General features: G+C 51.8%; 821 protein-coding genes, 10 tRNA genes, 2 other RNA genes, 4 pseudogenes, 1 CRISPR repeat array, 1 riboswitch and 1 other annotated feature (2 of these 840 running past the window's edge). Of the genes and pseudogenes, 499 read left to right on the forward strand and 338 right to left on the reverse strand.

Annotated features, from left to right (window positions below; translation table 11 throughout):
- From ileS to JL719_RS00490, 6 genes are all read left to right on the forward strand, one after another.
- Positions 1-2,287: the 3' portion of an isoleucine--tRNA ligase gene (gene ileS, locus JL719_RS00465; RefSeq protein WP_033157549.1), read on the forward strand. Its footprint begins 545 nt before the window's first position; the window shows 2,287 of its 2,832 coding nt (coding positions 546-2,832); the start codon falls outside the window, past its left edge; the stop codon is at positions 2,285-2,287.
- Positions 2,280-2,759, forward strand: coding sequence for a signal peptidase II (gene lspA, locus JL719_RS00470; RefSeq protein WP_033157548.1), 480 nt, complete (start codon positions 2,280-2,282; stop codon positions 2,757-2,759). Before ileS ends, lspA begins: the two co-directional genes overlap by 8 nt.
- 494 nt (positions 2,760-3,253) lie before the next feature.
- Positions 3,254-4,129, forward strand: a complete 876-nt coding sequence (locus JL719_RS00475; protein ID WP_033157547.1) for a restriction endonuclease — start codon at positions 3,254-3,256, stop codon at positions 4,127-4,129.
- 1,024 nt (positions 4,130-5,153) lie between these two features.
- Positions 5,154-5,315, forward strand: a complete 162-nt coding sequence (locus tag JL719_RS00480) for a hypothetical protein (protein WP_165385901.1) — start codon at positions 5,154-5,156, stop codon at positions 5,313-5,315.
- A gap of 167 nt (positions 5,316-5,482) precedes the next feature.
- Complete coding sequence (locus tag JL719_RS00485) at positions 5,483-5,704, forward strand: hypothetical protein (RefSeq protein ID WP_033157545.1); 222 nt, start codon at positions 5,483-5,485, stop codon at positions 5,702-5,704.
- Between the two features lie 357 nt (positions 5,705-6,061).
- Entirely contained in the window at positions 6,062-7,156 is a 1,095-nt protein-coding gene (locus JL719_RS00490; protein WP_033157544.1) for an L-dopachrome tautomerase-related protein, read from the forward strand.
- Here JL719_RS00490 and JL719_RS00495 read toward each other — a convergent pair.
- Positions 7,153-8,088 carry a LysR family transcriptional regulator gene (locus JL719_RS00495; protein ID WP_033157543.1) on the reverse strand — a complete coding sequence of 312 codons (936 nt, stop codon included), beginning with the start codon at positions 8,086-8,088 and terminating at the stop codon, positions 7,153-7,155. The two genes, JL719_RS00490 and JL719_RS00495, sit on opposite strands and share 4 nt — an antisense overlap.
- A gap of 249 nt (positions 8,089-8,337) precedes the next feature.
- Here JL719_RS00495 and amoA point away from each other — a divergent pair, with 249 nt between their 5' ends.
- From amoA to JL719_RS00525, 6 genes are all read left to right on the forward strand, one after another.
- Complete coding sequence (amoA, locus tag JL719_RS00500; RefSeq protein ID WP_033157542.1) at positions 8,338-9,090, forward strand: ammonia monooxygenase, bacterial type, subunit AmoA; 753 nt, start codon at positions 8,338-8,340, stop codon at positions 9,088-9,090.
- Between the two features lie 12 nt (positions 9,091-9,102).
- On the forward strand, positions 9,103-10,341 hold the full coding sequence (gene amoB, locus JL719_RS00505) for a bacterial ammonia monooxygenase, subunit AmoB (RefSeq protein WP_033157541.1): 1,239 nt from the start codon (positions 9,103-9,105) through the stop codon (positions 10,339-10,341).
- A 16-nt stretch (positions 10,342-10,357) separates the two neighbouring features.
- Positions 10,358-11,131, forward strand: coding sequence for a bacterial ammonia monooxygenase, subunit AmoC (gene amoC, locus JL719_RS00510; RefSeq protein ID WP_033157540.1), 774 nt, complete (start codon positions 10,358-10,360; stop codon positions 11,129-11,131).
- A gap of 361 nt (positions 11,132-11,492) precedes the next feature.
- Positions 11,493-12,749, forward strand: coding sequence for an MFS transporter (locus JL719_RS00515; RefSeq protein WP_225892960.1), 1,257 nt, complete (start codon positions 11,493-11,495; stop codon positions 12,747-12,749).
- A gap of 20 nt (positions 12,750-12,769) precedes the next feature.
- A complete protein-coding gene (locus JL719_RS00520) occupies positions 12,770-13,150 on the forward strand; it encodes a tautomerase family protein (protein WP_033157538.1) in 381 nt (126 codons plus the stop codon).
- Between the two features lie 64 nt (positions 13,151-13,214).
- Positions 13,215-13,721: a DUF1993 domain-containing protein gene (locus JL719_RS00525; RefSeq protein WP_033157537.1), complete on the forward strand. Its 507-nt coding sequence runs from the start codon at positions 13,215-13,217 to the stop codon at positions 13,719-13,721.
- A gap of 170 nt (positions 13,722-13,891) precedes the next feature.
- On the opposite strand, the gene JL719_RS00530 is transcribed toward JL719_RS00525, so the two are convergent.
- Complete coding sequence (locus JL719_RS00530) at positions 13,892-14,182, reverse strand: type II toxin-antitoxin system RelE/ParE family toxin (protein ID WP_033157536.1); 291 nt, start codon at positions 14,180-14,182, stop codon at positions 13,892-13,894.
- A 2-nt stretch (positions 14,183-14,184) separates the two neighbouring features.
- Positions 14,185-14,445, reverse strand: a complete 261-nt coding sequence (locus JL719_RS00535) for a type II toxin-antitoxin system ParD family antitoxin (protein ID WP_033157535.1) — start codon at positions 14,443-14,445, stop codon at positions 14,185-14,187.
- 126 nt (positions 14,446-14,571) lie between these two features.
- Here JL719_RS00535 and JL719_RS00540 point away from each other — a divergent pair, with 126 nt between their 5' ends.
- From JL719_RS00540 to JL719_RS00550, 3 genes are all read left to right on the forward strand, one after another.
- Positions 14,572-14,994 (forward strand): MFS transporter, encoded by a 423-nt coding sequence (locus JL719_RS00540; protein WP_051670121.1) that lies wholly within the window; start codon positions 14,572-14,574, stop codon positions 14,992-14,994.
- 602 nt (positions 14,995-15,596) lie between these two features.
- Positions 15,597-16,709, forward strand: coding sequence for a GTPase (locus tag JL719_RS00545; RefSeq protein ID WP_051670118.1), 1,113 nt, complete (start codon positions 15,597-15,599; stop codon positions 16,707-16,709).
- 5 nt (positions 16,710-16,714) lie between these two features.
- Positions 16,715-17,806 (forward strand): GTPase domain-containing protein, encoded by a 1,092-nt coding sequence (locus JL719_RS00550; protein ID WP_051670117.1) that lies wholly within the window; start codon positions 16,715-16,717, stop codon positions 17,804-17,806.
- 779 nt (positions 17,807-18,585) lie between these two features.
- Here JL719_RS00550 and JL719_RS00555 read toward each other — a convergent pair.
- Together JL719_RS00555 and JL719_RS00560 are read right to left on the reverse strand one after the other, a co-directional pair.
- Positions 18,586-19,587, reverse strand: a complete 1,002-nt coding sequence (locus JL719_RS00555) for an NADP-dependent oxidoreductase (RefSeq protein ID WP_033157534.1) — start codon at positions 19,585-19,587, stop codon at positions 18,586-18,588.
- A gap of 100 nt (positions 19,588-19,687) precedes the next feature.
- Positions 19,688-20,530, reverse strand: coding sequence for an oxidoreductase (locus tag JL719_RS00560; protein ID WP_033157533.1), 843 nt, complete (start codon positions 20,528-20,530; stop codon positions 19,688-19,690).
- 104 nt (positions 20,531-20,634) lie between these two features.
- On the opposite strand from JL719_RS00560, the gene JL719_RS00565 reads away from it, so the two are divergent.
- Positions 20,635-21,078 (forward strand): winged helix-turn-helix transcriptional regulator, encoded by a 444-nt coding sequence (locus JL719_RS00565; protein ID WP_033157532.1) that lies wholly within the window; start codon positions 20,635-20,637, stop codon positions 21,076-21,078.
- 142 nt (positions 21,079-21,220) lie between these two features.
- On the opposite strand, the gene JL719_RS00570 is transcribed toward JL719_RS00565, so the two are convergent.
- From JL719_RS00570 to JL719_RS00630, 13 genes are all read right to left on the reverse strand, one after another.
- Positions 21,221-22,705, reverse strand: a complete 1,485-nt coding sequence (locus JL719_RS00570) for a cobyric acid synthase (RefSeq protein ID WP_033157531.1) — start codon at positions 22,703-22,705, stop codon at positions 21,221-21,223.
- Entirely contained in the window at positions 22,695-23,408 is a 714-nt protein-coding gene (gene bluB, locus JL719_RS00575; RefSeq protein ID WP_033157530.1) for a 5,6-dimethylbenzimidazole synthase, read from the reverse strand. The genes JL719_RS00570 and bluB overlap by 11 nt, the downstream gene beginning before the upstream one ends.
- Entirely contained in the window at positions 23,405-24,127 is a 723-nt protein-coding gene (locus JL719_RS00580; RefSeq protein WP_033157529.1) for an adenosylcobinamide-GDP ribazoletransferase, read from the reverse strand. The genes bluB and JL719_RS00580 overlap by 4 nt, the downstream gene beginning before the upstream one ends.
- A gap of 2 nt (positions 24,128-24,129) precedes the next feature.
- Entirely contained in the window at positions 24,130-24,543 is a 414-nt protein-coding gene (locus JL719_RS00585; RefSeq protein WP_033157528.1) for a TM2 domain-containing protein, read from the reverse strand.
- Positions 24,544-24,717: 174 nt separating this feature from the next.
- Entirely contained in the window at positions 24,718-25,758 is a 1,041-nt protein-coding gene (gene cobT, locus JL719_RS00590; RefSeq protein WP_033157527.1) for a nicotinate-nucleotide--dimethylbenzimidazole phosphoribosyltransferase, read from the reverse strand.
- A 7-nt stretch (positions 25,759-25,765) separates the two neighbouring features.
- On the reverse strand, positions 25,766-26,293 hold the full coding sequence (gene cobU, locus JL719_RS00595) for a bifunctional adenosylcobinamide kinase/adenosylcobinamide-phosphate guanylyltransferase (protein ID WP_033157526.1): 528 nt from the start codon (positions 26,291-26,293) through the stop codon (positions 25,766-25,768).
- A complete protein-coding gene (locus JL719_RS00600; protein WP_033157525.1) occupies positions 26,286-26,729 on the reverse strand; it encodes a universal stress protein in 444 nt (147 codons plus the stop codon). The genes cobU and JL719_RS00600 overlap by 8 nt, the downstream gene beginning before the upstream one ends.
- A gap of 8 nt (positions 26,730-26,737) precedes the next feature.
- Positions 26,738-27,247 (reverse strand): hypothetical protein, encoded by a 510-nt coding sequence (locus JL719_RS00605; protein WP_033157524.1) that lies wholly within the window; start codon positions 27,245-27,247, stop codon positions 26,738-26,740.
- 2 nt (positions 27,248-27,249) lie between these two features.
- Positions 27,250-29,136 (reverse strand): ATP-binding cassette domain-containing protein, encoded by a 1,887-nt coding sequence (locus tag JL719_RS00610; protein ID WP_033157523.1) that lies wholly within the window; start codon positions 29,134-29,136, stop codon positions 27,250-27,252.
- A 291-nt stretch (positions 29,137-29,427) separates the two neighbouring features.
- Entirely contained in the window at positions 29,428-31,725 is a 2,298-nt protein-coding gene (locus tag JL719_RS00615; protein WP_033157521.1) for a PKD domain-containing protein, read from the reverse strand.
- Positions 31,726-32,200: 475 nt separating this feature from the next.
- Complete coding sequence (locus tag JL719_RS00620) at positions 32,201-35,308, reverse strand: efflux RND transporter permease subunit (RefSeq protein ID WP_033157520.1); 3,108 nt, start codon at positions 35,306-35,308, stop codon at positions 32,201-32,203.
- Positions 35,305-36,483, reverse strand: coding sequence for an efflux RND transporter periplasmic adaptor subunit (locus JL719_RS00625; protein ID WP_033157519.1), 1,179 nt, complete (start codon positions 36,481-36,483; stop codon positions 35,305-35,307). The genes JL719_RS00620 and JL719_RS00625 overlap by 4 nt, the downstream gene beginning before the upstream one ends.
- Positions 36,480-37,880 carry an efflux transporter outer membrane subunit gene (locus JL719_RS00630; protein WP_033157518.1) on the reverse strand — a complete coding sequence of 467 codons (1,401 nt, stop codon included), beginning with the start codon at positions 37,878-37,880 and terminating at the stop codon, positions 36,480-36,482. The genes JL719_RS00625 and JL719_RS00630 overlap by 4 nt, the downstream gene beginning before the upstream one ends.
- A 310-nt stretch (positions 37,881-38,190) precedes the next feature.
- Between JL719_RS00630 and JL719_RS00635 the strand changes: the two genes are divergently transcribed.
- Positions 38,191-38,934, forward strand: coding sequence for a methylenetetrahydrofolate reductase (locus tag JL719_RS00635; RefSeq protein ID WP_033157517.1), 744 nt, complete (start codon positions 38,191-38,193; stop codon positions 38,932-38,934).
- A gap of 261 nt (positions 38,935-39,195) precedes the next feature.
- Here JL719_RS00635 and trpC read toward each other — a convergent pair whose 3' ends face one another.
- From trpC to trpD, 5 genes are all read right to left on the reverse strand, one after another.
- Complete coding sequence (trpC, locus tag JL719_RS00640) at positions 39,196-39,993, reverse strand: indole-3-glycerol phosphate synthase TrpC (RefSeq protein WP_033157516.1); 798 nt, start codon at positions 39,991-39,993, stop codon at positions 39,196-39,198.
- Positions 39,994-40,352: 359 nt separating this feature from the next.
- Positions 40,353-41,447 (reverse strand): hypothetical protein, encoded by a 1,095-nt coding sequence (locus JL719_RS00645; RefSeq protein WP_033157515.1) that lies wholly within the window; start codon positions 41,445-41,447, stop codon positions 40,353-40,355.
- Between the two features lie 489 nt (positions 41,448-41,936).
- A complete protein-coding gene (locus tag JL719_RS00650; protein ID WP_033157514.1) occupies positions 41,937-42,242 on the reverse strand; it encodes an addiction module antidote protein in 306 nt (101 codons plus the stop codon).
- Between the two features lie 3 nt (positions 42,243-42,245).
- A complete protein-coding gene (locus JL719_RS00655; RefSeq protein ID WP_033157513.1) occupies positions 42,246-42,542 on the reverse strand; it encodes a type II toxin-antitoxin system RelE/ParE family toxin in 297 nt (98 codons plus the stop codon).
- Between the two features lie 39 nt (positions 42,543-42,581).
- Positions 42,582-43,598, reverse strand: coding sequence for an anthranilate phosphoribosyltransferase (gene trpD / locus JL719_RS00660; protein WP_033157512.1), 1,017 nt, complete (start codon positions 43,596-43,598; stop codon positions 42,582-42,584).
- A gap of 376 nt (positions 43,599-43,974) precedes the next feature.
- On the opposite strand from trpD, the gene JL719_RS00665 reads away from it, so the two are divergent.
- A complete protein-coding gene (locus JL719_RS00665) occupies positions 43,975-44,820 on the forward strand; it encodes a hypothetical protein (RefSeq protein WP_033157511.1) in 846 nt (281 codons plus the stop codon).
- 66 nt (positions 44,821-44,886) lie between these two features.
- On the opposite strand, the gene JL719_RS00670 is transcribed toward JL719_RS00665, so the two are convergent.
- The 6 genes from JL719_RS00670 to trpE all read right to left on the reverse strand — a co-directional run bounded on the left by JL719_RS00670 (position 44,887) and on the right by trpE (position 49,352).
- Positions 44,887-46,131, reverse strand: coding sequence for a TIGR03862 family flavoprotein (locus tag JL719_RS00670; protein ID WP_033157510.1), 1,245 nt, complete (start codon positions 46,129-46,131; stop codon positions 44,887-44,889).
- 7 nt (positions 46,132-46,138) lie between these two features.
- Positions 46,139-46,396: a Txe/YoeB family addiction module toxin gene (locus tag JL719_RS00675; protein ID WP_033157509.1), complete on the reverse strand. Its 258-nt coding sequence runs from the start codon at positions 46,394-46,396 to the stop codon at positions 46,139-46,141.
- On the reverse strand, positions 46,393-46,629 hold the full coding sequence (locus JL719_RS00680; protein WP_033157508.1) for a hypothetical protein: 237 nt from the start codon (positions 46,627-46,629) through the stop codon (positions 46,393-46,395). Before JL719_RS00680 ends, JL719_RS00675 begins: the two co-directional genes overlap by 4 nt.
- Positions 46,630-46,823: 194 nt before the next feature.
- Positions 46,824-47,294 (reverse strand): hypothetical protein, encoded by a 471-nt coding sequence (locus tag JL719_RS00685; protein WP_174843443.1) that lies wholly within the window; start codon positions 47,292-47,294, stop codon positions 46,824-46,826.
- A complete protein-coding gene (locus tag JL719_RS00690; protein ID WP_033157507.1) occupies positions 47,257-47,847 on the reverse strand; it encodes an anthranilate synthase component II in 591 nt (196 codons plus the stop codon). Before JL719_RS00690 ends, JL719_RS00685 begins: the two co-directional genes overlap by 38 nt.
- A complete protein-coding gene (trpE, locus tag JL719_RS00695) occupies positions 47,844-49,352 on the reverse strand; it encodes an anthranilate synthase component I (RefSeq protein WP_033157506.1) in 1,509 nt (502 codons plus the stop codon). Before trpE ends, JL719_RS00690 begins: the two co-directional genes overlap by 4 nt.
- 185 nt (positions 49,353-49,537) lie before the next feature.
- Between trpE and JL719_RS00700 the strand changes: the two genes are divergently transcribed.
- Complete coding sequence (locus tag JL719_RS00700) at positions 49,538-49,726, forward strand: hypothetical protein (RefSeq protein ID WP_033157505.1); 189 nt, start codon at positions 49,538-49,540, stop codon at positions 49,724-49,726.
- 83 nt (positions 49,727-49,809) lie between these two features.
- Here the strand turns inward: JL719_RS00700 and JL719_RS00705 are convergent, their stop codons facing one another.
- From JL719_RS00705 to mmoX, 12 genes are all read right to left on the reverse strand, one after another.
- Positions 49,810-50,340 carry a hypothetical protein gene (locus JL719_RS00705; RefSeq protein ID WP_033157504.1) on the reverse strand — a complete coding sequence of 177 codons (531 nt, stop codon included), beginning with the start codon at positions 50,338-50,340 and terminating at the stop codon, positions 49,810-49,812.
- 5 nt (positions 50,341-50,345) lie between these two features.
- The gene (locus JL719_RS00710; RefSeq protein WP_165385902.1) at positions 50,346-54,317 is read right to left on the reverse strand and encodes an RHS repeat-associated core domain-containing protein; all 3,972 of its coding nucleotides are present in this window, start codon (positions 54,315-54,317) and stop codon (positions 50,346-50,348) included.
- Between the two features lie 498 nt (positions 54,318-54,815).
- Entirely contained in the window at positions 54,816-55,142 is a 327-nt protein-coding gene (locus tag JL719_RS00715; RefSeq protein WP_033157503.1) for a transposase, read from the reverse strand.
- A 480-nt stretch (positions 55,143-55,622) separates the two neighbouring features.
- Positions 55,623-57,410, reverse strand: coding sequence for a sigma-54-dependent Fis family transcriptional regulator (locus tag JL719_RS00720; protein WP_033157502.1), 1,788 nt, complete (start codon positions 57,408-57,410; stop codon positions 55,623-55,625).
- 212 nt (positions 57,411-57,622) lie between these two features.
- Positions 57,623-59,305, reverse strand: coding sequence for an Hsp60 family chaperonin (locus tag JL719_RS00725; protein WP_033157501.1), 1,683 nt, complete (start codon positions 59,303-59,305; stop codon positions 57,623-57,625).
- A gap of 20 nt (positions 59,306-59,325) precedes the next feature.
- Positions 59,326-59,619, reverse strand: a complete 294-nt coding sequence (locus tag JL719_RS00730; RefSeq protein ID WP_033157664.1) for a hypothetical protein — start codon at positions 59,617-59,619, stop codon at positions 59,326-59,328.
- A 115-nt stretch (positions 59,620-59,734) separates the two neighbouring features.
- Positions 59,735-60,772 (reverse strand): aromatic/alkene monooxygenase hydroxylase FAD-binding subunit MmoC, encoded by a 1,038-nt coding sequence (gene mmoC / locus JL719_RS00735; RefSeq protein WP_033157500.1) that lies wholly within the window; start codon positions 60,770-60,772, stop codon positions 59,735-59,737.
- Between the two features lies 1 nt (position 60,773).
- Positions 60,774-61,034 (reverse strand): soluble methane monooxygenase-binding protein MmoD, encoded by a 261-nt coding sequence (mmoD, locus tag JL719_RS00740; protein WP_051670140.1) that lies wholly within the window; start codon positions 61,032-61,034, stop codon positions 60,774-60,776.
- Between the two features lie 155 nt (positions 61,035-61,189).
- Complete coding sequence (gene mmoZ / locus JL719_RS00745; protein WP_033157498.1) at positions 61,190-61,687, reverse strand: aromatic/alkene monooxygenase hydroxylase subunit gamma; 498 nt, start codon at positions 61,685-61,687, stop codon at positions 61,190-61,192.
- A 9-nt stretch (positions 61,688-61,696) separates the two neighbouring features.
- On the reverse strand, positions 61,697-62,122 hold the full coding sequence (gene mmoB, locus JL719_RS00750) for a methane monooxygenase regulator MmoB (protein ID WP_033157497.1): 426 nt from the start codon (positions 62,120-62,122) through the stop codon (positions 61,697-61,699).
- 9 nt (positions 62,123-62,131) lie between these two features.
- Positions 62,132-63,310, reverse strand: a complete 1,179-nt coding sequence (gene mmoY, locus JL719_RS00755) for an aromatic/alkene monooxygenase hydroxylase subunit beta (protein ID WP_033157496.1) — start codon at positions 63,308-63,310, stop codon at positions 62,132-62,134.
- A gap of 28 nt (positions 63,311-63,338) precedes the next feature.
- A complete protein-coding gene (mmoX, locus tag JL719_RS00760; RefSeq protein WP_033157495.1) occupies positions 63,339-64,922 on the reverse strand; it encodes an aromatic/alkene monooxygenase hydroxylase subunit alpha in 1,584 nt (527 codons plus the stop codon).
- A gap of 339 nt (positions 64,923-65,261) precedes the next feature.
- Between mmoX and JL719_RS00765 the strand changes: the two genes are divergently transcribed.
- Positions 65,262-66,137: a fumarylacetoacetate hydrolase family protein gene (locus JL719_RS00765; RefSeq protein ID WP_033157494.1), complete on the forward strand. Its 876-nt coding sequence runs from the start codon at positions 65,262-65,264 to the stop codon at positions 66,135-66,137.
- 73 nt (positions 66,138-66,210) lie between these two features.
- Positions 66,211-66,657, forward strand: coding sequence for a hypothetical protein (locus tag JL719_RS00770; RefSeq protein WP_033157493.1), 447 nt, complete (start codon positions 66,211-66,213; stop codon positions 66,655-66,657).
- Positions 66,658-66,678: 21 nt separating this feature from the next.
- On the opposite strand, the gene JL719_RS00775 is transcribed toward JL719_RS00770, so the two are convergent.
- Positions 66,679-68,565 carry a potassium transporter Kup gene (locus JL719_RS00775; protein WP_033157492.1) on the reverse strand — a complete coding sequence of 629 codons (1,887 nt, stop codon included), beginning with the start codon at positions 68,563-68,565 and terminating at the stop codon, positions 66,679-66,681.
- 225 nt (positions 68,566-68,790) lie between these two features.
- Here JL719_RS00775 and JL719_RS00780 point away from each other — a divergent pair, with 225 nt between their 5' ends.
- The 3 genes from JL719_RS00780 to JL719_RS00790 are packed head-to-tail and all read left to right on the forward strand — an operon-like array spanning position 68,791 to position 70,693.
- Positions 68,791-69,582, forward strand: a complete 792-nt coding sequence (locus tag JL719_RS00780; RefSeq protein ID WP_225892962.1) for an energy transducer TonB — start codon at positions 68,791-68,793, stop codon at positions 69,580-69,582.
- Between the two features lie 15 nt (positions 69,583-69,597).
- The gene (locus JL719_RS00785; RefSeq protein ID WP_033157490.1) at positions 69,598-70,278 is read left to right on the forward strand and encodes a MotA/TolQ/ExbB proton channel family protein; all 681 of its coding nucleotides are present in this window, start codon (positions 69,598-69,600) and stop codon (positions 70,276-70,278) included.
- A 4-nt stretch (positions 70,279-70,282) separates the two neighbouring features.
- Positions 70,283-70,693, forward strand: coding sequence for an ExbD/TolR family protein (locus tag JL719_RS00790; protein ID WP_033157489.1), 411 nt, complete (start codon positions 70,283-70,285; stop codon positions 70,691-70,693).
- A gap of 83 nt (positions 70,694-70,776) precedes the next feature.
- On the opposite strand, the gene rimK is transcribed toward JL719_RS00790, so the two are convergent.
- From rimK to rnpB, 5 genes are all read right to left on the reverse strand, one after another.
- Positions 70,777-71,667 (reverse strand): 30S ribosomal protein S6--L-glutamate ligase, encoded by an 891-nt coding sequence (rimK, locus tag JL719_RS00795; protein WP_033157488.1) that lies wholly within the window; start codon positions 71,665-71,667, stop codon positions 70,777-70,779.
- Between the two features lie 18 nt (positions 71,668-71,685).
- Entirely contained in the window at positions 71,686-72,360 is a 675-nt protein-coding gene (mtnC, locus tag JL719_RS00800; RefSeq protein WP_033157487.1) for an acireductone synthase, read from the reverse strand.
- Positions 72,357-72,914 carry a 1,2-dihydroxy-3-keto-5-methylthiopentene dioxygenase gene (locus JL719_RS00805; protein ID WP_033157486.1) on the reverse strand — a complete coding sequence of 186 codons (558 nt, stop codon included), beginning with the start codon at positions 72,912-72,914 and terminating at the stop codon, positions 72,357-72,359. The genes mtnC and JL719_RS00805 overlap by 4 nt, the downstream gene beginning before the upstream one ends.
- Entirely contained in the window at positions 72,911-73,537 is a 627-nt protein-coding gene (locus JL719_RS00810) for a methylthioribulose 1-phosphate dehydratase (RefSeq protein WP_033157485.1), read from the reverse strand. The genes JL719_RS00805 and JL719_RS00810 overlap by 4 nt, the downstream gene beginning before the upstream one ends.
- Before the next feature lie 33 nt (positions 73,538-73,570).
- An RNA gene (gene rnpB / locus JL719_RS00815) (RNase P RNA component class A) lies at positions 73,571-73,920 on the reverse strand.
- A gap of 929 nt (positions 73,921-74,849) precedes the next feature.
- On the opposite strand from rnpB, the gene JL719_RS00820 reads away from it, so the two are divergent.
- Positions 74,850-75,887, forward strand: a complete 1,038-nt coding sequence (locus JL719_RS00820) for an IS110 family RNA-guided transposase (RefSeq protein ID WP_129871317.1) — start codon at positions 74,850-74,852, stop codon at positions 75,885-75,887.
- A 50-nt stretch (positions 75,888-75,937) separates the two neighbouring features.
- On the opposite strand, the gene JL719_RS00825 is transcribed toward JL719_RS00820, so the two are convergent.
- From JL719_RS00825 to JL719_RS00835, 3 genes are read right to left on the reverse strand one after another with little or no spacing between them, the layout of a single operon-like run.
- A complete protein-coding gene (locus tag JL719_RS00825) occupies positions 75,938-76,486 on the reverse strand; it encodes a hypothetical protein (protein WP_129871318.1) in 549 nt (182 codons plus the stop codon).
- 58 nt (positions 76,487-76,544) lie between these two features.
- The gene (locus JL719_RS00830) at positions 76,545-76,991 is read right to left on the reverse strand and encodes an NfeD family protein (protein WP_033158305.1); all 447 of its coding nucleotides are present in this window, start codon (positions 76,989-76,991) and stop codon (positions 76,545-76,547) included.
- Between the two features lie 2 nt (positions 76,992-76,993).
- Positions 76,994-77,914: an SPFH domain-containing protein gene (locus tag JL719_RS00835; protein WP_033158304.1), complete on the reverse strand. Its 921-nt coding sequence runs from the start codon at positions 77,912-77,914 to the stop codon at positions 76,994-76,996.
- A 101-nt stretch (positions 77,915-78,015) separates the two neighbouring features.
- Here JL719_RS00835 and JL719_RS00840 point away from each other — a divergent pair, with 101 nt between their 5' ends.
- Complete coding sequence (locus JL719_RS00840; protein WP_033158303.1) at positions 78,016-78,279, forward strand: hypothetical protein; 264 nt, start codon at positions 78,016-78,018, stop codon at positions 78,277-78,279.
- A 111-nt stretch (positions 78,280-78,390) separates the two neighbouring features.
- On the opposite strand, the gene JL719_RS00845 is transcribed toward JL719_RS00840, so the two are convergent.
- From JL719_RS00845 to JL719_RS00855, 3 genes are read right to left on the reverse strand one after another with little or no spacing between them, the layout of a single operon-like run.
- Positions 78,391-80,340, reverse strand: coding sequence for a transglutaminase TgpA family protein (locus JL719_RS00845; RefSeq protein ID WP_033158302.1), 1,950 nt, complete (start codon positions 80,338-80,340; stop codon positions 78,391-78,393).
- A 2-nt stretch (positions 80,341-80,342) separates the two neighbouring features.
- Positions 80,343-81,293 carry a DUF58 domain-containing protein gene (locus tag JL719_RS00850; RefSeq protein ID WP_033158301.1) on the reverse strand — a complete coding sequence of 317 codons (951 nt, stop codon included), beginning with the start codon at positions 81,291-81,293 and terminating at the stop codon, positions 80,343-80,345.
- Positions 81,290-82,195: an AAA family ATPase gene (locus tag JL719_RS00855; RefSeq protein ID WP_033158300.1), complete on the reverse strand. Its 906-nt coding sequence runs from the start codon at positions 82,193-82,195 to the stop codon at positions 81,290-81,292. The genes JL719_RS00850 and JL719_RS00855 overlap by 4 nt, the downstream gene beginning before the upstream one ends.
- 145 nt (positions 82,196-82,340) lie before the next feature.
- On the opposite strand from JL719_RS00855, the gene JL719_RS00860 reads away from it, so the two are divergent.
- The 4 genes from JL719_RS00860 (at position 82,341) to mltB (JL719_RS00875) (ending at position 86,184) form a co-directional block, all read left to right on the forward strand.
- Positions 82,341-82,682 carry a TraR/DksA family transcriptional regulator gene (locus JL719_RS00860; protein WP_033158299.1) on the forward strand — a complete coding sequence of 114 codons (342 nt, stop codon included), beginning with the start codon at positions 82,341-82,343 and terminating at the stop codon, positions 82,680-82,682.
- A gap of 116 nt (positions 82,683-82,798) precedes the next feature.
- A complete protein-coding gene (locus tag JL719_RS00865; protein WP_026602881.1) occupies positions 82,799-83,836 on the forward strand; it encodes a type IV pilus twitching motility protein PilT in 1,038 nt (345 codons plus the stop codon).
- A 15-nt stretch (positions 83,837-83,851) separates the two neighbouring features.
- A complete protein-coding gene (locus JL719_RS00870; protein ID WP_033158298.1) occupies positions 83,852-84,985 on the forward strand; it encodes a PilT/PilU family type 4a pilus ATPase in 1,134 nt (377 codons plus the stop codon).
- 17 nt (positions 84,986-85,002) lie between these two features.
- On the forward strand, positions 85,003-86,184 hold the full coding sequence (gene mltB / locus JL719_RS00875) for a lytic murein transglycosylase B (RefSeq protein ID WP_033158297.1): 1,182 nt from the start codon (positions 85,003-85,005) through the stop codon (positions 86,182-86,184).
- Between the two features lie 500 nt (positions 86,185-86,684).
- Here the strand turns inward: mltB (JL719_RS00875) and JL719_RS00880 are convergent, their stop codons facing one another.
- The 7 genes from JL719_RS00880 to JL719_RS00910 form a co-directional block, all read right to left on the reverse strand.
- Complete coding sequence (locus JL719_RS00880; protein WP_129871319.1) at positions 86,685-87,239, reverse strand: hypothetical protein; 555 nt, start codon at positions 87,237-87,239, stop codon at positions 86,685-86,687.
- A 215-nt stretch (positions 87,240-87,454) separates the two neighbouring features.
- Entirely contained in the window at positions 87,455-87,991 is a 537-nt protein-coding gene (locus JL719_RS00885; protein ID WP_033158295.1) for an REP-associated tyrosine transposase, read from the reverse strand.
- A gap of 89 nt (positions 87,992-88,080) precedes the next feature.
- Entirely contained in the window at positions 88,081-88,491 is a 411-nt protein-coding gene (locus tag JL719_RS00890; protein ID WP_165385903.1) for a hypothetical protein, read from the reverse strand.
- Complete coding sequence (locus JL719_RS00895; protein WP_033158293.1) at positions 88,469-89,365, reverse strand: MBL fold metallo-hydrolase; 897 nt, start codon at positions 89,363-89,365, stop codon at positions 88,469-88,471. The genes JL719_RS00890 and JL719_RS00895 overlap by 23 nt, the downstream gene beginning before the upstream one ends.
- Positions 89,366-89,387: 22 nt before the next feature.
- Positions 89,388-92,165, reverse strand: a complete 2,778-nt coding sequence (gene polA / locus JL719_RS00900) for a DNA polymerase I (protein ID WP_033158292.1) — start codon at positions 92,163-92,165, stop codon at positions 89,388-89,390.
- A gap of 324 nt (positions 92,166-92,489) precedes the next feature.
- Positions 92,490-93,716 carry a PepSY-associated TM helix domain-containing protein gene (locus JL719_RS00905; protein WP_051670283.1) on the reverse strand — a complete coding sequence of 409 codons (1,227 nt, stop codon included), beginning with the start codon at positions 93,714-93,716 and terminating at the stop codon, positions 92,490-92,492.
- 145 nt (positions 93,717-93,861) lie between these two features.
- A complete protein-coding gene (locus tag JL719_RS00910) occupies positions 93,862-96,378 on the reverse strand; it encodes a TonB-dependent siderophore receptor (RefSeq protein ID WP_051670281.1) in 2,517 nt (838 codons plus the stop codon).
- A gap of 200 nt (positions 96,379-96,578) precedes the next feature.
- On the opposite strand from JL719_RS00910, the gene JL719_RS00915 reads away from it, so the two are divergent.
- Entirely contained in the window at positions 96,579-96,818 is a 240-nt protein-coding gene (locus JL719_RS00915) for a CopG family ribbon-helix-helix protein (protein ID WP_033158291.1), read from the forward strand.
- Positions 96,815-97,099: a type II toxin-antitoxin system RelE/ParE family toxin gene (locus JL719_RS00920; protein ID WP_033158290.1), complete on the forward strand. Its 285-nt coding sequence runs from the start codon at positions 96,815-96,817 to the stop codon at positions 97,097-97,099. The genes JL719_RS00915 and JL719_RS00920 overlap by 4 nt, the downstream gene beginning before the upstream one ends.
- A gap of 2 nt (positions 97,100-97,101) precedes the next feature.
- Here the strand turns inward: JL719_RS00920 and JL719_RS00925 are convergent, their stop codons facing one another.
- The 8 genes from JL719_RS00925 to JL719_RS00960 form a co-directional block, all read right to left on the reverse strand.
- Positions 97,102-98,088 carry a FecR family protein gene (locus tag JL719_RS00925; protein ID WP_308441642.1) on the reverse strand — a complete coding sequence of 329 codons (987 nt, stop codon included), beginning with the start codon at positions 98,086-98,088 and terminating at the stop codon, positions 97,102-97,104.
- 121 nt (positions 98,089-98,209) lie between these two features.
- A complete protein-coding gene (locus JL719_RS00930; RefSeq protein ID WP_051670277.1) occupies positions 98,210-98,725 on the reverse strand; it encodes an RNA polymerase sigma factor in 516 nt (171 codons plus the stop codon).
- Positions 98,726-98,887: 162 nt separating this feature from the next.
- Positions 98,888-100,138, reverse strand: a complete 1,251-nt coding sequence (locus tag JL719_RS00935; RefSeq protein WP_033158288.1) for a dicarboxylate/amino acid:cation symporter — start codon at positions 100,136-100,138, stop codon at positions 98,888-98,890.
- A gap of 669 nt (positions 100,139-100,807) precedes the next feature.
- A complete protein-coding gene (gene fdxA / locus JL719_RS00940; RefSeq protein ID WP_033158287.1) occupies positions 100,808-101,131 on the reverse strand; it encodes a ferredoxin FdxA in 324 nt (107 codons plus the stop codon).
- A gap of 148 nt (positions 101,132-101,279) precedes the next feature.
- Entirely contained in the window at positions 101,280-103,385 is a 2,106-nt protein-coding gene (fusA, locus tag JL719_RS00945) for an elongation factor G (RefSeq protein WP_033158286.1), read from the reverse strand.
- Positions 103,386-103,604: 219 nt separating this feature from the next.
- Complete coding sequence (locus JL719_RS00950; protein ID WP_033158285.1) at positions 103,605-104,543, reverse strand: ketopantoate reductase family protein; 939 nt, start codon at positions 104,541-104,543, stop codon at positions 103,605-103,607.
- A complete protein-coding gene (gene hda / locus JL719_RS00955) occupies positions 104,540-105,232 on the reverse strand; it encodes a DnaA regulatory inactivator Hda (protein ID WP_033158284.1) in 693 nt (230 codons plus the stop codon). The genes JL719_RS00950 and hda overlap by 4 nt, the downstream gene beginning before the upstream one ends.
- Before the next feature lie 11 nt (positions 105,233-105,243).
- Complete coding sequence (locus JL719_RS00960) at positions 105,244-105,588, reverse strand: DUF2069 domain-containing protein (protein ID WP_033158283.1); 345 nt, start codon at positions 105,586-105,588, stop codon at positions 105,244-105,246.
- A 106-nt stretch (positions 105,589-105,694) separates the two neighbouring features.
- Between JL719_RS00960 and JL719_RS00965 the strand changes: the two genes are divergently transcribed.
- Together JL719_RS00965 and JL719_RS00970 are read left to right on the forward strand one after the other, a co-directional pair.
- On the forward strand, positions 105,695-106,261 hold the full coding sequence (locus JL719_RS00965; RefSeq protein WP_033158282.1) for a YceI family protein: 567 nt from the start codon (positions 105,695-105,697) through the stop codon (positions 106,259-106,261).
- Positions 106,262-106,355: 94 nt separating this feature from the next.
- Positions 106,356-106,799, forward strand: a complete 444-nt coding sequence (locus tag JL719_RS00970; protein WP_033158281.1) for a GNAT family N-acetyltransferase — start codon at positions 106,356-106,358, stop codon at positions 106,797-106,799.
- Between the two features lie 266 nt (positions 106,800-107,065).
- On the opposite strand, the gene JL719_RS00975 is transcribed toward JL719_RS00970, so the two are convergent.
- The 3 genes from JL719_RS00975 to JL719_RS00985 form a co-directional block, all read right to left on the reverse strand.
- Positions 107,066-109,423 carry a TonB-dependent siderophore receptor gene (locus JL719_RS00975; protein WP_033158280.1) on the reverse strand — a complete coding sequence of 786 codons (2,358 nt, stop codon included), beginning with the start codon at positions 109,421-109,423 and terminating at the stop codon, positions 107,066-107,068.
- A gap of 103 nt (positions 109,424-109,526) precedes the next feature.
- Positions 109,527-110,483, reverse strand: coding sequence for a FecR family protein (locus JL719_RS00980; RefSeq protein ID WP_033158279.1), 957 nt, complete (start codon positions 110,481-110,483; stop codon positions 109,527-109,529).
- Positions 110,484-110,593: 110 nt separating this feature from the next.
- Positions 110,594-111,118: a sigma-70 family RNA polymerase sigma factor gene (locus JL719_RS00985; protein ID WP_033158321.1), complete on the reverse strand. Its 525-nt coding sequence runs from the start codon at positions 111,116-111,118 to the stop codon at positions 110,594-110,596.
- Between the two features lie 462 nt (positions 111,119-111,580).
- Here JL719_RS00985 and JL719_RS00990 point away from each other — a divergent pair, with 462 nt between their 5' ends.
- The gene (locus JL719_RS00990; RefSeq protein WP_033158278.1) at positions 111,581-112,168 is read left to right on the forward strand and encodes a Uma2 family endonuclease; all 588 of its coding nucleotides are present in this window, start codon (positions 111,581-111,583) and stop codon (positions 112,166-112,168) included.
- A gap of 70 nt (positions 112,169-112,238) precedes the next feature.
- Here the strand turns inward: JL719_RS00990 and JL719_RS00995 are convergent, their stop codons facing one another.
- The 15 genes from JL719_RS00995 to JL719_RS01065 all read right to left on the reverse strand — a co-directional run bounded on the left by JL719_RS00995 (position 112,239) and on the right by JL719_RS01065 (position 134,352).
- On the reverse strand, positions 112,239-114,620 hold the full coding sequence (locus JL719_RS00995; protein ID WP_033158277.1) for a TonB-dependent siderophore receptor: 2,382 nt from the start codon (positions 114,618-114,620) through the stop codon (positions 112,239-112,241).
- Positions 114,621-114,879: 259 nt separating this feature from the next.
- The gene (locus JL719_RS01000; protein ID WP_033158320.1) at positions 114,880-115,872 is read right to left on the reverse strand and encodes a FecR family protein; all 993 of its coding nucleotides are present in this window, start codon (positions 115,870-115,872) and stop codon (positions 114,880-114,882) included.
- Positions 115,873-115,941: 69 nt separating this feature from the next.
- Entirely contained in the window at positions 115,942-116,469 is a 528-nt protein-coding gene (locus JL719_RS01005; RefSeq protein ID WP_033158276.1) for an RNA polymerase sigma factor, read from the reverse strand.
- Between the two features lie 180 nt (positions 116,470-116,649).
- Positions 116,650-117,885 carry a PepSY-associated TM helix domain-containing protein gene (locus JL719_RS01010; protein WP_033158275.1) on the reverse strand — a complete coding sequence of 412 codons (1,236 nt, stop codon included), beginning with the start codon at positions 117,883-117,885 and terminating at the stop codon, positions 116,650-116,652.
- A 230-nt stretch (positions 117,886-118,115) separates the two neighbouring features.
- Positions 118,116-120,482: a TonB-dependent receptor domain-containing protein gene (locus JL719_RS01015; RefSeq protein WP_033158274.1), complete on the reverse strand. Its 2,367-nt coding sequence runs from the start codon at positions 120,480-120,482 to the stop codon at positions 118,116-118,118.
- A gap of 129 nt (positions 120,483-120,611) precedes the next feature.
- On the reverse strand, positions 120,612-121,622 hold the full coding sequence (locus tag JL719_RS01020) for a FecR family protein (protein WP_033158273.1): 1,011 nt from the start codon (positions 121,620-121,622) through the stop codon (positions 120,612-120,614).
- Positions 121,623-121,711: 89 nt separating this feature from the next.
- A complete protein-coding gene (locus tag JL719_RS01025) occupies positions 121,712-122,218 on the reverse strand; it encodes an RNA polymerase sigma factor (protein ID WP_033158272.1) in 507 nt (168 codons plus the stop codon).
- Between the two features lie 268 nt (positions 122,219-122,486).
- Positions 122,487-123,710, reverse strand: coding sequence for a PepSY-associated TM helix domain-containing protein (locus JL719_RS01030; protein WP_051670272.1), 1,224 nt, complete (start codon positions 123,708-123,710; stop codon positions 122,487-122,489).
- Between the two features lie 251 nt (positions 123,711-123,961).
- Positions 123,962-126,397 carry a TonB-dependent siderophore receptor gene (locus JL719_RS01035; RefSeq protein ID WP_033158271.1) on the reverse strand — a complete coding sequence of 812 codons (2,436 nt, stop codon included), beginning with the start codon at positions 126,395-126,397 and terminating at the stop codon, positions 123,962-123,964.
- A gap of 366 nt (positions 126,398-126,763) precedes the next feature.
- On the reverse strand, positions 126,764-127,735 hold the full coding sequence (locus JL719_RS01040) for a FecR family protein (protein ID WP_033158270.1): 972 nt from the start codon (positions 127,733-127,735) through the stop codon (positions 126,764-126,766).
- 182 nt (positions 127,736-127,917) lie between these two features.
- Positions 127,918-128,439 (reverse strand): RNA polymerase sigma factor, encoded by a 522-nt coding sequence (locus tag JL719_RS01045; protein WP_033158269.1) that lies wholly within the window; start codon positions 128,437-128,439, stop codon positions 127,918-127,920.
- 368 nt (positions 128,440-128,807) lie between these two features.
- The gene (locus JL719_RS01050; protein ID WP_033158267.1) at positions 128,808-130,022 is read right to left on the reverse strand and encodes a sialidase family protein; all 1,215 of its coding nucleotides are present in this window, start codon (positions 130,020-130,022) and stop codon (positions 128,808-128,810) included.
- Positions 130,023-130,061: 39 nt separating this feature from the next.
- Entirely contained in the window at positions 130,062-132,593 is a 2,532-nt protein-coding gene (locus tag JL719_RS01055) for a TonB-dependent siderophore receptor (protein WP_033158266.1), read from the reverse strand.
- A gap of 177 nt (positions 132,594-132,770) precedes the next feature.
- A complete protein-coding gene (locus tag JL719_RS01060; RefSeq protein ID WP_033158265.1) occupies positions 132,771-133,763 on the reverse strand; it encodes a FecR family protein in 993 nt (330 codons plus the stop codon).
- 73 nt (positions 133,764-133,836) lie between these two features.
- Positions 133,837-134,352, reverse strand: coding sequence for an RNA polymerase sigma factor (locus JL719_RS01065; protein ID WP_033158264.1), 516 nt, complete (start codon positions 134,350-134,352; stop codon positions 133,837-133,839).
- 420 nt (positions 134,353-134,772) lie between these two features.
- Here JL719_RS01065 and JL719_RS01070 point away from each other — a divergent pair, with 420 nt between their 5' ends.
- Together JL719_RS01070 and mtgA are read left to right on the forward strand one after the other, a co-directional pair.
- Entirely contained in the window at positions 134,773-137,181 is a 2,409-nt protein-coding gene (locus tag JL719_RS01070; protein WP_033158263.1) for a TonB-dependent siderophore receptor, read from the forward strand.
- 510 nt (positions 137,182-137,691) lie between these two features.
- On the forward strand, positions 137,692-138,432 hold the full coding sequence (mtgA, locus tag JL719_RS01075) for a monofunctional biosynthetic peptidoglycan transglycosylase (protein ID WP_033158262.1): 741 nt from the start codon (positions 137,692-137,694) through the stop codon (positions 138,430-138,432).
- Positions 138,433-138,439: 7 nt separating this feature from the next.
- Here the strand turns inward: mtgA and yjgA are convergent, their stop codons facing one another.
- Together yjgA and JL719_RS01085 are read right to left on the reverse strand one after the other, a co-directional pair.
- Positions 138,440-139,087: a ribosome biogenesis factor YjgA gene (gene yjgA, locus JL719_RS01080; RefSeq protein ID WP_033158261.1), complete on the reverse strand. Its 648-nt coding sequence runs from the start codon at positions 139,085-139,087 to the stop codon at positions 138,440-138,442.
- A 1-nt stretch (position 139,088) separates the two neighbouring features.
- Positions 139,089-139,316 (reverse strand): hypothetical protein, encoded by a 228-nt coding sequence (locus JL719_RS01085; protein WP_225892965.1) that lies wholly within the window; start codon positions 139,314-139,316, stop codon positions 139,089-139,091.
- Positions 139,317-139,754: 438 nt separating this feature from the next.
- Between JL719_RS01085 and rdgC the strand changes: the two genes are divergently transcribed.
- Positions 139,755-140,663: a recombination-associated protein RdgC gene (rdgC, locus tag JL719_RS01090; protein ID WP_033158260.1), complete on the forward strand. Its 909-nt coding sequence runs from the start codon at positions 139,755-139,757 to the stop codon at positions 140,661-140,663.
- A complete protein-coding gene (locus JL719_RS01095; RefSeq protein ID WP_033158259.1) occupies positions 140,663-141,628 on the forward strand; it encodes a L,D-transpeptidase family protein in 966 nt (321 codons plus the stop codon). The genes rdgC and JL719_RS01095 overlap by 1 nt, the downstream gene beginning before the upstream one ends.
- A 66-nt stretch (positions 141,629-141,694) precedes the next feature.
- On the opposite strand, the gene JL719_RS01100 is transcribed toward JL719_RS01095, so the two are convergent.
- On the reverse strand, positions 141,695-141,973 hold the full coding sequence (locus JL719_RS01100; RefSeq protein WP_165385904.1) for an Lpp/OprI family alanine-zipper lipoprotein: 279 nt from the start codon (positions 141,971-141,973) through the stop codon (positions 141,695-141,697).
- Positions 141,974-142,057: 84 nt separating this feature from the next.
- Positions 142,058-142,612, reverse strand: a complete 555-nt coding sequence (locus JL719_RS01105) for a L,D-transpeptidase family protein (protein WP_033158317.1) — start codon at positions 142,610-142,612, stop codon at positions 142,058-142,060.
- Between the two features lie 72 nt (positions 142,613-142,684).
- Here JL719_RS01105 and JL719_RS01110 point away from each other — a divergent pair, with 72 nt between their 5' ends.
- On the forward strand, positions 142,685-144,319 hold the full coding sequence (locus JL719_RS01110) for an alpha-D-glucose phosphate-specific phosphoglucomutase (RefSeq protein ID WP_033158257.1): 1,635 nt from the start codon (positions 142,685-142,687) through the stop codon (positions 144,317-144,319).
- A 46-nt stretch (positions 144,320-144,365) separates the two neighbouring features.
- Here JL719_RS01110 and JL719_RS01115 read toward each other — a convergent pair whose 3' ends face one another.
- Positions 144,366-146,477, reverse strand: coding sequence for a hypothetical protein (locus JL719_RS01115; RefSeq protein WP_033158256.1), 2,112 nt, complete (start codon positions 146,475-146,477; stop codon positions 144,366-144,368).
- A gap of 295 nt (positions 146,478-146,772) precedes the next feature.
- Here JL719_RS01115 and JL719_RS01120 point away from each other — a divergent pair, with 295 nt between their 5' ends.
- Positions 146,773-146,979, forward strand: coding sequence for a cold-shock protein (locus JL719_RS01120; protein ID WP_033158255.1), 207 nt, complete (start codon positions 146,773-146,775; stop codon positions 146,977-146,979).
- Between the two features lie 213 nt (positions 146,980-147,192).
- On the forward strand, positions 147,193-147,459 hold the full coding sequence (locus JL719_RS01125) for a hypothetical protein (RefSeq protein ID WP_020484270.1): 267 nt from the start codon (positions 147,193-147,195) through the stop codon (positions 147,457-147,459).
- Positions 147,460-147,683: 224 nt separating this feature from the next.
- Here JL719_RS01125 and JL719_RS01130 read toward each other — a convergent pair whose 3' ends face one another.
- Positions 147,684-148,370, reverse strand: a complete 687-nt coding sequence (locus JL719_RS01130; protein WP_084153389.1) for a zinc ribbon domain-containing protein — start codon at positions 148,368-148,370, stop codon at positions 147,684-147,686.
- A gap of 255 nt (positions 148,371-148,625) precedes the next feature.
- On the opposite strand from JL719_RS01130, the gene mutY reads away from it, so the two are divergent.
- From mutY to JL719_RS01145, 3 genes are all read left to right on the forward strand, one after another.
- On the forward strand, positions 148,626-149,714 hold the full coding sequence (gene mutY, locus JL719_RS01135) for an A/G-specific adenine glycosylase (protein WP_033158253.1): 1,089 nt from the start codon (positions 148,626-148,628) through the stop codon (positions 149,712-149,714).
- Positions 149,677-149,946: an oxidative damage protection protein gene (locus tag JL719_RS01140; protein ID WP_033158252.1), complete on the forward strand. Its 270-nt coding sequence runs from the start codon at positions 149,677-149,679 to the stop codon at positions 149,944-149,946. Before mutY ends, JL719_RS01140 begins: the two co-directional genes overlap by 38 nt.
- 154 nt (positions 149,947-150,100) lie before the next feature.
- Positions 150,101-150,646, forward strand: coding sequence for a globin family protein (locus tag JL719_RS01145; RefSeq protein ID WP_033158251.1), 546 nt, complete (start codon positions 150,101-150,103; stop codon positions 150,644-150,646).
- Between the two features lie 57 nt (positions 150,647-150,703).
- Here JL719_RS01145 and JL719_RS01150 read toward each other — a convergent pair whose 3' ends face one another.
- From JL719_RS01150 to aceE, 8 genes are all read right to left on the reverse strand, one after another.
- Positions 150,704-151,150 (reverse strand): hypothetical protein, encoded by a 447-nt coding sequence (locus JL719_RS01150; protein ID WP_033158250.1) that lies wholly within the window; start codon positions 151,148-151,150, stop codon positions 150,704-150,706.
- Positions 151,151-151,245: 95 nt separating this feature from the next.
- A complete protein-coding gene (gene lpdA / locus JL719_RS01155; RefSeq protein WP_033158249.1) occupies positions 151,246-152,661 on the reverse strand; it encodes a dihydrolipoyl dehydrogenase in 1,416 nt (471 codons plus the stop codon).
- A 73-nt stretch (positions 152,662-152,734) separates the two neighbouring features.
- On the reverse strand, positions 152,735-153,487 hold the full coding sequence (locus tag JL719_RS01160; RefSeq protein WP_051670268.1) for an HNH endonuclease family protein: 753 nt from the start codon (positions 153,485-153,487) through the stop codon (positions 152,735-152,737).
- 5 nt (positions 153,488-153,492) lie between these two features.
- Complete coding sequence (locus JL719_RS01165; RefSeq protein ID WP_033158248.1) at positions 153,493-154,755, reverse strand: AAA family ATPase; 1,263 nt, start codon at positions 154,753-154,755, stop codon at positions 153,493-153,495.
- A gap of 46 nt (positions 154,756-154,801) precedes the next feature.
- Positions 154,802-155,206, reverse strand: coding sequence for a PIN domain-containing protein (locus JL719_RS01170; RefSeq protein WP_033158247.1), 405 nt, complete (start codon positions 155,204-155,206; stop codon positions 154,802-154,804).
- Positions 155,196-155,378 (reverse strand): hypothetical protein, encoded by a 183-nt coding sequence (locus JL719_RS01175; protein WP_033158246.1) that lies wholly within the window; start codon positions 155,376-155,378, stop codon positions 155,196-155,198. The genes JL719_RS01170 and JL719_RS01175 overlap by 11 nt, the downstream gene beginning before the upstream one ends.
- Positions 155,379-155,411: 33 nt before the next feature.
- On the reverse strand, positions 155,412-156,707 hold the full coding sequence (locus JL719_RS01180; RefSeq protein ID WP_033158245.1) for a 2-oxo acid dehydrogenase subunit E2: 1,296 nt from the start codon (positions 156,705-156,707) through the stop codon (positions 155,412-155,414).
- A gap of 13 nt (positions 156,708-156,720) precedes the next feature.
- Positions 156,721-159,393: a pyruvate dehydrogenase (acetyl-transferring), homodimeric type gene (gene aceE / locus JL719_RS01185; RefSeq protein ID WP_033158244.1), complete on the reverse strand. Its 2,673-nt coding sequence runs from the start codon at positions 159,391-159,393 to the stop codon at positions 156,721-156,723.
- 284 nt (positions 159,394-159,677) lie between these two features.
- Here aceE and JL719_RS01190 point away from each other — a divergent pair, with 284 nt between their 5' ends.
- A complete protein-coding gene (locus JL719_RS01190) occupies positions 159,678-160,289 on the forward strand; it encodes a VPLPA-CTERM sorting domain-containing protein (protein ID WP_033158243.1) in 612 nt (203 codons plus the stop codon).
- Between the two features lie 62 nt (positions 160,290-160,351).
- On the opposite strand, the gene JL719_RS01195 is transcribed toward JL719_RS01190, so the two are convergent.
- Positions 160,352-162,505: a retention module-containing protein gene (locus tag JL719_RS01195; RefSeq protein WP_033158242.1), complete on the reverse strand. Its 2,154-nt coding sequence runs from the start codon at positions 162,503-162,505 to the stop codon at positions 160,352-160,354.
- Positions 162,506-162,617: 112 nt separating this feature from the next.
- Positions 162,618-164,222, reverse strand: a complete 1,605-nt coding sequence (locus JL719_RS01200; protein WP_033158241.1) for a protein adenylyltransferase SelO — start codon at positions 164,220-164,222, stop codon at positions 162,618-162,620.
- 110 nt (positions 164,223-164,332) lie between these two features.
- Between JL719_RS01200 and bamE the strand changes: the two genes are divergently transcribed.
- Together bamE and JL719_RS01210 are read left to right on the forward strand one after the other, a co-directional pair.
- Complete coding sequence (bamE, locus tag JL719_RS01205) at positions 164,333-164,677, forward strand: outer membrane protein assembly factor BamE domain-containing protein (protein ID WP_033158240.1); 345 nt, start codon at positions 164,333-164,335, stop codon at positions 164,675-164,677.
- A 12-nt stretch (positions 164,678-164,689) separates the two neighbouring features.
- Entirely contained in the window at positions 164,690-165,631 is a 942-nt protein-coding gene (locus JL719_RS01210) for a peptidoglycan DD-metalloendopeptidase family protein (protein ID WP_033158239.1), read from the forward strand.
- Here JL719_RS01210 and JL719_RS01215 read toward each other — a convergent pair.
- Both JL719_RS01215 and JL719_RS01220 read right to left on the reverse strand, forming a co-directional pair.
- Entirely contained in the window at positions 165,628-167,868 is a 2,241-nt protein-coding gene (locus JL719_RS01215; protein ID WP_129871320.1) for a sensor domain-containing diguanylate cyclase, read from the reverse strand. The two genes, JL719_RS01210 and JL719_RS01215, sit on opposite strands and share 4 nt — an antisense overlap.
- A gap of 148 nt (positions 167,869-168,016) precedes the next feature.
- Complete coding sequence (locus JL719_RS01220; RefSeq protein WP_033158238.1) at positions 168,017-169,216, reverse strand: MFS transporter; 1,200 nt, start codon at positions 169,214-169,216, stop codon at positions 168,017-168,019.
- Positions 169,217-169,372: 156 nt separating this feature from the next.
- On the opposite strand from JL719_RS01220, the gene JL719_RS01225 reads away from it, so the two are divergent.
- Positions 169,373-170,158 carry a dienelactone hydrolase family protein gene (locus JL719_RS01225; protein WP_084153388.1) on the forward strand — a complete coding sequence of 262 codons (786 nt, stop codon included), beginning with the start codon at positions 169,373-169,375 and terminating at the stop codon, positions 170,156-170,158.
- On the opposite strand, the gene JL719_RS01230 is transcribed toward JL719_RS01225, so the two are convergent.
- Positions 170,159-170,854 carry a TetR/AcrR family transcriptional regulator gene (locus JL719_RS01230; protein WP_033158237.1) on the reverse strand — a complete coding sequence of 232 codons (696 nt, stop codon included), beginning with the start codon at positions 170,852-170,854 and terminating at the stop codon, positions 170,159-170,161.
- A gap of 136 nt (positions 170,855-170,990) precedes the next feature.
- Between JL719_RS01230 and JL719_RS01235 the strand changes: the two genes are divergently transcribed.
- Both JL719_RS01235 and JL719_RS01240 read left to right on the forward strand, forming a co-directional pair.
- Positions 170,991-172,160 (forward strand): efflux RND transporter periplasmic adaptor subunit, encoded by a 1,170-nt coding sequence (locus tag JL719_RS01235; RefSeq protein WP_225892967.1) that lies wholly within the window; start codon positions 170,991-170,993, stop codon positions 172,158-172,160.
- Complete coding sequence (locus JL719_RS01240) at positions 172,160-175,222, forward strand: efflux RND transporter permease subunit (RefSeq protein WP_033158236.1); 3,063 nt, start codon at positions 172,160-172,162, stop codon at positions 175,220-175,222. Before JL719_RS01235 ends, JL719_RS01240 begins: the two co-directional genes overlap by 1 nt.
- Positions 175,223-175,241: 19 nt before the next feature.
- Here JL719_RS01240 and crp read toward each other — a convergent pair whose 3' ends face one another.
- The gene (crp, locus tag JL719_RS01245) at positions 175,242-175,895 is read right to left on the reverse strand and encodes a cAMP-activated global transcriptional regulator CRP (RefSeq protein ID WP_033158235.1); all 654 of its coding nucleotides are present in this window, start codon (positions 175,893-175,895) and stop codon (positions 175,242-175,244) included.
- A 128-nt stretch (positions 175,896-176,023) separates the two neighbouring features.
- On the opposite strand from crp, the gene JL719_RS01250 reads away from it, so the two are divergent.
- The gene (locus JL719_RS01250; RefSeq protein WP_033158234.1) at positions 176,024-176,443 is read left to right on the forward strand and encodes an OsmC family protein; all 420 of its coding nucleotides are present in this window, start codon (positions 176,024-176,026) and stop codon (positions 176,441-176,443) included.
- Positions 176,444-176,447: 4 nt separating this feature from the next.
- Entirely contained in the window at positions 176,448-177,227 is a 780-nt protein-coding gene (gene speD / locus JL719_RS01255; RefSeq protein WP_033158233.1) for an adenosylmethionine decarboxylase, read from the forward strand.
- Between the two features lie 59 nt (positions 177,228-177,286).
- Here speD and JL719_RS01260 read toward each other — a convergent pair whose 3' ends face one another.
- The 3 genes from JL719_RS01260 to apaG form a co-directional block, all read right to left on the reverse strand.
- On the reverse strand, positions 177,287-177,607 hold the full coding sequence (locus JL719_RS01260) for a periplasmic heavy metal sensor (protein ID WP_033158232.1): 321 nt from the start codon (positions 177,605-177,607) through the stop codon (positions 177,287-177,289).
- A gap of 75 nt (positions 177,608-177,682) precedes the next feature.
- Positions 177,683-178,516 (reverse strand): symmetrical bis(5'-nucleosyl)-tetraphosphatase, encoded by an 834-nt coding sequence (locus JL719_RS01265; protein ID WP_033158231.1) that lies wholly within the window; start codon positions 178,514-178,516, stop codon positions 177,683-177,685.
- On the reverse strand, positions 178,516-178,893 hold the full coding sequence (apaG, locus tag JL719_RS01270; protein ID WP_020484295.1) for a Co2+/Mg2+ efflux facilitator ApaG/CorD: 378 nt from the start codon (positions 178,891-178,893) through the stop codon (positions 178,516-178,518). Before apaG ends, JL719_RS01265 begins: the two co-directional genes overlap by 1 nt.
- A gap of 71 nt (positions 178,894-178,964) precedes the next feature.
- On the opposite strand from apaG, the gene JL719_RS01275 reads away from it, so the two are divergent.
- From JL719_RS01275 to JL719_RS01290, 4 genes are all read left to right on the forward strand, one after another.
- On the forward strand, positions 178,965-179,486 hold the full coding sequence (locus JL719_RS01275) for an ankyrin repeat domain-containing protein (protein WP_033158230.1): 522 nt from the start codon (positions 178,965-178,967) through the stop codon (positions 179,484-179,486).
- A gap of 63 nt (positions 179,487-179,549) precedes the next feature.
- On the forward strand, positions 179,550-180,920 hold the full coding sequence (gene mpl, locus JL719_RS01280; protein WP_033158229.1) for a UDP-N-acetylmuramate:L-alanyl-gamma-D-glutamyl-meso-diaminopimelate ligase: 1,371 nt from the start codon (positions 179,550-179,552) through the stop codon (positions 180,918-180,920).
- A gap of 3 nt (positions 180,921-180,923) precedes the next feature.
- On the forward strand, positions 180,924-181,211 hold the full coding sequence (locus tag JL719_RS01285) for an Rdx family protein (protein ID WP_033158228.1): 288 nt from the start codon (positions 180,924-180,926) through the stop codon (positions 181,209-181,211).
- A 40-nt stretch (positions 181,212-181,251) separates the two neighbouring features.
- On the forward strand, positions 181,252-183,225 hold the full coding sequence (locus JL719_RS01290; protein WP_033158227.1) for a serine/threonine protein kinase: 1,974 nt from the start codon (positions 181,252-181,254) through the stop codon (positions 183,223-183,225).
- A 143-nt stretch (positions 183,226-183,368) separates the two neighbouring features.
- Here JL719_RS01290 and JL719_RS01295 read toward each other — a convergent pair whose 3' ends face one another.
- Positions 183,369-187,412, reverse strand: coding sequence for a hypothetical protein (locus JL719_RS01295; RefSeq protein WP_033158226.1), 4,044 nt, complete (start codon positions 187,410-187,412; stop codon positions 183,369-183,371).
- 87 nt (positions 187,413-187,499) lie between these two features.
- Here JL719_RS01295 and JL719_RS01300 point away from each other — a divergent pair, with 87 nt between their 5' ends.
- Positions 187,500-187,694, forward strand: a complete 195-nt coding sequence (locus JL719_RS01300; protein ID WP_165385905.1) for a hypothetical protein — start codon at positions 187,500-187,502, stop codon at positions 187,692-187,694.
- Here JL719_RS01300 and JL719_RS01305 read toward each other — a convergent pair.
- Together JL719_RS01305 and JL719_RS01310 are read right to left on the reverse strand one after the other, a co-directional pair.
- Positions 187,670-188,056, reverse strand: coding sequence for a diacylglycerol kinase (locus JL719_RS01305; RefSeq protein ID WP_033158225.1), 387 nt, complete (start codon positions 188,054-188,056; stop codon positions 187,670-187,672). The genes JL719_RS01300 and JL719_RS01305 overlap by 25 nt on opposite strands.
- A 3-nt stretch (positions 188,057-188,059) precedes the next feature.
- The gene (locus JL719_RS01310) at positions 188,060-188,695 is read right to left on the reverse strand and encodes a phosphatase PAP2 family protein (protein ID WP_051670264.1); all 636 of its coding nucleotides are present in this window, start codon (positions 188,693-188,695) and stop codon (positions 188,060-188,062) included.
- A gap of 347 nt (positions 188,696-189,042) precedes the next feature.
- Here JL719_RS01310 and JL719_RS01315 point away from each other — a divergent pair, with 347 nt between their 5' ends.
- A complete protein-coding gene (locus JL719_RS01315) occupies positions 189,043-189,348 on the forward strand; it encodes a hypothetical protein (protein WP_033158224.1) in 306 nt (101 codons plus the stop codon).
- Between the two features lie 108 nt (positions 189,349-189,456).
- Here JL719_RS01315 and JL719_RS01320 read toward each other — a convergent pair whose 3' ends face one another.
- The 3 genes from JL719_RS01320 to JL719_RS01330 all read right to left on the reverse strand — a co-directional run bounded on the left by JL719_RS01320 (position 189,457) and on the right by JL719_RS01330 (position 192,727).
- On the reverse strand, positions 189,457-190,161 hold the full coding sequence (locus JL719_RS01320) for a DUF2490 domain-containing protein (RefSeq protein ID WP_033158223.1): 705 nt from the start codon (positions 190,159-190,161) through the stop codon (positions 189,457-189,459).
- A gap of 394 nt (positions 190,162-190,555) precedes the next feature.
- Positions 190,556-190,990, reverse strand: coding sequence for a hypothetical protein (locus JL719_RS01325; RefSeq protein ID WP_033158222.1), 435 nt, complete (start codon positions 190,988-190,990; stop codon positions 190,556-190,558).
- Positions 190,991-191,164: 174 nt separating this feature from the next.
- The gene (locus JL719_RS01330) at positions 191,165-192,727 is read right to left on the reverse strand and encodes a bifunctional aminoglycoside phosphotransferase/ATP-binding protein (protein WP_033158311.1); all 1,563 of its coding nucleotides are present in this window, start codon (positions 192,725-192,727) and stop codon (positions 191,165-191,167) included.
- Positions 192,728-193,043: 316 nt separating this feature from the next.
- Here JL719_RS01330 and JL719_RS01335 point away from each other — a divergent pair, with 316 nt between their 5' ends.
- From JL719_RS01335 to JL719_RS01360, 6 genes are all read left to right on the forward strand, one after another.
- Complete coding sequence (locus tag JL719_RS01335) at positions 193,044-193,871, forward strand: undecaprenyl-diphosphate phosphatase (protein ID WP_033158221.1); 828 nt, start codon at positions 193,044-193,046, stop codon at positions 193,869-193,871.
- A gap of 60 nt (positions 193,872-193,931) precedes the next feature.
- Positions 193,932-194,915 (forward strand): calcium/sodium antiporter, encoded by a 984-nt coding sequence (locus tag JL719_RS01340; RefSeq protein WP_033158220.1) that lies wholly within the window; start codon positions 193,932-193,934, stop codon positions 194,913-194,915.
- Between the two features lie 2 nt (positions 194,916-194,917).
- A complete protein-coding gene (locus JL719_RS01345; RefSeq protein WP_033158219.1) occupies positions 194,918-197,584 on the forward strand; it encodes an MMPL family transporter in 2,667 nt (888 codons plus the stop codon).
- Positions 197,585-197,700: 116 nt separating this feature from the next.
- Positions 197,701-198,546 (forward strand): flagellar motor stator protein MotA, encoded by an 846-nt coding sequence (gene motA, locus JL719_RS01350; RefSeq protein WP_033158218.1) that lies wholly within the window; start codon positions 197,701-197,703, stop codon positions 198,544-198,546.
- A gap of 11 nt (positions 198,547-198,557) precedes the next feature.
- Complete coding sequence (gene motB / locus JL719_RS01355; protein WP_033158217.1) at positions 198,558-199,529, forward strand: flagellar motor protein MotB; 972 nt, start codon at positions 198,558-198,560, stop codon at positions 199,527-199,529.
- Between the two features lie 43 nt (positions 199,530-199,572).
- Complete coding sequence (locus JL719_RS01360; protein WP_033158216.1) at positions 199,573-200,322, forward strand: class I SAM-dependent methyltransferase; 750 nt, start codon at positions 199,573-199,575, stop codon at positions 200,320-200,322.
- A gap of 77 nt (positions 200,323-200,399) precedes the next feature.
- On the opposite strand, the gene JL719_RS01365 is transcribed toward JL719_RS01360, so the two are convergent.
- The 11 genes from JL719_RS01365 to pyrF all read right to left on the reverse strand — a co-directional run bounded on the left by JL719_RS01365 (position 200,400) and on the right by pyrF (position 211,703).
- The gene (locus tag JL719_RS01365) at positions 200,400-202,235 is read right to left on the reverse strand and encodes a polysaccharide biosynthesis protein (protein ID WP_033158310.1); all 1,836 of its coding nucleotides are present in this window, start codon (positions 202,233-202,235) and stop codon (positions 200,400-200,402) included.
- Positions 202,232-203,263, reverse strand: coding sequence for an MraY family glycosyltransferase (locus JL719_RS01370; RefSeq protein ID WP_033158215.1), 1,032 nt, complete (start codon positions 203,261-203,263; stop codon positions 202,232-202,234). The genes JL719_RS01365 and JL719_RS01370 overlap by 4 nt, the downstream gene beginning before the upstream one ends.
- A gap of 6 nt (positions 203,264-203,269) precedes the next feature.
- On the reverse strand, positions 203,270-204,223 hold the full coding sequence (locus tag JL719_RS01375) for an NAD-dependent epimerase/dehydratase family protein (RefSeq protein WP_033158214.1): 954 nt from the start codon (positions 204,221-204,223) through the stop codon (positions 203,270-203,272).
- A gap of 70 nt (positions 204,224-204,293) precedes the next feature.
- The gene (locus JL719_RS01380; protein ID WP_033158213.1) at positions 204,294-204,752 is read right to left on the reverse strand and encodes a DUF411 domain-containing protein; all 459 of its coding nucleotides are present in this window, start codon (positions 204,750-204,752) and stop codon (positions 204,294-204,296) included.
- Positions 204,753-204,762: 10 nt separating this feature from the next.
- The gene (locus tag JL719_RS01385; protein ID WP_033158212.1) at positions 204,763-205,182 is read right to left on the reverse strand and encodes a secondary thiamine-phosphate synthase enzyme YjbQ; all 420 of its coding nucleotides are present in this window, start codon (positions 205,180-205,182) and stop codon (positions 204,763-204,765) included.
- A gap of 275 nt (positions 205,183-205,457) precedes the next feature.
- Positions 205,458-206,522, reverse strand: a complete 1,065-nt coding sequence (hemE, locus tag JL719_RS01390; RefSeq protein WP_033158211.1) for a uroporphyrinogen decarboxylase — start codon at positions 206,520-206,522, stop codon at positions 205,458-205,460.
- A 21-nt stretch (positions 206,523-206,543) separates the two neighbouring features.
- Positions 206,544-208,184 carry an AAA family ATPase gene (locus tag JL719_RS01395; RefSeq protein WP_033158210.1) on the reverse strand — a complete coding sequence of 547 codons (1,641 nt, stop codon included), beginning with the start codon at positions 208,182-208,184 and terminating at the stop codon, positions 206,544-206,546.
- Complete coding sequence (aroB, locus tag JL719_RS01400) at positions 208,174-209,256, reverse strand: 3-dehydroquinate synthase (RefSeq protein WP_033158209.1); 1,083 nt, start codon at positions 209,254-209,256, stop codon at positions 208,174-208,176. The genes JL719_RS01395 and aroB overlap by 11 nt, the downstream gene beginning before the upstream one ends.
- Positions 209,228-209,782: a shikimate kinase gene (locus tag JL719_RS01405; RefSeq protein ID WP_020484322.1), complete on the reverse strand. Its 555-nt coding sequence runs from the start codon at positions 209,780-209,782 to the stop codon at positions 209,228-209,230. The genes aroB and JL719_RS01405 overlap by 29 nt, the downstream gene beginning before the upstream one ends.
- Positions 209,783-210,390: 608 nt before the next feature.
- Positions 210,391-210,738, reverse strand: a complete 348-nt coding sequence (locus JL719_RS01410) for an endonuclease domain-containing protein (RefSeq protein WP_033158208.1) — start codon at positions 210,736-210,738, stop codon at positions 210,391-210,393.
- Between the two features lie 239 nt (positions 210,739-210,977).
- Positions 210,978-211,703 carry an orotidine-5'-phosphate decarboxylase gene (pyrF, locus tag JL719_RS01415; protein ID WP_033158207.1) on the reverse strand — a complete coding sequence of 242 codons (726 nt, stop codon included), beginning with the start codon at positions 211,701-211,703 and terminating at the stop codon, positions 210,978-210,980.
- 301 nt (positions 211,704-212,004) lie between these two features.
- On the opposite strand from pyrF, the gene JL719_RS01420 reads away from it, so the two are divergent.
- From JL719_RS01420 to JL719_RS01480, 14 genes are all read left to right on the forward strand, one after another.
- Positions 212,005-213,426, forward strand: a complete 1,422-nt coding sequence (locus JL719_RS01420; protein WP_033158206.1) for an undecaprenyl-phosphate glucose phosphotransferase — start codon at positions 212,005-212,007, stop codon at positions 213,424-213,426.
- Between the two features lie 567 nt (positions 213,427-213,993).
- Positions 213,994-214,116, forward strand: coding sequence for a hypothetical protein (locus JL719_RS24260; protein ID WP_256438946.1), 123 nt, complete (start codon positions 213,994-213,996; stop codon positions 214,114-214,116).
- A 105-nt stretch (positions 214,117-214,221) separates the two neighbouring features.
- Positions 214,222-214,626, forward strand: a complete 405-nt coding sequence (locus tag JL719_RS01425) for a VanZ family protein (protein WP_033158205.1) — start codon at positions 214,222-214,224, stop codon at positions 214,624-214,626.
- Positions 214,627-214,729: 103 nt separating this feature from the next.
- A complete protein-coding gene (locus JL719_RS01430) occupies positions 214,730-215,722 on the forward strand; it encodes an acyltransferase family protein (protein ID WP_165385906.1) in 993 nt (330 codons plus the stop codon).
- A 285-nt stretch (positions 215,723-216,007) separates the two neighbouring features.
- Entirely contained in the window at positions 216,008-217,492 is a 1,485-nt protein-coding gene (locus JL719_RS01435) for a lipopolysaccharide biosynthesis protein (RefSeq protein WP_203531403.1), read from the forward strand.
- A 2-nt stretch (positions 217,493-217,494) separates the two neighbouring features.
- Complete coding sequence (locus JL719_RS01440; RefSeq protein ID WP_033158202.1) at positions 217,495-218,586, forward strand: glycosyltransferase family protein; 1,092 nt, start codon at positions 217,495-217,497, stop codon at positions 218,584-218,586.
- Between the two features lie 46 nt (positions 218,587-218,632).
- Positions 218,633-219,883, forward strand: a complete 1,251-nt coding sequence (locus JL719_RS01445) for a glycosyltransferase family 4 protein (RefSeq protein WP_084153387.1) — start codon at positions 218,633-218,635, stop codon at positions 219,881-219,883.
- Between the two features lie 2 nt (positions 219,884-219,885).
- Positions 219,886-221,112 (forward strand): O-antigen ligase family protein, encoded by a 1,227-nt coding sequence (locus tag JL719_RS01450; protein ID WP_203531404.1) that lies wholly within the window; start codon positions 219,886-219,888, stop codon positions 221,110-221,112.
- Positions 221,113-221,126: 14 nt separating this feature from the next.
- Positions 221,127-221,993 (forward strand): glycosyltransferase family 2 protein, encoded by an 867-nt coding sequence (locus tag JL719_RS01455; protein WP_033158199.1) that lies wholly within the window; start codon positions 221,127-221,129, stop codon positions 221,991-221,993.
- The gene (locus JL719_RS01460) at positions 221,932-223,086 is read left to right on the forward strand and encodes an acyltransferase family protein (protein WP_129871321.1); all 1,155 of its coding nucleotides are present in this window, start codon (positions 221,932-221,934) and stop codon (positions 223,084-223,086) included. Before JL719_RS01455 ends, JL719_RS01460 begins: the two co-directional genes overlap by 62 nt.
- Positions 223,087-223,419: 333 nt before the next feature.
- Positions 223,420-224,496 (forward strand): class I SAM-dependent methyltransferase, encoded by a 1,077-nt coding sequence (locus tag JL719_RS01465; RefSeq protein ID WP_033158197.1) that lies wholly within the window; start codon positions 223,420-223,422, stop codon positions 224,494-224,496.
- 47 nt (positions 224,497-224,543) lie between these two features.
- Positions 224,544-225,644, forward strand: a complete 1,101-nt coding sequence (locus tag JL719_RS01470; protein WP_033158196.1) for a glycosyltransferase family 4 protein — start codon at positions 224,544-224,546, stop codon at positions 225,642-225,644.
- A 14-nt stretch (positions 225,645-225,658) separates the two neighbouring features.
- Complete coding sequence (locus JL719_RS01475) at positions 225,659-226,789, forward strand: glycosyltransferase family 4 protein (RefSeq protein WP_033158195.1); 1,131 nt, start codon at positions 225,659-225,661, stop codon at positions 226,787-226,789.
- Between the two features lie 95 nt (positions 226,790-226,884).
- Positions 226,885-228,042, forward strand: a complete 1,158-nt coding sequence (locus tag JL719_RS01480) for a glycosyltransferase family 4 protein (RefSeq protein WP_033158194.1) — start codon at positions 226,885-226,887, stop codon at positions 228,040-228,042.
- A gap of 63 nt (positions 228,043-228,105) precedes the next feature.
- On the opposite strand, the gene JL719_RS01485 is transcribed toward JL719_RS01480, so the two are convergent.
- From JL719_RS01485 to JL719_RS01495, 3 genes are all read right to left on the reverse strand, one after another.
- Complete coding sequence (locus tag JL719_RS01485) at positions 228,106-230,187, reverse strand: right-handed parallel beta-helix repeat-containing protein (RefSeq protein ID WP_084153386.1); 2,082 nt, start codon at positions 230,185-230,187, stop codon at positions 228,106-228,108.
- Positions 230,188-230,610: 423 nt separating this feature from the next.
- Positions 230,611-232,719, reverse strand: a complete 2,109-nt coding sequence (locus JL719_RS01490) for a right-handed parallel beta-helix repeat-containing protein (RefSeq protein WP_033158192.1) — start codon at positions 232,717-232,719, stop codon at positions 230,611-230,613.
- An 814-nt stretch (positions 232,720-233,533) separates the two neighbouring features.
- Positions 233,534-233,704 (reverse strand): hypothetical protein, encoded by a 171-nt coding sequence (locus JL719_RS01495; protein ID WP_165385907.1) that lies wholly within the window; start codon positions 233,702-233,704, stop codon positions 233,534-233,536.
- Positions 233,705-234,104: 400 nt separating this feature from the next.
- On the opposite strand from JL719_RS01495, the gene JL719_RS01500 reads away from it, so the two are divergent.
- Both JL719_RS01500 and JL719_RS01505 read left to right on the forward strand, forming a co-directional pair.
- Positions 234,105-234,725: a hypothetical protein gene (locus JL719_RS01500; RefSeq protein ID WP_033158191.1), complete on the forward strand. Its 621-nt coding sequence runs from the start codon at positions 234,105-234,107 to the stop codon at positions 234,723-234,725.
- A gap of 525 nt (positions 234,726-235,250) precedes the next feature.
- Positions 235,251-236,030, forward strand: a complete 780-nt coding sequence (locus JL719_RS01505) for a WecB/TagA/CpsF family glycosyltransferase (RefSeq protein ID WP_033158190.1) — start codon at positions 235,251-235,253, stop codon at positions 236,028-236,030.
- A gap of 262 nt (positions 236,031-236,292) precedes the next feature.
- Here the strand turns inward: JL719_RS01505 and gltA are convergent, their stop codons facing one another.
- From gltA to JL719_RS01530, 5 genes are all read right to left on the reverse strand, one after another.
- Positions 236,293-237,588: a citrate synthase gene (gene gltA / locus JL719_RS01510; RefSeq protein ID WP_033158189.1), complete on the reverse strand. Its 1,296-nt coding sequence runs from the start codon at positions 237,586-237,588 to the stop codon at positions 236,293-236,295.
- Positions 237,589-237,936: 348 nt separating this feature from the next.
- Positions 237,937-239,043 (reverse strand): HupE/UreJ family protein, encoded by a 1,107-nt coding sequence (locus JL719_RS01515; protein ID WP_225892970.1) that lies wholly within the window; start codon positions 239,041-239,043, stop codon positions 237,937-237,939.
- Positions 239,044-239,060: 17 nt separating this feature from the next.
- Positions 239,061-239,729 carry a hypothetical protein gene (locus tag JL719_RS01520; protein WP_033158187.1) on the reverse strand — a complete coding sequence of 223 codons (669 nt, stop codon included), beginning with the start codon at positions 239,727-239,729 and terminating at the stop codon, positions 239,061-239,063.
- Positions 239,730-239,756: 27 nt separating this feature from the next.
- Positions 239,757-240,134, reverse strand: a complete 378-nt coding sequence (locus JL719_RS01525) for a copper resistance CopC family protein (RefSeq protein ID WP_033158186.1) — start codon at positions 240,132-240,134, stop codon at positions 239,757-239,759.
- A gap of 23 nt (positions 240,135-240,157) precedes the next feature.
- Positions 240,158-241,378 carry a sialidase family protein gene (locus tag JL719_RS01530; protein ID WP_033158185.1) on the reverse strand — a complete coding sequence of 407 codons (1,221 nt, stop codon included), beginning with the start codon at positions 241,376-241,378 and terminating at the stop codon, positions 240,158-240,160.
- Between the two features lie 357 nt (positions 241,379-241,735).
- On the opposite strand from JL719_RS01530, the gene JL719_RS01535 reads away from it, so the two are divergent.
- Positions 241,736-242,332, forward strand: coding sequence for a CHRD domain-containing protein (locus JL719_RS01535; protein ID WP_033158184.1), 597 nt, complete (start codon positions 241,736-241,738; stop codon positions 242,330-242,332).
- 156 nt (positions 242,333-242,488) lie between these two features.
- Here JL719_RS01535 and JL719_RS01540 read toward each other — a convergent pair whose 3' ends face one another.
- The 3 genes from JL719_RS01540 to JL719_RS01550 all read right to left on the reverse strand — a co-directional run bounded on the left by JL719_RS01540 (position 242,489) and on the right by JL719_RS01550 (position 245,928).
- The gene (locus tag JL719_RS01540; RefSeq protein WP_033158183.1) at positions 242,489-243,901 is read right to left on the reverse strand and encodes an ATP-binding protein; all 1,413 of its coding nucleotides are present in this window, start codon (positions 243,899-243,901) and stop codon (positions 242,489-242,491) included.
- The gene (locus tag JL719_RS01545) at positions 243,901-244,560 is read right to left on the reverse strand and encodes a response regulator (RefSeq protein ID WP_033158182.1); all 660 of its coding nucleotides are present in this window, start codon (positions 244,558-244,560) and stop codon (positions 243,901-243,903) included. Before JL719_RS01545 ends, JL719_RS01540 begins: the two co-directional genes overlap by 1 nt.
- Positions 244,561-244,695: 135 nt before the next feature.
- Positions 244,696-245,928 (reverse strand): NADP-dependent isocitrate dehydrogenase, encoded by a 1,233-nt coding sequence (locus JL719_RS01550; protein WP_033158181.1) that lies wholly within the window; start codon positions 245,926-245,928, stop codon positions 244,696-244,698.
- Positions 245,929-246,219: 291 nt separating this feature from the next.
- Here JL719_RS01550 and JL719_RS01555 point away from each other — a divergent pair, with 291 nt between their 5' ends.
- The 6 genes from JL719_RS01555 to JL719_RS01580 all read left to right on the forward strand — a co-directional run bounded on the left by JL719_RS01555 (position 246,220) and on the right by JL719_RS01580 (position 253,766).
- The gene (locus JL719_RS01555; RefSeq protein WP_033158180.1) at positions 246,220-247,977 is read left to right on the forward strand and encodes a GMC oxidoreductase; all 1,758 of its coding nucleotides are present in this window, start codon (positions 246,220-246,222) and stop codon (positions 247,975-247,977) included.
- Positions 247,978-248,000: 23 nt separating this feature from the next.
- Positions 248,001-249,740 carry an alpha/beta hydrolase family protein gene (locus JL719_RS01560; RefSeq protein WP_084153384.1) on the forward strand — a complete coding sequence of 580 codons (1,740 nt, stop codon included), beginning with the start codon at positions 248,001-248,003 and terminating at the stop codon, positions 249,738-249,740.
- A gap of 11 nt (positions 249,741-249,751) precedes the next feature.
- Positions 249,752-251,326: a hypothetical protein gene (locus tag JL719_RS01565; protein ID WP_051670262.1), complete on the forward strand. Its 1,575-nt coding sequence runs from the start codon at positions 249,752-249,754 to the stop codon at positions 251,324-251,326.
- An 83-nt stretch (positions 251,327-251,409) separates the two neighbouring features.
- Positions 251,410-251,994 carry a MarR family winged helix-turn-helix transcriptional regulator gene (locus JL719_RS01570; RefSeq protein ID WP_033158178.1) on the forward strand — a complete coding sequence of 195 codons (585 nt, stop codon included), beginning with the start codon at positions 251,410-251,412 and terminating at the stop codon, positions 251,992-251,994.
- A 5-nt stretch (positions 251,995-251,999) separates the two neighbouring features.
- Positions 252,000-252,251 (forward strand): ubiquinone biosynthesis accessory factor UbiK, encoded by a 252-nt coding sequence (gene ubiK / locus JL719_RS01575; protein WP_033158177.1) that lies wholly within the window; start codon positions 252,000-252,002, stop codon positions 252,249-252,251.
- 6 nt (positions 252,252-252,257) lie between these two features.
- The gene (locus JL719_RS01580; RefSeq protein WP_033158176.1) at positions 252,258-253,766 is read left to right on the forward strand and encodes a YifB family Mg chelatase-like AAA ATPase; all 1,509 of its coding nucleotides are present in this window, start codon (positions 252,258-252,260) and stop codon (positions 253,764-253,766) included.
- A 19-nt stretch (positions 253,767-253,785) separates the two neighbouring features.
- On the opposite strand, the gene JL719_RS01585 is transcribed toward JL719_RS01580, so the two are convergent.
- Together JL719_RS01585 and JL719_RS01590 are read right to left on the reverse strand one after the other, a co-directional pair.
- On the reverse strand, positions 253,786-253,983 hold the full coding sequence (locus tag JL719_RS01585) for a hypothetical protein (RefSeq protein WP_174843444.1): 198 nt from the start codon (positions 253,981-253,983) through the stop codon (positions 253,786-253,788).
- Positions 253,984-254,226: 243 nt separating this feature from the next.
- The gene (locus JL719_RS01590) at positions 254,227-254,829 is read right to left on the reverse strand and encodes a peroxiredoxin (protein WP_033158174.1); all 603 of its coding nucleotides are present in this window, start codon (positions 254,827-254,829) and stop codon (positions 254,227-254,229) included.
- 251 nt (positions 254,830-255,080) lie between these two features.
- Between JL719_RS01590 and JL719_RS01595 the strand changes: the two genes are divergently transcribed.
- On the forward strand, positions 255,081-255,593 hold the full coding sequence (locus JL719_RS01595) for a hypothetical protein (protein ID WP_020484362.1): 513 nt from the start codon (positions 255,081-255,083) through the stop codon (positions 255,591-255,593).
- A 16-nt stretch (positions 255,594-255,609) separates the two neighbouring features.
- On the opposite strand, the gene nadC is transcribed toward JL719_RS01595, so the two are convergent.
- Entirely contained in the window at positions 255,610-256,437 is an 828-nt protein-coding gene (gene nadC / locus JL719_RS01600; protein WP_033158173.1) for a carboxylating nicotinate-nucleotide diphosphorylase, read from the reverse strand.
- A gap of 151 nt (positions 256,438-256,588) precedes the next feature.
- On the opposite strand from nadC, the gene ampD reads away from it, so the two are divergent.
- Entirely contained in the window at positions 256,589-257,176 is a 588-nt protein-coding gene (gene ampD, locus JL719_RS01605) for a 1,6-anhydro-N-acetylmuramyl-L-alanine amidase AmpD (protein WP_033158308.1), read from the forward strand.
- A 27-nt stretch (positions 257,177-257,203) separates the two neighbouring features.
- Here ampD and JL719_RS01610 read toward each other — a convergent pair whose 3' ends face one another.
- The 12 genes from JL719_RS01610 to JL719_RS01675 all read right to left on the reverse strand — a co-directional run bounded on the left by JL719_RS01610 (position 257,204) and on the right by JL719_RS01675 (position 276,356).
- Positions 257,204-259,135, reverse strand: a complete 1,932-nt coding sequence (locus tag JL719_RS01610) for a dynamin family protein (protein ID WP_033158172.1) — start codon at positions 259,133-259,135, stop codon at positions 257,204-257,206.
- A gap of 102 nt (positions 259,136-259,237) precedes the next feature.
- Positions 259,238-259,876 carry an orotate phosphoribosyltransferase gene (gene pyrE / locus JL719_RS01615; protein WP_033158171.1) on the reverse strand — a complete coding sequence of 213 codons (639 nt, stop codon included), beginning with the start codon at positions 259,874-259,876 and terminating at the stop codon, positions 259,238-259,240.
- A gap of 48 nt (positions 259,877-259,924) precedes the next feature.
- A complete protein-coding gene (hemW, locus tag JL719_RS01620) occupies positions 259,925-261,100 on the reverse strand; it encodes a radical SAM family heme chaperone HemW (RefSeq protein WP_225892973.1) in 1,176 nt (391 codons plus the stop codon).
- Entirely contained in the window at positions 261,067-261,507 is a 441-nt protein-coding gene (locus JL719_RS01625) for a VOC family protein (protein WP_033158169.1), read from the reverse strand. The genes hemW and JL719_RS01625 overlap by 34 nt, the downstream gene beginning before the upstream one ends.
- 277 nt (positions 261,508-261,784) lie before the next feature.
- Positions 261,785-262,615, reverse strand: a complete 831-nt coding sequence (locus tag JL719_RS01630; protein ID WP_084153383.1) for a CheR family methyltransferase — start codon at positions 262,613-262,615, stop codon at positions 261,785-261,787.
- Between the two features lie 66 nt (positions 262,616-262,681).
- A complete protein-coding gene (locus JL719_RS01635) occupies positions 262,682-263,248 on the reverse strand; it encodes a chemotaxis protein CheW (RefSeq protein ID WP_033158168.1) in 567 nt (188 codons plus the stop codon).
- 9 nt (positions 263,249-263,257) lie between these two features.
- Positions 263,258-267,061, reverse strand: coding sequence for a methyl-accepting chemotaxis protein (locus JL719_RS01640; protein ID WP_174843445.1), 3,804 nt, complete (start codon positions 267,059-267,061; stop codon positions 263,258-263,260).
- A 295-nt stretch (positions 267,062-267,356) separates the two neighbouring features.
- Positions 267,357-272,294, reverse strand: coding sequence for a methyl-accepting chemotaxis protein (locus tag JL719_RS23930; RefSeq protein ID WP_129871323.1), 4,938 nt, complete (start codon positions 272,292-272,294; stop codon positions 267,357-267,359).
- 43 nt (positions 272,295-272,337) lie between these two features.
- Positions 272,338-274,512, reverse strand: coding sequence for a chemotaxis protein CheA (locus JL719_RS01660; RefSeq protein WP_033158481.1), 2,175 nt, complete (start codon positions 274,510-274,512; stop codon positions 272,338-272,340).
- A gap of 12 nt (positions 274,513-274,524) precedes the next feature.
- Positions 274,525-274,812 carry an STAS domain-containing protein gene (locus tag JL719_RS01665; protein WP_033158482.1) on the reverse strand — a complete coding sequence of 96 codons (288 nt, stop codon included), beginning with the start codon at positions 274,810-274,812 and terminating at the stop codon, positions 274,525-274,527.
- Positions 274,813-274,892: 80 nt separating this feature from the next.
- The gene (locus JL719_RS01670; RefSeq protein WP_020484376.1) at positions 274,893-275,261 is read right to left on the reverse strand and encodes a response regulator; all 369 of its coding nucleotides are present in this window, start codon (positions 275,259-275,261) and stop codon (positions 274,893-274,895) included.
- Positions 275,262-275,273: 12 nt separating this feature from the next.
- Positions 275,274-276,356 carry a methyl-accepting chemotaxis protein gene (locus JL719_RS01675; protein ID WP_225892975.1) on the reverse strand — a complete coding sequence of 361 codons (1,083 nt, stop codon included), beginning with the start codon at positions 276,354-276,356 and terminating at the stop codon, positions 275,274-275,276.
- Positions 276,357-276,620: 264 nt separating this feature from the next.
- Here JL719_RS01675 and JL719_RS01680 point away from each other — a divergent pair, with 264 nt between their 5' ends.
- Positions 276,621-276,956: an ASCH domain-containing protein gene (locus JL719_RS01680; protein ID WP_033158484.1), complete on the forward strand. Its 336-nt coding sequence runs from the start codon at positions 276,621-276,623 to the stop codon at positions 276,954-276,956.
- On the opposite strand, the gene JL719_RS01685 is transcribed toward JL719_RS01680, so the two are convergent.
- The 5 genes from JL719_RS01685 to nth all read right to left on the reverse strand — a co-directional run bounded on the left by JL719_RS01685 (position 276,934) and on the right by nth (position 280,472).
- Entirely contained in the window at positions 276,934-277,692 is a 759-nt protein-coding gene (locus tag JL719_RS01685) for an HvfC family RiPP maturation protein (RefSeq protein WP_033158485.1), read from the reverse strand. The genes JL719_RS01680 and JL719_RS01685 overlap by 23 nt on opposite strands.
- Entirely contained in the window at positions 277,692-278,543 is an 852-nt protein-coding gene (locus JL719_RS01690) for an HvfB family MNIO-type RiPP peptide maturase (RefSeq protein ID WP_033158486.1), read from the reverse strand. Before JL719_RS01690 ends, JL719_RS01685 begins: the two co-directional genes overlap by 1 nt.
- Before the next feature lie 3 nt (positions 278,544-278,546).
- Positions 278,547-279,119, reverse strand: a complete 573-nt coding sequence (locus JL719_RS01695) for a DedA family protein (protein WP_033158487.1) — start codon at positions 279,117-279,119, stop codon at positions 278,547-278,549.
- Between the two features lie 29 nt (positions 279,120-279,148).
- Positions 279,149-279,730: a hypothetical protein gene (locus JL719_RS01700; RefSeq protein WP_033158488.1), complete on the reverse strand. Its 582-nt coding sequence runs from the start codon at positions 279,728-279,730 to the stop codon at positions 279,149-279,151.
- Positions 279,731-279,836: 106 nt separating this feature from the next.
- Positions 279,837-280,472, reverse strand: a complete 636-nt coding sequence (gene nth, locus JL719_RS01705) for an endonuclease III (protein WP_033158489.1) — start codon at positions 280,470-280,472, stop codon at positions 279,837-279,839.
- A 211-nt stretch (positions 280,473-280,683) separates the two neighbouring features.
- Between nth and smbP the strand changes: the two genes are divergently transcribed.
- On the forward strand, positions 280,684-281,019 hold the full coding sequence (gene smbP / locus JL719_RS01710) for a small metal-binding protein SmbP (RefSeq protein WP_033158490.1): 336 nt from the start codon (positions 280,684-280,686) through the stop codon (positions 281,017-281,019).
- Positions 281,020-281,097: 78 nt separating this feature from the next.
- On the opposite strand, the gene JL719_RS01715 is transcribed toward smbP, so the two are convergent.
- On the reverse strand, positions 281,098-281,931 hold the full coding sequence (locus tag JL719_RS01715; RefSeq protein ID WP_033158491.1) for a thymidylate synthase: 834 nt from the start codon (positions 281,929-281,931) through the stop codon (positions 281,098-281,100).
- 137 nt (positions 281,932-282,068) lie between these two features.
- On the opposite strand from JL719_RS01715, the gene JL719_RS01720 reads away from it, so the two are divergent.
- From JL719_RS01720 to JL719_RS01735, 4 genes are all read left to right on the forward strand, one after another.
- Positions 282,069-282,329, forward strand: a complete 261-nt coding sequence (locus tag JL719_RS01720) for a hypothetical protein (protein ID WP_033158492.1) — start codon at positions 282,069-282,071, stop codon at positions 282,327-282,329.
- A gap of 126 nt (positions 282,330-282,455) precedes the next feature.
- Entirely contained in the window at positions 282,456-283,046 is a 591-nt protein-coding gene (locus JL719_RS01725; protein ID WP_033158493.1) for a DUF4124 domain-containing protein, read from the forward strand.
- On the forward strand, positions 283,043-283,876 hold the full coding sequence (locus tag JL719_RS01730) for an SDR family oxidoreductase (RefSeq protein WP_033158494.1): 834 nt from the start codon (positions 283,043-283,045) through the stop codon (positions 283,874-283,876). The genes JL719_RS01725 and JL719_RS01730 overlap by 4 nt, the downstream gene beginning before the upstream one ends.
- Before the next feature lie 68 nt (positions 283,877-283,944).
- Positions 283,945-284,427 carry a hypothetical protein gene (locus JL719_RS01735; RefSeq protein ID WP_225892978.1) on the forward strand — a complete coding sequence of 161 codons (483 nt, stop codon included), beginning with the start codon at positions 283,945-283,947 and terminating at the stop codon, positions 284,425-284,427.
- 75 nt (positions 284,428-284,502) lie between these two features.
- On the opposite strand, the gene JL719_RS01740 is transcribed toward JL719_RS01735, so the two are convergent.
- Complete coding sequence (locus JL719_RS01740) at positions 284,503-285,327, reverse strand: 5'-methylthioadenosine/S-adenosylhomocysteine nucleosidase family protein (protein ID WP_033158496.1); 825 nt, start codon at positions 285,325-285,327, stop codon at positions 284,503-284,505.
- Positions 285,328-285,435: 108 nt separating this feature from the next.
- On the opposite strand from JL719_RS01740, the gene JL719_RS01745 reads away from it, so the two are divergent.
- A complete protein-coding gene (locus tag JL719_RS01745; protein ID WP_033158497.1) occupies positions 285,436-285,873 on the forward strand; it encodes an Rsd/AlgQ family anti-sigma factor in 438 nt (145 codons plus the stop codon).
- Positions 285,874-285,907: 34 nt separating this feature from the next.
- Here the strand turns inward: JL719_RS01745 and JL719_RS01750 are convergent, their stop codons facing one another.
- Entirely contained in the window at positions 285,908-288,544 is a 2,637-nt protein-coding gene (locus tag JL719_RS01750; protein WP_033158498.1) for a UPF0182 family protein, read from the reverse strand.
- Positions 288,545-288,994: 450 nt separating this feature from the next.
- Positions 288,995-290,725, reverse strand: coding sequence for a multicopper oxidase domain-containing protein (locus JL719_RS01755; protein ID WP_033158601.1), 1,731 nt, complete (start codon positions 290,723-290,725; stop codon positions 288,995-288,997).
- Positions 290,726-290,980: 255 nt separating this feature from the next.
- Between JL719_RS01755 and JL719_RS01760 the strand changes: the two genes are divergently transcribed.
- Together JL719_RS01760 and JL719_RS01765 are read left to right on the forward strand one after the other, a co-directional pair.
- Positions 290,981-292,681, forward strand: a complete 1,701-nt coding sequence (locus tag JL719_RS01760) for a glycoside hydrolase family 17 protein (RefSeq protein ID WP_033158499.1) — start codon at positions 290,981-290,983, stop codon at positions 292,679-292,681.
- A 237-nt stretch (positions 292,682-292,918) separates the two neighbouring features.
- Positions 292,919-293,605, forward strand: a complete 687-nt coding sequence (locus JL719_RS01765) for a hypothetical protein (protein ID WP_033158500.1) — start codon at positions 292,919-292,921, stop codon at positions 293,603-293,605.
- Between the two features lie 126 nt (positions 293,606-293,731).
- On the opposite strand, the gene JL719_RS01770 is transcribed toward JL719_RS01765, so the two are convergent.
- From JL719_RS01770 to JL719_RS01785, 4 genes are all read right to left on the reverse strand, one after another.
- The gene (locus JL719_RS01770) at positions 293,732-295,042 is read right to left on the reverse strand and encodes a GGDEF domain-containing protein (RefSeq protein ID WP_033158501.1); all 1,311 of its coding nucleotides are present in this window, start codon (positions 295,040-295,042) and stop codon (positions 293,732-293,734) included.
- Between the two features lie 13 nt (positions 295,043-295,055).
- Entirely contained in the window at positions 295,056-296,582 is a 1,527-nt protein-coding gene (locus tag JL719_RS01775; RefSeq protein WP_033158502.1) for a GGDEF domain-containing protein, read from the reverse strand.
- Positions 296,583-296,707: 125 nt separating this feature from the next.
- Positions 296,708-297,313: a thiol:disulfide interchange protein DsbA/DsbL gene (locus tag JL719_RS01780; protein ID WP_033158503.1), complete on the reverse strand. Its 606-nt coding sequence runs from the start codon at positions 297,311-297,313 to the stop codon at positions 296,708-296,710.
- 350 nt (positions 297,314-297,663) lie between these two features.
- Positions 297,664-298,347, reverse strand: coding sequence for a c-type cytochrome (locus tag JL719_RS01785; RefSeq protein ID WP_033158505.1), 684 nt, complete (start codon positions 298,345-298,347; stop codon positions 297,664-297,666).
- Between the two features lie 110 nt (positions 298,348-298,457).
- Between JL719_RS01785 and yihA the strand changes: the two genes are divergently transcribed.
- The 4 genes from yihA to JL719_RS01805 all read left to right on the forward strand — a co-directional run bounded on the left by yihA (position 298,458) and on the right by JL719_RS01805 (position 300,795).
- The gene (gene yihA / locus JL719_RS01790; RefSeq protein WP_033158506.1) at positions 298,458-299,078 is read left to right on the forward strand and encodes a ribosome biogenesis GTP-binding protein YihA/YsxC; all 621 of its coding nucleotides are present in this window, start codon (positions 298,458-298,460) and stop codon (positions 299,076-299,078) included.
- 319 nt (positions 299,079-299,397) lie between these two features.
- Positions 299,398-299,781, forward strand: a complete 384-nt coding sequence (locus JL719_RS01795; protein ID WP_033158507.1) for a hypothetical protein — start codon at positions 299,398-299,400, stop codon at positions 299,779-299,781.
- Positions 299,781-300,176, forward strand: a complete 396-nt coding sequence (locus tag JL719_RS01800; RefSeq protein ID WP_033158508.1) for a glycine zipper family protein — start codon at positions 299,781-299,783, stop codon at positions 300,174-300,176. The genes JL719_RS01795 and JL719_RS01800 overlap by 1 nt, the downstream gene beginning before the upstream one ends.
- Positions 300,177-300,279: 103 nt before the next feature.
- Positions 300,280-300,795, forward strand: coding sequence for a septal ring lytic transglycosylase RlpA family protein (locus JL719_RS01805; protein WP_033158509.1), 516 nt, complete (start codon positions 300,280-300,282; stop codon positions 300,793-300,795).
- A 71-nt stretch (positions 300,796-300,866) separates the two neighbouring features.
- Here JL719_RS01805 and JL719_RS01810 read toward each other — a convergent pair whose 3' ends face one another.
- The 5 genes from JL719_RS01810 to JL719_RS01830 all read right to left on the reverse strand — a co-directional run bounded on the left by JL719_RS01810 (position 300,867) and on the right by JL719_RS01830 (position 308,093).
- Positions 300,867-302,336, reverse strand: a complete 1,470-nt coding sequence (locus JL719_RS01810; RefSeq protein ID WP_033158510.1) for a methyl-accepting chemotaxis protein — start codon at positions 302,334-302,336, stop codon at positions 300,867-300,869.
- A gap of 3 nt (positions 302,337-302,339) precedes the next feature.
- Positions 302,340-302,879: a PAS domain-containing protein gene (locus JL719_RS01815; RefSeq protein WP_033158511.1), complete on the reverse strand. Its 540-nt coding sequence runs from the start codon at positions 302,877-302,879 to the stop codon at positions 302,340-302,342.
- A gap of 157 nt (positions 302,880-303,036) precedes the next feature.
- On the reverse strand, positions 303,037-303,831 hold the full coding sequence (locus JL719_RS01820) for a response regulator (RefSeq protein ID WP_033158512.1): 795 nt from the start codon (positions 303,829-303,831) through the stop codon (positions 303,037-303,039).
- Positions 303,832-303,834: 3 nt separating this feature from the next.
- The gene (locus JL719_RS01825) at positions 303,835-305,274 is read right to left on the reverse strand and encodes an HDOD domain-containing protein (RefSeq protein WP_033158513.1); all 1,440 of its coding nucleotides are present in this window, start codon (positions 305,272-305,274) and stop codon (positions 303,835-303,837) included.
- An 8-nt stretch (positions 305,275-305,282) separates the two neighbouring features.
- Complete coding sequence (locus tag JL719_RS01830) at positions 305,283-308,093, reverse strand: valine--tRNA ligase (RefSeq protein WP_033158514.1); 2,811 nt, start codon at positions 308,091-308,093, stop codon at positions 305,283-305,285.
- Positions 308,094-308,259: 166 nt separating this feature from the next.
- On the opposite strand from JL719_RS01830, the gene JL719_RS01835 reads away from it, so the two are divergent.
- Both JL719_RS01835 and JL719_RS01840 read left to right on the forward strand, forming a co-directional pair.
- Positions 308,260-308,955 carry a homing endonuclease associated repeat-containing protein gene (locus JL719_RS01835; protein WP_033158515.1) on the forward strand — a complete coding sequence of 232 codons (696 nt, stop codon included), beginning with the start codon at positions 308,260-308,262 and terminating at the stop codon, positions 308,953-308,955.
- 139 nt (positions 308,956-309,094) lie between these two features.
- On the forward strand, positions 309,095-309,625 hold the full coding sequence (locus tag JL719_RS01840) for an MOSC domain-containing protein (RefSeq protein ID WP_033158516.1): 531 nt from the start codon (positions 309,095-309,097) through the stop codon (positions 309,623-309,625).
- A gap of 82 nt (positions 309,626-309,707) precedes the next feature.
- Here the strand turns inward: JL719_RS01840 and JL719_RS01845 are convergent, their stop codons facing one another.
- From JL719_RS01845 to JL719_RS01860, 4 genes are all read right to left on the reverse strand, one after another.
- Positions 309,708-310,469 carry a hypothetical protein gene (locus JL719_RS01845; protein WP_033158517.1) on the reverse strand — a complete coding sequence of 254 codons (762 nt, stop codon included), beginning with the start codon at positions 310,467-310,469 and terminating at the stop codon, positions 309,708-309,710.
- A 3-nt stretch (positions 310,470-310,472) separates the two neighbouring features.
- Positions 310,473-310,895: a YqaA family protein gene (locus JL719_RS01850; RefSeq protein ID WP_033158518.1), complete on the reverse strand. Its 423-nt coding sequence runs from the start codon at positions 310,893-310,895 to the stop codon at positions 310,473-310,475.
- Positions 310,896-310,954: 59 nt separating this feature from the next.
- The gene (locus JL719_RS01855; protein ID WP_033158519.1) at positions 310,955-311,851 is read right to left on the reverse strand and encodes a cupredoxin domain-containing protein; all 897 of its coding nucleotides are present in this window, start codon (positions 311,849-311,851) and stop codon (positions 310,955-310,957) included.
- A 133-nt stretch (positions 311,852-311,984) separates the two neighbouring features.
- A complete protein-coding gene (locus tag JL719_RS01860) occupies positions 311,985-312,578 on the reverse strand; it encodes a hypothetical protein (protein WP_033158520.1) in 594 nt (197 codons plus the stop codon).
- A 312-nt stretch (positions 312,579-312,890) separates the two neighbouring features.
- Here JL719_RS01860 and pgi point away from each other — a divergent pair, with 312 nt between their 5' ends.
- Positions 312,891-314,528 carry a glucose-6-phosphate isomerase gene (gene pgi, locus JL719_RS01865; protein ID WP_033158521.1) on the forward strand — a complete coding sequence of 546 codons (1,638 nt, stop codon included), beginning with the start codon at positions 312,891-312,893 and terminating at the stop codon, positions 314,526-314,528.
- 220 nt (positions 314,529-314,748) lie between these two features.
- Here the strand turns inward: pgi and JL719_RS01870 are convergent, their stop codons facing one another.
- Together JL719_RS01870 and JL719_RS01875 are read right to left on the reverse strand one after the other, a co-directional pair.
- Positions 314,749-315,582: an alpha/beta fold hydrolase gene (locus tag JL719_RS01870; RefSeq protein WP_033158522.1), complete on the reverse strand. Its 834-nt coding sequence runs from the start codon at positions 315,580-315,582 to the stop codon at positions 314,749-314,751.
- Positions 315,583-315,647: 65 nt separating this feature from the next.
- Positions 315,648-316,373, reverse strand: a complete 726-nt coding sequence (locus JL719_RS01875; RefSeq protein ID WP_084153405.1) for an Lcl domain-containing protein — start codon at positions 316,371-316,373, stop codon at positions 315,648-315,650.
- Positions 316,374-316,571: 198 nt separating this feature from the next.
- Here JL719_RS01875 and JL719_RS01880 point away from each other — a divergent pair, with 198 nt between their 5' ends.
- From JL719_RS01880 to JL719_RS01895, 4 genes are all read left to right on the forward strand, one after another.
- On the forward strand, positions 316,572-317,630 hold the full coding sequence (locus JL719_RS01880; RefSeq protein ID WP_051670330.1) for a hypothetical protein: 1,059 nt from the start codon (positions 316,572-316,574) through the stop codon (positions 317,628-317,630).
- 256 nt (positions 317,631-317,886) lie between these two features.
- Positions 317,887-318,279 carry a hypothetical protein gene (locus tag JL719_RS01885; protein WP_051670333.1) on the forward strand — a complete coding sequence of 131 codons (393 nt, stop codon included), beginning with the start codon at positions 317,887-317,889 and terminating at the stop codon, positions 318,277-318,279.
- Between the two features lie 164 nt (positions 318,280-318,443).
- Positions 318,444-320,261 carry an ATP-binding response regulator gene (locus JL719_RS01890; RefSeq protein WP_051670334.1) on the forward strand — a complete coding sequence of 606 codons (1,818 nt, stop codon included), beginning with the start codon at positions 318,444-318,446 and terminating at the stop codon, positions 320,259-320,261.
- Entirely contained in the window at positions 320,248-320,877 is a 630-nt protein-coding gene (locus tag JL719_RS01895; protein WP_051670336.1) for a DUF998 domain-containing protein, read from the forward strand. Before JL719_RS01890 ends, JL719_RS01895 begins: the two co-directional genes overlap by 14 nt.
- A 204-nt stretch (positions 320,878-321,081) precedes the next feature.
- Here the strand turns inward: JL719_RS01895 and JL719_RS01900 are convergent, their stop codons facing one another.
- Together JL719_RS01900 and JL719_RS01905 are read right to left on the reverse strand one after the other, a co-directional pair.
- A complete protein-coding gene (locus tag JL719_RS01900; RefSeq protein ID WP_033158524.1) occupies positions 321,082-321,774 on the reverse strand; it encodes a hypothetical protein in 693 nt (230 codons plus the stop codon).
- Positions 321,775-321,898: 124 nt separating this feature from the next.
- On the reverse strand, positions 321,899-322,312 hold the full coding sequence (locus tag JL719_RS01905; RefSeq protein ID WP_033158525.1) for a hypothetical protein: 414 nt from the start codon (positions 322,310-322,312) through the stop codon (positions 321,899-321,901).
- 436 nt (positions 322,313-322,748) lie between these two features.
- On the opposite strand from JL719_RS01905, the gene JL719_RS01910 reads away from it, so the two are divergent.
- The 5 genes from JL719_RS01910 (at position 322,749) to JL719_RS01930 (ending at position 327,966) form a co-directional block, all read left to right on the forward strand.
- Positions 322,749-323,402, forward strand: a complete 654-nt coding sequence (locus JL719_RS01910; protein ID WP_033158526.1) for a response regulator transcription factor — start codon at positions 322,749-322,751, stop codon at positions 323,400-323,402.
- The gene (locus JL719_RS01915; protein WP_033158527.1) at positions 323,402-325,219 is read left to right on the forward strand and encodes an ATP-binding response regulator; all 1,818 of its coding nucleotides are present in this window, start codon (positions 323,402-323,404) and stop codon (positions 325,217-325,219) included. Before JL719_RS01910 ends, JL719_RS01915 begins: the two co-directional genes overlap by 1 nt.
- A gap of 90 nt (positions 325,220-325,309) precedes the next feature.
- Entirely contained in the window at positions 325,310-325,714 is a 405-nt protein-coding gene (locus JL719_RS01920; protein WP_033158528.1) for a hypothetical protein, read from the forward strand.
- Positions 325,715-325,840: 126 nt separating this feature from the next.
- A complete protein-coding gene (locus tag JL719_RS01925) occupies positions 325,841-326,893 on the forward strand; it encodes a MerR family transcriptional regulator (RefSeq protein ID WP_033158529.1) in 1,053 nt (350 codons plus the stop codon).
- 629 nt (positions 326,894-327,522) lie between these two features.
- On the forward strand, positions 327,523-327,966 hold the full coding sequence (locus JL719_RS01930) for a hypothetical protein (RefSeq protein ID WP_129871325.1): 444 nt from the start codon (positions 327,523-327,525) through the stop codon (positions 327,964-327,966).
- A gap of 223 nt (positions 327,967-328,189) precedes the next feature.
- Here JL719_RS01930 and JL719_RS01935 read toward each other — a convergent pair whose 3' ends face one another.
- The 6 genes from JL719_RS01935 to JL719_RS01955 form a co-directional block, all read right to left on the reverse strand.
- Complete coding sequence (locus JL719_RS01935) at positions 328,190-328,762, reverse strand: DUF2452 domain-containing protein (protein ID WP_225892980.1); 573 nt, start codon at positions 328,760-328,762, stop codon at positions 328,190-328,192.
- A 184-nt stretch (positions 328,763-328,946) separates the two neighbouring features.
- On the reverse strand, positions 328,947-330,551 hold the full coding sequence (locus tag JL719_RS01940; protein ID WP_084153406.1) for a cryptochrome/photolyase family protein: 1,605 nt from the start codon (positions 330,549-330,551) through the stop codon (positions 328,947-328,949).
- Entirely contained in the window at positions 330,473-330,649 is a 177-nt protein-coding gene (locus JL719_RS24390) for a DUF2256 domain-containing protein (RefSeq protein WP_348529911.1), read from the reverse strand. Before JL719_RS24390 ends, JL719_RS01940 begins: the two co-directional genes overlap by 79 nt.
- Positions 330,622-332,145: an FAD-binding domain-containing protein gene (locus tag JL719_RS01945; protein WP_033158532.1), complete on the reverse strand. Its 1,524-nt coding sequence runs from the start codon at positions 332,143-332,145 to the stop codon at positions 330,622-330,624. The genes JL719_RS24390 and JL719_RS01945 overlap by 28 nt, the downstream gene beginning before the upstream one ends.
- 3 nt (positions 332,146-332,148) lie before the next feature.
- Positions 332,149-332,385, reverse strand: a complete 237-nt coding sequence (locus JL719_RS01950; protein WP_033158533.1) for a TIGR02450 family Trp-rich protein — start codon at positions 332,383-332,385, stop codon at positions 332,149-332,151.
- Positions 332,386-332,465: 80 nt separating this feature from the next.
- Positions 332,466-333,599: a S1C family serine protease gene (locus JL719_RS01955; RefSeq protein WP_033158534.1), complete on the reverse strand. Its 1,134-nt coding sequence runs from the start codon at positions 333,597-333,599 to the stop codon at positions 332,466-332,468.
- 246 nt (positions 333,600-333,845) lie between these two features.
- Here JL719_RS01955 and JL719_RS01960 point away from each other — a divergent pair, with 246 nt between their 5' ends.
- Positions 333,846-334,112 (forward strand): hypothetical protein, encoded by a 267-nt coding sequence (locus JL719_RS01960; protein ID WP_033158535.1) that lies wholly within the window; start codon positions 333,846-333,848, stop codon positions 334,110-334,112.
- Between the two features lie 206 nt (positions 334,113-334,318).
- Here the strand turns inward: JL719_RS01960 and tadA are convergent, their stop codons facing one another.
- The 4 genes from tadA to JL719_RS01980 form a co-directional block, all read right to left on the reverse strand.
- Positions 334,319-334,783, reverse strand: a complete 465-nt coding sequence (gene tadA, locus JL719_RS01965; RefSeq protein ID WP_033158536.1) for a tRNA adenosine(34) deaminase TadA — start codon at positions 334,781-334,783, stop codon at positions 334,319-334,321.
- A gap of 1 nt (position 334,784) precedes the next feature.
- The gene (locus JL719_RS01970; RefSeq protein ID WP_033158537.1) at positions 334,785-335,753 is read right to left on the reverse strand and encodes an L-threonylcarbamoyladenylate synthase; all 969 of its coding nucleotides are present in this window, start codon (positions 335,751-335,753) and stop codon (positions 334,785-334,787) included.
- Positions 335,754-335,904: 151 nt separating this feature from the next.
- Positions 335,905-337,728, reverse strand: a complete 1,824-nt coding sequence (oadA, locus tag JL719_RS01975; RefSeq protein ID WP_033158538.1) for a sodium-extruding oxaloacetate decarboxylase subunit alpha — start codon at positions 337,726-337,728, stop codon at positions 335,905-335,907.
- 16 nt (positions 337,729-337,744) lie between these two features.
- Positions 337,745-339,163 carry an acetyl-CoA carboxylase biotin carboxylase subunit gene (locus JL719_RS01980; RefSeq protein ID WP_033158539.1) on the reverse strand — a complete coding sequence of 473 codons (1,419 nt, stop codon included), beginning with the start codon at positions 339,161-339,163 and terminating at the stop codon, positions 337,745-337,747.
- Positions 339,164-339,192: 29 nt separating this feature from the next.
- Between JL719_RS01980 and JL719_RS01985 the strand changes: the two genes are divergently transcribed.
- From JL719_RS01985 to JL719_RS02000, 4 genes are all read left to right on the forward strand, one after another.
- Positions 339,193-339,372, forward strand: a complete 180-nt coding sequence (locus JL719_RS01985; protein WP_133120629.1) for a hypothetical protein — start codon at positions 339,193-339,195, stop codon at positions 339,370-339,372.
- 228 nt (positions 339,373-339,600) lie between these two features.
- Entirely contained in the window at positions 339,601-340,080 is a 480-nt protein-coding gene (locus JL719_RS01990; RefSeq protein WP_033158540.1) for a hypothetical protein, read from the forward strand.
- Positions 340,081-340,287: 207 nt separating this feature from the next.
- Positions 340,288-341,370 carry a GNAT family N-acetyltransferase gene (locus tag JL719_RS01995; RefSeq protein WP_033158541.1) on the forward strand — a complete coding sequence of 361 codons (1,083 nt, stop codon included), beginning with the start codon at positions 340,288-340,290 and terminating at the stop codon, positions 341,368-341,370.
- 39 nt (positions 341,371-341,409) lie between these two features.
- Positions 341,410-342,360 carry a glycosyltransferase family 2 protein gene (locus JL719_RS02000; RefSeq protein ID WP_033158542.1) on the forward strand — a complete coding sequence of 317 codons (951 nt, stop codon included), beginning with the start codon at positions 341,410-341,412 and terminating at the stop codon, positions 342,358-342,360.
- A gap of 8 nt (positions 342,361-342,368) precedes the next feature.
- Here JL719_RS02000 and JL719_RS02005 read toward each other — a convergent pair whose 3' ends face one another.
- Positions 342,369-342,968, reverse strand: a complete 600-nt coding sequence (locus JL719_RS02005) for an arylesterase (RefSeq protein ID WP_084153408.1) — start codon at positions 342,966-342,968, stop codon at positions 342,369-342,371.
- On the opposite strand from JL719_RS02005, the gene JL719_RS02010 reads away from it, so the two are divergent.
- The gene (locus JL719_RS02010; RefSeq protein WP_033158543.1) at positions 342,967-343,659 is read left to right on the forward strand and encodes an ABC transporter ATP-binding protein; all 693 of its coding nucleotides are present in this window, start codon (positions 342,967-342,969) and stop codon (positions 343,657-343,659) included. The genes JL719_RS02005 and JL719_RS02010 overlap by 2 nt on opposite strands.
- Positions 343,656-346,136 carry an ABC transporter permease gene (locus JL719_RS02015; RefSeq protein ID WP_033158544.1) on the forward strand — a complete coding sequence of 827 codons (2,481 nt, stop codon included), beginning with the start codon at positions 343,656-343,658 and terminating at the stop codon, positions 346,134-346,136. The genes JL719_RS02010 and JL719_RS02015 overlap by 4 nt, the downstream gene beginning before the upstream one ends.
- 196 nt (positions 346,137-346,332) lie before the next feature.
- On the opposite strand, the gene JL719_RS02020 is transcribed toward JL719_RS02015, so the two are convergent.
- Entirely contained in the window at positions 346,333-347,037 is a 705-nt protein-coding gene (locus JL719_RS02020; protein WP_033158545.1) for a hypothetical protein, read from the reverse strand.
- A gap of 302 nt (positions 347,038-347,339) precedes the next feature.
- Between JL719_RS02020 and ubiD the strand changes: the two genes are divergently transcribed.
- The 3 genes from ubiD (at position 347,340) to JL719_RS02035 (ending at position 351,270) form a co-directional block, all read left to right on the forward strand.
- Complete coding sequence (gene ubiD / locus JL719_RS02025; protein WP_033158546.1) at positions 347,340-348,803, forward strand: 4-hydroxy-3-polyprenylbenzoate decarboxylase; 1,464 nt, start codon at positions 347,340-347,342, stop codon at positions 348,801-348,803.
- Between the two features lie 40 nt (positions 348,804-348,843).
- Positions 348,844-349,980, forward strand: coding sequence for a PP2C family protein-serine/threonine phosphatase (locus JL719_RS02030; protein WP_033158547.1), 1,137 nt, complete (start codon positions 348,844-348,846; stop codon positions 349,978-349,980).
- Positions 349,981-350,187: 207 nt separating this feature from the next.
- Positions 350,188-351,270, forward strand: a complete 1,083-nt coding sequence (locus tag JL719_RS02035; RefSeq protein ID WP_033158548.1) for an HD domain-containing phosphohydrolase — start codon at positions 350,188-350,190, stop codon at positions 351,268-351,270.
- A gap of 20 nt (positions 351,271-351,290) precedes the next feature.
- Here the strand turns inward: JL719_RS02035 and JL719_RS02040 are convergent, their stop codons facing one another.
- From JL719_RS02040 to hemC, 4 genes are read right to left on the reverse strand one after another with little or no spacing between them, the layout of a single operon-like run.
- Complete coding sequence (locus JL719_RS02040; RefSeq protein WP_051670340.1) at positions 351,291-352,526, reverse strand: heme biosynthesis HemY N-terminal domain-containing protein; 1,236 nt, start codon at positions 352,524-352,526, stop codon at positions 351,291-351,293.
- 12 nt (positions 352,527-352,538) lie between these two features.
- Positions 352,539-353,705 (reverse strand): uroporphyrinogen-III C-methyltransferase, encoded by a 1,167-nt coding sequence (locus tag JL719_RS02045; RefSeq protein ID WP_033158549.1) that lies wholly within the window; start codon positions 353,703-353,705, stop codon positions 352,539-352,541.
- The gene (locus JL719_RS02050; protein ID WP_051670342.1) at positions 353,689-354,471 is read right to left on the reverse strand and encodes a uroporphyrinogen-III synthase; all 783 of its coding nucleotides are present in this window, start codon (positions 354,469-354,471) and stop codon (positions 353,689-353,691) included. The genes JL719_RS02045 and JL719_RS02050 overlap by 17 nt, the downstream gene beginning before the upstream one ends.
- A complete protein-coding gene (hemC, locus tag JL719_RS02055) occupies positions 354,468-355,394 on the reverse strand; it encodes a hydroxymethylbilane synthase (RefSeq protein ID WP_033158551.1) in 927 nt (308 codons plus the stop codon). Before hemC ends, JL719_RS02050 begins: the two co-directional genes overlap by 4 nt.
- A 220-nt stretch (positions 355,395-355,614) precedes the next feature.
- Between hemC and JL719_RS02060 the strand changes: the two genes are divergently transcribed.
- Entirely contained in the window at positions 355,615-355,860 is a 246-nt protein-coding gene (locus JL719_RS02060) for a hypothetical protein (RefSeq protein WP_129871327.1), read from the forward strand.
- A 29-nt stretch (positions 355,861-355,889) separates the two neighbouring features.
- On the opposite strand, the gene yccX is transcribed toward JL719_RS02060, so the two are convergent.
- Together yccX and rlmKL are read right to left on the reverse strand one after the other, a co-directional pair.
- On the reverse strand, positions 355,890-356,162 hold the full coding sequence (yccX, locus tag JL719_RS02065) for an acylphosphatase (RefSeq protein ID WP_033158553.1): 273 nt from the start codon (positions 356,160-356,162) through the stop codon (positions 355,890-355,892).
- The gene (gene rlmKL / locus JL719_RS02070; protein ID WP_033158554.1) at positions 356,159-358,354 is read right to left on the reverse strand and encodes a bifunctional 23S rRNA (guanine(2069)-N(7))-methyltransferase RlmK/23S rRNA (guanine(2445)-N(2))-methyltransferase RlmL; all 2,196 of its coding nucleotides are present in this window, start codon (positions 358,352-358,354) and stop codon (positions 356,159-356,161) included. The genes yccX and rlmKL overlap by 4 nt, the downstream gene beginning before the upstream one ends.
- 415 nt (positions 358,355-358,769) lie before the next feature.
- Between rlmKL and JL719_RS02075 the strand changes: the two genes are divergently transcribed.
- Entirely contained in the window at positions 358,770-359,345 is a 576-nt protein-coding gene (locus JL719_RS02075; RefSeq protein ID WP_033158609.1) for a chemotaxis protein CheD, read from the forward strand.
- A 511-nt stretch (positions 359,346-359,856) separates the two neighbouring features.
- On the opposite strand, the gene JL719_RS02080 is transcribed toward JL719_RS02075, so the two are convergent.
- The 3 genes from JL719_RS02080 to JL719_RS02090 form a co-directional block, all read right to left on the reverse strand.
- Positions 359,857-360,525: a hypothetical protein gene (locus JL719_RS02080; RefSeq protein WP_051670343.1), complete on the reverse strand. Its 669-nt coding sequence runs from the start codon at positions 360,523-360,525 to the stop codon at positions 359,857-359,859.
- 582 nt (positions 360,526-361,107) lie between these two features.
- Positions 361,108-361,593, reverse strand: coding sequence for an FKBP-type peptidyl-prolyl cis-trans isomerase (locus JL719_RS02085; protein WP_033158556.1), 486 nt, complete (start codon positions 361,591-361,593; stop codon positions 361,108-361,110).
- A 36-nt stretch (positions 361,594-361,629) separates the two neighbouring features.
- Positions 361,630-362,220 (reverse strand): transglycosylase SLT domain-containing protein, encoded by a 591-nt coding sequence (locus JL719_RS02090; protein WP_033158557.1) that lies wholly within the window; start codon positions 362,218-362,220, stop codon positions 361,630-361,632.
- A 66-nt stretch (positions 362,221-362,286) separates the two neighbouring features.
- On the opposite strand from JL719_RS02090, the gene JL719_RS02095 reads away from it, so the two are divergent.
- Positions 362,287-362,919, forward strand: coding sequence for a PilZ domain-containing protein (locus JL719_RS02095; RefSeq protein ID WP_033158558.1), 633 nt, complete (start codon positions 362,287-362,289; stop codon positions 362,917-362,919).
- Positions 362,920-362,947: 28 nt separating this feature from the next.
- On the opposite strand, the gene JL719_RS02100 is transcribed toward JL719_RS02095, so the two are convergent.
- A complete protein-coding gene (locus JL719_RS02100; protein ID WP_033158559.1) occupies positions 362,948-363,946 on the reverse strand; it encodes a glycosyl transferase family protein in 999 nt (332 codons plus the stop codon).
- Positions 363,943-364,833: a heme o synthase gene (gene cyoE / locus JL719_RS02105; protein WP_033158560.1), complete on the reverse strand. Its 891-nt coding sequence runs from the start codon at positions 364,831-364,833 to the stop codon at positions 363,943-363,945. Before cyoE ends, JL719_RS02100 begins: the two co-directional genes overlap by 4 nt.
- Positions 364,834-364,940: 107 nt before the next feature.
- Between cyoE and JL719_RS02110 the strand changes: the two genes are divergently transcribed.
- The 21 genes from JL719_RS02110 to JL719_RS02210 all read left to right on the forward strand — a co-directional run bounded on the left by JL719_RS02110 (position 364,941) and on the right by JL719_RS02210 (position 386,332).
- Positions 364,941-366,311, forward strand: coding sequence for a M16 family metallopeptidase (locus JL719_RS02110; protein WP_033158561.1), 1,371 nt, complete (start codon positions 364,941-364,943; stop codon positions 366,309-366,311).
- Positions 366,301-367,599 (forward strand): M16 family metallopeptidase, encoded by a 1,299-nt coding sequence (locus JL719_RS02115; RefSeq protein ID WP_033158562.1) that lies wholly within the window; start codon positions 366,301-366,303, stop codon positions 367,597-367,599. Before JL719_RS02110 ends, JL719_RS02115 begins: the two co-directional genes overlap by 11 nt.
- A gap of 1 nt (position 367,600) precedes the next feature.
- Positions 367,601-368,185, forward strand: coding sequence for a 16S rRNA (guanine(966)-N(2))-methyltransferase RsmD (gene rsmD, locus JL719_RS02120; protein WP_033158563.1), 585 nt, complete (start codon positions 367,601-367,603; stop codon positions 368,183-368,185).
- 26 nt (positions 368,186-368,211) lie between these two features.
- Positions 368,212-368,697 (forward strand): pantetheine-phosphate adenylyltransferase, encoded by a 486-nt coding sequence (coaD, locus tag JL719_RS02125; RefSeq protein WP_033158564.1) that lies wholly within the window; start codon positions 368,212-368,214, stop codon positions 368,695-368,697.
- A 2-nt stretch (positions 368,698-368,699) separates the two neighbouring features.
- Positions 368,700-368,945, forward strand: coding sequence for a YfhL family 4Fe-4S dicluster ferredoxin (locus tag JL719_RS02130; protein ID WP_033158565.1), 246 nt, complete (start codon positions 368,700-368,702; stop codon positions 368,943-368,945).
- 107 nt (positions 368,946-369,052) lie between these two features.
- A complete protein-coding gene (locus JL719_RS02135) occupies positions 369,053-370,102 on the forward strand; it encodes an NAD(P)-dependent alcohol dehydrogenase (RefSeq protein WP_033158566.1) in 1,050 nt (349 codons plus the stop codon).
- Positions 370,103-370,294: 192 nt separating this feature from the next.
- The gene (locus JL719_RS02140; RefSeq protein WP_203531405.1) at positions 370,295-374,251 is read left to right on the forward strand and encodes a CHASE domain-containing protein; all 3,957 of its coding nucleotides are present in this window, start codon (positions 370,295-370,297) and stop codon (positions 374,249-374,251) included.
- A 135-nt stretch (positions 374,252-374,386) separates the two neighbouring features.
- A complete protein-coding gene (locus JL719_RS02145) occupies positions 374,387-375,013 on the forward strand; it encodes a glutathione S-transferase family protein (RefSeq protein ID WP_033158567.1) in 627 nt (208 codons plus the stop codon).
- 28 nt (positions 375,014-375,041) lie between these two features.
- The gene (gene murI / locus JL719_RS02150) at positions 375,042-375,884 is read left to right on the forward strand and encodes a glutamate racemase (protein WP_033158568.1); all 843 of its coding nucleotides are present in this window, start codon (positions 375,042-375,044) and stop codon (positions 375,882-375,884) included.
- Between the two features lie 58 nt (positions 375,885-375,942).
- Positions 375,943-376,419: a cupin domain-containing protein gene (locus JL719_RS02155; protein WP_033158569.1), complete on the forward strand. Its 477-nt coding sequence runs from the start codon at positions 375,943-375,945 to the stop codon at positions 376,417-376,419.
- Between the two features lie 14 nt (positions 376,420-376,433).
- Positions 376,434-376,715: an antibiotic biosynthesis monooxygenase gene (locus tag JL719_RS02160; protein ID WP_033158570.1), complete on the forward strand. Its 282-nt coding sequence runs from the start codon at positions 376,434-376,436 to the stop codon at positions 376,713-376,715.
- Between the two features lie 712 nt (positions 376,716-377,427).
- Positions 377,428-378,558, forward strand: a complete 1,131-nt coding sequence (locus JL719_RS02165; protein WP_033158571.1) for an autotransporter outer membrane beta-barrel domain-containing protein — start codon at positions 377,428-377,430, stop codon at positions 378,556-378,558.
- 70 nt (positions 378,559-378,628) lie between these two features.
- On the forward strand, positions 378,629-379,261 hold the full coding sequence (locus JL719_RS02170; protein WP_033158572.1) for a DUF642 domain-containing protein: 633 nt from the start codon (positions 378,629-378,631) through the stop codon (positions 379,259-379,261).
- 70 nt (positions 379,262-379,331) lie between these two features.
- Positions 379,332-381,794 (forward strand): dockerin type I domain-containing protein, encoded by a 2,463-nt coding sequence (locus JL719_RS02175; protein ID WP_051670347.1) that lies wholly within the window; start codon positions 379,332-379,334, stop codon positions 381,792-381,794.
- Between the two features lie 82 nt (positions 381,795-381,876).
- Positions 381,877-382,470: a cohesin domain-containing protein gene (locus JL719_RS02180; RefSeq protein ID WP_033158573.1), complete on the forward strand. Its 594-nt coding sequence runs from the start codon at positions 381,877-381,879 to the stop codon at positions 382,468-382,470.
- 518 nt (positions 382,471-382,988) lie between these two features.
- Complete coding sequence (locus tag JL719_RS02185) at positions 382,989-383,672, forward strand: TIGR04283 family arsenosugar biosynthesis glycosyltransferase (RefSeq protein WP_033158574.1); 684 nt, start codon at positions 382,989-382,991, stop codon at positions 383,670-383,672.
- On the forward strand, positions 383,672-384,391 hold the full coding sequence (locus JL719_RS02190; RefSeq protein WP_225892981.1) for a sterol desaturase family protein: 720 nt from the start codon (positions 383,672-383,674) through the stop codon (positions 384,389-384,391). The genes JL719_RS02185 and JL719_RS02190 overlap by 1 nt, the downstream gene beginning before the upstream one ends.
- A 209-nt stretch (positions 384,392-384,600) precedes the next feature.
- Positions 384,601-384,750, forward strand: a complete 150-nt coding sequence (locus tag JL719_RS02195; RefSeq protein WP_165385908.1) for a hypothetical protein — start codon at positions 384,601-384,603, stop codon at positions 384,748-384,750.
- Between the two features lie 144 nt (positions 384,751-384,894).
- Complete coding sequence (locus tag JL719_RS02200; protein ID WP_033158575.1) at positions 384,895-385,170, forward strand: DUF5710 domain-containing protein; 276 nt, start codon at positions 384,895-384,897, stop codon at positions 385,168-385,170.
- Positions 385,171-385,195: 25 nt separating this feature from the next.
- The gene (locus JL719_RS02205) at positions 385,196-385,699 is read left to right on the forward strand and encodes a YgjP-like metallopeptidase domain-containing protein (protein ID WP_033158576.1); all 504 of its coding nucleotides are present in this window, start codon (positions 385,196-385,198) and stop codon (positions 385,697-385,699) included.
- Between the two features lie 165 nt (positions 385,700-385,864).
- A complete protein-coding gene (locus JL719_RS02210) occupies positions 385,865-386,332 on the forward strand; it encodes a CBS domain-containing protein (RefSeq protein ID WP_033158577.1) in 468 nt (155 codons plus the stop codon).
- 76 nt (positions 386,333-386,408) lie between these two features.
- Here JL719_RS02210 and JL719_RS02215 read toward each other — a convergent pair whose 3' ends face one another.
- Positions 386,409-386,774, reverse strand: a complete 366-nt coding sequence (locus JL719_RS02215) for a Rieske (2Fe-2S) protein (RefSeq protein WP_033158578.1) — start codon at positions 386,772-386,774, stop codon at positions 386,409-386,411.
- A gap of 125 nt (positions 386,775-386,899) precedes the next feature.
- Positions 386,900-387,985 carry an AI-2E family transporter gene (locus JL719_RS02220; RefSeq protein ID WP_033158579.1) on the reverse strand — a complete coding sequence of 362 codons (1,086 nt, stop codon included), beginning with the start codon at positions 387,983-387,985 and terminating at the stop codon, positions 386,900-386,902.
- 154 nt (positions 387,986-388,139) lie between these two features.
- Here JL719_RS02220 and moaB point away from each other — a divergent pair, with 154 nt between their 5' ends.
- The 28 genes and pseudogenes from moaB (at position 388,140) to JL719_RS02355 (ending at position 413,811) form a co-directional block, all read left to right on the forward strand.
- Positions 388,140-388,661: a molybdenum cofactor biosynthesis protein B gene (gene moaB, locus JL719_RS02225; protein WP_033158580.1), complete on the forward strand. Its 522-nt coding sequence runs from the start codon at positions 388,140-388,142 to the stop codon at positions 388,659-388,661.
- Positions 388,661-389,032 carry a DUF423 domain-containing protein gene (locus JL719_RS02230; RefSeq protein ID WP_033158581.1) on the forward strand — a complete coding sequence of 124 codons (372 nt, stop codon included), beginning with the start codon at positions 388,661-388,663 and terminating at the stop codon, positions 389,030-389,032. The genes moaB and JL719_RS02230 overlap by 1 nt, the downstream gene beginning before the upstream one ends.
- Positions 389,033-389,581 carry a phosphate-starvation-inducible PsiE family protein gene (locus JL719_RS02235; protein WP_051670349.1) on the forward strand — a complete coding sequence of 183 codons (549 nt, stop codon included), beginning with the start codon at positions 389,033-389,035 and terminating at the stop codon, positions 389,579-389,581.
- Positions 389,582-389,584: 3 nt separating this feature from the next.
- A complete protein-coding gene (gene pepN / locus JL719_RS02240; protein ID WP_033158614.1) occupies positions 389,585-392,227 on the forward strand; it encodes an aminopeptidase N in 2,643 nt (880 codons plus the stop codon).
- A 49-nt stretch (positions 392,228-392,276) separates the two neighbouring features.
- Positions 392,277-392,870 carry an imidazoleglycerol-phosphate dehydratase HisB gene (gene hisB / locus JL719_RS02245; protein WP_033158582.1) on the forward strand — a complete coding sequence of 198 codons (594 nt, stop codon included), beginning with the start codon at positions 392,277-392,279 and terminating at the stop codon, positions 392,868-392,870.
- A gap of 47 nt (positions 392,871-392,917) precedes the next feature.
- Positions 392,918-393,559, forward strand: coding sequence for an imidazole glycerol phosphate synthase subunit HisH (hisH, locus tag JL719_RS02250; RefSeq protein WP_033158583.1), 642 nt, complete (start codon positions 392,918-392,920; stop codon positions 393,557-393,559).
- Positions 393,560-393,627: 68 nt separating this feature from the next.
- Positions 393,628-394,374: a 1-(5-phosphoribosyl)-5-[(5-phosphoribosylamino)methylideneamino]imidazole-4-carboxamide isomerase gene (gene hisA / locus JL719_RS02255; RefSeq protein WP_026147134.1), complete on the forward strand. Its 747-nt coding sequence runs from the start codon at positions 393,628-393,630 to the stop codon at positions 394,372-394,374.
- Between the two features lie 24 nt (positions 394,375-394,398).
- The gene (gene hisF / locus JL719_RS02260; RefSeq protein WP_033158584.1) at positions 394,399-395,172 is read left to right on the forward strand and encodes an imidazole glycerol phosphate synthase subunit HisF; all 774 of its coding nucleotides are present in this window, start codon (positions 394,399-394,401) and stop codon (positions 395,170-395,172) included.
- Complete coding sequence (hisI, locus tag JL719_RS02265; RefSeq protein ID WP_033158585.1) at positions 395,169-395,555, forward strand: phosphoribosyl-AMP cyclohydrolase; 387 nt, start codon at positions 395,169-395,171, stop codon at positions 395,553-395,555. Before hisF ends, hisI begins: the two co-directional genes overlap by 4 nt.
- A 10-nt stretch (positions 395,556-395,565) precedes the next feature.
- A tRNA-Thr gene (locus JL719_RS02270) sits at positions 395,566-395,641 on the forward strand.
- Positions 395,642-395,904: 263 nt separating this feature from the next.
- Positions 395,905-397,029 carry a fatty acid desaturase family protein gene (locus JL719_RS02275; protein ID WP_033158586.1) on the forward strand — a complete coding sequence of 375 codons (1,125 nt, stop codon included), beginning with the start codon at positions 395,905-395,907 and terminating at the stop codon, positions 397,027-397,029.
- Between the two features lie 152 nt (positions 397,030-397,181).
- Positions 397,182-397,367, forward strand: coding sequence for a hypothetical protein (locus tag JL719_RS02280; protein ID WP_129871328.1), 186 nt, complete (start codon positions 397,182-397,184; stop codon positions 397,365-397,367).
- Positions 397,368-397,718: 351 nt separating this feature from the next.
- Positions 397,719-397,781: pseudogene (locus JL719_RS24400) on the forward strand (zinc-ribbon domain-containing protein); the annotation flags it as partial.
- A gap of 6 nt (positions 397,782-397,787) precedes the next feature.
- Positions 397,788-398,186, forward strand: a complete 399-nt coding sequence (locus JL719_RS02285; protein WP_051670351.1) for a DUF805 domain-containing protein — start codon at positions 397,788-397,790, stop codon at positions 398,184-398,186.
- 279 nt (positions 398,187-398,465) lie between these two features.
- Positions 398,466-398,741 carry a J domain-containing protein gene (locus tag JL719_RS02290; protein WP_165385909.1) on the forward strand — a complete coding sequence of 92 codons (276 nt, stop codon included), beginning with the start codon at positions 398,466-398,468 and terminating at the stop codon, positions 398,739-398,741.
- A 234-nt stretch (positions 398,742-398,975) separates the two neighbouring features.
- Positions 398,976-401,687 carry a CRISPR-associated helicase Cas3' gene (gene cas3, locus JL719_RS02295; RefSeq protein ID WP_129871329.1) on the forward strand — a complete coding sequence of 904 codons (2,712 nt, stop codon included), beginning with the start codon at positions 398,976-398,978 and terminating at the stop codon, positions 401,685-401,687.
- Between the two features lie 327 nt (positions 401,688-402,014).
- Complete coding sequence (locus JL719_RS02300) at positions 402,015-402,218, forward strand: type II toxin-antitoxin system HicB family antitoxin (RefSeq protein WP_033158589.1); 204 nt, start codon at positions 402,015-402,017, stop codon at positions 402,216-402,218.
- On the forward strand, positions 402,215-402,421 hold the full coding sequence (locus JL719_RS02305) for a type II toxin-antitoxin system HicA family toxin (RefSeq protein WP_033158590.1): 207 nt from the start codon (positions 402,215-402,217) through the stop codon (positions 402,419-402,421). Before JL719_RS02300 ends, JL719_RS02305 begins: the two co-directional genes overlap by 4 nt.
- Before the next feature lie 25 nt (positions 402,422-402,446).
- Positions 402,447-404,024 carry a type I-E CRISPR-associated protein Cse1/CasA gene (gene casA, locus JL719_RS02310; protein ID WP_033158591.1) on the forward strand — a complete coding sequence of 526 codons (1,578 nt, stop codon included), beginning with the start codon at positions 402,447-402,449 and terminating at the stop codon, positions 404,022-404,024.
- Positions 404,021-404,602 carry a type I-E CRISPR-associated protein Cse2/CasB gene (casB, locus tag JL719_RS02315; protein ID WP_033158592.1) on the forward strand — a complete coding sequence of 194 codons (582 nt, stop codon included), beginning with the start codon at positions 404,021-404,023 and terminating at the stop codon, positions 404,600-404,602. The genes casA and casB overlap by 4 nt, the downstream gene beginning before the upstream one ends.
- 18 nt (positions 404,603-404,620) lie before the next feature.
- Entirely contained in the window at positions 404,621-405,688 is a 1,068-nt protein-coding gene (gene cas7e, locus JL719_RS02320) for a type I-E CRISPR-associated protein Cas7/Cse4/CasC (RefSeq protein ID WP_033158593.1), read from the forward strand.
- 9 nt (positions 405,689-405,697) lie between these two features.
- A complete protein-coding gene (cas5e, locus tag JL719_RS02325; RefSeq protein WP_033158594.1) occupies positions 405,698-406,480 on the forward strand; it encodes a type I-E CRISPR-associated protein Cas5/CasD in 783 nt (260 codons plus the stop codon).
- The gene (cas6e, locus tag JL719_RS02330) at positions 406,480-407,358 is read left to right on the forward strand and encodes a type I-E CRISPR-associated protein Cas6/Cse3/CasE (RefSeq protein ID WP_033158595.1); all 879 of its coding nucleotides are present in this window, start codon (positions 406,480-406,482) and stop codon (positions 407,356-407,358) included. Before cas5e ends, cas6e begins: the two co-directional genes overlap by 1 nt.
- Before the next feature lie 47 nt (positions 407,359-407,405).
- Entirely contained in the window at positions 407,406-407,681 is a 276-nt protein-coding gene (locus tag JL719_RS02335; protein WP_033158596.1) for a type II toxin-antitoxin system Phd/YefM family antitoxin, read from the forward strand.
- Positions 407,678-408,007 carry a type II toxin-antitoxin system RelE/ParE family toxin gene (locus JL719_RS02340; RefSeq protein WP_033158597.1) on the forward strand — a complete coding sequence of 110 codons (330 nt, stop codon included), beginning with the start codon at positions 407,678-407,680 and terminating at the stop codon, positions 408,005-408,007. Before JL719_RS02335 ends, JL719_RS02340 begins: the two co-directional genes overlap by 4 nt.
- Positions 408,008-408,041: 34 nt before the next feature.
- Positions 408,042-408,953, forward strand: coding sequence for a type I-E CRISPR-associated endonuclease Cas1e (gene cas1e / locus JL719_RS02345; RefSeq protein WP_033158598.1), 912 nt, complete (start codon positions 408,042-408,044; stop codon positions 408,951-408,953).
- Complete coding sequence (gene cas2e / locus JL719_RS02350) at positions 408,934-409,257, forward strand: type I-E CRISPR-associated endoribonuclease Cas2e (RefSeq protein WP_033158599.1); 324 nt, start codon at positions 408,934-408,936, stop codon at positions 409,255-409,257. The genes cas1e and cas2e overlap by 20 nt, the downstream gene beginning before the upstream one ends.
- 139 nt (positions 409,258-409,396) lie before the next feature.
- Positions 409,397-413,268: direct repeats of the CRISPR family, unit length 29 nt; unit sequence GTGTTCCCCGCACCCGCGGGGATGAACCG.
- A gap of 306 nt (positions 413,269-413,574) precedes the next feature.
- Positions 413,575-413,811, forward strand: a complete 237-nt coding sequence (locus JL719_RS02355) for a hypothetical protein (RefSeq protein ID WP_129871330.1) — start codon at positions 413,575-413,577, stop codon at positions 413,809-413,811.
- Positions 413,812-414,053: 242 nt separating this feature from the next.
- Here the strand turns inward: JL719_RS02355 and JL719_RS02360 are convergent.
- The 3 genes from JL719_RS02360 to metG all read right to left on the reverse strand — a co-directional run bounded on the left by JL719_RS02360 (position 414,054) and on the right by metG (position 416,956).
- Positions 414,054-414,130 (reverse strand) — tRNA-Arg (locus JL719_RS02360).
- A 153-nt stretch (positions 414,131-414,283) separates the two neighbouring features.
- The gene (locus tag JL719_RS02365) at positions 414,284-414,856 is read right to left on the reverse strand and encodes an RnfABCDGE type electron transport complex subunit B (RefSeq protein ID WP_033155829.1); all 573 of its coding nucleotides are present in this window, start codon (positions 414,854-414,856) and stop codon (positions 414,284-414,286) included.
- 30 nt (positions 414,857-414,886) lie between these two features.
- Positions 414,887-416,956 carry a methionine--tRNA ligase gene (gene metG / locus JL719_RS02370; RefSeq protein ID WP_033155830.1) on the reverse strand — a complete coding sequence of 690 codons (2,070 nt, stop codon included), beginning with the start codon at positions 416,954-416,956 and terminating at the stop codon, positions 414,887-414,889.
- A gap of 259 nt (positions 416,957-417,215) precedes the next feature.
- Here metG and JL719_RS02375 point away from each other — a divergent pair, with 259 nt between their 5' ends.
- The 4 genes from JL719_RS02375 (at position 417,216) to JL719_RS02390 (ending at position 421,344) form a co-directional block, all read left to right on the forward strand.
- Positions 417,216-417,617 carry a hypothetical protein gene (locus JL719_RS02375; RefSeq protein ID WP_033155831.1) on the forward strand — a complete coding sequence of 134 codons (402 nt, stop codon included), beginning with the start codon at positions 417,216-417,218 and terminating at the stop codon, positions 417,615-417,617.
- Positions 417,618-417,909: 292 nt separating this feature from the next.
- Positions 417,910-418,158, forward strand: coding sequence for an EexN family lipoprotein (locus JL719_RS02380; protein ID WP_033155832.1), 249 nt, complete (start codon positions 417,910-417,912; stop codon positions 418,156-418,158).
- A 583-nt stretch (positions 418,159-418,741) separates the two neighbouring features.
- Positions 418,742-419,080, forward strand: coding sequence for a hypothetical protein (locus JL719_RS02385; protein WP_033155833.1), 339 nt, complete (start codon positions 418,742-418,744; stop codon positions 419,078-419,080).
- Positions 419,077-421,344, forward strand: a complete 2,268-nt coding sequence (locus JL719_RS02390) for an EAL domain-containing protein (RefSeq protein WP_033155834.1) — start codon at positions 419,077-419,079, stop codon at positions 421,342-421,344. Before JL719_RS02385 ends, JL719_RS02390 begins: the two co-directional genes overlap by 4 nt.
- Before the next feature lie 13 nt (positions 421,345-421,357).
- On the opposite strand, the gene JL719_RS02395 is transcribed toward JL719_RS02390, so the two are convergent.
- A complete protein-coding gene (locus tag JL719_RS02395) occupies positions 421,358-422,695 on the reverse strand; it encodes a L,D-transpeptidase family protein (protein ID WP_033155835.1) in 1,338 nt (445 codons plus the stop codon).
- A 258-nt stretch (positions 422,696-422,953) separates the two neighbouring features.
- On the opposite strand from JL719_RS02395, the gene apbC reads away from it, so the two are divergent.
- A complete protein-coding gene (apbC, locus tag JL719_RS02400) occupies positions 422,954-424,045 on the forward strand; it encodes an iron-sulfur cluster carrier protein ApbC (RefSeq protein ID WP_033155836.1) in 1,092 nt (363 codons plus the stop codon).
- 43 nt (positions 424,046-424,088) lie between these two features.
- Here apbC and proB read toward each other — a convergent pair whose 3' ends face one another.
- The 4 genes from proB to rplU all read right to left on the reverse strand — a co-directional run bounded on the left by proB (position 424,089) and on the right by rplU (position 426,923).
- Positions 424,089-425,210, reverse strand: a complete 1,122-nt coding sequence (gene proB / locus JL719_RS02405; protein ID WP_033155837.1) for a glutamate 5-kinase — start codon at positions 425,208-425,210, stop codon at positions 424,089-424,091.
- Positions 425,197-426,255: an Obg family GTPase CgtA gene (cgtA, locus tag JL719_RS02410; protein WP_033155838.1), complete on the reverse strand. Its 1,059-nt coding sequence runs from the start codon at positions 426,253-426,255 to the stop codon at positions 425,197-425,199. The genes proB and cgtA overlap by 14 nt, the downstream gene beginning before the upstream one ends.
- Before the next feature lie 81 nt (positions 426,256-426,336).
- Positions 426,337-426,594 (reverse strand): 50S ribosomal protein L27, encoded by a 258-nt coding sequence (rpmA, locus tag JL719_RS02415; protein WP_020484554.1) that lies wholly within the window; start codon positions 426,592-426,594, stop codon positions 426,337-426,339.
- A gap of 17 nt (positions 426,595-426,611) precedes the next feature.
- Positions 426,612-426,923 carry a 50S ribosomal protein L21 gene (rplU, locus tag JL719_RS02420; protein WP_033156113.1) on the reverse strand — a complete coding sequence of 104 codons (312 nt, stop codon included), beginning with the start codon at positions 426,921-426,923 and terminating at the stop codon, positions 426,612-426,614.
- 206 nt (positions 426,924-427,129) lie between these two features.
- Here rplU and JL719_RS02425 point away from each other — a divergent pair, with 206 nt between their 5' ends.
- Entirely contained in the window at positions 427,130-428,134 is a 1,005-nt protein-coding gene (locus JL719_RS02425; RefSeq protein WP_051669748.1) for a polyprenyl synthetase family protein, read from the forward strand.
- Between the two features lie 4 nt (positions 428,135-428,138).
- On the opposite strand, the gene JL719_RS02430 is transcribed toward JL719_RS02425, so the two are convergent.
- Positions 428,139-428,543, reverse strand: coding sequence for a hypothetical protein (locus JL719_RS02430; RefSeq protein ID WP_033155839.1), 405 nt, complete (start codon positions 428,541-428,543; stop codon positions 428,139-428,141).
- Positions 428,544-428,738: 195 nt separating this feature from the next.
- Positions 428,739-428,846: riboswitch (TPP riboswitch) on the forward strand.
- A gap of 32 nt (positions 428,847-428,878) precedes the next feature.
- Here JL719_RS02430 and thiC point away from each other — a divergent pair.
- The 7 genes from thiC to yacG all read left to right on the forward strand — a co-directional run bounded on the left by thiC (position 428,879) and on the right by yacG (position 436,412).
- Positions 428,879-430,747 (forward strand): phosphomethylpyrimidine synthase ThiC, encoded by a 1,869-nt coding sequence (gene thiC / locus JL719_RS02435; RefSeq protein ID WP_033155840.1) that lies wholly within the window; start codon positions 428,879-428,881, stop codon positions 430,745-430,747.
- Positions 430,748-430,948: 201 nt separating this feature from the next.
- On the forward strand, positions 430,949-432,664 hold the full coding sequence (gene pilB, locus JL719_RS02440; protein ID WP_033155841.1) for a type IV-A pilus assembly ATPase PilB: 1,716 nt from the start codon (positions 430,949-430,951) through the stop codon (positions 432,662-432,664).
- Between the two features lie 2 nt (positions 432,665-432,666).
- Positions 432,667-433,884 carry a type II secretion system F family protein gene (locus JL719_RS02445; RefSeq protein ID WP_033155842.1) on the forward strand — a complete coding sequence of 406 codons (1,218 nt, stop codon included), beginning with the start codon at positions 432,667-432,669 and terminating at the stop codon, positions 433,882-433,884.
- 73 nt (positions 433,885-433,957) lie between these two features.
- Positions 433,958-434,824: a prepilin peptidase gene (locus tag JL719_RS02450; RefSeq protein ID WP_033155843.1), complete on the forward strand. Its 867-nt coding sequence runs from the start codon at positions 433,958-433,960 to the stop codon at positions 434,822-434,824.
- Between the two features lie 3 nt (positions 434,825-434,827).
- A complete protein-coding gene (gene coaE, locus JL719_RS02455) occupies positions 434,828-435,439 on the forward strand; it encodes a dephospho-CoA kinase (protein ID WP_033155844.1) in 612 nt (203 codons plus the stop codon).
- Positions 435,436-436,209 (forward strand): cell division protein ZapD, encoded by a 774-nt coding sequence (gene zapD, locus JL719_RS02460; RefSeq protein WP_051669750.1) that lies wholly within the window; start codon positions 435,436-435,438, stop codon positions 436,207-436,209. Before coaE ends, zapD begins: the two co-directional genes overlap by 4 nt.
- Entirely contained in the window at positions 436,209-436,412 is a 204-nt protein-coding gene (gene yacG, locus JL719_RS02465; RefSeq protein ID WP_033155846.1) for a DNA gyrase inhibitor YacG, read from the forward strand. Before zapD ends, yacG begins: the two co-directional genes overlap by 1 nt.
- Before the next feature lie 16 nt (positions 436,413-436,428).
- Here the strand turns inward: yacG and JL719_RS02470 are convergent, their stop codons facing one another.
- The 11 genes from JL719_RS02470 to JL719_RS02520 form a co-directional block, all read right to left on the reverse strand.
- Positions 436,429-437,373 carry a Nudix family hydrolase gene (locus JL719_RS02470; RefSeq protein WP_033155847.1) on the reverse strand — a complete coding sequence of 315 codons (945 nt, stop codon included), beginning with the start codon at positions 437,371-437,373 and terminating at the stop codon, positions 436,429-436,431.
- Positions 437,374-437,385: 12 nt separating this feature from the next.
- Positions 437,386-438,600, reverse strand: coding sequence for a bifunctional glutamate N-acetyltransferase/amino-acid acetyltransferase ArgJ (argJ, locus tag JL719_RS02475; protein WP_033155848.1), 1,215 nt, complete (start codon positions 438,598-438,600; stop codon positions 437,386-437,388).
- A gap of 679 nt (positions 438,601-439,279) precedes the next feature.
- On the reverse strand, positions 439,280-439,846 hold the full coding sequence (locus JL719_RS02480) for a hypothetical protein (protein WP_129871331.1): 567 nt from the start codon (positions 439,844-439,846) through the stop codon (positions 439,280-439,282).
- A 168-nt stretch (positions 439,847-440,014) separates the two neighbouring features.
- On the reverse strand, positions 440,015-440,503 hold the full coding sequence (locus JL719_RS02485) for a hypothetical protein (RefSeq protein ID WP_033155850.1): 489 nt from the start codon (positions 440,501-440,503) through the stop codon (positions 440,015-440,017).
- A 363-nt stretch (positions 440,504-440,866) separates the two neighbouring features.
- On the reverse strand, positions 440,867-441,091 hold the full coding sequence (locus tag JL719_RS02490) for a sulfurtransferase TusA family protein (protein WP_033155851.1): 225 nt from the start codon (positions 441,089-441,091) through the stop codon (positions 440,867-440,869).
- The gene (locus tag JL719_RS02495; RefSeq protein ID WP_033155852.1) at positions 441,088-442,131 is read right to left on the reverse strand and encodes a tRNA (5-methylaminomethyl-2-thiouridylate)-methyltransferase; all 1,044 of its coding nucleotides are present in this window, start codon (positions 442,129-442,131) and stop codon (positions 441,088-441,090) included. Before JL719_RS02495 ends, JL719_RS02490 begins: the two co-directional genes overlap by 4 nt.
- A 184-nt stretch (positions 442,132-442,315) precedes the next feature.
- Positions 442,316-444,070 carry a methyl-accepting chemotaxis protein gene (locus JL719_RS02500; RefSeq protein ID WP_033155853.1) on the reverse strand — a complete coding sequence of 585 codons (1,755 nt, stop codon included), beginning with the start codon at positions 444,068-444,070 and terminating at the stop codon, positions 442,316-442,318.
- 119 nt (positions 444,071-444,189) lie between these two features.
- Entirely contained in the window at positions 444,190-446,736 is a 2,547-nt protein-coding gene (locus JL719_RS02505; protein WP_051669752.1) for a putative bifunctional diguanylate cyclase/phosphodiesterase, read from the reverse strand.
- On the reverse strand, positions 446,733-447,155 hold the full coding sequence (locus JL719_RS02510; RefSeq protein ID WP_129871332.1) for a hypothetical protein: 423 nt from the start codon (positions 447,153-447,155) through the stop codon (positions 446,733-446,735). Before JL719_RS02510 ends, JL719_RS02505 begins: the two co-directional genes overlap by 4 nt.
- A 141-nt stretch (positions 447,156-447,296) precedes the next feature.
- Positions 447,297-447,929, reverse strand: coding sequence for a response regulator (locus JL719_RS02515; protein WP_033155855.1), 633 nt, complete (start codon positions 447,927-447,929; stop codon positions 447,297-447,299).
- Complete coding sequence (locus JL719_RS02520) at positions 447,926-450,514, reverse strand: PAS domain S-box protein (RefSeq protein ID WP_051669754.1); 2,589 nt, start codon at positions 450,512-450,514, stop codon at positions 447,926-447,928. Before JL719_RS02520 ends, JL719_RS02515 begins: the two co-directional genes overlap by 4 nt.
- Before the next feature lie 188 nt (positions 450,515-450,702).
- Here JL719_RS02520 and JL719_RS02525 point away from each other — a divergent pair, with 188 nt between their 5' ends.
- The gene (locus tag JL719_RS02525) at positions 450,703-451,860 is read left to right on the forward strand and encodes a PilT/PilU family type 4a pilus ATPase (RefSeq protein ID WP_033156117.1); all 1,158 of its coding nucleotides are present in this window, start codon (positions 450,703-450,705) and stop codon (positions 451,858-451,860) included.
- Between the two features lie 236 nt (positions 451,861-452,096).
- On the opposite strand, the gene JL719_RS02530 is transcribed toward JL719_RS02525, so the two are convergent.
- The 5 genes from JL719_RS02530 to JL719_RS23945 all read right to left on the reverse strand — a co-directional run bounded on the left by JL719_RS02530 (position 452,097) and on the right by JL719_RS23945 (position 454,312).
- Entirely contained in the window at positions 452,097-452,420 is a 324-nt protein-coding gene (locus JL719_RS02530; protein ID WP_026602326.1) for a YqfO family protein, read from the reverse strand.
- Positions 452,421-452,468: 48 nt separating this feature from the next.
- Complete coding sequence (locus JL719_RS02535) at positions 452,469-452,618, reverse strand: hypothetical protein (protein WP_165385910.1); 150 nt, start codon at positions 452,616-452,618, stop codon at positions 452,469-452,471.
- Positions 452,619-452,627: 9 nt separating this feature from the next.
- Entirely contained in the window at positions 452,628-453,257 is a 630-nt protein-coding gene (lexA, locus tag JL719_RS02540) for a transcriptional repressor LexA (RefSeq protein ID WP_033155856.1), read from the reverse strand.
- A 404-nt stretch (positions 453,258-453,661) separates the two neighbouring features.
- The gene (locus JL719_RS02545; RefSeq protein WP_033155857.1) at positions 453,662-453,922 is read right to left on the reverse strand and encodes a hypothetical protein; all 261 of its coding nucleotides are present in this window, start codon (positions 453,920-453,922) and stop codon (positions 453,662-453,664) included.
- Positions 453,923-454,105: 183 nt separating this feature from the next.
- Positions 454,106-454,312 (reverse strand): winged helix-turn-helix domain-containing protein, encoded by a 207-nt coding sequence (locus JL719_RS23945; protein ID WP_225892983.1) that lies wholly within the window; start codon positions 454,310-454,312, stop codon positions 454,106-454,108.
- On the opposite strand from JL719_RS23945, the gene JL719_RS23950 reads away from it, so the two are divergent.
- A complete protein-coding gene (locus JL719_RS23950) occupies positions 454,311-454,682 on the forward strand; it encodes a hypothetical protein (RefSeq protein ID WP_225892984.1) in 372 nt (123 codons plus the stop codon). The genes JL719_RS23945 and JL719_RS23950 overlap by 2 nt on opposite strands.
- A 159-nt stretch (positions 454,683-454,841) precedes the next feature.
- Here JL719_RS23950 and JL719_RS02555 read toward each other — a convergent pair whose 3' ends face one another.
- From JL719_RS02555 to JL719_RS02595, 9 genes are all read right to left on the reverse strand, one after another.
- Positions 454,842-455,561, reverse strand: coding sequence for a cytochrome c1 (locus JL719_RS02555; protein WP_033155859.1), 720 nt, complete (start codon positions 455,559-455,561; stop codon positions 454,842-454,844).
- 3 nt (positions 455,562-455,564) lie between these two features.
- Complete coding sequence (locus JL719_RS02560; protein ID WP_033155860.1) at positions 455,565-456,962, reverse strand: cytochrome b; 1,398 nt, start codon at positions 456,960-456,962, stop codon at positions 455,565-455,567.
- Positions 456,959-457,558 (reverse strand): ubiquinol-cytochrome c reductase iron-sulfur subunit, encoded by a 600-nt coding sequence (gene petA / locus JL719_RS02565; RefSeq protein WP_033155861.1) that lies wholly within the window; start codon positions 457,556-457,558, stop codon positions 456,959-456,961. Before petA ends, JL719_RS02560 begins: the two co-directional genes overlap by 4 nt.
- Positions 457,559-457,706: 148 nt before the next feature.
- Positions 457,707-458,786 (reverse strand): histidinol-phosphate transaminase, encoded by a 1,080-nt coding sequence (gene hisC / locus JL719_RS02570; protein ID WP_033155862.1) that lies wholly within the window; start codon positions 458,784-458,786, stop codon positions 457,707-457,709.
- 349 nt (positions 458,787-459,135) lie between these two features.
- Entirely contained in the window at positions 459,136-459,687 is a 552-nt protein-coding gene (gene fae, locus JL719_RS02575; protein WP_033155863.1) for a formaldehyde-activating enzyme, read from the reverse strand.
- Positions 459,688-459,944: 257 nt separating this feature from the next.
- Positions 459,945-460,391, reverse strand: coding sequence for an ankyrin repeat domain-containing protein (locus JL719_RS02580; protein WP_033155864.1), 447 nt, complete (start codon positions 460,389-460,391; stop codon positions 459,945-459,947).
- Positions 460,392-460,396: 5 nt separating this feature from the next.
- Positions 460,397-461,077 (reverse strand): hypothetical protein, encoded by a 681-nt coding sequence (locus JL719_RS02585; RefSeq protein WP_033155865.1) that lies wholly within the window; start codon positions 461,075-461,077, stop codon positions 460,397-460,399.
- A complete protein-coding gene (locus JL719_RS02590; RefSeq protein WP_033155866.1) occupies positions 461,064-461,846 on the reverse strand; it encodes a 4Fe4S-binding leucine-rich repeat protein in 783 nt (260 codons plus the stop codon). The genes JL719_RS02585 and JL719_RS02590 overlap by 14 nt, the downstream gene beginning before the upstream one ends.
- A complete protein-coding gene (locus JL719_RS02595) occupies positions 461,847-462,401 on the reverse strand; it encodes a flavodoxin (RefSeq protein WP_033155867.1) in 555 nt (184 codons plus the stop codon).
- A 363-nt stretch (positions 462,402-462,764) separates the two neighbouring features.
- Between JL719_RS02595 and JL719_RS02600 the strand changes: the two genes are divergently transcribed.
- Complete coding sequence (locus tag JL719_RS02600; RefSeq protein WP_033155868.1) at positions 462,765-463,763, forward strand: hypothetical protein; 999 nt, start codon at positions 462,765-462,767, stop codon at positions 463,761-463,763.
- A gap of 179 nt (positions 463,764-463,942) precedes the next feature.
- Entirely contained in the window at positions 463,943-464,320 is a 378-nt protein-coding gene (locus JL719_RS02605) for a hypothetical protein (protein ID WP_033155869.1), read from the forward strand.
- Between the two features lie 140 nt (positions 464,321-464,460).
- Here the strand turns inward: JL719_RS02605 and JL719_RS02610 are convergent, their stop codons facing one another.
- From JL719_RS02610 to dcd, 4 genes are all read right to left on the reverse strand, one after another.
- Positions 464,461-466,884, reverse strand: coding sequence for a sensor domain-containing protein (locus JL719_RS02610; RefSeq protein ID WP_051669756.1), 2,424 nt, complete (start codon positions 466,882-466,884; stop codon positions 464,461-464,463).
- 116 nt (positions 466,885-467,000) lie between these two features.
- Complete coding sequence (gene glk / locus JL719_RS02615) at positions 467,001-467,984, reverse strand: glucokinase (protein WP_033155870.1); 984 nt, start codon at positions 467,982-467,984, stop codon at positions 467,001-467,003.
- An 8-nt stretch (positions 467,985-467,992) separates the two neighbouring features.
- Complete coding sequence (locus JL719_RS02620; protein ID WP_033156119.1) at positions 467,993-471,208, reverse strand: glycoside hydrolase family 15 protein; 3,216 nt, start codon at positions 471,206-471,208, stop codon at positions 467,993-467,995.
- Positions 471,209-471,250: 42 nt separating this feature from the next.
- On the reverse strand, positions 471,251-471,817 hold the full coding sequence (gene dcd, locus JL719_RS02625; protein ID WP_033156120.1) for a dCTP deaminase: 567 nt from the start codon (positions 471,815-471,817) through the stop codon (positions 471,251-471,253).
- A gap of 301 nt (positions 471,818-472,118) precedes the next feature.
- Between dcd and JL719_RS02630 the strand changes: the two genes are divergently transcribed.
- The 9 genes from JL719_RS02630 (at position 472,119) to phoR (ending at position 480,851) form a co-directional block, all read left to right on the forward strand.
- The gene (locus JL719_RS02630) at positions 472,119-472,715 is read left to right on the forward strand and encodes a TetR/AcrR family transcriptional regulator (protein ID WP_033155871.1); all 597 of its coding nucleotides are present in this window, start codon (positions 472,119-472,121) and stop codon (positions 472,713-472,715) included.
- Between the two features lie 47 nt (positions 472,716-472,762).
- The gene (locus JL719_RS02635) at positions 472,763-472,987 is read left to right on the forward strand and encodes an addiction module protein (protein WP_033155872.1); all 225 of its coding nucleotides are present in this window, start codon (positions 472,763-472,765) and stop codon (positions 472,985-472,987) included.
- Between the two features lie 178 nt (positions 472,988-473,165).
- A complete protein-coding gene (locus JL719_RS02640; protein ID WP_129871333.1) occupies positions 473,166-473,447 on the forward strand; it encodes a hypothetical protein in 282 nt (93 codons plus the stop codon).
- A 195-nt stretch (positions 473,448-473,642) separates the two neighbouring features.
- Positions 473,643-473,915 (forward strand): DUF4242 domain-containing protein, encoded by a 273-nt coding sequence (locus tag JL719_RS02645; RefSeq protein WP_033155873.1) that lies wholly within the window; start codon positions 473,643-473,645, stop codon positions 473,913-473,915.
- A 139-nt stretch (positions 473,916-474,054) separates the two neighbouring features.
- Positions 474,055-475,368: a methanethiol oxidase gene (gene mtoX, locus JL719_RS02650; RefSeq protein ID WP_033155874.1), complete on the forward strand. Its 1,314-nt coding sequence runs from the start codon at positions 474,055-474,057 to the stop codon at positions 475,366-475,368.
- A 495-nt stretch (positions 475,369-475,863) separates the two neighbouring features.
- On the forward strand, positions 475,864-476,346 hold the full coding sequence (locus JL719_RS02655) for a cupin domain-containing protein (protein ID WP_033155875.1): 483 nt from the start codon (positions 475,864-475,866) through the stop codon (positions 476,344-476,346).
- A gap of 516 nt (positions 476,347-476,862) precedes the next feature.
- Positions 476,863-478,785, forward strand: coding sequence for a cytochrome c peroxidase (locus JL719_RS02660; RefSeq protein ID WP_051669758.1), 1,923 nt, complete (start codon positions 476,863-476,865; stop codon positions 478,783-478,785).
- A 92-nt stretch (positions 478,786-478,877) separates the two neighbouring features.
- On the forward strand, positions 478,878-479,570 hold the full coding sequence (gene phoB / locus JL719_RS02665) for a phosphate regulon transcriptional regulator PhoB (protein WP_033155876.1): 693 nt from the start codon (positions 478,878-478,880) through the stop codon (positions 479,568-479,570).
- Between the two features lie 6 nt (positions 479,571-479,576).
- On the forward strand, positions 479,577-480,851 hold the full coding sequence (gene phoR / locus JL719_RS02670) for a phosphate regulon sensor histidine kinase PhoR (RefSeq protein WP_033155877.1): 1,275 nt from the start codon (positions 479,577-479,579) through the stop codon (positions 480,849-480,851).
- Between the two features lie 18 nt (positions 480,852-480,869).
- Here phoR and JL719_RS02675 read toward each other — a convergent pair whose 3' ends face one another.
- Positions 480,870-483,011, reverse strand: coding sequence for an MASE1 domain-containing protein (locus JL719_RS02675; protein ID WP_051669760.1), 2,142 nt, complete (start codon positions 483,009-483,011; stop codon positions 480,870-480,872).
- 164 nt (positions 483,012-483,175) lie between these two features.
- Here JL719_RS02675 and JL719_RS02680 point away from each other — a divergent pair, with 164 nt between their 5' ends.
- The 8 genes from JL719_RS02680 to JL719_RS02715 all read left to right on the forward strand — a co-directional run bounded on the left by JL719_RS02680 (position 483,176) and on the right by JL719_RS02715 (position 490,774).
- Positions 483,176-484,582 carry a cytochrome ubiquinol oxidase subunit I gene (locus JL719_RS02680; RefSeq protein WP_033155878.1) on the forward strand — a complete coding sequence of 469 codons (1,407 nt, stop codon included), beginning with the start codon at positions 483,176-483,178 and terminating at the stop codon, positions 484,580-484,582.
- Positions 484,572-485,663 (forward strand): cytochrome d ubiquinol oxidase subunit II, encoded by a 1,092-nt coding sequence (gene cydB / locus JL719_RS02685; protein ID WP_051669762.1) that lies wholly within the window; start codon positions 484,572-484,574, stop codon positions 485,661-485,663. The genes JL719_RS02680 and cydB overlap by 11 nt, the downstream gene beginning before the upstream one ends.
- A 112-nt stretch (positions 485,664-485,775) precedes the next feature.
- The gene (locus JL719_RS02690) at positions 485,776-486,354 is read left to right on the forward strand and encodes a DUF502 domain-containing protein (RefSeq protein WP_033155879.1); all 579 of its coding nucleotides are present in this window, start codon (positions 485,776-485,778) and stop codon (positions 486,352-486,354) included.
- 85 nt (positions 486,355-486,439) lie between these two features.
- Complete coding sequence (locus tag JL719_RS02695; protein ID WP_033155880.1) at positions 486,440-486,931, forward strand: CinA family protein; 492 nt, start codon at positions 486,440-486,442, stop codon at positions 486,929-486,931.
- Between the two features lie 267 nt (positions 486,932-487,198).
- Positions 487,199-487,894 carry a M48 family metallopeptidase gene (locus JL719_RS02700; RefSeq protein WP_503428542.1) on the forward strand — a complete coding sequence of 232 codons (696 nt, stop codon included), beginning with the start codon at positions 487,199-487,201 and terminating at the stop codon, positions 487,892-487,894.
- The gene (gene dapC / locus JL719_RS02705) at positions 487,894-489,096 is read left to right on the forward strand and encodes a succinyldiaminopimelate transaminase (protein WP_033155881.1); all 1,203 of its coding nucleotides are present in this window, start codon (positions 487,894-487,896) and stop codon (positions 489,094-489,096) included. Before JL719_RS02700 ends, dapC begins: the two co-directional genes overlap by 1 nt.
- Positions 489,097-489,220: 124 nt before the next feature.
- Complete coding sequence (dapD, locus tag JL719_RS02710) at positions 489,221-490,039, forward strand: 2,3,4,5-tetrahydropyridine-2,6-dicarboxylate N-succinyltransferase (protein ID WP_033155882.1); 819 nt, start codon at positions 489,221-489,223, stop codon at positions 490,037-490,039.
- 75 nt (positions 490,040-490,114) lie between these two features.
- On the forward strand, positions 490,115-490,774 hold the full coding sequence (locus JL719_RS02715) for a hypothetical protein (protein WP_033155883.1): 660 nt from the start codon (positions 490,115-490,117) through the stop codon (positions 490,772-490,774).
- 65 nt (positions 490,775-490,839) lie between these two features.
- Here the strand turns inward: JL719_RS02715 and JL719_RS02720 are convergent, their stop codons facing one another.
- Positions 490,840-491,556 carry an aldose epimerase family protein gene (locus JL719_RS02720; RefSeq protein WP_033155884.1) on the reverse strand — a complete coding sequence of 239 codons (717 nt, stop codon included), beginning with the start codon at positions 491,554-491,556 and terminating at the stop codon, positions 490,840-490,842.
- A gap of 286 nt (positions 491,557-491,842) precedes the next feature.
- On the opposite strand from JL719_RS02720, the gene JL719_RS02725 reads away from it, so the two are divergent.
- The 6 genes from JL719_RS02725 to JL719_RS02750 all read left to right on the forward strand — a co-directional run bounded on the left by JL719_RS02725 (position 491,843) and on the right by JL719_RS02750 (position 497,806).
- Complete coding sequence (locus JL719_RS02725; protein WP_051669764.1) at positions 491,843-492,280, forward strand: hypothetical protein; 438 nt, start codon at positions 491,843-491,845, stop codon at positions 492,278-492,280.
- Positions 492,281-492,639: 359 nt separating this feature from the next.
- Positions 492,640-492,885, forward strand: coding sequence for a hypothetical protein (locus tag JL719_RS02730; RefSeq protein WP_033155885.1), 246 nt, complete (start codon positions 492,640-492,642; stop codon positions 492,883-492,885).
- Positions 492,886-492,891: 6 nt separating this feature from the next.
- Positions 492,892-493,230, forward strand: coding sequence for an ArsC family reductase (locus JL719_RS02735; RefSeq protein WP_033155886.1), 339 nt, complete (start codon positions 492,892-492,894; stop codon positions 493,228-493,230).
- Entirely contained in the window at positions 493,230-494,360 is a 1,131-nt protein-coding gene (gene dapE / locus JL719_RS02740) for a succinyl-diaminopimelate desuccinylase (protein ID WP_033155887.1), read from the forward strand. The genes JL719_RS02735 and dapE overlap by 1 nt, the downstream gene beginning before the upstream one ends.
- Before the next feature lie 340 nt (positions 494,361-494,700).
- A complete protein-coding gene (locus JL719_RS02745) occupies positions 494,701-497,022 on the forward strand; it encodes a sensor domain-containing diguanylate cyclase (RefSeq protein WP_051669766.1) in 2,322 nt (773 codons plus the stop codon).
- Positions 497,023-497,071: 49 nt separating this feature from the next.
- Positions 497,072-497,806 carry a TIGR00266 family protein gene (locus tag JL719_RS02750; protein ID WP_033155888.1) on the forward strand — a complete coding sequence of 245 codons (735 nt, stop codon included), beginning with the start codon at positions 497,072-497,074 and terminating at the stop codon, positions 497,804-497,806.
- A gap of 13 nt (positions 497,807-497,819) precedes the next feature.
- Here the strand turns inward: JL719_RS02750 and radC are convergent, their stop codons facing one another.
- The 4 genes from radC to JL719_RS02770 form a co-directional block, all read right to left on the reverse strand.
- On the reverse strand, positions 497,820-498,494 hold the full coding sequence (gene radC, locus JL719_RS02755) for a RadC family protein (RefSeq protein WP_033155889.1): 675 nt from the start codon (positions 498,492-498,494) through the stop codon (positions 497,820-497,822).
- Between the two features lie 234 nt (positions 498,495-498,728).
- Positions 498,729-500,084 carry a Dyp-type peroxidase gene (locus JL719_RS02760; RefSeq protein ID WP_051669768.1) on the reverse strand — a complete coding sequence of 452 codons (1,356 nt, stop codon included), beginning with the start codon at positions 500,082-500,084 and terminating at the stop codon, positions 498,729-498,731.
- A gap of 13 nt (positions 500,085-500,097) precedes the next feature.
- Positions 500,098-501,402, reverse strand: a complete 1,305-nt coding sequence (locus JL719_RS02765) for a hypothetical protein (protein WP_051669770.1) — start codon at positions 501,400-501,402, stop codon at positions 500,098-500,100.
- A gap of 40 nt (positions 501,403-501,442) precedes the next feature.
- Entirely contained in the window at positions 501,443-503,479 is a 2,037-nt protein-coding gene (locus JL719_RS02770; protein ID WP_165385911.1) for a cytochrome P450, read from the reverse strand.
- Positions 503,480-503,941: 462 nt separating this feature from the next.
- Here JL719_RS02770 and JL719_RS02775 point away from each other — a divergent pair, with 462 nt between their 5' ends.
- From JL719_RS02775 to JL719_RS02800, 6 genes are all read left to right on the forward strand, one after another.
- On the forward strand, positions 503,942-505,537 hold the full coding sequence (locus JL719_RS02775; RefSeq protein WP_033155891.1) for an alkaline phosphatase D family protein: 1,596 nt from the start codon (positions 503,942-503,944) through the stop codon (positions 505,535-505,537).
- 84 nt (positions 505,538-505,621) lie between these two features.
- Entirely contained in the window at positions 505,622-506,857 is a 1,236-nt protein-coding gene (locus JL719_RS02780; protein ID WP_051669772.1) for a glycerophosphodiester phosphodiesterase, read from the forward strand.
- A gap of 446 nt (positions 506,858-507,303) precedes the next feature.
- The gene (gene parC / locus JL719_RS02785; protein WP_033155892.1) at positions 507,304-509,541 is read left to right on the forward strand and encodes a DNA topoisomerase IV subunit A; all 2,238 of its coding nucleotides are present in this window, start codon (positions 507,304-507,306) and stop codon (positions 509,539-509,541) included.
- 192 nt (positions 509,542-509,733) lie between these two features.
- Positions 509,734-509,810 (forward strand) — tRNA-Pro (locus tag JL719_RS02790).
- A 6-nt stretch (positions 509,811-509,816) separates the two neighbouring features.
- Positions 509,817-509,893, forward strand: a tRNA-Arg gene (locus JL719_RS02795).
- 21 nt (positions 509,894-509,914) lie between these two features.
- Positions 509,915-509,990 (forward strand) — tRNA-His (locus JL719_RS02800).
- Between the two features lie 72 nt (positions 509,991-510,062).
- Here the strand turns inward: JL719_RS02800 and JL719_RS02805 are convergent.
- The 6 genes from JL719_RS02805 to JL719_RS02830 form a co-directional block, all read right to left on the reverse strand.
- On the reverse strand, positions 510,063-511,175 hold the full coding sequence (locus JL719_RS02805; protein ID WP_033155893.1) for a site-specific integrase: 1,113 nt from the start codon (positions 511,173-511,175) through the stop codon (positions 510,063-510,065).
- A gap of 6 nt (positions 511,176-511,181) precedes the next feature.
- On the reverse strand, positions 511,182-511,394 hold the full coding sequence (locus tag JL719_RS02810; protein ID WP_033155894.1) for a hypothetical protein: 213 nt from the start codon (positions 511,392-511,394) through the stop codon (positions 511,182-511,184).
- 96 nt (positions 511,395-511,490) lie between these two features.
- Positions 511,491-511,976, reverse strand: coding sequence for a FlhC family transcriptional regulator (locus JL719_RS02815; RefSeq protein ID WP_033156130.1), 486 nt, complete (start codon positions 511,974-511,976; stop codon positions 511,491-511,493).
- A 4-nt stretch (positions 511,977-511,980) separates the two neighbouring features.
- Positions 511,981-512,583 (reverse strand): flagellar transcriptional regulator FlhD, encoded by a 603-nt coding sequence (locus JL719_RS02820; RefSeq protein WP_033155895.1) that lies wholly within the window; start codon positions 512,581-512,583, stop codon positions 511,981-511,983.
- Positions 512,584-512,601: 18 nt separating this feature from the next.
- Entirely contained in the window at positions 512,602-513,228 is a 627-nt protein-coding gene (locus JL719_RS02825) for a FlhC family transcriptional regulator (RefSeq protein ID WP_165385912.1), read from the reverse strand.
- Positions 513,221-513,505 (reverse strand): flagellar transcriptional regulator FlhD, encoded by a 285-nt coding sequence (locus JL719_RS02830; RefSeq protein WP_051669776.1) that lies wholly within the window; start codon positions 513,503-513,505, stop codon positions 513,221-513,223. The genes JL719_RS02825 and JL719_RS02830 overlap by 8 nt, the downstream gene beginning before the upstream one ends.
- Positions 513,506-513,814: 309 nt before the next feature.
- Between JL719_RS02830 and JL719_RS02835 the strand changes: the two genes are divergently transcribed.
- The 9 genes from JL719_RS02835 to JL719_RS02875 all read left to right on the forward strand — a co-directional run bounded on the left by JL719_RS02835 (position 513,815) and on the right by JL719_RS02875 (position 523,955).
- Positions 513,815-514,447 carry a transglycosylase SLT domain-containing protein gene (locus JL719_RS02835; protein ID WP_084153240.1) on the forward strand — a complete coding sequence of 211 codons (633 nt, stop codon included), beginning with the start codon at positions 513,815-513,817 and terminating at the stop codon, positions 514,445-514,447.
- Position 514,448: 1 nt separating this feature from the next.
- Positions 514,449-514,763, forward strand: coding sequence for a flagellar transcriptional regulator FlhD (locus tag JL719_RS02840; protein WP_033155897.1), 315 nt, complete (start codon positions 514,449-514,451; stop codon positions 514,761-514,763).
- Complete coding sequence (locus JL719_RS02845; RefSeq protein WP_051669778.1) at positions 514,760-515,317, forward strand: FlhC family transcriptional regulator; 558 nt, start codon at positions 514,760-514,762, stop codon at positions 515,315-515,317. The genes JL719_RS02840 and JL719_RS02845 overlap by 4 nt, the downstream gene beginning before the upstream one ends.
- A gap of 269 nt (positions 515,318-515,586) precedes the next feature.
- Positions 515,587-516,252: a response regulator gene (locus tag JL719_RS02850; protein WP_033155898.1), complete on the forward strand. Its 666-nt coding sequence runs from the start codon at positions 515,587-515,589 to the stop codon at positions 516,250-516,252.
- On the forward strand, positions 516,249-517,574 hold the full coding sequence (locus JL719_RS02855) for an ATP-binding protein (protein ID WP_033155899.1): 1,326 nt from the start codon (positions 516,249-516,251) through the stop codon (positions 517,572-517,574). The genes JL719_RS02850 and JL719_RS02855 overlap by 4 nt, the downstream gene beginning before the upstream one ends.
- A complete protein-coding gene (locus JL719_RS02860) occupies positions 517,571-518,893 on the forward strand; it encodes a TolC family protein (RefSeq protein WP_033155900.1) in 1,323 nt (440 codons plus the stop codon). The genes JL719_RS02855 and JL719_RS02860 overlap by 4 nt, the downstream gene beginning before the upstream one ends.
- Positions 518,894-518,927: 34 nt before the next feature.
- Complete coding sequence (locus tag JL719_RS02865; protein ID WP_225892987.1) at positions 518,928-519,956, forward strand: efflux RND transporter periplasmic adaptor subunit; 1,029 nt, start codon at positions 518,928-518,930, stop codon at positions 519,954-519,956.
- Entirely contained in the window at positions 519,953-523,024 is a 3,072-nt protein-coding gene (locus JL719_RS02870) for an efflux RND transporter permease subunit (RefSeq protein ID WP_033155901.1), read from the forward strand. The genes JL719_RS02865 and JL719_RS02870 overlap by 4 nt, the downstream gene beginning before the upstream one ends.
- A gap of 211 nt (positions 523,025-523,235) precedes the next feature.
- A complete protein-coding gene (locus tag JL719_RS02875; protein ID WP_129871334.1) occupies positions 523,236-523,955 on the forward strand; it encodes a hypothetical protein in 720 nt (239 codons plus the stop codon).
- Positions 523,956-523,958: 3 nt separating this feature from the next.
- Here the strand turns inward: JL719_RS02875 and JL719_RS02880 are convergent, their stop codons facing one another.
- From JL719_RS02880 to traF, 3 genes are all read right to left on the reverse strand, one after another.
- Entirely contained in the window at positions 523,959-527,156 is a 3,198-nt protein-coding gene (locus JL719_RS02880) for a conjugal transfer protein TraG N-terminal domain-containing protein (protein WP_033155902.1), read from the reverse strand.
- A gap of 61 nt (positions 527,157-527,217) precedes the next feature.
- Positions 527,218-528,675 carry a conjugal transfer protein TraH gene (locus JL719_RS02885; protein WP_051669783.1) on the reverse strand — a complete coding sequence of 486 codons (1,458 nt, stop codon included), beginning with the start codon at positions 528,673-528,675 and terminating at the stop codon, positions 527,218-527,220.
- Positions 528,672-529,688, reverse strand: coding sequence for a conjugal transfer protein TraF (gene traF / locus JL719_RS02890; RefSeq protein ID WP_033155903.1), 1,017 nt, complete (start codon positions 529,686-529,688; stop codon positions 528,672-528,674). Before traF ends, JL719_RS02885 begins: the two co-directional genes overlap by 4 nt.
- A 504-nt stretch (positions 529,689-530,192) precedes the next feature.
- On the opposite strand from traF, the gene mobI reads away from it, so the two are divergent.
- The 5 genes from mobI to greB all read left to right on the forward strand — a co-directional run bounded on the left by mobI (position 530,193) and on the right by greB (position 535,935).
- Positions 530,193-530,663, forward strand: coding sequence for a conjugative transfer protein MobI(A/C) (mobI, locus tag JL719_RS02895; RefSeq protein ID WP_033155904.1), 471 nt, complete (start codon positions 530,193-530,195; stop codon positions 530,661-530,663).
- Between the two features lie 125 nt (positions 530,664-530,788).
- On the forward strand, positions 530,789-532,105 hold the full coding sequence (gmtY, locus tag JL719_RS02900; RefSeq protein WP_033155905.1) for a gamma-mobile-trio recombinase GmtY: 1,317 nt from the start codon (positions 530,789-530,791) through the stop codon (positions 532,103-532,105).
- Positions 532,102-534,843, forward strand: coding sequence for a gamma-mobile-trio integrase GmtZ (gene gmtZ / locus JL719_RS02905; RefSeq protein ID WP_033155906.1), 2,742 nt, complete (start codon positions 532,102-532,104; stop codon positions 534,841-534,843). The genes gmtY and gmtZ overlap by 4 nt, the downstream gene beginning before the upstream one ends.
- Positions 534,840-535,448, forward strand: a complete 609-nt coding sequence (gmtX, locus tag JL719_RS02910) for a gamma-mobile-trio protein GmtX (protein ID WP_033155907.1) — start codon at positions 534,840-534,842, stop codon at positions 535,446-535,448. Before gmtZ ends, gmtX begins: the two co-directional genes overlap by 4 nt.
- A 4-nt stretch (positions 535,449-535,452) precedes the next feature.
- Complete coding sequence (gene greB / locus JL719_RS02915; protein ID WP_033155908.1) at positions 535,453-535,935, forward strand: transcription elongation factor GreB; 483 nt, start codon at positions 535,453-535,455, stop codon at positions 535,933-535,935.
- A 97-nt stretch (positions 535,936-536,032) separates the two neighbouring features.
- Here greB and qatD read toward each other — a convergent pair whose 3' ends face one another.
- The 10 genes from qatD to JL719_RS02965 all read right to left on the reverse strand — a co-directional run bounded on the left by qatD (position 536,033) and on the right by JL719_RS02965 (position 549,307).
- A complete protein-coding gene (gene qatD / locus JL719_RS24405; protein WP_033155909.1) occupies positions 536,033-536,794 on the reverse strand; it encodes a Qat anti-phage system TatD family nuclease QatD in 762 nt (253 codons plus the stop codon).
- Positions 536,791-538,077 carry a Qat anti-phage system QueC-like protein QatC gene (qatC, locus tag JL719_RS02925; protein WP_033155910.1) on the reverse strand — a complete coding sequence of 429 codons (1,287 nt, stop codon included), beginning with the start codon at positions 538,075-538,077 and terminating at the stop codon, positions 536,791-536,793. Before qatC ends, qatD begins: the two co-directional genes overlap by 4 nt.
- Positions 538,074-538,676, reverse strand: coding sequence for a Qat anti-phage system-associated protein QatB (gene qatB, locus JL719_RS02930; protein ID WP_201799009.1), 603 nt, complete (start codon positions 538,674-538,676; stop codon positions 538,074-538,076). The genes qatC and qatB overlap by 4 nt, the downstream gene beginning before the upstream one ends.
- 199 nt (positions 538,677-538,875) lie before the next feature.
- Positions 538,876-540,828, reverse strand: coding sequence for a KAP family P-loop NTPase fold protein (locus JL719_RS02935; protein ID WP_201799010.1), 1,953 nt, complete (start codon positions 540,826-540,828; stop codon positions 538,876-538,878).
- Positions 540,786-542,648 (reverse strand): SIR2 family NAD-dependent protein deacylase, encoded by a 1,863-nt coding sequence (locus tag JL719_RS02940; RefSeq protein WP_033155912.1) that lies wholly within the window; start codon positions 542,646-542,648, stop codon positions 540,786-540,788. Before JL719_RS02940 ends, JL719_RS02935 begins: the two co-directional genes overlap by 43 nt.
- Before the next feature lie 3 nt (positions 542,649-542,651).
- Positions 542,652-544,370 (reverse strand): restriction endonuclease subunit S, encoded by a 1,719-nt coding sequence (locus JL719_RS02945; protein WP_051669786.1) that lies wholly within the window; start codon positions 544,368-544,370, stop codon positions 542,652-542,654.
- Positions 544,370-545,845 (reverse strand): type I restriction-modification system subunit M, encoded by a 1,476-nt coding sequence (locus tag JL719_RS02950; protein ID WP_033155913.1) that lies wholly within the window; start codon positions 545,843-545,845, stop codon positions 544,370-544,372. Before JL719_RS02950 ends, JL719_RS02945 begins: the two co-directional genes overlap by 1 nt.
- The gene (hsdR, locus tag JL719_RS02955) at positions 545,842-548,190 is read right to left on the reverse strand and encodes an EcoAI/FtnUII family type I restriction enzme subunit R (protein WP_033155914.1); all 2,349 of its coding nucleotides are present in this window, start codon (positions 548,188-548,190) and stop codon (positions 545,842-545,844) included. The genes JL719_RS02950 and hsdR overlap by 4 nt, the downstream gene beginning before the upstream one ends.
- A gap of 17 nt (positions 548,191-548,207) precedes the next feature.
- The gene (locus tag JL719_RS02960; RefSeq protein WP_051669788.1) at positions 548,208-548,828 is read right to left on the reverse strand and encodes a recombinase family protein; all 621 of its coding nucleotides are present in this window, start codon (positions 548,826-548,828) and stop codon (positions 548,208-548,210) included.
- A 239-nt stretch (positions 548,829-549,067) separates the two neighbouring features.
- On the reverse strand, positions 549,068-549,307 hold the full coding sequence (locus JL719_RS02965) for a helix-turn-helix domain-containing protein (RefSeq protein WP_033155915.1): 240 nt from the start codon (positions 549,305-549,307) through the stop codon (positions 549,068-549,070).
- Positions 549,308-549,359: 52 nt separating this feature from the next.
- On the opposite strand from JL719_RS02965, the gene JL719_RS02970 reads away from it, so the two are divergent.
- From JL719_RS02970 to ltrA, 3 genes are all read left to right on the forward strand, one after another.
- Positions 549,360-550,541: a hypothetical protein gene (locus tag JL719_RS02970; protein ID WP_129871335.1), complete on the forward strand. Its 1,182-nt coding sequence runs from the start codon at positions 549,360-549,362 to the stop codon at positions 550,539-550,541.
- Positions 550,542-550,770: 229 nt separating this feature from the next.
- Entirely contained in the window at positions 550,771-552,045 is a 1,275-nt protein-coding gene (locus JL719_RS02975) for a hypothetical protein (protein WP_033155918.1), read from the forward strand.
- A 761-nt stretch (positions 552,046-552,806) separates the two neighbouring features.
- Positions 552,807-554,096, forward strand: a complete 1,290-nt coding sequence (gene ltrA, locus JL719_RS02980) for a group II intron reverse transcriptase/maturase (protein WP_051669838.1) — start codon at positions 552,807-552,809, stop codon at positions 554,094-554,096.
- A 412-nt stretch (positions 554,097-554,508) separates the two neighbouring features.
- Here the strand turns inward: ltrA and JL719_RS02985 are convergent, their stop codons facing one another.
- Together JL719_RS02985 and JL719_RS02990 are read right to left on the reverse strand one after the other, a co-directional pair.
- Positions 554,509-563,802 (reverse strand): PKD domain-containing protein, encoded by a 9,294-nt coding sequence (locus JL719_RS02985; RefSeq protein ID WP_033155920.1) that lies wholly within the window; start codon positions 563,800-563,802, stop codon positions 554,509-554,511.
- Between the two features lie 172 nt (positions 563,803-563,974).
- Entirely contained in the window at positions 563,975-564,634 is a 660-nt protein-coding gene (locus tag JL719_RS02990) for a hypothetical protein (RefSeq protein WP_033155921.1), read from the reverse strand.
- 612 nt (positions 564,635-565,246) lie between these two features.
- Between JL719_RS02990 and JL719_RS02995 the strand changes: the two genes are divergently transcribed.
- The gene (locus JL719_RS02995; protein ID WP_033155922.1) at positions 565,247-567,493 is read left to right on the forward strand and encodes an RNA-binding domain-containing protein; all 2,247 of its coding nucleotides are present in this window, start codon (positions 565,247-565,249) and stop codon (positions 567,491-567,493) included.
- 969 nt (positions 567,494-568,462) lie between these two features.
- On the opposite strand, the gene trfA is transcribed toward JL719_RS02995, so the two are convergent.
- Positions 568,463-569,329, reverse strand: coding sequence for a plasmid replication initiator TrfA (gene trfA, locus JL719_RS03000; protein WP_033155923.1), 867 nt, complete (start codon positions 569,327-569,329; stop codon positions 568,463-568,465).
- A 7-nt stretch (positions 569,330-569,336) separates the two neighbouring features.
- A complete protein-coding gene (locus JL719_RS03005; RefSeq protein ID WP_033155924.1) occupies positions 569,337-569,777 on the reverse strand; it encodes a hypothetical protein in 441 nt (146 codons plus the stop codon).
- A 129-nt stretch (positions 569,778-569,906) separates the two neighbouring features.
- Here JL719_RS03005 and mobH point away from each other — a divergent pair, with 129 nt between their 5' ends.
- The 4 genes from mobH to JL719_RS03025 all read left to right on the forward strand — a co-directional run bounded on the left by mobH (position 569,907) and on the right by JL719_RS03025 (position 576,011).
- Complete coding sequence (gene mobH, locus JL719_RS03010; protein ID WP_051669792.1) at positions 569,907-572,312, forward strand: MobH family relaxase; 2,406 nt, start codon at positions 569,907-569,909, stop codon at positions 572,310-572,312.
- Positions 572,309-574,153 carry a conjugative transfer system coupling protein TraD gene (traD, locus tag JL719_RS03015; RefSeq protein WP_033155925.1) on the forward strand — a complete coding sequence of 615 codons (1,845 nt, stop codon included), beginning with the start codon at positions 572,309-572,311 and terminating at the stop codon, positions 574,151-574,153. The genes mobH and traD overlap by 4 nt, the downstream gene beginning before the upstream one ends.
- A complete protein-coding gene (locus JL719_RS03020; RefSeq protein WP_033155926.1) occupies positions 574,150-574,782 on the forward strand; it encodes an IncC plasmid conjugative DNA transfer DtrJ family protein in 633 nt (210 codons plus the stop codon). The genes traD and JL719_RS03020 overlap by 4 nt, the downstream gene beginning before the upstream one ends.
- Positions 574,783-574,874: 92 nt before the next feature.
- On the forward strand, positions 574,875-576,011 hold the full coding sequence (locus JL719_RS03025; RefSeq protein WP_033155927.1) for a hypothetical protein: 1,137 nt from the start codon (positions 574,875-574,877) through the stop codon (positions 576,009-576,011).
- A 9-nt stretch (positions 576,012-576,020) separates the two neighbouring features.
- Here the strand turns inward: JL719_RS03025 and JL719_RS03030 are convergent, their stop codons facing one another.
- Both JL719_RS03030 and JL719_RS03035 read right to left on the reverse strand, forming a co-directional pair.
- Positions 576,021-577,310, reverse strand: a complete 1,290-nt coding sequence (locus JL719_RS03030) for a Y-family DNA polymerase (RefSeq protein ID WP_033155928.1) — start codon at positions 577,308-577,310, stop codon at positions 576,021-576,023.
- Between the two features lie 2 nt (positions 577,311-577,312).
- Positions 577,313-577,798, reverse strand: coding sequence for a LexA family protein (locus JL719_RS03035; RefSeq protein WP_084153242.1), 486 nt, complete (start codon positions 577,796-577,798; stop codon positions 577,313-577,315).
- Positions 577,799-577,905: 107 nt separating this feature from the next.
- On the opposite strand from JL719_RS03035, the gene lexA (JL719_RS03040) reads away from it, so the two are divergent.
- From lexA (JL719_RS03040) to JL719_RS03075, 9 genes are all read left to right on the forward strand, one after another.
- The gene (gene lexA / locus JL719_RS03040) at positions 577,906-578,532 is read left to right on the forward strand and encodes a transcriptional repressor LexA (protein ID WP_033155929.1); all 627 of its coding nucleotides are present in this window, start codon (positions 577,906-577,908) and stop codon (positions 578,530-578,532) included.
- 9 nt (positions 578,533-578,541) lie between these two features.
- Entirely contained in the window at positions 578,542-579,756 is a 1,215-nt protein-coding gene (locus tag JL719_RS03045) for a 3'-5' exonuclease family protein (RefSeq protein WP_225892989.1), read from the forward strand.
- Positions 579,753-579,947 (forward strand): hypothetical protein, encoded by a 195-nt coding sequence (locus tag JL719_RS23955; protein ID WP_488655942.1) that lies wholly within the window; start codon positions 579,753-579,755, stop codon positions 579,945-579,947. Before JL719_RS03045 ends, JL719_RS23955 begins: the two co-directional genes overlap by 4 nt.
- Positions 579,940-580,176 carry a TIGR02450 family Trp-rich protein gene (locus JL719_RS03050; RefSeq protein ID WP_033155930.1) on the forward strand — a complete coding sequence of 79 codons (237 nt, stop codon included), beginning with the start codon at positions 579,940-579,942 and terminating at the stop codon, positions 580,174-580,176. Before JL719_RS23955 ends, JL719_RS03050 begins: the two co-directional genes overlap by 8 nt.
- A 21-nt stretch (positions 580,177-580,197) precedes the next feature.
- Complete coding sequence (locus tag JL719_RS03055) at positions 580,198-580,857, forward strand: SOS response-associated peptidase (protein ID WP_033155931.1); 660 nt, start codon at positions 580,198-580,200, stop codon at positions 580,855-580,857.
- Between the two features lie 78 nt (positions 580,858-580,935).
- Entirely contained in the window at positions 580,936-581,259 is a 324-nt protein-coding gene (locus tag JL719_RS03060) for a hypothetical protein (protein ID WP_033155932.1), read from the forward strand.
- A gap of 331 nt (positions 581,260-581,590) precedes the next feature.
- Positions 581,591-582,823, forward strand: coding sequence for an ABC-three component system protein (locus tag JL719_RS03065; RefSeq protein ID WP_033155933.1), 1,233 nt, complete (start codon positions 581,591-581,593; stop codon positions 582,821-582,823).
- Entirely contained in the window at positions 582,816-583,325 is a 510-nt protein-coding gene (locus tag JL719_RS03070; RefSeq protein ID WP_033155934.1) for an ABC-three component system middle component 4, read from the forward strand. The genes JL719_RS03065 and JL719_RS03070 overlap by 8 nt, the downstream gene beginning before the upstream one ends.
- The gene (locus tag JL719_RS03075; RefSeq protein WP_033155935.1) at positions 583,325-585,313 is read left to right on the forward strand and encodes an ATP-binding protein; all 1,989 of its coding nucleotides are present in this window, start codon (positions 583,325-583,327) and stop codon (positions 585,311-585,313) included. Before JL719_RS03070 ends, JL719_RS03075 begins: the two co-directional genes overlap by 1 nt.
- A gap of 190 nt (positions 585,314-585,503) precedes the next feature.
- Here the strand turns inward: JL719_RS03075 and recD2 are convergent, their stop codons facing one another.
- Positions 585,504-587,702 carry an SF1B family DNA helicase RecD2 gene (gene recD2, locus JL719_RS03080; RefSeq protein ID WP_033155936.1) on the reverse strand — a complete coding sequence of 733 codons (2,199 nt, stop codon included), beginning with the start codon at positions 587,700-587,702 and terminating at the stop codon, positions 585,504-585,506.
- An 82-nt stretch (positions 587,703-587,784) separates the two neighbouring features.
- Positions 587,785-588,321: a 5'-deoxynucleotidase gene (yfbR, locus tag JL719_RS03085; RefSeq protein WP_084153243.1), complete on the reverse strand. Its 537-nt coding sequence runs from the start codon at positions 588,319-588,321 to the stop codon at positions 587,785-587,787.
- Positions 588,322-588,540: 219 nt separating this feature from the next.
- Here yfbR and JL719_RS03090 point away from each other — a divergent pair, with 219 nt between their 5' ends.
- From JL719_RS03090 to JL719_RS03105, 4 genes are all read left to right on the forward strand, one after another.
- Positions 588,541-588,774: a DUF6794 domain-containing protein gene (locus JL719_RS03090; protein ID WP_225892993.1), complete on the forward strand. Its 234-nt coding sequence runs from the start codon at positions 588,541-588,543 to the stop codon at positions 588,772-588,774.
- Positions 588,775-588,798: 24 nt separating this feature from the next.
- Positions 588,799-589,215 carry a YHYH domain-containing protein gene (locus JL719_RS03095; protein ID WP_201799011.1) on the forward strand — a complete coding sequence of 139 codons (417 nt, stop codon included), beginning with the start codon at positions 588,799-588,801 and terminating at the stop codon, positions 589,213-589,215.
- A 12-nt stretch (positions 589,216-589,227) separates the two neighbouring features.
- Positions 589,228-590,456, forward strand: a protein-coding gene (locus tag JL719_RS03100) for an IS3 family transposase (protein WP_371928784.1) whose coding sequence is annotated in 2 segments (ribosomal slippage) — positions 589,228-589,519 and positions 589,519-590,456 — 1,230 coding nt in all. Because the reading frame shifts where the segments join, the coding sequence is not laid out codon by codon here.
- Positions 589,512-589,628, forward strand: a sequence feature (AL1L pseudoknot). Its footprint overlaps the gene before it by 117 nt.
- Before the next feature lie 42 nt (positions 590,457-590,498).
- Entirely contained in the window at positions 590,499-591,803 is a 1,305-nt protein-coding gene (locus JL719_RS03105; protein ID WP_033155941.1) for a hypothetical protein, read from the forward strand.
- Positions 591,804-591,903: 100 nt separating this feature from the next.
- Here JL719_RS03105 and JL719_RS03110 read toward each other — a convergent pair whose 3' ends face one another.
- Positions 591,904-592,833, reverse strand: a complete 930-nt coding sequence (locus JL719_RS03110) for a phage exclusion protein Lit family protein (protein ID WP_129871337.1) — start codon at positions 592,831-592,833, stop codon at positions 591,904-591,906.
- 400 nt (positions 592,834-593,233) lie between these two features.
- On the opposite strand from JL719_RS03110, the gene traL reads away from it, so the two are divergent.
- The 14 genes from traL (at position 593,234) to traN (ending at position 606,771) form a co-directional block, all read left to right on the forward strand.
- Entirely contained in the window at positions 593,234-593,515 is a 282-nt protein-coding gene (gene traL / locus JL719_RS03115) for a type IV conjugative transfer system protein TraL (protein ID WP_033155943.1), read from the forward strand.
- Positions 593,512-594,123 (forward strand): TraE/TraK family type IV conjugative transfer system protein, encoded by a 612-nt coding sequence (locus tag JL719_RS03120; protein ID WP_033155944.1) that lies wholly within the window; start codon positions 593,512-593,514, stop codon positions 594,121-594,123. The genes traL and JL719_RS03120 overlap by 4 nt, the downstream gene beginning before the upstream one ends.
- Positions 594,120-595,097 (forward strand): type-F conjugative transfer system secretin TraK, encoded by a 978-nt coding sequence (locus JL719_RS03125; RefSeq protein ID WP_033155945.1) that lies wholly within the window; start codon positions 594,120-594,122, stop codon positions 595,095-595,097. Before JL719_RS03120 ends, JL719_RS03125 begins: the two co-directional genes overlap by 4 nt.
- Positions 595,097-596,476 (forward strand): TraB/VirB10 family protein, encoded by a 1,380-nt coding sequence (locus tag JL719_RS03130; RefSeq protein ID WP_033155946.1) that lies wholly within the window; start codon positions 595,097-595,099, stop codon positions 596,474-596,476. The genes JL719_RS03125 and JL719_RS03130 overlap by 1 nt, the downstream gene beginning before the upstream one ends.
- Before the next feature lie 26 nt (positions 596,477-596,502).
- Complete coding sequence (locus JL719_RS03135; protein WP_051669795.1) at positions 596,503-597,327, forward strand: DsbC family protein; 825 nt, start codon at positions 596,503-596,505, stop codon at positions 597,325-597,327.
- Positions 597,324-597,839 carry a TraV family lipoprotein gene (locus tag JL719_RS03140; RefSeq protein ID WP_033155947.1) on the forward strand — a complete coding sequence of 172 codons (516 nt, stop codon included), beginning with the start codon at positions 597,324-597,326 and terminating at the stop codon, positions 597,837-597,839. Before JL719_RS03135 ends, JL719_RS03140 begins: the two co-directional genes overlap by 4 nt.
- Positions 597,840-597,970: 131 nt before the next feature.
- Complete coding sequence (gene traA, locus JL719_RS03145) at positions 597,971-598,270, forward strand: TraA family conjugative transfer protein (protein WP_033155948.1); 300 nt, start codon at positions 597,971-597,973, stop codon at positions 598,268-598,270.
- An 11-nt stretch (positions 598,271-598,281) separates the two neighbouring features.
- Entirely contained in the window at positions 598,282-598,539 is a 258-nt protein-coding gene (locus JL719_RS03150; protein ID WP_033155949.1) for an RRXRR domain-containing protein, read from the forward strand.
- Complete coding sequence (gene traC / locus JL719_RS03155) at positions 598,536-600,950, forward strand: type IV secretion system protein TraC (RefSeq protein WP_033155950.1); 2,415 nt, start codon at positions 598,536-598,538, stop codon at positions 600,948-600,950. The genes JL719_RS03150 and traC overlap by 4 nt, the downstream gene beginning before the upstream one ends.
- Positions 600,940-601,257 (forward strand): hypothetical protein, encoded by a 318-nt coding sequence (locus JL719_RS03160; protein WP_033155951.1) that lies wholly within the window; start codon positions 600,940-600,942, stop codon positions 601,255-601,257. Before traC ends, JL719_RS03160 begins: the two co-directional genes overlap by 11 nt.
- The gene (gene lepB / locus JL719_RS03165; RefSeq protein WP_033155952.1) at positions 601,235-601,780 is read left to right on the forward strand and encodes a signal peptidase I; all 546 of its coding nucleotides are present in this window, start codon (positions 601,235-601,237) and stop codon (positions 601,778-601,780) included. The genes JL719_RS03160 and lepB overlap by 23 nt, the downstream gene beginning before the upstream one ends.
- Positions 601,767-602,966, forward strand: coding sequence for a TrbC family F-type conjugative pilus assembly protein (locus JL719_RS03170; RefSeq protein WP_084153244.1), 1,200 nt, complete (start codon positions 601,767-601,769; stop codon positions 602,964-602,966). The genes lepB and JL719_RS03170 overlap by 14 nt, the downstream gene beginning before the upstream one ends.
- Positions 602,963-603,991, forward strand: a complete 1,029-nt coding sequence (locus JL719_RS03175) for a TraU family protein (RefSeq protein WP_033155953.1) — start codon at positions 602,963-602,965, stop codon at positions 603,989-603,991. Before JL719_RS03170 ends, JL719_RS03175 begins: the two co-directional genes overlap by 4 nt.
- 2 nt (positions 603,992-603,993) lie before the next feature.
- Entirely contained in the window at positions 603,994-606,771 is a 2,778-nt protein-coding gene (gene traN, locus JL719_RS03180; RefSeq protein ID WP_033155954.1) for a conjugal transfer mating pair stabilization protein TraN, read from the forward strand.
- Positions 606,772-606,784: 13 nt separating this feature from the next.
- Here traN and JL719_RS03185 read toward each other — a convergent pair.
- From JL719_RS03185 to JL719_RS03230, 10 genes and pseudogenes are all read right to left on the reverse strand, one after another.
- Positions 606,785-606,940 (reverse strand): annotated as a pseudogene (locus JL719_RS03185) (HU family DNA-binding protein); the annotation flags it as partial.
- Positions 606,941-606,956: 16 nt separating this feature from the next.
- Positions 606,957-607,712 carry a DISARM system phospholipase D-like protein DrmC gene (gene drmC, locus JL719_RS03190; RefSeq protein WP_033155955.1) on the reverse strand — a complete coding sequence of 252 codons (756 nt, stop codon included), beginning with the start codon at positions 607,710-607,712 and terminating at the stop codon, positions 606,957-606,959.
- A gap of 1 nt (position 607,713) precedes the next feature.
- Positions 607,714-609,561, reverse strand: a complete 1,848-nt coding sequence (gene drmB, locus JL719_RS03195) for an MrfA Zn-binding domain-containing protein (RefSeq protein WP_033155956.1) — start codon at positions 609,559-609,561, stop codon at positions 607,714-607,716.
- Positions 609,558-613,571 (reverse strand): DISARM system helicase DrmA, encoded by a 4,014-nt coding sequence (gene drmA, locus JL719_RS03200; RefSeq protein WP_225892996.1) that lies wholly within the window; start codon positions 613,569-613,571, stop codon positions 609,558-609,560. The genes drmB and drmA overlap by 4 nt, the downstream gene beginning before the upstream one ends.
- A 23-nt stretch (positions 613,572-613,594) precedes the next feature.
- On the reverse strand, positions 613,595-615,166 hold the full coding sequence (locus JL719_RS03205) for an RNA/DNA-binding domain-containing protein (protein WP_051669797.1): 1,572 nt from the start codon (positions 615,164-615,166) through the stop codon (positions 613,595-613,597).
- Positions 615,167-615,223: 57 nt separating this feature from the next.
- Positions 615,224-617,185 (reverse strand): BbrUII/HgiDII family restriction enzyme, encoded by a 1,962-nt coding sequence (locus JL719_RS03210; RefSeq protein WP_033155958.1) that lies wholly within the window; start codon positions 617,183-617,185, stop codon positions 615,224-615,226.
- 38 nt (positions 617,186-617,223) lie between these two features.
- Positions 617,224-621,588 (reverse strand): Eco57I restriction-modification methylase domain-containing protein, encoded by a 4,365-nt coding sequence (locus JL719_RS03215; RefSeq protein WP_033155959.1) that lies wholly within the window; start codon positions 621,586-621,588, stop codon positions 617,224-617,226.
- Positions 621,585-624,731, reverse strand: a complete 3,147-nt coding sequence (gene drmD, locus JL719_RS03220) for a DISARM system SNF2-like helicase DrmD (RefSeq protein ID WP_033155960.1) — start codon at positions 624,729-624,731, stop codon at positions 621,585-621,587. The genes JL719_RS03215 and drmD overlap by 4 nt, the downstream gene beginning before the upstream one ends.
- The gene (locus JL719_RS03225) at positions 624,703-625,197 is read right to left on the reverse strand and encodes a very short patch repair endonuclease (RefSeq protein ID WP_051669799.1); all 495 of its coding nucleotides are present in this window, start codon (positions 625,195-625,197) and stop codon (positions 624,703-624,705) included. Before JL719_RS03225 ends, drmD begins: the two co-directional genes overlap by 29 nt.
- An 18-nt stretch (positions 625,198-625,215) precedes the next feature.
- Complete coding sequence (locus JL719_RS03230; RefSeq protein ID WP_225892998.1) at positions 625,216-626,277, reverse strand: DNA cytosine methyltransferase; 1,062 nt, start codon at positions 626,275-626,277, stop codon at positions 625,216-625,218.
- A gap of 279 nt (positions 626,278-626,556) precedes the next feature.
- On the opposite strand from JL719_RS03230, the gene JL719_RS03235 reads away from it, so the two are divergent.
- Positions 626,557-626,697 carry a hypothetical protein gene (locus JL719_RS03235; RefSeq protein ID WP_165385913.1) on the forward strand — a complete coding sequence of 47 codons (141 nt, stop codon included), beginning with the start codon at positions 626,557-626,559 and terminating at the stop codon, positions 626,695-626,697.
- A 9-nt stretch (positions 626,698-626,706) separates the two neighbouring features.
- On the opposite strand, the gene JL719_RS24490 is transcribed toward JL719_RS03235, so the two are convergent.
- Complete coding sequence (locus JL719_RS24490; RefSeq protein ID WP_033155962.1) at positions 626,707-626,907, reverse strand: DUF7706 family protein; 201 nt, start codon at positions 626,905-626,907, stop codon at positions 626,707-626,709.
- A complete protein-coding gene (locus JL719_RS03240; protein WP_033155963.1) occupies positions 626,904-627,581 on the reverse strand; it encodes a hypothetical protein in 678 nt (225 codons plus the stop codon). The genes JL719_RS24490 and JL719_RS03240 overlap by 4 nt, the downstream gene beginning before the upstream one ends.
- Positions 627,582-627,961: 380 nt before the next feature.
- Here JL719_RS03240 and ssb point away from each other — a divergent pair, with 380 nt between their 5' ends.
- The 10 genes from ssb to JL719_RS03290 all read left to right on the forward strand — a co-directional run bounded on the left by ssb (position 627,962) and on the right by JL719_RS03290 (position 637,550).
- Entirely contained in the window at positions 627,962-628,390 is a 429-nt protein-coding gene (ssb, locus tag JL719_RS03245; protein WP_033155964.1) for a single-stranded DNA-binding protein, read from the forward strand.
- 145 nt (positions 628,391-628,535) lie between these two features.
- Positions 628,536-629,591: a phage recombination protein Bet gene (gene bet / locus JL719_RS03250; protein ID WP_033155965.1), complete on the forward strand. Its 1,056-nt coding sequence runs from the start codon at positions 628,536-628,538 to the stop codon at positions 629,589-629,591.
- A gap of 175 nt (positions 629,592-629,766) precedes the next feature.
- Entirely contained in the window at positions 629,767-630,102 is a 336-nt protein-coding gene (locus JL719_RS03255; RefSeq protein ID WP_026600260.1) for a hypothetical protein, read from the forward strand.
- Complete coding sequence (locus JL719_RS03260) at positions 630,099-631,100, forward strand: YqaJ viral recombinase family nuclease (protein WP_033155966.1); 1,002 nt, start codon at positions 630,099-630,101, stop codon at positions 631,098-631,100. Before JL719_RS03255 ends, JL719_RS03260 begins: the two co-directional genes overlap by 4 nt.
- Before the next feature lie 340 nt (positions 631,101-631,440).
- Entirely contained in the window at positions 631,441-631,653 is a 213-nt protein-coding gene (locus tag JL719_RS03265; protein WP_033155967.1) for a hypothetical protein, read from the forward strand.
- Positions 631,654-631,764: 111 nt separating this feature from the next.
- Entirely contained in the window at positions 631,765-632,706 is a 942-nt protein-coding gene (locus JL719_RS03270; protein ID WP_033155968.1) for an AAA family ATPase, read from the forward strand.
- Positions 632,707-632,708: 2 nt separating this feature from the next.
- A complete protein-coding gene (locus JL719_RS03275) occupies positions 632,709-633,476 on the forward strand; it encodes a hypothetical protein (protein ID WP_033155969.1) in 768 nt (255 codons plus the stop codon).
- Between the two features lie 84 nt (positions 633,477-633,560).
- Complete coding sequence (locus JL719_RS03280) at positions 633,561-634,760, forward strand: DUF3150 domain-containing protein (RefSeq protein ID WP_033155970.1); 1,200 nt, start codon at positions 633,561-633,563, stop codon at positions 634,758-634,760.
- Between the two features lie 85 nt (positions 634,761-634,845).
- Positions 634,846-636,666 (forward strand): VWA domain-containing protein, encoded by a 1,821-nt coding sequence (locus JL719_RS03285; protein WP_033155971.1) that lies wholly within the window; start codon positions 634,846-634,848, stop codon positions 636,664-636,666.
- Between the two features lie 347 nt (positions 636,667-637,013).
- Positions 637,014-637,550, forward strand: a complete 537-nt coding sequence (locus JL719_RS03290) for a hypothetical protein (protein ID WP_033155972.1) — start codon at positions 637,014-637,016, stop codon at positions 637,548-637,550.
- On the opposite strand, the gene JL719_RS03295 is transcribed toward JL719_RS03290, so the two are convergent.
- Positions 637,528-637,905, reverse strand: coding sequence for a hypothetical protein (locus JL719_RS03295; protein ID WP_033155973.1), 378 nt, complete (start codon positions 637,903-637,905; stop codon positions 637,528-637,530). The two genes, JL719_RS03290 and JL719_RS03295, sit on opposite strands and share 23 nt — an antisense overlap.
- Positions 637,906-638,069: 164 nt before the next feature.
- Here JL719_RS03295 and JL719_RS03300 point away from each other — a divergent pair, with 164 nt between their 5' ends.
- The 40 genes and pseudogenes from JL719_RS03300 (at position 638,070) to lhgD (ending at position 682,776) form a co-directional block, all read left to right on the forward strand.
- Complete coding sequence (locus JL719_RS03300) at positions 638,070-638,732, forward strand: hypothetical protein (protein WP_033156147.1); 663 nt, start codon at positions 638,070-638,072, stop codon at positions 638,730-638,732.
- 149 nt (positions 638,733-638,881) lie between these two features.
- On the forward strand, positions 638,882-639,379 hold the full coding sequence (locus JL719_RS03305; RefSeq protein WP_033156148.1) for a hypothetical protein: 498 nt from the start codon (positions 638,882-638,884) through the stop codon (positions 639,377-639,379).
- 115 nt (positions 639,380-639,494) lie between these two features.
- On the forward strand, positions 639,495-641,258 hold the full coding sequence (locus JL719_RS03310) for a DUF4942 domain-containing protein (protein WP_033155974.1): 1,764 nt from the start codon (positions 639,495-639,497) through the stop codon (positions 641,256-641,258).
- A 132-nt stretch (positions 641,259-641,390) separates the two neighbouring features.
- Positions 641,391-642,986 carry an ATP-binding protein gene (locus tag JL719_RS03315; protein ID WP_033155975.1) on the forward strand — a complete coding sequence of 532 codons (1,596 nt, stop codon included), beginning with the start codon at positions 641,391-641,393 and terminating at the stop codon, positions 642,984-642,986.
- A 274-nt stretch (positions 642,987-643,260) separates the two neighbouring features.
- Positions 643,261-643,734, forward strand: coding sequence for a RadC family protein (locus tag JL719_RS03320; RefSeq protein WP_033155976.1), 474 nt, complete (start codon positions 643,261-643,263; stop codon positions 643,732-643,734).
- 293 nt (positions 643,735-644,027) lie between these two features.
- Entirely contained in the window at positions 644,028-644,315 is a 288-nt protein-coding gene (locus JL719_RS03325; RefSeq protein ID WP_129871338.1) for a type II toxin-antitoxin system TacA family antitoxin, read from the forward strand.
- A complete protein-coding gene (locus tag JL719_RS03330; protein WP_033155977.1) occupies positions 644,312-644,824 on the forward strand; it encodes a GNAT family N-acetyltransferase in 513 nt (170 codons plus the stop codon). The genes JL719_RS03325 and JL719_RS03330 overlap by 4 nt, the downstream gene beginning before the upstream one ends.
- 1,599 nt (positions 644,825-646,423) lie before the next feature.
- Positions 646,424-646,570: a hypothetical protein gene (locus tag JL719_RS03335; protein ID WP_165385915.1), complete on the forward strand. Its 147-nt coding sequence runs from the start codon at positions 646,424-646,426 to the stop codon at positions 646,568-646,570.
- A gap of 1,685 nt (positions 646,571-648,255) precedes the next feature.
- Positions 648,256-648,579: pseudogene (locus JL719_RS24265) on the forward strand (cobalamin-dependent protein); the annotation flags it as partial.
- Positions 648,553-649,683, forward strand: a complete 1,131-nt coding sequence (locus JL719_RS03340; protein WP_336643851.1) for a B12-binding domain-containing radical SAM protein — start codon at positions 648,553-648,555, stop codon at positions 649,681-649,683. The pseudogene JL719_RS24265 and the gene JL719_RS03340, both read left to right, overlap by 27 nt.
- Positions 649,684-649,687: 4 nt before the next feature.
- Complete coding sequence (locus JL719_RS03345) at positions 649,688-650,683, forward strand: GHMP family kinase ATP-binding protein (protein WP_033155979.1); 996 nt, start codon at positions 649,688-649,690, stop codon at positions 650,681-650,683.
- A gap of 94 nt (positions 650,684-650,777) precedes the next feature.
- Positions 650,778-651,596 carry a transketolase gene (locus tag JL719_RS03350; protein ID WP_033155980.1) on the forward strand — a complete coding sequence of 273 codons (819 nt, stop codon included), beginning with the start codon at positions 650,778-650,780 and terminating at the stop codon, positions 651,594-651,596.
- Positions 651,593-652,555: a transketolase family protein gene (locus tag JL719_RS03355; RefSeq protein ID WP_033155981.1), complete on the forward strand. Its 963-nt coding sequence runs from the start codon at positions 651,593-651,595 to the stop codon at positions 652,553-652,555. The genes JL719_RS03350 and JL719_RS03355 overlap by 4 nt, the downstream gene beginning before the upstream one ends.
- Positions 652,556-652,571: 16 nt before the next feature.
- Complete coding sequence (locus JL719_RS03360) at positions 652,572-653,741, forward strand: DegT/DnrJ/EryC1/StrS family aminotransferase (RefSeq protein WP_033155982.1); 1,170 nt, start codon at positions 652,572-652,574, stop codon at positions 653,739-653,741.
- 10 nt (positions 653,742-653,751) lie between these two features.
- Entirely contained in the window at positions 653,752-654,471 is a 720-nt protein-coding gene (locus JL719_RS03365; protein ID WP_201799013.1) for a nucleotidyltransferase family protein, read from the forward strand.
- Complete coding sequence (locus JL719_RS03370) at positions 654,462-655,046, forward strand: D-sedoheptulose-7-phosphate isomerase (RefSeq protein WP_033155984.1); 585 nt, start codon at positions 654,462-654,464, stop codon at positions 655,044-655,046. Before JL719_RS03365 ends, JL719_RS03370 begins: the two co-directional genes overlap by 10 nt.
- Positions 655,047-655,071: 25 nt before the next feature.
- Positions 655,072-656,010 carry an NAD-dependent epimerase/dehydratase family protein gene (locus tag JL719_RS03375; RefSeq protein ID WP_033155985.1) on the forward strand — a complete coding sequence of 313 codons (939 nt, stop codon included), beginning with the start codon at positions 655,072-655,074 and terminating at the stop codon, positions 656,008-656,010.
- A gap of 30 nt (positions 656,011-656,040) precedes the next feature.
- Positions 656,041-656,640: an NUDIX hydrolase gene (locus JL719_RS03380; RefSeq protein WP_051669803.1), complete on the forward strand. Its 600-nt coding sequence runs from the start codon at positions 656,041-656,043 to the stop codon at positions 656,638-656,640.
- Positions 656,641-656,755: 115 nt separating this feature from the next.
- Positions 656,756-657,547 (forward strand): ABC transporter permease, encoded by a 792-nt coding sequence (locus tag JL719_RS03385; protein ID WP_033155986.1) that lies wholly within the window; start codon positions 656,756-656,758, stop codon positions 657,545-657,547.
- A gap of 58 nt (positions 657,548-657,605) precedes the next feature.
- Positions 657,606-658,937, forward strand: a complete 1,332-nt coding sequence (locus JL719_RS03390) for an ABC transporter ATP-binding protein (RefSeq protein WP_033155987.1) — start codon at positions 657,606-657,608, stop codon at positions 658,935-658,937.
- 62 nt (positions 658,938-658,999) lie between these two features.
- Positions 659,000-660,484, forward strand: a complete 1,485-nt coding sequence (locus JL719_RS03395) for a sulfotransferase family protein (protein ID WP_133120651.1) — start codon at positions 659,000-659,002, stop codon at positions 660,482-660,484.
- Entirely contained in the window at positions 660,481-662,544 is a 2,064-nt protein-coding gene (locus tag JL719_RS03400; RefSeq protein WP_033155989.1) for a hypothetical protein, read from the forward strand. Before JL719_RS03395 ends, JL719_RS03400 begins: the two co-directional genes overlap by 4 nt.
- Entirely contained in the window at positions 662,544-664,709 is a 2,166-nt protein-coding gene (locus tag JL719_RS03405; protein WP_033155990.1) for a glycosyltransferase, read from the forward strand. The genes JL719_RS03400 and JL719_RS03405 overlap by 1 nt, the downstream gene beginning before the upstream one ends.
- On the forward strand, positions 664,706-665,659 hold the full coding sequence (locus tag JL719_RS03410; RefSeq protein ID WP_033155991.1) for a hypothetical protein: 954 nt from the start codon (positions 664,706-664,708) through the stop codon (positions 665,657-665,659). Before JL719_RS03405 ends, JL719_RS03410 begins: the two co-directional genes overlap by 4 nt.
- A 334-nt stretch (positions 665,660-665,993) precedes the next feature.
- Positions 665,994-666,125, forward strand: a complete 132-nt coding sequence (locus tag JL719_RS24520) for a transposase (protein WP_465246667.1) — start codon at positions 665,994-665,996, stop codon at positions 666,123-666,125.
- Positions 666,073-666,222, forward strand: coding sequence for a transposase (locus JL719_RS23960; protein WP_225893000.1), 150 nt, complete (start codon positions 666,073-666,075; stop codon positions 666,220-666,222). The genes JL719_RS24520 and JL719_RS23960 overlap by 53 nt, the downstream gene beginning before the upstream one ends.
- Before the next feature lie 9 nt (positions 666,223-666,231).
- Positions 666,232-666,636 (forward strand): transposase, encoded by a 405-nt coding sequence (locus JL719_RS23965; protein ID WP_225893002.1) that lies wholly within the window; start codon positions 666,232-666,234, stop codon positions 666,634-666,636.
- Positions 666,637-666,902: 266 nt separating this feature from the next.
- Entirely contained in the window at positions 666,903-668,909 is a 2,007-nt protein-coding gene (locus tag JL719_RS03420; RefSeq protein ID WP_033155992.1) for an acyltransferase family protein, read from the forward strand.
- Positions 668,910-669,073: 164 nt separating this feature from the next.
- Positions 669,074-669,406, forward strand: a pseudogene (locus JL719_RS03425) (hypothetical protein); the annotation flags it as partial.
- A 314-nt stretch (positions 669,407-669,720) separates the two neighbouring features.
- Positions 669,721-670,446, forward strand: coding sequence for a glycosyltransferase family 2 protein (locus JL719_RS03430; protein ID WP_051669806.1), 726 nt, complete (start codon positions 669,721-669,723; stop codon positions 670,444-670,446).
- Positions 670,447-670,905: 459 nt separating this feature from the next.
- Positions 670,906-671,367, forward strand: coding sequence for a hypothetical protein (locus JL719_RS03435; RefSeq protein ID WP_033155994.1), 462 nt, complete (start codon positions 670,906-670,908; stop codon positions 671,365-671,367).
- Positions 671,368-671,419: 52 nt separating this feature from the next.
- Positions 671,420-671,533 carry a DUF5989 family protein gene (locus JL719_RS23970; RefSeq protein WP_230410266.1) on the forward strand — a complete coding sequence of 38 codons (114 nt, stop codon included), beginning with the start codon at positions 671,420-671,422 and terminating at the stop codon, positions 671,531-671,533.
- A 17-nt stretch (positions 671,534-671,550) separates the two neighbouring features.
- On the forward strand, positions 671,551-673,383 hold the full coding sequence (locus JL719_RS03440; protein ID WP_033156153.1) for a carbamoyltransferase family protein: 1,833 nt from the start codon (positions 671,551-671,553) through the stop codon (positions 673,381-673,383).
- A 213-nt stretch (positions 673,384-673,596) separates the two neighbouring features.
- Positions 673,597-674,589: an SGNH/GDSL hydrolase family protein gene (locus JL719_RS03445; RefSeq protein WP_051669808.1), complete on the forward strand. Its 993-nt coding sequence runs from the start codon at positions 673,597-673,599 to the stop codon at positions 674,587-674,589.
- A gap of 12 nt (positions 674,590-674,601) precedes the next feature.
- Complete coding sequence (locus tag JL719_RS03450) at positions 674,602-675,999, forward strand: MBOAT family O-acyltransferase (RefSeq protein ID WP_033155995.1); 1,398 nt, start codon at positions 674,602-674,604, stop codon at positions 675,997-675,999.
- A gap of 173 nt (positions 676,000-676,172) precedes the next feature.
- A complete protein-coding gene (locus tag JL719_RS03455) occupies positions 676,173-677,297 on the forward strand; it encodes a hypothetical protein (protein ID WP_033155996.1) in 1,125 nt (374 codons plus the stop codon).
- Positions 677,298-677,303: 6 nt separating this feature from the next.
- Positions 677,304-679,667 carry a hypothetical protein gene (locus JL719_RS03460; RefSeq protein WP_033155997.1) on the forward strand — a complete coding sequence of 788 codons (2,364 nt, stop codon included), beginning with the start codon at positions 677,304-677,306 and terminating at the stop codon, positions 679,665-679,667.
- Positions 679,668-680,117: 450 nt separating this feature from the next.
- Entirely contained in the window at positions 680,118-680,999 is an 882-nt protein-coding gene (locus JL719_RS03465; RefSeq protein WP_051669810.1) for a glycosyltransferase family 2 protein, read from the forward strand.
- A 15-nt stretch (positions 681,000-681,014) separates the two neighbouring features.
- Positions 681,015-681,596, forward strand: a complete 582-nt coding sequence (locus JL719_RS03470) for a D-glycero-alpha-D-manno-heptose-1,7-bisphosphate 7-phosphatase (protein WP_051669811.1) — start codon at positions 681,015-681,017, stop codon at positions 681,594-681,596.
- Complete coding sequence (gene lhgD / locus JL719_RS03475) at positions 681,580-682,776, forward strand: L-2-hydroxyglutarate dehydrogenase (RefSeq protein ID WP_033155998.1); 1,197 nt, start codon at positions 681,580-681,582, stop codon at positions 682,774-682,776. The genes JL719_RS03470 and lhgD overlap by 17 nt, the downstream gene beginning before the upstream one ends.
- Positions 682,777-682,837: 61 nt before the next feature.
- On the opposite strand, the gene JL719_RS03480 is transcribed toward lhgD, so the two are convergent.
- Positions 682,838-683,401 carry a methylated-DNA--[protein]-cysteine S-methyltransferase gene (locus JL719_RS03480; protein ID WP_033155999.1) on the reverse strand — a complete coding sequence of 188 codons (564 nt, stop codon included), beginning with the start codon at positions 683,399-683,401 and terminating at the stop codon, positions 682,838-682,840.
- Between the two features lie 77 nt (positions 683,402-683,478).
- Here JL719_RS03480 and JL719_RS03485 point away from each other — a divergent pair, with 77 nt between their 5' ends.
- The 4 genes from JL719_RS03485 to JL719_RS03500 all read left to right on the forward strand — a co-directional run bounded on the left by JL719_RS03485 (position 683,479) and on the right by JL719_RS03500 (position 686,774).
- Entirely contained in the window at positions 683,479-684,201 is a 723-nt protein-coding gene (locus JL719_RS03485) for a DUF445 domain-containing protein (protein WP_033156000.1), read from the forward strand.
- Between the two features lie 11 nt (positions 684,202-684,212).
- Positions 684,213-684,986, forward strand: a complete 774-nt coding sequence (locus JL719_RS03490; protein ID WP_033156001.1) for an alpha/beta fold hydrolase — start codon at positions 684,213-684,215, stop codon at positions 684,984-684,986.
- 112 nt (positions 684,987-685,098) lie between these two features.
- Positions 685,099-685,473, forward strand: coding sequence for a hypothetical protein (locus tag JL719_RS03495; RefSeq protein ID WP_033156002.1), 375 nt, complete (start codon positions 685,099-685,101; stop codon positions 685,471-685,473).
- Between the two features lie 71 nt (positions 685,474-685,544).
- Positions 685,545-686,774, forward strand: coding sequence for a pyrophosphate--fructose-6-phosphate 1-phosphotransferase (locus JL719_RS03500; protein WP_033156003.1), 1,230 nt, complete (start codon positions 685,545-685,547; stop codon positions 686,772-686,774).
- An 80-nt stretch (positions 686,775-686,854) separates the two neighbouring features.
- Here JL719_RS03500 and JL719_RS03505 read toward each other — a convergent pair whose 3' ends face one another.
- Entirely contained in the window at positions 686,855-687,322 is a 468-nt protein-coding gene (locus JL719_RS03505; RefSeq protein ID WP_033156004.1) for a nuclear transport factor 2 family protein, read from the reverse strand.
- A gap of 96 nt (positions 687,323-687,418) precedes the next feature.
- Between JL719_RS03505 and JL719_RS03510 the strand changes: the two genes are divergently transcribed.
- Positions 687,419-688,042 (forward strand): TetR/AcrR family transcriptional regulator, encoded by a 624-nt coding sequence (locus JL719_RS03510; protein ID WP_084153246.1) that lies wholly within the window; start codon positions 687,419-687,421, stop codon positions 688,040-688,042.
- Here the strand turns inward: JL719_RS03510 and JL719_RS03515 are convergent.
- Positions 688,010-690,703, reverse strand: coding sequence for a cation-transporting P-type ATPase (locus tag JL719_RS03515; RefSeq protein ID WP_033156005.1), 2,694 nt, complete (start codon positions 690,701-690,703; stop codon positions 688,010-688,012). The genes JL719_RS03510 and JL719_RS03515 overlap by 33 nt on opposite strands.
- 189 nt (positions 690,704-690,892) lie before the next feature.
- Between JL719_RS03515 and JL719_RS03520 the strand changes: the two genes are divergently transcribed.
- Positions 690,893-691,099 carry a hypothetical protein gene (locus JL719_RS03520; protein WP_033156006.1) on the forward strand — a complete coding sequence of 69 codons (207 nt, stop codon included), beginning with the start codon at positions 690,893-690,895 and terminating at the stop codon, positions 691,097-691,099.
- Positions 691,100-691,161: 62 nt separating this feature from the next.
- Here JL719_RS03520 and JL719_RS03525 read toward each other — a convergent pair whose 3' ends face one another.
- A complete protein-coding gene (locus JL719_RS03525; RefSeq protein ID WP_033156007.1) occupies positions 691,162-691,908 on the reverse strand; it encodes a HesA/MoeB/ThiF family protein in 747 nt (248 codons plus the stop codon).
- A 205-nt stretch (positions 691,909-692,113) separates the two neighbouring features.
- On the opposite strand from JL719_RS03525, the gene groES reads away from it, so the two are divergent.
- The 16 genes from groES to JL719_RS03605 all read left to right on the forward strand — a co-directional run bounded on the left by groES (position 692,114) and on the right by JL719_RS03605 (position 713,397).
- The gene (gene groES / locus JL719_RS03530; RefSeq protein WP_020484651.1) at positions 692,114-692,401 is read left to right on the forward strand and encodes a co-chaperone GroES; all 288 of its coding nucleotides are present in this window, start codon (positions 692,114-692,116) and stop codon (positions 692,399-692,401) included.
- A gap of 55 nt (positions 692,402-692,456) precedes the next feature.
- Positions 692,457-694,097: a chaperonin GroEL gene (gene groL, locus JL719_RS03535; RefSeq protein WP_033156008.1), complete on the forward strand. Its 1,641-nt coding sequence runs from the start codon at positions 692,457-692,459 to the stop codon at positions 694,095-694,097.
- 176 nt (positions 694,098-694,273) lie between these two features.
- Positions 694,274-695,020: a response regulator gene (locus tag JL719_RS03540; RefSeq protein WP_033156009.1), complete on the forward strand. Its 747-nt coding sequence runs from the start codon at positions 694,274-694,276 to the stop codon at positions 695,018-695,020.
- A gap of 127 nt (positions 695,021-695,147) precedes the next feature.
- Complete coding sequence (zwf, locus tag JL719_RS03545) at positions 695,148-696,638, forward strand: glucose-6-phosphate dehydrogenase (RefSeq protein ID WP_033156158.1); 1,491 nt, start codon at positions 695,148-695,150, stop codon at positions 696,636-696,638.
- 284 nt (positions 696,639-696,922) lie between these two features.
- Positions 696,923-697,438, forward strand: a complete 516-nt coding sequence (locus tag JL719_RS03550; protein ID WP_033156010.1) for an RNA polymerase sigma factor — start codon at positions 696,923-696,925, stop codon at positions 697,436-697,438.
- A gap of 58 nt (positions 697,439-697,496) precedes the next feature.
- Positions 697,497-698,471: a FecR family protein gene (locus tag JL719_RS03555; protein ID WP_033156159.1), complete on the forward strand. Its 975-nt coding sequence runs from the start codon at positions 697,497-697,499 to the stop codon at positions 698,469-698,471.
- 104 nt (positions 698,472-698,575) lie between these two features.
- Positions 698,576-701,035: a TonB-dependent siderophore receptor gene (locus JL719_RS03560; protein WP_033156011.1), complete on the forward strand. Its 2,460-nt coding sequence runs from the start codon at positions 698,576-698,578 to the stop codon at positions 701,033-701,035.
- Positions 701,036-701,289: 254 nt separating this feature from the next.
- The gene (locus JL719_RS03565) at positions 701,290-702,516 is read left to right on the forward strand and encodes a PepSY-associated TM helix domain-containing protein (protein ID WP_051669813.1); all 1,227 of its coding nucleotides are present in this window, start codon (positions 701,290-701,292) and stop codon (positions 702,514-702,516) included.
- 294 nt (positions 702,517-702,810) lie between these two features.
- Positions 702,811-703,125: a hypothetical protein gene (locus JL719_RS03570; RefSeq protein ID WP_033156012.1), complete on the forward strand. Its 315-nt coding sequence runs from the start codon at positions 702,811-702,813 to the stop codon at positions 703,123-703,125.
- 296 nt (positions 703,126-703,421) lie between these two features.
- The gene (gene modB / locus JL719_RS03575) at positions 703,422-704,108 is read left to right on the forward strand and encodes a molybdate ABC transporter permease subunit (RefSeq protein ID WP_033156013.1); all 687 of its coding nucleotides are present in this window, start codon (positions 703,422-703,424) and stop codon (positions 704,106-704,108) included.
- 11 nt (positions 704,109-704,119) lie between these two features.
- On the forward strand, positions 704,120-705,196 hold the full coding sequence (gene modC / locus JL719_RS03580; protein WP_373276518.1) for a molybdenum ABC transporter ATP-binding protein: 1,077 nt from the start codon (positions 704,120-704,122) through the stop codon (positions 705,194-705,196).
- 266 nt (positions 705,197-705,462) lie between these two features.
- Positions 705,463-707,499, forward strand: coding sequence for a TonB-dependent receptor plug domain-containing protein (locus tag JL719_RS03585; RefSeq protein WP_225893006.1), 2,037 nt, complete (start codon positions 705,463-705,465; stop codon positions 707,497-707,499).
- A gap of 27 nt (positions 707,500-707,526) precedes the next feature.
- Entirely contained in the window at positions 707,527-708,615 is a 1,089-nt protein-coding gene (locus JL719_RS03590) for a lipocalin-like domain-containing protein (protein WP_033156015.1), read from the forward strand.
- A gap of 153 nt (positions 708,616-708,768) precedes the next feature.
- Positions 708,769-709,434, forward strand: coding sequence for a YfiR family protein (locus JL719_RS03595; protein WP_225893008.1), 666 nt, complete (start codon positions 708,769-708,771; stop codon positions 709,432-709,434).
- A gap of 4 nt (positions 709,435-709,438) precedes the next feature.
- The gene (locus JL719_RS03600) at positions 709,439-712,471 is read left to right on the forward strand and encodes a hybrid sensor histidine kinase/response regulator (RefSeq protein WP_033156017.1); all 3,033 of its coding nucleotides are present in this window, start codon (positions 709,439-709,441) and stop codon (positions 712,469-712,471) included.
- A 2-nt stretch (positions 712,472-712,473) separates the two neighbouring features.
- Positions 712,474-713,397 carry a diguanylate cyclase domain-containing protein gene (locus JL719_RS03605; RefSeq protein ID WP_033156018.1) on the forward strand — a complete coding sequence of 308 codons (924 nt, stop codon included), beginning with the start codon at positions 712,474-712,476 and terminating at the stop codon, positions 713,395-713,397.
- Positions 713,398-713,436: 39 nt separating this feature from the next.
- Here the strand turns inward: JL719_RS03605 and JL719_RS03610 are convergent, their stop codons facing one another.
- Positions 713,437-714,291, reverse strand: a complete 855-nt coding sequence (locus JL719_RS03610) for an SIR2 family protein (protein WP_033156019.1) — start codon at positions 714,289-714,291, stop codon at positions 713,437-713,439.
- Positions 714,292-714,770: 479 nt separating this feature from the next.
- On the opposite strand from JL719_RS03610, the gene JL719_RS03615 reads away from it, so the two are divergent.
- Together JL719_RS03615 and JL719_RS03620 are read left to right on the forward strand one after the other, a co-directional pair.
- Entirely contained in the window at positions 714,771-715,955 is a 1,185-nt protein-coding gene (locus tag JL719_RS03615) for a WD40/YVTN/BNR-like repeat-containing protein (RefSeq protein WP_033156020.1), read from the forward strand.
- Between the two features lie 5 nt (positions 715,956-715,960).
- Entirely contained in the window at positions 715,961-716,239 is a 279-nt protein-coding gene (locus JL719_RS03620; RefSeq protein WP_033156021.1) for a ubiquitin family protein, read from the forward strand.
- A 39-nt stretch (positions 716,240-716,278) separates the two neighbouring features.
- Here JL719_RS03620 and JL719_RS03625 read toward each other — a convergent pair whose 3' ends face one another.
- A complete protein-coding gene (locus JL719_RS03625; protein ID WP_033156022.1) occupies positions 716,279-716,821 on the reverse strand; it encodes a hypothetical protein in 543 nt (180 codons plus the stop codon).
- A gap of 159 nt (positions 716,822-716,980) precedes the next feature.
- Between JL719_RS03625 and JL719_RS03630 the strand changes: the two genes are divergently transcribed.
- Together JL719_RS03630 and JL719_RS03635 are read left to right on the forward strand one after the other, a co-directional pair.
- Complete coding sequence (locus tag JL719_RS03630) at positions 716,981-717,463, forward strand: YajQ family cyclic di-GMP-binding protein (RefSeq protein ID WP_033156023.1); 483 nt, start codon at positions 716,981-716,983, stop codon at positions 717,461-717,463.
- Positions 717,464-717,655: 192 nt separating this feature from the next.
- A complete protein-coding gene (locus tag JL719_RS03635) occupies positions 717,656-718,312 on the forward strand; it encodes a thioredoxin domain-containing protein (protein ID WP_033156024.1) in 657 nt (218 codons plus the stop codon).
- Between the two features lie 202 nt (positions 718,313-718,514).
- Here JL719_RS03635 and JL719_RS23975 read toward each other — a convergent pair whose 3' ends face one another.
- Positions 718,515-719,255 carry a hypothetical protein gene (locus JL719_RS23975; protein ID WP_033156025.1) on the reverse strand — a complete coding sequence of 247 codons (741 nt, stop codon included), beginning with the start codon at positions 719,253-719,255 and terminating at the stop codon, positions 718,515-718,517.
- A 488-nt stretch (positions 719,256-719,743) separates the two neighbouring features.
- On the opposite strand from JL719_RS23975, the gene JL719_RS03645 reads away from it, so the two are divergent.
- The 5 genes from JL719_RS03645 (at position 719,744) to JL719_RS03665 (ending at position 724,499) form a co-directional block, all read left to right on the forward strand.
- Positions 719,744-721,249: a helicase HerA-like domain-containing protein gene (locus tag JL719_RS03645; RefSeq protein WP_033156026.1), complete on the forward strand. Its 1,506-nt coding sequence runs from the start codon at positions 719,744-719,746 to the stop codon at positions 721,247-721,249.
- Between the two features lie 82 nt (positions 721,250-721,331).
- Positions 721,332-721,706 carry a VOC family protein gene (locus JL719_RS03650; protein ID WP_033156027.1) on the forward strand — a complete coding sequence of 125 codons (375 nt, stop codon included), beginning with the start codon at positions 721,332-721,334 and terminating at the stop codon, positions 721,704-721,706.
- Positions 721,707-721,755: 49 nt separating this feature from the next.
- Positions 721,756-722,442 carry a helix-turn-helix transcriptional regulator gene (locus JL719_RS03655; RefSeq protein ID WP_033156028.1) on the forward strand — a complete coding sequence of 229 codons (687 nt, stop codon included), beginning with the start codon at positions 721,756-721,758 and terminating at the stop codon, positions 722,440-722,442.
- A gap of 119 nt (positions 722,443-722,561) precedes the next feature.
- Positions 722,562-723,980, forward strand: a complete 1,419-nt coding sequence (locus JL719_RS03660; RefSeq protein WP_033156029.1) for a phosphomannomutase — start codon at positions 722,562-722,564, stop codon at positions 723,978-723,980.
- 72 nt (positions 723,981-724,052) lie between these two features.
- The gene (locus JL719_RS03665; RefSeq protein ID WP_033156030.1) at positions 724,053-724,499 is read left to right on the forward strand and encodes a hypothetical protein; all 447 of its coding nucleotides are present in this window, start codon (positions 724,053-724,055) and stop codon (positions 724,497-724,499) included.
- Between the two features lie 75 nt (positions 724,500-724,574).
- On the opposite strand, the gene cysN is transcribed toward JL719_RS03665, so the two are convergent.
- From cysN to cysD, 5 genes are read right to left on the reverse strand one after another with little or no spacing between them, the layout of a single operon-like run.
- Positions 724,575-726,200 (reverse strand): sulfate adenylyltransferase subunit CysN, encoded by a 1,626-nt coding sequence (gene cysN / locus JL719_RS03670; protein ID WP_033156031.1) that lies wholly within the window; start codon positions 726,198-726,200, stop codon positions 724,575-724,577.
- A gap of 52 nt (positions 726,201-726,252) precedes the next feature.
- Entirely contained in the window at positions 726,253-726,630 is a 378-nt protein-coding gene (locus tag JL719_RS03675; protein ID WP_033156032.1) for a type II toxin-antitoxin system death-on-curing family toxin, read from the reverse strand.
- Positions 726,631-726,634: 4 nt separating this feature from the next.
- Positions 726,635-726,838, reverse strand: a complete 204-nt coding sequence (locus JL719_RS03680; protein ID WP_033156033.1) for a hypothetical protein — start codon at positions 726,836-726,838, stop codon at positions 726,635-726,637.
- Between the two features lie 19 nt (positions 726,839-726,857).
- Positions 726,858-727,277, reverse strand: a complete 420-nt coding sequence (locus tag JL719_RS03685) for a DUF4124 domain-containing protein (protein WP_051669815.1) — start codon at positions 727,275-727,277, stop codon at positions 726,858-726,860.
- A 36-nt stretch (positions 727,278-727,313) separates the two neighbouring features.
- On the reverse strand, positions 727,314-728,222 hold the full coding sequence (gene cysD / locus JL719_RS03690) for a sulfate adenylyltransferase subunit CysD (protein WP_033156035.1): 909 nt from the start codon (positions 728,220-728,222) through the stop codon (positions 727,314-727,316).
- Between the two features lie 90 nt (positions 728,223-728,312).
- Between cysD and JL719_RS03695 the strand changes: the two genes are divergently transcribed.
- A complete protein-coding gene (locus JL719_RS03695) occupies positions 728,313-728,741 on the forward strand; it encodes a hypothetical protein (RefSeq protein WP_033156036.1) in 429 nt (142 codons plus the stop codon).
- A gap of 27 nt (positions 728,742-728,768) precedes the next feature.
- Here the strand turns inward: JL719_RS03695 and trxC are convergent, their stop codons facing one another.
- The 4 genes from trxC to JL719_RS03715 are packed head-to-tail and all read right to left on the reverse strand — an operon-like array spanning position 728,769 to position 731,472.
- On the reverse strand, positions 728,769-729,203 hold the full coding sequence (gene trxC, locus JL719_RS03700) for a thioredoxin TrxC (protein WP_033156037.1): 435 nt from the start codon (positions 729,201-729,203) through the stop codon (positions 728,769-728,771).
- Between the two features lie 55 nt (positions 729,204-729,258).
- Positions 729,259-730,212, reverse strand: coding sequence for a zinc metalloprotease HtpX (locus JL719_RS03705; RefSeq protein WP_033156038.1), 954 nt, complete (start codon positions 730,210-730,212; stop codon positions 729,259-729,261).
- Between the two features lie 3 nt (positions 730,213-730,215).
- Positions 730,216-730,524 carry a chaperone modulator CbpM gene (locus JL719_RS03710; RefSeq protein WP_033156039.1) on the reverse strand — a complete coding sequence of 103 codons (309 nt, stop codon included), beginning with the start codon at positions 730,522-730,524 and terminating at the stop codon, positions 730,216-730,218.
- A gap of 3 nt (positions 730,525-730,527) precedes the next feature.
- Positions 730,528-731,472, reverse strand: a complete 945-nt coding sequence (locus JL719_RS03715) for a DnaJ C-terminal domain-containing protein (RefSeq protein WP_033156040.1) — start codon at positions 731,470-731,472, stop codon at positions 730,528-730,530.
- A 360-nt stretch (positions 731,473-731,832) separates the two neighbouring features.
- Here JL719_RS03715 and ssrA point away from each other — a divergent pair.
- The 12 genes from ssrA (at position 731,833) to JL719_RS03775 (ending at position 750,416) form a co-directional block, all read left to right on the forward strand.
- Positions 731,833-732,213: a transfer-messenger RNA gene (gene ssrA, locus JL719_RS03720) on the forward strand.
- A 226-nt stretch (positions 732,214-732,439) separates the two neighbouring features.
- Positions 732,440-734,989 carry a type I restriction-modification system subunit M gene (locus tag JL719_RS03725; protein WP_033156041.1) on the forward strand — a complete coding sequence of 850 codons (2,550 nt, stop codon included), beginning with the start codon at positions 732,440-732,442 and terminating at the stop codon, positions 734,987-734,989.
- A gap of 61 nt (positions 734,990-735,050) precedes the next feature.
- Positions 735,051-735,569: an REP-associated tyrosine transposase gene (locus JL719_RS03730; RefSeq protein ID WP_033156042.1), complete on the forward strand. Its 519-nt coding sequence runs from the start codon at positions 735,051-735,053 to the stop codon at positions 735,567-735,569.
- Positions 735,570-735,716: 147 nt separating this feature from the next.
- A complete protein-coding gene (locus tag JL719_RS03735) occupies positions 735,717-735,923 on the forward strand; it encodes a hypothetical protein (protein WP_033156043.1) in 207 nt (68 codons plus the stop codon).
- Positions 735,920-737,254, forward strand: a complete 1,335-nt coding sequence (locus JL719_RS03740; protein WP_051669818.1) for a restriction endonuclease subunit S — start codon at positions 735,920-735,922, stop codon at positions 737,252-737,254. The genes JL719_RS03735 and JL719_RS03740 overlap by 4 nt, the downstream gene beginning before the upstream one ends.
- Positions 737,255-737,293: 39 nt before the next feature.
- The gene (locus tag JL719_RS03745) at positions 737,294-737,530 is read left to right on the forward strand and encodes a hypothetical protein (RefSeq protein WP_033156044.1); all 237 of its coding nucleotides are present in this window, start codon (positions 737,294-737,296) and stop codon (positions 737,528-737,530) included.
- Between the two features lie 78 nt (positions 737,531-737,608).
- Complete coding sequence (locus JL719_RS03750; protein ID WP_033156045.1) at positions 737,609-738,589, forward strand: Fic family protein; 981 nt, start codon at positions 737,609-737,611, stop codon at positions 738,587-738,589.
- The gene (locus JL719_RS03755) at positions 738,589-741,711 is read left to right on the forward strand and encodes a type I restriction endonuclease subunit R (RefSeq protein WP_033156046.1); all 3,123 of its coding nucleotides are present in this window, start codon (positions 738,589-738,591) and stop codon (positions 741,709-741,711) included. Before JL719_RS03750 ends, JL719_RS03755 begins: the two co-directional genes overlap by 1 nt.
- The gene (locus JL719_RS03760) at positions 741,711-742,427 is read left to right on the forward strand and encodes a M48 family metallopeptidase (RefSeq protein ID WP_033156047.1); all 717 of its coding nucleotides are present in this window, start codon (positions 741,711-741,713) and stop codon (positions 742,425-742,427) included. The genes JL719_RS03755 and JL719_RS03760 overlap by 1 nt, the downstream gene beginning before the upstream one ends.
- A gap of 339 nt (positions 742,428-742,766) precedes the next feature.
- Positions 742,767-743,939, forward strand: a complete 1,173-nt coding sequence (locus JL719_RS03765) for a methyl-accepting chemotaxis protein (protein ID WP_033156048.1) — start codon at positions 742,767-742,769, stop codon at positions 743,937-743,939.
- Positions 743,940-743,960: 21 nt separating this feature from the next.
- Positions 743,961-744,941: a nitrate- and nitrite sensing domain-containing protein gene (locus JL719_RS03770; RefSeq protein ID WP_033156049.1), complete on the forward strand. Its 981-nt coding sequence runs from the start codon at positions 743,961-743,963 to the stop codon at positions 744,939-744,941.
- Positions 744,942-745,253: 312 nt separating this feature from the next.
- Positions 745,254-750,416: a RecQ family ATP-dependent DNA helicase gene (locus JL719_RS03775; RefSeq protein ID WP_033156050.1), complete on the forward strand. Its 5,163-nt coding sequence runs from the start codon at positions 745,254-745,256 to the stop codon at positions 750,414-750,416.
- 135 nt (positions 750,417-750,551) lie between these two features.
- On the opposite strand, the gene gatB is transcribed toward JL719_RS03775, so the two are convergent.
- The 4 genes from gatB to gatC are packed head-to-tail and all read right to left on the reverse strand — an operon-like array spanning position 750,552 to position 754,372.
- On the reverse strand, positions 750,552-751,991 hold the full coding sequence (gene gatB, locus JL719_RS03780) for an Asp-tRNA(Asn)/Glu-tRNA(Gln) amidotransferase subunit GatB (RefSeq protein ID WP_033156051.1): 1,440 nt from the start codon (positions 751,989-751,991) through the stop codon (positions 750,552-750,554).
- Between the two features lie 18 nt (positions 751,992-752,009).
- Complete coding sequence (locus tag JL719_RS03785) at positions 752,010-752,612, reverse strand: Uma2 family endonuclease (RefSeq protein ID WP_033156052.1); 603 nt, start codon at positions 752,610-752,612, stop codon at positions 752,010-752,012.
- A gap of 12 nt (positions 752,613-752,624) precedes the next feature.
- Positions 752,625-754,076 (reverse strand): Asp-tRNA(Asn)/Glu-tRNA(Gln) amidotransferase subunit GatA, encoded by a 1,452-nt coding sequence (gene gatA / locus JL719_RS03790; protein ID WP_033156053.1) that lies wholly within the window; start codon positions 754,074-754,076, stop codon positions 752,625-752,627.
- Positions 754,077-754,084: 8 nt separating this feature from the next.
- Positions 754,085-754,372: an Asp-tRNA(Asn)/Glu-tRNA(Gln) amidotransferase subunit GatC gene (gene gatC, locus JL719_RS03795; RefSeq protein ID WP_033156054.1), complete on the reverse strand. Its 288-nt coding sequence runs from the start codon at positions 754,370-754,372 to the stop codon at positions 754,085-754,087.
- Positions 754,373-754,486: 114 nt separating this feature from the next.
- Here gatC and JL719_RS03800 point away from each other — a divergent pair, with 114 nt between their 5' ends.
- The 22 genes from JL719_RS03800 to JL719_RS03905 all read left to right on the forward strand — a co-directional run bounded on the left by JL719_RS03800 (position 754,487) and on the right by JL719_RS03905 (position 787,172).
- Positions 754,487-755,530: a rod shape-determining protein gene (locus tag JL719_RS03800; RefSeq protein WP_020484718.1), complete on the forward strand. Its 1,044-nt coding sequence runs from the start codon at positions 754,487-754,489 to the stop codon at positions 755,528-755,530.
- Positions 755,531-755,710: 180 nt separating this feature from the next.
- On the forward strand, positions 755,711-756,607 hold the full coding sequence (mreC, locus tag JL719_RS03805) for a rod shape-determining protein MreC (protein ID WP_051669820.1): 897 nt from the start codon (positions 755,711-755,713) through the stop codon (positions 756,605-756,607).
- Entirely contained in the window at positions 756,594-757,082 is a 489-nt protein-coding gene (gene mreD, locus JL719_RS03810; RefSeq protein ID WP_033156055.1) for a rod shape-determining protein MreD, read from the forward strand. Before mreC ends, mreD begins: the two co-directional genes overlap by 14 nt.
- 6 nt (positions 757,083-757,088) lie before the next feature.
- Positions 757,089-758,939 carry a penicillin-binding protein 2 gene (mrdA, locus tag JL719_RS03815; protein ID WP_033156056.1) on the forward strand — a complete coding sequence of 617 codons (1,851 nt, stop codon included), beginning with the start codon at positions 757,089-757,091 and terminating at the stop codon, positions 758,937-758,939.
- A complete protein-coding gene (gene rodA, locus JL719_RS03820) occupies positions 758,936-760,066 on the forward strand; it encodes a rod shape-determining protein RodA (protein ID WP_033156057.1) in 1,131 nt (376 codons plus the stop codon). The genes mrdA and rodA overlap by 4 nt, the downstream gene beginning before the upstream one ends.
- Positions 760,067-760,079: 13 nt before the next feature.
- Positions 760,080-761,060, forward strand: coding sequence for a lytic murein transglycosylase B (mltB, locus tag JL719_RS03825; RefSeq protein ID WP_373276516.1), 981 nt, complete (start codon positions 760,080-760,082; stop codon positions 761,058-761,060).
- Between the two features lie 119 nt (positions 761,061-761,179).
- Entirely contained in the window at positions 761,180-762,592 is a 1,413-nt protein-coding gene (locus JL719_RS03830; RefSeq protein ID WP_033156059.1) for an MBOAT family O-acyltransferase, read from the forward strand.
- On the forward strand, positions 762,567-763,640 hold the full coding sequence (locus tag JL719_RS03835; protein WP_129871339.1) for a hypothetical protein: 1,074 nt from the start codon (positions 762,567-762,569) through the stop codon (positions 763,638-763,640). Before JL719_RS03830 ends, JL719_RS03835 begins: the two co-directional genes overlap by 26 nt.
- A gap of 172 nt (positions 763,641-763,812) precedes the next feature.
- Entirely contained in the window at positions 763,813-765,507 is a 1,695-nt protein-coding gene (locus tag JL719_RS03840; RefSeq protein ID WP_033156061.1) for an FHA domain-containing protein, read from the forward strand.
- Positions 765,508-765,904: 397 nt separating this feature from the next.
- Positions 765,905-766,324, forward strand: coding sequence for a hypothetical protein (locus tag JL719_RS03845; RefSeq protein ID WP_033156063.1), 420 nt, complete (start codon positions 765,905-765,907; stop codon positions 766,322-766,324).
- A gap of 351 nt (positions 766,325-766,675) precedes the next feature.
- Positions 766,676-767,341: a response regulator transcription factor gene (locus tag JL719_RS03850; protein ID WP_033156064.1), complete on the forward strand. Its 666-nt coding sequence runs from the start codon at positions 766,676-766,678 to the stop codon at positions 767,339-767,341.
- Positions 767,338-768,663, forward strand: coding sequence for an ATP-binding protein (locus tag JL719_RS03855; protein ID WP_033156065.1), 1,326 nt, complete (start codon positions 767,338-767,340; stop codon positions 768,661-768,663). The genes JL719_RS03850 and JL719_RS03855 overlap by 4 nt, the downstream gene beginning before the upstream one ends.
- A complete protein-coding gene (locus tag JL719_RS03860) occupies positions 768,660-769,982 on the forward strand; it encodes a TolC family protein (protein ID WP_033156066.1) in 1,323 nt (440 codons plus the stop codon). Before JL719_RS03855 ends, JL719_RS03860 begins: the two co-directional genes overlap by 4 nt.
- Before the next feature lie 34 nt (positions 769,983-770,016).
- On the forward strand, positions 770,017-771,045 hold the full coding sequence (locus JL719_RS03865; protein WP_225893010.1) for an efflux RND transporter periplasmic adaptor subunit: 1,029 nt from the start codon (positions 770,017-770,019) through the stop codon (positions 771,043-771,045).
- Positions 771,042-774,113 carry an efflux RND transporter permease subunit gene (locus tag JL719_RS03870; RefSeq protein ID WP_225893013.1) on the forward strand — a complete coding sequence of 1,024 codons (3,072 nt, stop codon included), beginning with the start codon at positions 771,042-771,044 and terminating at the stop codon, positions 774,111-774,113. Before JL719_RS03865 ends, JL719_RS03870 begins: the two co-directional genes overlap by 4 nt.
- A gap of 370 nt (positions 774,114-774,483) precedes the next feature.
- Positions 774,484-778,167, forward strand: a complete 3,684-nt coding sequence (locus JL719_RS03875; RefSeq protein ID WP_033156068.1) for a hypothetical protein — start codon at positions 774,484-774,486, stop codon at positions 778,165-778,167.
- Between the two features lie 152 nt (positions 778,168-778,319).
- The gene (gene gcvT / locus JL719_RS03880; protein ID WP_033156069.1) at positions 778,320-779,408 is read left to right on the forward strand and encodes a glycine cleavage system aminomethyltransferase GcvT; all 1,089 of its coding nucleotides are present in this window, start codon (positions 778,320-778,322) and stop codon (positions 779,406-779,408) included.
- A 4-nt stretch (positions 779,409-779,412) separates the two neighbouring features.
- Positions 779,413-782,334, forward strand: a complete 2,922-nt coding sequence (gcvP, locus tag JL719_RS03885) for an aminomethyl-transferring glycine dehydrogenase (RefSeq protein ID WP_033156070.1) — start codon at positions 779,413-779,415, stop codon at positions 782,332-782,334.
- Entirely contained in the window at positions 782,318-783,715 is a 1,398-nt protein-coding gene (locus JL719_RS03890; RefSeq protein ID WP_033156165.1) for a 3'-5' exonuclease family protein, read from the forward strand. Before gcvP ends, JL719_RS03890 begins: the two co-directional genes overlap by 17 nt.
- 109 nt (positions 783,716-783,824) lie before the next feature.
- Positions 783,825-784,175, forward strand: a complete 351-nt coding sequence (locus JL719_RS03895; RefSeq protein ID WP_129871340.1) for a hypothetical protein — start codon at positions 783,825-783,827, stop codon at positions 784,173-784,175.
- A 147-nt stretch (positions 784,176-784,322) separates the two neighbouring features.
- Positions 784,323-784,724: a DUF2195 family protein gene (locus JL719_RS03900; RefSeq protein ID WP_084153248.1), complete on the forward strand. Its 402-nt coding sequence runs from the start codon at positions 784,323-784,325 to the stop codon at positions 784,722-784,724.
- Between the two features lie 555 nt (positions 784,725-785,279).
- Positions 785,280-787,172, forward strand: a complete 1,893-nt coding sequence (locus tag JL719_RS03905) for a diguanylate cyclase (protein ID WP_051669822.1) — start codon at positions 785,280-785,282, stop codon at positions 787,170-787,172.
- Between the two features lie 26 nt (positions 787,173-787,198).
- Here JL719_RS03905 and apeE read toward each other — a convergent pair whose 3' ends face one another.
- From apeE to JL719_RS03920, 3 genes are all read right to left on the reverse strand, one after another.
- Positions 787,199-787,456 (reverse strand): ApeE family acyl carrier protein, encoded by a 258-nt coding sequence (apeE, locus tag JL719_RS03910; RefSeq protein WP_033156072.1) that lies wholly within the window; start codon positions 787,454-787,456, stop codon positions 787,199-787,201.
- Positions 787,437-788,231 (reverse strand): lysophospholipid acyltransferase family protein, encoded by a 795-nt coding sequence (locus tag JL719_RS03915; RefSeq protein WP_033156073.1) that lies wholly within the window; start codon positions 788,229-788,231, stop codon positions 787,437-787,439. Before JL719_RS03915 ends, apeE begins: the two co-directional genes overlap by 20 nt.
- A 308-nt stretch (positions 788,232-788,539) precedes the next feature.
- Positions 788,540-789,292 carry a proteasome-type protease gene (locus tag JL719_RS03920; RefSeq protein WP_033156074.1) on the reverse strand — a complete coding sequence of 251 codons (753 nt, stop codon included), beginning with the start codon at positions 789,290-789,292 and terminating at the stop codon, positions 788,540-788,542.
- Positions 789,293-789,458: 166 nt separating this feature from the next.
- Here JL719_RS03920 and JL719_RS03925 point away from each other — a divergent pair, with 166 nt between their 5' ends.
- The 11 genes from JL719_RS03925 to JL719_RS03975 all read left to right on the forward strand — a co-directional run bounded on the left by JL719_RS03925 (position 789,459) and on the right by JL719_RS03975 (position 799,864).
- Entirely contained in the window at positions 789,459-790,487 is a 1,029-nt protein-coding gene (locus JL719_RS03925) for an HlyD family secretion protein (RefSeq protein WP_051669824.1), read from the forward strand.
- A complete protein-coding gene (locus tag JL719_RS24475) occupies positions 790,484-792,265 on the forward strand; it encodes an ATP-binding cassette domain-containing protein (protein ID WP_201799015.1) in 1,782 nt (593 codons plus the stop codon). Before JL719_RS03925 ends, JL719_RS24475 begins: the two co-directional genes overlap by 4 nt.
- Positions 792,262-793,383 carry an ABC transporter permease gene (locus JL719_RS03935; protein ID WP_033156075.1) on the forward strand — a complete coding sequence of 374 codons (1,122 nt, stop codon included), beginning with the start codon at positions 792,262-792,264 and terminating at the stop codon, positions 793,381-793,383. The genes JL719_RS24475 and JL719_RS03935 overlap by 4 nt, the downstream gene beginning before the upstream one ends.
- 5 nt (positions 793,384-793,388) lie before the next feature.
- Entirely contained in the window at positions 793,389-794,501 is a 1,113-nt protein-coding gene (locus JL719_RS03940) for an ABC transporter permease (RefSeq protein ID WP_033156076.1), read from the forward strand.
- A 240-nt stretch (positions 794,502-794,741) separates the two neighbouring features.
- Positions 794,742-796,238, forward strand: a complete 1,497-nt coding sequence (gene nifB, locus JL719_RS03945; RefSeq protein ID WP_033156077.1) for a nitrogenase cofactor biosynthesis protein NifB — start codon at positions 794,742-794,744, stop codon at positions 796,236-796,238.
- Between the two features lie 144 nt (positions 796,239-796,382).
- Positions 796,383-796,667, forward strand: coding sequence for a 4Fe-4S dicluster domain-containing protein (locus JL719_RS03950; RefSeq protein WP_020484742.1), 285 nt, complete (start codon positions 796,383-796,385; stop codon positions 796,665-796,667).
- Between the two features lie 5 nt (positions 796,668-796,672).
- Positions 796,673-797,098: an ArsC/Spx/MgsR family protein gene (locus JL719_RS03955; protein ID WP_033156078.1), complete on the forward strand. Its 426-nt coding sequence runs from the start codon at positions 796,673-796,675 to the stop codon at positions 797,096-797,098.
- Positions 797,095-798,372: an FprA family A-type flavoprotein gene (locus tag JL719_RS03960; protein ID WP_033156079.1), complete on the forward strand. Its 1,278-nt coding sequence runs from the start codon at positions 797,095-797,097 to the stop codon at positions 798,370-798,372. The genes JL719_RS03955 and JL719_RS03960 overlap by 4 nt, the downstream gene beginning before the upstream one ends.
- Positions 798,373-798,561: 189 nt before the next feature.
- On the forward strand, positions 798,562-798,849 hold the full coding sequence (locus JL719_RS03965; RefSeq protein ID WP_020484745.1) for a 2Fe-2S iron-sulfur cluster-binding protein: 288 nt from the start codon (positions 798,562-798,564) through the stop codon (positions 798,847-798,849).
- Positions 798,850-798,869: 20 nt separating this feature from the next.
- Positions 798,870-799,220, forward strand: coding sequence for a 2Fe-2S iron-sulfur cluster-binding protein (locus JL719_RS03970; protein ID WP_033156080.1), 351 nt, complete (start codon positions 798,870-798,872; stop codon positions 799,218-799,220).
- A gap of 38 nt (positions 799,221-799,258) precedes the next feature.
- On the forward strand, positions 799,259-799,864 hold the full coding sequence (locus tag JL719_RS03975; RefSeq protein WP_051669826.1) for a nitrogen fixation protein NifQ: 606 nt from the start codon (positions 799,259-799,261) through the stop codon (positions 799,862-799,864).
- A gap of 71 nt (positions 799,865-799,935) precedes the next feature.
- Here the strand turns inward: JL719_RS03975 and JL719_RS03980 are convergent, their stop codons facing one another.
- The 5 genes from JL719_RS03980 to JL719_RS04000 form a co-directional block, all read right to left on the reverse strand.
- Positions 799,936-800,508, reverse strand: a complete 573-nt coding sequence (locus JL719_RS03980; RefSeq protein WP_225893015.1) for a hypothetical protein — start codon at positions 800,506-800,508, stop codon at positions 799,936-799,938.
- Entirely contained in the window at positions 800,501-801,202 is a 702-nt protein-coding gene (locus tag JL719_RS03985; RefSeq protein ID WP_051669828.1) for a HupE/UreJ family protein, read from the reverse strand. The genes JL719_RS03980 and JL719_RS03985 overlap by 8 nt, the downstream gene beginning before the upstream one ends.
- A gap of 125 nt (positions 801,203-801,327) precedes the next feature.
- Positions 801,328-802,029: a hypothetical protein gene (locus JL719_RS03990; RefSeq protein WP_129871341.1), complete on the reverse strand. Its 702-nt coding sequence runs from the start codon at positions 802,027-802,029 to the stop codon at positions 801,328-801,330.
- A gap of 115 nt (positions 802,030-802,144) precedes the next feature.
- The gene (gene vapC, locus JL719_RS03995) at positions 802,145-802,561 is read right to left on the reverse strand and encodes a type II toxin-antitoxin system tRNA(fMet)-specific endonuclease VapC (protein ID WP_033156083.1); all 417 of its coding nucleotides are present in this window, start codon (positions 802,559-802,561) and stop codon (positions 802,145-802,147) included.
- Positions 802,561-802,791: an antitoxin gene (locus tag JL719_RS04000; RefSeq protein ID WP_033156084.1), complete on the reverse strand. Its 231-nt coding sequence runs from the start codon at positions 802,789-802,791 to the stop codon at positions 802,561-802,563. Before JL719_RS04000 ends, vapC begins: the two co-directional genes overlap by 1 nt.
- A gap of 113 nt (positions 802,792-802,904) precedes the next feature.
- Here JL719_RS04000 and JL719_RS04005 point away from each other — a divergent pair, with 113 nt between their 5' ends.
- The gene (locus tag JL719_RS04005) at positions 802,905-803,564 is read left to right on the forward strand and encodes a metallophosphoesterase family protein (RefSeq protein WP_033156085.1); all 660 of its coding nucleotides are present in this window, start codon (positions 802,905-802,907) and stop codon (positions 803,562-803,564) included.
- Between the two features lie 63 nt (positions 803,565-803,627).
- Here JL719_RS04005 and JL719_RS04010 read toward each other — a convergent pair whose 3' ends face one another.
- The 7 genes from JL719_RS04010 to JL719_RS04040 all read right to left on the reverse strand — a co-directional run bounded on the left by JL719_RS04010 (position 803,628) and on the right by JL719_RS04040 (position 813,968).
- Positions 803,628-803,936, reverse strand: a complete 309-nt coding sequence (locus tag JL719_RS04010; protein WP_225893017.1) for a type II toxin-antitoxin system VapC family toxin — start codon at positions 803,934-803,936, stop codon at positions 803,628-803,630.
- A complete protein-coding gene (locus tag JL719_RS04015; protein ID WP_033156086.1) occupies positions 803,920-804,177 on the reverse strand; it encodes a type II toxin-antitoxin system Phd/YefM family antitoxin in 258 nt (85 codons plus the stop codon). Before JL719_RS04015 ends, JL719_RS04010 begins: the two co-directional genes overlap by 17 nt.
- A 138-nt stretch (positions 804,178-804,315) precedes the next feature.
- Positions 804,316-804,939 carry an inorganic pyrophosphatase gene (locus tag JL719_RS04020; protein WP_033156087.1) on the reverse strand — a complete coding sequence of 208 codons (624 nt, stop codon included), beginning with the start codon at positions 804,937-804,939 and terminating at the stop codon, positions 804,316-804,318.
- Between the two features lie 134 nt (positions 804,940-805,073).
- Positions 805,074-806,132, reverse strand: coding sequence for a transglycosylase SLT domain-containing protein (locus tag JL719_RS04025; RefSeq protein ID WP_033156088.1), 1,059 nt, complete (start codon positions 806,130-806,132; stop codon positions 805,074-805,076).
- Positions 806,133-806,237: 105 nt separating this feature from the next.
- Positions 806,238-810,377 (reverse strand): EAL domain-containing protein, encoded by a 4,140-nt coding sequence (locus JL719_RS04030; protein WP_129871342.1) that lies wholly within the window; start codon positions 810,375-810,377, stop codon positions 806,238-806,240.
- Between the two features lie 167 nt (positions 810,378-810,544).
- The gene (locus JL719_RS04035; protein ID WP_033156089.1) at positions 810,545-811,426 is read right to left on the reverse strand and encodes a transglutaminase family protein; all 882 of its coding nucleotides are present in this window, start codon (positions 811,424-811,426) and stop codon (positions 810,545-810,547) included.
- Positions 811,427-811,436: 10 nt separating this feature from the next.
- A complete protein-coding gene (locus JL719_RS04040) occupies positions 811,437-813,968 on the reverse strand; it encodes a circularly permuted type 2 ATP-grasp protein (RefSeq protein WP_033156090.1) in 2,532 nt (843 codons plus the stop codon).
- Between the two features lie 456 nt (positions 813,969-814,424).
- Between JL719_RS04040 and JL719_RS04045 the strand changes: the two genes are divergently transcribed.
- The 3 genes from JL719_RS04045 to JL719_RS04055 all read left to right on the forward strand — a co-directional run bounded on the left by JL719_RS04045 (position 814,425) and on the right by JL719_RS04055 (position 820,489).
- On the forward strand, positions 814,425-815,879 hold the full coding sequence (locus JL719_RS04045) for a circularly permuted type 2 ATP-grasp protein (RefSeq protein WP_051669831.1): 1,455 nt from the start codon (positions 814,425-814,427) through the stop codon (positions 815,877-815,879).
- Between the two features lies 1 nt (position 815,880).
- Positions 815,881-816,837, forward strand: a complete 957-nt coding sequence (locus tag JL719_RS04050) for an alpha-E domain-containing protein (RefSeq protein WP_033156091.1) — start codon at positions 815,881-815,883, stop codon at positions 816,835-816,837.
- A gap of 175 nt (positions 816,838-817,012) precedes the next feature.
- On the forward strand, positions 817,013-820,489 hold the full coding sequence (locus tag JL719_RS04055; RefSeq protein ID WP_033156092.1) for a PPi-type phosphoenolpyruvate carboxykinase family protein: 3,477 nt from the start codon (positions 817,013-817,015) through the stop codon (positions 820,487-820,489).
- A gap of 80 nt (positions 820,490-820,569) precedes the next feature.
- On the opposite strand, the gene JL719_RS04060 is transcribed toward JL719_RS04055, so the two are convergent.
- The 4 genes from JL719_RS04060 to sucC are packed head-to-tail and all read right to left on the reverse strand — an operon-like array spanning position 820,570 to position 825,385.
- On the reverse strand, positions 820,570-821,691 hold the full coding sequence (locus JL719_RS04060; protein ID WP_033156093.1) for a hypothetical protein: 1,122 nt from the start codon (positions 821,689-821,691) through the stop codon (positions 820,570-820,572).
- A gap of 3 nt (positions 821,692-821,694) precedes the next feature.
- A complete protein-coding gene (locus tag JL719_RS04065) occupies positions 821,695-823,341 on the reverse strand; it encodes an NAD+ synthase (protein WP_033156094.1) in 1,647 nt (548 codons plus the stop codon).
- A complete protein-coding gene (gene sucD / locus JL719_RS04070) occupies positions 823,341-824,216 on the reverse strand; it encodes a succinate--CoA ligase subunit alpha (protein WP_033156095.1) in 876 nt (291 codons plus the stop codon). The genes JL719_RS04065 and sucD overlap by 1 nt, the downstream gene beginning before the upstream one ends.
- The gene (gene sucC, locus JL719_RS04075) at positions 824,216-825,385 is read right to left on the reverse strand and encodes an ADP-forming succinate--CoA ligase subunit beta (RefSeq protein ID WP_033156096.1); all 1,170 of its coding nucleotides are present in this window, start codon (positions 825,383-825,385) and stop codon (positions 824,216-824,218) included. The genes sucD and sucC overlap by 1 nt, the downstream gene beginning before the upstream one ends.
- A 94-nt stretch (positions 825,386-825,479) precedes the next feature.
- Between sucC and JL719_RS04080 the strand changes: the two genes are divergently transcribed.
- Together JL719_RS04080 and JL719_RS04085 are read left to right on the forward strand one after the other, a co-directional pair.
- A complete protein-coding gene (locus tag JL719_RS04080) occupies positions 825,480-827,105 on the forward strand; it encodes a sensor histidine kinase (protein WP_033156097.1) in 1,626 nt (541 codons plus the stop codon).
- Entirely contained in the window at positions 827,102-828,442 is a 1,341-nt protein-coding gene (locus JL719_RS04085) for a sigma-54-dependent transcriptional regulator (protein ID WP_033156098.1), read from the forward strand. The genes JL719_RS04080 and JL719_RS04085 overlap by 4 nt, the downstream gene beginning before the upstream one ends.
- A gap of 59 nt (positions 828,443-828,501) precedes the next feature.
- Here the strand turns inward: JL719_RS04085 and JL719_RS04090 are convergent, their stop codons facing one another.
- Positions 828,502-828,990 carry a hypothetical protein gene (locus JL719_RS04090; protein ID WP_033156099.1) on the reverse strand — a complete coding sequence of 163 codons (489 nt, stop codon included), beginning with the start codon at positions 828,988-828,990 and terminating at the stop codon, positions 828,502-828,504.
- Between the two features lie 151 nt (positions 828,991-829,141).
- Complete coding sequence (locus JL719_RS04095) at positions 829,142-830,977, reverse strand: GGDEF and EAL domain-containing protein (protein WP_033156100.1); 1,836 nt, start codon at positions 830,975-830,977, stop codon at positions 829,142-829,144.
- Between the two features lie 180 nt (positions 830,978-831,157).
- Between JL719_RS04095 and JL719_RS04100 the strand changes: the two genes are divergently transcribed.
- From JL719_RS04100 to JL719_RS04110, 3 genes are all read left to right on the forward strand, one after another.
- A complete protein-coding gene (locus tag JL719_RS04100; RefSeq protein WP_033156101.1) occupies positions 831,158-832,009 on the forward strand; it encodes an HDOD domain-containing protein in 852 nt (283 codons plus the stop codon).
- A gap of 263 nt (positions 832,010-832,272) precedes the next feature.
- A complete protein-coding gene (locus tag JL719_RS04105; RefSeq protein WP_051669833.1) occupies positions 832,273-833,745 on the forward strand; it encodes a porin in 1,473 nt (490 codons plus the stop codon).
- Between the two features lie 221 nt (positions 833,746-833,966).
- Complete coding sequence (locus tag JL719_RS04110; protein ID WP_033156102.1) at positions 833,967-834,902, forward strand: cation diffusion facilitator family transporter; 936 nt, start codon at positions 833,967-833,969, stop codon at positions 834,900-834,902.
- Positions 834,903-834,931: 29 nt separating this feature from the next.
- On the opposite strand, the gene JL719_RS04115 is transcribed toward JL719_RS04110, so the two are convergent.
- Genes JL719_RS04115 through hemA form a run of 4 tightly spaced genes read right to left on the reverse strand, consistent with a single transcriptional unit; the run spans position 834,932 to position 838,563 of the window.
- The gene (locus JL719_RS04115) at positions 834,932-835,354 is read right to left on the reverse strand and encodes a M67 family metallopeptidase (protein ID WP_033156103.1); all 423 of its coding nucleotides are present in this window, start codon (positions 835,352-835,354) and stop codon (positions 834,932-834,934) included.
- Positions 835,351-836,226 (reverse strand): peptide chain release factor N(5)-glutamine methyltransferase, encoded by an 876-nt coding sequence (gene prmC / locus JL719_RS04120; RefSeq protein WP_033156104.1) that lies wholly within the window; start codon positions 836,224-836,226, stop codon positions 835,351-835,353. The genes JL719_RS04115 and prmC overlap by 4 nt, the downstream gene beginning before the upstream one ends.
- Positions 836,219-837,304: a peptide chain release factor 1 gene (prfA, locus tag JL719_RS04125; protein WP_033156105.1), complete on the reverse strand. Its 1,086-nt coding sequence runs from the start codon at positions 837,302-837,304 to the stop codon at positions 836,219-836,221. The genes prmC and prfA overlap by 8 nt, the downstream gene beginning before the upstream one ends.
- 8 nt (positions 837,305-837,312) lie before the next feature.
- Positions 837,313-838,563, reverse strand: coding sequence for a glutamyl-tRNA reductase (gene hemA / locus JL719_RS04130; RefSeq protein ID WP_033156106.1), 1,251 nt, complete (start codon positions 838,561-838,563; stop codon positions 837,313-837,315).
- Positions 838,564-838,709: 146 nt separating this feature from the next.
- On the opposite strand from hemA, the gene JL719_RS04135 reads away from it, so the two are divergent.
- The 52 genes from JL719_RS04135 (at position 838,710) to rplQ (ending at position 875,363) form a co-directional block, all read left to right on the forward strand.
- Positions 838,710-840,434 (forward strand): tetratricopeptide repeat protein, encoded by a 1,725-nt coding sequence (locus tag JL719_RS04135; protein ID WP_033156107.1) that lies wholly within the window; start codon positions 838,710-838,712, stop codon positions 840,432-840,434.
- A complete protein-coding gene (gene lolB / locus JL719_RS04140; protein WP_033156108.1) occupies positions 840,431-841,000 on the forward strand; it encodes a lipoprotein insertase outer membrane protein LolB in 570 nt (189 codons plus the stop codon). The genes JL719_RS04135 and lolB overlap by 4 nt, the downstream gene beginning before the upstream one ends.
- Complete coding sequence (gene ispE / locus JL719_RS04145; protein WP_084153251.1) at positions 840,985-841,872, forward strand: 4-(cytidine 5'-diphospho)-2-C-methyl-D-erythritol kinase; 888 nt, start codon at positions 840,985-840,987, stop codon at positions 841,870-841,872. Before lolB ends, ispE begins: the two co-directional genes overlap by 16 nt.
- Before the next feature lie 9 nt (positions 841,873-841,881).
- Positions 841,882-841,956: transfer RNA gene (locus tag JL719_RS04150), tRNA-Gln, on the forward strand.
- A 35-nt stretch (positions 841,957-841,991) separates the two neighbouring features.
- Entirely contained in the window at positions 841,992-842,945 is a 954-nt protein-coding gene (locus tag JL719_RS04155; protein ID WP_033156109.1) for a ribose-phosphate diphosphokinase, read from the forward strand.
- 45 nt (positions 842,946-842,990) lie between these two features.
- Entirely contained in the window at positions 842,991-843,587 is a 597-nt protein-coding gene (locus JL719_RS04160; protein ID WP_033156110.1) for a 50S ribosomal protein L25/general stress protein Ctc, read from the forward strand.
- Positions 843,588-843,609: 22 nt separating this feature from the next.
- Positions 843,610-844,164, forward strand: coding sequence for an aminoacyl-tRNA hydrolase (gene pth, locus JL719_RS04165; RefSeq protein ID WP_033156111.1), 555 nt, complete (start codon positions 843,610-843,612; stop codon positions 844,162-844,164).
- Positions 844,165-844,238: 74 nt separating this feature from the next.
- Positions 844,239-844,323: transfer RNA gene (locus JL719_RS04170), tRNA-Tyr, on the forward strand.
- A gap of 17 nt (positions 844,324-844,340) precedes the next feature.
- Positions 844,341-844,414 (forward strand) — tRNA-Gly (locus JL719_RS04175).
- A gap of 18 nt (positions 844,415-844,432) precedes the next feature.
- Positions 844,433-844,508, forward strand: a tRNA-Thr gene (locus JL719_RS04180).
- A 39-nt stretch (positions 844,509-844,547) separates the two neighbouring features.
- On the forward strand, positions 844,548-845,738 hold the full coding sequence (gene tuf, locus JL719_RS04185; RefSeq protein WP_033156112.1) for an elongation factor Tu: 1,191 nt from the start codon (positions 844,548-844,550) through the stop codon (positions 845,736-845,738).
- 34 nt (positions 845,739-845,772) lie between these two features.
- Positions 845,773-845,848: transfer RNA gene (locus JL719_RS04190), tRNA-Trp, on the forward strand.
- 37 nt (positions 845,849-845,885) lie between these two features.
- The gene (gene secE, locus JL719_RS04195) at positions 845,886-846,266 is read left to right on the forward strand and encodes a preprotein translocase subunit SecE (RefSeq protein ID WP_033159600.1); all 381 of its coding nucleotides are present in this window, start codon (positions 845,886-845,888) and stop codon (positions 846,264-846,266) included.
- Complete coding sequence (gene nusG, locus JL719_RS04200; RefSeq protein WP_033159599.1) at positions 846,266-846,799, forward strand: transcription termination/antitermination protein NusG; 534 nt, start codon at positions 846,266-846,268, stop codon at positions 846,797-846,799. Before secE ends, nusG begins: the two co-directional genes overlap by 1 nt.
- Positions 846,800-846,898: 99 nt before the next feature.
- Positions 846,899-847,330: a 50S ribosomal protein L11 gene (rplK, locus tag JL719_RS04205; RefSeq protein WP_020484793.1), complete on the forward strand. Its 432-nt coding sequence runs from the start codon at positions 846,899-846,901 to the stop codon at positions 847,328-847,330.
- Complete coding sequence (gene rplA, locus JL719_RS04210) at positions 847,330-848,025, forward strand: 50S ribosomal protein L1 (RefSeq protein ID WP_033159598.1); 696 nt, start codon at positions 847,330-847,332, stop codon at positions 848,023-848,025. Before rplK ends, rplA begins: the two co-directional genes overlap by 1 nt.
- Before the next feature lie 192 nt (positions 848,026-848,217).
- Positions 848,218-848,712 (forward strand): 50S ribosomal protein L10, encoded by a 495-nt coding sequence (rplJ, locus tag JL719_RS04215; protein WP_026147170.1) that lies wholly within the window; start codon positions 848,218-848,220, stop codon positions 848,710-848,712.
- A 46-nt stretch (positions 848,713-848,758) separates the two neighbouring features.
- Entirely contained in the window at positions 848,759-849,127 is a 369-nt protein-coding gene (gene rplL, locus JL719_RS04220; protein ID WP_020484796.1) for a 50S ribosomal protein L7/L12, read from the forward strand.
- 122 nt (positions 849,128-849,249) lie between these two features.
- On the forward strand, positions 849,250-853,326 hold the full coding sequence (gene rpoB / locus JL719_RS04225) for a DNA-directed RNA polymerase subunit beta (protein ID WP_033159597.1): 4,077 nt from the start codon (positions 849,250-849,252) through the stop codon (positions 853,324-853,326).
- Between the two features lie 61 nt (positions 853,327-853,387).
- Complete coding sequence (gene rpoC, locus JL719_RS04230) at positions 853,388-857,599, forward strand: DNA-directed RNA polymerase subunit beta' (RefSeq protein WP_201799016.1); 4,212 nt, start codon at positions 853,388-853,390, stop codon at positions 857,597-857,599.
- Positions 857,600-857,749: 150 nt separating this feature from the next.
- Positions 857,750-858,124, forward strand: a complete 375-nt coding sequence (gene rpsL, locus JL719_RS04235) for a 30S ribosomal protein S12 (RefSeq protein ID WP_013820393.1) — start codon at positions 857,750-857,752, stop codon at positions 858,122-858,124.
- A 13-nt stretch (positions 858,125-858,137) separates the two neighbouring features.
- Complete coding sequence (gene rpsG / locus JL719_RS04240) at positions 858,138-858,608, forward strand: 30S ribosomal protein S7 (protein WP_020484799.1); 471 nt, start codon at positions 858,138-858,140, stop codon at positions 858,606-858,608.
- Positions 858,609-858,632: 24 nt separating this feature from the next.
- Positions 858,633-860,726 carry an elongation factor G gene (gene fusA, locus JL719_RS04245; protein WP_033159595.1) on the forward strand — a complete coding sequence of 698 codons (2,094 nt, stop codon included), beginning with the start codon at positions 858,633-858,635 and terminating at the stop codon, positions 860,724-860,726.
- A 26-nt stretch (positions 860,727-860,752) separates the two neighbouring features.
- Positions 860,753-861,943, forward strand: coding sequence for an elongation factor Tu (gene tuf / locus JL719_RS04250; protein WP_033156112.1), 1,191 nt, complete (start codon positions 860,753-860,755; stop codon positions 861,941-861,943).
- A 5-nt stretch (positions 861,944-861,948) separates the two neighbouring features.
- Positions 861,949-862,260 carry a 30S ribosomal protein S10 gene (gene rpsJ / locus JL719_RS04255; RefSeq protein WP_020484801.1) on the forward strand — a complete coding sequence of 104 codons (312 nt, stop codon included), beginning with the start codon at positions 861,949-861,951 and terminating at the stop codon, positions 862,258-862,260.
- Positions 862,261-862,290: 30 nt separating this feature from the next.
- Positions 862,291-862,941: a 50S ribosomal protein L3 gene (rplC, locus tag JL719_RS04260; RefSeq protein ID WP_033157224.1), complete on the forward strand. Its 651-nt coding sequence runs from the start codon at positions 862,291-862,293 to the stop codon at positions 862,939-862,941.
- Between the two features lie 3 nt (positions 862,942-862,944).
- Entirely contained in the window at positions 862,945-863,565 is a 621-nt protein-coding gene (gene rplD / locus JL719_RS04265; RefSeq protein WP_033157223.1) for a 50S ribosomal protein L4, read from the forward strand.
- 2 nt (positions 863,566-863,567) lie between these two features.
- Entirely contained in the window at positions 863,568-863,861 is a 294-nt protein-coding gene (gene rplW, locus JL719_RS04270; RefSeq protein WP_171697812.1) for a 50S ribosomal protein L23, read from the forward strand.
- 33 nt (positions 863,862-863,894) lie between these two features.
- Positions 863,895-864,722 (forward strand): 50S ribosomal protein L2, encoded by an 828-nt coding sequence (rplB, locus tag JL719_RS04275; protein ID WP_084153317.1) that lies wholly within the window; start codon positions 863,895-863,897, stop codon positions 864,720-864,722.
- Positions 864,723-864,734: 12 nt separating this feature from the next.
- Positions 864,735-865,007, forward strand: a complete 273-nt coding sequence (gene rpsS / locus JL719_RS04280) for a 30S ribosomal protein S19 (protein WP_084153316.1) — start codon at positions 864,735-864,737, stop codon at positions 865,005-865,007.
- Positions 865,008-865,016: 9 nt separating this feature from the next.
- Positions 865,017-865,349: a 50S ribosomal protein L22 gene (gene rplV, locus JL719_RS04285; protein WP_033157220.1), complete on the forward strand. Its 333-nt coding sequence runs from the start codon at positions 865,017-865,019 to the stop codon at positions 865,347-865,349.
- A gap of 9 nt (positions 865,350-865,358) precedes the next feature.
- Positions 865,359-866,030, forward strand: a complete 672-nt coding sequence (gene rpsC, locus JL719_RS04290) for a 30S ribosomal protein S3 (RefSeq protein ID WP_033157219.1) — start codon at positions 865,359-865,361, stop codon at positions 866,028-866,030.
- A gap of 19 nt (positions 866,031-866,049) precedes the next feature.
- Positions 866,050-866,463, forward strand: coding sequence for a 50S ribosomal protein L16 (gene rplP, locus JL719_RS04295; RefSeq protein WP_033157218.1), 414 nt, complete (start codon positions 866,050-866,052; stop codon positions 866,461-866,463).
- The gene (gene rpmC, locus JL719_RS04300) at positions 866,463-866,654 is read left to right on the forward strand and encodes a 50S ribosomal protein L29 (protein WP_033157217.1); all 192 of its coding nucleotides are present in this window, start codon (positions 866,463-866,465) and stop codon (positions 866,652-866,654) included. The genes rplP and rpmC overlap by 1 nt, the downstream gene beginning before the upstream one ends.
- A gap of 2 nt (positions 866,655-866,656) precedes the next feature.
- A complete protein-coding gene (gene rpsQ / locus JL719_RS04305) occupies positions 866,657-866,920 on the forward strand; it encodes a 30S ribosomal protein S17 (protein ID WP_033157216.1) in 264 nt (87 codons plus the stop codon).
- A 27-nt stretch (positions 866,921-866,947) separates the two neighbouring features.
- A complete protein-coding gene (rplN, locus tag JL719_RS04310) occupies positions 866,948-867,316 on the forward strand; it encodes a 50S ribosomal protein L14 (protein ID WP_013820378.1) in 369 nt (122 codons plus the stop codon).
- A gap of 10 nt (positions 867,317-867,326) precedes the next feature.
- Entirely contained in the window at positions 867,327-867,644 is a 318-nt protein-coding gene (gene rplX, locus JL719_RS04315; protein WP_033157215.1) for a 50S ribosomal protein L24, read from the forward strand.
- Between the two features lie 12 nt (positions 867,645-867,656).
- Positions 867,657-868,196, forward strand: coding sequence for a 50S ribosomal protein L5 (gene rplE / locus JL719_RS04320; protein WP_033157214.1), 540 nt, complete (start codon positions 867,657-867,659; stop codon positions 868,194-868,196).
- An 11-nt stretch (positions 868,197-868,207) separates the two neighbouring features.
- Entirely contained in the window at positions 868,208-868,513 is a 306-nt protein-coding gene (gene rpsN, locus JL719_RS04325) for a 30S ribosomal protein S14 (RefSeq protein ID WP_033157213.1), read from the forward strand.
- 28 nt (positions 868,514-868,541) lie between these two features.
- Entirely contained in the window at positions 868,542-868,937 is a 396-nt protein-coding gene (rpsH, locus tag JL719_RS04330; RefSeq protein WP_033157212.1) for a 30S ribosomal protein S8, read from the forward strand.
- Positions 868,938-868,952: 15 nt separating this feature from the next.
- Positions 868,953-869,486, forward strand: a complete 534-nt coding sequence (gene rplF / locus JL719_RS04335) for a 50S ribosomal protein L6 (protein WP_033157211.1) — start codon at positions 868,953-868,955, stop codon at positions 869,484-869,486.
- Between the two features lie 8 nt (positions 869,487-869,494).
- A complete protein-coding gene (rplR, locus tag JL719_RS04340; protein WP_033157210.1) occupies positions 869,495-869,848 on the forward strand; it encodes a 50S ribosomal protein L18 in 354 nt (117 codons plus the stop codon).
- Positions 869,849-869,857: 9 nt separating this feature from the next.
- Positions 869,858-870,364 carry a 30S ribosomal protein S5 gene (gene rpsE / locus JL719_RS04345; RefSeq protein ID WP_020484817.1) on the forward strand — a complete coding sequence of 169 codons (507 nt, stop codon included), beginning with the start codon at positions 869,858-869,860 and terminating at the stop codon, positions 870,362-870,364.
- Between the two features lie 6 nt (positions 870,365-870,370).
- Positions 870,371-870,556: a 50S ribosomal protein L30 gene (gene rpmD, locus JL719_RS04350; protein WP_020484818.1), complete on the forward strand. Its 186-nt coding sequence runs from the start codon at positions 870,371-870,373 to the stop codon at positions 870,554-870,556.
- Positions 870,556-870,990, forward strand: a complete 435-nt coding sequence (rplO, locus tag JL719_RS04355) for a 50S ribosomal protein L15 (protein WP_033157209.1) — start codon at positions 870,556-870,558, stop codon at positions 870,988-870,990. Before rpmD ends, rplO begins: the two co-directional genes overlap by 1 nt.
- Positions 870,991-872,316 carry a preprotein translocase subunit SecY gene (gene secY, locus JL719_RS04360; RefSeq protein ID WP_033157208.1) on the forward strand — a complete coding sequence of 442 codons (1,326 nt, stop codon included), beginning with the start codon at positions 870,991-870,993 and terminating at the stop codon, positions 872,314-872,316. It abuts the gene before it with no gap.
- A gap of 18 nt (positions 872,317-872,334) precedes the next feature.
- Positions 872,335-872,448, forward strand: a complete 114-nt coding sequence (gene rpmJ, locus JL719_RS04365; RefSeq protein WP_081607976.1) for a 50S ribosomal protein L36 — start codon at positions 872,335-872,337, stop codon at positions 872,446-872,448.
- 76 nt (positions 872,449-872,524) lie between these two features.
- Positions 872,525-872,881, forward strand: a complete 357-nt coding sequence (rpsM, locus tag JL719_RS04370; RefSeq protein WP_020484821.1) for a 30S ribosomal protein S13 — start codon at positions 872,525-872,527, stop codon at positions 872,879-872,881.
- Between the two features lie 23 nt (positions 872,882-872,904).
- Positions 872,905-873,291, forward strand: a complete 387-nt coding sequence (rpsK, locus tag JL719_RS04375; RefSeq protein ID WP_020484822.1) for a 30S ribosomal protein S11 — start codon at positions 872,905-872,907, stop codon at positions 873,289-873,291.
- 18 nt (positions 873,292-873,309) lie between these two features.
- A complete protein-coding gene (gene rpsD / locus JL719_RS04380; RefSeq protein WP_033157207.1) occupies positions 873,310-873,930 on the forward strand; it encodes a 30S ribosomal protein S4 in 621 nt (206 codons plus the stop codon).
- A gap of 23 nt (positions 873,931-873,953) precedes the next feature.
- Positions 873,954-874,964, forward strand: coding sequence for a DNA-directed RNA polymerase subunit alpha (locus JL719_RS04385; protein WP_033157206.1), 1,011 nt, complete (start codon positions 873,954-873,956; stop codon positions 874,962-874,964).
- A gap of 18 nt (positions 874,965-874,982) precedes the next feature.
- The gene (gene rplQ, locus JL719_RS04390; RefSeq protein ID WP_033157205.1) at positions 874,983-875,363 is read left to right on the forward strand and encodes a 50S ribosomal protein L17; all 381 of its coding nucleotides are present in this window, start codon (positions 874,983-874,985) and stop codon (positions 875,361-875,363) included.
- A 90-nt stretch (positions 875,364-875,453) separates the two neighbouring features.
- Here the strand turns inward: rplQ and JL719_RS04395 are convergent, their stop codons facing one another.
- Positions 875,454-876,032 (reverse strand): DNA-deoxyinosine glycosylase, encoded by a 579-nt coding sequence (locus tag JL719_RS04395; RefSeq protein ID WP_084153315.1) that lies wholly within the window; start codon positions 876,030-876,032, stop codon positions 875,454-875,456.
- Positions 876,033-876,089: 57 nt separating this feature from the next.
- Complete coding sequence (locus JL719_RS04400) at positions 876,090-877,124, reverse strand: type I glyceraldehyde-3-phosphate dehydrogenase (RefSeq protein ID WP_033157204.1); 1,035 nt, start codon at positions 877,122-877,124, stop codon at positions 876,090-876,092.
- Here JL719_RS04400 and JL719_RS04405 point away from each other — a divergent pair.
- Positions 877,111-877,353: a hypothetical protein gene (locus tag JL719_RS04405; protein ID WP_129871343.1), complete on the forward strand. Its 243-nt coding sequence runs from the start codon at positions 877,111-877,113 to the stop codon at positions 877,351-877,353. The genes JL719_RS04400 and JL719_RS04405 overlap by 14 nt on opposite strands.
- A gap of 16 nt (positions 877,354-877,369) precedes the next feature.
- Here JL719_RS04405 and JL719_RS04410 read toward each other — a convergent pair whose 3' ends face one another.
- Positions 877,370-877,939 (reverse strand): Smr/MutS family protein, encoded by a 570-nt coding sequence (locus tag JL719_RS04410; protein ID WP_033157203.1) that lies wholly within the window; start codon positions 877,937-877,939, stop codon positions 877,370-877,372.
- A 64-nt stretch (positions 877,940-878,003) separates the two neighbouring features.
- Here JL719_RS04410 and surE point away from each other — a divergent pair, with 64 nt between their 5' ends.
- Together surE and JL719_RS04420 are read left to right on the forward strand one after the other, a co-directional pair.
- Positions 878,004-878,759, forward strand: coding sequence for a 5'/3'-nucleotidase SurE (gene surE, locus JL719_RS04415; RefSeq protein ID WP_033157202.1), 756 nt, complete (start codon positions 878,004-878,006; stop codon positions 878,757-878,759).
- Complete coding sequence (locus JL719_RS04420; RefSeq protein WP_033157201.1) at positions 878,756-879,418, forward strand: protein-L-isoaspartate(D-aspartate) O-methyltransferase; 663 nt, start codon at positions 878,756-878,758, stop codon at positions 879,416-879,418. Before surE ends, JL719_RS04420 begins: the two co-directional genes overlap by 4 nt.
- Before the next feature lie 69 nt (positions 879,419-879,487).
- Here JL719_RS04420 and JL719_RS04425 read toward each other — a convergent pair whose 3' ends face one another.
- On the reverse strand, positions 879,488-880,414 hold the full coding sequence (locus JL719_RS04425; RefSeq protein WP_033157200.1) for a matrixin family metalloprotease: 927 nt from the start codon (positions 880,412-880,414) through the stop codon (positions 879,488-879,490).
- Positions 880,415-880,776: 362 nt separating this feature from the next.
- Here JL719_RS04425 and JL719_RS04430 point away from each other — a divergent pair, with 362 nt between their 5' ends.
- The 30 genes from JL719_RS04430 (at position 880,777) to JL719_RS04575 (ending at position 918,720) form a co-directional block, all read left to right on the forward strand.
- Complete coding sequence (locus JL719_RS04430) at positions 880,777-883,545, forward strand: Hsp70 family protein (protein WP_033157199.1); 2,769 nt, start codon at positions 880,777-880,779, stop codon at positions 883,543-883,545.
- A 130-nt stretch (positions 883,546-883,675) separates the two neighbouring features.
- Positions 883,676-884,776, forward strand: coding sequence for a radical SAM protein (locus tag JL719_RS04435; RefSeq protein ID WP_033157253.1), 1,101 nt, complete (start codon positions 883,676-883,678; stop codon positions 884,774-884,776).
- Between the two features lie 9 nt (positions 884,777-884,785).
- Positions 884,786-885,772: an SDR family oxidoreductase gene (locus JL719_RS04440; RefSeq protein WP_033157198.1), complete on the forward strand. Its 987-nt coding sequence runs from the start codon at positions 884,786-884,788 to the stop codon at positions 885,770-885,772.
- A 10-nt stretch (positions 885,773-885,782) separates the two neighbouring features.
- Positions 885,783-886,346 carry an SIS domain-containing protein gene (locus JL719_RS04445; protein WP_033157197.1) on the forward strand — a complete coding sequence of 188 codons (564 nt, stop codon included), beginning with the start codon at positions 885,783-885,785 and terminating at the stop codon, positions 886,344-886,346.
- 4 nt (positions 886,347-886,350) lie between these two features.
- Entirely contained in the window at positions 886,351-887,871 is a 1,521-nt protein-coding gene (locus tag JL719_RS04450; RefSeq protein WP_033157196.1) for a PfkB family carbohydrate kinase, read from the forward strand.
- Complete coding sequence (locus JL719_RS04455) at positions 887,868-888,896, forward strand: thiamine pyrophosphate-dependent dehydrogenase E1 component subunit alpha (RefSeq protein ID WP_051670078.1); 1,029 nt, start codon at positions 887,868-887,870, stop codon at positions 888,894-888,896. Before JL719_RS04450 ends, JL719_RS04455 begins: the two co-directional genes overlap by 4 nt.
- Positions 888,889-889,962: an alpha-ketoacid dehydrogenase subunit beta gene (locus JL719_RS04460; protein ID WP_033157195.1), complete on the forward strand. Its 1,074-nt coding sequence runs from the start codon at positions 888,889-888,891 to the stop codon at positions 889,960-889,962. Before JL719_RS04455 ends, JL719_RS04460 begins: the two co-directional genes overlap by 8 nt.
- A 23-nt stretch (positions 889,963-889,985) precedes the next feature.
- Positions 889,986-891,377: a radical SAM/SPASM domain-containing protein gene (locus tag JL719_RS04465; RefSeq protein ID WP_051670076.1), complete on the forward strand. Its 1,392-nt coding sequence runs from the start codon at positions 889,986-889,988 to the stop codon at positions 891,375-891,377.
- 17 nt (positions 891,378-891,394) lie between these two features.
- Positions 891,395-895,207 carry a glycosyltransferase family protein gene (locus tag JL719_RS04470; protein ID WP_084153314.1) on the forward strand — a complete coding sequence of 1,271 codons (3,813 nt, stop codon included), beginning with the start codon at positions 891,395-891,397 and terminating at the stop codon, positions 895,205-895,207.
- Positions 895,204-896,358, forward strand: a complete 1,155-nt coding sequence (locus JL719_RS04475) for a glycosyltransferase family protein (RefSeq protein ID WP_033157193.1) — start codon at positions 895,204-895,206, stop codon at positions 896,356-896,358. The genes JL719_RS04470 and JL719_RS04475 overlap by 4 nt, the downstream gene beginning before the upstream one ends.
- A 12-nt stretch (positions 896,359-896,370) precedes the next feature.
- Positions 896,371-898,302, forward strand: a complete 1,932-nt coding sequence (locus JL719_RS04480; RefSeq protein WP_033157192.1) for a B12-binding domain-containing radical SAM protein — start codon at positions 896,371-896,373, stop codon at positions 898,300-898,302.
- Positions 898,299-899,450, forward strand: a complete 1,152-nt coding sequence (locus JL719_RS04485; protein WP_033157191.1) for a glycosyltransferase family protein — start codon at positions 898,299-898,301, stop codon at positions 899,448-899,450. Before JL719_RS04480 ends, JL719_RS04485 begins: the two co-directional genes overlap by 4 nt.
- 331 nt (positions 899,451-899,781) lie before the next feature.
- Complete coding sequence (locus JL719_RS04490) at positions 899,782-900,633, forward strand: phytanoyl-CoA dioxygenase family protein (protein ID WP_084153321.1); 852 nt, start codon at positions 899,782-899,784, stop codon at positions 900,631-900,633.
- Positions 900,634-900,636: 3 nt separating this feature from the next.
- Positions 900,637-901,809 (forward strand): class I SAM-dependent methyltransferase, encoded by a 1,173-nt coding sequence (locus JL719_RS04495; protein ID WP_225893019.1) that lies wholly within the window; start codon positions 900,637-900,639, stop codon positions 901,807-901,809.
- A 33-nt stretch (positions 901,810-901,842) separates the two neighbouring features.
- Positions 901,843-902,604, forward strand: a complete 762-nt coding sequence (locus tag JL719_RS04500; RefSeq protein WP_033157189.1) for a TylF/MycF/NovP-related O-methyltransferase — start codon at positions 901,843-901,845, stop codon at positions 902,602-902,604.
- A 25-nt stretch (positions 902,605-902,629) separates the two neighbouring features.
- Positions 902,630-904,306 (forward strand): glycosyltransferase, encoded by a 1,677-nt coding sequence (locus JL719_RS04505; RefSeq protein ID WP_033157188.1) that lies wholly within the window; start codon positions 902,630-902,632, stop codon positions 904,304-904,306.
- Positions 904,307-904,325: 19 nt separating this feature from the next.
- Positions 904,326-905,027 (forward strand): acylneuraminate cytidylyltransferase family protein, encoded by a 702-nt coding sequence (locus JL719_RS04510; RefSeq protein WP_033157187.1) that lies wholly within the window; start codon positions 904,326-904,328, stop codon positions 905,025-905,027.
- A complete protein-coding gene (locus JL719_RS04515) occupies positions 905,024-906,004 on the forward strand; it encodes an NAD-dependent 4,6-dehydratase LegB (protein WP_033157186.1) in 981 nt (326 codons plus the stop codon). The genes JL719_RS04510 and JL719_RS04515 overlap by 4 nt, the downstream gene beginning before the upstream one ends.
- Complete coding sequence (locus JL719_RS04520; RefSeq protein ID WP_033157185.1) at positions 905,997-907,136, forward strand: LegC family aminotransferase; 1,140 nt, start codon at positions 905,997-905,999, stop codon at positions 907,134-907,136. The genes JL719_RS04515 and JL719_RS04520 overlap by 8 nt, the downstream gene beginning before the upstream one ends.
- Positions 907,133-908,314, forward strand: a complete 1,182-nt coding sequence (neuC, locus tag JL719_RS04525; protein ID WP_033157184.1) for a UDP-N-acetylglucosamine 2-epimerase — start codon at positions 907,133-907,135, stop codon at positions 908,312-908,314. The genes JL719_RS04520 and neuC overlap by 4 nt, the downstream gene beginning before the upstream one ends.
- Positions 908,311-909,378 carry an N-acetylneuraminate synthase gene (gene neuB / locus JL719_RS04530; protein ID WP_033157183.1) on the forward strand — a complete coding sequence of 356 codons (1,068 nt, stop codon included), beginning with the start codon at positions 908,311-908,313 and terminating at the stop codon, positions 909,376-909,378. The genes neuC and neuB overlap by 4 nt, the downstream gene beginning before the upstream one ends.
- Positions 909,375-910,022 (forward strand): acetyltransferase, encoded by a 648-nt coding sequence (locus JL719_RS04535; RefSeq protein ID WP_033157182.1) that lies wholly within the window; start codon positions 909,375-909,377, stop codon positions 910,020-910,022. The genes neuB and JL719_RS04535 overlap by 4 nt, the downstream gene beginning before the upstream one ends.
- Positions 910,023-910,025: 3 nt before the next feature.
- The gene (locus JL719_RS04540; RefSeq protein ID WP_033157181.1) at positions 910,026-911,078 is read left to right on the forward strand and encodes a nucleotidyltransferase family protein; all 1,053 of its coding nucleotides are present in this window, start codon (positions 910,026-910,028) and stop codon (positions 911,076-911,078) included.
- A 133-nt stretch (positions 911,079-911,211) separates the two neighbouring features.
- Positions 911,212-912,057: a flagellin N-terminal helical domain-containing protein gene (locus tag JL719_RS04545; protein ID WP_308441643.1), complete on the forward strand. Its 846-nt coding sequence runs from the start codon at positions 911,212-911,214 to the stop codon at positions 912,055-912,057.
- A 63-nt stretch (positions 912,058-912,120) separates the two neighbouring features.
- A complete protein-coding gene (locus JL719_RS04550; protein ID WP_033157180.1) occupies positions 912,121-912,558 on the forward strand; it encodes a flagellar protein FlaG in 438 nt (145 codons plus the stop codon).
- A gap of 26 nt (positions 912,559-912,584) precedes the next feature.
- A complete protein-coding gene (gene fliD, locus JL719_RS04555) occupies positions 912,585-913,982 on the forward strand; it encodes a flagellar filament capping protein FliD (RefSeq protein WP_033157179.1) in 1,398 nt (465 codons plus the stop codon).
- A gap of 15 nt (positions 913,983-913,997) precedes the next feature.
- On the forward strand, positions 913,998-914,384 hold the full coding sequence (fliS, locus tag JL719_RS04560; RefSeq protein WP_026602079.1) for a flagellar export chaperone FliS: 387 nt from the start codon (positions 913,998-914,000) through the stop codon (positions 914,382-914,384).
- On the forward strand, positions 914,384-914,716 hold the full coding sequence (locus tag JL719_RS04565; protein ID WP_033157178.1) for a hypothetical protein: 333 nt from the start codon (positions 914,384-914,386) through the stop codon (positions 914,714-914,716). Before fliS ends, JL719_RS04565 begins: the two co-directional genes overlap by 1 nt.
- A gap of 547 nt (positions 914,717-915,263) precedes the next feature.
- Positions 915,264-916,118: a flagellin N-terminal helical domain-containing protein gene (locus JL719_RS04570; protein WP_033157177.1), complete on the forward strand. Its 855-nt coding sequence runs from the start codon at positions 915,264-915,266 to the stop codon at positions 916,116-916,118.
- Positions 916,119-916,224: 106 nt separating this feature from the next.
- Positions 916,225-918,720: a motility associated factor glycosyltransferase family protein gene (locus JL719_RS04575; RefSeq protein WP_033157176.1), complete on the forward strand. Its 2,496-nt coding sequence runs from the start codon at positions 916,225-916,227 to the stop codon at positions 918,718-918,720.
- A gap of 43 nt (positions 918,721-918,763) precedes the next feature.
- Here JL719_RS04575 and JL719_RS04580 read toward each other — a convergent pair whose 3' ends face one another.
- Positions 918,764-919,561, reverse strand: coding sequence for a cytochrome C assembly family protein (locus JL719_RS04580; protein ID WP_033157175.1), 798 nt, complete (start codon positions 919,559-919,561; stop codon positions 918,764-918,766).
- Positions 919,562-919,687: 126 nt separating this feature from the next.
- Between JL719_RS04580 and ffh the strand changes: the two genes are divergently transcribed.
- The 5 genes from ffh to rplS form a co-directional block, all read left to right on the forward strand.
- Positions 919,688-921,043, forward strand: coding sequence for a signal recognition particle protein (gene ffh / locus JL719_RS04585; RefSeq protein WP_033157174.1), 1,356 nt, complete (start codon positions 919,688-919,690; stop codon positions 921,041-921,043).
- Between the two features lie 88 nt (positions 921,044-921,131).
- A complete protein-coding gene (gene rpsP, locus JL719_RS04590) occupies positions 921,132-921,383 on the forward strand; it encodes a 30S ribosomal protein S16 (protein WP_033157173.1) in 252 nt (83 codons plus the stop codon).
- Positions 921,384-921,409: 26 nt separating this feature from the next.
- Positions 921,410-921,901, forward strand: coding sequence for a ribosome maturation factor RimM (gene rimM / locus JL719_RS04595; RefSeq protein WP_084153320.1), 492 nt, complete (start codon positions 921,410-921,412; stop codon positions 921,899-921,901).
- Positions 921,902-921,909: 8 nt separating this feature from the next.
- Positions 921,910-922,650: a tRNA (guanosine(37)-N1)-methyltransferase TrmD gene (gene trmD, locus JL719_RS04600; protein ID WP_033157171.1), complete on the forward strand. Its 741-nt coding sequence runs from the start codon at positions 921,910-921,912 to the stop codon at positions 922,648-922,650.
- A 12-nt stretch (positions 922,651-922,662) separates the two neighbouring features.
- A protein-coding gene (rplS, locus tag JL719_RS04605) for a 50S ribosomal protein L19 (RefSeq protein ID WP_020484866.1) crosses the window boundary here: on the forward strand, positions 922,663-922,746 show its beginning. It continues 264 nt past the right edge of the window; only the first 84 of its 348 coding nucleotides appear in the window; its start codon is at positions 922,663-922,665; its stop codon lies beyond the right edge, outside the window.

The following is a 922,746-nucleotide window of genomic DNA, read 5'->3' on the forward strand; positions in this document are numbered from 1 at the left end:
CGCCAAACCGGTGCATTGGTGTACCGATTGCGGCTCGGCGCTCGCCGAGGCGGAAGTGGAATACGAAGACAAACACTCGCCGGCTATCGACGTGCGCTTCTCGGTGGTGGACGAGCATGCCTTCATGGCCAAGTGCCACCATGCCGGCGACCGCGAAGGCAAAGGTCCGCTGTCGGTGGTGATCTGGACCACCACACCCTGGACGCTGCCAGCCAACCAGGCCGTGGCGCTAAATCCGGATCTGGAATACGCGGTGGTGCAATGCGAAATCGACGGCCAAACCGAACGCTTGGTCATCGCGGAAGCCCTGCTAAAAGACGCGGTTTTGCGTTACGGCATTGGTGAGCATCACATCGTCGGTTACTGCAAAGGCGCAGCACTGGAAAACCAATTGTTGCAACATCCGTTCTACGACCGCCAAGTACCGATCATACTCGGGGACCACGTCACCACCGATGCCGGTACCGGTGCGGTGCATACCGCCCCCGGTCACGGCCAGGAAGACTATGTCGTAGGCATGAAATACGGCTTGCCCGTCGACAATCCGGTCGGCAGCAACGGCGTATTTTTGCCTAGCACCGAACTGTTCGCCGGCCTGCACGTGTTTACCGCCAATGAAAAAGTGCTGGAGGTATTGCGCGAGCGCGGCAAATTGCTGCATCACCACGCCTTGCTGCATAGCTACCCACATTGCTGGCGCCACAAAACCCCGATCATCTTCCGCGCCACCCCGCAATGGTTCGTCTCCATGGAGAAAAACAGCCTGCGCGATACCGCCTTGAACGAAGTGAAAAGGGTAGAGTGGATACCGGATTGGGGCCAAGCCCGTATCGAAGCGATGCTGAATAACCGTCCGGACTGGTGTATCTCTCGCCAGCGTACCTGGGGCGTGCCGATTGCCTTTTTCGTGCATAAAGAAAGCGGCGAATTGCATCCACGGACCGGCGAATTGATCGAACAAGTGGCCAAACGCATCGAACAACAAGGCATAGACGCCTGGTTTGAGCTGGACGCGGCGGAATTGATTGGTGCCGATGCCGAGCATTACCAAAAAATGACCGACACTCTGGATGTCTGGTTTGATTCCGGTGTGACCCATGCCGCCGTGTTGGAGCGCCGCGAGCAACTGCGCTTCCCGGCCGATTTGTATCTGGAAGGTTCCGATCAACATCGCGGCTGGTTCCAATCTTCCTTATTGGCATCGGTAGCGATGAACGATGTCGCGCCTTACAAACAAGTATTGACCCACGGCTTTACTGTCGATGCCGAGGGCAAGAAAATGTCCAAATCCAAAGGCAACGTGGTGCTGCCGCAAACGGTGATGAAATCGCTGGGCGCGGATGTGTTGCGCTTGTGGGTGGCCGGCACCGATTATCGCGGCGAAATGTCGGTGTCCGATGAGATTTTGAAACGCACTTCCGACGGCTACCGCCGCTTGCGTAATACCGCGCGCTTTCTGCTCTCCAACCTGGACGGCTTCGACCCCGCCCAACATCTGGTCGCCAAAGACGATTTGCTGGCGCTGGACCGGTGGGCCGTCGATAAAGCCTGGCAATTGCAGGAAGAGATCAAAGCCGCTTACAGCGCGTATCAGTTCCAAAGCATCTACCAAAAAGTGCTGACCTTCTGCAGCATCGACTTGGGTGGCTTTTACCTGGACATCATCAAAGACCGCCAATACACCGCCAAGGAAGATTGCCTGGCCCGGCGTTCCGCGCAAACCGCGATGTACCATGTCATCGAAGCGCTTACCCGCTGGCTAGCGCCCATCACCAGCTACACCGCCGACGAATTATGGCAATTCATTCCCGGCCAACGCGGCGAATCGGTGTTTCTGGAAACCTGGTACGAAGGCTTATTCCCACTGGACGCCAACGCAGCTATCAGCCGTGACACTTGGGACAAAGTGATGGCAGTGCGCACCGTGGTCTCCAAGGAACTGGAGCAACTACGCGGCAAGGGCGCCATCGGCGCGTCTTTGAATGCGGAAGTGGAATTGTATTGTGATGACGCTTACGGCGCGGAATTGAACAAACTGGCCAGCGAGCTGCATTTTGTCTTTATTACGTCCAACGCCGGCGTCGCCGACATGCAATTCTGCCCGGACGATGCGGTCGCGACCGAACTGGATGGCGTGAAATTGAAAGTCACGGTATCCGAGCATGCCAAATGCGTGCGCTGCTGGCACCAACGCTACGACATCGGCGAGCACCCGGAGCATCCGGAACTGTGCGGCCGCTGTGTGGAAAACGTCGCTGGCCCTGGCGAGACCCGTCGTTATGCTTAAGTGGTTGTGGATTTCCGCAGTCACACTGGTGTTGGACCAAGCCAGTAAGCTGGCGGTGGACGGTTCGATGCAGCTATTTGAGTCGATCCCCTTGCTTCCGTATTTCAATCTGACCTACGTACATAATACCGGCGCGGCCTTCAGCTTCCTGGCCCAGGCCGGCGGCTGGCAGCGCTGGCTATTCGCCGGCCTGGCGGTGGTGATGAGTAGCATCATCGCGGTCTGGCTTTATCGTTTACAAAAACACGAGACTTTGATGGCCGTCGCCCTGGCTTTGGTGTTGGGCGGTGCTATCGGCAATCTGATCGATCGGGTAGCTTATGGTTATGTGATCGATTTTCTGGATGTCTATTACCAGGACTGGCATTGGCCGGCTTTCAATATTGCTGATTCGGCGATTTGTATTGGCGTGGGGTTGATGTTGTTGGAGAGTTTTGGGGTTGAGCGGAAAGATGTGGATGGTTTGGAGTAGGCTTAGCACGGCCATTTGGTTATAGCCAACGTGTTCCCCTCTTTGAAAAAGAGGGGCTAGGGGAGATTTTTCCAATAAGGTGTCGCTAGCGCGACGGCTGGTTTTTAATGTCGGGTCTCGGCCCGACAGCCGAGATACTTTCTTTTGCTTGGCCAAAAGAAAGTATCCAAAGAAAACGCCACCCGGACGCCGCTTAATCCCTGCGCTCCTCGCTTTTGAACGGGGTCGCCGAAAGGGGCTTCCTGCCCTTCGGCAACGCGATGCATCCTTGCATCGCCCCTGCGGGCTGATCCCTTCAAAAGCTCCGGTGCTCGGCGCGGCATACGGGAAAACCCCGCGCCAAATCCGCGGCTTATTGTTTACGACCCTTTGTAGGGTGCATTAGCGATAGCGTAATGCGCCGAATGATTTAAGACCAACATACGGCGCAATACGGCTACGCCTATTGACGCCCTACCAATTGCGCCTTATCGGGTTGACAGAGGAGAAAAAAATTGGAATTACCGAAGTTCAATGACACATTCCTTCCAATAATTGACATTCTGCGTGATGGTAGGGTCGTTCCAGGACGGGAGTTGTTACGGCTTGTCGAAGAGAAATACTACTCAAAGCTTCCGCCAGAATTGCTGAATCAGACAACAAAGAGTGGTGATCGACTTCTGGAAAACAGAATCGCCTGGGGAAAGTCCTATCTCAAGAAAGGTGGTCTAGTCCACTATCCTCAACGCGGTTATGTCCAGATTACCGAGAAAGGTAAGTCCGCAAAGGTCGAAACGATTTCAATAGATCAACTGGCGTCTGACGTTATCGGCTTCTACAAACCGGAGGGAGCGATTTCTGAAAAGCAAGAAATTGCCAACTCAAGTCCACAGGACCTTATTGATTCTGGCATTGAACAGATTGAAGACAATGTCAAAATTGAGCTTTTACAGAAACTGAAGCTGATTGATCCATTCGCTTTCGAAAGAGTTATTCTTATCTTGCTGAATCGAATGGGCTATGGCGAATTCATTGAAACTTCCAAATCCCGTGATGGCGGAATTGACGGAATCATAAATGAAGATCAACTTGGTTTGGAGAAGATCTACATTCAGGCCAAACGGTATACTGACAACAAGGTCCGTGAACCCGATATTCGAAATTTCATCGGGGCCATGAGTGGTGACACAGCCAAGGGAATTTTTGTCACAACCTCCGATTTTGACGAAAATGCAAAGAAGAAGGCTAAGGCAGCCCATCACACAATCGTTCTAGTTAACGGACTGCGATTGGTTGAGTTGATGTACAAATTCGGGGTAGGGGTTCAAGTGAAAAACTCATATGAGGTCAAAGCGTTAGATAATGATTTCTTTGAAAATGAGGATATCTAACATCTAGTTAAATCTGAAAATTGCGTACCGAAATCACATGTTCTCAGCGTGGGAACGAGATAAAGCGCAAGGTCCGATTAGCGCAGCGTAATCGGACGCATGTTGAATTAAATCTTTAAGAGTATGTGCTGCTTCCAATAAGGCAAACAATGATTGTAAGCTCCCTTCATTCCTCCGAATACGCTTTGCTATTCGGAGCTACCTCAAAATGGCTACAATTTTTATAAGCTCAAACCCTGCAAATCGCGCACGGGTTTTCTCTCGTATGCCGCGCCGAGCACCGGAGCTTTTGAACGGATCAGCCCGTTAGGGGCAATGCAGGGATGCATCGCGTTGCCGAAGGGCCAGGAAGCCCCTTTCGGCAACCCCGTTCAAAAGCGAGGAGCGCAGGACAAATCGGCAGGATAGCCGATTTGCATGAATCGCACCCGAAGGGCGAGGCACAAGGATGTGCCGAGTGATCTAAGCGGCATCCGGGTGGCCTTTTCTTTGGATATTTTCTTTTGGCCACGCACAAATTCGCATGGAGCGAATTTGAACAGCCGATAGGCTGGCCCGGAGGGCGAAAACCAGGGATGGTTTTCGTAGCGAAAGTATCGGCTGTCGGGCCGAGACCCGACATTAAAAACTAGCCGTCGCGCTAGCGACACCTAAAACACCAACTGCATTGACATCATCCCCGAAATCTCAAATCCCGTCCGCGGAACCGTCGCGCAGAAAAATTATTCTTATCCGTTGATAACCTAATAAGAGGGCAGTTTTGAGCTAATTGGGAACGCAAACCCTGCCACGCTAAGGTCAAAAATTCCACGTCAAACAAGCCGCTAACCCGTCCGACCGCTCACACAACTCCGCGAAGTTGAATGACGGTAGCTATTTTGCGCTACAGAGTACAAAAGTTCCGGGCGATTTGTTTCCATAAAAGAAACAAATCATGAATAAAATGCCTGATTGTAAATATTTTTGGTGGGTATATAGTGAAGTCGTACTTACAAAGCGACTAAACATAGTCAAGGTGGACCCCATGAATATTTCAAAAAACATTTATAGAGACGTGATGATTGGCTTGTTTTTTGTCACCGGCGTGCTCAGCTTCGTCTCCGGTCAATTTATCCTATCCACACTTTTATTTGGTTCCGCATCATTGGCCAGTAACTTGAATCAAGCAACACCTGCGCGGGTTTAAGAGTGTAGGCTGGCCGCTATCGGCAACTTGTGGCGCAGACTCAAATGCGGGCATTGCTAATCAAGGCGGAACCTTATGGGTATTTTTTTAACCAAAGCCAAATCGTAGACATATTAAAGATCCTTACAGTCATTCACTGCCAAGCATAAAGCCATAGGAGAAATACCATGAATTTACGTTACGCAAATATGAAAAGTGCGCTCGAATTTTTATATGCGCCTCCCGTCACCCTGGCGATTATCGAATCATGGAGCGATGACGAGTTTGATGATGTGTTGGACTGGATTGAACAAATGACTCGTCGCAATTGGCATCGAATACTTCAGCGACCAGAAGTGTTCGTGCAACAAAGGCCGGATGTTTTGAATGTATTGGATGTTGAAATGTAATGGAGAAATTCAAATACGGCGTTTTTCTGGGCGTTATTATTAACTCGCCCCCTAAATACCATTCGCCTTGAGTCTATCGAAGGGGGCGCCAGCCTGGGCTTCGATGGGCTCGGCCCGAACGGCACCCGTGTCACATTGTTCCGCTCTAACCAGGGGTTGAGCTTAGATTCTCCCGCAACTTGGCGCTGCGGCTATCTGGGTATAAAAACCTTCACTTCGCTATCGCTGCGCTTCCAAAATTGAATACGCCAATCATCATCAATGTACTGAATGGTTCGTGATGAATGGATGTCATTTAACAGGGGTCTAACGATCCAGTATGGTGTTGCCTAACCCAACAACTTACTGGAGATGATAATGAACCGTGGAATCCTATTTTGCACCGCCATGGTGTTTGCAGCCTTTGAGGCTTTGGCGGATGGCAACTCTCATTTTGATGTATTCGCCAACCTCGATACCGGCCCCGGCAATGTCACGGCGACTGCCAACGGCCGGATCATCATGAGCCAGCATCAGTTTTATCAACCGCAATACACGGTGGTGGAATACAAAGACCAGGCCTTGCTGCCTTTTCCGAATAAGGAACTGTCCGCAACCGATTCGACTGCACCGATCAAACTCGATTCGGTGCTGGGTATCCGCTCCGATAGCAACGGTATCGTCTGGATGCTGGATAATGGCATGCGGAGCGGGGTGACGCCCAAGCTGGTCGGCTGGAATACCAAAACCAATAAACTCCAGCGCTTGATTTATTTACCCGCGCCGATCGCGCCCAAGGATGCGTTCGTCAACGACTTTGCGTTGGATGCCAACCACAATCATGCCTTCATCAGCGATCCGGCCGGTGGCGCGAATGCCGCCTTGATTGTGGTCAACCTGTCTACCGGTGCGGCGCGGCGGGTGCTGGAAGGCCATAAAAGTGTGGTGCCGGAAAACGTCGATTTGGTCATCGACAATGTGCCGATTCAGGTGAAAACCCCGGCGGGCGAGTTGGTCAAACCGCATATTGGCGTCAATCCGATTACCGAGGATTTGGCCAACGAATGGGTCTATTTCGGGCCGATGCACGGCCTCAGTCTTTACCGGATTAAAGCGGCGGATTTGGTCAACGAGTCGTTAACGCCTGAAGAACTGGCAAAGCAGGTGGAACACTACAGCGACAAACCGATTTCGGACGGCATCAGCATTGATGAAAACAACAATATTTATCTGGGGGACTTGGCGAATAATGCGATTGGCGTGATCGCGCCTAACCGACAATACCGGCAATTGGCGCAGTGTCCAAGGCTGTCATGGGTCGATTCCTTCAGTTTTGGCGCTAACGGCCAACTCTATGCGGTAGTGAATCGCTTGCATCGCTCAGCCACACTGAACGGCGGCGACAACCAATCCAAACCGCCTTACTTTCTGTTGAAGGTCAAAGCCTTGGCCGCGGGCCTGCCAGGACGTTAAAGATTGATTTGAGATGCGCTTATTTTCCGGCCTATGGCGTTGATTTGTTCGCGCAACCAACCGTGGGCCGGGTCTTTTTCCCATAGCGGATGCCAAATCATCGCCAAATCGTAGTCCGGTAAACTCACCGGCACGGGTAATACTTGCAGCGGCACCAGTTTCTGAAAAGCTATGGCCAAGCGATAAGGCAAAGACAAAATCATGTGGGTTTGGGCCACGATCAAGGGTGCCGATAGAAAATGCGGCACGATGAAATTGATACGCCGCTCCAAGCCCAACTCGGTCAATTTCTCGTCTATTACCCCCAATTTATCGCCGGTTCGGGAGATCAGCATGTGCGTCCCCGCCAAATAGTCCTCCAACGACGGTGCGGCTTGGATGGTGGGATGATCCTGCCTGACCACGCAAGCCATGCGATCCATGAATAAATGTTCGCAGTGCAAATGCGCGGGCGGATTCAGTACCGAGGCAAAGCCCAACACCACATCCAGACTGCCGTTTTCCAACTGCGCCAAGGGAAAAGCAGATTCCGTACGTTTGACATGAATGTCCACGCCCGGCGCCGTTTGCTCTATCAATTGCGACAACTCTGGCAAGATCAAAAACTCCATGTAATCGGTCGCGGCGATGGTGAAACGGCGCTGACTGGATGCCGGATCGAAGGCCTGGGGTGCCTCTAGCAATCGTTCCATTTCCTGTAACAGACTGCGTACCGGCTCCACCAAGGCCAGCGCCAGTGCGGTCGGCTGCATGCCGGTGGGCGATTTAACCAAGACTGGATCGTTCAATTGCTGGCGTAAGCGGTGCAAGGTATGGCTCATCGCCGACTGGGTGACGAACATGCATTCCGCCGCGCGGGTGACATTGCGCTCCCGCATCAAAACATCGAAAGCCAGCAATAGGTTTAAGTCGAAAGTGCGTAGGTTAGCCATCCTGAGTTCCTCAAAAAATTCGGCTGCATACTAAACAATATCGCTGCTGGCCGGTATGAACAGTCTTGATGGTAGCGGATGAAATTTCACCATTTCACAGCCAAGCCGTTTCTCCCTACCTTATACCCCGAGCGCGTCGTCCAAGCCTACAAGGTTTAACTCCCCCAAGGGTAGCTTTTCGGTTGGCGGCGCGCCCAAAACTCAATGGCGATTGCCGTTTACTGAAACATATTACGGGGGATTCTTACCATGTCTGCACAAATTCCAATTTCAACCTTCAAACCTTATCGGGGCGAAAAAGCCCGGCTGGCCAGAGCTTACGATTATCTGATTCTGGTACTGGCCCTATTTTTATTCATCGGTTCGTTCCATCTGCATTTCGCCCTGACCGTCGGCGACTGGGACTTCTGGGTCGATTGGAAAGATCGGCAATGGTGGCCTTTGGTCACACCCTTAATCGGCATCACCTTTCCAGCGGCTGTTCAAGCTGTGTTATGGGATAAGTTCCGGCTACCTTTGGGCGCCACGCTCTGCGTTGCAGCGTTGTTGATCGGCACTTGGGTTGCCCGAATCTTTGCCTATCACTACTGGAATTTCTTTCCCGTCAACATGGTGTTGCCGGCCACCATGGTGCCGGGAGCCTTGGTACTGGATACCTTGTTGATGCTGACCAACAGCCTGACCATCACCTCCATTTTTGGCGGTGGCGCGTTTGCCTTGTTGTTTTACCCGACCAACTGGCCGATCTTCGGCATGTTCCACCAAGCGGTCGAATACCACAACAGCCAGCTGACTGTGGCCGATTTATTTGGTTTCCAATATATCCGCACCGGCATGCCTGAATACTTGCGCATCATCGAGCGCGGCACCTTGCGCACCTACGGTCAGTACGCCACACCTTTGGCGGCATTCTGTTCAGCGTTGTTGTGCTCGTTGATGTATCCGCTGTGGTGGTACATCGGTAAATGGTTCGCCACCACCCGTTATTTGAAAAAAATCTAAGGAGGAATGGTCATGAAATCACTCTTTAAACCTTGGCTGTTGGCGTTGCTGTGCGTCAATGTATTGTCCATATTTACGGTACCCACCGCGCAGGCACATGGCGAAAAAGCCCTGGAGCCGTTCATCAGGATGCGCACCATCCAGTGGTACGACGTGCAATGGTCCACGCAAAAATTCAACGTCAACGATGAAGTCAGCGTTAGCGGCAAGTTTCATGTCGCCGAAGACTGGCCGATCAGTGTGCCAAAGCCGGAAGCCACTTTCCTGAATATTTCAACACCTGGGCCGGTACTGATCCGCACCGAACGTTACCTGAACGGCAAACCATGGACCAACTCGGTAGCCCTGGAGCCGGGCGGTGACTACGAGTTCAAGGTGGTCATGAAGGGCCGTTTGCCTGGCCATTATCACATCCATCCGTTTTTTAATTTAAAAGACGCCGGTCAGGTAATGGGCCCTGGGGTGTGGCTGGACATTGGCGGCGATCCCGCGGACTTTAGCAATACCATTCAAACCATCAACGGTGAAATGATCGACATGGAAAGCTTCGGCTTTGCCAATGGTGTGTTTTGGCACCTGTTCTGGGGAGCGTTGGCGGCTGCCTGGCTGTTGTGGTGGGTGCGCCGTCCCTTGTTCATCAGCCGTTACCGGATGTTGGATGCCGGTTTGGAACATGAGTTGATCACAGCTCGGGACAAAGTCATCGCCAAGGCCGTGTTAGTGGGCATTCCGGTATTGGTATTGGTGATTAATTCCGTAACCAATAGCCGTTATCCGGACACCATCCCATTACAAGCAGGACTGGATAGGATTTTGCCTTTACCGGCTCAAGTCAATGCCGGAACGGTCAATGTCGACACGCTAAAAGCCGAATACAACGTGGCGCAACGTGCCATGGTGTTGCAGGTTAGTGTCGATAATCGCAGCCAAGGGGCGGTCAGGATAGGCGAGTTTTCCAGTTCCAACGTGCATTTCATGAATGATGATCTATCCGAGGTAGGCAACGTGCCCGGCAAGGACGACGTCAGCAATAAAGGCCTGAGCCTGAATGACAACACGCCTATCGCCCCCGGCGAACAACGTACCGTCACTATTGAAGTGCGCGATGCGGCCTGGGAGTCGGAAAAGCTGGATGGACTAATCAAAGACGCGGATAGCCGAGTGGGTGGCTTACTGTTTCTTTACGACGACGTGATGGGAAAACGCTATATCTCCAGCATTTCCGCCGCCGTCATTCCCAAATTCAATTAATTCAGGAGCACACATCATGGCTACCACGACAGAACATGTTAGCTTAAGCACCGAAACCCCAAAATCATTGCCTTGGTATTTGATCGACTTACCTAAGTACCTAAAGGGTTTTGGTCTATTAGCGGTTATCTACATCAGTTTACGGTTGTATCAGGGCGCTTTTGCCATCGCGCACGGTTTGGATTCCACGGAACCCGCGTTCGAACAGTACTGGATGCGGCTGTTTTATATCGAACTGGCGGTTCTCGCCGTCGTCGTCAGCGGCTTTTGGGGTTACTTATGGACCACGCGCGACCGGAATCTGGATCAGTTGGCGCCCAAGGAAGAAATCCGCCGCTATTTCACCTTGACGATGTGGATCAGCATCTACACCTTTGCGGTGTACTGGGCGGGCAGTTATTTTGCCGAACAGGACAATTCCTGGCATCAGGTGGCGATCCGCGATACGCCGTTTACCGCTAATCACATCATCGAGTTTTACTTCAACTTCCCGCTGTACGTGATCCTGGGCGGCTGCGCCTGGTTGTATGCTAGAACCCGCTTGCCCTTGTATGCCAAAGGCATCTCCTTGCCTTTGACCTTGGCGGTGTTCGGACCCTTCATGATCTTAGTCAGCGTCGGATTCAACGAATGGGGGCATACCTTCTGGTTTAGAGAGGAATTCTTCGCCGCGCCTATCCATTGGGGATTCGTGATTGGCGTATGGTTTGCCCATGGTGTGGGCGGGATATTGTTACAAGGCGTGACTCGGCTGATCGAGCTAATGGAAAAAATCGAAGACGCCGAATAGGGCTGTTTACTAACTGATGTTGCGCAGTCATGGTTTTTGGTCCCGTTATTCCGCCCCGAGCATCGCAGCTTTTGGCGGGAGCAGCCCGGTAGGGGAGCGGCAAGGATGCCGCTCGTTTTCGGAGGGCTAGGGATAGCCCTTCCGAAAACCCTCGCCAAAAGCGAGAAGCGCAGGATTTAGGCGGAATCCGGGCGGCCTTTTCTTTGGATACTTTCTTTTGGCCGTGCAAAAGAAAGTATTTCGCCTGTCGGTGCGAGAACCGACTTCAACATAAACCAGTCGCGATAGCGACGCTGATTCTGATGGCATCAGACAAACCATAAGGTTGCGTAATGTCAGTTACTAACAAACTCTCACGAAAATGTTTAAGTCATTAGTCGCCATGCCAAAGAGTCACATTGATTCGGTTCACTATGCCTGGGTCATACTCGCGGTCACGTTTCTATGCTTGTTTATGGCATCGGCGCTGCGCTCCGTTCCAGGGATCATCATGCTGTCTCTGGAACAGGAGTTTGCCTGGAACCGGGAAACCATTAGCGGCGCCATTTCACTCAATCTGCTGTTATTTGGTCTAGCCGGACCGTTTCTAGGCCGATTGATGGATGTCTACGGTGCCAAACGGATCAGCGTTATCACCTTGATTTTGTCGGTGGCTGGCGCCGGTGGCAGCGTTTTTATGCAGGAATCCTGGCAGCTGTATTTGTTTTGGGGATTGCTGATTGGCGCAGGTTCGGGCGGCACTTCCATGATTATGGGGTCGGCGTTGATCAATCGCTGGTTTCATAAACACCGCGGACTGGCGCTAGGCATATTGGGCGCTGCCTTCTCCTCCGGCCAATTAGTGTTCACCCCTGTCCTCATGCAGATCAATGTGCATGAAGGCTGGCGTGCGGCGACATTGTTTATCGCCGTCGGCTTAGGCTTGGTGGCTTTACCGTTGGTGCTGAAATTTTTAAGAGACGATCCCGAATCAAAAGGCCTGTCGGCGTATGGCGACCATGGCGTTCATCGAACAATGCTTAAGCCGGATCAAAATCCCATGCGCTCGGCCATGCGCAGTCCGCAGTTCTGGTTGTTAGCCTTGAGTTTTGGCATTTGCGGTTTAACCACCTCCGGACTGTTTCAGACTCATTTGATTCCGCATGGCATCGAACACGGCTTCACCGAAATGACCATGGCCATGTCCTTAGGCGTCATGGGCGCGGCCGATGTGTTCGGCACCATTTTATCCGGTTGGTTATGCGACCGGTACGGCAAGCGCTGGCCATTGGCGTTTTATTACGTCGTCAGAGGTGCAACGCTGATAGTGCTGCCCAGCATAGATAGCACCGGACAATTAATGCTGTTCTCGATTATTTACGGCATGAATTGGTTATCCACGATTCCGGCAACCTCAGCCTTGACAGCGGATTTATTCGGCAAACAAAACGTCGGCGTGGTATTCGGCTGGATCTGCTTTGCGCATCAAATCGGGGCGGCCATAGCCGCCTATAGTGCCGGGTATGTCCATGGCCTGATGGGTGATTACCACCTGGCTTTTGTGGCGTCAGGTCTATTCGCTTTTATCGCAACCGGTATCGTTCTTTTCATAAAAGAACCACAAACTGTTCGTTTTTAATTTAATTTTGGAGGAATAACATGCCCTTAGTTCGAATATCGTTAATGAAGCAAGAAAATAAAGAGTTCGGGAGAAAGATTGGCCAAATCGTTCACCAAGAAATGGTGCGCACAATCAATGTACCCGAAAAAGATTGTTTTCAGGTTATTACCGAGCATGATAATAATTCTTTAATTTACGATTCCAATTATCTTGGTATACATCGAAGCGATGGCATCGTTTTTATACAAATAACCTTGAATGAAGGCAGAGGTGTCGATTTAAAGAAATCACTTTATAAAAACATAGCCGATAGTCTACATAATCAGCTAGATATACGCAGAGAAGATGTCTTAATAAGTCTAGTTGAAGTCAAAAAGGAAAATTGGTCGTTTGGGAATGGCATTGCGCAGTATGCGTAATAAGCGGTCAATACTTCTGCGTTTCATTAATCTGATTAAATGTTTTTAAAAATAGGGGGTTATTATGTCCATCGATATGTATCAAGTATCAATAAAAGTTTTTATCAAAATGCTGGGCAATTTATCGAAAATACTTGATAAAGCCGCAATCCACGCCGAAGCGAAAAATATTGATCAATCTGTGTTTATCAATTACCGTTTGGCCCCCGATATGTTTCCGCTCAGCAAACAAGTTCAAATTGCAACGGATATGGTCAAAGGCTGTGCCGCTCGCTTGGCGGGGTTAGAGAACCCATGCTATGAGGATAATGAAAGCACATTTGCCGATTTGCAGGCTCGTATATCCAAAGCCATCGCTTTTATCCAAGATGTAACCCCGGCGCAAATAAATGGCACTGAGAATCTGGCTATTAATTTCAAGATTGGCGGCACCGAGAAAAACTTTGTCGGTCTGCCATACTTGCTGGATTTTGTCCTACCTAATTTTTATTTCCACATCACGATGACCTACGCAATCCTTAGGCACAATGGGGTTGAATTGGGGAAATCGGACTTTTTGGGCGTGGATTAATTCAGCGTTTGAATTATTCATGTCTTTTGTTTTCCATAGGTAGAATGCGGCGTTTTGCCTATGGTGATTCTATCCGCTGTCGTTCTGGGAAATACCTTCGTAAAAAATTCGAACCTCATGATGAATGATCAAGCTTCCATAAATCAACACCCCACCCTGTCCTGAAATTTTTATAATTGCGCAGTGTAATTCATACTGTCATGTAGCACCCGTACAATATGAATCTTGGCTGCTGTAACACGATAAAAAACTAAATGGCGATTGATGTGGAATTGCCTGTACCCTTCACGAATGTAATCACAGGCAAAACCCAATTCCGGATTTTCAGCGATTAAAGCGAAAGCCGCATTTAATTCATCAAAATAGCGATCCGCCTGCACCTCGCCCCAGTTGCTAAATGAGTAAAGCCAGATATTTTTTAGATCTTGTTTTGCGAGTGCCTGAGTATGGATTTTGCGCATTTTCAGACTAAACCGGCTTCTTTTTTGGCTTCCAGTCTGATTGTTTCCATGTTTAATTCGCCGGCATCGCCACTCTCCTCACCTTGAATTAGGGATGTGCGTAAAGATTGCAATTTGGAGTTCGCTTCTCTTTCCTCAAGCAAGCGTAATGAGTCACGCATAATTTCACTAACGCTTGCATAGCGTCCACTCTTGAGCAAAGAGTCAATGAGGTTATTCCAGTGCTCGCCGAGGCTAACGGTTTGGGTTCGCGCTTGAGCCATGTCGTTCTCCTAATCAGATTATTAAAAGTCTCAGTAAGATATATTCTTACACCTGGAAAAGCAAACCAATTATCCCATGCAATACGGCATCGAACACGGCTTTACCGAAATGACCATGGCCGTGTCATGGGCGCGGCCGATGTGTTCGGCACCATATTATCCGGCTGGTTATGCGACCGCTACGGCAAGCGGTGGCCGCTGGCGTTTTATTACGTAGTCAGAGGCGCAACGTTGATAGTACTGCCCAGCATAGCTATGATCGGGCAATTAATGATTTTCTCGATTATTTACGGTATGAATTGGTTGTCCACGATTCCGGCCACCTCGGCCTTGACCGCCGATTTATTCGGGAAACAAAACGTCGGCGTGGTATTCGGCTGGATCTGTTTTGCACATCAAATCGGAGCGGCCATTGCCGCCTACAGTGCCGGGTACGTGCATAGTCTGATTGGTGATTACCACCTGGCTTTTGTGGCGTCGGGCCTATTCGCTTTTGTCGCAACCAGTATCGTTCTTTTTATCAGAGAACCGCAAACTGTTCGTTTTTAAGGCTATGTGCATTCTAGGGTTGGAAATCAGAACTGTTCATGCTTTTTTATCGCGCCGTTTTGTGCAAAACCTGGTTGGATCGTTGATAAGCGCAATGGCTTGTTATGTACAAAAGTTGGTTGGGCTGCCAATGCTCGTTGCCGGACGGCTTAGGTTTCCAGTAATTGTCAGGTCAACCGTTGAATGCAGGCATTCAATGACTTGTTGCTAAGTAGCTTGGTATAAGTCAGACAACAAATATATCGTGTTAGGGTTAGTCATTTGAACTTCATCAACTATATTTCAGACTTGTCTACGAACTTAAAACTGTAGCGAGACAGATAATCGCTATTTTACTAAGAACCATCAAACAAAAAATCATCATGCCTATCAAACCTAAACCGTTCGCCTATGTCTGCGCTTCATGTGGGTGGAGAAAAGCCGTTTCCCCGAGAAGCGACGCTTTAATGCCTGGAGAATATTATGACTGCTGCCCAACATGCGGTAGTAATTCCCTGTCAAAGTTGGAGCTAAACCGCCTTCAAACACTTTGTGGTGGGTTATTTGGCAGACTTCTTAAACGTTAATTGAGCTCTCAATAAAAATAAAATCAAGGGACACAAATGAGTGTAAATAATTTCGAAGAATCTCTAGGTGCTGAATTTGAAACCTTCAAAGGAGGAGTGAAAAAACCCAATATCCTGTTAATCGGTGGAACTGGTGTTGGCAAAAGTTCGCTAATAAACTGTTGTTTTGGCGAAAACTTGGCCAAGACAGGCACGGGAAAGCCGGTTACTCAATTCATTGATTATTTTTCTTGTGAAACAGTTCCGATTGTCCTTTTTGATACTAAAGGCTATGAAGTGGGCTCTGAAAAAGAGAGAGTATTTATTGAGGATGTTTTTCAATACGCGGCGAGGGATTTTAGCTCGTCAGAATCTGACAATTCTATCCATTTGGTTTGGTACTGTATTCAGGCATCGGGAGGACGAATTTTAGATTTCGACATCGAAACGATTAACAAGCTTTCTGCCTATGGCATTCCTGTCGCAATCGTGATTACCAAAGCTGAATTCCTATCAGAAAATGAGTCAATTAAATTTATAGAGGTAATAAAAAAATCATTACCAAATATACCAGTTTTTGAAACAAGCGCAAAAGACAATGGTCAAAAATGGCAGTTTGAAGATTTATTACAGTGGTCGATTGAAAAATTACCAGAAGCCTTGAAGATTGCGTTTGCATCCGCTCAAAAACAAAGTTTGAATATTAAGCGTGACGAAGCTAATAAAATTATTAAACAACACGTTGCTGGAGCTGCATTTTTTGGTTTTACTCCTTTACCTGTTTCTGATGCGCCGTTGCTTTTAGGGAATCAGGTTGCCATGATCGCTAGGATATTATACGCTTACAATCTTGATAATTTTTCAAGCATACTGAATGGATCAATATTTACACCCATTATTGGCCGCGTCATATCTGGCAGTGGAATTTGGGTTGTTGGGCAATTATTCAAATACTTCCCTGGGCTTGGGACTGTCGCCGGTGGATTAATAAATGCATCCGTCGCATCTTCAATAACTTATGCAGTAGGTTTATCTGTTTCAGAGTTATGCGAGGCAATCATAGAAAAAGGACTTGAAGGAGATGTTGGTGAACTGAATAAGTTTATTGACAACCTTGCACCATTTTTCGAACAACGATTTAAAGATAACTTTAATAAAAATCAAGGATAAGTAAAATGAATGCTCGTTATAATGTTGCCATTGTAGGCCAAACAGGAGTGGGGAAAAGCACCTTCATAAACTATCTATATGGAGAATGCGTAGTAAAAGCCGACATCGGAAGGCCGGTCACTAAAAATGGATTTCATCCAGTAGAAATGGAAATAAATGGTTTACCAGTTACCCTTTTTGATTCATGGGGCCTTGAAGTTGGAAAGCATGATCAATGGATGTCTGAGCTGAGCAAAGAGCTAGATAAACGAGGCATAAATCAATCCGCCTCCGAATGGTTTCATTCTGTTTTTTATTGTATTCAAGCTGGCGGAAATAGAATACAAGATTGCGATATAGATATAATTAAAAAATTTATTGAAAACAATTACAACGTATCTGTAATTCTGACAAAATGCGATCAAGTTGGCGAAGATGACGAGAACGCCATGAGGCAAACAATACAGGCGTCTATTCAAGGTATCTCAGTAATTTCAGTTTGTAGTGAAGAAAAAAAGACGCGATCTGGCGAAACAAAGCCTTTTGGAAAGGGCGATGTGGAGCGCAAGGCTTTTTCTGATTTTTTTGATTCATTAATTATCCGTGTTCCGCTCAGATGCAACTACGTCATGAATGAAATAAAGAGAGATTGGCTAACAGATATTAAAGCCAAGATTAAAACTATAGGACACTTTGGTTCAAATGAAAGTGATGTAAGAGAAAAAATTAACGCGGATACAGATAAGTTATACAAAACGCTTGCATCACAAATTAATAAAGAAATCGATTCTACAATAAAAATGTATGGGACTTTTTCAGAAAAACTTGGTTACCCACCTTTTGAATCTAACGTACCATCAACTTCGTCAAATCATTTTCATAAAAAGTCTACTGATCTTAATCTAACTTGGTACCAAGCTCCAGTTTTTGCGGCATTGCTACCATTTTTGGCCGTTTATGCATTATTTGCAACTAAATCCACAACACAAGCCGAGTTTTTAGACGAACTTAATACTGTAGAATCAAAGGTTGATAAATATATTGATTCACAAACTAGGAATATTACAGAGAGACTTCAAGAGCTAAAGGCCGAGGTATTGTGCCCGACTGCTCATTAATGGTTTGTTGCCATTTAAAAATATAACTGACAGAAGGATTAGGGTCGTAACAAGACAATCAAGCCCTACTCAACCACTCCATGAGATATCAGAAAATCAAATTCCAACCACTTGATCGAGTTCAATGATAAAGATTGTCGGCCATCATTCCAACCTCATTCTGCAAATAGCCTTTTTATTTCCACATCACGACGAACTACGCCACTGTGGCGCTCTTCATCAGAACGCCAACCAGCCCCGTGCCTTTCCAGTTGCGATTTATAGCGGCCTGTGGAGTTATCAAAAAATGGTTCACGTTATTCACTGATGTTACGCAACCTTATGGTTTGTCCGATGCCATCAGAATCAGTGTCGCTATCGCGACTGGTTTGTGTTGCAGTCGGTTCTCGCACCGACCGGCGAGATACTTTCTTTTGCTCGGCCAAAAGAAAGTATCCAAAGAAAAGGCCGCCCGGATTCCGCCTAGATCCTGCGCTTCTCGCTTTTGGCGAGGGTTTTCGGAAGGGCTATCCTTAGCCCTCCGAAAACGAGCGGCATCCTTGCCGCTCCCCTAACGGGCTGTTCCCGCCAAAAGCTGCGATGCTCGGGGCGGAATAACGGGACAAAAAACCACAGCTGCGTAACATCAGTTATTCACATTGAAAATATTTACGATGGAGTAGCTAAAGGAGACGTGGCGCAGACTTGCCGGTTTGCGTCGCTGCGAAAAGATCGGACCGGTGAGCGTCGTATCGATCCCAGTGCCCGGCGTTAGCCAGGGAGGGCCAGGTGTCTTCTGCTCACAGCATCTTGACGACGACTTTCCCCTTCGAACGCCCTTGGGCGAGGTAGGCAAGCGCATCTTTGGCTTCCTCGAACGGAAATACCTTGTCGATCACGGGCTTGATGCACTCGGCTTCGAGGAGTTTGCCGATTTCACTGAGTTGATCGCCATCGGGACGCACGAACAGAAATGAGTAAGTGACTGCCCGTTTTCTGGCAAGCCGCATGATCTTGCGGCTCATCAGCCCGAATACGAACCTGAGGAAGAAATTCAAGCGCTTGGCATCCGCGAACGCCGCATCCAACGGCCCGATCAGCGAGACGATCTTGCCTCCCGGCTTGAGGATGCCGACGGTTCTCTCGAGTTCGGCCCCCTTGAGCGTGCCAAGCACCACGTCGTAGTCGCCCAGCACTTTCTCGAAATCTTGCTTCTTGTAGTCGACGACTTCATCGGCTCCCAGGCTGCGCACCAGTTCAACGTTGCCGGTGCTGGTGGTGGTTGCCACCGTGGCGCCAAGGTGCTTTGCCAGTTGGATCGCAAAGGTGCCAATGCCGCCTGAGCCTGCCGGGATGAACAGCTTCTGGCCGGCGCGAAGATTGGCGCGTTCCTTCAGCGCTTGCCAGGAGGTAAGCCCGACCATCGGAATGGATGCGGCCTGCACGAAATCCAGATTGGCCGGCTTCAGCGCGGCGGCGCTCTCCGGCACCACCGCGAATTCGGCAAGCGACCCCGTGCCAAGATCGAAGATACTGGCGAAGACCGCATCGCCGGGCTTGAAGCGCGTTACGTTGCTGCCGACCTCAGTCACCACACCCGCCAGATCGCTGCCCAGCGTGGCCGGCAACTGGAAATGCAGGACCGGTTTGAACATCCCGGTTGGAATCATGTTGTCGATCGGGTTCAGGCCCGCGGCGTGGACTTTTACCAGCAGTTCGTCAGCCTTCAGTGTGGGACGAGAAATGTCGGAAAAACCGATCTCGGGCGACTTGCTATAGCGTTTGAAGGTGAGGGTTTTCATGGTTAATGTGCTATTCACAAAAAATTCCTTGTTGCTAAGTTCAGACTAAATCGGTGTTGAAATGCGACTTGGTTTCCATAACGCTGGACGACGAACGCCTTCATGACATTTGTGGTTTTTTTATTGCGTCGAGCCGCAGATCTTTACGAAGCCCTGCGTCCAATACGCGAGCAGGCGCAAATCGGCGTAGCAAGCTCAAGCGCTTAGCGAGACCGCCCGCGGTATATCGGAGCTTGGGACGAGCCGATCTGGCCGCTTTCAGCACCACATCGGCCACGACTTCCGGCTCATCGGCAATAGCCATAACTTCCTCCAACACCTTATCTAATGCCGCGCGGGTTTCGTGGTATTCCTCAAGCTGCGAATCGGCCGCCATTAGGTTCGCGTCGAACTTCGTTTTTGTGTATGCGGGCTCGATGACCGAGACCCGGATGCCTCGGGTACGCAACTCGTGGTCTAGCGATTCCGAATAGCCTTCGATCGCGTGCTTGCTCGCGGCATAAATGGCCATATACGGCATCGGCAATACGCCAAGTACCGAGCCGATGTTGATGATGCGACCGCTGCCTTGGCGCCGCATATGGGGTGTAACGGCGCGAGTCATGCGGACGATGCCGAAGAAGTTCGTATCAAAAACCGACTGGGACTGTTCAATCGAACTCTCTTCCGCTCCAGCAGGCGCAACCCCGAAGCCGGCGTTGTTCACCAGCAGGTCAATGCGTCCTTCCCGTTGCATCACCTCGCTAACGGCAGCTTCGACGGAAACATCGCTAGTCACGTCGAGAGGCAGCATCTGAAAAGAACGTTGACCGGTTTGGGCGCCCCGTCTGCTGGTCCCGTAGACCTTGTAGCCAGCCGCGGTCAGCCGCAGAGCGGTTGCTTCGCCGATGCCCGAGGATGCGCCGGTAACCAGCGCGACACTAATATTTTGCTTAATACTCATAACTCAAATCTCCTTGCGGGGTGGATTGTCTATCATCTAAGTGTTACTATCATTTCGGTAGTTATGTTACTACCAATTTGAAAGCAAGTCACTACCAAAATTGTATGAACGATAAAAATATTTGTGATGACCCTTGTCCAATCGCGCGCTGCTTGGCTTTTCTGGGAGACGCATGGAGTCTTTTGATTCTGCGGGATGCCCATTTCGGCCTCACCCGCTTTGACCAGTTTCGGAAAAACCTGGGAATCGGACCCGCGATCCTGACCCGCAGATTGGCGACTCTGACAGCGGAAGGCTTGTTGGAAAAAAGGCTTTATTCGGAACGCCCGCCGCGTGAGGAGTATGTGTTGACTGCCGCCGGCCGCGATTTTCTGCCGGTGCTGTTCACGATGGGTGCCTGGGGACGTCAATATCGCGGCGAGGGCCAACTGGTGCGCATCTTGGACGCAGAAACGGGGGCAGAAATCAGACCGGTGCTTGTGGATGAGGTCACCGGGATAAAGATCGGGAATCGGCCGATACGCATTGTCGAGCCGGATGGCGACTAGGGGTTATTGCCGCTTTGGCCTGCGCTTTTATTTGGTTGCCCAGTTAAAACGGCAACAGCCCTAATCAAACAAAGGGGTTTATGCAAAAAATCCGCTGTCGGAAATGGCACATATTTCAGCCATTCGCCGCAATGGCTGAGCGTCAGCAAGCTCGCCGGGTAGATGCCGCCAACGCTTCCAGCAAGGTGAAATTGCAATGCGTTGCCAGACAATCAGCCAGACGCTCGATGCCGGCTTCGCGCAACGCATTGAAATCCAGGGCTTGCGCTTGCCGATAGCCTGCCCAATGCAACAGCGCATCGCAGGCGGCAGGCAAATCGAATAAACCGTGCAGATAACTGCCCGCCACCTGTCCGTCTGCCGAAACGGCGCCATCGTGACCATCCGCTAGCGAAAATAAGGGTTGTGCCAGCGCCGGACCGCTACTGACGCCCAGATGAATCTCGTAGCCCGCCACCTTTGTCGTTTGCCCATAAAACGTGCCGGTGGTTTGTTTCAAGCATTTTTCCGCGTGCAAAATCGTCTGCATATCCAATAAATCCAGGCCGGCAGCACTACCGGCCGGACCTTCCAATCCGAGCGGGTCGTCTATGCTTTTGCCCAACATCTGAAAGCCGCCGCAAATCCCCAGCAGTTTGCCGCCGTAACGCAAATGGCGAGCAATAAATTTGTCCCAGCCTTGCTCTCTAAGACGGGCTAAATCACTACGCACCGATTTGCTGCCGGGTAGCACAATCAAGTCTGCACCGGCTACCTGGTCTGGACTTTTCGCAAAACTGACCTGTACGCCGGGGTGCAATTGCAATGGATCGAAATCGGTATGATTGCTGAAGCTGGGCAAATGCGGTACGACGATGTGAAACGCGCCGGTTTGGCCCTGTTGGGCATGCCGAGTGGATAAGGCATCTTCGGCTTCCAGATAAAGATCGTGCAGATACGGTAGCACGGCCAACACCGGCTTGCCGGTTCGCTGTTCCAGCCAGTCCAAACCGGGTTTTAGCAGCGCAATATCGCCCCGGAAGCGGTTGATGACAAAACCGATTACGCGCTGTTGTTCGCTTGCCGACAGCAATTCCAGCGTGCCGACCAAGTGCGCAAACACGCCGCCACGGTCAATGTCGGCGATCAGAATCACCGGACAATCCACCGCTTCGGCAAAGCCCATGTTGGCGATGTCGCCTGCGCGCAAATTGATCTCTGCCGGACTGCCGGCACCTTCGACAATCAGCATCTGGTACTGAGCGCCCAAGCGCTGCCACGATTCCAGAACCGCTTGCTTGGCGACTTTTTTATAATCGTGGTATTGGCTGGCCGATTGGTTTTGCAGGACTTTGCCGTGAATAATCACTTGCGCGGTGGTGTCGGTATTGGGCTTGAGCAGCACCGGATTCATATCGCTATGCGGCGGCAAACCGCAGGCTGCGGCTTGGGCGGCTTGGGCGCGGCCGATCTCGCCGCCGTCGACGGTTACCGCGCTATTCAATGCCATGTTTTGCGGCTTGAATGGCGCGACGGCGATGCCTTGACGCCGGTAATAACGGCACAAGGCCGTCACCAAGGTACTTTTGCCGGCATCGGAGGTGGTGCCTTGCACCATCAGGGCGTGGAAAGGCGGCTTAGGATGCATCGGGCCAGCCGTTTTCGTAGACAAACGCCGATAAAGGTTGCGGCGTTGCCCAGTTTTCCAGTTCCAACATGGGTTTGGGGTAAAACTCGGCGACATGGCCCAAGCAAAGCACCGCAATCGGCCGGCTACCGGTGGGCATTTTCAATAGTTGCGCCAATGCGTCCGGATCGAATAGCGATACCCAACCCAGCCCCAGGCCTTCGGCGCGGGCCGCCAGCCACAGATTTTGAATCGCGCAGGCCGCCGAGGCCAGATCCATTTCCGGCAGTGTGCGCCGACCGAATATGTGTTGCTCGCGCCGGTCCGGCAAAGCGACGATCAGCAATTCACCGCAATCGAGTATGCCTTCCACTTTAAGCTTCATGAATTCGTCGTGCCGTTCGGCGAGGGCTTCGGCGGTAAGTTTGCGTTCCTGTTCGACCAGCGCGTAAATATCATTACGTAAACAGCGATCAGTGACGCGGATAAAGCGCCAGGGCTGCATCAAGCCGACGCTGCCGGCCTGATGCGCGGCTTGTAATAGACGTGCCAGGACTTCGGCATCGACCGGATCGGAAAGAAAATGCCGCATGTCGCGGCGTTCGGCGATGGCGCGATAGACGCCGGCGAGTTGTTGGTCAGGGAAGCGGTGCGCGGCAGAGGCGTCTTGCGGTGCAGATTTGTGCTCGGGAGTTGCCGGCGAACGCGGCGATTGCTGTGTCATTGCAGCATGGCAACCATTAGCACGGCGGCTTCCGTTAGCTCGACCGCCGCACCGTAAACGTCGCCGGTTACCCCGCCCAAGCGCGAGACCGCGGTTTGCCGTACCCAACATAGTAAGCCTCCGGCGAACAGTACGGCCGGTAAACCTAAAAACACCGCGGCAGTCAGGACGCTAATCACCAACACCGCTTGGATATGCGCTCTTGGCAATTGTTGCAATAGCGCCTCGGCCAGGCCTTTTGGGCGAATATAGTCAGTTGTCAGCATCAAACCCAGAATTGCGGTTCGGCCTAAAACCGGGGCCAGCAGCAAGGGGGCGAGGCGAGTTTGCTCGAACATAGAGGTCAGCGCGGCAAACTTCAGGACTAAAACCAGCACCAGCAAGCTAACCGCAATCGGTCCGGAAGCCGGATCTTTCATGATTTGCAGGCTACGCTGTTTGTCGCCGTAGCCGCCGACCCAAGCATCGGCGCAATCGGCCAAACCGTCCAAATGCAGGCCACCGGTCAGTAAGACCCAGCCGGCCAAGACGATAGCCGCCAACAGCATGGGCGCACTGCCGGCAAACAGTATCGGCGGCAGGCTTAGGAGCATACCCAGCAGCAGGCCGACCGCCGGATAGTACAAAACCGAACGTCCCAACACGGGAGCGCCAGCCGCGTCACGACAACTAACGGGGATGCGGGTCAGAAATTGCAAGGCAAGCAGAAAAGCATCCACGATTATTTAAGATGACGTCCCTTGGCATCTTTATAGATGTGGCCGGTAGCAATTAATACGCCCTCAATGAAGCCCCACATGACGCCAAAACCGCCGGTAACCAGCGTGACTACGGCTTGGGTGAAGCCGAGGAAATAGAAGCCCAGATAAATGCGATGCAAGCCGATCGCGCCGAACGCGATCCCTAGCAAAGCCGCGACCAACTTGCTTTTGACTGGCTTGGCTTCCATTAGATAAGCGCCGACCAGGCTGACGTCGGTGACTTTATCTTCGTCGTGATCGAAATCCACATCATCGCCGACTTTGGGCGGCGCTTCCGATGTCCATTGATCCAGGTGGAATTCGTAGAATTGACCTTCGTATTTGATCACGCCGGTCTGGCATCTTTCATCGTAACTTTCTATGTGTCCTAGCATGTTGTTTACCAAATCAGTTGTATGTTTTTATTATTATGTGCAGCTGCCATTAGGACAGTTGCCGGTCGCAAAGCAAGCTCGACGTCAGCCCAGCTTATTTTTCGCGGCTAATGATACGGGAAAGCCCAAGGCCCCGCCATTGCGCTTGACGCAGCTTGCTAACGCAAGCCTATTTCAGGCAGTAGAGACTTGCGCTTGACTGAATGTGGCCATTTCATTGTGTAAACGACAGGCCATTTGCAGTAAGGGTACCGCCAACACCGCGCCGCTACCCTCGCCCAGACGCATCTGCAGATTCAATAACGGCTGAGCGTTCAAGGCTTGCAGGACGCGGGCATGGCCTTTTTCCGCGGAACAATGGCCGTAAAAAAACCAGTCCACGCAGCCGGGATTGATCCCCACCGCCAGCAACGCCGCGACACTGCTGATAAAGCCATCTATCAACACCGGCAGACCTTGCTGGGCGGCGCTGATATAGGCTGCAGTGAGCGCGGCGATTTCAAAACCGCCCAAGGTTTTTAAAATATCCAAAGGCGATTGCAGAGCCGCTTGGTGGAGCTGTAAGGCGGAGTCGATAACACGGGCTTTGTGATCGATTTGTCCGGCGTTCAAACCGGTGCCGGCGCCGGTAATCTCGGCGGCCGGTATCCGCAAACTGGCGGCAGTTAAAGCGCTGGCGCTGGTGGTATTGGCGATGCCCATTTCCCCGCCGATAAACAAATCGGCGCCGTTCGCTACCGCCCGCTCGACGGCAGCCCGGCCAGCGGCCAAGGCTATCGTTAACTGTTCGTCGTTCATCGACGCTGTCCGTGAAAAATTAGCGGTGCCGGCACCGGCTCGATGGCTGATTACATTGGGTAAGGCCACTGGCTGCAATAGACCGACATCGACGACTTCGAAATAGGCATCGACATGCCGGGCCAGCACATTCACCGCGGCACCGCCGGCCGCGAAGTTTTTTACCATTTCCATCGTTACCACTTGCGGAAATGCCGAGACACCTTCCTCGGCAATGCCGTGATCGGCGGCAAATACGCTGACATGGATTTTTTCCAGTTTAGGTATTTCCCGGCGCTGCATCGCCGCCAACCTGACCGCGCAATCCTCCAGCAAGCCCAAGGAGCCGGGCGGCTTGGTCAATTGTGCTTGCCTGCTTAAAGCTTGTTGGTAATAAGCGGCATCAGGCGCGGCAATCGGCGCGGATAAACTGTTCATAATCAAATTACAGGGTTTTGAGGATTTGCGGCAAACCGGCGGTGACCAGCACCACCTTGTCGCTGATTTGCGCGAGTCTTTGATGTAAAAAGCCGGCTTCATCGACGAATCGGCGCGTCATGGCGTCGGCGGCTACGACACCCAGGCCCACTTCGTTGCTGACCATAATCACCCGTTGCCTGCCGGTCGCCAGTACGGCGCATAAGGCATCGGCTTGTTGCTGATAGCGCTGTTCTTGCAGATTACCTTGTTTATCGAACAACACATTGCATAACCACAACGTCAGACAGTCCACCAGCAAGCAATGTTGTTTGCCGGCATATTCGTTAATCACGTCCGCCAAGGCGATGGGTTCTTCAACGGTTAACCAATGCGGCGGCCGGCGTTGTTGATGGTGCTGGATGCGGCTGTGCATTTCGTCGTCACCGGCTTCAGCGGTGGCGATATAAACCACGGGCAGGCCGGAGGCCAAAGCCTGTTGCTCGGCATAGCGGCTTTTACCGGAACGGGCGCCGCCCAAAACCAGCTCAATCATCCGCTAACCGCACCGCCAGTACATCGCATTTAGCGTGATGCAGCACGCCGTTGGCAGTAGAGCCGAGCAACAATGCTAAACCATGGCGACCGTGCGAACCTACGACAATCAAGTCGGCCTGAATCTCTTCGGCTACCCGGACGATTTCCAGTTTGGGGCTACCCATTTCCAGATGTTGCCGTTCGGCGGGAACCTGTAGTTTCTCGCCCAGCTCGTGCAGGCGTTTCTTGGTGGCATCCATCAGTTCCTGGGTCAGATCCACGTCGAAGGGAATGATGGGGCCATAGGCCGGATCGGTAATCGGCAAATTATCGACCACATGGACCAAGCTCAGTTGGGCAGCGTTTTGCGCGGCGATTTGCCTGGCTTTTTCCGCAACTTGACCGCCATGTTCAAAAAAATCGGCCGCCAATAAAACATGTTTATAAATCGACATAATTCCTCCTAATCGCTAACAGCGATCTCGGTAAACAACAAAGTCATAACCTGTGTGGAAATCAGTATATATAAAAAAGCCAACGCCAAGCCGAACATCAACGGCCTATCCAGGGCATGCCGAAAAATATTGCCGTTAACCAGCCAATGCCAGCCCATCAGAGCTATCATCGCGATATATGCCACCTGACTGATCTGGGTATACAGACTGGCGACCGCCGGAATGGCGCACAAACTAATCACCACATCAGAGCCCAATAGTGCTGTCAGGGTTTGTGGAAAACGGGCGGTTTTTCCGGAAAAATAGAGTAGCGGATAGCAAAAACCTATCATCAACACCGTCTCGGCGGCAATTTGCAGCAGGGCATGCGACCAATCGCTATCCAGCAGCAAAATCAATAGATTAACCAGCAAATAGGGTATGAACATCAGCCGCATTAACCAAGGCGACGCCGGCACATCCTGCGGGCCTTTGCGCATAATGCAAATCTCAAAAAACAACACCATCAGTTGGTACATGATCACTCCGCTTGTTGTAGGTTTTCCTCCGCTGCCAGCCAATCCATTTCTGCCTGTTCCAGCGCGCTATCGATTTGGCCTTTCCGGCTCAGTAACTGCTTTAATTGTTCCTTATATTCCTCGGCATAAATGGCCGGATCGGCCAATTGTTCTTCCAGATCGCGCTGTTGCTGATGAAACTTTTCCACTGCCGCTTCGGCTTTTTTCACCGCGTCCAACAATGGTTTTAAACGCTGCCGGCGCTCCGCATCGAGTTTACGCTGATCCTTGCGCGACACCCCGCCGCCATTGTCGTTGGCGACCGGTTCGTCGCCCGCTTTCTTTTGTTCGGCAAGCCATTGCTTGTAATCGTCCAAATCCCCGTCGAACGGCTGGATTTTGCCGCCGGCTACCAATAACAGTTGGTCGGTCACCGAGCGCAATAAATGTCTGTCATGCGAAACCACCACCAGAGCGCCTTGGTATTCCTGCAAAGCCACGCTCAGAGCGTGGCGCATTTCCAAATCCAGATGGTTGGTAGGCTCGTCCAGCAGCAACAAATTCGGATTTTGATAAACCAACATCGCCAGCACCAAGCGGGCTTTTTCGCCGCCGGAAAACGGTCCGACCGGATCGTTGACCTTGTCGCCGCGAAAATCGAAGCCGCCCAGAAAATTGCGTAAATCTTTTTCAGTCGCTTGTTTATCCAGCTTTTGCAGATGCCAGAGCGGGCTTTCTTCCAGGCTTAGCAATTCCAATTGATGCTGAGCGAAATAGCCGATATGCAAATCCTGAGCGGTTTGTAGCTTACCAGTCAATGCCGGCATTTGCCCGGAAAGTACTTTGATCAGGCTGGACTTGCCGGCGCCGTTGGGTCCGAGCAGGCCGATGCGGTCGCCCGGCGCAATCGATAGGCTGGCGTTTTTAATCACCACTTTATCGCCGTAGCCGATGTCGGCTTCTTCGATTTTCAGCAGTGGATTGGGCATTTTCTTCGGCGGCGGAAAACTGAAACCAAACGGCGAATCGACGTGAGCCTGAGCGATCAATTCCATGCGCTCCAACGCTTTGATCCGGCTTTGCGCCTGTCTGGCTTTGGTGGCTTGTGCTTTAAAACGGTCAACAAAACTTTGGATATGGGCAATCTCACGCTGCTGCTTTTCGTAGGCGGTTTGTTGCTGAGCCAGTTTTTCGGCGCGCATGCGTTCGAAGTCGGAATAATTGCCCGTGTATATTTCGGCTCTGTTTTGCTCGATATGCACGATGTGGTCGGTGATGGTGTCCAGAAAATCGCGGTCATGCGAAATCAACAGCAGCGTGCCGGGGTACTTGCCGAGCCAATCCTGTAGATAAATCACTGCGTCCAAATCCAAGTGGTTGGTGGGTTCGTCCAAAAGTAAAACATCGGACCGACACATCAGCGCTTGCGCCAAATTTAAACGCATACGCCAACCACCGGAGAATGAGCTGACCGGCCGGCTTTCTTGCTCGGTGCTAAAACCCAGACCGTTTAACAAACGCGAGGCCCGAGCTTGCGCCGTGTATCCGCCGACATGATCCAAAGCGGCATGTAGCTCCGCCAATTTGATGCCGTCGTGCGCTTGCTCGGCCGTATGCAATTTTGCCTGCAACGCACGTAACTCTCTGTCGCCGTCCAGCACATAATCGATGGCTGAACATTCCAAGGCCGGGGTTTCCTGGGCGACATGGGCGATTTCCAGATTCGGCGGCATGGAAAAATCACCTTCGTCGGCATGCAATTCGCCGCGCAATAACGCAAAAAAGCTGGATTTGCCGGCACCATTGGCTCCGGTCAGACCGATTTTTTGGCCTTTATGTATCGTGAAAGAGGCCTCGCTAAACAGCAAACGGTTGCCGCGACGGATGGCGATGTTTTTGAAATTGAGCATGATGGTCAAAAGTTGGCTGGGTGCGACACCGCACAATAGGGGGATTTTAGCGCGGCAGGGGGTTGCGCGTCTTTTGCAGTTTACGTGACGACGCAGAGCCGGCTATTTGCGGGCTTGTTGTTGAGCAGGGCAATAGGAGCTTTTGGGAGAGGAGGGATAAGCCGCTAGGGGATGTAAGCGGGAGCGGTAATGTTTTTAAGGTTATCCCGATTTCGGATGAATTATCGTCAAACGGGGCAACTCCGGAATACGTCGGGGACGGCCAAGAACCAGCCGCCCCCGAGAATTAACTTACCAGGACAAACTGCGTGAAATAGCGCCACTACCATCGTACAAGTAGCCATTTTTAACTACCTTGGTGACGGTGAACGCGCAAGTACCCTTGCTGTTGCTAGGTAACAGGGCACTGCTCAAACTGGTCGAGCCCTTTGTGCCGGTAATGGAATAGCTTGCCCCGGTCACATTAGTTTTGCTGGTGCTCGAGGTAACCGAGCCACTCCAGGTACCATAGACGCCTGCACCGGTAATGGTCGATGTTCCGGATTTAACGGTAATGTTGGCGACGCATTGCGATTTACCTCCGCTTAACAATTTTCGAGTCATCACGGTACTGGCAACTTTCATATTCATCGCTACGACACTTTGCGCCGCCTGAATACTTTGTGTGGTGCTGGTTTTCAAACCGCTGCTATCGGTAACGGTTAGTGTTGCGGTATAGGCGCCGGGGGTATTGTAGATGTGGCTGACCGATGTGCCAGTTGTTGCCGCAGAACCATCGCCGAAATTCCAGGCGTATGAAGAGATCGAGCCGTTTTTAGTGCTTGAGCCGGCACCATTCAACGTAACATTCAGCGGAGCGTCGCCGACAGTTGGCAGCGCTGTGATGACTGCTGAGGGTGGCACCAACGCTACAACCGGGTAATTGCCGGTAATTTGGTATTGACCAAGGCTGCCGTAGTCAGAGTAACCCGTAGTTAAGTCGCCTTTGCCTACTCCTTCGACTTTCAGGAAATATTTTCCGGCGTTGAGCGAGACGTTTAAGGATGCCGCCAAGCTGTCCACCGGATTGGCTTGGGCCACCGTTTTGCCTTGCGCGTCAATTAACGTTAACAACACATCCAAATTGGGCGCTATTGCATCGGGTGTAACATTCAACTGCGCGCTGCCCCCGCCGGTTGAAAATACGAAAACGTCGACGTCCGTTGTGCGCTCGATGATGCCACTTTGTGAAACCGCACTGGCGTCGCCGGCTAATGGTGCCGCACTGGCTGTTGCATCCGGGAAGTCATCGGGCCGCACAGACGCACCCGCAGCGTTTATTACTGCAAGATCATCCTGCAGATTGTTGGCGCCCGGATACTCGCCTTTACTCCATTGTGCGACAGGTTTGTAATAGCCCACTCCCATGATCGGCGCCCAGCCGGTAGCACCGCTACCATGGCCGGCATAGTAGCCGGTGCTGGCATTGCCATCATGATTGAGGTTTAAGTTATGCCCTACTTCGTGTGAAATAGCTTCTGCAACATATTTGGGATAACCGTTGCCCAGTTTGTCGAAGAATACCCAGGCGGGCCGATAGCGTTCCGGGTAGGCGGCTGAATAATATGAAAACACATTAACGTAAGCCACGCCGCCGCATGTCTGGTTGCAAAGTTCCGGCATAGACCGGGTAACCACGGCTCGAGTGCCGTACTGAATGTCACTGGTGCTACTGCGCCTCAAGGCATCCAAAGTGGGCTCCTGGGTCGTCACGTCAACATCGAATGGGGCGTAGTCTTCCGCTACCCGTTGCCATATTTCGCGAATGTTATTTAATTCCGTAGTGCTGAAAGCGCCCGGGTTGCCATCTATATCATAGGCTTGAGCGGTAAGCGTAGTCATACTCCAGGCCGTGTTGGTCGCGATGTGGCCATTGAAGTCCAAATAAATAACGCGATTGGAACCAGGCTTGCTGTGCAGGGCGAATGGGTCGGCAGTTGCCGTACTGGCTACGCCGCTACCGGTGCTGGTGACCGTGGCGGTTTCTTGCTCGCCTTGTCCTTGAGTGATTTTGGTATGCTCGTCGATATAAAGCAGGCGGCCGCTTTCATCGATCCAGGCGGACGCATCGGTGCGCAATATATCTTCCAGGCGTTCGCTGGACATGTCGTAGGCTTTCGCCACATCCCCCAGCTTGTCGCCCAATGCGTCGATAGCTGCCTGACCGTTCTTTTTGCCTGTTAGGGTAATTTGCGGAAATGCCATTTCAGTTTCCGCCTCGGCCAGGTCGGTAATCTTGGCTGATGAACTTTGCGATTTTGCCCTGACCACGTCGAAGGGGTTTTCCATGCCCGACCCGTTTAAACCCGAGACAAATGCTTGAACCCGGCCATCGGCAAGCAGGGTCAGCCCGTAGTTATAACCGATCAAAGCGCTTTCGGCTTCTTGTTGCGAAGAAAAGTACAGTGGCTCTGCAGATATGCCGGCGGCTGAAGCGGGTAATTCGGTACTCAAATCATTTTCGATGGTCGCTTTCTGCTCAATCGGCGGCGTGGCGCAACCCACTAAGGTAGTGATGACGGCGGATGCGATGAATGTCTGTTTGTTCATGGTGGACTCCCGTGTATGGAAAGATCACTGTACCCATTCTCAAAATCGGCAGGCACAGGCGAGTAATACTGACGACAAAGTAAAGAACAATGTGCCCAAAAATTCTGAGATCAGAGTGGCTATTTTAAAAAGAACGGAAAAAACTGAACGGCGCCGACCTTTCCCAAGGTAACTCATAACAATACCCAAGTGCCGCTCCCCAGAAAGCGCGGGCCCTTTGCAATCACCTTACTAGATCCGCGCATACACAACGATGACAAATGTTTTCAGACCTCCCTAAAGCTATGTTTTAGTAAATGAAAATACCCGTCACTGCCACCGTACCTCGCAGCATAACACCGGCTTGATAGGATTGCCTTACAACGCGAATCCGCCGCTAATTTAGTAAGTGGTGGCAACATCGCTACCTGCCAAAAACCCCCGCCACCAATGCATCAGGCCAAACTTACCGCTTTGGTTTTTACCGCGATACCACCTATCGTCTGGCCCCCAAAATCGCATAGCAAACCGGCGTCAAAATCAAGCTGGCGGCCATCCCGATCAACAGGCCGGCTGACAGCGACAAAGTCATCGGAATCAGGAACTGCGCTTGCTGGCTGGTTTCCAGTAAGGTCGGCAAAAAACCGGCAAAGTTGGTTAGAAAGGCCAGCAAGATCGGCCGAAAACGGGCGATACAGGCGGCGCTGATCAGGTGTTCCACCGGGGTATCTTCGTCGCCGTGCTGACGAATATAATCCAGCAGCACCAGGCTGTCGTTTACCACCACGCCACTAGCCGCAATCATGCCCACTAACGATTCCATCGATAAGGGCAATCCGGCCGCCCAATGCGCCAGCACCGCGCCGCTCCAGGCCACCGGCGCTGCCAACAGAAAGATCAGCGGTTTGCTGTAAGATTTAAACGGCACCGCGATCAAAGCATAGATCACCAACAGTGCGATCAAGGTATTTTTACCGAAGGCCGCCAGCATCGCTTCCTGTTCCTGGCGCTGCTGGCCGATTTGCACATTCAGGCCGGGAAACGCCTGCTCCAGACGCGGCAAGGCGCCGCTTTCCAGCGCGGCGTAAATACCGTTGACATCGGCCTTGGTCGGATCGACGCGGGCTTGTACCTTCAACACCCGATGCCGGTCTTCACGGTTCAACCGGGAATAGCCTTGCACCAATTTGATCTCGGCCAGATCGTTTAGCGGCACGCTGCTGCCGTTCGGCAGGCGTACTGGTTGAGCCTTCAACGCATCCAACGATTGTCGTTGTTCCAACGGATAGCGCACAATCACTTTTACTTCCCGGCGGCCGCGCAGGAAGCGATGCACTTCCTCGCCGTAATAACCCTGGCGGACTTGCTCGGCCAGTTGTTCCAGGCGCAAGCCCAGGCGTTCGGCTTCCGGCTTTAACGCCAGCCGTACTTCCGGTTTGCCCGGTTCGGATGAGTCGATCACATCGTAAACCCCGGGAAACGCCGCCAATGCCGTTTTGAGTTGCTCGGCGGCGGGTTGCAGCAGGCTTGGGTCGTCGGCGCCCAGCAGCAACTCGATGTCGTAAGGCACATCGCCTTCTTTGTAAATAAAATCGACCTTGCCCCGGCCAATATCGCCGATACGTTGCCGCCAGTCGCGGATGAAGTCTTCAACTTTCAAACGCCGGCGGCCTTCTGCCGAGAATTCCAACCAAATACCGGCGCCATGCTCCCAAATAATCGTTTCCACACCGACGATCACACTCTGGTCGTTGGCATGAGCGGCTTGCATGTTTTGCCGGCTTGCTGGATCCACGCCGTCCAGTTCGTCGCGTAAAGCAAACAGGGCTTTTTCCACTTGGGTCGCCAGTGCTTGTGCCTCGCTGTAAGGCGCACTCTGCGGCAATTGCATCGATACCCAAAAACTGTCCTTGGTGACATCCGGATTAATCGACTGCCGCACCCGGTCGCTTAGTACCAAGGCCGTGCAAATTGCCAGCAGGGCGATGAACAAGGCCACGGTCAAATAACGCCAGGCCAGTGCCGTTTCCAACAGCGGCTGGTAAACACGTACGACGAAACGATCCAAGCTCTGATTCATTCGCTCGCGCAAGCGTTGTAAACGGCCGGGCTTGGCCTGGGTATCGATGTCGCCGACCAGATGCGATGGCAAAATCAGCAGGGCTTCGATTAGTGAGAACACCAGCGTCAAGATCATCACCAGGCAAATCGGCCGCATCAGTTGCCCTGCCCAACCCGGTAAAAACAGGCCGGGCAAAAACGCTACCAGTACGATTAATACCGACAGGCTCACCGGTAGCGCCACCTCCTGCACCCCCTTAATCGTCGCTTGCAGCGGTGACTCCCGGCCTTCGGTCTGCCGACTATGCACACTTTCGCCGATGATGATGGCGTCGTCCACCAGGATGCCCATCGCCAGCAAAAAACCGAATAAGGACAGCATGTTCAGAGAAATATCCAGGGCCGGCATCAGCCAAAACGCACCCAGCACCGAAGTAAAAATGCCGACGCCAGCCCACAGCGCCACCCGCAGCCTTAAGAACAAGGTCAGCACCAGACAGACCAGCACGAAGCCGCTCAAGCCGTCTTCCAACAGCGTGCCGATGCGCTCATCGTAAGCTTGCGAATCGTCCCACCAGGTAATCAGACGCAAGCCGTCCGGCAATTGCCCGCGCATCTCTTCGACATACGCTTTGACGCGCCGGGCTACTGCGACGCTGTCCTGTTCGGCGTGAATCTCCCAACCCTGCGCAGTTTCGCCATTGTGATGCCAGGCCCATAAGCGTTCTTCCAGGCCGTCCTTGATGGTGGCGATTTGCTCAAGCCGCACTCGGTTGCCGTCCGGCAAAGTCTTGACGATCAAGGCCCCGACCGCGTCGGCGTCGCGGGCGCGGCCACTGACGCGCAATTGCAGCTCGCCGTCGGGATTCTTGATCAGGCCACCCGGCAGATCCACCGAGGCCTTACGCAAGGCTTGTGCCACGTCGTCCAGTGTCAGCTGATATTTGCGTAATTGATGCGGCAACACTTCGATGTCGATTTCATAGGCCAGCTCACCGTAGTTACGCGCGCGGCTGACGCCCGGAATCGCTGCCAGTTGTTCCTGAATCCGGTCGCCGTAACGTTGCAAGGTGGCGGCATCGGTAGCCCCGTGCAAGGCCAGCCAGATCACGCCGTCGTCGTCGTCCCGGCCTGCCGGCAACACCTGGATTTTTTCCAGCTGTTTCGGCAGGCGCGGAATGGCTTCCACCCAGCTTTGCAGGGTTGCCATCATCTGGTTTCGGTCGTGGTCCGGCAGAATTTCAACTTCGATCTTGCAGTTATCGCCCCTAATCTCGGCGTGCAGATGTTTAACGCCCGGCACATCGTGGATGGCTTCCTCAATGGGCACGCATACCGATTCCTCGACTTCCGAGGGACCAGCGCCAGGGAATACGGCTTCGATCACGATGATATTAGGGCTGAAGCGCGGAAATACTTCTTTATCGACGCCAAGCACACCCAGCACGCCGCCGGTCAGAATCAGCAGCATCAACAGATTGGCCGCGACCGGATTGCCGGCGAACCAAGCCAATAAACCCAATCGCTGGTTGGTGGGCATCATGGGGCAGCGTCAGGCTGCGCTTCGACTGCGGTGACTTTCATGCCGGCCACCGCCACCGGCAATTCCGACACCACCACCCGCTCGCCGGGATTTAATCCGGCCTTGACGACGACATGCTCGGCGTCGTGGCGCAGCACTTGCAATTGGCGAATTTCCAAGCGTTGCTCGGCATCGACCAATTTGGCTTGTTGCAAACCGTTCAAAGCCGTGCGCGGCAAGCTAAACAAGCCGTCGCGGAGCACGCCTTCGATCTCGGCTTGCACGAATAATCCGCTCAGCAAGGGCGGCCTATCCGCGCTTTCCCGGAACGGCTCGGCGACTTGCGCGACCAGATAAAGCTGGCCGCTGTTGTCGTCCAGCGCCGCTTCGCTGCGGACGATGCGGCCTTGCCAGCTATGCGGCTGGCCGGCCAGTTCTGCGCGCAAGGTCACCGCCGGCCAGCGGCCGACCTTGCCATGTTGCCCCAAAGGCAGTTCCAAAAAGGCCAGTTGCTCGGTGCTGATCGGCAGACGTACTTCGGCGACATCGCTGGCGTAAATCCGTGCTATCACTGCGCCTGATGGCAGATATTGGCCCAAACCTGCTTGTTTGCTGAGCACCCGCCCGGCAAACGGTGCCCGCAATTCGCAGCGGCTGCGATTGAGTTTGGCCTTGGCCAGATCAGCTGCGGCGGCCTTGAGCTTGGCTTGCGCCTCGGCCAATTGCGGCTTGCGCAGCGCCAACGCTGTAGGTTCGCCTTCGCCCAATGCTTGCCATTCGCTGTGTGCCTGCTCGACTTGGGCCTGTTCGTTGATCAAGACTCGCTGGGCCTCGGCCAGCTGGGCTTCGGCGGCAACGATGGCGTAATCGTAATCGCGCGGGTCTATGGTCAGCAGCAATTCGTTGGCGGCAAAGAAACCGCCGGCAGCCATCGCCGAATGTACCTGCGCTACTTTACCGCCCACTTCGGTGACCAAGTCAATAGTCTCGCGCGGCGCGACCACGCCTTGGGACATGACGTTCAGCCGCAAGCTTTGCGGCTCGACGCGAACCACATTGACCTTGGGAATCGTTGGTTCGGTGTTTTGCTGCACGTTTTGCGGCTTGCCGGCGATGATCGCCCAGGCCGCGCCGGCCGCCGCCAGCAATACCAGAATCGGTAACAGGATTTTTAAATTGAGTGTTTGCGGATTCAAACGCCACCGCCTAATGCCAGATAGAGGTTGATACGATTGTTTAATAATTGCCGCTGTACGGCCAGGTGAGCGCTTTGCGCATTGAGGGTGCTGCGGTAGCTGTCGAGTAAAGTCAGGATTTCGATCAAGCCCTGCCGGTAGGAATACACCGCCAGCTTACGGCTGGCCTCGGTTTGCTCGACAGCTTCGCGCAAGGCCTGTTCCTGGGTGCGCAGCCAGGCTTCGGCGGCCAGCGCTTGCTCGACTTCGCGAAAGGCGTTTAAGGCCACGCTCTGGTATTGGTTAAAGGCTTCCTGGACTTTAGCTTCATTAAAGCGAATTTCCCCTTGCAGCCGGCCGCCGGTCAATAGCGGCTGGGCCAAGCCGGCGGCGAGGTTCCAGGCGGCCGCGCGCGGGTCGATGATCTCGGTCAAGGCCGCGCTGCTGGCACCACCCGCGCCGGTCAGCGTCACGCGCGGCAACAGGGCTTTTTCGGCGCTTTCCAAGCGCGAGTCGGCGGCCCGCAAGCGTTTGAATGCGGCGATGACGTCCGGACGGCGTTCCAATAGCTCGGCCGGCAAGCCGGCGCTCAAGGTTTCCGGCGGCTGCGGTAATTGGAATGTCGCGTCGAATTCTTGTTTAGCTGGATCATTCCCCGGATACCGGCCCAGCAAGGTTTGCAGGCGCTTACCGATTAACTGCGCATCGTTTCTAGCTTGGGCCAGCTGCGCTTGGGCATTTGCCAGATCGGTCAGCACCAAGCGCAAATCCAGGCCGCGGGTCAAACCCCGGTTGAAACGGCCGCGCACCAGATCGACAATGGTGCCGCGGTCCTTGACCGACTGTGCCGCCACCGTCGCTTGCCATTGCGCTTCAGTGAATTCGAAATAGGCTTGGGCAATCCGTGCCGCCAGCGATAATTGCGCGGCGCGATAATCGTCGCCAGTCGCTTCGGCTTCGGTTTCCGCGGCTTGTTGTCCGGCCTTGATTCGGCCCCAGACATCCAGCTCCCAGCTCAGGTTGAACAGCGCCATAAACGCGCCGGATTCGTTGCTTTCGCCACCCACATTGGACTTTGCGCGTTGATAGCCGGGTGTTAACGACAATTGCGGCCAGCGGCCGGAACCGGCGATAACAGCTTGTTCGCGTGCCGCGTCGACGCGGGCAGCGGCAGTTTTCAAATCAAAATTATCGGCCAGACCGCTGCTTACCAAGCCCGTCAGATGCTCATCATTAAACGCGGCCAACCAGCTCGTTGCGGCCTTTTCGGCAAAATGGCCGTTGCTGCTCCAGTGTGGTGGTGCCTGAAAAGCCAAAGCATGTGGGTCCCGAGGCGCGGGCGCTTCGCAGCCAACAGTCAATAGCGCCGATAGAGCTGACAAAATCCATAACATCGGGTGGCAAGGTTTGGCTGGCATTAGGGCGGGAATGGCAGAAAAAATCCGATGAATAGAGGCGCGGTTATTGAGTAAGACGTTCAAACAGACCAAATCCCCACCGCAAGCGAAAAATAATAGAGGCAATCCACTCGCCGTGATAGCTTGGGACCGACTAATTGTTCAGCAAGCCCGCTGGGTAGAAATTATTCCGCCTCTTGGCGCTTAGGCTGCGTTAACCCACTCAAAGAAATCGGCCATGTCCGCCGGGCTTTGTTTTTACTGCGTTACAATCCATACTTTGCGCATCGCGCACGTTTCCCGTCAAATCTTTTAACTACCCAGCCACACGATGAATATTTCGTTTGAAATCGTCCCGCGCAGCCTAGAGGCTTTCGACCAGCAATACGCCTTTGTGCAAACTTTGGACAAAGGCATCAACATCATTAATGTCCCGGACATCCAACGCTTCGATACCCGCAGCTGGGAATTGGCAACCCGCGTTGATCGGAGCAAATACCGCTTTATTCCGCATTTTCGGGCGATAGACTTCAAAATCGACAGCGGCGAACTTTACCGTATCATCGAAGAATATGCGCTGGACAGCGTATTGTTGGTGTCCGGCGATCCGCCGGAAGGTTTGAAGCGGTCGTTTTACAATACCGATGTGGTGGATTTGATTCGAGCTGTGCGCCAGCGTTTCCCAAATCTGAACATATACGCCGGCTTCGACCCGCATCGCAGCGGTGTGCAGGATGAATGCGATTACATCCAACGCAAGGTCGATGCCGGCGCCGGCGGCTTTTTCTCCCAGCCGTTCTACGACAGCCGCATGATCGACATCTACGCCGAGCACATGCAAGGCCTGGAAACCTATATCGGCATTAGTCCCATCACCAGCAAGGCCTCGATGAACTATTGGGAAGTGAAAAATAAGGTGAAGTTTCCGAAGCGTTTTCGGCCGGATTACGATTGGAATGTGGAATTTGCCAATGGCGTGATTGCCTCGGCGGCAGCGAATGGTTTGAATGTCTATTTCATGCCGATCCGGATTGATTTGGCGCGGTATTTTGGGGCGATTAAATTGGGCGGGTAATGTTGACATCAGCAATAGTTCCCTCTCCCACTGGGAGAGGGTTAGGGTGAGGGGATAAATTAGAAAAGCTTTATTCTGATCCCCTCATCCCAACCTTCTCCCGGTGGGAGAAGGGGCTGACGCTGGCGTGAGGTATCGCGTGGGAACGCCGCCATGGACGCTCTGTGTCGTCCGGTAGATACTTTGATTTACTATCCCTAAACCCGGTTGAATGCCGCTTCCAGCATCGGCAGCCGGCATCAATCTGAGCCAAGAGTTAACCTAAAAAAACAACTCGCGCATTTTTTGCCCCGGCGATTCGGCACGCATGAAGGCTTCGCCAACCAGGAAGGTGTAGATGCCGTTCTCCTGCATCAATTTCACATCGGCAGGGGTGTGAATGCCGCTTTCGGTGACAATCAACTTGTCGGCAGGAATGGTGTTTTTCAAATCCAGCGTGGTTTGCAACGATACATCAAACGTACGCAGGTTGCGGTTATTGATGCCTATCATATTGGTGTTGAGCTTCAGGGCCCGTTCCAATTCCTCCGCGTCGTGCACTTCGGTCAATACGTCCATGCCCAAGCCGGTGGCGGTGTCGGCCAATTCCTTCAGCATCGCGTCGTCCAGTGCTGCGACGATCAACAAGATACAATCGGCGCCCAAAGCTCGCGATTCGTGAATTTGATACGGATCGATCATGAAGTCCTTGCGAATCGCCGGCAGCGGGCAGTTTTGCCGCACCATTTGCAGATTGGCTTCCGAGCCCTGGAAAAACTCCTTGTCGGTCAGCACCGACAAACAGGTCGCACCGCTAAACGCATAATCGACGGCGATTTCCACCGGTTTGAAGTTCTCGCGGATCACGCCCTGGCTGGGAGAGGCCTTCTTGATTTCGGCGATAATCGCCGGCTTTTTCTGATCGGCCTTGCTGCGTAGCGCCGAATAAAAGCCGCGCGGGCCTTGCACGGTGCCGGCTAATTCTTCCAGCATCGACAATGGCGTATTGCTTTTGCGGCGGGCTACTTCTTCGGCTTTTTTGGTTAGGATGGTTTTTAGGATGTCTGGTGTATCGGTCATTGTTCTTGTTGGGTTTGTGTCGCTAAGGCGACGGTTATTTTAACATCGGGTCTCGGCCCGATAGCCGAGGTACTTTCTTTTGCTTGGCCAAAAGAAAGTACCCAAAGAAAAAGCCACCCAGATGCCGCTTATATCCTGCGCTCCGAAGGGTTTGAACGGGGTTTTCGGAAGGGCTATCCCTAGCCCTCCGAAAACGAGCGGCATCCCTGCCGCTCCCCTTCGGGCTGATCCGTTCAAACCCTCCAGTGCTCGGCGCGGCATAAGGGATAAAACCGTCCCGGAATTACAAACAATAAAATCGGTATTGGTAGATACTGTTACCCAGTATTTTTTAGGTTTTACTTCGAAACAATAAAAATTTACATGCTAAAAGCAATAGATAATCTTTGGGTAGTTAAGCTTACAAGATGTTCTGATTGGGACTTGTTTCTTTTTGGAGGTAACGCATACATGGATGGCGAACGATAGTCGGTAAACTCGAATGTGTATGCGTACACTAGAAGTGGCATATTTCTTTCGCTGGCTTGTTTAATGATAGGCTCGACATATTCCATCATATTGCGTGAAGAAAAACTTGTAGCACAAATAATCCAATTTAAATGCATTCCTTTTGTTTCTCCTGCAACACTAAACTTAGCGTTATCAGTTCTTTTTATTAGGCCTTCAGCTAATATAGCAATATGTATAAAGTCTCGCGCAGTCATATCGGCAAAATAACTTGAAATAAGCTCCCTGCCAGATGAGTTGGAAACAAGCCTATCCCCAATCGGAGCAGGAAGCCTGTTTAAATTTATCATTTCATAAATGAATGAAAAGTCATTTTCATTAAGACTTGAATCATGCCGAAGTTTGAGTATTGAGTCTAAGTCTTGTTGTTTTTTCTTAATTAATATTGATAATCTTTCATCGCCTAACGGATTATGATTTAGTATTGCACGGCGCGGGTTCGATGAATACTTATAAATTAAATCTAATAGATCGACTACAGTTCCATGAAAACCAGAAATAGCATGTATCAATGACTCTGGAATTGTGCACGTATATCCATAAGGTTTGTTCTTGGCAACCTTGTGAAATACAATTCCAGTTGAATGGGACACCACTGACAATAATACGCAGTAATTTATTTCCTTAAAAGAAATTGATACAGAATCACCAAATCTATTTATTCCATTAAGTTTTTGATTAGACTGATGCCTCCAATAGTGAATCCATTTTCTTGCTTGTTTAAGGTTATGTTCATCTTGCTTCTCGAGAGATTTGTTGCCAGATGTTAAATAAAATAGTACCAAAACCCCATTTCCAAACCAAGCTAAATCACAAGGTTCTTTTTCTTTATGCTTTTTTTCACCTTTCTTGTAATTTTGAGGTATATAAATATTTTGGGCCCCAAAAGACTTTTGCATTAGCTCTTCTAAAACACTTTCTTGATGACTCTCTAACTTTAAACTCATATCTCGTATCTGGCGTAATTGAGTTGCTTCGCGACAAAGAGTCCGTGGGCTGGGTTGAGCGAAGTAAAACCTCGCTTAAATATATTCTTGCTGGGTTTCATTTTCATTCAACCCAGCCTACGAAAACCTCAAAATATTAGACGCTTTCGAATTTCCCTGCGGGGTTTTCACCCCTATGCCGCGCCGAGCACCGGAGGGTTTGGACGGGTCAGCCCGCAGGGGAGCGGCAGGGATGCCGCTCGTTTTCGGAGGGCTAGGGATAGCCCTTCCGAAAACCCCGTTCAAACCCTTCGGCGCGCAGGAAATAAGCGGCATCGGGGTGGCTTTTTCTTTGGATACTTTCTTTTGGCCAAACAAAAGAAAGTATCTCGGCTGTCGGGCCGAGACCCGACATATAAAAAACCGTCGCGATAGCGACACAAAATTAGACCGCCTGAGAATACCCTATCAACGCCTCAAACTTACCCAATGCATTCCCTCAGAGGAATCTCATGCCGCTATTGTCTGCACCGTCAGCTTAACCCCAAGTGCCTTGCAGACTTTGGCAATGGTCTCGAAGCGCGGTTGGGCGTCGGCGCGTAAAGCTTTATACAAGGCTTCGCGGCTGATGCCTGCGGCAGCGGCAATTTCGGTCATGCCTCGCGCCCTGGCAATACTGCCGAGTGCATTGGCCAAGGCCGCCGGATCATCTTCTTCCAGAACAACGGTTAGGTATTCGGCAATGGCTTGATCGCTATCCAGATGTTCGGTAATGTCGAACACGGGCAAATCGGCAATTTTGATTTTTTCGTTCATGATTCAGTCCTCCAACAACGCGGCTAGGCGTTGAGCTTTCGCAATATCGGCGGTCTGGCTTGATTTATCGCCGCCACCCAGCATCACAATCAACACCTCGCCTCGCTGCACATAGTACATCCGCCAGCCGGGGCCGAAATGTTCACGCATTTCAAACACACTCCCGCCTACCGCTTTGACGTCACCGAGATTGCCTAGTTGGGCCTTTTCCAGTCGGCGCGCCAAGCGGCGGTGTGTCAATCCATCTTTCAAGCCAAACAGCCATTCGCTGAATGCGGGGAGTTGTTTGATTGTGTACATGCAGAAACTGTAATCGAACGATTACACCTCGTCAATACTTTAGTGGGCTTTGGAATACCCAATCAACGCCTCAAACTTACCCAAAGCACTCCCATCCGCCAACACCTGATGCGCTCGGCGAATGCCGGCATCCAGCGAATCGGCCAAATCGGCGGCATAAATCGCCGCGCCGGCATTTAACGCCACAATGTCGCGGGCCGGGCCGGCTTGGTTGTTCAATACCGAACGAATGATAGCCAAGCTATCGGTAGCACAGGTAATTGATAGCGTTTCCAGACTGGCGCGAGATAAGCCAAATCCTTCAGGCGTGATGGTGTAGCAATGAACGATACCGTCGATCAATTCGGCAACGTCGGTCGGTGCGGCGATGCTGATTTCATCCAGGCCGTCGCGCGCATGCACCACCAGCACATGCTTGCTGCCCAGTTTTTTCAAGACTTCCGCGACCGGCACCAACCATTGTTTATCGAACACGCCGATCAATTGATGCGGCGCATTGGCCGGATTGGAAAGAGGGCCGATCAGATTGAACAGGGTGCGCACGCCCATTTCCTTGCGCGGACCAACCGTGTGGCGCACCGCGCTGTGATGCTTGGCGGCAAACAAAAAGCCCACGCCTATGTCGTTAACACATTGCGCCACTTGTTCGGCGGGCATATCCAGATTAATGCCTGCTGCTTCCAGTACATCGGCGCTGCCGCAGTTGCTGGATACCGAGCGATTGCCATGTTTGGCCACCTTGCCGCCGGCCGCCGCGACTACAAAGGCCGCCGTCGTCGAAATATTGAAAGTGTTGGCACCGTCGCCGCCCGTGCCGCAGGTGTCGATGACATGCTCTCCATGCACCGGAACCGGCCGCACCAGCTCACGTAACACACTGACCGCCGCGGCAATTTCTTCGATGGTTTCGCCCTTGCAGCGCAAGGCAATCAAAAAGCCGGCGATTTGCGCGTCGGTCAGCTCGCCTTGCATCATGGTACGCATCACATCGCGCATTTCCTCGGTGCCGAGGTCTTGTTTATCCAGAAGTTTTTGCAGCGTGGCTTGGATTTGCATGGAGTGGGTAGCCGGTGTCTTGGTCAAGACAGGGATGATAACAAACGACGGCTCATATCGAAAACCTCGCGGGCCGTCAATCCCTCGCGAGCGAGGTCGCTTGCTTACACGATCTCGAGAACGGGTAGATAAAAAGGCGATTTTATTCCAAGCCAGCTTATAAATTTCAAGTTTTATTGACGTAGCACATTGATTAAGCCGTTATGTTTTTATGGTAATTGACGGTGGTTAACTTAGCTGTTAAATGACGGTCAAGACTAGCATTTTAAATAAGCGGCTTGTCGCAAAGAGCTAGTCTTTATCAGCATGGCAACGGTTTTTGGCCGTTTGGCCGTGCGCAGAAAATTTGTGCTCGTTAATCAATGGAGACATTACCATGAAATACTTTGCCAAGCCGATTCGGCGACCTTACTTTAAGACTTATCTGTTCAGCATTCTGGTGCTATCGCTTTGCCTTGCCCAATCTGCTGAGGCGGCGACGGTTTCTGCGAGCGCGGTCATCGACTGGAGTACCTTTAAAATTACCGCCATTGATATTGGCAATGGCCTGCCAACTGTGACGTGGAGTAATCAGAACGACACTAGCCAAGTGAATACTGGTTACTACTACAACACCTATGATAGCGCGGCAAATTGGAGCTCAGGGACTTCGACTACCGAGTCACTGTCCACATCGACCTATAGCAGATCTGCTTCCAGCGCTACATCGATTAATCAAATCAACGCCAATGCCGCTCTAAACGGTTCTTTTCCGTATCAAAGTTTATCAGCCAGCAGCGGTAGCCAGCGATCCGGCAGTTTTACCGTGCAAGGCAGCGGACTGTTAATTTTCGAAGCGAATTACAGTTTGATGGGGGATCTGGGTGCCTCAAGTAATGCCTCGGCAAGCTCCAACGCAAGCTTCAATTTGAGTTACTACAATGGCGGAAACTCCGGGTCAGTCAACCAAAATGTCAATCAGTACCTATCAACCGGCTCCGCGCCCGTGACGGAAAACGATATATTGTCTGTTGCTTTGGTCTTTAAAGACGGTTGGAGCGGAAGTTTTTCCGCGAATACCAGTGCATCGGTTTACGGGTACGACTACGGAACCGGAGGCGGCGGCAGCGTACCGCTACCGGGGGCTTTCTGGCTATTTGGCAGTGTATTGGCCGGAGCCGCCTCGTTGCGGTCGGCTAATACAATGCGCAGAATGCGGCCATTCGCAGAAGTCGCACGCTAAACAAGATGTCGAAGGGGTGGCGCCGGCTACCCCTTTTTTGCGTCCGGCTATGGAGTGGGGAGTTCTTTAAAACTTTTGATGCCGGTTTAGCCAGTCACACACGCCCAGTCCGGCACTGCGGCCGGTAGCGAAGCAAGCCGAAAGCAAATATCCCCCGGTCGGCGCCTCCCAATCCAGCATCTCACCGGCGACAAAAACGCCGGGTAGCGCGGTAAGCATCAGATTTTGATCAAGACTGTTAAAACTCACGCCGCCGGCGCTGCTGATCGCTTCGGCGATGGGCCGGGTGGCATTGACAGTGATGGGCAAGGCTTTGATCGTCTTCGCTAGAATGGCGGCGTCGGCAAATTGCGCCTGGCTGAGCACTTCGCGTAGCAAGGCCGCTTTGACGCCGGAAATGCCAACCCGGCTCTGCAAATGGCTGGATAAGGACCGGGAACCCCTGGGGCGGCTGATTTCGGCCAGCACCCGTTCCGCATCGCGTCCTGGCAGTAGGTCAACGGTGAAGGTGGCGCTGCCGTGAACATGCAGATATTCGCGCAGCCGCCGCGAAAATGCGTAAATCAGGCTGCCTTCCACGCCGTGCGTGCTAATCACCATTTCGCCTAGCCTGCGTTCGGTGTAGCCCTGCGTGTCGGTAAAGGTTAGCGCTATCGATTTGAGCGGCGCGCCGGCAAACTTCTCGCGTAGATGCGCACTCCACGCTACTTCAAATCCGCAATTTGCGCTTTGCAAGGGTGCAACTTCCACACCGCGAGCCTGCAGCCATGGCACCCAGGCCCCATCCGACCCAAGTTGCGGCCAACTAGCACCGCCCAAGGCCAACACGGTTGCTTGTGGCTTGACCGAAATTTCGCCATCCGGATTGCTCAGGCGCAGCGCGCCATCATCATCCCAGCCCAGCCAGCGGTGGCGCATATGAAAGTGCACACCATTCGAACGCAAGCGGTGCAGCCAGGCGCGCAGCAGCGGTGCGGCCTTCATCTCCGTTGGAAACACGCGGCCGGATGTGCCGACAAAAGTTTCTATGCCCAAGCCTTGCACCCAGGCTCTCAGGGCCTCCGGAGAAAAGGCGTTCAGCATCGGTTCCAGTGCGGCACGCTGTGTGCCGTAGCGAGACAAAAACGGCTCGAACGATTCAGAATGGGTAATGTTTAATCCACCCTTGCCGGCCATCAAAAACTTACGCCCGGCAGAGGGCATAGCGTCATACACAGCGACGCTCAAGCCGGCCTGGCTTAGCACTTCGGCGGCCATCAATCCGGCGGGGCCGGCGCCGATGATAATTGCTGAATAGCTAATGGCGGCCACCTTGGAATCAACGGTAATGATATTTGCACGCGACGATTAGGCACTCACCATTTTGCACCCGGTAAACCAAACGATGTTCCTGGTCGATTCTCCTAGACCAAAATCCTTGCAGCTGATGCTTCAAAAGCTCAGGTTTACCCAATCCACTATGAGGATTGCGGGCTATGTCGCTAATCAGCGAAACGATACGCTGGTAGATTTTTCTGTCGGTTTGCGCCCATTCATTGAAGTCTAGAAATGAACTTTGCTCGAAAGCGATTTTCATAGCTCGGATAGGTCAACGCGAACGATATTTTGCTTTTGCTCGATATTGTTAATGGCTGTTAGCAAGCGTTCGCTGTTAACCGGATTTTTCAGCAAATATGTGGTTTCGTCTTCTTCGGCCTCCAAGCTATCGCAAATGGCGATTTCCACTACTTTATCGTGGAACAAGGCTTTAACAGATTGCAGAAAATCGTCGTTAAGCTCGCTGGCTTTGAGTTTGTAAGTCGTGTACATGTTAATGCGCTCCGGAAATTTTGAGTTGGCGGTAACAAAGTCAGCATTAGTAACAAGAATTGCCGTTACTCCCTAATTCAAGTGGCTTATAGCTTGGCTTGCAACGGATGTCTATCAGGATGCTTGATCATTTCTATTGTCAAATCGACATCGATCTCCGGCCAATAAAAATGATCCGGCGATGGCTCTTCGACTTAGTAGATAGTCTGAAGAGACTGGTTTTTAAACCACGGGAAATCGTTATATGACATGTACAAGGTATTTTCCCTAGTTTTCAACCAAAGGCCATGGCTAGAAATTTGGGTTACTTCAACGCTGAAAGCTGTATCGCTATCCGGAGCATCCGATCTGGGTGCCGTAGAATTTCTTCGGAGCTTTGAAATTTCCTGCCAAATAACAGGTATTGCGGCTAAACCCAAAATGAATTGAAACCAAAAAGCAAACCAGAACCATTCGGGACGTTTGTCAATATGAATAATCGAGCTACTGCGACCAAAACCGATTTCGCCGGTAAACAATGCTGTCAGACAGCTGTATACGAAATATAAGTCCCAAGCGAAAATCAAGAACCAAAAGCTCAAGCCAAGCAATGTTGGAATGCGGGACCTAGCTCCTGTAATTCCAATTTTACCGCGCCAAAAAATTCCGCAACATATCATGTCCATGCTCGGTCAGGATCGACTCGGGGTGGAATTGCACGCCTTCAATATCCAGCGTTTTATGTCTTACGCCCATGATTTCGTCGATGTTGCCGGCCTCGTCCTGGGTCCAGGCGGTCACTTCCAGGCAATCCGGCATGGTCGCTTGTTCGATCACCAGCGAGTGGTAACGGGTGGCGGTGAACGGATTGCTCAAGCCTGTGAACACGCCCAAATCTTTGTGATACACCGGCGATACTTTGCCGTGCATGATCTGCTTGGCGTGGATGATGTTGCCGCCGAAGGCGTAGCCTATGCTCTGGTGACCCAGGCAGACGCCAAGAATCGGGTATTTGCCGGCGTACCGGTGGATGGTTTCGACCGAGATGCCGGCCTCTTTGGGGGTGCAGGGGCCGGGGGAAATGACGATTTTGTCCGGGCGCAGCCCTTCGATGTCTTCCACCGTCACTTCGTCGTTACGCACCACCACCACCTCGGCACCCAGTTCGCCGAAATATTGCACCAGGTTGTAGGTGAACGAATCGTAGTTGTCGACCATCACCAATCTGACGCCGCTCATGTTTGTGCTCCTTTAGATTGAGCCGCGCTGCTCAGGAGGCCGGCTTCGGCCATGCTGACGGCGCGGAACACCGCGCGGCCTTTGTTCATTGTTTCATCCCATTCGTTGCGCGGCACGGAATCGTAAACGATGCCGGCGCCGGCTTGAATGTGTAAGGTTTGGTCTTTGATGATGGCGGTGCGGATCGCGATCGCGGTATCCAGATTGCCGGACCAGGAGATGTAACCCACCGCGCCGGAATAAATCCCGCGCTTGACCGGCTCCAGTTCGTCGATGATTTCCATGGCCCGGATTTTCGGCGCGCCGCTGACGGTGCCGGCCGGGAAGGTGGCCGCCAACACGTCGAAGGCATTTTTACCTTCCTGCAATTCGCCGGTGACGTTGGAAACGATGTGCATCACGTGCGAATAGCGCTCCACGATCATTTTGTCGGTGAGTTTGACGCTACCGATTTTGGCGACTCGTCCGGTGTCGTTGCGGCCCAGGTCGATTAGCATCAAATGCTCGGCGATTTCTTTCGGATCGGCGAGCAGTTCCTTTTCCAGTTCCAGATCCTGCTCGTGGGTTTCGCCGCGTTTGCGGGTGCCGGCGATTGGTCGCACCGTCACTTCGTTGTCTTCCAGCCGCACCAGGATTTCAGGCGACGAGCCCACTACATATAGATCGTCCAGGTTCATGAAAAACATATACGGCGACGGATTCAGGCACCGCAAAGCCCGATACAAATCCAGCGGCGCGGCTTCAAACGGAATCGACATGCGCTGCGATAATACCACCTGCATACAGTCGCCGTCGGTGATGTATTGCTTGGCTTTTCGCACTGCATCTTCGTAGCCTTGTTGGGTAAAACCGGAGACAAAATCGTGTTCGTGCACGTGCTTAACGGCAGGATGCGCTTGCGGATTGGCTTGCAATTCACGCAGCTTCACCACCAGTTCGTCGAGTCTGGCTTTGGCGTTTTCGTAGGCATTGGTTTGCGATGGATCTGCGTGGGTCAGCAACAGCATTTTGCCGGACAGGTTGTCGAATACCAGCAGGTCTTGCGACACCATCAACAAAATGTCCGGCGCGCCGATAGGGTCCGGCTTGCCGCTGGGCTTTAAACGCGGCTCGATATAGCCGATGGTTTCATACCCGAAATAACCGACCAGGCCGCCGTTGAAGCGCGGTAATCCCGGTACGTCCGGCACCTTGTAGTTTTGCCGAAATTCTTCTATCCATTCCAGCGGTTGAGCGTGCTCAAAAACTTGGGTGTCCTGGCCGTCTTTTTCGACCGTGATGCGGTGGCCGCTGATTTTGATACGGGTTTTGCAAGGCAAGCCGATGATCGAATACCGTCCCCACTGCTCGCCGCCGTGTACGGACTCAAACAAATAGGAATAAGGGCCGTCGGCCAGCTTTAAGTAAGCACTGAGCGGCGTGTCCAGATCGGCCAGCACTTCGCGGCAGATCGGGATGCGGTTGTAGCCTTGTTGGGCGTATGCGGTAAATTCGGCGGGTGTCATTATTATTCTCTTGAAGCAACCGGTTGTGCGACTCGCGATTGTAACGCACAACGCGCCCAGCAGCGACCCGCGCGGCTGAAAACTGAGCCTACTGCGAAATTGTAAACTGCTTGGACGTCCAAAATTAAACTGGCTGCACGTTGACAGCCTTATATTTTGCACCTCTATCTATCGGGCTGATAAAAATGGAGTTGTTACAGCGTGACATTGAGGCGCTGGAGCAGGAAAGGCATCAGCGTTTGGGACAAGACGCGGCAGCAGCTGATCAAGGGCCTTCGGCAGCTGATAGCCCTGTCGGCAAGGTTAAAACATTGGCGGTGAATAAAGAGTTTGGCGAATCCATGCGCATTTCGGGTATTGCACTTCGGTTTTGAATCTGCAGTTTGTGCCGAGCCATGCAAGGCGCAACGGTCGCGAACGATGCGCCTGTCGGCAGCATCCTATAGATCAGCGCACGTTATTGCGCCTTACGGACTATTTCGTTTCCAGCCTTTGACAAAGCCGCACCTGAAGAATCTGACCAATTTTTAGCGGCTTCCCCAATATAGGACATCCCATATTTAATCAAACTTCGTTTAGTTGTAGCTAAAATTTTATTAGCCCATTTTCTAAATTGTTCAGGTTTTTCAATCAATTCGCCGTTTTCACCATAATACTTTTCATTGAAATAAATTCGTCCTCGGCGAAGAACATCCCCATTAAAAAAACATCCATCAAATTCAATTACAGGTGATCGCAATTCATCGACTGTCCAATAACCTTGAGCAGCCACATATTTCATGTGAACATACTCAAAGTCGTCAAGTCGAAGAATATAAAAACTAAGCCATTGTCGCCCATCTTCAACGAAATTGAGGCTATCTAGTTTTTCAGGTACTGATGTATTAGATCGATTACGGATTACGACCAAAGGCTCAATATTTTGCAGCTTATCTTCAAGCAAAACTATGTCATTTGGCATTAAAAAATAATTAACTTGTTTGCCCATGGTCTTTATTTGTTATAGGGAATAAATGATGGTCTGGTTCCCGTTGCCGCTTCAATATCATCTAAAGCAGTAATTTCACGCGACACAGGGTTCCCCCTTACAGTTTCTTTACCTACCTGATACATTTCCGTCACATTGTTTTCAGCATCCCTAGCAACGAGATCGACATAGCGATAGCTTTTATCCCCATCTGGAGTTTCAACTTTATATTCTTGTTGTGCTTTAAGGCCGCGTGATTCTATATCATTAGCTTTTTCTGCAACCTTTGATTGGTGTGCAAGACCACCTTTCTTGCCAAAGGGGTTGGGACAGGCTTTAACTGCAGCCTCAACAACGGCCTTAGCCCCATTAACACATGCAGATGGGTGTGTTATGCATTCAAGTGCGGCTAATACTATTCTTGGATTCTCACCGGTTGGGTCAACCAGATTCAGCGGGTTATTTAAAACATAGGTGTAGGTATTAATGCCCCCCGCCAACCCAATCGGATCGGATTGCAGGTAGCGCCCGAGGTTAGGATCGTAGAAACGGGCGATATTGTAATGCAGACCGGTTTCTTCATCGTAGTATTGACCGGGGAAACGCAGGTTCTGGGTGATGAAGGCCGTGGTCGGCGTGGCCTTGCCGAACGGATCGAAATCTGCCGCCCAACTGATGTTGCCCGTGCGGTCCGTGGTTTTTTGGGGCGTGCCCAACCGGTCGTTGTGGTAATAATGGATAGGCCAGGGTGTCTGGTTTGGATCCGAGTCCACGTCATAGTTGATCCGCGCCAGTGGCTCGCCTTCCAGGTAAACGTAGCTGTGCGAGAAGGATGTGCCTCCCCACTTGGTTTCATCCAGCAGCGTTCCGCTCAGCACGTCATAATCAAACGCGACGTTACCGCTGTTTGTCAGTTTCATGCTGCGATAGCCGAAGGCGTCGTACTTATTAGCCTGAACCGAGACTAGGCTTCCGCCCACCTCATCCTTGATGGCCGTGACCAAATGGTCGGTGGCCTGGTAAAAATGCCGGCTGCCTTTCTGGCTCGCGTCGCCGTTCGCGTCGTACTGGTAGCTGGCCTGCTGCGCGCCCGTGAGCGCCAGCAGTTTCTGGCTGCCGAGGTCGTAGGTATACGAGGTCTGTGCGCCATTCCGTTCGCTGCTCAGACGGTTGCCTACATCGTCATAGCTAAACGCATGGGTGTTCACGCCGGTGGTACTGGACAGCCGGTCCAGCGGGTCGTAACCGAAATTTCGATGACGCCCCGAGGAGCTTAATTCGTCGGCCACATTGTCGAGGTTACCGTTCAAGTCATAGCCATAGGTGGCGGCCATGACGCCCGGCACGGTGCGCCCGGTTTCCCGGTAGTCTAAGTCGTAGCGACGGCTGATCTGTTTGCCATTGCCGTAGGTGAGCGATTTGACCGGGCCGAACGGCAGATGGGTGATGTGAGTTGCTAGCGGTGTTGTTATGTCGTAGACCCAGCTAACGGTACCATCATCCCAGTCGTGCAGCGATACCGAGTCGACTTGGCCGGCCGCATCAAAGCCATAAAGAACTTCACGGTATCCCGAATGCGATATTTTTTCTACCTTGCCATCGGCGTCGTAGGCATAGTAAATAAAGTTATCGTAGGTATGCGGCAAACCCTTGGCGGTGATGGATGTCAACCGTCCTGCCCGGTCGTACTTGAGAGTCCGGTTACCGTTGAAGCCCGAACGCAAGGCGCGCGACAGCTTGCCCAGGTTGCCGTTTTCGTCGTAATAAAACTGCGCGCCGCCATCGCCACTTTTAATCCGATTCAGCGCATCGTAGGTATATGTGACCGACACATTGGCCGCATCCGTTTTACCGATCCGGTTACCGGCGCTGTCGTAGCCGTATTGAGTAATCCCGGTATTGGGACTGTCCAGTTGCATCAGGTCGCCGAGGCCGTTGTAGCTGTAGACGGTGTCGTGGTTGTTGGCATCGGTGACTTGGGTGAGGCGGTCTTGGCCGTCGTAGCGATAGTCGGTCAAGCCGGCGAGAGCATTGGTGCTGCGGATCAGCCGGTTCAGGCTGTCGTATTGGTGCTGGGTGGCATGGCCGTTAGCGTCCGTGACCTGGGTCAGGTTGCCGTTGGCGTCGTATTCGTAGCGTGTGGTCTGGTTGTAGGCGCCAATGTCTTGGGCCAGGCGGTTTAAGGCGTCGTAGACGCGACTGCGGGTTTTAACCACTGCGCCGCTGTTATCGAGAATTTCCTCTTTGGTGCGGTTCCCCATAGCGTCCAGCGTGTAATGAATCTTGCCACCCAGGGCGTCGGTGATGTCGGTCAGGCGGTGCGCAGCGTCGTAGGTAAACGTATGGGTGACACCGGCTGCCGAGGTAGTTTGAGTCAGGTTGCCGGCTTTGTCGTAGGCGTAGGCGGTGGTGTTGCCGTCGACGGTTTTTTGGGTCAGGCGGCCGCGGGCGTCGTAAGCAAAGCCAATCACCAAGCCGTTAGGATCGGTCAGGCTGAGCAGGCGGCCGTTAGCGTCGTAGGCGGTAAAGGTGGTGGTGTGGCCCAGGGCATTGGTGATTTTCCACAGGTCGCCGGGTTTGTGGTTGGCAGTATTGTCGGCGTAGTAGCTATAGGTGGTGATGTCGTTAACATCGGTACGCGGGCCATTTGCGCTTAGCACTTGGCCGAGGATGTTGTAGGTGTAGGCCCATGTGCGGCTTTGCTGGGTCGCGGTATCGGTGACGGTTCTACTCAGCAGGTTGCCGCCCGCGTCGTAATTGAAGGCGGTGCGCCGGCCGGCCTCGTCGATTTGGGTGGGCAGGTGGTAGTTGGCGTGCCACTGGGTACTGCGTTTGCGTTCGATGCTGTTCGGCGCCGGCGTGTAAGCACTGAGGTTGGCCGGGCAACTCGAACTGGGCGCCAGGCCTTCCACCCGGACGGTTTCCAGGTTGCGGCTCAGGTCGTAGGCATAGCAGCTGAGGTTGCCGTTGAAGTCGGTGCGGCTGGCGAGGTTGCCGTTGGCGTCGTAACTTTGGTTACTGGCCGCAGAGGTGCAGCCGGCACCAGATGGTTGATCTTGGCCGGCACTTTTGACAACTCCTAGTACTGATTTAAATCTGTCGGAGTACTCACTACCCAATGGGTTGGTAACTGACACGCTGTCGGTATTATAACTCAGCTGGTATTTCTCAACTCCACCCGCATGTTCAGTCGAAACCGCTTTCCCTTCAGCATTGTATCGATACGTCGCATAGCGCGTTCCAAATTCATCTATGATTCCGGTCAGCGCATTTTGCAGGTTAGTATTACTGGTGTAAACGGGTTCATTGTATAGGTATTGGCGAGATGAACCGTCCGGGTTAGTAACTGCAATCAAATTGCCAGTGGTATCGTAGGCGTACTGGGTCACATTGCCAACTGGATCGGTCATGCTGACCATACGACCATTCACATCGTAGGTAAAACTCAGGTTACGCTCAAAGCTATCCTGAACATTAATGAGCAATCCTGGAGTTGGCGCTATGGTCAGAGGAGTGTCGTCTACGCTATAGCTCAGCGTTTGCATAAGGCCGTTTGCGTATTCTATGCTGATTAGCTTGCCCACTGCATCGTATATTTCCACAGCATTGGTGTTCACGTCGGTGTATTGCCATCCGGTTAGTGAGCCAGTGGTGTTGGTCAATTGTAGAAGTTTGTCTTTAACGTCCGCATCGGCTTGCCAAGCACCCAATTTAAAGGTAAAGGTCGTAATTTCCCCAGTGTTACGCTGTACTGCAGCTTGATTTACTTCTTTAGACGTGATGAATCGTTGAAAATTGTGCAGCCAATTTTTACCGGATGTATCGATTATGGAATTCGAAATACTACTATACAGACGGCTAAACATCAGCGGAGAATCCCCGACTTTTTGGTAGTCTATCTCCTCTTGAATCTTATTGCCAAGTGCTTGATTGATTGGGTTGCCAACGGAACATTGATCTGGTTTAAGTTTATTCTTGCTGCTTGAGCATTTACCCATAACTAGCGTTTGGCCAAACGGGCAAGATGCACCACTATTCAGACAGTAGTAGAAATCATGATGAGTTATTATGAGATCTGCCCCAGAATTCAGATAAGTCCAATAATAACGGATCTGAAACGGGCCATTACAATATGCTATCGGCCCATTTGGTACGTAATTATTACAATATTGCCCATACTCTATCCTGCATGCATTATCTGCTTCAGTATAAGTGAAGAAGTATTGGGGCATATACTGGTGGTTTTCTTGAGAAAACGCCGACTGACTAACTAGAATTGAAAATATTATTATTGTCCATAATCTATAATAAATATTTGAAATATTCTGAAAAATTAAATTTAGATTCGTCATATAATTTAATGCTTAAGGAATCTCTGAAAAACAACCGTTTTAGCAGAAGTCAGTTATAAAATGATTCAAAAACTTTAATATCTCCCTGATTTTGATTAAAACATCGGTTTTTTTCGAAAAACTCCCCGGTATCTGGACCTGTTTTCAAATAGCGGACGCAATAAGGCTACGACGTTCGTAAGCATCAGCGCGCAGCACATTGGCAATGGCCGTTAAAAAAGTTAACCGGGCGGCGTTTTTCGCCAAGCCGCGATAGCAATTTTTGGCGTAACCAAAGCGGATTTTAATGTCCCGAAATACGTGTTCGACTTTGGCGCGGCGACTGGCTAGTTCGTGTACGGCCTGGTACAGGAAATGGGCCTGTTCGCTGTCGTCCTTCGTGAGCTTGGCCGGTTTGCCCGGACGCACCGCGTATGGCGCAAATAACCAAAGGGCATTGCGGCGAATGAATGAATCAAACGTACGGCGCAATACGGCTTCGCCTATTCTCGCCTTACTTATTACACCTTATAAAGGTGCGACTCGCCTGCCTTCTTCTAAAATATCGCCCATTTTTTATCCATGACAAAAGCCAAGTGGCATATGTCACTGGCAATATTTTGTTGTGTTTTCTGCCGGATGTCAGGCCAAGTCCAGACAACAGCCCTGGTACCTTGGCCGTTTTAGGAAGCAGAATATCCAGTCCCAATTATCTTTTGTCAACTGAGTATAAATGTAAAGGAGTTGCTTAAAAGAAAGAGCATGTTTGTTAATGTTCATTTTGTGACCGAATCTACACCTAATTGGATCAGTGCTTCAGCTAGCCCAACAAACAATAAAAAACATCGATAACCGTTCTAAAAGCTTACCAAAAATAAAGTAGCTAATTGACTAACGGGTAAAACCGGCTATACAAGGGAGAATCAATGCGCAAGTGGATGCAATTACGCGCCTGCCGAATCCGTGTGATTCTTAGCCGACTTTGGAATGCTCCCGCCAGTCGATTTTATCCAGCCCAAAACGTTCGATTTTTCGGTACAGCGTGGTGCGAGTTATGCCTAAGTTTTTCGCCGCCAAGGAAATATTGCCCGCGCATTCCCGCAGGCTGGCTTTGATGCCGTGCAACTCCCAGTCTTCCAGGGTCATGGATCGGCCTTTAGCCACCGATATTGGATAAGTCAGCGTGTTGTCCAAAGCGTTATTGTCGTTCCCCGGCAGCACTTTACCCAGCTCTTCGACAAAATCCAGCGGCAAATCCTCGCGGGTAATCAGCGTGTCGCCGGCGGTGTATAGCGTTGCTCTGATGACGTTGATCAACTGGCGAATATTGCCTGGCCACGGGTGTTGCTCGATCAAGGCAATGACGCTGGGGCAAATACTGATTGCCTGCGGATTGGGCAGATTAGCCAGTTCGCGCTGCAAGATGTGGTGAATGATGCCGAGTTTGTCTTCGCGCTCGCGCAAGGGCGGCAGATGAATTTGCGCGCCGTTCAAACGGTAATACAAATCGCGGCGGAAGCGGCCGGCTTCGACGGCTTCCAACAAGGGTACGTTGGTGGCGGCGACGATTTGCACATCCACCTTGATCGGTTTGCTGCCGCCGACGGGCGTGAACTCCGAGGTTTCCAGAACTCGTAACAGCGTGGACTGCAAATCCAGGCTCATATCGCCGATTTCATCCAGAAACAGAATACCTTTGTCCGCTAACAGAAATTTCCCCGGTTTGCCGGCACTGCGCGCGCCGGTAAAACTGCCGGCTTCGTAACCGAACAGCTCGCTTTCGATCAAGTCATGCGGAATCGATGCGCAGTTGATCGCGATCAAAGGCTGATTTTTCCGCGGTCCGGCGTGTTTCAGCAGATTGACGAAATGATCCTTGCCCACGCCCGATTCGCCGGTAATCAGCATCGGAATCTTATGGTTTTGCAGCTTCACGGCCTTATCTACCAAGGCGGTCAATTGCTCTGACATTGCCGATTCGTATTGGCTGGGCGGCCTTTTGGCGGGTTTGAACGGGATTCTTTCCAACACCCGCGCTTGCGCAACCGGACTCTGGGTTAAGGGCAGATTGGTATTTAATAGTACGCATAACAAATGCAAGAATGCGAACAAGGAGTTCATGCTTTCCTGTCTATCGCTGATCAAGCCGATCACGGCTTGGACGTTGTCGTCCTCATCCAGCAAAGGGTAACCGACCGTGGTGAAGGGGTGTAACAGACTGACAAAATGCTCCATGCCCTGAAAGGCAATCGGTTTTTTCAGTTGCGCGGCGGTGCCGATGCCGTTATTACCCAGCACCGCTTCGCTCCAGCGGCTGTGCTTTTCGTACAAACTCAGCATGAAAGGGCTGGCAAACGGATTTTCGCCTAACACTTGTAACAGGCGCCCGTCGGCATCGGTCAATACCAGCATGACGCCGGCTTCCTTCAAAAACACGTCGAATTGATGCCCCAAATGCCGGAGCATTTCTGAAATATCGTGAGCGGCGCGGTGGATAAGCGGCTCCGAATCGGTGGTGAAACGCCAATGATCCCAGCGCGCGTAATTGCCCAATGGCAATTGGTATTCTTCCAGGCAGCGGCGCCAGGATTCCGAGACTTCCGGGCGTACCCAGTCCGTGTGATCGGGCACGCAACGGCTCTGTGCCATCCAGCGCCAGGCCTGTATCGGGCGGTCAACTTCAAACGCTAGGGAGGTTTTGAACGCGCAGGCTTCTTTGATGATTTTAACGTTGTGGGGCAAGTGCAAGGCAATATCCATTTTTCCTCTTGTATTTTGGTGCGCCAATTTAGTATCGGCACAAAACAAAAATATAAAAAACAGAGGTTTAGCTGCTTTTTACGGCGATGTTGTCCAAAATAACAAAATCAAAAAAAGAGGCAATGCGACATAACGTCACATTGCCTTACTCCATTGCAGAATAATGGATAGCTCTAACTTTCGGAGAGAGGAGGTTGAGGTAGAAATAACAATTACATACGGGGATCTTCGCGGGTGGCGGCAGCCCATTCCGGCGAATACCCGGCCATGATGGACAAGTCCGGCACGTTCATGATGACCGTCTCGCTGCTGATCAAAGTAGCCACCACGCTCACTGCATTGCGCAGGGCGCTGCGCAACACTTTTACCGGATCGATAATCCCAATGTCCAGAAAATGCCCGTAGTTTAAATACTGCATATCCACGGCAAATGCCGGGTCAGCCTGGGTGGCTAAGCGCATCAGCACGTCTTCGTTGTTCAGGCCGCTATTGTTCAACAATTGCCGGAGCGGCGCGCCCAGTGCTTGCTTGACGATGGCGATGCCTTGCTGCTGCTCGGCATTTTCGGCAATCACTTCGTCCAGCACCGTGGTGCAACGCCACAAACCGATACCGCCGCCGGGTAACACGCCTTCTTGCAGCGCAGCCTTGGTGGACAAATAGGCATTTTCGATGCGCACCAGCCGCTCTTTGATTTCCACGTCGGAGATGCCGCCGACCTGGAAGCTGCCGGTTTTGCCGGACAGGATAGCGATGCGCTCTTCCAGCTCTTCGGCTTCGTGTAAATTGCCGGTGGCGGAACCTTCACCGGGTTTACGGGCGCGAACCAGCGCCAACTCGCGCCTTAAGGCCTCTATGCGTGCGTTCACGGGTTCGCGCGCACCCGTGGCGCCGATGATCGTCGTATTGCCTTCCGAGATGACCGCGCGCTGCGCCTGACCCAATTGCGCTAGCGTGACGTCTTCCAGCCGCATGGCCCGCTCTTGCAAAATAGCGCCGCCGCCGGTCAACAGGGCCAAATCGTTCAGGCGATTGATACGATTGTCGCCAAAACCCGGCGGCTTGACCGCCACCACTTTGAAAATGCCGCGCACATGATTCAGTAACAAGCCCGTTAACGCTTTTTCAGCCACTGCTTCGGCAATCACCAATAAGGGCCGGCCTTCAGCAGCCACTTCTTCCAGAATAGGCACCAGATCCATGAAGTCGCTGATTTCCCGGTCGTACAGCAGTATGTAGGGCCTCTCCAACACCGCTTCGGCGCGGGTTTTATCGGTGATGAAATAGGGCGATAAAAAGCCTTGTTCGTAATGGATACCTTCCACAATCTCCAGTTGGTCTTCGCGGCCATTACCCAGTTGAAAGGTCAAGGTGCCAGCTTCGCCAAGTTCGGCCAGGGCCTGTTTCAGGAGCTTGCCGACACCGGCTTCGCCTTTACTGGCGACCCGCGTAATTTTTTCGACCCAGTCATCCGTGCTGTCGGTGACAGCGGTTTTTTGCAAATGCTGCTCCACCAAGATCAGCGCCAACTCCATGCCCTTTTGCAACTGCATGGGATGAAAGCCGGCCGCGACGCTTTTCAGTGCTTCCTCCGCCAGGCTTTGCGCCAGCACAATCGCCGTGGTGGTACCGTCGCCGACTTCGCGAGACACCGAACCGGCGACATCCCGCAACATGCGGGCACCCAAATCGGCAATCCGGTCTTCCATGATGATGGCATTGGCAACAGTAACACCATCTCGGGTAAAGACGGGCATGATGCCGTCGGTTCGGTGTTGAATCATCACGGCAGGGCCGGCGCTACCCAGCGTAACGCTCGCCGCGCGTGCTACCGCATTGATGCCTTGCAGCAGACGTTGGCGAGCTTCCGGGTTGTAAATAACGTGTTTACTCATTTCTAGGGTGTTCCCATCGGTTAGAGGTGCGAATTTAATTTCATTAAGGTTTGCCCCACCTGGGCACGGGTTTGCCGAGCACGTTGCGCATTGGCCCAAGTACGAATCAGGATTTTGTCCCAGTAATCCAGGCTGCGTTTAAAGTCCGCCTCTTCTTCGCCCGTGAATTCCTGATTCCAGAATTCCTTTAATTCCTGAACTCTGGCATCGCCCAATTTTTCAAAAATCTCCTGCTCTTCTATCACCAGTTTTCTGATCGTTTCGTCTAGTTGCACCGCCATACCAACCAGAAACTCTACATCGTCGGCTTTCATAGTCGCCTCAGCGTGGTTGCGCGATTTTTCGATAGGAAAAAAAGGCTGATTTGGATCGGCAAACAGGATGGCTGCGCAGGGAAACGGCAGCGCAGCACCCTGTTTGCCCGTGGCGTTAAGGCGAACCGCTAGGCAGGAATTTTTCAAGGTAGATACGTTCCTTAGGGATGCCCATTTCGGCGCACACCGCAAAGGTGGCGTCGACCATGCCCGGCGGCCCGCACAGATATAAATCCGGCTTGGCACCGGTATCCTTTAGATCGCGGCGCAGGATGTCCACCACGCTGCCTTTTTCGCAATGCCAGTCGTCCGAACATTTCCAGACGCAGTTTCTCAGCTCCAGCGTCGGCATTTGTGCGGCCAGTTGATTCAGTTCATCCAGATGGAAAATTTCGGCTTCGGTGTTTACCCCAAAATAGATGATGCACTTTTGCGGTTCTTCCCATTCGTGCATCCGCCGCACCATCGATAATATCGGCGCCAGTCCGGTGCCGCCGGCCACAAAATAGCGCGGGGTAAAACCGTTTTCCTTCAAACCGAAAACGCCGGACGGGCCTTTGACGTTTAATTTCTGACCCAACTTGGCGTCGTTTTTTAAATATTCTGAAAATTTGCCGCCATCGACGATGCGAATCAAAAACTCCAGATCGCCGGTTTTATTGGACGTGTTGGCGGGGGAGTATGAACGGGTGATGGTGGTGCCGGGAATTTCCAAATCAAAAAATTGCCCGGAGTCGAACTTGATGGTTTGATCGTCGCCCGTGCGCCGCAGCAGCAGTTTCACCACGTTGATGGAAATTGGCGTCAGCTCAATCACTTCCGCTACAAACGTCAAACCTTCCGGTGAGAATGAAATCCGGTCGTAGGTATAAGGTACTTCGACTTCCAAATCGCTCACGGGGTAACAGCGGCACAACAACACTTCGCCGGCCTCTTCTTCTTCGTAGGGCAAAGCCTGCGAACTGCATTTGCCCAAAACGTAATCGCCTTCCGCGCAAAATCCTTTGCAAGTCGCGCAACCGCCTTCGCGACACGACGACATCAAATAAATATCCTGGCGCACCGCCGCAGTGATGACATCCTCGTCTTCGTAACAATCAAAGCAAACGGCTTCCCCGTCTTGCGTAATGATTTTAATTTGATGGGCGCTCATGTCATTCTCCCAGGCATTGGTTTTTGGCCGACACGCTGAAAAACGCCAATACGTGCTCAACCGCGCGCCGCGATGCGTCCAGGGTTAGCGAACACCCTTCCTGCACCAGTTTTTGGTCGCGGTAGATGGTCCAGCGCCACATGAACTCTAGATCTTCGCAGAAAGCAGCGTAGGGCGCGGTGTCGTATAGCGTGGTGAGTTTGTCGGCTTCACTGGGAAAAGCGGGCGCAACCGCCGACTTAAAATTTGAGAAAAAATCCATAATACTGATTCTATGAAATGGTTCGTTGAGATCGAAGCGCACACAAACGCCCTCTCGCTCACGGCGATGTAAGCGACGAGTAGGTTTTGTCCGCTATCGGTTTGTTGGCTATAAAGGATGCGCCACGCGCAAGTGCGGCGCATCCTGCCGAACGATTACTGCAAGGTGACCACTTTCACGCCGCGTTTCTGACGCAATGCCTCTAACGGCAAGGCGTAGTAGTCGGTGTTGCGCAGTTCCATCAACTTGGTCCCCAACTGGCGGTCGGTGTCCAGAAACACATTGACCGGCATCACAGGCGGTTTGCAGGCCAGTCTGAAGTTGATATGAATGCGCTCTGCTTCGTACATGTCCGTGCATGCCTCCATTTTGGCAATTACTTCATTTGCCACTTGCTGGGCATTGGCGCCGCAGGTGCAATTGTTGAGCAATTGGGTGTCGTTGAATTCCTTGTGCTTCAACAGCGCCAGCTTTTCTTCGATTTTCAACTCGATCCACAGGCCATCCAATTCCAGCGACCAGTCGGTTTTGAACGGACTCATGTGCTTGGCGCGGAAGTCGGTAATGAAGGCGTGCGCCTTTGCCAGCGTATCCAGTGTGGCAATTTTGGCCATCCAGGCATTACGGGTGGGGTTGTCATGAATATTTGCCATGGTGTTCTCCTACGCCGCAGCCAAGTCTTTCAGTTTGACGTCAAGACCCATCAACTCGGAAGTGATGGTGAAGGTCTCGCCCAGGGTATAAGCACGGCCGATGGTGGACGACACATCCACCAATAGGTCGTAAACACTGTAGTGCTTGCCCAGTAATTCCGAAACTTCGACGCAGTCGATCTCGATTTTGCCGGTCGCTTTCAGCCACCAGAAACCGGCGCGGTCTTCCACCACCAGCGTGGGGTTGTCCGCCTTGTGCGAACCTTGCAGAATTTCTTCCACCACGGTGTTGAGTTCATCGGATTTTTTCAGAACCAGCACCACTTCGTGGCTTTCGTGCACGACCTGGTTGTCTTCGGCAAAGTATTCATCGGCAAAGGCTTTGCCGGTTTTTTGCATAATGCCTGCGTTGTAAGCATTTGAACTTTTCGACATGAGTTTTCCTTATTTGAGTCCGCTTAACACGGTTTTGACGAGGGCATTGGTATCGACTTTAAAGTTGATCGGATCGGCAAAATCGCGTTTCCAATCGGCAAACACCCTAACCAGCGCCGCTTCGATGGCGGCTTTGTCGCTGACGCCTTTGATTTCCGGAATGGTGGCGTAAATCGCCATGAAATCCTTCAGTGCATCGACGGTTCTGGGCAGCCATTTATTGGCCCAGGCCCGCATCAACCGGTTGTTGTAATCACCAAATTCCACGTCGGCACCCAGACAGGTATGGAACATGTCGGTGGTAATGCCTTTGGTTTGCGAGAAATACAACTGCATTTGATTGATAAAGAACGGGGTCAAGTTATCGCCGTAATAAGACGACAACCGCATAAAGAACTCTCTGCGTACAAATTGCCCGAAGATGGGGTCGCAAATCATATGGCCGGAGAACAGGATTTCGTTCCAGTCATAAGTCGCTTGCCAAATATCCTGCACCAATTCTCTGGCGCCTTTGAAAATCGCGCCTTTTGTCCATTCCTGTTTAGGAATGTCGGTGGACTCGGGGAAACCCGGCACCAATTTAGACAAAAAGGTACGTTCCGCTTGAATCATTTGCGCATTGTCGACCTTGTCCAAACCGATCATCGCACTGCTCATCCGCAAGGTGTCGCCCAGGCAATCGCGCACCACCGAGGAATGCGCATTGAACAAGCCATACTCGTAAAAACCGAAGGCACCGAGATAATCGCCCAATACTTCATCGCGCCAAACCGGATCGATCGAACGCACATGGCCGTCGGCGGAATAGGCTTTCAGAAAGCGGTCGGTATAACGCCACTCTTCGGCTTTATCCTTGACATACAGCGCATGCCAACGGAAAGCCGGGTCGCGGTGCGCCAGCCAATCCGAGCTGCGCATTTCGGTGGACTCGTTACTCCAGGATGGGCGGCCACCATGGAATTTTTGAGTCCAATCGCCCCAGTCCAAACCGCCGGGAATCCAGTCCGGCGTCGGCTGGCTATAGCAACACAACACTTCATATTCATTGATCCGCTTACCGCGCGGCTTCATGAAGTAATTCATTTTGCGCTGGGTTTCCAGAGGCTTGTCCGGCACTGCGGCCATGATCACTGCGGCGATTTCCGGGTCGGTCAGGCCGCGTCTGCCGCCATTTACTTCTATAGACATAAGCTATTTCCTTAAAGAATTGAAACGATTAAAGGGCTTTCAAAGGATCGGAAAACACGCAGTTAATCCGTTTGATGTCGTCCAGTGTCCACAGCTTGCCGTCCTTTTTGGTGTGCGGCTGGCTGATCAAGGTTTTACCGTCGCTACGCACGCCAAAACCTTCGGCAATTACTTCCGACAGTTCGCGGCCTTCGTATTGTTCGAAGATGTTTTGGCACTCATAACGCTCGGGTTCGGACAACCACATTCTTTCGCCCCATTGGTCGCTGAAGGAATGTTTCTTGCCGTTGTATTCCAGCACCCGCAGCGTGCTTTCGCCTTTGCAGTAGCTAGGGCAGAACGGCACTTGCGAAACCCGGTCGATATAAATCGGATGATTGTTTTCGATGAACCATTGAATCGGCAGGAAGCCGCTGCTGGGGTCTTCGCAACCGCGCGCACGCCATTCGTCGTAGACTTTGCCGTACATGTCGTACCAGCCGGGGTAGTTGGCTTCGTACCATTCCGCTTCTTCCTGGGTTGGCAGGCTCAAACGGAAGAAACCGGTGGGCCACAAGGCATAAGCAATCAGGAACAAGTCGTGATGCGCCCAGTAAGCGTCTTTTTTGGCATCGCGCAAGCTGCGTGGCGATTCGACGCCGTATTTGCCCAAACGGCCGATCCAGATACCGCCCCAATCTTCGTACACCCAGCGGTTCCAGGTTTTCACCCATGGCTCGACTTTGAAATGACTGCCGTACTCGAACATCATGCCCAATACCGGTGTGAAGTATTTTTGTTGGGTCCAGAAGGCGTTGTTCAAATCGGTATTCAGATATTTCGAAGCGGCTTCGTCGTTGGCGATGGATACCACGGTTTGATAACCGTTAGCCATGTGGCGCAGCTCGTCGGTTTCGATGGACAAGAATACGGTCGGCGTCATTTCGTCGCCGTTGGCGGACGCCCACTCGGTTACGGCCACGATCAATGGATTGGTAAAGCAGGCTTCGCCGACCAATTGCAGGTTGATGGAGCATTCCACCGCGTCGCCGGAAATAAAGCCGTCCGAGAATACCCGTTTCATGCCTTTCCACAGCGGACCAATTGCTCGCGTGCGGCGGGCATCGTTATGACCGGCGGCGTCTTGGCCTTGTTTGGCAAAGTAATAGTTGATGTAAGCACATTGGTTGGTGTGGCGAATTTCGTCCAGCACTTGGCCCAAGTAACCGTTTTTTTGTTCGGGCGCGGTGGCCGAATCCCACAGCATGCCGGTAGCGGCAATGGCGTTGTATTCGCCCACTTCCAGGAAGTTGGAGATGATCTTCATCGACTCGTTCCATTTCGGATGCACGCGGTTCGCCGCGTCCACCCGCGTCAACACGTCTTGCAAGCTGCCGAATTGACGCTCGTCCTTCACCGATTCCATGCGGGCATATTCTTTCGCGATCAGCTTGAATTGCTCCTTGGTATCGTTGGCCATTTTGTATTTGGTCGAATACTTGGTGCGATTTTTATCAAAATCCCAGGTAAAGCTCTGCATCCAGCGGTGAACTTCCTGCGCACCTACACTGACGGGCGCCGGATTGGCGGCCAACGCATCGGTTGCGGCTTTTGTGGCGGTACTTATAGCCATATTGAATCCTCGTTGTGGTGTTATAAGAATGGCGAGGCTGTCGTCATTAAGCTAAGCGGTGACTTTCCGTTGCCTTAAAGCGCTGATTGGCCTGGACTGACGCCAGCCTCGGTGGTCAGATTGCAACACGTGTGCCAGTATTGCGTTATTTGATTAAGCCTTTTATTAACAATGCCTTAGATGGCATTGCTTATGGCTCTGAGTCGGCGCTTTTTAAAGAATGAGCGTCCAATAACTGGACAGTGCTTAGAAATAAGACGTCCAGTTCGCGGGTTTTGCTGGGCGACACCGGCACTGCGATACAATGCGGATTTTGTTTGGATGAAGAGTTGATTCGGTATGAAACTACTGAGCTATAAATACAATGGTCAAGTACAAATTGGTGCACTGGTTGGCGCGCAAATCGTCCCGGCCGGCGCGGATTTGCCCGGCAATATGCTCGATTTTCTGGCGGCTGGAGAGTCGGCGAAATTAGCGCTGCAAAAGCAGATTGCTGCCGACGGCGAACGCATCGCTCTCAGCGACGTGCAGTTGTTGGCGCCGATTCCACGTCCCGGCAAGCTGTTGGGCGTTGGTTTGAATTACGCCGATCACATCGGTGAAACCGGAATGGAAAAACCGGAATATCCAACCTTTTTTACCAAGCAAAGTACCTGCGTCATCGCCGATGGCGACGCGATTCATCTGCCGCTGGTGTCGGACAAGGTTGATTACGAGGGCGAGTTGGCGTTTGTGATTGGCAAGCGCTGCAAACAGGTGCCTGTCGAGCAAGCGCATGAAGTCATCGCCGGCTACACCATTTGCAACGATGTGACGGTGCGCGATTGGCAGCAACGCACGCCAACCTGGACCTTGGGCAAATCTTTCGATACTCATGGTCCACTGGGGCCATGGCTGGTGACGGCCGACGAAATCGCCGATCCGCATAATCTCAGTTTAAAAACCTGGGTGGGCGACGAGTTGCGGCAAAACGGTAGTACCGGCGACATGATTTTTAATTGTTACGAGTTGATTGCTTATCTGACACAAGTGATGACGTTGGAGCCGGGTGATGTTATCAGTACCGGTACACCGGCTGGGGTGGGAGTAAAAATGAAGCCGCGCGGTTATCTGAAACCGGGACAAACTGTGCGTATCGAGATAGAAGGCATCGGCGCGCTAAGCAATCCGGTGATTGCCGAGCCGGAACATTTTTTGGTCGGCGCCTCAGGTTAAGCATCGATTAAGTCTGACTCGGATATGCTAAGCCCAACTTTAGATTAGAGGGCCAACCAGCCAAGAGGCAGTCATGAAAACCATACAAGTCAGCATTCTTACCATCGCCACATTAACCCTGTCGGGTTGCGCGACCGGCTATTATCAGCGTGACTATGGTTATGGCAGTGCTTACTCGTCGCCCGGCTATTACCAAAGCTACGGGCGTAGTTATACCAGCCCGAGCACCAGCATCACGTATGGCCGTTACTATGTGCAGCCCAGTTATCGCTCGGAGCATCATCACGATGATCATCATGACTGGCATCAACCAATGCCGCATTTCGATCATCGTGTTGGCGGTTGGCAGGGGAGGGACTTGGGGCGTCGGGACTTTGATCGTGAACGGCATGCCGAACAAAGATCCCTCCAACAACAATCGATGCCGGAGCGGCAGGAACGCGGTTTCGGGCGCAGGGACAGTGACGGCGACCATCAGCGCGGCGGCTGGGGCGGCCGTTTCGGCAGACGCGGAGACTAAGCGCGACTAGGCAGTGGATTTCTACAATTCGATGCGGATTCCCAGCTCGATCACACGTTCGACGGGGATTTTGAAATACTCTATCGCACTACTGGAATTATGCGTTAAGAAACTGAACAAGGAGCGCCGCCATTTCGGCATCGGGCTTTTGCGGCGGAACGACAATTTTTCACTACCGATAAAAAACGATACGGTTTTTTGATCGATATCCAAGCCTTCGTGGCAGCAAAGTTGCAGGGCGCGGCGCACGTCCTGTTCCTCCTGAAATCCAAAATACAATTTCACCCGGTAAAAGCCACCGCTATCGCCGAACATGCGGATTTTTACCCTATGCGCTTCATCCACGTAAGGTTCCTCGCGGGTCACGATGGTCAGCACGATGAGTTTTTCGTGCATCACATGGTTGTGCTCCAGGTTATGCAGCAAGACCTGCGGCACACCGTGTACGCTGCGGGCCATATAGATTGCCGTGCCGGGTACCGTAACCAGGGGCCGGTCTTTCAAACGTTCGTCCAAGTCCTCGAACAATACCCGTTTTTCGTCCAGGTACCGGGCTAACAATTCCTTGCCTTTGATCCATGTGGTCATAATCAAGAAAAACACCGTACCTACCACCAGCGGCAACCAGCCACCGTGCGGGATTTTCAGGCTGTTGGAAGACAGAAACAGCAGGTCGATAATCAAAAAAGTCGACAGAAAAGCAATGCTGGTGGCTTTGTTCCATTGCCAGAGGGCCTGGATGACGATAAAGGCCAGGATGGTATCGACAATCATCGTGCCGGTTACGGCAATGCCGTATGCCGATGCCAATGCGGACGACGATCTGAAGCTGAGAACTAAAATAAACACCGAGACCATCAGCAGCCAGTTGACGGCAGGCAAATAGACTTGGCCCATTTCGTCGCCGGAGGTGTGGCGGATGTTCATTCTTGGGCAGTAACCGAGTTGTATGGCTTGCCGAGTTACCGAAAACGCCCCGGAAATGACGGCTTGCGAGGCGATCACGGTGGACAGTGTTGCCAGGACCAGCAGCGGATATAGGGCCCAATGCGGCGCCATCAAATAAAACGGATTTTCGACGGCCTTGGGATTGCCGATCAACAACGCGCCTTGGCCAAAGTAATTGAGCAGCAAGGCCGGAAATACGAAATAGAACCAGGCGCGCCGAATTGGTTTCAAACCGAAATGTCCCATATCGGCATATAGGGCTTCGGCGCCGGTTATCGCCAACACCACCGCGCCCATGATTAAAAAGCCTTTCCAGCCCAATTCTATTAATAAGCTGACCGCGTAATAGGGGTTGATCGCCATCAATACATCCGGATGCTGGACAATACTGATGCCCCCCAAAAGACCCAGCGTGGCAAACCAGAAACACATAATGGGCGCAAACATTCTGCCGACTTTGCCGGTGCCTTTGGTCTGGATAAAAAACAGCACGCTGAGCACGATGATGGTGATCGGCAAAACGTAATGTTCCAGGCGCGGCGCCACGATTTGCAAACCTTCCACGGCGCTGAGTACCGAAATGGCCGGGGTAATCATGCTGTCGCCATAAAACAACGAGGCACCAAGCAGGCCGATGGTGACGATGAACGCTTTGCGTTCCGGATTATCTTTGGACCCCTGCAAGGCCAGCGCCATCAAGGCCATGATGCCGCCTTCGCCCTTATTGTCGGCGCGCATGATAAAAATGGCGTATTTGGTGGTGACCACCAAGGTGATAGCCCAAAAAATCAAGGACAGCACCCCGAGCACATGGGTGGTATCGGTCGGCAAGCCGCCGTGAAAAACCTCTTTTACTGCATACAAAGGACTGGTGCCGATGTCCCCAAACACGACACCTATCGCGCTTAAAGCCAGTGTGTTGACTTGACCCTGGGGATGATCGGATTGTTTTACGGACATATGGAATCAATCGGAAATACAAGACGGGAGTGGAAATTATGCCACAGATTGTAATTTAGCCCGAAACCGTCATCAGCCAGTGGGGATTTTGACGGCTGAAACGTCTTAGTAAGGAATGGTTAGATAGTGTTGTTTCCTGTAAGGATGGCTGTCGCGCTAAGACGTATTAATTTACAATGCCCGGCTAAATTCGAATCGCGCTTAATTTTGTATTCAACAGTTTATATGTATTTATTTAAAAACCACGAGGATGCTTTGCAAAATAAAGAGTTAGCGTCGTTCGGCGGTTATCTGCCGGCAGTGGCAAGCGGTTCCGGCTCATTTTGGCGGACGCTATTGGGAGAGGAACGGCCCGCCAGCATGCTGAGGCTGTTAACGCTATTAGTCGCGTTGCTGCATGTTTGGGGTTTGCAGCAATTGCTGAAACCCGAGGAAAAAGTCACGCCGGCGCAACCTTTGATGATGGAAGTATCGATGATTGCGATGTCAGCACCTAAGCCCGCCGCCGCCCCGCCGCCTCCCGCCCCGCCGCCGCCCAAAAAAGAGCCGCCGCCGAAAAAGCCGCAGCCCAAGCCGGTTCCCAAAAAAGCGCCGCCCATCGTGCAAAAGGCGCCCGAATATGCGCCGGTTGAGCCGGTTTCCGAGCCGCCGCCGACACCGGTAAGCAATACAGCGAGCAGTGCGCCGGTAACGACTACGACGACCAACACGACCGCGACCAACGCCGAGCAGTTTACCGAAGCCAATTTTCGGGCAAACTACGCCCACAACCCCAAGCCGGAATATCCGATGATTGCGAAAAGCCGCGGATGGCAGGGCAAGGTGATGTTACGGGTACAAGTCTCGCCGGAGGGTTTAAGCGATTCGGTGGCGGTCGAGCACAGCAGCGGCCACGAGATGCTAGACGAATCGGCGGTGGAAGCCGTGAAAAAATGGAAATTCATTCCGGCCAAACGCGGCGAAACGCCGGTGGCCAGTTCGGTGATTGTGCCAATAATTTTTACTTTGCGTGAATAAAAATCGGAGAGATTAATGCCCTACCATATAGCCCCGGAAGCGGTTATCGACGCTACCCTTTACACATTGCTGGTGTTTTCGTTGATAACGTGGACGTTGATTTTTTTCAAAATCTGGCAGTTTGCCAAGAATAATTATTACAACAAACGATACGACAGCGCTTTTTGGGACACTACCGATTTAAATGCCGCCGAGCAACTGCCCGCCGAAACCGCGCGCGGCCCTAAAGCTCGCGTCGCAGCCTGCGGCTTTGCCTGGTTGGCGGAAATGACGCATCCGGAAACCTGCACCAGCCTGAAGTTTCGTGGCTCTCCACAAGACTTGCTGGAACAAACCCTGCGTAAACAGACTCAGGACGAACAACGCCGAATGGAAAGCGGCTTGACCATGCTGGCCAGTATCGGTAGCACCGCGCCGTTCGTCGGCCTGTTCGGTACGGTACTGGGCATCATGCACGCCATGCACGACATCAGCGCCAGCGGTTCGGCCAGTTTGGACGTAGTGGCCGGGCCAATCGGCGATGCATTAATTGCTACGGCTATCGGTATCGCCGTAGCCGTACCAGCAGTGTTGGCCTATAATTTCTTCCAGCGTCGCGCCAAGCACCATCGGGCTTCGCTGGAAAATTTCGTCGAGGGTTTTCTGCATATCGCCTTCGGCGACTCAAACATCAATACCAGTAAAAACAAGGATTAATTACATGGGATTTAAAACAAACTCAGACGACGATGGGCCGGTTAGCGAGATTAATGTTACGCCGCTGGTAGATGTGATGTTGGTGTTGGTGATTATCTTGTTGGTCACCGCACCGTTGTTGACCCAATCGGTCAACGTGGCTTTGCCGAAAACGGCCTCCACGACCCCGGATTTGGAAAAGCAGCCTATGCAACTGGGTATCGACGCGCAAGGTGCCGTAACCCTGAATAAAAACGCCGTGGCCGATTTAGCGGCGTTGGATACCACGCTGAGGAACGAATTGGCCGGCAACCCCGAGCTAATCATTCACATTTATGCCGATCAAGGCGTGAATTACGGCAAAGTGGCGGAAGTGATGGCGACAGTACAGCATGCCGGGATTTCCAAGTTGGCATTCGTGACATTGGAAAAGTAATCCATATCGGCTGGGTTTCTCGCCCAACTCGCGATCCCCCTCCAACGCTTTAACGATTCTGTTGACTAAATCCGGGTTACCGATTACCCGGATTTATTTTTCCCGACATGCTTTTCAATGTATTCGATCATCAAGCCGGCAATATCCTTGTCGCTGGTTTTTTCTATGCCTTCCAGGCCGGGCGAGGAATTGACTTCCATCACCAGCGGTCCGCGTTTGGAACGCAGCAAATCCACGCCGCAGACGTTGAGCCCCATGATTTTCGCGGCGCGCACTGCCGCCGAGCGCTCCTGCGGGGTCAATCGGACCAGCGTGGCCGTGCCGCCACGATGAAGATTGGAACGAAATTCACCTTCGCGGCCTTGGCGTTTCATCGCCGCCACCACCTTGTCGCCGATAACAAAGCAGCGAATATCACTACCCGCGGCTTCCTGAATGAACTCCTGCACCATGATGTTGGCGTTTAGACCCATGAACGCCTGAATCACGCTATGCGCGGCGTTATGAGTTTCCGCCAGCACCACGCCTATGCCTTGCGAACCTTCCACCAGTTTGATCACCAGCGGCGCGCCGCCGACTTCGGCGATTAGATCTTCGATGTTATCCGGATTGTGGGCAAACGCGGTAATGGGCAAATCGATACCCTTGCGAGCCAGCAACTGGCTGGACGCCAGTTTGTCGCGGGAGCGGCTGATCGATGCGGAATTGTTGAGAACAAAGGTGTTCATTACCTCGAATTGCCTAAGCACCGCCGTGCCGTAAAAGGTGATAGACGCACCGATGCGGGGAATGACCGCGTCGTAACCCACCAGATTTTCACCCATGTAATGAATGGACGGCTTCATGGAAGTGATATTCATGTAGCAGTGGGTCGGGTCCAGCACCCTGGCCTCATGGCCGCGAGCGGCGGCGGCCTCCAGCAGTCGGACGCTGGAATACAGCGTCGCGTCGCGCGACAGGATCGCTATTTTCATAGGTAAACAGTGCCAGGTTTACAGATGAATGCCATCAAAATCGCTGACTTGCACATGTTCAGTGTCGGAGTTGGGATTCTGGTCGCGCACCAGCCAGCAAGTGGCGAAGCCGGCCTGGCGCGCGGCGTCTAATTCGTCTTTTATATCCGACAAGAACAGGATTTGTTCGGCCGGCAAGCCAAGCTCGGCGGCAATTCGCTCATACGATGTTGCCTCTTTCTTGCCACCGATGTGTGTATCGAAATAACCGGAAAATAAAGGGGTAAGATCGCCGAAGTCGCTGTACCCGAACAACAGCTTTTGCGCCTGCACCGAGCCGGAGGAATAGACATAAAGCTTGTAGCCCAGGCCAAACCAGTTTCTCAAGTTGCGCACAGCGTCTTCATAGACATGGCCGGTGAAATCGCCGTTGCGATAGCCTTCCAGCCAGATCAAGCCCTGCAAGGATTTTAACGGCGTAATTTTTTGGTCGGTATCTATCCAGTGGATGAACTGTGCAATCAGTGCATCGTCATCAAGTTCACCGCCGGCTAACTGCTTGGCATCGGTCAATAATAGCTTGATCTCGGCTTGCTCTCGATGGCGGCTCACAAAATCCGGCAAGCGGGCGCGGGCGTACGGAAACAACACATCTTTGACGAACGACAATGACGATGTGGTTCCCTCAATGTCGGTAACAATAGCCTTGATCATAAGCCGGCGACGTATTGGTCCAGCGTCGGAAAACTTTCTGCAATCGGATTGCCGGTAAATTCCGCCACCCAGCCGTCTTCGGTAGTGAACAGGCGTATGCATTTAAACGCCGGGTTTTCGCCCATGTCGAACCAATGAGTGGTGTTGGCCGGCACGCTAATCAGATCGCCTTGCTCGCACAGCATGGCATAAACTTGATCGCCGACATGCAGATAAAACAGCCCTTTGCCTTCCACGAAGAAACGCACTTCAAAATCGCTGTGGGTATGCTCGGCCAAAAACTTCTGCCGTAACGCATCTTTATTGGGATGGTCGGCGTTCAGGCTGATGACGTCCACCGACTGAAAACCGTATTGCTGTTTGAGTTTGTCTATCGAGCTTTGATAGGCCTTTAGTACCGCATCGGCATCATCCGTCTGCGAAAATTCGCAATCGGCCTGCCAGCGCTCGAACTGTACGCCTATGCCTTGCAGCTGCTCGGCGATGGCTGCAAAGTCGAGAAAGGTATGGCCTTGGTGCGGTTTATCGGCAGGGTAAAGGGTTAATGCGCTCATAATCGTGTTACTCCATGTAGGCGAATTTCAACGTCGAATAAAAATTCCAGGGCTTCCAGGTGGCGCAAGGCATCATCTACCGATGCGCCCCAAGTATAAAAACCGTGGCCGGCAATAATATAGCCGTAAACGTCGTGCGTGTGATGGTCCAGGTAATTGTCCACCTTGTCGGCCAACCGGGGAATGTCCTGATCGTTAGCAAAAATCGGGATGGAAATGCGGGTCTCATGGGTATTAATGCCGGCAAACGCCTTGAGCAGTTCGTAATCTTTCAGCACGATCTCATGCTTGAACAAGCGCGCCGTTAACGTGGCGTTGATCGAATGCGGATGCAGCACCGCCTGAACCTCCGGAAAACGTTGGTACAGCGAGGTGTGCAATAGCGTTTCCGCCGAAGGTTTCTTGCCGTCCAGGGAATGACCTTTGCTGTCGATCAACATGATGTCATCGGTTTGCAAGCGGCCTTTATGGCGGCCGGATACGGTAATCGCGATATTGCCGTCGCTGAGTTTAGCGGAGAAATTACCGCTGGTGGCGGGCACCCAGCCCTTGCCGTCGATGAAGCGGCCGGCGGCAATCAACTGATCTGCCTTGCGGAAAAATTCGTCGGTTTTTGCTGTCATGGAGTATTTTGCGGATTGCAAAAGAAAAAGAAGAGGAAGAGTTGGCCTGTAAGCCGGGTTCTGTCTTGAACAGCCATTCATCTAGGCGTCAGATCACTCTGACGCTCAAGCAATCTACCCAGGAGCAGCGCGGGCCACGCCAATGCTCCTCTATTTGATCTTGCTCCGGGTGGGGTTTACCCTGCCACACCTGTTACCAGTTGCGCGGTGCGCTCTTACCGCACCATTTCACCCTTACCGGGTTCCGAAAAACCAGGCGGTATATTTTCTGCGGCACTTTCCGTAGGCTCACGCCTCCCAGGCATTACCTGGCACCCTGCCCTATGGAGCCCGGACTTTCCTCCCTTTTATTTGCATAAAACGGCGACTGTTCGGCCAACTCTGCTGGGGATTATACAGGCAAAGCCGGGAAATAGGAGTAATTGCGCACTTTAGCTACTCAGAGAGGAATCAGACGGGATGTGATGGAGAGGTAGTCGCAAAATTCAAGTATTGGAGATCGAGAAAGTTTGCTTGATGTGTGATCTCATCTTACCCGAATGTGGGAATGCTCTAAAGGCTGGTGCTTCCGGCCAATTTGAATGTATAAGCCAATGACTACAACTTGGCTCAAATCCAACTAATAATGGTTTGGCTGGATCCATAGCCTAAATGCGTATCAAGCTTCAAATTACTGGACGGGGTTTTCTCCCGTATGCCGCGCTGAGTACCGGAGCTTTCGGCGGGATTAGCCCGTAGGGGCGACGCATGGATGCGGCGCGTTGACGAAGGGGCAGGAAGCCCCTTTCGTCAACCCCCGGCGAAAGCGAGGAACGCAGGGTGCAAGCGGCATCCGGGCCGCCTTTTCTTAGGATACTTTCTTTTGGCGGAGCACAAATTCGCCTGGAGCGAATTTGAACAGCCGGTAGGCTGGCCCGGAGGGCGAAAACCATGGACGGTTTTCGTAGCGAAAGTATCGCGGTTGTCGGTCCGCGAACCGACATTAAAACCAGCCGTCGAGCCAGCGACACATTATTTTGAAATACTTCAAATCCGCGTGGGCACGAAAACCGTGCCCACCCTTGTATGATGAATTTTAACAACCGATAGCCCAGAAAAACCGATTAAGCTGTGATTGTTCATTGGGAGGCCGTCCCACCCTGAGGACTGGTGGTTTACCAGAGCCTGTCGTGTAGATTGGCCCCCGCCCTATTCACCCATACCGTGGAGTATCCGAGGCTTAGAGCCTGCATACACAAGGAAGGTAGGTGCATGTGCAGGGTCGGGAACCGGTGAATAGTGTACTTCCCTTTAACTGTATTCAAAAACGATTATGACGAACCACCCGCTCAACACCACCGCTGAATCTATCCCTCGCCTGTTTGCCGGCGTGGATGTGGGCGCCGATGAATTGGTGCTGGTGATCCGCAAGAACGGCAAGCCGTTCGATCCGCAAAAATATGCTAATACTCGTAGCGACCGTGCGCGTCTGGTGAATAAGTTGATCAAATTACCCGGCATCAAGGTCTGTCTGGAAGCCACCGGTATTTACCATTTCGATCTTGCTATTGCGCTACACGACGTCGGTGTACCTGTGATGGTGGTCAATCCCAAGGCTTCGCATCACTTCGCTAAGGTATTGATGAAAAACAGTAAAACCGACGCCGTCGATGCCAACACCTTGGCCGAATATGTCGAGCGCATGGATTTCGTCGCCTGGACTCGTCCTTCGAATCAAGCGCTGGCTTTGCGCGGCTATGCTCGCCGTATCGACGCGCTAACCGGTCAGAAGGCCGCCGCGAAAAATCATCTACATGCGCTGAGTGCGACCGAGGAAACGCCGAAGGCCCTACTACGCGATGCCAAATTGGCGATTAGTCAGCTGGAAAAACGCATCGATACGTTGGCTGGCGAGGCGCTGGCGTTGATCGACCAGCATCCGGAACTGCAACGAATATTCGACCTGTTGACCGGCATCAAAGGCATTGCCCAAACCAGCGCCATTGCCTTGATGGGCGAACTACTGCTATTGCCGCCCAACCTGTCGCATCGCGAATGGGTCAAGTTTGCCGGACTCGATCCCAAGGCCTTTGAGTCGGGCAAAAGCGTACACAAGAAAATGCGGTTATCCAAGGCCGGTAACCGGCATATTCGTTCGGCGTTGTATATGCCGGCCTTGAGTGCCAAACAGCACGATCCGCATGTGCGAGCGTATTTCCAGCATTTGATCGACAACGGCAAGAAACCTTTGCAAGCCGTCTGCGCCGTCATGCGTAAATTACTGCATGCGATCCATGGCATGTTGAAGCACGATCAGCCGTTCGATAACACGCGGTTTTATGCCATCCCTGAATCCATCATCGCCGAGTAAAAGATGATGAAATTTGTTGCTTTTGAACAGAGTATCTACGAACTACGAAACTAGCCGGATGGCTCCGCATTTTTACCACCAAAAACGAACCGATTTCGATAGTCAAGTAGCCTTTGCCCGCGGTCTCGACACACATTAAGCATTTCATCATCTTCGATAGTAAAGACAATGGAAAAGGTTGATAGCTCTTTATACAACGGCTTGGTGTAAGGCAGCGATTGACCAAATTCGCCATCGATCTGAAAATGCACCGATGTCCTTGATAGATTCAAAACCATATCTATAGAGCAAATAAGAAAGGTCGAATGTCCTGAGTCGGTATCGGCTGCTGCGGCATAGCCTCGAAGACAATCCATTGACCCCAAGCGATCACCTTTGCAACTCAGACGAAATATTGGTTGTCTCCGGACTTCGTAGAGCCATCGCTCCAGAACATTAACATTGAATATCGAGAAATCAAATATGCCACCGTATGAGCTGGTATCTCCTGCGGGCCTAGAGATCGCAAAACTTGTCGGAGACAAGTGAACACTTGGGCTCTCGTAGGATAATTCGGGATGTTGATCGATAGTGACTTGACCAGTGACATCAGTTGACACTATTTCTTCCTCCTAAAATTGATTGCGGAATAAGCGGTAATTGGTCAGAGCAAGAAATTCACTCACAAACCTCCACCTCAAACACCGCCCCCTTCACCGCCACCACTTTCACCTTAGCCCCCAGCGGACTATCCTCCCCATGCACCTTCCAAACCGTGTCGTCGGCCTTAATCTTACCCTGACCATTCTCGATAGGCGCAATCAGAAAAAAAGTCCTACCAATATATTGAGCGCCACGCTGATTCAATAAAGGATGATCGGTGGCATCCACTGCGCGGGTGCGGGCGTATTTGCGCCAGCCCAATACCGACAACACCGCCAGTAAGGAAAACATCAATAACTGCACGTTGAACGGCGTGGCCGGCACTAACAGCACTACCGCGCCGACGATGAACGCCGACACCGCCAACCACAGAAAAAAGAAGCCGGTGACGACGATTTCCAAGGCCAAAAAGCCGACCGCCAGCACCCACCAGTACCAAAATACGATGTCTTGCTCCCCCATAATCAGGCCTTTTTGTTTAAGGCTTCTTTAGCCAGTTCGCCGATGCCGCCCAGCGCGCCGATGACGCTGGAGGCTTCCAGCGGCATGAAGATCAGTTTGCTGTTGTTGGCGGAGGCGACGTCTTTTAAAGACTCGATATATTTTTGCGCGACGAAGTAATTGATGGCCTGCACATCGCCTTTGGAGATGGCTTCCGACACCATCATCGTGGCGCGGGCTTCCGCTTCTGCCAGACGTTCGCGGGCTTCGGCGTCGCGGAATGCGGCTTCTTTGCGGCCTTCCGCATCCAAAATCGCACCTTGTTTCAAACCTTCGGCTTTCAGAATTTCCGCTTGCCGCAAGCCTTCGGCTTCCAGAATCTGTGCGCGTTTTTCCCGCTCAGCTTTCATTTGCCGGGCCATGGAATCGACCAAGTCCTTGGGCGGGGCGATGTCTTTGATTTCGATACGGGTGACTTTAATACCCCACGGCGAGGTGGCCTCGTCGACCACGTTCAGCAGCCGGGCATTGATTTCATCACGACGTGACAAGAGTTCGTCCAGGTCCATGGAACCCATCACGGTACGAATATTGGTCATCACCAAGTTGATGATTGCCACGTCCAGGAAATTGACTTCATACGCCGCTTTGGCGGCATCCATGATCTGGTAAAAAATCACCCCATCCACCCGCACCATGGCGTTGTCTTTGGTAATGACCTCTTGCGACGGCACGTCCAGCACCTGTTCCATCATATTCAGCTTGCGGCCGATGCGGTCGATGATAGGCATGATGATATTCAAGCCAGGCGTCAAAGTCGCGGTATATTTACCGAAGCGTTCGACGGTGTATTCCATGCCTTGCGGAACAGATTTGACGCTCATGAACACCATCAAAACCGCAAATACCAACAACATTATTGCGAATAAACCAAAGCCGCCCATAGCGCCTCCTAAATTATGAAAATGAATTGTGTATTGCCAACGGTCACGCGGCTAATAATAATGTATGTCTCTTTAACTTGCTGGAAACAGGGTTCCGATTCATGAATACTTTGATCTACTACAGTTTTAACGTGATGATTTTGGCGGCGATTATATTGGTCGTCGGCCTGATCAAACCCAAGTGGATACTGCTGTGGATGGACAAACCCGGTCGCCTGCCTATCATCGCGATTGCCGGCGCCATATTCATGGCCGGCGCGGTGATGTTCGGCGAAGGCAACAAACAAAAACAACAGGAACAAGCTGCGGCCGCGGCCAAGAATCCAGCCCTAAAAGGGGCTGAAGAAGTGCCGGATTTACATTAATCCGTCGCATAAATTCGCGCTGCAAATTTCGCTTTTTGCTTCCCTCACGCCAGCCCGCTCCCTGATGGTTATCAAACAGATATGCTGAAATTTGCGGTGGAAAAGATATATTTAAACTCTAAAGCGCGCGACCAATCGTTTTAGAACCTGCAAATCGCCGGCTTCGCTGTCGGCTTGGTAGCGTAAGCGAATATAAAGCGCGGTAATCCGCTCAATCGCTTCGGCTAAATCCGGGCGCAGCTTTTTGGCGCGCTCGGCGACGGTTTGGGGACCGTCGCCAATGTCAACGCTTAAGCCGGCTTTACCTAACTTGGCGCAGAACTGCCGGTACAAGCGCAACGCCGGATCTTGGCGGCGCCGGTTAGGCCGCAACAAGCGCCAAGCCACGACACCACCGATACCGGCAACGCTAATCACCAGCCAATAGCCAAGCTTCACAAAGCTGTCTATTCCTAAGCTCTGTAAAAACGCTTTCTGATTAACCGTGTCATAGTTGATAACCCAGCGTTGCCAGTTGTAATCGACGCTTTGCCACAATTGCCGGCCGCGTTGCAGCCAGGACAAGGTCTTGGCATCGAGTTGCACCGGGCTGAAATTCACCGCACCGCTAGCAATCTGTAAATCCACATTCACGCCGCGCTCGATGCGTTCCGGAGCGATGGCGGCAGTCGGGTCAAATCTGACCCAGCCGCGTCCTTCCAACCAAGCTTCCGCCCAAGCATGAGCATCGGCTTGCCTGATCTCCAGAAAGCCGCCGACTTGGTTAATCTGCCCACCTTGATAACCGCCCACCACCCGGGCCGGAATCTCCGCCACGCGCAGCAAATAGACGAAGGCCGTGGCGTAATGGCTACAAAACCCGGCACGGCGCTCAAACAAAAACGTCTCGATGGGTTTATCCGGCATCGCTTCCGGGCTTAAGGTGTAATGAAAATTTTCCTGCCGGAAATATTGCAACAAATTGGCGATAAACAACTCGGGGCTTGCTGGCCGGCCTTGTAACTGCTTAACCAATTCGACGATTTTTTCCGACGCTTTGCCGGGTAGTTGCAAGCTTTCCCGACGCTCGGATTTACTGATGCCGCCGGTGTTATAGGCTGGCGACGAGCTCAGCCGATACTCGGCGCGGTCGCCGGGGTTTTTGTTGGTAATTAATTGATACAAACCGTTGCGCCGCAAGCCTTCAAACTGGCTGGGCATCTCCAGCGCGAATACCCAATTCTGTTTTTGCGGCTCCATCATCAGCGTGTAATCGTAAGTCGTGCCGGTAAAAACAGGTTGATCCGGATTTTTCTCCCGCCCTAACACCGGCGGCGCTCGCCAACTTACGCCATCGGTATTGGCATACACCGGCCCGCGCCAATAGCGCTGCGCGGGCGGCGGCAGGTCGCCGGTGAATTTGACACGGAACACCAGTTCCGGCGATAGACTCAATTCGGCAATCGAGCCTGGCTCCAATGTATTGCTTAAACCGCTTTTGGCATGCGTATCATCGTCCAACCAACTCCAGTGCGGTGCTTCCAGTCGCGGGAACAACACAAACAACACCAGAGCCAGCGGCAGGCTTTGCAGAATAATCGCCGCCGAAATTTTTAAAGCCGCCAGGGTTTGCGGCGCCTGGCTGTTTTGCGTAATCAAGGTAGCCAGCAAGACCCCGCACACCAGCAGGATATAAAGCGCCATCAAGATACTTTCTTCGTACAAAAACTGCGTCACGGCGACGATGAAAGCCAGATAAACGATCACATACACATCGCGCCGGCCGTGAATTTCCAGTAACTTCAAACCCAAGGCCACCACGAACAGACTGGTACCGGCATCGCGGCCGAATACCGAGTGCTGCTGACTGTATAACAAGCCTATTCCCAGCAGCATCAATAAAAACACGCCAAGCCGGTTCGGCAAATAGCGGGGCTGCCAAATACTCAGCAAGCGCCAAAGCAGCAGCAAGGTAAAAAAACTGAACAATATCGGCGGAATATGCCAGGCATGCGGCAAGGTGATCAGGCCTATCGAACCCAACATAAACAACATCAGCCGTGTGGAGGGTAGAAACGGCATGCTCAAAACAGCGCCAAGGCTTGCAGGCAGTGACGGTAATGCGCGGCGCCGTTGTCCGGCGGCAGACGCAAGCCGGGCAGTACCAAGCCGTAGCGTAAGCCGGCCTGTTCGGCGTCCACTAGCCAACGGCATAACTGGCTGAGGCGTTCTTCGGTGTGATGCCCCGGTGCCTGTTGATAATCCAACAACAATTCACTCGCACTGGCGCCGCTGTAATGTTTACTGTGTACGCCCTGGCCTTTGGCGAAGGCTTTCCAATGGATTTGCCGAATCGCGTCGCCACGCTGATACACTCTTACGCCATCAAACTCATCCCCGCTGCGGCGGTTTTGGCCGGGTTTATCCTGACCGCCGTCGCTATCCGGAAACGGCAGTAATTTACTGGCCGGCTTGGGATACACCAGCAGCGGGCTATCGAAACGTAGTGGCGCCCAAGCCCGAAATAAACCCAAGGGGTAGGTACTGGAAAGGGTCAGCGTACCCGGCAATTGCCAGCCGCGTTGCCGGGTGGGCTGATACAGCGTGACGGTTTGGGTTTGTTCGGCGGCCAAGCTTATGGATAACTCGGATTGCAAAGCCAAATCCAACGCAAAGCGCGGCTGCGAACCCGGATTGCTGATCTGGAAATTAAACGGACCGGCCTGGCCGGCAAACACCGCGTGCTGCCGGGCCGGCTGAATCGCTAATCCGGCCAAGGCTTTGAAGCTGTGCAGGATGGTCACGAAAAAGATGCTGGCCAGTAAAAATCCCAGTAAATACGCCAAGTTATTGTTGTAGACAAAACCTATCAGCACCAGCAACAGAATCAACAGTACAAAAGCCAAGCCGCGTTGCGTGGGGAGAATAAATACCCGCCGCTGCGTCAACACAATCGGTCCTGCGGTCGGCGCTTCGCCGGTAAAAAAGCGCGATAGTTTAAAGCGCTGTTTTAAGGATAAGGCCGCTTCGCTCAAAATACCGGCACATGCTTGAGAATGGGCGCGACGATGGCCGCCGAATCATTGGCGCCCACGTTTAAACGATGTCCGGCCACTGCCGGCAAAACCGCTTGCAGATCTTCAGGCAACACGGCCTTGCGCTTGTCGATAAGCGCCCATGCCTTGGCGGCGGCCAGCAAACCCAGTCCGGCCCGCGGCGACAAACCGTTGGCAAAGTCCGTGGATTGGCGGCTGAACGCCAGAATGGCTTGCAGATAATCCAGCAAGGCCTGCGATACGTGTACCTGATCCGCCGCCTGTTGCAACTCTGCCAATTGCGCGGGTAGTAACGCTACAGGCAACTCGTCGATCAAGACATGCCGGGGTTGACCGCTTAGTAATTCCCGTTCGGCTTGCCGGCTGGGATAACCTAACTCGATACGCATCAAAAACCTATCGACTTGCGATTCCGGTAAAGGGAAGGTGCCAATCTGATGCGCCGGATTCTGGGTAGCGATGACGAAAAACGGTTGCGGCAGGGGATAAGTACGGCCTTCTACCGTTACCTGCCGTTCTTCCATCGCCTCTAATAACGCACTTTGCGCCTTGGGCGTGGCCCGGTTGATTTCGTCGGCCAGGATCATTTGTTTGAAAATTGGCCCGGGGTGAAAACTGAAGAGCTGTTGATGGGCATCGAATACCGAGGATCCGACGATGTCGGCCGGCAAAATATCGCTGGTGAATTGAATCCGCTGATATTCCAGACCAAACAAGCGCGCCAGAGTGTGGGAGAGGGTGGTTTTGCCGACACCGGGAATGTCCTCAATCAGCAAATGCCCTCTGGCCAACAGGCAGCACACCGCCAGACGAATTTGGGGTTGTTTACCGAGAATGACTTGATTGGCGGCGGCGAGTAAGCGGTCGAGAGCAAGGTCCATTGTGCAAAAAGCTAGAAATGTCGATGACTCGAGTATAGATCAGCTTGGTTGCACCTGCTATCGGCTTCATTGTATAAACCAGGGATTGACATCCGGCCGACAGAAGCCGGTTATTAAACCATGCAGCCCTGCTGCGGAGAGCACCATGAAAGACTATACCGATGTACGCGACCAACTATTGAATATGCTGGAAGACCTGGACGACAGGCTGGGAAAAATCACCGAAGACGTCAGGCACACCGACAAACCGCTGGCCCAGGATTTTTCCGAACAGGCCGTCGAAACCGAAAATGACGAAGTCTTGGACGCCTTGGGCAATGCTACGCGCGACGAAGTCGAAAAAATCAAACAAGCCATTTCCCGCATCGATGCCGGTACCTACGGCATTTGCCTGAGTTGCGGCGAACCCATAAAAAAGGAACGCTTGGCTGCGGTGCCGTATGCCAATCAATGTATACACTGCGCCGAAAAAAGCCAGCACCGCTAGGCCGATCCACCACTCACCAGCATAAGGGTTGCTGCCAAGCAGGAATAAGCCGGCCGGTTTTGAATTGTGTACTATCCTTGCCGACGATCATTCCTTTTATTGTTGGGACATAAATCATGGATATCGCCGAACTCTTGACCTTTTCCGTCAAAAACAAAGCCTCCGACTTGCATCTTTCCGCCGGCCTGCCGCCGATGATTCGGGTGGACGGCGACATCCGCCGTATCAATATCCCGTCCTTAAATCACAAGGAAGTCCACGCGCTGATTTACGACATCATGAACGACAAGCAGCGCCGCGATTACGAAGAGTTTCTGGAAACCGACTTCTCGTTCGCGCTGCCCGGCGTGGCTCGCTTCCGGGTCAACGCCTTCAATCAGGATAGAGGCGCCGGCGCGGTATTCCGGACCATTCCGTCCAAGGTGTTAACCCTGGAAGAATTGGACGCGCCGAAATTTTTCGCGGAATTGTGTACCAAACCGCGCGGCCTGATTCTAGTGACCGGCCCAACCGGTTCCGGTAAATCCACCACGCTGGCGGCGATGGTGAATCACATTAATACCAACGATTACGCACACATCCTGACCGTCGAAGACCCTATCGAGTTTGTCCACGAAAGCCAGAAATGCCTAATCAACCAGCGCGAAGTACATCGCGATACCTTAGGTTTCAACGAAGCCTTGCGCTCGGCACTGCGGGAAGACCCGGACATCATTCTGGTGGGTGAGATGCGGGATTTGGAAACCATCCGCCTGGCCTTGACCGCCGCGGAAACCGGCCACTTGGTGTTCGGCACCCTGCATACCACCTCGGCCGCGAAAACCATAGACCGGATTATCGACGTGTTCCCTGCCGCCGAAAAAGATATGATCCGGGCCATGCTGTCCGAATCCTTGCAGGCGGTTATCTCGCAAACGCTATTGAAAAAAGTCGGTGGCGGCCGGATTGCCGCCCACGAAATCATGGTCGGCACCCCTGCCATCCGCAACCTGATCCGCGAAGCCAAGGTGGCGCAGATGTATTCCGCGATCCAAACCGGCCGTAAAGACGGCATGCAGACGCTGGATCAAAACCTGAAGGAATTGGTCGACAAAGGCTTGATTACTGCGAAAGGCGCGATGGTCAAAGCCGTCAACAAAGATATGTTCCGTTAAATTTTAGGAGGCGTCATGGACTTTAAAGCCCTATTGGCCCTGATGGTGGAAAAGAAAGCGTCCGACTTGTTCATCACCGCCGGCCGGCCGCCGTCGATGAAAGTCAACGGCAAAGTCGTCGAAGTGTCCAAATCCGTTTTAACTAGCGAACAGACCATGATGCTGGTTCTCAGTATCATGTCGCAGCGCCAACGCGACGAGTTTGAAAACACTCACGAATGCCAGTTTGCCTTGAGTGCCCACAGTCTTGGCCGGTTCCGGGTCAGTGCGTTTACCCAACGCGACTCGGCCGGCATGGTGTTGCGCCGCATCGAAACCACCATCCCCAGCGCAGAGGAATTGCACCTGCCGCCGGTGTTGAAAGAACTGATCATGTACAAGCGCGGTCTGGTGATGTTTGTCGGTGCCACCGGTACCGGTAAATCCACCTCGCTGGCGGCCTTGATTCGGCACCGCAACGAAAACAGCAGCGGCCATATCATTTCCATTGAAGACCCTATCGAGTTTATCCATCCGCACAAGGGCTGCATCATCACCCAGCGCGAAGTGGGCCTGGATACCGAATCGTTTGAAGTGGCGTTAAAAAACACCCTGCGCCAAGCGCCGGACGTAATCCTGATTGGCGAGGTCAGAAGCCGGGACACCATGCAACATGCGATCACCTTCGCCGAAACCGGGCATTTGTGCGTCTGTACCCTGCACGCCAATAACGCCAACCAGGCCTTAGACCGCATTCTGCATTTTTTCCCGGAAGAAATGCACAGCCAGCTGTTCATGGATTTGTCTTTGAACTTGCGCGGTATCGTCGCCCAACAATTGATTCAGCGCGCCGACGGCAAGGGCCGCTACCCGGCTATTGAGATTTTGCTGAATACCCCGCTGGCATCAGACATGATCCGCAAGGGCGAAGTACACAAATTAAAAGAACTGATGAAAAGCTCCCGCGAGCATGGCATGCAGACTTTCGACCAAGCGCTTTACGATCTGTATACGGCGGGTAAAATTGGTTACGATGACGCCTTGCACGCTGCCGACTCCCGCAACGAGGTGCGCCTGATGATTAAACTGGGGGCCGAGAACGTCAACTTCGAAACCGCCGGCATGACCCTGGCCGAAAACGACGACGAGGGAGGCAGTCTTTTTAAATAGCCCTGGATATAACTCGCTTGTATACATTTAGTACTAGTAAAGTCTCGCTACAAAACGCCGGTTCGGCACTGTTAATAACACTTTTGGCGGGCTGCGCCTCGCAGCCGCCCGCCGGCGATAAAGCCAATACTCGCGTCCGCACACCCACCCAACAAACCGCGCCCAACCAGTCGCGCCAAGCCACGCCGGACTTACGGCCGTTCGCCAGCGTCGGCGGCTATCACGCTACAGCCGTCACCGGTGATTACGCCGGCTATCCGGCTTTGAACCAGTTCATCGAACAGATGGTGCAAAAGCACGGCTTTAACCGCGAATATCTGCAAGGCCTGTTCTCGCAAGCCAAACGCAAGCAATGGACGTTGGATTATCTGGCCAAATCCGATCAGGGCATGAAAGGTAAAACCAGCAAAGGCGGCTGGACCCGCTACCGCGCGCAATTTCTGGACGACCGGCATATCAACGCCGGCATCAGCTTCTGGCAACAGCATCATGCAACGCTGCAACGCGCCAGCCAGCAATACGGCGTGCCGGCCGAATACATCCTGGGCATCATGGCCGTGGAAACCACTTTCGGCAGCTTCGTCGGCAACCATAGAATCATCGACGCGCTAACGACCTTGGGCTTTGACTACCAGCGGCGTGGCGAATATTTCCGCAGCGAACTGGAAAATTTTCTGGTGATGAGCCGTAGCGAGGGCCTGGACCCCGGCAAACCGGTCGGCTCCTTCGCCGGCGCAATGGGCCTGGGCCAATTCATGCCCGGCAGTTTTTTGCAATGGGCGGTGGACTTTAACGGCGACGGCCGCCGCGACCTGTGGAATCCGGAGGACGTGATCGGCAGCGTGGCCAATTATTTTGCTCAGCACGGCTGGCAAGCCGGTCAACCCATCGTCTCGGCCACACGCGGCAGCTTCCATGGCATCGACAGCCTGGAACCCGGCGCGGACCATGCTTATTCTTTGGATACCTTGGTTAAAGCAGGTGTGGAACCGGCTGACACATGTGCTTGCGATTATCCGTTGCGGCTGTTGTTGCTCAGGCATCAAAGCAAAGACGAATACTTGCTGGGACATCCTAACTTTTATGCGATTACCCGCTACAACCAGAGCACGCACTATGCGATGGCGGTGCATGAGTTGGCGTTGGCGATTAAGAGGGGGTATCAGAGGGTGGCTGTTAATCGGTCTGATGCTGGGTAGGATTTTTGTGTCGCTGGCGCGACGGCTTGATTTAATGTCGGTTCTTGGACCGACAACCGAGATACTTTTCTTTGCTTGTCCAAAGAAAAGTATCCAAAAGAAAAGACACCCGGATGCCGCTTTGATCCTCCGCTCCTCGCTTTTGAACGGGGTTGCCGAAAGGGGCTTCCTGCCCCTTCGGCAACGCGATGCATCCCTGCATCGCCCCTGCGGGCTATTCCGCTCAAAAGCTCCGGTGCTCGGCGCGGCATACGGGAACAAAACCATCCCGATTTCACGATACCCCGTAGGTACGATTAGCGGAGCGTAATCGTACGCAAGACTCACATCCCCCCGATTACGCTTCGCTAATCGGGGCTACGATGCTATAGATAAGTGTCAATCCTTTAGTCTCCATCGGGTAAAACCAGCTGGATTTAATGAGTTGGCCTTTTTGGTCATCGGTTACCGTTGTCATAGTTTTCCGCTGTTTGTATGTAAGTTAAAATTTAAAGTAAGCTTCATGGTTCCATGTATTTTCTAAGGCCCTGTAAATCATCGGGTATATTGGATACATTGGTGCCACATTCATCTTGATTGTTTTCACCGCAAAGCAATTGTTTTAGATTGCTATATTTACTCATTTTTTTTTCAAAAAATTGAAAAAAAATAGAGTCTTGAATAGTAATATTAATGAATTTATCTTTATAGGCGATAAAAACACGCCAAGGTACACTTACACTTTCCTTTGCCCGCTCAAGCTTTTTTGAGGCATCAAATGGAAGCGATAAAAATACATCCACCAGTTCATTCAACTGCTCTGCTGTCATCTGTGCATAGCGGTCTTCGGATTCACTACCAAAATCAGTTTTGTTGCGGTGAAAATGGACTTTGCCATCGGGATATATTTTGATAACGGAAGTAGGAACGCCGCCCCAGGTATGCGTCAACTCGAAAACAGGCTCGGGATTAGTTTCTGCCAAGCTGTTTTGGCATGACAATAAGGTGAAACAGAAGGCTGCAAGGCGCAATAACCAACAGGCATTGCGCTGTATTTTCAAACTATTCAAAATCATATAAAACTCCATCAATTACCGTTATCACGCGCAATAGGGGCCAGGTCTTGCATTAACGCATTATTATTTTTCATGCGGATAATCTCCAGGTTTTATCATTTGCCGCATTGCCAACGGCGGAGGCGTTGACTCCTGTCCATCCGTTGAGCCGATCAACGGTATTATCTCGTTCCCACGCGCCGCGTGGGAATGCAAACCAGCCGCGCTGCGGTCAGCTAAAACCAATCCCGATAAACCGGCAACAATCCATCCTGCCCCGCATAATTCCGGGCACTCGAATACCGCCAATGCTCCGGTAAATCGACATAGCCGCGTTTGACCGGATTCAGGTGGATATAGTCTAATTTCTGCCGCAAGACGTCGGGGTTGTCGATCAACTGCGGATGACTACCTTCTTCCCACAACTGATAATCCCGGTCGGTTTTATGAGCCTTGCGAAACCAGTTCAATTGCTTCAATAAGCGCTCGGCGTTAATGGCTTGCAAATAATCGATCAGCTGGCGCGCGGTGTATAATTTGAAGTGGGCCAATTGATGGGATAAATCGTCAACTTGTACCAGCAAATGCAAGTGATTTTCCAAAATGACGTAGCCGTAAATTCGCCAATTGTGCTGCTGTTGACGGTAAATCAAGGCGTCCAGCACGATTTGCACGGTAGCCGGGCGCGTGAATAACGGTATCCAGTTAAGTACGGTACAGGTTATGAAATGCGGCTGCTGGGATTGGAGAATGCGGTAACGACTGCGGCCCATGGGTTTGACCTCGTTTGCTTGCTTTGTCGTATGTTACCGCTGGCGCGGATAGTCTGCGTTCCCACGCGGCGCGTGGGAACGAGGAAATACTAAATAACATCCAAAGCGAGGTACGGTTTTCTCCCGTATACCGCGCCGAGCACCGCAGCTTTTGAACGGAGCAGCCCGTAGGGGCGATGCATGGATGCATCGCGTTGCCGAAGGGGCAGGAAGCCTCTTTCGGCGACCCCGTTCAAAAGCGAGGAGCACAGGGAATAAGCGGCATCCGGGTGGCCTTTTCTTTGGATACTTTCTTTTGGCGAAGCACAAATTCGCCGGGAGCGAATTTGAACAGCCGTCAGGCTGGCCCGAAGGGCAAAAACCAGGGATGGTTTTCGTAGCGAAAGTATCTCGGCTGTCGGGCCGAGACCCGACTTACAAATAACCCGTCGCGCCAGCGACACAAAAAAACCAAACTCCAGCAAAATCAGGCTTAACTTATTCGGACTGACCAGAGTCATCCAACAACTCAAACTCCTCCCCCTCCCGAGCCAAACAAACCGAAACCTCACCAGCCTGCAACAGCGATGCAAAAATCGCCTCCAAATCCGCATCACTCCGCGTCGGCTCATGATGCGTCAAAAATAACTGTTTAGCGCCCGCCTGCGCCGCGAAATTCATCGCCGAACGATAAGTGCCGTGGCCCCAGCCATGTCGGTTGGCGTATTCGGCGTCGGTGTAGGAACTGTCCATGATCAACGCATCGACCCCGGCCATGGCCGCAATCACTTCTTCGTGCTTTTGTTCTATTAATTCCTGCATGGCCGGGTAGCCGGGATGATCGGGCTGATAAGGATTAAGCTGTGGCTCGTAATCGCCGGTAAAAAATAAGGAGCTGCCGTCGGCGTCATCCAGACGATAGCCAAAGTTGTAAACCGGATGATTCAGTACCGTCGGCGTCACCCGTACGCTACCCACGGTAATCGGCGCGCCGGCTTTCAGTGTGAAATAACGCACCTCGGCCTTTAACTGCGCTTCGCTGATCGGGAAATAGCTGTGTTGTAACTGCACATGCATGGCTCGCTCGATACCCTGATGGGTCAAGGGTTCCAGGCCGCCGTAGATATTGATGATGTTGCCGGGCTTGAACATCGGCAAAAAAAACGGCAAGCCTTGGATATGATCCCAATGGGTATGGGTAATCAGAATATGTGCTGTCAACGCTTGTTGGGGCAAGCTTTGCGCCAGCGCGTGGATACCGGTACCGGCATCCATAATGATTAAATCGCCGGCGCTACTGGTGACTTCGATACAGGTGGTGTTACCGCCGTATTTAACCGTGCTCGGTCCCGGCGTGGCAATCGAGCCGCGCACTCCCCAGAACTTGAATTTCATGGCCCAACAGCCTCAGCAATCATCAACGCGCTTCGTCCCAATTCTCGCCGCTACCCACTTCCACCAGCAAGGGCACATGCAACTCGGCCGCGCCGGACATGATGCCGCGGATGGTTTCCATATGTTCCCCCATGCGCGCTTCTGATACTTCAAACACCAATTCGTCATGTACTTGCATGATCATTTTCACGTCCGGATTGTCCGTGCCTATCCAGGCGTCGCAAGCCAGCATCGCCCGTTTGATGATGTCGGCGGCTGTACCTTGCATCGGTGCGTTGATCGCGGTGCGCTCGGCGTATTGGCGCATCGCGGCGTTGCGCGAGTTGATCTCCGGCAAATACAAACGCCGGCCGAAGATAGTTTCCACGTAACCTTGCTGTTTGGCCAGTTCCCGGGTGTTGTCCATGTATTGCTTCACGCCGGGATAACGGCTGAAGTACAGATCAATATAGGCCTGGGCCTGGTTGCGCGGCAAGCCCAATTGCTGGGCCAGTCCAAACGCCGACATGCCGTAAATCAAACCAAAATTGATGGCCTTCGCCGAACGGCGCAAATCGTGAGTCACCTGATCCAGTTCCACTTCGAATACTTCCGCCGCCGTCGCGCGATGCACGTCCACACCTTGCGAAAACGCCGCCAGCAAGCCGGCATCGCCGGATAGATGCGCCATTATGCGCAACTCAATCTGCGAATAGTCGGCGGCGACGATTTTATAGCCGGGCGGGGCGATAAAAGCCTGCCGAATCTTGCGGCCTTCTTCACTGCGAATCGGGATGTTTTGCAGATTGGGGTCGGATGAGGACAAGCGCCCGGTCGCGGCCACGGCCTGATGATACGAAGTATGCACCCGGCCGGTGCGGCTACTGACCTGTTGCGGCAATTTGTCGGTGTAAGTGGATTTCAGCTTGCTCATGCTGCGAAAATCCAGAATCAGCTTGGGCAAGGCATAATCCACCGCCAGTTCTTGCAACACCGATTCGTCGGTGGACGGCTGACCTTTCGGAGTTTTTTTCAACACCGGCAAATTTAAACGGTCGTACAAGATTTCCTGAATCTGCTTGGGCGAACCCAGGTTGAACGCCGATCCGGCCAGATCGTGGGCCTGCTGTTCGATGCCTATCATCCGGTTCGCCAACTCCAGACTTTGCTGGGCCAGCATCGCACTGTCGATCAGCACGCCGTTTTCCTCGATCCGCGCCAACACGCCGATCAGCGGCACTTCTATCTCGTTATACAAGGCCCATAAACGGGGGTGCTGTTGCAATTGATCGGACAGGGTTTGATGCAGACGCAGGGTGATGTCGGCGTCCTCGGCGGCATATTCGCTGGCTTGCTCGATAGCCACTTCGGCAAAGCCGATTTGCTTGGCGCCCTTGCCGGCCACGTCTTCGAAATGAATGGTATCGACGCCCAGGTAATGCTTGGCCAGATCGTCCATATTGTGTTTGGTGGCGGTGCTGTTTAGCACATAGGATTCCAGCATGGTGTCGTGTTGGATGCCGCGTAGTGCGATGCCGTGATTGACCAGCACATGGGCGTCGTATTTCAGGTTTTGGCCTAGTTTGGCTTTGTTTGGGTCTTCCAGTAAGGGCTTCAAGGCATCCAAGACGCTTTGCCGGTAAAGTTGGGCCGGTACGCCGGGATAATCGTGCGCCACCGGCAGATAAGCGGCCTGGCCGGCGTCTACCGCGAAGGACACGCCGACGATTTGCGCGTCGCTGTAATTCAGGCTGGTGGTTTCGGTGTCAAAGGCAAACAGCTCGGCTTGCCGGAGTTTTTCCAGCCAGGTATCGAAATCGGTTTGGGTGAGGATGGTTTGGTAGTTTCTGGTAAGCGCGGCCTTCGGCTCATTCTCCTCCGCGGGTAAAGGCTGAAATGAGGGGGGGCTACTTTGATTTCCCCTCACCCCTCCCTCTCCCGCTGGAGAGGGGGTTGAACCGTCGCCGTTCAAAGTTTTTAGCCAGCTGCTGAAACCCAAATGGCCCAACTGATTTTTCAGCGCGGCGATGTCCGGCTCCTTGCGTTTCAAATCGTCCAGACTGTAATGCAAGGCCACGTCGCACTTAATGGTGGTCAGTTCGCGGGACAAGGGCAGTTGGCCCAAGGCTTCGCGCAAGTTATCGCCGACTTTGCCCTTGATCTCGTCGGCGCGGGCGATCAGATTATCCAGCGTGCCGTATTCCTGCAACCATTTGGCGGCGGTTTTCGGACCGACTTTCGGCACGCCGGGGATGTTATCCACCGCATCACCCATCAGCGCCAGATAATCGATGATTTGCTCCGGCTTGACGCCGAATTTGTCCTGCACACCCTGAATATCCATGCGGGTGTTGGTCATGGTGTTTTCCAGCGTGATTTGCTCGTTGACCAGCTGCGCCATATCCTTGTCGCCGGTGGAAATGATCACTTCAAAGCCTTGGCGCGCGGCGTTTTGCGCCAGACTGCCCAGCACGTCATCGGCTTCCACGCCGTGTTCGATAATCAGCGGTAAACCCAAGGAGCGAATCAAATCGTGCAAGGGCGCAATCTGCACGCGCAAGTCGTCCGGCATCGGTGGCCGATGCGCTTTGTATTGATCGTACAAATCATGTCTGAAAGTCTTGCCCGGCGCATCGAATACCACGGTGATATAGGGCGTGTTGTAATCATTGATCAGCTTGCGCAGCATATTGGACACGCCGTAAACAGCGTTAGTTGGCTCCCCCTGGGCATTGGTCAACGGCGGCACGGCGTGAAAGGCGCGAAACAGAAACGACGAGCCGTCGACCAGAATCAATTTGTTGGGAGCGGAATCGGACATGTAAAGTCAACAAGCAAGAATTAGGGTTCCCGCAACGATACAGGGCCACGCTGATGGCTGCAAGTGCGTTATTACCAGTTGGCGCCGGGACGCTTGACTGCCAGGCCGGCTATCGACTATGTTGCATCACACCGTTTGAAAACTGCTTTCCTCGTGAGTTCAGCCATGGCATTACCGCACTCCCAGCGCAGCATTAGCCCGGAAGAATATCTTCGGGGATAACTACAGCCCACAATCAAACATCAATTAATCGATGGTGAGGCTTATGGGATGGCGGACGCCAGCGAAAACCATAACTTACTCGCTGGCATCAGCCTCTTAAACTTAATCCTGCAACACCGTTTTTTGCAGTCTGGCCCGGCGTTTTTTCAGCCAGATGACTACTCCGGTCACCGAGAGCATCACAATCACCAGCCCCAGCAGGCACACAAAAATCCGGTAAGGCATGCCGAACACGTTAGCCATGTGCAAGGCCCCCAACCAGTTAGTCACTGTGTTGCCGGCATACTGGCCGCGGGGCAGTAACAGCAATTTTTCAGCACCGGTAGTGGCGTCGATTACCAAGCGGGTAGTGCCGTGCTTGTCCTGTATATCCAGGCTAGTGCGCACCTGATAAACATAAAACCCTTTGGCCGGGTTGTAGCGAAAGCCTGACGGTGACTGAATCACAAATCCTTGCTCACGCGCCGCTTGGCCCATCTGCTCGACGGCTATCCGGTAAGCGTCAGACCAGGCAATTGCTGGCTGCTCCAAGGGTTTGTCCAGATCAGGAAAATCGATCCAGGGTTCGTGATAATCGGTGAATACCGCCCGGGTGACCGGCGCGTAAACAGTATCTGCCAGATTCATATAAACGCTGGACCAGGCGAACACCAACAGCATGGCCCACACCCACAAGCCGCCGGCCCGATGCAAATCAAAGTTTATTCGGAAGCTGGAGCCGTTCCATTTAATTTTCCAGGCCGGCGCCCAGCGTTGCCAAAACGAACGCGGCTTTCCGTGGGCAGCCGGCGAGGTGTGTCGTTTTGCAACGGGCAGCGTCAGATAAAATCCCACGAAGCAATCCAAGGTCCACACCAGCGCGGTAATGCCTAAAATCCAGCCGCCGATTTCATCCAGTGCCAGGGCATAATGCAATTTGTATACAAAGGGCATCAGGTTGATCCAGCCTTCGGAAATCGCGCCCCAAGTGCGGCGGCCCAGTTCTTCGCCGGTGTAGGGATTCAGAATCAGCTGGGTGAAGCCAAGTTCGTACGGCTTACCGCTAGCCGGATCGGTGCGCGGCGCCACATCGAGATGCGCGGCATCGTGTTCCAGCCATATTGAAACAACATTACCCTGAGGCACCAACAGTTCGGCCTTGGCTTTTAGCAAAGGCGGGCTCAAGCGCGGTAAAGACGATGCTGGCGCCGATAGCTGCGGGCTGATCAAATGCTCCAATTCGCTATAAAACGCCAACAGACTGCCGGTCAGGCCGACGATGATCAAAAAAACCGTCATCGCCAGACCGGCATAACGGTGCACCAATACCCAAAAGGGACGAATTTTCATAGCGGCTCCAGGATTTCCATTTCAAGCCGGCAAAGTACCGGCCATCATCGGATAAGACGTATGAGGTAGTGAAATTCCCACCGGCCTAGCCAAAGAAATCTTAGGATCGGGGTTGGACCGCCCCGATCCGCTAATGCGTTTGGAATCAAAACTCCACCCGCACCGAACCTAAAAACGTCAACGGTTCGCCGGGGCGAATATTCAGCCGATTGCTGGAATGGTCGTAATAGGTTTTGTCGAGTAAGTTGTAGACATTGAGTTGCGGGGTGATTTTGGTGCCACCGTGTTTGAAACTGTAACTAATGCTGGCATCCCAACGCGCATAGCCAGGCAATTGAAAGCTGTTGGCGTTATCGCCCTGCCGCTGGCCGCGGGCATAAACGCCGGTACCGAAGTTCAAGCCCCGCAAAAGGCCGTTGTCTATGCCATATTTGGCCCACAGGCTGCCAGAATGGCGTGGTGCCGTGGGCAGTTGGTGGCCGGTGTTGCCCGAGTTCGTGGCAATGGCGTTGCCGTCAGCATCATAGATCGCCGCCGAATCCTTGGTGATTTTGGTATCGGTATAGGCATAAGTGCCGATCAAACTCAGGTTCTCGGTAACCCGGCCGGTTATGTCGAGCTCCACGCCGCGGCTACGGGCTTCGCCGATCGCGACACTGTATCGGGGATTATTCGGGTCGGTGGCCAGCGAATTTTGCTTAGTTATATGGTAATACGCCAACGTCGAACTCAGCCGGCCATCGAAAAAATCGGTTTTGATGCCGCCTTCGAATTGGGTCGCGGTTTGCGGTCCGAACGGTTGGCCGGAGGCGGAAAGGCCGCCGTTATTGCTGCCGATCGATTCGACGTAATTACCGTAAAGCGCCAGCCATTGCCAGGGTTGATACAGGATTCCGACCCGAGGGCTGAAAAATTCGCTACGGGTATTTTTCATCGAGATTGCGGCATGCGAATTCGACGATTCGCCGCTACCATTTTCCGTCCAGTCGTGGCGGCCGCCGCCCAAAATATGTAGTTTGTCCCACAAGGTGATCTGATCCTGAAAATAGACGCCGTACCAGTTATCTTGGGATTTATAGTAAAAGTTCTTCGCGCCGGCCAGCGCCGACATATCGACACCGTACACCGGGTTGTTGATATTGATGTCCAGGTCCGAATAAGTATCGGCATAGCCCGAAAATCCGCCGCCGTCCTGACTGTTAAAGCGATTTAAATCGAAGCCGACCAATACATCGTGGTGGGCAAATCCGGTATCGAACTTGCCGGTCAAATCCAGATTGGTGCTGTAGGTCATCCGGTGTATGGGTGTATGCCACAGGCCGCGAGAAAGCGTTTGATTGTCATCCGCCAGGCTATCCGCCCACAGTATCGATTGATGATACTGCGCGTCGATGTATTGGAAGCGGTTTTTCAGCTTCCAGTCTTGGGTGAACTGATACGACCAATCGAAACCCAACAGCACCTTATCCTGAGTATTCGGGTTTTGACGATTGAACACCGCGTCGCCCAGATAGCGATTAATCGGGAGATTGGCCGGACGGTTGCCGATAGCCGGAATGCCACTATCGCTGCCGTCTTCCACCCAGGTATCGTGCTGATATTCGATGTCCAGATTGGTTTCGAAGCGGTCGTTGGGACGCCAGGTTAGCGAAGGCGCGACAAACACATGCTCCTGATGCGCGAAATCCCGAAAGGTATCGTTGTCTTTGTATGCGATATTCATCCGGTACAACAGCGATTTATCCGCCAATAGCGGTCCCGTCGCATCGACCGTGGTGCGGAAGAGGTCGTATGAGCCGAACTGTTGTTGTACGGAATAATAAGGGGTGTCGAGCGGACGCTTGGTCGCCAGGTTGACCAAACCGCCGGGTTCGATGCGGCCGAATAAGATCGATGCCGGCCCTTTCAGGACCTCCACCCGATCCAGATTGGCGGTTTCCAGGTTGGTAATATAAGGTTGGCGCAGCCCGTTACGATAGGTGCTTTGCCCGGCATCGAAGCCGCGGATCGTGGCGTTGTCGTAAAAGCTATAACCGCCCGATTGCACGCCGCTGACGTTTTTCAACGCATCGCCGACCGAAATTGCTTGTTGATCGTCCAGCACCGCGCGCGGAATCACTTGGATCGACATCGGCGTTTCCATGATGGGGGTATCGGTTTTGGTCGCGGTACTGGCGATGGGCCTATTGTAGTCGCGGCTATAAGGGTCCGTGAGGTCATACGCAGCCTTACCGGCCACCGTCACCGTAGGCAAAGTATTGGCGCCAGATTGCGGCTCGGGTGCGGCGGCTTTTTCCAAAGTCACCGTGCCGTTGCGGCTGGATTGCACCGCCACGCCGGTGCCCGCCAGCAATTTTCGTAAAGCCTGCTCCGGTGCATATTGGCCGGATACGCCAGGAGAGATAACGCCGGCGGTCAATTTGCCGTCGGCCACCACTTGAATGCCGGATTTCAGCGAAAACTCCACCAAGGCCTTGTCCAGAGTCTGCGAGCGAATCCGGTAGTCGGCCGTTTGCTCGGCCAGGGCTGTCGAGGCCGGTTCCACACCGTGCGCGGCATGGGATGCCGCCAGCGAAAGTAGCAACAGGCCGCCGGGCAGCCGCGCGGGTGTTTTGGACTTGCACCGTGGCAAGCGGGTGGCGATAGGTGTTTGATCAGGCATTTACATCTCCGCAAGATAAATCGTCGTCAGGGTTGCTGGGCGATTCGGCCCATTAACCAGCAAGGACGATGGCTTTGCGCATATCCCTAGGCAAAATTAAAAATATTTCACCTCTACGCCACGCTGTGTTTATTGTGTTAAGAAACGCGAGTCATTAAACTGGTATTCACGATGTTTTTCGAACAACGGAAGAAGCCGCCATGCCTGTTACCTTACAAATAAATCCCGAACTAAAAGCCCAATTGAGCGCGCTTGCCAAGCAAACTCATCGAGATGAAACGGAGCTAGCGAATCAAGCCATCGGCAATTTCATTGCGTGGGAAAATGGCATGCTGGATAAAATCAAGGAAGGGCTTGCTCAAGCGGACCGTGGAGAATTCGTTGACGACGCGGAAATGGCCGCGTTTTTTGAACAACATTCGTTGCCATCAATGAAATGAGACTCCGCTATACCCGGCGAGCCAAGACCGATTTGAGCGAGATATACGACTTTGTGGCTCAAGACAACCGCAATGCTGCAACACGAATTATTACCAAAATTCACGACACGCTGAATAGCTTACTCGCAAATCCTTTCATGGGCCGTCCGGGCCGTATCGACGGCACCCGAGAACTGATCATTACGCATTTTCCGTTCATTGTTGTTTACCGTGTACAGGATAAGGACATTCATGTGCTTGCCATTATTCATACGGCCAGACTTTGGCCGGACACACTCTAACTTTACCCTAGCAACACCCAATAGTCGGCAATGCGCCGGGCCCGAATGCCGAAGGTTTGCTCCAGCGCGGATACCGCATCGTCCAACTTGTCGATATTAAACACCGCCGTGATCGGCCGATTTTCCAATTGCGGGTCCGTGACGATCAAACGGCCGGGGCGATAACGATTGATTTGCGCCACCACCTCAGCCAGCGGCGCTTGCACGAATACCATTTGCCCTTGGCGCCAGGCCAATTCGCGCGCTATGTCGGCCGTGTGCTTGGCGGAGAGCCGGGCGCCTCGATAATGCGCCGACTCGCCCGGTGTCAAGGCTGTGATCTGTTCGGGATGGCTTTCGGTGCTGGTTTCCACTCGGCCCTCGGCGACGGTGACGGCAACATTTTCCGAACGGCGGCCGACGCTGAACGCGGTGCCGGTGACTCGGGCGCGGGCGTCGCCGGCCACCACCCAAAACGGCCGTTGCGGCGCGCGCGCCACTTCGAAATACGCTTCGCCGCGCAGCAGCGTAACCCGGCGTTCAGCGGCGGTCATTTCGATGCCAACCGCGCTGTCGGTATTCAGCAGCAACCGCGAGCCGTCGGTCAACGTGACTAGGCGCTGTTCGCCGGTGGCGGTGTGATAATCGCTTTGCAGGTTTTGCAGAAGTGTCGATTGCGGGAGCACGGTGATCAAGACCGCGCAAGCGGCCAAGGCCGCTGCCATGCTAGCGGTTCGCAGGCGTCGAGGACGCTTGGCGGTCAAGGGTGCCGCGGCTTGCCGGCGAACGGCCTTGGCGGGGGCTTCCAAATCCGCGAACAACGCTTGCACCGTATCCCAGGCCTCGGCATGCAAGGGGCTGGCGGCCAGCCATGCGGCAAACCGTTCTCGCTCGGCAGCGTCGACATCGTCCGCGCGCAGCCGAAAGAACCAGGCATTGGCTTCGGTAAAGAGGCGGTCGGAAGCGGAGGGTGATTCGATTGGGTGAATGGCGAGACTCCGGGGTAGCAGCGGCTAAAAGTTCAGTTAAGCGCGATTGTAAAGCAAAGCCCGAGCCGGTTCGACCGGGTATATTTTCAGCATGGGATACTTGAATGGGGGGCGGCTGCGCCGAGTGCTATTTAAACAGCACTCAAGTATTGGCCAAAAAACTTCGACACAGCAGCAGCGCTTGGCGCAGATGATATTCGACGGTTCGTTCGGAAATATCCAGTCGCGCGGCGATCTGTTTGTAGCTCAGTTCGTCGGCGCGGTATAACAGAAAAATTTCCCTGGTTCTGTCCGGCAAGCTGGCGATGGCTTGTTGCAATTGTTCTCCCAGATATTGCCTGGCGACGATGTCTTCCGTGTGCGGTTTCGAGTCGGCGATGTCGGTATCCAGCGGCACCATCTCGCGATGTTGCTGGCGTTTGATACCGCGCAGATGGTCACGCGCCAGATTGGCGGCGATGGTAAACATGAAGGCATTCAGATCCAGAATGTGTCGCGGCTCTTGTCTCAAAAACCGCAGATAGGTTTCCTGCGCCAGCTCCTCAGCCACTTCCCGCGAGCGGACCTGCCAATACAGATATTTTTGCAGTTGCGGGTGGCTGGCGTTAAAAAAATCGGCCAATTCCTGACTGGTGGCGGTGTTGTGTGGTTGAGTCATGCCAAATCGAATTCATGCGAGAATCCAATTTTCTGCAAGCTACATGCCATGGCGGCGGATTGCCGGCAATATGGGGTGCCCGTGTAGCCGGGGTCGTTGAATTGGGGCTAAAAAACTAAGGCATATGGCCAATCCTATGCGCGATATGACACAGTTGGTTTGTTAGGTTCGCTGCTGTTCGGGTTGGTCGACCAAGGCTGCAATCACCAAATCGCCGCTAACATTTAAAGTGGTGCGGCACATGTCCAGGAAGCGGTCCACCCCCAAAATCAAACCCATGCCTTCAGCAGGAATCCCGACCTGTTGGGTCAATATCATGATCAGCGGTAACGAGCCGCCGGGTACTCCGGCCGTGCCGATACCGGCCAATATCGACATCAACACCACTTGTACCTGCTGCGCCAGCGATAAATCGACACCATATACCTGTGCCAGAAACAGCACGGTAATGCCTTCGAACAAGGCCGTGCCGTTCTGGTTGGCGGTGGAACCTATTGTCAATACAAACCGCGCAACTTCCGGCCTAAGTTTTAAATCGTGTTCCGCCAGTTCCAGCGAGCGCGGCAATGTGGCATTCGACGACGCTGTGGCAAAGGCGTAGAGATAGACATCCCGGCATTGCCGGAAAAAATTCAAGGGCTTTAGGCTGGTAAAGAAGCGCAACAGCATGCTGTACACCACCACTTGCTGTAGCAGCAGCCCCGTCACCACCACCAGCACGTAAAACCCCAAGGAAAACAATATGTGATGCCCAAATTTGAAAGTCGATTGAAACACCAGCGCAAACACCGCAATCGGCGCCAGTTTCATCGCGGTATCGACGATCAACAAGCAGGCGGCATAGGTTTCTTCCAATAAGCCAACCCAACGCGACGGCTTGTCGCCATTGGTCGCCGCCAGCGCCGCGCCGAAGGCCAAGGAAAAGAACATCAACGACAACATCTCGCCTTCCAGTGCTTGAGTGGCACTGGCGAACGGATTTTTGGGAATGATCTCCAACAAAGACTGCACCACCGGCTTGGCTTGGGCGACGTTTTGCTGGATTTTATTCACGCCGCTGCTATCGCCCAACATCTGCGAAATATCCAAACCAACGCCCGGCTGCGCCAGATTGACCAGTGAAATCCCCACCGCCACCGACGCCGAACTGGCCAGCAAGGTAAAAAACAAAGTGCGCTGGGCGACCCGCGCCAATCCGTGATGATTGCTGAGTTGATACACACCCAACATCAAACCACTCATCACCATCGGCACCACGATCATGAAGATCAGCCGCAAGAAGATTTGGCCGATGGGTTCCATCAAGTAGCGGTTAAAGATTTGCAATGCCTCGCTGTTGGCAAAGCCGTGGCAGACCAGTCCGGCGCACGCGCCCAGCACTAAACTCAGCAGTAATCGGTGGTGGTTTTTCATGACGGAATTAGAACAGTTAGCGGGGATGCTTTGATCTTAGGGGTTTTGCGGATGCTTTGCTTGATTTCTCGCCATGATGGGTTTTGGGTCGGATGAAAATGCTCTGACAATCGATACCACCCCCGCAGTTATTCGGGTCTGCATTTAGCGAGGTAAATGGCGGTGATCATGGCACCTGAATGACGGGAAACAACATTAAACCAATAAAACTAACGGGAGAAGTACCAAGCAGTCAGATGGAGAATGGGGTCGGAAGGGGCGTAAATGGTGGCAAAAGTACCGCCGTAGCGAGTGTCGAGGTGAATTATTAACTGCTAATAATGTAATCTTGGCGGGGTGTCACGAGCAGCCCTAAAAATAGAGTGTTCCGCGGAAATGCGGGTGGAGTTAGAGTGACGCGCAGCGAGCCGGCAGAAGCACGGGTGGTTCTGGGCGGTCTGGCGGGAGAGCAAGTCAGAGAGGTTGTAGCGAACAGCCTAACGCGAGCAAAGTGCAATCCAATGACTACATCTTTTCAATGGCGAAAACACGAGGGTCGTAGTGCGTAACCACGAAATACTATCGCTAACTTGCGGGATTAAGTGCTAGTGACTAGCGAGTGCTTTAACGCTGGGTTGAGCCCATGCCGGAAGGGCATGGGCTCGGTATTTCATTAATCAATGGCAGTTCTTACTTTTCCAACAACGCAAATTTACCGGGTTTGCCGTTCCATTCGTCGGCGTCTGGTAGAGAGTCTTTCACTTCCGTAATGATAGGCCATTGTTTGGCCAGTTCCGCGTTCAGCGCTGCGAAGTGTTCTTGGCCTTCCGGCAATTCGTCTTCCGCGTGGATGGCGTTGGCTGGGCACTCGGGTTCACAGAGGGTGCAATCGATACATTCGTCGGGATCGATAACCAGAAAATTGGGACCTTCATGAAAGCAATCGACGGGGCATACGTCAACGCAGTCGGTAAATTTGCATTTGATGCAGTTTTCGGTGATTACAAAAGCCATATTGTTCTTCCAAGGTTAGGTAAATGAACAAGCTGCCGTGCATGGCGGAAGCTTTATGGTTAAAAATGCACCTGCCGCTTAACGCGGCAGGTGGCTGATCGGCAATATTAAGCAGAATAAGGGCCGACAAGATCAGCCCGTATAATGCTTATTTGTCTTTGTTACGTTCCTTAACTTCCTTGATCACCTCTTCCGCGACATTGCGTGGGCAAGCGGTGTAATGCGAGAACTCCATGGAGAACTGGCCGCGACCGGAAGTCATGGTGCGCAAATCGCCAATGTAACCGAACATGTCGCTCAGCGGCACGTCGGCTTTAATACGCACACCGGTAACACCGGCATCTTGCGATTTGATCATGCCGCGGCGACGGTTCAAGTCACCGATTACGTCACCGACATGCGCATCCGGTGTGAATACGTCCACTTTCATGATCGGCTCCAGCAATTGCGGACTACCTTTTGGGATCGATTGACGGTACGCGGCACGGGCAGCGATTTCGAAAGCGATGGATGAGGAGTCGACCGCGTGGAAAGCACCGTCGGTCAGAATGACTTTGAAGTCCAAGCAAGGGAAGCCTGCCAACACACCTTTGTCGATACTGGCTTTAAAGCCTTTTTCGACAGCAGGCCAGTATTCGCGAGGTACGTTACCGCCGGTCACTTGTGATTCGAATACGAAACCGCTGCCTGCTTCGCCTGGCTCGATGACGTAATCGATTTTCGCGTATTGACCGGAACCGCCCGATTGTTTTTTGTGGGTGTAGCTGTCTTCGATGCGTTGGGTAATGGTTTCGCGGTAAGCCACCTGTGGTTTACCCACGTTGACGTCTACACCGTGGGTACGGCGCAAGATGTCGACTTTAATGTCAAGATGCAGCTCACCCATACCTTTGATGATGGTTTCGCCGGATTCTTGGTCGGTTTCAACGCGGAAAGAGGGATCTTCTTGCACCATTTTGCCCAGCGCAATACCCATTTTTTCGTTACTGCCTTTGTCTTTCGGTGCAATCGCAATGGAGATAACGGGATCCGGGAATACCATCGGCTCCAATGTGGCCGGTTTGTCGGGGTCGCACAGGGTGTGGCCGGTTTGCACGTTTTTCAAACCGATCAACGCGACGATGTCGCCGGCTTGTGCGGTTTCGATCTCGTTACGGTCGTTGGCGTGCATTTCCACCATCCGGCCCACACGTTCGGTTTTGCCGGTGTAGGTGTTCAATACGGAGTCGCCTTTTTTCAGCTTGCCGGAATAAACACGGACGAAGTTCAGGGCGCCGAAACGGTCGTCCATGATTTTGAAAACCAGCGCGCGGAACGGACGTTCTGGATCGACAATCGCGTGTTCGCCGGTTGGTACGCCTTCGATATCGGTTTCAGGCTGCGGGTTAACTTCGGTAGGATTCGGCAGATATTCGATAACACCGTCCAGTACCAATTGCACGCCTTTGTTTTTGAACGAAGAACCGCAATAGGTCGGGAAGAAATCCATCGCGATGGTACCTTTACGGATGCAGCGTTTGATTTCTTCGATGGTGGGTTCTTCGCCTTCCAGATATTTTTCCATGATGTCGTCATCTTGGTCGGCGACTGAATCGATCAGTTTCGCGCGCCATTCTTCGACTTGTTCCACCATGTTGGCGGGCACATCTTGGATTTCGTATTTCATTGGATCGCCGGAGTTATCCCAGACCCAGGCTTTGCGAGTCAACAGGTCGACCACGCCGACGAAATTGTCTTCTTCGCCGATAGGCAAGGTCATGACGACCGGTTTTGCACCGAGTACGTCTTCGACTTGCTTGACGACGCGGTAGAAATCCGCGCCCAATCTGTCCAGCTTGTTGACGTAAATGATACGAGAAACTTTGGAGTCGTTCGCATAGCGCCAGTTGGTTTCGGATTGCGGTTCAACGCCGCCGGAACCGCAGAATACGCCGATGCCGCCGTCCAATACTTTCAAGGAACGATAAACTTCGATAGTAAAGTCAACGTGGCCCGGGGTGTCGATGATGTTGAAGCGGTGTGGCTCAAATTGCTTGGTGCTGCCCGCCCAAGAACAGGTAGTGGCCGCTGACTGAATGGTGATACCGCGCTCGGCTTCCTGAGCCATGAAGTCCATGGTTGATTCGCCTTCGTGAACTTCACCGATTTTGTGGATTTTTCCGGTCAGCTTCAAAATCCGCTCGGTTGTCGTGGTTTTACCGGCATCGACGTGAGCGAAGATGCCGATGTTTCTGTAAAGCGATAGATCAGTCATGGTTATACTCTAAAAATGGACATAAAAACTTTTAAACCCCAGCACCATTGCCACGGTTGGTTGTGGATCACATAGCTGCTAGTCTAGCGAAGTATGCGGCCGGTCTTCGCTTTGCAAGGTCTGAGGCGAAATTCACACGGCTTCTTCAAAGACAGGGTCAATGAAAATCTTCACATTCTAACCGAAAAATAACAAAAAGCAGAATGTCAATTGTGTGAATTAGCTAAGAAGGCTATTAGAACGGATTTGCAGCTCCCGGAGTTGCATCAATACATAAAGCGACTGCAGGCAAGGACAGTCTAAACCTTGCCGCTGGGCGGCGCGCACCGCGTTGCCGAGAATGGCTTCGGTTTCCATGGTCTGTCCGCGTTCGAAGTCCAGCAGCATGCTGGTTTTATAGGGTGGCATATCACAGGTCAGAGCAATGTGTTTTTCGACAATATCGGTCGGGAGCGGATGGCCGCAAGCCGCGGCAATACTGCAGACTTCCTGCATAACGCGGCGCACAAAATTTTCCTGATTCTGCAATATCGCCTGAGTTGCCAATCCGCCGGACAGTACCGATAGCGGATTAAACGGCGCATTCCACACGCATTTTTGCCAGCGGCTGGCGACAATATCTTCACTAATCGCGCATTCGATGCCGGCTTGTAGGAACAAATCGCGCAAATGCGATGTTTTAGGTTCGTGGCTATCTGACAGATTACCCAGAATCAACTTGCCGTAAGCCAAGTGGCTAATCTCGCCGGGAGCCAGCCGGTTACAGCAAATAAATGCCAAGCCGCTGATTAACAGATTGTCCGGGAAAGCTTGTTGCAGCTCCTGTTCAATCTCGACACCGTTTTGGATCAGCACAATCGCCGTGTGTGGAGCTACCGCATCGCGAAGCAGTGCCACCCGGTCGATATCCGGGGTTACCTTGCTGCATAAAATCAGGTAATCGGCTTGACCATCGTAATCGGCGGCATTGCGCAATACCTGACTAGGCATGAATTGCCAGCAACCCAAGTCATGGCTTTTTATACGGTAACCCTGTTGTTTGACGATGTGATAATCGGAGCGGCACACCACCGAGACCTCTGCGCCAACCTTAGCCAGCAGGCCACCGTAAAAGCCGCCGATAGCGCCGGCACCTACGATCAATACTTTGCTACTCATGTTTCGTCAGCCAGAATTTGCTTTAAAAACGGGATAGTTAGCTTGCGTTGCGCGGCCAAGGTAGCGCGGTCGATTTTTTCCAGAAGTAACCATAGCGCTGCTAAATCGTGAACATAATGATTCAATAAAAACCGCCCCACTGCCGGCGGAATGTCGAAGCCCAAAAAATGGGCTTTATAAGTCAGTGCCTCGATTAATTGATCGTCGCGCAAAGGCTGGATTTTTAAGGTCAGTCCCCAAGCCATCCGGGTTTTCAGGTCGGGTAAGTCAAAGCCCAAAAACTTTGGCGGGCAATCGGCAGCCAGCAGCAATTTATGATTGTTCTGCCGATGCGTATTATAAAAAGCAAACAGCGCGTGTTCCCAGTCGAGGTGGCCGGCCAGCGCTTGCATATTGTCGAAACAGACCAATTCCAGATCTTCCAGGCCGTCCAACAAGGTCGGTGCCGGCAAATGGTCGATGTCAAAAGCCAGATAGAACGGGTCTTTACCCGCCAGTTTGGCTTGCTGGCAACAGGCCTGCAACAAGTGGCTTTTCCCGCTGCCGGCATCGCCCCAGATAAAAATTTGCTGTTCCTGGCCGTTCTCTGCCAGGGCCTTTAATTGCGTGACGATTTCGGCGTTATTGCCGGGAAAAAAACTGGCAAAGGTCTGATCGTTCTGAAACTCGAATTGTAACGGGACTTGCATGCCGCCGGTGCTCAGGCTTTTTCCGCTTTGTAGACATACAGGCCGGCGCCGAAGCACAGCAGCAGGCTGAACAACACTTCCAGCAGCGCATAAGGCCGTTCTATTTGATTGACATAGGCTTCAGCGGCGCCATGCGCGAAATACGGTAGGCTCAAATAACACATCCAGGTGCAGCTTTTCAGGTTGCGGTTTAATAAACCTTTAAACGGCAGCAATAGCGGTCCGGCCGAGATTAACAACAGCAATGCAGTGGGCAACTTGTTCGATGGTGACAATAGCGTATGCCAAGCCATCATTAACAAAAACAGGCCGAAGAAGCCCATCAAGGCCGCGTAATAGTAATAGATTCGTTGCATGAGAGCGGCAAATGGCCAGAGTGATAGAGTTAAGCTGATCTATTATCACAAAGTCTCTGCAATAATGCAGTGTCGCTCGTTTTTTTAACCCACAAAGGACATAGTCATGATTCGAAAACTTTGCTCCATAACCGCTGCCGGCCTGATGAGTTTTAGCGTGTTGGCCGCCGATAGCTATACCATCGATAGCCATCACACCTTCCCCAGCTTTGAAATCAGCCATTTGGGTTTTTCCACGCAACGCGGCCGTTTTAACGAAACCAGCGGCAAAGTGACGCTGGATACCGCAGCGGGTAAAGGCAGCATAGACATCAGCGTCAACACCGCGTCTATCAGTACCGGTTTGAAGGAGTTGGAAGAGCATTTGCGTGGCAAGGAGTTTTTCGATAGCGGGCAATATCCGCTGATGGCCTTTAAATCTGACACGCTCAGTTTTCAAGGCGAAAAATTGGTCGGTGCGGATGGCATTTTGACCTTGCACGGCATCAGCAAGCCGGTACATTTGGACGTTGAGCACTTTTACTGCGGGATGAATGTCATCAGATTAAAGTACACCTGTGGCGCCGATGCGGTCGGCACGATAAAACGCTCGGAGTTTGGTATCGACAAATATGTGCCGGCAGTCGGCGATGAGGTCAAGGTGCTCATCCAGGTTGAAGCTGTTAAGGATTAAGTTGCCCAGCGCTTTGCTCAATGCCGAGCCAATCTTTACCTTGCGCCGAAATCGGGTGTTACACAACGCTTTTAATGCTTAGCCGGAGACGGGGATGGAAATAAGCTTAGCCAATGCGGCCGACATCCCGGCGCTTTGTCAGCTACTAGGCGAATTATTCAGTCAAGAAGCCGAGTTCCAGCCCGATTATGCCGCTCAGCATCGAGGCTTGGCGAGCATCATTGCCGACCCAAACATCGGCCATATTCTGGTGGCGCGGCATGAATGCCAAATTGTCGGTATGGTGAATCTGCTTTACGCAGTCTCCACCGCGCTGGGCGAAAGGGTGGCCTGGCTGGAAGATATGGTCGTGTCAAGCGAGGTTCGCGGCCTAGGTCTTGGTAGCCGGTTGTTGGAACACGCGGTCGCGTTTGCCCGCCAAAATGGCTGTCGCCGGCTCAGCTTGTTGACCGACGCCGATAATCTGCAAGCTCAGCGCTTTTACCAGCGACAAGGTTTCAGCGCGTCTCAAATGTTGCCCATGCGCTTGATTTTTTGAATAACAGTGCCGCATTGCGCAAAAATGGCCCGCTTTTGTGGTCGGGGGCAACGTGCGGATGGGTAATGATGTTTATCCCTGGGTTGCAGAAAACCGGCTGGCGACGATGTTTTTTTCCATGTCGCCGGTGATCATCAAGGAAGTGCAGCCGGTCCTGCTTAACAAATAGCCCCATTTGTCGCCGATTACTAACCCCGCCCTCAGCCCAAACGGTTTGGGGCGGTGGATGCGCGGAGTTTTCCGTCCATCCTTATCCTTAGCGGCTTTTAGAACTCATATTTCAACGAACCCAATACGCTGATGGGTGAACCTGGAATGCTGGTGTGGCGTCCACCCGACGTATTTGCGTAGTAATCCTTATCCAAAACATTATTGATGTTCAACTGCAAAGTCAGCTTGTGTTGACCAATGCGAGGGCTATACGCCGCCATCGCATCCACGCGAGCGTAGCCGGGCAACGAGCAGGTATTGGCGGTATCGCATGGCCGGCTACCAACGGCAACGGCACCTAAGCCCGCTTTAAAAGTATCGGTAAACTGCCAGGTACCCCACAGGCTGCCCTGGTGCTCGGGTACATTCTCCAAGCGATTGCCTTTTAGTCCGCTGAAGCTTTGCACATAATTAACCTGGGTATAGGCATACGTCCCCAACAAATGCAGTTGCTCGGTAATTTGCCCGGCCAGATCCAATTCAATACCTTTACTGCGGATTTTGCCGGCCAGAATCTGGTAGTCGGGATTGGCTTCGTTAGGATCGTCGGTTAGCAGATTGCTCTTGGTTAAATGAAAAAACGCCAGGGTCGATGAAAAGCGCTTGTCATGCGACTCTGTCTTGATGCCGATTTCATATTGCTTACCAATCTGCGGCTCAAAACTGGTGCCGCCGACGCTCACGCCATTGTTGCCGCTGAAAGATTTAGTGTAACTGCCGTAAATCGACAGCCAATCCTGGACTTGGTAAAGAATACCGGCTCTCGGGCTAAAAGCGTTGTCTTCCCGCTCTATCCGTCCGGCTTTGGCCGCATCCAGGGAGGCCGTCGAAGCGATAGCGCCGGTGGTGACGTTGTCGTAGCGGCCTCCCAACAAAATGTGCAGCTTATCAAATAGCGTTATCTGGTCCTGGGCGTATGCGCCCACCCACGATTCCTCGCGATAAAAGAATCTGTTGTAGGTCGACAAGGCGGCAAAGTTTACTTGCCCATAAACCGGATTATATATGTCGATAGAAGCAGCCGAGCCGTTTGCCGATGGCGCCTCGGTCGTGGCGTGAAAGCCGTCGACGCCAACCAACAGATTGTGCTTGCTGCCCAGGAGTTCGAATTTACCGTTCAAATCGATGTTGCCGGAATGGGTCCTTACATCTTGTACACCCACGGAGGCGGAACGATTCAGAATGCGGTTGTTAGCCTGTAAGCCACCGTTGAAAATGGCCGGACCGCTTAGCGACCAATCCTTAAACAGATAACGCTGGGTGATTTTCCAATCGTCGTTAAAGTGGTAAGTCCAGTCGTAGCCCACCAGCGTACTTTCCACGGTTTGGCGCTGAAAGCCATCTTTTAGGCTGCGGTCGAAGGGAATGGCTGCCGGGCGGTTGCCAATCGCGGGAATGCCGAAATCCGCGTTAAAGTTGTCATGCTTGTATTCAAGCTCGAGATTACTTTCGAACTTTTCATTCGGCCGCCAGGTAACGACCGGTGCCACAAACACGCGCTCGTTGCCGACAAAATCCCGGAACGACTGATTATCCGTGTAAGAGCCATTGAATCGATAAAGCAGCGTCTTGTCGTCATTAATTGGTCCGGTGGCATCGACCAAGGTGCGATATTGATCGTAAGAGCCGAACTGTTGTTGCAGAGAATAGTAAGCAGTATCCAGCGGTTTCTTGGTCACATAATTCACCAGGCCGCCGGGCTCGATCCGCCCGTAAAGCACTGCGGCCGGGCCTTTTAATATCTCCACCTGCTCGATATTGGCAATATCGTAAATGTCTTGGCGATTGAACAAGCCATTGCGGTAGGCATCGCCAAAACCGGAACCGGCAAGGCCGCGAATGATGAAGTTGTCGTACAAAAATCCCCCGCCCGTGCGGCCCAATACGCCGCTGACATGGCCGTTTACTGCGTCGGGCAAGGTCATGGATTGTTTGTCCGCCAGCACGGCTTTAGGCACTACCTGAATCGAAACCGGCGTCTGCATGATCGGGGTATCGGTCTTGGTGGCCGTCGTGGCATTGGGGCGGTTGTAATCGGTATTGTAGGGATCGGTGGCGTTGTAAACCGTCTGACCGATAACATTCACCGGTTGTAACATCGTCGCGTCCTTGCCCGCCGCCTTGATCGATACCGAACCGTCACCGGCAATCGCAAAACTCAGGCCGCTGGCCGACAGCAGTTTACTGAGTGCTTCGTTTAGCGTCATCGTGCCTCGTAACGCCGGTCCATTGCGGCCTGCCACACTATCGTGAGCGTAAAAAATTTGTACGCCGGATTGCGCCGCCAGTTTTGGCAACGCCGCCGCCAGTTCCTGGGCCGGGATATCAAAGCTGTAGGTGGTTTCGGTTGCCCGCACTTCGCAGGCAGTGGCCAATAAGGCGCCGAGCAACGCCGGTTGTATTAAAAACTTCATCCATCTTCTCCTTTTGCTTGGGTTTCCAGAATGAAACGCACCAAGCCGAAAAAGACGCCAAAAATTATTGGAGGGGAAGACGCGCTGTGCGGTCTTGGCGGCCTCAGCGTCCGGCCAATATTACCTGTCCCGGCGAAGGCCGCTGAATATTGACCGGCAGCGTCATCGCGATCACATTCAGCGCGCCGTCGAGATTACCGATATGGAAGGTGCCGCTGACCCTTAGCTTGGCCAGGCTCGGGTCGGCCAGGGTCAAGCGCGTGTCGTGAAAGCGTTCCAGTTCGCTTAATACCTCATCCAGCCGCCGGTTTTCGAACACCAGTTGGCCGCGTAGCCAGGCTGTGATAGTGGCCGGTTTGTCTTGGCTTTCCAGAAAGTCGCCGCGCTGATCGTAAGCGAGTACTTGATTGGCGCTGATTTCCCGGCTGCCGCTCGTCACAATCTTTACCGCGCCTTCCAGCACCGCGACAGCGACCTGCCGATTTTGCAAGCGCACGTCAAACTCGGTGCCAATATCAACGATACTGCCATGGCCGGCCTGCACCTCAAACGGCTGTTGCGGGTTGTGGGCCACACTAAAAAATGCCTCGCCCTTAATCAATTCAACCGAGCGCCGCCAACGGTTGACTCGCAGAGTCAGCTCGGTATCGCCGCTCAGTTCCAAACGCGAGCCGTCGGCCAGGTGTACGGTTTGGCGGCTGCCGCGCTCGGTTGCATAGTGGCGAGGGTAGCCGTACCAGCCGTACTCGGAAAAAGTCGCTATGCCCAAGCCCAATAGCAGCGAAGCGGCTAACGCCAGCGTGCTAAGGCGGCGCGTTCGCTTGTGAGGTGCCCGGTAGCTCAGCGCTTGCCGACGCACCGGAAAATCCCGGCCCTTATAGCGATCCAGTTTGTTCCAACGGCTGGCCAACTGCTGATAAATGCGTCGCCGGTCTTCGCCTAGCGCCAGCCACTCTGCGAAGGCCTGGCGATCTGCAGGCGTGCAGGTAGCCGAATCCAGCCGCAGAATCCACTCTATGGCTTGTTGCTGCAAAACGGTTGAGGTCTGGATGTTGGGCATGTTAAACAGAGGACATTAGGTTGCGCTTGCCGAGCATTATCACGTAGCCGCCCAACATTTAAAATCCGGCAAATGAAGCGGTGAGAAAAACCGCTGCCCCGCCCATGCGCTTAGTCATCCAACGAAGCAAAGCGCAGCAGAACGTGTTGCGCGGCGATCCCGAGCAAACGCACGGAATTACGTTCGGAAACGCCCAGTCGCCGGCCAATTTCCTTGTGTGACAATCCTTCCAGCCGGTAAAGCACGAAAACGTTGCGGGTTGCCTCCGGCAATTCCTGCAAAATGCTGTTTAAGGCATGCAACTCCTGCTGCGAGGCTAATTTATCTTCCGGTAATGGCTCGGGAGTCGGTATGGCATGCAGTACCTGGTCGTCGCCGTTGATTTCGGCATGAAAACGGTCGCGGACGTTTTGCCGGCGATGTTGATCGACGCTGAGATTGGCGATCGTTCGATATAGAAAGGCTCTGGCATTATCGATTGACTCCGGTTCGGGGTGCTGCATCAGCCGCAAATACGCTTCCTGTACCAAATCGTCGGCAAACTCATTGCCGCTACGCAGGCCGGCAAACACCCGGAGTTCCTGGCTATGCCGCTGAAATAGCCGATCAAACAGCGATGGTTTGGATTTTGGCACTAACAAGACTCGGTGACGAAAAAGATAACGGTTAGGCAAACTACCAAGCTGGGCTGGACTTAACGGCATGGCAGCCGGACCAATTCCGGTTTGGTGGGGTTGATCGAACGGAATACCTCGCAAAAAACATTCCATCCGGCCGGATTCAAATCGATAGACAGGTTTTGGCTGCGATTAAACCGTTTGCAAACAGTAGCTTGAGTTACCCGTAACGGTGGTTGCTTGTGTTTGGGCGGCGGGAGTTTTTGTGGAACCGGGTGCGTTAGATCACGCAAAATGGCTTTTAGATACGCCAAATCACACAGGCTTTTTCCGCATTATCAATTTCAGGGGCAATTGCCGAGCGCGGCATGCTCAAACCTGAGCAATCCTGCTGCCGTTAGTCGAGAATTCCCCCTTGTATTCCCAGGCCAGGTCCCTAACAATATCTTCAAGCAACGCAAGCATAGTTGGGAGCGAGTCATGGCGTTACAGCAAGAGCAAGACAGTTTTTATCTGAGCGAAGAGGAGTATCTGACCACGGAGATCCATTCCGACGTTAAGCGCGAATATATCGACGGCCGGATTTATGCGATGGCCGGGGCCGGCTATAACCACAACTGTATCTCGGCCAATATTTTGGGCGAGTTCCGAAACCATTTGAAAGGCACGCCCTGTGCAACGTTCATGGCCGACATTAAAGTGCGGATGGGTAAGGATTACGTTTATCCCGATGTACTGGTGGATTGCAGCAAAATGGCCGGCGACGATGTTTTTTCCACTTCGCCGGTCATCATCGTCGAAGTACTGTCGCGCTCGACCCGCAAAACCGACACCACCACCAAACTGCTGCGCTACATCAATTTGCCGTCCTTGCAGGAGTATGTGTTGATAGAACAGGACATCGTTTCGGTGCAGGTGTTGCGCCGGAACAAGCACTGGCTGTCGGAATATTATTTTTTGGGCGATGCGGTGACTTTCGAATCCATAGGTTTGACCTTAAACGTGGAAGACATTTACGACCGAGTCGATAACCGTGATATGAACGAATTCAGGCAAGAAAAGGGTTGATCCGTCGTCGGTGTGGGCGTCATAAACGTAAGTCGGGTTAGCGCGATAGAGCGTAACCCGGCCTATGTGACTAAAACTCCACCTTTACCGAGCCCAAGAAAGTCCGGGGCGCACCAGGCATGGTTTGGTAAATAAAATTACCGTAACCGTTGCTGGATGCGATGTATTCCTTATTCAAAAGATTTTCTATGTTGAATTGCCAGGTTATACGGGAAGGTCCGGCTTTGTGCTGGTACTTCAACATCGTATCGACGCGGGTATAGCCGGGTATTTCGAAGCTGTTATCGACATCCCCTGAGCGCTTGTCAACCACGTATACACCTGCCCCGGCGCTGAAGCCCTGTGCCCCCAGACCTGAAAAATCATAGGTGGACCATAAACTGGCGGTATTTCTGGGGATATTCTCCAGGCGATTGCCGGCTTTGCCCACGCCGCTGAACGGAGACTCGTTGCCGCTGGTGACAACTGCGCCGATGTAGGTATAAGTGCCAATGATGTTCCAGTAATCGGTCAACTGCCCTTGCAAGTCGAACTCGATGCCTCGACTGCGTGCCGCGCCGATTGTGGCGTAAAAGCTGTTGTTAGGGGCCGGCAGTTGCGATTTGATATTGCTTTTGGTCAATTCGAAGAACGCCAGATTGGCGCGCAATTGTCCATCCAACCATTCGCCTTTCAAGCCAAACTCCATTTCCTTGGATTTTTCCGGGGCGAAGGCGGAACCGTCGATAGGCCGTCCGGCATTAAAGGCGTTGAAGCCATTAACGTAATTGACGTAAGCACCCAGCCACGGCACGGGTTGGTACAACAAGCCTATGCGCGGACTAAAGTTGTCGTCGTCGGTGTGATTAGTGGAAACGCCTTGCGCATCGTAATTGCTGTGCATGGCATTATCGAAGCGTCCGCCCAGCAATAAATGCCATTGATTCCATAACGAAATTTGGTCTTGAACGTAAATGCCGTACCACTCATTGACAGTATCGTTCTGTCCTCCTAGCGGCAGGTCCAGCAACTCGGTATATCCGTATTGCGGGTTGAAGATATTGATATGGGGAGCGGTCGCATAAGCGCTAAACAGATTTCTGTTTTTGGAATGGTAGTAATCCGCACCCAGCAAAACAGCATGTTTCAACGCTCCCGTCTCGAAGTGACCGGTTATATCCACGGTGCCATAGTGATTTTGAAAATCGTCGCTGGTTTTGATAAACCCTCTAGCCAAATTTCCCAAAAGATCGGTATTTTCATTCGAAGAAGTCTGCGCGGTTAAAAACGTTTGGTTATGGGTTGAATATTTTGCCCGCACTTTCCAGTCTTGATTAAACTCGTGGGTCAGGGTTAAGCCGCCGGTATAAGCCTCTTTGTCGGCAAAGTCGGTCGGTTCGTTGCCGGAAAAGTGAAATGGAATTTTGCCGGGGATTGCTCCCGACTGCTGCAAGCTGTAAGGGATGCCGGAATCGGCGACGTCTTTAACGTTCTGATACATAAAATCCAGATCCAGCCGGGTATGGTCGGTAATGTTCCAGCTTAGGCTGGGCGCTACAAAGTCGCGGGTGACCGGATGATTGTCCCTAAACGTCGCGCTGTCCAAATGCTCGTAATTCAGACGATAGGCCAATGCACCGTCTGCGGTGATTTTATTGGTGGCATCCAGCAGGGTGCGGTAAGTATCGAAGGAACCAAATTGCTGTTGAAGCGAATAATAAGCATCGGTACGGGGCCGTTTGGTGACGATATTGACCAGACCGCCCGGTTGGGCGCGGCCGTACAACATGGCCGAAGGCCCTTTAAGCACCTCAATGCGTTCGGCGTTAGCCAGTGAAATAGGCGTGTTGGGAGTTAAAACGCCGTCACGATAAATATTATTGGTGTTGGCGAAACCGCGAATATAGAGATTTTCGTCTTTGTCGTTGCCGAAGCCCCAGCCTTTCGCAACGCCGCTGACGTTTTTCAGGGCGTTTTCCAGACCGATGGCTTGCTGGTCGTCGATGACGGCTTTGGGTAGCACTTGTACTGAAATCGGGGTATCGAACAGCGGCGTATCGGTTTTGGTCCCGGTCACGGCGTTGGAGACTGAGTAATCCTTGTTGTAAGGATCGCTCGGGTCACTCGTGCCTTTGACTAACACAGCGCCTAACGTTGTCGCATCGCTGCCGGAGGATGCTGGTTTCAACGTCACAGTACCATCTGCGCCAATACTATAAGTCAAGCCGCTGCCGTTTATTAACTGACGGACCGCTTCCTCGACGCTAAATTCGCCTCGCAGCGCCGGGCTGGTCTTGCCGGCGGCGGATTGTTCGGCATACAGCATCGCTCTGCCGGATTGATTTGCCAGTTGTTGAAGCGCGGAGGCCAAACTTTGGGCGGGAATATCGAAATGGCGTTTGTCGTCCTCGGCGTAGGCTTGCGCCGAGATCAGCGCGATTGCGGTCGCCAGGCGTTTTATCGTCAATGTCATGCTCCATGTCTCCATTGGTTAAGGTGTCATGGGCATAGACGCAGTCGATCAAAAAAGCCGCCAGCAAAACGATAGTTTATTTTGTGACGACCGGCGTTAAGGGCGAATGATTGAGTCGGCCTTAGGTATGGCAGCTATTCCCGTTTGGGCTAGGCGCTTTGGCTGTGCTCGGGGCTGGTGTTGTCAACGCCCGTTGGGTCACGTCTTAAACGGGTATGTAGCCAAGCTGCATAAAGGCGAACAGTTTTCAAACCCCGAGTCAATCATTCGCCCTGCGCGATGATGCCGCTTCCAGCACGATTTCGCGCTCGCCGACATGTTTGACTTTGACCGGCAATAACATGGCAACCGCGTTCAGCATATTGTCCAGTTGCTCGGTGCGGAAGCTGCCGTTGACGCGCAGTTCGGCCAGTTTAGGATCGGGCAGGCGGATTTGTACGTCGTGATAACGGCCGATTTCCGCCAGCGCTTCGCCAAGAGGCCGGCCGCGAAAAATCAGCTGGCCCTGCCGCCAGGCGGTTACGGTGGCGATGTCGGATTGCAAGGCTTCGACGAAGCGCTGGTCATGGCTATACGCCAACTGCTGACCGGCGTGCAATTCGCGGCTGCTGCCTTGGCCGGTCATTTCCACCAAACCGTCCTGCACAGCGACGCTGACCCGGTCGGATTGTTTGTAGACATCGAATGCCGTACCGATGTCGCGCACGCTGACATTGCCAACATGCACGGTGAATGGCCTTTCGGCATCGTGAGTCACGTTAAAAAAAGCCTCGCCGCGCACCAGATCGACATGGCGCTGACGACGGTTGAAATGCACTCGCACCTCGGTGTCGGTGTTGAGTTCCAGGCTGGAGCCGTCTGCTAGCGTCACGGTCTGTCTTTGGCCCTTGCCGGTGCCATAGCTATGGGGGAATCCGTACCAACCTTGCGGCGAGAATAACGCCAGGCCGACGCCCAGCAAGACAATCGCGGCAGCGCTATAGCTTGCCCAACGCAGCCAAACCGGCTTGCGAGTAGGCGGCCGGTAACGCAAGGCCTGGTTGCGCGCCAGGAAGGCCTGTTGTTTGAAGGGTTCCATCCAGGCCCATTGCGCTTCAACCTGTTGGTAAGCCTGCCCATGCAGTGGATCGGCTGCCAGCCAATCAGCAAATTCCTGGCGGATTTGCGGGTTGCCGGGCGCATCGCGCAGACGCAGCAACCAGCTTATCGCTTGCTCGCGGGTCGCTTGGCTGCAAGATTGAATGCTGGTCACGCTGGTCTTCTGTTCAATTGAGTGGGGCAGCAGTTTACCGGACATAGGCATAGACGGGCTAGACGGCAATTACCGCCAAGCGTGCTCCGGTTCTTCGCTGAGCTTGGCGCTGATGTGCTGCATTGCCAGCATCACGTAACGCTCGGAGCAACGTACCGAAATGCCCAGGCGCTTGGCGATTTCGGCATGGGAACAGCCTTCTATGCGGTATAACACAAAGGCGTGGCGGCGCAATTCCGGCAGTTCGTCCAACCAGCTGGAGAATTTCTCCAATTGCTGATGAGTTTGCCAATAATGCTCGGGCGAAAGGCTTTGGTCGGCAACATGCTCGATGTCTGCGTCGGCTTCATCGAAGCGTGCGCGCGTTGCGCGGCGGCGATGCCGGTCAACCGTTAGATTGGCGGCGGTCTGAAATAAAAACGCCCGGGGGTTTTGAATGGTTTGCGGATCGGGATATTGCGATAAGCGCAGAAAAGTCTCCTGCACAATGTCGCTTACATCGGGCTCTCGCGGCCAACGGCCGCGTAAAAAGCTGCCGATTTCGTGCGCGTGTTGCAGAAACAGCGTGTGCAGAAATCCGGAAAGGTCTTTGGGCATTGGCGATTGTTTGCGGAGGGACAGCTGGCGCGAAACCAGCAATGTTCAGGCCATGACGCTGAAAACGATCTGAGGTAGCGGTTTGCGCCGACCGCTACGCTAGCTTGCGTCGGTGCTTGGTTATACCCACTGATTGAGCGCTGTGTGATATGCCGCAGTTTTTGAAAAAGTCGCGGCATATCACACGGCAAAATTTTTGCGGTTATTTTGGCCGGCTCTACGCTTTTGCCGCCAGCGGATCACGCCGGTGACGAATAGAACCGGACAGGCCAGACCGGTGATAAACACCAAAATCCGCCCGGTCATGCCGAAGGCCTGGCCGGAGTGCAAGGGCCATTGCCAGTGGGTGAAGATTTCACAGGCGGTAGCAGTCGGCAGGCTGGGGTCGTCCAGGTCCAGAATCTTGCCGCTGTAACGGTCGATCACCGTGCAGCGGCGCTGCAAAATGCTGCCTGGCGCATCGACGCCGTCCTGGCACACCGTATAGGTTTTAGTCGGTTCCGCAGCCCCATAAATCCAGTGCGGACGGCCTTGCGGATACTGCTTAAAGGCAATCGCCACCGCCTCGTCCATGCCGATGGCCGGTGCATTTGGATAAGGCGGTTTGGATTGAAACCAGTAGCGGTAAGTCACCGGCGAGAACAGTTCCAGCACCGGCACCACGTTATGCGGCAGCACCATGTAAATCCCTGAGAACAGCACCGGCACCATCACCAAGGCGGTGTAAAATCCGCTGGTTTTATGCAGATCGTAATTGAAGCGCACCTTGCCGGCCTTGGCTTTAAAGGTCAAGGCGTTGCGCCAATGTCCGGTCAACGGCCACCAGACGACCAGGCCGGTCAAGGTCGAAATAATTAATAACGCGGCGGACATACCGACTATCGGCTCGCTGAGTTCTCCCGGAATCAACAAGGCGAAATGCAATTCAAACATCAAGCCGATAAAAGTGCTGGGCAGCCAGTTGCTGGAGCGCCTCTTGAGTTGCTTACCCGTGATATTAGTCGTATACGGGTCAACGGCAACTTCCCAGTTTTCCAGCGAGCCGTCAGCACCAGCAACCGCGTACCGCAGTTTGAAGGCCGCGAATTCGTTGCGCGGATAAGTGGCGAAGGTATGCTTCGCGGCTGGCGGCATCGCCTGCTTGCCGGCTGCGAAAATTTCCGCCAAGGGTCGATATTCGGCATGCGCCAGTGGCTGCACCGTCAACATCTCGGGATGCAACCATTCGTCGATTTCGGCATGAAACACCAGGATGCTGCCGGTGATGCCGTAAATCGACAGGAGCAAACCCAGCGTCAGACCCAACCATAAATGAACGGTCAGCCAGCGTTGGCGGCGGGCTTTCAGGCGAGACAACTCTCGGTTTTGCGGCTTGGATTGGATAAGCGTGTCAGGTTGATAGAGATTACTGTTCATGATGGGAGTACGGTTATCGTCAATATTCGAAAAAGAAGCCAGGGAACCAGATACTGCTCTTGTCCGGATCAAGCGCTGGCTGCCTTTCTTGCATAAGACGTTTAGGCGTAGGAAATCCGCATCGTATCGACCGGGTTTGGCGGGAACTAAGTGCCATTCCCACCGTCATTTCGGGCCGGAGCGGTATGCCCCGGCACGTTTAGGCCTACTAATTGACAACCCGCCAGTGCTTAAAACCGGTATTCCACGCCACCGAATACCGAGCGGGTCGCGCCGGGATTGAACTGGTCCAAATCGGCACCATTCGCATTGCCTAGAACCCACACCGACGACGCATAATGCTCGTCGGTCAAATTTCGGCCATCGACGAACAACTTCCAATGTTTGCCGTCATCCCAACCCATGCGTGCGCCCAACAGCGCATAAGGTTTGGCGGCCAGGGTGTTGGCGAAGTCCGCATAATTGGAACTGACGATGCGGGCATTGGGGCCGATGTAAAAGCCGCTGGGATGCTGGTACAGCGCTTCGACGAAAGCATTGTGTTCGGGAATGCCGGGCAAGCGGTTATTGCGAAGCGCGGGGTCGCTGTCAAACGTAAAGTCATTCCAGGTGTAGTTGCCGCTGAGCCGTAAGTTATCGCCCGACGCCGCCAGATTTAGCGGTAAAGTGGTTTCCAAGCCGAGTTCGACACCACGATGCAAGGTCGTGCTATCGGCGTTGGTGGAGGAAAAGGCCGTTGGATTTCTGGGATTGGAAACAATCAAGTACTCGTTGTTAACCCAGGACTGATAAAAAGCCAAGTCCCATTTCAAGCGCTGGGCTTGCCCGCGCGTGCCAATTTCCACGGTGCTGGCAGTTTGCAGATTTCGTTTGGGTTGGAGATAAATGTTGGCAAGATCGGCCATTTTTGGCGGTTCAGCGCTACGGCTGACATTGCCGTAAATCTGTGCTTCGTCGGTGGCTTGCCAAGTAAAGCCCAGCTTGGGGTTAGCCGTGAAGAAATCTTGATTGGCTTGGTTGCTGGGTCTGGCGGCACTAGCCACATAACCTTCGTACCGTTCGTAATTCACATCGCGATAATTCAATTGAATGCCGGCAATCAAGGTAAACCTGTCGGTCAAACTCAATTGATCTTCCATAAACGCTTCGACATTCAGCCAGCGGTCACGCTCCGCCGTCAACAACGGCCCAAGCTGTCTGCCGACGATGCCGTAGTTTTTATCGTTGATAAATTGCCATTGGGTCAGACCGCCCCAAACTACCCGGTTATTTAAACCCAATAACTGGCCGTTGATCTCATGCCGCCAGTTAAAGCCGACATCCTGCCACTGGTCGTGATTGCCGCTATCGGTATAGTCGTAACGATAGTTATTGATCGAGTAATAAGTGCCGACATCGAGTCGATCGCCGCCATGCAATTTTACCGAATGCTTTAGATCGAAGCGGTAAGATGAAAAGCTGTTAGGTAAGGACCAATCGTTGGGGTTTTGCTGGGGATTTTGGTCGATTTGTCGCTTGCTCAGCGTTGCCGGCCACAAGAAATTATGGTTTTGCGCATCGAAATACAAACGGGTTTCGTGATTTTCGTTCCAGCGGTAGCCGACATTGCCATGGCCTAAAAACTGCTCTTGATGATTGTTTTCCCGGGTCGTATCGGTATTGACGTAGGAAAACGTGCCGAAAACATCCAATCCGTTTTCAAACGCTTTACCGCCGCTGAAATAAGGTCGGTAATAATCGTTGGTGCCGCCGACGATGCCGATTTTCAACCCATTGGCGGTATACCCGGTCGGCGTGATGTAGTTGATGGCGCCGCCCAAATTGCTGCCGCCGTATTCCAAGGCATTGGCACCGCGATAGACTTCGATATGCTCGATAGCATAAAGATTGAGCGCCTCGACATCGAACGTCCCGTTGGCGTGAGTAAACGGCATGCCGTTGCGCAGAAATTTTATTCCGCGAATCGGCGAAATATCGGAATTGCCGTCCGAACCGCGGATGGAGATGCGCGATCCACCGGTCGCGCCGGCACTAATGTCGCCCACATAAACGCCCGGCGCCGTCGCCAAGGCATCGCTGACCGACAAGGGCGCGCCTTCTTCGATCCGCTTGCCGTCGATCACCGACGTACCGCCCGCCACGCGATTCAGTTTGATTTGCGATTCTTGGAGCGATGGCGTAGTCAGGCTTGGGCTTTCGCTTGCTAAGGCTTTACCCGTCACCGTCATCGTCGGCAAGGTTGTCGTACCGGCGGCGGACTGCGGTTCCACCGCCGCCGCCTTTTCCAAGGTGACGGTATTGCCGTTGCTGAACCGGTACTGCAGCCCGGAGCCGCGCAGCAAGTTCCGCAGAGCCTGTTCCGGCGTATAACGGCCGATTAATTCCGGCGCGGTGATGCGCTCGGCAATGTCGCCTTCATACAGCACTTGCAAGCCGGTGAGTGCGGAAAACCGGATCAGCGCGGAGGACAGCGCTTGGGAGCGAATATCAAAGGTTTGCGCGGTTTGCTCGGCAGACAGGATAACAGTAGGCGTCAATAGGCCGGCAGCAAGTGCTACGTAGAGTGGGGCACGGCAAGTGTGTGCGGGGTATTTCATGCGTCTATCTCCTTTGTCGATGGCAGGTGTTACCGACAAAGACGACGCGGGTTCGGGCTTACCCTTAGTGCCGAGAAAAATATTTTTATATTCGTTGGCTAACGGCGCAAGGCGCGCCCATCTATTACGTCAATACAACAACACCCAATCGCCCGGCATCCGCAAGGCCTTGGCTTGCAGCGTGGTGGTCAGCGCGGCCAGCACAGCATCGGGGTCGGCGTTGTTGAAGACACCGTTGACCACCCGCTCGGCCAACCGCGGATTGACCGCGACAATCCGGCCGCTGCGATAGCGGTTAATTTCTTCCAATACTTGCGTCAAAGGTTGGCGGTGAAACACAGTTTGGCGTCGTCGCCAGGCCAATGCATCGTCGTTGTCGAGCCGAGCAACGGCTTGCAGCCGGCCTTGCCGGTATTCGGCTTGCTCGGCGGCGTGCACCAACGCCTTAGCACTATCGGCGTCAACTTCTACGGTGCCTTCGCTAACAACGACGCGCAACTCGTCGGCTTGTTTACGAACGCTGTAGGCGGTACCGACGGCGCGCGCGGTCGCCTGACCGCCGTCGACGACGAACGGCCGTTGCTTATTAGGCGCGACTTCGAAATAGGCTTCGCCGCGCAACAATTCGATCTCCCGCAAGTTGTCGCTGTAACGGACCGCCAGTGCCGTATCGGTGTTCAAAGTCAGCCGAGAGCCGTCTTCCAATTCGATACTGAGTTGCTGACCGGCTGCGGTATGGTAATCGCTGCGCCAGTTTTGCCAGTGCTCCGGTAAGCGCCAGCCGGCCACCAGCAACAACAGCCCCAGGCAGGCTGAAGCAAAACGCAGCAGGTTTCGGCCGCTCGCCGACGATTGTAAGCGCCCCACACCCAGCGCCCTTCCGGTGGAAAAAGTCTCGGTTTTAAATTGGGCGGCATCCGCTTGCAGGCGTTGTTGAACCCGCTCCGCCGGCTGTTGCAGCAGGCTCCATAGCTTGCGGGATTTATCGTAGGCTTCGGCGTGCCGAGGATCGGCGTGGTACCAAATTTCAAATTGGCGGCGCACATCGTCGCTGACGTCATCCGCTTGCAAGCGGGCAAACCAGGCGAGTGCCTGGTCCGAGAGCAAATCGGAAGACGCGGATTGGAGCTTATCGGACATGGTTGGGAGCGCGAAGCGTTGAGCCGAGGCAGGCATGATGCCACGATTTTAGAACGGGGTTAAGTTGCATGATACGAACGCACGGCGCATCAAAGGAAATCGATGCGGTCTTTCAAATGCTTCAAGGCCTTGTACATATGGGCCTCCACGGTACGTATCGATATGCCCAGCTCGGCGGCGATTTCGGAATAACGCTTGCCTTCCACTCGGCACGACAAGAACACCTTGCGGCATTGCGGCGGCAGTTCGTAGATGAGTTTTTCGAACAATTCCATTTGTTGCTGCCCCTCCAGCATGCTGTCCGGTTGCGGTTGTCTGCAAACGAGGTCTTCCTCGACCAAGCCGCCGTCGCGTTGCTCGTGTCTGGCCCGGCTGCGCAAATGGTCCAGGGCCAGATTGTCGGCGATGCGGAACACAAACGCCCGCTGGTTGACGATCTCGCCGTCGGCGGAATAGCGGGCGATGCGCAGATAGGTTTCCTGAATCAAATCGGCCGCGGTTTCCGCGCAATTGACCTTATGCGTCAAAAATTGCTGGAGCTCCTTCTGATAGAGCAGAAAGCTGGCCAGTAAATCGGAATCGGTAATTGCATCCATGAACACATAGTCGGCAATGAAACGTCTTCCGCTGCAGCAACTTTTAAGCCACTAACCTGGGAAGTCAGTGTTGTACGGCGCTTGATCCGTCAGTCGGCGGGATTGATGCCAAAACCCTCGAAAGCGCGACGAGCAAAGTGCGGCATATCACGCACTTTTAAATTGCGCATCCTGCTTCTAAGCACGCCTTGCGGAGCGGCAAATTCAGGCACCTCGTGTCGGTCGAAAATATTGACCACTCGTTTCGGCACCTGATAACGGATCGGAATCAGCCCTTCCGTACTTGCTTGGTCCTGGATTTTTGCCGCCAGCGAATCACCCCGGTGACGAATAGCACCGGGCAGGCCAGTCCGGTGATAAACACCAAAATCCGCCCGGTCATGCCGAAGGCCTGGCCGGAATGCAGCGGCCATTGCCAATGGGTGAAGATTTCGCCGGCCGTGGCGGTCGGCAGGCTGGGATCGTCCAAGTCCAGAATCTTGCCGCTGTAACGGTCGATTACCGTGCAGCGGCGTTGCAAGATACTGTCGGGTGCATCGACGCCGTCCTGGCATACAGTGTAAGTCTGGCTGGGATTCGGCGCGCCGTAAATCCAGTGTGGCCGGCCTGTTGGGTATTGTTTCAATGCAATAGCCACGGCTTGATCCATGCCGATGGTCGGCGCATCCGGCGTAGATGGCGTGGAATGAAACCAGTAGCGGTAAGTCACCGGCGAAAACAATTCCAGCACCGGCACCACGTTATGCGGCAACACCATGTAAACCCCGGAAAAAAGCACCGGAATCATCACCAACGCGGTGTAAAAGCCGCTGGTTTTATGCAGGTCGTAATTGAAGCGCACCTTGCCGGCACCGGCTTTAAATACCAGTGCTTGCCGCCATTTGCTGGTCAGCGGCCACCAGACGATTAGGCCGGTCAGCGTGGAGATGATCAATAATATGCCGGACAGGCCGACCACTACTGTGCTGATGTCTTTGGGCAACAATAAGGCATAGTGCAACTTGAACATTAGGCCGATGAAGGTGTTGGGCAACCAATCGCCGGATCGTTCCTGGAGCTGTTTACCGGTGACTTTCGCGGTGTAAGGATCAACGCCTACTTCCCAGCGTTCCACCGCACCGTTGGCATCCGCCACCGCGAAGCGCAGCTTGAAGCTCGCAAACTCGTTACGCGGATACGTGGCGAAGTTGTGTTTGGCTTGTGGTGGCATGGCAGCTTTGCCGGCCGCGAAAATTTCAGCCAGGGGCCGATACTCGGCATGTTCCGGCGGTTGTACCGTCAACATCTCGGGATGCAACGATTCGTCGATCTCGGGATAAAACACCAAGACGCTGCCGGTGATGCCGTAAATAGACAGTAACAAGCCAAGCGTCAGCCCCAACCAAAGATGCACGGTTAGCCAACGTTGGCGGCGGGCTTTGAGGCGGGCAAGCGAATGGTGCTCTGGTTCGCTGCGAACGATAAGGCCGGATTGAGGATTGGTTACATTCATCGCAGTAACAGATTTGAGTTGAGAATTTGAAGAGTCAGGGCTTTGTATCCAAGCTCACCAACCCTTGTTTTTATGTGTTTCATTTGGATAAGACGTTTCCCGGCCAAAATTCCTCACGCGCTACGAGTTAGACCGGCAAGGCGTTAATCGGAATTTCTCCAAGCCAAATACCTTTACCTTGAAACCAAGCCGATCATGGTTTGAACTGGCTCACCATGATCGGCTTGATAGGATTACCGAGCCATCCGGCGTCAGAACTCCACGCGGATCGAGCCCATGAAATTGCGCGGCGCGCCCGGCTGAGTCAAATAGCTGTTAAATGCCGATGTTTCGTAAATCGTCTTATCCAACAGATTATTGACGTTCAACTGCGCGGTCACTTTAGACTTGCCTATCTCCCAGGAATAGCCGAGCAAGGCATCGACTCTGACGTAGCCCGGCATTTGCCAATTATTCAAATTATTACCTTGGCGCTCGCCAACCAGATACGCGCCGGCGCCAACATTTAGGCCACGCAAAGCGGGATCTTGAAATGCGTATTTGGCCCAGAAGCTGCCCGAATTTGCCGGCACGTTCCATAGCTTGCGGCCTTGATTACCGCTGTTATCCTGTGTGATGACTGCGTCGGTATAGGCGTAAGTCGCGATCAAGTTCAGGCCATCGGTAATCTGGCCCGATATGTCTACTTCGATACCACGGCTGCGGGCCTCGCCGGTTTGCACGGAAAACCGGGTATTTACCGGGTCCGGCGTCGCGATGTTTTGTTTGGTCAATTCGTAAAAGGCAACGGTGGTCATCAGCCGCTTATCGAACCATTCGGTTTTGAATCCAACCTCGTGCTGCTGCGCGGTTTCGGCATCCAGCGGTTTGCCGGTTGATGCCAACGCGCTGTTCGCCCCGCCCAGCGATTCCGTATAATTTCCGTACAGTGATAGCCAGGGCCAGGGTTGATAGACCACACCCACGCGCGGACTGAAAGCCTCGTTTTTAACTTCAGTCTCACTGTTTCTGGCAGCTGCGATGGAAGTCGAGGCTGCGCCGCTGCTGCGCGTTGCCCAATCGTAGCGCCCGCCACCCATGATATGCAGCTTGTCAAACAGGGTGATTTGATCCTGAAAGTAAGCGCCGTACCAATATTGTTCTAAGGTGCTGAAATTATTGAAACCCCGGCTGGCAGCGGATGGAACCTGTCCGTAGACCGGATTAAAAATATCAACCACCGGCCTATGGCTGGCGGGAGCGGGCGCACCAAAGAACCCCTGACCTTCAAAGTCTTCCCAAAAGTAATCGAATCCCGCCAATACCCGATGCTCGGTTCCAAATAGTTTGAATTTGCCGGTGAGATCGATACTGGTCGCGACGGTATCGGTAATGTCGATGGGCCTATCGGTCACATTTCTTACCGAGGTGCGATTATTCGCGGGATTGACCGGTCCTGGGAAAAATGAAGAATTGTTGATTTGGTAATCCAGCTTGTAGTAGTGAAAGCGATGCTGGATTTTCCAATCGTCGTTGAATTGGTGCGACCAATCAAACCCGATCAAAAACTTGTCGAATACCGATTTTTCATTATCCGAGCCAAAACCGTAGTAACGGCTGATCGGTACATTGGCCGGACGGTTGCCCTGTACCGGCAAGCCGGTATAACTGGTGCGGGTATCGTAGAGATACTCCAAATTCAAATTGATTTCGGTGCGGTCGCTGGGCTTCCATGTGAGGGACGGCGCGAAAAACACCCGTTCCTGATCCATTTTATCGATGAAAAATTCATTGTTTTGATAGGCCAAATTGACTCTGTAAAGCAAGGAACGGTCTTGGTTGATCGGTCCGGTTGCATCGGCTGTAGTACGGAACATATCGTACGAACCAAACTGCTGCTCCAATGCGTAATAAGGGGTATCCAACGGTTTTTTGGTAACAATGTTGATCAAGCCGCCCGGCTCGATCCGACCATACGCCGCCGCAGCCGGACCTTTCAGAACTTCCAAGCGTTCCAGATCGGCAACCTCTTGTACGGCACGCCGGATGCGCAGTCCGTTCCGATAAACCGTGGTGGTGCCATCGGTCTGAAAACCGCGTAACTGAAAGCCTTCGTACATCGGGTCGGTCGCCCAGTTTATGCCGCTGACATTTTTCAGCGCATCCTTGATTCGAATTGCCTGTTGGTCTTTCAATATCTGCTTAGGAATGACCTGTACCGACATCGGTAATTCCATGATCGGCGTATCGGTTTTCGTGGCGGCGCTGGCGTTGGGTAGGTGATAGTCCGAGTTATAGGGATCGTTAGGGTCCGACAGGGTTTTGCCCAGCACCGTCACACTCGGCAAAGTTGTCGTACCGGCTGCCGATTGCGGTTCGATTGGCTTTGCCGACTTTTCCAGCGTCACGGTGCCATCGGTCGCGGTTTGTGGTGTCAGACCGGTTCCGCTCAACAGTTTGTCCAGCGCCTGTTGCGCTGTAAAGCGGCCTTGTACGGCGTTGCCGCGCAGGTTGCCGGCCAATTGAGAGCTGAAGAACACCTTGATGCCGCTGGTTTCGGAAAATTGCAGCAAGGCATCCGCCAACGGTGCGGCCGGGATGGCAAACTCGATGGCAGTTTCCGCCGCACACCAGGGGCTGGCGCTCATCGCGACGGCAAAAACGGTTAAACAGAACGGGTTAAAGGGCGGTATTGTGCGCTGACTCATTGGGCATCCTGGCTTGTGATTGTGATGACGGCGGTTGGCGAGGGAAGGTGTTCCGTCGGCGTATCCGCAGGGGTTCCAAAGCAAAGACGAAGGGAGGGATGGGTTTTATAACCTGGCTGAGAAAATATTTTTGGCCGAGGGCGCAGCGCAATGCCCTCAGCGACCGGATGGGGCCTAGGCTCGGCGCCACGCCGCTCCGTAAAAGCTATGAAATTCACCCGGTCAATAATCCCGTGTAGGCAGTACTGGCGAATTTATCCAGGGCTTATTGGCAGGGGCTAAAAATTATTAATCCGGCCCAAAAATGCCGTTCACCTTTATGCCCCTGAGGGTGCGAACGGCATTTCACCGATAAATAGGGCCGGGTCAATAATGGCGGTGCAGAACGATTAATGCGTCGGTCAGACGGGTTTCGCTAACCGCCAAGGTGGTCTCGATAACCGTCAACGCCGCTTCCGGGTCGTTGGCGTCGAATACGCCGGTCACCAAATGCGCGGCCAAGTCGGGATCGGCGATGACGATTTTTCCCGGACGGTAGCGGTTTAGATCGTCGATGACTTGTTGCAGCGGCTTTTCCTTAAACACCAGGCGCCGCTCCTGCCAAGCGGCGGCTTGCCTGAGATTGGCCTGTTCCGGCGCGCCGCTTTTACCGTCGAGCGACGCGACGCGCTGACCCTCCGGCAGGCGCTCGATGGTCGCGCCGTCGGCAAACGCAACGCGCACACTGTGCTCGTAAACGGTGACTGCCAGGTCGCCTTGCCACTGTTTGACGTCAAATGCCGTGCCCAAGGCGCGAACCCTACCGCCGCCGGCAACGACCTCAAACGGTCTTGCGGCATCGGCGGCCACTTTGAAATAGGCTTCGCCGCCGTGCAATCGAATCACCCGCTGCTGTTCGGAAAAATCCACCGACAGCGACGAAGCGGTATTCAGAATCACCATCGAGCCGTCGCTGAGCTGAATTCGGCGCTGCTCGCCGGTGCCGGTGCGGAAGTCGGCAAAATAGCCGGCGTTAAACGCCCAGCCCAAACATAATGCCAGCATCAGGCAGGCGGCAATGGGCCAGCGCCATAGACCCGCCCCGGCCGCAGCTGCTCTGCCGGCTTTTTGTACTGATCGTTCGATTCGGCGAACTTGGGCCGGATTCAAGGTCTCCACGCGCCGAAAAAAAAGCTGTGTTTGTTGCCAGGCTTCCAGGTTCTCTCGGCTGGCCGCCAGCCAGGCCAGCCACAATTTTTCCTGCTCACTGTCGTAGAACGGCGATTCGCGCAGGGCCAGCCAGTATTCGGCTTGCTCTTCGGCGCTGGCGTCGGGAAAAGGCGGGAAGGAAGGGTTCATATCGAAAGTGGCTGTGCTGTCAACTCGGTGTCCTGATTATAAAACGCTTGTTGGTAAACTCAGGCCCGATGGGCAAAAACTATTAATTCGGCCCAAAATGCCGCTGGCCCTGCGGGTGTTGAAGGATTCAGGGTCAAAGGCGTTCCGGAAGTTGTTATCGACGGTTTGATAAACAAACCCGGTCAATCCAGATCGCCAACCTTCGCTCGGCAGTGGCGCATGGCCTGGGTCAAATATTTAAAGATCATGGTTTGTGATATGCCCAGCCTTTGTTCCACCTCTGCGTAACTGCAATGCTTGAGTTTGAGCAAGATAAACACTTCTCGGCATTTGGGCGATAAATCATCCAACGCAGTGACCAGTTGCTCTAGTTGTTGTTGCGACATGACAGTCCGTTCGGCGGATAGCGCAGATTGTACGCCTACTTCAGCCTCGTCATTTTCGGCGGCTTCCAGATCTGGGCCGGTATGGCGGCTGTGGCTGCGCAGATAATCGGTAGCCAGATTGGCGGCGATGCGGAAAATGAAGGCGCGGGGATTTTCCACGCTATCTTTGCCGCCGTAACCGGCATAGCGAATGAAGGTTTCTTGAAAAATATCCTGCGCCGTATCCGTACAGCTGATGCGTTGCGATAAAAACCGCAACAATTCGTGGCGATGCTTGTGCATCAGATCGGCAATGTCGGCGGCAGTCAATTCAAGCATGGGATAGTTTAGGTAGGCGGCCAAATAGGGTGTTGATTAAACCGGCCCTATTTGTCGCGGGTATGCCGTTCGGGCTGGCTCAGTACCTTAAGAGCGCTAAGGCGAGCGACATTAAGGGCTGGGTTAATAAGCAAGCAATATTTGCACCCAAACTTAGAAAAGAGAGGTTTTTTAGCGTGAGATTGTCCGGAAAGCCCGCCGGGCTTGAGGGACGGCGAAAATCGCTAAAGGCAATTGGGAGAAGTCGGCGGGCAATACGCGGCGAAACAACTGGATAAACTGTGTCATATCCCGCGTTTGGGAATGCTGGCGAAGGGCTCGGGACGAGCGGAATATCTCAAGGTCAATCTGCTCTTTTAGGGGCTTGTTTAGTCGAGGGATAAACTGACCAGGCGTACTTTCTTCTGAAGCGGATCGGTCCAGGCCACAAAAGCTTGCTTGCCGACGCGGGCCAGCGCCAGGTATTTGCTGGGCCATTTCGGGAAGCTGCCGCGATATACGGTGGTTTGCCGGCTGATTTTGCCCTTGCTGGTCACTTTCGCAACCCTTAGCTCATCGTCGGGACCATTGCGGCCGCGCCAGCTGACCAAGGCCGAGCCGTCGTCCAGCAGCAAGGCGTTGGTATAGCCGCTGGCGTCGGCATCCAGCTCGATAGGCGAATTAAAATGCGCGCCTTGGTCAGTGGAGAAAGCCAATTTCACCCGGCCTTTGCCGTCGGCGGCAGTGAACCAAGCCGCCACACCGGCGGTGGGCGTCAGATCAATGGATGGCCCATTACTGGGGCAACCGCCGATCACCCAGCCGTCCGCATGCACGTTAGCGATTTGCGGATTGCCGCCAGCCTGCCAGCGCACCGCGCTGATGTCGCGAATTTCCCCGGTGGCATGATCACGGTAGACCGTGACCAGTTGCTCGCCTTGTGCGTCGGTATAGCTGCGGCAGCAGGAGCAGACATCGTCATCCAGCACGATCTCCGGGCTGGCTTGCCAGTTTTTGTCGATGACGCTTGCCATCAGTTGATAGCGGTTGGTTTTTTTATCAGCCGCCGGGTCGTGGCTGGCGTGGCGCATGTCGGTCCAGACCAGCGCCAGCCGTGCATCGGGAAGCGCGGCCAAAGACATTTGTGCGTCATAAATTCGTGCCGCGTCGCCGTATGGTTTTAACGCCGGACTCCAACTCAAGCCACCGTCGATAGAACGTGCCAGTAAGATGTCCGCCGCATAACGATCAGTAGCACCTTGCCGATAAGGCATCCAGGCCGCCGCCAGGCTACCGTCGCTCAAGCCGATCACCACCGGCGGATCGGCCAGCTTGCCTTTCACTTGGACGACGGCGAGCGGGATGCTCCAACCCCCTTCTTCCAATATCGCAAACTTGGCGGTACTGGTTTCGGCGTCGGTTTCCACCCAGCTGACAATCAAATGCTCATCGGCGGTCTTGGCCAAATGGTGCTGCTGGCTGAAACCGGCCACCGGCAGGTCCAATTCGCGGAACGGCAGCGGTTTGGCCAATAGCGATTGGCTGATGCCGGCAAACAGCAACAGGCCGGCAAGGGTGTTTGTAATCAATTTGGCGTGGCGCATGATGGTTCTCGACGGTGGCGGACAGGTGGGCAATTTACCTCAATATTCCACCCGAATCGAGCCGATAGCCGTCAGCGGCGCACCGGGATACACGCCGAGGGCCGGCGCGACGTTGGAATCGGGGTCGGTGGACTCGTAATATTCCTTGTCCAGCAAATTGCGGATGTTGAACTGGGCGGTGATGCGGGAACCGCCGACTTTTTGCTTATACGCCAAAAAAGCGTCCAGCCGCACATAGCCCGGCATTTGGAAAGTGTTGGTATTGTCTCCCTCGCGTTGGCCGGCAGCAACACCGCCAAAACCCGCGCTCAAACCGTCCTTGGCGGCGTAGCCGTTCATATCGTAACGCAGCCACAGGCTACCGGAATGCTCCGGCACGTTGCTCATTCGATTGCCCTGAGTGCCGCCGCTGTAGTCCTTGATGATCCTCGCATCAGTAAACGCATAGCTGCCGATCAAACTGAATTTGTCGGTCAAATACCCGGTGGCGTCCAACTCAATGCCTTGGCTGCGTTGCAGGTTGGCGATACGGTCGAAAGGATCGGGGGTTGCATTATTGGCAACCAGAATATTGTCTTTTTCCAGATGGAAATAAGCCAAGGTTGCCAATAGCCGTTGGTCAAACAATTGAGTTTTCAAACCCACTTCGAATTGCTCGCCGATCTGCGGATCAAAACTGCGGCCATCAGCGGCTGGCGCGTTGTTAGCGCCGAACGAAGTGGTCCAGTTGCCGTAAAGACTGAGTTCGTCCATGGCCTCATAAAGGATGCCGACTTTAGGGCTGAAACCTTGGTCCTCGCGTTTGAACTGGTTGATACGACTCTCGGCGGTAGCAAAATCAAAGCCGTTGCCGCGGCCGGTTTCGGTCCAGTCGTAACGGCCGCCGCCCATGATATGCAGCTTATCCCAAAAGGTGATTTGATCTTGGAAATACACCCCGTACCAGCTGTTGTAGATTGAAGCGCGATTACCGATGCCGCCATTCGCTGCGGTGCCGAATGTGTCGCCGGTAGTCGCAAATCCGCTATTGAATGTCGACTGGGAAATGCCGTAGCTGGGATAGGGGTTGTAGATGTTGATCGCCAATGCCGGATCGGCGCTCTTCCAACGGCCGTCGCCGCCATACTTGTTGAATGTGCGGTAAAAGTCGAATCCGACCAACATGTCATGTTTTAGATCGCCGGTTTGAAATTTGCCGGTGAGATCCAGGTTGGTAGCGTAATGTTCTTGATCGGTGATTTGCCGGAAGATATTGCGTTGCATCAAGCCGGTAGTCTGGTTCAACGCTGCTGCGGCGTCAAATGCGGGCCCCGGATTGACAAACGTAGTACCTCCTTCCGCGAGACTGGCCAGAAAGCGGTTGTGTATCGCCCAGTCGTCGTTAAAGCGATGGTTGATTTCGCTGCCGATTTTGACGCCGGATTGCTCGCCGTTCGGCGTATTCGGATCGCCCAGGTTACGACTGATCGGAATTGAGGCCGGGCGATTGCCGATAAATGGAATGCCGAAATCGGCCGGTGCGGTCTTTTCGGTGCCCTCGATATCCAGCGTCACGTCGGTGTAATCGCTGGGCCGCCATGTAATGCTGGGATTGAACACCATCCGGTCCACCGACACGAAATCCCGGAACGAACCGTTACTTTGGTAGGCGCCGGAAAAACGATATACCAAAGACTTGTCGCTGGTCAGCGGCCCGCCGGCATCCCATTGGGTCCGGTAGTGGTCGTAGTTGCCGAACTGCTGTTCCAGCGAGTAGTACGCCGTATCCAGGCCGCGTTTGGTGGTGAGATTGATCATGCCGCCGGGTTCGGTGCGGCCGTAAAGTTGTGCCGGACCTTTGATCACTTCGATATTTTCAAGGTTGGCGGCGTCGAAGTCGCCAAAGAAGGCCTCGCTGGCCATTAAGCCGTTACGGTAAATGTTGTTGTTGCGAAAGCCGCGCACGATGAAGCCCACGCCACCACCCAGCGAGGGATTAGCGCGCACGCCGCTGACGTTTTCCAGCGCATCCTTGACCTTGGTGGTTTTCTGGTCGTCCATCACTGCACGTGACACCACTTGCACGGACGTGGGATTCTCCATCAATGGCGTGTCCGTTTTAGTGGACGCAAAGGATTTTGTCACCGCATAGTCCTTGCTGTAAGGGTCGGCGGCGTTGCTGCGGGTGCGATTGCCGGACACCGTGACCGCCGACAAGGTTGAAACATCGTTGTGCGAATCCGGCGCTTTTTGCAGCGTAATGGTGCCGTTACCGGTGGCACCGGCTACCACGCCGGTGCCGGCCAACAGTTTTTGTAAAGCTTGTTGGGCCGTCAATTGGCCGCTGACACCGGGCGATTTCAAGCCTGCCGCCATTTCCGCCGGATAACTAAGCTGTACGTTGGCGGCGTCGGCAAAGGCATTTAATGCGCCGCCTAAGCTTTGTGCGGGGATGTCGAAAGCGATGTTTTGTTCGGCGGCAATGACGGCAGGTGTGCTGAGCACAGCGGCGATTGTCAGCGACAAAGGCCAACGATTATATTGCGTCGGCTTGCCTTTGCGGTGGGCTTTGCGGAACGGATAAGATGCCATTAGATTCTCCCTTAGCGAATGAATTGATCCCCCGAAAGATTGGGGTTGCAATGGAGACGGGCGAAATGCGTTTTCCCTCAGCTTGACGGTAAAACTATTTTTTGAAGCTAAGAAGATATGGCTGAATGGCGGCTAGCTTTGTCGGGCGATTTGGCTAGGCGATAAGCTTTGCGATGCTCAAGCGATCACCACCAGCCACGGTGTAAATCGGTAAATCCGGATTGGCAGGGTTTGTTGTAACGACTCCAGGGTTTTATCGGTGTCGCGAATATCAAAGCGGCCGCTGACTTTCATGTCCTGCGATACCTGATTGCGGATTATCAGGCTACCGCGCCGATAGCGGCCAATTTCCGCAATCACCTTCTTGAGCGGCACATTATCGAACGAGACGCTGCCTTTTAACCATGCCGTGGCGTTGTCGGCGGGCTGGTGGCGGATTTCGCCTTGGTGGCGAGCGCCGACCTCCACGCTGTCATTGGCGTTCAATGTGGCCGGATTTTGCCGATCCCGGCTGACTTCCACCACCCCATTCACCACGCTGACCGTGTCGCTGTCGGCGTCTTCCTTAACCACGAAACGTGTACCCAATACCCGTGTGTTGCTGTAGCGGCCATCCACTTGAAAAGGATGTTGAGAGTCGTGTTGCACCTCAAAAAATGCCTCGCCCCGGACTAGCTGGACATGGCGCCGGCCATTACGCATGTTAACGTTAAGCGCGGTACCGGAGTTTAAAGTGACTTGGCTGCCGTCGCTGAGCTGTACGGTTTTTATTTCGCCGACGGCGGTGCAGTAGTCGGCCTGCCAGCAGCTTAATGCCGGCTGATAAATAAGCGCGGCGATGACCAGGCAAGCGGCTGCGGCTAACAACGGTTTGGCGCCGGGGGCGATACCTAAACGCCGCCTTGGGCTGTTGACTGGTTTACTATTCAGCGAAATCTGTGGCGACAGCGTGGCGGCGTCCAGCGTGGCGTGGAAATCGGCATCCTCCCAAAATGCAGCGATTTCGGCATAGGCCTCGCGGTGAGCAGGGGCGGCTTGGTGCCAGATTTGAAATAGCCGGCGTTCGTCTGCCGCTACCGACTCGGCACGCAGCCTCACAAACCATGTCATCGCCTGCTCGCTAATGGCATCAGGCTTATCAGAGTCGGCGGACGGTTGGTTTTCAGTCATGGCTGCATTATAAGACGCTGGGCTAGGCGTATGCCTGGGTAATATCGGTACGACGGTTAAGGCGGCAAAAACCTCAGTCGGTCCGATACGGGCGGCCAAAATGACTGCCTAGCTGTTTGCGGCAATACATTAAGCCTTTGAGGATGTGTTTCTCCACGGCGCTCTCGGAAATATCCAGAAAATTAGCCACTTCCCGATAACTCAAGCCATGAATTTTATGCAGGATAAATGCATCACGGCAGCGCGGCGGTAACTCGTAGATGGTTTGTTGCAACAGGGTGCGCCATTGCTGATCGGCTAATTCGGCTTCCACTCCGGCCAGTTGCGGCTCATCCAGATGCCGCGTCGCTTCCTGATGACGCTCGACGACTTTATGGTGGCGCAGGTGATCCATCGCCAGATTGCTGGCGGTGCGGTATAAAAATCCGCGCGGGTGGTCTATGGAGGTATCGTTGGCGGTGCGGGCCAAGATCAGATAGCTTTCTTGCAGCAAATCTTCCGCGGTTTCCGGGCATTTGACTATTCGCAGCAAGTGGTGCAGCAGCTCCTTGCAATGCAGTCGATACAGCGAGCTGATGTCCGGGGTCATGAGGCAGGGTTGGGTTTCAGTGGTTTCAGGAGCTCCGTCCCATGCCTGATTCGTGCCAGTAATGATTCAAATGCGGACCAAGGCGCTGAATATCCTGATATTGCTGGCTTGGAGCAAAGATCGGCGGTTCGCATTCGCGCTACCCGCACACATTTAACTGGTGTTGAATAGGTTATATGGCGCATCTGGCGCGGCATATAACCTATTTTTTGATGGTGGCCGGTACGATACCGGAAAGCAAAATAGGGGGACTGATTAGCGGATTAGCGAAATGCCGAGAAAAGCGTTCGATGTGTCGGGGCCTGCAATGTCAGTAGCAGCCACTTAGTTGCCATGAATTTTTGTGCCTCACCTCCTGTTTTCTGCCTGTCGTGCGTCAAAACAACGATAGTCATTATTTAACAACAGCGAGGGAAATTCATGGCGTTGAAACAAACATTTAGCGGCGGCCTGTTTGGACATGCTTCGGCACTGGTATTAGGGGCTGTGTTGGCGGTTTCCGGTACCGCGGTGGCAGATAGTGTCAGTCGGGCTTTCAGTATCCCCGCAGGCTCTCTGTCTACCGCGCTGAATCGCTTGGCGGAATCCGGCGGCTTGCAACTGGTCTACGACACGGCAATCACCGAGGGTCTGCAAAGCAAGGGCCTTAGCGGCCATTACACCCCGGAAGCCGCGTTGCAACGTTTGCTGGCAGACAGCGGATTGAGTTACCGCATGGCTGAGAGCGGCAATATAGTGATCGAAAGGCAGTCTCTGAATTACAAACAGGACCCTACGGCCTTGCCGGCGGTGAATGTGGTGGGCAAAAAGGTATATGACCCTAACGACCCATTCAGCCAGTTCTATGCGGTGCCGAATGCATCAACGGCGACCAAAACCGATATTGCGATCATGGACACCCCGGTATCTATCCAGGTTGTGCCCAAATCGATCATGAACGATCAACAAGCGATCCGCATCGAAGACGCCTTGACGCAAAACGTCAGTGGGGTGCAACGGGCTTACGGTACGGCGGATATGTACGAAAGCTTCATTATTCGCGGCTTTGCTTCCGACGATCAAATGTACCGCAATGGTTTCAGGCGCTCGATGGGCAAGTTCGATCCGGCGAATATCGAACAGCTCGAGGTGTTGAAAGGCCCGGCATCCGTGCTTTATGGAAGGTTGCAACCCGGCGGTATGGTTAATTATGTGACCAAAAAGGCGTTGGATGTGCCTTACTATTCCTTGCAGCAGCAATTTGGCTCCTTCAGTGAATTTCGTACCACGGTGGATGCAACCGGGCCGCTGGATAAGGATAAAACCCTGTTGTACCGGTTTAATGCCGCTTACGATGAAGGCAATTCTTTCAGAGATTTTGTTGATCACGAGCGGGTATTTATTGCGCCGAAATTGACTTGGCGGCCCAACGACCGCTTCGAGGCCAATGTCGAAATAGAGAAACGCCATGAAAATTACACGGAAGATTATGGCGTTCCGGTATCGGGCAATCGGCCTATTACAAACCGCAGATCCTTATTTACCGGCGATCCGTCCATTAAACCCAGCCAAGACACTACGCTGATTTATGCGGATTGGAGCTTCAAATTTAATGATGACTGGGGGCTAAGGCATAAATTTCAGTGGGACGAGACCGACATCGTATTCGGCGGCGTTGCGCCTAATAGTAAAATTAACGCGGATGGGCATACTCTGGATCGATTTGGCATCCTCGGCACCAGTAACCGCCGCTCTTACTCTACCAGCCTGGATCTCACCGGAAAGTTTCAAACTTTCGGCCTCAAACATAATGTTTTAGTGGGGGGCGATTGGTTCTTTTTTAATCAGGATGCGCCGGACAATAACTTTAGTTACGGCACCATACCCACATTCGATATCAACAATCCCCAATACGGCAATTTCGACATGGCGGCTCTGCGCGCCGAGCCCGCCAATTGGTTTTGGCGCTCGCGCGACGATTGGTACGGGGTGTATTTTCAAGACCAAATTACCTTGTGGGATAAGCTGCACATCATGGGCGGCGGGCGTTACGATATGGCAGGTTACGGCGGCTACGGCGGTACCTCCTGGGATGAAACCAAGGCTGGATTCAGCATGCAACACGAAGATAAATTCAGTCCGCGGGTAGGTATCGTTTACCAGCCTTGGGATTGGTTGTCTGTATATGGCAATTACGTTGAATCATTCGGTACGAATAACGGTCGTTCCGCTACCGGCGGCAATTTTGCACCGCAAGCGGCCGAGCAGTATGAAATCGGTTTCAAAACCGAGTTTTTCGATAAACGCCTGTCGTCAACAGTGGCGTATTATCATTTAACTAAAAATAATCTGATGACTTTCGACTTGAGCACGCCGGACCCCACCGATCAAAAAACTATCGGCGAGGCGCGTAGTCAGGGCATTGAAGTGGATATTAAAGGCCAGATTACCGATGAATTCAGCCTGGTGACGACCTACGCTTACACCGATGCAAGATATACCAAGGATTACAGCGGCTTGCAGGGCAATCGGTTGTTGAATGTGCCTGAGCATCAAGCCAGTCTGTGGGGTACTTATCAATTCACTGAGCACTTCAAGGCCGGTCTCGGCGGTGTAGTCGTCGGCAAACGCGAAGGCGACAATACCAATACCTATCAATTGCCAGGCTATACCCGGCTGGACGCCATGATGGCGTATGTGCAACCTATAGGTAAAACTCGTCTGACCGCGCAAGTCAATGTCTACAATTTGCTGGATAAGGAATACTACACCGGCTCAACTTCTTGGTTGCCTACCGCTAACGTTGGTGCCCCTATTTCCGCCATGGGATCATTGAAATTGGAATATTAATTCAATACGGGTTGATGGTGCTGCTGATAAAGCGGTGCCATTAGCCCCTTTTGAATATCCTCGTGTGAATATCCCCGTGCGAGAGCTTTATTTGGGATAGAGGATGGGCGTATGGACAACTCAGTCTTGCGGCTCATCGCCAACTCGATTTGAATTTTTACTGATTATTGAGCAGGCAGGAGGTATAGAGGGCTTCGTCATCCCTGCCCGGATAAAAGCGGTTTTCCGCGCTTTTATCCAGGTATCCTTGGCGTCTTGTTTTCCATGTTCACGGGGGAGAGAACTTAAACATCCTTGACACCGGTCTTTATATAACAATATCCATGCCAAACCCTGAAGGCTACGTGATCCAGGATTTTTCGCTAAAATCGACGGCCATTCTGTTAATTTCTATGTTATTTGCCGCAATAAAGGCTTTGCTTTGCGGCATTTCCCGCAAAAGCCGCAGTTAGTCAATTCCGTGTTCAATCATGGATAATAAACATCCCAGTCACAACGCTCGAATCGCTCGTGAAGCATTTCCGTCATCCGGCCCGCTATCGCCAATTTTGGCGCCAACCCAAAACGGCGCTTTCTTTACCGCAACGTTGCAAGCGCGGATTGGTTTATGCGGCGCTGTTTTTTGTGCTCAGTTCGCTGCTGCTGGTAGGCGTATTGCGGTACCTGCCGGCGCCGACGTCGGCATTCATGCTACATCAGCATGTTGACGACCTGGTCGAAGGCCGACACTATAGAGGCATTGATCAGCGCTGGGTCAGTCGCCGGCATATTTCGCCGCACGCCTTTGCTGCGGTGGTCGCGTCCGAAGATCAATTGTTTTATCAGCATAACGGCTTTGATGTTGACGCCATCACCAAGGCTTTTAACCAATATTTGCGCGGCGGTAAACTGCGTGGGGCCAGTACGATCAGTCAGCAAGTCGCGAAGAATTTGTTTTTAAGCCCGGCTAAAAACTTCGGGCGTAAGGCGCTGGAGATCTGGTTTACGTTATTAATAGAGGCTATTTGGGACAAACAGCGGATTCTGGAAATGTATTTGAATATTGCCGAGTTCGGCGATCATTTATTTGGCATAGAAGCGGCCAGTCGCCGTTATTTCGGTATTTCCGCCCAGCAGTTATCTGCCAATCAGGCTGCGCTGTTGGCGGCGACATTGCCGAACCCTATATTGCTAAAAGCCGATCAGCCCAGCGCTTATGTACATAAACGCCAAAGCTGGATCTTGGGCCAGATGCGGGTATTGGGGAATTGATCGCTTGTTAATCCTCTGCATCCTGATTATTCTGCGCGTCCTCGTCAGAGAGCGGCAGGCCGGACGCATCGGCAATCAGTTCTTTCAGATATTTGTATAACAAGCGCGCCGACTTAGGTGGTTTGGCTTCCTTGGCTTCTTTTTGCGCGTTGCGCTGCAATTGGCGCAAATGTTGGCTATCCGCGCCCGGAAATTCTTCCATAAATTGGGTCAGTTGCTGATTGCCATTGGCTGCCAGCAACAAATCGCGCCAGCGTTCGGCCTGATGATGTTCTCTGACCGCATGGGCGCTGCGATTTTTCATCCGCGCCAGTTTTTCATGAATCGCGGCGGTATCCAGCTTCCTGAGCTGCGCGGTGATATATTTCAACAAGCGTTTTCTAGCGGAGTTTTGCCCCATTTTGCCGGCGTCGCGCAGGGCTTGTTCTATGTTCTCGGGTAATTCGAATTCGGCAATATGTGCAGGGGATAGAGCGCATATTTCCTCGGCCATCGCAAACACTTCGGCTATTTCTTTTTTGATGCGAGTCTTGTTGGGACGTATCGCGTAATATTCGACCTCTTGTTCTTCTTCGTCGCTTTCGCCGTCGTCCTCGTCATGGGGTTCGTCGTAATAATCTTCTTCGAATTCTTCTTGGTAATCTTCGTCGTTCATGTCAAACCATTGCTATTAAGAAAAGCACGAACATCACCACCATCAGCAGTGGCCCAATAACGCTGGGCCAATCGGATGGTGTTTGTTTGCTACGCGCGATTGCGGCTTTGATGCCAGGCTGCATCCAGAACAAAAGCAGCAGCGCCAGGGCGCCGAGTATCAGGTTTTCCCAGGTTGACAGCATGATGTGACCGCTTTGTTGTGAGTGAGGGACTTTGCTATGCGGCATTCTAGCAAACCTTGCCACGCAATAAGACATTGCTTGCTGCGACACATTAAAAGTTGTTTGTCTGGATTTGTCGCTAAGCGATTATTGCAGTTGGGTAAATTCAGTTATTCACAGAAGCTGTGGATAACTCTGTGTATTAAATGTCGAAAGCCTTTGCTGGTCCCCGGTAGCTCTGGGCTGCGGTCAAATTGTATATTATTAGGTCACTATCATTAGTTAATAATAATCAATGATTTACAAATGATACTTTGTATTTCAACGAGTTATTTTGTCAAGCGTTTTCTGGTGTTGTCGTAAACAGTTTTATGTGTATAACTTGTTTACACGCCAAGCAAATTTGCGGCCAAACTGTGTTTTTTGGCGAGTCTTTAAATGGGCTGGCTTATATGGTGTGCGTAAATTTGCGATAATGGCCGGTTTTTAAAAAAGAGTCATTTCATGTGGTTTAAAAATCTTGCAGTCTACCGTTTTACCGAGCCATTTACTTTGGATGCTGTTGCTTTGGAGCAAAAACTGCAACAACAGCCGTTTCGTTCCTGTGGCAGTCACGACGAGTTTAGTTTCGGCTGGACCTCGCCACTGGGTAGAGCTTCGGATGCGCTGGTACATGCCAATAACGGCTTCTTGATGCTATGTGGCAAAAAAGAAGAAAAAGTGGTGCCTGCATCGGTGATCAACGAAATGCTGCAAGAGCGAATCAATGAAATTGAAGAACGCGAGGCGCGCAAATTGCCGGCGAAAGAACGCAGCCGCATTAAGGACGAATTGATATTCGAACTGTTGCCGCGGGCGTTTTCGTTTTCCCGCAAAACCTATGCTTATATCGATAGTCAAGGCGGCTGGTTGGTTGTGGATGCGGCATCGGCTAAAAAAGCCGAAGATATGCTCAGCCAATTGCGTAAATGTCTGGGTTCCTTGCCTATCGTACCGCTCACCGCTACCGCCAAACCGGCTAGCGTGATGACGCAATGGTTGATCGACAACACCTCGCCTAAAGATATTTTGATCGAAGACGAATGCGAGCTGCGTTCGCCGGAAGAAGAAGGCTCGATTATTCGTTGCAAGCGTCACGACTTGGCCTTGCCGGAAATCAAGAATCATCTGGATAGCGGCAAGCAAGTGATTAAGCTGGCAATGAGCTGGGCCGAACGCATTTCGTTTGTGTTGGATGAGAACTTGGCGGTCAAGCGGCTAAAGTTTCTTGATCTTATCCAGGAGCAAGCCGCGGATATTGAGGCATTCGACGAAGTCGAGCAGTTTGATGCCGATTTTTCTATTATGACGGCGGAACTTGCTCAGTTTTTGCCGCGTCTGCTTGAATTATTTACTGCTGAAGGTAACGCCTAATGAAAACCCGTTTGTTATTCAGTTTGCTGCTGACAGCCAGCACTGTAGCGTCGGCACTGACGCTGCCGGCACCGGATAGGCCGGGTGACAGTTTGATAGGCAATCCGCCGCATGAGGTCAAATATGTCGCGGCCAAGCAGGAAGACACGCTGATTGACATCGCCGTCAACTTCCGGCTGGGTCAGGACGAAATCGTGCTGGCCAATCCCCATGTTGACCGTTGGTTGCCGCGCGAAGGCACGCAGGTGCGGATTCCCAGTAGCTTTATACTGCCCAATGCGCCGCGCCAAGGGATCGTGATCAATCTGCCGGAAATGCGTATTTATTATTTTCCGGATTCTAGCAGGGTCGTAACCTATGCGATCGGCATCGGCCGGGAAGACAACTGGAAAACACCGCTAGGTAAAACCCATATAGCCGGTAAAACCGAAAATCCTTCTTGGACTCCGCCAAAATCGATCATTGCCGAGCATTTGGCTGATGGCGATGTGTTGGAGCCTTATTATCCACCCGGCCCCGATAACCCGCTGGGGCTGTTTGCGTTTAAACTTGGCATATCAGGCTATCTGATTCACAGCACCAACAAAACCAACGGTGTCGGCATGCGGGTAAGTCACGGCTGCATTCGAATGTATCCGGCCGACATCGAGCAGTTTTTTCCGATGGTCAAGGTTGGTACTCAGGTCAATATTGTTAATCAATCCATTAAGGTGGGCTGGTATCACGACACGTTGTATATGGAGGTCTATCCGGAAATGGAAGAAACGCCGGCTACTTATGAACAGCGCTTGCATACGGCATTGAACTTGATAGAGCAAGCCAACGGTGGGCAAATGCCGGTAATCAAAGGTTCTGTTTTAAAAGCGGCAGTAGAAAAAGCGACGGGTATTCCGGTGGCTATTTATGAGCGTCCTACCCAGACGCCTCCTGTCGTGCAAGGCCAAGCTGCTCCGGCAGCAAAATAGAGGCAACAAAAAAGCCCGTGGCCTTGCGGCTCACGGGCTTTTTAAAATCAACAACAGCAATAATGCTTATTTGTGTTGTGATTTTTTGAACATACGGTCCAATTTGCTGTTGGTGTCTTGAGCATATTGAGCAGCACGGTTAGCAGCAGCTTCAGCAGCAGCAGCTTTTGCAGCAGCTTCAGCAGCAGCGGCTTTAGCAGAAGCGGCGTCAGCAGATGCAGTAGCAACTTTGCCTTCCAAAGTGCCAACTCTTGCGTCCAAAGCTTCCAGGTCTGAAGTGCTTGCGCAACCGGTTGCCAAAGCTGCAATTGCAACAACTGCTGATAATGTAATAGCTCTCATCATGGTTTTCCCCTTGATTGTGGTTTCAAAAAATAATAAATGAAAAACGGTGGTAATTGTCCAACATTTTTTTGGATTTTACCAACATTATTTCACCGTTACGAGTGTCCCTTTTTCTACCCATTGACTTAACTGATCAATTTGATCATTAGTCAACGCGATACATCCGTGTGTCCAATTCATGGATCTGTGGATGGACAGACTACCGCTGCCCAAACCATGAATACCGATTTGCCCACCGAGATCGGTATTTTGCGGCGGAATTTGTCCGGCAGAATGCGCTCTGGCAATAGCTTCGTAAGTGTCGAGATCGATTTTTCCTTTTTTCAAGGCATTATCGGCATTGTCTACATTGGGATAGGTCAGGCCGAAGAATTTACGGAAAGCGCTTCTTTCGTTGATCCAGCCGATCCGATAGTTACCGAGCGGCGTGATGTCATCGCCGCGATGATTCTTTTCGCCGGCGCCATTGCGGCCAATAGCGATATTTTCCAGCACGGCAACTGTCTTGTCGCCCTTTCTGACTTCCATGCTTTGCGTCTGCGTATCGACCAACAACCAAACATCCTGGTCAGCGAAACTGCGTGCTGATACGGTACAACCCATCACAATCAAAACACCTAATAATTTTTTCTTTATCATGGCAATCTGTAAATCATCAAAGTTTTGGTGTAATTTAACCCTTTCGAAACGAGGTATTACAAAGGGTAGCATATGACAACAACAATCACCAAAACGACTCCCTACGATGATCAAAAACCCGGTACATCGGGCTTACGCAAAAAAGTCAAAGTCTTCCAGCAACCCAAATATCTAGAGAATTTCGTCCAATCCATCTTCGACAGTCTGGAGGATTTTCAGGGCAAAACCTTGGTGATTGGCGGCGATGGCCGCTACTTTAACCGTAAAGCCATCCAGATCATTATAAAAATGGCGGCAGCCAACGGTTTCGGTGAGCTCATTATAGGCCAAGGCGGCTTGTTGTCCACTCCTGCCGCATCAAATATTATTAGGAAATACAATGCGTTCGGAGGTATTGTTCTATCAGCTAGTCACAATCCCGGCGGCCCTGAAGAAGATTTTGGGATCAAGTACAACGTCGGCAACGGCGGCCCGGCTCCGGAAAAGTTTACAGACAAACTGTACGAGAATACCAAAACCATCACCGGTTACAAAAAAGCCCGTTTCGGCGATATAGATTTAGACCTTATCGGTGAAGTCGAGAAAGGTGGCGTGAAAATTCGAATTATCGATTCGGTAGCCGATTACGCTGAATTAATGGCCAAGATATTCGATTTCGACCTGCTCAAACAAAGCATCCATAACGGCTTTATCACCTTGCGTTTCGATGCGATGCACGCCATCACCGGGCCATACGCCAAGCATATTCTGGAAGACACCCTGGGCGCGGCGCCCGGCTCGGTATTTAACGCGGTACCGCTGGAAGACTTCGGTGGTGGCCACCCCGATCCGAACATGGCTCACGCTCACGAACTCTGCGAAATCATGTTCGGCGCCGATGCGCCTACGTTTGGTGCGGCATCCGACGGCGATGGCGACCGCAATATGGTGATGGGCGCGAACATATTTGTTACTCCCAGTGACAGCTTGGCGATTATGGCCGCCAACGCCAAGTTGATTCCGGCTTATGCCAAAGGCATTAGCGGCGTAGCCCGCTCGATGCCGACCAGCCAAGCGGTTGACCGGGTTGCCGACAAATTGAGCCTGCCTTGCTACGAAACCCCAACCGGCTGGAAATTTTTCGGTAACTTGCTGGATGCCGACAGAATTACTATCTGCGGCGAAGAAAGTTTCGGTTCCGGCTCCAATCATGTCCGCGAAAAAGACGGCTTGTGGGCGGTGCTGTTCTGGTTGAATTTAATCGCGCGCAAACGCGAATCGGTGGAAGATATTGTCCATGAACACTGGCAAAAATACGGCCGCGACATTTACTGTCGGCACGATTACGAAGCGGTCGATTCCGACATTGCCAACGGCATTGTCGCGCATTTGCGTGGTCAGTTAAGCAGCCTACCCGGCAAAAGCTGGGGTGATTACGAAGTCAAATTTGCCGATGAGTTCAGTTACACCGATCCGGTCGATGGCAGTGTCAGCAGCAACCAAGGCATCCGCATCGGTTTTGTGAACGGCTCGCGCATCGTGTTCCGGCTGTCCGGTACCGGTACGGTCGGCGCTACTTTGCGTATTTATTTGGAACGCTACGAGCGTGATGTCAGCAAGCACGATCAGGATGCCCAAGTCGCGCTGGCGGAATTAATAGAGATTGCCGAGCAGCTCTGCGAAGTCAAAAAGCGTACCGGCAGGACCGAGCCTGACGTTATTACTTGATCGAACCCGGCGGCATAATACGTTAGGTCTGGCTGAAGCGCCTGATCTAACGGCTCTGCCCGTAAGCATCCCGTAAAATCTGCTCCGCAGTTCGACCGCCCTCCGCCAAAGCCTGAGCTCTGTCGATGGATAAGCCCAGGCCGTGTCCGGCGCCTATGCCTGCAAATTGCCAGGTCTGACCATCGGCAGCTGTTACCGAATCAGGGCAAGAAGGTAGCTTCAGGGTATTACGAAAAATCTCGCAACTGAGCAACTCTTCGCTGGTCGGATAAAATAGCCGGATAAACAACTCGCCGTCCTTGCGCCGTTCGCGGCGAATATCCAGAATTTGATTTTCCGCAAATGCCCGGCTTAGCTCCGCGCTTGAGAGCTGCCGTTGCCAGTGCTGATCACCGCCGTTGGCAAACGGTAACCAGTTCAATCCGGATTTGGCCGCCAGTTGGTCCAAAAGCGTCAGTAACGCAATATCGGTGTGGCTGCTGCGTCGCGGCTTGTCCTCAGGCAACTCGCCGAGATAGACCATGCAATGCGTGGTGTCGCAAAGTGAGCTGGATTCATTGTGCCTATGGCTGCCGTGACTGCCGTTCCAGGCAATCACAGCCCGCATCGCTTCGCGTGCACTGCCTGCTAAATTTTGGGCCTCGGCAGCCAATACGCCATCGACATAGCTGTCGACATCAGTTTCCAGCACGGTTACTCCGTGTTCATCAGTTTGTCGTAGAACACCTTTCACCACCCGCTCGGATCGGCTGCCACGTGCGCTGGAAACGATCCTGATTTGCCCGCAAACCGTAAAGCGCCCGTGTTGGTTAGCCACTAACGGACAGTCCGGCTCCGCACTCCAGCTATCTGGATCGGTAGGCGTTAACAAACTAACCCTAACTGCCGCAAAGCGGCTGGGATAGTCGTGTTGCCAAGTGCTCAGCAAGGCGGCAGCTTTGCTTAATATTGCTGCGCCACTGACGCCGCGTTGCCGAAATATCGCCAGAAACACCGGGTGCGTAGCTGGCCAGGCTAGCATTAAGTGGCCTGCCAAGGGGTGGCCGTCAACAGTCGATACCGTGCCGGTTTTTGCTAGAACTTGAAGTTGGCGCAACAATTTTTTATCGGTTTCGCGTTGCCCCGCCAAGGTGGAGTTGGGCAGGATACCGTTTTGACTCAGGCCGCGAAAATATTCCGGCTTCGATAGCAAGGCCGCCCGCATTGTTAGTGCCAGTTCGGGCAAGTTGGTCTGTAAAGCAAAATCGCCGTCGGCGTTACGTTCGCCCAGGTAAGATCGCCAGGTCTGCAGGTCCGATGGTTCAGTTTGCGCCGGAAGTTTTTGGTCTTTAATGGGCGACAATAACAGACGATAGCGTTCGCCTTGAAATTGCTCGCGGCGCCGCAAAAGCTTTTCGGTATCGCTCGCCGCCAGTTCTGTACCTAGCAAATCCGGATCGGCTTGCGCCAATGCCGCCGCATAGGGAATTTTCAACAAGGAACCCGGGGGTAAGCGGCTGACTTGGTCGCCGCCGCTTACCAATATCCGCCCGGACAGCAGGCTCATCAACAGAAAGGAGCTATCCCCCGCATCATCAAATGCCTGACCAAGCATTTCATTTAATTTTGCCGACACGGCACACGGTTCGTTCGGCCAGCCGGTATTGACCAAGATTCGGGCCAATGCCTCGCGGTCATTGCTATCTAACTCGGCGCCTTGCCTAACCCGGTTTTTGATGCGTTGCAGTTCAAGCGATCCGGGCCAGTCTCCAGGTGCTAGGCTCGCCAATTCGCCGCTAAAATACATCGCCCCCGCTTCTTCAGCCCAAGCCGGTAAGCGGCCGCCACAGCTGCGATGACTGGCTTCGTGAAATAGTTCGTGACGCAGATATACCGCCTCGCTCAGCCCGCCTTGCGGTTGTTGCCGCAGATAAATACTGCCGGGCCGCCAGCCGCCGGCATGGCGGCCGCTGAACGCTCCACTGGTCAACGCGGGAAACACCCGCACCGGATCGTCCTCGCTAGGTATCTTGTAGCCTTGCGCCGCTAGTTCACTAACGGCAATAGTCGCGGCTTGTCTTAATTCAGCTTGCTGGGTTAGCGCCCCGAAAAACAAAATCGCCGCGCCAACATCAAACAAATATTGCCGTCTGATGCATCGCTTTAATGAAGCATTCATTGGTAGTTAAAGGTTTATGCTGAGCATGAGGAATCCCGCAAATTGCCGAATAGCGAAGATAAGTCCTGAAGTATCTAAATATTGGATTTTACGATTTAAATTGACAATCAGTCGAATCAGCCTAGAATGCAAGCCAGCTAGAAAATACGATTTACCCTTTGTCTACCAGCTCGATGTCTCTTCAGTAGTCCTTCGTCCTAGTTTTTCATTAAGTAATTTCCACATTTACCAGCGTGACCCGCCTTACTTTAGCTAGGGCATTATCTAAATTTTAATAGGACTTATTATGTCTACAATGACAACTGGCGTCGTAAAATGGTTTAACGCAGACAAAGGCTTCGGCTTTATCGAACAAAAACAAGGCCCTGACGTTTTCGTACATTTCAAAAACATTCTGAACCCAAACAACAGCTACAGAACGCTGGACGAAGGTCAGCATGTACAGTTCAAATTGGGCCGCGGCCCTAAAGGCCCACAAGCCGAAGAAGTAACCATCGTTTAAAGATTAAGCCGTAGTTGCCAATTGGTACCTACGGCTTTTTTGTTAGATAGAGTGGAAATCAAACGCGGTTTCCACTTTCGTTCTTCCCACCGTTTCATTTCAACGTACTGGATTGCTTTTAAAAGCTTCTAGCAAAGCATTCAGCAGACTAAACTTTAGTTGTCCGCAATGGTCCAAAGTCTTTGTAATTTTAATCAAGTAAAGAGGTGGGGCATGTCGTTAAAAAACGAATTTGAAAGTTTGCTCGTTAATCTGGATTCGGTTCGCGAGGAACTGCAACTGAAGTTGCATCTGGCTTCAATGGATGCCAAGGATGAATTTGCAGAAGCGGAAAAACAGTGGTTGCAGATTAAAAGTAAAGCCGCTGAAATTGCCGACGAATCGATAGAGACTTCCGAAGAGTACATCGCCAAGGCTAAAATCGTTGGAGAGGAGTTGAAGGAAGCTTATCAGCGAGTAGCCAAGCGCCTTTCCGAGTGATCTGCCAAAACTCAAAAAGCTGGCAAATTTAATTTGGTACCAGCCTTGCCGCTAGTGCGGGCTGGTTCATAAGGCTATTGCCTTTGGTATGCAATAAGTTGGAACAGGTAGCCGCCAATTGTGCTGACCATGGCGGCTTGGAGCCTATCAACTCAACGGCGGTTTTTGCAGTGTGGTTAAGCTATTGAATTAGCAACGCGACTTCAGCTGTAGATCTAGCTTCCTCAGCTGTCCGAAACTATTGTACTGCCAAGCTTAGATCCGCAATTTTGGCAATATTGTTGATCAACCGAAACCTTCGCTTCGCATGCGGGACATGTATTGGATGATTGGGTTTTATGTCCGCAGGCATTACAAAAATGAGTATTTGCGGTAATGTCGGCGCCGCATTGCTGACAGGCCGGGTTTTGCTGGGGGAGAAGCCTTGATAACATTTTAACCAGCTTGGCAACGGTATCGATCAGGTAAGTAGCATGGCTATAGGCCCTGAACACAAACCAAATGCTGACGCTTACAATCAGAATGATCGCGCTACTATGGTAAATCGTTCTACCCAAGCTATCGACGAACGGCGCCAATAACTCCCAAAACAATGCCTGTACGGTAATCAAAATCAACAGTGCGGTTAGCGGCTCGGCGATACCTTTGGCAAATGACAACGCACCGCCGCTGTTGGGAATGGCCTCTATCACGTAGCCGGCAAAAAAATAAAACAAGATTAATGCTGCCAGCCTGGCAAAAAACCAGACTACGGCCGCGGCCTTGAATACGCCGGCCACTTCCAATTCCGTCATTACCGGTACTAGCGTAATTAATTTGCCTATTGTCAGAATGCTGGCAATCGTAATGAATAGCTGGGCGGCCCGCTGCCATGCATTGCTTGATGAGGAAATCAAAGAAAACATAAGCATTGCAACTCCTGTTTGTAGGGGACTGCATTTGAATCAATCATTAGCTCGTTGAATGGGCGTGATTCCTTAGGTAGAGAATATCACACAAAAAAGCGGATAACCCTCAGTGCTAAACTTTAGAAGTTCAAACACTGTCTGGCTGTTTCCGGCTCAGAGACCACAGACGAAAACCGGTTTTTTGCCTTATCTAAATCCTTTACGGTACTATTCAGAGGCAATGCGTAATTGATTTTTTCCCTTCTCCCAAACGGCATCATGTCCCCCGAACAATTCCAACAAAAACTCTTTAGCTGGTTTGATAATCATGGCCGTAAGGATTTGCCATGGCAACGGGACATTAATCCTTATCGAGTGTGGGTGTCGGAGATTATGTTGCAGCAAACGCAAGTAGTCAGCGTGATTGCATATTTCAATCGCTTCGTCGCCAGGTTTCCGACGGTGCAAAGCCTGGCAAGCGCAGAACTGGACGAAGTCTTACAGCACTGGTCCGGGCTTGGCTATTATGCGCGCGCCAGAAATCTGTACAAAACCGCGCAAATCGTTGCCGGCAATGCCGGCGTATTCCCGCAAACCGTCGCAGAGCTAAGTGCCTTGCCCGGCATCGGCCGCTCCACTGCGGGGGCGATACTCAGCATCGCTTGCGGGCAAAGCCAGCCCATATTGGACGGCAACGTCAAGCGCGTGTTGGCGCGGTTTCATGCCGTGCATGGCTGGCCAGGTGACAATAAAGTGGCTGCGCAGCTTTGGCAAATTAGTCAGCGCTATACGCCGACGCAAAGAACCGGCGACTACACCCAGGCAATGATGGATTTGGGCGCTACGCTCTGCACCCGCAGTAAGCCGCTATGCGAGATCTGCCCCGTTGCAGAAGGCTGTCAGGCTAGGCAGTTGGCCTTAGTAAAACAGTTACCAGGCCCCAAGCCTCGCAAGGACGTACCGGTCAAACAACTATATTTTTTGCTGTTACTAGACAAGGAAAACCGGGTTTTATTGGAAAGGCGGCCACCGACCGGCATTTGGGGTGGGCTATGGAGTCTGCCGGAATTTGACGATCCGCAGGCTTTGCAAGATTGGTGTCTGCAACGCCATTACCAAATGCATGCTTTGCAGACTTTACCAGACCAGCGCCACAGTTTCTCGCATTATCATCTGGACTACACACCGATCCTGGCAAAGTTGGAAAACCCCATAAACAATGTGATGGAAGGCGAGCGGGCGGTTTGGTATAAAACCGCCGAGATTACTACTTTAGGTTTGCCGGCGCCGATCAAGCGTCTGCTGCAACAACATGTCACAGAGGATCAAAATGACGAGAATGATTACATGCGTAAAACTGGGCGTTGAGGCTGAGGGTCTGGATGCGCCACCGTTTCCGGGTGTCAACGGCCAACGCATTTTCGAGCATGTGTCGAAACAGGCCTGGAAGGACTGGTTAGCGATGCAAACCATGATAATTAACGAGCAGCGGCTGTCCAGTTTCGATCCGGCTGCGAAAAAAATATTGGAAGCCGAGCGCGAGAAATTTTTGTTTGCCGGTGGTTTCGAGTTGCCGGAAGGCTATGTGCCGAAAAAATAGTGCCGTTTGGGCTTTAGGCGCTTTGTCAGATGGTTAGTATTTGTAAAGTTGCGTGTATGGCTTTTGTATAGCGTTAATCCGGTTAAAAGGTTGACAAAAACACCGTGACTGGAAAGCTCGGGATGTCTATTAAAACTATCATCCGGAGAAAAATATGAACGCAACTGTAGCACCTCAGATCCATGCCTTGCGCGCAGCTCTCAGCGACCACGTCCTGATGGGTAAAATAGTCGATGTGTTTTATGCAAAAATGCTGGACGACTATCGGATTAACCGCTTCTTCTTTACCCGCCCGGCTGCTGAGCAGGCTGATGCGCTAAAAGCCTATTTGAAAGCTTACTTCAATAGCTTAAATAGTGACGATGATAGAGTATTAGAGGCATTGGATGGGTATTTTACGGCAGCGTTTGCCCGCACCAACGCCAAACCGAGTTTGGTTGCCGGCAACGATTTTGCCTTCCTGCTGGATATCGTTGGCGGGCAAGAGATTAGAAGCATCACGTTGTTAACGCCGGCTCATAGTTTTTTGATCAAGCTCGGTCCTGACGATTTCCATTACGACATCGTGATGGAGCATTTGGCCGCCTCTTTAAAGCAATTGAATATCGCCGAAGATTTGGCTTATCAAATCCTGGCTTTGGCGGAGAAAGGTCGAGATGGCTTGTTGGCTAGAGGCGTAGAAGTTAAGAAAGCCGCTTGAATAGCGTTTTAGTGGTTCGGGTTTCGTTCGCTTAGGCATTGCCTAAGCGAACAATCACTAGCTGTCTTCCTTGATCATGGCAACAAGAAAATCTACGAAGCTCTGAATGGCTAAGCCGGTGCCCACTGCGGTTGCCATGTTTGCCAGTAATTTGCTGACAACACCCAAAAGTCTTTCAAGCAGTTTGTGGCCGCCGATAATTTCTATTCCGTACAGCAAAAATTCGCCTAAAAAATGATTGATGACGGCGAGCTTTAGATTTAGCTGGGTTCCCAATAAGCCTTGCGCTAACAAGGTGTGGGTTTCCGCACGTTGCAAGCCGTCTTTTAGCGCCGAAAAGTTTGGGTTAAGCTCAATCCAGGCTTTTTTATAATCGTCGCGAAATTTCGGCTGAAAATACTCGCCGTTATTTATCACCTTCTCTAAAAACTGCTGCAGAGCATCAACGAAATTCAGCAACCTTTTTCTGTCATCTTCGCCAGCCCCAAAGACAAATTTTTCCACTCGCTGTTCCTTCTATATGATGTCGGCGTTCTCACCAAAAAATGGCAGGCTGACGTTTAACTCACTCACGAATTTTGCGTTTAGCAAAATAAGCACTATTTCTTTACATACAGGTCGGTAATCGTTCCCTCTATCATTTCCGCTGCAAACGCAAAGGTTTCCGATAAAGTTGGATGCGGATGGATGCTGAGGCTGATGTCTGTCGCATCCGCGCCCATTTCCAAAGCCAGCACGGCTTCTGCCACTAATTCTCCGGCACCGGGGCCGGTAAAGCCGGCGCCGAGAATACGGCCGGTGGTTTTGTCGGTCAGGATTTTAGTAATACCTTCGCTGCGGCCCAGTGCCAAAGAGCGGCCACTGGCGGCCCATGGGAATACGGCTTTGTTGAATTCCACGCCTTGCTGCTGCGCCTGGGTTTCGGTTAGGCCCATCCAAGCTACTTCCGGATCGGTGTAAGCGACCGAAGGAATGGTTAGTGCGTCGAAACCGGCTTTGTGCCCGGCAATGACTTCGGCGGCGATTTTGCCTTCGTGCGTGGCTTTGTGGGCCAGCATTGGATTGCCGACGATGTCGCCGATCGCAAAAATATTGCTGACGTTGGTACGGCCTTGCTTGTCCACCGGGATGAAGCCACGCTCGTCTACATTGACGCCCGCCTTATCGGCGTCGATCAATTTACCGTTCGGCCGGCGGCCCACCGCCACTAAGACCGCATCGAACACTTCGGATTCCGGTGCGCCTTTGCCTTCCATCGTGACTTTAATGCCGGCATCGGTAGCTTCCATCGCCTTAACGCTGGTTTGTAGCCACAGATTCTCGTACTGCTTTTTGATTTTGCGTTGCAGTGGCGTGACCAAGTCTTTGTCGCAGCCGGGGATAATCTGATCCATCAATTCCACGACACTGATTTTCGAACCCAGCGCATGGTAAACAGTCGCCATTTCCAGGCCGATAATACCGCCGCCGACGATCAATAGTTTTTCCGGTACCGATTTCAGTTCCAGTGCGTCGGTGGAATCCCAAACGCGAGGATCGTCATGCGGAAAGCTGGGGATTTTAGTTGGCTGCGAGCCGGCGGCGATGATGGCATTGTCGAAGGTGACGGTTTGCACGCCGGCCTCGCTGGTCACCGTTAAGCTGTTGGCGGTGGCAAATTTACCCACGCCATGGATTACAGTGACTTTACGTTGCTTGGCCAGTTTGCCCAAGCCTTGATTCAGGCTTTGGCTGACGCTTTGTTTCCAGGCACGAATTTGGTCCAAGTCAATGTTTGGCTTGCCGAAACTGACGCCGTGTTCCGCCATCGCCTCGGCTTCGTGGATGATTTGCGCAGTGTGCAGCAAGGCCTTGGACGGGATGCAGCCAACGTTCAGACAAACGCCGCCTAACACAGGATAGCGTTCGACCAGCACCACTTGTTTGCCCAGATCGGCAGCGCGAAATGCGGCCGTGTAACCGCCGGGGCCGCCGCCCAGAACCAAAACTTCGGCGTGTGTAACGGAATTAGTCATAGGATTTGTCTCCAGTGAGGATGTCTATTTAGGTTATTTTATCAATTCAAAATCGTCCGGCAGGCTTAAGCCGTCAGTGTAATGCCGGTAATTGTGCATTTATCATGGCCGAATATTCCGCCGTTGGTAATATCGCTTCGGCAATTATTTGTTTTGCTTGCGCGGCTACCGATTGAAGTTCAGTGTTTTCGAGTTGCTTGTTCGCAAGTTTTATCACCGCAATTAATTGATTAATCAACGCAAGGTGGCTACGCCGCTTTTCATTCAACGCTTCTCTATCTAATCCCACAACAGCAATCGTTGCTTTGCCGTAGATATTGCCGTCAATCGCATAGGGAATCTCTTGCCGAAAGCCGATATATTGCCGAGGATCGGTGGCGGAAGGGTTGATTAACAGTGGCTGTTCCAACGTAATGTCGTCGTGGTGGTTAAGTGCTCGCTCCTGCGGGTCCAACAAAGGAAACAGATTTTTCTTAAATTGTTGATTGCATAAGGTGCAGCTCAGTAACAAGTTTTCCCAAGTATAAGGCAACCAATAATAGCCAGGAGCATGAAATTCGTCCTGTTCCGCTTGTTTGTAGCCGCCCTTGGGCCGGTAATGCTCCACATCGCCATAACTAATATGGGAAATTTTCGACTCGCAAAAACAGCACTTGTCACACTGCATTTTTAATAACGCGGTTTTAACGGTGGGATTTCCGTAAATCGCACTATCGAATTTAAATTCGCGTTTGCCAGCATCATAAGCCTCACAAAAAGCCTGTTGTTCAGCTTTACCCTTGTTTTGCAATACGGCGGGTTCCTGGCTGCGCTGGATAAAAATCATCGGACCTATTTCAACAGCTCCGCCGCACGGCGAATAATATTCATCGCGTCAATATCTTCGGGGGTTTCCGCTGTGGGCAGTTCTCCTATTTGACATTCCAGTTCAGACAATTTGGCTTGATCGGTACCGGTCAATTGCGCTTGGCTCAAAATCTGCCGGCGTTGGTTCAACAGGTTTTCATAATGCGGCGAACGGGCGCTGGGCAAATCGAACAAGTCGCTGGTTAATAACTGGTCGATACGCCAACCTTTGACGTCTTGCGGATGTTGATGAATTTTAACCGAGTCGCCTTCGCGCTTAAGCACCACGATATTGGCATTTTCCGCAGCCTGCACGATTAAGGGGCTATGGGCGGTAACAATAAACTGAGTATTGACGAAGCGTTCGCTCAAATAAGCCATGATCGTTCGCTGCCATTTGGGATGCAGATGCAGGTCGATTTCGTCGATCAATACCACCGCAGGTTCGGCGATAGGGTTGGCGCTATTGGGATAATGCTTGAATAACTGTGCGGCCAGATCGACCATCCAGGCGGTCATGGTTTGATAGCCAAGACTGAGCTGAGATAACAACAGCCAGCCGTCGGGTAGATTGAATTCGACCCTGGGGTTTGGCGACTTTTCGCTGGGTGTCGAGATGCGAATATCGCTGACGTCCGGTAATAAAGCAATCAGCGTGTCTTTAATAATCGTCAGACGTTCTTGGTAACTCGCCTGAATCTCGGATGGTTTATTAGCAATATAATCGGTTTGGAGTAGCCATTCTTCGGCATTGATTAAATTGTCTGGTTCATCAATAGGTAGTTCGACATCCCCACCTCCAAAATCAAATTCATATTTCCTAGCTAACCTTCTGCTGGCGGAATAATAAAATATTGATTGGTAGTCAAATATTTCATCAAAATTTTTCTGCCCTTGCATCGTTTCACGAATATGTTGGCCTCGAATAAACGGTTTAAAGGCGTATTCTAGTTGTTGCGATACAACCGAATCCAAGCCATCGCTTTTCCCAAATTGTAAATTCGTATTAGCGGACGAGTTGTTTAACCTAATAAGATTTTTATCTAGCCAAGGTGTACTTTGTTTGATATTCAGCGCATCCAGCAAAGTAGATTTGCCCGTTCCATTTCCCCCCAAAATCACCGTCCACTGCGCCGGCCTAGCGTTGCCATCCGACAAATCCAGTGTCTGTTTCTCGGCAAAACAGCGCACGTTTTCCACCGATAACGACAGGAAATAAACGCCTTGATTGCTAGGATTTTCGGCCATGACTTTGACTATTCGCTATTAAAATGCCGATTTTTAGGAGATTGGGTTAAATAAAAGGATTGATTAGCTGTAAACCGTTTATGTTTAAACCACTATGCATGTCTTCAGAGTAAATGCTTCGGCAATCGGTTACTATTGCGGAAGCGACCACCAAACTATCCCAATAGGACAAACTGAACGATTCGCGTAATTCGGAGGCCCGGCGTACATCATCCAATGTGACGGTATGTATCGGATAACGTTGCCGGAAATTATCCACGGTTTGTCGAATCTCTTGCTCGGTGTATCCGGCTTTTCGCAGCAGATTGTTGCAGATCTCGTTCACAACTTGAGTGCTAAGCATTACGCCGGGCTGTGCGATAACCTTTAAAGCTTGTTGGTGTTTGGGCGAACTCTCATCCATGAAAGCATAAAGCCAGACGTTGGAATCGACAAAACAGTTAACGCTCATACACCGCTTCGCGTGGCAGCGGCTCGAATGGTTTAACCAAGCGAGGCGCTAATGGCGCTGATTCCTTAAGGTCTTGTTGTTGCCCCGCGTATTTTTGCAACAAAAATTGATAAAAATCCTCCAATTCATGCCTGGCAAAATCCGGTAGTTTCTCTAAATTCAGTGTTTGCATACTGGGCCTCCCAAGAAAATTGATCCTTGCCGTTTACAACAACAAGCGCCGAATGTCGCCCAGATAAGATTTCAATGCTTCCATGAAACGTGCACCCTCGGCGCCGTCTATGACGCGGTGGTCGTAGGTGATGTCCAGCGGCAGCATCAGTTTCGGTTCGAATTCCTTGCCGTTCCACACCGGTTGTACCTTGGAGCGGGTGACGCCCAAAATCGCCACTTCCGGGGCGTTGACGATGGGCGTAAACGCGGTGCCGCCGATGCCGCCCAGGCTGGAGATGGTCATACAGCCGCCTTGCATATCGGCAGGTTTCAATTTGCCGGTTCTGGCCAGTTCGCTTTTTTCGGCTAGCTCGTTGGATAATTGGAAAATACCTTTTTTATCGACATCGCGAATCACCGGCACGACTAAGCCGTTCGGGGTATCCACGGCAATACCGATATGGAAGTAATGTTTGAAGATCAGTTTTTCGCCGTCTGGAGACAATGAGCTATTGAAGGATGGGTATTTTTGCATTGCCGCTACCAGCGCCTTCATGATGAAGATTAGGCCGGTGACTTTAACGGCGTCCTTCGCTAAGCCAGCGTTGACCGATTTGCGGAAGTCTTCCATCGCGTCGATGGCCACTTCGTCGTGATAGGTCACCAGAGGCAGGTTTAACCAGACACGGGTCAGGTTTTGGCCGGTCAGACGCTTGATTTTGCTGAGCGGTTTTTCCTCGATTTCGCCAAATTGGGTGAAATCTACTGCCGGAATGGCCGGTATGCCTGCGCCACCGCTGGTCGAACCTCCGGAGGCCATGACTTGCTTGACGAAGTTTTTCACATCGTCTTGCAGGATACGGCCTTTACGGCCGCTGCCGGTTTGGATTTTGCTCAGGTCCACGCCCAATTCGCGGGCAAACAGTCTGACGCTGGGGGTGGCGTGTGCTTTAAACCCTTCATTGCTACTTGCCACGGGCGCAACAGGCGCTGCGGCTGGTTGGGCAGGTTCTACTTTTGGGGCTTCCGCAACCGGTGCAGGGCTCGGTTCAACTGGGGCAGGTGTTACAGTCTGTGCCGGTTCGGCGGGAACTGCAGCGGCTGCCTCGCCTGCTTCAAGAGTAGCGATCAGTGTGCCTTCGGAGACTTTATCGCCGGGTTTGATATGCACGGTTTTGATGGTGCCGGCCGCGCTGGACGGTAAATCCATCGTCGCTTTGTCGGTCTCCATCACCGCCAGGGTTTGTTCCACCGCGACCACGTCGCCGGGCTTGATCAGCACCTCGACGATGTCGATTTCAGGGACATTGCCGACGTCGGGGACCTTTATTTCAATTACAGAACTCATATGTCGCTTTCCGTTAGATCAACCAAGGGGCGGTTGCGTCAGGGTTGATGTTGTATTTAGCAATGGCTACCTCGACTTTCGCGGCGTCGAACTCGCCGGCTTGCGCCAGGCTGTGCAAGGCGGCAACGGCAACGTGGTATCTGTCCACTTCGAAGAAGCTACGCAGCTTGGCGCGGGTGTCCGAGCGGCCGAAACCGTCAGTACCCAACACCGTGTAAGAGCGATTCACCCAAGGGCGAATTTGTTCGGCAAATGCGCGCATGTAATCGGTAGCGGCGATGATCGGACCCTTGGTGCTATCCAGGCAATGCTCGATATGCGTGATGCGCGGCTTTTCGGTCGGATGCAAACGGTTCCAGCGCTCGCAGGTTTGGCCGTCGCGAGCCAGCTCGGTAAAGCTTGGGCAGCTCCAGATGTCGGCGTCCACGCCCCAATCATCGTGCAGCAGTTTGGCGGCTTCAATGACTTCGATAAAGATGGTGCCGGAGCCCAGCAATTGCACGCGCGGTTTTTTGCTGTTCGGACCTTTCTTGAACAAATACATGCCTTTCAGAATGTCGGCTTCCGCGCCTTCGGGCATGGCCGGCTGGTCGTAGTTTTCGTTCATCAAGGTGATGTAATAGAAAATATCCTCCTGTTCTACATACATCCGGCGCAAACCGTCCTGAATGATCACTGCTAATTCGCAGGCAAAGGTCGGATCGTAGGAATAGCAGTTTGGCACGGTCGCCGACATCAGATGGCTGTGGCCGTCTTCATGCTGCAAACCTTCGCCGTTCAAGGTGGTTCTGCCGGCGGTGCCGCCCAGCAGGAAACCGCGGGTACGTTGGTCGGCCGCGGCCCAAATCAGATCGCCGACCCGTTGGAAACCGAACATCGAGTAATAGATGAAAAACGGAATCATCGGTACGCCGTGGGTTGAATAGGCGGTACCGGCTGCAATCCAGTCGCACAGGCCGCCCGCTTCGTTGATACCTTCCTGCAACACCTGGCCGTGCTTGTCTTCCTTGTAAAACATCAGTTGCTCGGCGTCTTGCGGGGTGTAGAGCTGGCCGACTTGAGACCAGATACCCAACTGCCGGAACATGCCTTCCATACCAAAAGTGCGCGACTCGTCCGGGACAATCGGTACTACGCGCTTACCGATTTGTTTGTCCTTGACCAGGATGTTCAAAATGCGCACAAAGGCCATGGTGGTGGAAATCTCGTGACCTTCGCCGGTGCCGTCCAATAGCGCTTTGAAAGCGGATAAGGCCGGTACTTCGAGCGGGTAGGACTTGGCGCGGCGAGCCGGCAGATAACCGCCCAGATCGACGCGGCGTTGGCGCAGGTAATTGAGTTCCGCAGAGTCTTCCGCAAAACGCAGGTAAGGCAGATTGATCAACTCTTCGTCGCTGACCGGCAATTGATAGCGGTCGCGGATGTATTTGATCGATTCCATGCTCATCTTCTTTTGTTGATGGCTGGTGTTTTGCGCTTGTCCTGAGTCGCCCATGCCGTAACCCTTGATGGTTTTAGCCAGAACCACGGTGGGTTGGCCGGTATGGTTGACCGCCGCGTTGAAGGCCGCGAAGACTTTGATCGGGTCGTGGCCGCCGCGATTCAATTCCCAGATGTCGCGGTCGGTGTAATCCTTGACGAGTTCCTGCAGTTCGGGGGTGTTGAAGAATTTTTCCCGGACGTAGGCGCCGTCCTTGGATTTGAAGGTTTGGTAGTCGCCGTCCACGCATTCCATCATGCGTTTAACCACCAAACCGTCCTTGTCGCGGGACAGAATCGCGTCCCAGCGCCGGCCCCAGATCACTTTGATAACGTTCCAGTTGGCGCCGCGGAAGTTGGCTTCCAGTTCTTGAATAATCTTGCCGTTGCCGCGTACCGGACCGTCCAGACGTTGCAGGTTGCAGTTGACGACGAAAATCAGGTTATCCAGTTTTTCCCGGCCTGCCATGCCGATCGCGCCCAGAGTTTCCGGTTCGTCGGTTTCGCCGTCGCCCAGGAAGGCCCAGACTTTACGGCCTTCGGTGTTGGCAAAGCCGCGGTTTTGCATGTAGCGCATGAAGCGGGCTTGGTAGATTGCCATGATCGGGCCAAGGCCCATCGATACGGTGGGGAATTGCCAGAAGTCCGGCATCAACCACGGGTGCGGGTAAGACGATAAGCCGTTGCCGCCGACTTCTTGTCTAAAGCTGTCCATTTGCTCTTCGCTCAAGCGGCCCAGCAAGAAGGCGTGAGCATAAGTGCCGGGCGCGGAATGACCTTGCGAGAAAATCAGGTCGCCGCCGTGTTTGTCCGAGGGGGCGTTCCAGAAATGATTTTGCCCGACATCGTATAAGGTGACGGCGGAAGCGAAACTGGCGATATGGCCGCCGACATTGGTGTATTTGTTGGCGCGCAACACCATCATCATCGCATTCCAGCGCACGTAAGAGCGGATGGTGCGCTCGATGTCGGTGTTGCCGGGAAATTTGGGTTGCCTATCTATCGGGATGGTGTTGATGTAAGGCGTATTAGCCGAGAACGGAATGTCCATGCCGGCTTGTCTGGCGGTACTGAGCAGGGTTTCAATCAGAAAACTGGCGCGGTCGCCGCCTTCTTTTTCTATCACCGCTTGCAGTGCCTCCATCCATTCTAGGGTTTCAGCAGGATCAATATCGTGTTTGGCGGCAATATCGGTATTGTTGGTCATTACGGAACCTTGGAAAACGTTGGATTAGCTTAAAAAGGATACCCGAAATGGCTGGTTTGAGCATATTTTTTTAGTAATCCGCTGCCGGCAAATCCGGCTAGAATCCAGGTAAAACCTAGGTGTAGCCAAAAAACGCAGCGGTTTAGTTTTTCGAAGCAGGCAAAAGGTTATTGTATGGTCAGAATTGCATTGGGTTTAATGAGCTTCAGCCCTTAAGTACAGGTGGCTTTGCAAGCCGACATGACGTAAAATTTGTGCCAGTACTCATTTTTAAGGAAATCCCTATGCGTAATCAACTAGTTAAACCCTTGGTTGCCTTGTTTCTTTCTACGGCAAGCATAGAAGCTAGTGCTGGGCTGGTCAGCTTTACCTCCACTGAGTTCCAGCAAACCCTGGATGGACAGGTTTTTACTTTCGCTATTGATAATGCGCCTTTGGCGGATTTAGTGGCCGGCAGCTTCACTGTCCATGCGCGTGGAGATTACTCGATCAACGCATCTACTGCCAATCCTGAGAACATCGCCGTTACATTCGAAAGTGTGATCAGCAATCTGAAATTTGCTCCTATTGCTCCACCCGTTAACTCTAGTTCTGTCTTTGTCGACGCCAACAATTACAGCACGGTTACAAACGCCGATTTGGTCGAGTGGTCGCGGAGCACGCTGCTACCGGGTGCTTTATTGCAGAGTTGGACACAGGACAACAAAATCCTTATCACCTTGGCACTGTCACCTGATGTGACCGCGGACTTGAATGCTGGACAAGGCAGCAACCCTTTTGTCCAGGCCACTATTACGTATACGACTTCGGCAGTACCTTTGCCGGCCGCAACATGGCTGTTTTTGTCTGGTCTGATTGGTATGGTAGGCTACGGAAAACAGCGCAAAGCAGATTAAAGCTGGTTCCCAGACAACAAAAAGCCGGCTTATGCCGGCTTTTTGTTGCGAAATGCGCTTGATTAATGAATAACGCTATCGGGGTGTTGCAAATCAGGCAGCACACTGCTGATGCCAGTATTGAGCAATGCGCCGGTATCGACGGTAAAGCTACCAACGCGGGTGCTATCGCCATCACCATCTGTTGCACTAAAACCAAACTGTAATTGCAGGTTTTGTGGCGCTACGCTGGTATATTGCAGGCCTCCCACCGCGAGCTTGCCAAAATTAACCTGGATTTCCAGCCTGTCGTATCCACCAACCACATCAATCGGGTCCGTAAGCCCACCTCCAGCAGGCGTGCTAAATACAACCGTTCCAGTATCAACTTGGGTTAGCCCCCTATAAGCTGTCCAGCTAAAAACATCCAAAGCACTACCAACATCGGCTTCGTTGAGTTGTACCGAGTTTACTAATTGCGGAGATGTAATATCGAAACCGCCGACAGTACCAAACCTGTAGGTTATTACTTCCGATGCATCCAAAAATCTATCACCCACACCGACGTCATTGTTTGCTGAGTCGATAAACAGGTTGCTGCCCTCAACAAGCAGAGAATTCCCTACAGCAACTTTTCCGGCACCGAAAGCCAGCGCGGCGCTGCCAAAATCTAGAGTGGTGCTCGGTGCAGCAGGCAAATCCAAAACATCGTGCAATTCCAATTTGTACGCACCATCTACGGCGCCGTTAACTGTCGGCAGCAGCGAAAATACCATGCGGTCAGCACTGAGGTCGGCAAATGTGGTCGTCAGGGCACCGTTATCGACAAAAGCATAAAGTTCTTGTAACTGGTCGCCGTTGCTATCGACAATCAAATAAGAAATACCATCTGCTCGAGACGTTAACGCCCCATTATTGTTTGTCAAATTTACACCACCGGCACTCCCAAAGCCGTCAAAACCCAGATCGTAATCAATCAAGCCCGTTAATGTTTGACCTGCGGCATCTTGTAAATTCCCGTTGCTGTTTTTGACGAAGGGCGCATCATCAAACACGTTCGCACTAAACGTCGTATTCGCGACCCTTCCGTCCTGATCGGTTAACGTCGCGGAAAATGTAAAGCCAATAGCCGGCGATTCCGGTGCGCCTGTGTTTATGTGGGTCAAAGCGTTTAGCAAGGTAAAGGTGTAACTGTCATTGTTCACAACTACCTGATAAGAACCGTCGCTGGCTGTCAGGGTTTGCGTAGCGGCGTCCCAGGTTGCCCCACTGGCCGACAAGACAACCGATGTTGGTGCTTGGCCGTTAATACGCAGAGCGCCGGTCTCGGCAGGGGGTAAGCTAGCGTCACTTTCGTCCACGATGACGTCGCTGACAGTGACAGTAGGCACGTAAACAATGCTGACTTCGGCGGGATTGGACTCCAGGCCCAAATCATCCTCGACGGTGTAGGTGATCAGAGTCGGATTGCCGGTAAAACCGGGGGTTGGCGTAAAAGTGATGGAGCCTGTAGTCGTGTCGACAGTCCAAATACCCTGGCCAGGCACAACTAGTGGTTGACCGGGTCCGTTACTGCCGACGATTTGCACGCTGGCGGGGTTGAGCGTGCCATCCGGGTCATTGTCGTTGCCCAGCACGTTGATCGTAACACTGCTGCCGGGTGTTAAGCCTGTAACGCTGTCATTGCCTGCAATCGGCGGCTGGTTGCCGGAGGTTGCAGCGGCCTGCTCCGGATTCAAAATCAAAACTTCCGGCACAATCGGCGGAAATGCGACATTGGGACCGGTGGTATCGAAACCATTCGTGACCGGTGCTACAGGGTTGAGATATTCGACGATAACCGGCACATGGCCTTCGTTACCTGCCCCAGGCGCGCCTCCTGCTGCCGGCGCACCGCCAGCGGCAGTCGCTTCAGCTATTGTGGTTGGATCGGCGCCGGCCAGTAAGGCCGCCTGAATATCTTCCGCGCTGGGACCGGCGGGTGTCGGATTCTGGGTGATCTGAGCCGGCTCGCCTTGTTCCTGCAGCGCTGCAGCAAGCTGCATGCTGTCGTTGCCGCCCATATCAATAAACGAGCCATTGGCAAGTTGTATCATCACCGTGCTGCCGTCGGCAGTGGTCAAAAGATCGGTTGGGTAAACGCGGTCGCCGACCTGCAAAATACGTTTACTGCCGTCGGCGGCAATGGCGGTAACGGTGCCAGTTGCGATTTTAACGATGCCGATTTCTTTGGCCATGCTTTGCTCCGAAGTTTATTCCAAATAAATAACGTGATTTTGTGACCGAATAATAAGCTAATTTGAACAAGTTGACATAGTACCTTGGTTCGAAATTTGCCGAGACGAGTCGTTAGGAGCTGCAGGACAGCATGGAGCAGCCGGCGCGCTGCTTAGCCCAATCGGGCCGTTTAGCGGCAAAACTCTGTTTATCCGCTTGTTCGGCGTAAGGGCGTCGCAGCACTTCGAGTAACTCCTGGACTAAAGAAAAATCGCCCTGTTCGGCTTGGTCAATAGCCAATTGCGCCAGATAATTACGCAATACGTATTTCGGATTGACCGCGTTCATCGCTGAACTGCGATCCAGTGTTAGCCTGCCGTCGCGCTGACTGCGCAGGCGATAAATGGCGAACCAGCGGCTAGCTTGTTCCATGAGGTCGTCGTTCAACGGCTCGTAGCTGGTACGCTGCAACAGCGCTAAAAATTGCGCCGGCGAATTCGATTCCGCGCTGACATCGACGTCAGCCAGCTGCCGATAAAACAAAGTCATATCGGTTTCAGCGGCTTGCATGAGCTGGGTTAAGTCGTTCACCAAGGTCTCGTCTTCGCTGGGCTCGAACCTTGTTAGGCCCAATTTGGCGGCCATCATCGCCTGCCAGCCGGCGTCGAAGGTGTCGGTATAAGCCGATAAAGCTTGTTGCAAACTTTCGGCGCGCATAATCAAGGGATACAGAGCGTTGGCGAGTTGTACCAAATTCCAATAGGCGATTTTCGCCTGATTGCCGAAGCGGTAACGGCGGCCTTGAGCATCGGTGGTGTTGGGGGTCCAGTCCGGATCGTAATTTTCAAGCCAGCCGTAAGGGCCATAATCGATAGTTAAGCCCAGGATCGACATATTGTCGGTATTCATCACGCCGTGCACAAAGCCGACCCGCTGCCAGTGCACGATCATCTCGGCCGTCTTGCGGCACACGGCTTTAAACCAATCCAGGTAGACTGGTATCGACGGTTCGCCCAGCTCAGGAAAATCGGTGCGGATGGTGTAATCCACCAGTTTTTTCAGCGAATCGATGTCATCGCGCGCGGTGAATATTTGAAAGTTGCCGAAGCGGACGAACGACGGCGCCACCCGGCACACCACCGCACCCGGTTCCATTTGCGGATTACCGTCGTAAAACATATCACGCACCACCTGTTTACCCGTAAGTATCACGCTTAAGGCGCGGGTGGTCGGCACACCGAGATGATGCATGGCTTCGCTGCACAAAAACTCGCGTATTGAAGAACGCAGAACCGCCAAACCGTCGGCGCTGCGGGAATATGGCGTCACGCCCGCGCCTTTTAGTTGCAAGGTGTAGCGTTGCTTACGCTGATTAACCACCTCGCCCAAGTTGATAGCCCGGCCGTCGCCGAGCTGACCGGCCCAATGGCCGAATTGATGGCCGCCGTAGCACATCGCATACGCTTCCATGCCTTTTGCTAGCCGGCTGCCGGAGAATACTTGGCAAAAATCTTCCGATTCGCACAGTTCGGCGGATAAGTCCAAATCTTCCGCGACTTCTCTGGAATAAGCGACCAATCTGGGTTGCTGCGCCGGCGTCGGATTGGCCCGGGAATAGCAGGCTGCATAAACTTGGCGCCGAAAATTATCCGGTTCGGGATCACCAGGCAGCTCGCGGATAAAGCGATTGTCGAAGTTCAGATTATCGAGGGCTGAATTGTGGTTTTCGGTAGGCATGATGACATCTTATCGGAGGCTAAAAAATTTTCGAATCGCGGCTGGAACCGGCTAAGATAAGCCACTAACAGCTAGTTTATATCAATCAACTTTTCAATCAGGGAATACCAATGAACAATTTTCTTGCAAAACGCGGACCACGCGCTTTTGGCTTTAGTTCACTTCTATTAGTCGCCTGCCTTGCGACGACGCAACTGACCGGTTGCTTTACTGTCGGCCAAGAGTTTTCCCCCGTCCGAGTGCCGGAAATCAAGGTCGGCCAAACCCGTAAGCAAGATATTACCGAAATGTTCGGCACGCCTTGGCGTACCGGTATGGAAGATGGTAAGCCTACCTGGACTTACGGGATCTACAAATATGCCTTGTTCGGCGGTAACGATTCCCAGGATTTGCTGATTCGCTTCGACGCACAAGGCGTGGTGCGGTCTTACACCTTTAGTTCTACCCGCAAATAATCGTGGCGACCGGTGTTTGCTCGCGGTATTTTGGCGATCTCGCTGTTACTGGCGTCCAGTAGCGGCGCAGCTAAAAAGCTTTATAAATATCAGGATGCCGAAGGTACCTGGTTTTTTACCGATCAGGCCCCCGCATCGAATCAGCCGGTAGCAGTCAGGCAGTTAAAAGCCGCCAATCCTAAGCGCGTTTGGCTGGAAAAAACGGCCGATGATTTGCAGCCGAGTTTTTTTGCGCTGAACGCCTATCCGGGGCCCATCGAACTGGCCGTCGATTGGCGTGAGCGGGAAAATGTCAGCGCCAATCCGGATTTGCCGCGCCGCTTTGTCGTTGAATCAGGACAGTCCGGCAGCTTGTTTTCGCTTATTCCCAACCAGAGCGCCGGTTTTTATAGTGTCAATCTGCAATATAGCTATGTGGTTGGGCGGCCTTTACCCGGCTATGTGAGTCAAACCCTTTATAAACCACCTTTGCCGGCCGGCGCACATTTTCAAATTACCCAAGCTTTTAATGGACCATACAGTCATAACGATGAACAGAATCGTTATGCGGTAGACATCATGATGCCGGTTGATACGCCGGTTTACGCAGCCCGGGGCGGTATCGTGCTGGAAGTGGAAAATGACTATACCAGTCATGGCACTAGCCAGGCTTACGCCAGCAAGGCTAACAGTATCAGGATCTTGCATGAGGACGGCTCCATGGCTGTGTACGCGCATTTGGCTCTGGAAAAAGCCCAAGTCACGCCAGGAATGCGGGTGGCAACCGGGCAGCTGATCGCTTACTCCGGCAATACCGGTTTGACGACTGGGCCGCATTTGCATTTTGCGGTGCAGATCAATCGCGGTATGGAGCTGATCTCCGTACCGTTTCAATTTACCGACGTGAACGGTCTGGCGATGGAGCCAAGGCTTGGCCTGTGGTTGTCCGGGCCGGCGGCTGCCGTCGGTAATTAGCCATCGGCTTTGGGTCTGAAAAACCGAAAGCAGCCCCGCCCCGCGCATTTGGCTTGATACATGGCATTGTCGGCGTTTTTCATCAGGCTATTTGCCTCCAGGCCGTCATCGGGATAAACGGCAATGCCGATACTGGAAGAAATATCCAGCGTGTGTTGTTGAATCACAAACGGCTGATTCAGACTGCTTAAGATGTTTTCGGCCACCAGCCCGGCCGCGGAGTGTTGGTCCAATTGGCTGAGTAAAATTACAAACTCATCGCCGCCCAAACGCGACACGGTATCCGTTTCCCGCTTGACGCAAGCCTCCAGACGATTCGCCACCTCTTTCAGCAATAAGTCGCCGACATCGTGGCCGAAGCTGTCGTTGACCGGCTTGAATTTATCCAGGTCCAGATAGAGCAAGGCCAGCAAACTGCGTTCGCGTCTGGCCTGAGCGATAGCCTGATGCAAGCGGTCGATCAGCAAGGTACGATTGGGCAAGTCGGTCAGTGCGTCGAAGTGGGCCAGATGATGAATGTGTTGCTCTATGGCTTTACGCGCCGTTATGTCCATCATCGTGCCGACATAATGGGTTATTTTGCCATCCGGGTTTTTCACGGCGCTAATGGTGAGCCATTCCGGAAATATATTGCCGTTCTTGCGCCGATTCCAGATTTCACCTTGCCAGACACCTTTGCTATCAATGGATTGCCACATTTCGGCAAAAAACAGCGCATCGTGAATGCCGGAATTGAGGATATTCATTTTTTGACCGATGGCCTCTTCGCTGGAGTAGCCGGTAATCTCGGTAAAGGATTTATTCACCTTTAAAATGACGGCATCGGCATCGGTAATCATCATGCCCTCCTGCGATTCAAAAGCGGTCGCGGCAATCCGCAGTTCGGTGTCCAGGCGTTTGCGTTCGCTAATATTTTGCGCGAAGGTAAAACTCAGTTCCAAGCCATTGTGAGCGATATAGTGGCAGGTGAGCTCAACCGGGAAAATCGTGCCGTCCTTACGTCGATGGCGGCTTTCGTGGCTGACAATTTCACAGTCGCGCAAGCGCTGCCAAATGTTTGACCAGGCGCTGGCCAAAAGGTCCGGATCGAATTCCCAGGGTGCCATACCCACCAGTTCGTCCCGCGAATAGCCCAAGGACTGGCAAGCGTAATCGTTGACGTACGTCACCATGCCCTTCGGATCAAGACAGAAGAAAGCGGTCTTGCTTTTATCGACCATGGTTTTGGCCAGCCACAACTCGTTTTCGATCTTCTTTAGCTCGGTGATGTCATCGTATACTCCCAATACCCCGATGGTTTCGCCCAAACTATTGCGCAGTGGCGCTTTCGATGTTCTCAGTAGAATCTCTTTGCCCTCAGGCGTGGTTTGCGGCTCTTCGTAAGCCAGCTTAGGCAGATTGGATTGCATGACCTGGCGGTCGTCGGCACGATAGCGCAAAGCCTGGTTTCGCCAGGATAGTTGCTGATCGACTTTACCGAGGAGGTCTTCGGTTCTCGTGAAACCGCCATCTCGCGCGAACTGCGAGTTGCAGCCGAGATAGCGCGAGTGCAGGTCTTTCCAAAATACCCGCATGGGTATGGTTTCGATCACCGATTGCAGCAAGCTGCGCGACTCGGCGAGCGCGTTCATTGCATTGATGCGTTTGGAAATATCGTAGAGCAATACCAGTTGCATTTTCTTGCCGGCCCCACCTATGCGGGTAGCGGTGGTCATGACGTGCTTGTTCAGACCGTTTTTGCAACGAACTTTGATTTCCAGGGGCTGAAATTCTTGGTCGTCATTTTCGAAGCGCTTTTGCCATTCCGCGCCAATCGTTTCACGGTAAACAGGATCGGGGAATGCCTGTAATTGCCACGCGGGCAGGTTGGGAATATCCCGGAGCCGGTACCCGAAGACCTTGGTAAATTCCGGGTTCAGCATTTGCAGATTGCGCTTGTCGTCGAATAGCGCCAGTGGAATGGGGAGTGCGGTGACAATAGTGCTTAATTGGATATTGTCGTCGTTCAAACTGCTCAACTGGTCTAAAAAAACAATGATCATCGCGCAGATCAAAGAGGCGACCAGTAGCGAAGCGACCAAGCCGGTAAGTAGATAATCGAAGCTGATTTCGCCTTTCAGCAGCCATTCCATTATCGCCACAATCGATTCGGTGAGCATTGTCGCCAGAGCAACCGAAATCAGCCAAAGCTGGTATTTATTGATACGCTGTAACCGGCTGAGAAGGATGTATTTCAAACTAGGCTTTAAGTACTTATTCGGCTGAAACGCGCAGTCGTTGACGAGATTTTTTGTACGCTAAAGCTTACATCTTTGTAGGCCTATTTCAAAATCTTTCGAGGATTTTTCCTGTTTTAATCTGCGGCTGCTCCAATCCAATAAACGCTCAATGAGCTGCTTTACCCCGGCGACGAGCGATGAGGATGCATAAGGCCATTAAACAAAATCCGGCCCCCGCGTAAAACGTAAACTCGGCGCCGTAGCTATCCCACAGCAACCCCGCCATGACGCTAGCCAACAGCATGGCGATGCCGCCGACCAGATTGAAAAATCCGTAAGCGGTGCCGCGCAGGTCGGCCGGTGACGTGTCCGCGACCATTTTGGCCAGCAGGCCCTGAGTCATGCCCATGTGCACCCCCCAAAGCCCAACGCCGGCCAACACTATCCGCCAATCGGCGCTACTGGCCAGTACTAGGTCGGCGACGATGAGTACCAACAGCCCCCAAGCCAGCAATTTGCGATGCGATACGCGGTCGGACAGACGGCCAAACGGGTAAGCCGTGGCCGAATAAACAACATTCATCGCCACCATTGCCAAGGGTAACAGCGCAATCGGAATGCCGCTTTGTTGGGCGCGCAGCACCAAAAAGGCCTCGCTGAATCGCGCCAGTGTGAACACCGCGCCTATCATCACTACCCGCCAATAGTCGGCATTTAAGCGTTGCAGATTGGCGCGCTTGATGGGGTTGCCGTGTTGCGAACGCTGCAGATGCTTGGGTTCGCGCACACCAAACAGCAACATCAGCACCGACAGCCCGCCGGGGATCACGGCCACCCAAAAAACCGCCCGAAAATCGTTGGCCCACAGGAGCATGAGCGCCACCGCCAGCAATGGTCCCAGAAAAGAGCCGACCGTATCCAGCGATTGCCTGAGGCCAAAGGCCGCGCCGCGAATTTCCGGCGGGGTAATGTCGGCAACCAGTGCGTCGCGCGGTGCGCCGCGTATGCCTTTGCCGACCCGGTCCAGCAGTCGCGCGCTTAAAACCATACCGCTGCTGCCGGCGATGGCAAACAGGGGTTTGGTCAAGGCTCCCAGGCTGTAACCTATCAAGGCCAGACTTTTGCGCTTGCCCAAATAATCGCTGAGCACCCCGGAAAACACCTTGACGATCAGCGCGGTCGCTTCCGCTGCGCCTTCGATCAAACCGATGCTCAAACTGCTGGCATGCAGAGTGGTGAGCATGAATACCGGCAGCAGGCTGTGGATCATTTCCGAGGAAATATCCATCAACATACTGACAAAACCCAATGCCCAAACGCTTTTCGGGATTTGTCGCCAGATAGGTTTTGCGCCGGAATGCGTCATGGAGTTTATGTTTGCCGTTCGTTTAAAGGAAATCACAGCGCCTAGGTTGCTGTAAAACCCGTCGCCCCGATGGAATTTTATTGTTGGAAGGCCCTAGAGATTGACAATGCCCGTTAGCAGTGTAAACGTAAGGCCATTTTTCAACAGGAGGTTTCTATGATGCGTAGTTTATTCTTTTTGGCCTTATTGTTCAGTTCCGGTTTGCAAGCGGCATTGCAGGAGCAAGCCGTGAGTTATACCGCCGGCGATACCACGCTAAAAGGCTATCTGGTTTGGGACGATACGAAAGGCGAGAAGCAGCCCGGCGTGCTGGTGGTTCACGAATGGTGGGGCTTGAACGACTACGCCCGGCAGCGCGCGAAGATGTTGGCGGAACTGGGTTATACCGCGCTGGCGGTCGATATGTACGGCGACGGCAAATCCAGCGAGCATGCAGCCGAAGCCTCAACCTTCATGAACAGCGTCGTGGAGCGGGCCGGCGTTTCGCAATTACGTTTTACGGCGGCTTTAGCCTTTTTACAAAAACAAGCCAGTGTCGATAAGGGTAAGATTGCGGCGATAGGTTATTGTTTCGGTGGTGCGACAGTCTTGAATATGGCGCGCTTGGGTACCGATCTGGCGGCAGTGGTGAGTTTTCACGGTAATCTGGCCACGCAAACCCCGGCAAGACGTGGGCAGGTCAAATCGCGGGTATTGGTTTTGAACGGCGCGGCCGACGAGTTTGTCAGCGCCGACAGTATTGCGGCGTTTGAAAAAGAAATGACCCAAGCCGGCGTGGACTATCGTTTGGTTAACTATCCCGGCGCGCGCCACGGTTTCACCAACCCCGACGCGGATAGGTTGGGCAAAGCCAATAATTTGCCTATTGCTTACGATGCCGAGGCGGATAAACAATCCTGGGAAGCCATGCAACAGTTGTTTCGCGAAGTGTTCAAGCAATAGCTAATCGTCAGTCAAATCGGTGGCAGTCGGTGCATAGGCTCTCATAAACGCGCTGACGGCGCGCTCGACTGTGGCTTTAACTTGTTTGGGTTTCAATTCCCGGCGGGCGTTGAACAAGCCCGATTCGTATACTTCCGATTCCAGCAAACCGCGAAAATGCGCGGCCACCACATGTGGGTCGGCATGCCGCAACTGGCCGGCATTCATCGCTTGTGCGAAAAATTGCGCAGTAAATTGCATGCCCTTGGCGGGGCCGTTTTCGAAAAACAGGCGGCCGGCTTCCGGCTGAGTGGCGGCGGCTGCGATCAACATGCGTCGGGCCGCCAAACTTTTCAAGGACAGAAAGTTGCTCATCACGCCTTCGCCGAAACGTTGCAAAGTGGCCGGCAAGTCGTCGGAAGGTTGCAACAGTGCCAGGACTTGGTTGACCTGGTCTGGCAGTGTATCGAGAGGCGCACTGCCGCAGTCCGGCATCAGCAAGGAAAATAATTGCTCGCTGTGGCGATCAGCGGAACGGCGCGCCAATTCCAGAAACAACTGCTCCTTGGAGCTGAAATAGTTGTACAGCGTGGCCTTGGAGTGGCCGGCAGTAGCGGCGATTTCCGCCATCGTCGCTTGTTCGAAACCGACTTTTTCAAACAGGGTTTTTGCCGCATCCAGAATGGCTTGGCAACGTTCTCCACTTTTCTTTCTCATGGAACCTTCCTTATTCGAGCGAGTCGGCTGAGTTTCGAGCACTAGGCCGCTGTTTGGCTTATTCTAGACCCGATGGTTCAGTTTTAAATTGTCGTATAGACTTGGAGCTGAGTAATGTTTGCCGAGATTTTTCGTCATGATGACACACCTAGCCCGCCGTATAAGCTTTTATACCCTTTATTCCCAGCGTGGATTGGCACGCGGTTCATTGCTTATCGGGATTTTTACCGTACTGGCATGCTGTGCGGTGCTAATAGTTTGGTTGTTAAACCGCGAAAGTCCAGGCGCAGCAGCGCCGGGAAAAACGGTGCCGGCGCTGACGGTGACGCGGGCAGTGCCGCAATGGCGGCAGTGGCCGACCACCCTGGAAGCGTCGGGGGCGATTACGGCCTGGCAAGAAGCCGTCATCGGCGCCCAGCAATCCGGATTAAGGTTAATCGAAGTCAATGTCAATGTCGGCGATCAGGTCAAGCGCGGTCAGCTATTGGCGCGTTTCGATGCTGATATGCTGCGCGCCGATCTGGCGCAATTGCAGGCCAATCTGGCCCAGGCGCGGGCCACCGCCGCGCAAGCCGAAACCAACAAACAGCGGGTGCTGAAACTCAAAAACGCAGCGACGCTGAGTCAACAGGAGTTGTTGCGGTACGAAACCGAAGCGGAAACCTCCCGAATTCAGGTCGATGCGATCAAGGCCCAGTTGGCTGCTAAACAGTTGCAACTAAGCTATGCCGAGGTGCGGGCGCCTGACGACGGCGCGATTAGCGCGCGAATGGCAACCCTGGGCGCGGTGGCCGGCAGCGGGCAGGAGTTGTTTCGGTTAATTCGGCAAAATCGCCTGGAATGGCGTGGTGAATTGACCGCCGGGCAAATCGCGCAAATTCAGGCGGGGCAAGCGATACAACTGAGCCTGCCGGACGGCAGCGTTGCCCAAGCTAGGGTGCGGCAACTGGCGCCGGCCTTGGACGAGCAGTCGCGATTGGGCGTCGTGTACGCCGACATCCTGCCGGGCAGTCAGGCGCGGGCCGGCATGTATGCCAATGGCCGGATCGAGTTAAGTCAGCGTCCGGCATTGGTGGTGCCGGCCGCCAGCGTGGTGATCCGCGATGGCCGCAACTATGTGCTGAAGCTGCTCAGCGATGCCGATACCTCCCCGGTAAGTTTGCAGGCGGTCGCTACCGGCCGTCAGTACGGGGTGGATATTGAAATCGTCCACGGTTTGAGCGAAGCAGAGCGCGTGGTATTGGAGGGGGCCGGCTTTCTCAATGATGGTGATCTCGTGCACATCGCGCCGGCGAGGGTTGATTGATGAGTTTTGCCTCTTGGTCGATTCGCAGCCCCATTCCATCGATTTTACTGTTTATCTTACTGTCACTGGCCGGACTGCGCGGTTTACAACAGTTATCCATACAGAGCTTGCCGGATCTGGATTTACCCAGCGTTATCGTCAAACTTAATCAACCGGGTGCGGCGCCGGCACAGTTGGAAACCGAAGTGGCGCGCAAAGTCGAGGATTCGATTGCCACGCTGTCCGGATTGAAGCATATCCGCACCTCGATTACCGATGGTTTGGTGCAAATCAATGTCGAATTTATTCTGGAAAAAAAGCTTTCCGATGCCTTGATAGAAACCAAGGATGCGGTGGACAGGGTGCGCTCGGATTTACCGAGTAGTGTGCTGCAACCTAGTATCAGTGCGGTGACAGTGGGTGGCGCGCCGATTTTGACCTATGCGATTGCCTCGACCAAACTGGAAGAGGAAGCCTTATCCTGGCAGGTGGATGATAACGTCAGCAAGGTCATGTTGGGCGTGGCCGGCGTCGGCCGTTTCGAACGCCTGGGCGGTGTGCAGCGGGAAATACACTTGGAAGTCGATCCGGTGCGCTTGGCTTCGCTGGGCGTCACCGCGACCGATGTGTCGCGAGCCTTGAAACAGGCGCAGCAGGAGTCTTCCGGCGGCCGGGGTAATGTGGGCTTGGCGGAGCAATCGGTGCGCACGCTGGCCACGGTGCGGCAGGCCAGCGAACTGGCGACCTTTCCGGTGCCTATAGCCAACGGCGGCGAGGTGCGCTTGGAGCAAATCGCCACGGTCCGCGACACCGTTGCCGAGCGTACGCAATTGGCAGCCTTGGACGGCAAGCCGTTGATCGGATTCAACATCTACAGGGCCAAGGGGTTTGACGAAACCCGCATCGCTAATGATGTGGAACAGGCCTTGGCGCGGATGCGGGAAGCCGATCCGTCCCTGAGTTTTACCCTGATTTCCGGTTCGGTAGCGTATTCGCAAGAGCAGTACGAAGGCTCGATGATGATGCTCTACGAAGGGGCGCTGTTGGCGGTGCTGGTGGTATGGTGGTTCTTGCGCGATTGGCGGGCGACTTTAGTGTCGGCTTCGGCCCTACCTTTGTCGATTCTGCCGACCTTTGCGGTGATGCATTGGCTGGGATTTTCCTTGAATATGCTGACCATGCTGGCCTTGGCTATCGTGGTCGGGATTTTGGTGGACGATGCGATCGTGGAAATCGAAAATATTGCCCGGCATGTGCGGATGGGCAAGAGTATTCGCCAGGCCGCTGCTGAGGCAGTCGATGAAATTGCGCTGGCGGTCATCGCCACCACCTTGACGCTGGTGGTGGTGTTTATGCCCACCGCGTTGATGAGCGGGGTTTCCGGATTGTTTTTCCGGCAATTCGGCTGGACGGCGGTGGTCGCGGTCCTGGCGTCCTTGCTGGTAGCGCGCTTGCTGACGCCGATGCTGGCGGCCTATTTACTTACCGAGGGTCATCATCCTGCCAGTGTCGATGGCAGATTGATGCCCATTTACCTGCAAGCGGTGCAGTGGACCCTGCGTCATCGCCGGGCGACGATGCTGCTCTCCACGCTGTTTTTTATCGGTGCTTGCTTATTGTTGCCCTTGATCCCGGCGGGATTCGTGCCGCCCGCTGATCGTGGTTATACCACGGTGCAATTCGAGTTGCCGCCGGGTAGTTCGATAAACGATGCCGGTCGAGTCGCCGAAGCGGCGCGAACGGTTCTGCAACCGCTGGCAGGTGTCGAACACATTTTTACCGCGGTCGGTAGCAGTCAAATAGTCGGTGGCGGCGTGACCAGACCGGGCGAACAACGTAAGGGCGCGCTGACCTTAACTTTGAGCGAGCGAGGACAGCGGCCGCATCAAGCGCAGATTGAACAGGCGGTGCGGGCAGTGTTGCGCGAAGTGCCCGGCTCCCGCTTCTCCATTGGCATTGGAGGGCCGGGCGAGAAGATGTCTTTGATACTGTCTAGCGATAATGCGGCGGCCTTAAAGGCCAGCGCGCAGGCCTTAGAGCGCGATTTGCGTAATATGGGTAGCTTGAGCAGCATCAGTTCCACGGCCAGCCTGGAACGGCCGGAAATCGCCATTCGGCCGGACTGGCAGCGCGCTGCCGAACTAGGCGTGACGGCCGAGCTGATCGGTGAAACGGTGCGGATTGCCACCAGCGGTGATTTCGACGCCCAACTGGCCAAGTTGAATCTGGATAACCGCCAACTCGCGATTCGGGTAAGGATAGCCGATGCCGCGCGGCAGGATTTGCAGGTCTTAGCCAATCTAAGAGTAAGGGCGGGGGATAGGTTGGTGCCGCTGTCCAGTGTGGCGGAGCTAACGTTAGCCAGCGGTTCGGCGCAGGTTGACAGGTATGACCGGCGCCGCTATGTTACGGTCAACGCCGAACTGGGCGGCATGTCCCTGGGTGAGGCGCTGGCCGCCGCCAAAACTTTGCCGGCCGTGGTCAATATGCCGTCCAGCGTTAAATTGATTCGTACCGGCGACGCCGAAATCATGGCCGAATTGGCCAGCAGTTTTGGTATGGCGATGCTGACCGGATTGCTGTGCGTGTTTTGCGTATTGGTGTTGCTATTCAAGGATTTCTTTCAACCCTTGACCATCCTGTCGGCGATACCGTTGTCAATGGGCGGCGCGTTTGTCGCACTGTTGCTGACCGGCGGCGAGTTGAATATTCCGTCGATGATAGGCTTGATCATGCTGATGGGCATCGTCACCAAAAACTCGATCCTGCTGGTGGAATATGCGTTGCTGGCGATGCGCGAACATGGCCTGAGTCGGCACGAGGCCTTGCTGGATGCCTGCCATAAACGCGCCCGGCCTATAGTCATGACCACGGTGGCCATGATTGCCGGTATGTTGCCGATTGCGTTGGGATGGGGGGCGGACGCCAGTTTTCGCCAGCCGATGGCGGTGGCGGTGATTGGCGGCTTGATTAGCTCTACTTTGTTAAGTCTGCTGGTGGTGCCGGTGGTATTTACCTATGTCGATGGTGCTCGGCAAAGTTTGGTAAAGCCGTTTTTCGGTAGTGTCTCAAAGGGCGAATGAATTCGCCCTTCACGCGGCGTTAACGTGTGCCGAATACCACGATGGTTTTACCGTGTGCGGTGATCAAGCCCTTGTCTTCCAGCTCTTTCAATACGCGCCCTGCCATCTCGCGGGAACAACCGACGATCCGGCCGATTTCCTGGCGGGTGATATGCAACTGCATGCCGTCCGGATGGGTAATTGCGTCCGGCTCCTTGGCCAAATCCAACAGGGTGCGGGCGATACGGCCTTCCACGTCCATAAACGCCAGGTCGCGGTATTTACGGCTGGTGATCAACAAGCGAGTCGAGAGCTGTTCACCGAGTACCGTTAAAATTTCCACCGCTTGATCGCGCAACTCGGCGTTGAGCAGCATTTTGAAGCGCTCGTAGCCGATTTCCGCCATCTGGCATTTGGTGCGGGTTTTCACCAGTACGCTCCGCGTTTCGGCATTTTTGAACACCCCGATCTCGCCGACGAAATCGTGTTTGTTCAAATACGCCAAAATCAACTCGCGGCCTTCCTCGTCCTCGACGCTGACGCTGACCGAGCCGTCGACCACAAACAACAGTTTGTCACCTATGTCGCCAGGGCGGACTATGGTGATTTTGGCTGGATAGCTCCTAACATGGCAGAAGCGTAAAAAGGCGTCCAGGGCAGAGGGTGAAATCTTGTTTTGTTTAACAAAGCTCATAATTTGTAATAATTCTGTGAACTAGATTGGTTACCCTATCAAGGTGCAGTAGTTTTACAAAAAAATCAAGACATTTGACGGGTTCGTTGTAAAATTCGCGACAATTTTGAATTTGGTTGGGGTTTAACATGCAGGCAACGATTAAATGGGTCGACGGCAGATTATTCGTCGGCGAATCCGGCAGCGGGCACACGGTTGTGATGGACGGGCCGCCGGATCACGGCGGCCGTAATCTCGGGGTGCGCCCCATGGAAATGCTGTTGTTGGGCGTGGGCGGCTGTTCGTCGTTCGACGTCGTGGATATTCTGCAAAAAGGCCGCCACGAGATTGTGCATTGCACTGCCGAACTGACTGCGGAACGGGTGGACACAGTACCGGCCGTATTCAGCAAAATTCATTTGCACTTCAAGGTGACGGGTAAAAATCTGCCGGTTGCCGCAGTGGAACGGGCGGTGAAGTTATCCGCCGAAAAATATTGCTCGGCTTCCATTATGTTGGGCAAAGCGGGCGTGGAAATAAGTCATGATTTTGAAGTTATAGAGGGTTGATCGGTTGAGCAAATTACAGTTACACGGGTTTAATAACCTGACCAAATCGTTGAGTTTTAATATTTACGACGTTTGCTATGCACCCAAAGAGCAGGAAAAAGCCTACATCGAATATATCGACGAAGCCTATAACGCCAAACGTTTGACGCAGATTTTAAAAGACGTAGCCAACATCATTGGCGCGCAAATTTTGAATATCGCCCATCAGGATTACGATCCGCAGGGTGCCAGTGTGACGATGCTGATTTCCGAAGGTGCGGTCATTCCGGCCGGCATGAATTCCGAGTCACCCGGCCCGTTGCCGGAGACGGTTTTAGCGCATTTGGATAAAAGCCACATCACCGTACACACTTATCCGGAAAGCCATCCGGATACCGATATTTGTACGTTTCGGGCCGACATCGACGTGTCAACTTGTGGGCAAATTTCCCCGCTGAAAGCCTTGAATTATCTGATTCACAGTTTTGAGTCCGACATCGTCATCATGGACTACCGGGTGCGCGGCTTTACCCGCGATGTGTCCGGGCAAAAACATTACATCGATCATAAAATCAATTCCATCCAGAATTACATCGCGGAAAGCACGAAAGAGTTGTACCAGATGATCGACGTAAATGTGTATCAGGAAAACATCTTCCACACCAAGATGATGTTGAAAGAAACCGAACTGGAAAATTACCTGTTCGAAAAGGAAAGTAATTTCAGCGACGAGGATCAGGAAGAAATCCAAGGCATGCTGCAGGAAGAAATGGCCGAGATTTTTTACGGTCGAAATTTCTCTTAAAAAATACGCTGGTTCAAACAACGGCCTCAGCAGTCACAACTACTGCTGAGGCCGTTTTTTTATGGGGCCGGCTTACGAGATGCTTGCTCGCGCATCTGTTCCTGGTGCTGCTTGCGCAAATCGTCCATTTTCTGCATTTGTTCAGGAGTTAACACTTCTTTCATTCGGCTGTGCGACTCTTCGTGGATGGCGCGGAATTTTTCGTGCTGTTCTTTAAAAATCGCTTCCAGTTTGGTTTTTTGCTCCGGACTGAGTTGCAGCAGTTTGTTCAAATGTTCTAGTTTGTGGTCCACCGGTTGGCCATAGTCGTTTTCACTAGGGTAAGCGAAGGCGGTTAATGGCAAGGCCAGGATGATGGCGAGGAACAGGTTTTTTCGCATGGTCTAATCTCAAGTTAAATTGATGTGGTGCTTGGTGTGCGAGGGAACTGATGCCGGAACGCCGGCAAAAGTTCATTACTCTGAAAAAGCCTTGGGATTATGCGAGGCCACGCAGTCGATGCTGAAACGTCTGGGTTGTTCTGACAGTTCCAGCGCCGTTAATTGTCCGCCCCACAAGCAGCCGGTGTCTATTGAGTAACAGTTATAGCCGGTGAAATAGCCCAGCGTGGACCAATGGCCGAAGATGATGCGCATATCGATACTTTTGCGGCCCGGCACTTCAAACCAGGGCATTAAGTGGTCGGGTTGGCTGCCGGGCGCGCCTTTGGGCCCAAAATCCATCACGCCGTCGACGGTGCAATAGCGCAGCCGGCTGAAACAATTGATCGCAAAGCGCAGTTTTTCGGTTTTCAGTAAATCGTCGCGCCAGACCACGGGTTTGTTACCGTACATGGAGCGGAAAAAGCGTTCGTGATCCGGGCTTTGCATGGCTTGCTCGGTTTCACGCGCCATGCGCAGTGTGGTTTCAAAATCCCACTGCGGTGGCAAACCGGCATGCAGCATGCAAAAATTATCATTGTGATGGAACAGCTTTTGATGGCGCAGCCAGGTTATCAGCTCTTCGCAATCCTCGGCCCTTAAAACGTCGCTCAGCGTGTCTTTTTTACCGGCCTTGCCTAGCGACACCACGGTCGCAATCAAGTGCAGATCGTGATTGCCCAGTACGGTAACGGCCGCAGAACCCAAGCCTTTCACAAAGCGCAGCGTTTCCAAGGATTTTGGGCCGCGGTTCACCAAGTCGCCGGCCAGCCAGAGTTGATCCTGATTCGGATCGAAGCTTATATGGTCCAGCAAACGACGAAACTCGTCGTAACAGCCCTGAATGTCACCAATTGCATAAATCGCCATTAGTGCAGCGTTCTGGGTATCGATAAAGTGAATTTGGGAATGGCTGCGTTAAAATTTTCGCCGGCGTCCGATTGCATTTGATACTTACCTTGCATCACCCCGACCGGAGTTTCTATCATCGCCGCGCTGGTATAGCGGAACGAGTCGCCGGGGCTAAGATGCGGGTTTTCTCCCACCACGCCGTCGCCGTTGACTTCCTGCACCTTGCCGTTGGCATCGGTGATCAGCCAGTGGCGAGTCAGCAATTTGGCCGGCGTGGAACCGACGTTGGTGATGGTGATGGTATAGGCGAACACATAGCGGTTCTGTTCGGGGGACGATTGGGCCTCGATATAGTAGGGTTGGGCTTCAACTAAAACTTTGTTTTTTTCGCTCATTGATAGATGATGTAAATCAGTATTTGCCTTATTTCAACCCAACTCATACCCAAACGCAAGCAAGCAATCCGATGAATATCCGCAGATTCCTGAGCGCAGCGCTAATCGTCTGGTCCGTGCAGGCGCTTGCCGAAGATACTAAAGATTTATTTGCCGCCGCGGCCACCGGCAAGCTGGACCGCGTCGAAGCGCTATTGGCGCAAGGATTGGACGTCAATGGCAAATTGGAGACCGACCGTACCGCACTTATGGCAGCCAGTTTTAACGGCAATTTGCGGATTGTCAAGGCGCTGCTGGCGTATGGTGCCGACGTCAATTTGGCGGACAAACTGGGTTCCACCGCATTAACGGATGCAGTGATGTTCGGCAATGCCGACATCGTCGGCGTGTTAATCGCAGCCGGTGCCAACGTCAATGCGGCGGACAGCCAGAGCGTGAAAATACTCGATAAAGCCAAAAAACTCGGCCGGGAAAACATCGTAAAGCTGTTAGAAGCGGCGGGTGCTAAAGGTTCGGAAGCCAAAGTCGAAGAAAAAATCGAAGGCGAACCCAAAGCCGAGGAAGAAAAAAAGCCGGAAGAACCGAAAAAATGATCCAATTCGCTGCCGACCGAATTTCCGGATTTGCAACTAATTAACCCCGCTAAAATTATCAGAATGACAGAATTACAAAAGCCATTACACATCCACATCCTCGGCATTTGCGGCACCTTTATGGGGGGCCTGGCCTTGATCGCCCGCGAATTGGGCTACACCGTCAGCGGCTCCGATCAAAACGTCTACCCGCCGATGAGCACGCAGTTGGAAGAGCAAGGCATTCGGCTGATGAACGGCTACAAGGCCGAAAACCTGGACTTCAAACCGGACCTGGTCGTCGTCGGCAACGCCATGTCGCGCGGCAATCCGGAAGTGGAAGCAGTATTGAACTTAGGCTTGCCTTATATCTCCGGCCCACAGTGGTTGGCGGAACACGTGTTGCAACATAAATGGGTGTTGGTGGTGGCCGGTACCCACGGCAAGACCACCACCAGCAGCATGCTGGCCTGGGTGCTTGAATACAACGGCTTCAAACCGGGCTTTCTGATCGGCGGCATTCCGTTGAATTTCGGCATCTCCGCACGTTTAGGCGAGTCGGATTTTTTCGTGATCGAAGCTGACGAATACGACTGCGCCTTTTTCGACAAGCGCTCCAAATTCGTCCATTACCGGCCACGCACCGCGATTTTGAACAACCTGGAATACGATCACGCCGACATCTTCGAAAACCTGGACGCCATTAAAAAACAGTTTCACCATCTGGTGCGCACCATACCCAGCGAAGGTCTGATCATCGCCCCGGCTTGCGAACAGCACGTCACCGAGGTGCTGGAAACAGGCTGCTGGACTCCGGTCGTCAAAACGGCTATCGACGGTGAAGGTGATTGGCAGGCGCACTTGTTAAAAGCTGACGGCAGTCGCTTCAGCGTCAGTTTTGCCGGTGAAGAGCAAGGAGTAGTCGAGTGGACTTTGACCGGTCGCCATAGCGTCTACAACGCCTTGTCTGCCATCGCCGCCGCCCGGCATATCGGCATTCTGGCAAAAGATGCGATAGCGGCTTTGCAGCAATTTCAAAATGTGAAACGACGCATGGAAGTCATCGTCAAAAGCGCCGGCGTTACTGTTTACGACGACTTTGCCCACCATCCGACAGCGATCAAAACCACGCTGGACGGCCTGCGCCAACAAGTCGGTAACGAAAAAATCCTGGCCATCGTCGAGCCGCGTTCCAACACCATGCGATTGGGCGTGCATACGCAATCGTTGGCCGAATCATTGGGCCAGGCCGACCGGGCCATCGTTTATCAGCCCGACAATCTGGGCTGGGATTTAAGCCAGCTACTCAAATACGCCGGCAATATCGAGATTTGCAATGACCTGGAAAGCATCATTTCCACCATCAAAGCCCAAACCGGCGGCGCGTGCCACGTGCTGCTGATGAGTAACGGCAGTTTCGGCGGCATATACAAACGCCTGCGGGACGAGTTGTAAGCCATGAACCGGGTCGAAATCCGCTACTGCACGCAATGCCGCTGGCTACTGCGTGCGGCCTGGATGGCTCAGGAATTGTTAAGCACGTTTGAACAGGAACTGGACGAATTGGTGTTGCAGCCCGACACTGGCGGTATTTTCGAGGTGCGCGCCAACGGCGAATTAGTTTGGTCCCGCAAGCAGCAAGGCCGGTTTCCGGAAATTACCGAGTTAAAGCAATTGGTGCGCGACCAGATTGCCCCCGAGCGCGACCTGGGGCACGCCGATCGTAAGCCCGCGCCGCAGTCTTGATCAGGCTGCGCAGAGACTAAACAAGGCTAAGCTGTCTGAGATGATGCTCCCGGAAGACGACGCCACCCTCATCAAACCGCAAGACGACGATCTGACCCGGATCAAGCCTCGCCCCTACCCACAGGTGTTGAACGGCAGTCCGGAGCAGGACGGTAAATTCAACGATGATTATTCTTTGCGCGGCGCCGTGGGCGTGGGCGGTGGTGGTCAGGTGTTGCTGGGGTTTGACGAGCGCATCGGCCGCGAAGTGGCGATCAAGGAATTACTGGATCAGGCAGCGAATGATGATGTCGAGTTGAGCGCACGTTTTCTGCGCGAAGCTCGCATCACCGGCCGCTTGGAACATCCGGGGATTGTGCCGGTTTACGATCTGGGGACTAAACAAAGCGGCGCGCCCTACTATGTGATGCGCTTGGTGCGTGGCGATACACTGGCCAAAGCCCTAAAAGCCTGTAATGACGAGGTGTTGGCCGAGCATGCCTTGTCGCGGCGCCTGAGTTTGCTGGACAGACTGATCGACGTTTGCGAAGCGGTGGCGTACGCCCACTCCAAAGGCGTGATTCATCGAGACCTCAAGCCCGGCAATATCGTGCTGGGCCCGTTCGGTGAAACCATTGTTTTGGACTGGGGCTTGGCCAAGGTGGAAAACGAAGCCGATCTGGCGCCACTAATATCTGCCGCACCAAAACAGGTAGCCGACGATGCGGATTTGACCCGGATCGGCGACATTCTCGGCACCCCGGCCTATATGGCGCCGGAACAAGCTAATCCCGATTTCGGTGCGGTAGATACGCGCTCCGATGTGTTTGCACTTGGCTGTATTCTCTATTATTTATTGGCCGGCCATCCGCCGCTGCGCGGCAGTGCCGATGAGATATTGGCACAACTCAGTTCGCTGGCGCCCATGCCCTCGGCGCGGGAGCCGAAGCTGCCCATGCCGCCGGAATTGATCGCCATCTGCGACAAGGCATTATCCAAGGACAAAACCCTACGCTTTCCAAACGCGGCTGCGTTAGCCGACGAGTTACGGGCCTATCGCGACGGCCGCTTGGTGAGTGCCTATGCCTATTCGCGCGGCGAACTGCTGCGCCGCTTCATCGCCCGTAACAAAGTCGTGCTGGCGGCTAGTCTGGCGGTATTACTGGCGATTTTGATCGGCGCCGGGCTGGCCTTCAAATTTGGCGTGGAGGCGCATAAAGCCCGAGACTTGGCGGTGGCTGAAGGCGAACTCGTCAAGCAGGAAAAGCAGCAGGTGGAGCGTGCGCTAGCCGATGCCACCCGTATTTCCAATCAGAACCTGACGGCCGCCAACCAGATCGCGGACCGCATCTTGGGCAACTTGAACGAAATGCGCATGGGCATGCAGCAAACGGCTGAGTCCTTACACGGCAACACCGATTTAGCCGCATCCAGCGGCTTACTGGAGAGCTTGCTGCAACGTTATCCGCGCGGTGAAAGTTTCGCTACCACCCGCGCACCCGGGATTATCGTGGCGGTGGCGCCGGCCAAATATCGCCAAGCGCTGGGTGCGGATACCTCGCAGCTTGAGCACAACCGGATGGTTTTGGAGCGGGGCGTGCCGATTCTGAGCCGGATTTATCAAGCCCCAGAGGGCTTTCCCGCCGTCACGATGGTGGTGCCGATCAAACAGGGTAAAACCATCCCGGGCTTTATTTCCATGCGCATCAAACCGGCCGATTTTCTGGGTGGTTTGCTGGCCGAGGATACTCAGACCCAAAAACGCACAGTATGGGTTGTGCAAGATGATGGCCTGCTGCTTTACGATAGCGACCCGCAGGAGATTGGCCTTAATTTGTTCCGTGAGGAGCGCTTCAATCAGATACCGGAATTGCGCCAGCTCGCTGCTGAAATCGCCGATCAAGACGCCGGCGTGGGTTATTACCAAAGCCAGTCAGCGGGTCAATCCGCGCCGTCAAGGCAGATCGCCGCCTGGGTAAGTTTACGGCCGGCGGAGAATCGGGGCTGGAAAGTGGTGGTTTTAGAAGCTTGGTGACGCGGCTGTATTGCACAGTTTCGCCCTTGGAACTTATACAAGGCGTGGCGAAAGCATTGCGTTGAAGCGTAGCCGGTTAGAGAAAGCTTTGAGGGTCATTGCGCGTAATAAAGCCCCCGGCTGTGCCGGGGGTATCTGCTATGTCAAGCTTCTGATTTCGGCACGCCCACTTGAGGCTGTGATTTTTTCCAAAGCCCACCACCGATAAAACAGTTCCAGCCCCAGCGCAGCCAATTCAACAACGCTGCGGCCATCCACAAAGACCAAGCCAGCATCAGAATCCGGTAAGCCAGCAAAGGCAGGCTTACGACTGTGGCAACGGCCAACTGCGGGCCATTGCGATCCTGATACCAATTCAACAAAGTTGCAGAGGATTGATTTCCGGCAATTTGCATATCCGGTTCGCCCAGCAGGCCCTGCTCAACGGCAATCGCTATTAACAATAGCGACAACAGCGTCAAGCCGGCCAAGCCGATTTGCGCCAGATTGAACCAACGCGGCCGCTGCGGCGCATGATGGGCGCGGAATCCCAATGCAAACAACCAGCCCACCACTAAAAATGCGGCAGCGATATGCAGTTGGCTCAGACCGATCAACAATAAAAACCACTGCCAATGCTGCAACGGCGTAATGCTCAGCTTGCCGAAGCCGAATGCCAATAAGGCCAGTACGATCAGCAAACCCCAAATCAACACGGCCGGACCAAATTTTGGGCCGAAGGTCCACAGCAACCAACGTTGTTGCGGCATCAGCACTTGAATGCGGCTGTTGACGCTGGCAACACCAAGATCGACCAGCGGCGTGCGCAACAGCACGCCCGGTTCTTTAGTCGTTTGCCAATTCAGCACGATTTGCTGGGTGCCGGGATGTATCGGCAAGCTGACCGTCGCGCCTTGCTGGCGAATCGGCTGACTGACACCATCTATCGTCACACTTTGCAGCTCCGCCTGTTCCGGCAGTTTTACGGGGTGTTGGCCGCCTTTGGAGCTGCGGATGCTCAAAATCAGTTCGACCGTTTCGCTGCGTTGCCCCGGCTTGACCGCTAATTCGCTTCTATCGATAGTCAGGGTTGAGCCGACCACCGCTTGCGGTCGGCCGATAGTCAGATTGACCTTTTCGCCCGGCCAGGGCCGCCACTCCGGCAGCCACTGGCCCTGCCCGTCCTGGTGATGCACCACCGCGATACCGTCGGCTTGTAAATGCCAGATGGGGCTGACATCGGCGCGCCACACCTCGGTCCATTGCGGCGTGTCGGCGGCTTGCAAGGTCAATTGCTCGGTTTTTGCCAGTGCCGACTCCCATTCCAAAGTGGCTTGACCGGCCGCCATGTTCACCAATACTTTACCGTCCTTGATTCGCACTTGCGGACTGGTGACCGCTTCGCCCGGCAACAACGGTAGCTCCAGTGACACCGGACTGAGTGCGCCGGCCAATTGCTCGACGCGGGTGGTCACCCGCCAGTCCAAGCCCAAATGCAGGGTTCTTTCCACCCGCACGAATGCCGGCAAGGCAGTTTGTTGCAGCTTGTTTTTTGGCCCTGTATCGAGTTGTAGACGGCTGAACTCGAGTTGCGGACCGACTTTGCCGTCTTCATACAAACCATCCACCCGCCAGCCGTCGGCATTGACGCTGGCGTGTTGCGGCGGCAATGGCAGCGGCAAACTAAATTTATCCTGCGCGGCATAACGGCTCTGCATTGTTACCTTGTGTATGCCGGCATTCACGACCAGCCACAAGCTGCCGTCATCCTGCCGAATCAAGGCTTGCGCCTCGCCGCCATCGACGCTGACTTGCTCCGGAAACCATTGCTCAAGCTGAGCCGGCAGCGGTATCGCCAAGTCTTGTTGCGCATGCAATTGCAGTTCGATGCGCAACATCTCCGGCTTTACCATTAATTGCATGTCGGCGATCTGCGCGCAGTTGGGCAGGCATTGCGGTGCTTGCAGCAGGCGGGCTTTCAGTTGCTCCAGCATTTGCGCATCGGGCAGATCGGCATAAGTCTTTTCGCTGGGTGCCATCAACAGCGGCAGCAACAACAGACAGCTTAAACCCGGCAGAGACAAGCGCCAGTTACTGGCGATGGCGCCGAGCATTTTCAAAACCAATACCGCCACTAGTGCGGCCTGGGCAAAGTGCAGCAACATCATCATAAATGGCGACAAATACCAGAGTCCGATTTGCTGCCCATTATCGACCGCGCCGTTCCAGCTCAAATCCACCTTCTGCCAGCCCCAGTGTGGCAGACCAGGACCGGTTTGCAAATTGGCTTCCGGATCGACCCGTTGCAAAATGGCCGAGCTGCCGCCGTAAGGGGAGACAGGTACAACCGATTTTTTAAAATAAACTCCGCGCTCAGCTTCGCCCGAATCACTCCGTTCCGGCGCCATCGCCGAATCCGTCATCTGCTCAACTTGCATCGCCATCGGTGCCGCTGCACTCGCCATCGAATGCAGGCGTTGAATAGACTGCTCCGGCAACTCCAACTGCGGGTATATACCGATACGAATCTGCTCTATCATGAACGGAATAGTCAGCATCAGCAGCGCCAGCCAACTGGCGTTGCGATACCATCGCAGCCATTGCGCGAAACCACCTACCGGCAATACCCGTAACAGAGCCAGTACCGCCAGCACGTTCAACCAGATCAGGCGCGGCGCGTCTGCCTCATGCCAAATCAACGTCAAACTCAACAAGGCAAATGCGCCCCATTGCGGCGACCAGATGCGCCCCACCGCCAATCCGGCGATCAAGACCAAGAACAAATCCAGCAAAGTCCAGCAGCTCAACCAGCTATTCGGCACATTATCTACGCCACTGACCGCCAGCAAGCGCCAGCCGGGTGGAATGTTCAGTTCAGCCTGTACTTGTTGAAATCGCTGCTGCCAGCCGCTGGCATTGATCGAACCCAAATCGGCTTCGATCCGGCTGTCGGCATTCAGCTGGATGGCACCGCGGCGCACTTCCACGCCCTGTTTGCCATCCGCCAGTTGCGTGATCAATTGGCTCTGACCGTCCAGTTGCACTTGGCCCAGTCCCAGCTCGGGCACCGCGTTCAAACGCCAGTCGCGACTCATCGTACCGGTGATGTTATCGCTGACCGTGTAACCGCCGCCCTCGAAGTCCAGCCACAGCGTGCGCTTCAACTTGAGTTGATTCGGTTCGGGCTCAGGGTCGCCGCGGCGCATGACCTTAAACTTCATGCTCTCGCCTTGCTTGAGTTGATAGGTAGGTAAATGCTGCCATTCCGCGGGCAGATTGGTTTGACTGCCGTCTATCGCGGTCAAATTCTCGATCTCCACCAGACGCAAGGCCGGCACGGCCTGGAATGCCCACAACTCTTGCGCCGGCCAGTTCTCGTCCTTTACAGCCAAATCCAGTTGCGTCAAGGCTTGCGGGTGGCGGCCATGAATTTCGATACTCCAACGCCCCGGCCGTACTTGCACCAATAACCGCCCGTTACCGTCCAGGCGAGCCGGCAACGAGCTATTCAACGCCACCGGGATAAAGTTAGGCAGTAAAGCATAAGGAAACTCAATCTCCCGCGCCTTGCCGGAAACTTCCAAATCCAGCCGGGTAATGACTTGCAGCGGCACCTCGTCCTGCACCTGCCGGAATACTTGCAGGTCCAGCCTATCCTGCTCCCGGTCGGCAGTGTCGGCGTTCTCGGTATTCAGCCACAAGGCACCTTGCTTGATGGGTGGATACGCGACCGGTTTATCGTTGACGCTGAGCTGAATCAAGCCGCTGGCTTCGGGTAAGGCTAATTGTTCCGGCAAGTTTTCCCAGAAAAATTCGCCGCTGATCTGGTAGCGGCCGGCGGGCAAGTGCAGGGCCGGCTTACCGTCTTTTTCTACGACCGGCTGGGTTTGTTTGTTGACGGTGACCGCCTGCGGCCAATGTTGCGTGTCGCCCGGCAAGCTAATCCAATCCTGGCGATACACGGTCCATTCGGCAACGAAGCTACCGTGCTTGGCTTGTAAATTCAGGTGCAGAGCGCCCGGCCAGGCGCAGTGTTTTTGTTGGAAATCGTCGAAGATAAACGGGCAACGATACTGGGTTTCATCCGCCAACACCCAGTTGACCCAGGGTTTTAACGGTTCCGGAACGTCTTGCATGTCCAACGCCCTTGCCGTTTGCAACGGTGCCAGCCCAAGCAGTAGCCACAGCATAAAAACCAATCGTCCCATATTATCCTCCCGCCTTCATCCCATTTAAGGGACTTGATAAACATCACAGAAAACTCTCCCTCCGCACCCAGTGGCATAAAGGGATTTATGTATCTTAACATTCGTCATGCTTATCTAGCGTGGGGGCGATTTATCCCCAGCCGGGCTAAAGCTGGTGAAATTGAGCAATCTCCGGTTTTTGCTTTTAAGTCGCTGCGCCGTCTGCCTCTTGTAGCTATTTGTTTGATGGTGCCGGGGAAATCTTTATCAGCGGCGGATCAAGCGATTAACGACCCTAAGTAGCTGAGCTCCGAGAGCATGACCACTGCCCAAATCAGAATGCTGATGCCGGCAGCGGCTGCGGCAATATCCTTGATGACGCGGATTTTTTCATTTTGCCGAGTTTCCACGAAATCGCACAGCGCCTCTATCGTGGTGTTAAACATTTCGCATATCAGCATCAGCCCAGTGGCGGTAAGTACCGAGATGAAATCCACCCATTGGCGAAAATAAAAGCATACGGCCAAAATCAACACGGACAGTACGACCTTATAGGCCACACTAAAATCATAAACAACCGCGTAGCGCAGACCAGACAAACAGACCTTCAATTTTCTAAAAGGGTGATAACCGCTCTGTCCGGTATTAAGAAATTTGTTTCGCATGACTCACCTGATGAAGATGCCGCCGTTTTGCAGCAGATTAATTAAACCCAGCACCCACAATAGTCCCAGTAAGGCGCCAGCTAGTACATCCGAGGGGAAATGAACTTGCAGATAGACTCGTGAGACGGCAACCAGGGATACCGTCAATAGCGTAAACCCGGTCAAAGCGTAAAAGTTAAGCCCCAGTTTGTCGGGTTTGCACATCCAGCATAAGGCCGTAGCAAAGGCAACGATTTGCGCGGTGTGGGCACTTGGGAAGGAGGCGTCCAAGGGGATTTCACCCACAACGGGGAAAAAGTCGGGCCGCGGGCGAGCGAACCAAAGCTTGGCGAGACGGCTGAACAGGGCTGCACCCGTTAGGCTCAAGACCATCAACCCTGCCTCTTTGATACGGCTGTTTCTCACCAGAACACCGCTTAGCACTGCGGTTATCGGGGCCAGAATGAACAGCGAACCCGCCCAGGTGATGGCTGCAAAAAAACGATCCAGCAAGATACTTCTGATGCCGTGCGCGGTACTCATTAGAACGCGATCCCACGGGTGCCAATGCACACTGAAGCGCTCGATAAAAACCAACAGTGCGATTGCCGTTAACCAACATCCAAACGTCGGGAGATATTTCAAGCCTAACATTTTCATTATTTTGCCTCCGCGTTAGCCAACCACTAATCCGGCCGTTGAATCTCGCGGTTTCCGGGCAGTCGAGAGTGTCATTGTTACCATGGATTCCGGCTTTTGCCGGAAACATCTACTTCCAAACCGCGGCTTGCCGCTTCGCCTGTCATGCGTGTTGGTGTATTACCGACAAATTGTTGGGAAAACGGCAGGGTTTTAGGTGCTGATAAGTTAATTTTTTCTTATGTGACAGTAGCTTATGTTTCGTGGGTGGTGGCATTCTAATTGCTAAGCAAGAGTCGCCGGCATAGGCCTTGTTGACTTTGCAACCTGGTTTGGCCGGTATTCTTTATTAGTCATGAGGTGTTGATATGTTCGAAGCCATTGTATTGTTCATACTGAGCGGCCTGGTCGCTGCGTGCGCATACTCGTCTCAGGGTTGCGAACTTTCCTTTTTCGGCAAACTATTTCGTTCCGCTAAAGGCCAAACGCCAGCAACTTCGACCAGCCAGTCTGTCGCTACTGACAGCACGGAACCAAGCTCCAGTTTTCTGGAACAGCTGCAAAGCGAAATTGAAGCCACTTTATTTCCGCGTCCTACGGACTCGGTATTGCGGCGTCATTACGATGCCTTGGTTGCTGTGGAAGTGAAAAACCGGTTGAGCTTTTTTAGCTGAGAGCCGAGGATTCTATATGCAGCCCAGGCGGGCTGCATATAGAGTCAGTCTCCAGCTTGGTTTTAGTGCCTCGCTGGTGGTAGCGAAAAATCCCCGCATTTCTCTGGCTTAGAAATTGACATTGATATTGGTTAGCCAAACGTGATTGGTGATATCGGGCGAGCCGTAGTTATGGATGTATTGCAATTGATAGCCGGTATCGACATTCAAATTTTTGGTTACTTTGTAGCCCACCCCGACATAACTGCGATTTTGGTTGATACCGGTTTGCACGGATCGCGCCAGCCGGCCCTCGTCTATGGAATTGAAATACACAAACAGCTCATCAAGCGCGATTAGATAAGCTTGGCTGTCCGGTATTGAATAGACTAGACGGAAGCGGTGCCGCATGCGATGGCCGACGTCGCCTTCGTGGGCAAAGAAGCGTTGCTCGAGACGAAACCGGTACTGAAAATTCAATTGCGACGTCCAATTATCTATCCACTGCACCTGCTGCATCGCATCGTTAGTGGCCATTTCAAAGTCGGTTTGCTCGTTGTATTCGCCTTGCCAGGTATAACCTAGCCAGAGCTGCAATTTGTTGGTTAGCTTATAGCCGAGCAGTGGACGGACAATAATTTGATTAAACAAGGTATTGTCGGTTTTGGTGCGCGGTGCCAATTCCAGAAAAACTAAATAGGGGCTGCCGCCGAAATCGGTTTGATAGGTATTGCTGATCCAGGTGCTGAAATCGTCTTGCACGGGGCCGGCTTCAACTGCGAACGATGTCAGCGTAAGGCCGGTGAACAGCAGGGCTAAGTGAGTTTTTTGCATGTGTTGGTACCGAAGAACTTGATTTGAAACGAACGGCGTCACGGTCAGCGGGGCTTTGCGTGTGCGGGTGCACGGTTTATCTGCTGGGGATAAGCTTATCTCAATTCTTGATAAATGTGCTTACTCAGGGCACGTATTCTGCGTGCTACGCAGAGGCTTAGGTTTATAAGTTTGTTGATTCAGGGAGTCGAGCGTAAGTCATCTGCTTGCCGCCATGCGGCTTTGTAGGAGCGGGAAAACCCGAAAGAGGGTTTTGGCCCGATTACATTGCAGACAAGCTGTTTGCCAAAGAAGTCTGCAACAGCAAAAGGTATTAAACGGTGACGTGATTTAGAGCGGTTTTAGACAAACCCTCCGGTTGCCGGAGGGGGTGTGTCAGCGAAATGAATTCGGCTTAATCGGTCAAGCCGCTTACGCCTTCGACGGACCAATTTTCGAAATCGCTGGCTCCGGAGGTGTCGTCGCCTTTGCCGTATTGGATCCGGCAAGCGTAGTGACGCATCACGTTGGGGCTGTCTTTGCCGCTGATTTCCACGTCGGCATTGACAATATATTCGTAGTTGCCGAGAGTCCAGGCATTGGTCGGTTGGCTGGCAAATGACAGGCTTTGATCTTCGTCGGCTTCGTTTTTGATGTAGGTGTTGCAGTGGGCGAACGCCATAGCGGTCATGTCTGTGCTGATGGACATAGGGTTGGCCGCGTCCTTGCTTTCCACCAAAAATAAATCGGAAGCGGCGATGTCGTACATAAACGGCAGGAAAAACTTAATCTGAATGGCTAGCAGGCCTGCCAGACAGACGGCAAATATTATAATTTTCTTTTTATTCATGGCTCAAATGGTGGTTTTTATTGGTTTAATTATCTAGCGATCACCCGCGATTCTAACAAAGATCGTGGACAGTAGGAAATGCCAACCCTCTCCGCCTAATTTACCGTGAATTTAATATTGTCCAAGCGCGCAGTTTTACCGCGTCCGTTTCGGCAAACGCCGGTCTGGCTTGGCTTATTCCAATGTTCGCGCCAGCTCGTGCCAAGCTGCTTGTTGATCGATTTCGTCCAGACCGTCGCTATTGTTGGTCAATACGAGTTTGTACGGCAGCTCTTCGGTTTGCAATGCTTCGGCGCCTGTCTTGGCTTTGTCCAATACGCTCAAGTCGGCTTCCGATGGGTCGCCGCCTTGTTCTTGTCTACGCTGTATGCGTTGCTGCAGCACCTTGTCCTTAGCCTGTATCGAAACAATGACGAAAGGAATTCCCAGGCTTTGTGCTAGTAACTGGAACGGGCGGCGTTGGGCGTGTTGCAAAAATGCGGCATCGACAATAACCGGGAACCCGAATTTAAGCAGAGTTTGTGCTAGGTCTAGCAAATGTTGGTAGGTTTTTTGGCCGGCTTGTGGATGGTATATGCCGCTATCGATTGCCGAACCGCTTTTTTGCAGGGCGCTTAACCCAAACAGCCGTTTTCTCTCGACATCCGAACGCAAGCGGATCAGCTGATGTTTTTCCAATAGTAATTGCGATACCGCGCTTTTACCGCAACCGGGTAAACCGTGGGTAAGAATTAATGCCGGTTTGCGCGGGCTTAAACTGCTGTCGGCCAAATTTAAATAACTTAGGCATGCTTGTCTGGCCGTTTCTGCGCCGGTTTGCGCGAACCTAAAGCCGGCGATCTTCGCGCGCACGGCAGCTCGGTAACTGAGATAAAAGCGCAACACGCCGAGGCCAGCGTAATCGCCGCTGATTTGCAAATAGGCGTTCAAAAACCGGTACGCCAGATCGGCGCGCCCGCGATGGAGCAAGTCCATGATCAGGAATGCCGCATCGCTGATCGTATCTATCCAGCGCAATTCCGGCGAAAACTCGATACCGTCGAATGCGACCGGCCGGCCTCTTAACAGCACGATATTGCCCAGATGCAGGTCTCCGTGGCATTCACGAATAAAGCCGGCTTGTTGCCGCTGTGAAAACAGGTTTTCGGCCGCCAAAAATGCCTGCCGACAGTTATCTTGCATTGACTTGATCAATGCGGCATCTTCGGGTTTCATCAACTCAAGCAATTGCTGAAAATTTTGCCGGGCCGGCGCTTCAATGGTGGCCGGAGAGCCGTAGTTCGAGTCCGGACTCGCCGGCGCCAAGCCCCTATGAAACCGGGCGATAGTGTCGGCCAAGCTGTCGATATGCGTTGGCGTAACTTCCGCTTGGGCCAGTAACGTATCCATCAACTTATCGGCTGCAAAGCGGCGCATTTTTACCGCATATTCAAACGCCGGCTCCACGTTGATTCGGGGTTGTTTGGGGCACCCGCCAATAGCCGCCACCTGCAAATAAATGCCGGGCGCCAGACGCCGATTCAAGCGAATTTCTTCCTGGCAGTAAAAGTAGCGCTGGCTAAGTTGGCTGAAATCCAAAAAGCCCAAATCGACCGGTTTTTTAATCTTGTAAGCATAGCGGCCGGCCAGCAACACCCAGGAAATATGGGTTTCCAGTACGGTGACCCGTTTGACCGGATGCGGGAAACAGGCCGGATCGCAAAGAGCGCTTATCAGTGGGGGATATGCAATGGCCATGGTTAAACACCTTCCCAGACTGAGCGGGATTAATACTGCAACGGCAGTGCCTTGTACTGCCGGCGATTCTGGCAGACCGGCGAGCGCTATGCAAAGCACGCCCAAACCTAAATTGCTGCTAGGCATGTCGGTCATAAATGCCAGGATTTGCCGTGCCTTACAGCGTAAAGTTACGTAATGGTTGAGATTTCGACTATAATCCCGCCCCGCTTATATGGCTTTTTCATAGGCTTACCAAATTCGACTGGTTTACATCAACTTCATCGACATGCTGATTTCGACCCTGGTACCTGACTGGTACGGAGCCTGATAAAAAATGGACATTACCCTCATCATTAAATCCCTGATACTCGGCGTAGTTGAAGGATTAACCGAATTTCTCCCCATTTCCAGCACCGGCCATTTAATTCTAGCCGGCGATTTGCTGAATTTTAATGACGACAAGGCCAAGCTGTTTACCATCGTCATTCAGGTCGGCGCGATTCTGGCGATTTGCTGGGAATACCGGGCCAAGATCGGCTCGGTATTGAGCGGATTGACCAGCGACAGGCAAGCACAAAAATTTGTGTTGAATCTGGCGATTGCGTTTATGCCGCTGGCGACGCTGGGCTTGTTGTTTGGCAAACATATCAAGGCCGCGCTGTTCAAGCCGGTGCCGGTGGCGTTGGCGTTTATCATTGGTGCGTTCGTGATTATCTGGGCGGAAAAACGCGAGCATAAAATCCGGGTCGATAATGTTGACGATCTCAGTCCGCTGGATGCCTTGAAATTGGGTATCGCCCAAGCTTTTGCCTTGATCCCCGGCACCTCCCGTTCCGGCGCGACCATTATCGGCGGCTTGCTGTTCGGTTTGTCGCGTAAGGCGTCTACCGAGTTTTCTTTCTTTTTGGCGATTCCCACCTTGGTCGTTGCCAGTCTGTACGACTTATACAAGCACCGCGACTTACTGCATATCGAAAGCGATGCGCTGTCGTTCGCGGTGGGATTAGTCGCGGCTTTTATCAGTGCCTTGCTGGCGGTTAAAGGTTTGCTGCGTTACATCAGTCATCACGATTTCATCATTTTTGCCTGGTATCGGATTGTGTTTGGCGTGGTGGTGATTGCCAGTGCTTACAGCGGTTTGGTGCAGTGGACGGTGGATTAGCATTCGGCGTCACGTAGGGCAGTATTTCGGTTTTTTGATCTTTAAAATTAAGGGTAGGTTATGGCTTTGCCACTGTTGATGATAGTCATCGGTCTGATTGTGTTGGTTTGGAGTGCCGATATTTTTGTCGAAGGAGCTGCGGCGATAGCGCGTTTTCTGGGCATGTCGCCGTTATTAATAGGTATGGTGGTGATCGGTTTCGGCACCTCCGCGCCGGAGTTGTCAGTGTCCGCCTTGTCGGCCTGGCAAGGCAATCCAGGCTTAGCGCTGGGCAATGCTTACGGGTCGAATATCACCAATATTGCCTTGATTCTGGGGATGGTCGCCTTGATCAGTCCCATTACCGTCCATTCGCAAATCGTTAAAAAAGAACTGCCGGTATTGTTTGCCGTGACCCTGTTCGTGCTCGGTCAGGTATACGACGGCGATCTGTCGCGGATGGATGCGGTGCTGGAACTGGCGGTATTCGTTGGCGTGATGACCTGGATGGTCCGGCAAGGGATGAGTAAAACAGCCGAGACGACCGACGTGTTAGGCGAAGAAGTTGCTGAAGAATTGGAAGAGCATGCGATGTCCTGCGCTCAGGCTGTCATCTGGCTGGTTTCCGGTTTGCTGTTATTAGTGATCAGTTCCCGCTTATTGGTTTGGGGTGCGGTATCGATTGCCCAGGATTTGGGCGTCAGCGATTTGGTGATTGGTTTGACCATCGTCGCCATCGGTACCTCCTTGCCTGAGTTGGCGTCGTCGATTGCCGCCGCCCGTAAAGGCGAGCACGATCTGGCCCTGGGTAATATCATCGGCTCCAATTTATTCAACACATTGGCGGTGGTGGGTTTGGCCGGGGTGATTCAGCCGATGTCGATTCCAGTGGAAATCGTTAATCGCGATTGGCCGCTGATGGCCTTGTTAACGGTGTCGCTGTTCTTTTTGGGATATGCCAGGAAGGGCGAGCAAGGCCGCATCAATCGGGTTGAAGGCGGCATCTTGTTGGCCATTTACGCCAGTTACACCGTGTACTTGATTAACACCGTCGTGAGCGCTTAAGCATGTCCTTGGAAAAACGTTTGGGAAATATTGCCTTTCGATGGGGCAACTGGCTGCTGTATTCGCCGGGGTTAGTGTTACTGGCTTCGGTAATCTTGGCTTATCTGGCCGCGCAATACACCGGCAATCATCTGACCGTCAACACCGATACGGCGGAACTGATCGCTCCGGAAGCGCCGTTTCAGCAAAACCGCCGCAAATTCGAACAGCAGTTCGGCCAGGAAGTCCATACCTTGCTGCTGGTGATCGAGTCTTCCAGTCCGGAGTTGACCAAGGCCGCTGCCCAACGCTTGAGCCGGGAGCTTAGAGCGGATACCGAACATTTCACCAAAGTCTATCGGCCGGATGAAAATGCGTTTTTTCAGCGCAATGGCCTGCTGTATCTGGATACCGATAAGTTGCAGGATTTTTCGGTGACGCTGGCGCAAGCCCAGCCGTTTATCGGCCGAATCTCTCAAGATCCCAGTCTGAACGGTTTTTTCTCTATCTTCGAAGACGCGCTGAACGCGGAAACCAAGACCGAAGAAGTACCCATCGACCTGATGTCGCTGATCGACAAGGTCAGCAATTCCCTGCATAAAACTCTGAACGGCGAAACCGATTTACTGTCCTGGCAAAAACTGATCGCCGAAAACAAGATCAGCGAAGAGCAATCGGACAAGGCGTTTATCTTCGTCACGCCAAAATTCGACTACAGCCAGATTTTGCCAGTGGAGCCGGCGATCAAGGTTATCCGTCAAGCGGCCGACAAAATTCAAGACCCCAATATGCCGGCTGTCAAAGTTTGGGTGACCGGCGAAGTCGGTTTGGAGCACGACGAAATGGCCGGGATGAGTGAGGGTACCTTCACCGCCAGCATTTTTTCTATCGTGCTGGTCTGCGGCATTTTATTGGTTGCGTACCGCTCCTGGCTGTTGATGCTGGCTACCTTACTGACATTGGCTTTGGGCATGGTGTTTTGCGGATTGTTCGCCTCCGTGGCGGTGAAACAACTGAATCTGATTTCTGTTGCCTTCGCGGTCTCCAATATTGGTTTGGGCGTGGAGTATGCGATCCATTTTTGCCTGCGTTATCGCGACAATCTGGATCTCTACGGCAGCGACAAGGGCAAAGCGATTCGTTCGGCCTTGTTGGCAACCAGTCCGTCTTTGATTTTGTGCGCCGGCACTACCTCCATCGGTTTGTATGCCTTTATTCCCACCGACTACCAAGGCATTTCCGAGTTGGGTTTGCTGGCCGGTACCAGCTTGTTCATTTGCTTATTCATTACGCTGACCGTGCTGCCGGTGCTGCTTAAGGTGTTGCCGAATCCGCCCGTGCATCAATTGCATGGCGAACAACCCGGCGAATCGAAGTTTACCCATGTGTTGGCGCACTTTACGTTGCACTATGCCAAACCGATTTCCTTGTTGACTTTGCTTGGCGCGGTGGTTGCCGTGTATTTTGTGTTTCAGGTGCAAACCGATTTCAATCCCTTGAATCTGCGCGATCCGCATACCGAGTCGGTGATTGCCTTCAAGGACTTGATGAAAGAGCGCGAAACTTCGCCGATGACCTTGACGGTTTTGGTGAAAAACGAAGACGAAGCCAGAGCGGCGCAGAAAAAGCTGGAGAGTCTGAAAACCGTCGATAAAACCGTCAGCTTGTTCGACTTTGTGCCTGACGATCAAGAAAGCAAATTGGGTATCATCGACGATATGGTGCTGACGCTGGGTCCGCAGAGCCAGTTTTTCCCGCAATTGAAAACCGGCACTGATCCCTTGCCGGCCATCAAGCGGATGATCGCCGCGATTGATGCCAATTTGCCGAAAAAAACCAATCCGGCGGACATCGAATCCCTGCAAACCTTTAAACAGCAGTTGCAAGACGTGATGGTGGAATTGGAAGCCAGATTCCAGCCGGACCGCGGCGTGTTTATCGAGAAGATTCAAACCTCGTTGCTCGGCACTTTGCCCACGGTCATGAACCAGCTACTCGTCGGTTTCCATGCCGAGGAAATTGTACCGACCAGTATCCCGGCGGAAATCAAGGAACGCTGGTTGAGTAAAGACGGCTTATACCGGATTCAGATTTTTCCCAAGGAAGATTTGAACGATCTCGGTAACTTGCAGGCTTTCATCACCGACGTACAGGCCGTAGCGCCCAATGCCACCGATTTGCCGGTCATGTATTGGGAATCCATGAAAGCGGTGATCGGTGCCTTCCAGGAAGCCATCATCATTGCCCTGGTGGCGATTGCCTTGCTGTTGATGTTCATACGCCGCAGTATCGTCGACACGCTGTTGGTGATGACACCCTTAGTGTTGGCCGGCTTGTTCACAATGGCAACTACCGTGTTTACCGGCACGCCGATCAATTTTGCCAATATTATCGCCTTGCCTCTGTTAATGGGGCTGGGTGTCGATAACGGCATCCATATGGTTGAAAAATTGCATCATTCGTTGTCCGAGGATCAGAATATTTATCAATCCAGTACCGCGCGCGGGATGTTCTACGGCGCGTTGACCACCATTTCCAGCTTTGTTGGTTTGGCATTTTCCCCGCATCAGGGCATCTCCAGCATGGGTTTGGTCATCACTATCGGCATTTTCTGGATCATGACGTGTACTTTTGTGGTGCTGCCGGCTATCAGCAAGCTGGTTTTAAAAAAAACTGAGCATTTAGCCTGAGAGTTTGAAAACCATAGCCTAGACTTATCCGGCAACTTACATGGCGGCCGGTAAAGGTAGCGAACCCAGGGTAAGTTTGATTTTTATAATTAACTTTTAGTTTTTTAGAGGCAACCATGTTTGTAATCATTGGTTATGTGATTATTTTAGGCTGTGTATTGGGCGGCTTTTTGATGGCCGGCGGCCATCTGGGCGTGCTTTGGCAGCCGGTTGAGGTGCTGATCATCGTCGGTGCCGCCTTCGGTTCCTTCCTGGCCAGTAACTCGCTGGCCACCAGTAAAGCGGCGATGGCCGGCGGAACCGCCACGCTGAAAGGTAGTACCTACACCAAGGAGTACTACATGGAGCTGCTGATGAGCTTTAACGCGCTGAGTCAGAAGGCCCGCAAGGAAGGTTTGTTGTCCCTGGAAAAAGTGGTGGACGATCCGGAGGGTAGCTCGATATTCGGTGAAAAAATCGTCCACGATCACCATCTGATGGAGTTTATTTGCGACAAGCTCAGGCTGATCCTGACCGGTGTCGATGTCAACCAACTGGAAGACATCATGGACGCGGAAATCGAAGTACACCACGCCGAAGGCAACGAGCCGATCAAAGCCGTGCAAAAAGTCGGTGACGGCATGCCGGCTTTCGGTATCGTCGCGGCGGTAATGGGGGTGGTACATACGATGGAATCGGTGGGGATTCCGCCGGCGGAACTGGGCAAACTGATCGCCGCGGCGCTGGTCGGTACCTTCCTGGGTATTTTGGTGTCTTACGGCTTTATCGGCCCGGTAGCGTCGGTCATGGAAGCGCGGCTGGAAGAAGAAAGCAACGCCTATAAATGCACGCAAAAAGGCCTGCTGAATTGCGCGAAAGGTACTTCGCCGGCGATGACGGTGGAGTTCATGCGTACCGCGATTCCTCATCATGCCAGGCCGACCTTTACCGAGCTGGAAGAACAATTGAAAGCCGGCAAATAAGGTAAACGACAATGGCCGAACAACCCATAATCATCAAGAAAATCAAGAAGGGTGGGCACGGTGGGCACCACGGCGGGGCCTGGAAAATTGCCTATGCCGACTTCGTGACGGCGATGATGGCTTTCTTTCTGTTGATGTGGTTACTCGGTTCCACCGACGAGAAAACTAAAAAAGGCATTTCCGAATATTTCCAAAACCCGTTTGGCGTCGCGATTGTCAGTAACCCCGGTGAGGGCTCCGGCGACCGGACCAGCATCATCCAGGCCGGCGGCCAGGACTTGAAATCGCAAGACGAGGGGCAAGTGCATCAAGGGGAAAATACCCCGGCCGAGCCAACGCCTGAGGATATTGAAAAACTGGCGGAAGAGCAGGAAAAACTCAAGCTGGAAAAATTGCAGGAAAAAATCGAGGACATGCTGAAAGCCAATGACAAGTTGGCGGAATATAAAGATCAGATCAAGCTGGAAACCACCCCGGAAGGTTTGAAAATCCAGATTATCGATGCGCAAAATCGGCCGATGTTCAAACTGGCCAGTTCCGGTATCGAAACCTATGCGCAAGCCATCCTGCGCGAGTTGGCACCGGTGATCAACGAATTACCCAACAAGGTCACCATCAACGGCCATACCGACGCATTGCCGTTTCCCAGCAATCGCACCGGTTATTCCAACTGGGAGCTATCCAGCGATCGGGCCAATGTGGCGCGCCGTGAGTTAACCCAAGGCGGACTCAGTGAAGACAAGGTGCTGCGCGTGGTCGGCTTGGCATCCAGTATTCCTTACAAGGGCGACGTGCCTAACGATCCGATGAATCGGCGGATTTCCATCGTCGTGATGAATAAAAAGACCGAAAATCAGGTGCTGCACGATGGCGCCGAAGATAAACCGGGCAGCAGCGATACTTCTGTGCCCGGTTTGCCGGCCATGTCGCCAACGATACAGCAAAATACCAAAATTACAGGGGCGGAAGGCGCTGCGCATTAATTTGGCCCGGTCAGTACAAGGCTGAACGTACGGTAAGGATCTGATGCAGTTATTCAAGGCTCTGCTGAGTCAGCTAATGGCCTGTGTCGCTGTGATGGGCTTACGCGCACTGATCCCCCTGCCCATTAGCGTTTTGCAAGCTGTCGCTATTCAGGCCGGCTTGGCCGCACTGTTTTCGCGCGGTTTTCGCCAGCCTGTCTGGTGGCTGCCGATTCATTTGCTATTTATACCGACCGTGTTAATGGGGCTGAGCTGGCAAGTGCCTGCTTGGCTGTATCTGCTGATGTTGCTGCTGCTAACCCTATTATTTTGGGGTACAGTGAAAGGCGATGTACCGTTGTTCTTGTCCTCTTCCGCAGTCAGCGAGGCGCTGATCGAAATAGTAAGCCGCGAACGGGCGCAAGCGTTTATCGATATTGGCGCCGGTCTGGCTACCGTTGTCGTGCCGCTTGCAAAAGCCCGGCCGGACATGGCTGTGGTGGCCTTGGAGCGGGCGCCGCTACCCTGGCTGCTGGCAAGATGGCGTTGCCGCAATCTAGCTAATGTCCGGGTCGGCAGATCCAGTTTTTGGGAGCAGGATTTACGCGAGTTTGATGTGGTGTTCGCCTTCCTGTCGCCGCTGGTGATGGCGAAAATAGGCGAAAAAGTCCGGCGGGAAATGCGGGACGGCCGCTTATTTATCTCGTCCTCTTTTCCGATACCGGATAGCCACCCCGAATCGGTGCTCGAACTGAACGATAGCCGCAAAACTAAGCTGTATTGCTATCGGATAGGTGGATCTCTGAAAAGTTAAGAACCCTTTGGCTTTCTTCAGCAGGAGGGGCTTAGCTCAATGACATTGCCTGGAGAGAGTGAGTCTTAGCGCTATTATTAAGCCGCCGGCGTATTCGTAAATTCGGGGACCAACTGCTTCAAACCGGCCAACAGCTGTTGGTTATCGTAGCTCCTGCACTCCTTCTGCAAATCCTCAATCTGTTTAGCCCATTCCACCGAGTCGTAGAGTCGGGCTTTGGCCAGGCGCAATTTCGCATGGCTGGTTGCCATTAATTGTTCCTGATCGTGGAATAATTCTTCGTAGAGTTTTTCGCCGGGCCGCAAGCCGACAATCTTAATGGCAATATCTTTATTCGGGACTTTGCCGCTCAGGCGGATCATCTGCTCCGCCAGGTAAGTAATTTTGACCGGTTCGCCCATATCCAATACAAACACTTCGCCGCCCTGGCCTATGGTTTCCGCTTGCATGATGAGCTGGCAGGCTTCCGGAATCGTCATGAAGTAGCGGGTAATATCCGGATGCGTCACCGTGATAGGGCCGCCGGCCTTGATTTGCTCTCTAAACAGCGGCACCACGCTACCGGCCGAATCGAGCACGTTGCCGAAGCGTACCGTGGTAAAGCGAGTGCTGCCGGTCTGATTCAGGTTTTGGCAGAGGATTTCCGCCGCCCGCTTGGTGGCGCCCATCACGTTGGTCGGATTGACGGCTTTATCGGTGGAAATTAATACAAAGCGCGCCACACCGGCGGCAATCGCCGCTTCCGCCAGGATTTTGGTGCCGATCAGGTTGTTATGCACCGCTTCGCGGATCTGATTTTCCAGCAAAGGCACATGTTTATAAGCGGCGGCGTGAAACACGATTTCCGGTTTTTGCCCGGCAATTAATTGCTGCACCGCAACGGGATCGGCGACATCGCCCAACACCGCTTGGTGCGATAACTCCGGAAACAGCCGATTCAAGTCGGCGTTGACTTTGTACAAATTAAACTCGCACTGATCGAATACGATCAGCTTGCGCGGCTGGGCTCTCGCCAGTTGCTTGCAAAGCTCGGAACCTATCGAACCGCCGCCGCCTGTCACCAAAATGACTTTGTCGTGTAGATGGTTTTTAATGCCGGGCCAATCCAGCTTCACCGGCGTGCGCCCCAGAATATCTTCGATGGAAACGCTACGTAGATTGGCGGTGGTGACCGCGCCGCTCAGCAATTCTTTGACCGAGGGTAGGGTCTGAAAATCCACCGAGCAGTTTTCGCAGATTTCCACGATCCGGCGCATTTGCTGATCGCTGGCGGACGGCACGGCAATCAGCACTGTTTCGATATTCCAGCGTTCGATTAACTCCGGAATTTGCTCGACCGTGCCGGCGACGCGGATGCCGCGAATTTCGCGCTTGTATTTACCATGGTTGTCGTCGACGAACACTATCGGCACATAATCGCTATCGACATTGGCCAATAAATCTCTCACCAGCATTTCGCCGGCGGAACCGGCACCGACGATCAATGCGCGCTTACCCACGCGCTCCGCGAACGTCTGTTCCTTCCAAAAGCGATATACCAAACGCGGAATGCTGAGCAAGGAAAACAGGATCAGCACGTAAAGGGGGACGACCGAACGCGGCACGCCGTGCAGGCGGTCGTATAAAAACAAGGCGGAGGCAATAAAAAAAATCCCGGTCAACACCGCTTTGCCGATGCGGATCAGGTCCGGCAGCGAGGAAAACCGCCAAACGCCGCGGTACAAACCATACACCCAGAATAAACTGACTTGGATGGCTATGACCCAAGGCAGGAACAATAAGGCCGAATAAAAAAATTCGTCCGGGATGTTTTGCAGATTAAAGCGTAGCCAGTAAGCGCCGAACCACGCTAACGGGATCATGGCCAGATCGTGCAAAAAGATGGTGGTGCGGGAGCGGAATCTTAAGGTCACGAAATAACCCACTCGGATTTGCCGGCCTTAAACCGGTAAGCCAGATAGATTAAGGGCAGATAAGCCACGATAACGCCGGCCAAAGCATGGCTGGGATGCTTGAATATCCATAGGGAGACAGGCAGCAGCCAACCGCAATTAATTGCCCAGGTTGCCAATAACACCGGCAAATGTCCGTAACGTTTGGCTGCATGCTGATAGGTATGCGAGCAATGCGCCGCGTACCATTTTTGTCCGCTGAACATTCTGACCGCCAGGGTATAGCTGGCATCCACGATAAACGCACCGAATAAAATCAGCCCGCAATACAGCAGAACGGCGGCCTGTTGTGCGGCCAGTAAAATTAATAAACCCAGCAACAGCCCGATAAAGCCGCTACCGACATCGCCCATGAAGATTTTCGCTTTCGGCCAATTCCACAGCAAAAAGCCGCCGCACGCCGCCGTCAAACTCAAGGCAACACCGCATAAGCTTTGGTCGATAAAAAACAGATAGCCCGCCAATGCCGAGGATACAAACAGCGCTTCCGAGCCGGCAATGCCGTCGGTACCGTCCATGAAATTGAACAGGTTTAAGCTCCACACCAAAAACAGTGCTCCCAAGGGGTAGCCCAACCAGCCTGGATTGACGCTTAAGCGCCCGAAGAGAGCGTCGAATGGCGCGGGGACCAATACCACGGGAAGGCCGCCCAACAATTCCAGGGCGATGATCGCCGCCAGTAAATGCGTCAAGAAACGCCAGCGCGCGGCCACTTCGCCGTGATCGTCACAAAAGCCGATAGCGGCTATCAATAGCGTGGAGCCCAACAAGGCCAGGGAAGTGCCAGTCAGTTGCCGGTCAAAAAACAACCGGAGCATCGCCACGCTGAAGGCCAGCACGATAGCCAAGCCGCCGCCGCGCGGGGTTGGCACGCTGTGTGAGCTGCGTTGGTTGGGAATGTCCAGCACCTTGTAAGTTAAGGCGTAACGGCGAATCAGGCCGGTCAATACGGCGGCGAGCAGCAAGGTAACAGTAAAAAGCAGTAGCACGCTAGATTAACTTAGATGGCGAATAATATCGGGCAGGGCTTTCCAGAGAGTTTGGCGAGGTTGAAAACCCAATTCGCGGGCGATTTTAGCAGACGAATACCACGCCGAACCGGTTAATTTTTCCAGGCTATCGCTATCGATAGGAAAGCGTCGCCCCGTCAGCCGGCCAAAGCCATCGCCCAATTTGGCTAAGCTGGTTAGCAATGGCATCGGTATCGACCAGACGACAGGCCGCTTGCCGAGCGCGGCTCTGATCGCGTCGTAAATCTGCCGGGTAGAATAGCTTTGTTGATCCGTGACTATATAAACCTGCCCGGCTGCTTCGGGATTTTCTGCAGCCAACAATGCCGATGCCACCACATCATCGACATGCACCATGGAGCGCTGGTTACCGGATTCCGGTAGCGGCGGGAATATGCCGCGGCGAATTGCGTGGATCATGCGCGGCAGATTGCCTTTCCCGGTGTCGCCGTAGACCATGCTGGGCCGTAACACCACAGGATGCGGGACGTAGCCGCCGTTCAGCACCAGTTGTTCGGCTTCGTATTTGGATAAACCGTAGGGATCTGAGGCGGGGGCGTTGACCGTTTCATCCATGACTTGTCGGCTAGTGTGGCTGACGGCTTTAACGCTGCTGAAGAACACAAAGGCTTTCACTCCGGCCTGTTGTGCGGCTTCCAGCAGTTTGCGCGTGCCTTCGGTGTTGATTTGCCGGTATTCGGCCTCATCCTGCCGACTTTCCGCCAAGGCGTGGGCTTTGCCGGCCAGATGAAACACCACGTCTATGTCGGCGCACAACTCCGGGGGGCAAGCTCCCAGTGCTGCCAAATCCAAGGCGATGTTGTTCTCACCATTCCCAGCGCGGCCGCATGTTCTGACCGTATAATCCTGATTGACCAAGGCTTGGCATAGGTGCGCGCCGATAAAACCGCTGGCACCGGTGACGAGGGCCTTAGTCATGCTATATGTTGGCGAAAAGACATAATGGTTGGCAGCGATTTAAACGGACGGCGAGAGTACGTAAGTTGAGTTATTGCTTGCTGCCATGCTCTGCAAACACTTCATACTTACCTTCTTTATCGAAGGAAACCACCTTGTACGCATCTTGCTGCCCGCCCATTTCCATGCCGGGGCTGCCCATCGGCATGCCCGGCGCGGCGATACCGACTATGTTGGATTTGCTTTGCAAAAGCTTTTGAATATCGGTAGCAGGCACATGGCCTTCGATCACGTGGCCGTCCACGACAGCAGTATGGCAGGACGCCAGCTTCTCGGGGACACCGAAACGGGCTTTGATGGTTTCCATGTCGTCGCTAACCACATCGTTGATTTTAAAGCCGTTTTGTTTGGCATGTTCCAGCCATTTACCGCAGCAGCCGCAAGTGGGGCTGCGATAGACTGTCATTTCCAGCGGCTTGCCTGCTTCTTCAGCGGAAAGGTTTTGGCTGAGAGCCGCCAGTAATAACATGATTGATTTCGATGCGTTCATAAATACCTCTTTATTCGCCGTGTAGCGTTACGATGATGGTGCGATTGCCGGCACGATTGCGATGCTCGCATAAGTAAATGCCTTGCCAAATTCCCAAGGCCAATTGGCCGTCGCTGATCGGGATGCTTAGCGAGCTGCCCAATATAACGGTTTTTATATGGGCAGGCATGTCGTCCGGCCCTTCGAGTGTGTGCCGGTAGTATGGTTCATTTTCCGCTACCGCCCGGGAGAAATAACTTTCCAGGTCCCGGCGTACATCCGCATCCGCATTTTCGTTGATGGCCAGCGATGCCGAGGTGTGTTGCAAAAACACATGGGCCAAGCCTATTTCAATTTTATCCAGTTCGGCTAGCTGACTGACGATTTCCCGGGTGATCAAATGAAAGCCACGCGGTTTCGCGGCTAGCTGGATGCGTTTTTGAATCCACATGTCGAGAATGTTACAAATTGATAAATGCTGGAAATTTGGATGGCTGCAAATTATTCAGCGAATCGTAAAACTCCGCAATTGGTCCTCTAATCCCGGAGCAATACCGCAAAGTTGAGGTAGATAATTCCTTCTCCCGCCGGGAGAAGGTTAGGATGAGGGAGATTAAAATCAATTATTTACACCCCTCACCCCAGCCCTCTCCTTTATGCCCTGTGGGTGCAAGGGAGAGGTAGGCGTAACTTAGCGGCATTGCCCTCAAGTATAAACGCCCTTATTTAGCGATGATATTGCGGACTCAATTCCCGCACCGCATCGACCATGGCTTTGACGTGTTCCGGATTAATGTCCGGCAAAATGCCGTGGCCCAGATTAAACACATGTCCTGAGCCATTACCGAAACCTTGCAGCACTTTGCCGACTTTTTCGCGGATCACTTCCGGTTGCGCGTACAAAGTAATCGGATCCATGTTGCCCTGCAACGCTACCCGGTCGCCGACGCGGGTGCGGGCTTGGCCGATGTCGGTTTGCCAGTCCAGGCCCAGCGCGTCGTAGCCGGTGTCGGCCATCGCTTCCAGCCATAGACCGCCGCCCTTGGTAAATAATATGGTCGGAATTTGCCGGCCGTCGCGACGCGTGTTCAATAGCTCGCGCACTTGCCGCGCATAGCGCAACGAAAACTCCAGGTAATCGTCATGGCTGAGCATGCCGCCCCAGGTATCGAACACCATCACGGCGTCGGCGCCGGCGGCAATTTGCGCATTCAAATAGGCGGCTACCGACTGCGCCAGCTTATCCAGCATTTGATGCATCAGTTGCGGCTGTTCGAACATTAGGCTTTTGACTTTTTGAAAGCTTTTGCTGCTTTTGCCTTCCACCATGTAAGTCGCCAGCGTCCAGGGACTGCCGGAAAAGCCAATCAAGGGTACCTTGCCGTGCAGATTGGTTTTGATCAAGCGCACGGCGTCGATCACATAACGCAATTCGGTTTCCGGATCGGGAATCGGTAATTTGGCAATGTCGGCTGCGGTTCTGACCGGATTGGCGAATTGCGGGCCTTCGCCTTCGGCAAACGACAGGCCCAAGCCCATCGCGTCGGGGATAGTCAAAATATCGGAAAACAAGATGGCCGCGTCGAAGTTAAAACGTTCCAGCGGTTGCAGCGTCACTTCGCAGGCCAATTCCGGGTTGGTACAAAGCTGCATGAAGCTGCCGGCCTTGGTGCGTACTTCCCGATACTCGGGTAAATAACGTCCGGCTTGGCGCATCATCCAGACGGGGGTGCGGTCGACGGGCTGTCTTAACAGGGCTTTTAAGAATAAATCGTTTTGTAAGTTGGTCATTCGTTTCGATTGGGATGAGAATCAGCGGCGGCTTTCTTTTTGTACGGCCCGGAAGCGTTTTTCCATGGCCTGCTTAAACTCGCCGGGCATAACGGCTTTAAGCTGTATCGCTTCGGCGGCAGATTGAAAAGAGCCGTAAATTACCACGTATTTTTCCTGTTCGCCCTGTTTGATGGGGTAGAACTTCAGGCCGTCGCGGTAATCGGCGTATTTTTTTTGAAAACGTAGTGCCGCATCTTTAGTGGACAGCACCATGACTTGCAGCGTGAAGTTGTTGGCTGGTTGCGCCATGATCCAGTCCTGATCGCTGCCTTCGAAGGCGGGTTTGGCGGGTTTGTGTTCGACGGGTTTAGCCGGGGTTGGCACAGCAACCGGCGCTATCTCCTCGGTCGGCGCAGAGTTGGCTGGCGACGGTTTTTCAGCTTGCTGCTCGGGCTTGGCTTGCTCAGGGTTTGGTGCTTTCGCGGGCGCCGTCTGCTTGTCGGCAGCAATGCTCTGAGTGCTTGGCTGCGTGCTTAGGGTCTCGGGCGACGGTTTGTTCGGTAATTTCGGGCTGGGTGTTGTTGAACTATTTATCGATTCAGCGTCGGCAGAGCGGAGCGGAGCTTGGCCGGTCGCTTCGGCTTCGATCAGTGCATGGCTTGACTCCACTGTATTGTTTGCCGGGCTGAGGGCGGCAGACACGATTGTCGGTGACGGTTCCGGCGCTTTGGGCTCGGGTGGTGGAGCGATCTGCGGCGGTGCCAGGACGGTTTCGACTGTCGGAGTGGGTGTCGGCTGCGGAGCGCTTGTGTTTTCGGTGGCAGCTTTGTCGGCCTTTTCGGTTGTAACCGCAATAGGCAGGTTGCCGGCGATTTGCCCTGTGACAAGATCCGGCGGTAATAAAGATTTCAGCGCATAGCCGGCTCCGGTTAGCACACCGGCGATTGCGAGCCATAAGCCCAGTTTGCTGCGTTTATGGCTTTGGGAATGAGCGAATTTAGGCAATTGCGCGAGTATTTTGCCGGGGATGCCGTTGCTGGCGCGATATAAATCCTCGATCAGGCTGTCGCTGATGGCGTTAAACGACACCACTGCGCCCGGTTGCGCCGACAGATTTTGTAAATATTCGCCACATTGTTTTTTGCTGAGCGGCGGCAGTTCGATGAAATGGCACTCCTCCACCAATTTGTCGGTACCGCTTTTGATGTGGAATTGATCGTGATTCATCGCCAACACCAGCCGCAAGCCCAGTAGCGAGTCGGCAAATTCGATCAGCATCGTCATCAGGCCGGGTACCAAATTGCCGGCATCGTCGATCAGCAGCACCACTTTTTGCCTGGCACATTTATCGCGCAACGCGCTTAGATCGAAAGCCGAAGCTTTGGCGATGTTCAGGCCGCGTAATAAATCGTTAATCAGACTTTCGAAGCTGGAGTCTGGCGAGGCCGGCAGCAACACGACCTCCCACATATCCTTACGATTTTGCCTGACAGTCTCCAATAAAGTGGTTTTACCGATGCCTTCCGGGCCGCAAACGATCAGAGATTGCTGCAAATTGGCCAGCAAGTGCAGCAGCAAATCCAGTTTTTGCGAGCGCTCCAGCGTGATCAGGGCCCGTTCGGCATTGTTGCCCACCGAGCGTTTTTGGTAGCTGTAGGTCAGATCGTCGTTATCCAGCATAGCCGTTCAAGGTTGCTTGTAATTGCGTCAGATCGACGTTGACGGGGAGTGAGGCTTTGCCGACCGCTTCCAACAAAATCACCCGAATTTTGCCGTCGACATTTTTTTTATCCACGGCCATCAAATCCACATACTGCTCGGTCGTCATTTCCGACGGTGGCGTGACGGGCAAATTGGCGGCCTTGAAAATGGCGATAATTCGCTCGACGTCGACATCGTTTAGCCAGCCCAGGCGCCGCGATAAATCGGCGGCAAAGCAGGTGCCGATAGCCACTGCCTCGCCGTGTAGATAGTGGCCGTAGCCGCTGCCGGTTTCGATAGCGTGGCCGAAGGTGTGGCCCAAGTTTAGAGTAGCGCGCACGCCGGATTCAAATTCGTCTTCGCCGACCACTTCGGCTTTATTGATGCAGGATCGCTCAATCGCATAAGCCAATGCGTCCTTATCGCGCGCCAGCAATTTCGGCATATTCGCTTCCAGCCATTCTAAAAAGCCGGGGTCGCGAATCAGGCCATATTTAATGACTTCCGCCAGGCCAGCCGATAACTGCCTGTCGTCAAGAGTATCCAGCACGTCTGCGTCGGCGATGACGCATTGCGGTTGATAAAACGCGCCTATCATGTTTTTACCCAGCGGATGGTTCACGCCGGTCTTGCCGCCGACCGAGGAATCGACTTGGGCCAACAAAGTGGTGGGGATCTGGATAAAGGCGATGCCGCGTTGATAGCAAGCCGCCGCAAAGCCACCCATGTCGCCGATCACGCCGCCACCCAAGGCAATTAAAGTGGCGTTGCGGCTAAATTTTTTGGCGAGCAATTGATCGAAGACTTTCTCCAAATATTGGAGCGTTTTGTATTGCTCGCCGTCTGGCAGGATCACCGTTTCGACTTGATAATCGCCCAATGCCGTTTGCAATTGGCCTAAGTAAAGCGGGGCGATAGTCTCGTTGCTGACGACCAATACCTGCTTGGAGCGTATATGCTTGGTCAACAGTGCCGTTTGGGCCAGCAAGCCGGCGCCAATGTAAATCGGGTAACTTCTGTCGTTATTTAGTGCAACTTGCAATTCTTTCATGATCTTCTAAGGCAGCCTGATATTGCTGCAAAATGGTTTTAACCACGGTTTTAGTGGGCAGGACGCCGGAGTCGATTTTAAAATCGGCGCATTCCGTATACAGCGGGTCGCGCTGCGCGAGCAAGGTTTGCAGGCGTTGCCTGGGGTTGTCGGTACGCAATAGCGGGCGCTGCGTATCGTGTTTGGTGCGATGCAGGATTTTATCTATCGAACAGTGCAAATAAACGACGAAGCCGTTTTCCTTGATTGCCGCCCGATTCTCCGGCATTAATACCGCGCCGCCGCCGGTGGCCATCACTATCCCTTGCAACGCCGATAAATGTCGGATAACAGTTTGCTCGCGCATCCGAAAACCCTCCTCGCCCTCGTAGGAGAAGATAGTCGGAATATCAACACCGGTGCATTCCTCGATGACTCTATCGCTGTCGTAGAACGGCCATTGCAAGGCTTTAGCAAGCTGTTTGCCTATCGTGGTTTTACCCACCCCCATCAGGCCGATCAAGTAGATGTTTGCCGCTGGTTTCATTGCATTGGCTGGTTGCGCGCATTAAAAACCGGAGCATTATGCCCACTTTTTGCAGGGAGTTAAATTTTAGATGCCGAACACCCGCTTTTGGGCGGCTCAACAAATACCCACTTCCTCCGTGGGAGGGCCTGTATTTAATTGATTTTATTCTCCTCACCCCAACCCTCTCCAGCAGGAGAGGGGCATTCCCTTTACTTACGGGGTAAGGTTAGGATGCAGCGTCATTAAGTTTAGGGAAACATTCCCTTCCCCAGCAGGAGAAGGTTAGCGGGAATAAATACGGCAAAAGATTTATTTGATACCCTCATCCCAATCTTCTCCCGGAGGGAGGAGGGGTTGGTCGTTTTTAACTTAATGGTATTGGGTTTGGGTGAAGGGCGGCAGTTAATTGATTTTTTCTTCTCACCGCAACCCTCGGCAATTACTCCCAGCGTTGCCCTATATCCTGCATCCATGCAGTCGTCCAGCAGGAGAGGGGGTGAATTGACGTTATTACTTCTCCAGGCCAAAGCGAATAGGTTGGAGCATCCCCTCTCCCTCCGGGAGAGGACTAGGGTGAGGGGATCAACTATTTTAATTCCCTGATCCCAGTCTTCTTTAAGAGGGGGCTAGGTTTTTACAGGTTCTCTTAACTCAATTACAGCCAGACGAATTACTTCCATTACGGCAAGCCTGTTTTGTAAAACCTCATGATTCCAAAATCGCAGCACCCGATACCCCAGCCGCTGTAAATAATGGCTTCTGTTTTGATCGTATTCTTGTTGCTCGGCATGCTGCCCGCCATCAACTTCAATTACCAACTTGGGTTCCAAGCAAACAAAATCAACGATAAATGGGCCGATAACCTGTTGTCTACGAAATTTACAGCCCAACAATTGCCGATTACTCAGCTGTTGCCAAATCACTCGTTCTGCGTCGGTTTGATTTTTGCGTAATGAACGGGCCAAATCTTTCATTGCAAAAGCCTTTTTTGGATTCCCTCACCCCTGCCCTCTCCCGGGGGGAGAGGGAGTTATATTTCCGAGCTAGATGAGGCGATCCTAATTTAGTCTAGCTAACAAAAATACCGGTATTCCCCCTCTCCCCTTGGGAGAGGGCTGGGGTGAGGGGAGTTAAAAGCCCCGGCAAATTTAATTTTTTGCCCTTCAAGCAAAAATACCGAGAATAAAATTCCAGAAAGCTTTGGCGCAAATACTCAAGCAAACTGCGCTGCAATCTGTGCCTGAATTTTTTCCGCCATGGCTTTACGGTCAGTCGCGTCACGGATAGGCCTGCCCACTACTATGTAATCCGCGCCGTTTTGAATCGCTTGCTCGACACTGACCGCGCGTTTTTGATCATCGTCTTCGCGGTTATCCACCGGCCGGATGCCGGGAGTAATCACCAACAACTTTTCGCCCAACAGCTCCCGAATCATGGCAACTTCCAAACCCGATGAAACAATGCCGTCGCAACCAATTTGCAACGCCCGCTTAGCGCGTGACAACACCAAGTCGCGCACATCGCATTGAAAGCCTAAGTCGTCCAAGTCTCCGCGATCCAGGCTGGTTAATGCGGTAACTGCCAGCACTTTTAAGTCGCCTTTAGCCGCTGCCGCTGCTTCCATGATGGAATCGTTGCCGTGGATAGTGGCCAGATCCACGCCTTTGTTACTTAGCGCTTTAATTGCCCTGCCCACCGTGGCTGGAATGTCGAAGAATTTAAGATCGACAAACACTTTTTTGTCACGGGCCTTCAGCCATTCGATAAATCCGAAATAATCACCCGACATGAATAGCTCCATGCCCACTTTGTAAAAAATCACCGCTTCACCCAGTTCTTCGACCAAAGCTTGCGCTTCTGCAATGCTGGAAACATCCAGCGCCATGATCAGACGGTCGCGGACTGGAATGGCTTTATTTGATATGAAAGATTCTGTCATAAGGATTATGAAATAGTCTGTTTACTGGGTTAAGAGTAGCGTTTTTATTGGTGAGCTTGGCAAGACCTGCTAAAGTGGTTTACAAGCAACGTTGATTTTTCAGTTGGTGTTTAATTAACAATTGTTGCGCCTGCGATGTCACTAAGAAGCGGCATGCGTGAAAAACTTGTAGGCACCGAACGGATTACATGCCACCGCCGGTGTAGCATTAAACTTTCATTAAGCTGAAATAATCTTGGCTTAAAGTCCTATAATCAGGCAGGCAAATGATCAACTCATTAAGCTAACCAGTATATTTGATATGAATCAGTTTCGCCCAAAAGGATTTATCAGGCCGCTACAGCCGGAATTGCAGAGCATTAAGCGGGCGATGGATACCGCGTTGATTTTTATCACGCTATACGTCTCGCTGCACATTTACGGTGAGCCGTTCGACCGTGAGTACCTGGGCTTATTTATTGTCTGTACCGTGCTGTTCGGTATTTTTGCCGAGCATCAAGAAATCTATCACGGCTGGCGCGGTGATCCCCTATTTGACGACGCCGTGCGGATATTACTGTCGTGGATAGTGGCCTTTGCACTGATTGCCAGCAGTTTTTTCGTATTTGACCTGGGTTTTGAATACTCCCGGCAAGTGCTGGAATTGTGGTTGCCGCTGGCGCCGCTCAGCATCATCATGCTGCACTCGCTGCGCCGCTCGACATTGTCCTACTTGCGGATGCACGGGCTTAATACCCGTAACTACGCGATTTTGGGCGGCAATTCGCTAGGCAAACGCCTAAATGCCGCGCTGACTGAAATGCCTTGGCTGGGCTATAGCTTTGTTGGTTTTTTTGACGACCGCATCGAGAACAAGCAGCGCAGGCAGGATGAAGACATGGTCGACGTCATCGTTGGCGACTTTAAAGAGCTACTGGAAAGAGCGCAGCGCGGAGAAATCGATCATATCTACATTACATTGCCGTTACGTGCAGAAAAGCGGATCAACCAACTGATCCGAGAATTGGCTGATAGTACGGTGTCGGTAAATATAGTCCCGGACTTTTTTACCTTTAACCTGATGCAGTCCAAACTCAGCAGCGTAAAAGGTATTCCGGTGGTCAGCGTCTTCGATACGCCTTTAAATTCATCGCTGGATGGCTTCGCCAAACGCCTTGAGGATCTGTTGCTGTGTGCGATCATTTTGCCGCTTATCGCTATCCCGATGCTGATCATCGCCATTGCGATCAAGCTTACCTCGCCGGGGCCGGTCATTTTTAAACAGATGCGTTATGGCGTGAAGGGTGAGCAGATTGAAGTGTGGAAATTTCGGTCAATGTCGGTGTGTGAAAATGGTGAAAGCATCAAACAAGCCACCGCCAACGACAGCCGGGTGACGCCGCTAGGCAGCTTTTTGCGGCGTACCTCGTTAGATGAATTGCCGCAGTTTCTAAACGTACTGAGCGGCACCATGTCCGTGGTCGGTCCACGGCCCCATGCGGTGGCTCACAATGAATACTACCGCAAACAAATCCAAGGCTACATGTTGCGGCACAAAATGAAACCCGGCATCACCGGATTGGCGCAAATCAGCGGTTGCCGAGGCGAAACCGAAACCATCGATAAGATGGAGCGGCGTATCCATCATGATTTGGAATACATCCGCCAGTGGTCGGTAATTTTGGATATAAAGATTGTGATATTGACTATTTTCAAGGGATTTGTGGGGCAACAGGCTTATTAAAAAGGATGTCGTAAAAGCCAAACAGTCCCTTTTCCGTCCCGTCCACAGGGCACAAATGAGAAGGTTAGAATACAGAGCGGCTCTATAAATCACCTCTCCACCAGGGAGAGGACTAGGGTGAGGTGATCAAATAAAGCTTTGCTTAATATAATTCTCCTCGCCCTGGCCCTCTCGGAAACTGCTCTCAGTCTTATCCTGCTCCACCATATAGTCATCTAGCAGGAGATGAAGCATAACTGAGGGCGTAGCCGTTAGGAGGGCTCTGGTGTAGTCCCAGTGCTTCCTTTAGGAGTGTCGAGTAGACATCGAAAATAGGTGTGGAGGCCAAAAATGAATCAAGGTCATTCAAAGTAAATATATGGCTCTGCAGCATAAGGATTTAAATCATGGAAATAACCCAACAGCAAGCTGATAGCCTAATAAACATCGCCGCTGGATGCCAAACTGCGCTTTTTGGTTAAGCCAAGCAGAGCCTGGGCGAGCAGCGTATTGATGTAGTGCTTGCCTCGGGGGACACCAGGACCAACAACCCAGTCATCTCATCGCGGAACAGGCGCCTATTTTGTTATGAATAAACAAGACGACATCGAATTTAAACTTCGCCCGGCATTGCAAGAATGGCAGGAAAAAGAAGCCTTCCTTGCGAAGTTAAACAAAACGGAAAGGATGGATGACTTACCATCCAAATAAAAATTTTTATTCTTACGTGAATTGCGCAAGCCAACAACACATGAATTTTCATGGCATTAGCGTGCGCAGCTATTGCCCGATTCTAACCTCCAAAACAACCATGTAATGGCTAAATATAAAAATAATCACAAGATGGCGGTGGTGTTTATATTATTAAGTATTGTCTGGATAGCTATCCTATTCACAGAGTCTTCACAGCCACCAGCCCCAATATTGGGAGAAGTTTCCGGCTTGGATAAAGTCGCGCATTTTTTTGCATTTGGAGTATTGGCAATATTGATTTGTGGCGCTGCTTTTAATTTGTATCCGGGGGCTGGCTTATCAAAATATATTACGCCATTATTGATTGTGACAATTATTGGTCTTGCTGATGAGCTTTATCAGCTATCCAATCCTAATAGAGCTTTTGAGTTATTAGATTTGGTGGCCGATATTAGTGGTGCTGTTGTGTTTTTAATTTCTTTTAAATTGATTACAAGAAGTAAATTCGGGCGTCGCGTGACTTTTTAAAAATAGCTGATATTGTCGGTTTGTTTCGGATGATGAGTATTAGGCTATAAATCAAACAATTAAGCGGTTTTTTCATTAATATTTGGCTGGCTGGTTAACAAACTTGGATAAAAAAAACAGACTCGTTGATATAGATAAAGCTAAAGGATTTGCAATTTTCCTTGTTGTATTGGGGCATATCGTCGCAGCGGACACTCCTGTTGGAAATGAGTGGTATGCGGTTCTCAAGTTTTATATCTATAAGTTTCATATGCCATTTTTTATGTTCATATCCGGGGTAATAATGGCATATACATTTCCGGGCATTAAAAATAGTAAGGATTACTTTAAGTATATTTTTAGAAAGCTAAAGAGGTTGGCGCCGGGATATGTTTTATTTGGGGCTTTAATTTATGTGGGTAAGGTGGCTTCTTCAAAGGTAATGCATGTTGATGGTTTGCCGGGGGGGGTATATTCCGAGCTATATAACCTTCTATTAGTTCCATCTCAAAGCGCAGGAGGTTCGCTTTGGTTTATCTATGTTTTAATGGAAATGTATATAGTGTTTCCATTATTTATAGTGTTTTTTATCAAAAGGCCGGTAATTATTTTATTGGCGGGTTTGATTGCTGAGTTTATTCCTGTATCTAATGTTTTTATGCTGGATAGGTTTTGCGAATATTTTTTGTTTTTTGCGATAGGTGTTGTTGTTGTTCAGCGGTACCAAGAGTATTTAAGTGTTATTGATAAGTATAGATATTATCTTGTTGTGCTATTCATTTTATCGTTTTCTGCGGTGGTGTTTTTTTCCCCATTAGTTTCAAAAATAATTATAAGTTTTTTTTCTTTGCCTGCATTGCAGGCGGTAATGAGATTTCGGGTTATGGAGATCGTTTCCATTTGGGATGTTTTGGGTAAATATACCTATAGTATTTACTTAATGAATACAATCTTAATCGGCCTCGCAAAGGGTATAGTCTTAATGTTTACTTCTTGGGATGGGGTTAATTTTTTAGTAATAGCACCTATTCTGCTGCTGGCTGGAGTATGTGGTCCGGTCTTTGTGAAAAAATATATTTTTAGGTATGTGCCATTATTGAACTCTGTGACAAATTAGTGGGGTTTTTGGATGGTCATTGTTTTAATATTTGATGCTCACTATATAGAGTTTGTGATTTAATTATAGTAAATGATAGTGAAATGGTGATTATTTGATTTTATTTTTCAATATTCGACTATAAATATTTGCTATAAAATAAGGCAATGGAGAGGATGCTTTATTGAGTTGATTTTAATAAGTACGTTTTGTGATTTTCTTAATGGTATAGCTCCATAATTGATGAAGGGCGAGCCGGAAAATAACGTTGGCATATTGGTTCAAAGTATAGAGTTATTTTATATAATGAGTGTATTACATAGCATAAAATGGAATTATTTGGGTGCCTTATTCAAAGGTGTCTCCCAGTTAGTTGTGCTTGCCGTAATGGCCAGGCTATTAAAGCCCGAAGAATTCGGGTTAATGGCTTTAGCTCTAGTGACTATAAAGTTTGGTAGTTATTTTTCAGACTTCGGTCTTTCAGCGGCAATTCAGCAGAAGAAGGAAATAAAAGATACAGATATACAGGCGTCGTTTTGGTTTTCTTTAATCGCTGGATTATTTTTTTGTTTAATTATTTATTGTCTGGCAACTCCTCTGTCACTCTTTTTTGATACGCCGGAATTAGTATCAGTAATAAATATAGTTGCTATAAGTTTTATATTGATTGGCGTGTCCGCCACGCCAATTGGTCTATTAAAAAGAAATATGCAGTTTAAGTACCTGTCTATAGTGGAGTCCATTAGCTATTTAGTCAGCAATGGCGTGATAGGTGTGCTAATGGCTTATTATGGTTACGGGGTATATAGTCTGGCTATGGCCTATCTAAGTCAGCTCTTGTTTGTGTTTGTCGCAAGCTATATCAAGACGAGGCATTCGCTCAGGATTAATTTAAATGTGTCAGATTACAAGCATATACTAACTTTCGGTGGCGGATATTCTATAGCTAGCTTCATGAGCTTCATCGGCTCCAATATAGATCATCTGCTGATAGGGAAGTATTTTCCCGCGGCGGAGCTCGGAATATGGAACAGAAGTAGAAATATAATATCCATGCCTTCCTATAATTTATTGGTTTCGATAACCGGGGTTCTACTGCCCGCGTATTCGAAACACCAGCATGATAAACAACAATTTAGTGAGTTATACATTAAAAGCTTAGTAATAACTGGGCTTTTTCTTGTGCCCGTTGCGGGTGGAATGTTTGCTGCCGCACCACAGTTGGTTGATGTTTTACTCGGTCAAAACTGGCAAAACGCAGTAATGTTCGTGCAAATATCGGCGTTATTTGTACCTATAGAAATGCTTGCTAGTGTAGCAGCGACTGCTTGCAGTGCTATAGGCGCGTTATCTCTACAGATCAGAATCCAAACAGTATTATTATCGGTTTCCGCTCCTATAATGCTGTATTTTGCATTACAGCAGAAGTTAGAGTTAATACTGATAACCTTGGCTACGTATTATTGGTTAAGGTTTTTTATATACTTATTTGTTTTTGGAAAAAGACTTGAAATAAGGCCATGGGTTCATTTTGAAATCATTTTTTCACAATTGATGGGCGCCGCTTGGGTGGGAGGGTTGATTTATCTCACTGCACATTATTATTCGGGCGTAAATGCTTTTCAATTATTGCCAATTGAAGTCGCTGTAGGTGGCGCAGGGCTTTTAACATTTATCATCTTTGGGCCTGCAAAGAGGGTTCGACAAATAATCCGCAGCTTTTTAATCACTCGCCAACCAAGTGGTACGCTAAATACATTAGCTAAAACTGTTTTAAAGAAGGGATATTAAAGATGAAAAAGCTACGACTTTTATATTTGCCGATTGAAGATAAAGAAGGCGATCAACCCGCAAGGCGCAAGATTTTTACTGATATGGTTGAAGAAGGGCGGCTTGAAGCCCTGGAAATATTTTCTTATGTGATTTACGGCCGGAATAATGGTTGGAAATTAATGTGTGAGAAAATATATGAACTGGCACGAGACTTTCAAGCCGATGCAATATATTGGCAAGGCGTTTGGTATGGGGGGCCGCTAGATGAAGAAATGCTGCGTAAAATGAGAGACTTACCAGCTAAGCCCGCAATATGTAATGAAAATGGAGATCCGTTTGGAAACTTCTGGGTGGTTCCGTATCCAAAGTCCCTTCTAATGCAGGTTAAATATACTGATGTTTGTTTTAATCAGGGCTTAGGTCGAATGGCTGATTACCTTAAAGCGAAAGGCGCAAAACATGTCTATCTCCTTCCTGCGGCCTATGATCATATTAGTTTCAATCAGCCGATTAGCAATCAGCAAGAAAAAGAAAACGAACTGGTTATGATAGCAAACAGATGGAAATCAAGAAGGCCATTCGCGTCAGCACCAGGTGCAAAAAATAGACCTATATTAATAAAATTGTTGGAAGAAGAGTTTGGTAGTAAATTCGCATTATATGGGCGAGGTTGGGAAAAGTTTTCCTGTTCAAGAGGGCCTATTGGCTTTTTCCAACAAATTGATGCGTACAATAATTCTAAGGTAGCTATAGGGATCCCTCAGTTTAGCGACATCGAATATTACGATTCCAATAGGCCTTTTAATACCATAGCTACTGGCATACCTTATGTTTCCGGATATTCTCCAAAATTCGAGCATATTTTGAAAGATGGAGAACATTGCCATTATTTTAAAACCGCTAATGAAGCGGTTGATAAAATAAAATGGTTGTTGTCAATGCCCGATCAGCAAAGAATGGAGCTTGGCCGGACTGCTGCCGAGTATGTGCGAAAAAATCACACACAACGTCATAGAATGGAAATACTCATCTCAACATTGGAAGGGGTTTGGGCGCATAAGCATCTGAATGCGCCTTTCCCGGAGCCGATAACCGATTTTTTTGCAAAGTAGCAATGAGTTTAATGTTTAATGCCAGCAACAATATCAAAACATAATTATGTCGAAACAAAAAAAAATTCTTTATATTCATCATACTGCAGTAAACGGTGGCGCTACAATGAGTCTCTTTTATCTGCTTGAATACGTTAGTCGACAATATGAAGTTGTTGTTTATTTTGTTGAAACTGGACCTGCTGTAGATTACTACAAAGCCGCAGGAATTAGATGTGTTATTGATAAGGGCTTAGGAAAGCTGCCGCACTGTACAATCGTAAATCAAAATTTGAATCCTATGTCTTTTAAATTCTATCACGATTTAAAGCCGTATTTAAAAAACTACTTAAAGTTGGTTCCTACATATTATCGGATGAAAGAGATATTGTTGGAAGAGAAACCTGATATAGTGCATCTGAATTCAACTGTATTGATAGCCGAAGGGATAGCAACAAAAACGTCAGGAATACCCTTGGTTTGGCATATGAGGGATTTTTTGGAATACGGCAATTTCAAACTACGTTATAGAGTTTTAAGGGAAATAATAACGAGATGCAGTGACGTGGTGATTGGGTTGTGCGAATCGGAAATCAATAGAGTTTCGCCAGGAGCAAAAGGCATAGTGATACCAAACTTTGTAAGTTTTGATAAATTTAATTATGAAAATGTTGTTCCGGTAAATTTGCGTAGCAAATTAGATGTTCCGGCTGAAACAAAAATTATTGCCATTCTTGGTTGGAATACCCCGGCCAAAGGAGCGCTCACGCTGATGAAGGCATTTGCGAAAATAAGCAAAAAGTTTCCTAGTAGCGTCTTGGTGTTTTTCGGTGAAGGTCAACAACAAGCAAATAAGAGCAAGATTAAGAGTTTATTGCGTTTATTGGCCGGTAAAAAGAATCTAAGGGTCGAGCTGCAAAAAATTATTGACGTTTATGAGTTGCAAAGCAGGGTGTTCTTTCCTGGTATTATTTTTGATATTGCAAGCTATATAGCGGAGGTTGATATTGTCGCTGCCCCTTTTACCGAGCCGCATTTCGCTCGCCCTATACTGGAAGCGGGGGCGATGAAAACGGTAGTTATTACCAGTGATATTGATGGTACCAGAGAAATGGTGTTAAACGGTCAGGCAGGTTATCTAGCCAAGCCCGGTGACACCGAGGAATGGGCTAGACAGTTGGAGTTAGCCCTTTCCTCTGACAATAAAGATAAAATAGAAGCAATGTATATAAATACACAGCGAACATACAATTCTGAGGTGAATGCAAATAACACTATTGCAGTATATCGTGGTGTTTTGTCTGATTTAGTTTGTTGATGATGAATAACTTCCGTTTTAAAGGCCTGACGTTATTTGTATTTTGTCTATATCTTTTCTGGGGTTTTTTTGGTGTTGATCTAACCATGAATGGCGAAGCCTTAAGGTTTCCCCTGCACAGAGCTTATATTCTGCTGACCTTGCTCATTTTATGTTTTAACATCAAAGAGTTTTTCGTATGTTCAATGAAAAACAGCCTCTTGATGATTCTGATCTTTTACATGTTTATATCTGCGGCATGGTCAAGCAGTCCAGTCGATACGTTTAGATTTGTGGTCTTTTTGTTTTCATCGCTGGCAATTTGTATTTTGGTAGCGTTGGCCTATAGAGACAATCAGTTAAGACTGATTAGATGGGTTTTTTGGTTGTGCTTTGTTTTGATAATTTGTTCTATTGTGGCAGCGTTACAATTTCCACAGTACGGTATAAATACAAAAGATTTTGCATCAAGTCGATGGATAGGCATTACTGAGCACCCAAATAAACTGGGAGGACTGTCACTCGCGTGTATATGGCTGGCTGTTAATCTTTATTATCTTAGTGCAAGCAAGTTAGAAAAAATTGTGGCACTTTCTAGCATTCTTATTGCTTTTTACACGGTTATTCATGCGGATAGTATGACTAGTATTCTTGCTTCAATACTTGCAGTCTGTTATACCTCGTATTGGCATTTGTTAAGCGTAAAAAGTTCAGCAATAAAAATAGTTATATTTTCAATAGCTTTTTTAGGCAGCTTAATTATCACCACTGTCTATATGAGTACCACGGAAATCGTAAATCAAACGCTTGCGTTAAGTGGGAGAGATACTTCGCTAACGGGACGAACATTGCTGTGGGCAAACGGGCTTGATGCAATATTAGATCACCCGATTATTGGCTCTGGTTTTGATGATCTTGAAGGCTTAACAAAAAAATATCATATACTGATGTCGCATCTTCATAATGGGTATATAGAGGTATTGGTTAAAGGTGGTTTAATTGCTGGCCTGCTTATGTTTTCGATATTAATGAGTGTTTTTATTAAGCAAATGGCTTTGAAAAGAATTGGTAATTCTAGCTTTGTTATATGTCATACGGGTTTTGTTTCAATTTTGGTGCATAATATGGCTGAGTCATCCTTATTTAAGGGCTTTAATAGCTTAAGTATTATTTTTATTTTTATTATGGTTTTTACCGGTGTCGCTTATTATGACGCGCTGGGAAAGAATTTAATTTCTAAGTCTTTATAATTTTATTAAAAAATATGGCAATCTGGATCTGTATCCCTGTATTTAATCGTATTGATTTTACTATGCAGTGTTTGGCTTCATTGGTAAAACAAGATTACAATGATTATAAAATTGTTATTTGCGATCATGGTTCCACTGATGGAACTTCTGAGCGTATTCAAGTCGAGTATCCAGAGGTCATTTTGTTAAGTGCAGACTGTAGTCTTTGGTGGACCGGCGCGATAAATGTTTGTATACAGTATGTGCTTGAGCATGCCGGGGAAAATGATCTACTCTTAACTCTTAATAACGATACTGAGTTGCCAACGGATTATTTGAAGCAATTAATTAGTTGTAGCGAAAAGTATCGTAATAGTATTGTTACCTCTGTTATTCATGACATTAAAACTGGCGAACTTTTTGACATTGGTTATCGGCAAAACTGGCTTCTGGCTACATCTATGCCAGTTGACTTTGAGCGCGATCATATAGCTAATGATCGCGATGTTATCGAAATCACCCATGCGTCTGGCAGAGGCACGCTATTTCCAATAGCAGTATTTCAAAGGATAGGACTATATGACGAGAAGCATCTGCCGCATTATGCGGCTGATTACGATTTTTCTTTCAAGGCTGTTAGATCTGGATTTAAAATTTATGTCAGTAAAAAATGTCGTGTGTTTTCCCATATTGAGGCCACGGGTTTAACTACAGTATTGTCGCAGTTTTCTATGAAAAATATGCTGAATTACTTTTCTGGGATGCGCTCCCCGGCCAATTTAAAAGCGAGGTTTTGGTACGGTTGGAACAACTGCCCAAAAATTATTTTTCCAGTCTATATTGTTATTGATCTTATGCGAATCACTGGTAGTTATTGTCGGCACTTTATTATTAGAAATTGAACGTTATCAAAAATTGTTTTTAGTTATGGTTACGCAAAGACCTGCGCGCAAGATTGATTCGCTCCAGGCTATTAGAGCATTTGCAGCGATTGCTGTGATGCTATTTCACGGCACAGAAATGTTAAGTGAACGGTTAGGTTACTTGTTTGTTAGTAATGTATTCATGGCTGGGTTTTCTGGTGTAGATATATTCTTTGTATTAAGCGGATTCATTATTTTGTACACTTCCAGTTCTGGAATTGATTTTTATAGGTTCATACAAAAGCGATTTATTAGAATATACCCCGTATATTGGCTTGTTACCTTGCTTTTGGTGGGGTGGTTTTTTGTCTCCCCTACCCCTGAGCAGTCTTATAAAGGTGATCTTGGGGTGATCTTGGGGTCGCTTTCATTGTTTCCACAGAAACAATATGTTATGGGCGTGGCTTGGACACTAACTTATGAAGTTATCTTCTACATTGTTTTCGCCCTTACTTATTTTAAAAGCCCAATCTATTTGTTTTTTACGTTTCTTATTTGGGTTGTTGTGATTTTAAGCTGTGATTTTTTCGATATTAAGTCCGGATATTTGGCTGTTGATTCGCTAGTCAATCCAATTATTCTGAATTTTGCACTGGGTTGTTTGATAGCCTATGCGTATAAAAGGAACTCAGTGTGTCAGTATGCCGTTTGGTTTTTTTGGATTGGTGTTTTTTTATTTACATTAGCATGGTCATCTTTTTATTATTTTAGATTATCAGATTCAACGGTCTTTGCTGGCGAAATGGCGAGGGTCTATTTGTTTGGATTGCCAGCTGCAATTCTTATATTTGGGGCGCTTCATATTCCTACTTCAGTTCCTAAAGTACTCGTTTACTTGGGTGATGCTTCCTATTCGCTCTACTTGTTGCATGGAACTGTATTGTCAATCTTATTAAAATTTGTTGTTAAGCTAAATCATGTAGCAATTTTTAGTAGTTTTGGCGGTGCAGCTTTTTTGTTTGTATGCGCCGTGTTTATCAGTTGTTGTTTTTATAGTTTAGTAGAAAGAAATCTGTTGAAGCTTCTGAGTGCATTAATATCGCGGCCCGCTGTAGTTATTCACAAAAGTTAAAAGGTTGTTTTCGCTTCTTAATAGACCTATGGAAATCTTGGTTAGAACTTTAATTTTTAATTCTGATTTCTAGTTGGATAACTGTTATTTGTTAATTCGCTAATTCGAGAGCGGAAGTGCTCCGAAAATGTTTTGGTAGTCATTAATTGCTAAATCAAGTGGTTTATATGTTGGAAATATGCGGGAAATAGGAAGGGTGGCGAGATAGTTTTTCGGATTGCTTATTAGTATGCTTGCGGAGTTTGGTGTTGTTTTGAAGTAGCAGTTATTTGGTTAAATCTTTGATGTATTAATTTCTAGCGCAGTTTTTCTTAAACTATCGGTTTATTAATTATGAGAAACAGAAACTATCATGCTTTTAGCGCTACGCAGGTATACGCGAGAACCAAAATAAATGCTATCTATTGCCCGGTTTGTGGATTTAGGGAAGGGGAGCTTCTTTATACCGTAACCGCTGCAGAGGCGGCTCAGCACTTTGTGCTGAAAGAAGTTGACCCTATTCGCAATTTAAAACTTACTAATCATATTGCCGATTTATGGCGACAATGCACTTGTGATTATGTTGAATGTAAAACCTGCGGATTTATTTTTGCGTATCCATTCGTAGGGGGCGACTTTACTTTTTATGCTCTCGCGTATGAACGTTCGGGTTACCCAAAATGGAAATGGGAATATCAAAAAACGGCAGATGCTATTTCTATAGTTTCTTCTAACAATGAGGAACGTCCTCTTAGGCTTCTTGAAATTGGTGCGGGGGATGGCGCTTTTGTTAGAAGGCTTTCACCCAACGTCATTGCCAAAGATGATGTCCTATGTTTGGAGTTTTCCGAATATGGACGAAATCGTATTTTAGAATACGGAATCGAATGTCTGAGTGTAGACATTAGAGAATTGCATCCTTCCGAGCCTGATAAGCTATTTGATGTCATTTGCATGTTTCAAGTATTAGAGCACATGGATCGTCTTGAGGAGCTTTTCATTACCCTTAGCCGTATAAGTAGAAATAACTCACATCTTTTTGTGACTGTTCCGAATAATGAACAGATTGAATTCAATGAAATCAATGGCTGTTTGCTCGATATGCCTCCTAACCATATAAGCCGCTGGAATCGGCAAGTTTTTGAAAAAATTGGGACGGCGTTCGGTTGGACTGTTTTGGAGTATCAGGGCGAACCGATGAATACGATGGATACGCTCAAACAACAAGTTGCCTATCGGTATTTAAAGTGCAGTCAGGATTCTTCTTCTATAGCCAATCTGATTGAGCGGATACGCTCTGAAAGGTTTCGCAAACTTTTGCGTATCGTTTGTGCAGTGGTTTATGCGTTGGGAAGAATGAGTATTCTTTTTAAGGCTGTGTCAGAAAATAAGTGCGGAGATTCGCAATGGATTCATTTTCAGAAACTTTAACCAATTGAAGTTGATAAAAGCCTTTATTTAATTATGGAACAATACTGATGAAAACGGAGATCAATGCGGTCATTGTCACGAATGTTCCGGCGCCTTATCGAGTTCCCGTGTGGCGTAAAGTTGCTCAGGCAGAAGGTATAAGTCTTGCGCTTATCTTTTGTGCGCCTCCTCATATTGATACTGTACTTAATACTTCTGATTATGGCTTTGTCTCGTATTTTTTGACGGGCCGCTATCGAGCCATGGAGCGGCGATTTATGCATAGTGATTTGAGAGTCTGGCCCTTACTCAATCAATTACGGCCCGATGTTGTAATAACTACGGGTTATATTCCGACCTTTTTGTTTTCTTTTGCTTGGGCTATTGCTCACGGAGTCCCTCATATAGTCATGACGGATGGCACCGCAAAATCAGAGCAGTCGCTTTCTTGGATACACCGTTTAGTACGTCGTATTGTTTTTAAGTTTAGTAGCGCATTTATCGGTGCTTGCGATGGCAGCAAGTCCTTGTTCAGGAATTACGGAGTAATCGAAAATCGTATCTATAAATCTTGTCTCTGTGCGGACAACGAGCGTTTTTCTTATACCTCATCAGCAGAACCTAAAGACTTTATTTATTGCGGGCGATTTGTCGCACATAAGCGCCCAATATTTGCTCTTGAAGTGGCGCGTGAAACGGCGATTCGGCTGGGTCGAAGGGCGTCCATTGATTTCGTGGGTAGTGGAGAGATGGAGGCTGAGTTGCGCGCCTATGCCGACAATATTTCCGAATACGTTGATTGTCGTTTTTTGGGATATGCAACTCAAGCGGAACTTCCCAAACTGTATGCAGACGCCAAGATTTTTCTATTTCCTTCCGAATGGGATCCGTGGGGTGTGGTTGCCAACGAAGCCTGTGCTTCCGGATTGCCAGTGATTGTTTCGCCAAATGCTGGTGTAGCAGGAGAGTTGGTTGTCGATAGAGAAAATGGTTTTATCAGGGAGTTGAACATAGAGCAATGGGCTCAAGCGGCCGTTACTTTGCTCAGCGATCAAACTTTGTATGCGTGTTTTTCTGAAAACTGTCGACTTAGAGTCGCTGAGTATAACTTCGATAATTCGGCCCTAGGTATTACCAATGCAATAATGCAGGCATATTTTGAGCAATAAGGATTAATTTGACTATGACTAGAGCGATCTTGATAGCCACAATTATGCGCCCGAAAGGTGATACAGGGGTGCAGACGCATTTTCGCGCTTACTTGGATTACCTGGATTTAAGAAATCAGCCAAGCGAATTAATTACTCCATACAACGCGCCACTTTGGCAGGTTTACCCAGTATTTGCGGTAAGAAAGCTATTGATTGGGGCGTTCAGTGTGTGGTGGTATCGCTATTGGCATGCGCATTTTTTAAAGCACACCTTGCGATCATATTTGCAATCCGGAAAGGATTGCGTCATCTATGCTCAATGCCCAATATCCGCCGAGGCGGCACTAAGTGCGAGAGTATCTGAATGTCAGCGTGTGGTGATGGTTACCCATTTTAATATTTCTCAAGCAGATGAGTGGGTGGGCAAAGGCTTGATTGCAAAAGATGGCTACCTTTATCGATCTATTCAGCGATTTGAAGCTAGCGTATTACCGCGAGTCGATGGCTTGGTTTTCGTTTCCCAATTTATTAAGGGTGAGCTTATTAATCGCATCCCCGAGATTGAGAAAGTGCCTTCTGTTGTGGTTCCCAACTTTTTGCCTGACCCTGGCTTACCAGATGAATGTGAAGCCGTTGCCGATCTAATAAGTATTGGTACGCTGGAAACACGTAAGAATCAACAATACCTTTTGGAAATTGTTTGTGCATTACGAGAGATGGGACAACCTCTGACCCTGACAATAGTGGGAGACGGTCCAGATAGAGTGATGTTGGAGGCAAAAGCGCGTGCATTAAAAGTTGAGGACTTGGTGCGGTTTGTGGGATTTGTTAATAACGCCGCGCAACAAATTGCGTTGCATAGAGCCTGCATTCATGTTGCTACGATTGAAAATTTACCGATTACATTAATCGAGTCTATGGCGAGGGGGCGTCCAGTTTTTGCTGCTCCAGTTGGCGGTGTTTTAGAAATATTGGGCGATGAAGTGGGAGGATTAGCGATACCGCTAAATGATGCCCATGCTGCCGCCCGAATAGTTGCAACGGCTCTGGGAAATCGGGAATGGATGTTGGTAACTGGTTCAGCAGCTAGAAATCGGTTTATCAAAGAATATGCTAGCGATTTCGCCGCAAGAAAATTGACGGCATTTCTGGAAAGCATTTAGCGCATAATCTCCGCTTTTGAATTCGCCAGCTCATTTGTGATGATCTTGTCAATCTAAGTGCTTCCCCCTTTTTTGTAGTTAATCTTGATTATTTTATGAAAATTCTAATCGCTCATAATCATTACCAACATGCTGGCGGAGAGGATGGTGTTGTTGCCAATGAGCATAAATTGCTGATTGAGCAAGGGCATGAAGTAATGTTTTGGAGTGTCAATAATAAAGACTTGACCTTGAGTTTGACGGGGAAAATCAAAACAGCACTAACTACCAGTTATTCTGTTGCCAGCCGGGAGAGTGCTCGTGATTTATTAGGTGGTTTTAAGCCTGACGTGGTTCATGCTCATAATTTTTTCCCGCAACTTAGCCCGTCCATATACGACGCTTGTATTGACGAAGGCGTTCCAGTAGTACAAACACTGCATAACTACCGGTTGATCTGCCCAGGCGCTTTGCTTATGCGTGATGGACGCATTTGCGAGCAATGTGTGAGCGGTTCACCGTACCAGGCAGTGCTTTATGGGTGTTATCGTGGCTCGAAATTAGGCAGCCTGGTCGTTGCGCATATGGTAGATAAACACCGAAAACAAGGTACTTGGCAGCATAAGGTGAATTGGTTTGTGGCGTTGACTAATTTTGCGAGAGACAAATTTATCGAGGCCGGTTTTCCTGCGGATAAAATCAGCGTTAAACCCAATTTTGTCACTGAAGTCAAGGCTGTCATTCGTAAAAATCAAGCTCAAGCATATGCATTATTTGTAGGGAGGGTTAGCCTTGAGAAAGGCATTAAGACCTTGATTGAATCTTGGCGGCAATTGAATGGAGCTGTTCCGTTAAGAATTGCTGGGAGCGGGGAGCTCGCCAATCAGCTTGGTGGGATAAACGCAGTCAAGTACTTGGGGTTTCAGTCTGCGGAAGATGTTGATGCGCTAATGAGGGAAGCCAAATTTTTGGTAATGCCTTCAGAATGGTATGAAGGTTTTCCTATGGTTTTAGTAGAAGCGTTCTCACGCGGATTGCCTGTGCTGGCTTCCAGGCTAGGCGGCATGGCGGAAATTGTCGAGGATGGTGTAACTGGATTGCTGTTTGAACCCGGCAATGCGCACGAACTTGCCGAAAAGGCGCGATGGTTAATCAATCATCCTGATGAATGTATGCGGATGGGCAACAATGCTCGAGCGACTTATTTGGAAAAGTATACACCAGAGATCAACTATAATCAGTTGAAGGCCATTTACCTGGCGGCAATGGCCTAAAAGCGTTTTCTACAACCTAGTGTAAGCAGAGGATGCTATGTTGTCTGAACTTAAATCGGCATGCTATTTGATTAATCCAATATCTGACGGGATCATCTGAAATCCTATTTGTTTGACTGGTGATTGTGCGCAGAATGTAGCGCTGTTTCCAGCGATAGTGACGCATGGGTCAACATTGATGCTGTCGTGTTCTATGCCTTCACCAACCCAATCCTGCCAAGGCGCGCCTGCTCGCTTTTTCAAGCGGTCAAGTACATCGTAGTCGACATTGAATTGCCCTGTGGTATTCCATACGAGATTGTCGGACAGTGTGTTGCTTTGTTCCGGTAGCCAATACCTCAGGGTTGTTCCTCCGCGTTTATTGGAGATAATTACATTACGTCTGATTTTATTGCCTTCAGGCCAGTTTTCGTGAGCCATTGGTTGTGCGAGTTCCGGGTATTTGTTACGCCAAATCTGACTTTGGTAAGGCACCGCTTTTAAGCGTTTTTTGTTTTCTTCCCAATTGTAAGTTGGCCAGCGATTATCAACCAATATTGCATATTGTTCGGTATTGAATAGATTGTTTTCAATATTATTGTCGCGACCACCCCCCAGTTGGATCGCCATTTCACCTGCATTGTTGAAGATATTGCCGGTTATTGTAAAGCCGCTGATGGCATCATCTAGATAAACACCTCTGGCGCCATGCGCAGTATATTTGAAAAAATTTTTGGAGAGGTCGACGCTTTCCAGGCCGTAACCTAAGATATCATGGATACTATTATAACGAATGATATTGCCGCGTTGAGTCCAATCTTTACCCATGTAAATGGCACCGCAATCCGATGACTGTTCGCAGACATGACTTACTTCATTTTTTTCGAGTAAATGATCGTTGCCGTCAAGAATGATGCCGGTACCAGCCGCATATTCGACCGTATTATGTTTGGCACTGCCACCTGCACCTCCCAGTCGAATTGCCGGAGAGTAAGTAAAAATAGTGGTGCCAAAATGATGGATATGGTTATTAATTGCTAGGTTATTAGACGATTGTAAGGTTTTTCTGTTTCCACCTATTAATAGAATACCTCCTTCACCAGTATCGTAGATTTTGCTATTAGAAATAGTAATATTGTTGCTGTCTACCGCTTCTATTGCTCTGGCGCCGACATTATGAACTTCAAGTTTGTTGAGAGTTATGTCGCTTGAATTATATATGCTGATAGCTGTTTCCGTGCTGTGCCGAAATATTAGGTTGTGAAAGCTAATATTTTTTGCCGCCTTAAGCGATAAAAGCTTTTGTAATGAAGAGGCTATAATATTTTCAGGAATAACTTGATCGGGTGGAATGAATAATATCCTTGCGTTTGGTTTGTCATAAAACCATTCGCCACTACTGTTCAATTCGGACAGGATGTTTTGCAGGTAAAATCGTCGACCACTGGCTAATGGAAAGGTCGTGTCGGCCGATAAGGTTATTTCGTTGCGATTTTGATCAATTGCTAATACTGGTAAATATTGATCATACCAGTCGTTACTTGCAAAGATATGTGCCTGGACTCGACTAAAGTCACTTTGTAGGAGGGGTAGTTTCTCAAAACTGCTGAATTTTTTTTTCTCATCCAGTGGTGCTTTGATATGTGCCCAGCCAGAGTCTGGCCAACGAGCAAGTTGCAGTCTATGTTGGTTTACAAACAACTCAAATCCTGGAATGCTGCCTTTTTTACGGTTTGTATCAGAGTATTTAATATCATCTAACGCTAAGTTAGTAGTTGGGCAATTCCAGATTTTATTATCTCCCTCAGTGCAGCTTTGTAAAGATATGCCGCCACTAATCACTGTGGGTCCATTTTCGCCTTGCCAACGAATTTCGAGGTCAGCGAAGCCAGAGTCACGTATATCAAACTCTAATGGTCTTTGTAGCGTATATTTGCCGGGTTGAACGTGGACTGTTACCGACTCATTAAACTGACCATTTTTTTTCAAATCTCTAATGGCTTGTTGTGCTCGATAAAGTGTCTGAAAAGGGCCGGAAGTAGAAGTTGAGTCTAGAGATAATCCGCTAGATTGATCATTTCCTGATGGGGCAACGTAGTAGTCGAGAGCCGTTGAAGTGGTTGAAAAACATATCAATGCAATAATAGAAAATGATTTATTTCTCATTTGAGATTGCTCGAAAAAGTGATGGGTGAAAATGAAATATTGTGTTGTCTGAGGTCTTAAAAAATATTATTTATATTTATGTGGCTTGTTGAAATTAAGTAGAAGCCTTGTGGGTGATAAAAAATAGTCGAATGGCCTTTATTATATAATAGTTGTCTGCACGATTGCTGGAGTGTATCTCGTTACAATAGGGGGTATTTAAAATATCTTTTTTAAATAAAAATAGTTGGTTTCTAAGTGGCGCGCGATGGGGCTTGTGATATGGCGAGAATGTCAAATTCTATTGCATTTTTAGAGTTATTTTGTGATAGATGGTGTTTTGAGTATTGTTGGCAAAGTCTATTAAATATCACATATGATAATTCCGAAAAAGCGCTCTGATAGAGCGCTTAAGGTAATCGTTAATATGTTAAATTTCTTAATTTACTCAACAGGGCCAATATCCGTAGGTATAGGCTTAAAGCCTATCTGATATATAGGAGAATTTTCGCAGGAAATACTAATCGAATTGCCTGTTATAGTTAAACACGGATTGGCAAACAGGCTATTCTTTTCAACTCCTTGGCTTAACCAGTCTTCCCAGAGACTCCCTCCTTTCTCTGCGCCGGTATCCAGTACATTGTAATCTACTCTAATGTTGCCGTTTTCTCGCCACACCAGATTATTACTTATGTTATTTGTTTCCTTAGGCATCCAATAACGTATGGATTGACCGTTAGAACTGGTAGAGATTATGATATTTTGCCGTATGGTATTACCTTCTGGCCACGTGTCATTGTGCATAGGCAATCTCAGCTCGGGATATTTAACCTGCCAGACGGTATCGCTAATTGGCATGGATGTTAAAGTTTGTCTGTTTATGGACCAATTATAATGTTGGCTGCGATAATCAGTTAAAATGGCGTATTTGTTGGTTTTAATAATGTTGTTTTCAATGCGGTTGTCACGTCCACCACCAATCTGAATGCTCATCTGGCCGGCATTTTCTAAAATATTTCCATACACAGTGAAGCCGCTGACGCCATCGTCAAGATAAATGCCACGAGCTCCATCCTTTACGTATTGAATAATATTTTTTGATATATTGAAAGTGGCGGTATATAACTGATAGCCAGAAAAATCATGAATGCTGTTATAACGAATGATGTTTCCTCGATATGTCCAATCTCTACCTGAATAGATTGCACCGCAATCGCTCGATTGCTGACAGATCTGAGAAATATCGTTTTTTTCAATCAGATGGTCGTTTCCGTTAAGGATAATCGCATTCCCATTACCATTTTTTATTATATTATGAGATACGGTAGAGGCCGTTCCTCTAATAGATATGGCGGGAGAATTATTGAATAGTATAGAGTCATAGTTAAGTATGTTATTGTTATCGACAATATTACCTGAAGGGTCAAGCGTTGGTCTGTCCCCTCCTAGCATTAAAATCCCACCTTGGCCTACATCATGAATATTGCTGTTATGGATCGTGACATTAGTACATGTTAGGCAGCGTATTGCTTGGCCTGCAACGTTGTTTATATCAAGGTTATTCAGCATTAATTTGTCGGACCTATTTATATTGATAGCATTGCTAGTGCTGTACTGGAAGGTTAAGTTACTTAATCTAATGTTACTAAGGTCTTTGACTCTCAAAAGGTTAGTTGCAGATGAAATAACAATGTTGTTTAATTTTGTTCCAGCCGGAGGTATTAGTAAAATTTGGTTATTGGTTTTATCGAAAAACCATTCTTCGGGAGTGTCCAATGCTGTTTCGATATTTTGCAAATAAAACCGGCGGCCACTTGCCAAGTTATCATGCGTTTCGCTAGATAAAATGATTTTGTTGTTGCTCTGGTCGATATTCGATACACCGAGGTATTCGTCGAAAGTGTCATTGCCTGCATAGGTATGAATTTGAGCGTCACTTAAGTCGCCAAAAAACTGTGGTATTTTTTCAACTACATTGAATTGAGTTTTGAAATTTAGAGGCAATTTTATATGTGCCCAATCGTTATCCGGCCATCGAGCTAAATGCATTCTACGTCCGTCTATAAAAAGTTCAAATGCAGGTGGATTACCGGAAATTCGCTCATTGATTTCACCTTTAATACCGGTGACGAGATCGGCGCTAATAGGGCAGCTTAAAATTCTATGTTGATTAGTGCCGCTAATTGGTTGGCAATTTTTAAGAGTTATGCCACCGGAAATAATGCTGGCACCTTTTTCTCCGGTCCATATAATTTCCTTACCTGGTTCACCAGAATCTTTGTCATCAAAGTCCAGCGAAGATTGGAGTTGATAAGTTCCCTTGCCAACATGAACCGTAATCGCTTCATTAAATTTCCCCGCCGCTTTTAATTGCCGAATCGCGTTTCGGGCGCGAGTTAGGGTTTTGAATGGACCGGTTTTCGTCCAAAAATTGACGCTAGGGGACAGGCCATTTAGGCTGTCACTTCCCGAGGGTGACACGTAGAAATCCTTTGCCGCCGCTGCCGAGCAGAACGTCGCGAAGGTTAGAGTTATGACAAGTTTAATAAACATAGTTTTCTCCTTTTATTAACTCATGCTCCAATAGCCTGACAGACCACGGAATACAGTCAGCTAATTCAGTTAATATTTGAGGGGTAGTGTTCCGGTCCTTGGTTACGAAGATACTTTGAAATTGTTTCAGAATTGGGTCAACTGCGGGCCATTCCATTCAGTCTGCATCGCCAACACGGAATCAATACTAGCAGCTCTTTTCAATAACGAAATACGTAACCTCACGAATACCGCTTTTTCAACCGCAGTCAGGGTCTAATAAATTTTGACGAGCCAAATTGGTGCGCTTGGCTAGCATCTGAACTAAAGCGCACCGTTCTGACATGCTGTTGAAATGTGTTGGTAACAGCCTATCTCGATTGCATGTGTCGATAATGGCTTTTTATGTGCCCATCCAAGCTTATATGGGTAGCCTCTAAAAATCCCTTTTCCTACGTAACCGCATGGCATAAATGAGAGGGTGAGGGATGAACATATTTCATATTTAATTCCCTCATCCCAACCTTCTCCCGGGGGGAGAAGGAGATTTTTTAATTTTTAAAGGTTCCCTATAGCTATGTGCGACCAATGAGTAAATTCGTCAGGTTTGGCGAGTGTGGTGTTGTTGATGCGTGCATCAAGCTAACTGTTCCAGCCTGGCCAAGTGTGTCGAATTTTAAGCGGATGATATTGGAGGCTAGGTACAGCCTAAAACATAATGGCTTGATAACCAAGCCATTTTTTTATTTTAATTAAATCTTAATGGTGTACCGAAGCCTGCTTTCTGGTCTGATCTGGACGATTTGGGAGTATTCACAGAGGGCTAGGAGGCACGCTACAGGCCTTGATTGGCAACGCCGGAGGCATTGTCGGTACCGATGAAGCGTCTGGGGGTACCGCCAGGAGCGTTGTTGGCACCGCTGAGCCTTCTGTGGGTACCTCCAGGTGTTTTGTGGGTGCCGATGAACTTTCTATGGTTGCCGCCCATTGGTTTGTCGGCAACCATGAGCTAGTCATGAGTGCGGACGCGACATTTAGCCGCACCAGCAAAGGCTTGTAGAGCTTCTTATAATGTATATAGAATTAATTAAGCCGTTAGAGTTTCGCCGTCGATTTTGGTTAGCTCTACGGTGAAGTCTGCCGCGCCGATGTCTGTGCGGTATTGCGTTTTTTAAGCGTCTAAAAATCCCGTTTCCTCCCGCTCCCACTGGGCATAACGGCGCGGGCTAGGGTGAGAAGGCAATAAACTAGTGCTTTAATACCCTCACCCTAACCTTCTCCTTTATCCCCCGCGGGTACTGGGGGAGAAGGGGCTATTTCGGTTTTTTACGACATCCCCCTAGAGTGAGAAGGCGGTTTCTTAATTTTTTGAGGTATCCCTCTGATAACAATATGGAGAATTCAAAATGGCTAAATCCGATTATTTTCCGCACCCTGATAGCGATTTATTGATTTGGCATGATCGTTTTAAGGTCAATCTCGCCGCGCGTCAGGCGGAATTTGGTTTATCCGCCGAGGATATTGCTAGTGTCGATAGCGATAATCAGGAGTTACATACCAAGATCAGCGAAGTAAATGCCGCTTCTGCGGCAGCAAGGCATGCCACGGCGGCTAAAACTGCCAGTCGCAATAATATCGAAAGCCGAGTGAGAGCCCTAGTCAGACGCATCAAGGCGCATCCGGCTTATTCCGATGCTTTGGGTAATTTGCTCGGCATTATAGGCTCGGAAGATACCACCAAGCTTAACGACGCTAAACCGGTTTTGACCGGTGTAGATCAAACGGGCGGCGTGGTGGTTCTCAATTTTGTTAAATCCAAGAGCGACGGTATCAATATCTATTGTCAGCGCGAGGGGGAGGCGGAGTTTGTGTTTTTAGCCAGGGATACGATACCGCCTTATATCGATAACCGGCCTTTACTGGTTGCCGGCAAGCCGGAACTGCGCCGCTATACAGCGGTTTATATCTTGAAGGACGCCGAGGTTGGTCAATATAGTGATGAGCTGGTGGTTAATTGTGCACCTTGACCGCGCTGGTTTTCTGAACGCTTTAGCTATGGCAGCGCTCCTTAAACTTATAGGAGACTGCTAAAAATTTAAAAATCTCTTATCAGCAGGGCACAAAGGAGAAAGTTGGGATGAGGGGGTTAAAATCATTATTTACCCCCTCACCCTAGCCCTCTCCCATAGGGAGAGGGGATTTTTAGAGGTTCCCTATAGCTATCGGAAGTTCTCGCGTATCTACTGGGCTAAACCATAGGGTTGGTCAATATCGTTAAGTTAAGCCCCCCTATCCTACTGTAGAGGATAGGGGTGAGGAGAATACTTATCCCAGCGTTCTCCTTTATACCCCGGGTGCTGAGGGAGAAGGAGCTGGTTATCCTTAACTTAACGGTATTGCACGCAGGCGGGAATGCGAGCACGCTTGATTGGTATCCCTTTATTTAGTCGAATTGGTCTGCTCTGAATTGACTCCGGAGGCAAATATAGCGATGCTAGGGGTGACAAAATTAAAAACATCACTTTTCAATTAACCGCCCGATGGAGCACGGAATGCAAGCAATCAAGTCAGTAGATATTTTCGGAATACGCTTCCCTATTCTGGATTACGAGCTTACGTTACAACTATTTCAGGAGTGGATCGCCAGCGGCCAAGCCCATCAGGTCTGTATCGCCAATGTGCATACCACCGTGGCCTGTCTCACCGATCATGAGTTGCGCGATATTTCCAACAAAGCCTTATCCACCATGGATGGGCTGCCTTTGGTTTGGTACGCCAAGCTGGTGCATCAAGCGCCGATTAAAACCCGAGTTTGCGGGCCGGACTTGATGTTGAAATGCCTGGATCACGGGCAGCAGTTGGGCTGGCGGCATTTTTTTCTCGGCGGTAAAGACGAGGTCTTGGCGGATTTGGTCGCCAACATCTGCAAGCGTTATCCGCAAGCAGAGCTTGTGGGCTGGCATTCTCCGCCGTTTCGGCCCTTGTCCACAGAAGAAGATCAACAATTGGTCGATTTGATCAACGCCGCCAGGCCGGATTTTCTCTGGGTGGGCTTAGGCGCGCCCAAGCAGGAAAAATGGATTGCGGCGCATCTGGACAGAGTGCATGTGCCGGTGCAATTGGGGGTGGGCGCGGCTTTTGATTTTCACTCCGGACACATCAAGCGGGCGCCGCTGTGGATGCAAAAAAGCGGTTTGGAATGGTGCTATCGGATGGCTAAGGATAGGCGGCTGGTTAAACGTTATTTTTCCACCAACCCGGTGTTTCTACTACGTTTTGCCTGGGATTTTTTGCAGATTAGAGTGTTGAAGCGTTCGGCGGTTGCTTCTTAAAGGTCATCAACCAATGCGCTAAATAACGTCCCAAAAATCCCCCTTACTAAGGGAGAGAGCTAGAGTTAATACCGTTAAGTTAAGCCCCCTCTCCTGCTGGAGAGGGTTGGGGTGAGGAGAATAAATAAGGCAAAGAACTTTATTGATCCCCTCATCCCAGCCTTCTCCTTTATGCCCAGTGGGTACTGAGGGAGAAGGGGCTGCCCGTCTTTAAGTTATGTGCAGTTGTCCAGAAGGATAGGGGACTTAACTATTTATTTTATCACCGATTAGAAATCGATTTCACGTCCCTAGTCGTCACACCTTTATACAACTGGCGCGGGCGGCCGATTTTCAATTCGGGATCGGAGATCATTTCGTCCCATTGCGCGATCCAGCCCACCGAGCGGGCCAAAGCAAAGATGGCGGTGAACATTTCGGTCGGGATGCCTAGAGCGCGGAGGACGATGCCGGAATAGAAATCCACGTTGGGGTAGAGTTTTTTCTCGACGAAGTATGGGTCTTCCAGGGCAATGCGCTCCAGTTCCATCGCCAGTTTGAACAGGCGGTCGTCGTTCAGATTCAATTCGTCCAACACTTCGTGGCAGGTTTGCCGCATCAGTTTGGCGCGCGGGTCGTAGTTTTTGTAAACCCGGTGACCAAAACCCATCAAGCGGAACGGATCGTTTTTATCCTTGGCTCTGGCGACATATTCGCCGATTTTCGACACATCGCCGATTTCTTCCAGCATGTTCAACACCGCCTCGTTGGCGCCGCCGTGTGCCGCGCCCCACAGGCAGGCAATACCGGCCGCGACGCAAGCGTAAGGGTTGGCGCCGCTGGATCCGGCCAGTCGCACGGTGGAGGTAGATGCGTTTTGTTCGTGGTCGGCATGCAGGATCAGGATTCTATCCAACGCTCTGACCAACACCGGATTGGCCAGATAATCTTCGCCAGGGTCGCCGTGCATCATGCGCATAAAGTTTTCCGCATAGCCCAGTTTGCGTTTGGGATAGATAAACGGCATGCCGATGCTGTATTTGTAGCACATTGCCACCATGGTCGGCATTTTTGCGATAAGGCGGATGGCGGAGATGTACCGGTCTTCCTTGCAGTTGATGTCCATTACTTCGTGATAGAACGCCGACAGTGCGCCGACTACACCCACCAATACCGCCATCGGGTGTGCGTCACGGCGGAAGCCGCTGTAAAATTTGATCAGCTGTTCGTGCACCATCACATGCTGGCTAATGGTAGTGACGAAGCCTTTCATTTCCGAGCCGTTGGGCAGGTCGCCGTTCAGCAGCAGATAACAGACTTCCAGAAAATCGCATTTTTCCGCCAGTTGTTCGATGGGATAGCCCCGATACAACAGTACGCCGGCGTCGCCGTCGATGAAGGTGATTTTTGACGTACAGCTGGCGGTGGAGGTAAAGCCGGGGTCGTAAGTAAAATGGCCGGTCTGTGCGTATAAAGACCGAATATCGATGACGGACGGACCCATGGTGCCGGGTGTGACCGGTAATTCGATTACGCGGTCTTGGTCTTCCTGTTTTAACGTCACTTTTTTATCAGTCATGTCAAATTCTCCGGAGAGCTAGCTGTTGAGAAGGGGATGGTTTGTATTCTATTGCAAATAGCGAATAAACACAGCTTTAGATCGGGATTGTTTACAATTTAACGAAAAACGAGGGCCTGATTGATGGATTTCGCGTTGCGCTACCCGGCCTAAGGGACTGGGATGGCAAATTTCGAGGATGGGTAGCGCAATGCGAAACCCGTTGCCTGCGCTGTCACAGTTGAGGGCGCAGGCGTCTTTGCAGACGTCAATGGTCTTGGCTATTCAAGACGTCCCGGAATCGCTAAAATTCTGGGGCAACTCGGTGTTTGCCTCTTCTGATGCTAGGCCCCCCCCCTCAAGGGCGGTTTACAAAACCGTCCGCTCCAACAGCCAATAGGCCCCCATCAAGGCTACCATGGCCGAACAACCTTTCAAGAATTTCTCGGCAAATGCAGGCTTGTTGTTTAGCCACCAGATGATAGGCAACACCACCGATGCCACCGCGATTTGGCCGGTTTCTATGCCTAGGTTAAACGACAGCAAGGGCAATAAGATGCCGGTGTCGCCGCTGGAAATATTCATTTCCCGCAGCACACTGGCAAAGCCAAAGCCATGGATCAAGCCAAAGCCGAAGGTCAGCCATTGCCGGCCCTTGGGGTGGTCGCCGCGCATGATGTTTTCCACTGCCACGTAAATAATGGTCAACGCAATCACCGGTTCGACGAAGCTGCTGGGTAGCTCAATGATGTTCAGCCCTGCACACGCCAAGGTGATGGAATGGGCGATGGTAAAGAAGGTGACGATCTTGATCGCCGGCCAGAAACTATGCGTGACTGCCAGCAAGGCAAACAGGAATAACAGGTGGTCGTAACCGGTGAGGATGTGCTCGATGCCCAGCTTCAAAAAATCGGCAAACGCGGAAAATCGGGAATCGTTTTGCGCCACGGATTGATCGGCAGGAGACAATGCCCATTGCAACTGGTCGTCGGCCCTGCTTAGCATTTTCTCGCTTAGCGTTTTACCGGCGGCGTCGCGCACCGTGACATACTGCTGATGCCCGTCAGGTAGCCAGGCCAATAACTTGGATTGCACCTGTAACTGTTGGTGCGGCACAGATTGAAAAATAAATTCGACATGGGCGTTGTTCTGTTCGTCGTAAACGACAGCCCCCGGCGCCACGGCTTGCACATCAACGCTATCAATATTAACCCGCAACTGCGCAGCCAGCATTTTGGCGATGTCCGGCTTGGCCGCTTCGCGCTCCGCGGCGCTGACTTCCGCATCCAGGTCGCTGTCCATCGGCGCAAAGGCTTCGATGTCTTGCAGGGCAAAGGTCAATTTAGCGATAACTTGGTCGGATTTGACAGTCACATCGATTGAGCTAAGGCCAGGGGCGTGCGCCGCTGCCCAGCCCGATGGCAGCAGCAAACAAACCAGCAGCAGGCATTGCCAGCAGGCAAACAGCCTAAGCATTTTCCATCCGCTCGTCATTAGGGCTGTTCCCCATTACCATTGATTTGCGCGGCTTTTCTACGTTTGTGCAGGTAAACCAAAAATCCCAGCACCAGCAGCACCAAGGCCACCACGCCACCTATTGCCACTAGTGGTAAATCGGCGCCCTGGGGATCGACACCCACTTCCAGCGCAATGCGGAATTTATCATCGTCTTCCATCGCTTCGCCGATCAACAGATACAGCACATAATCGCCGGTTTTATCCACATCGGCTTGCGCTTCTACCGCGCCTTTCGGATAAAGTTTGGACGGGATTTCGGCGACTGTGCGGATTTCGCGCACATCATCCGGCGCTTTCTGGCCGGTTTTTTCCACTTCCACCAATTTAATGCCAATCGGCGTGGCGCGAATATCGCGGTCGATCAAATCGGCGGTGAAAAACATCTTGCCGGCTCTGGGGATTTTCTGACAAAACGGCACAAAAGCAGCTTTAGGATCAGGATTTTTATCGTTTTTATCCGGCTGCAGATAAGCGCTGAAGTGCACCGCGTAAAAATCGTTGGCGATGATGCAATCCAAATCCGGACGATTGCCCAGTGCATTAGATTGTTTGGTACCGAAGCCAAGTTTGTCGCAACCGCTGAGTAAAACCACGCAGGCCACGAGCCCGGCGATAAAAAAGACGGGAAGTCGCTGAATATTCATAGAAATAAACCGATGGAAGAATGCAGACTAGGGTTTGACGGTAAATTCGAATTTACCGGTGACTATGTGAGTGTCCTCGGAAACCACGCGGTAGCGAATAGTGTAGGTGCCCGGCGCCAGTGTTGGCACAGTGGCGTAGATATTGGCACCATTGGTCAGACTTTGCGCGACGTCGTGGTTATCCACCCGCTTGCCGGTGCTGTCGATGACGGCCAGGGCTTTGTATTCGCTGCGGACTGCGTCGTTAAACCACAGGTCGATTTGCTTGGGCGATTCGGTGACGGTCTCGTCCTTGGCGGGTTGCGATTTCACTAGAATCGCGTGCGCAAATACTGAGACCGGGCTGAATAACGCGAGCGCCAACAAGCCGGGTTTTATTATTTTTGTTATGTCTAACTTGGGCATGACCACCTCTTAAAGTATAAAAATCATTGTAAAACCGCCGCCGACCATTGCTTGCCGGTGGGCGTTTGCTCTAACCACATTGCCAACAAGCCCGTCGGCGTGGCGACGATGCGCGGGAAGGTCGCCGAAGCGCCGGCGGATGATAGCAACTTACTTGCCGACCAATGTTCGCCATTATCGACGGATTCCGAGACAAACACTTTAGAGCCTTCCGGCCCCAGTGCATCCCACACCGCGACTAAGCGCCCGGCGCCGAACGCGATGTCCGCATGAAACGCGCCGGCCTCGCCTAAGCGTTGCGGTGGCGCCCAGCTTTTGCCGCCATCGGCGGACTGCATATGATACAGCCCCACCTGATTTTCCGCGCCGGTCCACACCAGGCTATGCAAGGAACCATCGCCGGCCACAGCCAGGCCGCCACCGTTATGCGGACAACCGTCGAAAATCCAGTTGAACTCACCCACGGTGCTCAGCCGTTGCCAGCTGGCGCCGCCATCGGCGCTTTGCGCCAGCGCCATGTCGCGCGGCTTCATATCCCGATACAACGTATTCAATTTACCGTCTGCACCCAGAATCATGCGGTTCCAACAGCACGAGCAACTGGAATCGTCGATAGTCTGTGCCAATTCCCAACTCTTACCGACATCGCTACTGCGCGCATACCGCACCCCCTGATAACCGTTTTCGTCCCTATCATCCAACCAGACAGCATGAAAACGACCTTCCTGATCTGCCAGCAATTCATGATGGGACTGATCCGCATCGCTGCCGGTCGGCTTGACACCTTGCTGCCAAGTTTTGCCGGCGTCATTGGAATAAATCGCAAATAACGGCCCCATGCCCGGCAATTCGCCGGTAGTTTGCCAGACGATTAGCAATTTGTCGCCGGCGGCAGCAATTTGTATATCGTTACCGACTTTCGCCTCTACGGGCTGGTTAAATTGCGGACTCAAAGCGCTGGGCTGCGACCAATGCAATCCGCCGTCTTCGGAATGCAGATAGCCTATATAAGGTTGCTTACTGCCGGTTGGTGTCGCGACGAAGGCGGCATGCACGGTCTGCCTGTCGACATACACATCGAAACTGACCAAATTTTGTAAACCTAGCGTTTTGGCGTCGATAGGACTGAGAACACTTTGATCTAAAGCCAGCTTCGCCGTAACAAGTTTTTGCTCGCCACAACCAAACGACGCCAAGCTGGTGAGCACGGCAACGCTCAAGTATATAGCCTTCAAGTTCGGCATGGGTATGACGCCTCTCTGACAAAAAAGGCGATGATTAGATCATATTGGCGCGCAAATCAGAACCGGGAAACACCCGCAACTTCGAGCAATGCAGGAGTCCAATGGATAGCAGCCGCGTCGATCAAATTTCGGTCCGCCGTTTGAAGGCCAAATCGCCCTATCCCGGCATTGCCGCCAGCCCACTTGGTTTAATGGCTAGCCATTGAAAAACTTAAAAATTGTATGATTGACCGTACCTATTAAAGCAAGTGACAATCCCATCGCCTTGTCGGGGGAAGGTAGCGGGCTGAGATATTTGGCAGACGTTTTTTTGACACAAAATCTTTTAATTTTGCATTGGTATTTAGGGAGATTTACATGAAAAGCATTATGTTGTTACTAGCGTTACTATCGGCAAGTTTAACCAGTATTGGCGTGGCAGCTCACGAACTTAGTTATGCCGTCGTTTTATCCGGGCCAAACGAAGCGCCGCCCAATAGCTCTTTAGGTTTTGGCAGCGGTACAGTCACTTTCGATCTGGACTTGGTCACCATGCGGGTTAATTTTTCTTTCAGTGGGTTGCAGGGCAATACCACAGCCGCTCACATTCATTGCTGCACTTCCGTTGCGGGCGCGGCGACTGCCGGGGTCGCTAGTCAAACGCCAAGCTTTGTTGGATTTCCTTTGGGCGTAACATCCGGCAGTATGGACCAAACATTCGATCTTAGCCTTGCCAGCAGCTATAACGCGACATTCATCACCAATAACGGCGGTACCGTCAGCAGTGCCCTGAATGCGCTACTAGTTGGCGCGGAGGCGGGCAAAGCCTATCTCAACATTCATACTTCGTTATTTCCCGGCGGCGAGATTCGCGGATTTTTGCAACCGGCCGCAGTACCGTTGCCGGCTGCAATTTGGTTATTTGGCAGCGTAGTCGGTGTGTTCTCGTTAAGCCGCTGTCGTAGACAAGTTTAAAAGCAACCGATTAGGCATTAGTTGAAATGTCGGGTTACGCGCTATCGAGCTAACCCGACTTACGAGACCGCAAGATAATCTGCTGGCTCTTCAAAACTGCATTCGTCTTGCTGCAAGCATATTCTTGGGCGTCAGTTGATTCGAATAAATTTGCCTCTATTTCACAGGCGCAGAACCGGCCAAATCCATGTGTAACCGTGCTTGCAAACCACCCAGCTCCGACTTGGCAAAATCAATATCCGCCGCATGTAACGCCACAATCCGCTGCACGATGGACAAACCCAAGCCGCTGCCTTCAACGCTATTGGCGGTTTCCACGCAACGGTAAAAGCGCTGCGTGATGCGCTGATAATCGTCGTCGGCAACACCGGGGCCGCTGTCGTCCACAGTCAGCTGCAAGCGCTTGTTTTCGCGGCGACAAGCTACTTTGATATGCCCTTCAATCGGAGAATATTTAATGGCGTTATCGATCAAGTTGCGTAACAACACTTGAAATAACTGAGGATTGGCGACGATCACTAGAGCCGGCTCTCCTTGCAATTCAATATCGATACGCTTATCGCGGGCGGCGTGATCCAGATCGGAAATCACCTCTATCAAGGCCTGGTTAACATCAACGGACTGCTTGGCAATCCCGGCCTGCTGATGCTGCACTCGCGACAAAGTCAGCAATTGTTGCACCGTATGCGTCATCCGCGATACCGCTTGCTGGGCTTTTTGCAAAGCCTGATCGCGCATCTGTGTATCGGTGGTTTTTTGCGCCACTTGAATTTGCGTCAACAGACCAGCCAAGGGCGTGCGCAGTTCGTGGGAAGCGTCGGAGGTAAAATTGCGCTCGTTGGCAAAAGCCTGTTCCAGCATCGCAAACAAGCTGTTGATTTGCGTGACCACCGGTAATACTTCGTCCGGCAGATTATCCACCGACAGCGGTTGCAGAAAGCCGGCTGCCCGGCTGGCCAATTGCTCCTTGACCTGGTTGACCGGCGACAAGGTGCGGCTGACGATCCACCAGATCATCATGCCCAATATCGGCAATGCGATCAAAAAACCAATCACTTGCTGGCCGGCGATGCCTTCCACCAATTCCCGGCGAATATCGTCGCGCTGACCGACATGAATCACATAATTGCCGTTTTCGGTACTCAGGCTAAATACATGCCAAAGCTGACCATACAGCATGGTTTCGCTGTAGCCGTTTCGCGTCAAGGATAAGGCAAATTCCGGCGCGCTTTCCGAGCGCAACACCAGCCCCTCTTTCACTGAGCGTAATTGAAAGGCAATTTTGCGTTCGTATTTGTGGCCGAGGATGGGCGTGTCGAACAGTTCTGGAGCTTTGTCGCGCTCCCAGAGTTTGGTCAGTGCACGTTGCCGGACCATATTCTCGACAAAGGCGTGTACCACCCGTGCCGATTGAGCTAATTCAGCGTTGAATAGTTCGGTGACTTCGTCGCGGGTTTGTTTGTAACTGAAGTAGGCGGTAACGCCCCAAACCAACAACAGCGAGGTTAGGAGCGACAGCAGCAGCTGCTTTTTCAGGGAGCGTGGCGCCAGACGAAAATGTTTGACCATCAGTTCTCGTCGATGATGTAACCGACCCCGCGGATGGTCCGAATCAGGTTGCTATCCAGTTTTTTACGCAGATGGTGAATATGTACTTCCACCGCATTGCTTTCCACTTCCGAGCCCCAGGCGTAGAGCGACTCTTCCAGACGAGCCCGGGAAATAACCTGGCCGATATGTCCCATTAGGTAACTCAGCACTTCAAATTCTTTTTGCGCCAGATCAACCGGCTTGCCGTTGAAATACACCTGGTGCGCGGCGGGATCGATGGTAACGCCTTTATGTTCGATCACTGGCAGGCTATGACCATCGTGGCGGCGGGCCAATGCGCGTAAGCGCGCGCAAATTTCCGCTAGGTCGAACGGTTTGGTGACAAAGTCGTCGGCGCCATTGTCCAGACCGGCCACCCGTTCGGCGACGCCTTCGCGGGCGGTTAAGACCAAAACCGGGGTGCTGTCCTTGCGCCGGCGCAGGTTCTTCAACACGCTCATTCCGTCCATGCGCGGCAAGTTCAAGTCCAACACCACCAGATCATAGTGGTTCAACTTCAGCGCCTCGTCGGCCTGCGCGCCGTCGATTAACCAATCCACCGCATAACCTTCCAGCGTCAAGCCGGCTTTTAAACCATCACCAAGGATGGCGTCATCTTCTACCAATAATAAGCGCATGATGTTTGTGTACCTATGGGCTGAGTGATTAACTTAGCCTGGATTGTAGCAATGATTTCTCAGTGTTCTGTGAGCGAGTAAGCAACTTAAAAGTTCGCTGGGATTGCAACTAAAACCCAGCGAACGGCAAAAGCCTCATGACGCCGAAAGGCTGCGTTCCAGATTGGCTCGCAAAGCTTCCAGAAAATCCTCGGTCGTTAAATAATGCGAGTCGTTTAAATCATCGCCGTAGATACACAAGGCCAAATCCTTGGTCATTTGCCCGGCCTCGACGGTATCGACACAGACCTTTTCCAAGGTTTCGCAGAAGTTGATCAACTCGGCGTTGCCGTCCAGTTTGCCGCGAAACGCCAAACCGCGCGTCCAGGCAAAAATCGAGGCAATCGGATTGGTCGAGGTCTTCTTACCCTGTTGATGCATGCGGTAATGGCGGGTAACGGTGCCGTGAGCTGCTTCGGCTTCCATGGTTTTGCCATCTGGCGTGACTAAGGTGGAGGTCATCAAACCCAGTGAACCAAAACCTTGGGCCACCGTGTCGGATTGCACATCGCCATCGTAGTTTTTGCAGGCCCAAACGAAGGCGCCGTTCCATTTCAAGGCTGAAGCCACCATGTCGTCGATCAGTTTATGTTCGTAGACAATGCCTTTGGCTTCGTATAAGGCTTTGTATTCCGCTTGGTAGATTTCTTCGAAGATGTCTTTGAAGCGGCCATCGTATTTTTTCAGGATGGTGTTTTTGGTGGAAAGATACAGCGGCCAGCCTCGATCCAAGGCCACATTGAAACAGCTGCGAGCGAAACCAGCGATGGACTCGTCGGTGTTGTACATCGCCAACGCGACGCCGTCGCCTTCGAAATGATAGACCTCAAAGCTTTGCTCCGGGCCGCCGCCGTCCGGCATGAAGCTGATTTTTAGCTTGCCTTTGCCTTTGGTGACGAAATCGGTGGCTCGGTACTGGTCGCCAAACGCATGCCGGCCGATGCAGATCGGCTGGGTCCAATTCGGCACCAAGCGCGGCACGTTTTTGCAAATGATCGGTTCGCGGAACACGGTGCCGTCCAGGATGTTGCGAATGGTGCCGTTCGGTGATTTGTACATTTTTTTCAATCCAAACTCTGCCACCCGCGCTTCGTCCGGGGTGATGGTTGCGCATTTGATGCCAACGCCGTGCTTTTGAATGGCGTGGGCCGCATCGATGGTGACTTGGTCGTCGGTAGCATCGCGCTGCTCGATACCTAAGTCGTAATAATCGATTTGCAGATCTAGGTAAGGCAGAATCAATTTGTCTTTAATGAAATGCCAGATGATGCGGGTCATTTCATCGCCGTCGATCTCCACCACCGGATTTTTGACGGATATTTTCTTCATAACGGCTCCTCACCTATCGCTAAAAGAGGCCTTCAGTATAGCCTGCCTACCCCTGAAGCACGGAATGTTTAACGGCTTGCTCGGCTCTGTCTGCAGCGCGTCTCGCATTAATCGAATCACGGCAAAAACTAGGCTATACTGCCCAGGCAGCGTCTACGCATGCTGCCGTAAGACATTGTTCTGTACAGGGTTTTAGCAATAGCCTTTACCCGGCAACACCGTTTTTCTTCAACATCCGATAGCAGGACAATGAGCCAATAATAATAAAAAATCATTCTTGAGGAGGTGTAAATGGCTAGTCAGCACTTCGATTACGAAGCGATAGTCATCGGTAGCGGTTTCGGCGGTTCCATCAGCTTTTGCCGGCTCGCGCAGAAGTGGGGTTCCAAAGTCTTGCTGTTGGAACGCGGCAGGCATTATCCAATGGGCTCTTTCGCCCGCTCGCCCAAACAAATTTCCGACAGTTTTTGGAGCGTGGAAGGCGAGGCGATAGACCGACCACGCCACATTCAAAACAAAAATCTGCGCGGCTTGTTTGACGTCCGCAATTACAAAAAAATGGATGCAGTGATTTCGGCGGGCCTGGGCGGCGGCTCGTTGATTTACGCCAACGTCTTCCTCGAACCGCCCGAACAGGTCTTCGAGCAGGGCTGGCCGACCGGTCTGGATAAAGCCACCCTGGCCCCGTATTATCAAGTTGCCAAACAAGTATTGGGCGCTCGCCCGGTGCCATCCTGGCAAACTGACGACCGCAGAAAAATCGTCCGCACCGAACTGTTTCAAGAGTTTGCCGCCCACGAAAACCGCAGCAGCAAGCTGGCCGACATCTGCGTGTTCTTTGGTAACGATTACAACTATAACGCTTCGGATTCGCCAATCCCCATCGGTTTGCAGGAAAAAAACCGTTACGGCGCCACGCAAACCTCGTGTACCTATTGCGGAGAATGCGATATCGGCTGTAACACTCACTCGAAAAACACGCTGGATCTGAACTACATTCACGCCGGCCAACACCAGCATGGCGGCCAGGTATTTACCGACTGCCAAGCCGAAAATATCATCCCGCTCAATCAGCATGGTGACGACGACAGCTCCGCCAGCGGCGAATTCGGTTATCGGGTTGAATTTCAAAACTTTGCCACGGGAAAACTGGAAAGCCTGAAAACCCGCCGCGTCGTGGTGTCGGCAGGCACCTTCGGCAGCAACGAGCTATTGCTGCGCTGCCGCGATGTGCATCACAGCCTGCCCAAACTTAGCGAGCAACTGGGACGCTGGTTCTCCGGCAACGGCGACTTTTTATCGTTCGCGATTGAAGGCAAAAAAGACGCCGACCCCAACTACGGCCCGGTAATCACCCAATACACCGATTACAACCTGTTCGACCGCTTCAACAGACAGCAAGCCTTCGTGCTGGAAGACGCTTCTTATCCGGCTTCACTGGCCTGGTATATCGAAGGCGTTTTCCCGACCAGCACTTTACGCAAACTGATTCGCGCCGTGAAAGCGTTAATCGAGTGGCTGAAGAAATACGTGAGCAACGGCGTCTGGAACGGCACGTTGGGGTTCTCGCTACACGAAATATTAAAGGACGATTTATCTTCCAAATCCGTGGTGATGTTGTGCATGGGCCTGGATCATGGCGACGGCACGCTGACCTTGAACAAGACCGGACACATTGATCTGGATTGGCCGCAAGATACCAGCATGAGCTTGTATCAAGCAATTCTCGCGACTGGCGAACGCTTCAAAAAATTTGTCAAATCCGACTGGTTTTTCCCGTTGCCGACCTGGGACTTACCGATCCGTCATAACGTGACCGTGCATCCTTTAGGCGGCTGCATCCTGGCCGACTCGCCGGACAAAGGCGTGGTCAGCGGCCATCCCGAGCAGCGCGGCCAAGCCTTCGGTTATCAGGGCTTGTATGTGGTGGACGGCTCGATCTTGCCGAGCGCAGTCGGTGCCAATCCGGTAGCGACCATTTCCGCGACCGCGGAATGGATTGCGGAAGGCATCACCGGCATCAAACCCGATGCCAGCCTGGGCGTGTAAACCCAATTCACAGGACTACTGACATGACAACTAACAGCAAAACCTCGTTCGAATTCACCGAAGAAATGAAAGGCTATCTCAGCCTGGGCCAAACCGCTTTTGAGGACGGTTACCAGCAAGGCAAGGAAGATAACCATTACTTCATGTTTCATCTGACCATCCAGAGCGACGACCTGGATACCTTTTTGGAGTCCGAAGCTCACCAATCGGCGGCCATCGGCTATGTCGAAGGCGATTTGATCGGTGGCCGGCGTAACGTCGATAAAGGCGTGTTCAATCTGTTCGTCGACAGCGCCGACGCCGACCGCAAACAAATGCTCTACCGGCTGTTTTTTACCGATGCCAATGGTCAGGCCATGACCTTGAGCGGTCGCAAACAGATTCAAAACAACGTCGGCCCGGACTTATGGGCCGACACCACCACCTTGTTCACTAACTTATTCAAGGGCCATGTGGAAGCCGACAAGGAAGCCAAAGCCAAGGTTTACGCCACCGGCTTGTTGTATATCGAAGTGATGGACTTTGCCAAACAGCTGACGACGATCAAAGCCAGCGGCGATACCTTGAAAGACCGTCTGCATGCCATCGAACGCTTCGGCGGCTTCTTTTTAGGCGCGTTGTGGGAAGTCTACAAACCATCCATGTTGCCAAAGATGGGCAGCTTCGAGCGGGAAATCCCACTGTATACCTTGGAAGGCGTCAAGGATGCGGAGGTCAGCACCCATCAGTTCACGACCGCCGACCGGCTGGGCCTGAGCTTATTGCGCTTCAAGCGCGCGGCTAGCGACGATGTGGTAGTGCTGGTGCCGGGCCTGACCGCCGCCAGCGATATGTTCATCATGCCGGAACATTACAACCTGACCAGTTATCTGTTGGATCATGGTTTTGGCGACGTCTGGACTTTGGACGGTCGGATCAGTAACCGCTATTCCTATAACCTGCATAGACACAACTTCAATGTTGACGATCTGGCGCTATACGACATGCCGGCGGCCATCGCCACCGTGCGCGCGGCGGTCGGTCCTTCCGCCCGCATTCATGTCATCAGCCACTGCTTTGGGGCGCTGGCGTTTACCATGGGCTTGTTCGGCAAAGCGGTGACCGGCGTGCGCAGCCTGATCGCCAACGGCGTGGCGCTGACGCCGTGCGTGCCGCTGCCGGCCAAGATCAAGCTGTATCTGGGCCCGCTGGCCGCCGATTACATTTTGGGCGTGGATTATCTGAACCCTTATTGGCGGCGCGAACCGGGTTGGGGGGCGGGTAAATTGCTGGCGACGGCCATTTCGGCGTTTCATCACGAATGCGACTCGCCGGAATGTCATATGCTCAGTTTCATGTGGGGCTGGGGCTTTCCTGTGTTGTACAAACACGAAAATCTGCAGGATGTGACTCATCGCCGCTGCGGTGATTTGTTTGGCGGCTGTAGCGTCAATTACTACCGGCATGTGTTGAAAATGGTCAATGCTAATAACACCGCCGTGAAATATCAGCCCAACGAACCGCGTTACCGCAGCTTGCCGGACAATTATTTCCAACATGCCGCCGAAATTGACACGCCGTGCCTATTCGTCGCCGGCCAGGACAATGCCTTGTTCCGCAACTCCAATATCGTCTGCCACCAACGTCTGGAGCAAATCGTGCCCGGCCGCCATGAACTGGCGGTGATTCCGGATTACGGGCATGCGGACGTGATCATGGGCAAAAATGCCGCGCAGGACATCTTTCCGCGTTTCGTGGAATTTTTGAATAAATATCGCAATTGAGGAATGCAGCTATGACAAGTACCCAAGAAGATTTACAACTAACGCTGGATACGCTGCAACCGACCAAAACCCGACCAACCGCCGGGTTGAACCGGCTGTGCATCAGCATCAGCGACCTGCATTTCACCGATAACACGGTCGGCAATCAAAGCAGCGAGGAAATTGTTTGGGCCGAATTCTTCGCCGACATCGCCAGTACTTGCAAAACTCAGCAAGTCGACGAATTGACGCTGATCCTGGACGGCGACGTCGTGGATATGATTCGAAGCGCGGTGTGGGCCAAGCACGGTGTCTATCCGTGGGAGCGCGACAAACCGGAATTTGTCTTATGCCTGCGTGAAATCATGGCCGAGATTGTGAGCTTGCACGCCAACAACGCGGACGGTTTTTTCAATCATCTAAAACGGCTTCCTGACGACCTGAAAAATACCCATCTGGAAGTCATCACCTTACTGGGCAATCACGATAAGGAAATTTTCACCGATCCGGTCACCCTGCGGATGTATTACGACGAGTGCTTGGGGCCTAAGCTGGCTAATTTGTCAGCCGAGTATCGGCAGTGGGTCGGCAAGATGTATTTCGATGACGAACAACATTTTGCCGACCGAAACAGCGTACCGTGGCTGCCGTTTTATTGGGGAGATGCCGAGTTGCGGGTATTTATTACTCACGGCCAATGGCGGGATCGGGAAAACAGCTTGGCATTTACGCCGGGCAACAACTTACCGGGCTGGAGTACAGGGGACGGTTGGCGGGCTAAGGTTTGGCAGCAACTCCATTACGCGCCGTTCATCGCGGCCTGTTTCGGCGATACGGTTGCGGCCGGTGCGCTGTCCACGTTTATCTACCGTTGCAAACTCAAGCTTACTGGTCTGGACGACTCGCAAGCCAACGTTAGCCGTATCAAACGCATTCTGGACGAATTGGATTTGTACCGGCCCACCTCGGCGGCAATTGCCCGGATTCTGCAAGAAACCCGTGACAAAAAAACCGGCAACGAACTGCGGGACATTATCGAGAACGAGTTATACGAAACCCTGTGCCTGTGGCTGAGTTGGGATTACACGCTGAGCAGCTCTCCGGCTTGGCGGCGCTTGGCGTTTCGCGTTGCCAGGGTGTGGCTGATGGTCACCGGCCCGTTGCATATGTTCCGGGTGCAATTGCACTTGGTACGCGGCGTGTTATGGCTTTATGACCAAGTACAAACACTGCTTGACTTGCTGGGACCCAGTTCGGTGTATCGAGAAGACGGTGCCAGTTTCAAAAATTTGCAGGTGTTTCCGACATTTCAGGATTTATTCCTGCAACAAGGATTTCGGCTGCACGGCGAAGGCCATACCCATATCCCGCTGCAAACCGAAGCGGATATCAAGCACACCGCGGACGGCGCACCAAGCCGAAACTTTACCTACATCAACTTCGGCACCTGGCGCGACCAGTTGGTAAGCAAAGAGAAAAAAGGCTACCGCCGTCGCGGCGTCGGCCGTAGTCTGTATGTGCTGAACAAGGTTACGGGCCCACAGCCGGGCTATCGTTTTTTCGTAAACGATAATTTGTCCTGGAGCGACAACATGGATCGACTGTAGCTTTTTTTGGCGACGGTGGCCGGATAGTTGCGTCCGGCAGCCGCCACGCTTGGAATTGGCCGGCCTGTGGTAGAATCGGTCCAATGCATGAACTAGACACATTCAAGCTGATCGAGCGGATCAGCGCCTTGCTACGTTCGGAAGAACGCAAAAAATACGCAGCAATCGGTTTGCAACCGGTACATGGTCAGGTGCTGGAGTATCTGGCCAAGTGCAATAAATACAGCAACACCCACGCTGCGGTGGCTGAGTATCTGGGTTTGACCAAGGGCACTGTGTCCCAGACTATCCAGATTTTGGAGCGTAAGCACTATCTGGATAAGACCACGTCCATTTTGGACGGTCGGGTGGTCCATCTGAGCCTGACCGAGGCCGGCAAGCGGTTGATCGAAGAGTTAAAGCCGCTGGATGTTTTTAAGCAGGCCGAATCCAAAGTCAGCCGCCAGGAGTTCGATACCATAGGCCAGGCGCTGCAAACCACGTTGGGCGTGCTGCAAAAAGTCAATGACTCGAAGAGTTTTGGTTTGTGTCGTTCCTGCCATTATTTTTCGGTGGAACAGCATCACTATCAATGCGGCTTAACCGAACAACCCTTGGATCGCGAGGATACTGATAAAATATGTCGTGACCATTTACCCGTTCCCAATTCATTCATAGACCAAGAGTAGCCACCATGTTTGATCCCAAAGCCATAGACAATCTTGCCGAGCGTATCGCCGGCGCAATCCCTCCCGGTTTGACCAATCTGAAAGACGATGTGGAAAAGAACGTCCACGCCTTGCTGCAAAGCGGCCTGTCCAAACTGGATCTGGTCAGCCGCGAAGAATTTGAAGTGCAAAAAGCCGTATTGGCGAAAACTCGCGCCCGTTTGGAAGAACTGGAAAAGCGCGTCGCCGAACTGGAACAACGGATTCCGCAAGCCTAAAAAGCCATGTCGCTGGCCGTCGTTTACAGCCGGGGCCGCTCCGGCATTGACGCCCCGCAAGTGACGGTGGAAGTGCATGTCAGTAGCGGCCTACCGGCTTTAAATATCGTCGGCTTGCCCGAGACGGCGGTGAAGGAAAGCAAGGATAGGGTGCGCGGGGCGATCATTAATTCGCACTTCGAATTTCCGTTCCAGCGCATTACCATCAATCTGGCCCCCGCCGACCTGCCCAAGGAGGGCGGCCGCTTTGATTTGGCGATTGCATTAGGTATCCTGGCAGCCTCCGGGCAAATCCCCAAGGATGCCTTGCACGAGTACGAATGCATCGGCGAGTTATCGCTAGGCGGTGAGTTGCGGCCGATTCCCGGCGCGTTGCCGGTAGCGATTCATTGCCGCAATGCTTTTCGGCAACTGATTCTGCCTGCTGGTTGCGCGGCGGAGGCGTCGTTAATCAAGGATGCGCAACTCCTGCCGGCCAGGACACTATTGGAAGTCTGTGCCCACTTGGCCGGCCGGCAAGCCATCGCGCCACCTGACGTTCATCTCAGCTTCGAGCAAGCGGTTCACACGGTCGATTTTGCCGACGTGCACGGCCAATTTCACGTCAAACGGGCTATGGAAATCGCCGCCGCCGGGAAACACAATTTATTGATGCTGGGCCCGCCCGGCACCGGCAAGTCGATGCTGGCGGCGCGCTTGCCTACCATTCTGCCGGAACTCAGCGAACAGCAAGCCCAGGAAACCGCCGCGTTGGCCTCGATCAGCGACCACGGCCTGGACGTCAGTCGCTGGCGGCAGCCACCTTACAGAGCGCCGCACCATACCGCATCAGCTGCGGCTTTGGTTGGCGGCGGCAGCAACCCAAAACCCGGCGAAATATCCTTGTCGCACAACGGCGCGTTGTTTTTGGATGAGTTGCCGGAATTCGATAGAAAAGTCCTGGAAGTGCTGCGCGAGCCCTTGGAAACCGGGCATATCACGATTTCCCGCGCCAACCGCCAAGCCGACTTTCCGGCCACTTTTCAGTTGATTGCAGCGATGAATCCCTGTCCCTGTGGCTACCTGGGCGACGCCTCCGGCCGTTGCCGCTGCACCGCCGAACAAGTTGCCCGCTATCGCGCTCGAGTCTCCGGGCCTCTTCTGGACAGAATAGATATGCATATGGAAGTGCCGCGCGTCGCCCTGGAGGTATTGCGCAAGGGCTCTGCGGCCGGTGAAGAAACCAGCGAAGCGATTCGGCAGCGCGTCGTCGTAGCCCGCGACATTGCTTACCGCCGCCAAGGCAAAGCCAATGCTGCGTTAACCGCCGCCGAGGTGAAGGTTATTTGTACTTTGTCCGAAGCCGGTCATCAGTTGCTGGAACAAGCGCTGGAAAAATTCGGCCTGTCGCACCGGGCTTACCACCGAATATTGAAACTGGCGCGCACGATTGCCGATCTGGCGAATTCAAAGAATATCGAAATCTCCCACCTCAGCGAAGCCATAGGCTACCGCAAGCTTGATAGAACCCGATAAGCATGCAAAACCGGCCGCGTCATGCCGGGTTTTCGAAATAAACCGCCAACAAACCCGAGGCATTCATGACATCCAATTCTGCTTCGATTTCATTTTGAATCAACTCCAGATGATTCAACTTGATTTCGGTCCGGGTGCGCGATGAATCCATTAATTCAATCAGACCGGTTTGCCCCAAACGATAGGCATCTTCGGCAATTTCGAGTGGTACAGCCACGAACGACCACATTCCAGTCTGAAACGCAAAACGCCGCATCAGGCGTATAACGAGGGGCTGTCAACACTCAAGTTGGCCGCCTAAACCATAGCGGTAACGGATATAAAAAATGCCGAGCGGCGATTAATGGAATTAGCGCTACACTGAATTCGCAGTCATTGGGGCGAGAAACAGAGAAAATTCAGGCAATAAAAAAGGCGCATTGTCTAGACAATGCGCCTTGTCTCAGAGTAAAGCTAATGCTTACAGTTTGTCAGCATTTTTGCTCAGATATTCAGCCACGCCCGCTGGGTTGGCATTCATACCCGCATCGCCTTTGTTCCAACCGGCTGGGCAAACTTCGCCATGCTCTTCGTGGAATTGCAGCGCGTCAACCATGCGCAGCATTTCGTCAAAGTTACGGCCCAGTGGCAAGTCGTTGACAACTTGATGGCGGACGACACCGGCTTTGTCGATCAAGAAACTACCGCGGAAAGCTACGCCACCAGCGGACTCTACGTCGTAATCTTGGGCAATAGTGTGTTTCAGGTCGGCAGCCAGAGTATAACGGACAGGGCCGATACCGCCTTGGTTGACAGGCGTGTTACGCCAAGCGTTGTGGGTAAAGTGTGAGTCAATAGAAACACCAATCACTTCAACGCCGCGGCTTTTAAATTCGTCGATCCGATGATCCAAGGCAATCAATTCGCTTGGGCAAACGAATGTAAAATCCAATGGATAAAAGAAAAGTACTGCGTATTTGCCGCTAGTGGCCGCTGAGAAACTGAATGAATCAACAATTTGGCCATCGCCTAATACCGCAGGAACTGTAAAGTCAGGGGCTTGCTTACCTACTAAAACGCTCATCAATTTTCTCCAAAATTTTTTATAAAACAAAAGGTTAAGAGCATGTTTGCGCCTCTGCGAGAAGGCTGGCGCTTATTCTACACGAATTTAGTTGGTATTTGCCCAATAATCCCCTTAAATTCCGCTTGCAAGACGGCTGATTTCGCGCTAATTTGTAATCCATAGCTTACACAATTAACAGGCGGTCTGCGTGCTTCGCGATGCTTAAATTCACTATGCAGACCTTTGGTGAATTTTTTAGGGTACGTCAAATGGCAAAAGTAAAACACATTACAGAACCCGATACTTTCGGTTTTCAAGTTCGTATTGTTCGGCGTGGCAAGGAGAGCAGCCGTTATTTTTCTCACAAGCTCTGGGGCAGCAAAACCAAGTCGCTGAAAGCCGCGATTACTTGGCGCGATCAGATGCTGGTGGTATTAAAAGGCAGCAAGACCCGCTTCCTGAAACCACCCAAAAACAAAACGACTACCGGCGTAACCGGTGTGTCCAGAACCATCAAGTTCGATCACCGCAAAGACAAAAGCTATCTTTGCTACACGGTGTTTTGGGTAAAAGATGGAAAGTCCAGGAATAAAACCTTCCAAGTGGGCAATGTAGACACGGTAACCGCCGACGACGAATTGCATGCCTTTCGCACTGCGCGCCTATTTCGGAGCTGCTACGAGCATGCCATCGACCACGATGCGCCGTTCGACGACAGCAAATTCGCCAACTGGAAAAAACTACGCTTATACGAAAACGAGATGCTGAACGCTGTCAACTGAGCGCACCAGCATGAGTTTAATCGATGCGCATCTCAATGCGCATCGACAGATCGACTGCAGCAACATTCTTCGTTAACGCGCCTATCGAGATAAAGTCCACCCCGGTTTCGGCCACGGTTCGGATATTGTCCAAAGTAATATTGCCCGATGCTTCCAGTTCGAGTAGTCCCTGGTTTTGTTGTACCGCTGTGCGCATATCGGTGAGTGAAAAATTATCCAGCATGATGCGATCCGGTTTCGCGGCAAATGCCTGGGCAAACTCGTCAAGAGTTTCCACCTCCACTTCGACCGTCACATTCCCATAGTCTCTAGCCAGCTTGACTGCATTGGCAATTGAGCCTGCCGCGATAATATGGTTTTCCTTGATCAACATGGCGTCGAATAAACCGATGCGATGATTGAAACAACCTCCGCATTTGACTGCATATTTTTGCGCCAAACGTAAACCGGGTAGGGTTTTACGGGTATCCAACACCTTGCAGCCGGTACCCGCCACGGCATCCGCATAGCGGCGGGCGATGGTCGCCGTCGCGGATAAGGTTTGCAGCAGATTCAACGCCGTGCGCTCGCCCGTCAGCAAGGCCCGAGCGGGACCGCGCAACTTGCAAAGTACGGTGTTCGCTGAGACACGTTCGCCCTCATTGCATTGCCAATCGACCATTACCTGGGGGCTTAATTGTCGAAACACCTCATCGAACCAAGCTCTACCGCACAGCACTATGGGTTCGCGAGTTATCACTGCGGCATTGGCTTGAGTCTCGGCTGAAACGATGCTGGCGGTAATATCGCCGCTACCGATATCTTCAGCCAGATAAAGCGAGATTTCTGTGGAATTTGGTTGCATGGGCGTGTGATGGACGATGAACAGGGAGAGTAATTATAAACCGCATGCGGTGACAGCCGTGCCAAACTCTGACCAATGTGAGGCAAGTAAAAGTATAGGGGTGGTTGGCAAAGCTTATAAAATACCGCATCACTGACAAAGCTTGAAAATCATGATAATTCGCGATCACTACTTGACTAGCGCCTGCCAGGTCGCTTCGCCGAACTGCGACGACAGACCGGACTCCGAAGATGTTTCGTTATTGGTTATCCATTGCATCAGCCTGCCGCCTGAGCAATTCGCGGGCGACTATATCGACCAATTGTTTTGCAACTGCCTGGATCCAAACAACCATCCTTACTTCCAAGACATACATCAACTTAAGGTGTCCGCGCATTTATTGATTCGCCGGGATGGCAGCATTCGGCAATATGTGCCGTTCAACCGCAGGGCTTGGCATGCAGGCGTGTCAAAATATCAAGACAGGGAACGCTGTAACGATTTTTCTATTGGTATAGAGCTGGAGGGGGCTATCAGCGTGGCTTACACTGACGCTCAATATCGGTGCCTTGCCGATGTGTGTAGAACGCTACTGGCGAATTATCCGAAACTGTCGAGCCAGCGTATTGCCGGTCATAGCGATATTGCCCCAGGCCGAAAAACCGACCCTGGGCCATTTTTTGACTGGTGCCGCTTTAACGAATTGCTGAGTTCTAGCGCTGAAAGTCCTGCGGGGCAAACAACAAAAGGGCTGCCGTAACCTGCGACAACGGAGCAAAAATCGGCACTAATCGGTTTTAATTTCCAGATGCACGGCTTTAAGTATCTCTAGCAACTCTTGATACTGGACTTGTAGTGGCCCCAATTCGCCCTCCAACTGCGCAATGCTTTCATTGACATTACCTTTGGATTCATTGATTTTCCTGAGCATGATCAAGCGGCTTTCGATTTGCTTTTTGTGATCTTTGATCTGGTGCATAAGCGGCGACAGTACGCTATTACTCCAGGTAACCGCATCCCGTTGGGCTTGCTGCAGAATATTCCTTGCTTTGGCTATCAACGTACCATAAAGCTTGTTAACCACTATGCTTTGCTCAGTCATCGTAGTTTTAGCGCTATTGCGAAACGCTTCGCCTTCTTCAAAAATCTGCTCCAGCTCAAACTGATGTTGTTTTATCGAAAACAATTGTGGCTCAATTTCCTTAAAACCGTATTCATCCTGAAACTTCTTATGAATCGCTTTAATCAAGCGCCGGGTTTCTTCGGTCATATCCACCGAGTCTTGCAGCAGATCCCGCAACTCGTCAAACAACCTACGCATATTCTGTTTCATGCCGTAAGTCGTCAGGCTTTTGCTCATATCCTCCTTGGTACGGCGGATAATGTCGTCGATTTTTTCTTTGGCAAACGAATCGATCAACATCTTGGCCTGCACCGCAAACACTTTACGGCTGGCCTGAAAGTTTTCGATATTAGCCATATAGGCATTTTGCCGGTCGCGGGTTTCGGCCATCAATTTGCCGGTCAATTCCTGGTTCTCGAAATCGACTTGTTTGAATTCGTCGAGCTGCTTTTGGGCGTTAGTGATTTTTGATTCCATCAACTTGACCGACTCGCTGACCAAAAACCCGATTTCTTTATCGACAACACCCTTTAGAATATCGCGGCGCTGATCGAGAATGTCGTCCGACAGATAGCTTTCCAACAGATTGAGACGGCTTTTTTGCAGCAAAGCATCGTCGCCCTTCACCTTAGCCAATAAAGCTTGCTTCGCGGAGACCGGGAAAATAACTTCCTTCTCCAGATTCAGAATCATGGCACAGGTGTCGATTTGCTTTTGGATCGAAGCTTCGTAGCCAGTCTCGCCGGCCAAATCGTCCCACATCGAGTCGATTTTATTCATCACCACCGCTAAGCCCTGGCGGCGGTTACCTCTGGAGCTACAAACGTGGCTTTTCCACATTTCCAGGTCACTTTTGGTCACGCCGGTATCGGCCGCCAACACGAAAATAATGGCTTGAGCGCTGGGCAACATGCTCAAGGTTAACTCCGGCTCGGTACCCAAGGCATTTAGGCCCGGCGTATCCAGAATGCACAAACCTTCTTTTAACAAAGGATGCGGAAAGCTGATCATCGCATGTCGCCAACATGGCACTTCCACGGTTTCCGGATTGATAATGCCTTGCTCGGCCGCTTCGCGTTCGTTCCACAGGCCCAGTTTATCGGCCATTTCCCGAGAAACCTTCTTCGTGGCAACCAACTCTCTAAACGCTTCCTGCATTTGCGTAGGCGATTCGCAATTCAGCTCGATTTGCGTCCAACGATCCGGATTGCGCTTGTAATCCATCAAAGATATATCTTCCAAGCGGCTCTCAATGTTGAGCAGCCGAATGTAACTGCCGCCTTTTTCATCCCAGAATAGCTCGGTGGGCGACATCGTGGTCCGGCCCGGCGAAGACGGCAACAAGCGCACGCCGGTTTCCGCAAAAAACAGCGAGTTGATCAGTTCGGTTTTACCTCGGGAAAACTCCGCTACAAACGCCAAGGTGACGCGATCATTTTGCAAGCCTTGCAATATATTCAGCAAGGTATCTGTGCTTTGCGGGTCACTGAAGCGATAACGGTTACGCCAGTCCCGATACAATTCGATACCCTGAATCAGTTGTTCGCGCCACTGCGTGTATTCGTGCAACTGTTCTTTAAATTCCAGATTTCTCATGGCTCGCCTTTGTTCCGACTGTACTCAATATAAGGGGCAAATTGTAACGGCTAAGTGTAGACCAATAATCCATAAGCAAAAGCCTCGGGCACGCATGGATACTCAAATTCCGTACTGCTGTCGATAGGCTTGAATAATGGCCAACTTATCCGCCGAACCGCTCTGTTGGGAAATAAATTCGATGATGTCCGCCAAGCAGATTATCGCCAGCACCGGAATACCGAATTGTGTCGACACTTCCTGCACGGCCGACAATTCGTTCTGACCTTTTTCCTGACGATCCAGCGCTATCACGACACCCGCAACCGTCGCGCCGGCGGCACTGATGATTTCCACTGATTCACGCACCGACGTACCTGCGGTAATCACATCATCCAGAATCCAGACTTTGCCTTGCAAGGGCGCGCCGACCAATACGCCGCCCTCGCCATGATCCTTGGCTTCTTTGCGGTTAAACGCAAACGGAATGTCGCGTTGCAAGCGGGAATAGGCAATCGAGGTGGTGCTGACCAACGGGATGCCTTTATAGGCCGGTCCGTACAATACATCTACCTCGACACCGGCGCTAATCAGCGTCTGCGCATAAAATTGCCCCAATTTATCCAGCTGAGCGCCGCTGTTGAATAGGCCGGTATTAAAGAAATAAGGACTGACACGTCCGGACTTTAAATGAAATTCGCCAAATTTTAATACGCCGCAATCCAAAGCGTACTGGATAAACTGTTTTTGGTAATCGAGCATCGTGGAGTGTTACAAATCTAAAATGAGAGCAATTATACCCGCGCGTATTTAATCGATGAATTTTTCTAGGACCACGTCCAGAAAATCCCAACCTTTTTCGCTACAGCGATAGACCAAGCCATCCCGACACAACAGGCCTTCAGCCACACAGCGCGATAAATTAGGCTCCAAGCTGTTTGCCGCCAATCCGGTGGTCCGTTCAAAATCCTTCAGGCTAAAGCCCGTTTTTACTCGCAACTGGTTCATCAGAAACTCTAACGGCAATTGTGCGACCTCAATCGCTTCGTATTGTGATCGACCGGGTTGCGATAAATACTGTTCCGGGCTTCTCGGCTTAACCGTGCGCATAATCTTATCCGGCAAGGCAAGGCTGATTTTGCCGTGCGCGCCGGCGCCTATCCCCAGATAATCGCCAAATTGCCAGTAATTGCGATTATGCCGGGATTGCTTGCCGGGTTTTGCATACGCAGACACTTCGTACTGCTGAAAGCCGTTCTCCGCCAATAGCCGCTGACAGCGCTTTTGAGCGGCAAATATCAGGTCGTCTTCCGGCAATTTCGGCGGAAATTTATAAAAATACGTATTGGGTTCCAGCGTCAGTTGGTAAAAGGAAATATGGGTTGGGGCCAAGCTGATTGCTGTTTCCACATCATCTAAGGCCTCGCGCTCGCTTTGATCCGGTAAGCCGAACATCAAATCCAGGTTGAAATTATCGAACCCGGCCGTAACGGCAATTTCCACCGCGGCCTTGGCTTCGGCGGCGGAATGCACCCGCCCTAATGTCCGCAAATGCCGGTCCTGAAAGCTTTGAATGCCTATCGACAGGCGATTAATCCCCAATGCCCGAAACTCATGAAATTTTGCGCTTTCGAAGGTGCCGGGATTGGCTTCCAAAGTGATTTCGCAATGTTCGGCAACAGGCACTGACTGCCTGACACCGGCCAACAAACGACCTAAGGCTTCCGGGGAAAACAAGCTGGGTGTGCCGCCCCCCATAAATATACTGTTGATTTTCCGCTGCCCGCCCAGCAATTCCAGATCAGCGCGCAGGTCGGTCAGCAAGGCGTCGATATAAGCCTGTTCGGGAATTGGGTGTTTAACGGCGTGGGAGTTGAAGTCGCAATACGGGCACTTCTGGATGCACCACGGAAAATGGATATAAAGACTCAGCGGTAACAATTCGACAGACCTTACCAAACGCCAACATTGGGCGTGGAGGCCCACGGCTCTTGCGGCGGCAATGCCTGGCCTTTTTGTAACAATTCGATAGAAATTTGGTCGGGTGAGCGCAGAAATGCCATATGACCATCACGCGGCGGCCGGTTAATCGTGACCCCTTTCGCCATTAAGTCTTGGCATACCGCATAAATATCGTCTACCTCGAAGGCTAAATGTCCAAAATTACGGCCACCGCCGTAGTCCTCGGTATCCCAGTTGTAAGTCAGCTCCAGCAATGGCGCGTCAACCGCTTCAGCGGTTTGCCGGTCGCCAGGTGCAGCCAGATACACCAAGGTAAAACGTCCGGTTTCGCTTTCCATGCGCCGCACTTCAAGCAAACCTAGCTTATTGCAATAAAAATCCAGTGATTCGGTAAGATCCTTTACCCGAACCATAGTGTGTAAATAACGCATATTGGCCGCCCCAGAAAATAAAAGCGCGATTATGAACGAGTCGGCGGTGGAGAATAAAGTTTCCTGATCAATAACAGGCCTCAGCTAAACCAAAGAAAGCCCGTCATGCTCGCCATTTAGCGCTATGGAAGGTAAACTTCGCTGTATCCATGTGCGACCTGGATTGTGGTGTTCGCTGCCGAAATGACGATTTTAAGTATGAGGGAGGCACGCACTTGAAGCAGTTTGTTAAGCAGGTAGTTAGACGCGAATGCCGGACTAGCTCGCTACAGCCCAATTAATCCAAAGCTTTGCGATAAACCGACGGCATGATGGTTTGCAGCTCGGTTTTCATACCGCTTAAAGATTCGGAATGACTGATAAAAAAATAGCCGCCGGGCCGCAGGTATTTAACAATTTTGTCCAGCAGGCGTTGCTTGGTTTCCATATCGAAGTAAATCATTACGTTACGTAAAAAAATCACGTCGAAGGTACCCAGGTCCGGCAACGTTCCTATCAAATTGGCATATTCGAACTTAACGTGGCTGCGTAGCTCAGGAGCAACCAGCAAAAAACCGTCATACTGACCAGTCCCTTTCAGGCAATACTTTTTCAGCAAGATTTGAGGGATTTTTTCGGCGGCATTGCTGGGGTACAAACCACGCCGGGCTTTTTCCAGAATTCGTGTGGAAATATCGGTCCCGACAATATCCCATTGCCGGGATCTCAAATATTCCGCCAACAGCATTGCCAGCGTGTAAGCTTCCTCACCGCTGGAGCTGGCCGCGCTCCAAACTCGAAACGGTTTTGCCGCTGAGTGTTGCGGTAAAATTTTTTCAACTACAAAATCGAAATGCTTGGATTCGCGGAAAAAATAGGTTTCATTGGTAGTCAGCAAATCGATAGCCATCGTCGTTTCATTTTCGAACCCCGGCTTACCGAATTGCCGAAAATACTCGCCATAGCTATCGATACCATGATGACGCAAACGCTTCTCCAAACGTCCCATTACCATAGCCTGCTTACTATCGTTTAGGACAATACCGGCGTGCTTGTAAAGATAGTCCCTGATCCAGGCAAACTCTTGCTTATGCAATATCGGCGCGCCGACACGATGGATTGACGACACTCTAAACTCCTATTTGTGGGTTAACCAACATGTCGATAAATTTAAACGCCTCAAGTCTTGGAACGATCAAGCGTTGATTGTATCCGGCAATGCTTGACGGTCTTGGCGAACTTTACTCAAAGCCGCCATTTCATCCACCGAAAGCACCTTGCTGACGTTCAACAAAATAACAAAGCGGCCATTCCGTTTGGCCATGCCGTTAATAAAGTCAGGCCGAATCCCCGCCCCAAAACTGGGCGGCGGCTCTATATCCTGTTCACCGATTTCAACCACTTCGTTGACGGCGTCCACGATAATCCCCAAATCCTGGGATACGCCATCTTCAGTTTCGCTGGCGGTTTCGACAATAACGATACCGGTGCGCTTGGCCACAGGCGTCGATCCCTTGCCAAAGCGCGCCAGCAAATCCACCACCGGCACCACGCTACCGCGCAGATTAATCACGCCGCGCACAAACACCGGCATCATGGGGACTTCGGTAAGATTGCCGTAATCGATGATTTCCTTACTACTCAAAATGCCCAGTGCGTAAAGTTCTCCCCCAAGCGTAAAGGTTAGGTATTGACCCGCCAGCGCAGTCTGTTTGCTCTGCGCGGCGGGTAGCTTTTCTTGAGTTGTTGCAAGTCCTGTCATGGCCCGCTCCTAGAAACGTTCGAACTGGTTTAAATCGAAGTCATGATCAATATTCGCACTTGCCTGAACGACGGGCTTGATTTTGACAGCCTTTTTTGCTGATTTGACTTCAGCTGTGATCGTCGCTTTTCGACCGCCATTGTCGAGTCTAAAAAAGCTCATCAGCGATTGCAGTTGTTCAGCCTGACTGGTCATTTCTTCCGCAGTAGCCGCCAACTGTTCGCTGGCGGATGCATTCTGCTGAGTAATCTGGTTCATCTGGTTCATCGCATTGTTGACTTGGCTGACACCGGCGGATTGTTCTTGGGAGGCGGCAGCAATCTCTTGCACCAAGTCGGAGGTTCTGGCTATGCTGGGTACGATTTCATCCAGCAGCTTGCCCGCACTTTCCGCAGTCTCGACGCTGTTTTCGGCCAACTCGCCAATCTCCTGCGCCGCCACTTGGCTGCGCTCGGCCAGCTTGCGCACTTCCGCCGCCACCACCGCAAAGCCTTTGCCGTGATCGCCGGCGCGCGCCGCTTCGATGGCTGCGTTCAATGCCAACATGTTGGTCTGGTAGGCGATGTCGTCAATGATGCCGATTTTTTTGGCAATCTCGCGCATAGCGTCAACGGTCTGTTTCACCGCTTCACCGCCTTGGCTGGCTTCGGTAGCGGCTTTGCTGGCCATGCCGTCGGTGACTTTGGCATTGTCGGCATTCTGGTTGATGCTGGCCGCCATTTCCTCGATGCTGGCGCTGGTGATCTCGACACTGCCTGCCTGTTCGCTGGCAGCTTGCGACAGCGATTGCGAAGTGGAACTGATCTGCTCGGAGGCATTGCCCAGTTGATCCGCCGCAGATATTACCTCGGCGATGGTTTGGGAGAGTTTGGCGACGGTGTTGTTCACGGTGTCTTTAAATTCACCCAACTGGCCTTGGTAGTTACCGGTCACGTTGCGGGTTAGGTCGCCTTGTTCAACCAACGCCAGTACTTCGACCGCTTCATTGAGCGGCAAGATCACGCCATCCAGGGTGTCATTGACGCCTTCGACGATTTTGCGGAAGTCGCCTTGGTGCTTACTGGCGTCGGCACGGGTTTGCAGGCGCCCCTCAACCGCAGCGGTGGCCAGCATATTGGCGTCGGCCACCAGCGTATTGACCGCATCGATACAGGTGTTGAGGTTGTTTTTAATGGTGTTGAAATCACCGTTGTAGGTGTCGGTGATTTTGGCGGGAATGTGGCCTTTGGAAATGTTATCGACATAGTCAGCCGCCACATTCAACGGGCCGATCACCGCATTCAGGGTTAGATTCACGCCCTCGACAATCTTACGGAAATCACCTTGGTGCTTAGTGGCATCCGCGCGGGTGGCCAAACGCCCTTCGACGGCAGCGGTCGATAACATATTGGCATCGGCCACCAAGGCGTTCACCGCATCAATACAGGTGTTCAGATTGTTTTTGATGACATTGAAATCGCCGTTGTAGGTGTCGGTGATTTTGGCGGGGATCGCGCCTTTAGCGATGTTGTCCACGTACTCGGCCGCCACGTTCAAGGGTCCGATCACCGCATCCAGGGTGTTATTGACGCCTTGGACGATTTTCCGGTAGTCACCTTGGTATTGGCTGGCGTCGGCGCGGGTGGCTAAGCGGCCTTCGATAGCGGCTTTTTCCAAGGCCACCGCTTCGGCCACCATGCTGGAAATCGCATCAATACAGTTGTTCAGGTTGTTTTTGATGGTGTTGAAGTCGCCGTTGTAGTGGTCGGTGATTTTCGCCGGAATCGCCCCGCGCGAGATGTTGTCCACGTACTCGGCGGCCACGTTCAAGGGCCCGATTACCGCATCGAGCGTGCTGTTGACCCCTTCGACGATTTTGCGGAAATCGCCTTGGTGTTTCGTGGCATCCGCGCGGGTCGCCAAGCGACCTTCGACGGCAGCGGTCGATAACATATTGGCATCGGCCACCAGGGCGTTCACCGCATCAATGCAGGTGTTCAGGTTGTTTTTGATGACATTGAAATCACCGTTGTAGGTGTCGGTGATTTTGGCGGGGATCGCGCCTTTAGAGATGTTGTCCACGTAGTCGGCCGCGACGTTCAAAGGTCCAATCACGGCGTCCAGCGTGTTGTTGACGCCTTCGACAATCTTGCGGTAATCGCCTTGGTATTGGCTGGCGTCGGCGCGGGTGGCTAAGCGGCCTTCGATGGCGGCTTTTTCCAGCGCAGCGGCTTCGGCCACCATGCTGGAAATCGCATCGATACAGTTGTTCAGATTGTTTTTGATGGTGTTGAAATCGCCATTGTAGGTGTCGGTGATTTTCGCCGGAATCGCCCCGCGCGAGATGTTGTCCACGTACTCGGCGGCGACGTTCAAGGGGCCAATCACGGCGTCCAGGGTGTTGTTGACGCCTTCGACAATTTTGCGGTAATCGCCTTGGTACTGGCTGGCGTCGGCGCGGGTGGCTAAGCGGCCTTCGATGGCGGCTTTTTCCAAGGCAGCGGCTTCGGCCACCATGCTGCTGATCGCGTCGATACAGTTGTTCAGATTGTTTTTGATGGTGTTGAAATCACCGTTGTAGGTGTCGGTGATTTTCGCGGGGATCGCGCCTTTAGAGATGTTGTCCACGTACTCGGCCGCGACGTTCAAAGGTCCGATCACCGCATCCAGGGTGTTGTTGACGCCTTCGACAATCTTGCGGAAGTCGCCTTGGTGTTTCGTGGCATCCGCGCGGGTTGACAGGCGGCCTTCGACGGCTGCTTGCGACAGCATGGCGGCATCATTTACTAAAGCCTTGATGTTATTGCGAACTAAATCTATGGTTTCATTGATAAATCGCTTTTTGCCAGGCAATTTTTCAACATCGGCTTCGAGATTACCTTTGCCAAACTCCATGAAACACTTTATGGCCATTTTTTTCACAGCAATATGACCGTTAACCATGTCGTTAACGCCTTTGGCGACGGTCTTGAAACTACCGTGGAATTTTTGTTGATCAACCACTACATCAATATCGCCTTTTTCATGTTCAGCGGCCATATGATCCATCTCGGCTAATAGCGCTTTGATGTTATCGCTCAACTGCTTCATATTGGCCATAACACTGCTGTTATCGCCGGCTTTGAGTTGAATAACGGTGGTCAAATCCCCTTGCGAGATTTTATAAGCCAAATCCGCAACAAAATCCGGTTCGCCACCCAATTGCCGTGTCAGGGTTCGGGCAATGAAAAAACCCAAGGTGCCGATAGCCAGTATCGTTAGCGCTGTAATAATGACGGAAATGGTAATGGCGCTGGACTGAATCGAAACTGCTTCGTTCGATGAGTTTTTACCCAGACGCTGGTTATATTCGCTATGATTTTTGAACGCATCCAACAGCTTATCAACCACAGGCTGATTGCCCATCATCACAGTTCGGGCTTCGGCATTTTTATTCTGCCTGGATAAATCACGAATTTTGAGCCGTAATTTGTCGTATTCCGCCAAACTAGCTTTATCGTCCTGTAACAGTTTTTTGTCCTCATCATCGGTCAAAAGCTTTTCATAGTCGCTCAAAAGCTTATCGATATTCGCGCGTTTTTCGTCGATTTCTTGCTCGACGCCGGCCATGGCCGTATCGTCGGTTTCCGTTAAATGCTGCCAGACGTGCGCGCGGACTCCGGATATCTCCCCAACAATATCGTTAAGCAACAACACACTAGGCAAGGTATTGATAGTATTGAAGTTGGTGGCGGTATACACTTTGTCGATCTGCACATAGTTGAAGCCGGCCAGACCAGCCAAGCCCAACACAGCGGAACCGATTAATAACAACAAACGTTGTGTGACTGTCATTTTTTTAACCCTCATGCAATTTAAAATTTTGATTCGCTCACGCGCTCCGTAAGTACCGCATCCTCTAAAAGCGCGGACTTCAAGTCGCCACGCTGCCAACTTCCCTTTTAGTCGCCAGTAGATTATTAACCAGGCCTTTAAACTCCCTGATTCCGTGATTCCCGCGTAAGCTGAAGTCCAGCGTGAAAACTGGGTTTGCGCTTACACGGGAGCGACGATATTTGAGGGCAGGGTTAATAAAAGTTGATACCAGCTTTTTCTAGCTCATAAAAACCAGCTTGAGATGGCTCCGATTTTATAAATGTGCTTGTTTTTTTAACGTCACAATGGCAACACTGACTTGGCTGGAGGCCAATGCAAACGCGCTGCCCGCATCTAACAAGGACTCGGCGGTTTCATATTGGCCACTATTAATCACCTCGGCCACTTTTCCGGCTTCGCGATGAAACTGCGCATGTTTATGCAGACAGTCCTGAAAACCCGACAAATGTTTGTATTGCTTTTGACCGCCACCGTGCAACCATTTACCCAACTTGCAGCAATCGTCCCGGCCAATGGTGACGGCATCCATGTGCTCGTGTTGGCTGATACCCCGGCGCAGTTTCACCTTCCACTCGCTGTGCGCTTGAATGGCGGCATCCAAGTCAATGGCGTCATCCTCTGTGGTTTTCGCACTTGCCTGTTTCGCACTTTCTGAGCGACGCGATGTTGTTTGGGTTGCAGAGCGGCTAGCAGCATGTCCGGAAGAGGTGATTTTGAAAAAGCTCATCAAACTTTGTAGTTGTTCCGTTTGCCCCATCATTTCTTCCGCAGTAGCCGCCAACTGTTCGCTGGCGGATGCATTCTGCTGAGTAATCTGATTCATCTGGTTCATGGCATTGTTGACTTGGCTGACACCGGCCGATTGCTCTTGCGACGCGGCGGCAATCTCTTGCACCAAGTCGGAGGTTCTGGCTATGCTGGGTACGATTTCATCCAGCAGCTTGCCCGCACTTTCCGCAGTCTCGACGCTGTTTTCCGCTAACTCGCCAATCTCCTGCGCCGCCACTTGGCTGCGCTCGGCCAGCTTGCGCACTTCTGCCGCCACCACCGCAAAGCCTTTGCCGTGATCGCCGGCGCGGGCCGCTTCGATGGCCGCGTTCAGGGCCAACATGTTGGTCTGATAGGCGATGTCGTCGATGATGCCGATTTTTTTGGCAATCTCGCGCATGGCATCAACGGTCTGTTTCACCGCTTCACCGCCTTGGCTGGCTTCGGTAGCCGCTTTGCTGGCCATGCCGTCGGTGACTTTGGCATTGTCGGCATTCTGGTTGATGCTGGCCGCCATTTCCTCAATGCTGGCACTGGTGATCTCGACACTGCCTGCTTGTTCGCTGGCAGCTTGCGACAGCGATTGCGAAGTGGAACTGATCTGTTCGGAGGCATTACCCAGTTGATCCGCGGCGGAAATCACCTCGGCAATGGTTTGGGAGAGTTTGGCGACGGTGTTATTCACGGTGTCTTTAAATTCACCCAACTGGCCTTGGTAGTTACCGGTCACGTTGCGGGTTAGGTCGCCTTGTTCAACCAACGCCAGTACTTCGACCGCTTCATTGAGCGGCAAGATCACGCCATCCAGGGTGTCATTGACGCCTTCGACGATTTTGCGGAAGTCGCCTTGGTGTTTGCTGGCGTCGGCACGGGTTTGCAGGCGCCCCTCAACCGCAGCGGTGGCCAGCATATTGGCGTCGGCCACCAGCGTATTGACCGCATCGATACAGGTGTTGAGGTTGTTTTTAATGGTGTTGAAATCACCGTTGTAGGTGTCGGTGATTTTGGCGGGAATGTGGCCTTTGGAAATGTTATCGACATAGTCAGCCGCCACATTCAACGGGCCGATCACCGCATTCAGGGTTAGATTCACGCCCTCGACAATCTTACGGAAATCACCTTGGTGCTTAGTGGCATCCGCGCGGGTGGCCAAACGCCCTTCGACGGCAGCGGTCGATAACATATTGGCATCGGCCACCAAGGCGTTCACCGCATCAATACAGGTGTTCAGATTGTTTTTGATGACATTGAAATCGCCGTTGTAGGTGTCGGTGATTTTGGCGGGGATCGCGCCTTTAGCGATGTTGTCCACGTACTCGGCCGCCACGTTCAAGGGTCCGATCACCGCATCCAGGGTGTTATTGACGCCTTGGACGATTTTCCGGTAGTCACCTTGGTATTGGCTGGCGTCGGCGCGGGTGGCTAAGCGGCCTTCGATAGCGGCTTTTTCCAAGGCCACCGCTTCGGCCACCATGCTGGAAATCGCATCAATACAGTTGTTCAGGTTGTTTTTGATGGTGTTGAAGTCGCCGTTGTAGTGGTCGGTGATTTTCGCCGGAATCGCCCCGCGCGAGATGTTGTCCACGTACTCGGCGGCCACGTTCAAGGGCCCGATTACCGCATCGAGCGTGCTGTTGACCCCTTCGACGATTTTGCGGAAATCGCCTTGGTGTTTCGTGGCATCCGCGCGGGTCGCCAAGCGACCTTCGACGGCAGCGGTCGATAACATATTGGCATCGGCCACCAGGGCGTTCACCGCATCAATGCAGGTGTTCAGGTTGTTTTTGATGACATTGAAATCACCGTTGTAGGTGTCGGTGATTTTGGCGGGGATCGCGCCTTTAGAGATGTTGTCCACGTAGTCGGCCGCGACGTTCAAAGGTCCAATCACGGCGTCCAGCGTGTTGTTGACGCCTTCGACAATCTTGCGGTAATCGCCTTGGTATTGGCTGGCGTCGGCGCGGGTGGCTAAGCGGCCTTCGATGGCGGCTTTTTCCAGCGCAGCGGCTTCGGCCACCATGCTGGAAATCGCATCGATACAGTTGTTCAGATTGTTTTTGATGGTGTTGAAATCGCCATTGTAGGTGTCGGTGATTTTCGCCGGAATCGCCCCGCGCGAGATGTTGTCGACGTACTCGGCAGCGACGTTCAAGGGCCCGATCACCGCGTCCAGGGTGTTGTTGACGCCTTGGACGATTTTCCGATAGTCGCCTTGGTATTGGCTGGCGTCGGCACGGGTAGCCAGACGGCCTTCAATCGCCGCTTTTTCCAGATTCGTGGCTTCGGCCACCATGTTGGAAATCGCGTCGATACAGTTGTTCAGATTGTTTTTGATGGTGTTGAAATCACCGTTGTAGGTGTCGGTGATTTTGGTGGGGATCGCGCCTTTAGAGATGTTGTCCACGTACTCGGCCGCGACGTTCAAAGGTCCGATCACCGCATCCAGGGTGTTGTTGACGCCTTCGACAATCTTGCGGTAATCGCCTTGGTATTGGCTGGCGTCGGCACGGGTGGCTAAGCGGCCTTCGATGGCGGCTTTTTCCAACGCAGCGGCTTCGGCCACCATGCTGCTGATCGCGTCGATACAGTTGTTCAGGTTGTTTTTGATGTTGTTGAAATCGCCGTTGTAGGTGTCGGTGATTTTCGCCGGGATGGCGCCTTTAGAGATGTTATCGACGTACTCGGCGGCGACGTTCAAAGGGCCGATCACGGCTTCCAGCGTGTCGTTAACACCTACGACGATTTTTCGATAATCACCCTGGTGTTTAGTCGCATCTGCACGGGTGGACAGCTGTCCTTCTACAGCTGAGTGGGACAGCATGACGGCATCGGCAATCAAAGATTGCACGGAAAATACTGCGGCTTTGACACCCTCATTCAGTTGATTGAATTCTAAGCCGTAGTTATGGCTATCGTTTTGCGGCATTTGGCCGCGCCCGAACAAGGTCATGGCATGAATCATGGCATTGACAGGGCGGAGCACCCCCATGACGATGTACCAACTCATCGCCAGGAAACCCAACAAGAACAAGGACACGACTATCATCGTAGTGTTGATAGTGCCGCCTAATCGCGCCAAACGGGCATCCAAACCGGCATATAGCAACTTGCTAAATCCGCCTGCTAACGAGAAGTTTTGTTGGATAGCCTGCGTCAAGCTGTTGAAATAATCGCTGCCGGCAAGCTCAAGTTGCCCGCGTTGTAAAATTTCCGTTTCAGTCAAGGTCAGTGCTTGCTTGGCTAAGGCGGTGGCTTTTTGCAAATCCGTGCGGAGTGCGGGGTTCATGCTGCCGATTTTGGGAATATTCTCGTCCATCATCGCTAGGGTTTCTTCAGCATTCGCGATTAATGCTCGCAGGTAAGCGGCTTCTGCAACAGTCACGGCTTTTCGCTGCAAAATCGGAGATCCCACGCCTCTGAGCATACCCAATTGTTCGGACAGCTCAGGAAATAAACTGATTGCCAACACTTGAGCGTAATAGGTATCGGCTTCCGGATCCAATCCTAGTCCCGATGCATCAGCCACTTTGCGGTTAAAAGCGTGCAATTGACTAATGAATTCGCCATGCTTTGCAAGATTGGTTTGTGCATCAAATTTGCTAGCCGAAGCCGCCAGCTCTTGCCATTTTTCCCTGAGCGCTTGCCAGGCCAAAGTCAGCTTTAATTCTGCCAACCGTCCGTCCAATGCGGAGATACCGGCGATTTGCTGATTGACTTCGTTGCGTTTCGCCTCCCGGCGGCTCGCTTCCTGTGTGTTGCCGGCGATTACCATCGCGTTCAAGCCACGGTGCTCTACCACCAGTTGCATCAGTTTGATGGTCTCCGTAGAGTAATCGACACCTTGTTTTTCCTTTAATGCGAAATCCTTGTCTGCGATATTGTCATTTATCAAAAAGTAGGTTGGCACTGCGAACATAGCAATAGCCAGAACCACTAAGGCAACAAACTTTTGCCAGAGCTTAATTTTGCTAAATACGCTAGAAATCTTTCCCTCTTTAAAGGGGTTTTTAACGCGACCGGCTTTGATATCGGCATATAGCGCGGCCGCCGCATCAACTTCGCTGCGTGCTGGCTTGAAGCGGATAGACCGGTAACCAATCATCTGGCCTTCGTTGTAAATTGGCGCGACATTGGCTTCCACCCAATAGAAATCGCCATTTTTGGAACGGTTTTTTACCAATCCGCGCCAAGTACAGCCGGACTCTATGGTTCGCCACATCCATTCATAGGCCTCTTCCGGCATATCCGGGTGGCGTACAATGTTGTGCGGCTGCCCCAGTAACTCCTGTTCAGTGAAGCCACTCAGCTTGATGAAAGCCGGGCTGACGCTGGTGATATAGCCACTCAAATCGGTGGTAGAGGTGAGAATGTCTTCTTCGGAAAAGTGTAATTCGACGTCAGTAACGGGTTGATTATTTCTCATGGCTATTTTCCATAGTATGTAATTGGCTTTTTTCCAATTGGGCTCAAGCCTGGGCCAAGTGCATATTGCCCTGAAGCTTGTGTTCAAAGGCGCTCACCAAGACAGGTACATCCAAAATTAACGCCACTTCGCCACTGCCCAAGATCGTGGATCCTCCCAGCCCTTCCACATGTCCGAATAACTTGCCAAGCGGCTTGATCACTGTCTGAAACTCGCCGATTAAGCGATCAACGACTAGCCCCGTCTTGACACCCGCTGCATGCACCACGACGACATTCGGTCTGCGCGGTTGATCTCCGCTGATGTTGAACAGATCGCGCAAGCGGATAAAAGGCAGCACTTCGCCGCGCAAATCCATGTAATCCCTGTCAATCAAATCGCCGGACAACTCCAGACACTCGACAACCCGGTCAAGAGGAATCACGTATGACGATTTACCTACACCCACCAAAAACCCATCAATGATGGCTAATGTCAGTGGTAAACGAATGCGGATAGTGGAACCTTGACCCGGCCTGCTTTCAACTTCGATGTCGCCGCGTAAATCGGTCACGTTCCGTTTGACCACATCCATGCCGACACCGCGCCCGGACAGATTGGAGATTTGGCTGGCGGTTGAAAAGCCGGGTTCGAAAATCAAGCTGTAAATTTCATGGTCGCTTAGTTTGGCGTCGGCTTGCACCAAACCTTTTTCGATGGCTTTTGCCAAAATTCGATCACGATCCAGACCACCGCCATCATCGCTAACTTCTATGGCGATGCTGCCCGACTCGTGGTAGGCGTTTAATCTGAGCTCACCGCGACTGGGTTTGCCGCGCGCGGCGCGGACTTCGGCAGACTCGATACCGTGGTCCATGGCGTTGCGGACTAAGTGCATCAGCGGATCGCCGATTTTTTCGACAACCGATTTATCCACTTCGGTGTCGCCGCCGGTAATGACCAAGGCAATATCTTTGCCCAGTTCTTTGCCGACATCGCGCACCACTCGCTGGAAGCGGCTGAATGTGGCACCTATCGCCACCATCCGCAGTTGCAATGCACCGTCGCGCACTTCTTCGACCAAGCGCATCATTTCGCTGGTGGCTTCCAATAGCGCGGAATCGCTGGTCTGTAAGGCACGCAGATTGACACCCGCACCCGAAATAACCAGTTCGCCTATCACATCGATTAGTTTGTCCAAGCGCTCGGCGTCTACCCGTATGGTTTGGTTTTCTCGGGCTTTGTTGTCTTTAATCTGCTGCTGCTTTTCCAGTGCCGCATTCACCAACGGCTGCTGTACCACTTGTTGATCGACCAAGATTTCGCCAAGGCGGGTATTCGGTTGCGGGACTTGCGCCTGCTGCGCGTTGAGGCCTTCTTGTAGTTCACGTTGGGTAATGACCCCGCTTTTCAGCAACAGCTCGCCGAGTTGGGCATTGTCTTCGCCCAGCGAATTGATCAGTTCGACGTAGTAGGGGATTTTGTCTTCCAGCGGCAAAATGTGGATGTAACTGCCTTCGCGAACAAAATCGAACACGCTTTCGATAGCGGCTTTGTCTGCGTCGCTTTTTAGGACAATTTCAAAACCCAGATAACTGCTCTCGGGATCCATGCTTTCGGCATCCGGCATCGCATGACTGAAAGTAGTCAGCGACATAATCTCGCCTAGCGTTGCCAAATAGCGGATGAAAGACAAGGGATCCATACCGTCGCGTAGACAGTTTTCGCCGAATTGAATAAACAAATGCCAATTGCCGCTGTCGATTACGCCGCCACCGCTGGCTTCGAGCGGTTCGCTAGCTTGCTGCACAGTCGTCATCGCCTGCTTGGGCTCAGGCTTCAAGAAAGACTCCAAGCCATCTAGTAATTGTCGTTCGGCATTGGTCATCGCCGGGTTGGCGTTTACTTCACCGTCGGCCACCGCTTGAATCAGTTCAATCATATGGTCACAGCAAGGTAGCAGAATGGCGACCAGTTCCGGCGAAACGCTCAACTTTCCGTCGCGCAAGGTATCAAGCACGCTTTCCACCACGTGGGTGAAGGCAACGATATGATCCAGACCGAACAATCCCGCCGACCCCTTAATGGTATGTGCGGCTCGGAAAATGGCGTTAATCCGTTCGGATGGATCTTGATCGTCTTCCAGCCCGAGTAAGCCGTCTTCCATGTCTTGCAACAACTCCAGACTTTCAATCACAAAAGTCTTCAGCGCATCACGCATTTGGTCATCAAAACTCATTTCGCATACTCCTTAGTTTTGGGTCAGCACGACCTGATCGCCAAAAGTGCCCGTCAGATTTGCCAGTTCCAGCACATCCAACACGGCTTTGCTGTGCATCACGAAACGCAAGCTCTTACCCAAATGCGCGGCTTCGCGTTTAATTAGAATCAACAACTGTAGGCCGGCAGTATCGATTTCGGTGACGTTGGCAAGATTGATCTCCAAATCATCCCCAGCCGTTAGAAACATCAGCAGATTGGATTTCTGATCTGCCGCGTTGTAGATGGTTAATTCGTCTTTAATGGTTAGGCTGGGCATGGACGATCTCGCTAGACATAGACAGAGGTACTTATATGAATCGGCGGAAACGGGATTAACGACCGCTGTTCATACTCCGATCAAGGCAAAATTAACTTGGAAACGGCCGCTAACATTTGCGCCGGCTGAAACGGTTTGACCACCCAGGCTTTGGCGCCCGCAGCTTGGCCCTCCTGCTTTTTGCCTTCCTGGGATTCGGTGGTCAGCATAATGACCGGGGTAAATTTATAGGCCGGCAGCTGTTTAAGTTCCTTCACGAAGGTAATGCCGTCCATATTCGGCATATTGACATCGGATATGATGAGGTGAATTTTCTGGCCGTTGAGCTTACTTAGCCCATCCTTGCCGTCGCACGCTTCTATTACTTCATAACCGGCGCCTTTCAGCGCAATACCTACTACCTGACGGACCGACGCCGCATCGTCTACTACCAATATCGTTTTTGCCATATGCTTAATATCCTAGAAAAAAGTAATCTCTTGTGTTTGAGGTTCAACGGCCCGATTGCCATGACCATGGGCGTGGTGTTCGGATTCCATGGTGTAGGTGCTGGTCAAGCCGCTTAAAATGTGGTCCGCATCTATCGGCCGCAACGCAAATACACCGCCGGCATGACTGCGATTGAGCTGTTTGGGGAAATCGGCAATGCTGTCTTTGACGTGTTGCAGAATTTGGCCGATCCGGTCTTGAAATTGAAAATGCACCAAGGATTCGTCTATCTCACCTTTTATGGCCTGCGCCGAATGGCTTAAGTTGCTTGAATAGCCCTGCAATTTGGTAAACACGTCATGCAGGTTATCCATTACCGATTGAATATTGCTGTTACAAGCGGAGACCGCTTCGGCCTCGTTTTGCGCGCTTTTTTCCACCGCTAGCAACGCGGTTTGAATAGCAGAGCTAACTTGCTCGACTTTGGAGCCGATCTGCTTACCGGTTTCACCGGACAAGTTGGATAGCTTTCTAACCTCGTCCGCCACCACGGCAAAACCGCGGCCTGCTTCGCCAGCCCGAGCCGCTTCGATAGCGGCGTTTAAGGCAATCAGATTGGTTTGTTCGGCAATCCGCGCCACTTCCTTGGCCATCTGCTTAAGTTCATCAATAAAGCCCGCCAAGGAGCGAATTTTCTGCAAAACCGCCAAATTTTCCTGCAATGCCGCATCCATGGAGCTCACCACTTTTTGCAAATTGGTGTTGCTGTTTACGAATACTTCTTCGCCGTTGCCACCGAGAGTGGAATGGGAGGATCTTAAAGCCGCTTCCAGATTATTGGTAATCCCGGCAAAGCGTTGAGTCAACAACGTAATCGCCTGCTCGATTTGTTGCCGGGTCGAATCGATTTGTGCTGCCCATACCGGCGTGACTTGCTCGGCAAACCGATCCAGACCGGAAATATATTTTTCTATTTCGGCTACCGATAAGGCGGGGGCCTTGTCAGTCAAGGTATTTTGCGTAGCGGCAACACAGCGTTTTTTGGTCACCCAAGCGGCTATTCCTGCCGACATCAATGCAACGCAAATCATTACCGCAAATTGGAATATAGACATTTTGGCGTAATCTCCCTGGTTTTTTTATGATTTCGCAGCCCTCTGCCGCCGATCATTTCGGTTCAGTGGCCTGGAAATTCAATGTGGAAAAAAGTATAGGCAGGAAAATTCGGTTTATCTAGAAAGCTACCGACAAAATGTAGGGTTAGTCCCACAACTTATGATTAATTTGCGAAACTGCTAACGGAAGTCGCTTGCAATGCGTGTTTAAGGCTTTTAAAGTGCCAAGCTGTTTTATCCCGTACTACAAGGACATCCGCTTTCATGACTGAATATCCCGAAAAATCTTGCAGCATCGACCGTTTGGTCCGACACCCCAAATTAGTGGCGGCAACGCTGGCCGGCGACAAAACCCAGCAACGCCGCGACGGTTTATATGCCTACCCCGGCGAAACCTTTGTATTGGAAGACGTCGTATTTGAAGTAACTAGCGTGGAGCGCCAAAGAATAGGCGATATGAGCGACGCGGACGCCCGGGCGGAGGGTTATCCGAATCTGGCAATGTATAAGGATTTAATATTGAAAATGCACAGCGGCATGGAGTGGAACGAGGACGGACTAGTCTGGGTGCATAGCTTTAAGCGGCAACAGCCGGAATAAGAATACCTTTCTCGGCCAGCTCCCGCAGCATCGGCGGGCCGGCGGCCATTAAGGCTTGGCTATCCAGTTGCGGGAATTCCGTGGCAACCGCTTGCAAGCACTGCTCGCCGGTCATCGGCCCTTCATCCTGCAAAATTTGCAGCAAGCGTATGGTCAAACCGGTGGTTTTCAGAAAATGCACGCAGTCGAGATTGTCGCGGTAAACGATCAAGCAAGTGGTTTGCTCCGGCGGTTCCAGCGGCAAAAAGCCGGGGCCTATTGCCTGTACCGGATAACGGTAAAGTAACGGCCAGGCCAAGGGCGATAACGCGATGCTGCGCGGCAACAACTTATCCAGAAAATCGCTGTCACCCAATATTGGTGTGTCCTTGGCAATCGACAAAGCCATTTCCACCCATTCGTAATGTGCCAATTCCAACAGAAATGGATAATCGTCCGGATTATTTCGTTCGTTTTGTAAATACGCTAAAAACTCTTCGGCAATTTCCGAGAAATAGGGTGTTTCGCAGCGATGCCGGGTAAAAAAATCCTGAGTGATTTCCTGCCATTGCGCATCATTCAGGATGGCTCGCAATACCGGAAAATTACTGGCAATAAAACTGTCGATATTGTTGAAAAACAATTCCCGATACATCGCCATACGCCGCGGCTCGACATCTGCCGGCGGCGGATTGTTTTGCGGATCGCGAATATACGCGGCAAACTGGCTTTGGGTAGCCTGAAAATCGGCAGCCATCAGGCTACCTGTTTTTGCCGACCAGCCGCATAGTGCTGCTGAATGGCTTGGATGGTATCGACTTCCTGGCTTAATTCAAGCAAGGAGGGAATGTTGAAATCCCGCTCCAGCAGGGTAGGGAACACGCCGAACAGCTCGTAAGCCTTGCCCAACAAAGTCCAGACGGGATCGATCACCGGCGCGCCGTGGGTATCGACCAGAAAATCCTCTGCTTCCACATAATGGCCGGCGATGTGCGCGTAAGCGATGCGTTCGGCAGGCATGGCCCGCAGAAAGACTTCGGCATCGTAGCCATGATTGATGCTGTTTACGTAGATATTGTTGATGTCGATCAGCACATCGCAGTCGGCTTCACTGACTACCGCGTTGAAAAAATCGATTTCGGCCATTTCCTGGCCCGGCGAGGCGTAATAAGAAATGTTTTCGATGGCCATGCGCTGTTCCAGAATGTCCTGCACCCTGCGAATACGCGCGGCAACATGCTTGACAGCATCTTCGGTGAATGGCATCGGCATCAAATCGTATAAATGCCCGCCATGGCTGCAATAGCTAAGGTGTTCGCTGTAGAATTTGATCCCGTGCTCGCGCATGAACACTTTCAAATCGTGCACGAATTGCTCGTCGAGAGGATCGCTGCTACCTATCGACAGCGACAGGCCATGACAGACAAAATCAAAACGCTCGGTCATGGCGCGAAACTGTTTGCCGAACTTGCCACCGATGGTCATCCAGTTTTCCGGCGCCACTTCGTAAAAGCCGACATGGGCCAGCGGCGACTCGAAAATCTCGCTCAAAAACGAACGCCGTAAGCCTAAGCCGGCACCGTGAACGAGATTGCGAACGCTATCCATGACTTACTCTTCCGGTGTTTCCGGTTTGTGGGTAGAACGCCAGAATAAGGCTAAACCAATCGCCACCAATACGCCCAGGATATACATTTCGTATTTTTTGACCTGACCCATGATGGACTCGGCAAATTGGCCGAAGGTGTAGCCCAGATAACCGACGGCTATCGCCCAAATCCCGGCGCCGAGAAAATTCAGCAAGAAAAACTTCAAGGGATGAATCTTGCTGGCCCCGATCACAAACGGCGTGACGTTACGTACGCCGTAGAGAAAGCGAAATCCCAATATCACCGGGATCTGATGCTTGTGCAGCAAATCGAAAACCTTGTCGGTTTTGCTATGCCAGAGCGGACGTTTCTCCAGAAAGGCGATGCCTTTCCAACGGCCCAGATAGAAAAAGGTCTGGTCGCCGGCAAAGGTACCCAAAAACGCCGTCAGCATCACCCATTCCAATTGCAAATAGCCGCCGTGCGCTAAAAAGCCGGCGATGACCAGAATGGTTTCACCTTCCAGATACGTACCGATAAACAAGGCTAAATAGCCGTAATCGATAACTAGCTGCTGTAAATCATTAAAATCCATAGTGTCGGTCTATTGGCGATGAATCGAAATTAATGGCTGGCTGCTTTGTCTGCATCCATTTTGCTCCCGCAACTACCTTCTTCGTTTTTCATCATGGCGCCGCAGCTATGTTCGCCGGCTTTTTTGTCACCACCCATCATGGCACCGCAACTGCCTTCTTCGGCTTTCTTAGGCTTGTCGGCGCCGTGATCCATGCCACCCATGCTGCCCATACTCATCATGCCGCCGCCGGTCATCATGCCCATGCCGCAAGCGCCTTCCTTACCCTTCATCATCGCGCCACAAGCGCTTTCCATGCCTTTTTTCATTTTGCCGCCACTCATCATGCCGCCGCACATGCCTTCGCCGCATGAGCCTTCGGTTTTTTTCGCTTCAGCTTTTTTGGTTTCACTTTTTTTGATGCCATTGCCGTCCATTGCATTAGAGCCACACGCGCCCTGACTGATTTTGCCGTTTGAATGCTCTGCATGCGACGTCGCAACTTGCATATAGCCGCTAGACAACTCGGAAACGGCGAATGGGTTGGCATCGGCCTGCGCGTTGACAGCCATGCCGGACAAAAGCGCACCGCCCATCGCAGCGGCCAGCGGAGATTTATTAAATTTTTTCATGCGTTTATCCTCTCGTTTAATTTTTATTTATGGTGCTCCGGCACATTACTACCGGGGCTTACGACTGATGCGTAATCCTTATTGCTCTACTCTGATTATTGCATATTCAGTCTAAATTCTTTGCCTTAAATTCACAGACATCGGCGATGCAGCAAGCGCCGCAACGCGGCTTCCTGGCCACACAAATATACCGGCCGTGTAGAATCAGCAGATGGTGCGCGTCTTTCTTGTATTGCTTGGGCACGGTTTTTTCCAATTTGCGCTCCACTTCCAGGACATTTTTGCCCGGCGCCAGGCCGATGCGATTGGCGACCCGGAAAATATGCGTATCTACGGCGATGGTCGGCTCCCCAAATGCGGTGTTTAAAATCACATTCGCCGTTTTGCGGCCCACCCCGGCCAGCGCCTCCAACGCTTCCCGTTCGCGCGGCACTTCGCCGCCATGCTTTTCCAGCAAAGTCTGACAAAGTTTTATGACATTTGCCGCCTTGCTGTTGAATAAGCCGATGGTTTTGATGTGCTCCTTCAAACCGTCTTCACCCAAAGCCAGGATCGCTTGCGGCGTGTTGGCCACGGGAAACAATTTGGCAGTCGCCTTGTTGACGCCCTTATCGGTCGCTTGCGCCGACAATACCACCGCCACCAATAATTCGAACGGGGTAGTGAAATTCAGTTCGGTGGTCGGATTCGGCGTGGCTTCGGCCAAGCGCTGGAATATCTGTAGGCGTTTTTCGTTATTCATGCTCAAAAAGGGATACAAAGCCAAGCTTTCCAGGATTCTCCCGGCTTGCAAGGCAAATATTGGTGGCGTCGTTACTTGTTCACTAAAGGAACTAAGTAACGAGTCAACTAAATTGTCGCATTTAGTTTGGAACCAAACTCGCGCGCATCAAGTCACTAGCTAGCACTCAGAATGGGTGCGGAAAACCACAACAATTCAATTCGGGGGAATTATGAAAACATTTACTGCCATTACCATTAGTGCATTACTGCTCGCGAGTGCCGGTGTATTCGCCGAAGAACATGCTACCGAAGCCTTGAAGCATGCCGAACAGGCTGTCACCCACGGCAAAGCCGGCCATAGCCCCGTCTTGGTGGAGCATGCCGAAGCGGCCTTAACCCATGCCAAGAAAGGTGCTGAAGTCGCCAAGGGCGAATCTAAAACGCATCTCGATGCCGGGGTAAAATCCCTGGAAAGCGCAATTGAACACGGCAAAATGGGACATGCCGATGTCGCTACCAAAGCGGCAGAAGAAGCCGTTGACCATATCAAGGCGGGCAACAAGTAGATTCTTAACCGCTAATCAATAGATCCATTTGCGATCAAATAGGTAGAGACGCAAAATTCAGCGTCTCTATCTACTTCCCTAAACTGAAACCGCACCGGCGATATGTCGATGTGCCTGATAATCCAGCAGTTCAAAGTCGGCAAATTCATAGGAGAATAACGATTCCGGCCGGCGTTTTAATTGCAGCCGCGGCGGTGTCAAGGGTTGCCGGCTAAGTTGCAATGCAACTTGCTCAAAATGGTTGCGATAGATATGCACGTCACCGAACGACATGATTAACTCACCGACTTCTAAGTCGCATTGCTGTGCCAGCATATGCGTTAACAAGGCCACACTGGCTTGATTGTAAGGCACCCCTAAAAAGCAATCGGCACTGCGCTGCGTCATCATGCAGGACAATTTGCCGTTAGCGACATAGAACTGATACAACACATGGCACGGTGGCAGGGCCATTCGCCCGGCTGCGGCATTCTCGCGCGGACCGACGGTTTCATCCGGCAAAAATGCCACATTCCAGCCGCTGACGATGTGTCGGCGCGAATCCGGTTTATTTTTTAAACCGTCCAACAAAATTTGCATCTGATCGTAGCTCTCGCCATCCGGCCCCAGCCAGTTACGCCATTGCGCACCATAGACAGGCCCCAACTCGCCGTCTGGCGTGGCCCACTCATCCCAAATCGTTACGCCGTGATCGTTCAAATATTGGATATTGGTATCGCCGCGTAAAAACCACAACAATTCATACGCAATGGATTTGAAATGTAACTTCTTAGTCGTAAGCAACGGAAAACCGTCCGCCAAGTTGTAACGCATCTGCCGACCGAACACTGAGCGAGTACCGGTGCCGGTGCGGTCACTTTTGTCGATGCCGTTACTCATGATGTCGGCGAGAAGATCCAGATAAGGTTGCATAGCGCTCTTAGGTCGAAAATTGGCGGGCAGTATAACTTGCCGGCTTGATGAATACGACTGTCATGGCTGTGTTTCATGAGTCGTGATGGAGGCAGCCGAGAGCTTTAGAGGTGCGGCAAAATGGCTGGTCGATCACCATGAGAAGAGTTGCGCGGCTACCAGCCAGCTACACGGTTTTGTACATGCCGGATAAGCTCCCGGCGCTGTATGCCTTTAGCCATCTGCGTGTTCAGTTTGAGATAAGGGGTGGCTTTATCGCCCAAGGATTCCGAGAAAAAGCAGCGTGTATTTCGCTCAAGTGCTTTCGCGGCGAACATGGCTGCATCTGCGTTTTAAGCGGCTGGATATTGCTGAAAAGACTGATACACTTCGCCGTCGAGCTCACTTCCGGAAATTAATAGCCGGCAAAAACCACCGATTTTTTGCGCGATGCCAGGCTGGCACTGGGCAATAGAAAAAATTTATTTACACTGATCGCGAGCTGAGTAATAGTTTTGTTTCGGCGATTAATCAACAGGAATCCAATGAAAAATCTGTTCTTCGTTTTTGCCCTGTGTCTGTCCGCGGATAGTTGGGCAGGGGTATTTAAATGCACTGATGCCAGCGGCCACACGAATTATCAATCGTCACCCTGCACGGTGGAGCACAAAGCGGTGCAAATGAATACCAAAACCGGCAGCAGTGTTGATTTAAATGCGCTGGAAAGGCAGCAAGCCGCAGAAGCCGAATTGAAAAAGCAGCAGTCTGCGCAGGAACAAGCCGAGCACCAGGCCAAACTCGACGCCATCGCAAAAAATAAACAAGATGCCCGAGTTCAGAGTGAAATGACACAGACTCTGATCAAGCAAAACCCCATGCAATTTTCCGCATTCGCCATTCCACCTTACGACCCGGAAAAACTACCCGCGCAAGTCAAACCCTTCGAAACGCGCCTGCCGGATGTCGAAAAATTCCGCAGGCTGGCCGCACAAAAAGCTTTAGCCAGCGGCGAGTGTCAACGCATCGAAACCGATGAACTCACTGGGAAGAGCAAACCGGACCAGCTAAATTTTCTGATAAATTGCAGCAGCGGCAAAACCTTTTTGTTCAACGAGGCTGATCTCGTTCAACCATGATGGTCGGCAAAACGCTGTTTATCACCGGCTGCTCTTCCGGCATCGGTTATCACACCGCTCTGTTTTTGAAACAGCGCGGCCATCGGGTGATTTGCTCCGCGCGTAAGCCTGAGGATGTAGAGCGTTTGCGTGGTGACGGCTTCGAATGTCTGCAACTTGATTTGGCGGATTCGCCGAGCATTCAACGCGCGGTAAACGAATTAATCGCGCTGACCGACGGCAAGATCGATGCACTGTTCAACAACGGTGCCTTCGGCCAGCCCGGCGCCGTGGAAGATTTGAGCAGGGATGTGCTGCGTCACCAATTCGAAACCAATCTGTTCGGCACCCACGAATTAACCAACCTGCTATTACCGCTGATGCGCAAACAGGGTCATGGCCGGGTGATCTATAACAGCTCGGTACTAGGGTTCGTGGCGATGAAGTTTCGCGGCGCCTATAACGCCAGCAAATTCGCGTTGGAAGGCTTGGCGGACACCTTGCGCTTGGAATTGCGCGGCACCGGCATTCATATCGTGTTGATCGAACCGGGACCGATAGCAAGCCGTTTCCGGGAAAATGCCTTTGCTTTGTATCAAAAACATATCGATGCCGAGCATAGTTTTCATAAAGACACCTACAAAGCCATGGAAGCCCGGCTGCAAAAGCCCGGCCCGGCGGCACCTTTCACGTTACCGGCTAGTGCAGTCGCTGAAAAAGTGGCGCATGCATTGGAGTCGAATCGGCCGAAAATTCGCTACCGGGTGACGGTGCCCACGCATTTGTTTGCCTGGTTGAAACGGCTGCTGCCCAGCGCATGGCTGGACAAGCTGCTAGTCAGCGTCGAATAAGGCCGCAGCGGCATTTTTTCGTCACCGAAAAAACCATAAAAACCGCTATAAACAGGCTAGCAAACAGAATGAACTGTGCTATTATCCCGGCCCAACATGTAGTGGTTAAAGCGGTTGGGTTAGCAGCTATATGTTCTTATAAAAATAACTGTGAGGTTCAATACATGAAAATTTTAAAAAGTGCTGTTATCGCGTTCTCTTTAGCTGCTGCCATGGGTTCTTTTTCAACAGCTGCCGTTGCTGAATCTGATCCAGGTAGAACTGCTTACAAACCTACCGATGTAATCAATGAAGTTGTAGCGCGTATTACAGCTGCCGAGGCAGCAATCAACAATGGTGCTGAAGATGCTGCCGTTGTCGATTTGATCCAAAAAGCGGCTGGTTTTATCAAAGAACTGAACGCAAACGACAAGGTTGCCAGATATGCCGATAAAGCTAGAGGCCATTTGAAAGCAGCCATTACTGCCGCTAAAGCCGCTAACTTGCAAGAAGCCAAACAACATTTAGCTGCCGGCAAAGAAGGCGTTGAAGCTTTGAAAAAAATGCTTTAATTCTGTCCCGGGGTGTCTTTCGGGGCACCCCGTATTTTTTCATTCCTCCCCGTTCATTGCCATCTCCGGCAATAGCTACAAATAATACTGATGCTTCTCTAGCTGGGTTTCCAACCAAGCTAATAACGCCCTCGCATTTTCAAACTTTGTCCCAGCTAAATCGAGCGTGGCCGAGTGATTTAATGCTTGCCAACGATTCACCAGTGTGTGCAGTTTAGCGGCGTTGGTCGCCGTGAAATGAAACTGTTCAAGCAGCTGTTTGTATAACGCACTTTCCGATGTTGGCAGCGATCCTCTGAGTGTAGTCAGCACGGCGATCATACCTTCGACGTCAGCAATACGCGCCTGCACCCAAGCCATCACCAACTCCTCATTGATTTTCTCCAGTGCCGATTCGGCATTATCCGAAACCACTTTTAAACAGTGAATCAATTCGCTGGAACTGAATTTAACGGCTATTTCGTAAAACGCCGCAGCCTCCATATCGCGCAGATTCTCGTCGTTGTACTCGACATCGGCGCTGGATAAGGTAATTAGCGGCAGGGTGGTGGGGCAAAGGGCATCGAAAGCCAGTTGCGGATAAAAACGGCGTTGGGTTTCGGCGTCGGTGATTTTATCGGCCAAAAAGCAACTGCCTAGCGCCTGGTGGCGATGTCCGGCGATGCCGAAATTGAGCAGGATAGGTTGGGTTGCCTCGGGAAATTGCGCCAGCGTATAAGCCACCGCGCCAGCCATCGCTATTTTGCCAACACCGCTAATCACCAAAACGATGTCGGCGTTTTTGTAAATCGCAAAGGGCTGCTTTTGTGGTAGTTTTTTTAGTCGCCATGCCTGAATTAACGGTTTGGCTTCACAGGGCAAAGCGACAAAGATAAAAGTTGATGGTGCAAAGTCAATCACAGTTTTTAAGAAAATTCCCTTATATTTTAATCAATTGTTGAATATTCATGATAATTCACATAAATTTAAGATTCGTCAATTTTCAAAGGGAGACGTGCCGTGACTGAAATGAATTCCGTAGCTAACAACACCAGTTCAAATAACTTACACCTGGTGACAGCATTGCAGGAGGAGCGCTCTGCCGTCTGGGCTTTGTATTGTCAACTCGCCGAAATGAAGCCATTCTCCAGCGAGAACGCAATCAGGCCAATGTTGTCTGAGTTTTCGCAACTGCTGATAGATTACATATCCTTTGGTCACTTCAGCATCTACGAACATCTAATAGCCGAAAAGCAGCATCAAACTTCAGCGTTGTCTCACGCGGAAAAGATATATCCGGCATTCTCCAGCATTACCGCGTCGGCCGTTACTTTCAGCGACACTTACGACGATGGCAGGCGTAAATTTAATACCGCGAATTTGGCTCAGGATTTATCCATGCTTGGCGAACGGCTGGCGGAACGCATGGAGCTGGAAGACCGGCTGTGCTCCATGCTGCTGCATTGATGCGCAGATATTGCCCCTGAAAAGCTCCGATAGCCTATTTGCTTTCAGCTGCCGAAACGCCTGAAACAGGCCCAGCTGCGCCTTTAATAAACAAATCCTTCAAACGACTGAAGGCCGCCTGCAGGGTTTTGTCCATCACCACCTGATTGCCTATCGAAACAATTACTCGTGCCAGTTCAGGCATCTTGGTTTTGGTCGCCAGCATATAAATAGGCTGTACATATAAAATCGAATTACCCATGGTCAATATCACCATCCGGCCTTTTTTAACTTCCGAGCCTTGTTGATTCCATAGGGTAAACTGCGAGGCAATTTCCGGGTTTTGATCGATCAGCGCATTGACCTGCGACGGTCCGTTAACCTGTACAGCCTTCGGGAATTTGAAAATAGTGATACCCGGCTTGTAACTGTGGTCGCAGCTTTTTTCGTCAACTGTGCCGGCAATTCCCACCATGCTTAAATTGTCCCTATGGATCGGGGTCATCGGATTAATCATCACAAACTCCTCCAAATCGTTACAACGATCAAAGTCCATCGTAATGAAATACGGTAATACCGGCTGGCCATCCACGGAAGCGAACTGCCAGGTTTCCGCCTGCTCATAAAACAACTCCGGGCTGTTTTGATGATATTTAGCGTAAATTTTCATTTGCATATAGTACAAGTCGCGCGGATAACGCAGATGCTGCATTAGCTCGTCGGGCATTTCCCGCAAATTTTTGAAAACGCCGGGATACGCGCGGTTGTAAGCGTTGATGATCGGATCTTTTGGGTCGGAAATATAGTAATCGACGCTGCCGTCATAGGCATCGACCACAATTTTGACCGAATTACGGATGTAATTGAACTTGTGCTGGCCGTCCAGATAATCGTCAGCTGCCGGTTTGGAGACAGGGTAATAATTGGATAAGGTATAGGCGTCCTGTATCCAATAGAAGCGATCCTTGTCAACAACCAAATACGGATCTTTATCCAGGTGTAAAAACGGTGTCAGCGCGGTGATTCGCTCGTCGATATTACGACGCAACAATAACTTGCTTTGCGCGGATATGTTTGGCGAGAAGAATATTTTTTCGTCTTTCAGGTAAAACGCGAACAACATTTTTCTGAACAGCGACGGGATCGGTATGCCGGAGATACCCTGATAATCCAGCGATTCGCCTGGCGCAGAGCCGGAAATGTCGGTCACAGCCAAGTTGTTCGGTACTATCGCGTAGCGATATTTTTCCTGACCGTAATAAATGTCGGGGTACTTCACGGAAAACCCAACATCCGAAGTCATGTTCAAATCGCGCAAGTACCAAACGATAGGAATGCCGGCATCCTGAGCGGCCGGCGAGATGACCGCGCCGTAGCCATGGGTATAGCGCAAATGGGTGTTTTCCCAGTTTTGCGCCTCCTTGGGTAATTTATCGATATTGACTTCACGGGCTGCCAGATTGACCTGTTGATGATGTCCGTTAATAAAATAACGGTCTTCATCGACAGTCGGAAAGCCATAATAAGGCCGAATGCCTTGTAACTGCATATAGCTGTCAATCAGAAATTCGCGATCCCATACCGGAATATTTTCGAAATGTTTTTTGGTTGACCAAGCTTCTATATCTTTGGTGGCGTCCAGATTGACCTGGAAATCGACGGTTTTAATATTGTTTAAATCGAATGCCGCCATGGTGGCATCAATGTTATGCCGAATCGAATCACCTTCGGTGCGGGTAAAATTAGGTTTGACGATAAATTTTTCAATCAACTCAGGTAGGGTGTGAGAGCCTTGCAGGCCCCAAACGGCTAAAAACCCCAATGAGGCAACGATAATCGGCGTTTTACTGCGATGCCTCTCCGACAGCGCGTAAAAAACTACCGATATGGCAATGGCCAAAAAGAACAAGACCTCAAGCCAAATCATTGGCAACTTGTAACGCAATTCGACAAAACCGGGGCCAAAAAACACCGGTTCGTTACCCCCTGAATATAACAAGGCGAAGCGTTCCAGTAAAAAACCCCAGACCACAAACAACACCACAAATGCAAACAGCACCGTCAAATGGATCTTCGCACCCAGTGGAAATTCCTTGCTTTGATTGGGGACAAATTCATGCTCCATCCAATACAGCACGCCGGTCGCCAAAAACACAATAACCGCTGTGGTTAACAACTCCTTCTGAATCAGCATGTAAATCGGATAGGAAAACATGTAGAAGCTGACGTCGTTACCATATACCGGATCGACGATGCCCGATGCGCTGCCGAAGAAAAACAGCAGCGCCTGCTCCCATTGCAAATAGAACGGCACAGCAATAACTACGGCGAGTAGCAGTGAAATGGGAGTATAGATACGAGCCGAACCACTCATAAACACATCGGCAAAGCGTTGAAAACGCCGACGCTTGGAATTGTCCATCAATATTTCATCGGGCGGGTTCAGGCCCAGGTAGCGAGAGGCAATCCAGAAGTGAAATAAAAAAACAGCAAAGAAAAACGCAGTAACCGCACCGGAGAAAATAAATCGGTAGAGTAATTTCAACCAAAAGTAAGCTTCGAATTCCAGCGAACGGAACCACCATAAATCCACGAAAAAATCGAGAAACACGAAGTAGAACGCGACATATAGCACAATAGCAGTTGCGAGGGTCGCTAAAGTGATCGCCGGCAACAGTTTCCAGTTACGCATAATTTCCTCTTTACTTAGATATCCGAGCGCCTACTTGCGGAACACGCCGCCAAACTATGGTCGGCAATGTCCCCTTAACATCAATGGCTGAGCATTCTAACACCCAAATCCGGATTGTGATTGTCCGGTTGTTGGCTGGGTTGCCGAGTTGTTTGCCGTGGGGAAAATGGCAAGATCAATCCGATACTAAATAGCTGATGGTCCCGGTCAAATGACAGGAAGGGGAGACGTGCCAACTGAGATCAACGACAGTAGGTCGCAAATTTTGCCGGATTTTAGATGGCGCAGGATTGTGCGCAATTCGCTTTGGTCATAACAATATAAGATTGCTTTGCATCACCGTCATAACTCAAGACACGATGCGGCAGTTTCACGCGAGCCTATAGCAAAACGCCGCTGTCGAGGCTTTAGCACGACAGCGGCGTTGGTCTGATGCAGAGCAGTTAGCGCTTACTTTTTGAACATCGCCATGATCCGCTGGCGATTGGCAAAGCCGACATAACTCAAGCCGCCTAGTATCAAGCCATACAGCAATTGCCCAATAAAAGACGGCTGATTTCCGGCTGCTTCCGCTTTCGCAGCGGCGTCGCCCGTATTCAGCGGGGGAGGCGGTGGCGGCACAAAAGCTACTTGCTTTTTATTACTGATATCCGGCAAACCTAAGCTCTTCCAGGCATCGTAATCTTGCCAGGCCGGGTATTTACCTTGCCAGAATTCTCTGGTGAAGTAAGGCGCCAGGCTCATGCCATGGACTTTGGGGATGCCTTTCTCGTCGGAAAAACCTTTGTAAACCACTAAGCTGATGTCACCACCCTCGCCGATACCGTTAGTAGTGAAGGATTTTTCGACGTGGTCGTGAAACATCCAGACGCCTTGACCAAAACTGTTCAAGCCATCGTCAACACCGCTTAATTCCAGATCGATACGCTGGGCGGGTACCATGCCATGTACGTCGCGTTTGATATAGGAGTTCGGGCCGTTATCGACACCATCGTAATGCGTCACCATAGGCTTGTGGCCATGAATATGCATCGCAAAGGCTTCCTCGTGACCGTTCAATATCCGCAGCTTCACCTTTTTATTTTCTTCCATCAGGATCAGTGATTCCCGCAATGTGTAAGGGAATGAACGACCATTCAGCATGAAATAATCGGGACTAGCGTCGGTAATGTCGTATTCCTGGTTCATGCGCCTGGCAACGATCCGCGGATCATTGGCGGATCGCACCATTTCATGCAATTCCTTATCTACCGATTGATAGTGCAGATCGTACTCGGCCGCATATTTTTCTTTGACCGCCACCGATGGATGGCGAACCTGTCCGTTGCCGACGTTGAAAACCTGTACCCAGTTGTTGGGGCGATTTTCCTCGACCACAAACATACCTTGCAAACCCATCGGAATATGAGTGTGTGGCTGTACGTGGCAGTGGTAATACATGGTGCCGGGTTGGCGCGGTTTGATCACATAGGTTTTGCTCTGGCCGGGCAACACATCCATCTGGCCGGTTTGACCGACACCATCGTTGCCTTCGCCGCTATGATCCATGTAAGGATGATCCACTCCATGCAAGTGGATTGAGTGTGGAAAGTAATGGCTGTTTTCCAGCACCAACCACACAATATCGCCTTGTTCGACCCGGATAGTTGGCGATGGCGCGCGCAATAAAGGATTGGCCACCGGCTCGTACAAGCTCAAGGTAGACATATCCCGAGTTTTCGGTGCGTATACCCAGAAAGTCGGTTGAATGCCGGGGGCAATGTCAAAGGTGGTGGTGGGGTCTTTCATGTCCGGAGAATGGCCGTTCAATTCGGCAATTTCCAGCTTGATAATATAGTGGTCGGGGTCGCCGTCGCCGTCCATATCTTCGCCGAGCGTAATGGCATCGGCAGCGAGTTGTGTCTCCATTAAGGTAGACATTGAAATATTATTGGTGCCTTTAACAAAAGCAGCGATTTCAGCAGGATTATCGGGGTTACACATCCGTGATTCTTGTATTTCGACTCCGTCGATCACTTGCGCATCACGCCACTTGGCATCGGTAAATTCGGAACAAACTTCCTCTGCCGCACCCATCTTGACGCTATTGGTCGCCGGTAGTTTGTCTACCGCCGCCACAGCCCATTGCGACGCCGGAAGCAGCATGGCGCCACACAGAATGGGGATAACCTTTTTATGCATACAAAACCTCATAAAACAGACGAATTGACGGAAGCCTTAATAAGGTTTCCGAATATCAGAAAAGCCAGATACTGTAACCAGAACCCATGGGTAAAGTACAGTAAATATTTAATGAACTCGCGACAATCCTGACCGTTATTACTTAGCTGCCAAACGATGTAATTCTGGAAGGCGGCTAATGCCTTATAATTCCATGACGAGCGATTATTGCCAGTCAATCAGCCTCATTTTTGCAACAGACCACTCAGTCAGATTATGCCCAGCATCAGAGTATTGCTTTGTTTGATTTTCATTTTTTTAGTTCACGGCAGTTTCGCCTGGTTGAACAATCAGCCACAAGACGCTGGCACGGACGTGCCCTCCGGCAAGTTGATGAGCCTGTCCTTTGCGCCGTTTCGGGAGGGCTTTAGTCCGCTGGAAGAAAAATTCCCGTTGCCGGAACATATCGATGAAGACTTGCGTCTGCTGGCAGACAAAACGGAATGCATCCGCACTTACTCCAGCCTTGGCGGCCAGCAACCCACTCCGGCGTTAGCTCGCAAACACGGATTGAAGATGATCCAGGGCGCCTGGCTGGGTTACGGTTACAAAGACAACAGTAATGAAGTTAATGCGTTGATCAAATCGGCCAATGAAAACCCCGACGTGGTGAAACGAGTGATCGTCGGCAACGAAGTGCTATTGCGCGGCGATATGGATGTCGACAGGCTAATCGGCTACATCCGCGAGGTGAAGAAAGCGGTCAAGCAACCCGTGTCTTATGCCGACGTGTGGTCGATGTATATGAAGTACCCCAAACTGATCAACGAAGTGGACTTCATCACCATTCACATCCTGCCGTATTGGGAAGATGAACCCATTTCGGTGGAGAATGCCTCGCAGCATCTGGAAAAAATTGTCAAACAGGTGGAAGACGAAGCCCGTGGCATCGCGCCCGGCAAACCTATATTGATAGGAGAGTCCGGTTGGCCCAGCGCCGGCAGACAGCGCGGCATGGCCATTCCCGGCGTCGTCAACGAAGCCAAATTCATTCGCGGCATGATCCAGGTCGCCAATCGCCACGGCTTTGATTACAACATCGTCGAAGCCTTTAACCAACCTTGGAAAAGTGAACTGGAAGGCGTGGTGGGGGCCAACTGGGGCTTGTTTTCTGCGGACCGCGAACCGGTATTTCCGTTGACCGGCCCGGTCAACGAAGCACCCAATTGGCCGATCCGCTTTGCCGTCGCCACGCTGATCTGGCTGTTGGCAATCGCGAGGTATTCCAAAAAGCTGGAGCAAGCCTCGCTGATCCGCATGTTGGCGTTTTTCACCCTGGCGCAAGTCTTCAGCGTTTGCCTGGTGACATTGGCCGATTTTCTCTGGTACACCAGTTACAGCACTTGGCAAAGGCTTTATACCGTAGCCCTGGTGATCGCGAATACGATTCTCGGCGCGCTGCTGCTTGAACGTGGTAGCGATATTTTGATCGATAAACCAGGCAGCATTAAGTTGGCCAATAGCTTGAGAGCCGGTTATCTAATCTTTATATTGCTGGCGCTTTATAAAACCTACGGACTAGCCATGAATGGGCGCTATTTGAGCTTTCCGATCGAGCAGTTTGCCATTCCGGCTTTTGGGGTGTTCGGTTTGATTGCTTGCCTATGGCTAAAGGAGCGTAAATTCAATGGCCGAGTTTTGGCGTTTGACAGTCTAATTGGTGGGAACTTGCAAAGCCGCCGTGATCGATTCTTGGCTTATTTACTGAGTTTTGGCGCTATCGCGCTGATATTCGGGGAAGCCAAAGCCTTTATGGATGGCCGGGATTTCATTCAAGCTCACCCTGGCTTTTCAGAAGGCCTACCCTTTGCGCTGAGCTACACCTTGTACAACCAACAATTGCTTGGCTGGCTGGCTTGTTTGCTTATGCTGTCCTTGCCGTTCTGGACTAAGCATCGCAGTAAACAGGACGCTTAAGTTTTACGTTAACGGGTATGACGCCGTAATACCTGTTTTTCAACCCGAAAAGTCGTTGTTATATTGAGTGACAGTTTGCCGCGCGTCAATTTGTCACATTTTCAAAACGCGCTTCCAGCATTAAACTGTATGCAACTCTTATGTATGCGCTCCCTCTCCTAAAGGGTAAAGAGTTTTAATATCCTTCCTCAATGCGGCCCTTGGGCCGCATCTTTTTTCTGGATGAGGTTGCTGTCTATGGAACGAAACTACTATTCAACTACGTCAACTTTCGTGCACCCTAACGAACTCAATTGGCGCACAGCTTTTCATGAAGCCGGTCATGCCGCGGCTATCCATCTTGGCAATCGCCAAAAACAATTACCTCCGGTATTTTTTGAAATACATGTCAAACGGCCCGTTAACGCTTACGACGATTTTTTTGCGAAAGTCGTAGACGGTAACTTAATCCAAAACTTGCCGATTGCTGTCGTGGAAAGCTTTAACGACTTATCCGACGATAATCAGCAGCACGCCTGTCAACGCGCTTACGAAGCGGATGTTGTCAACTTATTGGTTGGGCCTTTGGCGGAAGCCAAATACGTGTCCATTCGCGATGACGAAGTTTTTAATATCAATCTAATAAGTTTCAATGCCTTACATAACTACGGCGGCTGCAGCGATCTGGAAAAGGCGCTCAGTTACCTGGATCACTTCATCGCGTCAAAAAGTCAGCGGGAAGAGAAAATGCAGGAATTGTTGCTTCAGGCTTTTCGCTTTATCGACAATCGCCGCCACTGGAAATGTATCCTTAATTTAGCCCACTATATCCTGGACAGTCAGCAGGAAATCATCTCCTGCGATGAGGCAATAGGCATATTCGACCGTTGCCTGACAGCCAATACACCGTTCAGATCGGTTAGCTATCCATTTTTATTTGGCTGAGAGTAAGCGAACAGATTGCTCCGTTGTGGGGAGTGCGTTTGTAGAGGCGATGCTAAAAGACTAACTTTTTGCGCTAGATAGTAAGTGTTCTAAAAGAGCCGCCAAAAAAGTGGGGACTCGTAAAGATTATCGTTCGAACACCGTACAGCGATTGCGCCCACCTTGTTTGGACTGATAGAGCGCCTGATCGGCTCGCACGAACACATCGTCATGCATGTCGCCGTCTATAAACTCACTGATACCGCAGCTCAGAGTTAGATTGATATTTTCGCCGTTAGAATTAAATCCGCAGCTTTTAATCATCTTGCGGGTGTTTTCCGCCATTTCCAGCGCCTGAAGTGCACTAGTGTTGGGCATCAGCATGACAAATTCCTCGCCGCCGTAACGGGCAACGAAGTCCGTTTCCCGGCAGTTGTTCAACAATAGCTGAGCCACCAAAGCCAGGGTTTTATCGCCGGACTTGTGGCCGTAGGTGTCATTGATTTGCTTGAAAAAATCAATATCCCAAATGATCAGCGCTAGCGGCGCTTTATAACGCTTCCAACGTTTCAATTCCATTTCCGCACGATTGTTATATGCCAGACGATTCGGTAATCCGGTCAAGGAATCGCTTAGGGCTTTGTCGTGCTCTATTTTAAGTTTAACGCGCAGGGTCTCGGTCTCAGTTTCCAGCTCCTGTAATTTTTGCGTCATTGAGTCAATTTTTTCTTGCGCATCCCGCTGCCTTTCATCCTCTATTTGTTTATGCTCAAGTAACCGCTCCAGCAAACGATCAAGATGCTCGGCTGTCTGGTTCTTCAGCAAATCGAGTTCTTCAGCCGCCTGTGTCGAGTCCTTTAGATTACCGACTTGCCTGTGAATTTCGGTGTTCATAATCTCGCGATCATCAATCAACGCGCGATTAGCTTGCCCGGCGGTTTCTACGTCTTGGCCGAGCTCGTCCAGTCTCTCGCTTAAATCGCCGAGAAATACATCGATACCTTTCTGCTCGGAGGCGCTGTAATCCTTGATGTTCAGCAACAATGTAATCGCTGAGTCGATGACTTTCTTATACGAATCCTCGCTGAGATTAGCTCTGACCCGTTGCTTTAATAGCGACGTCTGCTGCTGAAAACGTAAAGGCACCTCAGTTTCGCCAAGCAGTTCATCCAAACGCTCCAGCAAATAGTTGTGTTGTGACTCAGTAGCATCGTCTTCCCCGACGCTCACATTCTGCTTGGCTTGCTTGGAAATGTGTAACAAAGTTTTAGAAACCGCTTGCAACTCAGGCAGTAGTTCCTGCGCATTCGCGCCGCTGCGCAATTTTGCACCTATTGCCAGAAGATGGGGCTCCAACAACTTGTGGCTGCCTTGGCAAAAAATCAGCAGCTGAATAACGAGCTTGTATAAAAACTTTTCGTTATCGAGTGGCGCGGAATAAGGGTTAGCAGTTGCCATGAATCAGACTTGGTTACACGACAACGCAGCGGTTACGGCCGGTTTGTTTGGCGCGGTACAAACCTGAGTCGGCTCGATTGAAAATCGATTCGTTAGTGTCGCCATCGATAAATTGGCTCATTCCGCAGGATAAGGTGATCGACACTTTGTTGCCATTGGCATTGAAGCTACTGTTTTCCAGGGTTTTTCGAAGCTTTTCCGCGATCACCAAGGCGGATTTGGCATCAGCGCCGGGTAATATCATCACAAACTCCTCGCCGCCGAAACGCGCCACGAAATCGGTTTCCCGGCAGTGTTTGAGTAATAATTCGGCTATCACAATCAGGGCCTTATCCCCGCTTTTATGGCCGTAAGTGTCGTTGATGCTCTTAAACAGATCCACGTCCCAAACCATTAGTGTCATCGGCGATTTATGCCGTCGGCAACGCGCCATCTCATCTGCCAATCGATCCTCGAACGCCAACCGATTGGGCAGATTAGTCAACGGATCGCGGGTCGCGCGATGTTGGGCCAGATCCAGTTTCGAGCGCAACTCAGAGGACTCGGACTCCATTTCCCGCAACCTTTGCGACAGGATCTGCATGTCCCGTTGGGTTTTATCGCGTTCCTGCTGTTCCTGGAGATTGTGTGCTTGGATCTGTTGCGTGATAGTGGTTAATCGACTGCTGACAATTTGCTTCAGCGGCTCAAGCTGCGTCGCGTTCTCAGACTTTTCGCGTAGCTCCATAATTTGCTCGGATACCGCTTGATCCAGCAGATTGCGCTTTTTAACCCTTATTTCGTTGGCGGCGTTAACGCCGGTCGCTTTTACACCTAACTCGGTTAATTGCTCGGTCAATTTCGACAAAAATGCCGCCATCTCCTGCTGTTCGGATTCCAAATGTTTTTTTATTGCCAACAGCAATGCAACCGTATCGTCAAAAATAGGCCCTAAGGCTTGATCGGCATGCAGCCGGTTTTTGATCTTTTCGGCGTCTTCGGCAAAAACCAACGGAATTTCCGCATTGTCCAACAGACGAACCAGTTGAATATTGATGGCTTTAGCATCCGCTCCGGTTAGCTCCAAAGCCAAGTCCATGTTGGCAAGCGGCTTGTTGCCCTCTATAAGCTCCAACAATGCCAGATAAAAGGCCTGATTGTTACTGAACAGGCGGTTTTCGTATTTTTCGCGAATCTCATCAAGCTGATCCGAGTGTTGGGGATATTGTTTGCCAAGAAACTCGAACAGCAATGAAGCGTCCATGAGCGAAGGCTCAGGCGATTCTTCCAGCATTATCAGCGCATTAGAAAAAGCCGATAGCTCTTTCTGCAATTGCTGACTTTGCAGGCCGCTTTTTAATAAATTGCGAATACGGTTTAAGTGAGGATCAAGTTGCCGATTCAGGCCTTTTACGGCCAGCGCAAAACGGACGATGGTTTTGCATAACAACTCTTCGTTGGCTTTGTATTGTTTTTCAGTGTGTTCCTGGTCGTCCAACAGCTTGAGGTATTTTTCCTTCCATCTGTCCGGCCCCTCATCCTTGTTTTTAAAAAAAACCATGAAACGTGCCCTAATTCTTAAATTCTTAGTCGCTTGATTATAGACTATCGTTGAATTTGTGAAGAATATCCTACAATCAGCATTCGCCCCTCACGTCCTTGTGCGGCAATTCATTAGTGGGGTGTTTATTTTTTCTGGCTCTCTTGTGCGATCAATTGGTTGACTACGGTCAACATGTTGGCTTGAGATTTGGCCGATTGAGCGGTGACTTTGTATTTGCCGTTGACAATCAGCGCAGGTACGCCACTGATACCGTAACGAGGACCGGTAGATTCGGCTTGACGCAGCTTGGCATCGACCAAAAATGAGTTAAAAGCACTGCGAAAATCCTCGTCCTTAACGCCATGATCTGCAAAAAACTTAGCCAGTTCGTCTTCGCTGACTAATTTTTGCTTCTTGTTCTGAATCGCATCGAACAGATCGGCGTGGACTTTATCCAAAATGCCTAAAGCTTCGGCCGTAAAATAGGCCTTGGCATGCTTGCCCCACAGATCGCTGAATACCGCCGGCTGACGGATAAACTCAACATTGGCGGGTTTGGTTTTCAGCCATTCCACCATAGACGGCTCCAGGCTATAGCAATGCGGGCAGCCGTACCAAAAAAACTCGATCACTTCGATCTTGTCCGGATTTTGTACCGGCTGTGCCGGCGTTATGGCTTCGTAACCGCCTTCTGCATTTACCAGCGAAGAAAAGCCCAACAGTCCCAACAATGCGATTATTTTTAACATCAACGTTCTCCGTAATAATGTATTCCCGATAAAAAACCATGTTTACACGCAGATGCGTAAACAATTTGACAAAAAATCGAACGTATTCGCCCAGTCAATGACTGGTCCGCACCTCGTCAGCCCTCACTCCGTAACATTCAAGCAAGCGCGGTTCTGTAATCTAACTCAATCTGTTGTGGAGCTGACCTTATCCAGTTTTCAAGGCAACGCTTCCGCGCCGGCCTTCAGGAAGAGAGCTTTCAGAACGAGGAAGGCAGGTTGCGACAAGAACGAGGAAGAGAATTTAATCCTTGTGAATCAAGGACTGGATCAAATCCGGCAGAGCAGCAACTCCGCCGGATAACGAAGGCTTATTTCATCGTGGAGATGTAATAAGCAACCGCTTTAATATCCTCGTCAGTCATTTTGGTGGCGATCATGTGCATCATGTTCTCCCGGTTGTTGCTGCGGGCACCGGTTTTGAAATCAGTCAGACTTTTAATCAGATAATCGGCGTGCTGCGAATGCAGGGACGGGAATGAGGCCGGTTTATTGCCTTCAGCATAAGGGCCGTGGCATGCCACGCATGCCGACACTTCGCGACTGATATTGCCGTTACGGTATAAGTCGCTACCTTGCGTAATTAAGGCATCCAGTGCGGCTTTTTCTTGCTCAGGGGTTTTTGCGGGCGCATCGTCGTCATCATTCGCCGGCAGTTTGGGCGCCGGATTGGTGGAAATTTTGTTGCCGGCATAATAACTGGCAAGCTCTTGAATTGTTTGCTCGTCAAGGCCCGCCGCCAATGGCGCCATCATCGGGGCCAAGCGTGCGCCACTCTTGAAGGCTTGTAACTGTTTGACCAAATAAGTTTGGTGCTGGCCTGCCAATTTTGGAAACGCCGGCATCGTGCTGTTACCGTCTTCGCCGTGGCAGCCCGCGCAACTGGCGGCTTTGGTTTTTCCGGCGCTGGCGCTGGCATTACCTTGCGCGTTTACATGGCCGGCAGCAGTTGCCAACAACAAAGAGATGGAAACAGTCAGCAATTTTTTTATCATTATGGGCCCCTGCTCAGGAAGGTTGATCGACATTAAGCAAGCTGATGGCAGCCGCCGGACGTTATAATGCCCGGATTCTAACCGATTTATAAACACTAAGCGAGACTGTGATGAATCCCATCTACCACCAAGCCAAGTTCATCAACAGCGCTCCCAAACTGAAGGACGCGCCGCCCGACCAAGGCATGGAAATCGCTTTCGCCGGCCGCTCCAACGCCGGTAAATCCAGTGCAATCAATACGCTGGTGCAACAAAATGCCTTGGCCCGCGTCAGTAAAACCCCGGGCCGTACCCAATTGCTGAATTTTTTTGAAATAGACGCCCAACGCAAACTGGTCGACCTGCCCGGTTATGGCTACGCCAAAGTGCCGGAGGCCATCAAAAAAGATTGGCGGCAGATGATGGAAAGCTACTTACACGACCGCCAAGCCCTGTGCGGCATCGTCCAGGTCATGGACATTCGTCACCCGCTCACCGATTTCGATTGGCAAATGGTTGAATGGTGCGAACATCGCAAACTGCCCTTGCACATTCTGTTGACTAAATCCGACAAGCTGAAATTCGGCGCGGCCAAGACTACGTTATTGCAGGTGCAACGGGATTTGAGTCAGGCTGATATTGTGGTGACTTTGCAATTGTTTTCCGCATTGAACAAAGTCGGCATTGACGATGTGCACCAGGTTTTGGATGAGTGGTTTGGGTTCAGGAAGATGGTGGTGTCGGAGGAGTAGGCTTCGCTGTTCTGACGAGAAACCCAAAGGTACGTTCGGTAGACTTTCAACTTCAAACGTAAGTTGAAACGGTCCAAAAACAACGCGAAGTATTTTACAACCCACCGCGAATGCAGTTATCGCCCGTTCTGTTTAATGACGAATCAGGGCTGTCAATGTCGGTCAAGGATATGCCCAGATAATTGCTGATTTCGTTGCTTAACGGGCTAATCGGCGCGGCGAGATTCTTAATCCGATCATAATCTGCCCTTAATTCTGTTTTAAGCCAGTCTCCCTAGAATTTGCCGCAACTGAATAATTTCCCAACAAGGAGTCATATATGTTCAGAGTGACAAAAATCATGTTGATCGGTTTGTTGTTTTCTTCAGCGGCTTTGGCCGATGACGATTGGGGCGAGCATCGCCATCATCGGCACCACCATCACGGTCACGGTTATGGACGCGAGTATTACCCTGCTTACCCTGTGGAGCGGGTGTATGTGCCCGAGCGAGTAGTGGAATATGTGCCCATGCAACAGCGCTATTACGCGCCGCCGCCACCCCCGCCAGTTAGATATGGCGGTTACGACCAGCGTTCTCCGCAAGGTCTGGTCGGTGGTTTGGTCGGTAGTGCGATGGGTTATGAAATGGGTCGCGGTGACCCATTGGCGGCCGGTATTGGTGCTGCGGCCGGTTCGTGGATTGGCAATGGGATGAATAGATAATGACGAAGCTAACAGTCTGTTCAGTTACTGTCGCTTGTCTTTTGGTATCGGCTTGCGCTTCGCAAACCGGCTGGACGCCAACCGTCGATGCTTACAATAACCCAAATTCTTACCGCTTGAATCAGGATATGCATGAGTGCCAGCAATTGGCATCGCAAGCGTCCGGAGGTACTGCGAAGGAAGCCGCGATAGGCGCCGGCGTTGGCGGCCTGATTGGCGCGGCCGGCGGCGCCGCTTTGGGCGCAGTGCTCGGCAGCCCTGGAAAAGGCGCGGCTATCGGTGCAGCTGCCGGCGGTATCGGTGGTGCGTCCAAACAAGGTATTCAATCCGAAGACCGCTATAAAAACGCCTACAACAACTGCTTACGCCAACGCGGCCATCGAGTAGTTAACTGAGCAATCCGTCAGGATAAACCGGCTCGGCAATCTCGTCTGAATTTTTCAACTCTATCCATTGAAGACTGCTTGTTTAAGCAGTCTTCCACGCGGAGAAACAGTTATGTTCTTAAACACGGTATCGGGTTTTTCAAGCCGATTTAGCCTCAACGTGCGGCGATGGCATACAGTTATGCCGCTGATGTTTATTAGTCTACTTAGTGCCTGTTCCAGTGTGCCGACGTTGCAACGCACTGACGATCAAGCCGTGCTGACCGGTACGACTAAGACCACTTACACCAAATCTTATAAAGTCAAAGGTAAAACTTATTCCCCGCTGCAGAGCGCGCTAGGGTACAAAGCACAGGGATTGGCTTCCTGGTATGGCGCAGAATCCGGTAACTTTACTGCCAACGGCGACCGCTTCGATCCGCGCGGCATGACGGCGGCGCATAAAACGCTGCCGATTCCCTCTAAAGTTCGGGTTACCAATCTGCGTAACGGCCGTTTTGTGGATGTGGTAATCAACGACAGGGGGCCATTCAAGGCTAATCGACTTATCGATCTGTCCCAGGGCGCGGCGGAACAGATCGGTATGCACGGATTAGCGGAAGTGACGGTGGAATATTTGGGAAGTTAGGCAGCTCAGTGCATGTTGCTGCGCTTTGCACCGAAGCGACTTGCGCTATGGCGATTCTGTAAAGCGGTGGACTATATGTTTTTATGCCTTTCTTCCACCATCGCGTCGATATACTGCATCACCTCGGCGCTGGCGGCCTCGGCCAGTTGCATTTGCCGAATGATCTCATCAAGCATGCCTGGATCATCCACCCATTTGGATCGAGAGACTTCATAAGCCTTTTGCGTCGTCCTATGCACCTCGGCATGCGGCTGATTCAATTTGGCGTAAGCGCTGGTCGAGCGGAATTTTTCATAGCCCAGTCCTTCGTAATACCACTTTCCTAACCGGCAATTATGGTTGTCTACCATGATGGCTTGGTGATGCGGACACTCGCTGAAGGTTTCTATCGCCACATAGCCGTTTTGTTTGTAAACCACATGATCCAGTTTGGCCAGGACGCCGAAGGATTTGTCTTTTGCATAAGAAATGTAATCGACCGAAATTTTTGCCGACTGCGAGAGATTGGAAAACTGCTGGCGGAACGAGTTGACCTGAGCCAGTATCTCTTGCGACAGCGATGACGAACTTTCTGCCTCGATTTGCATTTGTTCGACCCGTTTATTAAACGATTTTAATGTTCTGGAGACTTCCAAAGCGGCGTTCTTGGTATGCTCGGAGAGATTTTTGACTTCGTCCGCGACTACCGCGAAGCCCCGTCCATGCTCGCCGGCGCGTGCCGCTTCTATGGAGGCGTTTAAGGCCAGCAGGTTGGTTTGATCGGCAATTCCGGTAATCATCGATAAGGATTCAGTAATTTTTTTGCTGTCGTTAATCAGCGCACCGATCACATCCGACACCGAATGTACATTGGCATTGATGTCGGACAGGGAGTTGCTGATGGTTTCCACTGCCGATAGGCTGGCGTTGGCGTTTTCACCCGTTTCCACAGCAATATTTTCTACTTTCTGCATTTGCTCGGTGATATTGAGCAAGTCGCTCTGATTACCTTTCAGATTGTTGAGCAGATTGTTGGTGTTGAGCGCATGCAGACCGGCCGATAAACGCCGCTTGATCGTCAATTTGTCGTTTTCATCCATTAATTTGATGGCGTCGTTCATATTCTTCGCCGACTTTTTCAGTATGCCCGGAAAGCCGTCAACCAAGGCATAACGGTCATAATTGCCTTCGGCTGCGTGCTGGAAACAGGAGTTCATTTCTTTGAAGTAAGACTCCATGATGTCCAAGGTCTCATTGAGCTCCCAGGCTATTTTGCCGACTTCGCCCATGCCTCGCGTTTTGGTGACGCGATGATAGAGTTGGCCTTGATTTGTGTGTCTCAGCACTTCTTCTATACGCTCTAATACCAGCAGGCATTGTTTGCCGGCGTGCCAGGCATCCAGAGCTATCACCGGCAACGGCAGCAGCAAGCCAAGCATGAGCCAGGAAAAGCCATGCGTTATAAGCGTGTAGACGAATGCCGCAACAGTAAAAAATATAACGGCTGCCACCGCATAATTCAGCTTGGTTCTTAAAAACGGAATATTGGCATTTGAATTCATGGCTTACACTCCGTTGGGCTTGTAAAGGCTTAGCACCAGGCTGTTGTAATTTTTAGCGCCGGATTGCTGAACCACGTCAAATAGGTATTCCAGCGATTTATCCGGGGCATCTTTGACTGAATGGCGTTTCTCGATGGCCAACATTTCCTGATAAATCGGTATGATGACCCCCAGTGCGTTACGGGGCGGATTACGGCGCACCGAATAGTAACCCTGCAATTTACCGTCCTTGTCATAATCCGGCGTAATGTTGGCAAATACCCAATAATATCCGCCATCCCGGCATAGATTTTTGGCAAACCCGAAAAACTCATCACCGGCTTTTAATGTATTCCACATAAATCTAAACACGCCGCGCGGCATATCCGGGTGTCTGATGATGTTGTGTTGTATGCCCAGCAATTGGTGTTCCGGATAGCCGGCGATTTCCATAAAAATGCGATTAGCGTAAGTGATCCGCCCAGAGGTGTCGGTCTTGGAAACGATAAAATCATCGTCCGCGAGTTTTTTTTCGTTATTGTTAGGCGTGATAGTCGGCTTCATATTCCGTACCTTAATTTGGGGCTATTGGTGGTCAGTCCTGGCATATTTTGCGCGAAAACCGGATGAGCTTGATCGTGGCCGCATCGGACATTGGTTCGATCCGGGATTCTCATAGCCGTGCATATTGTGGGGTATTCGCTCGCCACACAAGATTAGCTCAATTGAGCAAATTAATCAGAAGGCGCTTGATTGAAGTGGCTTCGAAGGGCTTGTCTAGTATGGCGGAGACTTCGGATTTTTCGATGGCCGCCAGGCGGCTTTCATTTTGCTCGCTGGTGACCATCAAAATAGGTACCGAGCCGCGTTCGGAATGGTTGCGAATGTGATCGACCAGTTGTAGGCCATCCATCTGCGGCATGTTGTAGTCGGTGACTACCAGATCGAAATACTGCTGATTGAACATTTGCAGCCCTTGTTTGCCGTCATGAGCGGTCACAATTTGCCCAACGCCAATATTTTCGAAAACCCGGGTCAAGTATTTCAACGAGAATTCGCTGTCGTCTACCAGCAGCACGCTCAGGTCCTCTATGTCCAGATGGGTGAGGTTAAGTTTTTCCGGACGAACATATTCCAGCGTGGAATGCAGGGCGGTTTCCAGGGCCTGACGGGTAAACGGCTTGGGTAATATGGCGATGGCGCCGGCCTGGCGGATCGGTTCCAGATATTTGATATTGGTCTCGCTGGAAATCAGCAAAAAGGCCATTTCGTAGGATTCGTCGTGTTTGCGAAGCGAGGTTACCAACTCCACGCCGGTCATGTCGGGCAAATACATCGAGCTGATAATCAGATCGGGCCGGGAGTGCTGTAAACGCTCGAACAACTCCGCGCCGGTATTTAGGCAGGTAATGTCGTTGATATCGCAAGCATGTAAAAAATGGGAGATGATTTGCTGCTGAGTATGTGACGGTTCGACGAGAAAAACCTGAAGATTGGCAAGCTGATAGTCTGTCATGGATTAGTGGTTTTTCATGCAGTATAGGGTTAAGCCGATATGCGCTTGTTTGGCAAAGTGCTTGGCTGCGGTGAAGTCCTCGCGCGTTAAGGGTAGTCCATGAATAGAATGGTCGCAATAAATGAGGCCCACGGTCTTTTTCTCCGCATAAACCGGGAAAACAAAGCACTCGTATTCGCCGATATGCTGGCGGATTTGCGGCGTGTAAAGCTCGCGATGCTGCTGGGGAAACAGCCAGACGCCTTCTTGCTGTTGCAAGGCGTGAAACAGTAAGTTCGCGGAGGCTTCGGAATTGTAAATGCGAATTTTTTGGTCAAGCCCGATTTTATGCCAGCCTAAGGAAAATTTTTCGTTTAGCGTCTGCTTATCCGGACTGAGCAGCATGAACAAAGTTCTGTCCATTTCCACGCCGCGATGTATGCCTTCCAGTACCATTTCAAACAGGCCGTTTAGATCGATTTGCCCGCTGATGTGGCTACTGATGTCTTGCAAAATTTGAAATTGCAGCTGTTTCTTGTCGGCCTTTTCCTCTTCAGCGTCTTCGAATTTGGCGATGATGGCTTCGGTGCTGATGAATTTGGAGGCATCGTTGGCGCCAAACTGGCGGGCGATATGTACGGCTTCCGAGGTGTTTTTGTCGATCTTTGTTTTCAGGGTTTCCGTTGGCAGGCCGGTGAATGCCGCGACTTTCTGCAGACAAGTCCGCATGGCATCGGAGTCGCGGCCGGCTTTTAGAGCCAAGCAAATCTGATGCCCTAGTTGCACCATTTGCACCCGTTTTTCCGCGGAATCCGGCTTGGCGATGGCGTCTTCTATCAGGCCGCCCAGGCTCCAGGATTTGCTGAGTTTTTTGCCTAAGTCCTGCAAGGTAAAGCCCAGCACCTTTTTCTCGGCTTCGCGATTGTTCAGGCCGCTTTTTTCGATTTGCTCATGGACTTTTTTGGATTGCGGATTGCCGGAGCACCAGAAGGCAATGTGGCCGATATTGTGCAGTAGCGCCGCGACAAACACTTCCTCGGGCGAGGTATCGCCCATGCTGAGCGCCAAATCCTTGGCCTGCACGGCGGCATGCAAGGCTAACGCAATTTCTCGATTAGCCCTGTCCTTGTTGGTGGACGACAGCATCGCTTCGAAAAACGAGCAAGCCAGCGTCAGCTCTCTGATCACCTCCGCGCCCAATACCACGATGGCGCGCGATACGGTGCTCATCTTTTGTTTCGATGGATTGTAGTAAGGGCTGCTGCCCACCTTAAGCAGCTTGGCGGTGAGGTTGGGGTCTTGCAGAATTACCGTCGCCAGCTCGATGGCCCCCTTGTGCCTGTCGTCCAACGCCGCGTAGATATTATGCGCGGTGTTGGAGAAAATCGGCATTTCCTGCACGCGCAGCAGCTCTGTCCATTCGTCCAGAGTTTGCGGTGGCTTTTGTGGGGGAGCCGGATTCATGGCTTACACTACAGGGCTTTGATCTTGGCGTACTGTTCCTTCAGATTCGTCAATGATGATTGTAAACCGGCCAGTTTCTCGCGCTCTTTGTCGATGACTTCCGGCGGAGCTTTGTCGACGAAGGCGGCATTGCTCAATTTGCCTTCGATGCGCGGCAGTTCTTTTTCGATGCGCTGAATTTCCTTGTCCAGGCGCGCCAATTCGGCGTCCTTGTCGATCAAACCGGCCATCGGGATCAGGATTTTCATGTCGCCGACCAGCGCAATCGCCGATTCCGGCGCATTGTCGCCGGGGTTCAGCCAAGTGATGATTTCCAGACGGCCGAGTTTTCGCAAATAGTTTCCAAGCTCTTGCAAATAGACTTGGTCGTTGGCATTGCCGTTTTGCAGCAGCACGTTCAATGGTTTACCCGGCGCAATGTTCATTTCGCCACGAATGCGGCGGATGCCGAGGATAAATTCTTTGACCCATTCAATCTGTGGCTCTGCTATTGGGTCAATTGCATCTGCTTTATCCAGTTCAGGATACGGCTGCAGCATAATAGTTGCTGCGGTGACGCCGGCCAGCGGGCCGACCCGTTGCCAAATCTCTTCGGTGATGAACGGCATGATCGGGTGCGCCAACCGCAACACGGTTTCCAACACCTTCAGCAAAGTTTGGCGGGTACCGCGTTGCAATAGTGCATCGTCGCTTTGCAGCGAAATTTTCGCCAGTTCCAGATACCAGTCGCAGTATTCGTTCCAGGTGAATTCGTAGATCGCTTGTGCCGCTAGATCAAAACGATAGCTTCTAATCGCTTCATTGGTATCGCTAATCGTATGCTGTAGTCGCGCCTTAATCCAGCGGTCAGCCGGGCTGTAACGGCACTCGGCGCAGTCGATACCGTTGTCCTGATCTTCGGTGTTCATCAGCACGTAACGGGCGGCGTTCCACAATTTGTTGCAGAAGTTGCGATAGCCTTCGGTGCGTTGCAAGTCAAAGCGAATGTCGCGGCCGGTCGAAGCTAGCGAAGCGAAAGTAAAACGCAGCGCATCGGTGCCGAACGACTGAATGCCATCCGGGAATTGCTTGCGGGTGGCTTGCTCGATTTTTTTGGCCAGATGCGGCTGCATCATGCCGGACACGCGCTTTGCAACCAAAGCTTCCAAATCAATGCCGTCGATGATGTCGATAGGGTCCAACACGTTGCCCTTGGATTTGGACATCTTCTGGCCTTCGGCGTCGCGGACCAGACCGTGGATATACACTTCCTTGAACGGCACTTCACCCTGGAATTTCAGGCCCATCATGATCATTCGGGCTACCCAGAAGAAGATGATGTCGAAGCCGGTGACCAATACACTGGTCGGGTAATGTTTCGCCAGTTCCGGGGTTTGCTCCGGCCAGCCCAGCGTCGAGAACGGCCATAAAGCCGACGAGAACCAGGTATCCAGTACGTCTTCGTCTTGCTTGAGCGGATAATCGGCAGCCAGTCCGTGCGTGGCGCGGATTTCGGCTTCATTATGGCCGACGTAGGTATTGCCCTGGTCGTCGTACCAAGCCGGAATCCGATGGCCCCACCAGATTTGCCGGGAGATGCACCAATCCTGGATGTTGCGCATCCACTCAAAATAAGTGTTTTTCCAGTTGTCCGGCACGAATTTGATGGCGCCGGTTTCCACCGCTTCGATGGCCGGCTTGGCCAGCGGGGCGATTTTTACGTACCACTGATTGGTCAATAACGGTTCGATCACCGCGCCGGTACGGTCGCCGCGCGGCACCATCAATTTATGGTCGGCGATTTTTTCCAGTAGGCCTTGTGCGTCCAAATCGGCAACGATTTTCTTGCGCGCTTCGAAGCGGTCCAGGCCAATATAGGCGTCAGGAATAATGGTAAAGCCATCATCGTTGCCGCGTATCGCCGCATCGACGGTAAAGATGTTGATCAAGCCGCCATGCGGTAGGTCGGCGATGGCGGATATTTGTTTGTGTCGCGACCAGACTTCGTAGTCGTTGAAATCGTGGGCCGGCGTGATTTTCACGCAGCCGGTACCGAATTCCGGATCGACATACTCGTCGGCAATAATGGGAATGCGGCGGCCGGTTAACGGCAATTCGACGAATTCGCCGAGCAGATGTTTGTAACGCTCGTCGTCGGGATGAATCGCCACGGCCGCGTCGCCGAGCAGGGTTTCCGGACGGGTTGTCGCTACCAGCAAATAACCGGTGCCGTTGGTCAAGGGGTAGCGCATATACCACATCGAGCCGTTTTCTTCTTCCGACAGCACTTCCAGGTCGGAAACAGCGGTGTGCAGCACCGGATCCCAGTTCACCAGACGTTTGCCGCGATAAATCAGGCCTTCTTCGTACAATTTGATGAACACTTCCTGCACCGCATCGGACATGCCGTCGTCCATGGTGAAGCGTTCTTTTTCCCAATCCAGCGACGAACCCATACGGCGTAGCTGGCGGGTGATGGTGCCGCCGGATTCTTCTTTCCATTCCCAGACTTTCTCGATAAACGCCTCGCGGCCCAAATCGTGGCGGGTTTTACCGTCGGCGTTGATGATGCGTTCCACCACCATTTGCGTGGCGATACCGGCATGATCGGTGCCCGGTTGCCACAGCGTGTTGTAACCTTTCATCCGGTGATAACGGGTAAGCGCATCCATGATGGTGTCTTGAAACGCATGCCCCATGTGCAAGCTGCCGGTAACGTTGGGCGGCGGAATCATAATGCAATACGACTCGCCCTCTTGTTTGGCGGCGAAGTAGCCGCTATCTTCCCAAAGTTGATACCAGCGTTGTTCGATTGCGTGCGGGGAATAGGTTTTTTCCATGTTTTTGTTGGATGAGCTTGTGGTGAAAACTAATATGATATTTTAACCGTAAAACGGTTGGGGGGTAGGGGTTTGGGTGGAAAGCTAAAAGAAGGGAAGCCTATTTCACATAGGCTGGCGAAATATACGGAACCATGTAATTGTATGTTGGGCAAGATGAGGCGGCATGAAGTTTGAATTAGAAGTAAGTCTTAGAGGCTCTGCCGACGAAGAATTGTTGGACGATTTACGTCGCAGCGCAAAAGCTCTCTGCCGAGAAACTATCACAATGGCCGAATACGCAGAAGTCGGAAAAGCTCACCCAAGCACAATTCAAAGGAGGTTCGGCTCATGGCCTAAAGCATTGAAGTTGGCTGGGCTCGAACCTAGCAGATCAAAAATAGGAATTTCCGATGATGAACTTTTCGAAAACATTAAGACGTTATGGATAAACCTTGGACGTCAACCAAGATATGGCGAGGTAAAAGCGCCTAGCTCTACGTTCTCAGCTGGAACCTATGAAAAACGATTCGGTTCATGGTTGAAGGCTCTTGGGAGGTTTGTTGAATGGGTCAACTCAGACGCCATAGATCAGCCTCATAAGATTGTAGAAGAGCAAATTACAGCGGACATAGCCATGCAGCCACACAAAGCAAAGCGCCGTACTCGCCGGGAAATATCTGATCGCCAAAGATTCCGAATCTTAGTCAGGGATGGTTTTCGTTGCAAAGCTTGTGGTGTAAGCCCCATTACGCAGCCAGGTGTTGAATTGCATGTTGATCACATTTTGCCGTGGTCAAAAGGCGGTGAGACAACCGATGACAATCTTGAAAGCAAGTGTAAGCAATGTAATCTCGGCAAGGGAAATGCCTTTAACAATTAACCAATCACTCAAATATTCATAACTCGGATTAACTCAGAACTCGTAGCCCCGATAAGCGAAGCGAAATCGGGGGAATGAAATGTTTCGAATTCGTGCGATTACGCTTCACTAGTCGCACCTACCACATCGCCACCTAACCATGACTCTCCACGACCTAACTCAACAATACGCTTCGGAAGGCCGGATCGAAGCGATCATTTTGCGTCCGGCGCGCAATGAGCCGGCGGTTGTTGTTGATGAGGCCCGCGCGGAGCCGGGTCGGGGACTACTGGGCGACCGGCGGGCAAATGCCGCTCGTTCCGGCAGACAATCGTCAAAACGCGAACTGACTTTGTTCCAGGCCGAGCATTTACCTATTGTCGCCAATTGGTGTGGACTCGGGGAATTGGAACCGAGTCGGTTACGGCGCAATCTCGTGGTTTCGGGACTCAACCTTATCGGTATGCGCTCGCCGTTTCCAGATTTGGTGTTGGAATGGGCGATTGGGGATGAAGTGATTATTCAAGTCACCGGGCCTTGCGATCCGTGCTCGAAAATGGCTGCCGAATTGGGGATGGGGAGTTATAACGCGCTACGCGGACATGGTGGGATGACGGCGCGAATTTTGGCGGGTGGCGCGATTCGAGTAGGTCACCGGGTGCGCTTGGACGCGATCCGGCATGTGGAATAATGTAGGCTGGGTTGAGCAGCGCGAAACCCAGCATTGAAGGCGTTTTGCGGGGTATTGTTTCGCTCGACTCAGCCGGCAACGGTCACGCCCTTTGCCGCTGCAACACCAAAGCTGTTTTGGTGAAGGCTTGCAATACCGGCCCCGCCCCGGCAATAGCCACCGCATCGACTAAGCAATACCAAGCCGCTACACCGCTAGGCGGGTTGCCTTGCGGCAGGTGCGAGGCGGGATCAATCTCGGCCCAAGCCCAAGTCCCGGCGCTGGTGCCGACGATTTCCAGCCAGGAGGTGATGAAGAACGCACCCAGATAAACCATCGGCGAGCGGCCTTTGAACAAGTAGCCCAAGAACACCACAAACAGCACCGCGCCGATGATGTCCAATCGTCCGAGGCCGCTCAGCCCCCACGCCACCCAGGTGCCGCAAGCCGTCACAACCAAAACGGCAATGCGGCGTGCGTGTTGCTGAAATAGTCCGGAGCGACCCAGTGCGACGGCGGTGAGATACACTAGTCCGTGACCGGCGGGTACGTAAGCCGGAACATTGCCGAAGCGGTAGATATAGCCTTTCATGTACACGGATGCGAAGTATTCGCCGATCACCGCAAAGGTTACCGCCACCGCCACCTGGGTGCGCACATACTTGCATTCGCCGCGCAGCCAGGCTATCAAAAACAGCCAGCCGAAAAACGCCAGAACGTATTGCATGAATTGCGGCGCGAAGCCGTCCATCGTCAAACAGATGGTGGTGGTGACAAAGGTAAACGCGGCAATCTGATAATCGCGTTTATTGTGCTCAGCGACTGTATTGACGGCGGGGAAGTGCGGTAAGGAAAAGAAACTCATGGCTTAGACAAAGGCGTAGGCAACGGCGATATAACGCAACACTTTACCTAAAAAAATCGCCAACAGCGAGGATAGGATGGAAAGGCGTAGCCAGCCGCCGGCAAAACACAGGCCGTCCCCGACCAGCGGTAGCCAGGAAAACAGCAAGGCCCAACTGCCCCAGCGGCGCACGGTATTTAGCGATTTTTGATGTTGCTTGGCTAAAGCTTCGGCGGGATATTTTTTGGCGGCCCACAGGCCCAACCACCAGGTGGTCATGGCGCCCAAGGTGTTGCCGATGCTGGCGATAGCCACCAACTGGCTGACGGAATGTTGTTGGCTGTTAACCAGGTAGGCCAGTACCGCTTCCGAACCGCCGGGTGCGACGGTGGACGAAATGAAAGCACTGATAAATAATCCCAGAGGGCCGAGCGATTCTAACTGCATTTGTTTAGCCCATAAAAAAGCCCCTGAAACAGCTGTTTCAGGGGCTTTTTACTTAGTCTTTATTTGTCCGGTAAGGCGATGACGTTTTTGCCGGATACCATTTTGATCAGCTTGCCGATCAGTTGCATGACATAGCCAACAGCGTGAGCGACTTGCTCCAGTACGGTAGCAACAATTTCGCCGGCGCTCATGCCTTTAAAGCGTTTTGCCAGCCAAGGTGCGGCAATAAAACCGATAGCCAAACCGACTACGGTGGTGCCGGAAACAATCGAATCATCGACTGCGGCAACAGGCACAGGTGCCGCTGCCACTACTGGGGCTGCCACGGGTGTGCTGGGGGCTGGCGCGTCGAGTTTAGGATCGTAGGGTCTGCCGCTGTAATCATCTGGGAAAATCGCCGCGGTTACCCCAGGAATGCTGGGCAAGTCCTCGCTGCCTTTGCCGACCTTCAATTGGGCTTTCATACCTTTTTCCATGTGCTGCGCGATGTCGCAATGCACTAAGTAGGTTTTGTCGCCCGGCGGTAGGATTAGCGTGCCGGATACTTTGCCGGGACCGCTGACTTCCAAATGGAACATACCTTTGGGGTACAAATATTTGGGTAATCCGTGCATCATCCATTGATGACGGATTTCATCTTCATTGACGAAATGTACAGTCAGTTTGGTGCAAGGTTCGAATTGAAACTCCTGCTGATCGAACGCAAACATGGTGCCGGGGAATTTCTCGGAATATTTGTGCCCGGCATGCACGGTAATTTCCTTGGTTGCGGCAATTTTGTCGCAGCCGCCGGGCAAGGTGTCGGTGTTCTGGCCCATAACCATGCCGCCATCCATATCCATCAAATGACCGTCGCCGTGGTTCATCATCTGATTGTGATCCTGCATTTCTTTTGCGGACGCAGCAGTCACAGATAAGGCGCAGACCAGTGTGGCAAGTGATACGAATTTGAACATTATTGCATTACCTCAAAGGGGCTTTGTGTATAGCGTGGATTATGCCGCGATAGTTCTGATTGACAAGGCTGCCGGAAATGACGTTATTCCGCCGCGCAGCATCGGCGGAATAACGGTTCTTGCGGCGTAATTCTTAGATTTCTTTCGCTTTACCAATTATGCCGTCAACTTTGCGTTTGAAACCGGCGTTAGACAGATAAAGGACGTACAAGCCAGCGAACAACACCAATGCATACAAGGCATAACTACCTTTGCTGGTCGGTTGACCCGCACCGGCTTTAAAGCTCATGTGTGCATCCAATCTTTCGCCATTATCTTGCAGTAGCGTGATGTGAATCAAATGTTTGCCGGCTTCTGGCACGCCTTGTGGCAGGTTCAGAATGACGGTGCCTGATTTATGTTTTTCGGCTGCTTGGAAGAAAACCCGTTTGCCTTCAGGCTCTTTGGTCACTTCAAATTCGATAGCCATGCCGCGATAGCGTTGGTCTTGATAGTCGAAGACCAATTGAGTCAATGTGTTGATATCGGGAATATTGCCGCAGAACTCTTCAGCCGGGTATGCGTTTGGCTGGTAGGCGGTGTAATGGATCCAGTGATCTTTTTCCAGTTCGAACTTACATTGGTCAGTATCAGTACCCGCGGCGCCACCGTGTGCCAATACTGTTGATGAAAAAATCAGGCCCAACAAGCCCAGTAAACCGTTTCTTAATATGCGAGAGCTTCTCATAAATACCCTTCCCGTGTTAATAAATGCTGTAGTTTTTATTATTTTTCATGTGGTTATACATGAACATGTTTAAATCATTGGCGAACGTAACTGCCTGATTTCGATCAAAACAGCGCTTAACTCTAGCACATCGCCCTAGCCAAAGAAAGGCTATCGTGCCGTAGTTGAGATGATCGATTCAAGCTGTAATTTTTTTTGTCAGCAATCAAAGACAATCCTTATAATGGGGTTATGAATCATCCCTTTAAATTGCCTCTGCCTGTTCAGGTCTACTGAAATATCCCCCTATCCGGTTAATTAAATAACAACAATATGTCCAAATTAATAAACTCTGCCGAATGGAATGCCGTTAAGCAACATCACCGCGAGATTGCCGGCAAATTTTGCATGAAGGATGCGTTCGATAAAGATCCGCAACGCTTCGACAAGTTTTCCGTGACATTTGGCGATTTGCTGTTCGATTTCTCTAAAAATCTAATTACCGAAGAAACTTTGCCTTTGTTGATTGAATTGGCAAGCCGCGCGGAGCTTTCCTCCAAGACCGAAGCCATGTTTTCCGGTTCCATTATTAATACCACGGAAAAACGCGCTGTCTTGCATACCGCTTTGCGTAATCGCAGCAACAAGCCGGTATTGTTTCGCGGTAAGGACGTGATGCCGGAAATTAATAAAGTGTTGGCGAAAATGCGGGTATTTACGGAACAAGTCCGTTCCGGCGCCTGGACCGGCTACACCGGCAAGACTATTACCGACATCGTCAACATCGGCATCGGCGGTTCCGATTTGGGGCCCAAAATGGTCGATACTGCATTGGCGCCTTACGGTAAAGACGGTTTGAAAGCCCACTTCGTTTCGAATGTTGATCAAACCGACATCGTGGAAACTCTGAAACCGCTCAACCCCGAGACTACCTTATTTTTGATCTCGTCAAAAACATTTACGACTCAGGAAACGATGACCAACGCCCGGTCGGCGCGTAACTGGTTTTTAAAAGCGGCGGTTGACCCGGCCAATATTTCCAAACATTTCGTGGCGATCTCGACTAATGTCGAAAAGGTTAAGGAGTTCGGCATAGACCCGGAGAACATGTTCGAGTTTTGGGATTGGGTCGGTGGCCGTTATTCCCTGTGGTCCGTGATCGGCATGTCCATTGCCCTATACATAGGCATGGACAATTTCGAAGAATTGCTGATGGGCGCGCATATCGCCGACGAACATTTCCGCAGTGCGCCATTCGAAAAAAACATCCCGGTCATCATGGGCTTGCTGGGCATCTGGTACAACAACTTCTTCGAAGCGGAAACCTACGCGATTCTGCCGTACGCGCAGTCCTTGAAATATTTTGCCGATTATTTCCAGCAGGGCGACATGGAAAGTAACGGCAAAAGCGCTACCATCAACGGTGAAAAAGTCGATTACAACACCGGTCCGATTATCTGGGGCCAACCCGGTACAAATGGTCAGCATGCCTTTTTCCAATTGATCCATCAGGGCACCAAGCTGATTCCCGGCGATTTCTTGGCGGCCGCGCAAAGCCAATACGACTTACCCGACCACCACGATATTCTGATTTCCAACTTTCTGGCCCAAGCCGAAGCGCTGATGCGCGGTAAAACCGAGGCGGAGGTTAGGGAGGATTTAAGCCATGAACCTAATCTGGATGACGCCCTGATTGCCTCCAAAATCTTCGAAGGCAACAAACCGTCCAACTCGTTTTTATTCAAAAAGCTGACCCCCAGAACCTTGGGTACCTTAATCGCGTTTTACGAACACAAAATCTTCGTACAAGGCGTGATCTGGAATATCAATTCCTTTGATCAAATGGGTGTGGAATTGGGAAAAGTGTTAGCGCGGGCGATTCTGCCGCAGCTGAAAAACGACGAGATGGTCACAGACCACGACAGCTCCACCAACGGCTTGATCAACGCTTATAAGCGCCTGCGTAAATAAGCTTAGACAATAGGCTGTTTTAGAAAACGAGCATTCTGTGTTTGGTAGGCAAGCCGTTTTCTAAACCTGAAGGTTGCAGCATATTTTCGCAGCCTTCAGGTGTCTTAACCCATTCAAGCATGCTTTGTCTGGTTAACCTTCCGGTTCGCACCCCTCACAGGCGCACAAATTGATTCAAAAAACAAAAGCTATGCTGAGTGACTACTGAGCATAATCCCGCTTAGGGTAACGCATTAGGCTTGGTGTCATTCGGCTGTTTGCTCAACAAGACTTCGTGGATTGCGGAAATGACGGACTCCGGCTTCTCCAGTGGAATGACGTGACCGCTATCTACCCAGCGTTGAATTGCCCCCGGATATAGCCGCGCAATATCCTTGCGTTTTTGATTGGCGTCGAGCGCCAGCTCAGAGGTATCCTTAAGAGGTTGCGCAGCGCTCAGCACTATGATCGGTCCGCCGCTATAGGGCGGGGCGGCCAATACTTCGTCACCGGTCAGGTCCAGAGCGGCCAGCTCTTGTTCGGCAGTTGCCGATGTCATCAAATCGAACAGCCAGCGCACCCAGAGCGGCCAGTTCTCGATTGCCCCGGCGCCTTTGAGTTGAGCAGGATGAGTGGAATCAACCAGAATCAAGGCCGCCACTTCATCTGGATGATGCCGGGCATACCATTGCATATACAGCCCGCCCAGCGAATGCCCCACCAGCACATAAGGCGGCGTTAGGCCTTGGCTGACAAGCAATCCGCGCAACTCTTCGACAATATGCCGGCCGTCCCTCGCAGTGGCCGCCTCTTCGCTATTCCCGTAGCCGGCACGGTTGTAAACCAAGGCCGTGTTATCGCGCGCTATCGTCGGATAAATTTCTGCCCACCCTTCTAAAGCCCCGCCCAGTCCGTTTTCGAAGATGACTGGTACAGTCTGGTGTTTGCTAAGCGCAAATTCCACCTGCCGGCCGGCGACTTCTGCCGTTGTTATGGCGGGGATGGTGGCGGCGCAGCCGCTTAGCGCGATTAGCCATAGCAGAAAATTGACCGTTATGGATGGTCTAAATTTCATCGGCCGCTTCCTCTGTCAGTTGAATTAGCGCTGGGTGTGCTTCACGATGGTTATTCCTGGGGAAATTACAGGGGGCGATGATTTTGCCGACGCTTGCCGCGAGCCAGCAAACCGGCCAGACCCGCGCCGAACAGCCAAGCGGCGCCGGGCAGCGGTACCGCCGCGACATCGCCGTCGCGCACCGCCCAGACGTAATAATTGGTGCCTTTGCTGATGTAGTTTTGCATGCCGGTTGCGGTGCTCAGGTACCAGGCTTTGCTGGCGTCGCCAGCGTAACTGGTGCCTAGCCAATAACCAAAGGATTGAATATGGCTGAACAGACTTTCGTCGGCGGCAGTTGCCGGATCGTCGACGATGCCGTAGCCGGACTGCGGCCCGCCACGCGAATCGAGGGAGCCTTTGTTACCGAAGTCGCCGTAATAAAGATGCGCGAGCTCCGAACTGGCCGTGGAGACGTTGAATCCGCAATCGCTACCGCTGTATCCATAGTCGCAACCGGGCACGCCCAGGTCGTTGAAGGTCGGCAAGCGCCAATCGCTGTAGGTGGTGCCGCGCACGCTGTCCGAGTAGCTGAGACCGTCCACCCAGGCCACGGCGTTTTGCCAGCTCATCTTGCCTTCGGCGTCGAAGCCGCTGGTTTTGGCGTAATTGGCGTCCGCCAGCCAGGTGACGTTTTGCGCGCTATCGTAGATCAGGCCGCCGCCGCGGTCGAACAACTGGGCTTCGGCGCTACCCGTCGCTAGCGTGCAGAGCGCGGATAACCCGGCGCATATAGCTTTATGTTTCATCATTTTTTTCCAAAAAGTTAGTTATCGAAGGCATGTAAATACTCGTAAACCTGCCTAGCGGCACCGAGCTTAAGGAGCATTATCGGAAGGTGCGTGTAGCCAGGGAACCCTACCGGAGTAGGGTGTTGGCGCGTTAGGAAGTTTTGTTAACATGTATTTTTAATTCAACTATTAGAGCGATAATTTCAAGAGGAATTTACAATGAAACGCAGTCTGAAATGCCTTGCCCTGGGCTTAATGCTGCCGGTATTACCGGCACACGCCAGTGTTTTGTATACTCTGGTGGATCTCATGCCGGAGAGCCCGTTAGTCAATTCGGGGGCGCGCGCTATCAGCGATGCCGGGCATGTTCTGGGTTTTACGGGGGATGGTGAAAGCTTTGTTTACAAAAACAATAGTGTGAGCTGGCTGTCCGTACCCAGATATGCAAACCCTACCGGGATCAATTCAAGCGGTGTGGTGGTGGGCAATTCTGCCGGGCGCGGCATAGTGCACAGTAATGGTGTCACCCAAATAATCGGTGGTTTCAGCGGCAGTCCTTATTCCAGTGTGGCCTACGGCATCAATGACGCCGGGCAAATAGTCGGCAGTGCATGGAATGCCGAGGGCAATCAACGAGCCACTATTGCCGGTAACGGCAGCTTGACTGATCTGGGAACCTTGAATGGTGGCCAATGGAGTGCGGGGAATGCGATCAACAATAGTGGTCAGGTCACTGGCGAGAGTCAAACGCCTAATGGAGGTCACGCTTTTATTACCCGTAATGGTCAAATGGTGGATCTGGGCGCTTTTGCCTGGGGTGTCAGCAGAGGTTATGCCATCAACGACCTCGGTCAGGTGGCCGGCACATCCCATGTCACCAACAATGAAAAGCACGCTTTCATTACAACGCTTGATGACCACATGGTTGATATAGGTTTGTCCGGCTATAGCAGCGAGGCATTCGGTATCAATAATGCCGGACAAGCCGTGGGATATTTCGGCGACAATTTTGGTGGATCCAAACGTGCGTTCGTTACACTCAATGGCGTCATGACAGACTTGAACACACTGATTGCAGCCAATATCGGTTGGACGCTGATGACGGCTTACGATGTCAACAATAGTGGACAAATCGTTGGGGTGGGGATCACCGCGAACGGCGTGCAACGGGCCTTTCTATTAAATCCGATTGCTGCTGTGCCCATACCCGGCGCCATCTGGTTGTTTGGTTCTGCTTTACTCGGTTTCGTTCCGCTGCGCCTGCGGGCTCGATTCTGAAAGCGCATGGAGGTTGTGGAGCTAACGCTTAGCTGCAACTTGGACAAGCAGCTCGTTACCCGGATTTAGCAAGGTTGCCGGGATTCTGAAGACGCGACAATTGGCTGCGCCTGCAAAAAAACAACCCATAACACCGCGTTAATCTCGAGCGCTTTGGCCTCTGGAAGCCACCAAAGCGCCTTTGCTTACCTGCGTTAGGCATATTTTTCGCTCCTGTGCCCAGCGCTTCTATCAATCGGAGCGCTGGAGAATCAAAATGCTGCAAAAATTTGTAACGGTAACTTTCTTCTTGATCCTTTCCGGCTGTGCCACAACGGCAAGCAACCCTCCCGCCCAGGGAAGCAACAAAGCGGAAGGCAAAATATCAATGGCGATTGGCCGTGAAATGGGCAACTTCAAAATCACCCATTCACAGGCAACCGAAGCCCCCGCCGGTTATAACGGCATGCAGTACACCGTTAAAACTGACGACGGGGCGACCTTTAAATGTGAGATTTTAGAGCCGTCGGGGTTTGGTAAATTCGCGACCTGGGGCATGGCAAGCGGAGCGGACGCCATGTGCACCGATTTCACCAAAGGATCGAGCGACGTAGGCAAAACCAACAAGGCAAGTTGCAACGCTTTGCTGCAGGCGGCGGGCAAATGCTGAAGTAAGACTCGACACGGAGCTCAAGGCGACGCTCCGTGCTCCTTTGCCGCAGTGCCGATGGCTAGCGGAAGGTTATAAAACCGCATGTTAACGAAGGAGTATCCGGACACGAAAACCTGACTAACGGCGCCAAGGCTGGGCGGCAACAGAATCGGAATAGCAAAATGGAAAAGCTTTTTTCTAATCCTCGCCAAGACGGGGCGGTTTGCTTCTCGGACATCAGTCCAAACGGTCAACTACGCCTACTGGACTTGAGTTTCGGGCGTATCGCCTTCGGTTTTGGCTTGATCCCCGTGGTAGCGGCACCGTTTATTGTCTGGCTGCATCAAATCGACCGGGACGCTCGCGCCTTTTGGGCTTGGGCCAGTATTTTTACATTGGTGGCGCTGGCCGTCCGTCTGTTGTTCCGCCGCTATCGGCGCGACTGCGCACAACTGGGCGCCGAACGGGCAATGCACCATTGGCTGCGCAAGGTGCATGCGCTGGCGCTGCTTTACGGGTTCAGCCTGTCGGTACCGGTGATGATTATGTGCAGCGGCGACTATCCCTTTGAGTTTGCGATGCTGTTTCTGGTCACCTGCGCGTCGATAGTGGCGGGCAACGCCACCCACCAGTCGCCTATCCTGAGTGCTTTCCAACGTTTCTTCGCTGCCAGTTGGGGCGTCTCGACACTGCTAATGCCGTGGGTATTTCCAGCTCATTGGCCCTACGTGATGCCGCTGACTGCGCTCTACATTCTGTCGATTTACAAACACGCGGTGCTCGTGCACCGGTTTTTTTTGCAACAGATATTCCTGGAAGAAGGCTACCGCGCCGCCAAGGATCTAGCCGAAGCCGCCTTACGCGCCAAAAACCAGTTCCTGACCACGGCCAGCCACGACTTGCGCCAGCCGGTGCATGCCATGGGCTTTTTGATCGAATCCATTTCCCGCCGCAACCGGGATTTACTGTTAGGCCCAGCCTTACAGGATTTGCGGCAAAGCGTGCAGTCGGTCACGCAGATGTTCAACTCGCTGTTGGATTTGTCCAGGATCGAGCTGGGCGCCCAGCCGGTCAATCTACAAACCGTGGCCTTGGACCCGTTGATGAACGACGTCGCGACGCTGTTCAGGGAAGAAGCCCGCGTCCGCCAAATCGAGCTGCGCGTGCGCACCAGCGCCGGTAAAGCCTCGGTGCGCGCCGACCCGCTATTGCTGCGCCAGTCGATGATCAACCTGATGCAGAATGCCTTGCGTTATACCCAAAGCGGCGGCGTGCTGATGGCGGCTCGCCGCCGCCGCGACGCCTGGCAGTTCGAGGTCTGGGATACCGGGGTCGGCATCGCGGAAGATGACCAACAGCGGATTTACTCGCCGTTCTTCCGCCCCGAACATGCTTGGCGGATAGACAACGCCGGTCACGGCTTGGGTTTGGCGGTGGTGGCGCGCTGCGCGGATTTGATGGGCGCCAGCCAGGGCTTGAGTTCGCGGGAAGGCCGAGGCTCGCGGTTTTGGCTACGGCTGCCGTCCGCGCGCATCGAGGAGCGGCGCGCGGTGGCGCGCGACCGGGACTTTGCGCCGGCCGGCCGTGGCGAAATGCTGAGCGGCCGTTGTCTGGTGATCGACGACGAACCGCAAGTGCGCAACGCCTGGCAAGCCTTATTGAATTCGTGGGGCGTGGAAACGGCTTGCGCCGCGTCCGCCAACGACGCTTTGGCCTTGCTCGATGCCGGCTTCGAACCGCAGGCCATCTTTTGCGACCAGCGCCTGCGCGCCGGCGAAAGCGGCTTCGAGTTGTTTCAAGCCTTGCTGGAGCGCTGCCCAGACGCCGCCGGGGCGATGATCAGCGGCGAATTCGATTCGCCGGCCCTGGCCCAAGCCGAGCAGGAAGGTTACCTGATACTGCATAAGCCCTTGGACCCGGAGGCCTTGTACGCCGTGCTGAGCCGGCTATTGCCATCCAATCCGCTAACAGGGATAACCAAGAAAAATGCAATTGCCTAGTAGTAGTCTTGCCGGATGGCTGGGGCTGGCTTCCTCGGGTCTGTTGGCTTGGGGTAACTGGCATTACGCCCAAACGCTCCCCAACTACGACGCCATGCGCCAGACCATTAGCGAATTGGCTGCGTTCGGAACGCCATTGGCGGACCCAATCAATTACGGCCTTTTCCTGCCGGTGGGCTTGATGCAATGGCTGGCACTGGCTTGCCAGTACCGCATGCTCAAGCAGAACCGCACGCTACGCCGGGGCTTACTGGCGTTTTCCTGGGTGGGAACGGCTTATGTCTTTTGCGCGCTATTCCCGTGCGATCCCGGCTCTCCGCTGATGGGTTCCTGGCGTCAGCAAATTCATAACCTGTTCGGTGCGCTTGAATATCTGGGAGGCGGTTATGGCTTGCTGCTGTCTGGGCGTATTCCCGGCTCCCGCATCGCCATCCCTTTGAAAATTTCCGGCGTGCTGGTACTGACGGTTCTGGTGTTGCTGGCCATCCCTTTTCTGGCGGACTACAGGGGCCTGATTCAACGCATTGCCGAAAGCGTGTTGTTCGGCTGGTTGACGTTAGCGAGTGCTGTGCAATTGGCCCGCCCCTACATTGGCCGCATTGCAATCGCAAGGTGACCGAATAAAAGGCGCAAGGGGTATTAAACGTTACACAACCTTGATTCTAGCCAGGTATTTTTCGTAAAGCTACCAAGCGGAAAAAAGTCCCGCGTCAGGTGGTCGATAAAGCAAGCGATGCAACCGACATCTAGCTCGGATGCGCTTAGTGGCCTAGCCATCAATGCCAAAAATCATGCATTTTCATCGAGCCGACCGATGGCGCTAATGTTTGCCGACAGCCTGCTGTAGACGTCGAGCGAATTCGATGGATTTGCCGTCGGCTGGCAGCGAGTCCGGTAAATAAATCTTAGCGTTCCAAATACTGCCATCATCCGCCTCTTTACTCATACATTGCTTTACGCCGTCCGCGTTGACGACACATCGGCGCTGGTAACCGTTGGGAAGCGTATAGGTTTCCGATTCTTGTACGGGCCTGCTATCCGGCGCCTTAAGATTTTCCGGGGCAACCGCCAATTTGCGGCGATCGAACTTATTCCCCCCTGCAAGTTCGGCGGATTCTCGGGCGACTTGGCGCATATCGTCCAGTACCTTGGATAGGTCAAGTTTGGCAGGCTCCGGATTTACGGGATCCGTTGACTTGTCGCTCCGCGGCGCGGCGTTGTTCGTTTGTCGCGGCGAAGAGCCGCCATGACCCGGCAAAATCGGCGCCGGCTTTGGTGGCGTCCTTGATCTGCCTCCAGCCACCTTGGGCGGTGGGCTTAGCGGCAACTGATTTTGCCTGCCTTGTTCCGCTAAGCGTAGGATCTTGAATTCCACCGATAGCGCTGTCAAACGGTCCGCCGATTTTCTCGGCCGGTCTATATCGGTCAACGTCAACACTATCCCAAGATGTATCGACAGAGAGACGATCAGGCATAAGACAAACTTGTGTGGCGCCGATTTGATCATTGGCATCAGCTATTGCCATTCTTGTAATGTATTACTAAACAGCGCGTTGGTCTCGGAAGATGGTTTTCGACTGGGCAAAAACAATAGATCGAGTTAACCATGGCAGGTAAAACCCAATCGACCTAACTGGCTAGTTGGCTCGCGAGCTCACCCCGATAAACGCCTGATCGCTTCGGACATCGCATTTGAGCAAATAGGTTTGGCCTGCTTGTAAAACCAGGGTTTTCTTGGGTCTATGGCTCGAAAATCCTTTAAAGCAATAGACTTGAATGTCGTACTCTCCAGGCAAGACATGAATCTCGCTGGGGTAGTCCGTAAAACCCGGCCAGCCAAATTCCTTTTGTTCGCCCGCGCCGTTGGCTTCGATCTTCGTATAGCCGATGATGGTCGCGTGATAGGCATCGGCAAAAGGGGTGCCCACAACACTTTGGATTACCGCAATCTCGTCAGCGCTAAGCGTGTCGCCCGCATATTGTTTGGCTGGCGTCATAAAACCGCATGAACAGAGCATGGACGTGGCAATCATGGTCATCACATTTTTCATGGATTCGCCTTGTCATTGCCGCGCAAACGTAAAGCACGCCCACCAAGGGTTAAAACAACCATAACCGGTAACAATGGAAAGTACGTTTTCATAGCGTCGCCTCTTTTTAATTGATAAACCTAAGGTTGATGTAACGGCATCGAATGTCTTATAAAACTCGTCATGGGCTGCTTTTATTGATTAATAAATCAGTGAGATCAAAAAGCGTTCTCCAAACAGCCGTCTTGCAGGGATGAAAATACCCGGAACCCTGATGAACGGCGACGAGCCTGGGCAGCATTATCGGAAGCGCGGTGCGGCGGCGTAACCCTACCGTAGTAGGGTATTGGGGCGCATCGGCTGTTTGTTAAGATGTAATTATTTTGCATGTTTTAGCGATAGTCTGGTTCGACGCAAAATGCCGAACCAGGCTATCGACCATTGGGGAGAGTTGAGTGTGACAAATTCGGCTAGCGCGTTGGTTATCGACGACCATCCGCTGTCGGCGAGCGGTATCGCCGATTTTTTGCTATCGCATTGCGGCTTCGGTCAGGCTCGGCCGGTATCCAGCATCGCCGAGTTTTGGGCAATTCTCGATGCCGCCCAGCCGCCGTCGTTGGCCGTGGTGGATTTTTGGCTGCCGGAAGGTGCGTCGCTGCCGTTGTTAGTGCAGATGAAACGCCAGTACCCGGCGACACGTTTGCTGGCAATCAGCGCGGACGACAATTCGGCCGTGTCGGACAAGGCACGCGAGGCTGGCGCCGACGGCTTTCTGCACAAGCAGGAAGCGCCGGAGATTTTCGGCCGTGCCGTGGCCGCGTTGCTGCGGGGTGACACTTGGTTTCACAGCGGTCCATTTGCCGTGACAGGCAGCAATCAGCCGCTCAAGGAACTGCCGGTCACCGCCGCCGAGCTGGGTTTGACCGCCCGCCAAGGCCAGGTGCTGGCGATGATGCTGAAAGGCTTGCCCAACAAACGCATCGCCTTGAACCTGTCGCTGTCCGAGCAAACCGTCAAGGAGCACGTCACCGGTATTCTGGAGCGGCTGGGGGCCCGCAACCGGATCGAGGTGATTACCATGCTGCGCGGCAAAAAGCTGGAAGGCTCCTGATGCAAGCCACACTGGCCGATTCAACGGACAGCAAGCCGCTGCGCTTTGCCGACATCAGCCCGGCCGGCCAAGCTCGATTGCTGGACATGACGCATAACCGGCTGGTGTACGGGATCACCATTATCCCGTTTGTAGGCTTGCCCTTCGTGTATTGGAAGCATCAACTCGATCAAGACGTCTTGGGATTGCTGGCGTGGACGGTGTCGTATTTTCTGGTCGTGCTTGCCGTGCGCCTGCAACAGCGGCAATACTTGCGTGACAGGGCCAGCCTTGATCCGCATGCGGCAGTCGCCCATTGGCTACCCATCATTTTGCGCATGGCCTTGGCGCATGGGCTCGGCTTGGCGGCGCTGGTGCTTATCATCGCCGGTCGGGTCCCGTTCGAATATACCTTGCTGCTTTACATGAGTTTGGCGGCAATCATGGCGGCTAACGCCACCCACCAATCACCGGTATTCAGTGCGTTTCAGCGGTTTTTCGGTGCCGCTTGGGGCGGTTGCACACTGTTGACCCCATGGGCGTTTCCCGAGCATTGGCACTTAATCATGCCTCTGTGCGTCAGTTACGTCTTATCGATACACCGGCACTCGTCGATTGCCCATGGCTTTTTCCTGCAGCAAATAAAACTGGAAGAAGATAGCGCCAAGTTGGCCGAGAATTATCGGCGCGCCAAGGAGGAAGCCGAAGCCGCCTTACGCGCCAAAAACCAATTCCTGACCACGGCCAGCCACGACTTGCGCCAGCCGGTGCATGCCATGGGTTTTTTAATAGAATCGATTTCTCGCCGCAATCAGGAACCGAGTTTGCAGCCTGCATTGCAAGATCTGCAACAAAGCGTGCAATCGATTACACAGATGTTCAATTCGTTGCTGGATTTGTCCAGGATCGAGCTGGGCGCCCAGCCGGTCAATCTGCAAACCGTGGCGCTGGACCCGCTGATGAACGATGTCGCCACGTTGTTTCGTGAAGAGGCCCGCTCACGGCAAATCGATCTTAGAGTGCGGTTGAGCGGCGGCCGGGCCTTAGTCACCGCGGATGCCATGTTGTTGCGCCAGTCTATGATCAACCTGATGCAAAATGCCTTGCGCTATACCCAGCAAGGCGGGGTGCTGATGGCGGCGCGGTGGCGCAGTGCTTGCTGGCAGTTCGAGGTCTGGGATACCGGCGTCGGCATCGCCGAAGATGATCAACAGCGTATCTATTCGCCGTTCTTCCGCCCCGAACATGCCTGGCGCATCGACAACGCCGGACACGGTTTGGGTTTGGCGGTAGTGGCGCGTTGCGCGGATTTGATGGGCGCCAGCCAGGGCTTGAGTTCGCGGGAAGGCCGCGGTTCACGCTTCTGGTTGCGATTGCCGGCCGCCGCTCCCAGCCACGAGCGGTGGGCTATGGCGGCTGACCAGCCCGTCGCACCGGTCGAGCAAGCCGCAACGCTGAGCGGCCGCTGTCTGGTGATCGACGACGAACCGCAAGTGCGCAACGCCTGGCAAGCCTTATTGAATTCGTGGGGCGTTGAAACGGCGTGCGCCGCCTCCGCCAACGATGCATTGGCCTTGCTCGATGCCGGCTTTGAACCGCAGGCCATCTTTTGCGACCAGCGCCTGCGCTCCGGCGAAAGCGGTTTCGAGTTGCTGCAAGCCTTGCTGGAACGCTGCCCGGATGCCGCCGGGGCGATGGTCAGCGGCGAATTCAATTCCCCGGCTTTGGCCCAAGCCGAGCAGGAAGGTTACTTGGTGCTGCATAAGCCTTTGGACCCTGTGGCGTTACATGCCCTGCTGAGCCGGCTATTGCCGGCGGCCGACAATAACTACTCGTAAAAGACGCCAATTCGACAATCCCAAGCCTCAACAAATGGCGTTTATTTTGCTGGGTGCGATGGACACACACCCTAAAACCAGGAGTTTGCGATGAATATTTCGAACATAGGACCCAACCTTGCCGCTAGCCGCGCAGTCAGCGGAAAAACTTTGCCGTCGCCGGCAATCGCTAAAGCCGCCGAGGTAGCCGATCAAAGCCAAGCGCCGCGGACCGTCGATATGCGCCGGGTCTCGCTCAATGAAATCAACGCCTTGATCAAATCCGGCGTGGACGGTTTGCTGGATGTCGTGCCTTATATTCCCACCGCCACCATCAACTCCTCCGGCGCAGGGGATGCCGGCGACGTGAAGGTGGATTATTTGGGCCAGATCGAAGCGCAGATCGAATTTCAGAAAAGCCGTCACGAAGACACCGCTTTTCTGGAAAAAGTGTTGAGCAACGTTAAACGTCTCGACGGCATGGCCTTGCCGCCGAAACTGGATGTGATGGCTTGAGGCCCAGGACGCTGCCATCAACAGTTTAATAACCCAGTTCCAATCTATTTATCTTAACCATGGTGCTTGACCCTGACGCAACGTCACGCTCTATGCTGGCGGCACGCATAACGAAGGAGCCAAACCATGTTGCTTAAAGTGGGCGATCTTGCCAAACGCTGCGGACTGACGGTCCGTACTTTGCACCACTATGATAGCATCGGTTTGCTTAAGCCTTCCGCGCGTTCCGATAGCGGCTACCGGCTGTATAACCGGGCGGACATTTCCAGATTGCATCAAATTCAAGCCTTACGGCGGTTTGGGCTGTCGCTGGCCGACATCGGAGACATTTTGGCAAACCCCGGACTGAATTTAGCGACTATCGTCGAACGGCAGATTGAAGCCTTGGACCAGCAGATCGCGCAAAGTAAGGCCTTGCGTGACCGCCTGTCCGGCCTGCAACTGCAATTGATGCGCGGAGAAGAACCGGAGCTTGCCGATTGGCTAACCACATTGGAGATGATGACCATGTACGATAAATATTTTTCCGCCACCGACTTAAAGCGCTTGCCGCTACTGGATATAGACGAGACCTCCACCGCCGGCGAATGGGCGGCACTGGTTCAAGCGGTGCACGAAGCGATGCAGGCCGGGGTCGCGCCCGAGAGTGCCGAGGCCCAGGAATTGGCAAGGCAATGGATCAGCATGCTGGAACGCGACACCCAAGGCGATCCTCGGCTACTCGTTAAACTCAACGCCATGATGGTCGGCGAACCGACGATGCAAGCCAAAACCGGCGTGACGCCGGAAGTCGTCGCTTACATCCAGCGCGCGTTCATCGAGACCAAATTGACGATCTACGAAAAATACCTCGCAGCCGATGAATTCAGCTTTATGCGCGAAAACTACGGCAAGCGCGCCGACGAGTGGCCACCACTGATCGCCGCGATACGCCAACACAGGGAAGACAGCACACCGCCGAACGATTCGCGCATGCAGCAACTGGCGCGGACGTGGCTGGAATTGTTCCGCGCCTACGCCGGCGACGATCCGGAAACCCACGCCAAAATTCGTGCCGCGAACCAGGCTGAACCCTACCTGTTCTTTGGTACGTTTATCGACCAGCCGCTATTGGCTTATGTGTTTCAGGCGATGGCCGAACTGCGTCAAGCCCGATTGTCGGAGAGCTGTGTAGCCTAAGGTGAATGAGCAGGTTGGCCTTCTTTTACCGAACCCGGTGGCTCAGTCTAAGAATAAGTTGCTAACCAAAATGTGAGGCTGACAGAAGTGCGAAATCAACAACGCTCTTTGTTGTTTAGGAACAGTCCGAGGGGAGAACTTTTCCGAGAGTTTGGGCGGAATCGCCCATTAGCTCAACATCGCACTTCGGCTTCAGTGACCGCAGTGGAATGGATAGTCACCTAATAGCGTTTATGTCTGTACGACCTGAGCTGGTCTTGCGTAGCCTCGATGCAGCGTTAGCGGAATCGAGGGGCTCTTCTGACCGTTATCAGACGAACATCGACAATTGAAAGGCGTTGGTCTTCGAATCCTCGATTTCATCGAGGCTACTTGCTAGTGTTCTACTAACAATAAGCTACTAATAAGACTAGCTTCACACCTTGTTATTAATAACTCGCTGCAACATTAACTAGTAGGGATACCGAAATATGTATCCTAAATAACAACCACTAGTTCATATATGTTTATTTAGCACTCCGCTATCTACTGTTAACAGAAAAATCACCTTATTGACCAATAACGAATGCTGCAATACACTATATGTGTTTGTTTTTATTGTATTATTTAATTTTAAAAAGGTAATTGCTATGGCTTTCTTAACCAAGGTTCTGAATAAAAATGTTAAACATCCATTCTGTTCTTGGAAAACCGCCTGTCTGAATTCTGAAGCATTTTCGCATATCAATGGAGCAGGCCCATTCGAAGAATATACTTGGAATGGAGATTATCTGGATGCAGAGCCAAGCGCTGGTTACGCAGAAAATATACATGAACGACATAAAGGGCTACAAGTTGAGCTGTATGAAGATAAAATTGCAATAACCTTAGTGAAATCTGGCTATGGTTTTGTTAAAGGTTACATGTATCCTAAAGAATACTTTTCGTTAGTTGAAGATCAAGTATTCAAAGTAAAGCTTGAAAAATATGAGAATGGGGAGCGTATTAGAGAGCATCTATCAAAATTACAACAGCTTAAAAGTGAATATCCAAAAGAGATTTTTAATTTAATTAAAAAAATCTCAAATAATTAACCCTTCAGGGCCGTTGGCTGGGTGGAGAGCCAGCGATACTCAGCTTTAATGGCTTCTAGCTGGGTTTCATTATCATTCAACCCAGCCTACTTCCACAAACCAGATTCAGATTAGTATCCATTAGCGGTCATTGGGAAGCTCAACTGACTGTCGCTTTAGGCTCGACTACCGATTTTAACGCCTCAAAATCAACGACTTTGGATCGAATCGTCTGCAAGATTATTTAATCGATACGGTTTATCAGTAACTTTTCCGCTTGCCGAAAATTCAAACCCAAAATACCCGATTTTTGCATGGATTGCTTCAGCGAATAGGCCAGCGTCGCGGCAAGTACTCGGGAATAGTAAGGCAGGGTTTCCATATAGACCGGCAATACATCGTCGATTTTTTCGGCTTGTTGCAGTGTCTGTTCCAGTTGCCGGCGCTGATCCGCAATCTCTTGGATAAACGCACCGTCATTGGCGCAAGCCTCGGATAAGGCCAAAGTCCAGGTTAAATCCGACTGCAATTCGCAAGTGCCTATGAATCGGCCGGACTGGCTTGACAGCCATTGTTCCGGGGCAATCAACGACAGGCGGTATTGCTCATCCTTAAAATACATCCAATACGCTTGCCCCGTGGTCGGTTTAAACCGAATTTGGCTATTGAGAACAAACAGAGAGGTAAATAAATCGCTGCTGATCTGCTGAATGGTTTTGGCGGGGGCAATCAGCTGCTTTTTGGCTTGCTGCAAACTTTCCAATACAGCAACAGCTCCCTTTCCCTGAGGATTGGCCGGTTTAATTGTTAAATTCATCATTCCAAGTATTCGCTAAGTTTACAAAAACAGTATCCAGCAGGTTTAATCAACGCAGAGAATTCGAACGATCATTGATGGTTTTCCCCTCATCCTAGCCTTCTCCCGGAGGGAGAAGGAGAGTTTATATCACGCCTATAGCGATGAATCACCGAGCGGCGGCAATCGGGTATAGTCTTTGTTTTCAAAGCCTTTCCAAATCCTCTAACACTGTTTCCGCGCGCCGGGCTATCGCCTCAAGCTCAGCCGCCGCAAACCGGTCCAGATTGCGATAGACCATACTCAGGCGCGAGTTGTGATTTAGCTTGTCGCGATGGCGGATAAAAAAATCCCAGTACAGCGCATTGAATGGACAGGCTCGCTCGCCAGTGCGGGCTTTTTTGTCGTAGTGGCAGCCCTTGCAATAATCGCTCATCCGGTCGATGTACGCGGCGCTGGATACATAAGGTTTGGTGGCCAGTAAGCCGCCATCGGCAAACTGGCTCATGCCCAGCGTGTTGGGCAATTCCACCCATTCAAAGGCGTCGATATACACGCCCAGATACCAACGATGCACGGCTTCCGGTGCCAGGCCCGCCAGTAGGGCGAAATTGCCGATTACCATTAGCCGCTGGATGTGGTGAGCGTAAGCATATTGCAGCGATTGGCCGGTGGCTGCTGCCAGACAATTCATCCGGGTTTCGCCGGTCCAGAACCAGACGGGTAATGGTCGGTCATGGTCGAAATAATTGTGCGCGGCATAGTCCGGCATCTTTGCCCAATACACGCCGCGCACATATTCGCGCCAACCGAGAATCTGCCGGATGAAGCCTTCGGCTGCCGCCAGTGGCGCATGGCCTTGGCGATAAGCCTGTTCGGCGCGTTCGACCACTTCACGCGGATTGAGCATTTTGGTGTTCAGCGCAAACGACAGCAGCGAATGAAACAGCCGCCAACTGCGCCGGCTCATCGCATCCTGAAAATCGCCGAACTGCGGCAGGCCGTCGGCGATAAAGGTGTCTAGTTGTTGCAAGGCTTCGGTGCGATTCAGCGGCCAGCGGAAATCATCGGCGTCGGCTACGCCGAAACTATTCACGCCAGCCGCGAGGATGCTTTGCCAAATTGCTGTGTGGTAGTGGCGGGGCCGAGTGTCAGTGGGTATCGGCGGCGTGCCGGGCCAGGCTTTGCGGTTGTCGTGGTCGTAATTCCATTGTCCACCCATCGGGCGCTGATTGTCTGCCAGTAACACCCGGTGTTTGACGCGCATGCGCCGATAGAACATTTCCATCAGCCAATGCGGCCGAGAGCCAAACAGCTCTGCGGCTTCCTCGCGCTGGCTATAGAAATGCTCACTGTCGCAGGCTCGGTTGCTGATGGCCAACTGTTGGCAATAGCTGCGCAATTGCTGATCCAAACGCCATTCGTCGGGGAGTTGGTATTCCAAATGCTTAACCCGATACTGCGTAATCAACGCATCCAAATTGGCAGTCAGCGATTGGCGGTTGCCGCTATCGTCAATTGGCAGGTAGTGCACGCGATGGCCTTGGGCCGACAAATGCTGAGCAAAATCGCGCATTGCCGCAAAAATGCCGATGATTTTTTGCGCATGATGCAAGACGTAATCGGTTTCCTGGCGGATTTCCATCAGCGTATAAACCACGTCGCCATTGGTTTGCCCAAACCAGCTGTGCCGCGGATTTAACTGGTCGCCCAGAATGAGCCGCAAGGTCGTCATGCGGTTTTCGCCGTGCCGCGTTGCCGGCGGCAACGCTCTGAACAATATTTCACCGTATCCCAGTCTCGGGCCCATTTTTTACGCCACAAGAAGGGGCGACCGCAGACTGCGCAGAGCTTGGCAGGCAGCAAGGCTTTTTGGTGCATTAAAAATCCAGCTGGGTTTGTACCCAGTCGCCGGCTGCGGCTTGGGTTGGTCGGCGGCGGGTGGGCTGCTTTCGCGAGCCGTGTTTCTCGACGATAGCCGCCTTGGCGGCTTTCACGTCGGCGCGGCCTCGCACTTGGTAAAGACGGGTTTTGGCCTGCCGGGTAGCGGATTCCAGATCGACCAGCGGTTCGGCAATATCCACACCGACCCTCACGCCGCATTGTTGTTGCAGTTTTACCGGCATCCGCCAGGGTTCGAATAGCCATTCTTTGGGCACGCTGCGTAAGGCCGGCAGCCAATGTCTGACAAAATGGCCGTGCGGATCATGGTCGCGGGCCTGTTTGATCGGGTTATACACCCGCGTGGTGTTAATGCCGGTGGTGCCGGCCTGCATTTGCATCTGGCTCCAGTGGATGCCGGGTTCGTAATCCAGAAACTGCCGGGCCAGCCAAGTGCCGACCGGTTGCCAATGCAGCCACAGCGGATAACTCGCTACCGATACCAGCATCGCCCGCATGCGGAAGTTCAGCCAACCGGTTTGCTGTAGCATCGCCACACAGGCATCGACCAACGGCCAACCCGTCTGGCCTGCGCTTAAGGCCTGAAAATGCACCGGATTCCAGTCCGCTTCGCGCAGGCCGTCATAGCCGCGATGCAGATTGGTAAACTCCAGTTCCGGTTCGCTCTCCAGCTTTTGCATGAAGTGGCAATGCCAATACAAGCGGCTGATGAAGGCCGTCAAACCGGCACGACGGGCATCGCCGCGCGGTAAAGCAGCCAACTGGCGGCGGGTGGCTTGCACGATCTCCCGTAAACTCAAACAGCCGAAGGCCAAATAAGCAGAAAGCCGCGAACAGGCCGTTGGTGCGGACAAGGGCGAGGAGATGCCGCCTCGGTAAGAGTTGCAACGAGCGAATAGAAAATCGCGCAAGGTTTCGATGCCTTGGCGGCGGCCGCCCAGTTGTCTTAGCGGCAGGTCGGGCTGAAGTAAGCCCAGAGCTTGCGGATCGGGCAAGATCGGCGGTTGAGGTGCTGCTAGCCAATCAGAAGAGGGAGGTTCCAGGCAGGGTTCCGCCATCAGCGCTTCCCAATGCGCTTTCCACAAGTCTCGATTTTGCAAGCGCCGCACCACACCGAATTGCGCAAATTCATACCATTTTAAGCTGCGCGCCCGGCACCAGCGTTGCACGGCCAAGTCGCGCTGAAAGCTCAGCCAGTTGCCGGTTTCCTGATGCGAATACACAGCCAGGAAGGGCGCTTCCTGCCAAAGCCGGTCCAATACTTCCAGCGCCTCGCCCACTTCGATACGCAAACCGCCGCCGCGTTTACGCAAGGCTATGTCCAAATCAAGCAGGCTTTCGCGTAGAAATTGGTAGTGTTGCGTGGCAACGTCGTCGGCCGCCCACAAGCTGGGTTCGATGATGAACAAACACAGCACCGGCGCGTTGCGGCTGGCGTAAAGCAGCGGTGCATGGTCGTGTACCCGCAGATCGCGCTTGAACCAGACCAGGTTGTAGCTCATCGCTTAATGCCAGCCCTGGCGCCAGCTGTTGGTGTCGCGTAAATCCCGCCACGGCATGATTTGCACCCTTTTGCTAAACACTGCCTCCAGTTCGATCATTTCCAACGGCGCGTCAGGGTCGTCCGGCAGCAGTAATTTACTGACGATAAAGTGTTTTTCTTTGTGTTGCGGTGCAACGGCGGTCCATTTGCTGAGCAGTAATTTGTTCGGATTCAGCCTGGGTGATTTGGCGGTCGGCATGGCTTGGTCTGCTTAAGGAATATAGCTTCCGAGCATACCAGCCGATCCCGAAATGGCGAGATCGGCGCCATGCCGAAGAATCAATTTCCTGGCTGTAAGGTTACTTCGACTTCCCGCTTATTGCCGTTATTGACGACCTGGATTTTCACGACATCGCCAACCTTCTGGTCGTCCAGGCGGGCGAACAGTTTTGAGAGCGTATCGACGTCCTTACCGTTAATGGCGACGATGATGTCGCCCGGCACCATCCCGTTGGCAGTTATCGATACGCCTTGTAAACCGGCTTTCTCGGCCGCCGAACCGGGTTGCACTCGCAATACCGCGACGCCGGCCGTGCCGGTCAAAGCCGCCAATTGCTCGTTCATCTGTTGGTCTATTTCGATACCCAGGGCCGGGCGGATGTATTTGCCTTGTTTAATCAGTTCCGGCACCACCCGCATCACCGTATCCACCGGCACCGCGAAGCCGATGCCTGCCGAGGCGCCGCTCGGGCTGTAGATTGCCGTATTGATGCCGATCAGCCTACCAGCGGAATCCAGCAGCGGGCCGCCGGAGTTGCCGGGATTAATGGCCGCGTCAGTTTGAATTAAATGTTCGACGGCCGGACCTTCCTGACCGCCCAGGGAGCGGTCCAGCGCGGAGACGATACCGCCGGTCAAAGTCCAGTCCAAACCAAATGGGTTACCGATAGCGAACACTTTCTGCCCGACTTTCAGATCGCGGCTGGTGCCGACCGGTACCGGCGGCGGCCGTTTGAAGCCGACGCCGATCTTCAACACCGCAATGTCATGCACCTGGCTGGCGCCGACCAGAGTGGCCTTGTAATCGCGGCCGTCGGCCAGTTTTACCGTGGCTTCGTTGGCGCCGGCGATGACGTGGAAATTGGTCACCACGTGGCCGGCTTCGTCCCAGATAAATCCGGAACCGGTACCCTTTGGCACTGAAAATACGTCGCGGGTCCAGACATTGCGCACCAGCGCGGCGGTGCTGATGTAAACCACCGAATCTCGCGATTTTTCGAACAGTTCGATGGTGCTTTTTTCGTCCGCTGCCAAGTCGCCGCGCGCGGCGACGGTTCTGACCGGGGCGGATTCGGTCGCCGGTGCTCCCGGCTGCCAATGCCAAAGCAATATCAGCGCTGCGGCGACTGCACCGGCGGCGAATACACGTTTAATGAATACATCGGGCGAATCGGGATGATTGGGATGTTGCATGTCGGCCTCCGGTTTGTTGGTTCCTACCCAGAATCGTGCGAACAGATCAATACTGTTTTAAACGGCGGCAGCGCGGGATATTCAATTCCACTGAGCCGCTACGACGGCAAAATGGGAGCGCGTTTAGCAAATTTCAAGCGAGTCAGATACGTGTGTTTTTAATCAACAGTGGATTTAGGAACTATCGTCAATTCGCAAAGTCTCGAAAACGCCTGGATCGTTTGCTACTGGATAGGAGTGATCATCATGAAACGAGTTAAAAACACGATAAAACTCGCCATATTTGCCGTTTTGAGTATGGGATTAACAGGTGCCGCTATTGCGGAACATCATGAAAATGCCACGCTCAAAGCGCCATTGCAAACCGAGGAAGAATCTGAAGTGGAGCTTTACGATTACCACTCGGGTGTGACGTATACCGGTACGCTACAACGTTTTATGTTTCATCGGCATTTGGAAAATGTAGCCGAAGAGCCCGAGAATAGACATTCAGAATCGACGCAAATAAAGTAAACAGGCTGTGTAATTGAGAGTTGAAGACAGTTTAGGCAGGCATAATCAATAAAAAAGCCTGCTCGCCAAAGCATAAAAGAGTTAAGAGGGTTGTTATCAAGGTACTTTACGCATCAATAACTGCAAGCGGATCCAGGCAATCGGCAGGCAGCTATTCGACACGCTAGCAGATAGGCCAATAGAACAAATTGTTCGGGTCGGATGTATTATCGGTTTTTCGATTGCTGGCGTCTGGCCTTGAAAAAATCGCTGAGCAGTTCCGCGCAATCCGCCTCCAGAATCCCCCCGGTCCATTCCACGCGATGATTTAAGAACGCCGCGTCGCTGAGTTGCAGCGCATGGCAGACCGCGCCGCGTTTGGGATCGTAAGCGCCGAATACCAGACGTTTGACGCGGGCGTGGGCGATGGCGCCCATGCACATCACGCAGGGTTCCAAGGTGACGTAGAGCGTGGTGTCAATCAGTCGGTAGTTGTTTAAGACTTGGCCGGCCTTGCGTAGCGCGACCATTTCCGCGTGGGCGGTGGGATCGTTGCTCTGGATGGGTTGGTTCCAGCCTTCGGCGATGCAGCGGCCTTCATAAACCAGCACGGCGCCGACCGGCACTTCGTCTTGGCTTTCGGCGCGCTGCGCCAGACGGATGGCATGGCGCAGCCATTCCTCGTCGGTCATGTTAAACCGTGGCTTTATTCAGGCGGTCGTTGACCGCTGCCCAGGCTTCGTTGTCGGGCGGTTGCTCGATCAAGATGGTATCGAGCTGCAGATTATCCAACGCGCGTAACGAGCTATACAAAGCCGGTTCGTAAAGCTCGGCATCGGCCGGTAATCTGAGTAAATGCAGGCAGGGAATTTCGGCGATTTCCGTGCTGAAGGCCAGAATGCCGATGTGTTTGCCTTGCGCGCACAAATCGTCGGTCATTGCGATCAGGGTGTCGGCCGGGCACAGCAAGGCCATGGTATTGGGCGCGTAATGCACCGCCATCATGCCCGGCGCCCGAATTTTGGTTTGCGACGACAGCCGAATGTCGGTATGCAGTACGGCTTTCAGTTGGCTGCGGGTAATCCGGCCGGGTCTGAGGATGGCGGGGATGCCGTCGCTGAGATCGATAATAGTCGATTCCACGCCCACCGAACAAGCTCCGCCGTCCAGGATGCAACCCACGCTGTCGCCGAGTTCTTCCGCGACATGTTCGGCTTGGGTGGGGCTGATATGGCCGAAGCGATTGGCCGACGGCGCCGCGATGCCGCCGCCGAAGGCTTGCAATAATTGCAGCGCGACCGGATTGGCCGGCACCCGCAAACCCACCGTATCCTGACCGCCGGTAACGGCGGCAGGTACGGTCGATTTTTTATTCAATATCATGGTCAGCGGGCCGGGCCAGAAGTGTTCAGCCAACCTTAATGCCGCCTCCGGCACGGCTTCCGCCCAATCGTTGATTTGCGCGGCGCTGGCGATATGCACGATCAGGGGATGATCGGCCGGCCGGCCTTTCGCGGCAAATATTTTGGCAACCGCATCGGGATTGGCGGCATCCGCGCCCAGTCCGTAAACGGTCTCGGTCGGAAAGGCGACCAAATGCCCCTGCCGTAATAGCTCGACGGCGTGGCGGATGGATTCTTCGGTGACGGGTTTAGGATTCAAAGTAATCAGGCGAAAGATAAAAATCTAAAAAGACGAGCAGCCGGCATAATTGTAGTGGCGAATTCATTTGCCAAAGTAAACAGCTACAAATATATGAAAGCCATCCTCACGGCAAACACGCCATTTTACCTTTCGCCTTTAGTCTTTTCTCCTAATTAATTTCGACCAGCACCTCATTAGGGTTAACCGCATCACCTTTTGCCACATAAATGGCTTTGACGATGCCGGCTATCGGCGCGGTGATCTCGGTTTCCATTTTCATGGCTTCAGTCACCAGCAAAGATTGACCGGCATTGACTTTTTGACCTTCCTTGACCAATACGTCGATGATATTGCAGGGCATGCTGGTGACCACATCGCCCGGCTCGCTGGGGCGGCGGCGTTTGCTGGCGATGGCACTTTGCACCGCGCCTTGGGCGCCGCCGTCTAGCACGATTTCGTCCAGGGTTTCGATGACGATTTCTTCCGGCATGCCGTCTACGGTGAAGTAAAAATGCCGCAAACTCTGGTTTTTCGGGCCTGCGCCAGTCACTTTGACGTGATAGGACTCGCCGTGCAGTGCCACGTTGAATTCGGTGGGGGCTTTTTTCACTTCGGCGGACGCCGGGGCTTCGTCCAATTCCAAGGGTTCGGCGACCAGACTGTCGGTGGAACGCAGCTCCAGAAATTGTTTACCAATTTCCGGGAACATCGCGAAGCTCAGCACGTCTTCGTCATTCATCGCCAGGTGGGCGATTTCGTTGCGCAGATGCTCGAATTCCGGTTTGAGTAAATCTGCAGGACGACACTCGATGACTTCTTCCTTGCCCACTGCCTTGGCTTGCAGTTGCGGATTGACCGGTGCCGGCGCTTTGCCGTAGCCGCCGTGCATGTAACGCTTCACCTCGTTACTGATGGTTTCATAGCGCTTGCCGGTCAGCACGTTCAACACGGCCTGGGTGCCGACGATTTGCGAGGTGGGCGTGACTAATGGCGGGTAGCCTAAGTCTTTGCGGACTTCGGGAATTTCTTTGTACACCTCGGCCATGCGGTCCAGGGCATTGCGTTCTTTTAACTGGTTGGCCAGGTTGGAGATCATGCCGCCAGGCACTTGAAAGATGTGAACGCGGGTGTCGATGCCGGTAAATTCGCTTTCGAAGCGGCGGTATTTTTTTCGTACGTCCAGAAAGTACTGATTCACTGCTTGCAGTTTATCCAAATCCAGGCCGGTGTCGAAATCAGTGCCGCGGAGAGCGGTGACCAAGGACTCCGTCGGCGGATGGCTGGTGCCGCCGGCCCAAGATGACAGGGCGGTATCGACGTGCTCACACCCGGCTTCTATGGCTTTGAGTTGACACATTTCCGCTAAGCCAGCCGTAGCATGGCAATGCAAGTGCAGCGGTAAATCGACGGCATCTTTCAGGGCCTTGATTAATTCGCCGGCAATATAAGGTGTCAACAAGCCCGCCATGTCTTTAATGGCAATCGAATCGCACCCCAAGTCGGCTAAGCCTCTTCCCAATTTGATAAAACTGGCGATGTCGTGTACCGGACTCGTGGTGTAGCAGATGGTGCCTTGGGCGTGCTTGCCTGCAGTTTTGGTGGCCTCGATAGCGGTTTCCAAGTTGCGGATGTCATTCAGTGCGTCAAAGATACGGAACACGTCCATGCCGTTGCGCGCGGCCGTTTCGACGAATTTACGCACCACATCGTCGGAATAATGCCGGTAGCCGAGCAGGTTTTGGCCGCGCAGCAGCATTTGCAGGCGGGTATTGGGCAGCGCGGCTTTCAGTTTGCTTAGCCGTTCCCAGGGGTCTTCCTTTAAAAAGCGCAGACAGGCGTCGAAGGTGGCGCCGCCCCAGCATTCCAGCGACCAATAGCCGATGTCGTCCAGCATGGCGCAGGCCGGCAGCATGTCTTCGGTGCGCATGCGGGTGGCGATGAGGGATTGGTGGGCGTCGCGGAGGATAACGTCGGTTACGTAAACTTTGCTCATTGGGGTTTCCTTGGGTTCACAGGCCAGTATGGGAGGCGACAACCGCCGCCAGCACGCTGGCCAGAATTTCCGGTCGCGGCTTGTTGGAATAATTGATCAGGTCGGGATTGGCTTCGACAAAGCCGGTGTTGAACCGACCGCGGCGAAAATCCGGATGACCGAGAATTTTTAAGTAATACGGAATCGTGGTTTTGATGCCGAACAAGCCCATATCTTTCAAGGCTCGCTCGCCCCGATTTATCGCGTCTTCCCAGGTCATCGCGCTGACGATGACTTTAGCCAGCATCGAGTCGTAAAAGGGCGGGACTTCGTATCCGGTATAAATTGCGGTGTCTGTACGCACGCCGGGGCCGCCGGGGGCGTAGTAACGGGAAATGTGGCCGAAGCTGGGCAGGAAATTGTTTTTAGGGTCTTCGGCGTTGACGCGGAATTGAATCGCATAGCCGCGTCTGACGATTTCTTCCTGCTTGAAACGCAGCGGCAAGCCGGCGGCTACGCGAATTTGTTCTTCGACAATGTCCACACCGGTGATGGTTTCGGTGATGGTGTGTTCAACTTGCACCCGGGTATTCATTTCCATGAAATAAAAACGGCCGTTGGCGTCCAACAGAAACTCCACGGTGCCGGCATTGGTGTAACCGACCGCTTTCGCCGCCATCACTGCCAAGCCTCCCAGATACTGGCGTTGCGCTTCATCGAGTTGCGGTGATGGGGCGATTTCGATCAGCTTTTGGTTCCGCCGCTGCACCGAGCAATCGCGCTCATAAAGATGGATGGTGTTGCCGAAATGGTCCGCCAATACCTGCACTTCGATGTGGATCGGATTGACCACGCATTTTTCCAAAAACACGTCGGCGCTGCCGAAGGCCTTGGTGGCTTCGGAAATTACCCGCTGATAGTTTTGCCGCAGTTCGTTGGGGGTGTCGCAACGCCGGATGCCGCGCCCGCCGCCACCTGAAGTGGCCTTCAGCATGATCGGATAACCGATTTGTTCGGCCACCTGCAAGGCATGCTCGACGCTATCCAGGTTACCGTCCGAGCCCGGCGTGACGGGTAAACCGGCGGCTATCATCGCGCTGCGGGCTTCGGTTTTGTCGCCCATGCGTTGGATCACTTCGGCGGAGGGGCCGATAAACACCAAGCCGCGTTCCTGGCAGGCTTTGGCGAACTGGGCGTTTTCTGACAGGAAACCGTAGCCGGGATGAATGGCGTCGCAGCCGGTGCGCAAGGCTAAATCTACCAAGCCGTAGATGTTTAAATAGCCGGCCAGCGGCTCGCTGCCGATGTAATGCGATTCGTCAGCTTTTTTGACGTGCAAGGCAAAGCGGTCGGCTTCCGAATAAATAGCCGCTGAACGAATGCCCATTTCCGCGCAGGCCCGAATGATTCGGACAGCAATTTCGCCGCGATTGGCGATCAGTATTTTGCGTAACATGATGCTCCCGAGTCTTAGTGTTCAGTCACTTGCCTACTACTCTAACAATTTATGGCTATCTTTCAACAAGAAAACCGCCGTTTGCCGATGGGAGATTAGCCTTTAGCTTGGGTGGTGGCGGTGTTGCCGGCCACTGGATTCAGACAGAAAATACTGGTTATTTCCGCGATGTTGGCTACTACGACTTTGATGAAGTCGCTAGCCGCTAAGTTGTTGTGTTAGCAGCATTTAATTGGCTTTTTGTGGCTTCTATACCAACAAGTTTAAAGGGTGGATGGGAAATGTTGATATAAAACAGCCTCTTGCAATTGGCACGCATAGTGCTATCCTCCTGTGTATGGATGCCTATACCATAAGCCGTTGCCAGCCGTAATCGGTCCGGTTTGTGCGAATAGGGTTTCACCTCTTAACTAATTGATTAATTCTGGGGTTTTAATATGGACACAAACAAGCCGTTACTTTCCGCGTTATTTTTTATTGGTCTATCGTTTTGGGGGATACAGCTTGCGCAAGCAGCTACGACCGAAAATACGTTAAACCCGCTCGAATCCTTCCAAACGATTTTGCCGGATTTGCCAAGTGCTTACCAGGAGCAGCCATTGAATCCAGTAGCGGATAAGCCCTTGCAGGACTATGCGCTCACACTGTTTACACGGGTCAAGACCCGTGCGGTCGTAACATTTCAGCAAGCCTTGTCGGACATAGCAGGGCTTGGCGATATGGTTTCGCAAATGGGTTTACTTGGCCTGCTTGGCACGGTTTTCCAGCCAGTGATAGACGAAAGCAAAACAGCTGAATTGAAAGCCGCCTTACCCACGGCGGCCTGGTTTTTTCTCAGCGGCATGCTGGGTGTTCTGGGCTTGAAAAAACGCAGCAATTTGCTGGATACCAAAGCGGTTTTGAATTCAGTCCGGTAAGCGCCGTTATAGATGTGCTGAGGGTTTGGGCAGTGCGCGTGTTGCCCAAGCCTCAACTTTTCCTGCTCCTTCAATCCTGTTATAACGACGCTGTCGTTTGGTATTGCAGCAAGTTTGCACCGATAATAGTTTTCGATTGTCGCTGATGCCTTTGCTAACGATAGTTAGGCCTGGCTAATCATTTCCTGCACTTTTTCGAGAAAGCCTATGTCCGCTGTTGCAGACCATTTTGTCTATGGACCTATCCAACCGGCGGATATTCCGGATTGCATTCGGATTGCCGTTGCCAATTTCGAGGAGTTTCAGCAACACCCCGAATACATCCAGCAGTGGTTCGAGCGCCGTATCGCGCATAACCCCTGGCAGAACGCTTTGCCGTGCGTCGGCGTCGGGGTTTGGCACAATGGGAGTTTGGCCGGTTTCCGGGCCATGTTCGTACAACCCTGGTGGTTGAACGGCGAATCCGTAACGCTTGCCTTCGGTTCCAATACCTGCGTCGATGAACAGTTTCGCGGGCAGGGCTTAGCCACCAAGCTGATCGAACACAGCCTCGAATTTGCCCGTTTCAACGGCACGGTGACTGCCGGCGTGATTACCCAGAAAGCCTTCAAAAAATGCGGCTTCGTACCGATCGGCGGTAGCGATAACGACTTTTATCGTTTGCGCGTCGGTTATCGCGGCTCCTGGGAGAAACGCGCCGGCAAATCATTGGGCTATTGGTTGGGCAGCCTATTTGACATCAACTTGCGCTTACGGAATGTCAAATTGCGTAGCGGCGGTTTTACCTTAGCGGAGGTTTGGCATTGCGACACCGAGTTTGATGCGTTGTGGGAGCGGGTCAAAGCGGGCTACACCTCTTGTCTGGAACGTAGTAGCCGCTACTTGAATTGGCGTTTATTCGATTTTCCGACCTGTCCTTTAAGGCTTTTCGCGCTGCGCGACGCTGCCGGCAAATTGCGCGCTTATGCCATCTGGCATCAGCAAAGCTTTGGAGAGGCTATCAGCATGGCCGTACTGCGCGATGTGTTTTATCCCTTGGACGATGAGCCGGCCTTACAGACCCTGTTGTATTACCTATTTGCTTATTGGCGGGAGAACGGGGTTAGTTGGGGGAGCCTGGAAGTCGCCTCGCCGTCATTGATTAGTCTGTTCCGCAGTCTTGGCTATGAAAAGGTGCCGTCGCGCGGTAATCGGTATTGGATCTACAGTGAGCCGCCGCTAGCCGACAATATTTTGCAAAATTGGTACCGCAGCGGGATCGATGGCGATTATTTTGATCATCCACTGTAATATTGCCCAATCCAACATTCTAAATTCGGTCTGCCGCCTATGTTAAACGCCTCCGTGATTATCAGCACCCGCAACAGAGCGTCGATATTGCCGCGCTTGTTCGACGCATTGGCCGCCATGCGCCTGAATAACGAGACCCGCTGGGAATTGCTGATGGTTGATAACGGCAGCAGCGACGACACCGTTGCGGTGATCTCTGCCGAAGCTGAGCGTGGTCGGTTGCCGGTGCATTGCGTCTCGGAGCCGATTCCCGGTAAGTCCCGCGCTTTGAATCGCGCCATCAAGCAAGCGCAAGCTGAGTTATTGGTGTTCACCGACGACGATGTCGAACCGCAGGCAACTTGGTTGCAGGCTTACATTGATGCCGCCGCGCTGCATCCGGAAATCGACGGTTTTGCCGGCAAAGTATTACCCAAATGGCTGGGCGACATCCCCGCCTGGCTGCATACAGAAGGTGAGTTTGCCTTGCCGCGCGGCATTACCAATACCCGCGATTTTGGTATGTCTCAGCAAATTTTGGATGAACAGGTGATTCCGGGTGGCGTCAACACCGCGTTAAGAGCCGAGGCCGTAGCCAAAAACGGCTGGTTTCGCGAAGAACTGGGGCCGGGTACCTCGGTACCGTTTACGGAAGACACCGAATACATGGGCCGTTTTCGGCGTGGTGGCGGCGAGTTTTGGTATGTGCCGGAAGCATTGCTGTATCACTGCAACATCCCGGAGCGGATGACTAAAGCCTATGTCTGCCGCTGGATGTTCGACGTGGCCCGCTGTCAGGTGCTGGCTTATGCCGATGTACCTGCCGGGAAGAACATAGCCGGTATCCCGCTATATTTGCTGCGGCATTACCTGAGCAGGATCGTGAGTTTTTGGTTGGAACCGCGCGAGCAGCAACGCCTGCAAAAAAAAATGAAATGGATGTTTACGGCCGGCGAAATCGCCGGTTATCGGCAACTGCCGGCGTTTAAGCAAACGTTGGCGGCAGATTAGCGACTTGCCTACAGCAAGGCTTGTAAATATCCCCAAATCTTTTCGGCAATCACCGGTTGTGCCAGCTCATTCGGGTGCAGGCTGTCGGCCTGCATCATCTCCGGGTTTAATGCTACCTCTTCGAGGATAAACGGCACGTAAGGGATCTTCAATTCCGCGGATAGCTGCGGAAAAACCTCGTAAAACATCTCGACATAACGCTTGCCGTAATTGGGCGGAATCTTCATCCCCAGCAGCATCACTTTGGCGCCGACGTTTTGCGAACGCCGGGTGATTTCGGTCAGATTATTTTTCATTTCCGCCGGCGATAAACCGCGTAAGCCGTCGTTGGCGCCCAGTTCCACCAACACAATATCCGGTTTATGCCGCGATAAAATTTGCTCCAGTCGCGCCAGGCCGCCAGCGGAAGTATCGCCGCTGATGCTTTCGTTACTGATAACATAGCCGCTATGCAGGTCGGTTAGCTTGTTTTGCAACAAAGCCACCCAGCCAAGCTGAACTTCGATGCCGTAACCGGCACTAATACTGTCACCCAATACTACTATCGATTTCGCCATGGCGCTGATTGGTAGTAAACCCAGAATTACGGCAAGGACCACGCTATACATGTTGAATACTCATATTGATAAGACCAGTTCCCCGATTATCGTTACCGAACAACTCGGTAAATCGGTGCCAACTTCCGAAGGCATTTTACACATCTTGTCCTCGGTGAATTTAATCATCAATCCGGGCGAGAGTTTGGCCATTGTCGGCGAGTCCGGTTCCGGTAAATCCACCCTGCTCAGTTTGCTGGCTGGATTGGATACGCCCAGCACCGGTCGAGTGGTGGTCAACGGCCGCGATCTGACCAAGCTGGACGAAGACGGCCGCGCCTTGTTGCGCAACGAATTGGTCGGTTTCGTGTTTCAATCCTTTCAACTGCTGCCGGGGTTGACGGCTCTGGAAAACGTCATGCTGCCGCTGGAACTCAGCGGACATGCTCAAGCGGCGAGCGCTGCCCGGGCCTTGCTGGATAGAGTGGGCTTGTCGCAGCGCTTGACGCATACCCCCAAACAATTGTCGGGCGGCGAACAGCAACGGGTGGCTTTAGCGCGGGCTTTTGTCACCCAGCCTACCATCCTATTTGCCGACGAACCGACCGGTAATCTGGACAGCAAAACCGGTGCGCACATCATCGATCTGCTGTTCGAGCTCAATCAAGAACAACATACCACTTTGATTTTGGTGACTCACGACATGACTTTGGCCGGACGTTGTCAACGCACCATTCGCCTGGACGCCGGGAGCGTGGTATGAAGCGCGTCAATCTAGCCATGAAACTGTTGTGGCGCGATAGTCGTTCCGGAGAGCTGACCTTATTGCTGCTGGCTTTGCTGATTGCGGTCAGCAGTTCCACCGCTATATCGCTATTCGCTGATCGCTTGCATCGGACCATGACGGTGCAAGCCGCCGAGTTTTTAGCCGGTGATCTGGTGGTGGCTGCGCCGGCGCTCATAGTCGATACCTGGTTGGCCAAGGCCGGCGAATTGGGCTTATCCCATTCGCAAACCAGCGAGTTTGCCAGCGTTTTGCTGGAAAACCAGGAAATGCTGTTGGCTTCGGTAAAATCCGTCAGCAGCGGCTACCCGCTGCGCGGGAAATTGAAAACCAGCGATGCCGAGTCGCAGGATGAAATCGTCGCCAGCCAGGGTCCGGAACCCGGCTCGGCTTGGGTAGACAAGCGCATACTACCGGCTCTACATCTAAAAATCGGCGATACGCTAACCGTAGGCGAAAAACCTCTGACCATCGGCCGGGTGTTGAGCTACGAGCCGGACAAGCGCGGTGACTTTTACAGCTTTTCGCCGCGGGTGATGATTAATCAAATCGATTTGGCTGCCACCGGCGTCATTCAACCCGGCAGTCATGTGCGTTACGCTTTCCAGTTCAGCGGCGACGAACAGGCTTTACTTGCCTTTAAAACCTGGTTGAAACCGCAACTGAACAGTTCGCAAAAAATCCTGGATATACATGAGGATCGCCCGGAGCTGGGATCGGCATTGCAGCGCGCCGAGCGTTACCTGGGCTTGTCCAGTATCGTGGTGATCTTGATTGCCGGCGTGGCGATTGCGATGGCTACCCGCCGTTACACCGAGCGGCATTTCAACGCCACTGCCTTGTTGCGTTGCCTGGGGTGTAAACAAGCGGAAATTGTCTGGCTGTACGGTTTGCAGTTTTTGGTGTTGGGCCTGTTAGCCAGTAGCGTCGGCTGCGGCTTGGGCTGGTTGGCGCAATTTGGTTTATTCGAGCTGTTAAAATCCTTGTTGCCGGAAGAGTTGGCCAGTCCCAGCTGGTTGGCGGTATTTTTTGGCTTGACTTCGGGCTTGGCAATCTTGCTGGGTTTTGCTTTACCGCCGTTGCTGCGCTTGCAAAAAGTCTCACCGTTGCGGGTATTGCGCCGTGAGTTGGAACCCTTACCCACCAGTGGTTGGTTGATTTACGGTTTGGCGCTGGCGATTATCGGCGGCTTGATTTGGCGCTACACCCAAGACCCGAAAATGACATCTACCATATTGGGGTTGGGTGCGCTAACACTATTGGGTGTAGGTGGCGCGGTATATGGTTTGTTATTGCTGGCGCGCAAGCTGTTGCCGAGGATGGGCTTGAATTGGCGTTTTGGCTTGCAGGGATTGCTGAGGAACAGCCAGGCCAGCGTCAGCCAGATATTGGCTTTCAGCATCACGCTCACCGCCATGGCCCTGAGTTTTACGGTGCGCAGCGATTTGATCGACAACTGGCAACAGCAATTGCCGGAACAGGCGCCGAATCATTTCGCCTTGAATATCCTGCCGGAACGGCAGCAGGCATTTCAAAGCGAATTGCAGCAGGCGCAAATCCCCAGCAGCCGGTTTTATCCGGTGGTACGCGGACGCCTGGTGACGATTAATAACGAAGCGGTGCAAGGCCGGGTCAGCAAAGACACCCAGGGCGAAGGCGCCACTCAACGCGAATTGAGCCTGACCTGGGCGGTGCAATTGCCGGACGATAACAAAGCCACCGATGGCGGTGCTTGGCAAGTCGATCGGCCGGGTCTGGTATCGGTGGAGCAAAAACTGGCGGAAAGCTTGAAAATCAAGCTGGGCGATGAATTGACCTTCACGGTGGGGAGCGCGCAATTCAGCGCCAAGGTAGCTCAACTCCGCAGCGTGCAGTGGGATACGATGCGGCCCAATTTTTACATGATCTTCTCGCCCGGCACGCTGGATAACTTTCCGACCATGTACATGACCAGCTTTTATCTGGCCGATACCCAAAAAATTCTGTTGAATACCCTGCTGAAAAAGTATCCGGCGATCACGATATTGGAAGTTGATCAGATTTTGAAACAGTTCAAGATGATCCTGACGCAGTTGACCAAGGCCATCAATCTACTGCTGTATTTTGCCTTGGCGGCTGGTTTTACCGTGCTGTTTGCTGCCGTCTATGCCACGTTGGATCAACGAATCTACGAAGGTGGGCTGATGCGGACTTTGGGTGCCCGGCGCGGCTTTTTACGTACCACGCACGTGATTGAGTTTGGCTTGCTCGGCACCTTGGCTGGCGTCATGGCGGCTCTGGCTAGCGAAGCGATTCTGTATGCGTTGTATACCCGTGTGATGCAGATCGATTATCGTCCCGGCTACTATTTGTGGGGTGCATTGCCGGCGATAGGCGCGATAACGGTGGGGCTGGCAGGGTACTGGGGGGTTAGGCAGGTGGTTAATCAACCACCGCTACAAGTGTTGAGGCGTTGATGGTTGATCAGTAAATTTTTCGCGATGGTTGCGATATGTCAAACGGCTTTGAAAAGTTTCCAGTAAAGAGCGTCTAATAGTTTCCAGTTAGCTTGTATGGTTATGGATTTTTCACATTCGGAGTACATCGCGCCGAGGGTGCTACTTATTGCCATCGGCACAAAAGTGCCTTCACTACGCTGGACGTTAGTGCTTTTTACCAGGGTCTATCGACGATAACCGCTTTGTAAATTCCAGACGAAGTTTTAGAAAAGCCATTATAAAAAATCGCAGACTTACCCAATCTAATCCAATTACGGTAGACATAGCGTAACTCTCGGGTCGTGACGTTGTAATTAAAATCGCCTAACTTATTCAAAAGGTCGCTAATATCTCCCATCCCATCTAAATGAAAGTGAATACGCCCTCCATTTTTAACGGTATGTTCTAAAGCCACTTTAGACCAGCGAGTACCCAACTGAAACATGGCGCCTTCACTATTTTCGTCGGAAATACTAGAAGTTTTTTTGTTGGTCGCGCCGAACTTATATTTTTCATCTCCTCCTACATCGACGCCGCTAATCTTCGCTCCTACCGGATATTGCGTGTTCTTTGGGGCCTTTCTGCCACCTACTTCTTCAAAAAAAGTCAAAAAACCTGATACGTCACTATCAGATGGATTGTCTTGCCACTTATTCCAAAGCGTTTCGGCAACAATACCCCCGCGTTGATTCAAATCGATTGCGCGAGGGCCGTATGTATTAATATCGCCATCATTGACAATCGCCGATACGTCCCCATTGATGCCGAAGTGGGTGTCGAATTTTCCTAGCCCTCCGCTCGCCAAGTCTTTTTCTGGAATTGGACGTCCCGCATAAGTTGCAGGACGAAAGCCACATACATCAGTTAATGCAAATCCCATAACAAATCTCCACGAATAAAATTAAACCTTTCTTTCGGGACTAGCTCTCAAATGCTGCTCCGACATCTACGACTGTTAACGCGGCAAGCTGACCCCTCGTCAAAAGTATGGCACGGGTTTGATTTCTGGCAATGGAATAATCAAATGTAAACGGTTCGGATTAAAAAAATTAGCTCATAAGAGATCATAGTCTGATTACTTGTCTCTTTGGTTTTCTCGTCTAGCTTAACTCAGCGTATGATTGCCGCTTTAATTTTGCACCCCATGACACGAAGTTCTGCCTCCCCTTTTAAGGACCATGCATGAAATATAGAGATTTACGAGACTTTATCGCCCAACTGGAAAAGCAGGGCGAACTGAAGCGCATCAAGCAGGAAGTCGATCCGGTGTTGGAAATGACGGTGATATGCGACCGGGTATTGAAGCAGGGCGGGCCGGCTTTGCTGTTCGAAAACCCGAAAGGTTCCAACATTGCCGTGCTGGGCAACTTGTTCGGCACGCCGAAGCGGGTAGCGATGGGCATGGGAGCCAAAGATGTGTCCGAATTGCGCGGCATCGGCGAGTTACTGGCCTATCTGAAAGAGCCGGAGCCACCGAAGGGCATGAAAGACGCGCTGGAAAAATTCCCAGTATTCAAGCAAGTGTTGAATATGGCCCCAAAAATAGTCAGCTCCGCACCCTGTCAGGAAGTGATTCGGGTTGGTGACGAAGTCGATTTAAGCGTTTACCCGATTCAAACCTGCTGGCCGGAAGACGCCGCGCCTTTGATCACCTGGCCGCTGGTGATTACCAAAGGGCCGAACAAAGACCGGCAAAACCTGGGGATTTACCGCCAGCAAGTCATCGGTAAAAACAAAGTCATCATGCGCTGGTTGGCACATCGTGGCGGCGCATTGGATTTTAAGGAATGGCAGCAAGCGCATCCGGGCCAGCCGTTTCCGGTGGCGGTAGCGCTGGGGGCGGACCCGGCGACGATATTGGCATCGGTCACACCGGTGCCGGATTCTTTGTCCGAGTATGCCTTCGCGGGTTTGCTGCGTGGCAGCAAGACCGAAGTGGTCAAATGTTTGTCCAACGACTTGCAAGTGCCGGCCAGCGCCGAAATTGTCTTGGAGGGCTTTATCTATCCGGGAGAAACCGCGCCGGAAGGGCCGTACGGCGATCACACCGGTTATTACAACGAAGTCGATGAATTTCCGGTGTTTACGATTGAACGCATCACTCAGCGGCAGGTGCCGATTTATCACAGCACCTACACCGGCCGTCCGCCCGATGAACCGGCTATTTTGGGTGTGGCCTTAAATGAAGTCTTCGTGCCCATCCTGCAAAAGCAGTTTCCGGAAATCGTTGATTTCTATCTGCCGCCGGAGGGCTGTTCGTATCGGATGGCGGTGATCAGCATGAAGAAGCAATACGCCGGCCACGCCAAGCGGGTGATGCTGGGTATCTGGTCGTATTTGCGCCAATTTATGTACACCAAATTTGTGATCGTGGTGGATGACGATGTCGATGTACGCAATTGGCAGGACGTGATTTGGGCGATTACCACCCGCATGGACCCGGCGCGCGATTTGACGATTTTGGAAAACACGCCTATAGATTATCTGGACTTTGCTTCGCCGGTGTCGGGCTTGGGGTCCAAGGTCGGTTTCGATGCGACCAACAAATGGCCGGGCGAAACCAGCCGGGAGTGGGGACGTCCGATTGTAATGAGTGAGGATGTCATCAAAAAAGTCGATTCTATGTGGGATACCCTATTTAACTAGGGTAGACTGCCGGTTCGCTTGAATAACGGTACAGTTCCTAATGAAAATATTGGTTGTCGACGATATCTACGAAAACAGGCTATTGCTCGACAAATTACTGAGCAGGATGCAGCATGAAGTCATTTTGGTCGAAAATGGGGAGCAGGCGGTTCACGCTCTGGCCAGCGTAAATCCCGATCTGATTCTGATGGATATTATGATGCCGGTCATGGACGGCCTGGAGGCTATCAAAGCGATTAGAGAGCGAACCCTGGACAAGTGGGTGCCGATTTTTGTGCTCAGCGCGCTAGCCGATGACCAAAATGTCCTGGATGGGCTGCAAGCCGGTGCTGACGACTATCTGCAAAAACCGTTCAGTCGCGCTGTTCTTGCCGCTAAATTGGGTTCGGTGCAGCGTGTGATCGATATGCAAAATCTGATTATTGCCGATACTCAGCTACTTAAAGCCTATCGCGACGAAAACGAAGCGGAGCAGCAGTTTTTACAGAGTATTTTTGAGAGGTTAATTAAACAGAGCGATCTGAAAGACGATCATTTGCAGTTTTGGTTATTGCCGGCCAAACGCTTTAGCGGCGATTTGATTTGCGCCAGGCGCGTCAGTAAGCAACAAATTTACTTTATGCTCGCCGATTCGACCGGCCACGGCTTGGCGGCAGCGTTACCGACGGTGATTGTCAATCAGGCATTCCAGGCGATGACGAAAAAGGGCCTGGCCGTACCCATCATCGTCCGCGAGATCAATCGCCTGGTGCACAGCCAGATGCCGACGGGCCGTTTCGTGGCTTTGGTATTGGGCATGATAGATGCTGAAAAAAAGTCGGTGGAGTTGTGGAATGGCGGCTTACCCGATGTTTATGCGCTGGATGGCGATGGCAAGCCGGTTCACACCTTTCGTTCCTCACACCCCTCTGCCGGCATTCTCGATAACCGGCAATTCGACGATACTTGCGAAATCTGGCATTGGCGGGAGGCTTGCGAGTTATTTATGTACTCTGATGGCTTGACCGATACCCTGGATCCTGACGGCGCTTTATTCGGCCAAGAGCGCGTCCTGCAGATTCTCAGAACGGCACCGCCTGGCGCTGAAGTGGCGGCGATCCAACAGGCCTTGGAAGCGCATATGCTGAACCGGGAAGCGCAAGACGATATTTCCTGTATGGCCATTCGCTGCCGCTGATGTTTTCGATGTTGGGCCGGCTGGTTTTTATTTCTGGAATCTTTTCGGCTGTTAGATTGAATGCTGGCGTCAGGCGGTAAAAAGCAGACTCAACTAATTTGTCTATACTCAGAATCTCGCGGATAACCCATTCAGCAGGCACGGCTCGGTACGAGTCGGACTGCTAGGTTTTCGCTCCCAACTTCATGATTCTTTGAAAACAGCAACGTGGACTTAAAACAGCATATTCTGCAAGCCGCCATTCTCATCGTCGACGACGAACCCGCTAACGTCAAATTGTTGGAAAAAATTTTGCAGCGCCAGGGTTATCGGAATATTCAATCGACCTGCGATTCTCGCGAAGTGACTTCTCTGTGTGATACCACGCGATTCGATGCCTTTTTGTTAGACATCCGCATGCCGCATTTAAGCGGCTTCGATGTCATGGAACAATTGCAACAGCGTTTCAGAGACGACTATTTACCCGTGTTGGTGCTCAGTGCGCAACCGGACATGGAGACCCGCTTGAAAGCGTTGAGTTTGGGCGCTAAGGACTTTTTGACCAAGCCCTTCGATCAACTGGAAGCCGTTACCCGCATCCACAATCTGCTGGAAGTGCGCTTGATGCATAATCAGATACGCGATCAAAACCGCCTTCTTGAACAACAGGTTAAAACCAGAACCGACGAATTGTATCGTACTCGTCAGGAAGTCATACGCAGACTGGGGCTGGCCGCCGAGTATCGGGATAACGAAACCGGCAACCATATCATTCGCATGAGTAAATATGCGCAGTTGTTGGCTTTGGCGTATGGCTTAACTGAGCAGGAGGCGGAAATTATTCTGAATGCGGCGCCGATGCACGATATTGGTAAGATCGGTATTCCGGACCGGATTCTGTTAAAAACCGGCAAGCTCGACCCCGAAGAATGGCGGATCATGCAGACCCATGTGCAAATAGGCGCCAATATTTTATCCGGCTCGCCGACCGAGTTGATGCGGGCCGCGCGTACCATTGCCCAACATCACCATGAAAAGTGGGATGGCACCGGCTATCCGAATGGCTTGCGGGAAGAAGATATATCGATTGCCGGCAGAATTTGCGCGCTAGCCGACGTATTTGACGCGCTGACGTCGCAACGACCGTATAAGCCGGCCTGGGCGGTAGAAGAAACGTTGGCTTATATCGCCTCGGAATCCGGCAAACATTTTGATCCTAAATTAGCGCCGCTGTTAAAAAAGAATTTGCCGGAAATTTTGATTATCAAAAGCGAATATGCAGACGCCGAGGTTATTCGGGATTTGAACTGATCGCGGGTTGTTTTAAGTTTTTAAGCTGTGCGAATCGATTCCACACTGCTGATCAGCTCGGATGATGCCAACTCCATACCGCGTTTGAAATAATCGCAGGCTTGATCCTTGTCGCCTTTGCTAAACAATAATTCGCCCAATAATTGATAGGTCGCCACCGACGCTTCGGTATTCAGGCTTTTCAACAAATATTGTTCGGCTTTCTCCATTTGTTCGGCTTTCAAAGCCAGCTTGCCCAGCACTCTTAACAACACTGCATTGCCGGGGTAAACCGCCAGCCATTGTTCGATCGACTGCAATTGCTTGGCTTTATCTTCGGCTTCAATATTGGAAACCAACACCAGCAAGGTGTCGTCCCAGTGCCGGCCCAATTGCTTGAGCATCGCCGATTCCACGCTACTGCCGGCGCCGGCGGCAATCATTGCCGCAAAATAGATATTGGCGATGCCCGGCAGAGTCTTAATGTGATCGGGGATGCCTTCCCAGCAGGTTTGAATCGCCTGGCGGTCACCCTGGGCGATGGTTTGTTTCAGCAGGCGGCTGAAGGTTTCCGTTTCCAGCAACTTAACTTCGGTTTCCATCAACACTTTATGCTGTTGCAGCGAAGGCAGTATCTTGCTCAAGCCTTCCCAGTCGCCAAGATGTTGATACGCCTGATGCATCATTTTCAAAACCCGTGCATGGCCCGGATTGATGGAGTGCAACTTGCCCAGCGTTTCCAAGGCTTGTTCGAATTGCTTCTCGGACAGGTGCAATTCGGCTTGGGTCAAGCCGACGGTCATATTGGTGTCCGGGGATTGTTCGCTGGCTTTTTGCAGATATTCATCGCGCTTGTCCAGCGCACCGCGCGATTGTGCGGCTCTGGCGGCCGTCAAGTAATGTAGTAATGGTGCACCGCTATGCGCGGCATGCTTGATCAGCACTTTCTCCGCACGCTCCCAATTACCGTCTGCTGCATCGAATAAGCCGGCAACCAGGGCTTCCTGCGAGCGATTAAAACGGATATTGCGGCGGCGCTTGGCAAATTGGTTGGGCATGCGAATCAACACACCCATCAAGCGGAAAAAATTGTAGAGAACGAAAAAACCGATTACTTGCGCGACGGCGAATACGGTCAAAGAGGTTTCCAGCGACCAGTGGCCGAAACCGATTAACACATAACCGGGATCGTTTTGTTTGACCAGCCAGCTGTGTAGCAAAAACGCCACCAGAACGGCGCAAAGCAAGGAGCCTAGAAAATACATGAGATTTTTCATAATGCCACTCGCTTATTGCTGGTCGGCAGAGGGTATTGCCGGCGAGGCCGTTTCCGCTGGCGGATTATTCAGCACGGCTTTATCGGATTCGATACGCAATTTACTGATGTCTTTCAGCAGCTTTAACGAACCGCTAACATCCGGATATTGGCTGCGGATTTGCACACTCGCCAGTTTGTCCAGTTCAGCCACGAAGTTATCGGTTTGCTGATTTTCCGCGAAATTTTTCTTCAGCCATTGTTTGGCGTCGGCGATGCTGCTGGCAAACAAGGTATCGTTTTGTTGTACCAAGGCAATTTCGATCATTTCCAGCCTGACTTTCAACTGCTGCTTGATAAAGTGCGCTTCTTCAGGGGTCAGGATGGCGTTGACAGGTTGTTCGGTGTGGCGCAACACGACATAGCCTTCCAGCTGTTTGGCGACCGTATTCAAGATTTCATGGCCGTGTTCTGATAAGTCGCTATTGGGTTCGGGCTTTTCCGGCTGCTTGCCTGCGTGCGGCAGAAACACCGATAAACCTTCCACTGCGTCTTGTAAGTGCTGGATGCCGCTGTAGATGCCGACGATGTCCGGTACGGTCGCACCGTTTAACAAGGCGATTTCCTTGGCAATTTGCTCACGGACCTTAAATACCGCTGCGTCGCCGCTTTCTCTTAGCCGTTGATCGGCCGCTTCCAGCGCTTCGCGGGTGGTGGTGACGTCACCGACCAAATGCAAACGCTGATTGGCAACGGTCAACAGATATTCGGCATCGGCCAGTAGCCAGTCGCCGCGGGTTTTACCCAGCTGCCGTTGCAAAGCCACAATGGAGGCTTCCAGCTCTTTGCGCGCCGTGCTCAGGCGCTCATCGTGCAACTTGGAAAAATCAGCCAATGTTTCATTAAAGTGGTTATCTTTGCCGGTCATTTCGGCATTGACGTTGGCGATTTGCGTTTGCACGCCATTTAGCTGTTCGCGCAGGCCGTTAAGTTCTTTGTCCAGTTCCAGTATCTTCAGGTTATCCTGATTGTTTTCGGTATCTTGACTGAAGCGCAATTGCTGGAAAAAGAAAAAGCCTGCACCCGCCAAAGCAATCACCAATACGATAGAGGTGATGCCTATCCACAATCCGGCGTGAGACTTTTTAACCACCACTACCGGAGCTGGATTTTCTTGTTGTTCTTCAATTACTTCGGCCACTGTTTTCCCCGTTAAATAACGTCGTCAAGGTCTCTAAAATCGCTGCATCCGTGGGCTGTGCGCTCACTGCAATCTGTTTAAATCCGAAATCTTCGGCCGCTTGGCCGATCCGCTCGCTCACGACGACTAAAAGTATCGATTTCAACGATACTATCGACTCGTCATCCAGCATCGCCAACAAATTTTGTAACGCTTCGACGCTGGTGATCGTCACGGCGTCCAGCTTCCCTTGGGCTATGCTTGTCCGCAATTCCGTGCTGTCCGCCATCGGCTGTTGGCGACTATACACTTCCAGATAACTCGCTTCCGCGCCGCGGCTGCGCAAGCTCTCCGCCAGTTTCTCCCTGCCACCGACTCCGCGCACAATGACGCAGCGCATGCCGGCGACAGCGTGCAATTCAGGTTCAGCCAACAAGCCTTCGCTGTTGAATGCGCTGGCCGGCACGCAATCAACCGGCCATTCCGCTTGCTGCAATGCGTTGGCGGTTGCGGCGCCGACAGCCGCGACTTTGAATTTACGCAAGGCCGGCATTTTGCCACCGAACGCCTTGATAGCAAAATCCACCGCGTTGCTGCTGGTAAAAATCAGCCAGTCGCCGGCGGCGGCTTGGCCCAGCAAATTCGGATCGGGCTTTACCCCGACGATTTCCAGTGTCGGAAAACGTACCGCTATACCGCCGCATTGTTCAATTAAAGTACACAAATTCTCAGCTTGTAAGGCCGGGCGCGTCACCAAAATGCGGGCTCCGTTTAAAGCGGAATTCACTGATACAGCTCGCTCAATATCCTGTCAGCGCCTTGCGCCAATAAATCCTCGGCTACGGCCTTGCCCAACGCTTCGAAGTCCGTCAGACTGCTTTCCGCCTGGGCTCGGTACAATAAAGAACCGTCGGGGCTGCCGACCAGGCCGCGTAGCAATAATCGCTCGCCTTTGATTTCAGCAAAACCGGCAATCGGTACTTGGCAGCCGCCGTTCAGTCGGGCATTCATCGCTCGCTCGGCGCCGACCCGGATGCTGGTGTCCTCGTCGTGCAATACCTTTAAATACTTATGAATCTCGGCGTCGTCGATCCGGCACTCGATGCCGATAGCGCCTTGGCCCATGGCGGGGAGGCTTTCCGTCGGTTGCAATTGAGCGGTGATTCGTTCGCCCATTCCCAGACGTTTCAAGCCGGCCGACGCCAGGATGATTGCATCGTATTCGCCGGCATCCAGTTTCGCCAGACGGGTGTTGACGTTGCCGCGCAAACTCAGGATTTCCGCATTCGGGAATTTTTCCTTGATTTGGCATTGGCGGCGCAAGCTGGAGGTGCCAATGCGCGCGTTAGCGGGCAATTCGGCCAGGCTGCGATAGTGATTGGAAACAAAGGCGTCGGTCGGATCTTCTCTGTCCAGAATTACCGCCAGATGCAAGCCTTCCGGAAACTCCACAGGTACGTCTTTCATGGAATGCACTGCGATGTCGGCTGTGCCTTCCAGCATGCCTTGTTCCAGTTCCTTGACAAACAAACCCTTGCCGCCGACTTTGGCTAGCGGTGCGTCGAGAATTTTATCGCCGCGGGTGACCATTTTGACCAATTCGGTTTGTAAGCCGGGAAATGCTTGTTGCAGCCGTGCCGCGACATGCTCGGCCTGCCACAAGGCCAGCGGGCTTTGCCGGGTAGCGATGCGAATAATTCTGTCTGCCAAAACTGCTCCTGCCGATTGCTGGCGGGCGTCTAAGCTGCGCCCTTTGTTGAGAATAAATGTTGTCTATTGTAATCCGATTTAGGGGGGAAGGTGGGTAGAAGTTATAAGCGTTGCAGAGACGGCGGGAATGGGGCGAGAGAATTGGCTTCAAACGTTGTTCTTGGTTAAAGTTCTCTAATTTCAACAATCAGACGAATTTTAAATTCGCGTCCATTGGAATATGTACGAACTTTTACTACTCCTAGCGGGAGCAGCTATTGCGATTTATATCGCTGCTCGGTGGTTGATATATTTTGTGCAGATCAATTCTTGGCTAGCCTTATCTCTGGCCTTGTTGGTGCTGGTTTTGTTTTCAGTCGGATTATGGCTAAAAGTCCGCGTCTGCGGTTACATATTGGCCGCCATTGCCAGCGCCGTCTGTGTGTTTGCGCTTTCAGGGAATATTAGTGTTCTGTTTCCCTATTAACGAACGAATGCGTATTAATCAGGCAGTGCCTACCTAATCTCAAACAACTCAAAATGCTCGCTTGCGGCATGTGAACTGACGATTACCTCGGAAACTTTCGCCAACATCGGCCCTTTGTGACACCACGCCAACAGTTTTTGCAAGTCTTCAGGATGGCCGGTGGCGACGATTTCCACCGAGCCGTTGGCCAGATTTCTGACAAAACCTTTCAAATTCAATTTCACCGCCTGCTTTTGGGTATAGGCGCGAAAATACACGCCTTGGACCCGGCCCTTGACGATGATGTGTAGACACTCGCTCATCGCGTAATCCTCCAGCAATAATGAATTTTTTGGTCGCGGGCGAAATCCTCCGGAATGGTTTTCGCGCTGATGTCTTCTATCTGCAAGTCCGCCAAGGCTTGTCTATCGAGTTTGAAGCGGCGGAAGTTGGTGGAAAAATACAGCACGCCGTCCGGAGACAGTAAGGCCGTAGCATTGCGCACTAAGTGCAGATGATCGTTCTGAATATCAAAGGCTTCGTCCATTTTCTTGGAATTGGAAAAGGTCGGCGGATCGAGAAAAATCAGGTCGAATTGCGGCTTGTCCTTGGCGCCGGCTTGTTCCGCCAGCCATTCCACACAATTGGCGCGCAGCAGTTTGTGATCACCTTGGATGCCGTTTAAATCAAAATTGCGCTTGGCCCAGTCCAGATAGGTGTTGGACATATCGACCGTGACGCTGGACGCCGCGCCGCCGACTGCCGCATGCACGCTGGCGCTTCCGGTGTACGCAAACAGGTTCAGGAAACGCTTGCCCTTGGCCTGTTTTTGTATCATCAATCGAATCGGCCGGTGATCCAGAAACAGGCCGGTGTCCAAGTAGTCCTCAAAATTCACCCAAAACTTGCAGCCGCCTTCCTCGACCACATGAAAGCGGCCGGATTCGCCTTGTTTTTCGTATTGATCGGTACTTTTCTGCTTGCGGCGAATTTTCAGAAATACCTGTTCCTTGGGTATCTCCAATACTTTGGGGATTTCCATCATCGCCCCGGCTAAACGCTGATTAGCCTTGGCCGGATCGATGGTTTTCGGCGATTCGTATTCCTGGACGTTGACCCAAGTCTTGTCCCCCTGATAAACGTCAACCGCCACCGCGTATTCCGGCAAATCGGCATCGTACAGCCGGTAACAATTAACGTGGTTTTGCTTGGCCCACTTGCCGATTTTTTTCAGATTCTTGCGCAGGCGATTGGCGAACATCTCCGCCTGATTGTCGGGCTGCTCGGTTTCGGTGCGCCGGCTGATTTGCTCGATGCGTTCTTGCTGGGATTTGGCTTTGGGTTCGAAGAAGGTCTGTTCTTCGATATTAAAACGCAGCAATTTGCACTCCAGCGCGCCGTTGAACAAGGTAATCGGCTTTTGCGAACGTACGCCCAATCTAAAACCCAGTTCCGGATTGCTGATGATCATCGCCACCTGCCAGCCGACGAAGCGCTGTTTTAGTACCTCTCCAAAGCGGCGATACAATTCGGAAGTTTCCGTCTCGTCGCCCAATCGTTCTCCGTAGGGTGGGTTGCAGGCGATCAGGCCTTTGGGCCAACTTTCCGCCGCTGTCGCATCGGCGATGTCGCGCCGTTCGATATGAATCTTGCCCGCCAAGCCGGCGTTTTCAACATGCTGCAAGGCGGCTACCACGGTGCGCCGATCCTGATCGAAACCGACGATGACCGGCATTTTGCTCAAGCCAATATCGCGGCGTTGCTTGGCTTCGTCGAGCAGGCTTTGCCACAACTGCGCATCGTGTTTTTTCCAACCCAGGAAGCCGAAGTAATCACGCTGCAAGCCCGGCGCATAGTCTGCAGCGATCATCGCGCCTTCTAGCAGCATCGTTCCTGAGCCGCACATCGGATCGAGCAAGGATCCGCCTTGCTCGGCGATTTTCGGCCAGCCGGCGCGCAGCAAAATTGCTGCCGCCAGGTTTTCCTTGATCGGCGCGGCGATGTTGACGTCACGGTAGCCGCGCTTGTGCAAGCTCTCGCCGGATAAGTCCAGGCTTAGCTGGGCAGTTTCGTTATGCAGATACACATTGACGCGAATGCTGGGCCGGTCGGTATCGATATTGGGCCGCTTGTTGAACTTGGCGCGCATCTGGTCGACGATGGCGTCCTTGACTTTCAAGGCGCCGAAATGGGTGTTGTTAATGGCCGGATTGTTTTTGCTGCTAAACGATACCGCCAGGCTGTCGTCCGGTTTGATGTGTTCGAACCAGTTGATCTTTTTGACGCCATCGTACAAATCCTGCTGGGATTTGACCTCGAAACTGCTCAAGGGCAGAAACACCCGGTTGGCGGTGCGCGACCACAGGCAGACCCGGTAAGCCAGTGCCAAATCACCCTCAAAAGCCACGCCGGCCATTTTTTCGCGGACGTTCTGGCCGCCCAGGGCTTTGATTTCGTTGGCAAGGATGCCTTCCATCGCTTTAGGCGTGGTGGCAAAAAGTGGGTATTGGCTCATGGTTGACGGCTGGGTACGGAATGGCTGGCTAGGATACTAAAATGTGCTGCGACTGCGGCGGATATTTTTATAGCAAAATTGCAAACCACGGTTCCATTCGACATCGTTCGCCCGGTCTGCCGAACGATATGCCGGTGATGACTTGGGTTGGGATAATAGCAAGTGCGCCAATCGCGAGCGCTACGCACCACTCCGGCTCGTTGCTCGTTCTGACTGTCGATAGCCCGGGTGCTTGTGTCTCGGCGCGCTGAGACAGATACCCAATCAATCAATAGTTGTCGAAGCGGTTTACAATCGCTTCGGCAAGGTGGCGCGCTGAAATGCTAAAGATTTGAGGTGGAAACCAAATTTTATAGTGGCCGATTTATTGCTTGATAAGTATTAATGTTCTGCAACTCTCAAGATGGTCCTGGCTATGCATCCGCAAAAATACTCCGAAACCTACTACGACCCGCACCAACGCATCCGCGCCTGCAAAATCACTCCCGGCGAATATTGTGTCACCAATTCCGGCGAGCTTATTGTCACCGTGCTGGGGTCCTGCGTGATTGCCTGTATCCGAGATAGGCGGCGGGGCATAGGCGGCATGTATCAATTCATGGTGGTGAACGTCAACGAAGACCAGCCGCTCAATCAACGCATGGAGAACATGGCTAGTAACGGCATGGACAATTTCATCAAGCACCTGGTCGGCATGGGTGCGGAAGAGAGCGAGTTGGAAGCCAAAGTGTTTGGCGGCGGTAATATTCTTAACGGCATGCAACGCAACAATGTCGGCGCGCGTAGTGCGCAGTTTTTACGCAGTTATCTGGCCGGCCGGAATATTCCGGTCCTGGCTGACGACATGCTCGGTATCTATCCCCGCAAGGTGTATTTCTTTCCGGAAACGGGGGAGGTGTTGGTGAAAAAACTCAAGGATATAAAAAACGAAACTATTTTGCAGCGGGAGCAGGAATATTCTCACAGGCTGTTTGCTAGGGTGTTGGCGTAGGGGATTTGTGTTTTTGTGTCGCTGGCGTGACGGCTGATTTTGAAGTCGGGTCTCGGCCCGACAGCCGAGATACTTTCTTTTGCTTGGCCAAAAGAAAGTATCCAAAGAAAAGGCCACCCGGATGCCGCTTATCCCCCGCGCTCCGAAGCTTTCGACGGGGGTTGCCGAAAGGGGCTTCCTGCCCCTTCGTCAACGCGCCGCATCCCTGCGGCGCCCCTACGGGCTGATCCCGTCAAAAGCTCCGGTGCTCGGCGCGGCATACGGGGGACAAACACTGCCAGGCTCGAAAGCTTTCACAATACTTTTGGATGTGGTGGAGTAGCTCCGAATAGCGAAGCGTATTCCGAGGAAAGAAAAATATTCCAAGCATTCTTTGGCAGGACATGGCTTGATAGATTTGATTCAACATGCGTCCGATTACGCTGCGCTAATCGGACCTACCGTGCTGCGCGGCTTTATCGCGCAGCGTCCAGAGAGCGAAGCGAACGGGGTTGAGCGCCGGGTTAGCATTTCATTCAACGGTGATTTCATATTCAATATCTTGCACCATACGACCAAAAGCGCTGCTTTCACTGTTGTACCGTCCACCAAACTTGAGCGTGTGCTTCCCTTTGTTTAACGGACTAAGCCCAATCCAATACCCATCAGAAGCAGATGGATACGCATTTATCGGCTGATATTTTTTTGGGACCCGTTCAAAAATATTGAAGCACTTTTCTGTTCTTGCTCTATAGCGCTTAGGGTTCTTCACACTAACGCCATCTAGCTCAACAAATAAGTCTATGGCTTTGTCGTTATTGACTGCGGCATTTGCTTTGGCCTGCTCGCATGTAAAACCATTATTTTCCTCTCTCGGGTAATAAACCATATTAACCACAGGGAAAAAAATGCTCTTTCCCGCAGGAACTACGCAATTTCTTTTGATTTTCGACGAGCCGAAGCCACCAGCCAGAAACCATATATTGCCTTGTTGGCCAACATGGCAGTTATTGCCCGAAATATCTCTAACAGGGTTTATTTCATCAGGACTAGACATTGCCCACATCCACCATGAAGCAGATAACTCACCGACAGAATGCTTTTCCAGCGTAAAGCCGGGAGCAAGTGGCGTAGGGGATTCGGCTGAATGGGCTAGGCCAGCCATCGCCAAAAAGGCTGCGGTTATAAAGAAACGATGCATCGATACTCCTTTAAAAATGCCAACAAGTGATTAGAAAGTTTCTGTATATCTCCCCGAATCGGGTGATATACATGTTATGTCAGTTTAGGGGGAAGTCTAGCTGGAAAAAGGATTCAGATTTTGTTCAAGCCAAAAACAATGTTCCAGCACGCTTAAAGATGAGGCTCGACGTACCTTGGTTTGATCTAGGATTATGGGATGGGGTTATCCCGTATGCCGCGCCGAGCACCGGAGCTTTTGGCGGGACAAATCGGCAGGATAGCCGATTTGCATGCGCAGCACCCGAAGGGCGAGGTACAGGGAGGTACCGAGTGAATAGCCCGTAGGGGCGCCGCAGGGATGCGGCGCGTTGACGAAGGGGCAGGAAGCCCCTTTCGGCAACCCCCGGCAAAAGCGAGAAGCGCAGGGAATAAGCGGCATCCGGGCCGCCTTTTCTTTGGATACTTTCTTTTGGCGGAGCAAAAGAAAGTGTCTCGGCTGTCGGGCCGAGACCCGACATTAAATCAAGCCGTCGCGTTAGCGACACCTCAAATAAAGTTTCAAATTAGCTAACACAGCATCAGCTAAAAAGACAAAACAAACTCAGTTGACCTTAATCAACTCAACATCAAAAATTAATGCCGCATTAGGCCCAATATCCCTTCCAGCACCACGCTCACCATAAGCCAGGTTAGAAGGAATAAAGAAACGGTATTTAGCGCCTTCTTTCATCAATTGCACGCCTTCGGTCCAGCCCGCGATAACGCGGTTCAATGGGAACGTGGCGGGTTCGCCGCGGCCGTAGGAGCTGTCGAATTCCTTGCCGTCGATGGTGGTGCCTTTGTAATGGACGGTGACGTTGTCGGTGGCTTTGGGTTGGGCGCCGGTGCCTTCGGTGAAGACCACATATTGCAGGCCACTGGCGGTGGTTACCACGCCGGCGGTTTTGGCGTTGTCGGCCAGAAATTTTTCCCCGGCGGCTTTATTTTCGGCTGGGGTGGGGGCGTTGGCGTTGGCCAGTGAGAACATAGCAAATCCTGTAATAAATGCGATTAAAATGGCGATGACACGTTGTTTCGTGGATTTCATGAAAACTCCCGATAGATGATTGGGGCGGCTAGTTTATCAGTTTTTTTGTTCCAGCTCCTGCCGGCAACTTGCCAGTTGCGCGTCGTAACGCAAGGCGCGCTGATGGACTTTTTGCGCGGTATTCATCAGCCATTGCTTGGATAAAAAGCTGTTGCGCTGATAGCCGCCTAAGCCTTCGTGATAGGTTAAATACAGATTGTTGGCGTCTGAGGTGGGGATGCCCAGCTTGCGGTTGCTGGTGGCGCAATACCAAGCCACAAAGTCGCAGCTGTCGGCAAAATCTTCTCTATCGGCCCAGCCGTTGCCGGCTTTTCGCTGATAGTCCGCCCAGGTTTCGTCCTTGGCTTGCGGGTAACCGTAAGCGCTGCTGGAACGAAACCAAGGGATAAAGCCGAGAATCAATGGTCGGGGCGGTTGGGCGTCGGCGACGAAGCTGGATTCCTGATGGATGATCGCCATCTGCACCGCAATGGGGACGCCCCAGCGCCGCGCGGAGCTTAAGGTTGCTTGATACCAGTCGTCTTTTTCCCGGAAGATTTGACAGATATTTTCCGGGTTTTTCGGCGGCATGGTTGTACACGCCGATAAAACGGCTAGACTAGCCAGACAAATTATTCTGCTTTTCATATCCCAATAAATTAGATTGCTAAAAGGATTTACCTTTAAAAAGCCCTGCCAAACAGAAGGATTATTATGCCAACAACCGAAAAACGCGCCTATCGCAAAAACCTGGCTAGCCAAGGATTGCTGTATTTAGGCTTTGAAGAGCACGAAATTTGGGTCGTGAATCTGTCGCTTTCCGGCTTGCTGGCAGTGCTGAAGGTCGAGCCGCAGGTCAATGGCATCAAAGACATTTTTAATGCTTTGCAAGTTTCGCCGATAGTCGATTTTTATCTGCCGAGCATGCGCTTGGCTGGAGAGGCGGAAATGGTGCGCGCCGAAGCTACCGAGGGCGGATTTGAAATTGCCATCGAGTTTCGCAACTTGTCTTACGATACCGATAATTTACTCTACAGCCGCCGCGCCTACCGCAAAAACATGACCGCGCCCGGTCATATTGTCTTCAACGGCAATGATTATGCGTTTAATACCGAAAATGTCTCGGTGGACGGTTTGATGATACGCATGCTGGGCAGAATTGAAGTGGCGGACGGTACGGTGGCCAAATTCGATTACAAGCACTTGAATCTGGAAGGCGAGGTTAAGGTAGTGTGGGTCGATCACGACGATATTTCCACGCTGATGGGCTTGCAGTATCTGCATTTGCAACGCGACTATATCAAGGGTATTCCAAACTTTAGCTATCCGCCTCTGGAAGCCGGCTAGAACTGAGGGTTAAACCGTCGTCGGCCACTCAAAAACGTTGCCGGTTACGCGCCTGCCAAAATTCGGTCGCCAATTGCTGAGCTTGTTCCTGATTATCGGCTTTGCCCAATAGCTTTAACGCAACCGCGGCAGTCGCTATCACGGTTGCCTCGCCAAATTCGTCGTTAAGCTCTCCACGCCAGCATTGCGCCAATAACTGCGGGTCCATGTCTTCGGCTTTCATGTGCCGGCGTTCGAATAGGGCCGGCCAGGTCTCGTCGTTCAGTTCGCCGTTATTGACGCTTTGTACCAGGCATTCCACGTCCGGATTGCGCTCGGTTTCGCCGCCTTCGCCTTTTAACACCGCCATGTTTTTCTGATTCAGCAGCAAAGCGGCTTTTTGATGCACTTGCCGGTAGCTGGGATGGAAGATGCCTTGAATGCTGGCCGTGGCATCGAACGGATTCAACAATCTGACCAATGTATGCACTGGCGAACGCAAGCCCATCACCGGTCGCAGATTGATCATGTCGTACAGTTTTGGGCAAATATATTCCAGCGACAGATAGCTGAAATTATCTTGCTCCAATTGCTGGCCGGCTTCGGTTATCGAGGTTGCAGCTTTGATGCCTAAGGCTTGCAGCACATTTTCAGTGTACAAACGCCCTTCGGTATGACCACCGGCGCCGTGCATGAATACTTTTATGCCGTTCTCGGCCAGCAGCAGGGTGGATAATAAAAACCAAGGCAGATGGCGGCGTTTACCGGCATAAGACGACCAGTCCAGATCGACAGCTACTTTGGCTTCGAAGGCAAAACTTTCTCGTGCGGCTTGCACGAAGCCGGCCAGCTCTTCGCAGGTTTCTTCCTTCACCCGCATCAGCATCAAAAATGCGCCGAGTTGAATCGGCTCGACCTGGCCGTCGGCCAATATCATTTGCATCGCCCGATAGGCTTCGTCTTGGGTCAGCGGCCGGGCGCCTTTTTTGCCCTTGCCGAGTATCTTGATAAATTCCGCGAACGGATGTTCCTGGGTCAACAAGCTCATGAGAATGACAATGGAAAATAATGATCGATCAGCAATGCTGCGAAAATCAGCATCAGATAAATAATGGAGTAGCCGAAGGTGCGCATTGCGGTTTTATTGTCCTTTTTACGCATCATTTGCACGGCGTAATAGATAAAACCCAAGCCCAATACTACGGCGGCCAGTAAATAAATCACGCCGCTCATGCCGGTTAGATAGGGCAGCAGCGTACTAATCAGCAACAAAATGGTGTAAAGCAAAATCTGTAGGCGGGTGAATTCGACGCCATGCGTTACCGGCAGCATCGGGATGGCAACTTTGGCGTATTCGTCGCGCTTGGCGATAGCCAAAGCCCAGAAATGCGGTGGGGTCCAAACGAAGATAATTAAAAACAGCAACAACGCATGCGGATGCACTTCGCCGGTAATCGCCGCCCAGCCCAACACCGGCGGCGCTGCGCCGGCGGCGCCGCCAATGACGATATTCTGCGGCGTCAATTTTTTAAGGTATACCGTATAAATCAGCGCGTAGCCGATCAGTGACAAAAAGGTCAGAAAGGCGGTCAATACGTTGATTTTGATGGTCAATATCGCCATCGCTACAAGGCCGATAAAGCTGGCGAATACCAATACCTGATGGGAGTTCAAATGACCGGTGGGTAGTGGTCTATTCTTGGTGCGGCCCATTTGCGCATCGGCTTTTTGGTCGATGAAGTGATTGATCGCAGCTGCCGAGGATGCTGCCAGGGCGATACCTATGCTGCCATAGAAAAAGTTATCCAGCGGCGGCATGCCTGGCACGGCCAGCAGCATGCCGACGATGGCGGTAAACACGATCAATGCCACGACTCTGGGCTTACAGAGTTCTAAGTAGTCTTTCCAGGATAGCGCTGAGGTGGTGTCGGTCATCAAGTACCAAATAGATTTGCGGGTCTTTAAACATATAGAATAACAGTGAACCATTGATTATTAAAATAATCACAAGCGCTCACCATCTTTTAGTCAACGAGGGATTTATGAACTATAGGCTCGCGGCGTTAGCGCTGCTTTGCCCTGCTGTCGCGGCGAATGCCGAGGCCGGCAAGGTACACGAACATGTTTTCAGCAACGGCTTGAAACTGCTGGTAAAGGAGGACCATCGTTCGCCGGTGGTAGTATCGCAAGTTTGGTACAAGGTCGGGTCCAGCTATGAACCCGGTGGCATCACCGGTATCTCACATATGTTGGAGCATATGATGTTCAAGGGCACCGCAAAATATCCGGCCGGCGAGTTTTCCCGGATCATCGCTGAAAACGGCGGTAACGAGAATGCCTTTACCGGTCAGGATTACACGGCTTATTTCCAAACCCTGGAAAAATCGCGCTTGGAAATCAGCTTTAAACTGGAAAGCGACCGGATGCGCAATCTGGATTTAAAAGCCGAAGAATTAAAAAAAGAACTGGAAGTAGTGACCGAAGAACGGCGCATGCGCACCGACGACCAGCCGCGCTCGAAAGTGCATGAGCAATTCATGGCTACGGCCTTCACCAACAGCCCGTACCAAAATCCGGTCATCGGTTGGCCGTCCGATATAGCCAACTATAAAGTCGAAGACCTGCAAGCCTGGTATCAGCAATGGTACGCGCCGAATAACGCCACGCTGGTGGTGGTGGGCGATGTCGATGCGCAGCAAGTTGAAAAGCTGGCGGAGCAATATTTTGCGCCGCTGCAACCCAGCGTGTTGAAGCCGGTAAAGCCTCAGGATGAAAGCGAACAGAGAGGTGTGCGGCGCATCACCGTGAAAGCCCCCGCCAAACTGCCTTATCTGATGATGGGTTATAAAGTGCCCGTACTGAAAACCGCCAAGCCGGAATGGGAGGCCTACGCGCTGGAAGTGCTGGCGGGTGTGCTGGACGGTGGTGATAGTGCCCGCTTGTCTTCGCGTCTGGTCAGGGGTAAGCAAATCGCGGTATCGGCGGGTGCGGGTTACGACTTCACTTCGCGCTTGCCCGAGATATTCCTGTTGGAAGCCACCCCCGCCGAAGGTAAAACCGTATTTGATCTGGAATATGCTTTGCTGGACGAGGTATATCAACTCAAGAACCAGTTGATCGACAAGGATGAATTGCAACGCATCAAGGCGCAAGTATTGGCCAGCGCGGTGTATCAGAAAGATTCCAACTTCTATCAAGCCATGCAATTGGGCACGCTGGAAACCGTGGGTATCGGTTGGCAGAAAGCTGACGAGTATGTCGATAAGATCAATCAAGTCACCGCCGAGCAGGTCAGGGAAGTGGCGCGTAAATACCTGATCGAAGACACGCTGACCGTAGCCTATCTCGACCCGCAACCCATCACCCAAGCCGCCAAACCCGCAAAAGCCATAGGAGGCCATCATGCGTTTTAATTTAATCGGCTTGGTACTATTGCTGTTGAGCCAGACCGTCTGGTCCGCCGCCAAAATCGAAAACTGGCAAACCCCGCAAGGCAGCCGGGTTTACTACGTGCGCACCGCCGGTTTGCCGATGGTGGATGTGCGGGTGGTATTCGATGCCGGCAGCGCCCGCGACGAAGCGCAGTTCGGTGTCGCTGCGCTGACCTCCGCCTTGCTGGATAGTGGGGCCGGCGACTTGAGCGCCGACGATATCGCCCAGCGTTTCGAGTCGGTAGGCGCCAATTATTCAGCCGGTGTCAACGAGGATATGGCCTGGCTGGCAATACGGACCTTGACCGAAAAAGCCTTGTTCGACAAAGCTTTGGCGACCTTCGAAACCGTATTGAGCAAGCCGGCTTTTAATCAAGCCGATTTTGAACGGGAAAAAGCCCGCACGCTGGCCGGTTTGAAACACCGGGAAGAATCGCCGGGCGAACTGGCCGGCCTTGCTTTTAATAGAGCGCTTTACGGCGATCATCCCTACGCCCATCCCGAGACCGGCGTGGTGGAAACCGTGGCCGGTTTTAGCGCTGACGATTTGAAAAGCTTTTATCAAAAATACTATGTGGCGGCCAACGCGATGGTGGTCATCGTCGGCGACGTCAGTCGCGAGCAAGCCGAACAAACCGCGAATCAAGTACTGAGCAAATTGCCGGTCGGCAGCAAGCCCGCCGAAATTCCGGCGGTGACGATGCCGAATAAAGCCAGCAAACAGCACATCGAGTTTCCGTCCACGCAAACCCATGTGTTGGTCGGCTTGCCCGGCACCTATCGTAAGGACCCGGACTATTTCGCCTTGTATGTAGGTAACCATATTTTGGGCGGCGGCAGCATGGTGTCCAGGTTATTTGAAGAAGTGCGGGAGAAGCGCGGTTTGGCGTATGGTGCTTATAGCGTGTTTGCGCCCTTATACCGGCAGGGGCCGTTCATGATGAGTTTGCAAACCCGCAACGATCAAACCGAACAGGCTTTGGATGTGTTGCTGAAGACCTTCAACGAGTTTCTCGATAAAGGCCCCAGCGATAAGGAACTGACCGCCGCCAAGCAAAACATCACAGGTGGTTTTGCGATGCGCTTCGATACCAATAGCAAGTTGACCGATTACGTAGCGATGATTGGGTTTTATCAGCAGCCGCTGGACTATCTGGATACCTTTCAGAGCAATGTCGAAGCTGTCAGCATCGAGCAAATCAAGGATGCGTTCAAGCGCCGGGTAAAACCGGAGTTGTTGCAAACCGTGACGGTCGGTGCCGGTAAATAAAATGTCTAACCAAATCCGCATCATCGGCGGCGAATGGCGCAGCCGGCAAATCGTATTCGACGACGCGCCGGGTTTGCGGCCGACGCCGTCGCGGGTGCGGGAAACCTTGTTCAACTGGCTGCAAGCTGATGTTCTGAATAGCCGTTGCCTGGATTTGTACGCCGGTAGCGGCGCGCTGGGCGTCGAAGCTGCCTCGCGCGGTGCCAAGCACGTGGTGCAAGTGGAAAATAACCCTGCCAGTTGCCAAAAGCTGCGCGAGAACATCGCTAAACTGGCGGCGACACAGATTCAGGTGGTACAGCAAGACGTTGGGCAATTTCTAAACGCGCCGGCTCAACCGTTCGACTTGGTGTTCCTCGATCCGCCGTTTGGGCAAGGTTTGATCGGGCAGACCTGCCGACTATTGGACGCCCAAGGCTGGCTGGCCGATTACGCCAAAATCTACCTGGAATGTGAGCGCAAGCGGCCGTTGGATGATCTGCCGGCCGGCTGGCGATTGTTGAAAGCCAAGACGGCCGGCGAAGTCAGCTACCACCTGCTGCAAAAGCAATCGGATACTTTTGCCGCGGCGAATGGTTTAAAATAAGCCGCTTTTGCCTGTTTCCAAAGCCGATGAACATTACCGCGATTTATCCCGGCACCTTCGATCCCATCACCAATGGTCACCTGGACTTGATCCACCGCGCTTCCCGGCTTTACCGGCATGTGATTGTTGCCGTCGCGGTCAGCCGCGGCAAACAGCCACTGTTTTCCTTGGAAGAGCGCGTGGCGTTGATTCAGGAAGTGGTCACCGAATTCAGCAACGTCCGCGTGATTGGCTTCGACACCTTGTTGGTCGAATGTGCCAAGCAACATCAAGCCAGCGTCATCATCCGCGGCTTGCGTGCAGTGTCGGATTTTGAATACGAATTTCAATTGGCCGGCATGAACCGCCGTTTGTCGCCCGATATTGAAACGGTGTTTCTGACCCCGGCCGAACAATACGAATTTATCTCGTCCAGCATGATCCGCGAGATCGCCCAATTGAACGGCGATGTGTCCAGCTTCGTGCCCGATGTGGTCAAACAACGCTTAACCGAAAAATTTTCCGAGGAGTAATTATGGCGCTCATTATCAGCGACGACTGTATCAACTGCGATGTCTGCGAACCGGAGTGCCCGAACGGCGCCATTTCGCAAGGCGACGATATATACGTGATCAACCCGTCCCTATGCACCGAGTGCGTCGGTCATCACGACAAGCCGCAGTGCATGGAAGTTTGTCCGGTGGATTGTATCGATAAAGACCCGGATTTGGTCGAGGACAAGGACAGTCTGTACAAGAAGTATTTAAAACTGACAAGTTGACATGCGTTAGCAGCGTCAGGCGCGTATTTGCACCTGACGCAAACAAAATCAATCAACGGGCTGAGCCCTGGCGCCGGTACCGCACAATCTAAATTTAGGGGATCGATATGCTCAAAAGTGTTGGCTATGCTGCCTACAACCCGCAAACCCCGCTGCGCTCGTTTCATTTCGAACGCCGGCAACCCGGTTCCGAGGATGTGCGTATCGAAATTCTGTATTGCGGGGTTTGCCATAGCGACTTGCATCAAGTACGCAACGAATGGCGCGGCACGACATTTCCGATAGTGCCGGGCCACGAAATTGTCGGTCGGGTCGTGGAAGTCGGCTCCCAAGTGACTCATTTTAAGGTGGGTGATTTGGCCGGGGTAGGCTGCATGGTGGATTCCTGCGGCGTCTGTCCCGATTGCCTTGATCATCAGGAACAGTTTTGCGACCAAACGGTGTTCACTTACAACAGTCCGGACAAATACACCGGCAAAATGACTTACGGCGGCTACTCGAATCAGATCGTGGTCGATCAGGGGTTTGTGTTGCAAGTGTCCGATAAGCTGGAGTTGGCGGCGGTAGCGCCCCTGCTGTGCGCCGGTATTACGACCTATTCGCCTTTGCGGCATTGGCAAATCGGCAAGGGCCATAAGGTTGGCATCGTCGGTTTGGGCGGTCTGGGGCATATGGGCGTGAAGTTTGCCCATGCCTTTGGCGCGGAAGTCGTGCTGTTTACGACATCGCCAGGCAAGGAAGCGGATGCCAAACGCTTGGGGGCGAGCGAGGTAGTAATTTCAAAAAACGCCGACGAGATGGAAAAGCATTTAAACAGCTTTGATTTCATTTTAAATACCGTCGCCGCGCAGCACGATCTGGATCAATATTTAAGCCTGTTGAAGCGCGACGGCACGATGTGCCTGGTCGGCGTACCGTCCGAGCCGCATCCCTCGCCGAACGTCGGCAACCTGATATTCCGTCGCCGCGCACTGGCTGGGTCGCTGATCGGTGGCATCCGTGAGACCCAGGAAATGCTGGATTTCTGCGCAGAGCACGGCATCGTGTCCGATATTGAGCTGATTCCGATGGCCGGCATCAATGACGCCTATCAACGTATGTTGAAAAGCGACGTGAAATACCGCTTTGTGATCGATATGGCGACCCTGCCGGGCTGACGCACTATCCCAAGCTCCTAAATATCGTCGCTCCCGCGCAGCCGGGAGCCCAGTTGCTAAACTGGATTAGCGATGAGTCCTCGCAATGCCGGATGGCCCAGGTTTTGGCCTATCCGCATCCCTAGCAAAACATTTGACCTATAATCACCTTCTCTCACTTTTCTTGGCTTGTTGGGCAGAGAAGGAATGCGTTTGAGCTTTTACCGATTTATTTTTCTGACAGCAATTATTGCCGTGGCGGGTTGGGCTGGGTTGCGCCTAGCCTTACCGCCAGGCTATGCCAGTCCGATTTGGCCGCCGGCCGGCATTGCGCTGGCAGCGGTGTTGCTCTGGGGTAAGAAAATCTGGCCGGCGATAGGGTGCGGCTCGTTCCTGACCAATCTCTCGCAAGGATATGATTTAAGCGGCGAATTAACGCCGCCGACGGTCTTCGTCGCGATGGGCATCGCGATCGGCAGCACATTGCAAGCATTGACCGGTGCTTGGCTGTCGCAACGCTTTCTAGGGACCGGCGTACCGCGTTTGGATAAAGGCAAAAACATTTTTCGGTATGTGTTACTAGTCGGGCCTTTGACTTGCTTGATCGCCGCCACCGTCGGGGTCAGCACCTTGCTTGGATTCGGTGTTTTAACCGATGCCAATGTTTTGGTGGCTTGGTGGAATTGGTGGATAGGCGATTGTCTCGGAGCCATCATTATATCGCCTTTGGTTTTTTGCTGGTTTGCAGAGCCAAGAGCGCTTTGGCGTCCCCGGCTGGTAGGTGTGGCTATGCCGCTGGTAGCCATGTTGGCCGGGCTGATCATTACTTTTCTATTGGTTTTGCGAGCGGAAGACAGTCGGCTGCAACTGCAATTTGACAGCAATGCCGGCGCGGTTAATAAAGCCTTGGCAGACAATTTTTCCGCCGTGTTAAAAGCGTCTTTTTCGCTCAATAGTTTCTTCCAAGCGGCCGGACCGGTAGACCGGGATAAATTCGGCGTTTTTGCCAATGGCGTGCTGGCACAGAATCCGCACATTCAAGCACTGAGCTGGGTATCGCAGATCCCCAGCGAACAGCGGGCGTCTTACGAGCAATCGATCCGCGACGAAGGATATAAAGATTTTACGATCAAGGAACTAGGTGCGGATCGCCAGTTCATCAAGGCTCAGGAGCGTACCGAGTATTTCCCCGTTACCTTTATCGAGCCTTTATCAACCAATAAGCTGGCGCTGGGTTTTGACTTGAATTCCGAGGCCAATCGCCGAGCAGCGCTGACGGAAGCCAGGGCCAGCCAAGCAGTCAGCGTCACCCGGCCTATTCAACTGGTGCAGGACGGGCAAGCCAATCAAGCCCTATTGCTGATGATGCCTGTATACCTGGCTAATGCCAACAGTTCGGAGCCGGCGTTTAGCGGGTTTTTGTCTACAGTGGTGCGTATCGACTCCTTGGTGAAGGCGGCCATGCAAGACTTAAATCTTGACGATATGAACGTGGCGCTACTGTATTACGATGCGGAAAACCAAGCTATACCGTTATACGGAGCGCTGAAAGCATTGACGACCGGTGTTAATGAGTCCAGGCATTCTATCCGTTTTGGCAATCGCTTGTTGGAAGTGATTGTCCAGCCGGAAGCCGTATTCATTGCGACGCATGCCTCCTGGTTACCGTGGCTGGTGTTATTGGGCGGATTGCTGTTTACCATGCTACTAAGCGTGTACTTGTTATCCGCCACCGGCAGGGCGGCTATGGTGGCGGCACTGGTCGATCAGCGCACCGCTCAGCTTGATGCTGCAAACTCAAGTTTAAAGGATGCGTATATTCGTTTGGCGGAAAAAGGCCAAAAGCTCCGCGACTTATACGAGCTGTCGCCCTTAGGCATCGCTTTGCTGGACGTGCACGGCAAATTCGTTGAATTCAATCATGCTTTTCAACGCATGACCGGGTATACGGAAGAAGAACTTCAACGGCTCGATTACATGAGCTTATCCGCCGATAAAGAGCAGAGTTTGGCCGAACAATTAAGTTGGTTAGCCAGAACCGGGCAGTATGGTTCGGACGAAGCGACGTTTATCCATAAAAGAGGGCGGCCGGTATCGTTGCAACTAAGCGGCACCAAAGTCGCCGGAACCGAGGATCAGGATTATATTTGGTTTATTGCCGAAGACGTCACCCAAGCCAAAGCCAATAAAGAAGTGCTACGGCAAAGCGAGTTGAAGTATCGAAAGTTGTTCAACAGCGCTAGCGATGCGGTCATGATGGCCGATAGCAGCGGATTTCTGGATTGTAATCAGGCCACCTTGGATTTATTTGGTTACGACGCTGTGTCCGAGTTCTGTCGCTTGCACCCCGGTAAAGTTTCGCCGCCAAATCAGGCAAACGGCAGGGATTCGGTAGAATTGGCGAACGAGTATATGGCTACGGCGATCAAAAACGGCCACTTGGAATTCGAGTGGCTGCATAAGCGTGCCGACGGTCGTATTTTTCCGGCTTTGGTGACGCTGGCGCGGGTTAGTCTGGACGGCCACCTGGTATTACAAAGCGTGGTGCGCGATCTAAGCGAACAGAAGCGGGTGGAACAGGCCTTGATCGAAGCCAAAGAAACCGCCGAGAGCATGGCGGCCTTCAAATCGGAGTTTCTGGCGAACATGTCCCACGAAATCCGCACGCCGATGAACGCGGTGATCGGGTTGTCGCAGTTGGCATTGAATAAGCCGGTATCCGCTGAGGTAAGGGATTATCTGCAAAAGATTTACAGCAGTTCGGTCAGTTTACTTGGCGTACTCAACGATATTCTCGACTTCTCCAAAATGGAGGCCGGTAAACTGGGACTCGAACAGGTCGAATTCAACCTGAATAACGTGTTGGATAACCTGCATAATCTGTTTGCCCTTTACGCTGCGGAAAAATGCTTGGACATCAAAATAGACGTTGCGCCACACGTACCTTTAAGCTTGGTGGGTGATGCGCTGCGTTTGCAGCAGATTCTCTCCAACCTGGTGGGAAATGCGCTTAAGTTTACTGAGCAAGGCAGTGTCACATTGCAAGTGGCTTTGCTGGAATGGCAGGATGCTCAGGCCAAGCTTCGTTTCAGTGTGATGGATACCGGTATCGGTATTCCCGAAGCGGATCTGCCTAAGTTGTTCCATTCCTTCAGTCAGTTGGATGCGTCGATTACTCGCCGCTTCGGTGGTACAGGCTTGGGCTTGAGCATCAGCCAAAAGTTGTTGCAACTAATGGGTAGCGATTTTCATGTCGAAAGTAAGCCGGGGCAGGGTTCGAATTTTAGTTTTGACTTAATGCTGGGCGTTAGCGCGCAGCAAGCCGACTTGCCGGCGGCGCGGCCGGATAACGACACCCAGGCCGGTGGCTTGTCTAAGACGCTTGCCGAGCAAGGTAGCGCATTGCGGGGCATGCGTATTCTGGTGGCCGAAGACCATGCTATCAATCAGAAAATTTTGCAGGAATTTTTGGCCTTATGCGGGGTTAGTGTCGATCTTGCCGGTAACGGCCGCGACGCCTTGGCCTTGCTGGCAGAGCACGCTTATGATGCAGTGCTGATGGATATTCATATGCCGGTGATGAGCGGTTTGGCCGCTACCGAACAGATCCGCCTTAACCCCGAGTATCAATCGCTACCGATTATCGCGCTGAGTGCTGGCGTGACCCAAGAGGAACGGGACAAATGCCTGGCCAGCGGTATGAACGAGTTTGTGGTCAAGCCGATTCAACCGATGCAGTTGGTTAAGGTGTTGTGCCAGCAGATAGGTCGAAGTTCGATTGGCGCTTCGGTAAACGGGCCTGTTAAAAATGCGCGTGACGTTTCAGCGTTTTGCTTACGAGATTTGCCCGGTTTTGATTTCAGCAACACGCTGGATTTGTTGGATGGCGACGAAAGCTTTTTGAGCGAGTTGCTGGGTAGTTTCAGAAATAGCACCGCAAGCACCTTGATAGCGCTGGATGATTTGCTGGAGAAGCGCGATTTGCAAAAGGCGCGAGACGTGCTGCACGGTTTGAAAGGCGTTGCCGCTAACTTGGGGGCAAATCGTGTGGAGCAGGCCGCGACGAGATTTTGTCTGTCACTCAAGCAGGACAGTTTAAATCCTGCTGACTATGCCGAATTCAAACGGATAATGACCGAAGCACTGACTGCACTGGAACCGTTGGGATAGTCGCTCGACATTGTTCCTGATGGAACAGTGTCTACAGCCGGTCCCAAAACATCGTTAGAGTCCGGTCCAGTTTATCGGTGTAAAATCCGCCGCCATATTGCCTTTAGTAAAACATCCCGCCAAGGAGAACGCACAATGAACGATCTGGTGTTTTATACCAATCCGCAGTCGCGTGGGCGCATCGCTCACTGGATGCTGGAAGAAATCGGCGAGCCTTACGAAACGGTCTGGTTGGCGTTCGGCGCCGAGATGAAAAATGCCGACTATCTGGCTGTCAATCCAATGGGCAAGGTGCCGGCGCTGAAACACGGCACAGCGTTCGTCACGGAAACTGCCGCCATTTGCGCGTATTTGGCGGATCGTTTTCCGCAGAAAAATCTGCTGCCGGCCGCAAACCATCCCGCGCACGCGGACTATTTCCGTTGGCTGTTTTTCGCGGCCGGTCCGCTGGAACAGGCCGTTACCGCCAAGACGCTGGGTTGGCAAGTGCCCGAGGGCAAAAGCGGCTTTGTCGGTTTCGGTAGTTACGAAGCGACCTTAGCCGCCGTCGAAACAGCCCTGCGGCCCGGACCTTACATTTGTGGCGCGCAATTTACCGCCGCGGACGTGTATGTCGGCTCGCAGCTTGGTTGGGGGATGATGTTTGGCAGCATCGACAAGCGTCCGCTGTTCGAGGATTATGTGGCGCGGATCTACGCACGCCCGGCAGCCCTGCAAGCCATTCGTCTCAACGAAGAATATTTGCAACAGCGCCAGGTCTGATCGATTGGATAATAGACAGCATCCATCCATGACAGCGTTGCGCACCGAGGCCCCCATTGGCGTATTCGATTCCGGCGTCGGCGGCCTGTCCGTGCTGCGAGCCATCCGTGCGGAACTGCCCATGGAAGACTTGTTGTATGTGGCCGATTCCGGCTACGCGCCCTACGGCGACCGCGATGCGGAGTTTATTGCGGATAGGGCGACAACGATCACCGAGCGGCTGCTCGATGCCGGCGTGAAGGCCATCGTGGTGGCCTGCAACACCGCCACCGTGGTCGCAATCGAAAAACTGCGCGCGTGGTGTCCGGTGCCGGTGGTGGCGATGGAGCCGGCCATCAAGCCGGCGGCGCAAACCACCCAATCCGGAGTGATCGGCGTGCTGGCCACCAGCCGCACGCTGGCCAGCCCCAGCGTCGCCAGGTTGTGCGCGGCCTACGGTAAAGACATTGAAATATTGTTGCAGCCTTGTCCCGGTCTGGTCGAACAAGTTGAAAAAGTCCAATTGCACAGCGATACGACGCGCGAGCTTTTGCTCGGTTACCTGTCGCCGTTGCTGTTGGCCGGTGCCGATACCATCGTATTAGGCTGCACGCATTACCCGTTTCTGGCAGAGCTGATTCGGGACATTGTGGGGCCGGATCTGACGATAATCGACCCGGCTACCGCCGTGGCAAAAGAGCTGGTGCGGCGTTTGCAGGGCCATCTTAGGCCTGTTCCGAGTGCGCGAACCGCAGAGGTCCGCTTTTTTTCCAGCACCGCGGTCGAAGAGGCCAGCCAGATCATATCCGCGCTCTGGGGTAGTCCTGTACTTGTTCAGGCGCTTGCTCGGAGCGCTAAGGGCAAGCAGATCGGTTCGGCAGCTTTGGGCTAGTCTCCACCGGATTTTTAATAAACCGTTCGAGCCGGTTATCTTCCATTTGTAGACCATCATGAACGATAAACACACTCCAATAGCCGTGTCTGCGGCAGATGTCGAGTCACGCACCACATCGCTGTATCCGGAACCGTTTGCCTCGCGCATGGCGGGAAGGGAGAAACGCCGTCTCGGCGATTTATTCGATCTGGCAAATTTTGGCGTCAATCTAACCACGCTAGCACCCGGTGCCAGATCGGCGTTGCGGCACAGCCATTCGCGGCAAGACGAGTTTATTTATATATTGCAAGGCCATCCGACATTGGTGACGGATGCAGGCGAAACCCAGCTGGCGCCGGGTATGTGCGCGGGATTTAAAGCCGGCACCGGCAATGCGCACCAGTTGCTGAATCGCTCGAACGCAGACGTGCAGTACCTGGAAGTTGGCGACAGGACGGCCGGAGACGCGGTGATCTATCCGGACGACGATTTGCAAGCGATGTCGGTTGACGGGAGCTGGCGTTTTGCCCACAAAGGCGGCGAGCCATACTAAAAAACGGAGTCTGCATGCCACACGTATTAATCATCCATGAGGTCGCCGACTATCCGGCCTGGAAGCGGATTTTCGATCAGGCCGTCGAGATCAGAAAACGCGCCGGAGAAATCAGCTACCAACTGCTGCGCTACGACGACGATGCCAATAATATCGTGCATTTTTCTGCCTGGACCTCGCTGGATAATGCCCGGCGCTTTTTCGAATCCCCCGAGTTGGTGGAAATCAGGGAGCAGGCTGGGGTAAAAGCCCCGGAATTTATCTATTTGCAAGAGATAGAGCGGGGCGTGCTTTAATCGCGGCATTGCTCAACGCTTCCTGCACAACCGTTGCTGGTGCTTATTTGCTTCCGCTGGTGAGCTGCTTCAGCATTCCCTAATCTATCTTATCGGCCTCTTGGTAGAGGCTTAATCATCCTGAGTTACACAAAAGTACTTTTGATACATGCGGTATCTAAGCTGCTCCTTCACAAGCGATGGGCAGAAAATGTTCATGCAGACGGCTATACACAATCAGTTTCCCCCGCCTTTAATTCCCTTTGACCATCGATTCCGCGCAGGCGGTAGCCCAGTTGCCGGCATAGATTTACTGCTCGGTCTGACGGCTTCCGTTTAAGCGGATGCAACCCGATTTAAGGGCCAAATTGATAAATCAGTGTTTTCGCTCAGGGTGTGCGGAATATGCCGTAAAAGCCATAACAAAGTTACGGTTAAGTCGGCACAAAAATAGTGGTCACTAATTTGTAATCAATGGCTTACAAGGTGATCAGGCGGGTGGCACGTATTTTGATGTCTTTAAATTAGAGAATTCCAATATTCTCAAAGACGACTATGTGACCTGTGCAGACAAAAGCGACTGTCGTCAATCGCCAACCCCGTGGCGAAGCGGGTTCGGAAACTTACGGAGCTTGCGACAAAGCAAGCTGGCCGAGCTGCTCCAAGGTGATAGGGGGCTGCGGCATATGCCGCATATCACAGACATCCTTAATTATTTTCAATGGAACACTTTATGACAAGACATTTTCAATTGACAGCCATCGCCGTTTTGCTGGGCGTAAGCGGTATCGCACAAGCGGCATTAACTGTGACCAGCGGACCAGTCAGTTTTAGCGGCTCCGCGTCGGTCACGGCAACCGGGGGACAGGTAGCTTCCACAACCAATTCCAACAACGGCGCGACTATCGCCAATGTCGCGCTTGGTCAGTTTGACGTAGCGAACGGCGTACTTACCGGCGTTGATATACAACTTACATCCAATCGCACCCAGACCATCAACGGCTCGGGTAACAAGAATAATGGTCCAGGTAGAACCGTTAACGGCAGCGGCACCAGCAATGCCTTGATGTCCGCGGCAGGCGTTAGCGCGGCTTTCGTCCCCAATTTGACTCAAGCCGGCTCCGGTTGTGCCTTAGCGCACGGTCCAACCGGTCCAGTCAATTGCAGTTGGGGGCCGAATACCGCAGCAGCTGCCACAACCGATACGACGGTTGGTGCAGACGACCAAAATCTTAAGGATTATGTAGGTGGCGGCTCTGTCAATGCTTCATTGAGCTTACCCACCTTATCCGCCACCACAACCATGTCATCGACCGCTGGGCAGCCAGGCAGCGGTTCATCTGCTACCTACAAAGTTGACTGGGCCGGCTCTTTGCAAGCCAACTACAGCTATTTGCTGCATTCGCTAGCTTCTTTCGACGCCAGTTCTGCCAACAATACGCTAACCCTGGACTTTGGCACGGTCGCGCAAAACACTGGTCCTACTCTGAGTTTTAGCTTGTTCAATCTCGCCGATGCTGACCGGATCGGTCTGGACTTGGATAGCGTCAGCGGCAGTGGCGATACCGGGGCCTTGACCACGAATCTGACGGCGTTTAACGATCTGGCACAGGGTTCAAGTGTGGCATTCATAGCCAATTTGCTGACTTCGACCACTGGCGTCTTCAGCGCTCAGTATCTAATCAATCTGTCCGATGCCGATTTCGGTGCCAGCAGCACCAGACAAAATCATCAGCTGACGTTAAATCTGGTTGGCAATGTGGTTGGTAATGTCGCTGCGGTTCCCGTTCCCGGCGCGGTTTGGTTGTTCGGCAGTGCCATGTTGGGCTTAGTGGGATTGCAAAAACGTAAGCGCTTAGCGTAGAGCAAGACGATACAAGGTCTCCGGCTAAAAACGCGGAGATCACTTAGTCAACTGACATCAAGGCAATAAAATGAAAATAATCAAAATACTGTTGTTGGGCTGTGCCATTATGCCGGCCGCGCACGCCAATCTAGTGAGCAATGGCGGGTTTGAACAGCCGGGCACGCTCGCGGCGGCTCCCGGTTATCAATACTTGCCTAACAATGACTCCAGCGTCACCGGCTGGACGTCTATTAGCGACAATCTTGGTGAAGAGTCTTATCTGATGAACATCAATCGCTCGAACAATAGCTACATTCCGCGTGTTTATCAGGGTACTTATGGTTTGGCGCTGAATAACAATAACGCCATACAAACCAGTGTGGCACTGACTGCCGGCATTACTTACGATCTGTCTTTCGCCGCCAAAGCAAATACTGCAGGCGCATCGCCGCTGGAAGTGAGTATTGGCGGTTTCAGCACTTCGTTTGCAAATACCACAGCGTTCACCATCTTCCAATATCAATTTACCGCCTCGGCTACGGATCAAGGCGCAACATTAAAGTTTTTTAATCCATTAGCGGCTGGCGGAAATCGTATCTGGAATCTGGATGCGGTGTCTCTTCAACCCGCGCCAGTGCCGTTGCCTGCCGCCACTTGGTCATTCCTGACCGGCTTTATGGGTTTGCTGGCACTGGGTAAACGTAAACGCTCCGCCTTGTAAGCTGATTTGACAGAGGCTTTTCAACAGATTGTGCAAGGATGCTGCGGGCAAATTTGACGCGAGATAATTCATGAAAACTATAAAAACCATCATGTTGTTACTGGCGGCGGTGTTCCCGCTGCCATCGGCAATAGCCGCCAATTTGCTCGGCAACGGCGGCTTCGAAAGTCCGGGGACAGTGACGACCTATAAGTTCCTCAGTAACAATGACACTACCAGCGTCACCGGCTGGACGGCGATAGATGACGCCATTGGCGAAAGGCCGTATCTGATGTACAAGAATCGGGCCGGCGGCAACTATACCAACCGGGTGTTTGAAGGCTTGTATGCCTTGGCGATCAACCAGGGTTCCGGCATCAAAACCACATTTCCGGTCACGGCCGGCGTAACCTACACCTTGTCGTTTCAGGTTCGCAAAGGTACAACGGCCGGATACACGCCGCTGGAAGTATCGATTGCCGGTTTCAATACCACCTTCGCCAGCGTGACCGGTAGTTTCCAGCTGTTGACGTATACCTTTACTGCCAGCACCACAAATCCTGCGGCGGAACTGCGGTTTTTCAATAGTGCGCCGACGCCCGATTACAAGACCTACGACATCGATGCGGTGGTAGTGGAAGAAGGAACCGGACCGACCACACCACCCAATCCCTTCGTCGGCCTACCTGCCGATGCGGGCGATCCGGCATTTATCACCAGCCATTTCTCCGGCTCGCAGAATTGCGCGATGTGCCACAACGGTATAGTCGACAATCAAAGTAAAGACGTTTCCATCGTCACCGATTGGTCGTCGACGATGATGGCCAATTCATCGAGAGATCCGTTCTGGCGTGCGAAGGTGCGTAGCGAGATGTCTCGCCACCCCGAACTGCAAACAGTCATCAACGATAAATGCAGCAAATGCCACGCACCGATGGCCAACGCTCAAGCCAAAAAAGACGGTAGCAGCGCCAGCCAAACCATTTTCGACGGCGGTATTCTCGACGTCGGCCACGCCAAACACGATGCGGCGATGGACGGTGTGAGTTGTACCTTGTGCCATCAGATTCCAGCTACGCCGGCCTTGGGCACGCTGGCAACCATGTCCGGCAATTACGCCATCAACGATAGCAAAACCATCTACGGGCCTTATGGCGGTCCCGGCGATACCGCGCTATTCACGATGCCGATGATAATGCATACCGGCTATACGCCTACCTATGGCGCGCAGATCAAGGAGTCCAAGTTATGCGCATCCTGCCACAACCTGAAGACACCTTACGTCGATCAAAACGGCACTATCTTGAGCACCACGCCGGAAAGCGAATTCCCCGAGCAAACGCCATACATGGAGTGGGAACAAAGCAGCTATGTCGGTCAAAAAAGTTGCCAAGGCTGCCATATGAGCCGTACCGATGGCGTGAAAATTTCGACCATGGGTATGTCCGGTTTACGCAACAATTTTGCGATTCACGATCTGGTGGGCGCCAATAAGTTGATGCTAGATATTCTCAGCAACAATAAAAACCAATTGGGCGTGTTATCCAATAATTTCGCCGAAACCTTAAGCAAAACCGACGCGATGTTGAAAAGCGCGGCGACGGTGACGGTTGCCGAGCAGCGCTCAACCCCTAATGCGCTGGACTTTACCTTGCAGATTAACAGCACTACCGGACACAAGCTGCCAACCAGCTATCCGTCGCGGCGAGCTGTCGTGCATGTCGTGGTGACCAACGCGCAGAATCAAATCGTTTGGGAGTCCGGAAAAGTCAGGGCCGACGGCAGTATTGTCGGGGTTGATGCCGACGAAAACGGCGCCAACTTTGAGCCGCATTACGATCAAATCACTGCTGACGATCAGGTGCAAGTTTACGAAGCGATCATGGGCAACGACCAAGGCGAAGTGACCTACACCTTGTTACGAGGTAAGGAGTATTTGAAAGATAACCGCATTCTGCCACCCGGTTTTAATAAAACCAGTGCGCCCGCCGATGTGCGGGTCGCCGGTTCCGCAGCGTCCGACAGCAACTTCATCGGCGGTAGCGATCAGATCAGCTACCAAATCGGCGGTCTGCCGGTGGGTAACTATACGGTCAAGGCTGAGCTGGTTTATCAAACCCTGTCGCATGCCTATGCCGAGGATTTGTTCAGCGACACGGCCACGCCGGAAGTCGCGGACTTTAAAACCATGTTCGATGCCTCCTCGCAAAAGTCCAGCGTAATAGCCAGTGCTGAGTTCGCCGGCACGGTCGCTGCACCGCCAGCGCCGGATTCCGACGGCGACGGCGTGTCCGACAATCTGGATAACTGCAAACTGGTCGTCAACGCCAATCAGCGAAATACCGACGGCGATAGTTTCGGCAATATCTGCGATCCGGACTTCAACCAGAACAACGTCGTCGATCCGGCCGATTTGTCCAGGCTGAAATCCAAGCTCGGCACGGTGTCGGCAAATGAAGACTTAAACGGCAATGGGGTCGTCGATTCCGCCGACTTGAGTCTGTTGAAAACCTATTTGGGTAAAGCACCCGGACCAACCGGTATCGCGCCCTAAGTTTCGCGGGGGGGGGGGCTCGTTTAAAGCCCCCCCGCGAGCACGGTCAATCTCGTTTACTTTTAATTGAATGGAGCATTACATGAAACATCCTGTTTTACTTATCGGCGCGCTAGCCGCGACACTACTAACGGCCGCGCCGGTTTCGGCCACCGTTATCGCCACCAGCGTAGTAAAATTCAGCCAGGGCGAGAATATTAACGTTTCAGCCGGCGATACCTTTACCGTGGACCTAATCGGTGAAAACTTTCCGGATGGCCCCGACGGCGCGGCGTTTTCCTTGTCTTGGAATCCTGGTGTATTGAGTTATGTGGGCACTGCAATTGCCAATCCGCCGTGGGATGCAAGTTTTATCAGCGACGGCAACGCCGGCACTGGTCTCATCGACTACGTCTTTCTGGGCAAGAGTGTAGGAAATGCCGGTACTAATTTTGCTTTGGCGTCTTTCACTTTCAACGTGGTGGGTAACCAAGGTGAATCCAGTGCGCTGAGTTTGAACATTGACTCCTTCAATGTTGGTTTCGTCAGCCCGGGTGCGCTGCCGATCAATACCAGCTTTATCGGCAGTCAAGTTCAGGTTGTGCCTGTTCCGGCCGCAGTTTGGATGTTTGCTACCGGCTTGGCTGGGCTGATGGGCTCCAGCAATCTGCGCAAGAAACAGGGTTTAACCGTATAAATCTATTTCCCCCGGCCAGCTGAGCCGGGGCATTTCCAAGCACCGTTACTCTACTAACCGCAAGACTTGCGGGTTTCTTAATGGCAGAGTAGTCGCCAACTGAGGCAGTAAAATCACACTGCATTGATTTGCACAACCCCCTTTTTTGAGTTGGTCGTAGCGGGTTGCGTAACCCTAGCGCGGCATGAATGAACCAAGCAAGGCCGGAGACGATAATGCAGCGCGGCGCTATATGTTAAAAAAGGCGGTTTGGCATTTTGGATTATTACCCAGCCCTTCAATATCGTCGCTCCCGCGCAGGCGAGAGTCCAGTTGCTACAATGGATTCGCTGCGCGGTCTAACGGCTCCCGCTTTTGCGGGAATGATGGCTATAGGGAGTTTAAGGGCCGAGTTAATAATGAGCGATGACATGCGCAGGTATTGCCGTTTGCCGGGAGAACAGTGAATGAACGCATCAATAACTACGCCATGTATTGCCGCTGACCAAGGCGGCGGTTGAAATGGATGGGCAAGCTCAATGAAACCGCAAATCAGCATCATCATGCCGGTGATCAACGAAGCGGCGCAGCTTGCGGACAAATTGCAAGCCTTGAAGGCACTGAGATCGCGCTGCGAATTATTGGTGGTCGATGGCGGCAGTCGTGATGCCAGCCCGCTTATAGCGAAGCCTTTGGTCGATCAGATTTTGCCCAGTCAGCCTGGCCGGGCCAGGCAGATGAACCTGGGGGCGCAACAAGCCCAAGCCGACGTGTTGCTGTTTTTGCATGCCGATACCCGGCTGCCGGATCAGGCTATCGCTTTAATTTTGTCTGCGGTCGCGCAAGGCTGGTCGTGGGGGCGTTTTGATGTGCAATTCGACAGCCCAAAAGCCATTTTTAAATTGATCGCCGGCATGATGAACGCGCGCTCCCGCTTGACCGGTATTGCTACCGGCGATCAGGCCATCTTCATTACTCGTCAGGCATTTCGAGCCGTGGGCGGTTTTCCGGAGATTGCCTTGATGGAAGATATTGCCATCAGTGCGGCGCTGAACAAGCTAGGTAAACCTTGCTGTTTAAGGGCTAGGGTCGTTACTGCCGCGCGGCGTTGGCAAGAACACGGTATCCTCAGAACGATCTTATTGATGTGGTGTTTGCGGCTGCGGTATTTTTTCGGAGCCCATCCGGATGAACTGGCAGCGCGGTATTATCGGAGGCAGTGATGGAAGCAATGGTGCGCTTGGGCGTGTTTTTGGGGATATTTTTGCTAATGGCGGCTTGGGAGTGGCTGCGGCCCAAGCGGCGATTGGCGGCAACGCGCCGCCGCCGTTGGCCGGTCAATTTGGGTTTGGCGATTCTGAATGTCGGTGTGATGCGGCTCAGCATCGGTGCCGCGGCTTGGCTGGCGGCGAACTGGGCTGCCGAGCAACAAATCGGCGTATTCAATTTGCTGTCGGTGCCGAATTGGCTGTCGATAACGCTGAGCCTGTTGCTGCTGGATCTTGCCATTTACGCCCAACATATCGCCGCCCATCGCTGGCGCTGGTTTTGGCGGCTGCATCAGGTACACCATAGCGATATGGATTTCGATACGACGACTGCCGTGCGCTTTCATCCCCTGGAAATCATGCTGTCCATGCTTTACAAGGTCGCGCTGGTGCTGTTACTCGGGGTCGATCCGCTCGCGGTGATCGCTTTTGAAGTGATATTGAACGGTTGCGCGTTATTCAATCACGGTAATGTCGGCTTGCCGCCTGCGCTGGAGCGCGGCTTGCGCTTTTTGATAGTGACACCAGACATGCATCGCATTCATCACTCCGCGTTTCAATCGGAAACCGACAGCAACTACGGCTTCTCGCTGTCATGCTGGGATAGATTGTTCAAAACCTATTGTCCACAAGCGCGCGAAGCACAGACTGCCATGATGATAGGTTTGTCCTAGTATCGCGATAGTGCGCAGTTGGGCTTTGTCGGCCTGTTGGCGCTGCCGTTTCGCCGTCTACGCAGTCGATAAGCCCAGTTAAACCGGCTTGCGGTTTGGCTTATTGGGTTGTTTCCTGTTAGCGATTAATCAATGTGTTTTTAGTGTCATTGTTAATTAATGTCGGCGGGCATATAGTCTAAATGCCTTAATTACTTCGGGAAGCGACCATGAAACGCTTACATAAAGACATTTTGACCGGGCTGGTGTTTGTGACCGGCGTTATCGAGTTTATTTCTGGCGATTTTATTGTTTCCTCGGCCTTGTTCGCGGCGACTACTTTTGCCAGTACTATGGGTTCGAGCCGCAAAAAACCGTAGGACTGGATTGTTCTGCGGCGTGAGATGTATTGATAAATGCTTTCAGCGTTAGGTTTTCTGGGTAAGATTGGATTATCCGCGCCGCTTGCATAAGCAATGTTTTACAATATTGCGATGCAATTAAACTTTGACCGGCTACGGTAAATGGCTGACGCGAAAACTTATCTGAATGTACCCTATGCCGAAAAGGATGCGGCGAAAGCGCTTGGCGCCAGGTGGGATGCGGCTGTCAAGAAATGGTATGTCCCCGCCAATAAAGACGTGGCGCTGTTTGCCAAATGGCAGATGGAGTCCGAGATTGGACAATTGCCCGGCGGCGAGGCGAAAAGTTCAAAAGCCGACAGTGTCGTCGGCGGTACAACCCGGTCAAGCGATAAAAACTTTGTAGCCTATGACGGAGACGAGCCGCCATGGGATTGAACCAAGCGGTGCGCGGTTTGAGCTTATGCGCCCGTTAAAATACCTGGCCGGCTATGCGCCTGCCATCACCGCGCAAGTGCATGCGCTGATCGACAGCGACAAACTGCCCGAGCTACTGCTGAAAAAATATCCCCGGCCGCATGATATAAAGACCGACAAGGCGCTTTATGTCTACACGATGGATCTTAAAAATCAATTTCTGCGGCAATCCAACCCTCTCAGCAAAGTCGTTTACGACGACAAAATCGATGTATTGCATCAGGCCTTGGGCTTGCATTCGGTGGTATCGCGGGTGCAGGGCGGCAATTTAAAGTCAAAAAATGAAATTCGCATTGGCGCGATCTTTAAGCTGGCGCCGCCGGAGTTCTTGCAGATGATCGTCGTTCATGAGCTCGCGCATCTACGTGAAAAGCAGCATAACAAGGCGTTTTACAAATTATGCGAATACATGGCGCCGGACTATCACCAATGGGAGTTCGACATGCGGCTTTATCTGACCTGTCTGGATTTGGGTCGGGCGATTTATTGAGTCGATCCAAGTGCCGCGGGCGAAGGATTCACGGCCGTGCTTCGCGAATGAATGGTTGTGTGCAGCCATCAAGCAGCGATATTTCTTAATTTTGCCTGGCTATAGTGGCACTATTGCGTCAGAATTTACTTACTTTTATACAGACATTTTTATGGGAGAAACAGCATGCGCGTAGCAGAGTTAATGACCACCAAGGTATTTACCGTCGAACCTCACGATCTGATCGATCGCGTGTTCTTTTTGATCCATTACGAGAAAATCCGCCACTTGCCTGTGGTTGAAAAAGGCAAATTGGTCGGTATCGTTTCCGACCGGGATTTATATAAAGCCCTGGGCCCCAAAAGTAATTCCAATGCGGTGGAAGCTAGTAAAGACAGCACCCAATTGCATGTGGTCACGCAAAAAGTCGTGCATATCATGCATCGCGGCGTTTATACCGTTACCCCGGAAACGCCAGCGTCCGAAGCGGCGGCGATGATGGCGGAACACCGCGTCGGCGCGCTGCCGGTGGTGGAAAAAGACAAACTGGTAGGCATATTGTCCGCTACCGATATTTTAAGAGTGTTTGCCAAGTTGGAACGCGCGCACGAAAAGCTGGAACAACAGATCAAGGAAGGCGCGGCGCACGGCTAAGGTCGGATGGGTTTACGGCGTAAACCGTCTGAAAGCAAATGGGGCGATGCTTATTGTTTCGCCCCGGGCCAAAGCCTCAACCGGTAATCGCGGCTCTTTTATCCACTAAGTAAATCCAGTCGTCTTGTTCTTTGACTTTCAGCGCGGTCAGTTTTTTGCCCAGGCAAATTTCGCTTAAAGACTCGCCGCTGATCGGGTCATAGCAAATACTGTGCATGGAACACTGCAAATAGCGTCCCGATTCGTCGAAAATGTTGCTGTTCTCACAATCCAATGCCCTAGGCATGTGGACGCATTGGTTTAGATAAGCGTATACCTCGCCTTGGAAACGCACCAGAACCGCAGAGCGGGGCGAGCCTCGATAGAGCAGTTCAAACGGAAATTTGCCGAGCTCGGGAACTTGTTGAGCAGGGCAGATGGCAAATGGGTGTTTCACCGACATGGTTGTTTATCCTCCCCCACGATTGCCAGCAAACCTTGGGCCACAATGCTGTATTTTTTCGATGGATTTTCGGCAATTGAGCAAGCGGACGGCGTTACTCGGCAAATCAAACTGACAGCGGATAACTAGCAGTCTTTACCTTCAGTGTTCGCTTGGCTGTCCAGCTCCTGCTGTTCATTGCGAATCAGCCAGTCCAGCACCAAGGCATAGCTGGTGGCCAGCAGGGTCGGGCCGATAAATACGCCGATAAAGCCAAATGCTAACAGCCCGCCGAAGATGCCGAACACGATCAACACGAACGGCAATTCCACTTCCCGGCTGATCAAAATCGGCCGTAGCCAGTTGTCGATGGTGCCGACGAATAACAAAAACCACAATGCGATAAAAACCGCCCAGCCGGTTTCGCCTTCTGCCAGCAGCCACAAGGCAATCGGCAGCCAGATCACCGTGCCGGCCGCTGGAATGATCATCAAAAAGAAGGCGATGACGCCTAACACAAAGGCGTAAGGCACGCCGGCAATCACAAAGCCCAGGATGGAAGCCAGTGCTTGTACCAGCGCGGTGCCGAGGATGCCGTATACCACTGCGCGCAGACTGGAGCGGACGATATGCAGGATGCGTTGGGTGCGCTCGCCGGCCAGGCGTTCGACGCCAATCACGACATGCTGAGCAACATGCTCGCCGTCGCGATAGAAAAAAAACAGCACCAAAATAGCCAGGCCCATATGCATCAGTTCGCCGGCCAAGCCAATGCCTTGTTGCAGCAACCAGCTACTGGCGCCCAGCGCATATTGCCGGGCCAGATTGACGAGGCGGCTGGAGTCTTCGCCGACACTTTGCCAGGCGGCAACAGCGTTGTCGCCGACTACCGGCAACGATTGCAACCAAGCCGGAGGTTCCGGCCACACATGCCGGCTTTGATTCAGCCATTGCAGCAAGTGGTTTATGTCTTCCGTAAATGTCAGCGTGGCGGCGACGAACGGCGTCAGCAGTAATATGCCTATCGGCAGGACCATGGCGGTGGCGGCCCAGTTGGCGGTCAGCTTCCAATCGCGCAAACGCAAATACAGCGGCCAGGTGACAAAACACAGAATCGCCGCCCACAACAAATCGAAAATAAACGGTTTTAATACCTGATAACAGGCAAATAGCAGCAGGCACAAGGCCGCCAGACTGGCGATTTTTTCGTAACGGGAAATCTGGATAGGCATGATCGAGTAGGCGGCAGCTAACTGAATTGGAATCAATATCCGGAGTTTACGGCATTATCGGTTAAGCCGGTATGACAGCCGTTGAATTAAACAATGCTTGCTTGTCCGGCGGCGCTTTACATAGAATGCGGTAGCCTTTATCTGGAGCCGCACTGTGAGCCAAGCCCGAGAGTTTATTCCGATTAATATCGCCGTATTGACTGTCTCCGATACTCGTACCGAATTAGACGACGTATCCGGGCAAACCTTGGTCACCGGTTTGACTGCGGCCGGGCATAACTTGATCGACAAAAAAATCGTTCCCGATGATATTTACCAAATCCGCGCCGCCGTCAGTCAATGGATCGCCGATCCGCAGGTCAATGCGGTTATCACCACCGGCGGCACCGGCGTGACGGGGCGCGATGGTACCCCGGAAGCGATTCAACCGCTGTTGGATAAAGTATTGGATGGCTTTGGCGAAGTGTTTCGGACGATTTCCTACCAGGACATCAAAAGCTCGACGATGCAATCGCGGGCTATCGCCGGCGTGGCCAACGCCACTTATATTTTCTGCGTGCCCGGTTCGTCCGGTGCTTGCCGGACTGCCTGGGATTCCTTAATCAAGGAACAATTGGATTACCGCACCCGGCCGTGTAATCTGGTGCAACTGATGCCGCGCCTGCTGGAGAAATAATGCGTCCGCCTTTTTTGTTTCTGGCCGCGGTTGGCGGTTTTATCGGCGTAGCGATGGGCGCATTCGGCGCGCATGGCTTGAAGCATTTATTATCCGAGCATCTGCTGGATGTTTACAAAACCGCGGTAAGCTACCAGATGTGGCATGTGTTGGTTCTGGCTTTGATCGCAGTGTTACCGGAACATAAATTGCTGCGCTGGGCCGGCTGGTGTTTGGTGGCGGGCGTTGTGCTGTTTTCCGGCAGTCTATACTTACTGGCGATATTGAATATCGGTTGGCTGGGTATGATCACGCCGTTGGGCGGCCTGGCTTTTTTAGCCGCATGGGCCTTGTTGGCTTATGTGGCTTGGCAGAAAAACCAGGAGTTGTAGATGGACAGTAAACCGCCCGTTCGACCTTCCGTGCCGCCACCGGCATCTTCCCGGCCCAGCGCTAACCGCAATTTGCGCGAGGAAGGCCACGAAGTAAAAGTACCGCCGATTCCGGAAGATGCCATGCTCAAAGTCCTGCACGCGGTCATTCATTTCGCGGTCAGAATATTGGCGGTGCTGATGGTGTTGGTTATCTTGTGGGGCGTGGCTGATGTGGGTTATGTGATGTACCAACGGGTGGTCGCGGCGCCGTTTTTGATGCTGACGGTGTCCGACATACTGGTGATTTTTGGGTCATTCATGGCGGTGTTGATCGCGATAGAGATATTTATCAACATCACGCTGTACATCAAACACGACACGCTACCGATTAAAATGGTCATAGCCACTGCCTTGATGGCCGTGGCCCGAAAAGTGATCATGCTGGATTTCAAGGATTTGGATCCGGCTTACATTACGGCCATTGCCGCGGTCATCGTGGCGCTGGGCCTTACTTACTGGCTGATTTCCTATAAACCGCCACAACCTGTCAAACAAGACGAGCGATAAATGATGCGCGATGCAAGCCCGCAAACTGTTTTCCTGAAAGACTATACCCCGCCCGAATATCTGATCGAACAGATTGAACTGAATTTCGACCTGGACGAGCAACACACGCAGGTCCGCTCAACCTTGAGTTTACGCCGCAATCCGCAAAGCCAAGACAGCAGTACCGCATTAACCTTGCTCGGCGAGGAATTGCAGTTGGTGAGTATCGCGATAGACGGCCAGGCACTGGAACAGAGCCAGTATTTGCTGGGCGAGGAAGCCTTGGTCGTGCATGAAGTGCCGCAGGATAGGCCGTTTCAGATCGTCATCGAAAATGTCATCAATCCGCAAGCCAATACCGCGCTGGAAGGTTTGTATTTATCCAGCAGCATGCTTTGCACGCAGTGCGAGGCACAGGGCTTTCGGAAAATCACCTGGTTTTTGGACCGGCCGGATGTGATGAGCCGTTTTAAAACCACCTTGACTGGCGATAAGAGCAAATATCCGGTCTTGCTGTCCAACGGCAATAAGGTCGGGCAGGGTGATTTGGAAAACAACCGGCATTGGGTGAGTTGGGAAGATCCCTTCGCCAAGCCTTGTTATTTGTTTGCCCTGGTGGCCGGGCAACTGGAATGCGTGGCCGACGAGTTCATCACCATGACCGGTCGGCGGATCGCGTTGGAAATATTCGTCGAGCAGCACAATGTCGACAAATGCGACCACGCCATGCAGTCTTTAAAAAACGCCATGCGTTGGGATGAAGAAACTTACGGTTTGGAATACGACCTGGATTTGTACATGATCGTTGCGGTCGACCATTTCAATATGGGCGCGATGGAAAACAAAGGCTTGAACGTATTCAACACCAAATTCGTGCTGGCCCGGCCCGACACCGCCACCGACAGCGATTACGAGCACATCGAAGGCGTGATCGGTCACGAGTATTTCCATAACTGGTCCGGTAACCGCGTTACTTGCCGCGACTGGTTTCAGTTAAGTTTGAAAGAAGGCTTTACTGTGTTCCGCGACCAGCAATTCAGCGGCGACCGCACGTCGCCGGCGGTAAAACGCATCGAAGACGTCAACGCTTTGCGCACCCGGCAGTTTGCCGAAGATGCCGGCCCGTTGGCGCATCCGATTCGTCCGGAAGCCTATATCGAAATCAACAATTTCTACACGCTAACCGTCTATGAAAAAGGTGCGGAAGTAGTGCGGATGCTGCACACCTTGCTGGGCGCGGCTGGTTTCAGGAAGGGCTGTGATTTATATTTCCAGCGCCACGACGGCCAGGCGGTGACTTGCGAGGATTTCGTCAAGGCTTTGGAAGACGCCAATGGCGTGGAGTTGAAGCAGTTCAGACTTTGGTATTCGCAAGCCGGTACGCCGGTGTTGACGGTGAGCCAGCAATACGATTCCGAATCTCAACAACTGCATTTGACCATTCAACAAAATTGTCCGCCTACGCCTAATCAACCGGTGAAAGCGCCGCTACATATCCCGGTAAAACTGGGTTTGCTGGCTGCCGACGGTTCGGCTGCGCAGATTCATTACAACGGTTCCAGTCAGGCGGAAATTACCTTAAATGTTACGGAAGCGGAGCAAACTTTTAGCTTTGATAAGTTATCTCAGCAGCCGGTCGTGTCACTATTAAGAGGTTTTTCCGCGCCTGTTACCTTGAAGATTGAGCGTAGCCTGGAAGAATTGGCGTTTTTGCTGCGGCACGACAGCGATACATTTAACCGCTGGGAAGCGGGACAGCAACTGGCCGTGCAGGTAATTTTCAAGCTGATCGATGCGATAGAATTGGGCCGGCCTTTGCAACTGGAGCCGGTTATCGTCGATGCCTATCGCAGCGTGTTGACCGATAGCGGCGGTGATTTGTCTTATCAAGCGTTGTTGCTGGCGCTGCCGGAAGAAAGTTATTTATCCGGGCAAATGGCTGTTATTGATGTTGAAGCTATCCATCAAGCCCGCGAGTTTGTCAAAAAGACCTTGGCAGACCAATTGCAAGCCGAGTTTAAGCAGTTGTACCAGCAACATCACCGCGACGAATCCGGTAGTTTCGATGCCGGTGCGGTCGGGCGGCGGCGCTTGAAAAATGCCTGCTTGAGCTATTTGAGCAAGCTGGAAAATCAGGATGTTTATCATATCGCCGAGCAGCAGTTTTATAGCGCCCGGAATATGACCGATCAGTTGGCGGCGTTGTCGGTCATCGTCAACAGTAACCATCCGGCCAAGGCCAGAAGTCTGGATAGTTTTTACGTGCAATGGCGGCAGGAAGCGCTGGTGATAGACAAATGGTTTACCTTGCAAGCCACAAGCAGCATGCCCAATACCTTTGCTACTGTGCAGGCCTTGATGAAGCATCCGGCTTTCGATATGAAAACGCCCAACCGCGTGCGCTCATTGATTGGTGCCTTCAGCCAGGCCAATCCACTGCATTTCCATGCCATAAACGGCGAGGGCTACCGCTTCCTGGCCGACCAAGTGTTGGCGCTGAATACCCTCAATCCGCAAATCGCCTCGCGGATGGTCACCGGGCTGGCGCAATGGCGGCGTTATGATGCAGCCCGGCAGGGCTTGATGAAACAGCAATTACAGCGTATCGTCGCTACCGAGCATCTGTCCAAGGATGTCTATGAGATCGCCAGCAAGAGTTTGGCGTAGTTGTCACAATCACGTAAACTAGCGCCGAAATAAGCCATCCGCATCAAGCATGAACCCACGCACCGCCCAGGTTGAGCGCAATACGCTCGAAACCCAGATCAAAGTTTCCATTAATCTCGACGGTAACGGCTCGGCTTCGTTTACCACCGGTTTGCCGTTTTTGGACCACATGCTGGATCAGATAGCCCGGCACGGCTTGATAGACATAGAGGTTGTCTCGCACGGCGACCTGCACATTGATGCCCATCACAGCGTGGAAGACATCGGCATTACGCTCGGTCAAGCCTTTGCCAAAGCGCTGGGCGATAAAAAAGGCATTTACCGTTACGGCCACGCTTATTGCCCGTTGGATGAATCGTTATCGCGGGTGGTGGTGGATTTCTCCGGCCGTCCGGGCTTGTTCTATCAAGTGGAATTCAAACGCGCGTTCATCGGTAATTTCGACGTGGATTTGTTTAAAGAGTTTTTTCAAGGTTTTGTGAATCATGCCGGCGTGACCTTGCATATCGATAATATCAAGGGCGGCAATGCGCATCATATTGCCGAAACCGTATTCAAGGCATTCGGCCGGGCCGTGCGGATGGCAATCAGCCATGACGAGCGGATGGCCGGTATCATGCCTTCCACTAAAGGCAGTCTATAATTCCCCCATTTTTCGCCTAGAAACCCCGACCTTGTATCTCTAGTTTTATGTCATCAGTAGCCGTTATCGATTACGGAATGGGAAATCTGCATTCCATTGCCAAAGCGCTTCAACATGCCGATAGCCGGGTAAACGTACAAATAACCGCCGAAGCCTCGTTGATCCGCGCGGCGGATCGCGTGGTATTTCCGGGGGTCGGCGCGATACGCGATTGTATGCAAGCCTTGAACGAGAGTGGTTTGGCGGATGTGATCCGTGAAGTAGCGCAAAGCAAGCCTTTTCTGGGCATCTGCCTGGGGATGCAGGCCTTGCTGACCGACAGCGAGGAAAACGACGGCATCGCCTGTCTGAATATATTCCCCGGCCATGCCCGCCGTTTTGCCGATCACATGTTGGATGCCAACGGCAATGTTCTGAAAATTCCGCATATGGGCTGGAATCAGGTCAAACAACATCCGCATCCGCTCTGGCGCGACATTCCGGATCGTAGTCGCTTTTATTTTGTACACAGCTATTATGCGGCGCCGGACGATTCGCGCCACAGCGCCGCAACGGCCGATTATCCGCAAGCCTTTACCTGCGCACTGGCAAAAGAGAATATGTTTGCCGTGCAATTTCATCCCGAAAAAAGCCAGACTGTAGGATTGCAGCTATTGCAAAACTTCCTGGCTTGGGATGGGACCGCGTAACTCCCCAACCCTTAGATGTTGGCTTTACTAACCTTTAGATTTAGTGTTTTAACTGTCGAGATTTAAATATGTTGCTGATACCCGCAATTGACTTGAAGGAAGGAAAATGTGTCCGTTTGCGCCAGGGTCGTATGGAAGACGATACCGTATTCTCGGACGATCCGGTGGCTGTGGCCGGGCGCTGGGTTGAAGCAGGGGCGAAGAGATTGCATCTGGTCGATCTGGACGGCGCCTTCGCTGGTAAACCGAAAAATGCCCAGGTTATTAACGCCATCGTCCAGGCTTATCCCGATGTGCCGGTGCAAATCGGCGGCGGTATCCGAGATGAAGACACCATCCAGGCGTATCTGGAAGCCGGTGTGCAATATGTGATTATCGGCACCAAGGCCGTCAGCGAACCGCATTTCGTGCGCGACGTGTCGATTGAGTTTCCCGGCCATATCATCATCGGTCTGGATGCCAGAGACGGCAAAGTAGCAATCGACGGCTGGTCGAAACTGTCCCGCCACGATGTCATCGATCTAGCACAAAAATTTGAGTCCAACGGCGTTGCCGCCATTATCTACACTGATATTTCCCGCGACGGCATGATGCAGGGCGTCAATGTCGAAGCCACTGCAAAATTGGCGCGCTCGGTGCACATTCCGGTCATCGCCTCCGGCGGTATCACTAATTTGGACGACATTCGTGCGCTGGGCGAGGTGGCCCACGAAGGCATTATGGGTGCCATCACCGGTCGGGCTATTTACGAAGGGACGCTGGATTTTGCCGAAGGCGAAAAGCTCGCCGAGTCTTTCGGTGGAGCAGATGTCTGAGCTAATGCTGCTAAATCGTAAACCATGAGCCTAGCCAAACGTATTATTCCCTGCCTGGATGTCGATAACGGCCGCGTCGTTAAAGGCGTAAAGTTCGTCGATATTCGTGATGCCGGCGATCCGGTCGAGATTGCCCGCCGCTACGATAGGGAAGGCGCGGACGAAATCACCTTCCTGGACATCACCGCCACTCACGACAACCGCGACACCATCGTCCATGTGGTCGAACAAGTGGCCAGCGAAGTATTTATCCCGCTGACCGTGGGCGGCGGCATCCGGGTGTTGGAAGACATCCGCCGCATGCTCAACGCCGGCGCGGACAAAGTGGGCATCAACAGCGCTGCGGTATTCAGGCCCGTGTTTGTTAAGGAAGCGGCTGAAAAGTTTGGTTCGCAATGTATCGTGGTGGCTATCGACGCCAAAAAAGTCAGCCAGGAAGGCGAGGAAAACCGCTGGGAGATATTTACCCACGGCGGCCGCAAACCGACCGGCATTAATGCCGTCGAATGGGCCGTCAGAATGAAAGACTACGGTGCCGGCGAAATTCTGCTAACCAGCATGGACCGCGACGGTACCAAATCCGGCTTTGACTTGGCTTTGACCCGTGCGATCAGCGAAGCGGTCAGCATCCCGGTCATCGCTTCCGGCGGTGTCGGCAATCTGGACCATCTAGCCGACGGCATTACCCAAGGTAAAGCCGACGCAGTGTTGGCCGCCAGCATTTTCCACTTTGCCGAATATACGATAGAGCAGGCCAAGAAACATATGCAATCCAGAGGCATAGAGGTGCGTTTATGAGCTTGGCTTGGTTGGAGGAAATCCAGTGGACCGAAGACGGCCTGTTGCCGGTCATCGCCCAGCTGCATGACAGCGGCCGCGTGGTGATGTTTGCCTGGATGAATCGCGAGTCACTGGCCTTGACGGTTGCCGAAGGTTATGCGGTATATTGGTCCCGCTCGCGCAACCGTTTGTGGCGCAAGGGCGAGGAGTCCGGGCATAGGCAAAAAGTCATCGACATGCAATTGGATTGCGATGCTGATGTAATATTGCTTAAAATTGAACAGGAAGGCGGCATCGCCTGCCACACCGGTCGGGAAAGCTGTTTTTACCGCAGCCTGAAAGATGGTGCATGGCAAGCCACCGAGCCGGTACTCAAAGACCCCAAAGCCATCTACAAATAGACAATCACACGCCGGCATAGCTCAGCAGGTAGAGCAGCGCACTCGTAACGCGAAGGTCGTAGGTTCGATTCCTATTGCCGGCACCATTTAAATCAACACTCTATCCTTTTTAGACATTTGCAAAAGTTGCTTCGTTATACTCGCGCGCGGGATGTCGGGGAGTTTGATAGCGCGTGCAAAGATGCGGATGGTCTATAGACTTATACCGTTTTGGCCGGCCAGTTTTGGTTAGTTCCGACCCTATAGGCCGCAACCGCTAATTTTAAGCGCCGTCCGGACGCTTTAAATCCTGACTTTTTATCCGAAGGTATTCAAATCCTTTCCTTGCACTTTACAGAGACAACACATTTTGAGTTTAAATAGTTACCAGTCGGTTGATCGCGAACAATTAGCCAAAGACATCAGCCAAATTCACAAACAAGCGTTAGCCGATATTGGTCCTGCCGATTTCGAACATTTAAAAAAAGTCGAACGTTGGGGCAAGGTTTGCTCTCTCGTGGGTTACGCGACCGCCTGGATTTTTCCCAACCCGATTTCCGCGTTGTTGATCAGTCAGGGTAGTTTTTCCCGCTGGACCGGGGTAGGCCACCCCATCGTGCATAAAGCCTTCGATAAAATGCGGGATGTGGACAAAAACTACACCAGCAAGAAGTTTGCAAAGGGCTGGCGGCGGTTTTTGGATTGGCCGGATTGGATGACCCCGGCCGGTTGGCATCACGAACACGATTTATTGCATCATTACAACCTGGGTGAGGAGACCGATCCCAACAATGCCCAGCACAATATGGAATGGTTGCGGCAATCCAAACTGCCGATGTGGCAACGCTATGCCATCGTGGCGTTGTTTTCCGGTATCTGGAAAATCATTTATTACACCCCGCGCACGCATAAAGAATTGGTTTTAAATGCCGCCCGCCTGCAAGGTAAACCCAAGCCCGAGACCACACGTATCGGTGCCTGGAGCTTGTTTACCCCGCAAGGTAAGGCGCTATGGCTGCAAAGCGTATTGCCTTATAGCGCGTATCGTTTTGTATTAATACCGCTGCTATTCTTACCGCTGGGCGGGTTTGCCGCTGTCAGTGTATTGATCAATTCGATTCTGGCGGAAATTTTCACCAATATGCATAGCTTTCTGGTGATGATCCCCAATCATGCCGGCGATGACGTGATGATGTTCGATGAAAAATCGCATAGTAAAGGCGAGTTTTATCTGCGGCAGATTTTGGGTTCGGTCAATTATCCAACCGGGTCTAATTTCAATGACTTTTTCTACGGTTGGTTGAATTATCAAATTGAGCACCATTTATGGCCGGATTTGCCGCTAAGCCAATACCAAAAATTGCAGCCGCAAGTGAAAGCGCTGTGCGAGAAACATAATATTCCTTACTGCCAGGAATCGGTGTTTAAGCGCATGCTGAAAGCCGCGGATATTATGGTAGGCAAAACCTCAATGCTGAAGCCGGCGACTGTTTAATACGTCCAGCGCGAGTTGTTCAAATAACCCACTGAATCAAACTTTATGTTTTAGGCGAAGAGTCTATGCGATTCTGGGTGACTGGCGATGCGCGCTAATTTATGTCAATGCAGTTAATCTGCCCACAAACGAGTGTAATCAACGAAAATACTATGAGCGACATCAGAGATACCAAGCCCGAACCCATCGCAGCAAAACCAAACTGGAATTACGACTCGTACTTTCTAGCCCAGCTTGAACGGATAAATCAGCAGACCGCTATTAAGAAGTCGAAAAAGCGCGTTGTCGATGCCGCCCCGAAAGACGACAACGACACTGTGGACGAGCAGAATAAATAGTTAACCCGGGTAAACCGTGCAACGCGGTTTAGTCGTGTTACGCCGCCTTTTGGCGGAGGACTGCCAGCGGTTTTGTGGTAAACGCATTCAGGCAAGGTTCCACCTGATTTTTCTGGACCTGCCGTGTCGTTGAAAGCAGCGATAAACTTGGCGAGAGGGTGCGTTCGCTATTTGCCGGGATTGGTTTAGTTACTGGCGTACAGTGTAAGCACTGTGGCTGGTCAGGTTCGTAAAGCGTTGCATCTCTATCGTCAAGGCGACTAACGAAACGGCATAAAAATGTGCGCACGGACTACACATTTTTCCATATCGCAGTAATATCGTCACTTAAAGAGTCTGTCGGAGCGCAAAATGTACTGCCCAAACTGTGGAAAACAAAATCCTGACAATGCAAATTTCTGCCTTGAGTGTGGCGCAGCCATGCAAGCGAATAACGGCTATCGCGGGCCAGTGGCTAACGGACGGAATATGACGTTTACCGAAGCGGTGTCCGGCTGTTTTGCAAAGGCATTTGTTTTTACAGGTAGAGCCTCGAGAGCCGAATACTGGTGGTTCGCGCTTTTCACACTATTGGTGTCGATGATAGCGGGGATCATCGATCAATCGTCCTACGGCGAGCCGGCAACCGTCACGGCGATCACCAATTTGGTAATTCTATTTCCGTCGCTGGCTGTTAATATCCGCCGATTACACGATACCGGGCATAGCGGCTGGTGGTATCTGATTATTCTGACCATCATCGGCATCATTCCGTATTTCATTTGGATGGTGTCAAAAGGCGATGACCGTGCAAACGAGTATGGGGCGCCGCCTGTTTAATCCCCTTCATTTTAAATTTCGTCGATCAGTCAATTAGCCGGGATGATGATCAATATTGTTTTGTCCGCATCGCTAATATTGAACATTATTTTGGTCGCGCTGCTGGTCTTCAAGGCCCGAAAAGTTCGACGCAAACATCAAAATCAAAAGCAGCCCACCCTTAGAACGCCTGCCAATGTAAGGACAATTTCCTGTCCATCCTGTGCGCAACACATTAAATTTACGTTACCCATCGAGGGTAACAAAGCGCGATGCCGAAAGTGCTATGCACAATTCAAATTGGATATCGACGAACATCGCAATGTGTATATAACCGAAATAAAACTGCCTGAAGACGATCAACACATCAAATCGTTAGCGGATTGTTATTTAATTCTCGGTCTAACTGCCGATGCCATACCGATAGACATCAAAGCAGCATACAAAAAGAAAATTTCCGAATACCACCCGGACCGAGTCGGCGTGTTTGGCGAAAAAATCAAACAACTCGCCGAGGAAGAAACTCGGCAGATCAACGCCGCCTACGCCATGCTGCAAGAGCAGGGCAGGGTGTGACATCGCCAAGTTGGTTTTAGGATGATTGGCGCTGACAACGGCTAAACGATTTTAACCGGCCATCGATTTTTAACATTGGCGTGTAAACATCACCAGCGGCGTAGCACTTAACAAACGCCGAACTCTTGCTGTGCCGGGTCGATTCAGCATTGATGAATACCTGCAAACGACTACACTACCTGGCGGCGTAGCATATCTGTCAGATATGGATTTCAATCAAATCAAGGACTGAGCGTGACAGCATCGTATTTCCAATATTGGGGTAAAGCCAAGCCAGAATCCGATGACGGTCCGGCTTATCATTTATTGCCTTACCATTGTTTGGATGTGGCGGCGGTAGGATCGCTCTGGCTTGCTCCGAATACAGCGGTTTGTAAGCAACTAGCAATGCGCCTGCAAGTCGAGCCGGAATGGCTGCAACGTTGGTTTACCTTTTGTCTTGTCCTGCACGATCTAGGCAAATTTGCTCGTGCGTTCCAAGGTTTGCGAACGGATTTGTCGGACGGTTTGGTCAAGCCGAATCCCAGAATGACTTATTCGGAACGTCACGATAGTCTGGGATTTGCGTTGTGGCGGGACGTGTTGCAAGAAAAATTGGCGCAGCACCTTCAGCCGGTTCAGGCTACTTGTATCAACAAAATCGATCCCTGGCTGGAAATCGTCACCGGCCACCACGGCATGCCGCCGAAATTGGATAGCTTTCGGCTTGGTAATTTCTTCGAGGCCGACGACGAGCAGGCAGCGTTCGTCTTCGTGCAGCATTTGCTGGATTGCTTTCTGGCTGATTTCGACTTTCAGCCCCTAGCGGACAAGAACCTTTATAAACGCCTGAAGCCGTTGTCCTGGCAATTCGCCGGTATAGCCGTGTTGGCCGACTGGTTGGGTTCGAATCAGGAGCATTTCACTTATTGCGCCAAGCCGATGCCGCTTACCGAATATTGGCAAAACTTTGCGTTACCCAAGGCCAAACAAGCGCTTGCCGGTTTGCCTAAACCGCCTGTAGCCGGAAAATTCGAAGCCGTGCAAACCCTGTTTCCCTTTATCCAGCAGCCTACGCCGTTACAACGATACGCTGCCGAAGAGCCGTTGGCCGATCAACCGCAGTTCTTCATCCTCGAAGACGTCACCGGTGCCGGCAAAACCGAAGCTGCGTTGATTTTGACGCAACGCTTGATTGCAAAAGGTTTGGCTGACGGTCTGTACATCGGCTTGCCGACCATGGCGACCGCCAACGCCATGTACCAGCGCTTGGGTAAGGTCTACCGCAGCTTTTATGAAGTCGGCGAACAGCCATCGTTGGTACTGGCGCATGGTGCTCGGGAATTGTCGCAAGCCTTTCGTGATTCGGTGCTACTGGCCGAGCAAGCAAATCTAGATACCGATTATCAGAACGGCCGACTCGAGGAAGATCAGGAACTGAGCGCTACCGCTTACTGCAACGCCTGGCTGGCGGACAGTCGCAAAAAAGCCTTACTGGCGGATGTCGGCGTCGGCACGCTCGACCAAGCTTTATTGGCGGTGTTGCCGGCGCGGCATCAATCCTTGCGTTTACTGGGTTTGGGGCGCAAGGTGTTATTGGTGGACGAGGTCCACGCCTACGACAGCTATATGCGAGAACTACTTTCGGCATTATTGGAAGCCCATGCCCGCCAGGGTGGCAGCGCGATTCTGTTGTCGGCCACCTTGCCGCAAACCATGCGCGAAACTCTAACCGCGGCTTTTCATCGCGGACTCGGATTGGAAGCGCCGAATTTGGCCTATCCGGCGGCTTACCCGTTGGCGACTCACACGCCGGCACAAAACCTGGAAAAGCCCATCGATACCCGCGCCGAAGTCAAACGCACGGTTCACGTTCAACGCCTCGACAGCGAAGAACAAATCATTGCCAAAATTCGCCAAAGCGCCGAGCAAGGCCTCTGCGTTTGTTGGATACGCAATACCGTCAAATCGGCTCGGCAGGCTTATCAAACATTGCTCAGTCAAGGCGTTGCCGCCGAACGCTTGAGTTTGTTCCATAGCCGTTTTGCGATGATAGACCGGCAAGTCATCGAAAACCGCACCTTGCAAACCTTCGGCGAACAATCAGGGCATGACCAGCGCAACGGCCAAATCCTGATTGCCACCCAGGTAGTCGAACAATCCTTGGACTTGGATTTCGATGTACTGATCAGCGACTTGGCACCCATCGATTTACTGATTCAACGCGCCGGCCGTTTGTGCCGCCATGTCCGCGATGCGTTAGGCAACCGTTTGTGTGAACAAGGCGCGGAAGATCGCCGCGGCGCACCGGTGTTTTACCTGTATGCTCCGACGCCTTCGGACGATGCAAACGCCGCTTGGTTGAAGCCGGATCACGCCGGCACCCAGGCGGTTTACCCCCACGTTGGTCAGCTATGGCTGTCGGCTCGATTATTGGCAGATAAAGGTGGTTTCGCCATGCCGGACGATGCGCGGGAATTGATTGAAGGCGTGTATGCCGATGAAGCGCAGGCTCGCATACCGCTTGCATTGGAAGAAGCGTCGTTCGACGCGGAAGGTAAAACCATGGTGCAAAAAAGCATGGCAACGTTGAATGGGCTTGATCTGGGAAAGGGTTATACCCGGAAAAGCGGCGATTGGGATGAGGAAACCCGAATTCCCACACGTCTCACCGAAGAGGAAAGTATTTCGGTGGCGTTGGCTGTGCTGGTTGACGGTCAGCTTAAGCCTTACGCCGATGTCGAGCGTTACGCTTGGGCGTTGAGCACGATTAAGTTGCCGGAACGTGAATGGAAAAAAGTCAGTCTACAAATACCGGAAGATTTGAAACCGCAGATTGAAGCTTTGAAAAATGAACAAAAGGCGTTGCGTTGGTTGGAGGTGTTGCCGTTAGTGGATGGGCAAAGCCTGTATTCGGCGACGGACGGATTTGTCGGGGAAGTCCCCGCGGGTGCGGGGAACGAATGAGTTGCTTCACATAATGTAGTCAGCGAAGCGGTTCATCCCTAATTGGCTTAAGGAACGAGTGATAGTTTAAAGGTTGTGGATGTATATGTAAAACTTTAAGCTTCGTTGACTTCATTAAAATTGACATTGTTCAATTGTATCGCCTATGATTTCCCCGTCAGAATTTTTTGAGGGTCAGTCATGGGGCAGATCAAGGGTTTGATAGATGCGGTCAACGCTTTTGCGCCAAATCCGCTGGCGGTTATTTGTTTAGCTCTGGTACTTGCAATCATCTTGGCGTTGAAGATGTGATTGCAATATCCAGGCAGGTGTTTTTTGGAGAGAAGCATGAAATTAAAAGTCATCATTCACGAAGCCGAAGAAGGCGGTTACTGGGCTGAAGTGCCGTCGATTCCGGGCTGTGTAACCCAAGGCGAAAGCTTTGACGAGTTGCTAAGCAATATTTATGAAGCAGTGGAAGGGTGTTTATCGGTGGATATAGACGAGGCCAGCGTTGGCAGTAACGACCGAATCATGGAGATTGCCGTGTGAAGGCTATCAGCGGCAAGCGCATGTGCCGATTGCTGGAAATGCGCGGTTGGGAGCTAAAACGAATCAACGGCAGCCATCATATTTACGCCAACGCCGTTAGCACAATGAGGATTTCCGTGCCGGTGCATGGCGATAGCGCGTTAAAGATCGGTTTGCAAAAGCAGATAATGAAAATGGCCGACATAGGCGAAGCTGAGTTGTAATTTCAATTTCAAGCAGGGAGACAAGATGAATTTAATAACGGATCGCTGGATACCGGTCATTCGCCAAAACGGCTTACACGATTTGATCGTGCCCTGGCAAATCGCCGAAACCGAAAACCCGGTGGTCGAAATCAACGCGCCGAGGCCGGATTTTCAGGGTGCACTTTATCAATTCCTGATTGGTCTGCTGCAAACCGGATTCGCGCCGGAAGACGAAGAGCAATGGTTGGAGTATTGGGACGAGGCGCCGGATTCAAATGAATTGCAAGCCCGTTTTTCCCAATTGGCACCGGCGTTCGAATTGATCAGCGACGATGGCCCGGCATTTTTACAGGATTTGGCACTGCCGGATGGCGAAGCCAAGCCTATCGCGGCGTTGCTGATCGAAGCGCCCGGCGGTAAAACCCTGAAAGACAATCTTGACCACTTCATCAAACGCGGTTTGGCGAACCAACTATGCCCAAGTTGCGCGGCCAGCGCATTATTTACCTTGCAAACCAATGCACCATCCGGTGGCGTTGGGCATCGGGTCGGATTACGCGGTGGTGGACCGTTGACGACCTTGGTGCTTCCCAAAGCCACCCAAACCGCGTTGTGGCAAAAGCTTTGGTTGAATGTGTTCAACCAGGAAGACCTGCAACCCTTAGATAACCTGGAAGCCGCCGTTATGCCCTGGTTGGGCAAAACCCGCACTTCCGAAAAAGGCCAGATCACCACGCCGGCAGATGTTCATCCGTTGCATGCTTATTGGGGAATGCCGCGCCGGATTCGCTTGAGCGAAACGCCCGAGCCGGGCGTTTGCGACTTATGCGGATGCCATGCCGAATCGTTGTTTCGCGAATACCGCACCAAAAACTATGGCACCAATTACGATGGCGCTTGGCAACATCCGTTAACGCCTTACCGCCACGATCCAAAAAAGGTCAATCCACCGCTGTCTTTGAAAGGCCAGCAAGGTGGCTTGGGTTATCGGCATTGGTTGGGATTGGCGTTACAGGACGATAGCAATGGCGACAAAGCCGCTCAGATTGTTCGGCACTACAACCAGGAGCGTGGACGGATGCTGGCCGACCGGGGCGGAGCGGCATTGTGGTGCTTCGGTTATGACATGGACAACATGAAGGCGCGTTGCTGGTACGAAGCGAGGTTTCCGGTGTTTTATCTGTCCGTGCAACAGCAACACCAGCTTATCGGTTGGGCTGGCGAGTTGATCGATGCGGCACGGGAAACGGTGAAGATCCTGCGCAGCGAAGTCAAAATCGCCTGGTTCCGCCGTCCGGAAGATGCCAAAGGCGATATGAGCCAAATCGATACGCAATTTTGGCAAGCCAGCGAAGCCGAGTTTTTTCGTTTGTTGGATCGCTTGGCTACTTTGTCGGCCGGCGGTGGTATGGCACCGGCTGAAATTTACGCCGATTGGTTTGCAGTGTTGAAATCGAAAATGACCGGGGTTTTTGAAGTCGCGACTTTAAGCTCCACGCCGGAAGATCTCGATTTAAAACGTATTATCAAAGCCCGTAAATCAATGCTGGATCGGTTTCGTAACAACAAAATTATCAAAGAACTAAAAGCTAAAGCCCAATCGGAGGAAGTAGCCAAATGAGCGAATTCGAAACTATGGAAAAACGGTTACAAGCCTGGCACCGTTGGTTGGACGATAATCGTGGTGACCGCGCCCGGTTGCGCCGAGCCGAAAGCCCGGAGGACATTTTACTGACAGATGCATTTTTTCACTTTTTGGAATGGCTGAAACCTTTTCAAGAATGGTCGGAAAAGACGCCAATGTTGGCCAAGGCTTGCATTGCCGGAGCCCTGGCGCACGTCAAAATCGATAAACAAATGCCAAGTCGCATTTACCACAGCAAAAGCAAAGACGATGTCCCCACCAAAATTGCCAGTTTTGCAGAGCAATTGGCTACGCCGCTAGAGGGTAAAAGTAAAGCGCCTATGAGCGAGCTGCGTTTTCAACAATTGCAAAAAAGCCCGACTGTTGACGATTTTTACCGCCGAATCATCCGCGCTATTCGATTGTTAGATGGCAACGTCAATATTGTGTCGTTAGCTAAAGATATTGCACATTGGCATCGGGAATTCGAACAACCGTTAGGACGACACCCCGCCAAACGCCTAGCCGTGAGCTGGGCTACCGATTATTTCTCAGTGCCAACCCCAAAAAACTAACCTCAAGGAGAGACTTAAATGAGCCGTTTCATTCAATTGCATTTGTTGACCGCTTACCCGCCCGCCAACCTGAACCGCGACGATCAAGGTAGCCCCAAAACCGCGAAGATGGGCGGCTACGACCGCTTGCGGGTATCGTCGCAATGCCTGAAAAGAACCTGGAGAACTTCGGACTTGTTCCAGGCGGCGGTTGGCAGCCATTTGGGTACGCGCACCAAGTTGCTCGGCCTGGAGATATACAACAAATTGCTGGCAGGCGGCGTTAAAGAAAAAGACGCCAAGGAATGGACCAAGTCCATCGCCGGCGTATTCGGCGCCTTGAAAAAAGCCGACAAGAACGACCCTCTGGCCGAAATGGAAATCGAGCAGTTGGTGCACGTTAGCCCCGCCGAGCGGGCAGCATTGGATGCGCTGGCCGCCAAACTGGTCGCCGAACAGCGAGCGCCGGAAAAAGACGAATTGAATTTGCTGCGAGTCAAGGAACAGGCGGTGGACATTGCCTTGTTCGGCCGCATGCTGGCTTCCAGCCCGGCTTTTAACATCGAAGCCGCCTGCCAAGTAGCCCATGCCATCAGCGTGCATCCGGTGGTGATCGAAGACGATTATTTCACCGCTGTCGATGACCTCAATATCGGCGAGGATGACATGGGCGCCGCCCACATCGGCGAAACCCGCTTCGCCGCAGGTTTGTTTTACGCCTACATCTGCATCAACCGCGAGTTGCTGATTAAAAATCTGGACGGCAACGCCGAGCTTGCTAATAAAGCCATTCGCGCCTTGACCGAAGCCGCCGTCAAAGTCGCGCCGGAAGGCAAGCAAAACAGCTTCGCGTCCAGGGCTTATGCGTCGTTCGTGTTGGCGGAAAAGGGCGACCAGCAGCCGCGTTCGTTGTCGGTGGCTTATTTGAAACCCGTTGGCCGCGAAGCTGACGATTATGCTATTCAGGCCATTTCGGCGTTGAAAGCGCAGAACGAGAGCTTTGACGAAGTTTACGGCGCTTGCGCGGATAGCCGTTACGAACTGAATGCCTTACCGTCGCAACGCCAAGGTACTTTGGCCGGCTTGCTCGACTTCGTCGCTCAATAGGAGCCGGTCATGGACCTATTGTTATTCCGTTTATACGGGCCGATGGCGAGTTGGGGTGAAATCGCCGTTGGCGAAAGCCGGCATAGCGCCAATTATCCGAGCAAGTCGGCGATATTGGGATTGGTCGGCGCGGCGCTGGGTATAGAGCGAAGCGACGAAGCGCAACAAGCCAGTTTGCAGAATGGTTACCAAGTGGCCGTCGAAGTGTTCAGCACCGGCCAATTGCTGCGCGATTACCATACTGCGCAAGTGCCGGACTCGGCCGGCAAGTTTGTTTACCGTACCCGCCGCGACGAATTGGTGTTGGGCAAGGAGCGCTTGGGCACGATATTGTCCAGCCGCGAATACCGTAGCGATGCCCTGGCCGTCGTGGCTTTGCGCGCTTTACCGGATGCGCCGTTCAGTCTGATACAAATCGAGGAAAAACTGCGCAAGCCGGTGTTCCATTTGTATTTGGGGCGCAAATCTTGTCCGCTGGCCGCGCCGTTGCATCCGCAATTGCTGACCGAGCAAGCCGATCTGTTGTCGGCGTTCAAAGCCTATCTGCATAAACCGTTATTGCCGCACAAGGAGGCAGATGGCGCACTGGGCCAACCCGATAAGCAAGATGCTTATTGGCTGAATGCCGGTGGTGAGCGCCATTATTACTGGGAAGGCGAGCCTGATGACTTTGCCAAAGACATCGATTTGCAGCTCCGGCAAACCCGCGTTCGCCACGATCAACCCTTATCGCGCAAACGGTGGCAATTCGCGCCGCGTCAGGAACATTATTTTTATCAGGGAGGCGAGTGATGTATTTTTCCAGGGTCAGGATACGGCCGGATATTTACAAATCGTCGCAGTTGGCGAGGGTATTGGAAGGCAACGTTTACGGTTGTCATCAATTGTTATGGGATTTGTTCCCGGAACAGGACAAACGGACTTTTCTCTATCGCGAAGAAATTGCCCGCGAACAGATTGGTCCGTCGCCGGCGGTACGCGGCGAGCCCTTGTATTACGTCGTTTCGCAAAATAAGCCTATTGAGCTTGAAGGATCGTTGTTCAAGGTCGAGAGTAAAGAATACGACCCACGATTGGCGAACGGCCTATGCCTGCAATTCGATTGCCGGGTCAACCCAGTGGTCAGTCGGCAAGGCAAAAAGCATGATGTGGCGATGGATGCGCAATTGCAGTTTTTGGCGTCGTTGATCAAATCGCATGGCCTGGATGTTTCTTTGCCCGCCAAAACCGATAAAGGTATTTACAAAAGGCTGTTACTGGAAAAGGGCGGGGCGGCGTTGGAGGCTGAATTATCCGAATTATTGGCTGGGGATCGTTACTACGCCGAGCGTTTGGGGCAAATTTCCGGCTTGGCTGATAAGTTGGAATGGGCGATCAAAGCCTGCGTCGATCAGGCACTGACTAGTTGGATGATCAAGCAAGGCGAGCGTTGCGGATTTACGTTACTGAGCGGCGATGACGGTTTACCCAAGTTGCAAAACAGCACTTACGCATGGCACGGCTTGCAGCAAAAGGCTGTCAAAAAAGGCGAAAAATCCGGCTTTAGCTCGGTCGATTTCACCGGCGAACTGCAAATCACCGACGCCGAAAAATTTCGCCAAACCCTGTTCACCGGCCTGGGCCGGGCCAAGGCATTTGGTTGTGGTTTGCTGATGGTGCGGCGGTTATAATTCGGACTTAATTCAGTCTGAATTTATTTCATTGCGAGCAAAACCAAATGAAACTATCCGAAAACATAAAACCCATCAGTTACTTAAAAGCCAACGCCGCTGAGGTGATCGAAAAATTAAAAACCGATCACCAGCCTATGGTCATCACCCAAAACGGCGAGGCGGCGATGGTGGTACAGTCGGTAGCCGATTACGAGCAAACTCAGGAAACCCTGGCCTTGCTGAAAATGTTGGCGCAAAGTCAGCAAGCGCTAGCGGAAGGCAAAACGGTGTCCAGCGCAGAGGCGTTTAGTCGTTTACGCGAACGGCGCGGCTTGGCATGAGTGTCCCGGTACGACTGACCGAACCGGCCTTGGCCGATTTGCTGGCTATCAATGATTATTTCCTAGTGGAAGTCAGTGATAAGGTGGCAGCAAAAATCATCGATGCCCTCGAAACAGCCGTCAATAGCCTCGCGGATTTGAACGAGCGTGGAACCGTACCTAAAGAGTTACTGGGTTTGGGCATACGCCAATATCGACAAATCATCGTAAAACCCTATCGCATCATCTATCAACGCATGCCTGAACAAGTGGTCGTCCATGCCATTCTGGATGGGCGCCGCGATATGCAAACACTGTTAACCCAGCGATTGATAGGCGCTCTCTAGCCGAACGATCCCCAAAATTAAGGATGATTTACCCATGCTCCCACCCCTAAAACCCATCGCCATGAAAGAACGTGTCTCGCTGGTCTTTATCGAAAAAGGCCAGATAGATGTCAAGGACGGCGCCTTCGTCGTCATCGACGAAACCGGGATCCGCACCCACATCCCGGTCGGTTCGATCGCGTGCATCATGCTGGAGTCCGGCACCCGTGTTTCCCATCACGCCGCCGCGCTGGCGGCCAGGGCCGGGACGTTGCTGGTTTGGGTCGGCGAGGCCGGCGTCAGGCTGTATGCCGCCGGCCAGCCGGGCGGCGCGCGTTCCGACCGCTTGCTTTACCAGGCCAAACTGGCGCTGGACGACGACGCTCGTTTGAAGGTGGTGCGCAAAATGTACGAAATCCGTTTCGGCGAAAAACCGCCCGAGCGCCGTAGCGTCGAACAACTGCGCGGCATCGAAGGCGCCAGAGTCAGGAAGTTGTACCAGTTGCTGGCCAAGCAGGCCGGCGTGGACTGGAACGGCCGCAATTACGATTACACGCAATGGGACAACAGCGACACCGCCAACCGCTGTCTCAGTGCCGCCACCGCCTGCCTGTACGGCATTTGCGAAGCGGCGGTGCTGGCCGCCGGTTACGCGCCGGCCATCGGCTTTATCCATACCGGCAAGCCGTTGTCTTTCGTTTACGACATCGCCGACCTGTTCAAATTCGACGACATCGTCCCGCATGCCTTCAAAATCGCCGCCAAAAACTACTCCAACCCGGAACGCGAAGTGCGGCTGATGTGCCGCGACGTGTTTCGTCAATCCAAAATCCTGCGCAAGATCATCCCCACCATCGAAGAAGTGCTGGCGGCCGGCGAACTGGAAGTGCCTAAACCCGCCGAGGAAAACATTGCCCCGGCCATTCCCAATGCGGAGGGCATCGGCGATGTTGGTCATCGTAGTTGAAAACGTGCCGCCCAGGCTGCGCGGACGCTTGGCGGTGTGGTTGATCGAGATTCGCGCCGGGGTTTACGTCGGCGACTTGTCGGCCAAGGTGCGGGACATGATCTGGTCGCAAGTCGAGCAGGGCTTGGAGGAGGGCAACGCCGTGATGGCCTGGTCCACCAATACCGAATCCGGTTTTGATTTTATGACTTTAGGAAAGAATAGACGGCTACCGGTAGAGCTTGACGGCTTGAAACTGGTGTCGTTTTTTCCGCCGGAAGAGGCCGATTTGTCTCCCTCGCCCTCCGGGCGAGGGGCGGGGTGAGGGTGCACTAAATTCCTGTTGGGATATAGGGCGCTGTAAGGGTAGTCGCCAGCTTTTTAACAACTTGGAAAATACCGAAAAATTTGGTGGAAATTTAGCCAGGTTGTTTTTATATGCGTAACAATGAGTTACGATTAGTGTGTTCCCCGCACCCGCGGGGATGAACCGTGGTCAGAGCTTTATCCCGCTGTCGATGTGCGTGTTCCCCGCACCCGCGGGGATGAACCGAGTCCGCTGCCGCCGCACAAGTTGCTGCCGACGTGTTCCCCGCACCCGCGGGGATGAACCGTCTTCAATCGTGCCGTCCAAATGGGTGCAACGGTGTTCCCCGCACCCGCGGGGATGAACCGATTGATTTGATCTTGAGGTAAAGCTGAGTCATGTGTTCCCCGCACCCGCGGGGATGAACCGCCCCGGCAGCGATTATGACCCGGCGAGTTTCCGTGTTCCCCGCACCCGCGGGGATGAACCGAAAAATTATTCATCACTGAATATGATAAACGAGTGTTCCCCGCACCCGCGGGGATGAACCGTTAATTTCTTCGGTTCAATTTCCGCGTTAGAAGTGTTCCCCGCACCCGCGGGGATGAACCGCCGAGCCGTTTGAAAAGGTGAGAGATGCAACGTGTTCCCCGCACCCGCGGGGATGAACCGGATAAGCTGTCGGCGAGTGATAATCCCCAGACGTGTTCCCCGCACCCGCGGGGATGAACCGGCGACGCCGGAAATCGTCGCGGTTATTTTAAAGTGTTCCCCGCACCCGCGGGGATGAACCGGCTGCACGTAGTTATCACCCATCTCCAACACCGTGTTCCCCGCACCCGCGGGGATGAACCGTCAATGCAGTTCTTTCCAGTTATCTGCATAAAGTGTTCCCCGCACCCGCGGGGATGAACCGTTGGCTTCGCCGACAATTACAGGGCGTATTGTGTGTTCCCCGCACCCGCGGGGATGAACCGCTCATGCCCACTTTGTCGCCTTTAATTTCTTCGTGTTCCCCGCACCCGCGGGGATGAACCGCCTCGACAAGTTGGGGAACTGGATTAGAGCAGGTGTTCCCCGCACCCGCGGGGATGAACCGGTTATTGCCATATGCAACCAAAACCCGCCTAGGTGTTCCCCGCACCCGCGGGGATGAACCGCACCATAGCATAGCCAGAATAAACAGAAAAACGTGTTCCCCGCACCCGCGGGGATGAACCGTTCGTTTAGTTCATCATCGCTCAGTGGTTCGCGTGTTCCCCGCACCCGCGGGGATGAACCGCACAGACCGGTAAACCAGATCCACTGCCTGTACGTGTTCCCCGCACCCGCGGGGATGAACCGAATACGGCACTTTTTTAAAGAACATAGGCACTGTGTTCCCCGCACCCGCGGGGATGAACCGGCTTTGGCCAGCTTGTCGGCGGATTGGGTAATGTGTTCCCCGCACCCGCGGGGATGAACCGTTATTGGGGGCGATTGCATGATTAACTTATTAGTGTTCCCCGCACCCGCGGGGATGAACCGAATTAACCGAGCACCCCATATAAAGAGCATAGGTGTTCCCCGCACCCGCGGGGATGAACCGGCGATTGGCATTGCCCAGTGGCATCCTGATAGGTGTTCCCCGCACCCGCGGGGATGAACCGGAAAACGGGATGGCGCTCTCCTTGTAGCCCGCGTGTTCCCCGCACCCGCGGGGATGAACCGCAAAATTAAGCTCTGCTACCGCATCAAATTTCCGTGTTCCCCGCACCCGCGGGGATGAACCGCTATGGGTGTTTGGCGTAGTTTCGTCAATCATGTGTTCCCCGCACCCGCGGGGATGAACCGCCGACCTGGAAATACCGACCAGACCCCCGGACGTGTTCCCCGCACCCGCGGGGATGAACCGATAGCCGGCGCGCCGTCGTGTATCCCCGCGATGTGTTCCCCGCACCCGCGGGGATGAACCGCGTTCTCTTGGTGCGTACCAGAGCGACAGGTCGTGTTCCCCGCACCCGCGGGGATGAACCGCTTAGAGCATGACCGACACAACGGCTCAACCGGTGTTCCCCGCACCCGCGGGGATGAACCGTTGTGCCCGTCTTGCAATGGGTCTGGTGTTAAGTGTTCCCCGCACCCGCGGGGATGAACCGCCAAAATTGCATCTGTGCTATGCGCTGGGGATGTGTTCCCCGCACCCGCGGGGATGAACCGCCTGCCCGGAAACGGAGCGGGCTTTTTTTATGGTGTTCCCCGCACCCGCGGGGATGAACCGCTGACTAAGCGGGAAGTGCGCGAGGGTTTGCAGTGTTCCCCGCACCCGCGGGGATGAACCGCTGACGATGCCGCCGAGCATGGATAAAACGAAGTGTTCCCCGCACCCGCGGGGATGAACCGCACTGACCGCGTCTTAACCATCAGCCACGAAAGTGTTCCCCGCACCCGCGGGGATGAACCGGCACTACCATATGAGTATAACCGTACAATTCAGTGTTCCCCGCACCCGCGGGGATGAACCGGATTTTGCTAAATCTCTGGTTTCGGCGTTGATGTGTTCCCCGCACCCGCGGGGATGAACCGTCCAGATTGACGTTAACCACGGCCAGCGTCAGGTGTTCCCCGCACCCGCGGGGATGAACCGTTGCGCGCGGGATTTTGCGCTTGGCCAGAATTGTGTTCCCCGCACCCGCGGGGATGAACCGCCGGTGGCATTGGGTTATGACCCTAGCCGCACGTGTTCCCCGCACCCGCGGGGATGAACCGGCGATGATGTAGGCCTTAAACACTTCCGCCTGGTGTTCCCCGCACCCGCGGGGATGAACCGAATTGAATACATCGCAACAAAAGACCGTGAAAGTGTTCCCCGCACCCGCGGGGATGAACCGGCGGCAAACGCCTGCAAGAAGCCATCGACGAAGTGTTCCCCGCACCCGCGGGGATGAACCGCCAGCACAGCGCATTTCAATGCAGCTTCAATCGTGTTCCCCGCACCCGCGGGGATGAACCGCCGCTTCACTAATCAAAGCGTTCTCATAGGCGGTGTTCCCCGCACCCGCGGGGATGAACCGTCAAACAAACATCCTACTTATGGTTTGCCAAGGTGTTCCCCGCACCCGCGGGGATGAACCGTGCAGAATCGGCCCGTGGTAGGCGTTGGCATTGTGTTCCCCGCACCCGCGGGGATGAACCGTTAACAACCAGCTAACCAGGAGTAGGAAAAATGTGTTCCCCGCACCCGCGGGGATGAACCGCGGCGGCTCTTTGGCGCTGAATGAGCCCGGTTGTGTTCCCCGCACCCGCGGGGATGAACCTACTTTGCCTGCCGGCTATTCAGTTTGATCGTGGTGTTCCCCGCACCCGCGGGGATGAACCGGCGAGTTTAACGGCAACGCTTACAACTACGTGGTGTTCCCCGCACCCGCGGGGATGAACCGCCAGGAAAGTTCGACCACATCGGCGGTCGTCAGTGTTCCCCGCACCCGCGGGGATGAACCGCACCAATCCAAAAAGGCAACCAACGCAAAGTGGTGTTCCCCGCACCCGCGGGGATGAACCGTATGGAGTTGCCTGTTGGGTATAGCATCTGCAGTGTTCCCCGCACCCGCGGGGATGAACCGCGGGTAAGCACCGCTTTTTGTGAGCCTTCGCCGTGTTCCCCGCACCCGCGGGGATGAACCGTCAACGATGCTATCTCGCCACCGTTAAACCCGGTGTTCCCCGCACCCGCGGGGATGAACCGTTTTGGAATTTTGCCCAGGCGTCTATGTCGGCGTGTTCCCCGCACCCGCGGGGATGAACCGCCAAAACTCACCCTCATCGCTTTCATATGTGCGTGTTCCCCGCACCCGCGGGGATGAACCGCCACGAAAAAGCCGCCAAGATTCGCGAGGATTGTGTTCCCCGCACCCGCGGGGATGAACCGACTGAGCGCAAAAGCGAAGTTAAACGCTGTAAGTGTTCCCCGCACCCGCGGGGATGAACCAGGTTATGTCGCACCTAATTCTGGCGCTGTAGCGTGTTCCCCGCACCCGCGGGGATGAATGACTTGTTGTTGATCTTCCTCATATCGACTCGTGGCGTTTGTGCAAGTGTCGAGGTATGGAATGCGGGGGATATTCTAGCGGAACGGGTATCTCTGATCGGCTTGCCGGCAGGGAAATTGCTAAAATGGCCTGTTGGCAGGCGAAGTGGATGTTTTTCGGTATTCGTTGATTCGGTTTGTATTAGCTCGGTTCCCCGGGATTAGAAGAGGATTTTATATGATGTTGCAGCAAGGCTTCGCCGATGTTACCAGGGTCGATGCGCGGGAGATGGTGGTCTTAAACAGCCGCAAATGTCGCGGATTTGCTGGTGTCATTAACTGATATGAACAAGATTCCACCCAAACGCGGCCTGGGCCGCGGGCTTGAAGCATTGTTAACCGATATGCCGGCTAAATCGGTAGCGGATAAATCAAGCATTAAGGCGGAAACCGTTCCGGGGCCAGCCGTCCGCCAAGAAAATAGCGATTTGCTTCAAGAAGCCGAAGTGTTAAAGACCCTGTTGGAGGAACTTGAAAACGTGTTGAGTGACTTCAATCCAGATTAGCCTATTAATTAGTCTTTAAGTATCGATTTTCCAGCTATGACCATAACCCACCGGCTATTTTGGATTTCTGCTTTCGCGGGTATGGCGACTCCAGATACGTTAAGGGGCGGGCTAATATTAAATGCCCATTTGATCAGGGTTTCGGAAGCGGGTTTGCCGGGCATGGCAAAAGACTATTTGCTACTAAATGCCTCTCGGCAACATCGTACGCAGAGTCAAGATAGGGTAGGAAACATGTCAAATGGCGCGCCCGAGAGGATTCGAACCTCTGGCCTCAGCCTCCGGAGGGCTGCGCTCTATCCAGCTGAGCTACGGGCGCTATGTGATTTGCGGTCAAGCGGTTTAGGCTTTTTACCCTAATCCTGAAAACCCAAGGGGATTTCCTTTCAGGATACGTATCGGCCACTGGACCGAATCGGGTGAGCGGGCCATTATAAGATTAAATGCCGTTAAAGTCATTGCCAATCCTGGCTTAAATAGCGGTTTTTCCTTTATTAAGTTTCGCCAGCAGCTGTTTTTGCCGATTCAGCCGTTCGGACTTTTCCGCTTCCGCTTTGGCTTGCCGCCGGCTTTTGGCTTGGTGGCGCTGTCTGGATTGCTCCGCATTAGCGGCGGTCCATTCGGCGTTCGCCGGGATCATGCTGATACAGTTGACCGGGCAGGGGGCGATGCATAATTCGCAACCAGTGCATAAGGTGGCGATGACGGTATGCATCTGCTTAGATGCACCGAGAATGGCGTCGGTGGGGCAAGGCGGCAGGCATTTGGTGCAGCCTATGCAATTTGCCTCGTCGATTACGGCCACTTGCAAAGGCTGCGTCATACCGAACGCCGGATTCAACGGTTTGGCGGGGACGTTCAGGAAATCCGCCAATAGACGGATACCCTGGACACCGCCCGGCGGACACTGGTTTATGTCGGCTTCACCGTTTGCGATAGCTTGTGCATACGGCCGGCATCCTTGGTAACCGCATTTGCGGCACTGGGTTTGCGGTAGCAGCGCGTCGATCTGTACGGCTAGAGATGCCTCGTGTTGCTCGCTCATGACCAATAAGCTGTCTTGCGGCCTCTTGCTTTATTTAACCCGCATGCCCGGTTGCGCGCCTTGGTCCGGCGATAGCACCCAGATGTCTTTGCCGCCGGGTCCGGCCGCCAATACCATGCCTTCCGAGGTGCCGAAGCGCATTTTGCGCGGCTTTAGATTTGCCACTACCACGGTCAATTTGCCTTCCAGTTCTTCCGGGGCGTAGGCCGATTTAATGCCGGCGAAGATATTGCGGGTTTCGGTCCCCAAATCCACCGTCAGTTGCAGCAGCTTTTCGGCGCCTTCCACCGATTCGGCTTTGACGATGCGACCGATGCGCAAATCAATTTTGGCAAAGTCTTCGATCTCTATCGCTTCAGCAATCGGCTCGGCTATCGCTTTTGCTACTTGCTCGGGATTGTTTTTCACTGCGGCAGCTTGTTTGCCCGGCTTGGCTACAACCGGTGGCGTCTTTTCCAGATTTTCTTTGGAGGCTTCTACAATCGCGGCGATTTTGTCCGGCTCTACGCGGGTCATCAGCGGTGTAAAGCTATTGATTTTGTGGCCGAGCAGCGGCTGGGCATCGCTCGGCCAGCTTTGTGTGGGAATGTTCAAAAAGCTTTCGGCGTTGTTTGCCAGCGTCGGAACCACCGGGCGCAGATAAGCTACCAGCATCCGAAACAGATCCACGCCCATGCTGCACACGGCATGTAACTCGGCGTCTTTGCCTTCTTCCTTGGCGATCAGCCAGGGTTTTTTCTCGTCGATATACTGATTGGCTTTGTCGGCTAACGCCATGATTTCCCTCATCGCTTTGCCGAATTCGCGACTTTCGTATAAATCGGCAATCGTGCTGTTGGCGTCGACAAACTGTTGGAATAAGGCCGGTTCGGCGCATTCTGCCGAAAGCAGACCGTCGAAACGCTTGGCGATGAAGCCGGAACAGCGGCTGGCGATGTTGACCACTTTGCCGACCAGGTCGGAATTGACACGCTGGCTGAAATCGTCGAAGTTCAAGTCGATGTCATCTACGCCGGCGCTGAGTTTGGCGGCGAAGTAATAGCGCAGATATTCCGGATTCAGATGGTCCAGGTAGGTGCGGGCCTTGATGAAGGTGCCGCGCGATTTGGACATTTTCTCGCCGTTGACGGTTAAAAAGCCGTGGGCGAAAATCGCGCTGGGAGTTCTAAAGTCTGCGCCGTGCAGCATGGCCGGCCAGAACAGGGCGTGGAAGTAAATGATGTCCTTGCCAATGAAATGGTACAGCTCGGTGGTGCTGTCTTTTTGCCAAAACTGGTCGAAATCCAGGCCTTGACGGTCGCAGAAGTGCTTGAAGCTGGCCATGTAACCGATGGGTGCATCCAGCCAGACATAGAAATACTTGCCCGGCGCATCGGGAATTTCAAAGCCGAAATACGGCGCATCGCGGGAAATATCCCATTGCTGCAAGCCGTTCTCCAGCCATTCGGCCATCTTGTTGCTGACTTCCGGTTGCAAGTGGCCGGCGGTGGTCCAATCGCGCAACATCTCGGCAAAATGGCCGAGTTCGAAAAAGTAATGCTCGGAATCTTTTTCGATGGGGCGCTCACCGGAAATGGCGGAGACGGCGTTTTTCAGGTCGGTGGGCGAATAGGTGGCGCCGCAGGCTTCGCAGCTGTCGCCGTATTGGTCGGTCGCGCCGCATTTCGGGCATTCGCCCTTGATGAAGCGGTCCGGCAGGAACATGTTTTTCACCGGATCGTAAGCCTGGGTGATGCTGCGTTGTCTGATATGGCCGCCGGCGCGCAGACGTTTGTAGATCAGTGCGGAGTATTCTTTATTTTCCGGCGAATGGGTGCTGTGGTACTGATCGAACGCGACGCCAAATTCCTGGAAATCGGCGCGATGCTGTTTTTCCACATCGGCGATCAGTTGCTCCGGGGTAATGCCTTCCTTGTCTGCACGCAGCATGATCGGCGTGCCGTGGGTGTCGTCGGCGCAGACGTAGTAGCAATTGTGCCCGCGTTGTTTCTGGAACCGCACCCAGATGTCGGTTTGAATGTATTCGACAAGGTGGCCCAAGTGGATAGGGCCGTTGGCATACGGTAAGGCGCTGGTAACAAGGATTTTTCGGTTAGACATGGGGTTAAAACAGCCTGGGAAAATGAGGGCGGATTATGGCATAAATCGCCAGGGCTTTCATGGTTTGGGCAGCGGTTTGCCGATTGCCGGCGCGTTACCCTGATGCGGGGGCTAGGGATGTTTGGTAATAGGGATCAGTAAGGTACAATCCCAACCAAGCCTCCAGCTTAAGCGCTATACCGTCCGGCATGGCATACTTAAAGTCGGATCGGCCTTAGCCCTTTTTGAATCACTTAAACTTATAAGAAGAGGTAACATCATGAGAAAAACGTTGTTTCTGGCCATCGCGATGCTGGCTTCCGGTACTGCGGCGGCGGCTACCGATCATTACCTGTTGCGCGACGGCAATCATGTACAGCATTTGAAGATTACGACCTTGGGAAAAGACATTAACGCCACGGTGGATGTGGATTTTGAACCCAATCCCGACGAAGCTGGCAAGCACGCTTGTTCCGCAACGGTATCCGATGAAGCCAAAAGTGTTGGTGAAAACGAATTGGTCTTGAAAAAACACATTGAAGGCGAAGCGCGCTCGTGCTCAGTGAAAATTCATCTGACGCCTAACGGTGCCAAGCTGGAGCAATCGGACGAATGCACTTACTTCGCGGCCGGTATCTGCAGTTTCTCCAGCAATGGTAAGGAACTGGTCAAAATCAAATAAATCCCTGGCGCAATGGCTTTGGCTTATTGCGCCGTCTTTTCTTTTCTCCAACAAACCTGCCTGGGCTGTCCCGCTGTGTTTTGCGGTCATTTGTTATTAACGCTTTTTGTCAGCCGCATTTAGGGCTTTTTGTGCAAAATTGTGTGATATGCCGCACTGTAGAGACATATTGTCGCGCGGCAATCGGCCACATTTTAAACGTTAGGATTCTTTGCTAGATTATCGCCAGCTCATGCGGGTTTGCATGGGCGTTAATCGTTCCCCCCGATAATCGAGAAGCCAAGGAGTTTTTATGAAAAAAGCACACATGATGATAATAGCCGCTGCCGTTGCCGCGCTGGGTTTGACCACGGCGTTGAATGTTACTAATGCTAATGAAGCGGCTGGCGAGGATGTCAAAACCGTCGCTTGGTATGTGGCCAACATTAAAGAGGCGCGTACCCAAAACCAAGCTTGTCACGATGATCCGGCTATTCAAGGCAGCGCTAATTGCGCTAATGCCCTGCACGCGCTGGAAATTACCTTCAAAGGTGGCAACTGATACCCGTTGAACCTATTCGGTTCGACAACTTGCCGGCCAAGACTTTACGAAATGATTAATCCAATTCTTACGTATCGTCGCTCCCGCGAAGGCGGGAGCCCAGCGGCTATCCCGGATTCGCTGAGAATTCTTTAACGGTTGCGACCTTCTCGGGAATGACGAATCCAGGGAGTTTAAGAGTCGGTTTGATAGAGGTTTTGAGCGGTTTGGTTTGAACCGAGATAATTGTTTTTGGCGGTCACTGCCGCCTGTTTTGTGACCGGGCAACCTCCTTTAATCGATTGTCCGGATAGCGTTTACCGGCGTGCTTAGTTGACAGCTGTCGTCTAATTAGGCAAGCCGGCAAACGCAATGCAAATTCCCTCTTTCCGAGTGCTTTCTTTAGTCGCTGCGGATGAATAGTCGCTAAAGCGCATGATTTTAGCGGTAACTTTTAAGTCCTTCCTTTCTTCATTTCCATAGCACGTGGTCGAGCGGCAAGTGAAGTCTCTGAGCTAGCGTCGGCTGCTACTGAAATAATTCTCAAAACTGAAAATCTGCTAAATTAACCTTTCAATTTGTCAGATAATTCGGCCATTAGACCATGTACAAAGCCAGCCAAAATCAAATTCATATTTCTGCCAACTTGGGCGAATACGCTATTCCGCCGTTAAAAGATATGTTGGTGTTAGGCAAGGAGTCTCCGATTGGCTGCATCGCCATGCGCCGGGCAATCGAACTATTGGTAAAAGCGCCGTTTGAGCATATTGAGTTTGATGACGATGTGATCAGTGATCTTTTGGTAAGACAGAGCTTGCTAAAACGTATCAGCAAGGCTGCGTTAATCGATTTCGTGTTGACTCAGATAAAGCCCTTGATGAGTGCCGATGAAATATTGCATGCGGAGATGGATATTTCCGTTCAGCTAAATACCAAGTTATGAAACAACTGGCGGTTGGCGATTGTTTATGGCCGCACGTTCGTCGGGTTATGGAGGAGGAGCGGCCTTGCAGCGTTGAGCGCAATATCGTTTTTGCCGTTTTTCGGGAAGCACCGGTGGAAGAGTTTTGCGGTTTGGCCACCGATCACGATATATCAAAACATCCCAATTGGATTTTTGCAGATTTGGTCGAGCATCGGCCTATGCTTAGTGTCGCTCCCAAGCTTGGCGTCCGCAAAGCGCTATGTCTGATGGATGAAAATCAGCTGGGAGCCTTGGCTGTGCTCAACAAAGGTCAATTCGTCGGCGTGGTTACCCGGCAAAGTATTTTGGAAGTTCTGCTGAACCGTGAGCGACTGCTGCTGAAAGAGACTATGCGCCTTAAAATTGCGGCGGAAACCAACCACGAGCAAACGGTGGTTTGGGTTGGGCGTCTGGCCGCATTGAACGACGCTGCGCGCAGCTTGCTGGGGGTGTTGGCCCATACATCAATCGAAACCGAGTTATTGCAGGCCGGCATTGATGCGCTTTGTAATTTGTTGGATGCTCGTTATGGTGCTATTGGGATAGTTGACAACGGCGGCGCGTTGACGGAGTTTATTTATGCCGGTATCAGCGACGAGCAAGCTCAGCAAATAGGTCATTTACCTGAGGGGAGGGGCTTGTTGGGGGTAGTCATTGAGGAAAACGTCTCCTTGAGGCTTGCGGATATGGGCAAGGACTCGCGCAGCGCCGGCTTTCCACCGCATCATCCGCAGATGACATCCTTATTGGCGGTGCCTATTTCTCATCAAGGCCGGGTGTATGGGCGTATCTATCTCAGCGATAAATACAGTGGTGAGCTGTTTACCAAGAACGATGAAGAGTTGGCGTTGAGTTTTGCGCATTCGTTGTCGCTAGTAATCGATAATGCCCGTGAAATTGAGGAAGTGAAACGCGCACGGCAACGCCTGGATTATATTGCCCATTTCGATGCGCTTACCGAGTTGCCGAACCGGACTTTGTTAACCGATAGAGCGTTGCAGTTCATTACGCAAGCGCAGCGCAGGCAAGGCATTATCGCGTTTCTATTTCTCGATCTGGATAATTTCAAGGCGATCAACGATACCTTTGGGCATGCCGTGGGTGATGAATTACTCAGAGCTGTTGCCAAGCGAATTTCCGGTTGTTTGAGGGAAGGCGATACGCCCTCCAGGATGGGCGGGGATGAGTTTATTATTATGCTGCCCAATATTGCAGATAGTCTGGATGCCGCCAAAGTGGCCATCAAGATATTACATGCCTTGAACGAGCCTTTACAGGTTCAACAGCATCAAATCTATTCAAGGGCCAGTATTGGTATCAGTATTTATCCGGATAATTCGCTTTCGTTCGACGAATTGCTGGCGCAGGCCGACTCTGCTTTGTATCACGCCAAAAAATTGGGCAAAAATAATTATCAGTTTTTTACCCCGGAAATGAACAGCGCCGCTCAGCATTATCTGAAGCTCGAGCATCATTTGCGTCAGGCCTTGGAGTTGGGCGAACTTGTATTGCACTATCAGCCGCAGGTGAAAATCGATAACGGTTGCATCATCGGTATGGAGGCCTTGATTCGTTGGCACAATCACGCCATGGGTATCGTCATGCCGGATCAATTCATCGGCTTGGCTGAAGAAACCGGGCTGATCGTGCCAATTGGGGCTTGGGTATTGCGAACTGCATGCAAACAGGCACGGGCCTGGCAGTTGGCCGGTATGCCGATTCGAATTGCGGTCAATTTGTCCGGACGGCAGTTTCACCGTTTCCAAGATCAGCGTCAGCTGCTGGATGTAGTGTTGGATGTGCTGAAAGAAACCGAGCTTTCGCCGGAGTTGTTGGAGTTAGAGATTACCGAAAGCATCTTGATGCATAAGCTGGATACGACGCTGGACACGCTGAATCAGATCAAGCAGCTGGGAGTGCGGATTTCGGTGGATGATTTCGGTACCGGTTATTCTTCGCTCAGTTATTTGAAACGTTTTCCGCTCGATACCTTAAAAATCGATAAATCGTTCGTGAAGGATATTTGCACCGACGCCAACGATAGAGCGATTGTGTCGGCTATTTCGGCCATGGCGGGCCAGTTGAAGCTGGAACTGGTGGCCGAAGGCGTCGAAGATCAGAGTCAGTTGGATTTTTTGGGTGGACAGCAGTGCAATTACGGACAAGGGTATTTTTTCAGCAAACCCGTGCCGGCCGAGCAGGCGTCGGCCTTGTTGCGGCAGTCCTTGCTGGGCCGGCAATAAGTCCTGGCCGCACTTAGTTTCTTGCAGCCTGTTTCGGATCGATGGCTTTAACGTCCATGTCGAAATTCTGCTTGATGCGTTGCGCTACGGTTTTGGCTTCTTTCTTGTTCTTAAACGGTCCGGCAACCACTTGAAAGCCACCATCTTTGGCAATTTTTCGGGCAGGAATCGGCGGTCCTTGGTGATTGAGCATGGCTGCCAGCTTTTGGGCGTCGGTCTCATTTTCGAAGCTGGCGGCCAGAATGGACCAGTCGCTGTCGCTCAATTCGTTGATGACCGGTTGGCCGTAGAATTGCTCAGGATGGGCAAGTTGCACCGCATCCGCTGTTAATTCGGGTAGATCCGCACTGCCGGGTAGTACTGGAGTGGGGACGCCGTCGGCACGTTGCAAGATGCGCTCAACTTTACTCCAATCAACCGTTGCTTGCTTTTCGGATGCTAGTTGTTGCAATTTTTTCCGAATGTCTTTTTGCAGCTGTTTTTGTTGTTTTTCCCATTTGTCTAGGGGTCGATGGGCTTCCAGATAAAGCATGTCATCTTGCCAGGTTGCCATGTAGGGCTGGTGGACGATACGAACCGGGGTGCCGACTTCTACTTTGTTGAATAGGACTTCTATATCTTCAGGATATAGCTGCACGCAGCCGTGACTGACTTGTAAACCAATCCCGTAAGGCTTGTTGGTGCCGTGGATCAAATAGCCGCTGAAACCCAAGGGCATGGCGTAGCTGCCCAAAGGGTTGTCCGGGCCGGAACGTATCACTTTTGGTAGAGGGTCCCCTAATGCCTGATGTTCGCGGTGAATCGATTCCGGCACCGTCCAGTCCGGATTGGCCTTTTTTGCGACAATTTGGGTTTGTCCTAACGGCGTGTTCCAGCCTTGGCGGCCAATGCCGACTGGATAAGTCAGTACGGTATTGGCTTGATTTTTGGGGTAATAGAACATGCGCATATTCGCCAGATTCAACACGATGCCTTTGCGCGGAGCGTCTGGGAGTACGAAACGCAATGGCAGCAACACTGTTTGCTCGGCGGGCAAGGTCCATGGATCGAGATGGGCATTGGCGATGGTAATGTCGTTGTAACCCAAGCCGTAATGGCGGCCGATGTCGGACAGCGTATCGTTTTCGCGGCTGTTGATACTGGCTAGCGTACCGACCATGCCTTGGCCGCTGCTCAGGTTAAACTCATGACTGGCAATACTGTCCGGTTTGGAGTTCCAGACTATGTGTTCCGGTTGGTTGTCGGAAAACAACGGTATGCTTTGGCAACCGCTAAGCAAGGCGCTGACGACTGCCACAACGAAGACTAGCGGTATCGGTAAAACAGTACGGTTTTGAATGACTGCTGACATGTTTATGATAGGCGCAGATAGTGACGGAGCGGATGGTTGAAGGTAAGCGATCCAAATTAAAATCAGATGAAGGCGGCATTAAGTCTTAATTAAGAATTAACTATTAAGGCTAATTGTTAAGTCGTTACGATAAAGCATTATTCTGCAAGAGAAAACTATTTTTTAATAATGGGGCGGATTTAATGGCGTCCTTTTAAGGTGTTATCATATTCACACTATTTTGCTTGGTTATTATTTCCCCTTACTTCGGAGTTCCGCATGGCGAGCATTGACAAAACGGCTGTCGAAAATTTACTTAAACACTTTATCGATCCGAATGTGGAAACCGATTTGGTGTCGGCAAAATCCGTTAAGAAAATCAGTGTGGATGGCAATGATGTCAGCGTCGTTATCGAGTTGGGTTACCCCGCTAAAAGTTATCTTGAAGAACTGAAGGGGGCGGTAACACAGCGTCTGCAAACTTTGCCGGACGTTGGCAAACTGGATGTGTCGGTCAGTTTCAATATCGTTTCGCACTCGGTGCAAAAGGCGCTGAAACCCTTGCCGAATGTGAAAAACATCATCGCGGTGGCCTCCGGCAAGGGCGGGGTGGGCAAGTCCACCACTTCCGTGAATCTTGCTCTGGCCTTGGCGGCGGAAGGCGCCAATGTCGGTATTCTGGATGCCGATATTTACGGCCCCAGCATTCCGACCATGCTGGGCTTGTCCGGTAAGCCCGATAGCCCGGACGGCAAAAGCATGTTGCCGAAAATCTCGTTCGGTGTGCAGACCATTTCCATAGGCTATTTGATTGACCCGGACCAGCCTATGATCTGGCGTGGCCCGATGGTTACCGGGGCATTGCAACAATTGTTGAATCAAACGCAATGGCAGGATGTGGATTATCTGATTATCGATCTGCCGCCCGGTACCGGCGATATTCAGCTAACGCTGGCGCAACAGATTCCGGTCAGCGGCGCGGTGATCGTGACCACGCCACAGGATATTGCGCTAATCGATGCACAACGCGGCTTGGGGATGTTCGAAAAGGTCAACGTGCCGATATTGGGGCTAGTGGAGAATATGAGTGTGCATATTTGCAGTAATTGCGGGCATGAAGAAGCGATTTTCGGCCAAGGTGGTGGCGTGGCGATGGCGGTCAAGAATAAGCTGGATTTGCTGGGGTCTTTGCCGTTGGATATACGGATTCGCGAGTACGCCGATAGCGGCAGGCCTACAGTGGTGGCCGATCCGGATGGCCGGCCGGCGCAAATCTACAAAGCGATTGCCCGGAAAATGGCCGCCAAGTTGGCGATGCGCGCGCGGGATTACAGCGGCCGGTTTCCGAATATTGTTATCCAGAATACTTGAGTTTGATGGCAGGCGACTTGGCGAGCAGCTAAGTCGCCTGGTTTCAGACCAACACTAAATTATCTCGATGGATAAGTTCGTCTTCGTCGGCGTAGCCCAGCAAGGTTTCGAATTCGCTGCTGGGTTTGCCGGCGATTTTATTGGTGTCGTCCGCGCCGTAATTGATTAAGCCGCGGGCGATTTCGTTGCCTTGTAAATCCAGGCAAGACACCAGGTCGCCACGTTTAAACGAACCGTGTACGGCCTTTACGCCGACTGCCAGCAGGCTTTTGCCGGCATCTTTCAGGATTTTTACCGCGCCATCGTCCAATACCACACGGCCTTTCAGTTGCAATTGCCCTGCCAGCCATTGTTTGCGCGCCACCAGTGGTGCAATGTTGGGTATTAAATAAGTACCTAAATCATTGCCGTCGAATACCGCGTGGATGACGTTGTCAATTTTGCCGGATACGATCACTGTCGCTGCTCCAGAGCGCGCGGCCAGTCTGGCGGCCCGGACTTTGGTGTACATGCCGCCACGTCCCAGGCCGCTGATGCTGCCGCCGGCAACTTCGTCAAGCAGGTTTTCGTTGACGCTAATGCTGGAAATCAGCCGAGCGTTTGGGTTCAGGCTAGGGTTGGCGTCGAATAAGCCGGTTTGGTCGGTAAGAATGATCAGCAAATCGGCTTCTACCAAATTGGCAACCAGCGCGCCCAAGGTATCGTTGTCGCCGAAGCGGATTTCTTCGGTAGCGACGGCATCGTTCTCATTGATGACCGGCACGACACCGAAATCCAGCAGCGTGAGTAAAGTGCTGCGGGCATTCAGGTAACGCTGGCGGTCTGAAAGGTCGTCATGGGTCAGCAATACTTGAGCGGCCAGCAGACCGTGTATTTGAAATTCATCTTCAAAGCGTCTGACCAAGCCCATTTGCCCTACTGATGCGGCGGCTTGCAATTCATGCAGAGTTTTCGGGCGGGTTTTTAGCTTTAAGCGGGACATGCCTTCCGCAACGGAGCCGGACGATACCAATACCACGTCGACGCCTTGGCGTTTGAGGGCGGCCATTTGCGCGACCCAGCCGGCGATGGCCTGTTTATTGAGGCCGCGCCCGCCGTCGGTTAGCAGTGAGCTGCCGATTTTGACGACAATGCGCTGGGCTTGCGAAAACTCAGAACGGCTCATGGCGCGGCTCCTGTGCTTGCTGATCCTGCTCGGCCTTTTGTTGGTCGAGAAAGTCCATGATGGCGTACATCAGTGCCTGCGTGCCTTGATTTTTTAAGGCGGAAATCAGGAATACCGGACCGGTCCAATCAAGTTCTTCGACGATGGCTTGGCAATGTTGCTCGACTTCGTCGTCAGGCACATTGTCGATCTTATTCAATACCAGCCAGCGTGGCTTGCTGGACAGGTCATCGCTCCATTTTTCCACTTCGTGGATGATTTTGCGCGCAGCGCTCACTGGCGTTTCGTCGCTTTCGTAGGGGGCGATGTCGACGATGTGTAACAACAAGCCGGTTCTGGATAGATGTTTTAAAAACTGCAAGCCAAGGCCTGCACCTTCTGCAGCGCCTTCGATGACGCCGGGGATATCGGCGATGACGAAGCTGCGTAAATCATCGACACGCACGACGCCCAGGTTGGGGTGTAAGGTTGTGAATGGGTAGTCCGCGACTTTGGGGCGTGCGGAAGAGACCGTGCGAATCAGGCTGGATTTGCCGGCATTGGGCATGCCTAGCAAGCCAACATCGGCGATGACCATTAATTCCAGGCGCAACATCCGGTGCTCGCCTGCAGAGCCTTTGCTGGTTTGTTGGGGCGCGCGATTGACGCTGCTTTTGAAGCGGGTGTTGCCGAGGCCGTGGAATCCGCCTTTGGCGACTAATAGTTGCTGACCGGGTTTGGTTAGATCGCCGATTTTTTCGCCGGTTTCGGCTTCGTAAACAATGGTGCCGGGTGGGACCGGGACGAAGCAGTCGTCGCCTTTCTTGCCGGTGCAATCGCGGCTGCCGCCGTTCTGTCCGCGTTGGGCTCGATGTACCGAGTGATAGCGAAAATCCACCAAAGTGTTAACGTTCTCGGTAGCTACCAGATAAACGCTGCCGCCGTCGCCGCCGTCGCCGCCGTCCGGGCCGCCCAAGGGAATATACTTTTCACGGCGAAATGAGGCTTTGCCATTGCCGCCGTCGCCTGCTTCTACGCGGATTTCCGCTTCGTCAACAAATCTCATAATCTACCGGTATAAACAAAAAAGCCCCGCTGAAAACGAGGCTTTTCTTTTCAGTTGTGCCAATCAGCACAGCCAAGAAATTTACGCTGCTGCAATGCTGACGTATTTGCGGTTTTTAGGACCTTTTTCTTCAAAAACCACTTTGCCATCGACTGTTGCAAACAAGGTGTGGTCTTTGCCGATACCGACATTGGTGCCAGGGTGAAACTGGGTGCCGCGTTGACGGACCAGAATGTTGCCGGCTTTAACCACTTGACCACCGAAACGTTTGACACCGAGGCGCTGAGCCTGAGAGTCGCGGCCGTTACGAGTACTACCACCTGCCTTCTTATGAGCCATTTCTTATCCTCGTTATATTAAGCAGAAATGCCAGTAATCTGGATTTCTGTGTAGTATTGACGATGCCCCATTTGTTTCATGTGGTGCTTACGTCTTCTGAATTTAATGATTCTGACTTTTTTGTGTCTGCCCTGGGAAACCACGGTTGCAGTCACTTTGCCGCCTTCGACAAATGGCTGACCTACTTTTACGGAGTCGCCGGATTGGACCATCAGTACTTTGTCGAACTCTACGCTGTCGCCTGCGCCCAACTCAAGTTTTTCTATTTTTAAGGTAGTACCCTCTGCGACCCGATACTGTTTACCACCTGTTTGAATTACCGCATACATCAGCGTAAGCTCCATCAAGCATAATCTGTTAATAGTGAACAGAGGATTATATTTTTTATTTAAGTCACAGTCAAACTAAAATTCCAGGGGAAGCCTGCTGTCTAACAGGTCTATGCGGGGAGTACTATTGACACTAATCAGTATTCTTCATAGCATGACCGGTTATTCACGTTATAAGCTAACGAGCGACAAGTTCACAACATCACATGATAGCTAAAGTTTCAACGCCAGCGTCAGTCACTATAGACTTCGATTCCATCAAAAATTTAACCAGTGCGGAAACTCAAGCCGTCGACCGGTTGATTTTAGAGGAACTGAGTTCCGATGTTGTGCTGATTAATCAAATTGGGCATTACATAATCGGTAATGGCGGAAAAAGATTACGACCGATGCTTTTGCTGTTGGCGGCAAAAGCCTTGGGCAAGGTTGATGACCATCATCTGATTTTGGCAGCAGTGATCGAATTCATCCATACCGCGACGTTGTTGCACGACGATGTGGTCGACGAATCGGCTCTGCGGCGCGGCAAGGAGTCGGCGAATGCGGTGTGGGGCAACGCGGCTAGCGTGCTGGTAGGTGATTATTTGTACTCCAGTGCCTTCGAAATGATGGTCCGCACCGATAACATGCGGGTGATGGCCATTATGTCCAAAACCACCACCGCGATTGCCGAGGGTGAGGTGTTGCAATTGTTAAATTGCAACAATCCGGAGACCAGCGAAGCCCGGTATTTGGAAGTTATTGCTCGCAAAACTGCCATTTTGTTCAGTACCGCCACGCGCTTGGCGGCAGTCGTTTCAGCGACAGACTCGGCTACGGAAGAAGCGTTGGCGGTTTATGGTCAGCAATTGGGTGTGGCGTTTCAGTTGATAGATGATGCATTGGATTACAAAGCCAATAGCGAAGAACTGGGTAAAAACTTGGGTGACGACCTGGCTGAAGGTAAGCCTACCTTGCCGTTGATCTATGCCATCCAGCACGGGAACGAGCAGCAGGCTAAAATTGTGGTCGATGCGATCCGGCAAGGTTCGCGCGAGGCGTTTAACGATGTCTATGAAGTAGTTAAGGCCACCAACGCCATAGAATACACAGAGCAATGTGCGGACAGGGCCGCTGCGAAGGCGATTGCCGCACTACAATGCCTGCCTGATTCCGATTACAAACAGGCTCTTGAAGAGTTGGCGCGCTTCTCGGTGCAGCGCAGTCACTGAGCGTTTACAGCTTATCCGGCATCGCAGTTAGTTGCTGGATGGACGATAGTAGCGGCGAATACAGTTTTTCGATTTTATCGAGCAACTGTTGGAAAAACTCGCCTACTTCGCCCGATTCTTGATCAGCATGAGCTGCAAACAGTCGTTGTTCCAGTGTGCTGATCGGATCGCTATCGATTAGCTCGTCCAATATCTCCAGTATCTCCGATTCTGCCAGGGTGGCGTTAAATTCTGCCTTTTTTAAGCCGGCTAATTGGCGGTTTAATGTCTCGATGTTTGTTTTTAGGTTTAGCGCCAGTTTGTTTGTGTCTGCAAGCAAGCTTAAATCGCTGGTCAAAAATACTAACTGATTTACTGAGTCCTCTATGTCGTTGAGCAGGCGTTTGCTTTGCTTTTTTTGGGATGCCATGTTTTCTCCTGTTTTTTAGTGCGTTGATTGCTGCGGCGGCATATGCTCTGGTTTGGCTGTGAATGCTTATGATAGCAAGAGCGCCGGGAGGGATTGATGAGCTTTAAAACCCATTGTTTTATAAGCTTTTTGCGCCTTGGGAGCTTGGCGCTGCGCTTGCAATTGGCTCGATTATCATTTAACTTAGCAAGTCACCTGAAAGGCTAGGGGTGCTTTCCGCTGTATGCAAGCCCGGAAAGCTGAGAAAAACCCTTCGAACCTGAACCGGTTAACACCGGCGTAGGAAAGCCCTATCTTCCCTGCGCTTGCGATTTATTGAGATTTTGGAGATAAGCATGAGCGCTGTCCGCAATGAGATTACTACCGACACCGGTAGTAGTGTAAGAATCGATTCCTACCCCGCTTCCGAGAAAATTTATATCCAGGGCAGTCGTGCGGATATTCAAGTGCCGATGCGTAAGATCAGCATGTCGGATACGCCGGCCCACTTCGGTGCGGAAAAAAACCCACCGATTTATGTTTACGACACCTCCGGGGTTTACACTGATCCGAATGTGGATGTGAATTTACATAAAGGCTTGGGTTCGATTCGTGGTAACTGGATTGCGGAGCGCGGTGACACAGAATTATTGAAAGGTCCGACCTCAAAGTATGGTCACGAGCGTTTACACGACCCGAAAACCGCGCACCTGCGTTTCGAATTGACCCGAAACCCGCGCCGCGCCCAGTCCGGTCACAATGTCAGCCAGATGCATTACGCCCGCAAAGGCATCATTACCCCGGAAATGGAATACATCGCTATCCGCGAAAACCAAAATCTCGAAGCAATGCGCGACCGTTACCAAGGTCAGCATCCCGGTTTTTCCTACGGCGCGAACATTCAGTCGTTTATCACGCCAGAATTTGTCCGTTCCGAAGTTGCCAGAGGCCGTGCGATTATCCCGGCCAACATCAACCATCCCGAATTAGAGCCGATGATTATCGGCCGCAACTTCCTGGTCAAGATTAACGGTAACCTAGGTAACTCTGCCGTGACGTCTTCTATCGAAGAAGAGGTCGAGAAAATGCTGTGGGGCATCCGTTGGGGTGCTGACACCATCATGGACTTATCGACCGGCAAGAACATTCACGAAACCCGCGAATGGATCTTGCGCAATTCGCCGGTGCCTATCGGCACGGTGCCGATTTACCAAGCCCTGGAAAAAGTCGATGGTAAAGCCGAGGAACTGACTTGGGAAATCTTCCGCGACACGCTGATTGAACAAGCTGAGCAGGGCGTGGATTACTTCACCATCCATGCCGGGGTACGCCTACATCACGTGCCTTTAACCGCCAAGCGTCTCACCGGCATTGTTTCGCGTGGCGGCTCCATCATGGCCAAATGGTGTCTAGCTCACCATACCGAAAGTTTCCTTTACACCAACTTTGAGGAAATCTGCGAAATCATGAAGGCTTACGACGTGTCGTTCTCATTGGGTGACGGTCTTCGTCCGGGCTCGATTTACGACGCCAACGACGAAGCGCAATTCGGCGAACTGGAAACCCTGGGAGAACTCACGCAAATCGCCTGGAAACATGACGTACAAACCATGATCGAAGGCCCCGGACATGTGCCGTTGCAAATGATCAAGGTTAACATGGACAAGCAATTGGAAGATTGTTACGAAGCGCCGTTCTACACCCTGGGCCCACTGACCACCGACATCGCCCCCGGCTACGACCACATCACCTCGGCGATCGGCGCCGCCAACATCGGTTGGTATGGCTGCGCAATGCTATGCTACGTGACCCAAAAAGAACACTTGGGTCTGCCGAACAAGCAGGATGTGCGCGAAGGCATCGTCACTTACAAGATCGCCGCCCACGCCGCCGACTTGGCCAAAGGCCACCCCGGCGCGCAGATCCGCGATAACGCCATGTCCAAGGCGCGCTTCGAATTCCGCTGGGAAGACCAGTTCAACTTGGCGCTCGATCCCGAAAAAGCCCGCTCTTTCCATGATGAAACTTTGCCGAAAGATTCCGCAAAAGTCGCGCATTTTTGCTCGATGTGTGGTCCGCATTTCTGCTCGATGAAAATCACCCAGGACGTGCGCAATTACGCCGAGCAAAAAGGTCTGGAAGAAGCCGAGGCCTTGAAAATTGGTATGGAAGAAAAATCCAAGCAGTTCCTGGAAGAAGGTGCTGCGATTTATCACGAAATCTGATTCTTGTCCTATTCGTCGGCGGTGCTGTTCTTGGCACCGCCGGCCGTTCCAAATGATCGCTAGCTTAAAAACAGCGCTTGGCGGCATGCCAATATAACCATGTTAAAGTCTTGGGCATGGCTTGATGAGTTTGGATAAAATCCTTACTTCATCTATAGTTGCAGCACTTAGTTGCAGTAAAACCAATCCAGACTTTTTTTCATGGCGACAGCACCCTCTAACATCCATTTCAGCGGCTTGGTCAAATGCCTGATTCAGAAAGGTTTGTTGACCGAGGAATCGGCGGCGACCTGTTTGCAGGAGGCGCAGAAGCGTAAACAAGCGTTTATCAGCTATTTGGTGGAACATAAGTATGCGGACAGCAAAACCGTGGCTACGCTGGCTTCGGCGGAGTTTGGTGTGCCGTTTTTCGATCTGGATGCCATAGACCCTTCATTCTTGCCGATCAAACTAGTCAGCGAGAAATTGATTCGCCAGCATCATGCCTTACCTTTATTCAAGCGCGGCAACCGCTTGTTTGTCGCCACCGCCGATCCGACCAATTTTCAGGCGCTGGACGAGATCAAGTTTCATACCCGGCACAATACCGAAAATATTCTGGTTGAAGAAGACAAGCTGATCCGCATGATAGACACGGCGCTGGAGGCTGCCGATACGTCGATGAAGGATCTGTTGGACGACGATCTGGACAATATCGATATTTCCGCAGGCGACGACAGCAAACCGGCCGACGAAGCAATAGGCTCGGATATTGATGACGCGCCTATCGTCCGTTTTGTGAACAAAATCCTGCTGGACTCGATCAAACGCGGCGTTTCGGATATACACCTGGAGCCTTTCGAGAAAAAGTTTCGTATCCGTTTTCGGGCCGACGGTATTTTATCGGAGGTGGCTAGTCCGCCGGTGGGCATTGCCAACCGGATTATTTCTCGGCTGAAAGTCATGTCGAAAATGGACATTGCCGAACGGCGGGTGCCGCAGGACGGCCGGATCAAAATGCAGATTTCCAAGAACCGGGCCATCGATTTTCGGGTAAACACCTGCCCGACGTTGTTCGGTGAAAAAGTGGTAATGCGGATTCTCGATCCGACCAGTGCGCAAATTGGTATCGAGAAACTCGGCTTCGAACCCGAGCAGCAGAAAAATTTTCTGGAGGCGATCCACAAGCCTTACGGTATGGTGCTGGTTACCGGGCCGACCGGTAGCGGTAAAACCGTGTCGCTGTATACCGGGCTGAATATTCTGAACAGCATCGAAACCAATATTTCCACCGCCGAAGATCCCGTAGAGATCACCGTGGAAGGCATCAACCAAGTCAATGTCAATCCCAAGGCCGGCCTGACCTTTGCCGAAGCGCTACGGGCGTTTTTGCGGCAAGACCCGGACATCATCATGGTTGGCGAGATTCGCGACCTGGAAACCGCCAGTATCGCGGTCAAGGCGGCGCAAACCGGTCACATGGTGTTGTCTACCTTGCATACCAATGATGCGCCGCAAACCATCAACCGTTTGGTGCAAATGGGCATAGAACCGTTCAATATTGTTTCGGCGGTGATTTTGATCATGGCGCAACGGCTGGCGCGGCGCTTATGCGAGCATTGTAAGCAAGAAGTTGATTATCCGGAAAGCACCTTGCTGTCGGCCGGGTTTAAGCAGGAGGAAATCGGTACGTTTAAAGTCTACGGTCCGGTGGGTTGCGAACATTGCAATAACGGTTACAAGGGCAGGGTAGGGATCTACCAGGTAATGCCTATCACCGAAAAAATGCGTGCGCTGATTTTGAACGGCGGTAATTCCATGCAAATGGCGGAATTGTCGAAAAGTGAAGGAATCAACGATTTAAGAATGTCGGGGCTGTTAAAAATTAAGCAAGGCGTCACCTCGCTGCAAGAAATTGACCGGGTCACCAAGGAATAATCATGGCAAAGCAAGACGAACAAATCGAGTTCAATTGGGACGGTTTCGATAGGCAAAACAAGAAAACCAAAGGCACCATCAGCGCCAAGAGCGAGGTCATTGCGCGCACCGAATTAAGGCGGATGGGCATTCGGGTCATCGGTATCAAAGCCAAGTCCAAGCCCTTGTTCGGTGCCAGAGTGCAGAAAATCACGCCCGGCGACATCGCGGTGTTCGCCAGGCAGTTGGCGACTATGCTGGAGGCCGGGGTGCCGTTGGTGCAGTCATTCGACATTATCGGCAAGGGGCACGACAACGCAAGCATGTCGGAAATGCTGTTATCGATAAAGGCCGACGTGGAGGGCGGCGACACCTTGGCGCAGGCCTTGAACCGTAAGCCACTGTATTTTGATGCGCTGTTCTGCAATTTGGTCGAAGCCGGCGAACATGCCGGGGTATTGGAAACTTTGCTCGACAAGATTGCCACCTACAAAGAAAAAACCGAATCGATCAAAAAGAAGGTTAAAAAAGCATTGACCTACCCGATTGCAGTGTTGGTCGTGGCGTTTATCGTCACCGCGATTTTGCTGATTTTCGTGGTGCCGGTGTTTGAGGATTTGTTTAAAGGCTTTGGCGCCGACCTACCGGCATTTACCCAATTTGTTATTGAGCTGTCGGCGTGGGTGCAGGAATGGTGGTGGGCGGTGATTGGCGTGATCGCCATTACCGCTTACGTGTTCAATTATTTTAAAAAGCGCTCGAAGGCGTTTAACCATTTTCTCGATAAAACTTTGCTGAAAATCCCGGTTGTCGGGATGATTCTGGAAAAATCGGCCATCGCTCGTTTTGCCAGAACACTGTCCACCATGTCTGCGGCTGGCGTACCCTTGGTTGAAGCACTGGTTTCGGTGGCAGGGGCTTGCGGCAATATTTTGTTCTACGAAGCGGTAATGGCTGTGCGCGACGACGTTTCCACCGGCCAGCAATTGAAATTTGCCTTGGAGACCACCGGCATGTTTCCGAATATGGTGGTACAAATGGTGGCGATCGGCGAGGAGTCCGGTTCCATTGATGCGATGCTGGATAAAGTCGCGGACTTTTACGAAGAAGAGGTCGATAACCTGGTCGATAACCTGAGCAGTTTGATGGAGCCTATCATCATGGTGATCCTGGGCATTTTGGTCGGCGGTTTGATCGTCGCGATGTATCTGCCTATCTTCAAGCTGGGCGCGGCTATTTAGTTTTGCTACTCCCCGGTACTCTTTATCGTTGCGCCGAGTGCCGGGGCCGAATTACGGATATTCTCTCTTCCCCATGGTTTTTGCCACTCTACAACACTATCCGCTGTTTCTGATCAGCGTCGTTTGCGTGCTGGGCCTTCTGGTCGGCAGCTTCCTAAACGTGGTTATTTACCGTTTGCCGGTCATGATGCAGACGGGTTGGCGGCGCGAATGCCGAGAATATTTGCAGCTCCCGCAGGATGAAGCAAGCGAAGTGTTCAACCTGATGTTGCCGGCCTCGCATTGCCCGTCGTGCAAAACCGAAATCAAAGCCTATCAAAACATTCCGGTCATCAGTTACCTGTTGTTGGGCGGCAAATGCGCACATTGTGGGGTGAAAATCGCCATCCGTTACCCGCTTATCGAAGCGTTTACCGGTTTATGTTCGGCCGTGGTGGCTTGGCATTTCGGTTACGGTTGGGCTTTAGCGTTTGCATTACCTCTGACTTGGTGTTTGATCGCATTGAGTTTTATCGACATCGATCAGCAATTATTACCGGATTCGATCACGCTGCCGATGCTGTGGCTGGGCCTGTTGTTAAGCCTGTTTGATATATACACGAATAGCCACGACGCGATCATCGGTGCGGTGGCAGGCTATTTGAGCCTGTGGAGCGTTTATCAACTTTTTAAATTGCTGACCGGCAAGGAAGGGATGGGGTATGGCGATTTCAAACTGCTGGCGCTGTTCGGTGCCTGGCTGGGCTGGCAATATCTGCCGCTGATTATTCTCCTGTCATCTTTGGTGGGCGCTGTCATCGGCATTGCGATGATCGTGTTCGGCAAACGCGATGCCGGCAAACCGATACCCTTCGGGCCTTATCTGGCCATGGCCGGCTGGCTGGCGATGTTGTTCGGGCCGGAGCTGAATGCCTTATATCTGCATAGTGCCGGTTTGTAGGCGATGCTGAAGATTGGTCTGACGGGCGGCATAGGCAGCGGTAAATCCACGGTTTGCCGGTTGTTTGCCGAATTTGGCGTTCCGATTGTCGATGCAGATCTGATTGCCCGACAGTTGGTCGAGCCGGGGCAGCCTGTTCTGTCGCTGATCGCTAAATCTTTTGGGCAACAGATGCTTAACCAGGACGGTAGCTTGAATCGCGCCAGACTGCGCGATGCGGTATTCACTGATGCGGACAAAAAGCGTGAATTGGATGGCATCATGCATCCCTTGGTGTACGGGAAGATCGCGGAGGATGTCCGCGAGTTAACGGCCGACTATTGCATTATTGCCGTGCCGCTGCTGCTCGAGTCGAAAAATCCTTATGTCGTGGATCGGGTTTTATTGATCGATTGCCCGGTGGATTTGCAAATAGCACGGGTTACTGCGCGCGATAAACTCACTCGCCAGCAAGTGCAAGCCATCATCGACAGTCAGATGTCGCGGCCAGAACGTTTAAGCAAAGCGGACGATGTCATCGAGAATATCGCCGGCCCGGAGCAACTTGCAGAACAGATTAAAAGACTGCACAATTCCTACACTTTATTAGCCACCGTCAGGACACAATCGGCTTGAATACACAAACTATCTACGAATTCCCTCTCAATGAACGAATTCGGGTGTTTATGCGCTTGGAGCAACTCTTTCAACAGCTCAGTCACTTCATGTTGGGCGCTTCGGTCTTCGATAAACGCGCCGCCATTTCGGTTTTACTCGACATCTTGATGATCTTCAGCCGCAGCGACTTGAAATCCGAGTTGATCAAAGAGCTGGATAGACACACCAAAGTACTGAATCAACTGGCGCATAGCCATGGCGTTGATGATGAGAAATTGCAGGAAATACTGCTTGAGCTGAATCAAGCCAGCCGTAATTTGTATAGCGCCAACGGCAAAATTGGCATCAGCGTGATGGAAAGCGATTTGTTTCAAAGTATCTCGCAGCGCAACTCCATCCCCGGCGGCAGCTGTTCCTTCGATTTGCCGGCTTTTCATTACTGGTTGGAGCAACACGAAGCCGAGCAGCAAAAAGACCTGGAGCGCTGGACCCAGCCGTTCGTGGACATACGGGTGGCGATCGATTTGATCCTGGGTTTTATTCGGCAAAGCAGCGTACCCACGCAGGAGCTTGCCAAAGCCGGGTTTTTCCAGTTAGCGCTGGACAATAAAAACCATCCGGTGCAATTGCTTCGAGTTGGCTTAGCGGCTGACACCCCGTGTTTTGCCGAAATCAGCGGCGGCAAGCATCGGTTCAGCATCCGGTTTATGAATCCATCGGTGGACGAAAACCGGCCCAGCCAGACGTTGGACGATATTGAATTTTCTTTGACCCGCTGCATGTTCTGATGACCGCGAATACCCCGACTATGGTGGCATGTCCCACTTGTCGCAAGCCGGTAGCCTGGATAGCCGCCGAACCATTCAAGCCGTTCTGTTCCGAACGTTGCAAATTGATCGATTTAGGCGATTGGGCTACCGAAGCCCATAAAATCCCCGGTCCGCCGCTGCTTGACGAAGACGGCGAAAATTCGGATTTCGAATCCTACTAAGCCGGATTTTATCCGGCTAATCTGTCGCTAAAAAGGTGCTGATGCCGGCTATGCCCTGAGCGCCGGCGGCTAGGGCTCGGTTCAGGTCGTGCCTCCCTAAACCCCCCAAGGCAAACACCGGTAAATTGATGTGCTCGAGCAGTTCGCTCAAAGCCTGCCAGCCTAGCGGCGTGGCGTCCGGATGGGATGCGGTCGCTTGGATGGGCGCTAAAACCGCAAAGTCCAGGCCCAGTGCTTCCGCGTGTTGCAGTTCATCAAGGTTATGGCAGGATGCCGCCACCCAGCGATAGCCGTTTGGCCGTTCATGACAAGCCAGCAAGGTGCGGCTGCTCAGGTGCAGGCCTTGCGCATGAACCGTATCGACAGGCAAGTCGGCGTTGACCAGCAAGCTAACCTGTTGCTGTCGGCAAAGCTGAGAAACTTGTTCGAAGACAGTTTGCAAATAGGTAATTGGTAAAGACTTGACGCGAAATTGCAGCAGCTTGACACCGTTTGCCAAAATCCGTTGGCAATTGCCTAGCGCTTCCGTCGCGCTGCGGCCTTCCAGGATGGCGTAATAATGCGGGAGTTGTGCGGCGGCGATAACCGGGATGTTGGCGGCCGGAAAGGTAAACTCCTGTAGTTGCCCGGCATCAACCCAGCGCATTGCCTGGCCTTCGCAGCCTTTGGCCTGGCCGGCAAAAGCGGTGACATTCCAGACATCCAGCAACACCTGTCTGTCGCCGTAATCGTGGTTGATTTTGATCAGCGGTGTTGCGGTTTCTACCTGAATACCAACTTCTTCCGCCAGCTCACGGGCTAGTGCTTGCTGTACCGGTTCATCTGTTTCCAGTTTGCCGCCTGGAAATTCCCACAAGCCGCCTTGATGCGCGTGTTTGGCGCGTTGGGTAATCAAAATCCTGCCGTCGCCGTCGCGGATTACGCCGACCGCGACATGCAGGCGCTGATTATTGCTTGACATACTTTTAGCCGCTTAGGTACGGTATTCGGCGTTGATTTTCACGTAATCGTAGGAAAAGTCGCAAGTCAGCACTTCCTCGCTAATCACGCCGCGTCCCAGTCTGACGGTGACAACGATTTCCTCCTGATTCATCACGCGCTGACCGTCTTGCTCGGTGTAAGAGCGGGCTCTGCCGCCGTTTTCGACGATGCACACCGTGCCTAGGTAAATTTCGATTTTATCCAGATCCATGTTTTCGACCCCGGCCCGACCGATCGCCGCCAGAATCCGCCCCCAGTTAGGGTCGCTGGCGAAGAAGGCGGTTTTCACCAGGGGCGAATGGGCAATGGTTTTGGCGACTTGCACCGCCTCGGCGCTATCGCGGGCTTGCTCGACGACGATCCTCATCAGTTTGGTGGCCCCTTCGCCGTCGCGAATAATCAGTTCCGCCAGGCGTTTGCAAACTGTCATCACGGCTTCGGCGAAGGTCGCATACTCCGCGCTGTCGGCCAAAATTTCCGGGGCTGCGCTACTGCCGCTGGCTAATAGCACGCAAGCGTCGTTAGTCGAGGTGTCGCCGTCTACGGTAATACGATTAAAGGATTTTTCCGCTGCCGTGGACAAGCATTGTTGCAACAGCGATTGCTCGATACGGGCATCGGTAGCCACAAAACCCAGCATGGTGGCCATATTGGGTTGAATCATGCCGGCGCCCTTGGAAATGCCGGTGATTGTCACCGGATGGCCGGCTATATTGATGACGACCGATGCGCCCTTGGGAAATGTATCGGTGGTCATGATCGCGCGCGCGGCTTTATCCCAATGTGCTTCAGACAAGTTTGCGACAGCGCTCGGCAATGCCGCCGTGAGTTTTTCCACCGGCAGCGGTTCGCCGATGACGCCAGTGGAGAAGGGCAAAACCTGTTGTGCCAAGGCCTCGACTTCGCCGGCCAGATTGGCGCAGCAGGCAAACGCATCTTGCAGACCTTGTTTACCGGTGCCGGCATTGGCGTTGCCGGAATTGACCAGCAACCAGCGCGGATTTTGCGATAAGTGCGCTTTGGCGATATGTACCGGCGCCGCGCAAAAGGCATTTTGGGTAAACACCGCCGCGCAACTGCCGCCTTCCGCCATTTCTATTACTAAAATATCGTCGCGGACGGTTTGTTTGATGCCGGCATTGCAGGTGCCGAGTTTGATGCCGGGAACGGCATGCATGGTGGGGAAGTCGATTTGTCCTACTGCCATTTTTGTAACCTGTTAATTTGTGTCGCTAATGCGACGGCTTGATTTAACGTCGGGTCTCGGCCCGACAGCCGAGGTACTTTTCTTTGCTTGTCCAAAGAAAAGTACCCAAAAGAAAAGACACCCGGATGCCGCTTTAATCCTCCGCTCCTCGCTTTTGAACGGGGTTGCCGAAAGGGGCTTCCTGCCCCTTCGGCAACGTGCGGCATCCATGCCGCACCCCTTCGGGCTGATCCGTCCAAAAGCTCCGGTGCTCGGCGCGGCATACGGGACAAAACCATCCCGTAATTTTGCAAGTAATTCACGCCCCAAAGCCTTTTATTTAACCCTCGTAGTGTGCATTAGCGATAGCGTAATGCACCGAATAATCGAAGGCCAACATGCGGCGCAATACGGCTTCGCCTATTGACGCCCTACTGATTGCGCCTTACCGCGTTCATCTCACCAAAAGCTGCGATGCTCGGCGCGGCATACGGGAGGAAAACCGTCCTGAACTTCAAGGAAATATCGGAAATATGTAGGGTATGCATTGCGCAACTACCAATATTTTACAGATTGTAGGTCAGGGTGCACGATAGCGTTCCCTGACACTTTGGTTTAAATTGTCACGTAACCGCTATCACCGCAACGTGACCTACCGGGCTTCGTCTGCATTGCTTGCCTAAACAGTAGGGTTGAAATTTTAGGGGCTATCTTTACTAAAACTAGATTTAATAGAATTAACTAACCGATTACGTACCTCGGAACAATAATTAGCCGTTTCAATACGCGGATCATCCCTTTGGCATGATTTAAAAAATTCTAAATCACCGGCTTTCAATTCTTCTTCCGCCTTGCCTATATCACCATTGGCTTGGTAATAAAAAGAGTTTATCCAGTGATCATCACCATCCCAATATTTCCAAACACAGGGCGAGAATGTTTTACATTGGACAGGCGTCGTTTTTGACAATAGATGTGCCTTTAATGCGTCGCTATACAGCCCAAGATCATAAAAAGCTGAAGCTTCTACTTCAAGAGAAGGCCCGTCAAGGAGCCCTTTACGCTTTAGTTTTTCCGCAATTTTAATTACCTTAATGGGTTGATTCTTTAAATGTAGTTTTACATGCTCTTTGACGCACCCATCTTGACTTAATTCATGTTGATTCATATGAATCAATGCTTCGAAATCTGGGCGTTTGCATGGATAAGCTGTTGAGCTAACTGTAAATAACACTGAAAGCGATACAACTAATTTCCGACTAAACATATATTTCTCTAACTTTTGTTCATCATAAGGTACTTGATACGTGCCCTACAGGACTTTAATTGTTACATAACCGCTATCGCGGCAACGTGACCTACCGGGCTTCGGGTGGCCGTGCGCAAGCGATGCGGAGTCTATTGCATCTGATCTCATGGCCTTGTTAGGCACTTTCTACTTGGAAAAGCCAAAATCGGCTTCACTCTGCGTGATGTAAGCGCAAAACCTTCCTGTTCCACGATTCTCTGCTTTGTTCAACGGAAAATCATAAAGATCGAGCAAGAGCTGTTCTACGTACTTGGCTTTTCTGTTGGCGATGTCAATAAATGTAAAATAGACGATATTTTCTTCGGTGAATCCCTTGCTGTTGGCGTGATCGAAGATTCGCTTTTTCACGAAACCTTTACCTACATAAATCGCCCTAGCATGAAATCGATCATGCTTAGGACAATAATCGTTTTTCTCCCAAAGCAAATAGACGCCATCATTTTCTGAAATCGGCCACGCCCCATTTTTTAGATCATGGAAACCACAGAACCAGCCTAAATTCGAATGCGCTAAATCTTTCGCTGACACTTCGATTTGAGTTTCCTCCGAGATTATCTCATCGAATTCGCGGCCTTCCGCGCTACAGCAACAATCGCATCCTGTGTAACAAGTCATATTGCGCCTAACAAGTATTTAAATGGTTTCTGTATATCGTCCAGTGTTCGCATATAAATCGTTCATTTCTGTCGCGACGGTTTTTCCTCCTGTATGCCGCGCCGAGCACCGGAGCTTTTGGCGGGAATAGCCCGTAGGGGTGCGGCATGGATTCCGCACATCGACAGAGGGGCAGGAAGCCCCTTCTGTCGATCCCCGTCGAAAGCTTCGGCGCGCAGGATCAAAGCGGCGTCCGGGTCGCCTTTTCTTTGGATACTTTCTTTTGGCGATGCAAAAGAAAGTATCTCGGCTGTCGGGCCGAGACCCGACGTTAAATCAACCCGTCGCGATAGCGACACAACAACTCAATCGACCAGAACCAACTCATCCCACTTCCAAAACAATCACATACTCCCCATCACCCGTACGAGTCTCCAACACCCTATGCCCATTAATCCGACACCAAGCCGGAATATCCTGCATCACCCCCGGATCGGTACATTCCACAGTCAGCACGTCGCCGGCTTGCAAGGTCTTGACCTTGTCCTGAGTGCGGATCACCGGCAAGGGGCAGAGCAAGCGGCGGGCGTTCAAAACATGTTCACTCATACGAACCACTCCTGTGGAATGTCGTCGGCGAGCAAAGGCTTAACGAACACATTGCGTTCGTTGCCTTCCCGGTCGCGGATGGTCACTTCCACCTGCTCGGCTTCGCGGCCCTGGCCGTAGCGCGCGGTAATCTGCGCGGCTTGAATCAGGTCATCTTCGCTGGGCGTGCCGTCGATTAAGGCTAGCGGGCCGCGATGGCTGGCGCAGTTCATACTGACAAACTCTTTTTTATAACCGCTCATGAAACGGGCCTCGCCGTCCTCGCGAGCAATGATGACTTTAAAATGCGGTTTGGGGCGAATATGCCTACCCACTTTCAGCAGCATCACATCGTCCAGATCGTAATCGCGTTCGCCGCGCGCCTTCCATAGATCGACCAACTTTAAAGAATAAGCTTCGTCGGTCAAAAAACAGCAGCCGCCGGCCGGTTGGGCATAGTCGGTAAAACCATACTCTTTAGCCAACGTCATCTGCGGTTTGCGTGACCGACCGCTAAAGCCGAATAGTTTTTCCCGGCTGATCCAGCCTTCGCGCTCCGGTAAGGTGGCAGGCAAATTTTGCGCTGATAAAGGCCTGACCAATAAATCGTCGGCACCCGATTGAGCGGCGACAATAGGCATGGTTTGTTTGCGCTGCGACATGGGGCGTTGGCCGACCACTTCGCCGGTGATGATGAAATCGAAGCCGTTTTCCACCATCCACTGTTTGGCCTTGTTGACCATGAAAATCTTGCAATCCAGGCAAGGGTTTAGGTTGGCACCGTAACCGTGCTTGGGGTTTAGAAGGACGTTTTTGTATTCTTCGATAACATCGATGATATGCAGTTTGATACCCAACTGCTCGGCCACCCACAGCGAGTTGTTGCGCTTGACCTTGTCGGCGTCTTGCTTGCGTATCGCATGGGTGTGGCCTTCCACGCAAAAGCCGGTGAAAAAATTGATGCCCTCGACGTGGATACCTTGCTCAAGGATGGCTTGGGTAGCCAGCATGGAGTCCAGACCGCCGGAAATCAGCGCCACCGCTTTTCTTTGTTGACTCATAACTCATATGTCTAGCAGGAAAAACGCCGCATTATACTGTGGATTTCAGCAATATGCGGCCGTCAGCGACGTGGGCAAACAATTAATTGGGCAACTTTCGGCGGGAAAATCCACCAAAAAATCAGGGGTTTGCCTTGGTGGGTCGGTGATTCGCCGGCCGCTGACGGCCGGCGAAGCGATGGCTTTAAATTCTAAAATGGCCAACCGTCTGGCGTAATTGATTGGCCAGCTCAAGCAACTCATGGCAGGCATCGGCGGTATGTTTGGCGCCGCTGGAGGTTTCCTGGGACACATAGCTGATATTGCTGACATTACGGTTAATTTCTTCCGCGACCGCTGTCTGTTGCTCTGCGGCGGTGGCGATCTGATTATTCATGTCGTTGATGGTAAATATTCTCTCGCTGATGGTATTGATCGAATCACCTGCCGAAGCGGCTTGCTCAACACTGGAGGCGGCGCGTTTTCTGCCGTTTTCCATCACCGAAACCGCTTGTTTCGCCCGGCCTTGCAACCTTTCTATGGTTTGGCGGATTTCCAGCGTCGAGTTTTGCGTGCGGCTGGCCAAGGTGCGGACTTCATCCGCCACCACTGCAAAGCCGCGGCCTTGCTCGCCGGCGCGGGCCGCTTCAATGGCTGCATTCAACGCCAATAAATTGGTTTGCTCGGCGATGCCCTGAATCACGCTTAATACTTCGCCTATGCTGTTGCTGTCGGTTTCCAGATCGTGAATCACATTGGCGGCATTTTCCACTTCGGTGGCTAATTCGTTAATACCGCCAACTGCTTGCGTGACGATATTTTTGCCTGACGTGGCTTCCCGGTCCGCATTTTCGGCGGCTTCGGATGCTTTGACCGCGTTTTTGGCAACCTCTTGTACAGTCGATGTCATTTGTTTCATCGCATTGGCCACCAGCGTGGTTTCTTGCAATTGCCGCTCTACGCCTTGTTGGGTGGATTGGGTGATGGTTGCCAGTTTGTTGGCGGCCTGAGCCAGTCGGTCGCTGGTCACGCTGATTTCTTCAACGGTTTTGGCGATTTTCTTCACGAAGGCATTAAAACTGGAGGCCACCCAGGCAAACTCGGATTTACCCGACGCGCTGAGCCTGGCGCGCAAATCGCCGTCTCCGCTGCAAATGGCTTGCAGGTTCAGCGCCAATGCAGTCAGTGGGCCGATGATGATTTTGCTCATCACCAGATAACCGGTGATACCGATGATTAAAAGCGTCAACCCCAAAAAGCCGACAGCATAAAACACGGTTTGTTTTAACTCGCTAAAGGCGTTGCTGAAGGGAGTGATGATTTCGAATGCGCCGTGCAAGTCGCCGGTCCGGCGGTTTTCCATGGCATAACCGAGTAAATCCTGGCCCTTGCCGTTGCCCCATAAGGCTTGCGAGGTTTGCGGGTCGCCGTGACAAAGCTCGCATTGTTTGGTCATTTTCACCGGTCTGAAATAGCGAATTTCTTGTTTCTCTTCGTCGACCATGCTGTATTCGGTTAGCGCCGGGTCTTTTTTGAATTTGTCCAAAACCTGTTGTTCCAGTTGGTCCGGCATGTTTCTGGGCGGATTGCGCGGATTCAGTGCCGGCGCTTTAAAACGAAAACCGCCTTCCTTGGCTTTGGCTTCTATCACGTCCCAGGCATTGGCGGTGGGGACGGTCGCGATAATCAACGACCGGCGGCTGGCTTCATCCTTGCCTTGCACCAACTGCCGGAGGTACTCCGGCGAGTAAAGGCCGCTTTCCCAATTTTTGGCTACATTGTCGCGAATCGATTCGGAAAGCAGCAGTAATTGTCGGGACGATTCAATCTTGCGGTCTATCAGTTTTTGTTTTTCGATGTTGGCAAACATCAACAACAAGCCCAAGCTCAGGACGAAGAGTATGCCCGTGGTAATGGCTACCACTTTGACTCCCACCGAATGCCAGTTCATTAAGAACATAAGATTTCCCCCCGTTAAATTTATTGTTATAAGAGTGAGTGAAACGGCGGATGGACGATCAAACATGCCATGTCGCCAAGTCGTGTAGACAATCAATGAGGGCTTAAAATGACGGCCATTTAGCTGCCGTTGCGGATGTTTTCCGGTCGAATCGCCCGGTTCAAGCTGTGTATTACACGTTCGAATTCAGGTAAGGGCATGGGTTTGCCGAACAGGTAGCCTTGAAAGGCATCGCAGCCTATACGCTCCAGGCAGATGCGTTGATCCTGGGTTTCCACCCCTTCCGCAATCACATTCAGGCCCAGGTTGTGGCCCATGCCGATAATGGTTTGGGCAATGACCGCATCGTTAGGGTCAACGATAAGGTCACGCACAAAGCTTTGATCGATTTTGAGTTGGCTAAGCGGCAACTTCTTTAGATAACTCAGTGAGGAATATCCGGTGCCGAAGTCGTCCATCGAAAAACGTACGCCCAATGATTTCAGCGTTTGCATTTTTTCAATGGCGTCTTCGACATCGTGCAATACCATGCTTTCGGTCAATTCCAGTTTGAGTTTTGCCGAGTTGGCGCCCGAGTTGTTAAGAATTCGGCAGATCGATTCGACGAAATCGGCTTGACGGAACTGTCTGGCGCTTACATTGACGGCAAGCTGTAAATGCTGGGTGAGCGGATTTTGTTCCCAGGCCTTGAGTTGCTCGCAGGCACATTGCAACACCCATTCGCCGATAGGCAGAATCAAGCCGGATTCTTCGGCTAGCGGGATAAACTCGGCCGGCGAAATCATGCCTTTTTGCGGATGTTTCCAGCGTAATAGCACTTCTGCGCCAAAAATCTGGGCGTTTTTATCGACCTGGGGTTGGTAATGTAGGCTTAGCTGATCTTGGGCCTGGGCATGGCGTAAATCGAACTCCAGCAGTACGCGCGATTCCAACAAGGCCTGCATCTGTGGATCGAAGAAGCGCAGCGTGTTGCGGCCGGCATCCTTGGCCTGGTACAGCGCCGCGTCGGCGCGCCTCAGCGTGTCGTCGAACGAGTTGTTGTGTTCGTCGAATATGGCAATGCCGATACTGATGGAGCCGAGATGTTCCTTGCCGTTTAACAACATGCCGGTATTGATGGCGCACAATATTTTGTGTGCAACGTCTTCGGCATTCGCGGTTGCCTCTGCTTGCGCGCTGCCCAGATTTTCCAGCAGCACGATAAATTCGTCGCCGCCCAGCCGGGCAACGGTATCGCCTTGACGGACGCAGGCCTTTAGGCGCGAGGCAATCTCTATTAGTAGCTGATCGCCGATTTGGTGGCCCTGGGTATCGTTAATCGTTTTGAAGTTATCAACGTCGATCATCAACACCGCGCCGTGCTTACGCGCGCAACGGCTGTTGTGTAAGGCCTGCTGTAGCCGGTCTTGCAACAGGCGGCGATTGGGCAGGTCGGTGAGTGGATCGTAATAAGCCAGGCGGTGAATGGCGGCTTGCGCTTCCTTGTGCTGGCTAATGTCGGTAAAGGCCGCCACGTAGTTGCAAGTGTGGCCGTCCGCGCCGGTTACTACGCTGATTGTCAGCCACTTCGGGTAAACGTCGCCGTTTTTACGCCTGTCCCACACCTCGCCTTGCCAGAATTTTTCGCGCTTCAGAGCGGCCCACATTTCCCGGTAAAACTCTTGGCCGTGACGGCCGGATTTTAAAATCGAGGGTTTGTTGCCGATAACTTCGTCCGGCTGATAACCGGTCAGCCGGGTGAAGGCGTTGTTGACGCGCAGGATGATATTATTTTCATCGGTAATCATGATCCCTTCCTGGGATTCGATAGCGCGCTCGGCGATGCGCAATTGGCTCTCCGCCCAGCGGATGTTGCTGATGTCCCGGCTAATCACCACCATGCCTTTGCGTTGGCCGTTTTCTTGGTAAATCGGCGTTTTGCGTACCTCTATTTCGATCAAGCGGCCCTCGTCGTTGAGAATATGATCTTCGAACATGATCAAGTGTCCGGCCTGCCATACCGCTTCTTCATCCGAAAATAGTTTTATATGCTTGTCCAGTGCGTCCGGCTGTTGATCGGCCAGTTCCAGATAGGTCTTGCCCTGCCAATCCATACCGTCAAATCGGAATAACTGTTGCGCGTGCTCATTGGCGAATAACAAGCGGCCGTCGCCGTCTTTGAACAGAATAGCGTCGGGAATGGCTTCTATCAGGCTGATGAGTTGCTGGCTGAGGGCTTTTAGCTTGCTTTCGCTTTCCTGTAGATCCTGTTGCGCCTGCGTGCGCACGGCAATTTCGGCTGCCAGTTGCCGATTGCTCGGTAGTTTCAATGCATGCGGCACCAACTTGATCAGCAATATTGCCGCTGCCAGGGAGATGGTCGCCGTCAAGGCTTTTATGGCGGTATCCAACCAATACAAGGGTTGCCAGATCAGGAAGATGGACATCAAGTGCGATGCCCCGCAGGCCAGAATAAATGAGCTGAACATCAAATAGATGCCGCGAAATTTCAGGTCTCGGCGCTGTGATACGACATAAGCCAGAATGACGGCAATCGCGAAATAGGCCAGAGTGATTAAGGCATCGGAAATCACATACGACCACAGCAGGCCGGGCGTCCACTTTAGGCAAAACCCGTGCGGCATCAGTCCGCCCGCACTGAAAAAATCGAAGAATGGTGTTTTCACGCTAATTTTCCAGCACGGTTTGGTCCGGACGTAACCGTGGGCGGGTTTTGCGTATCGGGCAATCCTTGGCTAAACGCGGCTTTGTGCGCTCCAGGCACATGGTGGGTGGTGCGAATGTAGGGGGTGTGTTTGCTGAAGTATTTATCGAATATGCCGGTATCGAAAATCTGATGTACGTCGCCGCCACAGCCTTGCAGATTCAGCTCGACGCCGGCCTGCATCCAATCGCAGATTAGCGAGATGGTGGCGATGCCGCACATATTGAATGTAGGGATATTCTCGAGTGTTATCCTGGCGCCGGCGCGCGTATTGACTTTGGTGTGAGCCTTGCACGACGCCAGTAATTCATGGCATTTTGCAAACTCCAACGTGTTACGGATAGTCACCTCAAACCATTCACCTGTTACCGATACTTGCATAGATGAACCCCGATGCATTCAAAATTCTGGATCCTGCATCATATTTAAATGTAGAGCGGCTGAATATCAGTCAATCCGAAATTTCAGGCAGGTAAAAGTGTAATTTGTTGTAGGCTATTTCCTTCTTATGCGGGCATGGGACTACATGTTCAGGCGGTGTGCATCATAGTAGCGTATCAATTCGGCGTTATTGCTGATGTGCAATTTTTCAAACAGCCGGGCTTTGTATGTACTGACAGTCTTGTTGCTGATTGCCAGGTCCCTGCCGATGTCGTTCAGGCTTTGGCCTTTAGCCAGTAACTGCAAGATTTGAAACTCGCGTTCGGATAGTTTTTCATGCGGTTTGCTTGGCTCGGAGCTCTCGAATTCAAATACCATTTTTTCGGCGAGTTTAGGGTCGATAAATCGGCCGTCGCCGGCGACTCGGCGGATGGCTGTCAGTAAGGTTTCCGGGTCGTTATCCTTGGTTAGATAGCCATTCGCACCGGTTTTTAATGCGCGCGAGACGATTTGCAATTCGTTGTGCATGCTCAAAATCAGGATGGGCAATGCCGGATATTGGCCGCGAATCCGGCTGATCATCTCCACGCCGCCAAGATCGGGCATGGTCAGATCCAGTAGCACCAGATCAACGGCGTTTTCATCGAGAAAACTCAACAGTTGCTGGCTATTTTCGGCTTCGCCGACGACGGTAATATCGGTGGAGAGTGCGAATAGTTGTTTCAGACCGCCCCGCACAATGGCATGGTCGTCGGCAATAATTAATCGGATCATAGTTCTGGTCTTTTAGGGTTAGCCGGGATACGTACCTGGATAGAGGTACCTTGGCCCGGGGCACTGGAAATACTGGTTTCTCCGCCCAACATCAAGGAGCGTTCACGTATGCCGATCAGGCCAAAAGACTTGGTCTTAGTGGGCGCATGGGTGTCGAAACCACGACCATTATCGTCAATTTTCAGGCAATAGTGGTCCTTATCCAAATTGACGGCAATTTTTACCTTGCTGGCTGCCGCATGCCGCAGCACATTGGTCAGCGATTCTTGGGCGATGCGAAAAATCACGATTGCGCATTCCTCGTCCATATCGAAATCATCTTCCGGATACAACAGATCGCACTGAATCCCGGATTGTTCCGCGAATTTCCTTACCAGCCACTCCAAAGCCGGCACGATTCCCATTTCTATCGCCGAGGGACGTAGGGAGGTTGCCACGTCGCGGGTAACCTGGATGGTTTGGTCCAGCAATTCCATAATGTTGCGGATTTGTTCGGCCAGCTCTCGGTTGTTGATGGCGAATTTCATGCGCAGCAGCGACATTTCCATGCGCAGGGCAGTCAACATTTGTCCCAGCTCGTCGTGAACTTCACGGGCCATGTGCTTGCGTTCTTCTTCACGGGCCTTTTCCCGACGAGCGGCCAGTTGCCGTAATTGCAAGCGGGACGATTCCAGGTCTTTTTCTATTATTTTCAGCTCGGTGATGTCCTGCGATGTGCCTATGCCGCGCACGAAACTGCCATCCCCGGCAAATACCAGATCGGCGCGTTCCCTAAGCCATTTTATTTTACCGTTCGCCACGATACGGTGTTGGATGTCGTAAGGCGCGCCACGCATGGCCGCTTCCCAGGCGTGGCGTACGTAATGTCGGTCAGCCGGATGCACACATTTCAAGAAGCGCTCGTAGCTTATCGGCGTGCCCAAAGGCATGCCGAAAATGCGGTAATTTTCGTCAGACCATTTCAGAGAATGCTCTCTAAGGTTTAAGGACCAACTGCCCAAATGCGCCTGGGCTTGGGCGTGAGCCAGATGTGCTTCGCTTTCGCGCAAGGCATTTTCGATCAACTTAAAATTGCTGACATCTCTGTTAACCCCGACGATTTTTTGCCCGCCGCTCTTGGAATCGCCAGCTATGATCGCTGAAGCCTGAATGAAGCGTAAGGCGCCGTCGCTTTGTCGGCGAATCCTAAATTCCCAATGCTTTTCCTGCTGGTCTCGAATCAGCTTGCGCAGGGTGGCTTCGGTGCGCGGTAAGTCTTCAACCACCACCAAGGCAGACCAGGTCTGGTAGTCTATGGGCGTTCCCACAGGAATGCCGAACATTTCGTACATGCGTTCATCCCAATCGCCGACGCCCAACGCCAGATCCCACTCGCAAATGCCGATTGCGGCGGCTTTGGTGGCCAAGCTCAAGCGTTCGTTGTAATTGCGGAGTCGCTCCTCCGCGCTACGGCTTTCGGTTATATCGCGTGCCAGACCGATGGTGCCCAGCACATCGTCTTTATCGTCGACGATGGGGGCTTTGATCGTTTCGGTCCAGGTTTCCCGTCCAGCGTCGAAGGCTCTCTCGGTCAGCGATATTTGTTGCCGAGTCAGCATCACTTCTTGGTCAACCGCGCGGTAATGCTCGGCCAGGCCTTCCGGCCAGATATCGAAATCAGTCACATCTTTTGAATCGTGCAGATGGTCGATGCCCACGGCGTTTAGCCAATGTTTGTTGGCTTGAATATATTTCCCGTTTCTGTCCTTCATCCAGGCCAAGAACGGTAAGCTATCGTACATGGCACGCAGACGGGCTTCCGATTCGCTAACCCGTTTTTGTGCAGACTTCAATGCGGTAATGTCGGTCACCAAGACGAAAAATCCTTTCACTTGACCTGCTGCGCCATCCGGCAAATAGGCGGCTTGCGTATGGCGAGTTGCCCCCGCGAAATTGACGATGGTACGCTCAAAATACTGCGGTTCTCCTTTCAGAACGGCATCGATAAACGGCTTATTCAACGTGTATAGATGATCGCCGATGACTTCGCGAATATGTTTGCCGAGCAAGTTTTCCGAAGTAAAGCCGAACCATTCTTCATAGGCTTTGTTGCCAAATTTGTTGATAAGATTTTTGTCCCAGTAGCCGATCATCGCCGGCATATGGTTGAGGACGGAGCCCAAGTTATGTTGGTAGTCTAAAATTTCGGCATGTTTCTCCGGGTTATTGGGCACCGGAATGTCCGAAAGTATCGTTAACCACGCCGATATAGTGCCATGTCGGTCTGCTAGGCCTCGACCGCTAACGTTGACGCGGACTGCGCTGCCGTCTGCGCGCTTTACAATTAATTCGATAGCCTCTTCCGTCATGCCTGGGTCAACAGGCTGGAAACACGGTAAAAGCGCAACGGGAAAAGGCGTGTTGCCGTCGGCGGTAAACAGGTAATGTCGATTCTCCCAATCGGCTGTTGAGCCAATCCCCAGCATAAGTTCAGCGGCGCGGTTGACGCAGACGATTGTGTACGTCGTGTCGAAAACAATGACGGCTTCTTTAATGCTGTCTATGATCCCGTAAAGCAAGTCGGTTTCATGGGCAAAATTACTCAAGTTGAGTCGGCGGTTTGGCATCTCGACGAATTAGTAATGGTTTGGGAAGGCAAGCATAAACGAGCTACGACATTTTTCGGCGAAGAAATTAACAGACATTTTTGGGTAAGCGAGCGAATAGCGTCCCGGCTTCACTTGTGGGCGGATTGGCCTACACTTTGGGCATTATCAATTCGAGAGCCGCCCGCATGGAATTTAAAGACTATCTAAAAATCCTCGTCCAACACGATGGTTCGGACCTTTACCTGACGGCGGGCGCTCCACCGGCGGCCAAGTTCCAAGGCAGCTTAAAACCGTTGGAAAACGTCAAACTTAGCCGTGAACGCATCAAGGAAATTGCTGACGGTATCATGGACGCCGAGCAACGCGCCGCCTTCGAACAGGTGCCGGAAATGAATCTGGCGATCACCGAAGAAGGAATCGGACGGTTTCGGGTGAATATTTTTAAACAGCGCAATTGCCATGCCTTGGTAATTCGCAACATCAAGGTCGATATTCCCAGTGCCGACGCCTTGGGCTTGCCGCAAATCCTCAAAGATAAAATCATGGAAAAGCGCGGGCTGATTTTGTTCGTTGGCGGCACCGGTTCCGGTAAATCGACGTCCTTGGCGGCCTTGATAGATTATCGCAATAGCAACTCATCCGGGCATATCATTACCATCGAAGATCCTATCGAGTTTGTGCATCCGCATAAAAAATCCTTGGTCAATCAACGCGAAGTCGGTGTCGATACCCTCAGTTATGAGGATGCATTGAAAAACACTTTGCGGCAGGCGCCGGATGTGATTCTGATCGGCGAAATTCGCAGTCAGGAGACCATGGAACACGCTTTGGCTTTTGCCGAAACCGGGCATTTGTGCTTGTCCACGTTACACGCCAATAACGCCAATCAGGCCTTGGACCGGATCATCAACTTTTTCCCGGAAGAGCGCCGTCCGCAGTTGTTGATGGACTTGTCCTTGAATCTGCAAGCGTTTATTTCCCAACGCCTGGTACCCACCGTGGAAGGTAAGCGGGTGGCGGCTATCGAAATTTTGCTGGGTACTAAATTGGTCAGCGATTTGATCCATAAAGGCGATATTCACGCCATTAAGGAAGCGATGGAAAAATCCGAAAATATCGGCATGCAGACTTTTGACAGCCATTTACTCAAGCTCTACAAAGGCGGGGTGATCACCTTGGAAGAGGCCTTGCGCAACTCGGATTCGCCGAACAATTTAAAACTGAAAATCAATTTGAGCGAAGGTTTGGGGTCGGCGACCAAAAAGCCCAGTTCTTTGGCTGGCAGTCTTGCTTTGGAAGAAATCACCAAGAAAGAGGGGGATGAGGAAAGTGAGGGACATTAAGGAAATTCCAACGAATGTCCCAAACATCTTTGCTTTGTCGTTACAACGAAAGCGGGAAGCCGGGAAATTCAAAAAACTGGATTTCCTATTGTGGGAATGATGGGGCTATCAAAACATAAAAACGGACGATGGGCCATTTTGCAAGCGAGTGGCAATCGATAGATTTCGTTTGGACCAGCTATCGTATTCCCCATGGAATCAGCTTGTTCATAGAGCTTAAAGCCGTTTTGAACAGGCTAGGATAAGTCTGCGACGCTGAGGATCTTATAAACCTCGTAGGCTGGCTGCTGATAAGGATGGCAAGCCAGCAAGGTTTGCACCACCGTTTTAATTAAATCATCGGCGCAGACCATTTCTATCTTATATTCGGCGACCTGCTGAATTTCACCGATACTGCCCAGATAAGGGTGGCTACCGGCGAGAGGCCGGAATTGGCCCTCGCCCAGCACTTGCCAGGCACAACTGTCGTAATCGCCGATACGCCCGGCGCCTTGCTCGAACAACGCTTGTTTTAGCTGTTCGGCATGGCTGACCGGCACATAAAAACTCAGTTTATACATAGTGCCGGATGCCAGGTGACCATGCCAAGCAGGTTAGGGTTACTAACATCAGCCGGTAGCCAGTAAAAACACGCCCCACAGCACCACAACCAGCGTAATTTCCTCGATCATGTTGATGGCGGCCTGTCGGTCCGCTCTGTTCAGCATGGCTGTTTGATTGGCTTTTTGATCGCGCATATGAACGGATTGATGAAGCATAATCTCCTCCTAGTGGTGGTTGGTATAGCTACGCATTTGTCCGACTAATACCCCTTGTATTTCCAATTGCTCGGGCCGGTAACGCATGGTCTGCATCGAGGAATTGGCGGGGATTAGCAGGGTTTCGTGTGGGTACTGCTCGATAAATTTCAAAGTCGCTTCGGCTTTTTCAACCAATGCAACGACGATTTCGCCGTTACGGGCATGGCTGCGTTGTTCGATGATGACCCAGTCGCCGTCGAAGATGCCTTCTTCCTGCATCGAATCACCCTTTACTTTCAGGACATAACAAGGGTTCTCGGTTTTCAATTCTTCCGGCACAGCCATATAAGAAATGTTTTCGATGGCTTCTATCGGTCTGCCGGCGGCTATGGTGCCGACAAAAGGCAGCATGCCGGATGCCACGGTTTTGTTGACCAGCGATTTGGCGTGTTCGGTCAGGCGAATGCCGCGTTGCTTGCGCTCCGGTGCTTCAATCAAATTGGCGTCGATCAGTGCCTTGATCTGGCTGTGCAATGAACCGCGCGATTTCAAACCCATCGCCACGCACAATTCTTCCAGTGTCGGCGGATGACTGAATAGCTCCTGATTTTGTAGCAGGAAGTCGAAAATTTCTTGTTGCTTACGGGTAAGTGTCATATTTGTTCTGCATTTGTTTTGTAAAAGCATACAATGAAAACAAATGTAGAACAAATAATTTTTTCAGGTTGCCGGAAAAATTTGCTACTGGTGGGTTGCTGTGGATCAGGAGCGACGAAAAACGGGTTTTTCGAAGAGGCTATTTTTAACCTGGCTCTTATATTTCCGTTGGCCGTCATTCCCGCATAAGCGGGAATCCAATTTAGCAACTGGGCTCCCGGCTTTACGGGAGCGAGCTTATTTAGAAGTGTGGTTAATAGCCGTTGCGTAAGGTCCAGTGAGACTGAAACCGGTCATTCTGCAAAAATCAGGCATTTTCGGATGTTATTGCCGCGCTGGGAAACGGAAGTAGAAAGCCGTTACCAGCGTTCCAACGGGGCGGACTGGGCGTTTTATCGAAAGTGTTATTTGCTTGCGTCAGTGACGCATTTCTTGGTGAAGCTATTCTTCGCAGCGCCTTTCAAGTTTTTCTCGGCCGCTTTTGTATCGCAACTGGCTTTAGCGGCAGCGATCTTGGCGTCTTTCTCGCATTTTTTAAGAAAGCTATTTTTGGCGGCTCCGGCCAGCTTTTTTTCAGTCGCCTTCGCTTCGCAATCTGCGTCGGCCGCATACGCCGTTTGGCCTAAGAACAATAAAGCTACGATTGCCAAAATAATGTTTTTCATTGTTTATCCTCCGAATAATTGATAGTGCGCTTATTCGGTCATTGCTGAGGTTTGGATGGCTCTCGCAATTGACCGTCTGTTGCTTGTCGTTTAAAGCCAGAGGTCTTTATGCCTCAACAATCGTTATTTTCATGGCAAGCGGCTAAGTGTTGCGTGAGGAACGATTTTCTCAGCCGCAAAATACTAGCCCTTCAGCACGATGGTTTCGACTTGGTCACCACCTCTGGCCGACAGCGTGATTTTGTCCTCTTGAGCTAACCAACCGATACTTCTTTGAATGACGGCCTCTTCCTCCGGCAGTACATAAACTAATTTGGCAACCGGTGTCGCGCCGTTTTCAGCCAAATGATGCCAGATAACGCCAGCGGTCAAACCTATGCGTTCAAGCATGGAAATCTCGACTGGCGCAGTGCCACTTGGCTCGGCTTCCACATTAGGCTCTACTTTGGCGGCCTTTGGTTTTGGAGTGGCTTTTTTCGTGGCTGCTTTGGCTGCGGCAGCTTCCGGCGCTTTTTCGATACTTTCCGGGGCAGCCGGTGCTTCAGCCGTTGTTTTTACGGCTTTAGGCGTTGTAGTTGCTTTGGGTTTAGCTTTGGTTTTGCCCGGTGCGGCGGAGGCTTCTTGTGCTGTTTTAACGGCAACGGATTTGGCAGGGGATTTTTTAGTCGCTTTCGCTGGAGCGGGCTTTTCAGCGGTAGAGACTGGTGTTTCGGAGGTAGGCGTAGTTTTTTTCATATTAGCTTTCGACGGTCAAGGATAGAGTTGTTTCCAGCGTTAGAGCTTAGCGCATGGCTATACTGGGAGTTTAACCGAGATTTTAACCGGATTTACAAATCGATTGCTTGTTAAACCCTTGGTCATAAAAAAACCGGTATCAGCTTAGCCGATACCGGTTTGATATAACGCGCTTAAGCTGTGATTAGTGTACGTCTTTCCAGTACTCTTTTTTCAGCAGATAAGCTAGAGCGATAAACATCAGGATAAAGAACAGCACGTATTTACCCATTTGTTGTCTTTCCAACTGTACCGGTTCACCGACGTAAACCAGGAAGTTGACCAGATCGTTGACCATTTTGTCGAATTCCTGGGGTGTCATTTGGCCGGGTTGATCCAGTTTCAGACCAGTAATCACGTCATGGCCGTCGATTTTCTGCGTAATTGCCGACTGCGTACCTTGCAGTTGCCAGAACACGTTGGGCATACCGACATCAGGGAATACCGCGTTGTTAACGCCTAAAGGTTTTCCCGGTTCCGCATAGAAGCTGCGCAGGTAGGTATATAGCCAGTCGGCACCGCGCGAACGGGCGATCAGCGATAAATCCGGCGGTGTGGTGCCGAACCATTTTTCCGCGTCGTGCGCGTTCATGGCTGAATGCATCTGATCGTAAATGCCGGCCCCGAAAGGCGCCACCACTTTCAGAACTTCCGCTTCATCTAGTTTCAAATCGATCGCGATACGTTTGTAGCGGATGTGTTTTGCCGAATGACAGCCCAAACAATAAGTGACGTAATACTTCGCGCCGCGCTCCATCGACAGGTTGTCGCTCAAGTCGATGTCGGCGCTATCCAGTTTGACGCCGCCACTGGCCAGCACGTTGAAAGGCAGCAAAAACAAAAGAGTGTAGAGTATTTTTTTCATGGCTTAATCCAGGCTCTTTTTTAGGTTTTTTGCAAAACGAATCAGCACGGCTGAGATGCCGGACCAGTTCGGCCTTTTCTTAGCGATAGTGCCCCCCATATTGTCGGGAACTTGCTGTACCTCAACGACTTCATCGACTAAGGCCAGCAGAGCGGGAATGCGATCCTCCAGGCTAGGCTGGTTGGTCAGGCGATTCGGTACCGGTTTGGTTTTTTCCCAGCGGGTATATAAAGGCATCAACAGGAAAAATCCGAAGTAAACGGCGGTCAATATCCGCGCAACCGTCGTGGCGCCTGGCGTAGCAGGCTGGGTACCCAAATAACCCAAGCCGATAAACGCCACTACAAACAATGCCACGGCTTTTTTGAAGATGCCGCCACGGTAACGGATAGACTTGACCGGGCTACGATCCAGCCAAGGCAGCATGAACAGCACCACAATCGCGCCGCCCATCGCAATCACGCCGGCAAACTTATCCGGTACCGCGCGCAAAATGGCGTAGAACGGGGTGAAATACCAGACCGGGGCGATATGTTCCGGGGTTTTCAATGGGTCAGCCGGGATAAAGTTGGCATGCTCCAGAAAGTAGCCGCCTAATTCCGGCATGTAGAAAATCACCGTGGCGAAGAAGAACATGAACACGCCGACGCCGACGATGTCCTTGACCGTGTAGTACGGATGGAAGGGAATGCCGTCGACAGGATGTCCCCAAGGGTCCTTTGATTGCTTGATTTCAACGCCGTCGGGGTTGTTGGAACCCACTTCGTGCAAAGCCACGATGTGCAGGAATACCAGGATCAGCAATACCAGCGGCACAGCGATGACGTGAAACGCAAAAAAGCGGTTCAAGGTGGCGTCGGAGACCACATAATCGCCGCGTACCCACAGCGATAGCTCGTCGCCGATCACTGGAATCGCGCTAAACAAGGAGATAATTACCTGGGCGCCCCAGTAAGACATTTGGCCCCAAGGCAGCAGGTAACCCATAAACGCTTCGGCCATCAAACAGACGAAGATCAGCATGCCGAAAATCCAGATCAGTTCGCGCGGTTGCTTGAACGAGCCGTAGATCAGGCCGCGGAACATGTGCAGATAGACGACGATGAAGAACGCCGAGGCGCCGGTGGAATGCATGTAACGCACCAGCCAACCCCAGTTGACGTCGCGCATGATGTATTCGACCGAATCGAAAGCCAGTTTGGCGTCCGGCTTGTAGTTCATGGTCAGCAAAATGCCGGTGATGAACTGGTTGACGAGCACGAACAGAGCCAGAGACCCAAAGAAATACCAGATGTTAAAGTTTTTGGGCGCGTAGTAGTGCGCCATGTGTTCATTCCACAAATCGGAGAGTGGAAAGCGCTCCAGCAGCCATTCGCTGCATTGATTCATTTTACGCTTCATGCTTTGTCTGCCTCGCTGTCTTCGCCCACGACAATCAGATTGTCTGTTTCATATCGATAAGGCGGTATTTCAAGATTGGTAGGGGCGGGAACGCCGCGATACACACGACCGGCCAGATCGAACCAGGAGCCGTGACACGGGCAAAAGAAACCACCTTTCCAGTCCGGGCCTAAATCATTAGGGGCAATTTCCGGGCGAAACGTAGGAGAGCAGCCTAAGTGCGTGCATAGGCCGACCGCGACAAAAATTTCCGGTTTAATGGAGCGCAGCGGATTTTTGCTGTTCTCCGGCTGCATGGATTCGTTGGATACCGGGTCAGCCAGTTTGCTGTCCAGCGTCGCCAGAGTGGATATAACCTCCGGCGTCCGGTTCAAGACCCACACCGGCTTCCCTCGCCAAGCTACACGAATTAGCTGGCCGGGTTCCATCTTGCTGATATCGACATCGACGGGCGCGCCTGCTGCCATGGCCTTGGCGCTGGGCTGCATTTGCGAGAGAAAAGGGACGGCCAAATAGCCGGCACCCACTGCACCAACCACCGACAGTGCCGAGGTCAGAAACTGGCGTTTGGAATGATCGACGCCTTCGTGGTTCATAAGTAACACTCCTGATGATGTGATGTATATCGCGATACATCGATTATTATAATTTTCAGCAAATATACCCTACTGTCCGTGATTATTGAAATTGTTCTTGCGACAGCGCTATTCAAGGGTTTCAGGCGTTTGCGGATGCTGAGAATTATCACTTTAAAGCAACTGCCAGCGCGTTTAGAAAGGCTTGATTTTCTTCCGGTTTCCCGATGGTGACGCGCAGGCAATTGTGTAACAGCCCGCCTTGCGGGGACAGATTCTTGATCAACACGCCTTGCGACTTCAAAGAAGCAAATACATCGTCTGCGGCGTTGTTGAGGGTGCGGAACAATATGAAGTTAGCGGCGCTGGGGTATGCGTGGACGCCGGGTGTCTCGTCTAAGGCTTGAAGAACTGAAGCGCGCTCCGCTCGCAGCGTTTGGGTTTGCTCTAACAGAAACTCGCCATGATCCAACGCAAAGCCCACCGTGATTTGGGTCAAGCTATTGATATTGTAGGGTAAGCGGACTTTATGCAGCTGCTCCACAATGGCCGCATCGCCGGCCAGAAACCCCAGGCGTAAGCCGGCCAGCCCCAGTTTGGAAACGGTACGCATCACCAGTAAATTAGGATAATGTCCTAGCTCGCCGATAAAACTGGCGTCGGCAAACGGCGCATACGCTTCGTCGACTACGACCAAGCCCGGTGCAAGGCTGAGTATTTCCTTGATGGCGTCGGCATCGAATAAGTTGCCGGTGGGGTTGTTGGGATAGGCGATAAAAATCAGGGAGGGTCGCGATTCGGCAATCGCCGCGCGCATGGCCGGCATGTCCAGTTCAAAACAGTCTGCCTGCAACGGCACGCCAAGGTAACGCAGGCCCAGGCTTTGCGCCACTTGCTTGTACATCACAAATCCGGGTTCCGGTGCCAACACAGTGGCATCGGCGCTCAGAGCCATCAGCAATATTTGAATGATCTCGTCCGAGCCGTTGCCGAGCAGCAAGGCCGCTTGCTCCGGTATGCCGTTCGCTCGGCGCAATGCGGCCGCCAGGGTCTTGGCTTCCGGGTCCGGGTAGCGGTTGATCGGGCAGGATTTCAGTGATTCCAGCCAGCGTGTTTGAATGTCTTCCGGCCAGCTATAAGGATTTTCCATGGCATCGAGTTTGATGAAGTTACTGGCATCGGCGACATGGTAGGCCGACATGGAGAGAACTTCTGAGCGGAACAGCGTTTCGAGCGGTTGGGTTGGCATGTGGTCAAACTCTGCGGAATTGGAACGAGCGGCATGGATATTACACCCTAGCAAACTGGGCAGGCCGCGAGGGCAAAAAATCGGCGGATTTTAACAAAGCGGAGGGCGAACGTATAACCTTGAAAACCAGCCTCTTGCGTCTCCGTTGACGCGAATCGCTCGCTGCGGTGCGGGCGGATACGGCGCGGGATAATAACACTGCTTGCTGGAGGTGGCAAAGGGATTAGGCTGCAGAGCGGGCGGATTTGCCTGTGAATGCGATGATGCTTGGACAATACGCTTCTATGATGAATTAAGCAGTCAGTCAGGTTGCCGCTATCGCGGCTCCCTGACGATTTGCTTTACAAGCCTACCACTGTGATTCGCCAGTTTCCGGGTCGTACATTTCGTGGAAGATTTTGTGGCGGTTGGCGATCAATTCGTCGATGCTGGGCGAGTTGCTCATCGCTCGGGAAATTGCCAGCTTCATGGCTTCATAGTTGGTGCGGTACAAATCCTTGCGGTCCAAATCCGGGTTTTCCGCGCAGGAGGGGTCTATCCAGATCATGGCGATGATGCACAACTCGTTGGCTTGCAGGCGCGGAATGACGCCGTCGGCGACGCTATCGATGACTGCGTCGGCGACCGCCGACTGTACCGGACCGCCCAATAAATTGACATAAGCCGAGGATTTGATCGTGACTTTCGGCACCATGATGGTGGCCGGACGCACTTGTTGGTTGGTGGCGCGGATCGCAAACATGCGCGTGTGGCCGGCGGTTTGGCCCATCAGATTGGCAAAAGCATGGCCGGCCGGGCCTTTGACGTCGCCAATCAGAATTTCCGGCATGGCGTCGGTGCCTTGCCCTTCGCTGGAAAATACGGTGGCTTCGCCGGTTCTAAACCAATAAGAGTCTGACATGGTGCGTCCTCGGAGTATGTTGAGAAAGGCCGCATTCTATGCCCGAGCTGGGCTTGCGGCAATAGGCGGACTCCGGCTTAGGGTTTAGATTGGTGGCTAAGCATGTGGGTGTAGCGCTGTTATCGCATGCGATCCCGATACGCGCAGGTAAGGCTGGAAGGCTGTGAGACGGCGCAACCACTCCAGCGTAGCTGCTGGTCTCCCGCCTTCGCGAGAGTGCCACTATTTAGGGTAAAAGTGAATAATGTCCGGTTCCGCTATGCCTGCACGGCTTTCATCGCACTGCGTAACAACTGCAAACATTGGCGATTGGCGGCTAGATCCAGCGCGCTGAAATCGTCCTGAGTAGTCAGTAGCGGATCGGCGCCGGCTTCCAGTAATTGCTTGACCACCGCGTGCTTGCCACTGGATGATGCATAAGTCAGCGCGCTGGCGCCGCTCGGGTTTTGATAGTTAATATCGATGCCGGCTTCCAGTAACAAGCCGATGCAATCGCCGGCTTCGGCGAAACATGCGGCCCACAGCGCGTTGTTGCCGTAAGCGTCCAGCGCCGTAAGATCTGCACCTTGCTCCAACAGAAAGGCCAGCACGTCGCTCCGGCCTTGTTGGGCGGACAGAATCAATGGGTGTTTGCCGTGTGGGTTGAGGCCTAATTGAAAGCCATTTTCCAGTAGCCAGGCATCTATTTCGGGCGTAAGAGGCATACAGATCAGACCAGAGAAGGGCGGTGGAGTAAGGACAGATGGCCGACACCGGCGGTTTTCAGTTTGTCGGCTAATTCGTGTCGGGCTAGTTCGCCTTTGCCGCGCAGATACTTCAATTCGCTGCCGGTCAGCAAGGTGATGGCAACCAGTTTTATCTCGCCACCCGCTAGCGTTAGGGTTTTGCCGGGTTCGCTGTTAGCGCCCAGCAGTGCGCCGATTTGCCCACGGCCGTCCTTGATATGGTCGATTGCGAATTCCATCGATAATAGCTCGCCGTTCAACAGCCGTTCGCTCAAACGCGGAAAGCCGGCCAGGGTGTGGCTGACTTCGGCGGTTAAAGGAAATAACCAGGTGTCGGCGAGTTTGCTGAGCGGCGCATCGGTGGCGGTGCCGGAATCCGGGCTTGCGATAAACACTTCCAGGCCCAGGCCGGTTTCCGGGCGGTCGCGCTCTACCCAGGGATCGGATAAACCATCCGAGATCACGCAGGCGTTCTGGCCATGCCGTGCCGCCAGCCAGGCTGCGCCGGCCGGCCATTCCGGCCCGTCGCTCATCGGTCCCATCAGCGAGGTCAGCGCCGCCAATTCAGAACCCAGCTGTTCCTGCAGCGCTTGATGGCGAGATTCGGTCGCCATGCGCAATCGATCCGCATAAGTCAGGCCGATGATGTGTTCAGTCTGCTGCATGCGCCGTCTCCATGGTGAGGGCTTCCCAGCGCTCGCGGGCGGTAAAGCTGACTTCTTCGTCGGCATCGTCGAGCATCTGTTTCAGCAGTTCCGGCTCGGCGCGCAAGGCCACCTCGTAACGTACGGTCCAGTCTTCGTCTTTACTCATCATGACCAGATCGTCGACGTCCATGCGCTGCGCGACGATGCGGCGGATGTTCACCTCGTGATCTTCGGCCATCAAGCCCAAACTGACACTGGGTATGCGTTCGGCGACGGTGCGGCGCACCTCGTTGTCCGGGTCGGCGACCAGACGGAACAGCCGCCCGGCAGGCAAGCGTTTGGCCACGTAGGTTCGCACCAAATAATCCGGGTCGTTGGCCATCAGTTCAAGTTGCGTTTCGGGCAGACGATCAGCTACGGTGACCCGGACTTCTCTGTCGCTGTCTTGACTCAACTCCAGTAGCCAGTCAACGGGTACGCGGTAGGCCAATACCCGGCGCACCGCTTCGTCAGGATCGGTTAGTAGCGGGCGTAAATGATTGGTGGGGAGATAGCGGGCGGCGATTGCCCGTCGTTCCCAGAACGGATCATTGGCGTAATTCGGCGCGAAGCCCGGATGAACTTTAAAAAAACGGTCGATTTGCCGGCCGCTTTCGGCGACCACACAGCGGTCGCCCGGTTTGCAAGTGCCGGCAGCCAATAAGCTATCCCGGTAAGCACAAGTCGAGCAGTCGGCTAGCGGGGTTAGATCCACGGAATCGTGCTCTGCTAGGAATGAGGCCACCATTTAGGCGGCCTCCGCCAAGACCGGCAGTAGCTGCGGCGTGATTTGCGCCAGCCAGACTCGAATGCGCTCGTCGGTCAAATGCGGTTGACCGCGTTGATCCAGCACCAGACCGACGAATTGATTGTCGATTATCGAGTCGGAATGCTCGAAGGTGTAGCCTTCCGTACTCCAGCGGCCGATCATTTCGGCGCCGTAGCCGTAAAACACCCGGTAAAGCTGGATCAGCGAGCTGGCGAAACGCGAAGCGTAGCGTTCTTGATGGCCCAAGCCGAATAGCGCGATGCGTTTGCCGGAGAGATCGGCGCCGTCCAGGGAAGGTACGAACTCTTGCCAGCTGCGTTCCTGGCATCCGGCTCCCAGGCCCGGCAAGTCGCCTATGCCATAGCTCGGGGTGCCTAAAATCAGCGCGTCGTACTGCAATAATTCTTCGGGTTTTACTCGATTGATATTTTTGGGCTTGTCGGCCAGCTCTTCGCCCAACAGACTAAAAATTTTTTTTGCCACCAGTCGGGTGCTGCCGGTATCCGTTCCGAAAAAAATGCCGATTTTGCTCATAAATCACCTGTGATCGAGAGTGCGGGATAAGGCTTGTACAGCCGTTTTAAACTTCTCAGCAAATTTTGATCCAGATTCAAAAATAACCCGTGCATCTGGTTTTTTGTTTTATATCAGTTAGATAGGTATTTTTGCCGTATTTTCAGGTTGAGGTCTGTGCAGGCATGTCTACAATTGCCAGACCGATGGGGTGATTTGTGACACAGCGGCCGGCGTTATCCGTTAGATTCAGGGTGGATTGTTAGCGTCAAGATGCGGCTCTTCAGTGAGCTAAACGCCAGTTTTTAGTGCAAGCTGATTGCGTGGTTATTTTGAATTTAGCCAAGTACATTCATTACCGTAATAAATATTCAAGGACGCCATATGGCAATTCTGCGCTGTAACAATTGTGCCTATTTACGTGAAGTGCCGAACGAGCATGTGGGCAAAACGGTTAAGTGTCCGGTTTGCGAACAAGCATCGGCAATTCACGATACCTTGGTTTTTGTGAAGAAACTGATCGATAAATACGGGGTGCTACTGGCTAAATACCGTGAGTTGGAACAGGCGAGTAATCCTGTAACGGAAATGGCGCCATCCGATATTCGCTTGCCTAAAGACGAAGAGGTGGATTTGCACAACACTGCTGTGATGACTAACAGTATGCAGTACAAACCCATCATCAGCTGGTTCGAACGTAAAAATATCCAGGTCGAAGTAAATCATAACGCCTTGGATACGCAAGGTTTTTATGATGAAATGGCGGTTGAATTGGGCGATAACTTTCCGGTTTTGCAGGATGTACTGGATAGGATTAGGAAAGCTCAAAGAAATAACTACGCATCGGTTGTTTTGAATTTAAGCGATTACAGTCAAAATCAAATTAAAACCATTACCGGCTTTTGTAAAAACCTGTATGAATTCTCGTTTGTCGCCAAGTATTTTTATAATAAAAATGAAAAGAGAGTCCATCTGACGTTACAGAGTATGTCGGCCATTGTCGGATTTTTTAATGGTGAATGGTTGGAGTGGTACGTGTTTATGAAATTGCTGAAACATTTCTACGAAAGCAAAGGGCTTTTCTCTTGCTTAAGAAGCTTTAATATTCAGTTTGCGAACGAAGATAAATATGAAGTGGATGTATTTTTTCTAATTAACGGGCGGATACCGGTATTTATAGAATGTAAATCCGGAGAATTTCGTTCGTTTATCGACAAGTACTGCAAAATGCGGCGCAGGCTGGATATTGCCAAGGAAAACTTTCTGTTGCTGGTCTTGGGTGTTAGTGATGAGCAGGTGTTGGGGTTGACTAAAATGTACGATATTACCTTCGTCAATGAAACCGGCTTTATCAAACATATTGCCGGCTTGGCGTCGCAATAAATTATACCTCTTAATATTTGTGGTAATTAGGCTATTTTTCCCGGTTTTGCTGCTATTTTCAGAATCTATGGTAGGATGAAAAGGCTTTGAGCAAGCAACCGGATTAAAATATACAGTCATAAATTTGTAATTTTAATGTGGTTTAAAAAAACACTTAGTTATCAATTGATAGGATTTGTATGAACACAGTAAAAAAAACCTTGGCTTCATTTTTGGTGATCGCCGCAGCATTGGTTTCCACATCCGCTAATGCAAACAGCGCTGGCGACGCCAAAGTACGTGCAGCCGGTGAAGCTACCGTTGCCAAAGTAGAAGAAGCTGTAAGCTTGTTGGAAAAAGGCGACAAAGAAGGTACTTTGAAAGCACTGGGCGACGTTCGCCAGTCGCAAAAAGAGTTCCGTTATGAGCAAACCGAGCGTTTGCGTCAAAGAGCTGGCGACAAACTGAAGGTTGCCCGCGATGAGATCGAAAAAGGTGATGCCAACGCCGTAGCCAGCTTGAAAGCGACTCTGGACCTTTACAAAGAAATGATGAAAGTTTACAGCGCCGCTCACTAAGGACGCATCTAATTAATCCAATCCGGATTGATTAACGGCTGCCACCGGAAGACGTGTTTTCTCGGTGGCTCCCAACTAAACTGTTTTCGATGTTCATGCCTGCTTGGCATACTTCCCTTACTCCCTCCGCTGCCGATCTTTCAAAGCTTGCAATCGGCAAACAATTGCTCAAATTCCTGGGCCCGTAACGGTTTGGCGAACAAATAACCCTGTCCAAAATCGCAACCTGCCGCAGTAAGCAAATCCCGTTGGCTTGAGGTTTCTATGCCTTCGGCAATCACTTTTATGCCCAATTTGTGAGCCATCACGATGATTGCCTCGCATAAGGCCATGTCGTCGGAGCCAACTGCCAGATTGCGGACGAAGCTCTGATCTATTTTCAGATAATCGATGTCGAATTTTTTCAGATAAGACAACGAGGAATAGCCGGTGCCGAAATCATCCAGCGACACCTGAATGCCGGCGTCGCGGAACGACAACAGTTGCTCGGCCACGCTGCTATTGGCATCCAGTAACAGGCCTTCGGTAATTTCGATGACGACGCTTTGCCCGGAAAGACTCAGTGCCTCCAGCCTATCCAGCCAATCGCGATGGCTTTCGCGCTCATTCCGAAATTGCACCGGCGACTTATTGATGCTGATCTGGAATTTTTCGTGTATCGATTGCCGCCAGCGACTGGTTTGCTCGGCGGCTTCCTGAAAAATCCAATTTCCGATGCTGCTGATCAAACCGGTTTCTTCGGCAATCGGAATAAAGTCCGCCGGGTTGATCAGGCCGCGTGTTGGATGTTGCCAGCGGATCAGCGCTTCCGCTTTGCGTACAGTATTAGTAGCCAGTTCGACGATGGGTTGGTAGCACAAATAAAACTGCTGCCCGGCCAGAGCCTGTCGTAGGTCGTTACTGAGCCGCAGCCGCGCTTGTGCGGATTCCTGCATGGTAGGGATGAAAAAACAATATTGGTTTCGGCCCTGGCGCTTGGCGGCATACATCGCCTGGTCCGCATGCTTTAACAGCGATTTCAGGTTGTCGGCGTCATCCGGGAAAAAAGCGATGCCGATACTGGTGGAAATATAAGCAATTTCGTTACCCAACTGAAAACATTCCGTCATTTTGTGCAACAGCTTGCCGGCTATACGCTCGGCGTTGTCGGGGTCGCCGACATCGCTCAGAATCACAGTAAACTCGTCGCCGCCCAGGCGGGCTACCGTGTCGGTTTCCCGCACGCTGGTCAAAATCCGTTGGGCGGCAATTTGCAGCAGCTCGTCGCCCATGTCGTGTCCCAGTGTGTCGTTCACTTCCTTGAATAAGTCCAGGTCGATAAACAACAGCGCCAGACGCTTGTGTTCCCGGTGGGCTTTTTTGATCTCCTGACTCAGCCGGTCGTAAAACATGCGCCGATTCGGCAATTGGGTTAATGGGTCGAAATTGGCTTGTTGCCAGATCACGCCTTCGGTTTTTTTCTTTTCGGTAATATCGGAAAACAAAGCCACCCGTCGCTGCATGGTCTGTTGAGCATCAAAGATGGTATTGACGGTTAACCACTTGGCGTATAACTCGCCGTTCTTACGTTTGTCCCAGATTTCGCCCTGCCAGCTGCCCTTGCTTTGAATGGCTTGCCACATAGCTTCGCTGTGGATGCTGCTGTTTAAAATGCCAATGTGCTTACCGACTACTTCATCGGATTGATAGCCGGTAATGGTGGTGAAGGCGGCGTTGACTGTCAGGATGCGATCATCCGAGTCTGCCAACAGCATGGCTTCGCTGCTGTTTTGATAAATCAGTGCGGCCTGTTGCAGGGCTTCTTCGATACGCTTACGTTCGCTAATGTCCCGAGCGATAGCCAAGTTATAACCGACATTGGCGTATTCAAAATAATTGGCCACGACTTCCACCGGAAACAACCTGCCATCCTTGGTTTTGTGGATGGTTTCCAACTTGTTCGAGCGCTTAATTTTCAGCTCCGCCCAGTGCGCGGCCCAGACTTGGCGCGGAAAGCAAGGGTCTACATCGAATACGCTCAAGCGCAACAGCTCTTGATGGCTATAGCCTAAAGCCTTGCAGGATTGGTTGTTGATATAAATGAAGCTGGCATTCTCGGTAATCAAATAAGCGCTGTCATGCATTTGATCCATACCAAAGCTTAATTGGGCTAAGCGCCTGCGCGAGGTTTTTTGCTCGGTGATGTCCCGAAAACTCCAAACCCGGCCCGCCGGTTGCCCGTCCAGATATTGTGGTTGGCAATAGCTTTCGATAAAGCGGCCGTCTTTAAACTCCAGTTCGCTGGCGTAACGTTGCTTAGGGTATTTATAAATCTCTTCGATTCGGTTTAGGAAGGAGGTTCGGTCTTTTAGCAGTTTCAGGGCGTAGCTCAGGGATTTCTCATCGTCGCCGATCTTCAAAGAACCTGGCGGGATGCCCCAAATCCGCATGAATTGCGGGTTGAAAGTGGCGATCTTGCCGAACAGATCGACTACCAATATAGCGTCGGTGCTGGAGTCGAGCGCGGCTTGAAGGATTGATAGCGATTTTTGCAAACTGGCTTGTTTCTGCTTGGGTTGGACCATGACTCGGCTACACTGCTAGCAAGTAAATCTAGCAAAGGCTTATTTAAAAGGTTGATTTATAAGCCTAGCCGATTCCGACGCTGCCGTACCTTTTTCTATAGCTTGATACGAAATGCTTATTGCGCGGCAAAGTAGTGCATTGCTCCCAGCAAAGGTGTGCGCGGATTCAAAGCCAGTTTGACCGATAGCTTGGCGAGCATGGGCTGAAACCGGCCTTTGGCGACAAAAGCCTGGATAAATTCCCCGGATTCCAGCACCGATCTGATTTTGGGGGCGATGCCGCCGCCGATGAATACGCCGCCGGTAGCGAAGGCTTTTAAGGCCAAGTTACCCGCTTCGGCGCCGTAAAGTTCCGCAAACAAGCGCACGGTTTCGCGGCACAAGGGATCTTCATCGTCCACGCCCAAGCGCGAAATCAGCGCATTGCGATCAACGCCGCTGGCATTGGCGGGTGCAGGCACCGCCGGGCAGGGCGGGGCGAAGCGGGCTTGGACCAGAAAGTCGTAGATATTACTGAAGCCGATACCGGACAATATCCGTTCGCAGCTGACATGCGCAGGATAACGGCCGCGCAGGAAAGTCAGCAGTTGATCTTGTTGCGGGTTTTGCGGGGCAAAATCGCAATGACCGCCCTCTGTGGCGATGGGGTGATACTGTTCGCCATCCCAATGCAGCATCGCTTCGCCCAAACCGGTGCCGGCGGCGATCACCGCAATATTGCCGGTTTGCGGCTCGGCGTTGGGATTTAGTTCGACGAAGTCCTGTTCCTGTAGGTGCAGCATGCCGATTGCCATGGCTTCCAAATCGTTCAGCAATTTCACCCGGTCGGTGCCCAGTCGAGCTTTGAGTTGTTCGCCATCCAATAGCCAGGGCAGGTTGGTGGTTTGGCAGCGTTGATTGACGACCGGGCCGGCTATGCCGAAACAAGCCGATGTCACCGTTGGGGTGTCGCTCAGAAATAGATCCAGAATTTCCTCAAAAGTCTGAAACTCGCCGCTGGCAAAAGTTTGTTCCTGCAAACAGCTCAGCGTGCCGTCGGCTTGTCTGTCGAGTAAGGCCAGAACCGTTTTGGTTCCGCCAATGTCGCCGGCTAGAATCATAGTCGTCCTCATGAGGTTGGGGTGGCGTTGTTGAGCAGGTGGATCAAGGCATCGAGTATCGCGTTGGCCAACGCATGCGGCGGCAACTGGTAAAAAGCCTGCCAAGCCAGCGATACGCATTCTTCGTAATGATCGCGGTAGTGCGGGTGCTGTTGCAGCCAACTTATTCTGACCGCATGGCCGATCAAAATATCCGTCACCAAGGTGTCGTCAATGTACAGGTCGGGATAATCGCGGACAATGGAGGCCAGCGCGCGCAGGGCTTCCACGCTCAATTGCCGATACACCGGCGCCTGAATTTTATTCAGAATATGGTTGATATGTAATCTAAAGCTTTGTTCGCCGGCGGTCATTTGCGCCAGCATGATTTCGCTGTCGATCCGGCGTTTGCTGTTGTATTTTTCGCCGACCATCAAACCCTTGCAGTGATGCAACAAGTCCCATACGCCAGCGAAGAAGGCTTCGTTTTCCCGGCCGACGCTGCCTTGCTGTTCGCGCCAGGCATACCAGTCGTCGGCGTCGCCGCGGTCTTTCGGGTTCATCGACTCCGGAAAGCGCGCGGCGGTCAGATCGCGCTGCGGGCCTTCGCAATGCAAGGTTTCGACTTGCCCCAGCTGGTTTTCGCTGTTGTTGTAATCTTCCAGGGTTTCCTGCAATAGGTCCGCCACCTGATGTGGCGGCAGCGACAAAATATCGCTAAACGCCTGGTCCAGAGAGGTGCTGCTCAGGCGTTTTTGTCTGGCAATGATCAATTGCAGAATGTGGCCGACGCGAATGGTGTGCATGTCGGCGAACAATTCCGGCTTTAACTTGATCAGCATGCCCAGGTAGATGATTAACTCCTGGACGATGATTTGCTGGCTACTGTCGTTGGGGTTAAAGGTGCGGATAGTGTCCAGAATTTGCCAGGAGTCGGTGGGGCGGCGCAAGGTGGCTTTGCCGCTGTAAGCGCGGCCTACCGTCAAGCCATGCTGGCGCACCAGAATCTCGGTGGCGGCTTGTTCCAGGTTGATGTCGTATTTGCCCAGTAAGCTGGCGCAACGCCGCACCACATACCAAGCATGGCGGTCGCCGGCTCGGGCATACACTTCTTCTAGCAAGTCGCGCACGTACCCTGGCTGGTTTTCGTCGTTGCGTAAGCCGGTGTCGTAATCAAGTCCGTGGCGTTGGCAGAGCAAGGTGAGGGCTTCCAACTGGGCATAGAGGTTGGGGTTATTGCGCAATTGTTCTACTAAGCGGCCATCGTCACCAATTTCCCACTCGGTCAGTACGAAGCTATCCAGTGCTTGCGGCGCTTGGTCGTCGTGGGCCAGCAAATTAGCGAAAGGCCGTTCGACCTCTTCCCAATTCGCTTCCGAAAAGCTAAAGCCATGTAAGTTGCCGATTTTTTCGTGGCTGGCCGTTTGCACAAAATCAGTCAATCGTCCCAGTTTCACCGGTGTGCCTTGCACATTGCCTTGGCTGAGTTGCTCGATAAAACCCAACAATACTTGGCGGTCTTCGTTGCCGAGCATGTTGTGCTTGATGTTGATGACCAACAAGGGCTGAGCGGGATTGTCCCAGTGGCGGATGATGTAGGCCAGTTCAGTACGCAGCCGTTGAATCAGTAACTGGTTGTCCATGGCAATATAAAAACCTTTTTGGTTCATGAATTGCGGTAAAAACAATAAAGGCTCGCCCGCCAGCACGTAAAGCTTGGAGGTGGCTAGCGTGCGTAATTGTCTTAGGGGTCGTCCAGTGAGTCCAATGCGGTCGTTGCGGCCCACTTGGGTGTAAGCAGCGGCTAATTCGCTGGCGTCTCGCACTTGGATCGGCGCGATTTCAGTTAAAGTTTGCGAGGGGATGCCGCGCCCGCGCAATTCGTCTTGTACCTGTTCGTCATCGGCCAGTAGGGCAATCTGCAATGTGGAGTTCGGGTACAGACGGGTGGATTTGTAGCGCCCCAGCGGATCGATGTCGTCCACGCTGATCAAGCCGTCTTGCAGCAAACCGCCCAGGATATACAAGCTTTGCGCCCAGACCAGGGGTACGTTTTCGTTGGGAATGCGGGTTTGGCTGTGCGGGTGGCGTTTTTCAGCGGGGATGGCACTTTCCGGCACGATGTATAGTTCCGGCAACAGCCATTGGCCGTTCTGCTCCACCAGCAAGTCTTCCAGGCGGCGGCGGTAATCACCAACCCCTTCAGTATCGCCGGCAAACAGTTTATTCAGTAATAAGTAGCAGAAAAACAGCGGCCATTCGCATTCTATGTCCATGAATTGCTTCAACTCATTGGGTTCGTAATGCAGGCGTTGATGATCTTCGATGACGGTTTGATGGCCGTCCAGCAGGAAGCGTTTACAACCGTAACGGCCTTGCAGTTTGTCGACAATCAAAGCCTCGGTGCGTTCGCGTAGCGCTTTATTGTCTACCGCGAAGGCCGGAAAGCCGGTCACACTCAGTACTGCTGAGTCGACTTCCTTGGAGATGGATTCACGTGGCAGTAAGGCTTCCAGGGTAATGCGGGTGCGGGCGATGTCGTCACTGATTACGTGGATGATCGCGGTCTGGCCGCCGTCCTTACCAAACAAATTGCAGCCGGACATCGCTTCCAGCGCCGCCTTGGCCATGCCGATCGAGCTGGCATTCAATTCCGCCAGGCCGTGATTCATTTTATTGCCGCGTTCCCAGATGCCATAGTCTGGTGTGCGATAGGCCCGGCTGACGTAATGCACCAGGTTTTGCACGAAATTGACTTCGTCGATGCTGAACACAATCCGCAAGCCCGAGGCGGTCATTTGCGCCAGCATCAGCAAGAATAAGGAGGTGGCGTCCAGTTGCAAATGCCCCCATTCGCTGTCGCCCACCACCACTTCACCGCTGTTGGTTTTGTATTTGGCGTGCAGAGCGTCTAGCGGGTCCTGGCTGTGCTTGAATTTTTCGACCTTGGCCGCTTGCCGCATCATCGCCGTCAACAGACCTCGCATCAGTTTGACGACGCTTTGCTCCAGTAAATAGGTGCGTTCCTGTTGTCCCTCCACTTTACGGTAAGCCAGTCCCAGGCCCCAGGCCGCCAAGATGCTATAGACATTGTCCCGCACCCAAGCGTCCGTGTAATTGCCGTGGGTGGTGACGGCGGTACTGGCCGGTAGTAGGCCACTTATCCAATCCTGGCGTTTCAGGATAATGTCTTGAACTTGCTGGTAATACTGGTCGAGCGTCTCGGTTTGACTGGTCGGCATCATGTATTTAATGGATTGTGATGTGGCGTTTAAGGAATTGGGCACTCAAGCCTTGGGCAAGGTTACTCCGGTTTGGCCTTGATATTTACCGCCGCGATCCTTGTAAGAGGTTTCGCAGACGTCGTCGCCGCCGAAAAACAGCATTTGCGCGACGCCTTCGTTGGCATAGATTTTCGCCGGCAGCGGGGTGGTGTTGGAAAACTCCAGCGTCACATGGCCTTCCCATTCCGGTTCCAGCGGGGTGACGTTGACGATAATGCCGCAGCGGGCGTAGGTCGATTTGCCCAAACAGATGACCAGCACATCGCGCGGAATCCGGAAAAACTCCACGGTGCGGGCCAACGCAAACGAATTGGGCGGAATAATACAGACGTCGGATTTCACATCTACAAAGCTGCCTTCGTCAAAGTCTTTGGGATCGACGATGGTGGAATTGATGTTGGTGAAGATTTTAAATTCGTTGGAGCAACGGACGTCGTAACCGTAACTGGAGGTGCCGTAAGAAATGATGCGTCCTTGCGCGGATTCACGGACTTGCCCGGCCTGAAACGGCTCTATCATGCCGTGTTGCTCGGACATGCGGCGAATCCATTTGTCTGATTTTATGCTCATGTTGCTGGTTGGGTAGGGAAAAATAACAGAGCGTTCAAAATAGCATATTAGGGCGGAAAAATCGCTAGTTGGCTTGCCTAAAGGCGCTAATTTGTTGAGGTCTGGCGCTTGCTGTTCTGGCTGATGTTGCGACAATCAAGTATCAGGTAGGTTACGTTGCCGCGAAAGCGTTTACGTGACAAGCTTAAATTGTCAGGGAGCGCCATCGCGCACCCTGACCTACAAAGAGTACGCGATTATTTTTTATAAATTAGAAAAAACTTATTTACAAAATAAGACGACCGGTCGCATAATAAGGCCCATGACGAAGTTAGCACCCAAACAGCTGAAAAAAGACAAGCTCCTGGAGCAGGGCGTCAGCTTGCTGCTGGAAAAAGGCTATCACGCCACCGGCTTGAAAGAGATCCTGGATACCGTGCAAATACCCAAGGGCTCGTTTTACGCCTATTTCGAGAGCAAAGAACGCTTCGCCGCCGAAGCAATACATCATTACATCGAGCCGTTTATCCTGCGCTTATCCGGCCATTTGCAAAATTCGGAAACGGACGGCTTGGCGGCTTTGAAGGCTTACTATTTGGGATTGATAGCCGAGGTGGCGCAAACCGGTTTCAAGGGCGGTTGTCTTCTGGGTAATTTAATGGGCGAGATTGGCGATACCAGCCCTTTATGCCGCGATGCCTTGCTGGATGCCGTCGGTCGATACAGTGCCTTGCAGCAAGCGGCGTTGGAACGCGGCCAAAGACAAGGTTCGGTGCGACTGGATCGCTCGGCGAAGAGCATGGCGGATTTGATGTTGAACGGCTGGCAGGGGGCGTTGCTAAGAATGAAAGTCGAGCAATCGGTGGAGCCGTTGCAGGCGGTTTGCCGGGATTTGTTGGATGATTATTTTCGGGCTTGATTGAGTTCCTACCTTATCGCATGCTAGCGCCAAATTGGAGGTGATTTATGGATGCGCAAACGATAACCGAACAGGCTTTAAAACTGGAGCCGGAAGCAAGAGCGTATATTGCGGAAATACTGATCGAAAGCCTAGATTATGAAGAGGACTTACCTGTTTCCGAGGAGTGGCGGCAAGAAATTGAAAAGCGTTGCAAGGAAATAGACGCCAATTCGGCGCTGCTACTGGATGGCGAACAAGTCATGGCGGAGCTAAGACAGCGCTTTTTATGAAATACTTCTTGTATCCTCAGGCCCTTGGTGAGTTGGAGTAAACAATATTTTTTCTAAAAATCAAGAATTTAGTGCGTAAGATGGGTTGAATGGAATGAAGCCTAGCATTTACGGGTGCCTAGCTAAAAAGCATACATCTTTTGCAACATTGAGTTAGCTGGAATTTGATCAAAAAACTATGAGCATTTCCAAAATCATCTGTCGTGTTCAAAAGCTTGTTTTTGTCGCTGGAGATCAAAAAACTGGGTGGTGGCCTGTAGCTAATACAACTAGCGATAATACTTCATCTACACGTCGAGAATTGTTTGACATCGATATATATTTCGACGGATCAGGTTACTTGCTTTGTTATTCTACAACTAACCAGGGACTCTATGGCGATTCTTGGCATTTGACTGAGTTTGACGCAAAACAAACTGCTTTGGAAGAATTCGGAGTTCAAATTAATGAGTGGTCATGAGGTTTACCGAATTTACTGAAGTGTGTCTTAGTGCGTCGGATGGGTTGAATGCAATGAAACCGAGCATTAAGAAGACGCCTGGCTGGTTTTCGCTTTCCCTCAACCCAGCCTACCAATCGAAATAACCGCTGCCCTCCCGGCAGCATTTTTTAACGCCGGCAAATTAGACGACCGGTCATTTATTAGGAGGCCATCATGCCCAAGTACATCATCGAACGCGACATTCCCGGCGCCGGCCAGCTGACGCAAGCCGAGTTGCAAGGCATTTCCCAAAAATCCTGCGGCGTGTTGCGCGAGATGGGGCCGCGCATCCAATGGCTACAAAGCTATGTGACCGGCGATAAAGTGTATTGCATTTATATCGCCGACAACGAACAAGCGATTCGCGAACACGCCGAGCAAGGCGGTTTTCCGGCCAATCGCATCGAACAAATTACCACCATCATCGACCCGACCACGAGCGATTAAGCTGGTAGTTTCATGGTTCCGACGCTCCGGCGAGGGAACCTGAGGTGGGACGCTCCAGCGTCCCGGAACCGCGAGAGCGGTTCAACATGCATTCCCGCGCTGAGGCGTGGGAACGATAACAACAAGGGGAGAGAACACCATGACATTTAAACTAAGCACTTTTAGCGCCGCCTTATTACTCGGCACCGCCAGCCTGTCCGCCAGCGCTGACGAAACCTGTGCCTCGCCGTACATGGCGAAAATCACCGGCCAGGAAGATTTTGTGTACATCTGGACCTTGGGCGCGGAAGGCGTTGGCGACGAGCAGGACAAGCTGGTCACCGTCGACGTCAATCCCAAATCCAAACAATACGGCAAAGTGATCGGCAGTCTGTCGGTGGGTGGCCGTAACGAAGCCCACCATTCCGACTTTACCGACGATCGTAAATTTCTGTGGGCCGGTGGTCTGGATACCAATAAGATTTTCATCTTCGACGTGTCTACCGATCCCGCCAAACCTAAACTCAGCAAAACCATCACCGATTTCGTCGCCAAAAGCGGCGGTGTGGTCGGCCCGCATAGCTTGTACGCCTTGCCGGGCCGGATGATCATCACCGGCTTGTCCAATAACAAAGACCACGGCGGCCGCACCGCGATTGTGGAATACAGCAACGCCGGCGATTACATTGCCACCTACTGGCTGCCGACCGACAGCAACCTGGAAGGCGCGATCAAATCCGGCAAATACGCCGACGGCTATAACTACGACGTGCGGGTATTGCCACGCAAAAACCTGATGCTGACCTCGTCGTTCACCGGCTGGTCTAACTACATGATGGACTTTGGCAAAATGCTGGCCGACCCGGAAGCGATGAAACGCTTTGGCAACACTGTCGTGCAATGGGACTTACACAGTCGCCAACCGAAAAAAGTTTTCGATGTTCCCGGTGCGCCGTTGGAAATCCGTTGCGCTTGGGCGGAAGATCACAACTACTGCTTCACCAGCACCGCGCTGACCTCAAAAATTTGGTTGATACACCAAGACGACAAGGGCGAATGGCAAGCCAAGGATGTCGCGGACATCGGCGAACCGGCCAAAATCCCGTTGCCGGTGGACATTTCCATCTCCAGCGACGACAAAACCCTGTGGGTCAATACCTTTATGGATGGTATGACCCGCCGCTTCGACATCAGCGATCCGTTCCACCCCAAACAAGTGTTTGAGCAAAAAATCGGCGCGCAAGTGAATATGGTGTCCTCCAGCTGGGACGGCAAACGCTTGTATTACACCTCGTCGCTGCTGGCCAATTGGGACAAGAAAGGCGCGGACAACGAGCAATTCTTCAAAGCCTATAGTTGGGATGGTAGCAAGTTGACCGAGCAGTTCTCGATTGATTTTACAAAAGAGAAGCTGGGTAGGGCGCATCAAATGCGGTTTGGGGCGTATGCTTTGTATGGTGGTTCGCCTAAGTAGTTGTTTGCTCGGTGGTCATTCGGGGTTGTTGTGTTTGTGTCGCTATCGCGACGGTTTGATTTAATGTCGGTTCGCGGACCGACAGCCGCGATACTTTCTTTTGCTTGGCCAAAAGAAAGTATCCAAAGAAAAAGCCACCCGGACGCCGCTTTGATCCTGCGCTCCGAAGCTTTTATCGAGGGTCGGCAGAAGGGGCTTCCCAGCCCCTCCGCCGACGTGCGGCATGCCCGAAAAAGCGGGGCAGGCTCTCCCTGTCGCACCCCTTCGGGCTATTCTCGATAAAAGCTCCGGTGCTCGGCGCGGCATGCGGGGGGAACCCATGCCAAATCCGACGGCTTATTATTTACGAAGTGTTTTTAGGGCGCATTAGCGATAGCGTAATGCGCCGAATGATTTAAAGCCAACATACGGCGCAATACGGCTACGCCTATTGACGCCCTACACGCGCCCTAATCAGAGCTATGAGCTTAACAATATAGAAAATGGAGAAACCAGATGAGATTTTATTTGATAGCTTTAATACTTATTTCTTTCGCGGATTTCGCACTAGCTCAGGACAAAATTGAACGGATGAGCGCCGTTACCACGGAATCTTTTGTTCCGGATACAGTTAAGTGGAATGACGAACCGATACTCCCTAAAGGTGCCAAAAGCGCCATTGTATTAGGGGACCCAAACAAAGCGGGAGTTTTTATCGCTCTGCTGAAATTTCCAGCCAATTATCCAATCCCACCGCACATACACCCGTTCACAGAGGTAATTACCGTTCTCCGTGGCAAATTAGGCAATGGCATGGGTGAAACATTTGACACCAAAAAAGGTGAGATTCTGAATGTAGGTTCAGGCTTTGTATTGCCGGCCGGACACACTCATTATGTGTGGACCACTGATGAGGAAACAATCGTCGAATTAATCGCTACTGGGCCATGGGGTATTACTTATACGAATTCGGCCGATGATCCGCGCAAGAATAAGTAGCAAGTAGCCTCGATGAAACGTAGTGGAATCGAGGATAATCGAAGTTATCTTCTCCTCGATTCCGTTTCACTGCATTGAGGCTACTTTATTTACGTAAAAATAAAGTGTCCTTCAAGTTTCGGGATGGTTTTCCTCCCGTATGCCGCGCCGAGCACCGGAGCTTTTGAACGGACCAGCCCGGAGGGGCGCCGCATGGATGCGGCGCGTTGCCGAAGGGGCAGGAAGCCCCTTTCGGCAACCCCGTTCAAAAGCTTCGGAGCGCAGGAAACAAGCAGCATTCGGGTGTCTTTTCTTTTGGGTACTTTTCTTTGGACAAGCAAAGAAAAGTACCTCGGCTGTCGGGCCGAGACCCGACATTAAATCAAGCTGTCGCGCCAGCGACACCAAATCCCAAGAGTAAACAGCATCCATGAAGCTCCCTGATCGCCCCAGTCTACTTTTTCCTAAAGCCGACGCCGGAGCGTCCGCAGCTGCGTTCCCACGCTGGAGCGTGGGAACGATAGGAGCAGCAATCTCATGAAACTCCCTTATTTACTCCCTATCCTCTGTTTACTGACAAACGCAGCAGTTTTCGCCGAAGAACAAAAACCAAACCCCTTAGCCCCCGGCTACACCGCACTACCTTTTGAACCCGCAAAACCCGGCACCTACAACCTACCCATCATCACAAAAGCTGCTGATGGCGAAGTAATAACCACCAACAACCAGCCCAAACACCTCCACGACTTAATGGGCGACAAACTGGTATTACTCAGTTTCATCTACGCCGCCTGCAGCGATGTCAACGGCTGCCCGCTGGCGACCCAGGTGTTGCACAAGATCAGCAGGCAATTGCAAAAACAGCCGGAATTGGCGGACAAACTCAGGTTATTGACTTTGAGCTTTAACCCTGCCCAAGACACGCCGGAAATGATGCGCCATTACGGCGAGGGTTTTAAAACCGGCGATTTCGACTGGCAATTTCTGACTACTAAAGACGAAGCCAAATTGCAGCCCATCCTCGACGGTTACCAGCAAAACGTGCAAAAAGTCTACGACGACAAAGGCCAGTTTACCGGCACGTTTTCGCATTTGTTGCGGGTGTATTTGATCGATAAGGACAAAAACGTCCGCAATATTTATAGCGTGGATTTTCTGCATGCCGACACGCTGATCAACGATGTCAAAACCTTGCTGGCCGATGCTAAACCACAAACCTTGCCACTACCGGCACGGGCCGACATGTTGTTCCAGCCCGGTGACAATAAGCAAAATTATCAGCAAGCCGATTACCAAACCCGTTCACTGGCACTGGCACAGCGCCGGGGGCAGCCGGCAAAGTTGATCGACTTTGCTCTAAAGCCGCCACTCGGCTTGCCGAAGTTTCCGGTGCCGAAAGACAATCAGCTGACCAACGCCAAAATCGAATTGGGTCGCAAGCTGTTCTTCGACCGGCGGCTCTCCCTGAACAATACCTTTTCCTGTGCCATCTGCCACATCCCGGAACAAGGCTTTAGTAATAACGAAATGACCACGGCGGTGGGTATTGAAGGGCGTAGCGTTAGGCGCAATAGCCCGTCTTTGTATAACGTCGGCTATGCGCAATTGCTATTTCACGACGGCCGGGAAAACAGTCTGGAACAACAAGCTTGGGGCCCATTGCTGGCGCATAACGAGATGGCGAATCCGTCGATTGGCTATGTGGTGGATAAACTAAAAGCCAGCGCCGATTATCGCGGGCTGTTTGAAAAAGCCTTTAACAAAGGGCCGACCATGGAAACCATCGGTCAGGCCTTGGCTAGTTATCAGCGCACGTTAAATGCCGCCGATTCGCCATTCGACCGCTGGTATTTTGGGAAACAAAAAACGGCGATTAGCGAGGCGGCGCAAAGGGGGTTTGCTTTGTTTACCGGTAAAGCCGCTTGCAGCAGTTGTCACGTGATTGGCGACAAGTCTGCCTTGTTTACCGATCAAAAACGCCATAACACTGGCGTTGGCTATGCCGAATCCATGCAAAAGTCGCCGGAAAAACAACGGGTGCAAGTGGCGCCGGGCGTGTTTGTGGATGTGGATAGCGAGCATCTGAAAGGTGTAAATACCGAGAAACCCGGCGACTTGGGCTATTACGAAATCAGCCAGAATCCCGCCGACCGCTGGGCTTACAAAACCCCGTCGCTGCGCAACGTCGCGCTCAGCGCGCCTTATATGCATAACGGTTCCTTGCCGAACTTGGCCGAGGTGGTGAAGTTTTATAATCAAGGCGGCGTAGCCAACGAAAATTTGTCGCCCTTGCTCAAGCCGCTGGGCTTGTCTGATCGGGAAATCGCTGATCTTGTAGCGTTTCTGGAAGCGCTGAGCGGCGGCAATATAAGTACTTTAGTGTCGGACGCCTTTGCCGCGCCGGTTGGCGATAGTGGCGTGACGGCGGGGCCGATGCCGGACCCTGGTAAGGGACGATAGCTCGGGGATTGGTCGGCTTTTTTTGTCACAAAACGGTAATATAGCGCTGCTAAATTAGCCTAATCCTTGGACCCTTTAGACTAAACATGCTTATGTCGAACTTGAAAATCCTGGTCGTGGAAGACGAAGAAGCGATCAGGGAGATGCTGGTCATGGTGCTGGAACAGGCCAATTTGACGGTGATCGCCGTTGGCAGTGCCGAGCAGGCCCGGGAGAGTTTGGCCGATAATATGGTGGATTTGATTATTCTGGACTGGATGCTGCCGGGCATCAGCGGCGTGGAATTGGCCAGACGCTTGAAAAACGAGCCGGGTTACAAGGAATTGCCTATTATTTTGCTCACTGCGCGCGGCGAGGAAGAAGACAAAATTCGCGGCTTGGAAATTGGTGCGGACGATTATGTGACCAAGCCTTTTTCACCGAAAGAACTGATCGCCCGGATCAAGGCCGTGATGCGTCGCAGCGGGAAGTTGTCGGAATCCGGACAGCTCAGCGTCGGCGATCTCACTTTGGATGCCGAGCAACACAAACTGACTATCGCCGGCCGCAGTCTGGAAGTCAGTCCTACCGAGTTTAGATTGATGCAGTTTTTTATGACCAATCCCGACAAGGTCTACAGCCGAACCCATTTGCTGGATCAGGTCTGGGGGCGTAGCGTGTACATAGAGGAGCGTACCGTGGATGTGCATATTCGCCGCTTGCGCAAAATTCTGGCCGAATATGGCCGCGAGGAACTGATCCAGACCGTACGCGGATTCGGTTACCGCTTTTCGATGGCAGACTGATTATTCATGCAGCGTTGGCAGCGGGAAATAAATATTGCTATTGCTTTACTGATACCGGCTTTACTGCTGAGTTTTTTTGTCGGGCACCTCAGCTATTTCTTATTGGCAATCACCCTTTTTCTCTACATTAAGCAATCGATCAACGTGAGCCGCCTTGAGCGTTGGTTAAGCCAGGGCGGCCGCGGAGAGCGCCCCGATTTTAAAGGGATCTGGGGCGATATCTACTACCACTTTTATAAAATTCGCAAAAGCCAAAAACGCCAGAAGAAGAAGTTGGGCAAAATGCTGGATGGGTTTCGCAAATCGACCAGCGCCTTGCCTGACGCCATTGTGGTACTAGGCAGCTACGGCGAAATCGAGTGGAGCAACAAAGTGGCCTATGACTATCTGGGCCTGAAACGTTCCGATAACGGGCAGCGGATTCCTAACTTGGTCCGGCACCCGTTGTTTATTCAGTACCTGAAGGATCAGGATTACCACAACAAGGTTTGTATTCCTTCGCCGATCAACGAAAACATGATTTTGCAAATCGGTATCTTCCCTTACGGTGCCGGCTTACGTTTGTTGATGGCGCAGGATGTCACCCATCTAAAGAATATCGAACGGATGCGTACCGACTTTGTGGCCAATGTCTCGCACGAATTACGCACGCCGATTACCGTGTTGCGTGGTTATCTGGAGACCTTGCAGGAACTTGACGACGGTAGCAGTCCTTACACGCGCTCATTCCAAAACATGGCGGCACAGACCGAGCGCATGCAAGCTTTGATCGATGATCTACTGCTACTGGCGCGCCTGGAGAGCAAAACCAAGAAATTCGAATGCGTGAATATTCCTGATTTGCTCGTGCAGGTTTGCCAGGAAAGCGATTTGTTGGAAAAGGACGAGCGCCGGGTCGAGCTGGTGTTGGATAGCCGAGCCAATGTGCGTGGCGATATGGAGGAGTTGCGTAGCGCTTTCAGCAATCTGTTGGTCAATGCCATGAAATATTCGCAGCCTAGCTCGCCGGTTAAAGTGAGTTGGCGGGGCAAGCCCGACGGCAGCGTTTATTTTGAAGTGGAAGATTTTGGCGACGGCATCTCCAGTGTGGACATTCCCCGGATTACCGAACGCTTTTACCGCGCCGAAGTGAAACGCAATCAAAAAATCCCCGGCACCGGTTTGGGGCTGGCCATCGTCAAGCATGTGTTGGTCAGGCACGATGCCAAGCTGGACATTGAAAGCCAACTGGGCAGAGGCAGTAAATTCCGCTGCGTGTTTCCGCGGCAGCGCCTGTGTTGAGGCTTGGCTGAATCGCGGTTAAAACGCGGTCGGCGGATTGGCGAAACGGTAAGTTTGTGAGGCGGCTTTTTTGGCGGCATTCATAGCGGCTTGTTTCAGCGCTTCGGTATTGTCGGCATGGTCAGGGCAGATGGCGATACCGATACGGCAATTGAGTTGGGCTGTGTCGTGTTCCAGCGTAAACGGTTCGGCGAGTTTTTCGATAATTAATTGCGCGACGCGCTCAGTGCTGTCGGTTTTTTCCAGCTCGGCAAGGATGACCGCAAATTCCGCACCATCCATTCGCGCCACCAAATCGGTTTCCCGCACATTCGCTAGTACGCGCTGCGCGGCTTCCTGCAAAATGCTGTCGCCTTGCGCATAACCAAAGCGTTCGTTAATGTCTTTGAAGTGCTCGATGTCCACCACCAGCAATGCCAAAAACCAGCCGCCGCGCTGCGCTTTTTTAATGTCTTGCTCCAGTCTGTCGTAAAACAGGCGGCGATTGCCAACACCCGTGAGCGGATCTAAATTAACCTGTTTCCACAGTTGTTCTTCACCGAGCTTACGCTGGGTGATGTCGAAAAACAGGCCAATACGCTTTAGCGGTAGTCCGTTGCGGTCGAAAATGGTGTTGATGTTGAGCTGCTCGACATAAAGTTCGCCGTTTTTACGTCGATTCCAGATTTCGCCCTGCCATTTCCCTTTGCTATTGATGATTTGCCACATGGATTGGAAAAAGCTATCGTCATGCCGGCCGGAGCCCAGAATCCGGGCGTTCTTGCCGATTATTTCTTCGGCGGAGTAACCGGTAATGCGACTGAATGCCGGGTTAATCGAGACGATAGTGGCATCCGCTTCGGTGATCATCATCGCTTCGCTGCAATTTTGGTAAAACAACATGCCCAATTGCCGATCTTCTTCAGCCAATTTGTATGCCGTGATGTCTTGCAGAATACCGGTCATACGCGGGCTATTGCCGAGTTGGTGGCAACCGGAGCCGCGAATCCAGCGGATTGCGCCGTCGATGCGGCGAATGCGGCATTCGAAATCCCAATTGCTGTGCGTGGTGCGAGCATGCTGGAAGCCGGCATTGACCATGTCGCGATGCTCCGGTGCCACATGGCCGAGAAAAGTATGATAGGTCCAATGCGGCAGCAGATGGCTGTAGCCGAAGATTTGGTCGTGTATGTCTGTGCGTTGCACCGAATAATCTTGTAAGTCCAGGTCCCAGGCGCCGGTATCGATGGTTTCCAATGCAAAACTCAAGCGGGCTTCACTTTGTTGCAAGGCCTGGTTGATTTGTTGTTGATGGAATAAAGTCAGGGCTAGCGGTATGCCCACACTAGCGAGGATGAACAGGTAAAACCAGATGTTTAGCAGGCCGCTTTGCAGGTGTGTGGTGGCGAATGCGCCCAACTGATGCTGCAAACCCCACAAGGATTGAATGGCGGTCATTGTCACCAAAAGCAACACGCCGTGACGGCCGAATCTGACCGCCGCCCAAACCACGAACAGGAAGGCCCAATAAGTTTCGCCATAAGCGCTCAGCAGGTTGGGAAACCAGCTTAAAAACACCGCTTGGCCGCTCAAAAAACTCGTTGCTATGAAGGCCAGCGTTTCCAACGCGCGTTTGGGGGCAAACCAGTCTTTCGGCCAGTGTCGCCAGATCAGAATCAAGGGCGTGACCAAGGCGATTCCGAATACATCGGCCATCCACCAGTGCAGCATACTGGGCAGCAGGGCTTCGGCAGGCAGATATTTGCTTAAAAATAAAGTCATGGGGCCGATCAGTGCGCTGAAGCAGGCGGCGATGATGCCTGTCAACGTCAGCCAGGCAAAATCTCGAGGATGCCGCAGCGATAACGAAAAGCTTGGGTTGCCGAGCAGCAGCCAGGCGCCAAGCCAGGATTCCAGGATATTGCCGGTAGCGATGCTGGCGGAGATTAGCCAGGAGTCGCCGACCAGCATGCCGGCAAGAAACGCGCCGATGAACACGCCCGGCCAATAGCGCTTACCGCCCAACAGAAAGGTGGCCATCCCCAGGCCGGCTGGAAACCAAACCAGCGTGACATTGCCGTTGTCGGAAAAAAAAGCCAATACCAGTTTGGCCAACATGGCGTAGAGCAGGGCGATACCGACTATTTTTAGTCCAACGATAATGCGCGGAGTAAAGCCCATGAGGTTTTGGAATGTGTGCTTGTAAGTTGAAAAGTGTATATCAGTAGTCGGTATTCTCCAGTTTTTCACTCTGGTTTTAATGCGAATCGGTCGAGAAAATCGCAGACAAGCAAGCGGATAACTCTATAATTGCCCGCATTTTTGAGCTTGACCGAGGAGTGGGGATGATTTCCGAAACGGTTGTTGAGTTATCGCGGGCGCAGTTTGCGCTGCATGCGGTGCAATATTTTTTATTCGTTCCGTTGACGCTGGGTTTGTCGCTATTGTTGGCGGGCATGGAATCCTGGTTTGTCATCAGCGGGCAGGGCGTTTACCAACGCCTCACGCAGTTCTGGGGAAAGTTGTTCGCCATCGGTTTTGGCTTGAGCATGGTTGCTTCGCTGGCGATGGCCTGTCAATTCGGGACCCATTGGTCGTATTTCTCGCATTATGTCGGCGATGTGTTTGCCATACCCTTGTTACTGGGTTTTGCCGGTCTGTTTATAGCCGCCAATGGGCTGGGCTGGTTTTTATTTGGCTGGCAGCGCTTGGGCAAGTGGTCGCATCTTGTGGTGACTTGGTTAATCGCTATCGGCTGCCACTTGAGTTTGTTTGGCTTTCTGATTGCCAGCGGCTGGATGCAAAATCCGGTGGGTGCGGAATTAAATCCCCAAACCCTACGGCTGGAGTTGTTCGATTTATCGCTGGTACTGGGCAATCCGCTGGCTTGGGCGAAAATTGTGCATAGTCTGCTGGCCAGTTATGTGGTGACCGCCGGCTTTATGTTGGCTATCAGCGCTTACTATTTACTCAAGCAGCGCGAAATCGAACTGGCGCAACGTTCTTACCGCATCGCCGCGGCTTTTGGTTTGGTGACTGTGATTGCCACCATGGCGATAGGCGATGTCAGCATTTATGGCGCGGGTGCGATGCAGCATAACAAGCTGGCGGCCATTAACGGTCTGCCCAATGATGCGACGCTGGAGCAAAATCGCCGGCGCATCGCTAACGGCGTAAAAGCTTATGCCTTGCTGCAGGAATTGCGCGACGACAAAAAGGAGCCGGAATTACTGGCGGCGTTTGCCGCCGCCAAAGTCGATTTGGGCTATGCCTTGTTGTTGAAGCGTTGGCGGGAGAGCGTGACCGATGCCACCCCGGCGCAGATAGAACAGGCTGTGCGCGCCAGCGTGCCGGCTACCGCGCCATTGTATTGGGGATATAGATCGATGATTGCGACTGGCGTTTTGCTGGTACTGCTGTTTTTAGCGGCGAATGCCTCTAGCATTCTCGGTTGGCGCCATGCCTGGTTATTTAAAACCAGTCTTTATGCCTTACCGTTGCCTTGGCTGGCGAGTGCCAGCGGCTGGTTTATCTCGGAGTTCGGCCGGCAGCCCTGGTTGGTTGCCGATATGCTGCCCACCTGGCAAGGTGTGTCCACGCTGACTGTCGCCGATCTAGCAGTCAGCCTAGCGGCTTACGGTTTGGCATATACCGGGCTGCTGGCGTTGGCTGTGATGTTAACTTTAAAATTTATCGCGCAGGGCAGTGTAGAAGTGTTGCCGTTTAACCAGGAGCCAAGTCATGTTGTTTGATTATGAAATGCTGCGCTTGGTCTGTTGGGGCGTGTTGGGCTTGTTTGTCGTGGGTTTTGTGCTGAGCAGCGGTATCGAGATCGGCGTCAGCATGTTGTTACCGTTTTTGCATGCCTCCGAAGCGCAGCGCGCCGAGCTGGTTGCCAGATTGGCGCCAACCAGCGCCGGCAATCAGGTCTGGCTATTGGCAACCATCGGTGTGTTGTTTGCCGGCTGGCCAACAGTGTATGCGGCGACGTTTGCCAGTTTTCAGCCTTTGCTGTTGTTGACGGTGTTATCGCTGTTCGTGCGGCCTTTGGGTTGGTATTGCAGAGCTAGCGTGACTCGTGAAGACTGGCTAAAAAAATGGGATAAAGCCCTATTTATTAGTGGCTTGCTGCCGGCGGCGCTGTTGGGGGTGATGGCCGGCAATCTATTGAAAGGTGTGCCGTTTCATTTGGCTAGCGATATGCACATTGCTTTTCTGGGCAGTTTTTCCGGGCTGTTCAGTCCGTTTGCCTCGCTGGTCGGTGCTACCTGCGTGGCATTATTGACAGTGCATGGCGCGATTTACCTGCAAACGCATACCCAAGACGCGCTTTATCAGCGCAGTAAAGCCTTGGCGATGTCCGGCGGCCTGGCTTTTTTGGTGTTGTTTGCGCTGGCGGGCGGCTGGATTACCCATCTGGAAGGCTATCATGTCACTACCGACATCATGCCTAGTGGCGTTTCCAATCCCTTGACTAAATTCGTGAAGCGCGGCGACGGCTTGTGGTTGGACAATTACGAACACGAACCGGCCTTATGGGCGTTGCCCGCTCTAGCCTTTGTCTGCGGCATAGCCGCGTTGGTGTTGTCCCGTCTGGATAGAGCGTATTGGGCGTTGCTGGCTAGTGCCGTGATGGTGGTGATGGTGATTTTAACCATGGGAGTGTCCTTGTTTCCGTTCTTGGCGCCGTCCAATATCTCTTTAAATAGTTCTTTGACTATTTGGGATGCCAGCGCCAGTCTGACGACCTTGAGCGCGCTGCTGTGCCTGACGGGAGTAATGCTGCCGCTGATGGCGATTGCCACGCGCGGCCTTTATAAAATATTACCTTGAGTGCGGCTAGGGGTGTTTCGGAGGCAATGCATGCATCGAGACTTCCTTAACCGGCGTAACTCTGCTAAAACCTAGTTTCCTAACAACTATAATTAATAAAGGTAGGCGCATCATGAAGAAAATCCTTAACCACACCCTGATCGGCATTCTGGCGTTTATACCGGTTATGGTGATTGTACAAATCGTGTTGTTCGTGAAAGACCGACTTACCGATTTGTTTCAATTCGTTTACGGTTATTCCGATAATTATCTGGTGACATTTCTGTTGTTTGCCGCCAGTTTCGCGACCATTACCTATGTGGGGAGTCGGGTCAGCCTGGGCCGGTTTTCCATCATCGCGATGTTCGAACACCTGATCGAGCGCATCCCGCTGTTAAGTACGATTTACCGGGTGACCAAGAAACTGGTGAACATGATTGCCGGCCATCAATTGCAAGAGCCGCGCGAAGTGGTGTACATCGAATATCCAAAGGAGGGCATTTGGGTACCTGCCTACGTAACCAACAAGACCGACGACCGTTATGTGTTGTTTGTGCCGACTTCGCCTAATCCTACTTCAGGGTTTGCGGTGATTGTTCACGAATCGAAAGTGGTTAAATCGGACATGAGCATCGAGCAAGTGACCAGCTTTATCATCAGCGTCGGCGCCGATTTCGAAAAAGTCTCGGAAATCGCCAAATTGCCTAAGTAAATTCGCCCGTCTGTTGCAGCGATGACCTTTTCGCTGCAACAAAATCCCTTTTCGGCTTGATGCCGTATCAGCTAACCGGACTGCCATGCACGATCCAAGCTATTTACTCGCCGAAGCGCTCGGCAATCGACTAAACACCCTGAGTCTACGTCTGGCTTTGGCGGAATCCTGCACCGGAGGCGGTATTGCCAAGGCAATTACCGATGTGCCGGGCAGTTCCGGATGGTTTGATCGGGGTTTTGTCACCTACAGCAACGATGCCAAGATCGATATGCTGGGTGTCAAACCGGAGACTTTGGCGAGAGTGGGGGCGGTTAGCGAGGAGACTGCTTTGGAAATGGTGGCGGGCACTTTGACCAATAGCCTGGCCGATCTGGCTTTGGCCGTCACCGGTATTGCCGGGCCGGACGGCGGCACGCCGGTAAAGCCGGTCGGAACCGTATTTATCGCCTGGCAAATGCGCGGCGCTAAAGGCGCTTGTTTGCAGAAACAATTCAGCGGCGACCGGCAGTCGATACGCCAGCAGGCAACGCTGTTTTGCTTGCAGCAACTTTTACACATGCTGGAAAACGCCTAATCCCGGCGATTTTTATTTCTTCGACAGCGTCTGATCCAGGTATTTTCAAGAGCTGTTCTGTAAATAGCCTGGGTTCAATCCGGAGTCGGAATAAGGCTTGATCGGCCAAAAAGCTTTTAACTCCGGCTCACAAGTTACGTTAAAATGTCGCTTCTTTTGCTTGCGGATGTTGTCGCCATGTTGAAAAAATTCCTGCTTTCCACGGCTGTTTTCTTAGCGCTAACTGCTTGCGCTACTAGCCCTACCGGCCGCTCCCAGTTTATCTACATGTCCGATAATCAGGTCGATCAAATGGGCTTGCAATCCTTCAGCGACATGAAAAGCAAAAACCCTATTACGCAAAACCCACGCTACAGTCAATTTGCTAGCTGTGTGGCGCAAGCCATTACCCAACAAACCGGCGGGCAATGGGAAGTGGTGGTGTTTGAAGATGAAACCCTGAATGCGTTTGCATTGCCTGGCAACAAAATTGGTGTACATACCGGTCTGATCAATCTGGTCGACAATCAAGATCAACTGGCGGCGGTGATAGGTCACGAGGTAGGCCACGTCCTGGCGCGCCACAGTAATGAGCGTTTGTCGCAGGAAACCGCGGTCAGCACCGGATTATCGATGGTGCAAGCCGTGTCGCAGCCGCAAACCGCATTGGGGCAAACTGCGCTGGGCTTATTAGGCGTTGGTGCCCAATACGGTGTCATTCTGCCGTTCAGCCGGGTGCATGAAACCGAAGCCGATACCATCGGTTTGGATTTAATGGCCAAAGCGGGATTTGATCCGCGGCAGAGCGTGAATTTGTGGTTGAAAATGGATAAGGCTGCGCAGGGCGGCCAACCTATCGAATTTATGTCCACCCATCCATCGCACGGTAGCCGCATCGAGAACTTGAATCAGCATATGAATCAAGCGTTGCAGATGCAGCAACAAGCCCGAAACAATGGCAGACAACCGCATTGCAGCAAATAATGAATCCGCATTTATCGCAATTACATCCGTATCCGTTTGAAAAACTGGCTACGCTGAAACAAGGCATTACGCCGCCGGCCGACAAAGCGCATATTGCTTTGTCGATTGGCGAACCGAAACACGCCACCCCGCATTTTATCCAGGAGGCCTTGCTAAGGCACTTGCACGGTTTGACCCAATATCCCACCACCAAAGGTTTGCCTGAGTTGCGCCAGGCCATTGCCGACTGGACCTGCCGCAGGTTTGGGATTCCGACCGGCGGTGTGGATGCCGAAACCCAGGTATTGCCGGTCAACGGCACTCGCGAGGCTTTGTTCTCCTTGGTGCAGGCGGTGATTGATCCGGCAGAGAAGCCGGTGGTAATCATGCCCAATCCGTTTTATCAGATCTACGAAGGCGCGGCCTTGTTGGCTGGCGCCGAGCCGTATTATCTGAATACCGTGGAAGCCGATGGTTATTTGCCGGATTTCGACAGCGTGCCGGAGGCGATTTGGCAACGCTGCCAACTGATGTTTATTTGCTCGCCGGGCAATCCAACCGGCACGGTGCTGACACCAGCCGATCATCTGAAATTATTGGCTTTTGCCGAAAAGTACGATTTTGTGATTGCCTCGGACGAATGCTACACCGAACTGTACGACGACGAGGCCCATCCGCCGCAAGGCTTGCTGCAAAGCGCTTATCAGGCCGGCATTACCGATTTCAAACGCTGCGTGATTTTCCAAAGTCTGTCCAAGCGTTCCAATGCGCCGGGTTTGCGTTCCGGCTTTGTCGCCGGCGACGCCGAGGTGTTGAAACAGTATTTTAAATACCGCACCTACCACGGCTGCCCGATGCCGGTGCCGACCCAGCACGCCAGCATCGCCGCCTGGAACGACGAAGAGCACGTCAAGCATAACCGCCAGTTGTACCGAGACAAATTCAGCGCATTTATCGAAATTTTGCAGGATGTGTGCGAGACCAGCCGGCCGCCGGCCAGCTTTTACACTTGGCTCAAGACGCCAATCTCGGATACGGAGTTTGCGCGTGAGTTGTTTGCCCAGCAAAACATTACGGTGTTGCCTGGTAGTTACCTTTCTCGCGAGAGCGGCGGCATCAATCCCGGCGCCAATCATGTGCGGATAGCCCTGGTCGCGCCTATTGAAGAGTGTGTAGAAGCCGCGCAACGGATTAAAGCATTTCTCAATGAAAACAAGCCGTAGGAATTTCCCCTCTTTGAAAAAGAGGGGCTAGGGGAGATTTTTAGATAAATCCCCCTCGATCCCCCTTTTACAAAGGGGGAAGAAACCCAGACCCTTTTTTAAAACCATTCCAAGAAGTGAAGCCATGTCAAACCTGGAAAACATCATCAACGACGCCTTTGAAAACCGCGCCGAAATCAGCTCGTCCACCGTCTCAACCGAAGTGCGTAACGCGGTTGCCGAAGCCTTGAATATGCTTGATAAAGGCGAAGCTCGCGTCGCCGAGAAAAAAGACGGCGATTGGGTCACCAATCAATGGCTGAAAAAAGCGGTGCTGCTGTCGTTTCGCATCAATGAAAACAAAGTCATCGAAAGCGGCGACGTGCGCTATTACGACAAGGTGCCGACCAAATTCGGCCAGTACAGCGAAGCCGACTTTGCTCAAGCCGGCGTCCGCGTGGTGCCCAACGCAGTAGCCCGTTACGGTTCTTACATAGCGCCGGGCGCGATCCTGATGCCGTCATACGTCAACATCGGCGCTTACGTCGATAGCGGCACCATGGTCGACACCTGGGTAACGGTCGGTTCCTGCGCGCAAATCGGTAAAAACGTGCATTTGTCCGGCGGCGTCGGCATCGGTGGCGTATTGGAGCCTCTGCAAGCCAACCCCACCATCATCGGTGACAACTGCTTCATCGGCGCCCGCTCGGAAATCGTGGAAGGCGTGATCGTCGAAGACAACTGTGTGGTATCGATGGGCGTCTACATCGGCCAAAGCACCAAAATCTTCAACCGCATGACCGGCGAAATCAGCTACGGTCGCATTCCAGCCGGTTCCGTGGTCGTCTCCGGCAACTTGCCCAGCAAAGATGGTAGCCACAGCCTGTATTGCGCGGTGATTATCAAGCAAGTGGACGAGAAAACTCGCAGCAAAACCGGGATTAATGAGTTGTTGCGGGATTGAATTTAGCGTCAGAACGGTAAGCTGGGTAGCGCGGAAGTGAAACCCAGCCACGGTCAAAAACGGAAGGATTGAGAGATGCTCAAAAAAACTAGAATGATTGTAGGTTTAGTTATCTCGTCGCTCGCTTTGGTGTCGATGTCTTTAGCCGCCAACGCAAGTAACGAATATGCGGAAAGCAGCATAGGTGATTTCAATTCCGGCCAATTGTTTACCTTGCAGGATACGAACAATATCTTTAAGGGCACCCATGGCTGGTCTGACGAAGGTAACTTCGATGGTTTCCGGTTTGTCGTTCAAGAAGGTCGGCAAGCCATCATAGATTTTAACTATTCCTTTATAGGGCTTGCGGCGAATGAAGCCCAAGCTTGGGTTTGGGATCTCAGTTCGTTACCGGCCGGAACTTCCGCTTGCACTCCGCAAGCCGGTTTAGCTGACAGCTGTTCTTTCGTATTCGGTTCTCAGCACATCACTAGCCAAATCTTCGAGTCGCAAGCAGGTTTTGCCAATCCGTCTTCCTGGAATTTTGTCAACTTCGATCAACTCAGGTTAACTGCTGGAACTTATCTTTTGGCCGATAATTTTCGCTTTGATAACTTAAGTGCAAGCCAAACAATTACTGGGGTGTTTTCTTATTCCATCAATATTCAACAGACCCCGGTCCCATTGCCTGCGTCGGTGTTGTTGTTCGGAACTTTTTTTTGGATGCCGCCACTGTTTCGCCGATTGACCATGTAGCCTTGATCGAACGAAGCGGAATATGGGGAGAAGGTCTGTCCGCTTCGTACCTACAAATTCAATAACTAACCCGCAAATCTCACTCTCTCCGCCCGAATCGTAAACACCATTACCAACTCCTCATCCTGTTGCAAGGTCAGCGGCGTCGGCAGGCCGTCCGGGCCGGGTTGTTTGCCGATGATAGGCTCGATACAGACATACTCGGCTTTTTTGTCGCTCCAAATGCCAAACGCCAATGCCAGGCTTGCCGACAATGGCGAGATGTCGCAAGTCATTGTGACCACGTAATCTGCTGTGCTTAACTGGATCGGCGCCGCTGGCGAGTTGGCGTGATGTACTCTCAAGCTATCGTGCGGGAGCGTTGCAACTTCGATCTGCGTGTCCGCAATATCGATAAAACTGTTGGGCGAAATCGAAAAATAGGGGTGAAAGCCGGGGCGTACCAAGGCGGTTTCCGACACCGCGCGAATGCGGGTGCTGACGGTCAGGGTTTTGCTGTTTGCTTCCGTCTGCTCCTGCCAATCGGTAATTACCTCGATGCTGCCCCAGTTAGTTTCGTCAGGCGCCGTGAGGTTTTTTTGGTGAGGTAGATCAGTCTCGCAAGGCGTTATGCGGTATTCGCCGTGTTTAAGCGCGAAAGGCGGCGATAATTCTTCAAAATTGGGTATGCACAGGTACACACCGCCGCGCGAACCGCCGTCGGCTTTGTCGTGTAAGGGGTGGATAATATGAATGTCGTCTAACTGCCAATTGACTAGGGTGCCTGTGTCGGTGAATTTCATGAGGGAAAATGTATCCTGTGCTGGAATGGTTTTACGGTATTGGGTATGGCTATATTTGAGTGAGTTTGCAGGGGCCGCGATGCGGCATAAGTTGCAAGTCTGCGGTCATGGGTCTCAAAAATAAGTGCCTTGAGGGCTATTGTAAACAACGGGGCAGGGAATATGGGGGATTTCAGGTTGCCTTGATGATGTTTCTGTAACCGGTCGCTGCCGATAGACTCAGGATTGTCGAATTTTCGACTGTCATAAAATTAAGCTGTAACCTTGTTTTATCCAGGTCGAGACGATGCAAACAACCGATATTTTTTCCTTGAAAAGTCACGCCGGCGAATATCAAGATTGGCCATTGCAGACCCAATTACTGATAAATGGCTTGCCGAGCTCGTCTTATGTGCCCGGCTATCGGCTTTTACATCAATTTCAAACTCCCGCGCATGAATACCTGTTAATTTGCGATTGGGATTGCCCCTTTGAAGAAGCGACAGAGATAATCTTGCTGGATAGCCAGTTCAACGTGCTGGCGGTGCGTTCGTTTGGCGTGCCCTACGGCTCTTTCTGGCTGGACGAGGTGTGGGTGTTGGACGATGCCAACCTCAAGCTTAGGTTTTTTCGAGATGAGGATTGGCAAGTGACTATCACGCCGCAAAACGTCCCTTGCCTGCATTTTTCAAGCAGAAGCTGGCTGCCGGTGTTTCGAACGCGGATACAGTTAAAACGGCTTTAAGCGAATAGATCGACCGGACGCGGTCTGCCGCTCAGGTTTGTGCGGCTATGCAGCCCTAGGTAGGAATTTTCCGAACCAACCGATGTAATTGCAAATGTAGCTGGTAAGCTGGTCCTGAGAATCGAAACGGGAGTATGCCCGGCGGAAAATAGCCGATCAGGGAAAGTATGACGGCGCGCCAGGGAGTTTTAACGCATGGCAAGGATGAGCGGCTATGCGTTACAATGCGGGCATAAGTTCCAAGGAGGCAACACAGCATGAATGCGAACCCTTTCGATACGCTGCCTACGCGCAGTTGATTTAATTGCCGCCAGTTGCCGGCCCCGTTTTTCTCTTCAATCCTAACCTGCGAGCACACCATGCCAGAAAATATTTCCAATAATGCCCTAATCCTCGCCCTGTTATCTCTGAACGGCGAGATCGCTATTCAAAAAGACTACCTGGAATCCGATGAAATTCCGGAAGACGAGGTAGCCGATGAGGAAGAAGTGCTGGACGATTTGGAGCAGGCTTTCATGGAGTTTGTGGACGTTTACAAAGCGCGTGCCCACGCCGATAAAACCTTGCCTAGCCTGGAAGAATTGTTGGCCGGCGAAGAAGGCTAATAATCCATGTTGGTAATGTACGGCATCAAGAACTGCGATAGCGTTAAAAAGGCGCGCACTTGGCTGGAAGCGCGGCAGATTGCCTACCGCTTCCACGACTATCGAATCGATGGCCTGGATGCGGGTTTGCTGCAACGCTTTGTCGATGCGCTGGGCCTGGATGCCGTGCTGAACCAACGCAGTACCAGTTGGCGCCAGTTAGATGACGCGCAAAAATCCGATTTAACCCCAGACAAAGCCGTGCAACTGATGTTGGCGGTGCCGACCCTGATCAAGCGCCCGATTCTGGATGATGGACAGCAACTGATCGTTGGCTTCAATCCCGATCAGTACCCTACCGAATAATGAGCGAAACCCTTTCTTTGCTAGAAGCGTTGATTCGTCGCGAATCAGTCACCCCCCACGACGCCGGTTGTCAGGATTTGCTGGCGCAGCGCTTGACCAAGCTTGGCTTTACTGACGAACGCCTGAATTTTGCCGATACCCAAAACCTCTGGTTGCGAAAAGGGCAACAGGCGCCGCTGTTTGTGTTCTTAGGGCATACCGACGTGGTGCCGACCGGGCCTTTGGCGGCGTGGGATTCCCCGCCGTTCGAACCGACCATCCGCGATGGCAAACTCTATGGCCGTGGTGCCGCGGATATGAAAGGCGGCATTGCCGCGTTTGTCACAGCCGTCGAGCGTTTCCTGGCCGAGTATCCCGAACATAAAGGCTCGATAGCGATCATGATGACCAGCGATGAGGAGGGCATAGCCACCCACGGTGTGGTCAAGGTGGTCGAAGTGCTGGAGCAGCGCGGCGAAAAGATCGACTGGTGCTTGGTCGGCGAGCCGTCCAGCGACAAGAAAATCGGCGACGTGATTCGGGTCGGGCGGCGCGGTTCCTTGTGCGCCAAACTGACGGTGCTGGGTATCCAAGGCCATGTGGCTTATCCGGAACTGGCGGAAAATCCGATTCATACTTTCGCGCCGGCCTTGAAAGAATTGACCGAAGAAGTGTGGGATCACGGCAACCAATTCTTTCCGCCGACCCGCTTGCAGGTGTCGAACATCAACGGCGGCACGGGTGCGGAAAACATCATTCCCGGCCAGGTGGAAGTGCAGTTCAATCTGCGGTTTTGCACGGAGCTGGACGAAGCGACCATCAAGGCCCGTACCCAGGCAATTTTGGACAGACACGGCTTTAAATACGATCTGCAATGGCGCTTGTCCGGCAATCCATTCCTGACCTCGCAAGGCGAATTAATCGACGCCACGCATGCCGCGATTGAAAGCGTCTGCGGCTTTCAAACTTTGGACGATACCGGCGGCGGCACCTCCGACGGCCGTTTCATCGCCCCGACTGGCGCACAAGTGATTGAGTTGGGGCCTTTGAATGCCAGTATTCATAAGGTCAACGAGCACATTGGCCTGGACGAGCTGGAAGTTTTAAGCCGAATTTACCAACAGATTTTGGTCAATTTACTGGCGCATTAAGCAGGTTCTTAAAATACAGGCACTCCCGCTTCTGCGGGAGCCCAACTGCCTAAACAGGGTTCGCACCGGGCCCGCGTAAACAATTGTCTTCTCCCAGTCGTCACCCCTCGGCCTCTAATGCTTTGCCCAAGCCGCTGGCAAGTTAGAGAAACGCCGGCCCATGATTGAGCTATGCCGAAGCGCTCAAGGGATTATCTTCAAGCAGTGATTGCCGAAGGTTTGATCCGGAATTTCGCCGGATACTAATCGCAACGACCACGCTATACTTTTAAGCCTAGATTGTGGCGCAAGCTTGGCCGACGGTCTGAAACGGAATATTCCGATATCAACAGGGGAAAGCATGACTACTAGCCCTGCTCCACAAAAGTTATTGGCGCGCTACCGGCATTACTATCCGGCTCTCCTGATTTTGCTGATTTCGCTGTCCGCCTTGTTTGTGGCTTGGCAAGATCTGAATTGGCGCTATCAACAGCGCTTACAGGAATATTTCGATTTTGAAACCCAACGCCTTACCAGCGACATCAGCAAACGTATGGCTTTGCATGGTCAAACACTACGTAGCGCCGCCGGCTTGTTTGCCGCAAGCTATGAGGTTACCCGCGAGGACTGGCGTGCTTTTGTTGAAATGCTGGAGTTGGATCGCAGCCATCCGGGGGTGCAAGGCGTGGGCTATACGGTCTGGATTCCCGCCGGACAGCTCGAACAGCATATTGCCGATATTCGCCGCCAGGGCTTTCCTGACTATGTAGTTAATCCGTTAGAGCCGCGCAGCGAATATTCCAGCATTATCTACTTGGAGCCGTTCAGCGGCCGCAATCTCCGCGCCTTTGGCTACGATATGTACTCTGAACCGATTCGGCGCAAAGCGATGGAGCGCGCGCGGGACAACGGCGAGTTGGCCTATACCGGTAAGTTGGTTCTAATCCAGGAAACCAAGGCCGATTTACAAGCCGGGATGTTGGCGTATTTTCCGGTGTATCGCAACGGCAGCATCCCACAAACCTTAGAGCAGCGCCGTTCCGCGCTACTGGGCTGGGTATACATTCCTTATCGCATGAATGACTTGCTGAAAGCTATCCTGGGACAGGATTTATTGGCCTTGCGCCTGGAAATTTTTGATCAGGACGATCTCAGTGCCGAGGGCCTGCTTTTCGATAGTCAGGCCAGCTTGGTGCCGGCAGCGTTTAAAACCGATGCCGGTGCCATGACTCGCATACAGCGTCTGGATTTGGGCGGACATTTTTGGACCTTGCGTTACAGTGCCATGCCAGCCTTCAGTAAGACCGCCAGATTCGAGCCGCCCTGGGTTGAAGTATTGGCGTTGGTGCTGATCAGCTTTTTGCTGTTTTTTATTACCTGGGCCTATATCAATGCACGCCGAAACGCGGCGATTGCGCTGCAATTGACCGAGTCGTTACGGCAAAGCGAAAGCCGGTTCCGCAGCTTGTTCGAAAACTCGCCGGTGGCCTATCTGGCAATGGATAGACAAGGTAATTTGTTGGATGTCAATCCGCAATTGTGTGCGCTGCTGGACTACGACGTTGATGAACTGATAGGCCGCAAACTGTTTGAGTTCATTTCGCCGGAAACCGGACAGGATTTTCGGCTAAAACTGCACCTGCTGAATCACTACGGTTTGCTGGAATGCGAATTGTCGCTGCTGACAAAATTGGGTCATATGTTGACCGTGATTCTGGACGGCCGCTTGCAGGGCGATAAGGCCCGACCTGCCGTTATTCATTGCATTTTGACCAATATTACCGAGCGCAAGCGCGCCGAAGATAAATTGCAATTGGCGGCCCGGGTGTTTAGCGATGCGCATGAAGGTATCACCATTACCGATGCGGCCGGCAATATTATCGATGCCAACCCGACTTTTTGCGCGATAACCGGCTATGCCCGCGAGGAAGTGATCGGCCGCAATCATAGTATTTTGCAGTCGGGAAAACACGATGCGCAATTCTATAAAGACTTGTGGCAAACCCTGCAAACCGAGGGTTGCTGGCAAGGTGAGATATGGAATCGCAAGAAAAGCGGCGAGTTATATGTCGAATTGCTGACGATCTCGGCCATGCGCAACCGCACCGGTGAAATTCTGAATTATGTCGGTTTGTTTTCCGACATCACCCAAGCCAAACTTCAGCAGCAGGAACTGGAACGCTTGGCGCATCACGATCCGTTGACGCAATTGCCTAACCGTATCTTGTTCAACGATAGATTTTGTCAGGCTTTGGCGCGCTGTAAACGCGACAGTACCTTATTGGGTGTCGTGTATATGGATCTGGACGGGTTCAAACAGGTCAACGACCAGTTCGGCCACGAGGCTGGCGATACATTGCTGATCGAGGTGGCTAAGCGGATAAAGGCCAATTTGCGCGAGGACGACACGGTGTGCCGATTAGGCGGTGACGAATTTGCCTTATTGATGGGCGGTCTGGAATCCAAACCGCAGTGTGAGCAAGCCTTGCTGCGTGTTCATCAGGCGATTTCCCAGCCCTACTATATCGGCGGGCAAACCGCGAAAATTGGCGTCAGTAGCGGTATTACCTTATGTCCGCTGGATGTGGGTACGCCGGATTGCTTACTCAGTCACGCCGATCAGGCCATGTATCTTGCCAAACAGCAGGGCCGCGGCTGCTATGAATTTTTTCAGCCCGGTTGAGTCTGCTTAGCAAGCGTTTAATTTTTCAACTAAATAAGAGGAGATACCTATGCGTTGCCATCAAGTCGATTATCAGATTATCGGTCATGACATCCAAATGGTCGAAGTCGAGCTCGACCCCAAAGAAACCGTGATCGCCGAAGCGGGGGCGATGACGTATCTGGAGCAGGATATAGACTTCGAAGCCAAGATGGGCGACGGTTCCGGTGGGGTGATGGATAAGCTGTTTGGTATCGGCAAACGCATGCTCACCGGCGAGTCGGTATTTTTGACCCATTTCACCAATCACGGTGCGCAAAAACGCCGGGTGGCCTTTGCCGCGCCTTTTCCGGGCTCAATCGCGGCATTGAATATGGCTGAATTGGGTGAAGAAGTGATTTGCCAGAAATCGGCGTTTTTAGCGGCGGCTTACGGCACCCAAGTGGATATCGCTTTCAACAAACGTCTGGGTAGCGGCTTTTTCGGTGGCGAAGGTTTTATTCTGCAACGTCTGCGCGGTGACGGCATGGCCTTTATCCACGCCGGCGGCACGGTGATCCGTAAGGAATTGCGTAACGAAACCTTGCGTCTGGATACCGGCTGTCTGGTGGCGTTCAGCGGCGACATCGATTACAACATTGGCATGAGTGGCGGCTTGAAAAGCATGCTGTTCGGCGGTGAGGGCTTGTTTCTGGCGACGCTGACAGGCACCGGTTCGGTGTGGATCCAGAGCATGCCGTTTTCACGCTTGGCGGAGCGGGTGTTAAGCCAATATAAGCCAACTATCGGTCAAGATAGCCAGTAGCGGCGGTCAAGAGCTAAAGCAAGCCATGTTCGGCAAACGAAAAGGGCTGGCCGTCGCCGACGATGAAATGGTCCAGTACGCGGATGTCGAACAGGCCCAAGGCCTGTTTGAGTTTGTCGGTAATTTGCCGGTCGGCTTGGCTGGGTTCGTTGATGCCGGACGGATGATTGTGAGCAAATATGACCGCTGCCGCATGATGAAATAAGGCCCTTTTTGCCACTTCGCGCGGATAGACGCTGGCACCGTCGATGGTGCCGCGAAACAGCTCTTCCCATTGAATCACCCGATGCTGGTTGTCCAGAAACAGGCAGGCGAACACTTCGAAACTGTAGCTACGCAATTGGGCGCTGAGATAGGCGCGCGTGATGTCCGGGCTGGTCAAGGCGCTGCCGCGTTGCAATATCTCGGCGAAATGGCGGCGGGCCATTTCCAGTACGGCTTGTAATTGGGCGTATTTTGCATCGCCTAAACCGTTGCTCCGGCAAAAGCGTTGTTGATCGGCGCCGAGCAGCGCCTGCAAGGAGCCGTATTCGCTCAACAAATCGCGGGCCATATCCACCGCCGACTTGCCGGGTGTGCCGGTACGCAGAAAAATCGCCAGTAGCTCGGCGTCCGTCAGCGCGGTAGCGCCACGCTGCAAGAGTTTTTCACGGGGTCGCTCGTCTGTGGGCCAATTCTTGATGCTCATCAACTCCTCCCGGCCGTTAATAATTGATTTTAAGCATAGAAGAAGCAGAAGGAGTTTGCCATGAAGCAAACTGAAAAGATTAAATGGCTAATTGCGCCGAGACTTTAGGTGCGCTGCACGCAAAGTTAGCGATGAAGGGAATGTTTGCAAGGCGTTGGCATGCTTGCCGCAGCTTGGCGAAAGACTCCTTTCGCCAAGCGAATTCAATAGCAGAGCTTACTGCAAAATGCCCAATCAGGAACTAGCCAGCAAGCCCAGCGCACTCAAACTAGGTAAAAAGAAATAACTGCCGCCTCGTGTCGTCACAAATTGCTGAAATCCGCAAACCCGCCGCCGCAATGGTTCATCCTGAATCGTAAAGTTGCGATTTTCCACTACGCCGCTACCAATCAATGGATCGTCTTCGTCGTACAAACCGGCGAATTTCACGCTGTTGATCCAGGTGTGTTGCACAAATTCGAACTGGCGTTCGATATTGGCGTTTAAGCAGATGAACAAAAGACCGCGCTCTTTGCCGTCGTCTTTAGCCGGAGTTTCCAGGAAGTTGCCGTAGCTGCGGCCGCGGCGCAGGATGCGGTGGCGGTTGGCGACTTTCAAGGCTTCTTCTGCGGTGGCACCCAAGCCGACTGCTCTGGGATTGGCCCTACGAATGTGCGAACCCAGCGGACAGCCGGTGCCGTGCGGGTCTTTGGTGAAATTGAAGCTGTTATCAACCTTATTCGGATCGCTGTCCTGATTAGGCTCCACCACCGCGCCGCTTTTCCAGCGGCCGACGAATTTGGCGGCTAGATAATCGGCAGTGATACCTTGCCGCGCGGCTTCGTCCTCCATGAATTGCCAGAACGCGCCGACATCCTGTTTCAATTGCCGCAACACCAGATAAGTACCATTTTTACCGAACGCTTCACCGGCACTACCCAATTGCGGCATTTTGGTGAGTTTGCCGTCGTATTGGTTGGGATAACCCAGCAAAAACTCGCCGGTAGCGATTTCGCCGGTGCCGCTGGTGGTCGGGAAGCCGTCTACGACGGGGTCGGAAATGCCGTCGGCAAAACCGAAATGCTCCAAGGTAAAGCCGTTGGCGTCCTGTTTTTTCTCGCCGGCATCCAGGCGTTGCACGATGCTCAAGCCGGCGCCTTTAAAGGCTTTTTCATGATATTTCTGGCTGGCGTTGTGGATGGCGTCGTTTTTGGAGAACAGCATAAACAACAGGTCCACCCGTTTTTGGCCGCTGCCCCAATCCCAGGCGCTGGGATCGTTGATGCCGCGGTCGCCCAGCAGCGCGGAACGATGTTCGGAATCCATGCCTTCCCGGAAGGACAGTTCGAAGCTGTAAAGGCTGTCTTTATCCAGGTTGAGCTGTTCGAAACCGGAATAACTGATCGCCAGGTTGATACGGTTTTCAGTTTCATCGGTCGGTTTGTCCGCGCCATGGCTGATTTGGTTTTGATCGACCAGATTTTTCAGCCAAGGTTTCGTTTTGCCGGCATCGTCGATTTTTAACAGGTAATAACTACAGTGGGCCATATGTTTGTTATAGCCGCTAAATACGATGCCTTGTACGTCGTCTAATTTATCGATGGTGGTCATTGTGGGAGTCCTTTTATAAGCATCTCAGCCAAGCAGCCAGATTGGTCGTGGAAAACAAGCCTTCGTGTATCGCCCGGTTATTGGCGACATTTTTCACGGACAAATCGATGTAGGCGCTATACCAAACCAACTCGGCAAGCTGGCTGTTTCTGGCGAAATTTTTGAAGCGCTGCTCGTCGCGGGAGCCGCCGCGCAAGGCCAGCCATTGGGTATCCGGAAAGCCCCGGTCCTTGCCTAATTGCGTGTTGCTCCAAACGGCGGTCAAGCCGACGCTGGCGTGGTCGATGAATTCGCCCAGGTAGTTTTCCCAGCTACCGTCGTAATTGCTCATGAACAACAGGCGTTTATTGCCGGGCAGAATCACCCAGCGGGCAAAATGGATAGTGACGATGCCGCTGAGGTCGCCTTTGGTGGCCACCAGTTTGGCTACCAAATTGATGCCGGCCAGCACTATTTTCAGGGTGGTCAACCGAAACCAGCCGGGTTTGATTTCGATGACGCTGGTCAGATGGTTTTGTAATTGCCGGTCTTCCACGCGCTGGATGGCTTGCATCTGTTCGGAGACTGCCCAGGGTTTGTCGTCCTGCTTATCGCGCATTTCGTTCCAGCGCAACAGCACGGCGAATGCGACGCCGGCTATCAGCGCCAGTACCGCCAAAAACTCCACCAGCGGCCCGAATATCCCGAAAAAACCGCCTACCAATAAAATCCCCAGCGCTGCTAATAAGCCGTTGAAGATCATTTGTCCGGCGCTGTTTAAAAACGGTTGCGGGGTGGGTTTGTTGATGGCGCCTAGATGCTTGACGATGTCGGCGTGAATTTCGGCCGGTTGCTTGGCCGCCAGTTCCGCGCGATTGGCGTCGATATAGGCTTCGATGCGTTGACGGATTTGTTGTTGCTCGTAAATCGCATTACGGGTCTGGCCGGGGTGGGCGACGTAAAAGGCATTGGCGCCATAGTCGTTCTTTAACAAATACTCAGCCAGTTGGCTGGCGTTGTTGCTCGGATAGTCCTTGCAGCAGCTATAAACGGTATTCACAAACTCCGGATTGCCAGCAATCAGGTCGTTGATAAATTGCTTCACCTCGCCGTCGATATTGGCTTCAAACGCTAGCAGGGCGGGCTCGCCGGTATCGACCTCGGAGGGATGTTTGCCGGGAATGACGAAAAAAGTGCAATAGTGCAGCTGTTGATAATTGGAAAATTTAATCACCGGATTGTTTTTAATATCCGTGCCTATCGGCGCCAGATACGCTTCCAGCTTTTGCAGCTGGTCCGGCAATATTTCCGTGATAACGGTCATGGGGTTTTGTTGCATACACACGTCCTCTTGAAATTATTATCGTGCTGGTAAAAAGTTACCGATCAAAGCTCAGGACAAATTGATCGGGAAACGGTCCGTCGTACAAAATGCCGCTATTTATTTTTAAGTTGTTCAAACGTAGCAAACTGGCTACCAAAGTTGGAATCTGGATACGATTGATATATTCACCAAAACAGCGGTGCATGCCGTCGCCAAAATGCATATACCGATCCAACGCGCGATCGTCACGCACGCTGAAAGGCTCCGGCCAGGCGCTGTCGTCGAACATCGCCGAGGCGGTAAAGGCGAAGACTTCGGTGCCGGGCGGAATCTTCACGCCGGCAATCTCCGCGCCGTTTTTACAATGCCGGCGCATGGCCGCCGCCATGGTGTTGAAACGGAACACGTCGAAGCACAAATGCAATAGCTTGTCTTCGTCATCGACCACCTGTTTGGCACGTTGCAATACATCGGGCTTGCTAAGCAATTGCTCGACAATCAAGGTAGTAGCCATCGAGGTGGTATCCAAAGCACCAACAATCAAGCCGGAGATGTTGCGGCGGATACCGTCGTCGTCCAGATCGTGCTCGCCGTCCATGCCCATTTTGATGAGCCGCGACAGAAAATCTTCAAACTGCTCGCCTTGCTGGATGCGCTGCCGGCGCTCGGCAATCAAATTCAACAGATACGGCCCCATCTCATGAAAGGACTGCTCGGCGGTGATTTGAATGCTGCGCTGGTTACTTAGATTCAAAAACAGGTCGTGAAACAGTGAGCGCATCCAACGCATCATCGTCACTTCGTCCGGCCCTGGCACCCCCAGGTAATCGCGAATAAAACGCCGCGCCACTGGTCGGGTTAATTGCGACACCATGTCGATGCGGCCTACCGGCAACGCAGCCTGGATCATGTCATCGCAATGCTGGCGGACGATGCGGCGAATCAATTGGTCTTCGCCGGGCTTGATCACTCGGCGCAGCGCACCTTGCTCTTTGCTGTAGGTTTCGGAACGATCCATCCCTAAAAAGAATGGCCCGTTCAGGCGTTGCATATTGGGCGCGTTGATCTCGGCAATCGTAAACTCGGTGTCGCGCGCCAGCGTTTCGCGGACATCGCTGTCACGAGTCACCAAAGCGCGTTTGCCCAGGACCAGTACCGGTTTATGTTTTCGTAACAATCCGAATAGCCAACGTTGCACCGTGGCGCCGGTCAGCATTGCAACGCCGCGAGCCAGGTAATAACTGACGATATTTTGCGGCGTGGTGGACGTAGGATGATAGTCCAGAGCGGGTGCCGGCGTGGGCCGGTGCTCGCGGTACATTTTCAAGGCCAGGGCGCCGGTGGGGGTAGCTGCCAATTGCTCGACAAAAGCCTGGTATGCAGCCGGTAATTCTGCTTTGCTAGGCTGTACGCCGCCGAATTGGGCCGGCAACAGCACTGGTGCAGACAGTGCTGCCAGACAATAATCAGCGATGCTGGGCTGGTTGCCCAGCAAATAGGTTCTGCCGTCGGCTAGCAGAGTGTCCAGCTCCGCAAAGATCGCCTCGATTTGTTGTTTGCAGGGTTCGACTTGGCCGGGATCGGCAGGTAGGGATTTTTCCATGGCTTGAGCCAATATCGGATAAGCGCGTTCGGCTAACCATTTTTGCCAGGCTGGCACCCGCTGCTGCCAGAAAGACAGCACGGTTTCTTTGTGTGGCAGCAACATCGCATAGCCGTAATTGCGTGTCGCCAAGCCTAATTTGTCCACCAGCAAGGCCAGCAAGCGTTCGGTCTCCGCCAAGCCTTTCTCATCGCGCGGATACAGCCGCAGTTCGGCGGGCAAACGGGCGTCGATGTATTGCAGCGATTCGTGCATGGTACATAAGGTTGCTTCGCTGGTGATCAGCACCGGCATGGCTTTAGCATCGGCACCCGCCAACAAGAAGGAGGGTAAATGCAGCATCGGCACGCTGCCTTCTTCCCGGTACGGTACCCCGCCGTAATCGAGCATCCAGCGGACTAATTCGCTGATATGGGATACAGGAATCGTTAATAAACGATTCAGTTGTTTGGATTTGGCTCCACGCCGCGTACTGCCGGGTTTGATCATGATTCCCTCCTCTTGCTTGCTATTGTTATAGTTTTTAATGCTATAGCTGGCATACACCGATGACTGTTTAGTCATGTCGGCTTGAATGGCATGTTGGTATGCGCGCTGGGTAAAACAGCTTGTCGGTCTGCTGACTTATGCCGTTATCGGCTGCCAAGCACTTGTTAACCCATCCGCGAATCAAGCGCCGAGCTTTAACGGAGTATCAATAATAGATCAATCGTAACTAATTGAAATAAAAAGCGAAAGATAAAATGTTGCTTAGCAACAACCGTGCCTAAATGCGAAGCACGTCACAAAACGCGCTGGGCGGCGCCCGCCTGGTACCTAGCAAACGGAAAGCTTCTCTGTCGCCGGAATCCGCTGCAAATCTTCCGATTCTTTCTCTGCGGGCCTTAATCAGATTGTCATTTGCTGCTGCCTATAATCCCGGCCTCTTCACAACGCTTAGGAGCAGTCACAATGCAATTCATAAAGCCAACCAAACTGGCATTGGCAATAGCCGGCTTGTTAGCGCTGAACGCGCCGGTATTTGCGGAAACCGTTGACGTACCGCAAATGGAGCAAGGTATTCAGATCGGCGATTTAGCGCCTGGACGTGCTATCGTTTGGAGCCGGGCGGATCGGCCGGCGCGGATGATGCTGAAATATGCTTATAACCCGCAGTTTAAGGACGCGATTAGTGTCCGCGGCCCCTATGCATTGGCCGAAACCGACTTTACCGCGCGCCAGGGCTTGACCGGGTTAGCTGATGGCAAAGACGTCTATGTGAAAGTCTGGTTTGAAGATTTGACTAATGCTCGCGGCAAAAGCGCACCGGTGGTCGGACATTTCCATACTATCGGTAAGCGCGACGACATCCGCTTCGTTTGGGGCGGCGACACCGCTGGTCAAGGCTGGGGTATCAACGAAAGCTTTGGCGGCATGAAAATCTACGAAGCCATGCGCCAAGTCCAGCCGCAGTTTTTCATTCAAAGCGGTGACAACGTGTATTCCGACGGCCCGATTCCGGAGAGTAAGCTGGCCGAGAACGGCCAGCTTTGGACTAACGTGGTCACGCCGGAAGTGAGCAAAGTCGCTGAAACCTTGGACGAGTTCCGTGGCCGCTACAAATACAATCTGTTAGACGAAAACGTCCGCCGCTTCAATGCCGAAGTGCCGCAAATTTGGCAGTGGGACGACCATGAGGTGGTGAATAACTGGTCAGATTCCAAAGACCTGAGCGCCGATCCGCGCTACACCGAAAAAAATATACCGACGCTAATTGCCCGCGCCACTAAAGCCTTCCTGGAATATGCACCTCTGCGTCCGCACGATGCCGAAGAATCCGAGCGGATTTATCGCAAAATTTCCTACGGCAAACTATTGGACGTGTTCGTACTGGATATGCGCAGCTATCGCGGCCCGAATACCGCTAATCTGCAATCTCAAGAAAATGCCGAAACCGCTTTCCTCGGTGCCGAGCAAATGGCTTGGCTGCAGGACGAGTTGAAGCACTCTAAAGCCACCTGGAAAGTCATCTCCGCCGACATGCCGATTGGTTTGAATATCGGCGACGGTAACACGGCCCAAGGCCAGGCGCGTTGGGAAGCTGTAGCTAATGGCAATGATGGGCCGGCAGCGGGTCGGGAACTGGAAATGGCTCGTTTGTTGAGTTTTATCAAGCATGAGCAAATCAACAACCTGGTTTGGCTGACTGCCGATGTCCATTATGCCGCCGCGCATTATTATGATCCTGCCAAAGCGGCATCCAAAGACTTCGCGCCGTTCTGGGAGTTCGTCGCGGGTCCGTTAAATGCCGGTTCCTTCGGGCCCAACAGTACCGACGGTACATTCGGTCCGCAAGTGGTTTTCTCCAAAGCGCCGCCAGCCGGTCAAGCCAATCTGTCGCCTTACGCCGGCTTGCAATTTTTTGGCGAAGTGAATATCGACAAGAAAAGCCGCACCATGACGGTGGATTTTAAGGACATCGACGGCGCTGTGGTCTTCAGTAAAACTCTGGCGGCGGAAGCCGAGCGTGAACGCGAGCACGATCATAACGACCGCGATCACGACTAAAGCCAAGTGGCCGGGACGGTATGTGCCGCCCGGCCATTTCTCTGGTTAAGCCATTTAACTTCAAGCAAAATAAGGACTCTATTCATGTTGAAACCCACGTTATTGACTATGGCCATGCTGGCTGCAATCGGTGCGCAAAACAGTGCCCAGGCGCTGCCGCACAGTGAACATCACGAACACGCCAGTGCCGGCCCGCTGGTCATCGGCCATCGCGGCGCGTCCGGCTATCGTCCCGAACATACGCTGGCTGGCTATGCACTGGCGATTGAATTGGGTGCGGATTTTATCGAACCCGACCTGGTGCTGACCAAGGACGGCCAAATGATTGCCCGCCACGAACCGATGATAGGCGGCACCACCGATGTGGCCAATCATCCGGAGTTTGCTGATCGCAAAACCACTCGCATGGTGGATGGCGTGGCCGTGACCGATTGGTTTGCCAGCGACTTTACCTTGAAAGAAATCAAAACGCTGCGCGCCATCCAAACCCGTGGCCGGGACAATTCATATGACGGTGAGTTTGAAATCCCGACTTTGAACGAAGTGATCGCGCTGGCCAAGCAGCAAAGCGCAAAAACCGGTCGCCGGATTGGCATCTACCCTGAAATCAAACATTCGACTTATCACGCCGAACTGCAGAATGCTAAGGGTAAGCCGCTATTTGGCAAGCATTTCTTCGAAGACAAACTGTTAAAAAAACTGCATAAGGAATATGGCAACAGTGCCTGCGCGCCGGTGTTTATCCAGTCTTTCGAAGTCAGCAATCTGCAATATTTAAGCCGCAAGACCAACATCAAATTGGTACAACTGATCGATGCTGACGACGTCAATGCGGACGGCTCACTATCGCTGGTTGCACCTTACCAACAGCCTTATGACTTTGTGGTAAAAGGCGATCAACGTACTTTTGCCGATTTGCTGAGCAACGACGGTCTGGATTTTGTTAAATCCTATGCGGATGCAATTGGTCCTTGGAAGCCGTATTTGGTAAAAACGGTGGCCGACGGTGTGGACCGTGACGGCGACGGCACTATCACGATCAACGACCGCCGGGTAGAAGGCAGTACCGGCGTGGTGGAAATGGCCCACGACAAAGGCTTGCTGGTGCACACCTGGACTTTCCGCAACGATGCCAGTGGCTACGGCTTTGCTGATCCGCAGCAGGAAATGACGTATTACTTTGATTTGGGTGTGGATGGCTTGTTTACCGACTTTGCCGACACCGGGGTTGCGGCACGTGATGCCTTGGTGCACGGGGATGGCACGCAGGCTGGAGAATGTTGCAGATTGGAGTGGAGTCACCTAGGGAGTCATCGTTAGCGCTAGTCGATGATTGTCATTATGTTCTGCAAGCTCCATGGCTTGCGGAGCATCGCCTTGGTGTTAGGCGAACAAGCGCCGGAACGAGTTGTACTTTAATTATTGTACGTTAGCGGCGAGCTTGTTCCGGCGGATGGTGGTAGTCATTAGTTGGCCTAGTGTGCCGTGCCCGGGCATAACCTCTTCCCCGAAAGGTTAACTACGCATGGCAAAGCGTATATGATTTGGATAGCTGGCAAGTTTGTCGGTGTCACGTGATGCCGGCTTGGAGTGGCTAGAATTCTTGATCAGCACGCAACGAATTTGGCCTTCTCTGGGTTGATTCATCGAATCCACCCAGAGAAGGCCAATGTCCAGCACCCCATCATGCTACGACTGTGGTATTTTAGCCGCCCTCTATTTCGTCGCGGTTCGGCGGCTTTCAACACAGGATTACTCGCAAAACCATGGGTGTACAGGAAAACTTCGAACAACTCCCGCTAAAAGAATTCACCGAAAAAGCTTATCTGGATTATTCCATGTATGTAATTTTGGATCGGGCTTTACCGCACATCGGTGACGGCCTAAAGCCAGTACAGCGCCGTATCGTGTACGCGATGTCCGAGTTGGGCCTAACGGCGTTGGCCAAATACAAAAAATCGGCCCGTACCGTCGGTGACGTGCTGGGTAAATACCATCCGCATGGTGATTCGGCTTGCTACGAAGCCATGGTGTTGATGGCCCAGGACTTTTCTTACCGTTATCCCTTGATTGATGGCCAGGGCAACTGGGGGTCGCCGGATGATCCAAAATCTTTTGCCGCCATGCGGTACACCGAGTCTCGGCTGACCGCTTACGCGCAAACCTTGCTTAGCGAATTGGGGCAGGGCACGGTGGACTGGACCGACAATTTCGACGGCACCTTAAAAGAGCCCAGCCTCATGCCGGCCCGCTTGCCGAATGTGCTGCTGAACGGCACTATGGGTATCGCCGTGGGGATGGCAACCGATATTCCGCCGCATAATCTGCGCGAAGTCGCCAATGCCTGTCTGCAATTACTGGACGATCCTGAAACGCCACTCGAAAATTTGCTGACGCATATCAAAGGGCCTGATTATCCCACCGATGCCGAGATCGTCACGGCTAGCGCCGATATTCAAAAAATGTATGCGACCGGCAACGGCTCGATAAAGATGCGTGCCAAATACGAGCTGGAAGACGGCAATATCGTCATCACGGCTTTGCCGCATCAGGTGTCCGGTGCCAAGTTGCTGGAGCAAATTGCCGCGCAAATGCTGGCGAAAAAGTTACCGATGATCGAGGATTTGCGCGACGAATCCGATCACGAAAATCCGACACGGTTGTTAGTTATTCCCAAGACCAAGCGTATTGATGTCGATGCGGTGATGTCGCATTTATTCGCCACGACTGACCTGGAAAAGAATTATCGGGTCAATATGAATATGATCGGCTTGAACGGTAAGCCGCAGGTCAAAAATCTACGGATGATTTTGACTGAATGGATCAGCTTTAGAACCGAAACTGTGCGTCGTCGTCTGCAATATCGTTTGGATAAAGTGCTGGCACGTTTGCATATTCTGGAAGGTTTGCTAATTGCCTATCTGAATATCGACGAAGTGATTGCGATTATTAGAAGCGAAGATCATCCTAAGCCGGTTCTGATGGCGCGGTTTGGTCTCAGCGATTTGCAAGCGGAAGCAATCCTTGAGCTGAAATTGCGGCACTTGGCCAAGCTCGAAGAAATGAAGATTCGTGGCGAACAGGATGAATTGGAGCAGGAGAGACAGGCCTTGGAAAAAACCTTGGGCTCTGAGCGCCTGTTGAATCGCCTGATCCGCAAGGAAATCGAACGCGATGCGGAAAAATACGGCGATGATCGGCGTTCGCCCATCGTTGCGCGGGATGCGGCTCAGGCCCTCGATACCACTGAGCTGATTGCGAATGAACCGGTGACGATTATCTTGTCGCAAAAAGGTTGGATCAGGGCGGCCAAAGGCTATGACATAGAAGTCGAAAGCTTGAGCTATCGCGCCGGCGATGCGTATTTATCGTCAGCGAAAGGCCGGACCACGCAATCGGCGTATGTATTGGACTCCACGGGCCGAGTCTATACCATTACGACTCATGATTTGCCCTCTGCGCGAAGTCAGGGTGAGCCGCTGACCGGTCGGCTTAATCCGCCGCCAGGTAGTTTGTTTACCGATGTATTTACTGGGCAACCCGACGATTGGCTATTGATTGCCAGTAATGCCGGTTACGGTTTTCGAGTGCAGTTAAAAGAGCTGCAAAGTAAAAATAAAGCTGGGAAGGCGTTGTTGAGCTTGCCGACTGGCGCCAAAGTTTTAACGCCGGCGCCGATTCCAACTGGTCACGACTTGCTGGCGGTTGCGACCTTCCAGGGTAGATTGTTGATATTTCCAGCGTTGGATCTGCCCGGGTTGGCGAAAGGCAAGGGTAATAAACTAATTCAGATTCCTGGCGGGGACTTGGTTTCCGGTAAGGATGCTGTGGTCGCGGTAACGGCGTTGTCGGCGAGCAGCGAGTTGAAAATCGTCTCAGGCAAGCGGCATGTCACCCTGAAAGCCATGGATATTGCTCAATACACTGGCAATCGTGCGAATCGTGGCACAGCATTGCCGCGTGGTTTCCAAAAAGTGGATGGGTTGGAGTGTGTTGTTGCTTAATACTCTGCCGGTGCCGCACATATTATTGGGAGTTTAAAAGCTTTTTTGGGATTTTTTGTACCAACTATTTGAGGCTCAAAATCGGTTTATCAGATCAGTGTGAAAAAATCTGTTGACGTAAGCAATCAATGTCTTTATCATAGTCATCTTTCTGGAGCGCTTCTGCTCTTCGGGATAATAAGAAGGTCAATTCGGGGTATAGCGCAGTCTGGTAGCGCGTCTGCTTTGGGAGCAGAATGTCGGGAGTTCGAATCTCTCTACCCCGACCAAGATTTGCGCTTGTAGCTCAGCTGGATAGAGCATCGGCCTTCTAAGCCGAGGGTCGCAGGTTCGAGTCCTGCCAAGCGTGCCATCGCAAAAAATCATCATTATGGTGAGCGTAGCTCAGTTGGTAGAGTCCCGGATTGTGATTCCGGTTGTCGTGGGTTCGAGCCCCATCGTTCACCCCAATAAAATCAATAGCTTGACATTGTTTGTATCATGCAAGACCAGCATCTACTGACAAAGCTACTGACAAATGGTCATTCGTTCGACGGTTTGACCGTTTTCAATTTGACATCATAAACATTCATCATCGAAGCCGTTCGGTGTCCACTCGCATCTAGTTTATTGCCTGTTGTATCGCTAACACCTTTACGTTTAAGGTCATGAAAAGTGAAAGGCACCCAATTAATGCCTCTTTCTTCAGCTGCTAATTTGGTGGCAACCGTTATTCGTCCCATAGCCGTTTTAAGACTATCAACTACGATTTTGTCGCCGGTACGTTCACTAATAATGATATGCCTATCCTCGGCACGAATCGGATGAGGCTGTTTTCGATCTGACAATATCCGGTTTCTTGTTGCAACTGCAAAATCCCACGCATTACGTAGTCGCGGATTCCATTCTGTAATATTGTCACGAGATCCTTTGCGACGCTTAATTAATAGGCCTTCCGGCAATTCATTGGCATCGGTAAGATCCAGTACTTCCGACAAACGCATACGGCAAAGATAGGCAATTTCCATTGCTGGCCAGAGATACCAATAATTTGACTCTTGAGCGATCTTGAGCATAAATTCGTAATCACGATCTTCGGCGTAATGTTGGCGTGGTTTGATTGATAGCTTTTTCACACCTAACGTAGGATTGAATTTAATTTTTTCATATTCGTATGCCCATGAAAAAACTCGTTTTATGTATGCAAGCTCTTTATTTGCTCTGCTTTCCGAAGATTCACCGCGGGTGTCTCGGTATTTTCTAACGAGACCCACTGTCCATTTAGTGACTGGAAGCTCACCAAGAGTGTCATTCGTTGAAATTTTGCGACCACAGATATGCTGATGACAATCTAGATAATCTTTTTGCGTTGATGTAGCCAATTTGCGCCAGATGGGTGTTAGCTGGAAATCGAGACTGATTGATGCGAATGTAGCCGCCATGGGAGCATTCAGGCTTTCGTATGCTTGCCAAATTTCTGCCAAAGATGATTTTGGACCGATCAATCGCTTTGAACGCCATTTCCCAAGGTCTGGATCTTTGTATTTATACATCCATTTACCACTACCTGACTTATCCCACCAGACACCGGTCGGCAGTTTTCTGGCATCAATGTTGGTTGGTACTACAGCCGTTCGAGCGGGACCTTTAGGCATAGACGTTTAATCGATAAAATCGATTACCTCTTGATTGGCGTCTGGGGGATCAAATTTTAATCCCATGGCGGCATTAATTGCATCTATCGTAGTGAAAATTTTACCCCCTTGCCCGTATAAGTAACGGACACCATTTTTTCTTAGGCATCGCTCAATATCACCGGGTCTATCGTAACCAGTGGCTATTTTCAGTTGATCAATAGAAACAAGAGTTGTCATATCGATTGGTTAGATAGGTTATAACTCTTCATTCAATTTTAATAGCGCAAGCACGGTAGCCCGGATTTTTTGATAGTTTTAGAATATGGAAAATATTCAACTTATTGACTGTTTTAAAGCGGTTTTACAAACACAACACCGCTCCAGCGACTTTTCGCTGCCCAAAATGATCAATACCGCTGAATAACAATGACCACATTCCGTCATCAGCAATTTTTTATTTCTCAAGTCTCGTGCCACCAACCATGCCGTGGTGAAATCGAGGTTGCCACTGGGCAAGGAAATTTTAAAAAAATCGAATGCCTGGATAACGTTATCAATTTCGCCGTGACTGTTTTCGGCTTCAATTGCACGAAATATCTTGGCGAAGAGCGTGGCTTCCTTGTAGCGTTTTACGTTGTGCGTCAAGCCACGAATTGACTCTTTGATGGGGCCCGAACTACCGGATCGCCCTAGAATCTCCTTGTAAGTGGCCTTTATCAGTTCTCTGGGGATGGTAGTTTCGCGGACAATTACCGCAATTCTGGCTTGGCGTTGAATCAGGGTAATGGCCAACTGATACTGTTTTAGCGTTTTGATCATCTTTTTAGCCTCCATGATTCAAGCCCTCCCTTAACGTCAGCAACACATCAACGGCGGTATGTTGCTTGCGATTCATGTACTCAAAAAAATGATTTGAAATCCTTGGCGCAAAACACAGCCAGCCCGATTGAGCGATATGCTCAATGTCCTCAATTGACAAGCGACCAATGGCCTCAATTAACGCCTTATCCGAAATGCCCAACATAAAACCAGCGAACAGAGGGTTATCTCGACAGAGATCACGGGCTTTGATAAGCCATAAACAATTCAACGTCGTTATTTCTTGGTCAGCACTCTGAGCTTGTGCGCGCTCCAAACAATCAAAATAATCGTCCAATTCACCCATGGCAGACTGTATGATTTGCCTGACGTGGGAGGACAGGTTTTTTATCTGCAACCATTGATTTAAATAATCCGCGCCAAATTCGTTCGTCAACGGGCACAATAACGCCTGGCAAAAATGCGCGGTAACCTGCTCGACGTTGACAAAGTCAAGGATTAAAGGTTGATGGTTGAAAAAGCATTCTCGTGCCAGACGGGCTAAATTTTTTCCTTCCGCCGCATCCAGCTGGGTCCGAGATTGAATTGACTGAACTAATAAATACATTATGACTCTCCTTGGCCGTTAGTAACGGTCAAGACGTATCGCCAAAGTTTTGCCGGCATTTTGTGAAAATGGCCGCGAAATTCGATGTTTACTCGCTACGCTGCCTGTCTTGTTTTCGCATACGGGACAGCGGGCAGCGTGTTGATCTTCTTGGCGGGAGATCAGGAATCGCGCTTGACAGCAAAGGCACGTCGCAAAATGCAATGCAGAGGCATGAAATTGTCTTGTCAGTTGCCATGCTCGATTGATATCCAACACTCTGTGGTGTTCGAATCCTGCCTCCCGGCTGCACGGCTTGGGATTGTGAGCAACGATGCGGCAGTACAATGCGTATGCATTGCAAAATTGCAACCCAAACTCAGTACCATTGGCACGAACGGACGCATAATCCTGAATCAATCCCAAAAATATCGAGGCGTGCAGATTGTTAATGGTTGAACGGCCTATCCAGTGTGGATCCCAAGGCAGCATGCCTTTAATCGGTGCTTGGTGTTGCGCAAGCCAGTAAATGCGGGTGGCTGTTTTTCGTTTGATACCGCAAAGAGCACAAACCACTGGTGTTCGGGCGCCGTACTCGAACAATGTCTTTGCCAACATCAGTTCAGCGCCAAAATGCGACAAGTCAACGAAGCCACCGTTATCCATGATGATCACCCTGATCATGAGCATCATGAACCAGCAAGGCCGCATGAGCGGCGGCTGAAACCGGGTGGTTACCCAGTGGCAGCAAACTGATCACGGCGCGGTTAATCGCCGCCTGTTCTTTAATTTGTTCCAGCGACAAATCGGCTACATGATCGACCGTCTCCGGAATGACACCAAACCGCCAGGCGGCTTCCATGGGATTGCTGCGAGCACATTCTCTCAATAGCATCAGATACTGAAAATTCAGTTGCGTCAGATCGTCTTCTAGGGTGGCCATGCTCTTCTCTCTAATGAATTACGACATGGGGCAATACTAAAAGACTGGTTTTGTAATCGTCACGTGCGGAAAGTGGGTGATTTTGGGGTACTTTCCGCGCAAAGCCTTGCAGAATATGGCTTGGCAAGGTGTTAGGCATTGTTTCAGCTATAAAAAGTGCTTGACAGTGCGTAACTGATTGTATTTTCAAGGAATTGTTTTTATGGAGATCTATAGGAGGCGTAATTAGGTCGAAAGAAGGCCTTTTTTGATCGCTCGAAATAGTGAGTTTTTCAGTAGACTCGGGCAACCTTACCTGTCACCTCTACTATGAACATTGTCGATTTGAAATCCGGTTTCCGATGGCTATGCGCCGCTAAACAGCATCATCTCAATCCACTGCCGATTTTGCTGAGCTTTATGGTCTGCAGTGCATCGTGTTTAGCCCATGGCAATGTCAGCCAACAGACACGAGCGACTAGCGCCGCAAGCACGCTACAAAATACGCTTTGGTGGCAGATTGCAAAGCAGCACCATTTGGATCCTTACATACTGTATGCGGTTGCCTTAAAAGAATCCGCGAACGATGCCGATCCGACCGCAGTAAAACCCTGGCCATGGGCACTTAATAAATCCGGACAATCCTTGATGCCAGCCTCGCAGCGGGAGGCCCATGCCTTGCTCAAGCAATCGATAGACGAAGGCAATCGGTTGGTAGATGTGGGGTTAATGCAAATCAATGTCCGCTGGCATGGCCACAGAGTGAGCGCGCCGGCGCAATTACTGGATCCGATTACCAATGTACAAATAGGTGCCGAACTCTTAGCAACCGCCATTGGTTCAGCCCCGCATGACTTGGCGTTAGGGATTGGTCGCTACTATAGCTGGAAGGATGAGAAGGCCGCCATCGCCTACGGACAAAGTGTGATGGCCATAGCCGACCGAGTGAAGCAGGTGATTTGAGATGGAGGATAGCCTCTATCATCTGCAATTGGATTATCTGCTGTTAGCACGGGAAATGGTGCTGTCCGGACAAGAAGAACAGGCGATGTTTAGCTTGGGATTAACGCCAGAAGCCCTGGGTATCCTGAAAAAATTGCAGGTGCAGCAAATTAGGGAGATAGCTCGGCGCGAATGCCTGGCCTTTACCCCTAGATTCAATGCCAGCTTTTGGGGGCGTTATCTTCAGGTCGATCAGTCAGCGCACGAGGGAGATGCGTGTGATAGCCAGGCGCGTGATTTGCTCATGCTGCTCACAGGATCAGGCGATATCGCATGAGTGCTTGGTACACCTACGAAGACCGACTCAGAGATCATTATCTTGCCTATCAATTGCTGAAGCGAAAATTGCGGCCGACGTTCGTTAAAGCGCATATTAAAACGATCAGCCAACATGAGCTTAAGGCCATGTACTATGCCATTCACTTTCACGGCCCCTCCAACGGACAACTCCCGCTGGCTAAAACCATTCCGGCATCACGCGAGTCGTTTCTATATCTGACGTTATTTCTGTCCATCTATCAAATCACCTGCAAGGTTAATCCTCAGTCGCGCATGGACGTGCCGGCCATTTTGTTTACATGGGATTATTTCCATCGATCCTATGAACACCTTATCCCCGAAGAGCGACCTTACGGCAAAGTTCGACCCGCCAACTTCAACGAAGCCTGGGTTTTAGCGCAAGGTATGCGCGAAGGACAGGTTGCCTTGAAATATTGCCCCCGCTGTCGACATAATTTTGCGGTATTCTACGAGAGCAAATTCCGGCCGGTTTGCCAGTTTTGTGAATTGGCAGATGCAAACGTTAACTCATTTCGCCCAAACTCGTCTTAAGTCTGGTCAGCAATTGAATTGAACGGTTAACGATTTAGCCTTTTCACTAAGTTCGGTTTCATATCCATGGCTATCTTGAAAGCGGACATCCAAGATATTTAAATTCACCATGAAACAATTGTCGTTGACGACCCCAAGCCGCCCTTCACCAACTCCATTAATTAACGACCGTTATCGATACCTTTCCGAACACATTCGAACGGCCTTAACTATTACTTAAATCTTGTTCATTTACACTGTTGACCATCTAAAGAATTTATAAGGTCAACATGCGTTTGTTATTAGCGGAAGACGATCCGATGATCGGCCAGTCCATCCGGGACGGATTGCAGTTGGATGGCTTTGTGGTCGATTGGGTGCAGGACGGCGAACAAGCCAAACAAGCTCTATTCAATATGTCGGGAGAGTACGCTCTATTGTTACTCGACTTAGGGCTGCCGCGTTTAGCAGGTTTGGAATTGTTGACCCTGCTGCGCAAATCCGGCAACACCATTCCGGTATTGATTTTAACGGCGCGCGATGCACTGAGTGAACGAATTGCTGGACTCAACAGCGGTGCCGACGACTATTTGGTTAAGCCCTTTGCCTTGGAAGAACTCGTCGCCCGTATTCACGCGCTGATACGCCGGAGTGCCGGACGCGGATCATCCGACATTGAATACGGTGCGTTGCGCATCAATCCGTTGAGCCACGAAGTTTGGTTGCGCGATGCCCTGATTGATTTATCCGCCCGCGAGTTCGCATTGCTACATGCTTTGATGGAACAGCCTGGCGCTGTACTGTCTCGTCCGCAATTGGAAGAGCGCCTCTATGGATGGGGGCAGGAAGTGGCCAGCAATGCGATCGATGTCCACCTACACAACCTGCGCCGCAAACTCGGTGCGGACATCATTTTTAATGTGCGTGGCGTTGGCTTTAAAGTGGTGAAGCCATGAGCACCTCTATCCGCAAACGGTTAATTTTTTGGTTAATGCCCGTTTTACTGCTGACCGGCGCGGCGTTTGCAGTACCGACTTGGCTGAACGTGCATGAAGAAATTGATGAACTGTTCGACAAGGTGTTGTTGGATGCAGCTTATTCTCTGTCTCGTGCAAACTACGCGCAAGGCGTAAAACCCGATTCTAAAGACCTCGCATTGCGCGGCGATGGTATTGATTGGGTCAGTCAGATTCGCGATTCAGAGGGGCAAATCCTATTTCAATCCCATCCGTTCTCGCCCATTCCACTAGGCAGAAAATCGGGCTATGACACCGTTAACTGGCAAAACCAAGCGTGGCGCGTCGTTAATTTAAAAACCGATAAAGGTTTGATTCAGGTCGCTCAAGCTCAGCAAGAGCGCCGTGAAACCGCCAACGAAATTACCCTGCATTTATTGACGCCGCTGTTGATTTTATTGCCAGCACTGACCTTATGGCTGGGTTGGGCGATTGGTCGTGGTTTGGCGCCGCTGGCTCAAGTCGCCGATGCCGTGGCGCATCGCAATCCTCATTCGTTAGACCCAATTCCAGACAAGGATTTGCCGGCAGAAGTCAACATTCTAGTCGGCGCATTGAACGGGTTACTGAACCAATTGAATCAGGCCCTATCAGCCCAACGTCAATTCACAGCCGATGCCGCCCATGAACTGCGTAGTCCGCTCACCGCACTGTCCTTGCAGGCACAACTGGCCGAGCGCGCCATTGAACCAGAGCTGCGTGCCCAAGCCTTGCAAAACTTACGACAAGGCATCGACCGAGCCAGTCATCTTGTTCAGCAATTACTGACCTTGGCTCGTCTCGATCCGGAAGTTGGCGATTCTCCGCTTAAACCTTTGTTCCTGGATGATCTAGCGCGGAACGTGGTAGCCGATTTTGCCCCGCTAGCCGCCAATCGCCATATCGATCTCGGTTTGACACGGGCAGACCATGTCTCGGTTGCCGGTGCCGAAGAGGCGCTACGGATTCTGCTTGGCAATCTGATCGATAACGCCATCCGTTATTCACCAACCAATACACATATTGACGTCAGTGTCGTTAACGATGCCAAGACAGTTCGCCTGGAAGTCAATGATACCGGCACCGGCATCGCTTTGGATGAGCGCGGTCGCGTGTTCGACCGGTTTTACCGGGTTTTAAATAGCGCCGAATCCGGCAGTGGCTTGGGCTTGGCTATCGCCAAGAGGATTGCCGATCAGCACCAGGCTAACATTACATTGAGCGATGGGGATGGCGGCGTGGGCTTGAAGGTGATCGTCACATTTCCGGAGAACCGTGAATGATGTCTTGCCTATTCAGGCGTTTGCCGTCAGTGGTTTTCGCCGTGACATTGTCGGCTTGCACTCCACAAGGCATGAAACTTAACGATGTGGCCAACGAGCTGGAGCAACGCAGCGGTCAGCATTTTGCCGAAACCCGTGCCGACGAAACCGCATGGCCCGCCAATGTAACGTTGGATGACGGTTTGTCCGAAGACGAATTAGTCAGCTTGGCGCTTTGGAACAATGCGGCCTTTCACGCGACCTTGGCCGATTTAGGCTTGTTCCGGGCCGATCTCGTGCAAGCGGGTATGCTGCCCAACCCCACCTTCTCGATGCTGGTGCCATGGGGCGCAAAACCCTTGGAACTCACGGTGCGCTATCCGTTGGAAATTTTCTGGCTACGTCCACAACGGGTCGAGTTGGCCCAATTGGATGTTGAACAAACCGCTCAACGCCTGGTGCAAACCGGATTGGACTTGATTCGCGATGTTCGCTTCGCTTATGCCGAATTGAGCTTAGCCAAGCGACGCGTGGAATTGGCTGAATCTGCTGTCACACTGAGCCAGGCTATCGCCGAACTCACGCAAGCCCGGTTGAACGACGGCGATGCCAGCGAATTGGAAGTAACCATTGCGAGAGTCGATGCCCTGCAAGCTCAGGAACAACAAAGCCGTTTGCAACAGGATTTGACAATAGCCAACGAGCGTTTACGACATCTGGCGGGTTTGAGTTTGGAGCAGTGGCCGGGAAACGTTAATACGGAACTGTTAGCCCATGATGACCGGTTCGATACCGAAAAGCTGGTCGAACAGGCGCTAATGGCACGTCCCGATCTACGTGCTGCGCAAATCAATGTCGAAGCTGCGGGCGAACGCATTGGCCTGGCGCGCGCCGAAATCTTTAATATCACCACCAGCCTCAATGCCAAACAAATCAATGGGCCTTTGCTGGCAGGGCCAGGCTTAGACGTGACATTGCCCATCCTCAACCAGAATCAAGGTGGCGTCGCGCAAGCCCAGGCTCGCTTTGATAAAGCCGCCAGGCAATATGTTACCACCCGACAACGGATCGCCTTGGATGTCCGCGAAGCCCATGCCCGGCTAAGACAGGCTAGTGTTAGCCTGAAGCAATGGCAAGAGACTATTCTGCCACCACTGCAAGCCGCCATAAAGGATGCTAGAAACGCCTACGCAGCCGGAAATGTCACTTACCTGTTCGTACTCGAAACCCAACGCCGTTGGCTGGACGCGCAATTGAAAACCGCGCAAGCCGCCGCCGACTTCCACCGCGCCCGCACGGAACTGGAACGCAGTGTTGGCCAGCGTCTAAAGCCTGCTTGACTGATTATTTCCCGGAATTCAACACTGGACCTATATGAACCACGTGTCTCCAAACCACAAGCGCCTGTTGTCGGCTTTAGTATTTGTGACCTGTAAGTTAATGGCCGGCGAAGCCACTGCGCCGCCCGCCAAAATAGAAAACCCGGTCAAGGAAAGTAATCTGACCCAAGTCGTCTTGGCACCCGAAGCCGCGCAGCGGCTGGGCATTGTCACCACGAAGCTTGAAAAACGGCGGCTAACGCGCACGCGCTTGTTCGGCGGCGAGATCACACTGCCAGCCTTGAATGGTTCAGGGAAAGGTAACAAGCAATCGGTTTATACCATCCTGCCATCACTGGCACCGGCCGAACTGGTGCGGTTGGCGCAATCGCAAATCGACGCCGATGGTCAGGTGGAGCAAGCCAAAGTGCAAGTGCAAGCCGCGCAAATAGCCTTGAGTCGCACTGAACAGATGCGCCGCGACAAGGTGGGCACCGAACGCTCGGTCGATGATGCCCGAATCCAGCTAGGCCTGGCCGAAGCCAATCTGAAAACCGCGCACGAACGCCGCGATTTGCTCGGTCCTGCGCTGTTAGACGTCAACAACCGCAGCACGTTTTGGGTGCGGGTGCCGGTCTATGTCGATGATATAACCACATTGAATACCGCCGCCCAGGCGCGTGTCGGTGGGCTGACAAATTCGTCCGAGAATGCCACTCGTCCTGCCGTACCGGTGGCGGCACCGCCTTCCGCCAATCCGGCTGCCGCCACGGTCGACTTATTCTACGAAGTCAAGAATTCGGATGCATCACTACGTCCCGGTCAGCGCGTTGGCGTGTCCATCCCGCAGCGTAGCGAAGACGAGAATCTAGTCCTACCGTGGTCGGCGCTTGTGTATGACGTAAATGGTGGAAGCTGGATTTATCAAGCTCTGCAAGCCAATGTCTATCAGCGCCGGCGGGTGCAAGTGCTGCGGGTGGTTGACGATCAAGCCGCCGTGACGGGCGATATTGTGGCCGGTATCGAGGTGGTCAGTATGGGCGTGGCCGAATTGTTCGGTACTGAATTTGGTGTCGGCAAATGATGCGCTGGCTGATTTCCGTCGCCTTACACCAACGCATATTGGTGCTGGCTTTGGCGATTGTCCTGGTGATTTTCGGCGTGCAGGCCGCCCGGCAAATGCCGCTGGATGTGTTCCCGGAATTTGCGCCGCCGCTGGTGGAAATCCAGACCGAAGCCCCCGGATTGTCGACCGAGGAAGTGGAGAATCTGATCACCGTGCCACTGGAAAATGCAGTCAACGGCACGGCCTGGTTGAAAACCTTACGATCCAAGTCGGTGCTGGGTTTGTCTTCAGTGGTCTGTATTTTCCAGGACGGCACGGATTTGATGCAAGCCAGGCAACTGGTGCAGGAACGGGTTGCCACCATCGCGCCGCGCCTACCGGTTGTGGCCCGCGCACCGGTGATGCTGTCGCCGTTATCGTCCACCAGTCGGGCGCTGAAGATTGGTATTTCATCGAAAAAACTGTCGCAGATGGAATTGTCCGAATTGGCGTTATGGACCATTCGCCCACGCTTGATGGCGGTGCCGGGTGTGGCCAACGTGGCTATTTGGGGCCAGCGAGATCGGCAGTTACAGGTTTTGGTCGATCCGGACCGGCTGGCCGCCAACGGCGTGACGCTGGATGCGGTGGTGCGTGCGACTGGCGATGCAGCCACCATTTCAGCCGGAGGCTTTGTGGATTTGCCTAATCAGCGTTTGCCAGTGACGCATGTGTCGCCGCTGCAAACACCGGATGATCTGGCGCGCACCGTGGTGCAATTCACCGGCGGTGCTCCACTTCGTTTGGGCGATGTGGCGGACATTGTCGAAAGCCACCCTCCGCCGATTGGCGATTCGGTGATCAACGACGGTCCGGGGCTACTGCTAATTGTCGAAAAACAACCCTGGGGTAACACCTTGGATGTCACGCGCAAGGTTGAAGCGACTTTGGCGGCCTTGCAACCCGGTCTAAATGAGGTTGACATCGATCCGACCATCTTTCGTCCGGCAACCTTCATCGAACGCTCGCTGCATAATTTAAGTGATGCGCTGATATTGGGCTGCCTGCTGGTCGCCGTGATTCTGATCGCCTTTTTGTTCGAGTGGCGTACTGCCGTGATCAGTCTATCAGCGATTCCGCTGTCGCTGTTGGCGGCAGCCGCGGTGCTTTACCTGCGTGGTGGCACGCTCAACACCATGGTGCTAGCCGGTCTGGTGATTGCGGTCGGTGAAGTGGTGGATGACGCGATTATCGACGTCGAGAATATCATGCGCCGACTGCGCTTGAATCGCGCGGCAGGCAGTCCGCTGTCGCCTTTCCGCGTCGTGTTGAAGGCGTCGTTGGAAGTACGTAGCGCGGTGGTATTCGCCAGCCTGATCGTGGCATTGGTGTTCGTGCCGGTATTCTTCCTGGACGGATTAGCTGGTACTTTTTTCAGGCCGCTGGCATTTTCCTACCTGTTGGCAATTTTAGCCTCGCTGCTGGTTGCGCTGACGGTGACGCCGGCCTTGTGCCTGATGCTATTACCCAATGCCAAGCATCGCAAGGATGACACTCCTCTGACGCGCGTGTTGAAACAGCATTACCGCAAGCTGTTGCCCGTCATCGTCAACCGTCCGCACTGGGCGACAGGTTTTCTGCTAGCGGCGTTTATATCGACGGCCATCGCGTTACCGCAACTCGGCGAATCGTTTCTACCCAACTTCAAGGAAACCGATTTTTTGATGCATTGGGTCGAAAAGCCTGGCACCTCGCTGGAAGCCATGCGCCGCATTACGATGCAAGTCAGCAAGGAACTGCGGGCGATTCCCGGTGTGCGCAATTTCGGTTCCCACATTGGCCGGGCCGAAGTGGCCGACGAAGTGGTAGGCCCGAACTTTACCGAGTTATGGATTAGTTTGGATACGGCGGTTGATTACGACAGCACCGTGGCAAAAATTCAGGCCGTCGTCGACGGTTATCCGGGGCTTTACCGCGATATACTGACCTATCTGCGCGAACGGATCAAGGAAGTGCTGACCGGTGCCAGTGCGACTGTGGTGGTGCGCTTGTACGGGCCTGACTTGGCTGTACTCCGGGATAAGGCGGCCGAAGTCAGCAAAACCATCGCCGATGTGCCCGGCATCGCTGATCTCAAAGTGGAACCGCAAATAGTGGTGCCGCAGATACAGATACGGCTCAAACCGGACGTGGCGGCCAACTTTGGCTTGACAGCCGGGCACGTGCGCCGTGCCGCCGCTACCTTAATCAAAGGCAGCAAGGTCGGCGAAATTTACCGTGAACAAAAAATCATCGATGTCACGGTTTGGGGCGCCGAGCGGGTACGCCACGATCTTGCCGCGCTCAGGCAACTCACTATCGATACGCCATCCGGGGCGCGCGTGCCATTAAGCGAGGTGGCCGACATCGATATTGCACCGACACCAAACGAAATCAAGCGGGAAAACGCCTCGCGCCGAATCGACGTCACCTGTAACGTCAGTGGTAACGATTTAGGCGGCGTAGCGCGGGAAATTGAAAGCCGCGTGAAGAGCCTAACGTTTGCGCAAGGCTATCACCCGGAGTTTTTGGGCGAATATGCCGCACGACAAGCATCTAGCGAACGGTTGACCTGGCTGAGCTTGGCTTCATTGCTGGGCATCCTGGTGTTACTGCATGTCGATTTTCGCTCGCTGCGATTGGTCTGTCTGGTGGCATTGACCTTGCCGTTTGCGTTGGTCGGCGGCGTTATAGGGGCGTTTTTAAGTGGCGGCGTGTTGTCGCTCGGCTCGTTGGTCGGCTTTATCACCGTGCTGGGTATCGCCGCGCGGAACGGCATTATGTTGTTGAGCCATTACCGACATTTGGAACAGGAAGAAGGTGTCATATTCGGACCTGACTTAGCGCAGCGTGGCGCCGAAGAACGTCTGGCACCAATCCTGATGACAGCCGCTTGCGCGGGATTGGCCTTGTTGCCGCTGATCCTGAAAGGCAATGTGCCCGGCCACGAAATCGAATACCCGATGGCGGTGGTGATACTCGGTGGCTTGATGACGTCGACGTTGCTAAATCTGTTTTTGATGCCTTCCCTGTATTGCCGGTATGGCAATGCCACCGTCAAAAGTTAAAGGACGTTACCCAATATTGAGCGGCAGTTAACGTGTGAAGTGCGGACCTTTAAAGTGGCGAGTTTAGAGAGTTGCGAGTGGCTCTTTTTGGCCGGGTCTTGCCTGCCAGTTCCTAAAAAACTAGAAAATTCGAACGACCGGTTTCGGGTTCAATTCAGTTTAAAAATATCCCGTTTCGTTTTTATTTGGCTGCGTTATGGTGGGTGACCTCTTGAAGTCACAGAACTTCAACGTCAATGGCTATCAATTCAATTGGATTAAAGCTAACTTGGCAGCTCCAGCCTATTCGCAGTACGATAAGCTCGTTAAGCAAGGTTGGAGATCACCAATGCCCTCGTTTTCATCACACTCACGTCGCTTAAGACTTTCAACTAAGCCGAACCAAACTGATTCCGTAAATTCGTTATTTTCTGGTCATCATGCCACGGTCAATTGTCTCGAATGTAATCGATCCATGGTACCCAGGGTCGTGACGTATTATGGTCAGCCACTGCGATCAATCTGCCCGTTTTGCGGTGCAACTTTTGCGAAGTTTCCGGGCGGATTTCAGCAATTTTTTCAACGGTTTTCCAAGAAAATTGTTTCGTTCGATGCTTTTAAACGAATAGCCTTGGTTGCTGCTGGCTTTGGTTTGATTTGGCTTCTTGCAAAGATGGAAATAATCCCTCGCGAGATGGAAGCCCTTGGGATATTTGGTAGCATTATTTTCAGCGCATTCGGCCTTGCTGAACTTTTTTATCAAACGATCGAATTCATTGCGAAACAGTTTTCACACAACAGTCGCTATTACTGGTCGGCTACAGCTTTGATCGCAATTCTGATTCTGTATGTTAGAGATGATTTAACCCGTTACGTTGTAATGGCTTCTTTTCTTATGATAGTAAGATGGATACTGGCTGGTTTTGCAGTCGCGAGAAGTCACTCTCATTGAAAGTTAATAGTTTATGCGGCCACGCGCCCGATTGTAATTTCCAATTTGATCGATTAAGTCCATACGACCTTGACCAGCCGCGCTTTTAAGTAGCTTGGCGATATCATTACCATCGATACTGCCTTCCTCATCTATCAACTGGCTTTTAGCAATACCAAGTGTGCCGCCATACTCTCCGGCAACAGCAATCCCCGCAAAGGCTTCAAACATCGCGGCACGATAATAAGTTTGCTGAGTCGGAGTTAATTTATCTGCAACTTCAATTACTCTTTGATCTGCCCATACTTGAGAAGCCTCCTTAAATCCAGAATACGATTGGTTTGAAGCGTATTTTATTGAATCCCAAATTCCCATTCCTTGCGCTTGAGATTGTTGAACAAATTCTGCAAACTCCTTGATATGTCGGTTACTAACCGATCCTAATGCTTCCAAATTTTTCGCGGAGTTATAAAGACTGCCCCCTAGATAATTGTAAGAAGCCTCTGCGGCCGAAGGAGTTTCATTGGCAGCCGCCGCAATCGATTGCCTAAAATGCTCCGCTTTGACATTCGCCAATTGCCCAAAGCCTTCTCTTGAATTTTGTTCACGCTCAGCTAAGTTACGATCGTGCTGTGCTACGACACGGGCTTCGCCGCCGGCAATTTTTCCCGTCGCTGAACCAAGCTTTGCCTGAGCGCGCTGATTTAGCGATTCGGTTTCAGCGCGTGGGTCTTTGAGATGAGCCTGTTCGACGGAGGCTTGAACCTTACCAGTTTCCGGCGCATTGGCTTTCAGCGATTCATTCCGGCTGGCATTCCAGGTTTGACCGGCCTGCGGCGCATTAAAAGCATCGCCCAACAATTGGTAACCCGAGATGTGCGCCTGGTGCGATTGTTGATCATCCAGCGTGCGGTAACTGGGTGACGAAAAACCGGTCAATAACGACATGCCGGCGGCGGCATAGGCTTGATCGGCATCGCTAATCCAACCGGCGGCTTTCCATTGCGAGGCCAGCCGTTGCGTATCGCCACGCAGACCATATCGATCCAGGGTTTGATCCAGGCGCTCCATCAATGTGTTGTCATTTGCGATTTTGTAACCCGTTTCCGTCGCGCCGAAACTGGCTTGCGTTCCAAAGCGTTGTTGAGCCGATAGGGTTTGCTGATAGGATTCGCTAGCAGATACTGCGTCGGATGCGCTGTGTTGCAACGAGGACAACGATTGATGTTGCAAGCCCATCGACGCCACATTTCGGGTGCCGGTTTGCGCATCCAGTGCCAGGCTTTTTGCCAAGCCGGCTTGATAGCCCTGACTGTCGTTGACGGTTTGACTGATGTCGGCGGCAATGGCATCGGACTTGTCCTGACTGACTTTGAAGTCGTTTTGTAACCGTCCGGAGATCGCGCCGCTGAGTTGGTCGTTACCGAGCTTGGCCCCAGCGTTGGCACTGCCGGCCACCAACGCCGAGAACTGATCGGCGGAGATACCGGTATCAGCGTGTTTCTTGGCAAAGGCTTCACCGAACTGACGGTTATAGGCATCGGTATAACTGGAACTGCTGGCGATTTGATTGCCCAGCGACCGGCTGTCAAAGGCATCGCTGGTGATGCTGGCCGATTTCGATGCCGTAGACGACACACTGTGCATGAAGCTGCTGGTCGCCTGTTCCGAAGCGCTGTAAGCCGACGATACCGCCGCACTCATGTCCTTGCCGGCGGTAAAGGTCGGCAGCACTTTGTCGACACCGGTTTGGGTAACTGCTGAAAGTGGACTGTATTGATGTTGCGCCTGGGCATTCAAAACCGGCGCCGGGCTGATCACATCCGGCGTGGCGATTTTTTCGTTCACGTAATCGCCGCCATCCATCCGCCCCAGGAAATGGGTGGCCGTCACCGCGCCACGGTAGATCAGCATCAAGGTAATGGCCGGCGTCGATGCCGCCAGCATGCCGCCGATCGACAACCATTGCTGCAATTCCATATCCAGCTGGTAAATACCCATCATCGACGGCAGATTATAAGTGGCCGTGGTCAATGCCGCCATTTTGCCGGCGGCCGACATCTGGATGAATAGGTTGATGACTGCGAGAATCGGCATCCACAATTGGATCCACAGCAACATTGAGAAGTAGCCGATATTCATCCGGATGCCGACATTACCCAGCATCACCACGAAGGCCATAATCGGTGCTATGGCATAACTCAAACCTTCGATAAACGCCATCATCGGCCGGACGATCTTGGCAAACAGGGTTTGCTCGGCTGCCCATTGGGTATTGCGTTGCTGTATGGCTTGTTCAACCATCGCTGCCTTATTCCAATGTAAGCCGTCTTCATGCCGGCCAATGACGCCTTTCTCGAACATCGGCATGATGGCCGACATCAGCATGTAATCGGCGGCATCGACCACACCGGGCCCTGCCAGCGCATCAAAGGCATCCTGGATTTTCGGCACCGTGTCGGCTGCCGCCGGCACGCCCAGAGTGGGTTGCAACAACCCTTCCAGCGCCGTCGCAAAATTGCCATTGGCCACCACGCTCAAATCGGCCCAAGCATCGGTACAGGTTTTGGTTTGCGGTTGACCGCCGACAAAGATTTGGGTCATGTAGATATCGGAATCAAACCTGATCGCATTCAACGGATCGACATCGCGCAAGATGGCATCTACCGATTTCTGGTTTAGATCGACACCGGTCAAGGTGCATTCCCGCACGTAATTGGCAAACGAGGTCTCCATGTCGCTGCCGGCATTCGGCACGTTGGCCGCGCCCAGATTAACCCGCGACAACAAATTCTTCCGTACCGCCGTCAAGGTCTGCAAACTGTCGGCAAAGCCATTGCCGGTCATGGATGGCGTGCCAAAGCCCTGTTCGAACAGACGTGTAGTGCGATAGCCCATGTTCGACATCACGCTACCGACCACCGCCGGACCCAATGGTACGTTGTCTACCACCACCACGCTGCCGGTATAGGCATCCTCAATCGACACCCGCACTGACGGCGCATACAGCATTAGCCACAACACATACGCCAACAATAAATCCTGATAACGAATGCCGCGACCATCCCATTGCAACAAGGCTCTAAGCATGACGATGATGACACCGATCAAACCACCCACGGCTGCCGCGGTACGGTAATCGCCGGTTCCGGAAATCATCGCGATGGCATTGAGGACGGCTTGCAGATAGGCGGAGTCGCCCACGGAAAAGATTTCAAACATGGGCGACCTGCCTTTTAAACAACGAGGGAGAAAATCATCTTGGGGAACAGGGAATGAGCGTTTAAGGGCTTGGCCAAGCCACCCCAGACGCCGGCAATTGCGCCACGGTGCCATAGTGTTTCGGCTTCACGGTGGTCATCAATTGCTGGTAAAACGCCATCAAGGTTTGTGGGTTACCGTAGCGGCCGGCAATGGTGACGTATTCGTCCTGGATTTGCTCCCTGGCATCCTTCAAGGCATCCATCAGCAATTTGGCGTAGGCATGGTCGTTCATGTGCGCCGCGGTCTGCACGGCATTGAGTAAATCGTTGACGATCAGTTGTGCCAATTCCAAGGCAATCACCGGTGCCGCTTCTTCGGCCCACAGTTTGGCAATGCCAGCATCTTCCCGTGCCAAGTTATGGATCATGCCGCCGATGGCATCCGGCACGGTTTGCATGAAGGCTTTTTCGCTGTCGGTGATCTGGCCGCTGTTGGTTGAGAATTTGTAAATCAAGCCGTTGCCGGAATTCGCCGAACCCAACAGGATCTCCATCACCCGCTGCTTCAAGCCGACCAGATTGACATTTTGGACAATGGGTTTTAGACACTGATCGGCTTCGTGACCATCCGAACAGGTGTACATCCTGACGGTCTGATAACTGTTACCGGCATCGTTGCCGTACATCAAATCCTTGATCCGCAACACCGGCGGTGGGGCGCTGATGGCATTGTTTTCGCCTTTGCCGTCGGGCGCGGCTTGCGGGGCATCGACAATCACTGTACCGGAAATACTCATCGCCGCTTCCAGCAAACTGTTGCCGCCAAACCGAAACCAACCACCAGCATTTTGATTGACCAAGGCCCGCCAGACTAAATTGCCTTGAATGATCTTGGTCATGTCGGCCGGGTCGTTCTGCTTGATTTGCTGTACCGGATCGCCCAGGGTACTGGTATTGGTCCAGCTGGAAAACACATCCGATATGCCTTGGGTAAACGAGGCATTGGACAGATTGGTTTTGCTTTGCAGATCGAAGGCTTTGACCGTATCGTTGACCAAGCCTTGCGCTAACCGGCAGGAGTTGCTGAACATCTGGTTCATTTCCTGGATTTTCTTTTGCAGGTCGGTCATCACCGACGCACACCAGGGACACATGGCACCCACGGCCAACTGAAACGCATACCCTGCGGCATTGCCAGCCACATTACGCATCAATTGCACAAACTGGTTGAAGTTGATGAAACTGAAGCTACCGGCAAACAAGTCGATACCGCCGCAGCCGGCGCTGAACGACGGCGGCACGAAGGAAACCAGGTTGGTATTGGTGATGCCGTTGCGCGCCACCAGGCTGCCGCCGGTAATCACGCCGCGGCGCTGCCCCAAATGCGCGGTTGGGGCTGTGACATTGGTCATGGTGCCGAACATGCTATCCATTTCCTGTTGCAGGTCGGCATAAGCAGGAACGGCACTCTCAACCAACAGAATCAATACTAATACCTGGCGATATGGGTAACGATAGCGAAATGAAAACGACATCATGGCGTACTCCCGAGATGCGCACTGCGTTGCAATGCCTGGATCAGCGATAGTGGATCTTGAGTGACCGCAGGGCTGATGCTACCGGCGGCCGGTAACAACATCGGCGTGTTACGGATGCCCTGAGTGGTTTGGTATTGGGAGGCATCGATCCAACCGGCTTCCTTGGCCGCCAGCAGAATCCGACCGGTAACTTCTTCTAACGACAACGCGCCTTGCGCCAACGGTACGATTTGCTTGGGCGGTTTCATCAGAAACAGTGCCGGGGTTTGTTCAACGCCCAACATTGCAGCCTGACCGTTATCACGTTTGAACTGACTGAAAAAGCCGTTCGGCATCGGTAAACCATCCAACGACACGGGATAGATTTTGAAGCCGTAGGCATTTTCCAACATTGCCAGAATCGGCGCCTGCACATGGCAATAAGGACAATCAGACCGGAAGAAAAACAAAATGCCGGCTTGGGCGGCAATCGCCTTCAAGGCTTGTTCAGCTACCACACCGGCCTGATGATTGGCTTCATTGGCCGCATAGGTCGCCACTGGTCGGCGCACCGTCTCATCGAGTTGCGGATCCGACATCACCACGTAACGGGCGGCGTTGGTAAAGCGCTCGGCTTTATCCATCATCACCCGTTGCAGGTAATAAAACGCGGCCACATTCTCGGGACTGGGATCGTCGATGGCCTGATTTAGGAAATGCTCCAGGTTTTGCTTCAACCAGGCCGAGGACAGGGGTTGGGGTTCTGCAGAGGGCTGGGCTTGGGTTTTTGGTTCAATTTCAGCCTGAACGACGCTGGGCTGTTTACTGTCAGGCTTGGGTTTTTCCTGATCGGCTTGACTATCGGCTTGGATGTTTTTGACCGGCTCCGGCAACACCTCATACCAAAACCAGCCGCGCTGTTTGTCTTCGAAATACGATGCAGCCGGCCTGTCGACAGACGCATCCCCACAAACCGCCGATGTCGGCAGTAGCAGTACGAGCAAAAAGGGATGCAGCGCATGATTTGGGTTCATAGCTCAATTGTCTACGACACCCAAGACCTGGTCGTCATCGAAATCGCGATAATTTTGGCGATTTCGACAAAGCGGTCGAAAAAAGTACCCCTGTGTGGTCGGTATCGACGAAACCGCCGAAATTATCCTCCTTTCGCAACCATGCCTCGGGCCCGAATCCCTAAAATCCGGCTCGGAGTTCCGAAATGTGCCGCAAAAACCTAACAACGCCTGGAAGGCTGAACGCCATGCGCAATCGGGCTTTAAGGGTTAGGCCCTGGCCATGACTAAACACGGAAAATCCTATTCAGGATTGTTGTCCAAAAGCCTGTATAGGTAAACACCACCGAAAATGTCGTGTAATCACGAACCGGCAAGCCCATGGCCTTCATGGGTTAAGGCGCGGCGTGTTGGTATTAGGTCGTACCCTCGATTTTTGACGGTGCCGGAGGCATTGAATAGTCATCATCAAGCTCACTAGGTTTTTTGCCGCGAAAAACCTGTGGTTAAGGATAGGTTTTTTACATGAATTCGTTAAATGCAGAGCACGATGAATCGGCATTAGCCGATGAACGCGTGATTGAGTGGCTGGAAGCCCAAGTTGAGAGTTTGCATAGCCAAGCCCGCATGCTGGTCGATGATTATTGGCGACGCGTTAATCTGGAACGCAAAAAGCATCCTGCATCGCTACGCGGCAGAATGGGGGTGCGCATTCGTCGGCGGGAAAGCGCTTATTCGTTCACCATCGAGTGGTTTCTGATCGCCTCGCTATCGATCGACGGCAAAACCAAACCGGTCACCCAGCACATCAAAAAAGGCAAAGGCTATCGCTATCCCTTGCAGCACATTCTGAAAAAAGAACCGGATTGGGAAGTCTCGCTAGTGGAGGAATTTGAAAACGAGTTTGTCGATCTGCGCAAACAAATCGATTTATTGGGCAAGTTCCGCGATGCATTTCATCGCTGTCGGCAAAGTTTACGCGACGCTCTGGACTGAAAGTTATCCACAGGGGCGTAGCCCCTTATATATAACCCCATGGCACGATGTACTATTCTAATCAAAATTTTTGCTTTACAGATCCATACTTCAGAAAGAACCCCATGTCAAATAATAAATAGTATATGGCCTATACACATAAGATCAGTGTCAACTACAACGATGTGGAAAGTGGTCATCGATATCGATTGCCTGCAATCTACACCGACAAAGGGCTGGTGATTTCGCATTTACGTTACTTGGCTTGGTATCACGAGAAAAGCGAATCCTGGAAGGAAAGATCTGTATTTTCCCTGCGTTTATTGATCGATTACATCAACGCTGTTCCAAAAATCAATAAAGCGAGTCAGTTGCTTAAAAACTTTACCCGAGCGTTGGTTACAGGAACAATTGACTATGAGTTATTAACTGATCCATTAAACCTCTACTGGCGCCTGCGGGAATTACCTGACGCCAATACCATTCTCTTCCATATTACCCATTACACAGACTTCCTGGCATTACAGGATGGATATTCCGAAAACGGAATAAACCCATTCCGCGAATCAACTAATTGGGAAGAACGTCTTTATTGGTGCGCCTACTATCAGAAGCAAGCTAATGTATTCTTAAACCATCTCAGCAAAAAGAGCGAAGCATATGTTAATGCAAAACAAACAAGGCTTGTGGCTCCCATGCTGGTTCCGCATGTTAAACAAGAAAAAACAGCCACATTTCCCGAAGAGCACCTGGATAATCTGCTAGAAAATGGCTTTAAAGTGAATGGAAAACAAGATTTTAGATCACAAGCCATTACTATTTTATTAAACTATGGTGGTCTTAGAAAAAGCGAAGTTTTTCATCTTTATATATCTGATATAACGCTTCATCCAAACCATCATGACGAGGCTCTCGTCAGAATATATCATCCTCAATATGGAGCAGCCCCTGATCCTAAATTTAAAAATAGAATGGATTACTTGCAAGCAACTTCATCAGTAAAGCCAAGAAATACCTATCGACTGAGCGAAAGGCGTTATGCTGGTTGGAAGAATCCACTACTGACAAGTAAATCGGGATTTTTCGATGTCATCTTTAACCCACCGGAAAAAGCGAAAGATTTTCTTATTGCTTGGATAAACTATCTGAAATACCAACGGGTTGAGCCAAAGTTGTCGCACCCATTTGCGTTTACAAATTCAATAGGCGAACCAGAAACCTTAAAAAATTATCAACGTAAACACCGTCGGGCTGTTGAAAGTATTGGATTAAAGTCAAAGAAAGAGCTTGGGACAACCGAACACGGGCATCGTCACGCCTATGGTTATCGTGCAAGAAAAAGTGGGCTTAATCAAATAGAAATTCAAAAGGCCATGCATCATAAAAGCCCTCTTTCTTGTCTGGTTTATATTCAACCAACAAGTGATGATATACGAAATAAAATGAAGAGTATTGAAAAGTGAATATCAGTGTCAATAAATTACCTGATGTTTTTGAAAGGCCCGCAACACTGGCTGAATTAAAGCTTCTCTGCAAGCGGCTCGGGATAAACAATTCAGTTGAATACCGAAAGAGATATCGCGACATCCCAGGTTTAGTCGCGCACCCTGAACGGGTTTATGCCGACGAATGGGTTAGTTATTGTGATTTGTTTGATATTCCTGAGTTTCTTAGTTACAAAGAACTCAAGAAAACAATAAAACCGCTGGGCCTTAAGTCTCAGGACGACTACAAAAAATTTGTTAAAAACTCCAATAATCCAAATTTTCCTATCGGCCCCGAAGGTGTTTACAGTCAAGAGTGGGAAAACTGGTATCGATTTCTAGGAAAAGAGGAGCCATTCAAGCCACAATTTATACCTGCTAAATATAAAGTATGGGCGGAAAAGATTGATGAGTTCATGAAACAAGCCCTGGGAGGAGGTACCAAAATTACTCTCCTATGTCGCTTTGTCAGAATATTCATCGAGAAACACGATAAAAGCGCTACGCCCCTGGAGTTACTGACAAAAAAGAAAGTGGTCATCAAGCCTTTTCGCGATGAGTTAGAAAAGCTTCCCACAGATAACATGCGTAGAAATATCATTTTGGCCGTCAATGAGTTTCTCGATTACATTATCGAAAATGATTTAACGCTTGAAGATGATGAGACTGGCGAAATTGTCAGAGTTATGGAGGCTCGAAATCCGTTTTCACTATTGTCAACTGACCAAAGCATCTCTAACCCCGTCAGAAGTGAATCGACCAAGCCTTGTTTGCAGTATCACTTCGTGCGCAAAGCTCAGTCGTGGATCGTTCCTGATAAAGCCAGAGATTTCAAAGATCTAACTCATCTGCATCAGTTCGACACCGACTGGATCAAGATCTCGCAAAAGCAGATTGATTATAGCGATCCTGATTGCGTGGTACGAAAGCAAGGTAATCAGTATTTTATTTGGTCGCCGATTGACTGGATACATACTTATGCCCTTACCAAGGTTCCGCTTAGGGGAAGACAAATTGCGTACAACGATTCTGGCGAAGGTGATCTTGAAATCGCCGACATCGATGAAAAGGGCGCCATCCTCTGGGTTAAAAACACCGGATCATTAGCAGGCACCACGAAAAGCCAATCTTTTGTTAAAAAACTCGCGGATGGGAATTTGGGAATGTTTGTAACCACAAACAAGACCAATAACCATGGTTTAGGTTATTCGATACCTTGGATACCGGAAGATTTAGCCTATTGGCTGGTAAAGCTTAGAAAATGGCAACAAAAATACAATGCCATTGACAAACCAACACCCTGGAGTGTTTGCAAGAGAACTCACCTCAACGAACTCCAATTGAAAGCCAAAGGCGTAAATTGCTTTTTGTTCAGAGCGTTCGCTGATTGTGAGCCAAAAAACGTCGGATCAGCGTTGACCAATCGCCTTGCAGCCGCGCTTCACCATATTCAGCCATCTAATTTGCAACTATCGGAATTAAACGGTAGTAACTATTACCTCTCAAATTATCGATCAAAATATACCCCGCATTCGATGCGCGTCAGCCTGATTACGGCTTACGTTATGGAAATGGGGATGCCCATTGAAATCGTTATGAAGGTCGTCGGACATTCGTCTATCGTCATGTCAATTTACTATTGCAAGGTATCGCAACAGGATATCCGTCAGCGCCTGGAAGAAGGGGAGAAAAGGGCTTTACAATCAAAAGCTCAAGCCACACAACGCCTGATTGAGCAAAACAAACTGGAATCAGTCAAAAATCAGTTGATCGCAAAAAATGAAGACTTACTTGCGTCGCTAACCAACGAAGTTCCTGCTGGAAACTTCATATTTCGGGACTATGGTATTTGCCCATTTGCTGCCTCACGTTGTGAAGACGGCGGAGAAGTGATTGGAGGCACCCAGGTCAATGCGCCTACTCCTTCTGGTTATCTTGGCATGCAGAATTGTCTGCGATGCCGCCATTTCATTACGGGGCCAGCGTTTCTTGGTGGTCTACTTTCTCTGACGAATGAAATCTTACTCCAATCCAATGAGCAAGCTGAAGTGTGTTGCCGGCTTCAGGAAAAAATCGATCAAACGACTGAAGCCATTGAGGAACTGGAGAGACAAGAATACGTTTCGAATCTAAAAAAGCTGGATTTCGATGCCACTAGGCGAGATCAACTAGAAGTACGGCAGAGAAAACTAGAGTCCGAATACGAAAGCGCGGCGAAAAAGATGGATATGCTGTTGTGCGATTTGCAAGCCGCTTATCAGTTAGTTAAGCTGTCACAATCCATTGTCAACGAGTCAAAGACTGAAGAATCAAAATCGCTTTCTCTTCTGAAAATGCCCGAATCCGAGATGCGAATTGAAATTGCAGAAGTGTCCCATTTTCAGCAGCTTCATGAGGTGTGTGAAAATGCCACAATCTATGAGTCTGCAAATCCAGCAAGCGCCATTGCTCCAAGATCGCAATTATTGGACAGGATGGCACTCTTCAATGACATTTCACCACGGTTATTCACACTCAGCAAAGATGAACAGCTTGAAGTTGGTAACCAACTTGTAGCCCTTTTCAAAGCCCGATTGAAGTCTTGGAGCCGGGTAGATGAACTTGTCAACTGCGAAATAAGGATTGATGATCTGCTAGGCCAGGAGAAAATAGAACGGTCAGAAATTGAACTCATCACTATGTCGCAAATACAAATTTCAACCCGAGTTTCGTCATGACGCCCAGTGAGATGTTAGAGAAACTCAAACAAGACGCGACACCAAGAGCAGTGGCCACATTGGAAGCTATTTTTGAAATCTGTATCGAGCAAAAGGAAAGAGGCATAAACGATTTTTCGATCGCTACCATTGCTAAACTGGGTTACAAGCGAGGGGTGCCGAGAGCACAAAGTCTTCGAAATAAGACGGGGGAGTGTTATCGAGCACTGATCAAATGCTTTGCCGACGCCAATGTAGCCGGGGCCAACGAAAAGCCACAGGTACAATCAAAAGAGGACTGGATAGAAGAAATATCCAATCCCAAGCACAAACTGCTTGCCCGAATCCAAGCTGCAGAACTCTCCGCTGCTCAATCTAAAATTCGCGAATTTGTTCCACCAGGAACTCGAATTGACGTATACGACCATAGAGGATCGCTTGATGACTCTGAGGCTAAACTAACTTCGCAGGAACGAAGGGCGCTCGAATACATTATCTCCAAAGAATTCCAGCAAAAATGGAATTTTTCCGAGACCGTTTACGGGGAGCTGGTTGATTCTAATAACAAAGTAGTGCTGAAAGCAGCAACGGTAGACGCCGTCAAAAAAGCACTTAATCACCTGTGAACCGATGAAAACTAATCTTGTTACGCGTGAAGGTTACGAAAATCTTCAAAAAGAACTGGATTTCCTATGGCGGAAGGAACGTCCTGAAACCACCGAAAAAGTTACCTGGGCCGCCAGTCTCGGCGATCGCTCGGAGAACGCGGACTATAAATATAACAAACAACGGCTTCGAGAGATTGATCGCCGCATTCGATATTTAACAAAGCGCCTCGAAGAAATTCGAGTGGTGGATTATGACCCCTGTCAGGAAGGAAAAATTTTTTTCGGCGCTTGGGTTGAGTTGGTGGACGATGAAGAATTGACCCTAAAGTTCAGAATTGTTGGCCCGGACGAAATATACGGAAGAAACGACTATGTCTCGGTTGATGCCCCGGTCGCTCGTGCCTGTTTAAAAAAAGAGGTCGATGACGAAGTGGTAGTCAAAACACCGCTTAGTGTGAAGACCTGGTACGTTAGCAAAGTTTGGTATGACAGACCGATTAGATAATTTTGACCTGCAAGGTGCATTTCCACCATTGCAGACAACAGCTTTTGGTACTAGTGAAAATTGCATTCAAACAATTACCGAAATGCATTACATATCTTCAAATATAAGATGTTTGTGTTAAATCTGAATGAGCTAATTGCCCTAAGGATCTGAGATTTAACGCAAGCTGTTGTTCAACATCAGACACACTTTGGTCCCAAATGTTACCTAGTTGGGAAATAACGTTAGCCGCTTCCCATGGCCAAGCAGATCGACCATCTACTTGAACGAATGGGCCATCTGACTCCGTAAGAATTCGATCCCGTGGCATGCGTCTAACAAGATCTTGACCTTTGGATCCTCTGAGCATCCCTGGACCGACGCTAAACCAACACCCAAGCGCAGAAGCCCTATCTAGCTCAGACTTATTGCCGGAGAACCAGTGAAGGATGGGCGTACCAATCGGTGACCGTTTTTCGATCTCATCCAGAACTGCTGTAGCTGCTCGACGGCTGTGGATTGAAAGCACGCGTCCACCAGCGGAACAGCATATATCCAGCGCTCGAGTGAACACTAACATCTGGTCTTCCCAGTATCGTTTGAATTCAGGAGTACCATCTAGCCCGATTTCGCCGACGTATCGTGTTTGTTCGATGAGCTGCTCAAACAACGGTAGTTCCTGTTTTCTTTTATGTGCGAGCTGGGGATGCAAGCCAAGAGCGGTACGTATTCGAGGGGCCCCGGTCGCAAGGCTAAGAGTTCCTGTCCAGGCAGAGGGTGTAGTTGTTACCGACAGGACGTATAGTCCACGGTCTATACACTCTTTCGCAACTGAATAAGGATCAGGATAAAGGTCGAGATGACAGTGAAAGTCGATCATCTGACATTATTGAATCGGTGAAGCGCAGCTAACTCTTTCAAGCCACGATCAATAAGTTCACGAATAGGTGCAATGTCCCCAATTCTTGGATAGGATAGTGCTGCCCCCAGCCAAGTATTCAACCCATCAGCACCAACCTCAGCAATTGCCATCGCGACAGAGCGCACATCGTCGAAATTCCTATGTTCCGCATCATTCTTGCCGAGCAATGCATATTTATAGAATGTTGTGTCCAGTTCTCCCCAAGCAAGAAATGCTGCGCGTCTTACTTGGCATGGTACACAGCGACCACAGTGCTTGTAATTAAATACTCGATACCGACCGCAGCTAACGGATTGAGCTGCGAGGTTCTTAAGTAAGGCTTGGTCTCGGCACTCCTTCAACATTTCCCCTTTTGTCTTGTATTCGTAGGGGTTTACTATCCGAACACGTAAGGCTGCTGAGAAAAGAATTTCTCGTATCCTGTTCAGAAACTCCGGATGAGCCGTTCGGGTACTTAGACTACCAATACGTCCCCCAGTCAAGGATGGATTAATCGCAATAAAACCGTTCTCGCAAACGTAGAGGGGAACTTCGCCACCGTCATGGTATCTCTTCAATGCCGTAGCGGCGAGCACACCGAATGCGATAAAGATTAATGAGCGTGCACGTTGGGATGGTTCTTTTTCCCAAGGTGGAGTGGCATTGTGGTTAAGCGCGACATGTCGGAGTCCTCCGCCGATTGAAGCAGCGAATAGATCTTGGTTGTCGCCGTCACCCCGTACGATGTTGCTGACCGCGAGCACCTTCCGGCCTTCTTTTGCGAGGTCTATTGCGCCGATTAAACTGTCAAGCCCACCTGACAACAAAGCGACACAATCCTCAGGTGGGCGCAACGGGTCGCGAGGAGGTGGCGGCAGAAATCCTCCGTCTTCAAAGCGCAACCGCCAGCGATCGGTTGTCAGAAATTTCAGCGCTGCCTCCAACGCGTCGGTCTGAGTTCGCCAAAATTCGGGATCGGCAACGGCGATCGACAAATCAAATTCACGGGTCCAGTTATCGGCGCTTGCTGACCGCTGACCAGCAAGATCGGCAGTAATGATCGACAATGCAACAGATAGGAAATCCCATGCGCGGGGGGCGGCCTCGTATCCGGCTTTCAAAAAAGCGGATTTTGCCGCTTGACCTGCACTCGCCCGTGCGGAGCGTCCTGGCTCTATGGCTCCCGGTTGTCCATAAAGAACGACGTTTAATGTCCCATCTTCGGGGAACTCGAAGTCTTCAAGTGCGCAAGCTAATTTCATTCTGCGTATCCCTCAAAAACTTCGAAAGTCTCACGTAATGCGGTTCGCACAACTTCACTTATCCGTCCCGCCGTCAACTTTCGTCCAGCATCTCGCACCTTTCGAAATGCTGCTGCCACTGTCTCTTTGACATAGTCTCTCGCTTGTTTGAGCCTCGATAGTGCAACAACCGCGTTCGGAGCCTTATCGCGGATGGTCTGGCCTACATCGAGGTCGAAACGGCGAAACACATCATGTGCAGTGTAGCGTTCGATAGCGAGATCGCGCTGATCTGATGTTAAATTTAAAAGGTCAGCATCTGGAAAGAGAGTGAGCAGTTCTGTTAAAGAATCCCGAATCGCGGCGCGCGAAGCCTCTGCGTCCTGCGTCCCATCAACGGGGCGAACCGCTTCTACCACAGCATTCATAATTTCGTCGGCCGAACGGCCCGCCAACAATGCGGGATCCAACGAACTATCAGGTGCTGGTTGACCGCTAGCTAGCCCTGCCAATACCCCACTAAATGTTCCCGCGGTTGCCGCAGTGCCGCCCATACGTTGGGTAGCAGTCGCACTGCCACCGTAACCGTTACGTACATATTGCCCAAGACCACGTTTCATTGCTCTGCTGTCACCAGTCCTAGCGTATTCGCCGAGACTACGGTTCACTCCAAGCCAACGCCGATCAGGCGCGACTGGTGATGGCGGCACAACTTGTGAGTCCCCGTTCTCCACCGGTGCTTGATCGCCTGTCGGTGCTTCCGCCGGGGGATCATCTACCCACGAAGGTACCATGGGAACACCCGCTCCGGCACCTTTACTAGATTGGGATGTTCCCATTTTCCCTCCGTCTCTTGATAGCATTCTTTACCGGTGTGCTGACAGCGGCATTTTCCCAAGCATCGAATACGCTGGCAGCCCATGGTTGATCACCAATTTTTGGCACAATATTTGGCTCGATTTGCACTGGTGGTCGCTCGCGAAGAAAGGCCGCCAGTCTTGTTCCCTGCACTGGATCGGCCTCCGACAGAACAAGGCAAGCCTCAAAGATTGGTGGAACGCCCCATGCTTGCTCTTGGCGCGCCCGATCGAGAAGGCGGTCCATCATCACTGTTGATTCTGTCCGTGACACCTTAGCCAGTCGCTCCTTGAGGGCCTTGGCCATATCAGGATGTTGAAGTAGTCCGGAAAGAAGATCTGCAGCCTCAGATGACAAACGATCCTCTGGCGTGATTAGCGGTGCATGCTCACGACTAACGTAAAGGGCCCCACGCAAGTCGACGTCAGCGAGTGCCGGAGGGAGTGTAAGCCATCCCAATATGAAATCATCATCCCAAGGAGCATCGAGCTTGAGCTCTACTCCGGCAGCGACTTTTGATTCCCACTCCGCTAGAAAAGCTGGCTTGCCTTCTTCGCTCGAACTCGCGGCAGAGATCAGTTCCGCATAGGCCTTTGGGTTCGCGAGACGTTCGAATAGAAGCAATTTCGCTAGCACTGCTTCATCCACACCAACCCCCTGTGCTTTGGAGATTGTCATACGGATCGACAGCGCATTCAGGAAGCGTTTTATAAGGCGGGGATTACCTGATATTCCCGTGGCAGTAGTCATTAGCGGTGCTAGGCGATCGGCTGTATCTAGCTTACCTATCAATTCGTCTGGAAAATTATTGATTAATGTCTGTACAAAAGCACGGTCGACTCGCTTACCCTGCCAAGTTTGGCGAAGTTGCATACAGATACCGGCGCGGACCTTTTCTTTGTCATCATCACACAGATTACTGTTCTCGACGAATAGCATCATTATGTAAGCTCGTACCTCCTGCGTACCAAGTGCAGGAACCCGAATCGGAACCTGGATCAACTTATCGAAGTAGTTGGTGACGAGCAGATCGTCATTGACGCCCTCGAAATGTTTGCGAACTGCATGTTTGATCATATCGTTATCAGCCGCAATGACGAAAGCTGTGTGCTTCAGGAACAAGAACAGCCGGATCGCTTCCAGTGTCGAAATAGTAGTCGGCGGTAAGCAGCGATCAAGGTCATCGATCAATACGATCAGCGTGACGCCCAGTTCTTCTAAAACCTCCTCGAAACTGTCTCGGAGCGCCTGAATTTCCTTCGGCGGCGAACTATCAGACTTGGGTGATAGAAGTTCACCTGAAGCATCTTTGACCTCTTTCGCAACAGCTTTTGCCTCTTGTAACTCTCCATGCTCGATACCATCGAATAGTCCTTTGCCGGAGTTTATGAGTCTACCAAGCAATCCCCCTGTGGGCAGCCCAAGCGCGAGAGCTGCTGCATCGCCCGCTACAAGCTTTGCGAGACGTAACCAGCTTACGCGTTTGATGATGTCAGACACTTTGTCGATTGCAGTCTTACGTTTCTTTGCCTCTTCTTGTAATTTACTAGCGATAACATCCATAAGCGCGGCGCGAGCGTCGTCGTAGCCTTGATATAACCAGGCATTGAACTCGACAAAGATGAATTCACGGTCGCTTTCTTGGCTTGGTCGATTACTCAACGAGGCTTGTGTCAGCTTGATTAATGACGATTTACCGATACCCCAGGCGCCTGAAATTCCGATTGAAATAGGGCGACCTTTCGCTTGCACAATAATCTCGGCAACCGTATCGGCGACACCACCAAAGTTCAAGTAATCCCGTTCTGTTTCATTGTCAGCCCACATGTTCCATCTCTCCTTACTATTAGCAACGTCCTGTCGTTTGTCTCTTAAAGTTTTGGTAATAAAACCCACTTCAGTTTGTTCAACCATCCAGTTTCCAGCGGCTTATTAAAATTATCCCAAGCGTTTTTACATAAATCGTTAATGTCTCCGGTTAGCATTTCATCCAAGCGATCTGGGGTGGCGAGATTAAATTTGCTTGATAGCGATAAAGCCAGATAATCGCTGAATTCCATGTTCACCGATGCGGGTAATTCACAGTACTTTTTTGGGGAATGACGTTGGCTACGACCGTGATTGAGTAAGGCAATGATCAACCTAACTGCGCGAATGTCCAGTTCAGATTTGACTGTCTGCGACTTAACGACCTCTTCAAATTGAGTCAATGGTATGGTCAATAATTCGCGAAAATCCCAAGCGAGCTTTTCATCAGCGTAATTGCGAGCTTCGATGCTTTGTAGGTATGATTGAAAATAAGCAAATGCACTACCAAGTTTGCCGTGAGTGTAACCGTCAAATTGCGGATTGTTCGAAAGCGCTCTCAGGAGGAAATCCAGGCCATGTATCAAATTTGGGTCGGTTTGCTCTGTGAATAGCGAATAAGCATGAAACACGCGCTGCATAGCATGTAAGTAACGGCTGGTAGCACTTTGCGGAACTCGTCGGTGTAACCAATACAACAGCGGCATAATATCCACGAAATCACGTAAGAAATGACTTAGCTCAAGGTCTTCAATCTCAGGTTCGGGTTCTTCGACCGACTTAACGCCACGCTGATCGGGTTCCTGGCTACGGCGGTGGTTTAGTTCGTCTCGGGCCAGTTCCAACAGCTTTTCGACCAAATCGAAGCGGTCTTTTTCGAACCATATCGCGGTGATGCCCAGATTCTCCAACATGGCGTTGCGTTCGGCCATGGCTTCCGGGTTGTCGCAGGCTTGCTCGAAGGAAAAATGCTGCGGAAATTCGGCGTCGCCCGCTTGTTGGCGCACGGCGCGGAACACTTGCACGGTGCGGTCGTTGTTCAAACTGCAACCCAGGAACAGCAGACTGGTCGTTTGATAATACTGGCTCAGTAAACTCGGAATCGGCCGAGACAAATCCAGCGCATCGGCGCCGTAGGCGTCGTCGTATTGATTTTTACTGAGGATACATTTGCCGGGCTTGGTGATGTCGCCGTGCAACTTGACGATAGTGGTGCGCTTGGCGTCCGGTTGTTCGCTACGCAGCAAGGCGTTGATGATTTGTAAGCGATCTTCCCGGCCCGCGCCGAAGGCTTGTTCCAGTAGTCGGTCGTAATTGGTGGTTAAAACCGTATCGTTGAACAACTCGGTCAAGCGCCAAACCGCATCGGGGACCGTGCCGCTTTTACCGAACACGTCGCGGATTTCGGCAACGAATACGTCGCGACCGCGCTTGGCTTCGATGTCGGCGATGATGGTTTCGAATTCGCCGGCCGTTAGCAGTGCTTCTATTTGCTCGCCGGGAATGTTGGCGGTTTTGCCTTGCTGCCGTAGATGGTTTTGCCAAGTCGGGAAGCGGCCGCCGACCGATACACCGGCGCCGACGAAGGGCAGTACGTTGCCCTTGGCCATTTGCAGCAGCAATTGTTCGAAATGTTCGACATTACGCTCGAACCAGTGATCGTCGCCGGTCAAGGGTTGCAGAGTGTCGCGGCTTAACAGCTCTTGTCGACGGTTGGTTTTGTATTGTTCGAAAGCTTGGTCGTACTGGGCTTTGTCGCCGGCAAACAGAGCTTTGGCCGGTTGCGACAGGTTGTCCAAACCCAAATCATCGCGCAGGCTTTGCGCGTCGTCGCTGTCCTCCAGCCAAGTGTTGAAGTCGGCGTAGTGATCGAAAAAATGATGCTGATCCTTTTCGCACCAGGATGAGGTTGAACTAGCCAAGCTCATGGCTCAGGCCACCGCTTGCTCGACAATCGCGTCGGCGAGCTGGACTTGCGTGGTTTGCGCTGCGGCGATGCGGGCTTTGAGGGAATCGCAGAGGGCCATTAATTCATCGACTTTGGCGACGATGCGCTGTTGTTCGTTAATTGGAGGTAATGCAAAAACTAAATTTCTCAGGAAGCCCAATGAAACAAAGGGCTGAGCACCCCCAATTGCTTTTTCCTGCAAATCCAGTGCAAGATGTTCCATGTATTTTTTTACAAAAAATGGAGAGGTTAATTCTTTACTGTAGTACTTAAAAAGCGCAACGTTTTTGACACTAAATTCACGATCATCCTTAACCATTACCTGATTTCCTAAATTGCCACCGATCATAGAAAACAAAATGTCGAATTTCTCAACTAAAGAACGTTTAGAAATCTCAAAATGATCTTCGGCTGAAATCCGCCTAGCACCTTCAAAATCAATATCTCCATTGTTGAAATTTTTGCTTGTAACTAATGGGTAGGTATTCGGGCCAAAAGCATCTTTTGGTGAATCATGCGTGCCGTCTCTCACATCAACAACATCTTGTAACCTTGCCCATACCCAATTTTTCGGCAAGGGAAATATCTTTTCCTCATCAGTTACTTTAGCTAGCAGAGATTGTTTTTTGATTTTTCCTGATTCAATTAGCTGAGCTTTTTCTGCCGCAATTTTTTCTAGCAACACATTTGCAGGTTCATCATACGAATCTTGCGGAACCAGTTTGCCCATGACGGCGAGTTGCAGGAGGGTTTGTTTGAGTTGATCGATGCTGGGTACGGTAGTGAACAAGGTGTCGAAGTGGTCGGTGATGCGGCTCCAGGCTTGCTCGAATTTGGCAGCGTCGGCGGCTTGAGTCAGCGTATCGAGCAGGGTTTGCACCAGGGTTTGATGGGCGGCTATGCTGTCGGTTTGCTGTTGCTCCAGTTGATCGCACAGTGCCATTAATTCATCGACTTTGGCGACGATGCGGTGTTGTTCGGTGAGCGGAGGAATTTCCAAAATCAATTTTTCCATACGCTCTTTCGTCATATGAATCATTGCAATTCCGTTTCCTGATGCCTTAATTTTTTCAGTTATCGATGTAAAAAAATAAAACAAAAACTGCTTATCAAGGCATGAAGGATCATAGAGGTCTAATTTCCAAATATGGTAGTGGTATATGGCTTTTCCGCCTTGCCAAATAAACGGTCCGAAAGATGCTGACCACGCGTAAATCAAATCGCCATTATCTATGTACTTATCTGGCTCGAGTTCTAAATCTGAGTAGTACCATTCATTTGATGTAAATAGATTTCCAACCCTCAATAGAGGTGTGCCTTCCTGCAACATCTCATGTTTTTTATATGCTCGCCCGTTAAGTACATTGATTATCTTGCCAAGTCTGACCAACTCCCAGCCAGTTGGTAAATGAGGGGGCATTTCTTCCTCTGAAATTTCAGGAAGACATTTCTGTGGTTTTAGTTTTCCTTCATCTATCAATCGCGTTTTTTGAAGGTCAATTTTATCCAATAAGGTTCTTGCGGGCTCGTCATTTGGGTCTTGTGTAATCAACTTTCCCCGCACCGCCAATTCCAAAATCAATTCGCGAAGTTTTTTTATGCCGTACGCGGTTTGCTTATCGCTGATGCCGCGTCCGGCGGTGCTTTTGTTGTGCATCGCCGACGACCACAAATCTAAATTCTCGGTAATAACAGCAACCATTAACGGGCTCCCGCCAACGCTTGTTGCAGAATGCCTTTGAGCTGATTACGTAATTGGCTAATTTCGACTTGCTCTTGGGCGTAGCGTTGCAAAAGTTCGTCCGGGTCGTGGCTGATTTGTTCGCCGACGTGCGGGTTTTTGATGTCCAGGTTGTAGTTGCGGGCTTTGATGTCGTCAATCGATACCGGCCAGGTTTGTTCGCTGGCTTTGCGGCTGGCGTAGCCGTCGGCGGCGCTGCCCCACCAATCGATTTCGGTTTGAAACTCCTCAAAACGCATCGGCTTGGTTTTGTTGTAGCTTTTCACGCCGTCCGGATACGGGTGTTCGTAATACCAGACGGTTTGGGTTGGTGTGCCTTTGTCGAAAAACAGGATGTTGGTTTTGATGCCGGTGTAAGGGTTGAACACGCCGTTGGGCAGGCGGACGATGGTGTGCAGGTTGCATTCGGTGAGCAGGCTTTCCTTAAGGCGGGTTTTCATGCCTTCGCCAAATAGAAAGCCGTCCGGTAACACCACAGCGGCGCGGCCTTTGTCTTTAAGCAGTTTGATAATCAAGGCCATGAACAAGTCGGCGGTTTCGCGGGTGCGCAAATTGGCCGGAAAGTTATTTTCGATGCCGTCTTCTTCCATGCCGCCAAACGGTGGGTTGGTGATGATGGTATCGACTCGGTCGGCGTTGCCGTAGTCTTTGTAGGGACGGCTGAGGGTGTTGTCGTGGCGAATGTTGGTGGGCGTGTCGATGCCGTGCAGAATCATGTTGGTGACGCAGAGCATATGCGGCAGGGCTTTTTTCTCGACGCCACGGATGGAGGCTTGCAGGGTTTGTTCGTCTTGTTCGGTTTTGACGTAGCGTTCGCGTTTGTGGTCAATGGCGCAGCTTAAAAAGCCGCCGGTGCCGCAGGCCGGATCGAGCACGGTTTCGTGCAGTTGCGGGTCGATGCGGTTGACGATGAATTGGGTGACGGCGCGCGGGGTGTAAAACTCGCCGGCGTTACCGGCGCTTTGCAGGTCTTTGAGGATTTGTTCGTAGATGCTGCCGAAGGTGTGGCGGTCGCCACTGTTGTTGAAGTCGATTTCGCCGATTTTATTGATGACCTGGCGCAGCAAGGTGCCGGATTTCATGTAGTTGTAGGCGTCTTCAAACACATCGCGCACGACTTGGGCGCGCTGTCCGGCGGGGCCGTGCAGCGGCAGTTTGTCTTTTAGCGTGGGGAACAGTTGCAGGTTGACGAAATCGGCCAGATCATCGCCAGTCATGCCCTCCGGGTCTTGCGCCCAGTTGCGCCAACGTAAATGGTTGGGCAGCGGTGATTGGTAGTCGTCTTCGATCAGTTCCAGTTCTTGTTCGCGGTCATCGAAGATCTTTAAAAAGAACAGCCACACCAACTGACTGATGCGCTGGGCGTCGCCATCGACGCCGACATCCTTGCGCATGATGTCTTGGATGGATTTGATGATGCCGGAAACGTTACTCATGCAGATTGGTCCTGTTTGTACAATTCTTGTTCTAATTCTTGGATGGCGGTTTCGTATTGCTCTTTGCCGCCAAAGACTTTGTTGATGATTTCGACCGGGGTACCAATGTCGCTGAACGGTTTGAGTTTGAGGACTTTGGCGCTTTCGATGGTGCTGATGCCTTCGTCGGCGTATTTTTCCAACAGGGCATGCAGCACAGCGCGTGCTTGTTCGCCGTATTTGGTGAAGTAGTTGCGCTTTTTGACGTTGTTAGCGCGTTCCTGGCGGGTTAACGGCGGCTGGTCGTAGGCGATGTGGGCGATAAGGTCGAAATCGCCATAATCCTTGCCGACTTCGGCGGCCAAGTTATCCAGCACGATGCCGTAGTCTTCCAGCAAGTCGATGATGGCCTGTTTTTTCTTGGCGCTATTCCAGCGTTGCAGAAAGTCGTCCAGCGAAGCGAACTCGGTTTGAATCTGTTTGCGAGTAAAGTCGCGGTAGGATTCGGTAATCAGGGTGCCGTCCGGGCCTAGGTATTCGACGCGCTCTGCGATGATTCTGACTGGTACGCCGCTGACGCGGACTTTATAGGTGCCGACGGGTTCTTCGATGTCGTCGCCATCTTCTTCGTCTCCCGGTTCTGGATCGGGCGGCACGGGGTCGTCGCCATCGTCAGGTTCGTAAATCACCACCGGTTCATCATCGAAATCCGGATCGCGGAACAGCTCGGTGGCTTTTTTGAAGTCCATGATGGTGAAGAAAAACTTGCCAAATTCTTCATCAATGCGCGTGCCGCGACCGATGATTTGTTTGAAAGTGGTCATGGAACTGATGGTTTTATCTAGCACGATCAGCTTGCAAGTTTTGGCGTCGACGCCGGTGGTTAGCAGCTCCGAGGTGGTGGCGATGACCGGGAAACTGCTTTCCGGGTCGATGAAGTTATCCAGTTCGGCTTTGCCTTCTACGCTGTCGCCCGTAATGCGCATCACGTATTTGGGATTGTCGAGTGCGAGCTGACCGGCGGCGTTGACGATGGCGACGCGCATGCGTTCGGCGTGGTCGATGTCTTCACAGAAAATGATGGTTTTGGAATAGGGATCTGTCGCCAGTAAATATTGCATGACGCGCTTGGCAACCAGTCTAGTACGCTGGTTGAGCACCAAAATCCGGTCCATGTCGGCTTGGTTATAAGTGCGGCTTTCAATCGGTTTGCCAAGGTCGTCGGTCATGCCTTGCGGCGGAGTCCACCCCTGGATGTCTTTGTCGATGTCGATACGTACCACTTTATAAGGAGCCAGAAAACCATCGGCAATGCCTTGTTTGAGGCTGTAGGTGTAAACAGGATTGCCGAAGTAATCGGTACTGGACACATATTTTGTTTCTTTAGGTGTAGCGGTTAAGCCCAACTGAATAGCATCTTTGAAATATTCCAGTATTTCTCGCCAAGCCGAATCGTCGGCAGCACTGCCGCGATGACATTCGTCGATGACGATCATGTCGAAAAAGTCGGGCGAGACGTTTTTGAAAATTTTGTCTTCTTCCGCTGGGCCGGTGATGGCTTGATACAGACCCAGGTAAATTTCATAAGCAGGATCGATTTTACGGTTTTTGATTTTGGTCATCACCGAGCCGAACGGCTTAAAATCGTTGACCAGGGTTTGATCGACCAGTATGTTGCGGTCCGCCAGAAACAGGATGCGCTTAACCTGCTTGGCCTTCCACAATCGCCAGATGATTTGGAAAGTGGTGTAGGTTTTGCCGGTGCCGGTGGCCATGACCAACAGCACGCGCTTTTGATGGTTAGCGACAGCTTCAATGGTGCGGTTAATAGCCTCGACTTGGTAATAGCGAGGTTCTTTGCTGCTACTGTCTTCGTAATAGGGCTGAACGACCAGTTTTTCGTTTTGGTCGGCTATGCCGCGATAGTGTTTATAGCGTTGCCAAAGTAGTTCGGGTGGTAGAAACGCATCGAGTGCAAATTCAGTTTCTATATCGTCGCCGGGATTTGGCACCTTGTTATGGGCGGCAAAGGCGTCGCCGTTGGAACTGAAGGCGCTGGGTACTTGTAGAATATCTGCGTAGCCCAAAGCTTGTTGCAGGCCATGACTGGCGGTGTGCTTGTTGTCTTTGGCTTCGATGACGGCAACTGGAACGCCGGGTTCCCAAAACAGCACATAGTCGGCGAACTTCTTCTTTTTCTTGTTGCGAGACGACATGTTCCCACGCACAACGATGGGACCGGGGGTTAGAGTGACTTCGCGGCGGATTTGTCGGATGGCATCCCAGCCTGCTTCCCGGATAGCGGGGGTTATAAACAGGTCACAAATGTCCGTTTCGCTGAGGGCTTTTTTATCTTTGCAATCCACTAAAGATATCCTTTCATTCAAGTGTTGGTAGCATTCGAATCAGCATTTATCCTGGTTTCTGATACCGCAGGATTCAACGGGTAGCCTTCACGTTTCAAAGCCTCATTCAAGGTCATTCTGGTGGTGTTAAAGTGTTCGGCTACTTCCGTTTTCGTAACGGTTGGATCGCGCAGCATCGCCGCCGCTTTTTTGACATCTGCCTTACTCAGTTTTGGCTTACGCCCCCCTTTGCGACCCCTTGCGCGTGCGGCGGCAAGTCCAGCTTTTGTTCGTTCTCGAATCAAGGTGTGTTCAAATTCCGCTAATGCGCCAAAGATATGAAATATCAGCTTACCGCCCGCACTGGTCGTATCGATTTTTTCGGTAATTGAACAAAAACCAACTGTCCGGTTTTCGAGCTCTTGAATGATTTCCACTAAATCTTTAAGTGAGCGGCCAAGCCGATCCAATCGCCAGACGATTAATGTGTCATCTTTACGCAACATGCGCCGACAAGATTCCCACTCTGGGCGAACTTTTATCCCACTACCGGAAACCTTCTCGACAAATACTTGCTCACAACCAGCCTTCTCGAGCGCATCAAGTTGGAGATCAGGGTTTTGATCTTGTGAGGAAACACGCGCATAACCAATGAGCATAGAAAACGTAGCCAATCTATACTTAGAATAATGGACGGGATTCTATACACGCAGTTGCACGATAACAAGTAATTTTGGGGAGTTAACCGCGATGTATAAAAAATGAAGGTTTTCTATACACTTGAAGGGAATGCAATCTCAATCTGGGCTAAGTGCTCGACAACTTTTTAGCTGGACGATGGGAGTCTTGAAATTGAAGAGCTTCGCTAGATATTATGGCTTGCGGACTAACCAGGAAATCAGGCAGTTTGATCGAACAGAAACAATTGATCTGGTGTGACCGATAGCGCTTCTGCCAATCGGAAGATATTCAGTAAAGCGATATTTCTTTTTCCGCGTTCCACCCCTCCTAAATAACTGCGTGCAACGCCGCTCTCCAGTGATAAGCGCTCTTGAGACCAGCCGCGCTGTTTGCGCAGTTGAATAAGGCGTTCGCCGAATAATATGCGCGGGTCGATATTTGCAGGACTATTAGACATACCCGCATGCTACTGACCTGAATTCTATGAGGCCACGCTCTATGAGTGACAATTGTCACTTGTCGCTTTACTATTGGGTGATTTAGTTTATGCCTGTGTTATGTCGGAAATTCCAACCCATCGAAAACTTGCTCATCTTTCCCCTGGAGAACTTGGCGAGCTTATCGATCAGTATTACGCAAAGAAATCTATCGCTAGCCTGATCAGTCGGTTTAGTATCGACTGCGTACCCAGTCAACTCTATAAGCTCCTGCCGCCGGAAATCAGTCCAGAATCCTGCCCGAATTGTGGCGGACTCATGATTTCTGAACGACGGGCACGAAGTACCAACAACTCCTTGCAAAAGTCTGGTTTTTATTGTCGAGACTGTATGCATTCTGGATTTGTTGGCTGTCGTTGCGCATATTGCCAAGGTAGAAATCGGCAAAAGACGAATAGATCCGAACGACACATCATAAAAGCAGCCGATTTAACGTTGGAACAAGCTGTTGCATTGTTGTCATTTATCAGTTGCTATCCGAACAGAAACGTTCGGCATCGAGGTCGATTTAGTCCAGCCAAAATCCTCAACACGCCATTCGCACCTTCTGGCGATTATGGGGATAACGTGATAACTCGCCTAATCGAGGCAGGTCTGCTCAGGCAAAATAATCAGTCTACCTCTGCACTCGGATTTAGCCTCCACAACGGCAAATGCTTGCCGGCGCAATCTAGCGAAATTAGCCTGACAACCGACATCACTCCAGTGCTTATAGAAGAGCTGGAATCTCTAATTTCGCAATGCGATTGGCCAATGCATTGGTTCGAAGACTTTGTTGATGTGGCAGTGAATTTAGCAGCAGCCGAGTGTAAAGAATTCTATAAATTTTGTGCGGCCGAACGTGATTTTCCACCAATTGAAGACAGGTTGATTGACCCAATTATCTTAGATGCATTGGAAGACTTTTCGCCAGGCCAATGCATGCGCATTATTTTGTCCGGTGCACAGTACGCTTCCGATTTTCTAGTCAAACGTTCGGCAACACCAAGAATGGCAGCCAGATACATGCTAGAAGCGTGTCAGCGCTTCATGGACAAAGCCCGAAAGGAAAGATGGGAATTACAATCGCTACGTCGAAGCTTTTATTGTCCGCGGAGCATGATCAGCGTCATTTTGTATGACCACATCTTGCAGACCAATGACCAAGGGTTAAACGCTGTAATTGCGTTACTCCAGCTGCCGCAAAAAGGATGAAGATCGTTAAATAACAGTTCTGTCATCGCCGACAACTGATCAAAAAAACTGCAGATATGGCTGACAACACGTGATAGGATCCGTTAGACTGATTGTTTTCGAATAGAACTACTGGGGCTGCTCAATTAGAAGTATTTCCAGGCTTTTGATAGAAGAGATTGGTGATTTTTAGCCAGATTAGTTCGCCAGTTGCATTACATTGTCGAATAACATTTTTAATGGGAATAAAATGAGTGTCGGAGCGATAATTTGCTATCTCAAACCGCTTTCAGAAGATGAAATCATTTCGATCAACAAATATTGGACTTTGAATGATAGTAACAGGAATCAATTCAAATACACATTAAAGCAGATCGATTCGCAACGACATCCAAAAACTCGGTGTGTGAGTGCACTAGTTATTAAATCTTCATTTCTTATAAAGGATCCAGCTTTTTTTTGCAGAGTATGCAAGCAAGCAAAGCCTGTCAAAAGTCGAATGGAATTAACGGCGCGATTAAGGCATAGTTCTTTTCAATGTCGAGAATGCGAGCAGCAACAATTAAGTGTTCTAAGAGAAGAAAGTATTGAAATTCTTAGGAACTTCTTTAGTGATGTATTGAAAAAAACTGATTATTTTCACAGACTTTCATATATTGACAAGCTTATACTTCTGGCGGTTTTACTCGATAATTATCAAGAGAAAAAACCAGTTGTTTCCAGCGGTTCTAGAATAAATATAAGTGGTTCGGAAAATGTTGATATGACAGCGCTATCTAGATTAGTAAACATAGGCGCTTTAGTGAAAATTGTTGATCTTCCTGAAGAAGTGGCACTCGCAGAAACAAGATTACATGAGTCATCGGTGACTACTACTTCTAGGTCCTCTAGGTTACGCCGAGCCGGACATTTGCATAGAACGCAGCGAAATCAATTCGCCATAGAGAGAGGGATTTATTTTTCCTTACCTCTAGGATTCAATAATTCAGCTGAATTCATTGAAAAAATTTATAATGATATTGTGAGTGGCGGAATAGCCGCTCACGAAGTAACAGATTTAAAGAGGATGGTTATCGATATGAGGATCGAGAATTTCTACCGGTTAATTGATCATATTGCTCACGACTTTAATCTGGACATATCTAATAGTGTTCCCCTTAGTGCGCTCTTAAGCCACTTGGCTGAACGGTACCCGATTACCAAGTGCTATTATACGTTTCATCGTTATGCAAAAGAGGTTGTTTTATATATGCATAAGAATGAACCGCCTTCATATTCCAGGTGTCATTTATTTACTAAGTTTGTCAGCAATTATATTCAAAATGTTGAGGAGAGAGGGTGGGAGTTAAGTTTCACCCGAACACTGCCTGAACCCGTTTTTACTTCTAATTTGGAGGCTTTGGTATCCCGTAATTTCATAGACGGCCATTTCAACTGGCATAGTCTCACGGCAACCGAGGTTATCGATCGTTGGCTATCGAAAATCACAATACACGACTCCCCAGCTTATCTTCCAGCATCCTAACCATAAAGTGCAAACGCATGCGTTCACACGTCATGTAAATTTGCGTAGTGCAACGAAATTCGCCGCCGACTCTAATTTTCAAACGGCTAGGCAGCCATACATAAACCGCTAATGGCGCCGATGGAATTTGTAAGTTTGAATGCTAGGGCTGGCCAGAACCGGCAGCTGATGATGGTGGCGAAATTTTCTATCCCAAACTTCAAGGAATGACCGCTTTGCGGGTGCGCCGTGCTAAGGCGGCGTTATTCCAGTGGGTGAGAGGCCCACCCGGCTACTGCTCCGGCCGGAAGCAACCGAAGCAGTCAGGGAGGTAACGAACTGGCTGAAGCCTTCGGTGAAACTGTCACGATATACGGTGATGGTGGTGCGAGTGTGCAGGCCGTAATGCGAGTGAACGCCGAGCAAGCCTCGAAAAGGTCGATGTGCAGGCTGACCCGAATCTACAATCGGGGAAAGCTGATACAACTGGGGAAATTGAGCAAATGACGATCCCAGTTGCTGCACCGGGGTATTGGCGACAGCATGTACACAAGGAATACGCGCGCAACACGGGAAGCCCCATTGCGTGGCCGGGGACGGTCAACCGGATGCCCGCGAGGGACAGGCTGGGCGCTTTGGGGTGGCGGAGAGGTTCGTAGTACCGAGGAAGCCTGGTAATGCGGGTGGAGGGAAGGGACCTTAGTTCAAGATCAACGCAACAAGTGGAAAAGGACGGGAGATTGGGCAACCTATCAACTCCGATAAGCGTTCAGAAACTACAGATGGCGTTACACGCAAAAGCGAAGGCTGAAGCCGGTTATCGTTTCTACGCGCTGTACGACAAGTTATACCGAGAAGATATCTTGGCGCATGCCTATGCCCAGTGCCGCTCAAACAAGGGAGCACCCGGTGTGGATGGTCAGGATTTCGAGGATATTGCGGCGTATGGTGTTGATCGGTGGCTCGGCGAACTGGCGCTTGCGCTTAGAGAAAAGACCTATCGGCCGGAGCCGATAAGACGAGTGTTTATACCGAAAGCCAATGGTAAGCTCAGACCGTTAGGAATTTCAACGTTACGAGATCGGGTTTGTATGGCCGCAGCGATGCTGGTACTGGAACCGATTTTCGAAACGGATCTTCCTGATGAACAGTATGCTTACCGTCCGGGTCGCAATGCCCAACAGGCGGTAATTGACGTGGAAGAGCGGCTGTTTCGAGGCCGACCCGACGTCGTTGATGCCGATTTGGCGGACTACTTTGGGAGCATTCCTCATGCCGAATTGTTAAAGTCGGTGGCGCGTCGTGTGGTTGATCGACGGCTGCTGAATTTGATCAAGCACTGGCTGGAATGCGCCGTCGTAGAAACCGACAAACAAGGTCGGAAGACACGGACGACCGAGGCCAAGGATAATCGCCGGGGCATTCCTCAGGGTTCACCCATTTCACCCTTACTGGCCAATATTTATATGCGCCGGTTTGTGTTGGCGTGGAAGAAACTGGGATTAGAGCAACGCCTGGGTAGTTGTATCGTTACCTATGCAGATGATCTGGTGATACTGTGCCGCCGCGGGAAAGCTGAACAAGCTTTACAGTGGTTGCGCGTAATCATGAGGCAGCTGAAGCTCACGGTTAACGAAGAAAAGATACGAATCAGTCAATTTCCGGAAGACGAGTTTGATTTTCTAGGTTATACGTTTGGGCGGCTGTATTCGGCGCGTACTGGCAAGGCTAGATTAGGCCAGCGACCGTCGAAGAAGAGTATCCACCGGATGGTGAGTACCGTTCGTGAGATCACTGCGCGCCAAACGACATGGCAAGAAACCACACAGGTGGTTGCGAAATTGAATCGTTCATTACGCGGATGGGCGAACTACTTCAGTGTAGGAACCGTGAACCAAGCGTATCGGACGCTCGATAATTACACCGCAGTGCGGTTGCGCCGGTGGTTGCGACGTAAGTATAAAGTCAAGGGCCGACGAGGCGGGGCCTATCCACTCTCGCATCTCTACGGCTATTTCGGACTTGTCCGCTTGACTGCGCTGGGACGTGACCAGCCGTGGGCGAAGGCGTGATGTCTTGTCCGAGAGCCCAGTGCCTGAGATAGGCTCGCTGGGTTCGATGAGGGGGATGTGGAAACGGGGCTATGGTTCGGCTATTGAGGCACCGCCAAACGAAAGAGGCGGAAACAGATAGGCTAAACCCAACGCTACCGCGCCACATCTCTACTCTACAGAGGAACTTTCTGAACTGATTGGCTTGGCCCGGCCACTAGCGGCCATTCCACGAGCAAAATTTCAAGCTAGCGAACGACCGCTTCTTGCCATATTACAGACGTTTGGACTCCGAAACTAAGACGAGATTATCATCCAACCCAAAAGCCGGCTTCTGTTAGTAGGCTAATCATCCAATACCCATCACCCACTAACAGACTCCGTCAGTTTTAAATTTCAGTAGCTAAATTTCCAAGGAAATAACTTCCCACCATCACCTCACCACCCCACCAAACACTTTGGTGTTGTAGGTAAAGCTGTTACCTGATGCATAAACAAACTGCACAGTTAACGAAGCCGACTCGCCCGGCTTCAGCAATTGATTGGCCACTTCCAGATACGTGCGGCCATTCTCATCAACCTTGGCCCCCTGCAGAGTTACATTCGGGTTGTTCAATTCAAACACCACCCTAATCGGCGCTTTGACGTCCAGCGCTGACTTATTGGTCAGGGTCAACGTCGCGGTACTACTCATTTTCCGCGTCAAGCGGTCCAAGGCCGTTTTCTGAGCCGACGAAACCACCTGCACCAAATCGCTGATTTCTTGATAACGCAAGGCCGGCAAGACTTTGACCAACACGTTGTCGGTAGCGCTGGCCTCGCCGTCAGACACACTCAGTTGCAAAACGTAGTCGCCCAACACATCCGGTACAAAGCCTGCTTTTGCCGGATTGTTCGGATCGGTTTTAATCAGCGCATTCAACAGTTGGCTGTTGGTTGGTAAGGACACGAAGGTCCAGGCATAGCCCAAGGGTGAAGGCAACTGATCGGGATCATGGCTCGCAACGCCGGACAAGGTCACCGTGTTACCCAATTGCACAGCCAAATCCTGCCCGGCATCGGCGACTGGCGGCACATTGGCCGGCGTGACGCTAACGATAACGGTATCTTCCGCAGCATCCTTGCCGTCGAAGACGCGCAGGATTAATGCATAGTCTCCCGCCGCATCCGCACTAAACGACAACTTGGCAGAAGTCGGATTGGTTAAGGTCGCATGTGTACTTTGTGCGGCATCGCTCAACCGCCAGGCAAATTGCAAGCTTCCCGGGCCACCATCGGGATCGATAGAACCGCTACCATCCAGAACGACAGTAGCACCTACCGCAACCGATTTATCCTGACCGGCATTGGCATTCGGTACAACGTTGGCTTTCGCCGCAATCACATCCACCGTATCCGGCTCGCTATCCAATTGGCCGTCAGAGACAATCAATTCCAGACTATAGGTACCCGGAAGGTCCGGCGTAAAGCGTGGGTTTGGTGTACCGTTGTTCTCCAGCGTCGCATCATCAACGATGCTACCAACCGGCACCGCTACAAAATGCCAACGATAGTCGCTGAGCAAATTACCATCCGGATCGCTGGAGCTAGAACCGTCCAGGGTTATCAGTGAGCCGGTCGAGACGTTCTTATCCGCCCCGGCGTTCGCCAACGGCGCTTGATTCGCCGCACTGCTCACCGTCAACTGCGCGGTAACAGAGCTTTGTATCGTTGCATCCGAGTTAGAGACGATAGCGACCGTCACCGTGCCGGTTTCCCGTTTGGTATTGCTCAACGTCAAGTTGAGACTACCCGTCGCCAAGCCCGGTAAACGGAACAGCGGAATCTGCTGGGTCGGGTTACCATCCAGCCCTTGCAAACTAGCCGACAGCGAACCGGTTTTGCCGGTGATCACCGCAGAGTAGTTGTCTTCGACATTGCCGGTATTTTTTACCTCAATGGCAAAGCTGGTCGATCCCGGATCAGCCAAGGTCCGCGTAGCCGGATTCAGCGTTGCCGACATGGCTTTTTTCGCCGCAACATTGACCGTTGCGACCGCCCTTGCCACCACAGACTGATCGGATCGCGAAGTTGCTTGGCCGATTAGCGCTAATGCGCCTGGTAAGGACCAATCGTAATCCTTCACGGTGACAAAGGCTTCCCACGAAGCGCCCGCCGCCAGCGCGACACTGGTTTGGCTCAAGCTCGCCGCTATCGCACCCACGCCACCCAGGCTCAGGTCAAAAATATCGGCCACGCTGCCGGTATTGGTCACCCACAAGCCAAACACCGTATTCGGTCCGCCCTGAGTCGGTTCGAACGCTAAGCCAACCCCGAATTCGGAAACCGTCAAAGAACCCTGCACCTGTTTGGTTATCGCCGGGTTAGTCGTGGAAACCGCCGTAAACAGCACCGGATAATTACCTTTAACAACACCCACCGGCGTGGTAATCGTTACCCCGACCTCGCGGAAGTTGCCGATACCCGTCCCTACCGTGACCGTGTCATCGGCAAAGGTTGTGGTAAAACCGCTCGGCAAGCCGGATGCCGACAAGCGATACGTTGCCACATCACTGCCCATATTGGTTACCCGCAAGCGGAATGCTCCGGATGTACCTTGACCGGCTGCACTGAAATTATTGATCAGGCTCAAGTCCAAGGCTTCGCTACCCAAGCTGACAATAGGCGTTTCGCTGGTGTTTTCGGTAACACTTAGGACAGCGCTCGCGGCATCTTTAACCCCGAGACTGGACTGAATCGATATCGACAGATTCAAGTCACCGGCCAAGCTATTCACCGGCACAGTCACCGGCAATTGAATGCTGGTCTTCCCACCTGCCGCTAAGGTTACTGGTGAAGGCGTTACCGCGCTGCCGTCCGGCAAACCATTCAGGCTGAAGCTGAAGGTATCGCTTTGATTCAGCAAATTGTCCAGCGTCACGGTTAAGCTCGCCGCACTGCCGGCCACTACAGTGCTCTGCGCCGGAGTGACATGCAAAATATGCTGGGCACTCAGATACAAGGGTTCCAATTCCACTTTGCCGCTGCCGGCAACGCTGGAATAGTTCACCGTGGTACCTAAACTGACTTGCCGCACTTCGCCGGGCAGCATGTCCCGCAATTGCGATACCAGCGAGAAACTTTGGCCAGCATCGTTATTCAGCAATGCGTTCCAATGCGCAGTAAATTGCCCGCCGGACTGGGTTTGCTTATCCAACACCGGATTGAAAGATCCAGCCAGCGGCTCAGCTTTGCTGCCCAATGGCACGCGATGGTCGACTCCCACGGTAAGAGACGCCAGGTTTTCGAATATCGTTGGCAACGCGATTTGGACCCAAGTAGTTGAAGCCAACCGCTGCGAAAGTCCATTCGGCGCTTTCCATGAGCCATCATTCAATTGGGACTGCATCAAATACTCAGCTCCGGAAACGATAGACGGATCACTACTATTCTGCGAACGTAACAACAAGGCTTCCAAAGCATGCGCAGACGGCAACGCTTGCGGCAATCCGCCGTCATCTTCACTCCAACTGCCGTCATCATGTTGAATATCACGTAGATGCTGCTCTGCCGCTACGATACGCTCCAACGCCGTCGTTGAATCAGTACCGTTTAAATAAGGCAATGCGGCGTTTAAACCAATGATAGTTTGCGCCGTTGTACGCGTGCTGCGCGCGAATGGCCAATTCGCGGATGAGAGAGTATTCGCTACCTTGGCAATGGCATTGCGATAATTCTGAGCGCGATCAGCCACCCGATATCCGATCTTAACTCCGCTGACATTCACAAATTGACTGCTAAGCGATGGATTGGGGTCAGTGGTCACCTCGATCTTGAATTTTTTGAGTTGGTGATTAGGGTACAACTCCGTAATTCGTAAGCTATCGATACTGACTGGATTAGCAAATCGCCACACACCGCTAGCGGGTTCATTACGGCTATCCTTGGGGTAGTATCCCCATCCGTTGTTCTCATTATTTTTTACGCCATCGATAGCATCAGCAATCGGAAGATTAGATTGCTCGAAATTGGCAGATACCCCGTTAAAAGCAACGCCTAAATTGCCATTAAAGGCCTCCAACTCGCTGAGCACGAAATTACCATTGCCCGCATAGGTATCGTTTACGGTGATCCGAACTCCGGTAATATTATTTATGGCATCGAAACTCACATCAAAAGATTGCCCTGGATTGTAGTTGGTGACAATCTCCGCCCCATTAACCAAGGCTTCATCGGTTGGAAGTTCCACAATCGAATGGCCTGCCATGAATTCCAAAGCTTTAGCCATCGAAGTAATGTTATTGGCGGTCAGCCCGGCAGCAGGGGCGCCATCGGTATAAATTAAATCCGAACGGCCGTCGCCCGTATCGCTCCAGGTTCCGTCATCATTTCTTTTGGTCAGCAACCAATCCAGTGCTTGCACGAATCGTGCTGACATTAGATCAAAATGGCTTGATTCAAACTTAGCCACTGCCCAGGTCCACAGGCTGGTTTGTGATATGCCGATCCGATCAACGTCAAAACCGGCCCAACCGCGTTCTTTGTTTTGCCAGGCTCGGTATCCTTTAAAAAACTCTTGCTGCAAATTGCGGTCGAATGGTAACTCGGATAGTTTTTTATGGGATATATCCAAGCCAGAAGACGCCTGAGCTTGCACATGGCAACCGAAACAATCGTAATTAGACTTTTCCGTCCAGTTATTCCAACCGGCAACGTCAGTCTGCTCCCACATTACGCTACGCATCATCGCATCCCGAATCCGCACCGGTAGCGAATCGTTTGGCCCGGAAATTTGCCGGATTTCAAACGTCTCTTCACCACGGTTATCCCTGGCATCGCTATCGTAAATCCAGAAATGCACATCGGTTTGCGCAGGTACATAAAGCTTGAAGCGATGCGCGCCGACCGCATTTTCCACATCGGACTCCGCCGGATACCACAGCACCGGATCTGCCTGATAGTTTTTGAATGGCATTGAGGCCCGTAATGCATAAGACCAGGTTTTGCCATTATTATTGCTGTCGTCCGAATACCAGGAGACAGCACCGCTTTGCCGGGTTACCTCGTAGACACCCGCATTCAGCCTGAGCTTTTTACCAACATTAAAATTCGGCCCACCGTTGTCGACACCATTCAAAGTCACGGACTGGATAGCCATCGGCTGGCCGGTGCCATCGCCAATCGCCATGATTTCGTCGTACAGATAAAACGTCGAGCCATCGCGACTATCAAACAAGCCGGTAATCTTGATATAACGCACTTCCGTCGGCTGGAAGCTGAGACGCTGTAAGCCTCGTTGCTCACCTGATGACTTATCCGCAAGAGGGAAAAAGGTCTGATTGTCCAAAGAACCTTCCACCCGATAGCGCGCATAGCGGTCGTCGCCATCCCAAAGGTGGAATTGCAGCGTATCGATGGTACGCGCTTGGCCCAAATCCAGTAGGAAGCTACCTGCCGGGTTGGCGTTCCAATTCACACCCACCCAATGACTAAAGGGATCAACACTCGCCAATTCATCGATCAAGGCACTGGCTGTACCGTTGATATTTCCGGGGCTAGTCAAGCTAATGCTGCTGCCTTTACTGGCCGCCGCCCAGTTGATCCTATCCAGACTCATATCGGTCGGCTCTAGCCCCACCGTGCCGCCCAAACCGGTGTAACGCGGTTCGACGTTAATGTGGGTGGTAACCTGACTATTGCCAGGCGGCACCAGGATCGGGTTGGCCGAAGCCGTGGCTTTGATCGGCGTGCCGACATTCAACGTGCCCACGCCTTGGCCGCCGGGTAAGGCTTGCCCCGCAGTATTGCTAAGGCTTAACTCGATGCTGTAACTTTCTTCCGCCCAGCCGGTGGCTTTCACCACATCCAGCTCCAGCGGAATATTGCTGTCGCTATCCGGAATATCCAGCACAATCGGCGCCGGACTTTGATAGACGCTATCGCCGTTGGCGTTTTTGATATTGACCACGGCTTTAGCTTTAGTCGGAATACCGGCGGTATTCGCTACTAAAGCTTTGATCTGGGTTTGACCGCCTTTCAGAATGTAAGCCGGCGAACCACTAACCGACAACACATTCACCGCCGCCTGGCCGCTAATCAATTGACCGGCGGCTTTGACTTTCTTATCGAAACCCGCCACTTGCGCGACCGCGTTGAACGCGTAACGTCCCGCCGTAGCCGGCGTCAAATTCAAGTCCACCGTCTGGCTGGCCCCGGCAGCCAGTTGCACATTGCCGGTCAACAAATTCGCCGTCACATTGGCTGGCAAACCTTCCAAGCCCAGATTCAGAGCAGCGGGTTTTTTACCGCGATTTTTCAAGGTCAAATGCGTGGTAATGGTCTCGCCGGGTTGAGCGAAGCTGGCATTCGGCGAGAACGACGCCACCACCGCCAGGGCGCTGGCTTCGGCCAGCCCTTCGAACAACGGCGGCAGCAGGGTTTGGACACCCGCCAGATTGCAGCTTTGCGCCAAACTGCGCAAACCGCTGACGTTCGAGGCATAACCCGACAACAAAGCATCGCCGGCCACCAATTTACTCAGGTTATCCACCTGCAACTTGGCCCGCTCGCAATAGCTGGAGTTAGTCGGCGTTGCCGCCCATTGCTCCAACGTGGTCCGTAAATCCGACAATACGGTCGGCAATTGGGTATTGCTGCCGTCTAGTGCTTGTTGCACTGCGTTGTCAATGGTGACGCCTTGGGCGGAACGCAGGTTGACGCGCAACGTGGTGCTGCGTTGGCTGGGTTGCGGCGCGCCGGCCAGATCGGCGTTGATCGCCACATCCAAACTTTGGCCGATGCTCAAGCCGGAATCGGTTTGTACCGTGACGGGAAAGCTTTTGGTTTCGCCGGCTGCCAGGGAAACGGATGCCGGTAGACCGGACAGTTGCACTCCATTGGGTAATTGGGCTTGCAAAGTTAACTGCTCGGCAACGTTGCCGCTGGAGGTGATGCTTAAATTAGCCGTTCCAGTTTCGCCTGGCTTCACGCTGACAGCTGTACGATCCAAGGTTAATGAGGCCTCATGCAAATCTGGAATTTCCACCTGTGCTTGGCCTGTGCTTTTCACACCGGGATTACTGGTACTGATCACGTCCAGTTTAAACGGCACTGTTGTACCGGCTGGTGGAACGGTGGAACTTTCCGGTTTGATACAGACACCCACTTCGGCGGTATAGCCGGCAGGAATGGTGACTTCAGGGATACTGCTTTGAGCTTTATAACCGGCGGGGACGTTAGAAAATGTCAGTTTGAAGGTATCGGTTGAAGGACCAGTGTTTTGGATTTGGGCTTTGAAAACAGAAGGAATCTCAGCACCGTTTACAGGAACTGTGAATAACGTATCTGACGGTAAATTGACTGATATTCCGGCTTGTATATTAGGAACAATGGCGTCTGGAACTGGTGCCAAGTCGCTGGAAAGAAATGAGAAAACAGGCGGATCAAATGGCAGATTTCGATTAATCCATTTAAATCCAACATCTACGCCCTTTTTAAAACCTTTAATAAATTCATCTATATAACGCGATAAAGCTTTCCTGTTGTTCTTTTTGAAATCTTCTAGTAATTTTTCTATGTCATTTAATGTATTTTTTGTGTCGATTTTTGCTTTTTTTACTATCGCGGAAAGCTCTTTAGTATTGTCCGTATTATACCCATCCAACAATTTTCCTATAAATACTAACTGCGTAGCTGAAAACCCATGCATTTCACCGATAAATTTTACTGCTGCTTTAAGTGCTGGGCTATTTAATAATAATACGTATTCACCTGCAGCAGGATGACTTCCATCTTCTCTGACACTAATTACGTGACCAGAAACCTTGTCAACCTCAAGCCATGCTATGACCTCAAGGCCTTGTAAGTTAACCATTTTCCCAGGAGTAATCACTACTTTATTTTTTGAAATCGCATTTTGGATACGCGCTTTTACTTCCGCTGACAATTCCAAAGTATCCAGTTCTTCTTTGGAGTCAATCTCTATTACATCTAAAAAGTTTCCCGGTTGCAGTTGCTCAATTACTTTAGAGAATGAAATAGATTCAACACCATATAGAGATTGTAGTATTGATCCTTCCAATGTACTTTCAATTAAGCCTCGAGCAATTTCAAAGTTTTGAGTATTACCTACTTGTCCTGGATAAGGCATAGATCGCAGTTCATTTTTTGCCAAATCCAGTATAAACCTTATCTTATCTCCTTCTGCTTTAGTCTGAGATAAAATAAGTCTCGAAGCCTTGTAATATGCTTTAGTTAAGTATCCACGCTCTAACTGTCTCAGTGATTCGTCCGAAGTCAGCGAGAAAGTCAAGCCAGTAGTTTCTCCTTGGGCGATGGCCATATTTCTGTTAATTGTGGCACCTTGAGCTTGCGCTCTTTTTTGTTCATCGTTATGTGGGCCATCAACTGGGGTTCCATCTAATACTTCCTTGATTGTATTGTACTGATCCTGCAGTTTCTGCAAACGATCCTGCTGCTGCTTCAACGCCAGCGGTTCCTGCAAACCGGGCAAAATGTTTGCTGTAATGACATCTAGCTCGCTAATAGTTGGTCCACCGTCCCCAGTACCTCCAACGGTCACTTTTTGGCCATTTTGTCTCACTGCAAAACCCACTCGATCAACCATCGCGCGTTCGTATATCTGGGCGTTACCTCTTGCATCAAATATTTCATATTCAGCAAACAATCCGGAAAGAATTTGGCTACCCAAGATGCCGCCGAAAAGCGAGAATGTTTCCTGATAATCTTCCCCCCGAATTATTTCATCATCAGTGATATTAGCGTCACCCTGACCGACCAATAAATAAGGCGAATAATTATGACTTTGCCCCCAAAAGTTTGCGGAGCTGTTGACGAAATGGCCAATCGACAGGGGTTTGCCAACCAATTCCACCGAAGTAAAGGTGTGTTCCAAAACTACTTTAGTATCCCTATCGTTTGGACCACCGAGCGGCGCGTCATATTCGCGTTTTAAACGCACGGTGACTTTGTGCTGAAGGGCATCCGGCACTTGGTTGAAACGCTCAACCGCTGTAATAGCGGGCGTGCCAATTCCCAACTCGGCAAAGCTAGGGTCTGCGGCTTGAAATCCGGCCCCGAATTCGACCCAGTAATGCTCACGCGCTTCCGCCAGTAAATCGGCATTTTTGTCCGGCTCAGCACGCTGGGCGCTTTCATCCGGGCAACCCACCACGTTCAACGGCATCTTGAACATGGAATTGATGATTTGTTTGGCCTTATCATCCGGCAAAGTTGCTGCTGCATATCGAGCCGGAATATTGGACGCCCGCAACAACGCAATCATCAAACTGGCTTTATCCAGCGCATTGCCGGCCTTGCTCCACAAGGTGCCGCGCGCGCCGCGCAGCGAGCCTTTGTAAACCTCATTGGCGATTTCATCACGGACGAAAGCAAAGATCAGTGCCGGGTCGTGATTCAGTTCGGCGGCTTTTTGGGTGATGTAAGGGTCGCTGGTGTTGGCTTCCACGGTGGAGCCCAGATAATCGTCCGGAGCCAATTGCGGCGGCAATACCGGTGCGGCTTTGCTGACGGTGGTCGTTGTTGAAGGGGTTGAACTGCTGGGTGGTGTGGCTGGCGTGGTATCGGCTGCGGCTTCGTTAAACCCTACCGGCCATCGAAATCCGTTGGGGCCATAACCGAAACTGGCCGGGTTGACGGTCTGAAAGTAAAAACTGATCAGTACCAGTCTGCAAATGGTTTTGAAGGTAAACGATTCTTGCCAGCCCATCTGATTTTCCTTTCCCATGCTCCACGGGATATTTGAGATTTTTATTATTCGCTTATGTGTTTAACGGTATTGGTATCTTGCATTTGCGCTTTGTCGGCAGGTGTAAAATAATCCGACAGTACCAGCCAAAAAAATCGGGCCAATGAGCCCGATTCTTTAAATTACGTGTTAGTTAAGCCTTCGCTAGCCGGCTGCGACTAAAACGATAGGCCGGCAAGCCAATCAGCCATAACAGCAGGCTGGTGGGCTCCGGCACAGTGCTGGTCGGTGCCGAAGAAATCACCACGTTATCGATCAACACCTGACTGTCGCCATCGGCGGCGTTGAGGTTGAACAGCTCAAAGGTGGGTATCGCAAAACCGTAACTGTTGTTGAACAATATCGAGAAATGAAACCAGTCGCCGCCCAATGCGCTAGCGCTGATCGCGCCGTTGTTATTAGCGACACCGCTGTAATCCAGATCAAACAAAGCCAGAGCGCCATCGAAAATGCCATTGGCAAGATCGAATTGATTAAGGTCGTTAGCAAAGTACAGCGAGGCGAAAAATACGTCCGGAAAATTGCCGTTGGGTATGTCGCTGGACAGCAGATTACGCGCGTCGAACTCCAGGGTGTATTGGCCGCTAGCCAGCGCTACCCCTTGGTAAAGACTGCTGTCGCCGCCCTGGTTGTCGGTTAACTGTGCGGCCTGGGCTACCGTACCCACCGGCCCGGAGGTAACCCAGCTATCCAGATTGCTGGAAAAGTCACCGTTGAGTGGTGCGGCTTGGGAAAGTTGTGTGGAAAGAGCGAAAATACTGACTGCAAAGCTGATTTTGATGAAAAGTGTCATAAAGATTCCGTATCGAACACTGCGTGGTAAATTGAGTTTATATCTAACAAGCAGCATCCGTGCCGAATCGGAGTTTTATTGACTTTTCAATGGTGATTTTATTGTCGGGCGAAGGTCTGAAATGATTTGCTTTCAATGCTTTGTAAAAAAATCGGACAGATTGAAATCGAAATATTGAACTTTTTTAAATGCTTGCTTTTGCGCTACTTGAAAATGACTGGCAGCTTTATGGCGATAAGTTGTCATTTGTTAATTTGAAGGTGGGTGTCCGCAACGGGTCGGTTTGGCACTGTGGCGATCGGCCGCTTTCAGGTATCGGCATTTAACGACCGCTTTGCGGCGATGAGTCTGAAAAGACGACGGTCATCACGCGACCCTCTACTGACCTTCGGTATCTTGACAATCCAATGACCGTTATCAAAGTGGACCAGTCATCGACAATAGGACGGTCAAAGCCTTCATCCAAGCATTAAACCTCAGTGGTTAATTTTACATTCTAAGATCCTCGGTGTTCTTTAGAAACTCAATGAGATTCGGATGTTTTTTATGCATATTCACGAGAAGGACGCATGATAAAATTTGATTTTATTCATATTGTAATGAGCAAATTTAATGAGTGAAATTGTAGTCAAACTACATCAATGTGTAGCCTCTGGAGAATTTGATTTAGGGATTCTTAATTGTCTTGGCGCAGACGATGTATTTCTCCAAGAATGTGAAGTATTGGACTACAAACAGCAGTTACCAACCAATGACTTCGAGTACGCAAAAACAGTACGTGATCTGGTGGCAATGCATAATTCATATGGGGGCTTCCTGATTTTTGGAATACGCGAAACCGAAAAGGATCGGGGCTTTCGGCTTGTAGGTGTTGAACAAAATATCCAGCTAAATAAGCTTCGTGATATGACTCTTAATTATTTAGGTACGGATTTGCGAATCTCTGCTTCCACGAAAACAATAGATGGGTTATCCATCGAGATTATTTGGGTTGCAAAACGTGCTAATGGTGATAAACCGTTAAAATTTAAAAAAAATGGTCCGGAAGAATCTCGAGGAAAGCTATGTTTTAAACGTGAACAAATTGTTTTTCGTCGCATGGAGAGCAATGCGATCGCAGAACAAGCTGATGACTATGATTTTCTTTATTCCGCTAGGCGTCCGCCATCAATTGAGATGTCGCTAACGGGATTTGGAAACGAAGAGCCTCTAGAGCATAATTTGCCAGATCGCACCTTCATATGCTCCCGTTTTGTTGGTCGAAAAGATTATCTCTATAACCTATGGACTTGGTTGGAAGATGACTTTTCTCGGGTCCGACTTATCGCTGGGGAAGGCGGGCTTGGCAAGACAAGCTTGGCCTATCGTTTTGCTGAAGAGGTTGCATCTCGTCGAATAAAACCATATGAGCAAGTTGTATGGCTAACTGCAAAAAAGCAACAGTTCGTTGCGTCAGAGGATAGCTATCGCAAAAACTCTGGGATAGATTATTTCGATGCTCCATCTCTTTTTATTGCAATAGCAACTGCACATGGATGTGTTGAGTCTGATTTCAAAGATTGTGATTCGCGAGAATTGCAGCAGTTGGCTTTGGAAAGCTGCGCTGCTGTACCAAGTTTCGTTGTGATTGATGATATTGACTCTCTGTCTCCCGAAGATCAGCAGCGCACTCTCGAATTTGGTATGCGGATTCCAGCTAAGACAAAAATATTACTAACTACCCGTGTAAATTTGTCGTATTCCCCCGACAACGTTCTGAAGCTTAACGGGTTGTTAATCAACGAATTTCGAGAATATATACGGTTAACGAGAGAGAGGTATGGATTAACTTTAATCAAAGATTCTAAGATTGCCCATATCCACGATTTAAGTGGTGGCTCACCGCTTTTCACCGATTCTATGCTACGCCTTGAGCGGAGGGGGCTTTCGCTGGAGCAAGCAATCAAACAATGGACCGGAGAGAAAGGGCTTGAAGCCCGGAAGGCGGCCCTTGAACGCGAAGTTCAGCAACTTAGCCGAGAAGCAAAGCGTGTTCTCTACGTCATTAGTCTGGAACGAAATGTAAGTTATGTTGAGCTTAAGCAAATTCTTTCTTATACGGATCAAACTATTGGAGATGCAATTCAGGAATTAAAAGGTCTTTTTCTTGTAAGTGCTCCCTCGATTGCTAAAGAAGCTCGCTATACAGTGGAGCCTAATACAGGGCTTCTCGTGCTTGAGTTAGGACAAAAGCTTGGCATTGACCATACGGCTCTTAATAAGTCAGCTAAGAGCGCTCGTACTGACGCAATTGGGCTCTCTCTTCAAAAGCGTTCAGGAATTGTAGGACAAGCCATTTCACAAGCAGTCGCGCTGCTTAAAAGTGAAAACCCCAGAGATGCTTTGAAAACAGTTACAGACGCATCTAAGAAATTGAATAAGCCCCATCCTGACTTATTACTTGCTATAGGTCGTTTTAGTCTCAAGCAAGACCCTCCAAATCAGGATCAGGCAAGCAGTGTGTTTGAGCAAGCGTACTCACTAGGTCAGCGTAAGCCTCTATTATTTGAGCTCTGGTTTGACGCTGAATTCGGAAGAAACAAATTTGATTCTGCACTTTTTGTGGCAACGGCGGCTATTGAACTTCAGGTTGGAGATAATTTCAGATGGTATGAACGACGTGCCCAGGTACACGTTGCACTTGTTAACAGATCGGACTCAAGGATTACGGTTGACGCAGCAATTCGGGAGATAGATTTGGCTATTGCGGATCTGCAGAAGGCAAAGGATTTCAATGATAATCGCATCATGTGCTACCAGGTGGATCAACTTATTCATCAGGTGTCGAGCCTTCGATATAAGTTGCTAACGACAGTATGACCGAGATGTATTCCTGCTGGCTTGGAACAAGAGTTTGCACAGGTAGAATCAGTTAGCTGTACGGCAGTTATTATGATCGGAGCAGTCGCTCAAATGACATATTTCTCTATGCCTATAACTTCTGCTTTTGGCCGTTTGATTGAGGTCGCCAATGGCCGCTTTGTTGATCTCCAACCTGCACACTCTGGATTTTACTGACTGGCCAGTTTGGAGAAACGCGACAGGCAGGAGTTGGTCGATTTCCATATTACCCACATTTAAAAGCCGCCTTTCATCCCCGTCGTAATCGCCTCGGGGTTAAGGGCAGTTTTGCGATTGCAATCATTGACCGACATTTAATCGCAACGGGTAGCTGGTTTGCAGCGGAATACGCATAATGCCTGCTCAAGGTAATCGCTACTTTTTTAGGACGAAGCTGAAAATCGCAGACTTTCGTCCAGAAATTGCAGACTCAGCCTTTGCAAGGTTCGACTTTTCCGTTGAACACTTATTTTACAAATCGACCAATCTTACCTTGCTAAAAAATGGAAATCGCAAATATGCATGATATGTACTAATAGTACATGTTAATAGTACATGTACCATTATACTAAGTCATATATATCATGCTGTTATAACTATATAGTACGTAGTGGAGGGTTACTTGATGTATAAGATTAAAAAAAGATTATAAATAGATTAGCACCCGATTTTTCGAGTCGTTGAAAATCGCTGTAGGCCACGCCTAACATGGCTTACAGCGATTTCAAAAAATTGACCAAGCGTTAGTCGAATGCCGTGTGTTTTGTCAGCCGAATGCCGTGCTTTGCGTTAGCCGAATGCCGTGGGGTGTCAGTCGAATGCCGTTACCTTGTTAGCCGAATGCCGTGCCTCTGTCAGTCGAATGCCGTGTGCCCGTCAGCCGAATGCCGTGTCGGGGCGGCATCGACCGGGCTAAAAGTGCGTCAGTCGAATGCCGTGCCATTTTGGTTAATGTTGCCTGAGTTCGAGATGCCGTTTTTGCGTGGGTGTGGGTTGTTTTTGGACCTTGACGACATCCTCATCGATTTCAAAGTGCTCAATAGCGCCGATAGTGACCAAGGCCTGCAAGGCTTTACGCATCCGCAGTTTGAAGTCGCGGGGATTTTGGGTGCTACTGCCACTGAGTTGGTAAAGCGTTTGCAGTTTCAACGGATACGGTGCGGCATGCGACGACAGGAAGCCATGCAGCCATAACGCCAGGGGATGTTTACGCAATTGCTGTCGCTGTTCGAATTCGATATGGGTGTAACCGTCTTCGAACAGTCGTAACATCGACTCGGTCAGTTCCACCACATAGCGCTGAGTGATTTCGTCGCGGTGGTAGCGCAGAAACCCTTTTTCACCAAACGTCTGCCGACCGTGGTAGGTGATTTCGACGAAGGCGCCGCCTAAACGCGCCATGGATTCCTTCAACCATTCGTGCTGACTTTTGCCGGTCGATCGGCCTAACGCCATCAGCAGCGCGTGCGCACTGAAGGTGACGCTAAAGCCCGGCAATTGCATTCTGGACAGGTGCACGATCTGCATCCAGACGTCCAGATCGGACTGATTGAGCTGAACGCCCAGATAACGGACTTCGATGCCCTCGACAGCTGCCAGTAAGGTGCGCTTTTTGTACGCTATCCGCTCATTGCCCTGCACACCAGCAAACAACGCACTGCGCAAACAGGCATTCGGGGTGCCGCGCATACCGGCTGGCCAACTGGGAAGTGTCGCTAGCGACTCCACGCGTCGGGGCTGGGCTTTCTTGCGTTCAGTCAATGACTGGAAGCGTTCGGTCAAATTGGTCAGTGACGTGACGGTATTTTGAGTCATACCCACCTCACTTTTTCAAACTGCGGGGATCGCAGTGCGTGGATGACGAAGTCACCGGAGGTGGGTTTTGCTGGAGCATCTCGCGCTCTACGTCGGTCAGGTCCAGTTGATGATGACAGTATTTGCGCCAAGCCCGTTCCAGGGTCATGGGATCGGGAACTTCGGCGCTTTCATTTCTGACGGGTTCATCCAAGGAGGAATCCGTTATGGTTGACCCTACCGGATCATCGCGTCTGACCACATGTTCGATGGATGAGGTACACCATACCGAACCGCCCAAACGAGTGGGCTGTCTAGCGTGGTCGAGGCGCCAGGCTAACTCGGCCGGTGGAACCAGCGATTCAATGACGGTTTCGCTGACCAGGTCAGACGGCGCGGGTAAGGTACTACAGCCCATACAGATCAGGATGGGAATTAGTGTGCTAACGGGGGTGTTTCGGATACTCATGTCGTCTCCAGTCGATTTTTGAAGACTCAACACAGTAAGCATTATTTTTTAGGGCTCATCTTCGAAATCGCGATAATTATTGCGATTTCGAAGATGATCTCGAAAAAAAGTTAGGCATGATGGGTCGCCATGAAAACCCATCAATCTTCATTTCGGATTCCTTGGCTGCAACGTTGGTTTGGCGCGAGTCAACCCGTACCTGTGCCTTGCCCGGCCATCCAGGAAGACGAGATTCCCCGTTACCCGCCCTTCATGAAGGGGCTGCCGGCCGCGCCGGTGGCACGCGTTCTCGGTACCCAAGCCGAACTGATTCAGACCATCGAACAGACCTTAGCGCTACCGGAGGCACTGTTTCAAAGCATCGTATTGCCGGTGATCGCGCGTTATGCCGCCTTCAGTCATCTGCTGCCGGCATCGGAGTCGCATCATCATCGAGGGGCTGGCGGCTTGTTTCGACATGGGTTGGAGGTCGCGCACTGGGCCACGTTGGCTTCCAAAGACTGTCTGTTTGCCACCGATGCCACCCCTAAAGTCCGAAAATCCCTGGAACTGCGCTGGCGACTGGCTGTGTGTTTTGCCGGGTTGCTGCATGACATCGGCAAACCGGTATCCGACATGGCCGTGATCGACCAACAGGGTGAACACACTTGGAATCCTTGCGATGAAAACCTGACGGATTGGGCTAACCAGCATCACATCGAGCGCTATTTTTTACGCTGGCGTGAGAATCGGCATAAACGCCATGAACAGTTTTCTGCCCTGGTCATCGAGCGGGTTTTGACCCGCGAATCGCGTGCCTTCATTCTGGAGCCAGGCCCTGAGATCATGCAAGCTTTGTTGGAAACCATCCATGGTCTGGATCGGGGCTCCAAATGCTATGCGCTGGTGATGGCCGCCGATTGCATGAGTGTGGAACGGGATTTGAAGGCCCACTACCACGGTTTGGAATCCGCGATGGGCATGCCGGTTGAACGCTACCTGTGCGATGCCATGCGCCGTTTGATTAAATCCGGTCAATGGCTAGCCAACGAAAAGGGTGCCAGGATTTGGCGATTCGAAGACGGTCTGTATATCGTCTGGCGTACCGCCGTTAAAGAAATCCTGAGCCTGTTGGATAAGGATCATATCCCCGGCATCCCGCGCGATGAAGATACCCTGGCGGATATTTTGATCGAACGCGGGCTCGCGATTCCAAAATCTCTAGCCAACGGCGGACGGTTTCGTTATTGGCACATGCAAACCGAGAGTCTGAATGGCAGCTTGTTCATGTTGCGCTTGGCCTCGATCGAGCTGGTGTATAGCGGTGAACCGCCGGTCGCTGTGATTGGTGCCGAAGTGAAGGACGAGACCGAGTCACCTGTTGCTGATCAAACCCCGTCAATTTCCCAGTCTACGAGCGAACCTAAAACCAATGTTGGCAAGCGGCGAAAAGTGAAGGCGCATGATAACCCGGTCAAAATCACCGCGGACGAGCCCAAAAGTGAACACGTCGCTGAACCGATCTTACCCGCCGATTTAGCGGCAATTTTGGCTATGGATGCGCTAGCAGACAGTGGCAGTGGGTTAAGCGATCATGCGGGTCTCGAGGTGGGAGAAATGGTCGATCCTCATCAAAACGACACCACGCCAAAATCGCCAAGCAGCGACTCGACAGGCGTGATTGAAGTCGAGTCAGACTCCCTTGCACCGAACAATACTCAGCAAGATCAAAGTGACGTGGCCCGACACTGGCTGGCATCGCAAGGTCAAGCAGGACGCTGGCTGATTCAAATGGCCAGTATAGTCACGGCTGAACACTGGCGCTGGGGCACGGATATTTTGGAGGTGCAGCAACAGTGCTTGCTGAGTTTTCCCAAGACGCCGGATGCACTCAAGCTGGAAGCCAATCAGTTTATTCGCGTCCTGGAGGAAAAAGGCTGGTTGGTGACCGATGTGCTTTCGCCTATGCGTAAGGTTAGAGAGATCCAGCAAGTCCGTGGCGTACTTCTCGCCAGTGAACCAAGCGGCATGTTCAAACAGCTTTTAGCCAACACGACTATGCCCAATGCCCATCGGCCTCAACTGACTGAATCGGAATTGTCAGGTCAGACACGGGAACAGAAGTCCGAACCCACGTCAGAAAATACCCTAAAGCCCTCAACGGTATCGTCCAGCACACCCGCAACCAATCCGGAAACGCCTCTCGATGCCAAACCCTTGCCGGATAACGCCACACCCAAGTCTGCTTCACTGGTACCCGACAACCCCGAGCACGTGAAAACTAAGTATTCCAAAGCGAAATCGGACACGGGCGCCCACAAAAAGCAGCACTACCGGCAAGCCATCAGACACTGGATGGACGAATTGCAACAAGCACCCGCGCGAACGGCAGTGGCTGGAGATGACGCGACATGGCTTGAAGTGGACGAACAAGCCATAGCGAATTTTCTGAATAACACACCTGGCTTGACCCGCACCCAGTTAATGCGAGAACTTGCCAGTCATGGTGATTTCCGAAGTGTCGGTACCTGTTTACAACTGCGGCGTACGCCATGAAATCCGATTACGACTATCAGTTTCCCTGGCGGCCGATCTTCGAGGTGTATGCCATCTCGGGTTGGTTGGGCGGTGCTGGTTTGGCGCATTTCACCAGCCGCTGGTCAGGATTGCCGCGCGAACCCTTCGACTGGTTGATGACGGCGTGCGGCGTGATGGCGTGTTGGCGGTTGTCGCCGGCGCTGAGTCTTTGGTACCGCAAACGCCGGTTGCGGCAGTTTCGTTTTCAATACCTGGATGCCGAAAAGCTGGTAGCGATGGTGAAACAGCATCCCGAGGCCTTGTGGTTCGGCTGGGGATTCGATTGGGTGCAAAAGCATGCGCAATTGGCCTATGAGATCTTGAAACGGGATGTATCGACGCTGATTCCGAGCGATCATCAACGTATGGGCTCGGCGTGGATTCACGGTTTGGAAGTGTCCGAAAGCGATATTCGTCAGCCCTTGCAGCATACCGCCGGCCATACGCTGCTGGTTGGTACCACCGGTGCCGGTAAAACGCGCGCCTTTGACGTGTTGGTGACACAAGCCGTGTTGCGCGGCGAAGCGGTGATCATTATCGATCCCAAGGGCGACAAGGATTTGATGACCTGCGCCAAACGGGCTTGTGCCTTGGCCAAGCGCCCGGATCGATTCGTGTATTTCCACCCCGCGTTTCCGGAAGACAGTGTACGACTCGATCCCTTGCACAATTTCAACCGACCTTCGGAAATCGCCAGCCGCATCAGTGCCATTTCGCCCAGCGAAAGCAGCAACGATCCGTTCAAGGCCTTTGGCCAAAAATCGCTGGATAACGTGATTCAGGGCTTGATGGTGATCGAGGAACGTCCGACTTTGGTGAAATTACGGCGTTACTTGGAAGGCGGTCCTTCGACGTTGGTGATTCAAGCTTTGGAACGCTATTTCGACAACAACCTGGGCCATTGGCGGCAAGAGGCGCGGCCTTACCTGAAGAATGCCAAGGACATCGATTCCAAAGCGGTGGGATTGGTGCGGTTTTATCGGGAGGTCGTGCAGTATCAATTACCGAATCTGGATTTGGAAGGCCTGTTGTCCTTGTTCGAACACGACCGGGCACATTTCAGCAAGATGGTTGCTTCCTTGATTCCGATCATGAACATGCTGACCTCAGGTTCCTTGGGGCCTTTGCTGTCACCGAATCCGCACGACGTAGATGACTTGCGTCCCATCACCAATACCGGCCATATCATCGAAAAAGCCCAGGTGGCTTACATTGGCTTGGACTCGTTATCGGATGGCATGGTGGGCAGTGCGATTGGCTCGATTCTGTTGGCGGATTTGGCCGCCGTTGCCGGCGATCGTTATAACTATGGTGTCTCGGACCGACCGGTGAATGTGTTCGTCGACGAGGCAGCGGAAGTCATCAACGATCCCTTCATTCAAGTGCTGAACAAAGGCCGCGGCGCCAAGATTCGACTGTTCATCGCCACCCAGACCTTTGCCGACTTTGCCGCCCGCACCGGTTCTCAGGACAAAGCCCGGCAAGTGCTGGGCAACGTCAACAACCTGATCGCGCTCAGGATCATGGACAGCGAGACCCAGCAGTACATCACCGACAATCTGCCCAAAACCCGTTTGAAATACATCATGCGCACCCAAGGCGTCGCCACCAGCGCGACCAATCCTACGGTGTTCTCTGGCAATGTCGGTGAACGCCTGATGGAAGAAGAAGGTGATTTGTTTGCCCCGCAGTTACTCGGACAACTGCCGGACTTGCATTACATCGCCAAGTTATCCGGTGGTCGCATCGTCAAAGGCCGCTTGCCGATTTTGCGGTCGGAACTGGACCGACAACAGAATCGCCAAGGTGCCGGCTCATGACCCGCAATCTGTTGTTTAGCCTGATGCTTTGGCTACTGGAAGTGATCCTGGTGGCCAGTTTTGTGTCGGATCGCTGGACCCGCGAACTGCAGCGCGCCGAAGATCAGATGATGATCGGCTACTTTGGCGCCGCCAAAGAATCGCAGATCAGCAAAACCGCGCAGCACTGGTTCGATCGTCTGTTTGTCACCACCGGCATCCGCGACAGCGTGTTCCGCTATTTCATCCCCACTGAGCGCGAGCGGCAGATGTCCAAAGGCTTCGAGGATGTGGGGCGTAACGATTTGTTTCCCTTTATCGAAAGCCGACTCAACGTACTGTGGGACACGATCTTTCAAATGATCAAACGCCTGACCACGGCGTGTATCTGGTTACCGTACCTGGCAGCCGCCTTGCTGCCGTTTGTCGTCGACGGACTGGTACGGCGCAAGATCAGCCAGACCAATTTCGATTACCCCAGCCCCATGGCGCATCGCTACAGCCTTTATTTGATTCTTGGGGCTATGTATCTGCTGCTGGTCAGTTTGACCTTGCCGTTTCCGATTCCGCCGCAAGCCGTCCCGGTAGGCGTTTTTGTCGTGGCTTACGCCGTCAACGTGCTGTTGGCCAATACGCAAAAGCGGGTGTAGGCAAATTATGGATGTCACCAGCTACCTACACCGGACGCACCACAAAAATTCATTTCCAGTTTACCCATCAACCTCAACCCAGGAGAAATGCCATGCAAAGCCATTCCGTTATTGATGCCACCTCTCAGCAACTCGTTCAGGCACTCATGACAACCTCATTCCAACTTGCCATCAATCCAGAATCGTCGGTGTCCCAATCGCATTTGCAGGAAATGATCGAGAACTGTGTCGAGCAAGGTCAAGACGATATTTTGATGTCTGCCATGCAACGATCGACTGACATCGATGGGCGTTTACTGTTAACCGAACGCATTATTTCGGCTGCCGAATTAACGCACTTAGGGTCAGCAACAGCCCCAAATGAGGCGGCGATCGTATTTGCCATTCCGATGGTCATCATCACCGATCTTGATAAGGCGTTGCCAAATCGCATCGCCAATCCTCAACGTATTCAACAATTGTTCCAAACCTTCGGACTGATCAATGATGAACACGCTATCGCCATCCATGACGAACTATTCGCAGCCGAAGAAATTAACTGGTTACCCAGCCAAATTCGTCACATCAACCGTCAGTTAACGCAGCAAGCTCAGTCCGGCATTTCATCCGCGGAATCGAACCATTCGTTCAGAACGCATCTCACGCCGAGTTCGGAGGGGCGCATCGTTTTGCGGTTTTTGGTTGGGGTGGTGGTTTGGGATGATCCGACACGACAATTGTTTTGTTCAGACATGGATCAGGCATTGAATCAAGCCAGGCTTGAACAATGGTCCGAAGCCTTCAAAGAGGATATGAACGGCCAAACCGGGCACGTCATCTGGGATATTGCAACACCTAGTGCGCTTAGCATGGCCGTTTCACCGGGCATCTATTTGCTGCATGCCGTCGGTTTTTTCTACACGGCATCGTCGGAAACCCAAGATCATCAAACATCAAAAGCACTGATCAGTACACACGGTGTCGATGGCGTACCCAGTGAAATTCGGGTGGCATTTTTCGATAGCGCTGAAGAGCTATCAACCGTATTCGTTTGGCCGGTCTTGGCAGGCCATGACGCTAAGTCAATATTTGAAGACATCAACGAACTGCTGAACAAAGTCAATGTTCCCCGCGTGGTTTTCGCCGCACTTCTCCCCATCATCGAATTCACAGGTAACTTCGATCGCTATTTTGAATTGATGTGTATACAACTGGAGCCTGAGGAAGCTCAACCGTTCAACTTGCATTAAGTTATGGGATTAGCGAACGACGACCAATTCTCGCCAATCGGTGGTGTAGCGTTGTGAAATGCGTTCGGCTTTGGGTTTCCAACTGTTATCGAAGCCCGATGACGCGATCGTAACCGCTTTGGGGAATCGTCGATTGATGGTGTCCAGGGTTTGCATCAGGATGGCGTTATCGGGCGGCATACTCTCACAGATCAAGTCGAAGAGATCGAACTGTGAGGGCGATGCGGCTGGTCGAATCGCGCTCAGCTGGACACCGCACTTCTGATAGCCAAAGCCAGGTTTGTAGATGGCTTTTAAACTCGACAGTGCGACGCGAATAATTGTGCGGGTATCCTGGGTGGCCGCATCCAACTTAACGGTTGCCGATCGCTGGTACTGGGGATCTTGAACGGCAAACGGATTAGTGCGAATAAACACACTGACGCAACCGGTCACTGACTGTTGCCGGCGTAGTTTTTCCGCCGCTCGGGTACAGTATGCCGACAGGGCTCGATTTAACTCCTCCAGCTCTGTCAGTTTTCGACTGAACGACCGTGAACAGACGATTTGTTGTTTATCCGCGGCCACGTCTTCCAGATCAAGACAGGCGGTACCGTTCAGCTCCATCAACGTACGAGCGACCACGACGTTGAATTGCGCCTGGATGGTTTTAGGCGACTGGTTGGCCAGGTCCCAGACGGTTTGAATGCCTAATTGATTAAGGCGTTTCGTGGTTTGTCGGCCAATCCCCCAGACTTCTTCGACCGGAACGACTTTCATCAGCTTTTCCCGACGGACGGGGTCGGTAAGGTCGAGGACACCGCCGGTTTGCTTCCATTTCTTGGCGGCGAAGTTAGCCAGCTTGGCCAGGGTCTTGGTGGGTCCCATACCGACACACACCGGAATGCCGGTTTGCCGAGCAATCGCCTTTCGGATGCGTTGGCCATAGGCAATCGGATCTTGATAACAAGGGTACACGCCGGTTAAATCCAAAAACGCTTCATCAATGGAGTACACTTCCATGCGCGGCGTAAATTCTTCCAGCAAGCTCATCACCCGTGCCGACATGTCCGCGTACAAGGTATAGTTCGATGAAAATAGTTGGATTTGATGCTGATTGACCAAATGTTGGACCTGGAATAACGGTACACCCATTTTGATGCCTAAATCTTTAACCTGCTGGCTACGCGCGACCACACAACCGTCGTTATTGCTGAGCACCATGACCGGTTTGTCATTAAGGTCCGGCCGGAACACCCGCTCGCAACTCACGTAAAAATTGTTGGCGTCCACCAGCGCGATACGCGGTTGTTCGGACATGCTTACACCGGATGAATCACATTGGTCACCGTCCCCCAAAACACAGTTTCCAGATCCTCGGTCAAGGGAATATCCGGATACGCCGGATTTTCGGCTTGCAAACACCATTGGCCGTCAGTAACCATCAGACGCTTCACCGTCAATTCCCCATTGATCGCGCAGATCACGATCTTATCGGGCATCGGTTCCTTGGAGCGGTCGACCACCAGAATGTCGTTGGGATGAATGCCGGCACCGAGCATGGAATCGCCTTGGGCGCGCACAAAAAAAGTCGCCGCCGGTTTTTGAATCAGCAATTCCTCCAAATCCAGGGTCTTTTCCACATAATCATCGGCAGGCGATGGAAAACCCGCGGCTACTTTGCTGATGAACAGCGGCAATCGTCGTTTCTTTTCCGGTTTGGCAAGATGAAACCAAGCCAATCCGTCACGGATTGCGGGTAACGGTTGTGCGGGATTGAGGATCGAAAAAGGCAATGATTCGGTCATGGGTATCACGGTGAGCTACAAAAAATTTTAACGACATAAGACTACCATCGAAAATACAAACGTTCTATGATTGTTCTCAATTTAGTTGAGCCGTATTTTTTTGCCACATGAGCGCCTTAACCCGAAAACAACAGGCTATTTTGGATTTCTTGCTGGATAACCAGGCGCAGTTTCCACGGCCACCGTCGTTGAGTGAACTGTGTGAGGCGCTCGGCTTGAAGTCGCGGGGTTCGTTACATTTGACGCTGAGCGGATTGATCGATGCCGGTTTTGTCGAAGCCATGGGGCTCAAACATCGAGGAGTTCGGCTGACGGAGAAGGCCCTGGCCTTGCGTGAATCTGACCAACATCGGATCCACGCTTTGCCTTTGGTGGGCAGCATTGCCGCCGGCAAACCGATCGAGGCTATTGAGCATACCGAATGGGTCAATGTCCCCGTTCAACTTCGTACCGAACAGGTCTGTTATGTACTTAAAGTTAAGGGGGATTCCATGATCGAAGCCGGCATACTGGATGGCGATTGGGTCGTCATCGAACAACGCAGTCACGCCCACAACGGTGAAATTGTGGTCGCCCTAATCGACAACCAGGAAACCACATTGAAGGTCATCGAGCAGACAGCGGATGAGGTGTTATTGATTCCCGCCAATTCCAGCATGGAAGCCATGCGCTTCCATCCGTCGCAAGTCATCATACAGGGCGTACTGGTCGGCCAGATGCGCACTTACCGGTAGGACATAAACATGCAACCCTTAGCCTTTGTCGATCTGGAAACCACCGGTGGCTCTGCCACCAAAGACCGTATTACCGAGATCGGCATTGTCCTGGTGGACGACGATGGCGTGCGGGAATGGAGTCAACTGGTTCATCCGCAGATGCGGATTCCGTTGTTCATCGAACAGATGACCGGTATCAGCAACGCCATGGTCGAAAACGCACCCAGCTTTGAACAGGTGGCCAAGGACGTGGATGCCTTATTGCAAGGACGGTTGTTCATCGCCCACAACGCCCGCTTTGATTACGGTTTTCTGAAAAATGAATTCAAACGGGTCGGTTTGCTGTTTAAACCGCAAGTGCTGTGCACGGTGAAGTTGTCGCGGACACTGTATCCGCAGTATCACCGGCACAATCTCGATAGCCTGATCGAACGCCATCAACTGACCGCCAAGGAACGCCACCGCGCTTTAGCAGATGCCCAATTGATTCATCAGTTCTGGCAGCATGCTCATCAGCAGTTTTCGGCCGAGGCTATCGAAGCCACGGTTAAAAATCTGGTGCAACGCTCCAGCCTGCCGTCGCAACTGGACCCGAATCTGATTCATGAATTGCCGGAAGGTCCCGGCGTTTATCTGTTCTATGGCGAAAACGACTTGCCGCTGTATATTGGCAAAAGCGTCAATATTCGCCAGCGGGTGCTATCGCACTTTGCCGCCGATCATCGCCACGCCAAGGAAATGAGTTTGTCGCAGCAGACCAAGCGTATCGACTGGATTGAAACCGGCGGCAAACTGGGTGCATTATTGACCGAAGCCAAGTTGATCAAACAAATGACACCGGTGCATAACCAACGGCTGCGGCGTAAAAATGCACTCTGTGCTTGGCAACTGGAGCAAAAACAGGATCAGCTGTTGCCGCGTCTGACTTGGGCCAACGATCTGGACTTTGGCGCGCAGGATAGTTTATATGGCTTGTACGGTACTAAACGAGATGCCGAAAAAGCGCTGCGCAGTTTGGCCGAACAACATCAGCTATGCCTGGGCGTGCTCGGTTTTGAAAAGATCGGCAGCGGCAAACCGTGCTTTGCCCATCAACTCAAACGCTGTCGTGGCGCCTGCGTCGGCAAAGAATCCGGATTGGAACATGCCACGCGTTTACTGACCGCCATGAGTAAACTCAAACTAAGTAGTTGGCCTTACCCCAGTGCCATGGCATTCGCGAGGAAGACGATTTGCACGTGATCGATCATTGGTGTTATCTCGGTACTGCGCGCAGCGATGACGAAGTCCACGCATTGCTGGAGCAAGGCAGACCGGCATTTGATCGCGATACCTATATGACCTTGGTCAAGGCGTTAAAGAAAACTCAGGTAATACATTTACGCTCGAGTCCAACCCATGAATCTATTCGCAGGAGACATTCCGATGCCTGATTCAACTACTCGCCGTCTGAATCCGAACAAATTACTGTTGAGCAAATGGACTGCCGCTAAGCCCCAAAGCAAGGAAAAGCATTTTCTGGTCACCCAACTGATCAAGCCCGAATTGACGGATGCGCCTGTCGAACACATCGAGCTGGAAGCGATCTATTCGCGCCGCAGCTTTATCCTGCCTTGGCGAGACCTGACGGATACCGGGCAATGGTTACAAGGGTGGCAGTAAGCCAGAGAGGATTAGAAAATCATGTGCGGACGATTTCAGCTGACAGCCTCACCTGAAGAGATTGCGGAGCATTTCCAACTCTCGCGCCTGCCAAAATACCAGCCCAGTTACAACATCGCACCGGCGCGGAAAATTCTCTGTATTGTCGAATTGGAAGACAAATCGCTGAAAGCGGTGAATCTTTTCTGGGGCTTGGTGCCGTCCTGGTCCAAAGACACCAAAAACAGCCATCACCTGATCAATGCGCGTGCCGAAACGATTCGCGAAAAACCATCCTTCCGTGCCGCATTTCAAAAACGCCGCTGTCTGATCGTCGCACAAGGTTTTTACGAATGGCAAAAGTTGGAATCCGGAAAACAGGCATTCCATATTCATCATCAGGGCAATCAGCTATTCGCCTTCGCCGGTTTATGGGAACAGTGGCAACACGAAGTCGAAACGCTGTATTCCTGCACGATCATTACAACAGCAGCAAATGAGCTAATGCAACCCATTCATGAGCGCATGCCAGTGATCATACCGGCAGGCTGTTATCACGACTGGCTCAACATAACATCTAATACCAATGACGCCTATGACTTACTTGAAAACTCAACTTACGCCAATATGGTTACAACGCCGGTCGGCGATTGGGTGAATAATCCCAGGCATGATGATGAGCGTTGCATAAACCTAATTTAGGCTAACGCAGAAACTTGGCGTCAATCAGGGTTGGCGCTACACTTCTGCCAAGGTAAGTCTCAAATTGGAGGGATAGACATGGAACGATTACTATTGGCGCTCTGGATTTTCTCTAGTGCAGTTTTTGCTGAGGGCGACGAAAAGCTTTGGCCTGACGACAAGCCAAAAAACTTCTGCCTAGACCCCAAATTAGCCACCAACAATGAAAATTTAGCCAAGGAGCATCCCGGCGATGAGCGACTCGTGAAACTTGTCGCCTTGCGTTACGGACTTTGTAATCTGGTATTGAAAAACATTATTTCGATGAATACCGCTATCGACATCTTCGATGCCGAAAAGGAAAACGAAATGCAGAAACGCTTGCAGGAAGGTCAAATTAACAAAGGAGATATTGTTTTGTAATAACCTGGATTAAGTGTGTCAATTTTTATTGTCATATTCGGTAACGACCCGTTGCTGTCTATCACTTAACGTGATTCAATGGCGATTATTAGATCATTACCAGCCATAACTAAATCTGCGGTTCGCAGTTGCGGGGCGCGCAGCCCAGTCGCATGTCATTGTTCGTGTTCCCACCCTTGATGAAGATCCTAGCGTCAAACCGGAGGCTCATATTTGGTGCTCTCTCGATTTGGCGTGGTTACAAGTCGATGAAGGAATACCTTCCATGAAGTGTGGCAACCAGGAAGGTAATTAGCAAAGATGTTAATGATTCATATAAAGGCAAAGCCAAATGATTGAATTCATTTCTCAGCAAAATAAAAAGAACCTAATCCTATTTGTTCATGGATTTTGTGGTGGAGAGGCGACCTGGAAGAATGGGGAGGCACGTTCCTTCCCCGAATTACTTTCCGATGATTTAGAAATATCAGGGAATTATGACATAGCTCACTTTTCATACTTCACCAAGTTATTAAATCTTTTCGCCAAGGCCGGTAAGGTTTCAACTTTTGTTAAGCGTATATTTGGAACATCACATGGAAAACTGGCCAATAATATAAGCATTGAGGAAATCGGAAACTTACTTAGAACTGAAATCCGATTCAAACTACAATCATACGACAATATTATCGTTGTTGCTCATAGTATGGGCGGCTTAGTAACAAAAAGTGCTATAACAAAAGATATTGAAGAAAAGACATTACCAAAGATCAAACTCTTTATCTCTTTGGCTGTACCCCATCAAGGAGCAGAGGCTGCAACTTTTGGAAAATTGATAAGTGACAACCTTCAGATAGAAGGACTTTCACCACTCAACGATTTTATTCACAAGATTAATGACAAATGGCTAAAAACCAGCTTAAGACCAATCACAAAGTATTTCTATGGTGTGCACGATTCGGTAGTCAAAAAAACAAGCGCAGTACCGATAGATAAAGAAAAGTCGGATGCAATCTCAGTAGACGAAGATCACACCAGTATTACGAAACCTGAGAACTCAGCCAGCACGACCGTTATCGCTGTCAAACAAATAATATTAGATTTTGAAAAGAACGATCCTGGAATATCTAGCCTAGAAATCAAACAACTTGAAGAGGAAACGGACTTTGATGATGAACTGTTTGTCTTAAAATTAATCTCAGCTCACATACACAACACGACAATAAGAGAAGCCAAGGAAGCTTTTTTAAATGCAGAGTATATAAGGAAAATATTTAGTAATTCATCGGATCAAAAACGACTAGCTGAACTATACACAAAAATACGAAAAGTTTATCAGAATAGTTATACGAAATATATACACGATGGAATTCCAAACTCTGGGTTATTGCTGGCGGATGTACATGAAACAATTCTCAAAGAGGATAAAAAGTTTTTAGACACGTTTATTCTGTTTATTAATGCTATCCACAAACAAGGAATGCTTCACCAACTCGCCAACTCAAAAGATGAAAATATTTGGTGGGTAAAAGACGGTTCAATAGACTCACTGAGAAACCTCTTAACGGAGGGTAAAAGTGAATAAACTTCCATATATTCAGCCAGAGCGAGAGCTACACTACAACTTAGGCGTACTTCTCCTGATACTCGGGAGCCTTGCACAAACTTCTCGAAATAAGAAAGTGCTAACGATTGACAAGATTCAATCGTTCTACTTCCTGGTCACTAAGCCAGCCTTCTTGAACAAAGTTCTAATGTTAGCAAACAAGCATCAAATCGCCATTGATGATGTTGACTATTACACAGTGGACACACTTTCTGTAAACGTCGATGAACTCTTTGATCGAGATCGACTTATGATAATGATAAAAATACTTTCATCTAAACAATATTTGTCGTTTGAATATTCTAGCTCAGAAGGATTTTTGTTTGACCTGACTGACACCGGAAAATTCATCGCAGGAAAATTAGAAAATGGGTACTTCCGAAAGATAAAACTGTTTATCGAACAACTTTCATCACTTCAATCGCAGAGCCCTAGCAAACTTAATGGGTATATAAACACAGTATTAAAACAGGGAATATAATGGATCTCTCTCAAGGCTTGCTTTTACAGAATTTAATACTGCACGGGCATAGAAAAGACTATAGAGTTACATTTCATCCCGGAATAAACGTAATTTATGGCGATGCTGATACAGGAAAGTCGAGTATACTCAGGCTTGTTTGCTATCTTCTTGGTGGAAAGCAGATCAAAATCGACGAAGAAATTTCTTCATCAGTAAAATATGCCATCCTTGAAATAACGGTAAATGGAACACCCTACTGCATCAGCAGAGATATTTTCAATCCTGCCAGAGATGTTGACGTATATTCTTGTGAGTATTCTGAAATATCAAACTCCTTTCCTGAAAAGTACAAGTCCAGTGTCACTAAAGGAGATGATCAAAATAAAAGTCTTTCCGAATTTCTTCTTGATGCGCTAGAACTCCCCGCTGTTCGGTTAAAGCAAGCTCCAACAAAAGATTCATCAGAAACTGCTAGGCTCAGTTTCCTAGACCTATTCAAGTTTATTTACTTGGATCAAGATGATGTTGGAAGCACTCACATGCTAAACATTGGAAACCATGTACTCGAAACAAAAAACAGGGAAGTTTTTAAATACATATTTAATGTTCTCGACTCAGGAATTTCCGAGATAGAAGTAGATATAGCAAGCAAAACACAAGAGAAGACACTGCTATCAAACCAGTATTCCGCTATAAGCCATTTTTTGACTCAGACTGAATTTAAAAGCTCTGATGATCTAGATGAAGAAATAAACAAAATAGATATTATTAAAGTTGAAGTGAAATCTCGGTTTTCAGATTTAAACAAGCGAATGACGAGCGATAATGAATTATATGAAGGTCTTAAAGATGCTCTAAACACAATTAATTTGAATATTGAGCAGCAAGAAGAAGCAAAGAGTAAAGCTTTGAGAAATATTGAAAGATTTAGCCGACTTTTCAACGATTACCAAAATGATATTGATAAAATCGAATCAAGCCTATCTGCCAAATATTTTATCGGCAGAGATATACAGGAAAAGACAAGCTGCCCTGTTTGCGAAACCATTATCGAAATTGGTGACATATCCGATAAATTTGATATTCCAAGTGACACGCGCTTAAAAAGCGAGTTAACGTCGATCAAAAGAAGGTCGAAAGATCTTAAGCAGTTGATATCTGATAATAGATCAGATTTAGATTCCGCCAACTCACTCCTTGCAGAACTATATCTGGAGAAAAATAAAGCCAGAGAAATAATGGATGAAGAGCTTTCAAATTCAATATCACCGTATCTAGCCGAGCGGGACGCAATAGTCAAAGAATTAGCCCAGCTTGATGAGCGTCGAGAAAAGGCCGTTCATTCTCTGCGAGTAAGGAATAAGCAAGCCTCATTCGCCGACCAAATAGGCCGCCTAGAAGGAATGATCGAGAAACTTAAGATTAAATTGAATGAGCTCAAAAAGGATGCCCCTTCACTTGATAATGTGTTGAAGGATCTAGGTGTAGATATCAACAAGTTTATTCAGCAGGTAAAAATTAAAAACCACCATGGCGTAGGAATAGACGAAAAAACATTTTTCCCAAAAGTCAGAAATATAGAATACAGAAAAATTAATTCTGGCGGACTTAGAACAATTGCTTCTATCGGATACTTGGCGTCTATCTTGATGCAGAAGTTGCGTACAGAGACAAATATTCCAGGATTATTAATGATCGACACAGTAGGAAAATTCCTGGGAAAAACTCCTGAAGATTCCGATGACAATCAAATTGACAGCGATAATGATGTTGATGGTGTGGCAGATCCAGAGAAATACAGAAATCTATTTAATGCATTGGTAGCGGTTGCCGAAGAGTTCGATGATAAAGGAAAACTCTGCCAGATTATATTAGTAGATAATGACATGCCCCAAGATGTTGCGTACGAAAATAAAGGCTTTGAAATAGCACATTACAGATCTAACGGGATCAATGGGCTTCCGATAGGTCTAATCGATGACTGGGATTCGACTCAAAAGAAATGAGAGTGCAACAAATCAAAGCACGCGGACTTAGTAAAACTGTCACCTTTTTTGTTCCAAAAAAGTCGCCAACTTCACCAAGCCGGTGTTTGAGGCGTTAAGCGAGCAGTTTCCGCTATATAAATCGGTCATTAAGAAACCAACCCCCGAAGGTCAGAAATTGGCCGCTCGACGAATACAGCCGTAACAATATTCACGTTTTCTCGTTAAGTCTAGCCGCCAAATGAGTGATCCTGCGTTGTGATTGTTGATTTTTCACAGCCATGGCTAACGCTTTGGGCTGGGCAATTACCACGACCAATTGTTTTCCACGCGTGACGCCGGTATACAGCAGATTGCGTTCGAGCAGCATAAAGTGCTGCATGGCCATCGGAATCACCACCACGGGATATTCGGAGCCTTGCGATTTGTGCACGCTGCTGGCATAAGCCAGTGTAATTTCGTCCAGATCGCTGAATTCGTAGTCGACCTCCCGATCGTCGAATAAGATCTTGATCTGGCTTTCCTCAAGATCAATGGCTTTGATGAAGCCAATGTCGCCATTGAAGACTTCCTTATCGTAGTTGTTGATCCGCTGAATCACCTTGTCACCGGGCGCATAGGTATTACCGAAACGGGTAATCTTCGGTTCGCTGTGACCATTGAGCCGGGCTTGCAATTCGATGTTCAACGACCGCGCGCCCAGGCCACCTCGATTCATGGGCGTTAGGATTTGCACGTCGTTGACCGGATGAAAGTTGAAGCGCTGCGGAATACGTTCGAGGACGACTTGCATCAATTTAGCGAAAATCTCCTCAGGTGTTTCGGCGTAGAGGCAATAAAAGTCGCTGAGGCTTTCAGTTTTATCCACCACAGGCATTTGCCCCTGGTTAATCCGGTGCGCATTGGTGATGATCTTCGATGTACTGGCCTGGCGGAAAATCTCGGTCAGACGCACGGTGGCAATTTGCCCGGAATCAATGATGTCGGCCAGCACCGATCCGGGGCCGACTGAAGGTAATTGGTCAACATCACCGACGATTAAAACTGCGGCTTCGGTCGGTATGGCTTTTAACAACTGATTCATCAGCACCACGTCCATCATCGACGACTCATCGATCACCAAGCAATCGAGGTCTAGCGGGTTTTCGTCGTTATGCTTGAAGGCAAACTGAGTCGGATCGAACTCCAGTAGACGATGAACGGTTTTCGCTTCCATGCCGGTCGATTCGGTCAGGCGTTTTGCCGCACGTCCCGTCGGCGCGCACAAACCGATCCGCACCCGTTTGGCTTTGAGAATCTTGAGCAGACTGTTGACCAGCGTGGTTTTACCGACACCGGGGCCGCCAGTGATCACCGAGACTTTATGCTGGAGTACCAGCCGAACTGCTGCAGCTTGCGACTGCGACAAGGTCATGCCAGTTTGCCCTTCAACCCAAGGAATGGCTTTATCCGCGTCAATCACACCCCATGTCGCATCACCTTGATTTAATCGGTTCAGATGGACGGCACAACCTATTTCAGCACGGTGTAAAGGCGTCAGAAAAATGAATTCGTCGCTGCCGTCGATTTCGGCGATCAAATTGCCTTCGGTTAATTCTGCCGCGATCGCTTGATCGATAATCGGCAATGGAATTTCCAGTAGCTTCGCCGCCATTTCGCACAGATTGCTGCGAATCGCAGCGCAGTGGCCTTCGCCGGACCATTCCTGCAAGACATGCCGGACACCCGCTTGCGCTCGCAGCAGGGATTGCGGGCCGATGCCTAGCTTCTGGGCCAGCGTGTCAGCCGTCTTAAAGCCGATGCCGTGAATATCCAGTGCCAGGCGATAGGGATTTTCGCGCACTTTCTCGATGGCCTGATCACCGTAGGTTTTGTAAATGCGCACCGAACGCGAGGTACCGACGCCATGGGATTGCAGAAAAACCATGATCTCCCGAATCACTTTCTGTTCAGCCCAGGCACTGGTCACACGCTCCTGGCGTTTCTTACCAATCCCCGGTAATTCCAACAGACGCTCGGGTGTTTGCTCAATCACATCGAACACCAGCTCACCGAAGGCTTTGACCAGCTTTTTGGCAAAATGGGGGCCAATGCCTTTGACCATGCCGGAACCCAGGTATTTTTCGATGCCGTCCAACGTGGTCGGAGGCACAATTTTTAACGAGATGGTTTTGAATTGCTGACCATGCTGGCGATCATTGACCCAGCAACCCAGGCATTCGATGTATTCACCCGCTGTGACACTAGCGGCCGAACCGATCACGGTAATCAGTTCACGATAACCTTTGACCTTGACCCGTAACACGCAAAATCCCGAGGCCTCGCTATGGAACGTGACGCGCTCGATGGAGCCGTGTAGTTTCTCAACGGGGTTGTCGGCAGAATGTGATGGGCTGGGTTGGAAATCCATGCTGAATTCGCTATCCCTAGCGTTTTTTCATCAAGTCATCGAGTGTCAGGCCGCAGTTAGGCGCGAAGGACAGCATAAAAAATCAGACCTCAGGCTGATCCATTGCTTCAATATCCCGTTCAAGTTGTTCGGCAGCTATTTCAAATTCAGCATTGCCGGCTTTCAATTCGGCCTGGCATTTCAGGTAGGCGGATATCTTGTCAGCCGCTTTGATGATTTTCTGATGAGCTTCAGACATTTGCTGGTGATCGATCAAAACCCGGAAATCGGGTTGTAATGCTTCAGGCAGTAGATTCAATAACTCTTGTTCCGCTTGCTGCTCGATTTGCTTGTAGGCACTGAGAATTGCTGACGAATGGTATTTGATGGGTGTGGGCATATCACCGGTAATGACTTCAGTGATGTCATGGTAAAGGGCTGCGGTTGCAACGGCATTGGCATCAACTTGACCTTCAAAATAGCGGTTTTTGATGAGCGCCAAGGTATGGGCAATGACAGCCACTTCCCAGCTGTGCTCCATGACATTTTCTTCATGGGCGTTGCGTTTCAGTCCCCAGCGTTTAATCCATCTTAAGCGCGAAAGGTAAGCATAAAAATTCGAACTAATCGATGGTGACATGGGGTTAAGAAATCCTAAGTTTGTTCAAAGCAGATTAAAACACTGCAGCGCAATAGCCTTAATCTTACTGCCGCTGAATCGTTATCCCCAAATTCTGTGGATAACATTGTTTAAAATATAGGGTTAGTTCATCTAACCCGCTGTTTTACTAAAAGGCTTATCAAATTGGGCAATAATTGGTCATCAATGCACCGTGACGTTTTACATTCACCAGTTACTGTGACGGAAGCTGTCGCGCGGTTGTTACTGGTTCTGGAAGAGAAGGACCAGCTGACAATAGCGGCAATGGAACCGAACAACCTGATAGACCTGCATTTCGGGCTTGGACTGGCGATTCGAAATGCCTTCGAGCTTCATAATCCGGATAATCCGTTACTGCCTGAATGTGCCACATCCCATCCTGATGACGCTGCACTGTTCATCATTCATGCTCTGTGGCAACGTCTACAGTAAACAACCACTCTACGGATCAACAGATTGTCTGCGTTACGCCTTACCTTTGGATTTTTTATCGCTCTCTGCTGGAGCAGTGCGCATGCTCACCCCGGAAAGGTTAATACCGAAGGTTGCCATACCCATCGAAAGACGAGTGAATACCACTGCCATGATGATCGCATCAAGGCAAAAGTGGAATCGGTCGTGCTACCCAGTCAAACAGCACAGCCACCTGCTCAAGTGCAAGCCAGCATGGAGTCGAATGAGCTTCTGAAGCTTGATTACGAAGGATTCACCCTTTGGATTGATTGCAAAGAACGAGCCGCTATCCGATTTCGCTATACCGCCCAGCGAGACAATGGCAACGTAAAGCGCTACGATCATTTCGAGGTGGATCCAGGTACACCAGCAGCGTGCCAACTGAACCGCCCCGATTTTCTCGGAGGCTCCAACCTTTGAGAGAATGGAGCAATGAAAGAGAAAACGACCAAGCATTATTCATCGGAAATTCGAGAACGAGCCGTTCGTATGGTGCGAGATCATCAAGACGAATACCCGTCCGAATGGGCAGCGATTCAATCGATGTCGGCCAAGTTTGGCTGTACAGCTGAGACCTTACGTCGCTGGCTGCGGCTGTCGCAAACGGCCGGCGTAAAACCGAAAGAGCCGATCGACAGCGACTCGGAGCGGATCAAGGCGTTGGAGCGCGAAGTCCGTGAGTTACGCCAGGCCAACGAGATTCTGCGCAAGGCGTCGGCGTATTTTGCACAGGCGGAGCTCGACCGCCCGTCCAAACGATGAAAGCGTTCATTGACGACCATCGTGTTGTCTATGGGGTCGAGCCGATCTGCAAGGTCTTGCCGATTGCCCCGTCGACGTATTACCTGCATGCGGCGCGCCAAGCCAATCCCGAGTTACGCTCTACCCGAGCCAAGCAGGACGAGGCGTTGAGTCAACAGATTCGCCGTGTCTGGGAGGAAAGCTTCCAAAACTATGGCGCTCGTAAAGTCTGGATTCAGTTGCAGCGCGAAGGCTTAGCCGTGGCCCGTTGCACGGTGGAACGCCTGATGCGCAGCCTGGGCTTGAAAGGTGTCATGCGAGGCAAAACCATCAAGACCACGATCAGCGACGCCAACGCGGCTTGCCCCTTGGATCGCGTCAATCGGCAGTTCAGCGCCGAGCGACCGAATGCCTTGTGGGTAGCGGACTTCACCTATGTCAAAACATGGCAGGGCTTTGTTTATGTGGCCTTCGTGATCGATGTGTTTGCCCGCTACATCGTCGGCTGGAAAGTGTCATCATCAGCGCACACCGACTTTGTGCTGGATGCGTTGGAACAGGCGTTACATGACCGGCAACCCGCGCGGGATGGTAGCTTGATTCACCATAGTGATCGGGGCGTGCAGTACGTTTCGATCCGCTATAGCGAGCGATTAGCCGAGGCAGGCGTTGAAGCTTCGGTCGGTAGCGTGGGCGACTCTTATGACAACGCCTTGGCCGAAACCATCAATGGTTTGTATAAAGCCGAGCGGATTCACAAACAGTCGTGGAAAAATCGCGAAGCCGTCGAACTGGCCACTTTGACCTGGGTTGATTGGTTCAATCATCGACGTTTGCTAGGGCCTATTGGTAATATCCCTCCGGCCGAAGCAGAGGCCAGGTATTATCAGCAACTAACCGAGTCTGCTAAGGCAGCATGACTCACAACCTAAAGCCTCCGATAATTCCGGGGCGGTTCATATTTGGATAACGCCGAATGGCGGCGAAGGAATGAACAAATTGAAGCCCAGCTAGAGGGAAACCTGACACCTCATACATCACGAGAAACAGCCTCCCTATATAAATCCAATTCAGTAATTGATGATCGTATCGGCTGGTATTTATATTTGATTGATACTGTACTTCATAATCCAGTGAAGTATGAGCCAACTCAAGGCGCTCGGATAGTTCCCATATTTAAACGACTTGGAGCCGACCTTGATCAACTTAAGGACATAAAACACATCGGTGATCGAGTTGTACGGATGCTGACAAAGGAGAAACAACAACCAGATGGAGCATTATTTGAGCTTCTAGTTGGTTTGATCTGGAAACGAAACGGAGCAAGTGATGTTGAATTTCTTAACGAAGCCCCACCTCAAAAGCAACCCGATCTTAAAGCGTCAATCGGTAAAAACACCTGGTATATTGAATGTAAACGACTAAATAAAAGCTCCGAATACAGTCAAAATGAAAGGCAAAAATGGTTGAGAATGTGGTCGAGAGCTCGGGACATTCTATACGACGGACAATACGATGTAGTTTTAGATGTTGTCTTTCATGTTGAACTTAATTCACTCCCAGATGATTTTCTTGTCAAGGAATTATGTGGAAAACTTGCATTGGTTAATCCACCGTGCACTATTATTTCAAACGAAATCTGGGATGTATCAGTTGCTCCAATTGACTATGATTCAATTAGAGAGCATTTATCGCATTATTTGGTTAAATACCCATCGGATCAAATAATCGAATTGATTGGTGGAAGACGTGAACCGAACCGAGGATTCACACATCTAGTCAAGGGACGGTTCAAACGATTAGGCGGTGGAATCGGGAATAACCGTTTTCTTGATGAGGTGTCTTTTGCTGTAGCTGCTTATTGGAGCTGCGACGCCGAACGAGCAGTAGAGCGGAAGGCGAGAGATATTCGAGGACACCTTGCCGAAGCTGTTAGTCAACTTCCAGAAAACAAACCTGGAGTCGTGCATGTAGGCCTAGAAACGCTTGACGGCGACCTGGTTGAAATTGAACGCTATAAACGAATATTTAAATCTGTTTGCGAGTTCGATTCACGGGGTAAAGACCTCCGATGGGTATATTGCCATTTATTTCAGTCTTATGCTCCTCCATCTGATTGTTGGATTATCGATGAAACGGTGTACTTCTTTAATCGAATTGATCAGTTTGGTCTTGAACCAATACCAAATAATTCTGCAATCGTGATGAAAAATGACGATACTGAGGCTAACAACGTGCCTGTTCATTGGTTGCGACCAACTCCATAATTACAGCCACCTATGTATATAAAATACCGAATTTAAGGCAAATCTGACATTGGAAATAGTCTCCAAATTGCTGAAAATAGATGATATTCGAGGCTGACTTTTAAACCAATTCTACTAAAAACATGGTCAATTCCTTGGCGCACATTGGCTCAGGATTAAATGAAATGTGTTTCATTCTGCATATGCCAATCAGAACTGCTGCCGCAAAATTCCAAAAGTGGCTGTTATCTTCAAGTTGCGTATTAAAAATAATAGACTTTATGCGTTCAGCCACGGAGAAATAATCACAGTTACCACCACGATCCCATACCGGGGTTATTTCATGTAGTATGAGAACCGCTAAAACGAATGACATGGACCGTCTTTGTAAGACAGTTTGATAATCTAAAGATTTAGAGCTTGCGTAGGTTGCAATTTTGGCCGTTATAAACTCTCTAGCCCATACATCGCAGGCCATCTCTTCTTCTGCTCGCACATTATGCCGTTCTCTATCTTGATCAAGCATTACATGACGGAATTCGTGGAATAATGCAAATCCTAGAGCTGAAACTGTTAAATCATATGCAGCTTTATATTCAACGTCATCAATACCGTCATCATGTGATGTTATTTTTGGAATGTCTGGCGGCCAAATATCTTCTATAGAACTATTGCCTTCAATAAACTGTTCAGCGGCTTTTATTCTTTCTTTATAAGTTCGCTCTACAACATCTAGCTCCTCGTCGTTTTTTAGTTCATCCAATATGCGATTATTAAATAAAGAGGCAGTCATGACTGATGGGATATAAGTTTCAATCGCTTTCCAACCTGAAAAACCAATCAACCAAAATACATCAATTATTTTTAAGTCAACTCTAATCTCATCGCGCGTTGCTTCTAGAGTTAGTTTATTGCCATTTTTTATGACCATCTTTGGATTGTAATGCTCCCAATGCTTTAATATTTCATCTGTTCGCTCAGGAACTGCGCCCTTCATAAGTTCAATAAAACATTGCTTAAATTCTTCTTGTTTTTGTTCGAAGTTACTCATGTTGTTTATCAAATTTCAAAAATAGTTTATAAATAGGGCAATAAGCGTTCCTAGTGAGGAAGGCACCATGAGAATCAGATGGTACTTGTAACGATCATTCTACGTGACCGTCACTATTGGCGCATTAGCTGAACAATTGATTGAATTCAACCATTCGATAGTATTTAAACCGTGTGATTGCGGACTTTAAAGTCCGCAATCACACGGTTTTCGCTCATTCGGAAACTACGAATGGATGTCCGTTTGTGGCCGATCGCGTTGGATCTCGAACAGAACAAAGCCAATGCAAATTTCAAACTTTTTTTGCCCAATTAACGAAATCGCAATAATTATCGCGATTTCGAAAACGACCTCCCGAAAATTCTCTTCACAATAATGACCATCCCAACCGGAGGTCATTATGGAACCCGTTGCCATCCCCCAATCGATCGACGATCCGATCCACATTTTATTGTGGAGTGCGGACGAGATCGTACCCTTCATGGTGAGCATGCTGACCGGCATGTTGATCGATCAGTTCATTCCAGGCTTAGCGCTCGGGTTGATTGCGGTCAAGTTTTACCGGCGATTCCGCGATAACCGGCCTGACGGTTATACCTTGCATGCGTTGTATTGGCTGGGTTTGTTGCCCAGTCGTGCGCAGACCATCCCTAATCCCTACATCCGCAGGTTCCTGCCATGAGATGGTCGGATTTTCTGCAAACCTGGGACGGCCACGAGACCGAGAACCGGTTTAGCCGCGTCATCATCATTGGCTTGCTGGTGATTTGCGTGATCACTTCGCTGGCCGCTTGGCGCACCGAACGCAGCATCATCCTGGTACCGCCGAGCTTGACACAGGAAGTCGAGGTCACACGCAGTCAGGCATCCAGCGAGTTCAAAGAGTCCTGGGGCTTGTTCCTGGCTGAACTCCTTGGCAACACCACTCCAGCCAATGCCGATTTTTTGAAAACCGCCGTCGAGCCGCTATTGGCGCCGGATATTTACCGCAGTGTCCTGGATGCCATGAGCGATCAAATCAAGGCTATCAAAATGGATCGGGTCGCGATCAGTTTCACCCCGCGTCACGTCGACTACGAAGCCGAGACCAACAAAGTCTTCGTCAGCGGCGAACTGAAAAGCCAGGGCCCCAGTTCCAAACCGGACGTAAAGCTCCGTACCTACGAATTCATCATCGCCATCAAAAATTATCGGCCCCGCCTGGAATACATCGACGTGTATCCGGATTCCCCCAGAACCCTGGCCCGTTTGCAAGCCACTCAAGGCCAACCGCATGAGGCTAAACCATGAAACGATTGTTGCACCCCTGGTTATTCCTTTCCCTCGCCAATGGCGCTTGGGCCAGCGATGATTTACCGGTGACGGTATTACCACCGGTCACCAGCGTGGCCGAAGAGTCATCCTCATTGCCATCACAACCCGTTGTACCGTCTCAGCCCGACTTAGGTATCGAGTTACCGCCGGTTGATGCCAGCGTCTTGAAAGCCGCCAAACAGCAAGCGGCAGCGTCAAACGCAGCATCAAACACATCAATCGGTCCCCAGCATATCGCGGTTAAACCCGGCATCAACGAACTGATGCCGATTGCGGTCGGCCACTTGAATCGTCTGGTCACACCGTTCGAACATCCGGTGGTTACGACCACCAGCCAGGCCACCACCAGTACCAAAGGCAAAATCGTCTACGTCGCCACCGCCGACGAAACGCCGGTCACCTTATACATCACCCCAGGCGACAACCAGGACATCGCCCTGTCGCTCACACTGATCCCCAAACGCATTCCGGCGCGGGAAATTCACCTTGATCTGGACAAGGACAGCTACCAATTACTGAACCAATGGCAACGCGCCGATGCCACGAGTCGAGCCACTAGCCAACAGGAACAAGCCTACATCAGCCAACTGAAAACCTTGTTTCGGGATTTGGGTTTGCAAAAGACCCCAGCCGGTTATTCGCTACGCGAACCCAAGCCGCAGGAGCAGATTCGCTGCCTGCAAGACCGCGTGCAGATTAAAACCGGCCAAGTCCTTGAAGGCCAGGATCAGCTGATTCTGGTGGGGCTTGCCAAGAACACCGGCGGCGACATACTTGAATTCGACGAACGTAGTTGTGCAACAACTCAGCAGGACGTACTGGCAATTTCAGTCTGGCCCAACGTGGTGTTGAAACCGCAGGAAGCCACCGAATTGTATGTCGTGGTCCGACAAGCGCCTGAAGCGTCAAACAGTTTGCGTCCTTCATTACTGGGCGGAGGCCAACCCTGATGGCCAGCGTCGATACCTGGTGGACACGCTTGAGTCCGACAGCCAAACGCAATCTGGCCGTCGGCAGCATCGGTACCGTGCTGTTGGCCGTCATCATCGCGTTAGCCACTGTCACCCCGGAAGTCAGCAAGCCGCTCAGCAAACAGGCCACCATCCAACACATCCTGACCGATAGCGATCCACGCTCGCTGGGAATCGACGGCATTTCCGCGCAATTACGCGATCTGCTGCAGAAAAACGACGAACAAGCCCGCCGGCTGGCAGCGATCGAAGAACAGCAACGCCGTGAGCAGCAATCCGACGAAATCCGCTTCAAACAATGGACCACCGCTGAGCGTGAAACCTATGAAGCCAAACTGCAAGCCGTCACAGGTGAAGTCGAGTCGCTGAAGAACAAAGCGTCCACACCGTCAACGACCGGCATCCCAGGCGAGGTCACTCAATCCACCCTAGAACCATCTGCACTCGGAAGACCGTCAAACCGCCGCCCAAACAACCCTCCATTCGACAACGGCCAGGACGATCTCAACCGCGTCTTCGAGCAAGCTGCTGTGCCCGGACCGACATCTGGCAATGCCGGTGTCTCGGGAGGACGCGCCAATAGCCCAGCGCCGGCGGCGATGCAGATTCGCGTCATCCAGGAAGGCACTGAGCAGTCTAATGGCAAAGACAAAGACGCCGCGCCGACCAACACTCACGGCCAGTCGCAGCCAAGCCACGCTAACAGCGACGTTTTCATCCCGGCTGGCAGCATTTTGACCGGGGTGTTGTTGAATGGTCTCGATGCCCCGACTGGCCGCAAAGCCAAGAAAGAACCCATGCCGGTGCTGTTTCGCATCAAGAAGGAAGCCATTCTGCCTAACCGTTTCCATGCCGATGTACGCGAGTGCTTTCTGCTGGCTGCCGGCTTTGGCGATTTGAGTGCTGAGCGCGCCTACTTTCGCGGTGAGACCTTTTCCTGCGTTCGCCAGGACGGTGGCGTGATCGAAGTGCCGATGAATGCCTATGCCACTGGCGAAGATGGCAAAAACGGGGTGCGTGGCCGGGTGGTCTCCAAACAAGGTGCGTTACTCGCCCAGTCCATGATGGCCGGTTTTCTGCGCGGCTTTTCCGATGCCTTCGGTCGTAACCAGATTCCGGTGCTGATGACCGGCGGCATAGGCGCGTTATCTGGTACCACACCGTTCCAAAGCGCCTTTTCCTCGCAATCGATGGAAGGTGGTGCCTTGAAAGGTGCCGGTTACGCCATGGAACGGCTGTCGCATTTTTACATGGACATGGCCGAGGAGATTTACCCGGTCATCGAGGTCGATGCCACCCGCCAGGTTAACTTCATCGTGCAAAAAGGCACGGCATTGAAGTTGAAAACCCCAAGCTGATTTTCACTAAAACACGGAATCGATTTATGTCTCTACGCCAAACCCGTTTACTGCTGGCATCACTGTTAGTCACTTCAACTGCCTTCGCTGCCAACCCGTCAAAACCGCCCATCTCGGATATTGCCGCCGGCCTGTTGTCGATCAAAATCGACGGCATGCAAGACTTGCCGATTTCGGGCCTGAAGATGGTCAAGTCCGGCGAGCAGACGGTGTTTATGTCCAGCAACGGTCGCTTTGCCTTTTATGGCGGCAAATTGATGGACATCTGGACCCAGCAGGAGATCAAGGAATTGGCGGATATCGATCGCATCGCCAACCGCATCGACCTGTCGCGGATGAAACTCAAGGCTGATGATCTTGGCGCCCTGACTGTCGGCCACGGCAAAGGCCAGGTGCTGGTTTTCATCGATCCGCGTTGCCCATATTGCGGCAAGGTGATGAAAGACCTGCAAGCCTTGCAAGACCAATACACCTTCAAACTGGTGATGGTCCCCATCCTCGGCCCCGAATCGCAAAACATCGTCGTGCAACTGGCGTGTCAATTGGGCACCAACGATACCAAGGCCAAAGGCGCTGTGCGCGAGCGACTGTTGAAACAGGATTACGCGGGCTTGCCGACCGAACCGCCGGTGCAGTGCAACAAAGAGCCACTGCAAAAAGCCGTGGTCACCGCCAAGTTATTCGATTTGAAGGGTGTGCCGTTTCTGATTGCGCCTGACGGACGCACCCACAGTGGCGCGCCGGAATCGTTAGCTGATTGGTTAGCGGATAAACCGAAACCGTCATCCAGTCTGGCAACGACGCCCGATACAAACGCCCAAAACGCAAACGCACCGGAGAATAAGCCATGAACGCCTTACCTTCAATGTCACGTTATGGCTTAGCCGTGCTATTGATCAGCATTTTCAGCGGCTGCGCCACCACCGATTACGGCTGCAAAGGCATGCCTGACGAGCCGAGCTGTCTGTCGACGACGCAGGCTTACCAAGTCACTAATACGGCGATAACCGAAGCACCTCCGGAAAATATCCCCAGTTCGGAGTCAACCTCAACACCGGCACTCGCACTACCGTTACAGCAACCCGTGCCCAAGATCGAAGATCCCACACCGATTCGTACACCCTCACAGGTCATGCGCATCTGGATCGCGCCTTGGGAAGATGCAGACGGCGATTTGATGGTGTCCAACTATGTCTACACCGAACTGGAACACAGGCGTTGGATGATCGGCAAGGCGGCTTCGACAACCAGTTCTTCGTTGATCCCGCTGCAAGTCGAACAACGTCCACCGGAGAGACGCGCCAATGTCGATACCGGGGACGACGAGCGTCCAGTCAATGGATTGAGCAAATCATTGCCTTGATGGGGCAACCCATTTAACCGCAGGTCCCACACACCCTGCGAGACTGAGCGGACAACCGCTTAAAACCTGCCGGACTAACCCTCCGAGATTCGACGGGCAACCGTCTCTTAACCTGAATGAGGATATTTTTGATGAAAGCGTCAAATCGAAGCGGGGTCTTGATGGCCCTGGCATCGTTATTGTTTATGTTGATGGCCAATGATGCCATGGCCGGTACCGGCGGTACCGAGTTCAACACCGTCTGGACCTTGCTCACTGGCTGGGTTGAAGGCTTGCTTGGTCGGATCATTGCCATCGTGTTCGTCATCGTCGGCCTGGTCGCCGGTGTCGTACGCGGCAGCATCATGGGCTTTGTGCTGGGGATTGCCAGTGGTGTCGGCCTGTTTGCGGCACCGACCATTATCACCAATATCGTGACTGCCACGATTTAGGCCTTACCACGATGACCGGTTCAATTATTGATACCGAGACTGCGGCGGGCAACCGCCGCCTTGCTTCATTGGCACACGATAAGCGGACCGTCAGGGTCCAAGACGTCAACGGCCAGCCAATCAACCCTTGCCATCCGGCCAGAGCCCGGCAGTTATCACGCAAAAAACGTGCGGTTCGCGTTTGCCGGCATCCCTTTACGATTCGTTTAAATCCGGAATACCCAGCCGAAGCCTTGCAGAAAATTTACGAAGAGGATCACGCACCATGACTAACTCGCAACGCCAACGTGCCGATCAGTTGTTCACGGTACTGGCCTACGAATACGACCATCATCTGTTTCTGATGGCCGATAGCAGTATTGGCTTCGGCTTTCTGTGCCGGCCGATGACCGGCGCCGATGCCAGCGTGTCGGCTCGGGTCAACGTTTTACTGAATCAGGACTGGCCGCCGGAAACGCTCTTACAAGTGTCACTGTGGACCTCACCGGACATCGAGGAATCGCTGGCCATCATGCAAACCCGGCGTTTGAAACAGCAAAAACCGACCTATAAAACCATGACCCAAGCCAGTATCGAGTTCTTGCGGCAAGGCACCACCAAACCGCCGGAAGCGATCTCCGGAGCACGCCTGCGGCGCAGTCATATTCTGGTCACGGTCAAATTGCCGATGGCCTATCCAAGACCCAGTGAACAAGACATCCGTCGTGCCAGCGAATTGCAAATGGCCACGCAGCAATCGCTGTCGACCATCGGCCTGTATCCGGAACTATTGGGCGCCGATCAGTATGTGCGCATTCTGAACACGATTCTCAACTGGCAGCCCGATGCCGGCTGGAAAGATCGGGTGGTACCCGAATGCGATCCGACCCAACTGATCCGCGACCAATTGCTGGATTACGACAACGCCCTCGAACTCGATGAAAAAGGTCTGTGGCTGGGACATAAGCGCGTCAAGACACTATCCGCCAAACGCACACCCGATCATTTTTACTTCGGCAGCGCCAAAAGCTATTTGGGCGACATTCTGTCCGGTACCCGTGGCATCCGCCAGAATGCTTTGCTCAGTCTGACCTTGCATTACCCGGATGCCGAATCGACCCGGTCAAAACAAGAAGGCGTTAGGCAATTCATTACCAACCAGGTCAATACGCCGATTGCTCACTTCCTGCCGGTGTTGGTCCAACGCAAACACCATTTCGACGTGTTATTCGACGCCTACCATGACGGCGACCGGCCAATCCGGGCCTATTTCGGCGTGCTGCTGTTTTGCGACGAAGCTGAAGAAGCGGCGGCGGTCTCCAATGCGCGGGTGTATTTTCGGGAGCTGGGTTTTCAACTGTTGGAAGACAAGTATTTCTGCCTGCCGTTTTTTCTGAATTGTTTGCCGTTTGGGCCGGAACGTTCGGCGATTACTGATTTGAAACGCTATCGCACCTTGGCCACCCGGCATGCGATTCCGTTGTTACCGCTATTCGGCGATTGGGCGGGCACCGGCACGCCGACTTTGAATTTCGTCTCACGCAACGGTGAACACATGGCGGTCTCGTTGTTCGATACCACCGGCAATTACAACCTGTGTATCGCCGCCGAATCTGGCAAAGGCAAATCCTTTCTGACCAACGAGATCATCGTTAGCTATCTGACCGAGGGCGCACAAATCTGGGCCATCGATGTCGGTCGATCTTACGAAAACCTCTGTGAAGTGCTGGAAGGCGATTTCGTCAAATTCACTCACGGTTCGGGGATTTGCATGAATCCTTTCGAGATCGTGCAGAACTTCGAGGAGGAAGCCGACATGCTGGCCGGCTTGGTCAGCCAAATGGCTGCGCCAACCGAGAAACTCACCGACTTTCAAACCGCAGGTCTCAAACGGATATTGAAGCAACTGTGGACTGAAAAAGCCCAATCCATGTCGGTGGACGACATTGCAAAATGCCTGTGTACCGAAACCGATCAACGCTTGAAGGATGTCGGCGAGCAGTTGTTTCCGTTCACCACCCGAGGCGAATACGGTCGCTACTTCAACGGCAAGAACAACGCCAAGTTCACGAATGACTTTACCGTCCTGGAACTGGAAGAACTCAAGGGCCGCAAGCACCTGCAGCAGGTGGTCTTGCTGCAGCTGATTTACCAGATCCAGCAGGAAATGTATCTCGGTGAACGCAACAGGCCCAAGATCGTCATTATCGACGAAGCCTGGGATTTGCTCACCGAAGGCGATGTCGCCAAGTTTATGGAACACGGCTATCGGCGGTTTCGTAAATACGGTGGCGCGGCGGTAACCATCACCCAGTCGGTGAACGACTTATACCGCAATGCCGCCGGCCGCGCCATTGTCGAGAATTCGGCGAATATGTATTTGCTCGGCCAGAAAGCCGAAGTCATCGAAGGCATGAAGCAGGATCGTCGATTGCCGTTGTCGGATGGCGGCTATGAATTGCTAAAAACCGTGCACACCTTACCCGGCGCCTATTCAGAGATTTTCTTCATCACGGAGATGGGTTCCGGCATCGGCCGACTGATCGTCGATCCTTACAAACGCATTCTGTTCTCCACCAAACCCGAAGACGTCAACGCCTTGAAGCAGCTCCGCCGGCAAGGCTTGAGTTTGGGTGATGCCATTCAACAACTCATCGACAACCGCAGCAGCAAACCCAGGGAGATTACCTATGGATCCTAAATCGCAATGGCTCAGCACCACGCTAATTGCTGCTTGTCTGGGTGGCATCGGCGGTTGGCTGGCGGCACAACAGCAGCTACAACAACCCTTGGCGCGCCTGAATCTGGTTACACCGGTGTTCGTCCTTGATCGCGCCAAGCTGATTCAATCGATACCGCCCAATGCCAGCCAGGAACACATGGCCAAGATCGTCGAGGATTGGCAAGGTCAGGCCAAAAAGCTCAGTGATGCGGGTTATCTGGTCATCGATTCGACGGCGGTGGTGGCTGCTCCGGAGGATGTCTATGTTCGACAAGCCGGACGCTAAACGTAGGATTAAACCACGGTTCCGTTCTCGGCCGCGTTTAGCCCAGTTTCTACTCAAGGCGGTACCGATCTTGTTGCTGGTGTTAGCGGTGGAGCGCTATATCGGCCAACGTTTTCTGATCGGTGGCGACGACCAGGTCGATCGCTGCCTGCCGGACAAATGGATTTACCTGATCGACACGCACAACAAGGACATCTGGCGCGGCGATTTGATTGCCTTTCGCGCCGAACGCATGGCGCCTTTTTTTAAGGATGGGCAGATCATCGTCAAAATCGCCGCCGGCGTGACCGGCGACACCATTCACGTCGATCCACAGCACACCACGGTCAACGGTGAACGGGTCATTGATGGGTTGCCGTTGACCGAGAAACTCAAAAGGCCCGCGACCCAATTCAAACGTCATGAAACCATTCCACCCGCTGCCTATTGGGTAACCGGACAAACCGACAAAAGCTTCGATTCACGTTACTGGGGCTATGTCTACGACCACCAAGTCATTGGACGGGCCTATGCGTTGTTTTGAGCCACCTCAATTTCGTTGGCGGCAAGTGGCGGTCTGTTTTCTTTGCTGGTTCAGTGTGCAATCGGTTCAGGCAGAAGAAGCTTGGCTGCAACGTTCTCAGGCTATTTTGCAGGCATTGGAAGGCCAGGCTAGGCCCGATTGGTTGAATGGCCAATCTGAACAGTTGGACGTGAAACGCCAGGCGCAACAAGTGTTGGAAGCGTCGCAAGCGATCCAAACAGAGGCGCTATCGACTGGATCGGAAAACGTCCAGCCGACATCCATTTCGAACAAGCCACTCACGCTGTTGTTTGTTTCCTTCTCGCTGGGTGAGTCCGCACTGAAAAGCATCTTCGAAGAATCGGCAGGTCGGGAAGACATATTGCTGGTGTTGCGCGGCCCAAAGCCTGGTCAAAAACTACCGGCGTTAATGGCCGATCTCAAGCGATTGTTGAAAGGCATTGATCCTCTGCCCAACATCGTGATCGACCCCACCCGTTTTCAGCGCTGGTCGGTAACGTCAGTACCGGACATCGTTGTCGAACAGGAAGGCAAATCTCGGTTACACGTTCGAGGTGTCAGCAGTCTGTCCTGGCTGGACGAGCAGATTAAAGCCGGCAAACAAGGTGATTTGGGAACGATGGGCGATGTCGGCGAGATTGCTGAAATCGATTTGCTTGAAGAGATCAAACGCCGGATGGCCGCCATCGACTGGAAACAAAAGCAGCAACAAGCTATCGCTCGGTTTTGGGAGCAGCAGAAATTCGAAGTGCTGCCGGTGGCTCAGGCCGATCGTGATCGGAGCGTGGATCTGACCATCACCGCCCCGCGCGATCTGACGGCACCAAATGGTCAACTGATCATCCGAGCAGGACAAACCGTCAATCCCTTGGATAAGATACCGTTTGGCCTATGCCTGAAGGTGTTCGATGCCACTGTGCCGGCACAAGTTGAGCTGATTCAACATCAGTCCTGCCAGAACAAACAGGCTCGGGTGATGTATTTGGCCACGTCGCTGCCGCGCCAGTCCGGGTGGGACAGCTTGCAACGTTTGGAAACCGCGTTACAGGCACCGGTGTATCTACTGACGCCGGATGTGCGCAGTCGTTTTCAATTACAGCAAGTACCGGCTATCGTCGAACAATCCGGTAACCACTTAGTGGTTCATGAACGAAAACTGCCTGTCTCTTCGGGAGAGCGATCATGAAACGATTCGTTTTCCCTTGGGTTTTGGGAGGCTTGATAACACTGGCAACCCCGCTTTATGCCGACACCACCAATAGCGTCGATCCGTTGTGCTCGGACGCCGAACTGTGGTCCGGCAAACTGATCACTGATATTTGCTGGAGCTGTCTGTTTCCGATTCGAGCGGCCGGGGCGTCGCTGGGTGGCGGCACTGTACCGAGTATCGCTACCGACGAGAAGTTCTGTTTCTGTACCGATAGCATGAACATTCCGGAACTCGGTATGACCATGGGCTTATGGAATCCGGCCCGGTTGATCGAGATCGTTCGTAATCCCTGGTGTTCGCCTGCGCTGGGCGGGCATAAGTTCAGTGCTTCAAATGTGCGATTGATCGCCACCACCGGCAAGGCCGACTTCGATGCCAGCGAGATGTCGTTTTTCAATTACCACTATTTTGCCTTTCCTCTGACTATCCTGCTGGACCTGTTCTGGGATGGTCGTTGCAACAGTGATGGCTATCGGGATTTCGATCTGTTGTACGTCTCAGAACTCGATCCCACCTGGAACAACGACTTGCTGGCATTCTTCACCAGTCCGGAAACAGCCTTGTTTGCTAATCCGGTGGCCATTTCCGCATGTGTTGCCGATGCCGCAGCGGCGGCCACCGGCAATCCATTGGATGCCTTGTTCTGGTGTGCCGGTGCTTGGGGTCATATGTATCCTTTATCCGGCATTTCGCCGACCAGTTACGGCACCGATCCCAGAATTACCAGTTTGTTGGCCACGCGGGCGACGGCGTCATTGCATCGGCGCGGGTTGGCCTGGAAAACATCGGGCAACGATGCTTTGTGCGGTGGCTATATCTACCCCTTTATCCCGAAATCGCAATACCGGCTATCGATGTTTTATCCGGTCGCCGAAACCGAGTCCAATCACGCCATTGGTGAGACCACCTTCAAGTGGGGTGCGGGTCGCACGTATCCAGGGCCAGGTGAAGATCATCTATACATCTTATGGCGTTTTCAAGACTGCTGTGTTGGCCTATAGCGATGCGTCAGATATTTGAACCGCAAGCACTAATTACACAAAGCCTTTCAGCGATACTCTGCGTGACGCTGGCCTGGACACCGTTTGGTATCTCCTGGGCGGATGCGATTCAAGCGGCCGGGCGCGATGGCCAGCAACTGGGCGAGCAAGTCCTCGGCGGTTTTGCGTTTCCGCTCGATACTGGCAATGGTTCGCTGACCTTGAATCCTGGGACGGCTCAGGAAAGCGCCATTTCCATAGGCACCCTGTTTCCGGATACCCATAGCACCACGACTACGACCCAAGACTTTGCCGATCTTTATGGCAACAACCCCGGAACGATCGCAGCCGGGTTGGACGCACAGACCGCCTTGAACGGCGAAACCAGCTTCACCGGTGAAGCCTATCGCACCTTGATCGATAACGCTCACCAGTCACACCCGGACTTACACGCCGATCCGATCTGGCAAGCCGGCGACCAGGTGTTTGCCGATTTTACCCCATGGGCACAGTCGTTCTCGGACTGCACGACCACAACGACCCAAACCGAAACCCAGCAATCGGTGCGGGTGCCGGATTATCAGCTTTGTCTCCGGCAACCGACGGTGCCGCAAAGCTGCACCGCCACTCACCAAGTCAATGTCGAGCCCTTGATCCGCTTCGTCAGTGGCGACGGCGGGTTTTCCAGTTGCGGGCCGGGCTGTATGGATTTGTATGTCGGCAGGGTCGGTGATGATTATTGGGAATCCGATTGCGGCTTGTTTACCTGGCAGGTCAAATACGAGGTCTTGCATCCGGAAGCCATCACCAGTGCCACGCTGGAATACGTCAAGTACGATGACCACACTCGGGTCTATTACGATAATCAATTGATCTATACCGGGTCGAGTGGCTGGTACGGGGATTGCGAGCTTTACACCAGTTGGAACGAATATCCCAACACTAATGTGCTGTATGCCTTCAACAGTAGCGGCATCAAGGTGTTCAAAGAAGAAACCCGCGTGTCCGGACGCGGCGAAGGTTATTCGCGAATTCGCTTGCGTTATGACCTGTCGAAACTGATCACCCAGGACGAATGGAGCTGGAGCGGGCCGAATTGCCAAAACCTGGCCAATGCAATTACCGATGGCATTTGCCAGGCTGGCAGTCAATTGAGTTGCACGAACGATCCTGCCAATGCTTCGGGCTGTTACGTCGATCCCACGTCGCAAGTGATGGTCTGCGGCTCAGATTTGGCCCAAGCCCCGGTGGCCAGTTCGTCAGGGATTCGCAATACCTGCATGGCTATTCAAGCCTCAGGGCATTGCGATTTGAATCAGTATGGGCAATGTTGGACCGACACCGCCGGCACCCACTGTTTGGAGCCGCCTGCGAATGGTATGCCCAACAAGACCTGTGAATCATTGGAAACCAAAGGCTGCTCGTTCATCAAAAGCCAATGTACCAGTGTACTCGCCTCAGGCACCTGCTGGGACAGCGTCGATACCTACGACTGCGGGCAAACGGTGGGCATTCCCGGCATTCAAAGCAACACCCAACAACAATGCGCCGGACCGATCCGCTGCATGGGCGAAGAGTGCATCAGCGTGAATCGCACTCAGAGCCAGGATTTTAGCAAGGCGGTCGCCTTACTCAATAGTGCCCAGCAAATGGCGATGGACTTACAGTGCGACTATGCCAATGCCGATTTGCAGCAAAAGGATCCGACTACCTGCCAGGTATTTCAAGGCAAACCCGCCAGTTGCAAAATGGTCGGTGGCGCGCTCAGTCTGGTCGATTGCTGCGAAACGCCCTCGGGTGCCATGGGATTAGGTCAATATATTGATTTGCTGATCGCCACCAGTCAGATGGACGGTGCCGTCATGGCTATGGACAGCACCTCCGCCTTCCGGGGCGCCTGGGAAACCATGCGTACTCCGTTTACCTTGGCCGGCGATGCCTGGAACAGTTTTCAGGCGGATTTTGCTTCGGGCGTCAATAACTTGGTCGGCACCGACATGCTGAGTACCAGCGACATTGCCTCGCAAGGTTTACTGGATTCACTCAAAGGCGAATTGATGAAGTCGGTGGCGGAATGGATCGGCCAGACCTTTGGCGAAGCGGCTGGTAACGCACTGTTCAGTGCCGGCGGTCAGGCAGCATTTGATGCGGCGGGCAATCTCACACCCGCCGCGCAATCGGGTGGTGTGCAATTAGGCGGCGGCGCGGCAGTGGCAGGACAACTGCTCAGCACCTTGATGACAGCCTATACCGTGGTGATGATCATCATCATGATTATCCAGATCGTCTACTCCTGCGAAGAACCAGAATACGAACTCGCCGCCAAGAAACAGCTCAAAGTCTGCACGGATCTCGGTACCTATTGCGAGAGCAAGGTGGCTGGTGTGTGTTGGGTGCGTAAGGAAAGTTACTGCTGCTACAACTCGCCGCTAGCGCGCATCCTCAACGAACAAATCAAACCGCAGCTGGGCATGGATTTTGGGACGCCGGAAACTCCCAGTTGTACCGGGATTAAAGTCGCAGATCTGGACCGCGTGGACTGGACACAGGTCAATCTCGACGAGTGGTTGGCGATTCTGGCTCAGACCGGGCATTTGCCGTCCGCCGCCAATGCCGCTTCCATGCTGAATCTGGATCAACTCACCGGAACGGGCAGCCGACTCAATCCGCAGAAATACGGCGCGGCCTCCAGCGGCCGACAAGACACCTTGACCCGCACCCAAGGCCGGATGACCGACCTGGACGTCCCTACGGTCAAACGGCAGTCGGAACTGGAAGGCTGGGGTATGGGGCCGCAATAATGCGGCCAGAGGCTTACTGAACGGCGTCTTTCAAACCTTTACCGGCTTTGAAAGAAGGTAATTTAGCAGCAGCAATGGTGATTGCTTCGCCGGTTTGAGGATTGCGGCCGCTGCGTTCGGCACGCTCTTTCACTTCGAAGGAAGCGAAGCCCACCAAAGCCAAAGAATCTAACACGACAACAGTTTCAAACCTTATCAACAACTTTTAGTTCGATCATCACATTCAAATGACGTTCCAATAAAACCGGTACCCGACCGCCGGTGATCAAAACTCCCGCTTCCATATTTTTTTCCATCGCAAACCCCGTCAAATTTGCGCTGGTGATGAAGCAAGAATTGGCATCGGCCAATGCAATCTTGGCATGAACTCTACCGCCAGAGAAGACATCGGATTTTCGGACCCATGCGTAAAGCGATGTCTCGGGAACGAGCTCTCGCATCTTACCGATCACGTCGATGCTCACACTTCCGCCATGATCATGTGATGACTCCAGCAACATCGAAACCTTCACTCCGCGGGTAATCGCTGCATTCAGCGCATCGATGATCGACGATACGTCATACGCGACGAAACTGGTGATGAACAGTGATTTTCTGGCTGACTCGATGACCTGTAGCAATGCTTGTTCCGTTCGGCGAGCCGAAACGAAAGGTGTCGTCGGTCCGGTCCATACGAGTTCCAGGGATTGCTCGGCGCTGATTTTGTCGATTGTGTGAGACGAGGCGGCCAACATCGCGGCCAACTCACCGGCAGAGACTTCGCTGGCCTGCCACGACTTTTTCAATCGATCGAGAGCAAACGCCACTTGATGAGTGCTTTCGAAATCAGTCAGCGAAATGGCTTTGGATTTTGCATTCCTGACTCTGTTGGCAATGGCAGCGACTTTTTCACGAGGCACCAGTGTCACGACTTCGGTGATGGCATCCAGCAATGCCTCCATGTCAGAACCCCTTGAAGAAACCGGCCTCGGCATGTTCGAAGGTCGGCACCAACAACGCCCTGTCGAGATAGCGGTTACCGCGTTCACATGATGTTTCCGCCACGAACGAGCAAGCATGGCATGCGGCGGCATGTAGCGTTCTATCCTTTCCAGGATCATGCTCCGAACACAACGGGTCGGAAGAACACACTTTGGCCCGTTCCAACGCTTGTTTCAGCAATCTTCCCAAGTTTTCCGGTTTACCGAGTTCGACCAGACCTCCCAAAGTGCCATCGGAATCGGCCGCAGCAGTGTAGATCAAGATACCGGCTTGCGGAATATCCATATTTTCCGCGTAGATCCGTTCACGAATACTGGCGGCGTTGTAACCACATTCCAGGGCCAATTCCCTGATCAAGAGATGTGCCAGCGTGTGTAGCATGGCATACCGAATACCAGGGTAGTCGGCATCGGCGCTCAAGTGTCTAGCATTACGCCAACCTCGGTGACCAGTCAGCAGGACATCGTCGAGGTCGGTAACGGCTCTTTGGGCTTCCCAATCTCTCAGCGCCAGTTCATCGAATTGAATGAAGATACCTTCACCATGAACCTCGCTGGCTGGCACCCATTCGGGTTTGACGCGAGAAATCGGCGCCATTGCCGTTCTATCCTGTCCAATCGACTCGTCCGGCGATTCGACCCGCGTGAAACCGATCAAGGCATTGACTTCTCGTAAGCGTTCCAATAGCAACACCCGGCTGATTTTCGACCGGAATCTCTCCGGCACGGCGACGGGTGTACTCATGAAATGCGGATAATCGGCCGGAGGATTCGGGGACGACAATACCAACCATTCGGGGCCTTTGATGTCGGATTGCTCGACTGGCTGATTCGTACCGTTCTTGTGATCTTGAATAGCAGCCCAAATCGCTTCCGCTTCGTATGCTTCGATGCCTTGGGCTTCGCTGCGTTTCTTCAGCGCTTTGACGGTACCTTTCAATTCGCCGAGATCTTCGACATCGGCAAAATCATCCCAATGATCGATGATGATCTGCGACAAAGGTGATCCATTCTGTTGCGGAATAGCCAATGCCGATAGGTTCATCGGAAACCAACTGTTGGTGGCTCCCAAAAGCACCGCTCTGGGTTCTTCGGTGCAATCGGCATCGAATTTATCCAGGTGCGGGTGACGCCCTCGGCAACCCGGAAGATTTTCCCTACCGGCGCGCCCAAAGGCATGCGCCATGCTGCGGGATGCCGTACAAGCATCGCATTTGACCCAGAGATTTTCGGTTTGTAGCGATGCACCGCTTTCGAAAAAACGTAAAGTACCTTTGCATTCGCTGGGACCACCATGTACGAAATAATGCCACGGAAAATCGTCCAAATGGCCGCCACGACAGGCCAACAAGAAACGCGCGGGAACCGCATCGGCATCCTTGGCTTTGTCACTGCCTTTCGAACCCGTGCAGCCTTTATGCACGAATTTCGTCATTTCGGGTCTATATCGATTTTCTTTCAAACCGAACAAACCCAGATCATAAGGTGAGAGCAAGCCGCATTTCACACACCGTAGCCACCGGGGAAAGGGGCGCACGGGAACACCGATGTTCGACTCGGCCGACCAAACATCGACCACTTCGTTCTTGCTGAATGGAGGCATGCGCAGACTTTCGACCTGTCCGCCCAGCACCTGCCGCACGGCATTCAACAAACGGGCCTCATGGATGGGTTGGCATCGGTCGCGCTCCCAACGGTCGATACCGGAGGTCACCACCGACATGTTCGGCAAATCGATCAGAGCCCCCGGACCATAGGTCCACAGCAATTGGCTGGGACGCACCTCGCCAACCGGCGTCTTTTCACTCATGCTTCACCTTCTTCATCTCGTTCCGTGACCGTCGGGCGCGGTCTCCATTCTTGATCTTCGTCCAGTCGATTCGTGTTCATGATCAATCTCACACCGGGCTCGACTTCACGCATCGACATCGGTACCGTCCAATCGTCCCAGGCTCGCAAACCAGGTGTCTTGATCAACGCAACGGTGGTGTCTCTTTGTTGTCCCCGTTTTTCATAAGCCAGTATCCTCCCCGGTTTGTTGGCTTCCTTGGCCCAATCGTCCGCCCTGGATTTCAACTCCTCCTTCGCCAATTGCTTCTTGGCGTTGTCCTCGACGATACCGGCGCGTTTCGCCAAGACTTCGACGACGTCGACGATTTCTCGTTGATGGGCTTGTTGTAAGTGGCTGGCGCCATCGTTCGGCGCAAACTCGTCATGGCTGAGACGCATGACACTGAGCATCGCCCCGGTCAGTCCACGATCCATCGCTCGCGGCGAGAACGGTGTGACAGACTGTGCTTCGACGTGCTTGTAGAATGTCGCGTGATAATGCTCGAAAGTTTCGTAGTGCGAGAGATCGCGGGGTCTAGCCCAGGTCAATACCGTGCAGACCAGGCCCGGCGAGGCACGTCCGACTCGACTGGTGGCCTGGATGTATTCGGCGGTTCCCTTGGGTTGACCATTCACCGCCATCAATCCCAGACGATTCACGTCGACCCCGACCGACAGCATATTGGTGGCCAATACGACATCGATGGCCCTGACTTCTCCGTCGCTCCAACGGCAGACGTGTTTACCCTTGTCCGAGTCGTATTCGACCTTGAACTTCACTTCCAACTGATCGAGGTACTTCGGTATGTCCTGATTGGATACACGAGACGTCAACTCCTGGATGTTGTTGACACTCCTTTGGCTCAAGCCCGGTCGATCGACCAGGCTCATCTGGACACGATAGGATCGCGTTTGTACGTCGTCCTCGGCCAGACGTTTCATGCCGCCCAGTTCACGTAACGAATTGAAATAACCCACCATCGTCATGTAAGGATCGGCAGCCGAGCCGAATCGCTCGAACAGCGTCTGACCGGCGGTCAAGAATGCCGTATAGACGCGAATCAACATGGCCGGCCGCGAGCTACCGGGCGAACAGACTCCTAGGTACCGGCGTCCCGGCCTTTCCTGGATCGGACGCTGAACCGAGAAAAAGTTGTCCTCGACATCCAAGCCATGGGGCGGAAATACCGCAACCTGGCGCATGAACACGTTGTTGACTTGTTCGCGCGCCTTGCGTACCGTTGCGGTCGAGGCGATGATCTTCGGCCGTATGATCGAGCCATCGCATTGCCAAGCACTCAGCTCGTCCACGGCCGTCTCATAAAGACCGACCATGGTCCCTAGCGGGCCGCTGATCAAATGAAATTCGTCCTGGATGATCAGATCTGGTGGGCGTATCGGCGAAATCGCCTTGACCTTCACCGCTGGCAAGCTTTTCTTTGACTGATGAGAACCGTGGCAGTCGGCATCCGGCAATACCAAGCCGTGCCTCGGGCATTCCTGGTTTGCCCGACCGAACAAGGTCCGAACCTCGCCGCGCCAGGCCATCATCGCAAACTTGTCGACCGTGCTGATCATCATCGTCGGTGGACGATGGTAGATTTCTTCGTCAACGACCAAAACCGGTATGCCTGGATGAGAACGTTTACTGGATTTTCCTTTGGAGAATTCGCACTGGCCTTTTTTGTCGCCACAGTAGATCACGGTACGCAGCGTGTCTCGATCGACTTCGATGTCACGGCCCGGTGCGATTTCAGAACCGCACCACGGGCAACTGGTGAGCTGTGCCGGCGATGCCAAGCCAGCTGTATTCTGACCCGGATTGCGCCTGGCCTCGATGGCGCGATGACTGTCCTCGGTGGTACCCGGCGTCACCTTGTTACCCACCCACAGACCAATGGTGAAGGGTTCACGGCCCAGGGATTCGTCCCCCTCGTTCAGCGCTTCCCTGCGTATTACATCCATCGCGCAGATCAGCGCCGTGGCACGCTGGAATTGTTGTAAGGTCAACAAGCGCAAGGTATAGCGCATGATGACGGTCAGGCCGCGAGAGCCGTCGTAGCCACCCAAGTTCGGTTGCATGCGTCGAATGGCCATGGTGAAGGCGGCGACGCCCAAATACGCTTCGGTCTTACCGCCCCCGGTCGGAAACCACAACAAATCGGCGTAAGCCTCGATGGGTTGGGTTCGATCCGGATGTTTGGGGTCGGCCAAAGAAGGAATGGCAAGCAGCAAGAAGGCGAGCTGGAAGGGGCGCCAACTGCGATTTTTCGGCACGTCGATGCTGGCCAGCGTGCGCTCTTCCTTTCGCCTCATCGCCAACGAATAGATGCTGCGTACCCGCTGAGTCGCCATCGCACGGTTGGCGAAGCGAAAGGCCGCCAACGCCGCATCATTGGTTTCCAAGGTGGTGATCCCTTCGCGAAGACGCAAAAGAATCGAATCGCAGCGCTCCATGGCCAAACGAGCCTGAACGTCGTGCCCCACGACAGCCTGGCCGATAAAGCTACGTTGTTCGCTTATCCACGCCGCATAATCGTCGGTCAAGATGCGCAACGCATGTACCAATTCTTCTCGCTTCAAAGACGCCAAGGTTTGCATGTCCAGCCAGCCGTTATGCGACATCTGGATCATCGCCTGTCGATCTCCGGTGTCTTCTCCAGGCGTCTCCGTCACCGGCACCTCGTATTGGGGCATGATCACGGTACGAATCTCGGTGGCCAACGCCACGTCTTCACTCGCCAGGGCATGAACCGCCACACCGTGGCCGACACCGAACTCGACGCGATTGCGGTAGATCATCTCCAGGGCTTCGCGCTCTGGGTCCGCACCATTGGCATCCAAGACAGGCCGGCGTCTAAAGATCGCTTGGTTTTCAGTCCCCGGTGCCGCCCGCACGATCACTTCTGGCTGGAACAGCCAAGCAGTATCACGATTTTCGGGTGGTTCCTCCTGGGCATTGACCAGAAATAGCGTCACCAAACGGTCACCATTGGCGTTCGGCGCACGAATGCTGCCTTGAATCCTGATTTCCGGTCGTTCGGGATCGGGTGCCTGATGGGGAATGACGCCCGTCGTCAGTGGCAACGTCAGTTTGCCGCCACACGGTATACGCTGCCAAACCCGTACCCTGACTTCTTCCTGTTCCACCCGAATCACGTTGCCATCGGCGTCGCGTATCTTGCGGTTGATGGTCTTGGTTACACCGCCATCCTCGCCCGATAGGCGTTCGTAACATCCGAAACGAACCTCCACTTCGATCGTGGGTGCATCGCCGGCGACACAAAACGTGAGCCCCATGCTCGAAGGAATCAGCGATTGGTTGCTACTGGCATCGATTTCATCGCCAGCATCGGATTCGGGTTCGACACGACCGGTCGCTCCGGCGAATTCGGCACCGGGTTCGTGTTGGCCAGGCACCGAGGTATCCACCGACTCCTCGTCTTGATCGATGCGAGAGCCTTCCCAGCCGTCAGCGGCGCCAGTATCTTGTCTGGGTGCCAATTTGCCGACCAGATAGCGATCGCGCACGCTCATGTCGACGATTCGTTCGTGTGGCCCATCGGCGGGGCCGAGTAGATCGTCCATCACGGCCAATTGCAACAGCTCGCGAATGTAGGCTTTTTCCTTGGCGCTTTCCCTCGAGCCGATCACCGGCACGTCCTCGAGACGCACTTTCGCGATCTTGGCCAATCCCTCGATGAAGTCGTTCCATTGCAGCCGCCCCACGGAACCCGAAGACGGCGCCGAGAAACCGGAATCAGCCAAAACCACCGGCACCTCGAACGGCAGCGCTCGGTCGAAATACAGCGTGGTGTCGTCGAGATCGGAACGAATCCGCATGATTCGGGCGACTTTCGTGATGGCCTGGGTGTCGTCGATGACCAGAATCCAATCGTCTTCCCGAATCGACTGGTACAGTGAACGTTCACCTCGAAGAATCAGCACGAAGGTTTTCAGGATGGGATCGACGGGTAACGCTCGATCCACTGCTATCCAGGCATTGATGTCGGTCATTCGGTGTTTCCTTTCAGGTCGGTATCAGTTGGGCCAGGATCGTGATCCTTGGAGGTCGACATCGAGCGTTGGCGTATGGCTTTTCCCAATTCCGTGAGTCGATAGCGTTGCATTCGACTGGTGGGTTTGTCGGGCAGGGTCATTTCGATCACCCCGGCAGTCAACGCCGGTTTCAGGTAAGCGCTTCGGAAGTGCTCTTCGCCCTTCAAGCCGAGCGCGGTCTGGATTTGCATGCGGGACATTTCGCCGACCACGGCTCGAATCACGCGCTCGACTTCCCCTGCGACTTCCCCTGTGACTTCGGGGGTAGTGTCGGTGATCCTTCGCGAGCCTTCATCCGGCAGAAAGAGCTCGAAAGCCTTGCGTGCCCGGTCGTTGGTATAGACGGGCTCGGCGTGGCCCAATGCTTGCCATTCGCGGCGCATCATGCGCAAGCCGGTGCCGGCCTGTTCGCACATGTCGATGCGGCGCAGGGCCATGGCAATGGCCGGGTTGCGCACTTCCTTCTCACCGGGTTCCAGCAGGCGGTCATCATCGCCAAAACTATCGCCGGGGTTCCACAACTCTATGCCATCGGTGAAGAACCGGATGACCGCCTTGCGGGAGTGGTCGCCGTAATCCTGATGCAGCAACAGATTCATGGCGGCTTCGCGGAAAACGCGAAATCCGGCGGGCGCATCGCGGCGTTCCAGCGTGGCCGGATCGATGTCGCGGAAGGTTTTGGGCATGAAGAACAGGTATTTGGCCAACAACTGTTGCCAGCTTTGCAGAATGTTCTCTTCACACACCAGCCGATCGATCCAGCGCGTCTCGGGCATCTCGTCGCGGCGGCCGTAACCCAGAAACTGCACGTCCAAAATCGGGCGTGGCAGTAGGTTACGCACCGCGCGCAGCGAACCGAACAAACCGATACAGGCATTGGTGGGCAATAGTCGCCCACCATCTTTGATCAAGTAGCCCCAGTCGTAAAGAAAGTCCAAATGAGGCTGTTCCACGTCGAAGCCGGGGTTGGCGGCATGAAACCGGTCGCGAGACCACTTCAGGCTGCCGCCGTGGAGAGCCTCGTCGAGATCGACCCGCGTGAAGGGGTGGCCATCCCAACGATCGGCGTTGGCATCCCGCAGCATGCGTTCGATGTCGCGAGGCTGGGCCTTGTAATCGCCGCCACCCTTGCGAATGAAGGTACGGCGGATGTCGCCATCCAAATAGACCGGTTTACGGCTACGCGGATTCTCGGCGACGTGGAAAGCCAACACGATCTTGCCGTCGACGTCATGGCGATGTTCGGTGATGTCCAAGTCGTGATTGACCTTGTTGTCGGCATGCAGCACCGACAGAAAATCGTTTTGGATCTTGTCGGGTTCGTCGACACCTCGAATCTCGAACTGCTCGCCGTCCTGCTTGATACCCAATACCAACCAGCCGCCATGGGTATTTGCGAACGCCGAGACGGTCTCGAACGCGGATTTCGGCAAGGCGTTACGCGCCTCCTTGAATTCGGCGTCGTTCCATTCGCCGGATGACAGCAAGGATTGGAGATTATTCGTCCTGACGTTCAAATCAGCCATTTAGTGATTCTTTTAACTTTCGCTGCGCCACAGAAGATAATTTACCTATCAGCTCTTTTACTTGAGCTTTGAAAGAAATTTGTCGATTCGATCGACCTGTTTTGACCGATCCAAATACTCGGCATAGGCATCTCTAGCAGATTTGATCAACTGGTCGTAGTACATGACTCGTGCATTTAACGGTTGTAATGTATTGGTTACATAACCTGCAGGTAAGTATGACTCTTCCTCTTCGGCTACGGGGCTCCCGAGAACGAAAATGATCGAAATCAATGGATTTTCATTTCCTTCCGCCTTCAAACATTTGGCGAGTGCCGTCCTGTATTTTTGTCCTTGCTCTTGTAATTCCACCAACTTCATTGGTCGACCAGCGCGTTTCAATTCCACAATGATGTGCTCTCCCGCATTCGTCTTATAGCGAATATCCAAACGCCCTTTACTTTCATCATCAGTCAAATCAGCAGCGAAATCCTTGTAATCTCGTTTTAATGTTTGCTCGATTCGTTCACTACCCGCAGCTCTTTCCCAGCCGGGATCTAGTAACCATAAATTTTCGAACAGATGTGCTTGAAGGACCTTTTCCTTGGCGTCAACATCGACCAGATCTTCAAATTTCACGATTACATCCAATCTCGCCCTGACGATATCCCTATACATTGAGCCCTCCAGCATAGATAAGTCAGCTAACAACGGTAGCAACGACTCTGCAGTTAGGGCAGGTAAATTTCCAAGATTATGGCTGGCATCCTTCAATCGAAGTCGTTCGAATGCAAGCATTCCAGAGCGATATAAATCCTTACGATCTTCCTCGGATTCAAGTTCCACGCCTAAAATCACTCCAAGTGTCCGCCTTGCGGCGTCTCTTTGACCTTCTGGTAGATTGTCGATCCACTCTCCCAAAATTGGGGTCTCTTCGACTGCTTCCTTTCCTCGCGCTTCATTTCTCAACTTCGTCCAGTCATCAGAAATTGAAACCAAGGTTTTGCGGAGAAAATCTCTCAAGGCGACATATCGCTCATCGTCTTCCATCAGCCGCTGTCTATCACTGGTGGCAATATCTTCCTCACTTTCGACGTCCAGAAAATTGGCTTCGATTTGACCGGTCAGATAATTCCCAAGGAGCATATTGAATCCCAGTTTGTCCAGGATGTTTTCCTGGATCAAGCGTCCTCTGGCAATCACGACCAACCCATTCATTAGGCCTGCATCTTCGGATGCCAATTTTTTGGGTCGGGACGCAGCGCCTAACCAACCACCTACGATCCAATCGGGACGAATAACTGATATTTGGTTTGGTAACAAGAAACGTTTCTTTAAACCAGGACAAAAACCAGCTGGGATACGCTCCGAAGGTTCAAACTCCCACAAAAATTCAATCGCCTTGAAATCCTCTCGATCTGCCGGTCCGATCGCCAAATCATTGATTCGGACATCAAAGCTATCTCCATTTTCTGATTTGATGCCAATGATCGAAAAGCGCCTGGCGATACGCTTTCTTAAAGCATTTACCGTTTGGCTCGTGCGCTTCTTTTTCAACTGAGTCAGAATTATTCGAGTGCCCTTTGATGGAGGTTCATCGTTGGTAGGAACGGGTTTATATTCCTCGTTACGTGAAACAGCGGCTTCGATTCCCTTCGTTTCCATTCGAAACGCATGATGTTCGCTACCTTTGGTAGTGATGACGGCGACGACATCGGCAATGGAAAATAGTGCAAGCTTACCGATGCCTTTCCTTCCCATGAATGCACGACCACCTGGAGATTTGGCTCCTTCTTTTTGTCGTTTGTCATAACCGACATAGAGGAAACGGTCATTGATATCGTTCAAAGCCATACCAACTCCATCGTCTTCAATCACGATTCTGTCCTTGTCAATTTTGATACTGACGTTTTTTGCATCGGCATCCCAAGCATTGGCCACTGCCTCGGACAATACTGCCGCTGCATTACTGTATAGATGCAAGCCCAGATGATCGAGAACCCGCAAGTCCAACTGCATTTTGTATGGTGAATCGCTCATTTTTTATCCTTTTTCTGAATTCCTGCCGTTTCAATCATTTATGGTTTGGCTCTGAATTTCATGCATGATTCGTCACCTTGAGTTTCCACGAATTCATCGCTGATCAATTCATTTAGTGCGTCACTCCAACAACCCGGGTCGGCACCACAACCATTCAAAATGGCTGATTTCGTGAACCAACCTTTGTGAGCTTCGAGCCAGGCGAGGATTTGATCGGATGCGTTCGAACCCCAAGAATTACCGCGCTTGGAACTTTGAGATGAAGCTGAAGGCTCAGGCGATGGAACAGGCGTATCAAACAAACTGGTTTGAATAGATTGCTGCACCGATGAAGGTTTGCTCTTTGATTTAGGAGTCGACTTGATCTTGGTATTAGATTTTCCATGTAACCCGGCAGCGACTTCTGCTTCGTAACGCTGACGGTTCAATTCCGACAGTCGCCGTAAGACTTCGACACGTGCAGGCTCCGAAATGGTGAAGCGGACGCGGTCGTTCTCCGGCAAATATGGCACTTCGTGGAAACCGTGACCGAGGTCAAGGTCATCCCAACCGTAGGCACTCATGACGGTGGTGTCTATTTCGCGTTGCAACTCACGCAGCGCTTCAATGCGAGGATCGCGATCGGTGTCGTTATGGATGCGGTTGTAGACATCCGTCAAACCAATTCCAAAATCTCTGGAAACTGCGGCTCGACTATCCAAAAATCGTCTGGCAATGGTACCCAGATCGTCAGGAAATACGAGTGGGAGCGGTAACGTCTCAAGAGCATCACTCGGAGTATATCTCAGTCGGCTTTCTAGACGAGAAGCATTCTTACGAACCCACACCTCGTGAAACTGGCTAAACAAAAGCCCCAGAAGTGCAAATGAATCGGAACAGAAAACAACCATGCTGTCAGACCACACATAGTTTGAAGGCGTGACTGCAGGAGCGATGAACTTTGTGACTCGCGACAGGCAGAACACACTTTCCATCTGGCAAGTTTCTGAAGACCAGCCCACCGGGTGACGTTCGAAATCGCGACCACGACCGATGGCATGATAAAGCTCAGATCTTGCCCGGAGAAACAACCACCACTTTTCGCGTGCTCCCTTATCCTTATTGGCAAGGCGCTCCGCTTTCACGTTCACCTCCAACCACTCGTAAGGTAGCTTGTACGTTCTCGCCTTCGCTTCCGGCCAATCCCAGAAGTTGATCACCCAGCGGCTCGGCTTCTGCTCAGGGTCTGAATTGAGATCATCGCCGTTGATGTAGGGAAAGATCACTTCGCCGTTCCTCGGATCGGCATCCAGCATCCTGCGAGCCTGATCGGGTAGGAGCACGAAGCCCATGCCAAGCACGATCGAGCCCTGATACGCAATACCCTCGTTGGCTTTTAGACGCATCGGACTCCATTCCTCTTGATCGGACAGAAAAGCCGAAATGAAGGGAGCCGGTCGCCCGAGCAGCGAACGTCCGCCGCGCCAATCTCCCTTATGAACATGCACGCGACTGGTGACGACTGCTGCCTTACCGGGCCAGGCTTCGTTCGGGTAAGCCGCATAGATTACGACGCCCGCGCCGACCATGGCCTCCAGCCCGACCTGCCGCGTGTCACCTTCCGCGATGGTGTTGACTGCTAGCAGTCCGAAACCACCACTATCGCGCAGCAGACTCCAACTCCGCAGAAAGAAATAGGCAACTAGGTCCGCCGAGCCACGCCTCCCCTCTGCGATATGATCAACCAGCCAATCGCGGAAAGCAGTGCCCGCGACGCCGGTGATGCGCTGCCCGCCTAGAAAGGGTGGATTGCCGACGATGCCGTCGAAGCCACCGCGCTCGTGCTTAAAGACCTCCGGAAATTCCAATGGCCAATGGAACGGTTGGCGTGAATTTTTATCATCGGGTAGATCGATCGATAAGCCGAAGTTCGCTCGTCGTCTCAACTGATTTTTGGCATCTGTATTTCCTTGCAAATACTGCTCTGCCTCGATGGACAAGGTCATCAACGCCGCATCGAGAGCATTTTGATTCCCGCCCGTCCTAAACACTTCACCGACGAATGCATCCGCAATCCGTTCCGGTGCTTCGAGTTTGGCTTTGGCTTCGGTATCTAGCCTGGCCATCGCTTCCACGTCATGAATGTCCCGAATCGGCATTTGGCGTAAACGTTTGCGCAGTTCGATGGCCTCGGCCACGGCCTGTTCGATGTTTCGGCCGAAGATGCGCATCTGCGTGTTCTTTTGACCCGGCGTCATACTCAGTTCGGTGAGTTGATCCAGACGATGGATGCCCAGCAGACTGTCACCACATCGCAGATTGTGATCGAGAAAGCCGAACGGCCGTCCTTTTGCAAGCGTCACCAACCAGATCGACAGTTTGGCGAGTTCCACCGCCAATGGATTCAAGTCCACACCGTACAAGCAGCGCTCGGCGATCAGGCGGCGGGCGATGACGATGCGTTCTTCGTCGTCTCTCGGCAAGGATTCCTCGTCGGTAACCGCGTCGCGAACCTCGCCGTCGACCGTGACGTATTTGCCTGCCGATTCCGCTTGGCTCCAGGCCTCTACCAAGCGTTCCGCCAACCAGCGGCAGACTTGCACCAAGAACGCACCTGAACCCATGGCCGGGTCGCAAATCTTGAGATCCAGCAGTTCGGCGGCCGATTTGAGTTGCCATACTTCGCGTGGTTTGCCTTCCGCCGGGCCGACATAGGCCACAGGCGTAAGAGTCTCGGTGACGATGGCTTCGGTCAGGGATTTGGGGGTGTAATGGGTTCCGGTCTCACGCCGGTCGGAACCGGTGGTGACCATGAATGAGCCGGTGGGATAGACCAACGGGTAACCCCAGGGATCGACACGCAGCAGATTTGCGTAGGGTTTGACGCGATCGCGCAACGCCACGTCTGCGTGACATGCGGTCAAAAGTTTGTCGGCCAACACGTCGTCGACGGCCTTTGCCAGGTCGTTACGGATACGGCTGGCCGAACTGCCGGAACGTTCGCGGAGTAAGTCGGCCAGTTTTTCATCGTCGGCTTTTCGCGCAATATCCAGTTCGGTCAGGGTCACCCAAGGTACTTTGGCAGTGCTGGTAGCACGCAATTCCAGAGTGACGTCCTTGGCGCGTTTGACGGTGCGTTCCAGCAAGCCTTCGTAGACGTAACCGATCTGTTCCACGTCCAGTGCCCGATAGGACAAGGTGCGACCTTGGAATTGCTGGATCGCGTCCAACAGCAACAAGACGGTGCGATTGTCGATGGGCAATGGTTTGGCGGGATCGGTGCGCCATTGGCTGTGTTTGTCCCGTCCTTCCAGGAACGGAAAACGGTCGGGATCGAACAACGAGCCACCCAAGGCCGGCATGCGCAGATTCTCGTGTTCGATGCCGCCGTAGACAGCGCGGAACAATGCCAGCAATCGCGACCAGGCATCCCAGCGTCTTTCCAGGATTTCCGCGCTGTCTGAACGCAACTGCATCCGCAACGTGGACAAGGCGTAGTGGGCTTCGTAGCGTTCGTCACCCAACAGCAACAAACCGCGTTCTTCGGCCGATAGCAGGAACACCAAGCGCATCATCACCGTCAGTGCGGCTTCGTAGATTTCGGCGGTCGAAACGTTGGCCAACAGGGTTCGATCTCGGTCCAGGTCGGCTTTGTCCAAGGCCTGGATCAAGACTTCCACGGCTCGACGGACCTGTTCGCCGAGGGCTTCGGTGACTTCGTCTTGGTGTTTCAGCGAGCGATCGAACAACGCCGGCAGTCGTTCCGACTCGTCGACGAAGAAACGGCGGATACCGAGCAGATGCACGAAGGCTTGCAGCGTGACCGGTTCTTGCCCCCACAAACGGGCATACCAACTGGCAAAGGTGGTGACGGCGCCGACCGGTGCATCGACCAGCATCCAGCGTTCACCATTGGTGAGCAATCCCAAGCGGCATCCGGTTTTGCGGCAGAGGTTCACCATCCTTTCCGCCGGGCTGGTGGCCCAACCATCACGCTTACTGGTGGCTTCCAGATCGGTGTGGACCGGGAAGGTTTGGACCAACATCAGAGCATTGCCGCTCTGTTCGTCGATCACGGCGGCATCGGGCACCAGTTTCATTCCGTATTCGGGTAAATCGACGATGAGTTCATCGGGAATGGCCGAGCTACGCTTCAAGACATCGCCGCGTCCGTCTTCGTCCAATTCCAAACCACGGGCCAACACTTCGTCTATCCAGGCCTGATGTAATTCCGGAAAATGCGGGTCGTCGTTTTCCAGGCCGTCACGCCATTCCTCATAGGCTTGGCGTAGGCGTTTGCGTTTGTTGGCATCCAGTTGTTCGAGGCCCTGCGGGAATACCTCTTTCAGTACCGGCACCGCCAGGAAGGGACCGGAGATTTCGATCAGTGACAACCATTCGGTATTGGTATCGTTGAAGCTCATGCTCGTCCTTCAACGCTCATGGCGGCTGGGACCAGGAAGACGACCGCGACCGGGAAGGTTCGGTCGGTGAAATCGGCATAGCGGGCCTCGATGGCTTGGATTTCACGCTGGCGTTCCTGGGGAATGCCATCCAGACGCGCGCGTAACGCGCCGAGATCGCGTTTGAGCTGGGTTTTCTCGTCATCGCTGAATAGGTCGAATTGTTGAGGCTGTTCGTCTTTGTGCAATTCGGCTTGAATGGCCTTTTCGAGTTCGGATAGGACGTTGGTGATGTCGTCGATCTCTCGGTCTTTTCTGGTATTCAGGGTGTTGATCAAGTGCTTGAGCCTATCCTTGGAACGGGCATCGATGGTTTGCAACAGTGCATTTTCGCTACGCTCGAAACGCGAGCGTAGCAATTCCAAAACCGCTTCATTCACCATGGATTGCTGAGTCTGCTCCAACCAGGCTTCGATCCGCTTCACCCCCTCTTCACGTTTATAGCCCTGCTCACGCAGATAACCGCCCGCATAGGTCAATTCCTCGTGTAAGCGGTGATGATTGCCGCCGGTGATCACCAGCCGGGAAATCACTACGACAGCGATTTCAGTGAATTCGGGTTCGCTCACGCTACGGACCGTGACACGGTGGAGTTTTTTGACGTCGTCTTGAGCCCAGATTTCCGCCCGCAACAGGCGCAGACACATCTGAACCAGGCGGTGATTGAGGTGGATCAGTACCACGTCGTCCCGGCCATTGGCGACCTCGTGATCGAAGGTGATGGGTCGGGTGACCTGGGTATGCGGATGCCGCAGACCTTCGAGGCATCGCGCCCAGGTACCCGCCAGTGCGGGCATTTTGAAGACCGTGCCTAGCGGCGCGGAATCCAAGTCGATGGGTTCTAGCGGCGGCTTGCCGGCGAGCTTCAGTCCGGTTTTGACCGCCATTTCGATGTGCCGAGGTGTGAGATGGAAGTCGTGACGCGTTTCCAGGAGCCTTTCGTGTAACTTGGCGATGCGTTCCTCGAGTTGTCGTTCGGCCTTCACGAACTTGCGGGCGCTGGCTATCTTCGCTTCCGCCATCCGTGTGTCGAGTTCCTCGGCGGAACCCTCGATCAAGCCGGCCATTTGCGGCGCGATGACTGGATTGACGCTGCCCATGTCGGCGCGCATCGATTCGAGTTTGCGTAGTGCCCGAATGATGTCCTCGGCGTGACCACCGACCTTGTCCTCGCCATTGCCGCCATCGACGGGGTGCCAGATCGACACTTCCTTGTGTCGTTGCCCGTGACGATCGATACGGCCGTTGCGTTGCTCCATGACGTTGGGGTTGTAAGGAATCTCCAGGTGGATCAGGCAATGACAGTGATTCTGGAGGTCGATACCTTCGGATGCGGCGTCGGTGGCAAGTAATATCCGTACGGCGGAATCGCGCGGCGAGGTTTGGAAGGCGGCCTTGATGCGTTCCCGTTCGTCGTGGTCCATGCCGCCGTGAAGGATTTCGAGTCGCTCGCCGCCGAAACCGTGACTGGCCAGGATTTCATGCAACCATTGGTGGGTGGTGCGGTATTCGGTGAACAGGATGACGCGGTTGTCGTTCCAATCACCGTTCGTTTTCAGATGTTCTTGGCACCAGGCCAGAACGGCCTTGGCTTTGGAATCGGCTTGATTCTTGGCACGCTGCGCCCAAGTCCTGAGTTCATCCAATGACCGACGTTGTTCCGGGGTGAGTTCGGGGGCGCGCCGAGAAGCCTCTTCGACGGCTTCGGCTTGGGCAGTTTCATACTCTTCGTCGTTGGCATAGTCTTCTTCGACTTTGAGTATGGCTTTGTACAAAATGCGTTCGGCCATCGTGTCTCGCCTTTGCCGATTACCCGCACCGGAAAGGCTGGCGATGTGTTTTTCCAGGGTCGACGCAAAAGCAGCGGGCGACGAGAACAGACGTTTCTTCAACAAGCGGTTGGTAAAGGCCGTCCCAAAGGCATCGCCTTCTCCAGCGGCATATTGTTCGCGGCTGGCGCAATAGTCGTCGAGTTTCTTGTGAATGGCCCTTTCTTCGTCCGTATAGCCCACCAATAAGGGCTGCAAGACCCGTTTGGGATAGAGGGGATTGCCATCGGCATCGACCAAATCGCTCTTCAGCCGCCGAATCATGACTTGCGAAAGCCGTTTTTCATCCGGCAGGATGTTGCGCGCAAAGCGCTGATCATCGAGCAATTCGAGCAAGGAGGTGAACGATTCCGTATAGCCGTTGTGAGGCGTCGCCGTCAGGAACAATCGATGTTGAAAATGCGGACCGATGGCGCGGATGAACCGAGTACGTTGGCTTTCCAGGGCATAATGCGCCCCGGCCGAGGGTGCGACGTTATGAGCTTCGTCGACCACCAAGATGTCGAATTTACGCGGGAACTCGATGTGCGGGGGCAGGACGTCTCGCATCAGGCGTAGACCCTCGCCCGATTTCGCCCAGTCCATGGAGGTGATCAGTCGGGGATGTGAAGTCCACGGATTGGCGTGGATGCCGCGCTCGCGGCGCAATTGTTTGATGTAGGCGGTATCGACGATTTGGAGTTCGAGACCGAATTTTTCCAGCATCTCGACTCGCCACTTTTCCTGTAACGAGGCCGGACAGACGATCAATACCGAGCGCGCCCGATGTCGGAGCAACATCTCCTGAATGACCAAGCCCGCCTCGATGGTCTTACCCAAACCCACGTCGTCGGCGATCAATAGATTGACGCGGGCCATGTCGATGGCCCTGACCAAGGGATCGAGTTGGAAGTCTTCGATGCTGACGCCGCTACGGAAAGGGGCTTGAAGGAAGCCGCGATCGGCATTGGTGGCAGCGCCCCAACGTACCGCGTCGAGAAAGGCTTCCAAGGTGTCGGGATCGTCCTGGCCGGAAATCGAAGGCAGCCCGGCGCGTTCTATAGTGTGAGCACCGGGTTCGATTTCCCAGATGACTTCCAGCTCTTCGCCGAGGCCGTCTTCGTCGATCGACGACAGGGTCACCAGATTTTGTCGAGCGTGGTGGCTGGCCAACTGGGACGATACTACGTCCGCTACGACCCATTGGCGGCGCCTGACTTCCACCAGCTGGCCTGGTTCGGGTGGCGTGGCATAGATTTTAGAATTTTCATCGACAGCTTCGTTTATTAGTTCCATCTGTGTCGTCTTCACTATTGTAATTTTGGACGAGACTGGTTTTAGCCTCGTTCCTTTTGGTATCTATGATCGTTTTGATGGCATTGGCTGCCATTTCCGGGCATTCGTGTTCCCATATACGAATCACGGTCCAGCCAATCTCTTTCAACTTGACATCGGTATCGGCATCTCGAGCCCGGTTGGCTTCGATCTTCTGCAGCCAAAACTCCGAATTGCTCTTGGGCCAGCTCGCGTGTTCCGGACAACCATGCCAGAAACAACCATCGACGAACACCGCAATTTTGAGCTTGGCAAAAGCCAAATCAGCGACCCGACGCGGCCTTTTCAACACTTGGTAATTGACTCGATATCTCAATCCCAACCGATGCAAAGCTTTTCGCAAAGCCATTTCGGCTTTTGTGCCCGTCTGGCGGACCTTCGTCATCCGAATGCTGGCTTCTGGTGACGAAGATTGGATTCGTCCCATGGATGCCATCCAAATCAGTCAGTTGGGTAGTGCGGTCGACAAATGATGGGTGATGCTCTTTGCTATCGCACGACCAAGTTCGACGGGGACGGCATTACCGATCATACGTCCCAGAGCCTTGAAGCTGACTTTGGCACCTTCGGGCAAGAAGGAATAGTTCTCGGGGAAACTCTGTAGGATTGCAGCTTCTCGTAAGGAAATCGCACGATCTTGTTCTGGATGACCGAAACGCCCGTTACCGAAACCATAACATTGAGTGGTCATCGTCGGAGCGGGTTTGTTCCATTCCATGCGACCATAGACACTGGGATAGGTCTTGCCTGTCTTGGATTTGTGACAGTCTGCTCTCAGGTGTTCAGGCCAGTCGCGCCATGTGCCGCCCGGTTTGGAGATTCGAATGCGTCGTAGGTTTTTTTCCGTGAGTGTGGAAGCAATGTGCAGTTTATCGTCTCGATGAGCTTGACCCGCCTCAATGGGGGGCAAGCCGCCAATTACCTGCTCGACGGTTTTGGGTTTTGGATGTGTCGGTTCGATCATTCGGATTTCGCCGAATTTGGATGCCAAAAGAACCATACGTCGACGAGACTGCGGGACGCCATATAGCGAACTATCTATGACGTCATACCAGACGTGATACCCCAGATCCTTCAATTCCGCCACGAAATCATGGAAAACCTGATGTCTGACGACTGTCGGAACGTTTTCCATGGTGATGACATCAGGGTGAGACTCTCGGACCAAGCGTCCGAATTGATAGAGCAACCCCCACTTGCCGTCGATACCGTCTGACTCGTAACGCTGAGCATAGGTGGAAAACGGTTGGCAAGGCGCGCAACCCGCGAGGATTTTCAGTTCTGAATTCCCAAACAGTTGATTGATCTCATTGGCCGTGACTTGGCTGATGTCGCGCTCCAAAAACTTGGCCGTGTTGTTAGTCTCGTAGGGAAAACGGCAAGCGGGGTCTAGGTCGATCCCTGCTACGACGGGAATTCCCTCCAAGGTGAAACCGTGCGTGAGTCCGCCTGCTCCACAGAAGAGATCGACACAAGCCAAATTTACAGGATAGTCATCGGGCATCATTCTATTACGTAAATTCCAAAATCAGTCTGATTGTAATTTCAATAGCTAAAATTTTAGAAATATACATCAATATCTGGAATGAGACAGAACTGAAAATTTAAACGCATGTTTTACCGTAATCTATTTACATACGAATTCGTCTTGCCAGTCTCTGTAACTCCCCACTGCCATTGATAGCTGATATCGATTCAATTCTTCTTGTAAATGACCCGGCAAACCATAAAGATATGAGTGGCGTCGATACCGTTCGTGTGAAAGAAATGACACTCAAGGATTTTTTTGAAATCCGACAAGCTGGTCATCGCTAAGCTACTGGAACTGGGTAAACCCCAGGCCTTGGATCTGAAAGCCAAGGAAATTGAAAAGCTGACCCTATCAACAATGAGTCAAGACAGCATCAAAAAATTGATCGGTGAATGAGGCCTCAGGTTACCTTGGGTTTATTCCATGTACTTCCAGGTTTCTTCTGATCATTTGGGTCACGGCCAGCATGCGATAGGCCTCCTCATCATCGACCGCGTTACTTCGAAAATCGGCAAACCCAGCTCGCTTTAGAAATTGCGCCAAATCCCAAGCCTCCTGTTCGGATAGCGGCACCCTCAAGCATATTTCATTGGTATTAGCAGTCATCGATCGCCGACCTTTTCCGAACTTGGAGATAATTCATTGTCATCAACCATTGAATCCTCGTCTTCGTAGATTCGTCCCGGCTCAGCCAACAGTCCTGACTCTTGTCGAGCCAATCTAAGCTCTTCACCATGGCCTTGTTCATATGCCGCCTGATGCGCATGTCTTTCCATTGTCACAATTTTATTGGCTAGTCGCTGCAACCGCTGCTGCCACTGGTAACGGGCATCAATGCAGTGTTTGTTGGAGATGACCTGGCATAGCCACAAGGTGTCCATCACAATCATCAATTGATCCAGCAATCGAATCAACTCGACGAATTGCGCAATCTGCGGCGAAGCGATTTTAGCCACAAACTCCCTGGGGTGCGTGTACTTCGGCGTTTCGGTGATGCCATTGTCGGCTTTGAGTTTTTCTAACCGTAGTTTTTCCTGCTGCAGTTGCTCCGCGCATTCGGCAATCATCTGACCGACGATGCTTTCGATTTCATCGACGGTTTCTTCCCGACCGATGATGCGCAGGATCACGTCGATCGCATACAACGAAACCATCAACCGGTTATAACTGTTGCGGATGACGCGAATGGCTTGTTCGCTGTTGATGTTAAATGTGCGCTCGAATATCGGCCGACTGATATGAGGTCGCTTGCTTTTTTCCCGTACCTGTATTTCTGCCATGTCAGTACCTATTTGCATGATTTCATCAGGGGCAGATGATACGGCGTCTTTATTTCTGTCCTGGTCGCGAAATCGCGCTAATTATTGCGATTTCACGAACGAACTTTCGAAAAAATCTGCTCCAATAGCAACACCTTTCATGTTGTGATTTTTCACATCTGAATCCGGCTTTGGTCGGCGTTCCGTTTTTAAGCGGCGACGGTGGTTATCCATCGGCGTGTCAGGTGCGTCAAGCCTGATGTGATGGTTGTGTTTTAGATTTTCATCCTGTCTGGGAGTGCGTATTCCTAGCCGGTAATGTGCCTGCCGGATGTGACTCATCGCCGCGCAGGTGGGTTTTATTTTCAATGGTCGGGCGCGGCCGATAGGAGGACATCATCATGGCCAATCGTGGTGTAAACAAAGTCATCTTGCTGGGCCGTCTCGGCGCCGATCCGGATATTCGCTATTTACCGAATAACGGCGGCAAAGTCGTGGCAGTGCGTTTGGCAACCAGTGAGGTTTGGAAAGATGCAAAAAACGCCAAACAGGAACGAACTGAATGGCATCGGGTCGTGTTTTTTAAAAAACTGGCCGATACCGCCGGCGATCTTTTGAAGAAAGGCAGCAAGATCTATGTGGAAGGCACTCTTCGCACCCAGCAATGGGATAAGAACGGCGAAAAGCGTTATCGCACGGAAGTGGTTGTGCATGAGTTGCAACTACTCGATCGCCCAACAGCGCCTGCATCGGTAAACGGTTCGTCATCGAACCCGGCATCAGAAGACGCCGATTGGGATGATGAGTATGCCGATATGCCGCTCAACTAAACCCAGGCGACACATGAACTGCCGCAAGCGCGGGTAAATTTTAAATCACTGCCGACCAGTCTTCGCTGTTTCGGTATTTCAACCCAAAGGGGACGACTATCCCCGTTGGGGCCATGGCGTTCCCATTTTTTTAAGGAGACCCACCATGAGCAATCAAAATCGAAACTATCCGCCTAAGTCGCGCGACTTACCCATGCCAATGGCAGCCCAGCAGGGCTATGGCATTTCCGAGCAGTCGTGGAAGGTATTGACAGAAGTGACTTTCCCCACGGCGAAAACCCCGGAAGCCATCCTGATGGCGCTGGACTATTGCAAGGCCCGCAAGCTCGACATCTTCAAAAAGCCGGTGCATATCGTACCGATGTGGAGTGCCGCTTTAGGCCGTAATGTCGAAACCGTCTGGCCGTCCATCATGGAAATCCAGACCACCGCGTCCCGAACCGGTGTTTGGGCCGGCATGGACAGACCCGTCTGGGGGCCTGATATCACCAAGACCTTTACCGGTCGCTACAAGGACGACAACGAGCAATGGCAGGAATCCAGTGTCACCGTGACCTTTCCCGAATGGGTGGCGGTTACTGTGTACCGGATCGTCGCCGGCAAACGTTGCGCCTTTACCGAGGAAGTCTACTGGCTGGAGGCTTATAGCACGGCCGGTGGTAAACACTCGCAAGTGCCAACCGCCATGTGGATCAAACGCCCTAAGGGGCAATTATCCAAATGCGGTAAAGCGGCGTCGCTCAGGGCAGCCTTTCCGGAGGAATGCGGTTATGCCGCCGAGGAAATGGATGGCAAAACCCTTGACGATATTGCCGATGGTAGTGTGATCGATGGTAGTGCCACAGTTTTGAATGCAGCAGAGGTTGACAGTGACGATCACGTTTTTGGGGGCGATGCTGGCATTGACGCAAACCGTGTCATCGATCTGTCGCAAATCCATCCCAAAGTGCAAAAAGCGGTCGCTGAACTGGTTAGACGTACTGCGGCGGCTGGTGCCTGGAAAGCAGCCTACGACTATGCCAATCAGAAGTTCAAAGGCATCGATCTGACCTTTGCCTTGGCCGAGTTAGACAAAGTATCGGAGGTTGAACCCAGGACCACACCGGCATTGGGACAATCTGAAGCGACGGCCATGCCGCCATTGACAGCGAAGGACATGGCTATGACGCAGGCGCGTCAGGCTTTGAGTACCAACCGTTAGTCATTTCACTGTATAGGGCTGTCCTGTTGCTTAATCACGCAATCGGCTAGGCCATTTTCATATTGATGTGTGCTGGATTTCAGCATCCATCACATTCAACTACCACCCCTTCAGGGCGTCATGACTCGCCCGTGTGGGGATTCATGATGCTCTGAGTTTTAGTTAAGGAGAGATCATGAATGCAATCGATCAATCGTTAAATCGGCTGCCCTGTCATACCGACTGGCGGCGTTACGACTCACCCACGGTGATTCGCCGACATGGGCGCGGCTTTTTAGAACGCAGTTTTAAACCGGGTGTAGCCGTGGCAGAGGTCGACAAACCCTCTAAAGCGGAATTACACCATTTGGTGGAAAGTTTTGGCGGCTTGGTATTGCCAACTGCGGATGCCGTGTTGTTGCTATTTGCCGATTTCCATTGGGCCAAGCGCTGTGAACAGCATTTAACCCAACGCGGCGTGCCTTCGTTGCGGTTAGGCTGCCACATTCAGTTACCGGATGCCTGGCAATGAACGTCGTCGACGTTTCGCAACGGTCCACTGCATGGCGGCATTGGCGTTCACAAGGCGTCAGTGCCAGTGAAGCGGCTATTGTCATGAACCGCTCGCCCTACAAAAGCTATTGGCGGCTCTGGGCCGAGAAAATTGGCTTGGTACTGGAAGCCAGTCTGGACAACAACCCGTTGATCCGCGCTGGTATCCAGCAGGAGCCTGAAGCTTTGCAACGCTTCGAGGATAAACACGATCTGATGTTGTTGCCGCTGTGCGGCGAGTCGGAACAGTATCCGTTGATGCGGGCTTCTTTCGACGGCTTATCCGACGCGAATGAGCCCGTGGAAATCAAATGTCCGCACGAAACCACGTTTTTGGATGTGCTGTTAAACCGGGAAGCCTCGGCTGCCTATCAGTTGTATTGGTGCCAGGTGCAACAGCAACTGCTGGTATCCGAAGCGCAACGCGGCTTTTTGTTTTTCTATCACCAAGGCCAGGACATCGAGTTTGAAATTCAGCGCGATGAGAACTTTCTCACCGCCCTGGTCGAGTCCGCGATGGACTTCTGGTCGGCGGTCAAGTCCAAAAAGGAGCCGAGTAAGGACCCTGAACGCGATTTGTACTTACCCAAAGGTCATGCGGAACAGCAATGGCAACATCTGGCGGCGAGTTATCGCAATCGTGCCGTGAAAATCGCGGATTTGAAAGCGGAGCTAGCCACCTTGGAGGCTAATCAGGCGGCCATTGAAAACACGTTGGTGTTGCTAATGGGTGATTACGTGGCCGCAGAGCATTCCGGGTTGCGTATCACTCGGTTTCAAAGCCAGGGTGCTATTGATTACAAGGCGGCACTCCAAGCCTTGCAACCGGATGTTCAGGCTGCGGTGCTGGAGGTCTATCGCAAACCATCTGCCACGCGAATTCGCGTGACCTGCCGGGACGACGACGGTAAACATGCCGAAGTGCCATTCGATGCCCAAGCCTTGAAAGACCTGGTGGGTGTGGACTTTTGGTTTTGAGGGTTCGTTTCGAGACATCCTGTAACCCTGGTGGTTACGGGATGTTGAATGATGACGGTCGGCTACGAGAGTTGACGCCGGATACCTCATGGAATCCTTCAGTTTAGGCCTGTCGGTTTTAGGCTGGGCTTTAAGAAAAGTCCAACCCAAAACCCGCATCGTTCAGGCATTCCCTTCGTGGAATCCCGAATCCGGATTCGACCGGCGTTCCGTTGTTAAGCGGCATGAGCGTTTGCTCGTGTGCCAGGTGCGTCAAGCCTGGTGTGTTTAGTTTGTCCCGTTGGGGTTCATCACCCTCACGGGACTCGATGACCCCTTTTAATCATTGAAGGAGGTCATTATGAATCACGACTTTTGGAAAACCTTGCACGGCTGGTTGAACGTTGCGCATAGCAACGACATCCAGGCCAAAAAGCGGTTGTTGCTGGATCTGCACGGTCAACTCTCGGACCCCGGTTTGAGAAGCGACATTCAGCGCATCCTGCGTTTGATGGATCGGGAGCTGTTGGCCCGCGCCGAATGGGCGATGTACTGCGTCATGCAGTTGCGCTAGCCATTTTCTATTTACCCTGGTTTGCCAGGGTTTTAATCACCCGTTGGGGCTCATTACCCCTCGGGGCGGTGCGCCCCTTGTTTTCTGAGGCTAGTCCTCGAGGAGCTCACCATGTATCAATCCTATTCTATTGCCGACACCTTCGGCATTCAGGCCCCGGCGTCTATGAAAGTGGAAGGTTTCAAACCAGGACAAAACGCCTATGTACCGGCGCAAAAGCCCTATGTGTTTCGTAAGGACCACTTGCGCGATGTGTTGGCGTTTTTAGGCGCACACAATGGCGACGGCTTATACCTGACCGGCCCCACCGGTTCCGGTAAAACCTCGTTATTGGAGCAAGTTGCGGCACGTCTCCATTGGGGTGTGCATTCGGTCACCGGTCACGGTCGATTGGAACTCAATGATCTGCTGGGCCAGTACATGCTGGTCGACGGCGGCGCGATGAAGTGGATCGATGGCCCGTTGACCTTGGCGGTTCGCTTAGGCCATGTGCTGTTGATCAACGAAATCGATGCCATTGATCCGGCCGAGTTAATCGGCTTGAATGAAATTGTTGAAGGGAAACCTCTAACAATTCCGCAGACTGGCGACGTGATTGTCCCGCATCCGAAGTTTCGTTTGGTCGCCACCGGCAATAGTGCAGGGTCCGGTGATCAATCGGGATTGTATCAAGGGGTGTTACGGCAAAACCTTGCGTTTTTAGACAGGTTCCGTTTGATGGAAGTCGGTTACCCCGAACCGGAAGACGAAATGAAACTGTTGGCTGATGTGGTGCCGAGCATGCCGGAAACGGTACGGGAAAGCATGATCAAAGTCGCCAATCAGATTCGTAAAGTCTTCATCGGCGGCGCGGATGGCGGCGGCATGTTGTCGGTGACCTTATCGACCCGTGGTTTGATGCGCTGGGCAACATTGGTGGCGACCTTCAAAAGTGCGCCTAATGCCTTGGCGTATTCCTTGGACAGGGCTTTGACCTTTCGAGCTGAGCCCGCCGAACGCGAAGCGATTCATCGCATTGCCAAAGATGTGTTTGGCGATGACTGGACGGTTTAAGCATGGCCGCCTGGAATTTATATCGTCATCGTAATACTGACGGCAGCTCCAAGGACTGGGCAGTCAGGAGTAATTCGGATGGTTCGATTACGACGCGTTGGGGGAAAACGGCAGATACTTTGCCGGGCGTTAGCAACCGATACGGCGTTAAGCAGCATGACATCGAAAAGCAAAAACAGGCCAAAGGCTATGTGTTGGTCGGCGAGGTGGATATTGATGTGAACGGCAATGTGGTGTTTCCGGGTAAGACTTCGGCTACACCATCACAATGGCCTGAATCTGATGAAAATCCCGTGTCTGTGCCGGCACAGCCAGTCGAGTCCTTGTATTGGACCATTAATTGCCATGCAAAGCGAGCTGTCCGAGTGGACTTGGGTATCGAGGTCAGGCGACTGATCGGGGTTATTCATTCCGTATCGGATCAGCATTCTAAGCCTGAAAAAGATTGGGATGGCTGGCAACTATGGATTGATGCCACTCTCAATGCCGAACCCTTTGAACTCAGTGGTCAGATCAAATCAGTGCATGGTGTTTTGCCCTGGCTGTTTTTACTGGCGCTGAAAGCAAAAAGCTTTAAAGGCGTGGCGATTGATATTGCCACCGAAACCGCTCGAGACCTCTCAGTCGATCTGAAAGTTGAACAGGATGTGCTGGCTTTTTTCGGCACTGATCTTGACAGCATTCGGGACACCGCTGAAGTTTTAGGCCTGCTCAAACCTCGATTAAATCTGGCAGCGGCCATGTCCGACACGGACGACTGTTGGTTTTAAACGTATTGTAATTTTCATTTAACCCGACAGGGGCGCATCGGCCCCAGCGGGGATGGGTGTGCCTCTACTTTTTAGGAGGTTCCCATGTCTCATGAAACGCAAATTATCTTGGATCGCGTGGTCTTGGTGAAAGTCGAAGCCAATATCTACGGCGCCCGCAAGAAACTGAAAAAAGAGGACCTAGTTTTGGCCGATGGTAGCAAATTGCCTCCGGAGGATTTAGCCAGCCTGGGTTCCAAACGTTTGCTCGATCCCGATAAGCTGACGGTGTTCAACCGCCTAAAGAAGGAAGCCGAACGCATTTGTTTGCGCGTCGGCACCCGCTTTCTGGGTGGCTTTGCCGTACCGGTTGAATCGGCCGCAGGTATTACCGCAGAACTCGAGCGCATTGCGCTGGATTTTGCAGCGGCTAAAACCGAATTTATTGCCGGTTACGATGCGGCGGTGACGGATTGGGTGGTTCGCCATCCGGAGTTTGCCGGCATCATCGAACAAGCTGTGGATTCTGTGGAGTTTGTCTCGACGCGGTTGTCGTTTGATTTTCTGGTGGTGAGTGTCGGTTTACCCGAAAGCTTGCCGCCGGCGGATGTTGTGCGTCTGGAGAGCAAAATCGGTTCACTCAGTGAGCAGATGTTCTATGAAATCTCCGTGGAAGCCAATCAACTGATCGAGCAGTCGTTGCTTGGCAAGGAGCAAGTGACGCGGAATGCGTTACGGCCGATTCGCCGTATGCGGGACAAACTCGATGGGCTGGGATTTCTGGATCATCGAGTCGCGCCGGTCGTCAGCACCATTGACGATCTACTGGTGAGAATTCCCAACAAAGGCGCCATTGAAGGCGGCATTTTGCAGGAGATTTTGGCCACGGCGATGCTGTTGTCCGATCCGGATAAAACCCGGCGGCACGGTGAAGGCTTGTTGGTTAATCAAACACCCGTTGTTGAAGAGACAGACGTTGATGAAACCTTCGAATACGCGGATTTAGAGCTATCAACGGTACCAACAGAAACAACAGTCTCAACCGAAGCAAAACCCGTCATCGCTGAATGCGTTTCAGACAATTCCGATTTTACCGATCTGTTTGACGGCATCTTTGACGATGAACTCGAACCGACATCGGATGACTGGGCGCTGGAGGTTTTGCTGGACAAAAGCCAGACCAATCTGGAAACCGGTAACGATGCCGATCGAGACAATGATTTGGAAAACGCAGCGGAACCGGAACCGGTGACGGCGGGAGACGATGAGGAAGCGGACGATTCTGACCAGGACTACTGGTTCTGATCTGACGCTATTTAATAATTCACCCAATGGGGCAAAGCCATGTCCCTCTGGGGTCGTGGTTTGTCCCCATCTTTTGGAGCACACCATGAAAAATAGAACCTTACACAACGCATTCCCCATCGTCGCGGCCGCCATCGGCAACCGCTTTGGCATAAAAGTCAGCGTCGGTGGCGATCAAGCTTATACCGATGGCCAATCGATTCAGCTGCCGGCCTATGAAGGTGACGATCCGGATTATCAAGATTATGCCTGGGGGCTGTTAGCCCACGAAGCGGCGCATATTCGCTATTCGGATTTTACGTTACGTTATGGCAACTCGGTATTACGCCGGCGGCTATGCAATGCGATTGAAGATGTCCGCATCGAGCATGAACTGGCCAAGGACTTTCCGGGTACGCGGCTGACAATACGCACGGTGATTGAAAAGATGATTGCCAAAGGCGAATTTGTGGCCGCCAGTGAAAGCGATCATCCGGCCAACATTTTGTATGGATTCGTGTTGAAAAGCTTGCGTGCACGGGTACTGGGTCAAACGGCCCTATTACCGTTGGTCGAACAAACCGAAATCGCATTGAAGGCAACGTTTCCCGTTGGTGCAGTGACAAGGCTGAAGGGCTTGCTGTCGGAAGTCCCGGAGGGCCTGCAATCCGAACGTGATTGTCTGAATTTGACTGACCGCATCCTGACCATGATTGAGCAGGAGTTCGCGCAACAACGGCAACGCAATCAGGCACAGCCATCGGACGATGAGGAAAACACGCCTGAGCCGGATGATACGGATCAGGATGCTGAATCAACCGATTCGGATGATTCGAGCGGCTTGGATTCCCAGGATGAAATGAATCCCGATGAACAGTTACCCAACGACACTGATGACGAATCGTCGTCAGAACCAGCCGGTAACGATGATTCGGCTCCCAAAAATCCTGACGATGAACCGGCAACGCCATCCGACAATTCGACATCCATCCCGCAAGGTGAATATGAAGAAACTGCGGAGATTGCCGATCCGATGGGCGTCTTGCAAACCTTGTTGTCCGCTGGTGACAGTGACATTGAGCAGGATTTATTCGAGTCATTGAAATCGGCATTGTCGTTGGCGGCGGAAAATGGTTCGGAATTGCTGATGCCCAGTGGCCACGAGCCACCCATGGACGAGCGGGCCGGTGCGTTTTTACTTCGTAAGGTGCATAGCGAATCGGGAAAAATCCGCGCCGCGTTGCAAGGCCTGGTGCAATCGCAAACCTTAAACCGGTCGCAACCTGCGTGTCGTGGACGGCGGCTGGATGGCAAGCGTTTACACCGCTTACCACTGGGCGAAACTAAGCTGTTTCAGCGTAAAGAGACCAAAGCGGCACCCAATACGGCGATCCATCTGTTACTCGATAAATCCGAAAGCATGGGTTATCAGGTCACCGATAGTCAAGGCCAACCCATCGGATCGCGAATGCCGATTGCATTGGAAGCCACTTTGGCATTGGCCTTGGCATTCGAAGGCATCCCGGGAGTCAATCCTGGCGTCACCGCGTTTCCAGGCCATCAAGATGACTCGGTGTTTCGCTTGCTAGATCATGGCCAACGCATCAATGCCCGAACCGGTGCCTTTTCGGTAGCCGCCACCGGCAGTACGCCAATGACGGAAGCGATTTGGTTTGGTGCGGCGTCACTGCTGCGATGCCGGGAACCGCGCAAAGTGTTGATGGTGATGACCGATGGTCAGCCTAACGATACCTTGAGCACGCTGGAATTGTTACAGCGTTGCCGCGATAGTGGTATTGAAACGGTCGGCATCGGTTTGGGACTGGATGTCAGTCATCTGTTCCCAAGTGCCATCACTATTAACGATCTTTCAGAGCTGAGAGCGCAATTGTTCGAACTCTCGAAAGCGGTGTTGTTGGCGGCGTAAGTATCGGCCAGTCAATTATCCGTAGCCCAATCCTTGGCTTACTGCCTTGGATTGTGGCTATGGGTAGCTGATTGCAACCGCCGTTTGTCGAATGCACTCTCTTACTGGAGCCCATTCGACAAACAGACATTTCATGCGTTCTTTCCAGAATGCTGAATCCGACTTTGGTCGGCGTTCCGTCTTTAGGCGGCGAGCACGTTAAACCGTGATCGTGTCGGGTGCGTTAAGCCCGATGTAAATCGCAGTGGTACTACCCACTGCAAATCAAAACCCGCTTCGGGCGACCATCGCCCGGCCGGGTGCTGTTCATTCGAAGTGTTTTCTTAAATTTTTAAAGGAGAACTTCAATGAACTTTATTTTTGGTGTCATCTTACTGGCTATGTTTATCCTCGCCTTGCGAGTGATTTGGGCAACGGTGTTGCAACTACTGAGCGTATTGAAACACGCGACTCAAACGTTTCACCGATATCGTGCGCAGCGTTTTGCAAGTAAACGGCTACCGGTCATCATGCCGCGTAGCCGCGAGGACATGGATTGGTTGGCGATATCGGATTCGGTGCGTCAGGAAATTCATAGTCGCAATCGTGAAACAAATCGCGAGCTGGATCGCTTGGAACTTCAATATCAAGCCAAACAGAAAACAATCAAACTCTACGAGGCGGATATTGAAATCGCCAAACTGGAACGGGAATTATTGAAAATCAAACCAGTGATTGTTGCGGACGAAGCCGAAGTTAAACCCCGGCGACGTTCAAAAAAAGCGACCATATCAGCTATGGTGGACGACAAATCCGCTAAAACTGCCCAACAGGTTTTTCAATTGCGGGAAGCGCTGAAAGGTAATGCCAACGGGTTACCGGTTAATCAGCAAGCCCGCCATTGAATACCCGTAACGTGGTTCCGGTTGCCGTATTGATACGGCGAACCGGGATCTCGTGTTGACTGGATTCATCGGCAAATACCCAGCTGCCTTCGGGCAATAACGACAACAAATCGTTCTGGGTTTCCCGGCGAATTTGTCGAATCTTGCTTAGAAACGGCCAGGCTTGTTCAGGATTATCAACCCGCTTGAGCACGTCGGCTTCCAAAACATCCAATTTTTGGAAAATTTGTTGGCAATGTCGAACGACTTTTAGTGGTTCGTCAACCGGAATCGCCATCGGTTTTTGACTTGGATACTGCTCCTTGGTCTGCTTAGGACTGAGAAAATCAAAAATACGCAAAACTTCTTCAAACATGGCTATTTCTCTGCTTTTTAATGGGTTTTAGCCACAATATACCGATTTTTGCGCGAATTCAACCCCGCTGTGCGAGCCGATTTTTGGCTTTAATCAGCGATTTTCACCTGCAGGAACACCATCCTGCCGGGTGGTCGTACCTGCAATTTTTGGAGGACATGACCATGAAAACAATCAACCAACCCAGCGTTGGCACAACCCCTGCCGAAAACAGTGCGGTTCGCTATCTGAATCAGTACCGCTGCCCTTACTGCCAAACCGAATGGGAGGATGTATGGGATTGCGGCTGTAACGATCGCTGCCCGAACTGCAACAAGGAGATCGAGCCTTATGAAAGCGCATTGATCGAGGGTGAGTCGGCAGAAACCGATTTGCCAGTCGAAGAACCCGCCTCAGCCAATGACACGGCGGAGGGTGTGGATCAGCTATTCATGGTCTCCTACGAAATCGACTATGTGCACCGGGTTTCGGTGGGTATCACTGCTGAGAGTCCCGAAGCGGCACAGCAGCTCGCCGAGCAGGCATTCAATGACGCCACGATTTGGGATGACACCGCTGCCATGCCGTTATTGTCCGATGAATATCATGAAGCGGAGGGTGAAAGCTTGGTATGGAAAAGCGTTGCCGTTGCACGGTTGCCGGAACCGGATCATTCGGTACGGCAATTGAAGAAAGAGCAAGCAGCCATGCGGGTTTGTCGGGGATTGGTTGAAGCCTATCAACAAGGCGAAGCCAATGGCGGCAGCATTGATTGGGACGATTTGGATCAGGTAATGCTCCTGGCAGTGCAAGCCTTGGGAAAACCTGTACTGGAAATCCAATCCTAAAAAATGCGCGCGGTGTTTAAGCGCAATTTGTAAAAAGCCTGAGTTAGCCAAACCATTCGATTCGGCGCTCATTTTTATCCACCCACACGGGAATGTCCTATTCCCGCTGGGGAATCGTGATGTTCCCATTTTTCATTGAGGACAACATCATGAATCATATCTTTGAACACACGTTCGGCACGGGGCATTGCATCCAGTATCAGCGCTTGCCATCCGGCACCTGTTACCACGCAGACACTCCAGAACCGGTAGTTGAGTTGTTGGAACAGCTTCGCCATAGCCGACGCAAAATCCGGCTGTATTACGGCGATCCCACCACGGGTCAATCCTGGCTCGATGAACACGATGTCATCGGCTGGATCGGCCGCTCAACCGGCACGATCAAAGTGCCGCTGTTGATCGAACCGGGTGACATCGGTGGTCCGGCCTTGCTGGATCAATGCATCGTCCGTATCGATAGTCCCCGCCAGGTACTTTACCAACACGATGAATTTCGGGTTGGCACGGTAGAACTGGTGAGAGGTGAGCTTAACCGCTTGCCCTGGGAAATCTGGATCGACGGCAGCGTGCATGCCCGGTTCAAAGTTAAAACCGAAGCCCGGCAGTATCAGGACTTCATTCAAGGTAAGCGGTTTGCGTTGATCTGACGCGCCGTTTTCATTTTTGATACTCGGTTAAGCCGAGTTTTTCACACTACCCCTGCGGGATGATTCTATCCCGCCAGGGATAAATCGGTCGTCAGGGGCTTATTTGGAGAATACCATGACAGACCCTTATCAATACTACCCCACGCCAGAAGCACTGAGTCATAAAGCTTGGGCGATGTTCAAGAACCAGCAATTCGCTCGAGTATTAGAGCCTTCAGCAGGCGAAGGACATTTGCTACGTCCAGGGCCATACCAGTACGGTAAACGTTTGCCGATTGATTGCATTGAAATCGATATCCGCAAACACGCGGTTCTGCGCGATGAAGGTTATGCGGTGGTGGGGATGGATTTTCTGCAGTTTCAAAGCGGCAGTGTCTATTCTCACATCATCATGAATCCGCCGTTTGCCGACGGCGCCAAACACGTGTTGAAGGCTTGGGAGATTTTATTTGACGGTGAAATCGTCGCCATTCTCAATGCTGAAACCGTGCGCAATCCGTTTTCGAAAGAACGCCAGCTGTTAGTCCGGTTGATCGAGCAGCACGGCGAGGTCGAGTTTTTATCGGAAATGTTCGCCGGCGAGGATGCCGAGCGCAAAACGCCGGTCGACGTGGCCCTGGTCTGGTTGAAAAAAACTTCAACCTTCGAACAAGACATCCTCGGCAGTATTCTGGACGATTTGCGCCAGGATCGCCGGGAAGCCGACGATGTGGCGGGCGCGTTTCAACTGCCTCATGAGTTGGCCTTGCCGAATGCCTTCATTGATAACGCGGTGTTGATGTTCAATGCTGCGGTCGAAGCAGCGCGACAGGCTGTGGTCAGTGAAGCCCGTGCCAGCCGTTATCGGACCATGCTGGGTAAAACCTTAGGCGAACTGAACGGTGGCGGTATCAGCAGTGAAGACGACTCGTCATCGGATGCGGTGAAGCGGACGCTGTTCAAACGCTATCACGATCTGAAGAATCGGGCCTGGGCCAGCATTTTACGCTCGACACAGGTCACATCGCGCTTGTCATCGGCGGCACAGAAACGCTTGGAATCGGATTTCGAAACGGTGAAATCCTTGGAATTTACCGTGCCGAATATCTACGGCTTTCTGCAAGGCATCATCGAGCAGCAAGGTGAAATTCAACTGAGCATGGTGTGTGATGTGTTTGATCTGATCACCCGCTATTACAGTGACAATGCGGTGTTTTACATGGGCTGGAAAAGCAATGACAAACACCGCACGCTGGGCATGCGGATCAAGACCACGCGTTTCGTTCTGCCAGGGCACAAAGTGGAGTCCTATCACAATAGTCTGAACTGGGAGTCGGAACGACTTCTAGCCGACTTCGACAAGGTATTTGCCTTGCTCGATGGTAAGACCGAAGCGGACATGAGTTTGGTGTCGGTGTTCCGGCAGCATTTTCAAGAGCTTCGGGCTGGACAACGGATTGGTGGCAGTTATTTTGACGTTCGCTATTATCCGGGCGTCGGCACCATTCACTTTTTTCCGAAGAGCAAAACTTTGATCGATCGGATGAACCGTTGGGTTGGACGTCAGCGCCGCTGGTTACCGCCTGTAGATACTCAAGCCGGACAAGGTTTCTGGCAACAGTTCGACCAGGCGGAAAACTTCGATAAGGCGTTTCATACCGAAGTGAATAAACAATGTCCACGCAGTAGCCGACATGTCCATTTCGATCCCTTTTGGGCGATCAAGCACGGCGGCGAGTCGGAACGGGAAAAAGGCCATCGTCTGTTAACCCAGGCGATGAGCACGGTACTTGCCAGCCGAGGCATCGATCCCGATGCGGTATTGGAAAACGAACAATCCAGCTTGCTGGAATGGACGGGCTCATTACCCTCTCCTACAGACCTGGCTCTGGCATCGTAATCCGGTGTTATACAGGTCTTTAACATAACCACTGGCCTGGCCAGTAATGCCCGCCTCGGGGAGATGATCCGTTCTCCCCGTCAGGGTTGGACTGTGTCGTTTCCTCGGGGCTTTTTTATTCGAGGAACTCACATGAACACCACACAATTATCGGTAAACCCCGAAAAATTGATCAATAACTTACGCTTCAGCTTTACCCAGTCCACCACGGTACTGGGCGAACTGATGCAAAATGCCCGCCGCGCCGGCGCCACCTTCGTCAGCTTCGAGTATTCGCAAGACACTCGAACCTTGACGGTGTGTGACGATGGCTGCGGCATCGCCTGTTTGAAAACGTTGCTGACGGTGGCCGAGTCTGGCTGGGATGCTGACGTCATCGAACGGGAACATCCGTTTGGTCTCGGCTTTTTGTCGGCCATTTTTGCCTGCGATGCCATCAGCGTCGACAGTAAAGGCGGTCGCTTTTCGGTGGATACGGCCGCGCTTTTGGCATTCCAACCGATTGCGATCGAACCTGCTGACTGGAAAGGCATCACGCGTTTGACGCTGACCCAGTTCAAGCCCGAAGCGGATCGGATTGCATCCCAGTTGTATCGCTTGGCACGGGGATTTCCGATTGAGGTGCGCTTTAATGGTGTCAGCCTGGATCGGCCGCGAGCGGTTAACTCAACATTACCGTTCATCGAGACCGAACTGGGTGATATGTATTTGTATGGTTTGTCCCAGGGCGAAGACTGGTTACGACAGTCGGAGTATTTTCATCTGTATCTGCAAGGCTTGCCGGTCTATCACAGTCATCACGAACGAGACCCCGGTCATGTCATCCACTTGGATTCAAGCCGGTTTTTCGCTCGGTTGCCCGACCGGGATAAATTGATCGATGAAGCACAGGTGATTGCTGAGGTTAAGCACGTTCTGCAACGGGAAGCCAGGCAACGAATGGAAATGATCAAACGCGAATTGTCTGCTGAGGAGTTTGTCCTTGGCTACGACACCTTGAAAACTTACCGCTGCCTGGATTTACTGAATAACGTGCCGTTATTGCCGAAACAGGTATTGGCCATCATTCAGGATTATCCGATCAAGGAAGGTTGCAGCAGCGTCAATTTGGCAGTGGTTTCGCAACCGGTCAGTCGAAACGATGTGGAAAACGGCCTTGTCAAAGTTGCCGAACTGGATGATCTCGATGAGGTCGGTGCGCTACGCTGGATGTTTGCTTGGCACCGCGATTATCGGGTATTTCGGCCGGGGTTGGATGCCAAGCATTGGCTGTTTTCGTACCTGGTCGATTTGAACGGACCGGCCATCACCTTGGACATCGTCAACGAAACGCACCGCGCGTTTTTTGCAGGGCAATGGGTGAATGGTCAGGCGGTCTTTTGTGAACAATACCGGTTAACCCTGAATGGCGAGTCCGTCGACATCGATCACGATGCCGTGTATGACGAGGATCAGGACGGCTTCATCGTACCCACTCGGGAGTCATCCGGGTTGGTGGTTTGCCAGGCATCGTCCTACTACGACGAATGGGATACGTTCATGGAATCCGCCAAGGAAGCCGATGAATGGGATTTTCATAACTTCGTGGTGGCCAATACGGCCGACAAACCGGCGGATGCATTGCAACGACTGCTGCCGACATTTGGCAGTTGTCCGGCGCTGTTTTCCAGGACCTTTCAAATCGTGCTCGGCAATGATGGCGATGTCGTCACCGTTGCGGAAATGTAGTCTAAACCCAATCGGGCCGATGGCTGCGGCTGTGTTAGCGCGTGGCTTTTGGCGGGTTTTCTGGCGAACGACCACTTAACAAGCACGCATTCCAAAACACCTGACGCAGACATAGCGTCAGCTTAAGCCTCTTTAGCGAAATGTGTTTTGCCGACGGGCAACGTCGGTAGACATCGCTGACGAGGCTTTGCATATTTTTGACAACCCTTCCGGAGAAAGTCCACCCCGGAAGGGGACGGCTTTCTCCAATTATTAAGATTACGGGAGAAAGCCCATGTTATTCATTCGAGGAACCAATAATCGTTACCGTATGGCCGATGAACAAGATGTCATCTTAGAGGCCATTCAGATCTACAACCGCATGTTCAGCCGAGGCGAAGCCTTGACCAGTCCGGACAAGGCGAAAGACTGTATCAAATTGAAATTGGCGCCATACGAGCACGAAGTATTTGTGTGCCTGTTCTTGGACAATCAACATCGGGTTATCGCTTGCGATGAGTTATTCCGCGGTACGATTGATGGCGCAAGCGTGTATCCACGCGAAGTGGTCAAGGCCTCCATGCACTACAATGCCGCGGCTCTGATCATGGCGCATAACCACCCGTCGGGGATCAGCGATCCCAGTCAGGCCGATCGCGTGATTACAGCAAAACTTAAAGAAGCCTTGGCCTTGATTGACGTTCGAGTCCTTGATCACTTCATCGTCGGCGAAAACGTGTATTCCTATGCGGAGCATGGCTTGCTGTGAAAAGGTATTGGCGCCGAGACTATTCCTCGGTGCCCAGGCAAGCTTATGCATCAGCGAAGTTGATCAACGGACTAGCCGATTTGTAATGATGGGCAGCGTCGATACAACTTCGTAAAATGATATAAAACCCACGTCTCCTCAGAATCAGAAGCTAAGCATTGCTTTGGTTTCTGGGGGGACTAGTTCGAGTGGCGGTCGGTTGGCGACCTCTACTCAGAGGGCTACTTTACTTATTGTGTTGCAATTTGCTACACAAATTAATATGCTGAGCTTGAATAAAGTGGAGGATGAACATGAAGCAAATGCAAACTAGAGAAGCGACTCCCGTTTCCATTAATATCCGCGCTAAGGTCAGGCAGCGGGATATCATTGATCAAGCTGCTGAACGTCTCGGCCGTAGTCGATCAGACTTTATGTTGGAAGCCGCCTGTCGCGCGGCAGAAGATGTGCTTCTAGATCAGGCATTTTTCGCAGTCGATGAAGGCGCATTTGCACAATTTCAAGCGTTGCTCGATCAACCCTTGCCACCGACTGATAAGCTTCGCCGGTTACTTAAGACAAAAGCGCCTTGGGAAAAATGACTGCTCTAGAAATGTCGCCCCCAGGACCGATCACGACAGATCATCGGTTGGTGGATTTCGATTGCGGTGATACGTCGCTGAATGATTGGCTCAAAAAACGTGCACTCAAAAACCATAGGGCAGGGGCTTCGCGTTGTTTTGTACTGAGTGTTGGCATGGATGTTGTTGCTTACTACTGCCTGTCTGCCGGTGCAATAAGCCATGAGGCTTCACCCAAAACCATGCGACGCAACATGCCTAATCCTTTGCCGGTCTTGCTGCTCGGTCGACTGGCTGTCGACAAGCGTTATCATAACCAAGGGATTGGCAAATCGCTGTTGCGCGATGCAATGCTAAGGGCAGTCAATGTCTCTGGTGATGCGGGAGTATTTGCTATATTGGTTCATGCTCTGTCCGAACAAGCCAAACAATTTTATCTTTCACAGGGATTTGTGGAGTCACCTTTGCAAGCTATGACTTTGATGATGACGTTAGAGACGGTTCGGGAAATTTTGGCTGAACCTGACTGAGAATTCATTTATAGCCAGCACAGCAGCCTATACTGCCGGCTCCTTATGTGCTGTTTATCAAAGGTCCTTGATCAATCATCAAAGGAAACACCACATGAAAAATCTACCCGACCGATCAAAACTTCTGATTTGGATAATTTTGGTGCTCGTCAATAGCTTGATTTAGCCTCAAAACTCTGATGACAAATAAAATGAAACTTCTTGAAAATCAAAGGCATAATTTCAAGCAATACTGACAAATTAGCTAGTTAACTTGTTGATAAATATATAAAACAGGTCTAATTGTGATTCCGGTTGTCGTGGGTTCGAGCCCCATCGTTCACCCCAATAAATTCAATAACTTATCATTCAAAGGTAGTTGCTGTGAGTGATAAAGTGTCAAAAGAAAGTCATCATTTACAATGATTGCTCTCTATTCCTGCGTCGCGTGCTTCGGCGACTAATGAAAAAAGACAACAAATGAGAACGGCTATTTCATGCGCTTATTATGCGCGTCTGGAATTTGAGGCCGTCAGGCGTGGTATGACCGGATTTTTCTTGGCTGCTGTTTTGCTGCAAAAGTCAAGCGATGAAAATTTCCCATTGAAGTCGTCTGGTTCTTAGTTTGAAATTAGCCTTCTTTTTCCGGGTTTTGAATTGGCGGGCGGCCAGTTCGAGCTAGACAAAGCCGAGGCTTGTTCTGTGGTCGAAAACTCCCAAGGGTACTACGCGCCCCGTTGACAGTCGCTGAGCAACATTGCCCGGCATACCATCATTCCGCCTCAGGAAAAAAATACGCTGTTTGCGCTGGGGGCGGTGTTTAGTGCGGTGCTGGTGACCGGTGCGGTGCTGAAGGTTTTGCAGTATATCTACAGGTGGACCTCTCTGTAAAAATCCCCGGCGTTCTTAAGGCGCGCGAATATCTGTAGGGATAGGGGGGGGGCGGCCTCAGTAAGTGGTAGTGCAAGGGCTGTGTCGAGCACGATTGCCAGCGAAACGGTCAGCAAGTGGCTCTGCGTCAATGCCGGGTTCGTGGAGGTTTTGGCGCACAGCAGCAAGGTGGAAAGTCCAGCGTTCCGAATAGGAATAGTCGCCGAATACTTTCGGCGCCTCCCGCCCCGCCAATAACACCGATATGCTCAGCTATACCCAGACGATGTAAGCCGACGTCAGTCGTTGCGCAGAGGTGGGGCGGAGCGGGCCTACAGTGTCGTGTTTAAGCTATGGCACGGAGCTGGGCGCTAGGCTTCGATCTTGCCGTCCGCCATATTTGCCGTGCCGTCGATCAAACCGGCCCAGCTCTTCATGTTGGTGGCTGGCTATCAGTATTGCCATGCGCCTGTGCGGGGCGCGAGTCAGCGCCAGGCGCTGCGACTCCCCGTCGGAAGGCTTGATGCCTCGTTCGCCAATGGAGGTATTCAGGCCAAGCGATAGCTTTTCGATAAGTCAGGACAAGGCGGATCGCTTGCGCATGCTCCAGATTTCATCGTCGGTCGGTGCAGTGTTGCTCTAGAGCAGATTGTCGCGGAAGGTGCTGGCCTGAATCAGTATTTCCTTTGGAATATAAGCAATGCTTTTTCGCCACCCCGGAAGTGCAGCCGGTGCGCCTAGTCAATCCAAATGGTGCTGCAATTCGGTGCTATCAGCCTGATGAGTGAGTTGATCCGGGTGGTTTTGCTGGTGCCGGAAACGCAGGTGATGGTTGTGGTCTATTTGGCAGGTATTGCCAAGTGCTTGGCCGTCAACGCGAAGTGCGACTGGGGATGACTGAAAGTAGGATAATCAGGTCTTGTGGCTGTGCAGGCTCGTCGCGGGGAGGCGGAAAGTCTAGGTTTGCCATGCATCGCCAATAGGTTGTGCCGGGCCGAAAACGCTGGAAGCATGTGTGGCAATTGCTGTCGAGCGTCGGCGATTTCGGAAAAGTCGGGTAGCTTAGGGGGTATACGGCAATCATTACCAGCAAATGATCGGCGAAGTGTAATTGCAGCGAGTGACTTTCCCGGTCTCGGAACGGCATGGGTCTGCACCGCGATCGGCCAACAAAAAACACTAGAGCGGTTTCGAAATCCCAGTTTAGCGTCAGGCTGGAAAGGAGGTTGTGAGTCGCTGTAAAATGCCTTCCGCGTCAAACACGCCCGATAAGGGGAGTGGTGGCAACGCAGCTTGCAATTCCGAGTCTACCGACATAACGCTGAACAATGCAATGTGCCGAATTGTCGGCGGATCGAGTGTAAAAACTCTCGTGGATAGGCGAGAAAATGCCAGTTGTCCTGGTTGGGGGCTTGATTGTTCGATGCCATTGTCGGGCATTATGGTACGCTGCGCCAATCGCTTACGTCATTCTGAAGCTAGGCACGATTTGCGTGCTATGCTCGATCTCGCGAGCACGAGGGCGTTTGGTTTTGGGGTGTTGCGTCAGCAGGCTGTTTTCACTATTGAGATCCTCAGGCTATTCATAGCCTGAGTAAGGCCTCGAACAATTCCGTTAGAATGGATTTTGATACGGTCATTTTTTCTGTTTTAATCGCCAGAAGCCTTCGAACTTAAAACTGTCTCTTGCCGGGGTGTAGGTGGAAGCGGGCGAGATTGAGTTCATGTAGTCTAGGCTCGTTGTACAAATATGCTTGGTTAATTTTGACGATTCAAGGCTGATCGATCATGGTTGTATCTAGTGAAGTAAGTCATGGCTCTTATTAAATTGGTTGGCAACGTAGATTGCTTTTTTACAAAAAACATTTTAAGCTCTTAATAATGTGTGGAATAAATAAAATATTAAGAGATAAAGTATTTTGTATTTATTAGGCTTGGCTCATGGGGATTTTCTGGTCAAATACGTAACTTTTATCTTCATGATAATCGCCTTTTCAGCAGGCGGTTGAAATTATTTTCGACGTTGAGTATCCATAAGTATGGTTACTACAAAACATTGTCGACAAGTTATTGATTTTTTGTTGTCGATGAGTAAACTTTAATGATTAGGCTGTGTTTTGAGGGTGATTTTCTGACTGAATTGTGTTTTTAACGGGGTCTTAAATCAACTGGTGTCAGAAGTTAGTCAATGATGCTATTATTGGCTTGACGTCGATCCGAATAATTAAATAGATTGAGTTATCAACTTTAAAGAGAAGTGGGTGGATGTGCCGTAATACATAACATTACGACCGTTTCGGCAGGTAGTGGAAGGGTGTTTTATCGTGTACAAGTCGGTCTTCCCTGAAAAGGCTTTTTTACAACGTTTAACAATTGATGCCGTAGAAATTGAAGCGCAATTACATAAGCAGAATTGCTTTAGATTATGTTTTTTCGGTTACCTAAATGAGTCGCAACAGACCTTAGTCTCACATAATAATTAAATACTAGATGGATGTATTGTTCATAAACCCCGATTCGTCTACTAAGGCTTATCAGGATCTCGCTAAAACCTATTCAGCTATCGAGCCCCTACATGGGCACTTTTACTGGCGGAGTCATGCCGAAGCAAGGGATTTGATGTAGCCTTAATGGATTGCGACGCTGAGCGTTTGACGCTTGAACAATCGGTTCAGCGCATTGATGAGCTCAACCCCCGTTTGGTAGTGTTTGTTGTTTACGGGCAAAACCCCAATTCCGGAACAACCAGTATGATCGGCGCATTGGCCTTGGCTAGCGCGTTTAAGGATGCTGCTGGTAACCAAACGCCGATTGCCTTTGTTGGGTCGCATACGAGCGCTTTGCCTCTGGACGTTTTGGCTCATGAGTGCGTCGATATTGTGTTGCTCAACGAAGGTGTTTACGCATTGCACAACCTGTTGAAAGGCAATCTCAAGAGCGACTTGGCGCATGTCAAGGGCATCGGCTATAAACAAAGCTCTTCGGCTTTGCCCGTGCTCAACCCGCCTCAGTCCGTGGTACCGCAGGAACGAATGGACGAAGACCTGCCGGGTTATGCCTGGGATTTGCTGCCTTACCGCGACAAGCCACTCGACCTTTACCGGGCGCATTTCTGGCATGCCGAGTTCAGCCACGACAAACGCACACCGTTCGCGGCTATTTACACCTCTCTAGGTTGCAATTTCGGTTGCGATTTCTGCATGATCAACATTGTCAATCGGTCCGATAACGGCGCCGGCATTGATGCCTCGCACTCCCGCGGCATGCGTTTCTGGTCGCCAGCCTGGGTAATTCGCGAAATGGAGAAACTGGCGACGCTTGGCGTTCGCACACTACGCATCAGCGACGAAATGTTCTTCCTCAATCGTAAGTACTACGAGCCGATACTGCAAAACGTGGTCGATAGAGGTTTCGACTTTAACATGTGGACTTATTCCCGCGTCGATACCGTCAGGCGCGATGCGCTCGATTTATTTAAACGCGCCGGCGTAAATTGGCTGGCATTGGGCATCGAGGCGGGTAATCAAATGGTGCGCCAAGAAGTTTCCAAGGGGTCGTTCAAGGAAGTCAATATCCGTGACGTGTGCGACACGATTGGCGATGCCGGCATCAGCATTATCAGCAACTATATCTTCGGCTTCCCGGATGATACGCTGGAAACGATGCAGCAAACGCTCGATCTTGCCATCGAGCTCAATACCGAGATGGCCAACATGTATCCTTGTCAGGCCTTGCCGGGCAGTCCTATGTACCATATTGCCAAACGCAACGGCTGGAAACTGCCCGAGACTTACGAAGGCTTTGCCTTCCTGTCGTATGAATGCGAACCGTTGCCGACTAAGTATTTGCGTTCGGAGGATGTGTTGCGTTTCCGTGATCAGGCATGGCAAACCTACTTTTCAAATCCCGCCTATCTCGGGCTTGCCGAGCGCCGTTTTGGCGTGCAGGAGCGCAAGAATATCGAGGACATGGCGAGCATCCGCCTTAAGCGAAAATTGTTGGGAGATTGAGCACTTGATTATCACCAGAACCCCGTTCAGGATTTCGTTTTTTGGGGGGGGCACCGATTACCCGGGTTGGTATCGCGAGCATGGCGGCGCCGTGCTGTCGACCTCCATCGATAAATATTGCTACATCAGTTGCCGTCGCCTGCCGCCGTTTTTTGACCATAAACACCGCATCGTCTATTCCTTGATCGAAAACGTCAAACATAACGACGAAATTCAACATCCCGCGGTGCGCGCTGTGCTTAACTGGGCGAATGTTGCAGAAGGCCTGGAAATTCATCACGATGGCGACCTGCCTGCTCGTTCCGGTTTGGGTTCCAGTTCGTCGTTTACCGTGGGCTTATTGAACGCCTTGCAGGCCTTGCAAGGGCGAATGACCAACAAGGATGAATTGGCCAGCGATGCGATTCACATCGAACAAAACTTGATTGGTGAGAATGTCGGCTCCCAGGATCAAGTGTCCGCGGCCTTCGGTGGCTTCAACCGGATTGAGTTTCATACCAATGATACCTTCGACGTTGCACCGTTGATTCTGCCGCAACAGCGCCAACAAGAGCTCCGTCAACATTTGATGCTGTGCTTTACCGGCTTCTCGCGTATCGCCTCCGAGGTCGCGAAGTCGAAAATCGACAATTTGAAAAATCGCGAAAAAGAGCTGAAGTTGATGCGGGCAATGGTTGACGAGGCTATTGCATTGCTGCAGGACGGCCGCGAACCCATCGAATCCTTTGGTAAGCTGTTGGATGCTAGTTGGCATTACAAACGTAGCTTGTCCGAGCGGGTGTCCACCCCAGAGATCGACGAAATATACAATGCGGCCATGGACGCTGGCGCCATCGGCGGCAAAATTTTGGGCGCGGGTGGTGGTGGTTTCTTATTGTTGTTTGCTAAACCGGAGAAACAGGCCGTGATTCGCGAACGGCTCAACAACTTGATTCACGTGCCGTTCAATTTCGAAGACTCCGGCAGCCGAGTGGTTCTCTACCAACCCAACGGACTTTAATTGTGATGCACCAGTTTTTATGTCTTGGCCTTTATGCCGGGGTGGCCAACGGTTCGCCCCGTTCTCGAACCAACGCCGAAACGGAGGCGCTGCTTTGAATTCCGAACCCCTTGATTTACGCGCCAAGGCCCATTGGGTCTGGAGAGAGACGCTAGCGATCCACCGTCGCGCGCCCGAGACTCGGTTGGCTTCGTCGCTATCAGCCGTTGAAATTTTCGTCGCCTTGTATTACGGAGGCGTCTTGCGTTTCGATGCCTCTCAGCCATTGGCGGCGCATCGTGACCGTTGCGTGATCAGTAAGGGCCACGGTTCAATTTGCATGTATCCGATTTTGGCCGATCTCGGTTTTTTTTCCAAAGATGAATTGTTGCGAGTTTGCCATAGCGGCGGTTTTTTGGGCGGTATTCCCGATCCGGTGATTCCCGGTTATGAGACCGTCAACGGTTCGCTCGGTCATGGTCTGGGCGTAGCCACCGGTATGGCTCTGGGCTTGAAGCGGCTCGACAGTGATCGACAAGTGTTCGTGGTGTCGGGTGACGGCGAATTGCACGAAGGCGCCAATTGGGAGGCAGCGATGTTTGCCTCTCAGCACAGGCTCGACAATCTGAATCTCGTCATCGACGACAACGGTATCAGCATGCTCGGCTATACCGATGACATCGTCAGCCACCATTCGCTAAGCGAGCGCTTAACCGCGTTTGGCTGGGATTGCCGCCGAGTCGATGGTCACGATGTGTTGGCTGTGCAGGCTGGTTTGTTGGAGATGAAGGCGACGACGGCTGGTAAACCGAAAGCACTGATCGCCAAAACCTTGAAAGGTCGCGGTGTGCCGGGTTTGGAGAATGCGCCTTTGTCCCACATTCTTAATCCCAAGCCGGAATTAATTGACAGTCTACTGGAGCAATTGCCATGACGACCAAGCCGCTACCGATGCGCGACGTTCTGCTTGATCGGATTTGGCAAGCGATGGGGCAGGATGCAAAAATATTTTTCGTCAGTGCGGATTTTGGTTCGCCGATACTGGATAAAATACGCGCCGATTTCCCCTCCCGTTTTGTCAACGTCGGCATCGCCGAGCAAAATTTGATCAACGTGTCTGCTGGTCTGGCGCTCGAAGGGTTTACGGTGTTTGCTTACGCGATCGCGCCGTTCATAACCATGCGCTGTTACGAACAGATTCGTGTCAGCTTGGCATTGCTGTCGGAGGTGCGGCCGATTAACGTTAATTTGATCGGTGTCGGCGCCGGGTATAGTTACGTGGTTTCCGGGCCGACGCACCAGTGCTACGAAGACTTGACCCTTATGCGCGCGATGCCGAATTTTCAGGTGTTTTCCCCCGCCGACCATGTAACCGCTGGAGCATTGTTCGAGCGCTGCGTATCGGCTACCGGCCCCAAATATTTGCGCTTTGACGCTCAGGTATTGCCGGTAATCTACGAACAAACGGTACCGGATTTGCGATTGGGTTTTCACGTTCACCGTCGAGGGCGGCGCATATGTTTGCTGGCGACCGGCTACATGTTACATACCGCGCTGAAGGTGGCGGCTCAGCAAGACCCCGAGCACGATGTCGGTGTCATCGATTTGGTGGACATTGCGCGTTTCGATGAGGATAGCTTAGCTGACGAACTCGCTGGCTATCAAGGCTTGGTCAGTTTGGAAGAAGGCTTCAGTGGCCGCGGTGGGGTTGATGCCATGCTATTCGATTTTCTGGCTCGACGGAACCTGCCTTTGACGCTGCTCAATCTGGGGGTCAATGGCGGCTACCGTTTTGAGCTGGGTACACGGGCCGAATTGCACGAACAAGTCGGCATAGGGCCAGAAGCCGTGCAACGGCGCGTTGCGGCCTTCATTCAATCACTTTCTCATTAACCGGGTATTCGACAACATGAAATTCCCCCTGATGCGTAACAACATTCTGCGCGAAGATCTCGACGCAGTGATCGAACATCTCAAACAAGACGATCCGATTTTGACTCATGGTGCGAACGTGCGCGCGTTCGAGGCCGAGTGGTCGGAGTGGCTGGGCGTGAAATACAGTGTTTTCCTGAATTCCGGTGCTTCGGCTAACCTGCTGACCATGGCGGTGTTGAAAATACGCCACCCCGAAGGCGGCGAAGTCATCGTGCCGCCGCTGGCCTGGGTATCCGATGTCGCATCGGTGTTGCAGAACGGCTTTACCCCGATATTTGCCGACATCAATCCGGCGACACTGGCGATGGATACGCAACAAATTCTGAGTAAGATTACCGACAAAACTCGCGCCGTATTTCTGACTCACGTCCAAGGTTTCGATGGCCTGACCGACGAACTGGTTGCGGAACTCGAACGCCGCCACATTCCGTTGATCGAAGATGTCTGCGAATCGCACGGCGCCCGCCATAACGGTAAATTGCTGGGTAGTATCGGCTGGATTTCCAATTTTTCCTATTACTACGCCCACCACATGAGCACCATTGAGGGCGGCATGGTTTGCACCAACGACCCCGAGGTCTACCAGCAAGTGCGCATGTTGCGTTCGCACGGCATGGTGCGCGAGGCGACCGACAATGATTTGAAGGCACGCTACATCGACGAAAATCCGCAGCTCAACCCGGATTTTATTTTTGCCTATCCGGCCTATAACACCCGTAATACCGAAATCGGCGGCATAATGGGCCGTAGCCAACTCAAACGCCTCGATATGATCGTACAACGGCGTACCGAAAATTTGCTGCGCTTTCTCGATAAAATTGATGCGTCCAAATACCGCACCGATTTCAAACTTGAGGGGTCGAGCAATTACGCTTTTAATCTGATCCTCAAAGAGGCCGACGATAATTTGGTTCAACGAGTGATGAAAAAAATGCGCGAATCCGGCATCGAATTCCGCCGAGGTAGCGCCGGCGGCGGCAACCAGATCCGTCAGCCGTATTTGCGCGGCATCGTGCCGGAAGGCCATCATCTGGAATATCCGAATACCGAACACGTTCATTTTTACGGTTTTTACATCGGCAATTTCCCCGACTTGAACTCTGCCGAAGTCGACGAACTGTGCGCGTTGCTCAACGCGGTTTGACGGCGACATCGTGACCACGGCAATTGTTCTGGCAGGCGGCTTGGGCACTCGTTTGCGTGACGCGGTACCCGATTTGCCGAAACCGATGGCCCCAATTAATGGTCGGCCGTTTCTCGAATTTTTATTCGAGTATTGGCGTACCCAGGGTGTGGAGCGTTTCATTCTATCGGTTGGCTACCGGTGCGATGCCATCATTGATTACTTCGGTGAGAATTATCGTGGTGCGATGATCGAATACGTGCTCGAACAAACTCCTCTGGGTACCGGTGGGGGGGTGCTGTTAGCCGCACGCAACATCTCGGCCGGCGAACGTTTTCTGTTGCTCAACGGCGATACTTTCTTCGCTGTGGATTTGGAGCAGTTAAAGTGTTTCGCACAACGTAACGACGCGGATTGCTGTTTTTCGTTGTTTCGTTCCAACGAAGAAGGCCGCTATATGGCGCTGGAAGTAGCGGACGACGGGCGCATCGAGTCCTTGCAGTCAGGTAAGGGCGGTATCGGCAGTTTGGCCAACGGCGGCGTGTATTGCCTGCGCCGTAGCGCATTGTTGGAAGAACAATTTACGCCAAACGCCAAATGGTCTCTCGAAGACGATATTTTTCCGGCGGCTTTGACGGCCGGTCGGCGTTTAACCGGTATCGAGTTTCAGGGCACTTTCATCGACATTGGCATTCCAGACGATTACGCACGCGCCGCGCAAGTGTTGAACCAGGAGGCGGCGTGGATATAGTTTCGCGCATCAGGATCAATGTTCAAGCCTCGATTGATGCCAAGATCAGTCTATTGGCGGATACCGAGGCTTTAACCGAATTCGGCGCAGCGGTGGAAGCCGTCATTGCCTGTTATCGCAACGGTGGCCGCATTTATATCGCCGGTAACGGCGGCTCGGCGGCCGATGCTCAGCATTTGGCGGCGGAGTTTGTCAGTAAACTGGCGCGGGAACGTGACGCCTTGCCCGCAGAAGCCCTGACTGTCGATAGTTCCATCCTGACCGCAATCGGCAACGACTACGGATTTGAACACGTATTTTCCAGGCAGCTGGCCGGTAAAGCCTGCGGCAACGACGTCTTTTTAGGCATCAGCACGTCGGGTCAGTCGCCGAACATCTTGCAAGCGCTGGCGCAATGCCGCGCTATGTCGATACCCAGCATCGTATTTTGCGGCCGCGATGGCGGCAAAGCGCGCGAACTTGCGATGTATGCAGTAGTCGTTCCGGGAACTGCGACCAGCACTATTCAGGAATTGCACATAGTCCTGGCGCATACGCTGTGCGAGTGCGTCGAAGCGGCAATCTTTGGCGAATGAATTTTTTCGAACCGAAAGGAGAGTTATGAGTTACAACATTTTAGTGACCGGCGGTGCCGGCTATCTGGGTTCTACCATGGTACCCGACTTGCTGGCGGCGGGACATAAAGTTACGGTGCTCGACAACTTCATGTTCAAGCAAAGCAGTTTGAACCACGTTTGCCACCACCCGAATTTCTCGGTCGTAAAGGGTGACATCCGCTTGGAAAAAAATGTCGCACCATTGCTCAAAAATGCCGATATTGTGATTCCGTTGGCTGCGCTGGTGGGGGCGCCGCTGTGCAATCTGGATCCAATCGGCGCAACCACTACCAACCACGACGCGATCACGCTGATGCTGAAGTTGTTGGCCAAGGATCAAATCGTGTTGATGCCGACCACGAACAGCGCTTACGGCACCGGCGATGAAAACAATTTTTGTACCGAGGAGTCGCCGTTGCGTCCGATTTCGCAATATGCAATCGAAAAGGTCAAAATCGAACAGGAATTGATGCAGCGCGAAAACGCAATCAGCTTCCGTTTGGCGACCGTATTTGGCATGTCGCCAAGGATGCGCGTTGATTTGCTGGTTAACGACTTTACCTATCGCGCGGTCAACGACCGTTTTGTCGTGCTGTTCGAAGGTTATTTCAAACGCAATTACGTACACGTGCGTGACGTTTCAAGGGCTTTCCAGCATGCGATTGCCAATTATGACGCGATGAAGGGCCAGATTTACAATGTGGGGCTCTCCGAAGCCAACGTGTCTAAAAAGGAATTGTGCGAAACAATCAAAAAGCAGATTCCCGACTTCGTGTTTATCGACGCACCGGTCGGTAAAGATCCCGATCAGCGCAACTACATCGTCTCCAATGCAAAAATTGAGGCAACCGGTTACAAAACTTCTGTCAGCCTTGATGCTGGTATTGCTGAATTGATCAAAGGTTTCACGATGATCAAGAACTCGATGTACGGCAACGTTTGATCTAACACCAAACTAAACCTCAGCGCCGGCATGCAACACGAAAATAACGTAAAGGACGAAAACTTTAGGATCGAACTTTTGGGGCGGCAAGAGGTATTCGAAAATGCGTTATTTCGGGTTTATGCCGATCACGTCGTTGATTCTCACGGCAACGAAGTGCCGCGCTATCTGAGCGTCGTACCTCGCTGCTTAGTCGAGGGCTCTGTCGCTGGCGTTGCTGTACTTCCGGTTGCAAGGCACTGTATTGGCTTGATCCGAGTGTTAAGACATCCCTTGCAGCGCTGGTCTTGGGAAGTGGTCAAGGGGCATGGGGAGCCCGGTGAAAGCCCCGCCGCCTCAGCGGAACGCGAGCTGATGGAAGAGACGGGGTTGGCGCTATTGGACGGTGGTTTGAGGGATATGGGGGAGCTGTCGCCGGAAGCAGGCGTTATCCAGGCTCGCTCTCGGCTGTTTGCCGCTTCGGTCGATGCCGGTGCAACCGCCAAGGTCGAACCGGAGTTCGGCCACGGCGAGCTTCAATTTTTCGACCGATCCAAGGTATTACAAATGATTGCCGAGGGTGAAATCGAAGACGCCAGTTCGTTGGTGCTGGTTTACAAATGGTTGATGACGCATGATTTCAATGTTTGAAGACATTTTTGATTTGTTGCTCCGCTACGGCTTTTTAAATGTGCTATCAGCTAGTTTGAGTTCAATTCGCCGCCCAAACTAATTTGCCCGGTAATCTAATCTCCGCCTTGATTCCATGTTGGATATTGTCAGTAATATTATGAAGTATCGTTCACTAATTGGCGCACTTGCCTTGCGTGATTTGCAAAGCAGATACGTTGGGACTATGGGTGGGGCATTATGGTCTATCATCCAGCCAGCCTCTACGGTGGCGGTGTTTTATTTTGTGTTCTCGGTAGGTTTTAAAGCGGCCGCGCCCGCCGGTTCGCCTTTCATTATGTGGTTTATCACCGGACTGATGGTTTGGTTTTATTTCAATGAAACTTTGATCACCATTACCGGATCGGTGACCGGTAACGCTCATCTGATTAAGAAAACCGTTTTTCCGACCGAAATACTCCCCTTCGTATTCATCACGGCAGGTATTGTGCCGCATATGATCTTCATGATCTTTGTGATAGGAATGCAAGTTTGGTATGACATTGCATTTTCGCCGGTGCGTTTGTTGGTGGTCTATTTCATGCTGTGCAACGCCACATTGCTACTCGGTCTGGGTTGGTTGTTTTCCGCGCTACAAGTGTTTTACCGGGACATAGCGCAAGCCCTATCCGTGATATTGAATGTTCTGTTTTGGTTAACGCCGATTGTGTGGTCAATGGAACTGTTGCCGGAAAATTATCGCCATCTATTATCTTATAATCCAATTTACTATATTGTTGAAGGGTATCGTGGCTTACTTATATTTCCGGAGCCGAAATTACCAAATTTAGCTGATACTGCTTTTTTTTGGATTGTGACAATTTCGATTCTATTTTGCGGTGCTTATATTTTTCGGCGGCTTAAGCCTGAGTTTGCCGATATGCTTTGAATATAATGGAGCATAATGTGATTAATAAGCGTTATTTAACTGAAATGGAGGGGGCTTAATGGAGTCGTTGCCCGCAATATCAGTTTGCAACGTTAGTAAGAAATTCAGATTGTTTTCTTCTCCGAAGCAACGGTTAATTGAGGCTATTCATCCATTCCGTAAGCAGTACCACAAAGAATTTTGGGCGCTGAGGAATATTAGTTTCGATGTGCATCGCGGGGAAATCTTCGGTATTTTGGGGCGTAACGGTTCAGGCAAGTCGACGTTATTGCAAATCATCTGCGCAGTGATGCAGGCTACCGGAGGAGAGGTTAAGTCGAGCGGCAGAATTTCCGCATTACTGGAGTTGGGAGCTGGTTTCAATCCCGAATTCACCGGGCGTGAAAATGTCATTTTAAATGGTGCCATTCAAGGTTTTTCGAAACAGGAAATGCAAGAGCGTATCGACGATATCGAAGCATTTGCCGACATCGGCGAATTCTTTGATCAGCCGGTTAAGCTTTATTCTTCTGGAATGTTTGTCCGGGTTGCATTTGCGGCCGCGATTCATATAGACCCCGAAATCCTTGTCGTCGACGAGGCGCTGAGCGTTGGTGATTCCAAATTCCAACACCGTTGTTTCCAACGCATCCGAAACTTCATGGAGCAAGGCAAGACTATTTTGGTTGTCTCGCACAGTACGGACACCCTGTTAAGGATTTGCAACCGTGGCGTCGTTTTGGATCGGGGAGAGTTGGTACACATCGGCCCGATCGCTGGTGCTGTCAATCACTACCAAAAGTTGTTGTTCGGAGAGGCTCAAAACATATCGAAGAACAACGGTAAACGAAAGAAGGAAATGGTCAAGGGAATGTCGGAGATGCCCAAAAAGGAAAGGGCGGACAAAACCGATAAAATCCCTTTAAAACCTACCTATAACCGCCACGAAACCCGAATGGGCTCGGGTAAGGCCCGGATTGTCGATTTCGATCTGGTGGTCGATGGTGAATTGAATCCTCCCGAGATTGCCTCGCATGCCAATTGCGAGTTGATTGTCAAATTAGTCGGCAACGAGTTCGTGCAACTCTCGGTTGGTTTTGCCATCGTCTCGCTAGAAGGCACTTATGTTTTTGGCACTAACCTGGCAATGATGGGACATCCTCCCGCTCAAATCGAAGCTGACGGCTATGCGGTGTTAAGATTCCATTGGCAAGCGCATCTTACCGGGGGCGAATATTTTCTCAATCTCGGTTGTAACGAATTTGTCGATGGGCAAGATAGTTTTGTCGATGTGCGACGCTCGGTGGCACGATTGAAATTTTCGGATACACCGCAGTCGGTCGGTTTTGTTGACCTTCAGGTCGTACCTGAATTAGTGGCTGTAGAGATTCCGGATGAGCAGGTAGTTTAATGATAGCTCCACGACCGTTGGTGGTAGGTTATCCCCGTAGCGGTTTCTCTTTACTCATCAGCGTGATTGCTGAACTTGTCGGTCCGGCACGGGATAGACGTACGCTTAGCATCAAAGCGCTGTGCGACACTGCCGGATTCCAGATTTCCCGGCGAATAGAAGATGTGTTCATGCGCCGCGGTCTGTCGCACGATCTCATTTACAATTACAACTTTCGACAATTGGCCGGAGGACCTAAATGGTTGGCCGGTTCCGAGTTTCGCGATGCTCGATTTCGAAAATATATCGGCCTGCGTGGTGGCGGGGATTTCACATTAATTACTTCTCATCCCCGAGAGATTCTCAATTATTACGAGGTTGTCCATTCGCATGTTGGGCCGGCGGCTTGGTTGAGCGCGCTTGATGTCCCGAAGGGCTTGCGTTTTGCATCAATGCGTCATCCCGCGGGAACGCTAACATCTGCCTGTTTTTCGATCAATGCGCTGGCCAGTGAATATATCCAACGTTTTGTTCCCTGTCAGGAGGATAACGACTTTCTAAGACAACGCCTTGCTCTTTACAAGCTTAGCGATCTTAACTTTTTCGAAGCGCTACTGCCGCCTTTTAAGGCTTACCTTGAAGAATTCACTCAGCAAGATCACCACTACTATTTGATGCGCTGGGAAGACTTGATTGATAGTCCGGTCAAGACCATTCTCGGTATTGCGGATGAATTGGGTTGCGGCACAAGCGTACCTCAGGCGCAAGCCTTATGGGCAAAACTCGACCACGTGAATCTAACCGGCGCCCACAAGCACAATCTACGTCGGGGGCATGGCATCGTTGAGGGCTGGAAGGACTGGATAACCAATACCCATCTCGATATTTTGCGCGACCACGGGATCGAAACGTATGCGGTTCGCTACGGTTACGGCCCCATGTCGCCTTTAGACGAAAGTGCGTATACGCCATTTCAGCAAATGCTCGAAGACTATATTCGACGGGGCGAGGTATTTCGTGATTACGGTGACGAAGATTTGTTTGGATTTGCTTTCAACAAGTCCAACATCGATTTTTCTCGTTTTGGTTTTCGCCAATATCCTTGGCGAACCCATACGGCCATTGAGCGGTCCTCGTGCCGCGACGAAAGCTTGGTCATGGAAGTGTCGGATGTGGCGGAGGAGGCGTGCGGCATTTTCAATGAAGCAGCCTCAATCTGGATCGACGCGGTGCATAATGACGATTTAGATTCGGCCATGATAGATTCGATAACGCCAGTCGTATCAAGACTTTACGATAATGATGCGGAGCTGGCCTCGTTTGTATCCGCTATGACCGCTGCGGTCAATGCTGGCCAGTGCTCCTACGCCGGTAAGAAGGAGAAATACTCTGAGCCTCTGTTGCTGGATAGCGTGGGAACGACAAATATCGTACTTTTTCAAGGCAAGTATTATGCGGTTCCACAGGCGTTGGGGCCTGTCGATTTTAGCCTGCCGAACCTCTCCGGCATTGCTTTTACGGGAATTGCAGATTCTTTTTCCGAACTCATTTTGATGGTGAATAAATGAAAGGAAACAGCAGCGAACTTAGATTTCTCGAGCCGACTGCGCGAGCCTTTGCAGAAGCCTTGCGCGACAATCCGCCATTAAACGGGCCTGTTTATCTTGTGGGTCACGGCGAGCTTGCGGATACCATCGTGCGGGATGCTGCTAACGAAGGCGTATCGGTTATTGCGCACGCGGATATTCCACCAATGGAAGTTCTAAAACAAGCTCGCGTGTTGTTGTTTACGGAAACTCGCGGCGAGCAACTTGGGGATCTGTTGTTGGCATGTTCGGATCTGCAACAGGTACGGATTTTTGCGCCGAAAAGTGATTGGCACATGAGTCGCAAACCCTTGTTTATAGTTTCTATCCCCAAGGCTGGAACGCATTTGGCCTACGAGTTTGCTCGAGCGTTGGGATATGCTGCTGGTATTCAAATACCTGATTTTCCCAAGCCAGGCACTTGGTATTGTATCGAATACAGTAACTCACATACGGTTGCTCGCGATTTCTTTATCGACTCGGTGCGCCGAGCGCCATTTGGCAATCGGCACCATCCGGTTACTCAATCCCCTGTGCTCTTTGTTTACCGGCACCCGTTGGATATTCTGGTCTCTGAGGCGCATTACTACCATCGCGAAGGTAAAACGGTTTTCGCAGGCTATTTTTCCGGTGAGGATTTTGAACATCGGGTGCGCCAATTGGTAGACGACGAATGGTTGTTGGGTTCCTTACGGCAGCGTGTGGGAGGTTTTTTGCCATGGCTGAATTTTCCGAATGTCATCCCGGTCGCTTTCGAGGAACTGGTGGGGGGAGCCGGCGGCGGTTCGGCACGCGCTCAACTTAAATCGATTTGGGCCATACAGTTAAAACTTCAGGCGGACGGTATTACCAAAGACATCGCTGCTCAGGTCTTCAATCAGAATTCGGCGACTTTTCGTGAAGGTCGTATAGGTGGCTATCTTTCGCAATTGCCTTCAAATCTGATCGACGAATTGGCCGATCGATGCTCTGATGTTCTTTCCGGCTTCGGCTACACGGTAAGGGGTGATTCGTTGATTCCTAGCCGGGTGGCTGAATTTCAGTCGCGTCCGTTGCGGTATTCGGCCAAAGACTTCAACGAGATGCCTTTGACCGTGGAACAAGACTTCATGGGCTGCAATCTTGTCCGCTATGCCCGCCGTTTTTATGCCGTCCCCCTGTCGGCGGGTGTTATTGCTCTGGAGGAATGCGCGCCCCAGCAGCTTGCGCGCTTGCCTTCGGCAACGACGCTTGCCGAATTAAAGTCCGTATTGTTGATTGGCCGTAAGGCTTATGATCGGCAATTGGCGCAGCTTAACCATACGGGGCTTGAGTTGCATTCCAACACGGCGCACAACGTTTCCCTGGCCTACTGGATGGAATCCGAAGAGCCTTGTCTCTTTGATGCTTACAAAGGCTTCAATTTGGTGGCCTGGAAGGGACGTTATTTCGCTTTGCGTCAGTCTGTTGGCACGATCAATTTAGCGCAAAATTTACAGACTTTGCTGACCCTTTACACGCCGGACGCTATTCTAATGGCAAGGGATGTCGACACTCTGATGGATGATATAGATGGTATCTCGACGGCGGTTCGCCTGACGAATAATGTCAACGGAAATATTGCCGGTTTGCAAGCTCAGCTCGACGACTGTGCGCGTTCGATCCAAACGCAATCGGAACAGTTACAGTTGCAGAATGTTTATGATATGGCCCGTTTATACGGGGAAAAAATCGAAGGTTCTCTACAGGCTTTGAGTCTGCAGATTGAAGACTCCGTGGTCAAAGGTTTGCAACATACGCTAACTAGCATCATTCAACAGCATGTTTATGATATGTCCCGTTTATACGGAGAAAAAATCGAAGGTTCTCTACAGGGATTGAGCCTGCAAATTGAGGGCTCCGTGGTCAAAAGTTTGCAGAATACGTTAACTAGCATTATTCAACAGCACGCAGACTTGCAAGGTGAACTACACAAACAAGAAGAACGAATTATGGACTTGAATAATAAGCTCAACATTCGTAATGCGAGTTTCCTATCGCGTCTGTTTCGGAGAAAACCTTGATGAGCGAACAGATACTGAATGTCGCAATTCCCTGGAGCCTGACACACTATATTCCGCTGAATGGCTTTCATCCCCTCTACCGGGCGTTGTTCGAAGAGAAGCCCGACTGGTTGAATATCGCGGCATGGGATAACATCGAGTTATCGCAATCTTTGCGCGGCGACGAGGCGTTCAGAGAATCCTTACTCGCCGAAGTTGCGAAAGAGGCTGTCAAGTTGGAAAACGTTTCCTTATCGCCTATCGAGAAGGATTACTTTGCGCACTATTGGTCCGCCAATCAGGCATTAACCCGATTATTGCCCGGTGAGATTGAAGTTCATCACACTGCACCGTTTCCGAGTCTGTGTCGCCCTTTTGTATTTCACTGCGAATCGTTCGCGCCGGTTTTTTTTCCATTCGCGCATCAAGGAACCGGTAGCATGGAATCGCAAGAACAGGTACGAGCGCATTACAAGCAAATATTCGAAAATCCGCTGTGTCTTGGAGTTTTTTCCCATTTACCTGAGACGATCACGGATTTGAGCCGTTTTTTTGCGTCGCCTATCATCGATGCCAAGCTTCATTTGTCGCGCATTGGTTTAATGGAGGGGGCGGAAGAAAATAAACGATTATCCAAAGGTCCTCTATCGTCAACCAGATTCCTGTTTGTCAATTCGGCCAATCAGAATCCCGCAAATTTTTTCTTGCGCGGCGGGCATATTGTCTTGCGTTTTTGGCAAGCCTTTTGTCGCGATCCGGAGAATAAACGATTGTTTATGCGTTGCGGACGCCCCTCGGATGCAATGTTGCGACAATATGGTGTTGATTTAGATTGGTTGGGCTGTCACGAAGGTCATAGCATTATATGGATTGAGGATTATCTGACAGCGCATGAACTGGAGAAGCTAATGTGCGCCGCGCATTTTCTGCTGCTTCCGAGCGCTTCCTTGCATTCGGTTTCGATCATGCAGGCTATGGACGCGGGCGCTGTGCCGGTTGTCTCCGATACCATTGGGACCAGCCTCTATGTCGTGGATGGGAAGGATGGAATAATCTTATCCGGAGTATATGCCAACAATTGGCGACGAGATCCTGAATGCGGAGTAATGATTGATCAATATGCTCGAAATCCAGATTTGGAAGACGCCCTTGTTGAACAACTCTTAAGGCGCATAACAGAACTGTTCCAAAATCCAAAAAAATACGCAGAATTGTCTGCCAACGTGTGCAGAAAAGCTCGTATGGAGTTTTCAGGGCGCCTATTCAGCGAAGCCTTTTGGTCTGACGTATATGGTTTATATCAGGATTTTCTTAAAGATAATCTTGTGTCGAATGGGGCAACAGATTTATCGCCAGCGAAGCATCATCTTTTAATTGACGACAGCGATTGGGGCAGGGTTTTCACGAGTCCGCCGCAACCGGTAGCGAGATTGCATACCGGTCAAGGATGCGTCACCGAAATGGGGGGGTGTTTTATTGCCTCTCCTGGCGATCAAGCGGTGGGGTTGCATGACTGGTCTCCAATCACTGAGTATGTCGAGCAGTCATTGCCCATCCCTCTCGCGTTTTCAACGGAAATAAAAGGGTTAGGCGGATGTTATCTCAGAGTCCCAATCACGGAGGCCGAGCGCCGAAATACAAAACGGTTTATTGAAGTCGTAGCCAACAAATTAATGCCTTTTCCCCTTGTTTACGCGCTCTCATCCAAATTTCTTAAGTTGTTAAGGCGTTTATATCGAGCATGGAGGCAATTCTTTGGCGAAATAGTTGCCGAGCAAAAAATAGCCCAGCCGGAAGCCAATATTGAACTTGTTGCACAAGATATGAATGGGCTGAATATTATACGTTGCAATCATCAGTTTTATGCCATCTCCAAGAATGGAGGAGAATTCAACAAGCAGCGCGCAGATGCTGGAGATTACGAAGTTTGCATTAAAGGAACAAGTCTTAAGGACATTCTGCGTAAAGTTGAAGAGTTATCGACTGTATCGCAAGAAAGCATTGAGTTGGTTGAAGAAGGGGTTTGCGGCTTCAATTTGATCCGTGTTGGAAATTCTTTTTTTGCAATCATGCAAGCCGAAGGGGCATTTGATATGAATCGTGTAAATACAAACGGCTATAGCCAGCTCTATACCGGCGACTCGCTTGAGGACGTAAGAATGGCTGTAGAGCGCAGTTTGTCATGACCGGGCATTCCAAGAGTCGGTCGATTCACCTTTGGTTATATAACCATCCTTTACAAGGCGTAACTGATCAGATCGAGTTCTTTTTTCTGATAATGCAGCAACATGGTTATTCCGTGACTATGGGGCGCACCCCAAAGGATAGTGCGCTAAATGTAGTCATCGAGAATTTTTCGGAAATGACCAGCAGGACACTCATTGATTATTGCGAACGCACTGGCAAGCGAGTGGCGGTTATTATGACCGAGCACCTTGATCTGGTTGGAAACGAATTGTTCATCCATGGCGACCGATTATGGAGCAATAATGACTACATGCATCCTGCAACTCAGGTGGCGAGAATCAAGAATCTCATGGATTGCGTACCTTATTTTCGGGCTATTTTTGTGTTGGGGGACCTGCCTGAGTTAGTAGGGTCTGAGAGAATGTTTCCCGGCCTTACAGTCAGAACGCTTCCGTTTCCCGAATTAGTGCGTGTTGATTTGACGGGTCAAAACCCGACGCATGAAGTCGTTTTTTCCGGCGCACTTACTGCGTTTCGGGATCAAACGCTACGGGCGATTGCCGAACGTTTTGTGTTAGCGCAAACCTCGAACTTTTTACCGAGAAAGGGGCGTGACCGACTTAATGAATCCGCGCGCATCGTGTTGAATATTCCCCAGCGACCCAATTGGCGTTGGCTTTCACTGATGCGTATCATTGCCGCGTTGCGTTGCGGCCGAGCAACGGTTTCGATTGGAACGCAAGACCGATCCTGCATTGCTGAATGCTGTATTCAATTGCATGAAACTGGCTGGGAAGATGAATTAAGGCGGGTGGTGAATAATTGGCCCCAGGCCTATCAAGATTGTTTGACGCAATATGAAGGCATGCGGCAATCTTTTCTCGCGAAGCATCGGTTTCCACATGATTTGATAGAGTATTGGAGTTTATTGGAGCGCTTGGACACCTGATTAATAGGCATGAATTATTTATACAAAAGATAAATATTGATGGATTATAAGATGGCGTATCAGCTTCCTAAAAAGTGATATTTTTCTTGCCGGCAGAAGTTTCAAGGGAATTCTGAAATAACTAAAGTCTCGTGGTGCTATTTATTCCGTTAAGGAACCTCTGATTAATTGCACACCAGGGATATAATTTGGCATTCACCTAGTTTTCGTGACGACGCGCATGGACCCTTAACGATAACTCAGTTTTGCCGATGCCGAATACGCTAACAGAGGCAAAGTCACCCGGCACGAGAAGTTTCTCGGTTAGCTCGAAGCTTTATTGCCGTGGGCCGTCATGCTAGCGAAGATCGAACCGCATTACGCTTCAGGTAAAGGACGTGGGCGCAAACCGTTTCCGTTGAATGCCATGTTGCATGTTCACGTCGCACAGATTCCCTATAACTACTCCGATCCGGCATACCCATAGGGAACAAGTGGAAGAGGCGCTGTATGAGATTGAATCGCTGCGGCGTTTTTGCGGTATCCGCCTGGAAGCCGTGCCGGATGAAAGCATGATTTTGTAGTTCCGGCACTTGCTGGAAGCGCACGGGCTGATGGCGCAGATTTTCAAGGTCATCAACCAAACGCTGGCGGATCGCGGGCTGTTTCTAAAAGCCGGCACTATCGTCGATGCCAGCCTGATTGCCGCACCGATCTCGACTAAAAACCAGGACAAAGCGCGCGATCCCGAGATGCATTCGAGCAAAAAGGGCAATCAATGGTTTTTCGGCAGCAAATTCCACATCGGCGTCGATAGCGAAACAGGCTTGGTGCATACCCTCAAAGTCACCTCGGGCAACGTCAGCGACATCGCGGAAGCAGCCTCGTTGTTGCACCGCGAGGAACAGTTCGTCCACGGCGATGCGGGTATCAGGCCCGTTTGGCCTTTCTCGCAGGATTGCCAATGTCCTGCGCGGGGATGCCTACTAACGTCGTAGCCTGATTGCGTCTGCAATTGCCAAATAAGGCGCATTGCTAGCACAAATCGGACTGTTTTAGATCAATCATCAGTCAGTTTTTGAGTTTTGACCGGCTATTGAAACTGATGTATTTCAAAACAGCTATTATTCAGAGGTTCCATAACGAAAATGCAGAAGTGTGGAGCGTTAAAAAATTAAAACGCCAACATTGGTTCGGTATTTAAAGTTAGAAATTATTTCTAATTGCGGCAATGTTGATTTTTTGACTTTGCGAGGGCTTAAATTTGAATAGTTCGCTTTTGCACACTGCGGGCGCGCAAAATAGCACTTATTACAAAGAAATTGATGGTATCCGTGCCATCGCAGTCATATTAGTTGTTTTATTTCATCTTGAGATCGCTGGCTTTAAGGGCGGATTTGTCGGTGTTGATATATTTTTTGTAATAAGTGGCTACCTAATAACCGGATTGTTGTTGGATGAGTTGTATCAGTCCCGTGTAAAAAATATTGACTATGGGTTGTTTTTGATGAGACGAGCCAAACGTATATTTCCGGCGTTGGCTTTTACTCTTTTTTTATCATTTTTTATAGCGGAGATATTGTTTAGACCGGACGATTTTGAACATCTTGGCGGTTCTATTTTTTATGCTTTGGTCGGATTGTCAAATATATTATTTTGGAGTCAATCTGGCTATTTCGACAAAGCGGCTTATCTAAAGCCCGCGTTGCATACTTGGTCTCTTAGCGTCGAGCTACAGTTTTACTTGATTTGGCCGATAATTGTTTTATTTTTGTTTCGCAGAGTCCCAAGAGCGCATTTAACTCAAGCATTTTTTTTGATTTCCGCTTTCAGTTTTTTGTTAAATATCGCTTATGTCAATAATCTTTTTGAAATTCAAAATAAACTCGGATTATATTTGTACGTATCGTTTTCCAACGTTGAATCCTCGGCATTTTTTCTTATGCCATTTCGTATATTTGAATTTTCACTAGGAGCTGCTTTATTAGGTGTTGAACACAGTCAAAATCGTTCTGATTGGGTAAAAGAGGCTGCTGTCTTTATTGGATTTTTAACAATTATGTATGCGGTTACGCAGCATAAAGATGAGCATGCTTATACTTGCACTTTTGCGCTACTCCCGTGTTTTGGAGCCGCATTAATAATATATGGCGCAAAAACATCTAGACTTTTCGGTGCGCTTTTGAGGCATCCGTTAGTTTCTGGCTTGGGTCTAATCAGTTATTCAGTATACCTTATTCACTGGCCGACGATTGTATTTTATAAATATATAAAACCGGAGTCATGGAGCTTTCTTGATAAGGTCGCTGTATTGATTTTATCGATAGCTATCGCCGCTTTACTATACAAATTTATTGAAACGCCTTTTAGAAGGATCGATTTTCAAAGCACTTCCTCCGGGCGACGTAAATTCTGGTCTGCTGTTTCATTGTCTTTAGTAATTGTTGGAGCTCCAGCATTGCATGTTTACTCTCATGATGGTTGGCGGTGGCGTTTCCCTAAAAATGTCTCGTACTTATTATCAGGAACAAAAGATTCGTTAAGTACCTTGAAACCTCGGGCGCCAGGTTGCTCGTTCACAAATTTTAAAAACTTTGATCAAGCAGAATGTATTCAGCCTGTTAATGGTAAGATCAATATATTGCTGATGGGAGATTCTGTAGCAAGTTATAGTTGGATGGGGTTGAATGAGAATTTGCCTAGAGAGCGATTTAATCTTCTTCAAGCAACACCGTCAAATTGTAGGCCTGGTGTTAATTGGGGAATGGATTACTGCCTTCAATCTAATCAATTTATGTTTGACTTTATTGAAAAAAACGCTATCGATTTGACGATATTTGCGTCGCTTGGCCCGGATTATAATAATTTCCGGGAAACTATTAGATACATGAAAGCAATTGGTAAGCCGGTTTTAGTAGTTGGGCAGCCATTTATATTTAAAGAGAAGCTAATTGATATAGTTGCTCGAGAGGCAAATGAGAAGTCCACCGAGTATGAGATTCAGTCTATTGCGCGAGACGGATTACTTTCTAATACTGTCGATTTGCGCCGGGCAATTCAAAAAATTGCAAATGAAGAAAATGTTGACTACTTCGATATTCAAGAACAGCTATGTGATGTCGTCGATGATTTATCTACTTGCAGCTTTATTATCGGAAATGGCTTGATTACAGCTGACAATAATCATTTAACGCCAGCTGCGTCAACTAAAATATTTAAAAAGCTGGGAGGGATCATTCGTGCAAAATACCAAAATTTGAATGTGCTTTGAGTTTGACTGTAATAGAACGCTCATATGGTAATGAATCGAGTATGAATTCATTTAAGCCGCTAGTTTTAGGCGCTCCGCGTAGCGGTTTTGCCTTGCTTGCTAGCGTCGTTATTCATTTCTTGCCGCTACTTGATGCTATGCCTGCCAGCGCCAAAGAAGCGGGTGTGGGTTTGGCTTATCCGGGCGTCGAGGTACCCGGGGTCACGATTTACAAAGCCCGGCAAAAACGCGGCGTGGATACCCGACGACTCAAACGTGCCCTGAAACGCCGCAACGCCATCGAACCGATCATCGGCCACCTACAGAACGACGGACTATTGGGGCGCAACTACCTGAAAGGCGAAATGGGCGATGCGTTGCATGCCATCCTGTGCGGTGCAGGCCACAACATCCGTTTGATCCTCAGGCGGTTGAGGATTTTTTGGCGTCATTTTGGGCAGTCGCTGTTTCGGCTATGGGGCCCATTTTCATCAGAGCAATTTTTATCGTTCGTGTGAGGACGGTCCTCCCTGAAAAATTTTGGCTTTTTCAGGGGGGTGTTTAATTCGTAACATTGAATTCACTGTATATTAATCAATGACTTACGCATCGATTTTTCTTGATAAACTGCATTAATCAGAGGTTCCCTAGAGTGGCTATTAATACTCCGGTTAGTTATTGCTGGGCTTTTATGATGTAAGTCGATATTATATTGAGTTATAGATTTAAAAATAATTTGACGGCGTGTTCTTGCTGGATTTTTATTAAAGGCTAAGAAAAGAACAGAGCAGCAAGCTGCATTTATAATGCGGCTGTTTATTTGAAAAATAAAATGGATAATTCGAAATTAAAATTTATAACAACGCTTTTTATTCCTGTAAAAAATGAAATAGATGCATTGAAAGTTATAATGCCGCGGATAGACAAAAGTTGGTGTGACGAGATATTGATTCTTGATGGTGGTTCTGATGATGGCTCAAAAGAATACCTTGTTTCTAAAGGATATAATGTGGTTCACCAAAAATCAAAAGGAGTTAAAGCGGCTTTTTGGGAAGCGTTTGAATTGGCTAGAGGTGATGTCATTATTCCGTTTTCGCCGGACGGTAACTCCATTCCAGAAGATATTCCAAGGCTAATTGAAAAGATAAGCGCCGGTTATGATATAGTTGTAGCATCGAGATACAAAGGTGATGCAATTTCGGAAGATGATGATTTCGTATCGGGAATTGCTAATAAATTTTTTACCAGTCTTATTAATATACTTTTCTCAACAAAATACACAGATGGGCTCGTGATGTACAAAGCATTCAAAAAGTCTCATCTATACACATTGGAAATAGATAAATTCAAGAGTGATTTTTCGGAAATAATGTTATTAACCCGTGGTGCTAGGTACGGTTTGAAGATAACGGAAATTTCTTCTTCTGAGCCCCCTAGAATAGGCGTGCAAGGAAGTCGGGCCCATCCTGGGGTGCTAGGAAAATATAAGAGCGCTCTTGTTTTATTAAAATCCATATTGCGAGATGCATTGTTTTATCATCCTAGTCTGAATAGATAACAAAACATACCGTAAAGAAACAGGTTGTATTATTCTAAGGAGCCTCTGATTAATTCAGTTTTTCAAGAAAAATCAATGCGCAAGCCATTGGATTTAATTGGTACGGAAATTCATGTTAACGAATTAATCAGAGGCTCCCTAATGCAACAGGCTAACGAGTAAAATTCATCCGGTTTTGCATCTTTAGTTCATACATGATTTGAGTGTCGTATTCAATTTTCTTGTTTCTGGCGTACTTTTTTATATTGCCTATCAGGGAAATCAAATAATAAACAGGAAAAAGTTTGACGATCATCGCTTCGGTTGTCGTCATGCCGCGGGATTGGGGTGTTGATCAGTATCGATTCGTGGCATTTGGGTGAGGCGTCGAGCAATGGGATAGCGTTGTTCGCCAGTTTATCGGCCACTTTTACCAGCGTTTAACGCCGTATCGGCTAGTGCCGCTAGTAGTTAAAATCTATGAGAAAATCCACTTATAAACGATCAGGTTACGTGCTTGAAAACTCGCGCCAAGAAGAGAATGCAGAAAAACCAACTGAACGCGGATTTGGAATAACTTTTTCTGTCGTATTTTTAATGATAGCCTTTATAAGGCTATATCGAGTCCGTGACTTTTATGATTGTTGGTGGCTGACGGGGCTATCCCTTGCCGCCATTTTTCTGTTCCTGGCTTATTTTTGGATGGCGCCACTACGTCCTCTTAATAATCTTTGGTACCGTCTGGGTCTCATTTTATCTTATTTAATTAATCCCGTCATAATGGGAGCCGTTTTCTTATTGACTATTCTGCCTGTTGGGCTATTAATGCGCCTCCTCAAAAGAGATTTACTCAAGCTGAGATTTGATCGCAAAGCGCCAACATATTGGCAAAATCGACCGCTTATTGTGGTTAAACAACAAAATATGAACAATCAATTCTAATGTGGAATTAGTAATGCTGAATATCTTACGAGAACTTTGGGTCTTCCTCTCCATGCGAAAGAAATATTGGCTATTACCGATCATATTCGTACTAGCCTTGGTCGGCGGTCTGGTCGTTTTAAGCCAAGGCTCCGCGATCGCGCCATTTATCTACGCCATATTTTGAAGTTTGCCGAAGAAAGCGTGAATATATTAGGTATCTCGGCGTTTTATCACGATAGCGCGGCCTGTGTGATTGTAGACGGTCAGATAATCGCCGCGGCGCAAGAAGAGCGGTTTACCCGCAAAAAACATGATGCAGCTTTTCCTAAAAATGCAATTGAATATTGCCTGAACGCGGCCGGTAAAAATCTGGATCAAATTGAGTATGTTGTATTTTACGACAAGCCTTTTTTAAAATTCGAACGACTTCTTGAAACCTATATTGCTTTTGCTCCACGTGGTTTTCAATCATTTTTAACGGCAATGCCGATTTGGCTCAAAGAAAAGCTGTTTCAAAAGCTATTACTGCGGGATGAGTTGAAAAACCTGGGTGCGGATTCGAATATAGAAAGTCGTTTGCTATTCGCCGAACATCACCAAAGCCACGCCGCCTCCGCTTTTTTTGCCTCACCATACGAGGAAGCCGTTGTATTAACTATGGATGGCGTCGGCGAATGGACAACGACTTCAGTAGCAATCGGATGCGGCAACCGTTTAGAGGCAGTGAAGGAAATTCATTTCCCTCATTCGATTGGCCTTTTATATTCGGCATTTACCTATTATCTTGGCTTTAAAGTCAACTCTGGCGAATACAAGGTAATGGGACTGGCGCCCTACGGCGAAACAAAATATGTCGACGTTATCCTGAGTAAACTCCTTGATCTAAAAGCCGACGGGAGTTTTCGGCTGGATATGCAATATTTTGATTATTGCACTGGCCTCAAGATGACCAACAAAAAGTTCGACGCGCTTTTTGGCGATCCGCCGCGAAAGCCCGAGCAGCCTTTGACCCAGAAGCACATGGATATTGCCGCATCTATTCAATGGGTTACGGAAGAAATAGTGCTTCGCTTGACGCGAGCCCTATTCAATGAAACCGGCCGTAAAAATCTTTGCCTTGCCGGCGGCGTCGCACTTAATTGTGTGGCTAACGGCAGAATCTTGCGCGATGGTAAATTCGAAAACATTTGGATTCAACCGGCCGCGGGTGACGCCGGAGGTGCGGTTGGCGCCGCGTTGGCTGCTTATTACACGCATTGCGACAAACCGCGCCGGACAAATGGAAAAGATGCAATGTCCGGCACTTATCTGGGGCCGAGTTACAATAATGGGGAGATTGAACAACAGCTCTCCAGCGCCGGCGCGCGCTTCGAAAGGCTAAGCGACGCCGATTTGATTACGGCCACCGTAGATGCTTTGGTAGCGGGAAAAGCCGTTGGATGGTTTCAGGGGCGCATGGAATTTGGCCCTCGAGCGCTGGGGGCTCGCTCCATCCTTGGCGATCCGCGTAATCCGGCGATGCAGAAAACATTAAACCTAAAAGTAAAGTATCGCGAAAGCTTTCGTCCTTTTGCGCCGGCAATATTGCGTGAGGATATGGCTGAGTGGTTTGAACTCGATTGCGACAGCCCATATATGCTTTTCGTCGCCAATGTAGCCAAAGACAAGCGAACGGAAGTAACGGAACAGGAATCGGCGCTGTTCGGGATCGATAAACTAAATATACCGCGCTCCGAAATACCCGCAGTGACCCATGTAGACTATTCCGCAAGAATCCAATCCGTAGATCGCGAAACCAATCCGAGGTTTCATGAACTCCTCTCCGCATTCAAAGCCCGCACTGGATGCCCTGTACTCATTAACACCAGCTTCAACATTCGAGGGGAACCCATCGTTTGCAGCCCGAAGGATGCGTTTCGTTGTTTCATGGGCTCCGAGATCGAATTACTGGTCATTGAGAACTACATTCTCTACAAAGAAAAACAGGATAACCGTCTGAAAACAAATTACAGCACCACTCTTGAGCCGGATTAACCACGGCTTGATTATTAGAAAACCAACGCATTACTTGAATAGCAACTGATTTTTGAATTAAAAACTGCCAATGAAAACAAGTCTCTCCTCCTTGTCTTGTTTGAGAAATAGATTTTCCCAATACACACCAGTTGGCCAGCCGCCAAAAATAACGACGGCACTCCAAAGTCAAGTGATTGGAATTTCATAGATCAAACTTTCGCTAAGGTTGCCATGCCACAAACTAATAAAAAATTCCTATCGATAATTTTGCTCTGCCTGTCGTCGGCAATTGCTCTCGGTCTCGCAGAAGGCCTCCTGCGCATAAAAAACAGTTCAATGACCAACTACGATATCGAGATGTGGCGCTACGGCAAGGAACTAAAAACCCGCCGCCCTGAGCCTATGCTTGACTTCGATCATGTCAGGTCAAAATCGGCGATATTGCAGAATGTCGAAATTCGCCTCAACGAGCATGGGTTGCGCGGTGCCCCGCTTTCTGCTTTGCCGCCAGGCGGACGAAGAATTCTCTTTCTCGGTGCCTCCATCACATTTGGCTGGGGAGTTTCTGAACAGGACACCCTTGAAGCCAGACTTGAGACGGCGTTAAGCGCTATCGACAAACAGCCCGTACAGGTGCTTAACGCCGGCGTCGGCAACTACAACACAGAGCGCTACGTTTCCCGTTTTTTTGATGAGCTTACCGGCCTGCATCCGACCGATATCGTCGTGCATTATTGTCTGCGCGACGCTGAAGACCTGCCTGCTGGCGGAGATAATTTGTTGTTACGTCACAGTCAACTGGCGGTGATCTTATGGGGCGTCTATCACCGGTTCTTCGATAAGAACGGAGAACAATCAATGGTGCAGTACTATCGCGACGTCTATCAGCCAGAAGCGCCCGGCATGCTCAAAATGAAAGAAAAGCTCAGACAACTTTCGGAGTATGCCAAAGCGAACAATATTCGGATATATCTGGCCATGACGCCCATCACATACAACTTAGTTGACTACAAATTCGGGTTTGTCCATGACATCATGAAGCAAGTATCGGCTGAGTATGGATACACTTATTGCGACCAGCTGCCCACAATGAAAGGTGTGCCTCCGAAAGACATCTGGGCGATGCCTACCGATCCGCACCCTAACGCACTTGGCCACCGATTAATGGCCGAGGCGATCCTGCCCATGCTTTCCCAATCAGGTCACGCCTCTGTCAATAATTAAACAGGACAAGGAATGCTATTTAGTTCGCCGATATTTTTTGTATTTTTTTCCGTTTACTTCCTGCTCCACTTTATCATCCCCAAGCAATTTAGAATTTACCTGATCATTCTTGGCAGTACGATTTTTTATGGATGGTGGCGAATCGAATACATATGGCTGCCTTACTTATTGACGGCAATCGCCTACCTCGGCGTCATTTGGATGAATGGCGCGGTCAATCCAGTCGCACGCAAACGCCGGGCGGTTGCGTGCGTCATCGGTTTATTTTTGCCGCTGGTTTTCTACAAGTACACGGATTTTTTCTTTAGGGAACTGATCGGACCGTTCGTTGGTATGCAAGACAATTTGCTCAATATGCCGCTGCCGCTTGGTTTGTCTTTCGTCACGTTTACCCTCACGGCCTATGTCATCGATATCTACAAAGGCAAGTTTCCGGCAACGTCATCCGCATCGGCAGTGCTCGCCTATGTCTTATTCTTTCCGCATCTAATCGCCGGGCCGATTCTGCGCCCTGCTGAATTGCTGCCGCAACTCGAACGGCAGCGCATGGCGACACTACGCCGGTTTACCGTGCCGCTGGCGATTTTTTCGCTTGGCTTGGTCAAAAAGCTGGTATTTGCGGATCAGGTCGGTTTTGCGGTTAATGATGTTTATAACCAAAACGGGACGCTTGGGGCTCTGGACGCGCTGTTGGCAATTTACGGTTTCTCGGTTCAAATTTATTGCGACTTCAGTGGGTATACCGACATGGCGATTGGACTTGCGCTCGCGATCGGAATCCGTCTACCTAATAACTTCCGTCGGCCTTACGCCGCGCGTTCGCTTAGCGACTTATGGGGCCGGTGGCATATTACGCTGTCATTTTGGTTTCGTGACTATCTTTTCCAGCCGCTCGGCGGCTACCGGCGCGGACGGTTCAAGGCCGTCCGTAATATATTGATCACCATGCTATTAAGCGGTTTATGGCATGGTGCGAATTGGACCTTTTTGATTTGGGGCTTGCTGCACGGCATCGGTATATCGGTTAATTATTTGTTGCGGCCCGTCTTACGCAGATTGCCATCCGGCAAAATGCCCGATTGGATTGGGGTGTTGCTGACATTTCATTTTTTCGCTTTTGCAGCGGTCTTCTTTCGTAGCCCGACTATTGCAAAAGCGCTAGACATCTGGGCGGCCCCCTTTATCGGTGGTTGGGGCGGGATTGATTCGTTCGCCAACAATAATGTTTTTCCGTTGTTGTTGATCTTAGTGTTCTTCGCGCTACACCGGTTTGACGACATCAGGCGGATCAAAATTGTGGTTCATTACGCTCAGTCTGAATTTATATGGATTGCGCTGGCTTTCTGTTGGCTTGTGGCGATCACAATAAGTCAAGGAAATACTGCGGCTTTTATCTATTTCGATTTCTGACGAATTGCACGAAACAAGGCTTACCCATAAGCCGCCTACGACCCAAAACCGGGTATTCAGCACAGAGACTGGAAACTCCGAATCAACCGATAAGTTTGAGGATGTTGCTTATAGGCATGATTGGAGTCAAGCCCTTTAAAGAACGATAACAAACCTTACAAGAGAACGTGTTGATGGCGGTGAAATTCGACAGAATATCCAATTTGATCATTGTCCTTGTGACTCTTATAGTTACGAGTTATTTAATAGAAATATGTAGTCAGCTCATCATAAAAAAACTACCGGCATATGATTCCCGGTGGGTTTTCAGGGCAAAAAAACCACCGGCATATTCTGATTCGCCTTACTTTAGCGCGGAATTCATGCATGAATCCTCTAACGGAGAAAAAGGAAAATTTGATGATAAAGTCCGTAGATTAGTAAATTTTGAAGGTAAGTATATCAATGTGATTGACGGGCATCGCCGGACGGCGTTTGTCCCGGAAGACGCGAAAAATACTGTATACATTTATGGCGCGTCCACAATATATTCTCAGGAAGTACCGGACGAATACACTATCCCGAGCATAGTGCAGCGCAAGATCAACGAAATTACGACTCAATATAAAGTCGTGAATTACGGTGTCTCATCCATGAACTCCGAGCAGCAACTTTTTTTCTTACACGAAACAACGCTAAAGGAAGGTGATATTGTAATATTTTTCGATGGTGGCTGCGATATTATATATAAAGTATACAACGATTATGAATATGGTCTCAATATAAACACTCTACGGAATTCAGAAAAACCCGGTGTCCTTGAATCACGAATATTGCCGGTTTTAGAGAAATTAAAATTAATACACTTTGCCGAACTTCTCAAATATATCAAACAGCAGTCACCCCCTCTACATACGCGCAATGCCGAAGAGGTAAACGCAAGGGCGATTAAGGCGAGCGAGAATTTTGCCAATAATATTCGCTTAGCGCATCAATACAGCAAAGCGTCGGGCGCTGATTTTTATCATTTTCTTCAACCGTCCATCTTTTCTCTTAAATCTCGCACTAAACACGAGCAATTGCTTATTGATAACTTCTTGTTGACCCCTCCAGGAATGGAGTTTGTGTATACGCATAGCATTGACAAGTTTGCTAACCAGAATGACGCATTGAATGCCGACGGAATTATATCGGTAGATTTGAGAAGTGTTCTTGATAATAAACAAGGCGAGGTGTTTCTGGATTTCGCCCATACGACCGAACGCGCAAATGAAATTATTGCTACAGCTATTTTTTCAATGGTCAGGTGGAAACGGTAGTAAGGCATGACTGAAACTGCTCCTAAATATGTTACAGGCAACTACTTCCCTTCTGACCTAGTCATCATTCTGAGTCTGCATGCCTGTCTATTCTGGACTCTTGCAGCAGCCAATCTGCCATTGGCCCACGACACGATGATTAACTTCCAGATGTTTGGCACGGTCTATCGCGAATTTTTACTCTCGGATGAGTTTCCACTTTGGTTACCATTTACCAGTCAGGGTGTCACGGCGGATTTTGCCTATGCATTCACGTTCACGCCGGCCTTTTATGCTGCCGTTTTTTTGGGAAAACTCTTTTCCGTCACTGACACGCTATTACTGTTTCGGTTCGGACTTTATCTCGAAGAAACTTTGCTGATCTATGGCCTCTACCAGCTGTCCTCACTTTTCCATAGGCACCGCATCAGCCCTATCATCATTGGCATCACTGGTGTGCTGTCGGTTTCTTGGGGGACGCAGATTCATTGGAACTTCCACCTGATTTATCTGTATCCATTGTTGTTGTATCACACCGCCCGGTATCTACGTGGTGAAGGCTTGGAACATTTAGCGTTCGCGCTGATTGTGATGACTCTAGGCGGGCTTTTTTATACGCAGATATTCATTGCGGCCACGCTGGGCGCATTCGTCTGTATCTGGCTGCTTCTATTCCGGCCTCAAATGCCGTCACTTCTACGCTTCGCGATTCCGAATCCAGGAGGGCAGGTAATCGTCTGCGTAGCGCTGGTCATCGCTTTTATGAACGTTCAATTTGCCCGGCATGTAATCGACGGCATGCAAAGCTTCACTTCCCTGCGGCAGGCCAACGGGTCTGTCGGGCTGGATATCTTCTTGACTTATGGGGGATATGTATCACCCGTGAAATTTATGGAGTTCATCTATGCGGCACCGGTTCGTTTTGCTTTTGTTGCCTACAGCGGTCTCTTCACCATACTGTTCGTGACGTTTGCCCTGATACACGCAAGGACAAAGGCCTTTGGGGTGTTCGTGCTTTTAGTGGGGTTGGTGCTGCTATTTTCTCTGGGGGCTTCTGGGGGGGTGGCGGAAATTGCCTATAGGTTTTTCCCCACGATGGATAAATTTCGCCACATCGGATTTGTCACGCCGGTCGCGAAGATTCTGCTTATCGTTGCTTCGGGATTTGGTATTGATCATTATCTGGAAAATAGGTCCGCACGTGGCCGTAACACATTGTTCCTTACCTCGCTCACTATTGCATTGGGTGCGGTTTTTGTCATGGTCGATGCTGAGCATGGATGGCAGTATGCCTACGCAAGCGATTCCAGCCTGGATATACCTTTCGCCTTTCATTATTGGCAGTGGGCTATCGTTGTATTATTTGTCCTGGTGGCATTTGGGCTTGGGACTAAGCTAGTTACGCGCGACATACTGGGTCCCGGTCTTCTGGTTTGCGTTTTGCTGGAAATGATGAGTTATAAGTTCATGCTGGAGTGGCGCGCCCCGGCCATGACGCCAAATTGGTTCAGGCACTGGCAGTCTCTCCGTCACGCCTACGATGTGCGTCACTTGCTTTATAGCTCGATGCGCCGAAGAGAAATCGAGCAGGACATCATTCACCAGTTATCCCTGATGGAGGTATGGGGGGCTCGCAACAGTTTGGGATACGGAAGCTTGTCGCTCGATCTGTGTTTTCCGGTTCACCGCGTGGATATGATAAGTACGCCATTTGATTCGCTTATTCGGACACGTCTTGCCGTAACGGACGGGCAATCTCCGCAGGAATACTTCACACTTGGAAGCGTCGTTAACGATACTGCGCTAATGGCTGCAATTGGCTGTGAAACGCCAAAACTCTATTTAGCTCGTACGCCGGTTCTCACAGATAACGACGCCCAGGTGAGACATATCATCAATACTGCGGCGACTCTGTACGAAACGCCGGTCGTCCAGACTAGTCATCCAGGTTGGTCCGACGCGATGCCAACTTCATCATCGGCCATTTCTGCGGACGTAATTACAATTCGCCGTTTCAGTGCCAACCAACTGATAGCCAATATTGAGATACCTGCTGGTTCAAACAGATTCCTGATTTATTTGGACAGCCTGCATCCAGGCTGGCACGCCCAGATCGATGGTCATCCCGCGCCAATTCTTCCGGCCAATATTGCCTTTAAGGCCTTAGAATTGACTCCCGGGTACCATGAGGTGGCATTCCGCTTTACCGGAGGCTCCCGATGGACCGCCGCGACGATTTGGATCAATTATCTTTTGACGATTGTTCTACTCTTGACGATTGTAGGCGTCTACGAGAGGTATATGTTGTCAAGGATATCCGCGCTTTTCTTGCGGCCTAATTCAGTCCGTAGCCACAATCCCGAGGGTGCCTCGAAAAAGCCTTCGCAATAAGAGTATCGAAACTGTCGAAACCGATTGCAATCCAACAGGTTGCGTTCCATCAACGGCTTCGCAAAGGCAGGTAGAGTTTTTACAATCTCTCGGTTTTTGATTTGTCCATATTTGACGTTGGGGATCGATCTGGTTGTTTTTATTGAGTATTGGCTATAAAAAGTGCGATCTGTCTTCAAGTCTGGTCGTGTACAGGATCCAGTTACAATTCGAAATTCCAACTCGTGTTGTCTAACTAAGGCTGTTATGATTCAGTTTATGTTGCCGAAGGGCAAATTTTTTTGGTGCCAATATTGTTGCGTGCTAAAACTACCTTAGTTTATGGAAAAACGGAATATCAAATCTCTAATTCGAGAGAGAGGAATATCTGATCGTCAACTTTAAATTTTGTTTAATGGCTTATTCAAGATCGGCTGGATTTCTTGGAAGTTTAGATGGTATCGAGGCGTTATGAAAAATGCGCTGATTTCCCTCCTATTACCTAGCCGCGGCCGCTTGCAACGCGCCAACGATTTTTTAAAAAGCGTTCTCGAGAATAGCGAGTATCCGGAATATGTGGAAGTTATTGTTTACCTGGACGAGGATGATTTTGCTAGCCACTCGATGGAATGCCCAGGATTAACCATTAAACGTATTATAGGACCTCGGGCAACCATGGGCGCATACAATACCGCCTGTTATGAAATGGCGCGTGGAGATATTATCGTTCTTGCTAACGACGATATGATTATTCGCACTCGTGGTTGGGACAGCATAATACGCCAATTGCATGACAGTATTCCGGATCGTATCTATCTGGCCTATGGAAACGATTTATTTAAGAAAGGAAATCTTTGCACATTCCCTATCCTTTCCCGAAAAACTTGCGAGATTTTAAGAGAGCCTTTTCCAATGATTTATAAAGGTGCCTTCATCGATTATCACCTTATGGACATTTTTAAGCGTTTGGAGAAACTGGGCCTTAAACGTATTCGCTATTTACCTGAGCTTATATTCGAGCATATGCATTATCGGGCAGGAAAGGCGCCCATGGATGATACCTACCGGCAGCGAGGAAGGTTTGCAGATGATGGCGATTTCTTGTCGCTAATCACCATGCGGGCAAATGGTGCCAGGGCATTATCTGAAGCGAGTCAGAAGGAAACAGTGCCGGCCGCTTTGGATGATTGTGTTCCGAGTTCAGTGCCTCATGGAATGCTGGGTGTAGCAAGCTATATCACACGTTTTATTTTTTTGGATAAAGGTTTGCCGTTGCGCTGGCGCTTATCGTTATGGATATGGTTTTTGGGCAGGCAACTGGCCGCTCACGGTTTGCTGAAACCGTTTGTTTGACGGGTTAGTCGTTCTATGACGAAAACTTACGCAAAACCTGCATTGTTCCTGGATCGCGACGGCGTTATCAACGTCGAAAAGAATTACGTCCACCGTATCGAAGATTTTGAATTTGTTGACGGCATTTTCGACCTATGCCGTCTGGCAACCCGCTTGGGCTTGGTGTTGGTGGTGGTGACCAATCAGGCCGGCATCGGACGGGGCTTTTATACGGAAGCGCAATTTCACGCGCTTACGGCCTGGATGAGTGAGCGCTTCGCGGCGGAAGGTGCGCCGTTGGCAGCGGTGTATTTTTGTCCGTTTCATCCCGAGCACGGTGTTGGCGACTACAAACGTGAGTCTTTCGAACGCAAACCCAATCCGGGGATGATGTTGCGGGCTCGCGACGAACTTGGTTTGGATCTGTCCCGTTCCCTGCTTTTGGGCGACAAACATTCCGATATTGTTGCCGCAAAAGCGGCGGGGGTTGGCGTGACGCTGTTGCTGGGAGAGGATGCCAACGACGCCCGACCGACTGTGGTGATATATTCGCTTGCCGAGGCTTGCTCGGTTCTCGATCAGCATTATTTGAAGGGGCAACATGACGACGTTTTCTGATTTTTGCATTATCGGCGGGGGTATCGTCGGTTTCGCAACTGCGCTGACGCTGCAGGAACGCCATCCAGACGCTCGCATTGTGTTGTTGGAAAAAGAGGAGATGCCCGGCCAACATCAGACCGGTCACAACAGCGGCGTCATACATGCAGGTATTTATTATGAGCCGGGGAGCCTGAAGGCGCGTCTGTGTAGGGAGGGGTTGGTGGCGACCAAGGATTTTTGCCGCGCGCATGGGATTCCCTACGACGAATGCGGCAAGCTTATCGTAGCGACTGACAGCGTGGAGCACGAACGGATCAATACACTGTACGACCGCGCGATTGCTAACGGATTGCAATTGGAACGCCTCGACGGAGCTGAGCTTGCACGCAGTGAGCCAAATATTCGTGGGATTGCTGCCTTATATAGCCAGGAAACGGCTATTGTCGATTACGGCTTGGTATGCCGTAAAATGGCCGAACAAGTGGTGCAAGGCGGTGCGGTGGTGCGTTACGGTTTGCAGGTGGATCGCATTGAGGAGAGTACCCACTACGTTGAAGTCGGGGGTGGCGGAGAGTTCTTTCGCGCAGGCCAATTGATCGTCTGCGGCGGTTTGCAAGCCGACCGGTTGGCCCGCTTGGCTGGTCTGGATGTTGATTTTCGTATCGTGCCCTTCCGCGGCGAATATTTTCAATTGCCGCAAGCCAAAAATGCGGTCGTCAACCACCTCATTTATCCGGCGCCCGACCCGGCGCTGCCGTTCCTGGGTATTCACTTGACCCGTATGATAGACGGGAGTGTGACTGTGGGGCCAAACGCGGTGATTGGTTTCGCCCGCGAAGGCTATCCCAAGTTATCGTTTTCCCGGCGAGATTGCGCAGATTTTTTAGGATTTCCTGGGTTCTGGAAATTGATTTATCGCTACCGCCACCACGCGCGGCAAGAGTTGGTGACGTCGTTGAGCAAACGGGCTTACCTTCGGAAATGCCGCAAATATTGCCCGTCGTTAAGCGTTGAAGATTTATTGCCGTTCCGGGCGGGTATCCGTGCTCAGGTTGTTACCAATGAAGGCCAGGCCGTCCACGATTTTCTGTTTAAGCAGACCGAGCGCATGCTGCACGTCTGCAATGCGCCTTCGCCGGCCGCGACTTCAGCACTTCCCATCGGCAGAATGATTGCGGAACGTTGCCAAGCCATTTAGCGGGCCTTGAATAAATGGGTTTTCATCGGCGCGGGCTGCCAATTTGCGGATTATGGTTTTATCATCCGATTTCGATTATTTGCTTTTTGTAAAGCAACTCCCGGCCTAATAACGCTGCTTTGCGTTCCAAACCCCAGCGATAACCCGATAATTTCCCGTCAATCCCTAATACCCGGTGGCATGGTATGGCTATGGCCAAAGGATTGGCGGCGCAAGCGCTTGCCACCGCACGCGCCGAATTCGGCGAACCTATGCGCCGGGCAATCTCGCTGTAACTAGCGGTGGCGCCGACAGGGATTTCCCGTAATGCCTGCCAAACGCGCTGTTGGAACGGCGTTCCGCCTGTATCCAATGTCAGCGCCAGTCCTTGCTCCGGTACGTCGATAAATTTTCGCAATGCGGCGAAAATGCGTTCGAATTCGGGGGAGCCGTCTGTAAACGCCGCTTCAGGATATTTATCCTGGAAGGCTGTGGTTAAATCCTCCGGAGCATCGCCCAAGGCGATTGCGCAAACGCCGGTTGGTTTAACCGCCACTAGCAGCCAGCCCAACGAACACATCCCGGTTGCAAATAGAATTTGGTTGCCGGGTTCACCGTTATGGTTCGGAGAAATAGTATTGTTCATATTTAGTCCCAATTTATGCTGGCCTACGGCAACAGTGTTTGGCAAAATTTGCTGTTCGCATGTTACTTAACAAAATAATGAAAAAATTATTAAATCAAAGCTTTTTAACCAACTTTATCTCCCTGCTGATTATCGCTGCCGGCTATGTCAGCCCGTTTTATCCGGAAACGCTGAAAGCAATTGGTTTTTTTGCATTTTCCGGGGCAATTACCAATTGGCTGGCTATCCATATGCTGTTCGAAAAGGTGCCGTTTTTGTATGGCTCGGGGATTATCCCGGCGCGTTTCGAAGAGTTTAAAGCATCGATCAAGGCCTTGATGATGCAGCAATTTTTCACGGTGGAAAATATCGAACAGTTTATCGAAACAGAAGAGCAGCAAGGTGGCAAGGTCTTGAATTTGCAACCTTTGTTAAATGCTGTCGATTACGACAAGGTATACGAAGGCTTGGTATCTTCCATTATGGCTTCTTCGTTTGGTGGCATGTTGTTGATGATGGGCGGCGAAGAGGCGTTATTGCCGCTAAAACAACCCTTTACCGAAAAAATGCAGCATACTCTCTCGGAAATGGTGGAGTCAGAACGGTTTAAACACGCTTTACAGCAAGGATTGAATGCGCACAAGATTGGCGAGGATTTGACCGGCAAAATCGAAATGGTGATCGACAGGCGTTTGAGCGAATTAACGCCGCAATTGGTCAAGGAAATGGTGCAATCCATCATCAAGCAACATTTGGGTTGGCTGGTGGTGTGGGGCGGCGTATTCGGTGGGATATTGGGCGCAATCTTCGGTTTTGCTTGAGCGCAGTGACGATGACGACCATCGAACTGGCTTACGATAGTTTCGGCGAACCCGGCGACACGCCATTACTGATTGTGCATGGTTTTCTGGCCGCCTCGCGTAACTGGCGTTCGGTGGCCAAACGCCTAGCGGAGCAGCGGCATGTTTATGTGTTGGATATGCGCAACCACGGCAGTTCGCCGCATGCCGAGGTGTTGGATTACCCCAGCATGGCCGCCGACTTGTTGGCTTTTATGGATAGCCACGGTATTCACAGCGCGCATCTGCTCGGGCACAGCATGGGGGGCAAGGCGGTGATGTGGTTTGCCTTGCATCATCCGCAGCGGGTGGCTGGTTTAATCGTTGCGGACATCGCGCCGGTAAGTTATCAGCATAGCTTCGACGATCTTGTAGACGCTCTTAGTCGTTTGCCGGTGGATAGCATTGGCAACCGAAAGCAAGCGGAAGAGGCGCTAGCCGAGGCGGTTCCGGATTTAGCCTACCGACAGTTTTTGCTGCAAAATCTGCTGCTGAAAGACGGCAATTACTACTGGCGGATCAATCTGGATATTATTCAAAAAAATGCCCATCACATTGTCGGCTTTCCGGAAGTCGGCGAACGCCGGTTCGTCCGGTCGGTGTTATTCATCGGTGGCGGTAATTCCAAATATCTGGATGAAGAAGCGATTTATGCAGTGTTTCCGCAAGCAAAGATCGCGAAAATTCCAGATACCGGCCATTGGTTATACGTTGAGGCGCCGGATGCGTTTTGTCGCTTGGTGGAGGATTGGTTGCTGGCCGCTTAGCGCTTAAGTGCTTGATCTAGGCTGGTTTAGAACCTTGGTACACTGGCGATAAATCGCAAGGACGATAAGCTTACTACCGCAATTTAGCTAGTTCAGTGCGGAGCGGTAACAGATGACAGATAATTCATATCAACACATTCAAGGTATCAAACGAGGCAAACTTGCGGTGCCGCTTGAGGATTTGTTGCTCACACAGGCCGAACACGGGCTCAGCGATTATTTGTCGCTTTCGCTAAGCGATTGCGGTGAATTAACCAAAGTTAGTATCACTACGACCGATGTCGAGCCGCTAACCTACTCCGCTTTTATTCGAGCCTCCGCGCCACTGGATTTTGATGCGGTAGTGTTTGTGGCGCAGCCGGTTAAGCTGGGTGAGCTGAGCGATCATCGAACGTTGCCTGATAAAAGAAAAGCTTGTGTTAGAATCGCGCGGCTTGCACCGTTTTGGCGAGTGTTGCGGCAAAAGGGATCGCAACGCCGGCGCTGAGACGCGGCGATAGCTGATGGTTGGTACGCCGAGCCATCACACTTTTTCTTAACTTTTTATTTGAAACGCCCATGAACAAACCCAAAAAAGTTGCAATCCTCACGGCCGGCGGTTTGGCGCCTTGCCTGAACTCCGCTATCGGCAGCCTGATTGAACGCTACACAGAAATTGATCCTAGCATCGAAATTATTTGCTACCGTGGCGGCTACAAAGGCCTGCTGCTGGGTGACTCCTATGTCGTGACCGATGAAGTCCGCAAAAAAGCCGGCTTGCTGCAACGTTTCGGCGGTTCAGTGATCGGCAACAGCCGCGTCAAGCTGACCAATATCAAAGACTGCGTGAAACGCGGTTTGGTGAAAGAAGGCGAAGACCCGCAAAAAGTCGCTGCCGACCAGTTAATTAAAGACGGCGTCGATATTCTGCATACTATCGGCGGTGACGATACCAATACTGCGGCGGCCGATTTGGCGGCATTTCTGGCCAAAAACAACTACGGTCTGACCGTGATCGGTTTGCCAAAAACCGTCGATAACGACGTATTCCCGATCAAACAATCGCTGGGTGCCTGGACTGCCGCCGAACAAGGTGCACGTTACTTCATGAACGTGGTGGCCGAGAACAATTCCAATCCACGCATGCTGATCGTCCACGAAGTGATGGGCCGTAACTGTGGCTGGCTGACCGCCGCGACCGCGCAGGAATATCGCAAATTGCTGGATCGCGCTGAGTGGCTGCCTGAGCTGGGCTTGTCTCGTGAATCGTATGAAGTGCATGCGGTATTCGTTCCGGAAATGGCTATCGATCTGGAAGCCGAAGCGGCGCGTTTACGCGCGGTGATGGATAAAGTCGATTGCGTGAATATCTTCGTGTCCGAAGGCGCCGGTGTGGAAGCTATCGTTGCCGAACTGCAAGCTAAAGGCCAAGAAGTGCCGCGTGATGCGTTCGGCCACATCAAGCTGGATGCAGTCAATCCGGGCAAATGGTTTGGCGAGCAATTCGCGCAAATGATCGGTGCGGAAAAAACCCTGGTGCAGAAATCCGGTTATTTCGCCCGCGCCGCATCAGCCAATGTTGATGATATGCGTCTGATCAAATCTTGCGCTGATCTGGCCGTGGAATGCGCGTTTCGCCGCGAATCCGGCGTGATGGGCCACGACGAAGATAACGGCAACGTATTGCGCGCTATCGAGTTTCCACGCATCAAAGGCGGCAAACCGTTCAATATCGATACCGACTGGTTCACCGAAACGCTGTTGGCCATCGGTCAGAAAAAAGGCGGTAAAGTCGAGGTTAGCCACTAAGCGTTAACGAGCGAAGGCTAGACCGACAGGGGCGGATTTATCCGCCCCTTTTGCTTTATGGGCGTCTGAATTTACTGGTTTTACAGTCCCAATTCGCTCAGTCCCGGATGCTCGTCAGGTCGCCGGCCCAACGGCCAATGGAATAAGCGGTCATCGGCCTTAATCGGCAAATCGTTGATGCTGGCAAAGCGACGCTGCATTAATCCGTATTCGTTAAACTCCCAATTTTCGTTGCCGTAGCTGCGAAACCAGTTGCCGGCATCGTCATGCCACTCGTAAGCGAAACGCACCGCGATACGGTTGTCGGTAAAAGCCCATAATTCTTTGATTAGTCGATAATCCAATTCCTTGGCCCATTTGCGCTGTAAAAACTCACGAATTTGCCCGCGACCTACCGGAAACTCGGCGCGATTGCGCCAGCGGCTGTCTTCGGTATACACCTGCACGACGCGATCCGGATCGCGACTATTCCAGGCATCTTCTGCCATGCGGACTTTTTGCGTGGCAGTGTCGGCGGTAAAGGGCGGTAGAGGCGGTTTGCTATCCATCGTTGAGCTCCTGACTGGGGTGAGAAAGTAAGTAGACAGGTTTGTCTACTTGTGGCGATGGTAGCAATTGTAGACAGACTTGTCTACAATCGAAACATGATCTCTGATTCCACCACACTGCTGTCGGACCGCCCGCCTCGCGAGCGGATATTACTGGCCGCGCATGATTTGTTTTATCGCGACGGCATCCGCGCCACCGGCATCGACAAAGTAATTGCCGAGTCCGGAGTGACGAAGGTGACGTTTTACCGGTATTTTCCCAGTAAGAATGATTTGATCCGGGCGTTTTTGGATTACCGGCACGACCTGTGGATGGCCTGGTTTAACGATGCCTTACAGCGTCACGGCGGGCAAGCGGGTGCGGGATTGATGCCGCTGGTGGCGACTATGGCAGAATGGTTTCGCAAGCCTATTTATCGCGGCTGCGCGTTTATCAATACCGTCGCCGAATTGGGCGGCGTGTTGCCCGATGTGCTGGAAATTTGCCATCAGCACAAGCAGGATATGGTGCGGGTAATTGCCGAACTGTTGCCGGATGGCCCAAACCGGCAGCAGCTGGCGAATGCGGCTGCGGTGGCGATAGACGGCGCCATTGTCAAGGCGCAGTTGGAAGCGCAAGAGTCCGCTGAGAAACAATCCTTACAGAGCTTGGAAACGCTGTTAACCGCGCTCGATACCTTCGCGCAATCAACGCCGGCGGTTAAAGCGCCGGACGACTAGTTTTTCCAGGCCTATCGCTACGTAAATAACCGAGCTAACCCCCAAAATCAACAGCCACTCCTCCCGACCGATTGCCTCGCTGCCGAATAAGGCCTGCATCGTTGGCCAATAGGTAAACAGCAGTTGCAGCAAAATCATGCTGACGACACCAAAAATCAGCCATAAATTGGAAAAAACGCCGACTCGGAACATCGAGTAATTTAGCGAGCGGCAGTTGAATAGGTAAAACAATTCGCCAAACACAAACACATTGACGGCGACTGTGCGGGCCTTAGCTAGGGTTGCGTTTTGCGATAGTTCCCATTCAAACAAGCCGAACGCGCCGGCCAGCAACAACAGGCCGACCAGACAGATACGAAACATTAGGCGTTTGGTCAGGATAGCTTGCTTGGGATTGCGTGGCTTATGGAGCATCAGACCCGGTTCCTTGGGTTCGAAAGCCAACATTAAACCCAGCAGTACTGCGGTGGTCATATTGATCCAGAGAATTTGCAGGGGTGTAATCGGCAACGCCACATTGGCGAACACCGCGGCGGTAATCACCAGGCCCTCACCGAGATTGGTCGGTAAGGTCCAGGCGATGAATTTGACCAGATTGTCGAACACGCCGCGGCCTTCTTCGACGGCGGCTTCGATGGTGGCGAAGTGGTCGTCGGTTAGCACCATGGCCGCCGCTTCCTTGGCGACTTCAGTGCCGCCCATGCCCATTGCTACGCCGATGTTGGCTTGTCGCAGCGCCGGGGCATCGTTGACGCCGTCGCCGGTCATGGCTACCACGTGACCGTTGGCCTGCAAGGCTTGCACCAATTGCAACTTTTGCTCCGGCGCGATGCGGGCAAAGACATCGCAGTCTTTGACGTGTTTGCGATAGTCGGCTTCGCTGTAGTGTTGCAAGTCGGCGCCGCTGATCACACGTTCGGTATGGTGCATGTTGAGCTGCTTAGCGATGGCCAGCGCGGTGACGGGATGGTCGCCGGTGATCATCTTCACCGAGATGCCGGCCTTATAACAGGCGGCAATGGCTCGGGCAGCTTCGGGGCGGGGTGGATCGATCATGGCTTGCAAGCCCAAAAAGGTCAGGCCGCCACCCACTTCGCGATGTTCAACCGCATCGTCATCATGCTCAGCGCGCGCAAAAGCCAGGACTCTCAAGCCTTGTGCGGCAAAGGCTTCGGCTTGTTGGTTAAGCCCGTTTTTATCCAGCGGAACCAATCGCATATCGGCGGAAAAGGCCTTGTCGCAGCGCTGTAACAGGCTTTCCAGCGAGCCTTTTAAATAAATATGCCGGGCGTCTTCGGCCAGGTTGTGATGCAGAGTGGCCATGAATTGGTACGCGGATTCGAACGGAATGGCGTCCAGGCGCGGATGGTCGCCGCTGACGCTGGCTTGATGCAGACCGGCTTTGTGGGCGGCTACCAGCAAGGCGGCCTCGGTAGGGTCGCCTTCGATACGCCAGTTGTCGGTGTCGGCGATTAATCTGGCGTCGTTGCACAGCAGACCGGCTTTTAAACATTCCAATAGTGCTGGTTTAAGGGACGGGTCGACCGCTTGGTTATGGTTTGTAAATTCACCGTCCGGCGTGTAGCCGCTGCCGCTGACCTCGAATATTTCACCGCCTGCCTGCACGAATTGCACGGTCATTTGGTTTTGCGTCAAGGTGCCGGTCTTGTCGGAGCAAATCACCGTGGTGCTGCCCAGGGTTTCCACCGCCGGCAGTTTGCGGATGATGGCGTTGCGTTTGGCCATACGCGAGACGCCGATAGCCAGCGTAATCGTCAGCGCCGCGGGCAGACCTTCCGGGATGGCGCCGACTGCCAGTGCCACGGAGGCCATGAACATGTCCAACATGGTTTCACCGCGCCAGACGCCGACCGCAAAGGTAATGGCCGCGCAGCCGACGATCACCCAGAGCAACAATTGACTGAATTGGCTCATTTTTAGCGTTAGCGGTGTTTCCAGCGGTTCGGCGCTGCCGATCAGCTTGTTGATGCGGCCAATCTCGGTGTTATCGCCGGTGCTGACCACCACGGCCAGTGCACTGCCGTAACTGATCAGCGTCGAGGAATACGCCATATTGGCGCGATCAGCCAATAAGGTGGCCGAGGGTAGAGTCTGTGCCTGCTTTTCCACCGGTACCGATTCGCCGGTGAGTGCAGACTCGTCGATTTTCAGTTCGCGGCTTTGCAAGAGGCGCAAATCGGCCGGCACCTTGTCGCCGGATTGCAGGAATACCAAATCGCCGGGAACTAACTCGGCAGCAGCAATACTTCGGCGCTGACCGTCACGCAGGACGTTGCTGCTGATATTCAAGGTCTGAGCCAGGGCGTTAATGGCTTTCAGCGCGTTCGCTTCCTGAACGAAGCCGATCACCGCATTGATAATGACCACACCGAAGATGACGCTACTGTCGGTCCATTCCTCTAAAAAAGCGGTGGTGGCCGCGGAAAACAGCAGGATGTAGATCAAGGGCTGATGAAATTGCGCCAATAGCAAAAGCAAAGGGCCTTTGCCACGGCGAGCAGTCAGGCGGTTGGCGCCGCTAGTCGCTAGGCGTTTTTGCGCTTCCTCGCTGCTCAGGCCTTGACCCAGCTCTACGCCGAAATGGGTTAATACGGTTTCCGGCGTTTGGCTGTGCCAGTTGGCTTTAGGGTAATGGTCCATATGCTCAGATTGATAGTTGAAAATGGCGTTGGCGTAGTTGCCCCAAGGCTAAATTAGCCTGAGGTTAAAACCATAAGTTGACAAAGAATACTTTGTGCTTGTTCCCTAAAAGGGATGGGGTTATAGTCCATTCCCGAGGTCTATGGCCTCATTCTAAATTAAAATAAAAACAAATAGTTGGAGGTATATATGGGCGGAGTTATCGAATTAGTGGTGTTGATGTTGATTATTGCCATCTTCGCTTTCGCACCGTTGGGGTATTTCATTTACATGTACACCATGAAGAATGGCGAACCGTTCGGCGACATCGAGCCGCACGGCGATAGCGATTCGGCGCTATTGAGAAATGTCAGCAAAGCCATTCTGATGGTTAAAGGCAAACTGGGAAAAAATTAATAAAGCCTTATTTGCCAGCAATAGAAAGCCGGGTTTAGCTCGGCTTTTTTATGTGGATTGGCTTATTTCGCGCCGCAGCTTGGGCAGTGTGGGTTTTTCTTCAAGCGCATGCTGTGCCATTCCATACTCAGGCCGTCCAGCAACAGCAAGCGGCCTGTTAATGTGCTGCCGGTGTTGACTATCAGCTTTATCGTTTCCAAGGCCTGTATGCTGCCGACGATGCCGGTGATCGGCGCAATCACGCCGTTGCGGGCGCAATTTTGCAATTCCTCGCCATCGCTTTGATAAAGACAGTTATAGCACGGGCTATCGTTTAACCCTGGGGTAAATACGCTGACTTGACCCTCAAAGCGGATCGCCGCGCCGGATACCAATGGGGTTTGTTGGTTCACGCAAGCCTTATTGATGGCAAAGCGGGTGGTGAAATTATCGCTACAGTCCAGCACTACGTCGGCGTCAGCCACTTCTGCAAGTAGCTGTTCGCCGGCTAATCGCTGTTTGCGAGCCAATACTTTTACGCCCGGATTAATTTTTTCCAAAGTCTGTTGGGTTGAAATAACTTTATCCAACCCTATATCGCTGGTGTAGTGAGCAATCTGGCGTTGCAAATTGGTCAAATCGACTTGGTCGTCGTCGTAGACGGTGATCTGGCCGACACCGGCCGCAGCCAGGTACATTGAGGCAGGCGAGCCCAAACCGCCGGCACCGACGATTAATACTTTGGCATCGAGCAATTTTTGCTGACCGGCAATATCGATTTGCGGCAGCATGATTTGCCGGCTGTAACGGAGTAATTGTTCGTCGTTCATAGTGTGTATGGCTTGGGTAAGGCGCAGATGATGCCAAAGAGCTTGACAGAGTGCAAAAGCCGGATATTATTAGCACTCGTTGCTAGAGAGTGCTAATAAAACTGAGGCCGCTTAAAAGCTCGCTTCCTCCGTAAGGGGTAGCTGTTTTTTAAATTGCTTTACACAGTTTTTAACCTTTAACTTTATCTACATTAAGGAGACATTGATGAAAATTCGTCCGTTACATGACCGTATCGTCGTAAAACGTGTTGAGGAAGAAACCAAAACCGCAGGCGGCATCGTGTTGCCGGGTTCAGCTGCTGAAAAACCTAGCGAAGGCGAAGTGTTGGCAGTAGGTTCAGGTAAACCGTTAGACAACGGCCAAGTACGTGCCCTGGAAGTTAAAGTTGGCGACCGCGTGTTGTTCGGCAAATATTCCGGCACCGAAGTTAAAGTCGATGGCGAGCAATACATCGTCATGCGCGAAGAAGACATCATGGGTGTTTTGGGTTAATCCCAACTCGTTCGACACACTCTTTTTCAATTAACCAATATCTCAGGAATAAGAAATGGCAGCAAAAGACGTAAAATTTGGTGGCGACGCGCGTGCACTGATGGTGGCAGGCGTTAACGTTCTGGCAAATGCAGTAAAAGTGACTTTGGGTCCTAAAGGCCGCAACGCTGTATTGGATAAAAGCTTCGGCGCACCAACCATCACCAAAGACGGTGTATCGGTAGCCAAAGAAATCGAATTGAAAGACAAATTCGAAAACATGGGTGCGCAAATGGTCAAAGAAGTGGCTTCAAAAACTTCTGACGTAGCCGGCGACGGTACTACGACTGCGACCGTTCTGGCGCAAGCCATCGTTAACGAAGGTTTGAAATCAGTCGCAGCGGGCATGAACCCAATGGACCTGAAACGCGGCATCGATTTGGCAGTCACTACAGCGGTTGCGGCCATCGAAAAAGCGGCTACGCCTTGCAGCGACAGCAAAGCGATCGCGCAAGTAGGTACCATCTCGGCTAACTCCGACGAATCAGTCGGTGCGATCATTGCTGAAGCGATGGAAAAAGTCGGTAAAGAAGGCGTCATCACCGTTGAAGAAGGCACCGGCCTGAACAACGAACTGGACGTTGTAGAAGGTATGCAATTCGACCGCGGCTATTTGTCTCCATACTTCATCAACAAACAAGAAAGCATGAGCGTCGAATTGGACGACCCGTTCGTCCTGTTGTATGACAAAAAAATCTCCAACATTCGCGAAATGTTGCCGATTCTGGAAGGCGTGGCTAAATCCGGCCGCTCTTTGTTGATCATCGCGGAAGACGTTGAAGGCGAAGCCTTGGCAACGCTGGTTGTCAACAACATGCGCGGTATCGTTAAAGTGGCTGCCGTTAAAGCGCCTGGTTTTGGTGACCGTCGTAAAGCCATGCTGGAAGACATCGCGGTGTTGACCGGCGGTGTAGTCATTTCCGAAGAAGTGGGTCTGTCTTTGGAAAAAGCCGACATCAGCCAATTGGGTACTGCCAAACGTGTCCAAATCAATAAAGAAAACACCACCATCATCGACGGTGCCGGCAACGAAGATCAAATCAAAGGCCGCGTCGCGCAAATTCGCGCTCAAGCTGATGATGCGACTTCCGATTACGACCGTGAGAAATTGCAAGAGCGTCTGGCCAAACTGGCTGGCGGTGTCGCGGTGATCAAAGTCGGCGCTGCGACCGAAGTGGAAATGAAAGAGAAGAAAGCCCGCGTTGAAGACGCGCTGCATTCAACTCGCGCCGCGGTTGAAGAGGGTGTGGTTGCCGGTGGCGGTACCGCGCTGATCCGTGCACTGTCTGCCCTGGACGGCCTGAAAGGCATCAACCACGACCAAGATGTAGGTATCAGCATCCTGCGCCGTGCTATGGAAGAGCCTTTGCGTCAAATCGTCAGCAACGCCGGTGATGAAGCGTCTGTGGTTCTGAATGAAGTGAAAAAAGGCACCGGTAACTTCGGTTACAACGCTGCTACCGGCGAATACGGCGACATGATCGCCATGGGTATTTTGGACCCTGCGAAAGTGACCCGTTCTGCCTTGCAAAACGCCGCATCGGTTGCTGGCCTGATGATCACCACCGAAGTGATGATTGCCGATGCACCATCCGACAGCAAAGCCCCTGCAATGCCTGATATGGGCGGCATGGGCGGTATGGGCGGCATGATGTAATCGCCTTCGGCCTTGGCCTGAAAACCCCGGTTGCCGCAAGGTGCCGGGGTTTTTTATTGCCTGGCGCTTTGGGTGTGGAACGGTTTACGATGGTTTGCCGCACTATAGATTGATTTTTGCCGCGAAACATTCGATAACGGCATCAGCAAATTATTCACAGCTCGAAGCTATTAACCATGACCAACGATTTTTCGATTCTGATCGCCGACGACAATGAAATCAATCTATGGTTGTTACGCGAACAGTTGGAATACTGGACGACCAATATCACCTCGGCAAAAGACGGGCGGGAGGCCTGGCAATTGTTGCAAGAACGCCGCTACGACTTCATCTTTCTGGATGTGAACATGCCGTTTTTGAGTGGTTTCGATGTCGCCGCCAATTTGCGCGGCACCGAAAACTACAATCGGCAAACGCCGGCAGTCGCCGTCACGGCTCACGCGCAAAATCAGCAGCAGGAACGGGCAATTGCAGCCGGGTTTAACGAATGTCTGGTCAAGCCGGTCCGCCTTTATCAATTGGAACAACTATTGGTGCGTTGGCGGCAACACGAGCCAGTGAATGCCGAGTATTATGCCGGGCAACTTTTGCGTAAAGCCCAGGATAACAGGCAGTTGAGCCAAATCCTAATGGCCAAATTATTTGACCAGTTGCCGGGGTTGATACTTGAGATCGAGCGGGCTGTGGACAATCGCTTGCTGCAACAGGCTTGGGAGTTGAACCATAAACTGCATGGTACCTTTTGTTTTTACGATTTTGCCGACTGCCTGGCGGTCGTCGAGAACTTGCAAAAAGCGTTGGCACAAGCCGACGCAGAGTTGGCGCAACAGCGCTTTAATAAAATGAAAATTAAGCTGATTCGGCTGTTGGATAACCAGGATCAAGTTCTGAAATGTCTCGGTGACGATGACGCCATATTATGACCAAGGTGACACTCGCGTGGCTCTAATTTGGCCGCTTTTATCGGCTGCGGCGCTTTGGCGTTCGACGCGCCCGCGCAAATGATGCAAACTGCACCCTATATTGCAAAGTAAAGACAAGGTGGCTTTTATGAATACAGACCCCTGCACTTACGTCATTTTCGGTGCTACCGGCAATTTGGCGCGCTTGAAGCTCATGCCGGGCTTCTATCATCTGGAATTGGAAAAAAAACTGCCGGAAGGCACACGTATCCTGGCGGTGGGCCGCCGTCCCTGGGATAGAGCAACCTGGCTGGCCGAAGTGAAGGCCTTGCTACTTGAGCAGGCCAATACGCCGCTGGACGAGGCCGTATTCAATCGGTTTAGCGAACGGCTGGATTATCATCGCGGCGATCTCGATCAACCGGAATGCTATAAAACTCTGGCGGAAACGCTAAACGCTCAGCCGCGATTTTCCCGCAATATGGCCTTCTATCTGGCCATCGGTCCCAGCGATTTCGGCAACGTCATCGAGTCTTTGAGCCAAGTGGAGCTGCTGAACGAAGAATACGGCTGGCGACGAGTCGTGATCGAAAAGCCATTTGGTTACGATCTGGAGAGTGCACAGGCCTTGCAAAAACGTCTGAGCCGCTATTTAAGCGAAGACCAGATTTACCGCATCGACCATTATCTGGGTAAGGGCATGGTGCAGAACGTCTTGGTGTTTCGTTTCGCCAACGTCATGCTGGAGCCCTTGTGGAATCGCAATTACATCGACCATGTGCAGATCACCCACTCCGAAGAGCTGGGCATTGGCAGCCGCGGCGAGTATTACGACAGCGCCGGGGCCATGCGCGACATGCTGCAAAGTCACCTGTTACAGCTTTTGACCTTGGTGGCGATGGAGCCGCCGGTGTCCATGGATGCCGAATCGCTGCGCGACGAAAAAGTCAAAGTGCTGAAGTCCATTCGGCCGATCCCGAAATCGGCTGTGCATGCGCATGCCTTTCGCGGCCAATATGCCCGCGGCAATATCGAAGGTCAAAAAGTGGGCGGTTACCTGGAGGAAGCCAATATTCCCGCTGACAGCAGTACCGAAACCTATGCGGCAATGAAATTGTTGATCGATAACTGGCGCTGGCGCGGCGTGCCGTTTTATCTGCGCACCGGCAAGCGTATGGCCAAGGGCCAATCCTCGATTTCGATCTGCTTTCGCCACCCGCCGTTTCAGTTTTTCCGGGATACCCATGTGCAGTGCATGACGCCGAACTGGATATTGCTGGGGATTCAGCCGGAAGAATGCATCCGCATCGAAATGACCGTCAAGGAGCCGGGCTTAGAAATGCGTACCCGCACCACCAGCCTGGACGCCAGCTTTCGCAATCCCGACGAACGCCGCGTGGATGCCTACGAAGATTTGTTGTTGGATGTGATGAAAGGCGACCGTTCATTATTTTTGCGTTTCGACGAAGTGGAATACGCCTGGCGCATCGTCGATCCGATTTTGCAAAATTGGGTCACCGAGCGGGACTACATCGCCACCTATCCGGCTGGTTCCTGGGGGCCGGAAGAAAGCCGCCGCTTGTTCGAGAAGGAAGACCAGTACTGGCGCAGTTCCTTGATGCCGGAGTGTCAGTCATAACTGCGACTCCCTCGGTTTCTGTTAACAATGTGTCATGATGCGGTAGCGCCAAACTTATTCCGTTTTCGGATTAAGTGTTTCGGGCTAACGGAAAACAAAGCTGTGTGAAATGCCGAGATAGCTGCGGCATTTCACACAGTTTTATGAATGCTAACAAAGCTCTGATTTTTTCGAACGAACGAAAATCTCATATTTTCAGGCGGTTAAGTCTTTGAGTTCCGTCATGGCGTAAACTTTGCTGCGCCAAATGCCACGATTAACTCCAGCATGGCCTGGCTTCGCGCATGGCATTTTCAGACCACGATATTTACCGAATTTTTTTAAGTACCCGCCCGCAAATCCAGCGTTTTTTGCAGCAGCGCATTCGGTGCGACGACACTGCGGCCGATTTGATTCAAGACATTTTTTTGAGATTGACGCTGCTGAAGCCACCTCCCGCCAGTGAGACCGAAGTCCAGGCCTGGCTGTTTAAAGTGGCATCCAATCTATCTCTCGATCATCTGCGCACGCAAAAACGCCGTTGTGAATTGCTTGATCAATATCTGGGCGACGAAACCGACATCGACGCTTCGGCAGCGCCGGAACGAACGGCGGAAGCGCAAGATCAATTGCAGCACATTCAGCTGGCACTGGCCGATTTGCCTGATCAATGCGCCGAGATTTTATATTTAAGCCGTATCGAGGGCTTAAGCCATATTGAGATTGCCAAGCAACTGAAAATCTCGACCAGTTGGGTGGAAAAACAGCTGGCAAAAGCGTTGCTGCACTGCCGGCAGGCTGTTGATAGCCAATGTACTTAGTGTGGATTTAAGCGCCTTGGATCGTTATAGTAAATATCCCGCTCCAAACAACACCGTAATGAACGAAACTTCTTCAACTCGCCGAGCAGCTTTGCAGCAACAAGCCGTTGCCTGGCACGTGCGCCTAAAGTCCGGTGCTGCCGATGACACGGTATTGACTGAGTTCGAAAACTGGCGGTCGCAAACCCCCGAACACGAGCAAGCCTATCGTGATGTCGAGACCCTTTGGCAACACCTGCCGCGGCCGCTACTCGCTGATCGGCAACACCGTCGCGCGCTGGCGATAAGGCAGCGGCGAGGGCGTAGGCTAAAGCGCGGATTGGGCTTGGCTGCGGCCGCTGCGCTGCTGCTGTGCGTGATGAGTAGTTTTTATCCGGATTACTTGCAACATCCGCTGGCAGACTACCGTACCCGGATCGGTGAGCAGACCTCAATTACGCTGGCCGACGGCAGTATCGCCCATCTGAATACCGATACCGCCATCGATGTATCAATCAATGCCAATGAGCGACGCATTGAATTGCTGCGCGGCGAGGCCGAATTTGACGTGGCGCATGACGAGCACAAGTCGTTTCGGGTCGTATCCGGTGCTACGTCGACAGAAGCGTTAGGCACCCGCTTCATCGTCCGTTACGACGGCCAAACCGGCGCGGTTACGCTATTGCAAGGCAAAGTCCGCAGTAGCAGGCCGTCCGCGCACGGTGCGCAAGCCGATAGCGCCACACTGCAACCCGGCCAACAACTAAGCTTCAATACCGAGATGTTGGGCGTGCCGCAAGCAGTCGAATTAAGCAACGCCGACGCCTGGCGCCGCGGCCGCTTGTTGATGAATTTCGTACCGTTAAAACAGGTTATCGCCGAAATCAACCGCTACCGGCGCAGCCAAATCCGTTTATTGGACGACAGGCTGGCGGAGCGGGAAGTCAACATCGCCGTCGACATCCAGCAAATCGATGCCTGGCTGGAAGCCCTGCAACAGACCTTGCCGGTTAAAGTCATCCACGCCGGGCCGCTGGTGTTTTTGCAGTCCTGATGGCCCGCTTTGCTGCCTGCGACAATTTGTCACACATCCTTTAGTACGGCTCAGCCAGCCGCCAATCGTTCTCAGCTAAAACCCACTCAAACTGAGGACACATCATGAGAAAAACCGGAAACCCAAGCCGGACGCGAACAGCTCAAACTAAAGGCTCATCGACCATCGGTGCATTGCCGCTTTGTCTGAGCTTGATAAGCGCTGCGACGCTGCCGACAGCTCAGGCCGAAAGCCCCAGCGCCACTAGCGAAAGTCGCACCTACAACATCGCTGCGCAGCCCTTGTATTCCGCACTGAGCGCGTTGGCCGAACAGTCCGGCGTGCAGTTTGTTTACAACTCGGAGTTGGTCAAGGGTATCGACTCGCAAGGCGCTAGCGGACAGTATTCGCTGGAAGGCGCATTGAAATGCTTACTGTCCGGGTCGGGGATTAGTTATCGATTCAGTAGCGGTAACACCGTCACGCTGCAAAATACGGCCGAGTTGGAGCCGCAATCGGCTGCAACGATGCCGGCTGTGACGGTCGTTGGCAAAACCGATCTCAACTCCGATGATCCCTACAACTTGAGTTATACCCGCACCAACACGGCGCTGGCGACCAAAACCGACACACCCATCATGGAGACGCCTGCCTCCATTCAAGTCGTCAACAAGGCGGTGCTGCACGATCAACAATCCTACCGCTTACAGGACGCCATCAAGAATGTCAGCGGCGTGCAGTCTTACCATTCGTATGGCGGCGACCACGAACAATTCGTGATGCGTGGTTTTCTGCAAAGCACCGTCAACTATCGCAACGGCATCCGCATACCGTTTACTAAATTCGATCTGGCCAACGTCGAGCGCGTGGAAGTGATTAAAGGCGCATCGGCCATGCTGTTCGGCTTCGGCGATCCCGGCGGCTTGATCAGTACCGTGACCAAGCAGCCCAGCTCGACGCCCTACTATTCGCTGGAACAACGCTTCGGCTCCTACGATTTCTATCGTACCGAAGCCAGCGCAACCGGTCCGATCAGCAAGGAAGCCGGCCTGAATTACCGGTTGGACATGTCGTATCTGGATACCGGTTCGTTCCGGCAAAACATGGGTAATGACCGGATCTTTTTCGCGCCTACCCTGAGTTGGGAAGCCACGGCGGACACCAAGTTCACCTTATCCTATGAATACTTCGACGAGAACAACGCCTATGACTACGGTGTGCCCGCGGTCGGCAACCAATTGGCCAGAATTCCCATTTCCAGAACCTTCGTCGGCCGTTCGGATTTAAGAAATTCCACGACCAACAATTTGGTCGATTTCAGAATCGACCACCGCGTCAACGACCAGGTCAAGCTAAACGCCGGCGTGGTGTCGTCGCAGTATCAAAAGTATTGGCAGGGTTTCTATACCGGCCGCGTCAACGAAACCCCCGGCAACGCCTTCGGCAACGTGTCGCGCAATTACTGGTTTAGCCCGGAAAACGCCGAGTCACTGACCGCCTGGGTAAACGGCACGTTCGACTTCGAAACCTACGGCATCAAGCATAAACTGTTGCTCGGCGGCGAGTACTACAACAGTCAATTGAAATACGAGGTTGCCAGCGGCGGCGTCGACACGATCAACATCTTTAACCCGAATATTGCGGCCGTTACCGACGCTCAGGTAAGCCGAATCCGGAGTGCGTCTTACAACGACGTCATCGCTACCGAGAACACCTCAAAGGCCATTTACTTTCAGGATCAAATGACGCTTTGGGACAAGCTGCACATTATGGGCGGCTTCCGCTATGACTGGGTGGATAGGATGCAAGACCTGAGCTGGTGGGCGCCGGACGGCAAGGACGCGCGTAACGACGATGTGGTCAGTCCCCGGGTCGGTATCGTTTACCAGCCGGTCAACTGGCTGTCGTTGTTCGGCAGTTTCACCGAGTCGTTCGGTCCGGCCAACGATTACGACAACGGCGGCGCCAAGTTGTACGATCTATTCGATGCCACCCAGTTCGAGGGCGGGGTAAAAACTCAATTTTTCGACGGCAAATTCAACGCCAGCGTGGCTTACTTCGACCTGGAAAGAACCCAATTTTTCCAAGATCCCAACAGCGATGTGATCTATGCGCAAGTGCCGGTTAAGGGCAGCAGTAAAGGCGTCGAACTGGACGTACAAGGTCAGCTGTACGAGGGCTTGAGTGTCATCGGCACCTACGCTTACACCAACGCCAAGGTCATCGACGACACGGGGACACCAGCCAACATCGGCAACCGTATGCCTTTTGCGCCCAACCATCAGGGCAGCGCTTGGTTGAAGTATGACTTCGACGGCGACATGCTGAAAGGCTTTAGTGTCGGTGCCGGGGTTTATGTTTCCGGACGCCGTTACGGCGATGCCGCGAACAGCTATTTCGACAGATCCTATGCTCGGCTGGATTTGATGGCGGCCTACAAGCGCAAACTGGGCGGCATGAATTTGACCACCCAGGTCAACATCAACAACGTCAACGATGCTGAGTATTACGTGCTGCGCTCGCGCCGCACCAATCTACCCGCCGAGCCGTTGGCGGTCATGGGCTCGATCAAGTTGGAGTATTAGACCGTTCTATGGGTCACGTTGGGGTGAGGTAACGAACCCCAACATTTTTGGCCTCTAAATTACCGGTATCGTTGATGTTCTGTTGCCGATAGCTGGAGGATGGTTTTGAGGTTGTTGTGTTGGGGTTCCTTTAATCACCCCAACCTACGCTGGCCTGGCAAAATGGGACTGGGATTTTCCGGGGCCTAAACGTCTTATTCAGGTATCGACGCCTTTTGTTTTCGCACCCTTTACGTGACCTTTTCGCTATCGCCATGACTGCCGTCCCTCAACAATCGCGCTCGACCATTCCGGCGAATCCGCACAATCCAGCCTTGTCCCGCCTGAAAGCCCGCCGCAAACGCTGGCTGGACGTGCATTTGTGGCTGGGTTTGAGCTTGGGATTTTTGCTGTCGATTTACGGGATTACCGGCAGCTTTCTGGTTTTTTACGCCGAGATCGACGAATGGCTGCATCCCGAATTATTGGTGGTTGAACAACCGGCTGGTGCACAGTATCGGCCGCTGGCCGAAATCTTTGCCGCCGGCAAAACCGTGATGCCGCCGAACGCCAAACATATTTTTTCGGTATATCCGCGCAATGCGGAGGCCGCCTTCAAACTGCGTTACCAATTTCCAACCACCGATACCGAAAACGAACGCTGGATCGTCGGCGTCAATCCCTATACGGCGCAAATCACCGGAAAAATGTTGCTGACCCGCTCCGGCGATTGGTTGCCGGCAACCTTCATCGATTGCGTGTTCGAGTTGCACTACGCCTTGTTGATTCCGTCCGAGGACATCAGCGCCGTCATCGTTGGCGTCTCGGCGGCGCTGCTGATCGTCTCCACCTTGACCGGCCTGATCGTCTGGTGGCCGTTGACCGGCCATTGGCGCAACGCATTAACCTTCAAGGCCAAGGCCGGTAAAGTGCGCTTCAATTACGATCTGCATAAAACCAGCGGTTTTTACACCTTGCTGGTGATGTTGCCGGTTCTGTTCTCAGGGATTTACATGGTGCTGCCGCACAACGTGGTGCCGGTGCTGGAACTGTTCTCGCCGGTGACTTACCGCTACTGGTTTCAATCCCAACCGCCTTATCCAAATGCTCCGGCCATCGGTATGGATCAGGCGGTGGCGATTGCCTTTAAGCAGTATCCGCAAGGCCGGCCGCACTGGATTTATGGGGCTGCGGAACCGACTAAAACCTATACGGTGTGCCAGGACGGCGTCGATGCACCCGGCAGTATTTTGCAACGCCGCTGCACGGTGATCGACCGTTACAGCGGCAAGATTCTGGATCTGGACGACCCCAGCCTGCTGACCGCCACGGCCGGCGAAATTTTTACTCATTGGCAGTGGCCGTTGCATTCCGGCCAGGCCTTCGGCATGACCGGGCGGATTTTGGTGTTTATTACCGGACTAGCCTGCCCGGTGCTATTCGTAACCGGGGTGATCCGCTGGCGGCAAAAAGCCGCAACCCGGCGCAAACGGAAGGGCTGAAACTGATCGGTGATCAGGTACTGCAACGATTGGGCAATAGGCAAAACTTCTGCCATTGTATTGCTGACAATGTTTTCCGAATGTTGCAATCTTGTCGCATCACTGTCTCAAAACAATACATACAAACTGTGACACATACCTGAAAGTCCTTGTGTTTCCAGGCTTGCGGGCGTGGTGTTCCATGGCATTGATATTGCTGCGGGTCAATTGAAAACCATTGGGATTTTCAAGAGGGCGTCAGGTGCGTGCCAAAGCCTGTCGCCGATTTTTTGGCAATGTCATTAAGGTGATGAGATGAGTGAAGTGATATGGGTCGGTTTGATTATGTTGATTGTGGCGGCCTGCGCGTTCGCGCCCTTGGGTTGCATGCTGTCGGCTTATGCAAAGTCCGTTAAATCCAGCGGCGCTAGTAAAGCAGCAGGCGATGTCAGTGGTTCAGCGCCGGGACTGCCCGAGGATTCGGTCCTCAAGCGGCATTTTTTGACGCAATTGCAAAGCGAGATTGAGGCAACCTTGTTTCCGCGGCCAACCGATTCGATGCTGCAACGGCATTACGATGCCTTGGTGGCGGCCAAGCTGGAAAACCGTTTGCAGATTATTGGAAAGTAAGCCCTGGTTGTTAAGGTCGCTTTGATGTTCCTGAGGGTACTGAGCTTGTCGAAGGGCGCACCAGCCTACGCTTCGATAAGCTCAGCCTGAACGGCATAGCCTTGATCAATAGGGCTTGATTAGCAAACAGGCCAGGCGCTGACCAAGCAGCGCCTATTTTGCCGATACCCGTCGTACCAGCAGTTTTTCTAAAAGCCAATGTGTATTTCGCTGGCGTTCTACCCGTCCGATTAGCGAAAATAGACGGCAGATGTGTCGCCTAGTAGCGATTTTCCCGTCACTCAGACCAAGCCTGCATGCTAAACGCCGCCGATCTCGATACCTTGTTTTTGACTTTTCGCGTGGCCAGTCTGGCCACCCTGCTGTTGTTATTGCTGGGCACACCGCTGGCGTGGAAGTTGGCGCGCAGCCGTTCGCGCTGGAAAGGCGTCATCAATAGCGTGGTGGCATTGCCGCTGGTATTGCCGCCGACGGTATTGGGTTTTTACCTATTGGTGTTGATGGGGCCGGCTGGGCTGGTGGGAAAATTTACCCAATGGCTGGGTATCGGCACTTTACCGTTCAGCTTTGGTGGTTTGGTGGTGGCGTCGGTGTTGTATTCGTTGCCGTTTGTGGTGCAGCCTTTGCAGAACGCCTTCGTGGCGATGGGCGATGCGCCGCTGGAAGCCGCCGCAACTTTGGGAGCCGGGCCGCTGGATCGATTTTTCAGCGTGGCGCTGCCTTTGGCGAAACCGGGGTTTTTAACCGCCGGGGTGCTGGGTTTTACCCATACCGTCGGCGAATTCGGCGTGGTATTGATGGTGGGCGGGAATATTCCCGACAAAACCCGCGTGGTATCCGTGCAAATTTACAATCATGTCGAAGCCTTGGAATACGGTCAGGCACATTGGCTGGCTGGCGGCTTGCTGATCTTCTCTTTCTTGGTGCTACTGTTGCTGTACAACAGCCAACAAACCCAAACCCTGACGCAATCCTTGAAATGACTATGTCCCAAGTGCCCAGCATTCAGGCCCGCTTGCGCCTGGCTTACGACCAATTTGCTTTGGATGTGGATTTGCAATTGCCCGCCAGCGGCGTGACGGTGCTGTTCGGGCATTCCGGTTCCGGCAAGACCACCTTGTTGCGTTGTATCGCCGGCTTGGAACGGCCGACGCAGGGCTTTTTGAAAATCGGCGCAACGCTTTGGCAAGACAGTGAACACGATTTTTTCCTGCCCACCCATCGCCGTAATTTGGCCTATGTGTTTCAAGAAGCCAACCTGTTTCCGCATCTTTCGGTGCGCGGCAATCTGGATTACGCCGTGCGGCGCTTGCGAACTAAAGATAGGCTGTTTTCCCTGGAGCAAGCGATTGAATTACTGGCGATAGGACCGTTGCTGGAGCGTTTGCCGGACCGCTTATCCGGCGGCGAACGGCAACGGGTAGCGATAGCCAGGGCCTTGGCCGCCAGTCCGGATGTGTTGTTGATGGATGAGCCGCTGGCCGCGCTGGATGAGCAACGCAAGCAGGACATCCTGCCTTACCTGACCGGCTTGCATCAGAATCTGCAAATCCCGATTCTGTACGTCACCCACTCTTTGCAGGAGGTCAATCAACTCGCAGACCACCTGCTGGTAATGGCCGCCGGCAAAGCATTGGCCTGCGGGCCGCTGGCGGAAACCCTGACTCGGCTGGACGGCCCCATGGCTTTGGATCGGCAAGCGGCCAGCGTCTGGCAGGGCAAGTTGATCAGCCACGAAGCCGAGTATCATCTCAGCCATGCCGAATTCGCCGGCGGCAGCTTGAGTTTGCCGTATTTGGACATGCCGGTCGGTAGCCCGGTGAGAATCAGAATTTACGCCCGCGACGTCAGTATTACCCTGCAACCGCCGGAAGCCTCCAGCATCCTGAATATTCTGCCGGCCAGGGTGCTGGCGCTCAGCGAAATGGGGCAAGGCCAAACGGTGGTGCAATTGGCGGTCGGCGACGAGGTTTTATTGGCGCATATCACCCAAAAATCGGCGATGTTGTTAGATGTGCAGCCAGGTATGGCCGTCTACGTACAAATCAAGGGTACTTCCATAGTTCGGTAAGGATTACCACTCACTTTTACGGATCGGCTGCAAATTGCGCTGCCTTAGCGCCGAGCCGATTACTTGTCGCTGGTGCGCAATTCCTCCGCATGAAATGTGATAGCCCTCAAAAAACGCAATGAATTTGTCGATGTTGGCGCGTTGCGGACGCCTTATCGGCATTTAGCGACTATCTTGATAAACGGTTTGCCGGAGAAGGTATCGCTGGATGGATAGCCGACGGCCCTCCTCGTCAAAATAGTTGTCACCTCAAAATAATAAAAAAAATGAAATCAACGATATGGCTGACTGGCCGGTATCAAACACAAGCGACGAATCGATTAAATCTGTTCCTGTTCGGTGTGGCGCTTAACGTCAATATCTTCGGTAGCGCGGTGGCCGATAACGCGCCGGATATCGAAGCTTTTTCCATCAACGAACTGATGCAAATGGAAGTGTCCTCGGCGTCCAGAAAATCGCAGACCGTATCCGATACCGCGGCGGCGGCGTTCGTGATCAGTCAGGAAGACATTCGCCGTTCCGGGGCCACCAGTATTCCCGACGCACTGCGTTTGGCGCCCGGTCTTGAGGTCGCGCAAATTAACGCCAGTGTCTGGGCGGTTACCGCGCGTGGCTTCAATAGCCGTTATGCCAATAAATTGCTGGTACTGATGGACGGCCGCAGTGTTTATACGCCCTTATTTTCCGGGGTGTTCTGGGATTTGCAGGACACCCTGATGGAAGACATCGAGCGTATCGAGGTGATACGCGGACCGGGTGCGGTGATGTGGGGCGCCAACGCGGTAAACGGGGTGATCAATATCATTACCAAGAAAGCCAAGGACACCCAAGGCAATTTGTTCGTGGCCGGTGGCGGCAATCAGGAGCGCGGCTTTGCCGGTTACCGGCACGGTGGCCGTATCGGCGACGACGGCAGTTACCGGGTGTACGCCAAAACTTTTGAACGCGATACTTTTGTTAATGCGGCCGGAGACAGACTGCACGACGATTGGCGCTCGGTGCAGGGCGGTTTTCGTATCGATGACCGGATCTCCAACGACAGCCGTTACACGATACAAGGCGATGTTTACCGCAAGACCATAGGCAATACCGTCACGCCGCAAACGGTGCTGCCGCCGTTTAACCGCGAGTTCAATTTCGACGACCATGCCGACGGTGCTAACCTGCTGGCGCGTTGGGAAGGTAATTTCAGCGACGGTTCGGAATTTATGCTGCAAGGCTATTACGACCGGGTCGCTTTCAGTGCCGCAGCGTTGTCCGACAGTCAGGACATGGTGGACATCGATTTTCAGCATCGCCTGCATCCCAATGCCGACCACGATTTGATGTGGGGCGCCAGTTACCGATTCATTCACAGTACCACGGTCAACACTTCGGCTATCGCCTTCACACCCAACAGCTTGGGTTACCACAACGGCAGCGTGTTCGTACAAGACGACATCACGTTGATCGACAACACTCTGCGCCTGACGCTGGGTACCAAATTGGAAGAAAGCCATTTCGGTAACACGCAAGTGCAGCCCAACGCCCGTTTAATGTGGACGCCGGACCAAGTGCATTCGGTATGGGCCTCGGTTTCCAGGGCGTCGCGCACCCCGGCGCGCGGCGAAGCGCAGGCCAACGTGGGGCTGGGCGGCGTACCGACAGGTTTGCCGGCGCCTTTTGATCAGATCCAGGTCATCGCGCAGCCCGACCCCAAGCTACGCGCAGAAAAAATCTTTGCCGCCGAAATCGGTTACCGCACCCAGTGGACCGAAAAATTCTCCACCGACATTACCGCCTTCAGCAATCATTATTCCGACTTGGTGATGTTCCGCCGCGGCGAGTTGGTGGGGCTGACCCAGTCTTTGATCTGGAGTAACGCCCAGCAAGACTTCACCACACGCGGCATCGAGATTGCCAGCGAATGGCATGTGTTGGATTGGATGCGCTTCAGCGGCAATTACAGCCATTTGAAAATGGAAATCCCCCAGGACCCGCTCAATCCGGATATCGCCGGTCTGAGTCCTCGCCATCGCGGCTCTTTGCGCTGGCAGATGGATTTGCCGGAAAAAATCAAGTTGGACTTTACCCTCAGGCATGTCGGCCGCTTGCATTCCAACAGCCAGGCCGTACCGGCCTACACCACCTTCGACGCCAGACTGGCTTACGAACCCTATAACGGTGTGGAGTTTGCCGTCATCGCCCAAAACCTGTTCTCGCCCAGCCATCCGGAATATAAAGACTCATCCGCGCTGTCCTTGCCGAGTAGCGCGGTGGAAGTCCCGCGCTCGATCTACGGCAAACTCAGCTGGCGCTTTTGATTTTTCAACCCGTAAAGAGTATCGACCATGCGTAAGCTCTGGAAAAAATTGCCCTGGATTATTGCCGGGATTGTGTTGATTGTCGGCCTGCTGAAGCCGCCTTTATTGCCTTGGCTGTTGTTAGTATTAACCGTGCTCGCGTGTTTGTTCCTGCCGCGCCGCGGGTTGATCGGCCCGGTCGAATTACCGGCCGACGATGCGTTTTTACCCAGTGAACAAGTGCAGTGGTGGTATTGGACCGGGCATTTGTTCACCGACGACGGCCGCCGCTTCGGCTTCGAAATCGTGTTTTTCTCGTTCGATAGTTTGGTGATTTTTCGCGATCAGCTGGTGCAGGCGGCGGTGACCGATGTGAATGGTCAACGTTTCTCGTTCGAAGAGTTCGTTGAATTCCATCTGCCCAAGCGCATTCCCAACGGCTTTAACCTGACTTCCGGCGCCGACAATAAAGTGACGGCGGTTGGCGGCGACGGCCATGACCGCTTGCACGCGCAAGTCGGCGATTATGTGCTGGATCTGGAACTGAAAGCCACGCAGGCTCCGGCTTTGCATTACGGCGGCGATCCCCATCCTTACCGTTTCGGCGGCTACACTTATTATTACTCGCGGCCGAAAATGGCGACTACCGGCACTATCAGTATCGGCGGCCAGACTTTTCAAGTCACCGGCAACAGCTGGTTCGACAGACAATACGGCGAACTCTATCAAGCCATTCTGCAGGGTTGGCAATGGTTTGCGATTGAACTCGATGACAACCGGCAAATCATGTTGTTCGACTTCAAGGGCAGCGACACGTCGGTCGAAAAATCCGGCTCGATTACCGATGCCCAAGGGCAAACCGTCACGCTGGCGGCACACGAATTTACGGTTACCGTGCTGGGCGAATGGGTCAGTCCGAATACCGGCTGTACCTATCCTTCCGGTTGGGAAGTCGAGGTGCGCGGCGAAAAATTTACCGTGCAGCCCTTGGTGCTGGACCAGGAATTACACGCGCAGCATACTTTTTGGGTGGGGCCTACATACTGGGAAGGTGCGTGCAGCGTAGCCGGTGCCTCCGCCGGAAATGCCTACGTAGAATTGAACGGTTTTTGCCGTTGCCCCGGCCGAGGCGGTTAAACTATTCAATCATTCGACATCAAGCATAGAAACGCAAGCCGGTCCCCGACAGGACTGCTGGGGTTTGCGTTTCTACTTTCACAAACTTGATTGCCGGCTTCCGCCAAACCACATCGTCGTAAAGCTACCCGGACGGTTCTTAACCAAAACCCGATGCAAAAAGGATCTCGCATACATTCCGAAATGGCCGGACAGAAACGTTTAGCTGACGCGATGGGCGTGATGCGGGGTATTGTCAAAAACTATCTGCGCCCGCGTTTTTTCGCGCCGCAATCCAGACGCTATCTGGCGCGCCAATGGGTTTTCGCCTGTCTTTGCCTAGTGGTGCCAGGCTGGCAGGTATTGCCGGCCGCCAGCCTGTCGGAGGCGCAGATCAAAGCCGCCTATCTCTACAATTTTGCCAAATTCGTGGAATGGCCCGCCGACGTATTGCCGCCTGGTGCGGACATTTTGCTCTGTGTGGTCGGCAATAGCGCGCTGGACAGCGAGTTGCAAGCCCTGGACGGGCGCAAGGCCGGCGAACGCATTTTGCGGTTTGTCCAACATAGCAATACCGATCCCGACTTGACTACTTGCCATCTGTTGTTTCTCGGCAGCTCCGAGAAATCTCACTTTGTGGTGACCTTAAAAGCACTAGGCGATGCGCCGGTGCTGACCCTATCCGACATCGACGACTTTGCCGAAAAAGGCGGCGGTATCAGCTTGCTGTTTCGCGAAAACAAGGTGGTATTTGAAGTGAATCTGGAACCGATTCGTAACGCCCGGCTGCATTTGCCCGGCCAACTGTTGAATATTGCCGCCATTGTTTACGGGAGATAGTGTGATGCGCGTTTTGCCCAATTTTGCCGACTGGTCTCTACGGCGCAAACTGGTGTCCATCATCATGTTCAGTTGTGCGGTATGCCTGTTCGTCAGTCTATCGGTGATGGTGGTTAGCTCGGTGGTGAGCCGCTATCGCAGCGTATTGCACGAATTGTCCAGTTTGGCGGACGTGTTGGCCGAAAACGGCCAAGCCGCGTTGGTGTTTGCCGATAAATCCGAAGCCAGCCGTTTGCTGGAGTCGTTGAAAGACCGGCCGGAGCTGTATGCGGCCTGGATGGTGTCTGTCGATGGCAGCGTACTCGCTTCATGGAGCCGGGGAACGGCGAATATTGATGTACCCAGTGACTTTCGCCGGCCGTTCCGTGAACTGCGCACCAACTTCTGGAGCCGGCGCGCCGAGCTATTCACGCCGGTGATCAAAAATACCGAGTTGGTCGGTTATGTGTTGTTACAAGCCGATTTCACCGCGCAATGGAACGATCAACTGGTCGATTTGGGCAAGAGTTTGGGGGCGGCGGGGCTGGCGCTGATATTGGTTTATCTGTTGGCAATCCGCTTGCAGCGCATCATTTCCAGACCGATAGAGGAGTTGGCGACGGCCGCGCGGCTTATCGCCGAGGATAAAAATTACACTTTGCGGGTGACGCAGCGCGACCGAGACGAGATTGGCGATTTGGTGCAGGCGTTTAATACCATGTTGGGCGAGATCCAATTGCGCGATGAAACCCTTACCGGGCATCGCGACCGCCTGGAAGCCGAAGTGGCGCAGCGTACCGAAGAATTATTGCAAGCCAAAGACGAAGCGGAAGCGGCCTCGCGTTCCAAAGGTATGTTCCTGGCAAATATGAGTCATGAAATCCGCACACCGATGAACGCGATCATCGGTTTGTCGGATTTGGCCTTGAACAGCGATCTGTCGCCCAAGCTGCGCGATTATCTGCGGAAAATTCACACCTCATCGCTGGCCTTGCTGGGGATTACCAACGACATTCTCGATTATTCCAAGGTCGAAGCCGGCCGCATGGAATTGCAGGCCGAAGCGTTTAGTTTGGAGGATGTGCTGGAGAATGTGCTGAATCTGTTCATCGTCCGCGCCGAGGAAAAAGGCTTGGAACTGGTGCTGGAACTGGATTCCGCTTTGCCGCCGCGCTTGATTGGCGATGCGTTGCGCTTGGGGCAAATATTGAACAATCTGGTTGGCAATGCGGTGAAATTTACCGAGGCCGGGGAAATTCATATCAAAGTTTCCCAGTTGGCAAAAACCCACGGCTACTCCACTTTGAGTTTTTCGGTACGTGATACCGGTATCGGCATGTCTGCGGAGCAGCTCGAGCATTTGTTTCATGCCTTTACCCAGGCCGACGGTTCGATTACTCGCCGCTTCGGCGGCACCGGGCTGGGATTGACCATCAGCAAGCGGTTGGTGGAAATGATGGGCGGTAATTTAGCCGTGCAGAGCCAGCTTGGCGAAGGCAGCCTATTCGAGTTTACGCTGCTGCTGCCGTTTCCGTCCGAGCAGAAAGCCCGACAAATACCCGGCCATCTGCAAAGCATGCGGGTGTTGATCGTCGATGATTTGGACATTTCCCGGCAGATGTTGCGCGATATTTTGCTGGCCTGGGGCTTTCAGGTCGAGGAAGCGGCATCCGGCGCACAAGCCTTGGAAGCGCTGCGCGCCGCCAACGACGCTGATCGGGACTTCGAATTGGTGTTGCTGGATTGGAAAATGCCCGGTCTGGATGGTGTGCAGGTCACCAGGGAGATTCGGGAGATGGTGCGCCGCACCGAAATCCGCAACGCCCCGGTCGTGATTATGGTGACCGCCTTCAGCCGTGAGAAATTGTTAAGTGCGGCCGGCGATGCGGTACCCGATGATATTTTGGTCAAGCCGGTGATGCCATCCACCTTGCTGGAAGCCTTGACGCGCTTGCAGGGCGGCAATCCCGAGCAAGGCAATGAACAAAGCCGGCCGCTGTTGGCGGGTATGGCCGCTTCGATACGCGGGGCGCGCATTTTGTTGGTGGAGGATAACGAGGTTAACCAAATGGTAGCCAGGGAATATCTGGAAAGCTCCGGCTTGCGCGTCACTGTAGTTAACAACGGCCGGGAAGGGGTGGAGGCGGTCAGGAAAAATCGTTACGACGCGGTGCTGATGGACTTACAAATGCCGGAGATGAGCGGTATCGAAGCGACCCGGCTGATCCGCCAGGATGCGCGGTTTGCCGATTTGCCCATCATTGCCATGACGGCTGCGGTGCAGGAGCGTGAGCGCAACGATTGTTACGCTGCCGGCATGAACGATCATATAGGCAAGCCGGTGTTGCCGCAGACTTTGATGGCTGCCCTGTTGCGCTGGATAAAGCCGTCCGAACGAAGTGTGTCGGTCGAGCCGGTGCCGCCGAAACCGGAGTCTATAGTCTCCGGCCTATCCAGGGAGCTGCCTGGATTCGATATGGGGTATATTCGGATTATGATTGGCGAGGACAGCCATAAATTGCAACTTTTGTTCGAGTGCTTTCGAGATAAATTTGCCGATACCATGCAACGCCTCAGAGCGTTGCATGGCGCCGGAAAAACCGAGCAGGCGGTTGATTTGCTGCACAATTTGAAGGGCGCAGCCGGCGTGCTTGGCGCTGTAGAACTGAGCCGGGCCGCGGCGAACTTGGAGGAAGCTTTGCATGTCGGTATGCCGTTTGACGCTAGCCTCCCCGCATGCGAGGCCAGTCTGACGGCCACCCTGAACACGATTGCCGATTTCACCGCTATGGGTGCCGTTGCCGAGCCACAGAATCAAGCCGCCGATTGGTCGGCGGCAGACGAGTTGGCCGGCCAGTTGCGCGACTTGTTGGAAGGTAGCGATTTTGTCCCCAATGATTTGATCGAGCAATTGAAGGCCGCGCTACCTTGTCCGGAAACCCGGCTACTGATAAAAAAAATAGAAAAACAGGTCGGCAATATCGACTACGGTCAGGCTAGAGTGACCTTGGCGGAGTTGCTGGCCTTGATAGCGTCACAGCGACAAAACAGAGGATAGTCATGACTGCCGAGATCTCCAAGCCCTTGATTTTGATCGTAGACGATACGCCGACCAACATTCAGGTGTTGGCTGAAAATTTGATCGACGAGTATCGCATCAAGGTGGCGGTCAGCGGCGAGGCGGCGCTGGAGGCCATCGACCGGCAAGGTCCGCCCGATTTGATCCTGTTGGATGTGATGATACCGGGCATGGACGGTTATGAAGTCTGCCGGCGTCTGAAAAGCGACCCGCAAACTGCGGCAATCCCGGTGATATTTGTGACGGCAATGAACGCGGCGACCAACGAAGAATACGGGCTGAATTTGGGGGCGATGGACTACATTACCAAGCCGTTTTATTTGCCGGTGGTTAAGGCGCGGATCCGCAATCATATCCGCCTGAAACGGATGACGGACATGTTGGAAGCGATGGCCTGGATGGATGGCCTCACCGGTATCCCCAATCGCCGGCGCTTCGATCAGGTCTTGGAAAACGAATGGAAGCGCGCGCAGCGCAATCAGTTGCCCTTGGCTTTAGTGATGGTGGATGTCGATTATTTTAAAGCTTATAACGATTGCCACGGCCACGGCGCGGGCGACATTTGTCTGCGGCAGGTGGCCACCATATTGGCGGCTTCGGTGAGTCGCTCCGGCGATTTGGTGGCGCGTTACGGTGGGGAGGAGTTTGTGATGCTGATGCCGGAAACCGACATTGAAGGCGCGCAGCGCGTATCCGAATTGCTGTGCCGGCGTGTTGAAGCGCAGCAAATTTCACATACCCGCTCCAGCGTTTCGCCTTGGGTGACGATTAGCGCCGGTTTTGCGGTGGTGGTGCCGGCGCTGCAACAATTGCCGTCCGAATTACTGGACGAGGCTGATCGGCAGTTGTATTTGGCTAAAGAAAACGGTCGAAACGGCGCCCGCGGAAGCTATTCGACCGTTTAGCCCGGCCGCGTGTCCTCACCGGCCGAGCTGCGGGATTTTTTAAGCAGCCACAGCCGAAGCTTGCACCGATTGCAGGAAATCCTGGCAGTCGGCGTTAATCAGTTCAAAGCCCATTTTCGCACTAAAGCGTTTTTCCTTGTCGGTAGGGTTTTTTCTTAAAAACCAGCCTCTATGTTCGTCGGCGCCATAGGTGATGTCGCTCATCACCATCCGCTCGGAATCGCGATTGAGCGGCAAACCCAACAACAGGTATTTTTTGCCTTTGCGGTACTCCTTTAAAAAGTCCGGAATCGCGAAACCGCCCATCAGCTCGGTGATGTAATCCACATAGTCGGCATCGGAGGCGATGTAATTGGCTTCGGGTTTTGGCGTGCCCATCGGTTTAAACAAAATCGGCAGATTTCTATCGACTTGTTCCTGCGGAATCTCAAAATATTGGCTGCCGTCGTAATGATAAATTTTGAAGCGAAAGGCGGTAGCGACGATGCGGGCCACGCCGACGATTAGCGTGTGTTCTTCGTCGGCATAACTGTCTTGCAATTGGGTATCCCGATTAATGTCGATCACATACTTGGGCCGCCATTCTTTCAGCCAGTCGTGCATCGATGCGCGGGTGTATTGAATTTGTCCGTAGGTTTTGTCAAGAAACTGCGATACATAGTTGCGGCCGCGCTTCAGTTCCTGGTTCATCGCTGCGCGCGGAAACTCGTACATCAGTTTCGGCGCCATCGGTTTGCCGCCGTTCATCGCCAAAATGAGGCTGTCGCTGTCGGCGGGCATCGGCTCTTGCGTCAGTTTGCTTTTGGCGTCGAACACCGCTCCCGGCCCCAGATAGGGAATGACTTGGTTATCGTACAAACCGCTTAGAATTTCGGAAAATACCGTATTTGACATGGTTGGCCCCAGCTAAATAAAAAGTAATGCTTAGTTAATGCAAAATTCAATCCAGTTTGCTTATTTGCTTACAGGCCTTATGTTGTATGGCTTGCAGGTTTTTGCGGCGCGGGTGGAAAGGCAACAACCGTATAAACTTAGGTGAAATTGTCGTAACTGCGACAAATTTTCGGAGTGATGGCCGACACGCGGCTGCGGTTGAAGTATTTGCTCGAATTAAAAATATCCATTGCAAAGAGATGAGCCGTTGTTCGCGGTTTCGGTTTGTCGGTCCAGAATATCAGCCCAAGGCGTTTGCTCGAAAATTAATCATTTTGGCCTGACAATAATAATCGGGTTAAAGTCTTGCGAAAGCGCATTAGGCTTATTTATTGTGTTGGTCATACCGTGTTCGATCAGGCTCGGACTGGCTGGATTGATATGCCCGTTTTCCGATCAGCAGCACCTGCTTTTCTATAGTTGCAAAAAGAGGTATAGCCATGTCCGATATGCTTATTTTGGGTACCCGCAAGGGTACGGTCATATTTGATCGGACGAAAAGCGCTTGGCGTCCGCGTCCCATCGCTCACGCCGGCATTCCGGTCTGCTACGCCGCGCGCGATCCGCGCGACGGCAACTTGTGGGATTCGCTGGATCATGGTCATTGGGGGCCGAAGCTGTCGCGGTCGCGCGATGGCGGCGAGACCTGGGAAGATGTGTCGTCGTTAAAGTATCCGGAAGGCGCGCGCTACATCGTCAAGTACCTCCCAACGCCGGATTTCGATCCTGAGGCCCCGGTTAGACAGGCCGAGTATCAGGATGCCACGGTGTACAAGATCTGGCATCTGGCCTTCGGCAGTGCCGAACAACCCGGCAGGATTTACGCCGGCACCATTCCCGGCGGGCTCTTTGCCAGCAACGATGGCGGCGACAGCTGGACGCTAAACCGGCCGTTGTGGAATCACGAGAGCCGAGGCGGCGATTTGTTTGCCGGCGAGGCGACCAGTAAGAATCGCTGGGGTGGCACCCCGGCCAGTATCGATTACGGCGTATTCGAACCGGGCATTCATTCCGTCGTTGTTGATCCGCGCGATCCGAATCGGATCCATGTCGCCGTATCGTCGGCTGGCGTACTGGAAACCGCGGACGGCGGCCAGACTTGGCAAGGTCGAAATAGCGGCTTGTTGATGGACTATCTGCCGAATCCGGCGGCGGATTGGGGGCATGATCCGCATTTTATGACCAACTGCACAGGGCAACCGGATCACCTTTGGCAGCAAAATCATTGCGGGGTGTTTTATAGTGATGATGGTGCGCGACATTGGCGCAAGGTCAGTGTGCCGGATGCCGGCGTACATTTTGGTTTTCCGATTGCCGTCGATGCGCGCGATGGCCGGACCGCGTGGGTCGTGCCTGCCCGAGCGGATTCGGAACGCATGGCGATTGGTGGTGGTTTGTGCGTGGCCCGGACCACAGATGGCGGGCAGACTTGGCAAGCGTTTCGCGCCGGTCTGCCGCAGGAGCATGCTTACGATATTGTCCTGCGGCATGGGCTTGATATTGCCGGCGATTGCCTGTGTTTTGGCAGTACCACCGGCAACGTCTATTTGTCGGAAGACCGGGGCGAGACCTGGCAGTGTCTGGGTAACCATTTTCCGCCGGTCTATTCGGTACGTTTCGGTTAGCCGCCATGCCGACTGTGAAAATGACTTCGCACCTTTACCGGTTCTTTCCGGCGCTGGAGGAGCGCGACATTACGGTGCCGGCCGGCTCGGTGGCCGAGGTTTTGCAAGCCGTCAACCAGCTTGCTCCGGGATTCACCGATTACATACTGGATGAACGCGGGGCGCTACGCCGCCATGTTTATCTTAGCGTTGACGATACGATTGTGGTCCACAGAAAGACGCTTTCGGATCGGGTCCCGGAGCTTGGGGTTGTCTATATTTTTCAGGCACTGAGCGGCGGATAAGTGCTTTTGCCGGAAAGCATTCGATTGTCCAAGCACGGACTAATGCCAGCCACCGTATTGCGTTGTCGGGTCACCGCGAAAACCGGCTGTGGTCTTGTTGGCGTCCGGCACATGCGCGGTACTTTCCGCTGCTTGCACCATATTGTTATGGGTATAACCGCCCATGGCCTTGGCTTGTTTGGCGATGGCGGTGGTCGTGGGGTTGATGTCGTATTTGCTGGCGTCGGGATGGATCACCACGCTGATTAATTGCGCGTCTTTCGGCGCGTTGGGGGCGGTCGTGTAACTGAGAACGACCGGAAGCTCGGTGCCGGCGGGTACTTGAATTTCATAGCGCTGGCTATTGTTGAGCTCGGTACTGGCAAGCGTTTTTCCGGTTTCGGACAGTAAGCTGACGGTGCCGGTTTTGAGCGGTCCGGCGTTGTCGCTGACTGCACCGAGCAATGATGTGGTTCGCAGGGTTTGTTTGACCGCGGCTTTGCCTGAAGTGCTTGATTTTGCTTGGTCCTGGCCGCAACCGGACATTATCGGCAGGCTGAGGCAGGCGATCAGGGTAAGTGTGAATGTGGTCGGGTTTTTCATCGGTATCTCCGTCGGCGTTAGTTAAAGATACCCGCTAAACCGGCCACCGACAAGTGGGCTTTACGCGCCATCAATCGACATTGGGCGCTCATATAGCAGTTGAATAAAGCCGCTAAGGCCGTTATAGTTGCCCCACTTTTATACTTGTAAATCAATGCTATGCCATCATTCGACATCGTTTCAGAACTCGACAGCCACGAAGTAACCAACGCAGTGGACCAGGCCAATAAAGAAGTCTCCACCCGTTTTGATTTCAAAGGCTCGAATGCCTGTTTCGAGCAGCAGGAAGACAGTATCCTGATGAAAGCCGAATCGACCTTTCAACTGCAACAAATGTTACCGATTTTGTATGCCAAAATGGGTAAACGCGGTATCGATATTTCCAGTTTGGAAAGCGGCAAGATTCAGGATACCGGCAAAACCGCTCAGCAATCCATCACCTTGAAGCAGGGTGTGGGTAGCGATCTGGCGAAAAAAATCGTCAAGCTGATCAAAGATAAAAAGCTCAAAGTGCAGGCCGCGATCAATGGCGATAAGGTGCGCGTGACCGGTAAAAAGCGCGACGATTTGCAGGAAGTCATTCAAATGTTGCGCACGGAAGATTTGGAGCAGCCTTTGCAATTCAATAACTTTCGGGATTAGTCCTCACCATTACGCCGACGAGCTTATCCGGCGTTGCAGCTATGGTGCCGCGGGTGTGGATTCCGCAGGGAGTTTTCAGTTAAATTCTTCCGGTTGGCACAAGGCGTTCGGTAAGCTAATGATGTTGGTTGACGGACGCTGAGCAACATAAATTTGGTCGGGACTTGGTTAAAGCTATCGGGGGAGAGCGATATGAAAACGGTAATGATTGGTCAAAAAGTACCGCCCCTATCGGTTTCCGACTGGGTGCAGGGACAGCCTGTCAATTTCGAACAATTGCTTGGACAAGTCGTGTTGGTGGCGGTGTTTCAAGTCAACTGTCCCGGCTGTTTCTTGTCATGTCTGCCGCAGGTGTTGGCGTTAAAACAACGTTATGCCGAGCGCGGTTTGACCGTACTGGGGCTGGCCACCGCCTTTGAAGACTTCGATAAAAATAATCTGCAAAATCTAAAATGTTTGGTTGAGACCGGTGAGGTGATCGGCGAAACCTTGCGGGTTTTAACGGAACGAGGACTGCTACAGGACGGCAAGTTGCCGTATCGTATTGATTTTCCGGTAGCCATGGATAGATTGACCAAGCGCGAATTCGGCAGTATCGAAAGCGAAATTGACGCTTTTATCAGCCAACGCTTGAGCGATTTGGAACAAGACATCGGCTTACGCCAACCGCATGTGCGAGCGCAGGTAAAACAATATTTACAAACCCTGGATTATCATGCCGAAACCTTCGAGTTTTTCCAGTTACAGGGTACCCCGTCTTATATTCTGGTTGATAGAGCAGGCTTGCTGGTTCAATGCAGGTTTGGCGCGTATCCCGATCTGGAAACAGATATTCTCAAGCTATTGTAGTTCCCTTTCCTGCTCCGTAGGACCGTGCTACCGGCGAATGCCGCGCCCGCTTTCGCAAGGGGCTTTAGACGAAGCAGTTACAAGGCTGGCGGCTGCTTGTGGAGAAATCTTAAGGCGACATCCGTGTCTATTGTTAACGTTTTTTTAGCTGGCCCGACACGCCGTTTTAGGCAGCGTTAAGCTGGGGTGTAGCAATACTGTATTAAGCGATTGTTTTGCGACGCAAACCCATCAGGCCAGCCAATGCCGAGCCAAATAACCAAACCGCACCGGGAACAGGCACTGCGGTAGTTCCGCCTTCAATAAACGGTGTAAATACCAGGCTTTGTGATGACTGTTTTTTCTCGATCAATGCAGAATCACCCACATTGAAAGCTTCGGCGGTCAAGTCGTTTTGAATCCTGACACGCACATCCGCGTTACCCCATGCGACAGGCGTATCCAGTGTTGCGGCAGCCGACCAAGTGCTTAGCGGGCAGCCGGACGATGTGGCGCATGAGTCTGTCAACGGACCGGCGGAAAAATTGGTCGCGATATGATCCACGCCATTCCACAGATTGGTTAAACGCAATTGACCGGAAGCATCGACCGAAGGTGCCAGGGTGACGCTACCGGAGCGATTGACCAGGCGGTAATCACCGTTTTCCACCAGGCTTACGCTGCTTAAACTTAGATCCGCATCGGGTCTAATATCGAACTGCACATTGCTGTTGGCGAAGACCGTGCCCTGAGTACCGGTTGCTTGGGCTTTAAAATTTAACGGCGAGAATAAAACGCTCTTGCCGTCGCCCGATAAAGTCGGCGCGCCAAACAAGCCCAGATTCGTATCGTCATAGATGGCCGTAAAGCCGTTGCCGTCCAACGAAATTAATGCCGCCGAGGCATGTCCGCTTAACATTGAAATAACCCCGGCGCTTGCCAGGAACAAAGTCTTGATTTTCATAGGATCTCTAAATAATTCATGAATAGACAAGGTAACGAGCCGCCACAATAGCTTTACCTATCGGCTTATCGAAGCGGGTTAAAGTTTGCTGGCCGCATTATGTTTGGGGTTTGTCTAATGCGTTGCCGCGTCCATTGCCAGCTACCTGCTACCCGTCTTTGGTCGAGATAAGCTCGAATAAAAACAAAGTTATAGGCTTCTTCCTGTGAGTTCTGTCTCAGCGACCTAGCAGAGTTCCGGTCGGTGCGCAATCGTACGAATTGTCTAAGTCAAAACAGTTACCGGTCCGTGAAGGTTTGAAGAAATGTATTACAAAGGTATTCTGCCCATTGATAGATGGCGATACTGAAAGCCTGGGGCTGGCCTCTGTTTTACGGATACCAAACTGCTTCAGCGGCGGAACATAATGCCAACCTATACCTAACAATTCAGGTCATGGTATGGTGGCGCGACCTTTTTATCCTTGTCGCTTTTTTCAGGAAACGCCCATGACCGAACCCTTGCTGATTGCCAAATCCCAGACTGCCGAACTGTGTCTGCTGCCGAGCATGGCTAACCGCCACGGCTTGATAGCCGGCGCGACCGGTACCGGCAAAACCATCACCTTGCAAACCTTGGCCGAGGCTTTTTCGCAAATCGGCGTGCCGGTATTCATGGCCGATGTGAAGGGCGATTTATCCGGCATCAGCAGGACGGGGGGCGGCAATGCCAAAGTCGAGGCGCGGCTGGCTGAGTTGGGGTTAGCCGCCGACTATGCGGCGATGCCGACGTTGTTTTGGGATGTGTTGGGGAAAAAAGGCCATCCCTTGCGCTCGACGGTGTCGGAAATGGGGCCGTTATTGTTGGCACGGATGCTGGATTTGAACGAGGTGCAAAGCGGCGTGCTTACCGCAGCCTTTAAAATCGCCGACGACAACGGCTGGTTATTGCTGGACTTGAAAGATCTGCGGGCCTTGCTGCAATACGCCTCGGAAAATGCCTCTGAGTTGTCCGGCGAATACGGCAGCATCTCGGCGGCCAGCGTCGGCGCGATCCAGCGCGGCTTGTTGCAACTGGAACACGAAGGCGGCGAGAATCTGTTCGGCGAGCCGGCTTTGGACTTTAACGACTTTCTGCAAACCGACGGCGGCCGGGGCGTGATCAATATTCTGGCGGCCGACACGCTCTACAACTCGCCGCGCGTCTACGCCACCTTGTTATTGTGGCTGCTGTCCGAGTTATTCGAAAATCTGCCGGAAGCCGGCGATCTGGATAAACCTAAATTGGTATTTTTCTTCGACGAAGCGCATTTGCTGTTTAACGACGCGCCGTCCGCGCTGCTGCAAAAAATCGAGCAAGTAGTGCGTTTGATTCGTTCCAAAGGCGTGGGCGTGTATTTTGTCAGTCAAAATCCGTTGGATATTCCGGACGTGATCTTGGGCCAGCTCGGCAATCGGGTGCAGCACGCCTTGCGGGCGTTTACCCCGCGCGATCAAAAAGCCGTGAAAGCGGCGGCGGAAACCTTTAGAGCCAATCCGGGTGTGGATGTCGAAACTGCAATCACCGAGCTCGGTGTCGGCGAAGCTTTGGTATCTTTTCTGGATGAAAAAGGCACGCCCTTGCCGGTACAGCGGGCCATGATCAAGCCGCCAAGCTCTCATGTCGGCGCGGTCAGCGATGCCGAACGCCAGGAATCGATCAATACTTCCGTCATCGCCGGCCATTACGAAAAACAGGTTGATCGCGAATCGGCCTACGAAATTCTCAAAGGCCGCGCCGAAAAAGTCGTGCCGCTCGAATCTGCTAGCGAAAGCGGCGATTCCGGATCCGGTTTCAATTGGGGCGAAGTGCTATTGGGCGGCGTCGGTGCCGCTACCAAATCCCGGCGCGGCCGCAGCGGCGGACAAAGCGTGCTGGAAGCGGCCGCCAAAAGCGCGGCGCGCAGCATCGGCCAGGAAGTGGGTAAGCAAATCATTCGCGGCGTGTTGGGATCGTTATTGGGTGGTCGGCGCTAAGGCTCAAAACATTGCTGACATAACGCTGTCAGGAGGGCTGTTTTAGGATGACGGCTCTTTTAACCACAACGAGGACAACATCATGATCAACAACGTCGCAACCTGGTTTGAATTACCCGTCGTCGATATGCCGCGCGCGCAGGGTTTTTACCGCAGCATTTTGAATGCATCGTTCAAGGAAGAGGAAATGAGCGGCTATCAAATGGCGATTTTCGACGCTGAAGAAGGCGCGGTTAGCGGTATGTTGATATTGGGCGAACACTATCAACCTAGCGCGACCGGTGCGGTAGTCTATTTCAATGGTGGTGCCGACTTGAACGAGCCGCTGGCCAAGGTGGAAGCAAACGGCGGCAGCGTGTTGATGCCGAAAACCCCCATCCACGACGGCGAATGTGGTTACTTTGCGATGCTACTCGACAGCGAAGGTAACCGGGTTGGCCTGTATTCCCAAGCTTAACGGCAATTAAAACAGCGGGCAGTCTCAATCCTAACTGCCCGTTCCGCAAATGCGCCGCGCTGATCGCCTATTTCAAATCGTCCAAATCCTGCGTAACCGAAGGCTGGTTACCGCCAAGGCGCTCGCCGAACGTCTGGAAGTATCCGAGCGCACCATCTATCGAGACATTCAGGTTTTAAGCCTGTCCGGTATTCCTATCGAAGGCGAGGCCGGCGTCGGTTACATGCTGCGTCATAGTCTGGATATTCCGCCCATTATGTTCAGCGCTGCCGAACTGGAAGCCTTGGTCATCGGCGCGCGGATGGTGAAAACCTGGGCCGGCAAGGAGCTGGGGCATTCCGCGCAGTCGGTGCTGGATAAGGTCGCGGCAGTGGTGCCGGCCGAGTTGCGCGAGCAGCTGGAGCGGAGCAAGTTATTCGCGCTACGTTTTTCGCAACGCGAAGACTTGGATGTGACCATGGATATTTGCCGCAAGGCGCTGGACGGTAAGCGCTTGCTGTCCATGGATTACCGCCGCGCGGACGGTACCTTCAGCCAGCGGCGAATCAGGCCGCTGGGCCTGTATTTTTGGGGCAACGTCTGGACCTTGGTGGGTTGGTGCGAACTGCGCGGCGATTTTCGTAATTTTCGGTTGGATCGCATCCTGCGGGCGCAGGTGCTGGACGAAGTGTTTACCGACGACGCCGGCCAAACCTTGCAGGATTTTATTCGGCGGATGCATTGCTCGCCGCAGTGAGCTTGTCCTGTTAAGGCGAAGATTCGGGTTGCCGAACGCCAGCTTTTCTCTATCATGTCTGTTTAAAGCGGCATTCTTGCCGATGTTTTCATTTTATCGACTCTCAATTGATCCTGCTCATGACAACAATCAACATCCAACAAATGATGGCCGATAGCGGCGTGGCGTTCGGCACCAGCGGCGCGCGCGGCCTGGTTAGCCAAATGACCGGCGAAGTCTGTGCCGCTTATACGCTGGCGTTTATCCAAGGTTTAAATTTGGCGCGGCCCGGCCAAAAAATCGCGCTTGGCATGGATCTAAGGCCATCCAGCCCGGAAATCGCCCAAGCTTGCGTGGCCGGCATCCGCCAAGCCGGTTGCGACGTGGATTTTTGCGGGGTGTTGCCGACGCCGGCGCTGGCTTTGTATGCGTTAATCAACGGTCTGCCGGCGATCATGGTCACCGGCAGTCATATTCCATTCGACCGCAACGGCATCAAGTTTTATCGGGCCGATGGTGAAATCAGTAAGGCCGACGAAGCGGCAATGACCGGTGCGACGGTGAATGTGCAAGACGTGACGGCTGAACTGCCCGCTGTTAATCCGGCGGCGCTGACGCAATTTCGGCAACGCTACACCAGTTTGTTCGCTGATGATTTGTTAAACGGCTGGCGGGTTGGCGTCTACGAGCATTCCAGCGCCGCCCGCGATGTGTTGAAGGAAGTTTTGGCCGAGTTGGGCGCCGAGGTAATTGGCCTGGAACGCACCGATACTTTCGTGCCTATCGACACCGAAGCAGTCGGCGAGGCGGATCGGCAGCGCGGCCGCAACTGGGCCGCCGAATATAAGCTGGATGCCTTGATCTCTACCGACGGCGACGGCGACCGGCCCTTGATCGGCGACGAAACCGGCGAATGGCTGCGCGGCGATATTGTGGGTTTGCTGTGCGCGAAATTTTTGGGAGCCGATACGGTAGTGACGCCGGTGAGCTGCAATACTGCCATCGAAGCATCCGGCTGGTTCAAGCAAGTGGTTCGCACGCGGATTGGCTCGCCATACGTGATTGCCGGTATGGAGCAAGTGCCAAGCGGCGGCGTAGCCGGCTTCGAGGCTAACGGCGGTTTCCTGGCCGGCAACGGTTTGTCGGTAAACGGCAAAACCTTGGCGCCATTGCCGACTCGCGATTCATTGCTGCCGGCCCTGGCTTTATTGGCGATGGCGAGCACTCAAGGGGTGAAATTATCGGGGCTTCTGCAAGGTTTGCCGCAACGTTACACTGCCAGCGACCGCATCCAGGCGTTTCCGGTCGCCAATAGCCGGGCCTTGCTGGAACGATTGCAAGCCGATGAGACCGCTTATCGCGGGCTATGGGGCGACACGCTCGGGGCTCCGGTTAACCGCGATACGACGGACGGCCTGCGCTTGACCTTCGCCAACGGCGAGATCGTGCATCTGCGTCCCTCCGGCAATGCGCCGGAATTGCGTTGCTACGCCGAGGCCGACGCTATGGCGCGCGCGGAAGAGTTGGTGGCTTTGACGTTAAAACGGATTGCCGGCTAGCGGTTAATCCGCCGTTAAGTTTCCTTGTAGTATTGTCTAATCTCGATAATAACTAAGTACGAGGGTAACACCATGCAACATAAAGCAATTTTATTCAGCTCTTTAGTATTGGTTTCCGGCGCCGCGTTTGCACAATCGGCTGTGCTGAAAGGTGTGGCCAAACAAGCGGCCAAGGATACCGCGACTGCCGTCGCGCCCGGAGCGGTGCAACGAGCAGAACAGGCTAACGAAGCCTTGCAGCGTGCCCAAGAAGTGAAGCAAGGTGTGGAAAATGCGCCGGGGCAATTGAAGAATCAGGCCCAGGAAGCGGTTAAAGACGCCGCTCAGCAAAAACTGGAACAAGCCGTGCCAGCCGAAGTGAAGCAAGGTGCCGAAACCCTGAAGGCTGGTAAGGAAACGGCAAAACAGTTGAAAGGTAAAGTCGACGCGGCGCCCAAATCAACCGGCGAAGCGGTCAAAGCTGTGAAAGGCAAAGCCAAACAAAAAGCCGCGGCAAAAGCGCTGGATTTGTTGAACTAATCGGCTGGAAAAAGGGCGGCGACTTTCGCCGTCCTTTCTAAATTTCGCCAAGACCAGCGCTTGGCGAATACATCATTAACGAATCACTTCCCGATTTTTCAATGCAACGTAGATGTCATCGACGCTGTATTGATCGCAATCAAAGCTCAAATCGGCTGCGGCCGGTTTTCCATCAAGGCACAGGCACAACAAACCGGCATTTTTGATCGCGGTAGCCAGCGCATCGTTCGCTTGTTCCAATACCGTCGTAGCATGGCCGGTATCGAACAGTTTGCGTTCCAATTGGTAAGCCACTTGCTGGGCAGTGACACCGCTCAAGGCGATGATGCTGGCGGTTTGGCTAAAGCGAATTGCCCGCTCTGCGGCGGACACCGGCGACCAGTCTTCCGCGCTGGCGTCGCCCGTAATCATGCCGGCACCGACAGTGACGTTGGTTAGTCGGTCTATGACGATGAACGAACCAGTGGTTTTATTGCGTTTGTATGGGTCGAATACCACCGGCGCATTGACTGCCACGGTGCAAGAACCGATTTCGTTCAGTTTCAACTCATTGGCATCGTGGTGTTCCAGCGTGTTGACGTCGATGCGGTGATGAATCATCGATACCGAGCCGGACACGCTGCGCGTTGCCAGCTTAATCACATACTGCCGTCCAGGCACCATGGCTTGCTCGGTCATCCAGACGATAGTGGCTTTGAATTTGTCGGCGATGCTGGGCGCGGCTTGTTGCTGGCCCAGGATGATGTCGCCGCGGCTGACGTCTATTTCATCTTCAAGTGTCAACGTGACCGCCATCGCCGCAAACGCTTCGTCCAACTCGCCATCGAAGGTGACGATGGATTTGATCTTGCTGGTTTTGCCGGACGGCAGCGCGGTAATGGCATCACCTTTATGAAATATGCCGGATGCGACGGTGCCGCAGAAACCGCGAAAATCCAGGTTGGGGCGGTTGACGTATTGCACCGGGAAACGGGCGTCGGCGAAGTTGTGGTCACTGGCAATTTCGATGCTGTTCAACAATTCCATCATCGGCATGCCGGTAAACCAGGGCATATTGGCGCTGGGGTTGACCACGTTATCGCCGTCCAATGCAGACATCGGGATGAAATGCACATCGTGTAGATCCAGTGATTTGATGAACGCCAGATAATCGTCCTGAATCTTGTGGAAGGTTTCTTCGCTGTAACCGACCAAATCCATTTTATTGATGGCGACGATGATGTGCTTGATGCCGAGCAAGGAGGCGATGAAGCTGTGGCGCTTGGTTTGGGTTTGCACGCCGTAACGGGCGTCGATCAAGATTACTGCCAAGTCGCAGGTCGAGGCGCCGGTGGCCATGTTGCGGGTGTATTGCTCGTGGCCTGGGGTGTCGGCGATGATGAATTTGCGCGTCGAAGTGGAGAAATAGCGGTAGGCGACGTCGATGGTGATGCCTTGTTCGCGCTCGGCCTGCAAGCCGTCGACCAGCAAGGCCAAGTCAATCTTGCCGGCGCCGGTGGTGCCGGACTTGACGCTGTCGGCCTGCACGGCGGCCAGTTGGTCTTCGTAAATCATTTTCGAGTCGTGCAGCAAGCGGCCGATCAAAGTACTCTTGCCGTCGTCGACGTTGCCGCAGGTTAAAAAGCGCAATAGCTCTTTACGTTCGTGTTGCGCCAGATAGGCGTTGATGTCGGTGCTGATGAGGTCGGATTGGTGGGACATGGGGTTCCTAAATGCCTTATTTGTAATAAAAGGTGCCGCGCTGTTAAAGCGCTTACTTGCAATGTTGTTTTAATAATTCGGCTAGTTCGTCACGACTCAATTGCCGGGTTGCTACATTAATCACCCATTCGTAGAGCTGGGTGTTATCCATGGCCGGTTGTTTATGGTTGGCAGCTAGAAAAACCAGCATACAGGCCGCAGCGGCTCGATTGTTACCGTCCAGAAACGGATGGTTATTGGCCAGCGAATAGCAGTATTGAGCGGCGGTTTGAAAAATGTCGCCGTTGTAGTGCCAAGTTTGCCGGGCTGCGCCGAGCGCCGATTCCAGCAAGGCTTCATCCCTGATGCCCTGCGTGCCGCCGAAGCGTTCTATCTGTTGCCGATGTATCGTCAATGCCAAAGTTTTCGAGATAAAAAACAACTCGGGCATGCTGTTACTGCGCTAATTTAGCAAAGGCGTCGGCATATTGATTCATCAATTGCTCGTGAATCTTTAAAGCGTCTTCATCGTTAATTACGCTATCGGGCAAGGCTTGCTGTTGTTTTTGTTCCAAAAACAAGACGAAATCCAATACCTCGGCTTGCAGACGGGGCTCCAGTCTTGCGAGGTGTTCTTGTATTTCTTCGTGTAATTGCATAGGTCACCCCTCAAATGATTTATCGGCACCACTGCTTTTCGCAGGGAACACCGTCATTGTTGCCGTCCATTTTGGTGTCCGGGCAGTTATTGATGAAATACGTCGCCTCTTCACACGATCTCATTTGCGAGCAATAGACGCGGCCGTCGCAAACGAAGTTTTGTGCATTGCGCTCTGTGGCGCCGGTTGTTGGATTGTTAGGCTCTGGTTTTGGGGCGCTTTCGAAAAGGCCTTTAACTTTGTCGGTTAGTTTTGAGGAAAGCGGCTGTTCTGCTTTCACTTCCGCGAGCGGTTTTAAATCCGGTGTCTTGCGATCCGCTTTGTGATCGCAAGCGGTATCCGAATAGACTACATGACCTTTAGCGTCGGTACATTTGTAAACACCGGCCAAGCTATCCGCGGAGTAAAACAGGATAAACAAGCACAAGAATTTCTTCACTATTCGTGTTTCCTCATTCGCTAATGGTACAAGCGTTTAGAAGTAACCTTCCCGTTTCTTCTGTTCCATAGACCCAGCCTGATCATGGTCGATCAAACGGCCCTGGCGTTCGGAAGTGGTGGTCAGCAGCATTTCCTGGATGATTTCCGGCAAGGTGGTGGCTGTGGATTCCACAGCGCCGGTCAAGGGATAGCAACCCAGGGTGCGGAAGCGCACCATTTTCATTTCCACTTTGTCGTTGGGGCCGATAGGCATGCGCTCGTCGTCGACCATGATCAGCATGCCGTCTTTTTCGACCACTGGCCGTTCTTTGGCAAAATACAGCGGCACGATGGGGATGTTTTCCAAGTGAATGTATTGCCAGATGTCCAGCTCGGTCCAGTTGGATAGCGGGAACACGCGGATGGACTCGCCTTTATCGACTTTGCCGTTATAAATGTTCCAGAGTTCCGGGCGTTGGTTTTTCGGGTCCCAACGGTGGTTTTTGTCGCGGAATGAATACACCCGTTCCTTGGCGCGGGATTTTTCCTCGTCGCGGCGCGCACCGCCGAAGGCCGCGTCGAACTGGTATTTGTTCAAGGCTTGTTTCAGCGCATCGGTTTTCATCACGTCGGTATGTTTTTTACTGCCGTGCGTGAACGGGCCTATGCCCTGGGCGACGCCTTCTTCGTTGATATGCACGATTAAATCCCAACCCAGATCTTTCGCCATGTTGTTACGAAACTCGATCATTTCCCGAAATTTCCAGGTGGTATCGACGTGCAACAACGGAAACGGCGGTTTGCCGGGGAAGAATGCCTTGCGAGTCAGATGCAGCATCACAGCGGAATCCTTGCCTATCGAATACAGCATGACAGGCTTTTCAAATTCCGCCGCCACTTCGCGAATGATATGGATGCTTTCTGCTTCGAGCTGTTTCAGATGGGTTAATTTATAATCGGTCATCAATTATCCGGGGCGCACGGCCATGTTTGCTGTGGAGTGTAAGCCCGCTATTTTAAAGGCAAAGCCCCATCGACGCCATCGGCAAAGCTTATGAGACAGATACACGGACTGGAAAAACTGGCCGGGCAGCAGCCCGGTCGGCTCAATGCGCCAAAACTGGCAGACCTGTTACTGATGGATTTGCGTCAATGCCGTTGCAGTATTTACGGCACTATCGGCGATGACGACAAGGTGTTGTTGGCGGAGCTGGCGCTGTTGCCGGAAAGCCTTGAATACGAAATGTTCGATCAGCGCATTGATTTCATCGTCGCGGGGCCGATACTGCGCAACGACTGTGTACCATTAATTTATCGGCTGCAGGGCGAGCAGTTTGCGCTTAGCGGCCGCTGCTCAATGATCGCTCGGGTGTGCGGTGTGGATTTGTATCTACAGCGCAGTTATACCGGCGTGATTGGTGATGTCGCCAGGCAAAAGTTCTCCATATCACTACCACCGCTACTGAAAATGCTTGGGCATTGACTGCCTCGATAGCACATCCGAAAACCCTTATAGCTGGCTATTCACCCAGCGCACGATGTCCGGTGCGCTCAAGGCGCCGGACTGTCTGGCCAACTCTTGGCCGCTCTTAAATAAAATCAGCGTCGGAATACTGCGAATGTTGTAACGGGCGCTGAGCTGTTGCTCCGCTTCGGTGTCGACTTTACCCAACCGAATCCGTGGTTCCAAAACCTGCGCGGCTTGGGCAAAAGCCGGCGCCATCATTTTGCACGGTCCACACCAGTCTGCCCAAAAATCCACCAGGAGTGGAATATCGTTGCGTGCCAGATGTATTTCAAAGCTTTTCGCAGTCAAAGCCAAAGGATGGCCGCTGAATAAGGCTTGGTGGCATTGTCCACATTTTGGGCTTTGCGACAGACGGGCCGCCGGCAGGCGGTTTACCGCTTGGCAATGTGGGCAGACTAAATGTAGGGATTCGCTCATATTGTGTTCTCGAATATAAGTATCGGCGAATTGATTCGCCCGTAAAATTTACCAACTATCGCCACAAACCGCCGATGCGCCAACGAACTGGCCGAACAATCACCCGGTTACCGTAACTCGGCGCGATAAACGGCTCGTGCCAAAGGGTTTGCGGCCGGCTGGGGCTCAAGGCTTGCAGGCGGCGTACCCGTTCAGCGGTGGGCGGATGAGTGCGCAGCCAAGAAGGCTCCGGATTGCCCCAGCCCGGTAGCAGTATCGACTTCCAGCCGCCACTGACTTGTTCGATATGCGCCAAGGCTGTCGCCAAACCCAAGGGGTCTCCGGTCAGCGCCGCAGCATTCAGGTCGGCATCGTATTCGCGGATGCGCGATAAGCCCAATTGCATCAGCAACGCCAAATGCGGCGAAAACAATAGCAGCAACAAGCCCGGCCAATTGATTTGAAAGCTGATTTCGCCGAACAGCAGCAAAGGGATGGACAGCAACAAAAACAACTGTCCGGTGGCGGCGAATAAAGCGGTAATTCGGCTAATCGCATCGGCCAAGCCCATCACCCGCAAATCGTTATTGGCGATATGGGCCATTTCATGTGCCAATACCCCGGCTAGCTCCCGTGAGTTTAGCTGCTTGAACAATCCGTCGGTCAACGCAATCGCCGACTGTCGGCGGCTGCCGACTGCAAAGGCATTGATGAGCGGGCTGGGAATGTAAAATGGCGCCGGGACGCTAGACAGTTCGGCGCGCTCCGTTAGCACTTGCAACATTTGCCACAGTGCCGGTGCTTCTTGTGGAGAAATTGGCCTAGCTCGGTAAAGACTTAGCGTCAAGCGCCAGGCCGTCGCCGGTTCGAAGATCAGCGCAAATACGCCGGTCGCCAACGCAATCCAGATGCCTTCTTCGCCAAACAACAGGCTGCCGGCCAAGCTACAGATTGCCAGTAGCGCCAACATTAACAGCAGTGTTTGCAGTCGGTTAAGCCAGCTATGGCGATGCCATTCGATGCTTTGCATACATTACTCCAGACCGGCCCGGCGTAAACGGCGGCGTAAGTCGTCGATCTCTTCCTGCATGTCCGCGACCAGTGCAGCCAGCTCCGGCAATGCTTCGAAATTGCGCTCCAGACTAACGATGCGCCGCACCCGCACCAGATGTGCGCTGGAAAAACGCCATTCGCTTTGCTGCTGCGGCAGCGGATTGAGCCAGCCTTCTTCTATATGCCGGGTTATCCATTCCGGCTCTACTGCGCAGATGGCCGCCAGTTGCTGCAAAGTCAGGCCGCTGTCTTCCAGAACGGCGTCGATCAAAGTCTCGGCTGATGACATGCTTTAGCTCCTGTGGTTCGTGCGCGGGTCGAAAGCCAGTTCGCGCGCCATGGTTTCGTAAAGTTCTTTGGCTTTGGTCGTGTTGGCCGGCGGCAATACCACCTGAATATCCAACAGCAAATCGCCGGGCGTCGCGCTTGGGATGCCCTTGCCGCGCAGTCGCAGTTGCTGGCCGCTTTGCGTGCCCTCCGGGATGCGCACTTTTAGGCCGGTATCGAATAAATTCACCGGCACCATCGCCCCCAGCGCCGCTTCCCAAGGTGTGACCGGCAAGCTCATATGCAGATTGCTGCCGTCCACCCGCAAACGCGGATGCGGATTGAAATGCACCTCCAGCAGCAAGTCGCCCGATTTGCCGTTACCCATGCCTGGTGCGCCCTGGCCGGCTAAACGAATGATTTGGCCCTCGTACACACCCTTGGGGATTTTCACATTCAAGGTGCGGGTGTCCAAAATTACATGACCGCCGGCATCCATGCGCGGCACGCGCAAGCTGATTTGCCGGGCCGCGCCGTTAAAAGCGTCGATTATATCCAGCAGCACTTTGGCGTGATGATCCTCGCCTTGGGTATGGAAGTCGGCTTGGCTTTCGAATGGCCCGCCGCGCGCACGGCCAGCACCCATTTTGCCGAATAATTGACTGAAAAAGTCGCCGAAATCGGCCGTGTCGGTGCTGGAAAATTCGAAGCCGGCATCCCAATTGGGTGGGGGATGAAACTCCTGGCCGGGCCGATAGCCACGTCCCAATTGATCGTAAGCCGCGCGCTTTTCCGTATCAGAGAGCACCGCGTAGGCTTCGTTGATCTCTTTCATGTGCGACTCGGCATCCGCTTCCTTGGAAATGTCCGGGTGATACTTGCGCGCCAGTTTGCGGTAGGCTTTTTTGATGTCCGCCAGCACGGCGTCGCGATTGACGCCGAGAATCTGATAATAGTCTTTGTATTGCACGTCATGCCTCCTGTGACCGACGTTGAACAAGCTAAATCTAACTGTTGCCCGTTCCTAATTTACCGCAGACATACTGTTCTGGCAGAACTTGTCGAAGCCCACGGTTGGGGTGCCTTCCGACGAACTCTAGGCGAACGCAGCTCAAGGCCCAGGTTAATAACGGTTTTATAGCGGATTGCCTGGAGAGCGACAATCTTAAATAAAACCTATCAATCGAAGATGCCTGAAAAAATGGAGGTGCGCTGGTCTAAAAACAAGAGGCTTTGCCCTGCGGTTATTTTTCGGAAGAACTTGAAATCGTTGATTTCAAACCCATCTTAATGACAATTATTTTATCGATTTGATAAGATATAACTTCTTGGGGGTGACATGGCTTCGACGTGGGTAGCAAAACCTCAGGTGCATGCCGAGCACAGTACAGCTCGTAAAACCTACTGAAAACAAGTATTCGCAAACGACGAAAACTACTCAGTGGCCTTAGCAGCTTAAAACCTGCACCACTTCTCTGACCAGATGTACTTATGCGTCTGGAGTCTCTTTCGAGAGGCGCTCAGGGATCATATTACATAAGATCGCGCCAGGGCTTAGTTCGGAGCCTGAATCGCTAAATCCAATCGAAATCGCTGTTGATCCTCTTGGCCCGACGGGTAGTCAACAGTTAAATTAAAAGCGCGGGATAAGCATGTAGAGCTTGTGGCGGAGTGCTTGCGGACGGGGGTTCAATTCCCCCCACCTCCACCACCTAAGATTAAGAACGGGGCTAAGGCCCCGTTTTTTATGGGTTAAAGAAATTTTTATCTTGCTGGATTTTTCTAATCCAATATTGAGGTCACTAACAGAGCCACATGATCGGGCAAGCAAGCTTGAGACAAGTAGCTTATTTATGGAAAAACAATCGTGCTTCCTAAATCTTGGTGCTTTGCTTTAAAGCTAATGAGCAAACCATAGTAGTTATAAATACTCATCAATGGCCATCAAAAAATCCGACCTCTATTCCTCCCTATGGGCCTCGTGCGACCAATTGCGTGGCGGCATGGACGCCAGTCAATACAAGGACTACGTGCTGTTCATGCTGTTCATCAAATACATCACCGACAAATACGCCGACAGCGACGACTTCGCGCCGCCGGTGGTGATTCCGCCCGGCGCCAGCTTCAAGGACATGATCGCCCTCAAAGGCAAGAGTGACATCGGCGACAAGATCAACACCCAGATTATCGGCCCCTTGGTCAACGCCAACGCCCGCTTGTCGAAAAGCGACTTTCCCGACTTCAACGATCCCAACAAACTCGGCGAAGGCAAGGACATGGTGGAGAAGCTCTCCAACCTGATCAGTATCTTCCAAAAGCCCGAGCTGGATTTCTCCAAAAACCGCGCCGAGCACGACGACATTCTCGGCGACGCTTACGAATACCTGATGCGCCACTTCGCCACCGAAAGCGGCAAGAGCAAAGGCCAGTTTTATACGCCGTCGGAAGTCAGCCGTATCATCGCTAAGGTGATCGGCATTTCGCCGGAAAACGCCAAAGGCTCGACGACGGCTTACGACCCGACTTGCGGCTCCGGCTCCTTGCTGCTAAAAGTCGCCGCCGAAGCCGGCAAACATATTACCCTCGAAGGCCAGGAAAAAGACGTCACCACTGCCGGTTTGGCGCGGATGAACATGATCCTGCACGACTTCCCGACCGCCACCATCCTGTCCGGCAACACGCTGGCCTCGCCCAAGTTCAAAGACGGCGAAAACCTGCGCACTTACGATTACGTGGTCGCCAATCCGCCGTTTTCCGACAAGACCTGGAGCACCGGCCTGACGCCGGGCGACGATGCTTACCAGCGCTTTGTTTGGGGCGAGCCGCCGGCCAAACAAGGCGACTACGCCTATCTGCTGCACATCATTCGCAGCCTGAAAGCCAACGGCAAAGCCGCCTGCATTCTGCCGCACGGCGTGCTGTTTCGCGGCAATGCCGAAGCGGTGATCCGTCAGCAACTGGTCCGCTCCGGCTATTTGAAAGGCATCATCGGTCTGCCCGCCAACTTGTTTTACGGCACCGGCATTCCGGCCTGCATCCTGGTGATCGACAAGGAAAACGCCACCGCCCGCAAGGGCGTGTTCATGATCGACGCCAGCAAGGGCTTTATCAAGGACGGCAACAAAAACCGCTTGCGCGAACAGGACATCCACAAAATCGTCGACACCTTCGGCAAGCAAGCCGACGTGCCGCGCTATGCTCGCATGGTGGCGTTCGATGAAATCGCCGACCCCAAAAACGACTTCAACCTGAACTTGCCGCGCTACATCGACAGCAGCGAGCCGGAAGATATTCAAGACATCAACGGCCACCTCAACGGCGGCATCCCAGAACGCGACCTGGATGCGCTGGCCGACTACTGGCAAGTGCTGCCCGGCGTGCGCGCCGCTCTTTTCTCCCCTCGCCTTGAGGAAAGCGCCGCCAAACAAAGTAACCAACCCTCTCCCTCCGGGAGAGGGCAGGGTGAGGGGACAGAAATCAATGTCTTACTTTATTCTGATTCTCCTCACCCCAACCCTCTCCAGCAGGAGAGGGAGCGACCCGGTTACGCGCAATTAACGCTGCCGCTGGCCGAGGTCAAACCCGCCATCTTCGGCCACGCCGAATTCACCGCCTTCAACACCCAGGCGACTGAACGCTTTCAACATTGGCGCGACGCCACCACGCCGCTACTGACCGGCTTTGGCAAAGACGGCCACCCCAAGGCCTTGATCGAAACCATCGCCGAAGACTTGCTGAACACCTTCAAGCCCGCGCCGTTACTGGATGCCTACGACATTTACCAGCACCTGATGGACTATTGGGCCGACACCATGCAGGACGATTGCTACCTGATTTCCGCCGATGGCTGGGTCGCCCAACCGACCCGCATCGTCGAAACCGATAAAAAGGGCAAAAGCAGAGACAAGGGTTGGGCCTGCGATCTGATCCCCAAGCCGTATATCGTCGCCCGCTATTTTGCCGACGAACAGGCTGGCATCGAAGCCAAACAGGCCGAACTGGAAGCGGCGACCGCCAGCCAAACCGAATTGGAAGAAGAGCACAACGGCGAAGACGCCATCTTTTCCGGTTACGACAACATCAATGCCGCCGCCGTTAAAGATCGGATCAAAGAGCTAGGCAAAGACCCGGATGGGGCCGACGAGTTGAAAGTATTAAAACAGTGGCTGGAACTCAGCAACCAGATCAGCGGGTTAAAAAAGCAGCTCAAGGAAGCCGAAGCCGCGCTCGACCAAAAGGCCTATGAAAAATACCCGACGCTGAGCGAAGCCGAAATCAAAACGCTGGTGATCGACGACAAGTGGATGGCGCACCTGTCCGCAGCCGTGCAGGGCGAACTGGATAGAGTCTCGCAAACCTTGACCGGCCGCATCCGGCAATTGGCCGAACGCTACGCCACACCGCTGCCTCAACTGGAAGACGAGGCGGCGGCCCTGGCCGTTCGCGTGGCAGAACACCTCAAAAAAATGGGCGTGGTATGGCCATGAATGAGCATGCCGTAGGGTGGATAAGCGCTAGCGCATCCGCCGATATTCCTACACCGGCAACATGAGCGATTACCAACGCATCCGGATTCCGGGCGCTTGTTATTTCTTTACCGTCGTCACTTGGCGGCGCAAGCCGGTTTTTATCGATGATGCGCGGGTTTCGCTGTTTCGAGAGGCCTTGCGTAAAGTCAAGGCAAGCCGCCCGTTTCAAATCGACGCAATGGTCATTTTACCGGATCACCTGCATTGTATTTGGCGGTTGCCGGATGACGACGCGGATTATTCCGGTCGTTGGCGCGAAATCAAAAAAGCCTTTTCCCGCCAAATCGATACCACCACCAATGCCAGAAACGAGCGATTGGTCTGGCAACGGCGGTTTTGGGAGCATACGATTCGCGATGCGGACGATTGGCGGCGCCACGTGGATTACATTCATTACAACCCGGTCAAACACGGATTAGCGCAGCGCCCCAGCGATTGGCCGTGGTCATCGTTTGCCGGTGCCGTCAAAAAAGGTTGGTACGATGCCGATTGGGGTGCCACGCCGCCAAACCACATCAGCGACATGGAGCACGAATGACCGCAAAAGCACCCAACGTAGGGTGGATAAGCGCCAGCGCATCCACCATTATTTGCCGAGGTCCGGTGGATGCGCTGGCGCTTATCCACCCTACTACTACTTGCCCAAGGTTCAACGGTTCAACGATGCCGTGGAAAATGCAACCCAATGAGTAATCAACCAACAAACCATGCCGAGGCGGTCAACGAAGCTAGCGCGGCTTATGGCTTGCGGATCGACAAGGAAGCGCGGTATGACGAATCCTCCCGTAGGGTGGATAAGCAAAGCGCATCCACCGAGTCATTGAAGCCTCCGGTGGATGCGCGTTCGCTTATCCACCCTACTACTGAGCTTGCGGGAGGCGGAAGCCGATGAGTAAACAACATGGTTGTTCCGATAACTCGCAATCGGCGGTCAACGAAGCCAGCGCGGCATATCGCTTGCAAGCTGGTAAGGCGGCTTTGATTAAGCCGGGTTACAAGATGACGGAGGTGGGGGTTATTCCGGTGGATTGGGATATCAAGCATGTCGGTGATTTCGCGGATGTTGGTTCCGGTGGAACACCCAGTCGCGAGAAACCAGCGTATTGGGGTGGCTCAATTCCATGGGTCACCACATCTCAAATCGATTTCGGCGTCATCACAGAGGCCGATCAATTCATTACTGAAGAAGGCCTCAAGAACTCGGCTGCGAAGTTGCTTCCCACCGGTACATTGTTGATGGCTCTTTACGGTCAAGGCAAAACTCGTGGAAAAGTTGGTGTTCTAGGTATTCCGGCAGCGACAAACCAAGCATGTGCCTCAATCGCGCTTCATGCTGGTGTTTTGCCGGAGTTTGTGCTCCATTTCTTAACAAGCCGGTATGAGGCCATCCGTAATTCCAGCAATACCGGCGGCCAAGAAAATTTAAACGGGAACATCGTCAAAGGAACATCTGTCGCGTTTCCACCTCTCCCCGAACAACGCGCCATCGCGGCGGCGTTGAGCGATGTGGATGCGCTGCTGGACGGGCTAGAGCGGCTGATCGCCAAGAAGCGCGACCTCAAACATGCCGCCATGCAACAACTCCTCACCGGCCAAACCCGCTTGCCGGGGTTTAGTGGGGAGTGGTCAAAGATTAATGTGGCGAAGCATGCAAAGTTGAATGCACGTATTGGATGGCAAGCGCTTACTACTGAGGAGTATCTTAAAAATGGCACTCATTTCTTGGTTACTGGGACTGATTTCGTTGATGGACGTGTAAACTGGGCTACTTGTCATTATGTTGATGAATGGCGTTATAACCAAGACCGTAATATTCAATTGAAGAATTGTGATGTTCTTTTAACCAAGGACGGCACGATAGGAAAAGTTGGCTATGTTGATGGCCTACCTGGGCCTGCTACCTTGAATAGTGGTGTTTTTGTAATCAGGCCAGTGCAAGAGGCGTTCGTGCCATTGTTTCTTTTCTATGTTCTGGCTTCCCAAATATTTGATGACTTTCTTGCGATGATTACGGCGGGTTCCACCATCGTCCATCTTTACCAGAAGGACTTTGTCGGATTCGAGTTTCTTGCTCCGGACACGGAAGAACAAACCGCCATCGCCGCCGTACTCTCCGACATGGACGCCGAACTCGCCGCATTGGAAGCCCGCCGCGACAAAACCCGCGCCCTCAAACAGGGCATGATACAGGAACTGCTCACCGGCAAGACCAGGCTGCTATGATCATGCCTGCTAAATCCTTTTTTACCCATGGAGCTCTCGATGAACGTACTTGACGAAGACAGCTTGCGGTTTCAGGAAGTCTTTATTCCGGAATTGGCCGAGGGCGCCATCAAACAGGCTTATTACCAGACACTGGCCGCCGGTTGTTCGGTGCTGGAAGCGGTGGATGGACAATTGATCGAATCCTCGCCGGATGGCTCGCGCCGGGTAGTGAAGTCATTGCCCAAGCCCATTCCCGTCAAGCCCGGCCAGCGCTTGCGGCGTCTGCAAAAATGACTTCGGCAACGCCGCGGCTAAGGATGTTCGCCGGGCCGAATGGGTCAGGTAGCCGCAGGCCGATATACTACCGTTAGTATGAGTAGCTATCAGCCTCCGTTCCAGCTCAGTCATACCATGCTTGCCAAAGTGGCGGAGATCGCCGAGTTACTGGGGCGCTGGAAACAGGCAGGCCGGGACACGTTGGCGCCGCAACTGCGGCGGGGGAACCGTATTCGCACCATTCAAGCATCGCTGGCTATAGAACAGAACACACTGTCGGTGGAACAGGTGACGGCCGTGCTGGCCGGTAAAGCCGTGCTGGGATTGCCGCGAGAAATTCAGGAGGTGAAGAATGCCTTTGCCGCCTATGAGGCGCTTCCCGATTGGCGCCCGGATAGGCTGGATGATCTGTTAGCCGCCCATGGCTTGTTGTTGCGAGGCTTGGCCGACGACGCAGGCTGTTTGCGTGAAGGTGGAGTCGGCATTTATCAAGGTCAGCGACTGGTGCATATGGCGCCGCCACCCAGTCAGTTAACCCGCCTGATGAATGATCTACTGGATTGGCTGGCTCACAGCGATGCCCATCCGCTGATTGCTTCGTCCGCTTTGCATTATGAACTGGAATTTATTCATCCTTTTAGCGACGGTAATGGACGCATGGGCCGCTTGTGGCAAACGCTGATACTGAGCCGTTGGCAATCGATTTTGGCTTATTTGCCGGTCGAGACGGTGATTAAAAGCCGGCAGGATGATTACTACCGTGTGCTGGGCGAGGCCGATCAAGCCACCGATTGCAGTGCTTTCATCCTGTTTATGCTTGATGCGATCGGCGAAGCTCTGCAACAAGCGATCACCAGCGAAACGCCGGTTAAAACGCTGGTTAAAACGCCGGTGAAAACTCCAGAACAGATTTTAGCCCTGCTGCGGGAGCAGCCGACTTTAACCCTGGCGGAGGTTGCTGTTCGTTTGGGTAAATCGACCAGCGCTGTGGAACGCGCCGCTCGCAAACTTCGAGAGCAAGAGCGTTTGCGCTATGTGGGCCCGCAAAAAGGTGGGCATTGGGAGATAAAGGAATAATGGATCAAAACACCCGCTCCGAACGTAACACTCAAAACCGAATCGTCAGTCTGTTCACCGATCCGTCACCGCTCAATTGCCTGGGTTACCGCTATCTTGGCGAATGGAGTAAACGCCAGAACAATCGCCCTATCGAAACCGCACTGCTTCGCTATAACCTGATGGCACGCGGCTATTCCGCCGCCCACATCAGTGCTGCTTTGCAAAAACTGGACACTGCTGCCGACGTCAGCGGCATCACGCTTTATCAAGCCAATCTTCGCACCTATCAGTTATTGCGCTACGGCATTCCGGTGCAAATCGCCGCCGGTCAGGCGCACGAGACGGTGCATTTGATCGATTGGGAGCGTCCCGAGCGAAACGACTTTGCGCTGGCCGAGGAAGTGACGCTGAAAGGCGGTTATGAGCGGCGGCCGGACATTGTGCTGTATATCAACGGTATCGCCATCGCGGTGATCGAGTTAAAGCGCAGTTCGGTGGATGTGGCGGACGGCATACGCCAGCTCATCACCAATCAGGATGCCATTTTCAATCAAGGCTTTTTCAGCACGGTGCAGATAGTCTTGGCCGGCAGCGATGCGCAAGGGCTGCGTTATGGCACCACCGGCACACCCGAACAATTCTTCGTGGAGTGGAAGGATCAAACGCCTGCCGAAGCGGGCACCGCGCCGCTTGCCGGCGCATTGCTGGATCGACCTCTGGCGCAGTTGTGCGGCAAGGCCAGGCTGCTGGATTTGCTTCGCAACTTCATCATCTTCGACGCCGGCCAAAAAAAGGTGCCGCGCCAGCACCAGTTTTTCGGCGTCAAGGCAGCGCAGGAGCGCATCGCCAAGCGCGAGGGCGGCGTCATCTGGCATACCCAGGGTAGCGGCAAGAGCATTTTGATGGTGCTGATCGCCAAGTGGTTGCTGGAACACGATCCCGAGGCGCGGATATTGGTGGTCACCGACCGCGACGAGCTGGACAAGCAGATTGTCGGCGTGATGCGCAATGCCGGGGTGATTGGCGAAAACTCAGCGTCGCCGCGCATCACCTCGCGGGCCGATTTCGTCAATAAGCTGGCCGAGACTACGCCACGTTTGCTGTGCGCGTTGATCCATAAGTTCGACGTGTCCGATCTGAAAGGCGCGCCGCCGAAGGTGGTAGGGCGCTTTTATGTGTTTGTGGACGAATGCCACCGCACTCAGGGCGGCGACATGAACAAGCAGATGAAGCGCTGGCTGGAAAGCGCGATCTTCATCGGCTTCACCGGTACGCCGCTGCTGCGCAAGGACAAGCAGATGACGCACGATGTATTCGGCACCTACATCCATACCTACAAGTTCCATCAGGCGGTGGCCGACAGAGTAGTGCTGGATTTGAAATACGAGGCCCGCGACGTGCCCGAAAGGCTGACCTCGCAGAAAAAAATCGACGAATGGTTCGAGCGGAAAACCCAAAATCTCAACAACTTTCAGAAGGCGGCGTTGCGTAAACGCTGGGCGACGATGGAAGAATTGATGAGCGCCGAGGGTCGTAAACGCGAGGTGGTCGCCGAAATCATCTCCGATTTCGCCCTCAAACCGCGTTTGAACAACGACCGCGGCACCGCTATTCTGGTGGCCGCCTCCATCTACGATGCCTGTCATTATTTCAGGCTGTTCAGAAATACCCACTTTGGCCCCCACTGCGGCATCATTACCTCGTACGAACCGAATGCCAATGCCATCTCGAAAGAACCCGCCAACAGCGATGAACGCTATAAGTTTGATACCTATAGCCAGTGGGTATTGAAGGATTTTCCGACCACCGAGAAATACGAAACGGAGATGAAGCGCCGCTTCATCGACGAGCCGGCCAATCTTAAATTGCTGATCGTGGTGAGCAAGCTGCTGACCGGCTTCGACGCGCCCAGCTGCACCTACATCTATCTCGACAACGAGCTGCGTGACCACAATCTGTTCCAGGCGATCTGCCGCACTAACCGGCTGGATGGCGACGACAAGGACTACGGCCATATCGTCGACTTCAAAAAGCTCTTTGGCGACGTGCAACAAGCCATCGCCGTGTACAGTTCCGACGAACTGGACATCGACCAGGGCAACGGCGGCGAAAACAACGTGCGCCTGAAAAACTGGCTGGAAGAAGGCAAGAGGCAACTGGACGATGCCCGTCAAGCACTGCACTACCTGTGCGAACCGGTACTGCCGCCGCGAGAAGTCGAACAGTACCTGCATTATTTCTGCGGCGATGCCGCCAACCCCGACGCGCTAAGCGAAACCGAAGCATTGCGAGTGACGTTCTACAAGGCGGTGGCGATCTTTGCCCGTGCCTACGCCGACATCGCCCAGGAACTGACCGAGGCGGGTTATTCCGAGGCTGAGGCCGAGGCATTGAAAAAGGCAGTAGAGTTCTACGCCGAGATTCGGGCCGCCATCAAGAAGCACTCGGGTGAAGAGCTGGACATTAAGCCTTACGAGGCTGACATGCGCCACCTGATCAACACTTACATCCAGGCCGACCCGGCGGCGGAATTAGGGGAACTGGGTGAAATGTCGCTGACCGAGCTGATCATCGAGACCGGTATCCACGACGCCATTGCCCGCAAGCTGAACCAGAAAGGCAAGCTGTCGAAGAACGCTATCGCCGAGGGGATTATCAACAACGTTCGCAAGACCATCATTCGCGACCAGCTCACCGACCCCAGGTTCTACGCGCAGATGTCCAAGCTGCTAGACGATCTGATCAAGCAAAGTCAGGCGGATACTGCCGCTTATGAGGCGTTTTTGCGCAAGGCTGAGGAGTTGGTCAATCGCTTGGCGGCCAAACAACCCGAGGCCGGCATTCCCGCCATTTTGCATGGCAAGCACGAGGCCATCGTCATCTACAACAATCTGGCCGATTTGATGCCCGAAGCCACGCCGACGTCACAGGTGCATGAACCCACGACCGACTATAGCGATGAGCGTGCGCAACTGGCGCTAAAAATTGATCATGCCATGCGCGAACAAGCGCCGGCGGGCTGGAAAGGAGACCAAGCTAAGGAAAGTGTGATTTTGAATTTTTTGTTTCTGTTGCTGAACAAGAATAAGGAAGCCACTTTGGCCTTGTTCGAGATCATTAAGAATCAGCCAGGCTACTGATGACTGAAACCATCGAACTGGGTGAGATTGTTATCGAGGTGACTCGAAAGGCCATCAAGAACGTGCATTTGTCTGTGCATCCGCCGGAAGGCCGCGTCACCTTGGCCGCGCCGCTGGAAACCCGTTTGGAAGTGGCCAGAGCCTATGCCATCTCAAAGTTGGGTTGGATACGCGATCAGCAGGCCAAACTGCGTAATCAGGCCAGGGAGATGCCCAGGCAGTTTGTCGAGCGCGAGACCCACTATCTTTGGGGACGGCGGCATTTGTTGACCATCATCGAACGTGGCGGCAAGCCGTTTGTGAAGGTCGATCATCGGCGGATTACGCTGTACCTACCGGCAGACAGTGCATTAGAAAATCGTGCAGAGCTGATTCACGAATGGCACAAGGTATTGTTGCATCAAGCCATCCCCCCATTGATTGCCAAATGGCAAGTAAAGCTGGGGGTCGAAGTGGCGCACTATTTTTTGCAACGTATGAAAACTAAATGGGGCAGTTGCAATCCGCGAGCGCGTAATATCCGTTTAAACACCGAATTGGTCAAAAAGCCTAAGCACTTGTTGGATTATGTTGTTTTGCACGAAATGGTGCATTTATTGGAGCCTACCCATAATGAGCGCTTCCTAACCATTTTGAGTGGTTATTACCCTAATTGGCAGGAAGCGCGAGCCGAGTTGAATGAATTACCGTTGTCTGCTGAAAATTGGAAAGAGTAATAGTAATCTTCAATATTGGGGGGCATGAAGAAATGCGGTTCTTATAATTTTTATGTAAAACAATGCCTGCAGAGCTTAATAAAATAGTCCCCACCCACCAAATTATCAAAGCCCAACTGGTCTCAGTTGGGCTTTTTTATTGCCTGTTGGTTTCTGCATCGGGTACTAATTAATTCGCTCTTGGGTTTGAGTCAACTTGGTGCGTATTTTTGTGAACTCCAACGGGAAGTTCGTCCTTTTGGTGCGTCGCACCCTTATTTGGCTTAGGAAGTATCGGACAATTTTGCTGGCGAGAAAATTGCTGGTAGATCGGCATGTCTAAACTGAAGGCGCATCAAAATGTCCGTATTGCTGGTTAACTCGTTTCTCGGTCGCTTCAAGCTAAAAAATAAATTTGCTCTGATATTGACGCTAATTGTGTTGGCCAGTGTGCTGCCCTTGGCTATGTTCGTCGATGCGGGCGTGTCAATTTCCGGGCCGCAATGGTTGGTGATTGTATCCGCTAATCTGGCTTGGATACTGGTGTTGTCAGCATTATATTCGTCCCTATCGGGTGCGATTGCGGCATTGATCGGCGCACATAGGCAGTTAGAGCTTGGCAACTTTAATATGCGACTACAGCTTACCGGTCAGGACGAGCTGTCACAGTTATATAGCGGTTTTAACGAAGCCGCCAAAGCCTTGGGCCGGCGCATAGGCGATGTACATGCGTCTATTCAAGAAGTGACTTATGCCGCCGACCAACTCAACCAGGGTGCCGGTTTCGTCGCCGAAAAACTCGATAACCAACGCGAAAGAACCACGATGATGGCGGCGGCCATCGAACAAATGTCGGCCAGTATCATGGGCGTGGCGGGGCAATGCCGGGATGCCGAAAAAATATCGTCGACCACTCAGCAACTTTCCCAGAAAGGCCATCGGGCCATCGAAAGCTTTATCGCCGATATGAACGCGCTGTTTGGCGAAATTCAGGACCTGGCTCAATTGATGCAGAATCTGGAATTGCATTCCCAACAGGTTGCCAGTATCTCGGAAGTAATTAAGGCCATTTCCGATCAGACCAACCTCCTGGCTCTGAATGCGGCGATAGAAGCGGCGCGAGCCGGAGAATACGGTCGCGGCTTTGCCGTGGTAGCCGACGAAGTACGCTCGCTGGCAAAACGGGTGCGACAGTCTGCCGAGGAAATAACCGGTACCACTGAAGCCGTCCGGGAAAAAATTCATCTAGCCGTTCAATCCATCGCTGCTACTCGCGATCAAACGGAACAAGGCATTAACAAAGCGTTTGAGGTAGAAAAATCGCTGGCCGGGATTAGACAGTATGCGGATCAAGCCTTAAATAACGTAACGATGATAGCAACCAGCGCTGAACAGCAAACCCAGGTAAGCCAGGAAATCGGCCGCAACATCGAGACGATTGCGCATAGCGTTGAACAAAACAGCAATGCGGCCCAGGAATCAGCTGAAATAGCCAGGCATCTGGCTAAATTGGCGCAAATCGTTGCTCATTAACCAATAAAAGGGGAATTAGACGTGCCCGATTATGTTTGTGTATTGTTTTTGTTGGCGGCGGTGATCGCCAGTGCTGCTGCATTTATGTGCTACAAAAATCGCCGGACGCGCCTTGAGCATCTACGTGGGCAACTGCATTACCTGGAAATGACCGGCGCTTTGAAAAACCTATTGACGCAGATACAACAACATCGCGGCATGGTGAGCGCTTATTTGAACGGCGATCTGAGCTTTAAATACAAAATCACGGTCTTGCAATCCGACATTGATCGGCAGCTCGAGCAACTCTCCGGGCAGTTTAAGCAGTCGCCGGAATCGTTGCAGTCGTTCGTTGGTATCCGCGAAGCCTGGAAACAACTACACCCTTCCGTACTGCATCTGACCAAGGAAGCAAGTTTTGAACGACACTGTTTATTGGCCGGCACTATTCTCAATTTGATTCGAGATATAGCGGAGCATAGCCAATTACACCAGGAAAGTATTTGTCCGTTCAGCTTTATAGAAATTCTGTGGCATCTCTTGCCGGATACCGCGGAGGCAATAGGTCAGGCGCGGGCTATCGGCACCGGTATCGCTGCGGCCGGCCGCTGCCGGATCACCGATAGGATTAAGCTGGGTTTTCTGATTACCCGCATCCGTCAGGCCATCGAACGGGTTGAAGCCGGCATGGGTAACGCTAACATGTCCATGGTTGCCGACAGCAGTTTCCAGCAGGCTTCGGCTGCGGTTCATGTGCACATCACCGGTTTTATTGGTCATATCGAGCAAAAATTGCTGACCGCGGATAAGCCGGCGATTGATCCGGCGGCTTTCTTTGACACCGCCACGGGGACATTGAACAGTATTTTTGCGCTTTACGATCAGGGCGAAGTGATTACAAATCATGCCCTGCAAAACCAGCTTGCAAGTGCCAGACGCAGTAGCAATCAGTCTTTCGCCATCGTGTTGGTGAGCTTGGTATTTTTGATGGCTTCCCTGGTGTTGCAGCACGGAGTCGTTTAACCGGCGAGACCAAGAGCCACGCTTTCGATGGCGGCAAACTACTTTTAGGGAGGCTGTAGTACAAAATAAGAGGTGTCATTTCGAATTTGTCTGGTTAAAGTAAGCCGTCTATACCTTCTTTATTGGGAAAAAATCCTGGAAAAGGCAGGATGTCAGTGCGCTTGGTCAAGCTAACCTAGGCAAGACCCGTTTGTTGCGCTATGGTTAAGCCCCATTTCCCCGGCCCCTGTAGCTTCGCGTATAGCGGGTCGGCCGAATAGCACAAAGCGTCGCTAACCTAAACATCCACGTTCATCCCCATTCCCCGACACAATGGCTCAACCATCCGATAGAATCCGAGCCAAGTGCCTGTGCATCGACATTGAAACCGCCCGGCAGGATAGCCTAAAGCTGCGGGAGATTGGCGCGTATCGACCGGACACCGATGCCCGTTTGCGTTTATCCGGCAAGGCTGCCGATCTGACACAAAAGCTGGATCACATCAGCGAAGGCGCGGCGTTTGTGTTGGGGCATAACGTGATTGCCTTCGATCAGCCAGCTTTATCCGTGTTGCATCCCGATCTTGCTTTGCACCGCTTGCCTTTGGTCGATACGCTGGAGCTGTCGCCGGTGGCCTTTCCGCAGAATCCTTATCACCGCCTGGTGAAGGACTACAAGCTTTGCACCACCACCCGCAACGATCCGGTTCGCGACGCGGAATTGGCTTATGAGCTGTTTCTGGATCAGGCCGAGGCCTTGCGGCAGCGGGTGGCGGAGTATCCGGACGAGGCGCTTTGCCTGCATTTTTTATTGGCGCCGGAAAACGGCAAGGGCGTAGCGAATTTCTTCGCGACCTTGCGCGCGGCGCTAAGGCCGTCGTTAATCGATGCGCAAGCGGCTTGGCGGCGGGCTACCGACGGGAAGGTGTGCCGGGCCGGGCAGCAACACATCGTCAATGACTATTTGCCGGAGCCGGATTGGCACAAACCGTTGGCTTATGTGTTGGCTTGGCTGCGGGTGTCGGGCGGTAACTCCGTGCTGCCGCCTTGGGTAAGTTTGTCGTTTCCGAAAACCCGAGAACTTATCGCCACCTTGCGCGATGTGCCGTGCGGTGACGCCGGATGTGATTGGTGCAGTGAACAACACGATCTGTCGCAACTGCTGCCGCGCTATTTTCCGGGCATCACGCAGTTTAGGCCGACGCCGACTACCGAGGATGGCAAGTCCCTGCAACAAACCATCGTCGAACACGGCTTTGCTGGCGCGCCGACCCTGGCGATTCTGCCGACCGGCGGCGGCAAATCGCTGTGTTACCAATTGCCGGCGCTGGCGCGCTTTTACCGCAACGGTAGTTTGACCGTGATTATTTCGCCGCTGCAATCCTTGATGAAGGATCAGGTCGATAACCTTGAAGCGCGCGGCATCACCTGCGCCGGTTACATCAACAGCTTGCTCAACCCCATGGAGCGACAGGTGATGCTGGATAAGTTGCGCTTGGGCGATTTGGGTTTGATCTTTGTCGCGCCGGAACAATTTCGCAGCAGCGCATTTGCCAAGGCTTTGCAACATCGGGAAGTCGGCGCCTGGGTGTTCGACGAGGCGCATTGCCTGTCCAAATGGGGTCATGATTTCCGCCCGGATTATTTGTACGTGTCGCGCTTTATCAAGGCCAGGCAAAAGGACAAGCCGTCGCCGGTGTTTTGTTTTACCGCTACCGCCAAACCGGATGTGGTGCAAGACATCGTTGAGCATTTTCGCAAGCGCCTAGGCATTTCGCTGGCCTGCTTGACCGGCGGTGTCAGTCGGGAAAACCTGCTGTATGAAGTGCATGCGGTGCCGGCCCAAGCCAAATATCCGGAAGTGCTGCGTTTGCTGGAGCAAAGCTTGCGCGATGAGGGCGGCGCCATTGTGTTTTGCGCCCGGCAGAAGACCGTGGAAGAAATGGCCGAGTTTTTGAAACAGGCCGGCCTGGATTGCGGTTATTTCCATGGCGGCATGCAGCCCGAGCAAAAGCGCCAAGTGCAGGAAGCCTTTATCGCCGGCGAGCTGCGCGTCATCGCCGCCACCAATGCCTTTGGCATGGGTGTGGATAAGGCCGATGTGCGTCTGGTGATTCATTTGGATACGCCGGGCTCCTTGGAAAATTATCTCCAGGAAGCGGGCCGGGCGGGCCGCGATCAAGACTTAGCGCGCTGTGTGTTGTTGTACGACGATGCCGATCTGGATGTGCAGTTCCGGCTGTTGCGCAATTCCAGGCTGACGCAACATGATATTGCTTCCATTCTAAAAGCCTTGCGCGGGATCGAGCGCAAGGATCGCAGCGAAGGTTCGGTGGTGGTCACCAGCGGCGAAATTTTGTTGGAAATTCCGGACAAGCATGGCATCGATCCCGACGCCGCCGATGCCGATACCAAGGTCCGCATCGCGGTGGCCTGGCTGGAAGAAGCGCGTCTGCTGGAACGCCAGGAAAACCATACCCGGGTGTTTCCGGGCAGCTTGCAGGTGGCCAGTATCGATGAAGCCCGAGTCTTGCTGCAGAAAAAACTGGGGCCGAACGCCGACATCGAGCCGTACATCGTGCTGCTGTCGCAATTGTTTTATAGCGAAGATGACGACGGCATCAGCACCGACGATTTGATGCTGGCCACGGGACGCAATTCCCACGAAGTGCAGAGCATGTTGCGGGACTTGGATCGTTTTAAACTGGTATCCAACGATACCGAAATCGGCGTGACCTTGTACCGCGCCCCCGATACCGCCGACAGGCTGGAAGACTTGCGCAAGCTGGAAGACGCCTTGATTGCCAGTCTGCGGGAGACCGCGCCGGATGCTGATCGCGAGCAATGGCAGATTTTGAATGTGCGCCGGCTATGTGACAGCTTACGCCGCGAGGCTGGAGTGGAACTCACGCCGGACAAATTGACCCGTTTGATGAAGTCGTTCGCCGAAGCCTTTGGCGATGGTACCGGCCTGCGCGGTTTTTTCGCGTTGCGTCCGGCCGGTCAGGATAACCGCTATCTTAAATTGCTTCGCAGTTGGCAGAAGATTGATGACATCCGCAGCAAGCGTATGCGGCTGGCTCAGGCGTTGCTGAATTACTTTCTAGCAAAGCGCCAGGGCAATAATCTGCTGGTCACTTGCAAGCAGGGCGATTTGGAAGCGGCTTTGCAAGCCGATCTGACTTTGCAGGATCTGGATGTGCGGGATTGGCAGGTGGCCTTGGCGGCGGCGCTGATTTATCTGGACAGCAACGAAGTTTTGCATCTGGCGCGCGGCAAGGCGGTGTTCCGCGCGGCGATGAGCATTCAGCTGAATGCCGAAGCCCGGCGCCGGCAGTTTAAAAAGTCCGACTACGCCGAACTGGCTTTGCATTACAAGGACAAGATTATCCAGGTGCATGTGATGGCCGAATACGCCCGGCTGGCGCTGGGTAAGATTCAGGCGGCGATGGCGTTTATCGTCGATTACTTTGGCATGGATAGACACGAATTCGTGCGCCGCTATTTCGCCGGCCGCCAGGATATTCTGGAAATGGCGACCACTGAAGCCGCGCATAGGCGCATCCTCACCGACTTGCAAAACCCCGAGCAACAGGCCATCGTCGCCGCGCCGCCGGAAGGCAGTCAATTGGTATTGGCCGGCCCCGGCTCCGGCAAGACCAAGGTGATTGTGCATCGGGTGGCCTGGCTGCTGCGCGAATGCATGGTGTTGCCGGAAGACATTATGGTGTTGAGTTATAACCGCTCGGCGGCCGTCGAAATCCGCAAGCGTTTGTGGGCATTAATCGGCGCCGATGCCGCCGGGGTGACCGTGCAAACCTTGCACTGCCTGGCGATGCGGCTGACCGGCACCAGTTACGCGGTGGCCGCCGAGCATGGCGAGAGCATCGATTTTTCGGCAGTTATCAAAAACGCTACCGCTCTGTTAAAAAAAGTGGAGCAGGGTGACGAGCTGGGGCCGGGCATTCAACGCGACCGCTTGCTGTCCGGCTTGCGCTATTTGCTGGTGGATGAATATCAGGACATCAACGCCGAGCATTATGCGTTGATCAGCGCGCTGGCCGGCAGGGCGATCAGCAGCGAGGAAGACAAATTATCGCTATTGGCGGTGGGCGACGATGACCAAAATATTTACGCATTTGACGGGGCCAATGTACGCTTCATCAAGCAATTTGCCACGGATTATCAGGCTAAAACCTATTATCTGATTGAAAATTATCGCTCCACCGCGCAGATCATCCATTGTGCAAACCGGGTAATTACGCCGGCGCGGGAGCGGATGAAAACGCAGCACGCCATCCAAGTCAATTATGCGCGCCGCGAGGCAGCGGAGGGCGGCGAGTTTGCCGAATTGGATAGTTTGACACAAGGCCGGGTACATATCCTGGAAACGCCGGCGCCTCTCCACGGCGAAGTCGAAGTGGCGTTGGCCGAGCTGGTGCGGCTGAATCATTTGGCAAACTCGGGCCAAACCAGCCATTGGGGCCGGTTTGCAGTGATCGCCAGGCATTGGGAAACATTGGAGCCGCTGGGCGAATTATGTCGTCTACAAGGGGCCCCGGTGAGGCTGCTGCGTGACAGTGCTTTGCTGAATTTGCACGGCACAAGGGAAGGCCACAGCTTACTGGCTTTGTTGAACAAGCCGCGGCGCAAGTCCGGTAAATCTAGAGTCTTGCTGCGCTACGGAACCTTGTCGCGCTGGTTTAAGCGCCGCTACCGGCAATCTGTCGATGAGCTGATCGAACATCCTTATCGAGCCATGCTGGCGCAATTCATCATTGCCTCCGAGGCGGTCGCTCCGGGTTGTCAGCAGGTGGTCAGCAATCTTGTCGAAGCGCTTTACGAATTCGGTTCCGGTAGCCAGTCCGGCGCAAACGACAGTCGGCATGCGCCGCTGCTGTTATTGACGGCGCATCGCGCCAAGGGTTTGGAGTTTGATCATGTGCTGATTCTGGACGGCGGCGGCTGGCAGCAGAGCAGCGATGACGAGCGGCGGCTGTTTTATGTGGCGATGACCCGCGCTCGCAAAACCCTGACTGTTTGCGCCAAACAGGGTGGGCGGCATGCTTTTATCCGAGACTGCGAAGCGCTTTGCGTTAAAACCCAGCCGCAATTCAATCGCGGATTTCAAGCATTGGGGCAAAGTACTTGGCTGGCCGATTTGGAGCAAATTGTGCTGTCATGGCCGGGATATTTCGCGCCGGACAAGCCTATTCATCGGGCGATAGCGGCATTGGAGGTTGGTAGCGAGTTGATATTGCGAGCTAGAAGCGATGGGCAAAGCGGCTGGGAACTGGCGGATTTAAGCGGCATGGCCGTCACGCGGATGGCCAAGGCTTTTGCGCCGCCAGCAGGCAGGATAGTGGCGGTGCGGGTTGTCGCCATTTCGGTAAGGCATAAAACCGCCGGCAATACCGAAAGTCTGCGTTGCGAGCATTGGGAATTGGTACTGCCGGAAATTTTGTATCTGCCAGCCGATAGGGTTCCAAGGTCGTGATTTAACAATTTCGGCTGTCCGGTAGGCTGTTCCGGAAGCCCTGCCTTCTGTCGTCAAGCCGTTCGTGCTGAGTCTGTCGAAGCATGATCGGCTTGAACGCGGGAGACCGAAATTTTTCCGGCCACCCTTGAGTCCTTAGCTTTTCAGCTTGGCAATCAACATCTTGTTCACTTCACCTGGATTGGCCTTGCCTTGGGTTTCTTTCATGATTTGCCCGACCAGAGCCATCAACGCTTTGTCCTTGCCGGCCCGATATTGCTCGACCGGCACCGGATTGGCGGCGATCACTTTATCGACGATGGCTTCTATCGCACCGCTGTCGGTGATCTGCTTCAAGCCTTCTTTTTCGATGATTTCGTCGGCACTGTCGGTGCTGTTCCAGAGCTTATCGAATACCTGTTTGGCGGTTTTACCTGAGATGGTGTTGTCGGCAATGCGTTTGAGCAGGCCGGCCAGGCGCTCGGCATTGACCGGACAGTCGCCGATTTCCAATCCGGCTTTGTTCAATGCGCCCAATACGTCGCCGGTCAGCCAGTTGCCGGCCAGCTTGGCTTCGCCGCCGGAGGCTTTGACGACTGTTTCGTAAAAGTCGGCCAATTCGCGCGACGACGTCAAGGTGGTAGCGCTTTCGTTATCCAGGGCGTATTGCTCGATGAAACGCTGTTTTTTGGCATCCGGCAGCTCCGGTAGCGTGGCGCGGATTTCGTCTTTCAGCGACTCTTCGATCAATACCGGCAACAAGTCCGGATCGGGGAAATAGCGGTAGTCGTTGGCTTCTTCCTTGCTGCGCATCGAACGGGTTTCGTCTTTGTTGGCGTCGTAGAGGCGGGTTTCCTGAACCACTTTGCCGCCGCCTTCGATGACATCGATTTGCCGCTCGATTTCGTGATTGATGGCTTTTTCGACGAACTTGAAGGAGTTGATGTTCTTGATTTCGGCGCGGGTGCCGAATTCAGCTTGGCCTTTCGGGCGCACCGAGACGTTGGCGTCGCAGCGGAACGAACCTTCCTGCATATTGCCGTCGCAGATTTCCAGGTAGCGCACCAGTTCGTGCAGCTTGCGCATGTAAGCGACCGCTTCCTTAGCCGAACGCATATCCGGTTCGGAAACGATTTCCAGCAGGGGTGTGCCGGCGCGGTTCAAGTCGATGCCGGTCAGGCCGTGGAAGTCTTCGTGCAAGGATTTGCCGGCGTCTTCTTCAAGATGGGCGCGGGTGATGCCGATGCGTTTGCTGACACCATCGACTTCGATGTCCAGATGGCCATTGCCGACGATAGGCAGTTCGAACTGGCTGATTTGGTAGCCTTTCGGTAAGTCCGGATAAAAATAGTTTTTGCGGGCGAACACCGAATGCGGGGCAATCTCGGCGTCGATGGCCAAACCGAAGGTTACAGCTTTGCGCACGGCGTCTTTATTCAATACGGGCAAAACTCCCGGCAAGCCCAAATCGACCGCGCAGGCCTGGGTATTGGGTTCCGCACCATAGGCAGTGGCGGCGCCGGAGAAGATTTTCGATTTTGTAGACAGTTGGGTGTGGATTTCCAGGCCGATGACGGCTTCCCATTGTGAGTTCATTCGTGGTTCCTTTAAAGCTTATTCGGCAAAAACGTCGTTCAGGTCGATTTGCAGGTCGGGGAATAAATGCGGAGCGGCGATTTCGTTGCCCGGATATAAGCCGCGCAATTGATATTTATCCTGCTCGTCCAGCACGAATTGCTGCACGATTTGTTCGTAGGGAAATACCAGCCAGTATTCTCTTACGCCGCTTTCTTCGTATAAGTCGTATTTCAGGCGCACTTCTTTGCGGCTGTTACCGGGCGACAAGACTTCAATGATCCAGTCCGGCGCGCCGTCGCAGCCTTGTTCGGTGAGTTTGTCTTTGTCGCAAATCACGCATAGGTCGGGTTGGACGACGCTGAAGGCTTCGCCATTTTTGAGTAGCGATTTACGGCGGTCGTAAAGCTTTACGTCAAATGGTGCGACAAACACTTCGCAGGGTTTGCGCTTGAAATAGTTTCCCAAATACAGGAACAAGTTGCCGGAGATGCACTGATGCTTGCGGTTGGGCGCGGGCGACATCGCCATGATCTTGCCTTTAATCAGCTCGACGGATTCTTCAAGCCGCCAAGTCAAATAATCGGCATAGCTGTATGTGCCATCCATATCCAACTGCGACAATTCGGTGATCTTAGCCATGACTAATCTCCGTTATTCAAAACCCTTTGGTGCTTGCAGGTGCCAATCGGTGACTTGCTGGTAGCGGTGGCCGACATTCAGCAACTTGGCTTCGCTGAAATAATTGCCTATCACGTGTAAGCCCACAGGTTTGCCGTCCATGAATCCGGCCGGAATCGACATCGCCGGCAAACCCGCCAAGTTGATGGCAATGGTGTAAATATCTTCCAGATACATCTGAATCGGATCGCTGGTTTTTTCGCCGATTTTGAATGCCGTGCTTGGCGTGACCGGGCCCATTAGTACGTCGACTTCGCTCAAAGCGCGTTTGAAGTCGTCGCTGATCAGGCGGCGCACATGCTGGGCTTTTAAGTAATAAGCATCGTAATAACCGGCCGACAGCGCATAGGTGCCCATCAAAATCCGCCGCTTGACTTCGGCACCGAAGGCTTCTCCACGCGAGCGAGTGTAAAGGTCGGTCAAGTCGGCGGGATTTTGGCAACGGTAACCGAAGCGCACGCCGTCGTAGCGCGATAGGTTGGACGAGCATTCGGCGGAAGCGATCACGTAATAAGCAGGGATTGCCAACTGCAGATTCGGCATGTCCACTTCTTTGACTTCCGCGCCCAGTTTTTGATATTCGGCAACCGCGGCGTGGATGGCGGCGGCCATTTGGCTATTCAGCCCTGTGCTGAAAAACTGTTTCGGCAGACCGATTTTCAGGCCTTGTAAACTATCGTTCAGGCTGGCGCTATAGTCAGGTACGGGTTGATCGACGCTGGTCGAATCTTTGGGATCGAAGCCGGCCATCACCTGCAAAAGTAAAGCCGCGTCTTCGGCGCTACGCGCCATCGGGCCGCCTTGATCCAGGCTGGAAGCGTAGGCGATCATGCCGTAACGCGACACGCGGCCGTAAGTCGGTTTCAATCCGGTGATACCGCACAGCGCTGCCGGCTGGCGAATCGAGCCGCCGGTGTCTGTGCCGGTCACCGCAGGCGCCAGACGCGCCGCGACTGCCGCCGCCGAGCCGCCGGACGAACCGCCGGGGACGCAATCGGTCGCCCAAGGGTTGCGCACCGGGCCGTAGAAACTGTTTTCGTTGGACGAGCCCATCGCAAACTCGTCCATGTTCAATTTGCCTAGCATCACCGCGCCGGCCCTGTTGAAGTGTTCAACCACCGTGGCATCGTAAGGGGCGATGAAGTTATCCAGCATTTTCGAGCCGCAGCTGGTTTTAGTGCCTAGCGTGCAGAAAATATCTTTTTGGGCGATGGGGATGCCGGCCAATGGTCCAGCATTGCCGCTAGCCAGTAACTGATCGGCCGCCTGGGCCTGTTGCAAGGCGCTGTCGGCGCTGACGGTAATAAATGCGTTCAAGTTCTGGTGCTGGTGGGTGCGGTCCAGAAAATGTTGAGTCAGTTCTAAGCTGGAGAATGCTTTGCTGCGCAGCCCGGCTGCCAGTTCGGTGAGGGTAAGTTTGTGCATAATCGTCCTTAATCGATGACTTTGGGGACCAGGTACAATCCGGCTTCGGTTTGCGGGGCGATGGTTTGGAAATGGTCGCGCTGATCGGTCTCGGTGACGGCGTCATCGCGCAGGCGCTGCATTTGATCCAGCGGATGCGCCATGGGCGTCACGCCGGTCGTGTCTAATTGGCCCATTTGCGTCATTAATTCCAGTACGCCCGATAGGTCTTTTGCATAGTGTTCGACATCTTGTTCAGCAATGCCCAGCCTTGCCAGGTGAGCGATTTTTTTAACGTCATTCGCCGTTAACGACATTCTTGTAACTCCAGGTTTTCTTAGTAAAACTATGATACTTTATATCTTGCTCAAATACCTGCTTGATTGTTAAAGTAGCGGGATTTTCCGTGTGCGCTTAGGGTACTGCATAAAATGTTTAAAAGAATTCGTGGCCTGTTTTCCAATGATTTGTCTATCGATTTGGGTACGGCAAATACGCTGATTTATGTTCCGGGCCAGGGAATCGTACTCAACGAGCCTTCCGTGGTGGCGATTAAAGAAGACAAAATTCGCGGCCAAAAAACCATCGCCGCCATCGGCGCCGACGCCAAAAGCATGCTGGGCCGTACGCCCGGCAATATCACCGCTATTCGGCCGTTGAAAGACGGCGTGATTGCCGACTTCGCCGTGACCGAACGCATGCTGCGGTTTTTTATCAAAAAAGTGCATGAAAATAAATTATTGCGGCCAAGCCCGCGCATTTTGATCTGCGTGCCTTGCGGCTCTACCCAAGTAGAACGGCGGGCAATTCGTGAATCGGCGGCCATGGCCGGCGCTAGAGAAGTTTATTTGATTGAAGAGCCTATGTCGGCTGCAGTTGGCGCTGGTTTGCCCGTGGATACCGCCCACGGTTCGATGGTGCTGGACATTGGCGGCGGTACATCGGAAGTAGCGGTGATCTCCTTGAACGGTATCGTGTATTCGGCGTCGGTCAGAATCGGCGGCGACCGCTTTGATGATGCCATCATCAGTTATGTGCGCCGTAATTACGGTACCTTGATCGGCGAAGCCACCGCCGAGAAAATCAAACATCAAATCGGCGCCGCGTATCCCGGCAGCGAAGTGCGGGAGATGCAGGTCACCGGCCGTAATCTGGCCGAGGGCGTGCCACGCAGCTTCTCGCTGAACAGCAATGAAATTCTGGAAGCCTTGCAAGAACCCTTATCGGGCATCGTCAGTGCTGTGAAAGTGGCCTTGGAACAAACTCCACCAGAACTAGGCGCGGATGTGGCCAGTCGCGGTATCGTGTTGACCGGTGGCGGCGCATTGTTGAAAGACATCGACCGCCTGATTTCCGAGGAAACCGGTCTGCCGGTGTATATCGCCGACGATCCTTTGACTTGCGTGGCCCGCGGCGGCGGCATGGTGTTGGAAATGTTGGACTCTAAAGGTGCTTCGGCGTTTTCTTTGGAATAAGCCCTGTACTGAATATCTCTGAAAGGCCGCTGTGACCGCGTAAAGCGGCTACAGCGGCCTTTTCTACGAATTTATGCCGCTCGGCACATGAACTGCCCATGAGCGGAGCTTGATTGTTCTTGCTGTCGCGTCGATGGGTGCCGGTCTTGCCCGTCGCGTTTTGATTGTTAGAGGTTTGCCATAAAACTCTTATTTGCCAAAGGCCCTTCACTTAATACCCGCTTACTGGTGGCATTGCTGGTATCAATTTCGATGTTAGTGATTGATTATCGCAGTGAACGCCTGGATCGGCTGCGTTCCTTGTTATCGGTGTTCACCTATCCACTACAGTCGCTGGCCAGTCTGCCGGTCGATTTTTATCAAACGGTTTCTGGAACGGTCATTTCTTTTGTGGAATTGCAAAAAGAAAACCGCCGCTTGAAAGAGGCTCAGTTCGTCAACGATGCGAAATTGTTGAAATTCGCAGCCTTGGAAAAGGAAAACACCCGGCTGCGAATGTTGCTGGAAAACTCCTTTCAGCTGGGCGAACAGGTTCTGGTAGCTGATCTGGTGTCGGTAAAACTGGCGCCTTACGAACACACCGTGGTGGTCAACAAAGGCTCGCGTTTTGGCGTGCATCCGGAACAGCCTGTTTTGGATGCCAACGGCATCGTCGGCCAAGTGGTGCGAGCATTACCGTCCAGCTCGGAAGTGATGCTGATCACCGATCCCGACCATGCCGTCCCGGTACAGGTTAACCGCAACGGTTTGCGTACCATTGCTTTCGGTACCGGCCAGCCCAATCGACTGCATTTGCCGTTTCTTGCCAATAACGCCGACATCGTGCCGGGTGATTTGCTGGTTACCTCCGGGCTGGGCGGCGTATTTCCGGCCGGTTATCCGGTGGCGGTAGTGGATAAATTCGAAGCCAGGCCGGACAAATCCTTTGCCAATATTTACGCCACGCCCAAGGCGGAATTGGATAAAAGCCGCGAGTTTTTGATCGTCTGGAGTCATTCCACGCCGGTGGTGTTAGGCGAGCAGGGTAAAGCGCCAGCCGAGCCGGAAGCCAAGGAAGCCGAGCATGTCGCGCCTTGATTTTGCCGCCACCGTTTACTTCATCGTTACCATAGGCGCGGCGATGGTGCTGCGGGTAATGTCGCTGTTTCCCAGTATGGATGTATTCAATCCGGACTGGATTGTGCTGGTATTGATCTATTGGTCGATTGCCTTGCCGGAACGGTTTGGCGTATTCAGCGCTTGGTCGATAGGTTTGTTGACTGACGTATTAACCGGCCGTTTGCTGGGGCAGTATGCCTTGATTTATGCGCTGATTTGCTATTTCAGTATCAACGAGCATCGGCGTTTGCGGCAATTTCCGATGGTGCAGCAATGCTTGTTTGTGTTTTTGTGCTTGTTTGCATCGCAGAGCATTATTTTCGGGACCGAAAGCATGCAAGCCGGCAATCGCCTATCCCTGGCGTTTTGGTATCCGGTGTTATCCGGCACCTTGGTGTGGCCGCTGGTGTTTGTGGTGCTGCGTTATATCCGGGTAATGGCACGCATCGTCTAACGGAGCATGGATAGAAAATTCGCCATTAAAGATCCGCTCGCCGAAAGTCGCTTATTTTTAAGCCGCATCGTCGCGGCGTTTATCTTGATCCTGTTTTTGATCGCCGGTTTGGTTACCCGTTTGGTGTATTTGCAGGTGGTTGGCCACGAGCACTACGCAACCTTATCCAAGGACAACCGCATCAAGATTTCGCCGCTGCCACCCACCCGTGGCGTGATTTACGACCGCAAGGGCCGGATGCTCGCAGAAAACGTGCCCACCTACAGTTTGGAACTGATCCCGGAGCAGATCGAAAATCTTGACGACACCCTAGTCAGGCTACAGAAGCTGCTGGACATTTCCGAAGAAAAAATCGATCTGTTTCAAAAGCAGCGTAAGCGCAACAAATCCTTCACCAGTACGCCGTTACTGCAGAATCTGAGCGACGAGGAAGTCGCTAAATTTGCCGTGGTCAGGCCGTATTTCCCTGGTGTCGATGTCTACGCCCGCTTGGTGCGCCATTATCCTTACGGCGACTTGGCTTCTCATGTGGTCGGCTATGTCGGTCGGATTAACGAGAAGGAAATGCAAACCTTACCACTGGCCAAATATCGCGGCACCAACCACATCGGCAAAACCGGCATCGAAAAAACCTATGAAGAGCATTTGCTGGGCACCGCCGGCTACGAGGAAATAGAAACCAACGCGCAGGCCAGGGCCGTCAACACAGTGGCGACGGTGGAGCCGGTGGCAGGTTCCAACATCTATCTGACCTTGGACATCGACCTACAAAAAATCGCTTACGATGCCTTGTCGGAATATAACGGCGCCGCGGTGGCGATAGAAATCAAAACCGGCGGGGTGCTGGTGTTCGCCAGCCGGCCCGGTTTCGATCCCAATCCGTTTGTTTCCGGGATTTCCGGCAAGGAATACAAAGCCTTGCAGGATTCCCCGGATCAACCTTTATACAACCGAGCCTTGCGCGGCCAGTATCCGCCGGGTTCCACCGTCAAGCCGTTTCTAGGCTTGGCCGGTCTGGAATATGGCGTCACCGATTTTAACCACCGTTTGTTCTGTCCGGGTTATTACAAGCTGCCCAATGTCGATCACAAATATCGCGACTGGAAGAAGTGGGGGCACGGCATGGTCGATATGAACGATGCGATTACCCAATCCTGCGACGTGTATTTCTACGATCTGGCGCTGGCGCTGGGGATCGACAAAATGCACGCATTCATGGACAAGTTCAGTTTCGGCCGGAAAACCGGGATCGATTTGGTGGGGGAGGTCGATGGTTTGATGCCTTCCAAGGAATGGAAAAAACACTATCGCAACCAGGCTTGGTTTCCCGGCGAAACGCTGATTACCGGGATCGGCCAGGGTTACACGCAAGCCACGCCGTTGCAACTGGCGCATGCGACAGCGACGCTGGCCAACTATGGCAAGGTCATCACGCCCCACCTGGTGCACAGCATAATCAGCGCCGATTACGCCGACATGATCGGCGGTAAAGCCGATGCACTAATTCCGTTGAAAACCCAAAATGTCGATAACATCATCAAAGGCATGACCAACGTGGTGCACGGAGCGCGGGGTACCGCCGGCCGTTTGGCCAAGGCTATTACCTATCAAATTGCCGGCAAGACCGGCACCGCGCAAGTGTTTACCATCAAGCAGGAAGAGAAATACAACGAAGACGCCATCGATTTTAAAATGCGCGACCATGCTTTGTTCATAGCCTTTGCGCCGGTGCACGACCCGCAAATTGCGGTGGCGATTATCGCCGAGCACGGCGGCCACGGCGGCTCGGTAGCGGCGCCGATTGCCGGCGAAATTATCGATGCCTATCTGAATCAAAAAAAGGAGCCGCAGCCATGAGAACCGAAATGCGCAATGAGCAGTTTCAGCCGCCATCGCTGCTGGGTAATTTACTCAGAAAGCTGCATATCGACATCCCGTTGTTTATCGGGCTGTTGCTGATTTGCGCTACCAGTTTTGTGATCTTATACAGCGCCGGCGGGCAAGAGGTGCCCTTGTTGATTCGGCATGCCACCCGCATGGGTTTCGCCATTTTGTTGATGATCGTATTGGCGCACATCAATCCGCGCCGCTTCCAGAGTTTTTCGGTGGCCTTGTTCTCGATTTGCGTGTTGTTGTTACTGGCGGTGGCGGTGATGGGACAGATCAGTATGGGGGCGCAGCGTTGGTTGGATCTGGGTTTCTTTCGTTTTCAACCGTCCGAATTCACCAAAATCAGTGCGCCGATGATGGTGGCCTGGTATCTCTCGGAACGGGCCTTGCCGCCCAAACCCAAGCATGTATTAGGCGCGGCGACGCTATTGATAGTGCCGGTTTTGCTGATCGCGAAGCAACCGGATTTGGGGACTTCCTTGCTGGTGGCCAGCTCCGGGGCGGCAGTACTGTTTTTCGCCGGCTTATCCTGGTGGTTCATGCTGGGGATCGTGGCTTTGTTGGCATCGTTAACGCCGGTGTTGTGGCATTTCATGCGCGACTATCAGCGCAACCGCGTATTGACGTTTATGAATCCGGAAGCGGACCCAATGGGCGCCGGTTACCATATCATTCAATCCAAGATTGCCATCGGTTCCGGCGGCATCAATGGCAAGGGCTGGTTGGGCAGTAGTCAGGCGGAACTGGATTTTTTACCGGAAAGCTCCACGGACTTTATCTTTGCGGTGTTTGCCGAGGAGTTTGGCTTGTTCGGTTGCGTCGGGTTGCTGGTTTTGTATCTGCTGGTCATCAGCCGGTGTTTCTACATTGCCGTGCAAGCCCAGGATACCTACTCGCGCTTGTTAGCCGGCAGTTTGGCCTTTACTTTTTTTGTCTACGTTTTTGTGAATATCGGCATGGTGATCGGCGTGTTGCCGGTGGTCGGCGTACCGCTACCGTTGATCAGCTACGGCGGCACCTCAATGGTGACGCTGATGGCAGGCTTCGGTATTCTGATGTCCATCCATACCCATCGTAAATTACTACCCGTTTAATTGGCTTATGAAAATGAATAAAAACCTATCAGCCTGGCTGTTGGCCGCCACCTTATTCGCTGCCGGTTCGGCATCGGCTGAAATCGCCGAAACCGACAGCTTCAAGCAATTCATCCACAACATGGTCAAGCAGCAGCATTTCAACGAAGCTGAATTGCGGAATTTGTTCAAGGCTGTGCAAATCCAGCAGCCGATTTTGGATGCGATGTCCAAACCGGCGGAAGGCAAACCCTGGTTTCAGTATCGCGAGATATTCATGACCGAGGCCCGGATCGCCGGTGGCGTGCAGTTTTGGAAGGACAACGAAGCGGCTTTGAAAGCCGTGGAAAGCCAATACGGCGTGCCGGCGGAAATCATCATTGCCATCATCGGGGTGGAAACCAAATACGGCGCGCATACCGGTAAATATCGGGTGATCGATGCGCTGGCTACCCTGGGTTTTGCCTATCCGCCGCGCAGCGAGTTCTTCCTGAAGGAACTGGAGCAATTCCTGGTGCTGGCCCGCGAAGAGCATATGGACCCACTGCAACCCATGGGTTCGTATGCAGGCGCGATGGGCTTGCCGCAATTCATGCCCAGCAGTTTTCGCGGCTACGCCAAGGATTTTGATCTGGATGGCAAACGGAATATCTGGACCAACAGCGCCGATGCGATTGCCAGCGTGGCCAATTATTTTGTACGCAACCAGTGGCAACCTGGCGGGGCCGTGGCTTACCCGGTTAGTGCACGTGGCGAAGCCTATCGGCAAGCATTGAGCAAGGGCGTCAAGCCGGATACGAATGTCGGCGAATTGCGTCGTTTAGGCGTGGATATTCCTACGCAATTAGCCGCCAGCGAAACCGTCAAACTGTTGGCTTACCAGCAACAGGTTGGCGAAGATTTATGGGTGGGCCTGCATAACTTTTATGTCATCACCCGCTATAACCACAGCCCGCTTTACGCTATGGCGGTGTATCAACTCAGCCAGGCCATTGCCGCCCGCAAGGCTTCGTAAGCGTGATTGCCATTGTTGGACTATTCTTGTCCGGCACTGGTAAATCCAAACTTGCCAGCGCGTCCATCTGACTTTACAGGGCCTATGCTGTCGGCCCTGTTTCAACTGGCAGCCGGCCTATGCAATTTGATTCGTTTTTATTTCTGATTTTTTGGCTAGTCGTTTTAGCCCTGCATTATTCGATACGCAATTGGCGAGCCCAGAAAATCGTTCTGCTAATCGCCAGTTATTTGTTCTACGCAGCCTGGAATCCGCCGTTCGTGGTGCTGTTATGGATTTCGACTACAGTAGACTTTTTTCTGGCCAAAACCATGGCGGCGGCAAAAAACCAAGAAAGACGCAAAGGCTTGCTGACGATTAGTTTGTTGGTGAATCTGGGTTTTCTGGGATTTTTTAAATATGCGGATTTCTTGAACCAAAGTTTTGCCGGTTTGCTCGGGTTGGCCGGAATAAACTATCAACCGCTGCCTTTGGGCATTGTGTTGCCGATCGGTATTTCCTTTTACACTTTCCAAACCTTGTCCTACACGCTGGACGTTTATCAACGCAAAACGCCCGCCGAAACCAGCTTTCTGGATTTTTCCTTGTTTGTGACCTTTTTTCCGCAACTGGTAGCCGGGCCAATTGTCCGCGCACCCCAGTTTCTGCCCCAGTGTAAAGCCCCGCAAAAAGCCACCAGCGAGCAATTCGTTTGGGGGCTGACGCTATTTTTATTCGGAATTTTCGCCAAAGCCATTTTGGCCGACACTGCCTTAGCGCCGGTAGTCGATCAGATTTACGCTACGCCCAGTGCGTTTTCCGCGCAGGATGTTTGGCTGGGTGTGTTGGCGTTTTCCGGGCAAATCTTTTTCGACTTTGCAGGCTACTCCTTATGCGCCATCGGTGCTGCGCTGACTTTGGGTTTTAGCCTGCCCGATAATTTTCATTGTCCTTATGGCGCGCTGGGCTTTTCGGATTTCTGGAAGCGCTGGCATATCTCGCTGTCCAGCTGGTTACGGGATTACCTGTATTTTAGTCTCGGCGGCAGCAGAGGTAAGCCCGTTAGGACCGTCTTTAATCTGGTATTGGTGATGATCTTGGGTGGGCTATGGCATGGTGCGGCCTGGACTTTTGCGGTATGGGGATGTTTGCACGGATTGTTTTTAGTGGTCGAACACGGCATCAAGCAAGTCACGTCTTATCGTCCGCTTGGGCTTGCGCCAAAACTGGTGCTGATTGTGCTGACCTTTTTGCTGGTGTCGCTGACCTGGATTCCGTTTCGTGCGCAAGGCTTCGACAACTTAGCGGCAATATTAGGGGCACTGACCAATACCACGGGCAGTAGTGAATTGGGGATGCTCAGCCGGATTGTCGTCGTGACCGTCATGGCAACAACGTTGATTTGGCATATCGCCAGCCGGGACATCAGGCTTGAACAACGATTCGACAGTTTTTCGCCCATGGTCAAAACCAGCCTCGTCGCCTTGTTGATGGTTTGTGTGGGTATTTTTTCTACGGGTGATAGTCGTGCATTCATATACTTCCAATTCTAGTGATCGTTTGCCCCAGCAAGCCCTTAAACGCAGCGTTCTGGCGGGGATGGCGATTGCCGTGCTGCTGTTGACGGTTGTCGAGCTGAGGTTACGGCAAATCGGCTTTCAGCCCACTGTGCAGGACAGCAAGGAGTTATGGGCCACCGAACGCACTAAAGCCGCGTTGCTGGGTAAGCAGGCCCTGATCCTGGTCGGCGACTCGCGCATGCAACTGGATATGGATCTGGATGTATTGGCCGCCGCAACCGGCTTAACCCCAGTGCAACTGGCGATAGACGGTTCGGAGTTCTTGCCGGTGTTGGCTGATTTGGCCGCCGATGACAGTATTACCGGTACCGTACTGGTGTCCGGCGATGTCTGGAAGTTGGTGGAAAAATCGCACACCGACCGCGCCAACGAATGGATAGATTTTTATCATCGGGAATATAAAGCCTTGGTGGCGCCCAAGCTGGAAACGCTATTGAAAAGCCGGGTGCAACAATGGTCTGCGTTATACGCCAGCGGCATGCCGGCCAGCGATTTGTTGATACGGCTGATTACGCCGGGCAAAGTCAGGCCGCTTTATCTCAGTACCAAGCCTAATCGGCAACGCGATGCCGATTATCAATTGGTCGACCAGCCGATGTTTTATATTCAAAGAGTGTTGCGCAACCTCGGGCAAACGGTCGATCTCGCTAAAGTCGCTTCGCAAGCCGATTTCGAACGGTTGGTGATTGACGCCTTGCAGCAATCGGCGCCGACCCATTACGCGCCGGAGCAGTTTTTCTACGTCAATCGCCTTACAGACCGGATTTTGGAGCGGGGTGGCAAAATCGCCTTTATCAATTTCCCGATGGCAGGGTTAATTTTCGCCATTGATGAGCATAGAAGCCCACGTGAATTCGGTTGGGATGTATTTGCCGCCCATAGCCGAGCAATAACTTTTAATTCTCAGGATTATCCGGCGTTAAACTTTGCGTTGCCGGACGGCTCGCATTTGGATATGCGAGATAAACAGGCATTTACCACACAGCTGGTTTCGGGATTAAAAGCTAAAGCGGTTTTTTGAAATCGCCTATACATAAGAGCGATTACTAACCCCGTCCTTAAATTCTTTGCGGCCGGCATTCCCAAAGCGGGAATCTATTGCCGCGATTGAAATTCCACTTGCGCGGGAGTGACGAGATTTAAGGGCCGGATAGCAAGCTTTGGCGCTGGCAATGTAACGATGAGGCAAATTGATGGAAGACGATAAAACCGTTTTCATGGGTGTCGGTCCGTTTAAAGCACCGGAAGCGGATGCTGATCGCACCGTATTGGTCAAGCCGGAAACGCTACTGGTCGAATTGCTGAATATCAGCGGACAAGTGATAGCCAATTACGTCTTCGAGAACAGTTTCAGCGTGGGGCGTGCCCAAGAGAACTCGGTGGTCGTTAACGATCAATCCATCAGCCGGCATCATTTGCAAATCAAGCGCGAAGCGGACGGCTGGTGGCTTTATGATTTAAACAGCACGCACGGCGTGTATCTGGATAAGAAAAGACTGGCCGCAAAAACCAAGTTGCATTTGCCGGTGTTGTTGGGTCTGGGCGTTTCGCCGTTTGAACTAAAAATTGCCTCCGCGAATGTAAAACCCGTTTTGCCCACGCCAAAGGACGATGCCACTTTATTTGCCGCTGCGCAAACGCCGGTTTTAAATCAACCCATAGCCCCACGACCCAAGCCGCAACAGAATTTATCTGCCGACGCCATCAAAAACCGCCTGTTGTCCGAAGAAGAATCGGCGGATATGGGCGATTACACTCGCATGGTGCGGCGGGTGATCCGCGAGGATAGAACCGTCAGAACCAAAAACTATAAAAAACTGATTTGGTCCTTGGGAATCTTGTTTGTGATAGCCGCCGGCTTGGTCACTTACCAATACCTGGCGCTGGACAATGCCCGCAAGCTGGCGATCAATATGTTTTACGACGTCAAAACCTTGGAAGTCAGTTTGTCGCAAGCCGATATTCGCTTGGCGGAAAATATCGAATCTCTGGGTAAGGCTCTGGAGGAGTTAAAGGACGAAAAATTAAAGGTCTCGAAGGAGCGCATCAAAGCCGAACAGGCCAAAATTCTGGAAGAAAAAAAACGCCTGGCCGAGGAACGGCAAAAGCTGAAATTAATGAAAGCCAAATATCAGGAGTATCTAAAGGAAATCGATTTTCTACGCCTGAGCTTTCCGACCGATGAACAATACGAACGCGAGTTAATCACGCGGGTGGTCAGAGGCTTTGGCGAAAGCGAATTGGAACTGCCTGAAGAATTTGTCACGCAAGTGCGGCAATACATCAAAAATTGGCAAGATACCGGCAGATTGCGCCTGGCTATTAAAAACATGCAAGACAACCAATACGGCCCGATGGTGCTTGAAGCTTTGGATAAGGAAGGTCTGCCCGCTTATTTTATGTATTTGCCGCTGCAGGAAAGCAATTACGACACGAAAGCGATAGGGCCGGAAACACGCTTTGGGATTGCCAAGGGTGCCTGGCAATTTTTGGCGACCACCGGACAGGAATACGGGCTGCCGCCCGGACCGCTGGCGAATGTTAGGGAGTACGACGAGCAGGACGCGCGCTTTGACTTTGCGCAGGCCACCCAGGCCGGCGCCAAGTACCTGAAATACATCTACAGCAAGCAGGCGCAGGCATCGGGCTTGTTGGTGATGGCCAGTTATAACTACGGCCATAATAAGGTACGCGGGATGGTGGAAAAAATGCCGGATAACCCGCGCGACCGCAACTTCTGGAAATTCATCCAGCAATACGAAATTCCAGTAGAAACCTATGATTACGTGTTTTACATCGTCTCGGCGGCGGTGATAGGCGAAGACCCTAAGCATTTCGGTTTCGACTTCAGCCCGCCACTGTTACAAATATCTCAGGCCGTTAATTGATAGGTCTGATTTAATTCGGTAGCTTCGATAACACTGGGTATGTTGCAGCACACAAGCTTGGGCTTGAACCTAGCGGCATATTCCGATGCGGAACGCCGGCCGTAAACTTCCGGCGTCATACAGACACTTTGTACTGGTCAGTGGCAATGCGGGGTGGTTCATCGGAGCCTTCGGAACGCTTGACGGAGACGGAAAGCTTTCCAACGTTTCCGCAATCGATGTCTATCCGTTTGCCACCCCCAAGAACTTCGGATACTGGGCTGGCGCTGGACCGGTTAATCCTTGAAGTCCAGAAATACCTTTGTTATGGCTATCAAAGCGAGCCATTACTTCGGCAATACAGCGCTTATTGGTACACCCCATTCAATTCTCTACCCACCACCACAAGGAAACAAAGATGAGTATGACGCTTTGGTTGAATATCCGTAACGGCGAAACTTACGAGAGCAACGGCGAAGATCATTCCGCTGTCTTCTACCTGCAAGAGCCACTGGATGCGTTGGCTGACAAACTCAATGTCACCCCGCTTAGCGCCTTTTATGATGATACTGACGTTCGCTATAACATGGACGAAACCGGCGAGTTTGAAGACTGCGAAGAAGGCTGGTCGGCATCAGTTGCCAATTGGTTTCCGGCCGCAGCCGTATTGTCTTCGGTATCCGTGATATTGGACCACCTGCAAACCAATCCTAACGCGCTAACGACCGCGGACGGCTGGAAGCAAGACGATGCCATTGACGAGCTTACCGATTTTAGGTCTGAGCTTGAGCGTGTCGCAGCGCAGTCAAGCACGGTCCATCTATGTATCGTCATGTGACGCCTAGCCTGGTAATCAAACGGACCTGCGCAAAAAAAAGTGCAGATCCGTTATTTCTAAGGTCGATCTAAAGGCGTCCGAATGGCCGACTAAAGCGGAAATTTGTGCCGCTGTTTGACACCATGGTATCAGTAAGGATGTGGTGGCTCTCGGGCTGGGCTCGGGCGACTTACAATCGATCAAGAACAAAGTAGACGCTGACTGATCAATTTCGACCCTAAGGCGCCATTGATCTACTCTAATCACGAACGGCCGTTATCGATACGTTCGCGAACATTCGAACGGCCTTAACTATTACTTAAATCTTGTTCATTTACACTGTTGACCATCTGAAGAATTTTTAAGGTCAACATGCGTTTGTTATTAGCGGAAGACGATCCGATGATCGGCCAGTCGATCCGGGATGGATTGCAGTTGGATGGCTTCGTGGTCGATTGGGTGCAGGACGGCGAACTAGCCAAACACGCTCTATCCAATGTGTCGGGCGAGTACGCGCTATTGTTACTCGACTTAGGGCTGCCGCGTTTAGCAGGTTTAGAATTGCTGACCCTGCTGCGCAAATCCGGCAACCCCATTCCGGTATTGATTTTAACGGCGCGCGATGCGCTGAGCGATCGAATCGCTGGACTCAATAGCGGTGCCGACGACTATTTGGTCAAGCCCTTTGCCCTGGAAGAACTGGTCGCCCGTATTCACGCGCTGATACGCCGGAGTGCCGGACGCGGTTCATCCGACATTGCATACGGTGCGTTGCGCATCAATCCGTTGAGCCACGAAGCTTGGTTGCGCGATACCCTGATTGATTTATCCGCCCGTGAGTTTGCTTTGCTCCATGCGTTGCTGGAGCAACCGGGGGCAGTGCTGTCCCGCACGCAATTGGAAGAGCGTCTCTATGGATGGGGCCAGGAAGTGGCCAGCAATGCAATCGATGTCCACCTACACAACCTGCGCCGCAAACTCGGTGCGGACATCATTTTTAATGTGCGTGGCGTTGGCTTTAAAGTGGTGAAGCCATGAACAGCTCTATCCGCAAACGGTTAACTTTTTGGTTAATGCCCGTTTTACTGCTGACCGGCACCGCGTTTGCCGTACCGACTTGGCTGAACGTGCATGAAGAAATTGACGAACTGTTCGACAAGGTATTGTTGGATGCGGCTTACGCTCTGTCTCATGCAAATTACGCGCAAGGCGTAAAACCCGATTCTAACGACCTCGCATTGCACGGTGATGGTATTGATTTGGTCAGTCAGATTCGCGATTCAGAGGGGCGAATCCTATTTCAATCCCATCCGTTCTCGCCGATTCCACAAGTTGGAAAACCGGGCTATGACACCGTTAACTGGCAAAACCAAGCGTGGCGCGTTGTTAATTTAAAAACCGATAAGGGTTTGGTTCAGGTCGCACAAGCGCTGCAAGAGCGCCGTGAAACCGCCAATGAAATCACCTTGCATGTATTGACGCCGCTGCTGATTTTACTGCCGGCATTGACCTTATGGGTTGGTTGGGCGATTGGTCGAGGTTTGGCACCGCTGGCGCAAGTCGCCGATGCCGTGGCTCATCGCAATCCTCATTCGTTAGACCCCATCCCAGACAAGGGTTTGCCCGCAGAAGTCAGCATTCTAGTCGGCGCATTGAACGGGTTACTGAACCAATTGAATCAGGCGCTATCAGCCCAGCGTCAATTCACCGCCGATGCCGCCCATGAACTGCGTAGTCCACTCACCGCACTGTCCTTGCAGGCACAACTGGCCGAGCGTGCCACTGAACCGGATCGGCGTGCCCTGGCTTTGCAAACCTTGCGGCAAGGCATAGCCCGTGCCAGTCATTTGGTGCAGCAATTACTGACCCTGGCCCGCCTCGATCCGGAAGCCGGCGATTCTCCGTTTAAACCTTTGTTCCTGGATGATCTGGCGCGGGACGTGGTCGCTGACTTTGCCCCGCTCGCCGCCAATCGCCATATCGATCTCGGCCTGTCGCGCGCGGATCACGTCAGGGTTACCGGAGCCGAAGAGGCGCTGCGGATTTTGCTCGGTAATCTGATCGATAACGCCATCCGTTATTCACCGGCCGACGCACACATTGACATCAGCGTCATCGGCGATACCAAAACGGTTAGTCTGGAAGTCAATGATACCGGCCCCGGGATTGCCTTGGATGAGCGAGATCGCGTGTTCGACCGGTTTTACCGGGTTTTGCATAGCGCCGAATCCGGCAGTGGCTTGGGCTTGGCTATCGCCAAACGGATTGCCGAGCAGCACCAGGCTGACATTACCTTGAGCGATGGGGATGGCGGCATGGGCTTGAAGGTGATCGTCACATTCCCGGAGAACCGTGCATGATGGCTTCTCTACTCAGGTATTTTCCGTTAACGATTTTGGCTTTGTCATTGTCGGCTTGCACCCCGCAAGGTTTGGGGCTAAATGACGTTGCCAACGATCTTGAACAGCGCACCGGTCAGCGTTTTGCTGAAACGCGTGCCGACGAAACCGCATGGCCGGCCAATGTAGCAATGGATGACGGCTTATCCGAAGACGAGTTGGTCAGCTTGGCGCTTTGGAACAATGCCGCCTTTCGCGCGACCTTGGCCGATTTAGGCTTGTTCCGGGCCGATCTCGTGCAAACGGGTATGCTGCCCAACCCCACCTTCTCGATGCTGGTGCCATGGGGCGCAAAACCCTTGGAACTTACTGTGCGCTATCCGTTGGAAATTTTCTGGCTACGACCACAACGGGTCGAGTTGGCCCAATTGGATGTTGAACAAACCGCTCAACGCCTGGTGCAAACCGGATTGGACTTGATTCGCGATGTTCGCATCGCCCACGCCGAATTGAGCTTGGCCAAGCGACGCGCGGAATTGGCTGAATCCGCTGTCACACTGAGTCAGGCTATCGCCGAACTCACGCAAGCCCGGTTGAAAGCCGGCGATGCTAGTGAACTCGAAGTGACCACTGCGCAGGTCGATGCCCTGCAAGCTCTGGAACAAAAAGGCCGCCTGCAACGCGATTGCGAGATTGCCGGCGAGCGCTTGCGGCATTTGGTTGGATTGAGTCTGGAGCAGTGGCCGGGAAACGTTAGTACGGAACTGTTAGCCCATGATGACCGGTTCGATACCGAAAAGCTGGTCGAACAGGCGCTACTGGCACGTCCCGATCTACGTGCTGCGCAAATCAATGTCGAAGCCGCAGGCGAACGTATTGGCCTGGCGCGCGCCGAAATCTTTAATATCACCGCCAGCCTCAACGCCAAACAAATCAATGGGCCTTTGCTGGCAGGCCCGGGCTTGGACCTGACGTTACCCATCGTCAATCAGAATCAAGGTGGCGTCGCCCAAGCCCAGGCTCGTTTTGATAAGGCCGCCAGGCAATATGTTACCACCCGACAACGGATCGCCTTGGATGTCCGCGAAGCCCATGCCCGCTTGCAACAGGCCGGCCAAAGTCTACAACAGTGGCAACAGACTATTTTGCCGCCGCTGCAAACTGCCATACAGGATGCTGAAAACGCCTATGCGGCCGGTAATGTCACTTACCTGTTCGTACTCGAAACCCAACGCCGTTGGCTGGATGCGCAATTAAAAACCGCGCAAGCCGCCGCCGACTTCCACCGCGCCCGCGCGGAACTGGAACGCAGTGTCGGCCAGCGTCTAAAGCCTGCTTGACTCATTATTTCCCGGAATTCAAGACTGGACCTATATGAACCGCGTGTCTCCAAACCACAAACGCCTGTTGTCGGCTTTAGTGCTTGTGACCGGTCACCTAATGGCTGCCGAAACCACTGCGCCGCCCGCCAAAATAGAAAATCCGGTCAAGGAAAGTAATCTGACCCAAGTCGTTTTGGCACCTGAAGCCGCCAAGCGGCTGGGCATTGTCACGATGAAGCTTGAAAAACGGCCGCTGAGGCGTACGCGCTTGTTCGGCGGCGAGATTACGCTGCCGGCCTTGAATGGTTCAGGAAAAGGTAACCAGCAATCGGTTTATACCATCCTGCCATCGCTGGCACCGGCCGAACTGGTGCGTTTGGCACAATCGCAAATCGACGCCGACGGTCAGGTGGAACAGGCCAAGGTGCAAGTGCAAGCCGCGCAAATCGCCTTGAATCGGGCCGAACAGATGCGCCGCGACAAGGTGGGCACCGAACGCTCGGTCGATGATGCGCGAATACAGCTAGGCTTGGCCGAGGCCAACCTGAAAACCGCGCACGAACGCCGCGATTTGCTGGGTCCTGCGCTGTTAGACGTCAACAACCGCAGCACGTTTTGGGTGCGGGTGCCGGTCTATGTCGATGATGTGCCGGGCTTGAATGCCACTGCCCAAGCACAGGTTGGCGGGCTGACAAATTCGTCCGAGAATGCCACCCTTCCTGCGGTACCGGTGGCGGCACCGCCTTCCGCCAATCCGGCTGCCGCCACGGTCGACTTATTCTACGAAGTCAAGAATTCGGATGCATCACTACGTCCCGGTCAGCGCGTTGGCGTGTCCGTCCCGCTGCGTAGCGAAGACGAGAATCTCGTCGTACCGTGGTCGGCGATTGTGTATGACGTAAACGGCGGAAGTTGGATTTATCAAGTACTGCAAGCCAATGTTTATCAGCGCCGGCGGGTGCAAGTGCTGCGGGTGGTTGACGATCAAGCCGCCGTGACGGGCGACATTGTGGCCGGTATCGAGCTGGTCAGTTTGGGCGTGGCCGAATTGTTCGGCACCGAATTTGGTGTCGGCAAATGATGCGCTGGCTGATTTCCGTCGCCTTACACCAACGAATATTGGTGCTGGCCTTGGCGATTGTCCTGGTGGTTTTCGGTGTACAAGCCGCCCGACTAATGCCGCTGGATGTGTTCCCCGAGTTTGCGCCGCCACTGGTGGAAATCCAGACGGAAGCGCCCGGACTATCGACCGAGGAAGTGGAGAATCTGATCACCGTGCCGCTGGAAAATGCGGTCAACGGCACGGCTTGGTTGAAAACCTTACGGTCCAAGTCGGTGCTGGGCCTGTCTTCAGTGGTCTGTATCTTTCAGGACGGTACGGATTTGATGCGAGCCAGACAATTGGTGCAGGAACGCGTCGCTACCATCACACCACGTCTACCGGCTGTGGCACGCGCACCGGTGATGCTGTCGCCGTTATCGTCGACCAGTCGGGCGTTGAAGATTGGTATTTCATCGAAAAAACTGTCGCAGATGGAATTGTCCGAATTGGCTTTATGGACCATTCGTCCCCGTTTGATGGCAGTGCCGGGTGTCGCCAACGTAGCGATTTGGGGGCAGCGCGACCGGCAGTTACAAGTGCTGGTTGATCCCGACCGGCTGGCCGCCAACGGCGTGACGCTGGATGCGGTGGTGCGTGCGGCAGGCGATGCGGCCACCGTGTCGGCTGGCGGTTTTGTCGATTTACCTAATCAACGCCTGCCGGTAACCCATGTGGCGCCGCTGCAAACAGCGGATGATCTGGCACGCACTGTGGTGCAATTCACCGGCGGTGCTCCTTTGCGCTTGGGCGATGTGGCAGAAATCGTCGAAAGCCACCCGCCGCCGATTGGCGATGCGGTGATCAACGACGGTCCGGGACTACTGCTAATTGTCGAAAAACAACCCTGGGGTAACACCTTGGATGTGACGCGCAAGGTTGAAGCGACCCTGGCGGCCTTGCAACCCGGTCTGCATGAGGTCGATATCGATCCGACCATCTTCCGTCCGGCAACCTTCATCGAACGCTCGCTGCATAATTTAAGTGATGCACTGATATTGGGTTGTGTTCTAGTCGCGGTGATTCTGATCGCCTTTTTGTTCGAGTGGCGTACCGCCGTGATCAGCCTATCGGCGATTCCGCTGTCGCTATTGGCGGCAGCTGTGGTGCTTTACCTGCGTGGTGGCACGCTCAACACCATGGTGCTGGCCGGCTTGGTGATTGCAGTTGGCGAAGTGGTGGATGACGCGATTATCGATGTCGAGAACATCATGCGCCGACTGCGCTTGAACCGGGCGGCAGTCCATCCGCTGTCGCCTTTCCGCGTCGTGTTGAAGGCCTCGTTGGAAGTGCGTAGTGCGGTCGTGTTTGCCAGTTTGATCGTGGCGCTGGTATTCGTGCCGGTATTTTTTCTGGACGGGTTGGCCGGTACTTTTTTCAGGCCGCTGGCATTTTCCTACCTGTTGGCGATTTTAGCCTCGCTGCTGGTTGCGCTGACGGTGACGCCTGCTTTGTGCCTGATACTGCTACCCCATGCCAAGCACCGCAAGGATGACGCCCCCCTGACGCGCTTGTTGAAACAATATTATCGTAAGCTGTTGCCCGTCATCGTCAGCCGTTCGCACTGGGCGGTGGGTTTTCTGTTAGTGGCATTCTTATCGACAGCCATCGCGTTACCGCGACTTGGCGAATCGTTTCTACCCAACTTCAAGGAAACCGACTTTCTGATGCACTGGGTCGAAAAGCCTGGCACCTCGCTGGAAGCCATGCGCCGTATTACGATACAGGTCAGCAAGGAACTAAGGGCGATTCCTGGTGTGCGCAATTTCGGTTCCCACATCGGCCGGGCCGAAGTTGCCGACGAAGTGGTAGGCCCGAATTTTACCGAGTTATGGATTAGTTTGGATACGGCGGTCGATTACGACAGTACCGTGGCAAAAATCCAGGCCGTCGTCGACGGTTATCCGGGACTTTACCGCGATGTACTGACCTATCTGCGCGAACGGATCAAGGAAGTGCTGACCGGTGCCAGTGCGACGGTGGTGGTGCGCTTGTACGGGCCTGACTTGGCTGTACTCCGGGATAAGGCGGCCGAAGTCAGTCAATCCATCGCCGATGTACCCGGCATCGCCAACCTGAAAGTGGAACCGCAAATAGTGGTGCCGCAAATACAGATACGGCTCAAGCCGGACGTGGCCGCCAACTTCGGCTTGACAGCCGGCCACGTGCGCCGTGCCGCCGCTACCTTAATCAAAGGCAGCAAGGTCGGCGAAATTTACCGTGAACAAAAAATCATCGATGTCACGGTTTGGGGTCATGAACGAGTGCGCCATGACCTTGCCGCACTGAAACAATTAACCATCGATACGCCATCCGGAGCACGCGTGCCGTTGGGCGATGTGGCCGACATCGAAATTGCGCCGACACCGAACGAAATCAAACGGGAGAATGCCTCGCGCCGAATCGACGTTACCTGCAATGTCAATGGCAACGATTTAGGCGGCGTGGCGCGGGAAATTGAAAGGCGCGTGAAAAACCTGACGTTTGCGCAAGGCTATCATCCGGAGTTTCTGGGCGAATATGCGGCTCGACAAGCGTCCAGCGAACGGCTAGCGTGGTTGAGTTTGGCTTCATTGCTGGGCATCCTGGTGTTATTACATGTGGATTTTCGCTCACTACGGTTGGTGTGTCTGGTGGCATTGACCTTGCCGTTCGCATTGATCGGGGGTGTTGTGGGAGCGTTTTTAAGTGGTGGCGTACTGTCGCTCGGTTCGCTGGTCGGTTTCATCACCGTGCTGGGTATCGCCGCGCGAAACGGCATCATGTTGTTGAGCCATTACCGACATCTGGAACGGGAAGAAGGGGCCGTATTCGGACCTGACTTAGCGCAGCGCGGCGCCGAAGAACGTCTGGCACCGATTCTGATGACAGCCGCTTGCGCCGGATTGGCCTTGTTGCCGCTTATTCTCAAAGGTAATGTGCCCGGCCACGAAATCGAATACCCCATGGCGGTAGTGATACTCGGCGGCTTGATGACTTCGACGCTGCTGAATCTGTTTTTGATGCCTTCCCTGTATTGCCGGTATGGCAATGTTACGGTAAAAAATTAACGGAAGTTACCCGATATTGAGTGGCAGTTAACGGGTGAAGTGCGGACCTTCAAAGAAGGGAGTTTAACGAGTCGTGAGTGACTGTTTTTGGCCGAAGTCTGTCTTCCCTCGTAAGCCAACATCAAAAGGTTAAGGCCTAATCTGTAATTCCACTAGGCGATACCCTATTGCGTCGCAGTTAGGCTTTACTGTTTCGGCACAACACCCTGTCATTAGTCCTCGGGCTAAAGAATTTGCGTTAGCCAATATCTATCGGCGGTGCCGGTCAAGCTAAAGCGGAAATTTTTGCCAAGCTGTTTTATCATGGTGTCAACAAGGATGTGTTGCTCCCGGGCTGGACTCGGGTGTTTATAACTGACAAGGATTTTCGATGCTTCCCCGCACTGTATCCATTCGGCTGTTTTCGGCCTCCGCGCGCTTCATTTTTGCTTGCCTGCTGGCAATAACTGAGCTTGGTGTGTCCCACGCCGGATTAAATGGCGCAACTAATAATCTCCCCATTAATCCTACGCCACAGCAACCGGCCTTCTTGCTTGAGTTGGGCAGCGCGCCTTCAGCACCATCTCAGCTATTACCTGGTGTCCAGATCGTGCAAGGCCAAGCGCTGCCGGAACCGCAAACCGGCGTCAGTTGGCAAGTCGAACCTGATGCCGTCAACGTGCTGCATGCCGGGTTTGGCGCATGGCCGGCGGCTTTTCGGTTCAACTTAACCCAGCCTGCCGCCGGTGATTTTAAATTTTGGGCGCGCTGGCGGCAGGGCGGCGAGCCGACTGTTTGCGTACAGATTTTTGAAGTTTGGGCGGGACCGGATGCCGGCCAGTTGGGGTTGCGCGGCAGCTTTGCGCTGAAACCCAGCGGCTGGGAATACGCCTGGATGAGCGGTGATAAGCCGGTGCCACTGAAAGCCGGTGATACGGTGATCGAAATTCGCAACAGCGGCAATGGTCACGATGCCAAAGTGTTCGATGCGTTTTTGTTGGCGTCGCCGTGGGCGGCGTTGCCCTGGGAGGGGCGAGCGGATCAACCGGCAGTATTGTTGGAATTAGGCAAGGCGCCAATCTTGGCGGCGTTGCCCAAGCCGCGCTATCTCGACGTTGCGACTGGCAGCGCCACGGCGGGCCGCAATACCGGCGCACTGGTCATTGAACCGGATGAAGCATTATTGTTTCATCAAGGGTTTGGCGATTGGGGCGGTAGTTTTCGTTTTGCATTGCCGGCAGCCCTTAAGCCCGGGGAATATCGATTGCTGGCCCGCTATAAAAGCGGCGGCGAAGTGTCTCAGGTCAAACAACGCTTTATCGTCAAGGCCGGTGCAAAACCTGAAGAACTGGCGACTCGCACCGAGTTTGCCCTTACTAACAACACCCCGTGGGAATACCAATGGTTGCAGGCATCTGCCGGCGTGACATTGTTGCCTGGCGACCGTTGGCTGGACATTGAAAATAGCGGCAAGGCCGACGGTGCCAAAGTTTTCGACGCATTTTTATTGATACTTAATAAGCCGGTCGGCGAGTGGATGTCCGCCGAGCAAGCGCAGGTCAGAAATCGTTTCCTGGCGTTGACTAAACCTGCCGCGGCCGGCCCACGCCGCCTGTATCTGTTGGATGGCAAGGGCGAACATGCCGAGATGTTGTTTCGCGGTTTGGCTGCGGATGCGGCGCGACCGGTCTACGAAAATTTGCCGGTTACTTATTTGCTCGGCCCCGAAGCCGAAGCGATGGCCGGGCAATTAAACATCAAGACTCTGCCCGCCGCAGTAATCGCCGACGACCATTTCACAGTGCTCGGTGTATTGACTCAGCCCGTCGCAGCAACGGATGTGCTCAAATTTCTGGCTGAACCAGGCAAATTCGGCACTATGCCGATACCCGCCCAAGTGAATCCCCTGCCGCCGACACCGTTGCAAAACGGTGTGCCAATGGCTTGGCTGGTCGGAGGTTTGCAAGACGGCCAAGCCGGCGTATCGGTGTTTGGCCTGGACACGGAAACTATCTTACGGCCCAATCCTGAGCAAGCCTATCTGAGCCTGGAAATGATGGGCGGCAAAATGCGCGATTGGCGCATCGCGCCAACCCAAGCCAACGGTGACGCCGACATTGAAGCCAACACTGCACATGCCTACGGTTGGTCGCGCGGTACTGGCTATGCGCAGCTTTACATTCATGCCCAGCAAGCAACGCCAACGCTGTTGCATCTAAGGCAATCCGGTATCAAATCCGCCGGCTGGCTGGATGGTCAATCTATTACGTTTACCGATGATCCAAACCCACCCGGCGGATTTGCCAAAACTATGGGTACTCAAGTCAAAACGCTATTGCATGGCTTGACCACCGAAGGCTTGCTGGCCACCGCCAGCGCCGAGCGCATGCAATCGCCGCAAGTGGCGACGCTAAACCTGACTCCTGGCTGGCATAGCCTGCTGCTGAAACTGGTAATGCAACATGAGCAAGGACAGCGCTTTTATATCTCCGGGGCATTCACCGATCCGGCCGGACAGACATCGGCAGGCTTGACAACCCAAGTTAGCGATCCCGATGCCGATCTGGCCTTACAACGGATTGCCTCAAAGTTAAGGCCCACATTATTCGTTGATGCGCCTGCCAACCTGCTGCACCCAGGGGATGCGCTGAAGTTAAAAGTGGATTTACGCTGGCAGCCGATTTTGGAAGAAACGACTTTAGCGGCGCCACTACTGCGCTTCCCGGCAAAATGCCGTCTGCGCCTAGTAGATTACAGTGGCAAACAAATCGCCGAACGGGAAGTCAACGATACTTTTCCCGGTCAGATTGAAGCTGATTTTGGCAAGCTTCTTGAGCCGGGTTATTACGCGGTCTATCCGTCCTTGTATACGACCGACGGCCGCTTGATCATGCATTATCCGGCCGACGGTTTTAGTGTGGTCGGCGGCAATGCCGCCCAAAAGCAACGGCTGGCGCAAAAGAAACTCTGGAACAACGATTACTACGCGCTGGCCGACGGGGACAAAAGTTTCAAGCAATCTGGCGGCTATTTCGCCTGGTTGGAACGGATGGGGATTTTCAGAAGCTACGGCAGCTATCCGGGTTTTGCTCCCGACTATAAGCCGCTGTGGGAACAAGCCAAACAGCGCGGCTTGCAGGTATTTGCCGATTCCTCAGGTGACAGCAATTGGTTGAACGACAAGCCTAACGACGGCCAAAGCTTTATCCATTCGGCGGCGGCTTACACTCGCTATTTTAAAGCCACAAACGAAATAGACATCCGCCATGAAGCCGATTGGCAAGCGCTGCGCGAGCCGGCGCATTGGGTCGAACGAACGAAATGGGAATATCAACAAGCCCATCAAGCCCGCAGCGATGCGCATTATGTCGGCGGCAGCTTGGTCAGGCCGGGCGAGGGCGATTGGTTTAAACAGGTATTGCAATTGGGTTTGGATAACTACCACGACGCTTGGGACGTGCACGCCTATCCGCAGCAGCCGCCGCGTTTTGGCGGGCCGATTAGTAATGGTGCCAACGAAGATGAGCGGGGCGTGTTGGCAAGCTATGCCAGCCTGGGCCGCAGCAACAAATTGCCGTTCTGGCTTGGCGAAACCGGCGCCAAGGCCATGCACGGTTTCAGCGGCCGGCGCTGGCAGGCCGAGCAGGTAGCGAAAATCATCGCCTGGGTCAACAGCCGTCCGGATTATCTGGGTGTAGCGTTTTGCATCGCCCACGAATATGACCTGACTTACGGCCGAATCTGGGACTATTCCTTAGGCCATAAGCCCGGCGAAGCGGCCATGTATACCGCCGGCGCGCTGATTGACGGCTGGCCTTATCGAGCCGTCGATACCCACGACGATAAGGTCCAGGCCGCCTATTTCGGCGAGACTTTGATGATCTGGCGGACGGATGATGCCCGCAGTGACTGGCCAATACGGCTGGACCCGAGCAAAGCCTGGGTGGCGGTGGATGTCGTCGGGCAAGCACAGGAACTGGCCGTCGATAATGTGGGCCAGGCCTTCGTCTCAATTTCCTCCAGCCCCATGTATGTATTATCGCGGGCGCATTATCTCCAGGCGATTCGCGATTGACGGATTGCGGAATGCCTGTGTTGGTGGAACGCAAAACTGTTTTTTCGAAAATTGCCAAACGATATTGCGTGCGGCATTAATGCTAAATACCTTGGTTTGGCCGCACTGCGCGGCTAGACTTGCACCATTACTAATCCACACGGGATGGCCAAGTGAATAGTTCAAAGCAAACCCCCTTATACGATTTACATCGGCAACTAGGTGCCAAGATGACCACGTTTGCCGGTTACCAGATGCCGGTGCAATACAAAAATGGCATCATTCACGAGCATTTGCACTGTCGCAGCCAGGCCGGTTTCTTCGATATTTCCCATATGGGGCAGTGCCGAATATTGGGCGACGGCGCGGCGGAGGCGTTGGAAAAACTCACGCCCGGCGGCATCGTCGATTTAAAGTGCGGCGCGCAGAAATATACCGTCTTGACCAATGCCGACGGCGGCGTTATCGACGACATCATCGTCACCCGCATCGAATCCGGCTTATCCCTCATCGTCAATGCCGGTTGCAAGGACAAGGATTTTGCTTATCTGCGCAGCCAATTACCGGCCGATTGCGTATTCGAAGCGTTAGCGAAACTAGCCTTGTTTGCCTTACAAGGGCCGGCTGCGGCAGCGGTGCTGGCCAAGTTTGCGCCGCAGACTGGCGAGCTGAAATTTATGCAAGCGTGCGCCACCGAGATTGCCGGAACCCAATGCCACATCAGCCGTAGCGGCTACACTGGCGAAGACGGCTTTGAAATATCCTTACCGCAAGCCGAGGCCGAGCGCATTGCGCGTTTGCTGTTGGCGGAACAGGGCGTTGAACCGATTGGCCTGGGGGCTCGCGATACGCTGCGCTTGGAAGCCGGTTTGTGCCTGTATGGTCACGAGCTTAACGAATCGATTACACCTATCGAAGCGGGTTTGCAGTGGATATTCAAAAAAGGCCACAGCGATTTTCCCGGCGCGGAAAAAATTCTGCAGCAACGGCAGGATGGCGCGGAGCGAGTGCGCGTCGGCTTACTGGTGGATGGCCGTATTCCAGTGCGGGACGGCTGTGAGATTGTGCATCAAGACCAGCCAATCGGCACGGTGACCAGCGGCAGTTTCTCGCCGAGTCTAAATCGGCCGGTGGCGATGGCGCTGCTGGATCGCCGATTTGCCGAGCCGAGTACCGGATTAACCGCGCTGGTGCGGAACTCTGCTATTTCGGTGACGGTCACTTCGCTACCTTTCGTTCCGCACCGTTACCGGAGAACATAAAGCCATGTCTGCAAAAAACGCCCGTCTCGACCAACTGGAAATGCGCGGTAATTTCATTCAACGCCACATCGGTCCCAATGCTCAACAGACTCAGGAGATGCTGGCCGAGCTGGGCTTGAGCGATCTGGAACAGATTGTCGGCCAAGTGATTCCGGCCAATATTTTGAATCACGAACCGCTGAAACTTACCAATACCATCAGCGAGCGGGCGGTGATCAAATACTTGCGCAAAATGCGCGAGCGCAACAAGGTGTTGGTATCGATGATAGGCATGGGTTACTACGACACCATCATGCCGGCGGTGATCAAGCGCAACGTCCTGGAAAACCCCGGCTGGTACACCGCCTACACGCCGTATCAAGCCGAAGTCGGGCAGGGCCGGCTGGAAGCTTTATTGAATTTTCAGCAAATGATCATCGATTTGACCGGTATGGATATCGCCAACGCCTCGCTGCTGGACGAAGCGACTGCGGCGGCGGAAGCAATGACCATGTCGCGGCGGCTAGCAAAAAGCCCGTCCAACACCGTGTTGATCGATAAAGATTGCCATCCGCAAACTATCGCGGTGGTGCAGACTCGGGCCGGCTCCTTGGGCTACGAAGTGGTGGTCGCCGATCCGTTCGACAATCTGGCGCAACACGATTTCTTTGCCTTGATTCTGCAATATCCGGGCTCCAGCGGCGAAATCCGCGATCTGACCGAAGCGACCGCGATTGCTCACAGCAAACAAGCGCTGGTGACGGTGGCTGCCGACTTGCTAAGTCTGGTATTGCTCAAACCGCCAGCGGCTTTTGATGCCGACATCGCCGTCGGTAGTGCCCAGCGCTTTGGCGTGCCGATGGGGTACGGCGGCCCACACGCGGCGTTTTTTGCCACCCGCGACGACTTCAAGCGCTCGATGCCTGGGCGCTTGATTGGTGTGTCCAAAGACAGTCACGGCCAGATCGCTTTGCGAATGGCCCTGCAAACCCGCGAGCAACACATTCGCCGCGACAAGGCCACCAGCAATATCTGTACATCGCAGGTTCTGCTGGCGGTGATTGCCGGTTTTTATGCGGTCTATCACGGCGCGGAAGGGCTGCGCCTAATCGCCGGCCGGGTGCATCGCTATGCGCAGATTCTGGCAGCGGGTTTGGTGCAAGGCGGCCATCAAGTGCTGAGCCAATGTTATTTCGATACCGTGGTGGTCAGCGTGCCGAATCGCGCCCGCCGCATCGCCGCGCAGGCGGCTGATGTGAATATCAATCTGCGGGTTATCGATGCCGATACGCTGGGGGTTGCCCTGGACGAAACCACCAACCGCGAGCATTTACGGACCTTGTGGCAGGTGTTCGCTTCGCCGATTGCCGAGTTGCCGGACATTGCCGTGTTGGATGCGACACTGGGCGAATGCATCCCGGATACGCTATTGCGCGACGACGCAGTTCTGAGCCATCCAGTGTTCAGTCTGTACCATTCGGAAACCGAGATGATGCGCTACATGCGCCGGCTGGCGCGCCGCGATATTGCCTTGGACCGGGCGATGATCCCGCTGGGTTCGTGCACGATGAAACTCAATGCCGCTACCGAAATGCAGGCGATTTCGTTCTACGAATTCAATGCCATGCATCCGTTTGCGCCGCTGTATCAAGCCCAAGGGTATCAGCAATTATTCGCCGAGCTGGAGGACATGCTCTGCGATTTGACCGGCTTCGATGCCTTTTCCCTGCAACCCAATGCCGGCTCGCAAGGCGAATACACCGGCCTGCTGGTTATCCGCAAATACCACCAGGTCAACGGCCAGGGTCAACGCAACATCTGCCTGATTCCGGCCTCGGCGCATGGCACCAACCCGGCCAGCGCGACCTTGGCCGGGTTGCAGGTTGTGGTGGTGGCCTGCGACGACCACGGCAACGTCGATGTCGCCGATCTGCGCGCCAAGGCCGAGCAGTACCGCGACACCTTGGCGGCGTTGATGATTACCTATCCGTCCACCCACGGCGTTTACGAACAAGCGTTTCGGGAAATCTGCGACATCGTTCATCAACACGGTGGCCAAGTGTATATGGATGGCGCTAATTTCAACGCCTTGGTCGGTCTATGTCGGCCCGGCAAGATTGGCGCGGACGTGGCGCATTTGAATTTGCACAAGACGTTTTGCATCCCGCACGGCGGCGGCGGTCCCGGCGTAGGGCCTATCGGCGTGGGTGCGCATCTGGCGCCGTACTTGCCGGATCACCCACTCGTGGAAGGCGTCAATCCCGCCAAGGGCGAGCACGGCACGGTCGGTACCGTATCGGCGGCACCGTGGGGCTCGGCGAGTATTTTGACGATTTCCTGGGCCTACATCGCGATGATGGGCGCTACCGGCCTGCGCCGGGCCACGCTAACCGCGATCATGAATGCCAATTACATCGCCCGCCGGCTGGCGCCGCATTACCCGATTCTTTACACCGACGCTAACGGCTGGGTGGCGCACGAATGCATCATCGATTGCCACGCCTTCAAAAAAACCGCCAACGTCACGGTCGAGGACATCGCCAAACGCCTGATCGATTACGGTTTCCATGCGCCGACCGTGTCGTTTCCGGTGCCGGATACCTTGATGATCGAACCCACCGAAAGCGAGAACAAAACCGAAATCGACCGTTTCTGCGCAGCGATGATCGCGATTCGCGACGAAATTCGTGAGATCGAAACCGGCAGCGCCGACCCGGACAATAACGTGCTGCACAACGCCCCGCATACCCATCGCCTGTTGCTGGAGGACTGGCATTTGCCGTATTCCCGGCAAAAAGCCTTCTTCCCGGATAGCCACCAGCACGACGACAAATATTGGCCGCCGGTCGGGCGCATCGACAGCGTCTACGGCGACCGCCATGTGTTTTGCAGTTGTCCGCTGGACTGGGCGCAAGCCGCCGCGGAGTGCGATGCTGAAGCACGTTAACCAGCCGCTGGCCTTCGTCGACCTGGAAACCACCGGCGCCACCGCCACCAAAGACCGCATCACCGAAATCGGCATCGTGCTGGTCGATGAAGACGGCGTGCGGGAATGGAATCAACTGCTCAACCCGCAAACCCGGATTCCGTTGTTCATCGAACAAATGACCGGCATCAGCAACGAGATGGTAGCGCAGATGCCCAGCTTTGCCCAAGTGGCCTGTGAAGTGGCGGAATTGTTGGAAGGGCGCTTGTTCATTGCTCACAACGCCCGTTTTGACTACGGGTTTTTGAAGAACGAATTCAGCCGGTTGGACATGAGCTTTCGGCCGCAAGTGTTATGTACCGTCAAACTGTCGCGGGCTTTGTATCCGCAGTACCACAGGCATAATCTGGACAGCCTGATCGAACGGCATGGTTTGCAGGCCAAAGACCGGCACCGGGCCTTGGCCGATGCCCAATTGATTCACCAATTCTGGAATCAAGCCTGCGAGCAGTTCTCGGAGGCGGTGGTCGATCAAGCTGCCCAGCGTTTGGTCGGCCGCTCCAGTCTGCCGTCCAACATCGACCCAAACTTAATCCACGATTTGCCGGAAACGCCCGGCGTTTACCTGTTTTACGGCGAGAACGACCTGCCGCTGTACATCGGTAAAAGCGTCAACATCCGCAACCGGGTGCTGGCGCATTTCGGCGCCGACCATAAGAACAGCAAGGAGATGAGTCTGGCCCAGCAACTGCGCCGCATCGACTGGATCGAAACCGCCGGCGAGCTGGGCGCGCTATTGCTGGAAGCACGCTTGATCAAGGAAAAAACCCCGGTGCACAACCAGCGCCTGCGCCGCAAAAACGCCTTGTGCGCCTGGCAATTGCAGCAACACGGCGAACAGCTCAAGCCAGTGCTGAGCTGGGCTGGCGAGCTGGATTTTGGCGCTCAGGATAATCTGTACGGCCTGTACCACAACCTGCGAGACGCCCAGAAAGCCTTGCGCGGTGTCGCCGAACAGCACGGCCTGTGCCTCAGCGTGTTGGGCCTGGAAAAAACCGCCGCCGGCCGGCCTTGCTTTGGTCACCAGATCAAAAAATGCCGCGGCGCCTGCGTCGGTTTGGAAGCCCCGCTGGCCCACGCGGCGCGGCTGTTGATCGCCATGCAAAAACTCAAACTCGCCGTCTGGCCTTATCCCGGCGCGATTGGTGTGCGCGAAGGCGAGGAGCTGCATGTGATCGATCGCTGGTGTTATTTGGGTACCGCGAAAAACGAGGCGGAGATAGAGGAGTTGTTGCAGAGCGGACGGCCGGCTTTTGATCGGGATACTTATATGTTGCTGAGTAAGTCGTTGAAAAAGGCGGAGGTTGTTGGGTTGTCAAAGGCGTTTAGAGTGGTTGGTTGAACCGCGTTCGTCCGGTTACCCCTTTCTAATTGGTATCTACGACCTTTTTATATTTTATTCTAGCTTTCTAGGCTGCACCTGGTTAGCCCTTTGCAAGGAGCCGGTTTCTATGATGATCGCAATTTTTGTTATATCTGGATTGCTTATTTGTATTGCTGTACCAGTCTTCATGGTTAAAACAAAGGATGCCAGAAGGAGACTTCAAACGATGTATATTGGTTTATACATCTCTGGTCTTTCTTTAGTTACCACAATCGGATTGACATATCTCTGTTTAATTGAAGGTGTAATCTCGTTCGGCACTCGAACGCAGAGTGTAACTTTGCTTCAAAGCGAAGCCCCAGTGTTGTATTTGCTGTTGGCCCCTTTTTCAATTGCTCTGCCTAGCTGTTTTATTTTGTTTGGCTGGCGTGTATTCCAAAGCGCCCGACTTGGGAAACCATTGTCGTTAAAACTGTAATTGCAACCTCTAAGAGGAATGTCCTAAAAGCCCGGTAGGGTACGCACCGCGTACCTCCCTGGCTTTTGCTATCACGATAGCATTTTGATGGTACTACAACTTATTATAAAACAACCCAAAAGAGCGCATTGATTATCAAGGTGTCTTATGTTGATGGGAGACCTACTAATGGTGGCACGAAAGATTAGTGTTTTAGGCGTTTTTTTTATCGTTTCGTGTGCGATAGCCAATGAACCAGAATCCATACAACTTAATAATCAGTTGTCTGCCTGCATCGCTGTTAATGACATACAAACGTCCATCGAGAATGGGATTCCTGTCCTCTCGTTTGATGCCAAAATAATTAAATCAATTGCTGAGTGCGGTTGTAAATCAGCTCTGGGATCGTATTCGGTAATGGCCAAAATGGCAGAATATCAATCGTATATAATCGTTGGAAAGGTGGCTTTTACAAAATCCGAACATAAGTATTGGCCATTGTCGGCGGAGCAAGGTTTGATTGACAAAAGAAAATTGGAGATTGTCTTATCCTGTGCTCAACCAGACTAAATATTTTTCTCGTTCCCACGTGCTGCGTGGGGATGTCGGGCTTGGCCGCGCTGCGGCGTGTGCGTGACCGCAGTGCGGAACATTGTGGTTCCCACGCTGCGCGTGGGAACCAGATAACAATGAAAAACCAGATATTGACCGCATTGAGTAACTCTACAGGTACGCCTTCTAACATCAGCCATCAGATTTAGCGCAAATGGGGAGCCAAGAAAAATTGACTAAGCTGTAACCGTTCATCGGGAGGCCGTTTGTCCGTTGAACGGAGGATAGGGCTTTGCGCATCCGCCCAATGATGCTTTCTTGAATTTCTTGTTCGGATCGTTGCGAGAGAAATTCTGGCTGGACCGTGCTTTGCCCGTTGGCGAACGGCCAAGCTTGGGCGCCATAGCATGCTTGCTAAGCATTCTTTCGCGTCAATGCCATGCCTGTATAGCTTGCCGGGTATTTATCGCTAGCCAAAATCCAGTGTTTTTCAGTTCCGCTTCACGGGAATGCTGCTATTATCAAGCTCACACGACAGACTGTTAACTTCACTGCTCGATTCCACACCAGCTGATGTCCGAAAACACCATCAAATACGCCCAACTTGTCGATCTTGCCAGTCTGCAAACGCTGATGGACGATTTGTACCGGGTGATCGGCATACCAAACGCGATTATCGATACCGACGGCGTTGTTATCACCAACGCCGGCTGGCAAGAGGCCTGTGTAAAATTTCATCGGGTCAACCACAACACCTGCAGTAACTGCATAGAAAGCGATACGGCATTGGTTGAAAGCATGTTGAAGGGAGAGCGGTTTGCAATCTACAAATGTCTGAACGGGTTGGTAGATTCGGCTATGCCGATTATCGTCGAGGGCCAGCACGTCGCCAATATTTTTACCGGTCAATGTTTTATTGATCCTCCGGATCTGGAATTCTTCCGCAGTCAGGCCAGGCGATATGGGTTCGAGGAAGCTAGTTATCTGCAAAGCATCAGCAAGGTTCCGGTCATTGCCAGACAGCGGCTGGAAACTATCACGGAAATGTACGCGCAACTCGCGCAAGCCTTTGCCAAACACGGTGCGGACCGGTTGCAGCAAAAACTGGCGGCGGCGGAACTGGCGGAGCTGAATAACGAATTGAATCGGCGCGTCGAGGAAAGAACCGAGCAACTGTTTCAAAACAATCAGCAGTTGCTGCTGGAAAAACGCGCCCTGGCCGCCAGCGAAGCACGCTTATCGGCATTATTCAAACACATGAGTAGCGGCGTGGCGGTATACCGGGCCAGCGAGGACGGCCGAGATTTCATTATCATCGGCTTTAACAAGGCTGCCGAGCAGATCGAAAAAATCACCCGTAAAGAATTGATCGGTAAAAAACTGACCGAGATGTTTCCGGGGGTATTCGAATTCGGGCTGTTGGATGTATTGCGGCGGGTCGCCAAAACCGGGACGCCGGAGGCTTTTCCGCCCTCATATTACCGTGATGAGCGGATTCAGGGTTGGCGGGAAAATTATGTGTATAAATTGCCTGGCGGTGAAATCGTCTCGATTTACAACGATGTGACCGAACGCAAGCTGGCGGAAAAGGCTTTGCATCTGACGCAGTTTTCGGTGGATAGAGCCACTGAATGTTTGTACTGGATAACCGCTGACGCCAGATTCCAATTTGTAAACAACACCGCCTGCCAAGTATTGGGCTATAGCCGCGAGGAGTTGCTGACATTTTCGGTAATGGATATAGACAAGGATTTGACGGCGGAAAATTGGCCCGCGCATTGGCAGGAAGTCAAACAAAAAGGCGCGTTAAAAATGGAAGCGATCCATCGCTGTAAAGACGGTCGGGAAATTCCGGTGGAAGTGGCCGCGAATTATCTGGTTTTCGAAGGTCTGGAATATAATTGTGCGTTCGTGCGCGACATCAGCGAGCGCAAAGCCCTGCAAGCGGAATTGGAGCGCCAGGCGCGTATCGATTATCTAACCGGCATCGCCAATCGCCGCTATTTCATGGAGCAGGGCGAAGCGGAATTGGCGCGCAGTGACCGTTACGGCAACCCGTTGTCGGTACTGATGCTGGATATCGACTATTTTAAAGCCGTCAACGACAACTACGGCCACGCCGCCGGCGATCAGGCTCTGCAAAAACTGGGCTGCATTTTGGTGGAGGTTTTGCGGGAAATCGACATCCCCGGTCGCATGGGCGGCGAGGAATTTGCGATTTTATTACCGGAAACCGGCTTGCTTAAAGCCCTTGAGGTGGCGGAACGACTCCGAAGTGTAGTGGCCGATAGCGTGATTGCGGTTGAATCGGGGTTGGAATTGCAATTTACCGTATCAATTGGCGTGGCTACCCTGACGGATAAAAACAGCAGCATCGGCGATTTGCTGAATTTGGCCGATAAGGGTTTGTATCAAGCCAAACACAGCGGTCGGAATAAGGTCTGTCGTTTTTCGCCGCAAGATTAGGATTGCATCGGCTCGTCAAAACCCTCTCAACTCCGCGCTGCTTCGATAAACTGTGCCAAGGCCGCCACGGAACCGAAGATTTTCACCACATCGTCGCGTTCGGCATCAATTTTTACCTGATACTTTTTACGTATCGCCAATCCCAGTTCCAGTGCGTCTATAGAGTCCAGGCCCAGGCCGTCGTTGAACAGCGCGGCGTGGCTGTCGATGTCCGCCGCATCGACATCTTCCAGCGCCAGCGTGTCGATAATCAGGTGTTTTAATTCAGTTTCCATCTCGCTCATGGCGTTCTCGTTGTTGAGTAAAATAATCCTGTAAATACTGCGTTAAACGCCGCACCGCTATCGAGCGTGGTTGCAACTCCCGGAAAGGCTGCAATTCCACATCCTCGCCGACGATCATTTGCAAATGAAAACGCCGCTGCGGGATTTGGTACCAGGCTTGAGTTTTGGTGAGGGTGCTGGGTTTACAGGTCAGCGTTACCGGCGTGATTATACTATCGGCTTGTAAAGCAATGGCTGCGGCACCGCGTTGAAAACGATAAGGCTGGCCCGGCACCGAGCGGGTGCCTTCCGGAAAAATGATCATGGTGCCGCCGTTTTGCAGCCAAGCGGCGCAATCGTTGACCATCGTTTCAGAATCGGCGTTGCTGATATAGCCGGCATTCAAGATTGGGCCGCGCATCGCCGGGTTGTGCCACAGGCTGGCCTTGACGATGCAGTTGGCTTGTTTGATTCGGCTGATTAAAAACACCACATCCACCAGCGTCGGGTGGTTGGCGACAATCAGCTGGCGGGGACGGTTGAGTTTTTCCAGTCCTATCACTTCATAGCTCATGACGCCCAGTCTGTGCATCAAGCCTATAAACATATAAAAACTCAGATGCACCGTGTATTGGCCGCGGCCGGCTTTTTCGGCCCGGCTGCCCGGCCATATTGCCAAGAGCGGAAACACCAGCAGCCACAGCATCACGCCACCGATCCCGAAGCTGGTAAAGCTGATCGCAGTGGCCAGTAAACGCCAGCCGTAATCGATTTTTTGAATTAGAGTTTGTGCCATCGCCAGCTGCGGTTCTGATCGCCGAACTGCAACATGGCTGGGTCGGCGGGCAGGAATTGGATTAGGGTCGGCAATTGTAGCGGTTACTGGCTATTGTGACGAGTTATCGACGATAAACCTGAAAATCCGTTGCGGCGGTTGTAAACCGTGCATGGATGCAATAAGTAGAGCACACAGGCGTAGTTGCTGAGCAGAACACCACCCACCCTGCCTCAGGGCGAACGGGATTGGCTATGCCCAGCATAAATGAAACCGCTTGGAACTATGATCTGTGTGCCATAGCCCCAAGTTAGGATGAAGCGTGGACGTTATATGCAGCCCGGCAACGGCCGGGAATCCTCTTTACTGAACTGCGGCAGGGTGGCGAAGGCTTCTTTCAGCTTTTCGTGCCACATCTTGCGGATTTTGCTTAAGTATTCGTTGTCTTCCTGGAAGCAATAGTACTCGTCCAGTGTCAGCGTATCTCGGTGATAAATCAACAGCTCCACCGGCGCGCCGACGCTGGCATTACTGCGCATCGTTGAGTCCATCGAAATCAAGCAGCAACGCCCGGCTTCGTGCAGTGCGGTATCGATTTTTAAAAACCGGTCCAGCACCGGTTTGCCGTATTTGTTTTCGCCGATTTGCAGATAAGGGGTCTGCCGCGAGGTAGTGATGCAATTGCCTTCCGGATAAATCAAATAAGCGCCGTGCGGCTCCTGGCCTATTTGTCCCGCCAAAATAAAAGTGGCGGACGGATTGAAGCTGCTTTGTCCGGCATCCACATGGCGGCGCTGCTTTTCGACGCTGATCCGCCCCAAATAGGCGGCGGCTTCCGACAGATAGTTGACCGTGTCCAGATTCACTTCGGTCTCTTCTTTCATATCGCGCTTCAACTGGTCGATCACGGCCTGCGTGGTCGCCAGATTGCCGGCGCTGAGCAGTACGATTTTCCGATCAGATGCCGTACAAAATGGGTGCATTTTGCCGTAAATGCTGACATTGTCGATGCCGGCGTTGGTTCTGGAATCCGACGTTAATACCAGTCCGTCTTTTAGAGAGACAGCAATACAATAAGTCATACGCTCTGCGCCTGAAAAATAAGGTTGCCCGCAGTGTACTAAAGAAGCTGCGTAAAGGCCAAGGACAGTATCGATTAACTGGCGGGGTAAGTTGTTAGATGCATCTCAGGCTCGGCTTTCAGTATACTGAGCCGACACGTTTAAATCAGCGGCGGGTAATTCATAGATGATTAGTAAACCAGGCCTGTATCTCGTTGGGGGAGTAGCTGCCGTTGTGCTGGTCGCCAGCGGTTTTTATCTGAAGGAGGGAAATCGGCATACCGATGCCTTGATCCTGTACGGCAACATGGATATTCGCCAAGTCGAACTGAGTTTTCACGATCCGGAGCGCGTCGAGCAGATCCTGGTTCAGGAAGGCGAGCGGGTCAAACGCGGCCAATTGTTGGCGGCGCAAGCGTTGGAGCGCTTTCAATATAGCCGCGATCAGGCCGCAGCCAAAGTGGATGTGCAACAACATCAGCTGGATAAGCTGCTGCACGGTTCGCGGCCGCAGGAAATCGGTAAGGCTGGCAATGATGTCAAAGCGGCGGAAGCGGCGGTGGTACTGGCTAAGAAAGAGTTGGTCCGTTTTCAGGCGTTGGTCAAACGCAAACTAAGCTCCGCCGAGTCCCTGGATCGGGCGCAAGCCCAATACGACGCGGCCCAGCAGAGTCTGCAAGCCTTGAAACAGCAATATGCGCTGACCGAAATCGGTCCACGCCGGGAAGATATTCAAGCGGCGCAAGCACAACTGAAAGCCGATCAGGCCGCCTTACAGCTGGCTGATAAAGTCTTAGCCGATGCGCGCTTGTATGCGCCGCAGGATGGGGTGGTCCAGAACCGCATCCTGGAGCCCGGCGACATGGCCAGCGCGCAAAAGCCGGTATTGACGTTGGCCTTGCGCGAGCCTTTGTGGGCGAGAACCTATGTGGCGGAAGCTGATTTGGGACGACTGCGTTATGGTCTGCCGGCTAGTTTGGCCAGCGACAGCTTTCCGGATAAAAGCTATAGAGGTTGGGTAGGGTACATGTCGCCGACTGCCGAATTTACGCCTAAAACGGTGGAAACCACCGAGCTGCGCACCAGCCTGGTCTATCAAGTACGGATCTACGCCTGCGACCCGGACGATCAATTGCGGCTGGGGATGCCGGTCACCGTGAGGATAGACACCCAGCAAGCACCGATGGCACAACCGAGCTGCGAACCCGCGCTGTGATTGCCATAGAGGCCGATGCCGCACCGGCGCCATTGACCTTCAGGTCGGTAAGCAAGCACTTTACCGCCGGTGACCGGGTCGTACCGGCCTTGCGGGATATTTCCCTGAGTCTGTCGCTCGGCCAAGTTACGGCCTTGGTGGGTCCGGACGGTGCCGGCAAAACCACCTTGCTACGCTTGGCGGCCGGTTTGTTGTTGCCCGATAGCGGCAGCATAAGCAGTTTTGGTTTGGATACGGCCGCCGCCGGTGCCCAATTGCACCAATTAATCGGCTATATGCCCCAGCGTTTTGGTCTTTATGAGGACTTGAGCGTGCTGGAAAACCTCAATCTTTACGCCGATCTTTACGGCATATCGCTGCAGGACAGGCAGCAGCGCTTCGCTGAGTTGATGCGCATGACCAATCTGCAAAAATTCAATCAGCGTCTGGCCGGTCAGCTATCCGGCGGTATGAAACAAAAACTGGGTTTGGCCTGCACCTTGCTGAATCGGCCGAAATTATTGCTGCTGGATGAACCGTCGGTCGGCGTCGATCCCTTGTCACGCCGTGAGCTCTGGCAAATTATCGAGTCCTTGGTGGCGGAGTTCGGCACCACCGTCTTACTCAGTACCGCTTATATGGACGAGGCCGAGCGTTGCCAGCAGGTGGTATTGCTGGATAGTGGCGAAATTCTGCATCAGGATGCACCGTCCGGCTTTCATCGTCTGGCGGAGGCTTGCAGTTACCAGTTGTCCAGTCCGGTACTGGGTAAACGCCTGCTGCAACAACGTTTGCAGATGCATGCCGATTTAATCGACTCGGTGGTACAAGGTGACACAGTGCGGGCTGTGGCGCGCGCCAATTGCCAGCCGGATTGGACGGCGATATTCGATACTGCCGAGCAAGTGCGAATTACGCCGGTGCCGCCGCGTTTGGAAGATGCTTTTATCATGTTGCTGCTGGCCCGGCACGACGAAAAGTCGCCAGTGGAAACCGTCTGTTTTGTACCCGGCAATGGTTCGCGGTTTTTGGCGACGGAGCACGCAGCAGTGATTGAAGTCGAGCAAGTTGACCGCTGGTTCGGCAATTTTCAGGCGGTTAAGAAACTGTCTTTCGAGGTGCGGCAAGGCGAGATTTTCGGCTTGCTCGGTGCCAACGGTGCCGGCAAGACCACGACATTCAGAATGTTATGCGGCTTGCTGCCGGCCAGCAACGGCCGCTTGCGGGTGGCCGGCCTGGATTTGCGCACGGCAGCCGCCCAGGCCAGGGCCAGACTTGGTTATATGTCACAGAAGTTTTCCCTATATGGACAATTGTCGGTCAGGCAAAATCTACAGTTTTTCAGCCATGCCTACGGTTTACGCCATAAGCGGCGAACAGAGCGTATAGCCTGGGCGCTTCAAGAGTTTGACCTCACTGAGTTTGCCGACACCAATAGCGTCGATCTGCCGCTGGGTTACAAACAACGGCTGGCGCTGGCTTGCGCGCTGATGCACGAGCCCGAGATTCTGTTTCTCGACGAACCGACTTCCGGCATCGATCCGCTGGCGCGCCGCGAGTTTTGGAATCGCATCAACAGCCTGGCGGCGCAAGGGGTAACGATATTGGTCACTACGCATTTCATGGAAGAAGCCGAATATTGCGACCGGCTGTTGATCATGCGCGAGGGCGACATCCTGGCCGCCGGCACACCGGCCGAGATTCGCCGCCGCAGTCAAACCGTCGGGCAAGCGCCGGCCGAGACCATGGAAGAGGCTTTCATTCGCTTGCTGGAACTCAAAGGAGCGTCGTCCGGATGACTGCCGCCAGCCAACGCCTGCTAGGCTTGATTCGTAAGGAGTTTTTACAAGTGCTGCGCGATCCCAGCAGCCTGGCGATTGCGTTTGCGATGCCGGTGTTCTTGCTGTTGTTGTTCGGTTATGGAGTGTCACTGGACGCTCGCCGCGTGCCGATAGGCCTGGTCGTCGAGCATGTTTCACCGGCGTCGCGCAGTTTTAGCGCCGGTTTCGATTATTCCGATTATTTTCAAGCGCATTATTTCCGCGACCTGCGTGAGGCTCAGCAGGCCTTGCTGACTCGAAAAATCAACGCCATCGTGCATTTGCAGGCCGATTTCGATAAGCGCTTGACCGGCAGCGAACCGGCGCCGATTCAGGTTATCGTCAATGGCGTCGATGCTAATACCGCTCGTCTGACCAGCGGTTATGTGCAAGGCGTTTTTGAAACCTGGCTCAACGCTCGTGCCGCTTGGCAGGGACAGGAAGCGCCGCAGCCGGTGCAATTGGCCGCCCGGGTTTGGTACAACAGCGCCTTGCGTAGCCGTAATTTTCTGGTGCCGGGCTTGATCGCGGTGATTATGACTTTGATCGGCGCCTTATTAACCGCTTTGGTGATGGCCCGCGAATGGGAGCGCGGCACGATGGAGGCCTTGATTTCGACGCCGGTCAGCGTCCGCGAAGTGTTGCTCGGCAAACTGATTCCGTATTACTTACTGGGCATGGGCGGCATGTTGCTGTCGATAGGCATGGCGGTGTTTTTGTTTCAGGTGCCGCTGGTCGGTTCCTTGTGGGTGTTGCTGATGGCGGGCACATTATTTTTGCTGGCGGCGCTAGGCATGGGTTTGTTGATTTCCATAGCCGCCAAAAATCAGTTTGTCGCCGGGCAGATTGCCATTGTGGTGACTTTTCTGCCGGCCTTTATCCTGTCCGGATTTATTTTCAATATTGATAGCATGCCGTGGGCGGTGCAACTGTTTACCCATCTGGTGGCGGCTCGTTATTTCGTGGCGATTTTGCAGACCGTATTCCTGGCTGGCGATATTTGGGAAGTCATATTGCCCAACGCATTGGCCTTGTTACTGATGGCCTCGGCCTTCCTGGCATTGGCCCTGTGGCGGGCGCCGCGCCGCCTGGAGTGACGAGTATGTGGTGGCGCATTCAGGCTTTATTGATCAAGGAATTCCTCAGCCTGCTGAAGGATAAAAAAAGCCGCTTTGTCTTGATCGTGCCGCCGCTGGTGCAGTTATTTTTGCTCAGCTACGCCGCTACTTACGATCTAAACCAACTGCCGATCGCGATTTACAACGAAGACCGTGGCAGCGCCGCCCGCGATTTGATTGCCCGCTTCAACGGTGCGCCGGCGTTTCGGGAAGTGTTGCGCATCGAGCGCCAGGAGCAAATCGCCGCAGCGCTGGACAGCAAGCAGGTGCTGATGGTGTTGCATATCGGCCAACAATTCAGCCGCGATTTGCTTAGCGGCCGGCAGCCGGCACCGGTGCAGATTTTGCTGGACGGCCGCGATTCCAATACGGCCCAAATTGCCTTGGGCTATGCCCGTAACGTGATCAGCCAGTTCAACAGCGACTGGGCACATCAGCACAACCAAACCGGGCCGCCGGCGGAATTGCGCATCAGGGCCTGGTTTAATCCCAATCTGGAAAGCCGCTGGTTTATTGTGCCCGGTATCGTCGGCTTGCTGACTTTGGTGGTGACGATGACGGTGGCCGCATTGTCTGTGGCGCGCGAACGCGAACAGGGCACGTTCGACCAACTGCTGGTGACACCATTCACCCCGGCGGAAATTCTGATCGGCAAAGCCATTCCCGGCCTGATCATCGGCGTAGCCGAAGCCTCTTTCAGTATCTTCATGGTGGTCTTCTGGTTTCAGGTGCCGTTGTTGGGCAGCTTGGCCGCGCTGTATATCGGCATCGTGTTGTATGTGTTTTCGGTGATCGGTGCCGGTTTGATGATTTCCTCGCTATCGGTCACCCAACAACAGGGCCTGCTGGGTGGATTTCTGGTGATTGTGCCGGGTGTAATCCTGTCCGGCTACGCCACGCCCATCGAGAATATGCCGGAACTGGTGCAGCAGCTGACGTTCGTCAATCCGCTACGTTATTTTTTGATCATTATCCGTGGCGTATTTCTGGAAGGCTTGGGGATCGCCGATTTAACCGACCAATATTGGCCGCTGGTGCTGATCGGTTTGTTCTGCTTGAGTTGCGCCGGCTGGCTATTTCGCAAGCGTATGTACTGAACGATGCCAGGCGTCTGAGTTGCCTCTGAAATTGCCTGCTTTCAGGCCTTTGGCGCTTTGTCCAAATCCTGACAATCGGCCGGCGGGGATTGTGCCGTTACAAACATTAGGCGGCCGTATATTGGGGTGTTTGGTAGTTTATCTTAAAAAAGAATTTATATATCAGTAAGTTAAATTGATTTCATAACTGGCATGGCCTGTGCTTTCTCACTGCATAACCAATCAAGTGAGGTGAAGAATATGGAACTGCCAGTATTAAACGAAACTCCAGCAGCCAGCGCAGGCGGCTGCTCCTCCCATTCTTGCGGTACAAGTGATGATCAACTCGGGCATTTGTCCGACGAGATTCGCTCCAAGGTAGAAAATCATCCTTGTTACTCGGAAGACGCGCACCACTATTTTGCCCGCATGCACGTGGCGGTGGCACCGGCTTGTAACATTCAATGCCATTATTGCAACCGCAAATACGATTGCTCCAACGAGTCGCGTCCCGGCGTGGTCTCCGAGTTGTTGACGCCCGATCAAGCCGTGAAAAAAACCATGGCGGTGGCAGCCAATATCCCGCAAATGACCGTACTGGGCATCGCCGGCCCTGGTGATCCATTGGCTAACCCAGAAAGAACCTTCGAAACCTTCCGCCGTTTGAGTGCCGAAGCGCCCGACATCAAGTTGTGTGTTTCCACCAACGGTCTGGCCTTGCCGGAGTCAGTTGAGGAGTTGGCTAAACACAATATCGACCACGTCACGATCACGATCAACTGTGTTGATCCGGAAATCGGCGCGCAAATCTATCCTTGGATTTTCTGGGAAAACAAACGCATCAAAGGCGTGAAAGGCGCGAAGATCCTGATCGAGCAGCAACAAAAAGGCTTGGAAATGCTGACTGCCAGAGGCATTTTGGTCAAGGTCAATTCGGTGATGATTCCTGGCGTCAATGACAAACACTTGGCGGAAGTCAGCAAAATCGTTAAAGCCAAGGGCGCTTTCCTGCATAACGTCATGCCGTTAATCGCTGAAGCCGAACACGGCACCTTCTACGGCGTCATGGGTCAACGCGGTCCGACTCAGGACGAGTTGATGGATCTGCAAGACGCCTGCTCCGGTGATATGAACATGATGCGTCACTGCCGGCAATGCCGGGCCGACGCGGTCGGTCTGTTGGGCGAAGACCGTGGCGATGAGTTCACCATGGACAAGATCGAAGCGATGGAAATCGATTACCAATCGGCGATGGAAAAACGCAAAGTGATCCACGAAGCGATTGCCGAGGAAATGCACAGTAAGCGCGCCGCGAAAGCGGAAAAAGCCGCGGGCCATGCCGACGAGCCCAAGCTGAATACCCGTCCCGTGTTGATGGCTATCGCCACTAGCGGTCAAGGTGTCATCAATATGCACTTCGGACATGCCAAAGAGTTTCTTATCTACGAAGCCTCCCCGAACGGCGTGCGTTTCATGAGTCATCGCAAGACAGACTTGTATTGCGGCGGCGACGATACCTGCGGCGACGGCGAGAGTGTGTTGCAACAAACCATTCGCTCTCTGGCCGGCTGTGAAGCGGTGTTGTGCTCCAAAATCGGCTACGAGCCTTGGGACTTGCTGGAAAAAGCCGGCATCGTACCCAACGGCGAGCATGCGATGGAGCCTATCGAAGAAGCGGTGATGGCGGTTTACAAGGAAATGGCTGCCGCCGGCAAGTTGGACGAGGCGGCACCACAAGAAGAACGGGCGACGGCATAGCCCAATATTTCCTCTCCGGCCGGAGAGGGTAGGGTGATGTGAATCAAAAAGCTTTTGCTTATTCAATTCTCCTCACCCCAGCCCTCTCCATCAGGAGAGGGAGATTGTTAGAACTGATTAACCATCGAATACAAAGGTAACGTCATGGCCTTACAAATCATTGAATCCTGCGTCAACTGTTATGCCTGCGAGCCGTTGTGCCCCAGCAAAGCCATCTACATGTCGGAAAAAGCCGGGCATTTCAGGATCAACCCGAAAAAATGTACCGAATGCGAGGGCGATTATAAAGACACGCAATGCGCCAGCATTTGCCCGATTGAAGGCGCGATTCTCGACGCACTGGGTGTGCCTATCAACCCGCCCGGCTCGCTGACCGGTATCCCGCCCGAAAAAATGGCCGAGGCGATGGCGGAACTACAAGCCCATTAACGGCCATGGCCACCGTGCATTTCTATGAAAAGCCGGGCTGCTTGAACAATACCCGGCAGAAGCAGTTGCTGAGTGCCGCCGGCCATTTGCTGGTGGTCTACGATCTGCTGCAACAGCCGTGGGGCAGGGAACCGGGCAAGTTGCGCTCGTTTTTCGGCGACATGCCGGTGGCGGATTGGTTTAACCGCAGCGCGCCGGCTGTCAAACAAGGGTTGGTCGATCCAAATGCTGTCAGCGCAGACGAAGCGATAGCGCTGATGGTGGCGCAGCCGTTGTTGATCCGTAGGCCTTTGATGGAGGTCAACGAACAGCGCGTCTGCGGGTTCGACCAACAACAGGTCGATGCCTGGTTGGGCTTGGCTGCCTTGGCTTCGCAAAAGGATTTGGAAACCTGTCCCAAGCAGTCGCGCTCTGAGGCCTGCAAGCCATGAACAGCGTCAGATTGGAGAGCGAAGACGGCGTACCGCTGGCGGTGGCCTTGTCGGAGCGCGTGCATTGGGTCGGTGCGCTGGATCCGAATTTGCGCACTTTCGACATCATCCTGAAGACCGCCAACGGCACCAGCTATAACGCCTATGTGATTCGCGGCAGTGAAGGCGTGGCGGTCATCGATACTGTCAAGGAAGGCTTTGCCAACGCCTTTTTCGCCCGCCTGGAAAGCGTTGCAGACTATTCGGAAATCAAAGTCATCGTCCTCAATCATTTGGAACCCGATCATACCGGCGCCTTGCCGGAGTTGATGAAACGGGCGCCGCACGCGCAGCTGTTCATTTCCCAAAAAGCTCAGTCCATGCTCAAAGGCCTGCTGAAGCAGGACGAGTTGAGCTTTACCCCAGTGCTGACCGGCGACAAGGTCTCGCTGGGCGACCGAAGTCTGGAGTTTTTGCACACCCCGTATTTGCATTGGCCGGACACGCAATGCACCTACGCGCCGGAAGAAGCGATGCTGTTTTCCGGCGACGTGTTTGGCTGCCATTTTTGCGATAACCGCTTGTACAACGACAAAGTCGGCGATTTCCGCTTTTCCTTCGAATATTACTACGCCCACATCATGCGGCCGTTCAAGGAATACGTGGTCAGGGCTCTGGAGTTGATCGAACCCTTGCCGTTAAAACTGATTGCACCGACCCACGGGCCGATCTTGCGCGACCGCCCGCAGCATTACATCCAGCGTTATCGGCAGTTATCCAGCCCTGCTTTGCATAACGAGCTGCGGCCCAATCAAAAAACCCTGCTGATTTTTTACATTAGCTCTTACGGCAATACCCGGCGCATGGCGGAAGCGATATATCAAGGCGCGATGCAAGTCGAGGATGTGCGCGTATCGCTTTACGACCTGGAGGGTGGCGAGGTGGCGCCGTTTGTCGATTTGATCGAAGAGGCCGACGGTTTGGTGTTGGGTACGCCGACCATCAACGGCGATGCGGTCAAGCCGATTTGGGATCTGTTGTCTTCGCTGGCGGTGGTCAATCTAAAAAACAAACTCGGCGGCGTGTTCGGTTCTTACGGTTGGACCGGCGAAGGCGTGCGCCTAGTGGAAGACCGCTTGCGCGGCTTGAAACTGCGGGTACCGATTCAAGGCCTGCGCGTCAAGCTGATTCCTACCGACGACGAGATACACGAGTGTAAGGCCTTTGGCTTGGAGCTGGCTCAGGAGCTGACCGGGGCCAGAGAATCACGGGTGATTAATTTTGCGGATCTGTAAACCGGATTAAACAGACGCTTGCTATTGAGTCTACAGCGGTATTCGTAGGCTAAACCGATTCACGGACGGATCGGTGACCTCATCGGCTGTAAGGCCGGTGAAAATCAGGAATCGTTTCGATTCCAAACCGGTTGGTCCTCAGATTAGAGGCTGCCGAGATGACTTTTAATACCTTATGGAGTTTTTACAATGGCCAAAGCGACCATTACATTTGAAGATATAAACGTGACGGTTACCGTCCCCGCCGGCACCCGGGTGATTGAGGTGTCCGAGAAAGTAGGTTCCGGCATTACTTACGGTTGCCGGGAAGGCGATTGCGGAACCTGTATCATGAAAGTGACTGCCGGTTGGAACAACTTGACCGAGCCGTCCGTACTGGAAGACAAAATTTTGCGAGAAAACATGGCCGGCAAACACAACCGTCTGGCTTGCCAAGCGCAAGTCTTGGGCGGCGAAATTTCCCTTAAACCAGTATAAGTAACGCAAAGGAGTAACACATGGCATTAGTCACATTTACCAGTCCCGAATACCGGGATAAAACCGTTTACGCCGTTGCCGGCAGTCACACCCAGACTATTTTGAAGCTGGCTCTGGAAAACAAGATCCCCATCAATTTCGAATGCGAAGATGGCGAATGCGGCACTTGCGTGGTCCGCGTCACCAGCATCGATAAAAAGCTGGAGCGCATGGGTGGCACGATGACTGAGAAGGAAAAAGCCCTGCTGAAACAAATCGGTAAAGTCACTACCGAACAGTTGGAGCAAATGATCGTCGACGACTTGCCGCCGGAATGGCGTTTGGCTTGTCAGATGATCGTTAGGGACGAAGATATTCGCGTTGAGTATTAAGCGTCTGCGTCATCGTTAAATAGGCCGGAGAATCGAGTATGAGTTGCACACTTAGCATGGCATCGAATGATAGGGTAGAGCCCTTGGTTATGAAGTCGCGGCAACACATTTATGAGGATCTGCTGGCCTGTGCCGACCAGTCGCCCAACAGCGTCTGGTTGGCGCAAATTATCGCCAGTTGGTGTGTCGGTGATGGTGTGCTTCCCGATAGATTGGGCTTGAGCCCAATACAATTTGAACAGCTTATCGACCGCTACTTTCCCGGCTATTCCTTGGCGCCGAAAGCCTTTTCCGGTAGCAGTCTGGATTACAGCCGCATGTTGGAAAAACAGGATTTGGAAGTCCTGCTTGCGCAATTCGCCGCCAATCCCGGCGCGGAAACCGAATGGCTGATCGCGCTGATCGTCGCCGCCTGTTTGGGTAGCGATCATTTGTGGCAGGATTTGGGCTTATGGTCGCGCAGCGATTTGTCGGCCATGCTGGGCTACAACTTTCCGGAATTGCTGGTGCGTAACAGCAAAGACATGAAATGGAAAAAATTTTTGTACAAACAACTCTGCGAAGCGGAAGGTTTATACGTTTGCCGGGCGCCGTCCTGTGAGGTTTGTAAAGATTATCCGCAGTGCTTTGGGCCGGAAGACTAAGCGTTTTCGCTTGTTGGCATCTCCCGTTTTGATGTCAGTCAGCTTGGTTTCCTTGAGCCGATGGTTTTAGATCACATCAAGCCCAAAATCCGATAAGCCCCTTTCGTATTTAAAACCACAGTAACCGGCGCGTTGGATTTGTTTTCCCAATACCAGCCGTGCGAGCCTTCAAAGGGCGCGCTTAACGAGCCGCTGGATTGGCTGTCGGTCGTTTCCTTATAGCTTTTGAAATAGCCGGTTTTATCGCCTTGCGGCTCGCCGTGAAAATCAAAATACAGCACCGCGCCGTTGGTGGACCACGAATATTCCAGGTTCGCGCCTTTGGCGAGATGAAATTTGTATTCCAGTCCTTCACCGGCCGGCACCACGATTTTTACCGTATCCTGCCATTGCGAGGGCGCTGCTGGTTGCGCGGCGCTCACCGCCTGCACCGGCTCCGAGCAAGCGCTGCCTGTTTCACTTGGCGACGCCAAGCTAGTTAAACCGGTCATTTGCCCAAACCCGGTCGGATCTATGCCGTATTCAGCGGGCAACACCGCAGTGATCAGCACAACGCCCGCCAATAGCGTTGCCGACAGGCTGGCGATGGTCAGCGATTTAGTTGATTGGACTGGCGGATTGCGGTCTTGCATCGAGTTATCCATGGATGATGTAGCCCGTGATTTGGTAGCCGAACAGAATCAAGCCTCCGGACATTAACAGGGTGTTGGTGGCCGTGGAAAAGGTGTAATAACTGCGGTGGCGGCGCCAAAAGTCCAGCGCGATCAAGATAAACAGCAGGGCCAGAAATTGGCCGATTTCCACGCCCACATTAAACGCCAACAAGTTTTTCCAGAGCCCGGCTGCGGGTAGTGAAAAATCCTGCAATTTGGTCGCCAGGCCAAAGCCGTGAAACAGGCCAAAAATCATCACTGCCCATTTGGTATTGGGCTGAAACCCCAATAGGCGTTGAAAACCGCCCAGGTTGTCGAAGCCTTTATACACAATCGACAAGCCGATAATGGCGTCGATGAGAAACGGATTGACCGAGATGCTGCTTAACACGCCGAACAGCAGCGTCAAGCTATGTCCCAAGGTAAACAGGCTGACATAGACCAGCACGTCGCAAGTGCGGAATAAAAAGAAAATCACCCCCACCAAAAACAACAAATGATCGTAGCCGGTGACCATATGTTTGGCGCCGATATACAAAAACGGGCCGATGGCGACGCCTTGGTTGGCCAGCAAAAACCGTTCTGTGTTGGTGTCGACGCCGTGAGCGAAGGCGGCGGGGCTGAGCAGCGTCAATAACGATAAACAGCCGATAACACTGGCATTACGTGATATTGCGGAAAACATGTTTAAAGGGTTGGGTTTAATGTGGCAATGATTGTGAGCTGATAGATACCAGCGCGAAGGCGGCAGAATACCCCGATTAAGCCGCTCGTGGAAAGGGGGGCCTCTAAGATTAACTTTCGATACGGTTACTTCTTGGGTATGGCCGGATGCCGATTGCCCAAGTGATCGATGTCGTCCAAGCTCATAATCGGCGAATACATTAGATCGTTGATATCGCTGGAGCGTTCCCAACCCAAAACCATTTGGCCGATGGCGCGTTTGGTCATTTTTATAAATCGCGATTCGAGATGCTGGCGGCTACCAGGCGAATTTTCGGGTTCCGGATGCATGCGCGCAGCCGAAACCACCGAACAGCGGCAGACCTTGTCGTGGAAGGAAAACTGGAAACGAAAATTCCGGGCGCGGCTGTTGATGTCGCGGTTGGTCAGAAATATGAAATAGGTGTTGCTGTCCGCTTCCGGCAAACGCTGCATCACGGTTTTAGCTTGTTCGAAGATGTCTTCCGCCGCGAATTGTCGGGTGCCCGGCATCGGCACCAGGCCTTGCGTGCCCATCGCCACCGTGCCTTTGACCCACAGGCCGAACTCCTTACTCAAATCCCTGCCGATTTGCGCTGCAACATCTTCCGAGAAATCATTCAACGGAATCAGATAAACATTCACGGGACCGGTTTTTTCGATGGCGGCTGGCGGGTAGAGCGAGGCGGTCGATATGGATTTTGGCGTTGGAGCCGGGTCGGCTGTGGCTAAGGGCTGGGTATATCGAGAGCTTGTTGTGCAGGCGGCGAAAGTAGCCAACAAAATTATTGCTATTGATAAATGTTTCATTCGGGTTGTCCTGAGCTCATACAAGTTGAATAGGATGAACGAAAATTAGTCAATAGACGCTGGATGATGTTTGGAGTCCAGACTAAACCATTGCCTGAGGCGCTTGCTTAGGTGTTCAGCCAGATGAGTTTACCCAGTTGTCTACTTGCAACCCCGGCACTCGCACAAATTCGCGTTCGTTGTTGGTGACCAAAATCCAGCCTTCCGATCTGGCGTGAGCCGCCAACCATAAATCGTTATTGCCGATGGGTTGCCCGATCTTTTGCAGCGCCGCACGTATCTGTCCGTAATGCTCGCCAGCTGCTTCCGGCAAGCCATATACCGGAATCAAACCGTTAAGTTCGTTAATGCCGGCTAACGCCCTTTCCCTGGCCTGACTTTTCTCCGCGCCGAAACGCAACTCGCCCAAGGTTATTACAGACATTGCCAATTCATCGGCTGCATGGCGAGCAAAACGCTCGCGCACCGCGGGCGGATTGTATTTGGCAATATAAATGCAGATATTGGTATCGAGCAGATAGTGAGCGCTCATCAAAGCGCCTCACGATCCTGGGGCGGCGCATCTTCGCGGCCGTCGCTCATTAAGTCGTCGGGCAATGCTGCTAAGGCGTCGAATATCGCGGCGGCGTTGGCGGGCGTTTCCCGCAATACGATTTCATCGCCCCGGCGGAAAATTTCCACTCGGTCAGTATTGAAGCGAAATTCCTTGGGTAGCCGCACTGCCTGGCTATTGCCGGATTGGAAAATACGGGCATAGGTCATAGGGCACTCCATATGTAAAATGTAGTTACGTGAAGTATATACGTTTTCCGGTTGGTGTAAATGACCTGGATGAGTTTGGCTGAGCTCATGGCTAACTTCTTTGACGGATCAAAATGTCTCGCAAACTGACTTGGTTACACCTTTCCGATTTTCATGCCCGCCAACGTGATGGCTGGGATTCACGACAAATCACCGACGCACTTGTCTGTGATTTGAAGCAAATGCAAATAGAACATGGTTTGCGTCCAGACCTTATATTTTTCACTGGCGATTTGGTTTTCGGGGCAGTTTCGGGCGAAAGCATGGACGACCAATACCTGCTAGTCCGTGATTTTCTGGACGCTATTCGCAAGGCTTTTATTCCAGAAATTCCAATTCGCAGTCTTTATTTGGTACCTGGCAATCATGATGTAGATCGAAACGAAATTACTCCAGATCAAACAGCATGGATACGCCAACCAAATCTCAAACTCGACGATGTAATTACGATGATGAGGGATGAAAATAAGCAATGGCAAAGGTTTATGGAAAGGCTGTTGAATTATCGGAACTTTCTTACCAGTTATAACCTTTTACATCTTTTACCTGGCAATCCTCACTTGATTTGGACTGATGCTTTGGAGATACACAATACTCGTGTTGGTATCGCTGGATTAAACTCCGCTTGGTCCCTAGGCGGATTCAAAATTGCGTTGAGATTAGCAGGTAGTCCAGAAATGCTTCCGTATATTCCGGCCAAAAAAATAAAGTTTTTGAGTATCAAACTAACCTGACCGGCCCCGGAATTTTGCAACCAGCGCATCGGCAGTTAAAAGCGTTATGCTTTCTACGTTGGCTTACGCAACCAGGATACGGCCGAACGGGTCTTTGTGGATGGGTGGTAGACTTTCGATGAAAACCGCGTGATCGCTGCCGATGGGGATTTCGGTATAGCCGTTGTCCAGCAAACCGCGCCGCAGCACTCTTGCGTCTACTTGAAAATCGTCACGGCCGAGGTCGCGTTTGATGGCGATTTCCCAGAGGCTGGCAGCACTGAAAAATAGCTGGTTTTGCATATCTTCCAGCATCCGGCGAGCTTGTTCGGGTAGCAAATTTGGCGAGCCAGCCGCCCAAAGCAGCAGATGGGTATCAAGCAGTAGTTTCATCGTCCGCGCCGAATAACTGCCCAATCTCTTCACGGCCCATTCTGTCGAAATCGTCAGGCACTTTGATATATCCGCTCAGGAACCCCAAACGTCGCATTTGATAGCCCGTTGGGCTGTCCAGCGCGGAAACTTTGACGAGCTGTTTACCCGCCTTGGCAATCACGAACGGTTCGCCTTTGGCGGCTTGTTCAACCAATCGAGATAAGTGAGTTTTTGCTTCGTGGATGTTGACGGTTTGCACGATGAGCTCCAGTAAACCAAGTTAACTTAGTTTAGCCTGTGATGAGTCTGTGTTGCTTGTCGTTAGAGGAGCCTGGAAAATGTATTAATCAGCCTGGATGCGCTGCAAACAACTCAGCGCATCCATTCCCAAACAAGCCTACTCGTCGTCCTGGCAGCCAAAATGGTATTGATAATCCGCGATTGCGCGTTTGATGACTTCATGTGCTTCTTCGCGGCCGTAGACGTGGGTAATTTCGCAGACACTTTTTTCGCTGGGTAGGTGTTTGTAAGTCAGGAAGTAGTGTTTCAATCGGTTGATGTACGATTCCGGGCAGTCGGAGACGTCGCGCCATTGCCGGTAGAATTCGTCGCCTTTCATCACCGCGATGATCTTGTCGTCGGCCTCGCCGCCGTCCAGTAAACGGAAGCCGCCGATGGGAATGGCTTGTAACAGGATGTCGCCGTGAGTCACGCTGCGTTCGCTCAATACACAAATATCCAAGGGGTCGCCGTCGCCCTTGCTGACCGGTTTGCCGGATCGCGCGGCGGCATATTCGGCGATTTTTTCTGCGCAATAACTGCGCGGAATAAAGCCGTAAAGGGTGGGGATCATGTTGGAGAATTTTTGCGGCCGGTCGATTTTCAAATAGCCGCTGTCTTTGTCGATTTCGTATTTCACCGTGTCGGACGGTACGATTTCTATGAAGGCGGTCACGATGTCCGGGGTGTTGTCGCCGGGCGAGATACCATGCCAGGGGTGGGCTTTGTGTTTTATATTCATCTAAGATTCAGTAGCTTTGGGGAATAAGGTTATAGGGATATTTACCAGGATGGGGGCAATCCGCAAGACAATCAAGCTTAATACTAGTATCTGATTGGGCTTGCGCTACACGCCGTTGCATGTGGTTATCGACATTACTCTTCGCTGGCCACTGCCGCAGGTTTGAGTTTCATGTCTTTATTCAGCCGTTGCAGGCGCTTGATCATTTCTTTTTTCATCTGTTCGCGGCCTATCGAGTGCTTCAGGCTACTGCCCATGCCCGCAACTTGATCGGTGGAGCTGCGGATGGAATAAAACACCAGCGTGCCGCCTTTATAAGGTAGGCCGCCGGCGACTACGTGGCTGGAGTTGTAGGAGTGGCCGACGTAAAACTGCCGGGAAACGATAAGGCCGCCGCCTTCGCCGATGGCGACGACACGATGATTAAGTACGGCGGTGGGGCGGTCTTCCACGCGCCGATTCAACCACAAAAACTGTTCGCTGGTATTGGCCGGCAATGCGGCAGGATAGTTTAACCAGGCTTGTTGCAATTCCGGAAAGTAACGCGCCCAGGCTTTGCTGTTCACCGCGTCGTTGCGCAGTTCCGCGGCCGGGTCGGCTGTGCCGCCATCACGGCTGTAGGGGGCAATACCGGCCAAGCCGCTTTTTTTATAGGCTTGCAGGCGTTGCAGTAAAAATTCGCGGTATTTTTGATTGGCGGTTTTCAGCAAGGTTTTATTATCGGCATCTTCCAGCCCGGCTTGCAGGCTTTTCAAACTGTCCAGTTCGGCTTTGGAGAGGTTGAATTCGTCGCCCGGTTCCGCTTCCAGAAAGGCTTTGGCTTCGTCAACTTGCTTTTCGGTAAACGCAAATTTCTTAAAACTATCGACGCTGGCGTTATCGCCCAGCATGCCGGTGGCGACGATGTCGCTCTCGCCGGCATTGAGTTTGCCCTTTTTGATGTAATCGGCCAGTTGCGGCAAGCCGACCGGGATGATCATCGCTACGCCAATAGCGAGTTCTTTTTGGCTGGTTTCGCTGACGTCGTAAGCGATGATTTCGCCGCGTTCCAATGGTGGGATTTGCGCGGTGCCGATGCCGAAGTTCTGTAGCGCTTGCTGTGGGCTGGGCGCGTCTTGAGCGTATGCCGCTTGCTGAAATAGCGCGGCGGCGCTCAGTAAAATAATCGGAAAAGACAGTTTGTGGATCAGCATAAAAGCTCCGTTTCAAATAGGTATTCTGATAAAAGTATGAGGCTTTCGGCCGCAGATTGCCGAATGCGTTCATTCTAAAAACGTGTGTGCATTCCCGCCTGCCGTTTATTTGTCCGAACCGAACAATTTAGAAATACTGGAATCGCCGCGTCCGGCTGGTTTTGCCGGTGTTGTTGCCCTTGAGACGGACGCTGGCTGCTGATTTTTCGTATCGAACAGCCGCACAAACTCAGCAGCAGGCAGTGGTTTGGAAAACAAATAGCCTTGGCCGTAGTCACAGCCGGCGGCAGTCAGCAATTCCAGTTGCTGCGCGGTTTCGATGCCTTCGGCTATCACTTTCAAGCCCAGTTTATGCGCCATCACAATAATCGCTTCGCACAGCGCCAGGTCGCTGGAATCGGCTTCCAGATTGCGTACGAAACTCTGGTCTATCTTCAGATAATCGATGTCGAATTTTTTTAGATAAGACAGTGACGAATAGCCGGTGCCGAAATCGTCAATAGCCACCTGGATGCCGGCATCTCGGTAAGCAAATAAATGGTCGCGGACAATATTGTCGACATCCAGCAATAGGCTTTCAGTAATTTCGATGACGACACATTGGCCGGATAAGCCCAGCTCATGCAAATAGTCTATCCATTTGCTGTCGCCCAGATTGCTGCGGGTAAATTGCACCGGCGACTTGTTAATACCCAGTTGCAAATCCGGGAGAAATTGGGCACGCCATTCGGCAACCTGCTTTGCCGCCATCCGAAATACCCAGTCGCCAATCTCCACTATCAGGCCGGTCTCTTCCGCCAACGGAATAAATTCCGCCGGGCTGATCATGCCGCGCGTGGGATGTTGCCAGCGGATCAGTGCTTCGGCTTTATGCATTTTGCGGCTGCTCAGTTCGATTATCGGTTGATAGAACAGGCAAAACTCTTGATTGGTCAGCGCTTGGCGCAGGTCGCTGGTCAGGCGCATCCGGTTTTGCGCGGTTTGCTCCATCTCGCTGGTGAAGAAATTGTAGCGGTTGCGGCCTTGTTGCTTGGCGGAATACATGGCCTGATCGGCGTTTTTGATTAATTGTTCGGCTTCCTGTGCGTCTTGCGGATAGAAGGTGATGCCGATGCTGACCGAAATGTAAGCTAATTCATCGCCCAAGCGAAATGGTTCGGCAAGCTGGTGCAGGATGGCTTGCGCGACCCGGTCTATATTGGTTTCCGAGTCCAACTCGCCCAGGATGATGGTGAACTCGTCGCCACCGAGCCGAGCCACCGTATCCACATTGCGTACGCAAGCCAAAATGCGCCGGGCGGTTTCTTTTAGCAAAACGTCGCCCATGCCGTGGCCCAGGGTGTCGTTAATTTCCTTGAAACGGTCCAGATCCAGCAGCATGACCGCCAGACTGTTTTTGTCGCGCTGGGCTTTTTTGATTTCCTGGTTCAATCGATCCTGGAACATGCGCCGGTTGGCCAAATCGGTAAGCGGGTCGAAATTGGCTTGGCGCCAGATGGTTTGTTCGACATGTTTTTGCTCGGTAATTTCCGAGAACATCGCCACCCGGCGCTCTACTTCGCCGTGTTCGCCGTAGATGGTGTTGATCACCAGCCATTCTTGGTAAATATCGCCGTTTTTGCGTTTATTCCAGATTTCGCCTTGCCAGTGGCCGGTTTGTAACAGCGAGTGCCACATGGTCTGATAAAAATCCGGATCGTGGCGGCCGGATTTCAGAATGTCGGTGGACTTCCCTATCGCGTCTTCCGCGGTATAGCCGGTCAGGCGGGTAAACGCTTCGTTAATCGCGATGATGCGGTTGTCGGTGTCCGCGACCATCACCGCTTCGCCGATGGCTTGGTAAATCATCGCCATCAACTGCATTTCATGTTCTAGCCGCTTGCGTTCGCTGATGTCCAAAACGGATACGAGTATGTAACGCCGGTTGTCTATATCGATAGGTGTCAAACTGATTTCGACCGGAAATTCCGTGCCGTCGCCGCGTATTGCGGTTAGGGAGCGGCTGGCGCTCATCGGCCGGGCTTTGTTCTCTTGTAAAAATCGCGCGCGCTGTTCCGGGTGCTTGGCGCGGGCCCGTTCCGGTACCAGCGCTTCGACACTCAGACCTATCAACTCATCCAGCGTGTAGATAAATGCTTTCGCGGCGGGCGGGTTGGCGAGTTTGATGAGGCCGTTTTCGCCAACTAAAAACGTGGCTTCCGGCGAACCATCGACAATCTTGGACAATTGCAGCCATTGCAGCTGTTTGCGTTCGGTAATGTCGGTTTGGGTGCCGATCATCCGCAAAGCCTTGCCCTGCGCATCGCGGCTGATCACCAGACCGCGCGTTAAAATCCAGCGCCATTGGTTATCGCCGTGCTTTACGCGGTGTTCGTTGCTGAAGCGTGAGCTGCGATTTTCCAGATGGGTTTGCAAGTCGGCCATCATCCGGGCGCTGTCTTCCGGGTGTATCGTGGCTTCCCAATTCCGGTAATCGTTGTCTCTGTCTTGTTCGCTGAAATTCAGAATCTCCATGCAGCGTGGCGACAGAAACACTTTACCGTTGGTCAAATCCCAATCCCAGACGCCGTCTCCGCCACTTTCCAGCGCAAATTTCCAGCGCAATTCGCTTTCCTGCAATAATTTTTCCGATAGCTTGCGCTCGCTGATGTCCGTCGAAATGCCGCATACCGCGTAGATTTCGCCTTGCCCATTACGTAGCGGAAACTTATGCGACAAATACGTATGAATATTACCGTCATGATGGGTGATCTTTTCTTCAAAAATCTGTGCCTGGCCGCTATTGGCGACCTCTAAATCGTTTTTCCCCAGGAGTTCGGTGTCGTCGCCCGGAAATAAGTCCATATCCCGTTTGCCTCTGACAGTCTTATTGTCAACCGCGAACAGTTTTTCAAATTGGCGGTTGATCAGCAGGTATTGGCCTTGCAGATCTTTGCTGTAAATCACCGTGGGGGTATTGTCCAGGATGCTTTGAAACCGCAATTCGCTGACCGACAGGGATTTGCCGAACTCGACGTTCAAGGATTCGTCTTTAACCAGTTCGATAACGCCGACAATCCGTTCCTGGTCGTCGCGTATGGGCATTTGCATCGAACTGATCCAGCGGCCGTCGCCTGCGGTAAACGGGGTTTGATAGACCGTTTCGCCTTGCAACGCCTTTTGAATGCCGTCAGGAATTGGCGTTTGCGCCAGCCAGGGAAATATTTCAACAGGGTATTTTCCCAGGCAAGCGGCTTGCGGCCATCCCGTCAGGGTTTCCATATAACGGTTCCAGAGTTCGATACCGCCCTGCAGATCGTAAACAATCACGCCTTCCTGAACTGAACGCAGAATGTGTTTGTTGAAATCGCCTAGGGCTTTGCTGAATTGTTCTGAGCGCTGGTAGCGCTCGATAGCCAGCGCCAGGGAAATGCCGACGCTGGACAGCACCAGCAAAAACGACCATTGCAGCAATAGCCCGGTCTCACTGCTGTCGGCTGCAAAAAAGCCTACCTGAAAAATCGCACCGAATATGCTTTGCAGCATGACCATGCTGATTAGTAACAAGGTGCCATGCAAGCCAAAGTAGAGTGCGCCGTAAACCAGAAAAGCGAACATATAAAATGCTTTGCCGTAGTGGCCAAGATGCCACGGCCACTCCAGGAAAATCATTTGTCCCGCCAGAAACGCCGTTGTGACATAAAGCAACGCGCGCCAAACTTGATACGGGTTCCAGTCAAAACTTGGCGGCTGCCGCCAGACCAAAATAAGCGGCGTGACAATCGCAATACCCAAGACGTCGCCCATCCACCAATGCGCTAGACTGATCGGCCATTGCTGCGCCGTTATTGCGTTGAAATGTAACAGAACTAAGGAACCCACTATGGCCGCAATGACCGAAGCCAAGGCGCCGGCAAACAGGATGCGTAAGTAGTCTTGCGGCTGTTGCAGTTTGCGAATCTCGCCCAGCAGATAGCAGCCGACAAGTGCTTCCACGGTATTGCCGCAAGCGATAGGCAAGGCTTGCTCCAGCGGGTTGCCTGCCCACAAACTGCCAAGTAATGCGCCCAGGAACACGCCGGGCCACAGCTTTTTACCGCCGAGCAGCAAGGCTGCCAGTGCGATGCCGCCAGGCGGCCAGATGACGGATATTACGTGATTGGCGGCGAAAAACATCAACACCAGTTTGGCAACCAGTGCGTAGGCGACAGCCAAGCCGAAAAGGTGGACTAGTGCTGCTGTGGAAAAGGTCGAAAAACGGCGCAAGAGATTACCTTGATGTATTGAAAGCAGGTGAAGGGACAAGCCCAATATCTTGGTTTATCTCACGAAATGCAAGGTTTTGTCACGGGCTAAGTACGGGGATTTCCGGGCATTCCTAACGGATGAAACGTGGTTTTATGCGGGTGATTTTCTTCGGTATCCTGTTAGGATTACGCGCCCAGGTTTTCCACTTCCACCGCCACTTTCAATTCGTGGTTCTGGCCGCCGAAAATCACCCCTTTCAATGGCGTAACATCGCTATAGTCCCGGCCCCAGGCGACGATGATGTGCCTGTCCCCCGGCAATTGGTTGTTGGTAGGGTCAAAGTCCATCCAGCCCAGATCCGGTAAATATACCGAGAACCAGGCGTGCGAGGCGTCGGCGCCCACCAATTTTTTCTTGCCGGGCGGCGGCAGGGTTTCGATATAACCGCTGACGTAGCGGGCCGCCAGGCCTTGCGAGCGTATGCAGCCTATGGCCAGATGGGCGAAATCCTGGCAGACGCCGCGCCGATGTTCCAGTACGGTGGTCAGCGGGGTGGCCAGGTTGGTGAATTCCGGGTCGAAGGTAAAATCGCGGTGAATGCGTTGCATCAGATCGTGTATCGCTTCAATCAGCGCCTTGCCGGGTGTGAATGAGGCTTGAGCGTAAGCGGCCAGCTCGGCGTCGGCGGCGATGAACGGCGAATCCAAGGCAAATTGCCGGGCCTCCAGTAGTGGTTCGCTTCTGTCGTTCCAGAGCGCTTCCTTGACCAGTTCCCAGCTCATGCCGTGGCTGAAATCCAACTGCACCGGTTGCGGAAAAATCTGTACTTCGCTGCTGGCGGTGACCACAAACTCCCGATGCGGCTCCCTAATCGAAAACCAGGCCACTTGATTGCCGAAAAAATCGGTACGGGTCCGATAGTCGCAGGGCAAGGGGGTGATTTTCAGTTGTGAGCTGAGCAGTTGCTGATTCGGGCAGGGGCGCGGCTGCATCCGCACTTCGTTGTAAGACAAGCCCACCGGTTGTTGGTAACGGTAGGTAGTGGTATGGGTAACCCGATAACGCATGGTGACTCCCTTAGGACAGCGATTGCGGCGCGTCCCCGTGGCGGAAATAATTGGCGGTCAAAGTATCGGACAACGCGGCCAATAGGGCGTAAATCTTGCTGAGTTGTTGGTCCAGCGCTTCGCGAATCCCGGATTCCGAGACGTTCAATAAGTCGTCGATATTGGCGATATTCAACAGACAACTAGCCTCTAATAGCAAGCGCTCTTCGGCGCTAATCCGGCGGGTACTGGGTTCGCGCGGCAGTTTGCCGACATGCTCCTGCAAACGAGCGATTTGATAAGCTAGTGAGCGGGGATTGTTGGGGTCCATCAGCAGCAGTTCCAAAAACGAGGCTAACTCCAGGTTGCTACGATAATGTTGGCGGTAGCAAATCAGGTTGTCGCTGGTGTCCAGCAGGGATTCCAGCAAGCGGGTTTCCGCCGCTTCGCTTTGCGGCATCGCAAACGCGGTTCTCAATACCGATACCAACTGCAAGCCGCGCTCCAGGCGCCGGCCGATGTCCAGAAACAGCCAGCCGTTGCCGCGCGTCATGCTCTCCATCACCAGACCGCTGAATGCGGAGAGCGTGGTGATTAGCTGATCCATTTGCTCCTGCATCGACCACAAACCGATTTTGCCCAGGCGGCGCGCTTCGGAAACCTGTTCCTCGATTTCGTCAATGACCCGCCAGGTATCCGACGACCATAAATCGCGTACCGCATAGCCGGATTGGATCATCCTGTTTACCGTGTTGGCCAGGCTGCCTGCTCGGCTTTCGTCGGCGACCACTGCCAGTAATTCGGCTTCCGGCGACTGCAACAAACTTTCGTTATCCTCGGCAAAAAAACCGGGGTAGGTGCCGGTCATGCTGGTGACGCAACGCAGCAGGGTTTCCAGGCTGAGCTGATAGTCCGGGCTATCGCGGTCAGGGTTGCTGAACAGCTTTTTGATCGTGGCGCGCAACAAACGTACCCCGCCTTCCGCACGTTCAGCGTTGCGGCCCACCCAGAAAATATTGTCTGCGGCGCGGCTGGGCAAGGCATTGCCGTGGCCGGCCAGACTGCTGCTGCGCTTGGCCGGAATGGCCGGATGCTGCGGTTCCGTGGCAACCACCCAGGTATCTTTACTGATGCCGCCGGTTTGATTACTGATCATCATATTGCCGTATTGCGGTGCGCTGCGACTCAAACCGCCAGGCATCAGCGTATAACCGTCCGCCCGCGCCACCATGAAGCAGCGCAGCACGGTTTGGCGCGGTTCGTAGCCGCCCGCCACCAGCGCCGGCACGGTGGAAAAGCTCTCGTATTCCTGGCCGACGTAAAGCGCCGGGCGGGCCTTGATGCGCGCGCGCCAATCAGCGAGTTGTGCACGGCTCAGCTGATGGCCGAACACCGAACGTTCGCCGGGTTTGCGGTAGATCGGTTTGATGACCAGGCGTTCCAGATTGGCGAGGACGTAATTTAACTCGCGGGCTTGGCCGCACCACCAGGTGGCGATCGAATTTAGCTTTAGGGTTTGACCCAGGAAGTATTTGGCGATGCCCGGCAGGAACGGCATGATGCCGGGATTTTCCAATATGCCGCTACCTAGCGGGTTGGCAATCGCCACATTGCCGCGCCTGACCACTTCCAACAGGCCGGGGACGCCTAGCCGCGAGTCTTCGCGCAGTTCCAGCGGGTCGCAGTAATTGTCGTCAACCCGACGCAAGATCACATCCACCCGCTGCAAGCCGACCAGCGATTTAAGCCAGACATAGCCGTCGCGAATCGTCAGGTCGTCGCCCTGTACCAGCGGATAACCCAGATAGGAGGCCAGATAGGCGTGTTCGAAGAAAGTTTCGTTCAAAGGGCCGGGCGTCAGTACCACCACGCGCGGGGTATCGGCGTCGCCGGGGGCGACGGCATTCAGGCCGGCGCGCAGGGATTGAAAGAAACGCGCCAAACGATGGACATGAGTGTCGCGGAACAAGCTGGGCAACACCCGTGACATGGCCAAGCGGTTTTCCAACGCATAACCGGCACCGGATGGCGCTTGCGTACGATCACCCAGTACCCACATTTTTTTGTCCGGGCCGCGGGCCAGGTCGGCGGCGCACAATACCAACTGATGCTGGCCGGGCAAGCTTACTTGATCACAAACGCGCAGAAAGCCGCCGTGGTTGTAGATCAGTTCCAGTGGCAACAGATTTTTCTTGATCAGCTGGCGCGGGCCGTACAGGTCGGCCAAAATCAGATTCAACAGTTCGGCGCGTTGCAGCAGTCCGGCTTCAATGTCAAACCACTCGTCGCCGGAAAGCAATAGCGGTATCGGGTCGAGTTGCCAAGGGCGGTTAATACCGTCCGGGTCGTCATAAACGTTGTAGGTGACGCCGTTTTCGCGCAGCAGTCTTAGCGCTTCCTGGTGGCGTTCGCCGACTTCGCGGGGGCCAAGCTGTTGCAACGCCTGCATCAGGTGGGCCCAATGCGGTCTAACCCGGCCCGTCTCGTCCAGCATTTCGTCGTGGGCCCCCTTATCGAGGCGGTATCCCGGCGCGAAAGCTTCTGGTGTGCTTAAGGTTTTCATAGGTTTAGTTTGCCGGTTTACCGGGTATAGCGCAATTGATCAAAGCTAATCTCGTTTTTTTTATGTTTTCTAAGCTGGTTTTTATTGCAGATGCCGATTCTGACGAGACTTTGGATAATGCGTAGTCTAAGAAACTCGCAAAAAGCATGCCGTTACGATCAGAAAGAGCGGAGTGCGGCATAGATCTTTTGGATTCGGTGGCTCCGCCTAGAGTCGCTTAATATAAAGCATTGGCTTTCTTCAAGCTTCTGAACTAAAGGGTATTTGCCAGTGCTAAGGCGCGATAAGTCGGTCACGGCCGAGCAAGTGATAGCCGTAGGCGCGCAACTTGGCATTGCTATTGCTTTATATCGGGTAAATCATTAGAACCGGTTTGCGTTGAAATGGTGCGGTCGTTTTTGCACCAATTTCGCGCGGACTTGCACCATAAAAGCAAATATCACGGATGCATACAGCATGGTTACTTCGACAATTTGGGCGGATTACAGCGCCGATAAGGCTTACGACGAGATGATTGCTGCGGGCGGCAAGCCGCGTGATACCTGCGCCAGTTTGAGTCAATACTTACAATCTTTGGGCATGGATGCAATTAAGGGCCGGTTGTCGGCGGCGGAGGCGGCCATCATGGAGATGGGCATCACCTTCACCGTCTACAGCGACGAAGGCAATATCGATAGAGCTTGGCCTTTCGACATCATTCCCAGGCTGATCGATTTTCAGGAATGGCAAGCCGTGGAAGCAGGTCTGAAACAGCGTCTGAAAGCTTTGAATTGCTTTATCAACGATGTTTATAACCAGCAGCAGATTATCAAGGATGGTTTGGTGCCTGCTGATTTGATCAACAGTTCCAGCAATTTTCGTAAGGAATGTTTGGGCATGCAGCCCAAATTCGGCACATGGGCCAATATTTGCGGCAGCGATCTGGTGCGGGCTGGCGACGGCAAGCTGTATGTGCTGGAAGACAATTTGCGGGTGCCATCCGGCGTGTCGTACATGATCGAAAACCGGGTAATTACCAAACGGATCTTTCCGGAGTTGTTGGAAAATCTGAATATTCTGCCGGTGGACGATTATCCGACCCAGTTGTTCGAAATGCTGGCGTCACTGGCACCGGATACCGATGACACCCCGCAAATTGCCGTCTTGACGCCCGGTATTTATAACTCGGCCTATTTCGAACACGCTTTCCTGGCGCAACAAATGGGTGCGGAACTGGTGGAAGGCGGCGACTTGCTGGTCAAGGATGACGATTGTGTTTATATGCGTACCATCAAGGGTCTGGAAAAAGTCGATGTGATTTACCGGCGCATTGATGATCTGTTTCTCGATCCTGAAGTCTTTCATAAGGATTCGGTATTGGGCGTGAAGGGCTTGATGCGGGCCTGGAAAGCCGGCAATGTGGCGCTGGCTAATGCGCCGGGCGCGGGGGTAGCGGACGACAAGGTGGTGTATGCCTACGTGCCGGAAATGATTCGCTACTATCTGAACGAAGAGCCGGTTTTGCCGAACGTGCCGACTTATCTCTGTAGCGATCCGGAACAATGCGCCTACGTGCTGGCGCATTTGCCGGAGCTGGTGGTAAAACCGGCCAACGAGTCCGGCGGCTATGGCATGTTGGTCGGCCCGCACGCCAGCCAAAAGGAAATCAAGCAATTTCATAAACTGATTAAAAACAATCCGCGTAATTACATCGCCCAGCCAACTTTGGCTTTATCAACCTGCCCGACCTTGTGCGGTGATAGTCTGGAGCCCAGGCACATCGACTTGCGCCCCTTCATCCTGCAAGGTGAGAACGGCTTTGTCACCGCTGGCGGCTTGACCCGCGTGGCGCTCAGGGCCGGTTCGCTGGTGGTGAATTCATCGCAGGGCGGCGGCAGTAAAGACACTTGGATTATCAACAGGGAGCAATAAGATGTTATCGCGATCCGCCGAACGTTTGTACTGGATGGCCCGTTATCTGGAGCGCACCGAAAACACCGCCCGCCTGATCAGCGCCACGATGCATTTGATCTACGACTTGCCGTATGGTGTGGAATTAGGCTGGCGCAATTTATTAAATATTTGCGGCGTCGAAGAGGCGTTTTATCAACGCTTTAAAAATCCCAGCGAGCAGAATACCACCCGGTTTTTATTAGCCGATATGAGCAATCCCGGCTCCTTATTGGCGTCGTTGTCGTTTGCTCGCGAGAATATCCGTACCAGCCGCGAGCTGATGCCCGATGAGGCCTGGCAGCAGGTCAACGAAATGTATCTGTACGCTAATAACAATCTGGATAGCTTGTCCAATCGGCGGGGGCGTGCGCTGTTCTTGCAGGAAATCATGGCTGGGTGCCAGCGCTTTACTGGTTTTATGGCCGGGTCTATGAGTAGCAGCGACAGTGCCCGGTTTATCTGTATCGGCCGCAATTTGGAACGGGCCGATATGACCAGCCGGATCATGGATTTCGGCACCGTATTGTTGGCGGAAAATCGCAGCACCAAAATGCGCGAGTACGAGACCATCCTGTGGATCAACGTTTTGAAGTCCTTGAGTGCGGTCTTGATGTATCGCAAACACGTCCGCAACCGAATTAAAGGTGAGGATGTTTTGAACTATCTGTTAAAAAATCCGGATTTTCCCAGGGCCGTGCTGCATTGCATCGAGGAGATTACGCATTGCATCAAACGCTTGCCGCATGCTGTCGAACTATTCCCGCAGCTGGAACAATTGGAACAGCAGGTACTCGCCATTGAGATTAAGCAGACTACCCCGGAGCAATTGCATCAAGTGCTGGACGGCTTGCAAGCGAAGTTCGACGATTTACACCAGCAAATCGCGGCCATGTGGTTTTTAAATAGTCTTGGCGAGGCCGAAGCCGAGAAAAATTGACATTATTGCCGACAGGAAGATTTTCACCAGCCAGGCCTCTGCAGCGCTGAGCACCCGCTTGGTTGAGCGCAATCGCTCTGCGTCAAGGGCGCGCTGCTTGGATTGCTACTGACCCAAACCCCCAAGTTTGCTATATCATGGAAGCATCGTTTTCTAAAACTAAAGGGGGAGGATTATGGATAAGCTAAGGGCACTGGGTCTGGGGGCGGTGGGGCAAGACGAGCAAGCTGTTAAGCAACAGTTGCATCTTTATATCAATCTGAAACTGGCTTCATGCGGGCAGCCGACGTGTATCGATACCGAGTCGGCGCAGTTTATGGATACCGCTCAGGACTTGCTGAATAGCTATCTGGAAAAAAGCCGCTTGTTGGCCAGTTCCTCCCTTTATCCCGCCGATAGACGGATTCAAGATTTCCTGGAGCGCTATTGCGCGGATCTGGGCTTTGCAAAAATCCCCAGCTTGCCGACGATGACTTTCGAGTTGGATAAGCACGGCGTGGCGCGTGAATTATCGTTGCCTTTGGGCGAGGATGAATTTCGTTCCGAAATCGTCTCCAGCTTTCGGGTGAAGCAAGGCATTTTGCACAATCCAGCCAGCGACCGGCGTACCACGCAAGGCTCGTTTCATGTTGCGGAAGGCGGTCTACCCGTCCCCGGCGATAAGAAGCAGGTACCCAAGCTGACTTTTGCCTTGATGCTGGGTGAGGCTTTGAACCCACCCGACGATTTGATGGTGCTGCCGTTTACCGCTCACCAGCCCAAGCCGGCACGCATGTTTGCTTCATTATTGATGCGGCCGGTAGTCTGTCCGGAAATCCCGGGTGTTGCCGCCGAAAAGTCCATGGAAATCCGTTTTTTTGCGCCGGGCAATCTGGTCAGCAATCTGGACTTTGTTGAGAGCATCTTCGGCAACGGCGGCAATCCTGCCTTGCCGGAATGCGATGCGGCCCTGGATGTCGAGCATTGGTCAGGCCACAGCGGCTGCGTGATTCTGGCCCCGCATTTAACCAAGCTCACTAAAAAGCAGTTGGGGCTGCCTCATTGGGACGAGGCCACCGAACGGCAACGCGCCGATGGCATGTGCTGGCAAGATCCCGAAGAACTGTATAACGACGGTCAGGCGTTTAAATTAACTGCGCGTGATAGCGGCGGCGTGATCGTCACCCTACTGGCCGATAACTACTACGGTTATTGCAAAAAGGAAGTCAAAACCCAGATCAGCTATGCCGCCAATTTGTTCGGTTTGGCAGAAGAGGAGCATGCCGGCGGCGCGTTGGCATTTCGTCGCGTCAATCACGGTGATGAATTTGGCATTGGCAGTCTGACCCGCGAACCGGGCTATGATTTTGACGAGATGACCTATCACTACGGCGCGATCATGGATGTGCATCCGGAAGGTTATGCGGTGGACAGGCATTTTCCGGAGATTATTTATGTGCCGCAGGATTTGCGGATGAGTCTGGCAACGCAGAAAATTACCTGGATCAGAAACGGCCAAAGCCATAGCATTCGCTTGCAACCGGGCAAAATATACGTGCAGCCCAACGGTTATAAAATCGAGATGTGCAAGCACCCCGGTGCGCCGTCCTGGCGTTTGATCGGCACTGTCGCGGAAGGCACGTTTTGTCATAAGCCCTGTACGGTGTCCGGCGGCGGCAAATCGGAAATTTCCAAATCCATTGAAGACGCGGCAATCTACGGCCCGTTGTTCGTGGACGATTTGCAGCACGATCTGGACCGGGTGCAGGCGATTTTCGATAAGGATTATACCGGCCGCTTCTTGCCGGGTTTCGAACGCGATGACCATGGTCCTAGCCGCACCGTGCTCAGTCAGGAACGCAGTCTGGGTTCCGTGATTAAGTTGTTGACGCCTTCTCCCAATCACCTTCCGGAGTTCAATGATTGGCTGCGATCCATCCCGCCCAGCATCCTGGCTTTGGTGTTTTTGATCAAGCGTTTTTACCGCCCTGAATGGGGTAACAATTGGCGCGATAATTTATCGGTGGACGTGATTGACGGTGCGCCCGGGCATGAGCTGAAACTGAATCAGCGTAAGATCGTTGCTACCTATTTGCGGGTAGGTTTTGATCTGGACGGCGGCTGGCGCACTTTCAAGGTACGGCAAGACTATATCGCCTGCGAGAAAGTGCAGATGGAAGACGACATCAGCGCTTCGGTCGTGGTGCCGAAGCAAGCAGTGCGAGCCTGTCTGCCTGACGATGGCTATGAAATGAGTTTGAAGTTGGTCAGCAACTGCGAATATCGACTGTTTCAACGCCCGGACGATGCGATTATTCCGGGTTACGACAAGCAGACCGAGCAGAACATGTCCGCACCCGGCAATTTCATGGCCAATTTTGAGCCCTTGGACCACGAGCAATTGTCGGCGATCGTAGAAGACGTGATGACTTTTTCCAAATTCACCGCGCCCATGCAAAAGCTATTGAGCGATGCTTACCAGGACGGGAAAGGCTATGTGGTGTGTTCCGCGCATCCGCGTTTGGTGAACGGCAAACCGTCGAAAAACCCGCGCTACCTGGAAACCCGTGTCGATGTGGTGAAACCCTTACGGAAATACGTGGCCGAAGTGGGCGCGCGTTTACATCGCAAGATTCCGCTCAATCAACCGCTCTGTCATCCGGTGGACGCGGTGTTGACCGGTCGCCGCAACAATCCGCCCGAACCGGGCATCCGCGCGCTGGCGGTTTACAATCCGATTCATTATCAAGAGTTGCCTGAACTGTTTATGGATTTTGTCTGTTCCTTGACCGGCAAATCGCCGTCTACTACCGGAGCGGGTAGTGAGGGGGCGCTGACTAAAGGGCCGTTCAATGCCTTGCGCGGTACCGCCGATTTGAACAATGCCCTGGTCTCGTTCATTTTGACCGGTTATCCCGGTTTTTCCAGTTCGGCTGGTTTTATCGGTCCGGATACCCGCGTCGATCACGATATTAGTTTGTTGATTCCGGAGATTTGGGCGCGGCTGTCGCGCGAAGAGCGCCACCCGGCATTTTTGTTGGAACATGGCTATCTGGAACCGTTAACCGATTTTGAACACAAGGGCCAAATTGTCTTGGCCAGCCGTTTGGGTTATCGCATCACCAGTCATTTCGTGCACGGCTTGATGGGTAAGATCTTCGATAACCCGTATGCGGTTTTTACCGACGAGATTTTGCAGCCCGAGCGCCAGGATCTGGAGGTGTTTGTCGACGGCATCAACAATATCGTCGAAACCCAGCAGCGCGTGGCCCAGCAATATCTTGATGACGGCAGTATAGAAGACGCCTGTCCGCCGCTGTATGCTTTGCTGCATATCATGGCCGATGGTCATTATCAGGGTAAGGATGCGCATCATCCGGAGATACGGGCGATGTTTACCCGCGATTACTTGTTGGCTTCGGATTGGTATCAGGAACGGCTGCGGATCAAGCAGCAGCGCGACATCGCGTTATGGCAACGGCATGTCGATTATTTGGGCAGGTTCTTGCACGAAAGCAGTCACCAGACTTTGATCGACGAGCTGAAGTTGGTCGAACGGCATAGGCAGGCGCAACAGAAACTGGTGGAACTGGCCTCGCCGGAATATTTGCAGTCTTTGGTGGGTACTTTGGGCGCCGACCCTTTAGGGCCATACTCCGCGGGCGCAGTTTAGATTCGGCTATACCTAAAAAAACAGGGATACCGGTCTTGTGGCCGGTATCCCTGTTTTTATATGGGGCAAGCCCGCTTGATTTAACCTTTGCGTTTGGTTTTGGTCTTGCCTTTGGGATTTTCGTGGGCGATCAGCGAACGGGCCAGCTTCCGCAAGCCGTTGGAGGATACTTCCAGCCCAAGTGGCGAGCCTATCGATTCCAACTCGTACATCAAGTCCGTCGCGGCAATCAGCGTCACATAGCGCAGGCTGCTATTACCCGGTAACTGGGTTGAAGCGTCACGTAGTAGCGGGGCTAGCACGTCCCAGGAACTGTTGAAGAACTTACGCACCGGATCGTTTTCCGCCACATATTCCGCAGTCAGACCTTGTTCAAAGGCGACGCCGGCTTTTTGCAGGACATCGCGCAAGCTTGCCCGGCTGGCGTCAGCGTTGGTGGCGATAGGGGCTTTCTCAATATTCTTTTCCAAAGACATCTGCCAACCTTGCCAGAGCTTGCGCCATTGGTTCAATTCCGCTTCGTTCAATACCGGGGCCGCTTTTAAGCCGCCGGCATTTTGGTTGGTAGCGGTGTAGCCCACGTTGATTAAAATACCTTTCTCATCGGCTTTGACCTGATTGAAGCGCAGGCTGTTGATGGTGTCGTGCAACTCCTCGCTATCGTCGGCGGCGATGAAGGGGAGCAGGGTTTTCGTAATGTCCGGGCGGGATTGGTTTAAGTCGATTTTCAGGGCGGCCAGTTTGGGCTCGGCGGCTTTTTTGATCAGCGATTGCAATTGGGCGATATTCAACGGCTGGCCGTTGCGATCAAACGCATTCAGTTGGGTGACCGGGAAGCTCAGCACATTACCGGAGGCATCCAATGTCGGCTGTTGCAGGGTTTGCAAAATGCCCGACCATTCGATCAAGGTCATGCATTTGCCGCCCAGCGCGGTACCCACGCGGGCTTGTACATTGTTCTGAATTTTGACCTGGCCTTGCTCGCCGCTGATTTGCGGATGGTCCAGATCCAAAAAGCTGCATTGCTTGCCGTCTTTCCAGGCTCTTACCGATTCATTCGGGCCGTCATAGAGCTCGCTGACCAGCACACTTTTGATTAAACCGTACTCCATGGGCACCGGAATATTAATTTCGCGGGCCATACCGGTCTGTGCAGTCAGCAGCAGGCCGGTGGTAAGTAACAGGGTACGCATTTTTGACATGATTTACTCCTTAACGTTGTCGGGCGCTGGTTGATTAAGCGCGGCCGTGCCGCGATAAGCGGATGAAATAGGGTAGCGGCGGTCACGACCAAACGCTCTGGGTGTGATGCGAATGCCGGGCGGCGATTGCCGACGTTTATATTCGTTTCTATCCACCAGCGAAATCGCTCTATGTACATCGGCAACCGTGAAGCCTTGTGCCACGATCTCGGCGGCGGATTTGTCCTGTTCCACATACAAAGTAAGTATAGGATCCAACACAGAATAAGGTGGCAGCGAATCTTCGTCCTTTTGGTCCGGCGCCAATTCCGCCGATGGTGCGCGGGTGATAACCCGTTGCGGAATGACCGGCGACAAGGTGTTGCGGTATTCGGCGAGTTGGTAGACCAGTAATTTCGATACGTCTTTTAAAGGCGCAAAACCGCCGGCCATGTCGCCATAAAGTGTGGCGTAGCCCACGCTCATTTCGCTTTTGTTGCCGGTGGTCAACAGTAGCTTGCCTTGTTTATTCGAAATGGCCATCAACAACACGCCACGGCAACGGGCTTGGATGTTTTCTTCGGTGGTGTCTTTTTGGCTGCCTGCAAACAGCGGGGCCAGCATGCCGTTGAAGGCAGTTACCGCCGGTTCGATGGGCAACACGTGATATTTGACACCCAGCGCCTCGGCTTCCAGGATCGCGTCCTGGTTGCTCATGTCTTGGGTATAGCGCGATGGCATCAACACGGCTTCGACATGATCGGCGCCCAGCGCATCCACCGCCAACGCCAATACCAGTGCGGAGTCGATACCGCCGGACAAGCCCAGAATCGCGCCTTGAAAGCCGTTTTTGCGTACGTAGTCTTGAATGCCCAACACCAGCGCCTTATATTCGCTGACCACGGGTTGATACAAGTCGGCGATGGTGGATATTTGCGGCTCATGATCGACAAACTCGACGATGCTGAGTTGCTCGGCAAATTCGGCTGCTCGGAACACGACATCGCCGTTACGATTTGCGACAAACGAGGCGCCGTCGAACACTAACTCGTCCTGGCCGCCGATTTGATTGACATAAACCAACGGTATCTGCTCGGCTTTAATTTGCGAACAGATGATGTCCTCGCGCTGCTGCATCTTGCCGGCATGAAACGGCGAGGCGTTCAGCGTCAGGATAATGTCCGCCCCGGACGCTCGGTTTTGGGCGATGATGCCGGGTCGCCAAATATCTTCGCAAATCGTCAATGCTATGCGACTGTCATTTGCCGTGAACAGGCAGGTTTGGTCGCCGGCGCTGAAGTAACGCTGTTCATCGAATACCCCGTAGTTGGGCAGGGCTTGTTTGTGGTAATCGGCTAGGGTTTCGCCGTCGCGTAATGCCACGGCCGTGTTATATAGCCGGCCATCCTGTTGCATCGGGTAACCGATCACAAGCGTGATACCGGCAATCTTCTTGGCAATTTCGGCAACCGCTTGTTGCGCCTGGTGAATAAAATCCGGTCGAAACAGTAGGTCTTCAGGTGGGTAACCGGTGACACATAGCTCCGGAAACACCACCAAATCGGCCTGCCGCTGTTTGGCTTGTTCAGCGGCGGCCAGAATTTTGCCGGTGTTGGTTTGAATGTCGGCAACTGTTAAGTTCAGTTGGGCTAGCGCTATTTTTATCGACATTATGTTTTGGAAAAACAATCCCGCATCGCGACGCCTATATCCGAAGGCGAGCTGACCATGCTCACGCCGGCCGCTTGCATGGCTGCAATTTTGCCTGCCGCTGTGCCGGCGCCACCGGTGACAATCGCACCGGCGTGACCCATACGTTTGCCGGGAGGCGCGGTTTGGCCGGCGATGTAGCCGACCACAGGTTTGGTAACGTGGGCTTTGATAAAGTCCGCAGCCTGTTCCTCGTCGCTGCCGCCGATTTCGCCGACCATCACGATGCCATGGGTGTCCGGGTCGTCTTGGAAAAGGCTCAGCACGTCGATGAAATTCATGCCATGGATCGGATCGCCGCCGATGCCGACGCAGGTGCTTTGTCCCAGGCCTTCGCGGGTAGTTTGATGCACGGCTTCGTAGGTCAGGGTGCCGGAACGGGAAACAATGCCGATTTTGCCGGGTAGATGAATATGGCCGGGCATGATGCCGATCTTGCATTGCCCTGGTGTAATCACGCCAGGGCAGTTGGGGCCGACCAGCAATGAGCTCGTGCCTTGCATGGCCGCTTTGACCTTTAACATTTGCAGCACCGGTATGCCTTCTGTGATGCAGACGATCAGCTCGATGCCGGCGTCGACCGCTTCCAGAATCGCGTCGGCGGCAAAAAACGGCGGTACATAGATCATCGTTGCCGTGGCGCCGGTGGCTTTCACGGCTTGTTCGACAGTATCGAATACCGGCAGATCCAGATGTTTGGAGCCGCCGCGACCCGGTGTGACGCCTCCAACTAGCTGCGTGCCGTAAGCGAGTGCTTGTTCGGAGTGAAATGTACCCTGTTTGCCGGTGAAGCCTTGGCAAATGACTTTAGTCTGTTTGTCGATCAAAATAGACATTAGGCTACCTCTTGCGCCAGTTTTACCGCCAATTCGGCAGCATGGTTTAGATTATCCGCAGCTACCAGGCCCAGTCCCGATTGGCTTAGCATGGCTTTGCCCTGTTCGACGTTAGTCCCTTCCAGGCGTACCACGACCGGGATTGTTAAGTGCATTTCCTCAACGGCCGCCAGGATGCCGGCGGCGATTACATCGCATTTGACGATGCCGCCGAAAATATTCACCAGCACTGCTTTGGTGGTGCCGTCGGACAAAATCAATTTAAACGCGGCTTTGACTTTGTCTTTATTGGTGCCGCCGCCCACATCCAGAAAATTGGCCGGCGCACCGCCTTTCAACTTCACCATGTCCATCGTCGCCATGGCCAGGCCGGCACCGTTGACCATGCAACCGATATTGCCGTCCAGCGTGATGTAGTTAAGATCGAACTGTTTGGCTTCCGCTTCCTTGGCGTCTTCTTGCGAGGCATCGCGCATCGCGGCTATGTCAGGATGTAAGGCGATGGCGTTGTCGTCGAAATTGATCTTGCCGTCCAGTGCCACCAGTTTGCCGTCATCGGTTTGGATTAGCGGGTTGATTTCGATTTGGCTGGCATCTTTGGTCAAAAACAGTTGATACAGGCCGCTCATAATGCTCTGCAGCTGGCTTTGCTGTTCTTTGCCCAAGCCTAGTGCAGCGGCTACTTGGCGGCATTGATAAGGTTGTAAACCCGCTGCGGGGTGCACCGGCACCTTGACTATTTTTTCAGGTGTTTCAGCAGCCACCGCTTCGATGTCCATGCCGCCTGAGGCCGAGGCAATAAATATCAGCCGTTCACTTTCCCGGTCGAGCAACAGGCTCAAATAATATTCTTGATTGATTGCAGAAGCCTCTTCCACCCAAACGCTATTGACCGGCAGGCCGGCGGCATCGGTTTGATGCGTCACTAAACGTGTACCCAGCATCGCCGCGCTGTAAGCCTTTACTTCCTCCAGGGTCCGGGCAACTTTTACGCCGCCGGCTTTACCTCGGGCGCCGGCATGAATTTGCGCCTTTACCACCCAGGCAGAGCTGCTTAAGGACTGGGCGGCTTGCTGCGCTTGTTCGGCTGTGGTCGCCACGGCGCCTTGTGGCGTGGGGATCGAAAACGCTTTAAAGAGTTGTTTCGCCTGGTATTCGTGAATATTCATTTAGTGCTCCATGGATGGCTTAAATCGCGTCTCAAGTTGGTGCTATGATTGAACTGACAAACATTCTAACTAACTCTGCATAAAAACTCGGGCAATGCTTTCTTCATCGGTCGATACTATTTATCCCTGCCCTTTTTCCAAGGGGTACGGCATTCCCGTTCGGCAAGCATGGTTGATGTTGAAGATTTTCGCCCTCTATCGGTTTGTTACCGCCTGCCTGTTTGTAATGCTGTTTTATTTGCGCTTTGGGCCGTCGTTATTGGGTTCCTACGACGCATCATTGTACCAGTTCACCAGTGTTGCCTATCTGGGGATTTCGCTGATTGCCGCGCCGGTCGCATTTAGACCGCGTTGGGCTTATGCCAGTCTGGCACAGTTATTTATTTTTACCGATATAGTCTTCATTACCTTGCTGATGCACGCCAGCGGTGGCATCGGCAGCGGTATTGGCATCTTGCTGGCTATCTCGATAGCGGCGGGTGGTTTGCTGATTGGTGGGCGCTGCGCGATGTTGTTTGCGGCCTTGGCTAGTCTGGCAATTCTTGCTGAAGAGGTGTATGCGATAGAAACGCATGCCTTCGAAAATACTACCTTGACTTATGCCGGGATGCTGGGCGTGGCGTTTTTTTCGATAGCGTTTTTATCGGTAATCCTGGCACAGCGTGCCGAACAATCGGCGGTGTTGGCCAGACGGCACGAGCATACTATCGCCAGGCTGGAGAGTCTTAACCGCTATATCATCCAGCATTTGCAATCGGGCATCATGATCGTCGATGAGCGGCAGGTGACTCAACTGTCCAATCAATCGGCGTTGCGTTTGCTGGGTTTGGTCTTGCATCCGGAGGAACTGGCCGAGGTGGCGCCGGAACTGAGGCAAGCTTTCGAGTTGTGGCGCGCCAATCGGGATCAGGATTTTGCCATTATCCAATTAGCCAATCGCAACGAAGTGCAAGTGCGATTTTCCGAATTAAGTATGGATGACGAAGCGTTGTACATGCTGATTTTCGAGGACATTGCCTTGTATAACCAACGCCTACAACAGAGCAAGCTGGCGTCTCTGGGCCGGTTGACCGCCAGTATTGCCCATGAAATTCGCAATCCGCTCAGCGCCATTAGCCATGCCGGGCAATTGTTATCCGAAGCACCGGACTTAGATGTGCAAGAGCTACGTTTGACGGAAATTATTCAGCACCATTGCCAGCGGGTAAACAGCATCATCGAGGACATTCTCAAGTTGTCTCGGCGCAACCCGTCGCAGAAACAAAAAATCGCTTTGGACCAGTGGTTGCCGGCCTACCTTGACGAGCAGAAATTGAATCTGGGCGAGCGGGCGGAGTGTTTTAAATTGATTTTTAAAGCGCAAGGCTTGAATGCCTGTATTGATAGTGGCCACTTGAAGCAAATTCTCGACAATCTCTGCGCCAATGCTTTGCAATACGGTAAGCCTGAGCTAGGGGCCATCGTGCTTGAAGTGTCGCAGATGCAGGAGGCGCCGTGCATTAAAATTATCGATAATGGCGCCGGAATTGCCGCAGAGCACCGGCAGCATTTGTTCGAACCGTTTTTTACCACTTCCCACCAAGGTACCGGGTTAGGGTTGTATATTTCCAGGGAATTGGCCGAACTGAATCAAGCGGAGTTAAGTTACGCCGCCCATTCCGGAAAACCTTGTTTCACTTTGTTGCTGGCTAATGCCGATCACGCCGTCATTGAAATATGAATATGCCTGTCACCCTGGTTGTCGATGACGAACCCGACATCCAAGAATTACTCGAAATAACCCTGAACCGCATGCACATTCAAACTCGCTGCGCGGCCAATTTGGCCGAGGCCAAACAGTTACTGGCCGTTGAAGTGTTTGATTTGTGTCTCACCGATATGAAGCTGCCGGACGGCGATGGGCTGGATTTGGTCGATCATATTCAATTGGCCGGTTTGCAGTTACCGGTGGCGGTGATTACTGCGCATGGCAGCATGGATATTGCGATCAAAGCCATGAAAAAGGGAGCTTTTGACTTCCTGTCCAAGCCGGTCGATTTGGGGGTATTGCGGCAGCTGGTCAGTCATGCGCTGCAAGCCTCGCTAACTAGGGTTTCCGACAAGGAGCGCCGTACCCGCGACATCTTGCTAGGCGAATCGGCATTAATGTGCGCTATTCGCTCGAAGATCGACAAGGTGGCGCGCAACCAGGCGCCGGTTTATATCAGCGGAGAGTCCGGTTCGGGCAAGGAGTTGGTGGCCAGATTGATACACCAGCAAAGCCCGCGCGGGGAGAAACCGTTTATTGCGGTTAATTGCGGAGCGATTCCGCCTGAATTGATGGAAAGCGAATTCTTCGGGCATAAAAAAGGCAGTTTCACCGGCGCGGTAGCCGACAAGCAAGGATTGTTTCAGGCGGCCGATGGCGGCACCTTGTTTTTGGATGAAGTGGCTGATTTGCCTTTGCCCTTGCAAGTCAAATTGTTGCGGGCAATTCAAGAGAAAAAGGTTCGCCCGGTTGGCGAGCAGCGGGAAGTAGCCGTTGATGTGCGCTTATTGAGCGCAACCCACAAGGATTTGACCAAGATGGTCCAAGAAGGCAGTTTTAGGCAGGATTTGTACTACCGGATCAATGTCATCGAGCTGAGTTTGCCACCCCTGCGCGCCCGGCCTGCTGATATTCCTCAGCTTACCGAACACTTATTGGCGGGCTTGGCTAATGCCAACGGTATGGATTTGCCCAAACTCAGCGACTCTGCGCTAAATGCGTTAAAGCACTACTATTTTCCCGGCAATGTTCGGGAGCTGGAAAATATATTGGAGCGGGCGCTGGCCTTGCACGATGGCGGCGTGATTGAAGCCGACGATCTGAACTTGCCGTTGGGGATGGAATTGGCTGCGGTCGAAGATTTCGACGCCGAGAAAATGTCGCTGGAAGCCTATCTCGAAGACATAGAGAAAAAAGCCTTGAGTGCGGCGCTGGAGGAAAATCGTTGGAACAAAACCGCTACCGCTAAATACTTGGGTCTAAGCTTCCGTTCGCTGCGGTATCGTTTGAAAAAGTTGGGTCTTGAATAACAGAAAATAACTGTAAGCGAGTAGGGGCGTGCTACTCGCCTAAATATCCACAGGCATGCTTATTGATACTTACTCATGCCTTTCAATTGTTGCAGCGCGGCTTGAATTTTGGCGTTTGCGGCATCGTCTAGTTCGTTGTTTTTATACACTTTGTCCAACAGGCCTTCTTCTACCAGCGCGTCTTTGATCCAACGTTTGGCAAAGGCATAACTCGCTGGGATTTTGGCGACTTCACCTGTTTTTGGATTTTTCAGACTATCGACTGGCGCTGCTGGCGCAGGGGCGGCGGCTTTTTTGGCCGGGGCGGATTTACTGGCTTTGGGTGCGGCGGGTTTGGGTGTGGCGGCTTTGGCTGGAGCGGGTTTTTCGGCGGTTTTTACAACTGCGGGAGGAGGCGGTGTCAGTTCGGTTTGGATGGCCGGTTTAGTCGCTTCCGGCTTGGCGGGCTCGGGTTTACTAGTTTCCGGTTTTTCCTTTTTGCCACCCATGACCACAAATACTACGTAAGCTACAAAAATAGTTGTCGCTATAAAAAGCAATTCAGCCATAACCCTTCCCCTTTTGTTTGTTTTATTTATTAAGATTCAGAACAATGTGATGACACGTTTTAAACACCGCGAGCGAATATACCAGAGCTAATCAAGTCGGTAAACTAATACCCCAATTGCTAAAAAGTTCGCGAATTACGTTTAATCCGTTTCAACTGATTGGACTGGCCACCTGATTGCTGCCCAGCAAAAGGTTAAGCGAAACCTTCTGACCATCCAGTAGATTCTGCTCGGGTTTGCCGAATGCGTAGCCCTGGCCGAAGTTTACGCCGATTTCCTTCAGCTTTACCGCCGTACCTGCCGATTCGACGAATTCGGCGATGGTTTTCTTGCCGAGTTTTGAGGCAATTTCCACCATGGATTTGACAAGTATTTGATCGGTTTCGTTGTCGAGCAGGTTTCTGATGAATTGACCGTCGATTTTCACGTAATCGACCGGAAAGGTTTTGAGATAGTTGAACGAACAAAAGCCAGCGCCGAAATCGTCTAGCGCGAATTTGCAGCCTAAGGCTCTGATTTTGTTAATCATGTGCCGGGTTTTTTCAAAATTGTCCACGGCGGCTGTTTCGGTGATTTCGAAGGTCAAACGGTTGGCGTCTATCCAGGTCATTTCCAGTTTATCCTTAATAGTGGATAGTAAATCCGGATACTGAAACGCGGTACTTGAAAGGTTCACAGCCAGGGAAATATAAGACATGTAAGTGGGCAGTGCCGCCAGAAAGTCGATGGCATTTTCAACGACCCACAGGTCTATCGCGTGAATCAAGCCGGTTCTTTCGGCTACCGGAATAAACTGATCCGGCGTGATGACTTCATTGCCTTCGCCGCGCATGCGCAATAACACTTCATAGTGCGAAACATTGCCATCAGACAGCTGTACCACCGGCTGGAACACCAGAAATAGCTGGTTATCCCGCAAGGCCTTGCGAATAAGCGGCACCCAGTAAATGTCGCGGCGTCTTTCCTTGACGATGAGATCATCGCTGTTGTAGACGCAGATTTTGTCTCTGCCGGTGCTTTTTGCAAAGTTGCAGGCTTGGCGGGCATGTAAAATCATTTCGCCCGGATGAAACGCGGAAACGGTATTGTCCAGCGCGGCAATGCCGATGGAAACCGAGGCGCTGTAAGACACTTCGCCGGTGAAGAACCGAAAATTGTCCACGGTGGTTTTGATGGTTTCCGCGAGAATCTGTGCTTGCTTTTTGGTTTTGTTTTCCAGGAATAAACAAAACTCGTCGGCGCCGATACGGGCGAATAAACTGCCGGCTGGTAATAGCTTTCGGACCAGAATGGCCATTTCGACCAGTAAACGATCACCTACTTCAAAGCCTTCCAGTTCGTTAATCAGGCTGAAGCGGTCCACATCAATGAATAATAGAGACCCGTCTTTTTGCGTTTTATTGCTGTGATTTAATACCAATCTCAGCTGACGTTCGAAACTGCTGCGATTGAATAAGCCGGTTAATTCGTCGTGGGCAACCAGAAACTTGAGTTTGGCATCAATAACGTTTTTGGCGGCCAATTCATTGATCAATTGTTCTTCCTGACGGTGGCGCAGTTGGCGTTCCTGTTTCAGGCTCAGCAAAAATTTTACTGCCAGTATTAATTCCTGGGTATTGACGGGGGTGTTGATTTTGTAAGTTAGACAATTGTCCTGTTGCGGTTGACAACTGTCGAGCTCACAGGCAAAGCTGTCGTCGTTCAGAATTACTACCGGAATGACCGATACCGAATTGGCGCTGGATAAACTCTGGCACATTTCCCGAGCTTGGCAAAGCGGCAGCCTTGCGTTCAGCACGATCAGACCGATCCTGTCGGGTTGATCGGCGTAAGGCTTTAATATCTCGTAAATTTGTTCGCCATTTTCAGCTACACGAATATCGGTAAAACCCTTCGTTTTCAATGTGGAAACGATTTTTTGAGCGGAGACTTCATTATGCTCCGCAACGACAATCAGTTTTTCTTTGAGCGCGTCATTGGCAATCATCTAATACCATCCAGGTATTGGCATAAAATCGGGAGCAGTCGGCATAAGGTCAGGAGGAGGGCAGCATTTAATAAGCTTGTATTTTCATATAATTGGTCTAGGTTTAAGCGCAGCCTTTAATGCTATTTCTATGCTATTGGTTTTCAGTATAGGTGTAAATTTAATTTTTTAGAATTATTGATGATAGCTTACTCACCGTCCACATTAACTGTTGCCGATTTGCTGAGAGGTGATTTGCAACTCGCCTCGCCGCCGAATGCCTATTTTTTGTTGAAAAAAATAGTCGAAGACCCGAATAAGACCGCGAAAGACGCGGCTGTGGTGCTAGAAGCCGATGCGGCATTGGCGGTAAAGCTGCTGAAGATAGTGAATAGTGCTTTTTATGGTTTTCCGTCCCAAATCAGTTCGATTACCAAAGCCATCACCATGATTGGTACCCGTGAGTTGCAGAACCTGGTGCTGGGTACCTTGATTGTCGAACGCTTTTCCGATTTACCCGGACAACATTTCTCCATTCACGATTTTTGGGCCAGAAATTTGCGTTGCGCGTTGATTGCACGCGAATTGGATATTCATTTCGGCAAGCACTATGCCGACACCGCATTTCTGTGCGGTTTGGTCCACAACATCGGACAATTGGTGTTTTATCGGCGGATTCCGGTATTGGCCCGGGAAGTCGACTTATTACTGCAATCGCAAACCCCGCTCGCGGTGGACGAAGAGGTCACGGTAGAGCAGAACGTGATCGGTTTCGACCATTTTCAAGCCGGTGCCGAGTTGTGCAAGCAATGGATGTTACCGGACGTTATTGTGGAAAGTATTCGCTTGCATTGCTTTCCTGATTTGATCGGGCCTTACGCCGATTTGGCCGCCATGGTCAGACTGGCGAACTGCTTGAGCCGAATCGAAAACCCCTACGATGCCCACGCTGTCAATGCTTTGAATCTGACGCCCGAACAAATCAGTTTCATCCTGGACAAAATCAGCGACGAGTTCGAAGTCATTTTTAAATTGTTCTATCCCACTGTCTAAGCCCGCTTGGGTTCTTATCATTATCGGAATATCTGTTGCTTAAAGGTGACAGGGGCCGAGCTCGACTATCCCATCATCAAGCTGCCGATACGCTAACGACTTGTATCGAATGCGGTTTTTGTCGCAAAAAAACAACGGATAGGCCAACTAAATTCGTTTTGTCATAAAGTTGTCATATTGCCTCCATACAATGCGATCAAGCTTTTTGGTCATCGTGATCATTGAGTTAACGCATTGATTTATATAATTATTGGAGAAATTTGATGAGACTTTCTAAGCTGAGCCTGGCAGTGGTCGCCATTATTGGCTCGGGTATTTGCGCCGAGGCGATGGCGCTGGATTTGTATGTTGATGCCAAAACCAAGCAGATTTTTGCCGAACCGGGTCCAGGTCGCACTAAGTTGGGTTCATTTGAAAAAGTCGAAGATACGGTTGCTAAAAAAGTTGAAGCCGACAATCAAACACAAAAAGCTGAGATCGACAAAATCAAGCAGGATCTCGAGCTGAAAACCAACGAACTGAAAGCGCTCGACGAGCATATCGTTGCGCAGCGCGAAGACAAAGCCAAGAACGACGAAAAATGGTTTAATAAAATCAATGTTCGCGGCTATACCCAGTTGCGGTATAACCAAGCACTATCCGGCGATAGAACAGCGGGCGAGCCGGAGTTGAAATCGGTGGGTGATGGCTCGATAGGTAACAATCAAGGTTTTTCTTTGCGTCGAGTGCGTTTGGTATTTTCCGGCGACATCAACGAGTATATCTCCTTGTATCTGCAACCGGATTTCGCAACCACCAACGGTGATTTGAACTTTGCGCAGTTGCGGGATGCCTATGCCGACTTGGCGTTCGATAAGGCTCACGAATATCGAATCCGTGCCGGTCAATCCAAAGTCCCGTTCGGTTGGGAAAACCTGCAATCCTCGCAAAACCGCCTGACGTTGGATCGTGACGACGCATTGAACAGCGCGGTGCCCAGCGAACGTGACCTGGGTTTGTTTGCCTATTGGTCGCCTAGCGATGTGCAAAAACTTTGGAAAGACCTAGCCAAGAAAAATCTGAAAACCTCCGGTGATTACGGCGTCTTGGGCTTGGGTGTTTATAACGGTCAGGGTATTAACAAAGCGGAAGCTAACGACAACTTATATTTGGTCGCTCATTCGACTTATCCGTTTGACTTAGGTTTCATGGGCTTGCGTGGGCAAGTCATCGAAGTGGGGGCGGATGCAATGTCGGGAAGATTCAACCGGTCCACCAGTGCCTATACCAGCAGATTTGGGTCAGGCACGCCGACCGCAAGAGATAATAGCGAAGATAGAGTTGGCGTTCACGCCGTGTTGTTCCCGCAACCGTTTGGTTTGCAGGCGGAATGGAATTGGGGTGCAGGCCCTACGCTTAATCCATCTGCCAATCGTATTGAAAGACAAAATCTGGAAGGTGGCTATGTACAAGCGATGTATAAAATCGATAACGTATTCGGTACTAAAGGTAGCATGATGCCTTACGTCAAATGGCAAACCTATGATGGTGCCTGGAAGGGTGTCGCCAACGCTCCAAGAGTCAATGTGGACGAGGTCGAAGCCGGTGTCGAGTATCAAATCAACAAGGCGTTGGAGTTAACCGTGGCTTATGCGACGATGAATCGTACTCAAATTCAGACGCAAACAACGGCAGCTGGATTCTTGCAGCAAGCCAGCGGCGATTTGATCCGTACCCAGTTGCAGTTCAACTATTAATCGATGGCGGAGCGCTGATTCTCGGCGCTCCAAAAGAGTTTCTGGTTTAAAAATAAAAGCCCCGTTTCTTGCGAATCGGGGTTTTTTGTTTTCACTATTATTCTCGAGTACTCACGTTGACCCTGATTATCGCGGAGCGACGTGAATATATCCGCACAAGGTGAGTGTTGAGTCAGACAGTCTGCTAGACTGATCAGCCTATCAAAAAAACTCCGAAAGTTATGAGTGAACACTCTCTAGCCCGTTACGGTTGGCTCTCTATTGCTGCCGCAATCAGTACTATCGCATTAAAAAGCTATGCCTATTGGTTGACCGGCTCCGTGGGCTTGCTGTCCGATGCGTTGGAGTCGCTGATCAATTTGGTGGCGGCGATCATCATGCTGCTGGTGCTGACTATTTCGGCGCGGCCGCCGGACGATACCCATGCCTACGGCCACGAAAAAGTCGAATATTTCTCCAGCGGTGCGGAAGGCATTATGATTCTGTTGGCGGCTTTTAGTATCGGCTATGCGGCCTGGGAACGGTTGTGGAACCCGCTGCCGCTGCGGCAACTTGATCTGGGTATTGCGGTTTCGGTGTTTGCTTCGTTGATCAATTTGGCGGTTGCCCGAGTTTTGATTGGTGTCGGCCGGCGCCGGCAGTCGATCACGTTGGAAGCCGACGGTAAGCACTTAATGACCGATGTCTGGACGACGGTCGGGATTTTGGTCGGTATCGCCATCATCTCGGTGGCAAACCGTTTCGAGCCGAGTCTGGCGTTTGCCAAGCAATTGGGCCTGAACGGCTGGGAAATACTCGACCCGATTATTGCCATTGGCGTGGCGTTCAATATCGTCTGGGCCGGCTTGCAATTGATTCGCCGGACCGTGTCCGGTTTATTGGATGCGGCCTTATCGCCGGAGGAAATTGCTGAAATCGTTGCTGTATTGGATGAATATGTGGTCGGCCACCGTATTGCTTATCATGCGTTACGGACTCGTTACGCCGGCGCCAGACGTTTCATGTCGGTGCATGTGTTGGTGCCTGGGAGTTGGACAGTGCAGCAGGGTCATGATTTGCTGGAAGCCATCGAGCAGCGAATCAAGGACAGGTTCGACAACATCGACATCGACACGCATCTAGAACCTATCGAAGATGCCGCGTCTTGGGAGCATTGAGCACGCGGTTTGGGCTGCAACGGCTTGGATTAAGCTTCAATCAGATTTAATTCCACTTCTTCCGCGCTGTCTCCGGCAATTTTAAAGCCGCGCATTTCCAATACGCCCTTGGTATTTAAGGAAACGATCAAATGCAGTGCATCCGGATAGCTGGCTTCCTGGATGTCGGTCGCTGACGGTTGGGCCGGCGTGTGCGGGTGCGAGTGGTAGATAGCAAATAGCGTTTCGCCTTTTTCGCGGATTTGGCGCATCGCCTCGATTTGCTGGCTGGCGTCTAATAAAAATCGGGTCTGCGGCGTGGCTGCACTATTTTCCACCGGATAACAACTCGCCGGCATACCGGTACTGTCCGCGCCGATTAGGCCGCAAACCTCGGTATCCGGGGATAGTTGCGCCAAGTGCAGTAACTGGTTGGTAAGTTTGCGTGGCAGAGAAATTTCTTTGTGGTTCATAGTGGTTTCCATATTCCCGATGTCACTCGTGGATTGCCGGATAAATCAGCATGGGTGTTGATCTGCTGGTAGCCAAATTCGCTAAAAATGGCTTGTACCTCGGTTTGCTGATTGTAGCCGTGTTCGACCAATAATTGGCCATTGTCTTTTAAATGCAGACGCGCTTGCTCGGCAAGCTGATGAATGTCTTGCAGGCCGTTGTTGGGGCTGATCAACGCGCTGTCAGGCTCAAAGCGCACGTCGCCGATGGTTAGATGCGGGTCGTTATCGGCAATGTAGGGCGGATTGCTAACGACCAAATCAAAGTCTGTTTCTTCGATGTTTTTGAACCAATTAGAATGCACAAAACACAGATTGCCAGCCTTGAGTTGCTGCGCATTGCATTGGGCCAGCTCTAAAGCCGCCGAGCTTAGATCGCTGGCAAATACCTGGGCTAATGGTCGTTCGGCGGCCAGTGTGATGGCAATGATCCCGGAGCCGGTGCCGAGATCGATGATTTTACGGGGCTGGTCGGCAGGTAATAGCGACAGGCTGAGCTCTATAAGCAATTCGGTGTCGGGTCTGGGGATCAAGACATCCGGGTTGACTTTGAAATTGCGCGACCAGAATTCGCGTTGGCCGGTTAAATAGGCAACCGGCGTGCCTTGCGCGCGCTGATTTACCAGCAATTGAAATTGCGCGATTTGTTGCGGGCCGGGCTGATGTTCTGGCCAGGCTCTGAGAAACGAGCGGGTTTTGTTTAGGCAGTGGCAAAGCAGAACTTCAGCGTCCAGTACTGCGGTTTCGGATGTGGCGCTTAGCTTTGCGCTTGCAGTGGCTACCAGGCTATGAATCGTATTGCTGGTATCTGTCCATACAGGTTGCTTAGACATTACCCAGCTGAGTCAACAATTCTGCCTGATGTTCATGAATCAGCGGTTGAATCACATGCTCCAATCCGCCTTCCATGATTTCTTCCAGCTTATAAAGCGTCAGGTTGATGCGGTGATCGGTGAGTCGGCCTTGCGGGTAGTTATAGGTGCGGATACGCTCGGATCGGTCGCCGCTGCCCACTTGTAATTTGCGGCTTTCCGATTGTTCCGCGTGTTGCTTTTCCTGGGCCGCCGACATCAAACGGGCTTGCAATACCGACATGGCGCGGGCGCGGTTTTTATGCTGCGAGCGTTCATCCTGGCACTCGACGACCACGCCGGATGGGATGTGGGTAATGCGGATGGCGGACTCGGTGCGGTTAACGTGCTGGCCGCCGGCGCCGGACGCGCGGTAGGTGTCGATGCGCAGATCGGCCGGATTGATGTCGATTTCGTCTACAGCATCGACTTCCGGCATGATCGCCACGGTACAGGCTGAGGTGTGCACGCGGCCTTGCGACTCGGTTTCCGGTACCCGTTGCACGCGGTGCGTGCCGGATTCGAATTTTAGTTGCGAATACACGTTTTGGCCGGCTACTCGCATGATGACTTCTTTAAAGCCGCCGTGTTCGCCGCGGTTCTCGTTGATAATCTCGGTGCTCCAGCCTTGCCGTTCCGCATAGCGTTGATACATCCGTGCGAGGTCGCCGGAGAAGATCGCCGCTTCGTCGCCACCGGTGCCGGCGCGTACTTCCAAAAACACGTTGCGGTTGTCGTTCGGGTCTTTTGGCAGCAGCAGGATTTGTAGTTGTTGGGTCAATTCCTCGCGTTGGGCTTCGGCGGCCTGGATTTCTTCTTTGGCCATTTCCCGTAACTCCGGGTCGCTGTCTTTAGCCATTTCCTGGGCTGATTCGAGATTGGCTTCGTTTTCCTGATAGATTTTGTAACAGGCGACCAGCGGCTCGATTTGCGCGTATTCCTGGCTCAGGCTGCGGAATTGGTTTTGATTGCTTTGTACTTCCGGTTGTGACAGTAGGGCGGTGATTTCTTCGAAGCGTTCGCCGAGGTTTTCCAGTTTGGTTTGTATCGAGGGTTTCATTCAGTGGCTTATCGTAATTTGAAAATTTCGCGGGAAGCGGCGATCAGGTCGTGGCGTTCGTTGGCGCCGGCCTCGCGCAGTTGCGCGCAGGGTGTATGGATCAGTTTGTTGGTCAAGGTGTAAGCGAGGCGCTGTAATACTTCGTCGGCGGCTGCGCCGCTGTTGAGTTGGGCTAAAGCTTTTTGCAAGGCTTCGTCGCGAGTTTGCTCGGCCTGAGTGCGGAAATCGCGGATGGTTTCCTGTGCGCCTTGAGAACGTAGCCAGGCCATAAAGTGTTCGACTTGAGTGTCGATAATTTCCTCGGCCTGCTCGGCGGCGCGGCGGCGCGAGTCCATGTTTTGATTGACGGTGTTTTGTAGATCGTCAACCGTATACAGATAAACATCGCGTAGCTGCGCAACTTCGGCTTCGATGTCGCGCGGCACGGCCAAATCGACCATGAACATCGGTTTGTGCTTGCGGATTTTGATCGCGCTTTCTACGCGGCCTTTACCAAGGATCGGCAATTGGCTGGCGGTGGACGATACGACAATGTCTGCTTCCGCCAAGTGATTCGGCAACTCGGCGAGGTTGATCGCGTAGCCGTTGAACTGCATCGCCAAGGCATGGGCTTTGTCGTAAGTGCGATTGGCAATGATGATGCGGCCGATGCCGTGTTGGTATAGATGGCGGGCGGTGAGTTCTATCGTTTCGCCGGCACCTATCAATAAAGCGGTTTGTTCGCTGAGTTTGTCGAAAATTTGTTGTGCCAGTTGCACGGCGGCAAATGCGACAGACACCGGGCTGGAGCCGATGGCGGTGTCGGTGCGGACCTTTTTAGCAGCGGAAAACGTGTGTTGAAATAATTTGCTGAGATTTCGACCCAAGGTGCCGGCTTGTGAAGCGGCATGGTAGGCGGTTTTCATTTGGCCGAGAATTTGCGGCTCGCCCAGGATCATCGAATCCAGTCCGCAGGCCACGCGGAACATATGTCTTATCGATTGGCTATCTTTGTAGCTGTAAAGATAAGGAGTGAAGTCGGCGGGTTTGATCTGTTTGGTGTCGGCTATCCAATTTACCAACGAGGATTGGTTGTCGCTGTCGGCCTGATAGTAAAATTCGGTGCGATTGCAAGTGGATAGAATGGCCGCCTCGCTGATTTCGCGAAGATTCCACAAGTTTTTCAGCGTGTTATCGAGCATGTCCGTCGGGAACGCCAAGCGTTCGCGGATGGCGACCGGCGCTGTATTGTAATTTATCCCTACGGCAAGAAGAGTCATCGGTTGCGAACAATAGCACAAGAAAAGTGCACTATTTTAAGGAATGCGCTGTTTTTGTCCAAATACAATGAAACGACAGTCTGATTCAGGGGCTTTTTCTGGTAATCTATCGACAATAGTTTTTCAAAAGTGGGTCAATTGATTGCATGAAAAAATGGATAGCCATCGCAATGTTTTTATCGATGTCAGGATGTGCGGTTTCTCCTGAGAAAGAGCCTGAGGCAGAAGGTTTGCCAGTCAAGCCTGAGGGTTTGGAAAGCAGAGTTAATCGCAACACAGTGATCGACGAAGAGGTGCTGTATTTGCTGATGGCCGCGGAATTGGCAGGGCAGCGTAATCAGTACCATTTGGCCATGGATGCTTATTTGCAGGCCGCTAAGCGAGTGGATGATCCGCGGATTGCGGAGCGGGCAGTCAAAATCGGTTTGTTTTTAAAAGACGAGCAGCGTACCCGTGAGGCCTTGACGGTTTGGTTGTCTAAGGACGGTAAGAATTTAGCGGCGAGAAAGTTTGCCGTGTTACTGGCGATTAAAAATTCAGATCAAAAGGCGGCTGTCGAAAATCTCAATGCCATGCTGGCAGATGATCCGGCCGGTTTTGAGGCTGGTGTGCTGGAAATGACCAAGTTGATGGAAAAAGAAGGTCGCACACAATTTACCTATGACGTGTTGGAAGAGTTGGCTGTTGAGCATCCTAATCAAGCCAGTGTGTTTTTCTTGCAGGCAGTTTTGGCGTCGGTTCTGCAAAATAACGAGTTGGCCCAGCAGAAAGTTAATCAAGCATTGTTAATCCAGCCTGATTGGAATAAGGCTGTGATCTTGCAGGCACAGCTGGCCGGACGCTCCGGCGACTTGTCTAAGGCGCGCGCCTCTTTGGAAAAGGCGCTTAAGGCGGCGCCGGAAGATAGGATGCTGAGAAAGATGTTGTTGGAAGTGTTGGTTAACGGTCACGACTACGACGATGCGATAAAGCTTTGCCAGAGTGTGCTGGAAGACAAGCCGGATGATGCTGAAACGCTGTTTACCTTGGCTTTGGTATATATGCAGCAAAGCCAGATCGATAAGGCTGAAAACGTACTTGAGAAGTTGCTGAATAATCCCGAGTGGGAAGGGCAGGCTAGTTTTTACTTGGGCAAGATTGAAGTTGATCAACAGCACCCCGATAAGGCATTAACTTGGTTTGATCGGGTGAGCGACGGCAATTACGCATTCGACGCGGATATGGCAGCGGTGTCTTTGTTGATGAATCAAAAACGCTTCGACGAGATCGAGGCCCGCATCAAGCGCATGGATAACAAATATCCTGAGCAGCATTTGCGGGTCTTGATGGTTAAGGCAGAGCTCTACAATCAATTGGGTAAATACCAGGAAGCTTTTGATGTTCTGACACTGGCTTTAAAAGACATGCCCGATAATCGCGAAGTGCTATATGCCAGGGCATTGGTTGCCGAGCGCTTGGATAAGCTGGATGTGCTTGAATCCGACCTGCAGAAAATTTTAGAGAAAAAGCCGGACGATGTGGGGGCGCTGAATGCGTTGGGTTATACGTTGACCGATAGAACGCAACGCTATGAGGAGGCGGCCAAATATTTGGAGCGCGCTCTCAGTTTGCAGCCCGATGAGGCAGTGGTAATAGACAGCTACGGATGGTTGCAGTTTAAGCTTGGAAAGCCCGAGCGGGCGCTGGAGTTTTTGCGTAGAGCCTACGAGAAGCAGCCGGAAAATGAAATTGCCGCGCATATTGCCGAAGTGCTTTGGTCTTTGGGTGAGAAAAAGGAAGCAAAAGAGCTTTTCGACAGTGTTTATAAAAAATCTCCTGATGACGAATATTTGTTGGAGTTTAAAAAACGCTTTTTGCAAAACGGGCAATGATTTTTAAGGGCGGTGTTTTCTTGTTGGCTGTGATGTTCTTGTCCGGCTGTTCTTTATTGTCAGAAAAGCCGGGCGAGGCCTATCGATCGCAAGATATGAGGGTGTTGCAACAGCAACAGCAATGGTATTTTGAGGGGCGATTGGCTCTGGCTGATGAGAAGGATTCGTTTTCTGCGTCGGTGAGTTGGCGGCATCGCTCAGGGAGAGATGATATTGAGCTTTCGGGGCCATTGGCTCAGGGTAAGCTGATGATCACTGTCGAAGCTGATTTCGTAGTGGTGGATGACGGCGACAATCACAAAGAATTTCGTGGGCCCGCAGAAGAGGTGCTGGCGGAGCAGTTAGGTGTCGCGATTCCTGTGAGCGCTTTGAGGTATTGGGTGCTTGGCTTGCCTAATCCGGAGCAGTCGTTTGTCGAGCAGGTTGATGGATTTTTTCAGTCTGGGTGGCGGGTTGGTTTCAGAGAAATGCAGCATGTTAACGCCTTAGTACTGCCGAGAAAAATCAATGCGGAAAAAGATAAGACAAGAATCAAATTAATAGTGGATCAATGGGATTTGTCGTGACGGGAATGCAAGAACAGGTGATGGGTTGGGGTGAGAAATGGCCTGCGCCGGCTAAGTTGAATCTAATGCTGAGAATCACCGGGCGTCGCCCAGATGGCTATCATTTACTGCAAACAGTATTTCAGATTATTGATTTGTGTGACTGGATAACATTTTATCCGGCGGAAAATGGCCGGGTTTATTTGCGTCATCCGATTCCTGGTGTTCCGGAACACGAAGACTTAACCGTTCGCGCCGCCAACTTATTGAGACAATATACTGGGTGTGCGTCCGGGGTGTGTATCGATGTCGAAAAGAATCTGCCTATGGGTGGTGGCTTGGGTGGTGGTAGTTCCGATGCTGCTACTACGCTGGTGGTGCTGAATAGGTTGTGGAATCTGCATTTACCATTAGAAGAATTGATGGAGTTGGGCTTGCAGCTTGGTGCCGATGTGCCTGTTTTTGTCTATGGATACACCGCTTGGGGTGAGGGGGTTGGTGAGGAATTAAAGTCCATAACGATTCCGGAACAATGGGTCGTGGTAATCAAGCCGGATTGTCATGTGAACACGAAACAGATTTTTTTGACGGAAGAGTTGACAAGAGATAGCAAACCCATCACAATGCGCGACTTCATTGCAGGCGATTGGCGGAATGATTGTCTTCCGGTCGTTAGCAAGTTATATAAGCCGGTGAGTAATGCATTGGATGCATTGTCTCAATATGCAGAAGCAAGATTGACGGGGACTGGGGCTTGTGTATTTGCCCAGTTCGATTCGGAAGAGTCGGCGCGTGAGGCATTTTCTGTGTTGAGTCAGAGTTGGTTAGTTTATTTGGCTCGAGGACTTAATGTTTCGCCTCTGTATGAAAAATTAAGACAAGGATCTGTTTAATCAATTTAATGGGCTGTCGCCAAGCGGTAAGGCACGAGGTTTTGATCCTCGCATACCAAGGTTCGAATCCTTGCAGCCCAGCCATAATCTCCACACAATAGTTCCTTAGGAGTGCTTGAATGCGTGAGGCCTCGGTAATGGTATTTTCCGGGAATGCCAATAAGGCGTTGTCTGAAGGTATTGTGAAGAAGCTCAATATGCGCCTCGGCATGGCCACGGTTGGTCGTTTCAGTGATGGCGAGATTTTTGTTGAGATAGAAGAAAATGTTAGAGGTAGGGATGTATTTGTCATACAGCCTACCTGCGCGCCTACCAACGAAAATCTAATGGAATTGTTGGTAATGATCGATGCTATGAGGCGAGCGTCTGCGGCGAGAATAACTGCCGTTATGCCGTATTATGGTTATGCGCGGCAAGATAGGCGCTCGAGGTCGGCTAGGGTGCCCATTACTGCAAGATTGGTTGCGGATATGATAGGTAATGCTGGGGCTGACAGGGCGTTGACTGTTGACTTGCATGCAGATCAAATCATGGGATTCTTTGGGATTCCAGTTGATAATGTGTATGCTTCGCCAATTTTGCTAGGTGATATTTGGCGGCAAGAATACGAAGATTTGATTGTGGTTTCGCCGGATGTTGGTGGTGTTGTGAGGGCTAGAGCCATTGCAAAGCGTCTGGGTGATGCTGATTTGGCGATAATCGACAAGCGAAGGCCGCGTCCGAATGTGTCGGAGATAATGCATATCATCGGCGATGTAGAGGGTCGTACCTGTGTCATGGTGGATGACTTGGTTGATACGGCGGGTACTTTGTGTCACGCGGCAGGGGCGCTCAAGAAAAATGGTGCCAAAAAGGTTGTTGCATACTGTACTCATCCGGTGTTGTCTGGTGCAGCCGCGGAAAATGTTAAAAATTCCGTTCTTGATGAATTGGTAGTTACGGATACGATACCGTTGACTACAGAATTGTCCGGGATTGATAAGATTAGGCAGCTAAGCGTTGCGGAAATGTTGGCGGAAACAATACGTCGGATAGCTGTGGGCGAGTCTGTAAGCTCGCTTTATGTTGACTGATAAGAATTAAAGTAGTGCTTGTGGAACAAGCTTTTGGAGAAAAAAATGGCTAACGTATTTGAATTTGTTGCAGAAGCTCGCAGTGCCTCGGGCAGTAGCGCGGCCAAAGTTGTTCGTCGTCAGGGTAAGGTCCCGGCAGTAGTATATGGTGGTAGTGGTGCTCCTGAGATGTTGTTGCTGGATCATAATGAAGTGGTTAAGCATTTGGTGCATGAGGCGGTTTATTCCCATGTGCTTGATCTTAAAATCGACGGCAAAACAGAAAAAGCTGTTCTTAAGCATATACAAAGGCACCCTGCAAAGCCGATAGTGTTGCATATGGACTTTATGCGTGTTGATGATACGCATAAATTGAAAGTTCATGTTCCTTTGCATTTTATCAATGAAGCTATTTCGGTAGGCGTTAAAAAAGGTGGTTTGGTCAATCATGCAATGGTTGATGTGGAGGTGTTGTGTATGCCTTCTGCTTTGCCGGAATTCATTGAAGTAGATTTGGCTAGTGTAGATGTTGGTTCGACAATACATTTGTCTGATTTGATTTTGCCGGCCGGTGTTGAGATTGCAGCGTTGCAGCATGGTGCTGAGCATGATCATCCGGTTGCTCAAATAGTCAAGCCAAGATCTGTGGAATCTGCTGACTAATAGTGTTTGAAGTCTTGTTTGAATGATTAAGCTGATTGTTGGTCTGGGTAATCCTGGGCGGCAGTACGAAAAAACCCGGCACAATGCCGGGTTTTTGTTTGTGGAATATCTGGCGGGGCTTGCTGGTGCTGGTTGGTCGAGCAGTAGTCAGTTTTCCGGAGAGGTGGCTGAATGCAATATTGGCGGATGCGGGCTTGTATTGCTAAAGCCGATGACTTTTATGAATAAAAGCGGCTTGTCTGTCGGTAAGTTTTTGCGATATTACAAGTTTAAGTCCGAAGAAATGCTTGTGGTTCATGATGAGCTAGAGCTTCCCGAAGGCGTTGTCAAGATTAAAAAAGACGGGGGGCATGGTGGGCATAACGGGTTGCGTGACATCATTGCTCATATAGACACTCGTGATTTCTACAGGTTGAGAATTGGTATAGGTCGTCCTGTTGCGGGGGTGGGTGTGGCGGACTATGTGTTGTCCAGTTTGTCTTGTGATGGTCAGGCTCGAATGCTGGGTTTGTTTGGCGAGTTAGCGAAAAGCATGGATGCGTTGGTTTTGGGTGATTTGAGTTCAATTGGAGCTTGATTGTTACTTCGGCTGAATTAAAAAAACACTTGACTGGAGTTTTTGAAATAAGGATAATTGATCGAATAAGTAACGGAGGGGTTCCCGAGCGGCCAAAGGGATCAGACTGTAAATCTGCCGGTTCTACCTTCGGAGGTTCGAATCCTCCCCCCTCCACCACCAAATTTATGGGATCTGCGGGTGTAGTTCAATGGTAGAACTCCAGCCTTCCAAGCTGATTGCGTGGGTTCGATTCCCATCACCCGCTCCATTTCGGGGTAAATTACTCGCTCATATAGCTCAGTAGGTAGAGCACTTCCTTGGTAAGGAAGAGGTCACCGGTTCAAATCCGGTTATGAGCTCCAGATTTAGGTTTGTTTTTGTTGTAGTTAGGGTGTTCCAAAATGGCTAAAGAAAAATTTGAAAGAAAGAAACCGCACGTAAACGTAGGCACCATTGGTCACGTTGACCACGGTAAAACCACATTGACAGCGGCATTAACAAAAGTCATGGCGGAGCTGCAAGGCGGCGAAGTTAAGGCTTTTGATCAAATCGACAATGCCCCGGAAGAACGTGCGCGCGGTATAACCATTTCTACGTCACACGTAGAGTACGAATCAGCCAACCGCCACTATGCCCACGTTGACTGCCCTGGTCACGCTGACTACGTTAAAAACATGATTACCGGTGCTGCCCAAATGGACGGCGCGATTTTGGTTTGCTCTGCTGCGGACGGTCCTATGCCGCAAACGCGCGAGCACATTCTGTTGTCACGTCAAGTCGGTGTGCCTTACATTGTTGTGTTCTTGAACAAGGCCGATATGGTAGATGACGCTGAGTTGATTGAACTGGTTGAAATGGAAATTCGCGAGCTGTTGAATCAATACGAATTTCCAGGTGACGACACTCCTATTATCGTTGGTTCCGCATTGAAAGCTTTAGAAGGCGAGCAAAGCGAAATTGGTGTACAATCCGTAGTTCGCTTGGTTGAAGCGTTGGACAGTTACATTCCCGAGCCAGAACGCGCGATCGACGGCAAATTCTTGATGCCTATCGAAGACGTGTTCTCAATTTCAGGTCGCGGTACCGTAGTAACCGGACGTGTTGAGCGGGGTATCATCAAAGTTGGCGAAGCCGTCGAGATCGTCGGCATCAAAGATACAGTTCAAACGACCTGCACAGGTGTGGAAATGTTCCGCAAACTGCTCGACCAAGGTCAAGCGGGCGATAACGTCGGTGTACTGTTGCGTGGTACTAAAAGAGAAGACGTGGAGCGTGGTCAAGTATTGGCGCATGTGAATACCATCAAGCCACATGCCCACTTTAAAGCAGAAATATATGTGCTGTCTAAAGAAGAGGGTGGTCGTCATACTCCATTTTTTAATGGCTACCGTCCGCAGTTCTACTTCAGAACGACCGACGTAACCGGTGCGGTAGATTTGCCAGAAGGCGTGGAAATGGTAATGCCTGGCGATAACATCGCCGTTACCGTAAAACTTATCTCACCGATTGCGATGGAGGACGGCTTGCGTTTTGCGATTCGCGAAGGTGGTCGCACCGTGGGTGCGGGTGTTGTTGCTTCTATTATCGAGTAATAGCCGTTTTTGATTCAAAAAATATTTTCTGAATAGGTCAGTAGTTCAATTGGTAGAGCAGCGGTCTCCAAAACCGCAAGTTGGGGGTTCGAGTCCCTCCTGGCCTGCCATTCAGAAAATCTTCATAATTTAATTCAAGTTGACTAAATGAACGCACAGGCAGAAGAGGTCTCCTCAGTGGTGGACATCGTAAAGTTGGCTTTATCTTTGGTTTTTGTTGTTGTTGGCATATCAGCGTTTTATTATTTTTCTGATTTGCAGCTTCTTTACCGCGTTTTAGTTTTGGTGGCTGTTTTAGCGGCTGCTATAGCTGTTGCTTTTACTACTGCTAAGGGCCGCGGTCTATGGGGCTTTATGCTGGAGTCCAAGCAAGAATTCAAAAGGATAGTGTGGCCCACTAAAGACGAGGCGGTTCGTACTACGCTGATGGTTTTTTTGATGGTATTCATAGTCGGCTTAATACTGTGGTTGCTAGATATGTTTTTGTTTTGGGGTGTTCAGCTTTTGATGAGCCAGGGGATTAAATAATGTCGCTTCGCTGGTATGTCGTTCATGCGTATTCCAATTTTGAAAATAAAGTCAAGCAGGCTCTTGAAGAGCGTATAAAACGCGAAGGTCTGGAAGAGTTTTTTGGAAAAATTCTGGTCCCTACTGAAGAAGTTGTTGAAATGCGCATGGGTCAGCAGCGTAAAAGTGAAAGGAAATTCTTTCCCGGATACGTGCTTGTGCAAATGGAATTGAATGACGAAACATGGCATTTAGTAAGAAATGTTCCTAGGGTATTGGGCTTTATAGGCGGGGCATCAGATAGGCCGTCACCAATCTCAGAAAAGGAAGCAATGGCAATATTAAATCGTGTCGAAGAGGGTGTGAATAAGCCACGGCCCAAAGTATTGTTTGAAGTTGGGGAAGTTGTGCGGATTACTGATGGCCCATTTAAAGACTTTAACGGCAATATAGAAGAAGTGAATTACGAGAAAAGCCGGTTGCGCGTATCGGTTCTTATTTTTGGTCGATCTACGCCGGTTGAATTAGAATTTGGACAGGTTGAAAAAGTCTAGACTACAATTTGAGATTTTTACGAATCCCTGTCATTTGCATGGCCGGGATTTTTGTTTGTTGGGGAGCTGAAAAGCGTTTGCACCCGTTAGGAGTATAAAATGGCAAAAAAAATTGATTCGTACATCAAGCTGCAAGTTAAAGCAGGCGAGGCTAATCCTAGTCCACCAATTGGTCCTGCATTGGGTCAGCGTGGTGTCAATATTATGGAGTTCTGCAAGGCGTTTAATGCAAGAACTCAAGAAGTTGAGAAAGGCCTGCCTTTGCCTGTTGTTATCACCGTCTATAGTGATAAAAGCTTTACTTTTATTACCAAGACGCCACCTGCTTCGGTTTTGTTGAAAAAAGCAGTGGGTATTAAAAGCGGAAGCAGCAAGCCTAATTCTAATAAAGTAGGCACCGTTTCGCGTGCTCAGCTGGAAGAAATTGCTAAAACCAAAATGGAAGATTTGAACGCAGCAAATTTGGAGGCGGCGATAAGAATTATTGCGGGAAGCGCTCGCAGCATGGGCTTGAACGTGGAGGGCGTGTAATGGCAAAAGTAACTAAGAAAGCAAAGGCTATCAAAGAAAAGGTAGTTAGAAGTAAACAATATTCGGTTGCCGAAGCAGTGGCTCTGTTGAAAGAGTTTGCCAATAGCAAGTTTGATGAGTCTGTGGATGTGAGTGTTAACTTGGGTGTTGATCCACGTAAATCTGATCAAAACGTTCGTGGCGCTTCCGTGTTACCAAACGGTACCGGTAAAACAGTAAGAGTTGCTGTATTTACACAAGGCCCAAATGCGGATGCGGCTCGCGAAGCGGGTGCCGACATCGTTGGTATGGACGATTTAGCTGAGCAAGTAAAACGCGGCGAAATGAACTTTGATGTGGTAATTGCCTCGCCTGATGCAATGCGTGTAGTGGGCCAATTAGGGCAAATCTTAGGCCCAAGAGGCCTGATGCCAAACCCGAAAGTAGGTACCGTGACGCCTGACGTTGTCACAGCAGTTAAAAATGCCAAATCAGGGCAGGTCAGATACCGCACAGATAAATCAGGCATTATTCATTGCTCTATCGGTAAAGTATCTTTCGATGAAACTGCGCTCAAACAAAATTTGGAGTTTTTGATTTCAGATCTTAAAAAAGCTAAACCGACGGCTGCCAAAGGCGTCTATTTGAAAAAGATTGCATTGTCCTCGACCATGGGTCCTGGCTTGTGGATCGATCAAGGCAGTATCGACATTTAAGAATTTAACAAGTTGTAAGGCTTTGGGTTGCCGAGTTATCGGCAACCGTCAAAGACCGTAGGTGCGAAAGCTTAATTTTCCTACGCAGACGGGAGCTGGAGCCGCAAAGCTGGTGAAAGGGACCGTGAAAGGGGCATCGTAAGATGCGTTTCATAGATTCCGATGGATAATCGGAAAGTACCGGAGGTAGATGTGGCACTCAATTTAGATAGCAAAAAAGTTGTCGTAGAGGAAGTTGCTGAATTCGCCGCTAAAGCCCATTCCGCCATCGCGGCGGAATATCGGGGTTTGACAGTTACCGAATTAACGGAGCTGCGTAAAACCGCGAGAGAAACGGGCGTTTATTTGCGCGTAGTCAAAAATACACTGGCTAAACGTGCTGTCGCTGGGACTGAGTTTGAATGTATGCAGGAAGGGCTGGTCGGTCCTTTAATACTGGCATTTTCCATGGAAGATCCAGGCTGCGCTGCACGGCTCATCAGCGAATTCTCCAAGGGCCATAACAAACTGATCGCGAAAGTAGTGGCAATCGGTGGTCAGGCTTTTGACGGATCGGAGTTGGATAGATTGGCAAGATTGCCAACCCGTGACCAAGGTATCAGCATGCTGATGTCGGTCATGAAAGCACCGGTTGAGAAACTCGCACGTACTCTGGCTGCAATCAGAGACGAGAAAGAAGCGGCATAATCTCGCGTTAACCAGTTAAAACTCATTAATTTTAGAGGAATATACAATGGCAATTTCACAACAAGACATCTTGGAAGCAGTCTCTAACATGACTGTGATGGAAATCGTTGATCTGATTTCAGCGATGGAAGAAAAGTTTGGCGTTTCTGCTGCTGCGGCAGTAGCGGTTGCAGCTCCTGTAGCGGCGGCTGTTGTTGAAGAGCAAACCGAGTTCGATGTTATCTTGACCGGTTTCGGCGAAAACAAAGTAGCGGTTATTAAAGCTGTTCGCGGTTTGACAGGCTTGGGCTTGAAAGAAGCGAAAGACGCTGTTGAAGGCGCACCTACTACTGTTAAAGAAGGTGTCAACAAAGCCGAAGCCGAAGCGGCGAAAAAAGAGCTTGAAGAAGCTGGCGCAACTGCCGAAATCAAATAAGCATCTTGACTGCATACCAGGCATAAGCCTATCAAACCGGGCTGACGGCATTTTGCCGTCGGCCTTTTACTGTTTCTAAAACAGTAGTAAATAATCTCTGACGACGAAGGTATAGAAGCAATATGGCCTATTCTTTTACCGAAAAAAAGCGTATCCGTAATAATTTTGGGAAGGGTTCCGAAGTATTGGAAGTTCCCTATCTTTTGGCAACACAAATTGATTCGTACGCAAATTTTTTGCAGTCCGGCATAGAGCCGGATAAACGGCGCAATCAAGGGCTGCATGCCGCATTCTCCAGTGTCTTTCCGGTAGTAAGTCATTCCGGCTATGCCGTATTGGAGTATGTTAAATATCGCTTGGGGGAACCCGCATTCGATGTAAGAGAGTGTCAACAGCGCGGCGCTACATTTTCAGCGCCTTTGCGTGTTTTAGTGCGTCTAGTTATTTATGATAAAGACGCGCCTGCTAATACCAAAGTCGTTAAGGATATTAGAGAGCAGGAAGTTTACATGGGTGAACTGCCTCTGATGACCGACAACGGTACGTTCGTGATTAACGGCACTGAGCGGGTCATTGTGTCGCAGTTGCACAGATCCCCCGGTGTATTTTACGACCACGACAAAGGTAAAACCCATTCGTCCGGCAAGTTGTTGTTTAATGCCCGAGTCATTCCTTATCGCGGCTCATGGTTGGATTTCGAATTTGATCATAAAGACGCTGTTTACGTGCGTATAGACAGACGTAGAAAAATTCCGGCGACTATTTTGTTACGGGCTTTGGGATATGAAAACGAAGAAATGATCAAAATTTTCTTCGAAACCAACAAGTTCTCATTGAGCGCCGAAAAATTGATGTTTCACGTGATCCCGGATAGGTTGCGTGGTGAAATGGCTGTTTTCGATATTAAGCACGACGGTAACGTTGTTATCGAAGAGGGGCGCAGAATTACTGCCAAACATGTTCGCCAACTGGAAAAATCCGGTGTCACTGAAATCGAAGTGCCTAGGGACTATTTGTACGGAAAAATTCTAGGCCACAATGTTGTCGATACATCCACCGGTGAGCTGTTGGCTAGTGTTAATGACGAAATCACCGACAATTTATTACAGAAGTTGATCGATGCGGGTGTTCGCGAAATCGATACATTGTATGTTAACGATTTGGATAGAGGACCTTACATTTCCAATTCGATGCGTTTGGATACCACCACAAATCGCCTGGAGGCATTGGTGGAAATCTACAGAATGATGCGTCCTGGTGAGCCGCCTACCGTAGAGTCTGCGGAAAACCTATTCGAAAACCTGTTCTTTACCGACGAACGTTACGATCTATCAGCCGTTGGCCGGATGAAATTCAATCGTCGATTGGGGCGTGAAGAAACCGAAGGCCCGGGCACGCTAAGCAAAGAAGACATCATCGATGTTTTGAAAGAACTGATCAAAATCAGAAATGGTAACGGTACCGTGGACGATATCGACCATTTGGGTAACAGACGTGTACGATCTGTTGGCGAAATGATCGAAAACCAGTTCCGCATCGGTTTGGTTCGAGTCGAACGGGCTGTCAGAGAACGTTTGACCTTGGCGGATTCCGAGGGCTATATGCCGCAGGAAATCATCAACGCTAAGCCTGTTTCTGCGGCAGTCAAGGAATTCTTTGGTTCCAGCCAGTTGTCGCAATTTATGGACCAGAACAATCCGTTATCGCAAGTTACCCACAAGCGTCGGGTTTCGGCACTGGGTCCTGGCGGTTTAGCCAGAGAGCGCGCTGGATTCGAGGTTCGTGACGTACACACCACTCACTATGGTCGAGTTTGCCCTATCGAAACGCCAGAGGGGCCGAACATTGGTTTGATTAACTCATTGTCTGTCTACGCCAGAACCAACGAATACGGCTTCTTGGAAACTCCGTACCGGAAAGTGGTCGACGGTAAAGTAACCGATCAGGTCGATTACATTTCCGCAATCGAAGAAGGAGAATACGTTATCGCGCAGTCCAGCGTGGCGGTTGACGAAAACGGCAAATTGGTTGAAGGCTTGGTGTCTTGCCGTTACAAAGACGAATTCACCTTGGCTTCGTCCGAAACCGTGCAATATATGGACGTATCGTCCAAGCAGATCGTATCCGTGGCGGCATCCATCATCCCGTTCTTGGAACATGACGACGCGAACCGGGCGCTGATGGGTTCGAACATGCAACGTCAAGCGGTTCCCACATTGCGTGCAGAGAAGCCTTTGGTCGGTACAGGTATGGAACGTGTCGTCGCAAAAGACTCGGGTGTAACCGTGGTAGCAACTCGTGGTGGTCGTATCGAAGCGGTTGATGCCGGGCGTATCGTAGTACGTGCGAATGACGAAGAGACCGTTGCGGGTGTGCCAGGCGTGGATATCTACAACTTGATTAAATATACCCGTTCCAACCAAAACACCTGTATCAACCAAAAACCACTGGTTAAACTCGGCGACATCGTCAGAGCCGGCGATATTTTGGCGGACGGCCCTTCGACCGACATCGGCGAATTGGCCCTGGGTCAAAACATGTTGATAGCCTTCATGCCCTGGAATGGCTATAACTTCGAAGACTCCATTTTGGTGTCTGAGCGAGTAGTAAAGGAAGATCGCTTTACGACTATTCATATCGAAGAAAAAACCTGCGTAGCTCGCGAAACCAAGCACAGTCCGGAAGAGATTACCGCGGACATTCCAAACGTTAGTGAAGAAGCCTTATCCAAATTGGATGAATCCGGGATTGTATACGTCGGTGCGGAAGTGAAAGGCGGCGACATTCTAGTGGGTAAAGTGACGCCGAAAGGTGAAACGCAATTAACGCCAGAAGAGAAGTTGCTGAGAGCCATCTTCGGCGAAAAAGCAGCCGATGTGAAAGACACGTCGCTACGTGTGCCGGGCAACGTGCGCGGTACTGTGATTGATGTTCAGGTTTTCACTCGTGATGGAGTGAAAAAGGACAAGCGAGCCCTGGAAATCGAAGATGCGGAAATCAAGCGTTACCGGAAAGACTTGGATGACCAACTGAAAATCGTCGAGCACGATATTTTTGCTCGGGTAAAAACCTTGTTAGCTGGTAAAAAAGCCGAAAAGGGTCCGAATGGCTTGAAAAAAGGCGAAGAAATTACCGCTGATTATCTGGATGGCTTGGTGCCTTCCGAGTTGTTGAAAATTCGCACACAAGACGAAGATGTCAACGTGCAATTGGAGACCGTTGCCGAGCATGTCGAGCAGCAACGTAAAGAGTTCGACGAGCGTTTCGAGCAGAAAAAGAAAAAAATCACCATGGGCGACGATTTGGCGCCGGGCGTGTTGAAAATGGTCAAAGTTTATTTGGCTGTTAAAAAACGTATTCAGCCGGGCGACAAGATGGCCGGCCGTCACGGTAACAAGGGGGTTATCTCCCAAATCGTGCCGATTGAAGACATGCCGTATACCGCTGACGGTAACCCCGTCGACATTTTGTTAAATCCTCTTGGCGTACCATCGCGGATGAACGTTGGTCAGGTGTTGGAAACGCATTTGGGTTGGGCATCTAAAGGCTTGGGTATCAAGATCGGTAAGATGCTGGAAGCTCAAGCAAAAGTCGCGGAAATACGTGGTTTCATGGAGAAAATTTACAATTGCAGCGGCCGAAAGGAAGATCTGAATTCGTTTACCGATAAAGAAATTCTAGAGATGGCGGTCAACTTGGTTGCCGGTGTACCGATGGCGACCCCGGTCTTCGACGGGGCTTCGGAAGAAGATATTCGTACCATGTTGCGTTTGGCCGATTTACCGGAGCACGGGCAAACCGTACTGTACGATGGCTTAACAGGCGAACCGTTTGAGCGTGAAGTTACTGTGGGTTACATGTATATGCTGAAACTGAATCACTTGGTGGACGACAAAATGCATGCGCGTTCTACCGGCCCTTACAGTTTGGTAACGCAGCAACCGTTGGGCGGTAAAGCGCAATTCGGTGGCCAGCGTTTTGGTGAGATGGAGGTCTGGGCCCTGGAAGCTTACGGCGCCGCGTACACATTGCAAGAAATGTTGACGGTCAAATCCGATGACGTGACAGGCAGAACCAGAATGTATAAAAACATTGTCGATGGCAACCATTCAATGGAAGCCGGCATGCCGGAATCATTCAATGTCTTAGTGAAAGAGATTCGTTCGCTGGCAGTGAATATCGAAATGGAACAAGACTAATTCTGTTCTTTGCGAGATAGATTCTGGACAATATCGGATAACATTTAAAGGGGATAAGCTCTTGAAAGATTTAATGAATTTCTTAAAACGTCAAGGTCGTACAGACGATTTTGACAATATCCGCATTGGATTGGCTTCGCCGGACATGATTCGTTCATGGTCTTATGGTGAAGTGAAAAAGCCTGAGACAATCAATTACCGAACCTTTAAACCGGAACGTGACGGCTTGTTTTGCGCCAAGATTTTCGGACCCATCAGCGACTATGAGTGCTTGTGCGGTAAATACAAGCGCCTAAAGCATCGCGGCGTCATCTGCGAAAAATGCGGCGTCGAAGTTACCTTGTCTAAAGTACGCCGCGAACGAATGGGCCATATCGATTTGGCCAGCCCGGTGGCGCATATTTGGTTTCTGAAATCACTGCCTTCCCGGATTGCTTTGCTATTGGATATGACATTGCGTTCGATCGAACGGGTGTTGTATTTTGAAACATTCGTCGTGATTGATCCGGGCATGTCTCCGTTGGAGAAAGGCCAGCTTCTGACCGACGAAGAATATTTGAACGCTGTTGAAGAACACGGCGACGATTTCGTTGCAAAAATGGGTGCCGAGGCGATCTATGATTTGCTCAAATCAATTGATTTAAAAGAAGAAATCAACACGCTACGTGAAGAAATCAACGCGACGAATTCCGATACCAAAATCAAAAAATATTCGAAACGGCTGAAAGTTATCGATTCTTTGCTGGCTTCTAATAATCGTCCGGAATGGATGATTATGACGGTCTTGCCAGTATTGCCACCCGAGTTGCGTCCATTGGTGCCATTGGATGGCGGTCGTTTCGCAACCTCCGATTTGAATGATTTATATCGTCGGGTAATCAACAGAAATAATCGCTTAACACGCTTGCTGGATTTGAACGCGCCTGACATCATCGTTCGCAACGAAAAACGCATGCTGCAAGAGGCGGTCGATGCGTTGTTGGATAATGGTCGCCGCGGTCGTGCTATCACCGGTAGCAACAGACGTCCTTTGAAATCTTTGGCCGATATGATCAAAGGTAAGCAAGGTCGTTTCCGGCAGAACTTGTTGGGCAAGCGCGTCGATTATTCCGGACGTTCGGTTATCGTGGTGGGGCCGACATTAAGGCTCCATCAGTGCGGTTTGCCGAAAAAAATGGCTTTGGAGTTGTTTAAACCTTTCATATTCAGCAAATTGCAGTTGCGTGGCTTAGCGACGACGATCAAAGCAGCCAAGAAAATGGTGGAACGTGAAGGTGCGGAAGTATGGGATATTCTTGAAGAAGTAATTCGTGAGCATCCGGTATTACTAAACCGTGCTCCGACGTTGCATAGATTAGGTATTCAAGCATTTGAGCCGATTTTGATCGAAGGTAAAGCCATTCAGTTGCATCCCTTGGTCTGTAGTGCGTTCAACGCCGACTTCGACGGCGACCAAATGGCCGTGCATATTCCGTTGTCTATTGAGGCGCAGTTGGAAGCGCGTACCTTGATGATGGCAACTAACAATATTTTATCGCCCGCCAACGGTGAGCCAGTAATCAATCCTTCTCAGGACGTAGTTTTGGGCTTGTATTACATTACACGTGAGAAAATTAATGCGGTAGGCGAGGGTAGTGTATTTGGCGATTTGTCAGAGGTAATGTTAGCGCTTGACGCTAAAGCTGTTGAATTGCAAAGTAAAATTGAAGTGCGCGTCACCGAGAAATTGAAAACTCCGGAAGGCGACTTCGAAACCATCGTCAGCAGAAAGAAAACTACGGTAGGGCGCGCAATCGTTTGGGGTATTGTGCCAGACGGTATGCCTTACGAATTGGTCAACGTCGACATGACCAAGAAGAATATTTCCCGGCTGATCAACTATAGCTACCGCTATCTCGGTATCAAAGAAACCGTAATGTTGGCAGATAAGATCATGTACCTGGGATTTAAATATGCCACGCGCTCCGGGGTGTCTTTCGGTATCGAAGACATGGAAATTCCCGTCAAGAAAGCCGACATCATTCGTTCCGCCGACGCCGAGGTTAATGAAATTCAAAACCAGTACGCCTCCGGTTTGGTTACGGACGGTGAGCGTTACAATAAGGTCGTTGATATTTGGTCTCGCGCCAATGATCAGGTCGCGAAAGTAATGATGGAAGGTTTGGGTGAAGACGAAGTTGTCAACTCAAAAGGCGAGAATGTAAAGCAAAAATCGTTCAACTCCATCTTTATGATGGCCGAGTCCGGTGCGCGGGGTTCCGCCGCACAGATTCGCCAGTTGGCGGGTATGCGGGGTTTGATGGCTAAACCGGATGGCTCCATTATTGAGACGCCGATTACTGCGAACTTCCGTGAAGGCTTGGACGTATTACAGTACTTTATTTCAACCCACGGTGCTCGCAAAGGCTTGGCGGATACCGCGCTTAAAACCGCTAACTCGGGTTATTTGACTCGACGTTTGGTCGACGTCGCACAGGATTTGGTGATTGCTGAATCTGATTGTGGTACACAAAACGGTCTGACCATGATGCCGATTATTGAAGGCGGGGACGTGGTTGAGCCTTTGGCTGATCGCGTGTTGGGAAGAGTCGCGGCGATAGACGTAACCGATCCCGCCGGCAATAATATTCTGATTCCTGCCGGCACCATGATTGACGAAAATTTGGTCACGGTTCTGGAAGATAACGGCGTTGACAAGATGTTGGTGCGCTCTGTGATTACTTGCGAATCGAGGCAAGGTGTTTGTGCCAAATGCTACGGGCGTGATTTAGGGCGCGGTCATTTAGTTAACATCGGTGAAGCCGTGGGCGTTGTGGCGGCACAGTCAATTGGTGAACCTGGTACTCAGCTGACAATGCGGACCTTCCACATCGGTGGTGCTGCTTCGCGGTCTGCTGCGGTTAGCAACGTGCAAGTTAAATCCAGCGGTACTGCAAAGCTCAATAACCTAAAAACCGTTAAGAACAGAGAGAGCAATCTTGTTGCGGTATCTCGGTCTGGCGAGGTTGGGGTTATGGATGATTACGGTCGTGAGCGTGAGCGTTACAAAATTCCTTACGGTGCCGTATTGTCGGTGGGTGATGGTAGCCCGGTCAGTGCTGGCGATATTATCGTGAACTGGGATCCGCATACTCACCCGGTTATCACCGAAGTAGACGGTTTTATTCAGCTGATTGATTTTATGGACGGGATCACCGTTCAAGAGCAGTCAGATGATGTCACTGGCTTAACCTCGAGAGTGGTTACGGATCCTAAGCAAAGAAGCTCAGCCGGTAAAGAGTTGCGGCCTATGGTTCGTCTTCTTGATGAGCAAGGTGGGCAAATCAATTTGCCGGGTACTGATATTCCAGCTCAATACTTTTTACCTGCAGGCGCTATCGTTGGGGTTAAGGACGGAGGGGAAGTAAAGGTTGGTGACGTTTTAGCGAGAATTCCGCAAGAATCCAGTAAAACCAGGGATATTACCGGTGGTTTGCCAAGGGTTGCTGATCTGTTTGAAGCGCGTAAAACAAAAGACCCTGCTATTTTGGCGGAGGCAACCGGTATGGTCTCCTTTGGTAAAGAAACTAAGGGTAAGCAGCGCGTCATCATCACGGATTCGGAAGGCGAGCAATACGAAACCCTAATTCCAAAGTGGCGGCATATCACCGTATTCGAGGGTGAATTTGTTGATAAAGGCGAAACCATCGCTGAAGGTGAGCTGACCCCTCATGATATTTTAAGACTGCGCGGTATCGAAGAATTGGCCGACTACCTGGTAAAAGAAATTCAAGATGTATATCGTCTGCAAGGTGTAAAAATCAACGACAAGCATATTGAGGCAATCATCCGCCAAATGCTCAGAAAAGTCGAGATTACCGCCTCTGGAGACACAGATTTCGTCAAAGGAGAGCAGGTCGAACGTACCATGATTAACTCAGTGAACGACCAAGTTGAACGTGAAGGTAAGATTCCGGCTAGCTACGATTCTTTGTTGCTGGGTATCACGAAAGCATCGTTGGCCACCGAGTCATTTATTTCGGCGGCGTCGTTCCAAGAGACGACTCGGGTGTTGACAGATGCGGCGGTAAGAGGTATCAGCGATAGCTTGAATGGCTTAAAAGAGAACGTCATTGTTGGTCGTCTCATACCGGCGGGTACTGGTTTGGCTTACCATGAACAGCGACGTAAGAGAAGGGCGGCGGACTCTGGTTCCGGTTCAGAAGCTTCTAGTCAGGCCATTGAAGCTGTCGATGTGGAGGAAGCGTTGAAACAAGCTTTGAATGTAGAGTAGAGAATTTTAAAAACGCTTGACCTAGGTCTATTGTAAAGGTATCATGCTCTGCTCACATCGGCCAATAGGTTTGGGCGGAGCTGTATTGATCTGTGATCGCGCAGAGTCCTTTATTGCTTATTAAACATTGCATATTTGGAGTAGTTAAGAATGGCCACGATCAATCAATTGGTCCGTAAGCCTCGTGCTAAAAAAATAGAAAAGACTAACGTTCCGGCGTTGGAGGCTTGTCCGCAAAGGCGCGGGGTTTGTACCAGGGTTTACACTACAACCCCGAAAAAGCCGAACTCAGCTTTGCGTAAGGTTGCGAGGGTGCGGCTGACCAATGGTGCGGAAGTAAGTAGCTATATCGGTGGTGAAGGACACAATCTTCAGGAGCACTCTGTGGTGCTGATTCGGGGTGGTCGTGTGAAAGATTTGCCTGGTGTGCGTTATCACGTGGTTCGGGGGAGTCTCGATACTTCTGGTGTTAAGGATAGAAAATGTGGTCGCTCCAAATATGGCGCGAAAAGACCTAAGAAATAAAGGTTGATAACAGATGTCAAGAAGAAGAGTTGCTGCAAAAAGAGTCATTAATCCAGATCCGCGTTTTGGTAGCGATATGCTGTCAAAATTCATGAACATGATTATGGAGGATGGTAAGAAGTCTGTCGCTGAGAAAATTGTTTACGGTGCTTTGGATGTTATCGAAGGTAAAGGTCATAAAGAATCTTTAGATTTGGTTGCAAAAGCATTGGAAAACGTTCAGCCGCGCGTTGAGGTTAAGTCGCGCCGGGTTGGTGGTGCTACTTATCAGGTGCCTGTCGAAGTGCGTCCTGCCAGAAGGTTGGCGCTGTCGATGCGCTGGTTGATTGATGCGGCGCGTAAGCGTAACGAAAGAACCATGGCGGCTAAGTTGGCGGGTGAGTTGTTGGACGCCTCTGAGGGTCGAGGCGCCGCTGCAAAGAAACGCGAAGACACGCATAGAATGGCTGAAGCTAATAAAGCGTTTGCTCATTATCGCTGGTAAGAAAAGTTAAGCAGGGTAGTTGTTGTGGCTCGTAAGACGCCTATAGAGCGTTATCGTAATATAGGCATTATGGCGCATATAGATGCCGGAAAAACAACTACGACCGAGCGGATACTGTTTTACACCGGGGTTTCGCACAAGATGGGCGAGGTCCATGATGGTGCTGCGACAATGGATTGGATGGAGCAAGAGCAGGAGAGGGGTATAACAATCACTTCTGCTGCGACTACGTGCTTCTGGTTGGGAATGGAAAAGCAATACCCGGAGCATCGAATTAATATTATAGATACGCCTGGGCACGTCGATTTCACTATAGAGGTGGAGCGGTCTTTGCGTGTTTTGGATGGTGCGTGCGCTGTTTTTTGTGCGGTGGGTGGGGTGGAGCCTCAGTCGGAAACGGTCTGGCGCCAGGCAAACAAATACCATGTGCCAAGGCTGGCATTTGTAAACAAGATGGATCGTTCCGGCGCAAATTTTTTGCGCGTCGTTGAGCAAATTAAATCTCGGCTTGGTAGCAATGTAATTCCAATGCAATTGCCGATTGGGGCGGAGGAGAGCTTTAAAGGCATTATAGATTTGCTGAAAATGAAGGCAATCTATTGGGAAGATGCCAACATGGGTGTGAGTTTTACGGAAACGGAAATTCCAGCAGAAATGGAAGAATCTGCTGTAAATTGGCGCGAGCGTATAATTGAAGCTGCTGCAGATGCGTCCGAAGAATTAATGGATAAATATCTTGAAAAAGGTGTTTTGACAAACGAAGAAATAAAACTGGGTATAAGGGCGCAGGTTCTGCAGAATAAGTTGGTTCCGGCTTATTGTGGGTCGGCCTTTAAGAACAAAGGTGTGCAGTGTGTTCTTGATGGTGTGATTGATTTTTTGCCATCCCCTCTCGATATAAAGCCCGTAGAAGGTCTGTCAGATGCTGGCATTAGTTCGACTCGTGGTGCTTCTGATGATGAGTCCTTCTCAGCGTTAGCATTTAAAATAGCCACTGACCCATTTGTTGGGACCTTGACATTTTTTAGGGTTTACTCCGGTTTGGTAAAGTCTGGAGATGCGGTTTTAAATGTCGGTAAAGGTAAAAAAGAAAGAATTGGACGCATTGTTCAGATGCACGCCAATAGTCGCGTCGAAATCAATGAGGTGAGGGCCGGCGAGATCGCTGCGCTGATCGGTCTGAAAGACGTCACCACTGGTGATACTCTTTGTGATATTGAAAAGCCAATTCTGCTTGAGAAAATGGAGTTTCCTGAGCCTGTAATTGCTGTTGCTGTTGAGCCTAGGACAAAAGCTGATCAAGATAAAATGGGCGCTGCGCTAGCTAAGCTTGCGCAAGAAGATCCGTCCTTTAGAGTGGGTAGCGACCCTGAGTCGGGTCAGACAATAATTTCAGGAATGGGCGAATTGCATCTTGAAATTATCGTTGACCGGATGAGAAGAGAGTTTAATGTTGCCGCAAATGTTGGGGCTCCCCAAGTTGCTTATAGGGAAACTATAAAGCGTGCTGTGGAATGCGAAGGAAAATTCATCAGGCAATCTGGAGGCAAGGGTCAATACGGGCATGTATGGCTCCGGTTGGAGCCAAAAGAGCCGGGCACTGGTTATGAATTTGTGAGTGAGTTGGTTGGCGGTGCTATTCCCAAGGAGTATATCCCGGCCATAGACAAGGGTGTGCAAGAGCAAATGGAAAATGGCGTTTTGGCAGGTTTTCCGGTTGTTGATGTAAAGGTTAGTTTATTCGATGGTTCATATCATGATGTCGATTCGAATGAAATGGCTTTCAAGATAGCAGGATCTATGTGTTTCAGGGATGGGGCTAAGACTGCAAATCCTGCGTTGCTTGAACCTATTATGAAAGTCGAGGTGGTAACACCCGAGGATTATATGGGTGAGGTAGTGGGTGACATTAATCGACGGAGAGGTGTCATTCACGGAATGGAAGATGTTCCGGCCGGAAAGGTAATAGAGTGCGAAGTCCCTCTTGCCGAAATGTTCGGTTATGCCACGGATCTTAGGTCGGCGACTCAGGGCAGAGCAACGTACAGTATGCAGTTTGAAAGATATAACGAAGCACCTGCAAGCATTGCGGAAGCGATTATTAGAAAAGTATCTTAAATTTTTTACATATCAGGTATTGAATCATGGCTAAAGAAAAATTTGAAAGAAAGAAACCGCACGTAAACGTAGGCACCATTGGTCACGTTGACCACGGTAAAACCACATTGACAGCGGCATTAACAAAAGTCATGGCGGAGCTGCAAGGCGGCGAAGTTAAGGCTTTTGATCAAATCGACAATGCCCCGGAAGAACGTGCGCGCGGTATAACCATTTCTACGTCACACGTAGAGTACGAATCAGCCAACCGCCACTATGCCCACGTTGACTGCCCTGGTCACGCTGACTACGTTAAAAACATGATTACCGGTGCTGCCCAAATGGACGGCGCGATTTTGGTTTGCTCTGCTGCGGACGGTCCTATGCCGCAAACGCGCGAGCACATTCTGTTGTCACGTCAAGTCGGTGTGCCTTACATTGTTGTGTTCTTGAACAAGGCCGATATGGTAGATGACGCTGAGTTGATTGAACTGGTTGAAATGGAAATTCGCGAGCTGTTGAATCAATACGAATTTCCAGGTGACGACACTCCTATTATCGTTGGTTCCGCATTGAAAGCTTTAGAAGGCGAGCAAAGCGAAATTGGTGTACAATCCGTAGTTCGCTTGGTTGAAGCGTTGGACAGTTACATTCCCGAGCCAGAACGCGCGATCGACGGCAAATTCTTGATGCCTATCGAAGACGTGTTCTCAATTTCAGGTCGCGGTACCGTAGTAACCGGACGTGTTGAGCGGGGTATCATCAAAGTTGGCGAAGCCGTCGAGATCGTCGGCATCAAAGATACAGTTCAAACGACCTGCACAGGTGTGGAAATGTTCCGCAAACTGCTCGACCAAGGTCAAGCGGGCGATAACGTCGGTGTACTGTTGCGTGGTACTAAAAGAGAAGACGTGGAGCGTGGTCAAGTATTGGCGCATGTGAATACCATCAAGCCACATGCCCACTTTAAAGCAGAAATATATGTGCTGTCTAAAGAAGAGGGTGGTCGTCATACTCCATTTTTTAATGGCTACCGTCCGCAGTTCTACTTCAGAACGACCGACGTAACCGGTGCGGTAGATTTGCCAGAAGGCGTGGAAATGGTAATGCCTGGCGATAACATCGCCGTTACCGTAAAACTTATCTCACCGATTGCGATGGAGGACGGCTTGCGTTTTGCGATTCGCGAAGGTGGTCGCACCGTGGGTGCGGGTGTTGTTGCTTCTATTATCGAGTAATCAAGATGGCTAATCAAACTATCAGAATCCAATTAAAAGCCTTTGATCATAAATTGATTGATCAGTCGGCGGGTGAGATAGTAGAAACAGCGAAGCGAACGGGCGCCCAAGTAAAGGGCCCCATTCCTTTGCCTACTAGAAAAGAACGTTTTACTGTATTGATTTCACCGCATGTTAACAAAGATGCGCGTGATCAATATGAACTGAGAACTTACAAGAGGTTGCTTGATATCGTTGAGCCAACCGATAAGACTGTTGACGCCTTGATGAAGTTGGATCTGGCGGCTGGGGTCGATGTTCAAATTAAGCTTAAATAGCAGCAAGTAATAATTTAGAGGGATTGGCAGATGTCAATAGGTCTTATTGGTCGTAAATGTGGTATGACCAGAATATTTTGCGAAGATGGCTCTTCGGTACCTGTTACCGTACTTCACATTGACTCCAACAGAGTTATACAGGTAAAGAGCGTTGAAACTGATGGTTATCGCGCTATTCAGGTGGCGGCGGGTGATGTGAAGTCTTCAAAAGTCAACAAAGCAATGGCTGGGCATTACGCATCTGCCAATGTGACCGCTGGGCGTGGCTTGTGGGAATTCAGGCTGAGCGAGAGCGAAGCATCCGAGTTTTCTGCTGGTGCGGAGTTGAGTGTTAACGTGTTCGAAGCTGGGCAGGTTGTTGATGTGTCCGGTACAAGTATTGGTAAAGGTTTTGCCGGTACAGTCAAACGCCATAACTTCAGAACGCAAGACGCGACGCACGGTAACTCACGCTCCCATCGGGTTCCTGGTTCCAGCGGTATGAACCAAACACCCGGTCGTGTGTTTAAAGGCAAAAAGATGTGCGGACATATGGGCGCTGTTAAAACAACAATACAGAATTTGACTATACATGCTGTAGATGCTGAAAGGAACCTGATTTTAGTCAGAGGCGCTGTGCCTGGTGCCAAGGGTGGTGATGTGGTTATCACACCTGCAGTTAAAATGTTAAATAAAGGTTAATTTATGACTTTGCAAATACCTGCAATCAATAATCAAGATTCTGCACAGGCGCTGGATGTCTCCGAATTAGTGTTCGGACAGGATTTTAATGAAACCCTAGTGCATCAGCTGGTAACCAAATATCTTTCAGCAGCAAGATCGGGTACTAAAGGCCAAAAGAATCGTGCTGCGGTGAGTGGCGGCGGTGCTAAGCCGTTCCGTCAAAAAGGTACAGGTCGTGCGCGAGCTGGAACAACCAGAAGCCCGGTATGGCGTACAGGTGGTGTCGCGTTCGCAGCTCAACCAAGATCTTTTGATCAGAAGTTGAACAAAAAAATGTACAAGGTTGGTATTAGATCTATTTTTTCTGAATTGTTGAGACAGGGTAGATTAGCTGTATGCAACGACATAACGCCGGCAACACCAAAAACAAAAGACTTTTTGAGCAAGATTAAGGGTATCGATGCAAAAAGGTTGTTAGTGGTGGCGGACGACTTAAATGAGAATTTAATTCTAGCGGCTAGAAATATACCTTATATAGCGGTAGTCACTCCAAGTAGTGTGGATCCAGTGTCTTTGGTGTCCGCGGATAAGGTAATTGCGACAGCAACAGCGCTGAAACAGATTGAGGAGCGTTTGGCATGAGTATTGAGCAGATCAAATTAGCAAGTGTTTTGCATGCGCCAATTGTGTCGGAGAAAAGTTCCAACGCTGCGGACCAAAGTAATCAGTTTGTATTCAAAGTTAAAAAATCTGCAACAAAATTGCAGATTAAAAATGCTGTTGAACTGATGTTTGGTGTTGAAGTAGCTGCCGTTCGTGTTCTGAATGTTAAAGGAAAAGTAAAACGATTCGGACGAACATTGGGTAAGCGATCCGACTGGAAAAAAGCTTATGTTAAGCTTCAGCCTGGTCATAACATTGAATTAGCGACAGCATAATACTTTAAAGCAAATAAGGAGCGGTAGAAGAGCATGGCTATTCTAAAATCAAAACCGACATCTCCGGGTTCTCGGTTTGTAGTGCGTGTACAAAATAATGATTTGCATAAGGGTAAGCCATTTGCGCAACTACTTGACAAAAAAAGCAACACTGGCGGTCGTAATAATCTCGGTAGGATAACCACTCGACATATTGGTGGTGGACACAAAAAATTCTACCGGATAGTAGACTTTAAACGCGACAAAACTGATATCCCCGCATTGGTAGAGCGCATTGAGTACGATCCTAACCGAACTGCGAATATAGCGCTGATTCTTTTTAAAGATGGTGAGCGCAAATACATAATCGCCCCAAAAGGGATAGAGGTTGGTCAAGAGATATTGAGTGGGGAAACAACGCCGGTTAAACCTGGCAACTGTATGCCTCTGCGAAATATGCCTTTGGGTACCACAATTCATTGTATCGAGCTAAAGCCAGGAAAAGGCGCACAAATAGCTAGAAGCGCAGGAACCTCTGTTCAATTGGTTGCTAAAGACGGCGCATACGTCACTATCCGGCTACGCTCTGGAGAGATGAGAAAAGTTCCGTCAGATTGTAAAGGCGTAGTTGGTGAGGTCTCAAACTCTGAGCACAATCTTATTTCGTTAGGAAAAGCAGGTGCGAAAAGATGGCGCGGTGTTAGACCTACTGTTAGAGGTGTGGCGATGAACCCCGTAGATCATCCTCATGGTGGTGGTGAAGGCAGAACCTCGGGTGGAAGACACCCTGTTTCTCCTTGGGGAACGCCAACAAAAGGCTATAAAACTCGAAAAAACAAACGTACTGATAATATGATTGTCAGACGCCGTAAGCAAAAATAAGAGGTATTTGACGTGCCACGTTCAATTAAAAAAGGTCCATTTATAGATCATCACTTGCTTAAAAAAATCGAAGAAGCGGTGAGAGCGAATAATAGGAAACCGATTAAAACCTGGTCTAGAAGGTCAATGATCAGCCCTGATATGCTGGGATTGACTATTGCGGTACATAATGGGAAGCAGCATGTGCCGGTATTGATTTCAGAAAATATGGTCGGGCATAAGCTGGGTGAGTTTTCACCTACAAGGACTTATAAAGGCCATATAGCAGACAAGAAATCAAGATAAGGAGTGAATGTGGAAGTTTCGGCTAAATTAAGTAATGCTCCTCTTTCTGCGCAAAAAGCAAGGCTTGTGGGGGATCAAATACGCGGGTTACCTGTTGAAAAAGCATTGAATTTGCTTAGTTTCAGCTCTAAGAAAGCTGCTGCGATAATCAAAAAAGTTCTAGAGTCGGCAATAGCTAACGCGGAACATAACGAAAGTGCGGACGTTGACGAATTAAAGGTTTCGACTGTATTCGTTAATGAAGGCAGAACGTTAAAGAGAGTTAGCGCAAGGGCGAAAGGACGTGCAAATCACATCCTAAAAAGAACTTGTCACATAACAATTAAAGTAGCAGAGAAATAGAGGTAGAAAATGGGACAAAAGGTACATCCCACTGGGATTCGTCTCGGGATAGTAAAAGATTGGACTTCGAGATGGTATGCAAATAGCCAGAATTACCCTGTATTTCTATTGCAGGATTTGAAGGTTAGAGAATATATCAAACAAAAGTTAGCTCACGCATCTGTTAGCAGGGTGCAAATAAATCGCCCTGCGAATAATGCCAATATTACTGTGCACACCGCTCGTCCTGGGATTGTGATAGGTAAAAAAGGCGAAGATATCGATGTGTTAAGGCAGAGCATATCCGCGATGATGGGGGTTCCTGTCCAATTAAACGTCGAAGAGATTCGTAAGCCAGAGCTTGATGCGTATTTAGTCGCAGAAAGCATAGCTCAACAGTTAGAAAAGCGGATCATGTACCGCCGAGCGATGAAGCGAGCTGTGACGAACACCATGCGTTTAGGCGCTGAAGGCATAAAAATCACTGTTGCTGGCAGGCTAAATGGAGCTGAAATTGCCAGAACGGAATGGTATCGCGAAGGTCGTGTGCCGCTTCATACGTTGCGGGCTGATATTGATTACGGAACAGCTGAAGCGAAAACCACTTACGGAATTATCGGTATTAAGGTTTGGATATTTAAGGGTGAGGTATTTGATATGGATGCTCATGCAGCATCATTAAACGCCGACTCAAAAAAATAGTTGAAGGGGTATATAAGAGATGCTTCAGCCAAAAAGAACAAAATTTCGCAAACAACATACCGGTAGAAATAACGGTACGGCATTGCGTGGTTCGTCAGTGAGCTTCGGGGAGTATGGTTTGAAGTCAGTTAGCCGTGGTAGAATGACCGCCCGGCAAATTGAGGCCGCGAGGAGAGCTATTAGTCGTCACGTGAAACGGGGTGGGAAAATTTGGATCAGAATTTTTCCAGATAAACCTATTACGAAAAAACCATTAGAAGTTCGTATGGGTAAAGGTAAAGGTAGTGTAGAATACTGGGTTGCTCAGATCAAACCCGGCACGATGCTGTTTGAAATTGAGGGTGTTTCCGAGGAATTAGCGCGAGAGGCCTTTGAACTGGCCGCTGCTAAGCTGCCGGTGAAAACTACGTTCTCTACACGGACAATAATGTAATGAAAGCGAAAGATTTAAGAAGCAAAACAAAAGAAGAGTTGAATTCCAATCTTTTGGAGTTGTCTCGCGAACAGTTCAATTTGAGAATGCAAAAGGGAACTGGACAGCTTAGCAAGTCGAGTCAAATTAAGCAGGTGAGGCGAGACATTGCCCGCATTAGTACTATTCTAAGTGAAATGGCAAGAGTATAGATATGAGCGAAAATCTAGATACTGTACGTAAAGTAACTGGTCGTGTTGTTAGTAATAAAATGGATAAGACTGCTTCGGTTTTGGTAGAGCGCCTGGTTAAGCACCCTGTGTACGGAAAGTATATAAAGCGATCCACTAAGCTTCTCGTTCACGACGAAAACAATATATGCCAAGAAGGCGATGTGGTTTCTATTACCTCGTGTCGTCCTGTTTCTAAGAATAAGGCATTCAAGCTGTTGGAAGTCTTAGAAGCTGCCAATAGATAATCAATAATTTTAGTTGGGATTTTAAAAATGATTCAGATGCAAACTAGCCTTGACGTCGCCGATAACAGTGGCGCAAAAAAGGTCATGTGTATCAAGGTCCTTGGAGGTTCGCACCGCCGCTACGCTGGCATTGGCGACATCATCAAGGTGAGCGTCAAAGACGCAATGCCGCGCACTAGGGTTAAAAAAGGCGATGTATATAATGCCTTGGTTGTAAGAACTCGTAAAGGTGTTCGTAGGGCCGATGGTTCGGTTATACGCTTTGACGGTAATGCCGCCGTAATTTTAAATAACCAACTACAACCAATTGGTACTCGTATCTTTGGGCCGGTTACTCGTGAATTAAGAGGCGATAAATTCATGAAGATTATCTCTCTAGCGCCAGAAGTATTGTAGAGGTCCAAAGATGCAAAAGATTAAGCAAGGCGATGAAGTCATAGTAATAGTTGGAAAAGATAAAGGCAAGCTAGGGAAAGTTAGTAAGGTGCTTGAAGATCACAAGATATTAGTCGAAGGTATTAACTTAGTTAAGAAGCATCAGCGAGGTAATCCAAATCTCGGTGTTTCTGGTGGTATTGTTGATAAAAACATGCCAATTGACATTTCGAATGTTGCTTTATTTAATCCAAAAACAAAAAAAGGCGACAGAGTGGGTTTTAGAATTCTTGATGATGGAAAAAAAGTCAGATTTTTTAAATCTACGAACGAAAACGTTGGTCTCTAAGGTAATAAGGCTATGGCTAGACTACAAAGTAAATATAAAACCGAAATTGTTCCTGCTCTGCAGGAGCAATTTGGCTACAAAACAATAATGCAAGTCCCTAAGCTCACCAAAATAACGCTTAATATGGGCGTTGGCGGGGCTATTGCAGACAAAAAGGTCCTGCAGTCCGCTGTTTCTGATATGGAAAAAATATCAGGACAAAAGGCAGTCATTACATTGGCTAGAAAATCAATTGCTGGGTTTAAGATTCGCGACGACATGCCAATCGGTTGTAAGGTTACTTTACGTGCCGATAAAATGTATGAATTTCTGGATAGGTTAATTACGATCTCAATACCTAGAATACGCGATTTTAGAGGCATGAGTTCCAAGAGTTTCGATGGTCGTGGTAACTACTCTATGGGGATTAAAGAACAAATTATTTTCCCTGAAATAGATTATGACAAGATTGATGCGCTCCGTGGTATGGATATTTGTATCACAACAACCGCTAAAACAGATGAAGAAGGTCTAGCGCTGTTGAAATTATTCAATTTTCCATTTAAAAACTAAGGCGTATCGACATGGCTAAAAAATCAATGATTGCGCGCGAAGTAAAGCGTGAAGGCTTGATAAAAAAATATCAGGCAAAGAGAAGTGAATTAAAAGAGATAATTAGGTCTCCGAATAGCTCCTTTGAAGAGAAAGAGAGCGCTCAAGTTCAACTTCAAAAACTACCTAGAGACTCCAGTCAGTCCAGATTGCGTAATAGATGCAATCTGACAGGGCGTCCTCATGGATACTACAGAAAATTTGGTCTTAGTAGAAATAAATTGAGGGAGGCCACAATGCGTGGCGACGTGCCCGGTTTATCAAAGGCTAGCTGGTAGTTCTGTTTAAGTTTTGGAGAATTGAAAAATGAGTATGACAGATCCAATAGCAGATATGCTAACCAGAATTAGAAATGGTCAATCTGCTGGCAAAAAGAGTGTAAAAATCCCTTCATCGAAGTTAAAGCTGGCTATCGCTAAAGTATTGAAAGAAGAGGGATATATTACTGACTTTAAAACCGAAATTACCGGGTGCCATACAGAAATGACCGTTGAGCTAAAGTATTACAACGGGGTTCCTGTTATAGAGAGCGTTAAGCGAGTTAGCCGTCCCGGGCTTAGAATATACAAGTCTAAAGACGAGTTGCCGAAAGTGCTAGGTGGTCTAGGCATAGCCATAGTTTCAACCTCTAATGGTGTGATGACTGATCGCGCTGCGCGTGCTATAGGGCACGGCGGCGAAGTCATTTGCACTGTCTGTTAATTAAAGAGGTATATCATGTCTAGAGTAGCTAATGCGCCTATAACTTTGCCGTCAGGCGTTGATGTAAGAGTTGACGGCAAGCAAATGATAGTTAACGGTAAACTTGGTCGGCTTGCGTTTGATCTGTGCGACGCAGTTGATCTTGAAATCGAATCTAACGTAATCAGAATCAAATGGGACGATAGTGTAAAAGGTGCTAAGGCCCACGCAGGTACAGCTAGGGCGTCAATTAACAATATGGTAAAAGGCGTCTCCGAGGGATTCGTCAAAAAGATGTTGTTGGTTGGGGTCGGCTATAGGGCGCAAGTTAAAGACAATCTTTTAACTCTATCCTTGGGTTATTCAAACCCTGTCGAATATTTAATTCCCGAAGGCGTTACCGTTGAAGCGCCAACGCAAACTGAGTTGCATGTGAAGAGCAGTGATAAGCAGAAAGTCGGCCAAGTCGCATCTGAAATCAGAGCTTTTCGCCCGCCCGAGCCTTACAAAGGGAAGGGTGTGAGAATAGCTGACGAATACGTGGCTAGAAAAGAAGCCAAAAAGAAATAGGTGAAGTGATGGATAAGAAGTCATCGAGATTAAAAAGAGCGTTGAGATTACGCTGCAAAATCAAAAAATTAAATGTAAATAGACTTACCATACATAGAACTTCCCAGCATATTTACGCGCAGGTTCTCAGTGTTGATGGTACGGCTACCCTCGCGGCAGCGTCTACACTACAACCTGACGTAAAGGCGGGTTTGAGTAATACAAGTAATATTAAAGCTGCTACTGAGGTAGGGCGTATCGTTGCTGAAAGAGCGATTGCGGCTGGTGTAACTGAGGTCGCATTTGACCGCTCTGGTTTTAAATATCATGGCCGCGTAAAGGCGTTAGCCGACGCTGCACGTGAAGCTGGCTTGAAGTTTTAGGGGAATAGCATGGCAACAGCACCATCTCAAGGTAGTACAGACGGATTACAGGAAAAATTGGTTTCGGTAAGACGTGTTGCAAAAGTAGTTAAAGGCGGTCGAGTTTTTGGTTTTGCTGCGCTTACGGTCGTCGGTGACGGCGACGGGCGTGTTGGTTATGGCGTTTCAAAAGCAAGAGAAGTGCCTGTAGCGATTCAAAAGTCGCTTGAGCAGGCTAGAAAGAACATGCGCAAAGTAGCGTTGAAAGAAGGTACGCTACAATATTCAATTATGTCTAACACTGGTGCGGCTAAGGTCTACATGCAACCGGCTTCAGAAGGTACCGGAATCATTGCCGGCGGTGCTATGCGCGCCGTATTCGAGGTCGTCGGAGTGCATAATGTACTGGCTAAATGTATCGGTACGAGTAACCCGATTAATGTTGTGCGCGCGACAATTAACGGTTTAACCGCAATGCATGACGCTAAGAAAATCGCAGCGAAGCGCGGTTTATCTGTTGATCAAATAACAGGGTAAAACGATATGAGTGGCAAAAAATTAAGCGTAATGATGACTAAAAGTAAAAATGGCCGCTTAAAAAGTCATCAGCAGTGTTTAAAAGGATTGGGGCTGAGCAGAATCCGGCAGGTCGTTGAGGTTATCGACACGCCTGAAAATCGCGGGATGATCAATAAAATCGCATATATGCTAAAGGTTGAGGAAGTTTAATGTATCTGAACACAATACAATCTGCATGCGGCGCCAGAAAAAAGGCAAAGCGCGTCGGGCGTGGTATAGGATCTACTGATGGTAAAACCTGCGGTAGAGGTCATAAAGGTCAAAAGGCCCGTTCCGGGGGGTTTCATAAAGTGGGCTTTGAGGGCGGTCAGATGCCTTTGCAGCGTAGACTTCCAAAGGTTGGCTTTACCTCCAGAACAAAGAAATTTACTGCCGAGGTTCGTTTGGCTGAAATTGATGCTCTTCAGGCTGATGTTGTAGATATTCAATTACTGATCAGTGAGAACATTATCCCGGTATTTTCAAAACAAGTTAAAGTAGTGAATACTGGAACAGTTACTCGGTCTTTGGTTTTAAAAGGACTTGGCGTTACGGCTGGTGCAAAGTTAACTATTGAAGCTGCTGGTGGCAAAGTCGAGGCTTAAGTGAGTGCTAAAGGAGTTGATGTTGCTGCAGGCACATTTCGGTTTGGTGAGCTCAAGTCAAGATTGTTGTTTGTTTTAGGCGCATTTGTCGTATACAGAATTGGCGCTCATATCCCCGTTCCGGGGATAGATCCAAAAGCGTTATCAATAATGTTTGAGCAGCAGTCGGGTTCTATCTTAAACATGTTTAACATGTTTTCGGGTGGTGCGTTGATGCGTTTGAGCCTGTTTGCGCTGGGTATAATGCCATACATCTCAGCGTCTATTATTATGCAGCTTATGACTATTGTCATACCTGCTATGGAGCAGCTAAAAAAAGAAGGTGAGTCCGGGCGTAGAAAAATTTCTCAGTACACTCGCTATGGCACCGTCGTTTTGGCGATGTTTCAATCGATAGGCATCTCGGTAGCCTTGCAAAACCAAACTGCGGGTGGTCTAGCTGTTGTTATCCAGCCTGGTATTAGTTTCGTTCTTATAACAACGATTACTTTAGTCACCGGTACGATATTCTTAATGTGGCTTGGGGAGCAGGTTACGGAAAGGGGGATAGGCAATGGTATATCGCTAATTATATTTGCCGGTATCGTATCTGGATTGCCTTCCGCAATTGGCGGAACCCTAGAGCTTGCACGTACTGGTGAAATGAATGGGGCGTTTATTGTTGTGTTGTTCGCTTTGTCGATAGTTGTAACGGGTGTTGTTGTTTTTGTTGAAAGAGGGCAAAGACGGATAACCATTAATTATCCAAAAAGGCAGCAAGGCAACAAGGTCTATTCAGGGCAAAGTTCCTTTTTGCCGCTTAAGTTGAATATGGCAGGCGTTATACCGCCCATTTTTGCATCAAGCATTATTTTATTTCCCGCGACAATAGCAGGATGGTTCGGGAATGTTGATGGCTTTTCTTGGCTTCAGGATATTTCGTCGGTGCTTTCTCCCGGTCAGCCTGTGTACGTTCTATGCTATGCGTTGGCTATTGTGTTCTTTTGTTTCTTTTATACCGCTCTGGTTTTCAATTCAAAGGAAACCGCGGAAAACCTTAAGAAATCAGGTGCTTATTTGCCTGGAATTAGGCCGGGGGCTCACACTACCAGTTATATCGATAAGGTAATGACGCGGCTCACTTTGATAGGTGCTGTTTACATCACATTGATATGTTTGTTGCCTGAGTTTCTGATCGTCTATTGGAATGTGCCCTTTTCTTTTGGTGGCACATCTTTGCTTATCATTGTGGTTGTTGTGATGGACTTTATTTCGCAAATGCAGACGCATTTAATGTCGCAGCAATACGAAGGCTTGATGAAAAAAGCCAATTTGAAAAAATCTTAAAATTTCCAGGAGTTTGCCGTGAAAGTACGAGCTTCAATAAAAGCCATATGCAAAAGTTGTAAAGTAATTAAAAGAAACGGCGTTGTGCGAGTTATCTGTAAAGATGGCAGACACAAACAGCGTCAAGGCTAACTTGTTTTTGTGATTTATTTTGCAGGGTGATATAATCCCCTGTTTAACCTTATAGTACTGTTTTTGGAGTATCTGAATGGCTCGTATTGCCGGTATAAACGTGGCTGACCATAAGCATGCGGAGATAGCGTTGACTGCTATCTATGGAATTGGCAGACAAACTGCTAGAAATATCTGCGATGAAGTTGGGGTTCAGCCAACCGTCAAGATTCGAGACCTTTCTGAGGATCAAGTTGAATCTATACGTAAGGTTATTTCTGCGATGACTGTAGAAGGTGATCTTCGCAGAGAAGTCTCAATGAATATTAAAAGATTAATGGATCTGGGTTGTTATCGTGGTATCAGGCATCGCCGTGGTTTGCCATTGAGAGGACAAAGAACCAGAACAAATGCTCGGACTCGTAAAGGTCCGCGCAAGTCAGTTACTAAATAAATACATCTAGATAGGCATTTTTGATGGCAACCCAGAATCGAGTTAAAAAGCGTATTAAGAAAGAAGTAGCGGACGGTATCGTTCATGTCCACGCTTCCTTTAACAATACAATCGTTACTATTACAGACAGAAAAGGTAACGCGTTATCTTGGGCTACATCTGGTGGATCCGGTTTCCGTGGCTCACGCAAAAGCACACCTTTCGCAGCGCAGGTGGCTGCTGAGAAAGCAGGAGCGGTAGCTCAGGAATACGGTATGAAAAATCTGGATGTTATGATTAAGGGCCCCGGCCCTGGTAGGGAATCTGCTGTTCGCTCTTTGAACAGTATGGGGTTCAAAATTTCAAATATCGTGGACGTTACTCCCATACCTCATAATGGTTGCCGTCCACCCAAAAAACGTCGTGTTTAGGATAGTGGAGTAAATTTAATGGCAAGATATCTTGGTCCTGCTTGCAAGCTGAGTCGTAGGGAAGGTACTGATTTATTTTTGAAAAGCAGAGGTAAATCTCTGGAAAGCAAATGTAAATTAGAACAAAGACCTGGTCAACATGGCGCTAAGCGTACAAGGAATTCTGATTATGCTATGCAGCTCCGCGCCAAACAGCGCTTGCGCCGCATATACGGGGTTTTGGAAAAGCAATTCCGGAACTATTACAAAGCTGCTGACCTACAAAAAGGCGCTACTGGTCAAAATTTGCTTGATTTTTTAGAGTCTCGATTGGACAACGTCGTTTACCGTATGGGCTACGCTGCTACCCGGGCGGAAGCAAGGCAGTTGGTATCTCACAAAGCGATTTTGGTAAACGATAGGTTAATTAATATACCTTCATACCAAGTCGCTGCAGGCGATGTAATTAAGGTTAGAGAAAAAGCTAAGAGCCAACAACGTATTAAAGACTCGCTGGTTGTTGCCGAGCAGTATGGCTTTCCAGTTTGGGTAGAAGTTAATTCCAAAGAGATGAGTGGAACATTCAAGTCTGTGCCTGATCGCGTGGATTTAGGCTCTGACATCAACGAGCAGCTGGTTGTTGAGCTTTATTCTAAGTAATAAATAAGTCCAGGATTTAAATTATGCAGAGTTCTATTGTTGGCCTACTTAAGCCTAGACTTGTCGAGGTGATTAACGAATCGGCCAACCACTCGAGAATCGTTATCGAGCCTCTGGAGCGCGGCTTCGGGCATTCTTTAGGCAATGCTTTGAGGCGGGTCATGCTGTCTTCAATTCCAGGTTGCGCAGTTACAGAAATTTCTATCGAAGGCGTGTTGCATGAATTCACCACGATAGAAGGTGTTCAAGAAGATGTCATAGACATCATACTGAACCTTAAGAAACTTGCTGTCGTCGTTCATTCTAAGGATGAAGTGACTCTCACGCTGGCTAAATCGGGTGTTGGTGTCGTAACTGCTCGGGATATTGAACTACCCCATAATGTGGAGTTAGTAAACCCGGATCTGATAATCGCAAACATCAACAATCAAGACTGCTCACTCAACATCAAGATTAAGGTCGAGAGAGGTCGGGGTTATGTTCCTGCCAGTCTGAGGAAAGAGATGAATGACGACGCGCCGGTCGGTGTGTTAATGGTCGATGCCGCATTTAGTCCTATAGTAAAGGTCGCTTATCATGTAGAAAGCACTCGTGTCGAGCAACGCACTAATCTGGATAGGCTCGTTATAGAATTGGAGACAAATGGTACGGTTGATCCTGAGCAGGCGATCAAATTGGCCGCTTCGATTCTTCATGACCAGTTATCTGTGTTCGTAGATTTTGAAAAAGTTAACGAACAGATACATGAGGAGGTGGCAATTGAGGAAGAGTCGTTCGATCCAGTCTTGCTACGTCCTGTAGATGATTTGGAGTTGACGGTTCGTTCTGCCAACTGCCTAAAGGCGGAAAACATTTTCTATATCGGCGATCTGATTCAGCGGACCGAAGTGGAGTTGTTGAGGACACCTAATCTGGGTAAGAAGTCGTTAACGGAAATTAAAGATATTCTTGCAATTAAAGGTCTGTCATTGGGTATGCGCTTGGAAAACTGGCCACCTGAAAATCTGGCTGATCAATCGCAAGCTGGAATTTGAATATAAGGCATTTGAAAAATGAGACACCGTAAATCTGGAAGACAGTTAAATAAAAATAGTAGCCACAGAAAAGCGCTATTTAGCAACATGGCTTGCTCTTTGTTTAGACACGAGTTAATCAAGACTACGTTACCAAAAGCAAAAGAGTTGCGCGTGATCGCCGAGCCTTTGATTACATTATCTAAAAACGACTCTGTCGCGAAACGTCGCCAGGCGTTCTCTAAGTTGCGCGATAGAGATGTTGTGACGAAATTATTTAACGAGCTTGGTCCAAGGTATCAATCCAGAAACGGTGGGTATTTGAGGATTATAAAGTGCGGATTCCGGCCTGGTGATGACGCACCTATGGCCTACGTCGAGTTGGTAGATAGACCAGAGCCTGTACAAACTGAAGAATAAATGCCTTAATATTGGGCTTGTAGCGGCAGATTAGCTAGACGGCTTCTCTGCCGTTTTTGTTTGTGTACTGTTCAGCGTTAATTTATATTCCTAGAATATATTTCTTGGTCTGCTTGTTTGGTTTGTTTTTGAAGTCTCTATTGTTTCGCTGTAAGTGGCTTCTGCTATTGCTGTTGTTAATATGCGCCAACTATCCAGCTTTTGTTGAAAAGCCATCGCTGCATGCGCCGGGCTTGTAGAGGGTAATCGGTGGTACGTAAACCGATCTGTGCATATATAAGGTTGAACATGCTTTTGAAAGGTTTTTTCTGCAGTTAAGCCATTAAAGAATATATGCGTAATATAGGGGTGGTTTAGGAAAAATCCTGGAAAATCATTTGTAACAATACTGTTTTTGTCTATTTTTGCATCGAGACTGCTGTTGTGCCGATGGCATGACTTAACTACATCCCATAGTGCAATGCCGGCTAATTTTAGTGATTCTATTCTCGCTAAGTATGAGCTACTAGGATTGAGTTCCAGAAGTTCGGTTATGATAGGCCAAAATTGATTCTGTGGATGCGCGTAATATCGATTAGCCTCCAGTGATGCTTTTCCAGGGATGCTGCCCAGAATCAAAACTGTTGCATCCGGTGAAGAGGCCGCTGAGAAGCTTGTTATTCGGTTCATTCTGCCAGAATGTGATCGGGTTTCATTGAGTGTTCGGTAAACTTGCTGGCACTAGTTTTATAAAATGCCCAATACGTCTAATACTCGGCAGCAATATGCATACTCATTGTCATGCATTAAAGATAGGCCGAGATGGTGGCCTTGGCTGACAGTCAGATGATGCATCAACAATATTGAGGAATATTGGGTTTCCATATAGTCGATGCTAGCCTTTTGATGGCCCCATGCGCCATAGTCACAATGAATAATTCCTGCTAATTGTTTGTTGGCGTAGTCTTCAAACAGTTCTACACATTCTTCTAGTGACGTTTTCCTAGAAAGAGTGGCTGTTAAATCAATAACTGAGACAATTGCAGTTGGCACTCTGTAGGACATAGCGTCCAATTTGCCTTCCAGTCTTGGTAATACCAATGTCGTGGATTTACCTACGTTCGTGCTGGTTGGGATAATGGAAGACGCGCACCCACGGCCAAGTTGGGATGATGCGTGATAACCATCCAATACACGTTGATCTGAAAGTTGCGGATGGATAGTGATGGCTCGGGCGAAATTGATGCCAATGTGCTTATCAAGTACATGACAGATAGGAACCAGAGCGTTACCCGTGCAGGTACTGGCAGAGATGACGTCATGGTGTAATGGATCGTACGCCGAATGATTTACTCCGAATACCACACTGATATCGCAACCGCTGACATTCCAAGTGCAAAGGATTTTTTTAGCGACTTCCTGCGTTATCAATGAGCGGAAATCATGGATCGTGGCGGTGCCCGTGGCGTCAAATAATACATCGAGATCAAATTGGCGCAATACTCCCCAGCTGCCGTCATCGGGCGAACTACGGCGCCGGTCTACCTTCTGATAGCGAACTCTTTTGCCGTCTATGATTAAATCGTCGCCATCGCAATCTACATTAAATGGGGGGCGGCCATAGGTGCTATCGTTTGCTAATAGGTAAGCAACGTGATCGATAGCCATTACGTCACAGACTACACGTATATCGAATCTGCCGCCTTTTTCTTGTGCGAAATTTCCTCTTAATACCCCGCGACCAATTCTGCCTAAACCCACGATCCCAATGTTAAGGCTCATTGTTGAAAATCCCCGCTTCGATAGTGCTTTGCATAGAAACGCCAATTTCTCCTGTGGTTTGGAGAGGTCGCTGGTGTTGATTTATGGTCATGGCGTTGGTTTCGTTATTATTTTCATGATAAGGAGCAGCAATGCTGAAAAACTAGAGCAACAAGCCGGACAAGTCAAGGCAAAGCAAAATATAGCGAACGGAGTTGCGTTTGTTTGGGTAGAGGCGGGAGATTTTTGAGTAGCCTAAAGGGGCGTTATTGAGGCTCGTCTTCGGATGTCACAAATTTTTCTGATAAGCGTAACAGTACGAACAAGGCACCTGTACCGCCAGCCTTGGGGGGAGCGGAGCAAAACGCCAGGACATCTTTATGTTGGCGTAGCCAGAGATTAATATCATTTTTTAAGACTGGCTGATTATCCGTAGAGTTGTACCCCTTGCCGTGAATGATTTGTACGCAGCGATAACCGTCTTCAACGCAATAGTGTAAAAATCGTAATAGCTGCTGTTGTGCATCTCGGCTACTTAAGCCATGTAAATCTATATCGGCATCCAGGCCGTAATATCCCTTCCGAAGTTTTTTGATGACGCTTTTTTGCATGCCTGGCACCAGGAAGGCGATCTTGTCTTCTTGGAACAGGGTATCCAAGCTACCCTCAACATCTTTTTGTAACGGATCAACCTGCTCGAGCGGCTTGTATGAAGGTATTGGCCGCGGTTTCTTATCAGGCTTAAGAATAACGGTATTGGTGTCTATGGTCTGGACTTTGCCGATCGAGTTTCGAAACAAGAGGACATCGTCTGCGGAAGTGGTTTTTTTTGTCACGTAAGCTGCTGGTTTTGCGCTTTTTTTGCTACTATGCGTGAATTTTAAAGCGTTTCACGGCAGTATGCACATACTAATCAGCAACGACGACGGTTATTTAGCGCAAGGCATCAACACATTGGCCGAAGCTCTGCGTCAACACGCCAACGTATCAGTAGTGGCGCCAGATAAAAACCGGAGTGCCGCAAGCAATTCTTTAACCCTGGATATGCCTTTGCGCGCCACTCAATGTGAAAACGGTTTTGTCAGGGTGGATGGTACGCCGACGGATTGCGTTCATCTGGCGATTACAGGATTATTAGCGAACGAACCGGATATGGTATTCGCCGGTATCAATCATGGCGCCAATCTTGGCGACGATGTGCTTTATTCTGGCACCGTGGCTGCGGCTACCGAAGGGCGTTTTCTTGGGTTGCCTGCGGTGGCTATCTCTTTAGCATCCAGCGACCCTAAACATTTCGATACGGCGGCACATGTGGCTGTGACAATAATGCAAAAAATCCTCGCTCATCCCTTGCCGGAAGACACTTTGTTAAACGTCAACGTGCCTGATTTACCGATTGCCGAATTAAAAGGTTATCAATCTACCCGACTCGGGCAGCGGCACAAAGCGGAACCAGTAATACGTTCCCATGATCCGCGGGGGCAGGTTATTTACTGGGTGGGACCGCCCGGCAGCGAACAAGACGCCGGGCCAGGTACCGATTTTGATGCGATAAGAAACGGATACGTGTCCGTAACGCCGCTACAGTTGGACTTAACGCGATATGAACGATTGGAGGGATTGAGTGAATGGCTGGCAATGGAGGCGCTCGTATGAGTAGACGCATCCAGGGTATAGGCATGACTTCTCGGCGGACCAGGGAGCGGATGATTTCTAGGCTGCGCGAGCAAGGCATCTATAACAGTAAAGTCCTGGCGGTAATGTCTGACACACCTAGGCATATTTTTGTCGACGAAGCTTTGGAGAGTCGTGCTTATGAGGATACTGCCTTACCTATCGGCCACAATCAAACTATATCGCAGCCTTATATTGTCGCCAAAATGACCGAATTGCTATTGGAAAAAGGTCCGCTGCAAAAGGTACTGGAAATTGGTACAGGTTGCGGCTACCAAACCGCAATATTGTCGAAGCTGGTAGCGCAAGTCTATTCGGTGGAACGGATTGCGCCGTTGATGAAAAAAGCCCGGGATACCCTATGGGAGTTGGGTATCAAGACTGTGGGTTTTAAGCATAGCGATGGTGGCTGGGGCTGGCCGGAGCACGCGCCATATGATGGGATTTTAGCTGCCGCCGCGCCGGCGGAAATTCCGGAAGCCTTACTTGAGCAAATGGCTGTGGGGGGCGTGATGGTGATTCCGGTCGGGCTGGAAGGGATGCAGGAATTACATCGGGTAACCCGCACCGAGCAGGGCTTTGAGGATGAAGTAATAGAGCGGGTAAGTTTTGTGCCGTTTTTATCAGGTGTCAGTCAATAAGTTTTAATCGCTTTATCGCGCCGGTTTTATTAGCCAATTGGCTTGTCCGGCGCGACGGTGATGATTTTGCTAGAAATTCAGAAGCTGCTTACGTTTGCTGGCAATAAAACCCAATAAAGCAGAGCCGAATAGCCAAACGGCGGAAGGAACCGGCACTGCGGTTACCGAAACTTGCCAGCCCACATCTTTCAGCGCGGCGAGGTCGAGTTGCGTAAATACTTTGCGCGTACCGACGCGCAAAGTAGGGTCCATGGCGGCTTCTTGCTCAATCCCGTTTGCCGTGCTTTTGGTGCCCTCTAACCAATGAACCTTATCGCCCTCCAGTGGTACATTGCCGCCATAAGCCGCTACCGCATTGGCACCGGTAAAGCCGGAGCCTGAGGCTTGATTATCCCACGAGTCCGAACTGCCTAGGCCTAATAAGTGGCCTAACTCATGCAGTGCCACCGAATAAAAATCATTGCCGGTAAATGTCTCGGTGGTAGAAAGATCCGTGTCGAAATACCAGTTTGCCGAACTACTGAAGGTCAATTGGCCGCCCCATGGCGCAAAATCAGTTGCGGACGGGCCGGAGGTAGCATTGGATTGGCCGCGTTGTGTTGCATTGGTCAAAAAATCTTGGGTGCCGCTGACGCTGTAACCGCCATAGCCGCCATAGCCCAGGTTGCCGGCGCCCATGGTCTGTCCACCCACAAACACCGTGAGTGTGTCGGCTGCCACGCTGAAATTGCTCAGTGTCGTGCTGGCGCCGGTATCAGGACGTTGAAATACCGCGCTGAAATTATTGATGCCGCCGGATGTAATCGCAGTCAAGCTGTCGGTTAAGATACCTCCCAAAAACCCGCCTGCGGCATCCAGGATGTCTCGTCTACTTGCGTTGCTGCCGGAGAAAAATCCGCCATCGTAGGTGTAGTCGAAATTGATGACGACTGCCTCTGTTGATTGGCTGGCGGCCAGCAACACGACGCCGGCTAATGCGGAAGGTTTAATAAGCATGAATTTAACTCGTTCAAGTTGGTTAATAATTGCTGCGGTGCCTGGTCTTGATTCAGACTCGACTACTTTACAGCGCTAGATCTTGTTCTCGGTGGGCGCATTCAGTAATGCAATGCACTGATGGTTGCCGTAGGCGGAAAGTAACATCGCAAACATTAGGCGCGCAAGCATTTTATTCGAAACACATCGAAAGATTGTTGTTTGTGGAAATTTATTTCACCCGGCAACCACGGCTTGGATAGTGCTATCTAGAAAAACGAGAGTGTTCGATCAGAAAGCCGACTAAAATAGGCGCTCGCGCGCGCCTGCTTGAATACTTGTCAGGCTGCCCTACATAATTAGAATAAACATACTAAGTCCTTTTGAAAAACTACACTGCTACTTATTCGGTCGGAATCGATCTAGGTACCACCCATACGGTGGTCGCTTACTCCGATATAGGCGACCCTGCTAAAGCTATTCACTTGTTCGAAATTTCTCAGTTGATCGCGCCAGGCGAAGTGAGTGCCAAGCCACTATTGCCGTCGGTGCGATACCATCCCGCGCCAGGCGAAATAACGGAAGAAGCCGGATTTTTGACTCAGGAAAAAGGCGCTGTGCTTGGTGAAGCAGCGCGCTTGCTGGGTGCAAAGTCGCAAGGTCGATTGGTTACCAGCGCTAAAAGCTGGTTGTCGCACACTTCGGTCGATCACAGCGCGGCCATTTTGCCCTGGGGTAGTGACGAATCGGTATTTAAAATCTCGCCGCTGGAAGCCAGTGCTAGTTATTTGCGACATGTCTGCGCCGTTTGGGAGCACCGTTTTCCCAAAGCACCACTTGCGCTTCAGGAAGTGGTGATTACGGTGCCGGCCTCCTTTGACGAGTCCGCGCGCTCCTTAACATTGGAAGCGGCCAAGATGGCCGGCTTGAGCGGTGTAAGATTGCTGGAAGAGCCGCAAGCGGTTTGTTACGACTGGCTGCGCCGGCATGCCGGTACCATCAAATCCAGTCTGGCCGATAGGCGCTTATTGCTGGTTTGCGATGTCGGTGGTGGTACTACCGATTTGACCTTGATCAAGATTGAGCAGGGGGTTGACGAGCCTAAGCTGACGCGCATAGGTGTCGGCGACCACTTGATGTTGGGGGGCGACAATATCGATCTGGCTCTGGCGCATTTAGCGGAAAGCCGCTTGCGAACCGGCGATAAAAAACTCTCGACTGCCGATTTATCGCAATTGCTGGAGCAATGCCGGATCGCCAAGGAACAGCTATTAGCCGACGACGCGCCCGAGCAGGTTGCCATAACCTTGTTGGGTGGCGGCTCCAGGTTGATTGGCGGCACAAAAAGTACGTCGCTGAGCAAAGAAGAGGTTAAGCAAATTGCATTGGATGGCTTTTTACCCATGTCCGGTTTGCAAGACCTACCGGATAGGAAGCGTAGCGGCGTAGTGGAGTTTGGCTTGCCTTACGCGGCGGAGCCGGCTATCAGTAAGCATATTGCCGCCTTTTTGCAAATGCATGCCCAGGCTGCGCAAATGGCGTTCAGTGGAACGGGCACAGAGCATCAAATAGTCCCCGACGCCTTATTACTGAACGGCGGCGTGTTTCGCAGTCCGGCCATGGTGCAACGCTTAATCGATTTATTAGCCGGTTGGCGCGGCGGGCACCCCCCCTTATTGCTGGATAACAGCCATCCGGAATTGGCGGTGGCTTACGGCGCGGTCAGTTATGCGGTTGCCCGCCGAGACAAGAAGTTGAAAATCGGCGGTGGCGCCGCCCGTAGTTATTTTCTGCTGGTTGATGCCGCGGCCAAAAGTGGTGATGGTAAGCCTGGGGGGCATGGCGTTTGTATCCTGCCGAAAGGAAGCGAGGAAGGTCATGAGATTTTGTTAAGTGATCGGCAATTCGCTCTCCGGGTGGGCCAACCGGTACGTTTTCATTTGTTGTCGAGCAGCGGAGACGGAACTTACCAGCCCGGCGCAATAGTCGAGCTGGATGACGAGCGCTTCCACAGTCTGCCGCCGTTGGCAGTGGCGTTCGAAGGCCAACTGAAAACCGAAGTGGCGGTGCAATTACTGGCGACATATACCGAAGTCGGTACTTTGCAATTGCAGTGCGTAGCGGTGGCAGACTCCAACCAGCGTTGGGATGTAGAGTTTCAAATTCGCAAAAAAGCCCAAACAGCCGTCAATGCCGAATTACCTAGTCAATTGCCGCAAGCGCTGGAGAAAGTCCAGGCCGTATTCGGAGCCAAATCCAAACAAGTCGATCCACAAGCGGTAAAAACCTTGCGCGCCGATCTGGAAAACGTTCTTGCGGCACCGCGAGGCGCCTGGCAAACCCCGTTGTTGCGCGAGTTGTTTACGGCCTTATTGGAAGGCAGTAAATATCGGCGGAGGAGCGAACAGCACGAACGCCTCTGGTTAAGTCTAGCCGGTTTTTGCTTGCGCCCAGGCTTTGGTTATCCGCTCGACGATTGGCGGGTAGAGCAACTCTGGAAGCTGTATTCGGAAGGGCTGCAGTTCGTTAACGAAAAACAAAACTGGGCCGAATGGTGGACCTTATGGCGGCGCGTTGCCGGCGGCTTGAATGCCGATGCCCAGCAACGCATCTTTAACGACATCGCCAAATTCATCAATCCGGCTGCCGCGCGCCAGCCGGGTGTCGGCAAGCAACTGGCTACACGAGGTTACGAAGATATGGTGCGACTGGCGGCGGCACTAGAGCGGTTGAACCTTGTCGATAAAATTCAATTGGGCAATTGGCTGTTAAAGCGCCTGGAAAAAGCCGGAGAGCCTGAACAGAGTTGGTGGGCGGTCGGACGTATCGGCGGGCGGATTCTGTTTCACGGCAACAATCATCAGGTCATTCCAGCGGAGACTGCCGAAATCTGGCTGAAACAGCTATTGAAAGCTGATTGGAAAAAGCTAACCCAGGCCGCCTTTGCCGCCACCTTGTTGGCTAGACGCTGCGACGACCGGGCTCGGGATATCGACGATAGCCTGCGAGCGCAGGTGATCGACAAGCTCAAACAAGCTAAATCCCCTGTGTCGTGGGTAGACATGGTTGCCGAATTCAAACAACTGGATGAACAACAGGAAAAGCAAGTCTTCGGCGAAGCGCTGCCGCCGGGCTTGAAACTAATTGTTTAATGCTAAGCTTTGTGATGCCGATATAACAATCAACAGCGGCACGTTACCTGAACCGGTTATTGGCATAGAAATCGCTTTATCCGGTTCAATAGCGGTTTTTCACTCCGAAAGCACATTAAACGACAAAAACATGGCAGACAAATACGGCATAGACAGTCATAAACTGGTGTATCACCCGCAGCGAGTGGCACAGTGGTTGGACGGCAGGCACGATTGGCAGCAAGCGAAAGCCGTGTATCCTATCTACATGGAGGTCTCTCCGGTAGGTGCCTGCAATCACCGCTGCACGTTTTGCGCAGTGGATTACATCGGATATAAAGCGCAGCGTCTGGATGTCAAAATTTTGGCGGAGCGTTTGGCTGAGATGGGTAGGCTTGGTGTGAAAAGCATCATGTACGCCGGTGAAGGCGAGCCTATGTTGCACAAGGAGATTAATGACATTGTCAAATGGACTTTCGACGCCGGTATCGATGTGTCTTTCACTACCAACGGCACCTTGATGAACCAGCGTTTTGTCGAGCAATCCTTGCCGCTGGTGTCTTGGATTAAAGTATCGCTAAATGCCGGTAGTGCCGAAAATTACGCGGCCATTCATCAAACCAAGGCGTCCGATTTTGACTTGGTGCTGAACAATCTGCGTCGTGCGGTCGACCATAAAAAAACCCGGCAATTATCCTGCGCTCTGGGAGCACAAATTTTATTGTTGCCGGAAAATCAACATGAAGTAACCACCCTGGCAAAAATCTGCCGCGAAATCGGTTTGGATTATCTGGTCGTCAAGCCGTATTCCCAACATCTATTCAGCGAAACCCGCCGCTACGAAGCCTTGCGATACGACAATCTACTGGGAATGGCCGAGGAACTGGCCCAATTCAACGCCGATGGCTTTAACGTGGTATTTCGCGAACAGACCATGAAGAACTACAGCCAGTCGGAAACCGAGCGTTACAAAACCTGCCACGCCACGCCTTATTTTTGGGGCTATATCATGGCTGACGGAGAAGTGTACGGTTGCAGTGCCTATCTCACCGATCAACGCTTTGCTTACGGCAATATCCATCAGCAGTCTTTCCAAGCCATCTGGGAAGGCGAGAAACGCCGGCAGAACTGGCAGTACATCACCCAGGACTTGGATATTAGCCAATGCCGCAAAAATTGTCGGATGGAATCGGTTAATCAATATTTGGACAAACTCACGGCCAACCAGCCGGCCCATATCAACTTTATCTAGGACGAACGCATGAAAGTATTGGTTACCGGCGGTGCGGGATTCATCGGCAGTCATTTGAGCCGGGAGTTATGGCAACAAGGCCATCAGGTCAGCGTGATCGATAGTCTGGTTGGCGGCCGTAAAGAAACGATTGCCGATTTGCTCGGCCAGGAGCGTTTTGAGTTTCATCAGGCCGATATTCGCGACGCCGAAACCATCGCACCTTTGTTCGCAGGTATTGACTGGGTTTTTCACTTGGCCGGTCTAGCCGACATCGTACCCTCCATCGAGCAGCCGCGCGCGTATTACGAGACCAATGTCAGCGGTACATTCAATGTATTGGAAGCGGCCCGCGCCGCCGGTATCAAGCGATTTGTCTACGCGGCGTCGTCATCCTGCTACGGTATCCCAGATCAATTTCCGACACCGGAATCTGCGCCCGTTCAGCCACAGTATCCTTACGCTTTGACTAAATACTTGGGTGAGGAACTGGTGATGCACTGGGCACAGCTCTATGACTTGCCTGCAGTGTCGCTGCGCTTATTCAACGTCTACGGCCCACATGCTCGTACCACGGGCGCTTACGGCGCGGTGTTCGGGGTGTTTCTAGCGCAAAAGATTAATGGTAAACCCTTTACCGTGGTCGGCGACGGCACCCAGACCCGCGACTTTACCTACGTCACGGATGTGGCCAAAGCCTTTATCGCCGCTGCCGAATCGGAACTTTGTGGCGAGATCATGAATGTCGGTAGCGGCGGCACCTACAGTGTCAATCAACTGGTGGGATTATTGGGCGGTGCGATCGAATACATTCCCAAGCGGCCCGGCGAGCCCGATTGCACCTTTGCCGACACCCGTAATATCAAGACAAAACTTGGCTGGCGGCCGCAAGTTAGTTTCGAGCAGGGTGTGGCCAATATGCTGGCGCGCATCGATTACTGGCAAAACGCCCCGCTGTGGACTTCGGCTTCTATCGCTGACGCTACTGCGGGCTGGTTTAAGTACCTGGACAAATAGGGAGGAGCCCATGGCTATCGGACAAGCGGCAGCGGATTTTGCGACTTTGCTGAACAGCAGCGTATTTACAGACGCGCAGGGCCAAACCCTGGACGGCGAATCGGTGATACAGCAATTGCTTGCCGAGTTTGCCAGAGTCCGCGACCAGCAGGCTAAGATCATGGTGCTGGGCAACGGTGGCAGCGCGGCGATTGCCAGTCATGTGATTACCGACTTGCGGAATGTTGGCGGCTTGTGCGCCTTGACCTTACACGAAGCCGCGCCCTTGACGTGTTTTACTAACGACTTCGGTTACGAGCAGGCCTTTGCCAAACAAATTACCGCGTTTGCGAATCCGGACGATTTATTGATCGCAATCAGCAGTTCCGGCCAATCCTTGAATATCGTCAACGCGGTACAAGCTGCCAACGCCAAAGGCTTGCCGGTCATGACGCTAAGTGGCTTTAAGTCCGACAATCCGCTCCGTAAACTGGGGCGCTGGAATTGCTGGCTGGACAGCAGTCATTACGGCATGGTCGAGTTGGGGCATCTCTTCGTGTTGCACCATATTACCGATCATCTGCTCAGGAAATAAGCTCATGTCCACGGAAAAAATTGTCTCCATCGAACAACTGGCGCAGCGTGCCGCCGAACTGAAAGCGCAAGGCAAAACCGTGGCTTTATGCCATGGGACTTTTGATTTACTGCACATTGGCCATATCCGTCATTTGCAAAGCGGAGCAAGGCAGGCAGATGCATTATTGGTTAGCGTCACCGCCGACGAATATGTCAATAAAGGCCCCGGTCGGCCGGTGTTTAATCAATATTTGCGCGCCGAAAACATTGCGGCACTGGCTTGCGTCGATAGTGTGGCGATCAACCATGCGATTACCGCCGTGGAAGTATTGGATCAGGTGAAGCCTGATTTATATGTGAAGGGTAGCGATTACAAAAGTACCAGCGACGATCTGACCGGCAATATCCAGCACGAAAAAGACGCCGTGGAACGGCACGGCGGCAGGATTTACTTTACCGACGAATTGACGTCCAGCTCAACGCGCTTATTGAACGAGTATTTTGAGGTGTTCTCCCCGGAAATCTCAGCGTACCTGGATCAGTTCAAGGAAACGGTCGGCGCCAACGAGATTATCGACAAACTCAAGGCCTTAAGCGGTTTGAATGTACTGGTGGTCGGCGAAGCGATAGTCGACGAATACCATTACACCTCCCCCTTGGGCCAAACAGGCAAAGGCAACGTGTTTTCAGTGAAATACAATGATTACGAACGCTTTGCCGGCGGCGCTATCGCGGTGGCGAATCACGTAGCGGAATTTGCCCATAATGTCACGTTGCTTTCGGGCCTGGGCGCCACGAAAAGCCACGAAGATTTTATTCGTACCAATTTGAACCCGGCGATTGATCCGGTGTTCTTCTTCAGTCAGGATCGGCCGACGATTGTGAAGCGACGCTATGTCGATGCCGACATCGCCAAGTTATTTGAAGTGTATTTTTATAACGATGCGCCGTTGCCGGAGGACACCAATCGCAAGATCGTGGCTTGGCTGGACAAACATTTGCGCGATTACGATGTGGTGATCGTACCGGATTTCGGCAACGGCTTTATCTCCAATCAAATGGTCGCGGCCTTGTCCAAAGGCGCTAAATATCTGGCGGTGAATGCGCAGGTTAACAGCGGCAATCGGGGGTACCACTTGATCACGCGGTATCCGAACGCAGACTTCTTGTCGTTAAACGAACCGGAATTGCGGTTGGCGAGCCACGATAGAGGTGCTGCCATTGAGGAATTGGCCGGCCAGTTGGCCGACAAATTAAGTGCCCAGCACATCGCCATCACCCGCGGTACTAAAGGCGCGTTGATGCTGGATCAAACCAAAACGGCTTACAAGATTCCCGCGTTGTCCTCCAAAGTGGTGGATCGCATCGGTGCCGGCGATGCCTTTCTGTCTGTGGCCGGCTTGTGTTTGGGCGGCGGCTTGTCACCGGAGCAAGCCTTGTTCGCCGGTAGCGCCGCGGCCGCACTGGATGTGCAGATTGTATGTAACCGCGAACCGGTGCGGGCAGTGGCTTTATTCAAATACATCACTACCTTGTTGAAATGACAGACATGAACCTTACGCCTGCCGATTTGAAGCAGCTGTATTATCAAATGTTGCGCATCCGCCGAGTCGAGGAAGCGATTGCCCGGCGCTATGCCGAACAGCAAATGCGTTGTCCCACCCATCTTTGCATCGGCGAAGAAGCTATTGCTGTCGGGGTCTGTGCACATTTGACCAACCAGGACAAGGTGTTCAGCAATCATCGCGGCCACGGCCATTATTTGGCTAAAGGCGGTGATTTGCCGCGCCTGCTGGCGGAGTTGTACGGCTATGCCGAAGGCTGCTGCGGCGGCCGGGGTGGGTCGATGCATTTGACCGACCTGGAAGCCGGGTTTGTTGCGTCCACGCCTATCGTCGGCGGCACCGTGCCATTAGCCGCCGGTTATGCCTGGGCCGAGCAGATGAAAAAATCCGGCGCCGCACAGGGATGTGCCAGTGTCGCGAGAGGCAGGATGCCGGAAGCGACCAACGTCGTGGTGATTTTCTTCGGCGATGGCTGTTTTGAAGAAGGCGTGATGCACGAAACGATGAATTTTGCGGTATTAAAAAAGCTACCGTTGCTGTTTGTCTGCGAGAACAACCAATACTCGGTGATGACACCGTTGGCAGAACGCCAACCCAAACGCGATATTTATAAAATAGCCGCCGCCCACGGCTTAAACGCGGTTAGCGGCGACGGTAATCGGGTCGATGAAGTATATGAACTGGCGCGAATAGCGGTTGGCAACACTAGGAATGGCTTGGGCCCGCAGTTTTTGGAATTGCATACTCACCGCTGGCCGGAGCATTGCGGACCTAATGAAGATGACGACTTAGGCTATCGCCGCCCCGGTGAATTGGCCGAGTGGAAATTGCGCTGCCCGCTACTGCAAACCCGGCAGGCCTTGCTTGACGCGCAGTTGAGTGATGATGCCGAACTAACGCAAATGGAAACCCGCTTGGCCGAGGAAATTGAACAAGCTTTTGCTTGGGCTTTGCAAGGCACACGTCCGACTGTCGATAGCATGAGGCAACATCTGTATGCGTGAAGTAGAGACGATGACTTATGGTGAGGCAATCCGCGAGGCTTTGGACGATGCTTTGGCCCAATATCCGGAAATGTTGCTGATTGGTGAAGGTGTGCCGGACCCGAAGACCATCTTTGCCACAACCCAGGGTTTACGGGAGAAATACGGCGCGGAGCGGGTATTGGATATGCCGTTGGCGGAAAACGGCATGACTGGTATTTGTATCGGCGCAGCCTTGGCCGGCATGCGGCCGGTGCTGGTACATCAGCGTATCGATTTTGCCTTGCTGTCGGTCGATCAGTTGATCAATAACGCCGCCAAGTGGCATTACATGTTTGACGGCCAACAAAAAGTGCCGTTGGTAATTCGCGTCATCATTGGTCGCGGTTGGGGGCAGGGGCCGCAACATTCGCAAAGTCTGCAAGCCATGTTTGCGCAAGTGCCGGGCTTGAAAGTGGTGATGCCGACCACGGCTGGCGATGCCTACCATTTTATGCTGGAGGCGATTGCCGATAACAATCCGGTGCTGTTTATCGAACACCGCTGGTTACACCATGTCCAAGGTGAGGTCGACAAACTTCGTCCGGCGGCCGGGTTGTCCGGCGCGGCTTTGCTGCGGCAAGGCACCGATATTACCTTGGCAGCATTCTCGCACATGAGCATAGAAGCCTTGAAAGCCGCCACGGTATTGGCAAGGTATGGTGTCGACGCCGAAGTCTTGGATATGCGTTGCGTCAGCAGCTTGGATGTGGATAGCGTTGCCGGATCGCTGGCAAAAACCGGCGGCAAATTGCTAGTAGCGGATTGCGCGCCGGAAATGGCGTCAATTGGTCATCAGTTGCTATCCAAACTGGTGTTGGCCCATGGACATGGTTTACAACAAGCGCCGCGCTTGATTGCTTATCCCAACCATCCGGTGCCGACCTCGCATTTTGTCGCCAACGAGTACTATCCTGGCGCCGAGCAGATCGCCTGTGCCGTGTTGGACATGGTGGGTCGATCAGAATTAACAGCCTCGGTAATCGGCGCTTTGCAGTCCGACTTGCCCAAAGATCAACCCGACCGCAGCTTCGTCGGCCCGTTTTAACGCATTGAACAGAGCATCAAACCATGGCTAAAACAGAACAAACCAATCGTTTCGGCAACAGCGCCGTGACTGATATACCCGACAATGTGCCGATGTTCAGCCAGCCCGGGCATAAACTGCGGACCTCCAACAATATTGTCGACCGTAGCGCTTTGTCGAATGACTACCAGGTTATCGACACCAGCCAGTTGGCTAAATTGCCCGGACAGAAATTACAGAGCATTTCCCACGACGATCAAGAAGGCATCATTCGTCTGGAAGCGGGGAGCGAGCATGAACAACACGTTCCCAACCAGTTCACCGGCCCCAGTTTTCGCACCCAGCGAGAACGCTTCCGTTTCGACGGACACAAAATGATGCATCATTTGGATAGGGTGCAGGCCTGGCAAAACGGCCAGCGCTTTGCGCCGGTGCATATCGATATGGGGCTGACCAAGTTTTGCAACACGGCTTGCCTGTATTGCTACGCGGTGGTACAGAACATGACCAAGGGCACCATGATTGGCCGCGAAGCGCTGCTCAATTTTGTCCGCGACTGCGGCAAATTGGGTGTCCGTTCTTTGGGGTTCATCGGCGACGGCGAACCGACGCTCAACCCCACTCTCTACGACGCCACCGTGCTGGCCGGTGAATTAGGTATCGATACCGCAATGGCCACTAACGGCATTTTGTTGGACATGGATCGCGCCCACGATTTGCTGAAAAACATGAGCTACATCCGCTTTAATCTATCCGCCGGTACCCCGGAAGGCTTCAGGCGAGTGCATCAATCCAAGGAAGTCAATTTTCACTTGTTGATCGACAAGATTCGCGAACTGGTGAAGATCAAAAAAGCCAACAACTATAAATGTACACTGGGCTTGCAGATGGTGTTAATCCCGGAATGCTTCGACGAAGTGCTGGCGGAAGCCAAACTGGGCGCCGAATTGGGTGTGGATTATTTCGTGATCAAGCATTGCTCGGATTCCGAGTACAAGGAAATTGGTATCGATTACGACGCCTACTTAAAAATCGGCGATGTCCTGAAACAAGCTGAAGCTCTGAGTACGGACAGCTATGTGGTCCAGGCCAAATGGAACAAAATCAACGCCGCCGGCGAAACCAATCTATACAAGGACGGCTACCGCAAATACGACCAATGTTTCGGCACACCGTTTTTATTGCAGATTTCCGGCAACGGCAAAATCTATCCTTGCGGGCCGTTTTTCAATAAAGAGCGTTTTTACATAGGCGATTTGCACACCGATTCCTTTTACGACTTGGTTGCCACCAGCGAACGCTACTGGCAGGTGCATAAAGATGTGGCCGAATCGGTGGATGTGCATAAAGACTGCGCCATCGGCTGCCGGCAGGATTATGTGAACAAGTTTTTGTGGGATTTGAAGAATCCGCCGGAACACATCAACTTCATTTGATTGCGCTGGAATGCACGATGAATTCGGCGGTTAAGGACATATTTTTTCTGAATATAGAGGACGCCTACGCGGAGGCGTCCAAGCAACAGAGCATCGTGGATGAATCCGGCAGTGTGCGCCGGCAATATTGCTATTACGACGGGCTGTTGACCGATATTGTATTGCCGAATTTTATTCAGGTCTCCGCCGACAAGTTTGTCGAGTTTTTTTCGCACAACTCATTACCGATACCGCAACTGATCGCCATTTCTCAAGACGGCGCCGTACATTTCAACGACATGCCCCGGGATGTCATTGACGAAGTGATGCAGTACCGCAGTCAATATCGCGTGCCGGAGTATGTGCATTTCGATACCTATTTTATCGATCCGCTCCAGGCGTTAAACGTGGCAAAGCAGGCCAATCGAGTTTCCTGCGGCCATCCCACCATAGACGGTTTGCAGATTTGCTATTACCGGGGCGAGTTGCCCGAATCGGACTTACCGAACTTGATACATCTGGAATTGCCGGATTACGAGGAATTTTTCATCCGCTCCCGTTTGCGTATTCCGGAAAATATTGATATTCCCGACGGCTTGGAAGAGGAGGTTAAGGCCGCCATCCGGCAGGATATTGCCGCAGCCGGTGAATCGATCAAGCGCAGGCGCCTGTGGTTGATCCAACAATTGCTGAACAAAGCCAAGGCCTTGCCACCGCGTTGGGTCGGCAATCGGCCGCCGCGGATATTTATCCCGACGAGTCGTTTGACCACCGTTATGCAATATAGCTCGCAAGGCTTGGCCAAGGCCTTTGCCGCTCTGGGTTGGGAGGTGCTGTTTTACATTCAGGATAACGATATGGAAGGCAGCAATATGGTCGATATGCTCGAAAAGTATATCGATTTCGACCCGCATGCCTGCTTGTATGTCAATAGCTTGAACAACAGTTTCATGCACGACGATATTGTCAATATCGTCTGGTGGCAGGATTTGATGCCGCAATTGAAGGATTCGCAGCCGCTGAAATGGCGAGCCCGGGATTTCAATTTTTCGATTTCGCCGTTGTTTGATCGTTATCTGGAGCAACGCCAGGCCGCCTTGGTGCAACGCTTACATTTTGTGATAGACGATGTGGTGTTTCATGCCGGTAACAATCAGGCGCGAGCCGACAAGATTGTGTTTATCGGCAGCTCCTATCTGCCGGTGATCAATATCGACAATAGCCAACATCAGCAGGCTTTGGATAGCTTGATTGCGGCGATGGAATCCGGCGCTTGCTTTGACGAAGCGAGCGTGCGGCAAATTGCCGAGGCCAGCGGGCTAAGTTATGAATTTGTGTTCTGGAAATTACTGCATTATGTAATTCGCGATTATTCGGTGAAGTGGCTGTGTGCCGATCCTGGTCTGCCGGTGGATGTTTACGGACGCTACTGGGATCAGGATGCCGAGGTGGCACCGTTTTATCGAGGCGAATTGCCGCACGGCGAAGCGGTGGCGGAGGTTTACCGTTCCACCCGCTATGCTTTGGTTTGCCATCCGTTCGAAATCAATTCGCAGAGGTTGGCTGAAGCGGCCGCTTGCGGTTGTATCCCGGTGGTTTACGATTGCCGGGATGTGGCCGAGCCGCCGTATTGGGATGACTATTGCTTGTTCTTCAAGACGGCCGATCAGTTGCGCAACATTCTGCATAAGCGCTTGCAACCGGTCAAGGCGCCGGAAGGTTTGGCCGCGCAATTTACCTATCGGGCCGCTGCCGAACGCTTGATCGAGCTGAGCGACTTGCGTTTGTTGGCTAAAGTGGCTGAGCCCGCACCGGAGCCAGTCGCCCTGTTGCCGGAACTGTTCGGCGATAAGTTGCATGTGCTTGCCGGCGCGGAATTTGGCTCGGAAACTTTTTTGGCACAGTTGCAAACCAATCTGGCTTGCCTGGCCAAGCATCGCCCGGCTTTGCACGAAGCCCTGTTGGCAGCTTGGTCGCAACAGCCTATTACGATCTTCGTTGATCAGGCTATACGCGGTGAGTACTGGCGGGTATCGGTAGCGCAGGCTGGCGAACAAATCTATCGCCTGGATAACATCGCCTTGTTCGAACACAGACGCCTGATTGCCGAAAATGCGCAAACGATGACCCGGGAAAATACCTGCTGTTATGCGCTGGTCGGTTTGGGTGCCGGTTACGAATTGTTGGCGGCGTTCCGCGCCACCGAGTCGCCGATTCCGGAAATGGCGGAATTTGAGGTGCCGGTGTATTTGATCGAAACCAAGCCGGCCGTATGGTTGTTAAATTTGCTGTTGCATGACCTTCAGCCGTTGCTGGCGGCCGGGCGTCTGCGGATTTTTTCCGACCTCGCAGCGGAGGCTGATTTAACCGCCGAGTTTTCGAAGTTCGAAGCAGCCTTGCCGGATATGTTGTTCAATCCGGACCCCGACGCCGCTATCAGCTCAGTGCGCGTTTATCAGCTGTCGGTCGAGGCAAAGCAGGCCCGCGCCGAACGGCATGCCGCTAATTTGCGACAAGTTGCTGACTACTATCAGAGCATCAGCAGCGAACAGTGGCGGAAAAAATTCAGCGCGGAAAAAGTTGGCGAATTGCGGGTAATGGGCTTTATCTCGCGCTTTTCCAGCTTTTTGAAATACTGCATGCGCGACTGGCTGGACGGTTTTCAAAGATTGGGTGCGACGGTGCTACTGTGTAGCGAAACAGAAAATTATTATCTAACCAACATCGAGCATCTGATTGACGAGATTAACCGCTTCAAACCGGACTTGATTTTAACCATAGACCATTTTCGGCATGAATTTGAAGGTATCCCGGCAACTGTTCCTTTTGTAAATTGGATACAGGATATGTTGCCGAATATTCGCTTCAATGAAATGGCGCCCGGTCCGTTTGATTTGAATTTTGTGTTTGCTCGGCGCTGGCTGAGTTTCAACACGCTGCCCTTGTACGGTGACTACCCGCTGCAGTTTTTACCTTTGGGATTCAATGACAGCCAATATTACCCGCTGGAGGAAGAAACCATTGATTGCGACGTGTTGCTGGTCAGTCATTTGGAGGCGCCAGGCAAAACTTTACAACCTCTGCGCGACCCTACTTTGGATATGAGCTTGCTTGAGCAAGAAGACGCTATGCTTCGAAGCGGTGCACTGAATTTGGCACGGTTGCGCGAGTTGTACGCCGTGCTCGAACGCCACTGTGCATCAATGACGATGGCTGAATTCGAGGAGTTTTGCACAGTGCATCCCGGCAAAACCATTGCTGATTTTCGCGCATTGTTTGCCGGCAACGGCTATTCACTGAGCGACGAGGTAGTCGAGTTGTTGCTATGCATAAAAGGCAACCGTCTGCATTGCGAGTATTTGAATCGCATGAAATATTGGCCCATCCAGCTATTGATGGATGCTTTTCCGAACTTGAAAATTCAACTTTACGGTAAGCATTGGGAGGCATATCCGGCGTTTGCCGACTTGGCCCGTGGCGTCGCTGAAAACGGTACGGCGCTAAACCGCATCATGCAACGGGCTAAAATTTGTTTGAACGCCAATCCCGGTGTCACGCTGCACATGCGGGCCTTGGAAATCATCTCCGCCGGCCGATTTATGTTGTCTAGGCAGATGCTTTACGACGGCTCGCCGTTGCGCGAGTTCTTCGATGCTGACGCCGTCGTGCTGTATGACGACGAAGCCGATTTGCTAGCCAAAGCCGCGTATTACTTGAATAACTCGGAGGCCCGCAAGCAGGTTGCCGCCAATGCGCTGCGCGGACTGGACGCCAAATTGTCTTATCGTGCTGTGGCTAAGCGTGTCTTGACGGCAGCGGGTCAACGGTTTTCTAAGTTGGCGGTGGCATGAGGCTGCAACATTTAGCACTGTTCATGCCGCGTAATACGCCGTTTTATCGGCGTGTTTACGGTTTTTTGCGCGACGCATTCGCCAGCCTGGACGTTCGTGTTAGCGGCGGTTGCGGTTTGCTGGACGAGGCGCAAATGCAGGCTTGGTTGGCCAAACATAAGCCGGACGCAGTGTTCGAAATGAATCGGGTCAAGGACGAAGTGCCGGCTTTACACCGGTATAAAATTCCGCATATCGCTTGGATCGTGGATTTTCAGGGGCGGACCGAGGCGCAAATCGCCGGCAGCGAAATCACTTATTTTTTTGATCCCGGCTGGGATGCCAACTACTGTACCGGGGGGCTGCAAGATTGGTTGCCGCCCGGCACGTGCGTGCAAACCTTTCAGCCGTTGCCCGGGGCTCTGCCGCTGGATGTGGAATTCAATTTTATCGGCCATATCCCGTTGCCGTGGAGTGCTGCCGAATTGGCGCGACCGGTCGCCGCTGACTCGACGTTGACCTTTGCCGAGTTGTTGCAGCGTTACGACAGGCATTTACAGACCACACGCGAGCAGATCAAAACTCACGGCGATTTAAAACGTATCATCGACGATTTGTTGGACGTAGCCGGTGCGACCCCCGAACCCGAATTTTTAAACGCTTGCTATTACAATTTGATGGAGCGGACCAAGCGGGTGCAAAACCGCACGGAGCTATTGAATTTCGCGCTGGGTAAGTCGAAATCGATTGCGATTTACGGTAGCGACAATTGGGCGCAATGGCGCGAATACCGGCCGTTTTATCGGCATTTTTTAGACTGTCCGGCCGAGTTGAACCGAGTACATCAATATTCGCGCATCAATTTGCACGACGGGGTCAGTTTTCACTTTCGCGCGATCGATTGCCTGGCTTCCGGCGGCTTATTGTTTTGGTACGATAACGACGAGGTCGATTCAGAAGTTCTACTTGGCCGCGGTTTGCACGACCACTTTGACGCCAGTCGGCACTACTTTGCGTTTAAAAGCGAAAATTTCGAATATGTTTACCAGCAGGCCATAGAGGGCCGAGCGATGGGGCAGGCTATTGTCGCCGAGGTGCGGGCGTTGATAGCAGCCAAACATACCTGGCGCGCCCGTGCCGAAAAAATTATTCACGACTTAGCCTATGTCTAAAAGGTAATTGCGATGAAAACCCTTTTGATTTCCCCCAGTTATTATCCTCAGGCCAACGCTTCGTACTTTCCTCTGGGCTTGGCTTATATTTCGGCCTATATCCAAAGCCAAGGGCATCAGGTAATAGGTTTGAACTTCAATCACATGCCTATGGAAAAGCGCAATCCGGCCTTGTGCGATACGTTGTTGCAAGAAGAGGTCGATATTATCGGCATCAGCGGATTGACCGTGGCGTATAACGAGATCGACCGTTTGATTAAAGCCATCCGGGCGATTCGCGCCGATGTGCCCATCGTATTGGGCGGCGGCATTACCTCGGTGGAAGGCGAGTTGATGATGAACACACTGCAGCCGAATTATGCGGTGGTCGGCGAGGGCGAGCTGATCTTCACCCGTTTGTTGAAAGCCTTGGAAGAAGGTGACGACGTTCGTAAAATCGCCGGGATATGGTGCTGGGACGCGGATAAGCCCAAATTCACCGGCGAGGGTGAGTCGCCTAAATACCTGGACGAATTGCCGTTGCCTGATTTGGATTCGTTTGGAATACGCGAGCATATCGGCTTGCAGGGTGAACACGGCCAGTTTTCCTATCATTTGACCCGGCTTGACGCCGGTCGCTCATTTCCGATTGCCGCCAGTCGGTCCTGCCCGTTTAAATGCACTTTTTGCCATCACGCCGGCATGGGCACGTATAAAAAACATGACATTGGCCGGGTGGTCGACCAAATCGAAGGGTATATTCAAACTTACGGCATCAATAACTTTTCGATTTACGACGAATTATTCTCGGCCAATAAGGCTAGGGTGGTCGAGTTTTGCGATCTACTGAAACAGCGCAATCTGAATATTCAATGGTTTTGCCAATTGCGTATGGATCAGCTGGATTTGCCGATGCTGAAAATGATGAAGGAAACCGGCTGCAATTATATTTCGTTCGGCATAGAGAGCGGCAGCGACGCGATACTGGGCAGCATGAAGAAAAAAATTACCAAGCAAACCATTACCGATGCGGTAAAAATCGTGCGCGAGGCGAAGATCGGCATCCAAGGCAATTTTTTATTCGGCGATCCGGCCGAAACGCAAGAAACCATCCGAGAGAGTTTGCAGTTTCAACAAGACAATCAATTATATTTTTGCGATTGGTCGGCGGTGATTCCCTATGCCGGTACTCCCATTTACCATTATGCGCTGGAAAAAGGTTTAATTGCAGACCGTGAAACCTTTATGCGCAGTTTGTGCAATATATCCGGCTATCTATACAACAGTCAGGTCAATATGACGCAGATGAGCGACGAGGAGTACAAGGATTGGTATATCTCGCTGCGCGAGCTGAACGATGAAAATCACCGCAAGCGCTGCACCAAAGTGGTAGCCGGGGAGATATTGGAACGCTGGAAATCAAGAATTACTATTGAATGCCCGTGTTGCAGTCATCAACAAACCTTGGATTTGCCGTTCCCGTTCGAACAGGACGAAAACGGCCCGATTTTGACCGGACCAGTCGGGGTGCAGGGCATGAACGTATTATGCCCGGATTGCGGGCGGAAAATGCATTTGAAGGCTAGGGATATTCCTCACATGAAATTGGTTTATGACCGATTTCAGGCAGAAATGGATGCTTTAGCGGAAAATCAGCAGCAGGCAATTTTTATTCCCGCACTTGACCGGTTTGCTACAGTCTTTTTAGAGGATATTAAGATTGATCAAACCTGTGTCGCAGCGGTTTACGATACACGGCCATTTCGAGAGGACAAGCTATTTTTGGATAGGCGGACCCAATTGCTTGATATTGACCGAGTTAAGGAACTCGACGGGCAGAACGTGGTGATTTTACCTTGGATCGAATATCAAAAAGTTTTGGACTGGCTGAAACACCAGAACGTGACACCTAAAAAAGTGATTTGTTGGAATCAGTTTTTCCGCAACGCCATTTCCGAGGCATGAAAATTCGCCGGGTTTCGTTATTTTTACCCCGTGATACCCGTTGGTATCGGATGTTGTCGAGACAGATGGCGCAAGGGTTTAGCCAAGCCGGTTTGGAGGTAAGTTACTGCTGCGGCTTGCTCGATCAGGCCGGTTTATCCGATTGGATAAACCAGTATCGTCCGGATGTGATTTTTGAAATGAATCGAGCTCGCAACGATGTGCCGTTTTTACCGAAGCATATTATCCATATTTGTTGGCTTGTCGATTTTAATGGTCGTGTCATTAGCGATTTTTATGGTAGCGAGATAACGTACTTGTTCAGCGCCAATTGGCTGGATAAGTTTTGCTACGATGGCTTTTATCGCTGGCTGGCGCCGGGGGCGTGCCTGAACGATTATTACCCCGTTACTCCCGATGTGCGGTATCCGGCTAGTTTTGTTGGGCATATCCCCAAGCCCTGGTCTAGGGACGAATTGGATGCCGATATTTCAGCAGATTCTATGCCGTTGCGGTTTGGCGAGGTGTTGCCGATTTTAGAGAGTCGTATCACTAGCCAGCGTACTTATTTGAACGTGCATGACGATTATTTGGCGTTGCTGCAAACTGTTGCCAAAGAGCATTTCAATCGAACGGTAAAGCTGACTAATAAACTCGAATATGACGTCAGCGGGCGATTAATTCGCATGCTGAATCGGCGCGAGTTAATTGACAATATCCTGACAGTAACTGATTTGGCGCTGTTTGGTCCGCAAAACTGGAATGATTGGGACGTTTATCGGCCTTATTATCATTGCCAGCTGGATAGTGTTATGCAGATGCGCCAAGTATATGCCGGTTCGCAAATCAACTTGCACGAAGGCGAGTCTGCGCATTTTCGGGTGATGGATTGTATGGCTTCCGGTGGTTTGATTTTAATTAAAAAAAATCACTGGGACGAATTAGTAGGCGGCGGAATCAGGAATTTCTTTGTTCCTGGGTTGCATTACCTGGAATTCGATGTCGATCAGGTCGGTGATATATGCCGATATTACCTAAATCAGCCACTGGCTGCGCAAAAGATTCGTTCCGCTGCAGTAAAGGCGGTGCGTCAGGCCCATACCTGGCGGCATCGGGCCGAAGCCATTTTGGCTGATTTGGCCGGTTTGGGTTATAAAGTCGCCTGCTAATCTAATTTGTCTGATTCGAAGTAAGCCCGTTACACCAACATGGAGACTGGCATCCAGTGATTTGGGCGGCAGCTTTGATTCTCACTGGGACTTAGTTCCGGCAATCTTTATTTGGGGGTGATCTGCGGTAAGGCCGGATGAAATCTGACAAAATAGAGTTGGATGTCGGTATTTTAGGTTTCTGCTACCGCTGCCGATAACTAAATTGTCCGGGCATGGCGTCGTTTTGAGGTCGCCACATGTTGCTTGGAAAGCGTTTGAATTCATTGCGTCCATCGGGGTGGCCCGATGGGTAGGTCAAGTGTTAATCAATTGGGTACACATACAACATATGTCAAATCACTATTCTCGAGGTCGTTCTAACCTACCGGAACCCCTGTCGGTATTAAATGCCGAACGGTTCTGCGAACAGGGCTTTATTGCCGTTAACGACTATTTTGATACTAATTTGTTGCTGCGTGTTTCAGAGGAATGGCAAGCGTTCTGCGCCAGCGCGACGCCGAGCGAGCTACCGGTCGACCGCCCGGCGGCGGTGTTTTGGCGTCACGTTCAGGGTGACGTAAAGCGCATAAGGCCGCTGGCTGAGTTCCCCGCGTTGTCCGAGATAGCGCTTGGGCACGCGGCTACTCAAATTGCCCGGCAGTTGGCGCAAGTCAGTCAAGGTGAAATGGAACTGCGTCTGTTTGAGACTATCGTGTTTTCCAAGCCTCCTTTGGAGGGCGGTATGCTTAGCTGGCACCAGGACAATCCGTTTTTTCCTTTTGATCCGCAAAATCAGATTGCGTTATGGATTCCTCTGGATGATGTCGATCCCGAAAATGGTGGATTGGAATATGCAATAGGCAGCCATAAAGCCGGTGTCAGTGCGCCGTTTGATTTGCATTCCGGTGCGAACCTGGGCGATGGGCAAATTTGCTTGACCCCGGCCGATTTCGCCGACGATAAATTCGACACGTTTGCAGTTAGCTTAAGGGTGGGTGGCGTCGCAGTGCACGACGGTCGAACTTGGCATCGTTCGTTTCCAAATACTTCCACTACCCGACAACGACGAGCGATTTCGTTGCGTTATTTAGTTGGTCCGACCCGCTATTCGCCGCGCCAAGGTACTGCAGCCAGCATGAATGCCCAAATCAATTTGGCTGCTGGCGCGTTGATCGATTGCTCGGCTTTTCCTTTGGTCTGAGCATTGTCCGGGCAATCTAATTCAACAATGCCGGATGTGTCGGCAGTGCCTGTCTGCCACGCTTGCAGCGCCGATTCGTTAAGCGTATTTAACGAGTCGGCTGACTTAGCAGCAGTCTCTTCTGATTGCCGAGCTTGGCCGGCATCGTTTGCGGTGGCGATTTGTTTGAACTGTGGTTTGGTGCAAAAAGTGGTCGATGCCTTATGGCGACAGTCCGCCGCACAAATTTATGCTAGTTACGACCTTTACCATCAAACGCCCAATCGTACCGAGCAAGTGATTTTTGATCAGCTTAGCGGAACGGCCCTGCCGCGCTCGGAATTGATGTTTGGGCATTATTTTCAACGGCGGCCATTGACGTCAGGCGGTACGTTTCTTGACCTGGGCTGCGGCACAGGCCCAACCTTGACAGCGTTTTCCAAGCTTGCAAACGGCTGGCGATTATTTGGCTACGATCCCAATTTGCCGGATCGGCAGCGGGTGCTTGCCGTCCCCGGCGTGCAGGAAGTGTTTGCCGGCGATTTGTGCGAAATTGCCGGTACATTCGATCTCATAACCGCTGTGCATGTACTTGAGCATGTCACCGAGCCTCTCCGCTTTCTGCAGGGTATGCGGTCATTGATGCACACTGATAGCCGGGCTTTAATCCAGATACCGCATTTTCCCAGCTCTCCCTTTGACTTAGCGATTTTTGATCATTGCTCACACTTCACGTGCTCGAGTATTTCAAGCCTGCTGGCGAGGGCAGGATTGATGATCGAGACTATCGATATTGATTTGATCCCCAAGGAAATCAGCATTGTCGTAAAGCCTGGCGAACCTTCAGTAGTTCATTCGGCTAACGAGTTGGCCAAGTCGCGAGCTGAAGTAGAGGCTAGCATTGCTTGGCTGCGCGACCTGCAAGATCAAGCGCTGAGTGTCGAAAGCGAGCGCTTAGGGATTTTCGGTACTTCGATTGGAGCGAACTGGTTACATGGTTTGCTGGAGGAGCGGGTAGGATTCTTCGTGGATGAGGATCGGACTCGCCAGGGGCAACTTTATCGAGGATGCCCGGTATTTGCGCCGAGTGAGGTACCGGAATTAGGCAATATCTTGATGCCACTGCCCCGCAGCACGGCTGAAAAAATTTGCCGCCGAATCGGTGCGGGTAGTAATTATCTGCTGCCGCCGGCCTAGGTCAAGCAGCTTCTTTAAACGTTCAGGAGACGTATGAGTACATTCGACGGTTTTCGCAAAACGGGTACCGATCAATCCACCGAAGACAGACTGCAACAACATTGTGCCAACTTTGCTATCGATCCGCTGACTGCTGTCAAGCTGTTTCCAGTGCTAGCGCGTCGGCAGTGGTTAAAACGGTTTTTGGCGCATGCCGAGCTGTTCAAACACACGTTGAACGTACCGGGCGATATTGCTGAGTTTGGCGTGTTTCGGGGGCTAAGTTTAATGACTTGGGCTAATTTACTGGAAACTTATGCGATTGGTGATCGAACCAAAGTTGTTTATGGCTTTGACAATTGGCGGGGATTTACCGAATTCGCTGCGCAGGACGGTAAGCCCACTGCTGAAGTCGATAAAGTCCTGGGTGGTTACGATTCATCGGGCTTTAAATCCGAGCTGGAAGCGGCATTGGCTATTTTCGATGCTGACCGGTTTGTGCCTTGGAAGCCCCGGGTGAAACTCATCGAAGGGGATATTGGTGACACTGTGCCGCGATTTGTGGCTGAAAATCCTGGCGTCCGGTTTTCATTAGTACATTTTGATTGCGATTTGTATACGCCGACCAAAGCCGCCTTAGAGGCAATTTGGCCGAAAGTCAGCAGGGGAGGAGTGGTGCTGTTCGATGAGTATGCCTTGAAGGAATGGGAAGGCGAAAGCCAAGCGGTGGACGAGTTTTTTGCGAATCAGCCGAATCTAAGGCTGCTCACACTGGAGTGGACTAACTCGCCGGCAGCCTATCTGATCAAGCCTTAATCCAAATGCTGAAGGATGTACTGCAATGAATCTTAGCGATGCACTTACCGATACCGCTGTCCTAAGAACAGCGGCGCTGGCTGCATTGGGCGATGGTTGGCGTGAAATGCTGAATGGCGAGTCGTTTAATCATGCGGTTTACGCGCAAGCCTTGATCACCGTGTTGAGACAGTATTTACCTAGCGGCACGGTGGCGATTCGTGGGATTTCGCCGGTGACCGGCTTGTTATGCGAACAACTGGCCGACCTGCCGTATCGAGTTGCGATTGATCCGCTCGATAACTCAACAAATCGGCGTCAATTTTGTGGTGTGCCGCTGCAACGTGGCCGCACTGCAGATGCCGTACTTAACGCGCTTGTCGCTAATAAGGCTAACGCGACGGAAGCCGGCGTGCTGGGTATTGACAATCCCGATGTGGAGCTTGCTTATGCCTTGCTATTGAATCAGCATCGACGGGATTTGGCAGAGCGATTGAATCAACGATTGGCAGCTAGTGCGCCAGTGGTTTTGTTTGTCGCCAAAAATGCATATTACAACCAGCTAAGAATGAGTGTTAGTTTGCGTAGACAGGGCTTCTACACGTTAGCGGTTACCTTTAATCCCGATTTGCGAGACCACAAGGCCGGATATTTCGATGAGATTCTGTCGACCGATCTGCTTAGTTTTTTGTTGTGGTTGAAAGGCGCAAGTGGGGCGGTAATTCATACTCAAGGTTGGCTGTTTCGCTACCATATTCCCGTGTTAATCGATGCGTTTTTACCGAGTAGCTGCCGGCAGTTCGTTGAGTTGATGGATTTAAACTCATTTTTTTTTGCACCGGATGACCTACCGCAGTTACTGCCTTATATGAGGCAAACTTGGGGCGATGGTGTGGATGCGATGCAAAAAGTACAACTGGCGTGTGAGACATACTTGGTAAACCATGTCGATGGCGTTGTCTATCAGGGCAGTAGCCGCATTGTCGATTTGTTTGATGGAGCCAGGCGGAGGATGCGCTGGTTACAGTTTTTGTGTTACCCGCTGCCGGAGTTTTGCGTCACTGCCAATGCTGAAAGGCCAATACCCGAACAACCTAGGCTGGTGTTTGCCGGTGGCGTTCCTCCCATCAATTCCAAGCATCCTGCCGAACTGTTCGGTGATGCGCAGTTGGTCGATACCGTCGAAACGATCATCAGTCAGGGTTTGGTTCTGGACGTATACAACAATCCGCTCAAGATTGCCGAAGAAGACTATGCAAATGTGTATACAGCCCATTTGACGCTGGCAGAACAATACCCGAATTACCGTTTCCTAAAGGGTGAGTTGCCGGAGCGTATTGCCCAAATCATTAGCACTTACGATCTGGGTTTGATCGTTTACGATTATTCTGATGAGCTTTTAGTGGGGCCGGAACATTTTAAAACCTTGATTCCTGCTAAATTGTTCATGTATCTGGAAGCGGGCTTACCCGTCTTAGTGAGTCGTCGCGCTGAGGCAACTGCCGAATTTGTTGAGCAACATCGCTGCGGAGTGGCTATCTCCAGTGCCCAACTTCACGACTTGCCCAATTTCTTGCAAGGTTTGGATTGGCGGGAGCTACGTGAAGGTGTGTTGGCCGCTCGAGAGTATTTGTGTATGGATAAACAAATTCAGCGTTTGATTGCGTTTTATCAGCTTTGCGCGCAGCAGCGGAGCGCATTGTTGGCCGATTCAGTCTGCTAACTATCTACCAGACCGATAGATGAAAATACGGGTTTTGATCGTGGTGCCGGCCCGCTCGGGTTCCAAAGGACTGATGGATAAAAACGTGAAATTGCTGGACGGGCGGCCCTTACTTGCCTGGACTGCCGAAAGCGTTGTCCGAGCGGCTGTTCCGGATAGCTTGGCGATTTTATCGACTGACTCTGAGCATTATGCGGTATTGGGGCGTAAAGAAGGGCTCTGCGTTCCGTTTCTTCGTCCTTCTGTTTATTCGGGAGATAGTGTCGCGGCTTTCTCGGTGGTTGAGCATGCTGCAGATTGGTTTATCGCTGTATATGGTTACCGGCCGGAATTAATGATGTGGTTGCAACCAACCTCGCCGTTTCGTTCTGCGGCTATAATTCGGGAGGCTGTTGCCATGGTCAGCGATAGGCAAGTTGATGCGGTAGTCGGCTGCAAGGAAATTCACCGCGATTTGACTACTTTGTTTCGCCTTGAGAGTGGTCATATGTTGCCCTTGGACAATCAAAAACCCACCCAGACGTCGCGTCAACAAAGCCAGCCATTGCTGACACCGAATGGCGCGATGTACTTATGCAAGACCGATTATTTACTGGAGCACAAATCGTTTTACCCGCCAAAGACGGTGCCGCTGATCATGAATGCAATCCAAAGTCTGGATATTGACACCGAAGAAGATTGGGCCATCGCTGAGGCGTACATTAAACAAGGATTGGTATGAACAAGGTTTTAGTCACCGGCGCCGACGGTTTTATCGGCTCGCATCTGGTGGAAATGCTTGCGGCGCGCGGCTTTCAGGTGCGTGCACTCACCCAATACAACTCTTTTAATAGTTGGGGTTGGCTGGAGGAGGCTGCCTGTAAAAATGAGATAGAGGTGATCTGCGGCGATGTCCGTGATCCGCAGTTTTGCCGGATTGCTTGTCGGGATATTGATGTTGTGTTTCATTTGGCGGCATTAATTGCCATCCCGTATTCCTACCAGGCGCCGGACAGCTATGTCGATACCAACATTCGCGGCACGCTGAACATCTGTCAGGCCGCTCGGGATAATGGCGTTAAACGCCTAATTCATACCTCAACCAGTGAAGTGTACGGCACCGCACAATATGTGCCGATCGACGAGAAACATCCGTTGCAGCCGCAGTCTCCGTATAGTGCGTCGAAAATTGCCGCCGATGCGATGGCGATGAGTTTTTTCAATGCCTTCAATATGCCTGTCACCATTGCACGACCCTTCAATACCTATGGTCCCCGGCAATCGGCGCGCGCGGTGATTCCGACCATCATTACGCAAATTGCCGCCGGTAAAAAACAGATTCAACTGGGTGATGTCGCGCCGACGCGCGATTTTAATTATGTAGAAGACACTTGCCGGGGTTTTATCGCGTTGGCCGAGTCGGCGCAAGCCATCGGCGAGACGGTGAATATCGGCTCCAATTTCGAAATTTCTGTCGGCGAAACGCTGAATCTGATCAAAAGCATCATGGCCAGCGATGTCGAATTTTTGGTGGACGAGCAAAGGTTGCGGCCGGAGAAGTCCGAAGTGAACCGCTTGTGGTGCGACAACACCAAGATCAAACAACTGACCGGTTTTGCCCCGCAAGTGACTTTGGAGGAGGGTTTGCGCCGCACCGTAGCCTGGTTTACCGAGCCGGATAATCTGAAACGATACAAAGCGGATATTTACAATGTTTGACAGCTTTATCCGCTTGGTCCGGGAGATTTATCAAACCGAACAATTCATCCCTTTGCACGAACCGCGCTTCGCCGGTAACGAAAAACAGTATCTGCTGGATGTGATCGACAGTACCTTCGTGTCTAGTGTCGGCCCGTATGTCACCGAGTTCGAAAGCAAAATCGCTGCATACACCGGTGCCAAGCACGCGATAGCCACCGTCAACGGCACCGCGGCGCTGCACGTTGCCCTGTTGCTGGCCGGCGTTCAGCCCGGCGAAGAAGTGATTACTCAAGCGGTGACTTTTGTCGCCACCTGCAATGCGATTCATTACTGCGGTGCCGAGCCGGTGTTTGTTGATATTGATGCGGCGACGCTAGGTTTGTCGCCGCTGGCCTTGGCGGAGTTTTTGGATCGATTCGGCGAACGCTGCGATGATGGCGTTTACAACAAAACCAGCGGCAAGCGCATCGCCGCCTGTTTGCCGATGCATACCTTCGGCCATCCTTGCGATCTGGCTGGGTTGATTCGAGTATGCGACGACTTCGGCATGCCGTTGGTGGAAGATGCCGCGGAAGCGTTGGGTAGCCGACTCAATGGCCAGCATTGCGGCACTTTCGGCAAACTTGGGGTGCTTAGCTTCAACGGTAACAAGATCATCACCACGGGCGGCGGCGGCATGATTTTGACCGACGACGAGGAACTGGCGCGTCGGGCCAAACACCTGACGACCACGGCTAAATTACCGCATGCCTGGAAATTCGAACATGACCAAATCGGTTACAACTACCGGATGCCGAATTTGAATGCCGCCCTGGGGCTGGCGCAACTCGAGCAATTGCCGAGATTTGTCGAACTTAAACGTGGATTGGCGCAACGTTATCTGGATTGGGCGCAAGCCAACGGTGCGCAAATCGTCGAAGAACCGGCTGGCGCTGATGCCAATTACTGGCTCAACGCTTTGTTGCTCGATGACCATACGCAGCGCGACGCCTTTCTGGAATTGTGCAATACCCGCGGTGTGATGACTCGACCGCTATGGGAGTTGATGGCGGATTTGCCAATGTACCAACATTGTCAACGGGATGACTTGCGGCAATCGCGCCAACTGGCTGAGCGATTGGTCAATGTGCCCAGTAGCGTGGTCGTATGACGACTGGGGCGCCACGTAAAATCTGTGTCGTGACCGGTTCCCGAGCCGAATACGGCCTGCTGTATTGGCTACTGCAGGAAATTCAAGCGGACCCGGACCTAGACTTACAGTTAGTCGTGACCGGCATGCACTTGTCGCCGGAGTTCGGTTTGACCTGGCGGCAAATTGCTGCCGATGGTTTTACGATCAATCGCAAGGTGGAAATGTTGTTGTCGTCGGATACGCCGGTCGGCATCAGTAAGGCCATGGGTTTGGGCTTGATCGGTTTCGCCGATGCCTTACACGATTTACAACCGGACATCGTCGTGGTGCTGGGTGATCGCTTCGAAATATTCGCGGCGGCGCAGGCAGCAATGAACTTGCGCCTTCTCATCGCGCATATCCACGGCGGCGAACTGACCGAAGGCGCGGTGGATGATGCCATTCGTCATGCCATCAGCAAAATGGCCCATCTACATTTCACCTCAACCGAGGTTTACCGGCAGCGGGTGATTCAGCTCGGTGAGCAGCCTAATCGCGTGTTCAACGTCGGCGCACCGGGACTAGACAGCGTTTATAAGTTGCCATTGCTGGATAAAACTGAGCTGGAACAAGCGCTGGATTTCAAGTTTGGGACACGCAACCTGATGGTCACCTTTCATCCGGTGACTTTGGAAGCGGCGACGGCGGCTGAGCAGTTTGCCGAGTTGTTGCGGGCTTTGGATGAGTTTGACGATGTGCATATCATATTCACCCATGCCAATGCCGATGCCGACGGCCGGGTTATCGCCAGCATGATAGAGGAGTATCGACGACGCCATTCCCGCCGAGTAAGTAGCTATGTTTCCCTGGGTTCTCTGCGTTATTTGTCGACCCTGAAGTTGGTCGATGCGGTAGTCGGCAATTCGTCCAGCGGTATCATAGAAGCGCCGGCTTTTCGTATCGCTACTGTCAATATCGGTGATCGCCAGCGGGGACGGATCTGTGCCGGTAGCGTAATCCACTGCGCGCCGCAAACCGATGCGATCCGCGCCGCCCTGCTAAAAATATTTTCCGGCGAATTTGCGAATACCTTGGCGCGTGTCGAAAATCCCTACGGTCAGGGCGGGGCTTCGGCGAAGATTAAAGAGCTTCTGAAACACGCGCCTGTGGATGGGCTGCTGAAGAAGCGTTTTTTCGATTTAGAGGTGCTTGAATGAGTGCGTTCATTATTGCCGAAGCGGGCGTCAACCATAACGGTAGTTTGCAAACCGCTATGCAATTGGTCGATGCTGCAGTCGCGGCGGGTGCCGATGCGGTGAAGTTCCAGACCTTTAAAGCCGAGAAACTGGTCACCCAGTCCGCTACGAAGGCTGAATATCAAAAACACACGACAGGTGCGGCCGAAAGCCAGTTGGATATGTTGCGCAAGCTGGAGCTGAAATACGAGTTTCATTTTCAGTTGCGTGATTATTGTCAGCGCCTAGGTATCGAGTTTCTTTCGACCGCATTTGATTTCGATAGTCTGGCGTTTTTGGTGGGCGAGCTAGGTCTATGCAGATTGAAAATTCCATCGGGTGAGATTACCAATGGACCGTTTTTACTGGCCCATGCCAAAACCGGCAAGGACATCATTGTCTCCACCGGCATGGCCACGCTAGGTGAGGTGGAAACCGCGCTGGGGGTTTTGGCGTTTGGCTTGTTGGGTGGGAAGCAACCGTCTCTGGCGGCATTTCAGCAAGCCTACAGTTCGGAAGCGGGGCAAGCGGTTTTACAGGAAAAAGTCACCTTACTGCATTGCACCAGCGAATATCCGACGCCGATGGCGGACGTGAATTTGCGGGCGATGGATGTGTTGCAGCAGGCTTTTCGCCTGCCGGTCGGTTATTCGGATCACACCGAAGGGCTGGTCGTGCCGATCGCCGCCGTGGCGCGGGGCGCGGTATTGATAGAAAAACATTTCACCTTGGACCGAAGTCAAAAAGGCCCTGATCACCAAGTGTCACTGGAACCGGCTGAATTAAAGCAAATGGTGCAGGATATTCGCGCCGTCGAACAGGCACTTGGCCGTCCCGGCAAGATGCCGCAAGCGGTGGAATTGCAAAATCGCACGGTCGCCCGCAAAAGTTTGGTGGCGAATAGTTTGATAGCAGTGGGTGAAACTTTTAGCGCCGAAAATTTGACGACCAAGCGGCCTGGAACCGGTCTGAGTCCGATGGAATATTGGCGATTGCTTGGTCAAACCAGTCATCGTTGTTATGACGTGGATGACTTGATCGAATGAGTAAGCCGGTCATTTTGCTGGGAAGCGGCGGACATGCGCGGGTGCTGCTCGACATGTTACGGCGGTTGGAGATTGAGATACTGGGCATAGCCGATCCTCACCGACTGCCCGGCAGCGAGCACTTCGGAGTGAGGGTACTGGGCGACGACTCGGCTATACGGGCTTATGCGGCGGATGGTATCGCGTTAGTTAACGGCATTGGTTCTCTACCGCGCGATGCAGGCTTGCGCGAGACCTTGTATCAACGATGTGTGGCGCAAGGTTATCGGTTTCAAACAGTGGTCGATCCTCGCGCGTTTACAGCAAGCGATGTGCAACTGGCTGAGGGCGTACAGGTCATGGCGGGTGCCATTATTCAGGCAGGCACACAAATTGCTGAAAACTGCATCGTAAACAGCGGGGCGATTGTCGAGCACGATTGCCGGATCGGGCGGGATGTCCATATAGCGCCCGGCGCGGTCCTGAGTGGCGGAGTGGAATTGGGCGATAAGGTGCACATTGGCACCGGCGCCACCATCATACAAGGCCTACGTATCGGTTCCGGCAGTGTGGTGGGCGCGGGCAGCGTGGTGACGCGCGATGTCGGTTGCAAGCAGATTGTCTATCCGCCGCGTTCGCACATACAGGATTTGCAACAGGATTGATAAATGAAACAGCATTGGCAGCAGGTATTGATTCGTCCGGAAGCGACGTTGCGAGCGACCATCGAGGTGATTGATCGCGCGGCATTGCAGATTGCTTTGGTCGTGGACGACCAAGAAAAACTGCTGGGTGTGGTGACGGATGGCGATATTCGTCGCGCCTTGATTCGCGGCTTATCCCTGGAACATCCGGTTTTCGAGGTGATGAATAAGCGGCCGAAAGTTGCCGCTTTAAATGACAGTAAGACCCAGTTGATTGCCATGATGGAGGGTCATCATCTCTACCAATTGCCGGTTGTCGATGAACAGGGCAGGGTGGTGCGGCTGGAGTCGTTGCAGGCGCTTTACAAGCAGCCGGCATTCCCCAATCCGGTATTTTTGATGGCGGGTGGATTCGGTACCCGTTTGCGTCCCTATACGGACGAATGCCCCAAGCCGCTGTTAGAAATCGGCGGCAAGCCCATTTTGGAAACCATCATCGAGAATTTCGTTAAGTCAGGGTTTCGACAGTTTTATATAGCCGTGCATTACCGAGCGCAGCAAATCAAAGACTACTTTGGAGATGGCGGACGTTGGGGAATTAAGATCGACTATATTGATGAGACCGAACCGATGGGGACTGCCGGCGCAATCGGTTTAATGCCGGACAATTTGCCGGATGTGCCGTTGATTGTGATGAATGGCGATATTCTGACCCAGATCGACTTTTCCAGATTGTTGGCCTATCACAACGAACAGCAAGCGATTGCTACCTTGTGTGTGCGCCAATACGAGTACCAAATTCCTTACGGTGTCGTGAGATTGGAGCAGCAAAGAGTGGTGGGGATTGAAGAAAAACCCTTGCAAAGCTGCTTGGCCAACGCGGGAATTTATGTGCTGGATCACAGTTTGATTAATAGCATCTCAGCCCAGAAAAAGCTGGATATGCCGACCTTATTAAACCAGCAAGTGGCTGCAGGCGAGATAGTCTCTATGTTTCCGGTCAATGACTATTGGTTGGACATAGGACGCGAAGCCGATTTTCTAAGGGCACAGGGCGAATTCGCCAAGTATTTCTGAATGAGAGGGTTAAAGTTCTCCAAATTCGGGCCGATACATCATTCGAGTTTGAAACAAATCTTTTTAATTCAACACAACACAAAATCTTCGAAGCGCTGAACGTTCTCGAAATTTGGAGGGTAACATCATGGCAATGGTAATCAACACAAACGTCAATTCGTTGAACAGTCAACGTTTTTTAAATAAAACCAACGATTCACTGGCGACATCAATGGAGCGTTTGTCTTCGGGTTTGCGGATTAACTCTGCAAAAGACGACGCGGCAGGTTTAGCCATCAGCGATAAAATGACATCGCAAATTCGCGGTATGACCGTAGCAGTGAGAAACGCCAACGACGGCATTTCGATGGCGCAAACAGCTGAATCCGGGATGGGAGCTATTACCGATACATTGCAACGTATGCGTGACCTTGCGGTTCAAGCGGCCAACAGGGCTGCGGTGAGTGGTTCCGACCGGGACAAACTTCAAACCGAATTTAAACAACTGGGCCTTGAGATTAAAAGGATTATTCAGAATACCGAATTTAACGGTAAAAAAATCTTGAATGGCTCATTGGCGGGTGCTAACTTCCAAGTGGGTGCCAATACCACGACAGACAACCAAGTCTCTGTTACTGTTTCTAACTTGGAAAAAGTTAACAGTCTTAGTGCCTTGTTTGGCGCTGCGGGATATTCGATCGGCTCGGGTGCGGCTTCCGCCAAAGTGAGATCGGCAATTTCAGCTATTGATAGTGCGATCAAAAAGATCGATACTTTCAGGTCAACTTTGGGTGCTATTCAAAACAGGTTCACTACTACTGTAGCCAATCTGCAGTCTTCGATAGAAAACCAAAGCGCCGCCAGATCCCGTATCTTGGATGCCGATTTTGCCACAGAGACATCCAATTTGAGCAAAACGCAAATATTGCAACAAGCCGGTACAGCGATGCTGGCTCAGGCTAATCAGTCCGGTCAATCCGTGTTGAGTTTGCTAAGGTAGTTTTGATTGGGGGGTTGCGGACCGTAACCTCCCGTTTAATACGAAAAGCATAAGGTGAATGTCATGAACAGTGAGATTTCAAATGTGTTAAAGCTATCTCCCGTGACTGTTGCTAAAGCTGATAAGCAAACGGATGAAAAATCATTTGCGGGAGCCAGGGTCGAGGCTGACAAGCGTAACCCTGGTATTTCCGCGTTGCAAAATGACTCGACTGTGTCCTCTTCAGTTTCTAATCAAGATCAGGACAAACAGAATGAGGCCAAACCTTCTTTCGATTCGGTAAAAAAAGCGGCGGATAAAGGGAATTCGTTGCTCCAATCGGTTAACCGTAATCTCCAATTCAAAGTAGATGATTCAACCAAGGAATTAGTGGTGAAAGTCGTTGATAGTGAAACGGGTGATGTCGTGCGGCAAATTCCGTCCGAAGAAATGCTGGCGTTTATCAGAAGAATGCAGGAGTTAGATGGCCAACAAGGCTCTATGATTCAGGATCGTGCTTAGTAAGTTAGTCGGATGAGGAGAGTGTCATGAGCATAGTTTCGTCGACGGGTATTGGTAGCGGTATCGATATTGGCACCCTCGTGTCGCAATTGGTGACAGCTGAAGGTCAGCCGGCACTGAATGCGATACAGCGGCAACAAGACACAACGAATACGCGCTTGAGTGGGTTGGGGACCTTGAAAAGCGCGTTGTCCGATTTCCAGACGGTCGTAAGCAAACTTAAAGATGGGAATCTGTTTAAAACGCATAAAGCCGCGTCTGCCGACGAATCTATCCTAAAAGTCGCGGCGGGTGCAGGATCCGTGGCCGGGTCTTATGCCGTCGAAGTTACTCAGTTGGCGAAGGCGCAAAAATCTATTTCGGGGGAGTTTGCCAACTCGGCTGCCACCGTTGGGACTGGATCTTTGACTATCGCAACCACCGCCGGAGCTTCGTTCAATGTGACGGTTGCTTCGGGCAATAACACGTTGCTGGGAATCAGGGACGCTATCAACAACGCTTCCGGCAATACCTCCGTTACCGCAAGTATCGTTAACGTCGACAACTCGACCGGCACCGGCACGATTTCCAAGTTAGTCCTCACAGCCAAAAATTCAGGACTCGCCAACGCATTTACTGTGACGGGTACCGATGACGATGGTAACAACGCCGATACGTCAGGATTGTCACAAATTTTTTCTTCTAATTTGAGCGCTCAGACAACGGCTACCGACGCTATTATCAAAGTCGATGGTCAAACCGCGACACGAAGCACCAATTCCATAACCGATGTCATCCAAGGTCTGACCTTAGATTTGAAATCTGCTCAAGTGGGTACCAAAGTAAACGTCGATGTTAGTTTGGACAATGAGGCTGTCAATAAAACGCTGACAAGTTTCGTCACTGCGTACAACAAGTTACATACCACTTCCAAAGATTTGGGCAAATATGGTGGAGGTACTGGCGGTAGTAGTTCCGGAAATGGTGCGTTAATCGGCGATGCTACCCTGCGTTACGTGACTTCTCAAGTCAGGCAGGATTCGGCAAATCCGGTTTCTTCAGCAACGGGCAACTATAACTCGCTAGCCATGATCGGCATAAAAATAGATAAAGATGGCGTGATGTCATTGGATAGCACGCAGCTTAACACCGCATTGAGTGCCAGTTTACAATCTGTAAGTGACGTGTTTTCGTCGTCTGATGGCGTAGCGACCCGGCTTTATTCAAAATTGGATAACGTATTGCAATCGGGTGGGCCGTTGGATAGTCAGCAAACATCGCTGAAAAAACAATTGTCAGCATTGGATAGCCGTAAAGCCGACGTGCAGGTTAGGCTGGATAATTTGCAAAAGACTTTGCAAAAACAATTCACAGCCATGGACGTCAATGTAGGTAAATTTAAATCAACCGGTTCTTTTCTAAGTAACTGGATCAGCAAATTGTAATGAAGAGGTTTTCCCATGTACGTTGATGCTCATAGAAAAGGCGCTAGACAATACGCAGAGGTCCATACCTCCAGCAATTTTGGCGAGGAATCTCCCCATCGGCTGATTCAAATGTTGATGGAAGGGTTCTTGGCTCGAATCAATTCTGCTAAAGGTGCAATTACTCACGGGGATATGGAAGCGAAAAGTATCTATATATCCAAGGCAATTGGCATAGTTGGTGGTCTGAACGAGGTGCTTGACCTAGAGCAGGGTGGCGAAATTGCCGTCAATCTTCGCCAATTGTACGATTACATCAACTTTCGGCTGTTACAGGCAAGCAGTGAAAACAGCGAGGACATATTAAACGAGGTAACTGTATTGATGAAAGACGTCAAAGAAGCCTGGGATGCGATTGCCTGATGTCTCTTGATTTCCCGGATCCTAATTTCTTGGAGTGGCAGCAACAATTACAAGGTTTTGCCGACAATATCCAAGAGTGCATACTAAAGGCGGAATGGGAGGGTCTGGCTGATATTTTGGATAAAAGGCAAGTTTGTTTAGAACAGTTTTTTGCGGGCGTGGCGTGCTTGCCCGAGCATAAAAAACTACTTGTCAAGCAAGTAGCTCAGTCGATGCTTGAGCAGGATTCGGTTTTTATTTCTTATATCGAAGAGCAAAAGTCGCTCTCGGCTGCTCAGCAAGCGGTCTTGGATCGCGGCCGCAAGGCAATGCAGGCTTATAACAGTTACTAAGTCATCTGATTCAGACTTATCCCCGTTTTTCCCCGGGTTCATCCCGTTCCAACACGCTGTTCAGTGTATCGATATACCCCTTAATTTCTTGATTGTTGTTCTGGCGGCAATGAAATGCCGCTCCTCTGTGTGTTCTTCTAAGGTTCTCAATTGTTTGCCTGATTTCAGCTTGCAGCGCTCTTCGACGTTTTTGTAATCCTTTCGTATATTGAAATAGCGATCCTCAAGTTATGTGATTCTTGTGTATATTGTTGATTTAATTCAATTTTTTTGTTTTTATTGGGGGTATTTGGTATGTGGTTCTTCTAGGTAAGGTATTTCGGAGGGGCGAGTCAAAAAAATGTCGTTCTAATTGGCTTAAGGCTGTTTAATTGGCGAAACGGCCTTTGATCGGGTGTGTTTTAGCCGTTCTTGATGATGCTAATAGCGTATTATTTTTTTAATTATTGAATTTAAAAGGGATTTTTATACATTGGCATGAAAAGTGATTGATGTTTAGTGGCGGCAATAATGCCTATTCCATTTAGTATCAACCGGGAGAACGATCATGCCATCATCAATGGTCATCAATACAAACATCGCGTCATTGAATAGTCAGAAGTTTCTGACGCGGACTAACGATAGCCTGCAAATGTCTATGGAGCGCTTATCATCAGGTCTCAGAGTCAACAGTGCTAAAGACGATGCCGCCGGTTTGGCGATTGCCGACCGGATGACATCGCAAATTCGCGGTATGACTGTTGCTATGCGCAATGCCAACGACGGTATCTCCATGGCGCAAACTGCGGAAGCTGGGATGGGTACAATCACTGAAACGTTGCAAAGGATGAGGGATTTAGCAATTCAGGCGGCCAACAGAGCGGCTGTTAGCGGTGAAGATAGGCAAAAGCTTCATACCGAATTTAAGCAATTGGGTGCAGAGGTTAAAAGGATTATTCAAAATACCGAATTCAACGGCAAAAAAATTCTAAACGGTTCTTTAAAGAATGCGAACTTTCAAATTGGAGCTAACACGGCGGCAGACAATCAAATATCGGTTACGGTATCCGATCTGCTGGCTGTGACAAGTTTAAGCGCGCTTTTTGGTAATAAGCATTCAATTGGATCAGCGGCTACCTCGGGAAATGTGCGCTCAGCAATCAACGCTATTGACACGGCAATCAGAAGAATCGATACATTTCGTTCGAATTTAGGTGCAATTCAAAATCGGTTTTCCACCACTATATCGAATCTGCAATCTTCTATTGAAAATCAAAGCTCTGCACGTTCGCGGATCATGGACGCCGATTTCGCTGCCGAAACTGCGAATTTAAGCCGCAGTCAGATTCTGCAGCAGGCCGGTACGGCAATGTTGGCTCAGGCTAATCAGGTAACCCAAGGCGTATTGCAGCTATTGAAATAAAAGTAGCCGCAGTATTTAGTCTGAATTCACGGTGTATTTGAATAAAGGAATGCTAAGCTGATACATCGCTAGTGAGATTCCGTAAACTTTAATCAAGAAGTAGCAAATGGATGATGAACTTGATCAGGTGAGACAATATGACTTAGGGCCAATAAGCGTAAATAATTTTGGTGAAAAATATTTTTTCAACCTGAATAGAAACAGCTTCGATAGAGTGAGTGCTGGAGTATTGTTTGACGCGAAGTTTGGTAAGGATCTGTTTGCAGAAGATACACTTAATGTGGTTATCGGCACGGATTCAGGGTTATTGCCAAAATACTTGCAAAGCAAGTTTTTACCAAAGGGTACGCGCTACCTCTTCATTGAGCCGGAAGGTGTTTTGCAGGCTTTAAAACAAAACCAATTGCTTGATGGCTTGGATGAGAAGATTCTGTGTGTTGGTTTGGAGCAATGGCCGGAGGCTATTAAAAATTTCAAAATAAACGACTATTTGTATATCAACGCAGTACGCTCCTACAATGCAATTTGTGCGCAAGACGATTATATAGAGGAGTATGCAGAGCTAAGTTGGCATATCACGGAAGTTCTATCGCAACTGCATTGGCAAATTAGCGTCGAGCTGGGTAGCGAGGCGTTTATTGCCAGACAGATTATTAACCTAGCCGATAACCAAAGGCCGGCAAAAGTGCTGGAAAAGGCCTTTGTCGATAATACGGTATTAATTTTGGCGGGTGGTCCCTCGCTTGATGAGGTTTTACCATGGCTCAGATCGCATCGGAACGACGTTGTGGTTTTTGCGGTTTCCAGAATTTCTCGCCAGTTATTACAAGCCAATATCGAGCCGGATTTTGTGTTTTCGGTGGATCCGACTGAGCTGAGCTTTGATATCAGCAAGGAAATGCTCGAGTTCAGCAGCAAGCCGATTTTTGTGTATTCATACCACACTGTCCCCACTTTAGTTAACCAATGGCATGGTCTTGGGTTCTATCTTGGTCCGCGACTGCCTTGGCCGTCGCCACTGAACGTAGCGAATATTGGCAGTGCGGGGCCGACTGTGACCAATACTGCGTTGAGCGTGGCGTATCATTTTGGCTTCAAAAGAATGGTGCTCGCCGGCGTAGACTTATGCTTCACGAGGGAAGGCTTCACTCACGCCACCGGTAGCGACGAGCAAATGGCCGGGCCACGCTTTAATTTGACATCGTTGCAAGTAGAGACAAATGCCGGTTTTATGGCGCCTACAAGTTGCGACTTCGCTCAAGCCATTCTCTCACTGAGTTTCCAGGCGAAACAGTTGTCTGGCATGGGATGTCGGATTTTCAATATTTCCGGTGGTTCTGCCAAAGTCGAAAATATCGAGTATTTACCCATATCCGAAATTGAATTTGGGGATGGCTCCATTAATGTGGCTGAAATCGTAGCCGAGCGCGTTAGCGAATCCGCTGAACATAGTAAATATCACAAACAAATTCTTGATGAGTTGGGGCGTGCTCAATTTCAGATCAAAGGAATTGCTCGTCTGGCGGAGAATGCGCGCCGTGTCAACGACGAGATGTATAGTGCCGATGGGGTCATTGGAAACTATAAGGATAAAAAAAGACTGGATCAGATCGAGAAGAAGTTTAAGCGAGAACATAGGCATTACAGCAAGTTGGTAAAAAGCTTTGGTATCAGAAGTTTTATAAAGTTGACGAAGGCATTTAACGATGAGGCATGGAGTGCTGAAGAAGCCAAGCAACTTGGCAATGTTTTCTATGACGCCTATCGGGAAGGTGCAGCAAAATTGATGTGTTTGTTGGATGACGCTGTCGAAAGAGTTAAGGCCAGGCAACAGGAATATGCGGATGTGCCGGATTTTGGTTTGATAATGGAGCAATATCGAAAAGACAGAAGTTTTGGGCGAGCAAGATTGTGGAAAGCTACTGCCGCTGAGGTGCCGGTAGATGTTCGGGCTCAATTTGCCGATTTTGAAAAACGCTTCTTAGATATTGTTCACGATAAACATACTCGGCATTTTGCGAAGGCCAAAAGCCAGGGAAATCTTTCAAGTCTAAAGCAAAGGGCGGGCTTGTTATTCAAGCATAAAAAAATCGAAGAATTGAGTGATTTGCTGATTAGTCTGAGTAAGCATCAGGATCAGCAGGCGGTTGAGCCGTATCGCCATTTGATTACTGGTTACTTGGCCGAATTGCAACACGCATCGGCCCAGGCGCTGGATGCATATCGACAAATTGTTGACGGTGGTGGTGTGTTGGTAGAGCAGGCTCTGATAAGAATTGCGGATATCGGTATCGATAGCGATGACGCTCATACCGCCAATTTAGCGTTACAGTGTTTGTCGCAATTGAATCCCGTCTACTTACCCTTATATGCGGAAATGCAAAGGCTGCATGGCGATGTGATGGTCGCTATAGACGCCTACAATAATTACATCGGCCAATTCCCCAGCGATACGTTGGCGCAAATAAAATTGGCTAACTTGTATACGGAGCAAGGAATCTATGATGCGGCTATCATGATGCTGGATTATATTTTGGCTCAAAAACCTGATCTGGAAGTTGCTCTCACCATGAAGGCTGCGTTGGTTTCTGCTGGATCTTAACTGCGGATGTGGTGCTGCGTGGTCTCGGGCTATTTTTAAGGGGTCAAACTTTTTTCAATATCAATTCCAAAACCAATTTACTGCCGAAATAGGCTAATAGTAATGAAGTAAAGCCTATGAGGGTCCACTGAATTGCGCTTTGCCCACGCCAGCCATAGCGAATCCTGCCGAACAGTAGTGCGGAAAAAATTATCCAGGCCAGTATCGATAGTACGGTTTTATGAACCAAATGCTGCGCAAATAAATCCTCTACGAAAAAGAAGCCGGTGACCAAGGACGCGGTCAAAAACAGTAATCCCGTTGCAATCATTTGAAACAACAGTGATTCCATGGCTTGCAAGGGTGGTAAAGCCAACATAAAGCGTTTGGGGTGGCGATGGCGTAATTGTTGATCCTGAACGGCCAATAAAATGGCTTGTAAGGCAGCGATATTTAATAGGCTGAATGCCAATATTGATGTCAGTATGTGAGTGCTCATCTGCCAATTGTGGTTCACAAGCAGGCGTGGCGTAGCTGGGTAATGAATATCTAAAGCCAGCATGGCTGCAGCGACTGGAAAAATCAACACGCCCAGTTTTGCCACAGGTTTGTCCAGCGAGGCAATTAACAGCAGAAGGCAAATAACTAAGCCTGCAAGCGATGCGGTACTGAAAAAACTGAAGTTGAATCCGTTATGGTTTTGTACGTTTAAGACGGTGTAGGCGCAATGCAAGCCTGCGCCAAGCCAAGCCAGTTGCATGGATAGTCGGTGCTGTTTGGCGCCAAAAATTTCTTTAACGATCAATGTTGCGGCAATCGCATAGCTTAATATCGAAAATAGGCCGGCGGGTGTGGTGTACATGGCGATGGCAGGGGAATAATCAAAAGGTGTTGCGATACGGTTATGTTAAACTAAGCAGACCAATTGTTGTAATCCGTTTGTGTTGGCAGACATCCGCCGGAACCCTAGAAAAATAAAGACGCAGCTATGTTTGATAATTTATCTGATCGCCTCAGTGGCACACTAAAAAAAATTAAAGGCCAAGGTCGTCTGACCGAGAGCAATATCCAGGACACCATGCGCGAAGTAAGAATGGCTTTGCTGGAAGCCGATGTTGCTTTGCCGGTGGTGACCGATTTTATCGATCAAGTTACTCAGCGCGCGTTGGGTCAAGAAGTGCAAACCAGTTTGACGCCTGGGCAGGCAATGATCAAAGTGGTGCAGTCCGAGCTGGTCAAGGTGATGGGTTCTGCTAACGAAGAGCTGAATCTACGGATCAACCCGCCGGCAATCGTATTGATGGCAGGTCTTCAGGGTGCGGGTAAAACGACTACGGTGGCAAAATTAGGTCGCCATCTAAAAGAAAAGAAAAAGAAAAAGGTAGGCGTGGTGAGTGTTGACGTTTATCGTCCTGCCGCGATTAAGCAATTGGAGACGTTGGCCGCCGATGTTGGATTAAAATTTTTCGAAAGCGATGTCAGCGAAAATCCTGTCGATATTGTCAACAGGGCTATAGATGCAGCAAAGCGCCAATTTTTAGATGTGGTAATTGTCGACACCGCCGGACGTTTGCATGTCGATGACGAGATGATGGCAGAGATCAAAGCTTTGCACGCCGCAATCAAGCCGATTGAGACCTTATTTGTGGTTGATAGTATGACCGGTCAAGATGCTGCAAACACTGCCAAGGCTTTTCATGATGCCTTGCCATTGACCGGTGTCATTCTGACCAAGGCCGACGGCGACGCGCGTGGCGGAGCGGCGCTTTCCATTCGGCATATAACAGGCAAGCCGATTAAGTTTATCGGTGTCGGCGAAAAAACCGATGCCTTAGAGCCTTTCTATCCTGATCGGTTGGCTTCGCGTATTCTCGGTATGGGCGACATGTTGTCGCTGATTGAGAATATCGAGCAAAATGTTGATAAGAAAAAGGCCGAGCAATTAGCCAAAAAATTGCAAAAAGGCAAAAGCTTCGATTTGAATGACTTGAAAGAACAGTTGGAGCAAATGCAAAATATGGGCGGGCTTGGCGCGATGATGGATAAGCTGCCGGGTATGGGAGGAGTGCCCAAAGATATTAAGGATAAAGTCAACGACAAAGATCTGGCGCATCAGATTGCCGTAATCAACTCAATGACCAAACAAGAGCGGCGTTTTCCCGATCTGATTAAAGGCGGTCGGAAGCAGCGTATCGCCGATGGTTGCGGCTTGGACTTGCAGGCTGTAAATCGTGTGTTGAAGCAGCATCAAATGATGGAAAAGATGATGAAAAAATTCAGCAAGGGTAATATTGCCAACATGATGCGCGGCTTGAAGAGCAATATGCGCGGCATGAGAATGTGATTGTCGTAATTTGTCCTTCACTTATTGTAAAAATCGCGTAGAATAGTTTGATTAAGTTTTTTGATTCAATGTTATTTAAGGTATCCAAATGGTAAGCATTCGTTTGTCCAGAGGCGGCGCTAAGAATCGTCCTTTCTATCATGTTGTTGTTACCGACAGCAGAAGCAGTCGCGATGGTCGTTACATTGAGCGCGTAGGTTTTTTCAATCCTTTAGCTCGCGGTGGTGAGCAAAGATTAGTATTGGATAGCGAACGCGTCCAATACTGGAAAGCCAATGGAGCGCAACCTACTGACCGCGTCGCTAGATTGATTAAAGACGCCGATAAAGCAGCCGCTTAATTTTAGCTTTGTCAGAAGGGGATTTTTTGAACGTCGGCCAAGTGTCCGGCGTTTTTGGTGTAAAAGGATGGGTAAAAGTCTATTCCTTCACCGATCCCCGTGAAAACATATTGCAGTATTCCCCATGGATTCTGCGAAAAAATAGCCACTTCCACGAAGTTAAATTGCTTGGAGGTCGGCGGCAAGGCAGTTTGGTCGTCGCAGAGTTGCAAGATATTACTGACAGAGATGTCGCAGCAGGGTTGATGGGCGCGGATATTTTGATTCGCAAGCAACAATTACCCAAAGCGAGCGATGGAGAATATTATTGGGCGGATCTGATTGGGCTGGAAGTACGCAATCTAGAGGGTTGCCAATTAGGTAAAGTTGATCATTTGTTGGAAACCGGTGCTAACGATGTTTTGGTCGTAGTTGACGGGGAGTCAGAACGTCTGATTCCGTTTTTGCAGCAGAGTACTGTTTTAAAAATTGATCTTGACGATGGTCTGATTATCGTCGATTGGGATCCTGATTTTTAACTCAAGGCATGCGTTTCGATGTTATCAGTCTCTTTCCTGATATGGTATCGGATGCCGCTGGTTACGGGGTAACTGGTAGAGCAATTGAGCGAGGCTTGGTTGATTTGTCCGTTTGGAATCCTCGTGATTACACGCACGATAAACACCGGACAGTGGATGATAGACCTTATGGCGGCGGGCCGGGCATGGTAATGAAATGCCAACCTTTGCTCGACGCGGTAGATGCAGCCAAACAGCATAATGCCTTGGCTAATAGCAAAGTGATTTGCTTGAGTCCGCAGGGGCGTTTGCTTGATCAGGAGTTGTTGCTGGATGCGAGTTGCTATGATCAATTGATCCTCGTATCCGGTCGCTATGAAGGTATAGACGAACGTTTTATCCAGCATGCCTGTGACGAAGAATGGTCGCTGGGGGATTACGTCATCAGCGGTGGCGAGCTGGCAGCCTTGGTAGTAATCGATGCGGTTACCAGGTTAATTCCTGGCGTACTTGGTGACGAAGAATCTGCTAAACAAGATTCGCATTTTGATGGATTGTTGGATTGCCCGCATTATACGCGGCCCGAGCATAGCGATATTGGCGACGTTCCGGATGTACTACTCGGCGGAAATCATGCTGAAATCAAACGGTGGCGTATGAAACAGGCGTTGGGGCGGACTTGGTCTAGGCGCCCTGATATGCTTGGAAAAGTAACATTAAGCGCAGAGCAGGATGCTTTGTTGAAAGAATTTAGAACTGAAGTTGTTTAATAGGGTGTGGTTATGAGTAAAATTATTGAAGAATTGGAAGCTGAACAGCTGAAAAAAGATGTACCGGAATTCGGACCTGGCGACACTGTCGTGGTG

Origin of the sequence: Methylomonas sp. LW13 (assembly GCF_016865255.1) — a bacterium.
In the GTDB taxonomy this organism is placed as follows: Bacteria; Pseudomonadota; Gammaproteobacteria; order Methylococcales; family Methylomonadaceae; genus Methylomonas.

What these genes read in the sequence shown, in the direction of transcription:
- JL719_RS02965 (WP_033155915.1), bottom strand. Translation starts at nt 549,307, where the DNA reads ATGTCTAATAGTCCTGCAAATATCGACCCGCGCATATTATTCGGCGAA.
- JL719_RS03785 (WP_033156052.1), bottom strand. Translation starts at nt 752,612, where the DNA reads ATGGCTAAGATCACCGAATTGTCGCAGTTGGATATGGATGGCACATAC.
- pth (WP_033156111.1), top strand. Translation starts at nt 843,610, where the DNA reads ATGATTAAGCTGATTGTTGGTCTGGGTAATCCTGGGCGGCAGTACGAA.
- JL719_RS01770 (WP_033158501.1), bottom strand. Translation starts at nt 295,042, where the DNA reads ATGGCAACTGCTAACCCTTATTCCGCGCCACTCGATAACGAAAAGTTT.
- JL719_RS01950 (WP_033158533.1), bottom strand. Translation starts at nt 332,385, where the DNA reads ATGCCGACCGCCAAATCACCCAGGCTGAATCCGAACAAATTACTGCTC.
- JL719_RS01005 (WP_033158276.1), bottom strand. Translation starts at nt 116,469, where the DNA reads ATGCCCAAAGACCTTTCCGGATTTCTGCACACGCTGTTTCTGCAACAC.
- JL719_RS03635 (WP_033156024.1), top strand. Translation starts at nt 717,656, where the DNA reads ATGAAAACGGTAATGATTGGTCAAAAAGTACCGCCCCTATCGGTTTCC.
- JL719_RS02660 (WP_051669758.1), top strand. Translation starts at nt 476,863, where the DNA reads ATGAAACTCCCTTATTTACTCCCTATCCTCTGTTTACTGACAAACGCA.
- JL719_RS02390 (WP_033155834.1), top strand. Translation starts at nt 419,077, where the DNA reads ATGAAACAACTGGCGGTTGGCGATTGTTTATGGCCGCACGTTCGTCGG.
- casA (WP_033158591.1), top strand. Translation starts at nt 402,447, where the DNA reads ATGAATTTAATAACGGATCGCTGGATACCGGTCATTCGCCAAAACGGC.
- JL719_RS02700 (WP_503428542.1), top strand. Translation starts at nt 487,199, where the DNA reads ATGTCCGATAATCAGGTCGATCAAATGGGCTTGCAATCCTTCAGCGAC.
- JL719_RS01030 (WP_051670272.1), bottom strand. Translation starts at nt 123,710, where the DNA reads ATGAATGTAACCAATCCTCAATCCGGCCTTATCGTTCGCAGCGAACCA.
- JL719_RS02080 (WP_051670343.1), bottom strand. Translation starts at nt 360,525, where the DNA reads ATGCATCGTTTCTTTATAACCGCAGCCTTTTTGGCGATGGCTGGCCTA.
- JL719_RS01855 (WP_033158519.1), bottom strand. Translation starts at nt 311,851, where the DNA reads ATGTTCAAATTCGTATCACTTGCCACACTGGTCTGCGCCTTATCTGTG.
- JL719_RS02280 (WP_129871328.1), top strand. Translation starts at nt 397,182, where the DNA reads ATGAGCGACATCAGAGATACCAAGCCCGAACCCATCGCAGCAAAACCA.
- JL719_RS02880 (WP_033155902.1), bottom strand. Translation starts at nt 527,156, where the DNA reads ATGTTTGAAATCTTTTCCGTGGGCGACTCCGCCTATCTGCAAGCCGTC.
- JL719_RS03170 (WP_084153244.1), top strand. Translation starts at nt 601,767, where the DNA reads ATGCGTTGTTTTGAGCCACCTCAATTTCGTTGGCGGCAAGTGGCGGTC.
- proB (WP_033155837.1), bottom strand. Translation starts at nt 425,210, where the DNA reads ATGAGCCGTTCTGAGTTTTCGCAAGCCCAGCGCATTGTCGTCAAAATC.
- JL719_RS00920 (WP_033158290.1), top strand. Translation starts at nt 96,815, where the DNA reads ATGAGACTCCGCTATACCCGGCGAGCCAAGACCGATTTGAGCGAGATA.
- JL719_RS01485 (WP_084153386.1), bottom strand. Translation starts at nt 230,187, where the DNA reads ATGAGAAATAAATCATTTTCTATTATTGCATTGATATGTTTTTCAACC.
- JL719_RS03845 (WP_033156063.1), top strand. Translation starts at nt 765,905, where the DNA reads ATGAGTATGACGCTTTGGTTGAATATCCGTAACGGCGAAACTTACGAG.
- JL719_RS03330 (WP_033155977.1), top strand. Translation starts at nt 644,312, where the DNA reads ATGACTGCTCTAGAAATGTCGCCCCCAGGACCGATCACGACAGATCAT.
- gatB (WP_033156051.1), bottom strand. Translation starts at nt 751,991, where the DNA reads ATGAACTCACAATGGGAAGCCGTCATCGGCCTGGAAATCCACACCCAA.
- JL719_RS02490 (WP_033155851.1), bottom strand. Translation starts at nt 441,091, where the DNA reads ATGAGTGAACATGTTTTGAACGCCCGCCGCTTGCTCTGCCCCTTGCCG.
- JL719_RS02720 (WP_033155884.1), bottom strand. Translation starts at nt 491,556, where the DNA reads ATGAAATTCACCGACACAGGCACCCTAGTCAATTGGCAGTTAGACGAC.
- JL719_RS00865 (WP_026602881.1), top strand. Translation starts at nt 82,799, where the DNA reads ATGGATATCGCCGAACTCTTGACCTTTTCCGTCAAAAACAAAGCCTCC.
- JL719_RS04490 (WP_084153321.1), top strand. Translation starts at nt 899,782, where the DNA reads ATGTCAAATCACTATTCTCGAGGTCGTTCTAACCTACCGGAACCCCTG.
- JL719_RS03920 (WP_033156074.1), bottom strand. Translation starts at nt 789,292, where the DNA reads ATGACTTATTGTATTGCTGTCTCTCTAAAAGACGGACTGGTATTAACG.
- JL719_RS03225 (WP_051669799.1), bottom strand. Translation starts at nt 625,197, where the DNA reads ATGGGACGAATCCAATCTTCGTCACCAGAAGCCAGCATTCGGATGACG.
- JL719_RS01515 (WP_225892970.1), bottom strand. Translation starts at nt 239,043, where the DNA reads ATGCTTAGGCTGTTTGCCTGCTGGCAATGCCTGCTGCTGGTTTGTTTG.
- JL719_RS02985 (WP_033155920.1), bottom strand. Translation starts at nt 563,802, where the DNA reads ATGGGCTGGCAAGAATCGTTTACCTTCAAAACCATTTGCAGACTGGTA.
- polA (WP_033158292.1), bottom strand. Translation starts at nt 92,165, where the DNA reads ATGTCCGATTCCGCTCCCAACAAATTGATTCTGGTCGACGGCTCGTCG.
- JL719_RS02765 (WP_051669770.1), bottom strand. Translation starts at nt 501,402, where the DNA reads ATGCAACAAAACCCCATGACCGTTATCACGGAAATATTGCCGGACCAG.
- JL719_RS03210 (WP_033155958.1), bottom strand. Translation starts at nt 617,185, where the DNA reads ATGAGCGATTCACCATACAAAATGCAGTTGGACTTGCGGGTTCTCGAT.
- JL719_RS02060 (WP_129871327.1), top strand. Translation starts at nt 355,615, where the DNA reads ATGTACGAACTTTTACTACTCCTAGCGGGAGCAGCTATTGCGATTTAT.
- JL719_RS01260 (WP_033158232.1), bottom strand. Translation starts at nt 177,607, where the DNA reads ATGCGAAAAAACCTGTTCCTCGCCATCATCCTGGCCTTGCCATTAACC.
- JL719_RS02675 (WP_051669760.1), bottom strand. Translation starts at nt 483,011, where the DNA reads ATGGGCTTTACTCCGCGCATTATCGTTGGACTAAAAATAGTCGGTATC.
- JL719_RS01955 (WP_033158534.1), bottom strand. Translation starts at nt 333,599, where the DNA reads ATGCAACATCCCAATCATCCCGATTCGCCCGATGTATTCATTAAACGT.
- amoB (WP_033157541.1), top strand. Translation starts at nt 9,103, where the DNA reads ATGAAATCACTCTTTAAACCTTGGCTGTTGGCGTTGCTGTGCGTCAAT.
- recD2 (WP_033155936.1), bottom strand. Translation starts at nt 587,702, where the DNA reads ATGGATTTCCAACCCAGCCCATCACATTCTGCCGACAACCCCGTTGAG.
- motB (WP_033158217.1), top strand. Translation starts at nt 198,558, where the DNA reads ATGGCCGAACAACCCATAATCATCAAGAAAATCAAGAAGGGTGGGCAC.
- rplE (WP_033157214.1), top strand. Translation starts at nt 867,657, where the DNA reads ATGGCTAGACTACAAAGTAAATATAAAACCGAAATTGTTCCTGCTCTG.
- JL719_RS01200 (WP_033158241.1), bottom strand. Translation starts at nt 164,222, where the DNA reads ATGCCTACCGAAAACCACAATTCAGCCCTCGATAATCTGAACTTCGAC.
- JL719_RS03960 (WP_033156079.1), top strand. Translation starts at nt 797,095, where the DNA reads ATGAACAGCGTCAGATTGGAGAGCGAAGACGGCGTACCGCTGGCGGTG.
- JL719_RS02195 (WP_165385908.1), top strand. Translation starts at nt 384,601, where the DNA reads ATGAAACGCTTACATAAAGACATTTTGACCGGGCTGGTGTTTGTGACC.
- JL719_RS23945 (WP_225892983.1), bottom strand. Translation starts at nt 454,312, where the DNA reads ATGCTTGAACGCATAGGTTTGACCGCTGGCGTTATCTGGCATCATTTG.
- JL719_RS00485 (WP_033157545.1), top strand. Translation starts at nt 5,483, where the DNA reads ATGAATTTACGTTACGCAAATATGAAAAGTGCGCTCGAATTTTTATAT.
- JL719_RS03610 (WP_033156019.1), bottom strand. Translation starts at nt 714,291, where the DNA reads ATGTCAAATACGGTATTTTCCGAAATTCTAAGCGGTTTGTACGATAAC.
- JL719_RS02170 (WP_033158572.1), top strand. Translation starts at nt 378,629, where the DNA reads ATGAAAATAATCAAAATACTGTTGTTGGGCTGTGCCATTATGCCGGCC.
- nifB (WP_033156077.1), top strand. Translation starts at nt 794,742, where the DNA reads ATGGAACTGCCAGTATTAAACGAAACTCCAGCAGCCAGCGCAGGCGGC.
- drmB (WP_033155956.1), bottom strand. Translation starts at nt 609,561, where the DNA reads ATGAGTGAAAAGACGCCGGTTGGCGAGGTGCGTCCCAGCCAATTGCTG.
- dapD (WP_033155882.1), top strand. Translation starts at nt 489,221, where the DNA reads ATGTCAAACCTGGAAAACATCATCAACGACGCCTTTGAAAACCGCGCC.
- JL719_RS00615 (WP_033157521.1), bottom strand. Translation starts at nt 31,725, where the DNA reads ATGAACAAACAGACATTCATCGCATCCGCCGTCATCACTACCTTAGTG.
- JL719_RS02380 (WP_033155832.1), top strand. Translation starts at nt 417,910, where the DNA reads ATGAAAAAAGCACACATGATGATAATAGCCGCTGCCGTTGCCGCGCTG.
- JL719_RS01670 (WP_020484376.1), bottom strand. Translation starts at nt 275,261, where the DNA reads ATGGCAAAAACGATATTGGTAGTAGACGATGCGGCGTCGGTCCGTCAG.
- JL719_RS03555 (WP_033156159.1), top strand. Translation starts at nt 697,497, where the DNA reads ATGAACGAAACTTCTTCAACTCGCCGAGCAGCTTTGCAGCAACAAGCC.
- hisH (WP_033158583.1), top strand. Translation starts at nt 392,918, where the DNA reads ATGTCATCAGTAGCCGTTATCGATTACGGAATGGGAAATCTGCATTCC.
- JL719_RS02450 (WP_033155843.1), top strand. Translation starts at nt 433,958, where the DNA reads ATGGTTTTTGCCACTCTACAACACTATCCGCTGTTTCTGATCAGCGTC.
- JL719_RS04160 (WP_033156110.1), top strand. Translation starts at nt 842,991, where the DNA reads ATGGCTAACGTATTTGAATTTGTTGCAGAAGCTCGCAGTGCCTCGGGC.
- JL719_RS02145 (WP_033158567.1), top strand. Translation starts at nt 374,387, where the DNA reads ATGAACGATCTGGTGTTTTATACCAATCCGCAGTCGCGTGGGCGCATC.
- JL719_RS01225 (WP_084153388.1), top strand. Translation starts at nt 169,373, where the DNA reads ATGATGCGTAGTTTATTCTTTTTGGCCTTATTGTTCAGTTCCGGTTTG.
- JL719_RS01170 (WP_033158247.1), bottom strand. Translation starts at nt 155,206, where the DNA reads ATGAGCGTTAACTGTTTTGTCGATTCCAACGTCTGGCTTTATGCTTTC.
- JL719_RS03120 (WP_033155944.1), top strand. Translation starts at nt 593,512, where the DNA reads ATGAGATGGTCGGATTTTCTGCAAACCTGGGACGGCCACGAGACCGAG.
- JL719_RS02860 (WP_033155900.1), top strand. Translation starts at nt 517,571, where the DNA reads ATGATGTCTTGCCTATTCAGGCGTTTGCCGTCAGTGGTTTTCGCCGTG.
- yjgA (WP_033158261.1), bottom strand. Translation starts at nt 139,087, where the DNA reads ATGAACGACGAAGATTACCAAGAAGAATTCGAAGAAGATTATTACGAC.
- JL719_RS00530 (WP_033157536.1), bottom strand. Translation starts at nt 14,182, where the DNA reads ATGCGCAAAATCCATACTCAGGCACTCGCAAAACAAGATCTAAAAAAT.
- JL719_RS02855 (WP_033155899.1), top strand. Translation starts at nt 516,249, where the DNA reads ATGAGCACCTCTATCCGCAAACGGTTAATTTTTTGGTTAATGCCCGTT.
- JL719_RS01935 (WP_225892980.1), bottom strand. Translation starts at nt 328,762, where the DNA reads ATGAATTTAACAATTAAACCGGCCAATCCTCAGGGAAAGGGAGCTGTT.
- oadA (WP_033158538.1), bottom strand. Translation starts at nt 337,728, where the DNA reads ATGAGCAAAGTTTACGTAACCGACGTTATCCTCCGCGACGCCCACCAA.
- cas1e (WP_033158598.1), top strand. Translation starts at nt 408,042, where the DNA reads ATGCTCCCACCCCTAAAACCCATCGCCATGAAAGAACGTGTCTCGCTG.
- JL719_RS01220 (WP_033158238.1), bottom strand. Translation starts at nt 169,216, where the DNA reads ATGACGCATTCCGGCGCAAAACCTATCTGGCGACAAATCCCGAAAAGC.
- JL719_RS02005 (WP_084153408.1), bottom strand. Translation starts at nt 342,968, where the DNA reads ATGTATAGCGTGGTCCTTGCCGTAATTCTGGGTTTACTACCAATCAGC.
- JL719_RS01545 (WP_033158182.1), bottom strand. Translation starts at nt 244,560, where the DNA reads ATGCGCTTATTATTGGTAGAAGATGACGCCATCCTTGGTGATGGTTTA.
- JL719_RS03725 (WP_033156041.1), top strand. Translation starts at nt 732,440, where the DNA reads ATGGCCATCAAAAAATCCGACCTCTATTCCTCCCTATGGGCCTCGTGC.
- JL719_RS03465 (WP_051669810.1), top strand. Translation starts at nt 680,118, where the DNA reads ATGAAAAATGCGCTGATTTCCCTCCTATTACCTAGCCGCGGCCGCTTG.
- JL719_RS01565 (WP_051670262.1), top strand. Translation starts at nt 249,752, where the DNA reads ATGACAAGTACCCAAGAAGATTTACAACTAACGCTGGATACGCTGCAA.
- JL719_RS02000 (WP_033158542.1), top strand. Translation starts at nt 341,410, where the DNA reads ATGTTAAACGCCTCCGTGATTATCAGCACCCGCAACAGAGCGTCGATA.
- rplD (WP_033157223.1), top strand. Translation starts at nt 862,945, where the DNA reads ATGACTTTGCAAATACCTGCAATCAATAATCAAGATTCTGCACAGGCG.
- JL719_RS01085 (WP_225892965.1), bottom strand. Translation starts at nt 139,316, where the DNA reads ATGCCGCATAGCAAAGTCCCTCACTCACAACAAAGCGGTCACATCATG.
- mmoZ (WP_033157498.1), bottom strand. Translation starts at nt 61,687, where the DNA reads ATGGCAAATATTCATGACAACCCCACCCGTAATGCCTGGATGGCCAAA.
- cobT (WP_033157527.1), bottom strand. Translation starts at nt 25,758, where the DNA reads ATGAACAGTTTATCCGCGCCGATTGCCGCGCCTGATGCCGCTTATTAC.
- rplR (WP_033157210.1), top strand. Translation starts at nt 869,495, where the DNA reads ATGGATAAGAAGTCATCGAGATTAAAAAGAGCGTTGAGATTACGCTGC.
- JL719_RS01425 (WP_033158205.1), top strand. Translation starts at nt 214,222, where the DNA reads ATGGCTAAATATAAAAATAATCACAAGATGGCGGTGGTGTTTATATTA.
- JL719_RS03940 (WP_033156076.1), top strand. Translation starts at nt 793,389, where the DNA reads ATGTGGTGGCGCATTCAGGCTTTATTGATCAAGGAATTCCTCAGCCTG.
- JL719_RS23930 (WP_129871323.1), bottom strand. Translation starts at nt 272,294, where the DNA reads ATGAGAAATAATCAACCCGTTACTGACGTCGAATTACACTTTTCCGAA.
- sucC (WP_033156096.1), bottom strand. Translation starts at nt 825,385, where the DNA reads ATGAATATTCACGAATACCAGGCGAAACAACTCTTTAAAGCGTTTTCG.
- JL719_RS04400 (WP_033157204.1), bottom strand. Translation starts at nt 877,124, where the DNA reads ATGAGCCTTAACATTGGGATCGTGGGTTTAGGCAGAATTGGTCGCGGG.
- JL719_RS03005 (WP_033155924.1), bottom strand. Translation starts at nt 569,777, where the DNA reads ATGAGTATCCGAAACACCCCCGTTAGCACACTAATTCCCATCCTGATC.
- JL719_RS01945 (WP_033158532.1), bottom strand. Translation starts at nt 332,145, where the DNA reads ATGAGCTACAACCTGGTCTGGTTCAAGCGCGATCTGCGGGTACACGAC.
- JL719_RS01555 (WP_033158180.1), top strand. Translation starts at nt 246,220, where the DNA reads ATGGCTAGTCAGCACTTCGATTACGAAGCGATAGTCATCGGTAGCGGT.
- JL719_RS01240 (WP_033158236.1), top strand. Translation starts at nt 172,160, where the DNA reads ATGAGTTTTGCCTCTTGGTCGATTCGCAGCCCCATTCCATCGATTTTA.
- rpsK (WP_020484822.1), top strand. Translation starts at nt 872,905, where the DNA reads ATGGCAACCCAGAATCGAGTTAAAAAGCGTATTAAGAAAGAAGTAGCG.
- JL719_RS00790 (WP_033157489.1), top strand. Translation starts at nt 70,283, where the DNA reads ATGGGATTTAAAACAAACTCAGACGACGATGGGCCGGTTAGCGAGATT.
- bamE (WP_033158240.1), top strand. Translation starts at nt 164,333, where the DNA reads ATGAACAATTTTCTTGCAAAACGCGGACCACGCGCTTTTGGCTTTAGT.
- JL719_RS04005 (WP_033156085.1), top strand. Translation starts at nt 802,905, where the DNA reads ATGTCTCGCAAACTGACTTGGTTACACCTTTCCGATTTTCATGCCCGC.
- JL719_RS00645 (WP_033157515.1), bottom strand. Translation starts at nt 41,447, where the DNA reads ATGAGTTTAAAGTTAGAGAGTCATCAAGAAAGTGTTTTAGAAGAGCTA.
- aroB (WP_033158209.1), bottom strand. Translation starts at nt 209,256, where the DNA reads ATGAAAGAATTGCAAGTTGCACTAAATAACGACAGAAGTTACCCGATT.
- JL719_RS01990 (WP_033158540.1), top strand. Translation starts at nt 339,601, where the DNA reads ATGGACACAAACAAGCCGTTACTTTCCGCGTTATTTTTTATTGGTCTA.
- yacG (WP_033155846.1), top strand. Translation starts at nt 436,209, where the DNA reads ATGACCGCGAATACCCCGACTATGGTGGCATGTCCCACTTGTCGCAAG.
- JL719_RS03280 (WP_033155970.1), top strand. Translation starts at nt 633,561, where the DNA reads ATGTCTCATGAAACGCAAATTATCTTGGATCGCGTGGTCTTGGTGAAA.
- JL719_RS03710 (WP_033156039.1), bottom strand. Translation starts at nt 730,524, where the DNA reads ATGTCATCAGCCGAGACTTTGATCGACGCCGTTCTGGAAGACAGCGGC.
- rplN (WP_013820378.1), top strand. Translation starts at nt 866,948, where the DNA reads ATGATTCAGATGCAAACTAGCCTTGACGTCGCCGATAACAGTGGCGCA.
- hisF (WP_033158584.1), top strand. Translation starts at nt 394,399, where the DNA reads ATGAGCCTAGCCAAACGTATTATTCCCTGCCTGGATGTCGATAACGGC.
- ltrA (WP_051669838.1), top strand. Translation starts at nt 552,807, where the DNA reads ATGGCGTTACACGCAAAAGCGAAGGCTGAAGCCGGTTATCGTTTCTAC.
- JL719_RS02430 (WP_033155839.1), bottom strand. Translation starts at nt 428,543, where the DNA reads ATGGCATCCCAAAAAAAGCAAAGCAAACGCCTGCTCAACGACATAGAG.
- JL719_RS03925 (WP_051669824.1), top strand. Translation starts at nt 789,459, where the DNA reads ATGATTAGTAAACCAGGCCTGTATCTCGTTGGGGGAGTAGCTGCCGTT.
- rpsN (WP_033157213.1), top strand. Translation starts at nt 868,208, where the DNA reads ATGGCTAAAAAATCAATGATTGCGCGCGAAGTAAAGCGTGAAGGCTTG.
- JL719_RS04480 (WP_033157192.1), top strand. Translation starts at nt 896,371, where the DNA reads ATGAAAACCCTTTTGATTTCCCCCAGTTATTATCCTCAGGCCAACGCT.
- JL719_RS02835 (WP_084153240.1), top strand. Translation starts at nt 513,815, where the DNA reads ATGAACATTGTCGATTTGAAATCCGGTTTCCGATGGCTATGCGCCGCT.
- JL719_RS01190 (WP_033158243.1), top strand. Translation starts at nt 159,678, where the DNA reads ATGCGTAATCAACTAGTTAAACCCTTGGTTGCCTTGTTTCTTTCTACG.
- JL719_RS03695 (WP_033156036.1), top strand. Translation starts at nt 728,313, where the DNA reads ATGAGACAGATACACGGACTGGAAAAACTGGCCGGGCAGCAGCCCGGT.
- JL719_RS02815 (WP_033156130.1), bottom strand. Translation starts at nt 511,976, where the DNA reads ATGATCAAAACGCTAAAACAGTATCAGTTGGCCATTACCCTGATTCAA.
- JL719_RS01475 (WP_033158195.1), top strand. Translation starts at nt 225,659, where the DNA reads ATGACTAGAGCGATCTTGATAGCCACAATTATGCGCCCGAAAGGTGAT.
- ubiD (WP_033158546.1), top strand. Translation starts at nt 347,340, where the DNA reads ATGAAATATAGAGATTTACGAGACTTTATCGCCCAACTGGAAAAGCAG.
- rplQ (WP_033157205.1), top strand. Translation starts at nt 874,983, where the DNA reads ATGAGACACCGTAAATCTGGAAGACAGTTAAATAAAAATAGTAGCCAC.
- JL719_RS02695 (WP_033155880.1), top strand. Translation starts at nt 486,440, where the DNA reads ATGCACGATCCAAGCTATTTACTCGCCGAAGCGCTCGGCAATCGACTA.
- argJ (WP_033155848.1), bottom strand. Translation starts at nt 438,600, where the DNA reads ATGGCAGTAGGACAAATCGACTTCCCCACCATGCATGCCGTTCCCGGC.
- JL719_RS01560 (WP_084153384.1), top strand. Translation starts at nt 248,001, where the DNA reads ATGACAACTAACAGCAAAACCTCGTTCGAATTCACCGAAGAAATGAAA.
- JL719_RS02185 (WP_033158574.1), top strand. Translation starts at nt 382,989, where the DNA reads ATGAAACCGCAAATCAGCATCATCATGCCGGTGATCAACGAAGCGGCG.
- JL719_RS04405 (WP_129871343.1), top strand. Translation starts at nt 877,111, where the DNA reads ATGTTAAGGCTCATTGTTGAAAATCCCCGCTTCGATAGTGCTTTGCAT.
- dapE (WP_033155887.1), top strand. Translation starts at nt 493,230, where the DNA reads ATGAGCGAAACCCTTTCTTTGCTAGAAGCGTTGATTCGTCGCGAATCA.
- JL719_RS00665 (WP_033157511.1), top strand. Translation starts at nt 43,975, where the DNA reads ATGAAATACTTTGCCAAGCCGATTCGGCGACCTTACTTTAAGACTTAT.
- JL719_RS00605 (WP_033157524.1), bottom strand. Translation starts at nt 27,247, where the DNA reads ATGTACCAACTGATGGTGTTGTTTTTTGAGATTTGCATTATGCGCAAA.
- lpdA (WP_033158249.1), bottom strand. Translation starts at nt 152,661, where the DNA reads ATGACTAATTCCGTTACACACGCCGAAGTTTTGGTTCTGGGCGGCGGC.
- JL719_RS00765 (WP_033157494.1), top strand. Translation starts at nt 65,262, where the DNA reads ATGAAACTACTGAGCTATAAATACAATGGTCAAGTACAAATTGGTGCA.
- JL719_RS01035 (WP_033158271.1), bottom strand. Translation starts at nt 126,397, where the DNA reads ATGAGTCAGCGCACAATACCGCCCTTTAACCCGTTCTGTTTAACCGTT.
- JL719_RS02385 (WP_033155833.1), top strand. Translation starts at nt 418,742, where the DNA reads ATGTACAAAGCCAGCCAAAATCAAATTCATATTTCTGCCAACTTGGGC.
- JL719_RS04535 (WP_033157182.1), top strand. Translation starts at nt 909,375, where the DNA reads ATGAGTAAGCCGGTCATTTTGCTGGGAAGCGGCGGACATGCGCGGGTG.
- JL719_RS03970 (WP_033156080.1), top strand. Translation starts at nt 798,870, where the DNA reads ATGGCATTAGTCACATTTACCAGTCCCGAATACCGGGATAAAACCGTT.
- JL719_RS02365 (WP_033155829.1), bottom strand. Translation starts at nt 414,856, where the DNA reads ATGAGCGAGCAACACGAGGCATCTCTAGCCGTACAGATCGACGCGCTG.
- JL719_RS00855 (WP_033158300.1), bottom strand. Translation starts at nt 82,195, where the DNA reads ATGGACCTTGCTCTCGACCGCTTACTCGCCGCCGCCAATCAAGTCATT.
- JL719_RS03600 (WP_033156017.1), top strand. Translation starts at nt 709,439, where the DNA reads ATGCGCGTTTTGCCCAATTTTGCCGACTGGTCTCTACGGCGCAAACTG.
- JL719_RS02735 (WP_033155886.1), top strand. Translation starts at nt 492,892, where the DNA reads ATGTTGGTAATGTACGGCATCAAGAACTGCGATAGCGTTAAAAAGGCG.
- JL719_RS03150 (WP_033155949.1), top strand. Translation starts at nt 598,282, where the DNA reads ATGACCGGTTCAATTATTGATACCGAGACTGCGGCGGGCAACCGCCGC.
- JL719_RS00915 (WP_033158291.1), top strand. Translation starts at nt 96,579, where the DNA reads ATGCCTGTTACCTTACAAATAAATCCCGAACTAAAAGCCCAATTGAGC.
- rpoB (WP_033159597.1), top strand. Translation starts at nt 849,250, where the DNA reads ATGGCCTATTCTTTTACCGAAAAAAAGCGTATCCGTAATAATTTTGGG.
- JL719_RS03775 (WP_033156050.1), top strand. Translation starts at nt 745,254, where the DNA reads ATGGCTCAACCATCCGATAGAATCCGAGCCAAGTGCCTGTGCATCGAC.
- crp (WP_033158235.1), bottom strand. Translation starts at nt 175,895, where the DNA reads ATGAGCTTTGTTAAACAAAACAAGATTTCACCCTCTGCCCTGGACGCC.
- JL719_RS01285 (WP_033158228.1), top strand. Translation starts at nt 180,924, where the DNA reads ATGAACCGGGTCGAAATCCGCTACTGCACGCAATGCCGCTGGCTACTG.
- qatC (WP_033155910.1), bottom strand. Translation starts at nt 538,077, where the DNA reads ATGAAATTAGCTTGCGCACTTGAAGACTTCGAGTTCCCCGAAGATGGG.
- JL719_RS00535 (WP_033157535.1), bottom strand. Translation starts at nt 14,445, where the DNA reads ATGGCTCAAGCGCGAACCCAAACCGTTAGCCTCGGCGAGCACTGGAAT.
- JL719_RS00860 (WP_033158299.1), top strand. Translation starts at nt 82,341, where the DNA reads ATGAAAGACTATACCGATGTACGCGACCAACTATTGAATATGCTGGAA.
- JL719_RS03175 (WP_033155953.1), top strand. Translation starts at nt 602,963, where the DNA reads ATGAAACGATTCGTTTTCCCTTGGGTTTTGGGAGGCTTGATAACACTG.
- JL719_RS02580 (WP_033155864.1), bottom strand. Translation starts at nt 460,391, where the DNA reads ATGCCTCTTACGCCCGAAATAGATGCCTGGCTACTGGAAAATGGCTTT.
- JL719_RS03905 (WP_051669822.1), top strand. Translation starts at nt 785,280, where the DNA reads ATGTCCGAAAACACCATCAAATACGCCCAACTTGTCGATCTTGCCAGT.
- JL719_RS01310 (WP_051670264.1), bottom strand. Translation starts at nt 188,695, where the DNA reads ATGAAAATGTTAGGCTTGAAATATCTCCCGACGTTTGGATGTTGGTTA.
- JL719_RS04135 (WP_033156107.1), top strand. Translation starts at nt 838,710, where the DNA reads ATGAAAAAATGGATAGCCATCGCAATGTTTTTATCGATGTCAGGATGT.
- fusA (WP_033158286.1), bottom strand. Translation starts at nt 103,385, where the DNA reads ATGACTGATCTATCGCTTTACAGAAACATCGGCATCTTCGCTCACGTC.
- JL719_RS02810 (WP_033155894.1), bottom strand. Translation starts at nt 511,394, where the DNA reads ATGACAACTCTTGTTTCTATTGATCAACTGAAAATAGCCACTGGTTAC.
- JL719_RS01065 (WP_033158264.1), bottom strand. Translation starts at nt 134,352, where the DNA reads ATGACCCCGGACATCAGCTCGCTGTATCGACTGCATTGCAAGGAGCTG.
- JL719_RS00965 (WP_033158282.1), top strand. Translation starts at nt 105,695, where the DNA reads ATGATTCGAAAACTTTGCTCCATAACCGCTGCCGGCCTGATGAGTTTT.
- JL719_RS01490 (WP_033158192.1), bottom strand. Translation starts at nt 232,719, where the DNA reads ATGTTTATTAAACTTGTCATAACTCTAACCTTCGCGACGTTCTGCTCG.
- casB (WP_033158592.1), top strand. Translation starts at nt 404,021, where the DNA reads ATGAGCGAATTCGAAACTATGGAAAAACGGTTACAAGCCTGGCACCGT.
- rplO (WP_033157209.1), top strand. Translation starts at nt 870,556, where the DNA reads ATGTATCTGAACACAATACAATCTGCATGCGGCGCCAGAAAAAAGGCA.
- rplU (WP_033156113.1), bottom strand. Translation starts at nt 426,923, where the DNA reads ATGTATGCGGTAATTCAAACAGGTGGTAAACAGTATCGGGTCGCAGAG.
- JL719_RS00705 (WP_033157504.1), bottom strand. Translation starts at nt 50,340, where the DNA reads ATGGGCAAACAAGTTAATTATTTTTTAATGCCAAATGACATAGTTTTG.
- JL719_RS01405 (WP_020484322.1), bottom strand. Translation starts at nt 209,782, where the DNA reads ATGAAACCAGCGGCAAACATCTACTTGATCGGCCTGATGGGGGTGGGT.
- JL719_RS00630 (WP_033157518.1), bottom strand. Translation starts at nt 37,880, where the DNA reads ATGCCAGCCAAACCTTGCCACCCGATGTTATGGATTTTGTCAGCTCTA.
- JL719_RS04110 (WP_033156102.1), top strand. Translation starts at nt 833,967, where the DNA reads ATGAGTGAACACTCTCTAGCCCGTTACGGTTGGCTCTCTATTGCTGCC.
- JL719_RS01900 (WP_033158524.1), bottom strand. Translation starts at nt 321,774, where the DNA reads ATGCCAATGATCAAATCGGCGCCACACAAGTTTGTCTTATGCCTGATC.
- JL719_RS02840 (WP_033155897.1), top strand. Translation starts at nt 514,449, where the DNA reads ATGGAGGATAGCCTCTATCATCTGCAATTGGATTATCTGCTGTTAGCA.
- JL719_RS03335 (WP_165385915.1), top strand. Translation starts at nt 646,424, where the DNA reads ATGGTGCTGCAATTCGGTGCTATCAGCCTGATGAGTGAGTTGATCCGG.
- groL (WP_033156008.1), top strand. Translation starts at nt 692,457, where the DNA reads ATGGCAGCAAAAGACGTAAAATTTGGTGGCGACGCGCGTGCACTGATG.
- JL719_RS00545 (WP_051670118.1), top strand. Translation starts at nt 15,597, where the DNA reads ATGAGTGTAAATAATTTCGAAGAATCTCTAGGTGCTGAATTTGAAACC.
- JL719_RS02595 (WP_033155867.1), bottom strand. Translation starts at nt 462,401, where the DNA reads ATGAGCAAAATCGGCATTTTTTTCGGAACGGATACCGGCAGCACCCGA.
- rimK (WP_033157488.1), bottom strand. Translation starts at nt 71,667, where the DNA reads ATGAAAATAGCGATCCTGTCGCGCGACGCGACGCTGTATTCCAGCGTC.
- gmtY (WP_033155905.1), top strand. Translation starts at nt 530,789, where the DNA reads ATGGCCTATACACATAAGATCAGTGTCAACTACAACGATGTGGAAAGT.
- JL719_RS01025 (WP_033158272.1), bottom strand. Translation starts at nt 122,218, where the DNA reads ATGGATGCAATTACCGATTCCGATTTACTGGCCAGCTTTCTGCTCTAT.
- JL719_RS04500 (WP_033157189.1), top strand. Translation starts at nt 901,843, where the DNA reads ATGAGTACATTCGACGGTTTTCGCAAAACGGGTACCGATCAATCCACC.
- JL719_RS02850 (WP_033155898.1), top strand. Translation starts at nt 515,587, where the DNA reads ATGCGTTTGTTATTAGCGGAAGACGATCCGATGATCGGCCAGTCCATC.
- JL719_RS04505 (WP_033157188.1), top strand. Translation starts at nt 902,630, where the DNA reads ATGAATCTTAGCGATGCACTTACCGATACCGCTGTCCTAAGAACAGCG.
- JL719_RS01235 (WP_225892967.1), top strand. Translation starts at nt 170,991, where the DNA reads ATGATGACACACCTAGCCCGCCGTATAAGCTTTTATACCCTTTATTCC.
- trfA (WP_033155923.1), bottom strand. Translation starts at nt 569,329, where the DNA reads ATGACTCAAAATACCGTCACGTCACTGACCAATTTGACCGAACGCTTC.
- JL719_RS00700 (WP_033157505.1), top strand. Translation starts at nt 49,538, where the DNA reads ATGGAGTTGTTACAGCGTGACATTGAGGCGCTGGAGCAGGAAAGGCAT.
- JL719_RS01385 (WP_033158212.1), bottom strand. Translation starts at nt 205,182, where the DNA reads ATGTGGATTCAAAAACGCATCCAGCTAGCCGCGAAACCGCGTGGCTTT.
- JL719_RS01690 (WP_033158486.1), bottom strand. Translation starts at nt 278,543, where the DNA reads ATGGATAGCGTTCGCAATCTCGTTCACGGTGCCGGCTTAGGCTTACGG.
- groES (WP_020484651.1), top strand. Translation starts at nt 692,114, where the DNA reads ATGAAAATTCGTCCGTTACATGACCGTATCGTCGTAAAACGTGTTGAG.
- JL719_RS03310 (WP_033155974.1), top strand. Translation starts at nt 639,495, where the DNA reads ATGACAGACCCTTATCAATACTACCCCACGCCAGAAGCACTGAGTCAT.
- rsmD (WP_033158563.1), top strand. Translation starts at nt 367,601, where the DNA reads ATGTCTAACCAAATCCGCATCATCGGCGGCGAATGGCGCAGCCGGCAA.
- rpsQ (WP_033157216.1), top strand. Translation starts at nt 866,657, where the DNA reads ATGAGCGAAAATCTAGATACTGTACGTAAAGTAACTGGTCGTGTTGTT.
- JL719_RS03380 (WP_051669803.1), top strand. Translation starts at nt 656,041, where the DNA reads ATGCAACACGAAAATAACGTAAAGGACGAAAACTTTAGGATCGAACTT.
- JL719_RS03130 (WP_033155946.1), top strand. Translation starts at nt 595,097, where the DNA reads ATGGCCAGCGTCGATACCTGGTGGACACGCTTGAGTCCGACAGCCAAA.
- JL719_RS03540 (WP_033156009.1), top strand. Translation starts at nt 694,274, where the DNA reads ATGACCAACGATTTTTCGATTCTGATCGCCGACGACAATGAAATCAAT.
- JL719_RS03975 (WP_051669826.1), top strand. Translation starts at nt 799,259, where the DNA reads ATGAGTTGCACACTTAGCATGGCATCGAATGATAGGGTAGAGCCCTTG.
- JL719_RS02130 (WP_033158565.1), top strand. Translation starts at nt 368,700, where the DNA reads ATGGCGCTCATTATCAGCGACGACTGTATCAACTGCGATGTCTGCGAA.
- JL719_RS03495 (WP_033156002.1), top strand. Translation starts at nt 685,099, where the DNA reads ATGACAGATAATTCATATCAACACATTCAAGGTATCAAACGAGGCAAA.
- mobI (WP_033155904.1), top strand. Translation starts at nt 530,193, where the DNA reads ATGAATTCGTTAAATGCAGAGCACGATGAATCGGCATTAGCCGATGAA.
- rplP (WP_033157218.1), top strand. Translation starts at nt 866,050, where the DNA reads ATGCTTCAGCCAAAAAGAACAAAATTTCGCAAACAACATACCGGTAGA.
- JL719_RS02040 (WP_051670340.1), bottom strand. Translation starts at nt 352,526, where the DNA reads ATGAAAAATCTCATGTATTTTCTAGGCTCCTTGCTTTGCGCCGTTCTG.
- ampD (WP_033158308.1), top strand. Translation starts at nt 256,589, where the DNA reads ATGATAATTCGCGATCACTACTTGACTAGCGCCTGCCAGGTCGCTTCG.
- JL719_RS03890 (WP_033156165.1), top strand. Translation starts at nt 782,318, where the DNA reads ATGCTGAAGCACGTTAACCAGCCGCTGGCCTTCGTCGACCTGGAAACC.
- JL719_RS03510 (WP_084153246.1), top strand. Translation starts at nt 687,419, where the DNA reads ATGATCTCTGATTCCACCACACTGCTGTCGGACCGCCCGCCTCGCGAG.
- JL719_RS04105 (WP_051669833.1), top strand. Translation starts at nt 832,273, where the DNA reads ATGAGACTTTCTAAGCTGAGCCTGGCAGTGGTCGCCATTATTGGCTCG.
- JL719_RS02950 (WP_033155913.1), bottom strand. Translation starts at nt 545,845, where the DNA reads ATGAGTAACGTTTCCGGCATCATCAAATCCATCCAAGACATCATGCGC.
- JL719_RS02470 (WP_033155847.1), bottom strand. Translation starts at nt 437,373, where the DNA reads ATGTCAAGCAATAATCAGCGCCTGCATGTCGCGGTCGGCGTAATCCGC.
- JL719_RS04050 (WP_033156091.1), top strand. Translation starts at nt 815,881, where the DNA reads ATGTTATCGCGATCCGCCGAACGTTTGTACTGGATGGCCCGTTATCTG.
- JL719_RS01750 (WP_033158498.1), bottom strand. Translation starts at nt 288,544, where the DNA reads ATGCGTAACTGGAAACTGTTGCCGGCGATCACTTTAGCGACCCTCGCA.
- JL719_RS01715 (WP_033158491.1), bottom strand. Translation starts at nt 281,931, where the DNA reads ATGCAACCTTATCTGGATCTTCTCGCCGACATCATGAGTAACGGCATC.
- apeE (WP_033156072.1), bottom strand. Translation starts at nt 787,456, where the DNA reads ATGAGCGAGATGGAAACTGAATTAAAACACCTGATTATCGACACGCTG.
- yfbR (WP_084153243.1), bottom strand. Translation starts at nt 588,321, where the DNA reads ATGTCACCATCGATTAGTTCGAATTTTTATGCTTACCTTTCGCGCTTA.
- sucD (WP_033156095.1), bottom strand. Translation starts at nt 824,216, where the DNA reads ATGTCTATTTTGATCGACAAACAGACTAAAGTCATTTGCCAAGGCTTC.
- JL719_RS03315 (WP_033155975.1), top strand. Translation starts at nt 641,391, where the DNA reads ATGAACACCACACAATTATCGGTAAACCCCGAAAAATTGATCAATAAC.
- JL719_RS00685 (WP_174843443.1), bottom strand. Translation starts at nt 47,294, where the DNA reads ATGGACATGATATGTTGCGGAATTTTTTGGCGCGGTAAAATTGGAATT.
- JL719_RS01375 (WP_033158214.1), bottom strand. Translation starts at nt 204,223, where the DNA reads ATGACTAAGGCCCTCGTCACCGGTGCCAGCGGTTTTATCGGCGCGCAC.
- JL719_RS01860 (WP_033158520.1), bottom strand. Translation starts at nt 312,578, where the DNA reads ATGAGAAGCTCTCGCATATTAAGAAACGGTTTACTGGGCTTGTTGGGC.
- lhgD (WP_033155998.1), top strand. Translation starts at nt 681,580, where the DNA reads ATGACGACGTTTTCTGATTTTTGCATTATCGGCGGGGGTATCGTCGGT.
- ssb (WP_033155964.1), top strand. Translation starts at nt 627,962, where the DNA reads ATGGCCAATCGTGGTGTAAACAAAGTCATCTTGCTGGGCCGTCTCGGC.
- JL719_RS01570 (WP_033158178.1), top strand. Translation starts at nt 251,410, where the DNA reads ATGCATGAACTAGACACATTCAAGCTGATCGAGCGGATCAGCGCCTTG.
- JL719_RS03560 (WP_033156011.1), top strand. Translation starts at nt 698,576, where the DNA reads ATGAGAAAAACCGGAAACCCAAGCCGGACGCGAACAGCTCAAACTAAA.
- JL719_RS02030 (WP_033158547.1), top strand. Translation starts at nt 348,844, where the DNA reads ATGAAAATATTGGTTGTCGACGATATCTACGAAAACAGGCTATTGCTC.
- JL719_RS01805 (WP_033158509.1), top strand. Translation starts at nt 300,280, where the DNA reads ATGTTCTTAAACACGGTATCGGGTTTTTCAAGCCGATTTAGCCTCAAC.
- JL719_RS01835 (WP_033158515.1), top strand. Translation starts at nt 308,260, where the DNA reads ATGAAGTTTGAATTAGAAGTAAGTCTTAGAGGCTCTGCCGACGAAGAA.
- JL719_RS04010 (WP_225893017.1), bottom strand. Translation starts at nt 803,936, where the DNA reads ATGAAACTACTGCTTGATACCCATCTGCTGCTTTGGGCGGCTGGCTCG.
- JL719_RS03860 (WP_033156066.1), top strand. Translation starts at nt 768,660, where the DNA reads ATGATGGCTTCTCTACTCAGGTATTTTCCGTTAACGATTTTGGCTTTG.
- JL719_RS03935 (WP_033156075.1), top strand. Translation starts at nt 792,262, where the DNA reads ATGACTGCCGCCAGCCAACGCCTGCTAGGCTTGATTCGTAAGGAGTTT.
- JL719_RS00845 (WP_033158302.1), bottom strand. Translation starts at nt 80,340, where the DNA reads ATGCCGTTTCTACCCTCCACACGGCTGATGTTGTTTATGTTGGGTTCG.
- JL719_RS04440 (WP_033157198.1), top strand. Translation starts at nt 884,786, where the DNA reads ATGAAAGTATTGGTTACCGGCGGTGCGGGATTCATCGGCAGTCATTTG.
- JL719_RS04100 (WP_033156101.1), top strand. Translation starts at nt 831,158, where the DNA reads ATGATAGCTTACTCACCGTCCACATTAACTGTTGCCGATTTGCTGAGA.
- JL719_RS03900 (WP_084153248.1), top strand. Translation starts at nt 784,323, where the DNA reads ATGTTGATGGGAGACCTACTAATGGTGGCACGAAAGATTAGTGTTTTA.
- cyoE (WP_033158560.1), bottom strand. Translation starts at nt 364,833, where the DNA reads ATGACCGACACCACCTCAGCGCTATCCTGGAAAGACTACTTAGAACTC.
- cas2e (WP_033158599.1), top strand. Translation starts at nt 408,934, where the DNA reads ATGTTGGTCATCGTAGTTGAAAACGTGCCGCCCAGGCTGCGCGGACGC.
- JL719_RS03895 (WP_129871340.1), top strand. Translation starts at nt 783,825, where the DNA reads ATGATGATCGCAATTTTTGTTATATCTGGATTGCTTATTTGTATTGCT.
- JL719_RS03755 (WP_033156046.1), top strand. Translation starts at nt 738,589, where the DNA reads ATGGATCAAAACACCCGCTCCGAACGTAACACTCAAAACCGAATCGTC.
- gcvP (WP_033156070.1), top strand. Translation starts at nt 779,413, where the DNA reads ATGTCTGCAAAAAACGCCCGTCTCGACCAACTGGAAATGCGCGGTAAT.
- mltB (WP_373276516.1), top strand. Translation starts at nt 760,080, where the DNA reads ATGAATAAAAACCTATCAGCCTGGCTGTTGGCCGCCACCTTATTCGCT.
- JL719_RS01535 (WP_033158184.1), top strand. Translation starts at nt 241,736, where the DNA reads ATGAAAAGCATTATGTTGTTACTAGCGTTACTATCGGCAAGTTTAACC.
- JL719_RS02645 (WP_033155873.1), top strand. Translation starts at nt 473,643, where the DNA reads ATGCCCAAGTACATCATCGAACGCGACATTCCCGGCGCCGGCCAGCTG.
- JL719_RS02975 (WP_033155918.1), top strand. Translation starts at nt 550,771, where the DNA reads ATGAGTGTCGGAGCGATAATTTGCTATCTCAAACCGCTTTCAGAAGAT.
- JL719_RS03135 (WP_051669795.1), top strand. Translation starts at nt 596,503, where the DNA reads ATGTCTCTACGCCAAACCCGTTTACTGCTGGCATCACTGTTAGTCACT.
- JL719_RS23950 (WP_225892984.1), top strand. Translation starts at nt 454,311, where the DNA reads ATGGAAATCTCGACTGGCGCAGTGCCACTTGGCTCGGCTTCCACATTA.
- lexA (WP_033155929.1), top strand. Translation starts at nt 577,906, where the DNA reads ATGAGCGCCTTAACCCGAAAACAACAGGCTATTTTGGATTTCTTGCTG.
- rplA (WP_033159598.1), top strand. Translation starts at nt 847,330, where the DNA reads ATGGCAAAAGTAACTAAGAAAGCAAAGGCTATCAAAGAAAAGGTAGTT.
- JL719_RS01500 (WP_033158191.1), top strand. Translation starts at nt 234,105, where the DNA reads ATGGCTAAATCCGATTATTTTCCGCACCCTGATAGCGATTTATTGATT.
- JL719_RS02190 (WP_225892981.1), top strand. Translation starts at nt 383,672, where the DNA reads ATGGAAGCAATGGTGCGCTTGGGCGTGTTTTTGGGGATATTTTTGCTA.
- JL719_RS00680 (WP_033157508.1), bottom strand. Translation starts at nt 46,629, where the DNA reads ATGTACACGACTTACAAACTCAAAGCCAGCGAGCTTAACGACGATTTT.
- JL719_RS04385 (WP_033157206.1), top strand. Translation starts at nt 873,954, where the DNA reads ATGCAGAGTTCTATTGTTGGCCTACTTAAGCCTAGACTTGTCGAGGTG.
- JL719_RS03765 (WP_033156048.1), top strand. Translation starts at nt 742,767, where the DNA reads ATGTCCGTATTGCTGGTTAACTCGTTTCTCGGTCGCTTCAAGCTAAAA.
- JL719_RS00870 (WP_033158298.1), top strand. Translation starts at nt 83,852, where the DNA reads ATGGACTTTAAAGCCCTATTGGCCCTGATGGTGGAAAAGAAAGCGTCC.
- traN (WP_033155954.1), top strand. Translation starts at nt 603,994, where the DNA reads ATGCGTCAGATATTTGAACCGCAAGCACTAATTACACAAAGCCTTTCA.
- JL719_RS01695 (WP_033158487.1), bottom strand. Translation starts at nt 279,119, where the DNA reads ATGGATTTTAATGATTTACAGCAGCTAGTTATCGATTACGGCTATTTA.
- JL719_RS01160 (WP_051670268.1), bottom strand. Translation starts at nt 153,487, where the DNA reads ATGATTTTTATCCAGCGCAGCCAGGAACCCGCCGTATTGCAAAACAAG.
- mobH (WP_051669792.1), top strand. Translation starts at nt 569,907, where the DNA reads ATGAAAACCCATCAATCTTCATTTCGGATTCCTTGGCTGCAACGTTGG.
- JL719_RS03430 (WP_051669806.1), top strand. Translation starts at nt 669,721, where the DNA reads ATGGATAATTCGAAATTAAAATTTATAACAACGCTTTTTATTCCTGTA.
- traD (WP_033155925.1), top strand. Translation starts at nt 572,309, where the DNA reads ATGAAATCCGATTACGACTATCAGTTTCCCTGGCGGCCGATCTTCGAG.
- JL719_RS01230 (WP_033158237.1), bottom strand. Translation starts at nt 170,854, where the DNA reads ATGAGAAAGAAAAGTGGAGAACGTTGCCAAGCCATTCTGGATGCGGCA.
- JL719_RS04000 (WP_033156084.1), bottom strand. Translation starts at nt 802,791, where the DNA reads ATGACCTATGCCCGTATTTTCCAATCCGGCAATAGCCAGGCAGTGCGG.
- JL719_RS02945 (WP_051669786.1), bottom strand. Translation starts at nt 544,370, where the DNA reads ATGGTTGCTGTTATTACCGAGAATTTAGATTTGTGGTCGTCGGCGATG.
- JL719_RS03445 (WP_051669808.1), top strand. Translation starts at nt 673,597, where the DNA reads ATGCCACAAACTAATAAAAAATTCCTATCGATAATTTTGCTCTGCCTG.
- JL719_RS04510 (WP_033157187.1), top strand. Translation starts at nt 904,326, where the DNA reads ATGAAAATACGGGTTTTGATCGTGGTGCCGGCCCGCTCGGGTTCCAAA.
- JL719_RS03965 (WP_020484745.1), top strand. Translation starts at nt 798,562, where the DNA reads ATGGCCAAAGCGACCATTACATTTGAAGATATAAACGTGACGGTTACC.
- ispE (WP_084153251.1), top strand. Translation starts at nt 840,985, where the DNA reads ATGGGATTTGTCGTGACGGGAATGCAAGAACAGGTGATGGGTTGGGGT.
- JL719_RS03265 (WP_033155967.1), top strand. Translation starts at nt 631,441, where the DNA reads ATGAATCACGACTTTTGGAAAACCTTGCACGGCTGGTTGAACGTTGCG.
- JL719_RS04455 (WP_051670078.1), top strand. Translation starts at nt 887,868, where the DNA reads ATGACAGACATGAACCTTACGCCTGCCGATTTGAAGCAGCTGTATTAT.
- JL719_RS01435 (WP_203531403.1), top strand. Translation starts at nt 216,008, where the DNA reads ATGAGTGTATTACATAGCATAAAATGGAATTATTTGGGTGCCTTATTC.
- JL719_RS00570 (WP_033157531.1), bottom strand. Translation starts at nt 22,705, where the DNA reads ATGCATCCTAAGCCGCCTTTCCACGCCCTGATGGTGCAAGGCACCACC.
- JL719_RS04090 (WP_033156099.1), bottom strand. Translation starts at nt 828,990, where the DNA reads ATGGCTGAATTGCTTTTTATAGCGACAACTATTTTTGTAGCTTACGTA.
- JL719_RS01940 (WP_084153406.1), bottom strand. Translation starts at nt 330,551, where the DNA reads ATGGGCCCGAGACTGGGATACGGTGAAATATTGTTCAGAGCGTTGCCG.
- JL719_RS02175 (WP_051670347.1), top strand. Translation starts at nt 379,332, where the DNA reads ATGAAAACTATAAAAACCATCATGTTGTTACTGGCGGCGGTGTTCCCG.
- metG (WP_033155830.1), bottom strand. Translation starts at nt 416,956, where the DNA reads ATGTCTAACCGAAAAATCCTTGTTACCAGCGCCTTACCGTATGCCAAC.
- JL719_RS01590 (WP_033158174.1), bottom strand. Translation starts at nt 254,829, where the DNA reads ATGAGCGTTTTAGTAGGTAAGCAAGCCCCTGACTTTACAGTTCCTGCG.
- JL719_RS04420 (WP_033157201.1), top strand. Translation starts at nt 878,756, where the DNA reads ATGAGTAGACGCATCCAGGGTATAGGCATGACTTCTCGGCGGACCAGG.
- JL719_RS23975 (WP_033156025.1), bottom strand. Translation starts at nt 719,255, where the DNA reads ATGAAAATCAAGACTTTGTTCCTGGCAAGCGCCGGGGTTATTTCAATG.
- JL719_RS01340 (WP_033158220.1), top strand. Translation starts at nt 193,932, where the DNA reads ATGGCTTTGCCACTGTTGATGATAGTCATCGGTCTGATTGTGTTGGTT.
- JL719_RS03590 (WP_033156015.1), top strand. Translation starts at nt 707,527, where the DNA reads ATGCGTAAGCTCTGGAAAAAATTGCCCTGGATTATTGCCGGGATTGTG.
- cysN (WP_033156031.1), bottom strand. Translation starts at nt 726,200, where the DNA reads ATGTCCCACCAATCCGACCTCATCAGCACCGACATCAACGCCTATCTG.
- JL719_RS04470 (WP_084153314.1), top strand. Translation starts at nt 891,395, where the DNA reads ATGAATTCGGCGGTTAAGGACATATTTTTTCTGAATATAGAGGACGCC.
- JL719_RS01720 (WP_033158492.1), top strand. Translation starts at nt 282,069, where the DNA reads ATGAGAAGAGTTGCGCGGCTACCAGCCAGCTACACGGTTTTGTACATG.
- mmoY (WP_033157496.1), bottom strand. Translation starts at nt 63,310, where the DNA reads ATGTCTATAGAAGTAAATGGCGGCAGACGCGGCCTGACCGACCCGGAA.
- JL719_RS02940 (WP_033155912.1), bottom strand. Translation starts at nt 542,648, where the DNA reads ATGAGCTTGGCTAGTTCAACCTCATCCTGGTGCGAAAAGGATCAGCAT.
- JL719_RS01295 (WP_033158226.1), bottom strand. Translation starts at nt 187,412, where the DNA reads ATGGGACGATTGGTTTTTATGCTGTGGCTACTGCTTGGGCTGGCACCG.
- mtnC (WP_033157487.1), bottom strand. Translation starts at nt 72,360, where the DNA reads ATGATCAAGGCTATTGTTACCGACATTGAGGGAACCACATCGTCATTG.
- JL719_RS03275 (WP_033155969.1), top strand. Translation starts at nt 632,709, where the DNA reads ATGGCCGCCTGGAATTTATATCGTCATCGTAATACTGACGGCAGCTCC.
- rodA (WP_033156057.1), top strand. Translation starts at nt 758,936, where the DNA reads ATGAGAACCGAAATGCGCAATGAGCAGTTTCAGCCGCCATCGCTGCTG.
- motA (WP_033158218.1), top strand. Translation starts at nt 197,701, where the DNA reads ATGTTTGTAATCATTGGTTATGTGATTATTTTAGGCTGTGTATTGGGC.
- JL719_RS00515 (WP_225892960.1), top strand. Translation starts at nt 11,493, where the DNA reads ATGTTTAAGTCATTAGTCGCCATGCCAAAGAGTCACATTGATTCGGTT.
- JL719_RS01315 (WP_033158224.1), top strand. Translation starts at nt 189,043, where the DNA reads ATGTTCGAAGCCATTGTATTGTTCATACTGAGCGGCCTGGTCGCTGCG.
- JL719_RS01725 (WP_033158493.1), top strand. Translation starts at nt 282,456, where the DNA reads ATGAAAAATCTGTTCTTCGTTTTTGCCCTGTGTCTGTCCGCGGATAGT.
- JL719_RS03950 (WP_020484742.1), top strand. Translation starts at nt 796,383, where the DNA reads ATGGCCTTACAAATCATTGAATCCTGCGTCAACTGTTATGCCTGCGAG.
- JL719_RS01140 (WP_033158252.1), top strand. Translation starts at nt 149,677, where the DNA reads ATGACGAGAATGATTACATGCGTAAAACTGGGCGTTGAGGCTGAGGGT.
- JL719_RS03025 (WP_033155927.1), top strand. Translation starts at nt 574,875, where the DNA reads ATGCAAAGCCATTCCGTTATTGATGCCACCTCTCAGCAACTCGTTCAG.
- mpl (WP_033158229.1), top strand. Translation starts at nt 179,550, where the DNA reads ATGACAGAATTACAAAAGCCATTACACATCCACATCCTCGGCATTTGC.
- JL719_RS03305 (WP_033156148.1), top strand. Translation starts at nt 638,882, where the DNA reads ATGAATCATATCTTTGAACACACGTTCGGCACGGGGCATTGCATCCAG.
- JL719_RS04155 (WP_033156109.1), top strand. Translation starts at nt 841,992, where the DNA reads ATGCGTGAGGCCTCGGTAATGGTATTTTCCGGGAATGCCAATAAGGCG.
- JL719_RS03550 (WP_033156010.1), top strand. Translation starts at nt 696,923, where the DNA reads ATGGCATTTTCAGACCACGATATTTACCGAATTTTTTTAAGTACCCGC.
- JL719_RS01250 (WP_033158234.1), top strand. Translation starts at nt 176,024, where the DNA reads ATGCAGGCAACGATTAAATGGGTCGACGGCAGATTATTCGTCGGCGAA.
- JL719_RS01915 (WP_033158527.1), top strand. Translation starts at nt 323,402, where the DNA reads ATGCAAGCCACACTGGCCGATTCAACGGACAGCAAGCCGCTGCGCTTT.
- neuB (WP_033157183.1), top strand. Translation starts at nt 908,311, where the DNA reads ATGAGTGCGTTCATTATTGCCGAAGCGGGCGTCAACCATAACGGTAGT.
- JL719_RS02960 (WP_051669788.1), bottom strand. Translation starts at nt 548,828, where the DNA reads ATGCTCATTGGTTATGCGCGTGTTTCCTCACAAGATCAAAACCCTGAT.
- JL719_RS03915 (WP_033156073.1), bottom strand. Translation starts at nt 788,231, where the DNA reads ATGGCACAAACTCTAATTCAAAAAATCGATTACGGCTGGCGTTTACTG.
- JL719_RS00490 (WP_033157544.1), top strand. Translation starts at nt 6,062, where the DNA reads ATGAACCGTGGAATCCTATTTTGCACCGCCATGGTGTTTGCAGCCTTT.
- petA (WP_033155861.1), bottom strand. Translation starts at nt 457,558, where the DNA reads ATGAACCACGAAGGCGTCGATCATTCCAAACGCCAGTTTCTGACCTCG.
- JL719_RS00840 (WP_033158303.1), top strand. Translation starts at nt 78,016, where the DNA reads ATGAATACTTTGATCTACTACAGTTTTAACGTGATGATTTTGGCGGCG.
- JL719_RS02115 (WP_033158562.1), top strand. Translation starts at nt 366,301, where the DNA reads ATGCGTTTTAATTTAATCGGCTTGGTACTATTGCTGTTGAGCCAGACC.
- JL719_RS02605 (WP_033155869.1), top strand. Translation starts at nt 463,943, where the DNA reads ATGAACACAGTAAAAAAAACCTTGGCTTCATTTTTGGTGATCGCCGCA.
- JL719_RS01540 (WP_033158183.1), bottom strand. Translation starts at nt 243,901, where the DNA reads ATGGTCAAACATTTTCGTCTGGCGCCACGCTCCCTGAAAAAGCAGCTG.
- secE (WP_033159600.1), top strand. Translation starts at nt 845,886, where the DNA reads ATGAACGCACAGGCAGAAGAGGTCTCCTCAGTGGTGGACATCGTAAAG.
- JL719_RS03565 (WP_051669813.1), top strand. Translation starts at nt 701,290, where the DNA reads ATGACTGCCGTCCCTCAACAATCGCGCTCGACCATTCCGGCGAATCCG.
- JL719_RS01595 (WP_020484362.1), top strand. Translation starts at nt 255,081, where the DNA reads ATGGCAAAAGTAAAACACATTACAGAACCCGATACTTTCGGTTTTCAA.
- apaG (WP_020484295.1), bottom strand. Translation starts at nt 178,893, where the DNA reads ATGAGCGAAAAAAACAAAGTTTTAGTTGAAGCCCAACCCTACTATATC.
- ubiK (WP_033158177.1), top strand. Translation starts at nt 252,000, where the DNA reads ATGTTTGATCCCAAAGCCATAGACAATCTTGCCGAGCGTATCGCCGGC.
- JL719_RS04460 (WP_033157195.1), top strand. Translation starts at nt 888,889, where the DNA reads ATGCGTGAAGTAGAGACGATGACTTATGGTGAGGCAATCCGCGAGGCT.
- JL719_RS03855 (WP_033156065.1), top strand. Translation starts at nt 767,338, where the DNA reads ATGAACAGCTCTATCCGCAAACGGTTAACTTTTTGGTTAATGCCCGTT.
- JL719_RS02525 (WP_033156117.1), top strand. Translation starts at nt 450,703, where the DNA reads ATGGAATTTAAAGACTATCTAAAAATCCTCGTCCAACACGATGGTTCG.
- JL719_RS03060 (WP_033155932.1), top strand. Translation starts at nt 580,936, where the DNA reads ATGGAACGATTACTATTGGCGCTCTGGATTTTCTCTAGTGCAGTTTTT.
- JL719_RS00730 (WP_033157664.1), bottom strand. Translation starts at nt 59,619, where the DNA reads ATGAAAGCCGACGATGTAGAGTTTCTGGTTGGTATGGCGGTGCAACTA.
- JL719_RS01120 (WP_033158255.1), top strand. Translation starts at nt 146,773, where the DNA reads ATGACAACTGGCGTCGTAAAATGGTTTAACGCAGACAAAGGCTTCGGC.
- JL719_RS02995 (WP_033155922.1), top strand. Translation starts at nt 565,247, where the DNA reads ATGAGTGAAATTGTAGTCAAACTACATCAATGTGTAGCCTCTGGAGAA.
- JL719_RS01175 (WP_033158246.1), bottom strand. Translation starts at nt 155,378, where the DNA reads ATGCAAACACTGAATTTAGAGAAACTACCGGATTTTGCCAGGCATGAA.
- JL719_RS03205 (WP_051669797.1), bottom strand. Translation starts at nt 615,166, where the DNA reads ATGGCTGATTTGAACGTCAGGACGAATAATCTCCAATCCTTGCTGTCA.
- JL719_RS01335 (WP_033158221.1), top strand. Translation starts at nt 193,044, where the DNA reads ATGGACATTACCCTCATCATTAAATCCCTGATACTCGGCGTAGTTGAA.
- rplB (WP_084153317.1), top strand. Translation starts at nt 863,895, where the DNA reads ATGGCTATTCTAAAATCAAAACCGACATCTCCGGGTTCTCGGTTTGTA.
- JL719_RS02210 (WP_033158577.1), top strand. Translation starts at nt 385,865, where the DNA reads ATGCGCGTAGCAGAGTTAATGACCACCAAGGTATTTACCGTCGAACCT.
- JL719_RS01465 (WP_033158197.1), top strand. Translation starts at nt 223,420, where the DNA reads ATGAGAAACAGAAACTATCATGCTTTTAGCGCTACGCAGGTATACGCG.
- JL719_RS03570 (WP_033156012.1), top strand. Translation starts at nt 702,811, where the DNA reads ATGAGTGAAGTGATATGGGTCGGTTTGATTATGTTGATTGTGGCGGCC.
- JL719_RS00930 (WP_051670277.1), bottom strand. Translation starts at nt 98,725, where the DNA reads ATGACTCAACCACACAACACCGCCACCAGTCAGGAATTGGCCGATTTT.
- yihA (WP_033158506.1), top strand. Translation starts at nt 298,458, where the DNA reads ATGAATCCCATCTACCACCAAGCCAAGTTCATCAACAGCGCTCCCAAA.
- JL719_RS03850 (WP_033156064.1), top strand. Translation starts at nt 766,676, where the DNA reads ATGCGTTTGTTATTAGCGGAAGACGATCCGATGATCGGCCAGTCGATC.
- pilB (WP_033155841.1), top strand. Translation starts at nt 430,949, where the DNA reads ATGGCGACAGCACCCTCTAACATCCATTTCAGCGGCTTGGTCAAATGC.
- JL719_RS02020 (WP_033158545.1), bottom strand. Translation starts at nt 347,037, where the DNA reads ATGGGATTTGCATTAACTGATGTATGTGGCTTTCGTCCTGCAACTTAT.
- JL719_RS00675 (WP_033157509.1), bottom strand. Translation starts at nt 46,396, where the DNA reads ATGAAAATCGCTTTCGAGCAAAGTTCATTTCTAGACTTCAATGAATGG.
- JL719_RS00585 (WP_033157528.1), bottom strand. Translation starts at nt 24,543, where the DNA reads ATGCTAGGACACATAGAAAGTTACGATGAAAGATGCCAGACCGGCGTG.
- JL719_RS03500 (WP_033156003.1), top strand. Translation starts at nt 685,545, where the DNA reads ATGAACAAACCCAAAAAAGTTGCAATCCTCACGGCCGGCGGTTTGGCG.
- trpC (WP_033157516.1), bottom strand. Translation starts at nt 39,993, where the DNA reads ATGACCGATACACCAGACATCCTAAAAACCATCCTAACCAAAAAAGCC.
- rpmA (WP_020484554.1), bottom strand. Translation starts at nt 426,594, where the DNA reads ATGGCTCATAAGAAGGCAGGTGGTAGTACTCGTAACGGCCGCGACTCT.
- fliS (WP_026602079.1), top strand. Translation starts at nt 913,998, where the DNA reads ATGTACGTTGATGCTCATAGAAAAGGCGCTAGACAATACGCAGAGGTC.
- JL719_RS02655 (WP_033155875.1), top strand. Translation starts at nt 475,864, where the DNA reads ATGAGATTTTATTTGATAGCTTTAATACTTATTTCTTTCGCGGATTTC.
- trpD (WP_033157512.1), bottom strand. Translation starts at nt 43,598, where the DNA reads ATGCAAATCCAAGCCACGCTGCAAAAACTTCTGGATAAACAAGACCTC.
- pyrE (WP_033158171.1), bottom strand. Translation starts at nt 259,876, where the DNA reads ATGCTCGATTACCAAAAACAGTTTATCCAGTACGCTTTGGATTGCGGC.
- JL719_RS01045 (WP_033158269.1), bottom strand. Translation starts at nt 128,439, where the DNA reads ATGCTTGAATTGACTGCCGCCGACATTGCCGATCTGATGCACAAGCAT.
- surE (WP_033157202.1), top strand. Translation starts at nt 878,004, where the DNA reads ATGCACATACTAATCAGCAACGACGACGGTTATTTAGCGCAAGGCATC.
- JL719_RS03605 (WP_033156018.1), top strand. Translation starts at nt 712,474, where the DNA reads ATGACTGCCGAGATCTCCAAGCCCTTGATTTTGATCGTAGACGATACG.
- rplC (WP_033157224.1), top strand. Translation starts at nt 862,291, where the DNA reads ATGTCAATAGGTCTTATTGGTCGTAAATGTGGTATGACCAGAATATTT.
- JL719_RS03505 (WP_033156004.1), bottom strand. Translation starts at nt 687,322, where the DNA reads ATGGATAGCAAACCGCCTCTACCGCCCTTTACCGCCGACACTGCCACG.
- JL719_RS01850 (WP_033158518.1), bottom strand. Translation starts at nt 310,895, where the DNA reads ATGCAGTTAGAATCGCTCGGCCCTCTGGGATTATTTATCAGTGCTTTC.
- JL719_RS01450 (WP_203531404.1), top strand. Translation starts at nt 219,886, where the DNA reads ATGAATAACTTCCGTTTTAAAGGCCTGACGTTATTTGTATTTTGTCTA.
- JL719_RS01095 (WP_033158259.1), top strand. Translation starts at nt 140,663, where the DNA reads ATGAAAACCCGTTTGTTATTCAGTTTGCTGCTGACAGCCAGCACTGTA.
- JL719_RS02560 (WP_033155860.1), bottom strand. Translation starts at nt 456,962, where the DNA reads ATGAAGCGTAAAATGAATCAATGCAGCGAATGGCTGCTGGAGCGCTTT.
- JL719_RS01780 (WP_033158503.1), bottom strand. Translation starts at nt 297,313, where the DNA reads ATGTTAAAAATAATCGCATTGTTGGGACTGTTGGGCTTTTCTTCGCTG.
- amoA (WP_033157542.1), top strand. Translation starts at nt 8,338, where the DNA reads ATGTCTGCACAAATTCCAATTTCAACCTTCAAACCTTATCGGGGCGAA.
- JL719_RS00960 (WP_033158283.1), bottom strand. Translation starts at nt 105,588, where the DNA reads ATGCAACGAATCTATTACTATTACGCGGCCTTGATGGGCTTCTTCGGC.
- rpsL (WP_013820393.1), top strand. Translation starts at nt 857,750, where the DNA reads ATGGCCACGATCAATCAATTGGTCCGTAAGCCTCGTGCTAAAAAAATA.
- JL719_RS01100 (WP_165385904.1), bottom strand. Translation starts at nt 141,973, where the DNA reads ATGATGAGAGCTATTACATTATCAGCAGTTGTTGCAATTGCAGCTTTG.
- fae (WP_033155863.1), bottom strand. Translation starts at nt 459,687, where the DNA reads ATGTCAGACTCTTATTGGTTTAGAACCGGCGAAGCCACCGTATTTTCC.
- JL719_RS03585 (WP_225893006.1), top strand. Translation starts at nt 705,463, where the DNA reads ATGAAATCAACGATATGGCTGACTGGCCGGTATCAAACACAAGCGACG.
- JL719_RS00830 (WP_033158305.1), bottom strand. Translation starts at nt 76,991, where the DNA reads ATGGGGGAGCAAGACATCGTATTTTGGTACTGGTGGGTGCTGGCGGTC.
- JL719_RS01735 (WP_225892978.1), top strand. Translation starts at nt 283,945, where the DNA reads ATGAACTGTGCTATTATCCCGGCCCAACATGTAGTGGTTAAAGCGGTT.
- JL719_RS00720 (WP_033157502.1), bottom strand. Translation starts at nt 57,410, where the DNA reads ATGGATATTGCCTTGCACTTGCCCCACAACGTTAAAATCATCAAAGAA.
- JL719_RS02805 (WP_033155893.1), bottom strand. Translation starts at nt 511,175, where the DNA reads ATGCCTAAAGGTCCCGCTCGAACGGCTGTAGTACCAACCAACATTGAT.
- JL719_RS03485 (WP_033156000.1), top strand. Translation starts at nt 683,479, where the DNA reads ATGAAAAAATTATTAAATCAAAGCTTTTTAACCAACTTTATCTCCCTG.
- JL719_RS01625 (WP_033158169.1), bottom strand. Translation starts at nt 261,507, where the DNA reads ATGCGTTATTTACACACTATGGTTCGGGTAAAGGATCTTACCGAATCA.
- JL719_RS00895 (WP_033158293.1), bottom strand. Translation starts at nt 89,365, where the DNA reads ATGAAATTCAAGTTCTGGGGAGTGCGCGGCTCGATTGCCACGCCGGGA.
- JL719_RS02825 (WP_165385912.1), bottom strand. Translation starts at nt 513,228, where the DNA reads ATGGATAACGGTGGCTTCGTTGACTTGTCGCATTTTGGCGCTGAACTG.
- JL719_RS04425 (WP_033157200.1), bottom strand. Translation starts at nt 880,414, where the DNA reads ATGCTTATTAAACCTTCCGCATTAGCCGGCGTCGTGTTGCTGGCCGCC.
- JL719_RS02555 (WP_033155859.1), bottom strand. Translation starts at nt 455,561, where the DNA reads ATGAAAAAAATACTCTACACTCTTTTGTTTTTGCTGCCTTTCAACGTG.
- JL719_RS01010 (WP_033158275.1), bottom strand. Translation starts at nt 117,885, where the DNA reads ATGAACAGTAATCTCTATCAACCTGACACGCTTATCCAATCCAAGCCG.
- JL719_RS02300 (WP_033158589.1), top strand. Translation starts at nt 402,015, where the DNA reads ATGAAATTAAAAGTCATCATTCACGAAGCCGAAGAAGGCGGTTACTGG.
- JL719_RS24520 (WP_465246667.1), top strand. Translation starts at nt 665,994, where the DNA reads ATGCTAGCGAAGATCGAACCGCATTACGCTTCAGGTAAAGGACGTGGG.
- tuf (WP_033156112.1), top strand. Translation starts at nt 844,548, where the DNA reads ATGGCTAAAGAAAAATTTGAAAGAAAGAAACCGCACGTAAACGTAGGC.
- JL719_RS01320 (WP_033158223.1), bottom strand. Translation starts at nt 190,161, where the DNA reads ATGCAAAAAACTCACTTAGCCCTGCTGTTCACCGGCCTTACGCTGACA.
- JL719_RS03800 (WP_020484718.1), top strand. Translation starts at nt 754,487, where the DNA reads ATGTTTAAAAGAATTCGTGGCCTGTTTTCCAATGATTTGTCTATCGAT.
- JL719_RS02110 (WP_033158561.1), top strand. Translation starts at nt 364,941, where the DNA reads ATGAACTATAGGCTCGCGGCGTTAGCGCTGCTTTGCCCTGCTGTCGCG.
- gatA (WP_033156053.1), bottom strand. Translation starts at nt 754,076, where the DNA reads ATGCACAAACTTACCCTCACCGAACTGGCAGCCGGGCTGCGCAGCAAA.
- JL719_RS01550 (WP_033158181.1), bottom strand. Translation starts at nt 245,928, where the DNA reads ATGAAGAAAATATCCGTCAAAAATCCGGTGGTGGAGATCGACGGCGAT.
- trpE (WP_033157506.1), bottom strand. Translation starts at nt 49,352, where the DNA reads ATGACACCCGCCGAATTTACCGCATACGCCCAACAAGGCTACAACCGC.
- ffh (WP_033157174.1), top strand. Translation starts at nt 919,688, where the DNA reads ATGTTTGATAATTTATCTGATCGCCTCAGTGGCACACTAAAAAAAATT.
- JL719_RS03680 (WP_033156033.1), bottom strand. Translation starts at nt 726,838, where the DNA reads ATGCAATTACACGAAGAAATACAAGAACACCTCGCAAGACTGGAGCCC.
- JL719_RS01635 (WP_033158168.1), bottom strand. Translation starts at nt 263,248, where the DNA reads ATGACAGGACTTGCAACAACTCAAGAAAAGCTACCCGCCGCGCAGAGC.
- JL719_RS04435 (WP_033157253.1), top strand. Translation starts at nt 883,676, where the DNA reads ATGGCAGACAAATACGGCATAGACAGTCATAAACTGGTGTATCACCCG.
- JL719_RS01820 (WP_033158512.1), bottom strand. Translation starts at nt 303,831, where the DNA reads ATGACAGACTATCAGCTTGCCAATCTTCAGGTTTTTCTCGTCGAACCG.
- JL719_RS02395 (WP_033155835.1), bottom strand. Translation starts at nt 422,695, where the DNA reads ATGTCAGCAGTCATTCAAAACCGTACTGTTTTACCGATACCGCTAGTC.
- JL719_RS02285 (WP_051670351.1), top strand. Translation starts at nt 397,788, where the DNA reads ATGCAAGCGAATAACGGCTATCGCGGGCCAGTGGCTAACGGACGGAAT.
- JL719_RS02445 (WP_033155842.1), top strand. Translation starts at nt 432,667, where the DNA reads ATGGCAAAGCAAGACGAACAAATCGAGTTCAATTGGGACGGTTTCGAT.
- JL719_RS01130 (WP_084153389.1), bottom strand. Translation starts at nt 148,370, where the DNA reads ATGCTTATGTTTTCTTTGATTTCCTCATCAAGCAATGCATGGCAGCGG.
- JL719_RS01360 (WP_033158216.1), top strand. Translation starts at nt 199,573, where the DNA reads ATGCAGTTATTCAAGGCTCTGCTGAGTCAGCTAATGGCCTGTGTCGCT.
- hisA (WP_026147134.1), top strand. Translation starts at nt 393,628, where the DNA reads ATGTTGCTGATACCCGCAATTGACTTGAAGGAAGGAAAATGTGTCCGT.
- JL719_RS02780 (WP_051669772.1), top strand. Translation starts at nt 505,622, where the DNA reads ATGTTGAAACCCACGTTATTGACTATGGCCATGCTGGCTGCAATCGGT.
- JL719_RS01520 (WP_033158187.1), bottom strand. Translation starts at nt 239,729, where the DNA reads ATGAATATTCAGCGACTTCCCGTCTTTTTTATCGCCGGGCTCGTGGCC.
- smbP (WP_033158490.1), top strand. Translation starts at nt 280,684, where the DNA reads ATGAAAACATTTACTGCCATTACCATTAGTGCATTACTGCTCGCGAGT.
- traL (WP_033155943.1), top strand. Translation starts at nt 593,234, where the DNA reads ATGGAACCCGTTGCCATCCCCCAATCGATCGACGATCCGATCCACATT.
- JL719_RS01730 (WP_033158494.1), top strand. Translation starts at nt 283,043, where the DNA reads ATGATGGTCGGCAAAACGCTGTTTATCACCGGCTGCTCTTCCGGCATC.
- trmD (WP_033157171.1), top strand. Translation starts at nt 921,910, where the DNA reads ATGCGTTTCGATGTTATCAGTCTCTTTCCTGATATGGTATCGGATGCC.
- JL719_RS01925 (WP_033158529.1), top strand. Translation starts at nt 325,841, where the DNA reads ATGTTGCTTAAAGTGGGCGATCTTGCCAAACGCTGCGGACTGACGGTC.
- nth (WP_033158489.1), bottom strand. Translation starts at nt 280,472, where the DNA reads ATGAATAACGAAAAACGCCTACAGATATTCCAGCGCTTGGCCGAAGCC.
- JL719_RS03050 (WP_033155930.1), top strand. Translation starts at nt 579,940, where the DNA reads ATGCCTGATTCAACTACTCGCCGTCTGAATCCGAACAAATTACTGTTG.
- JL719_RS04475 (WP_033157193.1), top strand. Translation starts at nt 895,204, where the DNA reads ATGAGGCTGCAACATTTAGCACTGTTCATGCCGCGTAATACGCCGTTT.
- JL719_RS02220 (WP_033158579.1), bottom strand. Translation starts at nt 387,985, where the DNA reads ATGCCTATCCAGATTTCCCGTTACGAAAAAATCGCCAGTCTGGCGGCC.
- JL719_RS00610 (WP_033157523.1), bottom strand. Translation starts at nt 29,136, where the DNA reads ATGCTCAATTTCAAAAACATCGCCATCCGTCGCGGCAACCGTTTGCTG.
- vapC (WP_033156083.1), bottom strand. Translation starts at nt 802,561, where the DNA reads ATGAGCGCTCACTATCTGCTCGATACCAATATCTGCATTTATATTGCC.
- JL719_RS02770 (WP_165385911.1), bottom strand. Translation starts at nt 503,479, where the DNA reads ATGATCAAACCCGGCAGTACGCGGCGTGGAGCCAAATCCAAACAACTG.
- JL719_RS02205 (WP_033158576.1), top strand. Translation starts at nt 385,196, where the DNA reads ATGCGCCCGTTAAAATACCTGGCCGGCTATGCGCCTGCCATCACCGCG.
- parC (WP_033155892.1), top strand. Translation starts at nt 507,304, where the DNA reads ATGGGTGTACAGGAAAACTTCGAACAACTCCCGCTAAAAGAATTCACC.
- drmC (WP_033155955.1), bottom strand. Translation starts at nt 607,712, where the DNA reads ATGGAGGCATTGCTGGATGCCATCACCGAAGTCGTGACACTGGTGCCT.
- JL719_RS01800 (WP_033158508.1), top strand. Translation starts at nt 299,781, where the DNA reads ATGACGAAGCTAACAGTCTGTTCAGTTACTGTCGCTTGTCTTTTGGTA.
- drmD (WP_033155960.1), bottom strand. Translation starts at nt 624,731, where the DNA reads ATGGAACTAATAAACGAAGCTGTCGATGAAAATTCTAAAATCTATGCC.
- JL719_RS01895 (WP_051670336.1), top strand. Translation starts at nt 320,248, where the DNA reads ATGCAATTGCCTAGTAGTAGTCTTGCCGGATGGCTGGGGCTGGCTTCC.
- JL719_RS02870 (WP_033155901.1), top strand. Translation starts at nt 519,953, where the DNA reads ATGATGCGCTGGCTGATTTCCGTCGCCTTACACCAACGCATATTGGTG.
- JL719_RS04045 (WP_051669831.1), top strand. Translation starts at nt 814,425, where the DNA reads ATGGTTACTTCGACAATTTGGGCGGATTACAGCGCCGATAAGGCTTAC.
- thiC (WP_033155840.1), top strand. Translation starts at nt 428,879, where the DNA reads ATGAGCGCTGTCCGCAATGAGATTACTACCGACACCGGTAGTAGTGTA.
- JL719_RS01525 (WP_033158186.1), bottom strand. Translation starts at nt 240,134, where the DNA reads ATGCCCAAGTTAGACATAACAAAAATAATAAAACCCGGCTTGTTGGCG.
- amoC (WP_033157540.1), top strand. Translation starts at nt 10,358, where the DNA reads ATGGCTACCACGACAGAACATGTTAGCTTAAGCACCGAAACCCCAAAA.
- JL719_RS01455 (WP_033158199.1), top strand. Translation starts at nt 221,127, where the DNA reads ATGGCAATCTGGATCTGTATCCCTGTATTTAATCGTATTGATTTTACT.
- JL719_RS04080 (WP_033156097.1), top strand. Translation starts at nt 825,480, where the DNA reads ATGCTTTCTTCATCGGTCGATACTATTTATCCCTGCCCTTTTTCCAAG.
- cas5e (WP_033158594.1), top strand. Translation starts at nt 405,698, where the DNA reads ATGGACCTATTGTTATTCCGTTTATACGGGCCGATGGCGAGTTGGGGT.
- rplK (WP_020484793.1), top strand. Translation starts at nt 846,899, where the DNA reads ATGGCAAAAAAAATTGATTCGTACATCAAGCTGCAAGTTAAAGCAGGC.
- rpsH (WP_033157212.1), top strand. Translation starts at nt 868,542, where the DNA reads ATGAGTATGACAGATCCAATAGCAGATATGCTAACCAGAATTAGAAAT.
- JL719_RS03375 (WP_033155985.1), top strand. Translation starts at nt 655,072, where the DNA reads ATGAGTTACAACATTTTAGTGACCGGCGGTGCCGGCTATCTGGGTTCT.
- qatB (WP_201799009.1), bottom strand. Translation starts at nt 538,676, where the DNA reads ATGAAACGTGGTCTTGGGCAATATGTACGTAACGGTTACGGTGGCAGT.
- qatD (WP_033155909.1), bottom strand. Translation starts at nt 536,794, where the DNA reads ATGATCGACTTTCACTGTCATCTCGACCTTTATCCTGATCCTTATTCA.
- gatC (WP_033156054.1), bottom strand. Translation starts at nt 754,372, where the DNA reads ATGTCGTTAACGGCGAATGACGTTAAAAAAATCGCTCACCTGGCAAGG.
- JL719_RS01680 (WP_033158484.1), top strand. Translation starts at nt 276,621, where the DNA reads ATGACTGAATATCCCGAAAAATCTTGCAGCATCGACCGTTTGGTCCGA.
- mutY (WP_033158253.1), top strand. Translation starts at nt 148,626, where the DNA reads ATGTCCCCCGAACAATTCCAACAAAAACTCTTTAGCTGGTTTGATAAT.
- JL719_RS01905 (WP_033158525.1), bottom strand. Translation starts at nt 322,312, where the DNA reads ATGAAAAATGTGATGACCATGATTGCCACGTCCATGCTCTGTTCATGC.
- JL719_RS01760 (WP_033158499.1), top strand. Translation starts at nt 290,981, where the DNA reads ATGCCCAGCATCAGAGTATTGCTTTGTTTGATTTTCATTTTTTTAGTT.
- JL719_RS02535 (WP_165385910.1), bottom strand. Translation starts at nt 452,618, where the DNA reads ATGCTTCATCAATCCGTTCATATGCGCGATCAAAAAGCCAATCAAACA.
- dcd (WP_033156120.1), bottom strand. Translation starts at nt 471,817, where the DNA reads ATGAGCATAAAATCAGACAAATGGATTCGCCGCATGTCCGAGCAACAC.
- JL719_RS00820 (WP_129871317.1), top strand. Translation starts at nt 74,850, where the DNA reads ATGACGAACCACCCGCTCAACACCACCGCTGAATCTATCCCTCGCCTG.
- pepN (WP_033158614.1), top strand. Translation starts at nt 389,585, where the DNA reads ATGCGCGATGCAAGCCCGCAAACTGTTTTCCTGAAAGACTATACCCCG.
- JL719_RS01305 (WP_033158225.1), bottom strand. Translation starts at nt 188,056, where the DNA reads ATGCGAAACAAATTTCTTAATACCGGACAGAGCGGTTATCACCCTTTT.
- JL719_RS00520 (WP_033157538.1), top strand. Translation starts at nt 12,770, where the DNA reads ATGCCCTTAGTTCGAATATCGTTAATGAAGCAAGAAAATAAAGAGTTC.
- JL719_RS04515 (WP_033157186.1), top strand. Translation starts at nt 905,024, where the DNA reads ATGAACAAGGTTTTAGTCACCGGCGCCGACGGTTTTATCGGCTCGCAT.
- JL719_RS03290 (WP_033155972.1), top strand. Translation starts at nt 637,014, where the DNA reads ATGAACTTTATTTTTGGTGTCATCTTACTGGCTATGTTTATCCTCGCC.
- JL719_RS02510 (WP_129871332.1), bottom strand. Translation starts at nt 447,155, where the DNA reads ATGCAAGTATCGGTAACAGGTGAATGGTTTGAGGTGACTATCCGTAAC.
- JL719_RS00565 (WP_033157532.1), top strand. Translation starts at nt 20,635, where the DNA reads ATGAACGATAAAAATATTTGTGATGACCCTTGTCCAATCGCGCGCTGC.
- coaE (WP_033155844.1), top strand. Translation starts at nt 434,828, where the DNA reads ATGCTGAAGATTGGTCTGACGGGCGGCATAGGCAGCGGTAAATCCACG.
- neuC (WP_033157184.1), top strand. Translation starts at nt 907,133, where the DNA reads ATGACGACTGGGGCGCCACGTAAAATCTGTGTCGTGACCGGTTCCCGA.
- hemA (WP_033156106.1), bottom strand. Translation starts at nt 838,563, where the DNA reads ATGACTCTTCTTGCCGTAGGGATAAATTACAATACAGCGCCGGTCGCC.
- JL719_RS00935 (WP_033158288.1), bottom strand. Translation starts at nt 100,138, where the DNA reads ATGAAAAACCACCACCGATTACTGCTGAGTTTAGTGCTGGGCGCGTGC.
- JL719_RS01115 (WP_033158256.1), bottom strand. Translation starts at nt 146,477, where the DNA reads ATGAATGCTTCATTAAAGCGATGCATCAGACGGCAATATTTGTTTGAT.
- mmoX (WP_033157495.1), bottom strand. Translation starts at nt 64,922, where the DNA reads ATGGCTATAAGTACCGCCACAAAAGCCGCAACCGATGCGTTGGCCGCC.
- JL719_RS01755 (WP_033158601.1), bottom strand. Translation starts at nt 290,725, where the DNA reads ATGCATAAAAAGGTTATCCCCATTCTGTGTGGCGCCATGCTGCTTCCG.
- mmoB (WP_033157497.1), bottom strand. Translation starts at nt 62,122, where the DNA reads ATGTCGAAAAGTTCAAATGCTTACAACGCAGGCATTATGCAAAAAACC.
- JL719_RS00990 (WP_033158278.1), top strand. Translation starts at nt 111,581, where the DNA reads ATGGCGTTACAGCAAGAGCAAGACAGTTTTTATCTGAGCGAAGAGGAG.
- JL719_RS03300 (WP_033156147.1), top strand. Translation starts at nt 638,070, where the DNA reads ATGAAAACAATCAACCAACCCAGCGTTGGCACAACCCCTGCCGAAAAC.
- JL719_RS01875 (WP_084153405.1), bottom strand. Translation starts at nt 316,373, where the DNA reads ATGATGAAACATAAAGCTATATGCGCCGGGTTATCCGCGCTCTGCACG.
- JL719_RS02200 (WP_033158575.1), top strand. Translation starts at nt 384,895, where the DNA reads ATGGCTGACGCGAAAACTTATCTGAATGTACCCTATGCCGAAAAGGAT.
- JL719_RS03830 (WP_033156059.1), top strand. Translation starts at nt 761,180, where the DNA reads ATGCAATTTGATTCGTTTTTATTTCTGATTTTTTGGCTAGTCGTTTTA.
- JL719_RS03650 (WP_033156027.1), top strand. Translation starts at nt 721,332, where the DNA reads ATGATCAACAACGTCGCAACCTGGTTTGAATTACCCGTCGTCGATATG.
- JL719_RS01420 (WP_033158206.1), top strand. Translation starts at nt 212,005, where the DNA reads ATGAATCAGTTTCGCCCAAAAGGATTTATCAGGCCGCTACAGCCGGAA.
- JL719_RS02760 (WP_051669768.1), bottom strand. Translation starts at nt 500,084, where the DNA reads ATGACCACCATCGATAAATTAGACGACGTACAAGGCATCGTATTTAGC.
- JL719_RS02485 (WP_033155850.1), bottom strand. Translation starts at nt 440,503, where the DNA reads ATGACTTGTTACACAGGATGCGATTGTTGCTGTAGCGCGGAAGGCCGC.
- JL719_RS01480 (WP_033158194.1), top strand. Translation starts at nt 226,885, where the DNA reads ATGAAAATTCTAATCGCTCATAATCATTACCAACATGCTGGCGGAGAG.
- JL719_RS03325 (WP_129871338.1), top strand. Translation starts at nt 644,028, where the DNA reads ATGAAGCAAATGCAAACTAGAGAAGCGACTCCCGTTTCCATTAATATC.
- phoB (WP_033155876.1), top strand. Translation starts at nt 478,878, where the DNA reads ATGTCGAACTTGAAAATCCTGGTCGTGGAAGACGAAGAAGCGATCAGG.
- JL719_RS00600 (WP_033157525.1), bottom strand. Translation starts at nt 26,729, where the DNA reads ATGTCGATTTATAAACATGTTTTATTGGCGGCCGATTTTTTTGAACAT.
- JL719_RS03385 (WP_033155986.1), top strand. Translation starts at nt 656,756, where the DNA reads ATGTTGGATATTGTCAGTAATATTATGAAGTATCGTTCACTAATTGGC.
- JL719_RS01015 (WP_033158274.1), bottom strand. Translation starts at nt 120,482, where the DNA reads ATGAAATACCCCGCACACACTTGCCGTGCCCCACTCTACGTAGCACTT.
- pgi (WP_033158521.1), top strand. Translation starts at nt 312,891, where the DNA reads ATGTCCAAATTAATAAACTCTGCCGAATGGAATGCCGTTAAGCAACAT.
- JL719_RS03520 (WP_033156006.1), top strand. Translation starts at nt 690,893, where the DNA reads ATGGGCGGAGTTATCGAATTAGTGGTGTTGATGTTGATTATTGCCATC.
- JL719_RS02075 (WP_033158609.1), top strand. Translation starts at nt 358,770, where the DNA reads ATGCATCCGCAAAAATACTCCGAAACCTACTACGACCCGCACCAACGC.
- JL719_RS01675 (WP_225892975.1), bottom strand. Translation starts at nt 276,356, where the DNA reads ATGTCTATATTCCAATTTGCGGTAATGATTTGCGTTGCATTGATGTCG.
- JL719_RS04065 (WP_033156094.1), bottom strand. Translation starts at nt 823,341, where the DNA reads ATGTCGATAAAAATAGCGCTAGCCCAACTGAACTTAACAGTTGCCGAC.
- JL719_RS00620 (WP_033157520.1), bottom strand. Translation starts at nt 35,308, where the DNA reads ATGATGCCCACCAACCAGCGATTGGGTTTATTGGCTTGGTTCGCCGGC.
- JL719_RS03625 (WP_033156022.1), bottom strand. Translation starts at nt 716,821, where the DNA reads ATGAAAAACCCGACCACATTCACACTTACCCTGATCGCCTGCCTCAGC.
- JL719_RS02590 (WP_033155866.1), bottom strand. Translation starts at nt 461,846, where the DNA reads ATGGTGGCCTCATTCCTAGCAGAGCACGATTCCGTGGATCTAACCCCG.
- JL719_RS03110 (WP_129871337.1), bottom strand. Translation starts at nt 592,833, where the DNA reads ATGAGTAACTTCGAACAAAAACAAGAAGAATTTAAGCAATGTTTTATT.
- lexA (WP_033155856.1), bottom strand. Translation starts at nt 453,257, where the DNA reads ATGACACTTACCCGTAAGCAACAAGAAATTTTCGACTTCCTGCTACAA.
- hisI (WP_033158585.1), top strand. Translation starts at nt 395,169, where the DNA reads ATGAGCTTGGCTTGGTTGGAGGAAATCCAGTGGACCGAAGACGGCCTG.
- JL719_RS01070 (WP_033158263.1), top strand. Translation starts at nt 134,773, where the DNA reads ATGGCGTTGAAACAAACATTTAGCGGCGGCCTGTTTGGACATGCTTCG.
- JL719_RS01505 (WP_033158190.1), top strand. Translation starts at nt 235,251, where the DNA reads ATGCAAGCAATCAAGTCAGTAGATATTTTCGGAATACGCTTCCCTATT.
- JL719_RS04450 (WP_033157196.1), top strand. Translation starts at nt 886,351, where the DNA reads ATGTCCACGGAAAAAATTGTCTCCATCGAACAACTGGCGCAGCGTGCC.
- JL719_RS03240 (WP_033155963.1), bottom strand. Translation starts at nt 627,581, where the DNA reads ATGGCAGAAATACAGGTACGGGAAAAAAGCAAGCGACCTCATATCAGT.
- JL719_RS03490 (WP_033156001.1), top strand. Translation starts at nt 684,213, where the DNA reads ATGACGACCATCGAACTGGCTTACGATAGTTTCGGCGAACCCGGCGAC.
- fdxA (WP_033158287.1), bottom strand. Translation starts at nt 101,131, where the DNA reads ATGGCTTTTGTAATCACCGAAAACTGCATCAAATGCAAATTTACCGAC.
- JL719_RS01830 (WP_033158514.1), bottom strand. Translation starts at nt 308,093, where the DNA reads ATGGAAAAAACCTATTCCCCGCACGCAATCGAACAACGCTGGTATCAA.
- JL719_RS03840 (WP_033156061.1), top strand. Translation starts at nt 763,813, where the DNA reads ATGGAAGACGATAAAACCGTTTTCATGGGTGTCGGTCCGTTTAAAGCA.
- JL719_RS04520 (WP_033157185.1), top strand. Translation starts at nt 905,997, where the DNA reads ATGTTTGACAGCTTTATCCGCTTGGTCCGGGAGATTTATCAAACCGAA.
- JL719_RS01920 (WP_033158528.1), top strand. Translation starts at nt 325,310, where the DNA reads ATGAATATTTCGAACATAGGACCCAACCTTGCCGCTAGCCGCGCAGTC.
- JL719_RS01580 (WP_033158176.1), top strand. Translation starts at nt 252,258, where the DNA reads ATGTCGCTGGCCGTCGTTTACAGCCGGGGCCGCTCCGGCATTGACGCC.
- JL719_RS00970 (WP_033158281.1), top strand. Translation starts at nt 106,356, where the DNA reads ATGGAAATAAGCTTAGCCAATGCGGCCGACATCCCGGCGCTTTGTCAG.
- JL719_RS03745 (WP_033156044.1), top strand. Translation starts at nt 737,294, where the DNA reads ATGAACGTACTTGACGAAGACAGCTTGCGGTTTCAGGAAGTCTTTATT.
- JL719_RS04545 (WP_308441643.1), top strand. Translation starts at nt 911,212, where the DNA reads ATGGTAATCAACACAAACGTCAATTCGTTGAACAGTCAACGTTTTTTA.
- JL719_RS04465 (WP_051670076.1), top strand. Translation starts at nt 889,986, where the DNA reads ATGGCTAAAACAGAACAAACCAATCGTTTCGGCAACAGCGCCGTGACT.
- hisB (WP_033158582.1), top strand. Translation starts at nt 392,277, where the DNA reads ATGAACCCACGCACCGCCCAGGTTGAGCGCAATACGCTCGAAACCCAG.
- JL719_RS02750 (WP_033155888.1), top strand. Translation starts at nt 497,072, where the DNA reads ATGCGTTGCCATCAAGTCGATTATCAGATTATCGGTCATGACATCCAA.
- mmoC (WP_033157500.1), bottom strand. Translation starts at nt 60,772, where the DNA reads ATGAGCGCCCATCAAATTAAAATCATTACGCAAGACGGGGAAGCCGTT.
- JL719_RS01685 (WP_033158485.1), bottom strand. Translation starts at nt 277,692, where the DNA reads ATGGCTGCCGATTTTCAGGCTACCCAAAGCCAGTTTGCCGCGTATATT.
- rpmD (WP_020484818.1), top strand. Translation starts at nt 870,371, where the DNA reads ATGAGTGGCAAAAAATTAAGCGTAATGATGACTAAAAGTAAAAATGGC.
- JL719_RS24490 (WP_033155962.1), bottom strand. Translation starts at nt 626,907, where the DNA reads ATGACTGCTAATACCAATGAAATATGCTTGAGGGTGCCGCTATCCGAA.
- JL719_RS01110 (WP_033158257.1), top strand. Translation starts at nt 142,685, where the DNA reads ATGACAACAACAATCACCAAAACGACTCCCTACGATGATCAAAAACCC.
- JL719_RS00550 (WP_051670117.1), top strand. Translation starts at nt 16,715, where the DNA reads ATGAATGCTCGTTATAATGTTGCCATTGTAGGCCAAACAGGAGTGGGG.
- JL719_RS02335 (WP_033158596.1), top strand. Translation starts at nt 407,406, where the DNA reads ATGAAACTATCCGAAAACATAAAACCCATCAGTTACTTAAAAGCCAAC.
- JL719_RS02680 (WP_033155878.1), top strand. Translation starts at nt 483,176, where the DNA reads ATGATTTCCGAAACGGTTGTTGAGTTATCGCGGGCGCAGTTTGCGCTG.
- JL719_RS01775 (WP_033158502.1), bottom strand. Translation starts at nt 296,582, where the DNA reads ATGGTTTTTTTTAAAAACAAGGATGAGGGGCCGGACAGATGGAAGGAA.
- JL719_RS01125 (WP_020484270.1), top strand. Translation starts at nt 147,193, where the DNA reads ATGTCGTTAAAAAACGAATTTGAAAGTTTGCTCGTTAATCTGGATTCG.
- JL719_RS01530 (WP_033158185.1), bottom strand. Translation starts at nt 241,378, where the DNA reads ATGCCGAACTTGAAGGCTATATACTTGAGCGTTGCCGTGCTCACCAGC.
- pyrF (WP_033158207.1), bottom strand. Translation starts at nt 211,703, where the DNA reads ATGACAGAATCTTTCATATCAAATAAAGCCATTCCAGTCCGCGACCGT.
- JL719_RS01020 (WP_033158273.1), bottom strand. Translation starts at nt 121,622, where the DNA reads ATGTCCGATAAGCTCCAATCCGCGTCTTCCGATTTGCTCTCGGACCAG.
- JL719_RS04020 (WP_033156087.1), bottom strand. Translation starts at nt 804,939, where the DNA reads ATGAATATAAAACACAAAGCCCACCCCTGGCATGGTATCTCGCCCGGC.
- rpmC (WP_033157217.1), top strand. Translation starts at nt 866,463, where the DNA reads ATGAAAGCGAAAGATTTAAGAAGCAAAACAAAAGAAGAGTTGAATTCC.
- cgtA (WP_033155838.1), bottom strand. Translation starts at nt 426,255, where the DNA reads ATGAGATTTGTTGACGAAGCGGAAATCCGCGTAGAAGCAGGCGACGGC.
- cas6e (WP_033158595.1), top strand. Translation starts at nt 406,480, where the DNA reads ATGTATTTTTCCAGGGTCAGGATACGGCCGGATATTTACAAATCGTCG.
- nusG (WP_033159599.1), top strand. Translation starts at nt 846,266, where the DNA reads ATGTCGCTTCGCTGGTATGTCGTTCATGCGTATTCCAATTTTGAAAAT.
- JL719_RS02375 (WP_033155831.1), top strand. Translation starts at nt 417,216, where the DNA reads ATGAGAAAAACGTTGTTTCTGGCCATCGCGATGCTGGCTTCCGGTACT.
- JL719_RS02935 (WP_201799010.1), bottom strand. Translation starts at nt 540,828, where the DNA reads ATGGTTGAACAAACTGAAGTGGGTTTTATTACCAAAACTTTAAGAGAC.
- phoR (WP_033155877.1), top strand. Translation starts at nt 479,577, where the DNA reads ATGCAGCGTTGGCAGCGGGAAATAAATATTGCTATTGCTTTACTGATA.
- JL719_RS03255 (WP_026600260.1), top strand. Translation starts at nt 629,767, where the DNA reads ATGAATGCAATCGATCAATCGTTAAATCGGCTGCCCTGTCATACCGAC.
- JL719_RS03630 (WP_033156023.1), top strand. Translation starts at nt 716,981, where the DNA reads ATGCCATCATTCGACATCGTTTCAGAACTCGACAGCCACGAAGTAACC.
- greB (WP_033155908.1), top strand. Translation starts at nt 535,453, where the DNA reads ATGAAAACTAATCTTGTTACGCGTGAAGGTTACGAAAATCTTCAAAAA.
- zwf (WP_033156158.1), top strand. Translation starts at nt 695,148, where the DNA reads ATGAATACAGACCCCTGCACTTACGTCATTTTCGGTGCTACCGGCAAT.
- JL719_RS03450 (WP_033155995.1), top strand. Translation starts at nt 674,602, where the DNA reads ATGCTATTTAGTTCGCCGATATTTTTTGTATTTTTTTCCGTTTACTTC.
- JL719_RS02845 (WP_051669778.1), top strand. Translation starts at nt 514,760, where the DNA reads ATGAGTGCTTGGTACACCTACGAAGACCGACTCAGAGATCATTATCTT.
- JL719_RS02160 (WP_033158570.1), top strand. Translation starts at nt 376,434, where the DNA reads ATGCCACACGTATTAATCATCCATGAGGTCGCCGACTATCCGGCCTGG.
- JL719_RS00770 (WP_033157493.1), top strand. Translation starts at nt 66,211, where the DNA reads ATGAAAACCATACAAGTCAGCATTCTTACCATCGCCACATTAACCCTG.
- JL719_RS02500 (WP_033155853.1), bottom strand. Translation starts at nt 444,070, where the DNA reads ATGTTCTTAATGAACTGGCATTCGGTGGGAGTCAAAGTGGTAGCCATT.
- JL719_RS00635 (WP_033157517.1), top strand. Translation starts at nt 38,191, where the DNA reads ATGAATATTTCGTTTGAAATCGTCCCGCGCAGCCTAGAGGCTTTCGAC.
- dapC (WP_033155881.1), top strand. Translation starts at nt 487,894, where the DNA reads ATGAATCCGCATTTATCGCAATTACATCCGTATCCGTTTGAAAAACTG.
- gltA (WP_033158189.1), bottom strand. Translation starts at nt 237,588, where the DNA reads ATGACTGATAAAAAAGTGACGTTAAAACAGGAAGACCAAGACCGCGTA.
- JL719_RS03730 (WP_033156042.1), top strand. Translation starts at nt 735,051, where the DNA reads ATGAGCGATTACCAACGCATCCGGATTCCGGGCGCTTGTTATTTCTTT.
- JL719_RS03990 (WP_129871341.1), bottom strand. Translation starts at nt 802,029, where the DNA reads ATGAAACATTTATCAATAGCAATAATTTTGTTGGCTACTTTCGCCGCC.
- JL719_RS01700 (WP_033158488.1), bottom strand. Translation starts at nt 279,730, where the DNA reads ATGAAAAAATTTAATAAATCTCCGCTGGCCGCTGCGATGGGCGGTGCG.
- JL719_RS03065 (WP_033155933.1), top strand. Translation starts at nt 581,591, where the DNA reads ATGATTGAATTCATTTCTCAGCAAAATAAAAAGAACCTAATCCTATTT.
- JL719_RS03985 (WP_051669828.1), bottom strand. Translation starts at nt 801,202, where the DNA reads ATGTTTTCCGCAATATCACGTAATGCCAGTGTTATCGGCTGTTTATCG.
- glk (WP_033155870.1), bottom strand. Translation starts at nt 467,984, where the DNA reads ATGATTCTAGCCGGCGACATTGGCGGAACCAAAACGGTTCTGGCCTTA.
- JL719_RS03405 (WP_033155990.1), top strand. Translation starts at nt 662,544, where the DNA reads ATGAGCGAACAGATACTGAATGTCGCAATTCCCTGGAGCCTGACACAC.
- JL719_RS03260 (WP_033155966.1), top strand. Translation starts at nt 630,099, where the DNA reads ATGAACGTCGTCGACGTTTCGCAACGGTCCACTGCATGGCGGCATTGG.
- traC (WP_033155950.1), top strand. Translation starts at nt 598,536, where the DNA reads ATGACTAACTCGCAACGCCAACGTGCCGATCAGTTGTTCACGGTACTG.
- JL719_RS02425 (WP_051669748.1), top strand. Translation starts at nt 427,130, where the DNA reads ATGATAGCTAAAGTTTCAACGCCAGCGTCAGTCACTATAGACTTCGAT.
- JL719_RS01960 (WP_033158535.1), top strand. Translation starts at nt 333,846, where the DNA reads ATGAAACGAGTTAAAAACACGATAAAACTCGCCATATTTGCCGTTTTG.
- JL719_RS02545 (WP_033155857.1), bottom strand. Translation starts at nt 453,922, where the DNA reads ATGAAAAACATTATTTTGGCAATCGTAGCTTTATTGTTCTTAGGCCAA.
- cas7e (WP_033158593.1), top strand. Translation starts at nt 404,621, where the DNA reads ATGAGCCGTTTCATTCAATTGCATTTGTTGACCGCTTACCCGCCCGCC.
- JL719_RS01055 (WP_033158266.1), bottom strand. Translation starts at nt 132,593, where the DNA reads ATGGCATCTTATCCGTTCCGCAAAGCCCACCGCAAAGGCAAGCCGACG.
- JL719_RS03865 (WP_225893010.1), top strand. Translation starts at nt 770,017, where the DNA reads ATGAACCGCGTGTCTCCAAACCACAAACGCCTGTTGTCGGCTTTAGTG.
- JL719_RS04395 (WP_084153315.1), bottom strand. Translation starts at nt 876,032, where the DNA reads ATGAACCGAATAACAAGCTTCTCAGCGGCCTCTTCACCGGATGCAACA.
- fliD (WP_033157179.1), top strand. Translation starts at nt 912,585, where the DNA reads ATGAGCATAGTTTCGTCGACGGGTATTGGTAGCGGTATCGATATTGGC.
- JL719_RS04035 (WP_033156089.1), bottom strand. Translation starts at nt 811,426, where the DNA reads ATGCGTTATCGGGTTACCCATACCACTACCTACCGTTACCAACAACCG.
- JL719_RS01050 (WP_033158267.1), bottom strand. Translation starts at nt 130,022, where the DNA reads ATGCGCCACGCCAAATTGATTACAAACACCCTTGCCGGCCTGTTGCTG.
- JL719_RS02480 (WP_129871331.1), bottom strand. Translation starts at nt 439,846, where the DNA reads ATGTTTAGTCGGAAATTAGTTGTATCGCTTTCAGTGTTATTTACAGTT.
- JL719_RS01105 (WP_033158317.1), bottom strand. Translation starts at nt 142,612, where the DNA reads ATGATAAAGAAAAAATTATTAGGTGTTTTGATTGTGATGGGTTGTACC.
- JL719_RS03525 (WP_033156007.1), bottom strand. Translation starts at nt 691,908, where the DNA reads ATGAACGACGAACAATTACTCCGTTACAGCCGGCAAATCATGCTGCCG.
- JL719_RS01325 (WP_033158222.1), bottom strand. Translation starts at nt 190,990, where the DNA reads ATGAATAAAAAGAAAATTATAATATTTGCCGTCTGTCTGGCAGGCCTG.
- JL719_RS02640 (WP_129871333.1), top strand. Translation starts at nt 473,166, where the DNA reads ATGAGCATTTCCAAAATCATCTGTCGTGTTCAAAAGCTTGTTTTTGTC.
- mrdA (WP_033156056.1), top strand. Translation starts at nt 757,089, where the DNA reads ATGGATAGAAAATTCGCCATTAAAGATCCGCTCGCCGAAAGTCGCTTA.
- JL719_RS02235 (WP_051670349.1), top strand. Translation starts at nt 389,033, where the DNA reads ATGGACAGTAAACCGCCCGTTCGACCTTCCGTGCCGCCACCGGCATCT.
- traA (WP_033155948.1), top strand. Translation starts at nt 597,971, where the DNA reads ATGAAAGCGTCAAATCGAAGCGGGGTCTTGATGGCCCTGGCATCGTTA.
- prfA (WP_033156105.1), bottom strand. Translation starts at nt 837,304, where the DNA reads ATGAAACCCTCGATACAAACCAAACTGGAAAACCTCGGCGAACGCTTC.
- JL719_RS01870 (WP_033158522.1), bottom strand. Translation starts at nt 315,582, where the DNA reads ATGAAATTTAGACCATCCATAACGGTCAATTTTCTGCTATGGCTAATC.
- JL719_RS00835 (WP_033158304.1), bottom strand. Translation starts at nt 77,914, where the DNA reads ATGGGCGGCTTTGGTTTATTCGCAATAATGTTGTTGGTATTTGCGGTT.
- JL719_RS01495 (WP_165385907.1), bottom strand. Translation starts at nt 233,704, where the DNA reads ATGGTTGCCGACAAACCAATGGGCGGCAACCATAGAAAGTTCATCGGC.
- JL719_RS02085 (WP_033158556.1), bottom strand. Translation starts at nt 361,593, where the DNA reads ATGAAATCCACGAAACAACGTGTCATCGCCATTTTAATCGCATTTATT.
- JL719_RS01165 (WP_033158248.1), bottom strand. Translation starts at nt 154,755, where the DNA reads ATGGCCGAAAATCCTAGCAATCAAGGCGTTTATTTCCTGTCGTTATCG.
- JL719_RS04580 (WP_033157175.1), bottom strand. Translation starts at nt 919,561, where the DNA reads ATGTACACCACACCCGCCGGCCTATTTTCGATATTAAGCTATGCGATT.
- gmtX (WP_033155907.1), top strand. Translation starts at nt 534,840, where the DNA reads ATGACGCCCAGTGAGATGTTAGAGAAACTCAAACAAGACGCGACACCA.
- rplX (WP_033157215.1), top strand. Translation starts at nt 867,327, where the DNA reads ATGCAAAAGATTAAGCAAGGCGATGAAGTCATAGTAATAGTTGGAAAA.
- JL719_RS00890 (WP_165385903.1), bottom strand. Translation starts at nt 88,491, where the DNA reads ATGACTCTGGTCAGTCCGAATAAGTTAAGCCTGATTTTGCTGGAGTTT.
- JL719_RS04055 (WP_033156092.1), top strand. Translation starts at nt 817,013, where the DNA reads ATGGATAAGCTAAGGGCACTGGGTCTGGGGGCGGTGGGGCAAGACGAG.
- JL719_RS03460 (WP_033155997.1), top strand. Translation starts at nt 677,304, where the DNA reads ATGACTGAAACTGCTCCTAAATATGTTACAGGCAACTACTTCCCTTCT.
- JL719_RS01275 (WP_033158230.1), top strand. Translation starts at nt 178,965, where the DNA reads ATGAATATCCGCAGATTCCTGAGCGCAGCGCTAATCGTCTGGTCCGTG.
- JL719_RS01265 (WP_033158231.1), bottom strand. Translation starts at nt 178,516, where the DNA reads ATGGCGATTTATGCAATTGGTGACATTCAGGGCTGTTACGACGAGTTT.
- JL719_RS03360 (WP_033155982.1), top strand. Translation starts at nt 652,572, where the DNA reads ATGAAATTCCCCCTGATGCGTAACAACATTCTGCGCGAAGATCTCGAC.
- JL719_RS01880 (WP_051670330.1), top strand. Translation starts at nt 316,572, where the DNA reads ATGAAACGCAGTCTGAAATGCCTTGCCCTGGGCTTAATGCTGCCGGTA.
- JL719_RS03075 (WP_033155935.1), top strand. Translation starts at nt 583,325, where the DNA reads ATGGATCTCTCTCAAGGCTTGCTTTTACAGAATTTAATACTGCACGGG.
- JL719_RS02600 (WP_033155868.1), top strand. Translation starts at nt 462,765, where the DNA reads ATGGCAATTCTGCGCTGTAACAATTGTGCCTATTTACGTGAAGTGCCG.
- JL719_RS00555 (WP_033157534.1), bottom strand. Translation starts at nt 19,587, where the DNA reads ATGAAAACCCTCACCTTCAAACGCTATAGCAAGTCGCCCGAGATCGGT.
- rplL (WP_020484796.1), top strand. Translation starts at nt 848,759, where the DNA reads ATGGCAATTTCACAACAAGACATCTTGGAAGCAGTCTCTAACATGACT.
- JL719_RS02745 (WP_051669766.1), top strand. Translation starts at nt 494,701, where the DNA reads ATGACTACTAGCCCTGCTCCACAAAAGTTATTGGCGCGCTACCGGCAT.
- JL719_RS02095 (WP_033158558.1), top strand. Translation starts at nt 362,287, where the DNA reads ATGCCAACAACCGAAAAACGCGCCTATCGCAAAAACCTGGCTAGCCAA.
- JL719_RS01825 (WP_033158513.1), bottom strand. Translation starts at nt 305,274, where the DNA reads ATGAATCCGGCTCCCCCACAAAAGCCACCGCAAACTCTGGACGAATGG.
- JL719_RS02715 (WP_033155883.1), top strand. Translation starts at nt 490,115, where the DNA reads ATGCTCAAAAAAACTAGAATGATTGTAGGTTTAGTTATCTCGTCGCTC.
- JL719_RS03125 (WP_033155945.1), top strand. Translation starts at nt 594,120, where the DNA reads ATGAAACGATTGTTGCACCCCTGGTTATTCCTTTCCCTCGCCAATGGC.
- JL719_RS01060 (WP_033158265.1), bottom strand. Translation starts at nt 133,763, where the DNA reads ATGACTGAAAACCAACCGTCCGCCGACTCTGATAAGCCTGATGCCATT.
- JL719_RS03020 (WP_033155926.1), top strand. Translation starts at nt 574,150, where the DNA reads ATGACCCGCAATCTGTTGTTTAGCCTGATGCTTTGGCTACTGGAAGTG.
- hisC (WP_033155862.1), bottom strand. Translation starts at nt 458,786, where the DNA reads ATGCCAACCCAACCGCTCGAAACGCTGTTCCGCTCAGAAGTTCTCTCC.
- JL719_RS03870 (WP_225893013.1), top strand. Translation starts at nt 771,042, where the DNA reads ATGATGCGCTGGCTGATTTCCGTCGCCTTACACCAACGAATATTGGTG.
- JL719_RS03410 (WP_033155991.1), top strand. Translation starts at nt 664,706, where the DNA reads ATGACCGGGCATTCCAAGAGTCGGTCGATTCACCTTTGGTTATATAAC.
- JL719_RS03665 (WP_033156030.1), top strand. Translation starts at nt 724,053, where the DNA reads ATGCAACATAAAGCAATTTTATTCAGCTCTTTAGTATTGGTTTCCGGC.
- JL719_RS01660 (WP_033158481.1), bottom strand. Translation starts at nt 274,512, where the DNA reads ATGAGTTTTGATGACCAAATGCGTGATGCGCTGAAGACTTTTGTGATT.
- JL719_RS00810 (WP_033157485.1), bottom strand. Translation starts at nt 73,537, where the DNA reads ATGACAGCAAAAACCGACGAATTTTTCCGCAAGGCAGATCAGTTGATT.
- JL719_RS23970 (WP_230410266.1), top strand. Translation starts at nt 671,420, where the DNA reads ATGCGAAAGAAATATTGGCTATTACCGATCATATTCGTACTAGCCTTG.
- JL719_RS01180 (WP_033158245.1), bottom strand. Translation starts at nt 156,707, where the DNA reads ATGAGTTCTGTAATTGAAATAAAGGTCCCCGACGTCGGCAATGTCCCT.
- JL719_RS04060 (WP_033156093.1), bottom strand. Translation starts at nt 821,691, where the DNA reads ATGTCAAAAATGCGTACCCTGTTACTTACCACCGGCCTGCTGCTGACT.
- JL719_RS03675 (WP_033156032.1), bottom strand. Translation starts at nt 726,630, where the DNA reads ATGCCCGAGTTGTTTTTTATCTCGAAAACTTTGGCATTGACGATACAT.
- JL719_RS02610 (WP_051669756.1), bottom strand. Translation starts at nt 466,884, where the DNA reads ATGGTCCAACCCAAGCAGAAACAAGCCAGTTTGCAAAAATCGCTATCA.
- JL719_RS03470 (WP_051669811.1), top strand. Translation starts at nt 681,015, where the DNA reads ATGACGAAAACTTACGCAAAACCTGCATTGTTCCTGGATCGCGACGGC.
- modB (WP_033156013.1), top strand. Translation starts at nt 703,422, where the DNA reads ATGCTAAACGCCGCCGATCTCGATACCTTGTTTTTGACTTTTCGCGTG.
- rpsC (WP_033157219.1), top strand. Translation starts at nt 865,359, where the DNA reads ATGGGACAAAAGGTACATCCCACTGGGATTCGTCTCGGGATAGTAAAA.
- JL719_RS03750 (WP_033156045.1), top strand. Translation starts at nt 737,609, where the DNA reads ATGAGTAGCTATCAGCCTCCGTTCCAGCTCAGTCATACCATGCTTGCC.
- JL719_RS00880 (WP_129871319.1), bottom strand. Translation starts at nt 87,239, where the DNA reads ATGATTTTGAATAGTTTGAAAATACAGCGCAATGCCTGTTGGTTATTG.
- JL719_RS01885 (WP_051670333.1), top strand. Translation starts at nt 317,887, where the DNA reads ATGCTGCAAAAATTTGTAACGGTAACTTTCTTCTTGATCCTTTCCGGC.
- JL719_RS02015 (WP_033158544.1), top strand. Translation starts at nt 343,656, where the DNA reads ATGAAGCGCGTCAATCTAGCCATGAAACTGTTGTGGCGCGATAGTCGT.
- JL719_RS02215 (WP_033158578.1), bottom strand. Translation starts at nt 386,774, where the DNA reads ATGTCGGTGAAACACCCATTTGCCATCTGCCCTGCTCAACAAGTTCCC.
- radC (WP_033155889.1), bottom strand. Translation starts at nt 498,494, where the DNA reads ATGAGCATCAAGAATTGGCCCACAGACGAGCGACCCCGTGAAAAACTC.
- JL719_RS00775 (WP_033157492.1), bottom strand. Translation starts at nt 68,565, where the DNA reads ATGTCCGTAAAACAATCCGATCATCCCCAGGGTCAAGTCAACACACTG.
- yccX (WP_033158553.1), bottom strand. Translation starts at nt 356,162, where the DNA reads ATGAGCGAGTGTCTACACATCATCGTCAAGGGCCGGGTCCAAGGCGTG.
- cydB (WP_051669762.1), top strand. Translation starts at nt 484,572, where the DNA reads ATGTTGTTTGATTATGAAATGCTGCGCTTGGTCTGTTGGGGCGTGTTG.
- JL719_RS00950 (WP_033158285.1), bottom strand. Translation starts at nt 104,543, where the DNA reads ATGAGTAGCAAAGTATTGATCGTAGGTGCCGGCGCTATCGGCGGCTTT.
- JL719_RS04085 (WP_033156098.1), top strand. Translation starts at nt 827,102, where the DNA reads ATGAATATGCCTGTCACCCTGGTTGTCGATGACGAACCCGACATCCAA.
- JL719_RS03230 (WP_225892998.1), bottom strand. Translation starts at nt 626,277, where the DNA reads ATGATGCCCGATGACTATCCTGTAAATTTGGCTTGTGTCGATCTCTTC.
- JL719_RS02630 (WP_033155871.1), top strand. Translation starts at nt 472,119, where the DNA reads ATGACGAAGTTAGCACCCAAACAGCTGAAAAAAGACAAGCTCCTGGAG.
- rplF (WP_033157211.1), top strand. Translation starts at nt 868,953, where the DNA reads ATGTCTAGAGTAGCTAATGCGCCTATAACTTTGCCGTCAGGCGTTGAT.
- JL719_RS01470 (WP_033158196.1), top strand. Translation starts at nt 224,544, where the DNA reads ATGAAAACGGAGATCAATGCGGTCATTGTCACGAATGTTCCGGCGCCT.
- JL719_RS01040 (WP_033158270.1), bottom strand. Translation starts at nt 127,735, where the DNA reads ATGAACCCTTCCTTCCCGCCTTTTCCCGACGCCAGCGCCGAAGAGCAA.
- tuf (WP_033156112.1), top strand. Translation starts at nt 860,753, where the DNA reads ATGGCTAAAGAAAAATTTGAAAGAAAGAAACCGCACGTAAACGTAGGC.
- JL719_RS03390 (WP_033155987.1), top strand. Translation starts at nt 657,606, where the DNA reads ATGGAGTCGTTGCCCGCAATATCAGTTTGCAACGTTAGTAAGAAATTC.
- JL719_RS01440 (WP_033158202.1), top strand. Translation starts at nt 217,495, where the DNA reads ATGAAAAAGCTACGACTTTTATATTTGCCGATTGAAGATAAAGAAGGC.
- JL719_RS02690 (WP_033155879.1), top strand. Translation starts at nt 485,776, where the DNA reads ATGAAGAAAATCCTTAACCACACCCTGATCGGCATTCTGGCGTTTATA.
- JL719_RS02230 (WP_033158581.1), top strand. Translation starts at nt 388,661, where the DNA reads ATGCGTCCGCCTTTTTTGTTTCTGGCCGCGGTTGGCGGTTTTATCGGC.
- murI (WP_033158568.1), top strand. Translation starts at nt 375,042, where the DNA reads ATGACAGCGTTGCGCACCGAGGCCCCCATTGGCGTATTCGATTCCGGC.
- JL719_RS02165 (WP_033158571.1), top strand. Translation starts at nt 377,428, where the DNA reads ATGACAAGACATTTTCAATTGACAGCCATCGCCGTTTTGCTGGGCGTA.
- JL719_RS00885 (WP_033158295.1), bottom strand. Translation starts at nt 87,991, where the DNA reads ATGGGCCGCAGTCGTTACCGCATTCTCCAATCCCAGCAGCCGCATTTC.
- JL719_RS03055 (WP_033155931.1), top strand. Translation starts at nt 580,198, where the DNA reads ATGTGCGGACGATTTCAGCTGACAGCCTCACCTGAAGAGATTGCGGAG.
- rlmKL (WP_033158554.1), bottom strand. Translation starts at nt 358,354, where the DNA reads ATGAGCCAATACCCACTTTTTGCCACCACGCCTAAAGCGATGGAAGGC.
- JL719_RS00690 (WP_033157507.1), bottom strand. Translation starts at nt 47,847, where the DNA reads ATGAGCGGCGTCAGATTGGTGATGGTCGACAACTACGATTCGTTCACC.
- JL719_RS02515 (WP_033155855.1), bottom strand. Translation starts at nt 447,929, where the DNA reads ATGATCCGATTAATTATTGCCGACGACCATGCCATTGTGCGGGGCGGT.
- bluB (WP_033157530.1), bottom strand. Translation starts at nt 23,408, where the DNA reads ATGACACAGCAATCGCCGCGTTCGCCGGCAACTCCCGAGCACAAATCT.
- JL719_RS02340 (WP_033158597.1), top strand. Translation starts at nt 407,678, where the DNA reads ATGAGTGTCCCGGTACGACTGACCGAACCGGCCTTGGCCGATTTGCTG.
- coaD (WP_033158564.1), top strand. Translation starts at nt 368,212, where the DNA reads ATGAACATTACCGCGATTTATCCCGGCACCTTCGATCCCATCACCAAT.
- JL719_RS04565 (WP_033157178.1), top strand. Translation starts at nt 914,384, where the DNA reads ATGTCTCTTGATTTCCCGGATCCTAATTTCTTGGAGTGGCAGCAACAA.
- mtoX (WP_033155874.1), top strand. Translation starts at nt 474,055, where the DNA reads ATGACATTTAAACTAAGCACTTTTAGCGCCGCCTTATTACTCGGCACC.
- JL719_RS01785 (WP_033158505.1), bottom strand. Translation starts at nt 298,347, where the DNA reads ATGATAAAAAAATTGCTGACTGTTTCCATCTCTTTGTTGTTGGCAACT.
- JL719_RS03980 (WP_225893015.1), bottom strand. Translation starts at nt 800,508, where the DNA reads ATGGATAACTCGATGCAAGACCGCAATCCGCCAGTCCAATCAACTAAA.
- aceE (WP_033158244.1), bottom strand. Translation starts at nt 159,393, where the DNA reads ATGACCAACAATACCGATATTGCCGCCAAACACGATATTGATCCTGCT.
- JL719_RS01995 (WP_033158541.1), top strand. Translation starts at nt 340,288, where the DNA reads ATGTCCGCTGTTGCAGACCATTTTGTCTATGGACCTATCCAACCGGCG.
- JL719_RS00905 (WP_051670283.1), bottom strand. Translation starts at nt 93,716, where the DNA reads ATGAAAATTCGTCCCTTTTGGGTATTGGTGCACCGTTATGCCGGTCTG.
- JL719_RS03295 (WP_033155973.1), bottom strand. Translation starts at nt 637,905, where the DNA reads ATGTTTGAAGAAGTTTTGCGTATTTTTGATTTTCTCAGTCCTAAGCAG.
- JL719_RS03760 (WP_033156047.1), top strand. Translation starts at nt 741,711, where the DNA reads ATGACTGAAACCATCGAACTGGGTGAGATTGTTATCGAGGTGACTCGA.
- JL719_RS00725 (WP_033157501.1), bottom strand. Translation starts at nt 59,305, where the DNA reads ATGAGTAAACACGTTATTTACAACCCGGAAGCTCGCCAACGTCTGCTG.
- JL719_RS01810 (WP_033158510.1), bottom strand. Translation starts at nt 302,336, where the DNA reads ATGAATTCAAATGCCAATATTCCGTTTTTAAGAACCAAGCTGAATTAT.
- mmoD (WP_051670140.1), bottom strand. Translation starts at nt 61,034, where the DNA reads ATGGATTTTTTCTCAAATTTTAAGTCGGCGGTTGCGCCCGCTTTTCCC.
- JL719_RS02010 (WP_033158543.1), top strand. Translation starts at nt 342,967, where the DNA reads ATGTTGAATACTCATATTGATAAGACCAGTTCCCCGATTATCGTTACC.
- JL719_RS02990 (WP_033155921.1), bottom strand. Translation starts at nt 564,634, where the DNA reads ATGACACTTTTCATCAAAATCAGCTTTGCAGTCAGTATTTTCGCTCTT.
- prmC (WP_033156104.1), bottom strand. Translation starts at nt 836,226, where the DNA reads ATGTCTAAGCAACCTGTATGGACAGATACCAGCAATACGATTCATAGC.
- JL719_RS01300 (WP_165385905.1), top strand. Translation starts at nt 187,500, where the DNA reads ATGTATCTTAACATTCGTCATGCTTATCTAGCGTGGGGGCGATTTATC.
- JL719_RS03400 (WP_033155989.1), top strand. Translation starts at nt 660,481, where the DNA reads ATGAAAGGAAACAGCAGCGAACTTAGATTTCTCGAGCCGACTGCGCGA.
- JL719_RS24260 (WP_256438946.1), top strand. Translation starts at nt 213,994, where the DNA reads ATGAATAAACAAGACGACATCGAATTTAAACTTCGCCCGGCATTGCAA.
- JL719_RS02155 (WP_033158569.1), top strand. Translation starts at nt 375,943, where the DNA reads ATGAACGATAAACACACTCCAATAGCCGTGTCTGCGGCAGATGTCGAG.
- nadC (WP_033158173.1), bottom strand. Translation starts at nt 256,437, where the DNA reads ATGCAACCAAATTCCACAGAAATCTCGCTTTATCTGGCTGAAGATATC.
- JL719_RS01930 (WP_129871325.1), top strand. Translation starts at nt 327,523, where the DNA reads ATGGCTTTCTTAACCAAGGTTCTGAATAAAAATGTTAAACATCCATTC.
- JL719_RS03955 (WP_033156078.1), top strand. Translation starts at nt 796,673, where the DNA reads ATGGCCACCGTGCATTTCTATGAAAAGCCGGGCTGCTTGAACAATACC.
- JL719_RS03620 (WP_033156021.1), top strand. Translation starts at nt 715,961, where the DNA reads ATGCCGACTGTGAAAATGACTTCGCACCTTTACCGGTTCTTTCCGGCG.
- JL719_RS00995 (WP_033158277.1), bottom strand. Translation starts at nt 114,620, where the DNA reads ATGACATTGACGATAAAACGCCTGGCGACCGCAATCGCGCTGATCTCG.
- JL719_RS01795 (WP_033158507.1), top strand. Translation starts at nt 299,398, where the DNA reads ATGTTCAGAGTGACAAAAATCATGTTGATCGGTTTGTTGTTTTCTTCA.
- JL719_RS04575 (WP_033157176.1), top strand. Translation starts at nt 916,225, where the DNA reads ATGGATGATGAACTTGATCAGGTGAGACAATATGACTTAGGGCCAATA.
- JL719_RS00910 (WP_051670281.1), bottom strand. Translation starts at nt 96,378, where the DNA reads ATGCCTGATCAAACACCTATCGCCACCCGCTTGCCACGGTGCAAGTCC.
- JL719_RS03355 (WP_033155981.1), top strand. Translation starts at nt 651,593, where the DNA reads ATGACGACCAAGCCGCTACCGATGCGCGACGTTCTGCTTGATCGGATT.
- traF (WP_033155903.1), bottom strand. Translation starts at nt 529,688, where the DNA reads ATGAACCCAAATCATGCGCTGCATCCCTTTTTGCTCGTACTGCTACTG.
- JL719_RS01640 (WP_174843445.1), bottom strand. Translation starts at nt 267,061, where the DNA reads ATGACAGTCACACAACGTTTGTTGTTATTAATCGGTTCCGCTGTGTTG.
- JL719_RS02585 (WP_033155865.1), bottom strand. Translation starts at nt 461,077, where the DNA reads ATGCAGCAGACTGAACACATCATCGGCCTGACTTATGCGGATCGATTG.
- JL719_RS01345 (WP_033158219.1), top strand. Translation starts at nt 194,918, where the DNA reads ATGTCCTTGGAAAAACGTTTGGGAAATATTGCCTTTCGATGGGGCAAC.
- JL719_RS03320 (WP_033155976.1), top strand. Translation starts at nt 643,261, where the DNA reads ATGTTATTCATTCGAGGAACCAATAATCGTTACCGTATGGCCGATGAA.
- JL719_RS01330 (WP_033158311.1), bottom strand. Translation starts at nt 192,727, where the DNA reads ATGGCCATTGCATATCCCCCACTGATAAGCGCTCTTTGCGATCCGGCC.
- rpsG (WP_020484799.1), top strand. Translation starts at nt 858,138, where the DNA reads ATGTCAAGAAGAAGAGTTGCTGCAAAAAGAGTCATTAATCCAGATCCG.
- JL719_RS03160 (WP_033155951.1), top strand. Translation starts at nt 600,940, where the DNA reads ATGGATCCTAAATCGCAATGGCTCAGCACCACGCTAATTGCTGCTTGT.
- JL719_RS00540 (WP_051670121.1), top strand. Translation starts at nt 14,572, where the DNA reads ATGGGCGCGGCCGATGTGTTCGGCACCATATTATCCGGCTGGTTATGC.
- JL719_RS02830 (WP_051669776.1), bottom strand. Translation starts at nt 513,505, where the DNA reads ATGGCCACCCTAGAAGACGATCTGACGCAACTGAATTTTCAGTATCTG.
- JL719_RS03515 (WP_033156005.1), bottom strand. Translation starts at nt 690,703, where the DNA reads ATGGACCATTACCCTAAAGCCAACTGGCACAGCCAAACGCCGGAAACC.
- JL719_RS01765 (WP_033158500.1), top strand. Translation starts at nt 292,919, where the DNA reads ATGGAACGAAACTACTATTCAACTACGTCAACTTTCGTGCACCCTAAC.
- JL719_RS00980 (WP_033158279.1), bottom strand. Translation starts at nt 110,483, where the DNA reads ATGCCCAACATCCAGACCTCAACCGTTTTGCAGCAACAAGCCATAGAG.
- JL719_RS01890 (WP_051670334.1), top strand. Translation starts at nt 318,444, where the DNA reads ATGGAAAAGCTTTTTTCTAATCCTCGCCAAGACGGGGCGGTTTGCTTC.
- JL719_RS00710 (WP_165385902.1), bottom strand. Translation starts at nt 54,317, where the DNA reads ATGGGTAAATGCTCAAGCAGCAAGAATAAACTTAAACCAGATCAATGT.
- JL719_RS00480 (WP_165385901.1), top strand. Translation starts at nt 5,154, where the DNA reads ATGAATATTTCAAAAAACATTTATAGAGACGTGATGATTGGCTTGTTT.
- JL719_RS02730 (WP_033155885.1), top strand. Translation starts at nt 492,640, where the DNA reads ATGCCAGAAAATATTTCCAATAATGCCCTAATCCTCGCCCTGTTATCT.
- JL719_RS02635 (WP_033155872.1), top strand. Translation starts at nt 472,763, where the DNA reads ATGGATGCGCAAACGATAACCGAACAGGCTTTAAAACTGGAGCCGGAA.
- JL719_RS02620 (WP_033156119.1), bottom strand. Translation starts at nt 471,208, where the DNA reads ATGATGCCGACCAGTCAAACCGAGACGCTCGACCAGTATTACCAGCAA.
- JL719_RS02135 (WP_033158566.1), top strand. Translation starts at nt 369,053, where the DNA reads ATGCTCAAAAGTGTTGGCTATGCTGCCTACAACCCGCAAACCCCGCTG.
- JL719_RS02530 (WP_026602326.1), bottom strand. Translation starts at nt 452,420, where the DNA reads ATGTATAAACTGAGTTTTTATGTGCCGGTCAGCCATGCCGAACAGCTA.
- JL719_RS03655 (WP_033156028.1), top strand. Translation starts at nt 721,756, where the DNA reads ATGCGCCGCGCTGATCGCCTATTTCAAATCGTCCAAATCCTGCGTAAC.
- JL719_RS03480 (WP_033155999.1), bottom strand. Translation starts at nt 683,401, where the DNA reads ATGAACAATACTATTTCTCCGAACCATAACGGTGAACCCGGCAACCAA.
- JL719_RS04550 (WP_033157180.1), top strand. Translation starts at nt 912,121, where the DNA reads ATGAACAGTGAGATTTCAAATGTGTTAAAGCTATCTCCCGTGACTGTT.
- JL719_RS01610 (WP_033158172.1), bottom strand. Translation starts at nt 259,135, where the DNA reads ATGAGAAATCTGGAATTTAAAGAACAGTTGCACGAATACACGCAGTGG.
- JL719_RS03045 (WP_225892989.1), top strand. Translation starts at nt 578,542, where the DNA reads ATGCAACCCTTAGCCTTTGTCGATCTGGAAACCACCGGTGGCTCTGCC.
- JL719_RS02775 (WP_033155891.1), top strand. Translation starts at nt 503,942, where the DNA reads ATGCAATTCATAAAGCCAACCAAACTGGCATTGGCAATAGCCGGCTTG.
- JL719_RS01845 (WP_033158517.1), bottom strand. Translation starts at nt 310,469, where the DNA reads ATGAGTTTCTTTTCCTTACCGCACTTCCCCGCCGTCAATACAGTCGCT.
- JL719_RS01380 (WP_033158213.1), bottom strand. Translation starts at nt 204,752, where the DNA reads ATGAACGCATCGAAATCAATCATGTTATTACTGGCGGCTCTCAGCCAA.
- JL719_RS03435 (WP_033155994.1), top strand. Translation starts at nt 670,906, where the DNA reads ATGAGAAAATCCACTTATAAACGATCAGGTTACGTGCTTGAAAACTCG.
- JL719_RS04540 (WP_033157181.1), top strand. Translation starts at nt 910,026, where the DNA reads ATGAAACAGCATTGGCAGCAGGTATTGATTCGTCCGGAAGCGACGTTG.
- JL719_RS00560 (WP_033157533.1), bottom strand. Translation starts at nt 20,530, where the DNA reads ATGAGTATTAAGCAAAATATTAGTGTCGCGCTGGTTACCGGCGCATCC.
- JL719_RS01290 (WP_033158227.1), top strand. Translation starts at nt 181,252, where the DNA reads ATGATGCTCCCGGAAGACGACGCCACCCTCATCAAACCGCAAGACGAC.
- JL719_RS03615 (WP_033156020.1), top strand. Translation starts at nt 714,771, where the DNA reads ATGTCCGATATGCTTATTTTGGGTACCCGCAAGGGTACGGTCATATTT.
- JL719_RS02180 (WP_033158573.1), top strand. Translation starts at nt 381,877, where the DNA reads ATGAAACATCCTGTTTTACTTATCGGCGCGCTAGCCGCGACACTACTA.
- mreD (WP_033156055.1), top strand. Translation starts at nt 756,594, where the DNA reads ATGTCGCGCCTTGATTTTGCCGCCACCGTTTACTTCATCGTTACCATA.
- JL719_RS03740 (WP_051669818.1), top strand. Translation starts at nt 735,920, where the DNA reads ATGAGTAAACAACATGGTTGTTCCGATAACTCGCAATCGGCGGTCAAC.
- JL719_RS03285 (WP_033155971.1), top strand. Translation starts at nt 634,846, where the DNA reads ATGAAAAATAGAACCTTACACAACGCATTCCCCATCGTCGCGGCCGCC.
- lspA (WP_033157548.1), top strand. Translation starts at nt 2,280, where the DNA reads ATGCTTAAGTGGTTGTGGATTTCCGCAGTCACACTGGTGTTGGACCAA.
- rpsE (WP_020484817.1), top strand. Translation starts at nt 869,858, where the DNA reads ATGGCAACAGCACCATCTCAAGGTAGTACAGACGGATTACAGGAAAAA.
- JL719_RS01145 (WP_033158251.1), top strand. Translation starts at nt 150,101, where the DNA reads ATGAACGCAACTGTAGCACCTCAGATCCATGCCTTGCGCGCAGCTCTC.
- JL719_RS04095 (WP_033156100.1), bottom strand. Translation starts at nt 830,977, where the DNA reads ATGATTGCCAATGACGCGCTCAAAGAAAAACTGATTGTCGTTGCGGAG.
- JL719_RS02865 (WP_225892987.1), top strand. Translation starts at nt 518,928, where the DNA reads ATGAACCACGTGTCTCCAAACCACAAGCGCCTGTTGTCGGCTTTAGTA.
- JL719_RS03215 (WP_033155959.1), bottom strand. Translation starts at nt 621,588, where the DNA reads ATGAGCTTCAACGATACCAATACCGAATGGTTGTCACTGATCGAAATC.
- rpsP (WP_033157173.1), top strand. Translation starts at nt 921,132, where the DNA reads ATGGTAAGCATTCGTTTGTCCAGAGGCGGCGCTAAGAATCGTCCTTTC.
- JL719_RS04115 (WP_033156103.1), bottom strand. Translation starts at nt 835,354, where the DNA reads ATGAACCACAAAGAAATTTCTCTGCCACGCAAACTTACCAACCAGTTA.
- JL719_RS03735 (WP_033156043.1), top strand. Translation starts at nt 735,717, where the DNA reads ATGAGTAATCAACCAACAAACCATGCCGAGGCGGTCAACGAAGCTAGC.
- JL719_RS03035 (WP_084153242.1), bottom strand. Translation starts at nt 577,798, where the DNA reads ATGACCGAATCATTGCCTTTTTCGATCCTCAATCCCGCACAACCGTTA.
- JL719_RS04485 (WP_033157191.1), top strand. Translation starts at nt 898,299, where the DNA reads ATGAAAATTCGCCGGGTTTCGTTATTTTTACCCCGTGATACCCGTTGG.
- JL719_RS04025 (WP_033156088.1), bottom strand. Translation starts at nt 806,132, where the DNA reads ATGCTGATCCACAAACTGTCTTTTCCGATTATTTTACTGAGCGCCGCC.
- JL719_RS04445 (WP_033157197.1), top strand. Translation starts at nt 885,783, where the DNA reads ATGGCTATCGGACAAGCGGCAGCGGATTTTGCGACTTTGCTGAACAGC.
- JL719_RS00650 (WP_033157514.1), bottom strand. Translation starts at nt 42,242, where the DNA reads ATGAACGAAAAAATCAAAATTGCCGATTTGCCCGTGTTCGACATTACC.
- JL719_RS00525 (WP_033157537.1), top strand. Translation starts at nt 13,215, where the DNA reads ATGTCCATCGATATGTATCAAGTATCAATAAAAGTTTTTATCAAAATG.
- JL719_RS01745 (WP_033158497.1), top strand. Translation starts at nt 285,436, where the DNA reads ATGAATTCCGTAGCTAACAACACCAGTTCAAATAACTTACACCTGGTG.
- JL719_RS01840 (WP_033158516.1), top strand. Translation starts at nt 309,095, where the DNA reads ATGACTCTCCACGACCTAACTCAACAATACGCTTCGGAAGGCCGGATC.
- tadA (WP_033158536.1), bottom strand. Translation starts at nt 334,783, where the DNA reads ATGACCGACGAGGAATGGCTGCGCCATGCCATCCGTCTGGCGCAGCGC.
- JL719_RS04570 (WP_033157177.1), top strand. Translation starts at nt 915,264, where the DNA reads ATGCCATCATCAATGGTCATCAATACAAACATCGCGTCATTGAATAGT.
- JL719_RS01665 (WP_033158482.1), bottom strand. Translation starts at nt 274,812, where the DNA reads ATGCCCAGCCTAACCATTAAAGACGAATTAACCATCTACAACGCGGCA.
- JL719_RS00655 (WP_033157513.1), bottom strand. Translation starts at nt 42,542, where the DNA reads ATGTACACAATCAAACAACTCCCCGCATTCAGCGAATGGCTGTTTGGC.
- lolB (WP_033156108.1), top strand. Translation starts at nt 840,431, where the DNA reads ATGATTTTTAAGGGCGGTGTTTTCTTGTTGGCTGTGATGTTCTTGTCC.
- JL719_RS02090 (WP_033158557.1), bottom strand. Translation starts at nt 362,220, where the DNA reads ATGAAAAGCAGAATAATTTGTCTGGCTAGTCTAGCCGTTTTATCGGCG.
- JL719_RS02495 (WP_033155852.1), bottom strand. Translation starts at nt 442,131, where the DNA reads ATGAGTCAACAAAGAAAAGCGGTGGCGCTGATTTCCGGCGGTCTGGAC.
- rdgC (WP_033158260.1), top strand. Translation starts at nt 139,755, where the DNA reads ATGTGGTTTAAAAATCTTGCAGTCTACCGTTTTACCGAGCCATTTACT.
- trxC (WP_033156037.1), bottom strand. Translation starts at nt 729,203, where the DNA reads ATGAGCGAATCCCTACATTTAGTCTGCCCACATTGCCAAGCGGTAAAC.
- JL719_RS02820 (WP_033155895.1), bottom strand. Translation starts at nt 512,583, where the DNA reads ATGTATTTATTAGTTCAGTCAATTCAATCTCGGACCCAGCTGGATGCG.
- hemE (WP_033158211.1), bottom strand. Translation starts at nt 206,522, where the DNA reads ATGACCAACTTACAAAACGATTTATTCTTAAAAGCCCTGTTAAGACAG.
- rpsM (WP_020484821.1), top strand. Translation starts at nt 872,525, where the DNA reads ATGGCTCGTATTGCCGGTATAAACGTGGCTGACCATAAGCATGCGGAG.
- JL719_RS04040 (WP_033156090.1), bottom strand. Translation starts at nt 813,968, where the DNA reads ATGAAAACCTTAAGCACACCAGAAGCTTTCGCGCCGGGATACCGCCTC.
- cobU (WP_033157526.1), bottom strand. Translation starts at nt 26,293, where the DNA reads ATGATTGAGCTGGTTTTGGGCGGCGCCCGTTCCGGTAAAAGCCGCTAT.
- cysD (WP_033156035.1), bottom strand. Translation starts at nt 728,222, where the DNA reads ATGACCGATTATAAATTAACCCATCTGAAACAGCTCGAAGCAGAAAGC.
- JL719_RS02100 (WP_033158559.1), bottom strand. Translation starts at nt 363,946, where the DNA reads ATGAGCTTGTTGACCCAGGAACATCCGTTCGCGGAATTTATCAAGATA.
- JL719_RS00805 (WP_033157486.1), bottom strand. Translation starts at nt 72,914, where the DNA reads ATGAGCGCATTAACCCTTTACCCTGCCGATAAACCGCACCAAGGCCAT.
- lepB (WP_033155952.1), top strand. Translation starts at nt 601,235, where the DNA reads ATGTTCGACAAGCCGGACGCTAAACGTAGGATTAAACCACGGTTCCGT.
- JL719_RS01445 (WP_084153387.1), top strand. Translation starts at nt 218,633, where the DNA reads ATGTCGAAACAAAAAAAAATTCTTTATATTCATCATACTGCAGTAAAC.
- JL719_RS03645 (WP_033156026.1), top strand. Translation starts at nt 719,744, where the DNA reads ATGACCGAACCCTTGCTGATTGCCAAATCCCAGACTGCCGAACTGTGT.
- JL719_RS03140 (WP_033155947.1), top strand. Translation starts at nt 597,324, where the DNA reads ATGAACGCCTTACCTTCAATGTCACGTTATGGCTTAGCCGTGCTATTG.
- JL719_RS03270 (WP_033155968.1), top strand. Translation starts at nt 631,765, where the DNA reads ATGTATCAATCCTATTCTATTGCCGACACCTTCGGCATTCAGGCCCCG.
- JL719_RS00780 (WP_225892962.1), top strand. Translation starts at nt 68,791, where the DNA reads ATGTATTTATTTAAAAACCACGAGGATGCTTTGCAAAATAAAGAGTTA.
- JL719_RS03595 (WP_225893008.1), top strand. Translation starts at nt 708,769, where the DNA reads ATGCAAAAAGGATCTCGCATACATTCCGAAATGGCCGGACAGAAACGT.
- rpsJ (WP_020484801.1), top strand. Translation starts at nt 861,949, where the DNA reads ATGGCTAATCAAACTATCAGAATCCAATTAAAAGCCTTTGATCATAAA.
- JL719_RS01195 (WP_033158242.1), bottom strand. Translation starts at nt 162,505, where the DNA reads ATGGCCAAAGAAATCGGCATCGTTAAAATCGCAACTGGCACCGTTACC.
- JL719_RS02725 (WP_051669764.1), top strand. Translation starts at nt 491,843, where the DNA reads ATGCAAACAACCGATATTTTTTCCTTGAAAAGTCACGCCGGCGAATAT.
- JL719_RS00975 (WP_033158280.1), bottom strand. Translation starts at nt 109,423, where the DNA reads ATGAAGTTTTTAATACAACCGGCGTTGCTCGGCGCCTTATTGGCCACT.
- JL719_RS23960 (WP_225893000.1), top strand. Translation starts at nt 666,073, where the DNA reads ATGTTCACGTCGCACAGATTCCCTATAACTACTCCGATCCGGCATACC.
- bet (WP_033155965.1), top strand. Translation starts at nt 628,536, where the DNA reads ATGAGCAATCAAAATCGAAACTATCCGCCTAAGTCGCGCGACTTACCC.
- JL719_RS03875 (WP_033156068.1), top strand. Translation starts at nt 774,484, where the DNA reads ATGCTTCCCCGCACTGTATCCATTCGGCTGTTTTCGGCCTCCGCGCGC.
- JL719_RS03030 (WP_033155928.1), bottom strand. Translation starts at nt 577,310, where the DNA reads ATGTCCGAACAACCGCGTATCGCGCTGGTGGACGCCAACAATTTTTAC.
- hda (WP_033158284.1), bottom strand. Translation starts at nt 105,232, where the DNA reads ATGCAAGTCCCGTTACAATTCGAGTTTCAGAACGATCAGACCTTTGCC.
- rpsD (WP_033157207.1), top strand. Translation starts at nt 873,310, where the DNA reads ATGGCAAGATATCTTGGTCCTGCTTGCAAGCTGAGTCGTAGGGAAGGT.
- apbC (WP_033155836.1), top strand. Translation starts at nt 422,954, where the DNA reads ATGGCGAGCATTGACAAAACGGCTGTCGAAAATTTACTTAAACACTTT.
- JL719_RS01980 (WP_033158539.1), bottom strand. Translation starts at nt 339,163, where the DNA reads ATGTTACGCAAAATACTGATCGCCAATCGCGGCGAAATTGCTGTCCGA.
- JL719_RS01395 (WP_033158210.1), bottom strand. Translation starts at nt 208,184, where the DNA reads ATGCTGGATAACGACGATCTGACCTACAGCTACCAAAAACGCTCGGTG.
- JL719_RS03455 (WP_033155996.1), top strand. Translation starts at nt 676,173, where the DNA reads ATGGCGGTGAAATTCGACAGAATATCCAATTTGATCATTGTCCTTGTG.
- JL719_RS03705 (WP_033156038.1), bottom strand. Translation starts at nt 730,212, where the DNA reads ATGCAAAGCATCGAATGGCATCGCCATAGCTGGCTTAACCGACTGCAA.
- JL719_RS01815 (WP_033158511.1), bottom strand. Translation starts at nt 302,879, where the DNA reads ATGAAGCCGACTATCACGCCTAACAATAACGAAAAAAAACTCGCGGAC.
- JL719_RS01410 (WP_033158208.1), bottom strand. Translation starts at nt 210,738, where the DNA reads ATGAAAGATTTGGCCCGTTCATTACGCAAAAATCAAACCGACGCAGAA.
- JL719_RS00495 (WP_033157543.1), bottom strand. Translation starts at nt 8,088, where the DNA reads ATGGCTAACCTACGCACTTTCGACTTAAACCTATTGCTGGCTTTCGAT.
- JL719_RS00785 (WP_033157490.1), top strand. Translation starts at nt 69,598, where the DNA reads ATGCCCTACCATATAGCCCCGGAAGCGGTTATCGACGCTACCCTTTAC.
- JL719_RS02885 (WP_051669783.1), bottom strand. Translation starts at nt 528,675, where the DNA reads ATGATGTCGTTTTCATTTCGCTATCGTTACCCATATCGCCAGGTATTA.
- JL719_RS03660 (WP_033156029.1), top strand. Translation starts at nt 722,562, where the DNA reads ATGACAACAATCAACATCCAACAAATGATGGCCGATAGCGGCGTGGCG.